Source organism: Streptantibioticus cattleyicolor NRRL 8057 = DSM 46488, assembly GCF_000240165.1.
GTDB lineage: Bacteria > Actinomycetota > Actinomycetes > Streptomycetales > Streptomycetaceae > Streptantibioticus > Streptantibioticus cattleyicolor.
Map to the genome: position 1 here is coordinate 4,332,843 of NC_017586.1, position 922,746 is coordinate 5,255,588.

Sequence of the window (922,746 nt, forward strand, 5' to 3'; positions counted from 1 at the left end):
GAGCGGCCGGGTACGCGAGCTGTGGCCCTGGCACGGCCAGGTGCTGCCGTACCCGCTGCGCGGTGACGCGGCCACCTTGCCGCAGGTCACGCAGTGGACCAAGAAGGGGCTCGACGCCTTCAAGGAGGAGATGAAGGGCCACAACGCCACCGAGGAGCTGCGGCTGGGGTACGTCACCTTCACCCGTCCGCGTTCGCTGCTGCTCGCCTCCGGCCACTGGTGGGGGCCGACCCAGCGCCGGCGCCGCGGCCCCTCGGAGTTCCTGCTGCGGCTGCGCGAGCACTGCGAGGAAGGCCACGGCGAGGTCGAGCACTGGGCCGAGGAGCCCGCGGACGACGCCGAGAACCCCGCGCTGGACCGCCCCGCCGACCACGTCTGGCCGCTGCCGCTCGACCCCGGCGCGTTCGCCCGCCGCAAGGACGCCGCCGACACGGTACGTGCCCTGCTCGCGGCGACCCCGCCGCCGGAGGAGGACCCCTCGGCCGGCGGGAACGGCCCCGTACCCGCGCTGCCCCGGCAGGCCGGCGACCCGGACGGGCTCACCCCCGAGGAACGCCGGCTGGTGATGTCCTGGGACCGCGACCTCGACGTGCTCGCCGGGGAGCTGCGGCGGGCCCAACAGCGGGTGCGCGAGGTCCCGCTGCCGCCCTCGCTGACCGCCACCGAGCTGATGCGGCTGGCCGCCGACCCGGACGCCTTCGCCGCCGAACTGGCCCGGCCGATGCCGCGTGAGCCCCGCCCCGCCGCGCGCCGCGGCACCCGGTTCCACGCCTGGCTGGAGTCGCGCTTCGACGAGCTGCCGCTGATCGGCCTGGATGAGCTGCCCGGGATGGAACCGGAGGCACCCGAGGAGATCGCCGACGAACGGGACCTCGCCGAGCTGAAGGAAGCCTTCCTGCGCACCCCCTACGCCGACCGCGTCCCCTACCGGATCGAGGCCCCCTTCCAGCTCCGGCTGGCCGGCCGCACCGTACGCGGCCGGATCGACGCCGTCTACCGCGATCCCGACGGCTCCTTCGAACTCGTCGACTGGAAGACCGGCCGCCCCGGCACCGCCGACCCCCTGCAACTCGCGATCTACCGCCTCGCCTGGGCCGAAACCCACCACCTCCCCCCGCACCATGTCCGCGCCTGCTTCGTCCACATCCGCACCGGCGAGATCGTCCGCCCCACCGCCCTGCCCGGCCGCGCGGAACTGGAACGCCTGATAGCGGAAGAACCGAAAGCGCCGCCCCAGGAGCCATGAGCCCGGGTGCCCCGTCCCGCCCCGCCCCGCCGCCTGGCCGCCGGGCCACGGGGTCACGCCGCGCGCGGCGTGACCCGCCCGCCGGGGCGTCCCTCGCGTCCGCTCGCGCGCCGGGACCCGTCCCGGGTCCGCGCCGGGTGCGCCTCGGTACGGCCGCCGGGCCGCCCGCCCGGCAGGTCCGTCGCTTCGCGCAGGCGGGCGTGAGCTGCCCGTCGGCCTTGCGCCGGGTGGGCGTCGGCAGCGCCGTCCGACTCCGCGCTGCCCCGTGGTGGTGCCCCGCGGCGTGATCCGCCCGCCGGGGCGTCCGCCACGTCCGCCCGCGCGTCGGGCCCCGACCCGGGCCCCCGCCGGATGCACCTCGGTACGGCTACCGGGCCGCCCACCCGGGCCCCGACAGGCCCGTCGCTTCGCGCAGACGGGCATGACCCCCGCCGGCCCCCGCCACGTGGGCGTCGGCAGCGCCGCCTGCCACGTGGTGGCGCAACGAGGCGTGACCCGCACGGCCTGCCGGGGCGTCGGGCACGTCGGGCCGAGCCGTACGGAGCGCTCGGGGGTTCCTCCGGTGGGCGGGCGGAACGGGGTGGGCGGGGCCCGGATAGGCTCGCGGTATGAGCACCGAGCCGGACGCCGTCGTCCGCGCGTACATCGACGCGCACCGCGCCGCCTTCCTCGACGACCTCGCCGAGTGGCTGCGCATCCCCTCCGTATCCGCCGACCCGGAGCGCGCCGGGGACGTGGCGCGCAGCGCCGAGTGGCTCGCGGCGGAGTTGAGCGCGACGGGGTTCCCGGTGGCCGAGGTGTGGCCCACCGAGGGCCTTCCGGCGGTGTACGCGGAGTGGCCGAGCGCCGACCCGGGGGCGCCGACGGTGCTGGTCTACGGCCACCACGACGTACAGCCCGCGGCGCGCGCGGACGGCTGGGACACCGAGCCGTTCGAGCCGGTGGTCCGGGACGGCCGGATGTACGGGCGGGGCGCCGCCGACGACAAGGGGCAGGTGTTCTTCCACACCCTGGGGGTGCGCGCCCACCTGGCGGCCACCGGCCGGGACACCCCAGCGGTCAACCTCAAGCTGCTGATCGAGGGCGAGGAGGAGTCCGGCTCGCCGCACTTCGCCGCCCTGCTGCGGGAGCGGGCCGACCGCCTCGCCTGTGACGCGGTGATCGTCTCGGACACCGGCATGTGGGACGAGCGGACCCCCACGGTCTGCACCGGCATGCGCGGCCTGACCGACTGCCAGATCGACCTGTACGGGCCCGACCAGGACATCCACTCCGGTTCGTTCGGCGGCGCGGTGCCCAACCCGGCCACCGAGGCCGCCCGGCTGGCCGCCGCCCTGCACGACGAGGACCGCCGGGTCACCGTGCCCGGGTTCTACGACGGGGTGATCGAACTCACCGACCGGGAGCGGGCGCTCTTCGCCGAGCTCCCCTTCGACGAGGCCGCCTGGCTGCGCGCCGCCAAGTCGCACGCCCTCCTCGGCGAGGCCGGCTACCGCACCCTGGAACGCGTCTGGGCCCGCCCGACCGCCGAGGTCAACGGCGTGGTCGGGGGGTACACCGGCCCCGGCGGCAAGACGATCGTGCCCTCGTCCGCCCAGCTGAAGCTGTCGTTCCGGCTGGTCGCCGGGCAGGACCCGGCCGCCGTGGAGCGCGCGGTACGCGCCTGGGTGGCCGGCCGGCTGCCGGACGGCATCCGGCACGAGATCACCTTCTGGGGCGCCACCCGCCCGTGCCTGACCCCGCTGGACCACCCGGCGCTCCAGTCGGTGGTGCGCTCGATGGGCCGGGCCTTCCAGTCCAAGATCCTCTTCACCAGGGAGGGCGGCTCCGGTCCGGCCGCCGACCTCCAGGACGTTCTCGAGGTGCCGGTGCTCTTCCTGGGAATTTCCGTGCCGTCCGACGGTTGGCACTCGGTGAACGAGAAGGTCGAACTCGACCTGCTCCTCAAGGGCGTGGAGACCGCCGCGTACCTGTGGGGCGACCTCGGCGAACACTGGCACCGCTGACCGGTTCGCCGCACCCGCTGACCGACCCATCCACGCCGAACGGGGAGTTGGAAGCCGTCTTGTCCCTCGCAGAGCCGCCCCTGAGCAGTGCCGAGCCGCAAGCCCCGCTGGCGCTCACCCGCGCCACGGTCGACCGCGCCGCCCACCACCGTCTGGACGAGGCCTGGCTGGCCGCCGCCTGGAGCCACCCCAGCACCCGGGTGCTGGTGGTCTCCGGCGGCCAGGTGCTCGTCGAGGACACCGCGGACGGCGGTGTCGAGCTGGTGCTGGTGCCCTCCTTCGAGGCGCCGTACGCGGAGAACCACCGTTACTTCCTGGGCACCGACGACGGGGTGAGCTACTTCGCCGTCCAGAAGGACGCGCTGCCCGGCAGGATGGACGACGCCGCGCGCCCGGCCGGGCTGCGCGAGGTCGGCGGGGTGCTGTCGGAGCGCGACGCGGGGCTGATGGTGCACGCGGTGGCGCTGGAGAACTGGCAGCGGCTGCATCGTTTCTGCTCGCGCTGCGGCGAACGCACCGTGATAGCCGCGGCCGGTCACGTGCGCCGCTGCCCGGCGTGCGGCGCCGAGCACTACCCGCGTACCGACCCGGCGGTGATCATGCTGGTCACCGACTCGCGGGACCGGGCGCTGCTGGGCCGGCAGGTGCACTGGCCGGAGGGGCGCTTCTCCACGCTGGCCGGCTTCGTGGAGCCGGGCGAGTCCGCCGAGCAGGCGGTGGTGCGCGAGGTGGCCGAGGAGGCCGGGGTGCGCGTCGGTGAGGTCGGCTACGTGGCCAGCCAGCCGTGGCCGTTCCCGTCCAGCCTGATGCTGGGGTTCACCGCCCGCGCGGTCTCCGAGGAGATACAGGTGGACGGCGAGGAGATCCACGAGGCCCGCTGGTTCTCCCGGGCCGACTACCGGGCGGCCATCGAGTCCGGCGAGGTGCTGCCGCCGACCGGGATCTCCATCGCGGCCCGGCTGATCGAGAACTGGTACGGCGAACCGCTGCCGCGCCGCTGAGCCCCGTCCGGCCCGGCCCCGCGTAAGGGCCGGGCCGGCGTGCGTCCGGCCGCGCGGAACGGCCGCCGGATCAGGCCGCGATCTTGGCCTTGACCTGGGCCAGGGACGGGTTGGTCAGGGTGCTGCCGTCGGCGAAGAGCACGGTGGGCACCGTCTGGTTGCCGCCGTTGGCCTTCTCCACGAAGGCGGCCGATTCCGGGTCCTGCTCAATGTTGATCTCGGTGTAGGCGATGCCCTCGCGGTCGAGCTGGCTCTTGAGGCGACGGCAGTAGCCGCACCAGGTGGTGCTGTACATCGTCACAGTGCCCTGCATCGGTCCGTGGCTCCTTCGTGTCGGCACGACCGCCGTTCCGGACGGGCCATCCCGCCGGCGTCCCGCACGGTCGCGGTGCGTGATTCAGGAGGGAGAACGCGTGACCGGGACGGACCATTCCCGGACACGTTCCGATGTGACCTTATGACTTACGGTTGCCGCCTGTGGACAACTTTGCCGGACGTCCGCGCCGAGCTGGCAGCATGGCGGGGTGACCACATCACGTACCGAAGCCTCGCTCTTCCCGGCCGCCCCGGAATCGGCGGACGCGGTGCTCGACGGGCTCGACCCCGAGCAGCGTGCCGTCGCCACGGCGCTGCACGGGCCGGTGTGCGTGCTGGCGGGCGCGGGCACGGGTAAGACCCGCGCCATCACCCACCGCATCGCCTACGGGGTGCGGGCGGGCATCCTGCAGCCGGGCAGCGTGCTGGCGGTCACCTTCACGGCGCGCGCGGCGGGGGAGATGCGCGGCCGGCTGCGGCGGCTCGGCGCGGGCGGGGTGCAGGCCCGCACCTTCCACTCGGCGGCCCTGCGCCAGCTCCAGTTCTTCTGGCCCCGGGTGATCGGCGGCGAGCTGCCCCGGCTCGTCGACCGCAAGGCACCTCTGGTCGCCGAGTCCGCCACCCGCGGCCGGCTGCGGCTGGACCGCACCGAGCTGCGGGACGTCACCGCGGAGATCGAGTGGGCCAAGGTCACCCAGACCGCCGCCGAGGACTACCCGCTCGCCGCCGCCAAGGCCGGCCGCGAGGCCCCCCGCGACCCCGCCGAGATCGCCCGCGTCTACGCCGGCTACGAGGAGCTCAAGCGCGAGCGCGGCGTGCTCGACTTCGAGGACGTGCTGCTGCTCACCGTCGCCGTACTGGAGGACCGCCCCGACGTCGCCGACCAGGTGCGCGCCCAGTACCAGCACTTCGTGGTCGACGAGTACCAGGACGTCAGCCCGCTCCAGCAGCGCCTGCTCGACCTGTGGCTCGGCGGCCGGGACAGCCTGTGCGTGGTCGGCGACGCCGGCCAGACCATCTACTCCTTCACCGGCGCTACCCCCGAATACCTGCTGGCCTTCCGCACCCGTTACCCGCGGGCCACCGTGGTCGAGCTGGTCCGCGACTACCGCTCCACCCCGCAGGTGGTCCACCTGGCCAACGGCGTGCTCGCCGGGGCCCGCGGCAAGGCCGCCGCCCACCGGCTGGAGCTGGTCGCCCAGCGCGAGCCCGGCCCGGCCCCGCTGTTCACCGAGTACGCCGACGAGCCCGCCGAGGCCGAGGGCACCGCCCGCCGCGTCCGGCAGCTGATCGACACCGGGGTGCGCCCCAGCGAGATCGCCGTGCTCTACCGGGTCAACGCCCAGTCGGAGATCTACGAGCAGGCGCTGGCCGACGCCGGGGTGCCCTATCAACTGCGCGGCGCAGAGCGGTTCTTCGAGCGTCCCGAGGTGCGGGAGGCCGGGATGCTGCTGCGCGGCGCCGCCCGGGCCGGCTCCGGCGCCGACCCCACGCTCGCCGACGCCGACGTGCCCGGCCAGGTGCGGGCCGTGCTCGGCGCCCGGGGCTGGTCCCCGCAGCCGCCGGCCGGCGCCGGGGCCGCCCGGGACCGCTGGGAGTCGCTGGCCGCGCTGGTCCGCCTCGCCGAGGAGTTCTGCCAGGCGTCCGCCCGGGCCGGCGGCCCCGCGCCCACCCTGGCGGACTTCGTGGCCGAGCTGGACGCCCGGGCCGCCGTGCAGCACGCGCCCACCGTCGAGGGGGTCACCCTGGCCTCGCTGCACGCCGCCAAGGGTCTGGAGTGGGACGCGGTCTTCCTGGTCGGCCTCACCGAGGGCACCTTGCCGATCACCTACGCCAGGACCGATGAGCAGATCGAGGAGGAGCGGCGGCTGCTCTACGTCGGGGTCACCCGGGCCCGGGTGCACCTGGCGCTCTCCTGGGCGCTCTCCCGGTCCCCGGGCGGCCGGGGCGGACGGCGCCCGTCCCGCTTCCTGACCGGTCTGCGGCGCGGTGCGGTGGGGGGCGTCGTCGCGGGGCGGCCGGGCGGGGCGACCGGGTCACGCGGTGACGCGGGGACGGAGGCGGCGCGGCGGCGTCGGCGCGGTCCGGTGCGCTGCCGGGTCTGCGGGCGCACCCTGTCCGAGGCCGGCGAGATCAAGCTGATGCGCTGCGAGGACTGCCCGTCCGACCTGGACGAGTCGCTCTACGAGCGGCTGCGTGACTGGCGGGCCGGGCGCGCCGCCGAGCTGGGGCAGCCGGCGTTCTGCGTCTTCACCGACAAGACGCTGATGGCCATCGCCGAGCGGTTGCCGGCCGAGGAGTCCGAGCTGGTGCGGATCGCCGGCGTGGGGACGCGCAAGGCGGCCCGGTTCGGCGCCGAGGTACTGGCCCTGGTGGCCGGCCGCGGTGCGGAAACCGCAGGTGGAACGGGTGACGAGGGCCCCGACACAAACGGAATGGAGGGTTCGGCCAAATCGGCCGTCCAGCCTGTTACGGATCCGTCGAATAAATAGTTTGCGCACGCCGCGGGAATCCTCATAGCCTGCGGTAGCACGGTAACCGAGGCTCTTCCGGGAGTTCGGGAAGCCATGATGTACTGAGTCCGCGCGGCTCGGTACAGCCGCCCGTCCGCACTACGAGACGCCGAGAGGAGGCGAGTTCAGTGGCCAGCATCATCACGATCAACAAAATGACCGGTCGTCCGGCCATCGCCTCCTGCCTGCCCGGCGCTCCGGCGCTGCGATCCGCCCTTGTCTCCGCCGCTGCCCTCCGTGGCACCGGTGTCGCAGGCGGCCGTATCGAGCGAGCGTTCCAGGCACCGATGGCGGAAGCGGCGCAGGCGCCCCGCTATGCGCTCGCGGCCAACGGTGCCGATTCCCGCCAGCAGTGGGCCCAGGGCGGCTTCACCGCCAATGGCAACGGCACTGGCAGCACGACCGTAGCGACGCACCACGACAGCAAGATGCGGGCCTTCCGCGGGCTCGAACCCTGGAGAGATCCAGCCTGACAGGCAATCAGGTCGGCACCTTCAGGGCCGCGGAACCCGTGAACCGGGATCCGCGGCCCTTTTGCTTGCGCGAGCGATCAGGCGAAGGGCCTGGGAAACCGCAACGACCCGGTACCGACCACCCCGGCCCCCGGCCGGACCGACAGACGAGGAAGAACGCAACCGTGCATCCGGAACAGCGCACCCCGGCCGTACCGCACGCCGAGAAGATCCCCCCGCCTGAGTTCGTGCCCATGGAGGCCCCCTTGCTGCCGCTGTCCGAGCTCGACGACGAGATCGAGCGTCTGGGCGTACCCGTCCCGTGCCGCACCTACGACCCGGAGGTCTTCTTCGCCGAGACCCCGGCCGACGTCGAGTACGCCAAGTCCCTGTGCCAGACCTGCCCGGTCCGCGAGGCCTGCCTCGCGGGCGCCAAGGCGCGCCGTGAACCGTGGGGTGTCTGGGGCGGTGAGCTCTTCGTGCAGGGCGTCGTCGTACCCCGCAAGCGGCCCCGTGGCCGTCCGCGCAAGAGCGAGGTCGTGGCATGAGCCGCCGACGCACCGCCATCGGCACCATCGACCATCCGTTGACCAATGATCCGCAGGCGCGGGTCAGAACCGACCGGAACGGTGCGGCGATCCGCCCGGCCACCGGTCCCGCAGACCGCACGGGAGCCGCCGCCGCGGCCTCCCGCCAGAACAGGAACCGAGAGATGCAACTCATCCCAGAAGCCATGGCCCGAGCCCACCTGCGACAACGACTGGACGAGGCGGAATCTCAACGTCCGGGCCGTCGCCTGGCGCAGGCCCGGCGGCTGCAGCGGCGCGCCGAACGCGTCTCGCTGCGGGCCCGCCGCGCCATCGCCCTCGTGGTGATGCAGTAGGCGCGGCCCGTTCCACCCGTCCCGACAGCGCGGGGCCGGTCCCGGAAGGGAACCGGCCCCGCGGTGCGTTGTGCCCGCTTCCGCCGTGCTTGCGGAGGTATCGTCACCAGGTGGATCAGAAGACTCGTGAACCCGCTTCTGAAAGCGCGCCACCGCCCCGGGTGGTGTGCGCCCGCTGCGGAGCCGTCGCCGACCGCCCGCCGGTCACCTGGACCTGCTCCGTCGAGGGCGGCGAGCGCCGCTACTTCTGCGAGAACTGCGCCCGGGCCAACATCCGCTCCATCGAAGGCCGGCTCGACTCCGCCTGGTGGTAGCCCGGGCGGGGCCGCCTGGAGGCGGCCGGGGCGGACGTGACCGGGCCGGCTACGCCCCCTCGGCCTCCTCGGGGTCTTCGGCCTCCTCGGCATCCCCGGGGTCTTCGGCCCCTTCGGACGCTTCCGGAGCGGCGAACCCCGGCAGCCAGTCCAGCAGTTCGTCCCGCAGCCGCACGGTGGCGTCCAGCTGGCAGAGCACCCCGATGGTGCTCAGCGTCACCCGATGGATCAGCAGGTAGGACGGCGGCAGGTTGAGCTGCCGGCCCAACTGGTGGGCGGGGGAGCGCGGGTCGGCGATCCGGGCCGCCTGGGTCCGCATCCAGGCCCGGCCGAAGGTGAACTCCTCGGCCCGGGCGGGCTCGATGATCGGCAGCAGGTAGTCGAGCACCGCCTCCGGGTCGAGCTGGATCGCCGGCTTGACGAAGCCCTCCTGGCGCAGCATGGCGTGGACCCGCTCGGCGTCCCCGGCCAGCGCCAGCCGCAGCGCGGTGCCGATCGGCAGTGGCAGCCCCTCGGGGAGGCGGTCCACCGTGCCGAAGTCCAGCACCCCGAGCCGCCATCCCTCGGCCGGCCCGTCGTCCACCAGCAGCCGAAAGTTGCCCGGATGGGGGTCGGCGTGGAGCAGCCCGGTGCGGGCCGGGCCGGCGAAGAGGAAGTGGGCCAGCAACTGCCCGGCCCGGTCCCGCTCGGAACGGGTGCCGTCGGCGATCACCTCGGCCAGCGGCACCCCGTCCAGCCACTCGGTGACCAGGACCTGCTCGGCCTGGTGCACCACATCGGGCACCACCACGTCCGGATCGTCGGCGAACTCCACGGCGTGCGTGTGCTGGGCCCGCGCCTCCAGGGCGTAGTCCAGCTCCTCGGAGACCCGCTCGCGCAACTCGGAGATCAGCGGCTTGATGTCCATCCCCGGGATCAGCGGGCCGAACAGCCGGGCCACCCGGCCCAGTTGGGACAGGTCGGACAGCAGCGCCTGGCCGGCCCCCGGGTACTGGACCTTGACCGCCACCTCGCGTCCGTCGTGCCACACCGCGCGGTGCACCTGGCCGATGGAGGCCGCCGCGGCCGGCTTGTCCTCGAACTCCTCGAAGAACCGCCGCCAGTCCTCTCCGAGCCCCTTGGCGAGCACGTCGTGCACGGTGCCGGCGGGCATCGGCGGCGCCGCGTCCTGCAACTTGGTCAGTGCGGCACGGTAGGGTCCGGCGATCTCCTCGGGGAGCGCGGCCTCGAAGACCGACAGCGCCTGGCCGAACTTCATCGCCCCGCCCTTGAGCTCGCCGAGCACCTTGAACAGCTGCTCGGCGGTGCGCTGCTGGAGCTCACCGGCGACGATCTCGGCCGGCCGGCCGCCGATCCGTTTGCCCAGCCCCAGGGTGGCCCGGCCCGCGAAGCCGAGGGGCAGCGCGGCGAGCTTGGCGGTTCGGGTGACTGCCTTGCGAGGAAGATCCGACATGTGCCCCTCTTTCACCGTCGATTCCGTTGCCACACCGCGTCAGGGCCCCGGCGGCCCGGACCGCCGGACCGGCACCGGAGCGGCGCCCACGGCCGCTGCCGCCGGTGCCGCGGTCCCGGGACGGCGGCGACCCGTGCCGCGCGTACGCCCGGCGGGAGGTCACCCGGCCATTGTCGCGCGTGCGCCGTGGCCTGCCGCACCACACCCGCAATCCTGGCGCGGCCCCACCGGCACGGTGCGCATGGCGAGCCCGGCCAGCGTGAACTCCACCCGCCCTCCGGCGCTCGGCGGCTCGCCCCCGGCCAGGAACTCCAGCGCGTGGGCCGCCGCCAGCGCGGCCACCAGCGTGGCCAGCGCCACGTCGCACGGGCCCACCACCGGCCGGCCACGCCCCGACCGCAGCTGCGCCACCATCCGCGGCCAGGCCGGATCGCGCCGCGCCCGCTCGCGGGCCAGGCAACCGGCACAGGCCAGCCGCCCCGGCACCACCAGCGGCCCGACCACCCCGAGCCCCTCCACCACGCCGGCGTACAGATGCGGGATCCCGGCGGCCATCAGCTGCTCGGCGGCCCGTTCGTCGGGGGCGTAGGCGTCCAGCCCGTCGCGGGGGGCGAGGACGGCGAGGGCGAGCCGGGGCTCCCCGGCGCCGCGCGGCGATACGGGCGGACGGGGGTCGGGGGCCGCGCGGCGCACCGCGGCCCGGGCCGCCGCGTCCCGCCGTTCGCCGACGGCCAGCGCCGGGATGCCGCACGGCGCCGCGTCCCACGGCTCGACCTCACCGCCGTCCACCACGTCGACCCGGCCGACCCCGGCCGCCGACAGCACCGCGGCCACCGAGGCGCCGACCCGTCCGGCCCCGCACACCCGCACCCGGGCCGTGCGGCGGGCGGCCAGCGTGTGCGCCGCGGCGCCGGGGCCGGGGCGCAGCAGGGAGAGCGAGGCCAGGTCGGGCCGGAGCCGTTCGAGAGCCGCGTCCCGCCGGCGCAGCACCTGGTGGAGCCCGCCGAGGCTGTCGGCGTCCTCCAGCACGTCGCCCTCGGCCAGCACGGACAGCAGCCGGTCGGCGCGCTCCGGGGCGAGGCCGAGCGCCGCCGCCTCCTCGCGCAGCAGCTCGGGGCCGCGAGTGCCGTCGAGCAGCTTCAGGAACCGCGCCGACGCGTCGTCCAGCGGCCCGAGCACCACCGCACGCTCCGGATCCACCCCGAACTGGAGCGTCTCCCGGTCCCGCCAACTGCGCCGCATGGCCGGCTTCAGCATCGGATGCATGACGCCCCCCCCGTGATCAGGCCCCGACCGTCCGCCACCATGGCCGCCGGAGCCAGCGCTGTCACAACGGGATCAGCATGGGCGCTTCCGCACGACCTTGCCGAAAGTTATCCACAGGCAGGCGAATACGTAAGACCGTATGCCTGGGCGGCACCCCGCGATGCGCGGACGGAAGGCCCCCGATGCCACACCGTCGGCGCCGGTGCGCACCCGGTGCGGGCGAGCCGCCCGGCGCTCCTGGGTCCGTCGGGGTCCGCGCTTCGGCCGTCCGCCCCTCGTACGAGGACGATCACGCGCCCGTGCCGTCGACGGCTGCGGCACGCGGCACGTATCCGATCCGCCTCGCCGTCGGGGTGGCGGCCGTGTCGTCCGCCGCCCCCGGGCCAGGGCGCCCTGGGCGCGTCCGCGCGCACCCGTCGCCCCGCGCCCCGGGCGCATCCACCCCGCATCCCCGGCGCACCCGCCCCGCGCCCCCCACTCCCTCGCGCCGGGGCGCACTCGCCGCTCCGTCTTTCCGGGCGTCGGGACTTCGTCGGAGGCAGCCGGTACCGTCGTGGCGTGTCCGTCGAACCCGCTTCGTCCCGTCCGTCTCGCGGCCAGAGCCGTGGGACGCGTACCAGTGCCGTGGAAGTGCGACGCAGTGCGCGCCGTCGCCGGACGGTGTCGGCGTACCGCGAGGGCGACCGCACCATCGTGCTGATCCCGGCCCGGATGTCCGCGGCTGAGGAGCAGCGCTGGGTCGGCGTCATGCTCGACAAGCTGGCGGCGCAGGAGAGCAGGCGGATGCTGGGCGACGCCGAACTCGCCGAGCGGGCCGCGCGGTTGTCCGGCCAGTATCTGGGGGGCCGGGCCCGGCCGGAAAGCGTGCGCTGGGTGACCAACCAGAACACCCGGTGGGGTTCGTGCACCCCGGCCGAGGGGAGCATCCGGCTCTCCCACCGCTTGCAGGGCATGCCCGACTACGTGGTCGACTACGTGCTCCTGCACGAGCTGGCCCACCTGCTGGTGCCCGGCCACGGCGCCGACTTCTGGCGGCTGCTGGAGGGGTATCCGCGCACCGAGCGGGCCCGCGGCTACCTCGAAGGCGTCGTCGCCGCGGCCCGGCTGCCGCACCTCCCCGGCGCCCGCGAGGCGGGCGAGCCGGAGTGAACCGTACGGCTCACACCAACTGCCGCGCCCGCTCCACCAGTCGCACCACCGAGGCGTCGGCCACCGAGGCCACCTCGTCGTAGCCGAACCACCGCACGTCCAGCGACTCGTCGCTCACCGACCAGACGGCGTCCGGCGGGGCCACCGCCGCGTACTGGACGTCCAAGTGCCAGGCGCAGGGCGTGAGATGGCGGTCGAGGCGGACCGGGCCGGGCAGCAGGGTGAGCCCGGTGATCCCCGACTCCTCGGTGGCCTCCCGCAGCGCGGCGGCGGCCAGCGTGGCGTCGGACGGCTCGCAGTGGCCACCCATCTGGAGCCACATCCGCAGCTTGCGGTGGAGGGTGAGCAGCACCCGTTCCCGCCGCGGATCGACCACCAGCGCACTGGCCGTCAGATGACCCGACTCGCACGACTTCCACATGGCGTCCGGACGGGCCGCCAGGTGGCCGAGGTAGGCCAGCCGCAACTCCTCCTGGCCCACGGCGCCTTCCGGCCCCCCGGACTCCGGGACGGACGGTTCGAGCGGCGCGGACCACTCCTGGAGCACCCGCGCCGCGTCGGCGTGCAGCGTCACTTGTCCCGGCCGCCCTCACCGGACTCGCCGGACGAGTCCGGCTCGTCGGAGCCGTCCGCCGGGCCGCCCTCACCGGAACGCCGTTCACCGTGGCGGCCCTCCGCCGCCTCGCCCAGCATCTTGTCGAGCGCGTCGAAGTCGAACGCCTCGTCGCCGGTCTCGCGGTGCACGAAGCCGTCCGGGTCGTCGAGGTCGGCGGCGGTGGGCAGCAGGTCGGGGTGGGCCCACAGCGCGTCCCGGCCGTCGAGGCCGCGGGCGTCGGTGAGCGAGGCCCACAGCCGGGAGGCGTCCCGCAGCCGGCGCGGTCGCAGCTCCAGGCCGATCAGCGTGGCGAAGGTCTGCTCGGCCGGACCACCGGTGGCGCGGCGGCGGCGCAGCGTCTCGCGCAGCGCGCCGGCGGACGGCAGATGCGGGGCCGCGGCGGCGTGCACCACCGCGTCCACCCACCCCTCGACCAGCGCCAGCGCGGTCTCCAGCCGGGCCAGCGCGGCCTTCTGCTCCGGGGTGTCCTCGGGCTGGAACATGCCCTGCTGGAGGGCGTCCTGCAACGCCTGTGGGTTGGCCGGGTCGAGCTGGCCGACCGCGTCCTCCAGCCGCGCGGTGTCGACCTTGATGCCGCGCGCGTACCCCTCGACGGCGCCGAACAGATGGGCCCGCAGCCACGGCACATGGGCGAAGAGCCGCTGGTGGGCGGCCTCGCGGAGGGCCAGGTAGAGGCGGACCTCGTCCTGCGGGACGCCGAGGCCGGAACCGAACGCCGCGATGTTCACCGGCAGCAGCGCCGCCTTGCCCGCCGGGCCGAGCGGCAGCCCGACGTCGGTGGAGCCGACCACCTCACCGGCGAGGACGCCCAGCGCCTGGCCGATCTGGGCGCCGAACATCGCGCCGCCCATCGAGCGCATCATGCCGAGCAGCGGGCCCGCCATGGCCTGCATCTCCTCGGGCAGGACGCCGCCCATCGCGGTGCCGACCCGCTCCGCGACCGGGTCCACCAGTTCCTTCCACACCGGAAGCGTCGCCTCGACCCATTCGGCCCGGCTCCACGCCACCGCCGCGCCCGAGCCGGACGGCAGCGAGGTGGTGCCGTCCAGCCACAGGTCGGCCAGGCGCAGCGCCTCCTGCACCGCGGCCCGCTCGCCGGCCGAGACGCTGGCGTCCTTGGTGCCGTCCTGGGCGCCCTGGGCCACCGTCTGCCGGGCGATGTCCTTGGCCATCTCCCAGTTCACCGGGCCGCCCTCGTAGGAGAGCATCTGCCCGAGCTGCTGGAAGGCGGCACCGAGGTCGTTGGGGTTGAGCGAGCCGAACATCGCGGCCAGCGGGTTGTCACCGCCGGGGCCGCCGGACGGGGTGCCGCCGAAGCCGATGCCGCCGCCACCCGGCAGGCCCTTCCGCTTGCCCTCGTCCCCGTCCTCGGGCTCCTCAGATGGGACGCCGAATCCAAATGGGGTGTCACTCACGGGGTTCCTCGGCTCTATGTCGACAGTTTCGGCCTCTACCACCAGCCTAGACACCTCTCAGGCAGGATGGGACCGCGCATCTCGTACCAGAAACAACAGTGGGAGACACCCGGTGAGTTCCCCGGAACAGCACGTTCGCTCAGGGCGGACCTCCTCCAAGGGGGCCGGACCGGTCGTCGCGGTCACCGGAGCCGCCTCCGGCGTCGGCCTGTTGCTGACCCGAGCCCTCACGCGATCCCCCGAGGTGGGCACGGTCGTCGCCATCGACGAACGCCGCGCCGACGTGCCCGGTGCGCAGTGGCGGGTGCTGGACGTGCGCGATCCGGCCATCGCCGAGCGGCTGCGCGGCGCCGACGTCGTCGTCCACCTCGCGCTCGACCTCGACCTGGAGACCGAGGCCACCGCGCGCACCGCGTTCAACGTGCGCGGCACCCAGACCGTGCTCACCGCGGCTGCCGCGGCCGGGGTGCACCGGGTGGTGCTGATGACCTCCGCCATGGTCTACGGCGCCCTGCCGGACAACGACGTCCCGCTCGCCGAGGACGCCCCGCTGCGCGCCACCGCGGACGCCACCGGGGTCGGCGACCTGCTGGAGATCGAACGCCTCGGCCGCCGCGCGCCCCGCGCCCACCCCGGGCTCAACGTCACCGTGGTCCGCCCCGCCGTCCTGGTCGGCGGCACCGACACCGCGCTCACCCGGTACTTCGAGTCGCCCCGGCTGCTGGTGGTGGCCGGCAGCCGGCCGTGCTGGCAGTTCTGCCACGTCGAGGACCTGGTCTCGGCGCTGGAGTACGCGGCGCTGGGCAAGGCCGAGGGCGAGATGGCGGTGGGGTGCGACGGCTGGCTGGAACAGGAGGAGGTCGAGGAGCTCTCCGGCATCCGCCGCATGGAGCTGCCCGAGTCGCTGGCGATGGGCGCCGCGGCCCGGCTGCACCGGCTGGGGCTGACCCCGTCCCCGGCCGGCGACCTGGCCTACACCATGTATCCGTGGGTGGTCAGCGGCAGCCGGCTGCACGAGGCCGGCTGGCGGCCCAAGTGGACCAACGAGGAGGTGTTGGCCGAACTCCTGGAGGAGGTCGCCGGTCGGCGCACCGTGGCCGGCCGCCGCCTCGGCCGCAAGGACGCCACCACGCTCGGCGCCGCCGGCGCCACGGTGGCCCTGGTGGGCACCGCCGCCCTGGTCCGCCGGGCCCGCAAGCGCCGCGGCCGGTGACCTTCCGGCGGCCGGTTCGGTTCGTCGGATCCGCCCGTCCGGCGCCGGTGCTTTCGTACGGGGCGGACGTTTCCGTCCGGTCTGCGGGTACGGCACCATGGCGGTCATGGCACCCACGTACGACGAGTCCGTCACCCGGGACGACCGGGACCCCATCCGGCTGCTGGCCGTCCGTGACACGCCGCTGTCGGTGGACGAGGTCTTCGGCGCGGTCGGCGACGACGCGGCCGGCGGCACCGCGCTCTTCGTGGGCACCGTCCGCGACCACGACGGTGGCCCCGCCGCGGTCACCGGTCTGTCCTACTCCGCCCACCCCACCGCCGAGGCCGAACTGCGCCGGGTCGCCGAGAAGGTCGCCGCCGACTTCCCCGTCCGCGCCCTGGCCGCCGTCCACCGCGTCGGCGACCTCGCGGTCGGCGACCTCGCCGTGGTCGTCGCCGTCTCCTGCCCCCACCGCGCCGAAGCCTTCGCCGCCTGCCGCCGCCTCATCGACGACCTCAAGCACGAAGTCCCCATCTGGAAGCACCAGACCTTCGAGGACGGGCAGGAGGAATGGGTGGGGGCGTAGCCCCCTCGTTGAGGGGTGGTGGCCGGGGAAGTGGTTGGCCGGGTGGGGGCGTAGCCCCCTCGTTGAGGGGTGGTGGCCGGGGAAGTGGTTGGCCGGGTGGGGGCGTAGCCCCCTCGTTGAGGGGTGGGGTTGCATAAGCAGCCGGCCGGCTGGCGCGCCACCGCACCGTCAACCCCCACCGTCACCCACACGGCGGCCTTCCTCACCCGGGCGGGGGAAACGCTTCCTCCCGGTGGGCGCCTGCCACTTGCGTAACTCGCGCCCGGGTCTCAGCGTTGGACCAGCGGGTGGTTAATCTGCTCATAGGTCCTGCGTCGGGTACGTACGTGGTGGGAGGCCGGGTATGGCGGCTCTTGCATGGTTGCTGATTCCGGTCGGGGGCGCGATTGCCGCAACCTTGTGGGCCGGTTGGGCGGGACGTTCCCGCCGCGCCGCCGGCGACGTCGACTCGCTGGCCGGATACGAGCGCTTCCGCGAGGCGATGGCCAAGTCGCACTCCGGCAGCATGGCCGGTACGCAGTCGGGCTCCGATCCGTCCTGACCAGCCGGTCAGCCGGACGGCCCGGCCCCGCGCGCCACCGGTGAGGGGTCTCCCGTACTGTCGTGGCATGCCACGCCGCACCGCGACCTTGCTCACCTCGACGCTGCTGCTCATAGCGCTGCTGTGCGCCGGGGTCCTGATGTCCGTGCCGTACGCCGAGATGTCGCCGGGCCCGACCGTGAACACGCTGGCGGAGCACGACGGCGAGCCGGTGGTGCAGATCTCCGGCCACCGGACGTACCCGGTCAGCGGGCATCTGAACATGACGACGGTGCGGGTGACCGGGGCCGACTACCCGATGAATCTGATCGAGGCGATCAGCGGCTGGCTCTCCAACGACGACCAGGTGGTCCCCCGCGAGACCATCTACCCCAAGGGCCAGTCGGCCCAGCAGGTGGACCGGCAGAACGCCGAGGAGTTCACCCAGTCCCAGGACAGCGCCAAGGTGGCGGCGCTGCGTGCGCTGCACATCCCGGTCGCCTCCCGGGTGGTGGTCGGCACCGTGCTCAAGGGGGGCGCGGCGGAAGGGACGTTGCACGCCGGCGACGTGATCGACGCGGTGGACGGCACCCCGGTCAAGGAGCCGGCGGACGTGGCCAAGCTGGTCACCAAGCACCACCCGGGGCAGACCGTGGAGTTCACGGTGACCCCGGCCAAGGGCGGCGGGCAGCGGCGGCTGACCGTGGGCACCAAGGCGCAGGACGGCCGGGCCGTGGTCGGCATCCAGGCCGCCGCCGCCCACTCGTTCCCGTTCACCATCGACATCAAGCTGGCCGACGTCGGCGGGCCCAGTGCCGGGCTGATGTTCTCGCTCGGCATCATCGACAAGCTGACCCCCACCGATCTGACCGGGGGCACATTCGTGGCCGGCACCGGCACCATCGACGACGACGGCAAGGTCGGCCCGATCGGCGGCATCGCGCTCAAGGCGATCGCCGCCCGCGACGCCGGCGCCCGGTTCTTCCTGACCCCCAAGGACAACTGCGCCGCCGCGGCCAAGGACACCCCGGCCGGGCTGCGCCTGGTCAAGGTCGGCACGCTGGACGACGCGCTGGCCGCGCTGAAGGACATCCGCGAGGGGAAGACCGGCGCCCTGCCGGCCTGCCCGGTCCACTGAACCCCGCCCGGCCGCCCCGCACCCCCGGTCCGGGCGGCCGGGCCCGGCTCACTCCTCCTCGAACGTCGCGGTGAGCGCCTCGGCCAGCCCCGGTACCAGGTCGGAGCCGGTGAGCACCTCCTTGGGCGAGTCCTTCTCGCGCAGCCGGATCGCCGACTCCCGGGTGCCGTCGCGCAGCACGCCGACGGTCATCCGCACCTCCTGCCGCTCCGGGTGCCCGGCGACCCAGGAGGCGAGCGCGGCGTCGTCGAGGCCCTCGGGGATCTGGGCCTCGGCGCTCGGCGGCAGCATCAGCCGCTCCACGGTGAGCGCGCAGCCGACCACCACGTCCGGCCAGGCGATGGTGGCCAGGAACTCGTCGAGCGGGGCGCCGGTGGGGATCTCGTCCTGCTCCACCGGGGTCAGGGCGGCGGCCCGCTCGCCCTCGGCGAGGCCGAGCTGTTCGCTCAGCTCCGGCTGCTCGGCGCGGAGCCGTTCGGTGTCGACCAGGGCGAACAGCCGGGCCGGCTGGTCCCAGCCGAGCTCGGCGGCGTACTCGTCGATCTCGAGTACCGCCCGGGTCAGGGGGTGCGCGGCGACCGGGCCGCCGCCCGCCAGGGGGTCGTGGCCGGCCGTACCGCCGGTGTCAGTGTTGGGCATGGTCACTATCCTGCCCGTTCCGGGGCCCCGGGCGGGAACCGAGTAAAGCGTGAGTAAGTTGCATGGGTGGGTGTCCGCCCCGGATGCCGTACCACCGCCCGTCCCAGACGTCAGCACGACAGACACTTCGAGGTGCGCACCTTGGCTTTCCAGATGCCGGACCGCGGGTCGGGCTCAGGCCCGGCCGGCCCGCGGGTCTTCGCAGGCCGGCCCTCCCGGGGAACCCGGACCGTGTTCATGACACTCGCGGCCATCGCCGTGCTCGCCATCGCCTTCGTGATGTTCTCGGGGTTCTGGACGGACTGGCTGTGGTACCGGTCGGTGCGCTACTCCTCGGTGTTCACCACCACCCTGTGGACGCGCATCGGACTCTTCGCGGTCTTCGGGGTGCTGATGGCGCTCGCCGTCGGCGTCAACATCTTCCTCGCCCACCGGCTGCGCCCGCAGCTGGGCGCGATGTCGACCGAGCAGCAGAGCCTGGACCGCTACCGGATGGGCATCGCGCCCTACCGCAAGTGGGTGCTGATGGCGGTCTGCCTGATGGTGGGCCTCATCGGCGGTGCCTCCGCCTCCGGCCAGTGGCGCACCTGGCTGCAGTGGGTCAACGCCGTCCCGTTCGGCACCCGGGACCCGCAGTTCAAGCTGGACGTCTCGTTCTACGCCTTCGACCTGCCGTGGTACCGCTTCCTGCTCAGCTTCGGGTTCGCCGCCGTGGTGCTGTGCGTGGTGGCCGCCGCGCTGGTGCACTACCTGTACGGGGGGCTGCGGCTGAGCGGTCCCGGGGCGCGGGCGACGGCGGCGGCCACCGGCCACCTGTCGGTGCTGCTCGGGCTCTTCGTCTCGCTCAAGGCGGTGGCCTACTGGCTCGACCGCTACGGACTGGCCGTGAAGTCCAGCGGCTTCAAGGCCACCAGCGGCTGGACCGGGCTGCGGTACGTGGACGCCAACGCCTATCTGCCGGCGAAGACCATCCTGTTCTGCATCGCCATCATCTGCGCCCTGCTGTTCTTCGCCACCCTGTGGCGGCGCACCTGGACGCTGCCGGTGATCGGCTTCGGGCTGATGGTGCTCTCCGCGGTGCTCATCGGCGGGCTCTACCCGGCGATCGTGCAGAAGTTCGAGGTGCAGCCCAACGAGGCCGCCAAGGAAGCCCCGTACATCCAGAAGAACATCAACGCCACCCGCACCGCCTACGGCATCGACCACACCCAGGTCGGCGACTACCCCGGCACCGGCGCCGGCAAGAGCCCCGACCAGCTGCGCGCCGACGTCGGCTCGGCGGCCAGCGTCCGGCTGCTCGACCCCAACGTGGTCTCGCCCACCGTCCAGCAGCTCCAACAGCAGCGCAACTACTACTCGTTCGCCGCGCCGCTGGCGGTCGACCGCTACCCGGTCGACGGCAAGGAGCAGGACAGCGTGGTCGCCCTGCGCGAGCTGAACATGAAGGGCGTCCCCAACAACTGGATCAACCAGCACTTCAAGTACACCCACGGCTACGGCATGGTGGCCGCCAGGGGCACCGACACCACCGACAACGGCGCCCCCGACTTCATCGAGTCCGACCTGCCGCCGAAGGGCAAGCTCGGCCCGTACCAGCCGCGGGTCTACTACGGCGAGCAGACCACCCAGTACTCCATCGTCGGCGGCCCCACCACGGAGATCGACTACTCCGGCGTCAAGGGTGAGACGGATTTCACCTACGACGGCCGGAGCGGGGTGAGGCTGGAGAACCCGGTGACCCGGGCGGCCTACGCGGTACGGCTGAGCGAGCCGCAGATCCTGTACTCCGGGGCGATCGGCAAGGGGTCGCGGATCCTGTACAACCGCACACCCAAGGAGCGGGTCGAGGCGGTGGCGCCGTGGCTGACCATCGACGGCGACCCGTACCCGGCGGTGGTCGACGGCCACATCCAGTGGATCGTGGACGCCTACACCACCACCAACGGCTACCCCTACGCCTCGCGCACCACGCTGGGCGACACCACCTCCGACTCGCTGACCGGGCAGAGCCGTTCGGTGATCGCCCAGCAGAACCAGGTCAACTACATCCGCAACTCGGTCAAGGCCACGGTGGACGCCTACGACGGCACCGTGAAGCTCTACCAGTGGGACACCGCCGACCCGGTGCTCAAGACGTGGATGAAGGCGTTCCCCGGCACCGTCGAGCCGCGCAGCGCGATCGGCCCGCACCTGATGGACCACCTGCGGTACCCGCAGGACCTGTTCAAGGTGCAGCGGCAACTGCTCACCCGCTACCACGTCACCGACGCGGGCACCTTCTACAGCGGCAGCGAGGCGTGGCAGGTCCCCGACGACCCGGCGAAGAAGGACAGCGGCGCGGTGCCGCCGTACTACCTGAGCCTGAAGATGCCCGGCCAGCGCGACCAGTCGTTCTCGCTGACCACCACCTTCACCCCCAACGGCCGCGACAACCTCAGCGGCTTCATGGCGGTGGACGCCGACGCGGGCAGCCCCGACTACGGCGCCATCCGGCTGCTGCAACTGCCGCCCAGCGGGGTCTCCGGACCCAAGCAGGTGCAGAGCAAGTTCACCGGTGACCCCGGGGTCTCCAACCAGATCTACGCGTTGCAGCGCGCCGACTCCGAGATCGAGTACGGCAACCTGCTCACCGTGCCGCTCGACGGCGGCATGCTCTACGTCGAGCCGGTCTATGTCCGCGGCAACGGCAGCGCCATCAACTACCCGTTGCTGAAGAAGGTGTTGGTCTCCTACAACGACCACACGGTGCTGCGGGACAGCCTGGACGACGCGCTGGCCGCCGCGTTCGGCGGTGCCGCGCCGCCCGGCGGCACCCAGACCCCGCCGCCGTCCACCGGCCCGGGCACCGCCCAGCCGCCGGTGAGCCCGACGGTCAAGCAGGCGCTGGACGACGCGCAGAAGGCGTTCGACGCCGGACGGCAGGCGCTGCGCGACGACGACCTGCGGGCCTACGCCCAGGCGCAGGACGACCTGGCGGCGGCGCTGAAGCGGGCCAAGGCGGCCGAGGAGGCCGAGCGGTCCGGCTCCGGCAAGCAGGACAAGCGTTCCTGACGCGTATCCGACGGGCCGCCGGCGCCCCGGCACCGGCGGCCCGCCGACCGTGATACGGTGGAGACACAACGACGCGGGGTGGAGCAGCTCGGTAGCTCGCTGGGCTCATAACCCAGAGGTCGCAGGTTCAAATCCTGTCCCCGCTACTGGAGAAAGAGAAGGCCCGGAGTCCTCGGACTCCGGGCCTTTTCGCGTGTGTGCGCCGTTGCGCCGTGTCCTCGGGGAGTCCGGAGCGTTTGTGGTTTGGCATGTCTCTGTGTCGGGAAGTCGACAAAACGCTGAAGTGACCTCAAGGGCTGCGGTATACCAGGTGTACGCCGGGTGCGGGTGGTGCGACGATGGATCCCATGGGGGATGCTGCAAGACTGCTGGAGGCCCCGCCGCCGGGGCCGCGCGAGACGAACGTAACGGCCGTGCCCGAGCAGCCGGTTGAGGTCCCGGCCGTGCTCGACGACGACATCCTGACGGCCCGTGAGGAGGCCGAGCTCGAAGCCCGCTACCTGCGTGCCGCGCAGCGTGGCGACGCCGCCGCCCAGAGCATGATCGGCACCATGCTGCTGCGCAAGGGGGACCTCGACGGCGCCGAGCCCTACCTGCGCGCCGCCACCGGCGCCGGGGACCGCGCCGCCGCCAACAACCTCGGGCTCCTGCTCCACCAGCGCGGACACGCCGACGAGGCGGCCGGCTGGTGGCGGATCGCCGCCGTGGCCGGCAGTTCCGCCGCCGCCCACGCGCTCGGCCGCCACCACCGCGAGAACGGCGACGAGGCCGCCGCCGAGTACTGGCTGCGCCAGGCCGCCGAATCCGGCCACGTGCTGGGCGCGTTCGCCCTCGCCGAGCTGCTGCGCGCCCGCCGCGACGCGGGCGCCGAGCGCTGGTACCGGGCCGCCGCCGAGCACGGCCACCGCGAGGCCGTCTACCGGCTCGCCGTGCTCTGCGCCGAGCGCGGTGAGGAGGCCGAGGCCGAGCAGTGGTACCGGCAGGCCGCCGCCCGCGGCCACCGCTCCGCCGCACTGCGCCTGGGCGCCCTGCTGGAGGGGCGCGGCGAGCTGAAGGAGGCCGGCCGCTGGTACCTGACCGCGGCCAAGGACGGCGAGCCGCGGGCCGCCTGCGCCCTGGGGTTCCTGCTGCGGGACGCCGGCGACATCGACGGCGCCGCCCAGTGGTGGCGGCGGGCCGCCCAGGAGGGCGACGGCCAGGCCGCCAACGCGCTGGGCGCGCTCCACGCCCAGGAGGGCGAGACGCAGACCGCCGAGCGCTGGTACCGGGCCGCCCTGGAGGCCGGCGACGACAACGGCGCCTACAACCTCGGGCTGCTGTGCGCCGCCCGCGGCCGGGCCGCCCAGGCCGAGCAGTGGTACCGCCGGGCCGCCTACGCCGGCCACCGCGAGGCCGCCAACGCGCTGGCCGTCCTGCTGCTCCAGCAGGGCGACCCGGCCGGCGCCGAGCCGTGGTTCTCCAAGGCCGCCGAGGCCGGCAGCGTGGACGCCGCGTTCAACCTGGGCATCCTGTGCGCCGGACGCGACGAGCACGAGGAGGCCCGGCGCTGGTACGAGCGGGCCGCCGCCGCCGGACACACCGAGGCCGCCCTCCAGGTGGCCATCGCGCTGCAACGCGAGGGCGACCCGATCGGGGCCGAACGCCATCTGCGCTGCGCCGCGGGGGGCGGCAGCGCGGAGGCCGCCTTCCGGCTCGGCGCCGTCCTCGACCAGGACGGCGAGGAGAGCGAGGAGTGGTACGAGCGGGCCGCCCGGCAGGGGCACCCGCGCGCCCAGGTGCGGCTCGGCATGCGGGCGGCCCGGCGCGGTGACACGGTGGACGCGGCCCGCTGGTACCGGCTGGCCGCCGAGGCTGGCAGCCGCAACGGCGCCTTCAACCTCGGGCTGCTGCTGGCCCGCGAGGGCAGCGAGCCGGAGGCCGCGCTGTGGTGGACCCGGGCCGCCGAGGCCGGGCACGGCCGCGCCGCGCTGCGGCTGGCGCTCCTCTCGGCCCGCCGCGGCGAGCTGGCCGAGGCCCGGCGCTGGTGCGAACGGGCGGTGGAGTGCGGCCCGGCCGAGGTCGCCGAGCGCGCCGCCCGCCTGTCCGACGTGCTGCGCGAGGAGCTCAGCGCCTGACCCCGCACCCCGGCGATTTGCGCTGCTCAGGACCGGTCGTCTACAGTGGAGACACAACGACGCGGGGTGGAGCAGCTCGGTAGCTCGCTGGGCTCATAACCCAGAGGTCGCAGGTTCAAATCCTGTCCCCGCTACTGAAGGAAAGTCCCGGAACGGATCTCCGTTCCGGGACTTCTCCGTTTCCGGGGCGCATCCGCGTCCGTTTCCGGACGCACCCGCGGGCGGGCGGCGCGCCCGCCGGTCAGTTCTCCTCCTGGCCGCCCTCGTCGGCCACCGCCTGGTCGAACAGGGCCCGGGTGGCCGTGGTGAAGTACGGGCTGTAGGAGATGGCGTCCTCGTGCGGGTCGTTGTCGGCCGGGCCGCCGCCGTTCCAGCCGCCGATGATGCCGACCAGCCCGCCGGTCCTGGCGCCGGGGGCCAGCGTCAGCCACGGGCCCCCGGAGACCCCGGCCGAGTAGCCGCCGCAGCGCATCTCCCGGTAGTTGTCGTGGGCGCCGGACTGGAAGGTCTCCAGGGTGCAGGCGAGCTGCTGGTCACCGCTGTTGTTGCTGTCCGGGTAGCCGATGGTGGTCACGTTCCGCAGGTGGTACGGCTGGTTGACCAGGAGCTGGTTGGCGCCCACGGCGTCCTCGATCCGGGTGCCGTCGGAGCGGGAGACGCGCAGGAAGGCGTAGTCGTAGTTCTCGTCGCCGCCCTTGGTGTAGTGCGGGTCCACCCACATCTTCGCCACCTGCCAGGTGCCGTGCGGGGCCTTGCCGCCGGTGCGGCCGGGGGCCACGGAGAGCCCGGAGGCGTAGGAGCCGTCGCCGTACACGCAGTGCGCCGCGGTGATCACGATGTCGCCGGTGGAGCTGTGCACCACGCTGCCGCTGCAGTAGGGGGAGCCGTCGGTGTCGAGCACCTCGACCACCGAGGGGTAGGCCCGGGCGGCGCTGAGGTAGTTGCCCTTCTTGGTCCAGTCGTCCGGCGGGTGCGGTTCGGTGTGGTGCTTGGCGCGTGCCAGGGCGACCACCTCGGGCGCGTACCGCACGGCGCCCGTGACCGCGAGCACGGCGACCGCGGTCAGGACCGCTGCTCGCGTCCGCCTGCGTGGGCGCACCCGGACCTCCCATCGGCGACAATCGGCCATCAGCATACGGGCGCCCGCTGAGAACGTCCTGATAACGATCACGGCACCGTATGGATACGTTACCGGGCGACCCGCAAAGTCCGTACCCCGAACCGGCGTCCACCACTCTTCGGTAGAGGACCGGTATGGCCTGGGCAAAGCCGCGGAAACCCGCTTGGAGACGGGGGTAGGGCGCGCGATGCTGGGTTCCGGCCGGACGGTTTCCGGTGACCACGGGGTGAGGAAGGCGGCGAGGACGGCGTTGCTGCGCAGAGGGCGGACGCGGCCGGCCCGGCGCCGCCGGGACGCGACCGCGACGGCACGGGCCGCGGAGGCGGAGCGCTGGCGGCGGCTGTGCCGGCGGGCCGCGCGGCCGGGCCCGGCCGGTACGGGGGAGCTGCTCGCCGAGGTGCGCCGGGTGGCCGCGGCCGGCCGCGCGCAGGACCGCGGAACGGCCCTGGACGAACTGCTGCGCGCCCCGCCCGAGGTGCTGGCGCGGCTCGATCGCGCCGCCCGCCGCCCCGCCGCGCCTGGCACCGGCCGGCCGGCGCTCCCCGGTGACGCCGACCCGCTGACGCTGCTGCTCGCCTCCTTCGACCCCGACGGCCGGGTGCGCCGCGCCGCCGTCGAGCGGCTGGCCCGGCGCGGTGGCCGCCCCGCCGCGGCCGCGCTCGCGCTCCGCTGCGACGACCGGGTGCCGCAGGTGCGGGACGGCGCGCTGGCCGCGCTGCTGGGCAACGCGGTCCCGGACGAGGCGGCCGTGGCGGTCCGGCTGCTGATACGGCTGGCCGCCCGGCGGCGCGCCGGTGACGCGCTGGCCGCCTACCGCGCGGCGCTGGCGGCCCCCGGGCGCCGTCGCGTCGTGCGCCGGCTGGCCGCCGACGGCGACCCGCGGGTCCGCCGCTTCGGGGTGGCGCTCGCCCTCGAACTGGGCGAGTACGTCCGCGGCGACCTGGCCCGTACCGCGCTCCACGACCACGATCCGGTCTGCCGGGGGCTCTGCGCCGAGCGGCTGCTGGAACTCGACCCGGACCAGGCGGGCCGGCTGATGTGGGCGCGCTCGGCGGACGTACGCGGCGCGGCGGTGGCCGCGCTCCCGGACGACGTGCCCGCCGCCCGGCTGGTGGCCCCGCTGGCCGACCGGTGCCGCACGGTACGGGCGCAGGCCCGCTGGAAGCTGTACAAGCGCGGTGAGCCGCCGGTCGAGGTCTACCGCAGGCAGCTGCGCCGGTGCGCCCGCACCACCCAGGCCCGGCTGGTGGCGGGGCTGGCGGCCGGGCTGGGGGAGTGCGGGGACGCCTCGGACGCGCCGGTGCTGGCCGTGCTGGCCGGGGACGCGAGCTGGGCGCCGGGGGTGCGGCGGGCCGCGATGCGGGCGCTTGGCCGGGTGGCCCCGGCCGAGGAGGTGCGGCGAGTGGCGGTGCCGCTGGTGGCCGGCGAGCCGCCGGGGCTCGCCCGCGAGGCGCTGGACGCGCTGACGGCGGCGGGCGGCGCGCCCCCGGAGGCGCTACGGGCCGGCCTGGCCCGGCCCGAACCCCCGGTATGGCGCGCCGCCCTGCGCGCGACGGTCACCGCCGAGCCGTCCGTCCGCCGGGAGATCGCCTCGCGCGCCGCGTCCGACCCCCGCCCCGAAGTGGCCACCGCCGCCCGAACCCGCCTCCACCCCTGGCTCCGTCCCCCCACCTGAGCCCCGGCGCCCGGAACGCCGGTTCACGGCAAGGGAGTTGCCCGCCGAAGACGCTCCGAACGGGGCGGTCAGGCCTGGGCGCAGGCGGGGCAGACGCCGCGGTAGGTGACCTCGACCTCGGAGATGGTGAAGCCGAAGCGTTCGGCGGGCGGGAGGTCGGCCAGGGGGTCGCCGGTGGGGCGGACGTCGCGGATGGCGCCGCAGCGCGAGCAGACCAGGTGCTGGTGGGGCCGGTGCGCGTTGGGGTCGTAGCGCTTGGCGCGACCGTCGGTGGCCACCTCGATGACCTCGCCGAGCGAGACCAGTTCGCCGAGCGTGTTGTAGACGGTGGCGCGGGAGATCTCCGGGAGCCGGTCGGCGGCCCGGGCGTGGACCTCGTCCGCGGTCAGGTGGACGTGGTCCCCGTCGAGCACCTCGGCGACGACCCGGCGCTGCGCGGTCAGCCGCCAGCCTCGGCCGCGAAGTCGTTCCAGCAGGTCACTCATGTCCACCAGCCTAACAGCCGCCTGTCCGAGGTCCGAATCCGTACGGGACTGGCCCCCATCTTGACTTGGACTGTGTCCAATGTAGGATCGCTTCCGGCGACAGCCAAGGGACAGGACACACGAGGAGTGAGCACGTGACCGTTGCGGAGACGGGTCCGCTGACCACCGAGGCCGGCGCCCCGGTGGCGGACAACCAGAACAGCGAGCAGGCGGGCATCGGCGGCCCGGTCCTGATCCAGGACCAGTCGCTGATCGAGAAGCTGGCCCACTTCAACCGCGAGCGGATCCCGGAGCGGATCGTGCACGCCCGGGGCGCCGGCGCGTACGGCACGTTCACCGTGACCGCGGACGTCACCCGGTACACCAGGGCGAAGTTCCTCTCCGAGGTCGGCAAGGAGACCGAGGTCTTCCTGCGGTTCTCCACGGTGGCCGGCAACCTCGGGGCGGCCGACGCGGTGCGCGACCCGCGCGGCTTCGCGCTGAAGTTCTACACCGAGGAGGGCAACTACGACCTCGTCGGCAACAACACCCCGGTCTTCTTCATCCGGGACGCCATCAAGTTCCCGGACTTCATCCACACCCAGAAGCGCGACCCGTACACCGGCTCGCAGGAGGCCGACAACGTCTGGGACTTCTGGAGCCTGAGCCCGGAGGTGACCCACCAGGTCACCTGGCTCTTCGGCGACCGCGGCATCCCGGCCTCCTACCGCCACATGGACGGCTTCGGCTCGCACACCTTCCAGTGGAACAACGAGGCGGGCGAGGCCTTCTGGGTCAAGTACCACTTCAAGACCGACCAGGGGATCAAGAACCTCACCCAGGCCGAGGCCGACAAGCTCGCCGGTGAGGACCCCGACAGCCACCAGCGCGACCTGCGCGAGGCCATCGAGCGCGGCGAGTACCCGTCCTGGACGGTCTCGGTGCAGATCATGCCGGCGGCGGACGCGGCCACCTACCGCTTCAACCCGTTCGACCTGACCAAGGTCTGGCCGCACGCCGACCACCCGCTGATCGAGATCGGCAAGCTGGAGCTCAACCGCAACCCGGAGAACATCTTCGCCGAGGTCGAGCAGTCCATCTTCTCCCCGGCGCACTTCGTCCCCGGCATCGGCCCGTCCCCGGACAAGATGCTCCAGGGCCGGCTCTTCGCCTACGGCGACGCCCACCGCTACCGCGTCGGCATCAACGCCGACCACCTGCCGGTGAACCGTCCGCACGCCGCCGAGGCGCGCACCTACAGCCGCGACGGCCTGCTGTACGACGGCCGCCACGGCCGCGCCAAGAACTACGAGCCCAACAGCTTCGGCGGGCCGAGTCAGACCGGGCGCCCGCTGTGGCAGCCGGTCGCGGTCACCGGGGTCACCGGTGAGCACGTCTCCCCGGTGCACGCCGAGGACAACGACTTCGTCCAGGCCGGAAACCTCTACCGGCTGATGACGGAGGCGGAGAAGAGCCGGCTGATCGACAACCTCGCCGGTTCGCTCGCCAAGGTCTCCCGGGACGACATCGTCGCGCGGGCGATCGACAACTTCCGCCAGGCGGACCCCGACTACGGCAAGCGGCTGGAGGCCGCGGTCCAGGCCCTACGCGGCTGACCCCGCTTGCCGTACCACCCCGAAGAGGCCGGACGCCACAGGGCTCCGGCCTCTTCGGCCACCCTCGCTCAGCCCGCGCCGCCGCCCAGGTGGCGCAGGAGCGCCGGGTGCAGCAGCCCGTTGGAGGCCGCCGCGTCGCCGCCGTACGGGCCCGGGCGCCCGTCCAGCGAGGTGAACCGGCCGCCCGCCTCGCGGACCACCACCGAGGGCGCCGCCATGTCCCACAGCGACAGCTCCGGCTCGGCGCAGATGTCCACCGACCCCTCGGCCACCATCATGTAGGACCAGAAGTCGCCGTAGCCGCGGGTGCGCCAGCAGGCCCGGGTCAGCCCCAGGAAGGCGTCGAGCCGGCCGCGTTCCTCCCAGCCGCTCAGCGAGGAGTAGGCGAACGAGGCGTCGGCCAGGTCGTCGACCCGGGAGACGTGCAGCCGGGTGGCCGACGACAGGCTGCGCCCGGTGTAGGCGCCGCCGCCCGTGGAGGCCCACCAGCGGCGGCCCAGGGCGGGCGCGGAGACCAGGCCCACCACGCCGTCGTCGCCCTCCTCGCCGGCCCCGCGCACCGCCAGCGCGATCAGCGTGGCCCACACCGGCACCCCGCGCACGTAGTTCTTGGTGCCGTCGATCGGGTCGACGATCCAGCGCCGTTCACCGCCGCCCTCCGCCCCGAACTCCTCGCCGAGCACCGCGTCCCGTGGCCGGGCCCGCTGCAACTGGCCGCGGATCAGCTCCTCGGCGGCCTTGTCGGCCTCGCTCACCGGCGTCATGTCCGGCTTGGTCTCGACCTTCAGGTCGAGCGCCTTGAAGCGTTCCATGGTGACCGCGTCCGCGGCGTCCGCCAGGACGTGGGCCAGCCGCAGGTCGTCGTAGAAGTCGGGCATGTGCGAACAGTAGCGAGGCGGTCGCCGCCCGGGCCACGCGGCGTGGCCGGGCACGGGCCTTGACACCTGAAGGGACCACGTCAATCCTGTCGCTCGACGCTGGGCGCACAGCCATGGAGGCGGCCATGCCGGCAGCGCGCGAACTCCTGCTCCAGGCGGCGCTCACCGCGCTGTCCACCCGGCCCTGGGGCCAGGTACGGATGGTCGAGGTGGCGGCCGAGGCCGGGGTCTCCCGGCAGACCCTCTACAACGAGTTCGGCAGCAAGGACGGGCTCGCCCGGGCGCTCGGCAGGCGCGAGGCGGAGACCTTCCTCGGCGGCTTCGAACGCACCCTGGCCGCCGCCCGGCGGCGCGGCGCCGACTGCGCCGAGTGCTTCGCCGCGGGCACCGCCTTCGCGCTGCGCGCCGCCCGCCGCAGCCCGCTGGCCCGCGACGCGCTCACCGGCTGCCCGGGCGCACGGCTGCCGGCCGCCCCCGAACTGTCCGGGCTGGCCGCCGCGTTACCCCACCGCGCGGCCGGCGCCCTCGCCCCCGAAGCCGCCGGCCCGCCATGGGTCTGCGAGGCCGCGGTACGCCTCGCGGTCAGCTACGTGGCCCATCCGGCCCCCTCCGACGAGGACGCCTGCGCCCGGGTGGCCCGCCTGGTACGCGCGTTGACGTGACCGCCGGCAGCTTCGATCGTTGGCTTCTCCGCCCGTTCGCGCGCTGCGGCGACGGCCTCGTTCCTCGGCCGCCACCTCCGCGCGCTCGCGTGCGTCGCTCACACCAGCGACAGCTTGAAGCCCACGTGCGACGCCGTGAAGCCCAGCCGTTCGTAGAAGCGGTGGGCGTCGGTGCGGCTGGCGTCGGAGGTCAACTGGACGAGGGCGCAGCCGCGTTCGCGGGCGAGGCGCAGGCATTCCTCGATGAGGCGGGAGCCGAGACCCGTGCCGCGGGCGGCGGAGCCCACCCGGACCGCCTCGATCTGGGCGCGCAGGGCACCGCCGCGGGCCAGGCCGGGCAGGTAGGTGAGCTGGGCGGTGCCGACGACCTCGCCGGAGCGGTCGGCCACCAGCAGGACGTGCTGCGGGTCGCCGTCGAGTTCGGCGAAGGCGGCCCGGTAGGGGGTGAGGTCGGCGGGGTTCTCGCGGCCGGTGCCGAGGGCGTCGTCGGCGAGCAGGGCCACGATCGCGGGTATGTCCGCGGCGGTGGCGCGCCGGAAGGTGATCTCGTCCATGGCCGCATTCCATCACCCGGGACGCGGGCGGCGGCGGGCGCGGGGCGGTCAGTGCGAGGCGCCGGACAGCGGCAGCCCGATGATCCCGAGGACGACCAGGGAGATCGAGACCAGCTTCAGCGTGTTGACGGCGTCACCGAGGAAGACCATGCCGTAGATGGCGGTGCCGCTGGCGCCGATGCCGGTCCACACCGCGTACGCCGGGCCCACGTCGAGGCGGCGCAGCGAGAGCGTCAGCAGGCCGAAGCTGCCCAGGGCGAAGCAGGCGAAGGCGATGGTCGGCCACAGCCGGGTGAAGCCGTGCGACATCTTGAGACAGACGGCGAAGCCCGTCTCCATCAGCCCGGCGACCACGACGAGCAGCCATGCCATGAGTCCCGCCTCCCGGTCGATGGAACATCCGTCGATGGATCATCAATCGGGTAGATCATCACACAGGTGGCGGTGTGCCGGGGCCGGACTCGGCGGAACCGGGCAGCGACCACGGCAGCTTCACGTCGTGTCCATGACGCGTTCGCGGGGGGCCGGAACCCGGCGCCGGGCCCGGGTCAGTCGCCCTCGCGGCGTTCCCGGGTGGCCAGCACCCGGCGCAGCGAGTACAGCCGGGCCGGGTCGGCGTGTCCCTCGGCCACCCACGCGTCCAGCGCGCAGTCCGGCTCGTCGTGGCTGCACGCCCGGGGGCAGTCGGCGGTGCCCGGCACCAGGTCGGGGAAGGCGTGGATGACCCGGGACGGGTCCACGTGGTGCAGCCCGAACGAGCGCACCCCGGGGGTGTCGATCACCCAGCCGCCGTCCGCGCCGGGCAGCGGCAGCGCCAGTGCCGAGGTGGTGGTGTGACGGCCGCGCCCGGTGACCGGGTTGACCCGGCCGGTGGCCCGGGCCCGCTCCGGCACCAGCGCGTTGACCAGTGTGGTCTTGCCCACGCCGCTGTGCCCGACGCACGCGGTGATGCGGCCCGCGAGGCGTTCGCGCACCTCGTCCAGGGCCTGGCCGGTCAGCTCCTCGCGGCTGGTGACCACGTACGGCACGTCCAGCGGGGCGTAGGTCTCCAGCAGCGGCCCGGCCGGTGCCAGGTCCGCCTTGGTGAGCACCAGCAGCGGGTCGAGCCCGGCGTCGTAGGCGGCCACCAGGCAGCGGTCGATCAGCCGGGGTCGCGGCTCGGGGTCGGCCAGCGCGGTGACGATCGCCAGTTGGTCGGCGTTGGCCACCACCACCCGCTCGAACGGGTCGTCGTCGTCCGCGGTGCGCCGCAGCACCGAGTCGCGCTCCCGCACCCGCACCACCCGGGCCAGGGTGTCCTTCTCGCCGGACATGTCGCCGACCAGGTCGACCCGGTCGCCCACCACCACGCCCTTGCGGCCCAGCTCGCGGGCCTTCATCGCGGTGACGTGGTGCCCGGCGACCAGGCAGGTGATCCGGCCGCGGTCGACGGTGAGCACGAAGCCCTCCGCCGCGTCCTCGTGCTTGGGACGGATCCGGGTGCGCGGGCGGCTGCCCTTGCGCCCGGGGCGTACCCGGACGTCGTCCTCGTCGGTGTCCTTGCCGTAGCGCCGCATGGGGGAGGGTCACAGCCCCCGTGCGACGGACGGGCCGCCGGTGCCGTCGAGCATCGCGGTCCACAGCTCGGGGAACTCCGGGAGCGTCTTGGCGGTGGTGGCCACGTTCTCCACCTCGACGCCCTTGACGGCGAGCCCGATCACCGCGGCGGCGGTGGCCAGCCGGTGGTCCTCGTAGGTGTGGAAGACCCCGCCGCGCAGCGGACGCGGCCGGATGCGCAGCCCGTCCTCGGTCTCGGTGACGTCACCGCCGAGCCCGTTGATCTCGGCGGCGAGCGCGGCCAGCCGGTCGGTCTCGTGCAGCCGCAGATGGGCCACGCCGCGCAGCTCCGACGCGGAGCCGGCGAGCGCCGCCACCGCCGCGATCACCGGGGTCAGCTCGCCCACCTCGCGCAGATCGACGTCGATGCCCTTGATCCGGCCGCTGCCGGTGAAGGTCAGGCCGCGTTCGTCCCGTTCGCAGGAGCCACCCATCAGGGTGAAGATCTCGCGCAGCGCGTCGCCGGGCTGCGTGGTGCGCGACGGCCAGTCGCGGACGGTCACGGTGCCCCCGGTGACCAGCGCGGCGGCCAGGAACGGCGCGGCGTTGGACAGGTCGGGCTCCACCGTCAGGTCCTGGCCCAGCAGGGCGCTGGGGGCCACCCGCCACACGTCCGGCTCGCCGCCGGCGCCGGGGGAGTCCACCTTGGCGCCGGCCGCCCGCAGCATGTCCACGGTCATCCGGATGTGGGGCAGCGACGGCAGCGCCCCGCCCACGTGGCGCAGCTCCAGCCCCTTGTTGAAGCGCGGCGCCGACAGCAGCAGCGCGCTGACGAACTGGGAGGACGAGGAGGCGTCGATCCGCACCCGGCCGCCCGCGAGCGAGCCCGAGCCGTGCACGGTCATCGGCAGCGCGCCGCGCCCGTCGTCGTCGATCCGGGCACCCAGCGCGCGCAGCGCGTCGATCACGCCGTGCAGCGGACGCTCATGGCTGCGCGGGTCGCCGTCGAAGCGCACCGGGCCGTCGGCCAGCGCCGCCACCGGGGGCAGGAAACGCATCACGGTGCCCGCGTTGCCCACGTCCACCCGGGCCGGACCGTGCAGCCCGGCGGGGATCACTCGCCACACCTCGCCGCCGCCGGAGCCCACCTGCTCCTCGATGCCCACCCCGAGGGCGCGCAGCGCGTCGGCCATCAGCAGCGTGTCACGGCTGCGCAGCGGGCGGCGCAGCCAGCCCGGCTCCGAGGCGAGCGCGGCCAGCACCAGGGCACGGTTGGTGACCGACTTGGACCCGGGCACGGTGACCGTCGCGGCGACGGGGCCGGGAGCGGTCGGTGCGGGCCAAAGGGCGGTCTCCGGAGAGTTACCGGTCATGGGAAGTAACTGTAGTGGCTACGCGAACCGCGGGTTTGTGATCGATTCCGGAGAAACCTGGGCGAAACACTGACTTGGTATGTGCCTACGAGGACAGCCGCGGGCATCACACCCGCTAAACCTCCCGCGCCCCACGTCACACTCCCAGCAGCAGCCGTCCGCCCAGCAACAGCGCGCACAGCGCCACCGCGTGGAAGCACAGCAGCCACCCGCCCGCCGGGATCCGGGTCAGCCGGGCGAGCTGGTCGGGGTCGGAGTCGCCGGACGCCCGGCGCCGCCGCTTGCCCTGGAGCTCGAAGACCGGCCGCACCCCGCCGACCAGCAGGAACCACACCACCAGGTAGCCGAAGCCGGCCTGCACCGCCGGCCCGGTCAGCCACGACACCAGGAAGAAGGCGCCGCCGGCCACCACCACCGCCAGCGCCCCGTAGGCGTTGCGGATCATCACCAGCATCGCCAGCAGCAGCGCCACCGCACCCCACAGCAGCGCGGTGATGTGCCCGGTGGCCAGCAGCCCGGCCCCGGCCAGCCCCAGCAGCGGCGGCGCGGTGTACCCGGCGGCGGCGGTGCACACCATGCCGGCGCCGTACGGCTTGCCCCGGGAGACCGTCAGCCCGGAGGTGTCCGAGTGCAGCCGGATGCCCTGCAACCGCCGTCCGCACACCAACGCCACCAGCGCGTGGCCGCCCTCGTGCGCGATGGTGACCGCGTTGCGGGTCACCCGCCACACCCCGTGCGGCACCACCCCGGCCAGCGCCACGGCGGCGGTCACCCAGACCAGCCAGCCCGGCGGGGCCGGCTGGCCGCCGACCACCCGGTCCCACAGCTCGGCGATGCTCGTCGTTCCCACAGTCCCTTACCGACGTCCACGGCACGGCCGCGGTTCCGGCCGTGCGCATGGCAGTGTTGCATCCATGTGCGGAAGGTATGCGGCGAGCCGGCAGGCCGAGGACCTGGTCGGCGTCTTCGAGGTGACCAAGTGGGACCCGGCCGAGACGCTGGCCCCGGACTGGAACGTGGCCCCCACCAAGCAGGTCCACGTGATCCTGGACCGCCCCGACAAGGAGACCGGCGATCCGGAACCGGTGCGCCAGTTGCGGGTGGTGCGCTGGGGGCTGGTGCCCTCCTGGGCGAAGAACCCGGACGGCGCCGCCCGGTTGATCAACGCCCGCTCCGAGACCGTGCACGAGAAGCCGTCGTTCCGCCGCCCGTTCGTCAGCCGCCGCTGCCTGATACCCGCCGACGGCTATTACGAGTGGGGTCTCCCCGCCGAAGGCAGGGGACGGGTCACCGGCGCGGAGGAGCGCGCCCTGGAGGAGGCCGGCCGCCGCAAACGCCCGCGCAAACAGCCCTACTTCGTCACCCCGGCCGACGGCTCGGTGATGGCCATGGCCGGGCTGTACGAGTTCTGGCGCGACCGCACGCTCCCCGACGACCACCCGCAGGCGTGGTGGGTGACGTGCACCGTGCTCACCACCGAGGCCGACACCGAGCCCTTCGCGGACGCCGGGGAGCGCCCCGGGCCGCGTTCGCTCGCCGAGATCCACCCGCGCATGCCGCTGGCGCTCACCCCGGACCGCTGGGACGCCTGGCTCGACCCGTCCCGCACCGACCCCGGCGAACTGCGCGAGCTGCTGACGGCGCCGCCGGCCGGGTGGCTGCGCGCCCACCCGGTGGCCACCGCCGTCAGTGACGTACGCAACAACGGACCGGAGCTGGTGGCCGCGCTGCCCGCCCCGGAGGAGGAGACCCTGTTCTGATGGCCGCCACCCCCGCCGGCCCGGCGCCCGCCGCCGAGACGGTGCCCACCCCGGCCGGCGACGCCCGCGTCCACTGGCACCGCGCGCCGCGCCCGCACACCGTCCTGGCGCTCGGCCACGGCGCCGGCGGCGGCGTCGACGCCCGCGACCTGGCCGCGCTCGCCGCCGACCTGCCCGCCCACGGGGTCACCGTGGCCCTGGTCGAACAGCCCTGGCGGGTGGCGGGAAAGAAGGTCGCGCCCGCCCCGAGGACGCTCGACGCCGCCTGGCACGCGCTGTGGCCCGCGCTGGCCGCCCCCGGGCTGCCGGTGGTGGCCGGCGGACGCAGCGCCGGCGCCCGGGTCGCCTGCCGTACCGCCGCCGCCCTCGGCGCCCGGGCGGTGCTGGCCCTGTCGTTCCCGCTGCACCCGCCCGGCCGCCCGGAGCGGTCGCGCGCCGCCGAACTGCTGGACACCGCCGTCCCGGTGCTGGTGGTGCAGGGCGGCCGGGACCCGTTCGGGCGCCCCGCGGAGTTCCCGCCGCTGCCGCCGCGCATCACCCTGGCCGAGGTCCCCGGCGCCGACCACGGCCTTGCGGTGGCCAGGAGCGCGGGGATCACCCAACGGGAGGCACTGGACCGGATCACCGACGCCGCCCGCGACTGGCTGGCCGCCCTGGGACGGGCCACCCGGTGACCCGACGGGCCCGCGGGACGGGAATGACCGGCGGGACGACGGCGTTGTGCCAGGCGTCCGCGGTCCGCAGGCGTCAAGAGGAAGGCTGCCGCATGGTTTCAGTCATGAGCACGGCTCGCACCGAGGCCGGCTACCTGACATGGCCCGAGTGGCCCGCCGCGGGTCCCTCCCCGGCGGCGGCGCACAGGGGCGGATCCGGCGGCGGCGTGTCGTCCGAGATATTCTCCGAATCGGGCGGCGGCGCACACGGCCTCGCCACGCTGGCGGAGGAGGTGGGTCCGGTCACAGGGACCGACGACGGTACGACGGAGGAGCAGCCGCGCCCCCGCCTGGACGCGGAGAGCCCCGAGGAGCGCAGCGCGCGCTTCGAGCGGGACGCGCTCACCTTCCTCGACCAGATGTACTCGGCGGCGCTGCGCATGACGCGCAACCCGTCCGACGCCGAGGACCTGGTGCAGGAGACCTACGCCAAGGCGTACGGCTCCTTCCACCAGTTCCGTGAGGGCACCAACCTCAAGGCGTGGCTGTACCGCATCCTCACCAACACCTTCATCAACTCCTACCGCAAGAAGCAGCGCGAACCCCAGCGCAGCGGCACGGAGGAGATCGAGGACTGGCAGCTGGCCCGCGCCGAGTCGCACATGTCGACCGGCCTGCGGTCGGCCGAGTCGCAGGCGCTGGACCACCTGCCCGACTCGGACGTGAAGTCGGCGCTCCAGGCGATCCCGGAGGAGTTCCGGATCGCGGTCTACCTGGCGGACGTCGAGGGGTTCGCCTACAAGGAGATCGCCGACATCATGGGGACGCCCATCGGCACCGTGATGTCGCGTCTGCACCGCGGGCGGCGCCAACTGCGCGGCCTGCTGGAGGACTACGCGCGCGAGCGCGGGCTGGTGCCCGCGGGCGCGAGCGCCGGAACGGGCGAGTCGCACGATCGGAAAGGCTCGGACCAATGAGCTGCGGCAACCCGCACGAGACGGACTGCTCGGAGGTGCTCGGCCACCTCTACGAGTACCTCGACCACGAGATGTCCGAGGGCGAGTACCACAAGTTCGAGGAGCACTTCGGCGAGTGCAGCCCGTGCTTGGAGAAGTACGGACTCGAACAGGCCGTGAAGAAGCTGGTGAAGCGGTGCTGCGGACATGACGACGTCCCCGGCGACCTGCGGTCCAAGGTGCTCTCCCGGATCGAGCTGATCCGCTCCGGCCAGTACCCGTCGGCCCAGGCCCCAGGCGCCGCCGAATCCGCCCCGCCCCCCGCCGCCCCCCGCACCACCGAGGCCGAACCCAGCGCCGGCTGACACCGTTCCCCCCGCCGCAGGCGGCAACGGGCGCGGTCCGGCCGCCCGTCCCGCACGGGCGGCCGGACCGCGCCCGTTGCCTTCTCCCGGCCCCTCCGCGCACCGGCACAGCCGTCCCCGCGGCCACCCGGAAGGGGCCGAACCGCCCGGTAAGGAGCGGGCGCCCGCGTGGACGTGGTTGGATGCGCACACGGACGCACACCGCACCGCAAACGGTCGCGGGTACGCCGTGAAACGACCGGAACGTGCAGAAGAAGGGCAGCGGCAGGACTTGCCGGGCGTGGGGGCGGGCAGCGGATGGGTATGAGCCGTACCCGGGAGGGCGAGGAGGAGCGGTGAGCGTCGAAATCCAGGCGGAAATGGTCGCCGAAGTATGGGAGGTTGTCGCTCAGGAGGGCGACGCGGCCCGGCACGGCGACCCGGCGGTCGACGGCTGACCGGCACCCTCCGGCACCACCGCGCAACCAGCGACCAGGACACCAGCAGGCGGGAATCGTGAGGATCTTCGGCAGAGTGCGGCACCGGCCCTCCGCCACCTGGCGGCAGGCCACCGACCGTGCCTTCACGCTGATCGACGACGGGCGTTACGAGGACGCCGGCGCGCTGCTCACCCGAGCCGCCGACCTGGAGCCCTGGCTCCCCGAGTCCTGGTACAACCTGGCGCTGCTGCACAAGTTCCGGCACGACTGGGAGCAGGCCCGGGCGGCCGGACTGCGCGCGGTGGCCCTCCTCGACCGGGACACCGGCGCCCCCGACTGGTGGAACATCGGCATCGCCGCCACCGCCCTGCAGGACTGGCCGCTGGCCCGCCGCGCCTGGCAGGCGTACGGGCTGCGGATGCCCGCCGCGCAGGCCGCCGCCCCCTCCGACGCCCCGGTCAGCATGGCGCTGGGCAGCGCCGCGGTCCGGCTCTCCCCGGAGGGCGAGGCCGAGGTGGTCTGGGGCAAGCGGCTCGACCCGGCCCGGCTGGAGGTGCTCAGCATCCCGCTGCCGTCGTCCGGCCGCCGCTGGGGCGAGGTGGTGCTGCACGACGGCGTCCCGCACGGCGAGCGGGTGGCGGTGGACGGCGGCACCTTCCCGGTCTTCGACGAGATCGAGCTGTGGGCCCCCTCCCCGGTGCCGACCTGGCTGGTGCTGCTGGAGGCGGCCACCGAGGCCGACCGGGACGCCCTGGAGCGGCTGGCCGCCGACGCCGGGTACGCCGCCGAGGACTGGTCGTCCTCGGTCCGCCTGCTGTGCCGCTCCTGCTCGGAGAGCCGGATGCCCACCGACGACGGCTCCGACGCCTCCCGCGACCCGCACGACCAGGGCGAGCCGGGCCACCCCGGCCACCTCAGCCACCGCAGCCCCGGGGCGCTGTGGGTGCCCGAGCGCGAATGCGGCATCGCCGCCCCGGCCGGCCTGGTGCGCGGACTGCTCGACAGCTGGGTCGCCGACAGCCCGGACAGCCGTGACTGGCGCGATCTGGAAGAGGTCTGCTGACCGCTTCGGCCGTACTCTGTAAGGCGCAGACCGCGAAGATCAGGAAGGCGTACCCGGAGCAATGGCGCAGCAGCAGACCGACGACGAGCAGGTGTCGGAGTTCATCGACGACACGGTGGACGCGGAGGAGCGCGAGCGCGCCCACCGCGAGCGGGGCACGGTCCGGCCGATCACCGTGGTCGGCAACCCCGTGCTGCACAAGGAGTGCGCGGACGTCACCGCTTTCGACGACGACCTGGCCCGGCTGATCGACGACATGTTCGCCAGCCAGCGCGCCGCCGAGGGCGTCGGCCTGGCCGCCAACCAGATCGGCGTCGACCTGAAGGTCTTCGTCTACGACTGCCAGGACGACGAGGGCGTGCGCCACGTCGGCCACGTGGTCAACCCGGTGCTCGACGAGGTGCCCGCCGACCGCCGGGTGCTGGACGACTCCAACGAGGGCTGCCTGTCGGTCCCCGGCGCCTACATGGAGCTGGCCCGCCCCGACTACGCCGTGGTGCGCGGCAAGGACATGCACGGCAACCCGATCGCGGTGCGCGGCACCGGCTACTTCGCCCGCTGCCTCCAGCACGAGACCGACCACCTGTACGGCTACCTGTACATCGACCGGCTCTCCAAGCGCGACCGCAAGGACGTCCTCAAGCAGATGGCCGAGAAGACCCCGCGCTACGAGACCGTCCCCAACGACTGACGCGGCGGCGTACACAGCCGCCTCATAGCCCGCTGTGCCAGCGTGGCCTGCCATGACGACAGGCCGACGACGGCGCGGCGGGCTTTCCGCGCCGGTACGCACCACGCTCAGCAAGGTCCCGGAGGTCACCGGGGTGTTCTGGATCACCAAGGTGCTCACCACGGGCATGGGGGAGACCACCTCCGACTGGCTCGCGCACGTCCTCGACCCGGTGGTCGCGGTGGGCCTGGCCGGGGTGGCGCTCGCCGCCGTGCTCGCCCTCCAGTTCACCGTGACCGCCTACGTGCCGTGGATCTACTGGACGGCCGTCGTCATGGTCAGCGTCTTCGGCACCATGGCCGCCGACGTGGCCCACGTCGGCCTCGGCGTGCCGTACGAGGTCTCCGCGGCGGCCTTCCTGGTGGCGCTGGCGGTGATCTTCGGCCTCTGGTACGCCAGTGAGCGCACGCTCTCCGTCCACCGCATCCGCAGCCGGCGCCGGGAGGCGTTCTACTGGGCGACCGTGCTGGTCACCTTCGCGCTGGGCACCGCGGTGGGCGACCTGACCGCGGCCACGCTGGGGCTGGGCTACCTCTCCTCCGGGCTGCTGTTCGCCGTGCTGATCGCGGTGCCGGCGCTGGCCCACCGCGGCCTGGGGCTGGGCGCGGTGCCGGCGTTCTGGGCCGCCTACGTGGTCACCCGGCCGCTGGGCGCCTCGTTCGCCGACTGGATGGCGGCGCCGGGCGCCCACGGCGGGCTCGGCTGGGACTATGGCCCGGTGAGCGCGGTGCTCACCGTGGTGATCGTGGCCCTGGTCCTGTCCCTCCAGGCGGCTCAGAAGTCGTCGTCGAAGGAGACCGTGCCCTCCACCGCCACCTGGTAGGCCGAGGCGCGGCGCTCGAAGAAGTTGGTCAGCTCCTGGACGTTCTGCAACTCCATGAAGGAGAACGGGTTCTGCGAGCCGTAGCGGACCGGCAGCCCGAGCCGGACCAGCCGCTGGTCCGCCACGCACTCCAGATAGGCGCGCATCGACTCGGTGTTCATCCCCGGCAGCCCGTCACCGCACAGGTCGCGGGCGAACTGCAACTCCGCCTCGACCGCCTCCTCCAGCATCGCGGTGACCTGCTTGCCCATCTCCTCGTCGAACAGGTCGGGTTCCTCCGCCCGGACGGTGTCGACCACCTGGAAGGCGAAGTCCATGTGCATCGACTCGTCGCGGAAGACCCAGTTGGTGCCGGTGGCCAGGCCGTGCAGCAGGCCCCGGGAGCGGAACCAGTAGACGTAGGCGAAGGCGCCGTAGAAGAAGAGCCCCTCGATGCAGGCGGCGAAGCAGATCAGGTTGAGCAGGAAGCGGCGCCGCTCGGCCTTGGTGCGCAGCCGGTCGATCTCCTCCACCGAGTCCATCCAGCGGAAGCAGAACTGCGCCTTCTCGCGGATCGACGGGATGTTCTCCACCGCCGCGAAGGCCGCCGCCCGGTCGTCCGGATCGGGCAGGTAGGTGTCGAGCAACGTCAGGTAGAACTGGACGTGCACGGCCTCCTCGAACAGCTGGCGCGACAGGTACAGCCGGGCCTCGGGCGAGTTGATGTGCTTGTACAGCGTGAGCACCAGGTTGTTGGCGACGATCGAGTCACCGGTGGCGAAGAAGGCCACCAGGCGGCCGATCAGATGCTGCTCGCCCGGGGAGAGCTTGGCCAGGTCGGCCACGTCGGAGTGGAGGTCGACCTCCTCCACGGTCCAGTTGTTCTTGATGGCGTTGCGGTACCGCTCGTAGAAGTCCGGGTACCGCATCGGCCGCAGCGTCAGCTCGAAACCGGGGTCGAGCAGGTTCTTGGGACGGTTGTCGGACGGGTTCACTGACATGCCTCGCAGGACTCGGGGTTCTCCAGGGAGCAGGCGATCGCCTCGGCGTCGGGCGCCTGCTGGGGGACGGCGGCGGTGGCGGTGGCCGCGCCCGCCGCCCGGGCGATCCGGGTGGCCGGCCGGGACCGCAGGTAGTAGGTGGTCTTCAGCCCCTTCTTCCACGCGTAGGCGTACATCGAGCTGAGCTTGCCGATGGTCGGCGCGGCCATGAAGAGGTTGAGCGACTGGCTCTGGTCCAGGTACGGGGTGCGGTCGGCGGCCATGTCGATCAGCGCCCGCTGCGGCAGCTCCCACGCCGTGCGGTACAACGCCCGTACGCCGGCCGGGATCCAGCCGAGGTCCTGCACCGAGCCGTTGGCCTCGCGCAGCGCCTCCCGGGTGCGGGCGTCCCACACCCCCAGCTTCTTCAGATCGGCCACCAGGTACGTGTTGACCTGGAGGAACTCACCGCTGAGCGTCTCGCGCTTGAACAGGTTGGACACCTGCGGCTCGATGCACTCGTAGACCCCGGCGATGGAGGCGATGGTGGCGGTCGGCGCGATCGCCAGCAGCAGCGAGTTGCGCAGCCCGGTACGGGAGATCCGCTCGCGCAGCGCCGTCCACCGGTCCGGCCAGGCCGGCTCGGTGGGGAAGTGGTCGGGGTGGAGCACCCCGCGGGCCGCCCGGGTCCGCTCCCACGCCGGGTGGGGCCCGTGGCGTTCGGCCAGCGCGCAGGACTGCTCGTAGGCGGCGAGCATGACGCGTTCGGCGATCCGGGTGGACAGCGCCCGCGCCTCGGGCGAGTCGAACGGCAGCCGCAGCCGGAAGAAGACGTCCTGGAGCCCCATCACCCCCAGACCCACCGGCCGCCAGCGGGAGTTGGAGGCGGCGGCCTGCTCGGTCGGGTAGTAGTTGATGTCCACCACCCGGTCCAGGAAGGTCACCGCGGTGCGCACGGTGGCGTCCAGCTTCTCCCAGTCGACCGAGGCGTCCGCGGTCAGATGGGCGGCGAGGTTGACCGAACCGAGGTTGCACACCGCGGTCTCGCCGTCGTCGGTCACCTCCAGGATCTCGGTGCACAGGTTGGAGGAGTGCACCACGCTGCCGGGTTCGGCGGTCTGGTTGGCGGTGCGGTTGGCGGCGTCCTTGAAGGTCATCCAGCCGTTGCCGGTCTGCGCCAGGGTGCGCATCATCCGCGCGTACAGCTGCCGGGCCGGGACGCGCTTGATCTGGCGGCCGGCGGCTTCGGCGGCCCGGTAGGCGGCGTCGAACTCCTCGCCCCACAGGTCGACCAGCTCGGGCACGTCGGCGGGGGAGAACAGCGACCACTCGGCGTCCGCCTCGACCCGGCGCATGAACTCGTCGGGGATCCAGTGCGCCAGGTTGAGGTTGTGGGTGCGCCGGGCGTCCTCGCCGGTGTTGTCCCGCAGCTCCAGGAACTCCTCGACGTCGGCGTGCCAGGTCTCCAGGTAGACGCAGGCCGCGCCCTTGCGCCGGCCGCCCTGGTTGACCGCGGCCACCGAGGCGTCCAGGGTGCGCAGGAACGGCACGATGCCGTTGGAGCGGCCGTTGGTGCCGCGGATCAGCGAACCGCGGGAGCGGATCCGGCTGAACGGCAGCCCGATGCCGCCGGCGTGCTTGGAGAGCCGGGCGACCTGGTGGTAGCGCTGGTAGATCGAGTCCAGCTCGTCCAGCGGCGAGTCCAGCAGGTAGCAGGAGGACATCTGCGGGTGCCGGGTACCGGAGTTGAAGAGCGTCGGCGAGCTGGGCAGGTAGTCCAGCCGCGACATCAGCCGGTAGAGCGAGGCCACCTCCTCCACCGCCGCGGCCGAGTCGTCGGCGGCCAGCCCGCAGGCCACCCGGAGCAGGAAGTGCTGCGGGGTCTCCACCACCTGCCGGGTCACCGGGTGGCGCAGCAGGTAGCGGCTGTAGAGGGTGCGCAGCCCGAAGTAGCCGAAGCGGTCGTCGCCGGCCGGGTCGATCAGCGCGTCCAGCCGGCCGGCGTGGGCGGCGGTGAACGCGGCGGTGGCGTCCGCGATCAGCCCCTCGCGGTGGCCGGTGGCGATCGAGGAGGAGAACGAGGTCACCTGCTGGCCGGCCGCCTCCTCGGTGATGGCGCGGGCCAGCAACCGGGCGGCGAGGAAGCTGTACTGCGGGTCCTCGGAGATCAGCCCGGCCGCCGCCTCGGTGGCCAGGTCGCGCAGTTCGGCCGCGTCGGAGCCGGCGTGCCGGCCGCGCAGCGCCGCCGCCGCGACCCGGCCGGGGTCGGTGTCGGGCAGGTCGGCGGTGAGCTCCATGAGGGTGCGCAGCAGCGCGGTGCCCGGCTCGTCCGGCGGAACGGCGGTTGCTGACGCGGGGTCTGCGGGAGCGATGGTCACGGCGGTCTCCTCGTACGCGGCGGCCCCGTTGCGAGCGGGACCACGGCCGCGTACGGCATGCCGCAGACAGGGCAGGGCAGGCCGCGTCACGTCCGCAGACCCAACCCGCGAGGCCCGGACATCTGTTGCCCCTTCGGAGCAGCCCGAAGTGGCGCTGCCGGCAGGTACTCGGACTTCTCCGGCGCGTCGGGCACGCCGGGACACCGTTGCGGGGCAGTCCCGGAATCTCACCGGGTTCCCCTGCGACAGCAGCGGTGATGAGCATACATCTAGTGCCGGGTCCGTTTGCGCGGCCCTAGATGTAGTGTCCGGGGCGTGCTGGGGTACTCGTCCCCGAACGCCGACGGGCCGCCGTACCCCGGTGCGTCGGGGTACGGCGGCCCGTGCGGGGCCGGCCGCGGCCGTGGGGTCAGTGGCCGGCCGGGGCCAGCGGACGCTCCTGCTGGACGCCGGGGTCGCCGATGTCGGCGGTGTAGTCGTCCCGGGTGGTCTCGTCGGCGCCGTCCGGTGCCCCGACCGCCCGCAGCACCACGGTGAGGACCACCGCGACCACCACGTTGAGCACGAACGCCGTCATGCCGATGTAGCCGATCTGCCCGATGCCCGGGATCAGCTTGGAGCTGCCGCCGAAGTGCTTCTGCGTCGGGCTCGCCACCGACCAGGCCGCCCAGGTGCCGTAGACCATGCCGACCGCCCAGCCGGCCAGCAGCGCCCAGCGGTGGAACCAGCGGGTGTACAACCCGGCCACCAGCGACGGGAAGGTCTGCAGGATCCAGATGCCGCCCAGCAGCTGGAAGTTGATGGCCACCGTCTTGTCCATGGTGAGCACGAAGATCAGCGCGCCGACCTTGACCACCAGCGAGACCAGCTTGGAGACCTTGGTCTCCTGGGCGGCCGTGGCGTCCGGCTTGATCAGGTCCTTGTAGACGTTGCGGGTGAACAGGTTGGCCGCGGCGATGGACATGATGGCCGCCGGCACCAGCGCGCCGATCCCGATCGCGGCGAAGGCCACCCCGGCGAACCAGGACGGGAACATGTCCAGGAAGAGCTGGGGGATGGCGAGCTGGCCGTTGTAGCCCTTGACGCCCTTGCCCACGCCGGCCGCGATCGCCATGAAGCCCAGCATCGCCAGCAGCCCCAGCATCAGCGAGTACAGCGGCAGGATCGTGGTGTTGCGGCGCACCACGTTGCGGCTGCGGCTGGAGAGGGTGGCGGTGATCGAGTGCGGGTACATGAACAGCGCCAGCGCCGAGCCGAGCGCCAGCGTGCCGTACGCCCACTGCGCCTTGGGCCCGCTGGCCAGCTCCCCGCGGGGTTTGCCGGTGGCCGGGTTGACCTTGGCGAGCGTCTCGCCGGCGGTGTGGAAGATGTGCGAGAAGCCGCCGAGCCGGATCGGGATGTAGATGATCGCCACCGCGATGACGATGTAGATCAACGCGTCCTTGACGAAGGCGATCAGCGCCGGCGCGCGCAGCCCGGAGGAGTAGGTGTAGGCGGCCAGCACCGCGAAGGCGATCAGCAGCGGCAGGTCCTTGACGAACCAGTTGGACGAGGCGCCGCCGCCCACCCCCATCACGTCCAGCACCGCCTGGATGCCCACCAGTTGGAGCGCGATGTACGGCATCGTGGCCAGCAGCCCGGTGACCGCCACCGCCAGCGACAGACCCTTGGAGCCGTACCGGCCGCGCACGAAGTCCGACGGGGTGACGTAGCCGTGCCGGTGCGAGACCGACCACAGCCGCGGCAGGAAGCAGAAGATCAGCGGGTAGACCAGGATGGTGTACGGCACCGCGAAGAACCCCGAGGCGCCGGCCGCGTAGACCGCCGCCGGCACCGCCACGAAGGTGTACGCAGTTTACAGGTCGCCGCCGAGCAGGAACCAGGTGATCCAGGTGCCGAAGCTGCGTCCGCCCAGCCCCCATTCGTCCAGGCTGTGCGCGTCGGCGGCGCGCCGCCAGCGGGCGGCGAGGAAGCCCAGGACGGTGACGAGCAGGAAGAAGAAGACGAAGACGCCCAGCGCGACGCCGTTGACCCCGTGCTTCACCGGCCGTCCCCCTTGCGCGCCCGCTCCTCGCGCCGCACCAGCAGGTAGGCGGTCGAGGTCAGCCCGGCGGAGACGATCACCCAGGCCATCTGGTACCAGTAGAAGAACGGGATGCCCAGCAGCGCCGGCGTCACCCGGGCGTAGGAGCCCACCCACAGCATCGCCACGAACGGCAGGACCAGGCAGACGCCGGCCACCACCCGGGACGGGGTGATGACCGGCCTCGTCGTCGGCGGCGGTTTCGTCATGGCGGCTCCCCGTGGCTCGGCCGGACCGTGCGGACGTCGGCGGAAGACTTCGGCAAGTGGTTTTCGCCACGCGGAAGACCACGTGACGCGCTCGAAATCTAGGCCAGTGTCCAGGTCACCGTCACCACCTGTCCGCATATCGGTACGGAAACGATCCGGCCAACGGTGGCCCTGGGGAGGGACGTTGGGAACGTCAGTCCGGACGGCGCAGCCGGGCGACGAACTTGTAGCGGTCGCCGCGGTAGACCGAGCGCACCCATTCCACCGGTTCGCCCGTGGTGTCCAGGGAGTGCCGGGAGAGCAGCAGCATCGGCAGGCCGACGTCGGTGCCGAGCAGCCCGGCCTCGCGCGGGGTGGCCAGCGAGGTCTCGATGGTCTCCTCGGCCTCGGCCGGCCGGACCCCGTAGACCTCGGCGAGCGCCGCGTACAGCGAGGTGTGCTTGGCCAGGTTGCGGCGCAGCGCCGGGAAGCGCTTGGCGGACAGGTGGGTGGTCTCGATGGCCATCGGCTCGCCGTTGGCCAGCCGCAGCCGTTCGATCCGCAGCACCCGGCCGCCGGCCTTGATGTCCAGCAGCCCGGCGAGCCGGTCGTCGGCGGTGACGTACCCGATGTCCAGCAGTTGGGAGGTGGGCTCCAGGCCCTGCGCCCGCATGTCCTCGGTGTAGGAGGTCAGTTGGAGCACCTGGGCGACCTTGGGCTTGGCGACGAAGGTGCCCTTGCCCTGGATGCGTTCCAGCCGGCCCTCGACCACCAGCTCCTGGAGGGCCTGGCGGACCGTGGTGCGCGAGGTGTCGAACTCGGCGGCCAGCGTGCGCTCGGGCGGTACGGGGGTGCCGGGCGGCATGGTCTGGGTGATGTCGAGCAGATGCTTTTTCAGGCGGTAGTACTTCGGCACCCGCGCGGTGCGGGTACCGTTCCCGCCCGTGGTGGTCTCGCCCGTCTCCGTCGCCGGTGCCCCGGCGCCCCCGTCGCTGTCCATCGCCCGCTCTCCCGACTCGCCTTCCGCCTGCTCCGTCCGTTCTGACGTCACCGGCTCCTCCGTCCTGGGCCCTGCCGGCCCGCTCGGGCCCGGAGGGCGGCTGTAATGGTGGCATGGGCCGACCCGCGCACCTAGCCGTGGGCGGCTTTCCCGGGCCAGGTGTCGGTCCGATAACGGACTTCCCTGTCGCTCTTATACACCCTTGACACCCCTAAAGGTCTAGGCCAAGCTCCGGGTTACTGGTCTAAACCATTAAAGACCACATCCCAGACCCACGGGCAGGACGCGTACCCGTACGAGTTGCGGTGGCGGTATTCGGGCGGTGGGGGGAGTTTCCGGTGCATCCTGAGGAGGGTGACGTGAAGCGCAAGCTCCTCGCGGCGGTAGCCGTCGCGGCGATGGCAGTATCGGTGGCCGCCTGTGGCTCCAGCGACGGCAAGGACAAGGCATCCGGTTCCGGCGGCGGCAAGAAGCTGACCGTATGGGTGATGAGCGGCTCCAACCCGCCCGGCTGGACCAAGGACATCACCGCCGCTTTCGAAAAGCAGAACCCCGGCGTCACGGTGGACGTCAAGGTCCAGGTCTGGGACGGCATCCAGCAGAAGCTGACCACCGCGCTGTCGGAGTCCAACCCGCCGGACGTGGTGGAGATCGGCAACACCCAGACCCCGTACTACGCGGCCACCGGCGGTCTGATGGACCTCAGCGGTGACAAGGCCGGCCTCGGCGGCAACGACTGGGTGCCGGCGATCAACGCCTCCGCCGTCTTCCAGGGCAAGCAGTTCGCCGCCCCCTGGTGGGTCACCGGCCGCGTGGTGATCTACAACAAGAAGATCTGGTCCGACGCCGGCATCAAGGACGTCCCCAAGACCCAGGACGAATTCGTCAAGGACCTGGAGACCATCAAGTCCAAGGGCACCGCCGACGCCCTCTACCTGCCCGGCCAGAACTGGTACGCCTTCGACGGCATGCTGCTGGACGCCGGCGCCGACCTGGTGAAGAAGGACGGCGACAAGTACGTCTCCAACCTCGGCAGCCCGCAGGCCGCCGACGCCGTCAACCTCTACAAGAAGCTCAACGCCCTGGGCACCGCGCCCAAGGACAAGGACGAGGCCACCCCGCAGCAGTCCGACGTCTTCGCCAAGGGCGACGTCGGCGCCTTCATCGGCCTGGGCTGGGAGGCGGCCGGCGCCGTCGCCAAGAACCCCAAGCTCAAGGACGAGATCGGCTACTTCCCGATCCCGGGCAAGACCGCCGACAAGCCCGCCAAGGTCTTCCTCGGCGGCTCCAACCTCGCCATCGCCCAGGCCAGCAAGAACGCCGACCTGGCCAAGAAGTTCCTCAAGCTGGCGCTGTCCGACCAGTTCGAGGGGGAGCTGGCCAAGGAAGGCGGCGTCATCCCCAACAAGACGGCGCTCGACTCCAACCTGACCGGCAACCCCTTCGCCACCGCCGCCGCCACCGCCTCGGCGGGCGGCGGCACCACGCCGCTGATCCCGGAGTGGGGCAACGTGGAGAACACCCCCAACCCGATCAAGTCGCTCTTCATGACCGCCGTCCTCCAGGGCCAGGACCCGGCCGCCGCGGCCAAGGCGGCCGACGCCGAGGTCAACAAGCGGCTGAGCCAGAAGCAGTGACCCCAGCCGGGCGGGGCGGCACCGCGCCGCCCCGCCCGACGGTGAACCACACGTAACGCAGCGCGGGAGGAAGACACAGGCATGGCTGCGCAGACAACCCGGACGCCGGCGCGTCCGCCCGGGCGGAGCACGCCGGCCGCTCCCCCCGCCGACCAGCGGCGGCCCCGGCCGGCCCGGACCCCGGCGGCCGGCCGCGGCGCGCCGTACCTGCTGATCCTGCCCGCGCTGCTGGCCACCGCCGCGTTGCTGGTCTACCCGGTGGTGCGCAACCTCGTCATCTCCTTCCAGAACCTCAACGCCTTCCAGCTCATCCAGCACACCACCGACTGGACCGGGTTCAGCAACTACACCGACCAGCTCACCAGCGGCGAGTTCTGGCACACCACGCTGCGCTCGGTGCTCTTCACCATCGCCAACGTGGCGCTGATCATGGGCGGCGGCACCCTGGTCGGGCTGCTGCTGAACCGGCTCGGCCGACGGATGCGGCTGCTGCTGTCGACCGGCCTGACGCTCGCCTGGGCCATGCCGTTCGTCGCCGGCACCACCGTCTACCAGTGGCTCTTCGACACCCAGTACGGCGTGGTCAACTGGTGCCTGGCGCAGCTCGGCTGGCACTCGATGGCCGGTTACAACTGGCTCGGCAACCAGTTCTCCACGTTCGCCGTGATCACCCTGATGGTGGTCTGGCAGTCGATCCCGTTCGTCGCCCTCAACCTCTACGCCGGGCTGACCACGGTCTCCCACGAGATCTTCGAGGCGGCCCGGATGGACGGCGCCGGCCCCTGGCGCACGTTCCGCTCGGTGACCTACCCGATCCTCAAGCCGTTCTTCCTGTCGACCACGTTCCTGGAGATCATCTGGGTCTTCAAGGCGTTCACCCAGGTGTACGCGCTCAACGCGGGCGGACCCGCGGGCAGCACCCAGACCCTGCCCGTCTACGCCTTCATCCAGGGCGTCGGCAACCAGCACTTCGGCATGGGCGCGGCGATCTCCACGCTGACCATGCTGATCCTGCTGGCGCTGATGGCCTACTACTTCCGGATCATTCTGAAGCAGGAGGACGAGCTGTGAGGCGTGCAACGGCCGGACGCGTCTGGAGCAACACCGCAGCCGTCGTCCTCTTCGTCTTCTTCGCCTTCCCGGTCTACTGGATGGTCACCACGGCGTTCAAGCCGGACCTGGACATCATCAGCAAGACCCCGGTCTTCGTGCCCTTCGACGGCACGCTGGCGCACTTCACCAAGGCCGTGCACGCGGCCGGCTTCTGGACGCTGGTGCGCAACAGCTTCACCGTCACCCTCGGCGCGGTGCTGCTGTCGCTGATCGTCTCCATGCTGGCCGCCTTCGCGCTGGCCCGGATGCGGTTCCGGGGCCGCAAGGCGTTCATCCTGATGATCATGGTCGCCCAGATGGCGCCCTGGGAGGTCATGACGATCTCCGTGTACATGATCGTGCGTGAGCAGGACCAGCTCAACAGCCTGGTACCGCTGATCCTCTTCTACATGATGATGGTGATGCCGCTCACCGTCTGGACGCTGCGCGGCTTCATCGCCGCGGTGCCCAAGGAACTGGAGGAGTCGGCGCTGGTGGACGGCTGCACCCGCCGGCAGGCGTTCTTCCGGGTGGTCTTCCCGCTGCTCGCCCCGGGGCTGATGTCCACCTCGCTGTTCGGCTACATCACCGCCTGGAACGAGTTCCCGCTGGTGCTCATCCTCAACAAGGACAACGGCCAGACGCTCCCGCTGTGGCTGACCGAGTTCCAGACCAACTTCGGCAACGACTGGGGGGCCACCATGGCCGCCTCCACCCTGTTCACCCTGCCGGTGGTCGTGGTCTTCCTGGTGCTCCAGCGCAAGGCGGTGGGCGGGCTGACCGCCGGGGCGGTGAAGGGATGACCACCACGGCGCCCGCCACCCTCACCCGCGACGCGCTCGCCGTCCTCCAGCCCGGCTTCACCGGCACCACCCCGCCCGACTGGGTGCTGCGCCGGCTCGGCGAGGGGCTGGGCTCGGTCGCCCTGTTCGCCCGCAACATCGAAAGCCCCGAGCAGGTGACCGCGCTCACCGCCCGGCTGCGCGCCGAGTCCCCGGAGCTGATCGTGGCGGCCGACGAGGAGGGCGGCGACGTCACCCGGCTGGAGGCTTCCACCGGCTCCTCCTTCCCCGGCAACCACGCCCTCGGCGCGGTGGACGACCCCGGGCTGACCCGGGCGGTCGCCCGCGAACTCGGCCGCCGGCTCGCCGCGTGCGGGGTCAACCTCGACTGGGCGCCCTCCGCCGACGTCAACTCCGACCCCGGCAACCCCGTCATCGGGGTGCGCTCCTTCGGCGCCGACCCCGCGCTGGTCGCCCGGCACACCGCCGCCTACGTCCAGGGGCTCCAGGAGGCCGGGGTGGCCGCCTGTACCAAGCACTTCCCCGGCCACGGCGACACCGACGTCGACTCCCACCACGACCTGCCGCGCGTCGACGCCGACCTGGCCACGCTGCACGCCCGCGAACTGGTCCCGTTCCGCGCCGCGGTGGCCGCCGGGAGCAAGGCCGTGATGAGCGCCCACATCCTGCTCCCCGCGCTCGACCCCGACCTGCCCGCCACGCTCAGCCCGGCCGCCCTGACCGGTCTGCTGCGCGCCCCCGCCGACCGCGGCGGCCTCGGCTTCGACGGGCTGATCGCCACCGACGCGGTGGAGATGGCCGCCATCTCGGCCCGTTACGGCATCGAACGCGGCACCGTGCTGGCGCTCGCCGCGGGCGCCGACGCCATCTGCGTGGGCGGCGGCCTCGCCGACGAGGGGACGGTGCTGCGGCTGCGGGACGCCCTGGTGGCCGCGGTACGCGGCGGTGAGCTGGCCGAGGAGCGCCTCGCCGACGCCGCCGCCCGGGTCCGCGCGCTGGGCGCCTGGGCCCGCCGCCAGGCCGGCGCCGCGGTGGCCGCCGACCCGGAGATCGGGCTCACCGCGGCCCGCCGGGCACTGCGGATCACCCGGGCCGGGGAGCCTCCGGCGCCCGGCGGACCGGTCCACGTGGCCGCCCTCACCCCGGTGGCCAACATCGCGGTGGGCGACGTGACGCCGTGGGGGGTCGGCGCCGAGCTGGCCCGGCTGCTGCCCGGGACGGCCACCGCCACGTACCGGGAGGCCGACCTGGCGGCAAGCGGTCTGCCCGCCTTGGTGGCAAATGTGCTCCGGTCGGCGGCGGACCGTAGGATCGTCATCGTGGTTCGCGACATCCACCGGCACCGGTGGATGGCTGACACCGTGCACGCCCTGCTGGCCGCCAGGCCGGATGCCGTCGTCGTGGAGATGGGCGTGCCGCAGGCACCTCCGCTCGGAGCGCTGCACATCGCGACCCACGGCGCGGCGCGCGTGTGCGGGCGGGCAGCCGCGGAAGTCATCGCCGGCAAGGACGCCGGTCGCTGACCCTTTCGCGTAGACGACACAGCCTGGAGGCCCAACGCATGTCCGCCCCGACTCCGACCCAGCCGCAACACGTGCCGGGCCGGATCATGTCCGGCGAAATGGCCGAGCAGCCCGCGGTGCTGCGCCGCATCCTCGACGAGGGCGCCCCGCACATCCGCCGGGTCGCCGAGCAGGTCGCGGCCCGCAACCCGCGGTTCGTGCTGCTCACCGCGCGCGGCACCTCCGACAACGCGGCGCTGTACGCCAAGTACCTGATCGAGGTGTTGCTGGGCAAGCCGGCCGGCCTGACCTCGATGTCCACCACCACGGCCTACGGCGCCCAGCCCGACCTGACCGACGTGCTGGTGATCACGGTCAGCCAGTCCGGCGGTTCGCCCGACCTGGTGGCCTCCACCAAGGCCGCCCGGGAGGCCGGCGCGATCACGCTGGCGGTCACCAACAACGCCGGCTCCCCGCTGGCCGAGGTCTCCGAGTTCCACATCGACGTCCTGGCCGGCCCGGAGAAGGCGCTGCCGGCCACCAAGACGTACACCGCCGAACTCCTCGCGCTCTACCTGTTCGTGGAGGGGCTGCGCGGCGGGGACGGCTCGGCCGCCAAGGTGCTGCCGGAGCTGGCCGAGCAGATCCTGGCCCGGCAGGACGAGGTGCGCACGCTCGCCGCCCGTTACCGGTTCGCCGAACGGCTGGTGCTCACCTCCCGCGGCTACGGCTACCCCACCGCCAAGGAGGCGGCGCTGAAGCTGATGGAGACCAGCTACATACCGGCGCTCTCCTTCTCCGGCGCCGACCTGTTGCACGGTCCGCTGGCCATGGTCGACAACGTCTCCCCGGTGATCGCCATCGTCACCGAGGGCAAGGGCGGCCAGGCGCTCCAGCCGGTGCTCGACCGGCTGCGCGGGCGCGGCGCCGACCTGGTGGTCATCGGCAGCCAGGCCCAGGTCGAGGCGGCCTCGGCGGGCTTCGTACTGCCCACCGCCGGGGTGGCCGAGGAGGTGCAGCCGATCCTGGAGATCATCCCGTTGCAGCTGCTGGCCTACGAGGTCACCATCGCCCGCGGCCAGGACCCGGACGCCCCGCGCGCCCTGGCCAAGGTCACCGAGACCCGCTGACCGGGCAGCCGCCCGTACGTCACCGAAGGTCCCCCGTCCGGCTGGACGGGGGACCTTCGCCGTTCACCGGCGCGGTGTCGACTCGGCCTCCGCCGCCTCGGGCGCGGCCGGGCGGCGGAGCGAGTACGCCCGGGGCGTAGACAACCGGGAATGGTCTAGTCCACAATGGGTGGACGACGACGGCGGCATCCGGGGGATTTCCCGGTAGCCTTGAACCCCGCCCTCCCCGCACAGGAGGACGGACGGGACGCGGTGCTCTCTGCCCTGACGGCACCGGGTCCCCACTTCAGTCGGCACCACCGGCCGCGCGGACCGCACACCGCTCGGGTACCGGCGCCGACGGCAGCTCCGGGCTGCGGTGCCGGAAGGGCTGAGGGTCCCTTCCCGGCGCCGCGGCCCGCGGCGAGCGCCACCGCCGACCGGAGCCCGGGTGAACACACGCGCGAAAGTGCACGTCCGACGCGGGTACGCTCGCAACGTGCCCTCCATGAACGACCTCGTACGCCAGCACACCGCGCTCGACGACTCCGATCTCGAGTGGCTGCACCTGCTGGTCTCCGAGTGGCAGCTGCTCTCCGACCTCTCCTTCGCCGACCTGGTGCTGTGGGTGCCGACCAAGGACGGCACCCGGTACGTCTCGGTGGCCCAGATGCGGCCCAACACCGGCCCCACCTCCTACCAGGACGACATGGTCGGCCACCTCGTGCCGCGCGGCCGGCGGCCGATGCTGGACGCGGCGCTGGACGAGGGGCGCATCGTGCGCGAGGGCGACCCGGAGTGGCGCGAGGAGGTGCCGGTGCGGGTGGAGTCGATCCCGGTGCGCCGGGACGGCCGGGTGCTCGGGGTGATCGCCCGCAACACCAACCTGCTCACCGTGCGCACCCCGAGCCGGCTGGAGCTGACCTATCTGCAAAGCGCCTCCGACCTGGCCCAGATGATCGCGGCCGGCTCCTTCCCGTTCCCCGCCGAACAGGTCGACATGGACGCCTCCCCGCGGGCCGGCGACGGGCTGATCCGGCTGGACGCCGACGGCGTGGTGCAGTACGCCAGCCCCAACGCCCTCTCCGCGTACCACCGGCTCGGCCTCGCCACCGACCTGGTCGGCCTCCACCTCGGCCAGACCACCGCCGACCTCGCGCCGTCCCGCGGCCCGGTGGACGAGGCGCTGGCCAAGCTCGCCAGCGGCTGGGCGCCGCGCGAGACCGAGGTGGAGGGGAACGACGCCATCATCCAGCTGCGGGCGATCCCGCTGAAGCCCAAGGGCACCCGCATCGGCTCCCTGGTGCTGCTGCGCGACGTCACCGAACTGCGGCGCCGGGAACGGGAGTTGATCACCAAGGACGCCACCATCCGGGAGATCCACCACCGGGTGAAGAACAACCTCCAGACGGTGGCCGCGCTGCTGCGGCTCCAGGCCCGCCGGATGGACTCCGACAAGGCCCGCGGCGCCCTGGAGGAGGCGGTGCGCCGGGTCGGCTCGATCGCGATCGTCCACGAGACGCTCTCGCAGAACCTGGACGAGCGCGTGGCCTTCGACGACATCGCCGACCGGGTGATCGCCATGGTCGCCGAACTCTCCCCGGGCCGGGTGACCGCCAACCGCTCCGGACGCTTCGGCATCCTCACCGCGGAGACCGCCACCCCGCTGTCGATGGTCCTCACCGAGCTGTTGCAGAACGCCCTGGAGCACGGGTTCGGCCCGGCCCGGCGCGGCACCGTGGAGGTCACCGCCGCGCGCGGCCCGGAACGGCTGCTGATCACCATCGAGGACGACGGCCGCGGGCTGCCGGAGGGGTTCGACCCGCAGCGGGCCGGCAACCTCGGCCTCCAGATCGTGCGCACCCTGGTGGTGGGGGAGCTGGGCGGTACCTTCGACATGGTGCCGGGGGACCTGGGCGGGGCCCGGGTGCTCCTCGACATCCCGGTGGAGCCGCTGAAGTAGCCGCCCGGGTCGGCCGGTGACCGGCCCCGGACAGCATCGAGCCCCGGTCGACCTCGTCGACCGGGGCTGTTGCCTACTGCCTGTGCTTTTGTCTGCGGCTTACGCGGACCAAGGGGTCCGCGCGCTGCGGCTCGGGGGAAGACGCTCCGTTCCGTACGTGTGGTGTACGGCGGCGGGGCGCCCACGGGCCCGCCTCACGGCGGACCCAAGCACGAAGGGGCGGCGGGCGTCAGGCGCTGATGTTGCGCGCCCGGTTGCGGGCGGCGCGGCGCTTCATCGCACGACGCTCGTCCTCGCTGAGGCCACCCCAGACACCGGCGTCCTGCCCGGACTCCAGTGCCCACTGCAGGCACTGCTCCATCACGGGGCAGCGACGGCAGACGGCCTTGGCTTCCTCGATCTGCAGCAGCGCAGGACCGGTGTTGCCGATCGGGAAGAAGAGCTCGGGGTCTTCTTCGCGGCAAACGGCGCGGTGACGCCAGTCCATGTCTGCTCCAACTCCTGGTGTGTTGCTGGCACGTTGCTTGTGAATGTGAACGCTTTCACGAATCCTTCGACACGACATCGGTCGACAGCCAGGTTCCCTGGCGCGACCGCGGGGGGTGAAGGAGGATTCGGGCTCTCAAGGGGGTCCGGAAGGGGGCCGTCCCGATCGCCAAGAAGAGACTCGCAAACCTGGGCGGCGGATACAACCCCTTCCGGAAAGTTTTTTTTGATTCTTCGGTGTCGCCTCGGTCACAGCCGTACTTCCATGGGGTGCAACGGAGGCTAAACGTTCGAGTGAAAGGACTTTGGGCCCTACCACTCACACAATCACACGCAGTGCACGGCGTACACCTGTGAAGGTCGCACTTGTGCGCAGCCCGAGGTGGTCACCGTCCACCTGAAAAGGCAGCGGCACCTGTGATTGCAAGGTGAAGTCGGTGAGATCGTGGAGCGATACGACGTGCTTTCCACGCGGTCCGCGTTCCGGGGTCGAACGCAGCAACTGGGTGGCGTGCCGGGCGACCGCCGACGGGGAGAGCCGGGAGAGCGCCAGCACGTCGAGCGCGGTGTCGAACGAGGCACGCGGCGAGGCGTACACCGGACGGTTGCCGAAGAACGTCCACGGCGAGGTGTTGCACACTATCGCCAGCACCAGGTCGGCCACCGGATCGGCGCCCGGCTGGGTCAGCGTGACGGTGCCGTGCCGGCGGTTGGGCTCGCCCAGGAACTGGCGGACGGTCTGCCGTACGTACAACGAGTGCGTCGACCGCTTGCCGCGCACCCGCTGCTGCTCCACCCGGCCCACCACGCCCGCGTCGAAGCCGAAGCCGGCACAGAAGGTGAACCAGCGGGCCGGCACCCCCTCGTCCGGGGTGCCCGGGGTGCCGCGCACCAGTCCGAGGCCGACCGAGCGCTCGCTGCCCTGGCGCAGCGCGTCCAGCAGCAGACTGGTGGCCTCCACCGCGTCGTTGGGCAGGCCGAGGGCGCGCGCGAAGACGTTGGTGCTGCCGCCGGGGACCACCGCGAGCCGGGGCAGCTCCGCGCGGGGGCCGTGGTGCAGCAGCCCGTTGACGATCTCGTTGACGGTGCCGTCCCCGCCGAGCGCCACCACCAGCTCCACCTCGCCGCCCTCGGCGGCCCGGCGGGCGAGGTCGCGGGCGTGGCCGCGGTACTCCGTGGAGGCCACCTCCAGCTTCAGATCGCTGGCCAGCGCGTGGATCAGCACGTCACGGGTCCGCGCCCCGGTGGTGGTGGCCTTCGGGTTGACCACGAGAAGCGCGCGCATGAGAGGAAGGGTACCTACCCATCGGTACCCGGCCGCGCCCCGGCCCCGGGGCCCGGGCGGGCTACCCTGCCAAGGTGAGCGCCAAGCAGAAGACCGGCTCCGGACCCGCGGCGGCCCGGGGCGGCAACGAGACGGGGAACCCGGCGGACCAGGCGGCGGCGGCCGGCCACCGGACACGCCGGCTGACCGCCGCCGCTGCCCTGGCCGCACTGGAGGGGGCGGGCCTGGCCGTGGCCGGGGTCTGGCTGCTCGTCCTCGGTCTCCTCGGCCACCCGGCGGACCGCCAGGGCGCGACGATGGGCGGGCTGACCGTGCTGGTGCTGGCCGCGCTGCCGCTGGTGGCCGCCTACGGGCTGGTCAAGGCGCGCCGCTGGAGCCGGGGGCCCGTGCTGATCATCCAGCTGATCGCGCTGCCCGTCGCCTGGACCATGGCGCACGCCAACACGGCGCTGCTCGTCGTCGCCGTGGGCGTGGCCGTGGTCGCCGTGGCGGAACTGGTGCTGCTGGTCAACCCGGCGGCGACCGACGCGCTCGGCATCGGACGCCGTACCGCCGAACCCCGGCGGTGAGGCGGGGCCGGCGGCTCGGCACTGCGGGCCGCCGGCGGATCACTCCTCGACCAGCAGCCGGTCGCGCAGCTGGGCCAGGGTGCGGGCCAGCAGCCGGGAGACGTGCATCTGGGAGATGCCCACCTCCTGGGCGATCTGCGACTGCGTCATGTTGCCGAAGAAGCGCAGCAGCAGGATCTTCTTCTCCCGCGGCGGCAACTGCTCCAGCAAAGGCTTGAGCGATTCCCGGTATTCCACGCCCTCCAGCGCGTCGTCCTCGGCGCCCAGGGTGTCGGCCACCGCGGGCGACTCGTCGTCGGTGTCGGGCACGTCCAGCGAGAGCGTGCTGTAGGCGTTGGCCGACTCCAGCCCCTCCAGCACCTCCTCCTCGGAGATCTTCAGATGCTCGGCGAGCTCGTGCACGGTCGGGGCGCGGCCGTGCGCCTGGGAGAGCTCCCCGGTGGCCGTGGTGAGCGCCAGCCGCAGCTCCTGGAGGCGGCGCGGCACGCGGACCGCCCACCCCTTGTCCCGGAAGTGGCGCTTGATCTCCCCGACCACGGTGGGCGTGGCGTAGGTGGAGAACTCCACGCCGCGCTCCGGGTCGAAACGGTTCACCGACTTGATCAGGCCGATGGTGGCGACCTGGGTGAGGTCGTCCAGCGGCTCGCCCCGGTTGCGGAACCGGCGGGCCAGGTGCTCCACGAGCGGCAGATGCATCTGGACCAGCCGGTTGCGCAGCTCGGCGCGCTCCGGGGAGCCCTCGGGCAACGTGCTCAACTCGATGAACAGGGCGCGCGCCCCGGTGCGGTCCGGCGCGGCGGTGGCCGTGCCGGGATGGTCGCCGGTGTCGTGGGCGTGGCCGGCCGGGCCGCGTGAGCCGTGGCCGGCCACCGTGGCGCGGGGGTGGCGGCCGTGCTCGCGCGGCGGCTGCTCGTCCACCCCGGGGCCGTGCTGGTCACGCTCCATGGGGTCCGCCTGTTCCAGCGCGTCCGTAGCGTCGATGTGCGGCACCGGGCGGTGCCGCGGCGGGTGCCGCCGGGCGGCGGCCTGGGCGGGAACGGCGGCCCCGCGTCCGGCGGGGCCGGCCCGCCGGACGGCGGCGGGCTCGGGGACGCCGCTCGGGGCCGGCTCGGTGGCCAGCTCCCGGGAGGATTCAGCGGTCACGACGTTCCCCCGTTCCGTGCGTGGCGGGCGTGTCCGCGCGGTCACCGCCCCTGGCGGGCGCCGGGCCGCACCGGCCCCTCCCGGGGCCTGACTTGCGGAAGTAGTGGAACCTGAGGGCTTCCTGCATCTGGGGACCTCACGACTGTCCAGGGCCGGCGCCGCGCTTTTTGTGCAGGCTGATGCTGACCGTGTTGTCCTCGGCCACGGCGGAGTCGACCTCCCCGGCCAGGGCGGAGAGCACCGTCCAGGCGAAGGTGTCGCGCTCCGGGGCGCGGCCGTCGGTGGTGGGCGCCGAGACGGTCACCCACAGGGCGTCCTCGACCAGGCGGAAGACGCACGAGAGCACACTGCCGGGAACGGCCTGCTGGAGCAGGATGGCGCAAGCCTCGTCGACGGCGATGCGCAGGTCTTCGATCTCGTCGAGGGTGAAGTCCAATCGGGCTGCGAGTCCGGCGGTGGCCGTCCGCAGTACCGAGAGGTAGGCACCCGCCGCGGGCAGCCGGACCTCCACGAAGTCCTTCGACCCGGGCTCGCCTGCGATCTGGGACACCCTCACCTCCAAGGTGGCACACGGTGGTTGAACTTGAACGCCTGCCCCACCCGCCGCCGTTATGCGACGGTCAGGTGCGGGTACACGGTCCGTACACGCCGAGTAGTCGCACGCGATGCGTACCGTCCAGGGACGGTATCGCGATCTGTGCCCCGGTGTCGCCCGGACCAAGCGCGGTTGTCACCGCGGGCAGGCCCTGTTCCGGGAACCCGCGGCTGTCACTCATGGTAAACCTATGAGCACGAACAGTGACAGGGGTTTGCGGTCTCAATTCGAAAGAGATATCGCGGGGTTGGCCGGAGCGACAGGGGTCGGACCGGACGCGGATGCCGCCAGCGTCCGCAGCGGCTCACCGGTCAGCCGCTGCACCGTCCACTCGTCCATCGGTACCGCGCCCACCGAGCGGTAGAAGTCGATCGACGGCTCGTTCCAGTCGAGCACCGCCCACTCGAAGCGGTCGTAGCCGCGCGCCACGCAGATCCGGGCCAGCTCGGCGAGGAGCGCCTTGCCGTGCCCCCGGCCCCGCGCCGCCGGGCGAACGTACAGGTCTTCGAGGTGGACGCCGTGGGTGCCGGTCCAGGTGGAGAAGTTGCGGAACCACAGCGCGAAGCCGGCCGCGACCCCCTCCGGCTCCTCCTCGGCGATCAGCGCGAAGACCGCCGGCTCGGCCCCGAAGAGCGCCTCGCGCAACTGCTCCGGCGTCGCCCGCGCCTGCTCCAGCGCCCGCTCGTACTCGGCGAGTTCGCGGATCATGGCGTGGATGGCGGGGACGTCGTCCTCGGTCGCGGGTCGAATCATGCGGCCAAGGCTAACCGGCGGCGCCGACAACCGGACAGGGCTCGCGGTCACGGAGTGCGACCCCCGGCGGCGACCGCCGGTCACCCGGTGTCACACCAGGGTCTGGCAGGGGTAGCACCACCGCCAGCTCTCACCCGGCTCGAAAGAGCGCATCACCGGGTGCCCGGTGGCGTCGTGGTGCGCGGTGGCGTGGCGGTACGGCGAGGAGTCGCAGCACCCCACGTGACCGCAGCTGAGGCAGAGCCGCAACTGCACCGGATGGCTGCCGGCCGCCTCGCACTCCGGGCAGGTGGCGGTCAGTGGCGCCGGTTCCGGCTCCGGCAGCGCGGGAAGGTGCGGGCAGTCCCTCATGATTCCTAGGCTAGGACCTGGCGTCGGAGCACGTCCAAGCAGGTCGGAGCAGGTCGCGTAGGCCGGGACGAGGGGGAGCGCCGTGGGGACCGAGTCGTTGGGTGGCGCGGTGCTGCTGCTGGTGGCCGGCAGCGCGGCGGTGGCCGGTCTGGCCCGGCGCACCGGCGTCTCCGCGCCGCTGCTGCTGGTCACCGTGGGGCTGGCGGCCTCCTTCGTGCCCGGCGTGCCCGCCTACACCCTCGATCCGCACTGGGTGCTGCCGTTCGTGCTGCCGCCGCTGCTGCACACCGCCGCGCTGGACAGCTCCTACCTGGGGCTGCGCGCCAACCTGCGCCCGGTGGCGCTGCTGTCGGTGGGGTACGTGCTCTTCGCCACCGCCGCCGTCGGGCTGGTAGCCCACGCGATCGTCCCCGGGCTGCCGCTGGCCGCCGCGATGGTGCTGGGCGCGGTGGTGGCCCCGCCGGACGCGGTGGCGGCCACCGCGATCGCCCGCAAGGTGGGGCTGCCCGCCCGGACGGTGACCATCCTGCAGGGCGAGTCGCTGGTCAACGACGCGACCGCGATCACCGCCTACCGGGTGGCGCTGGCCGCCGCGGTGGGGGAGGGGATCGGCTGGCTCCAGGGGGTCGGCGACTTCCTGCTGGCCGCGGTCGGCGGCACGCTGGTGGGCCTGGTGCTGATGGTGCCGCTGCACTGGCTGCGCACCCGGCTGCGGGAGCCGCTGCTGCAGAACACCACCTCGCTGCTGATCCCGTTCGTGGCCTACGCGGCGGCCGAGCGGGTCGGCGCCTCCGGGGTGCTCGCGGTGGTGGTGGTCGGCCTCTACCTGGGCCACCACTCCTCCCAGGTGGACTTCGCCACCCGGCTCCAGGAGGCCGCGGTGTGGAAGATGGTGGCGTTCGTCCTGGAGTCGGTGGTCTTCGCGCTGATCGGGCTGCAGCTGCCGGTGGTGCTGCGCGGGCTGGGCGGCACCGGGGTGACCGGGGCGCTGGGGTTCGCGGCGGTGCTGGTGGCCACGTTGATCGGGTCGCGGTTCGTGTGGGTCTTCCCGGCCACGTACCTGCCGCGCCGGCTGAGCGCCCGGCGGGCCCGGCGTGATCCGGCGCCGCCGTGGACGCAGGCGTTCGTCACCTCGTGGGCCGGGATGCGCGGGGTGGTCTCCCTCGCGGTGGCCTTCTCGATCCCGCTCACCACCCGTTCCGGCGCCCCCTTCCCCGGCCGCGACCTGCTGCTCTTCCTCGCGTTCTGCTGCGTGATCGGCACCCTGGTGCTCCAGGGCTTCACCCTGCCGTGGGTGGTACGGGCGCTGCGGCTGCCGCCCAGGGACGTCCAGCGCGAGACGCTGATCGAGGCGCAGGCGCAGAACGAGGCGTCCCGGGCCGCCGAGGAGCGCCTGGCGGAGCTGCTGAGCGCCCCCGAGAACGCGCTGCCCGCGCCCCTCGCCGACCGGCTGCGCGCCGTACTGGCCCGGCGGCGCAACGCGGTGTGGGAACGGCTCGGCGCGGTCAACGCGCTCACCGGGGAGTCGGCGGACGCCACCTACCGGCGGCTGAGCGGGGAGATGATCGCCGCCGAGCGGGAGGTCTTCGTGGGGCTGCGGGACCGCCGGGTGATCGACGACGAGATGCTGCGCACCCTGCTGCGCCGGCTCGACCTGGAGGAGGCGGCCGGCGATCACCCCGAGGAGTGAGCCGGGCGGTCAGCCGGTGACGACCGCCGCGATCCGGGTGCCGGGCGCGAACGCCCCCTCGGCGGCGAGGGTGAAGACCCCGTAGAGCATCTTGGCCACGTACACCGGTTCCGGCAGCAGGCCGTGGCGGGCGGCGAACTCCTCGGCGAACGCGGTCAGTCGGGGCGTGGTGCGGGCGTAGCCGCCGCCGTGGAAACGGGTGTCGAGCGTCCAGGCGCCGCGTGGTCCGCCGAACGCCTCGTGCTGGAGCCGGGTCACCTCGTCGGCGAGGAAGCCGCCGCCCTTGAGCACCGGGAAGCCGATCGCGCGGGCGTCCGGGCCGAGCCCGGCGGCGAGTCCGGCCAGGGTGCCGCCGGTACCGCAGGCGACGGCGACCACGTCGGCGTGGCCGCGCAGTTCACGGCCGAGCTCCAGGCAGCCGGTGGCGGCCAGGGCGTTGCTGCCGCCCTCGGGGAGCGCGAGGAAGTCGCCGAAGCGGGCGCGCAGCTCGTCGACGAAGGCCGGTTCGGTCTTGCGCCGGTAGGACGCGCGGTCCACGAAGTGCAGCCGCATCCCGTCGGCCGCCGCCTGCGCCAGGCTCGGGTTGAGCGGCCGGCCGGCCAGTTCCTCGCCGCGCACCACGCCGATGGTGGCCAACCCCAGCAGCCGGCCCGCCGCTGCGGTCGCCCGCAAGTGGTTGGAGTACGCCCCGCCGAACGTCAGCAACGTCCCGTACCCCGCCGCCCGCGCCGCCTCCAGGTTGGGCGTCAGCTTCCGCCACTTGTTGCCCGGGATCCTCGGGTGGATCAGATCGTCCCGCTTGAGCGCCAGCCGCACCCCGGCACGCGCCAGGCGCTCGTCCTCGACCGGCACGAGCGGCGAGGGCAGCCGGGGGTCGAGCGCGTCGAGCGGCGAAGCGGTGGGCACCGGCCCATTGTCCCAGGGCGGAGGGGAGAAACGCCGCACCCGGCCGCCGCGAGGCCCTCGTCGGGGCGAACGCGGCGGCCGGGTGCGCCACCGCGGTCTGTGAAGGTGGTGTCCTCGCAGACCGCGGGGTGAAGGCTCAGGCCTTCTTGGTCTCCCAGAAGATCTTGTCGATCTCGGCGATCAGGTCGAGCGCCTTCTGGCCGGTCGCCGGGTCGTTGGAGCCCTTGGCGGCGCTGAGGGCCTTGAGGGCGTCGTTGACCAGCTGGTGCAGCTGCGGGTACTTCTCGAAGTGCGGAGCCTTGAAGTAGTCGCTCCACAGCACCGAGACGTGGTGCTTGGCCAGCTCGGCCCGCTGCTCCTTGATGACCACCGCGCGGGTGCGGAAGTCGGAGTCCTCGTTGGCCTGGTACTTCTCCTGGATGGCCTTGACGGACTCGGCCTCGATACGGGCCTGGGCCGGGTCGTAGACGCCGCACGGCAGGTCGCAGTGGGCGCTGACCTTGACCTTGGGCGCGAACAGGCGAGAGAACATTGCCGTCCTTCCTCGTGATCGTCTTTGCAGGTGGGAGATTACTCCCTGGGGGGCCTGTTTTCTCGGGTGCCCCCAGGTGCTTAGGACAAAAGTCTGGTGTCACTCTGGACCCGGTGGAGGAACCGACAGGAGGCGCGGGATGCGCGAGCAGGGGGCGAGGCTGCCGTACGGCGTGGCCGAGGTGACGGGGCCTTCGATGGTGCCGACGCTTCGTCACGGGGACCAGTTGCTGGTCCGGTACGGGGCGCCGGTACGGGCGGGGGACGTGGTGGTGCTGCGCCACCCGCTTCAGCAGGACCTGCTGATCGTCAAGCGGGCGGTGGAGCGCCGGGAGGGCGGCTGGTGGGTGCTGGGCGACAACCCGTTCGCCGAGTCCGACAGCCGGCTGTTCGGCACGGTGCCGGACGAGTTGGTGGTCGCCAAGGCGCTGGGACGGTTCCGGCCGCCGCGGGAGCTGGGGCGTTCGGTGCGCTCGGCGCTGGGGTGGGCGGTCTCGGCGCTGCGGCCGGTGCGGGCGGACCGTTCGGTGACGCGGCGGCTCAAGGCGCGCTGAGCGCGGCCGGCCGGCCGCCGGTCGTTCAACCGCGGACCGGCCGGGCGGCAGCGGTCGAACGCCCGGCGGCGGCTCAGCCGGCGGGCCGGGCGCCCGCCGCCGGGCGGGCGTTCTCCTGGCGTTTGCGGGCCCGGTAGGCGGCGACGTTGGCGCGGGTCGCGCAGCGGTCGGAGCAGTAGCGCCGGGACCGGTTGGTCGAGGTGTCGATGTAGGCGTTGCGGCACGGCGACGCCTGGCAGATGCCGAGCCGGTCCACGCCTAGGTCGGTCAGCTGGATGGCCAGGCCCATGCAGGCGGTCGCGGCGTAGGAGGCCGAGGCGTTGGTGGCGTGGTCGGCCAGGTGCAGGTGCCAGTCGGGCCGGCCCTGGGCGTCCAGGTCGCCGTGGCCGGAGATCTGCGGGCTGACCGGGAACTCCAGCAGCAGTGAGTTGAGCAGGTCCACCGCCCGTACCTCGGCGCCCTCGGAGGCGGCCTCGAAGACCGCGCGCAGCCGGGTGCGGACGGCCCGCAGCCGGGTGATGTCGGCCTCCCCGGCGCGGCGGGCCGACTGCTGGCTGTTGCCGAAGAGCGCGCGTACCGCCTCGACGGAGGTGAGGCCGTCCTCCCCGCGTTCGGGCCGCTCGCTGTTGACCAGGCGCACGGCGTAGTCGGCGTAATAAGCCAGTTCCACTTGTGGTCCTTACTCGCGGCGGACTATGGTCGGGACCGGTCGCCGTAATGGGCGATCTCCCTAAGAGGCTATTACCAAGGCTACGGCACAGGGTAGTGCGGCCGGCGCCGCCCTGCCCGGAAACGTCCCTGGAGGACCCATGACCACCGGTACCACCGTGCCCACCGGCGACTGGGCGGCCTGGCAGCGCAGTTGGGACCGCCAGCAGGAGCTGTACCTGCCCGACCGCGAGGAGCGCTTCCGGGTCATGCTCGACCTGGTGGAGGCGCTGGCCGGCCCGGCGCCCGTCGTCCTCGACCTGGCCTGCGGCACCGGCAGCATCTCGCGCCGGGTCCTCGAGCGGTTCCCCGGGGCCCGTACCACCGGCGTCGACCTCGACCCGGCGCTGCTCACCATCGCCCGCGGCACCTTCGCCGACGAGCCGCGCGCCGAGTTCGTCACCGCCGACCTGACCGACCCCGACTGGACCGGCCGGCTGCCGCACCACGAGTACGACGCCGTGCTCACCGCCACCGCGCTGCACTGGCTCGACACCGGCGAACTCGCCCGGCTCTACGGCGAGCTGCCCGGCGTCCTCAAGGTCGGCGGGGTCTTCCTCAACGCCGACCACATGCCCGACCCCGCCACCGAGCGGATCAACGAGGCCGAGCGCGCGCTGCGCCACGCCCGCCAGGAAGGCGCCCGTGCGGACGGCGTGCTCGACTGGGAGACCTGGTGGCGGGTGGCGGCGGCGGACGAGGCGCTCGGCGCGGCCGTCGCCCGCCGCTTCGAGATCTTCGGCGGCCACACCGACGGCGAGCCCCACCCGCCCGAGTGGCACGCCGGCGTCCTGCGCGAGGCGGGGTTCGCCGAGGCCCGCACGGTGTGGCGTTCGGTGCCGGACGCGGTGGTCGCCGCCCTGAAGTGACGGCGGGCGGCCGTCGTCCGCGCGACGGCCGCCCGGGGCGCCGGGGGTGTGCCGGTCAGCGGCGGGCGACACCCTCGGCGCGGGCCGCGGCGGCCACCGCCTTGGTGACCGCGGGGGCCACCCGCTCGTCGAACGGCGAGGGGATCACGCACTCCGCGCTCAGCTCCTCGGCCACCACCGCGGCCAGCGCCTCGGCGGCGGCGATCTTCATGCCCTCGGTGATCTGCGAGGCGCGCACCTGGAGGGCGCCGGCGAAGATGCCGGGGAAGGCGAGCACGTTGTTGATCTGGTTCGGGTAGTCGCTGCGGCCGGTGGCCACCACCGCGGCGTACTTGTGGGCCACGTCCGGGTGGATCTCGGGGGTGGGGTTGGCCATCGCGAAGATGAAGGCGCCCTCGGCCATGGTGGCCACCGCCGACTCGGCGACGGTGCCGCCGGAGACCCCGATGAAGACGTCGGCGCCGTCCAGCGCGTCCTCCAACGAGCCGGTCAGCCCGGCCTTGTTGGTGTACGAGGCCAGCTCGCGCTTGACGTCGGTCAGGTCGTCCCGGCCGCCGTGCACCACGCCCTTGCGGTCGGTGACGGCGACGTCCCCGATGCCCGCCTCGACCAGGATCTTGGCGATGGCGACCCCGGCGGCCCCGGCGCCGGAGATCACCGCGCGCAGCTCGCCGAGGGAGCGGCCGGTCAGCCGGGCGGCGTTGCGCAGCGCGGCGAGCGTGACGACGGCGGTGCCGTGCTGGTCGTCGTGGAAGACCGGGATGTCCAGCCGTTCCTTGAGCCGGCGCTCGATCTCGAAGCAGCGCGGCGCGGAGATGTCCTCCAGGTTGACCCCGCCGAAGGAGGGCGCGAGGCGGACGACGGTCTCCACGATCTCGTCGGTGTCCTTGGTGTCCAGCGCGATCGGCACCGCGTCCACACCGCCGAACTGCTTGAACAGGATGGCCTTGCCCTCCATCACCGGCAGCGACGCCTGCGGGCCGATGTCGCCCAGCCCGAGCACCGCGGTGCCGTCGGTGACCACGGCGACCACCTGTGAGGTCCAGGTGTAGTCGTGGACGAGCGAGGGCTCCTCGGCGATGGCGGTGCAGACCTTGGCCACGCCGGGGGTGTAGGCGAGCGACAGGTCGTCGCGGTCACGCACCGGCACCGTCGCGCTGATCTCCATCTTTCCGCCGCGGTGCAGGGCGAAGGCCGGATCGATCAGCTCCTGATCCGTATCGCTGTCGCTCCGGGGGTTGACGATCTCCGCTGACAAAATTGACCCCTTTGTCGTTATTGCTGGTTGAGGGTGGCTCGCCCCGGGTGCGGGGCGAGGCGGGCCTGCCCGGGCGGCCTCCGCGTCGGAGGTGCACGAGCGCCGCGCGTGTCGCACGCCACGCGCGTGGGCCCTGGTCGAGGGGTGAAGGATCCGTTCTACCGGAAGGCTGTTCGAGCTGGCGAGCACATAAGTTTCCGCACATCCGCCGATATTCCCGTTACCGGAAAGTGCCCGGTGGAGCGTGACCTCATGTCCGGCCGGCGCCCGCGTGACGGATCACCGGTGGGGTCCAGGGGGCACACGGGGGTGCCGACGCGCCTCGTGCTCCAAGTGGCTCCCGCCATGGTCCGGCCCTGGGTAGTGCCGGCCCGACGGGACGCCGGGGATCGCCCGTTTCCCGATTCTGGCACACCCGGTCCGGCGCCCCGCCGCGGCCCGGACCGCCCGGGTGACGTACATCGCTTCACGGGGCGGACACTGGTGGGCCCCGTGAAGCGCGGCTAGTTTCGGCACATGTTCGCTGCCTATGCCGCTCGCATCGACCCTGAACAGCCGCTCGACGGACTGGAGCTGGGGGAACGTCCCGAACCGGAGGTCGCGCCCGGCTGGACCGCGGTCAACGTCAAGGCGGCCTCCCTCAACCACCACGACCTGTGGTCGCTGCGCGGCGTCGGCCTGTCGCAGGAGAGCCTGCCGATGATCCTCGGCTGCGACGCCGCCGGGGTCGACGCGGACGGCAACGAGGTGGTCGTCCACTCGGTGATCGGGCAGACCGGCCACGGCGTCGGCCCGCGCGAGCCCCGTTCCATCCTCACCGAGCGCTACCAGGGCACCTTCGCCGAACGGGTCGCCGTGCCGGTGTGGAACGTGCTGCGCAAGCCGAAGGAGCTGACCTTCGAGGAGGCGGCCTGCCTGCCCACCGCGTGGCTGACCGCGTACCGGATGCTCTTCACCAACGCCGGGGTGCGCCCGGGCGACAGCGTGCTGGTGCAGGGCGCCGGCGGCGGGGTGGCCACCGCCGCGATCGTGCTGGGCCGGGCGGCCGGCCTGCGGGTCTACGCCACCAGCCGGGACGCGGCCAAGCGCGCCCGGGCCGAGGAACTCGGGGCGCTGGCCGCCTTCGAGCCGGGCGCGCGGCTGCCGCACCGGGTGGACGCGGTGATCGAGACCGTGGGCGCCGCCACCTGGTCGCACTCGGTCAAGTCGCTGCGCCCCGGCGGCACCCTGGTCATCTCCGGCGCCACCAGCGGCCCCAGCCCCAAGGCGGCCGAACTCAACCGGATCTTCTTCCTGGAGCTGAAGGTGGTCGGCTCCACCATGGGCACCAAGGAGGAGCTGGAGGGGCTGCTCGACTTCTGCGCCACCACCGGGGTACGCCCGGTGATCGACTCCGTCCTGCCGCTGGACCGGGCCCGCGAGGGGTTCGAGAAGATCGCCCGGGGCGACCTGTTCGGCAAGGTCGTCCTGACCGTCTGAGGCAGGTCAGTCCCGCGTGCCGGGGCGCAGCAGGACGCCGATGTGGGCCGCCGCGGTCGACAGATGGCGGCGGACCTCGCGCAGCTGGGCGGCGTCCACCCCGTTGTCCCGGGCGGCGTCGCGGATGTCGTCGCGGAAGCGGTCGAGCAGCCGCTCCAGGTCGCGGACCGGGTCGGTGGAGGCCGAGTCGTCCACCGACCCCCAGTCGGGTACGTCGGCCGGCTCCGGCTTGACGTACCCGGGCCACGGCGTGGAGCGGCCGAACCGCCCCATCTCGCGGGTGAACTCGGCGAGCCCCTGGGTGACCGCCGACTGCCAGTCGCCCTGCCGTACGTGGTCCTGCACCTCGTCCTGGACCCGGCGGACGATGCGCTGCATCTCCTCGCGGGCGTACGCCTGGGCCTCCTTGGCCTGCTGGCGGGCGGCGCGCGCCTCCTCCCTGGCCCGGCGGCTCTCCTCCTTGGCCCGCCGCGCCTGCTCCTTCCACCCCTGCTTGACCGCCCCGAAGGCGGCTGCCGCGTCCTGCGGGTCGGTACGGGACCGGGCCGCGGCCTCGCGGACCTCGCGGCGCAGGTCGCCGGCGGCGCCGCGGACGTCCTCGCGCATCTCGGCGGCGAGTTCGGAGACCGAGTCACGGATCTCCTGCTCCAGCTCGGCCAGTTCGTCCTGGCGGTCGGCGACCTCGGCGCGGCCGGCCGCGGTCAGCGCGTAGACCTTGCGACCGCCCTCGGTGGTGTGGGTGACCAGGCCCTCCTGCTCCAGCTTGGCCAGCCGCGGGTAGACGGTGCCGGCCGAGGGCGCGTACAGCCCCTGGAAGCGCTCCTCCAGCAGCCGGATCACCTCGTAGCCGTGGCGCGGCGACTCGTCGAGCAGCTTGAGCAGGTACAGCCGCAGGCGGCCGTGGGCGAAGACGGGGGCCATGTCACAGATCCTTCGTCAGGCGGGGGGCGTCGGCCGGTTCCGCGGGTGGTCTGCGCAGCAGCGCGATGGCGCCGGAGACGGTGGTGGCCTTCAGCCGCGCGTCGCCGCGGCCGACCCGGCCGGCGATGGTCTTCGCCCCCCAGCTGCCGGTGACCCGCAGCTCGTCGAAGGCGCAGGAGACCGGGCCGCTGGCGGTGGACGCCTCCACCTCGGCGTCGCCGGGCTCCGGGATGCGCACCGCGATCTGCCCGGAGACGGTGTTGAGCCGGACGTCGGCGCCGGCCGAGGGGTCCAGGTCGAGCACGATGTCGCCGCTGACCGAGTCCGCCCGCAGCCGGGAGCCGGTGCCGCCGACCACCGTCAGGTCGCCGGAGACGCTGTTGAACGCCAGGTCCCCGGCGAGCGCCTGGGCCTCCAGGCTGCCGGAGACGGTGCTGGCGTCCACCGGTCCGCCCACGCCGACCAGCGTGGTGTCACCGCTGACCCCGTGCACCTTGGTGCGGCCGGTCACCCCGGAGACGGTGGCGGTGGCGCCGACCACCCCGACCTCGACGTGGGTGCGGTGCGGCACCGTGAGCGAGACCACCGCGCGGCGCTGCCACCCCTTGCGGTCCAGCCAGCCCAGCAGGCCCTTGAAGGACAGGTCCTCGTAGGCCACCGTCAGGGTCCCCCCGTCCCGGGTGACCACCAGCGGCGGTCCCTCCAGCTCGGTCACCTCCAGCCGGGCCGGGCCCTCCTCGGTGCCGACCACGTTGACGGTGCCGCCGACGACGCGGACGTGCAGGCCGGTGACGGTGTCGTCGAAGGTGATCCGGCGTGGCTCCGCGACGGTCCACGTGTGCGCTGACATCCAGCCCTCCCAGGGTGCGGCAGACGCAACATATCGCGTCCTCCCAAGAACACGATATATCGCGTAACGCGGAAGTCAAGGCCGGCCGGCCCCAGGCCCGCCGTCACTCCTCCTCGTCGTCGTCCAGCCGCGCCAGCCAGGTGGCCAGCCGCTCCACCGGGATCTCGAACTCCGGGTTGAGATCGACGAATTCCTGCAACCGCGCGGCGAGCCACTCGAAAGTGATCTCCTCCTCGCCGCGCCGGCTCTCCAGCTCCTCGATGCCGCGGTCCGTGAAGTACACGTGTGCTCCGAAATCGTTCCAGGTCACAAGGGACGTAAGGGGTACGCGGCCAGGATAGGCACCCGTTCGGGGCTCTCGCGCCGCGGCCTCGCGGGGGCTAGCCTGATCGTCCGGCCCGCCGCGTGGACCCGTGGCGGGGCGATCTCGCAGGCTCGGGGGAGCGGAGGGGCGGCGTGGGGGATCAGGCGCAGCGCATCGAACTGCCGGACGGCACCGAGGTCTGGGCCCGGCTGTCACCGGTGGCCATGTCGGGCGAGGAGTACGGCGACTACGAGGACGTGGGCGCCATGGACGGGGTGGTCGCCCGCGTCCAGCAACTGCGCGGACTGATCGGCGGGGTCGCCGCCTCGGTCCGGGAGGCCGCCGCCGCGGCCGGGCCCGACGAGGTCAGCGTGGAGTTCGGCGTCGAACTCGCGGTCAAGTCCGGCGTCATCGTCAGCGTGCTGGCCGGCGGCGGCTCCAAGGCCGCCCTCAACGTCCGGCTCACCTGGCGCGACCGGTTCGGCAAGGAACACCCGCCGGCCGCCGCGCCGCCGCTGCCGGCCCAGGCCCCGCCGCCGGCCCCCCCGACCCCGGCCGGGGACGACGCGGATGCGTAAGCCCCCGGCCCGCCCCGCCCGGGAGCGGCCGTGACACCGCCGGGCCCGGGCGGCGTCCCGGACGAGGCGGCGTCCCGGCTGCGGGAGCTGGCCCGGGACGTGGCGGTGGCCGTCGTCTCCGACCCCCGGTCCGACCAGCCCGAGTTCTGGGGCAGCGGACTGATGGTCGCCCCCGGCTGGGTGCTCACCTGCGCCCACGTCCTGGTGCGCCGCGACTCCCTGGGCCGGCGGCGCTGGATGGGCGACGGCGAGATCGGCATCCGGATCGGCGACCGCACGGTGCCCGCCCGCGCCGTCTACACCCTGCCCGGCCGCGACGAGCTGACCCACTGGGAACTCGGCGACGAGCGGGAGTTCGAGATCAGCCCGGACCTGGCGCTGATCCGGCTCACCGGACCGGTGCCCCCGCACGGCTGCGCCTGGCTCAGCGACCGCGCGGTGCCCCCGGTCAGCCGCCAGGTGGCCGCGCTCGGCTGGCGGCGCCCCGGCCGCGACCTCGAACCGTGGGACGGCACCTGCACCGTCCCCGGCAACGACAGCATCCACGTCTTCCGCCTCGGCCCCGACTCCGAGATCCCGGCCGGGGTCTCCGGCAGCCTCGTGGTCGACCTGGCCCACGGCCGCGTGGTCGGCGTGGTCAAGGCCCGCCGCCGCAGCCGGGACGGCGGCCGGGCGGTGCTGCTGACCGCGCTGCGCGGGCTCACCGGCGACGACGCCCTCGACCCCGAACTGGGCCTGGGCCCCGACCCGTACCAGGAGCTGGTGCGCGCCCACGACCGCTGGCACTACGAGCAGCAGCAGATCGGCCGCCACACCCGCGGCACCTGGATCGACGTGCAGAACCAGCTCTCCGACGTGATAGGCGAATGGACCCCGGTCGACCGCGCCGAGGCGCTGGGGCTGCTGGCCCGGCTGCCGCCGCCGCGCAGCCCCGGCGTGGTGCAGCGGCTGGTCGAACGCGTGCTGGGCCCCGGCACCGTGCACGACCCGCTGCCGGTGGCCTGGCGGGACGGCCACGGGCTGCTCTACGAGCCGGACAGCGGCAAGCAGTTGCTCGCCTTCGTCACCTACCTGCTGCTGGTCGCCGAGGAGGTCCGGGAGCAGGACCCGGCCGGCGCCGCCAAGTTGCACGACTTCGCCAAGCGCCGGGCGATCGCGCTGCCCGCGGTGGACCGCAACAGCCTCGCCGAGACGGCCGCCGCCGGACCGGTCGCCCAGTCCTCGGTGCTGGTCGCGCTCGCCCCGGTGGTCTGGCAGGACGACCGGCCGGTGCGCTTCCGCTGGGAGATCCAGCTCGTCCGCTCGCCCGACGACCGCCAGGTCACCACGGTGTGCGACGCGCGCGACGGGGTCACCTTCGACGAGGCGGTCGCCCAGATCGAGGAGCCGCTGGCGCTCGCCCTGGACCGGGCCGACGAGACCGGCCGCCCGGCCACCGTCGAACTCGCCCTGCCCGTCCACCACTTCGACGTCGCCGCCCACCTGTGGACCCCCGGCGGCGACCGCACCGGCCGCGGCCACCGCCCGCCGCGCCCGATGGGCACCCGCCGCCCGGTCGTCGTACGCGACGTGGAGCGCGCCGCCTCCCGCCCGCCCGAATGGCTCGGCCGCTGGCAGGAGACGGCCCGGCACCCCGGGCTCACCGCGCTGCCGCTCACCGTCACCGAACGCAGCCCCGGGTACGAACGGCTGCGCACCGCCGCCACCTCCGCGGTGCCGGTGCTGTGCGGCCCGGTCGGCCACGGGGAGGCGCTGGACACCATGATCGACGCGCTCGACGCCGGCCACGGCATCGCGCTGTGGCGCACCACCCCGCACCCGGCCGACGCCTGCGGACCCGATTGCGCCGTCTTCCAGCGGGAGGCCGACGCGCTGCTGGCCAGGGTCGGCGGCGCCGCCAAACTCCCCGAGGCGGTACGGGCGTTGCGGGCCCAGAGCCACGACGGCCACAGCGCCGACGGCCGCCCCGACCCGCACGGCCCCGCCGCCCCCTGGCCGGAGGCGCTGGTCCTGCTGTACGACGACGCCACCGCGCCGCTGCCCGGGCTGGGGCAGGGATGACCGGGCGGCGCGGGGAGCGGTTGCCGGGCGTCCGGAAATCGATGTTCGCCATGGTCCGCGCGGGTACTGTCATAAAGGGATCCCTGTGCGTGGCAGCGCGAGATCGCGCGTGCGGCACGTGCGTGACGGCGGTGCCCTCGCGAGCCCTTGCTTCGTCAGCGACGAGGAGCACGACGTGAACGAGTGGCTGATCTACCGGGGCACCGGTCAACCCCACGAGGGGATCGACCGGTTGCCGCCGCCCCCGCCGTGGCGCAATTTCGACGGTGGCCCGGAGGTGAGCCCGCCCGCTCCGATAGACACCGCCTCCACCCGGCGCCTCGGCCTCCAGCAGGACCTCGCCGAGCAGTACCGGCCCGGCCCCACCGAGCTGGAGCTGATCAACGCCGCCCTCTACCTGCGCCGCCCGTTGCTGGTCACCGGCGAACCCGGCAGCGGCAAGAGCACCCTGGCCCACGCCGTCGCCCACGAACTGGGCCTGGGCCGCGTGCTGCGCTGGCCCATCGTCAGCCGCACCGTGCTGCGCGACGGGCTCTACCAGTACGACGCCCTCGCCCGCCTCCAGGACCTCCAGCTCGCCCGGGCCGGCGGCGACGTCGGCCCGGACGGCGAACAGCCCGGCGACGGCATCGGCCGCTACGTCCGGCTCGGCCCGCTGGGCACCGCCCTGCTGCCCGCCCGCCGCCCCCGCGTCCTGCTCGTCGACGAACTCGACAAGAGCGACATCGACCTCCCCAACGACCTGCTCAACGCCCTGGAGGAAGGCGAGTTCGCCATCCCCGAGCTGGAACGGATGGCCGACCGCCACCCCGACATCGAGGTCCTCGACGACGACGGCGGCAAGGCCACCGTGCACGGCGGCCGGATCCGCTGCCGCGCCTTCCCGTTCGTCGTCCTGACCAGCAACGGCGAACGCGACTTCCCCGCCCCGCTGCTGCGCCGCTGCATCCACCTGCGGCTCGGCGTCCCCGACGAGGACCGGCTGGCCGCCATGGTCCGCGCCCACTTCGGGCCGGCCGCCGCCGAGCAGAACGAGCAGATCATCCGGCAGTTCCTCGACCGCCGCCCCGGCGAGCAGCGCTCCGCCGACCAGCTGCTCAACGCCATCTACCTCACCCAGCAGGCCCGGGAAGAGGACGCCGGCACCCGGGAACGCCTGGCCGAGGAGCTCATGCAGCCGCTCAACCGGGTCAGGTGACCTCAGGTGGCCCCCGGAGCGGACCCGCACGCGCGGCTCGTCGCGCGGCTGCGCGCGGCCGGCCTCGACGCGGACGCCGAAGGGCTGGCCGACGCGCTCTGGCTGGCCCGCCGGATCGCCCCGCCCCCGGAGCCCGAGGCCGCCCCCGACCGCACGGATCCGGCCACACTTGCCCCGCCCGAGGACGCCGGAACGCCCCCTTCCGCACCGGCCGGAGCGCCCCCGCCGGACGGCCGGCCCGCCGCCGGGGCGGGCCGGATCGCGCTCCGTCCGCTGCGGCCGGACGAGGCGGCCCCGGCCGAGGAGACCCTGGTCCGCATCCCGGTGGCCACCGCCTTCCCCGGGCTGCTGCCGCTGGAGCGGGCGCTGCGCCCGTTGCAGCGCTACCGCCCCCGGGTGCCGCCCCGCCGCGGCCCGCTGGACGAGGCGGCCACCGCCGAGACCAGCGCCCGCAGCGGCCACATCGTCCCGGTGTTCACCGAGGCCCGGCGGCGCGAGGCGATGCTGCTGCTGGTGATGGACGACTCGCCGTCCATGGTGGTCTGGCACCAGATGCTCGAAGAACTCCGGGTCGTCTTCGCCCAGGTCGGCGCCTTCCGTGACGTGGCCGTCCACTACCTGCGGGCCCGCTCGGACGGCGGGGCCGGGGTGGCGGCCGGCCCCGGCGGCGCCGACCCGCTCGCCCCCGCCGACCGGCTGCGCGACCCCACCGGGCGCACCGTCACCCTGCTGCTCAGCGACTGCTCCGGGGCGCTGTGGCGGCGCGGCGCGGGCCAGCGGCTGCTGCACCGGTTCGCCCGCACCGGCCCGGTCGCCGTACTCCAGCCGCTGCCGCAGCGGATGTGGTCGCGCACCCTGCTGCCCACCGAGTCCGGGGTGCTGCGCGGCGCCGACGGACCCGGCGGCCGGCTGGACTTCCTGCCCCGCCGCCGCAGCACCCGGCCCAGACCACCCGGCGCCCTCGCCGTTCCGGTGCTCGCCCCCACCGCGGTCGCCCTGGGCGCCTGGGCCCGCGCCGTCTCCGGCACCGCCCGCGCCTCGCTGGACGCCGCGGCGGCCTGGGTGCACGCCGACCACACCGGCGCCGAGGAGCCGCCCCGCGCCCCCCGCACCGCCGAACAGCTCGTCGGCGACTTCCAGGCGGTCGCCTCCCCGGCCGCCCAGCACCTGGCGGTCTACCTGTCGGCGGCCCCGCTGGCCTACCCGGTGATGCAGCTCGTCCAGCGCGCCATGGTGCCGCAGACCGGGCCCACCGAGATGGCCGAGGTCCTCCTGAGCGGCCTGCTGGTACGCCACGAGGGCCGCCGCGCCGACGACGGCACCGACCCCGCCTACGCCGACGGCGGCCCCTGGTACGAGTTCGCCGACGGCGTCCAGGACGTGCTGCTGCGCCGGCTCGGACTCGGCGAGGCGTCGCTGGTCCTCAAGCACTGCTCGCTCTACGTGGAACGGGTCTTCGGCCGCCGCGCCCGCAACTTCCCCGCCCAGGTGGTCGGTTACCTCTCCGGCGAGCCCGGCCCTGCCGAGCCGGGCCGGGCCACCACGACCCCGGTGCCGCGGCAGTTCGCGGAGGTCTCGCAGAAGGTGCTGCGGCGCTTCCAGCCCGGCGGGGTGGCCACCGACGCCCGCCCGCGGGCCGCGTCCGCCACCGCGACGTCCACCGGCGGCCCCGGCGTGGTCATCGCCCACCAGGGCCGGGTGGTCGAGGAGGCCGCGGAACGGCTGCGCCGGTTCCAGGCCCACGGCACCATCCGGGACCTGTGGGAGGCCATCCGCCTGCTGCGCAGCGCCCCGTACGACGACCGCCGCCCCGCCCACGGCGTACCGCTGCGCACCCTGCTCGCCACCTGTCTGCTCGACCTGTGGCGGGCCAGGGGCGGTGACGAGGTGCTCGCCGAGGCGGAGGAGACCGCCCGGTCGGCCACCGCGCTCGCCGACCGCTCCCGGGTCCCGGCCGACACGGCCGCCCAGGCCCAGCTCGTCCTCGGCCAGGTGCTGCGGGAGGTGGCGAGCCGCCCGGAGACCGCCGCGCTCACCGACCGCACCCCCGGCCAGGCCCTCGGCGAGGCCGCCGAAGCGCTGGAACACGCCTACCGGCTGCTGCGCCACGAACCCCGCGCCCTCCTCGACATCCAGCTGCGCATCGTCGAGGTCGCCAGGGAACGGTACGAGATCACCGGCGACCGCGACCTGCTGCACGACGCCCAACTGCGCCTCGACGCGGTCCTGGAGTCCTGGCCCACCGGCGAACCGGTGCCCGCCGACGCCCTGGTGGCCCGCGGCGGACTCCTGCGCGAGCTGGCCGACGACGCGGTACGCCGCCTCGCGCCGCAGGAGGCCCGTTCCCTCGCGCTGCGCGCGGTGGCCGACTTCGAGGTGATCGACCGGGCCGCGGGGGCCGCCACCGGCCCGTCCGCGCAGCGCTGCCGGGTGCTGATGGAGCTGGCCGCCGCCCGCGCGGTGGCCGCCGGAGACCCCGGCGACGCCCACGCGCTGGCCGACCTCGACCGCGCGCTGGCCGCCGCCGAAGGGCTCCCCGAACTCAAGCTGGAGGTGCTCCGCCGGCTCGGCGCCGCCCACTTCGCCCGCTACGGCCACACCGCCGAGACCGCCGAACTGGCCCTGGCCGACGCCGCGTTCGCCCGCGCGCTGCCGCTGGTCCCGGTGGACGACCCGGCGCGCGCCGGGCTGCTGGTGGAACGGGGCCGGGTGCTGGTGGAGTGGGGGGCCAGGGGCGGTGGCCTGGAGGTGGCCACCGACGCGGTACGGGTGCTGCGCGAGGCGCTGGCCCAGACCCCGGAGAGCCACCGGCTGCTGCCGGAACGCCGGCTGCTCTTCGGCCGCGCCCTGCGGGAGCGCCGCGCCGCCGGGGGCGCCCCCACCGATCTGCACGAGGCCGAGTGGATACTGCACCGCGCGGCCCGCGGCGCCGCCGACGCCGAGGACCCGGCCACCGCCGCCCGCGCCTGGCTCGACCACGGCGACGTGCTGCTGCGGCTGGCCGCGGGGCGCGGGGCACAGGAGAAACTGGACCAGGCGGCCGAGTCGTTCCTGCGCTCCGCCGAGCACGCGGTACGGGCCGGTGAGCCGCTGCTGGCCGCCCAGGCGCACCACCGGCGCGGTACGGTGCTGGAACGCACCGCGGGCGCGGCCCGGGCGCTGGAGTCGTACCGGGCGGCCTGGGAGCAGTGGCAGCGCTCCGGGGCGGCCGGAGATCCGCAGGCCCGCTCCACCCTGGAGCGGATGCGCGCGTTGGAGGGGACGGCGTGAGCACTTCGGTCCGCATCGGCGGCGGGGAACCACCGGCCACGGCGCCGTCCGGCGGCGAGCCGGCCCCGGCCGGTCCGCGCCTGCCCGACTTCGGCGGCCCGGCGGCCCTCGGCCACCTGGCCGCCGCCACCGACCACCCGGTGCTCACCGCCGTCCTCGCCGGACTGCGCGGTCGCCCCGAACACACCGGTGGCGTCTCCGGCGCCGTCTCCTACCACGAGGACTCCCCACCCCGTCCGCCCCGCTGACGGAAATCCGGGCAACACCTGGGCGAATCCGGTCAGTTGTTCGCCAGGACGTTTGTCGACGCCGCCATCTGGTCATGCACCGTTCAGCATCCCCGGGAGGAGCCGCACGGTGCGCGAACAATCACGGCCCGCCGTGCAGGCCGCCCCGCCCAAGGCCGCCGAACCGGCCCCGGCCGCCGGAGGGAACGCCCCCGAGCACGCGGACGGGGGCGGCCCGGGCGCCGGGAAGACCGTCCGCGTCCGCGCGCGGCGGGCGGCCGGGGACGTCCGGCGCCCCGGCGTTCGGGGCGGCGCCGAGGGGGGCGCGGGGCACGCGGGGCACTCGGACGCCGACGGGGGGCCCGGTTACGCCCCGTGGCCGGACCTCCGGCTCGACGTCCAGGCACTGCGGCGCGCGGGTCATCTCCCCGTACCCGTCCGGCAGTTCGTGCTCAAGGTGCACAGCCGCTGCAACCTGGCGTGCACGTACTGCTACGTGTACCGCGGCGCCGACCACAGTTGGCGGCAGCGCCCGCCGCGGGTCGCCCCCGGGACGATGGCGCACACCGCGCGGCGGATCGCCGACCACGTCCTCACCCACGGGCTGACCGAGATCCGGGTCGACCTGCACGGCGGCGAGCCGCTGCTGGCCGGCCCCGGCCCGCTGCTGGAGTACGCCGGACGGGTCCGCGCCGCGCTGCCGGCCGGCTGCACCGCCCGCTTCACCGTCCAGACCAACGGCACCCTGCTCGACCAGGCCACCCTGCGCCGGCTCGCCGCCGCCGGCATCCGCGTCGGGCTCAGCCTCGACGGCGGCACCGGGGCGCTGGACGCCCGCCGCGTCGACCACGCCGGCCGCCCCTCCTGGCGCGCCGCCACCCGCGCCGCCCGGCTCCTCGCCCGCCACCCGGACGCCTATGCCGGACTGCTGTGCACCATCGACCCGGCCGCCGACCCGGCCGAGGTCTACCGCTCGCTGACCGCGCTGCGCCCGCCCAGCCTCGACCTGCTGCTGCCGCACGCCAACTGGACCACCCCGCCGCCCGGCCTCACCGGCGGCCGGCCCCGCCGCACCGCCCCCGGCAACCGCCCGGTCCCGTACGGAAGGTGGCTCGCCACCGTCTTCGACCTGTGGTGGGCCGGCGACCCGCGGGACCCCGGCCACCCCGCGATCCGGCTGTTCACCGAGGTGATCGCGTTGCTGCTGGGGCTGCCGTCCACCACCGAGTCGGTCGGGCTCTCCCCGGCCGCCGCCCTGGTGGTGGAGACCGACGGCGCCATCGAGCAGGTCGACTCGCTCAAGACCGCCTACCCCGGAGCCCCCGCCACCGGCCTGGACGTCTTCCGCCACAGCTTCGACCAGGCGCTGGACCACCCCGGGGTGGCCGCCCGCCAGCTCGGCGCGGCCGGGCTGAGCCGTACCTGCCGCACCTGCCCGGTGATGCGGGTGTGCGGCGGCGGCAACTACACCCACCGCTACCTGGCCGGCAGCGGCTTCCGCCACCCCTCCGTCTACTGCGCCGACCTCGAACACCTGATCAGGCACATCGCCGGACGGCTCGCCGCCGCCCTTCCGGCCGACCCCCGGACGGCCCCGCGCCGGGCCGCCCCGCTGGAGGTGACCTGACGACGCGGACCCGTGGTGTCGGCGCGGTGGGATACTCTGCCTGACAGGCAGTCATCTCCGCAGGTCCCGTCCCATTCCGCACGGTACGAGGGAGACGGTCGCATGACCCCGCAAGCCCAGGCCCCCGGCACCCGCGAACACTTCACCATCAGCTATGCGGGATACAACCGGCCCTGGGCCGCCTGGATCGCGCACCAACTGGAGCAGCAGGGCCACGGCACCGCCCTGCTGCGCTGGGACCCGCCGCTGGGCATGGCGCTCACCGAGGCGCTGGCCAACCTGCTCACCGCCCCCGGCCGGGTGCTGCTGGTGCTGGACGACTGGTACTTCCAGCTCGGCCCGCGCACCGACACCGAATGGACGCAGGCCCTCGCCGACGTGGTGCCGGCCAACCTCGACCGGTTCGCCGCGGTCAGCGTGGCCACCCGCGCGCTGCCGCCGACCGCCGCCCCGCTCGGCCCGGTCGACCTGCGCGACCTGGACGCCCGCGAGGCCCGCCGCCGCATCCTGCGCCGCCTCGGCCTCGACCCGGCGGCCGGCGAGGCCGGCCCCGACGGCTTCTCCCCGCGGTTCCCCAACGACCCGCCCGCGGTGTGGAACCTGCCCCGCCGCAACGTGCGCTTCACCGGCCGCGACTCCGCTCTGGAGGCGCTGCACGAACGGTTCGCGGCCGGCGGACGCGGCGGCGCCCGGGTCGCCCTGCGCGGCATCTCCGGCGTCGGCAAGTCGCAGATCGCCGCCGAGTATGCGCACCGGTTCGGCAACGACTACGACATCGTCTGGTGGGTCAACGCCGGCTACCGGGCCACCGCCCGCGAGCAGTTCGCCGCCCTCGCCCCCCGCCTCGGCCTGGAGACCGGCCAGGAACTCGGCGACCGCATCCGCGCCGTCCACGAAGCCCTGCGCACCGGCCACCCCTACCGCCGCTGGCTGGTCGTCTTCGACAGCGCCGACGACACCGAGCAGATCGAGGACCTGCTCCCCGAGGGCAACGGCCACGTACTGCTGACCACTCTCACCCAGGACTGGGCGGCCACCGGCGCGGTCGGCGAGATCGAGGTCCGCCCCTTCCTGCGCGAGGAATCCGTCGCCTACGCCCGCCGCCGCGCCGAACGCCTCACCGCCGAGGAGGCCGACGACCTCGCCGACGCCGTCGAGGACCTGCCGCTGCTCCTCGCCCAGACCGCCGCCTGGCTGGCCGGCAACCCCATGCCCGCCAAGGACTACATCGAGCTGATCCGCCGCGGCAACCCCGCCCAGATCGCCATCCGGATGTCCCAGGACTACTCCATGGGCTTCCAGACCAGCTGGTCGATAACGCTGAACACGCTCAGCGAACGCAGCCCCGAGGCCACCGAACTCCTCCACCTGTTCGCGTTCTTCTCACCCGAGGCCATCCCGGTCCGGATGATCCAGAACGCCCGCCCCGCCGACCTGCCCGACCACCTCGCCGCCCTCGCCGCCGACCCCATCCGCTGGCACACCGCGCTGCGCCGGCTCTCGGAGTCCACCGCGGTACGCATGGACTACGTCACCGAGGCCGACCGCGAACCGATGGTCGACACCGTGCAGATGCACCGGCTCTACCACGGCTTCCTGCTCGGCAACCTCTCCGAGGACCGCCGCGACCGGCTGTCGGCCGCCGCCTGCCGGGTGCTGGTCAGCGCCGACCCCAGGGCCCCCGGCGACACCCGGGAATGGTCCCGGTACGCGGCGATCATCCCGCACCTGGAGCCGGCCGACGCCCTCTCCAGCGGCGACCCGGACGTGCAGCGGCTGCTCATCAACTGCATCGAGTACCTCAAGACCCGCGGCGAGTACAGCTCCGCGCTGCGCCTGTGCGAACTGACCGTCGACCGCTGGCAGGACCGCCTGCCGCCGGACGACTCCACCATGCTGCTGATGCGCGTCATGCACGCCAACATGCTGCGCCGCTCCGGCCGTTACCGGGAGTCCGAGGCGGTCAGCCGGGCGGTGGTCGACGAACTCACCGAGACCCGCCCGGCCGACGACCCCGATCTGCTGTGGGCCCGCAACAGCCTGGGCGGCAGCATGCTGGCGCTGGGCGCCTACGAGGAGGCCCGGGCCCTGTTCACCGAGTCGGTGGCCACCTACACCCGGGTGCTCGGCGAGGAGGCGCCGCTGACCGTCCAGGACCGCAACAACCTCGCCGTCGCCCTGCACCTGCTCGGCCGCTACGAGGAGGCGCTCCAGCAGCACCAGGTCAACCTGCGCATCGCCGAACGCCAGACCCACCCCGGCCACTACCGCACCCTGTACGCGGGCACCCAGTGCGCCTGGCTGCTGCGGCTCCTCGGCCGCTACCGGGAGGCCACCTCCAAGCAGGAGCAGATCGTCGGCGCCTACCGCCGCGCGGTCGACCGCTACAGCCCCGGCATGCTGCGCGCCGAGCACAACCTGGCGCTGTGCCTGCGCCGCTCCGGGGACTCCACGGCCGGCGAGGCCCTGATGCGCAGCGTCGTCGAACGCTTCGTCCAGGCCCAGGGCCCCAGCCACCCCGAGACCCTGCTCGTCCAGGCCGACCACGCCAACTTCGTCCGCAAGCACGGCGACCTCGACCACGCCCACCGGCTCAGCCGCACCGTCGCCGACCGCTACCGCAACCTGGTCGGCGCCGACCACCCCTACGCCATCGGCACCGAGGGCAACGTCAGCCTGGTGCTGCGTTCCCTCGGCGACCGCGAGGCGTCGCTGGCCGTCGCCGAACGCGCCTGCCACGCCATGAGCCGCGCCGTCGGCCCCGACCACCCCTGGACGCTGGGGTGCGCGCTCAACACCGCCGGCGCCCGCAACCTCGTCGGCGACGAGGAGCACGCCGCCGAACTCAGCCGCGACACCCTCGGCCGGGCCAAGGCGACGCTGGGCGACACCCATCCGCTCACCCTGTCCTGCAAGGCCGGCCTCGCCGCCGACCTGCGCGCGCTGCGCCGCTCCGAGGAGGCCGCCAAGCTGGAGCAGGAGGTGCTCCAGCAGCTCACCGACACCCTCGGCGCCCAGCACTCGCACACCGTCTCGGTACGCCGCCGGGAGCGCCCGTACTGGGACTTCGAACCGCAGCCGAGCTGACCGCCGCCCGCGCCACCGGACGCGGAAGGGGCCCCCGCCGATGGCGGGGGCCCCTTCGTTCAGCCATGGCTGGACGTCCCGGATCAGATCTCGAAGACTTCCTTCACCAGCTGCGCCTGCTCGGCCTGGTGGCGCTTGGCCGAGCCCACGGCCGGCGACGACGAGGCCGGACGCGAGACGCGCCGCAGCCGGTCGGCGTTGTCCGGGGCGGCACCGAGCACCAGGTCCAGGTGGTCGATCAGGTTGAGCGCGATGAACGGCCAGGCACCCTGGTTGGCCGGCTCCTCCTGGGCCCACACGTACTTCTGGGCCTTGGTGTACTTGGCCAGCTCCGCCTGGATCTCCGCGCCGGGCAGCGGGTAGAGCCGCTCGATGCGGATCAGCGCCACCTCGTCGGCCTTGCGCGCGGTGCGCTCGGCCAGCAGGTCGTAGTAGACCTTGCCGGAGCAGAAGACGACCTTGCGCACGCCGTCCGGGTCCACGGTGTCGCCGATCACCGGGCGGAAGCCGCCGGTGGTGAACTCCTCCGCCTTCGACGCCGCCGCCTTCAGCCGCAGCATGGACTTCGGGGTGAAGACCACCAGCGGCTTGTGGTGCGGGTTGTGGACCTGCCAGCGCAGCAGGTGGAAGTAGTTCGACGGCAGGGTCGGCATGGCCACCGTCATGTTGTTCTGCGCGCACAGCTGGAGGTAGCGCTCGATCCGGGCCGAGGAGTGGTCCGGGCCCTGGCCCTCGTAACCGTGCGGCAGCAGCAGGACGACGCCGGAGGTCTGGCCCCACTTCTGCTCGGAGGCCGAGATGTACTCGTCCACCACGTTCTGCGCGCCGTTGGCGAAGTCGCCGAACTGCGCCTCCCACATCACCAGCGCGTCCGGACGGGCCAGCGAGTAGCCGTACTCGAAGCCCATGGCCGCGTACTCGCTCAGCAGCGAGTCGTAGACCATGAAGCGCGCCTGGTCCTCGGAGAGGTAGAGCAGCGGGGTGTAGTCCTCGCCGGTCTCCCGGTCCACCAGCACCGCGTGGCGCTGGCCGAAGGTGCCACGCCGGGAGTCCTGGCCGGCCAGCCGGACCGGGGTGCCCTCCATCAGCAGCGAACCGAAGGCCAGCGTCTCACCCGTCGCCCAGTCGATGGTGCCGTCCTCCACGCTGGCCGCGCGCCGCTGGAGCTGCGGCAGCAGCCGCGGGTGGACGGTGACCCGCTCGGGCAGGTTGACCTGCGACTCGGCGATCCGCTTGAGGACCTCCTGGGAGATCGCGGTGTCCACGTGCACCGGGAACTGCGACTGCGGCGCGGGCTCGGGGGCCTCGGCCGGGGCGGAGACCGCCTCGCGCACCTCGGTGAAGACCTTCTCCAGCTGGCCCTGGTAGTCCTGGAGCGCCTGCTCGGCCTCTTCCAGGGTGATGTCGCCGCGGCCGATCAGCGACTCGGTGTACAGCTTGCGCACCGAGCGCTTCTTGTCGATCAGGTCGTACATCAGCGGCTGGGTGAACGAGGGGTTGTCGGCCTCGTTGTGGCCCCGGCGCCGGTAGCAGACCAGGTCGATCACGACGTCCTTGTTGAACGCCTGGCGGAACTCGAAGGCCAGCCGCGCCACGCGCACCACGGCCTCCGGGTCGTCCCCGTTGACGTGGAAGATCGGCGCCTCGATCATGCGGGCCACGTCGGTGCAGTACATCGACGAGCGGGAGGCGGTCGGCGCGGCGGTGAAGCCCACCTGGTTGTTGATGACGATGTGCACGGTGCCGCCGGTGCGGTAGCCGCGCAGCTGCGACATGTTGAGCGTCTCGGCCACCACGCCCTGGCCGGCGAAGGCCGCGTCGCCGTGGAGCTGGACCGGCAGGACGGTGAAGTCGGTGCCGGCCTTGCCGATGATGTCCTGCTTGGCCCGGGAGATGCCCTCGACGACCGGGTCGACGGTTTCCAGGTGCGAGGGGTTGGCGGCCAGCGAGACCTTGATCTGCTCGCCGTCCAGGCCGGTGAAGGTGCCCTCGGCGCCCAGGTGGTACTTCACGTCGCCGGAGCCGTGCATCGACTTCGGGTCGAGGTTGCCCTCGAACTCGCGGAAGATCTGCGCGTAGGACTTGCCGACGATGTTGGCGAGCACGTTGAGCCGGCCACGGTGGGCCATGCCGATGACGACCTCGTCCAGCCGCGCCTCGGCGGCGGCGTCCAGCACCGAGTCCAGCAGCGGGATGACGGACTCGCCGCCCTCCAGCGAGAAGCGCTTCTGGCCGACGTACTTGGTCTGCAGGAAGGTCTCGAACGCCTCGGCCGCGTTCAACCGGCGCAGGATGCGCAGTTGTTCCTCACGCTCGGGCTTGGCGTGCGGGCGCTCCACCCGGTCCTGGATCCACTTGCGCTGCTTGGGGTCCTGGATGTGCATGAACTCGATGCCGACGGTGCGGCAGTACGAGTCGCGGAGCACCCCGAGGATGTCCCGCAGCGTCATCATCGACTTGCCGGCGAAGCCGCCGACCGCGAACTCCCGCTCCAGGTCCCACAGGGTGAGGCCGTGCTCGGTGATGTCCAGGTCGGGGTGCTTGCGCTGCTTGTACTCCAGCGGGTCGGTGTCGGCCATGACGTGGCCGCGCACCCGGTAGGAGTGGATCAGCTCGAAGACCCGGGCGGCCTTGGTGACGTCGTCGTCGTGGCCGGCGTCGATGTCCTGCCGCCAGCGCACCGGCTCGTAGGGGATGCGCAGCGACTCGAAGATCTCGTCGTAGAAGCCGTTCTCGCCCAGCAGCAGCTGGTGCATCACGCGCAGGAACTCGCCGGAGGCGGCGCCCTGGATCACCCGGTGGTCGTAGGTGCTGGTCAGCGTCATCACCTTGGAGACGCCGAGCCGGTTGAGGGCGTCCTGGGAGGTGCCCTGGAACTCCGCCGGGTAGTCCATGGAGCCGACGCCCATGATCATGGACTGGCCGGGCATCAGCCGCGGCACCGAGTGGACGGTGCCGATGCCGCCGGGGTTGGTCAGCGAGCAGGTGACGCCGGTGAAGTCGTCCATGGTCAGCTTGCCCGCGCGGGCCCGCCGGACGATGTCCTCGTACGCCTGCCAGAACTCGAAGAAGCCCAGCGTCTCGGCCTTCTTGATGGCGGCGACCACGAGCTGGCGCTCACCGCTGGACTTCACCAGGTCGATGGCGAGGCCCAGGTTGACGTGGTCCGGCTTGACCAGCGTCGGCTTGCCGTCCTTGACGGTGAACGCGTGGTTCATCGCCGGCATGACCTTCATCGCCTGCACCATCGCGTAGCCGATGATGTGGGTGAAGGAGACCTTGCCGCCGCGCGCCCGCTTCAGGTGGTTGTTGATGACGATGCGGTTGTCGAACAGCAGCTTGACCGGGATGGCCCGCACGCTGGTCGCGGTCGGCAGCTCAAGGCTGGCGTTCATGTTCTTGGCGACCGCCGCGGAGGGGCCGCGCAGCGTGACGTACTCGGTCACCGGCTCCTGCGCGGCCGGCTGCTCGGCCGGGGTGGCCGGCCCCGCGGCGGCGGGCGCGGCGGCCGGGCCGGTCTTGGCCGGGGCCGCGGGCCGGGCGGCCGGGGCGGCGGGCGCGGGCTGCGCCGGGGCCGGCTTGGCCGCGGGCGCGCTCGTGCTTCCGGCCGCCTGCGGGGCCGTCTGCTGTGCGGGGGCAGACGGAGCCGCGGCGGCCGGAGCGGGGGTGCCGTTGGCGGGCTGGGTGGCGGTGGGAGCAGCGGGCGCGGAGCCCTGGTTCTTCGGCGCGGCCGGCCCCGCGGAGCCCGCGGCGTCGGCGCCCGGCTTGTAGTCGGCGAAGAAGTCCCACCAGGCTCGGTCTACCGAGTTCGGGTCCTGGAGGTACTGCTGGTAGATCTCATCGACGAGCCACTCGTTGGCGCCGAAACCGGCGGCGGGGTTCTTCCCCTCACCGTCGGAGTCGGTCGGGACGCTCGATGTGTTGGGGGACTGTGACGACACGGCGGCAACCGCCCTCTTCCGCTTCACAAGGTGGTGGACAGCGGGAATAAAGGCTACGCCTACCGGGCGGGTCGGCGCAGGTTACGAGGGGCAGTCGTCGCGCACGTCACACCCGGAGGCGGGTTTGGCAGCTGTCCTGGACGGGAAATCGGCATTCTTTTGGGCGTCCGCGCGTCCGTGCGGGACGGAAGCGGGGGCGCTCGGTCGTTTATGGCAGGGGTTATCCGGTTTTCGGCACCGATCAACCGTTCGGTACCTCTATGCCACCCTACGTCAATGTGACGTCGTACTTTTACCCGGAAGGGTGAGACGGATGCGGCATCCGCGTGCCGACTCGGCCACCCGGATCCGGCCTCCGTGCAGCTCCACCGCCCACCGGGCGATGGCCAGCCCCAGTCCGGTGCCGCCGTCGCTGCCGGAGCCCTCCGCGGCGGGCGCGCTGCCCCGGCTGAACCGTTCGAAGACCGTGGACCACTCCGACTCGGGGATCCCCGGGCCCTCGTCCAGCACCTCCAGCTCCAGCGACTCCGGGGCGTCGCCGGACCGGGCCCGCACCGTCACCCGGCCGCTGGGCGGGCTGTGCTTGACCGCGTTGTCCACCAGGTTGGAGACCACCTGGTGGAGGCGTTCCGGGTCGGCGTACGCGGTCAGCTCCGGCGGCGAGACGTCCAGGTGCAGATGGACGTCGTTGCGGGAGCGCGAGTGGGTCTCCAGCGCCACCCCGGGCTTGATGCTGGCCGCCTTGAGCACGCCGGACAGGTACGGCCACACCTCGAAGCGGCGGGCGTTGAGCGGCACCACCCCGCTGTCCAGCCGGGACAGGTCGAGCAGGTCGCCGACGAGCCGGCCGAGGCGCTCGGTCTGCGCCAGCGCCGCGCGCATGGTCTCCGGGTCCGCCTCGCAGACCCCGTCCACCACGTTCTCCAGCAGCGCCCGCAGCCCCGATATGGGGGTGCGCAGCTCGTGCGAGACGTTGGCCACCAGCTCCTTGCGGTGGCGGTCGGCGGCCTCCAGGTCGGCCGCCATGCTGTTGAACGTCACCGCCAGCTCGCCCAGCTCGTCCCGGCGCCCGGTCCGCACCCGGCGGCTGTAGTCGCCCTGGGCCATCGCCTTGGCCACCGCCGTCATCTCCCGCAGCGGCGAGGTCAGGCCGTGCGAGACGAACTGCATCAGCAGCATCGAGGTGATGATCGAGAAGATGGTGATCACCCGCAGCTCGGTCTCCGAGTGGATCGCCACCAGCACCAGCAGCGTGGTCAGGAAGACCGAGGAGATCACCAGCAGGCCCAGCGCCGCCTTGATCGACCGGTACGGGTCCACCGGGCGCAGCGCCTCCCACAGCTTCCGCAGGGCGCCCGCCGCCTCAGGGGAGCGGCACGCCCGTCCGGGGAGGCGGGGACGCGGCAGCCGTGGCGTCACGGCGCCGGGGTCTCCAGCGCGTACCCGACGCCGTGCACCGTGCGGATGCGTTCGGCGCCGATCTTGCGGCGCAGCGCCTTGATGTGGCTGTCGACGGTGCGGGTGCCGGAGGCGTCCGCCCAGTCCCACACCTCGGCCAGCAGCTGCTCGCGGGAGAGCACCGCGCGCGGGGTCTGGGCCAGGCAGGCCAGCAGGTCGAACTCGGTGGGGGTGAGGTGGACGTCGTCGCCGCGCACCCGGACCCGGCGCTGGGCGTGGTCGATGGCGAGGTCGCCCAGTTGCAGGGTGCCGCCGCGGGGGCTGCGGGCGGCCACCGCGGCCCGTTCCACCCGGCGCAGCAGCACGTGCACCCGGGCGGCCAGCTCACGCATGGAGAACGGCTTGGTCATGTAGTCGTCGGCGCCCACCCCGAGGCCGACCAGCATGTCGGTCTCGTCGTCCCGGGCGGTGAGCATCAGCACCGGCACCGGGCGCTGCGCCTGGACCCGGCGGCAGACCTCCAGGCCGTCGTAGCCGGGCAGCATCACGTCGAGCACCAGCAGATCGGGCTGCCAGTTGTGGGCGGCGTCCACCGCGGCCGGGCCGTCGCCCGCGGTGTGGACCTGGAAGCCCTCGGCCCGCAGCCGGACCGCGATGGCCTCCGCGATCGTCGGGTCGTCCTCGACGACGAGCACGCGGCGCTGGGTGCCCGGCAACGAGGCACCGGCCGTACCGTGCGCCGCACTCGTCTGTGTGTTCTCCATCGGGCCCGCCCCCACTTGGTCGCGCTGCTTGGGAAGCAGCGTAAGGGGCGCGCGCGGCCCTCGGCTACGCGGCCCGTACGGCGAGGTGGACAACATTGGGCACACCACGCGCGACCGGCACCGCAATGGTCCGGACCTGCTGGAATCCGAAGTTCCGCAGCGCCTCCTCGAACTCCGCCGACGGCTGCGCCGACCAGATGGCCAAGACCCCGCCGGGGACAAGGCGATCACGGCACGCGGCGAGCCCGGCGGGCGCGTACAGACCGTCGTTGGACTCGGTGACCGTCCACTGCGGCCCGTTGTCGACGTCCAGGCAGAGTGCGTCGTACGTCACATCGGCGGTGCGCAGGTGGTCGAGGAGGTCGGCCACGACCACGGTGACCCGGGGATCGGCGAGCGCGCCGGCGGTGAGGGAGCCCAGCGGGCCGGTGCGGTGCCAGTCGACCACGGCCGGCTCGCGCTCCACCACGGTCACCGCCGACCAGCGCGGCTCGGCGGCGGCCTCCAGCAGCGAGAAGCCCACGCCCAGGCCGCCGATGAGCACCGAGCGCCCGGGGCCGGGCGGCAGCGCCTCCAACGCGGCCCGCACCAGCAGCCGTTCGGAGCGGCCGTCGGAGGTGTCCATCAGGAAGCACCCGTTCTCGATGATCTCGTAGATCCCGCCGCGTCTTCGCAACACCACTTCGCCGTAGGGGCCTTGGCGCCGTTCCATCACGGTCGCCGCGCCGGTCAGGTCGTCCATGGCGCCAGGTTAACCGCGGCCGGCCCGGCGCCCGCCGGGGGCTGATCGCTCACAGCGAACAGAATCACGCGATGGACGGGGAACATCGGGGCCATCAGAAGCATTGAGTCGATACAGCTCAACTTGCCTGCCTAGGGAGAGATCATGGCTTCAGAGTCCCCGACGTCCGCGCCGCTCACCCTGCCCGTGCTGCCGCTGGACGACGCCGTCGTGCTGCCCGGCATGGTCGTCCCGCTGGACCTGTCCGACAGCGAGGTGCGGGCCGCCGTGGAAGCGGCGCAGGCCGTCGAGCGGGACCGGGAGAACTCCGCCCACGTCCCCGGCATCCGTTCCGCCACCACCGCCCGCAAGCCCCGGGTGCTGCTGGTGCCGCGGGTGGACGGCAAGTACGCGGCGGTGGGTACCCTCGGCGCCGTCGAGCAGGTCGGCCGGCTCGCCGACGGGGACCCCGGTGCCGTCATCCGCGGCCTCGCCCGGATCCGCATCGGCGCCGGCACCACAGGGCCCGGCGCCGCGCTGTGGGTGGAGGGCACCGAGGTCACCGAGCCGGAGCCGACCGAGCCGCCCGGCGTCGTGGCCGAACTGGTCCGGGAGTACAAGGCGCTGGCCACCGCGTGGCTGCGCAAGCGCGGCGCCTGGCAGGTGGTCGACCGCGTCCAGCAGATCGACGACGTCTCACAACTCGCCGACAACTCCGGCTACTCGCCCTTCCTCGGCGCCGAACAGCGCGTCCGGCTGCTGGAGACCGTCGACCCGGTCGAGCGGCTGCGGCTGGCCATCGAGTGGCTGCGCGAACACCTCGCCGAGCAGGACGTCGCCGAGACCATCCGCAAGGACGTCCAGGAGGGCATGGACAAGCAGCAGCGCGAGTTCCTGCTGCGCCGCCAGCTCGAAGCCGTCCGCAAGGAACTGGCCGAGCTCAACGGCGACCCGGCCAGCGAGTCGGAGGACTACCGCTCCCGGGTGGAGGCGGCCGACCTGCCGGAGAAGGTCCGCACGGCCGCGCTGAAGGAGGTCGACAAGCTGGAGCGCTCCTCCGACGCCTCCCCGGAGGGCAGCTGGATCCGCACCTGGCTCGACACCGTGCTCGAACTGCCGTGGAACACCACCACCGAGGACGCCTACGACATCGCCGGCGCCCGGGCCGTGCTCGACGCCGACCACGCCGGCCTTGACGACGTCAAGGACCGCATCACCGAATACCTCGCGGTGCGCAAGCGACGCGCCGACCGCGGTCTGGGCACGGTCGGCGGACGCCGGGCGGGCGCGGTGCTCGCCCTGGTCGGCCCGCCCGGCGTGGGCAAGACGTCGCTGGGCGAGTCGGTGGCCCGGGCGATGGGGCGCAAGTTCGTCCGGGTGGCGCTGGGCGGCGTGCGCGACGAGGCGGAGATCCGCGGCCACCGCCGCACCTACGTCGGCGCCCTGCCCGGCCGCATCGTGCGGGCGGTCAAGGAGGCCGGCTCGATGAACCCGGTGGTGCTGCTGGACGAGATCGACAAGGTCGGCTCCGACTACCGCGGCGACCCCTCCGCCGCGCTGCTGGAGGTCCTCGACCCGGCGCAGAACCACACCTTCCGTGACCACTACCTGGAGGTCGAACTCGACCTGTCCGACGTGGTCTTCCTGGCCACCGCCAACGTCCTGGAGGCCATCCCGCAGCCGCTGCTGGACCGCATGGAGCTGGTGCGGCTGGACGGCTACACCGAGGACGAGAAGCTCACCATCGCCCGCGACCACCTGCTCCCGCGCCAGCTCGAACGCACCGGGCTCACCGCCGAGGAGGTCACCGTCGCCGAGGGGGCGCTGCGCAAGCTGGCCGCCGAGTACACCCGGGAGGCCGGGGTGCGCGAGCTGGAGCGTTCCATCTCCCGCATCCTGCGCAAGGTCGCGGCCCGGCACGCGCTCGGCGGGACCGAGCTGCCGCTGACGGTGGCCGAGGATGACCTGCGCGGGCTGATCGGCCGCCCGCACCACGTCCCGGAGTCGGCCCAGGACCCGCAGGAACGGCGCACCGCGGTGCCCGGGGTGGCCACCGGCCTGGCGGTCACCGGCGCCGGCGGCGACGTGCTCTTCGTGGAGGCGTCGCTGGCCGACCCGGAGACCGGCGGCACCGGGCTCACCCTCACCGGCCAGCTCGGCGACGTGATGAAGGAGTCGGCGCGGATCGCGCTGTCCTTCCTGCGCTCGCACGGCGCCGAACTGGAGCTGCCCGTGGGCGACTTGAAGGACCGCGGGATCCACCTGCACGTCCCGGCCGGGGCGGTGCCCAAGGACGGCCCGAGCGCCGGCATCACCATGACCACCGCGCTGGCCTCGCTGCTCTCCGGCCGCCGGGTCCGCGACGACGTGGCGATGACCGGCGAGGTCTCGCTGACCGGCCGGGTGCTGCCGATCGGCGGGGTCAAGCAGAAGCTGCTCGCCGCCCAGCGCGCCGGGGTCACCACGGTGATCATCCCCAAGCGCAACGAGGCCGACCTGGACGACGTCCCCGCCGAGGTGCTCGACACCCTCCAGGTGCACCCGGTGGCCGACGTCCGCGAGGTGCTGGCGCTGGCGCTGGAGCCGGCCGCCGAGCCGGCGGTGACCACGGTCGCCGCCTGAGCCCGGGGCCGGGGCCGTGGACCGCGCGGTCCACGGCCCCGGCCGGCGGCGTCAGCCGGTGGCGAGCGCCTGGAGGCGGTCGTAGGCGCCGTTGAAGTAGTCCTGGTCACCGGGGAGGGTGCCGGAGTCGGCGTACTGCCAGAAGGTCTGGTAGCCCCAGCCGGCCGGCAGGGTGCCGGGGCCGGTGCTGTACCGGGCGATCCACAGCGGGTTGGCGGAGGCGAAGCCGCCGTAGTTCCCGGTGCAGCTGGTCCACCAGTCGGTGGTGGTGTAGATCACCGGGTAGCGGCCGGTGCGGGCGTGCACCTCGTCGCTGAACGCGGCGATCCAGCCGACCATCGCCGACTGGCTCAGCCCGTAGCAGGTGGCGCCGTAGGGGTTGTACTCGATGTCCAGCGCGGGCGGCAGCGTCCTGCCGTCGGCCGACCAGCCGCCGCCGTGGCCGACGAAGTAGTCGGCCTGGGTGGCCCCGCCGGAGGTGTCCGGGGTGGCGAAGTGGTAGGCCCCGCGGATCATGCCCACGTTGTACGAGCCGTTGTACTGCTGGGCGAAGTACGGGTTGGTGTACGTGGTGCTCTCGGTGGCCTTGACGTAGGCGAAGCGGGCGCCGTTGTTCCAGGCGGTCGACCAGTCGACGTCGCCCTGGTAGGCGCTGACGTCCATGCCGGGGGTCTGGGTGGTCGCCGGGACCACCGGCTCGCCGTGGCCGCCGCCCTCGTGGGCGCGGACGGTGGAGCCGGCCCAGTCGAGCTGCGGGTGGGTGACGTGGCCGTGCCCGGCCGCCGACGCGGTCCCGGGCAGGGCCAGCACCGCGGCGAACAGGGTCACCGCCGCCACCAGCCATCCGGCCGCCCGTGAGCGGCCGGGTCTGCGTCGACGTGCGGTCGGGTCGAGGGACATGAACGCCTCCAAGGTGCGCGTGGATTGCTGCCGGGGGGTTCCTTGGTGTGGTCATGACATATTGCCCACGGCTGACGGTACGCGCGTAGAACGGCGAGGCGGAAGAGGGCCCGTGGACCGCCGTTGGTCTAATCCTCCGGAATACTGGAGGAGCTGCGGTGATGGCAGGCGCTGAAGGAAATCTTCACCGCCGGAAAGGGCTGACGTGCGGAAGGCCGACGACGGGCGCGACGAAGTGACCGAGGGGGGACCCGGCCCCGAGTGGTACGACCGGGGCATGGACGCCCTCGAACGGGAGATCACCGTCTTCTACCGGCGGGCCCGCGCCTCCTCCGGGGAGATGGCCCGCCAGGTCCACCCCGAACTCGAACCCGCCGCCTACGGGCTGCTGGTCCGGCTGGAGGAGACCGGCCCGGAACGCGCCACCGAACTCGCCGCGTACTTCGGCGTCGGCAAGGCCACCATGAGCCGCCAACTGCGCGCCCTCGAACAACTCGGCCTCGTCGCCCGCGAACCCGACCCGGCCGACGGCCGCGCGTTCCTCCTCCGCCTCACCGACGAGGGACACCACCGTCTCGGCCGCGTCCGCGAAGCGCGCCGCGCGCGCTACTGGCGGCAACTCGCCGAATGGGACCCCCGCGACGTCCGCGAACTCGCCCGCCTCCTCCACCGCCTGAACACCGCCCCCTAACGGCCCCGCTACGCGCTTGCGGCCAACCATTACTCCGTGGCCCGGTTCGCCCGGTTCGGGGTGCCGGGGTGGCCTCCGGCGGCCCCTGTCCGGTGGGGGGTTGGGGTGGGTTTGGTTTGGTTCGGCACGGGGTGGGTTCGCCTACTGCCGGTACGGGGTCGGGGGCGCGCCGGGGGTGACTCCTCGCTCCAGGTTTCGTTGTCGGCTTTCCTCCGCCCCGCTGGGTCGCTGCGGGGACACCCCCGGCACACCCCCTTGTGCCGTCGTGCGGGTGCCTCTCTTCGCGGGTGGGGGTGAGTGAGGAGGTTGGGGTCACCCCGGTCTTTTTCTCACCCCCTCCGTGCCGCAGCGCGGAACGATGCAGAACGGGGGCGTGCAGGGGTGTCCCCGCAGCGACCCAGCAGCCGGAGCCAAGCCTTGGCGGATACGGGGAGCGAGGAGTCACCCCGGAGGGCCCCCGGAAACCCAGGAAGACAGTGCGCATCCCGCACTAGACGAATACAGCCACGGGTGGGCGGGGGGAAACATCCGTGACGTCAGCCACGACGAAGGGGGACCGGGGGAACCCCGAGGGCGGCGTGCGTGACCGTCGCGTCGTCGTGGCGCTTACCGCGGGGGAAGCGCGTACCCGACGGGTCGGCGGCCTCCGCCGCGCGGACCCGGCGGATCACTTCCTCCGGACCCGCCGCGCGAACGACCTCCACCAGCTCCCCCCACCCGCACTCGTGGAACACCTCCACCAACCGCGACGCCCCGTCCGTGAGCGCCGTCAGCGAGCGGACATCGGCGCGCGGGGTGGCGCCGGTGACGGCGCGGGCGGCGACCGAGGGGTCGGCGGCGGCGGTGAAGAAGCCGCCCTCCGCGTTGCGCAGCGCCTCCACCGCCCGCCCGTACTCCGCCCCCGCCACCGCCCGTTCCGGCGACCCGGGCGGCAGCGCCCGTACCGCGGCCCGCATCGCGCGCACCGGCTCCGGCAACCGGCCGAGGCGGTCGTCGAGCACCGCCCGTACCGACTCCTCCGCGGTGCGTCCCGTTGTGTCCTCGATCAGCAACACCGAGTCGGATAGCACCAGATGCTCCACCACGTCCCGGTTCCACCGGGCCGCCACCACGGTTGCCTGCGGCGTGTTCCTATGAGAAAGGTCACATGACGACGCGTGGGATCCGGCCGTGCGGGCGATGGCCTCGGTGAGGCAGTCGGCGAGCGCCGTCCCGGGGCGCGCGGCGGCCAGCTCCAGCAGGGCGCCACCGAGGCGCGCGGTGAACCAGGGCACGCCGTGTACGCAGCCGGTGCCCGCCGGCGGCGGCGTCACCCCGTCCAGGACGACCAGTACGCCGCCTTCCCCGGACGCGGGGAGCGCCACCGCGGTGAAGTCCTCGTTGGGGCGTTCGGGGGTACCTGGGCGGGTCGCGGTCTCGATGCGCATGACGGGCAGTCTGCCCGAGTATCGCCACGGGCCGCTGGTACATACCTGACCTGCGACAACGCGGGTGCGGGCGCGAATCTTGCCAGGAGGCCGCCGCAATGCCAAACCGCGGTCGGCCGGTCCCGGGTGAGCGGGATCACTCAGGGTTGAACGCCAACTTCCGGTTGTTGTTGACTCCTTCGAGTGTCACGGCGGGGAAGCGTGTCACCGCCTCTCGGCGGGCCGGATCGACCGGCCGGCCCCGGGACGGAATGGGGAGCGCGGCGCCGAGCGCCGCGCCGGTGGCCGGCTTCGCCGTAACGCACACCAACGCATCGGGGGACGCCGGATGCGGCCGTTGGGCCGTGTCTTCGCGCGGATGCCCAACTGACTTGTCGTCACTTCGGCTGTCAACCGACGGACGAGAACAGGATTGCGAGAACCGGTGCGGACAACGCGGAGAGGGCGCGCGGAAGCGCGTACACGACCGGCGAGGCCCGAACGGCGAGTGCGGAGACGCCTGGTCACCGCCTTGCTGGTATCCGTCACAGCGGTGCTCGCCGCGGGCGCCCCCGGGGTGGCCGGCGGCGTGGCCGACGTCTCCGAGTCGCAGCGGCTGCTGCGGCTGAGCCAGCTCAACACGGCGGCCATCGCGCTTTCCCACTCGCTGGCCGACGAACGCGCCGACATGGCCGCCTACGTGGCCACCGGACGCGGCGCCAGGAAACCCCCCGCCGCCGCGCACGGCAACACCGTCGGCCGGGGCGTCTCGGAGGAGGAACGGGCCCGGGTCGACCGGCAGACCGCCGAGGTCACCGCGGACGCCGCCGTGCTCGACACCGGCGACTCCACCGACCTGATCCGGGTCACCGGCGACCTGTCCAGCGCCCTGGCCTCGCTGCCGAAGGTGCGGCAGGGCGCCCTGGCCGGACCCGGCGACGCCAAGGCGGCCTTCGACGCCTACACCCCGCTGATCGACGCGCTGGACGCGGTCGGCGGCGCGCTGGCCCGGGCGCTGCCGTCCCGGGCCTCCGACGCCGACACCGCCGCCGGACCCGCGCTGGCCACCGCGGTGGAGGACGCCTCCGCCACCCGGGGCCAGCTGGTCGCCGCGCTCACCGCGGGCGGCACCTCCGCCGCCCTGGCCGGCGGCGCCCAGCAGTCCCGTACCGGTGAGCTGGCGGCGCTCGCCGACTTCAACGCCGCCGCCACCCAGCAGGCCCGTACCCGGTACGCGCAGACCGTCACCGGCGCCGACGTGGCCACCGCCGAGAGCTATCTGCACCGGCTGACCGCCAAGGGCTACCTGACCGCCGCCGACAACCGGCTGCGCACCGCCGACGTGGACGCCGCGCTCGCCGCCCGGGTGGACCGGATGCGGGCCGTGCAGTCCTCGCTGGCCGGCGCCGACACCACCCGGCTGACCCGGCTGCGCGACGACGACGTCACGGCGCTGGAGATCCACGCCGCCGTGGTCGCCTGCTGCGCCCTGATCGCCCTCGGCCTCGGCGTCCGCACCGCCCGCTCGCTGACCCGTCCCCTCGGCCGCCTGCTGCGCTTCGCCACCGCCCACGCGGACGGCGACCGGACCGTCACCGTGCCGGTGGACAGCCACGACGAGTTCGCCGCCGTCGCCCGCGCCGTCGACCGGATCTCCGCGGAGGCCGCCGGGCTGCGCACCGAGGCCGCCGAGCGCGAGCAGGAACGCGAACGCCTCAGCGCCGCGCGCGAGAAGGCGGTCGCCGAACGCGCCCAGCTCCGTCGCCGCTTCGCCGCCGAACGCGACCAGCTCGAACAGCGCCTCACCGCCGAACGCGACGAACTGCGCCAACGCCTCACCACCGAGCGCGACGACCTCCTGCTGCAACTCCACGCCACCCGGCAGGAGGCCCGCGACCGCCAAGGCGGACTCGAAGCCGAGAAGCAGGCGCTGACCGCCCGCCTGGTCGCCCTGGAGAACACCGCGCGCACCACCTACGTCAGCCTCTCGCTGCGCACCCTCGCCCTCGTCGAACGCCAACTCGCGCTCATCGAGGGCCTGGAGGAGCGCGAGCAGGACCCCGACCAGCTCCAGACCCTCTTCCGGCTGGACCACCTGGCCACCCGGATGCGGCGCAACAGCGAGTCGCTGCTGGTACTGGCCGGCGCGGAGACCGGCGGCGGCGCCCAGGCCCGCCCGGTGCCCCTGCTCGACGTGGTGCGGGCCGCCGTCTCCGAGATCGAACGGTACGAGCGGGTGCGCATCGCCTCCCTGCCGCGTACCCGCCTGGCCGGCTTCGCGGCCGACGACACCAGCCACGTGCTCGCCGAACTGCTGGAGAACGCCACCGCCTTCTCGCCGCCCGACGCCGACGTGCGGATCTCCGGCTGGCTGCTGGAGAACGGCGAGGTCATGCTCTCGATCGAGGACACCGGCATCGGCATGCCGCAGGCCCGGCTCGCCGAGGCCAACGCCCTGCTCGCCGACGCCCACCCGGACGACTCGGCGGTCACCGGCGGCCTCGGGCTCCACCTGGTGGCCCGCATGGCCGGCCGGCACGGCGTCCGGGTCCAGCTGCGCGAGCACAAGCAGGGCGGGGTCACCGCCGTGATCGTCCTGCCGCACGCCCTGCTGGCCCGCCCCGACGACGACGGCCGCGGTGAACAGCGCCACGACACCGCCGAGTTGACGGACGTCACGCCCCAACTCCCCGAGCCCCGCCGCGCGGTGGCCCCCGAACCCCCCGCCGAACACGCCCGCCCGCAGGAGGCCCCCGTCCCGGCGGACGCCGCCGAGGCGCCCCGGACCACCGGCAAGGGGCTGCCCAAGCGGGTGCCGCGCAGCAGCGGCCTGTCCGGCGAACCGGCCGCCCGCCTGGGCGGCGGGCCGGTGGACGCCGACGCGCTCCGCCGCCGCCTCGGCGGCTTCGCCCAAGGGCTCCAGGCGGGCCGCCGGGACGCGGAGGCCGAGGCGAAGACCAGTGAACCCTCCGAGGAGGCACGCGGGTGAACGCGTCGAGTACCGACCACAGCACGGCCGGCCTGAGCAACCAGGCACGCAACCTCCAGTGGTTGCTGGGCAACCTCGTCGAGGAGGTGCCCGGCGTGCGCTCGGTCGCCGTGATCTCGTCCGACGGGCTGCTGCTGTGCTCGTCCGAGGCGGACGTCGAGGGGCCGGCCCCGGCCGCGCCCGCCGGACCGGACCGCCCGGGGCCGGGTAAGTCCTCCGGCGACCTGGCCACCGTGGTCTCGGGGCTGGCCTCCCTGACCGACGGCGCCGCCCGGCTGATGGAGGCCGGACGCGTCAAGCAGTCGATGGTCGCCATGGACAACGGCTGCCTGTTCGTCATGGCCATCAGCGACGGCTCGCTGCTCGGGGTGCACGCCACCCCCGAGTGCGACATGAGCGTCGTCGCCTACCACATGGCGCTCTTCGTGGGGCGGGCCGGACACGTCCTCACCCCCGAACTGCGCAGTGAGCTGAGCCAGGCCCGCGGTACGGGCCTCCCGGACGAAAGCGAGCACTGATGCCCGCGCCCTCGCTACCGGTCCGCGGCGCGGACCGCAAACCCTCCCGCGTACGCCCCTACGCGCTCACCGGCGGCCGGACCCGCTTCGGCCACGTGCTGCTGGTCGAGACTTTCGTCGCCACCGTCGACGGCCCGCGGCAGCCGCCGGAGCTGACCTCCGGCGGCATCGGCGCCGGCGTCCTGCCCGAGCTGCGGGCCATCGTCGAACTGTGCCGCAGGATGCGCTCGGTCGCCGAGATCTCGGCGCTGCTGCGCATCCCGCTGGGGGTGGTACGGGTGCTCCTCAGCGACTTGGCCGACCAGGGAAGGATCCGCGTCTACGGCACCGGCACCGCGCCCGGCCAGCCCGACCGCGCACTGCTGGAAAGGGTGCTCAGTGGACTTCGCAGGCTCTGAGGCGATCGTCGCCGGACCGGAGGCGGAGGAGGCCGTCCAGGACTGGCAGAAGGACACCAGCCGGGCCCCGGCGACCGCCAAGATCGTGGTGGCCGGCGGCTTCGGCGTCGGCAAGACGACCTTCGTCGGCTCGGTCTCCGAGATCACCCCGCTGACCACCGAGGCGCTGATGACCCGGGCCAGCGAGGAGACCGACGACCTCGACGGGCTGCCGGAGAAGACCACCACCACGGTCGCCATGGACTTCGGGCGCATCACGCTCGACCAGGACCTGGTGCTCTACCTTTTCGGCACCCCCGGCCAGCAGCGCTTCTGGTTCATGTGGGACGACCTGGCGCGCGGCGCCATCGGCGGTGTCGTGCTGGCCGACACCCGGCGGCTGGCCGACTGCTTCCCGGCGCTGGACTACTTCGAGACCTCCGGCCTGCCGTTCGTGGTGGCCGTCAACGAGTTCGCGGACGCCCCCCGGTACGCCGCCGACGACGTCCGCGACGCGTTGTCGGTGCCGCCGCACGTACCCGTGGTCGTCTGCGACGCCCGGGAGCGCGCCACGGTGATCGAGACGCTGCTGGTGCTGTGCGGACAGGCCCTGGCCGCACTGCCGGAGTAACCCCCCCAGGACCCACCGACCACGAGGAACCATGCGCAAGATACTGATCGTCGGAGCCGGCCAGTCCGGCCTCCAGCTCGCCCTGGGTCTGCAGGACCGCGGCTACGAGGTCACCTTGATGTCCAACCGGACGGCGGACGAGATCCGCACCGGCAAGGTGATGTCCACCCAGTGCATGTTCGCCACCGCCCTCGGCCACGAGCGCGACCTGGGGCTCAACTTCTGGGAGTCCCAGGCGCCGCGCATCGAGGGGCTGGGCGTCTCGGTGGCCGGCCCGGACGGCTCCCGGCCGGTGGACTGGGTGGGCCGGCTGGACGGCTACGCCCAGTCGGTGGACCAACGGGTGAAGATGGCCGGCTGGATGGAGACCTTCGCCGAGCGCGGCGGCCAGCTCGTCATCCACGGCGCCGCCGTCTCCGACCTGGACTACTTCGCGCGCCGCTACGACCTGGTGCTGGTCTCGGCGGGCAAGGGCGAACTGGTGTCGATGTTCGGCCGGGACGCCGCCCGTTCCCCGTACCGCGAGCCGCAGCGGGCGCTGGCGGTGGCCTACGTGCACGGGCTCGGCCCGCGCCCGGAGCACCCGGACTTCCACGCGGTGCGCTGCAACCTGGTGCCCGGGGTCGGCGAGATGTTCGTCATGCCGACGCTGACCACCACCGGCCCGGCCGACATCCTGTTCTGGGAGGGCGTACCCGGCGGGCCGCTCGACGTCTTCCAGGACATCAAGAACCCCGCCGACCACCTCCAGGTCACCCTGGAGCTGATGGAACGCTTCCTGCCCTGGGAGTACGACCGGGCGCGCCAGGTGGAGCTGACCGACGCCGGCGGCACGCTGGCCGGCCGCTACGCCCCCACCGTGCGCAACCCGGTCGGCGAACTCCCCTCCGGCGGCCTGGTGCTCGGGGTCGCCGACGTGGTGGTGGCCAACGACCCGATCACCGGCCAGGGCTCCAACAACGCCGCCAAGTGCGCCGCCTCCTACCTGGACAGCATCCTCGCCCACGGCGACAAGCCGTTCGACCGCGACTGGATGCAGGCCACCTTCGACCGCTACTGGGGTTACGCCCAGCACGTGACGAAGTGGACCAACGCCATGCTCGCCCCGCCGCCCGAGCACGTCCTGAACCTGATCGGGGCGGCCGGGCAGCTCCAGCCGGTGGCCAACCGGTTCGCCAACGGCTTCGACGACCCGTCCGACTTCGAGCACTGGTTCTTCGACCCGGAGCTGGCCGCGGCCTACCTCGCCTCGGTGAGCTGACGCCCGTTCAGCGTCCCTTCGCCGCGTCGGCCGGCGCCCCCAGCGGCGTCGGCCGCCGCGCGTCGGCGGGGATGCCCGGCAGCCGGTAGGTGTCCACCGAGGGGCTGGTGGCGTCCGGGCGGACCGCGCCGAGCACCGGGTTGGCGGCGATCGGGGAGACCTTGACCACTCCGCCCGGCCGCGGCGCCTGCACCACCAGGCCGTCGCCGATGTAGAGGGCGACATGGGTGGCGCCGGGGAAGTAGACGATCAGGTCACCGGGGCGCAGCAGGTCCAGCGGCACCTTGGGCAGGTCGGCCCACTGCTCCTGGCTGGTGCGCGGGATGGCCCGCCCGGCGTGCGCCCACGCCTGCGAGGTCAGCCCCGAGCAGTCGAACGAGTCCGGCCCGGTCGCCCCCCACACATAGGGCTTGCCCAACTGGGCGAAGGCGTAGGCGATGGCCTGCTCGCCGGGGGCGGACGGGGTCCGGCTCACCGAGCCCAGCTTGCCGGAGGCCAGCAGCTCCTTCTGGGCCTGGTCGATGCCGTGCTGCTCCAGCGCCGACAACTCGGCGAGCTGGGCGCCGGTGAGGGAGGCCACCGCCTTCTCCACCGCGGACAGCTTGGCCTTGACGTCGTCGCGGTCCTTGCGCTGCTGGTCGGCGAGGTTGCGCACCTGGTCCAGCGAGGTCTGGGCCTGGGCGGACAGCTCGGTCAGCCGCTTCTCCCCGGCGCGCAACTGCTTGACCAGGGACGCCTGGTTGCCGGCCGCCTCCTGGAGCACATGGGCCACGGCCATCGCCTCGGCCGGGTCCTCGCTGAGCAGCAGTCGCATGTAGGGGGAGACACTGCCGCCCTGGTACTGCTGGCGGGCGATGGCCCCGGCCAGGTCCTGTCCGGCCGACAGGGCGGCCCGTTCGTCGGTGAGCTGCTTGTTGACCGCGTCGGTGCGGGCCTGCTGTTTGTCGAGCTTCTCCTTGGTGGCGTCGTACCGCTCGGTGGCCTGCTCGGCCTGGAGGTAGAGCGTCTGCAACCGGGTGAGCAGCGAGGTCAGGTAGTCGGGGGAGACGAGGGTGGCCGGGGTGCCCGGCAGCGCCGGGGCGGTGGTGCCCGGCTGGTCCGGTGGACTCGGGGCCGCGAACGCCGACGTGGCCGGCGCCGCCAGTACGGCCGAGCCGGCCAGCCCCGCGCAGACCAGCGCGGCGCGCCCCCACCCCCGGGGTCTGCGTACCACTGACATCCCCTCACCTCCGGTCGCCGGCCACTGGTCGGTCGTGTGCCGCAGTCGGCCCGATCCTGTCATGACGGGGGGCGATCCGGTCACCCCGCTGCACACCGGAACGGGGGAACCGGCGTAACGGCGTCACCCCGCCAGGGGATCGGCCGGCGCTCACCGGTTCCGGCGCCGCCACGGCCAGTGGCGTCCGCCGCCCGCGTCACCCGACGGGTCGTACTCGTACCGCCATCTGGTCCGCCGGGGGCGGCCCGCCGGGGCCAGCCGGTAGACCAGGACGGTGGCCGGACCGCCGTCCGGGTCCGGCACCGGGACGGTGTAGACCTTGGGCGGGCGGCCGGTGGGGCCCACCATGACGGCCATCACCCGGCCGTCCAGCGGACCGCCGCTGAACTCGGTTTGCTCGCTGCGCACACAGGTCAGCATCGCACCCCGGGCCGCGGCTCACCCCAGCAGATGGGCCGCCGCGTCCGCCAGCGGAAGGACCCGGCGGGCCAGCCCCGCGGCCGGCCCGTCCGGGCGCTCCTGGGCGAGGACGTCCCGTACCACCTCCGCGCACTGCGGATCGCTCGCCGCCGACGCGGCCAGCACCGCCACGAAGTGGTCCACCAGCCAGTCGCGCAGCTCGTCGGCGCAGGGCTGCCGGTCCTCGTCCAGCCACACCAGCGAGACCGCCTCCACCGCCGCTATCCACGAGCGCACCGCCATCCGCAGCCGGGGGCCGGGGCGTTCCACCGCGAGGTGGGTGAAGACCTGTTCCGCCGCCGCCCGGCGGACCTGGTCGATGATGGCGGTGGTGGTGCTGGTCTCGGTGACGCAGCCGCCGCGCACCAGGGCGGAGAAGCCCGCGGCGTGCCCGGCGACGAAGGCCAGGTAGCGGTCGAGGACGTTGCGCAGCCGCTCGGTGGGCGAGCCGGCCGGCGGTTCCACGAAGCAGTCGGTGAGCGAGCCGGCCGCGCTGCCCAGCGCCGCCTCGTAGATCTGCTGCCGGCCGCCGGGGAAGTACCGGTAGACCAGCGGCCGGGAGGCGCCGGCCGCCGCCGCGATGTCGTCTATCGAGACGTCCTCGGGACGACGGTGGCTGAAGAGTTCCAGCGCGGCCTGGAGCAGTTGCCGCCGCCGTTCCGCCACCGGGAGCCTGCGGTACGCCCCCGGGCCGCCGGTCTCCGCTCCGCCACCGCTGATCATGGCGGGCAGACTAGGCCCTGTCGTCAACATCTCGCCTCCCCCGCGGCGCCTGGCACGCGCGCTCGCGGCGTTGTCGGTCGTCGGCGCAGCCCGCTGCGCTCTCCTCCCTCCGCCTTGCGATCACCCGCTCCCCCAGAGCTTCGCCTGGGGGTACCCCCGACGCCGCGGGGCACCGCCCTCCGGGCGGCCGGCGATCTTTTGACGACAGGGCCTAACGCCCCCGGCGGCCACCCCGGTCAGGCCGCCAGCAGCCCGGAGCTGACCCACAGCCGCCGGCCGGGGCCGGTGAGCAGCCCGATGTCGTCCAGGAAGTCGGTCAGCCGCTTGGCGGAGCGGCACATCACGTCCTTGCGGTGCGGGCTGGTGCGGGCGGCCTCGACGGCGGTACGGGGGTCGAGGCCGACCGCCTCGTACACCTTGGGGCTGATCAGCGAGGCGGCCACCACCCGGGCGGTCTCGCCGGACAGCAGGCGGGTCAGGCCGATCTCCCAGCGCGGCGCGGTCACCGTCTGGCGGCGCAGCTCCTCGCGGGCGTAGCGGACGTGGCGGGCCTCCTCCACCACGTGGATCCGGGTCACCCCGCGCACCAGCGGCTGGACCCGTTCGTCCGGGAAGGTCTGCCGCTGCATCCAGTCGAGGATCTCCTCCACCAGCAAGGTGGCGGTGAAGGCACCGGGGGTGGTGGCCACCGTCTTCATGAACCGGGCGAGGTTGAGGTTGAGTCGGCTGGGCCGGTAGACCGGGGTCCCGCACCGGCGGATGAACCGGGCGAACATCATCGAGTGGCGGCACTCGTCGGCCGTCTCGGTGAGCGCGTAGCGCACGTGGCCGCTGGTCGGGTCGATGTCGTAGATGTGACGCATCAGCAGCTGCATCAGGATGACCTCGAACCATATGCCCATCGAGGCTATGGAGGCCGACTCGTGCCGGCTGAGCGCGATGCGCTGCTCCTCGGACATCCGGTCCCACAGCGGGGTGTCGTACAGCGAGCACAGCTCCGGCGGCCAGAACCACTTGCCGTCCTCGAAGGGCGCGTCCCAGTCCAGTTCGGTGTCCGGGTCGAAGGAGTGCTTGGCGGACGCCTCCAGCAGGCGCTGGGCCACCTGCTCGCGCTCCTTCAACAGGCCGAGTCCGTCGGCCCGGTGGTCGATCACGGTCATCTGGCTGCCACCTTCGACGAGTCGAGCTGCGGGTTACCCGCGGTCACCGTCTTATGAGACTCGGTGTCAGCAAGCCCGTCAAGGGGTGTCGCACGACTTGTTGACCGGTGAGTAAGTTCCGTGTGACGCTGCGAACGAAAGCCACGCGCACAGCCACCCCATCAGGCGGAGGAGGCGTCGGTGTCGACGCACGAGCTCTACGTGGACAGCGCCCACGGCCCCGACTGGCAGTTGCCGGCGGCCGGCCACACCCGACTCACCTGGGAGTACGACGACGGCCGGGACCGGCTGCTCGCCCTGTACCAGAAGGGCAAGGACAAGCAGTGGGACGGCGCCCGGCGGATCGACTGGGACCTGGAGGTGGACCCGTACGACCCGCTGGGCGTCCCGGACCGGAACCTGGCCGTGTACGACACCCCGTACTGGTCGAGGATGAGCGAGCGCGACAAGCGTGACCTGCGCCGCCACTACGCCGCCTGGCAGTTCAGCCAGTTCCTCCACGGCGAGCAGGGCGCCATGGTGTGCGCCGCCCGGATCGTGGAGTCCGTCCCCGACCTGGACGCGAAGTTCTACTCGGCCACCCAGACCATGGACGAGGCCCGGCACGCCGAGATCTACGCCCGCTTCCTGCACGAGAAGGTCGGCCTGCTCTACCCGGTCAACGACCAGTTGCAGACGCTGCTCGGCGACACCCTGCGCGATTCCCGCTGGGACATGCCCTTCCTCGGCATGCAGGTGCTCATCGAGGGGCTGGCGCTGGCCGCGTTCGGCATGCTGCGCGACACCACCGACAAGCCGCTGCCCAAGCAGATCCTCGCCTACGTGATGCAGGACGAGGCCCGCCACGTCGCCTTCGGCCGGATGGCGCTGCGCGACCACTACCAGCAGCTCACCGACGCCGAACGGCGCGAACGCGAGGAGTTCGTGATCGAGGGCTGCTACCTGATGCGCGACCGGCTGCGCGGCGCCGAGATACTGGAGAACTTCGGCATCCCGCGCAAGGACGCCGAACAGCTCACCGAGAACTCCGAATACCTGCGGCTCTTCCGCAAACTGCTCTTCAGTCGCATCGTGCCGTGCGTGAAGGACATCGGCCTGTGGGGCGAACGCCTGCAACGGGCCTACCACGACCTCGGGGTCTTCGAACTCGGCGACTCCAACCTCGATCTGCTGATGGCCCAGGACGAGGAGATCGCCGAGAAGCTGGACGCCGAACGGTTCGCCGCCGAGGAGGCCGCCCGGGTGGCCGAGGTGGCCGAGACGATCCAGGAGGGCACGCGGGGCTGACGGCCCCGCTCACCACCGGTGCGCGGCGAAGTCCACCGGCACCGGTTCCAGGCCCGCGGTCCGTTCCGCCAGGCCGCGCATCCGGCGGGCCATCTCGTCGGCGGGCAGCCGGCGCCGGTCGCCGTGCCCGGGCAGCAGCCACTCGAACCGCAGCCGCGGCACGGTACGGGCCAGCGAGGCGGCCAGCGCCTCGATCGAGTACCAGGTCACGTACCGGGCCACCTCGACGTCCCCGGTCGTGCGCGACCAGTAGAAGCTGTCCCCGCTGAAGCAGTAGCGGTCGTCGGCGACGTAGAGCACGCTGCCGAGGGTGTGGCCGGGCAGCGGATGGCACCACACCCCCTCGGCCACCGGCACCGGCTCCGTGCCGCGCACCACCTGGTCGGCGTCGGGTGCCGCGTCCAGGTCGCCCTCGTGGATCCACAGCCGGGCGCCGAACCGGTCGGCGTAGCGCCGGCCGTGCGCCACGTGGTCGCGGTGGGTGAGCAGGACGTCGGTCACCGGGCCCAACGCCTCGTACCGCGCGGCCAGTTCCTCGCTGTAGCGCGGGGTGTCCACCATCAGGCTGCCGGCCTCGCGGCGCAGCAGGTAGGCGTTGGCGGCGGCGGTCCGCCGCGAGTTGTGGCCGCAGAAGTAGACGTTCTCGTCCAGTGCCATCGGGTACGGGTCGAGCGCCGGGTCGAGGGTGCGGTCGGGTGGCCGGACCGACCGGGTGTGGCAGGCGTAGGCGGCGGCGTGCAGCAGCGCGGTCTCCGCCGCGTCGCGCGGCTGCCGCAGCACCACCGACCGCCCGTCCTCCTCCCCGATCAGCTCCGGCGCGATCTGCCGCGCGACGTCGCAGTTGGTGCAGCGCTCGTCCACGTACCACTCGGCGTGGTGGCGTGCGGGTGTGGTGGTCATGGCCCGTCCCCTTCGCAGGTGTCCGTCCTCTCAGGGATATCCGGTGGCGGGCGCAAAGCAGAAGGGGGTGGGGTTCTTGTGGTTTCCGCGCACAGGCGCTCTGCGGGGGCCGCCGGCCCGAGCGCCCCCAGCAGTGCCTGGAGCTCCCGCCCCAACTGGGGGGTGAGCAACCTTCGTTCACTTTCGGCCAGCGGAACGTCCACCGCCCCGCCGCGCCGCACCAACGCGTCGTTGACCCCACCCAGGATCCGCACCAGCAGCCCGAACGACGCTTCGTCCAGCCGCTTCCCGGCCCCCGCCAACCGCCGTGCGAAGTGCTCCGCCCGGCCCAGGAAGTCCTGATCATCCATGGCGCCATGATCCGCCACCGGATGGCCGGAATGATCCGTTGTGCTGTGTTGTGCCGGTGTTGTGCCACGAGCGACGGAAGTTGAACGATTGACGATCAGCGTGCGTCGCCGCCCCGTCACAACTCGTCCGGACGGTCAGCGCCCCGGCACCGGCGTCGCCAGCTCGAACCACACCGTCTTCCCCCGCGCCGGCCCGTACCGGCACACCCCCCACTCCGCCGCCCACGCCGAGATCAGCGGCATCCCCCGCCCGTGCTCGTCGTCGGCCCCCACGGCCCGCACCACCGGCTCCCCGGGCGCCTCGTCGTGCACCAGCACCCGCAGCACCTCACCACACCGCGCGCCGTGCTCCGCGTACACCGTCACCGGCGCCGAACACCGCGCCCGCGCGCAGGCGTCGACCGCGTTGGTCACCGCCTCCGAGGTGAGCAGCACGGCCACGTCCACATGCGCCCCGCGCCGCGCCAGCGTCAGCAACGTCCGCACCGCCTCCCGCGCGGAGCGCACCCACATCGGATCGGGCGGGAAGACGAGGGAGCATTCGGTGCCCATGCGGTGGCCTCCGGCGGTGGGGCGGGATGGGCGTCCGACGGTAGGGAAACATTTTCCTTAGCCGCAACGATTTCCCCAGGGTTCCACCCTCGCGGGTGACGGTCGGCGGTAACCGGTGGCTCCGTCGCGACGGCATCGACAGACTGCTCGGACGTCACAAGGAGGAACCCGATGGCACCCAGGAGCCGACCCAGCGAGCGGCAGCGCCGCCTCGGCGCCGAACTGCGGAAGCTACGCACCCGCGCCGGGCTCTCCGGTGACCAGGCGGGAGCCCTCCTCGACGCCGACCGCGCCCGCATCAGCAACATCGAGGCCGGTCGCATCGACGTCTCCCGCAACCGCCTGTACAAACTGCTGCGCGCGTACGGCTGCCCGCCGGGCCCGTTGTTCGACGGGATCATGGAGATGGCGCAGGAGCGGGGGAGGGGGTGGTGGGACGGGTACACGGACGTCGTCTCGCGCCACGCCTGCGACCTGGCGGAGCTGGAATCCCGCTCCACAACCATTCGCATGCATGAGCCGCTGTTCATACCGGGACTGCTGCAAACCGCCGACTACGCCCGTGCGGTGATCGGCGAGTCGGAGGCCGATGCCCGACGGATCGAGCGCTTCGTCGAGTTCCGCCTGGCGCGGCAGCGCGTGCTCGGTGCTGGTGTTACCTACCGTGCCGTCATCCACGAGGCGGCGCTGCACGTACAGATCGGCGGTGCCGCGACCATGCGCAAGCAGTTGCTGCGGCTGATGGAGGTCGCCCGACTGCCCAACGTCACCGTGCAGATCTTTCCGTTCGAAGCCGGGGCCTACTCGCCCTACACTTGCTCCTTCGGGATCTACGGCAGCGGGGTCCCGGAGCTCGACACCCTGTACCTCGAACACCCCCTGCGCTACTGGTTCCTCGGGGATGGTGATGACGTCGACGCGTACGCCAAGATGTTCGAGAGGCTCTCGCAACTGGCACTCGACCCGGTCGACCCGCATGCCGCACCGGAGTCCCACGAGGCGCGTGACTCTCTGAGCCTCATCCAGCATGTGATGTACAGCCTGTAGAAGGAGCCCGATGGATCAGCTCGCGTGGCGCAAGTCGTCCTACAGCGGGGGCGGCAATGGAAACTGCGTCGAGATGGCGTCCGGTGACGGCCCCCTCGTCCACCTCCGGGAGAGCGACGACCCCGGGACCGTGCTGACGGCGGCAGCCGGGGCGTGGGCGGCGTTTCTGGACGCGGTGCGGGGCGGGACGTACGACGACGGTGGACGGGGCTGAGGAACGGAATGGCGCAGCGGATCACCACGCGTAACGCGCGGTTCCAGCAGTGGCAGGCGCTGCTGGGCAACCGGAACAAGCGGCAGCGGGCCGGGGAGTTCCTGGTGCAGGGGGTGCGTCCGCTGCGGTTGGCGGTGGAGCACGGCTGGCCGCTGCGGGCGGTGCTCTACGCGGCCGGGCGGCCGTTGTCGCGCTGGGCGGAGGGCATCGTCCGGGACACCGGTGCGGAGCGGATCGCCATGGCACCGGAACTCCTGGCCGAGCTGGGGGAGAAGGACGCGGCGGCGCCCGAGGTGATCGCGGTGGCCGAGCTGCCCGCCGACGACCTGGCCCGGATCCCGGTGCCGGAGGACTTCCTGGGCGTCGTCTTCGACCGCCCGGTCAGCCCCGGCAACATCGGCTCGGTGATCCGCTCGGCGGACGCCTTCGGGGCGCACGGGGTGGTCGTCAGCGGCCACGCCGCCGACGTGTACGACCCCAAGTCGGTGCGGGCGAGCACCGGTTCGCTCTTCGCCGTCCCGGCGGTACGGGTGCCCTCGCCGCGCGAGGTGACGGCGTGGCTGGCGGACCGGGCGGTGACCGTGGTCGGACTGGACGAGCACGGCGAGGCCGACGTGTTCGACTTCGACCTCACCGGCCCCACCCTGCTGCTCGTCGGCAACGAGACCAACGGCCTCAGCACCGCCTGGCGGGACGCCTGCCACCACCTCGTCCGCATCCCCATGGGCGGCTCCGCCAGCTCCCTCAACGCGGCCAACGCGGCGACCACCGTCCTCTACGAAGCCCGCCGCCAACGCCACCGCGCCCCCGCCGTGACCCCGCCCGTCCTCGCCTGACCGCCGGGGCCAGGGTGGGGGAGGTCCGGTGAAGAATGATCTGCTGGTCAAGCCGGACGACCTGGTGGACCGATGCCGGGAGTGGGAGCTGCTCGCGGAGTTCCTTGCCGATCCGGATCCCGCGATGCGGCTCGGCATCGTGTCCGGGCGTTGGCGGCATGGGAAGTCGTACCTGCTGCAGGCCCTGTCCGAGCAGGTCGGCGGCCTGTATGTGACGGCGGTGCGGGAGGAAGGGCGGCTGCCCGCGATCCAGCGGTTCAGCGACGCGGTCGCCGCCTACGCCGGTCTGCGGCAGGGGAGCCTGCGCCTGACGGACTGGCGGGACGTGCTGTCGAACGCCCTCGATGTGACGGCCCGTTCGCCGCACCCGCTGTTGGTGATCGACGAGTTGCCGTATCTGCTCCAGCACTCGCCCGAGATTCCGGGGCTGCTCCAGCAGCTCTACGACGAGCGGCAGCGCGGCTCCCGACCTGCTGCTGGGCCGGGGCCGCGGTTGATCCTGTGCGGTTCCGCGATGAGCGTCATGCACGAGCTGCTGTCCGGGACGAAGCCGCTGCGCGGCCGGGCCGTGGTGGATCTGCGTCTGGGCCCCTTCGACTACCGGGCCAGCTGCGACTTCTGGCGGATCACCGACCCGCTGACCGCGCTGAAGGTGCACGCGGTCCTGGGCGGCGCACCCGGTTACCGTCCGGTGGCCGCCCGCCCGCACCCGGACGACGGCTTCGACACCTGGCTCGCCCGGACCCTGCTCGATCCGGGCCGCGCGGTGTACTCGCGGACCGAGACCGAGGACCTGTTGCGCGAGGACCCGAGGATCACGCAGCACACGCTGTACTACGACATCCTCACCGCGATCGCTCAGGGCGCCACCACCCCCAGCAAGATCGGCGCCGCGCTGGAACGCTCTCGCAACGCCGTCGCCCACCCGCTGGGCGTGCTGGAGTCGACGGGCTACATCCGGCGCGAGCAGGACATCCTGCGTGCCCGGCACCCGGTCATCACCCTCGCCGACCCCGTCATCCGCTTCAACCAGCTCATCACCCTGCCGCAGGCCGCCGCCGTGGAACAGGGTTTCGCCGAGCAGGTCTGGCAGCAGGCCGTCCCGACCTTCAACTCCAAGATCCTCGGCCCGCACTTCGAGGAACTGGCCCGCGACTTCACCCGCCGCTACGCTCACACCCTGCTGCCCGGCGGGCTGCCCGGGCCGGTCGGCACCACCGAGGTCGCCGATCCACAAGCCCGGACGAAACACGAGGTCGACGTCATCGCCCTGGCGGCGGGTGAACGTCCGCAAGCTCCCCGGACGAGGATCGCACTCCTCGGGGAAGCCAAGGCGACGGCCGCCCGCCGGGGTACCGGGGACCTGGAGCGTCTGGAACGCATCCGCTCCCTGCTCGCCGAACAGGGATACGGCACCAAGGACACCACCCTGGCCCTGTACTCACTGCACGGCTTCTACCCGGATCTGATCAAGCTCGCCGACCGCCGTGACGACCTCCTCCTGGTCGACCTGCCCAGGCTCTACGGGGAGTGACCTGGCGAGCGTCCACCGCGTATGCCCCCTGCCCGGAGGGCGGCGACCGGCCCCCCGGTCGCGGGGTTCTCCCGGGCGGGGGAGACCGGGGGGCGTAGGTGCGCGCGGCGCTTTCCGTACGGTCGCCGCCCGGGACCGTGTCGGCGGGACGGGGGCGCGAGGATGTGACGGCCCATGCTGCCCGGTTCTCCGGAAAACCCTCTGAACGACCCGTTCGCCGAGTTGCTCGGCCGGTTCCTGGGGCTGACCCCGCGTTCGGCGCCGCCGGCGGTGCAGCGGGTGCCGATCGGGCGGTTGCTGAGCGATTCGGCGCGTGAGTTGTTGTCGCTGGCGGCCCGGCGGGCCGCCGAGGACGGCAGTGCCGACCTGGACACCGACCATCTGCTGTGGGCGGCCACCCAGCTGGAACCGGTCCGCGCGGTGCTCGCCGAGGCGGGAGCCGACCCGGACCGGATCGCCGAGGAGCTGACCCGCGTCCTGCCCTCCGGCGACCTGGAGCCGGCGGCCAACCCCCAGCTCACCCCGGCCGCCAAGCGCACGCTGCTGGCCGCGCACGCCGCCGCGCAGGCCACCGGCAGCTCCTACATCGGGCCCCAGCACATCCTCCAGGCCCTGGTGGAGCAGCCCGGCAGCGCCGCCGCGCAGGCGCTCGGCTCCCAGCTCGACCAGGGGAGTCGGCGCGAGCTGGGCCGGGCGGCCGGGGCCGGGGCCGGAAAGCCGCCGAGCGACACCCCGACCCTGGACGAGTACGGGCGCGACCTGACCGAGGAGGCCAGGGCGGGACGGCTGGACCCGGTGGTCGGACGGGCCGACGAGATCGAGCAGACCGTCGAGGTGCTCTCCCGGCGGACCAAGAACAACCCCGCCCTCATCGGCGAACCCGGCGTCGGCAAGACCGCCATCGTCGAGGGGCTGGCCCAGCGCGTGGTCTCCGGCGACGTCCCCGCGCCGCTGGCCGGCAAGCGGGTGGTCGCCCTCGACCTGGTCGGCATGGTGGCCGGGGCCAAGTACCGCGGGGAGTTCGAGGAACGCGTCAAGAAGGTGCTGGAGGAGGTGGAGGCCGCCGAGGGCGGACTGATCCTGTTCGTCGACGAACTCCACACCGTCGTCGGCGCCGGCGGCACCGGCGAGGGCTCGATGGACGCCGGCAACATCCTCAAGCCCGCCCTCGCCCGCGGCGAACTCCATCTGATCGGCGCCACCACCATCGACGAGTACCGGCGCCACGTGGAGAAGGACCCGGCGCTGGAACGCCGCTTCCAGCCGGTGCTGGTCCGCGAGCCCACCGTCGAGGAGACGGTGCAGATCCTGGAGGGGCTGCGGGACGCCTACGAGGCCCACCACCAGGTACGTTTCCAGGACGAGGCGCTCACCGCGGCGGCCGAGCTCTCCGACCGCTACCTCACCGACCGCTTCCTGCCGGACAAGGCGATCGACCTGGTCGACCAGGCCGGCGCCCGGGTACGGCTGCGTTCCATGGGGCGCAGCACCGAGGCGGTGGAGATCGAGGACCGGCTGACCAAGCTGCGCCGGGAGAAGGACGAGGCGGTGGCCGCCGAGGACTACCCGCGCGCCGACCGGCTCAAGGGCTGGATCACCCGGGCCGAGGAGGAGCTGGCCCGGCTCGGCGAGCGGCGCGAGGGCGTCGCCGCGGTCACCGCCGCCGACATCGCCGCCATCGTCGCCGCCCGCACCGGCATCCCGGTGGACAAGCTCACCGCCACCGAACGCGAACGGCTGCTGAAGCTGGAGGACGCCCTCCACCAGCGGGTGGTCGGCCAGGACGAGGCGGTCACCGCGGTCGCCGAGGCGGTGCGCCGCAACCGGGCCGGGCTCGGCGACCCCGACCGCCCGGTGGGCTCCTTCCTCTTCCTCGGCCCGACCGGGGTGGGCAAGACCGAACTGGCCAAGGCGCTGGCCGAGTTGCTCTTCGGCGACGAGGACCGGCTGATCCGGTTCGACATGAGCGAGTTCCAGGAGCGCCACACCGTCAGCCGGCTGGTGGGCGCGCCGCCCGGGTACGTCGGCCACGAGGAGGCCGGGCAGCTCACCGAGGCGGTGCGCCGCAAGCCCTACAGCGTCCTGCTCTTCGACGAGGTGGAGAAGGCCCACGCGGACGTCTTCAACCTGCTGCTCCAGGTGCTCGACGACGGCCGGCTCACCGACGCCCAGGGCCGCACCGTGGACTTCCGCAACACCGTGGTCATCATGACCAGCAACATCGGCGCCCAGCGCATCCAGGGGCTGGCCGACCGTCCGCTGACCGAGATCCGCGACGCCCTCCAGCCGGAGCTGCGGGCCTACTTCCGGCCGGAGTTCCTCAACCGGATCGACGACATCATCGTCTTCCACCCGCTCAGCCGGGAGAACCTGGCGGTCGTCGTCGACCTGATGCTGGACCGCAGCCGCCGCCGGCTGCGCGCCCAGGACCTGGACCTGGAGCTGACCGACGAGGCCAGGCAGTGGCTGGCCGACATGGGCTACCAGCCGGAGTTCGGCGCCCGGCCGCTGCGCCGGGTGATCCAGTCCGAGCTGGACAACCGGGTGGCGAGCCTGCTGCTGGAGGGGGCCGCCGAACCCGGTGACACCGTCGTGGCCGAGGTGGCCGACGGCGAGCTGTCCTGCACGGTGCGGCGGAAGGAGAGCGCCTGAGCGGTCAGCCGCCGCCCAGCACCGCGGAGATCACCGCCTTGGCCACCGGAGCCGCGTTGCCGCCGCCGGAGATGTCGGCCCGGTCGGCGGCGGCGTCCTCCACCACCACGGCCACCGCCACCGGCGCCGCCGACGCCCCCTTGGGCCGCGCCCAGCAGATGAACCAGGCGTACGGGGTGCCGGTGTTGCCCACCCCGTGCTGGGCGGTGCCGGTCTTGCCGCCCACTTCCACGCCGGGGATCGCGGCGTTGCCGCCGGTGCCGTCGGTGACCACGCCGAGCATCATCCGCTGGAGCAGCCCGGCGGTGCGCGCGCTCATCGCCCGGTGCAGCACGGTGGGGCGGGTGACGGCGACCACCGAGCCGTGCGCGTCGGTCTCCTGGTCGATCAGGTAGGGGGCCATCACCACTCCGCCGTTGGCGACCGCCGCGGCCACCATCGCCATCTGCAACGGGGTGGCCCGGGTGTCGTACTGGCCGACGGAGGACAGGGCGAGCTGCGCGCCGTCCATGGCGGTGTCGAAGACCGAGCCGGTGACCCGGGAGGGGATGGCCGGCCCCGCCGCGTCGAAGCCGAACGACTCGGCGGTGCGCACCATGGCCGGCAGCCCGACGTCCACGCCGAGCTTGGCGAAGACGGTGTTGCAGGACAGCTCCAGGGCGCGGCGCAGCGAGGCGTCCGCGCAGCCGTCGGCCTCGTTGGCCAGCCGGGTGGTGGTGCCGGGGAGCTGGTACGGGTCGGGGGAGTCGGTGGCCGCCTCCGGGTCGGTGACCTTGCCGGACTCCAGCGCGGCGGCGGCGGTGACCACCTTGAACGCGGAGCCGGGCGGATAGGTCTGCCGGATCGCCCGGTTGAGCAGCGGCCGGCCGGGGTCGGCGGTCAGCCGCCGCCAGGCGGCCACGTCGGCCGGGCCGGCGCCGGCGAAGGAACCCGGGTCGTACGAGGGGCTGGAGACCAGCGCCAGGATGCGGCCGGTGGCCGGTTCCAGCGCGGCCACCGCGCCGGTGCGCCCGCCGAGCGCGTCGAAGGCGGCCTTCTGCGCGGCGGGCGAGACGGTGGCCCGCACCCGGCCGCCGGGGGCCTGCGCGCGGGTGACCGCCTGCCACAGCGGCACCGGGGCCAGCCGCGGATCGGTGCCGGAGAGCACCGCGTCCCCGGCGTTCTCCAGCAGCGTGGTGCCGAACGTCTGGGAGGCGTAGCCGGTGACCGGGGCGTAGCGGGGGCCCGCGGTGTAGGTGCGCCGGTACCGCAGCCGGCCACCGGTGTCCCGGGAGCCGGTGAGGCGTTCCGGCCCGGCGTAGATGTCACCGCGCGGCCGGTCCCAACGGACGATCAGGGAACGCCGGTTGGCCGGGTTGCGGGCGAGCGAGGGCGCCTGGACGAACTGCACCCGGTCGGCGTTGACCAGCAGGGCGGCCAGCAACAGGGCGCAGAAGACGGTGACATGGCGGACGCAGCGGATCACGGCGTCTCCGGGCGGGCCGGGTGGTGCGCGCGGGCGGCGTCGCTGAGCCGGATCAGCAGCGCGATGATGATCCAGTTGGTCACCACCGAGGAGCCGCCCTGGGCCAGGAACGGCATGGCCATCCCGGTCAGCGGGATCAGATCGGTGACCCCGCCGGCGATCACGAAGACCTGGAGGGAGAGGATCGCGGCGAGCCCGGTGGCCAGCAGCCGCCCGAACGGGTCCCGCAGCGCCAGCCCCGCCCGGTAACCGCGGGCGGCCAGCAGCGCGTAGAGCAGGAAGAGCACGGTGAGCCCGGTCAGCCCCAGCTCCTCGCCCGCGGTGGCCAGGATGAAGTCGGACCTGGCGGCGAAGCCGATCAGGATGGAGTGGCCCTGGCCGAGCCCCGCGCCGAGCAGCCCGCCGGCCCCGAACGCGAAGAGCGCCTGCGCCAGTTGGCCCGCGCCCTGCCCGGTGGTGGTGCCGGCCAGCGGATGGAGCCAGGCGGTGACCCGGCCGTGCACATGGGGTTCGAGCGAGCCGACCACCGCGGCCCCGGCCACCGCCAGCAGCAGCCCCACCGCGATCCATCCGGTGCGCCCGGTGGCCACGTAGAGCATGATCACGAAGAGGCCGAAGAAGAGCAGCGAGGTGCCCAGGTCGGTCTCGATCACCAGCACCCCGACGCTGACCGCCCAGATCGCCAGCACCGGGCCGAGCACCCGTCCGGTGGGCAGCCGCAGCCGCCACACCCGGCGCCCGGTGAACACCAGCGCGTGCCGGTTGGCGGCCAGGTACGCGGCGAAGAAGACGGCCAGCAGGATCTTGGCGAACTCCCCGGGCTGGATGGAGAAGGCGCCCACCCGGATCCAGATGCGGGCCCCGTTGACCGCCGGGAAGAACACCGGCACCACCATCAGCACCAGCGCCACGGCCATCGACAGATAGCCGTACCGGGCCGGCACCCGGTGGTCGCGCAGCGCCGCCACCACCACCGTGAACAGCGCGATGCCCAGCGCCGACCACATCATCTGGGTGGGCGCCGCGGCCCGCCCGGGGGTCTGCAGGTCCAGCCGGTAGATCAGCACCAGCCCCAGCCCGTTGAGGAGCACCGCGATCGGCAGCAGCAGCGGATCGGCGTTGCGGGCCCGCAGGCGCACCGCCAGGTGGGCCAGCCCCGCCAGCCCCGCCAGCGTGCCGCCGTAGCCGGCCACCCCCGGCGGCACCGCGCCGCGCCGGGCCAGCCCCACCTCCACGTACCCGTACAGCGGGATCAGGACGGCCGGGACGAGCAGGGCCAGTTCCGCGCCGCGCCGCTCGGGCCGCCGTACGGCGGGCGGGGGAGCGTCCGCCGTCGTGGTGCGCATTGCCGGCATGGCTGGCAACTTAGCAAGGGATGGGCGGCATGCCCGGGATGTCACAGAAGTGATCTTCGCCGGGAACGGTGGCGTGAACGGCTCGGCCCGGACGCATCCGGGGGGTGCCGCGTCCGGGCCGAGTGGCCTCAACCTACTACGCGTGTGTAGACGCACCGGCGGCGGGGGTAACGTCCCGCCATGGACTGCGACGCGATCGTGCTCGGCGCCGGGATCGTCGGCCTCACCTCGGCGATACGCCTGACCGAGGCCGGGGCCCGGGTACGGATCTGGAGCCCGGACCCGTCCGCCGCCACCACCTCCGCGGTGGCCGGCGCGCTGTGGGAGCCGTACCGTATCGAGCCCCGCGACCGGGTGGAGGCGTGGGCCCGGGACACCCTCGCCGTCCTCACCTCCCTCGCCGCCGGCCCGGCCACCGGGGTACGGCTGGTCGAGGGCACCCAGGCGCTCGACGGCCCCGCCGCCCCGCTGCCCTACTGGACCGGCCACGTCCCCGGGGTGCGCCGGGCCGCGCCGGAGGAGCTGCCGCCCGGCGTCCCGGCCGCCTTCCGCGCCCGGCTGCCGCTGATCGACATGCCGACCCACCTCGGCCATCTGCTGCGCCGGTTCACCGCCACCGGGGGCACCGTCGAGCGCCGCGCGGCCGGCTCGCTGACCGAGGCCGCCCGGCACGCCCCGCTGGTCGTCAACTGCACCGGCCTCGCCGCCCGCGAGCTCGTCCCCGACCCCCGGGTCCGGCCGGTACGCGGCCGTACCGTGGTCGTCGCCAACCCCGGGGTCACCGAGTGGTTCGTGGACGCCGACGACGGTGCCGAGGCGGTCTACCTCTTCCCGCAGCCGTACGGGCTGCTGCTCGGCGGCACCGCCGAGGAGGACGCCTGGGACACCGCGCCCGACCCGCGGGCCACCGCCGCCGTCGTCGCCCGCTGCGCCCGGATCGTGCCCGCCGTCGCCACCGCCCCGGTGCTCGCCGAACGCACCGGCCTGCGGCCCTGGCGCGACGCGGTACGCCTGGAGGCCGAGACGCTGCCGGACGGCACCCGGTGCGTCCACAACTACGGCCACGGCGGCGCCGGCGTCACGGTGGCCTGGGGGTGCGCGGCCGAGGTGGTACGGCTGGCGGCGGCGTGAGCCCCGGTCACCCCGGGTCGGGGACGAGCCACAGCACCCCCTGGGCCGGCAGGTCGGCCGTCACCGCGTACCCCAGCCCCTGCCAGCGCAACGGGGCGGCCGGCAGCGTCCCGGTGCTGCCCTGCCCGGCGCCCCCGAACGCCGGCGCGTCGGTGTTGAGCACCACCCGCCACCGCCCCGGCCGCGGCACACCGACGCGGTAGCCGGGGGCGGGCACCCCGGACAGGTTGGCCACGCAGACCAGCACCGAGCCGTCGGTGCCGTGCCGCAGGAAGGCGGCGACCGCGTTGGCGGCGTCGTCGGCGGCGAGCCAGGAGAACCCCTCGGGCCGCCCGTCGGCGGAGTACAGCGCCGGAAGCGCCCGGTAGAGCCGGTTCACCTCGGTCACCAGCTCGGCGATCCCGCGGTGCAGCCGTCCCTCGGCCGGGTCGTCCAGCGCCCCCCAGTCCAGCGAACCCCCCTCGCCCCACGCCGCCGGCTGCCCGAACTCCCCGCCCATGAAGAGCAGTTGCTTGCCCGGATGGGCCCACGTCCAGGCGAGCAGGGTCCGTAACCCGGCGGCGCGGCGGGGCGCCGGACCCGGCATCCGCTGCCACAGCGACCCCCTGCCGTGCACCGCCTCCAGATGCGACAGTGGCAGCAGGTACCGCTCGTCCCAGGCGTAGGTGAGCGGGAACGTCAGATCGTGGTGGCGGCCGTGGCGCTGCGCCGGGGGACGGCCGAGGTGCCCCAGGACGTCCTGCGCCCAGCCCAGGTCCCACTTGAGGTCGAACCCCAGGCCGCCCTGGTCCGCCGGGGCCGTCACCCCCGGCCAGGTCGCCGACTCCGCGGCGATGGTGAGCACCCCCGGATGCGCCCGGTGCACCGCGGTGTTGACCTCCCGCAGCAGGCCGACCGCCTCCCAGTTCTCCGGCCCGCCCGCGGCGTTGGGTGTCCACCGCCCCGGGGCGCGCGAGTGGTCCAGGTAGAGCATCGAGGAGACCGCGTCCATCCGCAGCCCGTCGAGGTGAAACTCCTCCAGCCAGTACAGCGCGTTGGCCACCAGGAAGTTGCGCACCTGCGGCCGGCCGTAGTCGAAGACCAGGGTGCCGAAGTCCGGGTGCTCCCCGCGCACCGGATCGGGGTGCTCGTACTGGGCCGTCCCGTCGAAGCGCGCCAACGCCCAGGGGTCGCGCGGGAAATGGGCCGGAACCCAGTCCATGATCACCCCGATGCCGCGCCGGTGCAGCCCGTCCACCAGTGCCCGGAACCCGTCCGGATCGCCGTACCGGGCGGTGGGGGCGTAGTACGAACTGACCTGGTACCCCCACGATCCGCTGTACGGGTGCTCCGCCACCGGCAGCAGTCCGGCATGGGTGAAGCCGTGGTGCTGGAGGTAGCCACCGAGTTCCCGGGCGAGCTGGCGGTAGTCGCGGCCGTGCCGCCAGCAGCCCAGGTGCACCTCGTAGACGCTCACCGGCCGGCCGTGCCAGTCGGTGGCCGCCCGGCGGGCCAGCCACTCCTGGTCGCCCCAGGTGTACCCGGAGGTGTACACCACCGACGCGGTGCCCGGCGGCCGTTCGGCGGCGAACGCCAGCGGGTCGGCCTTCTCCCGCCACCGCCCGTCGGCGCCCAGCACCCGGAACAGGTAGCGGTCACCGGCCCGCGCCCCGGGTACGAAGGTCTGCCACACCCCGGAGACACCCAGCGGACGCAGGGCGTGCGGGACCGGGTCCCAGCCGTTGAAGTCGCCGAAGACCCGCACGTCGGCGGCGTTGGGCGCCCACAGCGCGAACGACACCCCGTCCACCGGGCCGCGCGCGGTGGGGCGCCGGCGCGGATGGGCGCCCAGCACCCGCCACAGCCGCTCGTGCCGGCCGCGGCCGATCAAATGCAGGTCGAGTTCGCCGAGGCTGGGCGGACGCCGGTCGGCCCCGCCCCAGGCCGCCGGATGGCCGCCGGCCGCGCCCGCCAGCCGGTCGGTGAGCTGGTCGAGCACGGCGGCGACCCACGACAACGGTTTGCGAGCGCTCATCGGGTACTTCCGCCTTCGGCGTGGGGGACCCCGCACGGCGGACAGCGGTGGCCGGTCATGTTGGGGACGTACCGCGGTCACGGCCGATCGGGAAGGGCAACCTTCCGGTGTCGTCACGGACGGTTCCGGTCCGGCGTCCACAGCATCGCCGAGCCGGGCCCGCCCCGCCGTCCCGGCCCGGCCGGAACGGTCCGGAACACGCCACCGGCACGCTCCCCCGCACAGGGCGGATACCCGCTCGTCGGGCGGTCGTCACCGGCGCGCGGGGCACGGCGGCTGTGGCACGGGCCACCGGCTGGGGAGGCCGGGACCGCCGAGACTGTCCGGAATGCGCGTTGTGGCCCTCTGTTGCTTACGGCATATTCGCCATGGCACGCCGTGTGTACACCACTTGGCGTACGGCGGATGCCACCTCCGGGCCAGGCCCGGCCCCCGCCCTCGTCCGGAGGGACCCATGGTGACCACCATCGCGCTGTGCGACCCCAACCTCCTCATCCGCGGCGGGCTGCGCGCCATCCTGGCCGGCGAGCCGGACATCGAGGTGGTCGCCGAGGTGGCCGACGGGGAACAGGCGCTGCGGACGGTCCGGCGGCTCCGCCCCGACCTGCTCTTCACCGCCCTCGACCTGCCCGGCGGCCACGGCTTCGAGGTGGCCCGCGCCCTCGCCCGCGCCCCGGAGACCCGCAGCACCGGGGTGGTCTTCCTCGCGCAGAGCTTCGACCCGGCGCTGGCGGTGCAGGGGCTGATGGCCGGCGGCCGGGCCTTCGTCTCCACCGGCGACCCGCCGCGCCGCCTGGTGACGGCGGCCCGCGCGGTGGCCGCCGGGTACGCCGTGCTGCCCCCGGCGGTGCTGGCGGACGGGCCGTGGCTGACCGGATCCGGCGGCGCCGCCCGGCCCGGTGCCGCCCCCGGCGTCCCCGGGCTGACCGGCCGCGAACTGGAGGTGCTGCGGCTGATGGCCGCCGGGATGTCCAACGCCGAGATCGCCGGCCACCTCTCCCTCGGCGAGGCCACCGTCAAGTCCCACGTCTCCCGCCTGCTGGGCAAACTGGGCCTGCGCAACCGCTCCCAGGCCATCGCCTGCGCCTACCGCACCGGACTGGTCACCGTCCCCGTCCCCGGCCGGGGCTGACCGGCCGCCACCCGGCCGGAAAGCCACCGCCGGAGCGGGCCCCCGGGGCACCATGGGAACGGCGAGATCGGTCCCTTCGCCCCGGCACCAGTGAGGAGTGGCCCATGAAGGACGGCATGCGGGTCGGCGAGCGGTTCACCCACGACTTCGTGGTCCCGCCGCACAAGACGGTGCGCCACCTGTACCCCGAGTCCCCCGAATTCGCCGAATTTCCCGAGGTGTTCGCCACCGGGTTCATGGTGGGGCTGATGGAGTGGGCGTGCGTGCGGGCCATGGCGCCCTACCTCGAACCCGGCGAGGGCAGCCTCGGCACCGCCATCTGCGTCACCCACACCGCCGCCACCCCGCCGGGCCTGACCGTCACCGTCACCGCCGAACTGCGCTCGGTCGAGGGACGGCGGCTCAGCTGGCGGGTCAGCGCCCACGACGGGGTGGACGAGATCGGCTCCGGCACCCACGAGCGCGCCGTGATCCACCTGGAGAAGTTCAACGCCAAGGTCAGGCAGAAGACCCCGGCCGGCTGAGCGGATCCGGCCCCGGCCCGCGCCCCGGCGCCGGGAAGCGCACCGCCCGCACCTCGTCCAGCACGATCAGGTTCTCCGGCGCGATCCGCTCCAGCACCGGCAGGAACGACTCGATGGCCTCGGCGGTGTCCACCGCCACCACCATCACCGGCAGGTCGCGGGGCGGGCGCAGCAGCCCGCCCTCGCGCACCACCCCGGAGCGGCCGTAGCCGCCGATGCCGCGCAGCACGCTCATCCCGCGTAACCCGCGCTGACGGCCGAGGCGGACGATCTCGGCGTACCGCGGGCGCCCCGCGCACCGGTCGGCCAGATCCGTGAAGACGGTCAGGCGGCGCAACGCGCCGGCCGGCCGGGGACGGGGCGCTTCCATCCCGGGCGTCCCCCCTCAGTATCGGTAGTGGTCCGGCTTGTACGGGCCCTCCACGGGGACCCCGATGTAGTCGGCCTGACGCTTGGTCAGCTTAGTCAGCCGGGCGCCCAGTGCCGACAGGTGGAGCCGGGCCACCTTCTCGTCGAGCCGCTTGGGCAGCCGGTGGACGCCCACCGGGTACTCCTCGGCCCGGGTGAACAACTCCAGCTGCGCGATCACCTGGTTGGCGAAGCTGTTGGACATCACGAAGCTCGGATGCCCGGTGGCGTTCCCCAGGTTGAGCAGCCGGCCCTCGCTGAGCACCAGCACCGCGTGGCCGTCCGGGAACGTCCACTGGTCCACCTGCGGCTTGATGTTCACGCGGCGGATCCCCGGGAAGCCGGCGAGCCCGGCCATGTCGATCTCGTTGTCGAAGTGGCCGATGTTGCCCACGATCGCCAGGTGCTTCATCGCGGCCATGTGCTCCACCCGCACGATGTCCCGGTTGCCGGTGGCGGTGATCACGATGTCCGCGGTGGGCAGCATGTCCTCCAAGGTGGCCACCGGGTAGCCGTCCATGGCCGCCTGGAGCGCGCAGATCGGGTCGACCTCGGTCACCGTCACCTTGGCGCCCTGGCCGCGCAGCGCCTCCGCGCACCCCTTGCCCACGTCCCCGTAGCCGCAGACCACCGCCACCTTGCCGCCGATGAGCACATCGGTGCCCCGGTTGATCCCGTCCACCAGCGAGTGGCGCACCCCGTAGCGGTTGTCGAACTTCGACTTGGTCACCGAGTCGTTGACGTTGATCGCCGGGAACAGCAGCGTGCCGTCGCGCTCCCGCTCGTAGAGCCGGTGCACCCCGGTGGTGGTCTCCTCCGAGACCCCGATGACGTCCCGGGCCACCGTCGTCCACAGCCGCGGCTGTTCGCGCAGCGTGCCGGCGAGCAGCCGCAGGATCACCGCCTCCTCCTCCGAGCCGGCGGTGGCCGGGTCGGGCACCGCGCCCGCCTTCTCGTACTCCACCCCCAGGTGCACCAGCAAGGTGGCGTCGCCGCCGTCGTCCACGATCAGCTGCGGGCCCCCCTCCGGCCAGGTCAGCGCCTGCCGGGTGCACCACCAGTACTCCTCCAGGCTCTCCCCCTTCCACGCGAACACCGGCACCCCGCGCGGTTCCTCGGGGGTGCCGTGCGGGCCCACCACCACGGCCGCCGCGGCGTGGTCCTGGGTGGAGAAGATGTTGCAGCTCGCCCAGCGCACCGAGGCGCCCAGCGCGGTCAGCGTCTCGATCAGCACCGCCGTCTGCACCGTCATGTGCAGCGAACCGCTGACCCGCGCCCCGCGCAGCGGCCGGCTCCCGGCGTATTCCGCCCGCATCGCCATCAGCCCCGGCATTTCATGCTCGGCCAGCGTGATTTCCTTGCGTCCGAATTCCGCCAGGGAAAGATCGGCCACCTTGAATTCCGGAACCGGCCGCTGCGCCCCGGACCCGGATGGTACGACTGCCATGCTCCAGCCTCCGACTGCCGGTGGTGCCTGTGTGGTTGTCCGGGCCAGCCTGCCGCGACCGGTGCCCTGGCGCATCCGTCGCGATGCGGAAAGTCGCCCTCCGCCGCCAGGTGGTGAACGCCCCGCGAACTCCACCCGGAGACGGAATCCGCACGGCGGAACGGAAAGCCCGCAAGGAATAGCCGACCGGGCGATGGACACCGGCGAACCGCTCCGATAGGAATTCACCTGATGCGGTTTCGGCCCGGCCTTCGGGAGGTGCCCGGTGTCCCTGACAACCGTCGAACTCGCCCATGTCCTCATCGCCCTCGGGCTGTTGACGGTGCTGGCCCACGCCGGCGCCCAGATCTTCCAACTGTTGCGGCAGCCACCGGTGATCGGTGAGATCGTCGGCGGCCTGGTGCTGGGCCCCACCGTGCTCGGCGCGCTGTGGCCCACCGCCGAGACGTGGCTCTTCCCGGCCAAGGGCGCCACCGGCGAGGTGCTCGGCGCCTTCTACAGCATCGGGATGCTGCTGCTGGTCTACCTCACCGGCGCCGAACTGCGCGGCCACGTCGCCCGCTCCGACCGGCGCACCATGGTCTGGGTGGCCGGCGCCGGCCTCTTCGTCCCGTTCGCCGCCGGGCTGCTGGTGGCCAACTCCGTATCCCTGCCCGGCCTTTCCGGGCCGCACGGCAACCCGGCCAGCCTCGCCCTCGTCTTCGGCATGGCGATCGCCGTCACCAGCGTCCCGGTGATCTCCCGGATCATGCTCGACCTGGGCATCCTGCGCACCGTCTTCGCCCGCGTGGTGCTCGCCGTCGCGGTCCTGGAGGACGTGGTGCTCTACGCGCTGCTCGCCGTCGTCCTCGGCATCGCCCAGGCCAGGGCGGGCGACTCCTACGGCGTCGGCGGGGCGCTCAGCCGGGTGTCGCTGCCGTGGGCGGTGGTCTTCTTCTCCCTCGTCCCGGTGGTCTTCTTCGGGCTCTTCCTGTGGCGCGGCCGGGCCGCCTTCGACGCGCTGCGCTCCGGCCGCTGGAACGTCCTGGAACGGCGCAGCCCGACCGCGTTCCGGATCGCCTACCTCTTCGCGCTCTGCCTGGCCTGCTCCGGCCTCGGCATCGACCCGATGTTCGGCGCGCTGGCGGCCGGGCTGAGCGCCGGCGGCCCGGTGCCCGGCGAGGAACGCGCGGCGCCCGCCGTGCCGGAGGCCGCCGCGGACGCCGCCCCGGGGTCGTACCAGACCCTGCGGGCCATCTCGCTCGCCTTCTTCGTCCCCGTCTACTTCGCCGTCGTCGGCCTCAAGCTCGACCTGATCCGCCACTTCGACCCGGTGTTCTTCCTGTGGTTCCTGGCGCTGGCCTGCGTGGTCAAGTCGGCCGGGGTGTGGGCGGGGGCACGGTTGGCCGGGCAGGACGCCGCGTCGGCCGGGAACATCGCGGTGGCCATGAACGCCCGCGGCGGCCCCGGCATCATCCTGGCGTCGGTCACCTACGCGGCCGGCGTCATCAGCGAGGACTTCTTCACCAGCCTGGTGGTGCTCTCCATCGTCACCTCCCAGGCCGCGGGCGTCTGGCTCGGCCGCACCGTGCGCCGCCACCGCCCGCTGATGTCGCAACGCCGACCGACCGGCGGTGAACGGGGGACGCCGGACCCCGAGACCACCAGGCGAAAGGCGGAAACCGCATGACCCTCCACCGCGGCGCCGCGACGGCCGCAGTCCGCCGGCAGCAGGCGGCGATCCGGCTCGCCGTCGTCGACGACAACGTCTTCCTGCGCACCGGACTGGCCCACGTGCTCGCCGCCGAACCCGCCCTCGAAGTAGTCGCCGAGTCGGCCACGGTACGCGAGGGGCTCTCCGCGCTGCGCGCCCGCCAGCCCCACGTCGTGCTGCTCGGCGTCGCCTCCGGCGGCCGGGAACCCTACGGCGACGTCGCCGAGTTGCGCCGGGCCACCCCGGTCAGCCGGATCGTGGCGATGCTCGCCCACGACGACCCCGGCGCGGTCCGCAGACTCCTGGCGGCCGGCGCCCAGGCCGCGATCGCCCAGTACAGCAGCCCCGAGGAACTGATCGGCACCATCCGCGGGGTGGCCGGCCACCGCGACCGGGTGGTGCTCTCGGTCTCCCAGCGCACCCTGGCCGGGCTGCGCGAGACCGGCCCGCACCTGCTGACCGCCCGCGAACTCCAGGTCGTCGCCCTGGTCGCCAGGGGCCTGCGCAACTCACAGATCGCCCGCGAACTGGTCATCACCGAGGGCACCGTCAAACGCCATCTGTCCAACGTCTACGCCAAGTTGGACGCCGCCTGCCGCACCGAGGCCGTCCGCAAGGCGGTGGAACGCGGCATGGTCCGCACCCCGGTACCGATCACCGACTACGACCTGGCCTAGGCCCTGTCGTCAACATGTCGCCTGCCCCGCGACGTCTGCCCCGCGACGTCTGCCCCGCGACGTCTGCCCCGCGCGCTCGCGGCGTTGTCGGCCGTCGGCCCGCACGGTCGGGCTCCGCCTCACCTGGGGGGACCCCCGTGGAAGCCGCGGGGCACCGCCCTCCGGGCGGGCGGCGACCTTTCGACGACAGGGCCTACGACGCCGCCGGATAGGTCATCACGATCACCGCGTCCACGTCCTCGTCGTCCACCGCCTCGTAGAAGTGCGGTTCGTCCGCCGGGAAGACCACGAAGTCACCGGTGGCCAGCACCACCGGGCGGTCCACCGGGCCCAGCCGCAGCCGGCCGCGCAGCGCCACCACCCGCTCCAGGGTGCCGCGGGTGTGCGGCGGGCTGTCGACCCGGCGGCCCGCCCCGCACAGCCGCAGCCGCCATATCTCGCTGTGCCCGCCCGCCCCGATCCGGTCCAGCAGGTCCTGCCGGCTGGTCTGCGGACGCGGCGTGCCCGGCCGCAGCACCGGCTCCGGCGGGGTGGGGTCCACCAGCAGATCGCCCAGCGGCAGCCGCAGCGCCACCGCGATCGCCGAGACCGTCTCGATCGTCGGGTTGCCCCGCCCCGACTCCAGCATCGACAACGTCGCCCGGCTCACCCCCGACAGCCGGGACAACTCCGCCACCGACAGCCCGCGGAACTCCCGCAGCCGGCGCACCTGCGCACCGACGGTCACCCCGACCCCCTCGGCCCGCTCCATCCCGCGCCCCCGTACCCGTCCCGCCACACCGTCCGCCACGCCGTCCCTCACGCCGCACGAGGGTACGTCGTCGCGCGTTCCGGCCGCCCCGCCCGCCGGCGCGGACGGGACGGCCGGAAGGGGGTCAGCGGGCCTCGACCCGGGCGGACATGCCCTCCTTGAGGTGGTACGGGTAGGCGAGGCTGGCCGCGTTGCGCGCGATGGACAGGTAACCGCGGCTGTTGAGGTAGATGGCGATGTTGCCGATCTCACCGGCGTCGGCGAACGTCGGGGTCAGCGGCGCCTCGAACGGCAGCACGCCGTCCAGCGTCAGCCGCAGCCGGGCGCCGTAGCCGATGCCCGCCTTCTCCAGGTCGGTGCGGTGGATGTTGGTCCACACGTTGCCGAACGGGTGGTCGATGGCGGAGACCACGCCCACCAGCGCCTCCCCGTCCTGCTCGACGGCCGGGCGGTTGAAGCGGACGATCTCGTGGTCCTCCAGCGGACGGCCGACCTCGGACAGCGGGAAGCCGGCGGCCAGGTGCGCGGAGGGGATGGCCACCATCTCCCGGCTGTAGAAGGTCGGTTCGGGCTGCTCGGGGATGACCTTCGGCGAGGTGACCTCGTACGCCTCCAGGTAGCCGTGCTCCTCCAGCACGGTGGTCAGCAGCCCGTTGTTGGGCGCGATGTAGATGTACGAGCCCTCGGCGCGCTCGAAGCCGGCCCCCGAGCCCGCCCACTGGCCGCGGGCACCGCCCTTGGCGGCCTGCTTGATGCGCACCGCCACCGAGCGGGTGGTGGTGCCGGTCGCCGGATAGGTGGTGGTGGCGAAGACCGTTCCCTCGGGGAAGAAGCGCGGAAGGTCCACGATGTAGCGGGCGCCCTCCTCGACGTCCCAGGGCGTCATCGAGTGGCAGACGTCCACCACCGTGACGTCCGGGCAGATGCTGTACATGAGCCCCTTGCACTGGGCGACGGAGTCGTCCGTGGTCCCCAGGTCGCTCATGAACGCGATGATGGGGCGACGTGTGCTGTTCGCAGCCACGTGAATTCCTCCTGCGATCGCTCCTGGTGGATCAGACCCGATCGACCATAAATGCCGGGAACGACAAGGGAAATCGGCCCAAGGGCACACCAACCCTGCACCGAAGGGTGTAGTCGGCATGGTTCCCCGGCACAGGTTGCGAATTCCGGCGCTGTCGCCCGCAGCCGCCGCCTGTTAGATTGCGCGGATCCGCGATCAGCTACGACCGGAGGTGCGCGCATGCGGGCACGGAAATCGGGGAACGAGCAGCGGAACGCCGATCTCGGCATCATCGGCGGCAGCGGACTGTACGAATTCCCGGGCCTGACCGACCCCGAGGAATTCCCGGTCGAGACGCCGTACGGCCCGCCCAGCGCACCGCCGGTCGTCGGCACCGTCGGCGGACGCCGGGTGGCCTTCCTGGCCCGCCACGGCACCGGCCACCGCATACCGCCCTCCCGCATCCCGGTGCGGGCGAACCTCTACGCGCTCAAGGCGCTCGGGGTCACCGAGGTCGTCAGCGTCAGCGCGGTCGGCAGCCTGCGCGAGGAGTACGCCCCCGGCCACCTCGTCGTCCCCGACCAGATCGTCGACCGCACCCGGGGCGGCCGGCCCGCGACCTTCTTCTCCTCCGGCGTCGTCGTCCACGTCTCGCTGGCCGACCCCTACTGCCCCCGGCTGCGCGCCGCCCTCACCGACGCCGCCCGGGCCGCCCACCCCACCGTCCACCCGGCCGGCACCTACCTGTGCATGGAGGGCCCGCAGTTCTCCACCCGGGCCGAGTCCCAGCTGTACCGCGCCTGGGGCATGGACGTCATCGGCATGACCGCCCAGCCCGAGGCGAAACTCGCCCGCGAGGCCGAACTGTGCTACGCCGGGCTGTCGTTGGTCACCGACTACGACTGCTGGCACACCGGACACGACTCGGTGGACGCCCGCACCGTCGCCGAGGTGATGGCCGCCAACGTCATCGCCGCCCGCGCCGTGCTCTCCGGCCTCGCCCACGCCACCGCCCCAGCCGACTGCGCCTGCCACCACGCGCTGGACGGCGCCGTGCTGACCGATCCGCTCGCCGCGGCCCAGGTCCCCGAGGAGGAGGTGCCGGCGCTGCTGCGCAAGGGGTTCGCCCGGCGCGGCTGAGGGCGGCCCGGCGGTCAGCGCGGGGCCCGGACGCCTCCGGTACCCAGCAGCAGCGGCAAGGTGGCGGTCACCGCCCCGGCCGCCACGCAGAACAACGCCGCCGGGGAGAGCAGGGCGCCGGCCGCCGCCACCACGTACGGCGCGGCGAACCCCAGGTAGATCAGGCAGTAGAAGACCGCGGTCACCCCGGCCAGGTCCTCCGGCGGCGCCAGCGCCTGCACCCGGCCCAGCCCCGCCACCAGCAGCAACCCGTACGCCGCCCCGAGCACCACGGCCGCCGGGATCAGCAACGTCGGCTCGGCGGTGGCGGCGGTCACCGCGGCCAGCAGCAGCCCGGCCGCCGCCACCAGCACCCCGGCCACCAGCACGGCCCCCGCCCGCCACCGTTCCACCCGCCGGGCCAGCGGTTGCACCAGCACCCCGGTGCCCAGCACCAGCCCCGCCGTCGCCCCGCTGAGCACCAGCCCGTCACCGCCGCGTATCACCAGCCCCGGCAGTACCGCGAAACCCACCGTGGCGGTGGCGAACACCCACGGCGCGGTCGGCACCACGGTCCGCAGGAAGACCGGATGGGCCACGGCCGCCCGTACCCCGCCGCGGCCCGGACCACCGCCCGCCCGCCGCCCCGGGGTCACCGTCTCCGGCGCCCGCCACGCCAACGGCGCCACCACCAGCATCACCGCGATGTGCACCAGATACGGCAGCACCTGCGGATACGGCAGCCACTGCGCCACCGCCCCGGCCACCAGCGGCCCGCCGCCGAACCCCGCGGAGAGCGCCACCGTCGCCCGCCGCGCCCCGCTGCCCCCGGGCGCGTCCGCCGACAGCTCCTTGACCCACGCGCTGCCCGGCGCGAACGCCGTCCCCGAGGCCACCCCGGCCAGCAGCCGCCCCGCGAAGAGCGCCGGCGTCGCCACCGCCCCGGCGACCAGCACCAGCGAGGCCACCGTCGACAAGATCAGCACCGGCCGCATCAACCGCCGCCGTCCCATCCGGTCCGACAGCGCCGCGGCCACCAGCAGCGCGGGGATCAGCCCGAGCGCGTAGCAGCCGAACATCGCCGCCAGCACCACCTGGGACAGCCGCCGCTGCTCGTGGTAGACGAGCAGCATCGGCGAGAACTGGTTGGCCCCCCACCCCACCGCGAACATCGCCAGCGCCACCCGCACCCAGGGCCGCGGCCCCGGCGCCCGCCCCCCGGCGCCCACCGCGAGCGCCCGTTCCCGTTCCCGCTCTCTTTGCCGTTCCGTACCCGTCCGTTCCGTACCCGTCCGGCGGGCTCGCATGGCCGCTCCCTCGGTAACCGGTGGAATGGTTACTGGTGCCCGCACCACTGTAGGGCGGCGGCGCCGGACGCGCCGGGGGAGCGGCGCCGGCCCTGTCGTCAAGAGATCGCCGGCCGCCCGGAGGGCGGTGTCCCGCGGGGTCCGGGGGTACCCCCGGGCGGAGCCCGACCGTGCGGGCCGACGACCGACAACGCCGCGAGCGCGCGTGCCGGACCCCGCGGGGCAGGCGAGATTTTTTGACGACAGGGCCTAGGGTTGCGGCATGCGTGTGCCGCCCCAGCTGGTCATATTCGACTGCGACGGAATCCTGGTCGACAGCGAACCGCTCGCCATCCGCGCCCATGTCGCCGTCGGCGCCGAACTCGGCTGGCCGCTGACCGAGGACGAGGTCGTCGACCTCTTCGTGGGCCGCTCCAACGCCTCGGTGGACGAGCTGATAGCCGCCCGCCTCGGCGCCCCGGCCGCCGCCACCTGGCGCCGGCGCTTCGAGGCGCTGCACCGCGAGGCCGTCGACACCGAGCTGACCGCCGTCCCCGGCATCACCGAGGCCCTGGCCGCCATCCCCGTCCCCACCTGCGTCGCCTCCAGCGGCACCCACGCCAAGATGCGCCACACCCTGGGCCGCACCGGCCTGTACGACCACTTCGCCGGCCGCATCTACAGCGCCACCGATGTCCGCCACGGCAAACCCGCCCCCGACCTCTTCCTCCACGCCGCCGCCTCCATGGGCGTCCCCCCGTCCGCCTGCGTCGTCGTCGAAGACAGCCACCACGGCCTCCAAGCCGCCCGCGCCGCCGCCATCCCCGCCCTCGCCTACGCCTCCGGCGTCACCCCGGAGGCCCGGCTGAGGGGCCCGGGGACGGTGGTGTTCCGCGAGATGAGGGAGTTGCCGGGGTTGTTGGGGGTGGGGTGAGGGGGGGTGCTGAGCGGGCGCGGGGGCATCCTCGCTTGAGCCGAATTTCCCGAAGTGAATGCAGCGTCCGGCTGCCGTCGTCCATCATGTCGGCGTGCCCGCCGCCATCTGGCTCAAGCTGATCGAGACACTTCCGGCCATCCTCTGGGTGGGGTTCGCCGCTGTCGTGTATTTCTCGCTACGGCAGACGATTGTGCAGCGCATGGTGCCCCGGCTGACTGCCGTACGGGCGCTGGGTGTCGAACTCGAACTCGCACGTGAACTGCTCGACCAGGCCCAGGAAGAGAGCCCGACAACCGTCACGCCCACCGCCAGGCGCACGGCGTTGGGCAGGCTCGAACACGCCGCTGACCTGCTGCGGGGTGGCAACGTGCTGTGGGTCGACGACCGCCCGGAGGGCAACTCCCCGCTGGTCGAACTCTTCCGGACCGCCGGCATGAACGTAGAACTCGCCCTGTCCACCGAGGAGGCCGTGCCGCTGCTTCGGCGGAGACCGTACGACATCATCATCAGCGACTTCGATCGGAATGGCGACAGCGAGGCGGGAATCAAAATGCTCCGTCTGCTTGAGCAATACCACATCGACGTACCCGTATTGATCTACACCGGCAGATTCGATCCTGAGCGAGGAGTCGACCACAGGATCTTCGCCGGTACTTCGGCGCCGGTAGAACTGGTCCATTATGTTGTCGACCTTATGGAGCGTGCCCGTCTGGGCTCGTTGTGATGCCGTCCGAGGATCCCGAGGCGGGACCAGGACCTGCGTTGCTTTGAGTCGCGTCTTGACCGGCCAGACGGCGTTCTTTGGCGTCCCGTGTGTATGCCGTAAGCGGCGGCAAGGGCTCTTCCCGCAGAAAGGTGCCAAGACAACTCAGCCCCTCGTAGGTGGCGCTGAACGCGCCCTGCCTACGATCCGCGTGAGAGCCCTCAATGCCTTGAAAAGCCATGCGGCTGGCCATCAGTACGTCACCGAAACGTTCCCCGAGGGCCCGGTCCGGAACTCTCACAAGAGCCCCCCCCCGCGCCTACCAGCGCCCCCACGAGCCCCGCGGCGGCGGCTACCCCAACCCCTGCGTCCACGGGAGCATCTTGGCGCGATGGTTCGTTCTTCCGCTGTGGGATTGCCCGAAGTGGCGCCCGGTGGCCAGAAGCTGGGTGACTGTGCCGGAGGACTTCATCAGCGCCGACCCGGCAAAGGAGCCTCGGTCACTGGACTGCTGGAGAGGCCGTGCATGTTCGGACAACGAAACGGTATCCGCCCATGCAACGCAAAACACCCCGCACTCAGCATCTCTGCTGCTTGCGGGGTGTTCCGGCACTTCTTGCGAAGTGCCCCCGGCAGGATTCGAACCTGCGCACACGGCTCCGGAGGCCGTTGCTCTATCCCCTGAGCTACGGGGGCGTTGTCGCCGCTCTCTCGCGGCGACGGATAGAACACTACCAGCTTCCGGAGGGTGCTTGTGTACAGGGCTTTCGCGGGGGAGCCCGCCGGGGTGGAGGGCGCGGTGCGGGGGCGCCCCCGGGGCGAACGGGGCAGAGCCGGGCGCCCACACCCGGGGGCGCAGCCCCACCCCAGGCGCACCCGCCACGGAAAGCGGGGGAGACGGACCCGGGGCGCCCCCGGAGCGGACGCCCCACCCCAACCGCGCCCCCAGGCGAACCCGGCCAGCCACCGCGCACCCACCAAGGGAAACGGGGCAGACGGACCCGGGGCGCCCCGACCCCCCCAGGCGCACCAGACCACCCACCGCACACCCGCCACACCACACACGGAAGGCGGCCAGCCACGCCCCCCCAACGCTCCCAACACCCCTTAGCCCACCCCCCTCCCTCCCCTCAGCGGGACGCGAAAAGCTCCCTCGCACGGGGAAGAAGTGGGTAAAACGCGGACGCACCTTTGGGGGCGCGCCTACTCTCGAAGATGTGCATCGCGCGTCGGGCCGGGTGCTTGTCGTGGACGACAACAAGGTCATCCGGCAGTTGATCAGGGTCAACCTCGAACTGGAGGGCTTCGAGGTGGTGACCGCGGCCGACGGTGCCGAGTGCCTGGAGATCGTGGAACGGGTGCGGCCGGACGTGGTGACGCTGGACGTGGTCATGCCGCGACTGGACGGACTGCGCGCCGCCGCACGGCTGCGTGGCGACCCGTGCACCCGCCATCTGCGGATCGCCATCGTCAGCGCCTGCACCCACGCCGAGATCGAAAGCGGTCTCCAGGCCGGGGTGGACGCCTTCCTGAGCAAGCCCTTCGAACCGGCGGAGCTGGTACGGCTCGTACGACGCCTCGCGCACACCCCCCGTCCGTCCTCCGGCGCCCCCGGGGCCGACCGCCCCCACCCCCGCCGCCCGGCGCCCCGCCTCTCCTGAACACAACCCCACCCCCAAAACCCGTTCGCCACCCCACCCCACCCCTCGCCTACCCTTTTCCTGTGACCCCCGCCGAGCTCAGCCGAAGCGTTCAAGGAGCGGTGCGGTGTGCCGTGGCGGCGGGGGAGCTGGGGGTGGAGGTGCCGGAGCGGGTGCTGGTGGAGCGTCCGCGGGGGCCTCGGCAGGGGGATTACGCGACGAGTGTGGCGTTGCGGCTGGCCGGGGCGGCCGGGCGGCCCGCGCGGGAGGTGGCCGGGATCCTGGCCGGACGGCTCGTCGGGGAGCCGGGGATCGCCCGGGTCGACGTCGCCGGGCCCGGGTTTCTCAACATCACGCTGGAGTCGCGGGCGCACGCCGGGCTGGTGGACCGGATCCGTGACCGCCGCCACGAATACGGCCGCACCGCCCACCCCCGCGCGTTCCCCGTACCGCCGACCACCACCTGCGACGCCCGACCCGTCGTCCTCGCCGAGGTGTGCGAACGGCTGGTGCGGGGTGCCCGGCCGGTACCGGTCCGGCCGGCCGGGGTCGCCTACCGCGAGCTCCTGGACCGTCTCGGTCCCGACGCGACCCACTGGGCGCTGCTGCGTCCGCCCGCGCAGGACGTGCCGTGCCTGGCGGCGGAGGCGTTGCTGGCGCAGCGCGAGGCCAACCCGCTGTTCCGGGTGCGGTACGCCCACGCACGGTCCCGGGCGCTGCTGCGCAACGGGCGTGACCTGGGGGTCGATCCGGACCGGACGGCGCAGGCCATGACAGAATCCGGTGCGGGTGACGGTGACGGCGGCCACCCCTCCGCCACCGGCAGCGCGCTGCTCGCGCACCTCGCCGACCACCCGCGGATCGTCGCCGCGGCGGCCCGGGACCGCGCCCCCGACCGGGTCGCGCGCCACCTGGAGCGCACGGCCGACGCCTTCTTCCGCTGGTACGACACGTGTCCGGCGCTGCCGCGCGGTGACGAGAAACCCTCGGCCGTCCACGAGGCCCGGCTGCGGCTCGCCGACGCCGCCGGGATCGTGCTCGCCGACGGCCTGCACCTGCTCGGCATCAGCGCCCCCGACCACCTCTGAGCATCGATTCGAGGATCCGCATGTCCCGCTCCGCCCACCCCGCCGGGCCCCGCTACGCCGACGTCCTGCCCGAGGGCCACTACACCGCGCCGCCGGCCGACCTCAACGCGCTGGACGCGCGGGTGTGGTCGCGTACCGTCACCCGGGACGCCGACGGGGCCGTCACCGTCGGCGGTGTCGACGTCAAGACGCTCGCCGAGGAGTTCGGCACCCCCGCCTACGTGCTGGACGAGGCCGACTTCCGGGCCCGCTGCCGGGCCTGGCATGAGGCGTTCGACGGCCGCGCCGACGTGTTCTACGCGGGCAAGGCGTTCCTCTCCCGCGCCGTGGTGCGCTGGCTGACGCAGGAGGGGCTCAACCTCGACGTGTGCTCCGAGGGCGAGCTGGCGGTGGCGTTGTCGGCGGGGATGCCGGCCGAACGCATCGCGCTGCACGGCAACAACAAGTCGGTGCGGGAGATCGAGCGGGCGGTCGAGGCCGGGGTGGGCCGGATCGTGCTCGACTCCTTCCAGGAGATCGCCCGGGTCGCCGGGGTCGCCTCGCGGCTCGGCAGGCGGCAGGGGGTGCTGATCCGGGTGACGGTGGGGGTCGAGGCGCACACCCACGAGTTCATCGCCACCGCGCACGAGGACCAGAAGTTCGGCCTGGCGCTGGCCGGCGGGCAGGCCGCCGAGGCGGTGCGCCGGGTGCTCGCGCTGGACTCCCTCGAACTGCTCGGCATCCACTCGCACATCGGCTCGCAGATCTTCGACACCTCCGGCTTCGAGGTGGCCGCCCACCGGGTGGTGGGGCTGCTGAGGGAGGTACGCGACGAGCACGGCGTCGAGCTGCCCGAGATCGACCTCGGCGGCGGCCTGGGCATCGCGTACACCTCGCAGGACGACCCGCGCGAGCCGCACGAGATCGCCAAGGCGCTGACCGAGATCGTCACCCGGGAGTGCGCGGCGGCCGGCCTGACCGTGCCGCGGCTGTCGGTGGAGCCGGGACGGGCGATCGTCGGCCCGACCGCGTTCACCCTGTACGAGGTCGGCACCGTCAAGCCGCTGGAGGGGCTGCGGACCTACGTGAGCGTGGACGGCGGGATGTCGGACAACATCCGTACCGCGCTGTACGACGCCGAGTACAGCGTGGCGCTGGTCTCCCGGACCTCCGACGCCCCGGCGATGCTGAGCCGGGTGGTCGGCAAGCACTGCGAGTCCGGGGACATCGTGGTCAAGGACGCCTTCCTCCCGGCCGACCTGGCCCCCGGCGACCTGATCGCGGTGCCCGCCACCGGCGCGTACTGCCGGTCGATGGCGAGCAACTACAACCACGCGCTGCGCCCGCCGGTGGTGGCGGTGGCCGACGGTGCGGCCCGGGTGATCGTGCGCCGGGAGACGGAGGAAGATCTCCTGCGTCTGGATATCGGTTAGCAAGATCCTTGTTTCGGATGCTGGACCGAGGATGGAAGTTGGCGTCCGGTGGGTGAGACTGGATCCACCACGCACGCTGGTCGTGAGTTGTCGAAGCTGTTGAGAATCGAGGTCGGATGATGCGTACGCGTCCGCTGAAGGTGGCGCTGCTGGGCTGTGGAGTGGTGGGCTCAGAGGTCGCGCGCATCATGACGACGCAGGCCGCCGACCTCGCGGCCCGGATCGGCGCCCCGGTCGAGCTGGCCGGCATCGCGGTGCGCCGGCCGGACCGGGTACGCCAGGGCGTCCCCGCCGAGCTGATCACCACCGACGCCACCGCGCTGGTCAAACGCGGCGACATCGACGTGGTGATCGAGGTGGTCGGCGGCATCGAGCCGGCCCGTACGCTGATCACCACCGCCTTCGAGCACGGCGCCGGCGTGGTCTCCGCCAACAAGGCGCTGCTCGCCGCGGACGGCGCCACGCTGCACGCCAAGGCCGCCGAGCACGGGGTGGACCTGTACTACGAGGCGGCGGTGGCCGGTGCCATCCCGCTCATCCGCCCGCTGCGCGAATCGCTCGCCGGTGACAAGGTCAACCGGGTCCTCGGCATCGTCAACGGCACGACCAACTTCATCCTGGACCGGATGGACGCGACCGGCGCCGGCTACTCCGAGGCGCTGGACGAGGCGACCGCGCTGGGGTACGCCGAGGCCGACCCGACCGCCGACGTCGAGGGGTTCGACGCCGCCGCCAAGGCCGCCATCCTGGCCGGGATCGCCTTCCACACCCGGGTGACCATCGACGACGTGCACCGCGAGGGGCTCACCGAGGTCACCGCGGCCGACATCGCCTCGGCCCGCCGGATGGGGTGCACGGTCAAGCTGCTGGCGATCTGCGAGCGCTCGGCCGACGGCAACTCCGTCACCGCCCGGGTGCACCCGGCGATGATCCCGCTCAGCCACCCGCTGGCCTCGGTGCGCGAGGCGTACAACGCGGTCTTCGTGGAGGCCGAGGCGGCCGGCCGGCTGATGTTCTACGGTCCGGGCGCCGGCGGCGCCCCCACCGCCTCGGCGGTCCTGGGCGACCTGGTGGCCGCCTGCCGCAACCGGCTGGCCGGCACCCGCGGGGTGGGCGACTCCGCCTACACCCAGCTGCCGGTGAGCCCGATGGGCGAGGTGGTCACCCGGTACCACATCAGTCTGGACGTGGCCGACAAACCCGGTGTTCTCGCCCAGGTCGCCACGATCTTCGCGGAACACGAGGTGTCCATCGACACCGTCCGCCAGCAGGGCAGGGAGTCCGAGGAGGGCGGCGACGAGGCCGCCTCCGGCAAGGGCGCGGGACGACGGGCGGGCGCCTCGCTCGTCGTGGTCACCCACCGCGCGCCCGACGCCGCGCTCTCGGCGACCGTCGAGGCCCTGCGGAAACTCGACACCGTGCGCGGGGTCGCGAGCATCATGCGTGTGGAAGGGGAGTAACCCAGCAATGAACGCCGTCGCTTCACCTCGAATGTCCGGCACCCACCAGTGGCGGGGCATCATCGAGGAGTACCGGGACCGGCTTCCGGTGACCGCCGAGACCCCCGTGGTCACGCTGCTGGAGGGTGGCACCCCGCTCGTTCCCGCCCAGCTGCTGTCCGAACGGACCGGCTGTGACGTCCACTTGAAGGTCGAGGGGGCCAACCCCACCGGTTCCTTCAAGGACCGCGGCATGACGATGGCCATCACCCGGGCCAAGGAGGAGGGCGCCCAGGCGGTCATCTGCGCCTCCACCGGCAACACCTCGGCCTCGGCCGCCGGGTACGCGGTACGGGCCGGGATGGTCTGCGCGGTGCTGGTGCCGCAGGGCAAGATCGCGCTGGGCAAGATGGGCCAGGCGCTGGTGCACGGCGCCCGGATCCTCCAGGTCGACGGCAACTTCGACGACTGCCTGGAGCTGGCCCGCGGGCTGAGCGACAAGTACCCGGTGGCGCTGGTCAACTCGGTCAACCCGGTGCGCATCGAGGGCCAGAAGACCGCCGCGTTCGAGATCGTGGACGCGCTCGGGGACGCCCCCGACATCCACGTCCTCCCGGTGGGCAACGCCGGCAACATCACGGCGTACTGGAAGGGTTACCGCGAGTACGCGGCGGACGGCGTGTCCACCCGCACCCCGCGGATGTGGGGGTTCCAGGCGTCCGGCGCGGCGCCGATCGTCAAGGGCGAGCCGGTGCGCGACCCGCAGACCATCGCCACCGCCATCCGCATCGGCAACCCGGCCTCCTGGGCGTTCGCGGAGGCCGCGCGGGACGAGTCCGGCGGCCTCATCGAAGCGGTGACCGACCGTCAGATCCTTGCCGCCTACCGGCTGTTGGCCGCGCGCGAGGGCGTCTTCGTGGAGCCCGCGTCGGCGGCCTCGGTGGCCGGACTGCTCAAGGCGGCCGAGGAGGGCCGGCTCGACCCGGGCCAGCGCGTGGTGTGCACGGTGACCGGAAACGGCCTGAAGGACCCCGACTGGGCGGTGGCCGGCGCCCCGCAGCCGATCACCGTCCCGGTCGACGCCGACGCCGCCGCCGAACGCCTCGGTCTGGTGTAACGCCCGGCGGCCGGGGGAACCTGCCCGACCTGCGCCTTTCGTCGCGTCCCCGCCGGGGGGCGCAACGAAAGGCGTGCGACACGCATCACGCGCCGTCCGTGCGCCCTATGTCGCAGCAGAACCTTCCTTCGATAGGCTGCCTCCCATCGGTGCGCCCAGCACCGCAGCGGTCCTTGCCGTTGGCACAGGCCCGACCGCCGCCACCGCCGCCGTCGCCGTCGACGGAGGGGCGCGGCCCCCAAGCCCTCGCGCCGCCACCCGGCTGAAGGACGCCAAGGCCCCGGGGCAGCACCGCACTTGCCACACAAGGAGAGTCTTCGACCGATGGCCGGTCCCGCCTTCCGCGCCGCCGCCGTCCGCGTGCGTACCCCCGCGACCAGCGCCAACCTCGGACCCGGCTTCGACGCGTTCGGGCTGGCCCTGGGGCTCTACGACGACGTCGTGGTCCGGGTCGCCGACTCCGGTCTGCACGTCGACATCGCGGGGGAGGGCGCCGACAGCCTGGCACGTGACGAGAAACACCTCGTGGTCCGCGCCCTGCGCACCGCGTTCGACGTGCTCGGCGGGCAGCCGCGCGGCCTGGAGGTGGTCTGCGCCAACCGCATCCCGCACGGCCGCGGCCTGGGCTCCTCCTCCGCCGCCATCTGCGCCGGCATCATGGCCGCCCGGGCGGTGACCATAGGCGGCGCCGACCGCCTCGACGACGCCGCCCTGCTGGAGCTGGCCACCGAGATCGAGGGCCACCCGGACAACGTCGCCGCCTGTCTGCTCGGCGGCTTCACCCTGGCCTGGACGGAGTCCGGGGCGGCCCGGGCGATCCGGATGGCACCGGCGGCGTCCATCGTTCCGGTGGTTTTCGTCCCCTCCCGGCCGGTGCTCACCGAGACCGCCCGCGGGCTGCTGCCGCGCACCGTGCCGCATGTGGACGCGGCGGCCAACGCCGGACGCGCCGCGCTCCTCGTCGAGGCCCTCACCCGCCGCCCCGACCTGCTCTTCCCGGCCACCGAGGACCGGCTCCACCAGGAGTACCGGGCGCCCGCCATGCCGGCCAGCACCGAGCTGGTGGCCAGGCTGCGGGCCGAAGGGGTGCCCGCGGTGATCTCCGGCGCCGGCCCCACCGTGCTGGCGCTCACCGAGGAGGGACGCGCCGAAAAGGTGGCCGCCCTCGCCGGGGAGGGATGGGCGGCCAACCGGCTCGCGTTGGACCCCTCGGGGGCCTGCGTCCTGCCGCTGACCGGGGCCGGAACCGGCGCGCCGGGGGCCGTCCACTGATGACCGGGGGGTTTGAGCCGGTGTCCGACACGGGAAGAACTGCGCGCGGCAGCGCCGCGCCCCGTAACCCGATGCACGATTGCCGGGCGCGGAGAGGGGGAATGTTTGTTGGATCCGGTAGTGTTAACCTCAAGTACGCACCCACTGCCCCACAGGCTGGGTGCTCCGTGTCCCGTCTTGGGGCCGCCCTTCTTCCGGGAGCCTTCCACACTGCCTTGAAGCCTGCCTTCGCAGTGCCGAGCACGCTCCGGAACCGGCGCGAGCGATACGCCACCTCCGTGTGACCTCTTCGCGTCGGAAAACACGCATGTTTCTGCCGCCGTCAGGCGGACCACCGCCCCGGATCCGGACCCAACGCGAAAACCCGGAATCCGGACAGCACAACCGGTCGCCGAGCCGATCAGGCCGACGCCCGCTCCAGGGAAGGACCCTTCGTGAGCGACACCACCGATCTGATGGGCGTGCGTACGGACGCCGCGCCCGCCTCGGACGCCTCCGCCGCGCCTGCCACCGGTGCTGCCTCTGGTAGTGCCTCTCGGCGACGCCGGTCGGGCACCGGCCTTGAGGGCATGGTTCTGGCCGAACTCCAGCAGGTCGCCTCGGGCCTCGGCATCAAGGGCACGGCCCGGATGCGCAAGAGCCAGCTGATCGAGGTCATCAAGGAACGCCAGGCCGGCGGCGCCGGCCAGGCGGAGGCCGGCAAGGCCGCCCCCGCCGCCGAGAAGCCCAAGCGCCGGGCGACCTCCCGGGCGCGTACCGGCGAGGCCGCGGAGGCCAAGGCGGAGAAGGCCAAGGCCGCCCCCGCCCAGCAGCAGATCGACATCCCCGGCCAGCCCGCCGGTGAGCCCGCCGCCGAGCGCCGCCCCCGCCGCGCCGCCGCCGAGGAGCCGGCCCAGCCGGCCGCCGAGGCCAAGGCCCCGGCCGAGGCCGCCCCCGCGGCCAAGGAGGAGCAGCAGCCCGAGGCCAAGGCCGCCAAGAGCGAGGCCGGCGAGGGCCAGGGCGAGCGCGAGCCCCGCCGCGACCGCGGCCAGAAGGGCGACCGCCGTCAGCGTGACCGCCGCCGCGGCGAGGACGGCGGCCAGGGTGACGGCGACCGCCGCCAGGCCGACTCCGGGGACCAGCGCCGCCAGGGCGACGGCGACCGCCGCCAGGGCCAGGACGGCGACCGCCGTCAGGGTCAGGGTCAGGGCGACGACCGCCGCCAGAGCCAGGGCCAGGGCCAGGGCGACGACGACTTCGAAGGCGGCCGCCGTGGCCGCCGGGGCCGTTACCGCGACCGCCGGGGCCGCCGGGGCCGCGACGACTTCGCCGCCGAGCCGCAGCTCGCCGAGGACGACGTGCTCATCCCCGTCGCCGGCATCCTGGACATCCTGGACAACTACGCGTTCATCCGGACCTCCGGCTACCTGCCCGGACCCAACGACGTGTACGTCTCCCTTGCCCAGGTCCGCAAGAACGGCCTGCGCAAGGGCGACCACGTCACCGGTGCGGTGCGCCAGCCGAAGGAAGGCGAGCGGCGCGAGAAGTTCAACGCGCTGGTGCGGCTGGACTCGGTCAACGGCATGGCGCCGGAGACCGGCCGGGGCCGCCCCGAGTTCGGCAAGCTCACCCCGCTGTACCCGCAGGAGCGGCTGCGGCTGGAGAACGAGGCCAGCGCGCTGACCCCGCGCATCATCGACCTGGTCGCGCCGATCGGCAAGGGCCAGCGCGGGCTGATCGTGGCCCCGCCGAAGACCGGCAAGACCATGATCATGCAGTCCATCGCCAACGCCATCACGCACAACAACCCCGAGTGCCACCTGATGGTCGTCCTGGTGGACGAGCGCCCCGAAGAGGTCACCGACATGCAGCGGTCGGTCAAGGGCGAGGTCATCTCCTCGACCTTCGACCGTCCGGCCGAGGACCACACCACCGTCGCGGAGCTCGCCATCGAGCGGGCCAAGCGGCTGGTGGAGCTGGGTCACGACGTGGTCGTGCTGCTGGACTCCATCACCCGTCTGGGCCGTGCCTACAACCTGGCGGCGCCCGCCTCCGGCCGCATCCTGTCCGGTGGTGTCGACTCCACCGCGCTCTACCCGCCGAAGCGCTTCTTCGGCGCCGCGCGCAACATCGAGGACGGCGGCTCGCTGACCATCCTGGCCACCGCGCTGGTCGAGACCGGCTCGCGGATGGACGAGGTGATCTTCGAGGAGTTCAAGGGCACCGGCAACATGGAGCTGCGCCTGGACCGGAAGCTCTCCGACAAGCGCATCTTCCCGGCGGTGGACGTGGACGCGTCCGGCACCCGCAAGGAGGAGATCCTGCTGGCGCCGGAGGAGCTGGGCATCGTTTGGAAGCTGCGCCGGGTGCTGCACGCGCTCGACTCGCAGCAGGCGATCGAGCTGCTGCTGGACAAGATGAAGCAGACCAAGTCCAACGCCGAGTTCCTGATGCAGATCGCCAAGACCACGCCGGGCAACGGCAACGGCGACTGATCCGGGCGACCGGCCGCACCACGCAGCCGCCCCGGCCACGGCGTCCCAGTACGGGCGCCGGGGCCGGGGCGGCTTGTTGCGTTCCGTGGCTTTTCGCAGGTCAGACGGTGTTTCCCGGCGACGCGTCCGTGATGCGGACGTGATGCGTGGGGCTGGTGAAGGTTCCTGGGCTGGTTGTACGATCCAACCACCGAGGCAGGGGAACGAGATTCGAGCGCGCCCCCCGTTACGACGGGCGAGCCGAGCCGCGCTCATCGGCCGTTCCCCGGGCCCGGACTCATCGGAACTGATCACCAGGAGACCTGAGTGTCCTTCGCCCACAGAGGCGGAAAGCACCGGCGCGGGGCGCGGATGGCCGTGCCCGCCGCTGCCGCGACGCTGTTCCTCGGCGGAGCGGGCGCCTTCCTCGCGGCGCCCGCGGACGCCGTCGCGGCCCCGCCGCCCGCCCCGCGCGTCACGCCGGGGCACCCGACCGTGCCGGTGGCCCAGCTCACCGGCCGGGTCGGCAACGCCCTGAAGGCCGCGGCCAAGGCGGCCCCCAAGTCCCCGGCGGACAACGGCCGGACGGCCACCACCGCCCCGGCCGCCCCCTCCTCCGCCGGCCCCTCCGGCACCGTCGATCCGAAGATCATCGGCGGCACCACCACCGCCATCGGCACCGCCCCGTGGATGGCCCAGCTGTGGTACTGGGACGACCGCGGCACCAGCGACACCGGTGACGACATCGGCTTCTTCTGCGGCGGCACCGTGATCTCGCCCACGAAGATCCTCACCGCCGCGCACTGCGTCAAGGGCTACGACTGGCACGCCCACGGCAGCGTCCTGACCGGCACCGCGCAGACCCCCACCACGGACTCCGCGGGCACCACCGACCTGCACGGCGGCACCGCCTCCGGGGTGTGGCGGCAGTGGAACGACCCGTCGTTCGACGCCACCACCCTCGACAACGACGTCGCCGTGCTCACCCTGCCCAACCCGGTCAGCGCCCCCACGCTGAAGGTGACCTCGGCCGGCGACACCGCCTCGTACCGGGCGGGCACCCAGGCCCAGGTCTACGGCTGGGGGCGGACCACCTCCACCAGCCAGGCCGTCTCCACCGCGCTGCGCACCGCGACGCTGCCGATGAACTCCGACGCCATCTGCTCGGCCGCGTTCGGCGGCGAGTACGCGCCCGGCCACATGGTCTGCGCCGGCAACCCGGCCACCGGCCAGGACGCCGGCACCGTCGCCGCCTGCAACGGCGACTCCGGCGGCCCGCTGGTGGCCGGCGGCCGGCTGGTCGGCGTGGTCTCCTGGGGCGTCGAGGACTGCGTGGCCAAGGGGTCGTTCAGCGTCTTCACCAAGGTCTCCTCCTACCTCGGCCGGATCGAACCGCGCGTCGACGACGCCGACCTCAACGGCGACGGCCTCGGCGACCTGTTCGCCCGCACCCCGGCCGGCACGGGGTACGAGTACGACTCCAGGCGCACCGGCCTCAACTCCCGTGTCCCGCTGGGCGACTGGGGCGGCCTCACCCTGGTCCGCCAGGCCGACCTCGACCGCGACGGCTACCAGGACTTCCTGACCCGCGACAGCGGCGGCACCCTGTACTGGGAGCACTTCGTGCCGGCCACCGGCAAGTGGGCGGTCTCCCGCGTCGGCGGCGGCTGGAACACCATGAGGTTCATCGCCGTCCCCGGCGACCTCACCGGCGACGCCCTGCCCGACCTGGTGGCCGGCGACTCCAGCGGCAACGTGTGGGTCTACCCGGGCAAGGGCAACGGCACCTTCGGCGCCCGTACCAAGGCCGGCTACGGCTGGAACGTCTACGGCGCCAACGTGGTCGGCCGCGGCGACCTGACCCGCGACGGCAGGCCCGACCTGCTCGCCCAGGACGCCTCCGGCAACCTGTGGCTCCACCCCGGCACCGGCACCACCCCGGCCGCCTTCGGCGCCCGGATCAAGGCCGGCTACGGCTACCACTACACCGCCTACGTCGCCGTCGGCGACCTCACCGGGGACGGCAAGGCCGACCTGGTGACCCGGGACCCCTCCGGCAACCTGTGGCTGTACCGGGGCACCGGCTCCGCCAAGGCGCCGCTGGCCGCCCGCACCAAGCTTGGCTACGGCTGGAACGTCTACGACCTCTTCGGCTGAGCACCGGCTCCGCCGAGACCTTCGCCACACGCGCCTCCGCTGAAGATCGCGCCCGCATAGGCCCTGACCTGGGCTTATGCGGGCGCTTACGGTTTCGTCGGCCTTCCGGCGCGCAGCCGGCGGTACCGCAGGATGAGGAACCGGCCTCACCGGTACGGACGTGACCGGATACGGCCAGGCAACTCACGAAGCGAGGACGGATCACCCGATGGCGGACGACACCCGGCTCACGCAGGGACGCGAGGAGCGGCCGGAGCGCGGCGCCGCCGGCCGCGGTCGCGGCAGCCACCGCAGGCGCCGCCGGCGCACCGGCCGGCGGATCGCCGCCTGGGCGCTGGCCGCCGTGGTGGTGGTCGGCGGCAGCGGCGTCGGGTACGCCTACTTCCGGCTCAACGGCAACATCACCGGCGTCGACATCGACGCCCAGCTCGGCGCCGACCGCCCCGCCGACACCGACAACGGCTCCCAGGACATCCTGGTGCTCGGCTCCGACTCCCGGGCCGGACGGGACAGCTCCTACGGCCGCGACGACGGCGGCGCCCGCTCCGACACCGCCATGGTGGTCCACGTCTACCCCGGCCACCGCAAGGCCACCGTGGTCAGCATCCCCCGCGACACCCTGGTGGACCGGCCCGCCTGCCGGCGCCCGGACGGCACCACCGCCCCGGCCGCCACCCGGGAGATGTTCAACGATGCCTACTCGGTCGGCGGCCCGGCCTGCGCCGTCAAGACCGTGGAGTCGATGACCGGGATCCGCATGGACCACTACCTGGAGGTGGACTTCGCCGGCTTCACCCGGCTGATCGACGCCCTCGGCGGCGTCCCGGTCACCACCACCCGGGCCATCCACGATCCGGACAGCCATCTCGACCTCGCCCCCGGCCGCCACACCCTGGACGGCACCCAGGCGCTCGGCCTGGTGCGCACCCGGCACGGCGTCGGCGACGGCAGCGACCTGGGCCGCATCCAGCTCCAGCAGGCGTTCGTCAAGGCGCTCATCGCCCGCACCCACGACACCGGCCTGCTCACCGACCCGGCCCGGCTGTACAAGGTGGCCGACACCGCCACCAAGTCGCTCACCACCGACTCCGCGCTCGCCTCGCTGACCTCCCTGACCGGCTTCGCCCGCGGCCTGGAGCACATCAACTCCGGCGACCTCGACATGGTCACCATGCCGGTCGGCTACGACCCGGCCGCCCCGGAACGCGTCGTCCCGCTGGCGCGCCAGAACCAGCTGCTGTGGGCCGCGCTCAAGGCCGACAAGCCGGTCCCGGCCCAGGTCACCCAGGGTCCCGGCACCGCCACCGGACAGGCCGCCGGGGTGGTCCGCCACTGACGTGCGGGCGGCGGGGGAGCCGGTGGAATATCCCGGTAGGTCCTCCGGTTTTGGACAGTACGGCCGGTCCTGGCAAACTGGTCCGTCGGCCCCGGTTCACGTCCGGCAATCCCGCTCGGTCGACCCGGTGCCCTCCCGAACCTAGGAGAACCCTTGAAGCGCGAGATCCACCCCGAGTACGTCGAGACCCAGGTCACCTGCACCTGCGGTGCCTCGTTCACCACCCGCAGCACCAAGACCGACGGCGCGATCCGTGCCGACGTGTGCTCGGCCTGCCACCCCTTCTACACCGGCAAGCAGAAGATCCTCGACACCGGCGGTCGCGTCGCCCGCTTCGAGGCCCGCTTCGGCAAGAACGCCGGTTCCGCCAAGAAGTAGCGGCCGTCACGCCGGTCCTCGGCCGCTCCCGCACGGGAGCGGCCGGACCGGCGTTTGTCGTCCGGCCCAGCAGTCCCGTCACGTACCGAGGGAACCGAAGATGTTCGAGGCGGTCGAGGAACTCATCGGCGAACACGCCGACCTCGAGAAGCGGCTTGCCGACCCGGCGGTCCACGCCGACCAGGGCGAGGCACGCCGGCTCAACAAGCGTTACGCCGAGCTGACCCCCATCGTCGGCGCCTACCGGGAGTGGAAGCAGACCGGCGACGACATCGAGACCGGCCGCGAACTCGCCCAGGACGATCCCGACTTCGCCGCCGAGGTCAAGCAGCTCGAAGCCCGCCGCGAGGAACTCACCGACCGTCTGCGGCTGCTGCTGGTCCCGCGCGACCCCAGCGACGACAAGGACGTGATCCTGGAGGTCAAGGCGGGCGAGGGCGGCGAGGAGTCCGCGCTCTTCGCCGGCGACCTGCTGCGGATGTACCTGCGGTACGCCGAACGGCTCGGCTGGAAGACCGAGATCCTCGACGCCAACGCCTCCGACCTCGGCGGCTACAAGGACGTGCAGGTCGCCGTGAAGGCCCGCGGCACCGTCGAGCCCGGCCAGGGCGTGTGGGCCAGGCTGAAGTACGAGGGCGGCGTCCACCGCGTCCAGCGGGTGCCCGCCACCGAGTCCCAGGGGCGCATCCACACCTCCGCCGCGGGCGTGCTCGTCACCCCCGAGGCCGAGGAGGTCGAGGTCGAGATCAACACGAACGACCTGCGGATCGACGTCTACCGCTCCTCCGGCCCCGGCGGCCAGTCGGTCAACACCACCGACTCCGCGGTGCGCATCACCCACCTGCCCACCGGCATCGTGGTCTCCTGCCAGAACGAGAAGAGCCAGCTGCAGAACAAGGAGCAGGCGATGCGCATCCTGCGCTCCCGGCTGCTGGCCGCCGCGCAGGAGGAGGCCGAGCGCGAGGCGTCCGACGCCCGCCGCAGCCAGGTGCGTACGGTGGACCGGTCGGAACGCATCCGGACCTACAACTTCCCCGAGAACCGCATCTCGGACCACCGGGTCGGCTTCAAGGCGTACAACTTGGACCAGGTGCTTGACGGAGACCTCGACGCGGTCATCCAGGCGTGCGTCGACGCCGACTCCGCGGCCAAGCTCGCCGCGGCCCAGTAAGACCGTAGGAGAGTGGAGTGCAGCCGTCCCCCGGGGAACGTCCCGCGAACCCGCGATCGCTGCTGCTCGCCGAAGTGGCACAGGCCACCCGGCGGCTGGCGGACGCCGGTGTGCCCTCCCCCCGTTTCGACGCCGAGGAACTCGCCGCCTACGTGCACGGGGTCAAGCGCGGTGAGCTGCACACCGTCGCCGACGCCGACTTCGACGCGCGCTACTGGGAGGCGGTGGCCCGCCGGGAGAACCGCGAGCCGCTCCAGCACATCACCGGCCGCGCGTTCTTCCGCTTCCTGGAGCTGAAGGTCGGCCCCGGCGTCTTCGTACCGCGCCCGGAGACCGAGTCGGTGGTCGGCTGGGCGATAGACGCGGTGCGCGCGATGGACGTCGCCGAACCGCTCATCGTCGACCTGTGCACCGGCTCCGGGGCGATCGCGCTCGCCCTCGCCCAGGAGGTGCCCCGCTCCCGGGTGCACGCCGTCGAGCTGGACGAGGGCGCGCTGCACTGGACCCGGCAGAACGTCGAGGGCAGCCGGGTCGTCCTGCACCAGGGCGACGCGCTCACCGCGCTGCCGGAGCTCAACGGCCAGGTCGACCTGGTGGTGAGCAACCCGCCCTACATCCCGCTCACCGAGTGGGAGTACGTGGCCCCCGAGGCCCGCGACCACGACCCGCAGCTCGCCCTCTTCTCCGGCGAGGACGGCCTCGACACCATCCGCGGCATCGAACGCACCGCCCACCGGCTGCTGCGCCCCGGCGGCCTGGTGGTCGTCGAGCACGCCGACACCCAGGGCGGCCAGGTGCCGTGGATCTTCAACGAGGAGACCGGCTGGGCCGACGCCGCCGACCACCGGGACCTCAACAACAGGCCCAGGTTCACCACCGCGCGGAAGGCGCTGCCGTGACCGGGGGCGCGGGCCGGACGACACCGCAAGCTGTACCCACGGAGGTTGGATAGATGGCACGGCGTTACGACTGCTCCGAGGCGTCCGACCGCGCCACCGGACTGCGCGAGGCCGCATCCGCGGTCCGCCGCGGCGAGCTCGTCGTGCTGCCCACCGACACGGTGTACGGCGTCGGCGCCGACGCCTTCAGCACCGAGGCGGTCGGCGGCCTGCTGACGGCCAAGGGCCGCGGTCGCAACATGCCCTCGCCGGTGCTCATCGGCTCGCCCAACACCCTGCACGGCCTGGTCACCGACTTCTCCGAGCAGGCGTGGGAACTGGTCGACGCCTTCTGGCCCGGCGCGCTCACCCTGGTCGCCCGCCACCAGCCGTCGCTCCAGTGGGACCTGGGCGACACCCGCGGCACGGTGGCCGTCCGCATGCCGCTGCACCCGGTGGCCATCGAACTGCTCACCGAGACCGGCCCGATGGCGGTCTCCAGCGCCAACCTCACCGGCCACCCGTCCCCGCAGGACTGCGACGCCGCCCAGCGGATGCTCGGCGACGCCGTCTCGGTCTATCTCGACGGCGGCCCCACCCCGGCCGCGGTGCCCTCGTCCATCGTGGACGTGACCGGCAAGGTCCCGGTGCTGCTGCGGGCCGGCGCGATCAGCGCCGAGGAGCTGCGCACCGTCGTACCGGACCTTGAGGAGAGGAATTGACCAGCCCCGCCGAGTGGGGCATACCGGACGCGGAGACGGCAGCGGAGGCAGACCGGTTCCGCGTCCTGTACGTCTGTACCGGCAGTGTGTGCCGTTCGCCGATCGCCGAACGGCTCACCCGGCTGGAGCTCGACCGCAGGCTCGGCGCCGGCGCCGACCGGATCGCCCTGGCCAGCGCCGGCACCTGGGGCCACGTCGGGGCGCCCATGGAGGCCCACGCCGCCACCGTGCTCACCGAGTACGGCGCCGACCCGGACGGCTTCTACGGCCGGGAACTCCTCGACGAACACGTCATCGAGGCCGACCTGGTGCTCACCGCCACCCGTGACCACCGCGCCCAGGTGATCTCCATGGGCCACGCGGCGGGCCTGCGCACCTTCACGCTCAAGGAGTTCACCCGGCTGGTGCGGGCCATCGACCCGGCGACGCTGCCCGAGGGCGGCGTGGTGGAACGGGCCCGCGCGCTGGTGCGGGCCGCCGCCGCGCTGCGCGGCTGGCTCCAGGCGCCCAGCGCGGAGGCCGACGAGGTCTACGACCCGTACGGCGGCCCGGTCACCGTCTTCCGGCACATCGGCGCCGAGATCCACAGCGCCCTGGACCCGGTGGTGACCGCGCTCACCGGCGTCCCCGCGCGCCACTGACGGCGTAACCGGCGCGCTGTCCGCGGCGCGCCCGGCGCCCGGCGCGCCTACAGTGGACCCCAGGGTCCCCAAGACGCTGGAGCGGGCGCCATGACGGTTGCCGGAACAAGCCCACACGCGAGCACCCGGGCGACGCCCTGGACCGCCGGCGCCGAGGCGCTGCGCCGCCAGGACCCCGAGCTGGCCGGCGTGCTGCTGGCCGAGTACGAACGCCAGACCAGCCGGCTGCAACTGGTGGCCGCGGAGAACTTCGCCTCGCCCGCCGTGCTGGCCGCCCTCGGCTCCCCGCTGGCCAACAAGTACGCCGAGGGCTACCCGGGCCAGCGCCACCACGGCGGCTGCGAACTGGTCGACATGGCCGAGCGGTTGGCCGTTGAACGGGCCTGTGCGCTCTTCGGGGCCGAGCACGCGAACGTCCAGCCGTACTCCGGCTCCGCGGCCGTCCTGGCGGCGTACGCGGCCCTTCTGGTGCCCGGTGACACCGTGCTGGCCATGGCGCTGCCGCACGGCGGCCACCTGACGCACGGCAGCCCGGCCAACTTCTCCGGCCGCTGGTTCGACTTCGCCGGCTACGGGGTGCGCGAGGACACCGGGCTGATCGACTACGACGAGGTCCGCGAACTCGCCCGCAACCGGCGCCCCAAGGCGATCGTGGCCGGCGCCATCGCCTACCCCCGCCACATCGACTACGCCGCCTTCCGGGAGATCGCCGACGAGGTGGACGCCTACCTGATCGTGGACGCCGCCCACACCCTGGGCCTGGTGGCCGGCGGCGCGGCGCCCAGCCCGGTGCCGTACGCGGACGTGGTCTGCGCCACCACCCACAAGACGCTGCGCGGGCCGCGCGGCGGACTGGTGCTGTGCGGCCGGCGGCTCGCCCGCCGCATCGACCGGGCGGTCTTCCCGTTCACCCAGGGCGGCCCCCAGATGCACACCATCGCGGCGACCGCGGTGGCGCTGGGGGAGGCGGCCACCCCGGCGTTCCGCGGCTACGCCCGCCAGGTGGTGGCCAACGCCCGGGCGCTCGCCGCCGCCCTCGCCGCGCAGGGCGCCCCGCCGCAGACCGGCGGCACCGACACCCACCTGATCACCGCCGACGTCACCCCGCTCGGCGTCGGCGGTCCGGCCGCCCGGGGCCGGTGCGCGGCGGCCCGGATCGTGCTCGACAAGTGCCCGCTGCCCAAGGACGCGCCGGCCCCGCGGGACTGCTCCGGGATCCGGCTGGGCACCGCCGCGGTGACCACCCAGGGCATGCGGGAGCCCGAGATGGCCCGGATCGGCGACCTGCTCGGCCGGGCGCTGCGCGGGGACGCCTCGGCGGGCGGCGAGGTGGCCGAACTGGTCGCCGGTTTCCCCCCGTACCGGGACGAAGTTCCCCCGTTCCGGGAGATGTGAAGGGTTTGCTGCAACCGAACGCGCATCCTGTGTGTCTTTCCCTTCATTCACACTCCCCCCTCGGAGGCGAATAAGGTGTGACGCTGTGCGCGAATACCTGCTGACCCTGTGCGTCGCAGCGGCCGTCACCTATCTGCTGACCGGGCCGGTGCGGAAGTTCGCCATCGCCGCGGGCGCCATGCCGGAGATCCGGGCCCGTGACGTGCACCGGGAGCCGACGCCCCGGCTGGGCGGGATCGCCATGTTCGGCGGGTTGTGCGCCGGGCTGCTGGTCGCCTCCCGGCTGGACAACCTCAGCGACGTCTTCAAGCTCTCCAACGAGCCGCGCGCACTGCTGTCCGGCGCCGGGTTGATCTGGCTGCTGGGCGTCCTCGACGACAAGTGGGGCGTGGACGCCCTGATCAAGCTGGGCGGCCAGATGATCGCGGCCGGCGTGATGGTGATGCAGGGGCTCACCATCCTGTGGCTGCCGGTGCCGGGCATCGGCGCGGTCTCGCTCAGCCCGATGCAGTCCACCCTGCTCACCGTGGCGCTGGTGGTGATCACCATCAACGCGGTCAACTTCGTCGACGGCCTGGACGGCCTCGCCTCCGGCATGGTGTGCATCGCCGCCATCGCGTTCTTCATGTACGCGTACCGGATGTGGTTCGGGTACGGGATGGAGAACGCCGCCCCCGCGACCCTGTTCAGCGCCGTGCTGATCGGGATGTGCCTGGGGTTCCTGCCGCACAACATCCACCCCGCCCGGATCTTCATGGGCGACTCCGGCTCGATGCTGATCGGGCTGGTGATGGCGGCCTCGGCGATCTCCGTCACCGGTCAGGTGGACCCGGCGATCATCACCAACAGCACCGGTTCGGTGCGTGACGCGGTGCACGCGATGGTGCCGGTGTACATCCCGCTGCTGCTGCCGCTGACGCTGATCGCGATCCCCATGGCCGACCTGGTGCTGGCGATCGTGCGGCGCACCTGGAACGGCCAGTCGCCGTTCGCCGCCGACCGCGGTCACCTGCACCACCGGCTGCTGGAGATCGGCCACTCGCACAGCCGGGCGGTGCTGATCATGTACTTCTGGTCGGCGCTGATCGCCTTCGGCACGGTGGCCTTCTCGGCGCGCTCCTCCAGCCTGTGGATTCTGCTGGTGGTGGTGGCGTTGAGCGCGGTCGGACTGGTGGTGCTGCTGCTGCCGCGGTTCCGGCCGAGGGTGCCGGCCTGGGCGGAGTCGTTCGTGCCGCCGCGTTACCGGCACAGCGCCCGGCGGGCCGCGCGGGCCGCCGCCCGGGAGGAGGGTGCCGGATCCGGCACCGAGGTCGACCCGCGGCTGGAGGCGGAGGCCGAGGCCGCGGTGCAGGCGGCGCTGAAGGAGAACCCGGCCGCGGTGGCCGGACTCCACGGCGCCACCGCCATCGGCGACCGCTCCCGGCTGCCCGACCGGCGACAGGTCAGCGGCGCCCGCTGACCGCGTCCTGCCCTCCGTGCCCGCTTCGAAACCCCTCGAAAGGGGACATAGGCGCCCAGGGTCTTCCCGTCAACGTGACGCGCTCATCTGTGACCCGGTAGTGTGACAGTGAGCACATGAAGTAGGTAAAGACCTCATCAAATAGTTTGTGATACCGTTCACGAGACCAGGGACAGCGCCGAAAGACCCGAGTGAGACGGTCTTCCGGTCGGCAGTGTGCCCGCCGTCCGGCGGTACGCTCACCCAGCACCCCGCCCCCGACTCCAGCCGGAGCCGCCCCATGTCCAACGACGTCCGAACCCTGCTCCATTGCGCCGTGCCCACCGCCGCCGTCGGCGTGGTGGCCGTCGTCGTCAGCGGTGTGTTCGCCGGCGGCAAGGGCGCGATCGGCGCGGCGGTCGCCACCGCGGTGGCCATCGGCTTCATGGGACTGGGCCTGGTGGTGCTGCAACGGACCGCGAAATCCCTGCCGCAGCTGTTCCAGGCGATGGGACTGATGCTCTACGTCTGCCAGTTGCTGCTGCTCGCGATCGTCCTCGCGCTCTTCAAACACACGACGCTGTTCAACCTCAAGGCGTTCGCCTTCACGGTGCTCGCGGCGTCGTTGACGTGGATCGCGGCCCAGGGCCGGGACCACATGAAGGCCAAGATCCTCTACGTCGAGCCGGACCCGGCGCCGGGTAACGGGCCGAAAAAGCCCGCACCCGCGAATTCGTCATCATGACGAGTAGGGGCGGGATAAAGGTCCACTCCACGTCCTGCTATCGTCCCGTGCCAACTGCGGCACAGCGGGCGCAGGCGGCTGAGCTCCCCCGTTCCACCCCCTCCAGGCGGGCGACGGGACGGGACCGGCAGCCCATGCCGCTGAGGCCCGCCAGGTCATCCGGCCCCCCGCCGACCGACCGCCCTCCCATCCGCAAGACCAGTCCAGTGCCGTTCCGCGGCTGTGTGCCGCGCCGACACATCGAGGTTGCCGTACCCATGCGCCACGTTGAAGGAGCTCGCGGTGAGTGCTGACCACATGCTCGCCTCCGAGACCAGCTGCCACCTTTTCAGTGGGTGTGGCTTCCCCGCCCCCGGCCTTCAGAACTTCGTCTTCAAGCCGATCTTCAGCATTGGCAGCTTCCACTTCAACAAGCCGATGCTCCTCGCGCTGCTGTCCACGATCATCGTGGTCGGGTTCTTCTGGGCGGCCTTCAACAAGCCCAAACTGGTGCCGGGCAAGCTGCAGATGATCGGTGAGGCGGGCTACGACTTCGTACGCCGCGGCGTCGTCTACGAGACCCTCGGCAAGAAGGAGGGCGAGAAGTACGTTCCGCTGATCGTCTCGCTCTTCTTCTTCGTCTGGATCATGAACCTGTGGTCGATCATCCCGGTCGCCCAGTTCCCGGTGACGTCGATCATCGCCTTCCCGGCGGGGCTCGCCGCGGTCGTCTACATCACGTGGATGACGCTGACGTTCAAGAAGAACGGGTTCGTCGGCGGTCTGAAGAACCTCACCGGTTACGACAAGTCGCTCGGCGGCATCCTGCCGCTCGTCGTGGTGCTGGAGTTCTTCTCCAACGTCCTGGTGCGGCCATTCACCCACGCGGTCCGGCTCTTCGCCAACATGTTCGCGGGCCACCTGCTCCTGCTGATGTTCACCATCGCGAGCTGGTACCTGTTCAACGGGATCGGCATCGCCTACGCGGGCGTCTCGTTCATCATGACCATCCTGCTGACCGCCTTCGAGATGTTCATCCAGGCCGTCCAGGCGTACGTCTTCGTGCTGTTGACCGCGACCTACATCCAGGGCGCGCTCGCCAAGCACCACTGAGCCCCCGGCTCCTCACGACCCACCATTCGTCCGGTGGCCAACCCCCACCGGTCCGTGCAGAAGAAGGAAGAAAGCGCATGTCCGCTCTCGCGAACCTCGCCGCTGTCGACATCCACGGCTCGCTCAGCTCCCTCGGCTACGGCCTCGCCGCCATCGGCCCGGGCGTCGGCGTCGGCATCATCTTCGGTAACGGCACTCAGGCGCTGGCCCGTCAGCCCGAGGCGGCCGGCCTGATCCGCGCCAACCAGATCCTCGGCTTCGCGTTCTGCGAGGCGCTGGCCCTGATCGGCATCGTCATGCCGTTCGTGTACGGCAAGTGATTTCCGCTTGCTGACAGCCCTTTTCGACGAAAGGCACTGATGTGACTGCCCTGGTCCAGCTGGCAGCGGACAGCGGCGAGAACCCGCTCGTCCCGCCGCCGGTAGAGCTCATCGTCGGCCTGATCGCCTTCTTCATCGTCTTCGCGTTCCTCGCCAAGAAGCTCCTCCCGAACATCAACAAGGTTCTGGACGAGCGCCGCGAGGCCATCGAGGGCGGCATCGAGAAGGCCGAGGCCGCCCAGGCCGAGGCGCAGGCGACCCTGGAGCAGTACCGCGCGCAGCTCGCCGAGGCCCGGCACGAGGCCGCCCGGCTGCGTCAGGAGGCGCAGGAGCAGGGCGCTGCCCTCATCGCGGAGATGCGTGCCGAGGGGCAGCGTCAGCGCGAGGAGATCATCGCCGCCGGCCACGCGCAGATCGAGGCCGACCGCAAGCAGGCCGCCGAGGCGCTCCGGCAGGACGTCGGCCGGCTCGCCACCGACCTGGCCGCCAAGCTCGTCGGCGAGTCCCTGGAGGACCACGCCCGGCAGAGCCGTGTCATCGACCGGTTCCTGGCGGACCTCGACGGCAAGGCCGCGCAGGCCGAGGCGGCCCGATGACCGGCGCGAGCCGCGGGGCGCTGGCCGCCGCGCGGGAGCGGCTGGACGCGCTGACCGACAACACCGCCGTCGACGCGGCCGGCCTCGCCGAGGACCTGGCCGCCGTCACGGCGCTGTTGGACCGCGAGATCCCGCTGCGCCGGACGCTGACCGACCCGGCGCAGCCGGGCGAGGCCAAGGCCGGGCTCGTCCAGCGGCTGCTGGCCGGGCAGGTCGGCGGCGAGACGGTCGAGCTGGTCTCCGGCATGGTCCGCTCGCGGTGGTCCGTGGCGCGCGACCTGGTCGACGCGGTGGAGGAACTGGCCTCCCTGGCCGACCTGATCGCGGCCGAGCGCTCCGGCGCGCTGGACGACGTGGAGGACGAGCTGTTCCGCACCGCGCGGATCATCGCCGGCTCCACCGAGCTGCGCGCCGCGCTGTCCGACCGGGCGGCGAGCGGCGAGGCCAAGGGCGAGCTGGTCCGGCGGCTGCTGGGCGGCAAGGCCGACCCGGTGACCGTTCGGCTGGTTGCGCGTCTTGTGACCCACCCGCGGGGCCGTAGCCTGGAAGCGGGGCTCGACGCCCTCTCCAAGCTGGCGGCGGCCCGCCGTGGCCGGATGGTCGCGGTGGTCCGTACCGCCGTGCCCCTGTCCGACGAGCAGAAGCAGCGTCTCGGCGGCGTCCTGGCCAAGCTGTACGGCCGCCAGGTGCACCTGAACCTGGACGTGGACCCCGAGGTCCTCGGCGGGATCAGCGTGCGGGTCGGCGACGAGGTCATCGACGGCACCGTCGCCAGCCGCCTGTCCGAGGCGAGCCGGCGGCTGGCCGGCTGAGCCGGCCCCGACACCAACCTAAAAAGCACTGAAGCGGCCCGGGTTGGGCCGACAGAGCCTTCTGGGGGCGACCCCCAGACCCCCAAGAGATTTCGGGCCCAACAAGGAGAGCAGGGAACCCAGATGGCGGAGCTCACGATCCGGCCGGAGGAGATCCGGGACGCACTGGAGAACTTCGTCCAGTCGTACAAGCCGGACGCGGCCTCGCGCGAGGAGGTCGGTACGGTCAGCGTTGCCGGCGACGGCATCGCGAAGGTCGAGGGGCTGCCCTCGGCCATGGCGAACGAGCTGCTGAAGTTCGAGGACGGGACGCTGGGTCTCGCCCTCAACCTCGAGGAGCGGGAGATCGGCGCCGTCGTCCTCGGTGAGTTCAGCGGCATCGAGGAAGGTCAGTCGGTCCGTCGCACCGGCGAGGTGCTGTCGGTGCCGGTCGGTGAGGGCTACCTCGGCCGCGTCGTCGACCCGCTGGGCAACCCGATCGACGGCAAGGGCGAGATCGAGACCGAGGGCCGCCGCGCCCTGGAGCTCCAGGCGCCCACGGTCATGCAGCGCAAGTCGGTCCACGAGCCGATGCAGACCGGCCTGAAGGCCGTCGACTCGATGACCCCGATCGGCCGCGGCCAGCGCCAGCTGATCATCGGCGACCGGCAGACCGGCAAGACCGCCCTGGCGATCGACACGATCATCAACCAGCGCGACAACTGGCGCTCCGGCGACCCGGCCAAGCAGGTGCGCTGCATCTACGTGGCCATCGGCCAGAAGGGCTCCACCATCGCGGGCGTCCGCGGTGCGCTGGAGGAGGCCGGCGCGATGGAGTACACCACCATCGTCGCCGCCCCGGCGTCCGACCCGGCCGGCTTCAAGTTCCTCGCGCCGTACACCGGTTCCGCCATCGGCCAGCACTGGATGTACCAGGGCAAGCACGTCCTGATCGTCTTCGACGACCTGTCCAAGCAGGCCGACGCCTACCGCGCGGTGTCGCTGCTGCTGCGCCGCCCGCCGGGCCGTGAGGCGTACCCGGGTGACGTCTTCTACCTGCACTCGCGTCTGCTGGAGCGCTGCGCCAAGCTCTCCGACGACATGGGCGCCGGCTCCATGACCGGTCTGCCGATCGTGGAGACCAAGGCCAACGACGTCTCGGCGTTCATCCCGACCAACGTCATCTCCATCACCGACGGCCAGTGCTTCCTGGAGTCCGACCTGTTCAACGCGGGCCAGCGCCCGGCGGTGAACGTCGGTATCTCGGTCTCCCGCGTCGGCGGCTCGGCCCAGCACAAGGCGATGCGCCAGGTCTCCGGCCGGCTCCGCGTCGACCTGGCCCAGTACCGCGAGCTGGAGGCGTTCGCCGCCTTCGGTTCCGACCTGGACGCCGCCTCCAAGGCGCAGCTCGCCCGTGGTCAGCGCATGGTCGAACTGCTCAAGCAGGGCCAGTACGCGCCGTTCCCGGTCGAGGAGCAGGTCGTCTCCATCTGGGCCGGCACCAACGGCAAGATGGACGAGGTCCCCGTCGAGGACATCCGCCGCTTCGAGCGTGAGCTCCTGGACTACCTGCGCCGCGAGCGCAAGTCCCTGCTCACCGGCATCCTGGAGGGCGGGAAGATGTCCGACGACACCATCCAGGCCCTCGACGAGGCCGTCGAGACCTTCAAGAAGCAGTTCGAGACGTCCGACGGCAAGCTGCTGGGTGAGGGCTGAGCATGGGCGCCCAACTCCGGGTTTACAAGCGCCGCATCAAGTCCGTCTCCGCGACCAAGAAGATCACCCGGGCGATGGAGATGATCGCCGCCGCGCGCGTCGTCAAGGCGCAGCGCGCGGTGGCGGCCTCGACGCCGTACGCCACCGAGCTGACCCGCGCGGTGGCCGCGGTGGCCAAGGGGTCCAACGACCGGCACCCGCTGACCACCGAGGCCGAACGGCCGACCCGGGCCGCGGTGCTGCTGGTCACCAGCGACCGCGGGCTCGCCGGCGGCTACTCGGCCAACGTGATCAAGAAGGCCGAGGAGCTCACCGCGCGGCTCGTCGCCGAGGGCAAGGAAGTCCTGCCGTACGTCGTCGGCCGCAAGGGCGTGGCGTACTACAACTTCCGCGGCCGTGACGTGGCCCAGTCGTGGACCGGCTTCACCGAGAGCCCGACGTACGCCGACGCCAAGGCGATCGCCGACCCGCTGATCGAGACCGTCATCAAGGCGACCGAGGAAGGCGGCGTGGACGAACTGCACATCGTCTACACCGAGTTCCAGTCGATGATGACCCAGGTCCCGGTCGAGGCCCGGCTGCTGCCGCTCAGCCTGAAGGAGGCCACCGACTCGGTCGAGAAGAGCGACAAGCTGCTGCCGCTCTTCGAGTTCGAGCCGTCGGCCGAGGGCGTGCTGGACGCGCTGCTGCCGCGGTACGTCGAGAGCCGGGTCTACAACGCCCTGCTCCAGGCCGCCGCCTCCAAGCACGCGGCCACCCGCCGGGCGATGAAGTCGGCGACCGACAACGCCGAGGAGCTCATCAAGTCGCTGACGCGGCTTGCCAACGCGGCCCGCCAGGCCGACATCACCCAGGAAATCAGCGAGATCGTCGGCGGCGCTGCCGCTCTGGCCGACGCGACCGCGGGGAGTGACTGACAACTATGACCACCACTGTTGAGCCGACCGCCGCGGCCGGCCAGGCCACCGGCCGGGTCGCGCAGGTTATCGGCCCGGTCGTCGACGTGGAGTTCCCCGTCGACGCGATGCCGGAGATCTACAACGCGCTGCACGTCGAGGTCGCCGACCCGGCCAACGCCGGGCAGAAGCGCACCCTGACCCTGGAGGTCGCCCAGCACCTCGGCGAGGGCCGGGTCCGGGCCATCTCCATGCAGCCCACCGACGGTCTGGTCCGCCAGGCCGAGGTGACCAACACCGGCGCCGGCATCACCGTGCCGGTGGGCGATGTCACCAAGGGCCGGGTGTTCAACACCCTCGGTGAGATCCTCAACGAGCCGGAGGCGGCCTCCGAGGTCACCGAGCGCTGGGCGATCCACCGCAAGGCCCCGGCCTTCGACCAGCTCGAGTCGAAGACCGAGATGTTCGAGACCGGCCTGAAGGTCGTCGACCTGCTGACCCCGTACGTCAAGGGCGGCAAGATCGGTCTGTTCGGCGGCGCGGGCGTCGGCAAGACCGTCCTCATCCAGGAAATGATCATGCGAGTGGCCAAGCTCCACTCGGGTGTGTCGGTCTTCGCGGGCGTCGGTGAGCGCACCCGTGAGGGCAACGACCTGATCCAGGAGATGGAGGAGTCCGGCGTCCTCGACAAGACCGCGCTGGTCTTCGGTCAGATGGACGAGCCCCCGGGCACCCGGCTTCGGGTCGCGCTGGCCGGTCTGACCATGGCGGAGTACTTCCGCGATGTGCAGAAGCAGGACGTGCTGTTCTTCATCGACAACATCTTCCGCTTCACCCAGGCCGGTTCCGAGGTCTCCACCCTGCTGGGCCGGATGCCCTCCGCGGTGGGTTACCAGCCGAACCTGGCGGACGAGATGGGTCAGCTCCAGGAGCGCATCACCTCCACCCGTGGTCACTCGATCACCTCGATGCAGGCGATCTACGTCCCGGCGGACGACCTGACCGACCCGGCCCCGGCGACCACCTTCGCCCACCTGGACGCCACCACGGTGCTCTCCCGGCCGATCTCGGAGAAGGGCATCTACCCGGCGGTGGACCCGCTGGACTCCACCTCCCGGATCCTGGACCCGCGCTACATCGCGCAGGACCACTACGACTGCGCCATGCGCGTCAAGAGCATCCTGCAGAAGTACAAGGACCTCCAGGACATCATCGCCATCCTCGGTATGGACGAGCTGAGCGAGGAGGACAAGCTCACCGTCCAGCGCGCCCGCCGCATCGAGCGCTTCCTGTCGCAGAACACCCACGCGGCGAAGCAGTTCACCGGTGTGGACGGCTCGGACGTCCCGCTGGACGAGTCGATCGCCGCGTTCAACGCGATCGCCGACGGTGAGTTCGACCACTTCCCGGAGCAGGCGTTCTTCATGTGCGGTGGCCTGGACGACCTCAAGGCCAACGCCAAGAAGCTCGGCGTTTCCTGACGCCGGACGCCGATCCAGCGCATGACGGGGGGCGGGCTGGTCCCGCCCCCCTCCCGCGCCCCGTTATCCTGTGACCCAACACCTGCCGGAAGCGGTGGGTGGAGACCCGAGGAGCCATCTTGGCCGAGCTGCACGTCGAGCTGGTCGCCGCCGACCGCAAGGTCTGGTCCGGCGAAGCCACGATCGTCGTCGCGCGCACGGCGTCGGGCGACGTAGGCATCATGCCGGGCCACACTCCGCTCCTCAGCGTGCTGGAGTCCGGCCCGGTGACCATCCGCACGACCGACGGCGGCACCGTCGTCGCGGCCGTGCACGGCGGCTTCATCTCGTTCTCCGAGGACAAGCTCTCCCTCCTGGCGGAGGTCTGCGAGCTCGCCGACGAGATCGACGTGGAGCGTGCCGAGCGCGCGCTGGAGCGTGCGAAGTCCGACGCGGACGCCGCTGCCGAGCGGCGCGCCGACGTCCGGCTGCGGGCCGCCACCGGCACGCGCTGAGACACGTCGAACGTGTGGCCGCGGAGCGCCCGACCGGGCGGTCCGCGGCCCGGGCTTAGCAGAACCGGTAGTAGCCAACGGGTCCGGGCACCCCGGACGTGAAGCGAGGAGGTCGGCAGGCATGGTCCTCGCTTTGCAGGTGCTCGGGACGGCCGTGGCCCTCGTGGTCGTGGCCCTTTTCGTCTTCGGGCTGCGCCGCCGGCTGATCCAGCGTCCCGGCGGCACCTTCGACTGTTCGCTGCGCTCGGCCCCCGAGGCCGCCGAACCCCCGACCGGCAAGGGCTGGGTCTACGGGGTGGCCCGTTACAGCGGTGACCGCATCGAGTGGTTCCGCGTCTTCTCCTACGCCCCCCGCCCCCGCCAGGTGCTGGAACGCTCCGCCATCGAGGTGATCCGGCGCCGGATGCCGCAGGGCGAGGAGGAGCTGGCGCTGCTGTCCGACGCGGTGGTGCTCAGCTGCGCCCACCGTGGCGACCGGCTGGAGCTGGCGATGAGCGAGGACGCGCTCACCGGCTTCCTCGCCTGGCTGGAAGCGGCGCCCCCCGGCCAGCGGGTCAATGTCGCTTGAATGAGGGGCCCCGCTGGGAGGGGGCACCCCCGGACGAAGTCTGGGGGAGGGTGAACGTAGCTTGATCGCGGCGGATCATTCCGCTCGCATCCCCAACTCCTTGGCCAGCACGGCCAGTTGAACCCTGCCGCGTACCTCGACCTTGGCGAGGATGCGGCTGACGTGGGTCTTGGTGGTGGCCTCCGCCATGCCGAGCCGGGCGGCGATCCCGGCGTTGGACAGGCCGGCCCCGACGCACGCCATGACCTCCTTCTCCCGGGGCGTGAGGCGTGCGACGCGCGCGGACTGCGCCTCGGTGGCGGTGTGGGCCCCGGCGTAGGCGCTGATCAGGCGGCGGGTGACGGCCGGGGCCAGCATGCCCTCGCCGCGCGCGACCAGCCGTACCGCCTCCACCAGCGCGGCGGCGTCGGTGTCCTTGAGCAGGAACCCCGCCGCACCCGCCCGCAGCGCGCCGAAGACGTACTCGTCCAGGTCGAACGTGGTCAGCACCAGCACGTCGGCCAGGCCCTCGGAGGTGATGCGGCCGGTGGCGGCCACCCCGTCCAGCCGTGGCATCCGGATGTCGAGGAGCACCACGTCGGGACGGAGTTCGCGGGCGAGGCGGACGGCCTGCTCGCCGTCGGCCGCCTCACCGGCCACCTCGATGCCGGGCGCCGCCCGCAGGATCATCACCAGCCCGGCCCGTACCGCCGACTGGTCCTCGGCCACCAGCACCCGGATCACGCCCACCCCTGGTCCCCTTCCGCCCCGGCGGCCACCGGAAGGACCGCGCTCACCCGCCACCGGTCGCCGCGCGCCCCGGCGCGGAACCGCCCCGACAACAGCGCCACCCGCTCCCGCAGCCCCACCAGACCTGCCCCGGAACCGGGCGCCCGTGGCCCGGGACGCTCCGCGTACCGGCTGGTCACGGTGACCGCGAGGGCGTGCGGCAGCCGGCGCAGCACCACCCGCACCGGCCCCGGGGCGGCGTGCTTGAGGGCGTTGGTCACGCCCTCCTGGACGATGCGGTAGGCGGCCAGTTCCACCGGGGCGGGCAGCGGGCACGGGCCCCGCCGGTCGTCCAGGGTGAACGTCAGTCCGTCCCCGGAGCCGGTCCGGGCGGCCCGGTCGAGCACCGTGTCCAGCGCGTCGAGCGCGGGGGCGGCGGCCTCCTCGGCCGGGGCGTCCGGATCACGCAGCAGCGCGATCAGCCGCCGCATCTCCGCCAGCCCCGCCACGCTGTTCTCCCGGATCACCCGCAGCGCCTCCAGCGCCGGGCCCTCGGCGCCGCCGACGGCGAGTGCGCCGGTGGAGTGGATGGCCGCCGCCGACAGATGGCCGGCCACCGTCTCGTGCAGCTCACGGGCCATCCGGGCGCGTTCGGCGGCCACCGCGTCCCGCCGGTCCAACTCCGCCAGGAGCGCGGTCTGCTCGGCCAGCAGCGCCGTCCGTTCCGCCCGCAGCCGTTCCGCCGCCGCGGTGTCCCGGTGCTGCCGTACCACCAGGCCGGTCCAGGCCGGCACCACGGTGACCAGCGCCGCCCCGATCCCGGCGGGCAGCGCGTCCGGGGCGTGCCCGGCCGCGGCCACCGCGACCGTGACCGCCACCGAGGCCAGCACCGCGCCGGCCGGCACGACCCGGGCCGTGCGGGGCGAGCCGTACAGCACCGCCGCGTACCCCAGGTCGGTGAACATCAACACCGTGACCAGCACCGAACCGATCACGCAGTCGGCGGCGAAGGCACCGGTGCCCACGGCCAGCGCCACCGCCGGGGCGGACCGGCGCAGCGCCTCGCAGCCGGCCGTCACCGCCAGCGGCAGCAGCGCCAGCCACGCCGGACGCAGCACCGGGCCGCCGAGGTGGACCTGCCCGCGCAGCGCCCACAGCAGCACCCCGGCGACGAGCCCCACCACCGCCAGCAGCACGTCCCCACGGTGCGGGCGCGGCGGCGGGCGGACGGGCATGACCCCATCCCAGCAGAGCCGCCCGCGCCCCGCCTCACCCGGGGGACGGACACGGCCGTACATCGAAGGATGCAGCGCGGATCACCACCGGCGACGACGCGCGGCGGGGGAGCACCGGCGCAGACTCGTCCGCAACGACAGGGAACCGGAACGACAGGGAAAGGGGGACGCGCGGTGATCGTCGCGGTGACGGCCGGGTGCGAGATCGGGTTCTGGGTGCTGCTGCTGGCCGGGCTGGCGCTGCGCTACCCGGCCCGGATGCCGCGGACCGGCGCGGTGGTGCTGGCGTGCGTGCCGCTGGTGGATGTGGTGCTGCTCGCGGTCACCGTGGCCGATCTGCGGTCGGGCACCACGGCCGGGACGCGGCACGGGCTGGCCGCGGCCTACATCGGCTTCTCGGTGGGGTACGGGCACGCCACGATCCGCTGGGCGGACGCCCGGTTCCGGCACCGGGTGATGGGCGGGCCGCCGCCGGCCGCCGCGCCGAAGTACGGGCGGGAGCGCGCGGCCCACGAGTGGCGGATCTTCGGCCGCACCCTGGTGGCCGTGGCGGTCTCCGTGGTGCTGCTCCAGGGGGCGGTCATGCTGGTGGGCGACGCGTCCCGGACGGCGGCGCTGACCGCGTGGCAGCAGCGGATGGGCGCGGTCGCCGGGATCAGCCTGCTGATCGCGGCGAGTTACACCGTCTTCCCCAAGCGGCCCCGGGCGGACCGCTGACCCGGTCCGCTCAGCGGTTCTCCCCGGGCACCCACAACACGTCGCCGCGCTCCTGGTTGGCCGACCGGGCCAGGATGAACAGCAGGTCGGAGAGGCGGTTGAGGTACTTGGCGGTGAGCGGGTTCATCGTCTCGCCGTGGCTGCCCAGCGCCGCCCAGGTGGAGCGCTCGGCCCGGCGCACCACGGTGCACGCCTGGTGGAGCAGGGCGGCGCCGGGGGTGCCGCCGGGCAGGATGAAGCTGCGCAGCTTCTCCAGACCGGCCAGGAAGGCGTCGCAGTCGGCCTCCAGCTTGTCGATGTACCCCTGCTCCACCCGCAGCGGCGGGAACTTCGGGTCCTCCACCACCGGGGTCGCCAGGTCGGCGCCCACGTCGAACAGGTCGTTCTGGACGCGGACCAGGACCTTGACGATCGCCTCGGGCAGCTCGCCGAGGGCGATGGCCACCCCGATCGCGGCGTTGGCCTCGTTGGCGTCCGCGTACGCCGCGATCCGCGGGTCGGTCTTGGGGGTGCGGCTCATGTCGCCGAGGGCGGTGGTGCCGTCGTCCCCGGTGCGGGTGTAGATGCGCGTCAGGTTGACCATGCGCCGACTCTAGTGCGACCGCGAGGCCGCCGGCCGACCGCTCCGGGGGCGTCGTGCGGGCGCCGGGACGCGCCGGACACGCCGCGCGGGCGCCCGGCGCGCGGTCAACTCCCTTGGCGGTCCGCCCTGCTGACGGCCTGCTCGGCGGCGGTCTGCTCCGTTATGCGGCGAAGAACACACCGTGACCCCGGCCTCTTCCTGCTGCGCCGGGTGGTGAACGGACGTTAAGGTCCGGCCAAGGACGTCGGAACGGATGGGGTGTGTCGTGGCGAAGAAGCTCGCCGTGATCGGGGCCGGCCTGATGGGCTCCGGTATCGCGCAGGTGTCGGCCCAGGCAGGTTACGAGGTGGTGCTGCGGGACGTCACCGACGAGGCGCTCGCCCGCGGCCGGGCCGGGATCGAGGCGTCGTACGGGAAGTTCGTCGCCAAGGGCAAGCTCGCCGCCGCCGACGCCGAGGCGGCGCTGGGGCGCATCACCACCACCACCGACCTGGACGCTGCGGCCGACGCCGACGTCGTGGTGGAGGCGGTCTTCGAGAAGATCGAGGTCAAGCGGGAGATCTTCGCCGCGCTGGACAAGCTGGTGCGCGACGACGCGATCCTGGTCTCCAACACCTCCGCCATCCCGATCACCAAGATCGCCGCGGCCACGGCGCGCCCGGAGCGCGTGGTGGGCACCCACTTCTTCTCCCCGGTGCCGATGATGCAGCTGTGCGAGCTGGTGCGCGGCCACAAGACCAGCGACGCCACGCTCGCCGCCGCCCGGGAGTTCGCCGAGTCGGTCGGCAAGACCTGCATCGTCGTCAACCGCGACGTGGCCGGCTTCGTCACCACCCGGCTGATCTCCGCCCTGGTGGTCGAGGCGGTCAAGCTCTACGAGTCCGGGGTGGCCACCGCCGAGGACATCGACACCGCCTGCAAGCTCGGCTTCGGCCACGCCATGGGCCCGCTGGCCACCACCGACCTGACCGGCGTGGACATCCTGCTGCACGCCACCGGCAACATCTACACCGAGTCGCAGGACGAGAAGTTCGCCCCGCCGGAGCTGATGCGCCGCATGGTCGACGCCGGTGACATCGGCCGCAAGAGCGGTCAGGGCTTCTACCGCTACTGACCACCGCCCGCCCGCCGGACCCGCGCCGCCCCGGCCCGTCCGGCGGGCGGCCCGGGGCGCGCCCGTCCGTCGCCTGGCCCGGCACCGAACGGGTGCCCGGGGCCACCCGGATACCTGCCACCGGGCGAATCCCCTCACCCGCCGGGGTGAATTCGGTATCGGTTCGCTCACGGACGGCAACTCCGCAGTGCGACGAAACGTCAGTTGCGGTGAGACTGGACGGAACAACCGTCACAACGACAACCGGGGAAACACACCATTTTGGGAGCGCGCATGCACATCAGGGGCGACCACGCCCTGCTCACCGTCGGGGGCCGCCTCGACGTGCGGAGCGCGGCGGACGCCCGTACGGCACTGCACACCGCGGTCGACTCGGGCCGCGGCGACCTGGTGCTCGACCTGACCGAGCTCGACTCGTGGGACGCCACGGGTCTCGGTGTGATCATGGGGGCCCACCGCCGGGCCGGCCGGGTCAACCGGCGGCTCGTCCTGCGCGGCGTCCCGCCGCAGATGGTGCGGCTGCTGATCGCCACCCGGCTGCACCGCATCCTCACCATCGAACCCGGGCTCGCCGCCGACTCCGCCCCGCACTCCTGACCGGAGCCGCTCCGGCGCCGCCCCGCGCATCCGGCGGATGCGCACATCCCGGGCGGCACGTCCACCCCAGCTTGCCAGCGGTACCGCGCGGGGGATTAAGGTTCGGGTTCCGGCGCGCCGAGCGGCGTGCCGTGCCGGGGAGCCGGGCCAGTCCCTCGTGGCGGACGCGCGGGCTTCCGCAGCACCCCCGTACGCCTGCGCACCTGGGACGGAAACGATGGATCCACACCACCGCGGACCGCAGGACGACCCCTCGTCCCGCCCTCCGCTGCCCCGGCGCGCCGACCGTACCCCGCGAAGTGAGGAGACGGCCGGCGCCCAGGATCCGACCGAGCGGATACCGCGTACCCCGGCCGCCGGAGCCGGGTCGTCCGCCACCCGCGTCACCCAACTCGTGGCCGGCCCCTACCTGCTGACCGTCAACCCGGTCGACGGCAGCGAGATCACCGTCTGCCCGCCCGCCCGCCGCCCGGAACCGCGCCGCCTCACCCCCGCCGAACGCGCCGAACGCGACCGCGCCGCCACCCCGGCCACGGCCCAACCGCCGCTGCTCGCCCGGGAGGAGGAGACCGACCGGCTCGTCCGGCTGCTCTCCCAGGGCCGTTCGGTGCGCCTGACCGGGGCCCGCGGGGCCGGCCGCACCCGGCTGCTGGACGCGGTCGCCGAACGCTGCGCCGACCTCGCCCCGGACGGGGTCGTCCGCCTGCACGGCCGCCACCGCGCCCCCGCCGACCTGCTGCACGACCTGTACGCGGCCGTCCACCACGCCGACGGCCACCGTCCGGAGCGGGACCAACTCGCCCGCGCCGTCGGCCGGATCGGCGCCGTGGTCGTCCTGGACGACGTCGAGTTCGGCGGCGCGGCGCTGGAGGAGTTCCTCGACCACGCCCCCGAATGCGCCTTCCTGGTCGCCGCCGACCCGCAGGCCCCGGCGCCCGCCGCCGACTCGGCGCTGACCGAGGTGGCCCTGGCCGGGCTGCCGCGGGCGGCCTGCCTGGAACTCCTCGAACACGCCGTGCGCCGCCCGCTCACCGAGGAGGAGAGCGCCTGGGCCGCCGACCGGTGGGCGGACTCCGAGGGGCTGCCGCTGCGTTTCGTGCAGGCCGCCGCGGTGCTGCGGCATCGGGACACCCTCGTCGGCCGCGTCGCCCCCGCCCCGGCGGCGGACGAGGACGATCCGTTCACCGCCGAGGACCCGGCCACCGGCCGCGACCCGTTCGCCCCGGCCGCCCCGGGCGGGCCGCCCGCGCTGCCCACGGCGGCCTTCGGCGACGCCCTCGTCCCGGTGCTCGCCGCCTGCCTCGGCCCTGAGGCCCGGCAGGCCCTGCGGTACGCCCTCGCGCTCGGCGGGGAATGCCCCGACCAGGCGCATCTGCCCGCCCTGATCGGTGACGCGCACGCCGAGGGGGCCGCCGCCGAGCTGCTGGCCGCCGGGCTGGCCACCGCGTCGGGCGGCCAACTCCGGCTCGCCGACGGGGTGTCGCGGTGCCTCGGCGACCAGCGTCCCGGCGCCCGGTCCCGGGCCCGTACCGCCGCCCAGCACTACACCTGGTGGGCCGGGCACCCCTCGGTGACCGCCGAGCGGGTCGCCGCCGAGGCCGACGCGGTGCTCGCCGCCATGGCCGCCTGCCGGGACGGCGGCCACCCCAGCGTCGCCGTGCTGCTGGCCCGTTCCGCCGCGCCCGCCTTCGCCGCGGCGCTCGACTGGAGCGCGTGGGAACGCTGCCTGCGCACCGGCCAGGAGTCCGCCCGGATGGCCGGGGAGGTCGGCGAGGAGGCGTACTTCCACCACGAACTGGGCGTCCTGGCGCTGTGCACCGGCAACCTGGACCGGGCCCGCACGGAGCTGGAGGCGTCCATCGGGATGCGCGGGGTGCTCGCCGACCGGCAGGGCACCATCGTGGGCCGCCGCACCCTGGCCCTGGTCGCCGACCGCGCCCGGGAGCTGCGTACCCAGCCCCGTCCGGCCGCCGTCGAGACGACCGCCACGGTGCCGGTGCCGCCCGTCTCCGTGACGCCCGCCGCGCCCCGGCCCGTTGTCCCGGCGCCGGTCTTCCCGCCGGACGTGAGCACCACCGCGCTCCCCGCGCGCCCGGCGCCCGCCGGTGACCGGGGGCGGATGAGCGCGCTGCTGCGGTCCCGGCGCAACCTGGTGGCCGCCTGCGCCGGGGTCGTGCTGGCCGGCGCCATCGGCACCGTGGTCACCCTCGGCCTCACCTCCGGCGGCACCACCGCGCAGCAGACCCCGGCGGACGTGGCGCCGACCGCCGCCGCCACCGACCCGGCCGACGGCGGCGGCGCCCCCGTCGTCCCGCCGGCCGGCCAGGCCGGAGACGTACCGCGGCACCGCACCGGCCACGCCACCACCACCGGCCCCACCGGCACCGCCCCGGCGACCTCCGGCGGCCCGACCCCGGGCCCCAGCGGCACCTGGTCCGGCGGCGGCAGCACCGACGGCACCGGGAGCACCGACGGCACCGGCACCCCCGGCGGGAACGGCGGCTCCGCCGGGCAGAGCTCCTCGACCGGCAGCGGCTCGGCCTCCAGCGGCACCGGATCGAGCGCCCCGGCCGGCCAGCCGGACCCCTCGACGAGCCACAGCGCCTCGGCGTCCACCCCGGCCAAGCCGACGGTCACCGCCAGCGAGCCGCCGCCGCCCTCCTCCAGCCCGGCGCACTGACCGCACGCGGAAGGCCCCGGCGGGGAGCCGGGGCCTTCGGTGTGCCGGAGCGGGCGTTCAGAACAGCCGGAGCTTGTCGTCCTGGATGCCGCGCAGCCCGTCGTAGTCGAGGACCTGGCAGCGGATGCCGCGGTCGGTGGCGAGCACCCGGGCCTGCGGCTTGATCTCCTGGGCGGCGAAGACCCCGGTCACCGGTGCCAGGCGCGGATCGCGGTTGAGCAGCTCCAGGTAGCGGGTGAGCTGTTCCACACCGTCGATCTCGCCGCGCCGCTTGATCTCCACCGCGACGGTGGCGCCGTCGGCGTCCCGGCACAGGATGTCGACCGGGCCGATGGCCGTGGGGTATTCGCGCCGAATCAGCGTCCACCCCTCGCCCAGGGTCTCGATGCGGTCGGCGAGGAGTTCCTGGAGGTGGGCCTCGACCCCGTCCTTGATCAGCCCCGGGTCGACGCCCAGTTCGTGCGAGGAGTCGTGCAGGATCTCCTCGATGGTGATGATCAGCTGCTCACCGGCCTTGTTGGTGACGGTCCAGGAGCCGTCGCCCTCCTTGAGGGTGCAGGGCGGCGACATCCAGTTGAGGGGTTTGTAGGCGCGGTCGTCCGCGTGGATCGACACACTGCCGTCGGCCTTGATCAGGAGGAGTCGCGGAGCCGAGGGCAGGTGGGCGGTGAGCCGGCCTGCGTAGTCGACGGAGCAACGAGCAATGACGAGACGCACGGTCGGCAACGCTACTCGAACCGGGACCGGATGCGCGAAGCGCCCTCGTACCCCGGCCGCCCCGGCCGCCGGGCAACGGGCCGGACGCCACCGCGCGGGGGCGGCGCCGGCCCGCCGCATAGGGCGCAACTCGGGCGCACGGGGTTGGCCGGTTGTACGCGCAAGCTTCTGGTGCCCCCGTACCGATCCCCCTACCGTGGGTAGCTGGGATTCCGCGCTGCGGGAGATCAATCAGCGGCTTCCCTCCGAAATCCGTCAGGCCCCGCCGGCATCGCGGGGTCGCGAGAGGAGTACCCATGTCGCTCGACGTCTCACCGGCCCTCCTCGAACAGGCCGAGCGAGGCGAGGTCGACGAAGCGGAATTCGTCGACTGCGTCCGGACCTCCCTGCCGTACGCATGGGAGATGATCAGCTCGTTGGTGGCCCAACTCAAGGTCGACGGCGGGGAGTTCGCCGACAACCAGGTGCCGCCGCCGAGCGAGCGCGAGCGGGGTCAGCTGTTGCGCGCGCTGGCCAGCGACGCCATACGCGGCGCACTCCAACGGCACTTCGGGGTACGTCTCGCCTTCCAGAACTGCCACCGGGTCGCGGTCTTCCCGCCGGAGGGGTCCGCCGACCCGGCGTACACCCGGTTCACCTCGGTAAGAGCCCAACTGCTCAACCAGTCGCCCGAGTTGCGCGACTGCTGAGCGCCGGTTCCGGTCACGCGCTCCCGCTGCCGGGGAGCAGCGGGAGCACTTCGCCGCCCAGCCGCGCCACGTTGGACTCGGTGGCCGCCAGGTCGCCGCTCCCCTCGGCGAGCAACGCGAAGCGGCGGATCCCGGTGCGCTCCGCGGTGGCCGCCAGCCGGTCGGCGCAGCGGCGCGGGGTGCCCACCGGATGGAGCCGGCAGAGCAACTCGGTGTACGCGTGGGCGTCGCGCATCGCGCGGGGCCTGCCGTCCACCGTGACGTGGGCGGCCAGCCCCGCCCGCAGCCACCCTGGCAGCGCCTTGGTGAGCGTCTCCACCGCGTCCCGGTCGCGGTCGGCGACCTGCACCACCCCGGCCGAGACGTGCTCCACCCCGTTCACCTCTTCGGGTGAACGTCCGGCGTCGAGCGCCGTGCTCCGCCACAACCGGGTCATCTCCGCCTTCTCCTCGTCCGCGGCGTGCATGCCCAGCAGCATCGGCAGCCCGCGCTCGGCGGCCATCCGGACCCCGGCCGGCGAGGTGCAGGCCACCAGCACCGGCGGACCGGCCGGCCCCTCGACGTCGTCGGGGCGCGGCACCACCGGCACCGGACGGAAGCGGTGCCGGGGCCCGTCGGCGCCCACCACCGGCTCCCGCAGCCAGCGCAGCAGCAGGTCGAGCGATTCCGGGAAGCCGCCCTCGTACGCCGCGAGACCGGTGCCGAAGACCTCCAGGTCCTGCCACGGGCCGCCGCGGCCGACGCCGAGCGAGAAGCGCCCGCCCGAGGTCAGGTGGAGCAGCGCGGCCTGCTCGCCGAGCGTCACCGGGTGCGTGGTCGGCAGGACGCTGACCGCGGTGCCCACCCGGATCCGGCGGGTGCGGCCGAGCAGCAGCGCCGCCAGCGTCACCGCGGACGGGCAGACCCCGTAGGGCATGAAGTGGTGCTCGGCGAGCCATATGGCGTCCAGCCCGGCGGCCTCGGCGGCCTCGGCGGTGCGCACGGTACGGTGCAGCGCCTCGGCGTGCCCCTGGCCCGGGAACTGTGCGGAGAGCGCGAAGACCCCGACGCGCATGATGGAACCCCTCTTTCCCCCCGTTCCGTTGCGGGGAAACCCCCCGTCCGCGTTAACGCGTGACACGTGCCAAGGGCACGGGCGGTGGGGAATCCGCGGCGGACGGGGCGGTTATCCGGCGTCCCGGCCGCCGCGTACGCTGGTCGGCGAACCCAGCAGCGTGTCCTCGGTGAGGTGTCCTGTGTCCCCGCGTCGAAACCGCCCGAACCGGGCAGCCAAGCCCGAACCGCGGCCGGACGGCGACCGGCACGGCCTGGAGCGCACCGAGAGCTGGCGCGGCGAGGAATGGGTGATGCGCCCGGTGGCCGGCAGCGGCGGCAAGACCTACCGGTGCCCCGGCTGCGACCAGGAGATCCCGCCCGGGGTCGGACACGTCGTCGCCTGGCCGGAGTTCGGCGGGGTGGACGACCGGCGGCACTGGCACCGGCCCTGCTGGAACGCCAGGGACCGCCGGAGCGCCAAGCTCCAGCGGTCCCGCGGCGCCCCGCGTCACTGACGCCTCACACGTCCCGCCTGCCCAGCGCGGCGAAGGCGGCGGCGAGGACGACCGCGGTCACCCCGGCGAGGATCCACAGCGGGGTCCAGCCGACCGGGCCGGAGCTCAGCATCGGGATGCCGTAGAGCGCGGCGAGCGCGTTGGGCACCGAGTACTCGATCAGCGCGGTCCGTACCCGCTGGAGGTTCTCGGTCATCATGAACAGCGCGAGCAGCAGCGGCAGCAGCACCACCCCGAGCATCGTGGTGATCGCCCCGGCGGAGTGGCGCAGCAGGGTGCCCACCGCCAGCGCCAGCAGCCCGAGCAGCGCCACGTACAGCCCGGTGCCCACGGTGGCCCGCAGCCACTCGCCGCCGCTGGGGGAGGCGCCACGGGTGGTGATCATGGCCGAGTCGACGGCCGCCACGAGGCTGGTCGCGGCGGTGGTGAGGACGAAGGCCAGCAGGAAGAAGACGAGCGCCTTGGCGGCGAGCACCCGCGACCGGCTCGGGCAGAACGTCAGCGTGATGCGGATCATGCCGGTGGAGAACTCCGAGGAGATCACCAGCACCCCCAGCGTGATCACGCACAGGTTGCCCAGGAGCACCCCGAAGAACCCGGCGGCCTGGACCGGGAACGACCCCACCGACGTGCCGCTCATGGCGAGCGCGACCAGCAGGCCGATGCCCACGACGAGCAGCAGCATCACGCCGAGCGTCCACAGGGTCGAGCGGACCGTGCGGATCTTGGTCCACTCCGAGCGCACGGCGTCGGCGAAGGTGGCGGTACGCACCGGCGGCGCGGCCGGTGCCTGGTAGGCGGTGGTCATCTCAGCGGTCCTCGGAGGTGGGCGGGGTGACGGGGGCGGCCCAGGGCGCGGGCGGGGCGGCGGGGGCGGGAGCGGCCGGCGGCGGCGGTCCGAACCCGGCGCCGGCCCCCGGCCCGTACGCCCCCGGCGGATACCCGGCCCCCGGCCCGTACGCCCCCGGGGCGGGTACCGGAGCCCCGGGCACCGGCGGTCCGGGCACCGGCGGTCCGGCGTACCCCGAGCGGTAGTCCACCGCGCCCTGGGTCATCCGCATGTAGGCCTCCTCCAGCGAGGCCCGGTGCGGCGACAGCTCCCACAGCCGTACGTCGGCCCGGTGCGCCAGGTCGCTGATGCGCGGCAGGTCGAGCCCGGTCACCCGCAGCGCGCCGTCCGGCTCGGTACGCACCGCGCCGCCCGCCCCGGTGAGCGCCGCCGACAGCTTCTCCCGCGCCCCCGGCTCGTCCGGGGTGCGCACCAGCGCGAAACCGGTGGAGTGGCGGGCGATGAACTCCTCCACGCTCATGTCGGCGAGGAGCTGACCGCGGCCGATCACGATCAAGTGGTCGGCGGTGAGCGCCATTTCGCTCATCAGGTGGCTGGAGACGAAGACGGTGCGCCCCTCGGCGGCGAGCCCCTTCATCAGGTTGCGCACCCAGTGGATGCCCTCCGGATCGAGCCCGTTGACCGGTTCGTCGAAGAGCAGCACCCCGGGGTCGCCCAGCAGCGCCGCCGCGATGCCGAGGCGCTGGCCCATGCCGAGCGAGAACCCCTTGGTCCGCAGGTGGGCCACCGCCCGCAGCCCCACCAGTTCGAGCACCTGGTCCACCCGGTGCGCTGGTATCCCGGACAGCTGGGCGAGGCACAGCAGGTGCTGCCGGGCGGTACGGCCGCCGTGCACCGCCTTGGCGTCCAGCAGGGCGCCGACCTGCCGGGCCGCGTCCGGCAGCTCCCGGTAGGGGCGCCCGGCCACCGTCACCGTGCCCGCGGTGGGGGCGTCCAGCCCCACGATCATCCGCATCGTGGTGGACTTGCCCGACCCGTTGGGCCCCAGGAAGCCGGTCACGCTCCCCGGCCGCACCTGGAAGGAAAGGTCGTGCACGGCCGTCTTCGGTCCGTAACGTTTGGTGAGGCCGCGTGCCTCGATCATGCTCCGCCCCTTGTCGTCCGTCCCGGGGGCGCGTGCGTCGCCCCCTCGAAGGGGGAAGGCTACCCAGGGGTCCGCGGTTCCCGGTCAGGCGTCGCGGCGGCGCAGCGTCAGGTATCCGCCGGCCAGCGCGGCCACCACCCACAGCGCCATGATGCCGAGCCCGGTCCACGGGCCGTACGGGCGGTCGTCATGGCTGGCCAACACCATCATCACCTTCTGCCCGGCCTGGTCCGGAAGGTAGCGGGCCACCTTGCGGGTGGCGCCCACCACCCCGAGGACGCCCGAGATCAGGAAGAAGAACGGCATCAGGATCGCCAGCGACAGCAGCGGCCCGCGCAGCATGGCCGCCACCCCCATGGCGAACACCGTGATCAGCGTCAGGTACAGCCCGCCGCCGACCACCGCCCGCAGCACCCCCGGCTCGCCGATCGTGGTGTGGTGGGCGCCGAGCACCGCCTGCCCGGCGAAGAACGCGGCGAACGCGGTGACCATCCCCACCGCCACCGCCAGCCCGGTGGCCACCGCCACCTTGCAGCCGAGCAGGACCCCGCGCTGTGGCACCGCCGCCAGCGAGGTACGGATCATCCCGGTGCTGTACTCGGCGGAGACCACCAGCACCCCGAAGACGATCATCAGCAGCTGACCGATGGTCATCCCGGCGAAGCTGGTGTACGTCGGGTCGAAGGTGAGCCGCTCACGCGGGGTCATGTGGTCGAACTGACGATTCGTCAGCCAGGAGAGCAGCAGCCCCAGCCCCACGGTGATCAGTGCGGCGAGCGACAGCGTCCAGGCCGTGGAGCGCACCGAGCGCAGCTTGGTCCACTCCGACCGCAGCACCGCCGGGACCACCGTCATGCCCCGCCCCCCTCGGCCGCGTGGTACTCCACCGACTGCGCGGTCAGCCGCATGAACGCCTCCTCCAACGAGGCCCGCCGCGGGCTCAGTTCGTGCAGCGTGACCCGGTAACGGGCGGCCAGCTCGCCCAGTTCGGCGGCGTCGGTCCCGGTGACCTCGTAGCCGCCGTCCCCGGTGGCCGCGGCCCGGATCCCGGCGGCGTTGAACACGTCCAGCATCCGTTCCGGCTGCGGGGAGCGGACGGTGACGTAGGAACGCGAGTTCTCGGCGATGAACTGGGCCATCGAGGTGTCGGCGAGCAGCCGGCCCTGGCCGATCACCACCAGGTGGTCGGCGGTGAGCGCCATCTCGCTCATCAGATGGCTGGAGACGAAGACGGTGCGCCCCTCGGCGGCGAGCCCCTTCATCAGATGACGGATCCAGTGGATGCCCTCCGGATCGAGCCCGTTGACCGGTTCGTCGAACATCAGGATCGTCGGATCGCCCAGCAGCGCCGCCGCGATGCCGAGCCGCTGGCCCATGCCGAGCGAGAACCCCTTGGTGCGCTTGCGGGCCACCCCGGTCAGCCCCACGACACGCAGCACCTCGTCCACCCGCCGCCGCGGAATGCGGTTGGACTGGGCGAGACAGAGCAGATGGTGGTACGCGCTACGGCCGCCGTGCCACGCCTTGGCCTCCAGCAACGCCCCGATGTACCGCAGCGGCTGCCGCAACGCGGCGTACCGCCGCCCGTCGATCAGCACGTCACCACTGGTCGGGTTGTCCAGGCCGAGCATCATCCGCATCGTGGTCGACTTGCCGGCCCCGTTGGGCCCCAGGAAGCCGGTCACCATGCCGGGCCGCACCGCGAAGGTGAGGTGGTCGACCGCGACCTTCTCACCGTAACGCTTGGTCAGCGCGTGCAGCTCGATCATGCGGTCACGCTACGCGGCATTCCCCGGACGCGCAGCCGGTGGCGTACGTTCCGGCGAGCCTTCCGGCGAGCCCGAGGCCCCGCCCGCGCCGCGCGCGGAACCCCGGGCCCCCGTTTTCGGACCGCCGGCGGTCAGCGCTGCGCGGGAACGCTGCGCGTGGTCACCGTGTCGTCGTCCGAGGTGGACGCGGCGGCCACCGCGGCACCGGTCAGCGTGGCCAGCATCTCGCGGACGTTGGTCAGCTGGGCGTTGATGCTGTCCCGGCGGTTGGTCAGCGCCGCCAGCTCCCGCTCGGATTCGCTGCGGATCCGGTCGGCCTTGGCGTTGGCGTCGGCCACGATGTCCTCGGCCTGGCGCTGCGCGGTCTCCACCGTCTGGCGGGCCCGCCGCTCGGCGTCGGTGCGCAGCTTCTCGGCCTCCAGCCGCAGCTGCTCGGCGCGGTGCTCGATCTCCGCCAGCCGCTTCTCCGCCTTGGCCTGACGGGAGGCCAGGTCGCGCTCGGACTGCTCGCGCCGCTTGGCCAGGTTGGTCTCGAAGTCGGCCGCGGCCTGGGCGGCCTTCGCCCGGGTCTCCTCGAAGAGCGCGTCGGCTTCCTCACGCTTGGCCTGCGCGTCCTTCTGCGCCTCGGAACGCAGCTGGGTGGCGTCCGCGGTGGCCTTGTCGACGATGCGGGCGCCCTCGTCCTCGGCCTTCGCCTTGCGCTCGGCCGCGTACGCCTCGGCGTCGGCGCGCACCTGAGCCGCCGCCCCCTCGGCGAGCTCACGGTGCTGCTCGGCGGCCCGACGGGCTTCTTCCCGCAGGTCCTTGGCCTCCTCCTCGGCGAGCCGGAGGATTTTCTCGACCCGGGCGCCGAGTCCCGCGTACGACGGTTCGGAGTCGTTGATCTGCGCCTGGGCGTTCTGCGTCTCCAGGTGCAATTCCTCGATGCGCTTCTCCAGAGCGCTGATCCTGGCCAGTGCATTGTCACGGTCGGCGACGAGCTTGGCGATGCGGTCGTCCACCTGGCCGCGGTCGTAACCACGCCGCACGAGCTCGAAGCCGAAAGGGGAGGAAGTGTCGCTCATGGGGTTCCTGTCAATTCAGGCCGGTGAGGTGATAGGGGGAATCCTAGGCGGACCAACGGCGTGTCATCGAGGTATTCGCCGGGACGCCTGGAGAATGTCCGCTCAATCGGGTGGCGCCTCCTCGGACCGCTTGCCACCGCCCCGCCCCGCCCCGGCACCCGCCTTGACCCCGCCGGACGCCTCCCCGCGCCCGCCGGACTTCTTGCCGGACCCGCCCGACGGCGTCTCGAAGGACTCCAGCGCCTCCAGCACGTCCTGGACGCGCGAGATCTCCGCGTTGATGTCCGCGCGGCGCCGCTTGAGGGCGTCGAGCTCCCGGCGGCCCTCCTCGACGATGCGCTCGGCCTCGGCCCGCGCCTCGGCCACCGTGCGCTCCGCGGTGCGCTGTGCCTCGGCCTTCTTCTGCTCGGCCTCCTTGATCAGGCCCTCGGCCTTCTTCACCGCCGCGATGCGGACCTTGCTCGCCTCCGAGGACGCCTTGGTGGACATCTCGTCCGCCTTGCGCTCGGCCTCGGCGACCATCGCCCGGGACTTCTCCTCGGCCTGGGTGAGCTGCTCGGTGGCCGCGGCCACCAGCTTGTCGACCCGCTCGCCGGTGGACTTCATCGCCTCGGCGGCCTCCTTGCGGGCCCGCTCGTGCAACTCCTCCACCTCGGACTCCACCCGGGTGCGCAGCTCCTCGGCGCGGTCCCTTATCGAGGTGGCGTCCCGGCGGGCCTCGGCCAGCAGCGTGTCGGCGTCCGAACGGGAGCGCTCGATCAGCGAGTTGGCCTCCGCCTGCGCCTCGGTGACGATCCGTTCGGCCTCGCTGCGCGCCGCGCCGACCATGGCGTCGGCCTGCTCCTCGGCGGCGGCGGCGGTGCGCACCGCGGACTCCCGCGCCTCGGTGGTGAGCCGTTCCGCCTCGGTGGTCGCCTTGCCGATCAGCTCGTCGGCCTGCTCGGCGGCCTCGCTGCGCTTGCGGTTGGCGGCCTCGCGCGCCTCGTCCACGGTGCGCTCGGCCTCGGCCGCCGCGGCGGCGGCCAGCCGCTCGGACTCGGCACGGGTCTGCTCGGCGTGCTCGGCGGCGGCGGAACGTACCTTCTCCGCCTCGATGGTGATCCGCTCGGCGTCCCGCGCCGCCCGGGCCAGCCGCTCCTCGGCCTTGGCCGCGATCCGCCCGGCCTCCTCGGCGGCCTCCGCGGTGATCCGGCCGGCCTCGGTGGTCGCCTCCGCGGTGAGCCGCTCGGCCTCGGTGGTGGCGCCGGCGACCAGCTCGTCGGCCTGGCGGGCGGCCTCGGCGCGCTTGCGCCCTGCCTCCTCGCGGGCGTCGTCCCGCAGCCGCTCGGCCTCGGCGGCGGCGTCCGCCACCGCCCGCTCGGCGGCCTCCCGGGCGGACGCGGCCTCCTCGGCCGCCTCCTGCCGGACCCGGGCCGCGTCCTCGCCCGCCCGGTCCCGCTCCGCGTGCGCCTCGGCGCGCAGCCGGTCGGCCTCCTCCTGCGCCTCGGTACGCATCCGCCCGGCCGCGTGCTCGGCGGCCGACCGCAGCCCGGCGATCTCCTCCTCGGCCTGCTCGCGCAGGCCCGCCACCGAGTCGCGCACCTGCTGCGCGGTCTGCTCGGCGGCGGCCACCAGCTCGGCGGCGCGCTGCTCGGCCTCGGCGACCAGCCGCTCGGCCTCCGCGCCCGCCTCCTCGACCCGCTTGCGGGCGGCGGCCAGCAGCTCCTCGCCGCGCTCCCGGGCCGCGGCCCGCTCCTGCTCGGCCTCCCGCCGGGCGTCCGCCAGCAGCTCCTCGGCCTCCCGGATCCGCCGGGACGCCTCCTCCCGGGCCGCCGCCAGCGCCTCGGTGGCCTCCGCCTCGGTGCGCTCGGCCGCCGCCGCCGACTCGGTACGCAGCCGGTCGGCGGCCTCCCGGGCCTCGGTACGCAGCCGTTCCGCCTCCGCCGCCGCCTCGCCGCGCAGCCGTACCGCCGCGTCCTCGGCCTCGGCCCGCGAACGGGAAGCGTCGGCCGCCGCCTCGGTACGCAGTCGTTCCGCCTCCGCCTCGGCGCCGGCGGTCAGCGCACGGGCGCGGTCGGCCGCCTCGGTACGGACCCGGTCGGCCTCCTCGGCCGCCTCCCGGCGCAGCCGCCCCGCCTCCTCGGTGGCCTCGCGCAGCGCCTCCTCGGCGGCGCGCAGCCGGCTGTCGGCGTCGGCGCGGGTACGGGCCAGCTCGTCGGCGGCCTCGGCCTGCAACCGCTCGGCGGCCTCCTCGGCCTCCGACCTCAGCCGCCGGGCCGTCTCCTCGGCCTGGGCGGTGGCCTCCTCGGCGGCCCGGACGCCCTCGGCGCGCAGCGCCTCGGCCTCCTGGCGGGCGCCCTCCAGCGCCTCCTCGGCCTGCTCGCGCAGGGCGGTGGCCCGCTCGGCCGCCTCGGTACGGACCCGTTCCGCCTCGGCGGCGGCGCCCTGCCGCACCTCCTCGGCGTCCCCGCGGGCCTTGGTCAGCAGCTCCTCGGCGGTGCGGGCCGCCTCCTCGATCTGCTGGAGCGCCTCGCGCCGCGCCTCGCCCCGGATCCGCTCGCCCTCGGCGACCGCCTCGGCCCGCAGCTGCTCGGCCTCGCCGCGCAACCGCCGTGCCTCCTCCTGGAGTTCGACGGTCTTGGCGCGGTATTCCTTGGTGTCGTCCTTGGCGGCGCCCTTGAGCGCCTCGGCGGCCTCCGCGGCCTCGGCCCGCAGCCGTTCGGCCTCGGCGTCGGCCTCCTTGCGGATGCGCTCGGCCTCCTCGGCCGCCGCCCTGGTGCTCGCCTTCGCGTCCTCGGCGGCCTTGGCCAGCATCTCCTCGGCGGCGCGGGCCGCCTTGGCCAGCTGGGCCGCCGCGTCCTCGGCCGCCGCCGACCGGGCCGCCTCCTGGGCCTCGGCGACCGCCCGCTCGGACTCCGCCCGGGCGTCGTCGCGCAGCTGACGGGCCTCGTCCCGCAGCGCCTCGGCCTCCTTGGTGGCCTCCGCCACCAGCCGGGCGATCTCGGCGCGCGCGGTACGGGTGCGCTGCTCGTTCTCCGCCTCGGCGCCGGCCAGCCGCTTGGCGGCCTCCTCGGCGGCCTCGGTACGCACCCGCTCGGCCTCGGCCTGCGCCTCGCGCAGCGCCTTCTCCGCCTCCGCCATCGCCCGCTCGGCGCGCCGGGTCAGCTCGGCGGACTCGCGCCGGGCCTCCTCGGACTCGGTGGCGGCGCCGGTGCGCAGCGCCTCGGCGTGCTCGGTGGCCTCCTGGGCCTGGGTGGAGGCGGCGGTCAGCAGGCGTTCGGCGTCGGTACGGGCGCGGCGCAGGATCGCCTCGGCCTCGGTACGCGCCTCCAGGGCGGCCGACTCCAGCCGCTCGCGGGCCTGCTGGGTGAGGCGGGCGGCCTCGGCGCGGGCGGCCGACAGCGACGCCTCGGCCTCCGCCCGCGACTCGTCCATCAGCCGGCGGGCCTGCGTCTCGGTGCGGGTCCGCAACTGCTCGGCCCAGGCGACGTTCTCGTTGACGTGGCTCTCCACCGTGGCGCGCCGCTCGGCGAGTTCCTCGTCGAGCCGGCGCCGCCGGGCGACCGCCTCGGCGTGCCACTCGGCCTCCAGCCGGGCCTGGCGCTCGGCCTGTTCCTGGAGCATGCGCTGGGTGTTGGCGCGGGCTTCGCGCAACTCCCGCTCGGCGTCGGCGCGGAGCTGGTCGGCCTGGATCTGGGCGTTGCGCAGGAGCTGCTCGGCCTGGTGGCTGACGTTGTCGTAGGCGCGCGGCTGGGCGAGCCGGCGGCGCGCCTCGTGCAGCTTGGCGCGCAGCACCTCGACCTGGTAGCCGAGATCGTCTGCGTGGTCGACGGCCTTGTCCCGCTCGGTCCGCAGCCGCTCCATCTCGGCCTCGAACTGAGAGAGCTGGTCGTCAGCCTCGTAGCGGTCGTAGCCCCGCACTCCGCGGTCCCATCCGTCTCCTGGACGGCTCACCCGCCAACCGGGTGAGCTCTGAGGTGAACATAGCCATTCCGGGGAATGGTGTCAGATTCACACGCGGTCCGGGCCGGTCCCCGGGTCTGCGTGTGCGGAGGCGGTCCGGGCACCCTCGCGTGGACGGACCCCGGCGCCCACCCCGTCGGCCCGGCCACTCTACCGGGGGTTCGCGGTCGGCGGTGAGACACGGGGACGTGGGCGGCGCGTGGCGGAACGTCCCCGGGGCGTGGTCCCCGGGGCCGGGGGCGGCTCCCCGGGCCGGGGCCCGCCCGGGGTCCGCGGCGCTCACCCCGACGAGCGACCCGGCCGGGGACGGCGCGGCCGGGCGGGACGGGGTCAGCCCTGGTCGTCGTGGCGGCGCTCGGCGGAGGTGACCAGTTCGGTGAGGACGCCGTGGCAGTCCTTGGGGTGCAGGAAGGTGATGCGCGAGCCCATGGATCCGGTGCGGGGCTGGTCGTACAGGACGCGGACGCCCTTGTCGCGGATGGCGGCGGCGTCGGCGTCGACGTCGGCGGTGCCGAAGGCGATGTGGTGGACCCCTTCGCCGTTCTTGGCCAGCCACTTGGCGACCGTGGAGTCCTCCCGGACCGGCTGGAGCAGCTGGAGGTAGGAGGCGCCGCCGTCGGAGGTCTCGTTGATCTTGAGCATGGCCTCCCGGACGCCCTGCTCCTCGTTGACCTCGGTGTGGAACACCTCGAACCCGTACGTCGTTCGATAGAAGTCGACCGTCGCGTCCAGGTCGAAGCAGGCGATGCCGATGTGGTCGATGCGGGTCAGCATGGATCCAGTGCACCCCTCGCACGCATGGTCACGCAACGTGCGCGCCGTCACACCGCCGGGCCGGTGACCGCCGGGGATACCCGTCAGTACATTGGCCCTTAACCCTCGTTAACTCCCTTCCGCAAAGGGGCCGCGCATGACCAGCCAGGCACGTTCCTCCGTGATCGTCGCAGGTGCCCGTACGCCCATGGGGCGCCTGCTGGGCAGCCTGCGCAGCTTCTCCGGCGCCGAACTCGGCGGCATCGCCATCAAGGCCGCCCTGGACCGCGCGGGGATCGCCGGCGACCAGGTGCAGTACGTGATCATGGGCCAGGTGCTCCAGGCCGGCGCCGGCCAGATCCCGGCGCGGCAGGCCGCCGTGAAGGCCGGCATCCCGATGAACGTGCCGGCGCTCACCGTCAACAAGGTCTGCCTCTCCGGCCTCGACGCCATCGCCCTGGCCGACCAGCTCGTCCGGGCCGGCGAGTTCGACGTGGTGGTGGCCGGCGGCCAGGAGTCCATGACCAACGCCCCGCACCTGCTGCCCAGGTCGCGCGAGGGCTTCAAGTACGGCGCCGTGGAGATGCTCGACGCGATGGCGTACGACGGCCTCACCGACGCCTTCGAGAAGATCGCCATGGGCGAGTCCACCGAGAAGCACAACACCCGCCTCGGCATCGGCCGCGCCGAGCAGGACGAGATCGCCGCCCTGTCCCACCAGCGGGCCGCCGCCGCGCAGAAGAACGGCCTGTTCGAGGCGGAGATCACGCCGGTGGCCATTTATCCGAATCAACGGGGCCCGCAGCGCAAGGGCGAGCCGGTGGTCTTCGCCAAGGACGAGGGGATCCGCGCGGAGACCACGGTGGAGTCGCTGGCCAAGCTGCGCCCGGCGTTCACCAAGGACGGCACGATCACCGCGGGCTCGTCCTCGCAGATCTCCGACGGCGCCGCCGCCGTGGTGGTGATGAGCAAGGCGAAGGCCGAGGAGCTGGGCCTGGAGTGGCTCGCCGAGATCGGCGCGCACGGCAACGTGGCCGGCCCCGACAACTCGTTGCAGTCCCAGCCGTCCAACGCCATCCGGCACGCGCTGGGCAAGGCCGGGCTCACCGTGGACGACCTGGACCTGATCGAGATCAACGAGGCGTTCGCGGCGGTCGCCGTGCAGTCAATGAAGGACCTTGGGGTATCCCCGGAAAAGGTGAACGTCAACGGCGGTGCCATCGCCCTCGGCCACCCGATCGGCATGTCCGGCGCCCGCCTCGTGCTCCACCTGGCGCTGGAGCTGAAGCGGCGCGGCGGCGGGGTCGGGGCGGCGGCGCTGTGCGGTGGCGGCGGCCAGGGCGACGCCCTGATCATCCGGGTGCCCGGCGCCTGATCCGCACCCGTACCGACGGATACGCACGACGACGAGGAGCGCAGCACGCATGGCGGTGGACGTCCAGGAACTGGTGGCACAGGCGCGGCAGGGCCGGCCCAGGGCGGTCGCCCGCCTGATCTCGCTGGTCGAGGGGGCCTCCGGGCAGCTGCGCGAGGTGATGGCCGCGCTCGCCCCGCTCACCGGCGGGGCGTACGTGGTCGGGCTCACCGGTGCCCCCGGGGTCGGCAAGTCGACCTCGACCTCGGCGCTGGTGACCGCGTACCGCAAGCGCGGCAAGCGGGTCGGGGTGCTCGCCGTCGACCCCTCCTCGCCGTTCTCCGGCGGGGCGCTCCTCGGAGACCGGGTGCGGATGGGCGAGCACGCCTCCGACCCCGGGGTCTACATCCGCTCCATGGCCACCCGCGGCCACCTCGGCGGGCTGGCGTGGGCGGCGCCGCAGGCGATCCGGGTGCTGGACGCGGCCGGGTGCGAGGTGATCCTGGTGGAGACGGTCGGCGTCGGCCAGTCCGAGGTGGAGATCGCCGCGCAGGCCGACACCAGCGTGGTGCTGCTCGCCCCCGGCATGGGCGACGGGATCCAGGCCGCCAAGGCCGGGATCCTGGAGATCGGCGACGTCTACGTGGTCAACAAGGCCGACCGGGACGGCGCCGACGCCACCGCCCGTGAGCTCAACCACATGCTGGGCCTGGGGGAGGGGCGCAAGCCGGGCGACTGGCGCCCGCCGATCGTCAAGACGGTGGCGGCCCGCGCGGAGGGCGTCGACGAGGTGGTCGAGGCGCTGGAGAAGCACCGGGCCTGGATGGAGGAGCACGGCGTGCTCGACGCCCGGCGCCGCCGCCGGGCCGCCCTGGAGGTGGAGAACATCGCCGTCACCGCGTTGCGTGAACGGATCGGCGACCTCCCGGCGGACCAGCGGCTCGACGCCCTCGCCGAGCGGGTGGTGCGCGGGACGCTGGACCCGTACGCGGCGGCCGACGAGCTGATCGCCGGGCTGACCGAGAACGGCGGCTGAGCCGGGCGGGCCGGTCCGTCCGCCGGACCGGCCCGCCGCCCGGCCGCCTCGATCCTCAGAGCCGGCCGCGGACCGCGCGCAGGTGTCCGGCGACCGGGGCCAGCGCGCGGTCGAGGGCGTCGAGGTCGTCCGGTTCGATGCGGTCGATGAAATGCTTGCGCACCGAGGCGACATGGTGCGGGGCCACCCGTTCCATGGTTTCCCAGCCGTGTTCGGTGAGCACCGCCCAAAGCCCGCGCCGGTCGGAGACGCAGTTTTCCCGGCGCACCAGGTCGGCGTTCTCCATGCGGGTGATCTGGTGGGACAGCCGGCTCTTGGACTGGAGTGTGGCGCGGGCCAGATCGGTCATTCTCATCCGGCGGTCGTCGGCTTCCGAGAGATTGACCAGGATTTCGTAGTCATTGAGGGTCAGGCCGAAGGGCTGGAGGTCTCTTTCGAGCTGATAGGCCAGCAGCCGCGACACGTCCAGATGGGTGCGCCAGGCGTGCTGTTCCGCGTCGGTGAGCCAGCGAGCGCCGTTCTCGGTCTCCATGACGTCCAGTCTATCCAATGAAGTTGAATGTTTAATCAAGTGCGGAACGATCGTGCCGACATCTGTTCGAGATGACACTCCGCAGGCTACCCCTCACCGTCCGAAGCGGCGCTCCACCTCGCCCAGCTGGCCAAAAAGCCCCGTACCAGCGGCTCCTTCCGAGCCGGGCCGCGCACCGGGCACCCCGGGCCCGTCCGGGACGGTGCCGGTCTCCTGCTCCGGCAGGAGCTTTTCGCTCGACTGAAGCAGCACTTGCCCGGCGCCGGTGAACTCCAACTGGTGTTCCTCACCGGAGGTTCCGCCGAATCCGGTCAGCATACGGACGCCGCCGAGCACGCCGCGCAGATAAGCGTGGTCGTAGTGGTGGCAAGGGGTCGGACAGTCCGCCCACCCCACAACCGCCGCGGATCCACCCGTACCGGAGGGGCGACGAAGACCACCGGGCCGTTGGAGGCGGCGACGAACCGGCCGGTGCCGACGAGCGTGAGAAAGCCCGGCACCACCGACTGTTTCAGCGCCAGACCTGGCTGAAAGGCGAGCAGATTTCCGGAACGGATGGTGAGGTTGCCGTCGTCCAGGTCGTAGGAATTGACGTCGAACGCCCGATGGGCCAGGAGCATCCGCCCCCGCCCGCGCGCCACCACCCACTCACCGGCGTGCAGCGGCGAATGGAAGCACGCGGCCACCAGATGGTCCAGCGGACCGTGGCCCACCCCGTGGAACCCGATCCGCCCGTAGTACGCGATCATCCGCCCCTTCTGGAGGAACCATTCGCCGTCCAACGCCACGCTGAACGCGTAGGGGTTGACGTTGTCGTCGCGGGGCAGCGAGTGGACGTCGTGGATCACCGGACTCACAACGCCTCCTCCGACGCCTGCACGAACACCGTCCCGCTGCCCGACAGTTCGAGCTGGAACGCCTCGCCGGAGCCGCGGCCGACCAGTTCCCGCCAGCCGATCGCGGTGGTCAGGCGGTTGCGCAGGTCGCCACGGTGGCCGACGTAGGCGCGGGGGTCGACGTGGACGGTACGGGAGGGGTCCAGCGGCAGTTCGAGGAGGCCGCCGTGGGCGAGGACGGCGGCGGAGCCGTGGCCGGCCAGGGTGGTGGTGAACAGCCCCTCACCGGTGACCTGGCCGCGCAGTACGCCCAGGACGCCGCCGCGCGACCCGAGGAACTCGGTGCCCTGGCGCAGCGTCCCCTCGAAGGCGAGCAGCCGGTCGGCCTCGACGTGCAACGTGTCCCCGGTGAGGGTGACCACGTGCACGTGGTGTCCGCCGTGGCCGAGGAAGACCGTGCCGCCCGGCGCCCCCTCGGCGGTCTCCACCGTCATCAGCGGGATGTCCTCGCCGGCGATCCGCCGGCCGAGCATCGACCCCACCCCGCCCTGGCCCCGGGTGAGGCTCGGGGTGAACGTGACCTCACCGGTGTACCCCAGCATGGCGCCCCGCAGCGTGAACAGCCGCTCCCCGGGCCCGACTTCGGCCCGCACCATCTTGGCGGTGAGCCGGGTGAACGCGGTCACGCCACTCCCCGTTCGCGCGTCCGTGCGTCGCTCACAGCCACTCCCCGTTCGCTTCTCCGCCCGCTCACAGCTGCCCCGCCGGAGTCTCCCGCTCGCCGGGCTGCACGTACACCACTCCCTCGCCCTCGAAGCGCAGTTGGAACGACTCGCCGGAGCCCTCGCCGACGAAGGTGCGCCAGTTGACCCCGCTCTGGAAGTGCTGCCGTAGCCGGCCGGTGTGGGCGACGTAGGCGCCCGGGTCGACGGTCAGCGGGGAGTCCGGGGTGACCCGTAGCGCGATCGCCGGGCCGTCGCTGGTGAGCGCCGCGTGGCCGTGGCCCTCGATGGTGGTGGTGAAGAGCCCCTGGCCCCGGCTCGCCCCGCGCACGCCGGTGAACGTCGTACCGGTGCGCAGCCCGGCCTGCGCGCACAGCAGGTTGTCCGCCTCCACGTGGAGCTTCTCCCCGGTGAGCCGGACCACCGTGATCTCGGCGGCGCGGTCGGCGAACCAGCAGGTGCCGTGGCCCTTGACCGCCATCACGGTCATGGACTCGCCGGTCACCCGCCGGGTGACCACGCCCCGCAGGCCGTCGCCGCCGCCGGTGAGCCGCTTGAAGGTCATGGTGCCTTCGTACGCCACCATGGCGCCGTTGCGTGCCTTGACCGAGTCGCCGTCCAGGTCGACCGCGAGCACCCGGCTGCCCTCCAGGCGGAAGCGGGCCATCAGAACGCGGCCCTGGCCCCGGCCCCGGCGCCGGCCGCCGTCTCCACCTCCAGCAGGGAGTCGCCCCGGCGTTCCGCCTCGAAGGCCCGGGCCCCGCCGCGCAGCCCGAACAGCCGCTTGGCGAGCAGGATGTAGAGCACCGCGAGGACGTTCAGCGCCAAGGTGGCGATCTTCAGCCCGCTGACCTTCTCGGTCAGCTCGTAGACCTCCAGCGGCAGGAAGGCCGCGGTGGCGACCACCGTCAGGTATTCGGCCCAGCGCCTGGCGAACCACAGGCCCGCCCCCTCGACGATCTCGATCAGCGCGTAGGCCAGCAGCGCCGCGGCCACCACGAGCAGGGTGGAGTGCTTGTAGTCGAAGGTCTTGCGGATGGTGTCGACCACGGGGGAGTGGTCGAGGTCGTAGTGGAAGTGGGCGGCCACCGGGCGGAAGACCGTCAGGTTCTGCTCGAAGAACTGGCGTACCGCCGTCCGGGAGTTGCTGAACTTCCACACCGCCACCGCCGCCAGCACGATGAACAGGCCGCGCACCACCCGCTCCACGGCGAGGAAGCGCAGGATCAGCAGATCGCGCAGCGCCCGCCCGCGCGGCACCACCGGAGCCCGGTCGGCCGGCCCCGTACCGTGCGGCGCGCCGACGGTGAAGTCCCCGCAGCGCAGGCACCGCCAGGCGTCCCCGAGCCCGGTGACGGCGTGCAGCCGTTCCCGCAGGTGCGCCTCGTCAGGGGCGTAGGTGACGTGTCCGCGCCGGGCGCAGGTGCGTCGGTTCCAGTCCAGCTTCATGGCGTCCCCCGAGGGCCGTCGGTCACATGCGGTAACGATGCTAGTGGCCGTCACCGACACCCGACCCCGGGCGGGGGAACCGGTGCCGTACTGCGACAATGGGGGAGCTTGTGCACCCCTTCACAAGATCGATCCCGATCCCGACGAGGTACCTCGTGGACGTCAAGACCGCCGCCGCCCTGCGCCGACTGCGCATCGTCTCGATCGCCGAGGCCGTCTCCTTCCTCGCGCTGCTGATCTTCGGCACCCTGCTGAGCCGGCTGACCGACATCAACCTGGTGATGCCGCTGGGCATGATCCACGGCGTCCTCTTCATCCTCTACCTGCTCTTCCTGGCCGACGTGTGGTCCAAGGCCAAGTGGCCGCTGGGCCGGGTGGTGCTCTTCTTCGTGTTCTCGGTGCTGCCCACCGGCGGCTTCTTCGGCGACCGGAAGATCCGGCGCGAGGAGGAGGCCGGGGCCATCGCCGCCCGGGCCCGCCGCGAAGGGGTGGTCAACGCGTGATCGTCGCCTTCTCCGTCACCCCGCTCGGCGTCGGCGAGGACGTCGGCGAGTACGTGGCCGAGGCGGTACGGGTGGTCCGCGAGTCCGGGCTGCCCAACCGCACCGACGCGATGTTCACCTCCGTCGAGGGGGAGTGGGACGAGGTCATGGCGGTGGTCAGGCGCGCCGTGGCCGCCGTGGAGGCGCGGGCCCCGCGGGTCTCGCTCGTCCTCAAGGCCGACATCCGGCCGGGCGTCACCGACGGGCTGACCGCGAAGGTCGCCACGGTCGAACGCCACCTGGGCACCTGAGCGGAACCCGGGCGACCCCGGAAGCCGCGGCCCCCGGCGTGCGACGCGGCCGATACGCCCGCGTACGCCGGGGCGCCCGGTGCCGGACCGGTCCGCGCCCGTACTCCGAGACACCCGCGCCCAGCATGTGACCGCCGGGTAGGCTCGGAGCGTGCCGAAGCCGTTGAGTCTGACCTTCGACCCCATCGCCCGCGCCGACGATCTGTGGAAGCGGCGCTGGGGCGCCGTCCCCTCGATGGCCGCCATCACCTCGATCATGCGCGCCCAGCAGATCCTGCTCGGCCAGGTCGACGCGGTGGTCAAGCCGTACGGACTGACCTTCGCCCGGTACGAGGCGCTGGTGCTGCTCACCTTCAGCAAGGCCGGTGAGCTGCCGATGTCCAAGATCGGCGAGCGGTTGATGGTGCACCCGACCTCGGTGACCAACACGGTGGACCGGCTGGTCCGTTCCGGCCTGGTCGACAAGCGCCCCAACCCCAACGACGGCCGCGGCACCCTCGCCTCCATCACCGACAAGGGCCGCGAGGTGGTCGAGGCGGCCACCCGCGACCTGATGGCCGTCGACTTCGGCCTCGGCGTCTACGACGACGACGAGTGCGCCGAGATCTTCGCGCTGCTGCGTCCGCTGCGGATAGCCGCGGGCGACTTCACCGAGGAGTGACGGCGGCGCCACGGGCCGTTTCCGGCCCCGGCCGGGCACCGCGCCGCGGGAGGGCTGGCCACAAGATCGGCCCGGGCCCCGCGTACGCTCGTATGCCATGAAACAGTCTGTCCTGACCCGCTACCGAGTGATGGCTTATGTCACCGGTGTCCTGCTCATCGCGCTGACCCTCGGCTGCATCGCGAAGTACCTGCTGGACATCGGCGGGGCGACCGCGTTCGTCACCGTGGTGGGCATCGCGCACGGCTGGCTCTTCGTGATCTACCTGATCTTCGCCTTCGACCTGGGCAGCAAGGCCAAGATCCCGGTCGGCAGGCTGCTGTGGGTGCTGCTGGCCGGGACGATCCCCACGGCCGCGTTCTTCGTCGAGCGCCGGCTCACCCGGGAACTGGCCCCGCTGGTCCAGGGTTCCGCGGAGCCGGTCGGCGCCTGACCTCTCGCAGGTCAGGACGGGTCCACGCCCGCGGCGGGGCGTCTTCCGCGCTCGCCCGCGGGCGCACCGTTCGACAATTACTAGGACGTCCAAGTAAATTTGTGTCATGGACGCCGAAGCCATTGAGGACGGCCGCCGACGCTGGCAGGCCCGCTACGACACGGCACGCAAGCGCGACGCCGCCGCGGCCACCGGGGGGCGACCGCCACGCGACTGGAACCGCACCACACTCTCCGGGGAGCCGGTGGAGCCGGTCTACGGCCCGCCGCCCGGCACCGAACTGCCCGGCTTCGAGCGGATCGGCTGGCCCGGCGAGTTCCCCTTCACCCGCGGGCTCCACCCCACCGGATACCGCGGCCGGGCCTGGACCATCCGGCAGTTCGCCGGGTTCGGCAACGCCGAGCAGACCAACGAGCGCTACAAGATGATCCTGGGCGCCGGCGGCGGCGGCCTCTCGGTGGCGTTCGACATGCCCACCCTGATGGGCCGCGACTCCGACGACCCCCGCTCGCTGGGCGAGGTCGGCCACTGCGGGGTGGCCATCGACTCCGCGGCCGACATGGAGGTCCTCTTCCGGGACATCCCGCTGGGCGAGGTCACCACCTCGATGACGATCTCCGGCCCCGCCGTGCCGGTCTTCTGCATGTACCTGGTGGCCGCCGAACGCCAGGGCGTCGACCCCGGCATCCTCAACGGCACGCTCCAGACCGACATTTTCAAGGAATACATCGCGCAGAAGGAATGGCTCTTCGCCCCCGAACCGCACCTGCGGCTCATCGGCGACCTGATGGAGCACTGCGCCCGCCGCATCCCCGCCTACAAGCCGCTCTCCGTCTCCGGCTACCACATCCGCGAGGCCGGGGCGACGGCGGCGCAGGAGCTGGCCTACACCCTGGCCGACGGGTTCGGCTACGTGGAGCTGGGCCTCTCCCGCGGGCTGGACGTCAACACCTTCGCGCCCGGGCTGTCGTTCTTCTTCGACGCGCACGTCGACTTCTTCGAGGAGATCGCCAAGTTCCGCGCCGCCCGCCGGATCTGGGCGCGCTGGCTGCGTGACGTGTACGGCGCCACCTCCGAGAAGGCGCAGTGGCTGCGCTTCCACACCCAGACCGCCGGGGTCTCGCTCACCGCGCAGCAGCCGTACAACAACGTGGTGCGCACCGCGGTGGAGGCGCTGGCCGCCGTGCTCGGCGGCACCAACTCGCTGCACACCAACGCCCTCGACGAGACGCTCGCCCTCCCCAGCGAGCAGGCCGCCGAGATCGCCCTGCGCACCCAGCAGGTGCTGATGGAGGAGACCGGCGTCGCCAACGTGGCCGACCCGCTGGGCGGTTCCTGGTACGTCGAGGCGCTCACCGACCGCATCGAGGCCGAGGCGGAGCAGATCTTCGACAGGATCAAGGAGATGGCCGCCAAGGCGGTGCCCAGCGGTGAGCACCCGATCGGCCCGATGACCTCCGGCATCCTGCGCGGCATCGAGGACGGCTGGTTCACCGGCGAGATCGCCGAGTCCGCGTTCCAGTACCAGCAGGCGCTGGAGAAGGGCGACAAGCGGGTGGTCGGCGTCAACTGCCACACCGGCTCGGTCACCGGCGACCTGGAGATCCTGCGGGTCTCCCACGAGGTGGAACGCGAGCAGGTGCGCGCGCTGGCCGAACGCAAGGCGGCCCGGGACGACGCGGCGGTGCGCCGGGCGCTCGACGCGATGCTGGCCGCCGCCCGCGACGGCGGCAACATGGTCGAGCCGATGCTCGACGCGGTGCGCGCCGAGGCCACCCTCGGCGAGATCTGCGGCGTCCTGCGCGACGAGTGGGGCGGCTACACCGAGCCCGCCCGCTTCTGACCCCGCCCCCTCACCCCTGACCCCGGCGCCCCCGGGTCAGGCGTGGGTCATCGCGGCGGGGAGGCCGCCTACCAGGAGGGCGGTGAAGGCGTGGGCCCAGGAGGGGTCGACGGGTTCGCCGCTGACCAGGATGCGGTGGACGACGGTGCCGGCGATGACGTCGAAGATGAGGTCGGCGTTGCGGGTGGCCGAGGCCGGGTCGCCGGTGTCGTCGGGGAGTTCGCCACGGCTCTGGGCGCGCCGCCGGCCCGTTTCCACCAGGCGCTTCTGCCGGTCCACGATGGCGTGCCGGATACGGGAGCGCAGCCCCGGGTCGTGGGTGGACTCGGCGACCACGGCCATCAGGGCGGTCTTGGTCTCGGGACGTTCCAGCAGCTCGCCGAATTGCAGGACCACGCCCTCGACGTCGGCGGCGAGGCTCCCCCGGTCGGGCAGCCGCAGCTCGTCGAAGAGCGCGGCGACCGCGTCCACCACGAGTTCGTTCTTGTTGGCCCAGCGCCGGTAGAGGGTGGTCTTGGCGACCCCGGCGCGGGCGGCGACGTCGCCCATGGTCAGCTTTCCCCAGCCCAGCTCCACCAGGGCCTGCCGGGTCGCCGCCAGGATGGCCCGGTCGGCGTCGGCGCTGCGCGGGCGTCCGGTTCTGGTCACGAGGATCGGCCCCATCCGCTCGACGTTCCGCGCGGGCTGCGCCCGTGTCCCTGCCCCCGGAACCCTACCGCCCGGTAACGCGTGAGCGAGATCACGCCGCCGTAACGTCGCCGTAACGGCTGCCGGTTGTCAGGACGGGGGGCGACGGAGTTACGCTACAGCTCGTAGCGAAACGCATCCGGCGGCACCGCCCAGGCGCACCGGAGCGGCGACCACGAGCGCGGCGGGGACACCGCGCGGCGGGTGGGGACCCGCCGGACAACGGCAGACAGGCGTATCCGGACATCCCGCGTTCCGGCGCGGTATCGAGGGGCTGTTCATGGTTGGGCCGACGAGGGGGGAGGATTGACCCATGCAGCCACGGAACATGTCCATGAGCGGCGTGGTCGACCTCGCCGCGGTGAAGGCGGCCGGTGAGGCCAAGCAGAAGGCCGAGCAGGCGCGCCGCGAACAGGCCGCGCGGGGCGGCGCCCCCGCCCCCGTCGGCCTGGTGATCGACGTCACCGAGGAGACCTTCGAGCGGGAGGTGCTCCAGCGCTCCGCCGAGGTCCCGGTCGTCATCGACTTCTGGGCCGAGTGGTGCCAGCCCTGCAAGCAGCTGAGCCCGGTGCTGGAACGGCTCACCGAGGAGTACGCGGGCCGGATCCTGCTCGCCAAGATCGACGTCGACGCCAACCAGTTGCTCTTCCAGCAGTTCGGCGTCCAGGGCATCCCCGCGGTCTTCGCGGTGCTCGGCGGCCAGGCGATGCCGCTCTTCCAGGGCGCGGTGCCGGAGGCCCAGGCACGCCAGGTCTTCGACCAGCTGATCGCCGTCGCCGAGCAGCAGTTCGGCATCACCGGCCTGACCGCCGAGCCGGGCGCCGCCCCGGCCGAGGTCCCCGAGCCGCCGATGGACCCGGCGCTCGCCGCCGGCCACCAGGCGCTCGACGCCGGCGACCTGGCCGGCGCGATCCAGGCGTACCAGAACGTCCTCTCCGACGACCCGGGCAACACCGAGGCCAAGCTGGCGCTGGCCCACGCCGAACTGCTCAAGCGGGTCCAGGACCTCGGCGACCACCAGCTCGTCCGCAAGGCGGCGGCCGAGCAGCCGGCCGACGTGGAGGCCCAGTTGAAGGTGGCCGATCTCGACCTGGCGGGCGGCCATGTCGAGGACGCGTTCGGACGGCTGGTGGACACCGTCAAGCGCACGGCGGGTGACGACCGGGAACGCGCCCGGGTCCGGCTGCTCGAACTGTTCGAGGTGGTCGGCGCCGAGGACCCCCGCGTGGTCTCGGCCCGTACCGCCCTCGCGCGGGTGCTCTTCTGACCCGTCCCGCCCTCGGTTCCGGTACGGAGCCGGGGGCCCGGGCGTCACGCCCCGTACACGGCACTTGATGATTTAGCGACACGGCGGCAGCTCTTTACGTAATCGTGATGAGGGGGCTGCCGCCGTTACCGCAAGTAAGTCGATCAAGGGCATCCGTACGCTTTTCCTATGGCATGTCCGGAGAATTCCGGCCGTCCGGTGAACACCGTGCGTCGCGGCGCCCTGACGCCGCGCCCGCACCCCGGACACTTCGCCGTTACTCACTGGTAACGAACCCCTTGTGCCCCGGCCCCGAATGGACCACGATCGGCCAAGCTCGGTCCATTCAGGCAGCCCGGCAACCGGTCGGCGCCACCGCGATGGGTTCCCCACCGAGCAGGACGCGCGGCTACCGCCGCCGTCCTTGGACAGGGGGGTACCTGCCCCCATTCGGCAGGGCCTGTCCAGCAGGTTGCGCGAGAGCGTGGCCAGTGGTTGTCGCTCGGGGGTGATCGCCGGTGCTACGGACTGGGCCGTCCGCCTTCCCACGACGGCCGCCGTCGACGGCGCTCCCCTCCCCGAGGACGTAGCACTTCTCCCATCCCAGGCCGGACCCGACGTCCGGACCCGAGATGTACGTCCGAGAAGGAGGAAGGTCATGGAGTCCAAGGCGACTCGTGGCGGAACCAGATGGAAGAGGTTCGCCGTCGTCATGGTGCCCAGCGTCGCGGCGACCGCGGCGATAGGCGTGGCGATGGCACAAGGCGCGCTGGCGGCGTCGTTCAGTGTGTCGGGACAGCAGTTCCGGGTGTCGGCCGATGAGCTGCACGGGTACGGGTTCTTGCAGTACGGGGCAGTGGACACCCAGCACGGTGGGGACGAGAAGGCTGTCGCCATCTCGGCGTTCAACCACGCGACCATCACCAACCTGTGCCAGTCGGTCAGCTTCGACGTCCCGGTGGTCGGTCCGGTGACGATGAAGCTGACGGCCGGTGACGCCGGTAAGGCCGTCCAGGCCAAGAACCTCTATATCGACCTGGACGACCTCAAGACCAAGAGCGCCACGTTCAGCAACATCAACATCGGTGTGGCGGCGGGCGACCAGACCAAGGGCCCGGGCATGAACAAGGGCAGCAAGTACGAGATGGCCGACAAGGGTGGTTTCGCCCAGGAAGCCGATGAAGCCGTGCTGACCGGGGTCCACCAGACCGCCTGGGCCACCAACGCGGGCACCTTCGAGCTGAGCCACCTCGGCATGCACGTCAGCAAGGGTGCCGACGGCCAGTGCCCCGCGTCCTGACACGCCGTACCAGGACGGCCGGGTGAGGGACGCGCCGTCGTCCCTCACCTGTCCTTCCGACACCGAACCACCGATCCCCGTCGGTCGCAGGGAGCTGTTTTCAATGAGCGCCGAGTCGCCTGTAGCGCGTCATCGATTCGGCAGTTGGCGTCGGTCCTTCCGTACGTGGCGTGGAAACCGCCCGTTCTGGGCGGGACTGCTGACGCTGCTGGGCGGGCTGCCGATCATGTACTTCCCCTATGCCAACCTCACCCTCGGGCAGTTGACCATCCGGATGGCCACCACCGCGGGGGCGGGCTCGCTGATCATCGGCGTGCTGCTGGTGGTGCTCGGGCTGACCATGTGGTTCCAGCCAGTGGCCAGGGTCTTCGCCGGGGTCGCCACCATCATGCTCGCGCTGGTGTCGCTGGTCGTCTCCAACTTCGGCGGATTCCTCGCCGGTTACCTCTTCGCGCTGATCGGCGGCGGGCTGTCGGTCGCCTGGGCGCCGGGTCCGCCGAAGGGCCGGGCCGCCGTGGCGCCGGAGGGCGAGCCGGTGACGGCCGGGCCGGAGAACGGAGCCGGGGACGGGGGACGCCATGCGGGATGACGGGGGCCGCCCCGAGCCGCGGTCCGAGGAGCCGTCGGACCGGGCCAGCACGAAGCCGCGCCACGCGGCGCCCCGCAAGTCGTTCCTCACCCGTGTCCACGTCCCCGCGGGCAAGGCGATCGCGCTGGCCGCGATGCCGACCGCGGTGCTGATGGGGATGGGGTTCACCCCGCGCCTGGCCCAGGCCGACGAGTTGCCCAAGAACCCGTTCAAGGGCGACCACTGCGTCAGCCAGTCGGAGAGCCCGTCCCCGTCCCCGTCCGCGAGCACGTCGGCGTCGCCGTCGCCGTCCACCTCGGCCTCGCCGTCCCCGTCACCCTCCGCCTCGGCGGACAGGACCCCGACACCGGACGCCCCTTCGGGCACCGACAAGAGTGGCGGTACCGACAAGACCACCGGCAACGCCCACGGCACCAACCCCGCCACCACGCCCGACCAGGCCCCCCGGTCCGTCACCGTGCCGTCACCGTCGCCCTCGGCCACCAAGACGCACAACCCGCTCGATCCACTGGGTCTCGGCGACGCGGTGGGCGGACTGCTCGGCGGACTGCTGGGCGGCGGCCACTCCGGCGGCGGCGCGGGACCCGGGTCCGGCTCCGGCGGAACGGCGCCCAGCACCTCCCCGTCCCCCAGCGCCTCGCCCTCCGCGAGCGACGGCAACGGAAACGGCGGCGGCACCACCACGCACGACCCGGTCGGGCAGACCGTCGGCAAGGTGGCGAAGGGTCTCGGCGACGCCGCCGGCGGCGCGGGCGCCAAGGACGACGCCGGCAAGGCGACGCCCGGGGCCACCCCCTCGCCGTCCGTCTCCGCCGCGCCCACGCCCACCGAGGGCCAGGCGTTCCCGTGTCCCACCTACGACGCCAAGGCGCTCGCCGGGGCCGACGTGGAACACACCCCGTCGCTGCTGCCCAACCAGCCGTGGATCCTCAACACCGACATGCTCACGCTGCTCGGCCTGCACTACGCGGGCATCGTGAAGGTGGAGACCGAGGACCACACCGTCAAGCCGGTGCTGAAGTTCACCGCGACCAGCGTGGACATCAAGAACCTGCACCAGATCACCGTGGGCCCGGGCGGCTTGAAGTACCACGTCCAGGCGGGGCCCGGCACCACCTCCACCATCCGCAACGGCACCGTGACCATGTACACCGAGGAGCTGAAGGGCAACCTCTTCGGGCTCATCCCGGTCACCTTCAGCCCCAAGAGCCCGCCGCCGATCGACATTCCGGCCGCCTTCTTCACCAACGTCACGGTGACCCAGGCCGGCCAGTTCGGCGGCACGCTCACCGTGCCCGGACTGCACATGTTCCACGAGGGCTGACCCACACGCGTCCGGGAGCCGCCGGGCAGCGGTGGGCATCGCGTCCCGTGCGGGGACGCGATGCCCACCGCGCTGTGGTGACCCGCTAGTGTTCCGGTGGTGAACGCCGAGCAGCACAGTGCCGTCACCGTCGTCGTGATCGGCTACAACGACGCCTCGCACATCGCCGACGCGGTCCGCTCCGCGCTCGCCCAGGGCCCCGCCGTCGCCGAGGTCCTCGCGGTGGACGACTGCTCCGCCGACGGCACCGGCGACCTGCTCGACGCCCTCGCGGCGGACGAACCCCGGCTGCGCGTGCTGCGCCGCACCTCCAACAGCGGCGGCTGCGGCACCCCGCGCAACGACGGCATCGCCGCCGCCCGCGGCCCGTACCTGATGTTCCTCGACAGCGACGACGTGCTGCCGCCCGGCGCCGTCGACGCGCTGCTGGCCGCCGCCCGCGAACACCGCGCCGACGTCGCCGCCGGGCTCGCCGTCCGCCGCGAACTCCCCGAGGGCCGCGACACCCCGTGGCGCCCGGAGCTGTACGAGCGCACCGAGGTCGTCGCCCGCCCCGCCGACCGGCCGCGGCTCGCCGACGACACCCTGTGCGTCAACAAGCTCTACCGCACCGGCTTCCTGCGCGACCACGCCATCGCCTTCCCCGACGGACGCTTCGTCTACGAGGACTTCGTCTTCACCGCCCGCGTCCTGGCCGCCGCACCGCGCCTGGTGCTCGTCCCCGACCAGGTCTACGTCTGGCACGTACGCCGCGGCGCCAAGCGGCTGTCCATCTCCCTGGACCGGGCCGGCATCGACAACTGGCGCTCGCGCATCGAGGCCCACAGCCAGGTGGTCGCCGTGCACACCGAGGCCGGCGAGCCCGCCCTGGTACGCGCCGCCCGGGCGAGCTTCCTCGACCGCAGCGTGCGGATGTACGTCCGCGAACTCGGCGGCCGGAGCGCGCAGTACCGCGCCGAGTGGTGGCGGCTGACCCGGGCGTACCTCGCCTCCTTCGAGGCCGGCGACATCGCGGCGGCCCCGGCCCCGGCGGCCGTGGTGGCCCGGGTGGTGCTCGCCGCCGAGGCCCCGCGCGACCTGCCCCGGCTGGCCGCGCTCGCCGCCCGCCCGCCCCGGCTGCTGCCGCCCTACGCCACCGGCGCCGACGCCGCCCCGGTGTGGAGCGCCGACCTGCCGCAGGCCGGACTCGGCGACCTGGTGACCGCGCCGGCCGGCGAACTGCCGGTGGCCGTGGAGGCGGCGCTCGACCCCGGACCGCTGCGGGCCCGGCTCCGGCTGCGCCTGCCGGACCTGTACGGGCGGCTCGCCGCGGCCGGGCCACGGGAGATCGAGGTGCGCTGGTGCGACCGGACCACCGGCCGCCCGCTGCGCACCGCCACCGTCGCGCTCACCGCGCGGCCGGACGCCTGGACCGCCGAACTCCCCGTCGACCTCGCCCCGTTGGCCACCGGCGAACTCGCGGTACGGGACCTGCGGGCCACCGTCGTCCTGGCCGGCGGGGAACGGATCGACACCGCCACCCAGGCGGCCGGCGCCCTCGGCCGGACCGCGGTGCCCAGCCGGCGCGGCGGCGTGCTCCTCGTCCAGCCCTACGCCACCGCCGACGGCGCCCTCGCGCTGCGGCTGGCGCCCGGGCTCAGCGGCGCCCTGTCGGTCGTCCGCCGCCGCCTCGGGCGCCGCTGAGCCGGCCGGGCCCGGTCAGCCGTCGTTCCGCAGCCGCCAGCCGGCCCACGCCGAGGCGATCATCTCGTCCACCTCGTGCCGCGCCGACCAGCCCAGCTCCTTGGCGATCCGCTCGGCGGAGGCCACCACCCGGGCCGGGTCGCCCGCCCGGCGCTCCCGCACCTGCGGCTCGACGTCCTCATGACCGGTGACCCGGCCGATGCGGGTCACCATCTCCCGCACCGAGACGCCCTCACCGCGGCCGATGTTGACCGTCAGGTCGCCGGTGGCGCCGTCGGCCAGCCGCCGGGCCGCCGCCAGGTGGGCCGAGGCGATGTCCTCGACGTGGATGAAGTCACGGACGCAGGTGCCGTCCGGCGTCGGGTAGTCGTCGCCGAAGACCAGCGGCGCCTCGCCCGCGTCCAGCCGCTCGAAGACCATCGGCACCAGGTTGTACACGCCCACGTCGGCCAGCTCCGGGGCGGCGGCACCGGCCACGTTGAAGTACCGCAGGCACACCGTGCCCATACCGTGGGCCCGGCCGGCCGCCCGCACCAGCCACTCGCCGGCCAGCTTGGTCTCGCCGTACGGGTTGATCGGCACGCACGGGGTGTCCTCGGTCACCAGGTCCACGTCCGGCATGCCGTAGACGGCCGCCGAGGAGGAGAAGACGAAGCGGCGCACACCGGCGTCCGCGCAGGCGCCCAGAAGCACCTCGAGGCCGTGCACGTTCTCCCGGTAGTACCGCAGCGGCTGCTCGACCGACTCGCCCACCTGCTTCTTGGCCGCCAGGTGCACCACCCCGGTCACCTCGTGCTCGGCGAAGGCGCGGTCGAGGGCCGCGCGGTCCAGGACGGAGGCCCGCACCAGCGGCACCTCCTCCGGCAGCCGCTCCGGGATCCCGGTCGACAGGTCGTCCAGCACCACGACCCGTTCCCCGGCCCGCACCATGGCCCGCACCACGTGCGCCCCGATGTACCCTGCTCCGCCTGTGATCAACCACGTCATGCCCGACAGCCTAAGCCCCCGCCGCGACGGGCCCCGGGTCCGGCGGACGGGCGCGGAGGGCACCCGGCGCGCCGACTCCCGTATGGTTGCTGGGCCGCCCGGCGGCCGGGACAGACACATGTACGGCCGATGGACGCACTGCCGTAGGATTTCCGCACGTAAAAATTGACCCAGAACCCGTAACCCCCGCCGCAGAGCCGGTAACCGCCCGTAAGCGCCGCGCCCACCCAGGAACGTCACTCAATGACCACGTTCAGCGTCATCGTCACCGCCCTCGACGCGCAGGGCTACCTCCGCGAGTGCCTGGACAGCGCGCTCCGCCTGCCCGCCGGGGAGGTGGAGGTCATCGGCGTGGACAACGGTTCCACCGATGCCACCGGGGCGCTCTTCGACGAGTACGACGAGCGGGACGCCAGGGTGACCGTGGTCCACCTGCCGCGCCGGCTGCCCGCGGGCGCGGCCCGGGCGGCCGGGGCCGAGCTGGCCAACGGCGACTACCTGCTCTTCGTCGACGGGCGCGACGCGCTCGTGGAGGGCGCTCTGGAAGCACTCGCCGAGCGCGTCACCGAGACCGGCCGCCCCGACGTCGTCGTCTTCGACCACGTGCGCTCCCACTGGTCGAACTCCGCCATCGCCAGCGGTGACGCCCGCCTGTTCGCCGGGCCGGGCCGGGAGGTCTTCTCCGTCACCGCCCACCCCGAACTCCTCCACCTGACGCCCACCGTGGCCAACCGGCTGGTGCGCGCCGACTTCTTCGCCGCCCACCGCGAGCTGTTCACCCAGGACGAGTACGCCGAGGTGCTGCCCGCCCTCGGCAGCCTGCTCGCCGCCGACCGGATCGCCGCCCACGACCAGATCTGCCTGCGCCGCAGCGAGCCGGACACCCCGCAGGCCGCCGAGGGCCAGTTCAACCTGTTCCCGCAGTACGACGCGTTGTGGGCGCTGATGGACCGCCGCGGCGTCGGCAAGGCCCACCGGGCGGTGGTCTTCAGCGGCATGATCCGCCGCTACCTGAAGGTGCTCACCCTGCCGGGGATGGCCGACCGCGACCAGGCCGAGTTCTTCCGCCGCGCCTCCGAGCACTTCCTGCGCTACAAGCCCGCCGACTACACCCGCCCCTCCAACCTCAACGGCGTCCGCCACGCGATGCTGGAACGCGGCTCCTACGTCGGCTACCGGGCGCTGCAGACCGCCAACCGCAAGCGGCGCACGGTCCGCAGCCTCGCCGTCAAGGCCAAGAAGAAGGCCGGCCAGTACGCCACCGAGAGCGCCTACCGCGAGCAACTGCGCCACCCGATCGAGGAGGACCTCGCGGTCTTCTCCGCCTACTGGGACCGCGGTGTCACCTGCAGCCCGGCCGCGATCTCCGCCCAGCTCGCCGAACTCGCCCCCGGCATCCGCCAGGTGTGGGTGGTCCGGCGGGCCGGCGTGCCGCTGGTGCCGGCCGGGATCGACTACGTGGTGCCCGGCACCCGGCGCTACTGGAGCGTCATGGCCCGCGCCAAGTACCTGGTCAACAACGTCAACTTCCCCGACTCGGTGATCAAGCGGCCCGGCCAGATCCATGTGCAGACCCACCACGGCACGCCGCTGAAGCGGATGGGCATCGACCAGATCCCGTTCCCCGCAACCTCCCGCGGCGTGGACTACGACGCGCTGCTGGAGCGCTGCGGTCGCTGGGACTACTCGGTCTCCGCCAACCGCCACTCCACCGAGATCTGGGAGCGCGCCTACCCGGTGCCGTTCACCTCGCTCGACTACGGCTACCCGCGCAACGACACGTACTACACCGCGACCGCCGCCGACGTGCGGCGGATCCGGGAGCGCCTCGGTGTCGCGCCGGGACGGAAGGCGCTGCTGTACGCCCCCACCCACCGCGACTACGAGGCCACCTGGACCCCGCGGCTGGACCTGGAGCGGCTGGCCAGGACCCTCGGCGACGACTTCGTGCTGCTGGTGCGCGGCCACTACTTCTACGACCGCGGCCTGTCCCCGCTGGAGGAGCTGCACCGGCGCGGCGTCATCATCGACGTCTCGCGCTACGACTCCGTCGAGGAACTCGCCCTCGCCTCCGACGCGTTGATCACCGACTACTCCTCGGTGATGTTCGACTACGCCAACCTCGACCGGCCCGTCGTGGTCTTCGCCGACGACTGGGAGACCTACTCGGTCACCCGCGGCGTCTACTTCGACCTGACCGAGCTGTCCCCCGGGGCGGTCGCCCGCAGCCAGGAGGACGTCGAGCGGATCTTCCGTTCCGGCGAGTGGCGCGGGGAGGCCGCCGCCGCCAAGCGGGCCGAGTTCCGGCGCAAGTTCTGCGAGTTCGACGACGGCCGCGCCGCCGAGCGGGTGGTCCGCCACGTCTTCCTCGGGGAGCACGGGGTGCCGCCGGTCGTGCCGCTCGCCGAGCGCACCCCGGCCCCCACCCCGGAGCAGGCCGCCGCCGTGCCGACGCCGGCCGGATGACCCCCGCCGTGCCGACCGAACCCGCCGCCCCGCAAGCAGTTTCCTCCGGAGGACGACCCATGGCCCCGACGGCCCCCGCCGTAACGGTCACCGTGATCGTGTACAACGACGCCGATCGACTGCCGCGCGCCGTGGAGTCGCTGCGCCGACAGAGCCTGCGCGACATCGAGATCATCATCAGCGACGACCACTCCACCGACAACACCCCCGAGGTGGCGCGGGCGCTGGCGGCGCAGGACGACCGGATCGTCTACCACCGGCTGCCGCAGAACAGCGGCGGGTGCAGCGCCCCGCGCAACGCGGCGATCGGCCTGGCCAAGGCGCCGTACCTGATGTTCCTCGACAGCGACGACGAACTCCACGAGCGCGCCTGCGAACTCCTCCTCGCCGAGCTGGAGTCCGACGACGAGGTCGACTTCGCCATGGGCGGCGTCGAGCGGGTACGCACCGACACCGGGGCGGTCTCCTCCTGGCACCCGCACCTGTTCGCCGTCAAGCGGACGGTCCGCGGCATCCACGCCAGCCCCGACATGCTCTTCGAGCACCTGTCGACCAACAAGATGTACCGCCGTGAGTTCATCGACCGGCACGACCTGCGCTTCCCCGAGGGCATCCACTACGAGGACCAGCTCTTCTCGGCCCAGGCGTACTGCCTGGCGCGGGCCTTCACCGTGCTGCCGGAGCCGGTCTACCGCTGGTACATCTCGCCCTTCGAGGCCGCCGACGCGCTCTCCATCTCCAACCAGCGCCACCGCATCGAGAACGTCCGCGACCGGATCAACGTCGCCCGGCTCATCGACGACTTCCTGGTGGCCAGCGGCAACGAGGCGATCAAGGCCGACAAGGACTACAAGTTCCTCAAGCACGACCTGCGGATGTACACCGGCGACCTGCCGTACCGCACCCACGAGTGGATCAAGCAGTTCAACGAGGAGATCTCCCCGTACCTGGAGACCCTCGCCCCCTCGGCGTTCGAACGGCTCCCGCGCGACCAGCGGGTCGTCATCCAGCTGGTGCGCAGCGGACGGTACGAGGAGGCCCAGCTCGCCGCCCGCGGCCTGGGACGCAACATCGCGCCGCGCGAGGTCACCGAGGACGGCTCCGGCCGCGTCTACTGGGGCCCGGTGGTCCCGGCCGACCCGGACGCCGCCCGCGAGCTGGAGATCAGCGACCTCGACCTGCGCGACCGGGCCTTCAAGAGCGCCCTGCTGCGCCACGAGATCGTCCGGGTCAGCCCCGGCTCCGGTTCCCGCATCACCCTCGACGTGCGCACCTACGACCCGGGCAACCAGCTCCCGATGGGCCCGGTGGTGGCCACCGTGCACGTCGCCCCCGGACGCAAGCGGCTGAGCACCTCCTTCCGGCTCGACCCGGTGCGCCCCGGCCTGTTCGAGGGGTCGGTCACCATCGACCTGGGCGAAGCCGCGCTGCCGCCGCACGGCTTCGCCGGGGTACGCCACCCGGTGCTCGCCATCACCCAGCACCGGCAGCACAACACCCGGCTGCTGCTGGCGCCGCTGGACTTCCCGGCGCTGCGCAAGAAGATCGCCTACCACCGCGGCATGGCCGAGCACACGGTCACCGTGGAGCCCGAGGGGCACAGCGCCGGACGCCTCCAGATCCGCTGGGAGCGCGCCGGTCTGCTGGCCAAGGCCGAACCGCACCTGCCCGCGCTGCGCAAGGTGGCCGGCCCCGGTCTGCGCCGCGCCCGCGGCCTGCTGCGCGGACTGGCCAAGTAGCCGCCGCACTACGGCAGTTGTGACAGGGCCCCGGTGGCATCGCCACCGGGGCCCTCGCCGTCGCCCGCCCGGTCAGCGGGTGCGGACCACCTTCAGCAGCAGCTCGCCGTCGGGCCCGATGGCCACCTGGCGCAGCGCCGGGTCGTGCGGGTCGAGCCCGCCGTCGGAGGCGTACTGCACCACCCACCGCACGTCGTACTTGCGCAGCAGCGCCAGCCGCTGCGCGCGCGGGGTCTTCGCGGCGAAGTAACGGTGGACGTCCTTCAGCCGCTGCCCCTGGTCGGGCAGGAAGAAGTCCGGGTAGCCGGAGGCCACGGTGTACGGGCCGTAGGCCGGGATCTGCCGCTTGGGCAGGAACGCCTCGGTCATCACCACGTCGCCGTAGGAGACGTACCGGGTCACCCACGCGTAGTCGTCCCACAGCCCCTGCCGCGGGGCGTGCTTGATCACCGGCGGGATGGCGTCGCCGCGCAGGACGTAGGAGAGCGACCCGGCCTGGGCCCAGCAGCCGACGAGCAGGGCGGCGGCGGTGACCGGGGCGAAGATCCACCGGGTCAGCCGTCCGCCGGCCCCGGCCGCCTCCACGGCCACCGCGAACTGCGCCGGCAGGAAGACCCCCGGCAGGATCCGGCCCAGCGAGTAGTGCCCGGTCACCCCGCCGATCGCGTACACCAGCACGGAGAGTCCGAAGAAGATCACCAGCGGGTCGCGCCGGTCCCGCCGCAGCCGTACCAGCAGCGCCGCCCCGCCGAGCGCCAGCAGGCAGAACCGGGACACCAGGTGGATGTAGAGCGGCTGGTGCGTCGGGTCCAGGTCGCCGGCGTCGAGCAGGGCGAAGAAGGAGTAGTAGGGCCAGACGGAGACGATGACGAGGGCGAGGGCGGCCGCGGCGGTGATGCGCAGCCAGGTGGCGCGGTCGGGCCAGGGGCGGGCGCCGAGGAGGAGGGCGATCAGGCCGAGGACGGTGACGAGGCCGGTGAACTGGTGGATGAGGAGCTGGACACCGAGGAGGGCGCCGAGGATGAGGTAGGCGGCCCAGCCACGCCGGTGGATGAGGGCCTTGCGGGTCAGGGCCCACAGATGGCAGGCGATGCCCAGGCCGAGGGTGCTGGGGTAGGCCAGGCACAGGGCGAGGGAGGTGAAGCCCGGGAAGCCGCTCCAGGTGAACAGTTCCCAGCCGTACAGCAGCATGACGCACAGGATGGCCAGGGGTGCGGTGCCGCGTCGGGCGGAGAGGGTGCGGGCGAAGTGGGCGATGCCGGTGACCAGGACGGCCAGGTCCACGACGGCGGCCAGGTGGAGGGTGTGGAAGGTGCTCAGGCCGGTGGCTTTGGCCAGCAGGGCGAGGGCGACCATCCACGGGGAGTAGTAGGGGCTGTCCACGGGGGCGTCGACGAGCGGATCGCCGGGGTGGGCCAGGTCGTGCCGGAGGCGTTCCAGGGTGGCGGCGTGGATGCCCAGGTCACCGGCCCACGGCAGGCGTACCGCCATCAGGGCCAGCAGCGCCACCGCGAGCACCGCCGCGGTGTAGGCGCACCGGCGGTAGGCGTCCCCCCAACGGGCCGCGCGCCACCACCGGACCGGCCACCGCACGGGCCGGGTGCCCGGTGCGGGGGCCGCGGAGACCGGCCGGCCGTCCGGATCGGACGACGCGGCCGGTCCATGGTCAGCGACGGCGACCACGGGAGTCGAACCGCAGACGCCAGGGCAGGATCGCGGACTCGATCTGCACGGCGGCGGTCATCTTGGAGGCACCGATCTGGCGCTCCTCGAAGTGGATCGGGACCTCCACCCCGGTGTACCCGGCGCGCACTGCCTGGTACTTCAGCTCCACCTGGAAGCTGTAGCCGTTGCTGCGCACCTCCGACAGACGCATGGCGGTCACCGTGTCGGCCCGCCACATCGCGAAGCCGGCGGTGACGTCCCGCAGGCCGGTGCGGAGCACGGAGCTGACGTAGGTGTTGGCCCAGCGGGAGAGCAGCCTGCGGTGGAGCCCCCACTCCTCCGCGAGCCGGCCGCCGGAGACGTACCGGCTGCCCACCACGAAGCCGGCGCCGGTGGCCAGCGCGGTCCCCAGCATCTGCGGCACGTACTCCACCGGGTGGCTGCCGTCGGCGTCCATCTGGAGGACGTAGGCGGCGCCGTCGGCCACCGCCTGGTCCATGCCGGCCACGTAGGCGCGGCCGAGGCCGTCCTTGGCGGTGCGGTGGAGCACCGAGACGCGGGTGTGCGTCTCGTCGTTGTAGTGGCGGGCCAGCGACTCGGCGACCTCGCCGGTGCCGTCCGGGCTGTTGTCGTCCACCACCAGCAGCCGCAGGCCCGGCAGGCCGAGGCCGATCAGCGCCTCGGCCATCCGCGGCAGGTTCTCCGCCTCGTTGTACGTGGGCATCACCACGGTCAGCGGGACGGTGCTCCACTGCTCGGGCAGCGGGGCGGGCCGGCGCAGCGCGGTCGCCGGCGTCACGGTCTCGGGGGTCGTCGTCGCACTCATGCAGGAGTCTTCTCTGTCGGGCCGCGTCCGTCGTCGGCCGCTGTCAGCAGTTGGGCGAGAAACGGATCGCCGCGTCGGGGATGACCGAGCCGCACCACACCCGGGCCCCGCCCACCAGTTCGTTGTCCGCGCCGACCTCGGCCCGGTCTCCGATCACGGCGCTGTCCAGTACCGTACGCGAGCCGATGACGGCTCCCGCACCAATGAAACTCGCGTTCACCTGCGCGCCCTGATCAATTCGCGCGCCGTCCAGCACGATCGAGCCGTCGACCACCGCGTCGGCGGCGATCCGGGCGCCGGCGCCGACCACCGTGCCGCCGGAGAGCTTGGCGCCGGCCGCCACCTCGGCGCCGGGCAGCACCAGGTACTCCCCGGCCGGGCCGGGGACCGCGGGGGAGGGGACGATGCCGCGCACCAGGTCGGCGGAGGCCTGCACCAGCGCGGCCGGGCGGCCCAGGTCCATCCAGTACGTCTCGTCGACCACGCCGTGCAGATGGGCGCCGGAGGCCAGCAGGCCGGGGAAGGTCTCGCGTTCCACCGAGACCGGGCGGCCGTCCGGGATGGTGTCGATCACCGCGCGACGGAAGACGTAGCAGCCGGCGTTGACCTGGTCGGTGACGATCTCGTCGGGGTGCTCGGGCTTCTCGGTGAAGGCGAGCACCCGGCCGTCGGCGTCGGTGGGGACCAGGCCGAAGGCGCTGGGGTCCTCCACCCGGGTCAGGTGGAGCGAGACGTCGGCGCCGGCCGCGCGGTGGCTCGCCACCAGGGCGGCGATGTCCAGGCCGGTGAGGATGTCACCGTTGAAGATCAGCACCGGCTCGCCGGGGTCGCAGGTCAGGGCGCGGGCGGCGTTGCGGATCGCCCCGCCGGTGCCCAGCGGCTCGGTCTCGTGCACGTAGGTGATCCTCAGCCCGAGGGAGGCGCCGTCACCGAAGTACGGCTCGAAGACCTCGGCGAGGTAGGAGGTGGCCAGTACCACGTGGTCGACCCCGGCGGCGCGGGCCCGGGTGAGCTGGTGTGCGAGGAAGGGCACGCCCGCGGTCGGCACCATCGGCTTGGGGGTGTGTTCCGTGACCGGGCGCAGGCGGGAGCCCTTGCCGCCGACCAGGAGGATCGCTTCCACGGACTGTTACCTCAATCACAAAGGAGAGTTCGGGTGAAAAGTGATACTAGCGTCAGCCGGTGCGGCCTACGTTTCCCCCGCGTGATCAGACGGTATCGGGTGCGCGGGGGTTGTCTGCGCAACGTGAGAGCATCCTGAAAAGTCACGGCGACCACCGCAGCACCATCAGCAACTCGGCGCCGTACCAGCCGGCGAAGACCGCCCCCGCCGCGTACACGCACCCCTGGACGGCCACCGGCAGCCGGGCGAAGCCCCGTACCACCGTCAGGAGCAGCAGCGGCAGGAACGGCAGCATGAACCGCGGCTTGGACAGCGGCGACCCCGGCGTGCCGAACATCAGCGCCCACGCCCCGGCCAGCGCCAGCACCAGCGCCCACGGCACCCTGCGGTCCAGCGCGAGCACCGCCGCCCCGGCGAGCACCACCACCAGCAGCCCGACCACCACCGGGTACCGCGGGTCGAAGTGGCCGCCGGTGACCGCCATCCGGACGAAACGCAGCGTGCCCACGCCGAAGTCGAACGACTGGCCCCAGGCGCGTTCGGCCTCGAACCACCCGTCCAGCCGGCCGATCCGGCTGCCCAGGTAGAGCCAGCTGAAGACCAGGCCCAGCGGGCACAGCAGCAGCGCCGCCCAGGGCCGCAAGGGGTATCCCCGTGGGGCTGGGGAATCGTCCCGGCCGCGCACCAGCGCCCACAGCGCGGTCAGCGCCACCGTGCCGACCAGCACCGACGCGGTGGGGCGCACCGTCCCGGCGACCACGGTGAGCACCCCGGCGGCCACCCAGCGCCGCCCGGCCAGTGCCACCAGCGCCCACATCAGCGCGGCGCTGAAGACCGCCTCGGAGTACGGCACCCACAGCGCGAAGGCGTACGGCGAGCAGGCCCACAGCGCGGCGCAGGCGTACCCCGCGCGGCGTCCGGCCAGCGAGCGCGCCAGGGTGTACACCCCGGTGGCGGCCACCGTGCCGGCCAGCCAGGAGACCACCACGCCGGCGTAGGGGTAGCCGATGCCGAGCACCGTGTGGACCGCGCTGATCAGCGCCGGGACCAGCGGGAAGAAGGCGAGGGTGTTCCAGGCCGGCACGCCGTCGGGCAGGTAGCGCAGCCGGTGCTCGTAGCCGTGCTCGGCGATGGCGAGGTAGTTCTTGCTGTCCCACTTGCGCAGCACCCGTTCGGCCGGATATCCGAGGTGATGGCAGACGAGCAGCAGGACGGTGAAGCCGACCGCGGTGATCAGCAGGTGGACCAGGGCGGCGAGGGCCGCCTCGCGCGGCACGAAGGTGACGGTGAACGGCTCCCGGCGCAGCCGCCGGGCGGTGCGGCGCAGCGCGGCGCCTCGGCCGGCGGGCCGGGGCGTCCCGGCCGTGGCGCCGGGCGGGAGGGCCGCCGTGGCACCCGCCCCGCCGCCGCCCGCGGGATTTCCGGACGGAGGGACGGCGTCGGCCATGACGAGGACTCCCGGGCGGCGTGTCGGGGGGTGGATGACGGTGGGCGCCACGGCCGGCGGCCGGGCACACGCGCCCAACACACTAGGACGACCCTGCCGACCTGGGCAAAGTGGCCCATCGGCAGGGTCGTCCTCGGGCGGGCGGTGACGGGTCAGTCGCTGTCGCGCTCGCCGAGGTGGTGGACGCGCACCAGGTTGGTGGTGCCGGGGACGCCGGGCGGGGAGCCGGCCGTGATGATCACGGTGTCGCCCTTGGTGTACTCGCTGAGCTTGAGCATCTCCTGGTCGACCAGGTCCACCATGGCGTCGGTGTGGTCGACGTGGCGCACCAGGTGCGTGCTGACCCCCCAGGTGAGGGCGAGCTGGTTGCGGGTGGCGGCGTCGGTGGTGAAGGCGAGCACCGGCGCCGGGACCCGGTAGCGGGCGAGCCGGCGGGCGGTGTCACCGGACTTGGTGAAGGCCACCAGCGTCTTGGCGTCGAGGAAGTCGGCGAGTTCGGCGGCGGCCCTGGCCACCGCGCCGCCCTGGGTGCGCGGCTTCTTGCCCGGCGCCAGCGGCTGGAGCCCCCGCTTGAGCAGCTCGGTCTCGGCGGCCACCACGATCCGGGACATCGTCTTGACGGTCTCGATCGGGTACTTGCCGACCGAGGACTCGGCCGACAGCATCACCGCGTCGGCGCCGTCGAGCACCGCGTTGGCCACGTCGGACGCCTCGGCGCGGGTCGGCCGGGAGGAGTTGATCATCGACTCCATCATCTGGGTGGCGACGATCACCGGCTTGGCGTTGCGGCGGCACAGCTCGACCAGCCGCTTCTGCACCACCGGCACCTTCTCCAGCGGGTACTCCACGGCGAGGTCGCCGCGGGCCACCATGACGCCGTCGAAGGCGGCGACCACGTCCTCCATGTTCTCCACCGCCTGAGGCTTCTCCACCTTGGCGATGACCGGGACGCGGCGCCCCTCCTCGTCCATCACGCGGTGCACGTCGCGGACGTCCTTGGCGTCCCGGACGAAGGAGAGGGCCACCATGTCCACGCCCATGCGCAGGGCGAACCGCAGGTCCTCCACGTCCTTTTCGGACAGCGCCGGGACGTTGACGGCGGTACCGGGCAGGTTGATGCCCTTGTGGTCGGAGACGATGCCGCCCTCGACCACCAGGCAGCGCACCTGGGTACCGGTCACCTCGACCACCCGCAGCGCCACGTTGCCGTCGTTGATCAGCACCGGGTCGCCCTGGCTGACGTCACCGGGGAGGCCCTTGTAGGTGGTGCCGCAGAGGTGCTTGTCGCCGGGGACGTCCTCGGTGGTGATGGTGAACTCGTCGCCCGCCACCAGCTCCACCGGGCCGTCGGCGAAGGTCTCCAGGCGGATCTTGGGCCCCTGGAGGTCGGCGAGGACGCCCACCGCCTGGCCGCTCTCCTCGGCGACCTTGCGCACGCGGTGGTACCGCTCCTCGTGCTCGGCGTGGGTGCCGTGGCTGAAGTTGAAGCGGGCCACGTTCATCCCGGCCTCGACCAGCGCCTTGAGCTGGTCGTAGGAGTCGACGGCGGGACCCAGGGTGCAGACGATTTTGGCTCGGCGCATGTGGACGATCCTATCGATATTTTGTTCCGTCCCGGAATTATCCCTCGCGGACGGAATGGGACGACGTACGAACGAGCGAATACGCCTGCCGGGCGATCTCCATCTCCTCGTCGGTGGGGACGACGGCCACCGCGACCCGGCCGGCCGGAGGGGAGACCAGTCGTGCCGCGGAGCCGCGCACGGCATTGCGTACCGCGTCGATCTCGATGCCGAGGGGTTCGAGGCCACGCAGGGCGGCCTCGCGCACCGCGGCCGAATTCTCGCCTACTCCGGCCGTGAAAGCGATCACGTCCACCCGGCCGAGCACCGCGCAGTAGGCGCCCACGTACTTGCGCAGCCGGTGGACGTAGACGTCGAAGGCGAGCTGGGCGGCCTCGTCGCCCTCCGCCATCCGGCGGCCGATCTCCCGCATGTCGTTGTCGCCGCAGAGCCCGAGCAGGCCGCTGCGCTTGTTGAGCAGGCCGTCGATGTCCTCCGTCGCCATCCCGGCGACCCGGGCCAGGTGGAAGACGACCGCCGGGTCCAGGTCGCCGGAGCGGGTGCCCATCACCAGGCCCTCCAGCGGGGTGAGCCCCATCGAGGTGTCCACGCAGACCCCGCCGCGCACCGCGGAGGCCGAGGCGCCGTTGCCCAGGTGGAGCACGATCACGTTGGCCTCGGCGGGCTCCTTGCCGACCAGCGCCGCGGCGGCCCGGGAGACGTAGGCGTGCGAGGTGCCGTGGAAGCCGTAGCGGCGGATCCCGTAGCGGTCGGCGGTGGCCACGTCGACGGCGTACCGGGCCGCCGCCTCCGGCATGGTGGAGTGGAAGGCGGTGTCGAAGACGGCCACCTGCGGCAGGTCGGGGCGGAGCGCCCGGGCCACCTTGATGCCGGTGATGTTGGCCGGGTTGTGCAGCGGCGCCAGCGGCACCAGCTTCTCGATCTCGGCCACCACCTCGTCGGTGATCAGGGTCGGCTCGGTGAACCGGGTGCCGCCGTGCACCACGCGGTGGCCCACCGCGGCCAGTTGCGGGGAGTCCAGGCCGAGGCCGCGCGCGGCCAGCTCCTCGGCGACCTGGCGCAGCGCCGCCGCGTGGTCGGCCACCCCGTCGCTCTCGCCGATCCGCTCGACGATGCCGGAGGCGGTGCGGGAGCCGTCGGTGTCGATGCGGCGCGCAGCGCCTCCGTCGAGGGTGGTGGTGGGCGAGGGGCCGGCCATCTCCAGCAGTTGGTACTTCACCGACGAGGAGCCGGAGTTGAGGACGAGGACGCGGGAGGCGGTGCTCACGGGGGCGGGGGTCTCCTTCGGGGCGGGACGGGGCGCGGTCATCGGGCGTCGCCCTCGCCCTGGGCCTGGATGGCGGTGATCGCCACGGTGTTGACGATGTCCTGGACCAGGGCGCCGCGCGAGAGGTCGTTGACCGGCTTGCGCAGGCCCTGGAGGACCGGGCCGACCGCGATGGCGCCCGCCGAGCGCTGCACGGCCTTGTAGGTGTTGTTGCCGGTGTTGAGGTCCGGGAAGATCAGCACCGTGGCCCGCCCCGCCACCTTGGAGCCGGGCAGCTTGGTCGCCGCCACCTGCGGGTCGACCGCCGCGTCGTACTGGATCGGCCCCTCCACCAGCAGGTCGGGCCGCAGCTCGCGGACGATCTCGGTGGCCCGGCGCACCTTGTCCACGTCGGCGCCGGAGCCGGAGGTGCCGGTGGAGTACGAGAGCATGGCCACCCGGGGCTCCACCCCGAAGCGGGCCGCGGTCACCGCCGACTGGAGGGCGATGTCGGCCAGCTGCTCGGCGTCCGGGTCGGGGTTGACCGCGCAGTCGCCGTAGACCAGCACCTTGTCGGCGAGGCACATGAAGAACACCGAGGAGACGATGGAGGCGTCGGCCCGGGTCTTGATCACCTCGAAGGCGGGGCGGATGGTGGCCGCGGTGGAGTGCACCGCGCCGGAGACCATGCCGTCGGCGAGCCCCTCGCGCACCATCAGGGTGCCGAAGTAGGAGACGTCGGTGACCACGTCGTGGGCGAGTTCGACGGTCATCCCCTTGTGGGCGCGGAGCTTGGCGTACAGCTCGGCGAAGTTCTCCCGCAGCGGGGAGGTCTGCGGGTCCAGGATGCGGGCGACCGCGCCGGTGCCGGGGGCGGCGGAGTCCAGGCCCAGGCTGATGCCGAGTTCCGCGACGCGCTTGCGGATCGCGGTCTCGTCGCCCAGCAGCGTCAGGTCGCACACGTTGCGGCGCAGCAGTACCTCGGCGGCGCGCAGGATGCGTTCCTCGGTGCCCTCGGGGAGGACCACGTGGCGGCGGGCGGAGCGGGCGCGTTCGATCAGCTCGTGCTCGAACATCATCGGGGTGACCCGGGGGCTGCGGACCACCGAGAGGCGTTCGGTCAGCTCCGTGGTGTCCACGTTGAGCTCGAACAGGCCCAGCGCGGTCTCCGCCTTGCGCGGGGTGGCCGCGGTGAGCTTGCCCTCCAGCGTGAACAGCTCGGCGGCGGTCGGGAAGGAGCCGCCGGCCACCGCGAGCACCGGGGTGCCGGGGGCGAGCCGGGCGGCCAGGGCGAGGATGTCCGGGCCGGGGCGCTCGTCCAGGGTGAGCAGCAGCCCGGCGATGGCGGGGGAGCCGGCCGAGTGCGCGGCCAGCGCGCCGACGATCAGATCGGCCCGGTCGCCCGGGGTGACCACCAGGCAGCCGGGGGTCAGCGCGGGCAGGAAGGAGGGCAGCATGGCGCCGCCGAAGACGAAGTCGAGCACGTTGCGGGCGAGCCCGGCGTCGTCGCCGAGGATCACGTCGGCGCCGAGCGCCTGCACCACCTGGGCCATGGTGGGCGCGGAGAGCGAGGGCTCCTCGGGCAGGACGTAGGCGGGGACCGCGAGCCGGCCGGCCAGCCGGGCCGCGGTGGCCTCGGCCTCGGCCGGCGGCACCCGGTTGGCGATCATGGCCAGGACGTCGCAGCCGGCCGCGGTGAAGGCGCGCTGGGCGTTGTGCACCTCGGCCGCGATGGTGTCGGCCCGGCCGCCGGAGCCGCCGACCACCGGCAGCAGCGAGGCGCCGAACTCGTTGGCCAGCCGGGCGTTGAGCGACAGCTCGTCGGGGAGCTGGGTGCCGGCGTAGTCGGAGCCGAGGACGAGGACGACCTCGTAGTCGCGGGCGACCGCGTGGAAGCGGTCCACCAGGAGGGAGACCAGCTCGTCGGTGCCCTGCTCGGCCTGGAGGCGGGCGGCGTCGGCGTAGGGGAGGCCGTAGACGGTGGCCGGGTCCTGGGAGAGCCGGTAGCGGGCCCGCAGCAGTTCGAAGAGGCGGTCCGGTCCGTCGTGCATCAGCGGGCGGTAGACCCCCACCCGGTCCACCTGGCGGGTGAGGAGTTCCATCATGCCGAGTTCGACGACCTGACGGCCGTCCCCGCGGCCGATCCCGGTTATGTACACGCTGCGCGTCACGCGCCTGCTCCGTCCTGATGAGTCCCTGGTGGCATGCGCCTGCCGCCCACTCGACGCTAGCGCGCCCCGGAAGGCGCCGCGCGCCGGAGGTCACGGGCGGCGAGGGGCGAGCGGAAGCGGGTCACCGCAATATTCTCATATGGTGTGAATAGACAGTTCGCCGGGGACAGGGAGACTGATCGCGATGCGCATCGGAGTTCTCACCGCCGGGGGCGACTGCCCGGGGCTCAACGCCGTCATCCGCTCGGTGACCCACCGCGGCATCACCGGACACGGTGACGAGATCATCGGCTTCGAGGACGGCTTCAAGGGGCTGCTGGAGGGGCGGTTCCGGCCGCTGGACCTCAACTCGGTCAGCGGCATCCTGGCCCGCGGCGGCACCATCCTCGGCTCGGCCCGGCTGGAGCGCGCCCGGCTCCACGAGGCCGCCGACAACGTGGCCGCGCTCCAGGCCGACCACGGGATCGACGTCCTGATCCCCATCGGCGGCGAGGGCACCCTCACCGCCGCCCGGATGCTCTCCGACGCCGGGATGCCGGTGGTGGGGGTGCCCAAGACCATCGACAACGACATCTCGGCCACCGACCGCACCTTCGGCTTCGACACCGCCGTCACCGTCGCCACCGAGGCCATCGACCGGCTGAAGACCACCGCCGAGTCCCACCAGCGGGTGATGGTGGTGGAGGTGATGGGACGGCACGCCGGCTGGATCGCCCTGGAGTCCGGCATGGCCGGCGGCGCCCACGCCATCCTGCTGCCCGAGCGCCCCTTCGACCCCGCCGACATCTGCGCCATGGTCGACCAGCGGTTCCAGCGCGGCAAGAAGTTCGCCGTGGTCTGCGTCGCCGAGGGCGCCCACCCCATCGAGGGGACGATGCCCTACGGCCACGGCGAGATCGACCCGTACGGCCACGAACGCTTCATCGGGATCGGCACCCGGCTCGCCGACGAACTCGCCGGCCGGCTGGGGAAGGAGGCCAAGCCGGTCATCCTCGGCCACGTCCAGCGCGGCGGCGTCCCCACCGCGTACGACAGGGTGCTCGCCACCCGCTTCGGCTGGCACGCGGTGGAGGCCGCGCACAAGGGCGCCTTCGGCAGCATGACGGCGCTGCGCGGCAACCACGTGGAGCTGGTGCCGCTCAGGGACGCCATCACGGTGCTCAAGCGGGTGCCGCCGGACCGGATGGAGGAGGCCGAGTCGGTCTTCTGACCGTCGCCGCCCCGCTCACCCCTTCAGCGCCCCGCCCAGCGCGAAACCGCCGCCGAGCCGCCGCGCGATCAGCACGTAGAGCACCACCACCGGCGCCGAGTACAGCACCGAGAAGGCCGCCAGCTGCCCGTAGACCACCGTGCCGTAGGAGCCGAAGAAGGCGTAGACGCTCACCGAGGCCGGCAGCCGGTCGGGGGAGAGCAGCAGCATGAAGGGGACGAAGAAGTTGCCCCAGGTGGCGATGAAGGTGAAGACGGTGACCACGGTCGCCCCGGGGCCCATCAGCGGCAGCACCACCCGGCGCAGCGCCCGCATCGGCGAGGCCCCGTCGGTCCACGCCGCCTCCTCCAGCGACACCGGCACCTCGTCCATGAAGTTCTTCATCAGCCAGATGGCGAACGGCAGTTGGGTGGCGGCCAGGAAGAGCGCGGTGCCCCACATGGTGTCGATCAGGTTCACCCGGACGAAGAGCCCGTAGACCGGGACCATCACCGCGGTGATCGGCAGGCAGGTGGCGAAGAGGACGGTGACCAGGAAGGGCCGCTTGAGGCGGGAGCGGTAACGGGAGAGCGGGTAGGCGGCGAGCACCGCGGCGGCCACCGTCACCGCGGTCGCCCCGCCGCACAGCAGCAGGCTGTTGGCCATCGGCGTGAAGGTGACCTCCGGGGTGAGCACGGCCGCGTAGTTGGCGGTGGTCAACGGACGCGGCCACGCGGTGCGCAGCGTGGCGTGCTCGTCGAAGGAGGCCAGCAGCAGCCAGCTCAGTGGCACCGCGAAGGCCACCGCCACCACCAGCAGCGCCGCGTCGGCCGCCAGCCGCACCCGGGCCGGCCGCCTCACAACTCGCCCCGCAGCAGCCGCAGATACCCCACCGAGAACAGCGCCCCCACCACCAGCAGCAGCAACGCCACCGCGGTGCCGTAGCCGATCAGGCTCTGCTGGAACGCCTTCTCGTACATGAACAGCGGCAGCGTCTGGCTGCGGTCGCCCGGGCCGCCCCGGGTCATCGCCCACAGCAGCCCGAAGACCGACAGCGTCTGCAAGGTCACCAGCATCAGGTTGGTGCCCACCGAACGCCGGATCAGCGGCAGCGTCACGTGCCACATCCGCCGCACCGCCCCGGCGCCGTCCAGCTCTGCCTGCTCCAGCACGTCCCGGGAGACCGCGTCGAGCGCCGCGGAGTACACCAGCATCGAGAAGGCGGTGCCCCGCCACACGTTGGCCAGCGACACCGCCAGCATCGGCAGCGTGAACAGCCAGTTCTGGCGCGGCAGATGGAGCAGGCCCAGGACGGCGTCGAGGGTGCCCTCGCGGCGGAAGAAGGCGTACAGCAGGAACCCCGCCACGATCTCCGGCACCACCCAGGCGGCGATCACCACCGCGCCGGTGATCCGCCGCACCGGACGTGAGGCGTGCCGCAGCAGCGCGGCCAGCGCCAGCCCCAGCGTGTTCTGGCCGGCCACCGCGGAGCCGGCCACGAAGACCACGGTGAGCACCACCGCGTTGCGGAACCCCGGATCGGCCAGCGCCCAGCGGAAGTTGGCGGTGCCGGTGAAGTGGGTGGCCGAGGCGCCGGTGAGCCGCATGTCGGTGAAGGCCAGGTAGCCGCAGTAGGCGATCGGCCCGGCGAGGAAGAGCAGCAGCAAGGCGACGGCGGGCAGCAGCGGCAGCCCGCGCAGCACGGTGCGCCGCACCCGCCCCGGCGCCCTGGCCGCCGCCCGTCCGCCGCCCGCCGCCGCGCCCGCGACGGCCCCGCTCACCGGGCGGACTCCACCGCGCCGCCGGCGATCTGGGACAACTGCCGGTCGTAGTCCCGGGCCGCCGCCGCGACCGACGACTGACTGGTGCTGACCGCCTCCGTCGCCTCCCCGATCGCGATGGAGACCTGCGGGTAGACCGGGAGCGCCGGACGGTAGTGGGTGTAGCGCACCAGCGTGGTGAAGAAGCCGACGCCCGGCATCGAGGTCAGGTAACGGCGGTCGGCGGCGACGTCGGAGCGCACCGCGATGTTGGCCTGGCGCACGTCGAACGTGGCGGCGTTCGCCCCGCTCTGCGCCGTGGTCAGGAACTCCCAGGCGAGCCCCGGGTTGTGCGCCTTGGCGGCGATCGACCAGATCCAGCCGCCGGACATGCTCACCGCGCCGGGCGCCTGGCCGTGCTCGGTCGGCATCGCGGCGGTGCCCATCACCGTGTTCCAGCGCGGCCAGGGACGGGCGCCGGTCGGCGACCAGTACTGGCCCAGCCAGGAGCCGTCCAGGTCGATGGCGACCTTGCCGGAGGGGATCCACTCGGTGGCCACCACGGTGGGCACGTTGGGGTCGAGCGCGTCGGACAGCTCGGGGCCGAGCTTGTCGTGGTAGACGGTGCGGACGAACGCCAGCGCGTCGGCGAACCCCTGGCCGCCGGTGACCCACTTGGCGTGCGCCGGGTCGTACAGCGGGTCGGGCCCGGTGCCGTAGGCCAGCATCTCGAAGCCCTGCATCGCCGCCGCCTCACCGGCCGCCTTGCCGGTGTAGACGTTGAGCGGGACGACCCCGGGCACCTCGCGCTTGACGGTGCGGGCGGCGGACAGGATGTCGTCCCAGGTGCGCGGCTGCCAGTTCGCCGGGAGGCCGGCGCGGGCGAAGATCTCCTTGTCGAACCACAGGCCACGGGTGTCGGTGCCGTCCGGCACGCCGTAGGTGTGACCGTCCTGGCCCCGGGCGGCGGCCTTGGCGGTGGCGTCGAAGCGCCGCCAGTCGGGCCAGCCGGCCAGGTAGTCGTCGAGCGGGCGCAGATACCCCGCGCGGATGTCGGAGTTGACCAGGAAGGTGTCCTCGTAGACCAGGTCCGGGGCGGTGCGCGGGGACCGCATCATCTGCTGGACCTTGGCGTAGTAGTCGTTCTCCGCCGCGGTGACCGGCTCCAGCACCACGTGCTTGCCCGGATGGGCCTTCTCGAACTGCTCCTTGACCCCGGCGAGGAAGTCCGACATCACCCGGACCTTGTTGTCGGGGACCTGCTCGTAGGCGATCCTGACGGTGTCGGGGCCTTCCGCGGAGCCGCTGCCGCAGCCGGCCGGTCCGGCGGCGGCCAGGGCCACGCAGCACAGGGCGGGCAGAAGTCGTGCCGGAAGCCTTGCGGGCCGTCGGCGACCGAGCATGGGCACGTCCTCCTTCGGCACCGGGCGCGCACGTCCGGCGCGGGTCGTGGAAGGGGATGCTGCTGCTGCCGCTCGACGGTAAGTGGCCGGTGACAACCGGTCAATGGCCCGGTGCGACCAGCGCCCAGAAGCGGTCCGGCGCCGCGTCCAGATACGCCCCGCCGCCGTTCCCGGCCGGGGCCGAGGCGCTCCAGCTCAACGTGGCCGTCATCAGCGCCTGGTACTCGTCGTACATCCGGCGCAGCGCCCCGGCCACCCGCTGCCGGGGGTACGGGACGAGCGCGGCCACCGGGCGGACGTACGCCTGCCAGCGCACCGTGGCCGCCGAACGCAGCAGCGCGGCCAGCGCCGCGTCCCGGCCGGTGAGCGCCAGCAGTTCGCGCGGGGTCAGGCGCAGCACCTCGCCCAGGGCAGCGGTCCGCCGGTCGTCGCCGGTCCAGCGGTCGTGCTCCTCCATCCGCCGGTACTCGCGCGGGCGCAGCCCCACCGCGAGCGCCAGGTCCTCCAGCGCCAGCCCGGCGGCCCAGCGGTGCTCCCGCAACGTGGTGGGGCGGCCGAGCAGATCGGCCGGGGCGCACCACAGCGCCCCGGCGAGCGCGGCCACCTCCCGCTCGCCGGGGAACGCCTCGCCGCGCTCCCAGGCGCGTACCGTCCCCGGCGCCACGTCGAGGGCGAACGAGACCCGGATCGCGTGGGAGACCTGGGCGTGCGACATGCCGAGCTGCCAGCGCAGCCGCCGCGCAGCCGCGGGATCGAAGGGAGGCGGCATCCGCACAGCGTAGGAGGGGTCCGCGGCGGTGACGCACGGTGCATTCCTCCGAACCGGCGGCCGTGGCGGCGGCACCGGCTCGGAGGAAGACCTCAAGGCGCGCCTGGGCCGTGTCGTCGAAATCTCGCCTGCCCCGCGGCGCCCGGCACGGGCGCTCGCGGCGTTGTCGGTCGTCGGCCCGCACGGTCGGGCTCCGCCTCGCTTCGGCTGCGGCCGGGGCCCGGCCCTCGTCCCTCGGGCCGACCCCCGCCTCAGCTCGGCTCGCCCTCCGATGCAGCCCGCTGCGCTCTCCTCCCTCCGCCTTGCGATCACACTCCCCCTTCAGCTTCGCCTGAGGGGACCCCCGTAGACGCCGCGGGGCACCGCCCTCCGGGCGGCCGGCGACCTTTTGACGACACGACCTAGCCGGTCTGCGGCTCCAGCCACACCGTCGCCAGCGGCGGCAGCGTCAGCCGCACGCTGCGCTCCCGGCCCTGCCACGGCAGCGCCTCCACCGCCGGCGGAACGGCGTTGCCGACCCCGCTGCCGCCGTAGCCGGCCGCGTCGGTGTTGAGCGCCTCCCGCCAGGACGCCGCGCCCGCGTCCGGCACCCCGATCCGGTACCCCTCGCGCACCACCGGCGAGAAGTTGCTCACGCACACCAGCGGACGCCCGTCGGCGGCGTACCGCACGAAGGCGAGGACGTTGTCGTCGGCGGCGTGCGCGTCGATCCACTCGAAGCCGGCCGGAAGGGTGTCCTGCTGCCACAGCGCGGGGGTGGCCAGGTAGCGGTGGTTGAGGTCGCGCACCAGGTCGCGCACCCCGGCGTGGTCGTGCGCCGCGGTGTACGCCGGGTCCAGCAGCCACCAGTCCGGCCCCGAGTCGTGCGACCACTCGCCGCCCTGGGCGAACTCCTGCCCCATGAACAGCAGTTGCTTGCCCGGATGGGCCCACATGAAGGCCAGGTAGGCGCGTACGGTGGCGCGCTGCTGCCACCAGTCGCCGGGCATCTTGGCGACCAGCGACCCCTTGCCGTGCACCACCTCGTCGTGCGAGATCGGCAGCACGTAGTTCTCCGAGTAGGCGTACACCATGGCGAAGGTCATCTCGCCGTGGTGGTACTTGCGGTGCACCGGCTCGTGGGAGACGTACTGGAGCGTGTCGTGCATCCACCCCATGTTCCACTTCAGCCCGAAGCCCAGGCCGCCGAAGCCGCCGGGGCCGGTGTGGTGGGTGGCCCGGGTGACCCCGTCCCAGGCGGTGGACTCCTCGGCGATGGTGACCACGCCCGGGCAGCGCCGGTAGACGGTGGCGTTCATCTCCTGGAGGAAGGCCACCGCGTCCAGGTTCTCCCGGCCGCCGAAGGCGTTGGGCAGCCACTGGCCGTCCTCGCGCGAGTAGTCCAGGTAGAGCATGGAGGCCACCGCGTCCACCCGCAGGCCGTCGATGTGGAACTCCTCCAGCCAGTAGACCGCGTTGGCCACCAGGAAGTTGCGCACCTCGGTGCGGCCGAAGTCGAACTCGTAGGTGCCCCAGTCCGGATGCTCGGCCCGGCGCGGATCGGCCGGCTCGTACAGCGGGGTGCCGTCGAAGCGGGCCAGCGCCCAGTCGTCCTTGGGGAAGTGGGCCGGCACCCAGTCCATCAGCACCCCGATGCCCGCCTGGTGGAGGGCGTCCACCAGGAACCGGAAGTCGTCCGGGGTCCCCAGCCGGGCGGTGGGCGCGTAGTAGGAGGTGACCTGGTAGCCCCACGAGCCGCCGAACGGGTGCTCGGCCACCGGCATCAGCTCGACATGGGTGAACCCCAGCTCCTTGACGTACGCCGGCAACTGCTCGGCCAGCTGACGGTAGGTCAGACCGGGTCGCCAGGACGGCAGGTGGACCTCGTAGACCGAGAACGGCGCCTGGTGCACCGGCGTCCGGCCGCGCTCGGCCAGCCACCGCTCGTCGCCCCACACGTGGTGCGTCCCGGTGACCACGGACGCGGTGGCCGGCGGCGCCTCGGTGCGCCGGGCCAGCGGATCGGCCTTGACCCGGCGCACCCCGTCCGGGCCGGTGATCTCGAACTTGTACAGCGTCCCCTCGCCCAGGCCCGGCACGAACAGCTCCCACACCCCGGTGGCGCCCAGCGAACGCATCGGGTGGCCGGTGCCGTCCCAGTAGTTGAAGTCGCCGACCAGCCGGACCCCGCGGGCGTTGGGGGCCCACACCGCGAACCGGGTGCCGGTCACCCCCTGGTGGGTCATCGGCCGGGCGCCCAGCGCCTTCCACAGCTCCTCGTGGCGCCCCTCGCCGATCAGATGGAGGTCCAGCTCGCCCAGCGAGGGCAGCAGCCGGTAGGCGTCCTCGACCTCGTGGTCACCGTCGGCGTAGGTGACCACCAGCCGGTAGTCGGGCACCTCGGACAGCGGCAGCACCGCGCTGAAGAACCCCTCGCCGTCGTCGGCCAGCTCCGCCCGCACCCCGCCGGTGACCACCGCCACCGCCTCGGCGTACGGCCGCAGCGCCCGGAAGAGGACACCGCCGTCCACCGGGTGGGCGCCCAGCAGCGCGTGCGGGTCGTGGTGGGCGCCGGACAGCAGCCGGGCGCGCTCGGCGGGGTCGAGCACGGCCGACACCGGTCCGCCGGGCGCGGGAGGGTCCGCGGGCACCGGCGGTACGGGCGGCCCGGACGGCGCGGCGGTGGCGGTCACGGTGGTCCGGTCCGCGGACGGCGCCGGGGCGCGGCGCGGAGCCGTCCCGGAGGCGGGCGGACGGCTCCCGGGCCGGTACCCCCGCGCGGCGGCCTCGGGCTGCGCACCGGCCGGCCGGGTGGACGGCTCGGAGGCGCCGGGCGCGGTCGGGGGTGAGAAGGTGCCCGGCAGCATCTGGGCTCCCTCCCCGGGCGCCGGGTGGTGAGGTTCGCGCGGAGTCACGTTCAGGTCCTCCTCGGGAGGCGTGGTTCGGCAACGGGACGCGGGCGACGGCCGCAGGCGGGATGGTGGCACGCCGCGGCCGTCGGCGGCGGGCGGTCAAGTGCCGCCGGCCGCGCTCAACCGCCGGATCGCGGCCATCGGGATGGCGAGCCAGTCGGGGCGGTGCCGGGCCTCGTACACCACCTCGTAGACGGCCTTGTCGGTCTCGTAGGCGCGCAGCAGCACCGGGGTGTGCCGCGGGTCGCCGCCGAGGCGTTCGGCGTAGCCGTCGCAGAACGCGGTGCGGTGGCGCTCGGCCCAGGCAGCGGCGCCCGGCCACTCCGGGTCCTGGAACCGGGCCACGTAGTCGAAGGAGCGCAGCATGGCGGCGACGTCCTGCACCGGCGGCTGCGGACGGCGCCGCTCGGCCAGCGGCCGGTCCGGCTCCCCCTCGAAGTCGATCAGCACCCAGCCCCGCCCGGGGGTGTGCAGCACCTGGCCGAGATGGAGATCACCGTGCACCCGTTGCACGGTCAGCGTGGTGCCGGTGGCGCCGAGCGCGGCCAGCTCGGCGTAGACGGCGCGCAACGCGGGCGCGTAGCGGGCCAGTTCCGGCACCGCCAGCACGGCCCGGTCCAGCCGCCCGGTCATCGCCTCGGCCAGCAGCCGGATCCGCTCGTGGCCCCAGGCGGCCACCGGCAGCGCGCCGGCCAGCGCCCGGTGCACCTCGGCGGTGGCCCGGCCCAGCTCGCGCGCCTCGCCGGTGAAGTCACCGGCCACCCCGTGCGCCCCCTGCCCGGCGGCCAGCAGCGCCAGCGTCCAGCCGTCCTGGCAGCCGGGCAGGTACCGCTGGAGCACCCCCAGCGTGGCCGGCTCCTCGTGCGCCCCCACCGCCTCGTACCAGGCGACCGGTTCGGCGACCCGGGGGCAGCCGGCCCGGGAGAGCGCCAGCGCCAGCTCCACGTCCGGGTTGAGCCCCGGCGAGACGCGCCGGAAGACTTTCAGGATGAACGTATCTCCGTACACCACCGAGGTGTTGGACTGCTCCACCCCGGACAGCCGCGGCGGCAGCCCGGCCGGGATCGCCGCCCCGGGCTCGGCGGCGAACCGCAGCGGCCCGGCCCGCCCCGGCGAACGCAGCCGTTCCAGCAGCACGGCGGCCAACCGCGGATCGTGCAGCGCCTCGTAGACCGCCAGCCCCGCCAGCGGGCCGTCGGCCGGCCGGCCCACCAGGGCGGGCGCCAGCGCCGACGGCAGCACCGCGCGGGTTCCCAGCAGCAACTGGTAGCACTCCCGGCGCTCTTGCCCCTGGTCCACCTCCACCAGCAGATGGAGCAGCCCCGGGGTGCCGAGCCGGCCGTCCACCGGCAGCAACTCCTCGGCGCCGGCCAGCGCGAGGCCGGCGATCGGCCGCCCCTTGCCGGCGAACCAGCGCTGCCTGGGCAGCCAGTCGAGCAGGTACGGGGTGAGCGCCCGGAGCAGCCCGGGCGGCGCGACGGCCGCCGCCCGCCCGTGCCCCGGCCGGTCGCCGGGGGCCGGGAACGGGGGCGGGGCCTGGGTGTTGGTGGTCTCCGTGGGGCGAAGCCGCGAGGTGTCCGACATGGCGTCCTTTCCTCGGGGGTCGCGCGCCCGTCCAATGCGGTGGTGGAGCCAAGTGAAGGGGTACGCGGCAAGCGGGTGTCCGGTTGCGGGGCCGTGTCGGACGAAGGTCCATCCGATGGGTGGTGCAAGTGGCGTACGCCGCGCCCGGGAGGGGGGCGGACGACTCGTCCGACGCCGCCTTCGTGCTGTGCGTGGTCGGGCTCCGTCCCGCTTTCGCTGCGGCTGGGGGCCGCGCCCTCGTTCCTCGGGCCCGGCCCCCAGCCTCCGCGTCGGCTCGACTCGCCCTCCCAATCGGTGGTGAGCCTGCCCGCACCCGCCTGCCGCAAACGCGGCTAGACCGTCTCGCGCCGCAGCCGGAACCAGTAGAAGCCGTGCCCGGCGAGGGTGAGCAGGTACGGCAGCTCACCGATGGCCGGGAAGCGCACCCCGCCGATCAGCTCCACCGGGTGACGCCCCTCCCAGGCGTGCAGGTCGAGTTCGGTCGGCTGGGGGAAGCGCGAGAAGTTGTTGACGCACAGCACGATGTCGTCCTCGCCGTCCCGCTTGGTGGGAGCCTCGCGCAGGAAGGCGAGGACCGCCGGGTTGCTGGAGGGCAGCTCGGTGTAGGAGCCGAGGCCGAAGGCCGGGTTCTGCTTGCGGATCTCGATCATCCGGCGCGTCCAGTGCAGCAGCGAACTGGGGCTGGACATCTGCGCCTCGACGTTGGTGACCTGGTAGCCGTAGACCGGGTCCATGATCGTGGGCAGGAAGAGGCGGCCGGGGTCGGAGGAGGAGAACCCGGCGTTGCGGTCCGGCGTCCACTGCATCGGGGTGCGCACCGCGTCCCGGTCGCCGAGCCAGATGTTGTCGCCCATGCCGATCTCGTCGCCGTAGTACAGGATCGGCGATCCGGGCAGCGACAGCAGCAGCGCGGTGAACAGCTCGATCTGGTGGCGGTCGTTGTCCAGCAGCGGGGCGAGTCGGCGCCGGATGCCGATGTTGGCGCGCATCCGCGGATCCTTGGCGTACTCCGCGTACATGTAGTCGCGCTCCTCGTCGGTCACCATCTCCAAGGTGAGCTCGTCGTGGTTGCGCAGGAAGATGCCCCACTGGCAGTTGACCGGGATCGCCGGGGTCTTGGCCAGGATCTCGGAGACCGGGTAGCGCGACTCGCGGCGCACCGCCATGAAGATCCGCGGCATGACGGGGAAGTGGAACGCCATGTGGCACTCGTCGCCGCCCTTGGCGAAGTCGCCGAAGTAGTCGACGACGTCCTCCGGCCACTGGTTGGCCTCGGCCAGCAGCACGGTGTCCGGGTAGTGCGCGTCGATCTCGGCCCGTACCCGTTTGAGGAACTGGTGGGTGGCGGGCAGGTTCTCGCAGTTGGTGCCCTCCTCGGCGTACAGGTAGGGCACCGCGTCCAGCCGGAAGCCGTCGATCCCCAGGTCGAGCCAGAACCGCAGCCCGGCGATCATCTCCTCCTGCACCCGGGGGTTCTCGTAGTTGAGGTCCGGCTGGTGGGAGAAGAACCGGTGCCAGAAGTACTGCTTGCGCACCGGGTCGAAGGTCCAGTTGGAGGTCTCGGTGTCGACGAAGATGATGCGCGCGTCCTGGTACCTCTTGTCGTCGTCGGCCCAGACGTAGTAGTCCCCGTAGGGGCCGTCCGGGTCGTTGCGGGACGCCTGGAACCACGGGTGCTGGTCGCTGGTGTGGTTCATCACGAAGTCGATGATCACGCGCATGCCGCGCTGGTGCGCGGCGTCCACGAACTCCACGAAGTCGGCCAGGTCGCCGAACTCCGGCAGCACCGCGGTGTAGTCCGAGACGTCGTAGCCGCCGTCACGCAGCGGCGAGGCGAAGAACGGCGGCAGCCACAGGCAGTCGACCCCGAGCCACTGGAGGTAGTCCAGCTTGGCGGTGAGACCCTTCAGGTCGCCGATGCCGTCGCCGTTGCTGTCCTGGAAGGAACGGACCAGGACCTCGTAGAAGACGGCACGCTTGAACCAGTCGGGGTCCCGGTCCTTGGCCGGGGTGTCCTCGAAGGTGTCCGGGACGGGCTCGTTGACGATCAATTGGGTGACCCTCCGATCGGTGAGGACGGTCGCAGAGAGAGGATGTGCGCCGGCCGGGTACCCGGATCGAGGCGTACATAGTTGTCCCTGCCCCATTGGTAGGTCTCGCCGGTGAGCTCGTCGCGCACCGGGAAGGACTCGTGCCAGCCGAGGCCGAGTTCCGGCATGTCCAACGAGACGGTGGCCTCACGGGTGTGGTGCGGGTCGAGGTTGACGACCACCAGGACCGTGTCGTGCCCGCCGGACTCGGCGCGGGTCCGCTTGGAGTAGACGATCACCGCGTCGTTGTCGGCGTGGTGGAAACGCAGGTTGCGCAGGTGTTGCAGGGCCGGGTGGCGCCGGCGCAGCCGGTTGAGCGTGGTGAGCAGCGGCGCCAGCGAGCGCCCCTCGGCCTCCGCCCGGGCCCAGTCACGCGGGCGCAGCTGGTACTTCTCCGAGTCGAGGTACTCCTCGCTGCCCTCGCGTACCGGGGTGTTCTCGCACAGCTCGAAGCCGGCGTAGACCCCCCAGGACGGCGAGAGCGTGGCCGCCAGCACCGCGCGTGCCTCGAACGCCGGACGGCCGCCGTGCTGGAGGTAGGCGTGCAGGATGTCCGGCGTGTTCACGAAGAAGTTGGGGCGCATGTAGGAAGCCGCCTCCCCCGACAACTCCCCAAGGTATTCAATCAGTTCGTCCTTGGTGTTACGCCAGGTGAAATAGGTGTAAGACTGCTGGAAACCGATCTGCGCCAGGGTGTGCATCATCGCCGGCCGGGTGAACGCCTCGGCCAGGAAGATCACGTCGGGGTCGGTCCGGTTGATCTCGCCGATCACCTTCTCCCAGAACACCACCGGTTTGGTGTGCGGGTTGTCCACCCGGAAGATCCGCACCCCGTGGTCCATCCAGTGGCGCAGCACCCGCAGCGTCTCCCGGGTCAGCCCCTTGAAGTCCTGGTCGAACGCGAGCGGATAGATGTCCTGGTACTTCTTGGGCGGGTTCTCCGCGTACGCGATGGTGCCGTCCGCGCGGTGCGTGAACCACTCCGGATGGGCGGTGACCCACGGGTGGTCCGGCGAGCACTGCAACGCGAAGTCCAGCGCCACCTCCAGCCGCAGTTCCCGGGCGCGGGCGACGAAGGCGTCGAAGTCGGCCAGGGTGCCCAGGTCCGGGTGGACCGCGTCGTGGCCGCCGGCCTTGGAGCCGATCGCCCACGGCGAGCCCACGTCGTACGGCTGGGCCGACAGGGTGTTGTTGGGCCCCTTGCGGAACGCTGTGCCGATCGGGTGAATCGGCGGCAGGTAGACCACGTCGAACCCCATCGCCGCGACGGCCGGCAGCCGCTCCGCCGCGGTGCGCAGCGTCCCGGAACGCACCGGGCGGCCGTCCTCCACCACGGCGCCCTCGGAGCGCGGGAAGAACTCGTACCAGGAGCCGAAGAGCGCCCGGCGCCGTTCCACCAGCAGCGGCACCGGGCGGGAGGCGGTCACCAGTTCGCGCAACGGGAAGCGGTCGAGGACCGCCACCACCTCGGGGGCGAGCGCGGCGGCCAGCCGGGCCGCGGCCGGCCGCTGCTCGTCGCGGAGCGCGTCCACCGCCTCCAGCACCACCGCCCGGCCGTCCTTCTTGGGCACCCCGGCCGCCGCCCGCTCGTGCAGCAGCGCCCCCTCGGTCAGCATCAGCTCGCTGTCCACCCCGGCCGGGATCTTGATGCCCGCGGCGTGCCGCCAGGTGGCCACCGGGTCCGACCACGCCTCGACGGTGTACGTCCACCGCCCCTCGGCGGTCGGGGTGACCTCGGCGCCCCAGCGGTCGGTGCCGGGCGCCAGTTCGCGCATGGGCGTCCACGGACCCGAACGCCCCGACGGGTCACGCAGCACCACATTGGCGGCGACCGCGTCGTGTCCCTCCCGGAACACGGTGGCCGACACTTCGAACGACTCACCCACCACGGCCTTCACGGGCCGTCGTCCGCAGTCGACCAGCGGGCGGAGATCCAGTACGGGGATGCGACCGATCATTGCTTCACCTGGGCTCGAATCGTCACGTGGTCTCGGTGCCCCCGATGCCCTTTGTATCCGCTCCTTCGGCTTGCCACTCGCCTGCATTGCCGCTCCTGCCCGCGTTCACTCGGTTGGATTGGTGGTGGGGCCGAACTGGTGACGGGGGCTCCGGTGAGCCTTCCCCAAGGCCCGCGGAAGTCAACATGTCACGCAGGGGGGCATTGGGGCGCCGGGAGCGACAACTGCTGATCGCGTGCGGCAATCGGGTGAACTGTGCGCGCCGACTTGGCGTTTGGGTAACCGGTTCCGGGACACGGCACCGAAAACCGGGCGGCCCGCCGCTACCGTCGAAGGGTGAAGGCTATCCGTCGATTCACTGTCCGCACGGTCCTCCCCGAACCCCTGCGCCCGCTCGGCGAGCTGGCACAGAACCTGCGCTGGTCCTGGCATCCGGAGACCCGCGAGCTGCTGCGGTCCGTCGACCCCGGAGGGTGGCGGGCCGCGGGTGGCGATCCGGTGCGGCTGCTCGGCGGGGTGCCCGCCGACCGGCTGGCGGCGCTCGCCCGGGACCGCAGGTTCCTGCGCCGGCTCGGCGCGGTGAGCGAGGACCTCACCGACTACCTGACCAACCCCCGCTGGTACCAGTCGGCCGCCGCCGACCGGGAACTGCCGGCCGCCATCGCCTACTTCTCACCCGAGTTCGGCATCACCGCCGCGCTGCCGCAGTACAGCGGCGGCCTGGGCATCCTCGCCGGCGACCACCTCAAGGCCGCCAGCGACCTGGGGGTGCCGCTGATCGGCGTCGGGCTGCTCTACCGGCACGGCTACTTCCGCCAGTCGCTCTCCCGCGAGGGCTGGCAGCAGGAGCAGTACCCGGTGATCGACCCCAACGAGATGCCGCTGACCCTGGTGCAGGAGGCCGACGGCTCGGCCGCCCAGGTCACCCTCGCGCTGCCCGGCGGCCGTTCGCTGCGGGCCCGGATCTGGAAGGCCCAGGTCGGCCGGGTGCCGCTGCTGCTGCTCGACTCCGACGTGGAGGAGAACAACCAGAGCGAACGCGAGGTCACCGACCGGCTGTACGGCGGCGGCAGCGAACACCGGCTCCTCCAGGAGATGCTGCTGGGCATCGGCGGGGTCCGCGCCGTGCGCGCCTACTGCCGGCTCACCGGCCACCCCGAGCCCGAGGTGTTCCACACCAACGAGGGCCACGCCGGCTTCCTCGGCCTGGAACGCATCCGGGAGCTGAGCGCCTCCGGCGGCCTGGACTTCGACGCCGCCCTGGAGGCGGTGCGGGCCGGCACCGTCTTCACCACCCACACCCCGGTGCCGGCCGGCATCGACCGGTTCGACCGCGAGCTGATCGGCCGCCACTTCGGCGACGGCGGCGAGCTGCCCGGGGTCGACGTGGACCGGGTGCTGGAGCTGGGCCGCGAGTCGTACCCGGGCGGCGACCCGCAGGTGTTCAACATGGCGGTGATGGGGTTGCGGCTGGCCCAGCGCGCCAACGGCGTCAGCACCCTGCACGGCTCCGTCAGCCGGGAGATGTTCGCCGGGCTGTGGCCGGGGTTCGACCCGGAGGAGGTGCCCATCGGCTCGATCACCAACGGGGTGCACGCCCCCACCTGGGTCGCCCCCGAGGTGCTGCGGCTCGGCGCCGAACAGGTCGGCGACCGGCGCACCGAGGACGCCCTCACCATCGGCGGCGCCAACCGCTGGGAGGCCGTCGACGACATCCCCGACACGGCGATCTGGGAGCTGCGCCGCACCCTGCGCGAACAGCTCATCGAGGAGGTGCGCACCCGGCTGCGGGCCTCCTGGCGCCAGCGCGGTGCCGGTGAGCTGGAGCTGGGCTGGACCGACCAGGTCCTCGACCCGGACGTGCTCACCATCGGCTTCGCCCGCCGCGTCCCGTCCTACAAGCGGCTCACCTTGATGCTGCGGGACACCGAGCGGCTGACCCGGCTGCTGCTCCACCCGGAGCGACCGGTGCAGATCGTGGTGGCCGGCAAGGCCCACCCGGCCGACGACGGCGGCAAGCGGCTCATCCAGGAGCTGGTGAAGTTCGCCGACGACGCCAAGGTCCGCCACCGGATCGTCTTCCTGCCCGACTACGGCATGGGCATGGCCCGCCACCTCTACCCGGGCTGCGACGTGTGGCTCAACAACCCGCTGCGCCCGCTGGAGGCGTGCGGCACCTCCGGGATGAAGGCCGCGCTCAACGGCGGCCTCAACCTGTCGGTGCTGGACGGCTGGTGGGACGAGTGGTTCGATGGCAACAACGGCTGGGCGATCCCCACCGCCGACGGCACCCTGGGCAGCGACCCGGACCGCCGGGACGACATCGAGGCCGCCGCGCTCTACGACCTGATCGAGAACAAGGTCGCGCCGCGCTTCTACGACGTGGACGGCGCCGGGCTGCCGCGGCGCTGGATCGAGATGGTCCGCCACACCCTGGCCACCCTCGGTCCGAAGGTGCTGGCCGGCCGCATGGTGCGGGACTACGTGGAGCGGTTCTACGCCCCCGCCGCGCAGGCCCACCGCACGGTCACCCCCGACGCGGCGGCCGAACTGGCCGGCTGGAAGGCCCGGGTGCGCGGCCAGTGGCCGCGGGTCGCGGTCGACCACGTGGAGGCCGGTTCGCTGGACGGCACCGCGGAGCTGGGTTCCTCGCTGGGGCTGCGGGTACGGGTCAACCTCGGTGACCTCGCCCCGGCCGACGTGGACGTGCAGGTGGTGGCGGGCCGGGTGGACGACTCCGACCGGATCGCCGACCCGCAGATCACCTCGCTCAAGCCCGCCGAACGCCCCGACCTGGACGGCCGCTGGCTCTTCGAGGGTCCGCTGGCCCTGGACCGCACCGGCCCGTTCGGCTACACCGTGCGGGTGCTGCCGGCCCACCGGCTGCTGGCCTCCCCGGCGGAGCTGGGGCTGATCGCGGCCCCCGCGGAGACCCAGGGCATGACCGCCGGCGTACTGCGCTGACCGGCGCGCCCGACGACGGACGGGCGGTGCCCCGGGGGTCCAACTCCCCCGGGGCACCGCCCGTTTCACGTCGCGCGCGGCGGAGCGTCCGCGGTCAGGAGACCCGGCTGCCGACGCCGATCGCCGCCCAGGTGTTGGCCACCGTGTTGTAGGTGGCGCTGCCCTGGCCGAACAGGTCGGCCGCGGCCTGGAGCGTCGCGGTGCGCGCCCCGGCGTAGTCGGTGGTCGAGGTCATGTACTGGGTGAGCGCCTTGTACCAGACCTTCTCGGCGTTGGCCCGCCCGATGCCCGGCACCGGCTTGCCGTCCTTGGTGGGGCTGTCGTACGAGAAGCCGTTGACGGTCTTGGCGCCGCTTCCCTCGGACAGCAGGTAGAAGAAGTGGTTGGCCGGGCCGGACGAGTAGTGCACGTCCAGGTTGCCGACGCCGCTGTACCAGTAGTCGGCCGAGGAGCCGTCCTTGGAGGGCTTGTCCATGTAGCGCAGCGGGGTGCCGTCGCCGTTGATGTTGATCTGCTCGCCGATCAGGTAGTTGCCCGGCGCGGCGGGGTTGTTGGCGTAGAACTCCACCGAGGTGCCGAAGATGTCGGAGGTGGCCTCGTTCAGGCCGCCCGACTCGTCGCTGTAGTCCAGGCCCGCGGTGGCCGAGGTGACGCCGTGGCTCATCTCGTGGCCGGCCACGTCGAGGGCGGTCAGCGGCTGGGCGTTGTTCGCGCCGTCGCCGTAGGTCATGCAGAAGCAGCTGTCGTCCCAGAACGCGTTGACGTACGAGTTGCCGTAGTGCGTACGGGAGTAGGCGGCGACGCCGTCACCGCGGATGCCGGTGCGGCCGTGCACGTTCTTGTAGTAGTCCCAGGTCTCCTGGGCGCCGTAGTGGGCGTCCACGCCGGCCGTCTGACGGTTGGAGTTGCTGCCGTTGCCCCAGGTGTCGGTGGAGTTGGTGAAGAGCGTGCCGGTGCCGGAGGTGCGCTGCTTGAGGTCGTAGGTCTTGTGACCGCCGCGGCTGCCGTCGGTGAGGGTGTACCCCTTGGACGTCTTCGTGGTGCCGATGGTCACCTTGCCGTTGTACTGGCCGGTGCCGGTGCCGGTCTCGATGCCCTGGTACTGGAAGAGCTTGCGGCCGGTGTTCGCGTCGGTGACGACGTGCAGCGCGCTGGGGGTGCCGTCGTCCTGGAAGCCGCCGACCACGGTCTCCCAGGCGAGCACCGGGGTGCCCTTGGCGGCCCAGATCACCTTGCGGGCGGTGGTGCCGGCCGGCTTGTCGGTCTTGGCCAGGGCGGTCTTCAGGGCGGCCGATTCGGCGGTGGCGGCGGAGACCTTGGGGGTCAGGGAGGCCACGGCGATGGCGGCCCGGGACGCCTTGGTCACCGAGGGGGCGGCGGAGCCGGGGCGTTGGTGGACCACCAGGTCGCCGCCGAGCACCGGCACCCCGTCGTAGGTGCGCTGGTAGCGGGTGTGGACGGTGCCGTCCCGGTCCTTGATGACGTCGGTGGCGATGAGCCGCTCGTGGGAGCCGAGGTGGAGGGAGCGCGCGGTGGCGGCGCTGTCCTGGGCGGCGGTCCTCAGCAGCGCGGCGTGGGCCGCGGGGGTCAAGGTGGCCGGGAGCGCGGCGGTCATCGGCTGCGCCTGCGGGGAGGCGGGCGCGGCGACGGCCTGGGTGACACCGACCGCCATGGCGGCGGCCACGGCCACGACGGCGCCGGCCTTGGCGCGGGTGGCGGGGGATATGCGGTGGGGGGAACGTCTCACGGGGACTCCTCGCTGGGGGTTCCTGCGCGGCGGTTGGGGGTCGGACACGGCGTGGCGCACGGATCTGCTCGGGCGCCGGAGCGCGGGTCGGGCTGCCGGAGGTACGTCGTCGTACGTCCGCCCGTCGGTGCGGGTGCGGTACTCGCGGTGCGGGTCAGGGTGCGTGCGGTACGGCTGCGCATGCCGTGTCTGTGAGTGCGCTGTGAGCGTGCCATCGTTGGCCAAGACATGTCAGGACCGTGGCCGAAGATTGGCCGTAAAACGTCCGTTGACCGAAAATCAACGTTCGCATAACGGGCGGATGACGCGCCGGTGCCGGGCGCGGTGCGGGTCCCGGCGGGCCCGCACCGCCCCCGGTCACACCACGCTCTCCCGCCACGCCTCGTGCAGCCCGGCGAACCGGCCCCGCTGGACCCGCAGTTCGGACGGGGTGCCGTCCTCCACGATCCGGCCGGATTCCATCACCAGCACCCGGTCGGCGATCTCCACGGTGGACAGCCGGTGGGCGATGATCAGCGCGGTGCGTCCGCGCAGCACGGTGGCCATGGCGTGCTGGACGGCGCGTTCGCCGGGGACGTCCAGCGAGGAGGTGGCCTCGTCCAGGATGAGCACCCCGGGGTCGGCCAGCAGCGCCCGGGCGAACGCCACCAGTTGGCGCTGGCCGGCGGAGATCCGGCCACCGCGCTTGCGGACGTCGGTGTCGTACCCCTCGGGCAGCGCCGCGACGAAGTCGTGGGCGCCGATGGCCTTGGCGGCGGCGGTGATCTGCTCGCGGGTGGCGTCCGGGTCACCGAGCGCGATGTTCTCGGCCACGGTGCCGGAGAACAGGAACGACTCCTGGGTCACCATCACCACGCCGCGCCGCAGTTCGGGGATGGCCAGATCGCGCAGGTCGACCCCGTCCAGGGTGACCGCGCCCTCGGTCGGGTCGTAGAACCGGGCCAGCAGCTTGGCCAGCGTCGACTTGCCCGCCCCGGTCGCCCCCACCACGGCGACCGTCTGCCCCGCCGGGATCGTCAGGTCGAAGCGGGGCAGCACCTCGCCGCCGGTGGCGTAGGCGAAGCGCACCCCGGTGAACTCCACCGCGCGCCCCGGCCGCCCCTCAGGTCCCGCGGGCAGCGGCACCGGCTCGGCCGGCTCGGCCACCGAGGGGCGCTGGGCCAGCAGCCCGGCGATCTTCTCCAGCGAGGCCACCGCCGAATGCCAGGAGTTGAGGAACATCCCCAGCGGGTCGATCGGCTCGTACAGCCGGCGCAGATAGAGCACGAACGCGGCGAGCACCCCCAGTTCGAGCGTGCCGGACGCCACCCGGTAGGCACCCCAGAGCACCACCAGCGCCACCGAGGTGTTGGCCACCAGCCACGACCGCACGGTGAACCGGCCCATCTCCAGGATCGCCTCCGCGTTGGCCTGCCGGTGGGCCTCGTTGAGCCCGGCGAAGGCGGCGTCGTTGGCGCGTTCGCGGCGGAACGCCTTGACCGGCCGGATCCCGTTCATCGTCTCGGTGAAGCGCACGATCACCGCCGCGATCGCCGCGGAACGCCGCCCGTAGACGCGCTCGGAGTCGCGGCGGAAGACCCGGACCGTCCAGACCAGCGGCACCGCGGTCGCCAGCGCGAACAGCCCCAGCCGCCAGTCGAGCCACAGCAGCAGCCCGGCCACGTAGACCACGGAGAGCCCCACCTCCAGCAAATCCTGGAGGCCCTCCGTGAGCAGTTCGCGGATGGACTCCACGTCCGAGGTGGCCCGCGCGATGATCCGGCCCGAGGTGTAGCGCTCGTGGAAGTCGACGCCCAGCGCCTGCGCGTGCCGGAAGATCCGGCCCCGCAGCTCCAGCAGCACGTCCTGGCCGATCCGCCCGGACAGCCGGATGAACGCCCGTTGCAGCACCCCGCCCAGCAGCGCGAACCCCAGGTATCCGGCGGCCACCACGGCCACCGGCCCGGCGCTTCCGTGGCGCAGCGCCGGCACCGCCCGGTCGATCGCGTACGCCACGATCAACGGCCCGGCCTGCACCGCCGACTGCTGCACCAGCAGGATCACCGCGGCGAGCCAGACGCCGGCCCGGTGCGGCCGGACCAGGTCGCGCAGGAGGGCGCGGGAGGCACCGGGGGGCGCGGGCAGCGCGTCGGCGTCGGTCTTCGACGGGGACGCGCTCTCGTGCGCCGGGGCGTGCTCCGGCGCGGTGCCGTCCGCCGCCGCTTCCTCGGTCACCGAGGTCATCGTCCGACGCTCCTTTCCGCGGTGGGCCGTCGAGGGGTGGGGCCGCCGGCCGTCGCCGGGGCGTCGCCGGACATCAGCCACCGGTAGCGCTCCTCGCGGTCGAGGAGTTCGCGGTGGGTGCCCACGGCGGTGATCCGGCCGCCGTCCAGCAGCGCCACCCGGTCGGCGAGCAGCACGGTGGACGGCCGGTGCGCCACCACCAGCGCGGTGGTGGTCGCCAGCACCTCCCGAAGCGCCGCCTCCACCAGGGACTCGGTGTGCACGTCGAGCGCGGAGAGCGGGTCGTCCAGCACCAGGAAGCGCGGACGGCCCACCACCGCCCGGGCCAGCGCCAGCCGTTGCCGCTGCCCGCCGGACAGGCTCAGCCCTTGCTCGCCCACCTGGGTCTGCACGCCCCGCGGCAGCGCGTGGACGAAGTCGCACTGGGCGATCCGCAGCGCCCGCAGCAGATCCTCCTCGTCCGCGTCGGCGGCGCCCATCAGCACGTTCTCCCGCACGCTGGCGGAGAACAGGGTGGGCTCCTCGAACGCGGTGGCCACCAGCGAACGCAGCTCGGCCGGGTCGAGCGCGGCCACGTCCACCCCGTCCAGGGTGATCCGGCCGCCGGTGGCCTCGTAGAGCCGGGGGATCAGCGAGGTCAGCGTCGTCTTGCCGGAGCCGGTGGTGCCCACCAGCGCCATCGTCTCGCCGCCGGCGACGTGCAGATCGACCCCGGTGAGCAGATCCGGGGTGCCTGCCGGGGCGTCGGGGTAACGGAACCGGACCCCGGCGAAACGTATCCCCCGGTCCGTGGCGGGGGCGGCGGACGGGGCCGGCGCGGCGGTGACGGCGGGCGGCACCGGGGCGTCCAGCACCTCGAAGAAACGATCCGCCGCGGTGGCCGCCTCGTTGCTCACCGACAACAGCCACCCCAGCGACTCCACCGGCCAGCGCAGCGCGAGCCCGGTGGACAGGAACGCCACCAAGGTGCCCGCCGACAACCGCCCGTCGGCCACCTGGTAGACCCCGAACACCAGCGCCGCGCCGAGCGCCGCGTCCGGCAGCGCCGTCACCAGCGCCCACAGATCGGCCAGCAACCGGGCCTTGCGCAGCTCGGTGCCGCGCAGCTCACGGGCCTGCCGGCGGAACGCCCGGGCCTGGCTGCGATGGCGCCCGAACGCCTTGACGATCCGGATGCCCAGCACCGACTCCTCGACCAGCGTGGTCAGATCGCCGATCTGGTCCTGCGCCTGCCGGGTGGCCAGCGCGTACCGGGACTCGAAGTACGAGCAGAGCACCACCAGCGGCACCACCGGCGCCAGCAGCACCAGCCCCAGCGACCAGCGCTGCGCCAGCAGGACGCCGAACCCCACCACGATCGTGGTGCCGTTGACGGCCAGGAAGACCAGCGGGAACGTCAGGAACTGCCGCACCAGCTGGAGGTCGTTGGTGGCCCGGGAGAGCAACTGGCCCGAACCCCAGCGGTCGTGGAAGGCCACCGGGAGCCGCTGGAGCCGGTGGTAGAGGTCGGCCCGCATCCGGGCCTCCAGCCCCGCCAGCGGCCGGGCCACCAGCAGCCGCCGCGTCCAGAACAGCCCCGCCTCGCCCACGCCCAGCGCCAGCACCAGCCCGCCGCCCAGCCAGACCCCGGACGGGTCACGGCGCGCCACCGGCCCGTCCACCATCCACTTGAGCACCAGCGGGATCATCAACGCCAGGCACGACGCGGCGACCGCCGCCACCGTCGACGCCGCCAGCCGCGCCCCCACCGGCCGCACGTACGGCCACAGCCGTAACAGCGACCGCACCGTCGACCGCCGTGCCCCGGGCCCTGTGCCGTCGTCCCTCAGTGTCCCGTCCACGGCCCGAGACTAGAGGTGATCACTGACACCTTCATCCGGTTTTGCGGGCCGCCCACGGGGGGGCCGCGGCCCCGCCCGTCAGGCCGGACCGGTGGCCTTCAGCAGCAGCACGGTGCGCCCGGGGACCTCGATCCGGGTGCCGGAGGCGTGGTGGACCCCGGGGGCCTCGCCGTCCGGACGGGAGGTGTCGGCCAGCACCTCGTAGCCGTCGGCCCAGGGGGCGCCGGGCAGGGTGAAGAGCACCGGGTCGGGGCCGGAGTGGAGGACGACCAGGAAACCGGCGTCGGTCAGCGGGTGTCCGGTGGCGTCCCGGTCCGGTATCTCACCGCCGCGCAGGAACATGCCCAGCGTCGCCGAGCCGGCGAACCAGTCGCCCTCCGTCATCTCCCGGCCCAGCGGGGTGAACCAGGTCAGGTCGCGCACCCCGCCCGGGCCGTCCGGGCGGCCGGAGAAGAACCGTTGCCGACGCAGCCCCGGGTGGGCCCGGCGCAGCGCGATCAGCCGCGCGGCGAGCGTGCGCAGGCCCCGCAGCGCCGGGTCCTCCAGCAGCGACCAGTCCACCCAGGAGGTCTCGTTGTCCTGGCAGTAGGCGTTGTTGTTGCCGCCCTGGGTGCGGCCGAGTTCGTCGCCGGCCACCAGCATCGGCACCCCGGCCGACAGCAGCAGGGTGGCCAGCAGGTTGCGGATCTGCCGCAGCCGCAGCGCGGTGACCTCCGGTGGCGCCGGGTCGCCCTCGGTGCCGCAGTTCCACGAGCGGTTGTCGTCGGTGCCGTCGCGGTTCTCCTCGCCGTTGGCCTCGTTGTGCTTGTGGTCGTAGGAGACCAGGTCGCGCAGGGTGAAACCGTCGTGCGCGGTGACGAAGTTGACCGAGGCGTACGGTGCCCGGCCGCCCCAGGCGTACAGGTCGCTCGACCCCGACAACCGGTAGCCCAGATCGGCCAGATCGGGGCTGGCCCCCCGCCAGAAGTCCCGGACGGCGTTACGGAAGCGGTCGTTCCACTCCGACCAGCCGGGCGGGAAGCCGCCCACGTGGTAACCGCCGATGCCCACGTCCCACGGCTCGGCGATCAGCTTCACCCGGCGCAGCACCGGGTCCTGGGCGAGCGTGGTGAGGAACGGCACCAGCATGTCCACGTCCCACGCGCCCCGGGCCAGTGCCGAGGCCAGGTCGAAGCGGAAGCCGTCCACCCCCAGCTCGGTCACCCAGTAGCGCAGCGAGTCGGTGATCAGCCGCAGCGCCTGCGGCCGCACGGCGTGCAGGGTGTTGCCGCAGCCGGTGCAGTCGGCGTAACGCCGGGCGTCGGCCTGGAGCCGGTAGTAGCGGCCGTTGTCGATGCCGCGCAGGCTCAAGGTGGGCCCCAGCTCGTTGCCCTCGGCGGTGTGGTTGTAGACCACGTCCAGGATCACCTCGATCCCGGCCGAGTGCAGGGTGCGCACCATGTCGCGGAACTCGCGGACCTGCTGGCCGCGGGTGCCCCGGGAGGCGTAGCCGCCGTGCGGCGCGAAGTAGCCGATGCTGTTGTAGCCCCAGTAGTTGACCAGCCCGCGGCGCAACAGGTGCTCCTCGTGGGCGAACTGGTGCACCGGCAGCAGCTCCACCGCGGTCACCCCGAGGCCGGTGAGGTACTCGACGGCGGCCGGGTGGGCCAGCCCGGCGTAGGTGCCGCGCAGTTCCGGCGGGATGCCCGGGTGGCGCTTGGTGAAGCCGCGCACGTGCAGCTCGTACAGGACCGTCCCGGCCCACGGCGTCCCCGGCCGGCGCCCGTCGTACGGGCCGGGGGAGGCCACCACCACGCCCTTGGGCACGAACGGCGCCGAGTCGCGGTTGTCGCGCACGGTGTCGGCCACCGGCAGATCGGGCCAGTCCCGTACGTGGCCGTAGACCTCCGGCGGCAGCGGTCCGGGGGCGCCGTCCGGGCCGGGCGGGCCGGTGAACTCGCCGTCCACCGCCCGCGCGTACGGGTCGAGCAGCAGCTTGGCCGGGTTCCAGCGGGCCCCCGTCCACGGGTCCCAGCGGCCGTGCACCCGGTAGCCGTACCGCTGCCCGGGGCCGACGCCGGGCAGGAAGCCGTGCCAGACCTCGTGGACGGAGTCGGTCAGCGGGGCCCGCGTCTCGGTGCCGTCGTCGTCGAAGAGGCACAGCTCGACCGCCTCGGCGCCGCCGGCCCACAGCGCGAAGTAGGTGCCCCGGGTGCCGTCCGGGGCGGTCCCGGGGTGGGCGCCGAGCGGATCGGGGCGCCCGGGCCACACCGCGCGCGGCGGCCGGACGGAGGCGCCGGCCGGGCCGGGACCGGTGGCGGTGGCCGTGGCGGCGCCCCCGCCGTCCGGCGACCGGTGGCCGTTCCCGTCGCCGTCCGGGCTGACCTGCGACTGCTGCTGCTCGGGTGCGCTCGACACGTGGCGGCCTCCCACGGCTCGTCGGATGCGGCGCGCGGTGTCCCGTACCGCGCCCCGGTCCCCTCTCCTGCCTGATGTCTTCCCCTTCCACCCCCCAAGTTACGGCGTTTCCCCAGGGCAGCCGCCGTCGTTGAGCTGTCGTGACGACAGCAGTTGCGCAACGGGTACGGCGGGGACGTCTCGCCGTGGCGGTGACGGCGGCGGCGCTCGTGCTCGCCGCGTGCGGCGTGGGCGGCGCCACGGGTACGGACGGTGGCGGGGCCGGCGCGGACGGGCTGGACGGCGCCGGCGGCGGGCCGGGCGCCACGGTCCCCAAGGTGTCCCGCGCGGTGATCCGTATCACCCCGCAGGACGGCACCGCCGCGGTGCCGGCCACCGGGCCGCTGGTGGTCACCGCCGACCGCGGCCGGCTCACCCAGGTGCGGGTGGCCGACGCCGCCGGCGCCCCGGTGCCCGGCCGGATCAGCGAGGACGGCCACGCCTGGCGGCCGGCCGGCGCACTGGCCCTCCAGACCCGTTACACGGTCGACGCCCTCGCCCAGGACTCCGACGGCCGCCGGGCCGCCAAGCACGCCGTCTTCACCACCGTCGTCCCGCAGCACCGCTTCATCGGCTTCTACAGCCCCGAGGCCGGGCAGACGGTCGGCACCGGGATGATCGTCTCGGTGGTCTTCAACCGGCCGATCGCCGACCGGGTGGCGGTTGAACGGGCGATCACCGTCACCGCCGCCCCGGCCGTCCCGGTGGCCGGCCACTGGTTCGGCGACCGCCGGCTCGACTTCCGCCCCCAGCACTTCTGGGCCCCCGGCACCCGGGTCACCGTCCGGTTGCGGCTGCGCGACGTGCCCGCCGCCCACGGCGTCTACGGCAGCCAGGACAAGGACGTCACCTTCACCGTCGGCCGGTCGCAGACCAGCGTGGTCGACGCCGCCCGCCACACCATGGCGGTCCGCCGCGACGGGCGGGTGGTGCGTACCCTGCCGGTCAGCGCCGGCAGCCCGCAGCACGCCACCTACGGCGGCTGGATGGTGATCACCGAGAAGCTGCCGGTGACCCGGATGAACGGGGACACCGTCGGCTACGGCGGCGAGTACAACATCCCCGACGTCCCGCACGCCATGCGGCTGACCCGCTCCGGCACCTTCGTGCACGGCAACTACTGGGCGCCGCCCGGGGTCTTCGGCACCGCCAACACCAGCCACGGCTGCATCGGGCTGCGGGACGTCAAGGGCGGCGGGGGCACCACCCCGGCCGGCTGGTTCTTCGACTCCTCGCTCGTCGGCGACGTGGTCGAGGTGGTCGGCTCGCACGACGCCACCGTCGCCGCCGACAACGGCCTGGGCGGCTGGAACCTGACGTGGGCCCAGTGGCTCGCCGGCTCCGCGCTGCGCCACCCGCGGTGACCCGGCCGGGGTGACCCGGCTTCATCTCCCCTTCCGCCCCGCCCGGCCCTCTGGGACGCAACGGTGACAATTCCGTGGCCCGGTGGCCACGGCGATGTGGTTATCTAACATGCGTGCGCTCGGTCCCAGGGGGGATCGACGGCGGGATCGACCGGGAAGCATCGACAGGCGGACGGTCGGGCGCGAGGGGAGAGAGACGAAGTGCTGGAAGGCAAGCCGCGGGTGCGGCGGGCGATACCGGGTCGGACCGCCGCGGGGCGAGGGATGCTCACCGCGGTGCTCGGGGCCGTGGTGCTGATGGCCACCGCGTGCGGCCCGGGCGGGGCGTCCGGCAAGGCCGGCGCCTCCGGCGGCGACAAGCAGGCGTCCCAGGCCGTGGTCAACGTGGCGCCCAAGGACGGCGCCACCGACGTGGCCACCACCGGCGGCCTCAAGGTCACCGCGGCCCAGGGCAAGTTGACCCAGGTGCAGGTGAAGGACGCCAAGGGCGCCGCCGTACCGGGCAAGATCTCCGCCGACGGCACCAGCTGGGTGCCGGACGGCAACCTGAGCACCTCCACCAAGTACACGGTGGACGCGCTCGCCAAGGACGACAAGGGCCGCGAGTCCGCCAAGCACGCCAGCTTCACCACCGTGGTCCCCAAGGACACCTTCATCGGCTTCTTCACCCCCGAGGACAACAGCACGGTGGGCGTGGGCACCGAGGTCTCGCTCAACTTCAACCGGCCCATCAGCGACACCAAGGCCGTGCAGAACGCGGTGAAGGTGACGGCCTCCCCGGCGGTCCCGGTGGTCGGCCACTGGTTCGGCAACCAGCGCCTCGACTTCCGCCCCGAGCACTACTGGGCGGCGGGCACCAAGGTCACCCTGAGCCTCAAGCTCAGCGGCGTCCAGGGTGCCCCGGGCGTCTACGGGTCGCAGGACAAGGAGGTCCACTTCACCATCGGGCGCAACCAGATCTCCTACGTGGACGCCTCCACCCACGAGATGCAGGTCACCCAGGACGGGAAGACCATCAAGACCATCCCGATCTCGGCCGGCGCCCCCGGCAAGACCACCTACAACGGCGCCATGGTGATCAGTGAGAAGGACCCGATCACCCGGATGAACGGCCAGACGGTCGGCTACGGCGGCGAGTACGACATCAAGGACGTGCCGCACGCCATGCGGCTGACCAGCTCCGGCACCTTCATCCACGGCAACTACTGGGGCGACCCGTCGGTCTTCGGCAACGAGAACACCAGCCACGGCTGCGTGGGCCTGCACGACATCCGCGGCGGCGGCGACAACGGCTCCCCGGCGGCCTGGTTCTACGACCACTCGCTCATCGGCGACGTGGTGGTCGTCAAGAACTCCCAGGACCACACCGTGCCGCCCGACAACGGCTTCAACGGCTGGAACATGTCCTGGTCGGAGTGGACCTCCGGGCAGTGACGCCCCGCACGGCACACCGCTGAACCCCCGCGGCCCGCCCCTGTCTTCGGTACCGAAGGCGCACGGGGCGGGCCGCGCGCGGTTCACGAGCGCTAACGTCCTCCCATGACTGTTCACCTTGAGGCCGCCGACGGCGTCGGCGTCATCCGCCTGGACCGTCCGCCGATGAACGCGCTGGACGTCGCCACCCAGGACCAGCTCCACCAGGCCGCCACTGAGGCCGCCCGCCGCGACGACATCCGCGCCGTCGTCGTGCGCGGCAGCGAGAAGGTGTTCGCGGCCGGCGCGGACATCAAGGAAATGCGGGTCATGGGGTACGAGGACATGGCCCGCCGGGCGGGCGCCCTGCAGGACGCCTTCAGCGCGGTGGCCGCCATCCCCAAGCCCGTGGTGGCCGCCGTCACCGGGTACGCGCTCGGCGGCGGCTGCGAACTGGCGCTCTGCGCCGACGTGCGCTTCGCCGCCGAGGGCGCCAAGCTCGGCCAGCCGGAGATCCTGCTCGGGCTGATCCCCGGGGCCGGCGGCACCCAGCGGCTGGCCCGGCTGGTGGGGCCGGCCAAGGCGAAGGACCTGATCTTCACCGGCCGCATGGTCACCGCCGAGGAGGCGCTCGCCATCGGCCTGGTGGACCGGGTGGTCCCGGCCGACCGGGTCTTCGCCGAGGCCCACGAGTGGGCCGCCAAGCTCGCCAAGGGGCCGGCGCTGGCGCTGCGGGCCGCCAAGGAGGCGGTCGACGGCGGCCTGGAGACCGACCTGACCACCGGGCTCACCATCGAACGCGGCCTGTTCGCCGGGTTGTTCGCCACCGAGGACGCCCGCGGCGGCATGCGCAGCTTCGCCGAGGAGGGCCCGGGCAAGGCGAAGTTCGCCTGACCCGGGGCACGGTGGGGAGGCGCGGGGTGGCGCGGGGGTGGCGCACGGATCGCCGCGCCGCCCCCGCGTCCCGCCGCCGAAGTGCTCCTTGCGGGGGCGATTCCGCCGGTTCCGGCCCCAACCCGGCGGCCGGACGGCCATGATGAACCCATGGCGGGCATGGCAGGGACGGCGGGCGCGGCGGGCCGGGGGGGCGCGGAGGGATCACGGCACCGGGCGCAGGCCGCCCCGGCGGTGTGGGTGCCCACCCCCAGGGACCAGCGCGACGCCAACACCCTCGATCTGCTCGGCGACCCCTCGGTGGAGGAGGTACGGCTGGTCTCCCGGCCCGAGTCCGCCTCCGCCGCCCGCCGGCTGACCGTCTCGGTGCTGCGCCTGTGGTCGCTGCCGCATCTGGCCGACGTCTGCGAGCTGCTCGTCTCCGAACTCGTCGGCAACGCGGTGCGCCACACCGGCGCCCGTACCTTCGGGCTGCGGATGCCGCGCCGCCGCGGCTGGGTCCGGGTCGAGGTGCGCGATCCGTCCCGGGCGCTGCCGTGCCTGCTGCCGGTGCGCGAGCTGGACACCTCCGGCCGCGGGCTCTTCCTGGTGGACAAGCTCTCCGACCGCTGGGGGGTGGATCTGCTGCCGCGCGGCAAGACCACCTGGTTCGAGCTGCGGGCCACCGACCGCTGACCGGGCCGTGATGTACGAGAAGCCCCCGTGGGCCCTGTTGGGACCGGCTGGGGGCTTCTTCGTGCCGCCGTGGAGCAAGGGGAAGGCCACGGCGGACTGCGCGGGCCGTCCGGGTTGGCGGACGCCCGCTGCGTTCGACTCTCGCACGTCCCGGGCACCCCGGACAAACCGGCATACACGGACGAATACCCGCATACGTCATAGGGTTGCCCAGCCGGTGACGTGATGCGCGACACCACCCGCGACGGTGGTGCCGACCACGACTATGCCGCGTCGCGCACCACGCGGGCCGGGCGCACCACGGCGTACCCCTGGTCGCGCGCGGCCCGCAGTCCGCTGCCGCGGCCGAAGAGCACCTCGGCGAGCGGGGTGGCCACCGGGTGGCAGAAGACCGAGGAGGGCACCCCCAGCAGCCCCGGGGTGTCCACCAGGAACGGCAGCTCGGCGGTGAGGTAGGCCCGCCCGGCCCGCAGCTGGTCCTCGGTGGCCGGCCCGCTGTCCTGCAACCGGGAGGCCAGGAACTGCTGCACGGTGTGGTCGCACGCCTGGCGCAGCTCGTCCTCGGCGGTCAGCGCCGCCTCGACGCGGTGGCACAGCACCCGGTACATGTGGTGGTCGGCGAAGTCCGACAGCGCCCGCACCCGTACCCGCCGGCCGGCCGCGCCCGCCTCGCGCACCCCCTGCGCGATCGTGGCGCGCACCGCCCGGTCCAGCGCCGCGGCGCGCCGCCGCGCGTCCCACGGATCGTGCCCGAAGGCCGCCAGCACCCCCTCGACGCCCAGATCGGTCCGCACGACGTCCACCTGCCCGAAGTGCCGCGCCGACCAGCAGGTCAGCGCCGCGATCCGGTCCGCGGACGCGCCCGGGCTCCACGGGCCCACCGGGATCGTCAGATGGGCGCCCTCCTCCCAGATCAGCCGGCACGTGTGGGTGACCGGGAAGAACCCGAAGCCCACCGCGGTGTCCGGGCCGGCGGCGTCAGCCATGGTCGGTCGGCCGCTGCGCAAGGCATCCTCACCCCTCCTGCCGCGAGTCCCGGGGAGCCTCGTACTCCTGGTGTGGCGGCAGCAACCAGAAGCTACCTCGCGAACCCGGAGGGTGACCGGGACGGCCGCAGGATGTCCGGTTCCGCACTCCGGCTGGCCGGTAACCGCCACCGGTCAGCCGGAGCGCGGCACGCCGATCGCGGCGGCCACCACCACGCCCTTCTTGTGGGTGATGGAGACGCTGATGTCCGCGATCCCGCGGGCCTCGGCGTGCCGGGCGGCGGCGCCCGACAGCCGTACCACCGGGCCGCCGTCCTCGGTCCGCAGGATCGCCACCTGGCGCGGGGTCACCCCCGCGCCGACGCCGGTGCCGATCACCTTGAGCGCGGCCTCCTTCCCGGCGAAGCGCCCGGTGAGGAACTCCCGGGCCCGCCGCTCGCCGAAGGCGTCCGCCGCGGCCAGCTCCTCCGGGGCGTAGGTGTAGGCCCGGAACCAGGGGCGCCGCAGCAGGGCGGCCAGCTCGTCCTCGTGGAGCACGTCCACACCGATCCACACCCGGGCCGCCCCCTCACGCCAGGAAGGTCCGCTTGACCACGCCCTGGAAGACCGCCAGCCGCTGGATGTGGCCGGTGCCCTCCATGAACTCGAAGGCCCGCGCGTCCCGGTGGAGCTTGTTCAGGTACGGGTCGGCCGCCAGCGCCCCGGGGCCCAGCAGTTCGGCGGCGACCACGGTGGCCTCCTCGGCCAGTTCGGCGGCGCGGGTCTTGACGGCGGCGATGCGGTCGGCGCGCACCGACCCGGCGTCGATCGCCGCCGCCACCTCGTAGTTGCGCCGCCGTACCGCGGCCAGCCGGTCCCGCACCTCCTCGTACCGCAGGCGGGCCGTCCCGGTCGGCGCGGGCCGCTGCTCGCGTACGTGGTCTAGGACGGCCCGGGCCAGCCCGACGGCGGTGCCGGCCAGCACCGGGCGGAACCGCTGGAGGGTGCGGATGGCGCCGACCAGGCCGCGCCGGGTGGGCTTGAGCGTGTCGTACCCCAGGATCTGCTCGCGCTCCACCCGTACGTCCCGCAGCGTGATCGCGGAGATCCGGGCGCCGCGCATGCCGACCGTGGGGATCGGCTCGGCGTGGAAGCCGGGGGAGGAGGTGTCCACCAGCACCGCCTCGATGCCCAGCGGCCCTGGCGCGCGGCGGCAGAAGACCACGCCGAGCTGGGCGTAGGCCGCGTTGCCCACGTAGGCCTTGGCGCCGTCGAGGCGGAAGCCGTCGCCGTCCGGGGTGAGCGCGGTCTCCAGCTCGGTGGCGGCCGACCCCTTCTCCGGCTCGGTGAGCCCGAAGAACGTCCACACCGGGTCGGGTCCGGCGAGCCGCTGGTAGTAGGCGTGGCGCTGCTTGTCGTCGCCGAGCGCCGAGACGGCCACCCCGGACATCAGCGGGCCGGGGCAGGCCAGCATGAAGCCGGCGTCGCCGTAGCTCAACTCCTCGATGGTGATGGTGTGTTCCAGGCAGGAACTCATGTCGAAGGTGTGGCCGCCGGCCCGGACCGGCTCCGCGAGGTACTCCACCGGGACGGTGCAGCGGCGCATGATGTCCACCGCGGCCAGATGGAGGTGGCGGTCGATGGCGGTGGGGTCGCGGTCGATCTCCAGGCCGGCCTCGCGCAGCTCCCGTGCCGCCTCGCGGACGTGGGAGCGCAGTACGGCGGTGCGGTGCGGGTCGGGGCCCGGCGGCGGCTCGTCCGGCGTGTGGCTCATCACCGTTCTCCCGGGTGCAGATAGGTGTTGCCGAGCAGTTCGGTCAGGTGGAGCAGGCTGCCGGGGCCGGTGGCCACGAAGCCGCTGGCGCCGTGCAGTTGGAGCGCGGCGCGCCCCGCGGTGACCAGCCGCCGGTGGACGTGCCGGCGCCGGCCGGCGGTGGGGTCCGCCAGGGCGAGCAGGTCCTCCGCCTCGGACAGCACGAGCGCCACGTCGGCCACCGCGCCTTGCACCAGCTGGCGGTTGAGCAGGTTGGCGCCCTCGGAGCGGCGCTGGTCGAGCCGGGCCACGGCGGCGTCCAGCACCCCGCGCACCGCCTCGCGGTGCAGGCGCACCAGCCCGTCGGCGAACGCCTCCAGCACCTCCGCCGGGGCGGCCGGTGCGCCACCGGCCATCGCCACCGCCGCCCCCGCGCCGCCCGGCACCGGCACCCCGCCGGGCAGCCGCGCGGTCGAGGCGATCACCCAGCCGTCGCCCGAGGCCACCAGCGCGCCGGGGGCGGCGGCATCGTGGCAGGCGTCGAGCGCGCGGGCGAACCCGTGCAGCGCGGTGGGGTCCGCGTACCGCGTCTCAGCCGAGGCCATCGCCGGCCCCCTCCCCGGCCGCCGGCGACCGCAGCACCGCCAGGTGGCTCGTCCCCGACCGCGGATCGGTGTCGCAGAGCACCACGACGGCGTACCGGCGTTGCCAGTCGCGCCACTCGCGGGCCAGCGCCAGCCAGACACCGGTGCAGTAGGTGCCCGGCTCGACCCGGTACCGGTGGACGTCCCCGGTGAGCCCGGCGTCGTCGAACCGGGAACCGGTGACCAGCAGCGTTCCTTCCGGGTCCTTGGCGGCCAGCTCCGCGGCGCGCGGGGCGGCCGGCTCACCGGCGGGCACCGTGACCACCTCGTCGACGCGCGGCCCGTCGCCGTCGTCGAGGACCAGCGCCACCGCGCTGTCGACCAGGTCGCCGTCGTGGACCAGCGGGAACCGGGAGGGCAGGGTGGTCTGCTCCAGGACGGCGAGCACGGCGGTGCGGCTGCGCCCGGCGCGCTGGAAGGCCGCGATGGCGCGCAGCGCGGTGAACGGCGCCGACAACCCCTGCTGGTGGATGCCGAAGTTGGTGCTGCCGCCGCCGAGCCGCCGGTCCAGATAGGGGCCGATCGCGGTGAACGGGGTGATGTCCGGCAGCGCCTGTGCCACCACCACCAGGTCCGGGGCGCAGCGGCGCAGCGTGTCGTCGGCGGTGAGCAGGTCGACCAGGTCGGTGTGGCCCACGTGGGGCGCCGAGCGCAGCAGCGCCTCGTCGACCTCGGTGCCGAACGGCTCGACCAGGTCGCGGTAGTAGGCGAGTCGGGCCGGGTCCTCGTCGTAGGGCCTGGGCGGCGGGGAGACCACCGCGCGGGCGGCGCGCAGAGCAGGCATCGGCCGCCTCACACCCCGCTGGTGGCCTGCTGGGACAGGACGTAGTCGGTCAGCGAGCCCACCGACCGGAAGTCGTCCATGTCCAGGTCCTCCGGGTCCACCGAGATCTCCACCGCGTCCTCCAGCGCCATCAGCAGCTCCAGGATCGAGGTGGAGTCCAGGTGCAGGTCCTCGAAGAGGCGGGTGTCCTCGGTCAGGCCGGTGACCTCGCGTTCCAGCACCTCGCTCAGGGCGGTCTCGACCGCGGTCACCACCGTGTGACGTTCCATCGTGTTGTGTTCCTCCTTGATCGGGGCCCCCGGACGCGGGGGCCCGGCCGGTCAGCCGAAGTCGACGAGGTGCTGCTTGGCGAGGATCTCCGCGGCGCGGTCCCGCTCCCGCACCAGGTGCGCGGTGCCCTGGTGGACGAGGACTTCCGCCGGGAAGCCGTGGCTGAGGAAGAGCCCCGGGGAGGCCGTCGGGCCGTAGGCGCCGGACCGCTCCACCCCGAGCAGGTCGCCGGGTTCGACCGGGGGCAGCTGGACCTTCTTGCCGATCACGTCGTTGGGGGTGCACAGCGGACCGGTGACGGTGTACGACCCGGCCGCGGGCTCGTGGTAGCGGGTGAGCGAGCGGATGGGGAAGTTGCGCTTGACGAAGCTGCCCACGCCGACCGCCGCCATGTGGTGGTTGGTGCCGCCGTCGGCGACCACGAACGTCTCGCCCATCGACTCCTTGACGTACAGCGCGCGCACCACGTACGTGCCGCACAGCGCGGTCAGGTAGCGCCCCAGCTCGTTGACGAGCCGGCAGCCGGGGTGGCGGGCGGCGAAGGGCTCGACGGCCTCGTTGATCCCGGCGACCGTCGCCGCCAGGTCCAGCTCCTTCTCGTTGTCGAAGTACGCCACGCCGAAGCCGCCGCCGAAGTCCACCGTCTCCAGCGGTACGTCCAGCGCCTGCGCCAGCTCCTCGGCCATGGCGAGGATCCGCCGGGTGTTGTGGACCAGGTCGTCCGCGTTGAGGAACCGGGTCCCCAGGTAGGCGTGGAAGCCGCGTACCCGCACCCGGCGCAGCCCGGCGACGACGTCCCGGGAGCGGCGCAGCACCTCGGCGTCGATGCCGAACTGCCGGGGCTTGCCGCCCATCGCCAGCCCCGAGCCCTTGGTGTGGAAGTCGGGGTTGACCCGCAGCAGCACCGGCACCTCGTCGCGGCCCGCGTCCGCCGCGATCTCCTCGACCACGGCGAGTTCGGCCGGCGACTCGCAGACGATGGCGTGCAGCCCGGCGGCCACGCACCGCTCCAGCTCGGCACGGGTCTTGCCGGGCCCGAGGAAGATCACGTCCCGGGCGGCGAACCCGGCCCGCTCCACGGTGAGCAGCTCGGCCATGGAGGAGATCTCCGCCCCCGCGCCCAGCGAGCCGAGGTAACCGGCGACCGAGACGTTGGGGTTGGCCTTGAGCGAGTAGAAGACGTCCACCGCCGGGTGGAGCCGGTCCCGCAGCGAGCGGTAGACGGTACGCAGCACCTCGGCGTCGTAGACGAACAGCGGGGTGCCGAACTCCTCGGCGAGCCGCGACACCGGCACGCCCTGCACATGGAACTCGGTGGTCATCAGGTCCCTCCCAGGCCGGTCAGCGCGGTGGCCACCGCGCGGTCGAGCTCGCCGAGCCCGTCCCGGCCGGCGGCGAACAGCAGGGTGTACAGCCGTCCCTCGAACGGTCCGGGGCCGGTGCCCGCCTGCGCGTTGACGGTGCCGAAGCAGGTGACGACCACTCCGGTGGACCCGTGCGGCGGTTCGGCGAGCGGGCCGAGCGCCGCGGTCACCTCGTCGAAGGAGACCGGGCGGGCCGGCCGCAGCGGATAGTGCTTGGCGAGCGCGGCGCCCCCCTCGGTGAGGAAGCGCTCGGTGATCCGGCCCTGGTAACTGGACATGTTGAGGCGGGCGTTGATCTCCAGCACCGGGTAGACCAGGTCGTCGGCGCCGAGCAGCGCGTCCACCCCGACGACGCCGAAGAACCCGTCCGCGTACAGCCGCGCGCCCAGCTTCCCGGCGGCCTCGGCCAGCGTCGCGTGCTGCGCGGGGGTCAGGGCGGCCGGCATCACATGGCCGAGGTGGACACCGCCCGAGGTCAGCGCCTCCTTGACGAAGTCCAGGCGCACCCGCCCGGCGTGGTCGACGGTGAACTGGTAGTTGAGGTCGAACCGCTTGGGCAGGAACGACTCGACCACCACGTGGATCGAGTCGTCGCCGGTGGACGTGGCCCGGCGCTCGACCATCCTCAGCAGCCGGTCGGCCTTGCGGCGGCTGTCGAGGACGATCAGGCCCTTGCCGGAGACCCCGTAGGCGTCCTTGACGATCACCGGGCCGCCGTCGGCGAGGCCGTGTTCCAGGGCGTGGCGCAGCTCGCCGACCGTCTCGCAGCAGAAGCCGGGGATCGGGCGCAGCCCCAGCTCCTCGGTGACCCGGCGGCTGTAGATCTTGCTGTTGACCCGCTCGTGGACGGCCGCGTCCGGAACGGCGAGGGGCAGCCCGGTCTCCCGGGCGATCCGCTCCACCAGCGGGGAGTTGCCCATCGGCATCAGCCGGGCGCCGCCGGCGGCCAGGGCGCGCAGCCGGTCCAGCAGTCCGGGGTCGTCCAGGACGGCCTGGCCGGTGCCGCCCTCCCGTGCGGGGGCGGCGGTGACCAGTTCGGCCGGGGCGCCCAGGCCCGTCTTCTCGACGTAGCGGCGGTAGGACGCGTCCAGCGGCCGGTCGAGCAGCAGGTGGTCGGTGGGCTCGGCGAGCAGCGCGCCCAGCTCCTCCATCCGCTGCACGGTGGCGCTGGTGGCGCTCACGCGCGCGGCCGGCAGCCCGCGGTAGCCGCGGGCCCACTCGTTCTCCACCTCGAAGTTGCACAGCCAGACGAACGGGGTGGCGCGGTCGCCGGTGAGCGCTTCCTTCAGTTCGGCGGTGTAGACCGTGGTGTCCATCGCGCTCACCGCTTCCGGTGGGTGATCACCATGGCGCCGAAGGTGGCGCCGAGGCCGACGGAGACGAGCACGTAGTGGTTGCCGTCGACCAGCCGGCCCGCCTCGCGCAAGGTGGTGTAGTTGACGAAGACGTCGGAGGCGTAGGTGTGGCTGTAGCGCTCGACGTTGGCCAGGAAGAACTTCGCCGGGTCGGCCCCCATCTCCTTGATCGTGCCGCGCCAGGAGACCGTGTTGACGTTGTGCGGGACGACCAGGTCGATGTCGTCGAAGCCGAGGCCGGCCGCCGCGACCGCCTCGTGGATCACCTCGCCCAGCACGGTGGCGTAGACCCGGCCGAACGCCTGGGTCTCCTCCTTGGTCATCTCCAGGCCGGCGGCGAACTCGCCCAGGGTACGGGTGACATGGGAGCGCACCAGGTCGCCGGGGCCGCCGGTGGTGAGCAGGCAGGCGGCGGCGGCGTCGGCCATGATCGCGCTGTTGGGGATGAGCCGGACCTTGGGCGAGTACGCCCGCTCCCCGGTCACCATCAGCGCGTAGGCCCCCTCGGGCGCCTCGGCGCGCAGCAGCTCCCCGGCCAGGTCGATGGCGCCCAGGCTGCTGACGCACGCCTGCTGGGTGAGGGCGAACGCCTCGGCCTCGTACAGCCCCAGCTCCTCGCGGATCACCTGGGCGGCGTCGATGTGCGGCGGGGTGAGCGTCTGCATGGTGTGGGCGTAGATGACGTACTCCACCGTCCGCCCCTCCGGCAGCGCCTTGAGCGCCTGGCGGGCGGCCGGGAGCACCAGGTCGAACAGGCCGGTGCGCGGGTCGAACCGGAGCCGGTCGAGCCCGTAGATCTTGCGGAACACCCCGATCTCGGCGCGCCGCAGCCCCAGGCTGCCGGCCAGGTCGTCGATGCGCACGCCGCGTTCGGGGAGGAACGACTCGATGCGCTCCAGCGTCGTCGTGCCGCTCATGCGGTCACCTTCCTTCTCGGTGGCCGGGTCTGCGGCCGGCGTACTCGGCCAGCACCAGCCAGCTGCGGGGGGCGCCCCCGCGGTCGCGCGGCTGCACCTCGTACGGCCAGCGCCCGGCCCCGGCGCCCGGTTCGCCGGGCTCCTTCAGATCGCGCACCTTCCAGCCGGCCGCGGCGCAGAACCCCTCGGGGTCGTCGGTGCCGAAGCGCCACGGGGTGCCGTCCTCCTCCAGGCCCTTGAGGAAGGGCCGGGAGAACGGGCTGCGCAGCAGGGCCTCGCTGACGAAGTCCACGGCGAGCCGGCTGCCCGGCGCCGAGACCGAGCCCAGCGTGGCCAGCAGCCCGGCCGCCTGCTCCTCGGTGAGGAAGAGCATCAGCCCCTCGGTCACCCACAAGGTGGGCCGCCGCGGGTCGAACCCGGCCCGGCGCAGCGCGGGCAGCCACGTCCCGGCGAGGTCGGCGGCGACCTCCCGGCGCTCGACCACCGGTTCGGCCCCCAGCGCGGCCAGCCGGCGGCGCTTCTCCTCGATGAGCGCGGCGTGGTCCACCTCGTACACCGTGGTGCCGGCCGGCCAGTGCAGCCGGAACGCCCGGGTGTCCATCCCGGCGGCGACCAGGACGACCTGCCGGACGTCCGCCTCGCGCAGCACGCTCTCCACGCCGTCGTCCAGGTACTTGGTGCGGATGGCGATGAACGGCAGCAGACCGCCGCCGCCGTACTTCTCCAGCAGTTCGAAGCCGCGCGGCGCGGCCAGTTCGCGGGCGAACGGGTCGGTGAACATCGCGTCGCCGGGGCGTTCGGACTCCACGGCCCGCGCCGCCGCCGTCCACTGGGCCGTGTACGAGACCGCTTCCACGGTGGGTGTGCCTCCTGGTGGGGGGTCAGGCGGTGACGAAGAACGCCTTCTCGATGGCCGAAAGGGTCTGGAAGTCCTGGATGTCGATGCTGTCGAAGTCGATCTCGACGCCGCTGGCCGCCTCGATGGCGTAGACCAGCTCGACGAAGGAGAGCGAGTCGACCAGCCGGCTCTCGATGAGGTTCTCGTCGGGCGCGAGGGAATCCCGTTCCGGGTGCCGGCCGAGGATCCAGTCGCGCACGTCGTCGATGCCTGCCGAAGCCATGGGTGTGCTCCTCAGTTGTCTTCTCGGGGGGTGGGTCCGGGGCAGGCCCGGCGTTCAACGGGCGGCGGCCGGCAGCGGCGTGCCGTGGGCGACGGCGATCGCGAAGGGATCGTCGTGCGCGATGCTCACCTCGATGTGTCCGATCCCGGCGGCGCGGGCCAGCCGGGCGGCGCGTCCGCCGAGGTGTACGACGGGCCAGCCGCCGTCGTCCTTGAGGATCTCGATGCCCAGCCAGGGCAGCGTCTGCCCGGGGGCGTGGAAGAGCTTGAAGACCGCTTCCTTGGCGGCGAGCCGCCCGGCGATCCCGGGGATGTCGGGCCCGGAGGCGGTGCGGGTGAGCCGCAGCTCCGCCGCCGAGAGCATCCGGGCGAGCACGGCGGCCGTGCCGGGTCCGCCGGGCTCGACGAGGCGGCGCACCCTGCCGAAGGGGACCAGGTCGACGCCGACCCGGCCGTTCACCGTGCGGAGGTCTTCCGGTCCGCGGCGCGCACGGCCTCCAGGGCGGCCGGGGCGTCGCCGCCGTGCGCGTCGAGCAGCACCGACAGCCAGCGCTCCAGCCCGAAGGCGACGCAGCCGGTGTAGGCGTAGCTGTCGGTGCCGGCCCGTTTGATCGCGCAGCGCTCGCCGAAGAAGTTGCGGTGGGTGTTGACCGAGGCGATCGCCAGCCCGTCGAGCTGGAACTCGTACTTGACCGGGCTGAGCCTGGCCAGCAGCGCGCGGGCGCCGTCGTTGCTGAAGAACGGGTCGGTGGCGGCCTCCTTGGCCAGCGGCAGCGCCAGGGCCTCGGCGAACGCGGTGATCCGGGCGGTGAAGTCGGCGATCACCCGCTGGGTGTGCTCGTAGGCGCCCAGCGCCACGATCTCGCGCATCTGGAAGGTGAGCAGCCGGCGCAGCCCGCTGTAGTGGGTCTCGTTGCGGAAGCAGCGGTTGACCAGGGTGACCAGGGTGTCGTCGGCGACGTGGGTGCCCTCGTAGTACAGGTAGGCGCCGTAGCAGGTGGCGTGCGGCAGCCCCAGCCGCGCCGGGAGCAGGTCGCCGGGGGCGAACCGGCCCTGCTCCGGCCTGCCCTCGCCGGTCTGGAGGTCCAGCGGGGCGGCGGCCAGCGCCAGGTGCGGGAAGTTGTCGTAGACGTCGAACTTCTCCAGGTCGGAGACGGGGTACAGCGGCGGCGGCAGGATCTCGCGGGCCCCGGCCGAGGCGCCCCAGCCGGCGAAGATCCGGTCCAGTTCGCGCAGCAGGTCGGTCCGGTCCGGGTCGAGGATGACCAGCGCCTGTGTGAGGTCGGCGGCGGCCGTCGGCTGTGCGGTGGACGTCATCGGATGATCCCCGTCTTCTGGAGGAACCGGGTGGTCTTGCGGAAGACGCCGGCCTCGAACCCGGCGCGGGCCGGCGAGGCGAGGAGTTCCCGGCGCAGCGCCAGCGGGTCCTCGATCCCGGCGTCCCGGTAGACCTGCGGGTTGTACAGCGACTCGAAGCTGTAGGCCAGGTAGCGCTTGAGGTAGTCGGAGATCTCCGTCAGCTCCTGCTCGGTCGAGGTGCGCCGGACCTCGTCGAAGAGCGCGGAGACCAGTTCCCGGCCGAAGGCGATGTGGCGCGACTCGTCCTGGTGGTGGATCCGGTTGAGCGCGCGGATCGTCCGGTGCAGCCGTTCGTCGAGCGCCATCCGGGAGTTGAAGTGGTCCACCAGCTCCTCGAAGATCAGGATGCGGGCGAAGACCAGCAGCGATTCCACGCTGGAACGCGGTATCTCCGCGGCGGCGCCGGCCGGCTGCCGGTAGATCTTCCCGCCGTACCGCAGGCAGAACTCGGCGAAGAACCACATGTGTTCGTTCTCTTCGCCGATGAAGTGGTGGAAGAACTCGGACGGGGTCTCGAAACCGGTGGTGTGGATCCGCCGGGTGACCTCGATGAGCAGTTCCCGGATGCCGTGCACGTTGAGGCTGTAGAAGTTGACGCTCTCGTAACGCGACAACGCGTGGAGCTGTTTCTCGCTCAGGCGGCGGGCCGCTTCCGTGCCGTGCGTGGTGGTGAGTTCCGGGCTCATCCACCACATCTCCTCGGGCAGGCTGTCCGGCCATTCGAAGAGCTTGTACGGGTTGTAGTAGTCCTCGATCGATTTCGTGGTCAGACGATCGAGGATTCCGAGGAACCGGTCATCACGATCGATCACGTTGCTGACCATGCCGGAGCACCCTCCAACTGTCTCGAAATTGCCTGCGATTGACAGTAAGGAGGGCTTGCCGACGGCCGCAACGACCGAAAGTGGCGTGGCCGCATCCGGCCACCGGGCCGGTCAGCTCAGCAGACGGGCCGCGATGGCCTTGGCGCGGCGGGCCGGCTCGCCGCTGTGGGTGCGCAGCGCGATGACGATCGCGCCGTCCATCAGCAGCGTGAACTGGTCGGCGAGCGCCTGGTGGTCGGCGTGGCCGGCGTCGGCGAGCAGCCGGTCGACGAAGGCGTTGACCGCGCGCTTGTGCTCGGCGGCGAGCCGGTGCACCTCGCTGCCGGGGTCGGTGATCTCGACCATGGCGTTGATGAAGGCGCAGCCGCGGTAGTCCTCCGCCTCGGCGCCCTCGGCGAGCGCGTCGAAGACGGCCAGCGGATCGTTGCCGCGCTTGGCGACCGCCTCCTCCAGCCACGCCCGCCACCGTTCGTCACGGCGCCGCAGCACGGCGGCGACCAGCTCCTCCTTGCCGGAGAAGTGGCGGTAGAAGGAGGCCCGGCCGACCCCGGAGACGGCCAGCAGCCGCTCGACGCCGACGGCGCGGATGCCCTCGGCGTAGAAGAGGTCGTCCGCGGCCTGGAGCAGGCGTTCGCAGGCACGGGTCGGCATGCCCCAACGGTATCCCACCTTGACGTCATTCGGAACCGATCGGTACCGTTCCGGCAGACGGAACCGATCGGTACCGAATGCTGGCCGGCCACGGCCGCGCCACGACGCGGGCAGGGGAAGGGCGGGAGGCGCATGAGGTTGCCACGGGGCGTGCTGGTGCTCGGCTTCGGCACGTTCGCGCTCGGGACGGACGAATTCGTACTGGCCGGGGTGCTGCCCCAGTTCAGCAGGTCGCTGGGGGTCTCCATCGCCACCGCCGGCCAGGTGGTCACCGCCTTCGCGCTCACCTGCGGCCTGCTCTCGCCGGTGCTGGCCACCGCCACCGCCGCCTGGTCCCGGCGCCGGGTGCTCGTCCTGGCCGTGCTGCTCCACCTGGCCGGGGCCGTCGCCACCGCGCTGGTCCCCAGCTACCCGCTCGTCCTGCTCGCGCAGATGGTGGCCGCGGCCGGCGCCGGGATGTTCGTCCCCGCCGCCAGTGTCACCGCCGCCGCGCTCGTCCCGGCCGAACGCCGCGGCCGGGCGATCGCTGCGGTGACCACCGGGCTGACCGCGGCCACCGCGCTGGGCGCCCCGATCGGCACCGTCCTCGGCAGCGCGCTGGGCTGGCGGGCCACCATGGCCTTCATCGCCGTCCTGGCGCTGCTCGCCCTGGCCGGGGTGGCCACCATGGTGCCCGCGGTCGCCGCGCCCGCCCCGGACGGGCTGCGCCGGCGGCTCGCCCCGCTCGCCGACCGCCGGGTGCTGGCGGTGCTCGCCACCACCCTGGTCGCCTTCACCGCCGCCTACATCGTTTACACCTACCTCGCCGAGGTCTTCGCCCCGGCCACCGGCGGCCGGGGCGCACGGCTGGCCGCCCTGATGTTCGCCTTCGGGACGACCGGCACCCTCGGCAACTACGGCGCCGGCACGCTCGCCGACCGCTTCGGCGCCCGCCGCGTGGTGACCGGCGCCATCGCCCTGCTCGCCGTCAGCCTGGCGGTACTGCCGCTGGCCACCGGCGACTTCCCCGCCGCCGTCGCCGTCGTGGTGGTCTACGCCGTCGCCGCCTGGGCGATCACCACGCCGCAGCAGCACCGGCTGATCACCCTCGACCCCGACGCCGCGCCGCTGGTCGTCTCCCTCAACGCGGCCTTCCTGTACCTGGCCATCGCGCTGTCCGGGGTGGTCGGCGCGGTCGGCATCGGGCTCGTCGGCGCCGGACGGATCAGCCTGATCGGGGCCGCCGTGGCCCTGGTCGCCCTGGGCCTGTCCGAACTCGGCCACCGGCTCGCCGTCCGCGACGGCGCGCCCGCCCCGGCCCCACCCGCCCCCGCCGGGTCCACCGAACCGTCACGCGGCTGACCCCCGCCGCACCCACCGTCCCATCGGCCACACCACCCCACCTGCCACGAGGTATCCGCCAAGAAGAGGGGAACGTCCTGTGTGCGGAATCACCGGATGGGTCGACTTCACCCGTGATCTGACCCGCGAACGCCACACCACGCGGGCCATGACCGACACGATGGCCTGCCGCGGCCCGGACGACGAGGGGTGCTGGAGCGCGCGCCACGTGGCGCTGGGCCACCGCCGCCTCGCCGTCATCGACGTCGCCGGCGGCCGGCAGCCGATGCGCACCCCCGAGACCGGCCCCGACGGCGAGCCGGTCGCCGTCATCAGCTACAGCGGCGAGGTCTACAACTTCCGCGAACTGCGCGAGGAACTCGTCCTGCACGGCCACCACTTCCGCACCCGCAGCGACACCGAGGTGGTGCTCCGCGCCTACCTGGAGTGGGGCAGCGGCTTCGTCGGACGGCTGGGCGGCATGTACGCGTTCGCCCTGTGGGACAACCGCACCGAGGAACTCCTCCTGGTCCGCGACCGGCTCGGCGTCAAGCCCCTCTTCCACCACCCCCTCGACGACGGCGTGCTCTTCGGCTCCGAACCCAAGGCCATCCTCGCCAACCCGCTGGCCACCCCCCGCCTCGACCTCGACGGCCTGCGCGACGCCCTCGCCCTGGCCCGGGTCCCCGGCCGCACCCCGCTCACCGGGGTGTACGAGGTCAAACCCGGCCACCTGGTACGGGTGCGGCGCGGCCGGCTCACCGAGGAGCGCTACTGGTCGCTGCGGACCCGGCCGCACCACGACGACCTCGACACCACCATCGCCACCGTGCGCGACCTGCTCACCGACACCGTCGACCGCCAACTGGTCTCCGACGTACCGCTGTGCGCCCTGCTCTCCGGCGGCCTCGACTCCAGCGCGCTGACCGCCATGGCCCAGCGCTCGCTCACCGCCGGACGCGCCGGGGACGCGGCCGGCGAGGTGATCCGCACCTTCTCGGTCGACTTCGCCGGCTACACCGAGAACTTCACCCCCGAACCGTTCCGCGAGACCCCCGACGCCCCCTACGTCGCCGAACTCGTCCGGCACGTCGGCACCGACCACCACGAGATCCTGCTGGACACCGCGCAACTGGTCGACCCCGCGGTACGCCGCCGGGTGCTGCGCGCCTGGGACCTGCCGTACGGCATCGGCGACCACGACCCCTCGCTGCTGCTGCTCTTCGAGGCCGTGCGGCGGCGCTCCACGGTGGCGCTGTCCGGCGAGTCCGCCGACGAGGTCTTCGGCGGCTACCTGTGGTTCCACCACCCCGACGCGGTCCGCGCCGACACCTTCCCCTGGCACGCCGTCAACGCCACCCCCGTCGCCGAGCAGGCCACCGCCTTCCTCGACCCCGCCCTCGTCAAGGAGCTCGCGCTGGCCGAGTACGTCGCGGACACCTACCGCGAGGCGGTGGCCGAGGTCGAGCACCTGCCCGGCGACGACGCGACGGAGCGGCGGATGCGGGTGGCGAGCCACCTCAACATCACCCGCTTCCTGCCCATGCTGCTGGACCGCAAGGACCGCATGAGCATGGCCGTCGGCCTGGAGGTACGGGTGCCGTTCTGCGACCACCGGCTGGTGAGCTACGTCTACAACGCGCCCTGGGCGATGAAGACCTTCGACGGCCGGGAGAAGAGCCTGCTGCGCGCCGCCACCGAGCAGTGGCTGCCGCCCTCGATCGTCCGGCGGCGCAAGGCCCCCTACCCCTCCACCCAGGACACCGGGTACGACCTGGCGGTCAACCGCGAACTGGCCCGCATCGCCGCCGACCCGGCGTCCCCCGCCGCGCCGCTGCTCGACCGCGCCGCGCTGCGCGCCTTCCTCGACCGGCCGCTGACCGGGCCGTACTCGATGATGCAGCGCTCGGTCCACACCGAGACCCCGGTACGGCTCGACGCGTGGCTCGGGGAGTACGGCGTGCGGCTGGACGGGCTCACCGGCTGAGCCCGCCGTACCGCTGCGCGGCGCCTCAGCAGGCGGGGCGGACCGGCGTGCCGCCCTCGCGCAGGCCGACCAGCCCCGCCCGGGCCGCCGCCACCCCCGCCTGGAAGCGGCTCTCGGCGCGCAACTCGATCATGATCCCGGCCAGATGACGGCGGAACGTACGCGACGACATCCCCACCCGGCGCGCCACCACGTCGTCCTTGAGCCCGGTGGCCAGCAGGTCCAGGATGGTGGCCTTCACGTCGTCGAGCGTCTCGCGGTACGTGCCGCCGTCCTGGTCGTAGTCGGTCCCCGACTGCCAGGCGTACTCGAAGATCCCGCGCAGCAGCGAGACCACCGAGGGCTCGTAGACCACGGTGACGGCCGGGGTGGGCCGGCCGGCCGCGCGGTCGGGGACGAAGGCCACCTCGTCGCCGACGACCACCAGGTGGTCGAAGACGTGGTTGGCGGTGCGCACCCGGGCCCCGGCCGCCGCCACCCGGGACAGCCCGGCCCGGGTGACCGGGCTGGTGCGGGCGGTGTGCGGATACAGCACCCGCACGTCCACGCCGCGTTCGACCACCTTCAGGCCGAACGGCTCGAACTCCTGCACCTGGCCGGGGGCGAGGGGCTGCATCGCCAGGATCCCCGAGGAGCAGTGGCGGGCCGCGTCGGCGAGGCGCAGCTCCAGCTGCCCGCGGTCCTGGTGGCGCACGATCGCCTCCTGCCGCAGCCGGGTGCGGCGCAGGTTGCTGAAGGTGTCGGCGAAGGACCGCAACTGCTCGTGGATCCCGGCCAGTTCGCGGCGCTTGGCGTGGATCGCCTGCTCCAGCGGAACGATCAACTCCACCTGGGCCGCCTCCGGGCTGACCGCCATGAAGCCGCCCTCGCGCGGGCAGTACCGCACCAGCCGCAGCTCCCGCAGCCGGTCCATCGCCCGCTGGGTGTCGGCGAACGGGGCGCCGAGCACCGTGGCGACCTGGACGGCGGTGACCAGGCCCCGGGTGAGCGTCTGCTCGTAGACCCGCACCGCCAGCTCGTCGACGGCGTACCCGGGGTCCGCCGCCGGCGGGTCGGGCAACGTCCCGGTGGCGGTCCGCTCCGGTTTCTCCAGTACGTTCTTCAACGTCGGCCTCCGGTGGCTCGCTCGGCTCGCTGCTGTGGCAGGGCGGGGCCGGTGGCCAGCTCCGCCGTCATCACCTCGACGACCTGGGCCAGCTGCTCGCCCAGGAAGAAGTGGCCCCCGGGGAAGGAGGCGAGGGAGAACCCCCCGGTGGTGTGGCGCCGCCACCCCCGCGCCGCGTCCGCGTCGACGTACGGGTCGGCCGAGGACAGCAGGAAGGTGACGGGGGCGGCCACGGTCTCCGAGAAAAGGTCCGCCAGGTAGCCGGAGTTGGCCCGGTAGTCGTTGCGGACGACGGTCAGGACGGCCTGGCGGAACTTGGGCTTCTCCAGCAGCCCGGCCGGGACGGCGCCCAGCTCCCGCAGCTCGGCGACGATCTCCTCGTCGGTGCGCGGCAGGTTCTCCACGCCGAGCCCGTCGGAGGGGGAGCGGCGCCCCGAGACGAACAGCCGCACCGGCCGGACGCCGTCCGCCTCCAGCGCCCTGGTCACCTCGAAGGCGACCACCGAGCCCATGCTGTGGCCGTAGACCGCGAACGGCCGGCCGTCGTCGTAGGGGCGCAGCTCGTCGCGGATGCGCCCGGCGAGTTCCCGGATGTCGTCGACGGGCTCGCCGGCGCCGCCCTGCCGTCCCGGGTACTGGACGCACAGCGCCTCGACGTGGCCGGGGAGCGCCCGCGCCAGCGGGGTGAGGGCGCGCGCCGACGCTCCGGCGTGCGGACAGCAGACCATGCGGATCCGCGCGTCGGGCGCGGGGTCCAGGATCCTGATCCAACCCGTGGTGTCCTGGGCGACGTGCTTTTCCATCGAGTCGTCCATCCCATCCGGTCGTTCGACAACAGGAGGTCAACGCGGTCCGAGGGCGCGGCCGTGCGGCGCGAAAGGCGGCGGAGCGGCCCGTGCGGCTCGCTTTCGCCGTCGGCGGGAAACGCGGTGTTGCGCGAGGGCAACCGGCGCCTCTAACATTCTGCGGCCCAACCGCGTGCGTGGTCATCCCAGTTGCCGAGATATCAGCTTAACCGGCCCCGTCACCATGTCAACCGATCAAGTGCGGTGCGGGCTGACGTCTGTGTGAACGGTTGGAGAAGGGGTGACGGGAAAACCGTGGGCGGGTCTCGGTCATTTCTCCGGCGGTGATTTCGATTCCTGACGTCCGGTACGGAAAAACGCCCCGCCGAAGATCACGGGAAATCCGGTGATCGAATGGCCGGGGCCTTTTCGCGGGGCCGTTTCCGGGGTCGCCCGGGGTTTTCCGGGCAGCCGTCGGCGCCGGACCGGGGGCTTTCCGCCGGATCCGCGGCGGTGACCGTCGCGGGGACGGAAGGCGCCCTGGTCCGGCGCCGGGGCGGGGGACGTTACCTGGCGGCCGGGGCGGTCCCCACCTCGTCGCGGCCACGCTCCGCGGCGCTCGCCGCCGGGTCGGCCGCGCGGCGGCCGGCCCGTCCGGTCACCCAGGTCAGCGCCGCCGCCGCGACGACGAAGACGGTGGCCACCGGCAGCAGGTAGGCGGGCGAGCTGAACGCGTCCAGCCCGATGGCGCCGATGACGCTGGACAGCGAGATCGCCAGGTACATCACCGCCGCGTTGAGCGAGACGACCAGCGATTCGGCGCCGGCCGGGGCGAGGGCGATGATCCGGTGCTGCTGCGGCGCGGTCACCGACCACGAACCGATCCCGCCGAGCGCGACCACCAGCACGGCGGCCGGGAACCAGTCGCGTCCGGCCAGCATGGCCAGGAAGACCGCGCCGAGTCCGAGGGTGGCGCAGACGACCACGCGCCGCGGACCGTGCCGGTCGGCCAGGCGTCCGGCCGTCAGGTTGCCCGCGGTGCCGGCGATGCCGAAGACCAGCAGCAGCAGTGCCACCTTGCCGCCGTCCCCGCCGGTGGCCGGGGCGAAGACCGAGCTGATGTAGGTGTAGGGCAGGTAGATGCCGATGAAGGCGAGCAGGGTGCCGGCCAGCACCCCGGCCACCCGGCGGTCGGTGAGCGGCGACAGCCGCTGGCGCAGCCCCGGCGCGGCGCCGAGGCGGACGTCCGGCAGCCGCAGCGCGATGACCGGCGCCACCACGATGGCGAGCGCGGTCACGAACCACATGGTCGCCTTCCACCCCCACGCGTTGCCGATCGCGGTGCCCAGCGGCGCGCCCAGGGCGAGCGAGGAGGTCAGGCCGACGGTGACGATGGCGATGGCCCGGCCGCGCCGTTCGGCACCGGCGACCGCCGCCGCCGTCGCCCCCGCGTTGGGGGTGAACATCGCCGCCCCGGCCGCCGCGACCACCCGCGCGGTGAGCACCAGCGGATAGCTGGGGGCGAGCGCGGTGACCACGTTGCCGACCGCGAAGACGACCAGCGCGGTCACCAGCACGCTGCGCCGCGACCACTTGCCGGTCAGCGCCGCGAGCACCGGTGACAGCAGCGCGTAGGCGATGGAGAAGACGCTGACCAGCTGGCCCGCCGCCGCGATGGTCACGTGCAGCGAGCGGCTGATGTCGGGCAGCAGGCCGGCGATGACGAAGGCGTCGGTGCCCACGGCGAAGGTGCCGAAGGCCAAGACCGTGGTATGAGCGCGCCAGCGGTCCCCTCGGGTGGCGTCGGGAGCGGCTTGGGCGGTGTCGCTCATCTGTGGGGCTCCTGTTCCGGTGGGATCGGTGGGCTCTTCACGAGACTGATCCGATGGACGACGTCTGTTACGATGCTCATCGTAGCTTGTTCCGATGGTGATCGTAATAGTCGACCTGAGTGAACGCGGGAAACGCCGATGTGTATCGTCGGGTACGACGGAGATCGCCGGAACGCCGCGGGAGCGGTCCGACCGGCCCGAACGGAGGTGCCGCTCATGCCCAGGACGGAAGACACCTGGCTGCCCCAGCCCGACCTCGACGAGGTGGAGATCGGGACGGTCCTCCAGGCCCTCGCCGACCCGGTGCGCCTGCACATCGTGCGGCTGCTCGACGCCGAGGGGGAGGGATCGTGCACCTCGCTCGACGTCCCCGTCAAGCGGTCGACCGTCTCCCACCACCTGCGCACCCTGCGGGAGAGCGGCGTGGTGGCCACCCGGCTGGTCGGCAACTCCCGGCTCAGCCGGCTGCGCCGGGACGACCTCGAACGCCGCTTCCCCGGGCTGCTGACGTCCATCCTGAACGCCGCCGCACCACTGGCGCGCACACCCGTCGGCTGACCGCCGGCCGCCCCCGGCGCCCGGGCCGACCGGAGAGGAGCACCCCATGGGCCGTTACGCCCACCTCGCCTACACCGAGTCCGTGCGGCAGGTGCAACAGGAGCAGGGCAGCGCCCTCGCCGCCCGCCGCCGGCTCGCCGAAGGCGACGAACCGGAACGCATGGGCGACGCCGAGGCCGCCTTCATCGGCTCCCGGGACGGCTTCTACCTCGCCAGCGTCAGCGAAACCGGCTGGCCCTACGTCCAGTTCCGCGGCGGCCCGCCCGGCTTCGTCCACGTCCTCGACGACCGCACCCTCGGCTACGCCGACGTCCGCGGCAACCGCCAGTACATCACCACCGGCAACGTCCGCGCCGACGGCCGCGTCGCCCTGTTCTTCATGGACTACCCGCGCCAGGCCCGCCTGAAGATCTTCGGCCACGCCCACACCCGCGCGACCGCGGAAGACCCGCACCTGACCGAACGCCTCTCGGCCCCCCGCACCGACGGCAACGTCGAACGCCTCATGCTCATCCGCGTCGAGGGCTTCAACTGGAACTGCCACCAGCACATCACGCCTCGCTACTCCGAGGCGGAACTCGCCCGGGTGCTCGCCCCGTTCCGCGCGAGGATGGCGGAGTTGGAGGAGGAGAACAGGGTGTTGCGGGCGAGGGTGGGGGAGGTGTGAGGGGGTGCGTCTGCCTGCCTGAGGCGTGCGGGCGCGGTGCGCGAGGGCGATCTGTGGTGAGGCGGCCCAGCCAGTCGGAGAGGATGACGACGAGGGCGTGCCGGGCCTTTACCGAGCACTCGGTTGCCACCGCCTCGGGTTCGGCCGGCCGTTCCGCGGCGTCTCGCAGCGCGGCGGCCTGGCTCTGGAGGCGGGCCCGGCTCTGGCGCAAACTGGACTTGCGTCACAGCTCGGTTTGACGCCGACACGGCGGTGCGTCCCTGTCCGGCGACGGTATTCGGAGATGCAGCTCGGCCTCCGTACCCTCGGGGTGCGGAGGCCGAGCCGTCTTCTGACTCACCGACTATTTCAGCGCGAGCCTGTGTCGCGCGTTGCGATGGTCCGACATCTCTGTCCTCAACCGGCATCGCCGGTAACTGCATTGTGTGTCTACGGCGGCAACGCCTCAGGCGCAGTCGATATAGGACGTGGCAGTGTCGGCAATCTGCGGGTCGGACTGGCGCCCGTTGTATTCGACGACAACGTCTTCCTGAATGTTCCAGGTGGATTTCTGACCAGTCGTGGTGCACTTGTAAGCGCTGCCGACGCGACCTGAGCACTTGCCCCACTTGCCCCCGGCGCGCCATACCGTGGACCAGGAGCCGTAAGGGTTGGCGCGTTGCAACGTGAGTTCGACGTAGCACGACTGCGGCGCTGGGGTAGTGCACGCCCCCCATGAGCCCGAGATCTGGATCGCGCCGTTCTTGGTGAGTTGGAAAGGCGGCTGGGCGGAGAAATCGCAACCGACGTAACCGTCATGCGCTGTGCGGGGAGCCAGCCGGGCCGTGACGCGTTTCCCGATATGTGGACTGGCAGTTGGCAGTGGTGGCTGTGCCAGAAGCGGCAAAGAGGAACGCAACTGTTCCTGCCGCCAGCGCAGTTGTCATGCGTAATCGCATGGTCTCTCTCACCTTCAGCGACGGCCGGCCCCTGTTGGCCGGGGGCTCAGGCGTAGGCTTGATGCTGTCAAAGGTCGATTTTGGCGGTGACGGTTTTTCCCGGGATGTCAGGAGGAATGGGAAGGGGCTGGATGTCGGGGTTGGCGGTAATGATGAATCGGGTGCCGCCGGGGGCGGTCATCTCCGCGCTATAGGGGTCGGGCGTGGCTTCGAGACGGGCGCCGTGGGCAGCCAGATGGCGGGCTTCTTCTTCAACGGTGCGATTCACCGGCGTGATGACAGGCAGTACGGCGGGAGTGTCGTGGCCACCGATCGTCATGCCACTCTCTGGCGCAGCAGTGTGCCAGAAAGTGATGGCAGCTTCGGCTCGGTCGCGGGGAACGCGGATTTCGATCATCGCGGTGGTCCTATCCGGGTGGCGAGGAGTGCGAGGCACAGGCTACGCGTCGCTGGTAGACAACCCTCGCTTTCCCGGTCTTGGGTGAGACGTCCCGCTTCAGTAGGTTGGCCGCGATTCGCCGGCCCCGGCGTGGCAAGCTGAGCGTCAGCAGGAGAGGCTGTGGCCCGTCGGTTCGCCGACGAGGTGATAAATTCCGCACGCTCACCCTACACGGTATGCCGTGCGCATATTCGGCTTCAGCTTGCGGGTGTGCCACCACTCAGCCACGTTCACTCTGAACATCAGGGTGAACCATTCCAGTGATTCTGCGGGAGCTCCTTCGGCGACGTGAGAGACGTCTGGCTCCTCGAAGGAAAATGCCAGCCTCCACTGTTCGGTATCGCCGGGTCGGCTGACGGTGACAACGGCAGTGAGCAGCAAGCATCCGTCATCCCATGCGAGTTCCAGACTGTCCGCTTTGAAGAGAGGGTCTCCTGCTGTGCCGCCAAAGGGAGTTTTCAGGAATCCTGGAAGGCTGGATGAAATTCCGCGGTTCATTCAGCACATGTTAGCAGGCCGCCTTCATCATATGGCCTTCCTGGTAGTAAGCGGTAATCACTCCTTGCGGCCTGACGCCTGTTCCGCCGAGCGCTCCGTCGTTGAAGACCACTTTGAACATCATCGCCGGGCACTGGTTGAGGTTGAGGTAGTAGAAGCCAAACATCTGGTTTCCTCGTGACACCGTCTGGGCGATCATGCTGTCGTTGAATTCATGCTTCGGTGCAAGGTGGCGGTATCCCCAACTGGACGTGCCACAGCGCAGAGGTACGATCAGCGGCCCGCGGTAGTAGTTCTTTACGATTGATGTCGCGGACTTTCCGGCGCAGGGGTCTCCATTCGGCGACTGGGCAGCTGAGGCCTCTGGCGCGGCCGCTACGGCGACTGCGGTCACAGCGGTAAGAGAGATGGCCGAAAAGATATTGCGGATGGCTGACTTAGTCATCGATTTCCTCCGTGTTGGGTTTACTGGATCGGCTGACGAGTAAGGGGTGGATTCGTCCGGTCGTCGCGCGCAGCTCTCCCTCTGCCGTTCATCGGTAATCTTCGCAGATCCTTCGCCTCGATATGCAGAGGGGGAATCAGCCATTCCAGTGTGATCGGGCTGAAATGTACCGGTCCGGGCGTCCGGATTTTAATGTGGAAGCCGGGAAGGAGGACCCGCATTACGAGTTGTCGGCGGCGATCCGGCCGATCGGTGCGCCATCCGAAATCAGGAACGCCTTGCGCCCGGCAGTACGGACCGGCGAGAGTGGGCGGGGCCCCACGGCCTCGGCGACATAGCGGTAGACGGTGACATCGCCGAATCCAACCGCGAGTCGGGGGTAGGCGTTGGCCGCGGAGCACGTGCGTCGGGACCAGCAGACCCCGTCGAGCCGGGCCGACCGCGCATCGTGCCGCTTGACCGAGTGGACCGCGGCTCCGCGACGGCCCGAGCCGCACCGCCTCGCCCTCGGTGATGGCTGCGTGCGAGGCCGGCCACGACAGGCTCGATGTCTGTCAGCCCGCGGCGACAACAGCGAAACGCACTCCGGGTGTTGCGGTGATCGAGAAGGCGGTGGTGTTGCCGTGAGCGGGTTGCGTGTTCTGGCTGATCGAGATTTCTCCCGCGGTGCACTCGGTGTGCCAGGTGCCGATGCCGGTCGCACTGGCCGTCAGGGAGCCTTTGCCGATGCAGGAGGTGCGTAGAACGTAGTGATGTGAGGGGAAGCGGACGTCGGAAACGGCCCAGTGTGTCTGTCCGCTGCTGCTGACGTGAGTGAAGGCAGGGCGCCGGATGGTTTGCCGGGCGGCGCCCAGCAGGTCGGTATCGCCGGCCGACGTGGTGGGGGCCGGACGGCTGGGGGAGGCCGTCGAGTGTGACGGCGCCGGACCGGCCGGGCGTGGCGAGGTCCCGCAGGCAGACAGCACGGTGATGAGTGCGACGACGCCTGTCCCGAGGGATAAGCGGCCCGTTCGGCGCATGGTGGTAACTCCTGCCTGAGGGAAGAGGGTTCGCCGCCCCGCCGCACGGTGACGGGGGCGGCGAGCTCTTCGTCTTCTTCGTGGCACCTGGTCAGGTGCCAGGGTAGACGAGTGTGTGCTCCGTGCCGATGGCGAAGGGAGCGTTGTCTTCGTAGAGGGTGGTCTCGCCGTCCGACCAGCGGACGATCAGGTCGTCGTTGATGTTGTCGCCGATGTAGTTGCCGGCCGTGATGACGGAGGCGTGGTCCCCCCAGAGTCTGTTCGGGCTCGCGATCTTCGTTTCGGTCCCGAGGCCGGTCTGTGATGAGGTGGCGACGTAGGTGTCCAGTTCACCGTCGACCCAGCGGATGAAGATGTCCCAGTTCTGCTGGCCGGAGAAGGTGCCGCAGGTGACGAGCGTGGCGTTCTTCCACGTCGGGTCGGGCTTCTGAAGCTGGTACTCGTTGCCGAACGTTCCCGATCCGACCGAGGTGTACAGCGTGAGTTCGCCGTCATCCCAGCGCACGACCAGGTCGGTGACGTAGGTGCCGTTGTGGAACTGTCCCGCAGCTATTTGCTGGGCATGCTCCCAGATGGTGTGCGGCTTGACCATCTGCACCTCGGAGCCGAAGCCGTTCGCGCTGACATCGGGGTAGAGCGTGACCTCACCGTCGACCCAGACCACCATCAGGTCGTACAGACCGCCGCCGGCGAAATCACCGCCGGTGATGGTCACGGCGTTGGCCCAGATGGATTTGGGCTTGGCGAGTTGGTGTTCGGGCAGGAATCCGCCCTTCCCGTCGCCCGGGTAGAGCGTGACCTCGCCATCCGTCCAGACCACGATCAGATCACTGTGGTGGTTTCCGGTGTAGTCCCCGGAGGCGAGCAGCTTGGCGTGCTGCCAGGTCGACGCACCTTCCGGGAACGCGTTCGCGGGCAGTTGCAGGCCGACGTACGGGGACGGATTCCGGGGCGGGTCCTGGTTGGTGATGGCGTCGTTGAGCAGGTCGGCGGCGTTCTGCCCGAACAGCGGTGCGTAGCTGGTCCAGTCGTTGCTGCCGCCACCGCCCTTGCCGCCCAGGTTGCCGATGACATGTCCGGTAAGTGTCTTCGGGTTCCAGTCGGTGATCCATGGGCTGCCGGAAGTACCACCGAAGAAGCCGGTGCAGTTCATCTGCATCTGCCGGTACCCGGGAAGCTGGGTCGTCTGCATGAGCTGGGAGTATTCAACGGCATGTCCGGCTTTGTTGTACTTGTAGGCCGGGTAGCCGATGATCTGGACAGCGTTGTTGTAGCTGCTCGGGCGGGTGAAGGTGAGGCCGCCGCCGACCGCGTCCTGCAACCGCTTGCCGAACTGGTTCGGTGCGACGCGAGCGAAAGCGGTGTCCAGGTCGGACACCGGAAGAGCGGTCTGCGACGGCCCGTAGCGGACGTCCATGAAGATCCGCTGAATCTTGAAGATGCCGAATGGCTGCTGGTCGGGCCCTGCTCCCTTGACGAACTGGGGGACGAAGACGTAACTGGCGTCTATCTGCATGCCGCAGTGACCCGCCGTGAGGACGATGTTGCGGCTGCTGGTGTCGATCACACTTCCGGTGCAGTACCAGTCGGTGCGCGAGGGAGCGTGACCGAAGAAGGTGCCGACCACAGGCGTGCCGTTGGTCTCCGGCCGCTCGGGGTCCCAGTTGGAGGGCCGCCGTTGGTCAGGGACGGCGAAGAGTTCGGGGCAGACCGCTCAAGGGGTGTGGCTGCGGCCATCCGTTGAGCTGTCCAGTACTCGGTGGCACTTCGGCTGTCTCTTCCGGGATCATTTGCTGCCGCGGACGTGGAGACCCGGGGTGGTTCAGCTGTGGTGGTTTCTGGGGTCGGCCTCGATGTCGGCGAGGCAGCGGTCCGGTGAGGGGAGCCAGGAAACGGTGCCGGGCCGGCCGCCGAGGCGGTCCCGGTAGTTGCGGCGACGCACACGCTCAAACAAAGGCTGATAACCGCAATCTGTAATCGTCTTAACTGGCGCAAGAGCGCAACCTCCTTATAGGGACGGACTGCGGCGCAGGGCATGCCGCTGTGGAACGAGCCACATAGTGCTCGCGCGTTGCGGAACAGAGACTAAGGGCTGTCCCGTAACTGCTGGTCACGGGTGAGATGATCTGGCTGTGTCTGGTGTGATCACGGCGTCTGAGCCCTCCTGGATAGCCCCGTTCACTGGGCTGAGCCCGCGCCAGTTCGGCAAGCTGATCACCGCGCTCCGGCGTGAGGGTGTGGACCCGGTGCGCAAGGGTCGGCCATGGAGCCTGCCGCTGGAGGACCGCGTGCTCCTGATCGCCGCGTACTGGCGGACGAACCTGACCCTGCGCCAACTGGCCCCGCTGTTCGGGGTGTCCAAGTCGGCGGCCGACCGCATCATCGACCACCTCGGGCCCGCGCTCGCGCTCCAGCAGCGCAAGCGGTTCCGCAAGGACACCGTGCTCATCGTGGACGGCACCCTCGTTCCCACCCGTGACCACACCATCGCCGAGCAGTCCAAGAACTACCGGTACTCCACCAACCACCAGGTCGTCATCGACGCCGACACCCGGCTCGTCGTCGCGGTCGGCCGACCAGTCGCAGGCAACCGCAACGACTGCAAGGCGTGGGAGCTGTCCGGCGCGAAAGACGCCGTCGGCAAGACCACGGTCATCGCAGATGGCGGCTACCGGGGCACCGGCCTGGTCATCCCGCACCGCCGCGAGAAGGGCCAGACCGAACTCCCGGAATGGAAGGAGGAGCACAACGCCTCCCACCGCAAAGTCCGCGCCCGTGTAGAGCACGTCTTCGCCCGGATGAAGGGCTGGAAGATCCTTCGCGACTGCCGGCTGAAGGGCGACGGCGTCCAGCACGCCATGCTCGGCATCGCCCGCCTGCACAACCTCGTCCTTGCCGGGTGACGCAGAAACCAGCAGGCCACCAGACCCGTCAGAGATCATTTACGGGACAGCCCTTAGAACGATCTTCACAGTTGCTCCACAGATTTTTGACAGAGTGTGCGAGTGTGGGCACGTGCACAGCTCAACGGCCCAGCAAGGACCGACCAGCCGATCAACGAGAGCCGAGGACTGACGCCATGCCCTTAACCCGCACCCTTGCCGCGCTGTCGGCAGCGACCGCCCTCGTGCTGTCCCTCGCTGCTGCGAGCCCGGCACCCGTGCCCGTCGCGTCACTGCCCTCGGCGGCGGCGACGGACCCCGATTACCCCTACCTGTGGCCGGAGGGAGGAAGTCACCAGCCGCGGGCCGTCCGCCCGGGTGACTACGTCCTGATTTCGACCAACGACGGAGTGGCCCACCCGGACGACACCGTCCGCTCACCTGCGTTCACCGAACCGGTGACGCTCCACGACGCCAAATCGAACTACGTCACCACGGCGCAGATTCGCTGTGACGCCGAAGCCGGGGACTACCCGGTCCACCTCCTGGGCGAGGGACGCGACTCACGGACGTGGGCCAAAGTACGCGTCCACGGCACCACGACGCCCACCGCGGCTTGTGCCCACCCCTCGCCCTACACGACCGAGGAACTGTGGCCGATGCTCAGCCCCGTGCAACCGGTCCGGCCGGGCGAGCGGGCCCACTTCGCGCTGGGCGTCAACGCCGCCCTGGCCGTCGGTGACGGAATCACCTCACCGGCGCTCGACGCCACCTACGGTCTGCGCGAATCAGCCCCTCGCACCCGTGAAGAGGCCCAGCAGCCCACCCTGGAGCAACTGACCCACTCCGCCACGGCCGATGCCACCGTCCGCTGCGGCACCAAGCCGGGCTTGTACCCCGTGCATTTCCACTTCAACGGCTCGGACGGCGGCCAGGACTACCGCTTCGAAGTCCAGTTGACCGTGCTGCCGGAAACCGGGAAGCCAGGGTCGATGTGCGGCCGTTGAGGGTCGGCACCCCCACCGGGCAAGGCGCCTCTGTCCTCGCATCCGTGGGTGAGGCCCCGGGAGGACACATCCTTCAGCCGGTGATGGCGACATGCCTCAGGCTGTCCGCGCACTGAAGGCACCGACCGGGCTCGTCGGCGAGGAGTCGCCGGCCGAGGCGGCAGCCACGGGCGATCGGGCCCCGGACGCCGGCCCGCCCCGCGCCGTCTGCTTGTACTCGGCCTACAGGGGGCCGCCATGGGACCAGGGGTTGGGCCGGACTTTTGGTCCTGGCGACGGTCTCGGGGATTTCGTGTCCGGCGCCCGGCTAACGACCGTGCGGAAGCGCGGGTCGGGTGACCGGCACGACGGTCAGGAGGGTCTCCAAGCCTTTGAAGTCACCGGGGTTCGTGGTGAACAAGGGGAGATCCTCGGCGACGGCGATGGCGGCGATCATCAGGTCGGCCACGCGCCGTCGTGGCTTGCCGCCCGCGCTGATCACGGCCGCGCAGATCCGGCCGTAGGCACGTGCTGCCTCGGCGTCGAAGGGGATGGGATCGAACTCGTTCTCGGCACGTTGGAGAACGTCGAGCCGACGGGCCCGCTCCGCGTATTCGTCGTAGTCGTCCTGCTCCTCGTTCCGCCGGACCTCATGAGGCCCGGCGGACAGCTCCGCCAGGGTGATCGCGCTGATGGCCATCTCGGCAGGGAGTTCGGCCGGGTCCACCCAGCGGCGAAGGATCATGATGTTGGTGTCGAGCAGACCCCGCTCGTACTCAACGGGCATACGGGTCGTCCATCTCTTGGACGGCTGTGGCGTCCTGATCCGCCCGGAAGGCGTCCAAGGAGATGTCCGGTGCGCTTCGCGACATCGCGGCGAACTCGGCCCGGGGAACGAAGCGCCTGCGGCGCTTCAGCGGGACCAGCTCCCCGATCCGGTGACCGTCGCGAGTGACGGTGAAAGCCTGACCGGCCTCGACGGCGTCCATGATCTCTCTCGACCTGCTACGCAGGTCACGCTGGGTGATCTCCGGTTGCGCTGTCATGTCGCCAGGTTACCCAGGTGTGCCACGTTGTGCTACAGAGTGCCGCAGGACGAGGCTCGTCCCCTCAGCACTCGATCACATTCACCGCCAACCCCCCGCGCGCCGTCTCCTTGTACTTGACCTTCATGTCCGCCCCCGTCTCCTTCATCGTCTTGATGACCTTGTCGAGGGAGACGTGGTGGCGGCCGTCGCCGCGGAGGGCCATGCGGGCGGCGGTGACGGCCTTGACGGCGGCCATGCCGTTGCGTTCGATGCAGGGGATCTGGACCAGGCCGCCGACCGGGTCGCAGGTGAGGCCGAGGTTGTGTTCCATGCCGATCTCGGCGGCGTTCTCGACCTGTTCGGCGGAGCCGCCGAGGACCTCGGCGAGGCCGCCGGCGGCCATGGAGCAGGCGGAGCCGACCTCGCCCTGGCAGCCGACCTCGGCGCCGGAGATGGAGGCGTTCTCCTTGAAGAGCATGCCGATGGCGCCGGCCGCCAGCAGGAAGCGGACGACGCCTTCCTCGTCGGCGCCGGGGACGAAGTTCATGTAGTAGTGCAGGACGGCGGGGATGATCCCGGCGGCGCCGTTGGTGGGGGCGGTCACCACCCGGCCGCCGGCCGCGTTCTCCTCGTTGACGGCCATCGCGTAGAGGGTGACCCACTCCATGGCGCGGGCCGCCGCGCCGCCCTCGGCGCGCAGCTGGCGGGCGGAGGTGGCGGCCCGGCGGCGTACCTTCAGCCCGCCCGGCAGGATGCCCTCCCGGCTCATGCCGCGCTCCACGCAGCCGCGCATCACCGACCAGATCTCCAGCAGCCCGGCGCGGATCTCCTCCTCGGAGCGCCACGCCTTCTCGTTCTCCAGCATCAGCGCCGATATCGACAGCCCGGTCTCCCGGGACATCCGCAGCAGCTCGTCACCGGTGCGGAACGGGTACTTCAGCACGGTGTCGTCGAGCTTGATGCGGTCCTCGCCGACCGCGTCCTCGTCGACCACGAAGCCGCCGCCGACCGAGTAGTACGTCTTCTCCAGCAGCGGCGCCCCGTCGGCGTCGTAGGCGAAGAGCGTCATGCCGTTGGCGTGGTAGGGCAGGGCGCGGCGGCGGTGCAGGATCAGGTCGCGGTCGGCGTCGAAGGCGACCTCGTGGACCCCGAGCAGGCTGATCCGGCCCTGTTCGCGGATGGCGGCCACCTGGTCGTCGGCGGTCTCCACGTCCACCGTGCGCGGGGAGTTCCCGGCCAGCCCGAGCAGCACCGCCTTGGGGGTGCCGTGGCCGTGGCCGGTGGCGCCGAGGGAGCCGAACAGCTCGGCGCGGACCGCGTGGGTGCGGTCGAGCACGCCCTCGTTCTTCAGCCGCCGGGCGAACATCCGGGCCGCCCGCATCGGGCCCACGGTGTGCGAGCTGGACGGTCCGATGCCGATGGAGAACAGGTCGAACACGGAGATGGCCACGGCGGGGGACTTCCTTGTCGGCTCGCTGAGGGTGGTACGGGGGCTGGGGGCGGCGGGGGAGACCCGCCACCCCCATGAAGTGTTACAGATTCGGGTACAGCGGGTACTTCGCCGCGAGCGCGGCCACCCGGGCACCCAGCGCCTGGGCGTCGTACGACGGCTTGAGCGCCTCGGCGATCACGTCGGCGACCTCGCGGAAGTCGTCCTCGCCGAACCCGCGGGTGGCCAGCGCCGGGGTGCCGATCCGCAGCCCCGAGGTGACCATCGGGGGACGCGGGTCGTTCGGGATGGCGTTGCGGTTGACGGTGATCCCGATCTCGTGCAGCCGGTCCTCGGCCTGCTTGCCGTCGAGCTCGCTGGCGCGCAGGTCGACCAGGACCAGGTGGACGTCGGTGCCGCCGGAGAGCACGGCGACGCCCGCCTCGGCCGCGTCCGGCCGCGACAGCCGCTCGGCGAGGAGCTTGGCGCCGGCCAGCGTACGGCGCTGCCGGTCCTTGAACTCCTCGCTCGCCGCGACCTTGAAGGCCACCGCCTTGGCGGCGATCACATGCTCCAGCGGACCGCCCTGCTGGCCGGGGAAGACCGCGGAGTTGATCTTCTTGGCCAGGTCGGCGGTGGACAGGATCACCCCGCCGCGCGGACCGCCCAGCGTCTTGTGGGTGGTGGTGGTCACCACGTGGGCGTGGGGCACCGGGTTCGGGTGCAGCCCGGCGGCCACCAGACCGGCGAAGTGGGCCATGTCCACCATCAGGTAGGCGCCCACCTCGTCGGCGATCCGGCGGAACGCCGCGAAGTCCAGCTGCCGCGGGTACGCCGACCAGCCGGCCACGATCAGCCGCGGGCGGTGTTCCTTGGCCAGCCGCTCCACCTCGGCCATGTCGACCAGGCCCGACTCGCCGTCCACGTGGTACGGGACCACGTCGTACAGCTTGCCGGAGAAGTTGATCTTCATCCCGTGGGTCAGGTGGCCGCCGTGCGCCAGGTCCAGGCCCAGGATGGTGTCGCCCGGCTTGAGCAGCGCGAACATCGCCGCCGCGTTGGCCTGCGCGCCCGAGTGCGGCTGGACGTTGGCGGCCTCGGCGCCGAACAGCTCCTTGACCCGGTCGATGGCGATCTGCTCGGTGACGTCGACGTGCTCGCAGCCGCCGTAGTACCGGCGGCCGGGGTACCCCTCGGCGTACTTGTTGGTCAGGACGGAGCCCTGGGCCTCCATGACGGCCACCGGAGCGAAGTTCTCCGAGGCGATCATCTCCAGGGTGGACTGCTGGCGGTGCAGCTCGGCGTCGACCGCGGCGGCGACCTCGGGGTCGAGCTCGTGCAGGGAGCTGTTGAGAAGCGACATGGGTTTCAGATCTCCAGGATCACTCGCCGGTGAAGGCTTCGTATTCGGCGGCCGACAGCAACTCGCCCGGCTCGCCGGTGACGCGCACCTTGAACAGCCACCCGTTCTGATACGGGGAGGTGTTGACCAGCGCCGGGTCGTCGGTGACGTCCTGGTTGACCTCCACCACCTCACCGGAGACCGGGGAGTACAGGTCGCTCACCGACTTGGTCGACTCCAGCTCACCACAGGTGTCGCCGGCGGTGACGGTGGCGCCGACGGCCGGCAGGTCCACGTAGACCACGTCACCGAGCGAGTGGGCGGCGAACTGGGTGATGCCCACGGTGGCCACGCCGTCCTCGGCGGGCGACAGCCACTCGTGCTCCTTGCTGTAGCGAAGGTGCTCAGGGTTGCTCATGGGGGAATTCTCCTGGATACAGGTGGTGCCCGCGAAAACGGGGCAGGACGACGAGATGGCGTCACCCGCCGTCAGCGGCGGATGGCACCGGGTGACGGAACGGGGGCGGTCAGCGCTCGCGCTTGTAGAACGGCAGCGCCACGACCTGGTACGGCTCATGGGCGCCGCGGATGTCCACCCGCACCCCGGCGGTGCCCGGGGCGGCGTGGCCGGCGTCCACGTACGCCATGGCGATCGGCTTGCCGAGGGTGGGGGAGGGGGCGCCGGAGGTGACCTCGCCGATCACCGTGCCCTCCGCGGTCACCACCGGGTAGCCGGCCCGGGGCACCCGGCGGCCCTCGGCGACCAGGCCGACCAGCTTGCGCGGCGGCGTGGCGGCGGCCTTCTCGGCGGCGGCCAGCAGCGCCTCGCGGCCGGTGAAGTCACCCGGCTTGTCGAACTTGACCACCCGGCCGAGCCCGGCGTCGAACGGGGTGAGCGCGGTGGTCAGCTCGTGCCCGTACAGCGGCATGCCGGCCTCCAGCCGCAGCGTGTCGCGGCAGGAGAGCCCGCACGGCACCAGCTGGTGGGCGGCGCCCGCCTCGGTCAGCGCCTGCCACAGCCGCTCGGCGTCGGACGGCGCCACGAACAGCTCGAAGCCGTCCTCGCCGGTGTAGCCGGTGCGGGCGATCAGCGCCGGAACCCCGGCCACGGTGCCGGGCAGCCCGGCGTAGTACTTCAGCCCGGCCAGGTCGGCGTCGGTGAGCGAGGCCAGGATCGCCGGCGAGTTGGGGCCCTGCACCGCCAGCAGCGCGTAGGCGTCGCGGTCGTCGCGCACCTCGGCGTCGAAGCCGGCCGCGCGCTCGGTGACCGCGTCCAGCACCACCCGGGCGTTGGCGGCGTTGGCCACCACCAGGTACTCGGCCTCGGCGAGCCGGTAGACGATCAGGTCGTCCAGGATGCCGCCGTCCTCGGCGCAGATCATGGTGTAGCGGGCCCGGCCCACGGCGAGCGCGGACAGGTGGCCCACCAGCGCGTGGTCGAGCGCCTGCCCGGCCTGCGGGCCGGTGACGGTGATCTCGCCCATGTGGGACAGGTCGAACAGGCCGGCGGTGGTGCGGACGGCGTGGTGCTCGTCCCGCTCGCTGCCGTAGCGCAGCGGCATCTGCCAGCCGGCGAAATCGGTCATGGTCGCGCCGAGCGCGCGGTGCACCGCGTCCAGCGCGGTACGTCGGGTTGCTTCGGGGGCGGTGCTCATCAGTGCTCCCAGGCGGGACGGGTCGATGACGTCGGATGCCGACGACAGGGCGGGCGGGGCCCTCCCCATCTGTCATCGGAACCTGAGAGGTTCACCACGACCCGGTACGCGAGACGGATGTCGCCGCGGCGCGGGGGCGGTTTGCACCTTGGGTGGGACAGCCGTCGGCTGCCCGCTTTTCAGATGTGCCTAGACCGTGCGGTATCGGGGCCTGAGAGATTCAAGGGAGGACTTGCTCCTTCGGCGCCCCGGCCACTGCCGGGCCAGGGGCTCTCCCGCACGGTGTCGAGCGGCCGGTATGCAGTTTGGTGCGGGCATCATTGCACGCCCACGCGGTGCGGATCCAGAGGCGTCGAGAGGCTAGGGTTCCGCCAGGCATGTCGCACGGTGGTGAGCGGGGTGGAGCGGTGATGAGCGTACCGGCGCAGTACGGAAGCGGACACGAGGGACCCGTCGGGCCCGGTGTCGTCCCGGGGCACGACCCGTACGCCGCGCACCATCCGTATCCGCCGGGGGACGGGTACCTCGCGCAGGACCCCTACGCCGCCCACCACCACCCGTACCCCGCCGAGGGCTCCGTGGTGCCGCACGACGGCTGGCCCGCCAACGAGTTGGAGGAGGTGCTGGGCGCGGCGGTCGGCGACCCGGGGGCGACGCCGCGGGTGCTGGAGGTGCTCGGGCGCTCCTCGTTGTGGGTGCCGTTGCCGAACGGCGGCGGGCCGGACAGCCCCGGGCTCGACCTGCCCGCGATGGAGCTGGACGGCTTCGCGCACGTGCCGGTGTTCAGCTCCGAGGGGCAGTTGCGGCGGGTGGCGCCGGGGATGTCGTTCGCGGTGGCGCCGGCCCGGGAGTTCGTCCGCGGGCTGCCGCCGCGGGCGGGCATCGTGGTCAACCCGGGCGGCGCGGTGACACTGCCGCTGCCCGCCGCGGCCGTGGCGGAGCTGTGCCGGACCGGGGCCGCCGGCGGCCGGGTACGGCTGTGGGAGCCGGCCCCGGACGCCGAGCCGGTGGACTTCCTGGCCGCCGCCGCCGGGGAGTTCGCGGTCACCCCGGTGGTGCTCACCGCGCGCCGGGCGCTGGCCTCGGTGGAGGGCGACGCGCCGGTGCTCTTCGTCGGCGTCGAACTCGACCGCTGGCAGGAGTCGGACCGGGCCGAGGCGATGAACGCCCTCGGCCGCGCGCTCGGCCACGCCCCGGTGGCGTGGCCGGTCAACCTGGTGCTGCTGGACGTCGCCCAGGACCCGGTCGGCGACTGGATGCACGAGCGGGTGCGGCCGTTCTTCACCCGGGACTGAACCACCCGCCGGGCCCGGCGGCCTAACCTGGTGGAATGCGACACACGAGGCGGACGAACCCGTGACCGCGGGGGCGGCGGGCGGCACCGGCGGCGGACCCGCGGTGGAACAGGCACTGGAGCGGGTGGCCCCGGGCCGCTACGACACCTACGAGACGCTGTTGCGCGCCCTCGCCGACGGCTCGGTGTGGATGCTGCTGTGGCACGGCGAACCCGGCTCGCCCGACGCCCAGTACGGCAACATGGAGCTGGACGGCTACGGCTACGCGCCCTGCGTCACCTCCGCCGCCCAGCTCGCGGCGAGCGGCTGGAACCGGTCCCACGAGGTCGTCGTCGGCCGGGAGATCGCCGCCGAGCTGTACCGCGAACGGTACGGGCTGTGGCTCAACCCGCACGCCCCCGGCGGCGGGGTCGGGGTGCCCTGGCTCGACCTGCGCCGCGTCGCCACCGGCCTGGACCGGGTGCCGGCCGGCCCGCTGCGCATCACCGAACCGGCCGTCCCCGCACCGCAGTTCTACGGCGCCCTCACCCACCACGCCCACCACACCCCGGTGGTCCGCGCGCTGCGCTGCGCCTGGGTGGAGCCGGCGCTGGGCGAGCCGTACCTGGCGGTGGGGGTCGACCTGTACGACACCGGGGCCGCCTCGGTGGAGGCGGTGCGGGCGATGATGGCGCAGGCGGTGGCCGCCGCCCCGGACGGGCTGCCGGTGGCGACGGTGGCCATGGCCGACGAGTACGACCCGGTGGCCATGTGGCTGCGGGCGCACGCCCGGCCGTTCTTCGACCGGGACGCCTACGCCGCGCCGCCCTGGCCCGCCCCCGCCCCGGGCGGCTACTGACCGGGGTCGTCCAGCGCCGCCGGGAGCAGCCCCAGCGGCGGGCTGCCCAGCCGCAGCAGCGCGGCGTGGAAGCGCGGCAGCGAGAAGCCGGCCCCCCACCGCTTCCGGGCCCGCTCCCGCAGCCGCAGGATCTCCAGCTTGCCCCAGGTGTAACGGCCGTAGGCGGCGTCGAAGGTGCCGCGGCGGGCCTCCGAGGCCGCGGCGGCCGGGGAGAGGTACGCGTCCCGGCGGAACCGCTCGGTGGCCTCGGCGAGGTCCATCGCCCCGGTGTGCAGCCCGATCGCGCACGTCAGCCGGGTGACCCGGACCAGCGCCTCCAGGGCGACCCCGGCGGCGAACCGCGGATCGCCGTCCCGGAACCCCTCCTCCAGGCACATCTCCTCCGCGTAGTGCGCCCACCCCTCGCAGAAGCCCAGCGAGTGCAGGGTGCGCCGGACGTCGGTGGGGGCCCGGCGCAGCGCGCGGCCGTGCGCGAAGTGGCCGGGGGCGATCTCGTGCACGGTGACCGCGGGCAGCCCGGCCCGGCTGAACAGGGTCAGCCACTCCTCGCGTTCCTCGTCCGGCCAGTCGTCCCCGGGCGGGGTGACGTGGTACCAGGACGGGGCGTCCGCCTCGTACGGCGCCGCCCAGGTCAGCATCGCCGAGGACCAGCGGCGTGAGGCCGGCGCCGGGCCGACCAGGCACTCGCCGTCCAGGTACGGGACGAGGCCGCGGCGCCGGGTGAAGTCGATCACCTCGGCGGTAAGCCGGGCCGCCTCCGGGATCACCCCGTCCGCGTCCGGGTGGTCTGCGAGCAGTCCCCGGACGGTCACGGCCACCGGGGTGTGCGGGGCGAGGGCGTGGCACGCCTCGGTGAGCAGCGCGGTGAGGCGTGCCCGTTCCTGTTCCGCCTGGCCGGCCAGGGCGGTCAGGTCGGCGGGCAGCCCCTCCTGGCTGCCCATCAGCGCCGCCAGCGTCGCCGCGCCGAGCCGGGGATCGGGGTCGCCGGCCGCGGCGGCCCGGTGGACGTGGGCGACCAGCCGTTCGTGGGCGGCGAGCGCGGCGGCGGTGACCGCGTCCTGTTCCGCGTCGAGACCGGCGGCCAGCCCGCGTACCGCGCCCAGCAGCGCGGCGGCCACCGGGGCGGTGACCAGGTCCAGGGCGGCGATGGCCGCGTCCACCGTCTCCGGCCAGCGGGCGAGATGGCGGCGGCGGGCGCGGTCCCGTTCGGCGGCCGGGGCGTACTCGCGGTCGTAGGCGGTCAGTTCGAGGTTGGACAGGTGCAGGTACGGGTCCCTGCGGTGCAGTTCGAGGTCGGCGTACTGCACCCGTACGGCCTCCTCGAAGACCGCCAGGTGGGCCTCGTCGTGCGGGTCGTCCAGCGGGGCGCCGTCCCGGCGGGCGCGGGCCAGCGCGGCGAGTCCGCGCCGTACCCCGTCCGGCGAGAGGTCCTGGACCACCCCGTCGTAGTCGTGGAGCCCGGCCATCTCGCGGACCACCGGAACGGTCAGGTCGCACACCGCGCGGATTCGCTCGTCCATGGCGCACGACGGTACCGACCCCGGCCGGGGCGGGAAAACGGAAAGCGGCCGGAAAGTGACGGCACCCCGGCGCGTGGTGCGCCGGGGTGCCGGTTGCCGTGCCGCGCGGGCGGTCAGCGGCGGGAGTAGGGGAGCGACGAGCCGGTGGCGGCCACCAGCACCGATTCGGTGCCCAGTGCCTTGCCGGTGTCGGTGTAGACGGAGACCTGGCCGTCGGACCAGCGCACCAGGTAGTCGTCGGGCCACACACCGGTGCCGGACCAGCCGCCGGCCATGGTCAGCGTGGCCTTGGTCCACAGCGGGCTCGGCGCCCGTTCGCGTATCTCGCCGTGCCAGCCCTTCTCGTTGACGTCCGGGTAGAGGGTGACCTCGCCGTCGGACCAGCGCACCACCAGGTCCCAGTTGTCGGTGCCCGCGAAGTCGCCGGCCGCGATGGAGACGGCGTTCTTCCAGGTGCGGTTGGCCTTGTTGAGCTGCACCTGGGCGTGGAGGCCGCGGCCGTCCAGGTTCTTGTAGAGCGTGGTCTCCCCGTCCGACCAGCGCACGATCAGGTCGTCGGGCCACTTGTCGTCGGTGGTGAAGCGGCCGGCCGTGATGGTGGTCGCGTACTTCCAGGTGCTGCCCGGCTTGGCCAGGGTGATCTGGGTGCGCAGGCCGCGCGCGTCGACGTCCGGGAACATCGTCAGGCTGCCGTCGGACCAGCGCACCACCAGGTCGTAGGTGTTGGTCCCGGTGAAGTCGCCGGCCGTCATGGCGACCGCCTTGGTCCAGGTGGTGTTCTTCTTGACGAGCTGGATCTCCTTGTCGAAGCGGCCGTTGCCGGCGCCCCGGTAGAGCGTCAGCTCGCCGTCGGACCAGCGCACCACCATGTCGCTGTAGTCGCGGTCCGGCGCCGGTGACGGGACGAAGCGGCCGGAGGTCATCAGCGTGGCGTGGGCCATCATCGAGGCGGACGGCAGCACGTTGGGCCGCGCCGGAGGGGTGGCGGTCACCGCCGCGTTGTACAGGTTCTGGATGTCGGCGCCGTAGTACGGGCTGTACGACACGTCGCTGGTGGGCCCGCCGGTCTGCCAGCCGCCGATGCTGCCGACCACCTGGCCGGTGCCGGTCCGCGGGTCGAAGTTGGCCAGGAACGGGCTGCCGGAGGTGCCGGGGCGGTAGTCGTCGCAGGCGATCCGCAGGAAGGTGCCCGGGGCGCCGTCCGTCGGGGAGAACTGGGTGGTGCCGTTGGTGCAGGTCAGCGGCTGCGGGTCGTTACCGGGGTAGCCGACCACCCGCACGTTGGAGAAGGCGTAGCCCTGGTTGGTGGCCAGCGTGTTGCCGCCCACCACGTCCTGCACCTGCTTGCCGTCGGAACGCGCGCCGACCTGGGCGAAGGCCACGTCCCACTGGTTGCCCTGGACCCGGCCGAGGTCGTAGTAGCGCGGGTCGATCCACACCCGGCTGCGGCCCTCGGAGTCGGTGGCCACTGGGAAGATGCCGAACGGCTGCGGGTTGGCCGCCGTCCACTGCGGGACGAACGCCATCGAACCGCCGCCCGCCTTGGAGTCCATGCAGTGGCCCGCGGTGAGCACGATGTTGTGGTGCGGGCTGTTGATGACGCTGGCGGTGCAGAAGTAGTAGCCGCTGCCGGTCTGCATGTACATCCGGCCGATCATCGGCAGGCCGCCGAAGTGCGCGCTGTTGCCGCCCGGGTCGGGCGAGGCCGGCGGGCTGCTCGGGGCGGACGGGGTCGGCGTGGTGCTCGGGGTGCCCGGGGCGCCGGTGGGGGACGACGCCGGGGCGGACGGGGAGGCGGGGGCGCTCGGGGTGGTGGACGCGCTCGGCGACGCCGGATCGGTGGGGGTGGTGTCCATCGGCACCTGACGCACCGTCTGCGGGTGCGGTACGGCGCCGGTGGACAGCCGCGAACGCGACGAGGTGAGTGGCTTGTTGTCGGGCAGCGGCTTGGCCTGGGCCATCCGCTGCGCGGTCCAGAACCGCTTGGCGGCCTCGGCCGTCCAGCGGTGGACCGCCGCCGGGACGGGCAGTGGAGCGCCCGGGATGGCGAAGGTGGACGCCGGCGCGGTGTCCGAGGCGCCGGCGGTACCGATCACCACCAGCGTTCCCACGACGGCCAGGACCGCACCCACGACGGTGGCGACGAAGGCACCGCGCCGTTTGGCGCGGTGCCGGGAGGATCTGTGCACCTTGGTCTCAACCCCCACACGGTGCCGGACAGGACAGCCAGACATTACGGGACGTCTGAGCGGCAGTCGAACGCGTACTCGGTGGCGTGGTGGTGATGCCCGCCGGGCATGGCGCGTACGCCTGGGTGTACCGGCCAACTACCGGGGGTTCTCCGGCCAGTTCCCGTAAACCGTGTGCATGACAGGTCACAAGGAGGCAGAGTTCCGCCCGGCACTGTCAGCGCCTTCGAAGGGAACGCTCATGGCACTGTCCCGTCCGGCACGGCTCGTCGCCCTCGCCGTCGCCACCGCGTCGGCCTGCATGGTCGCCGTGGGGACCTCCCCGGCGTCCGCGGCGTCGTCCGTCCGGCCCGGTGTTCCGACCCCGGGCGCCCCCGGCATCGGCGACTCCTACTTCCCCGACCTGGGCAACGGCGGCTTCGACGTCCGCCATTACGGCCTCGGCATCTCCTACGACCCGGCCAGCGGACGCCTGGACGGCAGGGCCGCGGTCACCTCCCGGGCCACCCAGGACCTCTCCCGGTTCGACCTCGACCTCCAGCGGCTCACCGTCGACAAGGTCACCGTCGACGGCCGCCGGGCCCGTTTCACCCGCCGCGGCGACGAACTCGTCATCACCCCGGCCCGTCCGCTGCGCCGCGGCCGGACGTTCACCACCGACGTGACGTACCACGGCATACCCCAGCCGCTGGGCGGCCCCATCGTCTTCGGGTCCAAGTACGGCTGGATGAAGACGAAGACGGGTGTCTTCGTGGCCTGCGAGCCCAACGCCGCCTCCACCTGGTTCCCCTCCAGCGACCATCCGTCGGACAAGGCCACCTTCGACATCACCATGGACGCCCCCAAGGGGCTCACCGGGGTCTCCAACGGCCGGCTGGTCTCCACCTGGACCAAGGGCGACCGCACCTGGTCCCACTGGCGCGAGACCAGGCCGATGGCCACCTACCTGGCCACCGCCACCATCGACCGGTTCCACGTGCGCACCGGCCGCACCCCCGGCGGCATCCCGATGTACGTGGCCATCGACCCGGACCTGGAGGCCAGCAGCAAGGTCGACGTCTACCAGGTGACCTCGGACGCCACCGACTACTGGTCGAAGGTCTTCGGCCCGTACCCGTTCGAGGAGACCGGGGCCATCGTCGACGACATGCCGCTGGCCGGGTTCTCCCTGGAGGTGCAGTCCAAGCCGGTCTACTCGGCGGTGCGCAGCGAGTCCACCATCGTCCACGAGCTGGCCCACCAGTGGTTCGGCGACTCGGTCTCGGTGCGGCGCTGGAAGGACATCTGGCTCAACGAGGGCTTCGCCACCTACGCCCAGTGGCTGTGGGCCGAGCACAAGGGCACCCGCTCCGCCCACGACTCCTTCCTGGCCGCCTACAACTCCTACCCGGCGGACAACCCGTTCTGGAAGATCAAGGTCGACGACCCCCAGCGCGACACCATGTTCTCCGACGCGGTCTACGACCGGGGCGCGATGACCCTCCAGATGCTCCGCGAACGCATCGGCGACCAGGCGTTCTTCCGGCTGCTGAAGGTGTGGACCAGCGAGCACCGGTACGGCAACGCGCAGACCTCCGACTTCGTGCGCACCGCCGAGCGGGTCTCCGGCAAGCCCCTCGGCGACCTGTTCCGCACCTGGCTGGAGACCCCGGCGCGGCCCTCGCTGGGCTGACCGGACGGGCGGACGGCACCGCCCGCGCCGCCCTGTAGAACTGTCGTCGTGAACCCGCACCTGTTCAGCCCGTCCGTCCAGCACACCCTCGACCTCGCCGGGATCTTCGTCTTCGCGATCTCCGGCGCGCTGCTCGCCGTGCGCAAGAACCTCGACGTGTTCGGCATGGCGGTGCTCGCGGAGGTGACCGCGCTGGGCGGCGGGCTGTTCCGGGACCTGGTGATCGGCGCGGTGCCGCCCGCCGCCTTCACCGACCTCGGCTACTTCCTCACCCCGCTCGGCGCCACCGTGCTGGTCTTCTTCCTCCACCCCGAGGTGGAACGCATCAACCGGACGGTGATGGTGCTGGACGCGGCCGGCCTCGGGCTGTTCTGCGTGGCCGGCACCACCAAGGCGCACGCCTACGGGCTCGGGCCCACCTCCTCCGCGGTGCTGGGGCTGGCCACCGCGGTCGGCGGCGGGGTGCTGCGCGACGTCCTCGCCCAGGAGGTCCCCTCGCTGCTGCGCTGGGACCGCGACCTGTACGCGGTGCCGGCGCTGGTCGGGGCCACCATCGTGGCGCTGCTGATCCACTTCCACGCCTTCACCGCCTCCGGCGGGGTGCTCGCCGCGGTCACCGCGTTCGTGCTGCGGCTGCTGGCCATGCGGTACGGCTGGCGGGCCCCGCGCGCCTGGCACCGGCGCAGCACGGTACGGGAGCAGGAGCCGGCGGCCCCGGCGGTACGGCCCCCGGCGCACCCCCCTACCAGCCAGTAACATCTAGGTGTACGGTACCGCCATGAATCAGGTGGCACAGACGGTCGCGGGCGCCGGGCGCGCGGCCATCGGGGACAGCGAGTTCGACCGCGACACCGCGATCACGCCCCGGCCGGGCGAGCCGGGCGCCTTCGACGCCGAACTGTCGGCGGGGTGGACCATCATCAGCGCGGTCAACGGCGGCTACCTGCTGGCGACGGCCGCCCGCGCGCTGGGCGCCGTCCTCCCGCACCCCGACCCGTTCACCATCACCGCGCACTACCTGACCCCCTCCACCCCCGGCCCGGCCGAACTGCGCACCGAGGTCGTCCGCACCGGCCGCACCATGTCCACCGGCCAGGTCTCGCTGCGCCAGGACGGCACCGAACGGCTGCGGGCCACCGCCACCTACGGCGACCTGACCGCCCTGCCGGACGACGTCCGCACCAGCGCCCGCCCCTTCGCCATCCCGCCCTACGCCGCCTGCGTCGGCACCGACGACGCCCCCGAGGGCCACCGCCCCATCCCCGGCAGCACCGCGATCGCCGACCGCCTCGACATCCGCCTCGACCCGGCCACCGCCGGCTGGGCGGTGGGCGCCCCCAGCGGACGCGGCGAGATGCGCGCCTGGTTCGGCCTCGCCGACGGCCGCGACCACGACCCGCTCTCCGTGCTGCTCGCCGTCGACGCCCTGCCGCCCACCGCCTTCGACCTCGGCCTCACCGGCTGGGTGCCCACCGTGGAACTCACCGTCCACCTCCGCGCCCGCCCCGTCCCCGGCCCGCTGCGCGTCGGCATCACCACCCGCAACCTGGCCGGCGGCTTCCTGGAGGAGGACGCCGAGGTCTGGGACAGCTCCGACCGCCTGGTGGCCCAGTCGCGGCAGCTCGCCCGGGTCCTGGTGGCGTAACCGCCCACGGCGCGTTCCGTGCCGCCGGGCGCGTCCGCGCGGTGGCGGCGGAGGCGGGGCCTCCGCCAGGAACCCGCATAGAATCGGGGCACCATGGCCTACCTCGACCACGCCGCCACCACTCCGATGCTTCCGGAGGCGGTCCAGGCGATGACAGCGCAGCTGACCGCCACCGGGAACGCCTCCTCGCTGCACGCGGCGGGGCGCCGGGCCCGCCGCACCGTGGAGGAGGCCCGGGAGGCGCTCGCCGCGGCCCTCGGCGCCCGCCCCAGCGAAGTGGTCCTCACCAGCGGCGGCACCGAGTCCGACAACCTCGCGGTCAAGGGGCTGTACTGGGCCCGCCGCAACGCCGACCCGGCCCGGGTACGGGTGCTGGCCAGCCCCGTCGAGCACCACGCCGTGCTCGACGCCGTCCACTGGCTCGCCGACCACGAGGGCGCCCGGGTGGAGTGGCTCCCCGTCGACCCGTACGGCAGGGTGCACCCCGAAGCGCTCCGCGAGGCGATCGCGCGCGACCCCTCCGACGTGGCGCTGGTCACCGTGATGTGGGCCAACAACGAGGTCGGCACGGTGCAGCCGGTACGCGAACTCGCCGCCGTCGCCGCCGAGTTCGGCATCCCCGTGCACTCCGACGCCGTCCAGGCGGTGGGCCAGGTCCCGGTGGACTTCGCGGCCAGCGGGCTGGACGCCATGACCGTCAGCGGCCACAAGGTCGGCGGCCCGTACGGCATCGGCGCGCTGCTGCTGCGCCGCGAGGCCGCCCCGGTGCCGCTGCTGCACGGCGGCGGCCAGGAACGCGACGTACGCTCCGGCACCCTGGACGTCCCCGCCATCGCCGCCTTCGCCACCGCCACCACGCTCGCCGCCGAGCGCCGCCCCGCCTTCGCCCGGGAGATCGGCGCGCTGCGCGACCGGCTGATCACCGCGGTGCAGGCCGCCGTCCCGGAAGCGGTGCTCAACGGCGACCCGGCCCCGCACGGCCGCCTCCCCGCCAACGCCCACTTCTCCTTCCCCGGCTGCGAGGGCGACTCCCTGCTGCTGCTGCTGGACGCCCGCGGCATCGAATGCTCCACCGGCTCCGCCTGCACCGCCGGCGTCGCCCAGCCCAGCCACGTCCTGCTCGCCATGGGCGCCGACGCCGCCCGCGCCCGCGGCTCGCTGCGGTTCTCCCTGGGCCACACCTCCACCCAGGCGGACGTGGACGAACTGGTGGAGGCGATCGGCCCGGTGGTGGACCGGGCGAGGTCGGCGGGGCTGGTGTGAGCGGCGGTTTCCTCGGCGGGGGCGAGTACCGGCCGCTCACGGCGGGGCGGGCGGGCGCCGGGGGTGCCCGGGCCACCGTCCCCGGTGGGTACCGGGTGGGGCCCCGTACCCTGTAGGGGTGATGTCCGAGTTCCCCGGTGCCCCCACCGGTCCCCGCAACGGTTCCCGGCTGAGGGTCCTGGCCGCCATGTCCGGCGGCGTCGACTCCGCCGTGGCCGCCGCCCGCGCCGCCGAGGCCGGCCATGACGTGACCGGCGTCCACCTCGCGCTCTCCGCCAACCCGCAGTCGTTCCGCACCGGCGCCCGCGGCTGCTGCACCATCGAGGACTCCCGCGACGCCCGCCGCGCCGCGGACGTCATCGGCATCCCCTTCTACGTCTGGGACCTCGCCGAACGCTTCCGTGAGGACGTCGTGGAGGACTTCGTCAACGAGTACGCGGCCGGCCGCACCCCCAACCCCTGCCTGCGCTGCAACGAGAAGATCAAGTTCGCCGCGCTGCTGGACAAGGCGATCGCGCTCGGCTTCGACGCGGTCTGCACCGGCCACTACGCCAAGATCGTCACGCGCCCGGACGGCTCCCGCGAACTCCACCGCGCCAGCGACATGGCCAAGGACCAGAGCTACGTCCTCGGCGTGCTCGACGAGCGCCAGCTCGCCCACGCGATGTTCCCGCTCGGCGACACCGTCACCACCAAGGAGAAGATCCGCGCCGAGGCCGAACGGCGCGGCCTGGCGGTGGCCAAGAAGCCCGACAGCCACGACATCTGCTTCATCGCCGACGGCGACACCCAGGGCTTCCTGGCCCGCCGGCTCGGCACCGCCGAGGGCGACATCGTGGACACCTCCGGCGCCCGGCTCGGCACCCACAACGGCGCCTACGGCTTCACCATCGGCCAGCGCAAGGGCCTGCGCATCGGCACCCCCGCCCCGGACGGCAAGCCCCGCTACGTCCTGGACATCTCCCCGGTCGACAACACCGTCACCGTCGGCCCCGCCGAGGCGCTGGACGTGGTCGCCCTCACCGCCATCCGCCCCCGCTGGTGCGGTGCGCCTCCGGCGGGGCCCGGCCACTACACCGCCCAACTCCGCGCCCACGGCGACGACGTCCCCGTCACCGCCGAACCCTCCGGCGACGAACTCCGCGTCACCTTCGCCGCCCCGGTCCGCGGCGTCGCCCCCGGCCAGGCGGTCGTCCTCTACGACGGCACCCGAGTCGTCGGCTCCGCCACCATCGCCGCCACGGAACGGCGGTCGCCGGCCCCCGCCGGTTAAGCCCGTTCCGCCACGCCCCCGTCGAACTCCCCGTGCTTGATGCCCCGGATGAGGGCGTGGAGGGCGGTGGGGGTGGTGGTGAGGATGGCGTGGGGGGTGGTGCTTTCGCGTATGGCTATGTGGTGGTCGGTGGCGGCGAGTTGGACGCAGTTGTTGCCGCCGTTGCCGCAGTAGGAGGACTTCTGCCAGTCGATGTGGGACATGGCCGTTCCTTTCACATCTCGCGTGCGATGGACCGCATGACGTCACGGGACTCGTCGGGCGGGAGAGCCATCTTCTCCAAGGTGTCGAGGACGGCACGGTAGTTGGCCAGTGGCGTTGGCGAGTCGATGAACGCGGGGCCATGGGCCGTGTCGAGGTGCACGGTATCGAGTTGGGGGACGGGACCGTCGGCGTAGAGGATCGACTGCCCTGCCATGGGGATGCCGCCTGCATCGAACGGGATGACAAGCAAGGTCACGTAATCGCGTTCCGACTCTTTTACGAGGTATTCGAGCTGGGCGCGAGCCAGCTCTCGGCCGCCGACCGGGATGCGCAGCGCCGCCTCATGGATGATGCCGACGTAGGGGGTCGGCTCTTCGCGTTCGAAGATCGTCCGCCGACCGAGCCGGTGTGCCACACGCAACTCGACCTGGAGGCGCGGCATCTTCGGCACGGTGAGCTCGAAGATCGCGCGTGCGTGGTCTTCGGTCTGGAACAGTCCAGGCAGGTGCACCGTCTGGGCGGTGCGGATCCGTTTCGCGTGGAACTCCACCTCGGACAGGTCGAGGAACCCGTCCGGCAGCCTGCCACGGTACTCGTCCCACCAGCGGTGCTCGCGCCGATTCGCCGCCAGGTCCGCCAGAGCGTTGGTGAGATGCTGGTCAGGACACTTGTAGTTGCATGTGAGCTGCCGGACCCGGTCCTCGCTGATGCCGGTGCGTGCCGCCTCGATGTTGGAAATCATCGTGCGGTCGGCGCCCAGTAGTTCGGCTGCCTGCTGGATCGAGATCCCGGCTTGTTCGCGGAGTCGGCGCATCTCCGTGGCGAGTCGGCGCTGGCGTGCCGTAACGGCCTTTCGAAGAGCCATGGTTCCTCTCTTGGTCTGCGCCCGGTCAGTCTTGTCATGACGGCCCTGCCGGTCCAGTGAGCCCTCGAATTTTTCACTCATTCGTGTGGCCAGGCTCATTCATGAGCCGAATCCGCCATAGCGTGTGACGCAGGCCACTCGGCCATGTGGCCGCCATCAACGAAAGCGCACCGCTGGCCCGGAACCGGAGGTCCGATGAGCCCGCTCACCCCCATCCCGTTCGCCGCCCCCTGGGAGTACGAACTCCGCTTTCCGCGCGACCCGCGCGGCCCCGGTATCGCCCGCGCCACGCTCCGCGCCGTGCTGGCCGCGCACGGCCTGGGCGAACTGGTCGACTGCGCAGAGCTGTTGACCTCGGAACTGACGACCAACTCGGTGCGCTACGCGTACGGGTTCGCCACCGTCCGGCTGAAGTGGCTTCATCCCGTGCTGCGGGTCAGCGTGTGGGACACCAGCCCCGCCTTCCCCGTCCACGCCGTTCCCGACGCGGAGCGCGACGGAGGCAGGGGGCTGCACATCCTCGACCTGCTCGCCGACCGATGGGGCGGCCTGGCCATCGGGGAGGAACCGTTCGGGATGGCGGGGAAGACGGTGTGGTTCGAGCTGTGGTGGCCGGGGGCAGGGGTGGCTTGAGAGGGGAAGAGGATGCCGAAATTGCGACGTCCGGGCCTCTTCGTCGACGCGGGATTTGTATGATGAACCCTCACCAGCAGCGTCCGTGAGCGGGGACGGGGGCCCAGCACGTGGCGATCAATCTGCCGCACTGGCTCGCCGAGGTCGTCAACCTCCTCGGCTTCAACTGGCCCGAGATCGACGAGGACCAGCTCAGAGAAGCGGCCAAGGGGCTGCGGTCGTACGCGGACGAGTGCCAGCGGTCGCACGACGTCACGCACGGCGTCGTCACCGGTGACCTGCGGAAGGTCTACGCGTCCGAGTCGTACACCGCGCTCGTCCAGGTGTGGGCCGGGCAGACCCAGGGGCACATGCACACCCTCATCGAGGGATGCCGGCTGCTCGCCGACGGGCTGGATGTCGCCGCGACCGGGGTGGAGGCGATGAAGGACGAGTGCATCGCGCAACTCACCGTCGCGGCGGCGGAGTTGATCGGCGACCAGGTGGGAGCCGTGGTCACCCTCGGCCTGTCCGAAGCCGCCGCCGTCGCCGAGATCGAACTCCAGAACCGCCTGCTCAACGGCATCCTCCAGCGTTTCGAGGCCGAGGTCGTCGGCTCCCTGGTCAACCGGCTCATCGGTCCGCTGAAGGAACAGGTCGACCGGGCCGTGGAGAAACTCCTCCTGGAAGAGACCGCCCACCTGGCCGTCGGCGGCCCGCCACCCACGCTCAAGCTCGACACCAACGCCATGCGCGCCCACGCCGGGACCATCGGCAAACAGGCCGAGGCCAACCTGACCGGCGGCCGGGCCTTCGGCGCCAAGATGCAGGCACTGACGTTCACCACGGGGGGCTGAGCGCGCACGTGAGCGACATCGTCAACAAGCTCGTCAAGCCCACCGTCGAATTCCTCGACCACCTCGCCCGCAAGGTCCCCCAAGCCCTCGGCAAGGGCCACCACCGCATCGCCCAGCACATCCACAAAGCCGCCGACCACTTCGACAAGGTCGAAGCCGACCTCGCCGCCAAGGCCAAGTCCCACCACCCGCACGAGGCCCACCCCCACATCCCGGAAGCCACCGCCGGAGCCGGCGCGGCAGCGGCGGCGGGAGCGAAGGGCGCGGAGAAGCGCGCTGCGGAGAATGCCGGGCGAGGGATGCGTCCCCACGACGGCGCCAAGGAATCCGTCCCCGGCTCCGAGAAGACGTGCAAGAACGACCCGGTGGACGTCGCCACCGGCGACATGGTCATGGCCGCCGTGGACGTCGAGCTCCCGGGCGCGCTTCCGCTGGTCCTGGAACGCACCCACATCTCCTCCTACCGGCACGGACTGTGGTTCGGTCCCTCATGGATCTCCACCCTCGACCAGCGTCTCCAACTCGACGCCGACGGAGTGGTGTTCGCCACCGCCGACGGCATGCGACTGGAGTACCCGCCGCCGCGCGGTGACGCCCCCGTACTGCCGGTGCGCGGCCCGCGCCGACCCTTGAGCTGGGACGGCGCCCCCAACGCCCCGATGAGCGTCGCCGACCCCCGGACCGGCGAAGCCCTCGTCTTCGACCACCCCCGCCCCGCCCCCGACGTCATCGGCGGCGTCGTCCTGCGCCTGACCGCGATCGAGGACCGCAACGGCCGCCGCATCGACATCACCTACGCCGACGACGACACCCCCGCCCTCATCACCCACCACGGCGGCTACCGCATAGCCGTCGACCGCCACCCCGACCTGCCCCGCATCACCGCGTTACGCCTCCTCGACACCGACGGCCCAGGCACCGACACCACCCTCGTCCGCTACGGCTACGACACCTCCGGCGACCTCACCGAAGTCTTCAACTCCTCCGGCCTCCCCCTCCGCCTCACCTACGACGACGACCACCGCGTCACCAGCTGGACCGACCGCAACGGCACCACGTTCAACTACACCTACGACCCCTCCGGCCGCGTCATCCGCACCACCGGCACCGACGGCTTCCTCTCCGCCACCTTCACCTATGACGACACCACCCGCACCACCACCTTCACCAACTCCCTCGGCCACACCTCCACCTACCAGCACAACGACGCCTACCGCCTGATCCGCGAGACGGACCCGCTGGGCAATGTGACGGTGCGGGAGTGGGACGAGAGCAACCGGTTGTTGGTGGGCGTGACGGATCCGCTGGGGCGGACAACGAGGTTCCACTACGACGAGGCGGATAATCTCGCCCAGCTCGTCCACCCTGACGGCTCCGAGATAGCGATCGAATACAACGAGCTTTGTCTTCCTACCCGCGTCACTGGGGAGATGGGGCAGGTCTGGCGGCACACCTACGACGAGCGGGGCAACCGACTGCTGACGATCGATCCGGCTGGCGCTCGCTCGGAGTTCGCCTATGACGAGGCAGGTGCCCCGGTGGCGGTGACCGACGCGCTCGGTGCGGAGCACCGGGTGACGAACAACCCCGCCGGGTTGCCTATCGCGATCACCGACCCATCGGGCCACACCACCCGATGCGTCCGGGACGTCTTTGGACGCATTACCTCGGTCGTCGATCCCCTTGGCGGCGAGACTCGGCAGGTATGGTCCGCCGACGGCAAGCCTGTGGAGCACACTCTCCCGGATGGCTCTGCCGAGCTGTGGGAGTGGGACGCCGAAGGCAACCTGGTCTCCCACACCGAGGCCGGGGGCGGTGTCACCTTGTTCGAGATCACACACTTCGACCTGGTCTCGGCGCGCACGGGGCCGGACGGGGCACGGATCGAGTTCGGATACGACACCGAATTGCGGCTCACGAGTGTGACGGACGCGCGCGGGCTCACATGGACCTACGACTACGATCCGGCTGGCCGCTTGACCGGTGAAAGGGATTTCAACGGTTCGACGACCCACTACGCCTACGACGCCGCGGGACAACTCACGGCACGCACCAACTCACTCGCACAGACCGTGCATTACGCATACGACTTGCTCGGAAACGTCACATACCAACACGGACCGCATGGTGCGGCGCGGTTCACCTATGACAGAAGCGGCCTGCTGGTGCGAGCGACCAATGAGGACGCGGATCTGGAACTCGTCCGCGATCCGTTGGGCCGGGTACTGGCCGAAGTCTGCAACGGTCGAAAGCTTGCCAGCACGTACGACCGACTCGGCCGTCGAGTGGAGCGGCGTACCCCGACCGGTGTGGTCAGCCACTGGGTGTGGGACGCGGGCGGGCACCCCGTCTCATTCACCTCGGCCGGCCATCATGTCGCGTTCGTCCATGACGGCGTTGGCCGAGAGGTCGAGCGTGTCTTCGGCCAAGAGATCCGACTCCGCCAGACATGGAACGAGATGCAGCAACTCACGGCCCAGATCCTCACTCGCCCAGCGCAACCAGCCGACCGCGAGGCGCGTGACGGTGGCCAGCGTCGGCAGACGCTCCGCCACCGTGCTTTCTCGTACCGTCCGGGTGGCCATCTCACCTTGATCGACGACCACGTCGGTGGAGAGCGCCGCTTCACCCTCGATTCCCTCAGTCGGGTCACAGAGGTGACAGGGACCAACTGGTCCGAGAGATATGCCTACGATGCGGCCGGCGATGTTGCGCATGCCAGTACCCCGGTGCGCCATGACTCCGACGGCGACCGTGTCAGCAGCCGTGGCCTGCTGCGAAGAGCGGGACGTGTCCGCTATGAATACGACGCGCAAGGCCGCGTGGTGCTAAGGCAGAAGACGCGGTTGTCGAGAAAGCCTGACACCTGGCGCTACGTGTGGGACGCGGACGACCAGCTCACCGAGGTCACGACTCCGGACGGTCGGGTCTGGCGATACCTGTACGACCCCATGGGCCGTCGGGTGGCCAAGCAGCAAGTGGCCGCTGACGGCGAGAGCCTCCAGGAGGAGACGCGCTTCACCTGGGACGGAACCGACCTCGTCGAACAGACCACCTGGACGGACTCGGGCGCCGAGGTGGTCACCCTCACCTGGGAACGCGACGGCGTACGTCCGCTCGCACAGACGGAGCGCAGAAGCCTGGCAGAGATTCCTGACCATGTCGTCGATGAACGCTTCTTCGCGATCGTCACAGATCTGGCCGGCACACCGACTGAATTGGTCTCCGAGTTCGGGGACGTGGCCTGGCAGCGCGATGCCACTCTTTGGGGCACCCCCGTCGACTCACAGGCATACGCCGCGGATACTCCGCTGCGGTTCCCCGGCCAGTACTTCGACCCGGAAACACAGCTGCACTACAACTGCTTCCGGTACTACGATCCATCCACCGCCCTCTACACCAGTCCTGATCCGCTGGGCCTGACGGCAGGGCCGAATCACCGTGCCTATGTGCCCAATCCCCTCGAGTGGATCGACTATTTAGGTCTGGCTTCGTGCACGGCCAACGCGGACAGGCTCCGAAAGAACATGGCTCGGGAAGGGCGAGTGGTAGGCCCCGGTCAGGCAGCCGCTCACATCGTGCCCTCGAACGGCAGAAACTTCCGACAGTGGCGATGGGGCAAGAAGAGCAGCGACCTTCTCGACAGGTACGGGATCGACATCAACGATCCAGCCAACGGCATTCCCTTGGGGCACCCGAAGCCTCACAACTTCACGCACCGAGGGCCCTTCCTCCAACGCCTCAACGCCCGGCTGGTCCGGGTCGTGGAACAAGGCCAGGCGGACGGTCTCGGCGCACGGGCCATCCGGACACGGCTCCGTCAGGAGTTGCGTAGTATCGGGCGGCAGATCGAGCATGAACTCGCGACCGGCCGACCCGGGCCGAGCGCTTACTGGACGGCGTGATGTCTGACATTCCATCCGCGGCCTTCGCGGTGTACCGGCTGCTCCCTAGCCTGTCGCCGAGCCGGGGCGACTACCGGACCTTGCTGCTCAGCGGCTCGCTCAGGAAAATCATTCGCTGGCAGCGCTCCGGCTCCCCGGAGGACCGCCCCACCGACGTCTCCGCCGAGTGGGACGGGGATCCTCGATGTCGGCCGACGGAGTTCCCTTCCCCTGATCCGGGCGCGCCTGTCGTCAGCCGTCGCATCGCCGACCTGCTCGGTGAGGAACTGTTGGCCGCGGGGAGTCTGCTGCCTTTGCGCATCGATGGCCGGGAGACGGACGACTGGCTTCTCTACCTCGTCGAGAGGGTGGTCGACTGCATCGACCCACGCAGGTCCTCGAAGCCGACCAGGAGCGGTGAGATCAAGAAGGCCGTCTTCCGGGCGGACGTGGTTCCTGTCGAGCTTCCTGCGTTCAGGGTTCCGCACGCCCCCGGGATGGTCTATTGGAACGGCTGGGCGGTACAAAGACTGGTCGAACTGCTGGGGGATGACCTGGAAGCGCGCCTGATCTGGTCGGTGGACCCGAGCCTCACCCCCCATCCGAACCCATGGGGTATCTGACATGGGTTCCGTCGGTGCAGAGACGCTCGCACGTCTGACCGCCATGATCCCCCCGGGCGTGACACCACGGCCCAAGCATTGGGCGACCGTGGAAGTCCGCCTGGGCACGCCGTTGCCGCGGGATTACAAGGAGCTGATCGACACGTACGGTGGTGGCCAGTTCGACTTCCACATCTCACTCCTGGAGCCCGACCCGCAGAACGGACTTTACGACCTGCTGGAAGACAACGACGGGCTCGTGATCAGCTTGAAGGGCTCTGGTCGGTCGGACTGGAGAAGCCGGAGGAACTTCGGGAGCACGGCAGCCGCGTCATCGCCTGGGCCACCACCGACAACGGGGGGAACCTGTACTGGCTGGTACGTCCGGGCCAGGACCCCGTCGACTGGACGGTGATGGTGAACGAGGGGCGCGGTCCCTTCTGGGAGCACTTCCGGATGACGTGCACCGAGTTCCTCGTCTCCGTTCTCTCCGGAGACGTGGAATCGGAGATCCTGGACTACGTGCTGCCCTCCGCCGAGCACACGTTCCTCCCCAGCGGTGTGTCGGAGTAAGCCGCTCTTCAACGGTGCCGATGATGCCGGTATGAACCGGTGGGCGGCTCGCCGGCCGATGAACGGCCGCCGGTGGGAGCGCTACCGTACCCCCATGAACATCTGCGTCTTCCTCTCCGCCGCCGATCTTCCCGAGCGTTACACCACTCCCGCGCGTGAGTTCGCCGAGCTCGTCGGGAAGGGCGGGCATACGTTGGTGTGGGGTGGGTCGGACGTGGGGTTGATGAAGGTGGTGGCGGACGGGGTGCAGAAGAACGGGGGGCGGTTGGTCGGGGTGTCGGTGGAGTTCTTGCAGGACAAGGCGCGGGGGAACGCCGACGAGATGATCGTGGCGGCCGACCTGGCGGAGCGGAAGGCTCAGTTGCTGGCCCGGTCGGACGCTGTGGTGATCATGGTGGGGGGAACCGGGACGCTGGACGAGGCGACGGAGATCCTGGAGTTGAAGAAGCACGGGCTGCACGACAAGCCGGTGGTGCTGCTCAACTCGGCGGGGTTCTACGACGGGCTCAAGGAGCAGTTCCGGCGGATGGAGGACGAGGGGTTCCTGCCGGTGCCCCTGACGGAGTTGGTCTTCTTCGCCGAGGAGCCGGTCGGCGCGCTGGCGTACCTGGAGGAGTCGGCCGGCGTCCAGTAGCCGGCGGGCGGGCCCCTGCGCACGTCAGGGCGGTCCCGGTGCGACGATGGCGGCCATGACCACACATCTGATCACCGGTGCCGGTTCCGGCATCGGCGCCGCCGTCACCCAGCGCCTCGCCGACCGCGGGGACGACCTGTGGCTGCTGGCCCGGGACGCCGGACGGGCCAAGGAGCTGGCCGAGCGCCACCCCGGCGCCCGTACCCTCGTCGGCGACCTGGCCGAGCCGGAACGGCTCTCCTGGGCCTTCGGCCACCAGGAACTGCCCGACCGGCTCGACTCGCTGCTGCACATCGCCGGCGTCGTCGACCTCGGCACGGTCGGCGAGCTGACCCCGAAGGTCTGGCAGCGCACCCTCGCCGCCAACCTCCTCGCCCCGGCCGAGCTGACCCGGCTGCTCCTGCCCCAACTGCGGCTCGCCCGGGGCCACGTGCTCTTCGTCAACTCCGGCGCCGGGCTCACCGCGCACGCCGAGTGGGGCGCGTACGCGGCCAGCAAGCACGGCCTGAAGGCGCTCGCCGACGCGCTGCGCCAGGAGGAGCACGGCAACGGGGTGCGGGTCACCAGCGTCTACCCGGGGCGCACCGCCACCCCCATGCAGGCCAAGGTCCACCAGCAGGAGGGGAAGGACTACCGGGCCGAGCGGTGGATCGACCCCGAGTCGGTGGCCACCGTGATCCTCACCGCGCTCGACCTGCCGCGGGACGCCGAGGTCAACGACGTCACGGTGCGTCCGGGCCACTGACCGCGCATTACGCTGCCACCGTGAGCAGCGAGGCGAATGACGTGAGCACGCAGAAGACGACGTACCGACCGGCCGCCGGGACGGCGACCGGGGTGGGTTCCCTGCCCGGGGAGGACGCCCGGGAGGCCGCCAGGGTCGCGGTGGGGGAGGTTCCGGCGCTGCCGTTCCTGCCCGAGCTGCCCGCCCGCGGACCCGGCGCCGACATGATCGGCCGCACCCTGGGGATGCTGGTCGAGCTGTACGCGCGCGTGGAGCCCAGCGGCTGGCGCTTCGGCGACCGTCCCGGACGCGACACCCGGCGGGCCCGTTCCTACCTCGGCGAGGACCTCGACGCGCTGGAGGAGTTCACGCAAGGGTACGCGGGGCCGCTGAAGATCCAGGCGGTCGGGCCGTGGACGCTGGCCGCCGGGGTGGAGCTGCGCGGCGGCGAGGCGGCCCTCGGCGACCCCGGCGCCTGCCGCGACCTGACCGCCTCGCTCGCCGAGGGGCTGCGGGCGCACGTGGCCGAGGTACGCCGCCGGGTGCCCGGCGCCGAGGTCCTCCTCCAGCTCGACGAACCCTCGCTCACCGCCGTACTGCGCGGCAACGTCCGCACCGCCAGCGGCTACCGCACCCACCGCGCGGTGGACCGGCAGGTCGCCGAGGGCGCGCTGCGCCAGGTGATCGAGGCGGTCGGGGTGCCGGTGACCGTCCACTCCTGCGCCCCGGACGTGCCCTTCGCGTTCCTGCGCCGGGCCGGCGCGACGGGGATCTCGTTCGATTTCAGCCTCCTCACCGAGCGTGACTGGGACGCCGTCGGGGAATCCGTCGAGGCGGGCACGGTGCTCTTCGCCGGGGTCGTCCCGGGGACGGCGCCGGACGCCGCGGGCGGCACCGCCGCATTGTCAGACCCTGCGGGTAGCGTCAGTGGTGTCCGGTCACTCTGGCGTGGTCTGGGGCTCTCACCGGGGGCTTTGTCGCAGTCCGTGGTGGTCGCCCCGGCCTGCGGGCTGGCGGGGGCCACCCCCGGCTACGCCCGCGCGGCGCTCGCGCACTGCGTCAAGGCCGCCCGGACACTGGTCGACGACCCTGAGTAACCGGGCCTGGACAACGGAGGACGAACGGTGGACATCCCTGCCGAAGCGCGCGAACGCCACGCACTGCTGGCCGAACAGGTGGAGGAGCACCGCTTCCGGTACTACGTGAAGGACGCGCCGGTCATCAGCGACGCCGACTTCGACACGCTGCTCAGGTCGCTGGAGGCGCTGGAGGAGGAGTACCCGCAGCTGCGCACCCCGGACTCGCCCACCCAGAAGGTCGCCGGGTCCTACGAGACGGAGTTCACCTCCGTCCAGCACCGGGAGCGGATGCTCTCCCTGGACAACGCCTTCGCCCCCGAGGAGCTGGACGCCTGGGCCGAGCGGATCGCCGCCGACCTCGGCGGCGTCCCGTACCACTTCCTGTGCGAGCTGAAGGTGGACGGCCTCGCGGTCAACCTCACCTACGAGCACGGCCGGCTCACCCGGGCCGCCACCCGCGGCGACGGCCGCACCGGCGAGGACATCACCCCCAACGTCCGCACCATCGCCGAGATCCCGGACCGGCTCACCGGCGACCGGGTGCCCGAGCTGGTCGAGGTGCGCGGCGAGGTCTACTTCCCGATGGCCCGGTTCGAGGAGCTCAACGCGCGGCTGGTGGAGGCCGGGGAGAAGCCGTTCGCCAACCCCCGCAACGCCGCCGCCGGTTCACTGCGCCAGAAGGACCCCCGGGTCACCGCCTCCCGTCCGCTGCACATGGTGGTGCACGGCATCGGCGCCCGCCGCGGCTTCGACATCGACCGCCAGTCGCACGCCTACGAGCTGCTCCACGAGTGGGGGCTGCCGACCGCCGCCCACTTCAAGGTGGTCGACGGCATCGCCGCGGTCAAGGAGTACATCGCCTACTACGGCGACAACCGCCACTCGGTGGAGCACGAGATCGACGGCGTGGTGGTCAAGCTCGACGAGGTCCCGCTCCAGGGCCGGCTGGGCTCCACCTCCCGCGCCCCGCGCTGGGCCATCGCCTGGAAGTACCCGCCGGAGGAGGTCAACACCAAGCTGGTCGACATCCGGGTCGGCGTCGGCCGCACCGGCCGGGTCACCCCGTACGCCCAGGTGGAGCCGGTCACGGTGGCCGGTTCCGAGGTGGAGTTCGCCACCTTGCACAACCAGGACGTGGTCAAGGCCAAGGGCGTCCTCATCGGCGACACCGTGGTGCTGCGCAAGGCCGGTGACGTCATCCCGGAGATCCTCGGCCCCGTCGCCGACCTGCGGGACGGCAGCGAGCGCGAGTTCGTCATGCCCTCGGTCTGCCCCGAGTGCGGCACCGCGCTCCAGCCGATGAAGGAGGGCGACGTCGATCTGCGCTGCCCCAACGCCCGTGCCTGCCCGGCCCAGTTGCGGGAACGCATCTACTACCTGGCCGGCCGGCGCTGCCTGGACATCGAGAACTTCGGGTACGTGGCCGCCGCGGCGCTCACCCAGCCGCTGGAGCCGGCCGAGCCGCCGCTGCGCGACGAGGGCGACCTGTTCGACCTGACGGTGGAGCAGCTGCTGCCCATCAAGTCGTACGTCCTCGACCCCGACAGCGGGCTGCCCAAGCGGGATCCGGCCACCGGCGAGGAGAAGGTGGTCACCTTCTTCGCCAACGCCAAGGGCGAGCCGAAGAAGAACACCCTGGCCATGCTGGAGAACATCGCCGCCGCCCGGCAGCGCCCGCTGGCCCGCGTCATCACCGGGCTCTCCATCCGCCACGTCGGCCCGGTCGCCGCCGAGGCGCTGGCCCGCGAGTTCCGCGACCTGGACCGCATCGCCGCCGCCGACGAGGCCGAGCTGGCCGCGGTGGAAGGGGTCGGCCCCACCATCGCCGCCTCGGTCAAGCAGTGGTTCGCCGAGGAGTGGCACCGCGAGATCATCGAGAAGTGGCGGGCCGCCGGCGTCCGTTTCACCGAGGAGGGCTCCGACTCCGGCCCCCGTCCGCTGCAAGGGCTCACCGTCGTCGTCACCGGCACCCTCCAGGCATACACCCGGGATGGCGCGAAAGAAGCGCTGACCACAGCAGGTGCGAAGGTCACCGGATCGGTTTCGAAGAAGACCGACTTCGTGGTCGTCGGTGACAACCCCGGTTCCAAATACGACAAGGCGGTGCAGCTCAAGGTGCCCGTGCTCGACGAGGCCGGGTTCGACGTGCTGCTGACGCGCGGTGCGGACGCCGCACGGGAGGCCGCCGTCGACACCTCCGCCTGACCCGCCACAGGTCACCCGTTCGTCACATACCAGACGCATGGGGGACGCACGTTTCCATTCGGGCAACCACCGGGGATCAGTGCCCGTATTGCGGTTGTGCGGCCTACTGTTGAGGGGCGCTCCTGCCGGGCATCAGTCTTTCAGCCGGGCGTGGCTACCCATGGGCGCAGCACCCCCGGCTGTGAGAGGGACGGGCATGAAACCGACGGAGAACGCCGGACCGGCGCCGCGCCAGCGGTGGTCCGCCGTACCGCTGGTGCCCCCGGCGGTGCTGCGCGGAGCAGTGGTGACCGCCGCGGCACTGGCCTTTGCGATAGGCGTGGCGCACGCGACGGTGCTCGGGCACGCCCTTTTCCCGAGCGCCGCCCCGGGGTGGTCGCTGGCGGTGCTGACCGGCATCATCGTCGGCCACCTCGTCGCCCTGGGCCGCGACCGCTGGTGGGGCGGCACCGGATCGGGCGCCGCGCTCACCGTGGCGGTGCTGCTGCTGTACGGCTGGGTGCCGGCCGTGCTGGTCAGCCTGGCGGTGGTGGTGCTGGTCGGCGCCGCCCGCCGGCACCGGTGGCGACAGGCGCTGCTGCACGGCGCGGTGGACGTGCTCGGCATCGCCGCCGCCGCCGCGGTGCTGGCCGCCACCGGACACCATCCTTCCGTGGAGCACCCCTGGCGGCCGGAGAGCTGGACGCTGCCGGCGCTGCCCGCGGTGGTGGTCACCGCCATGTGCTACCTCGCGGCTACCCGCGCGCTGCTGTGGTATTCCCTGGCGCCGCGCACCGGCGGGCTGCCGTCCATGGCCCGCACCGCGTTACTCAGGCAGGCGCTGGTCGGTGTCGCCCTGCTGGGCATCTCCCCGCTGATCGTGGCGGTCGCCGACCGGATGCCGATGCTCCTGCCGCTGTTCTCGGTGCCGTTGATCGCCCTGGACTCCACGCTGTGGATCGCCCGGGCCCGCGCCGAGGAGCAACTGCGCGACCCGCTGACCGGCCTGCCGAACCGTCAGTGGCTGCTGGAACGCACCTGGTCCGCCCTGGACCAGGCGGAACGCAACGGGGAACGCGCCGCCCTCGTCCTGATCGACCTCGACCGCTTCCGCTCGGTCAACGACACCCTGGGCCATCTCGCCGGTGACCGGCTGCTCCTCCAGATCGCCGAACGGCTGCGGCTGGCCCTGCCCCGCGGCGCCGAGGCGGCCCGGCTCGGCGGCGACGAGTTCGCCGTGCTGCTCCCCGGCTGCGACTCGCCCACCCGGGCCCAGCGGGTGGCCCGCACCCTGGTGGCCGCCCTCGGCTCCCCGCTCAACCTCGACGGCCTCACCCTCGTCCTGGAGGCCAGCGCCGGCGTCGCCGTCTTCCCCGACCACGCCGTCGACGCCGAGGGGCTGCTGCGCCGCGCCGACGTGGCGATGTACGAGGCCAAACGGGGCCGCAGCGGCGTCGAGGTCTACGAGGCCACCCGGGACGGCAACACCCCCGACCGCCTCGGTCTCCTGGGCGACCTGCGCCGCGCCATCGACCACGGCGACGTCGAACTGCACTACCAGCCCAAGGTCGGCTTCGACGGCAGGGTCGCCGGGCTGGAGGCGCTGCTGCGCTGGGTCCACCCCGAGCGCGGCCGGGTCAGCCCCGAGGAGTTCATCGCCATCGCCGAGTCCTCCGGGCTGATGCCGCAGCTGACCGAGTACGTGCTGGAGACCGCGCTGGCCCAGGTGGCCCGCTGGCGCGCGATGGGCATCGAGGTGCCGGTGGCGGTCAACGTCTCGCCGCGCGACGTGCACACCCCCGGCTTCGCCGGGTCGGTCGCCGCCCGGCTGGCCCGGCACGGGGTGCCGCCGGCCGCGCTCCAGCTGGAGATCACCGAGCACGTCCTGCTGGAGGACCCGCAGCGGGCCGCCGACACCCTGGCGGGGCTGACCGGGCACGGGGTGAAGATGTCGCTGGACGACTTCGGCACCGGGTACTCCTCGCTGGTCCACCTGCGCCGGCTGCCGGTGAGCGAGCTGAAGATCGACCGCTCCTTCGTGGCCCGCCTCGTGGTGGACAGCGAGGACGCGGCGATCGTGCGCTGCACGGTGGACCTCGCCCACTCCCTCGGGCTGCTGGTGGTCGCCGAGGGCGTCGAGGACGACGAGACCTGGGAGCACCTGCGGGACCTGGGGTGCGACGCCATCCAGGGCTGGCTGGTGGCCGCCGCCATGCCGCCCGAGGAGGCCACCTCCTGGCTGCGCAGCCGGGCGGTGAGCGGCTGGCAGCGCGGTGAGCGCCCCGCCGCCGTACCCTCCGCCGCCGTACCCTCCGCCGCCGTCGCGCCCGCCCCCGTTCCCCCCGCGCCCGTCCCTCCCGTGCCCGCCACGCCGCTGCCGCCCGCCGCCGCCGTGCCGCTGCCGTCCGCGACCGAGTCCGCGTCACGCCACCCGGCCGCCGCCGAACCGCAGCCGCGTCCGGCCGGACCGGTGGCGGGCGGTGCCCAGGGACAGCCGGTGAAGCGGTCCGCGGGACCGGTGGCCAACCGTTCCTCCGGCCAGGTGGTGAACTGACGGCACCCGGGCGCCGGCCGGCCCGCCCCGCGGGGCCGCCGGTAACCGTTTCGCCCCGGGGAGGGCCGCCGCCATAGGATTGGCGCGAAAACTCACCACACTCACCCTTGAGGATCGCCGCATGCCTGGCATCACGCGCGAGGAGGTCGCCCACCTCGGCCGGCTGTCGCGTCTGGAGCTGAAGGACGAAGAGCTCGACCACTTCGCCGGACAGCTCGACGAGATCATCGGCGCGGTCGCCCGCGTCGCCGAGGTGGCCACCGAGGACGTCACCCCGACCTCCCACCCGCTGCCGCTCACCAATGTCATGCGCCCGGACGTGGTCCGTCCGTCGCTGACCCCGCAGCAGGCCCTGTCCGGTGCGCCGGCGCAGGAGCAGCAGCGCTTCAAGGTGCCGCAGATCCTGGGGGAGGACTGACCGACATGACGGATCTGACCAGGCTCACCGCCGCCGCCACCGCCGAGAGGATCGCCTCCGGCGAGGTCTCCGCGGTGCAGGTCGCCGAAGCCCATCTCGCCCGGATCGACGCGGTCGACGAGAAGGTGCACGCCTTCCTGCACGTCGACCGGGAGGGCGCGCTGGCGCAGGCCCGCGCGGTGGACGCCAAGCGCGCGGCCGGCGAGGAACTCGGCCCGCTGGCCGGCGTCCCGCTCGCCCTGAAGGACATCTTCACCACCGTGGGCGTGCCGACCACCGTCGGCTCGAAGATTCTCGAAGGGTGGATCCCGCCCTACGACGCCACGCTCACCCGCCGGCTGAAGGAAGCCGGCGTGGTCATCCTCGGCAAGACCAACATGGACGAGTTCGCCATGGGGTCCTCCACCGAGAACAGCGCCTACGGCCCCACCGGCAACCCGTGGGACCTCACCCGGATCCCCGGCGGCTCCGGCGGCGGTTCCTCGGCCGCGCTCGCCTCGTTCCAGGCGCCGCTGGCCATCGGCACCGACACCGGCGGCTCCATCCGCCAGCCGGCCGCCGTCACCGGCACCGTCGGCGTCAAGCCGACCTACGGCGCCGTCTCCCGGTACGGCATGGTCGCCTTCTCCTCGTCGCTGGACCAGGGCGGCCCGTGCGCCCGTACCGTGCTCGACACCGCGCTGCTGCACGAGGTGATCGCCGGCCACGACCCGCTCGACTCCACCTCCATCGACGCCCCCGTCCCGCCGGTGGTCGCCGCCGCCCGCGCCGGTGACGTCAAGGGCATGCGGATCGGCGTGGTCAAGGAGTTCGCCGGCGAGGGCTACCAGGCCGGCGTGATGCAGCGGTTCACCGAGTCGGTGGAGCTCCTGCGCGAACTGGGCGCCGAGATCGTCGAGGTCTCCTGCCCGTCCTTCGAGTACGCGCTCGCCGCCTACTACCTGATCGCGCCCAGCGAGTGCTCGTCCAACCTGGCCCGCTTCGACGGCCTGCGGTACGGCCTGCGGGCCGGCGACGACGGCACCCGGTCCGCCGAGGAGGTCACCGCGCTCACCCGCGAGGCCGGCTTCGGCCCCGAGGTCAAGCGCCGCGTCATCCTGGGCACCTACGCGCTCAGCTCCGGCTACTACGACGCGTACTACGGCTCGGCGCAGAAGGTCCGCACCCTGATCACCCAGGACTTCCAGCGGGCCTTCGGCGACGTGGACGTGCTGGTCTCGCCGACCACGCCGACCACCGCGTTCCCGATCGGGGAGCGGGCCGACGACCCGATGGCGATGTACCTCGCCGACCTGTGCACCATCCCGTCCAACCTGGCGGGCAACGCGGCGATGTCGCTGCCGTGCGGGCTCGCCCCCGAGGACGGCCTGCCGGTCGGCCTCCAGATCATCGCCCCGGCCATGGCCGACGACCGCCTCTACCGTGTCGGTGCGGCCGTGGAGGCCGCCTTCACCGCACGCTGGGGCCACCCGCTGCTTGAGGAGGCACCGACCCTATGAGTGGAAAGCTCCAGAAGGCCAAGAACTTCAAGAAGTCCAAGCCCGGCACCTACCTGTCGATCGGCACCACGCTCTTCGGCGCGGTCAGCGTGATCAAGCAGGCCCGCACCGCGCGCGGCGAGGCCGACACGCTCAAGCTGGTCGACGCACTGGTCAGCGGGGCCGCGATCGTCACCGGGGTGGCCCTGCTCGTCCGCGAGCTGCGCCGCTTCGACAGCGACGACGTGCTCGCCGGCTGACGGGTCAGAAAAGGAAGCAACGTGACTGTCACTGACGAGCTGGTGTCGTACGAGGACGCGCTCGCCTCGTACGACCCGGTGATGGGTCTCGAGGTCCACGTCGAGCTGGGCACCCGCACCAAGATGTTCTGCGGCTGCTCCACCGAGCTGGGCGCCGAGGCCAACTCCCAGGTCTGCCCGGTCTGCCTGGGCCTGCCCGGCGCGCTGCCGGTGGTCAACGAGACCGCGGTGGAATCGGCGATCAAGATCGGCCTGGCGCTCAACTGCGAGATCGCGCAGTGGTGCCGGTTCGCCCGGAAGAACTACTTCTACCCGGACATGCCGAAGAACTTCCAGACCTCGCAGTACGACGAGCCGATCGCCTTCGACGGCTACCTGGACGTCGCGCTGGAGGACGGCGAGGTCTTCCGGGTGGGCATCGAACGCGCCCACATGGAGGAGGACACCGGCAAGTCCACCCACATCGGCGGCGCCACCGGACGCATCCACGGCGCCTCGCACTCGCTGCTGGACTACAACCGGGCCGGCATCCCGCTGATCGAGATCGTCACCAAGCCGATCACCGGCGCCGGCGATCGGGCCCCCGAGATCGCCCGCGCCTACGTCGCCGAGCTGCGCGAGCTGATCCGGGCGCTGGGCGTCTCCGAGGCCCGGATGGAGATGGGCCAGCTGCGCTGCGACGTCAACCTGTCGCTGCGCCCCAACGGCACCGAGAAGTTCGGCACCCGTTCCGAGACCAAGAACGTCAACTCGCTGCGCTCGGTGGAGCGGGCGGTGCGCTTCGAGGTCATGCGCCACGCGGCGGTGCTCGGCTCCGGCGGCACCATCGTGCAGGAGACCCGCCACTTCCACGAGGACACCGGCTCCACCACCTCCGGCCGGATCAAGGAGGAGGCCGAGGACTACCGGTACTTCCCGGAGCCCGACCTCGTCCCGGTGGCCCCGTCCCGGGAGTGGGTGGAGCAGCTGCGGGCCGGGCTGCCGGAGCTGCCGCGGGTGCGCCGTGAGCGCCTCAAGGAGCGGTGGGGCATCTCCGACCACGAGATGCAGTCGGTGCTCAACGCCGGCGCCATCGACCTGATCGTGGCCACCATCGACGCCGGCGCCCCGGCCGACCAGGCCCGCAAGTGGTGGATGGGCGAGCTGGCCCGGCGGGCCAACGAGGACGGCGTGGAACTTGCCGCGCTGCCCATCACCCCGGCCCAGGTCGCCCGGATCACCGAGCTGGTCGCCGAGGGCGCGCTCAACGACAAGCTGGCCCGCCAGGTCATCGAGGGCGTGCTGGCCGGCGAGGGCGCCCCGGACGAGGTGGTCGACAAGCGCGGCCTGAAGGTCGTCTCGGACGAGGGCGCGCTCACCGCCGCCGTCGAGGCCGCCATCGAGGCCAACCAGGGCGTCGCCGACAAGATCCGCGGCGGCAAGGTGGCCGCGGCCGGCGCGCTGGTCGGCGCGGTGATGAAGGCCACCCGCGGCCAGGCGGACGCCGCCCGGGTGCGCGAGCTGATCCTGGCCAAGCTGGGCGTCCAGGGCTGAGCCCGAGGCAAGAGCCGCCAGGGCGGTCCTCCCGAACGGGGAGGGCCGCCCTTCGCGTTTCCGCTGCCGAATGCGACGCCATTCCGGCATTCCGTTTCCGGTATTCCGATGGGAAATGCAACGGCTTTCCGCGATTCACCTGCCACGCCCGGAAGTTCCCATGCCGAGGCCCTTGTGAGGAAGGGCACGAAAGCCCCCAACGATCTTGCCGTCCTGTCACAGTTGACCGCTGAAGGTGATGCGTTCTTTCCCGGAACTTTCCCGAAAGTTCCGCACATGACAAGAAAGCTGTACATGGCCGCAATAGCCAAGTGGTGCCTGCGCCGCCGCTTCGCCGTCATCATGCTCTGGCTCGCCGCGCTGGCCGGTGTGACCGGCGCCGCACTCGCCGCCGGATCCGCGTATTCCAACAGCTACGAGGTCCCCGGCACCGAGGCCGGCAAGGCGGCCTCCCTGCTCGGCTTGGCCTTCCCCGGCCGCGCGGGCTCCTCGGACACCATCGTGTGGCACACCACCGACGGCGGCTCGGTGCGCGCGCTCGGCGTCGAACAGCGGATGACCCACACCCTGGACACCGTCCGCCACCTGCCCGGGATCACCTCGGTGACCAGCCCGTACGGGCCCGACGGCGGCGGGCAGATCAGCAAGGACGGACGCACCGCCTACGCCACCGTCACCTTCGGCCAGGACACCGACCACCTCGGCGCCGGCCAGGTGAAGCCGGTGGTCTCCACCGCCAAGTCGGCCGCCGGACCGGGCCTTCAGGTCGAACTCGGCGGCGACGCCATCGGCATGGCCCAGCCCACCAGCACCCACCTCAGCGAGCTGATCGGCATCGCGGTGGCCGGCGCGGTGCTGCTGGTGGCCTTCGGCTCACTGGCCGCGATGTCGCTGCCGATCGCCACCGCCGTGGTGAGCGTCGGCACCGCCGTCATGGGCATCCAACTCCTCGGCCACGTCATGACCATGGCCAGCTTCGCCCCCATGCTCGGCACCCTGATCGGGCTGGGCGTGGGCATCGACTACGCGCTGTTCATCGTCACCCGGCACCGGCGCGGGCTGCGCCGGGGGCTTGCGGTCGCCGACGCCGCCACGCGGGCGGTGGCCACCTCGGGGCGGGCGGTGGTCTTCGCCGGCGGCACCGTCTGCGCCGCCGTGCTCGGCATGTTCGTGCTGCGGCTGAGCTTCCTCAACGGGGTCGCCATCGCCGCAGCGCTCACCGTGCTGCTCACCGTGGCCGCCTCGGTGACGCTGCTGCCCGCGCTGCTCGGGGTCATCGGCGACAAGGCGCTCAGCCGCCGGGAACGCCGCCGGCTCACCGAACACGGCCCGCAGCCGGAGGTGCCCACCGGCCTCGCGGCGCGCTGGTCGGCCTTTGTCGAACGCCACCCCAAACTCCTCGGGTGCGTGGCCGCCGCCGTCATGCTGGTCTGCGCGCTGCCCACCCTCTCCCTCCACCTCGGCACCTCCGACCAGGGCAACGACCCGGCCGGCTCCACCACCCGCAAGGCGTACGACCTGGTGGCCGAGGGGTTCGGGCCGGGTGTCAACGGTCCGTTGCAGGTGGTCGCCGACACCCGGGGCGACGCCGCCGGCAAGGTCGCCCTCGACCGGCTCACCGACACCCTGCGCGACACCCACGGGGTGGCCGCCGTCTCCACCGGCACCGACGCCGCCTCCGGCGACATCCAGGTGGTCACCGTCGTCCCCACCGGCGCCCCCCAGTCACAGACCACCAGCGACCTCATCGACCGGCTGCGCCACGACGTCATCCCCCGGGCCGAGCAGGGCACCGGACTCAAGGTCTACGTCGGCGGCGAGACCGCGGCCTACGACGACTTCGCCTCGGTGATCGTCGGCAAACTGCCGCTCTTCGTGGGCGTGGTGATCTCCATGGGGTTCCTGCTGCTGATGGCGGCCTTCCGCAGCCTGGGCATCCCGCTGAAGGCCGCGGTGATGAACGTGGCCGCGGTGGCCTCCTCGTTCGGCATCGTGGTCGCCGTCTTCCAGTGGGGCTGGGGGAGCGAACTGCTCGGGCTGGGCCGGGCCGGGCCGATCGAACCGTTCCTGCCGGTGATCATGGTCTCGGTGCTCTTCGGCCTCTCCATGGACTACCAGGTCTTCCTGGTCAGCCGGATGTACGAGGAGTGGCTGGAGACCCGGGACAACCGCCGGGCGGTACGCGTCGGGCTCGCCGAGACCAGCCGGGTGATCAACTCGGCCGCGGTGATCATGATTTCGGTCTTCCTCGCCTTCGTGCTCAGCGGTGACCGGGTGATCGCGATGTTCGGCATCGGGCTGGCCGCGGCGGTCGCGCTCGACGCGTTCGTGCTGCGGACGCTGCTGGTGCCGGCGCTGATGCACCTGCTGGGCCGCGCCAACTGGTGGCTGCCCGGCTGGCTCGACCGCCGGCTGCCCAGGCTGAGCATCGAGCCCCGGGAGCGCCTGGAGGAGCCGGTGGCCCCGGCCCCGGTTCCCACGCCGACCCCGCTCACGCCGCCCGCCGGGCGTCCCGTCCCGGGCGACGCGGTGGGCCCGGCGGCCTGACCGGCGCCCGCCTCTCTGAGGCCCTCGCCGTCCGCCGTACGGCACCCGGTCCGGCGTCCTAAGGCCCCGGGCCCGGGGAAGATCGGGAACTCGCCCGATGCGGCACCACCCCCTGGGGGACGAGGCTCGTACCCGTCGATCCGAACGGAACGAGTCACGATCACCCAGGGGGTTTTCCCATGTACCACGGCGAGTTGGAACACCGCGTCCGCGAGGCCGAGCTGCGCCGGGCCGCCGACAGCTGGCGCCGGGCCCGCGACGTGCGGGCCACGGGCAGCGGATCCGCACGGGCCGGAAGGCGGGTGAGAACAGGCGGCGCCGCCGCCCGGCTCCGGTCGCTGCTGCGGCAGCGGGCCGCGTGACCCGCCCGGGGACGACGGCCCCGCCGTCGCCGCCACCGGCCCCCACGGGGGTGGAGCCGGTGGCGGCGGACGGCGGGGCCGTCCGCGCGCCGGAATCCCCGGGCACCGGCTCGCACCCCTGTGCGATGCTCTCACCTGTGCAGACACAGTCCGTCTCCCCGGTGTTCGTCGGCCGCGACCGCGAGCTGACCGTCCTGCGCGCCGCGCTCGACCGGGCCGGCGCCGGTGAGCCGCAGGCGTTGCTCGTCGGCGGCGAGGCCGGGGTGGGCAAGACCCGGCTGCTGGAGGAGTTCCTGGCCGCCGCGTGCGCCTCCGGCGCGGCCACCGCGGTCGGCGGCTGCGTGGAGATCGGCGCCGACGGCCTGCCCTACCAGCCGGTCTCCGGCGCCCTGCGGATGCTGCACGGCGCCCTCGGCGACGAACTGCTGCGCGCCGCGGCCGGCTTCGAGGACGACCTGGTCCGCCTCCTGCCCGACCTCGCCGAGAACCCCGCGCCCGCGCCCCGCGGACCGGAGTACCCCGACGAGTTCGGCCGCGCCCGGCTTTTCGAGCTCACCGCCCGCCTGCTGGAACGCATCTCGGCCGAACGCACCGTCGTCCTCGCCATCGAGGACCTGCACTGGGCCGACCGCTCCACCCGGGAACTGCTGGCCTACCTCTACCGCGCCCTGCACCGCGCCCGCCTGGTGGTGGTGGCCACCTACCGCACCGACGACATCCACCGCCGCCACCCGCTGCGCCCCTTCCTCGCCGAACTCGACCGGCTGCGCACCGTCCAGCGCCTGGAACTGCCCCGGCTCAGCCGCGACGAGGTGCGCCGCCAGATGGCCGGCATCCTGCACTCCGAACCCGACCACGCCCTGGTGGAGCGGGTCTTCCGACGCTCCGACGGCAACCCGTTCTTCGTCGAGGAGCTGGCGTGCAGCATCCACTCCGGATGCGCCACGGGCCTGAGCGACTCGCTGCGCGACCTGCTGCTGGTACGCGTCGAGGCGCTGCCGGAGGACGCCCAGCGGGTGGTACGGGTGGCCGCCGAGGGCGGCTCCCGGGTCGAACACGCCCTGCTCGCCGCGGTCGCCGGGCTCGCCGACGACGACCTCGACGAGGCGCTGCGGGCCGCCGTCGGCGCCAACATCCTGCTGCTCGCCGACGGCGGCGACAGCTACCGCTTCCGGCACGCCCTGGTCCGCGAGGCCGTGGTCGACGACCTGCTGCCCGGCGAACGCAGCCGCGTCAACCGCCGCTACGCGCAGGCGCTGGAGGAGCGGCCCGGCCTGATCTGCGCCTCCGACCGGCCGGCCCGGCTGGCCAGCTACTGGTACCACGCCGGCGACGCCCGCAAGGCGCTCCCCGCCGTCCTGCGCGCCTCCGTCGAGGCCCGCCGCCGCCACGCCCACGCCGAACAACTCCACCTGCTCCAGCGGGCGATGGAGTTGTGGGACGACGTCCCCGACGCCGAACGCGACCAGCTGCCCGCGGCCTGCGTCACCGAGGCCTACCCGCCGGTGACCTCCGGCCCGGACGGCGACCCGGCGGTGAGCGACGCCCGTCCGCACTACCTCGACCTGCTCGCCGAGGCCGCGGTCGCCGCCCGCCTGTCCGAGCAGCGGGAACGCGGTCTCACCCTGGTCAAGCAGGCGCTGCGGCTGGTGGACGCCGACCGCGACCCGGTGCGCGCCGCCTGGTTCTGGACCCAGCGCTCCCGGCTGGTCAAGGGGCTCGGCCGGGGCGACGGCCGGGAGGAGCTGGCCCGCGCCGAGGAGCTGGTGTGCGGGGTGCCGCCGTCCGCGGTGCACGCCGACATCCTGGTGCAGATCGCCGGCTGGGAGATGTGCCACGTCCCCGGCGAACGGACGCTGTCCACCGCCGAACGCGCCGTGGAGCTGGCCCGGCTGGTCGGCGCCGCCGACGTGGAGCTCAACGCCCGGGTCACGCTGGCCACGCTGCGGGTCGCCTCCGGCGAGGCCGACCGCGGCATCGCCGAACTGCGCGAGCTGGCCCGGCGCGCCGAGGGCCGGGCGGACACCCGCGCGCTGGGCCGGGCCCACCTCAACCTCACCCACGTCCTGGAGGCCACCGGCCGCTCCGCCGAGGCGGTGGCCGCCGCCGAGGAGGGGCTGAAGGCGGCCGGCGCGGCCGGCGTCCACAACGACGCCTTCCTCACCGCCAACCTCGCCGAATCCCTGACCTCCCTGGGCGAGTGGGAACGCGCCGCCACCTTGCTCGGCAGCGCCCACGACAACGTGCGCCACGCCGGCACCCGCGGCTTCCTCACCCTGCGCTCCGCCCATCTGGCGCTGCTGCGCGGCGAGTTGGACGAGGCCGAGCGACTCCTCGGCCAGGTGCGGCAGAGCGCCGCGCGGCTCGGCGCCGAACCGCAGGTGCTGGTGCCGGTGGCCGAGGCGGAGCTGGGCATCGCCGCCGACCGGGGCCGCTACGACCAGGCCCGCGCGGTGCTGCGCGACGCCCTGGCGGTGCCGCCGACACTCGGCCACCATGCGTACTGGTGGCAGCTGCTGGTGCGGGCCGCCGCCGCGGAGGGGGACGCGCGCGGGCTGCCCGGCATGGACGCCGAGCGGGACGGGATCCTCGCGCTGCTGCGGCTGCGGGGACGCGCCCTGGTCACCGACGCCCCCGTGTGGGTGGCCTGGTCCCGCTGGTTCGACGCCGAACTGGCCCGGGCGGACGGCCGCGACGACCCCGCCCGCTGGGCCGAGGCCGCCGCCGGCTTCGCCCCGTTGCACCGCCCGTACGCGCTGGCCCGGGTGGGCTACCGGTGGGCCGAGTCGCTGCTGGCCGGCGGCGCCCCGGACCGCGAACGGGCTGCCGCGCTGCTCGGCGAGGCGCACGCCACGGCCGGCCGGCTCGGCGCGCGGCTGCTGCGCCAGGAGACCGAACTGCTGGCCACCCGCGCCCGCCTCCCGCTGTCCGGCGCCCCGGCCTGCCCGCACCACCCCGCCACCCGCGCCGACGACCTCGGGCTCACCCCCCGCGAACGCGACGTGCTGCGCCTGGTGGCGGCCGGCCGCACCAACCGCGCCATCGCCGAGGAACTGTTCATCTCACCCAAGACCGCCAGCGTCCACGTCTCCAACATCCTTGCCAAACTGGGGGTTTCGGGCCGGGGCGAGGCGGCGGCGGTGGCCCACCGGCTGCGGCTGTTCGGGGTGGACGCGGCGGCGGGGTGACCCGGCCGGGGCCGCCCCCACCGGCGCACCGAGGCGTCCCGGCAGCGCACCGGCACCCCGGGCGCCCGGGGCGTGCCCCCAGCCACCCGGCCGCACCCCACCGCCGGCACCAGGGCCGCCGCCCGCCCGCGTGGACCCGGCGCATCCGGCCGCACGGCCACGCGCCGCGTACGCCCGCACGCACCGCGCGCGCCGGCCGCGTCAGTCCCAGGAGCCCAGCGCCGGCGGCAGCCCGGCGATCTCCGCGAGGTCGTCCGCCCCGAGGCGGACGCCGGCCGCCGCGGCGTTCTCGGCGGTCCAGCGCTCCTTCTTGGCCCCCGGGACCGGCACCACGTAGGGGCCCTGGGCCAGCACCCAGGCCAGGGCGATCTGGGCGGGGGTGGCGCCGTGCCGGGCGGCGACCCGGCGCAGACCGGCCACGATCGGCTGGTTGGCGGCCATCATGTCGGCGGTGAAACGCGGGTGCCGGGCCCGCACGTCGTCCGGCTCGAACCCCTGCCCGGGGGTGAGGGTGCCGGTGAGGAAACCGTTCCCCAGCGGCATCGCGGCGAGGAACCCGACCCCCCGCGAGGCACACCACGGCAGCAGGTCGCACAACGCCTCCGGCGACCACACCGACAACTCCGCCTGCACGCACGCCACCGGGAACACCTGCTGGACGCGTTCGAGCCGGTCGAGGGTGTCCGCGTACGGGCCGGGGCGGACCGGGTCGGCGCGGCGCGCGGCGCCACCGCTGCGGCGCGCGCCCCGGCGGGGGTACCCCACACGGGCGGCGCCCACCGCGCAGAACCCCAGCGCGCGCACCTTGCCCGCCGCCACCAGCTCCGACATCGCGCCCCAGGTGTCCTCCACCGGCACCTCCGGATCGACCCGGTGCAGCTGGTACAGGTCGATCACATCGGTCTGCAACCGGCGCAACGAGGCGTCGCAGGCCCGCTTGACGTACCCGGGGCGGCCGTTGGCCACGATGTGCTGCTCGCCGACGAGCAGCCCGCACTTGGTGGAGACGAACGCCTCCCGCCGCCGCTCCCTGAGCACCCGCCCCACCAGCAGCTCGTTGGTGAACGGGCCGTACATGTCGGCGGTGTCCAGCAGCGTGGTGCCGGCGTCCAGCGCCGCGTGCACCGCCCGCAACGACCGCTCGCCGTCCCGCTGCGAGGTGGTGTACGCCCAGCTCATCGGCATGCAGCCCAGCCCCACGGAGCCCACTTCGAGAGCTGCCGCACCGATCGTCCTGCGCTCCACCTGGCCCCGTCCTCCTCCTTCGCCCCCCAAGTCCCCCGAGGGGCGACCCCCAAGGTAACGTCCCGGTCCGGTCCACCCGGACCGGCCCTGTCGGTCACCTCGTCGCATAGCCTCCTGACATGGCTGACCGCATGGCTGACCACCCCCGTCCGACGCCCCCCGCACCCGGCGCCCGCCCCGTCGTATGGCTCCCGGTCGACCCCGACGAGGTGGGAGAACTCCCGCCCGGCCCGCTCTACCTGCGCTGGGACGGCGACGAACCGTTCCCCGCCGACCCGGCCGGCGCCGACTTCTACGTCCCGCCGTACATGAAGGCCGCCGAGGTGGCCACCCGGCCGCTGCGCCACGGCGCCCGGCCGCGCGTCGTGCAGACCCTCACCGCCGGCGTCGACCACGTCCTGCCCGCCCTCCCGGCCGGCACCGTGCTGTGCAACGCCCGCGGCGTCCACGAGACCAGCACCGCCGAACTCGCGCTCACCCTCACCCTCGCCGCGCTGCGCGGCATCCCCCGGTTCGTCCGCGGCCAGGACGCCGAACGCTGGTACGCCGGCGTCTACCCGGCGCTCGCCGACCGCACGGTGCTGATCGTCGGGTACGGCGCGATCGGCGCGGCCGTCGAGGACCGGCTCGCGCCCTTCGAGTGCGCGCGGGTCCTGCGCGTCGCCCGCGCCGCGCGCACCACCGGCCGCGGCCCGGTGCACGCCCTGTCCGAACTCCCCGCCCTGCTGCCCCGCGCCGACGTGGTGATCCTCACCGTGCCGCTCACCGAGGACACCCGGCACCTGGCCGACGCCGCCTTCCTGGCCCGGATGAAGGACGGCGCCCTGCTCGTCAACGTCGCGCGCGGCCCGGTGGTGGAGACCAAGGCGCTCCTCGCCGAGCTGGAGTCCGGCCGGCTGACCGCCGCCCTCGACGTCACCGACCCCGAACCGCTGCCACCCGGCCACCCGTTGTGGCACGCCCCCGGCGCCCTGATCAGCCCGCATGTGGGCGGCAGCACCTCGGCGTTCTGGCCGCGCGCCCGACGGCTGCTCCGCGGCCAGCTCGAACGGTTCGTCCAGGGGCGCCCGTTGGAGAACGTGGTGGCCGGCTGAGCGCGCTCCGCGCCCGCCGTCATCACCTGGAGGTACCGTTCGAACGCGCTACGCAACCGGCAACACCCTTATGGTTACTGTGCGTAGATCACCTATGTCCCAGTGTGACGGCTCTGGTGTATCGTCCCGAGCGGGGGTGCGCCAGGCGGGCCGACCAGCCACGGCCGGTGCACCGGATGCGGGCTCTGGACGGATCAGGACGCCAGGGGGATGACGGGGCGATGTGCGGCCTATGGAGACTTCAACCAACACGAAGCGGCAGGTCGGCACGGCTGCGGCAGGCGATCTCATGAGCGCCACGGGGGCCGTGTGCTCCGGTCCGGCCAACGCCGCCCGGCCCGCCTCCCGCGTGCCCCACCTCGTGGTCGTCCTGCTCTGCGGCGGGTACGCCGTCGGCGCCGCCCTCGGCTGGGGGACCCCCGCCGTGGCGCTCTTCATGGGCGACTTCGGCCTCGCCGCCGCCGCGCTCGCCGCCTGCCTGTCGTGCCTGTGGCACGCCCGCACCGTCTCCGGGCGCGCCCGCCCGGCCTGGGTGCTCTTCGCCGGCTCCTCCGCGATGGTGGCCGCGGGCAACGGGGTGTGGGGGTGGTACGAGGTGGTGCTGCGCCAGCCGGTGCCCCGGCTGTCCGCCGCCGACTTCTGCTTCCTGCTCTTCGCCCCGCTGGCCATCGTCGGCCTGCTGGTGCTCGCCAACCGCCCGGTGAACAAGGCCGGATGGATCTGCCTGGGGCTGGACGCCTGGCTGATCGGCGGCTCGCTGGTCACCTTGACCTGGAGCCTGGCGCTGGCCCGCACCGCCGAGTGGGACGGCCGCAGCACCCCGCGGGTCGCCCTCTCGCTGGCCTACCCGGTCTTCGACATCCTGCTGGTCTCCATGGTGCTGGCGCTCCACTTCCGCCGCTTCCGGGGCAGCCGCCCGGCGGTCAACACCGCCATCGGCGCGCTGGCGGTCACGGTGCTGTGCGACGCCCTCTTCACCTCGCCGATGCTGCGCGAGCACTACCACTCCGGGCAGATCCTGGACGCCGGCTGGTTCGCCGGCAGCATGCTCCAGGCGTACGCCCCCTGGGTCGGCGGACGCTCCGGCGCCCGCGGCGGAACGCGCGGCGACCACCCGCGCCGCCGCTCGGCCGGCACCTTCGCCGCCCTCACCCCGTACCTGGCCGCCGGGGTCTGCACGCTGGCGATCCTCATCGACCTGCTCGACGGCCGCAAGATCGACCGGGTGATGCTCTTCACCGGCTGTACGGTCGCCCTCGTCCTCGTCGTCCGCCAGGGCATCATGCTGCTGGACAACATCGCGCTCACCCGCGAACTCGCCGAGGCCGAGAACCACTTCCGCTCCCTGGTGCAGGGCTCCAGCGACGTCATCATGATCGCCGCGCCCAGCGGGGTGCTGCGCTACGTCTCCCCGGCCGCCAAGGGCGTCTACGCGCGTGATGCCGAGGAGATGATCGGCACCGAGCTGGCCTCGCACATCCACCCCGACGACCTCGGCCGCGTCCTGCACGAGGTGCGCCGCTTCCTCGCCGCGCCCCCCGAGCAGGAGCCCGCCACCCGCATCGAGTGCCGGATCCGCTCCGGCGACGGCGGCTGGCTCAACGTCGAGTCCTCGGTCAACCGCTACCAGGGCGGCCTGATCTTCAACAGCCGGGACGTCACCGAACGCGTCCGCCTCCAGGCCCAGCTCCAGCACAACGCCTCCCACGACCCGCTCACCGACCTGCCCAACCGCGCGCTCTTCACCGAGCGCGTCGGCCAGGCGCTCAGCGGGCGCCGCGCCGACGACGGCCAGGCCGCCGTGCTCTACATCGACCTCGACGGCTTCAAGGCGGTCAACGACACCGTGGGCCACCAGGCCGGCGACGAACTGCTGATCCAGGCCGCCCGCCGGCTCTCCGAGTCGGTGCGGGCCGGCGACACCGCGGCCCGGCTCGGCGGGGACGAGTTCGCCGCCCTGATCTGCGGCGGCGCCGACGAGCTGGGCGTGCGCGAACAGCAGATACTGGAGATCGCCGAACGGCTGCGGATCACCCTCTCCGAGCCGTACACCGTCACCTGCGGCACCACCGGCCACGGCCGGTCCTCCGGCAGCCACGGCCAGCCGGGCACCACCCAGGTACGGGTCGCCGCCAGCATCGGCGTCGCCTTCGCCGCCCCCGGGGTCACCCCGGCCGAGCTGATGCGCAACGCCGACCTGGCGATGTACCGGGCCAAGTCCAACGGCAAGAACCGCGTCGAGCTGTACGCACCCGCCATGCAGGCCGACGTCACCCGCCGCGCGGAGCTGGCCGGCCGGCTCGGCAGCGCCCTGCGCAACAACGAGTTCACCCTGCTCCACCAGCCCGTGGTGGACCTGGAGACCGGCCGGGTCGCCGCCGTCGAGGCGCTGGCCCGGTGGCGCTCGGCCCAGGGCATCCTGTTCACCCCGGACGAGTTCGTCCGCCTCACCGACCCGCGCGCCGACCGCGGCACCGAGCACGCCGAGGTCACCCGCTGGACGCTGGAGGCCGCAGTGGAGCTGGCCGCCGGACGCCACCGGGCCGGCCACCACGTACCGGTGGCGGTACGGGTGCCGGTCGGCCGGCTGCTCGGCCGCGACCTGCCGCCCGCCGTCGTGGAGTCCCTGCTGGAGCGGTACCACCTGCCGCCCGACGCGCTGCTGGTGGAGATCACCGAGCACGACCCCCGGGTCTGCCTGGACGAACTGGAACGCCGTCTGGTGGCGCTCCGCACCGCGGGGGTGCGGATCGCGCTGGACGCCTCCGGGGCCGGCTTCTCCGGGATGGCCGCGCTGCGCCGGCTGCCGGTGGACGTCCTGCGGCTGGACCGCTCGTTCACCGAGGGCCTGGTGGAGTCGGCCCGGCTGTACAAGATCACCGCGGGGCTGCTGCGGATCGCCCGGGAGCTGGGGGTGCGCACCGTGGCCGACGGGGTGGACCGCCCCGAACAGGTGGTGGCGCTGCGCGAGATGGGGTGTACTCATGGACAGGGCCTGGCCTTCGCCGGCCCGCTGGACGAACCGCGGCTGCACGGCGCCCTGGCTCGCGGTGCCTTCCCGGTACCCCGCCGCCCGGAGCCGGCCGTGGCCACCGCCACCGGCGTCCCGCTCACCGTGGGGCTCTCCGGGCCGGGCAGACAACGCCAGCGGTGACGCCGTACGGGGGTGCGAACCGGGCCCGCGCCCCCGTACCGTCCGGCCGCGGTCCGCTCGCGAACGGTGGCGGACGGACCCCGCGCGACCACATAATGAGACGTGTATCCCACTCACTTGACACCCGCCCCGTTACAAGAGGAAGGTCGAAGCCATGCGCACCCGAATTCTCGTACTTGGAAGGCGCGTCGGCTGACCTGGGGCTCCACCACCGCCCCGACCACAGCACCGGCGCGCTCCCCCTCGCATGCCTAACGGCACGAGGGGTTTTTTGTTGCACTGGCACCTCCCGCCCCTCGGCGACCCGAGCCGGGCGGCCTCTTCGAGAAGAGACACGCAGATGACCGAGCAGGCCACTGGGGCCCCTCACCCGCAACCGCGGGCCCGCAGCGCGGCAGCACAGGCACAGCAGCCCGTCACCGAGCACGTGACGGGTGCCCAGTCCCTCATCCGTTCTCTGGAGGAAGTCGGCGCCGACACCGTATTCGGCATTCCGGGCGGGGCGATCCTGCCCGCCTACGACCCGATGTTCGACTCGAAGCGGGTGCGACACATCCTCGTCCGCCACGAGCAGGGGGCCGGCCACGCCGCCACCGGCTACGCCCAGGCCACCGGCAAGGTCGGCGTCTGCATGGCCACCTCCGGCCCCGGCGCCACCAACCTGGTCACCCCGATCGCCGACGCCCACATGGACTCCGTCCCGCTGGTGGCCATCACCGGCCAGGTGGCCTCCAAGTCGATCGGCACCGACGCCTTCCAGGAAGCCGACATCTGCGGCATCACCATGCCGATCACCAAGCACAACTTCCTGGTCACCCGGGCCGAGGACATCCCGCGCACCATCGCCGAGGCGTTCCACATCGCCTCCACCGGCCGCCCCGGCCCGGTGCTGGTGGACATCGCCAAGGACGCCCTCCAGGCGCGGACCGTCTTCTCCTGGCCGCCCCAGCTCGACCTGCCCGGCTACCGCCCGGTCACCAAGCCGCACGCCAAGCAGATCCGCGAGGCCGCCAAGCTGATCACCCAGGCCAAGCGCCCGGTGCTCTACGTCGGCGGCGGGGTGCTCAAGGCGCGGGCCACCGAGGAGTTGCGGATCCTCGCCGAGCTGACCGGCGCCCCCGTGGCCACCACGCTGATGGCGCTCGGCGCCTTCCCCGACAGCCACCCCCAGCACGTCGGCATGCCCGGCATGCACGGCTCGGTCTCCGCGGTCACCGCCATGCAGAAGGCCGACCTGCTGGTCGCCCTCGGCGCCCGCTTCGACGACCGGGTCACCGGCCGCACCGACACCTTCGCCCCCTACGCCAAGGTGGTCCACGCCGACGTCGACCCGGCCGAGATCGGCAAGATCCGCGCCGCCGACGTGCCGATCGTCGGGGACGCCCGCGAGGTCATCGCCGACCTGATCGTCGCCGTCCAGGCCGAGCACGAGGCGGGCCACCGCGGCGACTACGCCGACTGGTGGAAGCAGATCGACTCCTGGCGCAAGACCTACCCGCTCGGCTACGACCTGCCCGAGGACGGCAGCCTCTCCCCGCAGCAGGTCATCGAGCGCATCGGCGAGCTCGCCCCGGAGGGCACCGTCTACGCGGCCGGCGTCGGCCAGCACCAGATGTGGGCCTCCCAGTTCATCGCTTACGAAAAGCCCCACACCTGGCTCAACTCCGGCGGCGCCGGGACGATGGGGTACGCGGTGCCCGCCGCGATGGGCGCCAAGGCCGGCCTGCCCGACGCCACGGTGTGGGCCATCGACGGCGACGGCTGCTTCCAGATGACCAACCAGGAACTGGTCACCTGCGCGCTCAACGGCATCCCGATCAAGGTCGCCGTCATCAACAACGGCGCCCTGGGCATGGTCCGCCAGTGGCAGACGCTCTTCTACAACGAGCGCTACTCCAACACCGTGCTGCACAGCGGCCCCAAGGAGGCCGGCGCCGCCCCCGGCAACGGCACCCGCATCCCCGACTTCGTCAAGCTGGCCGAGGCCATGGGGTGCGTCGGCATCCGCTGCGAGGACCCGGCCGACCTCGACGCGGTGATCGAGAAGGCCAACTCCATCAACGACCGGCCGGTCGTGGTGGACTTCATCTGCCACGAGGACGCCATGGTCTGGCCGATGGTCGCCGCCGGCACCTCCAACGACGAGGTCATGGCCGCCCGCGGGGTGCGCCCCGACTTCGGCGACATGGACGACTGACCACCGGGACCGGAAGGCACGTAAGGAAACGCCAATGTCCAAGCACACGCTCTCCGTCCTGGTGGAGAACAAGCCCGGTGTCCTGGCCCGGATCACCGCGCTCTTCTCCCGCCGCGGCTTCAACATCGACTCGCTCGCCGTCGGCACCACCGAGCACCCCGACATCTCCCGCATCACCATCGTGGTCAACGTCATCGACGAACTGCCGCTGGAACAGGTGACCAAGCAGCTCAACAAGCTGGTCAACGTCCTCAAGATCGTCGAACTGGAGCCCTCCGCCGCCGTCCAGCGCGAACTGGTGCTGGTCAAGGTGCGCGCCGACAACGAGACCCGCTCCCAGATCACCGAGATCGTGCAGCTCTTCCGCGCCAAGACGGTGGACGTCTCCCCGGAGGCGGTCACCGTGGAGGCCACCGGCGGCAGCGACAAACTCGAAGCGCTGCTGCGGATGCTGGAACCCTTCGGCATCAAGGAACTGGTGCAGTCCGGCACGATCGCCATCGGCCGCGGCGCCCGCTCCATCACCGACCGCTCGCTGCGCGCCCTGGACCGCAGCGCCTGACGCCTCCGCGCGCGACGCGCCCGGCGTGCGCCCCGCGTGCGCCGGGCCCGCCCCGGACCACCGACCTCCCCTTCCCGCCACCGTCTACGGTGGAACGCACAACCGCCCAAGCTCAAGGAGAAACCCCAAGTGGCCGAGCTGTTCTACGACGACGACGCCGACCTGTCCATCATCCAGGGCCGCAAGGTCGCGGTTCTCGGTTACGGCAGCCAGGGCCACGCCCACGCGCTGTCGCTGCGTGACTCGGGCGTCGACGTGCGCGTCGGCCTGCCCGAGGGCTCCAAGTCCAAGGTCAAGGCCGAGGAGCAGGGCCTGCGCGTGGTCACCCCGGCCGAAGCCGCCGCCGAGGCCGATGTGATCATGATCCTGGTGCCGGACCCGATCCAGGCCAAGGTCTACGAGGAGTCCGTCAAGGACAACCTCAAGGACGGCGACGCCCTCTTCTTCGGCCACGGCTTCAACATCCGCTTCGACCTGATCAAGCCCCCGGCCGGCGTCGACGTGTGCATGGTCGCCCCCAAGGGCCCGGGCCACCTGGTGCGCCGCCAGTACGAGGAGGGGCGCGGCGTGCCGTGCATCGTCGCCGTCGAGCAGGACGCCAGCGGCGACGCCTTCAAGCTCGCCCTCTCCTACGCCAAGGGCATCGGCGGCACCCGGGCCGGCGTCATCAAGACCACCTTCACCGAGGAGACCGAGACCGACCTCTTCGGCGAGCAGGCGGTGCTCTGCGGCGGCGCCTCCGCGCTGGTCAAGGCGGGCTTCGAGACCCTGGTCGAGGCCGGCTACCAGCCGGAGATCGCCTACTTCGAGTGCCTCCACGAGCTGAAGCTGATCGTGGACCTGATGTACGAGGGCGGCCTGGAGAAGATGCGCTGGTCGGTCTCGGAGACCGCCGAGTGGGGCGACTACGTCACCGGCCCCCGCATCGTCACCGACGCCACCAAGGCCGAGATGAAGAAGGTCCTCGGCGAGATCCAGGACGGCACCTTCGCCCGCAACTGGATCAACGAGTACAACAACGGCCTGCCGAAGTACAACGAGTACAAGAAGGCCGACGGCGACCACCTTCTGGAGACCACCGGCCGCAAGCTCCGCAAGCTGATGAGCTGGGTGGACGACGAGGCGTAAGCGGTCCTCGGAGAGGGCGGCCGGACCCGGCCGCCCTCTCCCGTTCCGGCTTTGTCCATGCCGTACACCCCTTCGAGGGTGATCCTTACGCAACGGCGCAAGGCGAAGCCGCTCCCGCCGATAGACTTCCCCCCAAGCGCGTCAGGCTCACAGCGTCGTGCGTCTTCCACGCGGCATGCCCAATCCCTCCCTCCCTGGAGCGACCGACGGGACCGGCCGCCCACGAAGGACAAGTGAGGACCACGTGAGCAAACCCGTAGTACTCATCGCCGAAGAGCTCTCACCCGCCACCGTCGACGCCCTCGGTCCGGACTTCGAGATCCGCCACTGCAACGGTGCCGACCGGGCCGAACTGCTCCCGGCGATCGCTGACGCCGACGCCGTACTGGTACGCAGCGCCACCAAGGTCGACGCCGAGGCCATCGCCGCCGCCCGCCGGCTGAAGGTGGTCGCCCGCGCCGGGGTGGGCCTGGACAACGTGGACGTCTCCGCCGCCACCAAGGCCGGCGTGATGGTCGTCAACGCCCCCACCTCCAACATCGTCACCGCCGCCGAACTCGCCTGCGGCCTGCTGGTCTCCACCGCCCGCAACATCCCGCAGGCCAACGCGGCGCTGAAGAACGGCGAGTGGAAGCGCAGCAAGTACACCGGCGTCGAGCTGGCCGAGAAGACCCTCGGCGTGGTGGGCCTGGGCCGCATCGGCGTCCTGGTCGCGCAGCGGATGTCCGCCTTCGGCATGAAGATCGTCGCGTACGACCCCTACGTCCAGCCGGCCCGCGCCGCGCAGATGGGCGTCAAGCTGCTCTCCCTGGACGAGCTGCTGCGGGCCGCCGACTTCATCACCGTCCACCTGCCGAAGACCCCCGAGACGCTGGGGCTCATCGGCGACGAGGCGCTGCGCAAGGTCAAGCCGAGCGTGCGCATCGTCAACGCCGCCCGCGGCGGCATCGTGGACGAGGTCGCGCTGGCCGCCGCGCTCAAGGAGGGCCGGGTGGCCGGCGCCGGCCTGGACGTCTTCTCCTCCGAGCCGTGCACCGACTCCCCGCTCTTCGAGTTCGACAACGTGGTGGTCACCCCGCACCTGGGCGCCTCCACCGGCGAGGCCCAGGAGAAGGCGGGCATCGCGGTGGCCAAGTCGGTGCGGCTGGCGCTCGCCGGCGAGCTGGTCCCGGACGCCGTCAACGTCCAGGGCGGCGTGATCGCCGAGGACGTGCGCCCCGGTCTGCCGCTCGCCGAGAAGCTGGGCCGGATCTTCACCGCGCTCGCCGGCGAGGTGGCGGTCCGCCTCGACGTCGAGGTCCGCGGCGAGATCACCCAGCACGACGTCAAGGTCCTCGAACTCTCCACCCTCAAGGGCGTCTTCGAGGACGTGGTGGCCGAGACGGTCTCCTACGTCAACGCCCCGCTCTTCGCCCAGGAACGCGGGGTCGAGGTACGGCTGACCACCAGCTCCGAGTCGCCCGAGCACCGCAACCTGGTCACCGTGCGCGGCACCCTCGCCGACGGCCAGGAGGTCTCCGTCTCCGGCACGCTCAGCGGCCCCAAGCACATCCAGAAGATCGTCGGCGTCGGCGACCACGACATCGAGCTGGCGCTCGCCGACCACATGGCGTTCCTGCGCTACGCCGACCGCCCCGGCGTGGTCGGCACCGTCGGCCGCATCCTCGGCGAGGCCGGGATCAACATCGCCGGCATGCAGGTCTCCCGCACCACCGAGGGCGGCGAGGCGCTGGTGGCGCTCACCGTGGACGGCTCCATCCCGCAGCCGGTGCTCGCCGAGATCGCCGAGGAGATCGGCGCCACCTCGGCCCGCGCGGTCAACCTGGTGGCCTGAGGCCCCCTTTCCGGCAGGCCACGGCCCCGGTCACCCCGTGAGGGGCGGCCGGGGCCGTGGCGTTCTCTCATACGGGGAAGGGCAGCTTGGCGATGGCCTCCTCGGCCCGGTACCCCTCGGGCACCCCCTCCGCCAGGATCACGTCCATCACGATGTTCCGCGTCCGCAACGGCAGGATCTCCTGGTACTCCGGCGACGCGTACCACCGCCGCGCGCTGTCCATGTCCGGGAACCCGATCACGATCAGCCCACCCGGCCACGCCCCCTCCAACACCTCCCGCACCCCGTCATGGATCAGGAACCGCCCCCCGAACCCCTCCAACGTCCCCTCGATCCGCCGCATGTACTCCGCGATCTCCGGGCTCGGGTTGACGGTCTCCCGCACGTAGGCGATGGCGTAGGCGGCGGACATGGGCTGCTCCCGTCGGTTCGGTGTGGCGTGTGTCTCCGACGGTAGGCGCCCGGCCGGGCGGCGGAATCAGTCACGCATCGGTATCACGCGCGTCGAACCTACCGGCCTTGACGGCACGCAGGAACGCCCCGAGGGCGGCGGGGGTGGTGGTGAGTACGGTGTCGGGGGCGTCGCTCTCCCGAAGGAGGACGGCCTCCGGCCGGGGGGCGGATATGCCCAGGCAGTTGGAGGCTTCCTCGCAGTACGAGGAGGTCTGCCAGTCGAACGTGGTCATGGTGAGGCCCCTTCACAGGTCGCGAACGACGGCGTTGACGAACTCCCGGGACGCCTGCGGCTGCAGAGCGCGGGTCTCGTGACGGTCCAGGATCGTCCGGTACTTGTCCAACTGTGCCTCCGCGGTGAGGAACAGTGGTCCCATGGCGGTGTCGAGCTGGACGGTGTCCAACTGGACCACCGGCCCGTGCGCGTACATCACCGTCTGCCCGGCTGCGGGGAAGGCCCCGGCCGCGAACGGGATCACGAGCACGGTGATGTGCTCGTGCTCGCTCATCCGGATGATGTGCTGGAGCCGCCTCCGGGCCACGGCCCGGCCGCTACTCCGCCGGCCCCGCATGGCTGCGCCTGCGATGGGCCGGGCGCCGACTGCGCGTCGGTGTCTGCGACACCAGCCCCGAACTCCCCGCGTTCCCCGACGCCCACTGTGCCCCCGTGGACGCGGACGGCGGGCGCGGACTGCTGCTCGTCCGGTTGTGCGCGGACGACTGGGGAGGGCATGCGATCGGGGACGAGTTGTTCGGGGTCCCGGCGAAGGTGATCTGGTTCGAGTTGGTGCCGGAGTGGTGACGGCAGTCAGTAGACCGGCGATTACGTGTGTCGGATGTCCGTGCGCCCGCGCCCGTAGTCGTTTCCGATCAAGTGATGGGCCCCTTGGGAGGATTGGCCGCGCCGAGCGCTTGGTCGGTGATGCTCATCATGGTGTTGCCGTGCTGGAGGCGCTCGATGAGACCGTCTATGGCGGTCTGGCGTCCCTCGACCACCGCTCGGGTCAGAAAAGCGACGGGGCCCAGAGCTTCGTAGATGCTCTTGCCCACCTCGGTGACCGACGGAGGAGCGGGCGGCCGTACGGGCTTGGGGCTTGCGTCTTTGATCGCGTGGCACAGATTGGCGATTCCCGCATCGTTGATCTTCAGTCGGTCCGTGGCCACGTGTCCCCCTCGCGAATGCGGATCAAATCCGGCCGCCCGGTAAGTTTTTTGTGTGATCGTCCGAACAACTGTAGCCTGCGGACCCTCGTCGTGCGCTGGAGGGGGAGGTCGTACCGTGGGCGGCAGGCCGACGGACTGGGAACTGGTCGGGCGCGATGACGATCCGACGCCGGGGGACCTGGACGTTCTCAAAGACTGGGAGAACTATTTCCGCCGGCGGGCGGATGATGCCGACTTCTGCTTGAGCGCCTTGCGCAAGGTTCAGGGAAACGTGCACACGCTGGATTTGGACGGCTCGTGGCTCACGGCACTGTGGGGCCGGATCGACTACCTCGCGGACGCGTTGCTGCCGGAAAAGGCGGTTCACGAGGGCACGGCCGATGCGTTCAGAACGTTTCGCGGTGCCTTGCAGGACATCCAGCACCAAGCGGACCAGGCGCTCGACCAGGCCCGCGAGGCCCACCGCGACAAGACCGCGGCGACAGTGCGACTGCAAGGGCTCGCTGGACAGTCCGCCGCCAAGCCGTCGGACTCGACGGAAGCCGCCCTACGCAACTCGACGCAGAACGCGATCGACGACGCCGACGGTCGCCTGAGGCGGGCCAAGGGCCAGGTCGACGACGCCGCTTGGCGTTACGGCGTGGCTGCTCAGCAGGTCGTCACGGCCTTGCGGCAATCCGAGGAATCCCTCGGCAGAACGATATTCGCTCCGCCGTCCCCCGACCGGAACACCTCATCGCCGGGACAGCCGAGTTTTCTCCACCGCTTCGCCGACCAAGCCCTCACCGACATCTACGTCCTCGCCGGGATCACAGCCGGCACTCTGCGCGGAGCCGCCGGCATCGGCGAGCAGATCGACCTCATGATGCTCGGCGCCCCGGAACTGCGCGGCCCCGGTGCGGCCTTCGCCCTGGCCGACGGTTCGGCACCCACCGGCTTGGCCGACGCCTACGCGTTCGGGGCGAATCCGTACAAGGGGATCGACTTCGGGGGAGGGAGGCTTGACGACTCCTGGCTGTTCAAGACCTACGACACCGATCCGGCGGTAGTAGGATCGGCCAAGGGTAAAACACTCCGCTCCCCGAATTCCCGGCACACAATCATGGGAGCGAAGAGCGGTCCCGCCAAGGAGAAGAACACCATTATCCTGCCGGGACTCGGTTCCGCGGTGGACGAGGACATTGCCGAGATCGCGGCAGGCCGTGCCAAATGGAACGAGGACGCACAGCGTTACGAGATCAATGGCAGAACCTACGCGGTGGAACCCAGCGGCACTATCATGCCGGGGTCCGGATCGGGCTTCGTGCTGCTGGACCGGGTCGAGTATTCCGCGCTGAAGGAGATCGTGAAGGCGGGTGGCGATCTGGACAAGTGTCAGCAGTTCAAGCACAAGCCGGATTTCGTCGAGAATCCGGAAAAGATCCAGCGGGTTTATGAGCTGTATAGGACGTACTATCCGTGACGTACGACTTGTATATTCCTGAAGCCGATCTGTTCGGTCGGCTCAGTGACTTCCTCTCCCGGATCTTCCATGTCCCGGAGCAGGACGTCCTGGTGTGGGAGGAGTCGGCGATGGACGATCGGAGATGGGAGGCGCTGTCCAGCTCGCTCGTCAACTGCCAACTTGAGGCGGTGCACGGTGACGTGGCGTGGCACTTGTCCGTTTACGGACTGGACTCTGTGACTCCGCAGCCCACCGAGGAAGAACTTTCGGTGGACTTCGCCCGGGAATTCGGCGTGCCGGTGCTGTTCCCGAGCCCGACGCCGTTCCCCAGCGTCTGCCGACTGGCGACTCCCCGGGGTGAGGTCACCAATGTGCGGATCATTGATCCTCAGACTGACGAGGACCCCTTGGTGATCGCCGACGTCGAGATGCCGGTGCCGGAGCTCCCGAAGGCGAAGGTGAGCCGGTTTCCGGAGATCATCAAGGAACTCCGGCTTCCGACCCCCGTCACCGACTCCGCGGCGGAATCACTCGGCCTGCCCGCCGGGGGCGATCCGCGCGACGCCCTGAGACTTCTGCGGGCGTGGGAGCAACTGGCCGTACGGATGGCGGAGGGCTGGCCGCCCAGTGGTTGGTACCCGCCCCGGATGTACGCGGAGGATCTGGGGGCCCGGGACAAGCTGGAGGCGTTGATCCCGAAGCTCCCCGAGGACGAGGCGGCGGTGGTGCGGGGCGCCATGGCCCGTGTCGACGAACGCTACCGCGCCCTCACCGTCGAGGGCTCCCCGGAGGACGTACCCCAGGGCGCCTGGTACTGGCGTCGCCGGCCCGATCCCGTGCCGTGGGGAGAGGACGGGGACGGGGGTTACTGACGGGAGGGGAGGGGGTCGGGGGAGGCCCAGAAGGGGGAGTCTTTGCGGGGGGTGAGGGGGGCGGGGTCGGGTGGGTTGCCGGGGGTGCCGGGGGTGCCCTTGGGGTAGGTCATGGCGGAGGGCTTGACGCAGGGGGAGGAGACGTCGAAGAAGATGTTGCCCTTGTCGCCGACGCCCAGCGACACCGCGAAGCCGTCCGGGGTCTGTGCGTCGATGGCCGGCATGTCTTTGTCGGTGTCCACGCTGACCATCCGGTAGCCCCGTTGTTGCCAGTGGCGCTGGACCAGGCCGAGGAAGGCCCCGCGGCGCTGCGGGGACACCGCGGTGGTGACGTTCCGGCTGCGCTGGACGTTCGTCGTGCCGGTGGGCCGGTTGAGCCCATCACTGCACGCCATCTGCCCCGGCGTGTAATACGCCCAGGAGACTGGGGGTTTGATGGCCCCCAGAGTGTCGTCCAGGATCTCCTCGGCCCGGTTACCGGCCTGCTGCATATCCATCGAGATCCGCTCCTTCGGGGATGCCTTCGGCGCAGTCCGTCCCTCGTCGGCGCATCCGGCCGTCAGTACGGCCAGCAGCACGACCGGAAGGGCGGCGGACAGGGATCGGCGAAGGTGGTGTCTGGTGCTCATCGAGGCTCCGCCGGTTTGATCGCGTCGCCGTGGCCTGTGACGATCTTGGCGATGTTGCGCAATGAGCCCCCATTGTTGTCCGCGTCCGGGCTCGGGTCGAAGTACACGGTATGCGCCGGTAGGTTGCCGTGGAGCAAGCCCGTGAGTCCGGTGTCCTGACCGGGGGCGACGCTGAAGTCACGGGCACCGAAGGCCCGACTCGCCGGGTCGGTTCCGAACCAGAGCTTGTGCTCGCCGAGCCCGTGTCCGGGTACGACGTATTCCAGCGGGTCGGGGGAGGGAAGCTCGGTCACCGGGTCGTTCGCCGCGGCTGCGGCGTAGACGTGTCCGGCGGGTAGCCCGAGGTCCGACGCGCGGTCGACTCCGACGCCCGGACTGCCGACCAGGATCACGTCGTCCGCCGGTAGGCCGCCCGGCTGCTGGCTCGCCTGGCCCACGGTGAGGGACCCGTACGAGTGCCCCAGGGCGGTGATGTGCGGTGCGCCGCTGTCGTGCGTGGCGCGGATCCCTTGGAGGAGCCGGTCGTAGGCCACCGCACCGCGCTGAGCGTCGCCGTCCGACATGACAGCCAGGTCGTCCAGCCCCGCCCCCTGCAACTGTGGGGCGTCATAGCCCAGCCAGGTGATCGAGGCGGTGGAACCGTACTTCTGGGCCATCCGCGCGATGTTGCGCGCCCTCTCCACGTCCGCACTCGCGAAATGCCCATCCAACCTCGTATTCAACCCCGGCACATACGCCGACACGTTCTCCGCCGTGTCCGGGTTGCCGAACGAGACGATGGCGCGGCCGTTGCCCTCGTCGCTGAGGCCGAGGAGGTAGGGGCGGGGGGAGCCGGGGTGGGAGAGGGTTTGCTGGAGGCCTTGGAGGCCGTCGATCTTGGCGCGGAGGGATTCGGCGGTGGAGCCGTCGGCGCTGCTCAGATCAGTTTTGAGTTTGCTCAGCAGGACGGGGAGGTAGGCGCGGTTGGCGGTGTCGCGGTCGGCGGCGGGGATGCCGTCGCGGTTGCCGAGGACGGCGGGGTAGTCGCGCAGGAGGTCCTGGCGCAGGCCGGCGGGGAGCCCCTGCCCCCAGGTGGTGACGTCCTTGGGCGCCGCGTGGGCATCGGGCATGCCGATGTCGGCGAGGACGTCGTCGCGGAGTTCGCGCGCGGAGGAGAGTTCGAGGACCCCGGCGCCCCAGCCGCCGCGGCGGCAGCGTTCGGCGGCCTCGGTGAGCAGGCGGAGGGTGTCGACGCAGGCGGTGTCGGCGGCGTCGGCGTCCTTGAGCACCGCGGCGATGCCCTGCGCCAGGTCGCCGACGTTCTGCGCCCGGACCCGTTCCAACTGGCCCAGCGTGGAAGGCGACATGACGTCGGTGTGGATCTCGGGGGCCGACACCGAGCCGTCGTCGTGCACCGTGAAGCCGGCCTCGTGGGCCTCGCCGAGCAGGCGCTCGAGGCGGCCCTGGTGGGCGAGGAGGATCTCGGCGGCGGCGGTCAGGGCGGTGGCCACCGCCTGGAGTTCCTGGCCGGCGGCGAGCAGGTCGGACTGGGTCCGGCCCAGCCGGTCGGCGGCGCTCTCGGCGCCCAGGCCCTGGTTCCACGCCTCCGCGACGCGGCGTTGGAGGTGGGTGCCGCAGTCCTTGGCGTGGCCGGCGAAGCGGCCGGCGAGACGGTCCCAGGCGTGGGCGGCGTCGAGGAGGAGCTGCGGCCTGGCGTCCCGCAGGGTGGAGACCCGCATCGTCAACGCCCGTCCACCGTCAGGCCGGCGAAGTCGTGTCCGCGCCGCTGGTCCTCCTGGTGATAGGCGCAGGCCGCGTCGGCCAGGGCGTCACCGGTCGCCGCGACCAGGTCGGAGAGCGAACGCAGCGCGGCGGACCAGGCGTCGCCGCAGTCGCGCAGGGCCCGGGCGCTCTGCCAGCCGGCGAGCCCGTCGACCGCCGAATCGGTCGGTCCGTGGACGGACTTGGCGTCCTCGTGCACCGCCTGGGCCACGTCGTGCGCCGCGTCCCCCGCCGCGCGTACCAGACCGGGCTCGATCCGGAAACCTCCGGACGGCCCCCCCCACACCGGTCGTCACCGACACGCGATCCCCCCTGTGTTCCTCCGGTCGCGTCCAGGGACCACAGGGTAGCGGTAGGGCGTCACCGCCGTGGCGGCGTCACAACCGCGCCGACTTCAGCGCCATGTGCAGCAGCAGGCGGTCCTCGCCGTTGTCGAGGTCGAGGCCGGTGAGGCGTTCGACGCGGGAGAGGCGGTAGTAGAGGGTCTGGCGGTGGATGGCGAGGGCGGCGGCGGCGCGGCCGGCCTGGCCGGCGCAGTCGAGGAAGACCTCGGCGGTGTGGGCGAGTTCGGCGTGGCCGGGGGTGAGCAGGGGGAGCAGGGCGGGGTCGGTGGCCGGGGGGAGGGCGGTGAGCAGGCGGTAGGGGCCGATGTCGCGCCAGTGGGCGACCGGGCCGAGCCGGGGTTCGGCGCGGGCGGCGCGGGCCGCGCCGGCCGCCTCCCGCCAGGCGGCCTGGAGGTCGCCGAGGCCGGAACGCGGGTCGCTCACCCCGGCCGCCGGGCCGGCCGTGCGGGCCGATTCCAGCAGCCGGACGGCGGCGGCGCGGGCCGGCGCCGGCACGTCCGCGGAACGCAGCCGGATCAACGCGGCCAGCCCGCCCGACGGCACCGCGCACAGCGCCGCCGCGGCCGGCACCGTCCGCACCGCCGGCAGCAGATCACCCTCGTCGTCGGCGCCCGGGCTCTCCCACGGCGCCACGCACACCAGCGAGAACGCGCCGTCGGCCGCCCGGCCCAGCGCCGCCCGCAGTGCGCCCTGCGCCTCCTCCCGGCGTTCCCGCGAACCGGTCAGCAGCGCCAGCAGTTCCCGCCCGAGGTCGGCGCCGGCCCGGGCCTCCCGTGCCAGCAGCGTGCCGATCCGGGTCACCACGCCCATGGCCGGGCCGAGCTGGCCGGGGTCGGGGACGTCGTCGTCGAGCAGCCACACGTACCCGTAGACCACGCCGCGGTGGCGGACCGGCAGGCAGATCCGGCCGCGGATGCCGGCCCGCGGGTCGGCCGGGATGCGTACCGGGTCGTGCGCGTGGGCGATGCCGAACGACTCGAACCAGGAACGCACCTCGGTGGTCGAACGGCGGGTCAGGATCGAACGGGTGCGGATCGGGTCCATCGCGCCCGCGTCGCTCTCGTGGGCGCAGAAGGCGATCAGCCGGAAGTCGCGGTCCTCCAGCGTCGCGGGGGCGCCGACCAGCGCCGAGACCTCGTCGACGAGTGCCTGGTAGTCGCCGTATTCCCGGTGGTCGCCGCGCATGCGCACATTGTCCCTCATACACATGTCTGAAGGGACGGCTCCGGGGTCGTGACACCTGTCCATGGTCCGCCGGGCGGAGGGATCCTAGATTCACCGGTGGAGCCACCTGTTCCGCCGCACGACGGCCGGCGCCGCGGACCGCACCCACCGGGAGGCCGCGACGCCGTGCCAGCCACGCCGGCCGCGTACGGACCCCGGTCCGGGGACGCGCGCGCAGGGCCCCGACGCCATCTGCCGACCGCACCTTGGAGGAGCCCCGTGCTGGGTCCCGTGCTGCTCGCCGCCTCGCGCAGCGACCGTATGCGCCGTATCGTCGCGGCTGCCCCCGTCACCCGGCCGGTCGTGGACCGCTTCATCGCCGGCGACGACCTGCGCGGCGCGCTGTCCACCGTCCGCTCCCTCACCTCCGACGGCCTGGAGGTGACCTTGGACCACCTCGGCGAGGACGTCACCGACCGGGCCACCGCCAACGCCACCCGCGACGCCTACCTGCGGCTGCTGGACGCGCTCGCCGCCGAGGGGCTCGGCAAGCGCGCCGAGGTGTCGGTGAAGCTCTCCGCGTTCGGCCAGGCGCTGCCGGTCGGCGGCCACGACATCGCGCTGGAGAACGTCCGCCAGGTCGCCGAGGCGGCCACCGCCGCGGGCACCACGGTCACCCTCGACATGGAGGACCACACCACCGTCGACTCGACCCTGGCGATCCTGGACGACCTGCGCAAGGAGCACCCCGGCACCGGTGCCGTGGTCCAGTCCTACCTGTTCCGCACCGAGGACGACTGCCGCCGGCTGGCCGCCCCGGGCTCCCGGGTCCGGCTGGTCAAGGGCGCCTACAAGGAGCCCGCCTCCGTCGCCCACCAGGACAAGCGCGAGGTCGACCGGGCCTACGTGCGCTGCCTGAAGATCCTGATGAACGGCGCCGGGTACCCGATGATCGGCTCGCACGACCCGCGCATGATCGCCATCGCCCAGGACCTGGCCACCCGGGCCGGCCGCGCCCACGGCGACTACGAGTTCCAGATGCTGTACGGCATCCGGACCGCCGAGCAGCGCCGCCTGGCGGACGAAGGCGAGCGTATGCGCATTTACGTGCCGTACGGCGCAGACTGGTACGGGTACTTCATGCGCCGCCTCGCCGAGCGCCCGGCCAACCTCGCGTTCTTCCTGCGCTCGTTCGTCCCCGGCGCCTGAGCCCCCGGCGCCTGAGCCCCGGGCGCCCACCCGCCTCCCCACCGGAACCACCCGCAACCCGTAACCCACGAAGGAGACCCCTTCCCATGGACGCCGTGACCCAGGTACCCGCCCCGGTCAACGAGCCGGTGCACTCCTACGCCCCGGGGAGCCCGGAGCGGGCCCGGCTGGAGGCCAAGCTCAAGGAGCTGAGCGAGAACCCCGTCGACCTGCCGATGACCATCGGCGGCGTCAAGCGGATGGGCGGCGGCGAGCCGTTCGACGTCGTACAGCCGCACAACCACCGCTCGGTGCTGGGCACCTTCCGCCACGCCACCACCGACGACGCCAAGGACGCGGTCGAGGCCGCGCTGGCCGCCGCCCCCGCGTGGCGCGCGATGTCCTTCGACGACCGGGCCGCGATCATCCTGCGCGCCGCCGAGCTGCTGGCCGGCCCGTGGCGGGAGACGGTGGCCGCCGCCACCATGCTGGGCCAGTCCAAGACCGTCCAGCAGGCCGAGATCGACACCCCCTGCGAGCTGGTCGACTTCTGGCGCTTCAACGTCCACTACGCCCGGCAGATCCTCGCCGAGCAGCCGCCGGCCAACTCGCCCGGCGTGTGGAACCGCCTCGACCACCGGCCGCTGGAGGGGTTCGTCTACGCGATCACGCCCTTCAACTTCTCCGCGATCGCCGGCAACCTGCCGACCGCGCCCGCGCTGATGGGCAACGTCGTGGTGTGGAAGCCCTCGCCGACCCAGACCTTCGCCGCCGTCAAGCTGATGGAGCTGCTGGAGGAGGCCGGGCTGCCCAAGGGCGTGATCAACCTGGTCACCGGGGACGGCGTCGCCGTCTCCGAGGTGGCGCTCAACCACCCGGAGCTGGCCGGCATCCACTTCACCGGCTCCACCAGGACCTTCCAGTACCTGTGGAAGACGGTCGCCGCCAACATCGAGACCTACCGCTCCTACCCGCGGCTGGTCGGCGAGACCGGCGGCAAGGACTTCGTGGTCGCCCACCCCTCCGCCGACCCGGCGGTGCTCAAGACCGCGCTGACCCGCGGTGCCTTCGAGTACCAGGGCCAGAAGTGCTCGGCCACCTCCCGCGCCTACATCCCGCGCTCCATCTGGGAGAACGGCTTCAAGGAGGAGTTCGCCGCCGAGGTCGACGCCATCGCCATGGGTGACGTCACCGACCTGGACAACTTCATCGGCGCCGTCATCGACGAGCGGGCCTTCGCCAAGAACAAGGCGGCGATCGACCGCGCCAAGGCCGACCCCACCTGCGAGATCGTGGCCGGCGGCACCTACGACGACACCGTGGGCTACTTCGTCCGCCCGACCGTCCTCACCTGCTCCGACCCGGACAGCGAGTTCTTCCGCGACGAGTACTTCGGCCCGGTGCTCGCCGTCCACGTCTACGAGGACGACGACTACGAGGAGATGCTGCGCCAGATGGAGTCCGTCTCGGCGTACGCGCTCACCGGCTCGGTGATCGCCCGCGACCGGGCCGCCGCCGCGCACACCATGGAGGTGCTGCGGTTCGCCGCCGGCAACTTCTACATCAACGACAAGTCCACCGGTGCCGTGGTCGGCCAGCAGCCGTTCGGCGGCGGCCGGGCCTCCGGCACCAACGACAAGGCCGGTGCCGCCCAGAACCTGACGCGCTGGACCTCCACCCGCGCCATCAAGGAATCCCTGGTCCCGCCGACCGACTACCGCTACCCGCACATGGGCTGACCGCCCGCCCGCCAACGGCGCGGCCCCCCGGCACAACGGCGTGCCGGGGGGCCGTCGCGTTCCCGGCGGGGCCGTCTCAGATAGTAGGACGTCCGAGTAATCGGGGAGACAGGACGGCCGGCGCGGCCTAGCGTGGTAGGAGCCGAACGTCTCGCTCGATCCAGCGAACGGCGGATGAGAGCCGGTGCCTTGACGCAGGTCACCCCTGCCGCACCCGCCCCCCGCCCCTTCCGGCGCACCGCAACCCCTCACCTTCCACCTGGTTGGAGTGCACCATGGATGAGACCGCCCGCAAGAACGCCGCCGAAGCCCTCCAGCGCGCCCTCGACCGCCGGGACAACGGCGGGGTCACCGGCCACGAACGGCGCTGACCCCACCGTCCCCGCCGGGACGGCACCCGGGGCCGCGCGACGGTCCCGGGCGTGCCCCGGCCCGCTGACGGGCGACTGGTGTCCGCCATACGGACACCATGTGTCAGGAGCTGGGACGAGGCGTAGAGTGCCCGTCATGTCTCGCAGCATCGACCTCGCAGTGATCCCCGGCGACGGAATCGGCCAGGAAGTCGTGGCGGAAGGGCTCAAGGTCCTCCGCGCGGTACTCGACGAGGACGTGAAGCTGGAGACCACCGAGTACGACTTCGGCGCCCGCCGCTACCACGCCACCGGTGACACCCTCACCGACGCCGACCTCGCAGCCCTCAAGGGCCACGACGCCATCCTGCTCGGCGCCATCGGCGACCCGTCGGTGCCCTCCGGCGTCCTGGAGCGCGGGTTCCTGCTCAAGCTGCGGTTCGCCTTCGACCACTACGTCAACCTGCGCCCCGGCAAGCTCTTCCCCAACGTGGCCTCCCCGCTGGCCGGTTCCCCGCGGATCGACTTCGTGGTGGTCCGCGAGGGCACCGAGGGCCCCTACACCGGCAACGGCGGCTCGCTGCGCACCGGCACCCCGCACGAGGTGGCCACCGAGGTGAGCGTCAACACCGCGTACGGCATCGAGCGCGTGGTGCGCGACGCCTACGCCCGGGCCCAGGCGCGCCCCCGCAAGAAGCTCACCCTGGTGCACAAGAACAACGTGCTGGTCCACGCCGGCCACCTGTGGAAGTCGGTCTTCGACCGGGTCGGCCGCGAGTTCCCCGAGGTGACCACCGACTACCTGCACGTCGACGCGGCCACCATCTTCTTCGTCACCCAGCCCGAGCGCTTCGACGTGATCGTCACCGACAACCTCTTCGGTGACATCCTCACCGACCTGGCCGCCGCCGTCACCGGTGGCATCGGCCTGGCCGCGAGCGGCAACATCAACCCGGCCGGCGAGTTCCCCTCCATGTTCGAGCCGGTGCACGGCTCGGCGCCGGACATCGCCGGCCAGGGCAAGGCCGACCCGACCGCCACCGTGCTGTCGGTGGCGCTCCTGCTGGACCACCTCGGCCACCGCGAGCAGGCGGCGCGCGTCGAGGAGGCGGTCGCCGCCGACCTGGCCGGCCGCACCGGCGAGCCGCGCACCACCGCCGAGATCGGCGACGCGCTGGCCGCCCGAGTATCCGGCTGACCGCCGGGTACCCCCGCCGGACCCGCCGTCGCGGGCCGCCCCTGCCGATCCCCCCTCGCGCAGGGACGCCCGCGGCGGCGCCCTCCGGCCCGCACCGCACAGCCGGCCCGGACGGTCAGTGACCCGGTACGCCATCACGGCTGCCGCCCGACGCCAGGTTCCTTCCCCCGCCCGGCATCGGCGATAATCGAACCCAGGGCCGCATTACCGCACGGGGATACTCGGACGTCCTACGAACGCCGCGAGGCGAGATAAGCGGTCCGCCACGACCTCACGGTGAAGGACACGCAACCATGACGACGCCCAGGATCGAGCTCAAGCCCACCACCCAGCCCCTGTCCGACGCCGAGCGGGCGAAGATCCTCGCCAACCCCGGCTTCGGCCGCCACTTCACCGACCACATGGTCACCGTCAAGTGGACCGAGGGGCGCGGCTGGCACGACGCGGAGCTGGTCCCGTACGCGCCGCTGGCCCTCGACCCGGCCAACATGACGCTCCACTACGCCCAGGCGATCTTCGAAGGTCTCAAGGCGTACCGGCAGCCGGACGGCAGCGTGGCCACCTTCCGCCCGGAGGCCAACGCCGAGCGGTTCCAGGCGTCGGCGCGCCGGCTGGCCATGCCGGAGCTGCGCGCCGAGCTGTTCGTCGCCGCCTGCGACGCGCTGGTCAACCAGGACAAGGCGTGGGTGCCCAGCGAGGGTGAACAGTCGCTCTACCTGCGGCCGTTCATGTTCGCCACCGAGGTCGGCCTCGGGGTGCGGCCGGCCAACGCGTACCTCTTCATCGTCATCGCCTCCCCGGCCGGCGCCTACTTCCCCGGTGGCGTCAAGCCGGTCTCGGTCTGGCTGTCGGAGGAGTACGTGCGGGCCGCGCCCGGCGGCACCGGCGCCGCCAAGTGCGCGGGCAACTACGCCGCTTCGCTGGTCGCCCAGGCCCAGGCCGCCGAGCACGGCTGCGACCAGGTGGTCTGGCTGGACGCCATCGAGCGCCGCTGGATCGAGGAGATGGGCGGCATGAACCTGTACTTCGTGTACGGGGGCCGGGACGGCGCCAAGGCGCGCATCGTCACCCCGGAGCTGTCCGGCTCGCTGCTGCCCGGCATCACCCGGCGCTCGCTGCTGACCATCGCCGAGGACCTGGGCTACGAGGTGTCCGAGGGCCGGATCTCGGTGGACGACTGGAAGAACGGCAACGCCGACGGCACGCTGACCGAGGTCTTCGCCTGCGGCACCGCCGCCGTCATCACCCCGGTCGGCTCGGTCAAGTCCACCCGCGCCGACTGGACGGTGGGCGACGGGGAGCCGGGCGCGGTCACCATGGAGCTGCGCAAGGCGCTGCTGGACATCCAGACCGGCGCCGCCCCCGACACGCACGGCTGGATGCACAAGCTCGCCTGACGCATCGTCAGACCGTTACCGCCGGCCCCTGGCCGGTCACGGCCGCGTCCTCTTCCGTCTCGCGCGGGAGCGGATGCGGCCGTCGCGCGTCGAGCGCCAGGTAGCACCCGGCGGTCACCGCTGCGGCGATCAGGAAGCTGACGTCGATGCCGCCGGTGTACCTCAGCAGCGGGCCGCTGTAGAGCGGGGTGTCCACCGCCATCAGCCCGACCGCGCTGCCGGCCGCCCACGCCACGGTGGCCTGGAGGTTCCACCCGGCCGTGTACCAGTAGATGCCGCCCACCGTACGGCGGTTGTAGACCTGGAGCGACTCGGGGTCGTACCGCCCCCGCACCCGGGCGAAGCCGAGCAGCGTGATCACCGCCCACGGGGTGCCCACCGCGGTGAGGACGAGGACGAACGAGGTCATGGCGTCCTGCGCGGCCCAGGCGAAGTGGCCGAGGAAGACCAGCACGGTGGAGACCGCGGCGACCACGTAGGTGGCCTGGGTACGGGTGGCCTTCGGCAGGATGGCGTCCAGGTCGAGCCCCATGCTGTAGAGCATCAGGCCGGCGTTGCCCACCGAGCCGGCCGAGGCGTTGACCAGCAGCAGCACCAGGTACCAGGCGGGGCAGGCGGCCACCAGCGGGCCGGCGTAGTCCGGGCCGGCCGCGTCCACCGCGAGCGCCGTGAAGGTGCCGAACAGCTGCGGCACCAGCAGCCCGACGACCAGGCCGAAACAGGTGCCGAGGAAGACCGCGCGCGGGCGGTGCCGGGTGGGGGAGACGTAGCGGGTGTAGTCGCCGAGCAGCGTGATGAAGGCCATCGGGCCGCTGAGCCCGGCGGAGACCGCGGAGAGCAGCCAGGTGGGCCGGAAGCCGCCCAGCAGGTAGTGCGAGCCGTGCGCCGGTGAGGTGTGGAACGCCCCGGCGTAGGCGAGGACACCGGCCAGCAGCAGCACCGTCAGCCCGACCGCGAGGATGTTGCTCAGCCGCAGCAGCATCCGGTAGCCGAAGACCGCCGAGGTGGCGGTGGTGGCGGCCAGCACCGCGTAGACCACCGCGTAGGTGGCGGCGCCGGCGGGCAGCCCCAGCATCCGGTGGAGGCAGCCGACCACCGCGTCACCGCCGACCCACAGCGTCAGCGCGGTGTACCCCAGCGACAGCAGCAGCCCGATCAGGGACCCCAGCAGCCGGCCGCGCACCCCGAAGTGGGCGCCGCTGGAGGTCGACAGGTTGGTCGCCGACCGCAGCGAGACCAGCGCCAGCGGCGCCACCAGCACCACGCCGACCACGGTGCCCGCCGCCAGTGAGGTCAGCGACCCCCACCAGCCCAGCCCGAAGGAGACCGGCAGCCAGCCGAAGACGATCACCCCCAGCGCGAGGTTGGAGCCCAGCAGGATGGCCACCACGTCACGTGGACCGCTGGTGCGCTCCGCTTCGGGGACGGTGTCGACTCCCCGCTGTTCGATCTCCATGGGGCGGCTCCTCGCACGGCACGGGCATTTTAGAACGCCGCTCAATGTGACTCACGGAAGGCTTCCGGTCAATGCCTGGCGTCACGTGGATGAATTTTTAGAGTGATGTTCTAATGTGGGGGGTCGGCAGTTGCCGACCCCTTCGTCCGATCCCATCGGGAGGTGTGGCCGGTGCGGCTGACCCCCACCGAACGCGACCGCCTGTTGCTGTTCGGCGCCGCGCAGCTCGCGCGGACCCGGCTGGCCCGCGGGCTCAAGCTCAACGTCCCCGAGGCCACCGCGCTCATCGCCGACACCGTCTGCGAGGCCGCCCGGGACGGCGCCCGGCTCGCCGACGCCATCGAGGCCGGCCGCCGCGCCCTGCGCCCCGACGACGTGCTGCCCGGGGTGGCCGACGTGGTCGGCGACGTGATGGTCGAGGCCGTCTTCGCCGACGGCTCCCGGCTCGCCGTGGTCACCGACCCCATCGCCGGCGGCTCCCTGGGCGAGCGGGCCCCCGGCGCCGTCCTGCCCGGCCCGGCCGACCCGGCGCCCGAGCCGGCCGTCACCGTCACCGTCCGCAACACCGCGAGCGTGCCGGTGAGCGTCACCTCGCACTTCCACTTCTTCGAGGCCAACCCCCGGCTCCACTTCGACCGGCGGGCCGCCTACGGCATGCGGCTCGCCGTACCGGCCGGCTCCTCGGTGCGCTTCGGACCCGGCGAGGAACACCCGGTCGGCCTGGTGCCGATCGGCGGCGACCGGATCGCCATCGGCTTCGCCGGACTCGTCGACGGACCGCTGGACGCCCCCGGCGCCCGCGAGGAAGCACTGCGCCGCGCCGCTGCCTGCGGCTACCTGGGAGCGGAGGAGGACCGATGAGCCGCACCACCGGCAGCTCGCACCTGAACCGGCACACCGACACCCGTACCACCGTCGACCCGCACGAGTACGCCGCCACCTACGGGCCCCGGGCCGGCGACCGGATCCGGCTCGGCGACACTGGGCTGGTGATCCGCGTCGAATCCGACGCCCAGCGGCCCGGCGACGAATTCCTCGCCGGCTTCGGCAAGACCGCCCGCGACGGACTCCACCTCAAGGCCGCCGCCGTCCGCGACACCTGCGACGTGGTCATCAGCAACGTCGTCGTCATCGACGCCGCCCAGGGCGTCCGCAAGGTCTCCATCGGCATCCGCGAGGGCCGCATCCACGCCATCGGCCGGGCCGGCAACCCCGACACCCTCGACGGGGTGGACGTGGTGGTGGGCACCGGCACCACCATCGTCTCCGGCGAGGGCATGATCGCCACCGCCGGCGCCGTGGACACCCACGTCCACCTGCTCTCGCCACGCGTCATGGAGGCGTCGCTGGCCTCCGGGGTGACCACCGTCATCGGCCAGGAGTTCGGCCCGGTGTGGGGCGTGGGCGTCAACTCCCCGTGGGCGCTGCGCCACGCGGTGAACGCCTTCGACGCCTGGCCGGTCAACATCGGCTTCCTGGCCCGCGGTTCGTCCTCCGACCCCGCCCCGCTGGTGGAGGCGCTGGCCGAGGGGGGCGCCTGCGGCTTCAAGGTCCACGAGGACATGGGCGCCCACGCCCGCGCCCTGGACACCGCGCTGCGGGTGGCCGAGGACCACGACGTCCAGGTCGCCCTCCACTCCGACGGCCTCAACGAGTGCCTGACCGTCGAGGACACCCTGCGCGTGCTGGACGGGCGCACCATCCACGCCTTCCACATCGAGGGCTGCGGCGGCGGCCACGTCCCCAACGTGCTCAAGATGGCCGGGGTCGGCAACGTCATCGGCTCCTCGACCAACCCCACGCTCCCCTTCGGCCGGGACGCGGTCGCCGAGCACTACGGCATGATCGTCTCCGTCCACGGCCTCAAGCCCGACCTGCCCGGCGACGCCGCCATGGCCCGCGACCGCATCCGGGCCGGCACCATGGGCGCCGAGGACGTCCTGCACGACCTCGGGGCGATCGGCATCACCTCCTCCGACGCCCAGGGCATGGGGCGGGCCGGGGAGACGGTGGCCCGCACCTTCGCCATGGCCGCCAAGATGAAGGCCGAGACCGGACCGCTCCCCGGCGACGGCCCCGCCGACGACAACGGCCGCGTCCTGCGCTACATCGCCAAGCTCACCATCAACCCGGCCATCGCCCACGGCCTCGCCCACGAGATCGGCTCCATCGAGACCGGCAAGCTCGCCGACATCGTGCTGTGGCACCCGCGCTACTTCGGCGCCAAACCGCAGCTGGTGCTCAAGGCCGGCTTCCCCGCCTACGGCGTCACCGGCGACCCCAACGCCGCCACCGACACCTGCGAACCCCTCGTGCTGGGACCGCAGTTCGGGGCCTACGGCGCCACCGCCGCCGACCTGTCGGTGGTCTTCACCGCCTCCGCCGCGGCCGAGGCGGCCGGTGACCGGATGCCCACCAGGCGCCGCCGGGTCGCGGTCCGCGGCACCCGCGGCATCGGCCCCGCCGACCTGGTGCTCAACTCCCGCACCGGCAGCGTCGACGTCGACCCCCGCAGCGGCCTGGTCACCCTCGACGGGGAACCGCTCCGCTCCGACCCGGCCGAACAGGTCGCCCTGTCCCGGCTGTACTTCCTGTGACCCGCTGTGACCGTCCCCCACCCCGACCGAGGAATGGCCCGATGACCGCACCGCCCGCCGCCGACGGCTTCCGCATGCCCCCCGAGTGGGCCCCGCACGCCCGCACCTGGATGGCCTGGCCGTCGCCGAACGTCACCTTCGACACCGAGCAGGACCTGGCCGGATCCCGCTCGGCCTGGGCCGCGGTGGCACGGGCGGTCGCCCGCTTCGAACCGGTCACCATGATCGCCCGCCCCGAGGACGCCGACGCCGCCCGCGCCGCGCTCGGCCCCGGGATCGAGGTGGTCGCCCGGCCGCTGGACGACGCCTGGATGCGCGACATCGGCCCCACCTTCCTCACCGGCGGCGGCCGGCTCGCCGCCGCCGACTGGACGTTCAACGGCTGGGGCGCCCAGGACTGGGCGAGCTGGGAGCACGACGCGGCGATCGGCGCCGAGGTCGCCGCCCTGGCCGGCGCCACCCGCTACGCCTCCCGGCTGGTCAACGAGGGCGGCGGCATCCACGTCGACGGCGAGGGCACCGTGCTGCTCACCGAGACCGTCCAGCTCGACCCGGGCCGCAACCCCGGCTGGACCCGCGACCAGGTCGAGGAGGAACTCCACGGCTTCCTCGGCACCAGCAAGGCCGTCTGGCTGCCACGCGGCCTGACCGCCGACTACGGCCGCTTCGGCACCCGCGGCCACGTCGACATCGTCGCCGCCTTCGCCCGCCCCGGCCTCGTCGTCGTCCACAGCCAGCAGGACCCGGCCCACCCCGACCACGAGGTCTCCCGGGAGACCGCCGCCCTGCTGCGCGCCACCACCGACGCCCGCGGCCGGACCCTGGAGGTCGTCGAGCTGCCCGCGCCCACCGTCACCGAGGCCGACGGGGAACCGGTGGACTACTCTTACGTCAACCACTACCTGTGCAACGGTGGCGTCGTGCTGTGCGGTTTCGACGACCCCGCGGACGAACGCAACGCGGAGATCTTCGCCAAGCTGTTCCCCGAGCGCGAGGTGGTCGTGGTCGACGCCCGCACGGTCTTCGCGCACGGCGGCGGCATCCACTGCATAACGCAGCAGCAGCCCGCGGTGTGACCGCCGGTCCGGGTCTGCGCGTTCCGGACGAACAGGAGACACGGTGCCCGGACCGGCCCGGACCCGGCGGCGGCTCAAGCAGCCCCGGGAACAGGTGATGGCCGCCGCCATGACGGCCATCGCCGAGCGCGGCCTGGCCGAACTGACCATCGCCGGGCTCGGCCGCGAGGTCGGCATGAGCAGCGGCCACGTCATGTACTACTTCGGCAGCAAGGACGAGCTGCTGCTGCGCACCCTGGAGTGGAGCGAGGCGCAGCTCGGCGCGGAACGCCGGGCCGCCCTCTCCCGCCCGGTGCCCGCCCGGCAGCGGCTCGACGCCTTCGTCGACCTGTACCTGCCCGACGGCCACCGCGACCCGCGCTGGGTGCTGTGGTCGGAGGTGTGGAACCGCTCCCAGCCCGGCGAGGACGCGCTGCGGCGCCAGCTCGAACTGGAGCTGGCCTGGCACCGCGACCTGGTGGCGCTGACCGCCGAGGGGATCTCCCGCGGCGAGTTCCGAGCCGTGGACCCCGAGCGGTTCGCGGTACGCACCCGGGCGCTGCTGGACGGCTTCGGCACCCACCTGGTCGTCGGGCTCCCCGGCACCGACCGGGCCGAAGTCCTCGGTCACGTCGCCGAGTTCCTCGCCGAGGCGCTGCTCATCCCCGGCGGAACGGACGCCACGCCCGCATCGTGAGACACCCCGCCCGCCCCGGCGGCGATGTGCCACACTGCCCCCGTGTCCTCGTTCGCCATTATCGGCAGCAGGCGCGCCGGTCCGCAGTGACCGCCTCCGCGCAGCACCACGGCGCGAGGACGATCACCGTGTCCCAGACCCGCGCGCAGACCTCTCGCACCCGCGAGGGGTCTTTTCGTTTCCCGGACCATCACCACCGGGCGGCGGGCGCGAGGGAATACTGGGGGCAAGTGGAGCCGGGCCTAGTGCTGCGTCAACCGAGGTTCGCCCGGTAAGGAGCGGCGTCCGGTGCGGTGCCTCGCAAGGCGCCGGGTCGGCCTCGCCCCCTGCCCCGCGGGGGGACCCCCGGGGCCTACTCGGTCGATCCGGCAACGCCGCGAGGCGCCGTGCCGGGCGTCGCGACGGGGCGAACCTCGGTTGACGCAGCACTACGGACAAACGTGCCCGACCACCCACCCGACAGGAGCTCACCACCATGACCGCCGTACCCGACCCAGCCTCCTCGCTCCCCGCGGCCGACGACTTCCACGTCTTCGACACCACGCTGCGTGACGGCGCCCAGCGCGAGGGGATCAACCTCACCGTCGCCGACAAGCTCGCCATCGCGCGCCACCTGGACGACTTCGGGGTCGGATACATCGAGGGCGGCTGGCCCGGCGCCAACCCGCGCGACACCGAGTTCTTCGAGCGCGCCCGGGACGAGATCACCTTCCGCCACGCCCGCCTGGTCGCCTTCGGCGCCACCCGCAAGGCCGGGGTGGCCGCCGCCGACGATCCGCAGGTCGCCGCGTTGCTGGCGTCCGGCGCCCCGGTGATCACCCTGGTCGCCAAGGCCCACGACCGCCACGTGGAGCTGGCGCTGCGCACCACGCTGGAGGAGAACCTGGCGATGGTCCGCGACACCGTCGCCCACCTGCGCGCCCAGGGCCGCCGGGTCTTCGTCGACTGCGAGCACTTCTTCGACGGCTACCGGGCCAACCCCGGGTACGCCCTCGACGTGGTGCGCGCCGCCCACCAGGCCGGCGCCGAGGTGGTGGTCCTGTGCGACACCAACGGCGGCATGCTCCCCGCCCAGGTCGGCACCGTGGTCGCCGCCGTGCTCGCCGCCACCGGCGCCCGCCTCGGCATCCACGCCCAGGACGACACCGGCTGCGCGGTGGCCAACACCCTCGCCGCGGTCGACGCCGGCGCCACCCACGTCCAGTGCACCGCCAACGGCTACGGCGAACGCGTCGGCAACGCCAACCTCTTCCCGGTGGTCGCCGCGCTGGAACTCAAGTACGGCCGCGAGGTCCTCCCGGCCGGCGCGCTCGCCGAGATGACCCGCATCTCCCACGCCATCGCCGAGGTCGTCAACCTCACGCCCTCCACGCATCAGCCGTACGTGGGTGTCTCCGCCTTCGCGCACAAGGCCGGGCTCCACGCCTCCGCGATCAAGGTCGACCCCGACCTGTACCAGCACATCGACCCCGAACGCGTCGGCAACACCATGCGGATGCTCGTCTCCGACATGGCCGGCCGCGCCTCCATCGAGCTGAAGGGGAAGGAACTCGGCTACGACCTCACCGGCGACCGCGACCTCGCCGGCCGGGTGGTGGAACGGGTCAAGGAACGCGAACTCGCCGGATACACCTACGAGGCCGCCGACGCCTCCTTCGAACTGCTGCTGCGCGACGAGGTCACCGGCGCCGCCACCCGCTTCTTCCGTGTCGAGTCCTGGCGCACCATCGTCGAGCAGCGCCCGGACGGCGTCCAGGTCAACGAGGCCACCGTCAAGCTGTGGGCCAAGGGCGAGCGGATCATCGCCACCGGCGAGGGCAACGGCCCGGTGGACGCCCTCGACCGCGCGCTGCGGGTCGGGCTGGAACGCATCTACCCCCAGCTCGCCCGGATGGAACTGGTCGACTACAAGGTCCGCATCGTCGAGGGCCGCCACGGCACCCGCTCCACCACCCGCGTCCTCGTCTCCACGAGCGACGGCGGAGAGTACGCAGGGGCGCGAAGCGCCTCCGTTGAGGGTGGTGGTGGGCGACGGGCGGGCGAGTGGTCCACCGTCGGCGTCGGCGGCAACGTCATCGCCGCCTCCTGGCAGGCCCTGGACGACGCCTACACCTACGGGCTGCTGCGGGCCGGCCTCGAACCGCCCCGGGACTGACCGGCCCCAGGGCCCAAGCCGTCACGCCGACCGGGACAGCGTCTCCGGGCGCACCGGATCGGCGTACGGCAGCCCGGCCGCGTACCGTTCCAGCTCCGCCACCGCGGCGTGCGCCAGGCGGGACAGCTCGTTGCCGAGCGAACCGGCCACATGCGGGGTGAGCAGCACGTTCGGCAGCTCGTACAGGGGTGAGCCGGGCGGCAGCACCTCCGGCTCGGTGTGGTCGAGCACCGCGTGCAGCCGGCCCCGGACCAGCTCCGCGGTGAGCGCCTCGGTGTCCACCAGGGAGCCGCGGGCGGTGTTGACCAGCGTGGCGCCGTCCGGCAGCAGGGCGAGCCGGGCGGCGTCGAACAGATGGCGCGTCGAGGGGAGTTCGGGGGCGTGCAGGGTCACCACGTCGCTGCGCCGGGCCAGTTCGTCCAGGCCGGCCGGTTCCGCGCCCAGCTCCCGTACCTGATCCTTCGTCAGATACGGGTCGTGCAGCAGCACCCGCAGGTCGAACGGGCGCAGCAGCTCGATCACCCGGCGCCCGATCCGGGAGGCGCCCACCACGCCCACGGTGCGGCCGAAGTTCCCCACCCGCCCGAAGGCGGCCGGCCCCGCCGGAGGGCGCCGGTCCCGGCGGTAGGCGTGCGCCGCGGCCAGGACGCCCTTGCCGGCGAAGAGGATCGCCGCCACGGTGTACTCCGCCACCGGCACCGCGTTGGCCGCCGCCGCCGACGCAACGGTGAGCCCGCGCTCCCAGCACGCCGTGGTGACGTGGTGCTTCACCGACCCGGCCGCGTGCACCACGGTGCGCAGCGCCGGCATCCGGTCCAGCGCCTCCCCGGTCAGCGGCGGACACCCCCACCCGGTCAGCAACGCCTCCGCCCCCGCCAGCGCCTCCCGCACCGCCGGATCGGCGAAATCCGTGACCACCAGCCCCGGATCGAACTCCGCCACCGCCGCCAGCCGCCGCACCACCACCGGATCCAGCAACTCCCCGCACACCTCGGCACTCATGGCCAGCACCAGTCGCGGCCGGGCGGAGGACGAGGTCATACGACGGCTCCCGGGGTCGGACCGGACAAAGGCTGAGGCGGACGTCGGTCGGCGGTACCCACGACACCGTACGGGCACCGGTGACGCGACCGGAACGGCGCGGACGGGGCGCCCCGGCTTCGTTCCGGCGGCGGCCGGGGCCGGTGCGGGGGACTGGGAAGCAGCTCCCTCCGGGCGAGTGGGACGCCCCGGCGGCGGCCAGGGCGACGTAGCCCCGGTGTCCGGGCTGCCCGGCGGGAGGCCCCTCGCCGGGGCGGTGGCGCTCACTCGATCGTGGGCGTTTCCGCACGGCCGGTGTCGGGGCTCTCGTCGTGGGGCGCCGTCCGTGCTACACCGGCCATCCGGTCGTCCCTTCGCCGGGCGACGCCCCTCCCGAAGGAGGTTCCGCCGTGGCCGCCGCTTCCCCGTCCCGACGGACGTTCCTCGCCGCGGTGTCCGGCGCGGCGCTCGCCCTCGGTGCGCCGTCCGTCGGCCACGCCGCGGCCGGCGACGAGTTCGACACCCTCAGGCTGCGCTGGAGGGACCTGATCCTCGGTACCGGCTACGACCCCGCCGCCCAGCCCTTCGCCGGGGCCCTGGCCGCCCTCGGGGCCACCGCGGCCGGGTACCACGCCGCCATGGCCCCGGCCGCGGGGTCGCTCTGGCCCGATCTGCCGCTGGCCGCCAACTCGGCGCACATCACGAGCAGTTGGGCCCGGCTGAACGCCATGGCCCAGGCGTGGGCGCAGCCCGCCACCGGGCACACCGGCGACGCCGAACTGGTCGCGGCGGTGGCCAAGGGGATGGACCACCTGTACGACCAGGTCTACAACGAGCGCACCAGCCCCTACGGCAACTGGTGGGACTGGCAGATCGGCAGCCCGCGGCTGAGCCTGGACACCGCCGTGCTGGCGCACGACGCCCTCACGGCGGGGCAGACCGCCCGGTGCGTCAGGGCCGTCGACCACTTCGTGCCCGACTCGGCGGTCGCCTCCTACAGCGGCACCAGCACCGGCGCCAACCGCACCGACCTGTGCCGGGTGCTCGCGGTACGCGGACTCCTCGGCCGCACCGCCGCCAAGCTGGCGCTGGCCCGGGACGCGCTCTCGCCGGTGTTCCCCTACGTCACCAGCGGCGACGGACTCTACGCGGACGGCTCGTTCGTCCAGCACACGTACGTCGCCTACACCGGAACCTACGGCGAGGTCCAACTCGACGGCCTCGCCCGGCTGTTCGCGCTGCTGGCCGGGTCGAGCTGGCAGGTCACCGACCCGGCCCGGGGCCACGTGTTCGACGCCGTCGAGCACGCCTACGCGCCCTTCCTCCACGACGGCCTGGTCATGGACGTGGTCAGCGGGCGTGCCGTCAGCCGCGGGCTGGCGGCCGGCGACCCCGGCGGCGTACCCGCCGACGACCACCTGCGCGGCCACGCCATCATGGCCCACATCGTGATGCTCGCCGACAGCGCCGGTGCCGCGCGCCGCGACCGGTGGTACGGCCTGGTCAAGGGGTGGGTGGCCCGTGACACCTACCGCCCGGCGCTGACCGACCCGGGGCTCGGCGTGGCCGACCTCGCCCGGCTCGCCACCGCCGCCCGCAGCCGCGTCCCCGCCCGCCCCGAACCCGTCGGCCACCGGCTCTTCGCCGCGATGGACCGCGCGGTGCACCGCCGCCCCGGCTGGACCGCCGCGCTGTCGATGTGCTCGCGCCGGATCGCGTACTACGAGACCGGCAACGGGGAGAACCCGTGCGGCTGGCACACCGGCGACGGGATGCTGACGTGGTGGGCGGGGGAGCGCGGCGGCGGCCAGTACAGCGACGGATTCTGGCCCACCGTCGACCCCTACCGGCTGCCCGGCACCACCGTCTCGCGCAAGCGGCTCGCCGACGGCGCGGGCGGCGAGTGGGGCGCGGCCCGCCCCGACACCGACTGGGCCGGCGGCACCACCGACGGGGAGTTCGCCGTGACCGGGCAGCACCTGGAGGGGCTCGACTCCACCCTGACCGCCCGCAAGTCGTGGTTCTGGCTGGCCGACGAGGTGGTCTGCCTCGGCGCCGGGATCACCTGCCGGGACGGCACGGGGATGGAGACCGTGGTGGACAACCGCGACCTCGGCGCCCACGGCACCCCCGTCCTCACCGTGGACGGCGTCCGGCAGCCCGGCGCGCAGGGCTGGACCGCGACCTTCCGGCACGCCCGCTGGGCCCACCTCGACGGCCACGGCGGCTACCTCTTCCCCGGCGGCACCCGGCTCTCCGCGCTGCGCGAGGAACGGACCGGCACCTGGCGCCGGATCAACCCGGGCGGCTCCACCGAGCCGGTCACCCGGCGCTACCTCACCCTGTGGACCCCGCACGGCACCGACCCGTCCGGCGCGGCCTACGCCTACGTGCTGATGCCGGGGGCGAGCAGGGACGCCACCGCCGCCCGCGCCGCCGACCGGGGCCATCTGCGGCTGCTGGCCAACTCCGGTCGCCGGCAGGCCGTCGAGGTGCCCGCCCTCGGCGTCACCGCCGCCAACTTCTGGACCGCCGGCACCGCCGCCCGGCTGACCGTCACCGCCCCGGCCGGCGTCCTGCTGCGCCGCACCGGTGCCACCGCCCGGATCCACCTGGCCGCCCCCGACCGCACCGGCACCCCGGTCCGGCTGCGCTGGGCGCATCCGGTGCGCCGCGTGCTCTCCGCGGGACCGGGCGTCGAGGTGGTCCGCACCGCACCGGCGCTGGAGATCGCGGTGGACCCCGGCACCGCCTGCGCCACCCGCACCGTCGTGGTGCGCACCGGCTGAGGAACGGGCCACGGACGGTGACCAACGGCACAGATACCGACCGGTAACGTAACCGCCCCGGCGCCCCTAGAGTGAGGGCCGGATGGCGCCGCCGGTACGCCGGCGGCCACCGCACCCCTCGATCCGACCAGGGAGACTGCATGCGCTCTCCGAAGGACTTCTTCCGCCCGCTGGCCGTCGGTGCGCCGGCCCCGCTGCGCGAGGTGCCCTTCCGGCCGTCACGGATGATCCACTTCTTCGACCCGGGCAACGCGAAGATGGCGGCCAAGGTCCCCGACATCGCCCCCCAGGTCGACGTCCTGCTGGGCAACCTGGAGGACGCCGTCGCCGCCGACCGCAAGGAGGCCGCGCGGGCCGGACTGGTCGAGATCGCCAAGGCCGTCGACTTCGGCGCCACCCAGTTGTGGACCCGGATCAACAGCCTGGACTCGCCGTGGGTCCTGGACGACCTGGTCACCCTGGTCACCGAGGTCGGCGACAAGCTCGACGTGATCATGGTGCCCAAGGTGGAGGGCGCCGAGGACATCCACTACGTCGACCGCCTCCTGGCCCAGCTGGAGGCGAAGGCGGGGATCACCCGGCCGATCCTGGTGCACGCCATCCTGGAGACCGCCACCGGCGTGGCCAACGTCGAGGAGATCGCCGGGGCGAGCCCGCGGATGCAGGGCATCTCGCTGGGCCCGGCCGACCTCGCCGCCAGCCGCCGGATGAAGACCACCCGGGTCGGCGGCGGCCACCCCGGCTACCTGGTGCGCGAGGACCCGCACGGCGACCAGGACACCCCGCGCGCCACCTTCCAGCAGGACCTGTGGCACTACACCATCGCCCGCATGGTCGACGCCTGCGCCGCGCACGGGATCCTGCCGTACTACGGCCCGTTCGGTGACATCAAGGACACCACCGCCTGCGAGGACCAGTTCCGCAACGCCTTCCTGCTGGGCTGCGTGGGCGCCTGGTCGCTGCACCCGGTGCAGATCGCCATCGCCAAGAAGGTCTTCTCGCCCGCCCCCGCCGACGTCGCCTGGGCCCGCAAGGTGATCGCCGCCATGGGCGACGGCACCGGCGCGGTGATGATCGACGGCAAGATGCAGGACGACGCCACGTACAAGCAGTGCCGGGTGGTGGTCTCGCTCGCGGACGAACTCGCCGCCCGCGACCCGGAACTCGCCGCCGCCTACGCCGCCGCGCAGGACGAGGAGTGAACCACGCCATGACCGAGCCCGACCCGCGTCCGCGCCGCAGCGTGCTCTACATGCCCGGGGCCAACGAACGGGCCCTGGAGAAGGCGAAGTCCATCCCGGCCGACGCCCTCATCCTCGACCTGGAGGACGCCGTCGCCCCGGACGCCAAGCCCAAGGCCCGCAAGCGGGTCGCCGCCGCCGCGGCCTTGGGCGAGTACGGCCACCGCGAGGTCACCATCCGGGTCAACGCCCCCGGCACCGCCTGGCACGAGGACGACCTGCGGGCCGTCGCCGAGGCCGGGCCGGACGCCGTGGTGGTGCCCAAGGTCGAGTCGGCGGCCACCGTGCACGCCGTCGAACGCGCCCTGGAGGCGGCCGGCGCCCCGGACCGCACCGCGATCTGGGCGATGGTGGAGACCCCGCGCGCGATGCTCGACGCCCGCGCCGTGGCCGCCGCCTCCCAGCGGCTGACCGTCCTGGTGATGGGCACCAACGACCTCGCCAAGGAGTTGCACGCCGAGCACGTCCCCGGCCGCGCCCCGCTGCTGACCGGGCTGTCGCTGGCGCTGCTCGCCGCCCGCGAGCACGGCAAGGTCATCCTGGACGGGGTCTACAACGACGTGAAGGACGCCGCCGGGTTCGAGGCCGAGTGCGTCCAGGGCCGCCAGCTCGGCTTCGACGGCAAGACGCTGATCCACCCGGCCCAGGTCGAGCCGTGCAACCGGCTCTTCGCCCCCTCCGCCGACCAGGTCGACCGGGCCCGGCGGATCATCGACGCCTTCGAGGAGGCCACCCGGGCCGGCCGTGGCGTGGTCACCGTGGACGGCCGGATGATCGAGAACCTGCACGTCGACGAGGCCCGCCGGGTACTCGCGCTGCACCGCGCCACCGGCGGGCGCTGACACGCGCGGCCGGGCCGTGGAGGAGACCGGCCGCCCGGACGGCGGCACGCCGCCGCGCCGTCCGGGCACCGGTCGAGTCCGCCGCACGGTGGTGCGGATGGTACAAACATCACCGCGTTCGGCGCAGCACGTGAGGCCATGTGCCGTGGGCCGACTGTGGAGACCCTCCATGAAGTCGCCTCGGACAGTGTGAGGATTCAACGCCGATTCCCGTGCCGGGGCGCTCGTAAGGTCGGTACATGACCGTTGTGGACGAGGTGCCGGCCGAAGCGAGTGACGCGCGTGGGCGGGTGGCGGAACTGCACGCCATCCGCGAGCAGGTGCAGCGGGGCCCGAGTGACCGGGCCACCGAGGCGCAGCACGCCAAGGGGAAGCTGACCGCGCGGGAACGCATCGGGCTGCTGCTGGACGAGGGGTCGTTCCACGAGGTGGAGCCGCTGCGCCGGCACCGGGCGACCGGTTTCGGCCTGGAGGCCAAGCGCCCCTACACCGACGGCGTGATCACCGGCTGGGGGACGGTCCACGGCCGTACCGTCTTCGTGTACGCGCACGACTTCCGGATCTTCGGCGGCGCGCTGGGCGAGGCCCACGCCACCAAGATCCACAAGATCATGGACATGGCGATCTCGGCGGGCGCGCCGTTGATCTCCCTCAACGACGGCGCCGGCGCCCGGATTCAGGAGGGTGTCTCGGCGCTCGCTGGCTACGGCGGCATCTTCCAGCGCAACACCCGGGCCTCCGGGGTGATCCCGCAGATCTCGGTGATGCTCGGCCCGTGCGCGGGCGGCGCGGCCTACTCGCCGGCGCTCACCGACTTCGTGTTCATGGTCCGCGAGACCTCCCAGATGTTCATCACCGGCCCGGACGTGGTCCAGGCGGTGACCGGCGAGAAGGTCACCCAGAACGGGCTCGGCGGCGCCGACGTGCACGCCGAGACCTCCGGGGTGTGCCACTTCGCCTACGACGACGAGGCGAGCTGCCTGGAAGAGGTCCGCTACCTGCTGTCGCTGCTGCCGCGCAACAACCGGGAGAACCCGCCGGCCGTCGAGCCCGCCGACCCCGCCGACCGGCGCTCCGAGGCCCTGCTCGACCTGGTGCCCGCCGACGGCAACCGCGCCTACGACATGCGCAAGGTGATCGAGGAGATCGTCGACGACGGCGAGTTCCTGGAGATCCACGAGCGCTGGGCGACCAACATCATCGTGGCGCTGGCCCGCCTCGACGGCAACGTGGTCGGCATCGTCGCCAACCAGCCGCAGGCGCTCGCCGGCGTGCTGGACATCGAGGCGTCCGAGAAGGCCGCCCGCTTCGTGCAGATGTGCGATGCCTTCAACATCCCGCTGGTGACCCTGCTCGACGTGCCCGGCTTCCTGCCCGGCGTCGACCAGGAGCACGGCGGCATCATCCGGCACGGCGCCAAGCTGCTGTACGCCTACTGCAACGCCACCGTGCCGCGGATCTCGGTGATCCTGCGCAAGGCCTACGGCGGCGCCTACATCGTGATGGACTCGCAGTCCATCGGCGCCGACCTGACCTACGCCTGGCCCACCAACGAGATCGCGGTGATGGGCGCCGAGGGCGCCGCCAACGTCATCTTCCGCAAGAAGATCGCCGAGGCCGACGACCCCGACGCCATGCGCGCCGCCATGGTCAAGGAGTACAAGTCCGAGCTGATGCACCCGTACTACGCGGCCGAACGCGGACTGGTCGACGACGTCATCGACCCCGCCGAGACCCGCTCGGTGCTCATCGGCTCGCTCGCCATGCTCCGCACCAAGCACGCCGACCTGCCGTCCCGCAAGCACGGCAACCCCCCGCAGTAGTTCCGGGTACCGGAAGATTCCTGGAGGAGAGCATCCTGTGAGCACCCCCGCCGAGCCGCTCGTGCGCGTCGAACGCGGCCACGCCGAGCCCGAGGAACTGGCCGCCATCACCGCCGTGCTGCTCGCCCGCGCCTGCGCCGCCCGCCCGGCCCGCCCCGAGCCGGTACGGGCCGTGGCCCACTGGCGGCGCCTGGAGCGCAGCCCCGGCTTCCAGTCGGCCCACTCCTGGCAGGCCGTCGCCTGACGCGGCGCCCGCCCGAAACGCAGCAGGTCCCCGCGGACCGAAGTCGTCCGCGGGGACCTCTTCGTCGTTCCGGCGCTCAGCGCAGCCGGGCCATCAGCGCGTGCTCGACCAGGGTGATCAGCGCGCTCTTGGCCTCGCCGCGGTGGCGGGCGTCGGTGGTGATGATCGGGGTCTCCGGCCCGATCTGGAGCGCCTCGCGCACCTCTTCCGGGGCGTACGGCTGGTTGCCGTCGAAGCCGTTGAGGGCGATGACGAACGGCAGCCCGGAGTTCTCGAAGTAGTCCACCGCCGGGAAGCAGTCCGCCAGCCGCCGGGTGTCGACCAGCACGATCGCGCCGATGGCGCCGCGCACCAGGTCGTCCCACATGAACCAGAAACGATCCTGCCCCGGGGTGCCGAACAGGTACAGGATCAGGTCCTCGTCCAGCGTGATGCGGCCGAAGTCCATCGCCACGGTCGTCGTGGTCTTGTCCGGCGCGTGCGTCAGGTCGTCGATGCCCGCGGAGGCGGACGTCATCACGGCTTCGGTACGCAGCGGGTTGATCTCCGATACGGCACCGACGAACGTGGTCTTGCCCACGCCGAAGCCGCCCGCCACCACGATCTTCGCGGAGGTGGTGGAGCGGGCTGCACCGCTAGAGCTTGCGAAGTCCACTGAGCACCCTTTCGAGCAGTGTCACATCTGGCTGTCCGCCGGCGGCTTCGTCGCCACCGGGCTGGTGGATGGCGACGAGTCCGGCCTCCGCCAGGTCGGCGACGAGGATTCGGGCGACGCCGAGGGGTATGGAGAGAAGAGCCGAGACCTCCGCGACCGACTTGACCTCCCGGCACAGCTGGCAGATGCGCTGGTGCTCCGGCAACTGCCCGCGCAGCCGGCTGTCGTCGGCCGTCGTGGACACCAGCGCCTCGATGGCCAGCTGGTAGCGCGGCCTGGTCCGGCCGCCGGTCATGGCGTACGGGCGCACCAGCGGCTGCTGGTCGGAGCCGACCGGGGTGGGCCGCGCCCGGCGGCCGTGCCGAGGCGGCACCGGGCCGGGGGCGGGCGGCTCCTGCTGCCACCCGGGCCCGCCGTACGGCCCGGCCGTGCCGTACGGCGAGGCGGGGTCGGCCTGCGGGCTGGGCGCGGAAGGGAAGTTGTAGCGGTTCGGTGGCTGGTGCTGACCGCCGTACGGGTGTCCGCCTGGGGGCGTTGCCACGATTCCTCCTCCTCCTTGGCGGGTGCCGATCACCGTCCCGCCTCGGGACCGTCGGACCTGTCCGGCTGTTGATGCGCCTGAGGAACCTTACGGAACGTCGGCGCATCAGCGCACACATGTCCGGCAGTTGAATCAGCCGAGCAGGCTTCCTTGCAGCTCAGCACGGAGATCAGGGGTGAGGACGCTGCCCGCCCGGTCGACGAGCAGCGCCATCTCGTAGCCCACGAGGCCGATGTCGCACTCCGGGTGGGCGAGCACGGCCAGCGAGGAGCCGTCCGAGACCGACATGATGAACATGAAGCCGCGTTCCATCTCGACGACCGTCTGGTTGACGGAGCCGCCCTCGAAGATGCGCGAGGCGCCGGCCGTCAGCGAGGTCAACCCCGAGGCGACGGCGGCGAGTTGGTCGGCGCGGTCGCGGGGGAAGCCCTCGGACATGGCGAGCAGCAGGCCGTCGGCGGAAACCACCACGGTATGGGAGACCCCCGGGGTGTTCTCCACGAAGTTGGTGATCAACCAGTTCAGGTTCTGTGCCGCCTGGCTCATCGGACTCAACTAACGCTCCTGGTGGTTGGGGCCGAGGCCCTGGCTGTCAGTTGGGGTGGACGGTGTGTCGGACCCCGCGGTGCGGCCCTGCTGGACGCCCCGGCGCAGATTGCTCAGCCGGCCGCGGACGTCCTCCGGGGCGCGGGAGACCTGTGGGCCGCCCTGCGGGGTCTGCTGTGCGGCACCGGGGACGAGGTTCGCCCGCGGTACCCGGCGGGGGAGACCGGAGGAGGTCACTCCGCCCGCCTTGGGCAGCTTGACCTGTTCGGCCCGCTGCCAGTTCTCGTCGTTGGCCGACCGCCACTCGTCGTCGTCCGTCCGGTCGGACCGGGGCGCTCCGTCGAAGAGGGAGGACGTCTCGCCGGCGCCGGAGGCCGACGGCGGCCACGGCCGCTGCCGGTCCCGCCGGGGCAGCCCCGCCGCGGTGGTCTCCCCAGGCCCGTCGGGGCCCGGGGTCGCGGAGTCGGGGCTGTCGGCGGAGGACCCGTTGCGCGGCGTGTCGTAGCCTACGCCCTCCGGAGCACCCGTGGGGGATTCCGGTTCAACTCGGTTGGCCCAGGTGCCCTGCGAGTATCCCGGGTCCCACGAGGTCTGCTGGTATTCCGCTTCGGCGCCTTGCCAGCCCTGCTGCGGGTACTCGGGCCGCTGCTCGAAGCCCTGGCCGAAGCCGGCCTGCTCGAACCCCGGCTGCTCGAACCCGGCCTGCTGCCCCAGGCCCTGGTCGTACCCCGGCTGCGGGGTGAAGCCGGTCCGCTGGTCGAAGCCCTGCGGCTGGTCGAAGCCCTGCCCGGGGGAGGGGAAGCCGCCGAAGGCGGACGGATCGGCCGGGGCGGCCTCGTCGTGCGGCGCGGGGGCGTCCTCGTCGCCGCGCCGGCGGTCCAGCGCGGCCCGGCGCTCCTCGCGCAGCAGCGAACGGCCCACCGGGTCCAGCGCCCGCGCGTCGTCCGGCACCTCGAAGGAGCGCTCGTCGAAGCCGAGTTCCGCGGCGGTGAACTCCCCGCTGTGGAAGTCCGAGGCGCTGTGCTCCGGCATCCGGCGGGAGACCTGGAAGTCGCCGCCCGGCTCGTCCTCCTCGCCGCCGCCACCGTGGGTGATCGGCTCCGGCAGCATCACCAGCGAGGTGGTGCCCGCCTGTTCGCCCGACGGGCGCAGCTGCACCCGGATGCCGTGGCGGTCGGCGAGGCGGCCCACCACGAACAGGCCCATGCGCTTGGAGACCTCGGCGTCCACCGTGGGCGGATCGGCGAGCTTGTGGTTGATGTCGGCGAAGTCCTCGGCGGTGAGCCCGATGCCCTTGTCGTGGATCTCGATCATCACCCGGCCGTCCGGCAGCCGGGTCGCGGTCACCGTGACCCGGGTGTGCGGCGAGGAGAACGAGGTGGCGTTCTCCAGCAGCTCGGCCAGCAGGTGCACCAGGTCGGTGACGGCCGCGCCGTGGATGTCGGTCTCCGGCACCCCGGATATCTCGATGCGCTCGTAGGACTCCACCTCGGAGGCGGCGGCGCGCACCACGTCCACCAGCGGCACCGGCTGGTTCCACCGGCGGCCGGGCTCCTCGCCCGCGAGCACCAGCAGGTTCTCGCCGTTGCGGCGCATACGGGTGGCCAGGTGGTCCAGGTGGAAGAGGTTCTCCAGCTGGTCCGGGTCGGCCTCGTTGTTCTCCAGGTCGGTGATGAGCGCCAACTGCCGCTGGATCAGGCCCTGGTTGCGCAGCGAGAGGTTGGTGAAGATCGCGTTGACGTTGCCGCGGAGCATGGCCTGCTCGGCGGCGAGCCGCACCGCCTCCCGGTGCACCTGGTCGAAGGCGCGGGCCACCTCGCCGATCTCGTCACCGGTGGTGATCGGGATCGGGGTCACCCGGGTGTCCACCCGGCCCGGATCGGTACGGGACAACTGGTCCACCAGCGCGGGCAGCCGCTGCTCGGCGACCTCGAAGGCGGCCGAGCGCAGCCGGCGCATCCGGTTGGACATCGCGCGGGCCATCAGACCGGCCACCACGAAGGCGGCGAGCACCCCGAGGAGCACGGCGGCGGCGTTGACGATGGCGTTGGTCCTGGCGTCCGAGGAGATCTGCTGCGCGTCGGTGGCGGCCTGGTCAGCCAGGTGCGACTCGATCGACCGGTAGGCGTCGAAGCCCAGCGTGGTCGCGGCCCACCACGACTGCGGGGTGACCCCCTTGGCGCGCAGCGCGGCCGGGGAGGCGCCGGAGGCGATCAGCTTGACCATGGTGGCGCGGTCCGGCGGCGCGGTGAAGGTGCCGCCCTGCGCCGCCTGGGCGCCGCGCGCCTGCTCCAGCTGCTGCTTGCCCTTGGCCTCGGCCGCGGCCACCGCGTCCTGGAGGCGCCCCAGGTCCTCCGGGGTGCCACCGCCCTTGTACTCCTCCAGCGCGATGTTCTCCAGGTACGCGTAGGAGGCGAGCGCGGTCTGCTGGGTCTTCAGCTCCGCCGCCGGCACCGGGCCCTCGGTGAGGATGTGGGTGCCGATCGCCCGGGTCAGCGACTCGGCGGCCTTGGCCAGCGAGATCGCGTACAGCGTGCGGCCGTAGGAGGTGATGTTGCTGGTGCCGAAGCCGAGGTCGTTGGCGAACTCCATCAGCGGGTGCTGGACCTCGACGTACCCCTCCTCGGTCTGCACGCCGGGGAGCTTGGCGGTGAAGGCGTTCTGCCGCAGCGTCGGCAGCCTCCCCTGCACCTGCCGGAAGGCGGCCAGCCGGCGCTGGAGGTCGGGGGTGCCGGGCGCCTGGCGCACCGTGTCCTCGAACTGCCGGGCGGCGTCGTCGGTGGCGGCCCGGGCCTGGAGCACCGCGGAGTTCTTGTCGTCCCCCTTGAGCAGGGGAACCACCGTGCGGTCCCGTTCGTCTATCAATGCGTGGCTGTAGGTCGCCGCGGCCCGGACGAGCATCGCCGTCCGGTAGGCGTCGTCAGCCTGGCTCCAGCGGTCCACCGCGCTGTTGACGTTGAAGCCGCCGACCACCAGCGCCACGAGGACGGGGATCAGCAGGATGGCGTTGAGCCGGGTGCGCACCCGCCAGTTGCCCGGGGAGAACCGCCCGCCGGACGGCCGTGCGGGTGCCCCCGTCTCGCCCGGGGACGGCTGCGCCCCACCGCCGGTGCCCGGCGGCGGGGTGAAGTTGCCCCGGGCCGGCTCCGCCTGCTCCGGCCGCTTCCGCTTGTTCCTCACTCGACCAACAACCTCTCGGCGCCGACACACCGACGTGCCGCCGTATCTACTCGCTGGTTCGAACGAATTCCAGCACGTCACGCGGGTGCTTTCCAAACGTCTGGAAACGCATCCCGTGGCCTCGACGGCGGGCGCCTAAAAGGGGCATAAGCTCAATTCGACGGCAAAACTCCTGGCTTGAGTGAGCAGTGTGGAGTGATTCGTGTGCGCGCGGTGGTCGCGCGGTGGGGATTGTCTGTCGAAACGTTATGAACGGGCGGACCGGCCGTGTCCGACGACACACCCGGCCCGCCCGGTCACAACTCGGCCGGGAAAAGGGCCACTTGAGCTACTTCAGCCGGGCCAGCAGCGCGTGTTCCACCAAGGTGATCAGCGCGCTCTTGGCCTCGCCGCGATGGCGGGCGTCGGTGGTGATGATCGGGGTCTCCGGCCCGATCTGGAGCGCCTCGCGGACCTCGTCCGGGGTGTACGGCTGGTACCCGTCGAAGCCGTTGAGGGCGATGACGAACGGCAGCCCGGAGTTCTCGAAGTAGTCCACCGCCGGGAAGCAGTCCGCCAGCCGCCGGGTGTCCACCAGCACCACCGCGCCGATGGCGCCGCGCACCAGGTCGTCCCACATGAACCAGAAGCGGTCCTGCCCGGGGGTGCCGAACAGGTACAGGATCAGGTCGTCGTCGAGGGTGATGCGGCCGAAGTCCATCGCCACGGTGGTCGTGGTCTTGTCGGTGACCTTGCTCAGGTCGTCGATCCCGGCGGACGCGGCCGTCATCACCGCCTCGGTGCGCAGCGGGTTGATCTCGGAGACGGCGCCGACGAACGTGGTCTTGCCCACGCCGAAGCCGCCCGCCACCACGATCTTCGCGGAGGTGGTGGAGCGGGCCACGCCGCTAGAGCTTCCGAAGTCCACTGAGCACCCTCTCCAGCAACGTCACGTCCGGCTGCCCGCCGGCCTCGCCACCGCCCGGCTGGTGGATCGCCACCATGCCGGCCTCCGCCAGGTCCGCCACCAGGATGCGGGCCACACCCAGCGGGATGGCCAGCAGCGCGGAGATCTCCGCGACCGACTTGATCTCCATGCACAGATGGCAGATCCGCTGGTGCTCCGGGAGCATCGTCTGGTAGTGCATCGGGTCGGCGGTGGTACTCACCAACGCCTCGATGGCGAGCTGATATCTGGGTCTGGTCCGGCCGCCGGTCATGGCGTACGGCCTGACCAGCGGCTGGTCGCCGTCACCGCCGTACGGCTCGTCGTGAGCGTAGCCGTACGGGCCGGGCGAGGCGGGTGGCGGGGTCATCTGGTTGTCCTCCGGGCGGAAGCTTCAGTGGCACGTGTGCGTGGGGGGAGTTGGAGAGGGTCTCAAGCTCACCCGAGCAGGCTGCCCTGGAGCTCGGCGCGCAGGTCGGGGGTGAGGACGCTGCCCGCCCGGTCGACGAGGAGCGCCATTTCGTAGCCGACGAGGCCGATGTCGCACTCCGGGTGGGCGAGTACGGCCAGCGAGGAACCGTCGGAGATGGACATGATGAACATGAAGCCGCGTTCCATCTCGACGACCGTCTGGTTGACGGAGCCGCCCTCGAAGATGCGCGAGGCGCCGGCCGTCAGCGAGGTCAACCCCGAGGCGACGGCGGCGAGTTGGTCGGCGCGGTCGCGGGGGAACCCCTCGGACATGGCCAGCAGCAGGCCGTCGGCGGACACGACGACCGTGTGGGAGACCCCCGGGGTGTTCTCCACGAAGTTGGTGATCAACCAGTTCAGATTCTGTGCCGCCTGGCTCATCGGACTCAACTAACGCTCCTGCTGGTGATTGGTGCCGCCGTGGAATGCACCGCCGGGGGCACGTCCGTCCATCCGGCCGGTGCCGGCGCTGCGGCCCTGCTGGATGCCGCGGCGCAGATTGGTCAGCCGGCCGCGTACGTCGTCGGGGGCGCGCGACACCTGCGGGGCCGTCGTCTCGCCCGGGGTCTGCTGCGCGGTGCCGGGCACCAGGTTGGCCCGGGGCACCCGGCGCGGCAGGCCGGAGGAGGTGATCCCGCCCGCCGCGGGCTCGCGTACCTGCTCGGCGCGGCGCCACCCCTCGTCGTTGGGGGTGCTGCGCCACTGCCCGGTGTCCTCCGCGCCACCGGCCGGCTGTTCCGGCGCGGCGGACGGGGACGGGGTGGAGCCCGCCGCGGGACCGGCCTGGGTGTGCCGTCCGCGCCAGTCCGACTCCAGCGACTCGAAGATCGGGGACCGGGCGTCGGAGGGGACGCCGGCCGGGGGCAGCGCCATCGGCTCGGCGGCCGGCGGCAACTGGGCCTCCCGGCGCCGCGGCGCGCCCGAGTCCGGCGCCGCGGGGGTGCGGGGCGGACCGAACGACTCCGGCGGCACCGGCCGCGTACCCCGCGGGGCACCGTCGGCACCGGCCGCGAAGAAGTCGATCCCGCCGCGCGGCGCGCCGAAGACGTCCGACCCCGAACCGGCCGGGGCCACCGGGGCCTGCTGCTGCGGCGCGGCGAACTCGCCGGTGGCGTGCGGGTCGGGCATCGCCCGGTACTCGCCGGTGGCGTGCGGCGCCGCGAACTCACCGGTGCTCTGCGGATCCGGCGCCGCCCGGAACTCCCCGGTGGCGTGCGGCATCGTGAACTCGCCGGTGGCCTGCGGGTCGGGCATCGCCCGGAACTCGCCGGTGGCCTGCGGATCGGGGACGGCCGGGAACTCGCCGGTGCGCCGCGCGTTCTCCCGCGCCCGCCCCTCGCGGTCCCGGGGGGCGGGGCCGGAGAAGTCGGGGCGCTCGAACTGGGCGGTGGACTCCACGTCGTCGTGGCCGCGCGGTCCGTCCGGGCCCTGGTCGCGCTGGGCCCAGCTGGGCGCGGGACGGTCGGCCGGGTCCTGCCCGGGGGCGGCCGGCGGCACGGTGCCGCCGCCGCGGGTGGGCAGCCCGGAGCCGGTACGGCCGCGCGGCGGCTGCTGCGGACCGCCGTCGGTGCCGAGCGCCGGACGCTGTCCGCCACCGGGCACCTGGCCGCGGGCCTGCGACATCGCCGCGCCGAGCTGCGCGCCACGGGCGGCCCGCGCACCGGCGCCGGGGCGGCCCTGGCCGCCCTGCGGGGCGCCGCCCGGACCGGCCGGCGGCATCCCCGGGCCGCGCCCGCCCTGCCCGGCGGCCGGCTTGCCGGCGCCCTGGGTCAGTTCCACCGGCAGCATGACCAGCGCGGTGGTACCGCCGGAGTCCGACGGGCGCAGCTGGATGCGGATGCCGTGGCGCAGCGAGAGGCGGCCGACCACGAACAGACCCATCCGGCGGGAGACCGAGACGTCCACCGTGGGCGGGTTGGCCAGCCGCTCGTTGATGTCGGCCAGGTCCTCCGGGGACAGACCGATACCGGTGTCGTGGATCTCCACCAGCACCCGGCCGTCCGGCAGCGCGTGACCGGTGACCCGCACCTTGGTCTGCGGCGAGGAGAACGAGGTGGCGTTCTCCAGCAGCTCGGCGAGGAGGTGGACGAGGTCGTTGACGACCCGGCCGGCCACCTCGGTGGGCGGCACGGTGGTCAGCTCGATGCGTTCGTACTGCTCCACCTCGGAGGCGGCGGCGCGGAGCACGTCGACCAGCGGGACCGGCCGGGTCCACCGGCGGCCCGGCTCCTCACCCGCGAGCACCAGGAGGTTTTCACCGTTGCGGCGCATACGGGTGGCGAGGTGGTCGAGCTTGAAGAGGTTGGAGAGCTGGTCCGGGTCGGCCTCGCGGGACTCCAGTTCGGAGATGAGCGAGAGCTGACGCTGGATCAGACCCTGGCTGCGGCGCGAGAGGTTGGTGAACATCGCGTTGACGTTGCCCCGCAGCAGCGCCTGTTCGGCCGCGAGTCGCACGGCCTCCCGGTGCACGTCGTCGAAGGCCCGCGCCACCTGGCCGATCTCGTCGCCGGTGTTGATGCCGATGGACTCCACGGAGGTGTCCACGTCCTGCGGGTCGGTCTCCGACAGCTGCCGGACCAGGTCGGGCAGGCGCTTGTTGGCGACGTCCTTCGCGGTGTCCTGGAGGCGCCGCAGCGAACGGATCATGGAGCGGGCCACCACGAACGCGCCGACCAGCGAGATGCCCAGGACGAGCAGGATCAGCGCACCGTTGATCAGCGCGTCCTGCTGCGCCCCGGCCCGCAGGGCGAGCGCGCGCTGCTGCATCTGGTCCAGCAGCTCGGCCTCGATGCGGGACATCTCCTGCATCTTGGTGTCGGCCTGGTCGTACCAGTCGAGGTACGACTTCTTCTCCTGCGTGATCCCGTTCTGCGACTTCAGCACCCGGTCGCGGAACTGGTCGGCCTGGGTGATCACCACGTTGCCGCCGTCGAGCGCCTTGAGCAGTTCGGCGGAGCCGGTGCCGTAGATCTCGGAGAACCGCTTGATCTCGGAGTTCTCGCTGTCCGAGGCGGTCTGGGCGAAGAGCCGGTCACTGTTGGACAGTTGGGGTCCGGCCGGGTTGGCCAGCGCGGCGGAGATGACCGCGCGCTGCATCGACTCGTACTCCTTGGCGGATGTAAACGCCGCCAGGGCCCGGGTGCTGCGGATCATGTCGCTGTTGCTGGTCGCCTGCGCCATGTCCTGGGAGAGCGACAGCAGCGAGTCGATCAGCTGGTTGTAGCCGCTGACCGTCTGCGAGATGTACTGGTCGTTGGAGTACGCGCTGCTGCGGATCTGCTTGAGGCTCTGCAGCTGGCGGGTGATGTCCAGGATGGTGCTGCGCACGCCCACCAGCGCGCTGTCGCTGGTGTCGATGTCGTCGGTGGCGTTGCGGAAGCCCTGGATCTCGCGGTCGGTGGCCTGCCGGGAGGCGACGACGCGGTCGTCGCGCGGGTTACGGGCGGTCAGCGGACCGGCGGAGCTGTCCCGTTCGTCCTGGAGGGCGTCGGCCAGCTTGGTGGCGTGACCGGTCATCTCGGTCAGCAGCTTCATGTGGTCCAGCTGCGTGACGGAATTCAGCGTCTCCTGGATGCGCAGGCCACCGAGGGCGGTGGCGGCGACGACCGGGAGGGTCACCAGGGAGACCAGCCGGGTGCGGATCGACCAGTTGCGCATCGCCAGTTTTGAGGCGTGCTTGCCCTGGGGGGCACCGGTGGCGGGCGGCTCCACGTCGGAGCCCGCGGCGGGCGTCGCCGCACCGGCGGACAGCGGGCCGGCCTGGGGGCCCGGCTGCCCTCCCGCCACGGTGATCGCGCCCTCCGGATGCCGCGGTTCGGTGCCGCGGCCGGCTCCGCCGCGCGGCTCCGGGTCACCCGCAGTGCCGCCATCCTTCTTGAAACGTCCCTGCACTAGCGTCGCAACCTCTGGACCAGGCGTCCCCCGCGCGGGCGGCGGGACGGTGTGAGTCTTGGGTCCCGCGGTCTGCCGTAACCGGCCGACCCGCGGATGCCCTTAGGCCACCGCCGCTCGACGCGTCCTTGCGCCCCCCTGCTGCCGGTCGAATGGTCGCGGCGGTCCGTGGAATTCCAGCACAGGCCGGGAACTCCAACAAGGGCCGTAGACCACCCTGTGACCACGGTTACCGTACGCACATGTGGTGTGGACCAGCGGTGACGATCATGTCGGCGATAACGGACTTTTACCGCGAGCCCACTCCACGGCCGGGCCGTCCCGGTAACACCGATCGGCGGAGATTCTGTGCGGGAAGTCCCGGATGTCGCTTTCGTTGACCGGAATAGCCCGAGTGATTTGCCGGGTTTGCCGGGTCCTTCGTGAGCAAAATCACAGGCAATTCGTTGCCAGTGTCACGGAAACGGCGGAATCCACACGCATAGCCTGGCGTTTTACCCGAGGCCGAAGACTGCCAACCCGCGCCGTACGCCGGCGCCCGACTCCAGAGGTCTGGACCGCACCGTGAAGACGACCATGCTCATGCGTCCGATAGCCAACCCGCGCCGCACCACCCTGGCGCACCTGAAGGACGCCGACGAGCAGGCGCCGCAGCCGCCGGCCCTCCCCGAGGCGAGCACCGAACCGCTGCCGGCCCGCACCGCCAACCCCCGGCGCACCGTCCTCAACGAGCTGCCCCGCCAGGCGCAGCCGCGCGACTGACCCGCCGCCCGCCCGCCGGGCCGCCCGCCACGGGCGGCCCGCGCTGCGCGCTGCGCGTGCGCGTCCCGGTGCAAACAGGGCGATAACCTGGAGCGTCAGTCTCCAGCCATCGCCAGTGAGGGGCAGCGCTTCCCGTGCGCATCGCGAGATTCTCCATCGACGGCAACGTGGCCTTCGGCGTGGTCGAGGGCGACCCGGCGCAGCCGGAATCGCTCGTCATCGACATCATCAAGGGCATCCCCTTCGCCGAGTTCGAACGCAGCGGCACCAAGGTCCCGCTGGACAAGGTCCGGCTGCTGCCGCCCGTCCTGCCCAGCAAGGTCGTCGCGATCGGCCGCAACTACGCCGAGCACGCCGCCGAACTCGGCAACGAGGTCCCCCCGGCGCCGTTCGCCTTCTTCAAGCCCTCCACCTCCGTGGTCGGCCCCGGCGACCCGGTGCCGTACCCCACGTTCTCGCGGGAGCTCCACCACGAGGCCGAACTGGCCGTGGTGATCGGACGGATGTGCCGCGAGGTGCCGCTGGACCGCGCCCACGAGGTGATCCTCGGCTACACCTGCGCCAACGACCTCACCGCACGGGACGTCCAGCGCACCGAGAAGCAGTGGGCCCGGGCCAAGGGGTTCGACGCCGCCTGCCCGCTGGGCCCCTGGGTGGAGACCGGCATCGACCCGAAGACCGCCGCCGACCTCGCCATCACGTGCACGGTCAACGGCGAACTGCGGCAGGCCGGCCGCACCAGCCAGATGATCCACGGCATCGCCGAGCTGATCGTCAACCTCACCGAGGCCATGACGCTCCTGCCCGGCGACGTCGTCCTCACCGGCACCCCGGCCGGGGTCGGCCCCCTCAACGTCGGCGACGAGGTCGCCGTCACCATCGAAGGCATCGGCACTCTCGCCAACAAGGTGATCAAGCGTGGCTAGCGCATCAACCGTTTCCCCCGACGCCCCCGTACGCGTCCGGTTCTGTCCCTCGCCGACCGGCAACCCGCACGTGGGCCTGGTCCGCACCGCCCTGTTCAACTGGGCCTTCGCCCGCCACCACAAGGGCACCCTGGTCTTCCGCATCGAGGACACCGACGCGGCCCGCGACTCCGAGGAGTCCTACCTCCAGCTGCTGGACTCGCTGCGCTGGCTCGGCCTCGACTGGGACGAGGGCCCCGAGACCGGGGGGCCGCACGCGCCCTACCGGCAGTCGCAGCGGATGGACGTCTACGCCGACGTCGCCCGCAGGCTGCGCGAGGCCGGCCACGCCTACGAGTGCTTCTGCACCACCGGCGAACTCGACGAGCGCCGCGAGGCCGCCCGCGCCGCCGGCCGCCCCTCCGGCTACGACGGCCACTGCCGCGACCTGAGCGCCGAGCAGATCGACGCCTACCGCCGCGAGGGCCGCGAGCCCATCGTCCGCTTCCGGATGCCGGACGAGCCGATCACCTTCACCGACCTGGTGCGCGGCGAGCTGACCTTCACCCCGGAGAACGTGCCGGACTACGGCATCGTGCGGGCCAACGGCGCGCCGCTGTACACCCTGGTCAACCCGGTGGACGACGCGCTGATGGAGATCACCCACGTACTGCGCGGCGAGGACCTGCTCTCCTCCACCCCGCGGCAGATCGCCCTGTACCGGGCGCTCGCCCAGATCGGCGTCGGCAACGGCACGATCCCGCACTTCGGCCACCTGCCGTACGTGATGGGCGAGGGCAACAAGAAGCTCTCCAAGCGCGACCCGCAGTCCTCGCTCAACCTCTACCGCGAGCGCGGCTTCCTCCCCGAGGGCCTCCTCAACTACCTGGCGCTGCTGGGCTGGTCGCTCGCCGCCGACCGCGACATCTTCACCCTGGACGAGATGGTCGCCGCCTTCGACATCACGGCGGTCAACGCCAACCCGGCCCGCTTCGACCTGAAGAAGGCCGAGGCGGTCAACGCCGACCACATTCGCCGGCTCGACCTGCCCGCGTTCATCGCCGCCTGCGAGCCGTGGCTGACCGCGCCGTTCGCCCCGTGGGCCCCCGAGGCGTTCGACCGCGCCGCCTTCGACGCGATCGCCCCGCACGCGCAGACCCGGCTCACCGTCCTCTCCGACATCACCGCCAACGTCGACTTCCTCTTCCTCGACCAGCCCGTCGAGGACGAGGCGTCGTGGCAGAAGGCGATGAAGGAGGGCTCGGACGCCCTGCTCCGCTCGGTACGCGCCAACCTCGCCGACGCCGACTGGAACGCCGAATCCCTCAAGGCCGCCGTCCTCGCCGCCGGTGAGGAACACGGCCTCAAGCTCGGCAAGGCCCAGGCCCCCCTCCGCGTGGCCGTCACCGGCCGCACCGTCGGCCTGCCGCTCTTCGAATCCCTCGAAGTCCTCGGCCGCGACCGCACCCTCCAGCGCGTGGACGCTGCGCTGGCGAAGCTGACGTCGTAGCGGACGGCTTCCCGCCGCCGGACGCGTGCCGTCTGCGCAACGTGGTCGTTGCGCAGACGGCATCTTCGCGTTCAGGGGGGCGGCGGGTGTTCCCGGAGGAGTTCGAAGAACTGGCGCGTTGCGCCGCCCGCATCGGGGCGGGACTGCAACTGGAGTTCGTGCGTGGCCGCCCGCACGAGCGGCCGGGCCGCGACGGCAACCACGGCATGATCATGCAGTGGCTCACCTGCGTCTGCGTCCAGACGCGTCCTGACCTGTGGCTCTACTGCGGTCGGGGATTGAGGGCCGGGACCGACCGGAACGACTACGCCCGTCCGGACGGCGTCCTCCTCCCCTCGGGCGGTCTCGCGGGCGAGGGGGAGTGGGGCGCCCCCGGCAAGGTGCTGATGGCGGTCGAGGTGACCTCGCGCGCCTCCGACACCCTGGCCGGAAAGACGCGGGCGTACGCGGAGAGCGGGATCCCCGTCCTCCTGGTCGTCGACCGGGACGACGGATGCGTGCTCGTCCGCTCGCGCCCTCACAGCTCCGGTTACCAGCGCACGGAAGCGGTGGCGTTCGGCCGGGCAATCGTGTTGCCCGATCCCGTCGGCATCGCGCTCGCCACCGGGCCGCTCAACGACTGGGCGCACTGACGGGGCGCTCACGTTTCCGCCGGTAAGGCGGTGATCAGGCCATTGACATATGCACGCGGGCTGGGCTCTACTCTTCCGCAGCGGGGCCGCGAGGATGGTTGCAGGTTGAAATTACCGTCCGGTTCCGCTGGATTTTGTGCACGGCTCGGTCAGTTTCACCGTCGAATCGGAGGTGCTGTCATGAAGCTTGTCGGCGCGATCAAGCGGAAATTGGGCGTGGAGAAGAGCCTGAAGTCGTACGCCTGGTACATCTGGTACTGACGGCTCCGGCCGCGCGTCCGGCGGGGTTCGCCGGGCGCGCGGCCGTCTTCGCTGGGAGACCTCCACCGATGGCTGTTTCCGCAACCGACCGGCGCGGCCGGGTCACCGTGTTCACCCCGAGGATCGACCAACTCCTGCGCGAACGCCGGGGGTCGGACCTCTTCCGGCTCGACCCGGGGACGATCGGGATCGCCGGGGCCGACCTCATCGACACCCTGCTGGCGAGCAGGCCCGCCAACGAGAACGAACGCCCCACGTTCAAACCCCTGCAAGGCCGCTCCATCAGCCGCACCGAGGCGGCCACCGTCATGCAGGCCGTCTCCCACGACGTCAAGGCCGCGCTGAAAAAACCCGCGCCGAATAACATCGACCTCTCCGGAGAATGGCCGCACGTCGGCCACGTATACCTCCGCGACATGGTTTTCGGCGCCGACCCCTACCGGCTCCGGGTACTCGTCGACCGCAAACTCGAATTGACCACCAAACTCACCTGGTCGGTCATCGCCACCGGCGCCGCCCGCCCGCTCAGCCCCGAACCGTCGCTCTCCCGCCTCGGCGGCCTCACCACCGCCGCCGGCACCTACAACGACCGCCGCCACGCGATGGGCCTGTACCGCCGCGCCGCCGCGCCGGTCTGCTTCACCGTCTCCACCCTCGTCGCCAACGCGCTCTGGCTCGGCGCCCCCTTCGACGACGACACCCCCAACCTGCACATCCTCCTGGAGTCCATGCGGCTCCTCCCGCCGTCCTGGAACATCCTGCGCGTCGCCTCCCCGGAGTTCCCCGCGATCGACGCCCGCATCGGCGCCACGGACGACATCCTGATCCTCCCGCTCCTCAGCCACCGCGACCCGGCCATCTGGCCCGACCCCGACGACTTCCGCCCCGACCGCTGGGCCGACCTCGACGGCGACAACCAACGCGGCTACCTCCCCTTCGGCCACGCCAACGAACGCTGCTGGGGCCGCCACATGGTCATGCCGCTCGCCGAACACCTCCTCGACCTCCTCCGCACCGGCGGCTACACGGTCGATCCCGCCCAGCGCTCCGCGACCGTTCCCCTCGCGGGGCTGCTCGGCGTCACCGGCGTCCGCGTCACCCGCACGTGAAAACGCCGGTGGCCGCCCCTCGAGGCGGCCACCGGCGTTCTCACCCGCTCACAACCCCCGCGCGAACTCCACGAACGAGGCCCACGCCTCCGGCGACACGGTCAGCGTCCCCCCGTCCGGATCCTTGGAGTCCCTGATGTGGATGGCGGACGGGCACGTGGCGACCTCGACGCAGTCTCCGCCGTCGCTGCCGCTGTAGCTGCTCTTCGTCCAGTTGACGGCGACCTCTACGCAGTCCCCGCCCGACCCACCGCTGTAGCTGCTCTTGAACCAGGTGAGCGGATGGCCAACGTGCTGCTGGATGCTCATAGCACTCCTTGCAGAAGCTTCTCGATGAACTGCATCGACTCCAGGGGCGGCATCGCCTGTGCCCGCAGGATTCCATACCGGACGGCCAACTCGCGGACGGTTTCCTGATCATGGATCACTCGGCCGTAGCCCTGGCTCTCCAGGTAGCCGACCTGCTCCTGGCCCTGAGCCGTCATCAACGTGAACGGGCCGTCCACACAAGCGTGGTCGCTCACGCGGGTCGGCATCACCTGGATCTCGACGTTGGGGTCGTCGCAGACGAGGAGCAGGTGTTCGAGTTGGCCACGTAGTACCTCTACCCCGCCCAATCGACGTTGCAGCACTGACTCTTCCAGCACGAAACTCAACGTTGGTGCGGGCTTGCGGTCGAAGAGTGCGTGGCGGGCCATGCGTGCCGCCACCAACTGCTCGATCTCCGCGTCATGCCGTCGAGGGCGCCACATGCGGAAGATCGCCCGCGAGTAGTCCTCGGTCTGGAGCATGCCGGGCACGATCAGCGGTGCGTACTGATGGAACTCGACGGCTTCCTCCTCGATCCGTGCCGCGTCGCGGAAGAACGCGGGGTAGTGCGCGTAGCCGATCTCGCGTTTGCGGGTGAGGAGGAGGCCACGGGCGCGGAGGACCTTGTCGACGGATTCGATCATCTCCGGGCGGGGGATGCGGGCGCCGCGTTCGACCGCGCTGACGGCGGATTCGGAGTAGCCGAGTTTCTTGCCGAGTTCGGCCTGGGTCAGGCCGGCGGCCTCGCGGAGGATCTTCATCTGGCGGCCGAAGGACCGGAGGAGTTCGTTGACGGAGTCTTCCTCGAACGCGGGTCCGTCGTTCTGGTCTGGGATCTTCATGCGCGGGTTCCCTCCCTCTGCCCGGACAGCAGTCACACGGCGGCGCACAGGCACCGCCTGTAGTGGCGTCGTTACTGGAAACGCTAGGGCGGGTCGATCAGCCTCGTAGGCGTGACGACGAAAGTTCCCTCGACGGAGAAGTTCGAGATGTGTTTCACCCCGACCGAGCGTGGGGCGCGGCTGGCCAGGAGGTTGGCGGCGCGGCGGTTGGAGGGGTGGGGGTATTCGCCGGGCGGTGCGGCGTACGACGCCGTGGTGCTGGTGGTCGGCGAGCTGGCGGCGAACGCGGTGCACCACGGACACGTGCCGGGGCGTGACTTCCAGTTGCGGCTGGCGGCGGAGGACGGGGTCGTGCGGGTGGAGGTGACCGACACCCGGGGCGACCGGATGCCGCCGGAGCGGCCGAGCGTCCCCGGACCGGACGCTGAGGAGGGCCGGGGATTGTGGATCGTGGCGGAGGTGGCGGCGCGGTGGGGGGTGGTGCCGAGGGTGGGTGCGCCGGGGAAGACGGTGTGGGCGGAGGTGGTCGTGTGAGGGGGCGGCGGGGCCGGGGTTTGAGGGGTGGCCGGACGGGCAACCCGAGGGGTCCGCGCCTGGCTGGGCCGGGTCGTACCGCCCTGACCTGCGGCTCGGGAGGGCCGCAGGCCAGGGCGGCACGACGGCCCGCCGGAACCCGTTTTGGAGCACCGCCCCCGATCGGGTAATGTTCTTCCTGCGCCGCCCGGGAAGGCCAAGAGGCCGGAGCGGGAAGCGCAAGCCAAACAAAACCCCAAGGGGTTGAGTTTTGGTGGGGTATGGTGTAATTGGCAGCACGACTGATTCTGGTTCAGTTAGTCTAGGTTCGAGTCCTGGTACCCCAGCAAGAGATCTTGCTCAGCTCGGTCTCTCCTCCTGATCTTCGGTCAGGGAAGCCCCCGTTGTGTAGCGGCCTAGCACGCTGCCCTCTCAAGGCAGTAGCGCCGGTTCGAATCCGGTCGGGGGTACGGATCTCCAAGTGGGATCGCTAGGGCCCCCGTTGTGTAGCGGCCTAGCACGCCGCCCTCTCAAGGCGGTAGCGCCGGTTCGAATCCGGTCGGGGGTACCAGTGGGAAAGGCCCTTCGGGGCCTTTTTCGCGTTGTAGGGGCCGTTGCGACCGGTTCGCTCGCGCTGGCGGTCAGCCATTACCTCCTCGGGGCGGCCCCGGTCCCGGTTTCGTCGTGGCTGACGTCCAGTGTTTCCCGCCCGCCCACCCCGTGGCTGTACTCGTACAGTGCGGGATGCGCACTGTCTGCCCTGGGTCCGGGGGCCCTCCGGGGTGACTCCTCGCTCCGCGTTTCGTCTTCGGCTTTCCGCCGCCCCGCTGGGTCGCTGCGGGGACACCCCTGCACGCCCCCGTTCTGCATCGTTCCGCGCTGCGGCACGGAGGGGGTGAGAGGGAGATCGGGGTGACCCCAACCTCCCAAATCCCCCTCCCCCGCGAAGAGAGGCACCCGCGAACGGACGGGAGGGGGTGTGCCGGGGGTGTCCCCGCAGCGACCCAGTAGCCGGAGCGCAAGTGTGGGGGATACGGGGAGCGAGGAGTCACTCCCGGCGCGCCCCCGACCCCGTACCGGCAATAGGCGAACCCACCCGGTGCCGAACCAAACCAAAAACCCACCGACCACCCACCGGGCAGGAGGCCCGCCGGAGGCGCCCCGACACCCCGAACCGGGCGAACCGGTCACCACGACAGGGGCCACCGGGGCCACCCCGGAAACCCGGAACGGGCGAACCGGGCCACGGAGTAATGGCTGACCGCCAGCGCGAGCGAACCCGCGTGGGCGGGGCCTAGGAGCCGTTGCGGCGCAAGGCGTCCGTGAGGCGGGCGGCGGCGTCGATGACGGCTTGGGCGTGCATGCGGCCGGGGTGGCGGGTGAGGCGCTCGATGGGGCCGGAGACGGAGACCGCCGCGACGACGCGGTTGGAGGGGCCGCGGACGGGCGCGGAGACGGAGGCGACGCCGGGTTCGCGTTCGCCGATGGACTGCGCCCAGCCGCGCCGGCGGACGCCGGAGAGCGCGGTCGCGGTGAATCGCGCCCCCTGCAAGCCCCGGTGCAACCGCTCGGGTTCCTCCCAGGCGAGCAGGACCTGGGCGGCGGAGCCGGCCTTCATGGGGAGCGTGGAACCCACCGGGACGGTGTCCCGCAGGCCGGACAGCCGCTCCGCCGCGGCCACACAGATGCGCATGTCGCCCTGGCGACGGTAGAGCTGGGCGCTCTCGCCGGTCACGTCGCGTAGGTGCGTGAGCACCGGACCGGCCGCAGCGAGCAGCCGGTCCTCGCCCGCGGCGGCGGAAAGCTCCGCGAGGCGCGGTCCGAGGATGAAACGGCCCTGCATGTCGCGGGCCACCATGCGGTGGTGTTCGAGCGCGACAGCGAGGCGGTGCGCAGTGGGGCGGGCGAGTCCGGTCGCGGCGACCAGCCCGGCCAGGGTGGCCGGGCCGGACTCCAGTGCGCTGAGCACCGCAGCCGCCTTGTCGAGAACGCCGACGCCGCTAGTGTTGTCCATGCAACGATACTTACGTCTCACAGTGTGAAACGCAAGTTCAATTTTCCGGCGAACCCGTCACGCTGGGGGTCAACGCCGGATCGGCGTCCGGGTGTGACCGCACCACACCCATGTCCGCACGCGCCAGAGCCCGTACCCACCGAGGCCGCGCACGCGGGAACGGACGCCGCCGAACTCGGACGAGTTGGCCGGCGACGAAGCCGGCCGGAGGGAAAGCGATGGGACGGACACTCGCGGAGAAGGTCTGGGACGACCATGTCGTCCGGCGCGCCGATGGCGAGCCGGACCTTCTCTACATCGATCTGCATCTGCTGCACGAGGTGACCAGTCCGCAGGCGTTCGACGGACTGCGGCTCAGCGGGCGTACGGTCCGCCGGACCGACCTGACCATCGCGACCGAGGACCACAACACCCCGACGCTCGACATCGACAAGCCGATCGCCGACCCGGTCTCCCGCACCCAGTTGGAGACGCTGCGCAAGAACTGCGCGGAGTTCGGGGTGCGGCTGCACCCGCTCGGTGACGTCGAGCAGGGCGTGGTGCACGTGGTCGGTCCGCAGTTGGGGCTGACCCAGCCGGGCACCACGGTGGTCTGCGGCGACAGCCACACCTCCACGCACGGCGCGTTCGGCGCGCTCGCCTTCGGCATCGGCACCAGCCAGGTCGAGCACGTGCTGGCCACCCAGACGCTGCCGATGGCGCCGTTCAGGACCATGGCGATCACCGTCGACGGCGAGCTGCCGGACGGCGTCACCGCCAAGGACCTGATCCTGGCGATCATCGCCCGGATCGGCACCGGCGGCGGCCAGGGGTACGTGATCGAATACCGCGGCCAGGCCATCGAGAAGCTCTCGATGGAGGCCCGGATGACCGTGTGCAACATGTCCATCGAGGCGGGCGCCCGGGCCGGCATGATCGCGCCGGACGAGACCACGTTCGCCTACCTGGAAGGGCGCCCGCACGCGCCCAAGGGCGCCGACTGGGACGCCGCGGTGGCGTACTGGAGGACGCTGCGCACCGACGAGGACGCCGTCTTCGACCACGAGGTCTACATCGACGCCGCCGAGCTGTCCCCGTTCGTGACCTGGGGCACCAACCCGGGCCAGGGCGCGCCGCTGTCGGCCTCGGTGCCCGACCCGGCCTCGTTCGACGACCCCAGCGAGCGGCTGGCCGCCGAGAAGGCGCTGGAATACATGGGGCTGACCGCGGGGACGCCGCTGCGCGACGTCGCGGTGGACACCGTCTTCGTCGGATCGTGCACCAACGGCCGGATCGAGGACCTGCGGGCCGCCGCCGCGGTGCTTCAGGGGCGCAAGGTCGCCGACGGGGTGCGGATGCTGGTGGTCCCCGGCTCGGTACGGGTGGCGCTCCAGGCCGTCGAGGAGGGGCTGGACAAGGTGTTCACCGCGGCCGGCGCCGAATGGCGGCACGCGGGTTGCTCGATGTGCCTGGGCATGAACCCGGACCAACTGGCGCCCGGCGAGCGTTCCGCCTCCACCTCCAACCGCAACTTCGAGGGGCGGCAGGGCAAGGGCGGACGCACCCACCTGGTCTCCCCGCAGGTCGCCGCGGCCACCGCGGTCACCGGCCACCTGGCGTCCCCGGCCGACCTGGCCAAAGCCCCTGTCACCGTGGAGGTCTGAGGACCATGGAAGCGTTCACCACCCACACCGGCCGGGCGGTCCCGCTGCGCCGCGGCAACGTCGACACCGACCAGATCATCCCGGCCCACTGGCTGAAGAAGGTCACCCGCAACGGCTTCGAGGACGGGCTGTTCGAGGCGTGGCGCAAGGACGAGTCGTTCGTGCTCAACGCCCCGGAACGGCAGGGTGCCACCGTCCTGGTGGCCGGACCCGACTTCGGCACCGGCTCCTCGCGTGAGCACGCGGTGTGGGCGTTGCAGAACTACGGCTTCAAGACCGTGCTGTCGTCCCGCTTCGCCGACATCTTCCGCGGCAACTCCCTCAAGAACGGCCTGCTCACCGTGGTGCTGCCGCAGGACGTGATCGAGCGGCTGTGGAAACTGACCGAGTCCGACCCGGCCGCGGAGATCACCGTCGACCTGGTGGCGAGGGAAGTTCGCGCAGAAGGCGTAACCGCTTCCTTCGAACTCGACGACAATGCCCGCTGGCGGCTGCTGGAGGGGCTGGACGACATCAGCCTCACCCTGCGCCACGAGCCCGAAATCGCCGCCTACGAGGCACGACGCCCGGCGTTCAAGCCGACCACCGTCCAGGTCTGACCAGGCCGCCGCGTAGCATCTGCCGACGCGCCCCGCCGCGAGGCGGGGGGCGCGTCGGCGTGTTCGGCCGCCGCGCGCGCCGAGTTGCGGTCCCGCGGAGGTGACAACTCGCCACAGATGGCACAATTGGCGCATGGACGGCAACGATCAACTCGCGCTCTACCGGATCGTCGCCGACCGCCTCAAGCAGGCGCACAGCAGGGTGCGCTCGCTGCAAGTCTCCGAGGACGTACGGGTGGTGCTGACCCGCAAGCTGCTCGTGATCACCGCCGCGGCCAAGCACGACGTGGCCGGTGCCGCGCGCCGGTTGGACCGTCTCATGCGGGACCTCGAGGAAGGCCGATTCCCCGACGACGGAACTCCCTGAGCCGAGTTCGTTGCGGCACAAGGGTGATTCGCCCGTTTCGTATTTGATTTGCGGTATATATCTGCCTAACGTGCGAAAAAGCTTGAACTCTTTCGTTCCAGCAAAGTCTCCGAAGGGGAAGTCGTGAACAAGGCGCAGCTCGTAGAAGCAATCGCCGACAAGCTCGGCGGACGCCAGCAGGCCGCGGACGCGGTCGACGCGGTGCTCGACGCGATCGTCCGGGCGGTGGTGGCCGGCGAGCGGGTCTCGGTCACCGGTTTCGGCTCGTTCGAGAAGGTGGACCGCCCCGCGCGGTACGCCCGCAACCCGCAGACCGGCGAACGCGTCCGGGTCAAGAAGACCTCCGTGCCGCGCTTCCGGGCCGGCCAGGGCTTCAAGGACCTGGTCAGCGGCAGCAAGAAGCTGCCCAAGGGCGACATCGCGGTCAAGAAGGCCCCCAAGGGCAGCCTGACCGGCGGGGTGACCGTCAAGGCCGCGGCGAAGAAGGCCACCGCGAAGAAGGCCACCGCGAAGAAGGCGGCGGCCAAGAAGGCGGCGGCGCAGGCCCCCGCGAAGAAGACCACCGCGAAGAAGACCACGGCGAAGAAGGCACCGGCCAAGGCCACGGCGAAGAAGGCCACGGCGAAGAAGGCGACCGCCAAGAAGGCCACCGCGAAGAAGACCGCGCCCGCGAAGAAGGCGCCGGCCAAGCGCGGCAGCGCCCGCAAGACCACCGCCAAGCGGACCGCGAGCAGGTGAAGCCGGGGCCGCGACGGGCCGGGCTCTCACTCCTGAGCCCGGCCCGCGCCCCGTCGCCCCGCCGCCCCTGAACGACCCCTCGCCCGCGTGCTACACCCCGGCGTCCGCCGCGCCCGGATCCGGGAACGTCTGCAACGTCACGAAGACCACCCGGCGCGCCTCACCCGTCCCCTCGGTACGGATCCGCACCCGCTGCCCCGGCCGCAACAGCCGCAGGTCCCCGGCGTCGAACGCCGCCGCGTCGAACGGCAGCGGCGTCCCGTCGTCCAGCAGCACGCTGCCGGACCGGGTGTCGGGGTCGAACGTGTAGGAAGTCGCCTGCATGGGCCCAGCCTATGACCCCCTGTGCCCCCCGCGAGTTCCGCCGCCGCGGGCTTCGGAGGAGGGCCGGTTCCGCCGAGTGCGCTGGCGTGGCGGTTTCGCTGCCGCGGGCTCGTGATGACCGTTGCGTGCCGCCCGTTCCGCCGCCGCGGGCTTTCATGGGGGCCGGTTCCGCCGAGTGCGCTCCGTGGCATCCGTCGTGGGACGCGTGTTCCGCTGCGCGGGCGCCGGTTTCGCTGCCGTGGGTGCGTGATGGCCGTTGCGTGCCGCCGGTTTCGCTGCGCGGGCTGCGGTCGTGCACTCGTTGCGTGCTGTCCGTTTCGCCGCTGCGGGGTGCGTGTGCCCGTTCCGCTGTGCGGGCTCCGTGGTACCCGTTGCTGGCCGCGCGTTCCGCCGCTGCGGGCTTCCGGCGAGTGCCGGTTCCGCCGAGTGCGCTGGCGTGGCGGTTTCGCTGCGGGCTCCGGTCGTGCTCGTTGCGTGCTGTCCGCTTCGCCGGTGCGGGGTCGTGCTGCCGGTTTCGCTTCGGGCCCCGGTGAGGGCCGTTGCGGGCGTCCCGTTCCGTTGCGCGGGCTCGGGTGAGGGGTTTCCGCCGCGCGGGCTCCAGGGTGCCCGTTGTCGGCCGCCCGATCCGCCGCCGCGGAGTCCGCGAGGCCCGCCGCAGGGGGTCCGTCGGCCGCGCCTGGGCGGGCGGGGGTCACTCGGGATGTTCGGCGAAGGCGCCTCCCTTGGCGAAGATGCCCGTGGTGGCGGTGGTGGTGTGGGGGCCTACGCCCAGGGAGAGGGCGATGCGGAGGTCGGCGGGGGTGTCGACGTCGCGGCGGAGGGAGTCGATGTCGGGGAGGCGGATCTCGCGGGCGCCGGAGGCGAGGTGGCGGGCGCGGGAGGGGCCTTCGAAGGCGGGGGAGAGGTCGGTGCCGCGGGAAGCGGTGAGCAGGGTGGTGCCGAGCCCGGCCGCGTCCGCGACGAAGGCGCGCCGGGCCCGTCCGGCGACCGAAAGGGCCCGGGCCAGTTCCGCCGGGCGCAGCGCCGGCAGATCGGCGTTGAGGGCCGCCACCGACGCCCCCGGCCGTTCCGCGCGCACCAGGCGCGCCCCGTGCGTCAGCGCCGCGTTGAGCCCGCCGCCCGGCGCGTCCGGGAAGACCCGCGCCCCCAGCGCCGCCAGCTCCGGCGCCGCCAGCGGATCGTCGGTGACCACCGTCACCCCGGCCACCGCCGGACACGCCAGCGCCGCCGCCACGGTGTCCTGCGCGAACGCCAGCGCCAGCGGCGGCCGGACCACCACCCCGGCCGCCGCGGCCCCCCGCAGCCGCGACTTGGCCACGGTCAGCGGCTTGAGCGGCACCACCAGATCCCACACGTCTTCCTCGGGCACCGGGACATTGTCACCGCCCGCTTCCCCCGGCCGGCGCACCGCCCGGCGACCACCGGCCACGGCCGCCGGACGGGCGCGCGTTACGGTGTTCGGTACGCGTCCCGGCGGTGGGCTTCTCGACAGACCGCGGACCTGGGGCGACACTTGTGCGGCTGTCCGAAAGCCCGAATCCCGCGGGCAGCGCCAATCGAGGAGGATGTCCTGGTGTCCCGCCGCAGAATCGGCTTCTGGTACCGCTTGGCCGCTGTCATCGTGAAACCGTGGCTCATCGTCCTCTTCAAGCGGGACTGGCGCGGAATGGAGAACATTCCGGCCGACGGCGGATTCATCACCGCCATCAACCACAACTCGTATCTCGACACGTTCTCCTACGCGCACTTCCAGTACAACACCGGACGGGTGCCGCGTTTCCTCGCCAAGGACGCCCTTTTCCGCAAGGGCGTGGCCGGTGCCTTCATGCGCGGCACCGACCAGATCCCGGTCTACCGCGAGTCGGTGAACGCCGCCGGTGCCTTCCGGGCCGCGGTGGCCGCCATCGAACGGGGCGAGTGCGTCGCGTTCTACCCCGAGGGCACCCTCACCCGCGACCCCGGACTGTGGCCGATGACCGGCAAGACCGGGGTGGCCCGGGTGGCCCTGCTCACCAGGGCACCGGTCATCCCGATCGCCCAGTGGGGCGCCAACGAGGCGCTGCCCCCGTACGGCAAGCCGAGGCTGCTGCCGCGCAAGACGCTGCGGGTGGTGGCCGGGCCGCCGGTGGACCTGTCCGCGTACTACGACCAGGAACCCACCCCCGAGGTGCTGCGCGCGGCGACCGGGACCATCATGGACGCCATCACCGGCCTGCTGGAGGAGTTGCGCGGCGAGCGGGCCCCCGCGGAACGCTACGACATGCGCAAGGCCCGTGAGGAAGAACGCCGCCGGGCCGACCGGGCCGCGGAGCGGGAGGAGAGCAAGTGACGCGCTGCGCGGTGTACGGAACCGGCTCGTGGGGCACGGCGTTCGCCATGATCCTCGCCGACGCCGGCTGCGAGGTGACCATGTGGGGCCGGCGCCCCGCCCTCGCCGAGACGATCAACACCACCCGGATCAACCCGGACTACCTGCCCGGGGTGGCCCTGCCGCCGTCCGTCACCGCCACCACCGACCCGGCCCGCGCCGCCGAGGGCGCCGAATTCGTCGTCCTGGCCGTGCCCTCGCAGACACTGCGGGAGAACCTGGCCGCCTGGGCACCGCTGTTCCCCGCCGACGCCGTGCTGGTCAGCCTGATGAAGGGCGTCGAACTCGGCACCAAGAAGCGGATGAGCGAGGTGATCGAGGAGGTCGCCAAGGCGGCCCCGGAACGCGTCGCCGTGCTGTCCGGGCCCAACCTCGCCGGGGAGATCGCCGCCCGCCAGCCCGCCGCCGCGGTGGTCGCCTGCCGGGACGAGGAGGTGGCCCGGCGGCTGCAGAGCGCCTGCCACACCGCCTACTTCCGCCCGTACACCAACACCGACGTGGTCGGCACCGAACTCGGCGGCGCGGTCAAGAACGTCATCGCGCTCGCCGTCGGCATCGCCGAGGGCATGGGCCTGGGCGACAACGCCAAGGCGTCGCTGATCACCCGCGGCCTGGCCGAGACCACCCGGCTGGGGCTGGCCATGGGCGCCGACGCGCACACCTTCGCCGGGCTGGCCGGCATGGGCGACCTCGTCGCCACCTGCGCCTCCCCGCTCTCCCGCAACCACACCTTCGGCATCAACCTCGGGCGCGGGATGACCCTGGAGGAGACGGTGGCGGTCACCAAGCAGACCGCCGAGGGCGTCAAGTCCTGCCGGTCGGTGCTGGATCTCGCCCGCGACATGGGCGTCGAGATGCCGATCACCGAAACCGTGGTGGGCATCGTGCACCAGGGCAAACCGCCGCTGGTTGCGCTGAAGGAGCTGATGTCGCGGTCGACCAAGGCCGAGCGTCGCTGAAGCACCGGGAACCAACGGGTAGGGTCACAGCGACATGAGCAACATGCCTTCACACCACAGCCGGCCGCCGTCCGGCCGCAAGCCGCGGGTCGCCGTCGTCTTCGGCGGACGCAGCTCCGAGCACGCCATCTCGGTGGTCACCGCCGGAGCCGTCCTGCGCGCCATCGACCGGACCAAGTACGACGTCCTGCCCATCGGCATCACCACCGACGGCCGCTGGGCGCTCGCCGCCGACGAACCCGACCGCATGGCGATCACCGCGGGCCAACTGCCCGACGTGGCACGCCTGGCGGAGTCCGCCGAGGGCAGCGTCGTGCTGCCGGTCGACCCGGCCAGCCGCGAGGTCGTCCTGTCCGAGCCGGGTTCGGTGCCCAAGGCGCTCGGCGAGGTCGACGTCGTCTTCCCGGTGCTGCACGGCCCGTACGGCGAGGACGGCACCCTCCAGGGGCTGCTGGAGCTGTCCGGGGTGCCGTACGTGGGCGCCGGCGTGCTCGCCTCCGCGGTCGGCATGGACAAGGAGTACATGAAGCGTGTCTTCACCTCCTTCGGCCTGGCCGTCGGCCCCTACCTGGTGATCCGCCCCCGCGAGTGGCACGCCGACCCGGCCGCCGCCCGCCGCCGGATCACCGACTTCGCCGAGCGTGAGGGGTGGCCGCTGTTCGTCAAGCCCGCCCGGGCCGGCTCCTCGATGGGCATCAGCAAGGTGGACGGCCCCGACGAGCTGGACGCCGCCGTCGAGCTGGCGCAGTCCCACGACCCCAAGATCCTCGTGGAGTCGGCGCTGTCCGGCCGGGAGATCGAGTGCGGGGTGCTGGAGTTCGAGGACGGGCCGCGGGCCAGCGTCCCGGCCTGGATCCCGCCCGCCGACGCCCACGGCTTCTACGACTTCGAGGCCAAGTACATCGACTCCGCCGAGGGCGTCGTCCCGGCCCCGCTGACCGACGAGGAGACCGCCCGGGTACGGGAGCTGGCGGTGCGCGCCTTCGACGCGGTCTCCTGCGAGGGCCTGGTCCGCGCAGACTTCTTCCTCACCGACGACGGCGAGTTCGTCATCAACGAGGTCAACACCATGCCCGGGTTCACCCCGATCTCGATGTACCCGCGGATGTGGGAGGCCACCGGGGTCGACTACCCGGAGCTGGTGGACCGGCTGATCCAGGCCGCGCTGCGCCGCTCGACGGGGTTGCGCTGAGCCACGCCCGCCGGTGCCGTGGCCGCCGCGCGGCTACAGCTCCGTCGGGTCGGCCCGCTTGACGGCCGCGGCCAGATCGGTCAGCGGGTTGACCTCCGGCTTGTAGGCGCTGGGCACGGTGACCTCGACGAAGGCGGCGCGGCCGGTGGTGGTGAAGCGGTAGCCGCCGTCGAACTGCTGGGGCAGCCAGGTGACGTCGTTCACCCCGACCGCCTCCGCCGTGGGGTCGTAGTGCGGATCGCCCGGGGTGAGCGACCTCGGGCGCGGCACCCCGCAGCGCAGCTCCACCTGGGGGTTGCCCCAGGCCGCGGTGAACGGCGAGGCGGGGGTGGTGGCGTGCCGGGCGAGCCCGTCGACGGTGCCGGGCAGCCTGTCGTGCAGGGCGCGGCAGATCGCGGCGGCCGACGGGGAGGGGCTCGGCACCGCGACCGCGTTCGCCGGGCCGGACGAGCAGCCCGCCACCGTCAGCAGCACGGTGGCGGGCAGCGGGAGGAGGGGCCGGAGTCGGGCGGGCACGAAGACGTTCACCGCCCGAGCATAGGCCGCGGCTACAGATGGACCACCGGGCAGGTCAGGGTGCGGGTGATGCCGTCCACCTGCTGGACCTTGGCGACCACCATGCGGCCGAGTTCGTCCACGGTGTCCGCCTGGGCCCGCACGATCACGTCGTACGGGCCCGTGACGTCCTCGGCGGTGAGGACCCCGGGGAGCTTGGAGATCACCTCGGCCACCACGGTGGCCTTGCCGACCTCGGTCTGGATCAGGATGTACGCCTGTACCACGGAACCTCCAGGCGGCTACGAGGATCATGGGGGAGGGGACGGCCACGGTACCGCGTCCCCGCCTGACGTGGGGAGACCCCGCGCGGCGGGTTCGGCCCGCCGAAGGCCGCCCGGCAAGCGGCGTTGACGGCCGTCCGCCGGGCCGCCGTCCGCCGTCGGGAAACCGGCACGAGGAACCGGCACGAGAAGGGGACAGTGTTGCTGAAGGAGCGAGGGGCATGAAGGGCACCGTGGGTGAGCTGGGCGAGTTCGGGCTCATCAGGGAGTTGACCTCCCGGCTCACCACCACCCCGGCGGTACGGCTGGGGCCCGGCGACGACGCGGCCGTGGTGGCGGCCCCGGACCGCCGCGTGGTGGCCAGCACCGACGTGCTGCTGGAGGGGCGCCACTTCCGGCGCGACTGGTCCACCGCGTACGACGTCGGCCGCAAGGCGGCGGCGCAGAACCTCGCCGACATCGCCGCCATGGGGGCCACCCCCACCGCCCTGCTGCTCGGCCTGGTGGTCCCGGCCGAACTGCCCGCCACCTGGCCGCTGGAGCTGATGGACGGCATCAGCGACGAATGCCAGGTGGCCGGCGCCGCGGTGGCCGGCGGCGACGTGGTGCGCGGCGACGCCATCACGGTGGCCATCACCGCGCTGGGCGACCTCCAGGGCCGCCGCCCGGTCACCCGTTCCGGTGCCCGCCCCGGGGACGTGGTGGCCGTCACCGGCTGGCTCGGCTGGTCGGCCGCCGGGTACGCGCTGCTCTCCCGGGGCTTCCGCAGCCCCCGCGCCTTCGTCGAGGCCCACCGCCGCCCCGAACCCCCGTACGCCGAGGGCCCGGCCGCGGCGGCGCTGGGGGCCACCGCGATGACCGACGTCAGCGACGGACTCCTGGCCGACCTCGGACACATCGCGGAGGCCAGCGGGGTCAGCATCGACGTCAAGCGCGCGGCGCTCGACGTCCCCGCGCAGATGACCGACATCGGGCAGGCGGTCGGGGTGGACCCGGTCGACTGGGTGCTCACCGGCGGTGAGGACCACGCCATCGTGGCCGCCTTCCCCGCCAAGGCCAAACTCCCGGCCCGCTGGCGGGTGATCGGCGAGGTGCTGGGCGCCGGGGCCGGCCCGCAGGTGACCGTGGACGGCGCGGTGTGGGAGGCGGCCGGCGGCTGGGACCACTTCGGCGCCCCGGCCGGCTGACCGGCGTCCGCGCCCGGCGGGGGTCGGCGTTCGCGAGGCGTTCACCCGCCGCCCGGGACGACCCGTTAGGTTCGGGTCATGCGCATACCACCACGGGTGCTCACCGTCGCCGGATCCGACTCCGGCGGCGGCGCGGGCATCCAGGCCGACCTGAAGACCATGCTGGCCCTCGGCACGCACGGCATGAGCGTGGTGACCGCCGTCACCGCGCAGAACTCGCTGGGCGTGCAAGGCGCCTGGGAACTGCCCGCCGAGGCGGTCCGCGCCCAGTTCCGCAGCATCGTGGACGACATCGGGGTGCAGGCGGTGAAGACCGGCATGCTCGCCTCACCGGAGCTGGTGCGTACCGTCGCCCGACTCCTGGCCGGCGTCGACGCGCCGGTCGTGGTGGACCCGGTCGGGGTCTCCAAGCACGGCGACCGGCTGCTGGCCGCCGAGGCGCTGGAGTCGGTACGCGAACGGCTGCTGCCCACCGCCACCGTGGCCACCCCCAACCTCGACGAGGTGGCCGAACTCACCGGCGTGAAGGTCACCGACGAGGACGGCATGCGTGAGGCGGCCCGCGCGATCCTGGCGTACGGGCCGCGCTGGGCCCTGATCAAGGGCGGCCATCTGCCCGGCGCCCCGGTCGACCTGCTCAGCGACGGCCGCGAGGAACACTGGTTCCGCGGGGCGCGCCACGACAACCGGCACACCCACGGCACCGGATGCACCCTCGCCAGCGCGATCGCCGCGCACCTCGCCAAGGGCCTCGACGTGCCGCAGGCGGTCGGCGCCGCCAAGGCGTACGTCACCGGCGCCATCGCCGCCGGATTCCCGCTGGGCGCCGGAATCGGCCCGGTGGACCACGCCTGGCAGTGGGGGTGACCCGGGCCCCGCGTGACGGCGACTTCCCGCAACGACGAAGCGGCCGGCCCACCACGAGGGTGGACCGGCCGCTCCGCACGAGCCGCAGGGCTGCGCTACGACGACGTCAACCGTCAGCGCGCGACCTTGCCGGCCTTGATGCACGAGGTGCAGACGTTGAGGCGCTTCGGCGTCCGACCGACCACGGCACGCACCGTCTGGATGTTGGGGTTCCAACGACGGCGAGTACGGCGGTGCGAGTGCGAGATGTTGTTGCCGAAGCCCGGCCCCTTGCCGCAGACGTCGCAGTTGGCAGCCACGGGTCACTCCAAAGACTTCAGATGCACGTACGGTGAATCTCGGCGGAACCGAGAGGAAGACCCGACCGGCGTCGGGCAACCGGAGCAGCATACAACGACCGCTCACGTACTTCGAATCTACCATGGGCGCCGGGAGCCTTCTCCCGGTCCACCAGCCAGGCTCCGCGCCCGGCCCTCCTCCGGCCCCGCGCGGGGACCCCACTACTGTCGGTGCTGTCGTGCCCACCCGTGCCGTCAGGAGGAACCCGGTTGCCGCCCACGTTGGACGCCGTCGCGGTGCGCACCTGGTGCCGGCTCGCCCTCGCCGAGCTGGGCCGGGCCCGGGAGGAGATCGACGCCATCAACGTCTACCCGGTCGCCGACGGGGACACCGGCACCAACCTCTACCTGACCGTGGAGTCCGCCGCCCAGTCGGTGGACGCGGTCTTCGACGGCCACGCCTCCTCCGGCGCCCGCCCCGACCGCGCCCAGACGGTACGGGCCATGGCGCACGGCGCGCTGATCGGCGCCCGCGGCAACTCCGGCACCATCCTCGCCCAGCTGCTGCGCGGCATGAGCGAGATCCTGGCCGCCCCGCAGCCCCCGCGCCCCGACGACGCCGACACCCTGCGCCGCGCCCTGCGGCACGCCGCCGCCTCGGCCCACCAGGCGGTCGCCCACCCCGCCGAGGGCACCATGCTCACCGTCGCCGCCGCGGCGGCCGACGCCGCCTGCGCGACGGCCGGGGACGTGGCCGCCGCCGCCCGCGCCGCCTACGACGCCGCCTGCGCCGCGCTGGCCCGTACCCCCGGACAGCTCGCCGCGCTCGGCCGGGCCGGGGTGGTGGACGCCGGCGGACGCGGCCTGGTGGCCGTGCTCGGCGCGCTGGCCCGGGCGGTCGGGGCCACCGCGCAGGCACCGCCGGCCACCACCGCCCGCCCGCTGCCCGACCCGCGGCACGACTGCGCCGCCGGCCGCGATCCGCACCTGGCCCAGGACGGCCCCGCCTTCGAGGTGGTCTACCTGCTGGAGGCCGCCGACTCCGCGGTCCCCGCGCTGCGCGCCCGCCTCGACGCGCTCGGCGACTGCCTGGTGGTGGTCGGCGGCGACGGGCTGTGGAACGTCCATGTGCACGTGGACGACGCCGGGGCCGCGGTGGAGGCCGGGGTGGACGCCGGACGCCCGTACCGGATCCGCATCACCCACTTCGGCGACCAGTGCCGTACCGGACGGCGCACCGCCGCCCTCGAACAGCGCGCCGTGGTCGCCGTGGCCGACGGCGACGGGCTCGCCGCGCTCTACGCCGGGGCCGGCGCCACCGTGGTGCCGGTGCCCGCCGGGGAACCGCTGGCCAGCGGCGACCTGGCGGCGGCGGTACGCCGGGCGCACGCCCGCGAGGTGGTGCTGCTGCCCAACGACGCCGAACTGCTGCACCTGGCCGGGGTCGCCGCCGAACAGGCCCGCGCCGACGGCCTGCGGGTCGCCCTGATCCCCACCCGCTCCGCGGTGCAGGGCATCGCCGCGCTCGCCGTCCACCAGCCCTCCCGCCGGTTCGACGAGGACGTGGTGGCGATGACGGCCGCGGCCGGCGCCACCCGGTACGCCGCCGTGGCGGTCGCCGAACGCGAGTCGTGGACCATGGCCGGCGTCTGCCAGGCCGGCGACCTGCTCGGCCTGATCGACGGCGACGTGGTGGTGATCGGCGACGACCTGGCCCGCACCGCGGTCACCGTCCTCGACCGGATGCTCGCGGCCGGCGGCGAGATGGTCACCCTCGTCCCCGGCGCCGGCGCCCCACCCGGCCTCGCCGACCACCTCACCGACCACGTCCGCGAACACCACCTCGCCGTCGACACCGTCGTCCACCCCGGCGGCCAGCACACCTGCCCGCTGGTGATCGGCGTGGAGTGAGCCGGCCTCCGGCGCCGGCGCGGTGAGGCGGCCCGGCCGGTCGGCCGGGTGCGGCCGGGAAACGCCGCCGCGTGGGGGGGGCGGCTGTGCCGCGTCGGTGGCGGGCGCTTGCCGTCGGCCGGGTGCGGCCGGGACGCGGCGCAGTGCGTGATCGCGTGTCCACGCGGGCGCCGCCGGCAGTGCCGTGCGTAACGGGCGTGCGTCGGCCGGGTGCGGCCGGGACACGTTGCCGTGCGGCGCGGAGCCGGGTGTGTGCGTGGGGGCGGATTCCGCCGCGTGGTGCGAGCGTGTAGGCGGACCGGTGTCTGCGCCCGGCGCGGAGCCGGCCTCCGGGGCCGGGACGCGTTGCCGCCCGGTGCGGAGCCGGGTGTCCGCGTGGGGGCGGATTCGCCACGTGCGTGGCGGGTCGCGGCCGGTGGGGCGGCCCCGCCGCGCGGGCGGACCGGCGGCTCCGCCCGGCGCGGAGCCGGCCTCCAGGGGCGTCGCGCCCGGCGCTGTCACAGCGTTGCGCCACTATGGAGGGCGATGGCTGCCCTCGACGAACCGCTGCGCAAGGTCGTCGGCGACCGCACCGCCAAGGTGCTCGCCGACCACCTCGACCTGCACACCACCGGTGACCTGCTCCACCACTACCCGCGCCGCTACGCCGAACGCGGTGAGCTGACCAGGCTCGCCGACCTGCCGCTGGACGAGCACGTCACCGTGGTCGCCCAGGTGGCCAAGGCGGAGAAGAAGACCTACAACCGGGGCGCCGGGGTGCGCCTGGAGGTGGTGGTCACCGACGGCAGCGGCTCGCTGCAACTGGTCTTCTTCAACAAGGCCGCCCACTTCCACCACACCAAGCTGGTGCCCGGCCGCCGCGGGATGTTCGCCGGCAAGGTCACCGTGTTCAACCGGGTACGCCAACTCGCCCACCCCGACTACCAGTTGCTCGACGCCGAGGACGGCGAGGAGGCGGTGGACGCCTTCGCCGGCCGGCTGCTGCCGCTGTATCCGGCGTGCAAGCAGATCGCCTCCTGGCAGATCGCGCAGGCCGTGGACGTCGTGCTCGACTCGCTGACCGGCACCGAATGGGCCGGCGTCGCCGACCCGCTGCCCGCCCGGCTGCGCGCCGACCGCGGGCTCGCCCCGCTGCCCGAGGCGCTGCTCAAGGTGCACCGGCCGGCCACCCGGGCCGACATCGCCGACGCCCGGGAACGCCTCAAGTGGGACGAGGCGTTCGTCCTCCAGGTGGCGCTGGCCCGGCGGCGCGCCGACGACGCCGCCCGGCCCGCGGTGGCCCGCCGCCCCAAGGACGACGGCCTGCTCACCGCGTTCGACGCCCGGCTGCCGTTCACCCTCACCGAGGGGCAGACCAAGGTCTCCGCGGAGATCTTCGCCGACCTGGCCGCCGAACACCCCATGCACCGGCTCCTCCAGGGCGAGGTCGGCTCCGGCAAGACGCTGGTGGCGCTGCGGGCCATGCTCGCCGTGGTCGACTCCGGTGGCCAGGCCGCCATGCTGGCCCCCACCGAGGTGCTGGCCCAGCAGCACCACCGCTCGATCACCGAGATGATGGGTGACCTCGCCGAGGGAGGGATGCTGGGTGGGGCGGACGTGGGCACCAAGGTCGTCCTGCTCACCGGCTCGATGGGCGCCGCCGCGCGCCGTCAGGCCCTGCTCGACCTGGTCAGCGGGGACGCCGGGATCGTGGTCGGCACCCACGCCCTCATCGAGGACAAGGTCACCTTCCACGACCTGGGGCTGGTGGTCGTCGACGAACAGCACCGGTTCGGCGTCGAGCAGCGCGACGCCCTGCGCGGCAAGGGCAACCGCCCCCCGCACCTGCTGGTGATGACGGCCACCCCGATCCCGCGCACGGTGGCCATGACGGTCTTCGGCGACCTGGAGACCTCGGTGCTCGACCAGCTCCCGGCCGGCCGCTCGCCGATCGCCACCCACGTCGTCCCGGCCAAGGACAAGCCGCACTTCCTCACCCGCGCCTGGGAACGGGTCCGCGAGGAGGTCGCCGCCGGCCACCAGGGGTACGTGGTCTGCCCCCGCATCGGCGACGAGGAGGAGCCGGCCAAGGCCAAGGAGACCAAGGAGGGCAAGGAGGCCGCGGACGACGCGGAACGCCGTCCGCCGCTGGCCGTGCTCGACGTCGCCGAGCAGCTGGCCACCGGTCCGCTGGCCGGGCTGCGGGTCGAGGTGCTCCACGGCCGCATGCAGCCGGAGGCCAAGGACGACGTGATGCGCCGGTTCGCCGCCGGCCAGGTGGACGTCCTGGTGGCCACCACGGTGATCGAGGTCGGGGTCAACGTCCCCAACGCCACCGCCATGGTGATCATGGACGCCGACCGGTTCGGCGTCTCCCAGCTCCACCAGTTGCGCGGCCGGGTCGGCCGGGGCGCCGCGGCCGGGCTGTGCCTGCTGGTCACCGAGGCCCCCGAGGTGAGCCCGGCCCGCACCCGGCTGGACGCGGTCGCCGCCACCCTGGACGGCTTCGAGCTCTCCCGCATCGACCTGGAGCAGCGTCGCGAGGGCGACGTCCTCGGCCAGGCCCAGTCGGGCACCCGCTCCTCGCTGCGGATGCTCACCGTCATCGCCGACGAGGACATCATCGCCGCCGCCCGCGAGGAGGCCACCGCCCTGGTCGCCGCCGACCCCTCGCTCGCCGGCCACCCCGAGCTGCGCAGCGCGCTCGACAGCCTGGTGGACGCCTCCCGCGAGGACTACCTGGAGAAGGGGTGAGCCCCGCGGCGGACGGGTCGCCCAACTCCCGTCCGCCGGGCGGCGATTGTCATACCCCCCTGGGAGAATTGGAGACAGTCCAGGCCGGTCCGACCGCGGATGGGCCACTGTGGACCCTTGGGGGCTGAAACATGGCGTTCCGTCACATCAACGAACTCCCGCTCGGCGAGAAGGTCTTCCGGATCGAGCTCGCCAGCGAGGACGACACCACCGTCACCGTGACGCTCTCCGGCTGGCACGAGAGCGACCCCGACACCCTGCTGGCCTCCGGCGAACTGCGGCTGCCGCTCCAGGACGTGGCCTCGCTGCGGCTCGCCGTCAACCGCGCCCTGCGCGCCATCGCGCTCGTCGCCGACGTCGCCGAACCCATCCCCGACCGCGACGTGCTGCGCGAGCTGTACCCCGGGCACGGTGCCCCCTGGGTGCCCCAGCACGAGCAGGAGCTGGTCCGCCGCTTCCACGACGGGGAGACCGTCGCCCGGATATCGGCCCGCTTCGGCCGCACCCCGGACTCGGTGCGCACCAAGCTGCGTGAGCTGGGCCACGACCCGCGGCGCCCGGAGTACTGCCCGCCCGACGGCTGCCTGTCCTGGTCCCGCTACGCCTCGCCCGCCCTGGTGGGGGCGGCCGAGGAGCCGGGGCGCGGCTGAGCTACGTATCGTGGTGGGGCGGCGCCGCGGCGGCGCCGTTCCACCCGTTACCCCGAGGACGTGACCGACGTGACCCGCGTGATCGCCGGTGCGGCAGGCGGCCGACGCCTCGCCGTGCCGCCAGGCCAGGGCACCCGCCCCACCTCGGACCGGGCGCGCGAGGGGCTCTTCTCCACCTGGCAGGCGCTGCACGGCCCGCTGACCGGGGCCCGGGTGCTCGACCTGTACGGCGGATCGGGCGCGGTCGGGCTGGAGGCGCTCTCCCGGGGCGCCGCCCACGTCCTGCTGGTGGAGGCCGACGCCCGCGCGGTGCGGGTGATCCGGGAGAACGTCCGGGCGCTCGGGCTCCCCGGCGCCGAGGTGCGGGCCGCCAAGGCCGAGAAGGTGGTGGCCGGCCCGCCCCCCGCCGACCCGTACGACGTGGTCTTTCTCGACCCCCCGTACGCGGTCTCCGACGACGAACTGCGCGAGATCCTGATCACACTCGCCGCCGGGGGCTGGCTCGCGGCGGACGCCATGGTCACCGTGGAACGCGGCACCCGAGGCGGTCAGTTCCACTGGCCCGCCGGATTCGAGGGACTCCGGGCCCGCCGCTACGGGGAGGGCACCCTTTGGTACGGTCGCGCCGCCCAGGTCACCGACGCGTCATGACCCACCCGGAGAGCGAGGAGTCACCGTTGCGCCGCGCAGTCTGTCCGGGGTCCTTCGACCCCATCACCAATGGCCACCTCGACATCATCGCCCGCGCGTCGCGCCTGTACGACGTCGTGCACGTCGCCGTGATGATCAACAAGTCGAAGCAGGGCCTGTTCACCATCGACGAGCGCATCTCGCTGATCGAGCAGGTCACCGCCGAGTTCGGCAACGTGCGGGTGGAGTCCTTCCACGGCCTGCTGGTCGACTTCTGCAAGCAGCGGGAGATCCCGGCCATCGTCAAGGGGCTGCGGGCGGTCAGCGACTTCGACTACGAGTTGCAGATGGCCCAGATGAACAACGGCCTCTCCGGCGTCGAGACGCTCTTCGTCCCCACCAACCCCGCCTACAGCTTCCTCTCCTCCAGCCTGGTCAAGGAGGTCGCGGCGTGGGGCGGCGACGTCTCCCACCTGGTGCCCGCGCCGGTGATGGAGGCGCTGCGCGGCAAGCTCGGCAAGGACCGGTGAGCACCGGTTTCCTGACGATGCGTCAGTCAGTGGGTCGGGCGGCCCCGGGGGTCGTAGAGTCTGCTTCACCCCACCGGCTCCAGCCGGGCCCGGGTCCCGCCGGGTTCCGCCGAGGAAAGACTTGACGCACATGGACGTGCAGAAGAAGCTCGACGAGATCGTCGCGGCCGTCGAAGGCGCGCGCTCCATGCCCATGTCGGCCTCCTGCGTGATCAACCGTGCCGAGCTGCTCGCCATGGTCCGTGACCTCCAGGCCGCGCTGCCCGAGGCCCTCTCCCGGGCCGAGGCGGTCATCGGCGACCGCGAACAGGTGGTCGCCGAGGCCCGCGCCGAGGCCGACCGGGTCATCGCCGCCGCCCACGAGGAGCGCGCCGCGCTGATCTCCGGCACCGAGGTCGCCCGGCACGCCCAGGAGGAGGCCGACCGCCTGCTGGCCGAGGCCCGCGCCGAGGCCGACGAGGTCCGCGCCGAGGCCGACGAGTACGTCGACAGCAAGCTCGCCAACTTCGAGGTGGTCCTCACCAAGACCCTCGGCTCCGTCGACCGGGGCCGCGAGAAGCTGCTGGGCCGCGACCCCGGCGCGTCCCCGGCCGAGCAGGCCGACCCCGAGTACGACGCCGCCCCGGAGCGCACCTCCGACCCCGACGAACTGCGCCGCCGGGCCGACGCCTACGTGGACGCCAAGCTCGGCGCCTTCGAGGCGGTCCTCGCCAAGACCCTGGAGGCGGTCGGCCGGGGCCGCCAGAAGCTCACCGGCCACCGCCCCATCGACGACCTCGCCGCCCACCTCGCCGCCCAGGACGCCCTGGGGGCCGCGCCGCAGAGCGACGACGAATACCTGGCCGGACTGGCCGCCGGTCTCAACCAGACCCCCGTCGCGCCCGCCGTCCCCGCCCCGTCCCAGCCCGGCGACTACGGCTACCCGCAGCAGCCCGGCTACGCCCCGGCCGCCGCCGGGTACGAGGGCACCGGCTACCAGGACCCCTCGCTCGGCTACGGCACCACCGCCGAACCCCAGCACCCCGGCTACCAGGGGTACTACGGCACCTACCAGGAGCAGCCGGGCGGCTACGGCGACTGGCCGGCGCACCACGGCTACCAGGAGGCCGTCGGGCAGGCACCGGCCCCGCAAACCCATCCCCAGCAGCCCCAGGGCGCCCACGCGCACGTACCGCAGCAGCCGGCCGGGCTGGACGAGACCAGCTTCTTCGACACCTCGCTGATCGACCTCAACCAGCTGCGGGAACTCGACGGGGGCCGGTGAGCCCGAGGGCGAGTTGGGTCAGCGCCGCCGGTCAAGTATCCTGACAGCTCCGGCCCGCATATGAGCCGGTTTCCGGCTGCCCTCTTCCGGGACGGCGAGGGGCTCCTCCCACGCCCGCAAGGCTGTGGGGGAGCCGTACGGCACATGCACCGAGGAAAGCAGGAAGCCATCAACGCCCGCCTTGACCACCGCGACCCGCTCGTGCTCGACACGCGTGAGCTGGGCCGTCGGCCTGGCGCGATGAAGCGGATCGCGCGGACCGTGCCCGCGCCCGCCGATCTGGGCGTGGCCGATGTGATCGGGGTCCCCGCCTCCGCGGAGATCGAGCTCGACCTGCGGCTGGAGTCGGTGATGGAGGGCGTGCTCGTCACGGGTACCGCCCGAGCGCCGGTCACCGGCGAATGCGTAAGGTGTCTGGAGCCGATCGAGCGCGAGCTCGAAACGGACTTCCAGGAGCTGTTCTCCTACCCCGACGCCGGGGAGGGCTTCGGCGGCCACGCCGACGAGGCCGACGGCGACGAGGAGGAGGAACTGCTCCAGGTCGAGGACGATCTGATCGGCCTCGAACCCGTGCTGCGGGACGCGGTGGTGCTCGAACTGCCGCTGCAGCCGGTGTGCCGGGAGGACTGCCCGGGGCTGTGCGCCGATTGCGGTGCCCGTCTCGCGGACGATCCCGGTCACCACCACGACGCCACCGACATCCGTTGGGCGGCGTTGCAGGGACTCGCCGATTCCCTCCAGGGCGGCGAGAAGGACAACATGAGCGGCGCCGAGGGCGGCGTCGACGAGAAGCAGGAGAAATAGCCGTGGCTGTTCCGAAGCGGAAGATGTCGCGCAGCAACACGCGCCACCGCCGTTCGCAGTGGAAGGCTGCGCCCGTGACCCTGGTGGCATGCGAGCGCTGCCACGAGCCCAAGCAGCAGCACATCGCGTGCCCGAGCTGCGGCACCTACAACAAGCGCCAGGTCCTCGAGGTCTGATCGGCGGGTGACAGGCTTCATGTCAGACGCCGATCGCAGTCCCCACAAACGTGGGGGTGACCCGGCGCAGGCGGACACGGCCTCGTCCCACACGCTTCTGGAAGGGCGGCTCGGGTACACACTCGAACCCGCCCTTCTGGTGCGTGCGCTGACCCACCGGTCCTTCGCCTACGAGAACGGTGGCCTGCCGACCAACGAGCGCCTGGAGTTCCTCGGGGACTCCGTGCTCGGCCTGGTCGTCACGGACACCCTCTACCGTGTCCACCCCGACCTTCCGGAGGGGCAGCTCGCCAAGTTGCGGGCGGCCGTGGTCAACTCCCGTGCGCTGGCCGAGGTGGCCCGCGGGCTGGAGCTGGGCCGCTTCGTCCGGCTCGGCCGGGGTGAGGAGGGCACCGGAGGCCGCAACAAGGCGTCCATCCTCGCGGACACCCTGGAAGCGGTCATCGGCGCGGTCTACCTCGACCAGGGGCTCGACGCCGCCTCCGAACTCGTCCACCGGCTCTTCGATCCGCTGATCGAGAAGTCGTCCAACCTCGGCGCCGGCCTGGACTGGAAGACCAGCCTCCAGGAGCTGACCGCCACCGAGGCGCTCGGTGTCCCCGAGTACCTGGTGACCGAGTCGGGCCCGGACCACGAGAAGACCTTCACGGCTGCCGCCCGCGTCGGTGGTGTCACGTACGGCACCGGCACCGGCCGCAGCAAGAAGGAGGCCGAGCAGCAGGCGGCCGAGGCCGCCTGGCGGGCCATCGGCGCCAAACGCGACGCCGCGGCCAAGGCCGCCGGCTCCGCGGAGCCCGCCGCCTCCTGACCGGCGCACCAGCGACACGACGCACGGGCCCGGCCCCCGCCACCCGCGGGGGCCGGGCCCGTCGTCCAGGTTTCCAGCACTTCCAGGAGGGGACATGCCTGAGCTGCCCGAGGTCGAGGTGGTCCGCCGCGGCCTGGAACGGTGGATCAGCGGCCGGACGGTCGCCGAGGTCACCGTCCTCCATCCGCGGGCGGTGCGCCGCCACCCGGCCGGCGCCGAGGACTTCGCCTCGCGGCTGCGCGGCACCGTGCTCGGCCCCGCCCGGCGGCGCGGCAAGTACCTGTGGCTGCTGCTGGACGACGGCGGCTCGCTCCTGGGCCACCTCGGGATGAGCGGGCAGCTGCTGGTCCAGCCGCTCGACGCGCCCGCCGAGACGCACCTGCGGGTCCGGATCCGGCTCGCCGACGACCTCGGCACCGAACTGCGCTTCGTCGACCAGCGCACCTTCGGCGGCCTGTCGGTCCACCCCTGCGTCCCCGACGGCCCGGACGCCGCCGTCGGCCTTCCGCTGCCGCTGGCGCACATCGCCCCGGACCCGCTGGAGGCCGCCTTCGACGAGGACGCCTTCCACGCCGCGCTGCGCCGCCGCCGCACCACCATCAAGCGCGCGCTGCTCGACCAGTCGCTGATCAGCGGCGTCGGCAACATCTACGCCGACGAGGCGCTGTGGCGCAGCAGGCTCCACTACGACCGCCCCACCGCCACCTTGACCCGCCCGCGCACCGCCGAACTCGTCGGCCACATCCGCGAGGTGATGAACGAGGCGCTGGCGGTCGGCGGCACCAGCTTCGACAGCCTGTACGTCAACGTCAACGGCGAGTCCGGGTACTTCGACCGCTCGCTGGACGCCTACGGGCGCGAGGACGAGCCGTGCCGGCGCTGCGGTACGGCGATCCGGCGGCGGCCGTGGATGAACCGGTCGAGCTACTACTGCCCGCGCTGCCAGCGGCCTCCGCGCCCCACGGCCGGCTGATCCGCCCCGCTCAGGCCGGGCGCCGCCCGTCGTAGCGGTGCTGCGCCGCCAGCACCTCGGGCATCTTCCCCTCGATCAGCTCGATCAGGGACAGCAGCCGCTCGGCCACGCTCTCGCCGAGCGGGGTGAGCCGGTATTCCACCCGCGGCGGGTTGGTCTGCCGGTCCTCGCGGTGCACCAGGCCGTCGCGTTCCAGCGCGTGCAGCGTCTGGGAGAGCATCTTCTCGCTCACCCCGTCCACCCGGCGGCGCAGCTCGTTGAAGCGCAGCGTGTTCTCGCTGAGCGCGCCCAGGGTCAGCGCTCCCCAGCGGCCGGTGACGTGCTCCAGGGTGTGGCGCGACGGGCAGCTGCGGGCGAAGACGTCGTAGGCGAGGTCGATGTCCTCGTCCGGCGCGGGGGCGGTCACGGTGGCGTCGTCCATGGCGGCCAGGGTACTCCGGCACGGTGTCTTCCGCAGCGCTTTCTGCCGAGAGGGTGCTAACTGTTGGCTTGCGCTTTCGTTTGGAAAGTGTTCTCCTTCGTGGCGGACCCATCCCGTTCCGCCCGGGCACCCCGGGCGTCAGCAAGGAGCACCACCATGCCCGCCACCCCTGTCGTCGCCATCGCCTATCACTCCGGCTACGGCCACACCGCCGTGCTCGCCGAGGCCGTCCGGGACGGCGCCGTGGAGGCCGGCGCCACCGCGCACCTGATCGACGTCGAGCGCATCGACGACGAGCGGTGGGCGCTGCTGGACTCCGCCGACGCGATCGTCTTCGGCTCGCCGACCTACATGGGCACCGCGTCCGGCGCCTTCCACGTCTTCGCCGAGGCCAGCTCCAAGCGCTGGGCCACCGCCGCCTGGCGGGACAAGCTGGCGGCCGGCTTCACCAACTCGGCCTCCAAGAGCGGCGACAAGCTGCACACCCTCCAGTTCTTCACCGTGCTCGCCGCCCAGCACGGCATGCACTGGGTCAGCCTCGGCCTCCACCCGGGCTGGAACTCCTCCACCGCCTCCGAGAACGACCTCAACCGGCTCGGCATCTTCCTCGGCGCCGGCGCCCAGACCAACAACGACCAGGGCCCCGAGGGCGTCCACAAGGCCGACATCGCCACCGCCCGCCACCTGGGCGGCCGGATCACCGAGACCGCCCGGCGCTACACCCCGGCCACCGTCTGACCCGGCCGGAACGGCTCAGTAGCCGAAGTCCTGCGTCCACCACGGCCCGCCGTCGCCGGGGTGGAAGCCGACGCCCAGGGCACGGTAGGCGCAGGTCAGGATGTTGGCGCGGTGGCCCGGGCTGTGCATCCAGGCCGCCATCACGGCGGCGGCGTCGGGCTGTCCGCGGGCGATGTTCTCCCCGCCCAGGCGGCCGACGCCGAACCGGGCCGCCCGGTCCCACGGCGATCTGCCGTCCGGATCGGTGTGCGAGAAGTAGCCCCGGGCCGCCATGTCGTCGCTGTGCGCCTGGGCGAGCCGGGCCAGTCGGACGTCCCGGGCCGGCGGACGGCACCGGGCCCCGGCGCGCTCCCGGTTGACCAGGACGAACACCCGGGCGGCCTGGTCCGCCAGGACGCTCCGGGACACCGGTGTGCCGGCCGGGCCCACGTCACCGCCCGTTCCAACGGGCGCGTTGCCCCGGCACCGTCCCGGCCGGCGCGACCGCGCACACCGTCACCAGCCCGATCCACACCGGCGCCGCCCCCGCCGGACGATCACACCCCATCCGAACACCCCCTCGGCGCTCCCGGCGTCCAGCCCCGAACGCCCCCGAACGGGTGAGGCGCGCCGCGGCGCGACGCTACCGAAGCCCCCGGGCGGTGCGGATGAGACGCTCGTAACTGGCCGGATAACGTGCCGGTATGAACGAATCTGTACGTCTCACCGCCTGGGTGCGCGGTCACGTCCAGGGGGTCGGCTTCCGCTGGTGGACCCGGGCCACCGCACTGGAGATCGGCGGGCTCACCGGCTACGCCTCCAACCTCGCCGACGGCCGGGTGGAGGTGGTCGCGGAGGGCGACCGGGACCGCTGCCGCCGCCTGCTCGACTGGCTGCGCGACGGCCGCACCCCCGGCCGGGTCGACGGGGTCACCGAGATCTGGGGCGAGGCGCGCGGCGGATACGACGGCTTCGAGACACGTTGAGACGCGCCCCGAAACGCCTCCACATGCCTCGAAGCGCCCCGGCGCGCCCGCCGGACGCACGGGCGGCCCGGGGCGCGCGTCGGCGGGCGTGGGGGAGGGGCCCGGAACCGTTGTCCGGCGGGCAAACAGCCGTTCGACCGCGGAGCGTCGTCACGTCACCGTACGGCCAGGTCGGAGCCGGTTTTCCGGAGCCCGGAGCGGGTGGTACCCCCGCAAAACGACCGTCCGGCGGGCAACTGCACGCGGTATGTGCCCGGGACGGTTGCCAATTCTTCACCGACGTGCCAGGCTGCGGCAGCAAGGTGATCTCTCCACAGCCCATGCGGGTGCCCCCGCGGCGCGTTGACGCCGTGCGTGTGACGGCACGCGTACGTCCGGGCTTTGATCGTGTTGACCGTCAAACCATTTGGTGAGACGCTGGAAGCCCCGCGCACCTTAGCTGTTTGGCTGGGAGAACCACAACAGGAGCGGCGCAAACAGCGGGTGCAAGCCCCCTCACGACCCACACCGCTCAGGTCGGTCACTCAGCGTGGAGGACCATCCATCATGGCAAAGGCGCTTCTCGGTTACGTCGGCGGCCCCGACCCGCGACTCCTCGCCGAGATGCGACGGCTTCAGCAGCGCGTTCAGGACCTGGAATCCGAGCTCGTACGTATCCAGGCGGAGAACGACGCGCTGTCTGCGTCGCGCGACGAGTCGCTGCTCAACAGCATCGACGTATCCCAGGCGGAGCCGGCGCTGGCTTGACCCGGCTCGTCGGGACGGCCACCGGCACCGCAAGAAGGTCTGCAAGGGACGCCTCCAGGCGTCCCTTCGTCGTTTCTCCCGGCTGGTCGTCTCTCCGGCTCGACGGTTCCCCCGGCCGCCGCGACGTCCACGCTTCCGAGCGGCCCGGCGTCCCCTGCCGCTTCCCTCCCCCGATCTTCGCCGGCCCACCCTTACCGTCTTAAGTGCCCTCCACCTGCGCAGGTGAAACCGCCCGCCGAGCGATGCGCGCCCGGCCGCCGGGGCGCCCGCCGGTAGAGTCCGGAACCGGTGCGGGACCCGACGCGGACGGCACCGGCGCTACGCCACCGGAGGAGGAGAGCCCGGCGTGCACCTGAAGAGCCTGACCCTGCGGGGGTTCAAATCCTTCGCCTCGGCCACCACCCTGCGCTTCGAACCGGGGATCACCTGCGTCGTCGGCCCCAACGGATCCGGCAAGTCCAACGTGGTCGACGCCCTCTCCTGGGTCATGGGCGAACAGGGCGCCAAGAGCCTGCGCGGCGGCAAGATGGAGGACGTGATCTTCGCGGGCACCACCGGCCGCCCGCCGCTGGGCCGCGCCGAGGTCTCGCTCACCATCGACAACTCCGACGGCGCCTTGCCCATCGAGTACACCGAGGTCACCATCACGCGGACGATGTTCCGCAACGGCGGCAGCGAGTACCAGCTCAACGGCGACACCTGCCGCCTGCTGGACATCCAGGAACTCCTCTCCGACTCCGGCATCGGCCGCGAGATGCACGTCATCGTCGGTCAGGGCCAGCTCGACTCGGTGCTGCACGCCGACCCCATGGGGCGCCGCGCCTTCATCGAGGAGGCCGCCGGCGTCCTCAAGCACCGCAAGCGCAAGGAGAAGGCGCTGCGCAAGCTGGACGCCATGCAGGCCAACCTGGCCCGCGTCCAGGACCTCACCGGCGAACTGCGCCGCCAGCTCAAACCGCTCGGCCGGCAGGCCGCGGTCGCCCGCCGCGCCGCCGTCATCCAGGCCGACCTGCGCGACGCCCGGCTGCGGCTGCTCGCCGACGACCTGGTCACCCTGCGCGAGGCGCTGCGCGCCGAGATCGCCGACGAGGCCGCGCTCAAGGAACGCCGGGACGCCGTCGAGGCCGAACTGGCCACCGCCGCCCGCCGCGAGGCCGAACTGGAGGCCGAGGCGCGCCGGATCGGCCCCCGGCTCACCGCCGCCCAGCAGACCTGGTACGGCCTGTCCCAGCTCGCCGAACGCGCCCGCGGCACGATCAGCCTCGCCGAGCAGCGGATCCGGCACGCCGAGACCGCCCGGCAGACCGAGGAGCGCCCCGGCCGCGACCCGCGGGAGCTGGAACGCGAGGCCGCCCGGGTACGCGAGCAGGAGGCCGAGCTGACCGCCGCCCTGGAGGCCGCCCGCCTCGCCCTGGAGGACACCGTCGCCCACCGGGCCGAACTGGAACGCCTGCTGGCCGAGGAGGAACGCCGCCTCAAGGCCGCCGCGAGGGCCATCGCCGACCGCCGCGAGGGACTGGCCCGGCTGCACGGCCAGGTCAACGCCGCCCGCAGCCGCGCCGCCGCCGCCGAGGCCGAGATCGGCCGGCTCACCACCGCCCGCGACGAGGCCGCCGAACGCGCGGTGACCGCCCAGGAGGAGTACGAGCGGCTGGCCGCCGAGGCCGACGGCGCCGAGGCCGACGACGCCCGGCTGGAGGCCGACTTCGAGGCGGCCCGCGCCGCCCGCACGGCCGCCGAGGAGGAACTGGCCGCCGCCCGCGACGCCCTCACCGCCGCCGAACGCGAACGCGCCGCGCTCACCGCCCGACGCGACGCACTCGCCCCGGCCGCCCGCCGCAAGGACGGCACCGGCGCCCTGCTGGACGCCGCCGACCGGATCGCCGGACTGCTCGGCCCCGCCGCCGAGCTGCTCACCGTCGCCCCCGGCCACGAGGTCGCGGTGGCCGCCGCGCTGGGCGCCGCCGCCGACGCCGTCGCCGTGGGCACCCCCTCCGCCGCCGCCGAGGCGCTGCGGCTGCTGCGCAAGGACGACGCCGGCCGCGCCACGCTGCTCATCGGCGGCGCCCCAGCCCCGGAGCCGACGACCGCCGCGCTCCCCGGCGGCGCCCGCCCCGCCGCCGAACTGGTCGGCGCGCCACCGCAGTTGCTCGGCGCGGTACGGCTGCTGCTGCGCGACGTGGTCGTGGTCGAGACGCTGGAGCAGGCCGAGGAACTGGTGCTGCGGCGGCCCGGGGTGACCGCGGTGACCGCCGACGGCGACACCCTGTCGGCACACCTGGCGCACGGCGGCTCGGCGAGGGCGCCCAGCATGCTGGAGGTCCAGGCCGCGGTGGACGAGGCCGAGCAGGGGCTGGCCCGGCTGGACGCCCGCTGCGCCGAGCTGACCGCCGTCCAGGACGCGGCACGGCGGACGCTGGCCGACCGTACCCGCGCGGTGGAGGAGCTGGAGGCGCGGCGGCGCGGGGCGCAGCGCGAACGGTCAGAGCTGGCCCAGCGGCTCGGCCGGCTCGCCGGAGGGGCCCGGGGCGCGGCCGGCGAGGCGGAACGCGCCGCCACCGCGGTCGCCCGCGCCCGCGAGTCGATGGACCGCGCCGCCGCCGAACTCACCGCCCTCACCGACCGCCTCGCCCAGGCCGAGGCCGCCCCCGCCGAGGAGGAGCCCGACACCGCGCACCGCGACCGGCTCGCCGCCGACGGCGCCAACGCCCGCCAGACCGAGATGGAGGCCCGGCTCCAGCTGCGTACCCACGAGGAACGCGTCAAGGCGCTGGCCGGCCGCGCCGACTCCCTCGACCGGGCGGCCCGCGCCGAACGCGAGACCCGGGCCCGCGCCGAACGCCGCCGGGCCCACCTGGAGCACGAGGCCCGGGTGGCCGGCGCCGTCCTCACCGGCGCCCGCGCCCTGCTCGACCACGTCACCGTCTCGCTGGCCCGCGCCGACCACGAACGCGCCGCCGCCGAGGCCGCCAAGGCCGAGGCCGAGACGGCGCTGGCCGCCGAACGCGAGACCGCCCGCGCCCTCAAGGGCGAACTGGACAAGCTCACCGACTCCGTCCACCGCGGCGAGGTGCTCGGCGCCGAGAAACGGCTGCGCATCGAGCAGTTGGAGGCCAAGGCGCTGGAGGAGTACGGGGTCGAGCCGGCCGGTCTCGTCGCCGAGTACGGCCCCGACCAGCCGGTGCCGCCCTCCCCGTCCGTCGACGGCGAGGAGCCGCCCGCCGACCCGGACCACCCGCAGGGCCGGCCGCGCCGCTACGACCGGGCCGAGCAGGAACGCCGGCTGCGCGCCGCGGAGAAGGCGTACCAGCGGCTCGGCAAGGTCAACCCGCTGGCGCTGGAGGAGTTCGCGGCGCTGGAGGAACGCCACAAGTTCCTCAGCGAGCAGCTGGAGGACCTGCGGAAGACCCGGGCCGACCTGCTCCAGGTGGTCAAGGAGGTCGACGAGCGAGTGGAGCAGGTCTTCACCGCCGCCTACCAGGACACCGCGCGCGAGTTCGAAGGGGTCTTCGCCCGGCTCTTCCCCGGCGGCGAGGGGCGGCTCGTCCTCACCGACCCGGACGACATGCTCGCCACCGGCGTCGAGGTGGAGGCCCGCCCGCCGGGCAAGAAGGTCAAGCGGCTCTCGCTGCTCTCCGGCGGCGAACGGTCGCTGACCGCGGTCGCCCTGCTGGTGTCGATCTTCAAGGCCCGGCCGAGCCCGTTCTACGTGATGGACGAGGTGGAGGCGGCGCTCGACGACACCAACCTCCAGCGGCTCATCGGGATCATGCGCGAACTCCAGGAGTCCTCGCAGCTGATCGTGATCACCCACCAGAAACGCACCATGGAGGTGGCCGACGCCCTCTACGGGGTCTCCATGCAGGGCGACGGCGTCTCCAAGGTGATCAGCCAGCGGCTGCGCTGACGCTCCGCAGTTGCGTTCAACGTGTGAAGGAACATTGCCCGTCCGGTGCTCGGAATGTGGCCAAAGAGACGTCCTGCGAACTCTTGACTTCGAAACTTGAAGGAATACGCTCTGACACGTTGTTTTAACCTTCGACGAGTGGTCGAGTGGTGATGGCCGTCGGATCGGCCGACACTCGAAAGAGCGCGAAGATCCAGGCCCCCACCGGCGGGCTCGGCACGGAGCCCCAGGAGTTCACGTTGACCAGCACCAAACAAGACATAGCCCCGGGTGGCGGTCCCGGCACCACGCACGACCACCTCGGTCACGTCGTCTTCATCACCGCCGCCGCGGCGATGGGCGGCTTCCTCTTCGGCTACGACAGCTCCGTGATCAACGGTGCGGTCAACGGCATCCAGGGCAAGTTCGGCATCGGCCACGCGCTGCTCGCCCAGGTCGTCGCCGCGGCGCTGCTCGGCTGCGCGGTCGGCGCCGCCACCGCGGGCCGGATCGCCGACCGGATCGGCCGTATCTGGGTGATGCGGATCGCCGCGGTGCTCTTCACCGTCAGCGCCGTCGGCTCCGCGCTCCCGTTCGCCGTGTGGGACCTGACGCTGTGGCGCGTCATCGGCGGCTTCGCCATCGGCATGGCCTCGGTCATCGGCCCCGCCTACATCGCCGAGGTCGCCCCGCCGGCCTACCGCGGCCGGCTCGGCTCCTTCCAGCAGGCCGCGATCGTGGTCGGCATCGCCATCTCCCAGCTGGTCAACTACGGCATCCTGCAGATGGCCCACGGCCAGCAGCGCGGCCACCTGGCCGGGCTGGAGGCGTGGCAGTGGATGCTCGGCGTGATGGTCGTCCCGGCCGTCCTGTACGGGCTGCTCTCCTTCGCCATCCCCGAGTCCCCGCGCTTCCTGATCTCCGCGGGCCGCATCGACGCGGCCAAGAAGGTGCTCGCCGACGTCGAGGCCCGCGGCACCGACCTCGACGCCCGCGTCGAGGACATCAAGCTGGCCATGCGCCGCGAGCACAAGTCCAGCTTCCGCGACCTGCTCGGCGGCAAGGGCGGCTTCCTGCCGATCGTCTGGGTCGGCATCGGGCTCTCGGTCTTCCAGCAGCTCGTCGGCATCAACGTGATCTTCTACTACTCGTCGTCGCTGTGGCAGTCCGTCGGCATCGACCCGAGCAGCTCGTTCTTCTACTCGTTCACCACGTCGATCATCAATGTGATCGGCACCGTGATCGCGATGGTCCTCGTCGACAAGATCGGCCGCAAGCCGCTCGCGCTGATCGGCTCCGCCGGCATGGCGGTCTCCCTGGGCCTCGCCGCCTGGGCGTTCTCCCACAAGACCGGCAGCGGCACCAACATCCACATGCCCAACACCGAGGGCGCCATCGCCCTGGTCGCCGCCCACGCGTTCGTGCTCTTCTTCGCGCTGTCGTGGGGTGTGGTGGTCTGGGTGCTGCTCGGTGAGATGTTCCCGAACAAGATCCGTGCCGCGGCGCTCGGCGTCGCCGCCGCCGCGCAGTGGATCGCCAACTGGGCGATCACCGTCAGCTTCCCGTCGCTGTCGGACTGGAACCTGTCCGGGGCGTACGTGATCTACACCTGCTTCGCGGTGCTTTCGATTCCCTTCGTCGCGTTCTTCGTCCGCGAGACGAAGGGCAAGACCCTGGAGGAGATGGGCTAAACCCCCGCTGCCCGACTTCTCCAGCGCGCTGGCGTCAGCCACGGACTCCTCGGGGTGCCCCGGTTCCCCGTTCCGTGGCTGACGCCAGCCATTAGTTTCTCGGGGTTCGCCCGTTTCCGCTTCGTCGTGGCTGGTGTCACAGCTGTTTCCCGCCCGCCCACCCGTGGCTGTACGCGTATAGCGCGGGGTGCGCACTGTCTGCCTGGGGTCCGGGGGCCCTCCGGGGTGACTCCTCGCTCCGCGTATCCGCCAAGGCTTGGCTCCGGCTGTTGGGTCGCTGCGGGGACACCCCTGCACGCCCCCGTTCTGTTGCGTTCCGCGCTGCGGCACGGGGTGGGTGAGAAAGGAGATCGGGGTGACCCCAACCTCCTATCTCACCCTCCCTCCGCGAAGAGAGGCACCCCCGACCCCGCACGGCGCATAGGCGAAGCCCACCCCTGTGCCGAACCAAACCAAAACCCACCCCAACCACCCACCGGACAGGGGCGAACGGGGGCCACCCCGGAACCCTGAAACGGGCGAACCGGGCCACGGAGTAACGGCTGACCGCCAGCGCGAGCGAACCCGCGCGAGCGAACCCGCGCGAGCGGAGCCTCAGTGGGAGTGGGCCGTGGGGCGTTCGGCGGGGGTGGCCGGGGTTGCGGGGGCGGCCGGGGCGGGGGTCGCCGTGGAGCGGGGGAGGACCGCGTAGAGGGCCGCGGCGACGACAACGGTCACGGCCCACCCCAAGCCGTTCCGCCCGACCCACGTCTGCGCGAGCGGGCCGCTGAACCAGGAGACCGAGGTGAGGCAGAGGCCGACGACGAGGGCGGCGGCCCAGGCGGTCATGGCCTGCCAGGCGAAGCCGCCCCGGTACCAGTAGGCGCTGGTGCGGGTGGTGTCCATCAGCGCGACCGGGTCGTACTCCTTGCGCCGCAGCATGTCCACGCCGAAGACGCCGATCCACGCCGAGAAGGAGACCGCCAGCAGCGTCAGGAAGGAGATGAAGGAGCTGATGAAGCTGGTCGCCACGATCATCAGCAGGGAGCCGAAGACCAGGCTGATCAGCGCGTTGACGCTGACCGCGGCGGCCCGCGGGATCTTGAAGCCGAGGGTCTGCGCGGTGAAGCCGGCCGAGTACATCGACATGCTGTTGATCAGCAGCATGCCGATCAGCGCGATCAGCAGGTATGGCACCGACAGCCAGGTCGGCAGCAGCTTGCCGATGAAGGAGACCGGGTCGGAGGCGTGCGCCAGGTCCGGGGTGGCCACCGCCATCACCGCGCCCATGAGCACCATCGGGACCACCACGATGCCGGCGCCGGAGACCGTGGCGCCCACGATGCCCTTGCCGGAGGCGTTCCGCGGCAGGTAGCGGGAGAAGTCCGCGCCGGAGGGGGCCCAGCTGATGCCGCCCGCGGCGATGGTGCCGACGCCGGCGATGAGCATCGCGGTGCTGCCGCCGGGGCGGGAGAAGACCTGCGACCAGTGGGTGGTGGCGATCAGGTAGATGAGCACGGCGACGCTGAACGCGCCGAAGAGGTAGGCGGACCACCGGTTGCACAGCAGCAGCACCTTGCGTCCCATGCCGCTGACGGTGAAGGTGCAGCCGACGAAGAAGAGCAGGGTGACGATGATCAGCCAGGTGCTGCTCTTGATGCCGAAGAGCAGGTCGAGGATGGTGAGCACGGCGTAGGCGCCGGTCACCGCGTTGATCGTCTCCCAGCCCCAGCGGGCGATCCAGGTGACCGCGCCGGGGAAGAGGTTGCCGCGCTGGCCGAAGACCGCCCGCGACAGCGTCATGCCGGGGGAGCCGCCGCGCTTGCCGGCGATGGTCAGCAGGCCCACGATGCCGTAGCTGACCACCGGGCCCAGGATGGCGACGAGGAGCACCTGGAAGAAGTTGAGGCCGTTGGAGACGACCAGGCCGGCGCCCATGGTCAGCAGCAGCACGCTGATGTTGGCGGCCACCCAGGTGGGGAAGAGTTCACGGACCCGGCCACCGCGCTCGGCGTCCGGTACGGGCTCGATGCCTCGGGTCTCGATGGTGCCTTCGGCATCGGGTGCGGACGTGTGGTCCATATGCGGGGATCTCCGGCGGCGGGACAGCGGGTGGGACCGACGCGTCGACGGTGACGGAAACCTGGACGCCGAATGAACGGCGAACTGACGGAAGACCACGTCTTTGTTGTCTACGCGCGTTGCGCTCAGGATCGTATGGCGATCCGCCGACCGTCAAGGGTGACCTTTGTCCCATTGTGGAAGGGGCGGTGAGCGGTCTTTGTCCCATTGTGCCGGATCGGTTGGCAAACGGGGATCCGTTGTGGAGGACGGCCTGAGATCGCCGGACGTCTTTGCCGCGCGGCGGCGAGGGGTACGGGTCCGGACGTACTTCTCCGGCGGGTTGCCCCGGCGCACGCGCGCGTGCCGTGGAGGTGCCGACCGGGTGGCCGATACTGGGGAGCGTTATGGAAACCGTCATCCTTGCTGTAGTCATCGCCCTGGTCGTGGTCGGCGCGCTCAGCGGCCTCGTGGTCGGCACCCGCCGTAAGAAGCGGCTGCCCTCCGCCCCGCCGCCCACCGCGGAACCGCAGATCACCGCTCCGCCGGCCGAGCCGCACGTCGGCGAGGAGGCGGAGACCCCCCAGGAGGAACCACGCCGCACCATCGAGGAGGTCGGCCTCCCGGAGGCGGGCACCACGGTGGCCCCGCCGCCCGAGGAGGCGGCCGAGGTGGTCGAGGAGCCGGCCGCCCCCGCGGTCGAGGTCCCCGAACCCACCGCCGGCCGGCTGGTCCGGCTGCGTTCCCGGCTCTCCCGTTCGCAGAACACCCTCGGCAAGGGGCTGCTCAGCCTGCTCTCCCGGGAGCACCTGGACGAGGACACCTGGGAGGAGATCGAGGACACGCTGCTCACCGCCGACGTCGGCGTCGCCCCCACCCAGGAGCTGGTGGAGCGGCTGCGCACCCGGGTCAAGGTGCTGGGCACCCGTACCCCCGCCGAGCTGCGCGCGCTGCTGCGCGAGGAGCTGCTCACCCTGGTCGGCCCCGGCCTCGACCGCACCCTGCACACCGAGAGCCCGCAGGACCAGCCGGCCGTGCTGATGGTCGTCGGGGTCAACGGCACCGGCAAGACCACCACCACCGGCAAGCTCGCCCGGGTGCTGGTGGCCGACGGGCGCAGTGTGGTGCTCGGCGCCGCCGACACCTTCCGGGCCGCCGCCGCCGACCAGCTCCAGACCTGGGGCGAGCGGGTGGGCGCCCGTACCGTGCGCGGCCCCGAGGGCGGCGACCCGGCCTCGGTGGCCTTCGACGCGGTGAAGGAGGGCATCGCCGAGGGCGCCGACGTGGTCCTGATCGACACCGCCGGCCGGCTGCACACCAAGACCGGGCTCATGGACGAGCTGGGCAAGGTCAAGCGGGTGGTGGAGAAGCACGGCCCGGTGGACGAGGTCATCCTGGTGCTGGACGCCACCACCGGCCAGAACGGGCTGGTGCAGGCGCGGGTCTTCGCCGAGGTGGTCGACATCACCGGTATCGCGCTCACCAAGCTCGACGGCACCGCCAAGGGCGGCATCGTCGTCGCCGTCCAGCGGGAACTGGGCGTCCCGGTGAAGCTGATCGGTCTCGGCGAGGGGCCGGACGACCTGGCCCCGTTCGAGCCGGAGGCGTTCGTCGACGCGCTGATCGGCGACTGACCGTCCTTCGTCCGCACGGCCCCCGGGGATCCGTCCCCGGGGGCCGTCGTCGTCCCCGGCGGCCGGGTGCCGGGTCAGCCGGAACGGGCCAGGGTGCCGTGCCGGTGGCAGACGTAGGCCAGGGTGCCCAGCAGCAGCCGGGCCTCCGGGGGCTGCCGGTCCACCGAGGGCGGACGCAGCCAGCGCACCGGCCCCAGCCCGCCGAGGTCGGAAGGGGGCACCGTGACGTGGTCACCCAGGCCGAGGCAGCGCAGGTCGAGCGCGGCGCCGTCCCAGCCCATCCGGTACAGCAGCCGGGGCAGCTCGCGGGCGGCGCCGGGGGCGACGAAGAAGAGCGCCCGGCCGGTCGGGGTGGCCAGCACCGGGCCGAGCCGCAGCCCCATCCGCTCCAGCCGCACCAGCGCCCGGCACCCGGCCTCCTCGGCCACCTCCAGCACGTCGAACCAGCGGCCCACCGGCAGCAGCACGGCCGCCCCGGGGGTCAGCTGCCACGCCTCGGTCACCTCGTCCAGGCCGGCCCCGGCCGGGATCTCGTCCGCCAGCGGCAGCGCGTGGGCGCCGGGCGCCGGGCACCTGTCGTCCCCGCAGCTGCACGGGCCGCCGGCCCGGCCGACCCGGGCCCCGGGGATCACCGCCCAGCCGAACCGTCCGGTGTACTCGGCGATCGTGGTACGGACCGAAGCGCGGCCACGGCGGCGCCCGCCGGGCGTGAACTCCCGGATGTCACGGATGCTGCCGATCGTGAAGCCCATGCCACCTCCAACACTGGGAAACCGTCGTTGGTTACGCCTCGTCGCGGTCGGCCACCGGCCGGAGCCCGCCGTGCGGCCGGGGCGCGTCGTATCGCGACGAGGGGTGCGCGGCCGGTTCCGCGCTCCCACGTGCTTCCCTTCACCCGTTCGACGATCGTCACGTGTCAAGTGAATCGCGACCGGCCACGGAAGAGTTCATTCGAAGGGGTGGCGAATGGTGGCGAATCCCCGCCTCGCGCCAGTCGGACCGTGATCGTAGGATTACTTTCGGTTCAACTGCCCGTGGGGAGCGCGCCGTTCGCGGGTATGCCACGGGCACGTACGTACGGCGGCGGGCGCGGGGTTCGCCGGTGGCCGGGGCGGCCGGTTTGTGGGGGATCGCGGGAAGTTGCGTGAAACGCCCGCCAACACCGGCCGCCGCGGGGAGAATTCGACACGCTCGGCGCGAAGAAGCGAATGGGGGCGTTCCGTGGGCGGAGGCGACGCGGCCGGCGGCACCGGCGGCAAGCAGGCGAACGACCGGCTCGGGTCCTGGTTCGTCCGCAGCGGATGGTCCAAGGGCGAGCTGGCCCGGCAGGTCAACCGGCGGGCCCGCCAGATGGGGGCCCACCACATCAGCACCGACACCTCCCGGGTGCGCCGCTGGCTCGACGGCGAACAGCCCCGCGAGCCGATCCCGCGCATCCTGTCCGAGCTGTTCTCCGAGCGCTTCGGCACCGTGGTGGCCGTCGAGGACCTCGGGCTGCGCGCCGCCCACCAGCCGCCCGGCGCCTCCGGGGTCGACCTGCCCTGGGCGGCGCCGCAGACGGTGGCGCTGATGAGCGAGTTCTCCCGCAGCGACCTGATGCTGGGCCGCCGAGGCTTCCTCGGCGCCTCGCTGGCGCTCTCCGCCGGGCCGGCGCTGGTGGAGCCGATGCAGCGGTGGCTGGTGCCGACCCCGGCCGGACCCGGCGGCACCGGACGGGAGGGCGCCGCCCGGCAGGATCGTTCCGGCCACCCGGTCAGGCTCTCCGGCCCCGAGCTGGACCTGCTGGACACCACCACCGTGATGTTCCGCGCCTGGGACGCCCAGTGCGGCGGCGGGCTGCGCCGCAAGGCGGTGGTGGGACAGCTCCACGAGGTCACCGACCTGCTCCAGGACCACCACCCGGAAGCGGTGACCCGCCGGCTGTTCAAGGTCGCCGCCGAACTGGCCGAGCTGGCCGGGTGGATGAGCTACGACGTGGGGCTGCAACCCAGCGCCCAGAAGTACTTCGTGCTCGCCCTGCACGCCGCCAAGGAGGCCGGCGACCGGCCGCTCGGCGCCTACGTGCTCTCCAGCATGAGCCGCCAGATGATCCACCTCGGGCGCCCGGACGACGCCCTGGAGCTGATCCACCTCGCCCAGTACGGCAGCCGCGACTCGGCCACCCCGACCACCCAGGCGATGCTGTACGCGATGGAGGCCCGCGCCTACGCCGGGATGGGCCAGGTCAACAAGTGCCACCGGGCGGTGCGGATGGCCGAGGAGACCTTCACCGATTCCCGTCCCGAGGAGGACCCGGACTGGATCGGGTTCTTCTCCGAGGCCGAGCTCAACGCGGAGAACGCGCACTCCTACCGCGACCTGGCCTACGTGGCCGGGCGCAGCCCCACCTACGCCTCGCTGGCCGAGCCGGTGATGGCCCGGGCCGTCGAGCTGTTCGGCGCCGACCCCGGGCACCAGCGCTCCTACGCGCTCAACCTCGTCGGCATGGCCTCCGTCCACCTGCTGCAAAAGCGCCCGGAGGAGGCCGCCGGGTTCGCCGGACAAGCCCTCGACGTGGCCGGACGGCTCCGTTCCGAACGGGTCAACACCCGCATCCGGCGCACCGCCGACACCGCGCTGCGCGACTACGGGGAGGTTCCCGAGGTCGCCGAGTTGAGCGACCGGCTGCGGGTGGAGCTGCCGGACGACTGCGAGAGCGCGGCGGCCCAAGCGGTCTGACCCGCCGACCGGCCCCGGTTCACCTCCCCGTAACACCGGCGCCGCCTTCGTCACCGAGGTGAAACACCGGAAAACGGCGACGGAAACGCCGCTGCGCGAATCTCGTGGCGAAAACCGGCCCGGCGCCCTCGTCGGCGTCCGCACCGGGCCGGAACCGACCACGAGGAGACGCCCATGCCAGCAGCAGGCATCGTGGCCCTGGCCGCGGACAAGCCGGCTTTGGACACCGGTCACACCGCCTTCATGCTCGTCAGCGCCGCCCTGGTGATGGTGATGACCCCGGGGCTGGCGTTCTTCTACGGCGGCATGGTGCGCGTCAAGAGCGTGCTCAACATGCTGATGATGAGCTTCATCAGCCTGGGCGTGGTCACCGTGGTGTGGACGCTCTTCGGCTTCAGCCTCGCCTTCGGCACCGACCACGGCGGCTTCATCGGCGGCACCGACTGGCTGGGGCTGCGGCACATCGGGATCACGCAGCTGTGGCCCGGCTTCGGCATCCCGGTCTACGTCTTCGCCGCCTTCCAGATGATGTTCGCCGTCATCACCCCCGCGCTGATCAGCGGCGCCCTGGCGGACCGGGTGAAGTTCACCGCCTGGACGCTCTTCAGCACGCTGTGGGTGATCGTGGTCTACCTGCCGGTGGCGCACTGGGTGTGGGGCGCCGGCGGCTGGCTGGCGAAACTGGGCGTGATCGACTTCGCCGGGGGCACCGCGGTGCACATCAACGCCGGTGCCGCGGCGCTCGGCGTGATCCTGGTGACCGGCCGGCGGATCGGCTTCAAGAAGGACCCGTTCCGGCCGCACAACCTGCCGCTGGTGATGCTCGGCGCGGGGCTGCTGTGGTTCGGCTGGTTCGGCTTCAACGCCGGTTCCTGGCTGGGCGCCGACGGGGTCGCCGGGGCCGCGTTCGTCAACACCCAGGTGGCCACGGCCGCCGCGATGCTCGGCTGGCTCGGGTACGAACGGCTGCGGCACGGCAGCTTCACCACGCTGGGCGCCGCCTCCGGAGCGGTCGCCGGGCTGGTGGCGATCACCCCGGCGTGCGGCTCGGTCTCGCCGCTGGGCGCGATCGCCGTCGGGCTGATCGCCGGGGTGCTCTGCTCGGCCGCGGTGGGGCTCAAGTACAAGCTGGGGTTCGACGACTCGCTCGACGTGGTCGGCGTGCACATGGTGGGCGGCATCGCGGGGTCGCTGCTGGTCGGCCTCTTCGCCACCGGCGGGGTGGGCCAGAGCGCCAAGGGGCTCTTCTACGGCGGCGGCTTCGGCCAGTTGGGCAAGCAGTGCGTGGGCGTGCTCTGCGTCCTGCTGTACTCGCTGGTCGTCTCGGCGGTCCTTGCCAAGGCCATCGACCGGGTGATGGGCTTCCGGGTCGGTGCCGACGAGGAGGTCGCCGGCATCGACCAGGCCGAACACGCCGAGAGCGGCTACGACTTCGCCGGTGTCGGCTCGGCCACCCGCCCGGTCCTGGCCGGCCTCGCCCAGCTCACCGCCCGCGCCGAGGACCGGCGGACCCCCGGGGCGCCGCCCGGCGACCCCGGACCGCAGGCCCAGGCCCCGCAGTCGAAGGTGGACGCATGAAGCTCATCACCGCCGTCGTCAAGCCGCACCGGCTCGACGAGGTCAAGGAAGCCCTCCAGGCGTACGGAGTCCAGGGGCTGACGGTCACCGAGGCCAGCGGCTACGGCCGGCAACGCGGCCACACCGAGGTCTACCGGGGCGCCGAGTACACCATCGACCTGGTGCCCAAGGTCCGCATCGAGGTGCTGGTGGAGGACGCCGACGCCGACCAGGTGATCGAGATGGTCGTCAAGGCGGCCCGCACCGGCAAGATCGGCGACGGCAAGGTGTGGAGCGTCCCGGTGGAGACCGCGGTCCGGGTCCGCACCGGCGAACGCGGACCCGACGCGCTGTGACCTCCGGGCGCCCCGACGCCACCGACGCCGCCGGCGCCCCGGCCGGCCGGGCGCCGGGCGACTACGCCGCCGCCCGGCGGGACCTGCTCGGCCAGGAGGGCGTCCCGGGGGCGGACCGGCGGGCCAGGCTGTCGTCGCTCACCGACGCCTGGCTCGCCGGACTCCTGCCCGACCCGGTGCCGGACGGGGTGGCGCTGGTGGCCGTCGGCGGCTACGGACGCGGGGAGCTCTCCCCGCGCAGCGACCTCGACCTGCTGCTGCTCCACGACGGCGACGCGGACGGCCCGGTGGTGGCCGCCCTCGCCGACCGGATCTGGTACCCGGTGTGGGACCTCGGGCTCGCCCTCGACCACGCGGTGCGCACCCCGGCGCAGGCCCGCCGCACCGCCGCCGAGGACCTCAAGGTCCACCTCGGCCTGCTGGACGCCCGGCACATCGCCGGCGACGCCGCGCTCACCGCCGCGCTGCGCACCGCCGTCCTCGCCGACTGGCGCGCCCAGGCCGCCCGGCGCCTGCCGGAACTCGCCGAACTCGGCCGCCACCGCGCCCACCGCCACGGCGAACTCGCCCACCTGCTCGAACCCGATCTGAAGGAGGCCCGCGGCGGACTGCGGGACGCCACCGTGCTGCGCGCGGTCGCCGCCTCCTGGCTCGCCGACGCCCCCCGCGCCGGACTGGACGCCGCCCGCGCCCGGCTGCTCGACGTACGCGACGCCCTCCACCTGGTCACCGGCCGCGCCACCGACCGGCTCGCCCTCCAGGAGCAGGACGAGGTGGCCGCCCGGCTCGGCCTGCTGGACGCCGACACCCTGCTGCGCGAGGTCTACCGGGCCGCCCGGGTCATCGGCTACGCCGCCGAGGTCACCTGGCGGGAGACTGCCCGGGTGCTGCGTTCCCGGCGGGCGAGGCCCCGGCGGCTGGGCATCCCGCTGCGCGGACGCGGCGGCGCCCCGGGGGAGCGCACCCCGCTCGCCGACGGCGTGGTGGAGCACGAGGGGGAGGCGGTGCTGGCCCGTACCGCGCGTCCGGAACGCGACCCGGTGCTGCCGCTGCGGGCCGCCGCGGCGGCGGCCCAGGCCGATCTGCCGCTCTCCCCGCACGCGGTACGGGCGCTGGCCGCCACCGCCCCGCCGCTGCCGGTGCCCTGGCCGGCCGAGGCCCGGGAAGCGCTGATCACCCTGCTGGGGGCGGGCGCCGCCGCGCTGCCGGTGTGGGAGGCACTGGAGGCCGAGGACCTGGTCACCCGGATGCTGCCGGACTGGGCCCGGGTACGGTTCCGTCCGCAGCGCAACGCCGTCCACCGGTGGACCGTCGACCGCCACCTGGTGGAGACCTGCGTGCGCGCGGCCGGCCTCACCCGCCGGGTCGGCCGCCCCGACCTGCTGCTGACCGCCGCCCTGCTGCACGACATCGGCAAGGGGTGGCCCGGCGACCACAGCGTGGCCGGTGAGGTGATCACCCGGGACACGGCCGCCCGCCTCGGCTTCGGCCGCCAGGACGTGGCCACCCTCGCCCTGCTCGTCCGCCACCACCTGCTGCTCGCCGAGACCGCCACCCGCCGCGACCTGTCCGACCCGGCGACCGTCGAGCAGGTGGCCGGGGTGGTCCGGGACCACGGGACGCTGGAGCTGCTGCACGCGCTCACCGAGGCCGACGCGTTGGCCACCGGCCCGGCGGCGTGGACGAGTTGGCGGGCCTCGCTCGTGGCCGACCTGGTCCGCCGGGTCGCCGCCGTCCTGGCCGGCGCCCCCGCCGCGTCGTCCGCCCCCCGGCAGGCCACCGCCGAGGAGGAACGCCTCGCCGTGGAGGCGGCCCGCACCGGCGGCCCGGTGCTCACCCTGCGACCGGAGCCCGAACCCGGCCCCGCCGAGGCGCGCGACGACGCGGAGGCGGACGACGCCGGGACCGAACCGGTCGGGGTCCAGCTGCTGATGGCGGTGGCCGGCCGGGACGGGCTGCTGCCGGCCGCCGCCGGGGTGCTGGCGCTCCACCGGCTCACCGTGCGCGCCGCCGACCTGCGCACCATGGACCCGGTGGGCACCGGCCCGGTCACCGTGCTGAGCTGGCGGGTGGCCGCCGAGTACGGGGCGCTGCCGGAGGCCGCCCGGCTGCGGGCCGACCTTCAGCGGGCGCTCGACGGTTCGCTGGACATCGGCGCCCGGCTGGCCGAACGCGAGGCGGCCTACCCGCGCCGCCGCCCCGCCGCCGCCCCGCCGCCCCGGGTCACCGTGGCCCCGGGCGGCTCCGAGGTGGCCACCGTGATCGAGGTGCGCGCCCACGACGCCCCCGGCCTGCTGCACCGCATCGGCCGCGCCCTGGAGGCGGCCGGCCCGGTCACCGTGCGGGCGGCCCGGATCAGCACCCTGGGCGCGGACGCGGTCGACGCGTTCTACCTGGTCGACGCCGACCACGGCGGCCCGCTGGCGGACGACCGGGCCGCCCGCCTCGCCCGCGAGGTGGAACGGGCGCTCACCGTTAACTGACGCTACGTCAGATCACGATGCGCAGCGGATCCTCCAGCAGCCCGGCCAGCTCCTCCAGGAACCGGGCGGCCGTCGCCCCGTCGGCGGCCCGGTGGTCCACCGACAGCGTCAGCTCCACGGTGTGCCGGGGCACCACCGCGTCGTCCACCACCACCGGCCGGCGACGGATCGCCCCCACCGCCAGGATGGCCGCCTCCGGCGGGTTGATCACCGCCTGGAAGTCGTCCACCCCGAACATGCCGAGGTTGCTGACGGTGAAGGTGCTGCCGCTCAGCTCCGCCGGCGGCAGCGTGCGGGCCCGCGCACCCTCCGCCAACTCCCGCGTCCGCGCGGCCAGTTCGGTCAACGGCAGCCGGTCGGCGTCGCGTACCACCGGCACCAGCAGCCCGTCGTCGGTGGCCACCGCCACCCCGAGGTGGACGCGCCCGTGCCGCAGCAGACGGTCGTCCACCCAGGAGGAGTTGAGGTCCGGGTGATGGCGCAGCGCGGTGGCGCACGCCTTGAGGATCAGGTCGTTGGGGCTGACCCGGGTCTGCCGGCCGGAGTTGACCCGGGCGCGGAAGTCGCGCAGCGCCTCGGCGTCCACCGTGCGGTGCAGGTAGAAGTGGGGCGCCTCGCGCTTGCTCGCGGCCAGCCGCGTGGCGGCCACCTTGCGCATCCGGCTGACCGGGGCCTCCATCGACCCCTTGGCGTCGTCGGCCGCGGCGTCGGTGCGTGCCGGTCCGGTCCGGGCGGCCTCGGGCTCCGATGCTTTCAGGGCCTTCGCGGCTTTCTCGACGTCCGCCCGCACCACCCGACCGCCCGGCCCGCTCCCCGGGATCGCCGCGATGTCCACCCCGTACTCCCGGGCCAGGCGGCGGGCGAGGGGTGAGGTGCGCACCACGTCGCGTTCGCCGACGGGGGCGGGGGCGGCGGGGGCCGGCTCGGGAGCCTCCCGCGCCACGGGAGTTGACGGTACGTCAGCTCGTACCGGTACCGTCTCGCCCGCGACGGCCAGCAGCGCGATCGGCTCGCCGATCTTCGCCGTGCCGCCCTCCGGCACCAGGATCTCGGCGAGCGCGCCGGCCTCGTACGCCTCGTGCTCCATCACCGCCTTGTCGGTCTCGATGTCGACGAGGGTGTCGCCCGGGGCCACCGGGTCGCCGGGGCGCTTGTGCCAGGCGGCGATCACGCCCTCCTCCATGGTGTCGGAGAGCCGGGGCATCAGGATCTCGGTCATCGGTGTGCTCCTTCGCGGATGCGGCCGGTGGCGCGCAGCGTGCGGCGCGCGGCGGTGGCGAGGGACCGGGCCGACGGCAGCGCCGCGGTCTCCAGGGACTTGGCGTACGGCAGCGGCACCTCGGCCATCGCCACCCGGGCCACCGGCGCGTCCAGCCAGTCGAAGGCGCCCTCCTGGATGGTGGCGGCGATCTCCGCGCCGATGCCGTAGGTCAGCCAGTCGTCCTCGGCGACCACGGCCGAGCCGGTCCGGCGCACCGACTCCACGATCGTGGCCCGGTCCAGCGGACGCAGGCTGCGCAGGTCGACCACCTCGGCGCTGATCCCCTCCCGGGCCAGGTCGTCGGCGGCCTGGAGGGCGACGCCGGCCATCCGCGAGTAGCCGATCAGCGTGATGTCGGTGCCCGGGCGGATCACCGCGGCCCGGCCGATCTCGGCGACCTCCTCGGTGTCGGGCACCTCGCCCTTGGTGTTGTACAGCCCCAGGTTCTCCAGCAGCAGCACCGGGTCGTCGTCGCGGATCGCGGCCCGCAGCATGGCCGCCGCCTCGGCCGGGGTGCTGGGCGCCAGCACCTTCAGCCCGGGGACGAAGGCGTAGAACAGCTCGATGTTCTGCGAGTGGGTGGCGCCGAGCTGCTGCCCGCCGCCGCCCGGGGTGCGGATCACCATCGGCACGCTGCACTGGCCGCCGAACATCCCGTAGATCTTCGCCGCGTGGTTGACGATCTGGTCCAGCGCCAGCAGCGAGAAGTTGATCGTCATGATCTCCACCACCGGCCGCAGGCCCAGCATGGCCGCGCCGATCGCGGCGCCGACGAACCCCTCCTCGGCGATCGGGGTGTCCCGCACCCGGCGCGGCCCGAACTCCTTGAGCAGCCCCTCGGTGATCTTGTAGCTGCCCTCGAAGTGGCCGATCTCCTCGCCGATGAGGAAGACGTCCTCGTCGCGCTGCATCTCCGCGCGCAGCGTCTCGCGCAGCGCCTGACGATAGGTGATGACGGGCATACCGGCCTCCTTCTAGAGCGGCTGCGGGAAGAGCGCGTCGGCGGGCAGCCGGGGCTCGCTGTTGGGTACCGGGGTGGCGTAGGTGTGGTCGAAGAGCGTCTCCACCGCCGGGTGCGGGCTGTTCTCCGCGAACTCCGCGGCCCGCGCGACCTCCTGGCGCACCGCCGCGTCCATCGCCTCCCACCCGGCGTCGTCCAGCGCGCCGTCGGCGGCGAGCCGGGCGCGCAGCGCGGGCAGCGGGTCGGCGGTGGCGGCCCGGGCGGCCTCCTCGGGGTCCCGGTAGCGGGCCGGGTCCACCACGGAGTGGCCGCGCAGCCGGTGGCTGACGGTCTCCAGCAGGGTGGGCCGGTGCTCCTCGCGGGCGAGCCGGACGGCCTCGCGGGCCGCCTCGCGCACCGCGAGCACATCGGTGCCGTCCACCCGTACGCCGTTGATCCGGTAGGCGGCGGCCCGGCGGTGCAGCTCCGGCTCGGCCGACGACTCCTGGACCGAAGTGCCCATCCCCAGCTGGTTGTTGACCACCGCGAAGACCACCGGCAGGTCCCACAGCGCGGCGATGTTGAGCGACTCGTGGAAGGCGCCGATGTTGGTGGTGCCGTCGCCCATCTGGCACATCACCACCTCCGCGCCGCCCCGGTAGGAGATGGCCAGCGCCGCCCCGGTGGCCAGCGGGAGCTGCCCGCCGACGATCCCGTACCCGCCCATCAGCCGGGCCTGCGCGTCGAACATGTGCATGGAGCCGCCCCAGCCCTTGGAGACCCCGGTGCTGCGGCCGTACAGCTCGGCCATGATCCGCCCGGCCGGGATGCCGCGGCCCAGCGCGTAGCCGTGCTCGCGGTAGTTGGTGAACAGGTAGTCACCCGGTTCCAGCGCCGCGGTCAGCCCGACCACGGTGGCCTCCTCGCCCAGGTTCAGATGGCAGTAGCCGCCGACCCTGGCCTGGGTGTACGCCTGCGCCGCGCGCTCCTCGAACCGCCGCACCAGCAGCATCCGCCGCGCGCACTCGATCAGGTCCTCGGGGTCGTACGACCCGCCCGACCGCACCACCTCGGCGCGGGTTCCACGCCTCGTCCTGCCGCCCATGACGGGCCTCCTTCGGTCGCTTTGTGGGCGGCGCCACTCTAGAAAGTGATCGATGATCGATCAAATGCTCGTCCACGATGTGGTCCGGAACACAGTGCGGAACACAGTGCTGAACGCCGTGCGGAACGCGAACGGCCGCGCGCCCCGGACGGGACGCGCGGCCGGGCGGGGCTGCCTCGTTACGCCGCCGGGTGCGCCTCGGCCGTCGCGCAGCCGAGCACGTGGTCGCGGAGCAGCGTGCCGATGGCCGGATCGCCCCGGCGGAACGCGGCGACGATCGGCTCGTGGTCGGCCGCCTCCTCGGCCAGCGTCAGCCCGCGCAGCCGCAGGCCCACCGCCGTCCACACCTCCAGGCCCAGCGACTCCCAGGAGTGCAGCAGCACGGCGTTGCCGGCCGCGCGGACGATCTCCCGGTGGAAGGCGAAGATGTTGCGCACCTGGGCGGCGGTGTCGGTGGCCTGCCGCATCCGGGCCAGGTGGTGTTCGAGCGCGGTGACGTCCCCGGACAGCCGGGGCAGCGCCAGCTCGGCCGCCACCTGCTCCAGGCCGGCCCGTACCGGGTAGATCTCGGCAAGGTCGTCGGCGGTGAAGGCGCGCACCCGGGCCCCCTTGTTGGGCGAGGACTCCACGATGCGCAGCGTCTCCAGCTCGCGCAGCGCCTCGCGCACCGGCGCCTGGCTCACCTCCAGCTCGGCGGCGATCCGGCGCTCCACGATGCGGTCGCCGGGCTGCCAGCGGCCGGACACCAGCCCGTCGACGATCATCTGCCGGATCTGGTCGCGCAACGAGCCGCGCACCAGGGCGGTGGAGGTGGACGGCGAGGACTCGGTCATGGGGTGCGCTCTCCGGCGGGGAACGGGGGACCCGCCCCATTATGGCCGTACGCGGGGCGCTTCCGGGCGGTACGCGGAACCCCGCCCCCGGGGCGCGCGACGGCCCCCGCCACGCCCCGCGCGGACCCGCCGCGCGCCGGCCGTGGCCCCCGGTCCCCATGGCGGTGGAGACCGGGCCGGGGGCTTACCGATACCCTGGAGGGCGCACCGAAACCGCCCGCCCCCGTCACGAGGATCCGCGACCGCCGTGTTCGACACTCTTTCCGACCGCCTCGCAGCGACGTTCAAGAACCTCAGGGGCAAGGGCCGTCTGTCCGAGGCGGACATCGACGCCACGGCCCGGGAGATCCGCATCGCGCTGCTGGAGGCGGACGTCGCGCTGCCCGTGGTGCGCGCCTTCATCAAGCAGGTCAAGGAACGCTCGCTCGGCGCCGAGGTCTCCCAGGCGCTCAACCCGGCCCAGCAGGTCGTCAAGATCGTCAACGAGGAGCTCGTCGGCATCCTCGGCGGCGAGACCCGCCGGCTGCGGCTGGCCAAGAACCCCCCGACGGTGATCATGCTGGCCGGCCTCCAGGGCGCCGGCAAGACCACCCTGGCCGGCAAGCTCGGCCGCTGGCTCAAGGGCCAGGGCCACGCCCCGCTGCTGGTCGCCTGCGACCTCCAGCGCCCCAACGCCGTCAACCAGCTCTCCGTGGTCGCCGAACGCGCCGGCGTCGCCGTCTACGCCCCCGAGCCCGGCAACGGCGTCGGCGACCCGGTCAAGGTCGCCAAGGACTCGATCGAGTACGCCCGCACCAAGCAGTACGACGTGGTGATCGTCGACACCGCCGGCCGCCTCGGCATCGACCAGGAGCTGATGCAGCAGGCCGCCGACATCCGCGACGCGGTCTCCCCGGACGAGACGCTCTTCGTGGTCGACGCCATGATCGGCCAGGACGCGGTCAACACCGCGCAGGCGTTCCTCGACGGCGTCGGCTTCGACGGCGTCGTCCTCTCCAAGCTCGACGGCGACGCCCGCGGCGGTGCCGCCCTCTCGGTGGCCCACGTCACCGGCCGGCAGATCATGTTCGCCTCCAACGGCGAGAAGCTGGACGACTTCGACGCGTTCCACCCGGACCGCATGGCGTCCCGCATCCTCGGCATGGGCGACGTCCTCAGCCTGATCGAGAAGGCCGAGCAGACCTTCAGCCAGGCCGAGGCCGAGAAGATGGCCGCCAAGCTGGCCAAGGGCCCCAAGGAGTTCACCCTCGACGACTTCCTCCAGCAGATGGAGCAGGTCCGCAAGATGGGCTCGATCTCCAAGCTGCTCGGGATGCTCCCCGGGATGGGCCAGATGCGGGACCAGATCAACAACCTCGACGAGCGCGACGTCGACCGCACCGCCGCCATCATCAAGTCGATGACCCCGGCCGAACGCCAGGACCCCACGATCATCAACGGCTCGCGCCGCGCCCGGATCGCCAAGGGCTCCGGCGTCGAGGTCGGCGCGGTCAAGAACCTCGTCGAGCGGTTCTTCGACGCCCGCAAGATGATGTCCAGGATGGCCCAGGGCGGCATGCCGGGCATGCCCGGCATGCCCGGCCTCGGCGGCCCCGGCAAGAAGAAGAAGCAGACCAAGCCGGCCAAGGGCAAGCGGCGCAGCGGCAACCCGCTCAAGCGCGCCCAGGAGGAGGCGGCAGCCGCCGCCCGGCGCGAGGCCCAGCAGCAGGGCGGCGCCTTCAACCTCCCCGCCGACGGCGAGGACTTCGAACTCCCCGAAGAGTTCAAGAAGTTCATGGGCTGAGCGGCGGACGGCCGGACGATGAGCGACCAACGGGCCGTACGCGTCCACGTACGGCCGCCCCGGCCCTCCGACGCCGAGGCGTACACCCAGGCGGTGCTGCGCTCCGCCGAGCACATCGGCGCCTGGAACCCCGTCGAGCCGGACGGCTTCCCCGAGCTGCTGCGCAAGCAGGGCCCGACGCTGCGCACCTTCCTCATCCTCGACGAGGAGGACGGCGGCCTGGTCGGCAAGTGCAACGTGTCCAACATCGTCCGCGGCCGGTTCCGCAACGCCAGCCTCGGCTACGACTCCTACCTGCCGTACGCCGGCACCGGGCGGATGACCGAGGGCATGCGCAAGGTGGTCGACCTGTGCTTCGCCCGCCCGTCGCCCACCACCACCCGTGAAGGAGGCCCTTCGGGCCGCTTGCTGACTCACCCCGACGGCCTCGCGCTGCACCGGCTGGAGATCAGCGTGCAGCCCGGGAACACGCGTTCCATCGCGCTGGCCAAGCGGCTCGGCTTCCGGTACGAGGGGTTCTCGCCGCGGATGCTGTACATCAACGACGCGTGGCGTGATCACGAGCGGTTCGCCCTGACGGCCGAGGAGTGGCCGGGCGTCTGACCGGGGCGCCCCGGGCCCGGCGGGAGGGGGCGGACGGCCCCCGTTCGGCCGTACCCGGGGCCGCTGCGAGGGGTGCGCCGGGCGGGGCGTTCGTATGGTCGGTTCATGAGCAACCCGGTCCCGCCCCGCAGCAGCCCCGACCAGCCGTGGCGGTCCGAGGGCGCGCCGCCCGGGCCGCCGGGCCGGCGCCGCCGACGGCTGGGCAGCTGGTGGTCGCTGCTGATCGCCGCCGTCCTGGTGTTCATCGTCACCGACGCCCTGCTGTCGTACTTCGGCGGCGCCTCGACCCGGTCGATCTCCTACACCGAGTTCGGCCGGCAGCTCGGCTCCGGCAACATCGGCAAGATCTACGCCAAGGGCGACGCCATCCAGGGCCAGCTGAAGAACCCGGCACCGGTGCCCGGCGGCAAGGGCACCTACCGCAAGTTCAGCACCCAGCGGCCCTCCTTCGCCGACGACCGGCTGTGGGCCCAGCTCACCCGCGAACACGTCACCGTCACCGCCGAACCCGTGGTGCAGCAGCGCGGCTTCTGGTCCAACCTGCTGATCTCGCTGGCCCCCATACTCGTGCTGGTGGTGGTCTGGCTGGCGATCGCCAAACGGCTCGGCGGCGCCATCGGCGGACTGCCGTTCGGCCGCAAACCACCGCCCAAGCCGGTCACCCCCAACGGCCACAAACGCACCACCTTCGCCGACGTGGCCGGCATCGACGAGGTCGAGGCCGAACTGAGCGAAGTGGTCGACTTCCTCAAGCACCCCGACGCCTACCGCGCCCTCGGCGCCCGGATGCCCCGAGGCGTGCTGCTCGCCGGACCGCCCGGCACCGGCAAGACGCTGCTCGCCCGCGCCGTGGCCGGCGAGGCGGACGTGCCGTTCTTCTCCGCCTCCGCCTCCGAGTTCATCGAGATGATCGTCGGTGTCGGCGCCGGACGGGTACGCGAGCTGTTCGCCGAGGCCCGCCGGTACGCCCCGGCGATCATCTTCATCGACGAGATCGACACCATCGGCCGCACCCGCGGCGCGGCCGGCGGCGTCGGCGGCCACGACGAACGCGAACAGACCCTCAACCAGATCCTCACCGAGATGGACGGCTTCTCCGGCTCCGAGGGCGTCGTGGTCCTCGCCGCCACCAACCGGGCCGACGTCCTCGACCCGGCCCTGCTGCGCCCCGGCCGCTTCGACCGCGTCGTCACCGTCAGCCCGCCGGACCGGGCCGGCCGCGAGGCGATCCTGCGCATCCACACCCGCGACGTCCCCCTCGCCCCCGACGTCGACCTGGCCCGCATCGCCCGCGCCACCCCCGGCATGACCGGCGCCGAACTGTCCAACCTCGCCAACGAGGCGGCCCTGCTCGCCGTCAAACGCCGCCGCGACAGCGTCCGCCAGACCGAGCTGTCCGAGGCGCTGGAGAAGGTCCAACTCGGCGCCGAACGCCCGCTGGTGATGCCGGCCGCCGAACGCCGCCGCACCGCCTACCACGAAAGCGGCCACGCGCTGCTCGGCATGGTCCAGCCCGGCGCCGACCCGGTGCGCAAGGTCACCATCGTGCCGCGCGGCCGGGCGCTCGGGGTGACCCTGTCCACCCCGGAGGCCGACCGCTACGCCTACACCGAGGAATACCTGCGCGGCCGGATCATCGGCGCCCTCGGCGGGATGGCCGCCGAACACATCGTCTTCTCCGAGATCACCACCGGCTCCGAGAACGACCTGGAGCAGGTCACCCGCATCGTGCGCGGCATGGTCGGCCGCTGGGGCATGAGCGAGCGCGTCGGCCGCCTGTCCGCCGTCCCCGAGGACGCCCAGCAGCCGTACGGGCTGGTGGCCGCCCCCGGCACGCTGGACGCCGTCGACGCCGAGATGCGCCGCATCGTCGACGACTGCTACGAGGACGCCTGCCGGCTGCTCACCGAGAACCGGCACCGCCTCGACGCCCTCGCCGCCGCCCTGCTGGAACGCGAGACGCTGGAGGAGGCCGAGGCGTACCGCGCGGCCGGCATCCCCCGGCACACCCGCGCCGAGGACTCCGGCCCCGGCCGCGAACCCCCGCCGCCCGACACGGAGTGACCCCCGCGCGGACGGTCAGGCGCGGGCGATCAGATACCGCAGCACGTTCTCCATCCGCACCGTGCCGTCCGGCCGCCGGTACGGCTGGAGCGCCTCGGTCAGCTCCTTGCGGGTCTGCGTCGCGTCGGCCGCCACCGCCGCGTCCAGCAGCCCGGTGGAGAGCAGCCCGCGCACCGCGCTGTCGAGGTCCGGGTAGGCGAACGGGCAGGAGACCCGGCCGGATCCGTCCGGCCGCAGCCCGGCGTCCCGGGCCGCCGTCTCCAACTCGTCCCGGTCGTCCGCCCCGGTCCCCGCGGTGCCCCCGGCGGACCGCAGCACCCCGGTGGTGGCGCACCGCTCCGGCGGACCCCAGCCGGCCAGCACCACCGGGCTGCCGTCCGCCGCCAACGCCGCCGCCGGGGCCACCGCCGCCGACGGCACCGGAGCGCCCCCGGTGAACGCCGCCTCGAAGACGGTCACCATGGTGAACGCCGCCCCGTCCGCGGCCCGTTCGGGGTGGCCGGGCAGCAGCCGCGGGCGGAAGCCGGCCGGCCGGTCGGGGCGCACCGGGCCCAGCAGCCGCTCCCGGGCCAGCGCCAGCCGGGCCCCGTCGGACTCGTAACCGGTCACCTCGGCGCCCCGGGCCGCCGCCATCAGCAGCGCCAGCCCCGAGCCGCAGCCCACCGCCAGCAGCCGGGTGGCCGCGCCCACGTCCAGCCGCGCGTACACCGCCTCCACCAGCGGCACCAGCATGCGTTCCTGGATCTCCGCCCAGTCCCGGACCCGCGACCGCGCGGCGCCCAGGTCCCGCCCGGTCCAGCCCGGTGCGGTGCCGGCCGGTACGCCGCCCGCCGGATCACCGGTCGCGCCGGGGGTGGTTCGCGGGTGTCCGGCGGGGGAGTGTCCGGGCGCGACGTGCCCGGGTGCGAGCGTGGGTGTCATCGAGCAGCCTCTCGTTGCGCGCAAGTGGACGTCGAGTGCCCCCCGTAGGTGCTTCCAGGCCCCGCAAGCCAGGGAACCCCGCTACGGCGCCGTAGTCCAGAGGGTAGGCAGCGATGCCCGAACGCGCCCCCCGTGCGCCGGGGCGGCGACGCCGATTCACGCTCGGGCGTGTCGTCCCCGTACCATCGGCGCCATGGCAAAGGCACCCGTTCTCACGCCCCAGGCGGACGACTTCCCCCGCTGGTACCAGGACCTGATCACCAAGGCCGAGCTGGCCGACAACGGCCCGGTGCGCGGCACCATGGTCATCCGGCCGTACGGGTACGGGCTGTGGGAGCGGATGCAGCAGGAGATGGACGCCCGCATCAAGCAGGCCGGCGCCAGCAACGCCTACTTCCCGCTCTTCATCCCGCAGTCGTACCTGACCCGGGAGGCCGAGCACGTCGAGGGGTTCGCCCCCGAACTCGCGGTGGTCACCCACGGCGGCGGCAAGGAGCTGGAGGAGCCGGTGGTCGTCCGGCCCACCTCCGAGACCATCATCAACGAGTACTTCTCCAAGTGGGTCCAGAGCTACCGCGACCTGCCGCTGCTGATCAACCAGTGGGCCAACGTGGTCCGCTGGGAGCTGCGCCCCCGGGTCTTCCTGCGCACCAGCGAGTTCCTGTGGCAGGAGGGGCACACCGCGCACGCCAGCTACGAGGACGCCCGCGACTACGCCGCCCGCATCCACACCGACGTCTACGGCGACTTCATGACCAACGTCCTCGGCATCGACGTGGTGCTGGGCCGCAAGACCGCCAAGGAACGTTTCGCGGGCGCCATCAACACCCTCACGCTGGAAGCGATGATGGGTGACGGCAAGGCCCTCCAGATGGGCACCAGCCACGAACTCGGCCAGAACTTCGCCAAGGCGTTCAACACCCAGTACCTGTCCAAGGACGGGCAGCAGGAGCTGGTCTGGCAGACCTCCTGGGGCGTCTCCACCCGCATGGTCGGCGGGCTGATCATGTCGCACGGCGACGACAACGGGCTGCGGGTGCCGCCGCGCCTCGCCCCCGTCCAGGCCGTGGTCCTCGCCATCAAGGGCGACGACGCGGTGATCGCCAAGGTCCGGGAGATCGGCGACCGGCTGCGCGCGGCCGGGGTCCGGGTCACCGTCGACGACCGCACCGACACCCCGTTCGGCCGCCGCGCGGTGGACTGGGAGCTCAAGGGCGTCCCGGTGCGCATCGAGGTCGGCCCGCGCGACCTGGAGAACGGCACCGCGATGCTGGCCCGCCGCATCCCCGGCGGCAAGGAGCCGGTCGCCGTGGACACCCTGCCCGAGGTGGTCCCCGCCGTGCTGGAGGAGGACCAGGCGCTGCTGCTCGCCCAGTCCCGCGAGCGCCGCGAGTCCCGCACCGCGGATGTGACCACCCTCGCCGAGGCCGCCGAGGCCGCCGCCACCGGCTGGGCCCGCATCCCCTGGTCCGAGCTGGGCCCGGAGGGCGAGGCCAAGCTCGCCGAGCAGGGCGTCACCGTGCGCTGCCTGATCGCCGAGGACGGCACGGTGCCCACCGCCGACGACGCCCCCGGCACCCTGGCGCTGGTCGCCCGCGCCTACTGACCGGACGGGAACCGCTCACCCCTGGTCCCTCGTCACCTGTACGAGGGACCCGGGTGACCGGTGGTGACCCCGGCCCCGTACCGTGGAGGGCGGAGCCGCTTGGAGGGCGCGCCGCCCGGAAGCAGGGCGGCCGGTACGCCCCGGCTTGTTCCACCGACGCACCGCTCATCCCTCTCGTCCGCACCCGCCCTCAGACGGGATGCATGGGCCTGAACTGACGAGTACGTGCAAATTATTTGGGATGCCCCGGAATCGGAACACCGGGGCCTTCCTACTCGTTGTCACGACGTGAGCACGACACCACCAGTTCTCGCCGCCGAGCTGGCGGTCGCGTGGGCCGACATTCAACGGCACCACCCCGACCTGCCGGATCTGGCCGCCCCAGAGTCCCTGATCGGAGAGTCGTCGTCCGCCTGCGGCACGGAGCTCTCCTTCGAAAGGCTGCTGCACGAGGCCGTCCACGGAATCGCCGCCGCCCGCGGGATCCGGGACACCTCCCGCGCCGGCCGCTACCACAACCGACGGTTCCTGGCCATCGCCGACGAGCTGGGCCTGGACCACGCCGAGGAGCCCCATCCCAGCAGCGGCTTCTCGCTCGTGGTGCTGCGCCCGGAGACCAAGAAGCGCTACCGCCCGACCATCGAACGGCTGCAACGCGCGCTCAAGGCCCACGTCGCGGCCACCGCCGCCGACACCACCCGGGCCTTCCGCGGCCCCGCCGCCCGCCACGGCTCCTCCGGCGGCGGCGTACGGGTCAAGGCGGTCTGCGACTGCGGGCGCAACGTCCGCGTGGTCCCCTCGGTGCTGGAGCAGGCCCCGATCATGTGCGGCGCGTGCGGCCAGCCGTTCCGGATCCCGGAGGTGGTCGGGGTGGCATGAGACGGGGGGCTCGTCGGGAGGGCGCGGTTACGGAGCAGCCGTGCGCATGTGGCAAAATGGTCCGCTGAGCACTCGGCAGCCGTGCAGGACCCCTCTCTCCTTCGGCTGACGCGTCCGTCGGGCGTCCCGGCTCCCACCACCCCACGTGGCGAACCGCGGCCTGCCCAACCACGTCAAGACCAGGAGAACCCACTCCAGTGGCAGTCAAGATCAAGCTGAAGCGTCTGGGCAAGATCCGTTCGCCTCACTACCGCATCGTCGTCGCCGACTCCCGTACCCGCCGTGACGGCCGGGCCATCGAGGAGATCGGCCTGTACCACCCGATGGAGAACCCCTCGCGGATCGAGGTCGACGGCGAGCGCGCGCAGTACTGGCTCGGTGTCGGCGCCCAGCCGACCGAGCCCGTCCTGGCGATCCTGAAGAAGACCGGCGACTGGCAGAAGTTCAAGGGCGAGGCCGCCCCGGCTCCGCTGCTCGTCGCCGAGCCCAAGGCCGACAAGCGCGCGCTCTTCGAGGCCGCCGCCAAGGAGGCCGCGGACGAGCCCAAGGGTGAGGCCATCACCCCGAAGGCGAAGAAGACCGAGAAGAAGGCCGAAGAGGGCACCGAGGGCGAGCAGTCCCCGGCCGAGTCCACCGAGTCCTGAGCATGCTTGAGGAGGCTCTTGAGCACCTCGTGAAGGGCATTGTCGAGCACCCTGACGATGTGCAGGTCGCCTCGCGCACCCTGCGCCGGGGGCGTGTGCTGGAGGTCCGGGTCCACCCCGACGACCTCGGCAAGGTGATCGGCCGCAACGGCCGCACCGCCCGCGCCCTGCGGACCGTCGTAGGCGCGCTCGGCGGACGTGGCGTCCGCGTCGACCTCGTCGACGTCGACCAGGTCCGCTGACCTCAGCAGCACCGGCTCGGGCCGGGACGGCTTCGGCCGCCCCGGCCCGAGCCGTTCCGGGGCCCGCCGGTCCGCAACCGGCGGCCCCTGTCCGTACCCCGCGCACCGGAAGGTGACCCCACGTGCAACTCGTAGTGGGCCGGATCGGCCGCGCCCATGGGATCAAGGGCGAAGTGACGGTCGAGGTGCGCACCGACGAGCCCGAACTGCGGCTCGCCCCCGGTGCCGTCCTGCTGACCGACCCCGCCTCCACCGGGCCGCTGACCATCGAGTCCGGCCGGGTGCACAGCGGCCGGCTGCTGCTGCGCTTCGCGGGCGTCGCCGACCGCAACGCCGCCGAGGCGCTGCGCAACACCCTCCTGATCGCCGAGGTCGACCCCGAGGAGACCCCGGAGGACCCGGAGGAGTTCTACGACCACCAGCTGATCGACCTCGACGTGGTCACCACCGACGGCACCGAGGTCGGCCGGATCACCGAGATCAGCCATCTGCCCTACCACGACCTGCTGGTCGTGGCGCGTCCGGACGGCGGCGAGATCATGGTCCCGTTCGTCACGGAGATCGTCCCGGAGATCGACCTGGCGGCGCAGCGGGCCGTCATCGACCCGCCGCCCGGCCTGCTGGACCCCGGCGCCGCCGAGGTGGCCACCGCCCGCGGCGCCGAGGACGGGAACGAGGACCAGGGCGAGGACCAGGGCGGCGCCTGACCGATGCGGATCGACGTCGTCACCATCTTCCCCGAGTACCTGGAGCCGCTGAACGTCTCGCTGGTCGGCAAGGCCCGGGCCCGCGGCCAGCTCCTGGTCGAGGTGCACAACCTGCGCGACTGGACGCACGACCGGCACAACACCGTCGACGACACCCCGTACGGCGGCGGCCCCGGCATGGTCATGAAGCCCGACCCGTGGGGCGAGGCGCTCGACCGCGTGGAGGCGCGCGGCCGGGCCGACGAGCGCACCGCCACCGCCGACCCGGTGCTCGTCGTCCCCGCCCCCAGCGGCCGGCCGTTCACCCAGGCGCTGGCGGTGGAGCTGTCGGAGAAGCCCTGGCTGGTCTTCGCCCCGGCCCGCTACGAGGGCATCGACCGCCGGGTGATCGACGAGTACGCCGGCCGCTGGGAGGTCCACGAGGTCTCCATCGGCGACTACGTGCTGGCCGGCGGGGAGGCCGCGGTGCTGGTGATCACCGAGGCGGTGGCCCGGCTGCTGCCCGGGGTGCTCGGCAACGCCGAGTCCCACCGCGACGACTCCTTCGCCCCCGGCGCCATGGCCGACCTGCTGGAAGGGCCGGTCTACACCAAGCCGCCCGAGTGGCGCGGGCGCGGCATCCCCGAGGTGCTGCTCAGCGGCCACCACGGCCGTATCGCCCGGTGGCGCAGGGACGAGGCGTTCCGCCGCACCGCCGCCCACCGCCCCGACCTGATCGAGCGGTGCGACCCCGCCGCCCTCGACAAGCACGACCGCGCGGTCCTGGCCGAGCTGGGCTGGCGACCGGGCCCGGACGGCCGATTTGGGCGGCCGGGCTCCGACGTGGAAGAATAGGCCGCTGCCGTACGCCGCCGAGCGCCCCTGCCACAGGGGGAGACGACGCCCGGCCCACGCGGCGGCCATCCGATATCATCTCGAACTACCGCCGATGACCTGTGGCATCGGCGAGGAAAGCAGACACTCATGTCGAACCTGCTCGACGTCGTCGACTCCGCCTCCAAGCGCGACGACATCCCGGCCTTCCGCCCGGGTGACACCGTCAACGTCCACGTCCGGGTCATCGAGGGCAACCGCTCCCGGGTCCAGCAGTTCAAGGGCGTCGTCATCCGCCGCCAGGGCTCCGGCATCCGCGAGACCTTCACCGTCCGCAAGGTCAGCTTCAGCGTCGGCGTGGAGCGGACCTTCCCGGTGCACACCCCGATCGTGGAGAAGATCGAGGTCGTCACCCGCGGTGACGTGCGTCGCGCCAAGCTGTACTACCTGCGCGAGCTGCGCGGCAAGGCCGCCAAGATCAAGGAGAAGCGGGAGAACTGACCTCCCGCGACCGTCGCGGCCCCACGGCCCTGACGGCGCGTTCACAGGGGATGCGGATAGGCTTCGCCCCCGATGAACACCGAAGCACCACACGCGGAACGCGATCGCCCGGCCCGCCCCTCGGGGGCGGACGAGCGGTCGCGTTCCGCGCGTTCCACCGCCGGACCGGAAGAGCCGGAGCCCGAGCCGGAAGAGGGGGCGCCCCCGGCCCGCCGGGGGTGGCGCCGGGCGGCCGACTGGTGGCGCGGGCTCGGCCTGTGGCAGGAGACGCTCGTGCTGGCCGGGGTCTGCTTCACCCTGCTCTGCCTGGTCAACGCCTTCCTGGTGCAGCCCTTCCTGATCCCCAGCGGATCGATGGAGAACACCCTGAAGATCGGGGACCGGGTCCTCGTCGACAAGCTGGCGTACCGTTTCGGCGGCCGGCCGCAGCGCGGTGACGTCATCGTCTTCGACGGCACCGGCTCCTTCGTCCAGGACCCTCCGCCGCGCAATCCGGTGACCCATCTGGCGCAGCGGCTCGGCGGGCTCCTCGGCCTCGCCCGGCCGGACGGGACGGACTACATCAAGCGGGTGATCGGGGTCGGCGGGGACCGCGTCACCTGCTGCGACGCACAGGGCAGGATCTTGGTGAACGGCCATCCGGTGGACGAGGACTTCCGGTACCCCGGGGACGCCCCGTCCCAGGTCCCGTTCGACATCGTCGTCCCGCCGGGCAGGCTGTGGGTCATGGGCGATCACCGCGCGGCCTCCCGCGACTCCCGCGACCACCTCGGCGACCCCGGCGGCGGCACGGTCCCGGTCGACAAGGTGATCGGCCGCGCCGACTGGATCGTGTGGCCCCTCGGCCGGCTGCGCACGCTGCACCGTCCGGCCGGTTACGCCGCCGTGCCGGCCCCCGCCGCGGGCGGCGCGCATGGGTAGCCGCGGACGCCCCCGCCAGGTGCCCGCCCCGGCCGAGGCCACCGCCGCCACGCCCGCCGGAACCGACCCGGCCCCGCCGCGTACCGGGGCCGGCCGCGCCGAACGGCGGCGCACCGTCAAACGCATCAAGCGGCGCAAACGGCGTTCCGCGCTGCGCGAGGTGCCCATCCTCATCGGGATCGCGCTGGTGATCGCGCTGGTCCTCAAGACCTTCCTGGTCCAGGCGTTCGTCATCCCGTCCGGCTCGATGGAGCAGACCATCCGGATCGGCGACCGGGTGCTCGTCGACAAGTTCACGCCCTGGTTCGGCTACCAGCCGCAACGCGGTGACGTGGTGGTCTTCCAGGACCCCGGGCACTGGCTGGACGGCGAGCCCAAACCCGCCCCGGACCCGCCGGTGGTCAAGCAGGTCAAGGCGTTCTTCACCTTCATCGGCCTGCTGCCCGCGGCCAACGAACAGGACCTGATCAAACGGGTGATCGCGGTCGGCGGCGACCACGTGAGGTGCTGCGACGCGCAAGGCCGCGTCACCGTCAACGGCACCTCGGTGAACGAGCCCTACATCGACCCCGGCAACCCGCCCTCGCGGATCCCGTTCGACATCACCGTGCCGCCCGGACGGGTGTGGGTGATGGGCGACCACCGTTCCGACTCGGCCGACTCCAGGTACCACATGACCGAGCCGGGACAAGGTACGGTCGCGGTCAAGCAGGTCGTGGGGCGGGCGTTCGTCATCGCCTGGCCCACGTCGCACTGGCGGACGCTGAGCGATCGCGGCGCGTTCGCCGGGGTACCGAAGGCGCCCCCCGCGGCACCGCGGGCGTCCGGCACCGGCCCTGGCCCCACCGGCGCGGTGGCGTCCGGTGCGGTGGACGGCGGTACGCCGGCCGGTGGTCCGGCGGCGTCCGACGGGCCCGGCACGGTACAGGCCAATATTCGGCAAGGAATGATCCCGCTCCCGACTCCTGCGGAACTGCCGCTCGTTATGGGAGTGATGGGCCTGCACCGCGTCCGGCGCAGGCGGTGGCGCGGAGTGAGGAGTGGATGTGGGGGACCTGGTGGTCGGAGCACGATCCGGACCTGGCGATCCCGAAGGGCAGGGCCCATCGGCAAGCGCCGTCGAGGATGAGACGGCGGTGGAACCCGGCACCTCCCCCGGCGCGGGCGGTGCCACCCCGGTCGGCGGCCCGGCCGGGACGCAAGGCGGTACGCCCGTACGCACGGGCGGTGAGGAGCACGGCATGAACGGCTCTGGCCGGGCGGTCCCCGGTGAGCCGGGCGACGACGGGCCGGACGGCCCCGGTCGCGGCGGATGGCGGAACGGTACGGGCCCGGGCGGAGCGGCCGGCGGCGACGGCGGTTCGGGTGGCTCCGACGGTGCCGGCGGTTCCGGCGCCACGGGTCCGGCGGACGGCGCGGGCCCCGGGCCGGAGGCGCCCCCCGATCCGGCCGACCGGGTACGGCGTCCGGCGAAGAAGCCCCGCTCCTTCTGGAAAGAACTGCCGATCCTCGTCGTCATCGCGCTGGCGCTGGCCCTGGTCATCAAGACCTTCCTGGTCCAGGCGTTCTCCATCCCCTCCCAGTCGATGCAGAACACCCTCCAGGTCGGCGACCGGGTGCTGGTCGACAAGCTCACGCCCTGGTTCGGCGCCAAGCCCTCCCGCGGCGAGGTGGTGGTCTTCCACGACCCGGGCGGCTGGCTGGAAGGCACCCCGCCCACCACCACCAACCCGGTCGCCGAAGGCGTCCAGAAGGTGCTCAGCTTCATCGGCCTGATGCCCTCGGCCGAGGAGAAGGACCTGATCAAGCGGGTCATCGCGGTCGGCGGTGACACCGTCGAGTGCAAGGTCAACGGTCCCGTCAAGGTCAACGGCAAGGCCCTCGACGAGCCCTACATCTACCGCGGCAACACCCCCTGCAGCGACCACCCCTTCGGCCCCATCAAGGTGCCGCCGAACCGCATCTGGGTGATGGGCGACCACCGCCAGGACTCCGAGGACTCCCGCTACCACCAGGACCTGGAGGGCGGCGGCACGGTCTCCGACAAGGAGGTCGTGGGGCGCGCCATCGTCGTGGCCTGGCCCGTCAACCGCTGGTCCACGCTGCCCGTCCCGTCCACCTTCGACCAGCCCGGCATCAACTCGGCCCTGGCCGCCACCCCGGCCGCGCTGGGCTTCGTCGGCGCCGTCCCGCTGGTGCTGCTGCGCCGGCGCCGGCTGATCGCCAGGGCGAGGAAGTAGCCCGGCGCGCGCCACGCCCCCCCGCCGCCGTCCGCGCCGCCCACCGGCGGCACCGGGGACGCGTCCACGGCGGCGACAACCGTGCCGCCCCCCTGACCCCGGTGGGTACCGCCGGGTAGGGTGCGCCCCATGAGCAGCGGCGCGATACGTGGGAAGAACGGCCCCGGCCGTCTGGGCAACGTGCTGTCCGGCCTGGCCGTGGCCGTCGGCTGCGTGCTGTTCCTGGGCGGGTTCGCCTGGGGGGCCGTGGTCTACCAGCCGTTCACCGTGCCCACCGACTCGATGCAGCCGACCGTGGACCCCGGCGACCGGGTGCTCGCCGAGCGGATCCACGGCGACCAGGTACGCCGCGGCGACGTGGTGGTCTTCCAGGACCCGGCCTGGGGCGACACCCCCATGGTCAAGCGGGTCGTCGGGGTCGGCGGTGACACCGTGGCCTGCTGCGACAAGCGGGGCCGCCTCACCGTGAACGGCACCCCGGTCGACGAGCCCTACCTGTACGCCTCCGGCCGCCTCACCCCGCGTTCGTTCTTCCCCCGGACCAAGGTGCCGGCGGGCAGGCTCTTCCTGCTCGGCGACAACCGCGGCGTCTCCGACGACTCCCGGGTCCACCTCGACGACCTCGACCACGGCGCGGTGCCGGCGAGCACCGTCAAGGCCCGGGTGGACGCCATCGCGTGGCCCACCGGCCGGATCGGCGAGCTGGCCAGGCCGGCCGCGTTCGCCGCGCTGCCCGGCGGCGTCTCCCGGCCCGGCCCGATCACCTGGGTGGTGACCTCGGTGGCCGTCGGCGCGATGCTGGTGCTCGGCGGCGCGGCCTACGGCCCGGTGGCGCGGAGCCGGGAACGGCGCAGGTCACGGCGGCGTGTCCCGGCACAGGCGTGAGGAGGCGGCGATGACGGCGGAACCGGACGAGGACCGTACCGGAACGGCCCCGGGCGCGATGCGGATCGAACGGCGGCGGGCGGCCCGGGTGGTACTCCTCGACGCCGACGACCGGATCCTGCTGCTGCACGGCTTCGAGCCCGCCGACCCGGCGCGCACCTGGTGGTTCACCCCGGGCGGCGGCGTCGAGCCGGGGGAGAGCCTGGCCGCCGCCGCGCTGCGCGAGGTGGCCGAGGAGACCGGGATCACCACGGTGCGCCTGGGCCCGGTGCTCTGGCAGCGCTCGTGCGCCTTCGACTTCGACGGCCGCCGGTGGGAACAGGACGAGTGGTACCACCTGGGCCGCACCGAGGCCACCGCGGTCGACATGGCCGGCCACACCGAGCTGGAACGGCGCAGCGTGCGGGCCCTGCGCTGGTGGACCTGCGAGGAACTGCTCGCGGCACGTGAGACCGTGTATCCGACCAGGCTCGCCGAGCTGCTGCGTAGGCTGCTCGATGAGGGACCCCCGCGGTCACCGCTGCTCCTGGAGCCCGAACGGGAACCGGAGGGCGGCTGAACCGCCCGCGGGGGGACGTACGGCTGAAGGGGAACATGCCATGAGCGCCGAGGACCTCGAGAAGTACGAGACCGAGATGGAGCTGAAGCTCTACCGGGAGTACCGCGATGTCGTCGGTCTGTTCAAATACGTGATCGAGACCGAGCGGCGCTTCTACCTGACCAACGACTACGAGATGCAGGTGCACTCGGTCCAGGGCGAGGTGTTCTTCGAGGTGTCGATGGCCGACGCCTGGGTGTGGGACATGTACCGGCCGGCCCGCTTCGTCAAGCAGGTCCGTGTTCTCACCTTCAAGGACGTGAACATCGAGGAGCTGAACAAGAGCGATCTCGATCTGCCGTCGGACAACGCCGGGTTCAGCGGGTGACACCGTCCCGAAGATATCCCCCGTAAGAGTGGCCGCTTTTTCCACAACCAGCCGGTAATCCACTGATTTCCGGCAAGATCATCTTTCTCGCCCCGGGACCCGCACAGTGGGTCCCGGAGGTGGTACGCATGAACGCCAGGACCGCCCTGGGCCGCTACGGCGAGGACCTCGCCGCCCGACTCCTCACCGGCTCCGGCCTCACCGTGCTCGCCCGCAACTGGCGGTGCCGGACCGGAGAGATCGACATCGTCGCCGCCGACGGCGACGCCCTGGTGATCTGCGAGGTCAAGTCGCGCAGAGCCCGTTCGGCCGGCGCCCTCGGGGCCCGCGCCGCCCCGCCGGGCGGCGGCGGACCCCCGCCCCCGGTCGGCCGCCCCTACGAACACCCGCTCGCCGCCATCACCCCGCGCCGCGCCCGCCGCCTGCGCGACCTCGCCGAACACTGGCTCGCCCAGCACCCCTCCACCCCGCCCGGCGGCGTACGGATCGACGTGGTCGCCGTCCTCCTGCCCGACCGCGGCCCCGCCCGCCTCGAACACGTACGGGGGATCGACTGATGGTCTTCGCCCGCACCGGCTCGGTCGCCCTCGTCGGCGTCGAAGGCGTCGTCGTCGAGGTCCAGGCCGACCTCGAACCCGGAGTCGCCGCCTTCACCCTGGTCGGCCTGCCCGACAAGAGCCTGTTCGAAAGCCGTGACCGGGTCCGCGCCGCCCTCGTCAACAGCGGCGAGACCTGGCCGCAGAAGAAGCTCACCGTGGGCCTCAGCCCCGCCTCGGTGCCCAAGTCCGGCAGCGGTTTCGATCTCGCCGTGGCCTGCGCCGTCCTCGCCGCCGCCGAACGGATCGACCCGGCCGCCATCGCCGACCTGATGCTGATCGGCGAACTCGGCCTGGACGGCCGGGTCCGCCCGGTACGCGGCGTGCTCCCCGCCGTCCTCGCCGCCGCCGACGCCGGCTACCGGCAGGTGGTCGTCCCGGAACGCACGGCCGCCGAAGCCAGTCTCGTCCCCGGGGTCTCCGTGCTCGGGGTACGCACCCTGCGCCAGCTGATCGCCGTGCTCAACGACGAGCCCGTCCCCGACGAGCCCCGCGACGACGAGGAGGGCCGCCCCGATCCGCTCGGCGCCGCCCTCACCGTCCCCGGCCTCGCCGCCGCGGGCCCCGGCCGCGACATCGGCCCCGCCCTCGACCTCGCCGACGTGGCCGGGCAGCACACCGCCCGGCACGCCCTGGAGATCGCCGCCGCCGGCGGCCACCACCTCCACCTGTGCGGACCGCCCGGGGCCGGCAAGACGATGCTGGCCGAACGGCTGCCCGGCCTGCTGCCGCCGCTGTCCGCCAAGGAAGCGCTGGAGGTCACCGCGATCCACTCGGTGGCCGGCGTGCTGCCGCCCGGCAAACCGCTGATCGACACCCCGCCCTACTACGCCCCGCACCACTCGGCCACCATGCCCGCCCTCGTCGGCGGCGGCAGCGGCCTGCCCCGCCCCGGCGCCTGCTCGCTGGCCCACAACGGGGTGCTCTTCCTGGACGAGGCGCCCGAGTTCCCCTCCCGGGTACTGGAAGCGCTGCGCCAGCCGCTGGAGTCCGGCCATGTGGTGGTGGCGCGGGCCGCCGGGGTGATGCGGCTGCCCGCCCGGTTCCTGCTGGTGCTCGCCTCCAACCCGTGTCCGTGCGGGCGCCACGGCATGGCCGCCGGTGGCTGCGACTGCACCCCCAGCGCCGTCCGCCGCTACCAGGGCCGGCTCTCCGGACCCCTGATGGACCGCGTCGACCTGCGCGTCACCGCCGAGGCCGTCAGCCGCGCCCAACTCGCCGGAGCCGGCCGCCAGGAGAGCAGCGCCGAGGTCGCCGTCCGGGTGCGCGAGGCCCGCGACCGCGCCGCCGCCCGCTACCGCGAACTGCCCTGGCACACCAACAGCCAAGTCCCCGGCCACGAACTGCGCACCCGCTGGCAACTGGCCCCCGGCGCGCTGCGCGACGTCGAACGCGAGATGGAACGCGGCCTGCTCACCGCCCGCGGCCTCGACAGGGTCCTGCGGGTCGCCTGGACCGTCGCCGACCTCGCCGGCCACGACCGCCCCGACGCCGACGACCTCGCCCACGCCCTCCACCTGCGCACCGGCGTCCACCGCGGCGTCCCCGTCCCAGCCGGGAGCGCCCCATGACCACCCCCACCCCCCGCCCGAATCCCGACCACCCGCCCGGCACCGCCTCCCACGACCCTCTGGCCGGCCACCGGGACCCGGCGACCGTCCAGCGTCCCGGTCCCTACCAGCACGCCGCGCCCCCCATGGATCCCCCGGTCCTCCCCGGTCCCAGAGCGCGTCCGGACGGAACGGCTCGCTCGGACTCGCCAGGCCACCCGAACCCGTTGCCCGAGCCAGCCCCTGCGGGCTACCCGGACTCCGCGTCCCTCACGGAACCGTCAGTTCTGCCCGACCCCGGGGCCCACCCAGGCCCATTGGCCCAACAAGCCCCGGCGGCCGACCAGTCCGGGCCGGGCGACCCGTGTCCCGGGCCCTGCCGGGACTCCGCGTGCTTCGCGGATCCGCCGGTTCTTCTCAGCGCCGGGGCGCCCCCGGGCCGGGCGGTCCATCCGCATCCTGACTCCCTTCCGGGCGCCGCGACCCACCCAGGCCCGTTGGCCCAACAAGTGTCAGCAGCCGACCAGCCCCGGCCGGGCAACCCGTATCCCGGGCCCTGCCGGGATTCCACGTCCCTCGCGGATCCGCCGGTTCTCCCCGGTGCCGGGGCGCCCCCGGGCTGGGCGATCCACCCGCACGCTGAGCCCCTTCCGGGCGCCGCGCCCCACCCGAACCCAGCGATCCAGCAAGTCTCCGCGGCTCACTCCGATCCCGAGGCCGTGCACGCCTCGGCGTCCTACCCGCGCGCCGACCCCCTCCCCGGCATCTCCCCGGAGCCGGCGACCCGCTCGGGCTCCGCGGACGACCGGGGCCCGGAGGTCGGCCCCGGCACCGGGATCTCCCCGCCCCCGGCGATCCGCCCCGGCGCCGCGGCCTCCCTCGCCCCGGCGGCCTTCCCGGGCCGGGCCACCGCGCGGTGGGAACAGGGGGAGCGGTGGGCTCGGGCCGCGCTGACCCGGATCACCGAGCCGGGGGACCGGGTGGTGGGGCGCAGTCTGCGGGAACGGGGGGCCGAGGCCACGTTGCGGGCCCTGGTCGCGGGGCGCGGGCTGCCGGGGATGGGGGCACGCCGGGCCGCCGGATACCGGGCCCGTGCCGAACGGGCCGACCCCGACGCAGACCTCGCCACGGTCACCGCGCGCGGCGGGCGCTTCATCTGCCCCGGCGACCCCGAATGGCCGGGGCAACTGGCCGACCTCGGCGACGAGGAACCGGTGGGGCTGTGGCTGCGGGGCCGGCCCAACCTGCGTCTGTGGGCGCTGCGTTCGGTCGCCGTGGTCGGGGCCCGGGCGTGCACCGAATACGGCAATCACGTCGGCGCGGCACTCGGCGCCGGGCTCGCCGAGGCCGGCTGGACGGTGGTCTCCGGCGCCGCGCACGGGGTGGACGGCGCGGCCCACCGCGGCGCCCTCGCGGCCGGCGGGGCGACCGTCGGGGTGGTCGCCGGGGGCGTCGACGTCCACTATCCGCCCAGTCACGCCGAGTTGCTCGAACGCATCGCCCAACAGGGGCTGCTCGTCGGCGAGCTGGCCCCCGGAGACCACCCGACGCGCAGCCGGTTCGTCCTGCGCAACCGGGTCATCGCGGCGCTCACCCGGGGCACCGTGGTGGTGGAGGCCCGGCTGCGCAGCGGCTCCCTGATCACCGCGCGGCGCGCCGCCGAACTCGGCCGGGTGGTGATGGCGGTGCCCGGCCCGGTCACCTCTGACCTGTCCTCCGGCACCCACGGACTGCTGCGCGGCACCGCCCAGTTGGTGACCGACGCGGCCGACGTGGTCGAACTCGTCGGCAGCATCGGTGACGACCTGTCACCACCGCGCCGTGGCCCCGTCCTCCCGCGCGACCTGCTCCCGCGCGGCGCCGCACAGGTGCTGGACGCCTTGCCGGCGCGCGGCGCCGCGCCCGCCGAAGCCGTCGCCCGGCAGGCGGCGACCACCCCGGACGACGCCCTGGCCCGCCTGCACGAACTGCGCGCGCTCGGCTTCGTGACGCACGACGACACCGGGTGGCGGCTGGCCCGTCCGGCCGGCGGGGGACGGCTGGAGCCGGCCGGGGAAGGAGGCGCCCGGCCCTGACGGCCCGTCCCGGTCACCGACCCGGTCAACACACCATCAGGTGACAGCACGGTTCTTGACCTGGGCCGACCGGATGATGAGGTTAGGGGGAGACCGCAGGGCGCTCCGTCCCGCACCGGCCGCGGCAACGGCCGGGGAGGACGACCCCCGTCGCTCCATGTGCAGGACGGAACGTATCTGCGGGCAAGCTCACCCGAACGTCGTAGCGCAGAGCGACGGTCCGGTCACGCTACGCTCCCGGTGACTGAGACCCCCACCAACGTCACGGCAGAACGGCTCAAGGCGACGCATGCCCCAGCACACCTCCGGGCCTGACCGCTCGGCGGCGGCGACCGACCGCCGCGCCTCTCCGCACGCCCGGAACGCCGCCCCGACCGCCCTCGACGAACTGTGGCGCACCTACAAGGCCACCGGGGAACCCCGCCTGCGCGAGCAGCTGATCCTGCACTACTCGCCCCTGGTCAAATACGTCGCCGGGCGGGTCAGCGTCGGCCTGCCGCCCAACGTCGAACAGGCCGACTTCGTCTCCTCCGGGGTCTTCGGCCTGATCGACGCCATCGAGAAGTTCGAGCCGGAACGCTCGATCAAGTTCGAGACCTACGCCATCACCCGGATCCGCGGCGCCATGATCGACGAGCTGCGGGCGCTCGACTGGATCCCGCGTTCGGTACGCCAGAAGGCCCGGGCCGTGGAACGCGCCTACGCCACGCTGGAGGCCAAGTACCACCGCACCCCCTCCGAGGCCGAGGTGGCCGAGGAGATGGACATCACCGTCGAGGAACTCCACTCGATCTTCAGCCAGCTCTCCCTCGCCAACGTGGTCGCCCTGGAGGAACTGCTGCACGTCGGCGGCGAGAACGGCGACCGGCTCAGCCTCGTCGACACCCTGGAGGACCGCGCCGCCGACAACCCCGTCGAGGTCGCCGAGGACCGGGAACTGCGCCGGCTCCTCGCCCGCGCCGTGGCCACCCTCCCGGAGCGCGAGAAGACCGTCGTCACCCTCTACTACTACGAGGGGCTCACCCTGGCCGAGATCGGCCAGGTGCTCGGGGTCACCGAGAGCCGGGTCAGCCAGATCCACACCAAATCGGTGCTCCAGCTGCGGGCCAAGCTCGCCGACGTGGGACGCGGCTGACCCCCGCGCACGGCCGGGTCCGTACAGTGGTGAGGTGCCCAAGATTCGAGCGGCCTCGGTGGCCGAGCACCGGACGATGCAGCGCGGCGCCCTGCTGGACGCGGCGCGTTCCCTGCTCTCCGAAGGGGGTACCGAAGCGCTGACCTTCCCCGCCCTCGCCCGCCGCACCGGGCTCGCCCGTTCCTCGGTGTACGAGTACTTCCGCTCCCGGGCCGCCGTGGTGGAGGAGCTGTGCGCCGTGGACTTCCCCGTCTGGGCGGCGGAGGTGGAGTCGGCGATGGCGGCGGCCGACACCCCCGAGGGCAAGATCGAGGCGTATGTGCGGCGGCAGCTCGCGCTCGTCGGCGACCGCCGCCACCGGGCCGTCGTGGCGATCTCCGCCGGTGAGCTGGACGCCGGCGCCCGGGAGAAGATCCGGGCCGCGCACGGCGGACTGATCGCCATGGTGGTCGAGGCGCTCGGCGAACTCGGCCACGAGGAGCCCAGGCTGACCGCCATGCTGCTCCAGGGCGTGGTCGACGCCGCGGTGCGCCGCATCGAACTCGGCGCGGCCGAGGACCCGGAACGGATCACCTCCGCCGCCGTCGCCATGGCGCTCGACGGCGTCCGCGCCCCCCGGCACCGCCCGTCCGGCCACTGACCCGCCCGCCACCGGGCCTCGCGGCGCCCCCGGCACCGGCACCCCGAACACCGGCAGCAGCCGGGACCGTCCGCCGTACCGCAGCCGGGGCGGCAGCAGCGACAGCGGGTCCAGATACGCCTCGCCCCGCAGCAGCCCCCAGTGCAGACACCCCGCGGGGCAGTGGTAGGGCCCCGGGCCCAGCGTGCCCACCGGGTCTCCGGCGCCCACCACGGTGCCGTCCCGCACGGCCGCCCGCACCGGCTCGTACGTCGTGCGCAGCGCCGGGGTGCCGGTGCCGGACAGCTCGACGGTGACCACGCCGGCCCCCGCCACCGTCCCCGCGAAGACCACGCGGCCCGGCGCCGCCGAGACCACCGGGGTGCCGGGCGGTGCCGCCAGGTCCACCCCGCGGTGGCCGGCCGACCACCGCCGGGCCGGCGGCGCGAAGCCGCGCACCACCACCGGGCGGCGGCCGTCCGCGGCACGCACCGGCCACGCCCGGCCCCCCGGTACGCCGGACCCCTCGGCGTACCGGGACCCGTACCCGTACGCGTACGCCCACAGCACCCGCGCCGGGCGGGCGGTGGCCGGCAGCAGCGTGAGGAGCGCGGCGAGCGCCGCCACCGGCACCCACTCGTGCAACCGCTTCGTCCCCGTCTTCATGGCCGTACCGTGCACCAGGGACCGCTCCGCGTGGGGATCATGGGCGCAATCTGTGGAGAACCCGCCGCCTGTGGAGAACCCGGTCACCGATTCGGTGGAAATCGGCCGTGTCGCCCGGCGGCGGCACGGTCCCGTACACTTTCCCTGGCGGCCCGGGCCACCGGGTCGACTTCGCACGCCCCGCCGCTGTCGAACCTCCTTGGCGAACCCGCAGTGAACCAAGGCCGACGGCGGACAGTGCCCCTCGGTCCTCGGAAAGACGCGCCTCCGCGCGACGCCCGCGGCACGGCGCTCCGGGGCGTCAGGAGTGGCGGCCACCCGGCCGTCGCGGAAACCGAGTACCCAAGGAGTACGGCCATGGCCGTCGTCACGATGCGGGAGCTGCTGGAGAGCGGCGTCCACTTCGGGCACCAGACCCGCCGTTGGAACCCGAAGATGAAGCGCTTCATCTTCACCGAGCGCAACGGCATCTACATCATCGACCTGCTCCAGTCGCTGTCGTACATCGACCGCGCCTACGAGTTCGTCAAGGAGACCGTCGCCCACGGCGGTTCCATCCTCTTCGTCGGTACCAAGAAGCAGGCCCAGGAGGCCATCGCCGAGCAGGCGACCCGCGTCGGCATGCCGTACGTCAACCAGCGCTGGCTGGGCGGCATGCTCACCAACTTCTCGACCGTCTACAAGCGCCTGCAGCGCCTGAAGGAGCTCGAGGAGATCGACTTCACGGACGTGGCCGCCTCCGGCCTCACCAAGAAGGAGCTCCTGGTCCTCGAGCGCGAGAAGAACAAGCTCGAGAAGACCCTCGGCGGTATCCGCGACATGCAGAAGGTGCCCAGCGCCGTCTGGATCGTGGACACCAAGAAGGAGCACATCGCCGTCGGTGAGGCGCGCAAGCTGCGCATCCCGGTCGTCGCCATCCTGGACACCAACTGCGACCCGGACGAGGTCGACTACAAGATCCCGGGCAACGACGACGCGATCCGCTCGGTCACCCTGCTCACCCGCGTGATCGCCGACGCCGTCGCCGAGGGCCTGATCGCCCGTTCCGGCGCCGCCACCGGTGACAAGGCCGCCCCGGCCGAGCCGCTGGCCGAGTGGGAGCGCGAGCTGCTGGAGGGCGAGAAGGCCAAGGCCGAGCAGGCTCCGGCCGAGCAGGCCCCGGCCGCGGAGGCCACCGAGGCCCCGGCCGAGACCGCCACCGAGGCGCCCGCCGAGACCGCCACCGAGGCCCCGGCCGAGGGCGACCAGGCCTGAGCCCACACGGCTGACCGACGGCGGGGGACGGGGACTTCACAAGGTCCGGCCCCCGCCGTTCACCGGTAACCCCCCGACTTTCCGAGAAGAGATTCCAGGGACCATGGCGAACTTCACCGCCGCCGACGTCAAGAAGCTCCGCGAGAGCACCGGCGCCGGCATGATGGACTGCAAGAAGGCGCTGGACGAGGCCGAGGGCAACCTCGAGAAGGCCGTCGAGATCCTCCGCGTCAAGGGCCAGAAGGGCGTCGCCAAGCGCGAGAGCCGCACCACCGCCAACGGTGCCGTCGTCGCCGTCCTCGAGGACGGCAAGGCTGGCGTGCTGCTGGAGCTGGACTGCGAGACCGACTTCGTCGCCAAGGGTGACAAGTTCGTGGCCGTCGCCGAGACCATCGCCAAGCACACCGCCGCCACCAAGCCGGCCGACCTGGCCGCCCTGCTCGCCTCCGAGATCGAGTCCGGCAAGACCGTGCAGGCGTTCGTGGACGAGGCCAACGCCACCCTCGGCGAGAAGATCGTGCTGAGCCGCTTCGCGCAGTTCACCGACGGCTACGTCGCCTCCTACCTGCACCGCACCAACCCGGACCTGCCCCCGCAGGTCGGCGTGCTGGTCGAGCTGGACCAGGAGAACGCCGAGATCGCCAAGGACGTGGCGCAGCACATCGCCGCCTTCGCGCCGAAGTTCCTCTCCCGCGACGAGATCCCGGCCGAGACCGTGGAGAACGAGCGCCGGGTCGCCGAGGCCACCGCGCGCGAGGAGGGCAAGCCGGAGGCGGCCCTGCCGAAGATCGTCGAAGGCCGCGTCAACGGCTTCTTCAAGGAGAACGTCGTCCTGGAGCAGGCGTTCGCCAAGGACAACAAGAAGACCGTGCAGCAGGTGCTGAACGAGGCCGGCGTCACGCTCAAGCGTTTCGCGCGCTTCCGCGTCGGCGTCTGATCCGCACCGGAGAAGACCCGCGGCCCGGTCAGGGTCGTACGCGGTCGGCCGTGCGCCGGCCGGCCGCAGTTGTGACGAGGAGGCCATTGCCGTCGAGGGAACCACACCCGGACCCACGGCAATGGCCTTCTCGCGTGTGCACGAGGAGGACCCCATGGACAAGGACGCCCGCAACGACGACGGCACGCACCGCGAGGACGGGAGCGCCAAGCGCTTCCTGTTGAAGCTGTCCGGTGAGGCGTTCGCCGGGGGAGGGGGCCTCGGCGTCGACCCCGACGTCGTGCACGCCATCGCCCGCGAGATCGCCGCCGTGGTCCGGGACGGCACCCAGATCGCCGTGGTGATCGGCGGCGGCAACTTCTTCCGCGGCGCCGAACTCCAGCAGCGCGGCATGGACCGGGCCCGCTCGGACTACATGGGCATGCTGGGCACCGTGATGAACTGCCTCGCCCTCCAGGACTTCCTGGAGAAGGAGGGCATCGACACCCGCGTGCAGACCGCCATCACCATGGGCCAGGTCGCCGAGCCGTACATCCCGCTGCGCGCCATCCGCCACCTGGAGAAGGGGCGCGTGGTCATCTTCGGCGCCGGCATGGGCATGCCGTACTTCTCCACCGACACCACCGCCGCCCAGCGCGCCCTGGAGATCCACGCCGAGGCCATCCTGATGGGCAAGAACGGCGTGGACGGGGTCTACGACTCCGACCCCAAGGTCAACCCGGACGCGGTGAAGTTCGACGCCCTGGAGTACGGCGAGGTGATCTCCCGCGACCTGCGGGTGGCCGACGCCACCGCGATCACGCTGTGCCGCGACAACGAGCTGCCCATCCTCGTCTTCGAGCTCCTCACCGAAGGGAACATCGCGCGCGCCGTGAAGGGTGAGAAGATCGGCACGCTGGTGAGCGGGCACGGCACCCGGGACTGACCCGTCCGCCGCCCCGCCGGACCCGAGGCGACGAAGGTCCGGCGCGGGGATGGACAAACGCGCTGCCGGTTCGCCACCGTGCAGGGAACACGCGCGCACGCAGGGGCGAGATGTGAAGCTCACGACCCAGACCAGGAGCACATGGTGATCGAAGAGACCCTCCTCGAAGCCGAGGAGAAGATGGAGAAGGCCGTCGTGGTCGCCAAGGAGGACTTCGCCGCGATCCGCACCGGGCGTGCGCACCCGGCGATGTTCAACAAGATCGTGGCCGAGTACTACGGCACCATGACGCCGATCAACCAGATGGCGTCCTTCTCGGTGCCGGAGCCGCGCATGGCGGTGGTGACCCCGTTCGACAAGAGCTCGCTGCGGGCCATCGAGACCGCGATCCGCGACTCCGACCTGGGCGTCAACCCGACCAACGACGGCACCATCATCCGGGTGGTCTTCCCGGAGCTGACCGAGGAACGGCGCAAGCAGTTCATCAAGGTCGCCAAGGGCAAGGCCGAGGACGCCAAGGTCTCCATCCGCAGCGTCCGCCGCAAGGCCAAGGAGACCCTGGACAAGCTGGCCAAGGACGGCGAGGCCGGCGAGGACGAGGTCCGCCGCGCCGAGAAGGAACTCCAGGACGCCACCGACAAGTACGTGGCCCAGGTCGACGAACTGCTCAAGCACAAGGAAGCCGAGCTCCTCGAGGTCTGATGAACGACTCTTCACGGGGAGCTCCGCCGGGCGCCGGCTACTGGGGAGCCCCCGAGCAGGCGCGTGCCGCCGGGGGGTTCCCCGCGGGGCAGGCGGAGGGTGCCGGGTACGACGGCGGCGGGGCGGCGCACACCGGGTACGTGCCGCCGTCCCCGGACGCCGTCGGCGCGGGACCGGCGTACCGGGCGGAGCACCCCGTGCCGGACGGCTCCGGCGGGCCGCGGCCGGAGGGCCGTCCCGCGCCGGGTGAGCCGGGGCCGGAGGGGCGGCCGGGCCGCGCCAAGAAGAAGGCGGGCCGCAACCTGCCCGCCGCCATAGGGGTCGGCCTCGGCCTCGGCGCGGTCATCATCGCCTCGCTGTTCGTGGAGAAGACGGTCTTCGTCGGCGTCGTGGTGCTCGGCGTGGTCGTCGGGCTGTGGGAGCTGACCAGTCGGCTCGCCGAACGCAAGCGGATCCACGCCCCGTTGATCCCGCTCGCGGTGGGCGGCGCCGCGATGGTGGTGGCCGGCTACGTCCGCGGCGCGGAGGGCGCCTGGGTGGCGATGGCGCTCACCGCGCTGGCGGTGCTGGTGTGGCGGATGACCCAGCCGCCGCAGGACTACCTCAAGGACGTCACCGCCGGGCTCTTCGCCGCGTTCTACGTACCGTTCCTGGCCACCTTCGTGGTGATGATGCTGGCCGCGCACGACGGTCCGTGGCGGGTCTTCGTCTTCCTGCTGCTCACCGTGGTCAGCGACACCGGCGCGTACGCGGTCGGCTGGCGCTTCGGCAACCACAAGCTGGCGCCGCGGATCAGCCCCGGCAAGACCCGCGAGGGGCTGGTGGGCGCGGTGGCCTTCGCCATGGCGGCCGGCGCGCTCTCCATGACGTACCTGATCGACGGCGGCCGGTGGTGGCAGGGGCTGCTGCTGGGACTGGCGGTCGCCGCCAGCGCCACCCTCGGCGACCTCGGCGAATCCATGATCAAGCGGGACCTGGGCATCAAGGACATGGGCACCCTGCTGCCCGGCCACGGCGGCATCATGGACCGCCTGGACTCCCTGCTGCCCACCGCCCCCGTGGTCTGGCTGCTGCTGGTGATCTTCGTCGGCGCGAGCTGACCCGTACCCCGCCACCGCCCCGCACCTGGCCCGCCGCACACGCGGCGGGCCTTGTCGTACGGATCTGCGACACTGGACAAATCATGCCTGCACCCGGAGAACTGACCTTCGCCGCGCCGCGCGGCGCCAAGAAGCCGCCGCGGCACCTCGCCGACCTCGACCCCGCCGAGCGCCGCGCCGCCGTCGCCGAGCTGGGCGAGAAGCCGTTCCGCGCCAAGCAGCTGTCGCAGCACTACTTCGCGCGGTACGCCGACGACCCGGCGACCTGGACGGACATCCCGGCGGCGGCGCGGGGCGCGCTGGCCGAGGGGCTGCTGCCGGAGTTGATGTCGGTGGTGCGCCACGTCTCCTGCGACGACGACACCACGCGCAAGACGCTGTGGCGGCTCTTCGACGGCACGCTGGTCGAGTCGGTGCTGATGCGCTACCCGGACCGGGTCACCATGTGCATCAGCTCGCAGGCCGGCTGCGGCATGAACTGCCCGTTCTGCGCCACCGGCCAGGCCGGGCTCACCCGCAACCTGTCCACCGCCGAGATCGTCCACCAGATCGTGGCGGGCATGCGGTCGCTGCGCGACGGCGAGGTGCCCGGCGGTCCGGCCCGGCTGAGCAACATCGTCTTCATGGGCATGGGCGAGCCGCTGGCCAACTACAACCGCGTGGTGGCCGCCATCCGCCGGCTCACCGACCCCGCGCCGGACGGCCTCGGGCTCTCCCAGCGCGGCATCACCGTCTCCACCGTGGGCCTCGTCCCGGCCATGCTGCGCTTCGCCGACGAGGGCTTCAAGTGCCGGCTCGCGCTGTCGCTGCACGCCCCCGACGACGAGCTGCGCGACACCCTGGTACCGGTCAACACCCGCTGGAAGGTACGCGAGGTGCTCGACGCCGCCTGGCACTACGCCGAGGTCTCCGGCCGCCGGGTCTCCATCGAGTACGCGCTCATCCGCGACATCAACGACCACGCCTGGCGGGCCGACCTGCTCGGCCGCCTGCTCAAGGGCCGCCGCGCGCACGTCAACCTGATCCCGCTCAACCCCACCCCGGGTTCGAAGTGGACGGCCTCCAGCCCCGAGGACGAGAAGGCGTTCGTCCGCGCCCTGGAGGCGCACGGCGTGCCGGTGACGGTACGCGACACCCGCGGCCAGGAGATCGACGGCGCATGCGGCCAGCTGGCCGCTTCCGAGCGCTGACCTGGCACTGATATCGTCTGAACGCCCAAAAGTGAACACCTGATCCAATTCCGACAGGGGAGCGCGCCAGCGCTGAGAGTGCGGCCGGCCACGCCACGCCGCAGACCCTCGAACCTGATCCGGGTAATGCCGGCGAAGGGAGTTCGGCCATGACACCGGCCAATCCGCGACCGCGGCCCGATTCCGCGGCCACCACCACGCCCGCCCGCACCAACCGCTGGCGCACCGTCGACATCGTGGTCGCCGCCGTCCTCGGCGCCGCCTTCGGCGTCATCTTCTGGGGCTGGAGCACTCTGTGGAACGGCCTGGCCAGCGCCATCCCGCTGCCCGCCCGCGGGGTGATCTACGGCGTGTGGCTGGTGCCCGCCGTCCTCGGCCCGCTGGTCATCCGCAAGCCCGGGGCCGGCATCTTCTGCGAACTGGTCGCCGCCAGCGTCGCCACCCTCTTCGGCTCCCCCTGGGGCCTGGTCACCCTCGCCTACGGGGTGCTCCAGGGCATGGCCGGCGAGTTCGGCTTCGCGCTCACCGGCTACCGCGTCTGGCGGTGGCCCACCGCGCTGGCCGGCGGCGCGCTCGCCGGGATCGCCGCCTCGCTGCTGGACAACGCGCTGTACTACGCCGCCAGCTCCACCGGCTGGCAGATCGCCTACGCCGCCCTGGTCACCGTCAGCTCCGCGGCCATCGCCGGCCTCGGCAGCCTCGCCCTCACCAGGTCGCTCGCCCAGACCGGGGTGCTCGACCCGTTCCCGTCCGGCCGCGAACGCGCCGCGGTCTGACGGCACTTCGGTGAGCACGGCATGAGCACGGTACGGCTGCGCGGCTTCGGACACCGGCACGCCGGACGCCGCCGCTGGGCGGTACGCGGCGTGGACCTGGAGATCGGCCACGGGGAACGGGTCGGACTCCTCGGCCCGTCCGGCGCCGGCAAGTCCACCCTGCTGGCCGCCCTGGCCGGACTGCTGCCGCCCGAGGCCGGCGACCGCGAGGGCACCGTCGAGATCGACGGCCGCGACCCGCGCGAGGCCCGCGAGCGCATCGGCATGGTCTTCCAGGACCCGCAGTCCCAACTGGTCATGGAACGCGCCGGGGACGACGTCGCCTTCGGCCTGGAGAACCGCGGCACGCCACCGGAGCGCATCCCCGCCCTCGTCGCCGAGGCGCTGCGCCGCGTCGGGTTCCGGTACGACGTACGGCGGCCCACCAGCGCGCTCTCCGGCGGCGAACAGCAACGCCTCGCCCTGGCCGGTGCCCTGGTCACCGGCCCCGGTCTGCTCCTGCTGGACGAGCCCACCTCCAACCTCGACCCGGCCGGCGCCGCCCTCGTCCGCGAGGTGCTGGCCGGGCTGGACGGCACCACCCAACTCGTCGTCGAGCACCGGATCGCCGAACTCGCCCCGCAACTGGACCGGATCGTCGTCCTCGAACCGGGCGGCGGCGTCCGCGCCGACGGCCCGCCCGAAGCGGTCTTCGCCGAACACGGTGAACGCCTCGCCGCCGAGGGCGTCTGGGTGCCCGGCCACCCGCTGCCCGCCCACCCCCCGGCCGGCGCCGCCGGCCCCGAACTGCTGCGTACCCGTTCCCTCGGCCACCGCCCGGTCTTCGAACGGCTCGCCGACACCGCGGTCCAGGCCGGCGAGGCGCTCGCCGTGGTCGGCCCCAACGGCGCCGGCAAGTCGACCCTCGCCCTCCTGCTGGGCGGCCTGCTCGCCCCCACCGACGGACGGGTGGCCGCCACCGCCGAACTCGCCGGCCCCGACGCCGCCCGCCCCCCGCACCGCTGGCGCCCCCGCGTGCTCGCCGGACGCATCGGCTCCGTCTTCCAGAACCCCGAGCACCAGTTCGTCACCGCCCGGGTACGGGACGAACTCACCCTCGGCGCCGGCGATCCGGCCCGCGCCGACGAACTCCTCGTCCGCCTACGGCTGGACGCCCTCGCCGAGGCCAACCCGCACACCCTCTCCGGCGGCGAACAACGCCGGCTCTCGGTGGCCACCGCGCTCGCCGCCGCCCCCCGCCTCCTCGTCCTGGACGAACCCACCTTCGGCCAGGACCGCCGCACCTGGACCGAACTGGTCGCCCTCCTCGCCGGCCTGCGCGACGAAGGCCACGGCATCGTCGCCGTCACCCACGACCCCGACTTCACCACGGCACTCGCGGCCCGTGAACTCCGGCTCGGCGCGGCGCGGTTGGAGGTGTCCCGGTGATCAACCGTGCCGCGCCCATCGCCGACCCCGCCGCGCCGCTGGCGCGGCGGAACCCGGTGGCCAAACTGGTCGCCGCCGCGGTCGTCGCGCTCGCGCTCGTGCTCAGCCTGGACCCGGTGGCGCCCGGCATCGCCTTCGGCGTCGAACTGGCCGTCGTACCGTTCTTCGGCATCCGCTACCCCGTACTCGCCCGGCGCGTCTGGCCGTTGCTGCTGGGCATCGTCGGCGCCGTGGTCACGCTCTTCCTCTTCGCCACCGACCGGCAGCACATCCTCACCTCCGCCCTGGCGCTCGCCCTGCGCCTGCTGGCCGTCGCCCTCCCCGGCGTCCTCGCCTTCGCCACCACCGACCCCACCGACCTGGCCGACGCGCTCATCCAGAACGCCAAGGTCCCCCCGCGGTTCGCCATCGGCACGCTGGCCGCCTGGCGGCTCGTCCCCCTCCTCGGCGACGAATGGCGCCTCATCCACCACGCCCGCCGCGCCCGCGGCGTCGACCCCGGCCGCAACCCCCTCGCCCACCTCCGCCTCTTCGCCTCCGCCTCCTTCACCTTGCTCGTCGGCGCGATCCGCCGCGGTACGCGTCTCGCCACCGCGATGGACGCCCGCGGCTTCGACGCGGGCACCCCCCGCACCAGCGCGCGCCGCGTCCCCTTCGGCGTGGCCGACGCCCTACTGATCGCCGCCGCGACCGGTGCCGCCGCGCTGGCGGTCGGAGTGAGCGTGTGGACAGGCGAGTTCCGCCCGATCTTCACCGCCCCCTGACGGTTCGCCCGCGCGGGTCCGCTACGCGCTGGCGGTCAGCGGGTTCGCTCGCGCTGGTGGTCAGCCATTACTCCGTGGCCCGGTTCGCCCGGTTCGGGGTGCCGGGGTGGCCCCCGTTCGCCCCTGCCCGGTGGGGGGTTGGGGTGGGTTTTTGGTCTGGTTCGGCACGGGGTGGCTTCGCCTATGCGTCGTACGGGGTCGGGGGCGCGCCGGGGGTGACTCCTCGCTCCAGGTATCCGCCACAGCTTGGCTCCGGCTACTGGGTCGCTGCGGGGACACCCCCGACACACCCCCTTGCGCCGTCGTGCGGGTGCCTCTCTTCGCGGGTGGGGGTGAGTAAGGAGGTTGGGGTCACCCCGATCTCCTTCTCACCCCCTCCGTGCCGCAGCGCGGAACGCAACAGAACGGGGGCGTGCAGGGGTGTCCCCGCAGCGACCCAGCGGGGCGGCGGAGAGCCGACGACGAAACGTGGAGCGAGGAGTCACCCCGGAGGGCCCCCGGAAACCAAGGCAGACAGTGCGCACCCCGCACTGTACGAACACAGCCACGGGTGGGCGGGGGAAGCATCAGTGACGCCAGCCACGACGAGACGGGGGGCCGGGGGCGCCCCGAGGAGGTAATGGCTGACCGCCAGCGCGAGCGAACCCTCACCCCGGAGGGCCCCCGGGAACCCAGGAAGACAGTGCGCACCCCGCGCTATACGCGTACAGCCACGGGTGGGCGGGGGGAAGCATCAGTGACGCCAGCCACGACGAGACGGGGGGCCGGGGGCGCCCCGAGGAGTCAATGGCTGACCGCCAGCGCGAGCGCGGCCGCTTTGGGGAGGACGGCCACCACCACGACGGCCGAGGTCAGCGCGAGCGCGCGCACAAGCAGGGCACGGCGCAGCACCCCCACCGTCGCCCCAGCCTCCCGCAGGGAAACCGTCACCGCCCGCCTCGCCTCCCTCGCCTCCGTCGTCGCCGCTGCCGCCGCCGTCACCGCCGCGGCCAGCACGATCGCGGCACCCACGGTGGTGAAAGGGGTCGCGTACGGCGCCGGGACAGCGGCCGGGACGGCGCACACCACCGTGGCGAGCACGGCGAAGGGGCGGCCGAGATGCCCCGCCTCGGCCTGCAGGGTGCGGCCGGAGATCAGCCGAAGGGCGCCGGGCCGCCGCCAGGACAGCAGGCGCCCGCACAGGTGCACCAGTCCCGGCCCGGCCGTCACCACCCCGACGGCGGCCAGCACCCACCCGGCCAGCGCCAGCGGCGGGACCCCGCCGAGGTGGCCGGGGAGCGGCAGGGCGGATACGCGCGGCGGGCGGCGGGCGGCGTACCCGGCGACGGCCGACCCGGCGAGGGCCGCCGCGCAGCCCCAGCCGAGCGCGGCCGGGGCGGCCGGACGCCGGCGGCGCGGACGTACCGCCACCGCGGAGGCCACCGCCGACGTCAGCGGCGCGGCCAGCAGCAACGTGGCCACCCCGGCGGCCGGCAACCGGGCCGCCTCGTGCGCCCGCGCCACCCCGGCGAGGGCGACCGCGCTGCCCAGGGCGGCGGTGACCGCGGTGGCGAGGGCGGCGGGGAGCGCCGGGCGTCCGCGGCCGACCCGGGCCACCGCCGGGTGCGCGGGGTGGCGGCTGCCGTGGTCGGCCCGGCTCACCGCGCCCGCCAGGTAGGCCAGCGCCGCCAACGGCACCGCGCACCACGCCAGCCGCAGCGCCGAGGCGGCGGTGTCCTCCGGGTGGCGTACCGCGTTCCCGAGCGCGGCGAGCAGCAGCAGCCCGGTGCCGGCCGCCACGGCCAGCAGGACCAGCCGCCGCAGCAGGGCGGAGGGACGCGGACGCAGGATCAGTCGCAGATGGAGCATGACGTGGCGCCTTCGCAGCGGATGTCGTGACGGGCGGTGCGCCGCACGGGCCTCACGCGGAGGTCACGCACGGGGCCGTACCCTCCTGCGCCGGTCCGGCGGGCCCCGCGTCGAGCAGGCCGTCGAGGATCGGGACGGTGCGGTCGGCGTACCGGGCGGCCTCGGGGTCGTGGGTGGCGAGCACCACGGTGATCCGGTGGGTGCGGGCGGCGGTGGTCAGGGCGCGTAGCACGTGGGCCTGGTCGGGGCGGTGCAGCGGGGCGGTGGGCTCGTCGGCGAAGAGCACGTCGGGCACGGTGACCAGGGCGCGGGCGACGGCGACGCGCTGGCGCTGGGACTGCAGGAGGTCGGCCGGGCGGCGGCGGGCGAGCGGGGCGACGTCGAGCCGTTCGAGCCATTCGTCGGCGGCGCGGCGGGCCGTCCGGTAGGAGGCGCCGCGCAGCAGCAGCGGCAGCGCCGCGTTCTCCCGCGCGGTCAGCTCCGGCACCAGGCCGGGGACGGGGCCGACCCAGCCGAACCGGTCGCGCCGCAGCCGTTCACGGGCGCCACGGGAGCGGCTGTGCAGCGGCGTGCCGTCGAACCACACCTCGCCGGCCTCCGGGCGCAACTGGCCGGACAGACAGGCCAGCAGCGTGGACTTGCCGGCTCCGCGGGGGCCGAGGACGGCCAGGATCTCACCGGGCGGCACGCCCACCGTGGCGCCGAGCAGCGCGGGGGAGCCCTGGTGCGAGCAGCGCAGCCCGCGGGCCCACAGCAGGTGGTTGCCGGGCGGCGCCGTCATGCGGGTACCTCCGCTCGTCCGTCCGTTCGTCCTCACCGGGGCGAACGAGCCGGGGGCGGATCGGTTACCGCGCGCACGGGCCCCGTGCCGTCCGTTCGGGGGAGGACGGCGGCACGGGGCCCGCGGGTCAGGGAGGGATCGCGTCGCGCGAGGGGGGTTACAGCTTGGTCCACGCCTCCGTCAGGACGGTACGGATGATCTGCTCGATCTCGTCGAAGGTCGACTGGTCGGAGATGAGCGGCGGGGAGAGCTGGATGACCGGGTCGCCGCGGTCGTCGGCGCGGCAGTACAGGCCCTCCTCGAACAGCTTCTTGGAGACGAAGCCGTACAGGATGCGCTCGGACTCCTCGTCGTCGAAGGACTCCTTGGTGACCTTGTCCTTGACCAGCTCGATGCCGTAGAAGAAGCCGTTGCCGCGCACGTCGCCGACGATCGGCAGGTCGTGCAGCTTCTGCAGGGTCTTCAGGAAGGCGCCCTCGTTGGCCAGGACGTGCTGGTTGAGGCCCTCGCGCTCGAACAGGTCGAGGTTGGCCAGCGCGACCGCGGCGGAGACCGGGTGGCCGCCGAAGGTGTAGCCGTGCAGGAAGGTGTTGTCCTGCTTGTAGAACGGCTCGGCGATGCGGTCCGAGACGATCGCGGCGCCGATCGGCGAGTAGCCGGAGGTCATGCCCTTGGCGCAGGTGATGATGTCGGGCACGTAGTCGAACTTGTCGCAGGCGAACATCGTGCCGAGCCGGCCGAAGGCGCAGATGACCTCGTCGGAGACGAGCAGCACGCCGTGGCGGTCGCAGATCTCCCGCACCCGCTGGAAGTATCCGGGCGGCGGCGGGAAGCAGCCGCCGGCGTTCTGCACCGGCTCCAGGAAGACCGCGGCGACGGTCTCCGGGCCCTCGAAGAGGATCTGCTGCTCGATCTGGTCGGCGGCCCAGCGGCCGAACGCCTCCGGGTCGTCGCCGTGGATCGGGGCGCGGTAGATGTTGGTGTTGGGCACCTTGTGGGCGCCGGGGACCAGCGGCTCGAAGGGGGCCTTGAGGGCCGGCAGGCCGGTGATGGACAGGGCGCCCTGCGGGGTGCCGTGGTAGGCGACGGCCCGCGATATCACCTTGTACTTGGTGTGGTTGCCGGTGAGCTTGTGGTACTGCTTGGCCAGCTTCCAGGCGGTCTCCACCGCCTCGCCGCCACCGGTGGTGAAGAAGACCTTGTTGAGGTCGCCCGGGGCGTAGTGCGCCAGCCGCTCGGCCAGTTCGATCGCCTTGGGGTGGGCGTACGACCACACCGGGAAGAAGGCCAGCTCGGCCGCCTGCTTGGCGGCGACCTCGGCGAGCTCGCGGCGGCCGTGGCCCGCCTGGACGACGAAGAGGCCGGCCAGCCCGTCGAGGTACTTCTTCCCGTCGGTGTCGTAGATGTACGTGCCCTCGCCGCGGGTGATCGTCGGCACCGGGGCGTTCTCGTACGACGACATGCGGGTGAAGTGCATCCACAGGTGGTCGTACGCAGTCTTTGACAAGTCCGCGCTCATGGCTATCTGGTTCCCCAGGTGTAGGTCTGCTTCCGGAGCTTGAGGTAGACGAAGCTCTCGGTGGACCGCACGCCGGGCAGCGCGCGGATCCGCTTGTTGATCGTCTCCAGGAGGTGGTCGTCGTCCTCGCAGACGATCTCGATCAGCAGGTCGAAGGAGCCGGCCGTCATGACGACGTACTCCACCTCTCCCATCTCGGCCAGCGCGTCGGCGACCGGTTCGAGGTCGCCCTCGACGTTGATGCCGACCATCGCCTGGCGCCGGAACCCCACGGTGAGCGGGTCGGTGACGGCGACGATCTGCATGACGCCCTGGTCGAGAAGTTTCTGGACACGCTGCCGTACGGCCGCCTCGGACAGGCCGACGGCCTTGCCGATTGCGGCGTAGGGCCGGCGTCCGTCCTCCTGCAACTGCTCGATGATCGCCTTGGAGACGGAGTCGATCACCGGAGCGCCGTTGCGGTCCTTCGGGTCAGGTGTACGAGTGGCCACGACCCCACTCTGCATGAGAGGTCGTCTTTCCCGCAACCCAGAATCGATGAAATCCGTTGTTGATCGCTCAAAATTTTACTGATTCCATTGCGAGCGGCGTGTGGGTATGTCGAAACCGCCCGTCCTCCCGTTAGGGTGGGAGGTGTCTCGACGTACGGACACCAGGTCGTACGGACATCAGGTCCACCGAACCGGCACAGCACCAGACAGGAGAAGGCAGTGAGCGAACTCCGTACCCTGCGCAACTACATCGACGGGGAGTTCCGCGACGCCGCCGACGGCCGCACCACCGACATCGTCAACCCGGCCACCGGTGAGGTGTACGCGACCGCGCCGCTGTCCGCCGCCGCGGACGTCGACGCGGCCATGGCCGCCGCCGCTGCCGCCTTCCCGGCCTGGCGGGACACCACTCCGGCCGAGCGGCAGCGGGCGCTGCTGAGGATCGCCGACGCGATCGAGGCGCGCGCCGAGGAGCTGATCGCCGCGGAGAGCGAGAACACCGGCAAGCCGATCGGTCTGACCCGGACCGAGGAGATCCCGCCGATGGTCGACCAGATCCGGTTCTTCGCCGGGGCCGCGCGGCTGCTGGAGGGGCGCTCGGCCGGCGAGTACATGGAGGGGATGACCTCCATCGTGCGCCGGGAGCCGGTCGGGGTGTGCGCCCAGGTGGCGCCGTGGAACTACCCGATGATGATGGCGGTGTGGAAGTTCGCCCCGGCGATCGCCGCGGGCAACACGGTGGTGCTCAAGCCCTCCGACACCACCCCGGCCTCCACCGTGCTGCTCGCCGAGATCCTCGGCGGCATCCTGCCCAAGGGCGTCTTCAACGTGATCTGCGGCGACCGGGAGACCGGCCGGCTGATGGTGGAGCACCCGACCCCGGCGATGGCCTCCATCACCGGTTCGGTCCGGGCCGGCGTCCAGGTGGCCGGCAGCGCCGCCAAGGACGTCAAGCGGGTCCACCTCGAACTCGGCGGCAAGGCCCCGGTCGTGGTCTTCGAGGACGTCGACATCCACAAGGCGGTGGAGGACATCGCGCTGGCCGGCTTCTTCAACGCCGGCCAGGACTGCACCGCCGCCACCCGCGTGCTGGTCCACGAGTCCGTCCACGACGAGTTCGTCACCGCGCTGACCAAGGCCGCCGCCGAGACGAAGACCGGTCTGCCGGACGACGACGACGTGCTCTACGGCCCGCTCAACAACGCCAACCAGCTCGCCCAGGTCACCGGGTTCATCGAGCGGCTGCCGGAGCACGCCAGGGTGGAGACCGGCGGCGCGCGCGTCGGCGACAAGGGGTACTTCTTCGCCCCGACCGTCGTGACCGGGCTGCGCCAGGACGACGAGATCGTCCAGAACGAGGTCTTCGGCCCGGTGATCACCGTGCAGAAGTTCACCGACGAGGAGCAGGCCGTCGAGTACGCCAACGGCGTGGAGTACGCGCTGGCCTCCTCGGTGTGGACCAAGGACCACGCCCGTGCCATGCGGATGTCGAAGAAGCTCGACTTCGGCTGCGTGTGGATCAACACCCACATCCCGCTGGTCGCCGAGATGCCGCACGGCGGCTTCAAGAAGTCCGGCTACGGCAAGGACCTGTCGGCCTACGGCTTCGAGGACTACACGCGCGTCAAGCACGTGATGACCTCGCTGGACGGCTGACCGGACCCGGACCGGGACGGCCGCCGCGACCAGGTGTCGCGGCGGCCGTCGTCCGTTCCAACGGCCCCGCGCCGCAGGGCCGTTGACCGGCGCGGGGTCAGCTGCGGGCGGCGGTGTACGCGTCGATCTCGGCGGCCAGCCGGGACTTGCCCGCCTCGTCGAGGAAGGACGCGGTCACCGCGTTCTTCGCCAGGGCGGCCACCCCGGCCGCGTCGAGGCCGAGCAGCCGGGCGGTCACCGCGTACTCGGTGTTGAGGTCGGTGCCGAACATCGGCGGGTCGTCGCTGTTGACGGTGACCAGCACCCCGGCCGCCACCATCTCCTTGACGGGGTGCTCGTCCAGGGTGGCCACCGCGCGGGTGGCGATGTTGGAGGTGGGGCAGACCTCCAGCGGGATGCGGTGCTCGGCGAGGTGGGCCAGGAGCCGCGGGTCCTGGACGGCGCTGGTGCCGTGGCCGATGCGTTCGGCGCCCAGCTCGGTCAGCGCGTCCCAGATGGTCTGCGGCCCGGTGGTCTCGCCGGCGTGCGGCACGCTGTGCAGCCCGGCCGCCCGCGCCCGGTCGAAGTACGGCTTGAACTGCGGCCTGGGCACCCCGATCTCCGGGCCGCCCAGCCCGAAGGAGACCAGCCCCTCGGGTGCCTGGTCCACCGCGATGTCGCAGGTGACGGCGGCCGACTCCAGCCCGGCCTCGCCGGGGATGTCGAAGCACCAGCGCAGCACGGTGCCCAGCTCCGCCTCGGCGGCCTTGCGGGCGTCCTCGATCGCCTCCAGGAACGCCTCGGCCGGTATGCCGCGCCGCACCGAGCTGTAGGGGGTGATGGTCAGCTCCGCGTACCGGATGTTCTGCCGGGCCATGTCCCTGGCGACCTCGTAGGTCAGCAGCCGGACGTCCTCGGGGGTGCGGATGAGGTCCACCACCGACAGGTAGACCTCGATGAAGTGGGCGAAGTCGCGGAAGGTGAAGTAGTCGGCGAGGACCTCGGGGTCGGCCGGGACCTTCGAGTCCGGGTGGCGGGCGGCCAGTTCGGCAACGATGCGCGGCGAGGCCGAGCCCACGTGGTGCACGTGCAGCTCCGCCTTGGGCAGCCCGGCGATGAACGCCGCCAGATCCTGGTCGCCGGCCGGTACGGAACTGGTGGTCATCGGTCCTCCACATGTCGTCGGTCGGCTCATGGTAGACGCCGGGAACGACACGGCGGGCCCGGGCGGTTCACGCCCGCCCGGGCCCGCGTCCGGTGACCGGGGTCAGCCGATGTCGAGCGCGGTGTCGTCGATCAGGAAGTCGGTGGCGAGCGAGGAGTCCTCGGTGCCGGTGAACTTCAGGGTCACCGTCTGCCCCGCGAACGAGGACAGGTCGAAGGACTTCTGCACGTAGCCGGTGTTGGCATTGGCGTTGGAGTAGGTCGCCAGGGTGGTGGAGCCGGCCTGGACGGTCAGCTTGTCGTAGGCGGTGGTGCCCGACTCCTGGGTGTCGATGTGCAGCCAGAAGCTGAAGGTGGCCTTGCAGCCGGCCGGGATGGTCACCGTCTGGGACAGGGTGTCGGTGTGGGTGGTGCCGTAGCCGTCCAGCCACGCCTTCCACGAGCCGGAGTGGGCCGGCTCACTGCTGCTGTTGTCGATCACGCCGGAGGAGGCGCTCCACGGCGCGGCGCTGCCGGTCTCGAAGCCGGGGTTGCCCAGCAGCTGCGAGGCGGTGCAGCCGCCGCCGGAGGAGCTGGTGACGGTCCAGGTGAAGGTGGTCGAGCCGGTGGCGCCGGTGGTGTCCTTGGCGGTCACGGTCACCGTCGAGCTGCCGGCGGTGGTCGGGGTGCCGCTGATCAGACCGGTCGAGGAGTTGATCGACAGCCCGGCCGGCAGACCGGTGGCGCTGTAGGTCAGGGTCTGGCCGGAGGCCGAGTCGCTCGCCTTGATCTGGAGCGAGGCGGCGGTGTTCACCACGGTGGACTGGTTGCCCGGGTTGGTCACCGTCACCGTGTTGCCGGTGCTGGAGCCGGAGGTGAAGGCGGCGGTGCCGTTGGGGGTGCCCAGACCCGTGGGACCGTCGTAGCCGGGGCCCGCGGTGCACAGGTACGACGGCGAGCACGAGCCGTTGCTGCCCGAGGTCACGTCGTTGAGCGCGGAGGTGTGGGCGTACGGGTACGAGGCCGGGTAGCTGTTCGCGGCCGGGGTGCCGGCCAGCGCGTAGACCGAGGCGATGATCGGCGAGGAGGCGCTGGTGCCGCCGTAGACGTTCCAGCCGGAGCCGCCGTAGGTCTGGTAGACGGCCACGCCGGTGGCCGGGTCGGCGACCGCGGAGACGTCGGAGATGGTGCGCTTGGCGCAGCCGGTGTCCTTCTGCCAGGACGGCTTGGGGTCGTAGGCGGAGCAGCCGGAGCCGGTGCCCTCGGTGCTGGAGGTGTTCCAGACCGACTCGCTCCAGCCGCGGGAGTTGCTCGCCCGGGTCAGCGCGGTGCCGCCGACCGAGGTGACGTACTGCGAGGCGGCCGGGTACTCGGCCCCGTAGGCGCTGTCACCGGCGCTGACGGTGATGGCCACGCCGGGGTGGTTGAAGTACTGGCTGTCGGCGGTCAGGTCGGAGGAGTCCTCCGCGCCGCCGTAGCTGTTGGAGACGTACTTGGCGCCCTGCGCGACCGCCTGGTTGACGGCGGTGCCCAGGTCGCTCATGTTGGCGCTGTTCGCCTCGACCAGCAGGATGTGGCACTGCGGGCAGGTGGCGCTGACCATGTCGACGTCGAGCGATATCTCGCCGGCCCAACCGGAGTCCGCGGTCGGGTAGTTGGTGCCGCCGTTCTGGTCGATCTTCTTGAAGCAGCCGTTGGCGGTGGTGCAGGCCGGCAGGCCGTACTGCGAACGGTAAGTGGCCAGGTCCGACTCGGCGTTGGGGTCGTCCTGGGCGTCCACGATGGCCACCGTGGCGCCGGCGCCGGCGGAGGAGGGCAGGTTGTAGGCGCTCTGCAGGTCGGAGGGGCCGTAGCCGGAGGGGGCCGCGTTGGGCGCCAGCGACATGTGCTGCACCAGGTCGGTGCGGGCCTCGGCGAGGCACGCCATCTTGCCCGGCTCGGTGGGCTGCGCGCACAGGTGGCGGGTGTGCACCGTGGAGGCGGTGGCGGCGGCCGGGTGCGCGGGGGCGGCACCGGCCGGGGCGGCGGCCATCAGACCGCCGGTGACCAGCGCCGCGGCCGACAGCAGGGCGGTGGCGGCGGATTTCGCCACACGTCTGCCGGAGTCTCTTTTCGAACGCAATGAACTGCCCTCCAGTGGGGGACGCGCAGGGCAGGGTAGTCCTGCGCATGACAACACGAGGGTGGTGCTGTGCCGCCGACGGATACGACGGACGGGCCGTTGGCGCGCCGCACCGCGACGGAAGGTGCGCACGTCGCGGCCGCGCGGCGACCACGGCGGGGCCGACGGGCCGGTCACGGCTTGCTGGAACGGGTAGCGGGCGGTACGGGTACGGAGTGGTACGGGTACGGCGGTACGGGGTGGTGCGCTGAGCGGCGGGACGCGTCGCGCTGCGTCGGGTGACGCCTCCCTGGCTGCCACCCCGTGCAGTGGTGGCTACCGGCCCCGAAAGTAGCGAAGACGCCACCCAGTGACAACCAGGAAAGTGCAAATCCTTTGCTCTGCCTTCATGGCCAGGGCGTATACGGTGTCCTGCCATGGAGCCGCAGGAAGAGTCAGTCGGCCACCTCATGTCCTTGGGGCTGGCCAGATACGAAGCACGCGTGTACCTCGCGCTGATCAGGCGGGAGTCGTACACCGCGGCCGAGGTGGCCCGCGCCGCCGACGTACCGCGCCAGCGCATCTACGACGTGCTCGACGCCCTGGTACGCCGCCGGCTGGCGCTCCAGCACCCCGGCCGGGTGGCCACCTTCTCGGCGGTCGACCCGGAGCTGGCGCTGACCCGGCTGATGGCCCAGCAGCGCGAGGCGCTCGACCGGATGGAACGCGTCTCCACCTCGCTGGCCACCGCGCTGCTGCCGATCTGGTCCGACGGGCGCTCCCACTCCGACCCGCTGGACTACATCGAGGTGCTGCGCGACCCCAAGGCCATATCCGAGCGCTTCGCCGACATCCAGGACCAGGCCGAGCACGAACTGCTCAGCTTCAACAAACCGCCCTTCATCGCCCCCACCGAGAACACCACCGGCATGAAGGCGGTCCGCCGGCTGCGCCGCAACCACGGCATCGTCCGCGCCCTGTACACCTACGACGTGCTCGCCGACGAGGCCATGATCGAGAACGTCGAGCAGTTCGGCCGGGCCGGCGAGGAGGCCAGGTTCACCGAGAGGCTGCCGCTCAAACTGGTCGTCGCCGACGCCTCCATGTGCCTGTTCGACATGCCCGACCCGGTGGCCGGAACCGGTGCCACCACCGCGCTGTACATCGAGCACCCGGCGCTCGCCGGCTGCCTGCGGCTGGCCTTCTCCACGGTGTGGGAGCAGGCGGTGACGCAAGCGGACGCCCGCACCCGGATCGGCGTCTGACCGCCGTCGTCCCCGCCGGTCAGCCGCGCACCGCCTCCAGCGCCAGCAGCGCCACGTGCAGCGACAGACACGACTCCACCTGGTCCAGGTCGACCCCGAGCACCCGCTCCACCTTGTGCAGGCGGTCGTAGAACGACGGACGTGACATGTGCGCCGCGTCGGCCGCCGCCGACTTGTTGCGCCCGCTGGTCAGGTACACCGTCAGGATGCGGATCAGATCGGTGCCGTGCTCCGCGTCGTACGCCAGCAGCGGCCCCAACTCCCGTTCCACGTACGTCTGGAGCCGGGCGTCGTCGCGCAGCAGATGGAGCAGACCGCGCAGCCGAACGTCCGGCAGCCGGTAGTACGAGCCGGTCCGCCGGCCGGGCACCCTGGCGCGCCCCGCGGTCCCCTCCGGCAGCCGCGGCTCGGCGTGCAGCGCGGCGTCGGCGACCTGCGCGGCCTCCAGCAGGGTGCGCCGGGCGTCGCGCAGCGAACCCACCGAGGAACCGGCCGCCATCAGGTACGCCGGGGCCGGCGAGGCCGCCTCCAGCAGCCGTTCCAGGGCGGCGGCGAACCCTTCCAGCGCCGCGTGCTCGTCCTCCGAGGGGCCCAGCGAGACCAGCAGCCCGACCCCGCCGTCGTCCAGGGCGCCGATGAGCGCGGTCACCCCGCGTTCCCGCGCCGCCAGGGCGGCCGTCTCGGTGAAGTCCCGCAGCCGGGCCTGGGCCTCCAGCGCCGCCGACACCGGCGTGCCGCGCAGCCGCAGCATCACCCCGACCAGCCGCCGGCCCTCCAGCGGCACCCCCAGCGCCCGGGCCCGCAGCGCCACGTCGGAGACGGTCAGCGCGTGGGTGAGGACCCCGGAGAGCAGGGTGCGGTGGGTCTGCCGCTCCAGCGACTCGCGGTCCCGCTCCAGCAGCCGGCCCAGGGCGAGGGTGGAGGCGCCGCGCTCCAGCACCACGGTGAGCCGGCCCGCCCCGTCCGCCTCCGTGCCCGGGACCCCCACCAGCACCAACCGCCCCCAGTCCCGCCCGCGCGCCCCGACCGCGGTCACCAGCCACCCGGCCCGCTCGTCGTAACCGGTACGGGCGGCCGTGCGCACCCCGCGCGAGCGCCGCTCCCAGCCGTCCAGCAGCCCCTGCGGATCACGGCCGGCCGCATCGAAGGCGAGCACCTGGTGCGAGAGGTTCTCCAGCACCGCCGGCGCCCCCGCCATCCGGGCCACCTCGCGCACCACCTCGCCCGGCTCGGCGCCCTCCACCGCCAGCTCGTTGAAGGTCTGGTGGACCGCCTCCGAGGCCCGCAACTCGGCCAGCTGCGCGTTGACCACGTGCTCGTGCACCGCCTCGGTGACGGCCACGAAACGCACCTCGGTACCGAGCGCCACCAGCGGCAGCCCGCGCCGTTCGGCGGCCCGCACCAGCGGCCGGGGCAGCTCGTCGGCGTACCGCCGGCCCAGCTCCACCACCAGCCCGGCCGCCCCCACGTCGGCCAGCTCGCCGATGTAGCGGGCCAGCGACTCCTTGTCGGCCGGGAGCATCACCCCGGTGGTGAGCACCAGTTCGCCGCCGCGCAGCATCCCGGCGATGTCGGCCAGCTCGCTGACGTGCACCCAGCGCACCCGGTTGGCCAGCGCGTCGGCGCCCGCCACCACGCCGGGGTTGCCGCGCCGCAGCACGTCGAGTTCGAGCACCTCGGCGACGGTGGGATACACGGGGCGGCCTCCGGTGGGGTGGGCGGTGTTCGGTGGCTGAATTTACGCACTGTAAGGCGATCCTCGGCAAGCCGAGCGGACTGTTGGTTGCCAGCCTGCCGGGACTGCGGCATCGTCCGTGCACAGTGGACGCAGATTCCGTTGCCCAACCCCAAGGCAACAACGGAATCGCTTGTTAGGGCAAGGCCACTCTGTCAGGATCGGCCATCGACTCGGCCGGATGCCACGCAGTGACGGTACCGCCCAGGTGCGACGAGGAGAGCGTGAATGGACCACAGCGACCACAGCCGCGACGCCGCGATCGAGGTGGCCGCGGGGCTGCGCGCCGGGGCCCAGTACATCGCCGGGCGACTGCGCCCCGGCACCTCCGGCCGCCACCACGAGGTGGTCGACCCGGCCACCGGCGAGGCGGTGTACAGCTGCGAACTGGCCGGCCCGGCGGACGTGGACGCCGCCGTCGCCGCCGCCCGCGCCGCGCTGCCGCAGTGGGCCGGCGCCACCCCGGGCGAGCGCTCGCAGGCCATGCACCGCTTCGCCGAGGTGCTCGCCGGGCGGGCCCGCGAGCTGGCCCTGGCCGAGTCCCTCCAGTGCGGCAAGCCGGTACGGCTGACCACCGGGTTCGACGTGCCCGGCACCATCGACAACACCGCCTTCTTCGCCGGCGCCGCCCGCCGTCTGCAGGGCCAGGCCGCCGCCGAGTACTCCGGCGACCACACCTCGTACGTCCGCCGCGAGCCGGTCGGGGTGGTGGGGTCGATCGCGCCGTGGAACTACCCGCTCCAGATGGCCGCCTGGAAGGTCCTGCCGGCCGTCGCCGCCGGCAACACCGTGGTGCTCAAGCCCGCCGAGCTGACCCCGCTCACCTCGCTGATGTTCGCCCAGGCCGCCACCGAGGCGGGGATCCCGGCCGGCGTGGTCAACGTCGTCACCGGGGCGGGCCGGGACGCCGGAGAGCACCTGGTGGGCCACCCCGACGTGGCCATGACCTCCTTCACCGGCTCCACCGCCGTCGGCAAGCGCGTCGCCGAGATCGCCACCCGCACCGTCAAACGGCTCCACCTCGAACTCGGCGGCAAGGCACCCTTCGTGGTCTTCGACGACGCCGACCTCCAAGCGGCGGCGCACGGCGCGGTGGCCGGCGCCCTGATCAACACCGGCCAGGACTGCACCGCCGCCACCCGCGCCTACGTCCAGCGCCCGCTGTACGACGCCTTCGTCACCGCCGTCGCCGACCTGTTCAACGCCGTCACCTGCGGCGACCCCTTCGACCCGGCCACCGACCTGGGCCCGCTGACCTCCTTCGCCCAGCGCGACCGGGTGGCCGCCTTCGTCGACCGCGCCCGCTCCTACGCGACCGTGGTCACCGGCGGCACCGCGCCGGACGCCAAGGGCGCCTACTACCGGCCCACCCTGATCACCGGCGCCGCCCAGGACAGCGAGGTGGTGCGGAGCGAGATCTTCGGCCCCGTCCTGGTGGTGCTCCCCTTCGACACCGACGAGGAGGGGCTGCGGCTGGCCAACGACACCCCCTACGGACTCGCCGCCTCCGCCTGGACCCGGGACGTGTACCGGGCCGGCCGCGCCACCCGAGAGATCGCCGCCGGCTGCGTATGGGTCAACGACCACATCCCGATCATCAGCGAGATGCCGCACGGCGGTTACCGGGCCTCCGGCTACGGCAAGGACATGTCCGCGTACTCCTTCGAGGAGTACACCCAGGTCAAACACGTGATGCTGGACAACACCGGGCAGGCCGCGAAGGGCTGGCACCGCACGGTGTTCGCCCTGCGCGGCGAGAGGTAGGCGCGGTCCGCCCGGCCACCGCGCCGCCGTCCGGCACGCAGCAACCGTCATTTCCGTCAAGGATGTGAGAACGATGGACCCAGCCCGTTCGCTCGCTGAGGCGCGCCCGGCACCGTTCTGGCTGGAGGACCCCGGCAGGCCCGCCGCCAACCCCGCGCTCGTCGGTGACGAACACTGCGACCTGCTGGTGGTCGGCGGCGGCTACTCGGGGCTGTGGACCGCGCTGATCGCCAAGGAACGCGACCCCGGCCGGGACGTCGTCCTGGTCGAGGCCAAGGAGATCGCCTGGGCCGCCTCCGGCCGCAACGGCGGCTTCTGCGCGGCCTCCCTCACCCACGGCCTCGGCAACGGCCTGGAACGCTGGCCCGCCGACCTGCGCGCCCTGGAGGAGCTGGGCGCCCGCAACCTCGACGCCATCGAGGAGACCGTCACCCGCCACCGCATCGACTGCGACTTCGAGCGCACCGGCGAGATCGACGTGGCCACCGAGCCCTACCAGCTCGACGACCTGCACGCGCTCGCCGAGGAGGCGGCCGGGCTCGGCGTGGAACTCGACCTCCTCGACCGGGACGCGATGCGCGCCGAGGTCGACTCGCCCACCTTCCTCGGCGGTCTGTGGGACCGGCGCGGGGTGGCCATGCTCCACCCGGCCAAGCTCGCCTGGGGCCTCAAGCGCGCCTGCGAGGAGGCCGGGGTGCGCGTCTACGAGCACACCCCGGCCACCCGGCTGGCCGCCAACGGCACCGCGGTCGCCGCCCGCACCCCCTACGGCCGCGTCTTCGCCCGCCAGGCCGCCCTCGGCTCCGGGGTCTTTCCCTCCCTGGTGCGGCGCGTCCGCCCGTTCGTGGTGCCGGTCTACGACTACGCGCTGGTGACCGAGGTGCTCAGCGACGCCCAACTGGCCTCCATCGGCTGGAAGAACCGGCAGGGCCTGGGGGACAGCGCCAACCAGTTCCACTACTTCCGGCTCACCGCCGACAACCGCGTCCTGTGGGGCGGCTACGACGCGATCTACCCCTTCGGCGGCCGGGTCGCCGCCGAGTACGACCAGCGCCCGGAGACCTTCGCCAAGCTGGCCCGCCACTTCTTCACCTGCTTCCCGCAGCTGGAGGGGGTGCGTTTCAGCCACGCCTGGGGCGGCGCCATCGACACCTGTTCGCGCTTCTCGGCGTTCTTCGGCACCGCCCACCGCGGCCAGGTCGCCTACGCGGCCGGGTACACCGGGCTCGGGGTGGGCGCCACCCGCTTCGGCGCCGAGGTCATGCTCGACCTGCTCGCCGGTGAGCCCACCGAGCGCACCGAGCTGGAGATGGTGCGCACCAAGCCGCTGCCGTTCCCGCCGGAACCGGTCGCCTGGGCCGGCATCGAGCTCACCCGCCGCTCACTGGCCCGCGCCGACCGCAACGCCGGCCGCCGCAACCTGTGGCTGAAGACCATGGACAAGCTGGGCCTCGGTTTCGACAGCTGAACCGGCCCGCCCGCCCCGCGCCCCCGCCCGCCCACCGGCCGGGGGCGCCGCCGTCTTCACACGCCCTCACGTTTTCTCCGCCCCGTCCCGCGTCATGACCGCCGCCGAGCGCGCTCTGACGGTACGGAGCCGGTCGAGTGGGAGGAGCGGACATGGACGGGGCGCAGGCGAGGAAGGCGGCCGACTGGCTGGCATCGGCGGCACCCGACCCCCGCGCGTGCCGCTGGGCGTGGGAGCGCGACCCCAACGGGGTGGCGCTGCTGCCCGCCGGACGGCGCTGGGACGTGGCGATCACCGACGGCACGCTGGGCCGCACCGCGCTCGCCGTCCTGGTCCGGCTGGCCGGCCGCCCCGGCCCGGTGCTCGCCACGGCCGGGGAGACCCGGCTGGGCTGGCTGGTCCCACCGGGCACCGGGCGGTACTGGGTGGCCACCGGGGTACGCACCGCGGGGTCCGGCAGCTGGATCGCCGTACCCCACCCCGGCCGCCGGCCGCGCGGCATCCGCTGGCTGGTGCCACCGGACGGCTCCGGGCGGCTGACCGACCCGGCGCTGCTGGAGAGCGCCCTGCACGAGGCGGTGGCGCTCCGCCACGACGACTTCCGGGGCTTCGATGTGTAAAGCGGATCGCGCTCACCCCGACACCTTGCGTGTTGTGGCGTGCCCGGCCGGCCGCGAGACTGACCGGGGAGGCTTCCGACAACGGCTCCGGCCACGCTTCGACAAGGAAGGTCTGACGTGACCACCAAGCACATCACGCACTGGATCGCCGGCCAGGAATGGTCCGGCTCCGCCGAGCGGCGGGGCGACGTGTACGACCCGGCGACCGGCAAGGTCACCGGTCAGGTGGACTTCGCGTCGATCGCCGAGGTGGACCAGGCGGTCGGGGCCGCTGTCACCGCGTTCCGCGGCTGGCGGGACGCCTCGGTGGCCAAGCGCACCCAGGTCCTCTTCGCCTTCCGCGAGCTGCTCAACCAGCACCGCGACGAACTCGCCGCGATCATCGTCTCCGAGCACGGCAAGGTGCACTCCGACGCGCTCGGCGAGATCGCCCGCGGCCTGGAGGTCGTCGAGTACGCCTGCGGCATCCCGCAGCTGCTCAAGGGCGGCTTCACCGAGCAGGCGTCCACCGGCATCGACGTGTACTCCATCCGCCAGCCGCTCGGCCCGGTCGCCGTCGTCTCGCCGTTCAACTTCCCCGCCATGGTGCCGATGTGGTTCTTCCCCATCGCCATCGCGGCCGGCAACACCGTGGTGCTCAAGCCGTCCGAGAAGGACCCGTCGGCCGCCGGGTTCCTGGCCCGGCTGTGGCAGCGCGCCGGGCTGCCGGACGGTGTCTTCAACGTGGTGCACGGCGACAAGACCGCCGTCGACCGGCTGCTGGAACACCCCGACATCAAGGCGGTCTCCTTCGTCGGCTCCACCCCGATCGCCCGCTACGTGTACGAGACCGGCACCCGCTACGGCAAGCGCGTCCAGGCGCTCGGCGGCGCCAAGAACCACATGCTGGTGCTCCCCGACGCCGACCTCGACCTGGCCGCCGACGCCGCCGTCAACGCCGGCTTCGGCGCGGCCGGCGAGCGCTGCATGGCCGTCTCCGTCCTGGTCGCCGTCGACCCGGTCGGGGACGAACTGGTCGCCCGGATCAAGGAGCGGATGGCCGCCTTGAAGGTCGGCCCCGGCTGCTCCGGCGACTCCGAGATGGGCCCGCTGGTCACCGGCGCCCACCGGGACAAGGTCGCCTCCTACCTCGACGCGGGCGTCGCCGACGGGGCCACCCTGGCGGTGGACGGCCGCAGCCACCCGGTCGACGGCGCGGAGACCGCCGACGGCTTCTGGCTCGGCCCGACCCTCTTCGACCACGTCAAGCCCGGCATGTCCGTCTACAACGACGAGATCTTCGGCCCGGTGCTCTCCGTGGTCCGGGTCGGCTCCTACGACGAGGGCCTGGAGCTGATCAACGCCAACCCGTACGGCAACGGCACCGCGCTGTTCACCAACGACGGCGGCGCCGCCCGCCGCTTCCAGCGCGAGGTCGAGGTCGGCATGGTCGGCATCAACGTGCCGATCCCGGTGCCGGTGGCCTACTACTCCTTCGGCGGCTGGAAGGCGTCGCTCTTCGGCGACACCCACGCCTACGGCCCGGACGGCGTCCACTTCTTCACCCGCGGCAAGGCCGTCACCCAGCGGTGGCTCGACCCCTCGCACGGCGGCATCAACCTGGGCTTCCCCACCAACTCCTGACGACCCGTCGGGTCACCTCCAGCACGATCGCGGCCAGCGCCCAGCCGGCCGCCACGTCCAGCGGCCAGTGGTAGCCGCGCCACACCAGCGCGGCGCCCACGGCCACGTTCAGCAGCACGGCGGCGCCGGCCAGGCACCGCCGTGCCGCCGCCGTACCGGGCGCCAGCGCCAGCACGCACAGCCCGTACCCCACCGCCGCCGTCACCGCGTGACCGGAGGGGAAGTAGCCGGAGTGGGCCACCAGACGCGTGGCGCCCGGCGCCGGCCGCGCGACCAACGCCTTGAGGCCCACCACCAGCGGCAGCGCGCACGCCATCGCCACCGCCTGCGCCACGGCCGGCCCCCACCACCGCGCACCGCCCCGGCGCCGGCGCCGCCAGGCCCCGTACCCCACCGCGAGCGCCAGCACCGGCAGCACCACCGTCACGTTGCCCGCGTCGGCCCAGAACTGGGCGACCGGGGCCACCGCGCGACGACCTGCCGCCAGCCGCAGCACGGCCGCGTCCGCCGAGGTGTCCCACCGGTACAGCGGCCCGTGGCCGGCGACCTGCCAGGTGAGCGCCGCGACCAGCAGCACGGCGAACGGCACGAGGGCGGCTCGGAGCGGGGAAGAAGTCGGCCGCCCCGGAACAGGGGGGGATGTTCCAGGGCGGCCGTGCCGGTCGCCGTACCGGGCGTCCCGGGGGGTTTGGGACGCGCGGCCGGACGAGCGGCGAAGGGTGCCGGGGCCAGTGGCTCCGACGGTGTTGTGCGCGAGGGCACTGCCGTGTCGACGATGGGGATCCGTCGACGGGGTGTCGCCCGCGGTCTCCCGCGAGCGGCGGGGTGTTTCCTTCATCTGCGACCACCGTAGGTCACGGACGGGACCTCGCGGGGGAGCGCTCACCCACCCCTCATCAGCCCCGCACAGGTTCTTCACGCCGACCGGCACCCGCCCGGCGACTACCTACCGTCACGACGCCCGGCCCCGCCCCCCGGGCCGGAACGGCGGGGGAGGCGGGGCCGGGCGCGGCGATGTCACCGCGGGGTGCTCACAGCGCGGCGAAGGCGTTCTCGATGACGTCCAGGCCCTCGGTGAGCAGGTCCTCGCCGATCACCAGCGGGGGCAGGAAACGCAGCACGTTGCCGTAGGTGCCGCAGGTGAGCACCACCACGCCGTTGGTGTGGCAGAACTTGGCCACGGCGGCGGTCGCGGCGGCGTCCGGCTCCTTGGTGCCCGGCTTGACCAGCTCCACCGCGATCATCGCGCCCCGGCCGCGGACCTCGCCGATCACCGCGAACTTCTCCTGGAGCGCGGTCAGGCGGCCCTTCATGACCTCCTCGATCCGCTTCGCCTTCGCGTTGAGGTCGAGCTCCTTCATGGTCTCGATGGCGCCCAGCGCGGCGGCGCAGGCCACCGGGTTGCCGCCGTAGGTGCCGCCCAGGCCGCCGGCGTGGGCCGCGTCCATGATCTCCGCGCGCCCGGTGACCGCCGCCAGCGGCAGCCCGCCCGCGATGCCCTTGGCGGTGGTGATCAGGTCCGGGACGACGCCCTCGTCCTCACAGGCGAACCACTGGCCGGTACGGCAGAAGCCGGTCTGGATCTCGTCGGCGACGAAGACGATGCCGTTCTCCCGGGCGAACCGGGCGATCGCCGGCAGGAAGCCCTTGGCCGGCTCGATGAAGCCGCCCTCACCCTGGATCGGCTCGATGATGATCGCGGCCACGTTCTCCGCGCCGATCTGCTTGGAGACCACGTCGATCGCCTGCGCCGCGGCCTCGTCGGCGCACTTCTCCGCCCCGGTGGGCCAGCGGAACGGGTACGCCAGCGGTACCCGGTACACCTCGGGCGCGAACGGCCCGAAGCCGTGCTTGTACGGCATGTTCTTGGCGGTCAGCGCCATCGTCAGGTTGGTGCGGCCGTGGTAGCCGTGGTCGAAGACGACGACCGCGGTGCGCTTGGTGTACGCCCGGGCGATCTTGACCGCGTTCTCCACCGCCTCCGCGCCGGAGTTGAACAGCGCCGACTTCTTGGCGTGGTCGCCCGGGGTCAGCTCGGCCAGCCGCTCGGCGACCTCCACGTAGCCCTCGTACGGGGTCACCATGAAACACGTGTGGGTGAACGCCGCCAGCTGCTCCGTCGCCCGGCGGACCACGGCCTCGGCGCTGTTGCCCACCGAGGTGACCGCGATGCCGGAGCCGAAGTCGATCAGCGAGTTGCCGTCCACGTCCTCCAGCACGCCGCCGCCCGCCCGGGTCACGAAGACCGGCAGGGTCGTGCCCACGCCGTCCGCGACCGCGGCCGTCTTGCGCGCCAGCAGCTCCTGCGACTTCGGGCCGGGGATCGAGGTGACGAGACGACGTTCCTGGGGCAGCGCGGGGCCACCGGACACTTCGGTCATGAGGGCTTACTCCTTGCGATCACAGCCTTTTCCCGCAGGCTATGCCGTGACCGGCGCGCCGCGCACACTCCGATAGGGAGCAGTGCGCGAGGACGTTTCGACGCCGCGGACAGTGGCGCCCGGGGCGACCACCCCCGGCCTGCCGCTGCCCATCACCGGCCGTTCCTCAGTACATTGAGCCCACCGGGCCCCGGGCACCGGGACAGGCAGACGGTCGGCTGGTCAGGGCGAGGGACAGCGATAGATGGACGTCGAAGGCGCACACGGCTACGGATACCGCGAGTCCACCCCGGCGTCGTCCCCGGCGGTGCCGCCGCCCGCCCCGCCGCCGAAGCCCTCCTACGCCCCCGGCGCCCCGCCGCCCCCCGGCCCGGGCCACGTCCCCGGGCAGGCCCTCGGCGCCGCCCACGAGGACCGGGCCGCGCCCTTCCTGACCTGGCTGCGCACCCCCCGCGTGGCCGGCGCCCCCGGCACCTACGCCTACGGCCACGTCCCGCGCCCCGCCCAGGAGCCGGAGCGGCTGCCGGATCGGCGGCTGGTGGGGGGCGCGGTGGGGGCGCTGGTGTGCGGGGCGGTGGTGTGGTCGCTCTTCTGGGACGGCTACCTGCCGTTCCTGATCTGGCCGCTGGAGTGGGTCACCCCCGACTCCTGGCTGGGCACCGGCTCGGCCGAGGCCCTCGGCTACTCCTACTACGTCCTCCTCGCGCTGGTCATCGCGGTGCTGTGCGGGCGCGCGGGCCGCTGGCCGGAGGCCGTCCGCCGCTACCTCCTCCCCCTCCTGCGCCGCACCGCCCGCGCCGCCTCCGCCGCCAAGGCGGCCCGCTCCGCCGGCACCGCCGCGGACCCCGCCGCCACCGGCGCCGACGACCCCGCCGGATGGCCCGAGCTGCGGGCCGCCGGGGAGCACGCGACGGCGGACCGGCTCGCCGACGAGACGTTGCGCGGCGCCCTCAACGACGTGGACTTCGTCCGCCTCCACCGGGCCTGGGCCCGGCTGCGTACCCGGCCCGACGGCACCGCGGCGTACGCCCGCGCGGTGGCCGAACACGGCGCCGCCGCTTTCGCCCACCCCTCCGGCGCCCGCGACCTGCCGGTGCGCACCGCCCGGCACGACCTGTACACCGCCCAGGTGCGCCTGGGCGCCGCCGACGACGGCAAGCGCAACCCCTACGCCTACCGCGGCGTCGGCTTCGCGCTCGACCCGGCGCTGCTGGGCACCTCGCTGCTGGTGGTCGGGCCGCCCGGGGCCGGCAAGACCCGGCACGTGGTGCGCCCGGTGGTCGAGTCGCTGTGCCTGCAGGCGCTGGCCGGCGGCGCCGCCGTGGTCGCGGTCGGCGCGGCCGGCTCCGCGCTCGGCCCGGACGACGCCTTCGACGTGGTCATCCGCCTCGGCGACCCCGCCTCCGGCTACGACCTCGACCTGTACGGCGGCACCGCCGACCCCGACGAGGCGGCCGGACTGCTCGCCGAGGCGCTCCTCGACGGCTTCGACGGACCCGAGGCCGACCCCCGCCGGGCCGCCACCGCGCTCGCCCGCGTCCTGGGCCCCTACCGCGCCGCGCACGGCCGCTTCCCGGCCGTACCCGAACTGCGCGAACTGCTGGACGGCAACCAGCCCGCCCTCGCCACCCTGCGCGACGCCCTCGAAGCCGCCCAGGAACACGCCTGGGCCCGCGAACTGGCCGCCTGGGAGCGCCAGTCGGGGCGCCCCGGCGACATCGGCGCGCTGCTGGCCGACCGGGTGGCGCTGCTCGACCGGCCCGCCTTCGCCGGCTTCTTCGACGTCAGCGGCAAGACCCGGCCGTTCGCCCTGAGCGCCCTGGAACACCCGGTACGGGTCCGGATCGACCTGCCGCAGCGCGGCCACGCCGAGGCCAGCAGGATGCTCGCCCGGCTGCTGCTCGCCCAGTTCACCGCCGCCGCCACCGCCCGCCGCGACCGCTCGGTCTTCGCCTGCCTCGTGCTGGACGACGCCGCCCGCGCCGTCACCGCCGAAGCGGTCCGCGGACTGCAACGGCTGCGCTCCGCCCACGCCGGCGTGGTCCTGGCGCTGCGCACCCTGGACGACGTCCCCGAGACGCTGCGCAGCGCGCTGCTCGGCGCCACCGGCTGCCGCATGGCGCTGTCCGGGGTGACCACCTGGGACGGCAAGCGGTTCGCCGAGTCGTGGGGGACCACCTGGGTGGAGGAGTCCGACGTCACCCGGGCGCCCGACGTCTCCGGCGGGATCGTGCGCCGCACCGCGCGCGGGGCGCGGCGGCTGTTCACCGGGGAGGCGGCCACCACCGAGTCGGTCACGGTACGCAAGGTGGAACGGGAACGCTGGTCGGCCTCGGACCTGGCGCACGCGGTGCCGCCCGGCCACGCGGTCGCCTCGCTGACCACGGTCGGCGGCGACCACTCCCCGCCGGTCCTGGTCGACCTGCGCGGCTGAACCGCCCCCGGGCCCGACGCGCGGCGCGGCCGGGGAGGCGGGGTGAGGCAGAATCGGTAACGCCATGCCAGCCACCCTCGCCTCCCTCGTACGCACCTCCGCGCTGGGGCTCACCGTGCTCGCCGGGGGCGACCGGCTCGACGCCGCCGTCCGCTGGGTGCACACCAGCGAACTCGACGACCCCACGCCCTACCTCGAAGGCGGCGAACTGCTGCTGACCACCGGGCTCAAACTGGGCACCGGCCCCGAAGCGCTCACCGGTTACGTCCACCGGCTGGCCGACGCCGGGGTGGTCGGCCTCGGCTTCGGCGTCGGACTGGGCCACGACACCGTCCCCGCGCCGCTGGTCACCGCAGCCGGCGACCGCGGACTGCCGCTGCTCCAGGTGCCCCGTCCGACCCCGTTCATCGCCATCAGCAAGGCGGTCTCGGCGGCGCTCGCGGCCGACCAGTACCGCGAGGTCACCGCCGGTCTGGAGGCCCAGCGCGAGCTGACCCGGGCCGCGCTCACCCCGGACGGCCCGCGCGCGCTGCTGGCCCGGCTCGCCGCGCACCTCGACGGCTGGGCCGCGCTCTACGACGCCTCCGGCGGCGTGGTGGACGCCGCCCCCGACTGGGCCGGCCGCCGCGCCGCCCGCCTCGCCGGCGAGATCGAACGGCTCCGGGACCGCCCCGCCCCGGCCAGCGCCGCCGTCGCCGGACCCGGCGGCACCGACGACCGGGTGGAGATCCAGTCGCTGGGCACCGGCCGCCGTCCGCGCGGCTTCCTCGCCGTGGGCACCGGCGAACGCCTGGCCACCTCCGACCGCTACGTGGTGCACGCCGCCGTCGCCCTGCTCACCCTCTCCCTGGAGCAGTCCCGCACCGTGCAGGACGCGCAACGCCGGTTCGGCGCCGCCCTGCTGCGCATGCTGCTGGCCGGCGAACCCGGCCACGCCCGCACCGTCGCCGGCCGGCTCTACGGCGATCTGCTGGAGCGTCCGCTGCGCGTCCTGGTCGCCGAACCCGTCCGCCGTCAGCCCGCCGAGGAGGACGCCGCGCCGGCCGCCCTCGGCCTGCTCGCCGAACGCGCCGAGACCGCCGCCGGCCGCGCCGCCGAAGCCGTCCTGGCCACCCAGGACGGCCCCCGGCTCACCGTGCTCGCCGCCGCCGACGGGGCCGTGCTGCGCGCCTGCGTCGGCCACCTGGAGGAACACGGGGAACTGGCCGCCGGCCTGTCCACCGCCCGCCCGGCCGAAGAACTGCCGGCCGCGGGCCAGGAGGCGCAGCGCGCCCTCGCGGTGGCCCGCCGCCGCGGCCGCACCCTGGTCGGCCACGACGAGGTGGGCGCCGGATCGGTGCTGCCGCTGCTGGGCGACGACGCGGTACGGGCCTTCGCCGAGGGGCTGCTGCGCCCGTTGCGCGAGCACGACGCCACCTCCCGCGGCGACCTCGTCGCCTCGCTGTCGGCGTGGCTGTCCCGGCACGGCCAGTGGGACGCCGCCGCCGCCGACCTCGGCGTCCACCGCCACACCCTGCGTTACCGGATGCGGCGCGTCGAGGAGATCCTGGGCCGCTCGCTGGACGACCCCGACGTGCGCATGGAGCTGTGGCTGGCGCTGAAGTCCGGCGCCTGACGAATCGGCGTGCCCGGCCACCCGCGCACTACGCCGTGGACAAACCCGGATCCGGCCGCCGCCCCCTACCGTGGAGCCACCGAACAACACCACCACGGGAAAGGCGGGGATCCGCTGTGTCTTCCACCCGCGAAGCCGTCGAGGCGTTCTGGGTCGCCGGACGCCGGGCCACCGGTGACGACGCCTTCGACGTCACCAACTCCTGGGACGGGCGCGTCGTCGCCACCGTGAGCGTCCCCACCGACGCCCAGGTGGAAGAGGCCGTCGCCGCCGCCCACGCGGTCACCGCCGAGTTCGCGGCCACCCCGGCGCACGTCCGGGCCGCCGCCCTGGACCACGTGGCCAAGCGGCTCGCGGAGCGCACCGAGGAGCTGGCCCGGCTGATCACCGCCGAGAACGGCAAGCCGGTCAAGTGGGCGCGCGGCGAGGTCGGCCGCGCGGTCTCGGTCTTCCGCTGGGCCGCCGAGGAGGCCCGCCGCTTCAACGGCGGCGAGGCGCAGCGGCTGGACACCGACGCCGGCGGCACCGGCCGCCTCGCGCTCACCCGGCGCTTCCCGCGCGGCGTGGTGCTGGGCATCGCGCCCTTCAACTTCCCGCTCAACCTGGTCGCCCACAAGGTCGCCCCGGCGATCGCGGTCGGCGCCCCGATCATCGTCAAGCCCGCCCCGGCCACCCCGCTCTCCGCGCTGGTGCTCGGCGAGATCCTGGCCGAGACCGACCTGCCGGCCGGCTCGTGGAGCGTGCTGACCGTCCCCAACGACAAGATGCCCGCCCTCGTCCAGGACGAGCGGCTGCCGGTCATCTCGTTCACCGGCTCGGACAAGGTCGGCTTCCAGATCCAGGCGGACGTGCCGCACAAGCACTGCACCCTGGAACTGGGCGGCAACGCCGCGGCCGTGGTGCTCGCCGACTGGTCCTCCGAGGAGGACCTGGAGTGGGCCGCCACCCGGATCGCCACCTTCGCCAACTACCAGGCCGGCCAGTCCTGCATCTCCGTGCAGCGGGTGATCGCCGACGCCGCCGTCTACGACCGGCTGGTGGAGAAGGTCGTGGCCCGGACCGAGGCCCAGGTCACCGGCGACCCCTCGGACGCCGCCACCGACGTGGGCCCGCTGGTCAGCGTGGCCGCCGCCGAACGCGTCGCCGCCTGGGTGGACGACGCGGTGGCCAAGGGCGCCAAGCTGGTCACCGGCGGCGTACGGGACGGGGCCAACTACGCCCCGACGATCCTCGCCGACCTGCCCGCCGACGCCGTCCTCGCCACCGAGGAGGTCTTCGGCCCGGTGCTCACCCTGCACAAGGTGGACGGCACCGACGAGGCGTTCGCCGCCGTCAACGACTCCAAGTTCGGCCTCCAGACCGGCGTGTTCACCCACGACCTGCGGACCGCCTTCCGGGCCCACCGGGAGCTGGAGGTGGGCGGCGTGGTCGTCGGCGACGCCCCCTCGTACCGGGCCGACCAGATGCCGTACGGCGGCGTGAAGGCGTCCGGCGTCGGCCGCGAGGGCGTGGCCTACGCGATGGAGGACTACACCTACGAGCGGGTCCTGGTCCTGACCGGCCTGGAGCTGTAGGCCGTAAGCCACCTGAATGGAGGAGGGCGCTCTGTGCGGGAGCGCCCTCCTCTGCCTTTTTGTGTTCGCTCGCCTCCGGGCGCTCATTTCCGATGCCGACACTCCTCAGGACTGCGCTCGCTCGTTCCTCGCTCCCTCGCCTTCGTCGCTTTCGGCATCGGCGCGCCCTTCGGCTCGCTCACCCCCTCGGCGGCGTGCGTGAGGGAAAGCGGCGTCCCTCGGACCGGGCTCGTGCACTGGCGGAGGCGGCCGGGCGCGGGCAGAATGACACCCGTACGTGTGAGTAACATCACACCACCGGATCTGGCGGCAAGGCGGCGACCAGGAGGTAGGCCATGACCGCACAATCCGCAGGACCCAAGGTCTCCGAGCGGGAGGCGCGGCAGGTCGCCGAGGCGGCCAGGGAGCAGCACTGGCGCAAGCCCAGCTTCGCCAAGGAGTTGTTCCTCGGACGGTTCCGGCTCGATCTCATCCACCCGCACCCGACCCTGCCCCCGGACGCGGTGCAGCGCGGGGAGGAGTTCCTCGGCAAGCTCGCCGACTTCCTCACCGCCCACGTGGACGGCGCCCGCATCGAGCGGGAGGCGCGCGTCCCCGACGAGGTGGTGCGCGGCCTGAAGGAGCTGGGCGCCTTCGGGATGAAGATCGACGCCCGGTACGGGGGCCTCGGGCTCACCCAGGTCTACTACAACAAGGCGCTCGCGCTGGCCGGATCGGCGAGCCCGGCGATCGGCGCGCTGCTCTCGGCCCACCAGTCGATCGGCGTACCCCAGCCGCTGAAGCTCTTCGGCACCCAGGAGCAGAAGGACGCCTTCCTGCCGCGCTGCGCCCGCACCGACATCTCCGCTTTCCTGCTCACCGAGCCCGACGTCGGCTCCGACCCGGCCCGGCTGGCCACCACGGCGGTGCCCGACGGGGACGAGTACGTCATCGACGGGGTGAAGCTGTGGACCACCAACGGGGTCGTCGCCGACCTGCTGGTGGTGATGGCCCGGGTGCCCGCCGGGGAAGGGCGCAAGGGCGGCATCACGGCCTTCGTGGTGGAGGCGGACAGCCCCGGCATCACCGTGGAGAACCGGAACGCGTTCATGGGCCTGCGCGGACTGGAGAACGGGGTCACCCGCTTCCACCAGGTGCGGGTCCCGGCCGCCAACCGCATCGGACCGGAGGGCGCCGGCCTGAAGATCGCGCTGACCACGCTCAACACCGGCCGCCTGTCGCTGCCCGCGATGTGCGCCGGGGCGGGCAAGTGGTGCCTGAAGATCGCCCGCGAGTGGTCGGCCGCCCGGGAGCAGTGGGGGCGCCCGATCGCCGAGCACGAGGCGGTCGGCGCCAAGATCTCGTTCATCGCGGCCACCACCTTCGCCCTGGAATCCGTCCTGGAACTGGCCGGGCTCATGGCCGACGAGGACCGCAACGACATCCGCATCGAAGCCGCGCTGGCCAAGCTCTACGGCAGCGAGATGGCCTGGCGGATGGCGGACGAACTCGTCCAGATCCGCGGCGGACGCGGCTTCGAGACCGCCGACTCGCTGGCCGCCCGCGGCGAACGGGCCGTCCCCGCCGAGCAGTTGCTGCGCGACCTGCGGATCAACCGGATCTTCGAGGGCTCCACCGAGATCATGCACCTGCTGATCGCCCGGGAGGCGGTGGACGCCCATCTGTCGGTCGCCGGCGACCTGATCGACCCCGGCAAGAACCTCAAGGAGAAGGCGCGGGCCGGTGCCCGGGCCGGCGGCTTCTACGCCCGCTGGCTGCCTCAGCTCGTCACCGGACCCGGCCAACTGCCCACCGCCTACGCCCAGTTCCGCCCGGCCGGCCATCCCGACCTCGCCACCCATCTGCGGTACGTGGAGCGCTCCGCGCGCCGGCTGGCCCGCGCCACCTTCCTGGCCATGTCCCGCTGGCAGGGCCGGATGGAGACCAAGCAGGGCTTCCTCGGCCGCGTGGTGGACATCGGCGCGGAGCTGTTCGCCATGAGCGCCTCCTGCGTGCGCGCCGAGATGCTGCGTGCCAAGGGACAGCACGGCCGGGAGGCGTACCAGCTCGCCGACGCCTTCTGCCGGCAGGCCAGAATCCGGATCGAGGAGCTGTTCGGGCGGCTGTGGACCAACACCGACGCCCTCGACCGCACGGTGGTGCGCGGTGTCCTCGGCGGCGCCTACACCTGGCTGGAGCAAGGCGTCGTCGACCCTTCCGGGGACGGCCCCTGGATCGCCGACGCGACCCCGGGGCCGAGTACGAAGGCCAACGTACACAGGCCGGTGCGCTGAGCCGGCCGGGCGGGCGAGCGGGCCGGGCGGCGCCATGGAGCACGGTACGGGGCGCGCGCGGGGCCCACGCGCTGTCGGCATCGCCGACGGCTGCGGACACAATGGGGGCATGACGGTAAGTTCCGCGCCCCTCGCCGCGCCCGCGCCCCTCGCCGATCCCCACGTGCTCTACCGGCCCCAGCCGGACGGCGACCCCGGTGGCCCCCGGCGGATCGTGATCCTCGGCTCGACCGGATCGATCGGCACCCAGGCGATCGACGTGGTGCTGCGCAACCCCGACCGCTTCCAGGTGGTCGCCCTCTCCGCGGCCGGCGGCCGGGTACGGCTGCTCGCCGAGCAGGCCCACCGGCTGCGGGTCCGGACGGTCGGCATCGCGCAGGCGGACAAGGCGGCGGCGCTGCGCGAGGCGCTGGCCGACGCCTACGGGCCCGGCGAACCGCTGCCGGAGATCGTGGCCGGCCCGGACGCCGCCACCGAGCTGGCCGCCCTCCCGTGCGACTCGGTGCTCAACGGGATCACCGGCTCCATCGGCCTGGCGCCCACCCTGGCCGCGCTGAAGGCGGGCCGGATCCTGGTGCTGGCCAACAAGGAGTCGCTGATCGTCGGCGGCCCGCTGGTGACCGGGCTGGCCGCGCCGGGGCAGGTCGTACCGGTCGACTCCGAGCACTCGGCGCTCTTCCAGGCGCTGCTCGGCGGCGCCCGCTCCGAGGTGCGCAAGCTGATCGTCACCGCCTCCGGCGGCCCGTTCCGCGGCCGTACCCGGGCCGAGCTGGCCGGGGTCACCCCGCGCGACGCGCTGGCCCACCCGACCTGGGACATGGGGCCGGTGATCACCATCAACTCGGCCACCCTGGTCAACAAGGGCCTGGAGGTGATCGAGGCCCACCTGCTCTACGACATCCCCTTCGACCGCATCGAGGTCGTGGTCCACCCGCAGTCCCACATCCACTCGATGGTCGAGTTCACCGACGGCTCCACCCTCGCCCAGGCGAGCCCGCCGGACATGCGCATGCCCATCGCGCTGGGCCTCGGCTGGCCCGACCGGGTGCCTGACGCGGCCCCCGCCTTCGACTGGTCCAAGGCACTGACCTGGGAGTTCTACCCCCTCGACGACGAGGCGTTCCCCTCCGTCGGCCTCGCCCGGCACGTCGGCGGACTCGGCGGCACCGCCCCGCCGTCTTCAACGCGGCCAACGAGGAGTGCGTGGACGCCTTCCTGGCCGGACGGCTGCCGTTCACCGGGATCGTGGACACCGTCGCCGAGGTGGTCGAGCAGGGGCTCACGGCCGGGGTGGTCAAGCCGGGCACCCCCGATCGGGGGGCGGCGGCGGGAACGGGAACTTCCCTGACCCTCGCGGACGTACTCGATGCGGAGACGTGGGCACGGGCCCGCGCCCGTGAACTGGCGACGAAAGCGACAGCGGAGGCTCGCGGATGACGGCTTTGATGACGGTCCTCGGCATAGTCGTCTTCGCGATCGGCCTGCTGATCTCCATCGCGTGGCACGAGCTGGGCCACCTGTCCACCGCCAAGCTCTTCGGCATCCGGGTGCCGCAGTACATGGTCGGCTTCGGCCCGACGATCTTCTCGCGCAAGAAGGGCGAGACGGAGTACGGGATCAAGGCGATCCCGCTGGGCGGCTACATCCGGATGATCGGGATGTTCCCGCCCGGTGACGACGGCCGGGTCAAGGCGCGCTCCACCTCGCCGTGGCGCGGCATGATCGAGGACGCCCGGTCGGCCGCCTTCGAGGAGCTGCGGCCCGGCGACGAGACCCGGATGTTCTACACCCGCGCGCCCTGGAAGCGGGTCGTGGTGATGTTCGCCGGCCCCTTCATGAACCTGGTGCTGGCCGTCGCGCTCTTCCTCGGCGTGCTCATGGGGTTCGGGATCAACTCCCAGACCACCACCGTCAGCACCGTCTCCGACTGCGTGATCTCCCAGGCCGCCGCCAACAACGGCAAGACCACCTGCGCCGCCGGCGACCCGGCCTCCCCGGCCAAGCTGGCCGGCCTGAAGGCGGGCGACACCATCACCGCCTTCGACGGCCACCCGATCAAGGACTGGGCCACCCTCCAGAAGGACATCCGGGAGACCACCGGCCCGGCCACCATCACCGTCCGCCGCGACGGCCGCACCCTGGACCTGCACGCCAGCCTGATAGAGAACCAGGTGGCCAAGTCCGACGGTCACGGCGGCACCGTGGCGGGCCAGTACGTCCGGGCCGGCTTCCTCGGCTTCACCCCGGCGCCCGGGATCATCCGGCAGTCCTTCTCCGACTCGGTGAGCCGGATGGGCGACATGGTGGTCACCGCCACCAAGTCCCTGGTCGACCTGCCGCAGCGGATCCCGGACCTGTGGAACGCGGCGTTCAACGGCGCCCCCCGCAAGGCCGACTCCCCGATGGGCGTCATCGGCGCCGCCCGGGTCGGCGGTGACGTGTTCTCCCTGCACATCCCGCCGGAGCAGCGGGTGGCCACCATGCTGATGCTGGTCGCCGGGTTCAACCTGTCGCTCTTCCTGTTCAACATGCTGCCGCTGCTGCCGCTGGACGGCGGCCACATCGCCGGGGCCCTGTGGGAGGCGCTCAAGCGCCATCTGGCCCGGGTCTTCCGGCGGCCCGACCCCGGACCGTTCGACGTGGCCAAGATGATGCCGGTCGCCTATGTCGTCGCCGGTCTGTTCCTGTCGTTCACCGTGCTGGTACTGATCGCGGACGTGGTCAACCCGGTCAAGATCGCCTGATCGCCGTTCGAAAGCGGCCGTCACCCCACGGACGGACCACCGGCCGGGCACCATCAGGTGTCCGGCCGGTGGCGTGTCACCGGTGAATGTGCCCGGCCCGAAGGGCGTGCCGTAGGCTCGGTGAACGGAGCCCGCTCAGGCCGGGACCTTGGATCCACACGTTGAGGATGCACAGCACATGACCGCGATTTCGCTCGGGATGCCGTCCGTGCCGCTGAAGCTGGCCGATCGTCGTAGGAGCCGTCAGATCCAGGTCGGGTCGGTGGCGGTGGGCGGGGACGCTCCGGTGTCGGTGCAGTCGATGACGACGACGGTGACGGCGGACATCGGTGCGACGTTGCAGCAGATCGCGGAGTTGACGGCGGCGGGGTGCCAGATCGTGCGGGTGGCGTGTCCGTCGCAGGACGACGCGGACGCGTTGCCGGTGATCGCGCGTAAGTCGCAGATTCCGGTGATCGCGGACATTCATTTCCAGCCGAAGTACGTGTTCGCGGCGATCGATGCCGGGTGTGCGGCGGTGCGGGTGAATCCGGGGAACATCCGGCAGTTCGACGACAAGGTCAAGGAGATCGCGGCGGCGGCGTCGGCGGCGGGGGTGCCGATCCGGATCGGGGTGAACGCCGGGTCGCTGGACAAGCGGCTGCTGGAGAAGTACGGGCGGGCGACGCCGGAGGCGTTGGTGGAGTCGGCGTTGTGGGAGTGCTCGCTGTTCGAGGAGCACGGGTTCCGGGACATCAAGATCTCGGTGAAGCACAACGATCCGGTGGTGATGGTCAACGCCTACCGGCTGCTGGCGCAGAAGTGCGACTACCCGTTGCATCTGGGTGTGACGGAGGCGGGGCCGGCGTTCCAGGGGACGGTCAAGTCCGCGGTGGCGTTCGGTGCGCTGCTGGCGGAGGGGATCGGGGACACCATCCGGGTGTCGCTGTCGGCGCCTCCGGCGGAGGAGGTCAAGGTGGGGATCGCGATCCTGGAGTCCCTCGGCCTGCGGCAGCGGCGTCTGGAGATTGTGTCGTGTCCGTCGTGCGGGCGTGCGCAGGTGGATGTGTACAAGCTGGCGGACGAGGTGACGGCGGGGCTGGACGGTCTTGAGGTGCCGTTGCGGGTGGCGGTGATGGGGTGTGTGGTCAACGGTCCGGGGGAGGCGCGGGAGGCGGACCTTGGGGTGGCCTCGGGCAACGGCAAGGGGCAGATCTTCGTCAAGGGTGAGGTGATCAAGACCGTGCCGGAGTCGAAGATCGTGGAGACCCTGATCGAGGAGGCGATGAAGATCGCCGAGCAGATGAAGGACGACGGCACCCCCTCCGGCGAGCCCTCCGTCTCCGTCTCCTGACCCCCGCCCGGTCCCCGGCCCGCCTTCCGCCCGCCCGCCCGCGTGGCGGGACGTCGCGGTACAGTGCGCAGATCGGCGGCCCGTGCACCGGGGCCGCCGATCAGCAGCCCACCCGAGGGCAGACGTACCGGCGAGGCGCCCACGTGTTGACCACCACCACGACCAAGGTCCTGGAGCCCGGCGAACTCGACGCCGCGCTCGCCGTCCTCGACCGCGACCCGGTGGCGAATGCTTTCGTCGCCGCCCGCGTCCAGGTCGCCGGGCTCGACCCCTGGCGCCTCGGCGGCGAGATGTGGGGCTGGTACAGCGGCGGCCGGCTGGAATCGCTCTGCTACGCCGGCGCCAACCTGGTGCCCATCTGCGCCGGCCCCGAGGCCGTACGGGCCTTCGCCGAACGCGCCCGCCGGGCCGGCCGCCGCTGCTCGTCCATCGTCGGCCCCGCCGACGCCACCGCCGCCCTGTGGGCCCTGCTGGAACCGAGCTGGGGCCCGGCCCGCGAGGTCCGCGCCCGGCAGCCGCTGATGGTCACCCGCTCGCTGCCCGCCGACGTCCGCCCCGACCCGCTGGTGCGCAGGGTCCGCCGGGACGAGATGGACCTGATCACCCCGGCCTGCGTGGCGATGTTCACCGAGGAGGTCGGCGTCTCCCCGCTGGCCGGCGACGGCGGCCTGCTCTACCAGGCCCGGGTCGCCGAACTCGTCGCCGCCGGACGCTCGTTCGCCCGCATCGAGGACGGCCGGGTGGTCTTCAAGGCCGAACTCGGCGCCGTCACCTCGCACGCCTGCCAGATCCAGGGCGTCTGGGTGGCCCCCGAACACCGCGGCCGAGGGCTCTCCGAGACCGGCATGGCCGCCGTCCTCCACTACGCGCTGCGCGAGGTCGCCCCGGTGGCCAGCCTCTACGTCAACGACTTCAACGCCCCCGCCCGCGCCGCCTACCGCAGGGTCGGCTTCACCGAGGTCGGGGCCTTCATGAGCGTGTTGTTCTGACCGCTTGGGGCGGTAGTGTCCGGGCATGGACGACGTGCTGGTGGAAAAGCTCGATCTGGCGGACCGGGTCGACGACGCGCTCGCCGTGCAGGCCCTCGCCTTCGGCCTGACCGACGACGAGATCGCGATACGCCGCCAGATCGTCCTGCGCCATCTGACCCAGCCGGGGGTACGCGCGCTGGGCGCCACCACCCCCGGCGGCCGGCTCGTCGGCTTCGGCTACGGCATGCCCAACGACCGGGCCCACTGGTGGTCCACCGTGGTCGAGCCCTACCTCCACCGCGACGGCCTCGACCACTGGCTCGACGCCTCCTTCGTCGTGGTGGAGCTGCACGTCCTCCCCGCCTTCCAGGGCCGCGGCGTCGGACGCCGGCTGATCACCGGGCTGACCGATCCGGCCGGGCTGCCGCGCAGCATCCTGTCCGCCCTCGACCTGGACAGCCCCGCCCGCCACTTCTACCGCTCCCTGGGCTACACCGACCTCGCCCACCCCGTGCACTTCCCCGGCGCCCCCACCCCGTACACGGTGATGGGCGCCCCGCTGCCGCTGCGCCGCGGCTGACCGGGGGAGGGGCCGGTGCTCACTCCGCCAGCCAGGAGGCGAACTCCAGCAGCAGCTCGCCGCCGGTCCGGTCCCCCACCGACCAGCACCACACCCCGGCCTCCACCGCGCGGAAGACCGTCCAGTCACGCAACCGGCCCGGGTCGGTCTCCAGCGCGTCGGAGAGCCTGGCCAGACGGCGGCGGGCGGCGGCCCGGCCGCCCGGGGAGGCCACCAGGTCCTCCCGCCGGTCCAGCAGCAGCCAGGCCAGGTCGTACCCCGGGTCGCCGACCAGCGGCTTGGGGTCGATCGCCAGCCACGGCAGCCGGTCGGCGGCGAGCACGTTGCCCTGGTGGAAGTCGCCGTGCAGCAGCACCGGCCCACCCGGCACCGGGGAGCCGGCCAGCCGCTCGTACGCCTCCAGCGCCTCGTCGATCAACGGGCGGCCGGACTCGGCCCACGGCCGCCCGCGCCGCTCGCGCAGCAGCGCCGCCAGGCGGGCGGTGTGGTCGGCGACCGCGGTGAACGGGTGGGCCTCGGCCGGCGGCACCCACAGCCGGCGCAGCACCCCGGCGGCCTCCAGCATCGCCTTGGCGTCCGGCAGCGACCGCAGGCTGATGTCCGGGTGGAGCCGCTCCAGCAGCAGCGCGCCCGCCTCCGGCGCGTGCTCGAGCAGCCTTACCGCCCCGGTGCCGTTCCAGTGCGCCAGCGCGGCCGGCTCCTGCGCGGTCTCGGCGGTGACCATGCCGATCTTCAGCGTGGCCGCGGTGGTGTCGGCCCGCCGGACGAGGACCACCATGCTGACGTTCCCGCCCGGGTACTGCACCCGTTCCGGGGTCAGCTCCCAGCGCTCCAGGCACCCGGCGACCAGCCCCGGAAGCCCGGCCAGCCAGGCGCGGCCCGCCTCGCCCTCCCAGGCGGTGACGGTACGCACCAGCCGGTCGGGCGGGTCCAGCGGGACATGCGGTGCCGGGGCCATGGCTGCGGAAACCTCCGATTGGTCGCGCGGGACGGATACGGCACGGACGGACCCGGCGCACCCGAAGGCGTCCGCGCCCGGAGCACACGCGTCGGAACGCCGGGGGCGAGTGGTGCGGGGTCCGCCGGGCGGGGGGCGCCCGGGGCGGTGAGCGCGGCCGGGCGCGCGGCGGGTACGGCTCGGCCGCCCGGCCCGGCCGGGTACGGGGCGCTCTTCGCGTGCGGCACGTTCCCCTTCCTGGCCTCTTCCCGGCCCGGCGGCTTCACTGGCCGACGGCCGGCCCCGAGCCTACCTGCGGGTACGCTGCGGGCGGCGGGCGGCCTGCCGGATTCGCGGTGCCTGCGCCGAATCGTCAGCCGGGTGCCGGAAACGATAGGCTCATGCCCGACACGCGACGATCCCCTACAACAGCACACGCGGCCGAGGAGTCACCCGGATGAGCACCACCCAGAGCCACAGGCTGCGCGAGTTGCTGGAGCCGCTCGCCGACGCGGCGGGACTGGATCTGGAGGAGGTCGCGGTGACCCCGGCCGGCCGGCGCCGGCTGCTGCGGGTCGTGGTGGACAGCGACACCGGGGTCGAACTGGACACCGTCGCCGCGCTGAGCCGGCAGATCTCCGAGGCCCTGGACGACTCCGACGTGATGGGCGGCGCCCCCTACGTCCTGGAGGTCACCTCGCCCGGCACCGACCGGCCGCTGACCGAACCGCGGCACTTCGCCCGCAACACCGGCCGGCTGATCACCGCCCGGCTGGCCGACGACACCTCGCTGACCGCCCGGATCACCGGCGTCGACGACTCCGGCGTGGACCTGGAGGTCCCCGGGGTCAAGGGCCGCAAGCCCACCGCCCGCCGGCTGGCGTTCGCCGAGATCACCCGGGCCAAGGTCGAGATCGAGTTCAACCGCAAGAGCAACGACACGGACGACGCATCGGACCTGGCCGCCTCCGACGTCGACGAGAGCACCGAGGAGGCGTAGCCGTGGACATCGACATGAGTGCCCTGCGGGGACTGGTTCGGGAGAAGGAGATCTCGTTCGACCTGCTGGTCGAGGCGATCGAATCGGCCCTCCTCATCGCCTACCACCGGGAGCCCGGCAGCCGCCGGGACGCCCGCGTGGAGCTGGACCGCAAGACCGGCCACGTGACCGTCTGGGCCCGGGAGGACGCCTCCGAGGTGCCCGAGGGCGGCGAGCCGCGCGAGTTCGACGACACCCCCAGCGGCTTCGGCCGGATCGCCGCCACCACCGCCAAGCAGGTCATCCTCCAGCGGCTGCGGGACGCCGAGGAGGAGGTCACCTTCGGCGAGTACGCCGGCCGCGAGGGCGACATCGTCGCCGGCGTGGTGCAGCAGGGCAGCGACCCGCGCAACGTGCTGGTCGACATCGGCAAGCTGGAGGCCATCCTGCCCCCGCAGGAGCAGGTCCCCGGCGAGGACTACAAGCACGGCACCCGGCTGCGCTGCTACGTCGTGCGGGTGGTCAAGGGGGTACGCGGCCCCTCCGTCACCCTCTCGCGCACCCACCCCAATCTGGTGAAGAAGCTCTTCGCGCTGGAGGTCCCGGAGATCGCCGACGGCTCCGTGGTGATCGAGGCGATCGCCCGCGAGTCCGGCCACCGCACCAAGATCGCGGTCCGCTCGGCCCGGCAGGGGCTCAACGCCAAGGGCGCCTGCATCGGCCCGATGGGCGGCCGGGTCCGCGCGGTCATGGCCGAGCTGGGCGGCGAGAAGATCGACATCGTGGACTGGTCGGACGACCCGGCGCAGATGGTGGCCAACGCGCTCTCCCCGGCCCGGGTGACCAAGGTCGAGATCGTCGACCTGGTCGGCCGCTCCGCCCGGGTGACCGTGCCCGACTACCAGCTCTCCCTGGCCATCGGCAAGGAGGGGCAGAACGCCCGGCTGGCCGCCCGGCTCACCGGCTGGCGGATCGACATCCGGCCGGACACCGAGCCGGAGGGCGCCGAGCCCGCCCACGGTGCCGAACGGCAACGCTGACCGAAACCGATCACCGTAGCCGACGAAGATGTCATCGCGAGCCTTACCCGAAGGGGTGAGGCCCGCATGGGGAGGTAGACTTAGAGTGTCTGGCCGGACGCGAGCCCGAGCATGCCCTGAGCGAACCTGCGTGGGCTGCCGGAAGCGGGCGGCCAAGCGCGATCTGTTGCGTATCACGACGGTCGAGGGACGCTGTCTCCCCGATCCACGCGGTACGCTGCCCGGCCGGGGTGCGTATCTGCACCCCGACATGGCGTGTTACGACCTGGCGGTCCGCCGCCGGGCCTTCCCGCGGGCCCTACGGACCCAGGGACCGCTCGACACGGCGGACCTCCCGCCGTACCTCGGGCGCGAACACGGCACGGCGTAGCGCGGCGACGTGCTACGGAACAGAAACACACGTCGGAACGCTGTACGGAACGACAGAACGGCACGGGTGACCGTGCGGTCAGGTACCTCGCGAGTCGGAAGTAGGTCGAGATTGCGATGAGCACTCGATGAGTACGCGATGAGTACGCCCATGAAGTAGCGACGGTCCGGCGGACGACCACCCCGGACCAGAAGGAGCGATGTGGCTAAGGTCCGGGTATACGAACTCGCCAAGGAAATGGGAGTCGAGAGCAAGGTCGTCATGGCCAAGCTCCAAGAACTTGGTGAATTCGTCCGTTCGGCGTCCTCGACGATCGAGGCGCCGGTTGTTCGTAAATTGACTGATGCTCTCCAGCAGGGGAACGGCGGCGCCGGTTCCTCCGCCAAGCCGTCCGCGCCGCGCAAGCAGGCGCCCGGCAAGCCGGCCCCCACCCCGGGTCCGGCCCGTCCGGCCGCGCCCAAGCCCGGCCCCGCGGCGCCGAAGCCGGCCGCCGCCGCGCCCGCGCCCGCCCCGGCCCCCGCGCCGCAGCAGGCCCCGCGTCCGGCGGCGTCCCCCGGCCCGCGTCCCGGCCCCAAGCCCGGCCCGGCCCAGCCCGCGCCCGCCGCGGAGTTCTCCTCCCCGGCGGCTCCGGCGGCTCCGGCGGCCCCGGGCCCGGCCGCGCCGCGCCCGGGTGGCTCCGGCCCGCGTCCGGGCGGTCAGCGTCCGGGTCCCGGCCCGCGTGACCGCGGTCCGCGCCCCGGCGGCGACCGTCCGTCGCGTCCGGCCCCGGGTCAGGGCGCGCCGCGTCCGGCCGGCCCGCGTCCGGGCAACAACCCGTTCAGCTCGTCCGGCAGCACCGGCATGCCGCGTCCGCAGGCCCCGGGCGGTGCCCGTCCCGGCGGTCCGCGTCCGGGCCCGGGTGCCCCCGGTGCCGGTCCGCGTCCGCAGGGCGCGCCGCGCCCCGGCGGCCAGGGCGGTCCGCGGCCGAGCCCCGGCTCGATGCCGCGTCCGCAGGCGGGCCCCGGCGGTCCGCGTCCCAACCCGGGCATGATGCCGCAGCGTCCCGCGGCCGGTCCGCGTCCGGGCCCCGGCGGCGGTCGTCCCGGCGGTGCCGGGCGTCCGGGCGGCGGTGCCGGTCGTCCCGGCGGCGGCTTCGCAGGCCGTCCCGGTGGCGGCGGCGGTGCCGGTCGTCCCGGCGGTGGCGGCGGTTTCGCCGGCCGTCCGGGTGGCGGCGGTCCCGGTGGTGGCGGCGGCTTCGGCGGTCGTCCCGGCTTCGGCGGCCGTCCCGGTGGTCCGGGTGGCCGTGGCGGCACGCAGGGTGCCTTCGGCCGTGGTCCGGGCGGGCGTCCGGCCCGTGGCCGCAAGTCGAAGCGGCAGCGGCGCCAGGAGTACGAGGCCATGCAGGCCCCGTCCGTCGGCGGCGTGATGCTGCCGCGCGGCAACGGCCAGACCGTTCGCCTCTCGCGCGGTGCGTCCCTCACCGACTTCGCGGAGAAGATCAACGCCAACCCGGCCTCGCTGGTCCAGGTCATGCTGAACCTCGGCGAGATGGTCACCGCGACCCAGTCGGTCTCCGACGAGACCCTCCAGCTGCTCGCCGACGAGATGAACTACGTCGTCGAGATCGTCAGCCCGGAGGAGGAGGACCGCGAGCTGCTCGAGTCCTTCGACATCGAGTTCGGCGAGGACGAGGGCGGCGACGAAGCGCTGATGCCGCGTCCGCCGGTGGTGACCGTCATGGGTCACGTCGACCACGGTAAGACCCGCCTGCTCGACGCGATCCGCAAGACCAACGTGGTCGCGGGCGAGGCCGGCGGCATCACCCAGCACATCGGTGCGTACCAGGTGGCCACCGAGGTCAACGGTGAGGACCGGCGCATCACCTTCATCGACACCCCCGGTCACGAGGCGTTCACCGCCATGCGTGCCCGTGGTGCCAAGTCGACCGACATCGCGATCCTGGTGGTCGCGGCCAACGACGGCGTCATGCCGCAGACCGTCGAGGCGCTCAACCACGCCAAGGCGGCCGACGTGCCGATCGTCGTCGCGGTCAACAAGATCGACGTCGAGGGCGCCGACCCGATGAAGGTGCGCGGTCAGCTGACCGAGTACGGCCTGGTGGCCGAGGAGTTCGGCGGCGACACCATGTTCGTCGACATCTCCGCCAAGCAGGGCACCAACATCGACGGCCTGCTGGAGGCCGTGGTCCTCACCGCGGACGCGGCGCTGGACCTGCGGGCCAACCCCGAGCAGGACGCCCAGGGCATCGCGATCGAGGCCCACCTCGACCGCGGCCGGGGCGCCGTGGCCACCGTGCTCGTCCAGCGCGGCACGCTGCGGGTCGGCGACACCATGGTGGTCGGCGACGCGTACGGCCGGGTCCGGGCGATGCTCGACGACAGCGGCAACAACGTCGAGGAGGCCGGCCCCTCCACCCCGGTCCTGGTGCTCGGTCTGACCAACGTGCCCGGCGCCGGCGACAACTTCCTCGTGGTCGAGGAGGACCGCACGGCCCGCCAGATCGCCGAGAAGCGCGCCGCCCGCGAGCGGAACGCCGCGTTCGCCCGCAAGGGTGTGCGCATCTCCCTGGAGGACCTGGACAAGGCCCTCAAGGCCGGCGAGGTGCAGCAGCTCAACCTCATCATCAAGGGCGACGCCTCCGGTTCGGTGGAAGCCCTGGAGTCGGCGCTGCTCCAGCTCGACGTCGGCGACGAGGTGGACATCCGCGTCCTGCACCGCGGTGTGGGTGCGGTCACCGAGTCCGACATCAACCTGGCGGCGGGCTCCGACGCCATCGTCATCGGCTTCAACGTGCGGGCCGAGGGCCGCGCCACGCAGATGGCCGAGCGCGAGGGCGTCGACGTCCGGTACTACTCGGTGATCTACCAGGCCATCGAGGAGATCGAGGCGGCCCTGAAGGGCATGCTCAAGCCGGAGTTCGAAGAGGTCGAGCTGGGTACCGCGGAGATCCGCGAGATCTTCCGCTCCTCCAAGCTGGGCAACATCGCCGGTGTGCTCATCCGCTCCGGCGAGGTCCGGCGGAACACCAAGGCCCGCCTCATCCGGGACGGCAAGGTCGTCGCGGAGAACCTCACGATCGAGGGGCTGCGTCGCTTCAAGGACGACGTCACCGAGATCCGCGAGGGCTTCGAGGGCGGTATCAACCTCGGCAACTTCAACGACATCAAGGTCGACGACGTCATCGCGACCTACGAGATGCGGGAGAAGCCGCGCGGCTGACGCGAGCGGAGGCCGGTCCGGGTACGCCCTGGCCCACCACGGGTGGGCGGGGCGCCGGGCCGGCCGCACCGGGGCCGGTCGGCGGAGGAAATTCCGTCGATCGGCCCCGGCCGTTGCGGGTACCGTGCACCACAGTGAGCGCCCCTGTCACCGGGGGCACAACGACGAGTGCCTGCCAGGTCGGCTCTGACCTGTTGCCCATGTATGTAGGGACCTGTTCCTTCGACCTCCTCCTCGGCGACGTGCGATCGCTGAAGGAGAAACGGTCCGTGGTCCGCCCGATCGTCGCCGAGCTGCGCCGCCGTTTCGCGGTGAGCGCCGCGGAGACCGGCGACCAGGACCTCTACCGGCGGGCCGAGATCGGCATCGCCGTGGTGTCGGGGGAGCCGGCCTTCGTCCGGGACGTACTGGACCGGTGCGAACGCTGGATGGCCTCCCGGCCCGAGGTGGATCTGCTGTCGGCACGGCAGCGCTTCCACGGCGACGACGACTGAGAGCGTCATGTCGCCACGTCAACGCAGTGAGAAGAAGGAGACGGACAAGTGACCGACACCGCGCGGGCGCGCAAGCTGGCGGACCGCATCCGGGTCGTGGTCGCGGAGACCCTGCAGCGCCGGATCAAGGATCCGCGGCTGGGCTACGTGACGATCACCGACACCCGGGTCACCGGTGACCTGCGGGAGGCGACCGTCTTCTACACGGTCCTCGGCGACGAGGAGGAACGGACCGCCTCGGCGGCGGCGCTGGAGAGCGCCAAGGGCGTGCTGCGCTCCGAGGTCGGCCGGCAGACCGGGGTGCGTTTCACCCCGACCCTCACCTTCGTGCTGGACGCCGTCCCGGACACCGCCCGTACCATCGACGACCTGCTGGCCAAGGCGCGCGCCTCCGACGACGAGGTCCGCCGGGCCGCCGAGGGCAAGGGGTACGCCGGGGAAGCCGACCCGTACCGCAAGCCGGCCGCGGACGACGGCGACGACACCGCGGACGAGGCGTGAGGCGCTCCGGCACGGGTCCGGACGGGCTGGTCGTCGTCGACAAGCCCGCCGGGCTCACCTCGCACACCGTCGTCTCCCGGATCCGCAAGCTGGCCGGCACCCGGCGGGTGGGCCACGCCGGCACGCTGGACCCGATGGCCACCGGCGTGCTGGTGATCGGCGTCGAACGGGCCACCCGGCTCCTCGGCCACCTGGCGCTGACCAGCAAGACGTACCAGGCCACCATCAGGCTCGGCCAGGACACCGTCACCGACGACGCCGAGGGCGAGGTGACCGCCACCGCCTCCGCGGCGCGGGTCACCCGGGCGGCGATCGACACCGGCATCGCCAAGCTGACCGGCGACATCCTCCAGGTGCCCGCCAAGGTCAGCGCGATCAAGGTGGACGGGCAGCGCTCGCACCGGCTGGTGCGGGCCGGCGAGGAGTTCGAGCTGGCCGCGCGGCCGGTGACCGTCTCCGCGTTCACGCTGCACGAGGTGCGCCAGGCCACCGCGGCCGACGGCACCCCGCTGCTCGACCTGGACGTCACCGTCGACTGCTCCTCGGGCACCTACGTGCGGGCGCTCGCCCGCGACCTCGGCGCCGACCTGGGCACCGGCGGCCACCTGACCGCGCTGCGCCGCACCCGGGTCGGCCCCTACACCCTGGAGCAGGCGCACACCCTGGAGCAGCTCACCGACTCCTTCGGCGTGCTGCCCATCGGCGAGGCCGCCGCGGCGGCGTTCCCGCGCTGGGACGTGGACGAGGAGAAGGCCCGCCGGCTGATCAACGGCGTACGGCAGAAGGCCCCCGGGCTCGGCCCCGGCCCCATAGCGGTCTTCGGGCCGCAGGAGAGGTTCATCGCGCTGGTCGAGGAGCGGCGCGGGGAGACGAAGATCCTCGCCGGCTTCGCCTGACCGGCGGGGCCGCCGGGGCGGCCCGGGCACCGCGGGCCGGCCGGCGTGCGGCCCGGCCCGGCGGCCGGTGGCCCCCGCCCGACCCCGTAGTCTTGGACCCGGCACATCGAAAGAGTCAATCGGTCGGGCGAGGAGCGGTCACAGTGGAGCGCTGGCGGGGCTTGGAGGACGTTCCCGGGGGATGGGGGCGGAGCGTCGTCACCATCGGCTCGTACGACGGCGTCCACCGCGGGCACCAGCTCATCATCGGGCGGGCCGTGGAACGCGCCCGGGAGCTGGGCATCCCGTCGGTCGTGGTCACCTTCGACCCGCACCCCAGCGAGGTGGTCCGCCCCGGCAGCCACCCGCCGCTGCTCGCCGCCCACCACCGGCGCGCCGAACTCATGGCCGAACTGGGCGTGGACGCGCTGCTGATCCTGCCGTTCACCACCGAGTTCTCCGAGCTGTCGGCGGGGGACTTCGTGCGCACCGTGCTGGTGGAGGCGCTGGGCGCCAAGGTGGTCGTGGAGGGCCCCAACTTCCGCTTCGGCCACAAGGCCGCCGGCGACGTGGAGTACCTGTCGGCGCTGGGCCTGAAGTACGACTACGAGGTCGAGGTGGTCGACCTGTTCGTGACCGGTGAGGCCGGCGGCGGACTGCCGTTCTCCTCCACCCTGACCCGGCGGCTGATCGCCGAGGGCGACGTGGCCGGCGCGATGGAGATCCTGGGCCGCCCGCACCGCGTCGAGGGCGTCGTGGTGCGCGGAGCGCAGCGCGGCCGGGCGCTGGGCTACCCCACCGCCAACGTGGAGACGCTGCCGCACTCGGCGATCCCGGCGGACGGCGTCTACGCCGGATGGCTGGTGGTCGAGGGCGAGGTGATGCCCGCCGCGATCTCGGTGGGCACCAACCCGACCTTCGACGGCACCGCCCGCACCGTCGAGGCGTACGCCATCGACCGGGTGGGCCTGGACCTGTACGGGCTCCACGTGGCCGTGGACTTCCTGGCGTTCCTGCGCGGCCAGGAGAAGTTCGACTCCGTGGACGCGCTGCTGGAGCGGATGGCCGACGACGTCAAGCGGGCCCGGGAACTGCTGGAGTCGGCGGAGGCGTGAGCCCCGCCGCCCGGCGGATACGGAAGAAGGGGCCGCCCGGACGTCTCGCGTCCGGGCGGCCCCTTCTAGCGTGCGGTGTCAGGGCGTCACTGCTGCGGCGGCGGGGGCGGCGGGTAGCCGTACCCCTGCGGCGGCTGCGGCCAGCCGGGCGGCGGGTGCTCGGCGCCGGGGTGCTGCTGCGGGGGAGCCTGGTCGGGGCCGGACTGGCCCTGCCGTTCGACGGAGCCGGGCTGCGCCGGCCAGTGCGGCGCAGGGCCGGGGGCCGGGGCGTAGCCGGGCGGCACGGCCCCGTACGGCGCCGCCGGGAAGGCGCCCTCCCCGGTGCCGTACGGCTGGCCCTGGCCCGGCACCGGGGGTGCCAGGTGCGGCGGCTGCGCCTGGCCCTCGCCCTGCGTCCACAGCCCTTGTGCCTGCTGGGCCCGGGTGAAGTCCTCGGCGACCATCGCGGCGAGGTTGAAGTACGCCTCCCGTGTCTTGGGCCGCATCATGTCCAGGTCGACCTCGGCGCCCGCGGCCAGGTGCTCGTCGAACGGCACCACCACGACCCCCCGGCAGCGGGTCTCGAAGTGGGCCACGATGTCCTCGACCTTGATCATCTTGCCGGTCTCGCGGACCCCGGAGATCACCGTCAGGCTGCGCTGCACCAGCTCGGCGTAGCCGTGCGCGGAGAGCCAGTCCAGCGTGGTGCTGGCGCTGCTGGCGCCGTCGACGGAGGGGGTGGAGATGATGATGAGCTGGTCGGCGAGGTCGAGCACGCCGCGCATGGCGCTGTAGAGCAGCCCGGTGCCCGAGTCGGTGAGGATGATCGGGTACTGCCGCCCCAGCACGTCGATGGCGCGCCGGTAGTCCTCGTCGTTGAAGGTCGTGGAGACCGCCGGGTCCACGTCGTTGGCGATGATCTCCAGCCCGGAGGGGGCCTGCGAGGTGAACCGCCGGATGTCCATGTAGCTGTGCAGGTACGGGATGGCCTGCACCAGGTCGCGGATGGTGGCGCCGGTCTCCCGGCGCACCCGGCGGCCGAGCGTGCCGGCGTCCGGGTTGGCGTCGATCGCCAGGATCTTGTCCTGCCGCTCGGAGGCGAGGGTGGAGCCCAGCGCGGTGGTCGTGGTGGTCTTGCCGACGCCGCCCTTGAGGCTGATCACGGCTATCCGGTAGCAGGAGAGCACCGGGGTGCGGATCAGCTCAAGCTTGCGCTGGCGCTCGGCCTCGGCCGCCTTGCCGCCGATGCGGAACGGGGAGCGGCCGGGCAGGTTGCCGCCGGGCTTGCGGACCTTGGGCTGGTTGCGCAGCAGCCGGTCGGAGGAGAGCTCGACGGCCGCGGTGTACCCCAGCGGGGCCCCGCCCACGGTGCGCTGCCGCTGCTCGGGGGAGACCGTGGGCCAGCCGCCGGTACGCGGATCGGCCGGCGGCTGGACGCCGTCCGGGGTGGCCGGCGGCATCGGCACGCCGGGCTGGCCGGGGTGCGGGTAGCCGTAGCCGGGCTGCGGCGGATGGGGCTGCGCGGGCGGCTGCGGGTAGCCGTAACCGGTGGGCGGGGCGGGCGGGTTGGCGGGGTGGCCGCCGAACGCCGGTGCGTTGAGCGGGGGTTGCTGGGCGGTGCCGTCGGGGCCCGGGGCGGGCGGCGGCAACGGGGCGCCGGTGGCGTACGGGTTGGCCGGGTACGCCGGGCCGGGCGGCGGCATGTGCGGCGGGTAGCCGGGGGCCGGCGGCTGCGGTGCCGGGGGCGCGGCGTCGGCGGGGTGCGGCGCGGGCGGGGCGGCGGGCGGCGGGGCCGGCTGGTACTGCGGCGGCAGCGGCGGCACCGCGTTCTGCGGGGCGGGCGCGGGCGGCCAGCCGGGGGCGGCGGGCTGCGGCGCGGCCGGCGGCGGGGTCGCGTTGGGCGGGGCCGGGTGCGGGGCGCCCTCGGCGGCGGCGCCGTGCGTCGCGTCGGCCTGCGCCCACGGCGGCGCGGGGGCCGGTGCCGTCGGGGTGCCGCCGGGCGCGGCGTCGGCCGGGGGCGTCTCGGGGACGGGCGGAACGGCGGGCGCCGGGGCGGCCGGCGGCTGCGCGGGGGCGGGGGGCCGGGGACCGGCGGGGTCGGCGGCGTCGCCGGTGGCCGGGGCGGCGGGCGGCGCGGCCGGCGCCGGGGTGGCCGACGGGGTCGACTGGGCCGCGGCGGCCTGCGACGGGCCGGCCGGATCGCCCGGACCCGCCGCCTCCTTGAGCTTCTTCATCGACAGCGCCGAGAACCGTTCGGTGGAGCGGGACACCTCCGGCGACATCCCCGGGTTGTCCGGCACGACGGTGCTGCCCGCGGCCTCCGCGGGGCCGGCGGCGGGCTCCTGGAGCTTCTTGGGGTCCTTCAGCGACAGCGCGCTGAAGCGCATCGTGGACTGGTGGGGCACCGCGCCCTTGGGCTCGCCCCCGTCCGGCGCCGGGTCGTCCGCCCGCACGCCGGACGCGCCGGTGTCGCCCGGCGCCGGGATCAGCGGCGGGCCCTGCGGGGGCGGCGGCACCACCTTGGGCGCGGGCGCCGACTCGGACTCCTCGGTCGCGGACGAACCACCGGCGTCCTCACCATTCGTCATGTACCAGGCGGGCGGCGTGTAGTCGATGGTGAACTCGCCCGTGTAGTCGGCTTCGGTCGACCGCCCGTCGCCGCCGACGCGGTTCTCGTCCCGATCGCTGCTCACTGTGCCTCCTGGATCGCTGTCATGCTCGCGAACGGCCATGTCGTCGCGGGCGCGCGGCACTTGAGGGTGGCGGCGGCGACCGCCGCGTCCCACGGTGGAACTGTCCCCCGCACCGCGGCAGCCCGCGCCGGCCGGCCCCCGCTCCGTGTTCCAGGGGTCCCGCGGAGCCCGGACGGGACACCTGCCCGTACGCACTCCCTGCCGCTCTCAAGGACAGCCTAATCGTGCCGCGCCCCTCGACGGCAGGGCCTTCACCCCGCCACCACGGCGAGGCCGTCCCGCCCCCGCCGTACCCGGCGGCCGGGGCGAGCGGCCCGACAACCCGGCGCCGCCGTCAGTCCACCCGGCGGGCGACGCCGAGCAGCGCCGTCTCCTCCGCGGTCGGCCGGGTGGTGACCACCTCGCGGTACGTGCGCGTACACCACATCGTGACGTTGTCGGCCAGCTCCGGCAGCGTCCCGGCCTCCGGCGCCGGCACCGACATCACCCGGCCGATCAGCCGTGCCTCGTCCGGCGAGACCCGCTGGACACCCACCACCGAGGCGCTCTCCAGCAATTGCGGCGCGGTGGGCCCCAGGTACGGAAGGAGCGTCAGCACCGACTGCCACGGCGCCGCCGTCACCCGTCCCCGGGGCGGCCGTATCCCGGCGTCCCGCACCACCAGCACCGGCGAGGTCACCGAGGCGCCCTGCGGCGGCACCCGGCCGACCTCGTGCACCGTCACGCACTGCTGGCCGCCGCCCGCCGCCTGGGCCAGCGCCGACCACAACCGGGGCCGGCCGGTCTCCACGGCCACCCGGGCCCCGACGGCCGCGGTGCGCAACGCGATCACCTGGGCCGTCCACACCCCGCCGACCAGCACGACCTCCAGCGGGGCAGGCCGCCCCAGCCCCAGCACCGCCGGTCTGCCCTGGGCGTCCGCGCCGATCACCACGCCGTCGTCACCGACCGGCAGACCGACGCCGCCGAGCTGCTCCACCGGCAGCGTGTGCCGCACCCGGCGCGGCCCGCGCAGCCCCGAACCCAGCCGACCCCGTGCCCTCACCGCGTACCTCCCAACGGCAGCGTCGCCAGCGCCCCCGGCACCTGCTCGTGGTCCAGGCGCACCAGACCGACCTTGACCCCGCGCGCCGCCCGCTCCAACTGCCGACGCGCCGCCGTCAGTTCACCGTCGCTGCGCCCGGTGATCCGCACGTGCCCGGTGAGCGCCGCCCCGCCGCCCGGCCCACGGCCCACGGTGAGCGAGAAGGTGCTCGCCAGCGCGGGCATCGAGGTGAGCAGCGCGACCAGGTTGGGCGCCGGGGTGGCCCCGGGGCCCAACCGGGGCCAGCGGGCCACCCAGTACGTGGTGTGCCAGCGGTCGTCGCACCGCCAGGTGCGGGCCGTCTCCCGGGTGCGGCGCGCCGGGACGTCCGCCCGGCCCGCCCGCTCGCCGGCTCGCGGGTTGGCGCAACTCGCCGTCTCCACCGCCGACATCAGCTCCGCCTCGGTCAGCAGCGTCGCCTCGAAACCGGCCGCCGCCAACCGCGCGGCGAGCTGGTCGGCCGCCCGCACCACCGCCCGCTGCGCCCCGGCCAGGCCACCGCCCCGGGCCCGCACCGCCTCCGCGCACAACTGCGGGTCGAGCTTGAGCGCCACCCACGTCAGCCGCACCGCGGGCGCCCCCGAACCGGCCTGCAACGGACCGTAGGAGCGGGCGGCCAGCGCCTCACCGGGCAGATGCGGGGCCGGCGCCGGCTGGGTGTGCTGGACCACCTGCACCGACTCCAGGCGTATGCCGTCCACCTCCAGCGCCCCGTACAGCAAATCCAGCGGCAGCGGACGCGCGGTGCGCCCCGGGCGCAGCGGACGGTCGCGCGACTGGACCAGGAGCACCGCGGAGAGGAACGTGCCGTCCCCCACCAGCCCGGCCTCCCGCCCGCCCCGGCCCGTCCAGCGGTAGGTGCGCAGACTCGGATCGCACTCCACGGCGGGGGCGAACCCCGGATCGACCCCGGCCGCCGGGGACCCGGTCGCGGACCTGCGGCGCCGGGCCAGCCCCCAGGCCGCCAGCAGCCACTCCAGGGCCGGCCGATGCCTGCGCCGCACCACCGCCACCAGCACCAGCGCTGCGGCCACCACCGCGGCCGGCACCAGCAGCCACGGCTCGGTGACGTACGCCAGCAGCAGCACGGCCGCCGCCGCCTCCACCAGCACCAACTGCTGCAACCGCACCGGGCCCAGCCGCCCCGTCCGGGGCTGCGGCCGGGGCACCACACCGGGACCGGACGCACCGGCCCGCGGGTCCGGCGCACCGGAAGCGCGCCGCGCCCCCCGGACCGTCACCGTGCCGCTCATCCCCGCCACCCCCTGCGCGTACTGCCGCGAACCGCCCTGCCGCGGTCGCCGGTCCGGAGCGCCCAGCCGCACCCGCGCGGCACACCCCGACCCTCAACCGGCATAGTAGAGGCCCGGTACGACAACGCCCGTCCGGCGAGCGCCGAGCGCGCCCGGAACGGGCCACCGGTGACGTCCGGCCGACAGCGTCCGGAACGTGCACGGCTGGGGGAGGCACACGCAGGCATGGCTTCACGGCGGGACGAGCTCAACGCCTACACCTTCGCACGCAAAAGGACCGTGGCCGCGTTCCTGCGCCCCTCGGCCGGCGGCTCCGACGAGGGGGCGCCACGGCCGCTGAAGGCGCTGGGCCCGGGGCTGGCCGCCGGGGCGCTGCTGCTCGCCGGCTTCGGCGCCTGGGGGATGATCAGACCGGGCGCCCCCGAGCACTGGGACACCCCCGGCGCCAAGGTGCTCGTCGGCAGCGAGTCGACCACCCGGTACGTGGTCCTCGAATCGGGCGGACGGCGCGAACTCCACCCGGTGCTCAACCTCGCCTCCGCCAAACTCCTGCTGGATCCACGGCAGTTCGGCGTCCTCAAGGTCGACGAGTCGGTGCTCGACAACGGCAAGCTGCCGCACGGCCCCACCCTCGGCATCCCCTACGCCCCCGACCGGATGCCCTCCGCCCAGGACGCGGGCACCGCCAAGCAGTGGGCGGTGTGCGAGGAACCGGACGGCGGCGACGCGGGCGCGGTGCGCAAGGCCGCCTTCGTCCTCTCCGGCCGCGACGCCGCCCGCACCGAGGGCGGCGGACGCCTCCACGGCGACCAGGCGCTCTACGTCCAGACCCCGGACCGCGCCCAGTACCTGGTGGACCCGGCCGGCACCGCCCACCTCATCGGCGGCCCCGCGGGCGGCGCCATGGACCCGGCCGACCGGCAACTGCTGGTGCGTACCGTCTTCGCCGCCACCGGCCGCTCCGGCGCCGCCGCCCGCCCGCAGCCGGTCACCGCCGACTGGCTCGCCACCTTCACCCAGGGCCGGCCGCTGGAGTTCCCGGTGGTGGACGGCCTCGGCACCCGGGCCGGCGTCCCCGGGCTCGACCCGCGCCACGACCGGGTCGGCATGGTGCTCACCGCCCCCGGCACCGGCGGACCGCAGAAGTACGTCGTCCTGCGCGGCGGCGTCGCCCCGGTCTCCGACCTCGTCGCCCGCCTCCTGCTCAACCTCCCCGAACACGGCGGCCACCAGGTCACCGCGATGTACCCGGGCGGCCTGCCGCAGCCCCAGCCGGTCGCCGCCCAGGACTTCACCCCGCTCGGCACCCCCTTCTACGGCGACCGCGACTGGCCGCAGGCGCCCTCCGTCCAGGTCGACGCGGCCGGCCAGGCGGAGACGGTGTGCAGCGTCTACCTCGGCGCCATCGGCGACCAGGGCCGCCCGAAGACCGCGGTCTGGGCCGGCCGGGACTACCCCGCCCCGGTGGCCGACGGCACCAGCGCCTACGTCACCCCCGGCAGCGGACTCCTCTACCGCCAGGTCACCGGCGCCAACCAGCCCGACAACGGCCAGGTCTACCTGGTCACCGACACCGGTCTGCGGTACGCGGTGCCCGGCGGCGGGACGGCGGACGCGTCCGCCGCCGGACAGCAGCCGGCGGGCGAGGCGCAGACCCGGCTCGGCTACGCCCAGGTACGGCCCGTTCCGGTGCCCCGCGCCTGGTCGGACTTCCTGCCCAAGGGGCCCACGCTCGACATGGCCGCCGCCGGCCGGCCGCAGGGGTCGTGATGGGCCGTCCGATCCGCGGCCGGCGCGCCCTGGCGTTCCGCGCCCCGCTCGCCGTGCTCGCCGCGCTGCTCACCGCGGCCCCGGTCGCCGTACCCGGTACCGCCGCCACCGCCCTGACCGGCGGCGGCGCGTGCACCTACCCGGCGCCCCTGATCCCGGGCACCCCCTGGTCGCTGCAACGGGTGCTGCTCGACCAGTTGTGGCAGCACACCCGGGGCAAGGGGGTCCGGGTCGCGGTGATCGACACCGGCGTCGACGACCACAACCCGCAGCTCGCGGGGGCCGTCGACGCCCGCGACGGCATCGACCTGGTCGGCGGGGCGGCCGGCGGCGGCGCCACCACCGACCCGGTGGGCCACGGCACCGAGGTGGCCGGCATCATCGCGGCCCGCCCGGCGGCCGGCACCGGGTTCGTCGGCATCGCCCCGCAGGCCACCATCATCCCGGTGCGGCAGAACGACGGACAGGGCCACGGCACCCCGTTGACCCTCGCCGAGGCCGTCGACCGCTCGGTGGCCGCCGGGGCCGACGTCATCAACATCTCCCAGGACACCACCGGACCGGACGTCCCCGACCCGCGGCTGGCCCGTTCCGTCGCCGCCGCCGTCGACCGGGGCGTGGTCGTGGTGGCCGCCGCCGGGAACGGCGGCGCCGACGGCCGCCGCCGCACCGTCTACCCGGCCGCCTACCCCGGCGTCCTCGCGGTGGCCGCCTCCGACCGCGACAACCAGCGCGCCGCGTTCTCCCAGCCCGGCCCCTTCGTCGGGGTGGCCGCGCCCGGCGTGGACATGGTCTCCACGGTGCCCTACGGCGGCCAGTGCGTCGGCGACGGCACCAGCTTCTCGGCGCCCTACGTCGCCGGGGTCGCCGCCCTGCTGCGCGCCGCCCACCCGGAGTGGACGGCCGCCCAGGTCGTCGCGCAGATCGAGCAGACCGCCGAACGCGTGGACCGGGGACGCAACGACGACATCGGCTGGGGCGTCGTCGACCCGGTACGCGCCCTCACCGAGGACGGCCCGCCGCGCGCCGGGCCGGTGCCCGACAGCCGCCCCCGGCTCGCCGCCGCCGTCGCCCCGGCCCCGCTCGGCGCCGGGGAGCGCGCGCACCAGCGCATGGTGCGCACCGCGGTCTGCGCGCTGGGCGCCGCCGTCCTGCTGGTCGCGGCGATCGCCGGGGCGGCCGTGGTCGTCCGGGACGCCGGGCGCCGCCGGACGGCCACGGTGCGCGGCGGCCCGGGTCAGCCGGCCGGGTAGGGGCGCACGGTGCTGGTGATCTTGTCGATGTCGGCCATCGGCAGCGCGTCCGGCACGCCCTGGTCGGCGAAGAGCACCCAGCAGTGCACCTGCCCGTCCTTGCCCTTGTACGCCAGGCCGCGGGAGACGGCGGTCGGCGGTACGCAGGCGCTGGGGCGGTAGGTGACGGTCACCTTGGCGGTGGCGATGTAGCCGTCGATGCCGTTGTGCTTCCACGGCACCGGCGTGCCCATCGAGATCTTCGGCTTGTGGGCCTTGCCGCCGTACGCGGCGAACGCCCAGTTGCCCGCCACGTTCACCGCGTTGGTGCCCAGGTCGCCCTGGCCGCCCTGGGTGATGGCGGTGGCCAGCTGGCCCTTGCCCGCGGTGCCGAAGGCGTTGGGGTTGTCCGCGGAGGCGCAGCCGCCCTCGCGGTAGGTGGCCTCGCCCTCGCCGGCCACGACCGGCTTGCCGGCGGCGTCCACGTAGGAGGAGCCGGTGCCGAGCTTCCAGTGCTGGGCGGCGGGCGGCACGTCGTAGGCGATGTGGTTGGTGGCGTTGGCCTGCGGCTGCCAGCCGGCGATCAGCGGCTTGAGCTGCTGGTCGGTGTTGGGCCCCGGGCCGGCCGGCGGGGGAGCGGCGGTATCCGGGGCGGCGGACGCGCTCGGCGCCGGACCGGCCTTGTCCTTCTTGTCGTCACCGCCGCCCAGGAAGAGGGCCGCACCGCCGCCGATCACGGCGAGCGCGACCACGCCGCCTATCGCCGCGTACAGCCCCTTGCGACCGCCCCCGCCGGCCGGGGCGGGACCGGGCGCCGCGGGCGCGGGAGGCGCCGGGGGCGTGCCGTAGCCGGCCGGCGCGCCGAAACCGTGGGGCTGTTGGCCGTAGGGCTGGCCGGCGGGCGGTTGCTGCGGCGGGTACGGCTGGTGCGGCGTGGGCGGTCGCTGTCCCGGCGGCGGGAACGGCGGTGCGGGCGGCTGTCCTTGGGGAACCCCGGGGGAGGGCGGTGCGTTGTGCGGTGTGACGGCTGGTTGTTCCCCCGTGGGTGTCCAGGCTGGCGGCGGCCCGAACCCCGGCGCGGGCGCGGGGCTGGGCTGCTCGGAGGCGTGCTGATCGTCGGGGTTCTGCGGCCAAGACATGGCGGACACCCTATGCGGCGCGCACTTCCGGCCATATCCGGGAGGTGGGCCGGTACGGCGGCGAAGGGGCCGGCCCCGCCCGGGAAGGGGCCCCGGGGCGGGGCCGGCATCCGCTCACGCCACCGCCGTCAGCGGTTGGCGGCGGGCCAACCGACCTGCGGCGAACGGTAGTAGTCGATGCCGAGGGCGTCCCAGCGCGGCCCCTGCGCGGCGAGCCGGACGCGGAACGACTCCCAGTTGTGCGTGGCCGCCGGCGACCAGCCCAGCTCGGCGATGGCGGGCAGCCGCGGGAACGCCAGGTAGTTGATGTGGTCCTCGGTGGAGATGGTCTCCGACCACAACGGCGCCTCCACGCCCAGCACCGCCGAGGCCGGCGCACCCCGCAGGAACGTGGCCGGATCCCACCCGTAGGCGTCCTTCACCTCCACGTACCCCGCCCAGTTGAGGCCCAGCGGCGACGAGGGGTTGTACTTCATGTCCAGGTACGCGTGGTTGGCCGGGGACATCACCAGCTTGGTGCCCGCCTTCGCGGCGGCCACCACCTTGGCCTCGTTGCCCGCCGTCCCCCAGTACTGCGCGATGGCGCCCCGCACCGGGTGGGCGTCGGTCAGCTGGTGCCAGCCGATCACCGTCTTGCCCAGCTTGCCGACGATCGGCTGGATCCGGTCCATGAACGACACGTAGTCGGCCGGCTTGGTGGAGTGCGCCTCGTCCCCGCCGATGTGCAGGTACGGCCCCGGGGTCAGCGCCGCGATCTCGCGCAGCACCTGGGCCACGAAGCGGTAGGTGACGTCCTTGGGCACGCACAGCGAGCTGAAGCCGACCTTGGTGCCGGTGTACAGCGGCGGCGCCACCCCGTTGCAGTTGAGGTCGGCGTAGGAGGCGAGGGCCGCGTTGGTGTGCGCCGGCATGTCGACCTCGGGCACCACGGTCAGGAACCGGCTCGCCGCGTACCGCACGATCTGCTGGTACTGCGCCTTGGTGTAGTAACCGCCCGGCCCGCCGCCGACCTCGGTCGAACCGCCGTAGGAGGCCAGCCGTGGGTACGCCGAGACCGCGATCCGCCAGCCCTGGTCGTCGGTGAGGTGCAGGTGGAGCCGGTTGACCTTGTACAGCGCGAGTTCGTCGATGTAGCGCTCGACCTGCGGCACGGTGAAGAAGTGCCGGGCCACGTCCAGCATCGCGCCACGGTAGGAGTAGCGGGGCACGTCGGTGATGGTGCCGCCGGCCACGGTCCACGGTCCGTGCTGCCGTACGTGGCGTTCGACGCCGGCCGGCAGCAGCTGACGCAGCGTCTGCACGCCGTGGAAGAGCCCGGCCGGCCGCGCCGCCCGGATCTCCACGCCGCCCGGGCCGGACGTCAGCCGGTACCCCTCGTCGCCGAGCGCCCGGTCGCCGTCGAGCCGCAGGACGATCGCGCCGCCCGTCCGTGCGGCGGTCACCGGCAGCCGGTACCCGGTGGCCGGCCGCAGCAGCCCGGCCAGGTAGTCGGCGACCGGCCGGGCCGCGCGCGACCGGGCCGCCACGTCGATCCGGGTCGCCGGGGTGAGGGTGAACGGCGCGCCGTGCGGTCGCACCGAGGCGGGTACGGGAACGACCTGGCCCAGCGGGGTGGCCGCCACCGTGGCGGCCGTGGCGGGGGCCGCCGCCTGGACCGCGGTCCCGGTTCCGGCGGCGGCCACCACGGCCACCGCGCACAACAGCCGCGACAGCCGTGAGGTGGCCGCCGCGGCGTATCGATTCTGCCCGGATCCTCTGATCTGTCGCCAAGCACTGCGTCGTCTCACGAACGATCCCTTCGCCGGTGGCCGGAGCAATGCCCCGCGGGCGTTTCGGAACTCCGGTTGACCGATCGGATTGGCCATTCCTGGGTACCGCGCGCCTGATGGGGCGTCAAGGAATGGCAAGGCCGTCCGGGGCACCCGGACCCCGGCATCGCCCGATCGGAGGACGGCGGGAAAACACCCGGTGACGGGGTGCCGGAATCCCGGTCGGAATACCGGGTTCCGGTGGAATGCCCGCGAGCCGGGGAATGCCGTGGGGGCTGTCACAGGCGATGGCTAAAGTAGGTCGCGCGTCGTTGGTCCACGACGCGCCGGGGGCCCGCGCCACGCGTACGGATCCCCGCGCACATCACAACCTTGGGGGGAGGGACCATGGCAGGTGACCTCGATGTCGAACGCCATGATCTGACCACGCTGTCCAACCGGCTGCAAAGCATGCAGACCACACTCGAACAGCAGGTCCGCGCGCTGCAGAACATGGTCGACACGGTGAAGGCGGGCTGGAAGGGCGCCGGCGGCAGCGCCTTCCAGCACCTGCAGACCGAGGTCAACCAGGACGTCGAGAAGCTGAAGGGCTACCTCCAGCGGATCAAGGAAGCGGTGGACGCGAGCAACCGCGGCTACACCGCGCGGGACGAGGAGGAGGAGTCCAAGTACCGCCGCGCCGCCGCGGGCGGCGGCGACATCCTCTCGCGCCTCGGCTGACCGAGGCCGCCACACCGGTCCCTACCGATCCGCACCCATCCGCCAAGGAGTGAGCCGTGTCCGGAGCTCCCGGAATTTCCGTCTCGTACCACACGGTCGGCGAAGCAGCCAACGACCTGCGCAACGCCGCCGGCGCGATCGAGCGTGAGCTCGACGACCTCCAGAAGTACGTCGCCCAGGTCACCGAGAAGTGGCACGGCGAGGGCCAGACCGCCTACCAGCAGGTCCAGAAGCCCTGGTCCGACACCACCCGCGACCTCGGCGACAAACTCCGCTCCATCGCCTCACTGCTCGACGACTCCGTCGACGGCTACCGCGACACCGACCGCCGGGCCGCCCGCGGCTTCGGCAACTGAGCAGCACGGCCGGCCACCGCCGAGTTCTGCAACCACCGTTCGGGGGTACCCCCGCGTCACCGGTACCCCCGAACGGCTGAACACCCAGGGGGGAAGGGCAGCAGATGGCACTGCGACCCGACGACGCGCCACCACACGCCGTCCGAACACCACCGCCGTCCGGCGGCCAAGACCTGCACACGGTGACCGAGTCCCTCGTCACCTTCAAGAACGGCGTCGACCAGATCCTCGCCGACCTCGAGCACTCCGACGCCTCCCACACCCGCATCCGCGACCAGATCATCACCAAGGCCGCCTTCGGCGCCGACCACTTCCCCGAAGCCGCCGACATCTCCGCCGCCTACGACGAAGTCCACGACCGCCTCGCCACCCTCTCCCAACTCCTCGGCGACCAACTCGAAGCCATGGGCATCACGGTCGACATGGCCCGCCACGGCTACGAAGACGTCGACGCCGACCAGGCCCAGCGCCTGATGAGCATCCAGCGCCGGACGCAGCAGTATGTGGACCGGCTGAACCGGAAGGGCGTGACGCCGGCCGACCCGGCGACCACGACCGGCCACCGGCCGCCCGACCCCGTCGGCGACGCCAAACAAGCGAGCGACATCTAACCGGGGGCTGCACAACGATGAGCGGGACCGACTTCGAGCACGTCTCGTTGTTCGACATGCACGCCATGGTCGCCAACGCCGACCCGCAACTGATCCTGGCCCGGGCCCAGGCCCTCGAATCCGCCATGAACCAGCTGCAGACCATCGGCAGCCAACTGATGTCGAGCATCCAAGGCGTCGAATGGCAGGGCGAAGGCGCACGCGCCTTCCACGACTGGGGCCGACAACTCGCCCGCAACACCCTCAAACTCGCCGACTACACCTACAACGCCGCCTCCTTCATGAACGACGCCGGCTCCGCCCTCTCCCGCGTCAAGAACGGCCTCCCCCCGGTCCCGGCCGACCAGTGCTACGTCGACCCCAAGAAGGACGCGGAAGCCCGCGCCAGACTGGAGTCGGCCCGGCAGGAGGCGATCCCGCAGATGAACATGTTGGCGTCGGCGTATCGGGCGGCGAGTGAGGGGATGCGGAAGGAATCGCCGCCGCCGTTTACGGCGGTACCGCAGGATCCTCTGCCGATTTATGCACGGGCCGGAGGTCAGCAGTGGCTGGGTAAGTCGCAGAACGGCACTTCATCGGAGAGCGGCGGAGGCGCAACTGCTTACGGAATCCAATCCAATGAGCCCGGCTCAGAACAGCCTTTGGTGACGCATGGACGGCAAATCTCTGAGGCGGTGAGCCGGACCCATAAAGCCAACTACGATGGGGGAGAGCGCACAGGACTCGATGACGTACAGACAGTGACGGTGACGCCGAACCGAAGTGTGGATCAATCATTCGGCAACGATGGACGACATCGAACCGGAACGAGTGGCATTCCCCACACTGTGGTTCCAGGTGTACCTACCACGGTCGACAGGAGCGCAGGCCGCGTCACCGATCGATTCAGCACTCCGCAAACTGATCCGGTCGACCAAGTTGCTCGCCGCATTACTGGTGAAGGCGACGGCGTCACCGGCGGTTTGCCCATTGGCGGCGAGCCTCGGGCAATTGCCAAGCCCTCACGCGGCATCGTCGTCGGCGACGAGCCGATGAGCGGCCCGGGATTCGTCGGCCGCACCCCCGGTGGCACCGTAGGCGGCGCCACCGGCACAGGCTTCTCGGGAAGCCGAATTCCCGGGGTCGTGGGCCCGGAGACAAGTACACCCCCAAAGGGGGCTGCTACGGTGCGTGACTACACGTCGGGCGGATCCGGCCTGCGCCGTTCCATGACGCCGGAGGAAGGGACAGCCCTCGGAAACAGCGGTCTTCCGATGGGCCCCGTCGCCGGAGGACCACACCTCGGAACGGGCCCGCGGGATCGCGGTCGGAGCGGCACCAGGCCGGACTACCTGGTCGAGGACGAGGAAACGTGGATGGCCGGTGGCCGGAAGGCCGTGCCTCCGGTCATCGATTAGTGCTTCACCAGCGGTATGGACAGGCTCGACGAGACGGATGAATTGTGATGCGGCGAACACCTGGCAGGTACCTCGGGCGCGGCGTGGCGGCCGTTGCGACGGCGGTCGCGCTCTGGGCGACCTGTCCGGCCAATGCACCCGTCGCCCGGGCTGATTCGGTCCGTGACCGTGAGTGGTACCTGGGCCCTATGCAGGCCGATGCCATGTGGAAAGTAAGCACCGGTCAGGGAGTCACGGTCGCGGTTGTCGACACGGGAAGTGACGGTAAGGTGACGGAACTCGTCGGCCAAGTGCTGCCTGGTAAGGACTACACCTCTCCAACAGGAAATGGCTGGAACGACACTGACGGGCATGGCACGTCCATGGCCATGCTCATCGCGGGAACCGGAGATGATGGCGGGATCGTGGGTTTGGCGCCGGGTGCCAAGATCTTGCCGCTCAGAGTGCTTGCGGGTGGCGGCCCTAATCGCCCCGGACGCGACTTGAAGCGGGTGGCCGATGCCATCCATTATGCGGCCGACCATGGAGCGAAGGTCATTAATATCGCGATCGGCGTGCCGGACCTTTCCTCGTCACCGGAAGATCGTGCTCCTTTGGGGCCCGCTGTGCAGTACGCTCTCAAGCGCGGCTCTTTGGTGTTTGCGGCGACTGGTAATGATGCCCAGTCCGGGAACCCTCTCAGCTATCCCGCTGCAACTCCGGGGGCGGTAGGTGTAGGCGCTGTCGATAAAACCGGTACCGTGGGAAAATTTTCTACCTATGGGCCTCAAGTTGCGCTGGTTGCCCCCGGAGTAGACGTTCCTGGTCATTGTTCCAAATCACTGGCGCACTATGGTGACGGTTATTGCATCGGGTACGGCACCAGCGAAGCCACCGCTCTCGCCTCCGCCTCTGCCGCGCTCGTCTGGGCCAAGCATCCGGACTGGACCAACAATCAGGTCCTGCGAGTGCTGATCAATACGGCGGGGAAGCCGAAGACGGGGAAGATTCCCAGCGAGTACATCGGATACGGCACCGTACGCCCCCGCGTCGCTCTGCTCGACGGGGCCGGGGATCCGGGGCCGGCGGATGTGAATCCGTTGTTCCCGAATCTCGGGTCGCCCTCGCCCTCGACCGCACCGGCAGGCAAGTCCTCCGGGAAGCCCACCCAGGCGGGGGCGGCCAGGGGCGGAGGGGCAGGGGACACCGGGGCATGGATGTGGGCGGGAATCGCTGCGGCGGTCGTCGTGGTGGGCGGCGGCCTCGGCGCCGCGGTGTTGCGACGCCGACGCGCACACTGAGCCGCCACGGCAGCGCCCCCCGAACCGTACCCCGCAACCGCCCCGCACCGTCAGCGTCCGACGCACCCACGCGCCGCCACGGCCCCGCCCCCCCACCGACCCTCCGCAACCAGCCCCCACCCCCCCCACACCGTCAGCCCCCGCGCACCCTGATCCACCGCCCCCCCACCTCACTGCGCCGGCAACCACCCCGTCTGCACCAGCCGGTTACCCCTCCGTCGGGAGACCAGGACACCGCGGCCCGGGGGGAGGGGGCGGGCGCGGACGGGGCCTAGGAGTTCGCCTTCGGCGGGGTCGCCGGAGAGTACGAGGCCCTGGGCGCCGAGTTCCTTGAAGCGTTGGGTGAAGGTTTCGTAGGAGGAGCGCCCGGCGCCCGCGGAGTTGCGGGCGACGATGAAGCGGACGCCGATGTCGCGGGCGTAGGGGAGGTGTTCGACGACGGCGAGCATGGGGTTGCCGGTGGAGGTGGCCACCAGGTCGTAGTCGTCGATGACGACGAACGCCTGCGGCCCCGACCACCAGTTGCGTTCCCGTAGTTGCCGGGCGGTGACGTCCGGGCCGGGGACGCGGCGGGCCATGATGGTGGCGATCTGCTCCATGTGTTCCTGGAGGGTGTTGGGGGCCGCGGAGTACTGGAGCAGGTGGGAGTCGGGGACGGCGCCGAGCAGGCCGCGCCGGTAGTCGCCGACCACGATCAGCGCCTCCTCCGGCGTCCACCGTTCGCTGATCTGCTTGACGAGCAGCCGCAGCAGCGCGGTCTTGCCGGACTCGCTCTCGCCGTAGACGAGGAAGAGCGGGTCGGTGTCGAAGTCGATGAAGACCGGTTCGAGGTCGTTCTCGTCGATGCCGATGGCGACCCCGCGGTCGGGGTGCTCGAAGCCGCGGGGCAGGCGGGCGGCCGGCAGATCGGTGGGGAGCATCCGTACCTGAGGGGCGGACGGCCCGGTCCAGCCGCGGGCGACCGACCGCACGAAGGCGGCCGTGGCCTCCGCGGAGCCGGCCGGGTCGGCCGCGCCGTCGACGCGCGGCAACGCGGTCAGGAAGTGCAGCCGTTCCGGGGTGAGTCCGCGGCCGGGGGCGCCCACCGGGACGTTGACCGCGGTGCGCCGGTCGATCTCGGAGTCCGCGGGGTCGCCGAGCCGCAGCTCGAACCGGCTCAGCAGCAGGTCCTTGAGCGCGGGGCGCACCTCCATGTAGCGGGCGGCGCTGATCACCACGTGCACCCCGAAGCCCAGGCCGCGCGCGGCGATGTCGCCCACCACGGGTTCCAGCGCCTCGAAGTCGGCCTTGAGGGTGTTCCAGCCGTCGATCACCAGGAAGACGTCGCCCCAGGGTTCACCGGGAAGTTCACCGGCGGCGCGGCGCTTGCGGTACGTGGTCATCGAGTCGATGCCCTCGCGGCGGAAGAGCAGTTCACGCCGGGCGAGGACGCCGGCCACCTCGGCGACCGTACGCCGGACCTTGTCGCCGTCGAGCCGGGCGGCCACCCCGCCGACGTGCGGCAGCCCCTCGACGGCGGCCAGTCCGCCGCCGCCGAAGTCCAGGCAGTAGAACTGCGCTTCGGCCGGGGTGTGGGTGAGGGCGAAGGCGCCGATCAGGGTGCGCAGCAGCGTCGACTTGCCGGAACGCGGGCCGCCGACCACCAGGGCGTGCCCGGCGGCACCGGAGAAGTCCCGCCGCAGCACGTCCCGCCGCTGCTGGAACGGCTGGTCCACGAGGCCGACCGGCACCACCAGCCGGCCCGGCGCCTCGGCGGGCTCCGGCTCCGAGACCGTCAGCCCGCGCACCGGGTGCACCGCCAGCGGCGAGGAGAACAGCTGGTCCAGCGCGGGCGCCTCGCCCAGCGGCGGCAGCCACACCTGGTGGGCCGGGGGCCCCTGGCCCTCCAGCCGGCGCACCACCACGTCGAGCACGGTGTCGGCGAAGGCGTCCGCGTCGGTGGGGGCATGCGCGTCCTGCGGCGCCACCGGCACCGGCTCGCCCCGCACCACCGGCACGTGCCCCGCGGTGAAGAGCACCGGACGCCGCTCGGCCGGCACCGGCCCGACGGCGGCTGGGACGCCGGAGCCCCGGTAGACGCCGGAGACGTACGCCGCCTTGAACCGCACCATCGTGTCGGTGCCGAACTTCAGGTACCCCGAACCCGGCACCGACGGCAGGTGGTAGGCGTCCGGCACGCCGAGCGCGGCCCGCGACTCGGAGGCGGAGAACGTCCGCAGCCCGATCCGGTACGACAGGTAGGTGTCCAGCCCGCGCAGCCGGCCCTCCTCCAGACGCTGCGAGGCGAGCAGCAGATGCACCCCCAGCGACCGTCCGATGCGGCCGATCTGGATGAACATATCGATGAAGTCCGGCTTGGCGCTGAGCAGTTCGCTGAACTCGTCGATCACCAGCACCAGCGACGGCAGCGGTGGCAGCGGGGCGCCGGCCGCCCGTGCCTTCTCGTAGTCGTGGACGTTGGCGAAGGTGGAGGCGTGCAGCATCTCCTGGCGGCGCTGGAGTTCGCCGGTGATGGCGTCCCGCATGCGGTCCACCAGCGCCAGGTCGTCCGCCAGGTTGGTGATCACGGCGGCCACGTGCGGCAGCGTGGACATCCCGGCGAAGGTGGCGCCGCCCTTGAAGTCGGCCAGCACGAAGTTGAGCGTCTCGGAGGAGTGGGTCACCGCCAGGCCCAGCACCAGGGTGCGCAGCAGTTCCGACTTGCCGGAGCCGGTGGCGCCCACGCACAGCCCGTGCGGCCCCATGCCGTCCTGCGCCGCCTCCTTCAGGTCCAGCAGCACCGGCTCACCGTTCTCGCCCACCCCGATCGGCACCCGCAGCCGGTCGTGGCGGGCCCGCGGACGCCAGGTGCGGGCGACGTCCACCGAGGCGGCGTCGCCCAGCCGCAGCAGATCGGTGAAGTCCAGGTTGTTCAGCAGCGGTTCGTCGTCGTCCCCGCCGCCGACCCGCAGCGGCGCGAGCTGCCGGGCCAGCGCCTCCGCCTCGGCCGCCGACAGCGCGTCGGGGCGCCCCTCGTAGGTCCGTCCGCCCGGCGACCGCAGCCGCAGCCGGTCCGGGTGGACCACCACCGACAACCCGCCGCGCGGCTCGTCCAGCTCCCCGGGGACGACCTCCAGCACGGTGACGCCCTGCAACCCCTCGGCGGAGGCGAGCACCGAGTCGGCGGGGACCACGGCGCCGTCCAGGACGACCACCAGATGCGGGCGGTCCAGCAGCGGCGGCGCCTCCCGGCCGAACCGGGGGCGGCCGTCGAACCGGTCGGCGAGCATCTCCTCCAGCTCGGCGAGGTCGTCCGAGTACAGCCGCCGGCTCCCCGCGCCGTCGGTCTCCTTGGGCTGCTGGCAGTGGGGCAGCCACTTCGTCCACTCCCAGCGGTGGCCGGCCCGGTGGCCCGCGGCGACCGCGATCACCAGGTCCTCGGGGGAGTGCAACGCGGCCAGCTGGGCGAGCAGCGCGCGCACCGCGGCGGGCGCGGCCTGCGCGTCACCGGAGACGGTCACGTGGTAGAACGCCCGCAGGCTGACCGCCAGCGGCAGCCCGTCGACCACCGAGTGCGCCGCCAGGAAGTTCCGCATCGCCGCCGCGGTCAGCGGCTCCAGCTCCTCCACCGGGGCCGTCACCGGCGCCACCAGCGGGGTGGCCAGGTCCTGCGCCCCGAGCCCGATGCGCACCTGGGCGAAGTCCTCGTCGGTGATCCGGCGTTCCCACACCCGGCGGCCCTGCGCCACCAGCGCCCACAGCTGCCCCGGCTCCGGGTGGACCACCAACTGCGCGGCACGCTGCGCCCGCGCGGTACGCCGGACGTGCCGCCGCACCTGCGCCAGGTACGCGAAGTAGTCCCGGCGCGCCTGGGACAGCCGCCCGCCGGGGCCCTGGCGCACCCGGACCGCCTGGGCGACCGCCATCACCCCGGTGGAGGCGAGCATCAGACCGCCCATCACCTTCATGAACGCCGCCGAGCCGGGCATGAAGAAGAACGCCGCCGAGGAGGCCATGCCGACCATCGGCAGCAGGGTCATCAGCATCCCCTGCTCCTGGTCGCGCGGCAGCTCGGGCGGCGTCTCCAGACGGACTTCCCCGGCCGGCACCTCGGGCGGTGCCACCCTGGGCGGGCGCTTGACGACGACCACGCTCACCGAAGCATCAATCCTCAATGCGGAAAGGTCGGTTCCGCACCGGCGCCCCAGTGGCGACGGCCCCCCTCCGCCCGTCGGCCGATCCTACTGGCGCCGGACGCCCCGCCCGCACGCCTCCCGCCGGACCGTTAAGTTGTGACCCACCGGCGGCCCGCCACGCGCAGCCGCCGTCCCGCGACCGGCACCCGCCGGCCATCACCACTCAAGGGGGAGACCGCGAGGTGAGCACGACCACCGCGACCGGCTTCTGCCGGGTCACCGTCGTCGCACCCGACAGCCGTATCGACGTCGCGCTGCCCGAGGACGTCGCACTCGCCGACCTCTACCCCGAGCTGCTGCGGCTGACCGGCCAGCAGCAGGCGGCCGGCGTCCCCGAGGGCTGGCACCTGGTGCGCCGGGACGGCACCGTGCTCGACCCCGCGCGCACCCCGGCCGCCCAGCGGGTGCTCGACGGCGAGGTGCTGGCGCTGCGCCCGTTCGCCGAATCGCTGCCGCCCGCCGTCCACGACGACGTGGCCGACGCCGTCGCCGCCGCCGTCGGCCGCGACCGGCGGCGCTGGAGCGACGACCTGCTGCGCCCCGCCGGACTCGGCGGCGCCGTGCTGCTGCTCGCCCTCGCCGCCCTCGTGCTGTGGTGGGCCGACCCGGTCCGCCACGACATGCACGCGCTGCCCGGCCTGGTCGCCGGCGCCGTGGGCGTCTGCCTGACCGCCGGCTCCGCGGTACGCGCCCGGATCTACCGCGACCGCGGCTCGGCCGCCGCGCTGGGCCTGGCCGCCGTACCCCACCTGCTGATCGCGGGCACCGGGATCGCCGCCGCCGCCCCGGGCGCCGGGCCCGGACGCCTGCAGTTCCTGCTCGGCTGCGTCACCGTGCTGGTCGCCACCGCCCTGCTGACCGCGGTCACCCCGGACGGCGACGCGCCCTTCGTGGCCACCGCCGTGCTCGCCGCCACCGGCACCCTGGCCGCGTTCACCGCCGTGCTCACCGGGGCGAGGGCCACCTCGGTGGCCGCGGTCTGCGTGGTCGCCGCCGTCGGCGCCATCGCCTTCCTGCCCGCGCTCTCCGCCCGCTTCGCCCGGCTGCCCATCGGGTACGAGACCGGGCGCGGCGGCCCCGGCGGGGAGCCGCCGTCGCCCGAGCCGGTGGACGAGGCCCGGATCGCCGCCGCCGCCCGCCGCGGCCACGAACTCCTGCTCGGCCTGGCCGGCGGCTGCTCCGCGGTGATCGCCTGCGGCGCCGCCGTCCTCGGCTTCGGCCACTCGGTCTGGGCGCAGCTGCTCGCCCTCGCCGCGGGGCTCGCCACCGTCTCCCGGGCCCGGCTCTTCCGCCACACCGCGCAGATCGCCTGCCTGCTGACCGCCGGGGTGGGCGCGATCGCGCTGCTCCTCGCCGGGCTGGCGCTCCACCCGCCCGGCGGCGACCGCGCCGCCGCCGACGTGCGTACCCTGTGGCTGACCGCGGCGGTGGTGGCCGGCGCCGCGCTCCTCGCCGCGATCGCGCTGATCGTGCCGGCCCGGGGCGTCTCGCCGTTCTGGGGGCGCGTGCTCGACCTGGCCGAGGCGGCGGTGCTGCTGTCGCTGATCCCGCTGTGCCTGGCGGTGCTCGACGTCTACGCGGCGGCCCGCGGCATGGCCTCGGGCTGAGCCGGTGGCAAAAGGGCTACCGCGGCACTGGTACCCTGGGTCACCACTGCGTGTCCGCACGCATGCGCTTCCCCCGAGTATCGAAGAACCCCTGTGACGAAGACCAGGGGCGCTCGTGGGACCAACGACCCCGAGGAGTGAGTGTGCCGCTCGACGCCGCCACCAAGAAGCAGATCATCGCTGAGTTCGGTACCAAGGAGGGCGACACCGGCTCCCCCGAGGTCCAGGTCGCTCTGCTGACCCGCCGGATCACCGACCTCACCGAGCACCTGAAGACCCACAAGCACGACCACCACTCGCGCCGTGGTCTTCTGCTGCTCGTCGGCCAGCGCCGCCGCCTGCTGCAGTACCTGGCCAAGAAGGACATCACGCGCTTCCGTGAGCTGCGGGAGCGCCTGGGCATCCGGGCCGGCGCCGCGGGCGTCCGCTAAGCCGCCGTGAAGGGAGCGGTTCCCAGCGAGGGGACCGCTCCCTTTGCCGTACACGGGCTCGGACCCGCATCCGGGCCGGCCGCCGTTCGCACGCGGTCGCCCGCTGTACGTGTGGCCGGACCGCAACCTTTGTAGGCTGGCCCCGTAACAACTTCAGATGTGAACAGTGGAGGAGCGCCCGCGCCCACCGGCCCGCCGGGTCGGTGCCCGAGGCGCCGGTCCTCGGTAGTGGCCTCCGGGATGACGCATCGCGCCCCGGCGGCTTCGATCGAAGACCGGTCCTCATCGCCCTGGGCGGCAACGGTCCGCGACGCGGCGCTCCACCGTGGAAGGTCACCGGGCGGGTCGCCCGGTGACGGACGAAGGAGAATCCCCATAGTGGAGAACGAGACCCACTACGCCGAAGCCGTCATCGACAACGGCGCTTTCGGCACCCGCACCGTCCGCTTCGAGACGGGCCGCCTCGCCCGTCAGGCCGCCGGCTCCGCCGTGGCCTACCTGGACGACGAGACCATGGTGCTGTCGGCCACCACCGCCTCGAAGCACCCCAAGGACCAGCTCGACTTCTTCCCGCTGACGGTCGACGTCGAGGAGCGGATGTACGCCGCCGGGCGCATCCCCGGCTCGTTCTTCCGCCGCGAGGGCCGCCCCTCCGAGGACGCCATCCTCACCTGCCGGCTCATCGACCGCCCGCTGCGCCCGTCCTTCAAGAAGGGCCTGCGCAACGAGATCCAGGTCGTCGCCACCATCATGGCGCTCCACCCGGAGCACCTGTACGACGTGGTCGCGATCAACGCCGCCTCGGCCTCGACGCAACTGGCCGGTCTGCCGTTCTCCGGCCCGATCGGCGGCGTCCGGGTCGCCCTGATCCGCGGCCAGTGGGTGGCGTTCCCGACCCACACCGAGCTCGAAGAGGCCGTCTTCGACATGGTGGTCGCCGGCCGCACCTTGGAGGACGGCGACGTCGCGATCATGATGGTCGAGGCGGAGGCCACCGAGAAGACCATCAAGCTGGTCGAGGGCGGCGCCGAGGCGCCGACCGAGGAGGTCGTGGCCGCCGGTCTGGAGGCCGCCAAGCCGTTCATCAAGGCGCTCTGCCAGGCCCAGGCCGAGCTGGCCGCCAAGGCCGCCAAGCCGACCGCCGAGTTCCCGATCTTCCTGGACTACCAGGACGACGTGCTCGAGGCGCTCACCGAGGCCGTCCGCGACGAGCTGGCCCAGGCGCTCACCATCGCCGGCAAGCAGGCCCGCGAGGCCGAGCTGGACCGGGTCAAGGCGCTCGCCGCCGAGAAGCTGCTGCCGCAGTTCGAGGGGCGCGAGAAGGAGATCTCGGCCGCCTACCGCGCGCTCACCAAGAAGCTGGTGCGCGAGCGCGTCATCAAGGACAAGGTCCGCATCGACGGCCGCGGGGTCACCGACATCCGCACCCTGTCCGCCGAGGTCGAGGTGGTCCCGCGGGTCCACGGCTCGGCGCTGTTCGAGCGCGGCGAGACCCAGATCCTGGGCATCTCCACGCTCAACATGCTGCGCATGGAGCAGCAGCTCGACACGCTCTCGCCCGAGACGCGCAAGCGCTACATGCACAACTACAACTTCCCGCCGTACTCCACCGGTGAGACCGGCCGCGTCGGCTCCCCCAAGCGCCGCGAGATCGGCCACGGCGCGCTGGCCGAGCGGGCGCTGATCCCGGTCCTGCCGACCCGCGAGGAGTTCCCCTACGCGATCCGCCAGGTCTCCGAGGCGCTGGGCTCCAACGGCTCCACCTCGATGGGCTCGGTGTGCGCCTCCACCATGTCGCTGCTGAACGCCGGTGTGCCGCTCAAGGCCCCGGTCGCCGGTATCGCCATGGGCCTGATCTCCCAGGAGATCGAGGGTGAGACGCACTACGTGACGCTGACCGACATCCTCGGTGCCGAGGACGCCTTCGGCGACATGGACTTCAAGGTCGCCGGCACCAAGACGTTCGTCACCGCGCTCCAGCTCGACACCAAGCTCGACGGCATCCCCGCCTCGGTGCTGGCCGCCGCGCTGAAGCAGGCCCGCGACGCCCGGCTGCACATCCTCGACGTGATGAGCGAGGCCATCGACGTCCCGGACGAGATGTCCCCCAACGCGCCGCGGATCATCAGCATCAAGATCCCGGTCGACAAGATCGGCGAGGTCATCGGCCCCAAGGGCAAGATGATCAACCAGATCCAGGAGGACACCGGCGCCGAGATCGCCATCGAGGACGACGGCACCGTCCTGATCGGCGCCTCCGAGGGCTCCGCCGCCGAGGCCGCCCGCGCCACCATCAACGGCATCGCCAACCCGACGATGCCCGAGGTCGGCGAGCGCTACCTGGGCACCGTGGTGAAGACCACCACCTTCGGCGCCTTCGTCTCGCTCATGCCGGGCAAGGACGGCCTGCTGCACATCTCGCAGATCCGCAAGCTCGCTGGCGGCAAGCGCGTGGAGAACGTCGAGGACGTGCTGCAGGTCGGCGCCAAGGTCCAGGTCGAGATCGCCGAGATCGACCAGCGCGGCAAGCTGTCGCTGATCCCGGTGATCGAGGGCGAGGGCGACTCCGCCGCCGAGACCGCCGAGGACGCGTCGGCCAAGTGACCTCGCGTACCCGACAGGTGACGGCCCGCCCCTCCAGCAAGGGGCGGGCCGTCCCCCGTACCACGACCCGGACCGTACTCAAGGGCGACGGCGGCAGCGGCACGGTGCGCCGTACCGTCCTCCCCGGGGGCCTGCGCGTCGTCACCGAGAGCTGGCCCACCGTCCGCTCGGCCACCTTCGGCATCTGGGCCCAGGTCGGCTCCCGCGACGAGACGCCCAGCCTCGGCGGCGCCACCCACTACCTGGAGCACCTGCTCTTCAAGGGCACTAAGCGCCGCTCCGCGCTGGAGATCTCCGCGGTGGTCGACGCGGTCGGCGGTGAGATGAACGCCTTCACCGCCAAGGAGTACACCTGCTACTACGCGCGGGTGCTCGACAGCGACCTGCCGCTGGCCATAGACGTCATCTGCGACATGCTCACCGGCTCGCTGATCACCCCCGAGGACGTCGAGGCCGAACGCGGCGTCGTCCTGGAGGAGATCGCGATGACCGAGGACGACCCGGGCGACCAGGTGCACGACCTGTTCAGCACCGCGCTGCTCGGCGACTCCCCGCTCGGCCGCCCGGTCCTCGGCACCGTCGAGACGGTCAACGCCCTCGGCCGGGACCGGATCGCCCGCTTCTACCGCAAGCACTACGGCGCCCGGAACCTCGTGGTCGCCGCCGCCGGCAACGTCGACCACGCCACCGTGGTCCGCCAGGTCCGCCGCGCCTTCGAACGCGCCGGAGCCCTCGGCGACCCCGACGCCCAGCCGGTGGACCCCCGTTCCGGCAGCCGCCGCATCCGCCCCTCGGGCCGCGTCGAACTGCTGGACCGCCGCACCGAGCAGGCCCACGTCATCCTCGGCGTCCCCGGCCTGTCCCGCACCGACGAGCGACGCTGGGCGCTGGGCGTGCTCAACACCGCCCTCGGCGGCGGCATGAGCTCCCGCCTGTTCCAGGAGATCCGGGAGAAGCGCGGCCTGGCCTACTCGGTGTACTCCTACACCTCCTCCTTCGCCGACTGCGGCATGTTCGGGGTGTACGCGGGGTGCGCCCCGGCCAAGGCCGCCGAGGTGCTCTCGATATGCCGGGACGAGCTGAACTCGGTCGTCGAGAACGGGATAACCGACGAGGAACTGCGGCGGGCCGTCGGCCAGATGTCCGGCTCCACCGTGCTGGGCCTGGAGGACACCGGCGCGTTGATGAACCGCATCGGCAAGAGCGAACTGTGCTGGGGCGAGCAGCTGTCGGTGGACGAGATGCTGGCGAAGATCGCCGCGGTCACCCCCGACGACGTGCGCGCCGTCGCCCGTGATGTGCTGGACGCCCGGCCCTCGCTGGCCGCCATCGGCCCGCTGGGCCGCCACGAGACCCGGCTGCGGTCGGCCGTCTCCTGACGCGGTCCCACCCGACGACACCTGGAATGTGAGGAACGATGAGCAAGCTCCGCGTGGCCGTCATCGGCGCCCGTGGCCGGATCGGCTCCGAGGCGGTACGGGCCGTGGAGGCCGCCGACGACCTGGAACTGGTCGCCGCGATCGGCCGCGGTGACCCGCTGGACGCGCTGACGGCGGCCGGCGCCGAGGTCGCCGTCGAACTCACCCACCCCGACGCGGTCATGGAGAACCTGCGGTTCTGCACCCGCAACGGCATCCACGCCGTGGTCGGCACCACCGGCTGGACCGAGGAGCGCCTCGCCGTGCTCGACGGCTGGCTGGCCGGAACGCCGGAGACGGGCGTGCTCATCGCCCCCAACTTCTCCATCGGCGCCGTGCTCACCATGCGCTTCGCCCAGCAGGCGGCCCGCTTCTTCGACTCCGTCGAGGTCGTCGAACTGCACCACAGCGGCAAGGCCGACGCCCCCTCCGGCACCGCCACCCGCACCGCCCAGCTGATCGCCGCCGCCCGCGAACGGGCCGGCCGGGAACGCCAGCAGGACCCCACCACCCACGGGCTGGCGGGCGCCCGCGGGGCCGACGTGGACGGGGTGCCGGTGCACGCGGTACGGCTGCGCGGCCTCCTCGCCCACCAGGAGGTGCTCTTCGGCGACACCGGCGAGACGCTCACCATCCGCCACGACTCGCTGCACCACAGCTGCTTCATGCCCGGCATCCTGCTGGCCGTGCGCAAGGTCGCCGCGCACCCCGGGGTGACCTTCGGCCTGGAGCACTTCCTGGATCTGGACTGACGCCGATGCGCGCCAAGATCACCTATTTCGTCCTCGCCGCCGTGCTGGTCGTCTACTTCGTACTGGCCGGCAGCAGGGGCGTCGTCCTCATCGAGCAGGGCACCCCGGTCACCGTGGTCTTCGGGGTGGCCGTGCTGGTGATCCCGGTCATCGGGGCCTGGTTCCTCTGGCAGACCACCGCGTTCGCCCGCAACGCCGACCGGCTCGCCCGGGAACTCGACGCCGAGGGCGGGCTGCCGGTGGACGAGCTGGTCCGCACCCCCGGCGGCCGGATCGACCGCGACTCGGCCGACGCGGTCTTCGCCCGGCGCAAGGCGGAGGCCGAGGCGTCCCCGCAGGACTGGCGGGTCTGGTTCCGCCTCGCCGTCGCCTACCACGACGCCCGGGACACCCCACGGGCCCGCAAGGCCATGCAGCGCGCCATCGCCCTGCACGACGGCCGCCCGGTGCGTTCGTAGCGGACCGCGCCGGGCGGGCCGGCCCCGGTCAGCCCCGGGCCTGGACGACCGCGTCCTCTATGGCGTCCGCGGCGATGTCGAACGCCTCCGGGCGGCCCATGAAGTCGGCGTCGCGATCGGTCAGCAGCGGGCGCGGCGCCTGACCGCGCACCGGACGCAGCACCAGCGCCTGCCCCTGCACCGTCCGCGGCAACCCCAGCAGCCGCACCGGCTGCTGAACGGTACGCACCTGGGCTATCCGCTCCCAGCGCCAGGTGGTGGTCCGCAGCAGGCCGGTCACCCGCAGCCCCGCGCGCCCCACCCGGACCCCGCAGCACAGCAGCCGCCCGGCCACCGCCGTCACCACCACCCCGGCGCCCACCAGCACCCCGGCCCGCCCCGTCTCCCCGGCCGCCGCCACGATCAACCCGGCGAACAGCAGGTACGAAGCGACCACCAGCAGCACCGCCGCCACCGCCACCCGCCACGGCCCCGGCCGGTAGGGGCGCCGCCAGCCGTCCCGCCCCGGATCCGCCGAGGCGTCCGCCCGGTCCAGCGAGTGCTCGTCATGGGCGCTGTCGGGGGCGAGGAAGGACAAGGTCACGGCGCGCGTCCCTTTCCGGCAGGCGTCAGCCCACCGGCACGCCCGGTGGGGTGTGACGGGTGAGGCTACCAGCGGCCCCGGAAGCGGCCGTTCAGTGGTGGTGGCCGCTGTCCGCCTGCTGGACGCCCGGACTTCCGGCCTGGTGGACGTCGAGCGCCGGAGCGCCCAGCAGCACCGCGCCGACCAGCGCGGCCACCACCGTCATGGCGGCGAGCGTCCAGGCGGCGATCCGCCCCCGTCCGACCGGCTCACGCGGGGGAGGCGTCACATTGCTCCGGAAACGCTCCGCCTCGGAGACGAAGGCGAACGGAACGGGCTCTCCCCGGCCACGCATAAGGCACCCTCCCATCGGATCGGCCCGTGCCCCGGCCCTCGGGACGCGGTGTGCCACGGCGGCGTCGGCCGCCATGGCAGCGGCTCCTACCCCCGCAACGGCCGGCCACGCCGTAAGGTGCCCGTTTTCCGGACATCCCGGGAGGGAAATCCCCCCGCCCGGGCCACGTAAGCTGGGCGCCGCCGCTCGCGCGGGGCGAGCCGGCGACGAACAGGAAGGACCTCGCGGTGACCGACAACTCCACCCCCTCCCCCGGAACCGGCGTCCGGTTCCGCAGCGACGTGAGCGTGGAGCTGGTCAAGCACGACGCGTCCGACACCGACGTGCTCTTCGCGGCGCGCGTCTCGACCGTCGGTGAGCAGTCGATCGACGAGCTCGGCAAGGACCCGGAGCGGTCCAAGGGACTGATCAACTACCTGATGCGCGACCGGCACGGCAGCCCGTTCGAGCACAACTCGATGACCTTCCTGGTCAGCGCCCCGATCTTCGTCTTCCGCGAGTTCATGCGGCACCGCGTCGGCTGGTCCTACAACGAGGAGTCCGGCCGCTACCGCGAGCTCCAGCCGGTCTTCTACGTCCCCGGCGAGGACCGCAAGCTGGTCCAGCAGGGCCGCCCGGGCAAGTACGAGTTCGTCCCCGGCACCCCGGAGCAGCACAAGATCACCACCGAGGAGATGGAGACCACCTACCGCGAGGCGTACGCCTCCTACCGGCGGATGCTGGACGCGGGCGTCGCCCGCGAGGTGGCCCGCGCGGTCCTCCCGGTCGGCCTGTTCTCCTCGATGTACGCCACCTGCAACGCCCGCTCGCTGATGCACTTCCTCTCCCTGCGCACCCAGCACGAGCAGGCCAAGGTGGCCTCCTTCCCGCAGCGCGAGATCGAGATGGTGGCCGAGCGGATGGAGGCCCACTGGGCCGGGCTCATGCCGTTGACCTACGCCGCCTTCAACGCCAACGGCCGGATCGCGCCCTGACCGACCCCCTTGGGCACCCGGTTTTTCCAGGACTTTCCCAGGGGTTTCCGAGGAATTTCCCGGGGCTCCGGGGCCTGGGCGAACGGCCGTGCGAGGTGTCCCAATTGCGGGCTTTGGTGAAGTTCATCTAGGCTTCAGAACGGATTCCGGTGCTGCTTGGACCCCCGAGCAGGCAGCGCCGGAATCCCCTGACCAGCTCCTCGTCCGCCCGGACAAGGGTCCCCGAGGGGGCGCGCGCATGTGCGCAACGAGTAGCGTTGGACCCATGGCTCCGACCTCCACACCGCAGACCCCCTTCGGGCGGGTCCTGACCGCCATGGTCACGCCGTTCACCGCGGACGGCGCTCTCGACGTCGACGGCGCCCAGCGCCTCGCCGCCCACCTGGTGGACGCCGGCAACGACGGCCTGGTCGTCAACGGCACCACCGGTGAGTCCCCGACCACCAGCGATGCGGAGAAAGAGCTGCTCGTACGGGCCGTCCGGGAGGCCGTCGGCGACCGTGCCTTCGTGGTGGCCGGCGTCGGCACCAACGACACCCGGCACAGCGTCGAACTGGCCCGCCAGGCCGAGCGGGCCGGCGCCCACGGACTGCTGACCGTCACGCCGTACTACAGCAAGCCCACCCAGGAGGGGCTGCTGCGCCACTTCACGGCCATCGCGGACGCCACCGGGCTGCCCGTGATGCTCTACGACATCCCCGGCCGCAGCGGCGTCCCGATCCAGACCGAGACCATCGTCCGCCTCGCCGACCACCCCAGGATCGTCGCCAACAAGGACGCCAAGGGCGACCTCGGCCGCGCCAGCTGGGCCATCGCCCGCTCCGGCCTGGCCTGGTACTCCGGCGACGACATGCTCAACCTGCCGCTGCTGTCGGTCGGCGCGGTCGGCTTCGTCTCGGTCGTGGCCCATCTGGTCACCGCCGAGCTGCGCGCCCTGCTGGAGGCGTACCTGGCCGGTGACGTGGCCAAGGCCACCGAGATCCACCAGAAGCTGCTCCCCGTCTACACCGGTATGTTCCGCACCCAGGGCGTGATCACCACCAAGGCGGCGCTGGCCCGGCGCGGCCTGCCCGGCGGCCCGCTGCGGCTGCCGCTGGTCGAGCTCTCCGCCGAGGAGGCCGAGGTGCTGGCGAAGGATCTCGCCGCCGGCGGGGTACAGCTGTAGCCCGCACGGGGTACAGCTTCAGCGAAGGCTGAAAACCGAAGACTTCACAACCGAATACGGACCATCTCAGACAACTGAAGACGGACAGTTCCACTGCACGCTTTCACTCGCGCCACGTGTCCTACGCGGTCCCCCACACCGGACCAGGGGCCGTGGCGTGAGTGGTGAGGAGAACCTTTTGAGCCATCCGCACCCTGATCTGTCGTCCCCGCCTGCCCTGGCGGAGGGCGCCCTCCGTGTGACCCCGCTCGGCGGCCTCGGCGAGATCGGCCGCAACATGACGGTCTTCGAGTACGGCGGCCGGCTGCTGATCGTCGACTGCGGGGTGCTCTTCCCCGAGGAGGAGCAGCCCGGAATCGACTTGATCCTGCCGGACTTCACCTCCATCCGGGACCGCCTCGACGACATCGTCGGCATCGTCCTCACCCACGGGCACGAGGACCACATCGGCGGCGTCCCCTACCTGCTGCGCGAGAAGCCGGACATCCCGCTGGTCGGCTCCAAGCTGACCCTGGCGCTGATCGAGGCCAAGCTCGCCGAGCACCGCATCCGCCCCTACACCCTGGAGGTGGCCGAGGGGCAGCGCGAGCGCATCGGCCCGTTCGACTGCGAGTTCGTCGCCGTCAACCACTCCATCCCGGACGCGCTCGCGGTCGCCATCCGCACCCCGGCCGGCATGGTGGTGCACACCGGCGACTTCAAGATGGACCAGCTCCCGCTCGACGGCCGCCTCACCGACCTGCCCGCCTTCGCCCGCCTCGGCGAGGAGGGCATCGACCTGCTGCTGTCGGACTCCACCAACGCCGAGGTCCCCGGCTTCATCCCGCACGAGCGCGACATCTCGCCGGTGCTGCGCCAGGTCTTCGCCAAGGCCGAACGCCGCATCATCGTGGCCAGTTTCGCCAGCCACGTGCACCGCATCCAGCAGGTGCTCGACGCCGCCTACGAGTACGGGCGCCGGGTCGCCTTCGTCGGCCGCTCCATGGTCCGCAACATGGGCATCGCCCGTGACCTGGGCTATCTGCGCGTCCCCGGCGGACTGGTGGTGGACGTGAAGACGCTGGACGACCTCCCCGAGGAGGAGATCGTCCTGATCTGCACCGGTTCACAGGGCGAACCCATGGCCGCGCTCTCCCGCATGGCCAACCGCGACCACCAGATCCGCATCGTCGAGGGCGACACCGTCATCCTCGCCTCGTCGCTGATCCCGGGGAACGAGGCCGCGGTCTACCGGGTCATCAACGGACTGACCCGGTGGGGCGCCCACGTCGTGCACAAGGGCAACGCCAAGGTGCACGTCTCCGGTCACGCCTCGGCCGGCGAACTGCTGTACTTCTACAACATCTGCAAGCCCCGCAACCTGATGCCGGTGCACGGCGAGTGGCGTCACCTGCGCGCCAACGCCGACCTCGGCGTCGCCACCGGGGTGCCCAGGAACCGGGTGGTCATCCCCGAGGACGGCGTGGTGGTCGACCTCGCCGACGGCGTAGCCAAGATCGTCGGCAAGGTCCCCGCCGGGTACGTGTACGTGGACGGCCTCTCGGTCGGCGACGTCACCGAGACCTCCCTGAAGGATCGCCGCATCCTGGGCGAGGAGGGCATCGTCTCGGTCTTCGTGGTGGTGGACACCAGCACCGGCAAGATCGTGGGCGGCCCGGACATCCAGGCCCGCGGTTCCGGAATCGACGACGAGGCGTTCACCCCGGTCATCGGCAAGATCGAGGACGCGCTGCTCAAGTCGGCCGCCGACGGCATCGTCGAGCCCCACCAGCTGCAACAGCTGATCCGCCGCGCGGTCGGCAAGTGGGTCTCCGACACCTACCGCCGACGCCCGATGATCCTGCCTGTGGTGGTTGAGGTCTGACGACCCGTGGCCGAGGTCTGACGCCACGTCATGGAGGCGGGCGCCCCGATTTGCATCCGGGCGCCCGCCTCCAGTACGTTGGCACAACCGCCACGACGAGAGCCGCCGGACGCGACCGCGTCCGCACTCCGGAGGGCGGCCGGGAAAACCGGCCGGAAAACCTCTGATAAAGTCGGGGCAGCGGGAAAGCCGAAAGGCCGGAACGCAAATCCAGCGAAAATCGGGTCCGAAAGGATCTGATAAGCTGGAGACAACGAAGGGAAAGCCCGGAGGGGCCGGAAACGGCAACGAAGGAAGCTTCCGTTCCTTGAGAACTCAACAGCGTGCCAAAAGTCAACGCCAGATATGTTGATACCCCGTCCGCTGGGCCTGACGGCCTGGATGGATGAGGTTCCTTTGAAGAAAACACAGCGAGGACGCTGTGCACGGACCGGATTATTCCTCCGGCCCGTGCCGCTCTCGTGACTGTGTCACCGGGATAGCCCGGAAGCATTCACGGAGAGTTTGATCCTGGCTCAGGACGAACGCTGGCGGCGTGCTTAACACATGCAAGTCGAACGATGAAGCCCTTCGGGGTGGATTAGTGGCGAACGGGTGAGTAACACGTGGGCAATCTGCCCTGCACTCTGGGATAACTCCGGGAAACCGGGGCTAATACCGGATACGACCTTAGGGCGCATGCCCTGGGGTGGAAAGTTCCGGCGGTGCAGGATGAGCCCGCGGCCTATCAGCTTGTTGGTGGGGTAATGGCCTACCAAGGCGACGACGGGTAGCCGGCCTGAGAGGGCGACCGGCCACACTGGGACTGAGACACGGCCCAGACTCCTACGGGAGGCAGCAGTGGGGAATATTGCACAATGGGCGAAAGCCTGATGCAGCGACGCCGCGTGAGGGATGACGGCCTTCGGGTTGTAAACCTCTTTCAGCAGGGAAGAAGCGCAAGTGACGGTACCTGCAGAAGAAGCACCGGCTAACTACGTGCCAGCAGCCGCGGTAATACGTAGGGTGCGAGCGTTGTCCGGAATTATTGGGCGTAAAGAGCTCGTAGGCGGCTTGTCGCGTCGGATGTGAAAGCCCGGGGCTCAACCCCGGGTCTGCATTCGATACGGGCAGGCTAGAGTTCGGTAGGGGAGATCGGAATTCCTGGTGTAGCGGTGAAATGCGCAGATATCAGGAGGAACACCGGTGGCGAAGGCGGATCTCTGGGCCGATACTGACGCTGAGGAGCGAAAGCGTGGGGAGCGAACAGGATTAGATACCCTGGTAGTCCACGCCGTAAACGTTGGGAACTAGGTGTGGGCGACATTCCACGTTGTCCGTGCCGCAGCTAACGCATTAAGTTCCCCGCCTGGGGAGTACGGCCGCAAGGCTAAAACTCAAAGGAATTGACGGGGGCCCGCACAAGAGGCGGAGCATGTGGCTTAATTCGACGCAACGCGAAGAACCTTACCAAGGCTTGACATACACCGGAAACATCCAGAGATGGGTGCCCCCTTGTGGTCGGTGTACAGGTGGTGCATGGCTGTCGTCAGCTCGTGTCGTGAGATGTTGGGTTAAGTCCCGCAACGAGCGCAACCCTTGTCCTGTGTTGCCAGCATGCCCTTCGGGGTGATGGGGACTCACGGGAGACTGCCGGGGTCAACTCGGAGGAAGGTGGGGACGACGTCAAGTCATCATGCCCCTTATGTCTTGGGCTGCACACGTGCTACAATGGCCGGTACAATGAGCTGCGATACCGTGAGGTGGAGCGAATCTCAAAAAGCCGGTCTCAGTTCGGATTGGGGTCTGCAACTCGACCCCATGAAGTCGGAGTCTCTAGTAATCGCAGATCAGCATTGCTGCGGTGAATACGTTCCCGGGCCTTGTACACACCGCCCGTCACGTCACGAAAGTCGGTAACACCCGAAGCCGGTGGCCCAACCCCTTGTGGGAGGGAGCTGTCGAAGGTGGGACTGGCGATTGGGACGAAGTCGTAACAAGGTAGCCGTACCGGAAGGTGCGGCTGGATCACCTCCTTTCTAAGGAGCACATAGCCGGATGCGAGCGAGTGTCTCGCACGGTTGCTCATGGGTGGAACGTTGACTATTCGGCATGGCCTTGTGATGGGCACTAGTACTGCTTCGGCGTGGAACGTGGTCCTTGAGCGGGGTGGTGTCGGGCACGCTGTTGGGTCCTGAGGGAACGATGAGTCCCCTCGGACATGGAGACCGGTCTCGCCGAAGGCGCCGTGAGGTGTTGGGTGTGGGGGATGGGTCGTTGCTTGAGAACTGCATAGTGGACGCGAGCATCTGTGGCCAAGTTTTTAAGGGCGCACGGTGGATGCCTTGGCACCAGGAACCGATGAAGGACGTGGGAGGCCGCGATAGGCCCCGGGGAGCTGTCAACCGAGCTGTGATCCGGGGGTGTCCGAATGGGGAAACCCGGCAGTCGTCATGGGCTGTCACCTACTGCTGAACACATAGGCAGTGTGGAGGGAACGCGGGGAAGTGAAACATCTCAGTACCCGCAGGAAGAGAAAACAACCGTGATTCCGGGAGTAGTGGCGAGCGAAACCGGATGAGGCCAAACCGTTTGTGTGTGATACCCGGCAGGGGTTGCGCAGGCGGGGTTGTGGGAGCTTTCTTGACCGGTCTGCCGGCCGGTCGGCGAGTTATAAACCGTTGGTGTAGGCGAAGGGCATGCGAAAGGCCCGGCGTAGAGGGTAAGACCCCCGTAGTCGAAACATCAGCGGCTTGCTTGAGAGCCACCCAAGTAGCACGGGGCCCGAGAAATCCCGTGTGAATCTGGCGGGACCACCCGCTAAGCCTAAATATTCCCTGGTGACCGATAGCGGATAGTACCGTGAGGGAATGGTGAAAAGTACCGCGGGAGCGGAGTGAAATAGTACCTGAAACCGTGTGCCTACAAGCCGTGGGAGCGTCGCCGTCAGGTTTTGCTTGGCGGTCGTGACTGCGTGCCTTTTGAAGAATGAGCCTGCGAGTTTGCGGTGCGTGGCGAGGTTAACCCGTGTGGGGTAGCCGTAGCGAAAGCGAGTCCGAACAGGGCGAGTCAGTCGCGCGCTCAAGACCCGAAGCGGAGTGATCTAGCCATGGGCAGGGTGAAGCGGAGGTAAGACTTCGTGGAGGCCCGAACCCACCAGGGTTGAAAACCTGGGGGATGACCTGTGGTTAGGGGTGAAAGGCCAATCAAACTCCGTGATAGCTGGTTCTCCCCGAAATGCATTTAGGTGCAGCGTCGTGTGTTTCTTGCCGGAGGTAGAGCACTGGATAGGCGATGGGCCCTACCGGGTTACTGACCTTAGCCAAACTCCGAATGCCGGTAAGTGAGAGCGCGGCAGTGAGACTGTGGGGGATAAGCTCCATGGTCGAGAGGGAAACAGCCCAGAGCATCGACTAAGGCCCCTAAGCGTGTGCTAAGTGGGAAAGGATGTGGAGTCGCAGAGACAACCAGGAGGTTGGCTTAGAAGCAGCCATCCTTGAAAGAGTGCGTAATAGCTCACTGGTCAAGTGATTCCGCGCCGACAATGTAGCGGGGCTCAAGTACACCGCCGAAGTCGTGTCACTCACACAATACCTCCAACGAGGGTGTGGGTGGGTAGGGGAGCGTCGTGTGCCGGGTGAAGCAGCGCCGGAAGGTAGTTGTGGACGGTTCACGAGTGAGAATGCAGGCATGAGTAGCGATACAAGAGTGGGAAACTCTTGCGCCGATTGACTAAGGGTTCCTGGGTCAAGCTGATCTGCCCAGGGTAAGTCGGGACCTAAGGCGAGGCCGACAGGCGTAGTCGATGGACAACCGGTTGATATTCCGGTACCCGTGGCAGTGCGCCAACGCTGAATCCTCGAATGCTAAGGCCGTGAAGCCGCCTCTGATCTCTTCGGAGTGAGGGGGAGTGGTGGAGCCGCCGGTCCAACGTGGTAGTAGGTGAGCGATGGGGTGACGCAGGAAGGTAGTCCAGCCCGGGCGGTGGTTGTCCCGGGGTAAGGGTGTAGGACGTCATGCAGGCAAATCCGTATGACACATAGTCTGAGACCTGATGCCGAGCCGATTGTGGTGAAGTGGATGATCCTATGCTGTCGAGAAAAGCCTCTAGTGAGTGCTGTTGCGGCCCGTACCCTAAACCGACTCAGGTGGTCAGGTAGAGAATACCGAGGCGTTCGGGTGAACTATGGTTAAGGAACTCGGCAAAATGCCCCCGTAACTTCGGGAGAAGGGGGGCCATTCCTGGTGATCCGTCGTGCACGGTGAGCTGGGGGTGGCCGCAGAGACCAGCGAGAAGCGACTGTTTACTAAAAACACAGGTCCGTGCGAAGCCGTAAGGCGATGTATACGGACTGACGCCTGCCCGGTGCTGGAACGTTAAGGGGACCGGTTAGCTCTGATTCGTCAGGGCGAAGCTGAGAACTTAAGCGCCAGTAAACGGCGGTGGTAACTATAACCATCCTAAGGTAGCGAAATTCCTTGTCGGGTAAGTTCCGACCTGCACGAATGGCGTAACGACTTCTCGACTGTCTCAACCATAGGCCCGGTGAAATTGCATTACGAGTAAAGATGCTCGTTTCGCGCAGCAGGACGGAAAGACCCCGGGACCTTTACTACAGTTTGATATTGGTGTTCGGTTCGGCTTGTGTAGGATAGGTGGGAGACTGTGAAGCTCAGGCGCCAGCTTGGGTGGAGTCGTTGTTGAAATACCACTCTGGTCGTGCTGGATGTCTAACCTGGGTCCGTGATCCGGATCAGGGACAGTGTCTGATGGGTAGTTTAACTGGGGCGGTTGCCTCCTAAAGGGTAACGGAGGCGCCCAAAGGTTCCCTCAGCCTGGTTGGCAATCAGGTGTTGAGTGTAAGTGCACAAGGGAGCTTGACTGTGAGACTGACGGGTCGAGCAGGAGCGAAAGCTGGGACTAGTGATCCGGCGGTGGCTTGTGGAAGCGCCGTCGCTCAACGGATAAAAGGTACCCCGGGGATAACAGGCTGATCTTCCCCAAGAGTCCATATCGACGGGATGGTTTGGCACCTCGATGTCGGCTCGTCGCATCCTGGGGCTGGAGTCGGTCCCAAGGGTTGGGCTGTTCGCCCATTAAAGCGGTACGCGAGCTGGGTTTAGAACGTCGTGAGACAGTTCGGTCCCTATCCGCTGTGCGCGTAGGAGTCTTGAGAAGGGCTGTCCCTAGTACGAGAGGACCGGGACGGACGGACCTCTGGTGTGCCAGTTGTTCTGCCAAGGGCATGGCTGGTTGGCTACGTTCGGGAGGGATAACCGCTGAAAGCATCTAAGCGGGAAGCCTGCTTCGAGATGAGGGCTCCCACCCACTTGATGGGGTAAGGCTCCCAGTAGACGACTGGGTTGATAGGCCGGATATGGAAGCCAGGTGACTGGTGGAGTTGACCGGTACTAATAGGCCGAGGGCTTGTCCATAGGTTGCTCGCGTCCACTGTGTAGGTTCTGAGGTAACGAAAAACCGTCACAATCCCCGTGTAGGGTGTGTTGTGTGGTCTGGTTGTTTACTTCATAGTGTTTCGGTGGTTATAGCGTTAGGGAAACGCCCGGTTACATTCCGAACCCGGAAGCTAAGCCTTTCAGCGCCGATGGTACTGCGGGGGGGACCCCGTGGGAGAGTAGGACGCCGCCGAACAATTTGTCAGGGGAAGCCCTGTCGGTGTGTAAGGCACCGGCAGGGCTTCTTCGCGTTCCGCTCATCCGTCGTTCACCCGCCGCTGGGGTGGCGCTCGTCGGGGCCCGGGAGCCTGGCTGCCCCTGGCGACTGGAGGTGCGGCGTGCGGCCCAACGGCGGTGTTGTCGAAGGCTCGTTGGTGGCGGCCTTCGAGGCGGAACTCTCCGAACGGCTCGGCGGTGACCGCACCGTGGTCGCCCTCCCCGCCGCCGTACCCGCTCTGACCTCGGCTCTCACCGCGCTCGGCATCGGCCCCGGGGACGAGGTCGTGGTGGCCGCCTACGGGCCGGCCGCCACCGCCGACGCCGTGCGCCTCGCCGGAGCCGTCCCGGCCTTCGCCGACATCGATCCGCGGACGTTCTGCCTCGCCCCCGAGGCCGTCCAGCACGCCCTGACGCCCCGCACGGCGGCCGTCGTCGCCGCCCACCGCTTCGGACACCCCGCGGGCGTGGCGCAACTGGCGGCCGTGGCGCGGCGGGCGGGGCTGGCGCTGGTGGAGGACGTCACCGAGGCGCTGGAAGCCCGGGTGGGGGAGCGGCCGGCCGGGAGCTTCGGCACCGTCACCGTCCACCGTTCCGCCGTCGCCAGCAGCGACGCGGCGGTCCTGCGCGCCCTGCGGGGACGGCGCGGCCCCGGCTTCCCGGGCACGCCGGAGACCGTCGGCGAGGCCCGTGCCGAACTGGCCGGCACCGAGGGGGCCGCCGCCCGCCGACGCGCCCACGCCCGCGTCCTGGACGCCGCGTTGAGCGGCGTACTCGTCCCGTACACCGAACCCGGGGTGCGCCACGTCTACCAGCGCTACGTCGTCCGGATCCCCGGGAACGGGCGGCCCGACCGCGACGTGTTCGCCAAGGCGCTCGCCGCCCGCGGGGTGGCCGCGACGGTACCGGTGACCGTCCCCGTCCACCGGCTGCCCGCGCACCGCGGGAGCCGGAATGCCGAACTCCCCGGCACCGAACGGGCGGTGGCCGACGCGCTGGCGTTGCCGCTCGATCCGTCGCAGACCGTACGGGACGTCGAGCGGATCGTGGCGGCGTGCAATGCGCTGGGCGGACCGCTGTGAACGGATTTTCCTTAGGGGCCGCTCATGGGATATGGTTTTTCTCGTCGGCAGGCCCCAATAGCTCAGTCGGCAGAGCGTCTCCATGGTAAGGAGAAGGTCTACGGTTCGATTCCGTATTGGGGCTCCAGAAACGAAGGCCCCCGCCAATCGGCGGGGGCCTTCGGCGTATTGCGGGAAAGGCGGCGGCCGGCTGGGGCCGCCGGGCGGAACGCGCGTGCGTCCGCCCGGCGGTCGCCCCGTGGTCACAACGGGCGCTGCTCCGCGGCGGGTACCGGCTCCTCCGGGACGCGCATCGCCAGGATCGCCATGTCGTCGGAGGGCGGCTCGGCGGCGAAGCGTTCCACCGCCCGCTGGACCCGGGCGGCCACCGCGCCCGCGGTGAGCCCGGTGGACTGCGCCAGCACCTCGGCGAGGCCGTCGTCGCCGAGCATCCGGCCGCCCTCGCGGCGCTCGGTGACCCCGTCGGTGACGCACAGCAGCACGTCGCCCGGGTCCAGCGTCACGCTCTGCTCGACCAGCTCCAGGTCGTCGATGACACCGAGCAGCGGCTGCGGCTCGGCGGCCGGCTCCACCGTGCCGTCCTGACGCAGCCGCAACGGCAGCGGATGGCCGGCGCAGACCACCTTCAGCAGCGCGCCGCCGTCCTCCTGCGGCCACAACTCCCCGTACAGCAAGGTCAGGAAGCGGCTGCGGGAACCCTCGTCCAGGATGGCCGCGTTGAGGCGTTCCAGCACCGCCGGGCCGCCGAAGCCCTCCCGGGCCAGCAGGCGCAGCGCGTGCCGGGCCAGCCCGGTGACCGCCGCCGCCTCCGGGCCGGTGCCGCACACGTCGCCGATGGCGAAGCCCCAGCAGCCCTCCCGGATCGGGAAGAGGTCGTAGAAGTCGCCGCCGACCTCGTTGCCCTCACCGGCCGCCTGGTAGATCACCTCGACCTCGACGCCGGGCACCGTGGGCAGCTCCGGCGGGAGCAGGCTGCGCTGGAGCGACTGGCTGATCGCGGTGCGCTCGGAGTAGAGCCGGGCGTTGTCCAGCGCGAGGGCGGCCCGCCGGGAGAGGTCCTCGGCGAGTTCCAGGATCTCCTGGCGGAACCGTTCGTCGGCCGGTTTGCCCAGGGTGAGCATGCCGATCACGCGGTTGCGGGCGACCAGCGGGAGCACCACCGTCTCGCCGCCGACCGCCTGCGCGGTGGCCTGAGCGATCCCGGGTCCGGCCGGGCGGGCGGCGTCGGTCAGGGAGACGCTGCGCAGCGTGGCCCGCAGCGCCAGCGACTGGGCCGCCTCGCCCGGCGCCGTCCAGGGGCGGGCGCCCGGCGTCGGGTCGGACGGCGGCGGGGAGATCCGGGCCAGCAGCGCCTTGAGCCCGTCGATGCGGTCCTCGTCCTCGTGGAGCACGAAGGCCAGCTCCGGCTCCGACTGCTCGGCGATGGTGTAGACGGCGCACCAGCTCGCCAGCGTGGGCACCGTCATCTGCGCCATCAACGCCAGCGTCTGGTCCCGCTCCAGCGTCCCGGCCAGCAGATCGGACGCCTCCACCAGGAACGACAGCGAACCGCGGCGCAGCCGTTCCAGCTCGGTCAGCCGGGCGCTCTCCACGGCCAGCGCGATCCGGTCGGCGGCGAACTGGAGCCGCAGCGCCTCCTCGTTGCTGTACCGCCCTGGGGTCTCCGCGGCCACCCCGAGCGAACCGGTGAGCCGCCCTTCGACCTTCAGCGGAACGGTGACCACCGAGCGCATCCCGGTGCCGGCCAGCAGCGGCACGGCGCCGGGGGCGACGGTGAGGTCCTCGTGGACGGCGGGCATCCGCGCGCTGCCGTACCGTCCGGTACCCGCCTCGACCGGCACGCGGGCGAAGCGCTGCCGGGCGGAGGGGAGCCCGGTGGAGGCGCGGACCTCCAGCTCGGTCTCGTCGTCGGTGGCGAGCAGCAGGTAGGCGGCGTCGCCGTCGAGCATGTCGCGGGCGCGTTCGACGGTGCGCTGGAGCAGTCCGTCGAGGTCGTCCGGGGCGGGGGAGCCGATGAAGACCTCGAAGGGGTCGGCGGACTTGCCGCGGTCGGCCGGCGACGGGTCCTGCGCCGGCGTCCGGGACGGGCTCTGCAGCACCGCCCGTTCCTCCTCCGGCACCAGCAGGCAGACGGTGGACGGCTCCCCGGAGGAGTCGCGCACCCGCAGGTGGGAGCCGTAGACCGAGAGGATCTTGCCGTCGGCGCCGCGGATCCCGTACGAGCCCTCCCAGCGCGACAGGCGCAGCGCCTCGGCGAGCCCGAAGCCGGTGCCCGGGGTCTGCGGCCAGGCGGTCAGGTCGCCCAGCGGCTTGCCGACGACCTGGTCGGCGGGGTGGCCGAAGAGCGCCCGCGCGTCGTCGTTCCAGCCGGTGATGGCGCCGTCGCTGTCCACCTGGACCACGGCCACCCGGACCCGGGCGTCGGCCAGCGGCAGCGCGGCCAGCGGCAGGGCGGGGCCGGCCGAGCGGGTGCCGGCGGGACGTTCCGGCAGTTCGAGTTGGAACCAGACCTGCTTGTGGGTGGCGGTGTACTCCACGCCCCAGCGGCCGGCCAGCGCGGCGCACAGGATCAGCCCCCGGCCGCCCTCCCGGTCGGTGGAGCCGGTGGGGTGGGCCACATCCTGGAGCGGTACCTCGCGTTCCGGGTAGCGGTCGGCCACCTCGACCCGTACGGCCGACGGGTAGCGCAGGCAGCACACCTCGGCGGCGGTGCCGGCGTGCACCACGGCGTTGGTGACCAGCTCGCTGGTGAGGACGACGGCGTCGTCCACCACGTCGGCGAAGCCCCAGCCCTGGAGCGTGTCGCGGACGAAGGCGCGGGCGGTGGCGACCGAGCGTCCGACCGGTTCGAAGGTTGCGGCTGCCCGCGCGGTGATCACTTCACTCCTCGTGTGTCCCAGGTCACCTGTGGCCTCCTCGGTACGGGACGTGGCCGACGAGGCCGTGGCGGGCCCGGTCCCCTGGGTAGGCAAGGTCCCGGGCGCGCCGGCCGTCGCCGGGGCACGCCCCCGTTCGGCGCTTCGCTCGCGCATTCGCGGCACCCCTCCGCTGCCCAGGTGTACGCCCGGCCGGTAGCGGGCAACCCGATGCCAGGTTACTTACCCACCTGGGGCGCGTGTGCGCCGGTTGCGGGTGTTTTCCGTCCGAATCGCGCGGGGGTCCCCGTGCGATGCTGCCGAACCGTTATGGCCCGGCGGCGGCATGGTGAAACACTGGGGGGACCTTGGACCGGGTCAGGGAACCTGGACAAGTCGACGTACGCGACCCTCCGGGAGGGACACGGTGGAGTCTGGGGCATCGGCGCGTGGCACGGCCACGCGTGCGAAGGGCGCGCGGTCTCGCGTGGGCGGGACCGTCGAGGTCGACGCGGCTGCCCTGAACAGATTGCTGTCCGCCTTGGTGGCCATGCGCGAGGGGAACTTCCGCAAGCGGCTGACGGTGGCCGGCGACGGGGTGATGGCCGAGGTGGCCGCGGTCTTCAACGAGGTCGCCGACCGCAACCAGCACCTGACCGGGGAACTGGCCCGGGTGCGCCGGGTCGTCGGACGCGAGGGCAAGCTCACCGAGCGGCTGGAGACCGGCGCCTGCGAGGGCGCGTGGGCGGCGGCGATCGACGCCTCCAACGCGCTCGTGGACGACCTGGTCCGCCCGGTGGCCGAGGTCGGCCGGGTGCTGTCGGCGGTGGCCGAGGGCGATCTGGAACAGCGCATGGACCTGCGGTCGCAGGGACCGGACGGCTCGGCGCACCCGCTGCGCGGCGAGTTCCTCAAGGTGGGCCGGACGGTCAACGGGCTGGTCGACCAGTTGTCGGCGTTCACCGACGAGGTGACCCGGGTGGCCAGCGAGGTGGGCACCGAGGGCAAGCTCGGCGGCCAGGCCCGGGTGCGTGGCATGTCGGGTTCGTGGAAGGACCTGACCGACTCGGTCAACACGATGGCGTCCCGGCTCACCGCCCAGGTGCGTGACATCGCCCTGGTCACCACGGCGGTGGCCAAGGGCGACCTGTCCCGCAAGGTCACCGTCCACGTGGCCGGCGAGATGCTGGAGCTGAAGAACACCGTCAACACGATGGTGGACCAGCTCTCCTCGTTCGCCTCCGAGGTGACCCGGGTCGCCCGCGAGGTGGGCACCGAGGGCGAACTCGGCGGCCAGGCCCAGGTGCCCGGGGTCGCCGGGGTGTGGAAGGACCTGACGGACTCGGTCAACCTGATGGCCGGCAACCTCACCGCGCAGGTCCGCGACATCGCGCAGGTGACCACGGCGGTGGCCAACGGTGACCTGTCGCAGAAGATCACCATCGCGGCGCGCGGCGAGGTCGCCCAGCTCGCCGAGACCATCAACGGCATGACGGAGACGCTGCGCACCTTCGCCGACGAGGTGACGCGGGTCGCCTACGAGGTGGGCGCCGAGGGGCAGCTCGGCGGTCAGGCGCAGGTGCCGGGGGCGGCGGGGACGTGGAAGGACCTGACGGATTCGGTCAACACCGCGTTCCGCAACCTGACCGCGCAGGTCCGCGACATCGCGCAGGTGACCACGGCGGTGGCCAACGGTGACCTGTCGCAGAAGGTCACGGTGGACGTCTCCGGCGAGATGCTGGAGCTGAAGAACACCGTCAACACGATGGTCGACCAGCTCTCCGCGTTCGGCTCGGAGGTCACCCGGGTCGCCCGGGAGATCGGGGTCGAGGGCGAACTCGGCGGTCAGGCGCAGGTGCCGGGGGCGGCGGGGACGTGGAAGGACCTGACGGATTCGGTCAACACCGCGTTCCGCAACCTCACCGGCCAGGTGCGCAACATCGCGCAGGTGACCACGGCGGTGGCCAACGGTGACCTGTCGCAGAAGGTCACGGTGGACGTCTCCGGCGAGATGCTCCAGCTGAAGAACACCGTCAACACCATGGTGGACCAGCTCTCCTCGTTCGCCGCCCAGGTGACGCGGATGGCGCGGGACGTGGGCACCGAGGGCCGGCTCGGCGGGCAGGCCCGGGTGGACGGGGTCTCGGGCACCTGGAAGGACCTGACGGACTCGGTCAACTTCATGGCCGGCAACCTGACTTCGCAGGTGCGGCAGATCGCCCAGGTCACCACGGCGGTGGCCCGCGGTGACCTGTCGCAGAAGATCGAGGTCGACGCGCGCGGCGAGATCCTGGAGCTGAAGAACACCATCAACACCATGGTGGACCAGCTCTCCGCCTTCGCCGACCAGGTGACCCGGGTCGCCCGCGAGGTGGGCACCGAAGGACGCCTCGGCGGTCAGGCCCAGGTGCCCGGGGTGGCCGGCGTCTGGCGCGATCTGACGGACTCCGTCAACGGCATGGCGGGCAACCTGACCGCGCAGGTGCGCAACATCGCCCAGGTGGCGACCGCGGTGGCGCGCGGTGACCTGTCGCAGAAGATCGACGTGGACGCGCGCGGCGAGATCCTGGAGCTGAAGAACACCCTGAACACCATGGTGGACCAGCTCTCGGCCTTCGCCGACCAGGTGACCCGGGTCGCCCGCGAGGTGGGCACCGAGGGCATGCTGGGCGGCCAGGCGGACGTCAAGGGCGTCTCGGGCACCTGGAAGGACCTGACGCAGTCGGTCAACCTGATGGCCAACAACCTGACCAACCAGGTGCGCAACATCGCCGAGGTCACCACGGCGGTGGCCCAGGGCGACCTGTCGAAGAAGATCACGGTGGACGCCAAGGGCGAGATCCTGGCGCTGGTGACCACCGTCAACACGATGGTCGACCAGCTCTCGGCGTTCGCCGACGAGGTGACCCGGGTGGCCCGCGAGGTGGGCACCGAGGGGCAGTTGGGCGGCCAGGCCCGGGTGCGGGACGTCTCCGGCATCTGGAAGGACCTGACCGACAACGTCAACATCATGGCCAACAACCTGACGTCCCAGGTGCGCAGCATCGCCGCGGTGGCCACCGCGGTCGCCAACGGTGACCTGACCAAGAAGGTCACCGTGGAGGCGCGGGGCGAGGTGGCCCAGCTCGCCGACACCATCAACACCATGGTGGACACGCTATCCGCCTTCGGTGACGAGGTGACCCGGGTCGCCCGCGAGGTGGGCACCGAGGGTGAACTCGGCGGCCAGGCACGGGTCCCCGGGGTCTCGGGCACCTGGAAGGACCTCACCGAGTCGGTCAACTCGATGGCGTCCAACCTGACCAACCAGGTGCGCAACATCGCGATGGTGACCACCGCGGTGGCCCGCGGCGACCTGTCCAAGAAGATCGACGTGGACGCGCGCGGCGAGATCCTGGAGCTGAAGACCACCATCAACACCATGGTCGGCCAGCTCTCCGCGTTCGGTGACGAGGTGACCCGGGTGGCCCGCGAGGTGGGCACCGAGGGACGCCTGGGCGGCCAGGCACGGGTGCCGGGGGTCTCCGGGATCTGGAAGGACCTGACGGACTCGGTCAACCTGATGGCCAACAACCTGACGTCCCAGGTGCGCAACATCGCCCAGGTGGCCACCGCGGTGACCCGGGGCGACCTCAACCTGCGCATCGACGCCGACGCGGCCGGCGAGATCCTGGAACTCCAGGACAACATCAACACGATGATCGTCAAGCTGCGCGAGACCACCTTGGCCAACAAGGAGCAGGACTGGCTCAAGGGCAACCTCGCCCGCATCTCCGGCCTGATGCAGGGCCGGCGCGACCTCAACGACGTCGCCGCGCTGATCATGTCGGAGCTGACCCCGGTGGTCTCCGCCCAGCACGGCGCCTTCTTCCTGGCCCAGGAGCTCGGCGAGGGCGGGGAGATCGGCGGCGCCGACAGCGAACCGTACGAGCTGCGGCTGATCGGCTCCTACGGCTACTCGCGGCGGACCATGCCCACCTCCTTCCTGCCCGGCGAGTCGCTGATCGGGCAGGCCGCGGTGGAGAAGCGGACGATCCTGGTGGAGAACGTGCCCCCGGGCTACCTGCGGATCGCCTCCGGGCTCGGGGAGGCGCCGCCCGCGCACGTCATCGTGCTGCCGCTGCTCTTCGAGGACCGGGTGCTGGGCGTGATCGAGCTGGCCTCGTTCCAGCGCTTCAACCAGATCCAGAAGGACTTCCTCAACCAGATCGCGGAGATGATCGCCACCAGCGTCAACACCATCAGCGTCAACACCAAGACCGAGGCGCTGCTGGAGCAGTCGCAGCTGCTCACCGGGCAACTGAGGGAACGTTCGGCCGAGTTGGAGAACCGGCAGAAGGCGCTCCAGGCGTCCAACGCCGAACTGGAGGAGAAGGCCGAGCTGCTGGCCCAGCAGAACCGGGACATCGAGGTGAAGAACACCGAGATCGAGGAGGCCCGGCAGGTGCTGGAGGAGCGCGCCGAGCAGCTGGCGGTCTCCATGCGCTACAAGTCCGAGTTCCTTGCCAACATGTCGCACGAGCTGCGCACCCCGCTCAACTCGCTGCTGATCCTGGCCAAGTTGCTCGCCGACAACGCGGACGGCAACCTCTCGCCCAAGCAGGTGGAGTTCGCCGAGACCATCCACGGCGCCGGCTCCGACCTGCTCCAGCTCATCAACGACATCCTGGACCTGTCGAAGGTCGAGGCGGGCAAGATGGACGTCAGCCCCACCAGGATCGCCCTGGTGCAGCTGGTGGACTACGTGGAGGCCACCTTCCGGCCGCTCACCGCCGAGAAGGGGCTCGACTTCTCGGTACGGGTCTCCCCGGAGCTGCCGGTCACCTTGCACACCGACGAGCAGCGGCTGCTCCAGGTGCTGCGCAACCTGTTGTCCAACGCGGTGAAGTTCACCGACGCCGGCGCGGTGGAGCTGGTGATCCGCCCGGCCGGCAAGGACATCCCCAACGCCATCCGCGAACAGCTGCTGGAATCGGGGTCGTTGCGCGACCCGGACCAGGAGATCATCGCCTTCTCGGTGACCGACACCGGCATCGGCATCGCGGCGAGCAAGATGCGGGTGATCTTCGAGGCGTTCAAGCAGGCCGACGGCACCACCAGCCGCAAGTACGGCGGCACCGGGCTCGGCCTGTCCATCAGCCGGGAGATCGCCCGGCTGCTCGGCGGCGAGATCCACGCGGACAGCGAGCCCGGTCGCGGCTCGACGTTCACCCTGTACCTGCCGCTGAACACCGGGGCCGAGGCGCCGCCGCGGGAGTACCCGCCGGCCGACGAGGGTGCCGAGGAGGGCGTCGCCGAGCTGCCGTCCGGCCGGGCCGACGGCACCGGCCGGCGGGCCGGCGGGCTGGGCCGGCTGCGGGGCCGCCGCGCGCTGCCCGGCCCCGACCGGCCGGCGGCCCCCGCCCAGGACGAGCGGTCCGGCGGTGACGGTGCGTGGCCGCAGGAGCCGCACGAGCCCCGCGCCGGGGCGGAGGCGGACACCGCGGGGCAGGCCCGCGCCCCGCAGGGCTTCAAGGGCTTCCGGGGCGAGAAGGTGCTCATCGTCGACGACGACATCCGCAACGTCTTCGCGCTCACCAGCGTCCTGGAGCAGCACGGGCTGACCGTCCTGTACGCGGAGAACGGCCGCGAGGGCATCGAGGTGCTGGAGCAGCACGACGACGTCGCGGTGGTGCTGATGGACATCATGATGCCCGAGATGGACGGGTATGCCACCACTTCGGCGATCCGCCGGATGCCGCAGTTCGCCGGGCTGCCGATCATCGCGCTGACCGCCAAGGCGATGAAGGGCGACCGGGAGAAGAGCATCGAGTCGGGTGCGTCGGACTACGTCACCAAGCCGGTGGACACCGATCACCTGCTGTCGGTCATGGCACAGTGGATGCGGACACGGTGACGTCGGCGAGCGCGGGCAGGATGTGGACGGCGGGTGTGGAAACGCCCGCCGTGGGGAACCTTCTGGTGTCCCCCCGCGTTTCGTTTACGTGCACAGTGACATGGCGGTGACAGGGTGTGGCGAGCGACGGGGTGCGGCTACCATGACCGGCACAAGGAAGGGCGGCGTACAGGAGTCGTCCGCGGGGGCGGCGCCCGGCGCGTCCCCTGCCGCATCGAGCAGGGGATACCCCACGTCGGGACGAGGAGGACGGGCCATGGTGCAGAAGGCCAAGATCCTCCTGGTCGATGACCGGCCGGAGAATCTGCTGGCGCTGGAGGCCATCCTCTCCGCGCTCGATCAGACGCTGGTGCGGGCATCGTCCGGGGAGGAGGCGCTCAAGGCGCTGCTCACGGACGATTTCGCGGTGATCCTGCTCGACGTGCAGATGCCCGGCATGGACGGCTTCGAGACCGCGGCGCACATCAAGCGCCGGGAGCGCACCCGGGACATCCCGATCATCTTCCTCACCGCCATCAACCACGGCCCGCACCACACCTTCCGCGGCTACGCGGCCGGCGCGGTGGACTACATCTCCAAGCCCTTCGACCCGTGGGTGCTGCGCGCCAAGGTGTCGGTCTTCGTCGAGCTGTACATGAAGAACTGCCAGCTCCGCGAGCAGGCCGCGCTGCTGCGCCTCCAGCTCGAACGCAACGGCCAGGGCGCCCCGTCCGGCGACCAGGAGTCCGCCTCGGCCGGGCTGCTCGCCGAACTGTCCGCGCGGCTGGCCGCCGTCGAGGAGCAGGCCGAGGCGCTGACCAAGCAGCTCCACGACTCCGCCGACGCCGCCGCCGTGGCCACCGCCGCCCATCTGGAGCGCAAGCTCACCGGTCTGCGCCGGGCACTGGACGCCCTGGAGCCCGGCACCGACCCCGACCACCCGGCGCTGCCGCCGCGCAACTGACGGCCCGCGCCCGCCCGTTCACCTCCGCACGCCGGTTGACGCCACGTCAACCGGCGTTTCCGGTAGGGCCGGGGGCCGGCGGCGACACGGATGGCGGTATCCGCGGCCCCTCGTGTGCCCCTTGGGCAACGGCGGTAATCTCGGCACCATGGCCTCACGTACCTCCGGCAAGGGTTCGAGCGACGCGGCGGCTTTGGCCAAGCGCCCCGGACGCCCGGCGGGCACGGCGGCCGGCAAGACTCCGGCGCGGGGCGGTCAGGGTGGCAAGGCCTCCGGCAAGCCCGCGGCCCGCAAGTCCGCGCCGTCCGGCGGCAAGCGCCCGCCCGCCAAGAAGAGCGCACCGCGCAAGCCCGCGGCGCGGAAGGCCCCGCCCGCCCCGGCACCGAGCCCCACCGGGGGCCTGTACCGGCTGGTGCGGGCGGTGTGGCTGGGGGTCGCGCACAGCGTCGGCGCGGTGCTGCGCGGCATCGGACGCGGCGCACGCGGCCTGGACCCGGCGCACCGCAAGGACGGCCTGGCGCTGCTGCTGCTCGGCATCGCCCTGGTGGTCGCCGCGGGCACCTGGTCCAACCTCAGCGGCCCGGTCGGCGACCTGATCGACCTGCTGGTCACCGGCGCCTTCGGCCGGCTCGACCTGCTGGTGCCGATACTGCTGACGGTGATGGCGGTCCGGCTGATGCGCCACCCCGAACGGCCGGAGGCCAACGGGCGGGTGCTGATCGGCCTGTCCGCGCTGGTCGTGGCGGTCCTCGGGCTCGTCCACATCGGCTGCGGGGCCCCGGGGCGTGGCCAGGGCGCGCAGGCCGTCCGGGACGCCGGAGGGCTGATCGGCTGGGCGGTCTCCCGGCCGCTGATGCTCACCGTGGGCTCGGCGCTGGCCTCCGCCCTCCTCGCCCTGCTGGCCGTCTTCGGCCTGCTGGTGGTCACCGCCACCCCGGTCAACGCCATCCCGCGCCGGCTACGGCACCTGGGCACCCGGCTCGGCCTCTACGAGAGCCCCGAGGGCGAGGACCTCGACCCGTACGACGAGGGGTACGCCCCCGAGGCGGAGGAGCCGCTTCCGGCCCGGCCGCGCCGTCCGCGTGCCGCCGCCCCCGGCCCGGCCGAGGAGGCCGCCGCGCCCCGGCGGCGTTCCCCGCGGCGCAAGGACACCGGCGACGGCCCGGACGCGGTGGACGTGGCCGCCGCCGCTGCCGCCGCGCTGGACGGCGCGGTGCTCCACGGGGTGCAGCCCTCCCCGGTCGTCGCCGACCTCACCAGCCGGGTCCGGACCGGCGCCGGCTCCTCGGTGCCGCCCGCCCGCGAGGAGGAGGCCCCACCGCCCGCCGGCCGCCGTGCCGGGGTGCCCGATCTGACCAAGCGCACCGCACCGCCGCCCGCCGAGGCGCTGCCGCCCCGGGCCGAACAGCTCCAGCTCTCCGGGGACATCACCTACGCGCTGCCCTCCCTCGACCTGCTGGAGCGCGGCGGCCCCGGGCGCACCCGCAGCGCCGCCAACGACGCCGTGGTCGACTCGCTCACCCAGGTGTTCAGCCAGTTCAAGGTGGACGCGGCGGTCACCGGCTTCACCCGCGGCCCGACGGTCACCCGGTACGAGGTCGAACTCGGCCCGGCGGTCAAGGTCGAGCGGATCACCGCGCTCACCAAGAACATCGCCTACGCGGTCGCCAGCCCGGACGTGCGGATCATAAGCCCGATCCCGGGCAAATCGGCCGTGGGCATCGAAATCCCCAACTCCGACCGGGAGATGGTCAACCTCGGCGACGTGCTGCGCTCGGCGGAGGCGGCCGGTGAGGAACACCCGATGACGGTCGGCCTCGGCAAGGACGTCGAGGGCGGCTACGTGATGGCCAACCTCGCCCGCATGCCGCACGTGCTGGTGGCCGGCGCCACCGGCTCCGGCAAGTCCTCCTGCATCAACTGCCTGATCACCTCGATCCTGGCCCGGGCCACCCCGGACGAGGTGCGCATGGTGCTCATCGACCCCAAACGCGTCGAACTCACCGTGTACGAGGGCATCCCCCACCTGATCACCCCGATCATCACCAACCCCAAGAAGGCCGCCGAAGCGCTCCAGTGGGTGGTCCGCGAGATGGACCTGCGCTACGACGACCTGGCCGCCTACGGCTTCCGCCACATCGACGACTTCAACGCGGCGGTCCGGGCCGGCAAGGTCACCCCGCCCGAGGGCAGCGAACGCGAGCTGGCGCCCTACCCGTACCTGCTGGTGATCGTCGACGAGCTGGCCGACCTGATGATGGTGGCGCCACGGGACGTCGAGGACGCCATCGTGCGCATCACCCAGCTCGCCCGGGCCGCCGGCATCCACCTGGTGCTCGCCACCCAGCGGCCCAGCGTGGACGTGGTCACCGGGCTGATCAAGGCCAACGTGCCCTCCCGGCTGGCGTTCGCCACCTCCTCGCTGGCCGACTCCCGGGTCATCCTCGACCAGCCCGGCGCCGAGAAGCTCATCGGCAAGGGCGACGGGCTCTTCCTGCCGATGGGCGCCGGCAAGCCGGTGCGGCTCCAGGGCGCCTTCGTCACCGAGGGCGAGGTCGGCGCCGTCGTCCAGCACTGCAAGGACCAGCTCACCCCGGTCTACCGGGACGACGTCACCGGACCCAGCGGACCGAAGAAGGAGATCGACGAGGAGATCGGCGACGACCTCGACCTGCTTCTCCAGGCCGCCGAACTGGTGGTCTCCACCCAGTTCGGCTCCACCTCGATGCTCCAGCGCAAACTGCGCGTGGGCTTCGCCAAGGCGGGCAGACTGATGGACCTGATGGAGTCGCGCAACATCGTGGGCCCCAGCGAAGGCTCCAAGGCCCGCGACGTCCTGGTGAAACCGGACGAACTGGACGGGGTGCTGGCGGTGATCCGGGGCGACGTCCAGGGCTGACCCGTGGCCCGCGCCGCGCCCGGCCACGGTTGCCGGACGCCGCCGTCCGGGTACTCCTCGCCGGGCCGGGCAACCCGCCCGCCGGTTCACGCGTCAAACCAGGTCAGGAGGACCGCGCAGGCCGAAGATACGGCAATCCCGATGGCGGACAATGTGCGGCCGTCCGCTTGCCCCCGGCTTGCCGAACGCCCCTAAACTGATTTTCCAGCAGGTGGCTACACGCTCGAAAGGCGCCCTTCGTGTCCATCGGCAACTCACCGTCCGACGCACCTTCCGACGCACCCGCCTCCATCGGCCACGTCCTGACCCAGGCCCGCCGCGCCGCCGGCCTGACCATCGAGCAGCTCAGCGCGGCCACCCGGGTGCGCACCCCGATCGTGCGCGCCATCGAACAGGACGACTTCTCCCGCTGCGGCGGCGACGTCTACGCCAGAGGCCACATCCGCAGCCTGGCCCGCGCGGTCGGCGTCGACCCGGCACCGCTGATCGCCCGCTACGACGCCGAGCACGGCGGACGCCCCGCCCCGACCCCGGTCGCCCCGGTCTACGAGACCGAGCGGTTCCGCCCCGAACCCCGCCGCCCCAACTGGACCGCCGCCATGATCGCCGCCATCGTCGCGGTGATCGGCTTCGTCGGCTTCACCCTGATCAGCGGCGGCAAGGGCGGACACCGGCCGGCCGAGCAGACCACCGCCCAGGCCAAGGCCACCGGCCGCCCGCAGCCGCCGCCCGCCGCCGCCCCCAGCACCCCGTCCCCCGCCGAACCCTCCCGCAGCGCGCTGGCCGCCGTCCCCGCCGACAAGGTCACCGTCAAGCTCGTCACCGACAAGGGCAAGAGCTGGGTGGCGGTCAGCGGGGACAACGGCAAGTCGCTCTTCGAGGGCCTGATGAACCCCGGCGACTCCAGGACGTTCACCGACGACAAGCGGATCTCCCTGGTCGTCGGCAACGGCGGCGCGGTACGGATGTTCGTCAACGGCAAGGACCTCGGCCCGGCCGGCGGCGACGGACAGCTGGTGCGCACCGACTTCACCCCGGGCGACCCGCAGGCCGGCTGACCCCCGCCGGCCACCGGGCACGGGGTGGCCGGAGAAGCACCGGCCCGGGACAAAGTAGGCTGAGCCCATGCCCGAACCCCGTACCGTCGCTTTGGTCACTCTCGGCTGCGCGCGCAACGAGGTGGACTCCGAGGAGCTCGCCGGCCGTCTGGCGGCGGACGGCTGGCAGCTCGTCGAGGACGCCGCCGAAGCCGATGTCGCCGTCGTCAACACCTGCGGCTTCGTCGAGGCCGCCAAGAAGGACTCCGTCGACGCCCTGCTGGAGGCCGGTGACCTCAAGGGCCAGGGCCGCACCCAGGCCGTCGTCGCGGTCGGCTGCATGGCCGAGCGGTACGGCAAGGAGCTGGCCGAGGCGCTCCCCGAGGCCGACGGCGTGCTCGGCTTCGACGACTACGCCAACATCTCCGACCGGCTGCGCACCATCCTCGCCGGCGGCGTCCACGCCGCGCACACCCCGCGCGACCGGCGCAAGCTGCTGCCGATCAGCCCGGTGGAACGGCAGTCGGCCGCCGTCGCCCTGCCCGGCCACGCCCAGCCCGCCGAGCCCGCCCCGGTGGTCATCGAGGACCTGCCGGACGGGGTCGCCCCCGCCTCAGGGCCGCGCGCCCCGCTGCGCCGCCGCCTGGAGAGCGGCCCGGTCGCCTCGGTCAAGCTCGCCTCCGGCTGCGACCGGCGGTGCGCGTTCTGCGCCATCCCGTCCTTCCGCGGCTCGTTCGTCTCCCGCCGCCCCTCCGACGTCCTCGCCGAGACCCGCTGGCTCGCCGAGGAGGGCGTCAAGGAGGTGATGCTGGTCAGCGAGAACAACACCTCCTACGGCAAGGACCTCGGCGACATCCGGCTGCTGGAGACCCTCCTGCCCGAGCTGGCCGCCGTCGACGGCATCGAACGGATCCGGGTCAGCTACCTCCAGCCCGCCGAGATGCGCCCCACCCTGATCGACGTGCTCACCGGCACCCCCAAGGTCGCCCCCTACTTCGACCTGTCCTTCCAGCACTCGGCGCCCGGCGTGCTGCGCGCCATGCGCCGCTTCGGCGACACCGACCGCTTCCTCGAACTGCTCGGCACCATCCGCGCCAAGGCGCCGCAGGCCGGGGTCCGTTCCAACTTCATCGTCGGCTTCCCCGGCGAGAGCGAGGCCGACCTCGCCGAGCTGGAACGCTTCCTGGCCGGCGCCCGCCTCGACGCCATCGGGGTCTTCGGCTACTCCGACGAGGAGGGCACCGAGGCCGCCGGGTACCCGGACAAGGTGGACGAGGACGTCGTCGCCGAACGGCTGGCCCACATCTCCCGGCTCGCCGAGGAACTGACCGCCCAGCGCGCCGAGGAACGCCTCGGCGAGAGCCTGGAGGTCCTGGTGGAGACGGTGGACGAGGAGACCGGCGAGGCCGTCGGCCGCGCCGCCCACCAGGCTCCCGAGACCGACGGGCAGGTGGTGCTCACCACGATCGCGGGTATGCGGCCGGGCACCATGGTCACCGCGAAGGTGACCGGCACCGAGGGGGTGGATCTGGTGGCCGAACCGGTGACCCGGGCGACCGTGCCGGGAGCACGGGCCGCGGCGGCGCGCGACGGCGCCGCCGGGTGTGCGGAGGGGGCCGGCAGATGAGCGGAGTCCCGGCGTCCGCGGCCGGTGGCCGCCGCCCCGCCGCCGCCCCGGACCGCCTCGGCGACCCGGCGGTGCGGCCGGCCCGGCTGTGGAACATCGCCAACGTCCTGACCATGGTGCGGCTGCTGCTCGTCCCCGGCTTCGTGCTGCTGCTGCTCCACGGGGACGGCCACGACCCCGCCTGGCGCTCGTTCGCCTGGGCGGCGTTCGCGGTGGCCATGATCACCGACCTCTTCGACGGGGAGCTGGCCCGGCGCTACGGCCTCGTCACCGACTTCGGCAAGATCGCCGACCCGATCGCCGACAAGGCCATCATGGGCGCCGCCCTGATCGGCCTGTCCGGCCTGGGCGACCTGCCGTGGGCGGTGACCGCGGTCATACTCTTCCGGGAGATCGGCATCACCCTGATGCGCTTCTGGGTGATCAGACACGGCGTCATCCCGGCCAGCCGCGGCGGCAAGCTCAAGACCCTCACCCAGGGCGTCGCCGTCGGCATGTACGTCCTGGTGCTCACCGGACCGCTGGCCAGCCTGCGGGCCTGGCTGATGGCGGCGGCCGTGGTGCTCACCGTGGTCACCGGGCTCGACTACATCCGCCAGGCGGTCGTGCTGCGCCGCGCCGGCCTCGCCGCCTCCCGGCAGCGGGCCGAGGCCGCGGAGCCCGGCGGACCGGCCGGTACGGACGGCGGTGGCGACCGGCGATGAGCGCGGCGGAGGCGTTGCGGCTGCTGGCCGCGCGCGGGGCCACCCTGGCCGTGGCGGAGTCCCTCACCGGAGGGCTGGTGGCCGCCGAGGTGACCGAGGTGCCCGGCGCCTCCCGCGTCTTCCGCGGCTCCGTCACCGCCTACGCCACCGAACTCAAGCGCGAGCTGCTCGGCGTCGACGGGCAACTGCTGGCCGCCCGGGGCGCGGTCGACCCCGACGTGGCGTGCGCCATGGCCCAGGGCGTACGACAGCTGCTGGGCGCCGACTGGGGGGTGGCCACCACCGGGGTGGCCGGTCCCGAGCCGCAGGACGGCCAACCGGTCGGCACCGTCCACATCGCCGTGACCGGCCCGTACGGCACCAACCGGCGCGCCCTGCGACTGGACGGCGACCGGGCGGGTATCCGCAGGGCAACCGTCACCGCGGCGCTGGAGCTGCTGACCGACGCGCTTCACGGGGCGCCCGGCGGGCGGCACGTGAACGCGGGGGCACAGGATACGGAACACGGCGGGGGGATTTGATGTTTGCAGCCCTTAGTGAACACGTCACCGCTCCCCGCACGGCCCAGCGTCAAGGCGGTACGGTGGGGCGAGAAGCTTACGGATGCCAAGCTTGGGGATTCGCGGTCCGAGGAGGGAGCCACCGATGATTCTGCTCCGTCGCCTGCTGGGTGACGTGCTGCGTCGGCAGCGCCAGCGTCAGGGCCGCACTCTGCGCGAGGTCTCGGCTTCGGCCCGGGTCTCGCTCGGCTACCTTTCAGAGGTGGAGCGCGGCCAGAAGGAAGCCTCCTCCGAACTGCTCTCCGCGATCTGCGATGCCCTGGACGTGCGGATGTCCGAGGTCATGCGCGAGGTCAGCGACGAGCTGTCGCTCGCCGAGCTGGCGCAGTCGGCGGCGTCGGAGACGGCGGCGGCGCCGGTGCGGCTGGAGACGATCACTCATGTACCAGGCAGTCGTGTGACGATCAAGGCACCGCAGGCCGAGGCCGTGGGCGTAGTAGCGGCCTGACCTGCGCGAAGTGGTACCCGGGCCCCGGACGGCGGTTCTCCCCGCCATCCGGGGCCCGAGTGCGTCCGGTCCCGGTTCCGCCGCGGTTGATCGTCTGCCTTTCGGTCGGGTTCCGTCGGTTTTCGGCCGGTCTGGCCGCGGGTTTCGTATCCGGCCAGTGGGCAGACGTTGTCTAGGACCGAGTGGACCCAGCGCACACGTGGTGCCAGGAGGTAGCGAAAGATGACTGTCGTGAAGAGCCCGCTGTCCGACGAGGCCCGCAAGGTGGTCGGTGACGCCCTGCAAGGTGCCCTGGTCGATCTGCTGGACCTGTCCCTGGTGGCCAAGCAGGTCCACTGGAACATCGTCGGACCCCGGTTCCGTTCGGTGCACCTGCAACTCGACGAGGTCGTGGCGACGGCCCGGTCCTACGCGGACACGGTGGCCGAACGGGCCTCCGCGCTCGGCGTCCCGCCGGACGGCCGCGCCGAGACGGTCGCCAAGACCAGCGGGATCGACACCGCCAAGGACGGCTGGATCAACGACAAGGACGCGGTGGACACCCTGATCGCCGCCCTCGCCTCGGTGATCGCCCGGATGCGGGAGCGGATCAAGGCCACCGACGAGCCCGACCCGGTGACCCAGGACATCTTCATCACCGTCACGGCGGAACTGGAGAAGCACCACTGGATGTTCACGGCGGAGAACACCGGCGTGTGACCGTGCTTCGCCCGGAGGGCCCCGCCCCGGCCGCCCGTTCACGGCGGCGCGGAGCCGGGGCCCTCGCGTTGCGGGGCGACCGCCGTGGACGCCGGCTCCGCGTGACGTGCCCGCCGGGCCCGTACCCACGGTGTGACGTGCACCGGAAGCAGACTCAGCGTCCAGCCGCCGAGCGCCAGCCCTTGTTCCACCGGCCCGGACCGCGCGGGTTCGGCGACCACTCCGGCCACCGCCGCACACCACGCCAGACCCAGCACCGCCGCGACCACCCGCCCGGCGGGACCGGACCGCCCGCCGAACCGCGCGGCGTCGTCACGTCGAGCGTCCACGCCCGCCTCCCACGTCCCCGAGGCTGCGGCAGGAGCCCGGCGACAGGCTCCCCTCCTGGAGCGATGCCCGCCCGGGAAGATCCCTGGGCCCCCGCTGCGCACGGCGGGCCCGGTGTTCATCCGATGGGGGCAACTTTCCGGAACGCGTTGTTCCGGCGCACCTACGGAACGTTACCAAGGGGTGCGGGTGTCCGCTTCCCGGCGGGGGTCAGCCTGCCTCCGGGGCGGGGCCGCGCTGGCAGGTCGGGCACCAGTACGACACCCGTTCCTCGCCGGCCGGCTCCGTCCGTCCGACCGGCCGACGCCCCGTACGGCGGTGCCGCACCGCAGACACGGCTGCGACAGCCGGCCGTACACCCAGTGGGTACGGCCCCGGCGCGGGTCGCCGGTGGTGATGTGGCCGTGCCGGGCCTTGTTGGCGTCCAGCAGTTTGCGGGCGAGCGCCACCAGACGTTCCGGCCCCGGCACGTCGCCCATCGGCGTCCACGGGGTGACCCCGCGCAGGAAGCACAGCTCCGACTTGTAGACATTGCCCACCCCGGCCAGATTCCGCTGGTCGAGCAGGGCCTCGCCGACCGGACGTGCCGGATCCGCCAGCAACCGCCGCACGGCCTCCTCGGGATCCCAGTCCGGGCCCAGCAGATCCGGCCCGAGGTGGCCGACGACGGACGCCTCCTCGGTGGTGGGCAGCAACGCCAGCACCGGCAGCCGGTAGCCCACGGCCACGTTCTCGGCGGTCGCCAGCACCGCCCGCACCTGCCACTGCGGCCCGCCCCGCCACCGCTCCCCGGCGCGGTACACCTGCCAGGAGCCGTCCATCCGCAGATGCGAGTGGAGCGTCCAGCCGCCCTCGATCCGGGTCAGCAGATGCTTCCCCCGCGGCACGACCTCCTCCACCGCCCGCCCCGCCAGGTCCGTCGCCGCCAGCCTCGGCACCCGCAACTCCCCCCGCACCAGCCGCCGCCCCGCCAACGCCTCCCGCAACCGGTACGCGGTCAACCACACGGTGTCTCCCTCGGGCATGCCCCCATGATGCCGCGAGCCCGGGAGCTTCCGGGGTTCGCGGCGTGTGCGGGGGCGCTGCCGGTGGCAGCCGCCGCGGTGGGGGTCAGTCGCGCAGGCGCAGGCCCCTCGGCGTCGCGTGGAAGCCCGCTTCCTCCAGGGCCCGGCCGAGGGGGGAGGCCAGGGCCGGTTCGCCGTTGGCGCGTTCGACGGTGAGGCGGCCGAGGGCGCCGTCGCGGACGGCGAGGGCGAGGGCACGGGTGGCCTCCTGGAGCTGGGGGCCGTCGTGCGACCAGGAGAGCAGGGTCTTGCCGCCGCGTTCGACGTACAGGACCAGCTCGCCGTCGATCAGGACCACGACCGACCCGGCCTTGCGCCCCGGTTTGTGACCCGCGCGGTCTCCCGTGCCGGAGGCGACCGGCGGCGGGTCGGGCCAGGGGAGCGCCGCGCCGTAGGCGTTGGCCGGATCGGCGGCGGCCAGCACGACGGCGTGCGGGGCGGCACGGCGGCTCTCGTCCCGTTCCCGCGCCGTGTTCACCGCCCGCAGCCGGTCGACCGCGCCGTCCATCGCGAACTGCGCCGCCCCCAGCCCCTCCACCACGTACCCGCGGCGGGCCTGACCGGTCTCCTCGAACGCCGACAGCACCCGGTAGACCGCCGAGAAACCGCCCGGCACCCCCTCCGCCGCCACCGCGCCCCGGGTCACCACGCCGTGCCGGTCGAGCAGGGTGTGGGCGAGGGCGTGGGCCCGCAGCGTCGGCTCCGGCTCGGCGGACGGCACCAGCGACCAGCGGCCGGCGGTGGTCGGCGGTCCGGTACGGGAGGCGGTCGGGCGCGGCGCCCGGACACCGTACCGGCCGCGCGGCACCGCACGGGGCGCCCGGTGCGCGGTCGACCCAGCGGTGCGCCCGGAACCCAGCAGCGCCCGCAACGGGGCCAGGGTGTCGTTGGTCAGCCGCCCCGACCAGGTCAACTCCCACACCGCGTCGGCCAGTTCCACGTCGGTGACCTCTGGTGTCGCCGAACGCACCTGGTCGGCTATCTGACGGAAGAAGAGCCCGTACCCGCCGGAGAGCGCGTCGAGCACCGCCCGCTGCACCGGCGTCGGGTCCAGCGGCAGCGGCGGCGGGAGCAGCAGCGGCGCGGTGTCCGCCAGGTACAGCGACACCCAGCCGTCCTTGCCGGGCAGCGCGCCCGCTCCCACCCACAGCACCTCGCCCGACGCGGTGAGCTCGTCGAGCATCGCCGGGGTGAAGCCGGCCACCCGGGACGGCAGCACCAGCCGTTCCAGCGCCGAGGCCGGCACCGCCGCCCCCTGCATCTGCTCCACCGCCCGCACCAGCCCGTCCACCCCGCGCAGCGCGTGCGTGCCCACGTGCTGCCACTGCGGCAGGAACGACGCCAGCGCGGCCGGCGGCACCGGCTCCAGCTCCTGCCGCAGCGCCGCCAGCGACCGGCGCCGCAACCTGCGCAGCACCCCCGCGTCACACCACTCGTGGCCCTGCCCCTCGGGGCGGAACTCGCCCTGCACCACCCGGCCGCCCGCCGCCAGCCGGTGCAGCGCCGCCTCCGCCACCGACACGCCGAGCCCGAACCGCGCCGCCGCGTCGGCCGCGGTGAACGGCCCGTGCGTACGGGCGTACCGGGCCAGCAGATCACCCAGCGGATCCTTGACGGGCTCGGTGAACGCCTCCGGGATGCCCACCGGCAGCGCGGTGCCCAACGCGTCCCGCAACCGGCCGGCGTCCTCCACCGCCGCCCAGTGTCCGGCCCCGGCGATCCGCACCCGGATCGCCCGCCGGGCCGCCTCCAGCTCCGCCGCGTCGCCCGGGTCGGCGCCGCGCTCGGCCAGCTCGGCGTCGGTCAGCGGGCCGAGCACCCGCAGCAGGTCGGCCACGCCCTCGGCGTCCTTGGCGTGCCGGTCCTCGTCGAGCCACTGCAACTCGCGCTCGAGGTCGGCCATGACCCCCGGGTCGAGCAGCTCACGCAGCTCCGCCTGGCCGAGCAGCTCGGCCAGCAGCCGCGAGTCCAGCGAGAGCGCCGCGGCCCGCCGCTCCGCCAGCGGCGAATCCCCCTCGTACAGGAACTGCGCCACGTACCCGAAGAGCAGGGAGCGGGCGAACGGCGACGGCTCCGGCGTGGTCACCTCGACCATCCGCACCCGCCGGGCCTCGATGTCCCCCATCAGCTCGGTGAGCCCCGGCACGTCGAACACGTCCTGGAGGCATTCGCGGACCGCCTCCAGCACGATCGGGAACGACCCGAACTCCGAGGCCACCTGGAGGAGTTGGGCCGCGCGCTGCCGCTGCTGCCACAACGGCGTGCGCTTGCCGGGGTTGCGCCGGGGCAGCAGCAGCGCGCGGGCGGCGCACTCGCGGAACCGCGACGCGAACAGCGCCGAGCCGCCCACCTGGTCGGTGACCACCTGCTTGATCTCGCCCTTGTCGAAGACCACGTCGGCCGCCCCGACCGGGCTCTGCTCGGCGTCGTACTCCGCGCCGCCCGCCCCCGGACCGGCGTCCAGCAGGTCCAGCCCCAGCAGATCGGCGTCGGGCAGCCGCAGCACGATGCCGTCGTCGGCGTGCATCACCTGCGCGTCGAAGCCGTACCGCTCGGCGAGCCGGGCGCCCACCGCCAGCGCCCACGGGGCGTGCACCTGGGCGCCGAACGGCGAGTGGACCACGATCCGCCAGTCGCCCAGCTCGTCCCGGAAGCGCTCCACCACGATGGTGCGGTCGTCCGGGACGTGGCCGCAGGCCCGCCGCTGCTCGTCCAGGTAGGAGATGACGTTCTCCGCCGCCCACGCGTCCAGCCCGGCCGCGGCCAGCCGTTCCCGGGCCGCCCCCGGGTCGAGGCCGCCGACCTCACGCAGGAACGCGCCGAGCGCCCGGCCGAGTTCGAGCGGGCGGCCGAGCTGGTCGCCCTTCCAGAACGGCAGCCGCCCCGGCACGCCGGGCGCCGGGGAGACCAGGACCTGGTCGCGGGTGATGTCCTCGATCCGCCAGGACGTGGTGCCGAGCGTGAACACGTCGCCGACCCGCGACTCGTACACCATCTCCTCGTCCAGCTCCCCGACCCTTCCGCCGCCCTTCTTCGGGTCGGCACCGGCCAGGAAGACGCCGAACAGCCCGCGGTCGGGGATGGTGCCGCCGGAGGTCACCGCGAGCCGCTGCGCCCCGGGGCGCCCGGTGACCGTACCGGCGACCCGGTCCCACACCAGGCGGGGCCGCAGCTCGGCGAAGGCGTCGGACGGATAACGCCCCGCCAGCATGTCGAGCACCGCGGTGAACGCCGACTCCGGCAGCGCGGAGAACGGCGCCGCCCGCCGGACCAGGGCCAGCAGCCCCTCCACGTCCCAGGGGTCCATCGCCGCCATGGCGACGATCTGCTGGGCCAGCACGTCCAGCGGGTTGGCCGGGACGCGCAGCGCCTCGATCGCGCCCTGCCGCATCCGCTCGGTGACCACCGCCGACTGCACCAGGTCACCGCGGTACTTGGGGAAGACCACGCCCTTGGAGACGGCCCCCACCTGGTGGCCGGCCCGCCCCACCCGCTGCAGCCCGGAGGCGACCGACGGCGGCGACTCCACCTGCACCACCAGGTCGACCGCCCCCATGTCGATGCCCAGCTCCAGGCTGGAGGTGGCCACCACGGCGGGCAGCCGGCCGGCCTTCAGATCCTCCTCGACCAGCGCCCGCTGCTCCTTGGAGACCGAGCCGTGATGGGCCCGGGCCAGCACCGGCGGCGCCCCCTTGCCGCCTCCGGAGCCGCCCATCAGCTGTGCGGGGGAGTGGTCCTCCGGCAGCGGCTCGCCGAACGTCCGCTCGTAGGCGATCTCGTTGAGCCGGTTGCACAACCGCTCGGCCAGCCGGCGCGAGTTGGCGAAGACGATCGTGGACCGGTGCGACCGCACCAGGTCCGCGATGCGCTCCTCCACGTGCGGCCAGATCGACGGCCGCTCCGCCACCCCCGCCCCGCCGCCCTGCGCGTCGGCCACCGGCGAGCCCGCCAACTCGCCCATGTCCTCCACCGGGACGACCACCGAGAGGTCGAACTCCTTGGCCGAGCCGGGCTGGACGACGGTGACCTTGCGCTGCGGGGAGAGGAACCGGGCCACCTCGTCCACCGGGCGCACCGTGGCCGACAGGCCGATGCGCCGCGCCGGGCGGTCGAGCAGTTCGTCCAGGCGCTCCAGGGAGAGCGCCAGATGGGCACCGCGCTTGGTGCCGGCCACCGCGTGGACCTCGTCCAGGATCACCGTCTCCACCCCGCGCAGCGCCTCCCGGGCGGAGGAGGTGAGCATCAGGAAGAGCGACTCGGGCGTGGTGATCAGGATGTCCGGCGGCCGGGTGGCGATCGACCGGCGCTCGGCCGCCGGGGTGTCGCCGGACCGGATGGCCACCCGCACCTGCGGCTCCGGCAGGCCGAGCCGCACCGCCTCGTGGCGCAGGCCGGTGAGCGGACTGCGCAGGTTGCGCTCGACGTCCACCGCCAGCGCCTTGAGCGGGGAGACGTACAGCACCCGGCAGCGCCGCCGGGCCTCGGCGGGCGGCGGCGTGTTCGCCAGCCGGTCGAGGGAGGCGAGGAACGCCGCCAGCGTCTTGCCCGAACCGGTGGGGGCCACCACCAGGACGTCGGACTCCTCCGCGATCGCCCGCCAGGCTCCGGCCTGTGCCCGGGTCGGCGCGGTGAACGCCCCGGTGAACCAGGCCCGGGTGGCGGGCGAGAAGACGTCGAGCGCGGAACGCGGGTCACCGGCCCCGTGGCGCAGGCCGGACCCGGGCGCCGGGGGCTGCTCCCGCCCCGTGCCCGGCTCGTGCTCCGGCTCCCGCGGCCTGTCGGCCCGCTTCCCGTTGGACATGCCTCCCATCGTGCCTCCCCCCACTGACAATCGCCCCCGACGGGCACGAAAGCGCAGGTCGGTACGGGTGCGGTGACCACCTGCCGGACGGCGTCGCCGCGTTGTCGGCGGCGTCGCCCACAATGTGGCCCATGGCAACGAAGGAGCGAGCCCGGCACTGGCGGCACCGCGCGCTGCCCGACGTCGACCTGCTGCGCGCCCGCTACGTCGCCAAGACGTTCTCCCGCCACACCCACGAGGGCTTCGTCATCGCCGCGATCACCGAAGGCGTCGAGGCGTTCCACCACCGCGGCACCGTGGAGCGGGCGTTCCCCGGCTGGCTCGCCCTGGTCAACCCCGACACCCCGCACACCGGTTTCGCCGGTACCCCCGCGGGGTGGGCCTACCAGGTCCTCTACCCGGGCCAGGAGACCGTCGCCGGCATAGCCGCCGAGATCTCGACGGCGCGCGGCGCCACCGGTTTCGCGGTGCCGGTCGCCGCCGACCCGTACGCCACCCGGCTCGTCGTCCAGGTGCACCAGGCCGCCGAGGCCGACAACGCGCTGGCCGCCGACACCCTGCTGCGGCTCACCGTCGCCCATGTGCTGCGCCGGCACGGCGGCCCGCTGCCGTCCCGTACCCCGGCGGGCGCCGGTGCCCGTACCGCCCGCCGGGCCCGGGACCTGCTCGCCGCCCGGATGGCCGCCCCGCCCAGCCTCGAACAGCTCGCCGCCGAGCTGGACACCCGCCCCTTCGCCCTGCTGCGGGCGTTCCGCGCCGCCTACGGGATGCCGCCGCACGCCTGGCTCACCGACGCCCGGGTGCGCCGGGCCCGCGCGCTGCTGGACGCCGGCGTGCCCCCCGCCCGCGCGGCCACCGAGGTGGGCTTCACCGACCAGCCCCACCTCAACCGCCACTTCACCCGCATCATCGGCGTGCCCCCGGGCGCCTACCAGCGCGAACGCCGGGACGCGCGCATATCGCGGCCCGGCGGTGACCAGGAGACGCCGACCGCCGCGGCACCCCGCAGGAACGTACAAGACGGCCGTCCGGCGCCCGCCTAGCGTCGGCCGGGTGACACCGACATCAGCACAACCCCACATACCCGCGGGCACCGCCGCCCGTGAGCCCTCCCGGCGGGCCGTGGTCCGGGACGCCCTGGGCGTGGGCACCGCCGTCGGGCTGTCGGGGTTCGCCTTCGGCGCGACCGCGGCCGGCAGCGGCATCGGCGTGGCACAGGCGTGCGCGCTCAGCCTCCTCGTGTTCACCGGCGCCTCGCAGTTCGCGCTGGTCGGGGCGCTCGCGGCGGGCGCCTCCCCGTTCGCCGCGGCGGCCGGCGCGTTCTTCCTCGGCACCCGCAACGCCTTCTACGGGCTGCGGCTGTCCGGACTGCTCCGGCTGCCCGCGGCGCTCCGGCCGCTGGCCGCGCACTGGGTGATCGACGAGACCTCCGCGGTGGCGCTCGCCCAGCCGGACACCGCCACCGCCCGGCTCGGCTTCACGGTGACCGGCGCCGCCCTGTACGGGCTGTGGAACCTGACGACGCTGCTGGGCGCCCTCGGGGCGGACGCGCTGGGCGATTCCGCCAGGTGGGGGCTGGACGCGGCCGGCCCGGCGTGCTTCCTCGCGCTGCTCGCGCCCATGGTGCGGACCGGCCGGCGGGAACGGGCGACGGCCGTGCTCGGCGTGGCCCTGGTGCTCGGCGGCGTGCTGCTGCTCCCGGCCGGGGTCCCGGTGCTGGTCGCCGCGCTGGCCGCGCCGCTGGTGCTGCTGGCGGAACGGGCGGGTGGCCGGCGGGGCGCGACCCGTGGGGGAGGTCCCCGGTGAACACCTGGATCGCCATCGCCGTGACCGCGTTCGGCGCCTACGCGGTCAAGCTGCTGGGCCTGTCGGTTCCGTCCGGCTGGCTGGAAAGGCCGCTGGTGAAACGATTGGCCGCCCTCGTGCCGGTCGCCCTGCTGGCCGCCCTCACCGCCCAGCAGACCTTCTCCGGCGCGGGTCGCTCCCTGGTGCTGGACGCCCGCGCCGCCGGACTCGTCGCGGCCGGGGTGGCGCTGTTGCTGCGGGCGCCGTTCCTGGTGGTGGTCGGGGTGGCGGTGGTGGTGACGGCGGGGGTGCGGTGGCTGATGTGAGCCGGGGGGTGACCGGGGTGGCGTTCAGGTACGTGTACGTCGGTGCCGCGGCGAGGGGTAACTGACGTTCATATCCGTGGACTTGAGCGAGGGACGTGTGCGTACCACTCGCGTGGTCGCGGCCTCAGCCGATCTCCCGTCCGTACGCCCGCAGCGTCAGCAACGCGTCGATGGTGGCGATCGGCCGCACCTCCAGCGTGCTTCCCGGTGCCCAGGCGGTCCGGCGGCACGGCCAGCCACCGTCCGCCTGCTGCGCCGAGGCGAGGACGTCCAGGGAACGGTCGATCTCGGCGTCGCTGAACCAACGGCGGGCCAGCGAGCCCGGGGTGGGCGCGAAATCGCAGGCGTGGGGGTGGGCGCCCGCCGGTCCGTCCGCGCCCGGCGGCGGGTCGGAGCGCCGTGTACGCCCCGGGTCGAGCACCACGAGCCGCTGTTCGCGGACGATGCGGCCCAGCCGGTCGGCGGCGGCCTCGGCGCGCGGGCGTTCCCGGACGCCGTCGAGGAAGGCGACCGTCGCCCGCACCGCCTCCGGACGCGGCTTCTCCAGCCGCTCCATGGCCGCCCAGCAGAACTCCGTGGCCCGGAAGAGCCACGCGTGCCAGACGTCGTTGCGGTGGAGCACGCCCACCACCGGGCCGGTCGCCAGGAGATCCCCGCAGGGGCGCGTCGGGGCACGCAGCCAGGGCGCGGCCGGCCCTTTGCGCCCGGTGCACGCCTGTGCCGCGTCCGCCGGGGGGCGCAACGCCGGCATGGCGCCGTCCGGTGCCGAGACCGAGGTCAGGTAGCGGCACACCCGTTCCGCCCGCTGACCGGAGCACCGCCCGGCCTCCTCCAGCACCCGCAACGCGTACACCGTGTGCAGCGGCTCGCTGACCGGCCCGCGCAGATCCGGGTCGAGCCCGTGGCCGTAGCCGTGGTCACCGTTGCGGTACGCGCTCAACGCCGCTTCCAGCGCGTCCGCCGCTTCCCCGGGGCCGGCGCAACCGTCCCGGAAGTGGAGCGCGAACCTGCGTTGTTCGAGCACCCGGGCGGTCAGCCACACGAACTCTTCCGCGCGGGCGAGAGGTGATGCTGCGGATCCGGCCATGCGCCGCACAGTAGGGGCCCCGGGACCGGCTGCCCACCGCCTTCGCCCGGGGTGCACCCGAGGGTGCGAACGTCCCGCTCCGACGGCGGGATACTGGACCCATGAAGTTGACGGTCTTCTGGCAGCGTATGCACGCCCACTTCGGCGCGGGCTACGCCGACTCCTTCGCCCGCGACCACGTCATGTCCGAACTCGGCGGTCGCACGGTGTACCAGGCGCTGGAGGCCGGCTGGGAGGCCAAGGACGTGTGGCGCGCGGTCTGCGCGGCGGTGGACGTACCGGCCGACCGCCGCTGAGCCGCAACGGCGCGCACCGACCGGCACCGAAGCGACATGTGACGTAAATCGCACGATAGGTGACCGTTGTCCCTATCGTGGCCTCATGGCCGGTTCCGACGAGCACGACCCGAGCGCCGCGAAGGACCGCGCGGAGCCGGGCGGTACGGGACGAGGCGGTACGGGAGAGGGCGCGTCGGAGCACGAAGGCGCGCGTACCGGGCGCGAAGCGCTGGGGGAGCGCGCGGCGGAGGCGGTCGGCGGGGCTCATGACGGCCCCGGGAGCGGTGACGTCCCGTCGGACGGGCGCCGGGAGCGCATGCCGAGGTGGCTGCCTCGGGCGCTGGTGCTGGCCTTTCTGCTCGCCGCCGGCTACCGGTTCGGCGTCTGGGCGTTCCACCAGCTCCTCGGGCTGCTGGTGGACATCCTCATCGCGTTCTTCGGCGCGCTCGCCGTCGAGCCCGCGGTGGACCGGATGGCCGCCCGCGGGGTGCGGCGCGGCGTGGGCACCTGGGTCGTCTTCCTCGTCGTACTGATCGTGGCGGGCCTCTTCGTCGCCGCCCTCGGCTCTCTCCTGGTCGACCAGGTCACCGCCATGATCCACAACCTCCCGCGGTACGTGGACGACGTGATCGGCTGGGTCAACCGCACCTTCCGCACCGACTTCTCCAAGGGCGTGCTCCAGCGCAACGTCCTGCACTCCGACTGGCTGCGCGGCTACCTGCGCAGCAACGCCGTCAACGTGCTGAGCCTGTCCTCGACGGTGGTGGGCGGGCTGTTCCAGCTGCTCACCGTGGTGCTGTTCACCTTCTACTTCGCCGCCGACGGACCCCGGCTGCGGCGTACGGTGTGCTCGGCGCTGCCGCCCGGCAGGCAGGCGGAGGTGCTGCGGGCCTGGGAGATCGCGGTGGCGAAGACCGGCGGTTACCTGTACTCCCGGGCCCTGATGGCGCTGGTCTCCGCGGTGGCGCACGGGGTGCTGCTGGTGTCGCTGGGGGTGCCGTACGCCGCCGCGCTGGCGGTCTGGGTCGGGGTGGTCTCCCAGTTCGTGCCGACGGTCGGCACCTATCTGGCGGGGGGTCTGCCGGTGCTGATCGCGCTCACCCGCAACCCGTGGGACGCGCTGTGGGTGCTCGTCTTCGTGATCGTCTACCAGCAGTTCGAGAACTACCTGCTCCAGCCCCGGATCACCGCCAGGACCGTGGACGTGCACCCGGCGATCGCCTTCGGCTCGGTGATCGCCGGCACGGCCCTGCTCGGCGCGGTCGGCGCGCTCGTCGCCATCCCGGCCACCGCCACGCTCCAGGGGTTCCTGGGGGCGTATGTGCGCAGGTACGAGGTGACCGACCCCCGGCTGGAGGGGTGAGGGCGCGGGGGTGCCGGGGGAGCGGTGGTGGAGGGTCGCGAGTCGCCGGAGGTGCGTGGCGTTCGGGTCTCCGGCCGAGTCATTGTGGCTTTGACCTGCGAGTTTTCTGGTTATCCACAGGGTGGCGGGTGTCGCTTGACACGAAAATCGAACATCCATTCATATGGAGGTGCCGGCCCGGACCCCGCGGCCCGCTGCTCCAGGGCCGAGGCGACGTCGGGGCGCGTTGTCAGTGGCAGGCGCTAGCGTCGGTGGACGTGAAGCGATCGACTCAAGCAAACCGGGTGGAACCCATGGCAGGAACCGACCGCGAGAAGGCGCTGGACGCCGCTCTCGCACAGATTGAACGGCAGTTCGGCAAGGGTGCCGTCATGCGCCTCGGCGAGCGGCCGAACGAGCCCATCGAGATCATCCCCACCGGGTCGACCGCTCTCGACGTGGCCCTCGGCGTGGGCGGCCTGCCGCGCGGCCGGGTGGTCGAGGTCTACGGGCCGGAGTCCTCCGGCAAGACCACCTTGACCCTGCATGCCGTGGCCAACGCGCAGCGGGCCGGCGGCGCCGTCGCCTTCGTCGACGCCGAGCACGCCCTCGACCCGGAGTACGCCAAGAAGCTCGGGGTGGACATCGACTCCCTGATCCTCTCCCAGCCGGACAACGGTGAGCAGGCTCTGGAGATCGTGGACATGCTGGTCCGCTCCGGCGCCCTCGACCTGATCGTCATCGACTCGGTGGCCGCGCTCGTCCCGCGCGCGGAGATCGAGGGCGAGATGGGCGACTCCCACGTGGGCCTCCAGGCCCGTCTGATGAGCCAGGCGCTGCGCAAGATCACCGGTGCCCTCAACCAGTCGAAGACCACGGCGATCTTCATCAACCAGCTCCGCGAGAAGGTCGGCGTGATGTTCGGCTCGCCGGAGACGACCACCGGTGGCCGCGCGCTGAAGTTCTACGCCTCCGTGCGCCTCGACATCCGCCGCATCGAGACGCTCAAGGACGGCACCGAGGCGGTCGGCAACCGCACCCGCGTCAAGGTCGTCAAGAACAAGGTCGCGCCCCCCTTCAAGCAGGCCGAGTTCGACATCCTCTACGGCCAGGGCATCAGCCGCGAGGGCGGCCTGATCGACATGGGCGTCGAGAACGGCTTCATCCGCAAGGCCGGCGCCTGGTACACCTACGAGGGCGACCAGCTCGGCCAGGGCAAGGAGAACGCCCGCAACTTCCTCAAGGACAACCCCGACCTGGCCGACGAGATCGAGAAGAAGATCAAGGAGAAGCTCGGCATCGGCGTCCGCACCGAGGCCCCCGGCGGCGAGCCCGGCCCGGACGCGGCCAAGACGGCTCCGGCCGCCACCACCGCCGAGCCCGCCACCGCGGCGCCGGCCAAGGCCACCAAGGCGGCCAAGACCGCGGCGGCCAAGGCGTAAGCCATGACGCCGCGACGCGAGACCGGCGATGCCCCCTCCGGCACGGGGGCGGAGGAGGCACCGCCGCGTGACCCCGAGGAGCAGGCGCGGGCGTTGTGCCTGCGCCTGCTCACCGGGCAGCCCCGCACCCGGGGACAGCTCGCCGACGCCATGCGCCGCCGGGGGATCCCCGACGAGGTGGCCGAGCGGGTGCTCGCGCGCTTCGAGGACGTCGGCCTCATCGACGACGCCGCCTTCGCCGACGCCTGGGTGGAGTCCCGCCACCACGGCCGCGGCCTCGCCCGCCGCGCCCTCGCCCGGGAACTGCGCACCCGTGGCGTGGAGACCGCGGTGATCGAACGGGCCGTGGAACAGCTCGACCCGGAGCGGGAGGAGCAGACCGCCCGCGCCCTGGTCGACCGCAAGCTCCGGGCCACTCGCGGCCTCGACCGCGACCGCCGCATACGCCGCCTCGCCGGCATGCTCGCCCGCAAGGGATACCCCGAGGGGGTCGCCCTCCGAGTGGTCCGCCGGGCGCTGGAGGAAGAGGGCGAGGACCCCGAGTTCCTCCAGGGATGCCTCCCGGAGTGACCGGGGCCCGGCAGGGAGTCGCCGGAGTGCTCCCGAGCCCCTGCCCGAGTGCCCCGGGGCCGGCAGCCCCGGTTTCCGGGCCGGACCGGTCTGCGGTCACGGCGTACTCCGGTCACCACGTCCTCGGTGACCTGGCCGGGAGCGGTGCCGGAGGGTGACGGGGCCGATGAGCCTTCGACGCGGGTCGCTGCGGGGGTCAGCCTGATCGGGGCCCGGTGGAGTCGGGCGGGTCGGCAGCGGTGCCGAGCGCTGAGGGTGTCGTGCGGGGAGGTTGCGGGGGAGCGCTTCCGGTGCTTCCGGCCGGGGGCAGGTCGGCCTGCGGGAGGAGCGCCGGTGGGGTCGGCGGGGTCACCGGAAGACCGGCGGCCCGCCACGCCTGGAAGCCGCCGTCGAGGTCGGTCGCCCGGTGCAGGCCGAGGGCCTGGAGGGAGACCGCGGCGAGGCTGGAGGCGTACCCCTCGTCGCAGACCACCACGACGTGCCGGTCGTGGTCGGTGGCCTCGGGGAGGCGGTGGTCGCAGCGAGGGTCCAGCCGCCACTCCAGTTCGTTGCGCTCGACGACCAGGGCGCCGGGGATGGTTCCGTCCCGGTCGCGCAGTGCGGCGTAGCGGATGTCGACGAGCAGGGCGCCCGCGGCGGCGGCCTCGTGAGCCTGACGGGGGCCGAGCCGACGCAGCCGGGTCCGGGCCTCGGCAAGCACCTCGTCGATGCCGGGCGGGGTCACCACGACTCCGGCCTTTCCACGGTCTCCAGGCGCAGCACACGGTCGCTGCGGCTGTAGCGGCGGATCAACGGAAGCGGGGGGTAGTAGGCGTGGACCGAGATGGCGTGGTCCTGATCGGAGGCGTTCACCACCTGGTGGACGTGGTGCGGCCCGAAGGCCCGGCCGCGGCCGGCGGGCAGATGCCGGGTGCGGTCGACGTCGTCGGCGAGTTCGAGGGACCGCCAGCCACGGGTGGGCAGCGGCACGGCGAGGGACTCCTCGGCGAGTTCGCCGACGGCGGTGGCGAAGGCGCCCTGGGATCCGCCGTGGTCGTGCCAGCCGGTCTCGGCACCCGGCGGCCAGCCGATCAGCCACGCCTCCGCCCCACCCGGGCCTTCGAGGCGTACCCAGGTACGGCCTCGCGGGTCCAGCGGCAGCCGGGCGACGAGCGCACGGTCGGCCGCCGCGCGGCGGGCGAAGTCGAGGAGATCGGGAGCGGTCGGGGCCGCGGGCGCGGCAAAGGGGGAAGCATCGGTGAGCGACACGAAAGCCGTCCTGAGAGATCGCGTACGGGACGCGGGCCACGCCGCGTCGGGGAAACCGGGATCAGCGGGACGGCCGACACACACAGCCCGCGTAGCGGAGGAGGTCCAGATGGACCCTCCGCCAACGCAGCAGACCGGTGTCAGTCACTTTCGGAGTCAACCACGCACCGTGACAAAGGGTCAAGACCGTATCCGCTCCGTGGTCGCACGGCGGCGGTGCCCCGATGGCCACGGTGGTGCGGGCGCCTGGTGGCAGCGGTGGCCCGGCGCGGCAGGGGCCGGGCGCGGGGCGGACACGCCGGGGTGTCGGCGTGGGCAGCGCGATGGCGCCGGGCGTCGGCGGCCTGTCTTCGGCAGACCGGGCCGCTGGGCGGGGTCCCGGTGACCGCCGGGCAGAGCCACGCCGCCATCAACGTGGCTCAGCCGGCGGTGGTGCGGTTCGGGGAGGATGCCTTGCGGGAGCTCACCGCGGCGGGCCGGGCGTCGGCGGGGCAGGACGCGGTGCCGGGAGACCGGTTGCTTCCGGTCGCCGTGGTGTCGGGGGCGGCGTCAGCGGGCGGAGTGGTCGGCGTCGGCCCGGGCGGCGGCATGGGCCGGTTCGGGGGGCCGGGGCGGGCCGCCGCGGGCGAGGTCGGCGTAGGCGTACAGCTCGGCGGGGCGGCAGCCGCTCATCGCCGCGACGAGGTGGCCGTCGGGCCGCACCAGCAGGACGGTGTGCGCGGTGGCGCCCGGATAGGACTCGGTGACCAGCAGTTCGGTGCGCAGCGGCAGCGCCGCTACCGCCGCGGACAGCTGCGGCATCAGGCCGGCGGTCAGCCAGTGGCGGCTCTCCCACACCTCGGTGCCCGGGGCGACCAGCACCGCCAGCAGATCCCGGCCCAGGCGGTCGTGGAGCCGGTCCCGGGTGCCGTCCAGCGCGGTGACGGGGACGTCGGCGACGAGCGCGCCCGGCGGCGTCACCGCCGTGCCGACCAGAGGCGAGACCGGGGGAGCGGAGTCGGGCAGTCCGCTCCAGGCGGCGGCGCCCTGGCCGCGTGGCGCGGGCACCGCGAGCGGCGAGCGGCCGTAGACCGGCGGCGCGCCGAGCAGTCCGCGGCCCAGGTGGCCGTCGGTCAGCAGTTGGGCGTGGCGGCCCACCGGCCCGGAGAGCAGCGAGTGGCGCACGGTGTGCCAGGTGCCGCCGGCCCGCAGCACCGGCAGCGCCTGGTCGGCCGCGCGCAGCCGGCCGCCGACCGTGCCCCGGCGTTCCGCCTGGTAGCTGTCGAACAGCAGGTCGGAGGCGCCCTGGTGGCAGCCGACGGCGAGCTTCCAGGCGAGGTTCTCGGCGTCCCGCAGACCTTCCTCCAGGCCCTGCATGCCGAGCGCGCCGAGCAGGTGGGCGGCGTCGCCGGCGAGGAACGCCCGGCCCACCCGCCAGCGCCGGGCGAGCCGTTGGTGCACCGGATACTCCGCCGAGCCCAGGAGTTCGTACGGCGGCACGGTGCCGTCGCACCAGGCGGCCAGGGTGCCGCGGATGCGGGCGACGAGGGCGTCCGCGGTGAGCGGGGGGTGGTCGCGCGGCAGCGACCAGTCGAGGCGCCAGACGCCGTCCGGCAGCGGCCGGGCGGTCACCTCGGTGCCACGGCCGGCCGGGGGGTCGCGGTGGAGCAACGCCGTGTCCGGTTCGGGGAGTTCGACCCGGAGCGCCGCCACGGCGTAGCGGTCCACCGCGGTGCGGCCGGGGAAGCGCACCTTGAGCAGCTTGCGCACGGTCGACCGGGGGCCGTCGCAGCCGACCAGATAGGAGCCGCGCCACCAGGTCTCCGGCGGCCCGGCGGTCCCCGCTGCGCCCCGGGTGTGGACGTCGACCCCGTCGTCGTCCTGCTCGATCGCGTCCAGCCGGGCGCCATGGGCCATCCGGATCAGTTCCTGGCCGGCGACCGCCTCGCGCAGACCGCGCCGCAGCCGGTCGTACGGCAGATGCAGCGGGGCGGGGCCCTCGTCGCCGCCGAACTCGACGCGCTGGATCTCCTGCCGGCGCCGGACGGTGCGCCACGCGCTCCACCGGGCGGCGTCGGAGTGCACGGCGGTGTAGCCCAGCCGGGAGAGCAGGGCGGCGGTCTCCGGGCGCAGTACGCAGGTGCGTTCCGGTTGCGGGTCCTGACGGTCGCCCGTCTCGTCCAGCAGCACCACCGGGACGCCGTGCCGGGCCAGGCACAACGAGAGGGCCAGCCCGGTCGGGCCCGCCCCGGCGACGATCACCGGATCCATGGCTCGGCCCCGGGCGACACGGAACTGGTGGCATCGGCGATTCCCGCCCGGCATACGGTCACATAGCGTATGCAACATATTGGCGCTGCGTGCGTCAAGTGACGGCGGCCTGTGCGCCCCGCGCGCCGCCGAGCGCCCCGCGTCGCTCCGGTGCCCTACGACGCCCCCACCGCCCCCTGCGACCGGCCCGCCGACGCGTCCCACCGTGGACGTCCAGGCAGACCCGGACGGCCCCGGCCCCGGACCCTTCACGCGGACGAACGCCCGCGCCCCGGCACCACCCGGCACCACCCGGCCCCACCGTTGCGACGCGCCCTGACTCCCTTACTGGAGAGCCGACCCGGCACGCCCCCGCCACCTCGCCGGGACGGCACCTCCGCCGCCTACTCCGACTGCGCCACCACCGACTCCAGGACGTCCGGGACCGGCGGGGTGCCCTTGCGGCTGCGGCGGCCACGGCGTTCTATCCAGTTGGCGAGGGCGGAGAGCGCGAGGCACATGGCGATGTAGACGGCGCCGATGACGATGACGACCGGGACGTAGGGGTAGCCGCCGGGGGTGACGGTGTTGGCGGCCACCAGGCGGCCGGCGTAGAGGAGTTCCTCGTAGGTGATGATGTAGCCGAGCGAGGTGTCCTTGAGGGTGACCACGAGCTGGCTGATGATCGTGGGGAGCATGGACCGGATCGCCTGCGGGACGAGGACGGTCAGCATCACCTGGGTCTTGCGCATGCCCAGTGCGTAGGCGGCCTCCGCCTGGCCCCTGGGCACCGCGTTGATGCCCGCCCGGAAGACCTCCGCCTGCACCGAGCCGTTGTAGAGCGTCAGCCCGGTCACCAGCGCCCAGAACGGGGAGAAGACGCTGGCGTAGAGCACGAAGATGAGGATGAGCAGCGGCAGCGCCCGGAAGAACTCGACGATCGCGGTGGCCGCCCAGCGCACCGGGGCGTGGTCGGAGAGGCGTCCGGCGGCCAGCACGGTGGCCAGCACCAGCGAGCAGACGCCGGCCAGCGCGAACGCCTCGAGGGTGGAGACGATGCCGTTCTCGATGCGCTGCTGGATGCCGGTGTACTCGAAGAGGTTCCACATGTACCCGGCGAACTGCCCGGTGGTGTTGAGCCGCAGCACGATGTAGACGATGAGCCCGGCGACGGCCAGCGTGCCGACGGCGGCGTAGATCCGGTTGCGCCGCCTGGCCTTGGGGCCGGGGGCGTCGAAGAGGACGTTGGCGCTCACCGGGTCACCGCCATTCTGTTCTCCAGCAGCCGGAACAGGCCGCTGATCGCGAACGTGATGATCAGGTAGGCCACCGCGACCCAGACGAAGATCGCCAGGATGTTGTAGCCCAGTTCGCTCAACCGTTTCTGCTGGGCGAAGAGCTCGGCGACGCTGAAGGCGCCGGCGATGGCGGAGTTCTTGGTCAGCGCGATCATCAGGCTGCCCACCGGCGGGACCACGGTGCGGACCGCCTGCGGCAGTACCACGATGCGCAGCGTCTGGCCGAACGTCATGCCCAGGCTGCGGGCGGCCTCCGCCTGGCCCAGCGGCACCGTGTTGATCCCGGAGCGCACCGCCTCGCACACGAACGCCGAGGTGTAGCACCCCAGCGCGCCGACCGCGAGGGCGAAGTAGCTGATCCCAGGGAAGAGGATCTGCGGCACCACGAAGACCGCGATCATGAACAGCAGGGTGAGCGGGGTGTTGCGCAGCAACGTCACCCACGCGGTGCCGAACCACCGCAGCGGCGGCACCGGGGAGACCCGGAACGCGGCGATCAGCACGCCGAACACCAGCGAGACGGCGGCGCTGACCCCGGTGAGCGCCAGGGTGCCCAGGAAACCGTGGCGGAACAGGCCGAAGTTGTGTGTCAGTACGTCGATCAGCGCGTTCACCACGCGCCCCCTCGGGAGGTCGTCACGGGCACGTGCGCGCGGGTCGCGCGGCGCCCGGGGAAGGGGCGTGCGGCGCGCCGGCGGCGGGCGTGCGGGGCGGGTTGCGGCATTGGGGTCTCTCCGTGCGGGCGGCGGCCGTGGCCCGCGGGGTGCGTTCCCGCGGGCCACGGCACGGCAGCGCCGTGGGTCAGTAGCGCTCGATGGCCGGCGGCTGCTGGGCGGGGGCGCCGGACAGGCCGAGGGTGGCGTCGTAGGCCTTCTTGTAGTCGCCGTTGTCCTCGTGCGCCTTGATGGCGTCGTCGAGGGCGAGGCGCAGCGCCTTGTCGTCCTTGGCGACCCCGACGCCGTACGGCTCCTGGGAGAACGGCTTGCCGACCACCTTGAGCTTGGCCGACATCTGGGCGGCGTAGCCCTTGAGGATGGCGTCGTCGGTGGTGAGCGCGTCCACCTGGCCGTCCGTCAACTGCTTGACGCAGTCGGAGTACTTGCCGAGCGCCACGACGTCGGCGCCGTACTTCTTGTCGCTGATCCGCTGCAGCGGCGTGGAGCCGGTGATGGAGCAGACCTTCTTGCCCTTGAGGGTGTCCGGGCCGGTGATGGCGGTGTTGTCCTTGGCCACCAGCAGGTCCTGGCCGGCCATGTAGTAGGGGCCGGCGAACCCCACCTGCTGCTTGCGCTTGTCGTTGATGGTGTAGGTGCCGACGTAGAAGTCCACGTCGCCCTTGGATATCGCGGTCTCCCGGTTGGCCGAGTCCACGGTCTTGAACTCGATCTTGTCGGGGCCGAACCCGAGGCTGGCGGCGAGCATCTTGGCGATCTCGATGTCGAAGCCGGTGCGCTTGCCGGAGCTGGGGTCCTCGAAGCCGAGGAAGGGCTGGTCGGCCTTGGCGCCGACGATCAGCTTGCCGCGCGCCTGGGCCCGCTTGAGGGTCGGCGAGTCCAGCGTGACGCCGGACTTGACCGCGTACGTCGGGGTGGCCGGGGCGGAGCTGCCGCCCGCGCCCCCGGGGGCCTGCGCGTCGGGGGTGCCGGCCTTGCCGCCGCAAGCGGTGGCGGTGGCGGTCAGCGCGAGCACCGCGACGGCTGCGGCGGCGGCATTGCGGAACTTCATGGCGGAACATCCCTTGTGTCGTCGGGAGAGCGTCTGCGGCGGCGCGGCAACCTCGGAACGTCTCGTCGGCTCTGACTTGCCTCGGTGGTGCTTCACGTGCCTGGCGTGAACTGGTGCGTCCCACCGGGCGGTAGCGGACCGGGGGCGGCCCCGGCGCGGCCACCGCTCAGTGGTGGAGGATCTTCGACAGGAAGTCCTTGGCCCGGTCGCTGCGCGGATTGCTGAAGAACTGCTCCGGCGCGGCCTCTTCGACGATGCGGCCGTCGGCCATGAAGACCACCCGGTTGGCGGCGGAGCGGGCGAACCCCATCTCGTGGGTGACCACGACCATCGTCATCCCGTCCCGGGCGAGCTGCCGCATGACCTCCAGCACCTCGTTGATCATCTCCGGGTCGAGCGCCGAGGTCGGCTCGTCGAAGAGCATCACCTTGGGGTCCATCGCCAGCGCCCGGGCGATCGCCACCCGCTGCTGCTGGCCGCCGGAGAGCTGGGCGGGGTACTTGTCCGCCTGGGCGCCCACGCCGACCCGGTCCAGCAGCTCGCGGGCCTTGCGCTCGGCGGTGTCCTTCGCCGTGCGGCGGACCTTGAGCTGGCCGAGGGTGACGTTCTCCAGCACCGTCTTGTGCGCGAAGAGGTTGAACGACTGGAAGACCATGCCGACGTCCGCGCGGAGCCGGGCCAGTTCGCGACCCTCGGCGGGCAGCGGGCTGCCGTCGATGGTGATCTTCCCGGAGTCGATCGTCTCCAGCCGGTTGATCGTCCGGCACAGCGTCGACTTGCCGGAACCGGACGGCCCGATGACCACGACGACCTCGCCACGGGCGATGGTCAGGTCGATGTCCTGGAGTACGTGCAGGGCGCCGAAGTGCTTGTTGACCTGCTCAAGTACGACCAGCGGCTCGCCCGTGGGCGGCGCCGTGGGCTCGGCCACCGGGTTGTCGGTCATCGGGCGGTCGCTCCATCCTCGTTCGGTTGGGGGGACCTTAAGTTCGCGTACCGGGCTCCGTCACCACATCTGAGGTGAACTTGAGCATCACGATCCGGCAACCGCCTGCCACCTCGGCGCTACGCCCCGTACCCGGTGGCCGCCCCGGCGCACTTTGCGTCGCCGAGCGCGTACCGTCTGCATAACGGTCCCGTGAGCGCCCCTACGCACCCTTGACGCGCTACCCCCGCATAGGGGTGTATTTCCGGTACCGCCGGGGCCGGTGCGCCACCGGGCCCGAGGACCACCATACCGAGAGCATCGCGGGGGGAGAGCGGAATGCGGCTGTTGCTCGTCGAGGACGACGACAGGGTCGCCGCGGCGCTGTCCGCCGTACTCGCCAGGCACGGCTTCGACGTCGTCCACGCGCGCAGCGGTGAGGAGGCGCTGCGGGCGCTGCTGCCGGACGGCGGGCCGCCGTTCGCCGTCGTCCTGCTCGACCTCGGACTGCCCGACCAGGACGGCTTCGAGGTGTGCAGCCGGATCCGGCGCAGCACCGACACCCGGGTCATCATGGTCACCGCCCGCGCCGACGTCCGCTCCCGCATCCACGGCCTCAACCTCGGCGCCGACGACTACGTGGTCAAGCCCTACGACACCGGCGAACTGCTGGCCCGCATCCACGCGGTCAGCCGCCGCCCGCCCGAGACCCGGACGGCCGCCGGGGCGGCCGGCGACGGCGTGCCCGGCCAGGTGCGCCTCGGCCCGGTCGCCATCGAACTGCCCACCCGCCAGGTCGCGGTGGACGGCGCCGCGGTCGCCCTCACCCGCAAGGAGTTCGACCTGCTGGCCCTGCTCGCCCAGCGTCCCGGGGTGGTCTTCCGCCGGGAACAGATCATCAGCGAGGTCTGGCGCACCAGCTGGGAGGGGACCGGACGCACCCTGGAGGTCCACGTGGCGTCGCTGCGCGCCAAGCTCGGGCTGCCCACGCTGATAGAGACGGTACGCGGGGTCGGCTACCGGCTCGTCGTACCCGCCGTCGGCTGACCGGGGCCGGACCCGTTGCGCGCCCGACTCCTGCCGCTGCTGCTGGTCCTGATGGGCGCCGTGCTGCTCGCGCTCGGGCTGCCTTTAGCCGCCAGCCTCGCCGCCGCCCAGCAGCAGCGCCTGGTGGTCGACCGGATCGACGACACCGCCCGGTTCGCCGCCATCGCCCAGTACGTCCCCGTACACACCACCCCCGACGGCACCATCGTCTCCGACGAGGGGGAACGCAAGACCACGCTGCGCGGTGAACTCGCCCGCTACGAGAGCCTGTACGGGATAAAGGCGGGCGTCTTCATGCGCAACGGGCAGGCCATGGCCGCCGCCCCGGCCGGCTGGCGCACCCCCCGCCAACTCCTCGCCGACCAGGCGTTCCAGGAGGCGCTGGCCGGCCGCCGCAGCCACAACCCGCCGCAGGTGTGGCCCTGGCAGCACAGCCGGATCACCGTTGCCTCCCCGCTGGTGCGCGACGGCGACGTGGTCGCCGTGGTCTACACCGACTCGCCCACCGACGCCATGCGCTCCCGCGTCCTGCGCGGCTGGGTGGTGATCGCCGGCGGCGAGATGGGCGCCACCGCGGTGGCCGTGCTCGCCGCCTTCCGGCTCACCGGCTGGGTGCTGCGCCCGGTCAAGGTCCTCGACCGGGCCACCCACGACATCGCCACCGGACGGCTGGCCTCCCGGGTCGCCGCGGCCGGCGGCCCCCCGGAACTGCGCCGCCTGGCCCACTCGTTCAACGAGATGGCCGACAACGTGGAGCAGGTGCTCGAACAGCAACGGGCGTTCGTCGCCGACGCCTCCCACCAACTGCGCAACCCGCTGGCCGCGTTGCTGCTCCGCATCGACCTGCTCGCCCTCGAACTCCCCGACGGCCACGCCGAGGTCGCCTCGGTGCGGGAGGAGGGCAAGCGGCTCGCCACCGTTCTGGACGACCTGCTGGGGCTGGCGCTGGCCGAACACGCCACCGCCGACCTGCGGTTGACCGACATCGCCGCGCTGGCCACCGAACGGGTCGCCGCCTGGCGCCCGGCCGCCGAACGCGACGGGGTCGCCCTGCGCTACCAGGGCCCGGCCGCCGTCACCGGCTGGGCCGACCCGGTGGCCGTCTCCAGCGCGCTGGACGCCGTCGTCGACAACGCGGTGAAGTTCACCGCCCGCGGCGCCCCGGCCGGCGCCTGTCCCGCCCCCGGCGAGGCCGCCGTCACCGTCACGGTGGCCGCCGCCGGCGACACCGTCACCGTCACCGTCACCGACGCCGGCCCCGGGTTGACCGACGACGAACTCGCCCGCGTCGGCGACCGGTTCTGGCGCAGCTCCCGCCACCAGAACGTCGACGGCTCGGGGCTCGGTCTGTCCATCGCCCGGGTGCTGCTGCGCCAGGGCGGCGGCTCGCTGACGTTCGCCCGCAACGAGCCGTGCGGCCTGCGGGTGACCGTCTCGGTGCCGCGCACCGCCCCCGAGGAGGCGCCGGCGATCAGGGCTTGACCGACAGGTAGTAGCGGCGCGCCCCGGCGTGCAGCGGCAGCGGATCGGTGAAGACCGCGGTGCGCAGGTCCACCTGCTGGGCCGAGTGGACCTGGGCGCCGATCCGGTCCCGGCTGTCGATCACCGCCTGGGTGACCCGCTGCACCAGGCCGGCGTCGATCCGGTCGGTGGTCACCAGCAGGTTGGCCACCGCGATGGTGGGGGTGGGCCCGTTGTCCCGCATCGCCGGGTAGGCGTCCGGCGGCATCACGGCGGCCCGGTAGTAGCCGATGGGGCCGCCGAGTTGGTGCAGCAGCGGGGTCACCATATTGCCCAGCGGCACCAGCCGGACCGGGAAGACCCGCGCCAGGTCCTGCACCGCGGCCGTGGGCAGCCCGCCCGACCAGAAGAAGGCGTCCAGCTTCCCGGTACGCAGCAGGTCGGGCGCGGTGTTGACGCCGGCCGGCACCGCGGTGATGTCCTGGTCCGGATCGAGCCCGGCGGCCCGCAGCAGCCGCCGCGCGATCAGGTTCACCCCCGACCCCGGCTGCCCCACCCCGACCCGCAGCCCGCGCAGCCCGTGCATGTCCCGCACCGCCGACCGGTCCGGCACCACCAGCTGGATGTAGTCGTCGTACAGCCGCGCCACCGCCCGCAGCCGGGAGCGGCCCGGACCGGTGTACGCGGCCACCGCGTCGGCCGCCGCGAAGGTGAAGTCGGCCCGCCCGGAGGCCACGTACTGGAGGTTCTGCACCGAGCCCTCGGACGGCAGGGCGTGCACCGCCACCCCTGGAAGCTCGTGTTCCAGATCGGGCACCAGCAGCGTCCCGTACTTCTGGTAGACGCCGGTGGGCACCCCGGTGGCCAGGGTGATCGGACGGTGCGGGTACGGGGTGCCGCGGCCGGGGACCAGCCACCACACCAGCAGCCCGGCCACCACGGCGACCACCGGCACCAGCCGCAGCAGGCGGCGCACGCCGGTTCCGCCAGGCCGAGGGAGCTTCGTCACAGCCGCCGATCCTGCCAGCCGCCGCCCGGCCGGGGAAGACGGCCGCGGCCCGGTGCGCCGCGCGGCCGGGCAGGGCGGCGAAAGCCCGGCGCGAGGGCCGCCCGGGACCACGTACCCTGGGTGACTGAGATGAGCGCGAAGACATATGAGGTGCGCACCTACGGGTGCCAGATGAACGTCCACGACTCCGAGCGCCTGGCGGGGCTGCTGGAGGACGCGGGATACGTGCGGGCGCCCGGCGGGGAGGACACCGCGGATGTCATCGTCTTCAACACCTGCGCGGTGCGGGAGAACGCCGACAACCGGCTCTACGGCAACCTCGGCCGGCTCGCCCCCAAGAAGGCCGCCCGGCCCGGCATGCAGATCGCGGTCGGCGGCTGCCTGGCGCAGAAGGACCGGGACACCATCGTCCGCAAGGCCCCCTGGGTCGACGTGGTCTTCGGCACCCACAACATCGGCCGGCTGCCGGTGCTGCTGGAGCGCGCCCGGATCGCCGAGGAGGCGCAGGTCGAGATCGCCGAGTCGCTGGAGGCGTTCCCCTCCACCCTGCCGACCCGGCGCGAGTCGGCGTACGCGGCCTGGGTCGCCATCTCGGTGGGGTGCAACAACACCTGCACCTTCTGCATCGTCCCCGCGCTGCGCGGCAAGGAGAAGGACCGGCGCCCCGGCGACATCCTCGCCGAGGTCGAGGCGCTGGTGGCGGACGGCGTCATCGAGGTCACGCTGCTCGGCCAGAACGTCAACGCCTACGGCTCGGACATCGGCGACCGCGAGGCCTTCAGCAAACTCCTGCGCGCCTGCGGGAACGTCGAGGGGCTGGAGCGCGTCCGCTTCACCTCGCCGCACCCGCGCGACTTCACCGACGACGTCATCGCCGCCATGGCCGAGACGCCCAACGTGATGCACCAGCTCCACATGCCGTTGCAGTCCGGTTCGGACGCCGTGCTGAAGTCGATGCGCCGTTCCTACCGGCAGGACCGCTACCTCGGCATCATCGAGAAGGTACGCGCCGCGATGCCGGACGCCGCCATCTCCACCGACATCATCGTCGGCTTCCCCGGCGAGACCGAGGCCGACTTCGAGCAGACCCTGCACGTGGTGCGGGAGGCCCGGTTCGCCCAGGCGTTCACCTTCCAGTACTCCAAGCGTCCGGGCACCCCGGCCGCCACGATGGACGGCCAGATCCCCAAGGAGGTCGTCCAGGAACGCTACGAGCGGCTGGTCGCCCTCCAGGAGGAGATCTCCTGGGCGGAGAACAAGAAGCAGGTCGGCCGCACGCTGGAGGTGCTGGTCGCCGAGGGCGAGGGACGCAAGGACGACGCCACGCACCGGCTGTCCGGCCGCGCCCCCGACAACCGCCTGGTCCACTTCGAGCGCCCCGCCGAACCGGTCCGTCCCGGCACTGCGTCCATTGGCGCCGGGCCCGCTCCGCGACCCGGCACTGCGTCCATTGGCGCCGGGCCCGCTCCGCGACCCGGCACTGCGTCCATTGGCGCCGGGCCCGCTCCGCGACCCGGCGACATCGTCACCGTCGAGGTCACCTACGCCGCCCCGCACCACCTGCTCGCCGAGAAGCCCGCCCTCGCGGTACGGCGCACCCGGGCCGGCGACGCCTGGGAACGCCGCACCGCCGCCGCCGAGCCGGCCAAGGGCGTCATGCTCGGCCTGCCGACGATCGGCGCCCCGAGGACGGAGCCGGCCTCGGCGGGCGGTTGCGGCTGCGACTGACGCCTGCCTGGGGCGGGCGTTGCTAGGCTGCGGTTCATGCTGGTCGCTGCCGCTGTCGTGCCCTGTCCGCCGTTGTTGGTACCCGAGGTGGCGGCGGGGGCCGCGGCGGAGCTGGATCCGTTGCGCGCCGCGTGTTACGACGCGGTGGGCGTGCTCGCCGCCGCCCGGCCGGAGAAGCTGGTGGTGGTGGGGGCCGCCGAGCAGTCCGGGCGGGGCCCGCATCCGCAGGGCGCGGGAGGTTCGTTCCGGGACGTCGGCGTCCACCTCGACGTGACCCTCGGCGAGCGGCACGGGGACGTACCGGGCCGTCCGCTGCCGCCCTCGCTGACGGTGGCGGCGTGGCTGCTGACCCGCACCGAGTGGTCCGCGTCCCCGGTCGAGGGGCTGGGGGTCGGCGAGCCGCTGGCCGCCGAGGAGTGCCTGGCGGTCGGCGGCGAGGTGGCCGCGTCGGCGCGGCGGGTGGCGTTGCTGGTGGCCGGCGACGGCAGCGCGCGCCGCAGTGTGAAGGCCCCCGGCTACCTGGACGAGCGCGCCGCGGCCTTCGACGCCTCGGTGGCCGGCGCCCTCGCCGCGGCGGACACCGACGCCCTCGCCGCCCTCGACGGGGAACTCGCCGCCGCCCTGATGGCCACCGGCCGCGCCCCCTGGCAAGTCCTGGCCGGCGCCGGCCGGAACGCCGGGCTGCGCGGCGAACTCCTCTACGACCACGCCCCGTACGGCGTCGGCTACTTCGTGGCGACCTGGTCCTGAACGCCGCGGCCCGGTCGTGTGGCCGGCCGCGGAGCGGGGGACGCTCCGCGGCCGGGGCGGGGGTCAGGAGCCCTGGTCGCCGCCCTTCCACTCGTCGTACGAGCCCTTGGCCTTCTCCTCCCCGCCGCGGATCTGGTCGCCGTACTTGCCGCCGGTGCGTTCGTCGAGCGCCCCGCCGGCCTTGTCCATGCCGCCCTTGACCTGGTCCCCGTGCTGCCGCGCGAGGTCCTCGGCCTTGCCTCGGTTCAACTTGCCCTTGATCGTGTCGAGGAAGCCCATGGGCCACCGTCCTTGGTCGACGAGTCAGGTGTGGGCGCCCTTCCCGGTCTCGCTGTCGGCGGCCTCGCCGGCGGACTGCTGCTTGGGGATGCCGACGGCTTCGTCCGCCGCGTCGGTCCGGCCGTCCGCCGGCCGTGTGGCCGGCTCGCTGTCGCCGGCGGGGGTGGCGGCGGGCCCGGGCTGCGCGGGGGCCTCGGTGGCCACGGCGGCCCCGGCGGCCGAACGACGCCGAAACCATTCCAAAACGCCCATGTTGTACTCCTGACCTTACTCGTGCGGGGGCAATTCCGCGTCCGACCGGGACGCCACCGGGCGCACCGGGACCGTCGGGCCCGGCGAAAGCGGCTCCCGGTGCCTCTCAACGGCAACGAACACGGCCCAGGGCCCGTCACGTCGCTCGATCGAGGAGGCCGCCGGGCGTTTGGGAGACTGGTCGGGTGAACAACGCAGTCCCGTACGCCCGTACCCCACAGGTGATCGCCGTGGTCGGCCCCACCGCGGCCGGCAAGTCGGATCTCGGCACCGCCCTCGCCGAGCGCCTCGGGGGCGAGGTGGTCAACGCCGACTCCATGCAGCTGTACCGGGGCATGGACATCGGCACGGCCAAACTCACCCCCGCCGAGCGCCGCGGCGTCCCCCACCACCTGCTGGACGTCTGGGAGGTCACCCGCACCGCCAGCGTCGCGGAGTACCAGGAACTGGCCCGGGCCGAGATCGACCGGCTGCTCGCCGCGGGGCGGGTGCCGGTGCTGGTCGGCGGCTCCGGGCTCTACGTGCGGGCCACCATCGACGCGCTGCGCTTCCCCGGCACCGACCCCGCGGTACGCGCCCGGCTCGAGGCCGAGCTGGACGAGCACGGCAGCGGCGCCCTCCACGCCCGGCTGGCCGCCGTCGACCCGCGGGCCGCCCGCTCCATCCTGCCCGGCAACGGCCGCCGGATCGTCCGCGCCCTGGAGGTGATCGAGATCACCGGGGCCCCGTTCACCGCCAACCTCCCGGCGGCCGGCCCCGAGGGCGCCGTCTACGACACCCTCCAGATCGGCGTGGACGTCCCCCGTCCCGTACTGGACGAGCGCATCACGGCCCGGGTGGACCGCATGTGGCGGGACGGACTGCTGGAGGAGGTACGGCGACTGGAGAAGTCCGGACTGCGGGACGGGCTGACCGCCTCCCGTGCCCTGGGCTATCAGCAGGTGCTCGCCCACTTCGCCGGCGAGTGCACCGAACAGGAGGCGCGCGACGAGACCGTACGCGCCACCAAGCGCTTCGCGCGCCGCCAGGATTCCTGGTTCCGCCGCGACCCCCGGGTGCACTGGCTCCAGGGAGACGCCGGGGAACTCGCCGAGCAGGCGCTCGCGTTGCTCGAACGACCGGTCACAGCCTGATCACGTGATGGCCACGGGACGCAACCGCGGGGCAGGAGCACCCCGCCGACGTGCCATCATCGATCGTCGGGCCAGGGATGCGTCCCTGGCCGGTACGGGGCCCTCGCGGTCCCGGCGTCCGGCCGGCGGAAGCCGGAGCCCGACCATGAGGCACAGGCAGTCGTCGGACAGGGTGGGAGGGCGCGTGGCGATGGAGGCCGGCCACCGCGACCGACCGCAGTCGGAGCGGCCGGGCGACGAGCTGCCCGGTCTGCCCGCCGCCGGCTTCCCCGACCTGCCCGAGCTGCCCGAACCCCCCGGCGCCGCCGGTCTGCCCGAGCTGCCCACGGTGCCCGACGCGCTCACCGCCGACGGTCCGGACAGCACCGGCCACGACCCCGAGCAGGCCGCCCAGGGCTCCTCCTTCCGGGAGTTGCGGCCACCGCGCAGGCTCCGCGTGTGGCAGCTGATCCCGATCGTGGGGCTGGGCACCGTCGGCTCGCTGATGTTCGCCTTCCCGCTCGCGTTCGAATTCGGTGACGGCGGCCCGGTGGTCGCCATGCTCGGACTGCTGCTGAGCTGCTGCTCCGCGGGGTGGGCCATCATGGCCGCCCGGCGGGTGGGGTACACCTGGCCCGGGCTGCCCGCCCGCGGCTCCGGCGACCGCCCCGACTGGCGCTTCGTCGCCGGCTACACCGCCTTCGCGGTGCTCGTCGCCCTGCTCGCGGTCTGGCGGGTCGCCCGGCTGCGCTGACGCGCTCGGTACGGCACCGGGCCGCGACGCGTCCGTCAGCACTGCCCCGTACCATCGGTTGCGTGCATCCCACCCACAGCGGCCTGCCCTTTCTCAAGGGCCACGGCACCGAGAACGACTTCGTGATCATCCCCGATCCCGACGGGGCGCTGGAGCTGTCCGCGGCCATGGTGGCCCGGCTGTGCGACCGGCGCGCCGGGATCGGGGGCGACGGCATCCTGCGGGTGGTCCGCTCCGCCGCGCACCCCGAGGCGGCGGCCATGGCCGGCGAGGCCGAGTGGTTCATGGACTACCGCAACGCCGACGGCAGCATCGCCGAGATGTGCGGCAACGGGGTCCGGGTCTTCGCCCGCTACCTCCAGCACGCCGGACTCGTCGGCGAGGGCGACCTCGCGGTGGCCACCCGCGCCGGGGTGCGCCGGCCGCACATCGCCAAGGCGGACGCCGACGGCACCCCGGGCCGGATCACCGTGGACATGGGCCGCGCCACGCTCCACCCCGACCAGGTCGAGGTCACCGTGGGCGACCGCCGCTGGCCGGCCCGCCACGTGAACATGGGCAACCCGCACGCCGTGGCCTTCGTCGACGACCTCCGGCACGCCGGACGCCTCCTCGACGCGCCGGAGGTGAGCCCGGCGTCGGTCTACCCCGAGGGGGTCAACGTCGAGTTCGTCACCGACCGCGGGCCGCGCCACGTGGCCATGCGGGTGCACGAACGCGGCTCCGGCGAGACCCGTTCCTGCGGCACCGGCGCGTGCGCCGTCGCGGTCGCCACGGCCCGCCGCGACGGCGTCGACCCGGCGGTCACCGGGGAGCCCGCCGACTACACCGTGGACCTGCCGGGCGGGCGGCTGCTCATCACCGAACGGCCGGACGGTACCGTGGAGATGACCGGGCCCGCCGTGATCGTGGCCGAGGGCGTCGTCGATCCGGCATGGCTCGGGCGATGACCCCCACCAGGGGCGCAAGCTTGACGGGCACTTACCGCCCGACCTGTGGACAAACCTCTTCCCGGGTCCCTCCAACGGGTGATCCAGGTCACCCTGGGCGAGAGGCCGACAGCACGGCGTGGTGGGCTCGGTAGCATCAAGCACCGGCGCGGCATCCAGCCCGCCGCCGGTGAAGGCTGCCGGAGGTGCCCGATGAGCGCAGACAACGCGATGGACGCCGTACCCGCGGTATCCGGGGGGAACGAACGCAGGCGGGGCCTGACCCGGCCGACCCTGCGCAGGCTCGGCCGGGCCGCGCTGTTCGGCTCGGCCGGCGGACGCGACCGGCTGCCCGACGCCATCGAACACGTCGCCAAGGTCCACCGCGCCCACCACCCGCGCGCCGACCTCGACACGCTGCGCCGCGCCTACCTGCTCGCGGAGTCCTCGCACCGCGGCCAACTGCGCAAGAGCGGCGAGCCCTACATCACCCACCCGCTCGCCGTCACCCTGATCCTGGCCGAACTCGGCGCCGAGACGACCACGTTGACCGCCTCGCTGCTGCACGACACCGTCGAGGACACCGACGTCACCCTGGAGCAGGTCCGCGCCGAGTTCGGCGAGGAGGTCTGCTACCTGGTCGACGGCGTCACCAAGCTGGAGAAGGTCGACTACGGCGCCGCCGCCGAGCCGGAGACCTTCCGCAAGATGCTCGTCGCCACCGGCAACGACGTGCGGGTGATGTCCATCAAACTCGCCGACCGGCTGCACAACATGCGCACCCTCGGCGTGATGCGCCCGGAGAAGCAGGCCCGCATCGCCAAGGTCACCCGGGACGTCCTCATCCCGCTCGCCGAACGCCTCGGCGTCCAGGCGCTCAAGACCGAGCTGGAGGACCTGGTCTTCGCCATCCTCCACCCCGAGGAGTACGCCCGCGCCCGCGACGCCATGGTCCGCCACGACTCCGCCCCCGACCCGCTGGCCGCCGTCGCCGAGCGGGTCCGCACCGTACTGCGGGACGCGGGGATCGCCGCCGAGGTCGCCATCCGCCCCCGGCACGTGCTCTCCGTCCACCGCGCCCGGCTCAAACGCGGCGGCGAACTCGGCGGCAGCGAGTACGGCCGGCTGTTGGTGCTGGTCGCCGAGGACGCCGACTGCTACGCCGTCCTCGGCGAGCTGCACACCTGTTTCACCCCGGTGATCGCGGAATTCAAGGACTTCATCGCCGCCCCCAAGTTCAACCTCTACCAGTCGCTGCACACCGCGATCGCCGACCGCGACGGCGCGATCACCGAGATCCTGGTCCGCACCCGGCGGATGCACCGGGTCGCCGAGGCCGGCGTCATCGCCCTGGGCAACCCCTACACCACCGCCGAGGGCGACGGCGGCGAGGAGTCCCCCGGGCGCACCGACCCCACCCGCCCCGGCTGGCTCTCCCGCCTGCTGGAGTGGCAGCGCGACGCCTCCGACCCGGACACCTTCTGGACCGCGCTCCGCGACGAACTCGCCCAGGACCGCGAGATCACCGTCTTCTCCGCGGACGGCGGCACCATCGGCCTGCCGGCCGGCGCCACCTGCGTGGACGCCGCCTACGCCATCGACGCCGACACCGGCCACGCCTGCATCGGCGCCCAGGTCAACGGGCGCCTGGTCTCCCTGGGCACCCCGCTGCGCGACGGGGACACCCTGCACCTGCTGATGGCCGCCGGCGAGGCCTCCGGCCCGTCGCCGCAGTGGCTGGCGCACGCCCGCACCCCGGCCGCCCGGATCGCCATCAGCCGCTGGCTCGCCGCCCATCCGGCCACCGCCGAGGACGAACCGGTCTCGCACCCGGTACGCCCGGTGCCGGCGCCCGATCCGCCCGCGCCCGCCGAGCCGGTGGCCCTCACCGACCGCCCCGGCGCCGCGGTACGCCTGGCCCGCTGCTGTACCCCGGTGCCGCCGGACGAGGTGACCGGGTTCGTCATCCGCGGCGGCACCGTGGCCGTGCACCGCAAGCAGTGCCCCCAGGTGACCCGGATGACCGCGGCCGGGCGCACCCTCAGCACGGTGCGCTGGCGGGACGATCCGCCGGCCGCCGGCTACCTGGTCACCGTCCGCGCCGAGGCGCTGGGCCGCCCCCGGCTGCTCGCCGACCTCACCGAGGCGATCTCCGCCGCCGGCGTCGGCATCCTCGCCGCCGACGTCGAGCCCCCCCAGCAGCACCGGGTCCGCCACACCTACACCATCGAGCTGCCGCGCGCCGGCGCGCTGCCCGAGCTGATGCGCGCCATGCGCCGGGTGCCGGGGGTCTACGACGTCTACCGCACCCGGCCGGAGGTCGCCGCCACCCCGTGACCCCGGGCGCCCTCCCGGTTCCGTTTGCCCGCGCGGGGTGGACGCCGATCGGGTGGTGTCCGGCCGAGTCGCGCACGGTGCCCCTCGGTGCGCTGGTAGCCGTGGGCCATGACCCGTATCGCGTTCCGCAAGGCCACCGCCCTCGCCGCGGCGGCGTGCGCGGTGCTCTTCACGACCGCCGCGCAACCGCAGGAGCCGCCCCGCACCGGGCTCGGCGACCGGCTCTACCCCGCCCTCGGCGACCCGCGCATCCACGTCGGCGCCTACGACATCACGCTGGACTACCACGGCAACGACAAGCCGCTGGACGCCGTCACCCGGATGGAGGCCCGGGCCGTGACCGGCTTCGACCGGTTCCACCTGGACTTCACCCACGGCACCGTCCGCAAGGTCACCGTCGACGGACGGCCGGCCGCGTTCCGGACCACGGGGGAGTGGCTGGAGATCACCCCGGGGCACCACGTCGAGGCGGGCCGGCCGCTGCGCATCACGGTCACCCACACCAGCGACCCCTCCGGCACCGACGGCCAGGGCGGCTGGGTACGCACCGCCGACGGCCTGGCCCTGGCCAACCAGGCGGTCGCCGCCCACCACGTCTTCCCCTGCAACGACCACCCCTCCGACAAGGCGTTCTTCACCTTCCGGATCACCACCCCGAAGGGGATCACCGCGGTCGCCGGCGGCCTGCCGGCGGGCCGCCCCGCCTCCGGCGGCACCGCCCGCGCGGCCACCACCACCTGGACGTACACCACCGCCCACCCGGTGGCCACCGAACTCGCCCAGGTCTCCATCGGACGCTCCACCGTGCTCCACCGCACCGGACCGCACGGGCTGCCCATGCGCGACGTGGTCCCCACCGCCGACCGCACGGTCCTCGCCGACCGGCTCGCGCTCACCCCGGCCCAGCTGAGCTGGATGGAGGGGCAGGTCGGCCCGTTCCCGTTCGAGACCTACGGCGTCCTGGCGGTCAACACCGCCACCGGCTTCGAACTGGAGACGCAGACCCTCTCCCTCTTCGAACGCCGGCTCCTGGTCGCCCCGGTCGCCTACGTCGCCCCGCTGATGATCCACGAACTGGCCCACCAGTGGTTCGGCGACAGCGTCACCCCGGCCGCCTGGTCCGACGTCTGGCTCAACGAGGGCCACGCCACCTGGTACGAGTGGCGCTACCGGGGCGAGAAGAAGTACGGCGACTCGCTGGACGCCCAGGCCAAACGGGCCTACCAGATCGACGCCCTGGCCCGCGCCGCCTACGGCCCGCCCGCCCGCCCCAAGGTGCCGCCGGCCGGCAGCAAGCTCGGCATCTTCCGGGAGAACGTCTACGGCGGCGGCGCCCTGGTGCTCTACGCCCTGCGCCACGAGATCGGCGACCACGCCTTCCGCGAGCTGGAACGCGCCTGGGTGACCGAGCACCGCGACGGCAACGTCACCACCCACGACTTCGTCGCCCTCGCCTCCCGCGTCGCCGGCCGCGACCTGTCCGGCTTCCTCAACGGCTGGCTGTACGGCGCCAAGCCCCCGGCCATGCCCGGCCACCCGGACTGGAAGCCGCTGACCAAGCTCCCGGTGGCCACCGCGCTCCCCGGCAGCCCCGGCGCCGCCACCCGCCCCGGTGGCCGCCCGGCCGGCCGGGCACAGCGGCCGGCCCCGGCCGTCCCGGCACCGGTACGGCGGTAAACCGGCGTGACGCGGCGGCCCCGGCGTGTCACCATCGTCCCCGGCGGCTTCGCCGGCCCGGCGGGAATGATCCGGCCGGCCCCGGCGTTGTCACCGGTGACGACGGACGGCTCCGGGCCGCCCGCTCCCTCGACCCCCGACGCAAAGGAACCAATGACCAACTCCACTTCATCCTCTTCCGCCGCCCGCTCCGCCGCGGCCGACCGCCAGCGCCTCCCCGAGAGCCTTCGGGCCACCGCCCTGATGGAAGAGGACGTCGCCTGGAGCCTGGACGTCGACGGGGAGCGCGACGGCGACCAGTTCGACCGCTCCGAGCGCGCCTCGCTGCGCCGCGTCGCGGGGCTGTCCACCGAGCTCCAGGACGTCACCGAGGTCGAGTACCGCCAGCTGCGGCTGGAACGGGTCGTCCTCGTCGGGGTCTGGACCGACGGCACCGTCCAGGACGCGGAGAACTCCCTCGCGGAGCTCGCCGCCCTCGCCGAGACCGCCGGCGCCCTCGTCCTCGACGGCGTGATCCAGCGCCGCGACAAGCCGGACCCGGCCACCTACATCGGCTCCGGCAAGGCCCAGGAGCTGCGCGACATCGTCCTGGAGTCCGGCGCCGACACCGTGGTCTGCGACGGTGAGCTCAGCCCCGGCCAGCTCATCCACCTCGAGGACGTCGTCAAGGTCAAGGTCGTCGACCGCACCGCGCTGATCCTCGACATCTTCGCCCAGCACGCCAAGTCCCGGGAGGGCAAGGCCCAGGTCGCGCTCGCCCAGATGCAGTACATGCTGCCCCGGCTGCGCGGCTGGGGCCAGTCGCTCTCCCGGCAGATGGGTGGCGGTGGCTCCGGTTCCGCGGGCGGCGGCATGGCGACCCGTGGCCCCGGTGAGACCAAGATCGAGACCGACCGGCGCCGCATCCGCGAGAAGATGGCGAAGCTGCGCCGCGAGATCGCCGAGATGAAGACCAGCCGCGACCTCAAGCGCCAGGAACGCCGGCGCCACCAGGTCCCCTCGGTCGCCATCGCCGGCTACACCAACGCGGGCAAGTCCTCGCTGCTCAACCGGCTCACCGGGGCCGGCGTCCTGGTGGAGAACGCGCTCTTCGCCACCCTGGACCCGACCGTGCGCCGCGCCGAGACCCCCAGCGGGCGGCTCTACACGCTCGCGGACACCGTCGGCTTCGTCCGCCACCTGCCGCACCACCTGGTGGAGGCGTTCCGCTCCACCATGGAGGAGGTCGCCGACGCCGACCTGGTGCTCCACGTGGTCGACGGGGCCCACCCGGTGCCCGAGGAGCAGCTCGCCGCCGTCCGCGAGGTGCTGCGGGACGTCGGCGCCGCCGACGTGCCGGAGATCGTGGTGATCAACAAGGCCGACGCCGCCGACCCGTTGGTGGTGCAGCGGCTGCTGACCCACGAGAAGCACGCCATCGCGGTCTCCGCCCGCTCCGGTGAGGGCGTCGCCGAACTCCTCGCCCTGCTCGACGCGGAGCTGCCGCGCCCGCGGGTGGAGATCGAGGCGCTGGTGCCCTACACCCACGGCGCCCTGGTCTCCCGGGTGCACGTCGGCGGCGAGGTGATCTCCGAGGAGCACACCGCCGAGGGCACCTTGCTCAAGGCCCGGGTGCACGACCAACTCGCCGCGGAACTGGGCCCGTTCGCCCTCGCGGTCCAGCGCTGACCGCACCCGGCGACGCCGGACAGGGGCCGCGGCCCGCCTCCCCCTCCCGGGAGACGGGCCGCGGCCCCTGTCCACGCCCGGCCGCTACCCGGCCGCGGCGAACCGCCCGCTGACCGCGTCGAAGACCGACCTGGCCTCCGCGCCCAGATGCGGACCGGCCAGCCAGGTGTTGTCGGACGGGCCGATCGAGGTGTTGGAGACCAGCGCCACGGTGCCGTCCGGCCGCTTGGCGAACCAGCCGCCGCCGGAGGAACCGCCGGTCATGGTGCAGCCGATGCGGTACTCGGTCGGCATCGACGGGTCCAGCGACAGCCGCCCCGGCTTGTCGAGGCAGTCGAACATCCGGGCGCCGTCGAACGGCGGGGCGGCCGGGTAGCCCCAGGCGCCCATCCTGCTGATCGCGGTGGCGGACGGCGCGTCGAACCACACCGGCAGCGCCGCCCCCACCGTCTCCTCCAGCGACTTGCCGGTGCCGTTCTCCGGGTGCACGTGGAGCACCGCGAAGTCGTACGGCGAGCCGGAACCGCCGCTCTCGGCGCCGGTGTCGATCCACTGCCGGGAGGTGCCCGCCCAGTCCGCCCACCACACCCCGTCCGGGGCGACCTGCTGGCGCGGGGCGCTCGCCGCCGCGGCGGCGGAGAGTCCGTCGTCGTTGTACGACGGCACGAAGACGATGTTGCGGTACCAGCCGCCCGCCTTGCCCTTGTGCACGCAGTGGCCGGCCGTCCACACCAGGTTGGACCTGCCCGGGTGCGCCGGATCCCGCACCACCGTGCCGGAGCAGACGAACGAGCCCTGCGGGGTGTCGAAGAAGATCTTGCCGACCGGACCGGCGCTGCGGTGGTACGGGGTGGGCACCGGCACGGCCTGCACCGGCCGGGGCGCCGGGTCACTGACGCCCTGGTCGCCGCCGATGTTGGGCGGCACCTGCGGCACCGGACGGTCCTTCGCCTCGGCCATCCGCCGCGGCTTCCACAGGTCCTTGATGACCGGGTTGGCGAAGTCGGCCGCCCGGCGCGCCCAGGAGTCCCACTTCCTCCAGTCGCCGTGCTTCCACTTCTCCAGGTCCGCCAGGCTGGTCGGGAACCCGCTGGGGAGCCGCAGCCCGTGGTGGCCGTCCTGTCCCTGTCCCGCCGAAGCGGTGGCGGCGGGCTTGCCGTCGGCCTTGGTGTCCGAGGGGCCGCACGCGGTGGCGGTCAGCGCGAGTGCGGCGGTGACGGCGGCGGCGGTCCAGGCGGCCGGCCGGTTCCGGCGCGCTCGGGGTGCTCGGGGCGCCGGCTGCTGCGGTCGCCGTGCGGTGGCGGGCGGGTGTGGCATCGGTTCTTCGTCCCCCTGTGTCCCGTCCGGCACGGGCCGTGGCAGGGCGCGCGGCGGACGGGGGAATCCGTTGTGTCCTTGTCATGCCCCGGCTGGGGCGGCCCCCATCATGCCGGTCACCGGCCCGGCGCCGTCCGCCGGGTCGGCGGTCGGGCCCTTGCCGGGCCGGACCGCGCGCGGTACGCCGCACGCGGGGCCGGTACGCCGCCGTACCGAGGAAGTCGGCCCGGGGCCGTTGCCCGTCCGGCCGCCGACGCGTTGACAGGACGCAGGATTTTCCCCGCGTGACCCCCGGGAGGGACCAACCGTGGCCGGACCGCCAACCGCCCCCATGCCCACGGCAGAAGGCCGGCCGTCACCGCCGCAGGGGGCCGCCCCGGCCGACGGCCCCGGGGTGCCCGGCGGCGCCGACGCGATCCTCGGCCGTCAGGCGGCCCGCGAGTCGGCGGCCCGGACGTACGCCCGCTCGCTGCCGGTGGTGCCGGTACGGGCCCGGGGCATGACCATCGAGGGCGCCGACGGCCGCCGTTACCTCGACTGCCTGGCCGGCGCCGGCACCCTCGCCCTCGGGCACAACCACCCGGTGGTGCTGGAGGCCATCCGCGCCGTGCTCGACTCCGGCGCCCCGCTGCACGTGCTCGACCTCGCCACGCCCGTCAAGGACGCCTTCACCACCGCCCTGTTCGAGACGCTCCCGCCCGAGCTGGCGGAGAACGGGCGGATCCAGTTCTGCGGACCGGCCGGCACCGACGCCGTGGAGGCCGCCGTCAAACTCGTCCGCCACGCCACCGGGCGCTCCGGGCTGCTCACCTTCACCGGCGCCTACCACGGGATGACCGCCGTCTCCCTGGCCGCCGGCGGCGACACCACGGCACGGGCCGCCGTCGGCGAGGCCGACGCCCGGATCACCCGGCTGCCCTACCCGTACGACTACCGCTGCCCGTTCGGGGTGGGCGGCGACCGCGGCGCCGAACTGTCCGCCCGCTGGACGGCCACCTTGCTCGACGACCCCAAGGGCGGGCTCCAGCCCCCCGCCGGGATGCTGCTGGAAGTGGTGCAGGGCGAGGGCGGCGTCGTCCCGGCCCCCGACGCGTGGCTGCGCCGGATGCGGCAGCTCACCAAGGACCGCGGCATCCCGCTGATCGCGGACGAGGTGCAGACCGGGGTCGGCCGCACCGGGGCGTTCTGGGCGGTCGAGCACAGCGGGATCGTGCCGGACGTCATGGTGCTCTCCAAGGCGATCGGCGGCAGCCTCCCGCTCGCCGTCGTGGTCTACCGCGAGGAGCTCGACACCTGGCACCCCGGCGCCCACGCGGGCACGTTCCGCGGCAACCAGCTCGCCATGGCCGCGGGCACCGCCACCCTGCGGTACGTCCGGGAGAACCGGCTGCACGAACGGGCCGCCCGGATCGGCGCACGGATGCTCACCCGGTTGCGCGGACTCGCCGCGCACTACCCCTGCGTGGGGGACGTCCGGGGTCGCGGTCTGATGATCGGCGTGGAGCTGGTCGACCCGGCCCGCCCCCGGGACGAGTACGGCGCGCTCCCCGCCGCACCCCGGCTGGCCGCCGCCGTCCAGGCCCAGGCGCTGCGCCGCGGGCTCATCGTCGAACTCGGCGGACGCCACGGCAGCGTGGTCCGGCTGCTGCCCCCGCTCACCATCACCGACGAGCAGGCCGAGGCCGTCCTCGACCGCCTCTCCGACGCCATCGCCGCCGCTGAACGCACCGCCCAGCACCCCGGCGTGATCCCGGGCCAGGGGAGCGCGTGATGGCACCGCGAGCCCTGCGGTACGAGGACGCGCGGTGCCACGCGCCCGCCCGCGTCCGCCCCGCCGCCACCCGGGCCCAGGACCCGACCCGCACCCACGGAGCACAGCGATGAGCGCATCCCGGGAAGCCGCCCCGACCACCCCCCCACCGCCCAACCTCCCCCACGTCCCGCACGTCCCCCACGTCAGACGCCCCCTCGAACCCATGCCCCACCCCGCCGGGCCGACTGCGGTGACGGACGCGGAACGTGACGGCGCGCCGGGCGGTGCCGACGACGCGGCCCCGCAAGGGGACGGGAGCGCCGTTCCGCGCGGCGAGGGCGACGCCACGGCCCCGGAGGGGCGTTCGGGCGGGGCCACGGCCTCGCAAGGGGAACCGGGCGGGGTCGCCGTCCCGCGCAGCGGAGCCGACACGTCGCTCGGCGGGGACGAGGACACCGTTCCCCCCGGGCCTTCGGGCGGGGCCGCCGGCACCGGCGGGATCCCGCTCCCGCGTACCGGGGCGAACGCGGCCCAAGACGTTGGCGCCGACACGGTCCCGCAGACGTACTCGGGCGAGGGCGCCGACCCGGGCACCGGGGGCAACGCATCGCACGAGGGGGACGGGGGCGATGACACCGCCCCATCCGCCCGTTCGGGCGGGGCCGCCGACGCCGGCCGGATCCCGCTCCCGCGTACCGGGGCGAACACGGCCCACGACGTCGGCGCCGGCACGGCCCGACCCGGGCCCTCGGGCGGGACCGTCGACGCCGCCGACACCGGCGGGGCCGAAGGCGCGGCCCTGGACGCCGTCCCGCGCACCGGGGCCGACACACCTCTCGGCGGGGACCAGGACACCGTCCCCCCCGGGCCCTCGGGCGGGGCCGCCGACACCGGCGGGGCCGAAGGCGCGGCCCTGGACGCCGTCCCGCGCCCCGGGGCCGACACACCGCTCGGCGGGGACGAGGACACCGTCCCCCCCGGGCCCTCGGGCGGGGCCGCGCTTCCGGGTACCGGCACCGGCGTGGCCCACGACGCGGGCCGGGGAACGGCCCGGCCCGGGCCCTCGGGCGGGGCCGTCGACACCGGCGGGGGGCACCACACCGTTTCCGCGGCCATTTCGCGGAACCCCCAGCCGGCGCTCCATCCGCTCGACCACTCCGACCCCTACCGCGCGGCCGACGCCGTCGGGGTGGACAACCTGCTGCGCTGCTGGGTGCGGGAGACCGGGGCGGTGCCGGGGGCCGACGGGGTGCTGCGGATCCGGCTGGGCACCGGCGGCGCGGTGCTGCGGACCCGGGTGACCTACTGGTCCGAGGCGGGGCACCACCGCTTCGGCCCGGTCGCCGTGGAGCCCGCGGATCCGGACGCCCCCGCCCTCGACTCCGTCACCCTCGCCTGCCTGCTCGCCCGCGAGGCCGGCACCGGCAGCGCCGAGACCGCCGACCTCGCGGCCCGGGTCGCCGACTCCGTCCGCCACACCGCGCGCTTCCTCGGCGAACGCCGGACGCACCCGGGGCCGCCGCCCGGCACCACCCCGTTCCTCGACGGCGAGCAGGCGCTGCTCACCGGCCACCCGCTGCATCCGGCGCCCAAGAGCCGCCAAGGGCTGCGCGACGGTGAAGTCGCCCGGTTCTCCCCGGAGTCGCGCGGCTCCTTCCCGTTGCACTGGCTCGCGGTCCACCGCTCGGTCGCGGCCGGCGACTCCGGCTGGACCGAACGCGGCCGGCCGGTCCCCGCCGACCTGCTCACCGCCCGGCTGGCCGGCCCCGGCCTCGCGCTGCCGCCGGACACCGTGGCGCTGCCGCTGCACCCCTGGCAGGCCGCCGACCTCGCCGACCGCCCCGCCGTACGACGGCTCCTCGACGCCGGGCTCCTGCACGACCTCGGCCCGCACGGGGAACCGTGGCACCCCACGTCCTCGGTACGCACCGTCTACCGGGCGGACGCCCCCGCCATGCTCAAGCTGTCGCTGGGGCTGCGCATCACCAACTCCCGCCGGGAGAACCTCCGCAAGGAGCTGTGGCGCGGCGCCGAGGTGCACCGCCTGCTGCGCGGCGGACTCGCCCGGCAGTGGCACGCCGTCCACCCCCGCTTCGACATCGTGCGCGACCCGGCCTGGCTCGCCGTCGACGACCCCGACGGCCACCCGGTACCCGGACTCGACGTCGTGCTGCGGCACAACGCCGTGGGCCCCGGCGCCGACATCGTCTGCGTCGCCGGGCTCACCGCGCCCCGCCCGACCGGGCCCGGACGGCCCGCGTGCTCCCGGCTCGCCGGACTCCTCGGCCGGCTCACCGCCCGTACCGGACGCCCCGCCGCCGCGGTCGCCGTGGAGTGGTTCCTGCGCTACCTGGAAGCCGTGGTCCGCCCCGTGCTCTGGCTCGACGGCGAGGCCGGCGTCGCCCTGGAGGCCCACCAGCAGAACACCCTGGTCGAACTGGACGGGGACGGCTGGCCCGTCGGCGGCCGTTACCGCGACAACCAGGGCTACTACTTCCGCGAGTCGCACCGCGCCGGCCTCACCGCCCGGCTGCCGGAGATCGGCCGGCGCAGCGAGACCTTCGTGGCCGACCCGGTCGCCGACGAACGCTTCGGCTACTACCTCGGCGTCAACAACGTCCTCGGGCTGATCGGCGCGCTGGGCGCCGAACGCCTCGCCGACGAGCGGCTGTTGCTGGCCGCCTGCCGCCGCTTCCTGGCCGACGCCGCCGCCACCGGCCGCTCCGCCCTCCCCGACCACCTGCTGAGCAGCCCCACCCTGCGCTGCAAGGCCAACCTGCTCACCCGCCTGCACGGCCTGGACGAACTCGTCGGGCCGGTCGACACCCAGTCCGTCTACGTCACCGTTCCCAACCCGCTGGCCACGCCCGTGGCGTGACCCCACGCAGAGGAAGGGGCGCCCACCATGCCGTCCACCGACTCCAACACCGGCCTGCCGTCCATCGGACCCGCCCCGGACGACCTCCGCGCGGACCCGTCCGGCGCCGAGCCGCGGCAGCCCGCCTCCGGCGAGGACGTCCGCGGCGACGCCCCCGCGGACACCGACGACACCCTCGACCTCACCCTGCCGCAGGACGTCCTCGACCTGCTGGAGGAGCCCGTCACCGCGCCCGGCCCCGGCGACCCGGCCACCGACGCCGACCTCCTCGACGACCTCCCCGACTGGGGCCCGGTCCGCACCCCGCGCGGCGTCTTCCAGCTCGTCCCCGTGGTGCTCAGCCGCGATCTGCCCATCGTGGCCCGGTGGATGAACGATCCGGCGGTCGCCGAGTACTGGCAGCTCGCCGGCCCGGAACGGATCACCGAGACCCATCTGCGCGCCCAGCTCGACGGCGACGGACGCAGTCGGCCCTGCCTCGGCGTGCTCGACGGCACCCCGATGAGCTACTGGGAGATCTACCGCGCCGACCTCGACCCGCTGGCCCGCCAGTACCCGGCCCGCCCCCACGACACCGGCATCCACCTGCTCATCGGCCGGATCGCCGACCGCGGCGACGGACTCGGCTCGGTGCTGCTGCGCGCCGTCGCCGACCACGTCCTCGACCGCCGCCCGGCCTGCACCCGCGTCGTCGCCGAACCCGACCTGCGCAACACCCCCTCGGTGGCCGCCTTCCTCGCGGCCGGGTTCCGCTTCGCCGCCGAGCTGCGACTGCCCGACAAATCCGCCGCGTTGATGATCCGCGACCGCACGCTGCGCCACCTGCTCTAGGACGCGCCCGGTGAACCGCGGCCAACGGGGCGTGCGCTGCGCCTCCCGCGCCCCCGACTGCCCCCGCACCACGCCATCCGCGCCGGGTGCGGCAGCCCGCGGCGCGGCCGTCCATCACACCCGCTGTCCCCAGGAGCCGATACGTGTTGCACCACCCACCGGAACTCACCGCCGAAACCTGGTCCCACGTCTCTCGCCGGCTGCTCGCCAAGCTCCTCGCCGAGCTGGCCTACGAGGAGGTGATCGCGCCACGGCCGGAGACGCCCCCGGCGGACGGCCCCGCCGACTACCGTCTCGTCCTCGACGACTGCGCCTACCGCTTCCGCGCCCGGCGCGGCGCCTACGGGCACTGGAGCGTCGAACCCGCCTCCATCACCCCGACCGGAGACCCCTTCCACTTCCTGCGCCACGCCCGCCACACCCTCGGCCTCACCGGCCAGACCCTGGGCCACCTGGTACGCGAACTCAACGCCACGCTCGCCGCCGACTCCCGGCTCGCCGCCCACGCGCTCCCCGTCGCCGAACTCGCCGGCCTCGACTACGCCGCCCTCGAAGGCCACCAGACCGGCCACCCGTGGCTGGTGGTGAACAAGGGGCGCCTCGGCTTCTCGGCCGTCGACGCCGACCGCTGGACCCCGGAGGCCCGCCGCCCCGGCCCGCTGCCCTGGCTCGCGGTGCGCACCACGCTCGCCGCCTACCGCGGGGTGCCCGCGCTCGCCACCGCCGAGCGGCTTTACGCCGGTGAACTCGATCCCGCCGTACGCCACACGTTCGACGCCACCCTGCGCGACCGCGGCCTCGACCCGGCCGGCTACCTCTACCTGCCCGTCCACCCCTGGCAGTGGGACGAGACCGTGCTGCCGCTCTTCGCCGGGCAGATCGCCACCGCCGACGTCGTACCGCTGCCCAGCGACGGCGACCTGCGGCTGCCCCAGCAGTCGGTGCGCACCTTCCTCAACGTGTCCCACCCCGACCGGCACACCGTCAAGCTGCCGCTGTCCATCCTCAACACCCTGGTCTGGCGCGGCCTGCCCACCGAACGCACCCTGGCCGCCCCCGCCGTCACCGGCTGGGTGCACGCCCTGCGCGACGCCGACCCGTTCCTGCGCGACGAGTGCCGGGTGATCCTGCTCGGCGAGGTCGCCTCGGTCACCGTCCACCACCCCTTCTACGACCGCGTGCCCGAAGTCCCGTACCAGTACAAGGAGTTGCTCGGGGCCATCTGGCGCGAACCGCTCGACCGCCATCTGCGCCCCGGTGAACGCGCCCGTACGCTCGCCGCGTTGATCCACACCGACCCCGAAGGACGCTCGTTCACCGCCGAACTCGTCCGCCGCTCGGGGCTGGACCCCGCCACCTGGCTGCGCCGGCTCTTCGCCGCGCTGCTCCCGCCGCTGCTGCGCTTCCTCTACCGCTACGGCACCGTCTTCTCCCCGCACGGCGAGAACGCGGTGGTCGTCTTCGACGCGGACGACGTACCGGTCCGGCTGGCGATCAAGGACTTCGTGGACGACGTCAATGTCAGCGACGAACCGCTGCCGGAGCTGGACGCCATGCCCGACGAGGTCCGCCGGGTGCTGCTCACCGAGCCGCCGGACTTCCTGCCCCAGTTCATCCACTCCGGGCTCTTCATCGGCGTCTTCCGCTACCTCGCCCCGCTCTGCGCGGAACAGCTCGGCGTCCCCGAGTCCTGTTTCTGGGGCCTGGTGCGCGAGGAGATCCTGCGCCACCAGGCCCGCTTCCCGGAGCTGAAGGACCGCTTCGCCCTCTTCGACCTGCTGGTGCCCCGCATCGACCGGCTCTGCCTCAACCGCAACCGGCTGTACCGGGACGGCTACCGCGACCGCCCGCAGCGCCCGCACGCCGCCGTCCACGGCACCGTCGCCAACCCGCTGCACGTCTCGTGAGCCGCCCGGCCGGGACGGTCCCGGGCGACCGGAAGCGGGACCGGCTGTCAGCGGGGCCGCGTAGGGTGGAACGACTATGAGCAAGCCCGCCCTCACCGATCTCCTGCACGCCGCCGTGGCCGCCGTCGGCGGTGTGGAGCGCCCCGGTCAGGTCGCCATGGCCGAGGCCGTGGCGGCGGCCGTCGACGACGGCAGCCACCTGCTGGTCCAGGCCGGCACCGGCACCGGCAAGTCCCTCGGCTACCTGGTGCCCGCGCTGGCCCAGGGGGAGCGCGTGGTGGTGGCCACCGCCACCCTCGCCCTCCAGCGGCAGCTCGTCGAACGCGACCTGCCCCGCACGGTGGCCGCGCTCAAGCCGCTGCTGCGCCGCGAGCCGCAGTTCGCCATGCTCAAGGGGCGCTCCAACTACCTGTGCCTGCACCGGGTGCACGAGGGCGTGCCCAGCGACGAGGAGGACGGCCTCTTCGACCCCATGGAGCAGATGGGCGGCCCCACCAGCAAGCTCGGCAAGGACCTGGTCCGGCTGCGCGACTGGGCGGACGAGACGGAGACCGGCGACCGCGACGCCCTCAGCCCCGGCGTCTCCGACCGCGCCTGGGCCCAGGTCTCCGTCTCCTCCCGGGAATGCCTCGGCGCCACCAAGTGCGCGTACGGCGCCGAGTGCTTCGCCGAGGCCGCCCGGGAACGCGCCAAGCTCGCCGACGTGGTGGTCACCAACCACGCCCTGCTCGCCATCGACGCGATCGAGGGCGCCCCGGTGCTCCCCAGCCACGAGGTGCTGATCGTGGACGAGGCCCACGAGCTGGTCTCCCGGGTCACCGGGGTGGCCACCGGCGAGCTGACCCCCGGCGCGGTCAACCGGGCGGTGAAGCGCTCGGCCAGACTCGTCGACGAGAAGGCCGCCGACCGGCTGCTCACCGCCGCCGAGGGCTTCGAGCGGGTGATGGAGCTGGCCCTCCCCGGACGCCTCGAGGAGATCCCGGAAGACCTGGCCTACGTGCTCGCCGCGCTCCGCGACGCCTGCCGCCAGGTGATCACCGCCATCGGCGACGTCCGCGACAAGTCGGTGCCCGACGAGGACGCGGTGCGCAAGCAGGCCCTCGCCTCGGTGGAGAACGTGCACGGGGTGGCCGAGCGGCTGCTGGAGGGCTCCGAGTACGACGTGATCTGGTGCGAGCGCCACGACCGCTTCGGCGCCTCGCTGCGGGTGGCCCCGCTGACCGTCTCCGGGCTGCTGCGGGAGAAGCTCTTCGCCGAGCGGTCCGTGGTGCTCACCTCGGCCACGCTCAAGCTCGGCGGTGACTTCAACGGGGTCGCCGCCTCGCTGGGGCTGGCCCCGGAGGGCGTGGCCGACACCGAGGGGGAGGGGGAGGCCCCGCCCTGGCAGGGCATCGACGTCGGCTCGCCGTTCGAATACCGCAAGCAGGGCATCCTGTACGTGGCCAAGCATCTGGCCACCCCGGGCCGAGAGGGCAGCCGCTCCGACATGCTGGACGAGCTGGCCGAGCTGATCGAGGCGGCCGGCGGTCGGACGCTGGGGCTCTTCTCCTCGATGCGGGCCGCCCAGGCCGCCGCCGAGGCGATGCGCGGCCGGCTGGACTTCCCCGTCCTCCTCCAGGGCGAGGAGACGCTGGGCGAGCTGATCCGCACCTTCGCCGACGACGCGGGCACCTGCCTGTTCGGCACGCTCTCGCTCTGGCAGGGGGTGGACGTCCCCGGCTCCAACTGCCAGCTCGTGGTGATGGACCGCATCCCGTTCCCCCGTCCGGACGACCCGCTGATGAGCGCCCGGCAGAAGGCCGTGGAGGAACACGGCGGCAACGGATTCATGGCGGTGGCGGCCACCCATGCCGCCCTGCTGATGGCCCAGGGCGCGGGCCGTCTGATCCGGGCCAGTGGCGACCGGGGCGTCGTCGCGGTCCTCGACCCGCGGCTCGCCACCGCCCGCTACGGGAGCTTCCTGCGGGCCTCCCTGCCCGACTTCTGGTACACGGTCGACCGCAACCAGGTCCGCCGGTCCCTGGCGGCCATCGCGGCGGCGGCCGACGCGTAGCGCCTCCGGGCCCCGGCCCGGCGTGGAGCGCCGCGAACGAAGGACCCCGGAACCGGCGCAGGGGTTCCGGGGTCCGGCTAGGGGCGGGCGGGGCCGGACGGGGGTCCGGCGCCGGGACCGTGGGCCCCGGCATGCCTCCCCGTGGGGCGGGGACCCTCAGACCCGGCGCAGTACGGCCACGACCTTGCCGAGGATGGTCGCCTCGTCACCGGGGATGGGCTGGTAGGCGGCGTTGTGCGGGAGCAGCCACACATGGCCGTTCTCCCGCTTGAAGCGCTTCACGGTGGCCTCGCCGTCGATCATGGCGGCCACGATGTCGCCGTTCTCCGCGACCGGCTGGCGGCGCACCGTCACCCAGTCGCCGTCGCAGATGGCCGCCTCGATCATCGAGTCGCCGACGACCTTGAGCACGAAGAGCTCACCGTCGCCGACGAGTTGCCGCGGCAGCGGGAAGACGTCCTCCACCGACTCCTCGGCGAGGATCGGGCCGCCGGCGGCGATCCGGCCCACCAGGGGCACGTAGGAGGCGGAGGGCTTCCCCGTGGTGTCGGTGGGCTGGCTGTGCGGGGCGTCGGAGCCGCGCACCTCGTAGGCCCGCGGGCGGTGCGGATCGCGCCGGAGAAAGCCCTTACGTTCCAGCGCCATCAATTGGTGGGCCACCGAAGAGGTGCTGGAGAGCCCGACCGCTTGGCCGATCTCCCGCATGGATGGCGGGTAACCGCGTCGTTGCACCGAATCCCGGATGACCTCGATCACCCGGCGCTGCCGATCGGTGAGCCCCGAGCTGTCCGCGCGAATTCCTGGCGGGCGGCCGGGGAGCGCTCGTCCTGGCTTGGGCGTGTCCTCGTTCGTCGTGGGCATGGGATTGAGCCGGTCCTGGGCGTGGTCCTGGGCAGTGATGGTCGCGCTGTCTGCGGTCGTGGTCACGGCGGCCCCTCTCAAGTGTTCTCCCTAGCGAGACAACGGTAGTTGCTTTCGAAAGGTTGCGCCAAACACACGTTCGAGTGAACTTTCACGAATCGGCTGACATGATCAAGTTATTGGGTGTAATGGGCCCGTAATTGCATTCAGTTGGAATTCCGTGCCCCGGGTACGTGCCTTCCCGTGGCCCTTCGTTTTCGCCGTCCCGTTCGCCCTTCCGGGCCGCCGGTGGGGCTCGCCGGCCCGGCGCCGTCCGGCCGCGCGCGGTCCCGCGCGTGGTCCGCCGTACCCCGGCGGCACCGGTCCGGCACCCAGTGTGACACCGGTGCCCGGCCGCACGTGTCACCGGTGCCTCGCGTAGGCTCTCACGCGCCCCACCACCCCCTCGCGTCGGACGCGCGGGTGGCGGCGGCCCTGGGCCCGTACCGCGACACGCGACCGGCCCCCTGCGTACCCCGGCACCAGATCTAGTGGTTTGATGGGTGCCGGTCGCCCACAAGTTGTGGTTGCCCTGGACTTCGCGGTCCCCGGCATCGCCTATGCTTGTGGCTGCTTCGCGGGGCCCGGAAGGGTCCGGCGCAGGTGTGCTTTTCCATATCGCGTGGCGGTCGTGCGCGCGCACAGAGGGTGAGGAGGGAACGGACATGCACTGCCCCTTCTGCAGGCACCCCGACAGTCGCGTCGTCGACAGCCGGACCACCGACGACGGAACCTCGATCCGGCGTCGGCGCCAGTGCCCCGACTGCGGCCGGCGGTTCACCACCGTCGAGACGGCGTCCCTGATGGTGATCAAGCGCAGCGGGGTGACCGAGCCCTTCAGCCGCGACAAGGTCATCGCGGGCGTCCGCAAGGCGTGCCAGGGCCGTCCGGTCACCGAGGACGCGCTCGCCCAGCTCGGGCAGCGGGTCGAGGAGGCGGTACGGGCCACCGGCAGCGCCGAGCTGTCCACCCACGACGTGGGCCTGGCGATACTCGGTCCGCTGCGCGATCTCGACCTCGTCGCCTACCTGCGGTTCGCCTCGGTCTACCGGGCGTTCGACTCGCTGGAGGACTTCGAGGCCGCGATCGCCGAACTGCGCGAGGCGGGGGCGGGCGCCCCGACCGCGGCGGGGTGCCGCTGCGGCCGGCCCGAGGAGGGGTCCGACGACGGGTCGGAGCGCCCCGGCCACGACCAGCCGTCGGCGAGACCAGCCGGTCCACGTTCCGGAGCCGAACGTTCCGGAGCCCCCCAGGGCGGCGGGACCAAGGTCCCCGCCCCGTCCGGCCCCGGCGCCGACTGAGGGCGGCGCGGCCCGTGCCCGCCCTGACGGGCGGCCGGGCCGCGACGGGCCCCGTACGCCTGACGCGCGCGCCACGAGCGCGCGCCGGGCGGGCGGAAACGGCGGAAACGCCACAACAGCACCACAGGACGACACAACGGCGAAGCCCCGGCCCGGCGGCGGGCGGGCGGCAGCGGCGGCATACGAACGTGCCGAGGCATCGGGTGTGCCGAGGCGGCAGAAAACACTGTGCAACGGGAAGATCCGAGGCACTTCAGGGCGTTTTCGCCCGTACAGGGAGGCGGCATGACAGAGACGGCGAGCGGCCCGGCACGAAGCTCTCGTAAGGGCGAGAAGGGTGCCAAGGCCGACAAGGCGACCAAGGGCCTGCGGATGGAGCGCATCCACACCACGCCCGGCATCCACCCGTACGACGAGGTGGTGTGGGAGCGCCGCGACGTCGTCATGACCAACTGGCGGGACGGCTCGATCAACTTCGAGCAGCGCGGCGTCGAGTTCCCGGATTTCTGGTCGGTCAACGCGGTCAACATCGTCACCAGCAAGTACTTCCGCGGGGCGGTGGGCTCCCCGCAGCGGGAGAACAGCCTCAAGCAGCTGATCGACCGCGTGGTGAAGACCTACCGCAAGGCCGGTGAGGAGAACGGTTACTTCGCCTCCCCGGCGGACGCCGAGATCTTCGAGCAGGAGCTGACCTACGCCCTGCTCCACCAGGTCTTCAGCTTCAACTCGCCGGTGTGGTTCAACGTCGGCACCGCCCAGCCGCAGCAGGTCTCCGCCTGCTTCATCCTCTCCGTGGACGACTCCATGGAGTCGATCCTGGACTGGTACAAGGAAGAGGGGATGATCTTCAAGGGCGGCTCCGGCGCCGGCCTGAACCTCTCCCGCATCCGCTCCTCCAAGGAACTCCTCTCCTCCGGCGGCAACGCCTCCGGCCCGGTCTCCTTCATGCGCGGCGCCGACGCCTCGGCCGGCACCATCAAGTCGGGCGGCGCCACCCGCCGCGCCGCCAAGATGGTCGTCCTCGACGTCGACCACCCGGACATCGAGGCGTTCGTCGAGACCAAGGTCAAGGAGGAGGAGAAGATCCGCGCCCTGCGCGACGCGGGCTTCGACATGGACCTGGGCGGCGACGACATCACCTCCGTCCAGTACCAGAACGCCAACAACTCGGTCCGCGTCAACGACGAGTTCATGAAGGCGTACGAGCAGGGCGCGAAGTTCGGGCTGCGCGCCCGGATGACCGGCGAGGTCATCGAGGAGGTCGACGCCAAGGCGCTCTTCCGCAAGATGGCCGAGGCCGCCTGGGCCTGCGCCGACCCGGGCATCCAGTACGACGACACCATCAACCACTGGCACACCTCGCCGGAGTCGGGCCGCATCACCGCGTCCAACCCGTGCAGCGAGTACATGCACCTGGACAACTCCTCGTGCAACCTGGCCTCGCTCAACCTGATGAAGTTCCTGCGCGACGACACTGCGTCCGACGGCGCCTCCGGCGCGGGGGGCAACATGTCGTTCGACGCCGAGCGCTTCGCCAAGGTCGTCGAGCTGGTCATCACCGCGATGGACATCTCCATCTGCTTCGCCGACTTCCCCACCGAGAAGATCGGCGAGACCACCCGCGCCTTCCGCCAACTGGGCATCGGCTACGCCAACCTCGGCGCGCTGCTGATGGCCACCGGCCACGCCTACGACTCCGACGGCGGCCGGGCGCTGGCCGGCGCCATCACCTCGCTGATGACCGGCACCTCCTACCGGCGCTCGGCCGAGCTGGCCGCCGTCGTCGGCCCCTACGAGGGGTACGCGCGCAACGCCGACGCCCACAAGCGCGTCATGCGGCAGCACGCCGACGCCAACACCGCCGCCAAGCGCATGGACGACCTGGACACCCCGGTGTGGGCCGCGGCCACCGAGGCCTGGCAGGACGTGCTCCGCCTCGGCGAGCAGAACGGGTTCCGCAACGCCCAGGCGAGCGTGCTGGCCCCCACCGGCACCATCGGCCTGATGATGGACTGCGACACCACCGGTGTCGAGCCCGACCTGGCGCTGGTGAAGTTCAAGAAGCTGGTCGGCGGCGGCTCGATGCAGATCGTGAACAACACCGTGCCCAAGGCCCTCAAGCGCCTGGGCTACCAGCCCGAGCAGGTCGAGGCGGTCGTCGCGCACATCGCCGAGCACGGCAACGTCATCGACGCGCCGGGCCTGAAGCCGGAGCACTACGAGGTCTTCGACTGCGCCATGGGCGAGCGCGCCATCTCGCCGATGGGCCACGTGCGGATGATGGCGGCGGCCCAGCCGTTCCTGTCCGGCGCGATCAGCAAGACCGTCAACATGCCGGAGTCGGCCACCGTCGAGGAGATCGAGGAGATCTACTACGAGGGCTGGAAGCTCGGCCTGAAGGCGCTGGCGATCTACCGCGACAACTGCAAGGTCGGCCAGCCGCTCTCCGCCAAGAAGAAGGAGGAGGCCAAGACCGAGGCGCCGGCCGAGGTCGAGAAGGTCGTCGAGTACCGCCCGGTCCGCAAGCGCCTGCCCAAGGGCCGTCCCGGCATCACCACCTCCTTCACCGTCGGCGGCGCCGAGGGCTACATGACCGCCAACTCCTACCCGGACGACGGTCTCGGCGAGGTCTTCCTGAAGATGTCCAAGCAGGGCTCAACCCTCGCGGGCATGATGGACGCTTTCTCCATCGCCGTCTCGGTGGGCCTGCAGTACGGCGTGCCGCTGGAGACCTACGTCTCGAAGTTCACCAACATGCGCTTCGAGCCGGCCGGTCTGACCGACGACCCGGACGTGCGGATGGCGCAGTCGATCGTCGACTACATCTTCCGCCGCCTCGCGCTGGACTTCCTGCCGTTCGAGACCCGTTCGGCGCTCGGCATCCACTCGGCCGAGGAGCGCCAGCGCCACCTCGACACCGGCTCCTACGAGCCCGCCGAGGACGAGCTGGACGTCGAGGGGCTGGCCCAGTCCGCCCCGCGCCAGGCCGGACCGGCCAAGGCGGCCACCACCGCCCCGGCCGCCAAGGCGCAGGAGCCCGCCGCGGCCCCGTCGCCCAAGCAGGCGCACAACTCCACCGAGCTGCTGGAGATCCAGCAGGGCCTCAACGCCGACGCCCCGCTGTGCTTCTCCTGCGGCACGAAGATGCGCCGCGCCGGCAGCTGCTACGTCTGCGAGGGCTGCGGCTCCACCAGCGGCTGCAGCTGACGACGGCCGGAGCCGGCCCGGTGACGGGCCGGCCCCCCGGGTCCGGTTCCGACGGGCCGCCACGGCTTTCGTGGCGGCCCGTCGGCCCGTTCCGGGACGGGTACGGGTACGGGAACGGGTACGTGACGGTGCTCGGAAGCGCGCGTTCCGGGCACCGGCCGCGGCACACCTGCCGATACCGTCCCGTACCGCGGACGTCCGGTCTGCCGACCGGCGCCGAGCCCATAGCCTCGGGCCATGACCGTCGTGGAGATACCCGGATCCAAATCCGTCACCGCCCGCGCCCTCTTCCTCGCCGCCGCCGCGCGTGGCACCACCGTGCTGCGCGGACCGCTGGTCTCGGACGACTCCGAGGGCTTCGCGGAGGGCCTGATCACCCTCGGCTACCAGGTCGAACGGGGCCCGGACGCCTGGACGATCACCGGCCGCCCCGAGGGCCCGGCCGTCAACGAGGCGGACGTCTACTGCCGGGACGGCGCGACGACCGCGCGCTTCCTGCCCGCGCTCGCCGCCGCCGGACACGGCCTGTTCCGCTTCGACGCCTCCGCGCAGATGCGCCGCCGCCCGCTCGGCCCGCTCACCCGCGCCCTGCGCGACCTCGGCGTCGACCTCACCCACCAGGAAGAAGAGGGCCACCACCCGCTGACCGTGCGGGCCGCGGGCATCAAGGGCGGCCAGGTCACGCTGGACGCCGGGCTGTCGTCCCAGTTCCTGACCGCGCTGCTGCTCCTCGCCCCGCTCACCGAGGAGGGGCTGCGGATCACCGTGACCGACCTGGTCTCGGTGCCGTACGTGGAGATCACCCTCGTCATGATGCGCCGCTTCGGCGTCGAGACGGTCCGCGAGGGCGACACCTTCGTCGTGCCGCCCGGCGGTTACCGGGCCACCGACTACCCGGTCGAACCGGACGCCTCCACGGCGAGTTACTTCCTGGCCGCCGCCGCGCTCACCGGACGCCGCGTCACCGTGCCCGGGCTCGGCGCCGGTTCGCTCCAGGGCGATCTGCGCTTCGCCGAGGTGCTGCGGTCGATGGGCGCCGAGGTGACGCTCACCCGCGACTCGGTGACCGTCACCGGCGCCGACGGCGGCCGGCTGCGCGGACTCACCGTGAACATGCGGGACATCTCCGACACCGTTCCCACCCTCGCCGCCATCGCCCCCTTCGCGGACGGGCCGGTACGCATCGAGGACGTCTACAACACCCGGATCAAGGAGTGCGACCGGCTCGACGCCTGCGCCGAGAACCTGCGCGCCCTCGGCGTCCCGGTCGCCACCGGACGCGACTGGATCGAGATCCGCCCGGCCCGCCCCGCCGCCGCCCGCATCGCCTGCCGTGGCGACCACCGCATCGCCATGTCCTTCAGCGTCACCGGCCTGCGCACCCCCGGCATCACCCTCGACGACCCCGGGTGCGTCAAGAAGACGTTCCCCGGCTTCCACGAGGCGCTCGCCGCGCTGCGGACAGCCTGGGAAACGGAGTGACCCGCCGTACCCCGCTTCACACGTACGGGTGAACTACGGGGTCGGCAGCGGTCCTCGGGAATCGCCGAGGCGGGCCGGTCGTTGACCCGGCATACATGATCGTCGATCAGGCGTTCGGTCGGCTTCGCAGGGCGACCGCGCACGGATCCGGATGACGGGGGCTGCCATGGCAGAGCTGACCATCGAGTACGTGGGCGGGCCGACCGCGGTGATCGAGGCCGCCGGGCTGCGGCTGCTCACGGACCCCACGTTCGACGGCCCGGGGGAGCATCCGGTCGGCAGCCGCTCGCTCACCAAGACCGCCGGCCCCGCCCTCGCCCCCGACGCCGTCGGCCCCGTCGACGCCGTGCTCCTCTCGCACGACCAGCACCCCGACAACCTCGACACCTCGGGCCGCGCGTTCCTGGCGCGGGCGCCCCTGGTGCTCTCCACCGAGGCGGCCCGCGACCGCCTCGGCGATCCGGTCCGCGCGCTGCCGGCCGGGGAGTGGGCCGAGCTGCCCCGGCCCGACGGCGGCACGCTGAGGATCACCGGGGTGCCCGCCCAGCACGGCCCGGACGGCAGCGAGTCCCTGGTGGGCCAGGTCACCGGCTTCCTGCTGACCGGGCAGGGGGTGCCCACGGTCTACGTCAGCGGGGACAACGCCTCGCTGGACGTGGTGCGTTCCATCGCCGACACCCACGGCCCGGTCGACGTCGCCGTGCTCTTCGCCGGCGCGGCCCGCACCCCGCTGGTCCCGGACGCGTATCTGACCCTCACCAGTGAACAGGCCGCCGAGGCCGCCCGCATACTCGGCGCCCGCCAGGTCGTCCCGCTCCACTTCGAACACTGGGGCCACTTCACCCAGGGCCGGCAGACGCTGCTGGACGCCTTCGCCACGGCTGGCGACGGGGTACGCGGGACGCTGCGCCTGCTGGAGCCGGGGGAGCGGCTCACCCTGTGACGGCCGGGCGGCGCCGTCCGCCGTCCCCACGCAGCAGCACGGCGACGGCCGTCCCGGTGCACAACAGCGCCACGCCGCCGGTCAGCAGCGACAGCCGCATCCCCGGCAGGAAACGGCCGCCGCCGATGAACGCCCCGAAGAGCGCCACCCCGACCGCCCCTCCGGTCTGCCGGGCCGCGTTGAGCACCCCGGACGCCAGCCCGGAACGCTCCGCCGGGACCGCCTCCAGCATCGTGGTGGTCAGCGCCGGCGCCGCGAGCCCCGCCCCGACCCCCAACGGAAGGAGAGCCGCCGACAACAGCGGTACGGGCGTGCCCGGGCCCACCGCCGGCAGCGCGAGCGACGCCGCCCCGGCCAGCAACTGCCCGGCCGCCAGCGGCAGTCGCGGCCCGTACCGCGCGATCACCCGCCCGGAGACCACGTTCACCACCGCGATCAGCCCGGTCATCGGCAAGAACATCACCCCGCCGACGAGCGCGGAGAGGTGGCGCTGCGTCTGGAAGAACATGCTCAGCACGAAGACGGCACCGTAGAAACCGAGGTTCATGGTCAGACCGGCCGCGGTGCACACGGCCACCGCCCGCTCCCGGAACAACGCCGGCGGCACGGCCGGATGGCGCACCCGGGCCTCCACGGCCAGGAACGCCGTGCCCGCCGCCACCGCCACCGCCGAGGCCACCGCCACCTCGGGCGAACCGAACCCCGTGGCCCCGCCCTCGATCACCGCGAACACCAGCGCCGCCAGGGCGAGGACGACCGCGCTCTGCCCGGCCCCGTCCAACGGCGCCGGACGTGGCCGGATCCGCGGCGTCCTGGACAGCGCGGCGAGCGCCGCCACCCCCACCGGGACGTTCAGGAAGAAGATCGACCGCCACCCCAGCGCCTGGGTCAGCACCCCGCCGGCCACCGGCCCCGCGGCCACCGCCACCCCGCTGGCCGCGGTCCACAGCGCGAACCCCCGCGCCCGCTCGGCCGGATCGGTGCGGGTCCGCCGGATCAACGACAGCGAGGCGGGCAGCATCAGAGCCGCCGCCGCCCCCTGCGCCGCACGGGCCCCGATCAGGAAGGCGGCGTCAGGGGCGAGAGCGCAGGCGGCCGACATCACCGTGAAGCCCGCCAGCCCCACGGCGTAGACGCGGGTGGCCCCGAACCGGTCCGAGACCGTCCCCGCCGACAGCATCAACGCGGCGAACAACAACGTGTACGCGTCCAGCACCCACTGCAGCGCGGTGACGCCCACGCCCAGCTCACGGCCGATGTGCGGCAGCGCGACGGTGACGGCGTTGACGTCCAGGGTGATGACGAAGAAACCGGTGCAGGCGACGAGCAGGGTCAGTACGGGGTGGTGGTCCGGAGGTTCTCCGGCGGGCGTGCGGACAGGGGCGGGGGGTGCGGAATCCCGGTGCATGTGGTCCTTTCCGCGCGCCCGGACCCATTGAACGGGATGGGGCGGGGTGTGCCGCAACCGGTTTTCCCGCGGGCCGAGTTGACCGCCGGGAACGGACCGGGGCACCCCGGTGGCTCCCCGCGGGCCGAGGCGCACGGGGAGCCGCGCGCGGCTCAGTAGGACTGCAACTCGATGAGGTTGCCCTCGGGGTCACGCAGATGCGCGGTGCGCAGCCCCGGCCCCCACTCCGGGCGGTCCTGCGGGGCGGCCACCACGGTGGCGCCGTGGGCGGCGAGCCGGGCGGCGGCGTCGTCGGTGTCCGCCACGCGCAGCACGAGCATGCCGGTGTCCTGCGCGGCGGCGTGTTCCGGCAGCGAGTCGGTGCCGACGATCCTGACGATGTTCTCCCGCGCGAAGATCACCAGGACCGCCTGGCCGTCCAGGTCCCAGTTGGCGTACCTGGCCTCGGGCACCACCTTGACCGGCTCGATGCCGTGCAGCGCGCGGAGCGCGGCGGTCCAGAAACGGAGCGAGGTGTCGAAGTCGCGGACGAGGAGCCGCGGATGGAGGGCGTCCATGCCGTGATCGTACGAGCTTGCGGGCCACGGGAGTTGACCGGGTGACGGAAGCGGAGGGCGCCACGGCACGGCCATAGTATGGCGCGGTGCTGGTGAAGTGGATTCGCTGTCGCGTCACGGACCGGACCGGTTTCGAACGCGGACAGCGCGAATGGGCGGCGCTCTTCGGCGAGCCCGGGTTCCGGGGGCAGGGCGGCGGCTGGGGCCGCGGCCGGCCGGACGAGGCGCACATCTTCTGCTTCTGGGAGAACCGGTCGTACTACGACATGTTCATGGCCGGTCCGCACGACGGCATAGCCATGGCCCAGGCCGGCACCTACGACCGGATGGACGTGCGCCTCTTCGAGCAGCGCCAGGAGGTGAAGATCGGCTTCCGCGCCGTCTTCTCCGACGCCGACCTGGTGCGGGCGGCCCACTGCCGCGTCCGGCCGTCCCAGGTGGAACACTTCATGCTGATGCAGGAGAAGGTGTGGAACCCGGCCATGGCCGGCTCGCCCGGAATGCTGCGGGGGATCTTCGCCGAGGGCGCCGGGAGCGAGTTCCTGGTGCTGTCGATGTGGGATTCCGCCGCCGAGCGGGCCAAGTACCGTGACGCGGCCGTCGGCCGGCTGGAGGAACGCGCCGGACTCGGCGAGGACGTGTTGTCGGTGGCGGGTGAGATCGTGGACGTGGTGCAGGCGTGGACGGTGTGAGCGGTACGTCCGACGGCCCAGGCATAGCCAACGGCGCCCCGCAGGCCGTGGCGGGGGTGTCGTCGGCTGGGCGCGGTGGATCGGGTTCCGTTGCGGGAACACCGTTGGCCGGGGCTGGTGGGTCGGTTCCCGCTGTGGGGGCGTCGTCGGCGGGGGCTGGGGGGATGGGTCCCGTCGCGGGGGTGTCGTCGGCGGGGGCTGGTGGGCCGGATTCCGCTGCGGACGCGTTGCGGGCCGGGGAGGATCGGCCGGGTTCCGTTGCGAGGACATCGGCGACCAGGGCAGACCGGCCGGGTCCCGTCGCGGGCGCGTCGTCGGCCGGGGACGGCGGTTCGGATCCGGCCCGGCCGGGGCCGGGTGGGGGCGCGCTGCCGGGTGAGGGCGGCTCGCCAGGGCGCTTCGCGCTCGCCTACCTCCTGCTGGGCGCGGCCTCCTCGGCCGAGGAGGTGCTGGCCCGCGTGCCCGGCGGGGCGCCCGCCGTGACGGAGGGGCGTGGGCCGGAAGGCGCGGTGGTCGGGGCCTGCCTGGACGCTCTGGCGTCGGCCCGGTCACGTCACGAGGCGTACGTCGGCCCGTGGCTGCCGGAGCCGGTGCTCACCGTGGACGGGCCGTTCGGCCCGCTGGAGGACCCCGCGCTGCGGGAGTCGGTCTCGCTGCCGTGGCTGGTGCGGCTGGAACGGCTGACCCCGGCCGAGCGGGCCGTCCTGGTGCTCCACGAGACGTACGGCCGGCCGCTGCCGGAGATCGCCGGCCTGCTCCGGACGACGCCGCAGGGGTGCGAGGGTTTGCTGCGCAGCGCCCGGCAGCGTACCGGGCTGCCCCGCGTCCGGCACGAGACGGGGTGGGACGAACGGCGGCGGGTTCTGGAGGAGTTCCTCGCGGCGGCGGTCGACGGCGACCTGGCCGGCGCGGCCGAGTTCCTCTCCCAGGACGTCGTGGCCTGGGCGGACGGCGGCGGAGTGATAGACGGCGCGGCCCGCCGCCCGGTCCTGGGCGCCGAGAAGGCGGCCCGCTACGTCTCCGGGGTGCTCGCCCGGGCCCCGCGAAGCGTCCTGGAGCTTTCGGTGGCCGAGGTCAACAGCGAGCCCTCGGCCGTCGCGGTGCTCGGCACCGCGGTGGTCGGGGTGCTGGTGCCGGAGTTCGGCCCCGACGGCATCGTGGGGCTGCGCAACGTCCTCAACCCGCACAAGCTGGAGTTCATCGGCCGCCAGTGGGCCCGGCTCCCCACCGGGTAGCCACGAGGCCGCTCCCCTCCCGTGTCACATTCCGGCGGCCCCGTCTGTCCCCCCTCCGGAAACTGATCACCACCGGAAGGACGGCGAGATGAACGACACCACCTTGGTCACCGGCGGCACCGGGGTGCTGGGCACCGCACTGGTGGCACGGCTGCGCGCGGCGGGCCGCCCGGTACGGGTGCTCAGCCGCCGTCCGCCCGCCCCCGACGCCGTCCCGCTCGAGGGCACCGAGTGGGCGGTGGGCGACCTGACCAGCGGGGCGGGACTGGCCGCGGCGCTGGAGGGAGTCGGCACCGTGGTGCACTGCGCGACCGACAGCCGGCGCTGGAAGAACGATCCCGTCGCGGCCGAACGGCTCGTCGAGGCCGCCCGCGCGGCCGGTTCCCCGCACCTGGTGTACATCTCGATCGTCGGTATCGACCGGGTGCCCTTTCCCTACTACCGGGCCAAGCTCGCGGTGGAGCGGATCGTCGCCGGCTCAGGGCTGCCGTGGACCGTGCTGCGCACCACCCAGTTCCACGACCTGCTGCTGGCGGTCGCGCGGCAGTTGACCCGGCTCCCGGTCGCCCTGGTGCCGTCCGGGGTGCGGATGCAGCCGGTGGACGTGGCCGACGTCGCCGCCCGCCTGGCCGACCTCGCCGCCGGTGCGCCGGCCGGCTGCGTCCCCGACATGGGCGGACCCGAGGTGATGACGCTCGCCGACGCCGTCCGCGCCGTGCTGCGTGCCACCGGTGGCCGCCGCCCGGTGCTCGAGGTGCCCCTGCCCGGCGGACTCGTGCGCGCCACCCGGCACGGCGGACTGCTGGCACCGGACAACCCCGCGGACGGACACCGCTTCACCGACTTCCTGGCCGAGGCGTCCTTCGACTCCCGGCGGTACGGCGCCGCGAGCCGTGGGGGAGGACAGTCGTAAGGGGCCGGCCCGCGTGGCCGCTGCCGCGGGGCGGCTACCCGCCGGCGTCCGGGACCGCCATCAGCCGGCGCAGCGCGGTGGTGAGTTCCTCGGCGAGCTCGGCGCCGACCGGGGCGTGGCGGCTTATCAGCCGGTACCACATCGTGCCGAAGGCGAAGTCGACCGCGAGCTCCAGCGAGCACTCGCGGTCGCTGAGCCGGCCGCTGAGCACGCCCTTGCGCAGCACCTCGCGCAGCGCCGCGCGGCGCGGACCTGTCACCGTGCCCTGGAGCCGGGCGGCGAGCTCCGGGTCGTTCTGGGCCTCGGCCATCAGGCCCACCACCGCGTTGCCGGTGACCTCCCGGGTGAAGGTGAACGTGGCGGCGAGCAGGACGTGCACGTCGCGGAGGGCGTCACCGGTGTCGGGTGCCAGCCGGGGGCTCTCGCGCAGCGCCAGGTCGCGCAGCGCCTCCAGCAGCACCGCCTGCTTCGTGGGCCACCACCGGTAGACGGTCTGGCGGCCGACCCCGGCCCGCTCCGCGATGCCCTTGATGGTCAGCGCCTGGTAGCCGTCGCGCTGGCACAGTTCGAGGGCCGCGTCGAGGACCGCCCGGCGGGCCACCTCGCTGCGCGGTCTGCCCCGGGCCACTGGTTCGGTCATGGCGCCACTCTACCCCCTTTACAAGACATCGTGTCTCGCATATTCTCAACGAGGCACGGTGGTTCGTAAATGGCTGTCGCCGACTGGCCCCGGCCGTCGGCGAACGCCGCCACCGGCGACCGTCACGCACCGGCCCGTCACGCGGGCCGCCGGCAGGGGGAGACGCGGATGACCGAGCGCGTTGTGATGATCGGTGGCACGTCCGGGATCGGACTGGCCGTAGCGCAGGGCCAGTTGGCGGCGGGGCGGGAGGTCGTGGTCACCGGACGCGACGCCGCCAAGCTCGCCGCGGTGGTGGAGAGGCTGGGCGCCGGCGCTTCCGGCGAGGCGGTGGACGCCCGCGACGAGGAGGCCATGCACGCCTTCTTCGCCGGCCTCGGTGCCGTCGACCACGTCGTGGTCACCGTCACCGGTCACAGCGCGGCCGGAGCCTTCCGCGACCTCACGGCGGACGCGCTGCGCAGCGCCGGCGAGGGCAAGCTGATAGCCCAGACGATCGCCGCCCAGGCCGCGTTGAAGGTGTTGCGCGCGGACGGTTCGCTGACCTTCGTCACCGCGGGCTCCGCCGGTGCCGCCAGGCCGGGCACCGCGGGGCTGGCCGCGGTCAACGCGGCGGTGGAGGCCATGGTTCCGGTCCTCGCCGTCGAGCTGGCCCCGGCACGGGTCAACGCCGTCTCGCCCGGCATCATCGACACCCCGTGGTGGGACTGGATGGACGCCGAGACGCGGCAGCAGACGTTCGAGAACTACGCCCGGGCCACCCCGGTCGGCCGGGTGGGTCGCGCCGAGGACGTCGCCGAGGCGATCGGCTACCTCATCGGGGCCGGCTTCGTCTCCGGTGTCGTGCTCGGCGTCGACGGCGGCTCACGGCACCGCCCGACCGCCCTGTGAACCTCCGCCCCCGGCGGGCGCCCGCTTCCGGTATCGTCCGGCAGGCCGTCCGGCGCCCACCCGGGACCCCTCCGGGGCCGCAGGTGAGATTGGGCACAGGGTGATTGACCCTGATGGGGGGTGATGTCAGAGTTTCCGTCGTCATGACCGTTGATCCCCTCTTTTCCGATCGGTACGATCGCGCCCTCGCCAGCCTCCGCGGCCTCTCCGTGGGGGATGCCCTCGGCTCCCAGTTCTTCGTCCCCGCCAACTACCCGGCGCTCCGGAGTGGCGAGCTGCCGCCAGGGCCGTGGCAGTGGACCGACGACACCGAGATGGCCTGCTCGATCGTGGCCGTCCTCGCCGGCCACGGCCGGATCGACCAGGACGCGCTGGCCGACTCCTTCGCCGAGCACCACGACACCGACCGGGGATACGGGCCCGCCGTCAGCCGCATGCTGCGGCTGATCCGGCAGGAAGGCGCCGACTGGCGTGAGCTGGCGGCGGCGCTCTTCAACGGCCAGGGCTCCTGGGGTAACGGCGCCGCCATGCGCATCGCACCCCTCGGCGCCTGGTACGCCGACGACCCCGTACAGGCGACCCACCAGGCCGAGATCTCCGCGTACACCACCCACCAGCACCGTGAGGCGGTCGTCGGCGCGATGGCGGTGGCCGCGGCAGCCGCCCTGGTCGCCGCGGCGGACGGCCCCCGGGACCCCTCGGCGCTGCTCGGTGAGGTCATCGCGCTGATCCCGCGCAGCGCCGTGCACGCCGGGCTGCGCCGCGCCCGCGACATGCTGGACTTCGCCGACGTGGCCACCGTCGCCGCCGTGCTCGGCTGCGGACGTCGCACCAGCGCGCACGACACCGTGCCGTTCGCGCTGTGGGCGGCGGCCCGGCACCTGGACGACTTCCCGGCCGCCTTCTGGACCGCCGCCCGGGCCGGCGGTGACATCGACACCACCTGCGCCATCGTCGGCGGGGTGCTCGCCTCCCGCCCCGCCGGTCTGCCGCCGGAGGAATGGCGGGCCCGCACCGAGGAACTGCCCGGCTGGCTGCCCAGCCTCCGGCACCCCGGACAGTGACCGCCGCCCGCCCGCCGCGGACCGCCGGCGATTGAAAAGAACCCACTACTGCCGCGCGGGAAGCGGGGCGTAGTCTGGTGCCGCCATGGCATACGAACCACCCACCCACAGCGTCGAGCGCTCGATGCGGGCCACCCTCGGTGTCAAGGTCGTCGCAGGCATCGACGAAGTCGGCCGCGGCGCGTGGGCGGGACCGGTCACCGTGTGCGCGGCCGTCACCGGGCTGCGTCGTCCGCCGGAAGGGCTGACCGATTCCAAGCTGCTGACCGTCAAGCGCCGCACCGCACTGGCCGCCACGCTCGCCGGCTGGGTGACCGACCACGCGCTGGGCCACGCCTCGCCCGAGGAGATCGACGACCTCGGGATGACGGTCGCGCTCCGCCTCGCCGCGCTGCGTGCCCTCGAAGGGCTCTCGGTGCGGCCGGACGCCGTCATCCTGGACGGCAAGTACGACTACCTCGGCGGTCCGTGGCGGGTGCGTACCGTGATCAAGGGCGATCAGTCCTGCGTCCCGGTCGCCGCCGCCTCCGTGATCGCCAAGGTGCACCGTGACGCGATGATGGGCGAACTGGGCCTGGAACACTCCGCGTTCGGTTTCGCCGAAAACGCGGGGTACCCTTCGCCGGTGCACCGCGCCGCGCTGGAGGAGTTGGGTCCCACCCCGCACCACCGGCTGTCCTGGGCGTATCTCGACGCCCTGCCGCGCTGGCGTCACTTGAAGAAGGTCCGCGGCACCGCGGAGCAGGCCGAGCAACTGGGCCTGGACCTCGGGCCCGTCTTCTGACCCACCCGCCGCTGTGCCCGCACAGCGCGTTTGATAGACAACTCACCATGCCTCTCATCCCCGAGGAGCCACAGATTCACGAGAGTGTCCCGGGTACGCGCCCCGCCACGGGGGGTACCCGTACGCCGCAGCCCCCGCGTCCCGTTCCGGCTCCCGGTCCCCGGCCCGGTCCTCGTCCGGGCCCGCCCCGCGCGAACCGCACCCATCCCACGCCGGGCCGTCCGGGCCCCGGCCGGCCCGCCGCACCGGGGCCCGCCGTTCCGGCCCCGGCACGTCCCGCCGACGACGCCGTCCAGATACAACTCGTCCCGGCCACCGAGGAAAGCGCGGTGACCGCGGCCGACGAGGCCGTCGACGTGCTGCTCGACTCCGGCCGTGCCCCGGACGACATACTGGTCCTCACCACCGGCGAGCAGCACCCCTGGGCGCAGCACGAGCTCTCCTTCGGCGAGGACTCCTACTGGCGCCAGCAGGACGAGGGCGGCGATGTCTTCTTCGCCCACGCCACCGCCGAACGCGCCGCCAAGCGCCCGGTCGTGGTCCTCACGGTCAACGGCGGCACGGACGAGGACACCTCCCGTGCGCTGCCCGCCGCCATGGCCCGCGCCGGAAGCCTGCTCATCGTCTGCGGCGACCCGGAGCGGCTGCGCAACCTGTTGTGACCCCGGACGGCCCGACGCGACCACGGCCTGCCGCATCCCCACGTGCGGCGGCCCCTCGGTCGACGGGCCGCCCGCGGTCAGCGGGCCACATGGCGGCGCACCGCCTCCGGCACGCCGTCGCCGACGGGCAGCACGGCACCGCCCCTGGCGGCCCGCTCCGACCAGGAACCGGCATGCGGTCTGCGGCCACCGCGTCCGTCGCCGAGCACCAGCCAGCCGTGCGACGTCAGCGTGACGTAGGCGCCGCAACGCAGCCCGTGCAGCGTGCACGCGTCCCGCAGCCCCCACATCCAGGCGCCGTCGGCCGGCGTCCAGCCCGGTATGCCGTCCCGGCAGACCAGCAGCACGGCGGTGCGCACCGGAGAACGCAGCCGCAGATCGTGCGGTATCACCCGGCGCAGATGGTGCAGGATCGCGTTGCGGTGCTCCCAGCCGTCCCGGCTCCCGGCGGGGGCGGCGAACGAGGCGCTGGCCACCGTGCGCCCGGTGGGGTCGAGCACGGCGATCACCACCGTGGACGGGGACGGCAGATGGCGGTCGCAGACCTCCTTCACCAGATCCCGCGGACTGTTCAGCGAGGGGATCGCGGACGCCGCCCATTCGTCGGCTCCGAGGATCCGGCTCAGCCGGGGGGCGGCCTCGGCGGTGGTCTGCGGAGCGAAACCGAAAGCCATGGTCCTCCCTTCGTGCCGGGGTGCCCGGTGGCGCCTCACGGTGCCCGGGCGCACGCCGTCGTGCGGCTCCGCGAGCCGTCCGGGGGTCCCGTCCGATTCTCCCCGGTGCGGCCACGCTCGGCAACGAGCAAATGACGCCGCGCTGTTGACGTCATCCGGACACCGCGCGACCACGTCGGTCCACGCGGAGGTGCCGTGGTCGGCCGGCCCGCGCCGTCAGCCCTGCACGGCCAGGACCAGCGGCAGCACCGCCGACGCGCCCGAACGCAGCAGGAGACGAGCGACCACCGCCAGCGTCCAACCGGAATCCGTCAGATCGTCGACGAGCAGCACCGGACCGGGGTTGGCCGCCAGCGCCGCGGCGAGCTCCGGCGGGACGGTGAACGCCTCGTGCAGCGCGCGCAACCGCTGCGCGCTGTTGGACCGGGCTATGCGCTCCGGCGCGGCCTGCGGCGCGTAGCCGACCCGGCCGAGCAGTGGCATCCGGCCCACCTGCGCCACGCGTGCCGCCAGCGACTCGATCAGCCGTGGCCGGGTGTGCGAGTCGACGGTGACCACGCCCACCGGCCGGGCGGGGGCTCCGGGCGTGCCGCCGGCCCAACCCCCGGGCCCCTTGGCCCAGTCGGCGAGCACCGTGACCACGGCGTCCACCACGTCGTCCGGCACCGGCCCGTCGGGCGCGCCCGGGGCGAACATCGGCCGCAGCCGGTTGCCCCACCCGATGTCCGACAGCCGGCCCAGCGCCCGCCCCGCCGACGCCTGCTCCCCGGCCGGGATACGCCCCTTGAGGTCGACTCCGATGGCCGGCATGCCGGTCGGCCACATCCGACGCGGTTCGACCTCGACACCGGGCCTGCCGAGGGCCGCCCGCGCCGACTCCAGGGCGGCGGCGGAGACTTCGGTGGTGAAGCGGGCCCCGGCGCAGTTGTCGCAACGGCCGCACGGCTCGGCCGTCTCGTCGTCCAACTGCCGCCGCAGGTATTCCATCCGGCACCCGGTGGTGGTGGCGTACTCGCGCATCGCCTGCTGCTCGGACTCGCGCTGCCGGGCCACCCAGGCGTACCGCTCGGCGTCGTACGTCCACGGCCGGCCGGTCGCCGTCCAGCCGCCGCGCACCCGGCGTACCGCGCCGTCCACGTCGAGGACCTTCAGCATCGTCTCCAGCCGCGACCGGCGCAGTTCGACCATGGCCTCCAGGGCCGGCAACGACAGCGGGCGGCCGGCGTCGGCGAGGGCCTGGAGGGTGCGGCGCACCTGCTCCTCGGGAGGGAAGGCGAGCGAGGCGAAGTAGCGCCAGATGGCCTCGTCCTCGGCGCCCGGCAGCAGCAGGACCTCCGCGTGCTCGACCCCGCGGCCGGCCCGTCCCACCTGCTGGTAGTAGGCGATGGGGGAGGAGGGCGACCCCAGGTGGACCACGAAGCCCAGGTCGGGTTTGTCGAACCCCATGCCCAGGGCGGAGGTGGCCACCAGCGCCTTGACCCGGTTGGCCAGCAGGTCGGCCTCGGCGGCGCGGCGGTCGGCGTCCTCGGTGCGGCCGGAGTAGGCGGCCACGGTGTGTCCGCGCTGCCGCAGGAAGGCGGCCACCTCGTCGGCCGCGGCCACGGTGAGGCTGTAGACGATGCCCGAGCCCGGCAGGGTGTGGAGGTGATCGGCGAGCCAGGCCAGCCGGTGGGCGGCGTCCGGCAGGCGCAGTACACCGAGCGAGAGGGATTCGCGGTCCAGCGGCCCGCGCAGCACCAGGGCGTGCGTATCGCCCCCGCCCGCGTCGCCGTCCGCGCCGGTGGTGCCCAGTTGCTCGGCCACGTCCGCGGTGACCCGGGCGTTGGCGGTGGCGGTGGTGGCCAGCACCGGGGTGCCGGGCGGGAGGTCGGCGAGCACGGTGCGCAGCCGCCGGTAGTCGGGGCGGAAGTCGTGGCCCCAGTCGGAGATGCAGTGGGCCTCGTCGACCACGAGCAGCCCGGTCGCGGCGGCGAGCTTGGGCAGCACCGAGTCGCGGAAGTCCGGGTTGTTGAGGCGTTCCGGGCTCACCAGGAGGACGTCGACCGCGCCGGCCGCGATCTCCGCCTGGACCTCGTCCCACTCCTCGGTGTTGGCCGAGTTGATCGTGCGGGCCCGGATGCCGGCCCGCTCCGCCGCCTCGATCTGGTTGCGCATCAGGGCGAGCAGCGGGGAGACGATCACGGTGGGACCGCCGCCGCGCTCGCGGAGCAGAGCGGTGGCCACGAAGTAGACGGCCGACTTGCCCCAGCCGGTGCGCTGCACCACCAGGGCCCTGCGACCCTGCGCGACCAGCGCCTCGACCGCCCGCCACTGGTCCTCACGCAGGGCCGCGGTGCCGGTGGGGTCGCCGACGAGCCGGCGCAGGACGGCGTCGGCGCGGGTACGCAGTGGTTCGTTCATGTCTCCATGCAACCCGATGCCACCGACAACGCGCGAACCCGGCCGCCGGGCCTGTGGAAAACCGGTCACTCGATCCAGTGACGAATTTTCCGGCTCCTAAACCCTACTAATACGAAAATATACGGAAGTTATCCACAGGGCTGGTGGAATCGGGGCAGACGCGGAATCTTTCCGGACATGACTCAGCACACACAGCCCACCAGTGACCTTCTGGAACCGCACGTCACCCTGCGCACCCCCGCCCAGCTCGCGGAGGCCCTGCCCTACCTGCTGGGCTTCCACCCCGACGACAGCATCGTGCTGATCGCGATGCACGGCGGACGAGGCCGCTTCGGCGGACGGCTGCGGATCGGCATCCCCGAATCCGAGACGGAGTGGCCGCACCTGGCCGCCGAACTCGCCGACTGCCTGGTGAACGCCCCGAGCCGGTTCGGCAGGCCGAACGGGATCGCCGCCTTCCTGTGCCAGGACCCGCGTGGCGACGAGACCCCGGCCAGGACCATGGAACGCCTGCGTCCCCTCGCCCAGCACCTGCGCACCGCGTGCGGCGCCCAGGACGTCCCGGTCTTCGAGGCGCTCTGCGTCAGCGGCGGGCGGTGGTTCTCCTACTGCTGCCCGAACCCGGCCTGCTGCCCGCCCGAGGGCGGCGAGATCAACCGGGACGGCACCTCGGTCATGGCGGTGGCCGCCGCCTACGCGGGCATCCGGGTACGCGGCAGCCTGCGTGAGATGCGGGCCCGCTTCGCCCCGCTCACCGGGGCGCGGTCCGAGGCCCAGGAAACCGCGCTCGACACCGCCTGCGGCGAACTCGTGCCGCGCATGCTCGACGGCGGCGCCGGCTCCGGCACCGTGCGGGAGGAGACCATCGCCCTCGCCGCGGCGGCCCTCCAGCGGTTCAAGGACGCCCCCGCGGAGCACGACGACCCCACCGGGGACGCCCACGACGACACGCTGCTCGGCGACGAGGAGGCCGCGGCCGTCCTCATCGGCCTCCAGGACCGCGACACCCGCGACATCGCCGCCGAATGGCAGGAGGAGTGCGACCAGGCCGCCGCCCTGCGCCTGTGGCGGGCGCTGGCCCGGCGCTGCGTGGGCGCCTACGCGGGCTACGCGGCGCCCCCGCTCACCCTGGCCGGGCTGGTCTGCTGGCTCGCCGGCGACGAACCCTCCGCCCGGGTCGCCTTCGGGCTGGCGCTGGAGGCCGACCCCGACTACGTCTTCGCCCAGCTGCTGCACGAAGCCTGCAATCACCACGTCGACCCGGAGCCGCTGCGCCGGCGGCTGCGGGAGGAACACGCCAAGCGGTCGGCCCGTCCGGCCCGGCCGCCGCGTCCCGGTCGGGCCGGCACCGGGCCCAAGGGCCGGCCGTCGGGCGACACCCGCCCGGTCACCCGCACCACGGCCCGCCCCCGCACCCGCCGCCGGGTCCGGGCCGACGGGGACGAGCGGGCATGAGGGCGCGCGCCCCGGTCGCGCGGCTGTCGCGGTTCCGGTCGCGGCAGAGGCGGTGGCCGTGGCTCGTGGGCCGGGCGGTCCGCCGTGGCGGGCGGTGGTCACACCTCGCCGCGCACCATCCGGATCAGCCGGTCGAGGACCCGCCCGCCGCTGGCGCGCAGGCCGTCGTGCTCGTACTCGTCGGTGACCCAGGTCCGCAGGGAGTTCACCGCGCGCGCCGTGGCCAGCGAGTCCGCCGTGTCGACGTACATGTCGTCGTGGTAGACGGCCGCGGCGACCGGAACCTCGTTGCGGGCGAGCCGGTCGGCGTCGTAGAGGTCGGGCCAGTCACCGCGGGCCGCCAGCTCCTCGGCGACGCCACGCAACGGCACCAGCGCCGGGTCGGTCTCGAACATCCAGGGATAGATCATCTCCCCGGTGAAGAGCACCGGTTCGCCCGCCGACAGCGCCCGGTCGGCGTCGAACCGGGGGAACTCGTCCCGCACCGACTGCGCGGCCCAGCCGGTCGCCGCCCGGGAGACCGAGCGCTGACCGTAGATCGCCTCGTGGAGCACGGCGTACAGCGGCCGTTGCGCGAACGACAGGTGCTGCTGCGCCTGGTGGAGGAAGGAGTCGGACAGGGCCGCGTCGCCCGGCCCCGGGAGGAAGGCGTCCTCGAGCAGGTAGTGCAAGGTGTGCGAGCCGGTGCTGGAGCCCAGCATCATGCCGAGCGACTGGAAGGCCGGCACGGTCAGCAACCCGCCGTCCGGCAGCCGCACTTCACGCTCGGCCAGGTGCCGGGTGATCTTCCGGACGGCCTCGACGTCCTCGGGATAGCGCCGGTAATGCCCGTCGTTCTTCCGCTCCACCCGCGGATACGCCGACCGGTACACGTCCCGCGCGCTCACGCCGAGCCCCGCCAGGCCGCCGGTGACGAACGCCTCGCGCAGCCCCTCCGGCGCGAACGACAGGTACGTCAGGGTGCAGAAGCCGCCGAAACTCTGGCCCAGCAACGACCACTTGGCGTCCTCGCCGAGGAGCTGACGCCGGATCAGTTCGCAGTCGGCCACGATGGAGTCGGCACGGAAGTGCGACAGGTGGTCGGCCTGGGCGGCGGCGTCACCGCGACGCGGCAGGGTCTGCCGGTTCACCGGGGTGGAGCGTCCGGTTCCGCGCTGGTCGAGGAGGAGCACCCGGTAGTCGTCGAGCGCCCGCACCAGCCAGCCGTCCTTGCCCAGCGGTCGCGGGGAGCTGCCGCCCGGGCCGCCCTGGAGGAAGAGCAGCCACGGCAGCGAGTCCTTCTCCCGGCCCGCCGCCACCACCTCGCGCGCGTAGACCTCGATGCGCTCCCCGCCCGGATCCGAGTGGTCCAGGGGGACGCTGAAGACGTGGTCGGTCAGGACGGTGCCGGGCTGGCGGTGGACGGCCATCGAACTCCTCGGACTGCTCGGTGCGGACGGCGGCCCGGGTGGCCGCCGGCCCTCCGAACGGTAGACCGAGCCCCGGCGACGGCTCGCGCGGGGCGCCCCCGAGGGTCCGCGGCGGCGGGTGGCGCCGGGCCGTGGCGCCCGGGCACTGCGGCCCCCGAGGGTCGCACCCCGCGCCCGGGTCCTCCGCGTCCGGCCCCGCCCGCTGGGACCGGGCACCCCCTTCGCCCCGCCGTCACACCGGCCGTGCCGTGCGCGTCCCGGCGAGCGCGACCGGGGGGGCCGGGACCACGCCACCGGGGAAGCGGCCGAAAGCATCACGCGTGCCCTGGAACCTCCTGTTTATCGTCAGGCAGACGACTATGATCACCACATGCCCCCCTACGACCCGTCGGCCCACCCGCCGTTCGCCGTCACCGTGGACCTGGTCGTGCTCACCGTGCGCAGGCACGCGTTGTGCGCGCTCGTGGTGCGCCGGGGCGAGCCGCCGTTCCAAGGCCGTTGGGCGCTGCCCGGCGGATTCGTCCGGCCCGACGAGAACCTCACCGAGGCCGCCGCCCGCGAACTCGCCGAGGAGACCGGGCTGCGGGCCCAGGTCGCGGTGGGGGCCGGCGGCGCGGAGGCGCCGGATCCGTACGGTGGTGCGGGGGCCCACCTGGAGCAGCTGGCCACCTACGGCGACCCGCACCGGGACCCGCGCATGCGCGTGGTGAGCGTGGCCCATCTGGCGCTCGCCCCCGATCTGCCGGCGCCCCGGGCGGGCGGTGACGCGCGCAGCGCCCGGTGGGCACCGGTGGACGAGCTGCTCCAGCGCGACGGGGCGCCCGGCGCGGAGGGCGTCGCGCAGCTCGCCTTCGACCACGCCAGGATCCTCGCCGACGGGGTGGAGCGCGCCCGGTCGAAGATCGAGTACTCGTCGCTGGCGACGGCGTTCTGTCCGCCGGAGTTCACCGTGGGCGAGCTGCGCCGGGTGTACGAGGCGGTGTGGGGCGTTGCGCTGGACCCGCGCAACTTCCACCGCAAGGTCACCGGCACCCCCGGCTTCCTCGTCCCGGCGGGCGGGACGACGACGCGGCAGGGCGGCCGTCCCGCCCAGTTGTTCCGGGCCGGCGGTGCCACGCTGCTCAACCCGCCGATGCTGCGTCCCGAGGCCTGAGCGGCGCGGCGGCGGTGACGGCCGCCGTCCGACCGTCGTCCGCCCCGGCGCCGCCGGGCGCGCGCGGCGCGGTCAACTCGCGGACGGGCGCGCGCAGTTGTGTCCGGGTGGTCCATGGCGCCTGGCGGGGCGTGGTTTTGGGGCGGGTGACCGCGGAGTGCGAGCCGAAGTGTTCGTAACTCTGTTGAGAAAGTGCGTTTCTTTCCGATAAAGCGTCAATTGTGCGGAGAGGGGCGATCACCCTTTCGTGTGCTTTTCAGCAAAGCCCTCAAGGCCGTCCGGGTCATCGCCGACAAAGGATGCGTGAGTACCCTTGCGCACACCATGATGACCGCGGCCCGCTCCGCCGACACCGGCCTCGCCGGGCCGGGGGACCTGGACCGATACCCGTTCGCCGACGCCCCCGGCGTCGACCGCGCCGGACCGCCCAACTGGGACGGCGCCGAGACGGAGATGGGCCGGGTGGGCCGCCGCGCGGGCGGCAGCCGGGGCCGTGGCCTCCACGGCCAACTCGTCCAGCAGCTCGGCCAGATGATCGTCTCGGGCGATCTCGGCGCCGACCGTCCGCTCGTCCCGGAGGAGATCGGGCAGCGCTTCGAGGTCTCCCGGACCGTGGTCCGCGAGTCACTGCGCGTCCTGGAGGCCAAGGGCCTCGTCAGCGCGCGCCCCAACGTCGGCACCCGGGTCCGTCCGGTCAGCGACTGGAACCTGCTCGACCCCGACATCATCGAGTGGCGGGCCTTCGGACCGCAGCGCGAGGACCAGCGGCGGGAGCTGTGCGAGCTGCGGGCCACCATCGAGCCGCTGGCCGCCCGGCTCGCCGCGGGCCACGGCCGCGAGGACGTCCAGCAGCGCCTCGTCGACATGGCCGGGATCATGGGCCACGCCGTCACCCAGGGGGACTCGCTGACGTTCTCCCGCGCCGACGCCGAGTTCCACGCCCTGGTCCTCCAGGTCACCGGCAACCGGATGCTGGAGCACCTGTCCGGCATCATCTCCGCCGCCCTCCAGGTCTCCGGCGGCCCGGTCACCGGCTGCGACCGGCCCAGCGAGTCGACCGTGGCGCTCCACACCGGGATCGCCGAAGCGCTCGCCACCGGGGACGGGCCCGGCGCCGAAGCGGCGATGCGGCAGCTGCTCACCGTCCACCCCGAGGTGGAGCACGTCGTACCCGCGCCCCGGGAGCACTGACCCGGAGCACCGACCGCCCGTCTCCCGGGAGCGTCGACCGTCCCGCCTCCCGGGACGCCGAGGCCGCCCCTCCCGGGAGCGCCGGCCGCACCGCCCGGCCGTCCCGCGCGCACGCCGGCCCCGTCTCCTCCGGACGTCCGAGGGAACGGCGCCGCCTCCGCCCCGGGCCGCCTCCCGGCCGCCCCGCCACGTACGTCCAGGCGCTGCCCGTCCGTCGTGCACCGGCAGGCCCCGGCTCGCCCGTGAGCGCCCCCGCCGCCGTCGGCGCCGTCACGTGTCCGCCGCGCCTCCGCATCGCGTCCCCGTACCCCCGCCTCCCGTCGCGTCGCGGCGATTTTCCGCGCCCACCGGGTTTCCCGCACCCCGTGGCCTGGGAGGAATGCAGGCGTACGCACTGGTTTACGGGGAAATAGGGTGTGACGCGGGCCACGTAAGAGCCGCGTAACACTCTGCGGGGAGGCGCGATGACGTAAGAGGTGGTGCCACGAGTAGGAATACGGTCAGCCGTCCCCGGCGCTGTAACCGACACGCGGACCCGCCCTACTGCCGGTCCCATCCCCGCCGGCGGCCGACGGCCTTGCCGAGTGCAGGCGCGGTCGGAAGTCGTTCCCATCGTTCCGAGAGGTTGTTCGTGTCGGCCAGCACATCCCGTACGCTCCCGCCGGAGATCACCGAATCCGAGTCTCTGATGGCGCTCATCGAGCGGGGTAAGGCTCAGGGCCAGATCGCAGGCGACGACGTACGTCGGGCCTTCGAGGCGGACCAGATTCCGGCAACCCAGTGGAAGAACGTCCTGCGCAGCCTCAACCAGGTCCTCGACGAGGAGGGTGTGACGCTGATGGTCAGTGCCGCGGAGGCGCCCAAGCGCACCCGAAAGAGCGTCGCAGCCAAGAGCCCCGCCAAGCGTGCCGCCGCCAAGCCCGTCGCCACCACCACGGTGACCAAGCGGACCGCGGCGGCCAAGACCGTCGCCGCGCCGGCCGCCACCGCCGAGGTCCCGTCGGACGCGGGCGAGGAGACCGCCCCCGCCGCCAAGAAGACCGCTCCCGCCAAGAAGACCGTGGCCAAGAAGGCGGCGGCCAAGAAGACCGCCGCCAAGAAGACCGTGGCGAAGAAGGGCGACGACGAGCTGCTCGTCGAGGGCGAGGACTTGCTGGAGGACGTGGCGCCCGGCAAGGGCGGCGAGCCCGGGCCGGACCAGCCGGAGTCCGAGGGCTTCGTGCTCTCCGACGAGGACGAGGACGACGCCCCGGCGCAGCAGGTGGCCGCCGCCGGAGCCACCGCCGACCCGGTCAAGGACTACCTCAAGCAGATCGGCAAGGTCCCCCTGCTCAACGCCGAGCAGGAGGTCGAGCTGGCCAAGCGCATCGAGGCCGGTCTCTTCGCCGAGGACAAGCTCTCCTCCGCCGACAAGCTGGCCCCCAAGCTCCAGCGCGAGCTGGAGATCATCGCCGAGGACGGCCGCCGCGCCAAGAACCACCTGCTGGAGGCCAACCTCCGACTGGTGGTCTCGCTGGCCAAGCGCTACACCGGCCGCGGCATGCTCTTCCTGGACCTGATCCAGGAGGGCAACCTGGGCCTGATCCGCGCGGTGGAGAAGTTCGACTACACCAAGGGCTACAAGTTCTCCACGTACGCCACCTGGTGGATCCGGCAGGCGATCACCCGTGCCATGGCCGACCAGGCGCGCACCATCCGCATCCCGGTGCACATGGTCGAGGTCATCAACAAGCTCGCCCGTGTGCAGCGCCAGATGCTCCAGGACCTGGGCCGCGAGCCCACCCCGGAGGAGCTGGCCAAGGAGCTCGACATGACCCCGGAGAAGGTTATCGAGGTCCAGAAGTACGGCCGCGAGCCCATCTCGCTGCACACCCCGCTCGGCGAGGACGGCGACAGCGAGTTCGGTGACCTCATCGAGGACTCCGAGGCCGTGGTCCCGGCCGACGCGGTCAGCTTCACCCTGTTGCAGGAGCAGCTCCACTCCGTCCTGGACACCCTCTCCGAGCGCGAGGCGGGCGTGGTCTCCATGCGCTTCGGCCTCACCGACGGCCAGCCCAAGACGCTGGACGAGATCGGCAAGGTCTACGGGGTCACCCGGGAGCGGATCCGGCAGATCGAGTCCAAGACCATGTCCAAGCTGCGCCACCCGTCCCGGTCCCAGGTCCTCCGCGACTACCTGGACTGATCCGGCCGCCCGCGTCACCCCGCATCGACGCCGTATCGCCCGTACGTGGTGAACGGCGTCTGTCGGTGGGGTGACGGGGCCCTGGCGGGGTTGACGCCGACGGTGGACCGCCGGTTACCGGGGGCGCCCGGCTCCGGCCGGGAAACGGCCTGTTGAGGGGGTTGGAGCCGGGTCCGGTTCCGACCCCCTCTTTCTGTCGGTCTTTCGATCGTTCCGGATGCGCCCGCGCCCCGGGTGGACCACGCTGAGTGTTCCACCAGTCGCGGAACGTCAGGAGACCGTATGCGTATCCGACCACCCCGTCGCGTCGGCGCCGCCGTGCTGGGCGCGTTCGCGTTGATCGCGGCGGCATCGCCCCTCGTCGCTCCCGAAACCCCGGCAGCCGCCCGTGGGCTGGTCGTCGGGGGACGCCCCGTCGACATCGGAACGCATCCGTGGGCGGTGGCGCTGTCGAGCCGGCAGCTCTTCGGGGCCGGACGGGCGGGTCAGTTCTGCGGCGGCGCCGTGGTGGGGCCGCGAACCGTGGTGACCGCGGCGCACTGCTTCGGCCACGAGGTGCTCGGCTCCGACTGGCACGTGGTGCGCGACCTGCGGGTGCTGGCCGGCCGGGCGGATCTGCACAGCACCACCGGGCGCGAGGTGCGCCTGCACGACGTGTGGATCAACCCCTCGTACGACGACCGCACCAACGCCGGGGACATCGCCGTGGTCACCCTGGCGCAGGAGCTGCCGCGCCGCTGGGCCGTCCCGCTGGCCACGGCGGCCGACCGGGAGGCGTACCGGCCGGGACGGCGCGCCAGGGTCTACGGCTGGGGGGACACCACCGGCCACGGCACCTACGCCACCGTGCTGCGCTCCGCCGAGGTCGCCGTGATGCCCGACCAGCGGTGCGCCCAGGCGTACCCGGGGACGGCCGAGGGGGTCTACACGGCCGCCTCGATGATCTGCGCCGGGGATCCGCGCGGCGGCCGGGACGCCTGCCAGGGGGACAGCGGGGGCCCGCTGGTGGCCGACGGTCGGCTGATCGGGCTGGTCTCGTGGGGCACCGGCTGCGGGGAGGCCGGGCACCCTGGGGTCTACACCCGGGTCTCGGCGTTCGCCTCCGCCGTCGCGGAGCAGCTCTGAGTGGCCGCGGCCCTACCGGGAGTACGCGGGAACGGCAACGAGTGGGCCACCCCTCGGCGGGGGTGGCCCACTGCGTTTCCGGCTGCCGCCGGATCGAGCTCGTCGTGTGCGAGTCGTGCGATATGTGAGGTCGGATGCGGGACGCCGGCGCGTCCCGGAGGTCAGTCCTCGGCGGCGGGGGTCGGGGACGCGTGGAGTCGTCCGGTCTCGTCCTGTATTTCCGCGGCGATCTTCTTGAGTTCGGGTTCGAACTTGCGCCCGTGGTGTGCGCAGAAGAGGAGCTCGCCACCGCTGATGAGCACGACGCGCAGGTAGGCCTGGGCGCCGCAGCGGTCGCAGCGGTCTGCGGCGGTCAGCGGACTCGCGGGGGTCAGAACAGTAGTCACGTCGCCTCTTCTCTAGCTCGACGAGCTGTCGTACCAGGGTCAACATCCAACCAGCCCGAAAAACTTCCCGCTCGTGGCTTTTTCTCGAAAGTCGGTCCCGAGGCGGTTGGATGTCACCGGTTGGCGGCGAATGGGGCCTTGGTGCGTCGCGGGTGGTCTTTGAGGTCGGCTGTCGGTCAGGTCCGGGTCGGCAGGGTTGCCGGTTGTTGCTGAGGACGTGCCCGGAGCCTAAACGGTTCATGCCTCCTTGGGAACGTGATGTGCCTATCACCCGAAGGAGGGATCGAACGTACGATCGACCTGGGTCTAGCATAAGGGGGCGTAGCCGGGTCGTGGCGATCGCCGACTTCCCGGCATCGGTACCCTCTCTTCGGGCCAGGAGCGCCCTTCAAGGACCCGGTTGCAAGAACTGCGAGGAGCTGCCCGCGTGACCGCCGACACATCAGCGCCGTCCACCGCCCTGTTGAGTGGCGCGGACCGTGACGGATCGAACTACACCGCGCGGCATCTGCTCGTCCTGGAGGGCCTGGAGGCCGTCCGCAAGCGTCCCGGCATGTACATCGGCTCCACCGACAGCCGGGGCCTGATGCACTGCCTGTGGGAGATCATCGACAACTCGGTCGACGAGGCGCTGGGCGGCTACTGCGACCACATCGAGGTGATCCTCCACGACGACGGCTCCGTGGAGGTCCGGGACAACGGCCGGGGCATCCCGGTGGACGTCGAGCCCAAGACCGGGCTCTCCGGCGTCGAGGTGGTCATGACCAAGCTGCACGCCGGCGGCAAGTTCGGCGGCGGCTCCTACGCGGCCTCCGGCGGCCTGCACGGCGTCGGCGCCTCGGTGGTCAACGCCCTCTCCGCCCGTCTGGACGTGGAGGTCGACCGCGGTGGCCACACCCACGCGATCAGCTTCCGGCGCGGCGTCCCCGGCATCTTCACCGAGCAGGGGCCGGACGCCCCGTTCGACGCCGGCAGCGGTCTGCGCAAGGCCAAGAAGGTCCCCAAGACCCGCACCGGCACCCGGGTGCGCTACTGGGCCGACCGCCAGATCTTCCTCAAGGACGCCAAGCTCTCGCTGGACACCCTCCACCAGCGCGCCCGGCAGACCGCCTTCCTCGTCCCGGGGCTGACCATCGTGGTCCGCGACGAGCGGGTGGCGGCCGACGCGGAGGGCGACGAGAAGCCGGTCGAGGAGATCTTCCACTACGACGGCGGCATCGGGGAGTTCTGCGAGTACCTCGCGCCGGACCGGGCCCTCAGCGACGTCAAGCGGCTGCGCGGCGAGGGCACCTTCAAGGAGACCGTGCCCGTCCTCGACGAGCGCGGCCACATGACGCCCACCGAGGTCACCCGCCACCTCGGGGTGGACGTCGCGCTGCGCTGGGGCGCCGGGTACGACACCACGCTGCGCTCCTTCGTCAACATCATCGCCACCCCCAAGGGCGGCACCCATGTCTCCGGCTTCGAGCGCGCGGTCACCCGGACGTTCAACGAGGTGCTGCGCGCCACCAAGCTGCTGCGGGTCGCCGAGGACGACGTCACCAAGGACGACGCCATGGAGGGGCTCACCGCCGTGGTCACCGTCCGGCTGGCGGAGCCGCAGTTCGAGGGGCAGACCAAGGAGGTCCTGGGCACCTCGGCGGCCTCCCGCATCGTGGCCAACGTGGTCGCCAAGGAGCTGAAGGCGTTCCTGACCTCCACCAAGCGCGACGACAAGCAGCAGGCCCGCGCGGTGCTGGAGAAGGTGGTGGCCGCCGCCCGCACCCGCATCGCCGCCCGCCAGCACAAGGAGGCGCAGCGCCGCAAGACGGCCCTGGAGTCCTCCTCGCTCCCGGCGAAGCTCGCCGACTGCCGCAGCGACGACGTCGAGCGCACCGAACTCTTCATCGTCGAGGGCGACTCGGCGCTGGGCACCGCCAAGGTGGCGCGCAACTCCGAGTTCCAGGCGCTGCTGCCGATCCGCGGCAAGATCCTCAACGTCCAGAAGTCATCCGTCTCCGACATGCTGAAGAACGCCGAGTGCGGGGCGATCATCCAGGTCATAGGGGCCGGTTCGGGACGCACCTTCGACGTCGACCAGGCGCGCTACGGCAAGGTCATCTTCCTCGCCGACGCCGATGTGGACGGCGCCCACATCCGCTGCCTGCTGCTCACCCTCTTCCAGCGCTACATGCGCCCGATGGTCGAGGAGGGCCGGGTCTTCTCCGCGGTGCCGCCGCTGCACCGCATCGAGCTGACCAACCCCAGGAAGGGGCAGGACAAGTACGTCTACACCTACTCCGACAACGAGCTGCGCGAGACCCTGCTCGACCTCCAGCGGCGCGGGGTGCGCTACAAGGAGAGCATCCAGCGGTACAAGGGCCTCGGCGAGATGGACGCCGACCAGCTCGCGGAGACCACCATGGACCCGCGCCACCGCACCCTGCGCCGGATCAACATCAGCGACCTGGAGGCCGCCGAGCGCGCCTTCGACCTGCTGATGGGCAACGAGGTCGCGCCGCGCAAGGAGTTCATCACCAACTCCGCGGCCACCTTGGACCGTTCCCGCATCGACGTCTGACCGCCGCCGGGCCGCCGTCCGCGGCGGACGGTCCCGGGCCGCGCCGCCCTCCGCGTCGCGCCGGTCTCCACCCACGGGTGGAGACCGGGTTCCACCCCGGTTCAACCCGGGCGCCGATCCGGGCGGCGGCCACGCTCCGTAGCGTCGGGGGTGTTGGAAACCCCTAGCGCGGAGTACGGAGAGTTCCCATGTCGGGTCTTGTCGATGCGGTCGCGATCGTCGCGGTCGTCGGGCTGGTCGTCAGCCGTCAGCTCAAGCCGCAGAAGGTCGCCGACGCCGACGCGCGGTGGTGGCTGATGCCGGTGGTGCTGGTGGTGCTCGCGGTACGCCAGCACGGGCTGACCGACCCGCACCACCAGGTGCTCTCGGCGGTCCTGCTCGCCGCCGGGGTGATGGTGGGCGCGGGGATGGGCGCCGCCTGGGGGTTCACCACCCGGGTCTGGGCCGAGCGGGACGGGACGGTGTGGTCCAGGGGCACCAAGGCCACCGCGGCGGCCTGGGCCGGCGGCATCGTGCTGCGCGGCGGCCTGGCGGCGGTCGGGGCGATGCTGGGCGTGCACCAGGGCAGCGGATCGATAATGCTGGCGTTGGCGGCCACCCTGCTCGTCCGCACCGGCGTGGTCGTCTGGCGCGCCCGGGAACTGCGGTCGGCGCCCCGGGCGACCGTCCTCGGGTGAGGTCCACCGTGGCGGGCGCCGGGCACCGGGTGCCGCGTGATGCGGAGGGAGCGCAGATGCCGATGAGCCAGTGGACGGCGTGGCCGTCCCGGGAGGCGCTGACCCGGGAGTTCCGCCACCCCGCCCACCGGGGGCTCTCGGTCTTCGTGCGCGTGCTGATCTTCGCCGGGCTGCTGTGGGGGGCGTTCAGCGGCGCCCCGCACCACGGGCTGGCGCGGCTCTGGCTGGCGCTCGGCTCGGTGGGCGCCGGGCTCGCCTTCTGGGGGCTGATCCGCTGCACCCTGCACCACCGGCTGTGGCCCTCGCTGGCGCTGCTCGCCGTCATCGTCGCCGGTGCCTTCGGGGCCCAGTCCGCGCAGGCCACCTTCGCCGCCATAGTGCTGTGGTGCGCCTCGGCGATGGTCGCCATGGAACGGATGCCGCTGGCCGCCGCCGTCCCGTTCACCGCGCTCGCGCTGGGCGCCTACGCGGTGGCCGACAACGAACGCTGGATGGCCACCACGCTCACCACGATCGGGCTGGGGCTGGCCGGATACGTCCTGCGGCTGGACGCGGAGGCCCGCGGCAACGCCCGCCGGCTCCTGGACCAGGAACGGGCGGCCCGGGTGGCGGAGGCCGAGACGGCGGCGCTGCGTGAACGCGGCCGGATCGCCCGGGAGATCCACGACGTGCTGGCGCACAGCCTGTCCGCGCAGCTGGTCCACCTGGAGGCGGCCCGGCTGCTGATCGAACGCGGCGGCGAACGCGACCAGGTGCTGGAACGGGTGGTCTCCGCGCGCCGGATGGCCCGACAGGGGCTCGTCGAGACCCGGCAGGCGCTCTCCGCGCTGCGCGGCGAGATCACCCCGGCCGAGGACTTCCTGCGCGAGCTGGCCGCCTCCGAGTGCGTCACCTTGCGCATCGGCGGCGAACGGCGCCGGCTCGGCGCGGAAGCCGGCCTCGCGGTGCGCCGGGTCGCCCAGGAGGCGCTGACCAACGCCCGCAAGCACGCGCCGGGCTCCAAGGTCGAGATGTCGTTGGACTACGGTGCCGGTGAGGTGGAACTGGTGGTGCGCGACACCGGCGGCCGGGCCCCCGACCCGGCGCTCGGCGCTTCCGGGGCCGGCTACGGGCTGCTCGGGATGCGGGAGCGCGCCGAACTGCTGGGCGGCACGCTGGAGGCCGGCGTGGCCGAGGAGGGGTTCACGGTGCGGTTGCGGGTGCCGGCATGACGGCCGGGCGGACGGTGACGGTGCTGGTCGCCGACGACCAGACGGTGGTGCGCGAGGGCATCGTGATGCTGCTGCGGCTGATGCCCGGCCTCGACGTGGTGGGCGCCGCCGCCGACGGCGACGAGGCGGTGCGGCTGGTGGCCGAGAAGGACCCGGACGTGGTCCTGATGGACCTGCGCATGCCCCGCTGCGACGGGATCGAGGCGACCCGGCGGATCCGTGCGGAGCATCCGCGTACCCAGGTGGTGGTGCTCACCACCTTCGACGACGACGAATGGCTCTTCCCCGCGCTGCGTGCCGGAGCCCGCGGCTACCTGACCAAGGACGCCGGTGAGCGGGAGATCCTGCGGGCCGTCGAGGACGTGCTGGCGGGCGACGCCGGGCTCTCCCCGAAGGTCCAGCGCCGGCTGGTCGAACGCCTCTCCCAGGCCCCCGCGAAGCCGGCCGCCGGCCCCGGCGCCGCGCTGCCCGACCCGCTGCCGGACGGGCTGACCGCCCGCGAGGCCGAGGTGCTGGCGCTGGTCGCCCAGGGGCTGTCCAACGCCGAGATCGCCGCCGAGCTCTACGTCAGCCAGGCCACCGTGAAGACCCACATCAACAACCTCTTCGCCAAGACCGGGGTACGGGACCGGGCCCAGGCGGTGGGGTACGCGTTCCGCAAGGGCATCGGCGGCACCTCGGGTCAGGCCACCGAGCGGTAACGGTGCTCGGGGCGGCCGGTCGTGCCGTACCGCAGTTCCAGCCGGGCCAGCCCCTCACGGACCAGGTAGGACAGGTAGCGCTGCGCGGTGGCCCGGGAGACCCCGGTGGCCGCGGCGACCTCGGCGGCCGACAGATCGCGGCGCGCGGCCCGTACCGCGTCCCGCACCAGGGCCAGGGTGGGCGCCGAGTGGCCCTTGGCCGGCACCGGGGGCAGCGCGGTCGGGCGGGCGGCGCTGAACAGCGCGTCCACATCGGCCTGATCGGTCTCGGCGGCCGGGTCGAGCGCGTCCACCCGGTGCCGCAACCCCCGGTAGGCGGTGAGCCGTTCGGTGAGCGCGGCGGAGGCGAACGGCTTCACCAGGTAGCCGACGGCGCCCAGTTTGAGCGCGGTGCGCACCGAGGTGACGTCCCGGGCCGCGGTCGTCATGATCGCGTCGGGACGGGCGCCCCCGGCGTCCTCGGTGAGCCGGCGCAGCACCTCCAGGCCGCTGCCGTCCGGCAGGTACACATCGAGCAGCAGCAGATCCGGAAGGGTCTCGCGGACCCGGTCCAGGCACTCGGCGACGCTCCCGGCCCGCCCGGCCACCTCGAAGCCCTCGGTCCGGGCCACGTAGGCGGCGTGGATGGCGCTCACCCGGAAGTCGTCCTCCACCACCAGCGTCCTGATCACCGGTCGGCTCCCTTCGCCGTCAGGGCCGCACGGCGGTCGTCCGCCGGATCCGGTACCGGCAGCACCACCGTGAAGACCGCGCCCCGGCCCTCGCTCACCTCGATCGTTCCTCCGTGCCGCCGCACCAGCCGGTGCACCAGCGCCAGCCCCAGCCCGCGCCGCGCGGTGCCCCGCCCGGGCCGGGTCGACCAGCCGTCCTCGAAGATCCGCGAGCGCGCCCACCCCGGCACCCCGGGGCCGGTGTCGGCCACCCGCACCCGCACGGCCGCCGCGTCCTCGGTGAGCCGCAGCGTCACCTGGCGCGGACCACCGGCGGGGGGCGGGCCGTCGGCCGCGGCGTCGACGGCGTTGTCCACCAGGTTGCCCACGATCGTCAGCAGCCGGTCCAGATGCGGCGGTGCCTCGCCCAGCTCCGAGGCCGCGTCGAGGGCCAGCCGCACCCCGCGCTCCTGGGCCACCGTGGTCTTCGCCATCACCAGCCCGGCCATCAGCGGGTTGCCGATCCGGTCCCGTACCGACCCGGCCAACGACGGCTCGGCGCCCGCCGATTCGACCGCGAACTCCAACGCCGCCTCGTGCTCGCCCAGTTCGAGCAGGCCGGCCAGGGTGTGCATGCGGTTGGAGAACTCGTGCTGCTGGGAGCGGAGCGCGTCGGTGAGGCCGCGTACCGAGTCCAGCTCCCGCAGCAGCCCGACGAGTTCGGTGCGGTCGCGTACGGTGACCACGGCGCCGAGTTCGCGGCCGTGCAGCACCACCGGCATCCGGTTGACGGCCAGGCAGTGGCTGTCGGTGAGCACGGTGATGTCGTGGCCGGCCAGCGTGCCGTCCAGGGCGCGGCGCAGCCGTCCGTCGGGCAGCACCTCGGCCAGGGTGCGGCCGAGCGCGGTGCCCAGCCCCAGTAGGCGCCGGGCCTCGTCGTTGACCACGGTGATCCTCTCCCGCCGGTCGAAGGCGAGCACCCCTTCCCGGATGCCGTGCAGCATCGCCTCCCGGTCCTGGAGCAGCTCGGTGATCTCCTCCAGCTCCAGCCCGAACGTGGAGCGCTTCAGCCGCCGGGCCAGCAGCACCGAGGCGCCCGCGCCCACCGCCAGCGCGACCCCGGCGAAGAGCCCGAAGACCGGCAGCTCCTGCCAGAGCTGGTCGACCACCGTACGCTCCCGGATCCCGGCCGAGACCTGGCCGACCAGGTCGCCCGCCGGACCGTACAGCGGCGCCCGGCCGTTGGCCGAACGGCCGGTGGAGCCGTTGTCGACGCCCACGTGGGAACGGCCGTCCAGCCGGGTGCCGGGGGCGTCCACCCGCACGCCGACCAGTTCCGGGTGCGGATGCGAGTGGCGGATGCCGTGCCGGTCGATCACCACGACGTAGGAGGCGCCGGTGGAGGCCGCGATCCGCTGGGTGACCGCCTGCACCACGTCGCCCCCGGTGCCGTACGCGATGGCCTGCCGGATCTGCGGCTCGGCCGCGGTGGTGGTGGCGATCGCCAGCGCTTGGCGCTCGTACTCCCGGTCGAGCTGGCCGCGCTGCGCCACGGCGAAGAGGACGAAGCCGATCGCGCTGGTGAGCCCCAGGATCGCCAGCTGGCCGGCGAGGATGCGGCCGGAGAGCTTCCGGTTGCCCCGCGGCCGGCGCGCCACGGCGGTGACGGCGCGCGTCAGCCGTGCCCGGGCCGTGGCGGCGGCCCTGGCCGGTGGCCGGTCGTGGGCCGGTCCGGGCGCGCGCATCGGCATGTGCTCTTCCGTCCCCGCGGCTCGTCGTCGCTGCGGGCGGACGCGTCGTCCCACCGCCGCGCCCGCCGCCGGGTGCGGCCCTGCCCCGCACCACGATGCGCAGATTGTGCCTGGCAGCGGGCCGTCTGCCCACCCCCGGGGCGGTGAGCACAACGAGCAGAACCCGCGCAACGCGGGAAAGCCGCGCAACGCGGGGAAGGCTCCCGCCCCGCCCCCGCGCGCCCTAACGTCCCCGGCACCCGAACCCCTCGCCCAAGGCGGTGCCAGCACACAGTGAACGAGACAGCCACCGGCCCGGTTCCGGCGATCGAGCTGCGGGCCACCACCAAACGCTTCCGCACCCCGTCCGGCGGCGTCCACACCGCCATCCGCGACCTGAGCATGACGGTGGCGCCGGGGGAGTTCTGCGCCGTGGTCGGCCCCACCGGCTGCGGCAAGTCGACCACGCTCTCGCTCGTCTCCGGGCTGGAGCGGCCCGGGAGCGGACAGGCCCTGATCCACGGCGAACCGGTGACCGGCATCGACCGCCGGGTCGGCTTCATGTTCCAGACCGACGCCGTCTTCCCCTGGAAGTCGGTGCTGGACAACGTCGCCGCCGGACCGCAGTTCCGCGGCACGGCACGCAAGGACGCCGTCGAGTCGGCACGCGACTGGCTGCGCCGGGTCGGCCTGGCCGGCTTCGAGGACCGGCTGCCGCACCAGCTCTCCGGCGGCATGCGCAAACGCGTCGCCCTCGCCCAGACGCTGATCAACGAACCCGAGATCCTGCTGATGGACGAGCCGTTCTCGGCGCTGGACGTGCAGACCCGGCAGATCGTCCAGGACGAACTGCTCGCGCTGTGGGAGCTGACGCGGCCCGCCGTCGTCTTCGTCACCCACGACCTGGAGGAGGCGATCGCCCTCGCCGACAAGGTCGTGGTGCTCACCGTGGGCCCCGGCACCGTCAAGGACGCCTTCCGCATCGACCTGCCACGCCCCCGCAAGGTGCAGGAGGTCCGCTTCCACCCGCACTTCGTGGCGGTGTACGAGCGGATCTGGCGCAGCCTGCGGGACGAGGTGCAACTCGCCTACGAGCGCACCGCGGGCACCACCGCGGCACCCGGCGGCCCCGGGGAGCCCGGCCCGCCGGCCGACACGCGCACCGGCGACGCCGTGGGCACCGGACAGAACCTCACCGACGCGACGAAGGGGCACCACCACTGATGGCCACCGGAACCCTGGCCGCGGCGCCCGGCGCCGAGGCCGACGAGACCGCGCTCGCCCGCACCGCCGCCTCCCGCCGGCGCCGCCGCGGGGCGCTGGTCCACACCGTCCAGGCGCTGCTGGTCGTGGTGGTGGTCGGCGGCTGGCAACTGGCCTCCGCGCGGGGCGCGTTGGACACCTTCACCTACGGCTCGCCGGGCGGGGTGGTCCACCAGCTGAAGACCTGGTTCACCGACGGCACCCCCACCGGCTCCATCTGGTACAACATCGGCATCACCATGGAGGAGACCGTCCTGGGCTTCCTCATCGGCACCGCCGCCGGGGTGGTGCTCGGGGTGGCGCTCGGCCGCGTCCAGGCGCTGGCCGAGGTACTGGCGCCGTTCATCAAGGCGGGCAACTCCATCCCGCGCGTGGTGCTCGGCTCGATGTTCATCATCTGGTTCGGCCTGGGCCCCTCCGGCAAGGTGGCGCTCGCCGTGGTCCTGGTCTTCTTCTCGGTCTTCTTCAACGCCTTCCAGGGCACCCGCGAGGTGGACCGCGACCTGATCGCCAACGCCCGGGTGCTGGGCGCCTCCCCGTGGCGGGTCACCTCGCAGGTGGTGCTCCCCTCGGCGATGACCTGGATCGTCGCCTCGCTGCACGCCGCGTTCGGCTTCGCGCTGATCGGGGCGATCGTCGGCGAGGTGCTGGGCGCCCAGGCCGGGCTCGGCCAGCTCATCCAGCAGGCGCAGCAGACCTTCAACGCCAACGGCGTCTACGCCGGCATCGTCGTCATCGCGGTGCTGGCGCTGGCCGCGGAGTTCCTGATCACCCGGTTCGAACGGCGGGTGCTGCGCTGGCGTCCCACCCAACTCGCCGGTGACTCCGCCGGGTTGTGACCGGCCGTCCCCTCCGCTCCCGTCCCCCCCCGTTCCCACCCGCTCGTTCCCACCAGAAGGAGACCAGCGATGACGCCGGTCAGAAAGTCCGTGCTGACGGCCGCCGCCTGCGCGCTCGCGCTGTCGCTCACCGCGTGCGGCGGCGGTGCCGCCAAGACCGCGCCGAAGAACGCCGCCGGGCAGTCCACCGTGAGGATCATGGTGGGCGGCCTCGACAAGCAGATCTACCTGCCGGTGACGCTCACCCAGAAGCTCGGCTACTTCGCCTCCGAGGGGCTGGACGTGCGCCTGTCGGACGAGCCGGCCGGGGTGGACGCCGAGACCGCGATGGTCGCCGGGCAGGTCGACGCGGTGGTGGGCTTCTACGACCACACCATCGACCTGCAGTCCAAGGGCAAGTCCACCGAATCCGTGGTGCAGTTGCTCCAGGCGCCCGGCGAGGTGGAGATGGTCCGCGCCGACGAGGCCGGGGCGATCCGCTCGCCCGCCGACTTCAAGGGCCGCAAGCTCGGGGTCACCGGGCTCGGCTCGTCCACCAACTTCCTCACCCAGTACCTGGAGGAGAAGAACGGCGTCAGGAGCAGCGAGGCCACCTCGGTGGCGGTGGGCGCCGGCTCCACCTTCGTCGCCGCGATGAAGAACAAGCAGATCGACGCCGGGATGACCACCGAGCCCACCATCTCGGTGCTCCAGCGGCAGGGGCTGGCCCGCCCGCTGGTCGACATGCGCACCGTGGCCGGCGCCAAGGCCGCCCTCGGCGGCACCTACCCGTCCTCCTGCCTGTACATGACCACCGACTACATCCGGAAGAACCCCGAGGTCGCGCGGAAACTGGCCGTCGCCTTCGTCCGGACCCTGAAGTGGATCCAGGGCCACAGCGCCGCGCAGATCGCCGACCGGATGCCGGCCGGTTACTACGCGGGCATCGGCAAGGAGCTGTACACCAAGGCGCTGGAGGACGAGAAGGGCATGTACTCGCCGGACGGGCTGATGCCCGCCGACGGCCCGCGCACCGTCCTGTCGGTCCTCTCCGCCTGGGACCCCTCGGTCAAGGGCCACCGGGTGGACCTGTCGAAGACCTACACCGACGAGTTCGTCAAGCAGGCCCGGTAGCCCGGCCCGCGGTTCAGGGAACGGGAAACTCCCGGGGGAGGGACGGGGGTTGCCCCCGCACCGAGGTCACCGTCATCCGCTCCGGGGTGCCCGGGGCCTTCCCGCAGCTCTCCGGACGCGGCGGCGCGGAGACCTCCCGGGCCACCCGTACCGACCAGCGGCGGCCGTCGCGGTGGAGCACGTCCACCGTCCAGCCGCCGTCGTCGGCCGGCATCGGCGGCCCGGCGGTCAGCGCCTCGGCGTCCGCCTCGCCGGTGAGCCCGCGTACCGCCAGCTCGGCGGCCTGGCCCGGCCGCTCCCAGGTCGAACGGCCCCGGCAGTGCCGGTGCACCATGCGGCCGTCCCGCGCCGCGCGCAGGATGCGTTCCGCGTCGGCGACGGCGAGCCGGGCGTAGGCGTAGCCGTACGGCAGCACGAGCATGGTGGGCGCGAAGCGGTGGCCGCCGAGGTGGGTGACCTCCCAGACGTCGCCGAGCCCGGTGCCGGCGAGTCCGGCGGCGAGCGGCCTGCCCAGCAGGGCGCAGCAGCGGTCGCGCCGGCCGTTGGTGCACACCAGCGCGAGCGGGGCGCCGTGGTGCGGGGTGCCGAAGCCGTCGTGGTGTCCGGCGCCGAGCCGTGCGAGGTCCAGCTCCAGCAGGTCGCGCGGGTCGTCGACGACGGCCTCGCGGATCCAGCCGCGCCCGGGCGCGGTGTGCGCCACGACGACCCGGCGCGAGCCCGGCGCCCGGTCCGCCCCGGACTCCCGCCCCGGCCGCCGGACCAACGCCGTCCGCACCCCCGTCCCGCCCGCCGCCGACTCCAGCGCGCGCCCCACCTCCGGATCGAGCCGGCTCCCGGTCAGCGCCTTCGCCCCCCACGGCCCCGGCTGTTCCACCAGTACCCACGTACGCGCCACCGCCGCCGTGGCGGCGGGCGGCTCGGCCAACTCCCAGGAAACGGTTGCGCAGGTAGTCACAAAGGGGAGCCTAACCCGCCCTTCACGCCCCCCTGAGCCCCATTCCCGCCATCCCCTCGGGCCCGGTGTCCGGCGTGGCCGCGGATCCCGCCGACGCCCGGGTGGTCCGGCCCGGGTGGGGTGCCCTGGCGGGGGCGGCGCGCCGTGTGCGGACGCCGCCCCGCGTACCGGGGCCTACCCGGGCCGGCCGCGGCCCAGGCGCAACCGCCCCCGGGCCCCGGGTGACCGGCCAGGCCGGAGCCGCGCCGCGGCGGACCCCGCCCGTGCGCGGGTGGTCCGGCACGCCGCGCTCAGGCCGACGCACCCCGTGGCACGCCCGGGGCGCCGGCGGTCACGCCGGGCCGGCCACCGCGGTGATCGGCTTGCGGAGGGCGACGCCCGAGCCGTCCCGGCGGGGATCGGGGTCGGGGAGGTCGGCGGGGGAGCCGTCGGCGGCGCAGGCACGGGCCGGGGCGGGGCCGGCCCAGGCGAACGCCAGGCCGTCCTCACCGCGCAGGAACCGCTGGCAGCGCACCCCGCCGGTGGCCCGGCCCTTGCGCGGATACTGGTCGAACGGGGTGAGCTTGGCGGACGACTGCGTCGTACCGTCCAGCGTGCCCTCGGCCCGCGCCACCGTCAGCACCACCGCGTCCGAACCCGGATCCACCGCGGTGAACGAGATCACCTTCGCCCCCGCGCCCAGCTTGATCCCGGCCATGCCGCCCGCCGGACGCCCCTGCGGCCGGACCTGCCCGGCCGGATACCGCAGCAACTGCGCGTCGTCGGTGACGAAGACCAGATCCTCCTCGCCGGTACGCAACTCGGTGGCGCCGACCAGCCGGTCGCCCTCCTTGAGCGTGATCACCTCGAACTCGTCCTTGTTCCCGGGGAAGTCCGGGACCACCCGCTTGACCACGCCCTGTTCGGTGCCGAGCGCCAGCCCCGGCGACGACTCGTCCAGCGTGGACAGGCACAGCACCCGCTCGCCCTCGGCCAGCGACACGAACTCGGTGACCGGCGCGCCCCCCGACAGCGTGGGCGCCGCCTTCTCCGGCAGCACCGGCAGATCCACCACCGACACCCGCAGCAGCCGGCCTGCCGAGGTGACCACCCCCACGTCACCCCGCGTGGTGGCCGGCACCGCGGAGACGATCACATCGTGCTTGCCGCGCTTGCCGCCGGCGGGCTGGAACTCCTCGTCCCGCTCGGTGCGGGCCAGCAGCCCGGTGGAGGAGAGCAGCACCCGGCACGGGTCGTCGGAGATCTCCAGCGGCACCGCGGCCACCGGCGCCCCGGCCGACTCCAGCAGCACCGTGCGCCGGTCGGTGCCGTACTTCTTGGCGACCGCGGCCAGTTCGCCCGAGACCAGCTTGCGCAGCTCGGCGTCGGACTCCAGCACCTTGGTCAGCTCGGCGATCTCCGCGGTGAGCCGGTCGCGTTCGGACTCCAGCTCCAGCCGGTCGAACTTGGTGAGCCGCCGCAGCGGGGTGTCCAGGATGTACTGGGTCTGCGCCTCCGACAGCGAGAAGTGCGCCATCAGCCGCTCCTTGGCCTGCGCCGAGTTCTCACTGGAGCGGATGAGCCGGATCACCTCGTCGATGTCGACCAGCGCGACCAGCAGCCCCTCCACCAGGTGGAGCCGGTCGCTGCGCTTGCCGCGGCGGAACTCGCTGCGCCGCCGCACCACGTCGAAGCGGTGGTCGACGTAGACCTCCAGCAGCTCCTTGAGCCCCAGCGTGAGCGGCTGGCCGTCGACCAGCGCCACGTTGTTGATGCCGAAGGACTCCTCCATCGGGGTCAGCTTGTACAGCTGCTCCAGCACGGCCTCGGGGTTGAAGCCGTTCTTCACCTCGATCACCAGCCGCAGCCCGTGCTCGCGGTCGGTGAGGTCCTTGACGTCGGCGATGCCCTGGAGCTTCTTGGCGCCGACCAGGTCCTTGATCTTGGCGACGACCTTCTCGGGGCCGACGTTGAAGGGCAGTTCGGTGACGACGATGCCCTTGCGGCGCGCGGTGACCGTCTCGATGGTGGCGGTGGCCCGGATCTTGAAGGTGCCGCGGCCCGTCTCGTACGCGTCGCGGATGCCGGACAGGCCGACGATGCGCCCGCCGGTGGGCAGGTCGGGGCCGGGGATGAAACGCATCAGCGTGTCGAGGTCGGCACCCGGGTGCTTGATGAGGTGGCGGGCGGCGGCGACGACCTCGGTGAGGTTGTGCGGCGGCATGTTGGTGGCCATGCCGACCGCGATCCCCGAGGCCCCGTTGACCAGCAGGTTGGGGAAGGCCGCGGGCAGGGTGACCGGCTCCTGCTCCTGGCCGTCGTAGTTGGGGGCGAAGTCGACGGTGTCCTCGTCGATCGAGTCGGTCATCAGGTTGGCCGTCGGGGCCATCCGGGCCTCGGTGTACCGCATCGCGGCCGGCGGGTCGTCGTTGCCGAGCGAACCGAAGTTGCCGTGGCCGTCGACGAGCGGGACGCGTTGCGAGAAGTCCTGCGCCATGCGCACCAGCGCGTCGTAGATGGACGCGTCACCGTGCGGATGCAGCTTGCCCATCACCTCGCCGACGACGCGGGCGCACTTGACGTACCCGCGGTCCGGGCGCAGGCCCATCTCGTTCATCTGGTAGATGATCCGGCGCTGGACGGGCTTGAGTCCGTCGCGGGCGTCCGGCAGCGCGCGGGAATAGATGACGGAGTAGGCGTACTCCAAGTAGGAGCGCTGCATCTCGTCGACGACGTCGATGTCGAGGATGCGCTCCTCGAAATCGTCCTCAGGCGGGGTCTTCGTGCTGCGGCGGGCCATCGCGCGGCTGCTCCTTGGGCGGGACCGGAACGGATGTCTGACGCGGTCCATTGTGGACCGCACCACGGACAGCGCCGACCACCACCCGGTGCGGCGGCGGGCCCGAGGGCCGTGGACGCCCCGCCACACGGGCCCTCGGGCACGCACGGGTGACGGGAACTTCGCGTGGTGTCCATGCGCTTGCCTAGAGTGGCACCACACGACGTAGCGACCGGAAGGACAGCTTGCCCATGGGTCACACGGCCACGCCGGAGGCACGATCCGGCGGCCTGACAGCGACCGAGCACCGCCTGGCCAACGGCCTGCGTGTGGTGCTCTCCGAGGACCACCAAACCCCGGTCGCCGCGGTCTGCCTCTGGTACGACGTCGGCTCGCGACACGAGGTCGCCGGCCGCACCGGACTCGCCCACCTCTTCGAGCACTTGATGTTCCAGGGCTCCGCCCAGGTGCCCGGCAACGGTCACTTCGAGATGGTGCAGGGCGCCGGCGGTTCGCTCAACGGCACCACGAGCTTCGAGCGCACCAACTACTTCGAGACCATGCCGGCCCACCAGGTCGAACTCGCCCTGTGGCTGGAGGCCGACCGGATGGGCAGCCTGCTGTCCGCGCTGGACCAGGAGAGCCTGGACAACCAGCGCGACGTGGTCAAGAACGAGCGCCGCCAGCGGTACGACAACGTGCCCTACGGCACCGCCTTCGAGCGGCTGACCGCCATGGCCTACCCCGAGGGCCACCCCTACCACCACACCCCGATCGGCTCCATGGCCGACCTGGACGCCGCCTCGCTGGAGGACGCCCAGGAGTTCTTCCGCACCTACTACGCCCCCAACAACGCGGTCCTCGCGGTCGTCGGCGACATCGACCCGCAGCAGACGCTGGCCTGGGTGGAGAAGTACTTCGGCACCATCCCCGCGCACGACGGCAAGCCCGCCCCGCGCGAGGGCGCGCTGCCGGGCACCATGGGCGAGCAGAAGCGCGAGGTGGTCCACGAGGACGTCCCGTCCCGCGCGCTGATGGCCGCCTACCGGCTGCCGCAGGACGGCACCCGGGCCGCCGACGCCGCCGACCTGGCGCTCACCGTCCTCGGCGGCGGCGAGTCCTCCCGGCTCCACAACCGCCTGGTCCGCCGGGACCGCACCGCGGTCGGCGCCGGCTTCGGCATGCTGCGGCTGGCCGGGGCGCCCTCGCTGGGCTGGCTGGACGTCAAGGCGTCCAGCGGCGCCGAGGTCGCCGACATCGAGGCGGCGGTCGACGAGGAGCTGGCCCGGCTCGCCGAGGAGGGCCCCACCACCGAGGAAATGGAGCGCGCCCAGGCCCAGTTGGAGCGCGAGTGGCTCGACCGGCTGGCCACCGTGGGGGGCCGCGCCGACGAGCTGTGCCGGTACGCCGTCCTCTTCGGCGACCCGCAGCTCGCCCTCACCGCGGTGCGGCGGGTGCTGGAGGTCACCGCGGAGGAGGTCCGCGAGGTGGCCGCCGCCCGGCTGCGCCCGGACAACCGCGCCGTGCTGGTCTACGAGCCGACCGGCGGCACCGAAGAAGACGGCCCGGCCCAGGGCGAGGAGAGCTGATGACCGGCACCACGGCCCCCACCATGACGTTCCACCCCAAGCCGGCCGGCGGCCCGGCCCGGCCGTGGGCGTTCCCCGCGCCCGAACGCGGCACGCTGCCCAACGGGCTCACCGTGCTGCGCTGCCATCGCCCCGGCCAGCAGGTGATCGCGGTCGAGGTGAGCCTCGTCGCGCCGCTGGAGGCCGAGCCCGCCGGGCTGGACGGGGTGGCCACCATCATGGCCCGGGCGTTCTCCGAGGGCACCGACACCCTCAGCGCCGAGCAGTTCGCCGCCGAGCTGGAGCGGTGCGGCGCCACCCTGGACGCGCACGCCGACCACCCCGGGGTGCGGCTCTCCCTGGAGGTGCCGGTCTCCCGGCTGGAGCGCGCCCTCGGGCTGCTCGCCGACGCGCTGCGGGTGCCGGCCTTCCCGGAGGACGAGATCGAGCGGCTGGTGAAGAACCGGCTGGACGAGATCCCGCACGAGCTGGCCAACCCCGCCCGGCGCGCCGCCATGGCGCTCTCCGCCGAGCTCTTCCCGGCCGACTCGCGGATGTCCCGCCCCCGGCAGGGCACCGAGGCCACGGTCGCCCGCATCGACCGGGCGGCGGTACGGGACTTCTACACGGCCCATGTCCGTCCGGCCACCGCCACCGCCGTCGTGGTCGGCGACCTGACCGGGGTCGACCTCGACGCGCTGCTCGGCCGCACCCTCGGCGCCTGGACCGGGGACACCGTGGCCCCCCGCCCGGTGCCGCCGGTCACCGCCGACGACGCCGCCCGGGTGGTCGTGGTCGACCGGCCCGGCGCGGTCCAGACCCAGCTGCTCATCGGCCGCACCGGCACCGACCGGCACGACCCGGTCTGGCCCGCCCAGGTGCTCGGCACCTACTGCCTGGGCGGCACGCTGACCTCCCGGCTCGACCGGGTGCTGCGCGAGGAGAAGGGGTACACCTACGGGGTGCGCTCCTTCGGCCAGGTGCTGCGCTCCGCCCCGGACGGCACCGGCGCCTCGCTGCTGGCCATCAGCGGCTCGGTGGCCACCGACGTCACCGGCCCCGCGCTCGCCGACACCTGGCAGGTGCTGCGCACCCTGGCCGAGGAGGGCCTCACCGACGAGGAACGCGACGTCGCGGTGCAGAACCTGGTGGGCGTCGCCCCGCTGAAGTACGAGACCGCCGCCGCCGTCGCCGCCACCTTCGCCGAGCAGGTCGAGCAGCACCTGCCCGACGACTACCAGGCCCGGCTGTACGAGCGGCTGGCGGCCACCGGCACGGTCGAGGCCACCGCCGCCGTGGTGCGCGCCTTCCCGCCGGACCGCCTGGTGGTGGTCCTGGTCGGGGACGCCGCCGCCATCGAGGGCCCCGTCGCCGAACTGGGCATCGGTCCGGTCACGGTGGTCAAGGGCTGACGCCCCGCCGCCCGGCCCGGCCCGCGCGGCCCCGGTCCCCGTTCCGACGGGGCCGGGGCCGCGCCCGTTTCCCCGCCGATTCCGTCCGGAACTCCGGGGTGCGTTTCCGTCGAATTCCCCGGCGCCGGGAAAATCCCGGCCGTTCTCGAATAGAGTCACGGCACAACGGGAAAGGGGAAACCGGCGATGCGGGACGCGAAGTGAACGGCGAGCGGGCGCGCGGCCCGCGGGACTTGGCCGGTACGGTGCCGCCGGCGCGACGCCCCACCGCGCGGCGGGACTTCGGCCGCACCGTGTGCGCCGCCATCCGCGCCGACATCGTCAGCGGCCACTTCGCCCCGGGCGGCCGGCTGACCGAGGAGCTGCTGGCCAAGCGGTACGGGGTCTCCCGGGTGCCGGTGCGCGAGGCGCTGCGGGCGCTGGAGTCCGAGGGGTTCGTCCGCAGCCGGCGGCACATCGGCGCCTCGGTGGCCGAGCCCACCGAACAGGAGGCCCGCGACCTGCTGGAGATCCGCGCGCTGCTGGAACCGCTGGGGGCCGCCCGCGCCGCGAGCCGCCGCACCGAGGCCCAACTGCGCGTCCTGCGCGGCCTGGTAAGGCTCGGCCGGGACCGCGTCCGCCAGGGCCATCTGCCCGAACTCCCGGCGCTGGACGCCTGGTTCCACGAGACGCTGGCCCAGGCGTCCGGCAGCCCGAGCCTGGCCGCGCTCCTGACCCAGCTGCGGCAGAAGATCTGCTGGATGTACGCGGTCGAGCCGGCCGGCCGCGCCGCCGCCTGCTGGGACGAACACGGCGCCCTCACCGACGCGGTGGTCCGCGGCGACGCCGAACGGGCCCGCCGGCTCGCCGCGCTGCACGTGGAGCGCTCCAACGCGCTCTACCGGCTGCGCCGCCGTTCCCGCACCCCGCCGGAGAACGCCCCGAGCCGAAACATTCCGTGAACACGGCGCGCGACCGGAATTAACAAGGGTGCCGCACAATACCGCCGCACGGAATTGTGGCCGCCTTTTCCGGGCCCTACGGAAAAGGCGGGCCGTCCTCCGGGACGTTCCCGGAAAGGCGGACGGCGGTGTTCCCCCGGTGCGGGACCGGGGGAACACCGCCGTGGGCCGCCGTACCCGGCGGAAGGGGTCAGACGGTCTCGGGAAGCTCGTCGCGGCCCTCGGAGACCAGCTGGGCCAGCCGGTCCAGGGCCGACTCCGCGCCCTCGGCGTCGGAGGCGAGCACGATCTCCTCGCCGCCCTGTGCGCCCAGGCTGAGCACGGCCAGCATCGAGGCGGCGTTGACCGGGGAGCCGCCGGGCTTGGCGATCGTCACCGGGACGCCGGCGGCGGTCGCGGCGCGGACGAAGATCGACGCGGGACGGGCGTGCAGGCCCTCGGCCCAGCCGACGGTGACGCGGCGCTCAGCCATGGTTCAACCCTTCTGGTGGTTCTGGTTGTCTAGACCAGTGTAAGCACGGTCGCGGGGTGTTCCGGTGCCCTTCCCCGCCCGGCCCCGCGGCACACCCGAACAGGCCCGGGGGCGTCCGCCCCGGCGGCGGCCTACCCTTACGCCATGGAGTCCACGCCCACGGCCGCGTACCCGGTCCACTGGGAGGCCGACGTGGTGCTGCGCGACGGCGGCATCGCCCATGTGCGCCCCATCACCCCGGACGACGCCGAGCGCCTGGTCAGCTTCTACGAGCAGGTCTCCGACGAGTCGAAGTACTACCGCTTCTTCGCCCCCTACCCCCGGCTCTCCGACCGGGACGTGCACCGCTTCACCCACCACGACTACGTGGACCGGGTGGGGCTCGCCGCCACCGTGGGCGGTGAGTTCATCGCCACCGTCCGCTACGACCGGCTCGACGACGGGGTGGCCGAGGTCGCCTTCCTGGTCCAGGACGCCCACCAGGGGCGCGGCGTCGCCTCCGCGCTGCTGGAACACATCGCCGCGGTCGCCCGGGAGAACGGCATCCGGCGCTTCGACGCCGAGGTGCTCCCCGCCAACCGCAAGATGATCAAGGTCTTCACCGACGCCGGCTACACCGCGCAGCGCAGCTTCACCGACGGTGTCGTCCGCCTCGAACTCGACCTGGAGCCCACCGAGGCGTCGGTGGCCGTCATGCGCGCCCGGGAACAGCGCGCCGAGGCCCGTTCCGTCCAGCGGCTGCTGGCCCCCCGCTCGGTCGCCGTGGTCGGCACCGGCCGCGCCGAGGGCGGCGTCGGCCGCACCGTCCTGCGCAACCTGCTCGCCGCCGGATTCACCGGCCACGTCCACGCCGTCAACCGCAACTTCCCGGCGGTGCCCGGCGTCCTGGAGCCCGAGGGCGTCCCCGCCTACCGCCGGGTGGCCGACATCGGCGAGCCGGTCGACCTCGCGGTGCTGGCGGTGCCGGCCGAGGCGGTCCCCGAGGCGGTCGCCGACTGCGGGGCCCACGGCGTCCAGGGGCTGCTGGTGATCGCCAGCGGCTACGCCGAGTCCGGGCCGCACGGCCGCGCCCGCCAGCGCGAACTCGTCCGCCAGGCCCGCTCCTACGGGATGCGGGTGATCGGACCCAACGCCTTCGGCATCCTCAACACCGCCCCCGAGGTCCGCCTCAACGCCTCGCTCGCCCCGCAGCAGCCGGCGACCGGACGGCTCGGCCTGTTCACCCAGTCCGCGGCCATCGGGCTGGCGCTGCTGAGCGGACTGCACCGGCGCGGCGCCGGACTCGGCGCCATCTCCACCTTCGTCTCGGCCGGCAACCGCGCCGACGTCTCCGGCAACGACCTGCTCCAGTTCTGGCACGACGACCCGGCCACCGACGTGGCGCTGATGTACCTGGAGACCATCGGCAACCCGCGGAAGTTCACCCGCCTCGCCCGGCGCACCGCCGCCGCCAAGCCGGTCGTCGTGGTCAAGGGCGCCCGCCACTCCGGCAGCCTGCCGCCCGGCCACACCGTGCCCGCCACCCGGCTGCCCGACGCCACCGTCTCCGCGCTGCTGCGCCAGGCCGGCATCATCCGGGTGGAGACCGTCACCGAACTCCTCGACACCGGGCTGCTCCTGGCCCACCAGCCGCTGCCGGCCGGCCCGCGCGTGGCCATCCTCGGCAACTCCGAATCGCTCGGCCTGCTCGCCTACGACGTCTGCCTCACCGCCGGGCTGCGCCCCGGCCCGCCGCGCGACCTGACCACCGCCGCCGCCCCGGAGGACTTCCGCGCCGCGCTGCGCGACGCCCTCGCCGACACCGGCACCGACGCCGTCGTGGTCACCGCCATCCCCCGGGTCGGTGCCATCGACGCCCGCCATCCCGACTCCGGCGACGACCCGCCGCTCGCCGACGCCCTGTTGGAGGCCGCCCGCGGCGGCGCCGGCAAGCCCGTCGTCGTGGTCCACCTCGCCCTCGGCGGTCTCGCCGCCCGCCTCGGCGACCCCCCGGCCGCCCCCGGCGACCAGGTGGTGCGCATCCCCGCCTACCCCTCCGCGGAACGGGCCGTCCACGCGCTCGCCGAAGCCGCCCGCTACGCCCGCCGGCGCGCCGAGTCTGCGGTGCCCGGCCGGGTACCCGAACTGGACGGCATCGACGAGGCGGCGGCCCGCGCCCAGGTGGAGCAGGTCCTGGACGCCGCCACCCAGCCCGGCGCCCTGCCGCCCGGGGCCGCCCACGCGCTCACCCTCGACGACACCACCGGCCGCACCCTGCTCGCCCGCTACGGCATCCCCGTGCTGCCCACCCTGCCCGCGCCCGACGCCGACGCCGCGGCCGACGCCGCCCGCCGGCTGGGCTACCCGGTCGCCCTCAAGGCCACCGCGCCCCATCTGCGGCACCGTGCCGACCTCGGCGGGGTCCGCCTCGACATCACCGGCGAGGCCGGGCTGCGCCGCGCCTACCAGGAGATGACCGACCGCATCGGCCGCCCCGCCGAGGTGCTGCCGGTGGTCCAGCGGATGGCGCCGCGCGGCGTGGACACCGTGGTACGGGCGGTGGTCGACCCGGCGGTCGGCGCCGTCCTGTCGTTCGGCCTGGCCGGCGCCGCCTCCGAACTCCTCGGCGACCTCGGGCACCGGCTGGTGCCGGCCACCGACCGGGACGCCGCCGAACTGGTCCGGTCGATCAAGGCGGCCCCGCTGCTGTTCGGCTGGCGCGGCGCCGAGCCCGCCGACACCGGCGCCCTGGAGGAGCTGCTGCTGCGGGTCTCCCGGCTCGTGGACGACCTGCCCGAGGTGGTCTCGGTCGCCCTGGAGCCGGTGGTGGTGGCCGGCCGGGGCCTGAGCGTGCTGGGCGCCACCGTCCACCTCGCCCGCCCGCCGGCCCGTACCGATCTCGGCCCGCGCGCCCTGTCCGCGCTGTGACCCCCGGCCGGTGGCGCGGGCCGGGCGGGCGGCGGGAGCCGGTCCCCGCAGCGAGGCGTTCGACGCCCTCGGGCCGACATAAGATGGTGCCCATGGCGAAGACCGGTACGACCACCCAGGGCCTGCGTGCGGCCATCGAGCGCAGCGGTTACTACCCCGCTCTCGTCGCGGAGGCCGTGGAGTCGGCGGTCGGCGGCGAGTCCGTGGTGGCCTACCTGGTCAACCAGGAGACCACGTTCGACGCCAACGAGGTGCGGCGCCACGTCACCGTCCTCGTCCTCACCCCGACCCGCTTCCTGGTCAGCCACACCGACGAACAGGGCGCCGACGACACCTCGCCGACCCCCTACGCCACCACCTCCACCGAATCCGTCAAGATCGACCGGATCTCCTCGGTGGTGCTCAGCCGCGTGGTGGCCAACCCCGAGTCGTACACCCCGGGCACGCTGCCCCGCGAGGTGGTGCTCACCATCGGCTGGGGCGCGGTGAGCCGGATCGACCTGGAGCCCGCGGCCTGCGGCGACCCCAACTGCGACGCCGACCACGGCTTCACCGGCTCCTCCACCGCCGACGACCTGTCGCTGCGGGTCAGCGAGGCGGGCGACGGCCCGGACGCGGTACGCCAGACGCTCGCCTTCGCCCAGGCGCTCTCCGAAGCCACCACCGCCGCGGCCCAGCGCTGATGGCACATCCGCTCGTCACCCCGCGGCCCGGCCCCGAACCCGAGCCGCTCGACCCGCGTACCGCGCCCGCCCCCCGCTACGGCACCGCCTCCCTCGCCGACCTGCTGCCCGCGCTCACCGCCCCGCACGCGGTGCCCGGCGTCGCCGCCACCGGCCTGGAGCTGCCCGGCGCCGACCGCAACTGCGTCTTCCTGGTCGACGGCATGGGCTGGGAGCTGCTGCGCGCCCACCCCGACGAGGCGCCGTTCCTCACCTCGCTGCTGGCCACCTCGCTGGGCGGCAGCGGAGAACCGCTCACCGCCGGCTTCCCGGCCACCACCGCCACCTCGCTGGCCTCGGTCGGCACCGGGCTGCCCTCCGGCGCGCACGGGCTCGCCGGATACTCGGTGGCCGTCCCCGGCGAACGGCGGCTGATGAACCAGCTGCGCTGGCAGCCGTACACCGACCCGCACCTGTGGCAGCCGTACCCCACCGTCTTCGAACTCGCCCAGGCCGCCGGGATCGAGTCCTGCCAGGTCTCCTCGCCCACCTTCGAGCACACCCCGCTCACCAGGGTCGCCCTCTCCGGAGGAACGTTCCTGGGGCGGCTCACCGGTGAGGAGCGGATGGACCTCGCGGCCGAGCGGCTGGCCGCCGCCGACCGCAGCCTGGTCTACACCTACTACAGCGAACTCGACGGCATGGGCCACCGGTACGGGGTCGACTCCGACGCCTGGCGCGGCCAGTTGATGACCGTCGACCGCCTCGCCCAGCGCCTCGCCGAACAACTGCCGCCGCGCTCCGCGCTCTACATCACCGCCGACCACGGCATGGTCGACGTGGCGGCGGAGGACCGGATCGACTTCGACGAGGACTGGGAGCTGCGGGCGGGGGTCGCCCTGCTCGGCGGGGAGGCCCGGGCCCGGCACGTCTACGCGGTGCCGGGCGCCGCCGCCGACGTGCTCGCCGTCTGGCGCGAGGTGCTGGGGGACCGGATGTGGGTGGCCGGCCGGGACGAGGCCATCGCCGCCGGCTGGTTCGGCCCGTACGTCGACGAACGGGTCCACGGCCGGATCGGCGACGTCGTCGCGGTGGCCGCCACCGACGACATCGCGGTCACCGCCTCGCACAACGAGCCGGGGGAGTCCTCGATGGTCGGCCTGCACGGCTCGCTCCACCCGGCCGAGCAGCTCGTCCCGCTGCTGGAAGTCCGTACCTGACGCGGCGCCGACGGCCCGTCCCCGCCCGCCCCATGCCCCCTGTGTCGAAAGGCCCCCGGCCCCACCATGTCCGAGCTGGTCTACTTCTGCGGAACGATGGACTGCGGCAAGAGCACCCTCGCCCTCCAGATCGAGCACAACCGCTCGGCCCGCGGCCTGCACGGCATGATCTTCACCCGCAACGACCGGGCCGGCACCGGGGTCCTCTCCTCCCGCCTGGGGCTGTCCACCAAGGCCGTCGAGGCCGGTGACGACCTCGACTTCTACGTCCACGTGGTCGACCACCTCTCCGGCGGCGGGCGGGTGGACTACGTCATCGCCGACGAGGCCCAGTTCTTCACCCCCGAACAGGTCGACCAGCTCGCCCGGGTCGTCGACGACCTCGGCCTGGACGTGTACGCCTTCGGCATCACCACCGACTTCCGCACCCGGCTCTTCCCCGGCTCCGCGCGGCTGGTGGAACTCGCCGACCGCATCGAGGTGCTCCAGGTCGAGGCGTTGTGCTGGTGCGGCGCCCGCGCCACGCACAACGCCCGCACGGTGGACGGACGGATGGTCGTCGAGGGCGCCCAGGTGGTCGTCGGGGACGTCAACGGGTCGGCCGGCGAGGTGGGTTACGAGGTGCTCTGCCGCCGCCACCACACCCGGCGCATGACCGCCGCCACCGCCCGGGCCGCCGCGCTCTCCCCCGACGTGCTGCCGGTGGACACCCCGGCGGCCCGGGCCATGGAGCCGGTGCCCGACGCCTGAGGCCGCCGCCTCACCCCGCCGCCGTCGGGCGGATCACCGTGAAGACCGCCCCCTCGACGTCGGCCACGGTGGCCTGCCTGCCGAAGGCGCGGTCCGCCGGCTCGTCGAGCACCCGGCCGCCCAGTTCCACCACGCGGGCCGCGGCGGCGTCCGGGTCGGCCACCGCGAAGTACGTCATCCAGTGCGCGCCCCGGTCGGCCGGGAGCGCTCGGCCCACGCCGTGGACGCCGGCGACCCGCCGCCCGTTCAGCCGCAGCGTCAGATGGTCGGCGGCCGTGGCGCCGCCGGTCGCCTCCGACTCGTAGCCGAAGACCGCCGTGTAGAACTTGGCGACCGCCCCGGCCTCCCGGGTGACCAGTTCGCTCCAGGCCAGGCTGCCGGGTTCGCCGGAGACCTGGAGGCCGGGGTGGAGGCCCGGCTGCCAGACGCCGAAGACGGCGCCGGAGGGGTCGGCGGCGATCACCATCCGCCCCGCCTCGTCGTCCGCGTCCAGCGGCCCGACCGCCACCGTGCCGCCGCACACCCGGATCAGCTCGGCGGTGGCGTCGGCGTCCGGCGAGGACAGATAGGTGGTCCAGGCGATCGGCAGACGGCGGCCTCTGGGGGCCTCGCCGATCCCCGCCACCATCCGGCCGTCCAGCGTCGCCCGTACGTACGGGCCGAAATGGCGTGGCCCCGGCTGGAACTCCCAGCCGAACAGGCCGCTGTAGAACTCCTGGGTCACCGGCAGGCTGCGCACCATCAGGCTGACCCAGCAGGGGGCGCCCTGCGGTCGACGGGTGGGTACCTCGGTCATGGGGAATCTCTCCTCGCGCGACGACGGTCGGGGGACGAGCCAGGGGTCGATATTCGCACTGTGCGGCGCGTCGCGCGCCCCGGCCGCGCCGGTTCCGTGTCCGGGGGCCGACACGGTGTGACGGCCCGGCGGAGGAATGCCCGGTTCCTCATGTCCCGTCCGTTTCCGCCGCGTTGCCCGCCCGGCGTGGCGGTGGCGTCCGCGGTCGCACACCGCGGGAGGCGACAATGACCCCATGAACGCCATCATCTCCGCGGCGGACCTGCGGGCCGGCACCGCCGTCCGCGAGCCGGTCCTGCTCGACGTGCGCTACCGGATGGGCGGCCCGCCCGGCCGTCCGCAGTACGAGGCCGGGCACCTGCCCGGCGCCCGCTACGTGGACCTGGAGTCCGAACTCGCCGGGCCGCCCGGGGCCGGGGGCCGCCATCCGCTGCCGCCGCTGGAGGTGTTCACCACGGCGATGCGCCGCGCCGGGGTCTACGACGGCGGCCGCCCGGTGGTGGTCTACGACGGCGGCCAGGGATGGGCCGCCGCCCGCGCCTGGTGGATGCTGCGCTGGGCCGGCCACCCCGACGTCCGCGTGCTGGACGGCGGATTCGCCGCCTGGGACGGCCCGTTGGAGACCGGCGCCCTGCCGCCCGCCGACGGCGACTTCACGCCCCGGCCGGGCGCGCTGCCGGTGCTCACCGCCGACCAGGCCGCCGAACTCGCCCGCACCGGGCTGCTGATCGACGCCCGCGCCGCCGAGCGCTACCGCGGCGAGACCGAGCCCATCGACCCGGTCGCCGGCCACATCCCGGGCGCCGTCAACGCCCCCACCACCGAGAACGTCGCCCCCGACGGCACGTTCCTGCCCGCCGAGCGCCTCACCGCCCGCTTCGCCGAACTCGGCGCCACGAAGGCCCCCGAGGTCGGCGTCTACTGCGGCTCCGGCGTCTCGGCCGCCCACGAACTCCTCGCCCTGCACATCGCCGGCGTCCCCGCCGCCCTCTACGTCGGCTCCTGGAGCGAGTGGACCCGGGATCCGTCCCGCCCGGTGGCCACCGGTCCGACGCCGTAGGAACGGCCGTCACGGCGCGCGGAGACCCGGTCCGCGCGCCGTGCCAACGGGCGTGCGCCAACGGTGGATCGGGGTGCGCGGGCGCTCGCGCCGCTCGGAGCGCGCCCGGGCCCGCCCGAACGCGCCCTCCTCACACGTCAGTCCTGCTTCTTGCGGCGGCTGCCGAAGACGATCTCGTCCCAACTGGGCACCGTGGCACGGCGTCCCGGGCGCACGCCGTCCGCCTCCGCCTGGCGGTCGGTGGTGCCGACCAGCCGGTCGCGGTGGCCGGCGACCGAACGCGGCATCAGCACGTCGGCGTAGGCGGAACCGGCGCTCGCGGCGGGGGCCGGGGGCGCCGGCTCCTCGACCGCGGCGGCGCTCTCCTCGGCCTCCTCGGCGGAGGGCACCGCCGGTTCGCCGGAGGGTACCGAGGGCACCACCAGATCGCCCCGGAAGCTGGGCACCGCCTCCAACAGGCTGGTCAGCGAGTCCCGTTCGTCCTCGCCGCGCTCGGCGCGCTGCTCCTGGCGGTCCGGGTCGCGGGGGGTCTGGCGGTCCAGGGCGCGGTCGAGCCCGCGGTCCAGCGGCCGGTCCCGGGGGAGCCGGGCGATCCGCGGCACGAACGGGTAGCTCGGCTCCGGCGCCTCCGGCACCGTCTCGCCGATCAGCGTGCGCGCCTCGTCGTCCACCGCCTGCACCAGCCGCCGCGGCGGGTCGAACGTCCAGCACGCCGAGTGGGTCTCCCCGGCCACCCGGTAGGCCAGCAGCACCTCCCAGGTGCCGTCGTCGCGCCGCCAGGAGTCCCACTGGGTGCTGTCCTTCTCGGCGCCGCGCAGCAGCAGCCGTTCCGCGACCGCCTCGCCCAACTGCGGCCCGGTGCTCTCGCCGGACCGGCGCACGGGGGTCTTGCGGGCGCGCTCGGCCATGAACGCGCGTTCGGCGAGCACCGGCCCCTCGAACCGCCGCACCCGCTCCACCGGGATGCCGGCCAGCTGGGCGACCTCCTCGGCGGAGGCACCGGCTCGTATCCGCGCCTGGATGTCCCTGGGGCGCAGGTGGCTCTCGACCTCGATCTCGATCTGGCCCAGCCGGGCCCGGTCGTTGCGCACGGCGGCGCGCAGACGCTCATCGATGGGGAGGGTGTATTCCGTGTTGTCCGCAGCTTTGAGCACCAGTCGTGTGCCGTCGTTGCTGACGGCCACGACACGCAGATCGGGCATGGGGACCTCCCGGGTGGTGCCTGCCGACGTCACGTGCGTCGCTGCTCCCGAAGAACGAGTGTGGCCTGCCCATCTGCGGCCTGCCACAACCTTGCCGAGTTGCCCGGCGTGTCGGGCGCCTTCCCCGACCCGCCGTTATGGCACGGTTACCTTTTCGCAACGATGCGTGACAAACCTCGTCACTCCTCGTTGCGAGCGCCGGTCCTGGGCGACGGTGCCAGGCTGGTCTCGGCACCTTCGGGCCCCCTCCCGCAGGATCCGGGCAGCCGGACGGGAAACCGGTGCACGGGCTGGCCACAGTACTCCATTCGGGCCATCGGAGTGCAGCACCGCGCCGCCGATGTTGCCGGGAGACGTGCGACTCACAGTGGTGATATTCACACCATCTTCATAACTGGAACTGACGCCTTCGGTCATCTGTCTCGTCCTTGTGCAAGATGGAAGGGAACGCCAACCAAGGGACGGGGATGGATGACAAGGGCGAAACCCGAACGAAAACCACCGACAAGCGCATCGACCTCAGCCTGACACAGGTCGCCGGCAGCGCCGCCGCCGCGGTGACGGCGGCCGTGCTCGCATCGTTCCTCGGGGTCTACGGGACCGTCATCGGGGCCGCCGTGGTCAGCGTCGTCGCCACCACCGGCGGCGTCATCTACCAGCATCTGTTCCGGCGAACCGGCGAGCAGTTGCGCGAGGTCACCGTGTTGACCCGGCCGCAGCGCCGCGGGCGGGCCGACGACGGCCGGACCGGGGCCACCGGTCCCGCGCCCGCCGCCGAGGAGCCCGGCACCGTCCTGACCGCCTCCGACGCGCCGTACGGCGACGGGCGGACGCCCTGGTACGACTCGGGCTACGGCGAGGGCACCGTGCACGGCACCCGGTGGCGCGGCTGGCGGCGCTCGCTGGCCGCCGCGGGGGCCGTCTTCCTGCTGGCCATGCTGGTGATCACCGGTATCGAACTGCTCACCGGACCGGTCTACGGCTGGTTCCACCACGGCGCCGGCGGCGGCACCAGCGTCGGACGCGTCTTCGGCGGCGGCAGCGGCAAGCCCGCGCACCCGCCGGTCCACCGGCCCTCGCCCGGCGACCTGCCGAGCGGCGGCGGCCACCCCACCACACCGGCCGGCGGTGCCTCCTCCGCCCCGGGCCGCGACGGCACCGGCGACGGCGCCTCGCGCAGCCCCGGCACCGGGCAGACCCCCGGCACCGGCGGCGACTCCCCGTCGCCGTCGCCCTCCGGCCACCCCTCCACCGGCCCGACCCGGGACGAGGGCGCCGGCCAGGGCGGTCAGGACAACGCCGGGCCAGGCGCCGGCGGCACCGGCCAGGCGGCGTCCCCTCCGGCGGCCCAGCCGTCCGGCGCCGGCCAGTGACCGCCACGCCCGCTTCCGTACCTCCCGCGCGCCTGGCTCATGCGCCGGGCGCGCGGCGTGCGTCCAGGCGCCGGAGCACGCGCCGGCGCCTGGACGCTCACTCGCCCAGCACCCGGCGCAGATACCCGTTGGCGAACCGCCGTTGCGGGTCGAGCCGGTCGCGCACCGCGGTGAACTCGGTGAACCTCGGGTAGACCCGGGCCAGATCGCCCGCGTCGCGGGTGTGCAGCTTGCCCCAGTGCGGCCGGCCCTCGTGGGCGGTCATGATCTTCTCGACCGCGGTGAAGTACTCCTGGTAGCGCGTGCCGCGGTACATGTGCACCGCGATGTAGGCCGACTCCCGCCCGGACGCCGTCGACAGCGCGATGTCGTCCGCCGGGGCCACCCGCACCTCCACCGGGAACGCCACGCGCAGCGCCGAGCGCTCCACCATCGCCTTCAGCTCGCGCAGCGCCGTGGTGGCGGCGGCCCGCGGCACCGCGTACTCCATCTCCACGAAGCGCACCCGCCGCGGGCTGGTGAACACCTTGTAGGCGGTGTCGGTGTAGCTCCGGGCGGAGAGCGCCCGGCTGGATATCCGCGCCATCCCCGGCACCGCCGCGGGGACCGCCTTGCCGAGCGAACAGACCGCCTGGAAGAGGCCGTTGGAGAGGAACTCGTCGTCCAGCCAGCCGCGGAAGGCGGGCAGCGGGGCGGCCGGACCCATGCTGCGGTTGTTCCGCTTGGTGATGCAGCCCTCGGTGTGCGGAAACCAGTAGAACTCGAAGTGCTCGTTCTCGGCCACGAGTTGATCGAAGTCGGCGATGACCCGGTCGAACGTCATCGGCTCCTCCCGGGCGGACAGGAGGAACGACGGCTCCACCGCGAAGGTCACCGCGCTGATCACACCGAGCGCGCCGAGTCCGATCCGGGCGGCGGAGAAGACCTCGGGGTTCTCCCGCGCGGAGCAGGTGAGCACCGACCCGTCGGCGAGCACCAGTTCGAGCGCGGTGATCTGGGCGGCGACCGACGCGGAGTCGCGGCCGGTGCCGTGGGTGCCGGTGCTGACGGCGCCGGCCACCGTCTGCTCCATGATGTCGCCCATGTTGGTCAGCGACAGCCCGGCCGCGTCCAGCATCCGGTTGAGCCGGTGCAGCGGCATCCCGGCCTCCACGGTGACCGTGCCCGCCGCGGCGTCCACCGAGCGCACCGCCGCCATCCCCTCCGGGCGGATCAGGACGCCGTCGGTGGCGGCGACCGCGGTGAACGAGTGCCCGGTGCCGACCGCCTTGACCGGCAGCCCGTCCTCGGCCGCGGCGCGGACGGCGGCGGCCAGCTCGTCCACCGACCTCGGGGAAACGATCCTGCTCGGCCGCGCGCCGACGTTCCCGGCCCAGTTACGCCACGTGGCCGTCCCGCTGGTGGTCTTCGTTCCGGTGGTGCTCGTGCTCATCGCGGCGCTGCCCCTCCCGCTCCGGCGCCGGCCGCAGCCGGCGGTACCCGAGGAACGCCACCGCCACGGCCAGCGCCCCGGCCGCCGCCGGCACCACGTAGCCGGCGCGCGCACCGGACGCGTCCACGACCGATCCGGCCACCGACGAGCCGATCGCCACGCCCACCGCGAGCCCGGTGCTCGTCCAGGTCATGCCCTCGGTCAGCTTCGCCCGCGGTACCAGCCGCTCGACCAGGCCCATGGTGGTGATCATCGTCGGGGCTATCGACAACCCGGCGACGAACAACGCCACGGCCAGGGCGGGCAGGTTCCCCACCAGTTGGAGGGGGATCATACTCACGGCCATCCCGCACACCCCCACCACGAACCGGCGGGCCGGGGAGCCGCTCAGCCTCAGCAGCCCGAAGACCGCGCCCGCCACGCACGACCCCAGCGCGTAGACCGAGAGCACCAGGCTGGCCGCCGCCTTGTGGCCCTGGGCCTGGGCGAAGGCCACGGTGACCACGTCGACCGCGCCGAAGATCGCGCCGGTGGCGGTGAAGGTGGCCACCAGCACCCGCAGCCCCGGCGAGCGCAGCGCGGAGCCGCCGCCGTGGTCGGAACGCGGGTGCGGGACGGGCTCCGTGGCGCGCTGCGCGGTGAGCCAGTGGACGCCCACCGCCAGGAAGACCGCCGCCAGCAGCGGACCGGCCTGCGGGAACCACGCCGTGCTCAGCCCGATCGACAGGATGGGCCCGAAGATGAAGCAGACCTCGTCCATCACGGACTCGTAGGAGTACGCCGTGTGCAGCGTCGGCGAACCCCGGTAGATGGCCGCCCAGCGCGCCCGCACCATCGAGCCCACGCTGGGGGTCGCGCCGGCCACCGCCGAGCAGCAGAAGTACGCCCAGTCCGGCGCGTGCAGCTCCACGCCGACCAGCAGCCCGGCCACCGCGGCCACGGTGACCAACGCGGCCGGCCGCAGCACCCGGCGCTGCCCGAACCGGTCCACCAGCCGGGACACCTGCGGCCCGAGCACCGCCGCGGAGAGCGCCAGCGTCGCCGACAGCCCGCCCGCCAGCCCGTACCTGCCGGTGACCTGGCTGATCATCGTGACGATGCCGATCCCCAGCATCGACAACGGCATCCGTCCGACGAGCCCCGCCATGGAGAACGCCAGCGTGCCGGGGGCGGCGAATATAGCGCGGTAGGGGGCGAGCACGGGCGCTCCAAGGCAGGCGAAGAGGAAAGCGGGACACAACGGGATGAGCCGTGCACGCCACCGGGGGCCCGGAGGGGTCCGGTAAGGCGCATAGAGGGCTTATACAGCTTACGCCGCCCGCGCAACGGATTTTCCGGCCGATCGCGGCCCGGTCAGGCCGCCCGCGCCCCGGCGACCGGCCGCCCACCGGCCCGGACAGGCGGGCGCGCACCGGGGGGTGGCAGGATCGGGGGCATGGCCGATGAGCTCGATCCCACCCCCTACGACGCCCTGCTGCTGCTCTCCTTCGGCGGCCCCGAAGGCCCCGACGACGTGGTCCCGTTCCTGGAGAACGTCACCGCCGGGCGCGGCATCCCGCGTGAGCGGCTGAAGGAGGTCGGGCAGCACTACTTCCTGTTCGGCGGCGTCAGCCCGATCAACGCGCAGAACCGGGAGTTCCTCGCCGCGCTGCGCGCCGACTTCGCGGCACACGGCCTCGGCCTGCCGGTCTACTGGGGCAACCGCAACTGGGCCCCGTACCTCACCGACACCCTGCGCGCCATGGCCGACGACGGCCACCGCCGCATCCTCACCCTGGCCACCAGCGCGTACGCCTCGTACTCCGGCTGCCGGCAGTACCGGGAGAACCTCGCCGACGCGCTCGCCGCGCTGGAGGCCGAGGGGCGCCCGCGGCTGGAGATCGACAAGCTGCGCCACTACTTCAACCACCCCGGCTTCGTGCGCCCCATGGTCGACGCCGTGCTGGCCGCCCTCGACGAGCTGCCCGCCGACGTCCGCGACCGCGCCCATCTGGCGTTCACCACGCACTCCATCCCGCTGACCGCCGCCGACACCTCCGGCCCCGTCGAGCGGCACGGCGACGGCGGCGCGTACGTCGCCGAGCACCTGGACGTCGCCACCGTGGTGGCCGACGCGGTGCGCGAGGCGACCGGGGTGGACCGCCCGTGGCGCCTGGTCTACCAGTCGCGCAGCGGCGCCCCGCACATCCCGTGGCTGGAACCCGACATCTGCGACCACCTCCAGGACGAGCACGCCGCCGGGGCCCCGGCCGTGGTGATGGTGCCGATCGGCTTCGTCTCCGACCACATGGAGGTCAAGTACGACCTCGACACCGAGGCCACCGCCAAGGCCGCCGAGCTGGGCCTGCCGGTCGCCCGCGCGGCCACCGTGGGCGCCGACCCGCGCTTCGTGGCCGGTATCCGCGAGCTGGTACTGGAGCGCGCCACCGCCGAGCGCGGCGCGCCGGTGGAGCGGTGCGCGCTGGGCGCCCTCGGCCCCAGCCACGACGTCTGCCCGGTCGGCTGCTGCCCGGCCCGCACCCCCCGGCCGGCCGCCGCCGGCCGCGACTGACCGGCGCCGCACCGCCGCACCACGCCGCCCGCCCCGCACCGGACGAAGGGAACCCCGTGACCGACCTGGACCACGAACTGCTCGACATCGCGCTGGAGGCCGCCCGCCGGGCCGGCGCCATGCTGCGTGACGGACGCCCCGCCGACCTCGGCGTGGCCGCCACCAAGAGCAGCCCCATCGACGTGGTCACCGAGATGGACATCGTGGCCGAGAAGCTGATCACCGGCTACATCGCCGAGCGGCGCCCGGACGACGGACTCCTCGGCGAGGAGGGGGCCAGCCGCGCCGGAACCAGCGGCGTGCGCTGGGTGATCGACCCGCTGGACGGCACCGTGAACTACCTGTACGGCCTGCCGTCCTGGGCGGTCAGCATCGCCGCCGAGGCCGACGGGCGCACCCTGGTCGGGGTGGTCGAGGCCCCGATGCGCCAGGAGACCTACCGCGCGGTGCTCGGGCGGGGCGCGTTCGTCAACGACAAGCCCGCCGCGTGCCGCCCCGCGCCGGTGTTCGAACAGGCGTTGATCGGCACCGGGTTCGGCTACCTCACCGAGCGCCGCGCGGCCCAGGCCGGCGTGGTGGCCGCCCTGCTGCCCCGGGTGCGCGACATCCGGCGCGGCGGCTCGGCCGCCATCGACCTGTGCGACCTCGGCTGCGGACGTCTCGACGGCTACTACGAACGCGGCCTCAACCCCTGGGACCTCGCGGCCGGGGAGCTGTTCGCCCGGGAGGCCGGTGCCCGTACCGGCGGCCGTCCCGGGGCGGTGGCCGGGCCGGAGCTGACCGTGGCGGCGGCCCCGGGCCTCTTCGAGCCCCTCCAGGCGTTCCTGGAGGCCGAGGGCGCCTGGCACGACTGAGCCGCCCGCGGGGCCGAGGCCGGCGGTCCCGCGCCCATGCGAACGCCCCGGTACCCGCCGAAGGGTCCGGGGCGCAGGCCCGATGGAGTACTAGGCGACCCGGGAAACCGACTCGACCTCGACGCCGTGCTCGGCGGCGAGGCGGCGCAGATCGTCGAGCTCGGCCTGCTCCACCTCCACGAGGAAGTCGTCACCCGACTCCCGGGCGCGGTCGAGGTCGTACTGGGTGCTCCGTATGCGCTGCATGATGCCGGTGGTGAACGCGTCCATGGGCGCCCCCTCGTCTTCGTCGGAACAAGGTGAACTTGCGGCTCGGCGCGATCACGCGGAGAAGAGAACGCCGAAACGCGCAAGGTAGGGCGTGATCGCGGGGTTGCACTCGTCTTCCCCAGCCCCGACACGGCGAAAACCTCCCGCACCCCACCAATTCTCAAATGGATCTCAAACGGTCCTCCGATCCGGTCACCCGCCGCGCGGACATCCGGCCACCCGGCCCGCCCGGATCCGGCCACGCCCCCGTCCGCCACCGCCCGCGGGGCCCCGCCCACCGCCGGTCGCCGCCGGGACCCTTACCGCCGGTTTAACCGCATCCGAGGCAGGATGGGTGGCAGACCGATCGTTCTACCTGGAAGGACCTGCGCCGTGCGCGTACTCGTCGTCGAGGACGAGCAGCTACTCGCCGATGCGGTGGCCACCGGCCTGCGCCGGGAGGCCATGGCCGTCGACGTCGTCTACGACGGTGGCGCCGCGCTGGAACGGATCGGGGTCAACGACTACGACGTCGTCGTGCTCGACCGGGACCTGCCGGTGGTCCACGGCGACGAGGTGTGCCGCAAGCTCGTCGCGCTCGGGATGCCCACCCGGGTGCTGATGCTCACCGCCGCCGGTGACGTCAGCGACCGCGTCGAAGGGCTGGAACTCGGCGCCGACGACTACCTCCCCAAGCCGTTCGCCTTCAGCGAACTCATCGCCCGGGTCCGCGCCCTCGGCCGCCGCACCAGCGTCCCGCTGCCCCCGGTGCTGGAGCGCGCCGGCATCAAGCTGGACCCCAACCGCCGCGAGGTCTTCCGGGACGGCCGGGAGGTCCACCTGGCGCCCAAGGAGTTCGCGGTGCTGGAGGTGCTGCTGCGCAGCGAGGGGGCCGTGGTCTCGGCCGAGCAGCTGCTGGAGAAGGCGTGGGACGAGAACACCGACCCGTTCACCAACGTGGTGCGGGTCACCGTGATGACGCTCCGCCGCAAGCTGGGCGAGCCGCCCGTCATCGTGACGGTCCCCGGCTCGGGTTACCGGATCTAGAGCCGATGCCCATGACCACCTCCCCGGCCCCCGGACCGTCCGCGACCACGCCGCCCCGGCCGACCTGGGACCCGCGTCCGCCGGAGACCACCGCGCCGTGGCTGCGGCCCACCATCCGGATCCGCCTCACCGTGCTCTACGGCGGCATGTTCCTCATCGCCGGCGTGCTGCTGCTGCTGATCATCTATCTGCTCGCGGCCCAGGCGATGCACCAGGGCGGCGAGGCGCCGTTCCGGCTGCTCGGCGGCAACGTACAGGTCAACAGCAACGCCTGCCCCGGGCTCTCCGACCCGAGCCTGACCGCCTCGCACTTCAACGACGTCCTCGACGCGTGCATGGCCCAGCAGCGCCAGATCGCCCTCAACAACCTGCTGCGCCGCTCGCTGCTGGCGCTGCTCGGGCTCACCGTGGTCGCCTTCGCCTTCGGCTACGTGATGGCCGGCCGGGTGCTCTCGCCGCTGGGCAAGATCACCCGCACCGCGCGCGTGGTGGCCGGCTCCGACCTGTCGCGCCGCATCGAGCTCGACGGCCCGGACGACGAGCTGAAGGAGCTCGCCGACACCTTCGACGACATGCTCGACCGGCTGGACCGTTCCTTCGAGTCGCAGCGCCGGTTCGTCGCCAACGCCTCGCACGAGCTGCGCACCCCGCTGGCGATCAACCGCACGCTGCTGGAGGTGCAGCTCGCCGACCCGGACGCCTCGCCCGACCTCCAGCAGCTCGGCAAGACGCTGCTGGCCACCAACGAGCGCAGCGAGCAGCTGGTGGAGGGGTTGCTGCTGCTCGCCCGCAGCGACAACGAGGTGGTCGAGCGCAAGGCCGTCGACCTCGCCGAGGCCGCCGCCCAGGCGCTGGAGCAGACCCGTGGCGAGGCCCAGGCCAAGGGCGTGGAGCTGCGCAGCGAGGGGCTGCGCCCGGCGGTGGTCCAGGGCAGCGGCGTCCTGCTGGAACGGATCGCGCTCAACCTGGTGCAGAACGCGGTGCGCTACAACGTGCCGGACGGCTGGGTGGAGGTGGCCACCGGCGTCGAGGGCGGCCACGCGGTGCTGACGGTGGCCAACACCGGGCCGGTGGTCCCCGCCTACGAGCTGGACAACATCTTCGAACCGTTCCGGCGGCTGCGCACCGAGCGCACCGGCAGCGACAAGGGCGTCGGCCTCGGGCTGTCCATCGTCCGCTCGGTGGCCCGGGCGCACGGCGGTGCCATCACCGCGGTGCCCCGGGAGGGCGGTGGCCTGGTGATGCGGGTCTCGATACCGTTGTGACCGCCGCGCCGAGGGTGAGCGGCGTGACCGGTGCGGCAGGAAATGTGACCGATGCGACCACGCCCGGAGCGTGTTCGCTTCACGCGAAATAATCCGGTCTGTCCCGGCGCTGCACCACCTGTGACTGATCGCACATGCGATTTGTGTCATGCCTACGCAGTGTGATCGGCAGTCTTGCGGAAAAAGCCGAAAAATCCATGTTTCCGCAGGTCCTGATCACGGGAAGTACCCGTGACGGTGCCAGTGAAGTGCGACATTCGGACCGTGTTCGGTCATGATCGACAGCCCACATGATCACCTCTTCGGAGGTGCGGTTGGGTGTCGATTGAGTAACAGGGCTTGATGTGAGGCAAAATCTCCGCCTCGGGTCGGGCACAAGTCCGGCCCCTCGCGCGTTACGTGCGCTGGAGATACCGCAAACACCCGGAGGGGGAGAGCGCCATGGCAACCGATTACGACACGCCACGCAAGACCGACGACGACCTCAACGAGGACAGCATCGAGGAGCTGAAGGCTCGGCGGAACGAGAAGTCGACCTCCGCCGTCGACGTCGACGAGTTCGAACAGGCCGAAGGCCTGGAGCTGCCTGGCGCCGATCTGTCCAACGAAGAACTCTCGGTGCGGGTGCTGCCCCGCCAGGCCGACGAGTTCACCTGCATGAGTTGCTTCCTGGTCCACCACCGCAGCCAGCTGGCGGAGGAGAAGAACGGCCAGCCGATCTGCCGCGACTGCGCGGCCTGACGGTCGGGCCGGCCGTGGCGGGTCCCGTACCGTTCCGGAAGCGACGCACACCCCGCACGACGGGCGACGAAGCCCCCGCCCCGGGTCCGGTCGAGCCGTACGACGCGCTCGCACCGGAGCCGGACGGGGCGGACGCGCGCCCGTCGCAGCGGCGGCGTGTCCCGCCCGCCGTCCGGACGGTGGCGGACGGCGGGCGCAGGCTCGCCCACCGCACCGCGCGCGGCGCGCGGACCGGCGCGACGGCGCTCGCCGAGCGCCTGATCGAGACGGCCCCGCGGATCCCGGTCCGGGACCTGGCCACCTTGCGCCGGCACTTCCCCGGCCTCGGTCCCGAGGAGATCGCCGACCGGCTGACCACCGCGGCGATCAAGGGCAGCTCGGCCGTGGGCGCGGGGGTGGGCGCCGCCGCGATGCTGCCGGTACCCCCGGCGATGACGGCGGAGCTGGCCGCCGAGACGCTGGCGGTGGCCGCCGTCGAGTTCAAGCTGATCGCCGAGCTGCACGAGGTCTACGGACTGCGGGCGCCCGGCACCGCCCGCGAACGGGCCGCCGCCTACCTGGCCGAATGGGCCGGCGAACGCGGCATACACCTCACCCGGCCGTCCAGCGTCAACACCGCCCTGAGCGGCCAGGCCAAACGCGAACTGCGCCAGCAGATCCTCAAGCGCGGCGCCCGCCACCTCCCGGTGCTGACCCCGTTCCTGGTCGGCGCCGCCGTCGGCGCGCTGCTCAACCGCCGCGACACCCGCAAGATGGCCCAGCGCGTCCGGGACGACCTGCGCGCCCGGCAACGCCCCTGGCCCGACGACCCGGCCGGGCCGGCGCCCCACGAGCCCCCACGGGGCCCGCACGACGGGCCCGACGACGCGGCCCCTACCGGTCGGCCCTGACCGCCTCCAGCGCCGCCGCCAGCCGCCGCGGCGAGCGGGTCGACAGATACAGGTACGGCGTCGGGTCCTCCGGGTCGGTCACCTCGACCTTCAGCGCGGTCGGCACGTAGGACCGCAGCAGCATGAAGGCGCGGGTGTCGGCCTTGTACGTCCGCCACGCGCGGGCCTGCTCGGCGTCGAGCTGCACCGCCTCGCCCAGCGCCGTCACCGGGATCCTGGCGTCCCCGGCCACCAGCGAGCCGGCCACCACCCGGATGCGCACCGAGCCGTAGGAGCTGACCAGCACGCAGAAGAGCGCCGTGGTCACCGCGAAGGTGCCCAGCAGCGGCAGCGTCCCGAACGGCAGGGCCACCAGGCCGCAGCAGATCCCGGCCAGGACGGCGATGACCCACCAGGATCGGGGGGCGGTGAGGCGTTCGTCGTAAGGCTGCATGACACCAGCTTGGCACGGCCCCGCCGGGCGGCCCCGAGGCACCGTCCCGCCGCCGTTCCCGGGCGCTGCCGGGCAGGTCCCGGCCGCACACGGGAGGGGAGGCGGGCCCCAGGAGGGTAGGGTTCGGGCCGTGAGTGGAGCCAATGCAACCGACAGCGGCCGGCGTGAGCCGCTGACGCCGCCGCCGGACGCCGGACGTCCGGTACGCCACCCCGACGCCCCCGCCCCCGGCGAGCTGCTGGGCGCCCACTACGACCAGTGCTTCGGCTGCGGCGACGGCCAGTCGCACGGACTGCACCTGGCGGCCCGGGCCGGGGAGGGCGTCACCGTCACCGCCGAGTTCACCGTCCGCCCCGCCCACCAGGGCGCGCCCGGGCTCGCGCATGGCGGGGTGCTGGTCTCGGCGCTGGACGAGACGCTGGGCTCGCTCAACTGGCTGCTGCGGGTGATCGCGGTCACCGGCCGCCTGGAGACCGACTTCGTGCGCCCGGTGCCGGTGGGCGCCACCTTGCACCTGACCGCCCGCTGCACCGGGGTGGCCGGCCGCAAGATCTACGGCTCCGCGGAAGGGCGGATCGGCGGACCGGACGGCCCGGTGGCGGTCCGCGCCGACGCCCTGTTCATCGAGGTCGACCTCGGCCACTTCACCCGCAACGGCCGCCCCGACGAGATCGAGGCCGCCCTCGCCGACCCCGACCAGCTCAAGGTCGCCCGCGCCTTCGAGGTGAACCCGTGAGCCGCGCCCCGGTCGACGTCCTCATCCGCCGCCTCGACCCCGAGGTGCCGGTCCCGGCCTACGGCCACCCCGGCGACGCCGGGGTCGACCTGGTGACCACCGAGGCGTGCCAACTCGCCCCCGGGGAGCGGGCGTTGCTCCCCACCGGCATCGCCATCGCGCTGCCCGACGGCTACGCCGCCTTCGTCCACCCCCGTTCCGGACTGGCCGTCCGCTGCGGTGTCGCCCTGGTGAACGCCCCGGGCACGGTGGATGCCGGGTACCGTGGGGAGATCAAGGTGATCGTGGTCAACCTGGACCCGCGTGAGAGCGTACGGTTCGAGCGGTTCGACCGCATCGCCCAGCTTGTCGTCCAGCAGGTCGAGAAGGTCCGCTTCCACGAGGTGGCGGAACTGCCCGGCTCCGCACGGGCCGCGGGGGGCTTCGGTTCCACCGGCGGGCACGCCGCGGTGGACGCCCCGGTGGTCGGTGCGACGGACACCAGTGTCGGTAAGGGATACGCTTCGGTCGCCGCAGACCGGACCTCAGACGGGGAAGGACAGTGACCGTGTTCCGTCGTCGCCGCAAGGAGCGCGAAGACGCCCTCGACGAGCCTGTGGAGGACACGGGCCCGGACGAGTCGGCCGAGGAGTCGCCGGACGCCGAGCGGCCCGGCCGTTACAACTTGCCGCCGGCGCCGCGGCCGGACGGCCCGTGGGACATCGGTGAGGTGGACAACCCCGCCGAGGGCCGGGTCGACCTCGGCGGCGTCCTGGTGCCAGGGGTCGAAGGGATGGAGCTGCGGGTCGAGGTGGCCGGTGACGCCATCGTCGCCGCGACCGTCGTCCTGCACGACAGCGCCATCCAGCTCCAGGGGTTCGCCGCCCCCAAGTCGGAGGGCATCTGGGGCGAGGTCCGCGAGGAGATCGCCGCCGGGATCACCCAGCAGGGCGGGGTCGTCGACGAGGTCGAGGGCCCGCTGGGCTGGGAGCTGCGGGCGCAGGTGCCGGTGCAGCTGCCGGACGGCACCAACGGGGTCCAGGTGGTCCGGTTCGTCGGCTGCGACGGCCCCCGCTGGTTCCTGCGCGGCGTGATCTCCGGGCAGGGCGCGGTGCAGCCGCAGGCCGCCGGGGTGCTGGAGCAGATCTTCCGGGACACCGTGGTGGTCCGCGGCGACGCGCCGATGGCCCCCCGGGACCCCATCGTCCTCAAGCTGCCGGACGACGCCCAGATGATGCCCGAGGGCATGGCCCCCGAGCAGGGCGGCGCCCCCGGCAAGTTCTCCGACGGCATCGACCCGATGCGCCGCGGACCGGAGATCAGCGAAGTGCGCTGAGCCGTCCGCTCCCGCCCGCCCGTCGAGGGCCGGCGGACCACCGCCGCGTGCCCGGCCGGGACCACCCCGGCCGGGCACGCGGCTTTTCCACGCCCGCCCCCGCCGCGCCCCCGCGCCCCCGCCGAGAACCGGCCACCCGGCGCCCGGACCGCGCCACCGCACCCGCGTAAGGAACCCGTCAGGGGCCGCCCGGCCGCCGTACAGAAGGCGTCAACGGCGGCGGGAAGGCCAGGTTCCGGCGATTCACTCGACGGTGTCCGAAAAACGATCCCGATCGAGGAGCACACGATGGCCGACCTGGCCTTCGTCCTGACCACCCTCGTGGTCTTCGCGCTGGTGGCGCTCGTGGCCCGGGGGGTGGCCAAGCTGTGAGCGCCGAGAACATCGTCGGCCTTGTGGTGGCCGTCGCACTGCTGGGCTATCTCGTCGTCGCCCTCGTCCTTCCCGAGAGGTTCTGAGCGATCCGATGAGTCCCACAGCAGCTGACGTGCTCCAGGTCCTCGCGCTCGTCGTGGCGCTCGCCCTGGTCCACCGCCCGCTCGGCGACTACATGGCCGCCGTCTACACCTCCCGGCGGCATCTGCGTGCCGAGCGGTGGATCTACAGGTGCATCGGCGCCGACCCGGACGCCGAGATGCGCTGGCCCGCCTACCTGCGCGGGGTGCTGGCGTTCTCCGTGGTGAGCGTCCTGTTCCTCTACCTGCTCCAGCGGGTGCAGAACCACCTGCCGGGGTCGCTGGGGTTCGCCGCGGTCACCCCGCAGCAGGCGTTCAACACCGCCGCGTCGTTCGTCGCCAACACCAACTGGCAGTCGTACTCGGGCGAGTCGACCATGGGCCACGTGGTGCAGACTGGCGGCCTGGCGGTGCAGAACTTCGTCTCGGCCGCGGTCGGGATCGCGGTGGCCATCGCGCTGGTCCGCGGCTTCGCCCGCTCCCGCACCGGTGAACTGGGCAACTTCTGGTCCGACCTGGTGCGCACCACGGTGCGGATCCTGCTGCCGATCGCCTTCGTGGCGGCGGTCGTCCTGGTGGCCTGCGGCGCGATCGAGAACTTCGCCGGATGGCACGAGGTCACCACGGTGACCGGCGCCCACCAGGCCATGCCCGCCGGGGCGGTGGCCTCCCAGGAGGCCATCAAGGAGCTGGGCACCAACGGCGGCGGCTACTTCAACGCCAACTCCGCCCATCCCTTCGAGAACCCCACCGCGTTCACCAACCTCTTCGAGATCTTCCTGATCCTGGTGATCCCCTTCTCGCTTACCCGTACCTTCGGCAAGCTGGTCGGCAGCCTGAAGCAGGGGTACGCGATCCTCGCCGCGATGGGCGTGATCTGGCTGGTCTTCACGGTGTTGATGACCTGGTCGGAGTCGGCCCATCCGGGCGCGGCGCTACAGGCGGCGCACGGGGCGATGGAGGGCAAGGAACAGCGGTTCGGCGTCGGGGCGTCCTCGCTCTTCGCCACCAGCACCACGCTGACCTCCACCGGCGCGGTGGACGCCTTCCACTCCTCGTTCTCCGCGTTCGGCGGTGGCATCGCGATGCTGGGGATGATGCTGGGCGAGATCGCGCCCGGCGGCACCGGATCCGGCCTGTACGGCATGCTGATCATGGCGGTCATCGCGGTCTTCATCGCCGGACTGATGGTCGGGCGCACCCCGGAGTACCTGGGCAAGAAGATCGGCAGCCGGCAGATCAAGTACGCGGCCTGCTACATCCTGATCACCCCGGCGCTGGTGCTGGTCTTCACCGCGCTGTCGATGGCGCTGCCCACCCCGATCCGCTCCGCGGCCAACCCCGGCGCCCACGGCTTCTCCGAGGTGCTGTACGCGTTCACCTCCGCGGCCAACAACAACGGTTCGGCGTTCGCGGGGCTCAACGCCAACACCGACTGGTTCAACACCACCACCGGGCTGGCGATGCTGCTGGGCCGTTTCCTGCCGATGGTCTTCGTGCTGGCGCTGGCCGGCTCGCTCGCCGAGCAGCGGCCGGTGCCGGAGACCGCGGGCACCCTGCGCACCGAAAAGCCGCTCTTCGCCGGGCTGCTGGTCGGCACGGTGATCATCGTCACCGGGCTGACCTACTTCCCGGCGCTGGCGCTCGGCCCGATCGCTGAAGGACTGTCATGACAACCGCTACCCCCGTACGCAGCGACCAGCCGGACGGCAGCCCGGCACCGGACGCCGGACCCGGCCGGGTCCGGGCCGGCGTCTTCGACCCCAAGCAGCTGTGGACCTCGCTGCCGGACGCGCTGCGCAAGCTCGATCCGCGGGTGATGGCCAAGTCCCCGGTGATGTTCGTGGTGGAGATCGGCTCGGTGCTCACCACCGTGCTGGCGATCGCCCACCCCGGCGCCTGGTTCGGCTGGACCATCGCGGCCTGGCTCTGGCTCACCGTGATCTTCGCCAACCTGGCCGAGGCGGTGGCCGAGGGGCGCGGCAAGGCCCAGGCGGACACGTTGCGCAAGGCCAAGACCGACACCGTGGCCCGCCGGCTGACCGGCGACGGCGCGGCCGAGGAGTCCGTCCCGGGCACCGCGCTGCGCGTGGGCGACCTGGTGGTCTGCGAGGCCGGCGACGTCATACCCGGCGACGGGGACGTGGTCGAGGGGGTCGCCAGCGTCGACGAGTCGGCGATCACCGGCGAGTCCGCCCCCGTGATCCGCGAGTCCGGCGGCGACCGCTGCGCGGTGACCGGCGGCACCAAGGTGCTCTCCGACCGCATCGTCGTGAAGATCACCACCCGGCCGGGGGAGACCTTCATCGACCGGATGATCAACCTGGTCGAGGGGGCGGCCCGGCAGAAGACGCCCAACGAGATCGCCCTCAACATCCTGCTGGCCTCGCTGACCATCGTCTTCCTGCTGGCCGTGGTCACCTTGCAGCCGTTCGCGGTCTACGCGCACGCCGAGCAGTCGATGACCGTGCTGGTGGCCCTGCTGGTCTGCCTGATCCCCACCACCATCGGCGCGCTGCTGTCGGCGATCGGCATCGCCGGCATGGACCGCCTGGTGCAGCGCAACGTGCTGGCGATGTCCGGACGGGCCGTGGAGGCCGCAGGCGACGTCTCCACGCTGCTGCTGGACAAGACCGGCACCATCACCTACGGCAACCGGCAGGCCACCGAGTTCGTCCCGGTACGGGGCACCACCGCGGCCGAGGTGGCCGACGCCGCCCAGCTCTCCTCGCTGGCCGACGAGACCCCCGAGGGGCGCTCGGTGGTGGTGCTGGCCAAGGAGCGGTTCGGGCTGCGCGAACGCCACACCGGCGAACTGGCGCACGCCACCTGGATCCCGTTCACCGCCCAGACCCGGATGTCCGGGGTGGACGTGGACGGGCGCATGGTCCGCAAGGGCGCCACCGGCTCCGTCCTCGCCTGGGTACGGGAGCGCGGCGGCGAGGTCGCCGAGGACGCCCAGCGGCTGACCGACGAGATCTCCCAGGCCGGCGGCACCCCGCTGCTGGTGGCGGTGGACGACGCCGACGGCGCCCGGGTGCTCGGGGTGATCCACCTCAAGGACGTGGTCAAGAACGGCATGCGGGAGCGCTTCGACGAACTGCGCCGCATGGGCATCAAGACCGTGATGATCACCGGCGACAACCCGCTGACCGCCAAGGCGATCGCGCAGGAGGCCGGGGTGGACGACTTCCTCGCCGAGGCCACCCCCGAGGACAAGATGGCCCTGATCAAGCGGGAGCAGGCGGGCGGCAAGCTGGTCGCCATGACCGGTGACGGCACCAACGACGCCCCGGCGCTGGCCCAGGCCGACGTGGGTGTGGCGATGAACACCGGCACCTCGGCCGCCAAGGAGGCCGGGAACATGGTGGACCTGGACTCCAACCCCACCAAGCTCATCGAGATCGTGGAGATCGGCAAGCAGTTGCTGATCACCCGGGGCGCGCTGACCACGTTCTCCATCGCCAACGACGTGGCCAAGTACTTCGCGATCATCCCGGCGATGTTCGCGGTGGCCTACCCGGGGCTGAACAAGCTCAACATCATGGCGCTGCACAGCCCTCAGTCCGCCATCCTGTCCGCGATCATCTTCAACGCGCTGATCATCGTGGCGCTGGTGCCGCTCGCCCTGCGCGGGGTGCGCTACCGCCCGATGAGCGCCGACCGGATGCTCCGCCGCAACCTGGCGATCTACGGGGTCGGCGGACTGATCGCCCCGTTCATCGGCATCAAGATCATCGACCTGCTCATCACGCTCATCCCCGGGATCGGGTGACCGGCATGAACGCCACCTTCCGCAACACCGCACGCCTGACCTGGGCCGCGCTGCGCGCGCTGCTCGTCCTCACCGTGGTCACCGGGGTGCTCTACCCGCTGGCCGTCTTCGCGGTCGGCCAGGCCGCCTTCCACGACAAGGCCAACGGCTCGCCGGTCGGCGCCGGCGGCCACGTGGTCGGCTCCAGCCTGCTCGGGCAGAGCTTCGACCTGCCCGGCAAGCCGGGCACCCCCGACCCCCGGTGGTTCCAGCCGCGCCCCTCGGCGGCCGGGCAGAACGGGTACGACACCCGTGCCTCCGGCGCCTCCAACCTCGGCCCCACCAACCCGGCGCTGGTCAAGACGATCGAGGAACGCCGCACGCAGGTCGCCGCCTTCAACCGGGTGGCACCCTCCGCCGTCCCCGCCGACGCGGTCACCGCCTCCGGCTCCGGCCTGGACCCGGACATCTCCCCGGCCTACGCCAGGATCCAGACCGACCGGGTCGCCCGCGCCCGCCACCTGGACCCGGCCGAGGTCGCCCGGCTCGTCGCCGACCACACCGAAGGACGCCAGTTCGGCTTCCTCGGCGAACCCACCGTCGACGTCCTCCAGCTCAACCTGGCGCTGGCCCGGCTGGCGGGGTGACCACCGGTCCGTACCACCGCCGTGTCCCCGCCGCCCCCGCCGTCGTCCCCCGGCGGGGGCGGCGGGGGCGTCTGAGAGTTCGGTCACAGCGGGTTTCGCCGCTGTCGAGTTGGGAATTGGCGAAATCCTGACGCTTTCCTAACGCGTTCGCAGGCTGCTGCGGGGTCATCGCCTGCGAATCCATGCCTAGGATCGCGTCCCGTGACCATGCTCCCCAAGCAGTTCCTGCTGGGCCGGCCGCTGCGCACCGCGCAGATGGGGGAGACGCTTCTGCCGAAGCGCCTGGCCCTGCCGGTCTTCTGCAGCGACCCGCTGTCCTCCGTCGCCTACGCCACCGAGGAGATCCTGCTGATCCTCGCCCTCGGCGGCACCGCCCTGCTCCACCTGGCCTGGTGGGTCGGGGCGGCGATCGTGCTCCTGCTGGTCGTGGTGATCGCCTCGTACCGGCAGACCTGCCACGCCTACCCGGGCGGCGGCGGGGCCTACGTGGTCAGCGCGGAGAACCTGGGGCGCAACGCGGCGCTCACCGCCGCCAGCGCGCTGCTCGTCGACTACGTGCTCACCGTCGCCGTCTCCGTGGTGGCCGGCGTCGCCGCGATCACCTCGGCCGCGCCCTCGCTCGCCAAGCACGCCGTCGCCCTCTCGGTCGGCTTCGTGGTGCTGCTGACCATCGTCAACCTGCGCGGCCTGAAGGAGTCCGGCAAGGCGTTCGCGGTGCCCACGTACGCGTTCGTGCTCGGCATCTACGTGATGTTCGGCTTCGCCGCGGTACGGATGGCCACCGGCACCCACATCCGCGCCGAATCCGCCCACCTGCCGATCCACGCCATGGGCACCTACGGCGGGCTCGGGCTGGTGCTGCTGGCGCTGCGGGCGTTCGCCTCCGGGTGCACCGCGCTCACCGGCGTCGAGGCGATCAGCAACGGCGTCCCGGCGTTCCGCGCGCCCAAGGCGAGGAACGCCGCCAGGACGCTGGCGGTGATGGGGCTGATCTCGGTCACCATGTTCGTGGGCATCACGTTCCTGGCCATGGTCTACCGGGTGCACGTCACCGACGACCCCACCCAACTGGGGCTGCCGGCCGGCACCTCCACGCCCACCGCGCTCGCCCAGATAGCCAAGGCGTCCTTCGGGAACGCGACCTTCCTGTTCTACTACGTCCAGGCGGCCACCGCCGGGGTGCTGGTGCTCGCCGCCAACACCGCCTTCAACGGCTTCCCGATGCTCTCCTCGATCCTCGCCCAGGACCGCTACCTGCCGCGGCAGCTGCACAACCGGGGCGACCGGCTGGTCTTCTCCAACGGCGTGGTGCTGCTCGCGCTCGCCGCGATCGGCCTGATCGTCGCCTTCGACGCCGACACCTCCTCGATCATCCAGCTCTACATCATCGGCGTCTTCGTCTCCTTCACCCTCTCCCAGGCCGGCATGGTCCGGCACTGGAGCCGCCGGCTCGCCGAGACCGCCGCGCCGGCCGAACGCCGCCGGATGCGCCGCTCCCAGGCGATCAACGCGCTCGGCGCGGTGCTCACCGGGGTCGTGCTGGTGATCGTGCTGATCACCAAGTTCACCCACGGCGCCTACATCGTGGTGATCGCCATGCCGCTGCTCTTCCTGGCCATGGTCGGGGTGCGCCGGCACTACGACCGGGTGGCCGAGGAGCTGGCGGTGGCCGACGACTCCCGCCCCGAGGCGCCCGCCCGCAACCACGCGGTCGTCCTGGTCTCCACCGTCCACGCGCCCACCCTGCGGGCCGTCGGCTACGCCCGCTCGATCCGTCCCGACACCGTCGAGGCGGTCACCGTCGGAGTCGTCCCCGAGGACGCCGAGGCGCTGCGCGCGCGGTGGGACGCCCACGACATGGGGGTGCCGCTGAAGGTGCTGGACTCCCCGTACCGCGAGATCACCCGGCCGGTGCTGGACCACGTGCGCGCCCTGCGCCGCGACAGCCCGCGCGACGTGGTCACCGTGGTCATCCCCGAGTACGTGCTGGGCCGCTGGTGGGAGCAGATCCTGCACAACCAGAGCGCGCTGCGGCTCAAGGCCCGGCTGCTGTTCACCTCCGGCGTGATGGTGATCAGCGTGCCCTACCTGCTCGGCTCCGCCCAGCGCCGTACCGAGCGCGAGGACGCCCGCCGCGCGCCGGCTGCCGCCCGCTGACCACCGCGCCCGCGCGGATACCCTGGTCACCCGTCAGGATCGTGTCAATACGGCCCTGACGGGTGGCTTTTCTCCGTTTCGCCGGTTTCGCGCTGCGTACGCTCGGCGATGCCGGACCGTTTCGACGCTACGAAGATGGAGCCATGGCACGCGGCAGACTGCGTATCTACCTCGGGGCGGCCCCCGGGGTGGGAAAGACCTACGCGATGCTCTCCGAGGGGCACCGGCGGCTGGAACGCGGCACCGACCTCGTCGTCGGCTTCGTCGAGACCCACAACCGGCCGCGCACCGAGGTGATGCTGCACGGGCTGGAGCAGATCCCGCGCCGCACCCTGACCTACCGCGGCTCGCGCTTCACCGAGATGGACGTGGACGCCGTCCTCGCCCGCCGCCCCGAGGTCGCCCTCGTCGACGAGCTGCCGCACACCAACGTCCCCGGCTCCCGCAACGCCAAGCGCTGGCAGGACGTCGAGGAACTCCTCGAAGCCGGCGTCGACGTGATATCCACCGTCAACATCCAGCACCTGGAGTCGCTGGGCGACGTCGTCGAGTCGATAACCGGCGTCCGGCAGCGGGAGACCGTCCCCGACGAGGTGGTCCGCCGCGCCGACCAGATCGAACTGGTCGACATGTCGCCACAGGCGCTGCGCCGCCGCATGGCGCACGGCAACATCTACCAGCCGGACAAGATCGACGCGGCGCTCGCCAACTACTTCCGCCCCGGCAACCTCACCGCACTGCGCGAACTCGCCCTGCTGTGGACCGCCGACCGGGTGGACGAATACCTCCAGCAGTACCGTGCCGAGCACCGCATCTCCTCCACCTGGCAGGCCCGCGAGCGGATCGTCGTCGGCCTCACCGGCGGTCCGGAGGGGCGCACCCTGATCCGGCGCGCCGCCCGGCTGGCCGCCAAGGGCTCCGGCAGCGAGATCCTCGCCGTCTACGTGGCCCGCAGCGACGGCCTCGCCTCTGGCTCCCCCAAGGAGCTGACGGTCCAGCGGACCCTCGTCGAAGACCTTGGCGGATCGTTTCACCACGTGGTCGGCGACGACGTCCCCACCGCCCTGCTCGACTTCGCCCGCGGCGTCAACGCCACCCAGATCGTGCTGGGCACCTCCCGCCGCAAGGCCTGGCAGTACGTCCTCGGCCCCGGCGTCGGCGCCACCGTGGCCCGTGAATCCGGCCCCGACCTCGACGTCCACATCGTCACCCACGAGGAGGCCGCCAAGGGCCGCGGACTGCCGGTGGCCCGCGGCGCCCGGCTCGGCCGCGCCCGGATCGCCCTGGGCTGGCTGGTCGGCTGCGGCGGCCCGGCGCTGCTCACCCCGTTGCTGCTGGCCTTCACCCCCGGCCTCGGGCTCGCCAACGACATGCTGCTCTACCTGGCGACCACGGTGGCGGCGGCGCTGGTCGGCGGGATGCTCCCGGCGCTCGCCTCGGCGGCCGTCGGCTCGCTGCTGATCAACTACTTCTTCGCCCCGCCGGTCCACCGGTTCACCATCGCCGACCCGCACAACATCGTGGCGATCGTGATCTTCGTGGCGGTCGCCGTCTCGGTGGCCTCGGTGGTCGATCTCGCCGCCCGCCGCACCCACCAGGCCGCCCGGCTGCGCGCCGAGGCCGAGATCCTCTCGCTGCTGGCCGGCAACGTCCTGCGCGGCGAGACCTCCCTCGACGCCCTGCTGGAACGGGTCCGCGAGACGTTCGCCATGGACAGCGTCGCGCTGCTGGAACGGAACGACGAGTACGCCCCGTGGACCCGGGCCGGCGGGGTGGGGCCCACCCCGTGCGGCCGGCCCGACGCCGCGGACGTGGCGGTGCCGGTGGGCGACCGGATGTCGCTGGCGCTCAGCGGCCGGGTGCTCCCGGCCGAGGACCGCCGGCTGCTGTCCGCCTTCGCCGCCCAGGCCGCCGTCCTCCTCGACCGCCGCCGGCTGGTGGGCGAGGCCGAGCAGGCCCGGGAACTCGCCGAGGGCAACCGCATCCGCACCGCCCTGCTCGCCGCCGTCTCCCACGACCTGCGCACCCCGCTGGCCGCCATCAAGGCCGCCGTCTCCTCGCTGCGCTCCGACGACGTCGCCTGGTCGCCGGAGGACGAGGCCGACCTGCTGGAGGCCATCGAGGAGGGCGCCGACAAGCTCGACCACCTCGTCGGCAACCTGCTGGACATGTCCCGCCTGCAGACCGGCACCGTCACCCCGCTGATGCAGGAGGTCGACCTGGACGAGGTGGTGCCCATGGCGCTCGGCGGCGTACCGCCCGACTCGGTCGCCCTCGACATCCCCGAGACCCTGCCGATGGTCCTCGCCGACCCCGGACTGCTGGAACGCCTGGTCGCCAACGTGGTGGAGAACGCCGTGAAGTACAGCGGGGACGCCGAACGGGTCCTGGTGGCCGCCAGCGCCCTGCGCGACCGGGTGGAGCTGCGCATCGCCGACCGCGGCCCGGGCGTCCCCGACACCGCCAAGGAACGCATCTTCGAGCCGTTCCAGCGGTACGGCGACGCGCCCCGCGGCGCCGGCGTCGGCCTGGGCCTGGCGGTCGCGCGCGGCTTCGCCGAGGCCATGGGCGGCACCCTGGTCGCCGACGACACCCCCGGCGGCGGGCTGACCATGGTCCTCACCCTGCGGGCGGCCGGCGCCCTCGACCCCTCCGCCCCGGAGCTTCCCGCCGAGGTCACCTCATGACCGTCACCGGGAACGAACACCTCATCACGCGAAAGGCAGGTTCCATGCCCCAGCCCTCAGGGGGGCAGCCCCGTACCCCGGTGCGGGTGCTCGTGGTCGACGACGAGCCGCAGATCGTCCGCGCCCTCGTGATCAACCTGCGGGCCCGCAAGTACGAGGTGGACGCCGCCCCCGACGGCGCCACCGCCCTGCAACTGGCCGCCGCCCGCCACCCCGACGTGGTCGTCCTCGACCTCGGCCTGCCCGACATGGACGGCACCGAGGTGATCAAGGGGCTGCGCGGCTGGACCCGGGTGCCGATCATCGTGCTCTCCGCCCGCCAGGCCTCCGACGAGAAGGTCGAGGCGCTCGACGCCGGCGCCGACGACTACGTCACCAAGCCGTTCGGCATGGACGAACTCCTCGCCCGGCTGCGCGCCGCGGTACGCCGCGCCGCCCCGGGCGGCGACGGCGAGGAGGCGGTCACCGTGGAGACCGACTCCTTCACCGTCGACCTGGCCGCCAAGAAGGTCAACCGGGACGGCACCGACGTACGGCTCACCCCCACCGAGTGGCACCTGCTGGAGGTGCTGGTGCGCACCCCCGGCCGGCTGGTCAGCCAGAAACAGCTGCTCCAGGAGGTCTGGGGCCCGGCCTACGGCACCGAGACCAACTACCTGCGCGTCTACATGGCCCAGCTGCGCCGCAAACTCGAAGCCGACCCCGCCCACCCCCGCCACTTCATCACCGAGCCGGGCATGGGCTACCGCTTCGAGCCGTGAGGGAGATCCGGGGGGCCGGGGGTACGGGGGTCGTCCCCCGGAAGACTGCAGCATCACCGAGCCGGGCATGGGCTACCGCTTCGAGCCGTGAGGGAGATCCGGAAGACCGCGGCACCGGGGTGGCGCCCGGTAACCTTGCCCTCATGAGTGGTGCCACCCGTTCGGGCCGTCCGTCCGGCGTCTTCCGCCGGTTCATCGACCGCATCGCCCCGTCCCAGGAGGAGCTGGACTCCGAAGAGCTCCGCAAGGACACCGCCTCGGTCGGCTGCGTCCGGATCCAGGACTGCCAGGACCGCCAGGTCGTCACCGTCACCGGCACGCTGCGCACCGTCACCCTGCGCCCGCGCGCCGGGGTCCCCGCGCTGGAGGCGGAGCTGTTCGACGGCACCGCCCCGCTGGACGTGGTCTGGCTCGGCCGCCGCAACATCGCCGGCATAGAACCCGGACGCAGGATCATCGCCTCCGGCCGGATCGCCCTCAACCGGGGCCGCCGGGTGCTCTTCAACCCCAAGTACGAGCTGCGTCCGATCGGACAGGAGTAGCCGGTGGCGTCCACCAACGAACCGACCGGGCAGATCATCGACGAGGACCGGCGCGCCGCCTCCAAGGCGGCGGCCGACGCGGCGCTGCTGGAGGCGTTCGGCGGCGTGTGGGGCATGGTGGACACCACCGTCCCCGGGCTGGTCTTCGTCGCCGTCTTCACCGCCTGGCACGACATCACCACCTCCGCGGTGGCCGCGCTGGCGCTCAGCCTGGTGCTGGCCGTCGCCCGGCTGGTGCGCAAGCAGACCCTCAAGCACGCCTTCAGCGGCGTCTTCGGCATCGCCTTCGGTGCGTTCTTCGCCATGCTGTCGGGCAACGCCAAGAACTTCTACCTGCCCGGCATGCTCTACACCCTGGGTCTGGCGGTGGCCTACGTGATCTCGGCGCTGGTGCGCTTCCCGCTGATCGGGGTGCTGCTCGGGCCGATCATGCGGGAGAACCTCTCCTGGCGTACCCGCAACCCCGGCCGCTTCCGCGCCTACACCCGCTCCACCTGGGCCTGGGGGATCATCCTGCTGGTCAAGTCGGCGATCCTCTTCCCGCTGTACTGGTTCGGCGACGCCACCCAGCTCGGCTGGGTCAAGGTGGCCCTGGGCATCCCGCCGTTCCTGCTCGCGGTCTACCTGACCTGGATCTTCCTGGCCAAGGCGCCGCCGCCGATCGACGTGATCGCCGAGATGGAGGCCGCCGAGAAGGCCGAGGCCGGACGCGAGGCCGCGTAACCCCGGTACGCCACAGGGCCCGGAACCCCCGCACGGGTTCCGGGCCCTGCCGCGTCCGGTCGGCGTTACCCCTCGGCGCCCGGCTCGCGGGTGACCGACAGCAACTCCTCCAGCTGCTCCTCCCGGTCGGGCGCGGCCACGAAGAGCAGCTCGTCCCCGGCCTCCAGGGCGTCCTCCTTGGCCGGGGTGAGCACCCGGTGGCCGCGGATTATCGTCACCAGCGAGGTGTCGGTGGGCCACTGCACCTCACCGACCCGGGTGCCGACCAGCGCGGCCTCCGGCGGCAGCGTCAGCTCCACCAGGTTGGCGTCGCCCTGGCTGAAGCGCAGCAGCCGCACCAGGTCACCGACGCTGACGGCCTCCTCCACCAGGGCCGACATCAGCCGCGGGGTGGAGACGGCGACGTCCACCCCCCACGCCTCGTTGAACAGCCACTCGTTCTTGGGGTTGTTGACCCGGGCGACCACCCGGGGCACCCCGTACTCGGTCTTGGCCAGCAGCGAGACGACCAGGTTCACCTTGTCGTCGCCGGTGGCCGCGATGACCACGTTGCAGCGCTGGAGCGCCGCCTCGTCCAGCGAGGTGATCTCGCAGGCGTCCGCCAGCAGCCACTCGGCCTGCGGCACCCGCTCCACCGAGATGGACGACGGGTTCTTGTCGACGAGCAGCACCTCGTGCCCGTTCTCCAGGAGCTCTCCGGCGATGGACCGGCCCACCGCGCCCGCTCCGGCGATCGCGACCCTCATGAACGACTCTCCTCGGGGCCCTCGGCGAACGCCGCCTCGACCTTCTCGACCTCGTCGGTGCGCATGATCACGTGCACCAGGTCGCCTTCCTGCAGCACGGTGGCGGCCTCCGGCAGCACCGCTTCACCCAACCGGGTGATGAAGGCCACGCGCGCCCCGGTCTCCTCCTGGAGCTTGCTGACGCGCTCACCGACCCACTTGACCGAGGTCTGCACCTCGGCCAGCTGCACCCCGCCGCTGGGGTCCCGCCACAGCGGCTCGGCGCCGGACGGCAGCAGCCGGCGCAGCATCTGGTCGGCGGTCCACCGCACGGTGGCCACCGTGGGGATGCCCAGGCGCTGGTAGACCTCCGCGCGCCGCGGGTCGTAGATCCGGGCGGCCACCTTCTGGACGCCGAACATCTCCCGGGCGACCCGCGCCGCGATGATGTTGGAGTTGTCACCGCTGCTGACCGCGGCGAACGCACCGGCCTCCTCGATGCCGGCCTCACGCAAGGTGTCCTGGTCGAAGCCGACCCCGGTCACCCGGCGCCCGGCGAACCCGGACCCGAGACGGCGGAAGGCCGTGGGGTCCTGGTCGACCACAGCGACCGTATGACCCAGCGCTTCCAGGCTCTGGGCCAGGGTGGCTCCCACCCGCCCGCAGCCCATGATTACGACGTGCACGCCTGTCCTTCCGGCTGTTGTCACTCGTCCGAGACCTTCCCAGCGTCTCAGACCGCGGCCAAAGCTACACACGCACGGGTGACACCGTGGCGTTGCCCGCGGCAGGAAGGGTGCCGTGCCGGGAGAAGGGGGTGGGGGTTGCCCGCCATTATTGACGAACCCTTAACATCCTCGGGTGTCCAAACTGACCGACCTGCCGAAACGGATCTTGATCGGCCGGGCGCTGCGCAGCGACAAGCTGGGCGAGACCCTGCTGCCCAAGCGCATCGCCCTGCCCGTCTTCGCCTCCGACCCGCTCTCCTCCGTCGCCTACGCGCCGGGAGAGGTGCTGCTGGTCCTCTCCGTGGCGGGCGTGTCGGCCTACCACCTCAGCCCGTGGATCACCGTCGCCATCGTGGTGCTGATGTTCACGGTGGTCGCCTCCTACCGCCAGAACGTCCACGCCTACCCCAGCGGCGGCGGCGACTACGAGGTGGCCACCACCAACCTCGGCCCCAAGGCCGGGCTCACCGTGGCCAGCGCGCTGCTGGTCGACTACGTGATGACGGTGGCCGTCTCGATCTCCTCCGGCATCGAGAACCTCGGCTCGGCGGTGCCTTTCGTCATCGAGCACAAGGTGCTCTGCGCCCTGGTGGTCATCGGGCTGCTCACCCTGATGAACCTGCGCGGGGTGCGCGAGTCGGGGACGATCTTCGCCATCCCGACCTACGCCTTCGTCGGCGGCGTCTGCGTGATGATCATATGGGGTGCCGTCCGGGCACTGGCCTTCTCCGGCCACATGAAGGCCCCCACCGCCGACCTGACCGTCCACGCCGAGGTCCACGGCATCGGCGGCTTCGCCATGCTCTTCCTGCTGCTGCGCGCCTTCTCCTCCGGCTGCGCCGCGCTCACCGGCGTGGAGGCCATCAGCAACGGCGTCCCCGCCTTCCGCAAGCCCAAGAGCAAGAACGCGGCGACCACGCTGGCCCTGATGGGCGGCCTCGCCGTGGTGATGTTCATCGGCATCATCACCCTCGCCCTCTACACCCACGTGCGGATGGCCGAGAACCCGGCGACCGACCTGCTGCGCGACGGCCACCCGGTGGGCTCCGGCTTCACCCAGGACCCGGTGATCACCCAGGTCGCCGCCGCCGTCTTCGGCAACGGCTCGATCCCGTTCGTCTTCCTGTCCGCGGTCACCGCGCTGGTGCTCTTCCTGGCCGCCAACACCGCCTACAACGGCTTCCCGGTGCTCGGCTCGATCCTCGCCCAGGACCGCTACCTGCCGCGCCAGCTGCACACCCGCGGCGACCGGCTCGCCTTCAGCAACGGCATCGTGCTGCTGGCGCTCTTCGCCGGCCTGCTGGTCTACCTCTACGGCGCCGACTCCAACCGGCTGCTCCAGCTGTACATCGTCGGCGTCTTCGTCTCCTTCACCCTCAGCCAGACCGGCATGGTCCGGCACTGGAACCGCCACCTGGCCACCGAGACCGACCCCGCGACCCGCCGCCGGATGATCCGCTCCCGGGCGATCAACACCTTCGGCGCCTTCCTCACCGGCCTGGTCCTGGTCATCGTGCTGCTGACCAAGTTCACCCACGGCGCCTGGGTGGCGGTGCTCGGCATGGCGCTGTTCTTCCTGCTGATGACCGGCATCCGGCGGCACTACGACAGCATCTCCGACGAACTGGCCGCGCCCGTCCCCGGCCAGGCCGACGACGACCTCGCGGTGCCCTCCCGGGTCCACGCCATCGTGCTGGTCTCCAAGGTCCACAAGCCCACGCTGCGCGCGCTCTCCTACGCCCGGCTCTTCCGCTCCGACACCCTGGAGGCGCTCAGCATCAACGTCGACCCGGCCGAGACCAAGTCCCTCCAGGACGACTGGGAACGCCACGGCATCGACGTCCCGCTGAAGGTCCTCGACTCCCCCTACCGGGAGATAACCCGACCCATCATCGAGTACGTCCGCGCCCAGCGCCGCGCCTCGCCGCGCGACGTGATCAGCGTCTACATCCCCGAGTACGTCGTCGGCCGCTGGTACGAGCACCTGCTGCACAACCAGAGCGCCCTGCGGCTCAAGGGCCGGCTGCTGTTCACCCCGGGCGTGATGGTCACCTCGGTGCCCTGGCAGCTCGACTCCAGCGAACGGGCCCGCAAGCGGCTCAAGCGGCGCCACGAGTGGAGCGCCCCCGGCTCCGTGCGCCGCGGCCAGATCGGCCCGCCCCGCAAGGAACCGCGCGCCAAGGAGCCGGTCGCGGGGGAGTGACCCGCCCCGCCCGCCGGTGGGCCGGTCCCCGTCCCGCACCGGGACGGGACCGGCCCACCGGCACGTAGACTGGAGGGCTGTTGCCACGGGGCGAACCGCCCCGACCCCACCTGCCTTGGAGCACCACCGCCGATGACCGACCGCTCGCGTGTGAACCGTACGAAGGACCGGACGGCGGCCTCGCTGGTGGGCCGGCGGTACGAGGTCGAGGTGGGCCCGGTCGCCCACGGCGGCCACTGCATCGCCCGCCACGAGGGCCGGGTGCTCTTCGTCCGCCACACGCTCCCCGGGGAACGGGTGATCGCCGAGGTCACCGAGGGCGACGAGGACTCCCGCTTCCTGCGCGCCGACGCCGTCGAGGTGCTCACCGCCGCCCCGGACCGGGTGGCCGCGCCCTGCCCCTACGCCGGCCCCGGCCGCTGCGGCGGCTGTGACTTCCAGCACGTCGCCCCCGGCGCCCAGCGCCGCCTCAAGGCCGCCGTCATCACCGAACAGCTCGCCCGCCTCGCCGGGCTCACCCCCGAACAGGCCGGCTGGGACGGCACCGTGGAGCCCGCCCCCGGCGACAAGGTGGCCAAGGGTGAGGTGCCGGCCTGGCGCACCCGGGTCCAGTACGCCGTCGACGCCGACGGCCGCGCGGGGCTGCGCCGCCACCGCTCGCACGAGGTCGAACCGGTCGACCACTGCATGATCGCCGCCCGGGAGGTCAGCGAACTCGGCGTCGAGGCCCGCCAGTGGCCCGGCATCACCGCCGTGGAGGCGATCGCCGCCACCGGCTCCTCCGACCGCCAGGTCGTCGTCACCCCTGCCCCCGGCGCCCGGCTGCCGCTGATCGAGCTCGACCGCCCGGTCTCCGTGCTCCGCGTCGACGACCAGGGCGGCATCCACCGGGTGCACGGACGCCCTTTCGTCCGCGAACGCGCCGCCGGACGCACCTGGCGGGTCGGCGCCGGAGGCTTCTGGCAGGTCCACCCGCGCGCCGCCGACATCCTCGTGGACGCCGTCCTGGCCGGGCTCAAGCCCCGCCCCGGCGAGACCGCCCTCGACCTGTACTGTGGCGCCGGCCTCTTCGCCGGAGCCCTCGCCGAGGCGGTCGGCGAACGCGGTGCCGTCCTCGGCATCGAGTCCGGCAAGCGCGCCGTCGAGGACGCCCGGCACAACCTCGCCGACCTGGACCGGGTCCGGATCCAGCAGGGCAAGGTGGAACAGGTGCTGCCGCGCACCGGGATCACCGAGACCGACCTGATCGTCCTCGACCCCCCGCGCTCCGGCGCCGGCCGCGCCACCGTCGACCACCTGACCACCCTCGGCGCCCGCGCCATCGCCTACGTAGCCTGCGACCCCGCCGCCCTCGCCCGCGACCTCTCCTACTTCGCCGCCTCCGGCTACCACCCGGTCTCCCTGCGGGCGTTCGACCTGTTCCCGATGACGCATCATGTGGAGTGCGTGGCGGTGTTGGAGAGAGTGGAGAAGGAGGCCTCGGGGGCCGCTCGCCACTAGCCGTCGCAAGACGGGGTCTGCCGCGTCGCCGGTGCCGTTCCCCGGCCGGCCGTACGGGGCCGACTGGTCGCTCAGTCGAACAACGGCACCAGCGCCTGCGGACCCGCGAGAACGCGCCAGGCGGGGACGCGGACAACTCGCTGGACGTCGTCGGCCTTCGCACCCCGGCCGCCGGACGGCAGTCCTGTCAGCAGGCCGGCCCGCTCGTGCAGCAAGCGCAGGTGCCGTGCCGGATCGCGGCCCTGGGGCGGCCCGGTGTCGATCAGCACAGCCGTGTTGCCCTCGGCCGCGGTGTACAGCAGGTCGACCTGTTGCCCACCGACCACGGCGTCCCGTTCGAGTTCGGCGACGCCTCGTGAGGCGAGGAACCGCTGCACCATGTCGGCGAGATGCCTGCGGCGTGGGTCCTGCCGCGGGCCCGGCTCGGGTACGGGCGCGGGGCCCGCGTCGACGGCCCGTCCCCGGTGCCACAAGACCGAGCGCGACGACAGCAGATGTGGCAGACCGGTCTGCTGCTGCCAGTAGCCGTGGTCGCCCACAGTGATCAACTGAGATCTTGCGCGGGTGATCGCGACGTTCCACAGGTTCACCTGGCTCGCCACCCAGTAGGCGGTCCTGGGAGGCGTGTTGGTGGTCGCCACCGGGCTGAGAACCATGACATCGCGCTGACCGCCTTGGAAGGCGTGCACCGTGCCCACCCGCACCCGGTCGCTGCCCACCATGCGTTCCAGAACTTCCTTCTGCGCGCGGAAGGGGGTCACCACACCTACCGTCGCGGATTCCGGCAGGCGGCTCAGCAGCTCGTTCACGATTTCGGCCACGGCTGCAGCTTCGGAGGGGTTGCGCCACGATTTTCCGCCGGGGCCGCGTGCGGACTCGCCGGCAGGAACGTCCGCCCAGGCCAGCACGGGACCGGTTACGTCCTTGCCCATGAGGTCGATCGCGGGTACTTGCCGGCGTACGTCGGTCAGGATCTCAAGGGCGCCGGAGTAGCAGTAGCGGTTGACGATGTCGGCGATCTGCGGATGGCAGCGGTAGTGCTCGTCGAGGAGCAGGGCGGAGTCGCCGTTCTGCGCGGCGGCTTGGTAGGAGGAGTGGACGTGGTAGGCGAGCCGTCGGTCCTCCAGCCATGCCGCGCTCAGCCCCGCCCTGACACGCGCCTGACGCTCCTGCTCCGGTGAGATGCCGGGGATGTGGCTCAACTGCATCGGATCACCGATGATCAGAGCTCGCCGGGCTCGGAAGAGCAACGGCAGGACCGCGGCGATCGAACACTGGCTGGCCTCGTCGATCACGACCAGGTCGAAGAGGTTCGGGGTCAGCTTCAGCTGACGCACCGCGTGCGTGGTGATCGCCCAGCCCTTCAGGTGGCGCAGCAGATTCAGCTGACTGCGCTGGGTACCCGATCGCTGCCGCAGCGACTGGAGGCGCTGGTTCACCAGCGATCGCCCGCGGCTCAGCGCCTCGGCCGACACCGCCGCGCACAGTTCCGCCGACAGCTCGGCGCGCGTTCTGGCGCAGTCGCTGCGGGCCTGACGTACGGCCTCCTCGTCGTGGGTGAGCTGGTCGCGAGTGAGTTCACGCACCCGCCGTTCGAGGTCCGTCACGTCCGCGAGATCTTTGAGGACCTCCCCCGCGACGGGGCGTTCGCCGGCCCACGTCGGCAGCCCCGCGGCCACCTCGGGGCCGGCAGCGGCGATGAACGCCCCCATCGCACGCTTCCGCCGCCAGCGTCCCCACCAGCCCCTTGCCGTGGCCGCCGCCCGGGCCCGTGTTTCCCAACGGGCCAGTGCGGAGCCGTCCTCCGCCGGCCACATCTGTGACAGGAGTGGTACCGGAAGGCCGATCTTCTCGGCGTGCTTCGTGCGCTGCTCCAGAACCCCGGCCAGTCGCACCTCGCCCTCGACACATCGCCCGGCCTGGTCGCGCAGGGCGTCGGCGTGGGAGCCGAGGTTGCGCAGCTCACCCGCCACAGTGGCCGGGCTGCGGCCAAGCCGCGGAGGCGGGGCCGAGAGCAACTCCTCGAGCTTTCCGGCTTCCTTGACCAAGGCGTCCACGTTCCCGGTACGCATCAGCAGGCCAGGAGCGATCTCGTCGCACCTTCTGGCGACGACGTCCACGGCTTCGTTGTTGGTGGACGCCACAAGAACCGACTCCCCGGCCGCGGCGCACGTGGCGACCACCGCGGTGACGACCTCGCTCTTTCCGGTCCCGGGCGGCCCGGTCGCCACGGTCAGGGGTTGCGTCATCGCGGAGACGACCACCTGCTCCTGGCTCTCGTTGGCCGGCCCGGCGGCGACCACGAGTACCGGATCGTTCTCCGAAGACGGGGCGGCGGGGTTCAGCAGCGCGTCCAGAGCCGTGCCGGGGATCTCCTCCGTGCGTGTGGAAATGGTCAGCAGATTCTCCACCAGGCCGTCGGTGGCGAACCGTTCGACGCTTGACGGGGCAAGGATCACCGCGGCGTTGTGGGCGCCGGGGCGCAGGGCCTCGTTGACGGAGTCCGCACGGAGCGCCGAGGTGTCGAGTGGTTCGAGTTCTGGCAGCCCAAGCTCGGCGAGCAACTCCCTTACCGCCTTGAGCATCTGCGCGTCATTGCCCTGCTGCCAGGTCGGCTGCCAGCGGGCGAGCAACTGGGCACCCTCGTCCTCGGAAAGAAGCTCGGTGACCACCTTGGTGTGCAGGGAGGGCACCCCGCTCGGAATGAGTACCGGGCGTCCGCTCTCGTCCGGAACCAGCTCCATCTGCTGGATGAGCAGCGGTGCGATGCCCACGTTTGTGCGCCGCCCGCCCGCGCCGCGCTGGGGGAGCGTTACGGCGGGGTAGCCGTACCAGTACTCGCGTTCATCGGCGGCCCCGCCTGACCGGCCTTTCGAGACGACGTCCTCGGCAGCGCGCGCACCGGGCAGTTGTGGCGGGGCCGGCAGCTCCGAGCCCAGACCGGACTGAATGGTCTCGGGCCCCTCGTCGACGAGGAAGTACTGCGAATTCCGTCCGGCCCGCCGGTCCGGCAGCATGCCGGCGGCAGCCTGGGCGCTCAGGCACTGGGCGTAGTAGCGGAGCAGCCGCTGCCAGTCACTGGCGCTCTCGGCGTCGGCCGCAGCGCGCTCGCGGGCTTTGAGCTGAGCGGTGGACACGGCAGGCGACTCGTCGGGTGGCGTGGGAAGACTCACCGGGCGCGCCACGGACCTGGCGAAGTAGAGCGTGTGGGTCGCGCGGATGGTCGACTTGGTCGGGCGCTGTTCCTTCGGCAGACCCTTGCGCACCATCCGCGCGGTCAGATACTCGAAGAGGTCGTCCGGCGAAATCCACCCGCTGTCCTTGATCCGTCCGTTCCGCAGCCCCTCGACGATCTCACCTGTGAACCGGGAGGTGCCCAGCGTCGAGCCTTCCGGAGCCATGGCGGACGCGGGCTGCAGCGCGTCGGAGGCGGTGATGAAGTAGACCCCGGTGGGACGCAGCAGAGTGCTGTGATCCGTTGCTTCCGGCACGGAAGCGTCCGCACCTTTGGCGCGCCAGCCCTGAACGACCGAGCCGCTGGCGCAGCAGTCGAGCAGCACGATCTTGGACGCGGCCCGGCAGGACTGCAGCGTTCGCTCGAGGAACTCCGCCGACACGGCGGTGCGGGGCAGATCGGCAGGGTCGCTGTCGCGGGTGAGGAAGTACAGCTGACCGTCGGCCTCGCAGAACTCCCCGTGCCCGCTGAAGTACAGCAGCGCGGTCTCGCTCTGCTGGCGCTCTTCGAGGAACGACTCGATCGCGTGCAGCATCTCGGCGCGTGTCGGCTCGGTGACCACGTCGCATTCGTTGTACAGACCGATTTCCGTGTGCTGCAGGACTGCCTGCATGTAGTGCAGGTCGGCGCGTACCGCTGGAAGGTCGTGGTACGCGTCGCTGTCGTAGGTGGAAACGCCGATCAGCATGGCGTACCGGTCGTTGTCGAGCACCCTCGGTCAGCCTGCCGCGGAGGTGTCGTTCCGGCCCGGCGTCCCTTCGTCCGCGCTGACCGTCATGGGCCGGTCGCCGGTCAGGAAACGTTCGAGAAGCTCCTCGTCCTCCCGGGCCTCGCGACCCGTGATCCGCAAGCTGGTCCCGTCAGGGCGGGTCGCGACGATGGTGCGCTGCGGCACCTTGGCGAGCCACACCTGAACGCAGGCGGCTGCCAACGAGCCGGCGTTCAGGGCCAGATCGACGACCCCCAGGACGTCGGCCCCTTTGAGGGTGCCCGGGGAAGGAGTGGCCGAAGGCAGGCGAAGCGCGGCCGTCGGGTCGGTTGCGGACAGTTCGGCCAGAAGTTCCCGGGCGTCGCTGCGCGCCCTCAGCGGGTCGTCGTCGATCACAGAGATCAGCAGTTGTGGCCGTTCTTCGCCGGTGTTGTCGTCGCTCACGCCTCTCCCTTGCCCCGTCTGCGGTCGCCTTCGATCCTCTGGCAAGTTACTGGAGCGGTGACGAGAGGGAACACTCAATTTCCGAAAATCCGCCGCTGGTTGACGCGATTCTCACTTCGACCGCGCGACGCGGGACACCGTTCCGTCCCCCCGGCCGCACTGAGCAGTCTGCGGTGCCGGGCGCCGATGCCCGTATCGGACAGCGTGAGGGAGGGGCGATTCCGCCGGGCTCGCTCGCATCGGCGGCACCAGCGCGGAGCGACGCCGCCGCTGTCCAGTCGAGGCCGCCGGCGCTGCCCCTGGCTGTGGCGCGGCAAGGCTGCGGTGGCCGGCCGCCCCGTCACGTGACGGAAGGCGGGAGGCTCACCCGGCGGAGAGACGGAACGGCGAGGCGTGCCGTTCCGTCCCCCTCACCCCTCCCGCACCGCGGACTCCTCCCCCTCACCCCCGCTGCGCTCCGGGATCGCCGAGGTGCGGACGCCGGCCCATTGGCGGAGGTCGTCGGGGCCGGGGAAGTTGGCGACGTTCTTGTCGAGGGGGTTGCTGCTGTACTGGTGGAAGAGCCAGGGGTGTTTGATGCGGGGGTGGCCGGGGGTGGTGTAGTCGGCGATCCACAGGCCGTCGGCGCAGGAGGAGTCGGTGTCGACGGAGAGCCAGTTGTTGCGGTCGCAGTAGAGGATGACGCGGTGGCCGGGGCACTTCTCCTTGACGTGGCGCAGCCAGGAGTCCTTGTAGGTGCGGGCGTCGGCGTCGGAGACGTTCTGGCCGTACCACTCCCAGTCGAGGCAGAGGACGTCGCCGTCGGCGAGTTCGAGCTGCTTGAGGAAGTGATCGGCCTCCGTCACGGCCGAGTTGGCGATGTGCGGGTAGTGGTAGAAGCCGGTGACGATCCCGGCTTTGCGGGCGGTGGCACGTTGGGCGACCCATTTGGGGTTGACGTAGGACATGCCCTCGGTGACCTTGATGAAGACGAAGGCCAGCCCGGAGGCCGAGTAGTCGGTGGGCTGGTACGAGCTGACGTCGATGCCGTTGAGCATGGGTGTGCGCCTCCTCGTTCGTGGGGGGGTGAGGCGGGGCGGGCCGCCACGGGGCGTGGCGGACGCTATAGGGGTTTGACGGTGGTTTACCCCGTCACGCGGCCACCGTAGCCCGTTCGGAGGAGCGCGGAGCAGGCGGAACGGTTCCGCTCACTCGTGGGTGGCTACGGTCGCTTCCGTGACCGTCAGTGACAGGCCGGATGTCGGGGAAGCGCGGGGAACGGCCGCGGGTGCGCGGGCGGACGGGGGCGGGGTGCGGCCGGTCCTCGCCGAGGTGCGGTTGTCGGCGTTCAAGCGCCATCGCGGGGCGGCCTTCGGGCTCGCCCCGGTCACCGTCTTCGCCGGGCCGGGCGGCAGCGGGAAGACCAGTGTGCTGGAGGCGCTGTCCCTGCTGGCGCTGCTGGGCCGGGGCGAGGCGGTGGAGGACGCCATCGCGGCGGTGGTGCGCGGTGGCGCCGGCGCGTGCGCCCCGCAAGGGGGCGCGTCGGACGGACAAGGGCGCCGTGGCTTCCGCCTCGGCTGCTCGGTGGCGGGCCCGCAGGGCACCGTGCGGCTCGACCTCGCCGTGCAGACCGAGCCCGAGGTGCGCGTCGTGGGCGAACGGCTCACCGCGGGCGACCGCGTGCTGCTGTCCACCGCGTTGCGGGACCCGGCCCGGCGGTGCGTCGAGGCGGTGCGCCACACCGCGGACGGCGCCCCCGGCGCGCGGACGCCGTTGCCGGACGACCGGCTGGTCACCGCCTCGCTGCCGCTGCGGGTGGCCGGCAGCACGCCGGGACAGCGGCTGGTGGTGGCCGCCGCCGAGCAGGTGCTGGTCGCGCTGCGCTCGGTCTTCCCGGTGGATCCGCGGCCGGAACGGATGCGCGGGCCGGTGCCGGTCGGGGACGGGCGGTTGCGCGGCGGGTGCGACAACCTCTCGGCGGTGCTCCACCGCACCCGGGACGAGTGCCGTACCCGGCACGCCGCGCTGGTGGCCGCTGCCCGGGAGGCGTGCGCGGGGCCCGTCGCCGGGGTGGTCACCGTGGAACGCGGCGGCAGCGGCCGGGTGATGGCGGCCCTCGACCGCGGACCGCTCGGGCTCACCCCGTTCGACCGGCTCGGCGACGGCGAACTGCGCTTCCTGGCCATGGCGTTGGTGCTGCTCACCGGGCCCGACGTGCTGGAGATGGACCACGCCGCCGAGGTGCCCGCCGCCCTGCAGGCCATGACCGTCCTCGCGGACGGCCTCGACACCGGCATGGACGCCGTCCAGACCCGGCAACTCCTCTCCCTGGCCGCCCGCGCCACCGCCCGCGGCCACGTACGCGTCGCGGCCACCGCGTACGGCACCGGGTGGGCGGGGGAGGGGGCCGAGGTGATCGAGCTGGGGGAGGCGGACGGCGAGTGAGCGGAGGTGGGCGTACGGGACGGGGGCGCGGGCGTACGGACGGGTCGCGGGGGCGCTGACGTACGGGACGGGGGCGTGCGCGGCGCGTCGGCGCCGTGCGGTACACCTGATGCGGTGACCGATGATCTCAACGCCCTGCGGCGCCGGCTCGCCGAGTTCGCGGCGGCCCGCCGGTGGCAGCCCTACCACACGCCCAAGAACCTCGCCGCCGCGCTCAGCGTCGAGGCGTCGGAACTGCTGGAGATCTTCCAGTGGCTCACCCCCGAGGAGTCGTCACGGGTGATGGCGGACCCGGACACCGCGCACCGGGTCGAGGACGAGGTCGCCGACGTGCTCGCCTACCTCCTCCAGTTCTGCGAGGTGCTCGGCGTCGACCCGCTCGCCGCGCTCGCCGCCAAGATCGACCGCAACGAACGGCGCTTTCCGCCGGTGTGACGGCCGGGGCGCGCCGGCCGGTGTGCGGGTTCAACGCGCCCTGCCCGCCCGGGGTTCCCGCTTCGTGGCGCCGACAGGTTTCGGTCACCTGTTCGGGTGAATATCGGTCTTCGTGGGGCTGCTGGGGAATCTTCCCGTGATCCTCGGGAGTTGATCGCGGCGTAAGGGGGGAGACGGATCCGGGGGGAGTGACCGTCAGGTGAACAAATATTCACAAAGTGCGACAAACGGTGCGTGTCGCCCGCGATCGTGGTGCAGTGGTCTCGTTGCTGAGAGACCCACCGTCGACCGACAAGGGGGCGAGGCGATGCCGGAGAAGTCTCCGGGCCGCGCCGGACGAGACCCGGCGCAGCGCACAACGACGACCACCGCTCAGGGCCCACCGCCAGGCTCTCCGGTGCCCGCACCGGACACCGCCGGGCCGGCCGGAACCGCGCCACCGCGGCTGACGGCGCCCACGGCCTCCACCGCCCCGCCGGACCGGCTGGGCGCGGTCACCGGTGCGGCACCGCGGGGTGCCGACAGGGCCGCGTCGGCCCCGGGTGCGCCCGGCGCGAGGTCGGGTGCGGTCGCGGCCGTACTGCGGACCCGCCCGCGCGTGACGGTGGCCGGGACGCCGGAGCCGGGCGGGACGGGGCCCGGCGCGGGGGAGGTGACCGGGGACGAGCCGATCACCTTGGCCGAGGCGGAGGAACGGGCCCGGGGGATCTGTTTCAAGAACGGCCCGCCCAGCCGTGTCGGCGTCGAGCTGGAATGGCTCGTCCACGACGCGGCCGACCCGGCGGCACCGGCCGCCCCGGAACGGCTCGCCGCGGCCTTCGACGGGCTGCGGACGCTCCGGCTCGGTTCCGCGCTCACCCGGGAGCCGGGCGGGCAGATCGAGCTCAGCTCGGCCCCCGCCGCCTCCCTCACCGCCTGCGTGGACGCGATGGCCGCCGACCTCGCCCAGGTCCGCGAGCGGCTGCGGGACCACGGGCTCGTCCTCGCCGGATACGGTCACGAACCCCGGCACCGGCCCCGCCGGGTGCTCGACCAGCCGCGTTACGCCGCGATGGAGAGCTACTTCGACCGCCACTGGCCGGTCGGCCGGGCCATGATGTGCGGCACCGCCTCGGTGCAGGTCTGCCTGGACGCCGGCCACGACGACCACGGCCCGCGCGGTTACCGGCACCGCTGGCGACTCGCCCACCTCCTCGGGCCCGTGCTGATCGCCGCCTTCGCCCACTCGCCGTTCAGCCGCGGCCGGCCCACCGGCTTCCGGTCCACCCGGCAGGCGGTCTGGATCGCGCTCGACCCGTCCCGCACCTGCGCCCCGCCCGGCATCGCCGATCCCCGCACCGACCCCAGGGACGCCTGGGCGCGGTACGCGCTGGACGCACCGGTGCTCTGCGTCCGCCAGGACGACGGACGCTGGGAGGTGCCCGACGACGGGATGACCTTCCGGCAGTGGATACACCGGGGCGGCGGGCCGCGCGGCGGCCACCCGGGCCGGACGGCGACCGCGCCACGACCGCCCACCGCGGACGACCTCGCCTACCACCTGACCACGCTCTTCCCACCGGTCAGACCCCGCGGCCACCTGGAGCTGCGCATGATCGACGCGCAGCCGGGCGCCGACGGCTGGATCGTGCCGCTCGCGGTCACCACGGCCCTGCTCGACGACCCCGAGGCGGCCACCGCGGCCCACCGGACGCTGGCGCCGCTCGCCGACCGGGTCCGCGGCGACGCCCCCGGCGGCCCGCTGTGGCGGCGGGCGGCCCGGCACGGTCTCACCGACCCGGTGCTGCGGCGGGCCGCGGTGGCCTGCTTCGCCGCCGCTCAGGAGGGGCTGGAACGGCTGGGCGCGTCCGCCGCGATCCGCGCCGCCGTGGACGAGTTCACCGAACGCCATGTGGCGCGGGGCCGATGTCCCGCCGACGACCTGCTCGACACGTTCCTCGCGGAGCGCCGGACGCCCGTCCGCCCGGCCCCGCCCGCCGGAAAGGACGGCAGCGCGTGACCACCCCGTACCCCGCGACACCCCGCCCCGGGGCCGACGGCATCGATCCCGAGCACCAGCGGCGGCGCGCCGTCGAGGTGCTGACCGCCGCCCGCAGCCGCACCGCGGCCCTGACCACCTGCGTGGACGACCACGACCTGACCGCCCAGCACTCTCCGCTGATGTCCCCCCTGGTCTGGGACCTGGCGCACATCGCCAACCAGGAGGAGCAGTGGCTGCTGCGCACCGTCGGCCGGCGTGCGGCGATCCGTCCCGACATCGACCCGATCTACGACGCCTTCGAGCACCCCCGGGCGGACCGTCCCGGCCTGCCGCTGCTCCCGCCCGGCGAGGCGCGCGGCTACGCCGCCGAGGTACGCGGCCGGGTGCTCGACGTGCTGGAGGGCGCCCGGTTCACCGGCACGCCGCTGCTGGAGGCCGGGTTCGCCTTCGGCATGATCGCCCAGCACGAGCAGCAGCACGACGAGACCATGCTCATCACCCACCAACTGCGCCGGGGCCCGGCCGCGTTGAGCGCGCCGCCGCCCCCGCCGGCCCCCGTCGACGCCGCCCTGCTCCCGGCCGAAGTGCTCATCCCCGGCGGCCCGTTCACCATGGGCACCGACACCGAGCCGTGGGCGCTGGACAACGAACGCCCCGCCCACCAGGTCGAGGTGGCCCCGTTCTTCCTGGACACCGTGCCGGTCACCTGCGGCGCCTACCAGCGGTTCATCGAGGACGGCGGCTACCACGACGAGCGCTGGTGGGAGCCGCGTGGCTGGGCCATGGTCCGCGAACACCGCCTTGAGGCACCGCTGTTCTGGTCCCGCGAGGGCAACGGCTGGATCCGCCGCCGCTTCGGGGTGACCGAGCCGGTGCCGGCCGACGAGCCGGCGCTCCACGTCAGCTGGTACGAGGCCGACGCCTACGCGCGCTGGGCCGGCCGCAGACTGCCCACCGAGGCGGAATGGGAGAAGGCCGCCCGCCACGACCCGGCCACCGGACGCTCCCGGCGCTTCCCCTGGGGCGACGCCGAACCCTCCCCCGACCACGCCAACCTCGGCCAGCGCCATCTGCGTCCCGCCCCGGCCGGCGGCTACCCCGCCGGGGCCTCCCCGCACGGGGTGCGCCAGCTCATCGGTGACGTGTGGGAGTGGACGGCCGGGGACTTCCTGCCCTACCCCGGCTTCCGGGCGTTCCCGTACCGGGAGTACAGCGAGGTTTTCTTCGGCGGCGACTACAAGGTGCTGCGCGGCGGCTCCTTCGCGGTCGACCCGGTCGCCTGCCGGGGCACCTTCCGCAACTGGGACCACCCGGTCCGCCGGCAGATATTCGCCGGCTTCCGCACCGCCCGCGACGCGGCCCCGGAGCGCACCTGATGTGCCGTCACATCGCCTACCTGGGGCCGGAGATCACGCTCGGCGAGGTGCTGGTCGAGCCGCCGCACTCGTTGTACCGGCAGTCGTGGGCGCCACGCCGGCAGCGCTACGGCACGGTCAACGCGGACGGCTTCGGCGTCGGCTGGTACGCGCCGCCGGACCCGGTGCCGGCCCGTTACCGCAGGACGGGGCCGATCTGGGCCGACCCGTCGGTCAAGGATCTGGCCCGGGTGGTGCGCACCGGCGCGCTGCTGGCCGCCGTCCGGGACACCACCGACGGCTCCGCCCCCGACGAGTCCGCCGCCGCCCCGTACGGCGCCGGGCCCTGGCTGTTCAGCCACAACGGCGCCCTGCCGGGGTGGCCGGAGAGCGTGGCCGGCCTCGTCGCCGAACTGCCCCCGGAGGACCTGCTGCGCATCGAGGCCCGCTGCGACTCGGCGCTGGTGTGGGCGCTGGTGCTGCACCGGCTGCGGGCCGGCCAGCCACCCGGCGAGGCGCTGGCCGACACCGTCACCGCCGTCGCGGCGCACACCGACGCGCGGCTCAACCTGCTGCTCACCGACGGCACCGCCATCGCCGCCACCGCCTGGGGCGACACCCTGTGGCACCGACTGGAACCGGGCCGCCAGGTCGTCGTCGCCTCCGAGCCCCACGACGACCGGCCCGGCTGGACGGAACTGCCCGACCGCGCCCTGCTGCTCGCCACCCGCGACGGCGTCGACGTCACCCCCCTCAAGGAGCCTCCCGCATGAGCGCGTTCACCCTGACCAGGCTGCTCCCCGCCGACGCCGCCGGGGCCACGCTCCGTGCCGACGTACGGGCCGGACTGACCGCCGACCCCAAGCAGTTGCCGCCCAAGTGGTTCTACGACGCCCGCGGCAGCGAGCTGTTCGAGGAGATCACCCGGCTGCCGGAGTACTACCCGACCCGGGCCGAGCGCGCGATCCTCCGGGAGCGCTCCGACGCCATCGCCGAGGCGGCCGGCGCCCGTACCCTGGTCGAACTCGGCTCCGGATCCTCGGAGAAGACCCGGCTGCTGATCGACGCCCTGCGCCGGCGCGGCACGCTGGAGCGGTACATCCCGGTGGACGTCAGCGACAGCGCGCTCGAACAGGCGGGGCAGGCGCTCCTCGCCGACTACCCCGGGCTCACCGTGCACGCCGTCGTCGCCGACTTCACCGAACGCCTCGACCTGCCGCCGGGTCCCGGGCCCCGGCTGGTCGCCTTCCTCGGCGGCACCATCGGCAACCTGCTGCCCGCCGAACGCGCCGCGTTCCTCGGCTCGGTGCGCGCCGCGCTGGGCCCGCGGGACGCGCTGCTGCTCGGCACCGACCTGGTGAAGGACGAACGCACGCTGGTCGCCGCCTACGACGACGCGGCCGGGGTGACCGCCGAGTTCAACAAGAACGTGCTCTCCGTGCTCCGCCGCGAACTCGGCGCCGACCTGACCCCGGAGGACTTCGACCACGTGGCGCTGTGGAACCGCGAGCAGGAGTGGATCGAGATGCGGCTGCGCGCCCGCACCGCGCTCACCGCGAAGATCCCGGCGCTCGACCTCGCGGTGCGCTTCGCGGCCGGCGAGGAGCTGCGCACCGAGGTGTCGGCCAAGTTCCGCGAGGCCGGGGTGCGTACCGAGCTGAAGGAGGCCGGTCTCGAACTGACCCACTGGTGGACCGACGAGGAGGGGCGTTTCGCACTGTCACTCGCGCGTCCGCTCGGCTGAGTGGTTCGCGTTCCACGGGTCGGGCGGGTGCAGGATTGAGGCATGGATCTGCGCATCTTCACCGAGCCCCAGCAGGGGGCTTCCTACGACACGCTGCTGACCGTTGCCAAGGCCACCGAGGATCTCGGCTTCGACGCCTTCTTCCGCTCCGACCACTACCTGCGCATGGGCGCCTCGGACGGACTGCCCGGCCCGACCGACGCCTGGATCACGCTGGCGGGTCTCGCCCGCGAGACCCGCCGGATCCGGCTGGGCACCCTGATGACCGCCGGCACCTTCCGGCTGCCCGGCGTCCTGGCCATCCAGGTCGCCCAAGTGGACCAGATGTCCGGCGGCCGGGTGGAGCTGGGCCTTGGTGCCGGCTGGTACGAGGAGGAGCACACCGCGTACGGGATCCCGTTCCCGAAGGAGAAGTTCGCCCGGCTGGAGGAACAGCTGGCCATCGTCACCGGGCTGTGGTCCACCCCGGTCGGCCGGACGTTCAGCCACTCCGGTACCCATTACCACCTCCAGGACTCGCCGGCGCTGCCCAAGCCGGCCCAGAAGAAGGTGCCGGTGCTCATCGGCGGCCACGGCGCCAAGCGCACCCCGCAGCTCGCGGCCCGCTACGCCGACGAGTTCAACATCCCGTTCGCCTCGGTGGAGGACACCGAGCGGCAGTTCGGACGGGTCCGAGCGGCGGCCGAGGAGCACGGTCGCAAGGGGGACGACCTGGTGTACTCCAACGCGCTGGTGGTCTGCGTCGGCAAGGACGACGCCGAGGTGGCCCGGCGCGCCGCGGCGATCGGCCGTGAGCCGGACGAGCTGCGCGCCAACGGCCTGGCCGGCTCCCCGGCCGAGGTCGTGGACAAGATCGGCCGCTACGCGTCGGTCGGCTCCTCCCGCATCTACCTCCAGGTGCTCGACCTCCACGACCTCGACCACCTGGAACTGATCGCCTCCGAGGTCCAGTCCCAGCTCTCCTGACCGGTGCCGGGCGCGGGCCGGCTCCGTCCGGCCCGCGCCGATCCGTACCCCCGGGACGGCCCCGGGGAGCCGTACGTCCGCAGGGCGCGGCACACTGGGGGCACCGATCCGACACAGCGAGGGGTGTTGCGGGTGTCCTCCGTTCCGCTGGGCGACGCGCTGATGGCCGGGCCGGTCGTGCTCGACGGCGGTCTGTCGAACCAGTTGGCCGATCAGGGGTGTGACCTGTCCGACGCGTTGTGGTCGGCGCGGTTGCTGGCCGACGCGCCGGAGCAGATCGAGGCGGCGCACGCCGCGTACCTGCGGGCGGGGGCGCGGGTGCTGATCACGTCGAGTTATCAGGCGACGTACGAGGGGTTCGCCCGGCGGGGGCTGGAGCGGCGGGCGGCCGGGGAGCTGCTGCGGCGGAGCGTGCGGCTGGCCCGGCGGGCGGCCGGGGGGCGGGACGACGTGTGGGTGGCGGCCTCGGTCGGCCCGTACGGGGCGATGCTCGCCGACGGCAGCGAGTACCGGGGCCGCTACGGGCTGAGCGTCGCCGAGCTGACCCGGTTCCACCGGCCCCGGATCGAGACGCTGGCCGAGGCCGCCCCGGACGTCCTCGCGCTGGAGACGGTGCCCGACGCCGACGAGGCCGAGGCGCTGCTGCGCGCGGTGGAGGGCACCGGGGTGCCGGTGTGGCTGTCGTACACCGTGGCCGGCGACCGTACCCGGGCCGGGCAGCCGCTGGCCGACGCCTTCGCGCTCGCCGCCGGCGTACCGCAGGTGATCGCGGTCGGGGTGAACTGCTGCTCCGCCGAGGACGCGGGCCCGGCCGTCGCCCTGGCCCGGCAGGTCACCGGCAAGCCGGTGGTGGTCTACCCCAACAGCGGTGAGCGGTGGGACGCCGAGGCGCGCGCCTGGCGGGGCGGCGCCACGTTCGACCCGTCCCGGGTGGAGGGTTGGACGGCGGCCGGGGCCCGGCTGATCGGCGGCTGCTGCCGGGTCGGGCCGCGGCGGATCGCCGAGCTGGCGTCGGCCCTGCGGCCGGCCCCGCGCCCCTGAGCACGGCCACCGCCTGCTGGACGACACTGGTACAGGGGATAGCCCCGAGCCCTCTTGGGGGAAGGTTTCTGCATGGGCTTCCACGTGGATTCCGAGGCCGGACGGTTGCGCCGGGTCATCCTGCACCGGCCGGACCTGGAGCTGAAGCGGCTCACCCCGTCCAACCGGGAGCAGTTGCTTTTCGACGACGTGTTGTGGGTACGCCGGGCCCGTGCGGAGCACGACGGGTTCGCCGACATACTGCGGGACCGGGGGATCGAGGTGTATCTCTTCGGGGATCTGCTGCGTGAGACGCTGGAGGTGCCGCAGGCGAGGGCGCTGGTGCTGGAGCGGGCCTTCGACGAGAAGGAGTTCGGGCCGCTGGCCACCGAGCACCTGCGGGCGGAGTTCGCCCGGATGCCCTCGGCGGAGCTGGCCGAGGCGCTGGTGGGCGGGGTGACCAAGCGGGAGTTCCTGGAGCGGTACCCGGAGCCGGTCTCGGTGCGCTTCCACGTCATGGAGCTGGACGACTTCCTGCTCAGCCCGCTGCCCAACCACCTGTTCACCCGCGACACCTCGGCGTGGGTGTACGACGGGGTGAGCATCAACGCCATGCGCTGGCCGGCGAGGTGGCGGGAGACCGTGCACTTCGAGGCGATCTACCGGTACCACCCGCTCTTCGCGCCCGGCGGCTTCCACGTCTGGTCGGCGGGGCAGTCGGCCTACCCGTCCACCATCGAGGGCGGGGACGTGCTCGTCATCGGCAACGGGGCGGTGCTGATCGGGATGAGCGAACGCACCACGCCGCAGGCGGTGGAGATGCTGGCGCGCGGCCTGTTCGCGGCGGGCTCGGCGCGTTCCATCGTCGCCCTGGACATGCCGAAGGGCCGGGCCTTCATGCACCTGGACACGGTGATGACGATGGTGGACGGGGACACCTTCACCAAGTACGCGGGGCTGGGGATGCTGCGTTCGTACACCATCGAGCCGGGCGCCGAGGAACGCGAGCTGAAGGTGACCGACCATCCGCCCGAGCACATGCACCGGGCGATCGCGGCGGCGCTGGGCCTCGACGACATCCAGGTCTTCACCGCCACCCAGGACGTCCACTCCGCCGAACGCGAGCAGTGGGACGACGGGTGCAACGTGCTGGCCGTCGAGCCCGGTGTGGTCGTCGCCTACGAGCGCAACGTGACCACCAACACCTTCCTGCGCAAACGCGGCATCGAGGTGATCACCATCCCCGGCAGCGAACTGGGCCGGGGCCGGGGCGGACCACGCTGCATGAGCTGCCCGGTGGAGCGCGACGCGCTGCGGTGAGCACCGCCGGCCGCCGCGGAGGACCAGCCCGCATAGGCATGCGCATTATCGTATACACTTCCGACACGCTCACCGCCGAGCCCGTGTCCCGACCCGTTCCGCCGCCGCGACTAGGAGTGCCCCATGGCCGTCGACCTCAAGGGCCGCCATTTCCTCAAGGAGATCGACTTCACGCCCGAGGAGTTCCGCTCGCTCGTGGAGCTGGCGGGTGAGCTGAAGGCCGCCAAGCGGGCCGGTACCGAGGAGCAGCGGCTGCGGGGGCGCAACATCGCGCTGGTCTTCGAGAAGACCTCCACCCGTACCCGTTGCTCGTTCGAGGTCGCCGCGGCCGACCAGGGCGCCTCCACCACCTACCTGGACCCGGCCGGTTCGCAGATCGGCCACAAGGAGTCGGTCAAGGACACCGCCCGGGTGCTCGGCCGGATGTTCGACGGGATCGAGTACCGGGGCAGCGGCCAGGAGATCGTGGAGGAGCTGGCCGCCCACGCCGGGGTGCCGGTGTGGAACGGGCTCACCGACGAATGGCACCCCACCCAGATGCTCGCCGACGTGCTCACCATGACCGAGCACTCCGCCAAGCCGCTCGACGGGATCGCCTACGCCTACCTGGGCGACGCCCGTTCCAACATGGGCAACTCGCTGCTGGTCACCGGCGCCCTGCTCGGCATGGACGTGCGCGTCGTGGCGCCCCGGGCGCTGTGGCCGGCCGACTCCGTGGTCGCCGAGGCCCGCCGGCTCGCCGCGGAGACCGGGGCCCGGGTCACCCTCACCGAGGACGTGGCCGAGGGTGTGCGCGGCGCCGACTTCGTCCACACCGACGTGTGGGTCTCGATGGGCGAGCCCAAGGAGGTGTGGGACGAGCGGATCACCATGCTGCGCCCCTACGCGGTCACCATGGACGTGCTGCGGGCCACCGGCAACCCGGACGTGAAGTTCATGCACTGCCTGCCCGCCTACCACGACCTGGGCACCGCGCTCGGCCGGGAGATCCACGCCGCCTACGGCCTCGACTGTCTCGAAGTCACCGACGAGGTCTTCGAGTCCGCCCACTCCATCGTCTTCGACCAGGCGGAGAACCGCATGCACACCATCAAGGCGGTGCTGGTCGCCACGCTGGGCTGACCGGCACCGCCCGGATGTGACGGCCCGTCAGATGTCGCGGAACGTCTCGATCTGCGCGCCGATGGAGTTGAGGCGTTCCGCCAGCTCCTCGTAACCGCGGTTGATCACATAGACGTTGCGCAGCACCGAGGTGCCCTCGGCGGCGAGCATGGCCAGCAGGACGACCACCGCGGGGCGCAGCGCGGGCGGGCACATCATCTCGGCGCTGCGCCAGCGGGTCGGCCCCTCGACCAGCACCCGGTGCGGGTCGAGCAGCTTGACCGAGGCACCCAGCCGGGTCAGTTCGGTCAGGTAGATCGCGCGGTTGTCGTAGACCCAGTCGTGGATGAGGGTCGAGCCCTGGGCGGTGGCCGCGATCGCCGCGAAGAACGGGACGTTGTCGATGTTGAGCCCGGGGAACGGCATCGGGTGGATCTTGTCCAGCGGCGCCCGCAGCTTCGACGGGCGTACCGTCAGGTCGATCAGCCGGGTACGGCCGTTGTCCGCCGGGTACTCGCCGCTGCGCTCGTGGTCCAGGCCCATCTCCTCCAGCACCGCCAGCTCGATCTCCAGGAACTCGATCGGCACCCGGCGGATCGTCAGCTCCGAGGAGGTCACCACGGCGGCGGCGATCAGGCTCATCGCCTCGACCGGGTCCTCCGACGGCGCGTAGTCCACGTCCCGGTCGATCTCCGCGACGCCGTGCACGGTCAGCGTGGTGGTGCCGATGCCCTCGACCCGCACGCCGAGCTGCTCCAGGAAGAAGCAGAGGTCCTGGACCATGTAGTTGGAGCTGGCGTTGCGGATGACGGTGACGCCGTCGTGGCGGGCGGCGGCCAGCAGGGCGTTCTCGGTCACCGTGTCGCCGCGTTCGGTCAGCACGATGGCGCGGCTGGGGGAGACGGTGCGGTCCACCTCGGCGTGGTACGAGCCGGTGGTGGCCGTGACCTCCAGGCCGAAGTGGCGCAGCGCCGCCATGTGCGGGTGCACGGTGCGGGTGCCCAGGTCGCAGCCGCCCGCGTAGGGGATCTTGAAGCGGTCGGTGCGGTGCATCAGCGGCCCGAGGAACATGATCACGCTGCGCGTGCGACGGGCCGCCTCGGTGTCCATGGCGTCCAGGTCGAGGGTGGCCGGCGGGACGATCTCCAGGTCGTTGCCGTCGTTGATCCACCGGGTGCGCACCCCGATGCTGCCGAGGACCTCCAGGATCCGGTAGACCTCCTCGATGCGGGCGACCCGCCGCAAGGTGGTGCGACCGGAGTTGAGCAGCGACGCGCACAGCAGCGCCACGCAGGCGTTCTTGCTGGTCTTGACGTCGATGGCGCCGGAGAGCTGACGGCCCCCCACCACCCGCAGATGCATGGGTCCGGCGTAGCCCAGGGAGACGATCTCGCTGTCCAGCGCTTCGCCGATGCGGGCGATCATCTCAAGGCTGATGTTCTGGTTGCCGCGCTCGATCCGGTTGACCGCGCTCTGACTGGTCCCCAGCGCCTCCGCCAGCTGGGACTGCGTCCACCCGCGGTGCTGGCGGGCGTCACGGATGAGCTTGCCGATGCGTACGAGGTAGTCGTCTGCCATGCGCTGAGGCTATCTCACATATGAGATGACAAACGCATCGGGTGGTCGGTGTGGCGTGAGAACCGTCGGAATGGCCCAACGGACACGCCTCGTTCCCCGGCCTTCCGCCCTCGGATACCCGGGGTTCCGCCCGCCAACCCCCGCAGCTATTGTTCTGAAGGAATTGTTCTAGGGGAACGCGAACAATCGGAGGTGTCCCGTGGTGCCGACCCGCCCGGCGTCCTCACCGCGCCGTGCCGCCCCGGCCGTCGCGGCGCGGCGCGCGGTCCTGGCCGGGGTGGTCCACCTGGTCGCGCTCGCCGTCGTGGTCGGCGACTACCTGCGGGTCCGCGACCGGCTGCCCGACCCGATGGCCACCCACTTCTCCACCACCGCCGCCGACGGTTACTCCGCGGCCGGCTCCTTCCCGGCGGTCGTCGTGCCGCTGCTGCTCGTCACGGGTGCGCTGATGGTCTTCACCGTCCAGCGCACTTCAGGCCGGGTGGCCACCGGGGCGGCCTGCGCGGTCCCCGCCCTGCTGGCGTTCCTCCTGGTCGCCGTGGTCGAGGACAACGCGGGCGCGGCGAGCGCGGCGCGGGTGCGGATGGCGCCCTGGCAGCTCGCCGCCGCCGTGGGGTGCGCCGCCGTGGCCGGGGGGCTGGGGGCGCTGCTGGCCGGGCGCGACGGGGCGGTGCCGGCCGGCGGACGTCCGGCCGGCGTCCCGGACCGGCTCGACCTGCGGGCCGGGGAACGGGCCGGCTGGGCCCGTACCGTCGGGTCGCCGGTGCTGCTGGGCTCCGGTGTGACCGTGGCCGCCGCCGGATCGGTGCTGCTGTTCACCGCCGGCCGGGCGGCCGGGATCGGCTGCCTGGTGGCGGGCGTGGTCTGCCTGGCGGCCGGCGCGCTGCGGGTCACCGCCGACCGGCGCGGACTGACCGTGGCCCCGGCGTATCTGCCCTGGCCACGGCTGCGCATAGCGCTGAGCCGGATCGAGGAGGCCACCAGCGGTCCGGTGCGCGCCCTTAGCGACTTCGGCGGGTGGGGCTACCGGGTCCGGGCCGGCCGCACCGGCGTCGTCCTCCGCTCCGGCGACGCCGTCCGGCTGCGGCTGTCCGGCGGAGGCGAGTTCGTGGTCACCGTGGACGACTCCGCCACCGCGGCGGCGCTGCTCAACGCCCTGATCGAGCGCGAGCGACGGTAAGGGGGCCGCCATGCTCTTCCGGGTCGACCCCGCCTCCCGTACCCCACTGGGCGACCAGATCGCCGGCTGCGTCCGCCGGGCGCTGGCCGACGGCACGCTGCGCCACGGCGAACGGCTGCCCTCCGCCCGCGAGGTGGCCGCCTCGCTCGACGTCAACGTCCACACCGTGCTCCGCGGCTACCAGCGGCTGCGCGACGAGGGCCTGATCGAACTGCGCCGCGGCCGGGGCGCGGTGGTCACCGGCGGCGTCCTCGCCCCCGACCGCGCCCGGCTGCTGGAGCGCGTCCGCTCGCTCGCCGAGGACGCCCGCACCCTCGGCCTGTCCGACGCCGAGATCCTCGATCTGCTGCGCGCCGGGGTGTGGGGGAGCGGCTGACGGGGACCCGGAGGCGTGGAAGGCCGGGCAGGGCATGACCCGGCGGCGGCGATGTACTAGAGTTATCTCGACATCGAGATATCTGCCGAGAGGCGTGCCGCCACCGCTCACGTTGGTAAGGGTTGCCTAACTAAGGCTTACCTTAGCGTATGGGTGCGGGCCTGCGGACGGCAGCATTGCGGTGGTACGCGCGAAACATGCATAAGGAGACTGTCGTGTCGGCGAACAGCTTCGACGCCCGCAGCACGCTGCGCGTGGGCGACGAGTCGTACGAGATCTTCCGGCTGGACAAGGTCGAGGGCTCCGCCCGTCTGCCGTACAGCCTGAAGGTGCTGCTGGAGAACCTGCTCCGCACCGAGGACGGCGCGAACATCACCGCCGATCACATCCGGGCTCTCGGCGGCTGGGACCCGGCCGCCCGGCCGAGCCGGGAGATCCAGTTCACGCCGGCCCGCGTGATCATGCAGGACTTCACCGGTGTGCCGTGCGTCGTGGACCTGGCCACCATGCGCGAGGCCGTCAAGGAACTGGGCGGCGACGCCTCCCGGATCAACCCGCTGGCCCCCGCCGAGCTGGTCATCGACCACTCGGTGATCGCCGACCGCTTCGGCACCCCGGAATCGTTCGCCCAGAACGTCGAGCTGGAGTACGGTCGCAACAAGGAGCGCTACCAGTTCCTGCGCTGGGGCCAGACCGCCTTCGACGAGTTCAAGGTCGTCCCGCCCGGCACCGGCATCGTCCACCAGGTCAACATCGAGCACCTGGCCCGCGTCGTCATGGTCCGTGACGGCAAGGCGTACCCGGACACCCTGGTCGGCACCGACTCGCACACCACCATGGTCAACGGCCTCGGTGTGCTCGGCTGGGGCGTCGGCGGCATCGAGGCCGAGGCCGCCATGCTCGGCCAGCCGGTCTCCATGCTCATCCCGCGCGTCGTCGGCTTCAAGCTCACCGGCTCGCTGCCCACCGGCACCACCGCCACCGACCTGGTGCTCACCATCACCGAGATGCTCCGCAAGCACGGTGTGGTCGGCAAGTTCGTGGAGTTCTACGGCGAGGGCGTCTCGGCCATCCCGCTGGCCAACCGCGCCACCATCGGCAACATGTCGCCGGAGTTCGGCTCCACCGCGGCGATCTTCCCGATCGACGTCGAGACCATCAACTACCTGAAGCTGACCGGCCGTTCGGAGCAGCAGCTCGCGCTCGTCGAGGCGTACGCCAAGGAGCAGGGCCTGTGGCTCGACCCGGCCGCCGAGCCGGACTTCTCCGAGAAGCTGGAGCTGGACCTGGGCACCGTGGTGCCGTCCATCGCCGGCCCCAAGCGCCCGCAGGACCGCATCGTCCTCGCCGAGGCCGCCGACCAGTTCGCGGTGGACGTCCGCAACTACGTCGACGCCTCCGACCTCGACGAGGCCGGCAAGGAGTCCTTCCCGGCCTCCGACTCCCCCGCGGTCAGCAACGGCGTGCCCACCAAGCCGACCCAGGTGACCGCCCCCGACGGCTCGGTCTACGAGATCGACCACGGCGCCGTGACGGTGGCCGCCATCACCTCGTGCACCAACACCTCCAACCCGTACGTCATGGTCGCCGCCGCGCTGGTGGCCAAGAAGGCGGTGGAGAAGGGGCTGACCCGCAAGCCGTGGGTGAAGACCACTCTGGCCCCGGGCTCCAAGGTCGTCATGGACTACTACGACCGGGCCGGCCTCACCCCGTACCTGGACAAGCTCGGCTTCAACCTGGTCGGCTACGGCTGCACCACCTGCATCGGCAACTCCGGCCCGCTGCCGGAGGAGGTCTCCAAGGCGGTCAACGAGGCCGACCTCGCCGTCACCTCGGTGCTCTCCGGCAACCGCAACTTCGAGGGCCGGATCAACCCCGACGTCAAGATGAACTACCTGGCCTCGCCGCCGCTGGTGGTCGCCTACGCCATCGCCGGCTCGATGAAGGTGGACATCACCAAGGACGCCCTGGGCATCGACAACGAGGGCAACCCGGTCCACCTCGCCGACATCTGGCCCTCCGAGCAGGAGGTCAACGAGGTCGTCGCCTCCGCGATCGGCCAGGACATGTTCAGCCAGTCCTACCAGGACGTCTTCGCCGGCGACGCGCAGTGGCAGGCACTGCCGATCCCCACCGGCGACACCTTCGAGTGGGACCCCGAGTCCACCTACGTGCGCAAACCCCCGTACTTCGAGGGCATGACCCCCGAGCCGTCCCCGGTGGAGGACATCGCCGGCGCCCGGGTCCTGGCCAAGCTGGGCGACTCGGTCACCACCGACCACATCTCCCCGGCCGGTGCCATCAAGGCCGACACCCCGGCCGGCAAGTACCTGCTGGAGCACGGCGTCGAGCGCCGCGACTTCAACTCGTACGGCTCGCGCCGCGGCAACCACGAGGTGATGATCCGCGGCACCTTCGCCAACATCCGGCTGCGCAACCAGATCGCGCCGGGCACCGAGGGCGGCTACACCCGCGACTTCACCCAGGACGGCGGCCCGGTCTCCTTCATCTACGACGCCGCCCAGAACTACCAGGCGGCCGGCGTCCCGCTGGTGATCCTGGCGGGCAAGGAGTACGGCTCCGGCTCCTCGCGCGACTGGGCCGCCAAGGGCACCGCGCTGCTGGGCGTCAAGGCCGTCATCGCCGAGTCCTACGAGCGCATCCACCGCTCCAACCTGATCGGCATGGGCGTGCTGCCGCTGCAGTTCCCGGAGGGCGCCTCGGCGCTGTCGCTGGGGCTGACCGGTGAGGAGACCTTCACCATCAGCGGCATCACCGAGCTCAACGACGGCCGCACCCCGCGCACCGTCAAGGTGAGCACCGACAGCGCCCCCGGCGAAGCCGATAATGTGCACCGTGAGTTCGACGCCGTGGTGCGCATCGACACCCCCGGCGAGGCCGACTACTACCGCAACGGTGGCATCATGCAGTACGTGCTGCGCTCGCTCATCCGCAAGTGAGCACCGGTCCGGGGCCGGCGGGAGCCCGCCGGCCCCGGACCCGGACCCCGGGTGGACCCCACCGGATCCACCGAACGGCGTCTTACGCGACTTCGGCCGCACTCCGCGTTCGCGGGGTGCGGCCGAATCTTTCTGTCAGGCCCTAATCTTTGCCTCGGGAAGTCCCACGGAGCCGGAGGTCTCAACTCGGGAAAGGTTGTCGCCGGGCCTTGCGCCCGATCTTGCCCCGTCCCAGGGGGGTGGACTATACCTGTCGGCGTTCAGCGGCCTTTCGATAGACGACCCAGCTTCACCCCGACAGCGGTAGCCGGCGGTTTCCGGTGCACCGCCTGAGTCCTGGAGAAGGCGAGGACTTGAGCATGGGATCCACCATCGAGCCGAACCGGCTCAACCGCCGAGACCTGATCAAACGCGCGGCCGCGCTGGGAATCGCGGCGGTTCCGGTGACCGGCCTCCTGAGCGCCTGCGCCGCCTCCGGGGGCGGCGGTGGCGGTGGTAAGCAGGAGAGCGGCAAGAAGAGCGCCACCAATCCGTTCGGTGTCGCCGACAGCGCCGCGCTGGAGGTCGTCATCTTCAAGGGCGGCTTCGGCGACGACTACGCCAAGCGCTTCGAGTCGCTGTACGCCAAGGAACATCCGAAGGCGAAGGTGTCGCACACGGCGACCCAGAACATCACCGGTCTGCTCCAGCCGCGGCTCAACGCCGGGAATCCCCCGGACGTGGTCGACGATTCGGGAAACGCTCAGATCAAACTGGACGTGCTGGAAAAGGCTGGTCAGCTCGCCGATCTCGGCCCGCTGCTGGACGCGCCGTCGGTGGACGATCCGAGCAAGAAGGTCCGCGACATCCTGATGCCGGGCACCGTCGACCTGGGCACGGTCAACGGCAAGTTCTGCAGCCTGCAATACGTCTACACCGTCTTCGGACTGTGGTATTCCGGAAAGCTCTTCAAGCAGCACGGCTGGACCGCTCCGAAGACCTGGGCGGATTTCCTCTCACTCGGCGGCGAGATCAAGAAGGCGGGTATCGCCCCCTTCGCCCACCAGGGCAAATACCCGTACTACATCAACGTCGCCATCGTCGACCTGATCATCAAGAACGGCGGTCTCGACACCCTCAAGCGGATCGACAGCCTCGACGACTCGGTGTGGGACGGGGACGCGGCCAAGCACGCCATCGAGGCGGTCTACGAACTCGTCGACAAGGACTACCTGCTCCCGGGCACCAACGGCATGACCCACATCGAGGCGCAGACCGCCTGGAACCAGTACCGGGCGGCCTTCGTCCCGTGCGGCGCCTGGCTGGAGAACGAGCAGCTCAAGGCGACGCCGTCGGACTTCGAGATGACCTTCACGCCGATGCCCTCGCTGCCCGGCGACAAGCTGCCCTTCGAGGCCATCCGGGGCGGGGCCAACGAGCCGTACATCGTGCCGAAGAACGCCAGGAACGTCGCCGGCGGACTGGAGTTCATGCGGCAGATGCTCAGCAAGGCGGGGGCCACCGCGTTCGCCCAGACCGCCAACTCGCTCACCGTGGTCAAGGACGGCATCGACCCGGGCATCTCGCTGCGCCCCGGCACCCGTTCCACGGTGACCGCGCTCAAGGCGGCCGGCGCCAACGTCTTCAACCCCACCTACATGTACACCGCCAGCTCCCTGGACGTGGACATGGGCAACGCCAGCGCCGAGCTGATGGCCAAGCGCATCAAGCCGGCCGAATGGCTCAATCGGGTCAAGGCCGCCACCCGCAAGGCGAAGAACGGCGGCGAATGAGGTACCGCTGAGGTATCCGTCGAGCGAGGATCGGCACGACCGGTGGGGGCGCCATGACGCAGGGCGCCCCCACCGGTGGAGTCACGCAGCGCACCCGTCACCGGCCGCGGGCCGGCTCAGCAGCAGGGGCTAAGCCATGCGACACCGCAAGTATCCGTTCATCGTGGGGTTCCTCGTGGTCCCGGTGGCGCTCTACGCGCTCCTGGTGATCTGGCCCTACCTGCAGACCTTCGGCTACTCGCTCACCGACTGGTCGGGCGAGTCCCAGGTGATGCACTTCGTGGGCCTGCGCAACTACACCACCCTCTTCGGCGACGCGGTCTTCGTCAAGGCGCTCCTGCACAACGTGCTGCTGCTGATCTTCCTGCCGCTCGTCACCATCCTGCTGGCGCTCTTCTTCGCCTTCATGCTCAACGTCGGCGGACGCGGCACCACCGGCGGGGTGCAGGGGGTGCGCGGCGCCGCCCTGTACAAGGTGATCTTCTTCTTCCCCCAGGTGCTCTCCATCGCCATCCTCGCCGTCCTCTTCCAGGCGGTCTACCGCAGCGACGGCGGCGGCCTGCTCAACGGCGTCCTGCTGAAGCTGGGGCTGGAGGACGCCCAGCACCCCATCGAATGGCTCAACGACCCCGGCCTGGTGCTCTGGTGCATCCTGGCGGTGCTGGTCTGGTCGGGCGTCGGCTTCTACCTGGTGCTCTTCTCGGCCGCCATGCAGTCCATCCCCAGGGACATCTACGAGGCCGCGCTGCTGGACGGGGCCGGCCGCTACCAGACGTTCTTCCGGGTCACCCTGCCGCTGCTGTGGGACAGCGTCCAGACGGCCTGGGTCTACCTGGCGATCGCGGCGATGGACGCCTTCGCGCTGGTCTCCACGCTCACCCCGGGCGTCGCCTACGGGGGCGGCCCCGACCACCACAGCGAAGTCCTCGCCACCTATCTGATGCGGAACTTCCTCTTCTACGGCAAGAGCGGATACGCCTGCGCCATGGGCGTGGTGATCCTCTTCCTCACCCTCATCCTGTCGGCCGTGACGCTGCGGGTGACCCGCCGCGAGCGCATCGAATACTGAACGGGGCAACCGGCATGAGCACACCGACCACGGAACCCACCCCCGCCGCGCCGCCGGAGCCCCGGCCGGCCCCGGCCCGTCCCCGGCCGAAGGAGGAGCGCTTCGCCGACGCGGGGGGCGTGCTCAACGTCTTCTCCCACGGCTTCCTGGCGCTGTGGGCGGTCATGATCGTGCTGCCGCTGGTGTGGATCGTGCTCAGCTCGTTCAAGACCGACGCCCAGATCGGCGGCAGCGCCTGGGCGTGGCCGGCCCACTGGTCCTTCGACGTCTTCGGCCGGGCCTGGGACAAAGGCATCGGCGGCTTCCTGCTGCACACCGTGATCGTGCTGGTCTTCTCGGTCACGCTCACGATGCTCTTCGGCTCCATGGCCGCCTACGTGCTCGCCCGCTACCCGTTCCCGGGGAACCGGTTCCTCTACTACCTCTTCGTCGCCGGCGCGATGTTCCCGGTGTATCTCGCCCTGGTGCCGCTGTTCTTCATGGTGAAGAACCTCGGCATGCTCAACAGTTACCAGGGGCTGATCCTGGTCTACGTCGCCTATTCGATGCCGTTCACCGTCTTCTTCATGCACTCGTTCTTCCGCACGCTGCCGACCGCGGTGCACGAGGCCGCCATGATCGACGGCTGCTCGCACACCCGGGCCTTCTTCCAGGTCATGCTGCCCATTGCCAAACCGGGGCTGCTCAGCGTCGGCATCTTCAACGTGCTCGGCCAGTGGAACCAGTACATCCTGCCGTTGACCTTGATGCAGAAGCAGAGCGGCGCCGACTCCGACCGCTCGGTGCTCACCCAGGGCCTGGTCAACCTCATGCTCCAGCAGGGGTACAACGGCGACATGCCCGCGCTCTTCGCCGGGATGACCATCGCCATGCTCCCGGTGCTCGTGGTCTACCTCTCCTTCCAGCGCCAGGTCCAGTCCGGCCTGACCGCGGGCACGCTGAAGTAACGGCGGACGGCCCCCGCCCGTCGCGGCGCGGGACCCCTCGCGGCCGGGCCGGGCTCCCTCGCGGCGCTGCGTCACCCCTGCGTACGATGTGTGCTCATCCGGGGTTGGTCCCGCTCAATCCCTTGACGGGCTCCAACCCCTGAGGCTCTGCTTAGAGTTCACATGTTGTAGACGACGGGGCCTCGTGAGGGTGCCCCGTGCGGTCGGGGCCGCCGTCGTGCGCCCGACGAGGCAGGAGTGGATGGACGTGGAGACTCCGGGATCGCAGTCCTCGCTGCACCGGGCCAACCTGGAGCGAGTGGTCCGCGCCGTACGGCTGGCCGGGTCGCTCACCCAGGCCGAGATCGCCCGCACCACCGGGCTGTCGGCGGCCACCGTCTCCAACATCGTCCGCGAGCTGAAGGACACCGGCACCGTCCAGGTCACCCCGACCTCCTCCGGTGGCCGCCGGGCGCGCAGCGTGTCGCTGTCGGCGGAGGCCGGGATCGTGGTCGGCGTCGACTTCGGCCACTCCCACCTGCGGGTTGCGGTGGGCAACCTGGCCCACCAGGTGCTCGCCGAGGAGACCGAGCCGATCGACGTGGACGCCTCCGCCGCCGAGGGGTTCGACCGGGCCGAGGCGCTGGTGGGCCGGCTGATCGAGGCCACCGGCATCGGCCCGGGCAAGGTGATCGGGGTCGGCCTCGGCGTCCCCGGCCCGATCGACGTGGCCACCGGCGTCCTCGGCTCCACCGCGATCCTGCCGGGCTGGGGCGGGATCAACCCGCGCGAGGAGCTCTCCGGCCGGCTCGGCATGCCGGTGCACGTGGACAACGACGCCAACCTCGGCGCCCTGGGCGAGCTGGTGTGGGGGGCCGGCCGCGGGGTGCAGGACCTGGCGTACATCAAGGTGGCCAGCGGGGTCGGCGCCGGCCTGGTGATCAACGGCCGGATCTACCGCGGCCCGGGCGGCACGGCCGGCGAGATCGGCCACATCACGCTGGACGAGTCGGGGCCGGTGTGCCGCTGCGGCAACCGCGGCTGCCTGGAGACCTTCACCGCCGCCCGGTACGTGCTGGAGCTGCTGCGCGGCAGCCACGGCCCGGAGCTGACGGTGCCGGGCATGGTGCGGCTGGCCCGGGACGGCGACCCGGGGTGCCGCCGGGTGGTCGCCGACGTCGGCCGGCACGTCGGGATGGGGGTGGCCAACCTGTGCAACGTGCTCAACCCCAGCCGTGTCGTGCTCGGCGGCGACCTCGCCGAGGCGGGAGAGTTGGTGCTGGCGCCGATCCGGGAATCCGTGGCGCGTTACGCGATTCCCAGCGCCGCCCGGCAGCTCGCGGTGGTTCCGGGGGCGCTCGGCGCCCGTGCCGAAGTCCTCGGCGCGTTGGCGCTGGTGCTCAGTGAAATGGGCGATTCAACGCTTTTGGAGGAATCTGCTCCCGCCACGCTTGCGTTCACCTAGATAACAAAGTGTGTCGTTGCCATCTCGTTAATAATTTACTTCTTGACGGCATCACGTTTGCGGGAGTTGACTCACGTCCACCTCGGCCGCAATGTTGCGGCCCTGTCAGGGAGGTACCCCGTGAACACCACTCTGCGTCGTGCCGTCATCGCGACGGCGGCAGTGTCCATGGCGCTGTCCATGGCGGCCTGTGGCAAGGCCGGCGGCAGCAAGTCGAGCGCGGCCGACGTGAACACCGGCTTCCGGATCGGTCTGGCGCTGCCGGAGAACCAGACCACCCGGTACGAGGCGGTCGACCGCCCGGCCATCGAGGCCAAGCTGCACCAGCTGTGCCCCAAGTGCCAGGTGGACTACGAGAACGCGGCGCAGAACGCCAACACCCAGCAGCAGCAGATCGACACCCTGATCAACAAGGGTGACAAGGTCATCATCCTGGACTCCGTCGACTACAAGGCGATCCAGCCGTCGGTGGAGAAGGCCCACAGCAAGGGCATCAAGATCGTGGCCTACGACCGCCTCGCCCAGGGCCCGATCGACGCCTACACCTCCTTCGACAACACCGCGGTCGGCAAGGAGCAGGGCCAGGCTCTGCTCCAGGCGCTCGGCAGCAAGGCCAACCCCAAGGCCAAGATCATCATGGTCAACGGCGACAAGGGCGACCCCAACGCCGCCCAGTTCAAGGCCGGCGCCCACAGCGTCCTCGACGGCAAGGTGGACATCGCCGCCGAGTACGACACCAACGGCTGGCTCGCCAACAACGCCAACAACGAGGTCTCCGGCGCCATCGCCCGGATCGGCAAGGACAACATCGCCGCGGTCTACTCGGCCAACGACGGCATGGCCGCCGGTATCATCAGCGCCCTTCAGTCGGCGCACATCAGCCCGCTGCCCCCGGTCGGCGGCCAGGACGCCCAGCTCGACGGCGCCCAGCGGGTGGTGGCCGGCACCCAGGCGTTCACCATCTACAAGCCGTACAAGGACGAGGCCGACACCGCCGCCCAGATGGCCATCGACGTGGCCACCGGCAAGTCCGTCTCGGTGGCCGACACCAAGGTCTCCAGCGCCACCACCAAGGACATCCCGGCCAAGCTGATCCCGACCACCATCATGACGGCCCAGAACGTCAAGCAGACCGCCATCGACGGCGGGCTCTACAAGGTCGCCCAGATCTGCACCCCGCAGTACGCCGCGGCCTGCGCCAAGATCGGCCTGAAGTAACCACCGCCCCCGGCGCGCCCGCCGGCACCCGGACCCCGGCCCCCGCCACCAGCGGCCGACCCCGCCGCGGGGCGGGGGCCGCGCCGGTGCCCGCCGCCGGGCCGTCACCGGCTGGTCCAACGGGGTCGGCGCGCCCCGCCGCGTTCTCGTAATTCCGCCGCACGATTCTCATACTTTCTTGCACAGCCCTCCGCGCCCGGCCGAGCCGGCGCGGCATCCCCCGCCGGTCAGGCGGCGAAGGAGATGGTTCACGTGTCCGCTACGCCCGTGCTGGCGTTGCGCGGGGTCTCCAAGCGGTTCGGTGCCGTACAGGCGCTCACCGACGTCGAACTGGAGATCCACGCCGGTGAAGTGGTCGCCCTGGTGGGCGACAACGGCGCCGGAAAGTCGACGCTGGTGAAGACGATCGCCGGCGTCCACCCGATCGATGAAGGCGTCATCGAGTGGGAAGGGCGGCCCGTGACGATCAACCGCCCGCACGACGCCCAGGGCCTGGGCATCGCCACCGTCTACCAGGACCTGGCGCTCTGCGACAACCTCGACGTCGTCCAGAACCTCTTCCTGGGCCGGGAGATCCGCCGGGTCGGTGTCCTGGACGAGGTGGAGATGGAGAAGCGCTCGCGCGAACTCCTCGACACCCTCTCCATCCGCATCCCCAGCGTCCGCATCCCGATCGCCTCGCTCTCCGGCGGCCAGCGGCAGACCGTGGCCATCGCCCGCTCGCTGCTGGGCGAGCCCAAGCTGGTGATCCTGGACGAGCCCACCGCCGCGCTCGGCGTCGAGCAGACCGCCCAGGTCCTCGACCTGGTGGAGCGGCTGCGCGAACGGGGGCTCGCGGTCATCCTCATCAGCCACAACATGGTGGACGTCATGGCGGTCTCCGACCGGGTCGCGGTGCTGCGGCTGGGACGCAACAACGGGGTGTTCAACGCCCAGGACACCAACCAGGAACAGATCATCTCCGCCATCACCGGCGCCACGGACAACGCCGTGACCCGCCGTAAGGCGCGCACCGCGGAGGCAGACAAGTGAGCAACAACCAGAACCTCGCGCAGCCCCCCGCGCCGGCCGGTGACAACGGTGTCGGCGCCGCCGCCGCGCCGCCGCCCGCCCCGGACGCCATCGTCGCCGTCGACCCCCGGCTGCTCGTCCGCGAGCAGGGGCTGGCCGGCTACCTGACCGAGTTCCGGCGCCGGATGCGCAGCGGCGACCTCGGCTCGCTGCCGGTGATCGTCGCCCTGGTCGTCATCTGGGGCGTCTTCCAGGGGCTCAACAGCGGCTTCCTGTCCGCCAACAACCTGTCCACCATCGCGTTCAACGTGGTGGGCACCGGCATGATCGCGGTGGGCATCGTCTTCGTCCTGCTGCTCGGCGAGATCGACCTGTCGGTCTCCTACGTCAGCGGGCTGGCCGGCGCGGTCTTCGCGGTGCTCAGCGTGCAGCACGGGGTCCCCGAGGGGCTCGCGCTCGTCCTGGGCCTGCTCACCGGCGCCGCCATCGGGGCGCTCCAGGGCTTCTTCTTCGCCAAGGTCGGGGTGCCCGCCTTCGTGGTGACCCTGGCCGGCTTCCTGGCCTGGAACGGCGCCATGCTGTGGGCGCTGGGCAAGACCGGCACCATCAACCTGCCGTCCGGCGGGCTGCTGTACACCCTGTACAACTACACCTTCTCCGACGTCGCCGCCGCCTACGGGGTCGCCCTCCTCGGTGTCCTGCTCTACCTGGGCGCCTCGCTGTGGGAGGCCAACCGGCGCCGCCGGGCCGGGGTGCCGTTCCGTCCGCTGCTGGACATCGTGCTCAAGACGGTGCTGCTGGCCGTGGTCGCCTTCGGCGCCGCCGTGGTGCTCAACCAGGCCGACGGGCTGCCGCTGTGCCTGCTGATCTTCCTGGTCGTGGTCGTCGGCCTCGACCTGGTGCTGCGCCGCACCACCTACGGCCGCCGGATCTTCGCGGTCGGCGGTGGCATCGAGGCCGCCCGCCGGGCCGGCATCAACGTCGCCTGGATCCGCATCTCGGTCTTCATGATCTCCGGCACCATGGCGGCGGTCGGCGGCATGTTCCTGGCCGGGCAGGTCAACTCCGCCCAGTCCACCCAGGGCGGCGGCAACACCCTGATGAACGCCATCGCGGCGGCCGTCATCGGCGGCACCAGCCTCTTCGGCGGCCGGGGCAAGACATGGTCGGCGCTGCTGGGCGCGCTGGTCATCGTCTCCATCCAGCAGGGCATGTACATCCTCAACCTGGGCACCGCCATCCAGTACATGATCACCGGCGCGGTGCTGCTCGCCGCGGTCGTGGTGGACTCGGTCTCCCGCCGCACCCAGAAGGCGTCCGGACGGGCCTGACGCCACCCGGTGCGCGGCGCGACACGCCCGCCGCGCGCCCCACCGCGCACCGATGTACCCGGCGCGGGAGCCGTACGCTCCCGCGCCGGGTACACGTACGTACGGTGCCGTGCCGCGACGCCCCGGCACCCACGGCGGTACCCCGCCCGGCGGCTGCCGCCGGAAGCGGAACATTAGACTCTTCGGACCGGCCGGCCGAGAACCGGCCGCTCACGGACCAGCCAGGTACGGACCAGCATGGAGGCAACGGTGCCAGCAGAGCCGCGCGCAGCGCGTCAGCGGGGGGTGAACGCGGGCGACGAGGGGCGCAGGGCACTGCTGCCCCGCATCAAGGGCCCGCGCGACCTCGACCGGCTCAGCCCGGAACAGCTCACCGAGCTGGCGGAGGAGATCCGTACCTTCCTGGTCGAGGCGGTCTCCCGGACCGGCGGCCACCTCGGGCCCAACCTCGGCGTGGTGGAGCTGACCATCGCCCTGCACCGGGTCTTCGACTCGCCCGCCGACCGCATCCTGTGGGACACCGGCCACCAGAGCTACGTCCACAAGCTGCTCACCGGCCGCCAGGACTTCGCCGGGCTGCGCGCCAAGGGCGGCCTGTCCGGCTACCCCTCGCGGGCCGAGTCCGACCACGACGTCATCGAGAACAGCCACGCCTCCACGGTGCTCGGCTGGGCCGACGGCCTCGCCAAGGCCAACCAGCTGCTCGAACGCGACGACCACGTGGTCGCCGTCATCGGCGACGGCGCCCTCACCGGCGGCATGGCCTGGGAGGCGCTCAACAACATCGCCGACGCCAAGGACCGCCCGCTGGTCATCGTCGTCAACGACAACGAGCGCTCCTACGCGCCCACCATCGGCGGCCTCGCCAACCACCTGGCCACCTTGCGCACCACCGACGGCTACGAGCGCTTCCTGGCCCGCGGCAAGGAACTGCTGGAGCGCACCCCGCTGATCGGCCAGCCGCTCTACGAGACGCTGCATGGCGCCAAGAAGGGGCTGAAGGACTTCATCGCCCCGCAGGGCATGTTCGAGGACCTCGGCCTGAAGTACGTCGGCCCGATCGACGGCCACGACATCGAGGCCCTGGAGTCCGCGCTGCAACGGGCGAAACGCTTCGGCGGCCCGGTCATCGTGCACTGCCTGACCGAGAAGGGCCGCGGCTACACCCCCGCCCTGGAGGACGAGGCCGACCGCTTCCACGCCGTCGGCAAGATCCACCCCGACACCGGGCTGCCGATCTCCGCCGCCGGCCTCGACTGGACCTCGGTCTTCGGCGAGGAGATGGTCAAACTCGGCCACGAGCGGCCGGACATCGTCGCCATCACCGCCGCGATGCTGCAACCGGTTGGCCTGGAGAAGTTCGCCAAGGAGTTCCCGGACCGCGTCTACGACGTGGGCATCGCCGAACAGCACGGCGCCGTCTCCGCCGCCGGCCTGGCCACCGGCGGCCTCCACCCGGTCTTCGCGCTCTACGCCACCTTCCTCAACCGCGCCTTCGACCAGGTGCTGATGGACGTCGCCCTGCACCGGTGCGGCGTCACCTTCGTCCTCGACCGGGCCGGGGTCACCGGCACCGACGGCGCCTCGCACAACGGCATGTGGGACATGTCGATCCTCCAGGTCGTCCCCGGCCTGCGGATCGCCGCGCCGCGCGACGCCGACCAGGTACGGGCTCAGCTGCGGGAGGCCGTCGAGGTCCGCGACGCGCCCACCGTGGTGCGCTACTCCAAGGGCGCGGTGGGCCCGGCGGTGCAGGCGGTCGGCCGCGTCGGCGGCATGGACGTGCTGCGGGAGCCGGCCAACGGCGACGAGCGGCCGGACGTGCTGCTGGTCTCGGTCGGCGCGCTCGCCCCGATGTGCCTGGAGGTGGCCGAACTCCTCGACGCCCAGGGCATCTCCAGCACCGTGGTCGACCCGCGCTGGGTCAAGCCGGTGGACGAGGCGCTGCCCGGCCTCGCCGCCCGCCACCGCGTCGTGGTCACCGTGGAGGACAACGGCCGCGCCGGCGGCGTCGGTTCGGCCGTCTCCCAGGCGCTGCGCGACGCCGACGTGGACGTGCCGCTGCGCGACTTCGGCATCCCGCAGCGCTTCCTCGACCACGCCTCGCGCGCCGAGGTGCTGGCCGAGATCGGGCTGACCGCCCCGGACATCGCCCGCCAGGTCACCGGCCTCGTCGCCAAGATCGACGGCCGCTACGACGACGAGACCGCCCGGCTCACCCAGAAGTAGCGACCACCGAGCAACCACCACGCACAGCCGTCAGCCGATGGGCCGCCCGGCCCATCGGCTGACGGCTGTGCGTGCTCTTTTTCGGTGACACGCCCCGCACCGCACCGCCCCCGCGCACCGCCCTCCCGACGATGTGAACAGGCCGACCGTTAAGGAGTGCCGATGGGCGACAACGCGTCACCGCCGCCGGAACGGGCACGGAACCCGATGTTCCGCACCAAGTCCGTCGAGCGGTCCATCCAGGACACCGAGGAACCCGAGCACGCGCTGCGCAAGTCGCTCTCCGCGCTCGACCTGACCGTCTTCGGCGTCGGCGTGGTCATCGGCACCGGCATCTTCGTCCTCACCGGCCAGGTGGCCCGCGCCTACGCCGGGCCCTCGGTCGCGCTCTCCTTCGTGCTGGCCGGCTTCGTCTGCGCGCTGGCGGCGCTGTGCTACGCCGAGTTCGCCTCCACCGTCCCGGTCGCCGGGTCCGCGTACACCTTCGCGTACGCCTCGCTGGGGGAGCTGCCCGCCTGGATCATCGGCTGGGACCTGGTGCTGGAGCTGGCCCTGGGGTGCGCGGTGGTGGCGGTCGGCTGGTCGGGTTACATCCGCTCGCTGCTGGCCAGCGCGGGCGCCCGGCTGCCCGACGCGCTGTCCGGGGTCGGCTCCGACGGCCTCGGCTTCGACCTGCTCGCCTTCGTCCTGGTGATGGTGCTCACCGCGGTGCTGGTGGCCGGGATGAAGCTGTCGGCCCGATTCACCGAGCTGATCGTGGCGATCAAGGTGCTGGTGGTGCTGCTGGTCATCGGGGCCGGCGCGTTCTACGTCAGCGCCGACAACTACCGGCCGTTCCTGCCGCCCGCCCAGCAGGTCACCGGCTCCCGGGGCGGACTGGGGGCGCCGCTGGTGCAGCTGCTGTCCGGCTACACCCCGATGTCCTTCGGGGTGTGGGGGATCTTCACCGCCGCCGCCGTGGTCTTCTTCGCCTTCATCGGCTTCGACATCGTCGCCACCGCCGCCGAGGAGACCCGGCGCCCGCAGCGCGACGTGCCCCGCGGCATCCTCGGCTCGCTGGCCATCTGCACGGTGCTCTACGTGGCGGTGTCGGTGGTGGTCACCGGGATGCAGAAGTACACCACGCTCTCCGTGGAGGCCCCGCTGGCCGGGGCGTTCAAGGCCAACCACGCGCCGTTCTGGGCCGATGTCATCAGCTTCGGCGCGGTGGTCGGCCTCACCTCGGTCTGCATGATCCTGCTGCTCGGCCAGAGCCGGGTGTTCTTCGCCATGAGCCGCGACGGGCTGCTGCCGCGCTTCTTCTCCCAGGTGCACCCGCGGTACGGCACCCCCTACCGCTCCACGCTGCTGCTGGGCGGGCTGGTGGCGGTGGTGGCCGGCTTCACCAGCATCTCGGAGCTGTCGGAGCTGGTGAACATCGGCACCCTGTTCGCGTTCGTCGTGGTCGCCGTCGGCGTGGTCATCCTCCGCCGGACCCGCCCCGACCTGCCGCGGGCCTTCCGCACCCCGCTGGTGCCGTGGATCCCGGGGCTGTCGGTGTGGTCCTCGCTGTGGCTGATGATCAACCTGCCGGGCGAGACGTGGGTGCGCTTCGGCATCTGGATGGCGATCGGCGTCGTGGTCTACGTCTGCTACGGCAGGCGGCACAGCAGGGTCGGCAAGGCGGCCCGCGGCGAGCGGTGAACGCCGGCGGCCCGCGGCGCCCGGGTAGGTTGGGCGCCATGCCCGCAGCCCCGCAGACCTCCCGCCGTGCCGCGCTGCCCGGCCAGCGCGGCACGGCACCCGGCCGGCAAGCGGCCCGGGGAGCGGCGCGGCGCGGCCGGTGGTGGCCGGCGCTGCTCGTGCCGCTCGCCGTCGCCGTCACCCACCTGCCGTCTTTCCTGCGCCCGCTGTGGAACCCGGACGAGGGCTTCCTGGCCGTCCAGGCCCGGCTGCTCGCGCACGGCGGGGTGCTCTACGACACCGTGGTGGACCGCAAGCCGCCGCTGCTGCCCTGGCTCTACCAGGGGCTGCTCGGGCTCTTCGGCGACGGTTCGCTGTGGCCGGTGCGGGTCGCCGCGCTGGTCGCCCACACGGTGACCGCGACGTTGCTCGCTTCCATCGCCCGCCGCCGCTGGGGACGGCGGGCCGGGCTCGCCGCCGGGCTCGGGTACGCGCTGGGCTCCATCGGCCTCGCCCCGGAGGACACCCAGGCGGCCACCTTCGAGGTCTTCATGCTGCCGTGGACGGTGGCCGCGGTCGCGGCGGCCGAGCGGCGCCGCTGGGCCCTGGCGGGGCTGGCGGTGGCGGGCGCGGCGCTGACCAAGCAGACCGGCGGCGCGGTGCTCCTGCCGGTCGCCTGGCTGCTGTGGCGGGGCGGGGGGAAACGGTTGCCGGGGGCGCTGCGGCTGGCCGCCGGGTTCGCCGTGCCGATCGCGGCGGTGGCCTGCGCGCTCGGCCCGGGGCCCATGCTGTTCTGGACGGTCACCGGCTCCGGCTCGTACGCCTCGGCCGCCGGCGCGGTGGCCACCGCGGTCGGCCGGGCGCTGGGCAACGCCGGGCTGCTGCTGGCCGCCTGCGCCGGGTTCGCGGTGCCCGTCGGGTGGCTGCTGCCGCGCCGGCGCCGCCCGGCCGGCACCTCGGGGCTGTGGGTGTGGCTCGGTGCCTCCGCGCTCGCCGTGGTCACCGGGTTCCAGTTCTTCGGCCACTACTACCTGCAACTGCTGCCGCCGCTGGTGCTGCTCGGGGTGGCCGCGCTGCGCGAGCTGCCCCGGCTGCGGCGCCCGGCGGCGGCCTGGACCCTGCTCGCCGCCGCCGGCTGCCTGGCCTGGGGGCTGGCCGCGCCCCACGCCGAGCTGGACCACGCCCGCCGGGTCGCGGCGGCGGTACGCGCCCGTACCGGGCCGGACGACCCCGTCCTGGTGTGGGGGATGCACCCGGAGGACTACTGGCTGGCCCGTCGCACCCCGGCCAGCCGTTACCTGACCGCCGGGTTCCTCACCAACTTCAGCGGCGGACACGGCGGCGCCCGGGTCGGCGAGCGGTACGCCGTCCCCGGCGCGTGGGACGTCTTCCGCGCCGAGGTACGCCGCCGCCCGCCCGCCCTCGTCGTCGACGACTCCCGCGGCGCCCCCTACGCCCCCGCCCGCACCCCCTCCCTGCGCGCCCTGCTGGCGTCCGGCTACCACCGGGTGGCCACGGTGGACGGCGCGGTGGTCTACGCCAGGGGGTAGCCGCGGCCGGAACGGCTAGGGCCGTACCGTACGCGGGCCGGCGCAGGTGGCGCCCAGGGGCTGGACGCGGCGGCGCAGCTCGCGGTCGGCGGTGATCAGCAGGAGCGGACGGTGCGGGGCGCGGCGGGCGGCCTCGGCCAGCAGCTCGACCATGCGGTCGTCGCCGCTGCCGGGGGCCGCCTCGACCCGCACCCCGGGCACCGGCGGCACCTCCCGGGCGGCGCCCTCCACCACCAGCAGCACGTCCAGCGGCGGGCGGCGGAACGCCTCGGGGACGTCGTCGCGGGCCGGCAGCCCCTGGGCGGCCAGCGGCGCCAGGAAGTCCCGCAGCCGCTCCGTGGCCGCGTACCGGTCCCGCCACCAGCCGTCCGGCACCGACCCCACCGTGTTCGCCGCGTCGACCACGACCAGCGGCACCTCGTCCTCACCCAGCACGTCCATGGCCACCACCCTGCCACGACACGCCCGGGTCGCTCGGTGGTATACAGGCGCGGTACGGCTCGACGAGGGAACGATGGGACGCGAGATGGCACAGTCCAAGGGAGCGCAGGGCACCCAGGCCCAGGGGGAACCGGCGGCTTCCGGCACGGCGGGGGCCCGGCACCCGGGGCGCCGCTGGCGGCCCTACACCGCGGCGGTCGTGGCGGTGGCCGCGGTCTTCGCCGGCTCCGCGGCGATCGGCGCCCACGTGCGCTCCGGCAAGACCACCGCCTTCAAGGCGCCCAGCGGGCTGCCGTCGGCCGGCCCGGAGAGCCTGGCGATCCCGGTGCGGCCCACCGTCCCGGTGACCCTCACCGTCTACGAGGACCTGCGCAGCCGGGCCTCGCGCGACTTCGCCCGGGCGTACGCCCCGACCTTCGACGCCCTGCTCCGCTCCGGCCAGGTGCAGCTCGCCTACCGGCTGGTGACCCAGAGCGACACCGAGCACGGGGGCACCGGCTCCGCCCAGGCGGCCAACGCCGCGGCCTGCGCCCAGGACCAGGGCAAGGACCAGTTCCGGGACTACGTGGCCGAGCTGTGGCGCAAGCAGCCCGACCCGTCCTCGGACAAGTTCGCCTCCGGCGCCTACCTGATCAGGCTCGCCAAGAAGGTCAAGGGCATCCAGGAGGCCGAGTTCACCCCCTGCGTGCAGGAGCGCGACCACCAGGGCTGGGTCCGCCGCTCCCAGCAGCAGTTCGCCGCCGCCCACCTCGGCGACGTCCCGGTGGTCGACGTCAACGGCCGGACGTACTCGGTGACCGGCGACAAGCTGACCCCGGCCAAGCTGCGCAAGCTGGTCGCCGCCGCGGTCAAGCAGGCGCAGGGCACCACGCCGTCCGCCGCCCCGTCGCCGTCCGCCTCCGGGCAGCGCGCCGCCGGCTGACCGGCCCCGGTCACGACGAAGCGCCGGCCGGCCCGCGTCGAAGCGGGCCGGCCGGCGCTCACGTTCCGCCGCCGGTTACGCCGGGACGCTCGCCACGCCCGCCGGCAGGAACCGCTTGCCGTTGACGCGCTCGGAGACGCCCTGCCGGTCCAGGTACGGGGTGATGCCGCCGAGGTGGAACGGCCAGCCGGCGCCGGTGATCAGGCACAGGTCGATGTCCTGCGCCTCGGCGACCACGCCCTCGTCCAGCATCAGGCCGATCTCCTGGGCCACCGCGTCCAGCACCCGGTCGCGCACCTGCTCCTCGGTGAGCACCCGGTCACCCTGCTTGAGCAGCGCGGCGACCTCGGGGTCCAGCTCCGGCCTGCCGGAGTCGTAGACGTAGAAGCCGCGCTTGCCGGCCTCCACGACCGCCTTGAGGTTCGGCGAGACGGTGAACCGCTCCGGGAACGCCTTGTGCAGCGTCTCCGACACGTGCAGACCGATCGCCGGCCCCACCAGCTCCAGCAGCACCAGCGGCGACATCGGCAGCCCCAGCGGCTCGACCGCCTTCTCGGCCACCGCGACCGGGGTGCCCTCGTCGATGACGTTCTGGATCTCCCCCATGAAGCGGGTCAGGATGCGGTTGACCACGAACGCCGGGGCGTCCTTGACCAGCACCGCGGTCTTCTTCAGCTTCTTGGCCACGGCGAACGCGGTGGCCAGCGAGGCGTCGTCGGTCCGCTCGCCGCGCACGATCTCCAGCAGCGGCAGCACGGCCACCGGGTTGAAGAAGTGGAAGCCGACGACCCGCTCCGGGTGCTCCAGCTTGGCCGCCATCTCGCTGACCGACAGCGAGGAGGTGTTGGTCGCCAGGATCGCGTCCGGCCGGACCACCGCCTCCACCTCGGCGAACACCTGCTGCTTGACGCCCAGCTCCTCGAAGACCGCCTCGATCACGAAGTCGGCGTCCCCGAAGGCCGCGGCCTTGTCGAGCGAACCGGTCACCAGCGCCTTGAGGCGGTTGGCCGTGTCGTTGTTGATCCGGCCCTTGGCGAGCAGCTTGTCGACCTCGCCGTGCACGTAGCCGACGCCCTTGTCGATCCGCTCCTGGTCGATGTCGGTCAGCACGACCGGCACCTGGAGGCGGCGGGCGAAGAGCAGGGCGAGCTGCGAGGCCATCAGGCCGGCGCCGACCACGCCCACCTTGGAGACCGGGCGGGCCAGGTTCTTGTCCGGCGCGCCGGCCGGCCGCTTGCCGCGCTTCTGCACCAGGTTGAAGGCGTAGATGCCGGAGCGCAGCTCACCGCTCATGATCAGGTCGGCGAGCGCCTGGTCCTCGGCGTCGAAGCCCTGGCGCAGGTCGCCGTTCTTGGCCGCGGCGATGATGTCCAGCGCCCGGTAGGCGGCCGGGGCGGCGCCGTGCACCTTGCCGTCGGCGATGAACCGGCCGCGCTCGACGGCCTGGTCCCACGCCTCCCCGCGGTCCACTGCGGGGCGGACGACCTCGATCTCGCCCTTGAGGACGGCGGCGGTCCAGCGCAGCGACTCCTCCAGGAAGTCGGCGCCCTCGAAGATGGCGTCGGCGATGCCCAGTTCGTGCACCTGGGCGCCCTTGAGCTGCTTGTTCTGGTTGAGCGCGTTCTCGATGATCACGCTCACCGCGCGGTCGGCGCCGATCAGGTTGGGCAGCAGCGTGCAGCCGCCCCACCCCGGCACCAGCCCGAGGAAGACCTCCGGCAGCGAGAACGCCGGCAGCGCCGCGGAGACCGTACGGTACGAGCAGTGCAGCCCGACCTCGACGCCGCCGCCCATCGCCGCGCCGTTGTAGTACGCGAACGTCGGCACGGCCAGCGACTGCAGGCGCTTGAAGACGTCGTGGCCGCCCTTGCCGATGGCGAGCGCGTCCGCACGGTCGCGCAGCAGCTCGACGCCCTTGAGGTCGGCGCCGACGGCGAAGATGAACGGCTTGCCGGTGATGCCGACGCCGACGATCTCGCCGTCCGCCGCCTCCTTCTCGACCTGGTCGAGGGCGGCGTCGAGGTTGGCCAGCGACTGCGGGCCGAAGGTGGTCGGCTTGGTGTGGTCCAGGCCGTTGTCCAGGGTGATCAGGGCGAACCGGCCCGCCCCCTGCGGCAGGTCGAGGTGGCGCACCTGGGCGCTGGTGACGACCTCGTCAGGGAACAGCTCGGCCGCACCCTTCAACAGCTCGGCGGTCGTGGTCACTTGCCCTCCCAGTGCGGGTTCTCCCAGATGACGGTCCCGCCCATGCCGAAGCCGACGCACATGGTGGTCAGGCCGTAGCGGACGTGCGGCTGCTCCTCGAACTGCCGGGCCAGCTGGGTCATCAGCCGGACGCCGGAGGAGGCCAGCGGGTGGCCGTAGGCGATCGCGCCGCCGTACTGGTTGACGCGCGCGTCGTCGTCGGCGATGCCGTAGTGGTCGAGGAAGGCGAGCACCTGCACGGCGAACGCCTCGTTGATCTCGAACAGGCCGATGTCGGAGATCGACAGCGCGGCCTTGGCCAGCGCCTTCTCGGTGGCCGGCACCGGACCGATGCCCATCACCTCCGGCTCCACGCCCGCGAAGGCGTAGGAGACCAGCCGCATCTTCACCGGGAGCCCCAGCTCCGCGGCGACGTCCTCGGCGGCCAGCAGGGAGGCGGTGGCGCCGTCGTTGAGACCGGCCGCGTTGCCCGCGGTCACCCGGCCGTGCGGACGGAACGGGGTCTTCAGCCCGGCCAGTTGCTCCAGCGTGGTGCCCGGGCGCATCGGCTCGTCGGCGGTGGCCAGGCCCCAACCGGTCTCGCCGGCCTCAGCGTTGGTGCGGCGCACCGAGATCGGCACCAGATCCTGCTGGATCTTGCCGTTGGCGTACGCCTTGGCGGCCTTCTCCTGGCTGCGCACCGCGTACTCGTCGGCGCGGGCCTTGGTCAGGTGCGGGAAGCGGTCGTGCAGGTTCTCCGCCGTCATCCCCATGAACAGGGCCGACTCGTCGACCAGCTTCTCGGAGACGAACCGCGGGTTGGGGTCGACGCCCTCGCCCATCGGGTGGCGCCCCATGTGCTCGACGCCGCCGGCCACCACGACGTCGTACGCGCCGAAGGCGATGCCGCCGGAGGTGGTGGTCACCGCGGTCATCGCGCCGGCGCACATCCGGTCGATGGAGAACCCGGGGACGGTCTTGGGCAGCCCGGCCAGGATACCGGCGGTACGGCCCAGGGTGAGCCCCTGGTCACCGATCTGGGTGGTAGCCGCGACCGCCACCTCGTCGATCCGCTCGGCGGGCAGCTCGGGGTTGCGCCGCAGCAGCTCCCGGATGCACTTGATCACCAGATCGTCGGCACGGGTCTCGTGGTAGATGCCCTTCGGGCCCGCCTTGCCGAACGGGGTGCGGACGCCGTCGACGAAGACGACATCCCTAGCGGTACGAGGCACGTTGGCTCTCCCTTTGACTGTGTTCGCTCGCCTCCGGGCGCTCGGCCCGGCCGCGCGCGCCATGACGGGGCGGCGCCGGGCGTGGCGGGCATCCCGGCAGAGCCCGCCGCAAGGAGAACCCGCGGCGGCTCACGAACGTCATGCTACTTATGAGTAACCAGCGTGCCCAGTCCCCCCGCCCTAAGCGGCGAAGGTCACATCCCGCCACGGTCCGGACGAGTGACGAGGAAACGGCGCACCGGCCCCGGCCCGGCCCGCCGCCGAACAGCGCTCCGGCCGGTCACCCGGGGCGTGCAGAGGCCCGGGTGACCGGCCGGAGCGGGTCTCAGGCGCCGCTTTCGGCGGCGGTCAGCGCCTTCGCCACCACCTCGGAGACCAGCTCGATCTGCCAGGCGCGGGCGCCTCGTTCGGCGAGCCGCAGCGCCACCGCCTCGGCGGTCGCCGGGCGCGGCGGCTCCCAGCACACCCGGCGGACGGTGTCCGGCGAGACGAGGTTCTCCTGCGGCAGGCCGAGCCGCTCGGCCAGCTCGGTGACGGCGGTACGGGCGGCGGCGAGCCGGGCCGCGGCGGCCGGGTCCTTGTCCGCCCAGGCGCGCGGCGGCGGCGGCCCGGAGGGGGCCGGCCCGGGCTGCGGCAGCTCCCGTTCCGGCAGCCCGCGCGCGTGGTCCACCGCCTTCTGCCAGCTCTCCAGCTGACGGCGGGACATCCGGTTGCCGAACCCGGGCAGCGCGGCGAGCGCGTGCGCGTTGGGCGGCATCGCCAGGGCCGCGGCCACGATGGCGGCGTCGGTGAGCACCCGGCCGGGGGAGACGTCCCGTTCCCGGGCGATCCGGTCGCGCAGGTTCCACAACTCCCGTACCACGCCGAGCTGTCGGCGCCGGCGGATCTTGTGCATCCCGGAGGTGCGGCGCCACGGGTCGGTACGCGGGGCGGGCGGGGGAGCCGCCGCGATCGCCGCGAACTCCTGGAGCGCCCACTCCAACTTGCCCTGGGCGCGCAGCTCTTCCTCCAGCGCGTCGCGCAGGTCCACCAGCAACTCCACGTCGAGCGCGGCGTACCGCAGCCACGGCTCGGGGAGTGGACGGGTGGACCAGTCCACGGCGGAGTGGCCCTTCTCCAGGGCGAAGCCGAGCACGTTCTCCACCATCGCGCCGAGGCCCACCCGGGCGAAGCCGGCGAGCCGCCCGGCCAGCTCGGTGTCGAACAGCTTGGCCGGCCGCATCCCGATCTCGTCGAGGCAGGGCAGGTCCTGGGTGGCCGCGTGGAGCACCCACTCGGTGTCGGCGAGCGCGTCGCCCAGCGCGGACAGGTCGGGACAGGCGACGGGGTCGATCAGCGCGGTCCCTGCTCCGGCGCGGCGCAGCTGGACCAGGTAGGCCCGCTGCCCGTAGCGGTAGCCGGATGCGCGCTCGGCGTCCACGGCGACCGGGCCGGTGCCCGCCGCGAAGGCCGCCACCACGTCGGCGAGGGCCTGCGGGTCTGCGGTCACCGGCGGGATGCCGTCGCGCGGGTCCAGCAACGGGACCGGCGCCGGAATTGCTTCGCTTGCTGCGGTCTCAGGGGCGTCGGTCACCCGTCAAGGGTAGCCGGGCCCGCTCACCGGCCGCTCCGCCCAGCCCCCCGGTCGACCACGGACCAGGTCGGAACGGGGGCGCGAGCAGCGGCGCGTGCGTGTGCCGGGCTCCGCCGTAGGACGCCGGGGCGCCGGGCGGGGGAGGCACGGCGTGGAGTGGGGCGGGCGTGCCCGGGCCGGGATCGGGCGGAGCGGTGGCGTGTGCGTTGGGGTTGGGGGGCGTTCGGGTGCGCGGGACGGGGAGGCTGCGTACGGCATCGGGCGTCGGGGCGCTGAGCCGACGCGGGGGTGGCGGGGCGTGAAGCGGGGCGCGCGGATCCGGGCCGGGCTCCGGCGGATCCGACGCGGGTGCGCGGGCGCGGGGCGAGCCGGCGTGCGCGTGCGGGGTGGGGGCTCGGGGTGCCGGGCCGCCGGCGGGGCGTGAAGCGGGGCGCGGATGCCTGGGCCGGGCTCTGGCGGAGTCGGCGCACGGGTGCGGGGTGGGGCCCGACGGTACGGGCGGGGCGCGGGGAACCGGCGTACGCGGGGAGCGGGCGCCGGGGCGCACGGGGCGGCGCCCGCCGACGGAAACGTTCCGTCCACGGGCGCCCGTGCGGGCCGGCCGCCGGTCAGTGGATGATGCCGGTGCGCAGTGCCACCGCCACCATGCCCGCCCGGTCGCCGGTACCCAGCTTGCGGGCGATGCGGGCGAGATGGCTCTTGACGGTGAGGGCGGAGAGCCCCATCGACACCCCGATCGCCTTGTTCGACTGGCCCTCGGCGACCAGCCGGAGCACCTCGACCTCGCGGCCGGACAGCTCGCGGTAGCCGCCCGGGTGGCCGGGAACGCCCGGTGGACGGCGCTGGAGCCGCGCTCCGGGGGCCCCGATCGGCGCGGCGCCGGGACGCTGGGTGAGGCCGACGTTGGTACGGGTGCCGGTGACGACGTACCCCTTGACGCCGCCGGCGAGGGCGTTGCGTACCGCTCCGATGTCGTCCGCCGCGGAGAGCGCCAGCCCGTTGGGCCAGCCGGCCGCCCGGGTCTCGGCGAGCAGGGTCAGCCCGGAACCGTCGGGCAGGTGGACGTCGGCGACGCAGATGTCCCGCGGCGTGCCGACCCGGGGGCGGGCCTCCGCGATCGACGACGCTTCGATCACGTCGCGCACCCCGAGGGCCCACAGATGCCGTGTCACGGTGCTGCGGACGCGCGGGTCGGCGACGACGACCATGGCCGTCGGCTTGATCGGGCGGTAGGCGACCAGGCTTGTGGGATGGTCGAGAAGAACCGACACCGGGCCTCCTGTGGGCTGACGGGACACACCGGCGAATGGGGGAGGAACCGGGTGTCCGTGGGGGATAAGGTCACAGTCTCCTTCGGCAGCATCCGAACCCGGCTTTAGGGAAAGATCACGATTTATTGCGTAACAATTCGGACGAGGCGGGCGCACAGGTGATCGGATCCAGGCGAATTTCGTATCGAGTCGGTCACGGATAGTCCGTTCCGGGTGCCGTCCGCCCATCGCCGCGCAGCCGTCCGCCGCACCCGCCGGGTACGTGCACGCGCCGTTCCGTACGTCCGCTCGGCCGCGCGCGGCCACGCCCCGGCGGGCGCCGGGCGCGTGGGCGGGACGGCGCCCCCGCCGGGGCTCCGGCGCGGGCGTTGACGGGGGAGGCGGCGTCAGCGCGGGCCGCGGCGCTTGGGGAGCGAGACGATGCCGCCGCTCTGGTCGTCCTGGGCCGGCGGCAGCCCCGCGCTGGTGCACAGGAACTCGCACCACGCGGCCAGGTGCGCCGCGACGTCCGGCGCCCCGGCCGGGGTGAGCCCCGGGGTCCACGAGGCGCGCACCTCGATCTCGGTGGTGTCCGGACGGTCGGCCAGGGCGCCGAAGTGGTGCGAGGAACTGCGTGACACCGTGCCGCCCGCCTCCGCGTACCCCGCGCCGCGCGCGTCGAGCGCACCGGTCAGCCACGACCAGCACACCTCCGGCAGCAACGGGTCCGCCGCCATCTCCGGCTCCAGCTCCGCCCGGGCGAGGGTGACCACCCGGAACGCGCCATGCCACGCCTCGTGGCCGGCCGGGTCGTGCAGCAGGATCAGCCGGCCGTCCGCCAGCTCCTCGCCCTCCACCACGACCGCCGCCTCCAGCGCGTAGGCGTGGGGGGCGAGCCGTTTGGGCGCGGGCATCGGCGACAGCTCCACCTCGGCCCGCACCCGGGCCGTCCGTAGCGCGTCGACCGCCTGCCGGAAGACGGGCGGCGCCTCACCGCCGTCCTCGTCCGCGAGGTGCCCCTGAGCCACAGCCATGCCCGGAAGACTAGGCCGCTGGCACCCGCGCGTCCGGTAGGGACACCGGCATGGGCGGGTCGCCGGGCCCGGCCGGGGAGGGCCGCCGCCGGGGCGTGGGAAGATTCAGGGGTGAGTGCTGAAGACGCAGGCGTGAGTGCCGAAGAGCGAGCCGACGGACCCGGCGCGGCCGAGGTCCGCCGCCACCCCAACCCGCTGACCGCCGACTCGGCGTTCATCCGCGCCTGCCGCCGCGAGCCGGTCCCGCACACCCCGGTGTGGTTCATGCGGCAGGCCGGGCGCTCGCTGCCGGAGTACCACAAGGTGCGCGAGGGCGTCCCGATGCTGGACTCCTGCATGCGTCCCGACCTGGTCACCGAGATCACGCTGCAGCCGGTCCGCCGCCACAAGGTGGACGCCGCCATCTACTACAGCGACATCGTGGTCCCGCTGAAGGCCATCGGGCTCGACCTGGACATCAAGCCCGGCGTCGGCCCGGTCTTCGCCGAGCCCGTCCGCAGCCGTGCCGACCTCGACCGGCTCCGCCCGCTCGAACCCGGTGACGTCCACTACGTCACCGAGGCGATCGGCATGCTCACCGCGGAACTCGGTGCCACCCCGCTGATCGGTTTCGCCGGCGCACCGTTCACGCTCGCCAGTTATCTGGTCGAAGGCGGTCCGTCCCGCAATCACGAACGCACCAAAGCGCTCATGTACGGCGACCCGCAGCTCTGGGCCGACCTCCTCGACCGGCTCGCCGGGATCACCGCGGCCTTCCTGAAGGTGCAGATCGAGGCGGGCGCCTCGGCGGTGCAGCTCTTCGACTCCTGGGCCGGCGCCCTCGCCCCGGACGACTACCGGCGCTCCGTCCTGCCCGCCTCGGCCAAGGTCTTCGACGCGGTGGCCGGATACGGCGTGCCGCGCATCCACTTCGGTGTCGGCACCGGCGAACTGCTGGGCCTGATGGGCCGGGCCGGCGCCGACGTGGTGGGCGTCGACTGGCGCGTCCCGCTGGACGAGGCGGCCGGCCGGGTCGGCCCGCACAAGGCGCTCCAGGGCAACCTCGACCCCGCCGTGCTCTTCGCCCCGACGCCGGCGGTGGAGACCAAGGCCCGCGAGGTGCTGCACGCCGCGCAGAGCGCCCCCGGCCACATCTTCAACCTCGGCCACGGGGTGATCCCGGACACCGACCCGGACGCGCTCACCCGGCTCGTCGACTTCGTCCACACCGTCACCGAGGACACGAGCGGCGCACGGCCCGGGGCACGCTGAAGCCGGTGCCGGCGCGGGTGGCACAGTGGACGTCATGAGCGCAGCGAGGTCGCAACGTCCTGAGGAAACCGCCACCCCGGAAGCGGCCGACGGCCCGGAGGCCCCCGGCGGCGCGGCCGGTGCCGCCACGCTCGGGCACGTCGTGGTCGTCGGCGGCGGCATCTCCGGGCTCGCCGCCGCCCACCGGCTGGTGACCGCCGGTGCCCGGGTCACCGTGCTGGAGGCCGCCGACCGGCTCGGCGGCAAACTCCACGCCGACGAGATCGCCGGGGTCCCCGTCGACCTGGGCGCCGAGTCCATGCTGGCCCGGCGCCCGGAGGCGGTCGCGCTCGCCCGGCGGGTCGGCCTCGGCCCCGACCTCCAGCCGCCGGCCACCGCCCAGGCCGCGCTGTGGACCCGGGGCCGGCTGCGCCCGATGCCGCGCGGCCACGTCATGGGCGTCCCCGGCGATCTCCAGCCGCTCTCCGCCTCCGGGGTGCTCTCCCCGGCCGGCCTCGCCCGCATCCCCCTCGACCACGTACTCCCGCGCACCGAGGTCGGCGAGGACGTCGCCATCGGCGAGTACGTGGCCGCCCGCCTCGGCCGCGAAGTGGTCGACCGGCTCGTCGAACCCCTCCTCGGCGGCGTCTACGCGGGCAACTCCTACCGCCTCTCCATGCGGGCCGCCGTGCCCCAGCTGTACGCCGCCGCCCGCGCCGAACGCTCGCTGATCGAGGGCGTACGGGCCGTCCAGGCCAAGGCGGCCTCCTCCACCGCGCAGGAGTCCTCCGGCCGCGCCGTCACCGGGGACGACCGGGCGGGCGCCGCGGCCGGACCGGTCTTCATGGGCATCGCCGGCGGCGTGGGACGGCTGCCGCTCGCGGTCGCCGACGCCTGCCGCGCCGCGGGCGCCGACATCCGCACCGGCACCCGGGTGCACACCCTGCGGCGGACGGCCGACGGCTGGCGGCTGGCCGCAGACGGCCCCGGCGGACGGTACGCCCTCCAGGCCGACGCCGTGGTGCTCGCCGTCCCCGGCCCCGCCGCGGCCCGGCTGCTCGCCGCCGAGTCGCCCGGGGCGGCGGCCGAACTGAGCACCGTGGAGTGCGCCGGCATGGCGCTGATCACCATGGCCTTCCGCCGCCGCGACCTGCTGAACGCCCCCGCCGGCAGCGGCTTCCTGGTGCCCCCGGTCGACGGCCGCACCATCAAGGCGGCCACCTTCGCCACCCGCAAGTGGGGCTGGATCGACCAGGCCGGCCCGGACACCTTCGTGCTGCGCACCTCCATCGGACGCCACGGCGAGGAGGCCGACCTGGCCTGGGACGACACCGACCTGGTGCGGCTGTCCCGGGAGGACCTGGCACAGGCCGCCGGGGTCACCGCGGTGCCGGTCGCCGCCCGGGTGACCCGGTGGACCGAGGGCCTGCCGCAGTATCCGGTCGGCCACCTGGAGCGCACCGCGCGCGTCCGCGAACACGTCGCCAAGCTGCCCGGCCTCGCGGTCTGCGGCGCCGCCTACGACGGCGTGGGCATCCCGGCCTGCGTCGCCACCGCCGACCGCGCCGCCGACGAGGTACTGGCCACCCTGCGCACGGCCGTCCGGAACGACGCGGGAGAATAGCCCCATGACCGACAACGCCGCCCCCGCCAAGGCCCCCAACGCGGGCAAGAAGGCCCGTGACCTCAACGAGGTCATCCGCTACACCCTGTGGTCCGTCTTCAAGCTGCGCGACGTGCTCCCCGAGGACCGCGCCGGCTACGCGGAGGAGGTCGAGGAGCTCTTCGAACAGCTCGACGCCAAGGACGTCACCATCCGCGGCACGTACGACCTGTCCGGGCTGCGCGCCGACGCCGACGTGATGATCTGGTGGCACGCCGAGACCTCCGACGTGCTCCAGGACGCCTACAACCGCTTCCGCCGCACCAAGCTGGGCCGCTCGCTGGAGCCGGTCTGGTCCAACATGGCGCTGCACCGCCCGGCCGAGTTCAACAAGTCGCACATCCCGGCCTTCCTGGCCGACGAGACGCCGCGCGAGTACGTGAGCGTCTACCCGTTCGTGCGCTCCTACGACTGGTACCTGCTGCCCGACGAGGACCGCCGCCGGATGCTCGCCGACCACGGCAAGATGGCCCGCGGCTACCCGGACGTACGCGCCAACACCGTCGCCTCCTTCGCCCTCGGTGACTACGAGTGGGTCCTCGCGTTCGAGGCCGACGAGCTGCACCGCATCGTGGACCTCATGCGCCACCTGCGCGGCTCCGAGGCGCGGATGCACGTCCGTGAGGAGATCCCGTTCTTCACCGGCCGCCGCAAGGCCGTGGCCGACCTGGTGGCCGGCCTCGCCTGAGCCGCCCCGACGCCGGGCCGCCCCGTGGCCGGCCCGGCGGCCGGTCAGCGCGTGCCGTACCGCCGCCGGACGGGGGCGAGCGCGGCGCGCAGCGCCGGATCGGGCAGGGCGTCGGCGCCGCCGACCGCGAGCGCCAGCAGCGGACGGTGCGCGCCCGCCGGTATCGCGCGCAGCGCGGCCACCCCGGCCGGGGCCGCCCACCGGGTCCAGGCGCGCACCTCGGCGCGGGCGATCAGCAGACAGCCCACCGTCAGCAGCAGCGGCAGCGCGAACCACCACAGCTGCCACGGCCCCTCGCCGCCCGGCACACCCAGCCCGGCGGTGACCACGAGCAGCGCCAGGACGAGCCCGGCGGCGCCGGCGGTCTGCCGTATCCCCGCGCGCAGCGCGTCCCGGGTGGCGGCGGGCACCGCGAGGCCGGCCGCCGCCAGCCGGTCGCCGAGCGCGCGGACCGCGTCGGCCGCCGCGTGCGAGGCGCGTATCGCCGCGACCGGCGACTGCCCCCGCGGCCCGATCGACGCGATCAGCGACCGCTCCACCTCGTCCCGGCCGACCGGGTCGACGACGGTGGCCCACCCGGTGTGGGCGAGCAGCAGCCGCCGCTGACCGGACATCGACACCAGCGTGACATCGGTGACCCGGCCGGGACCGCCGGCCAGGAACGCCGTTTCGTACGGCCCCAGTTCACCCGCGGGCGGGCCGGACGGGCCCGGGGCGCCGGGGTGTTCGCCCTCCGGGAGGCGGCCGTCGGCGGCCGTCATCGCCGCACGGCACAACCGCGCGCAGGAGACGAACGCCGCCGCCCAGGCGACGAGTAGCAGCGAAACCCACATGCCGGTGTTCTACTCGACGCCACTGACAACGACGGGTCCGTCTCACACCGTGGACGCCCCGGGACGGAGCGCGGCGGGTGGCCGCAGCACCGTCCCGGGGCGCCGGACACCCAGCGCCGTACGGTGTTTCAGCCGCACCAGCGCGCGCCGCAGCCGTCCGGTCGGCAGCGGTTCCGGACCGGCCCGCTCGGCCCACCACTCGGCCAGCCGGCGGCGTACCGCACGCTCCGGCCCGCCCGCGTCGCGCGGCAGCGACAACAGGTGCTCGGCGAAGGCCAGCGCGTCCCGCCGGTAGCCGCCGCCGCACAGCGGGTTGGCCATCGCGTACGCGGTGAACGCCGGCCGGTAGCCCGCCCCGAGGATCACCGGCAGCTCGGGGGCCACCCGGGCCACCACCGCGGCCCGCTTGGCGGCGAGCGCGCGGCCGGTGGCCCGGATCCGTACCGGGTCGAACCCGGCCGGCACCGGCCCCCCTTCCACCAGCGCCGACAGCAACGCGGCCTGCCCGCGCGCCAGGCGCTCACGGGCCGCGTCGGTGGCCGGCGCCACCGTGGAACGCACCCGGACCGGCCGCCCGGCCCCGGCCGTCACCGCCATCGTCGTGTCGTCCGGCGCCGGACCGGCATCGTCGCGTAGCAGTCCCGCGCAGGCCGCGGTCGTCCGGTCAGACATGGCGGATCCCCTCCTCGCGCGCCCGGGCGCACGCCGTGCGGATGGCCGCCAGCTCCGCGGCGAGCACGTCGGGCGGCGGGAAGTCGTCGTCGCGCTCCAGCAGCACCCCGGGCGGGGCGGCGTGGGCGTGGACCGCGGCCAGGAGCGCGAGCACCGGCTCGCCCACCGGGTGGGCGTGGGTGTCGTGCCACATCCCGTCGCGTTCGGTGCCGCCCGCCACGTGCACGTAGGCGATCGCCTCCGGCGGCAGCGCGGCCAGGGTGCGCAGCGGGTCGGTGCCGTGGTTGACGTGGTTGGCGTGCAGGTTGGCCACGTCGACCAGGAGGCCGACCCCGGTGCGTTCGACCAGCTCGGCCAGGAACTCGCCCTCGGTGAACTCCTCGTCGGGCCAGCGCAGCAGCGCCGCCACGTTCTCCAGGGCCAGCGGGACGGGCAGGCACTGCTGGGCGATGCGGACGTTCTCGCAGAGCACGTCGAGCGCGTCCCGGGTGTACGGCACCGGCAGCAGGTGGCCCGCCTCCAGGGCCGGGGTGCCGGTCAGCGCGCCCCCGCCGCGGACGAAGGCGATGTGCTCGGTGACCAGCGGGGCGCCCAACGCCTCGGCGCGCTCGGCGAGATCGGCCAGCCGCCACGGGTCCGGGCGGTCGGCGCCGCCCAGCCCGAGCGAGACGCCGTGCGGCACCACCGGGGTGCCGCGGGCCAGCAGACGTTCCAGGGATTCCGGCAGACGACCCGGGCAGATGTTCTCCGCCACCACTTCCACCCAGTCGACGCCGGGCAGCTGCTCGACCGGCGCGGCGATCTCCGGCCGCCAGCCGACGCCCACACCCAGCCGCTGCATACGGTCCCCCTTCCCGGATGCGGAATGCGGTGGGGGCCGGACCGGGCGCCCCCGTGGCGCCCGGAGCCGGACCCTGAAGGTGACCATCGCCCGAGCGGGCACCGGTGAACCCCCGAACGCCCGGGTTCAGAGCTGGATTTGAGGTTCAGCACTGGCGGTCGTGGCCGGGCCGGACCACACTGACGCGCCATGGGGGCGGAAACGCACGGCGGTCGGGACGCACGGCGGCACGTCACGGAGACGGTGGACGTGCTCGTCCTGTGCGGGGCGGTGGGGGTGGGCAAGAGCACCACGGCGCACGAGGTGTCACTGCGCCTCGCCGACGACGGGCTGGCCCACGCCGTGGTCGACTGCGGTGAGCTGGAACGGCTCCACCCCTGGCCGGTCGAGGGGCTCCCGGAGTCCGAGGCCGCCCGGCGCAACCTCGCCGCGGTATGGGCCAACTACGCCGGACTCGGCCACCACCGGCTGATGCTCTGCGGGGTCTTCACCGACCTCCACCACGAACTCCCCTGGATCGCCGAGGCGGTCCCCGACGCCGCCTTCACCGTCATCCGGCTCACCGCCGACCCCGCCGTCCTCGCCGACCGCGTCCGCCCCCGGCCCGGCTCCGCCACCCCCGTCCCCGACCCCCTCGACCGCGCCGAACGCCAACTGCGCGAAATAGCCGCCGCCGACCCGCCCGGCACCCTCGTCGTCGACACCACCGGCCGCGGCGTCGCCGAAGTCGCCGAACAAGTCATGGCCCTCTGGCCGGCCGTCTCCCACCCGAGGGAGACGGGCCGGAACGGGCCGGGCTGAGCGGTCCGGCTCCGCCGCGTTCCCGCCGCCCGTCGGACACGCGAGCGCGAGGTGTTTCGTGCGGTCCCGCCGTTCGGGAATGGCCTTCAGGGAAGGGCCCGTTTCCGAGGCCGCGGCCCTTCCCCCACCACCCCGCTACGCTGACAACGCACGCAGTGCCAGGACGTAACCGTGACGACAGCAGGCGGTGCAGCCGTAGTGTCCGAGGTAGCAGAAGTGCAATCGGCCTGGGGGCGAATCGTGCACTGGCTCCAGGTGAACGCGCCGGTCAGTGCGGAGGCGCTGTGCGGGCCGGCCACGGATGAGGACATCGCGGGCCTGAGCGAAGCGCTGGGGTTCGAGGTGCCTGACGTTCTTGAGGCGCTGCTGAGGATGAACAACGGCAGCTCCGCGAAGGACACCACACGGCTCCTCCCCAACGGCCAGGTAGGGCCTGTGCGTCACCTGGATTCGGTGATCTTCCCCTACGGAAAGATCCTTCTGGGATGCGCGGAGATCGGCGAGCAGTATGCCAAGTGGCGGGGTGCCGAAGAAGAACACGACCTGGACGGCTACTGGAAGATTCCCTGGATCCCTGTGATCCAGGACTTCGAGGGTCAGTACTACGGGTACGCAGTGGACTCGGGGGTACCAGGCTTACCTGTCGTCGAGTACGGCGAGGGTTCTGTTCCGCGCGAGGCGGCCCCGTCGCTGGCCGTGTTGCTGGGGTCGTTCGCAGATGCGCTGGAAAGAGGCAGTTGGGGTGAGTGGCCTGAGTGGGTGGACCAGGGGTCATTGAGGTGGGGTGAGGAGTGATGACTGGCGGTAGCGATCGGGGAAGCCGGCCGAATGGCTTCGTGCGAGGTTGGTCGCCGCCACAGGGGCCCTGCGGCTGCGTGCTGTCAGTGGTCTGATGTCAGTTGGTCGCCTTCAGGGCGCACTTGACAGAAGTCGAGTTGGGATTGGCGGTGCCGCAGTTTCCGGACACGGCGGTGTCGAGCCAGTAGGCGTCCTTGTCCATCAGCCGCATCACCGGTGCCGTCCGGCGGGTGGGCGGGGCGGTGACGGCCGTCAGGGCGCTCGCCTCGCCCGTCGGATACGTACCGGCGGTCGGCGTCAGGCCTCGGGGCGCAGGGACGGGTGGTCGGCGACGATCGTGCAGGAGTTGGGGGCGATCTCGGTGTAGCCGGCGTCGCGGACGAGGGGGAGGGGGGAGGTGGTGAGGCGGGCCCAGTGGGCGGGGTCGGGGGTGCGGACGGCGAGGGGGAAGCCGGCGTCCCGCCAGGCGGTGCGGGCCGCGGGGGACAGTGCCCACCAGGCGAGTTGGGCGCCGTGGCCGGCCTGGGCCATCGCCTTGCCGGCGGACATCTCCAGCTCGGGGTTGCACCACAGGACGGGTGCGGCGGGGTCGGCCGGGGCGGGCGGGGCCGGGTCGTCCAGGTGTGTACCGGAGACCTGGAGCCGGGCCAGGTCCTTGGGCCAGCCGTCCAGCGGCACCGGGGGGAAGACCCTGACCTGCGCGGCGGCGCCCTCGACGGTGATGCCGGGGAGCGCCGCGGCCCGGCGCCACTCCGCGCCCCGGGCCCGCCGCACCACCTTGCGGATCCGTCCGTCCTCCCAGCCGCGCCGGGCCGCCGCCCACTCGCCCTCGCCGGACGCGCGCGGATCGGCGAGGAACACCAGCACCGCGCGGGCCGCCGTCTCCAACGCGTCGGTACGGGCCGGCGGGGCGTCGCGTTCGATCCGGACGACGAGCGGCAGGACGAACTGCGGCGCCGCGTCGCGGTCGGCGGCCCCCGGACCGGTGGGCGCCGTCACACTGTCGGGGTCGGTGCTGGTCACCGGGCCAGCATGCCATGGCGCGGCGGGGGGAACTTTCCCCGGCCCCTGGGCGTTGGGCCGGGTCGAAGGGGGGAACGACGATGCGGCTGAGCGGGGTCGGACGGCGGTACGGATACGGGCCACGAGGCCGCTGGGTGCTGCGCGACGTCGACCTGGAGCTGGCGGACGGCGGGGCGCTGGTCCGCGTCGAGGGCGGCAACGGCAGCGGCAAGTCGACGCTGCTGCGGCTGATCGCCGGCGTCGACGTGCCCACCGCCGGCACGGTCACCGGCCGCCCGGCCACCGCCTACGTACCCGAACGCTTCCCGGCCGAGCTGCCGTTCACCGCCAGCGGCTATCTGACCCGGATCGGGCGGATCCACGGGCTCTCCGGGCGCGAGGCGTCCCGCCGGGCCCGGCACTGGCTGGCGCGCTTCGACGTCGCCGGCCACGCCGACACCCCGCTCGACCGGCTCTCCAAGGGCACCTGCCAGAAGGTCGCGGTCGCCCAGGCGCTCCTCGCCGAACCGGCCCTGCTGGTGCTGGACGAGGCGTGGACGGGGCTGGACGCGTCCGCCCGCCGGCTGCTCGACGAGACCGTGCTGGAACGGGTGGCGGCCGGCGGCACCGCGGTCTTCGTCGACCACTCCCCGCGCCGGGCGGCCACCGAGGCCACCGCCGTCTACCAGGTGGCCGGCGGCCGGGTCACCGCGCTGCCGGCCCCGGACGGCGGCCCCGTCGCGACCGTCGTCCGCATCGTGGCCGAGGGCGACGGCGAACCCCCGGCCGACCTGGCGCCGCATGTGCGCGGCGGGGCGCGGGAGATCCGCCTCACCGTCCCCGAGGCCGACTGCGACCAGGCGCTGCGCACCCTGCTGTCGGCCGACCCGCCCTGGCACGTACGGTCCGTCACGCCGGTGGCGCCGGGGGATGACCGATGACGCCGCTCCTGCGCTACCAGGCCGCGCTGCTGCTGCGTTCGCACCGCTGGCTGCCGCCGCTGCTGCTCTACGCGTTCGTGCTCGCCATCGGCGTCTGGTCGGCGCAGCCGGTGCTGGGGTCGCTGGGGTGGACGGCGGGGGCCGTGCTGCCCGCCGCGGCCTGGCTGGCCCGGGTGTGCGTCCTCGCCGAGCCGCCCGCCGCCCGCGCGGTCACGGCCGCCGCCGCCGGTCCGGTACGGGCCCAACTCGCCCGGGTGCTCACCGGGTTGGGGGCCTCGCTGCTGATCGGTACGGCCGGTTCGCTGATCACCACCGTGATCAGCGCGCCCAGCGACGACGCCCATCGGGTGCGGGTGCCGCTGGGTGCGGCGGCTGCCGCCGGATGGCTGGCCACGCTCGCCTGCGTGCTGCTGGGGACGGCGGTCGGCGTGCTGAGCAACCCGCCGGTGCTGCGGCGTCCCGGCTGGGCGGTGCCCGTCTCCGCGCTGGCCGCGATATCCCTGCTGGTGGCGGCCGGTTCACCGGCCAACGCGGCGGTGAGCGGGCTGGTCACCGGTTCGGCGACGGGCCGGGTGACGCTGCCGTGGCTGCCGGTGCTGGTGGCGGCGGCCGGGTGCGCGGCGGCGACGGCGCTCAACTGCCGCCTCGCGCCCCGGCGTTGAGCCGCCGCGCCCGCGCCCCGCGCTCAGTCCCCGTCCGGTACCAACCGCAGCGAGATGGAGTTGATGCAGTACCGCTGGTCGGTGGGGGTGGGGTAGCCCTCGCCGGAGAAGACGTGCCCCAGGTGCGAACCGCAGCGGGCGCACCGCACCTCGGTGCGCACCATGCCGTACGAGCGGTCCTCCAGCAGCTCGACCGCCGAGGAGTCCTTGGGGTCGTAGAAGGACGGCCAGCCGCAGTGCGACTCGAACTTGGTGTCCGAGCGGAACAGTTCGGCCCCGCAGGCCCGGCACTCGTAGACCCCGGTCGTCCTGGTGTCGGTGTACTCGCCGGTGAAGGCCGGTTCGGTGCCGGCCTCCCGCAGCACGCGGTACTCGGCGGGGCTCAGCTCCGCGCGCCACTGCTCCTCGGGCTTGTCGACCTCGTACGGCATGGCCTTGCTCCTCAGCTCTCCACGGCGGACAGACGGGACAGGATCAGCGGACCGAGGTCGGTCACGTCGCCCGCCCCCATGGTGAGAACGAGATCGCCGGGCTTGGCCATTCCGGTGATCAGCTCCACCGCCGCCGCCTTGTCGTCGGCGGCCGTCACGTCGGCGCCCCGGGCGGCGGCGGCCTCGGTGATCAGCGCGCTGGTGACCCCCGGGATCGGGTCCTCGCGGGCCGGGTAGATGGCGAGCACCACGCTGGCGTCGGCGAGCGTGAGCGCCTCGCCCATCTCGGCCGCGAGCTGCTGGGTGCGGCTGAACAGGTGCGGCTGGAAGACCACCAGCACTCGGCCGTCGCCCGACGCGCCGCGGATCGCCTCCAGGTCGGCGGTCATCTCGGTGGGGTGGTGGGCGTAGGAGTCGATCACCTGCACCCCGGCGGCGGTGCCCTTGAGCTGGAGGCGCCGCTTGACCCCGGTGTACGAGGCGAGCGCCGGGGCGAGGTCGGCGGCGGGCACCCCGAGCGCGGCTCCGGCGGCGAGCGCGGCCACCGCGTTGAGCGCGTAGTGGCGGCCCGGCACCGAGACCGCGAAGGTCAGCTCGGCGCCGTCGAGCACCACGGTGACCTCGCTGGTCAGCCCGTGCGGCACGATCGCGGTGACCCGTACGTCGGCGTCGGCGGCCTCGCCGTAGGTCACGGTGCGCACCCGGCCGGCCAGGCGGGCGGTCAGCTCCCGGGCCCCGGGGTGGTCGGCGGAGATCACCAGGGTGCCGCCGGGCACGATCCGGTCGGCGAAGGCGGCGAAGGAGTCGTGGATCTCGGCCAGCGAGGCGTAGTTGGCGTGGTGGTCCAGCTCCACGTTGAGCACGATGGCCACCTCGGGCGCGTACTTGTGGAAGCTGCGGTCGCTCTCGTCGGCCTCGGCGACGAAGATCTCCCCGGAGCCGTCGTGCGCGTTGGAGCCCGGGGCGTCCAGGTCGCCGCCGATCGCGTACGACGGGTCGAGGCCCAGCGTGGTGAGCGCCACCGCCAGCATCGAGGTGGTGGTGGTCTTCCCGTGCGTGCCGGCCACCGCGATCGGCCGGGTACCCGTCATCAGCGCGGCCAGCGCGTCGCTGCGGTGCACCACCGGCACCCCGCGCTCCCGGGCCGCGGCGAGCTCCGGGTTCTCCGGCCGGATCGCGCTGGAGACCACCACGGCGGTGGCGTCGGCCGGCAGGTGCCCGGCGGCGTGGCCGATGTGCACGGTGGCCCCGAGCGCCCGCAGCGCCTGCGCGGTCGCCGACTCGCGGGCGTCACTGCCGGAGACCACGGCGCCGCGCTGCGCCAGGATCTTGGCGATGCCCGACATGCCGGCGCCGCCGATGCCGATGAAGTGCGGTCGGTCCATTCCGGCGGGGACGGCGGCTGCCATACGCGGCTCTCCTCGAAGAAGGCGGTGACGGTGTGCGGGGCGGCCACGCCCGGGATCACCCCGGGCGGGTGGCCGCCTCGATTCTGTCACCCCGGCGGGCCGCCCCCGGGACGGGCGCCGCGGACCGGGGGTCACGCCGGGCGGATCAGCCCGCTCGCCAGTCCCGCCGCGATCGCCCCGGTGCGGCTGTCGACGCCCAGTTTGTCGTAGATGTGCACCAGGTGGGTCTTGACGGTGGCCTCGCTGATGAAGAGCCGCTTGGAGATCTGCCGGTTGGCCAGCCCCTCGGCGAGCAGCGCGAGGATCTCGGTCTCCCGGGGCGAGAGCGCCGGGCGGCCGTCGCGTACCCGGCCCAGCAGCCGGGCGGCGACCGGCGGGGCGAGGACGGTCTCGCCGCGCGCGGCGGCCCGCACCGCGGCGGCCACCTCCTCCGGCGGCGCGTCCTTGAGCAGATAACCGGTGGCACCGGCCTCCACCGCGGCCAGGATGTCGGCGTCGGTGCTGTACGTGGTCAGGATGAGCACCGCCGGCGGATCCGGCAGCGCGGTGATCCGCCGGGTCGCCGCCACCCCGGGCACCCCGGCCATCTGGAGGTCCATCAGCACCACGTCGGGCTCGGCCGCCCCGCTCTCCAGCAGCGCCAGCGCCGCCGCGCCGTCCGCCGCCTCGCCCACCGCGGTCAGCTCCGGCAGATCGTCCACCATGGCCCGCAGGCCGCGCCGCACCACCGGGTGGTCGTCGACGATCAGCACCCGGATCATCCGGCGGCCACCGGCCCCGGCACCGGCAGCGTGGCCGCCACCGCGGTCCCCTCACCGGGGGCCGACTCCACCGTCAGCGTGCCGCCCAGCTCGCCGATGCGCTCCCGCATGCCGTGCAGCCCGAACGAGTCCCGCCCCGCGCCCCGACCGGGGTCGAAGCCCACCCCGTCGTCGTACACGTCCAGCGTCACCTGGCCGTCCAGGAAGCCGAGGGTGACCGTGGCGCGGCCGGCCCCGGCGTGCCGGGCGACGTTGGCCAGCGCCTCCTGGGTCAGCCGCACCAGCGCCACCTCGGCCCGGACCGGCAGCGGATACGGCTCGCCGTCCACCCGTACCTCCACCCGCGCCGGGCCCGGGTGGCGGGCCGCGACCCGGCGCAGCGCCTCCGGCAGCGAGGCGCCCTGGAGGTCGGGCGGGGTGAGCGCCCGGACGAAGCGGCGGGCCTCGGCCAGGTTCTCCGCCGCGGTGCGCCCGGCCTGCCGGATGTGGCCGCCGGCCGCGTCCGGGTCGCGCGGCAGCGCCCCCTCGGCGGCCCGGGTCAGCAGCACGATGCTGGAGAGCCCCTGGGCCAGGGTGTCGTGGATCTCCCGGGCGAGCCGCTGGCGTTCCGCGAGCCGCCCCGCCTCGTGCTGGGCCGCCGCCAGCTCGTCCCGGGTGGTCATCAGGTCGTCGATGAGCCGCTGCCGCTCCCGGCTCTCCCGGTACAGCGCGGCGTACCCGTACGCGGTCAGCACCGCCACCCCGGCCCCGGCCAGCGGGCCGATCACCTTGGCGGCGGTGAGTCCGCCGGGGCCGGCGGACTGGGTGACGACCACCACCGCGGTCGCCGCGGCAACGCACGGCAGCGACCAGCGGGCCGGCAGCAGATGCAGGTAGAGGAAGAACAACGGGAAGGCCAGATAGCCGAAGTCCGCGTCGAGCGCGAGCAGCGCCGCCCACAACGCGGTGACCACGGCCAGCCACGCCCAGGCCCGGCCGCGCGACGGCGAACGGTGGTCGCGGCGCACCCCGGCCGCGTACACCGCGCCCAGCAGCACCCCGGGCGCCAGCACCACCGGGGTGGCCGAGCCCGCCGCCGCCCGGCCCAGCGCCACCGCGAGCAGCACCGCGAAGGTGCCGTGCAGCGCGCCGCGCATCCACCGCAGCGCGGTCGCCTGCGGCACACCGGCACCGTCCGCGCGGACGTCACCGGGCGGCGGAACGAAGGCTGGGGTCGTCACGTCGTACGAGGGTACGGCGGCCGGGCGGCGCGGCGGCGGGCGAGGGCATCAACCGTTCGATGGATATCGGGGTGCACCCGACGACGGGCCGGGGAACCGCCCGCCGGACCGATGCCGCGCCCGGCTCCCGGAAGGCACCGTGGGAACCGTCGCCGTTCCGCCCGGGTCCACGGGCGGATCGGCACCGCATCGGTGGGCCTCGCCGGGGCGTCGGAACCCCGCCGGCCGCGAGGGCCCCGGACGTAGCTCTGGGGGAGCCGTCGCCGGTCCGCCCGGGTCCACCGGGCGGACCGGCGACGTCCCGGTGGGTCTCGCCGGGGCGTCGGAACTCCGCTGGCTGCGGGGTGCCTGGAGGTGTTTCGGACGTCGCGTCGGATCAGCCTGCGGCTTCCGGGGGCTCGGACGATGCTCCGTGCGCCCGGGTCCACGGGCGGACCGGCACCGCGCCGGACGCGGGGGACCCCGGACGACGCTCCGGGGGAGCGGGCGAGCGCGAGCTTCGCCCGGGCATTACCCCTTGGTCGTCGCGGGTCCGGTGGGACTTGGGTGTCCCCGGGCGGCGCGGGGCACCGCCCGCCGGGCGGTCGGCGGCCGTTCGGCGGCGCGACCTTGGCGGCCCGCCGTGACCACCGCCCGCGCGCCCTTCCGGCGGCGGGCCCACAGCCTTCGAGAGAGGTTTCCCTTGTTCGTCGCACTTCGTGACATCCGGTTCGCCCGTGGGCGGTTCGCGCTCATGGGCGTGGTGGTCGCGCTCATCACCACGCTGGTGGTCTTCCTGTACGGGCTCACCGGAGGGCTGGCCCGCGCCGCCACCTCGGCGGTGAGCGCGCTGCCGGCCGATGTGATCGTCTTCGGCGCCCCCGGCGGGGCGGCGCCGCAGGTCTCGTTCAGCGGCAGCAGCGTCGGCGCGGCGCAGCAGGCGGCGTGGCGGAAGGTGCCGGGCGTGCGGGCGGTGCGCCCGCTGGGGCTGGCGATGACCCGGCTGACCGGCGATGGACGCACCGGCTCGGTCGGGGTCCTCGGCGGCGGTCCGCCCCTGCTGCCGGCCGCGCGCACCGGAGCCGCGCCGCACGACGGGCAGGTGCTCCTCGGCGCCTCGGCGGCGCGCCGGTTCCGGGCCGCCCCCGGGGACACCGTCACCCTCGGCACCCGGCGGCTGACCGTCTCCGGGGTGGGCCCCGACCTCTCCTACGCCCACGCCGACGCGGTGTGGACCACCCCGGCCACCTGGCGCCAGGTCACCGGGGCGCGGCAGCCGACCGTGCTCGCGGTCACCGGGCACCCGGCCGCCGGTTCCGCCACGCCGGACGGCACCGTCGCCGCCGGCCGCGCGGAGGCGCTCGCCGGGGTCGACGGGTACGCGGCCGAACACGGCAGCCTCCAGCTCGTGCAGGGCTTCCTCTTCGCGGTGAGCGCCCTGGTCACCGGGGCGTTCTTCACCGTGTGGACGGTCCAACGGGCGCCCGCCATCGCCCTGTTGAAGGCGGTCGGCGCGAGCAGCGGCTATCTGGTCCGGGACGCGCTGGCGCAGGCGCTGGCGGTGCTGGCGGCCGGGGCGGCGCTGGGCGCGGGCGCCGGGGCGCTCGGCGGGGCGCTGGCCGGGCGGACGGTGCCGTTCGCGGTGGGCGCCGGGACGGTGGCGGTGCCGGTCGCGGTGATGATCGGGCTGGGGCTGGCCGGCTCCGCGCTGGCGGTGCGCCGGATCACCTCGGTCGACCCGCTGACCGCGCTGGGGGCCGGCCGATGACCGCGACGAACGCTTCCGCCCCGCTGCGGCTGGCCGGGGTGCGGCTGACCTACCCGGACGGCGAGCGCCGGCTGACCGCGCTGGACGGGGTGTCGCTGACCGTGGACGCCGGTGAACTGGTGGCGGTCGCCGGGCCGTCCGGTTCGGGCAAGTCGAGCCTGCTGGCGGTCGCCGCCACGCTGCTGACGCCGGACGCCGGGCAGGTGACGGTGGCCGGCCGGGAGACCGGCCGGCTGCGCCCCGCCGAGCGCGCCGCGCTGCGCCGCGAGCACATCGGGATCGTCTTCCAACAGGCCAATCTGCTCCCGGCGTTGACCGCGGTCGAGCAACTGCTGGTGGTGGAGCACCTGCGCGGCCGGCGCCCGCGGGCCGCCCGGGAACGGGCCGAGGAACTGCTGGACTCGGTCGGCCTGGACGCCGCAAAGCGGGCCCGCCGGCCGCATCAGCTCTCCGGCGGCGAACGCCAGCGCGTCAACATCGCCCGCGCGCTGTTCACCGGCCCGTCGGTGCTGCTGGTGGACGAGCCGACCTCGGCGCTGGACCGCGAACGCGGCGCGCACGTCATGGAGTTGCTCGCCGAGGTGACCGCCGTCCACCGCACCGCCACCGTCCTGGTCACCCATGACACCGGGCTGCTGGAACGGGCCGGGCGGGTGGTGTGGATGCGCGACGGCCGCCTCGACGGGCAACGGAGCGGCGGCGGGCGGACGGCGCCGTGACGGGGTCAGTCGTTGTGCGCGTAGAGCTTGAGCACCGGCACCCCGACCTTGTGCCGGGCCCGGGAGGCCCAGTCCCGGTGGAAGAACTCCTCGACCAGGTGGGGCGCGGTGAGCACGATCACCTCGTCGGCGCCGGTCTGCTCGACCACCGAGCGCAGCAGGTCCAGCGGGTGCTCCTCGACGATCTGGCCGACCGCCTCGGCGCCGGTGGCCCGCAGCGCCTTCAGGCTGTGCTCCAGCGCGTGCACCGCCGGGGCCAGCGCCTGGTCGCCCTCCGGTTCCTCCTCCTCGCGGGCGGCCTCGCGCAGTTCGCCGAGGGCGACGTCGTCCAGGGCGCGCAGCAGTCTCTCCTGGTCCCCGCGCGGTTGCATCAGGACGACGAAGGAGACGGCTTCGTCACTGTGCAAGGTGGTCACCAGCTGCACGTCGACGGGGGCGAGCGGCTTCTCGATCATGAGTACGGTCGTGATCACGGACTCGTCCTTCTTTCTCACGGGCCACCGGGCCCCCATGGAAACCAAGCTGCCCCGCCTCCGCACGGGGCACCCGGGAGGAGCATTCCCCCGGAACATCAAACGGAACGGCGTATTCCGGGGTGACGCCCCCACGCCTCCCGGGCCACCCCTGCCCCGTCCGGCCCGGGGTACCCGTGGTCAGCGGACGCGTACGTACCGGGTGAACAGGAACCCCTGCTCCTCCAGGACCGAGACGGGGCGGAAGCGGTCCGGCTCGGCGATCAGCGGACCGTTGGCGATCCGGGGCGCGGTGCCCGCGGTGAGCAGCGGCGCCACGGTCAGGCACAGCTCGTCCAGCACCCCGGCCGCGGCGAACTGGCCGAGCAGCCGGGGGCCGCCCTCGGTCAGCAGCCGGGTCATCCCGTGCCCGGCGAGTACCCGCACCGCCTCCGCCGGATCGACCCGGGTGCCCTCGCCGGCCCGCAGCACCCGGGCGCCCGACGCCTCGGCGGCCCGCACCCGCTCCGGATCGGCGCCGGTGCCGGTGAGCACCACGGTGGGCACCACCGGCCCGGTGAACAGCGGAAGCGTGAAGTCCAGCTCCAGCGCGGCGCTGACCACCACGATCGTCGGGGCCGGCGGCTGCCCGAGGGCGGCCCGCCGGGCGGCGAACGCCTCCCGCACCCGGGCCGGCCGGTACCCCTCCTGGCGTACCGTTTCCGCACCCACCACGACGGCGTCCGCGAGCCCGCGCAGCACGCCGAAGACCCGCATGTCGGCCTCGGAGGAGAGCGGCTGGGACCGGCCGTCGTGCCAGGCCGCGCCGTCCAGCGAGGACACCATGTTCGCCCGCAGCCAGGCCGGGCGGTCCGGGGCCGGCTCGGGGTAGGCGTAGGCGTCGGCCAGCCCGTCCAGCGTGGCGAGGGTCTCATCGGCGGCCGACCCGGTGGTCGGGGCAGGGAACAAGCGGTGCATGCACGGCAGTCTGGCACGGCGCATCCGCCGAGGCAGAGGGCGTGCACCGGGACGACCGCGCGCCCCTGTACGGCGTGGCGGGCCGGGCGCACGCGTCGCGCGGACCGGCGGGCGCGGCTGAGCACGCCCCGGGAAGGGAATAGGCTTGGGGGCTGTGTCCTCTGCCGCCTCAGCCTCCCGCTCCGACGCGCATCCGATAGCCGACGCGCCCGTGTCGCTGTGCGCGCGCGAACCGCACGTGCCCGCCGACCGGCTGGTCGCCGAAATGGTGCCGCCGCCGCGTTTCGACTCCGTACGGTTCGAGAACTACCACCCCGACCCCGGGCAGCCCAGCCAGGCCGAGGCGGTACGGGTGCTCAGCGGCTTCGCCGCCGGCCTCGGCGACGAGGGCACCGCGCGCCGGCGCCGCTGGTTCAAGCGCGAGGCGCCGGCCCCCGCCGGGCCCAGCGGGATCTACCTGGACGGCGGCTACGGGGTGGGCAAGACGCACCTGCTCGCCTCGTTGTGGCACGCCACCCCGGCCCCCGCCGAGCGCAAGGCGTTCGGCACCTTCGTGGAGCTGACCAACCTGGTCGGCGCCCTCGGTTTCCAGCAGGCGGTCACCGCGCTCAGCGGCCACCGGCTGCTGTGCATCGACGAGTTCGAGCTGGACGACCCGGGCGACACCGTGCTCGTCTCCACGCTGCTGGGCAAGCTGGCCGACGCCGGCGTCCGGCTCGCCGCGACCTCCAACACCCTGCCCGGCAAGCTCGGCGAGGGGCGCTTCGCCGCCGCCGACTTCATGCGGGAGATCCAGGGGCTCTCGGCCCGCTTCCGCAGCCTGCGCATCGACGGCGAGGACTACCGCCACCGCGGGCTGCCCGCCGCGCCGCCGCCCTTCACCGACGAGCAGGTCACCGAGCGCGCGCACGCCACGCCGGGCGCCTCGCTGGACGACTTCGGGGCGCTCCTCGGCCACCTCGCCCGGGTCCACCCCAGCCGTTACGGGGCGCTGTGCGAGGGCGTCGACGCGGTCTTCCTGCGCCAGGTGGCCCCGGTCGCCGACCAGGCCACCGCGCTGCGCCTGGTGGTGCTCGCCGACCGGCTCTACGACCGCGAGGTGCCGGTGATGGCCTCCGGCGTGCCGTTCGACGCGATATTCAGCGAGGAGATGCTGAACGGCGGCTACCGCAAGAAGTACTTCCGCGCGATATCCCGGCTGACCGCCCTCGCCCGCGACGCTGCCTGATCGTGTTCGCTCGCCTCCGGGCGCTCTTCTCCGCTGCCGACACTCCTCAGGACTGCGCTCGCTCCTTCGTCGCTCCCTTGCCTTCGTCGCTTTCGGCATCGGCGCGCCCTTCGGCTCGCTCACCCACCGGGTCCGTGGTTGCCGGACAGCGGGGGCTGAACGGCGCGTAAAACGTTTCCTCACGGCTCCCGGACCACCGCGGCGGACCACGGGGGGAGGACCAGGCGGTCCGTGCCGGGTGGGAGCTTCGCGGAGGCGACCAGGACGTGGTGGCCGGTCACGGGGAGGGTACGGGGGGAGTCGGAGAGGTTGACGGCGGTGCGCAGGGAGCCGCGGCGCAGCAGGATCCAGCGGGCCTCCTCGTCGTGGACGGCCTCGACGGCGGTCAGATCGGGGTCGGTCAGCTCGGGTTCGGTGGCGCGCAGCGCGATCAGCTCGCGGTACCAGCGCAGCAGCCCGGCGTGGGGTTCACGGTGCGGCTGCGACCAGTCCAGGCAGGACCGCAGCCGGGTCGCGGGGTCCTGCGGATCGGGTATCTCCTCGGCGGACCAGCCGTGCCCGGCGAACTCCCGGCGGCGCCCGTCCCGTACCGCCGCGGCCAGCTCGGGATCGGTGTGGTCGGTGAAGAACTGCCAGGGCGTGGCGGCCCCCCACTCCTCGCCCATGAAGAGCATCGGCGTGAACGGCGCGGTGAGCACCAGGGCCGCCGCCACCGTCAACTGACGCACCGTCAGGCGATCGCCGAGGGCCCGGTTGCCTATCTGGTCGTGGGTCTGGGCGTACCCCAGGAAACGGTGGGCGGGGACGTCGGACGGCACCGGGCGGCCGTGCCGGCGGCCCCGGAACGAGGAGTACGTGCCGTCGTGCAGCCACACCCGGGTGAGCGTCTTGGCCAGCGCCGCCATCGGGGCGCGGGCGAAGTCGGCGTAGTAGCCCTGCGACTCCCCGGTCACCGCGGCGTGCACCGCGTGGTGGAAGTCGTCGCTCCACTGCGCGTGCAACCCCAGCCCCCCGGCCTGCCGCGGGGCCGTGGTGCGCGGGTCGTTGAGGTCGGACTCGGCGATCAGGAACAGCGGGCGCCCGGTGGCGGCGGCCAGCCGGTCCACCGCGGCGGATAGCTCGGCCAGGAAGTGCTCGGCCCGGGTGTCCACCAGCGCGTGCACCGCGTCCAGCCGCAGCCCGTCGAGCCGGTAGTCGCGCAGCCACGCCAGCGCGCTGCCGATCAGGAAGTCCCGCACCTCGTCGGAGCCGGGCGCGTCCAGGTTGACCGCGGCGCCCCACGGCGTGTGGTGGGTGTCGGTGAAGTACGGGCCGAAGCGCGGCAGATGGTTGCCGGAGGGGCCCAGGTGGTTGTGGACCACGTCCAGCACCACGCCGAGCCCGTGCGCGTGCGCCGCGTCCACCAACCGCTTCAGGCCGTCCGGCCCCCCGTACGGCTCGTGCACCGCCCACAGGCACACGCCCTCGTACCCCCAGCCGTGCCGGCCCGGGAACGGGCAGACCGGCATCAGGGCCACATGGGTGACCCCCAGGGCCACGAGGTGGTCCAGCCGGGCCGCCGCCGCGTCGAAGGTGCCCTCCTCGGTGAAGGTGCCCACGTGCAGCTCGTAGAGGACGGCCCCCGGCAGCGGGCGGCCGTGCCACGGCGTGGACCAGGCGAACCGGTCGTGGTCCACCACCGCGCTCGCCCCCTCCGGGCCGTCCGGCTGGCGCCTGGAGCGCGGGTCGGGCAGCGGCTCACCGCCGTCCAGCACGAACGCGTACCGCGTGCCGTCCCGGTACGGCGCGGTGGCACACCGCCACCAGCCCGGGCGGCGCGGATCGGGGTCCATCGGGTGGTCGGTGCCCGCCACCCGCACCGCCACCCGCCCGGCGTCCGGCGCCCACACCTCGTACACGGTCAGCCTCCCTGCGGCCGGGCGTCCGGCGGGGTCCCGTTGCGTGACGACACCGCGACCGTATGCACCGAGCCGTCCTTGTTCAACTCGACGATGGGGATCGCCTTGTTCACCGGGTTGCCGTCCGGGTCGAGGGATATCAGCCCGCTGGCGCCGGAGACGGCCTTCACGCCGGTCAGCGCCGGCAGCATCTGGATGACGTCCTGGCCCCTGACCCGGTTGGGGCCGGAGGGGCCCTGGGCGGCGTAGCGGATCGCGGTCACCGCGGTGAGCACGGCGTCGTACCCGGTGATCGCCTGGCCGTCGTCGAGCGGTTCGTGCGGGAACGCGGCCGGGAAGCGCCCGCCGGACTGGAACGGGGCGATCGCGGTGCTGTTGAAGCTCTGCGGGCGCTTGGTCCACGCCTCGGGGTGGGCGAGCCCGGTGTAGACCAGCCGGATGTTCCCCAGCCGCAGCGCGTCCTTGACCTCGTCGATCCCGGCCGACCGCTCCACCAGTGAGGCGTCGTCCCCGGAGAGCACGGTCAGCGGCTGGTCGGCGCACTGCCGTCCGGCCAGCGGCGACAGGAACTTCGGCAGGTCCACCCCGCGCCCGGCGTAGAAGATCACCTGCGGCTTCTCCAGGCACACGTTGGCCATCGCCTGGGTGAAGTAGGTGGCCACGTCCGACTTGGAGGAGTCGTAGACCATCGGCTGCGAGACCAGGTCACCGGGCGGGTAGCTGGCCCGGAAGGAGTCGGCCAGGGTGCGGGTGTACAGGTCGTCCGAGCGGCGGTCCTGCACCAGCAGCACCTTGGCCCCCGGATGCGAGGAGCGCAGGTACGTCGCCGCCGCGGCGGCCTCGTCGGAGTTGGCCGGGACCACCCGGGCCAGCCCCTGCAGCCCGGTCAGGTCGTTGGAGGTGAGCACTGAGCCGAAGGTGGCCAGGTCGTGGCCGATCAGCTCCTTGATGGTGGCCCTGGTGGCCGACGTGCTGGTGCCCAGCCCCGCCACGGCCACGATGTGGTCCGGGCCGATGCGCTCCTCGATGCGGCGCAGGGTGAACGCCCGGGCGTCGTCGGAGCCGCCGGAGTGGGCCAGCAGCAGCCGGATCTTGGGCGCGTCCCCGTGGGTGTGGGTGTTGTTGGCTACCCACTGGGCGGTGTAGGCCCCCTCCAGCTCGTGCCGGATGGAGTCGGTCGTCGTGGTGCCGCCCTCCCCGGGCACCATGGAGGCCAGGTAGACCACGCTCACCCACGAGTCGCCGCCGCCCTTGGCGACCCGCTCGTTCTCCTGCCGGACCAGGTCCGACAGATGGGCCAGGTCCGGCGAGAAGGCGTACGAGCCGTCGGTGACCCCCACGCACTCGTGGTCCGGGCCGTGCTTCTCCACCCCGCTCACCCCGCACCCGACCGACGGCCGGACGACCCAGTACACCCCGGCCGCCACCAGCACCACGGCCACCACCAGCGCCGCCACCCGCCACGGGCGCTGCCACCAGCGGCGCGGCGGATCCCAGGTGGGCCCGGGCCCGTTCGCTGCGCTCATCGCCGAAGACCTCCCTGGTCGCGGATCAGTCGGTGCGGGTCTCGTAGCGGGCCGCCTCCGAACGCAGCACCGCGCCGTTGGCGTCGGCGTGCAGGGCCAGGTCACGGAAGGCGGCGCTGATGGTGAAGTTGAGCTCCGGACGGGCACTGGGCAGCCGGTTGCGCGGATCGGCCGCCAGCCACAACGAGGTCACCAGCAGCGCCAGTGAACGCCGCTCGGCGTACGCCCGCGGGGCCAGCTCCCGGGTGAGCACGTCGGCCCGGTGCGAGGCGGGCATCGTCACGTCCACCGGGTCGCGCATCGGGGCCGCGGTGACCGCGTACAGCTCGTACAGCCACGCCTCGGTGGGCAGTGTGGTCAGGCCGGCGGCGAGCCCGGCGACCACCTGGTCGACCTCGCCGAGCGCCAGCTGGTGGTAGTGGGCGCCCAGCCGGCCGCCGGGACGCCCCGCGTGCCAGTCGCGCAGCCGGGTGTGGGCGGCTGTCCAGTCCGGGTACGGGCCCGCCGCCTCGCGGCCGGCCAGCTCGCGCAGGAGCACCAGCCACAGCCACGGCTGGAACACCGGGGAGTCCGGCAGCGGCTCGGGGTGGGCGGCCGGGCCCTCGCGCGGCAGGTAGCCCGAGCCCCGGCCGCCCCGGGTGCCGGCGTCCTCGTGCAGCGGGCTCACCGTCCACAGCCGCTCCGCCGCCTCCTCCAGCAGCGTGTCGCGTACCCGGGGCGTGAACCCCTCCAGCAGGCCGGAGTTGACGGCGGACTCCAGATCGCGGGCGGCGGCGCAGGTGACCAGGGCGGCCAGTTGCTCGGCCGTCATGTCCTGGAAGAGGTAGGCCAGCGCCTCCTGGCTCAAGGTGAGCTCGGGGCGCGGCCCGTCGCCCTCGTCCGCCTCCTCCCGCCGGCCGGGCGGCCGGGCGTCCAGGACGGCACGCAGCAGCTCGTCCGCGTCCGGCCGGTCGATCATCCGCGCCGCCGCCTGGTGCATCCGCAGCACGCTCCACGGATGCCCGTAGGTCAGCCGGTGCACCAGAGGGGTGGCCTCCGGCAGCCGGGGCGCCACCGAGGCACCCAACTGGGAGACCTGACTGGCCGTCAGCTCCGGCAGCCGCACCGGATACCACCACCACGAGCGGTCGGCCGGCGACTGCGGCACCGCCGCCCGCCAGTCGGCGTACCCCACCTGGTCACCGCCGCGGATGCGCAGCCCGGCCGGGCCCGGGTCGAACGGACCGGGCACCGCCCGCGCGGTGGAGGAGGCGACCACCATCAGCAGCGGATCGCAGCCGCCGCCCGCCCGCAGCCGCAGCGACTCGCGCAGCTCCAGCAGCAGCCGCACGAACCGGGTGCCCCCGCCGTGGTCGATGTTGTCCAGCACCACCAGGCAGTTGCGGTCGCCGGACGGGCCGCCGCGACCGGTGTAGGCGGCCCGCAGATCGGCCAGGAACGCCTCGCACAGCAGCCGGTCCACCCGCTCCTGGTCGGCCGGGTCCTCGCTGCGGCTGCGCTCGTTGAGCTCCACCAGGGTCTCCAGCGGGCCGCGCGGGCTGTCCAGCCCGTACCAGTCGAGCCCGGCGCCGGCGATCCGTTGCACCAGTCGCGGGCCCACCCCGCGCAGCAGCAGCGCCGCCATCAACCCGGCTCCGGGAACCGGGATCACCCCCAGGTCGTTGAGGAGTCCGACGGCCTCGGACATCGCGTCGGCGGCCGGCCCCGCGCTGCGCCGACGGGCCGACCGCATCGCCTTGTTGAGCGCGTGCTTGGCCTGCTCGGGGCTGTTGACGTCCAGCCGCAGCTCCGGGTCGACGGCCACCAGACCGTGGGTGAGCCGGGGAAACCGCGGCCCGCCGCCCGACCGCCCGCCCATCGACAGCCGGAACGCCAGCCGCGCCGCCACCTCGTGCGGACGCAACGAGGCGGCGGCGAAGTCGAAACCGGCGTGCGGCGCCGTGGACGCCCGGTGTGCCAGATACCCCAGCACCGCCGTCTTGCCGCTGCCGTGCCGCCCGAGCAGCGCGATCACCGGAAGGTCGCGGTCGGGCCGACGGCCGTCACCCAAGCGGTCGCCCCGGCCGTCCCGGCGGCGCACCCAGCAGTCGTGTACCAGGTCCTCGATGGGCTCGATCCCCAGCGGGCGGGCGGGCACGTCGGGCACGGCGCTGATCCCCCTTCAGCTCCGGTGGCGCGGTGTACGCGGCGGACGGCACCGCACCCTCGGTGGTGCGGTGTGCGACGCCGGACGCCCATGGTGACACAAAGAACCTGTGGTGTACGCGCGTTGACGATGCCGTATGCGCTTCGACGCCATGCCGTGTCCATGCCCGTTCGGCCGCCGGACCGGCCCGTCCGGCGCCCGGGGCCGCTGGACACCCCGCCGGGCACCCCGGAGAATCGGTACGTGACGTCACAGGAGTTCCGCACCGCCGAGGTACGGCTGTCGGATGCCGAACGCGAGCAGGCGATCGCCGTGCTCCGGGAACACGCGGCGCAGGGACGGCTGTCCCACGACACCTTCCTGACCCGGATGGAACTCGCCCTGCACGCCCGGGCCCGCGGCGACCTGACCGCCCTCGTCGCCGACCTGCCCGCCGAACCGCCCGCCCCCGCCCCCGTCCCGCCCGCGCCCGCCCCGCTCACCGGGGCGCTCGCCCGCACCGTGGCCGCCCTGTCCGCCCTGATGGGCCGGGTACGCGACGCCTGGCGCTTCGAACGGGTGCCGCGCCTGATGCTCCCCGAACCCGGCCCCTTCCCGCTGCGCATCGGCCGCGACTACGCCAACGGGCTGCGCATCGGCGACGACTCGGTCTCCCGCTGCCACGCCGAACTGCGCCAGGCCGACGGGGTCTGGCTGCTGCGCGACCTCGGCTCGATGAACGGCACCTGGATCAACGGCCGCCGCCTCACCGGCGAGGCCCCGGTCTCCCCCGGGGACGTGGTCACCTTCGGCCGGATCGGATACCGGCTCGCCGCACGCTGAACTCTCCCGCGCCGAGGGCGGGTTCAGCCGCCGACGCGCTCCAGCCAGCCGCGGCAGGCCCCGCCGAACGGCCCGGTGCCGGCGCCGACCGCCTCCAGCAGCTCACCCGCCGTCCGCCGGGCCGCCTCCACCACCTCCGGCGGATACCCGTACCGCGCCTGGTGCTCGGCGAACTCGTGCTCGTCGTCCACGTACACCGTGCCGTCCCGCCGCCGGATCACGTCCAGATCGAGGTCGACCATGCTCACCGTGGCCTCGCGCCACACCGGGACGGTGGTGATGTCGCAGTAGACCTCGATGTCGGTGGGGGGGGCGTTGAAGGTCGCCGTCCACCAGGCGTCGCGCGGGAAGAGCAGCGTGAAGGCGTGGTCGTAGGTGACCGGCGGCTCGTACCCGCGGCGGCCCTGCGAACCGGCCGGGGCACCGAGCCACACCCCGTGCTCGTCCTCACCCAGCCGTTCCAGGCCGGCGAAGTTCCAGTGCAGCGATCCGTCGTACTTGGTGTAGACGACGTGGCATCCGCCGTGCGCGGTGGGGGAGTCGTTCATCGTGCCGACCCTAGTGGGCCGACCGCATCGGCCACCACACCGTCCCGGCACAACAGCGCCACCGGCAGATCGGCGAACAGCTCCTCCAGCGCCGCCTTGTCGGCCAGTTCGCGGCCGGTGAGCAGGTCCCGCCAGGTGCCCGGCGGCAGCTCCAGGCGGGTGCCGCGCCAGCCGCCCGCGCGTTCCAGCAGGGCGGGCAGTCGGGTCACCGCGGTGATGACGGCGCCGGCCCGGCAGAACGCCAGGCAGTGCGTTGCCGCCGGGCCGTCGGCGGTGAGGGGACGGTGGTCGCCGGCCGCGCCGAACCACTCCGGACGCCGTCGGCGCAGCCGCAGCGCGGTCGCCGTCAGCAGCAGCTTCTCCTCCGCCGCGTCGCGCGGCGCCCGTCCGGCGTCCAGCTCCGCCAGCACCTGGGGATGCATCCGCGGCGGACGCCGGTTGTCCGGGTCGACCAGCGCCGCGTAGGCGCTCTCGGTGCCCTGGTACAGGTCGGGCACGCCGGGCATGGTCAGGTGGAGCGCGGCGGCGCCGAGGCTGTTGGCGCGGGCGTAACCGGCGGTGCGCTCGGTGAAGCGGGCCAGCAGCGGACGGCCGGCCCCGCACGGGCCGCGCTCCACGAATTCGGTCAGCGCCCGCTCGTAGTCCTCGTCCGGCTCGGTCCAGCTGGTGCGCAGCTTCGCCTCCCGGGCCGCCTTCAGCACCGCCGGCACCAGCCGCCGCGGGTCCGGATCCGCCAGGCCCAGCGCGCTCTGCCACGCCACGTAGCCGATCTGGCGGTCCGGCGGGGCCGGCGCGACCTCGGTCAGCTGGTCCAGCAACTCCCGCCAGCGCTCGGGCAGTTCGGTGAGGACCGCCAGCCGGGCGCGGACCTCGGCGCTGCGCTTGGTGTCGTGCGTGGAGAGCACCGTGCCGGTGTACGGCCAGTCCCGCAGCAGCCGGGCGCAGAACGCGTGGAACCCCTCCGGCGTCACCCCCGGCGACCCCGGCGTGCCGCCCACCTCGGCCGGCGCCAGCAGCGGTACGTACCGGTAGAACGCGGTGTCCTCCTCGGCCTTGGCGTGCAGCGCCGAGGCCACCTGGGCGAACCGGGTGGCGAAGTCGGCCACGTCCGCCCGCGCCGCGGCACCGCCGGCCGGCCGGCGCAGCGCCAGGTCACGCACCACGTCCACCGCGTGCGCCTCCTCCGGCACGGTGAACGCCCGGCGGGCCCCGGTGGCCGCCTCGGCGAGCATCGGAGCGGCGCGCTCGGAGTCCGGGTACGGGCGGTAGACCGGCAGCCGGACGAGCAGTTCGCGGATGGCGGCGCGCAGCGCCCACGGCGCGTGGTCGGCGAGGGCCGGGTCGGCCGCGCAGATCCGGTCGGCGGTGCGGCCCAGCCGTTCCACCTCGGCGGCCAGGTCGTGGCCGACCACCTGGCGGGCGGCGCGGTGCGCGGTCTGCGTCCACCGGCCGCCGAGGTCGTCGGCGACCCCGGTGAAGTCCCGGTAGATCTCGGCGACCCGGGCCGCGCCGGCCGGGTCGGTGAAGACCCCGTCGATGTGGCGCAGCGCGTCGTACCCGGTGGTGCCGGCGCAACTGAAGTCCTCCGGCAGCCGTTCCGGGCCGCACAGGATCTTCTCCACCACCGTCCACCGCCCGCCGGTGGCCTCGTCCAGCCGCCGCAGATAGCCGGCCGGGTCGGCGAGGCCGTCCGGGTGGTCCACGCGCAGCCCGTCGGCGACCCCCTCGCGCAGCAGCCGCAGCACCGTGCCGTGGGTCGCCGCGAAGACGTCGGGCTCCTCCACCCGCACCGCGATCAGCTCGGCGATGGTGAAGAAGCGGCGGTAGTTCAGCTCGGTACGGGCCAGCCGCCACCAGGCGAGCCGGTAGTGCTGGGCGGCGAGCAGCTCGGGCAGCGGCAGGTGTCCGGTGCCCGGGCGCAGCGGGAAGGCGTGCTCGTGGTAGCGCAGCTCACCGCCGTCCACCCGCAGCGCGGGCAGCTCGTCGGCGAGCCGGCCGCCGAGCACCGGCAGCAGCACCCGGCCGCCCCCGGCCGCCCAGTCGATGTCGAACCAGTGCGCGAACCGGCTGGCCGGACCGTCCCGCAGCACCTCCCACAACGCCCGGTTGAGCCGCTGCGGGACCGGCACCGCCATGTGGTTGGGCACCACGTCCAGCACCAGCCCCATGCCGTGCGCCCGGGCGGTGCGCGACAGTGAGCGCAGCCCCTCCTCGCCACCCAGCTCCGCCCGCACCCGGTCGTGGTCGGTGACGTCGTAGCCGTGGGTGGAGCCGGGGACGGCCTCCAGCACCGGGGACAGGTGCAGATGGGAGACGCCCAGCGCGGCCAGGTAGGGCACGGCCGCCTCGGCGGCGGAGAACGGGAAGCCGGGCTGGAGCTGGAGCCGGTAGGTGGCGGTCGGCGGCGGGACGCTCTCCTGGGCTGGCGGCACGGGGGTCATACCAGTCCCCTACCCGCGCGGCGGCCCGGTAGTGGGGGGATTCACCCGGCCGCCGGTAGGGCCCGGCCCGCGCCGCCGTACGCGGCAGGACGGAGCCGCCGTGTCACGCCGGACGCTGGAGCACCACCAGGCTGCGGTCGGTCAGCCGCAGCCGGTCGCCGGCGCGCACCTTGCGGCCCGACCCGGGGGCCACCCCGTCCGGCTCCGCGGTGTCCACCACCACCTGCCATTCCTTGCCGTGGTTGACCGGCACCACGAAGTCCAGCTCGTCCGGGGCCGCGTTGAACAGCAGCAGGAACGAGTCGTCGGTGATCTTCTCGCCGCGCGGCCCCGGCTCGGAGATGGCGTTGCCGTTGAGGAAGACCACCAGCGACCGGGCGTGCGCCGCCTGCCAGTCCTGCTGGGCCATCTCCTCCCCTTCCGGGGTGAACCAGGCGATGTCCGACAGCTCGTCGTGGGTGCCCTCCACCGGACGCCCGTGGAAGAAGCGGCGGCGCCGGAAGACCGGGTGGTCGCGGCGGAGCCACACCATCGTCCGGGTGAACTCCAGCAGCCGCAGCGCCTCCTCGTCCCGCGGATCGGCGCCGTCGCCCGGCCAGCGGACCCAGGTCAGCTCCGAGTCCTGGCAGTAGGCGTTGTTGTTGCCGCGCTGGGTGCGGCCGAACTCGTCACCGTGGCTGATCATCGGCACGCCCTGGGAGAGCATCAGGGTGGCCAGGAAGTTGCGCATCTGCCGTCCGCGCAGCGCGAGCACCCCGGGGTCGTCGGTGTCGCCCTCGGCGCCGCAGTTCCACGAGCGGTTGAAGCTCTCGCCGTCCCGGTTGCCCTCGCCGTTGGCCTCGTTGTGCTTCTCGTTGTAGCTGACCAGGTCGCGCAGGGTGAAGCCGTCGTGGCAGGTGACGAAGTTGATGGAGGCCAGCGGACGGCGCCCGTCGTCCTGGTACAGGTCGGAGGAGCCGGTCAGCCGCGAGCCGAACTCCGCCAGCCGGGCGGGCTCGCCGCGCCACAGGTCCCGTACCGTGTCCCGGTAGGCGCCGTTCCACTCGGTCCACAGCGGCGGGAAGTTCCCCACCTGGTAGCCGCCCTCGCCCACGTCCCACGGCTCCGCGATCAGCTTGACCTGGCTGACCACCGGGTCCTGCTGCACCAGGTCGAAGAAGGACGACAGCCGGTCCACCTCGTGGAACTGCCGGGCCAGCGTGGACGCCAGGTCGAAGCGGAAGCCGTCCACGTGCATCTCGGTGACCCAGTAACGCAGCGAGTCCATGATCATCTGGAGGGTGTGCGGACTGCGCATCAGCAGCGAGTTGCCGGTGCCGGTGGTGTCCGTGTAGTAGCGCGGGTCGGCGCCCAGCCGGTAGTACGAGGCGTTGTCCAGCCCCTTGAAGCACAGCGTCGGCCCCAGGTGGTTGCCCTCCGCCGTGTGGTTGTAGACCACGTCCAGGATCACCTCGATCCCGGCCATGTGCAGCGCCCGCACCGCCGTCTTGAACTCCAGCACCTGCTGGCCGCGGTCGCCCATCGAGGAGTAGGCGTTGTGCGGGGCGAAGAAGCCGATGGTGTTGTAGCCCCAGTAGTTGGCGAGCCCCGCGTCGGTCAGCCGGTTGTCGGTGACGAACTGGTGCACCGGCATCAGCTCCAGCGCCGTGACCCCCAGCTCCACCAGGTGCTCGATCACCGCCGGGTGGGCCAGCGCCGCGTAGGTGCCGCGGATCTCCTCCGGCAGCCCCGGATGGCGCATCGTCAACCCCTTGACGTGCGCCTCGTAGAGCACGGTGCGGTGGTAGTCGATGCGCGGCGCGCGGTCCTCGGACCAGTCGAAGAACGGGTTGACCACCACCGAGGCCATGGTGTGCGGCGCCGAGTCCAGGTCGTTGCGGGCGTCGGGGCGGTCGAAGCGGTAGCCGTAGACCGCCTCGTGCCAGTCGATGGCGCCGCTCATCGCCTTGGCGTACGGGTCCAGCAGCAGCTTGGCCGAGTTGCACCGGTGGCCGCGCGCTGGGTCGTACGGCCCGTGCACCCGGAAGCCGTACCGCTGCCCCGGCATCACCCCGGGCAGGTAGGCGTGGCGCACGAAGGCGTCGGTCTCCCGCAGCTCCACCGCGGTCTCCGAGCCGTCGTCGTGCAGCAGGCACAGCTCGATGCGCTCGGCGACCTCGGAGAAGACCGCGAAGTTGGTCCCGGCGCCGTCGTACGTCGCGCCGAGGGGATAGGCGTGTCCCGGCCAGACCTGCATGTCGTCGACTCTTCCACTCGAGGCGCTCGGCTCCGCTGACGGCGCTCGGCGCTGAAGGTATCGGCACTGAAGGTAGAGGCGCTCGGCACTGAGGGCGCTCGGGCGACGGTCAGGGACTCCACGCCCATTGCATCCTCGCGTACCGCGCCGCTCGGATGTCCCTTTTCCCAAGATCTTCCCCTGAACGGGTGCCCGAATGGCGGAAACCCGGAACGCCGTCGGCAAGGGCGGGTGACGAAGCGGTGAATGTGGTGAACTCCGCGCCCGACCGGCTGCGCCCACTCGGCCGACCGCAGTAGGCTTCCTTGATCGTGGGCGGGGCCGGGGAAGGACGGGGGCCGGGAGAGGCGGTGTGGTGGTGACGTCGGAAGGTCTGGTGCTGCCGGGCGGCGGTGACCAGGAGAACCAGGGCGCCACCGACGCTCCCACCGGTGCGGCTCTGCTCCAGCAGCCGGGTGTGAGACTCGACATAGGACCCGAACTGGACTGGGACGCCGACGCCTGGACCGAGGTACGCACCCGCGCCCGCCGGGCCGGCCGCGCCTACGTCTGGCTCAACCTCGTGGAACAGCGGCTGCGGGCCGTCGTCAGCGCCGTGCTGCGCCCCATCTACGAACCCGTGCACGGCGAGGAGTGGGTGACCGCCGCCGCCGGTCCGGCCGGCCACGAATGGGTGCAACGGGCCGCCGCGGTACGGGAGGTCAGCCGCCGCAAGGGCTATCTGCTCGACCCGGCCGACGACACCCTGGTCAGCTTCCTGACCCTGCCCCAGCTGCGCGAACTGGTGGTGCAGCACTGGCCGTGCTTCGAGCCGTACATCGACGAGCGGCGCGAACTGGAGCTGGCGCTGGACGAGTTGGAGGTCGCCCGGCACGTGGTCAGCCGCAACCGGGCGCTGTCGGGCACCGTGCTCGACCAGACCGAGCGGGCCGCCGCCCGGCTGCTGGCCATGCTCGGCGGCGGACCCGAGGCCGACGCCGCCGCCCGGTTGCCGGTCGACGCCGTCGAGGAGATCGTCGGCGACCGCTACGCGGACGTGGTCGGCGTCCACTCCGACCGGGTGCGGCTGCTGCGCAGGCTGCCCGCCGAGGACCTGTTCGGCGGCGCCCGTCGGCTCGACGCGATAGGCATAGGCCTCAACCTGCTGGTGCAGAACTACTCCGGGCGCCGCCTGGTCCGGCTCGCCGAGGACGGCTGCCGGGTGCGGCTGCTCTTCCTCAACCCGGCCAGCAGCGCGGTCCGCCGCCGGGAGCGCGAACTGGGGCTCGGCCGCGGCGAGATGAGCCGCTCGGTGGAGATGAACATCATGCACATGCGCCGGGTGCGGGCCAGGCTGCGGGACACCGCCGCCTTCGAGATCCGGGTCTTCGACGAGACCCCCCGCTTCACCGCCTACCTGGTCGACGGCGACGGCCCGGACGGGCTCGCGGTGATCCAGTCCTACCTGCGCAAGGCGCGCGGGATGGAGGCGCCGGTGCTGGTGCTGCGCGGCGGGCGCCGCCGGCCGCTCCAGCGGTCCGGCGACGGCCCGGCCGGCGACCAGGGGGACGGCGGACTCTTCGGGATCTACCGGGAGGAGTTCGAAGGGGTCTGGACGGACTCCCGCCCGGTCTCCTGACCCCCGCCCCGCCCGCCGCGCTCCGGAGCCGCGTCCCCGGCGCTCCGGCGGCGTTGTCAGAGGCGCGTGCGAGGGTGGTTCCACCAAGGGGGCCCGCGCCGCGGACCACGCGGCGCCGGGAAGCACGCAAGGGGGACGTCATGGGCTGGCACGAGGAGCTGCTGGTCGGCTTCGACCTGGAGACCACCGGCACCGACCCGGCGCACGCCCGGATCGTCTCCGCCGCGGTCACCGAGGTCGCCGCCGGCCGGCCGGTGCGCCACCGGTGCTGGCTGGTCGACCCCGGGCTGCCGATACCGCCGGAGGCCACCGCGATCCACGGCATCACCACCGCCCGGGCCCGCGCCGCCGGCCGCCCGCCCCGTGAGGCGGTCGCCGAGATCGCCCAGGCGCTCACCGGCCACTGGGCGGCCGGGGTCCCGGTGGTCGCCTACAACGCCCCGTTCGACCTCACCCTGCTCACCGCCGAGCTGGCCCGGCACGGCCTGCCGCCGCTGCCCGTCCCGCCCGGCCCGGTGATAGACCCGCTCGTGGTCGACCGCGCCCTCGACCGCGACCGCCCCGGCCGGCGCACCCTCCAGGCCGCCTGCGCGGAGTACGGGGTGGTGCTCGGCCGCGCCCACCAGGCCGAGTCCGACGCGCTCGCCGCCGTCCAGGTCGCCCGCGCGCTCGCCCGGCGCTATCCGCAACTGGCCCGCCGCGACCCGTGGGAGCTGCACCACTCGCAGGCCGCCTGGCACGCCGAGTGGAGCGCCCGCAAGGACGCGCACCGGACCCCGCCCGGCTGGCCGCTGCACCACCGCGCACCGCACCACCGCGTACCGGACCCCTCCATACCGGCCGCGGACCCGGTCAGAACGGGTACCAGCGCACCGTAGGGTCGCCGTCCCGCAGCGAGGCCACCCGCCGGCGGAACTCGGCGAGCGCCGCCGGGTTGCCCGGGGCGTGCTGCGCCACCCAGGCGCAACTGGCGGTCTCCCGCGCCCCGCGCAGCACCGCGCACCCCTCCCACTCGCGCACGTCCCAGCCGTACCGCTCGGTGAACGCGGCGTACTGGGCCGGGTCGAGGCCGTACCGGTCCAGGCTCAGCGCCATCACCACCAGGTCGTGCTCGCGCAGATCGCTGGAGAAGGTCTCCAGGTCCGCCAGCACCGGCCCGTCCGGCCCCACCAGCACGTTGCGCGGCAGCGCGTCGCCGTGCACCGGGCCGGGCGGCAGATGAGGGGTGAGGCGTCGCACCTCGGTGTGGAAGGAGTCCCGGCGCTGGCGCAGGAAGTCGGCGTCGGCCGGGTCCACCGCGTCCCCGGCCAGCCGCAGCCAGCGCTCCACGCCGCCGAGCAGATCGCGGTGCGGCAGGCCGAACGCGGGCTCGGGCAGCGCGTGCACCAGGCGCAGCAGCCCGGCGAGGTCGGCCGGGCCGGCCGGGCGCCGGGCGGGCGGCAGCCGGTGCCAGAAGGTCACCGGGTGGCCCTCGACGAGCCGGGCGGCCGGTTCGGCGGGGCGTACCGCGGGCACGCCGTGCTCGGCGAGCCAGGCGGCGGTGCGCACCTCACGTTCGGCGCGGGGGAGGAGCGCCGCCTCCCGGCCGACCTTGACCACCAGGTCGTCCAGGGTGAAGACGGCGTTCTCGCCGAGCGTCAGCGCCTCGGCGTCGGCCGCGGCCAGCCCGGCCGCGCGCAGCACCTGACGGGCCCGTTCCTCGGTGAAGCCCACCGCACGCTCCTCGTCCACGCGACCTCGGTCCCGGCCGGACGCGGCCGGGCCACTCGCCGCGATCGTATCGGCAGCGCGGCCGGGGGCCTCACCCGGTGGCGGCGGGCGGCAGCCCCAGGCGGCCGGCGGCGGCCTGCCGGTACCGCTCCAGCACCAGCCGCGCCACCTCCGGCGCCGCGCCCAGCGCCCCGGCCACCGCGTCGGCGCCCGCCTCCCGGGCGCCGCGCACGATGCGGTCCGGCAGGAAACCGGGGGCGATCACATAGGGGGCCACGGCGATCCGGCGTACCCCCAGTGCCCGCAGCGCGCGCACCGCGTCCTGCGTCCGGGGAAGGGATGCGGAGGCGAACGTGGGCCGCACGGCGCACCAACCGGTACGCCGCCACTCCCGCGCGATTTCTGCGATCACCGCGATCGCCTCCGGGTCGGTGGAGCCCGCCGAGGCGAGCACGATGCCGGTGCCGCCGCGCTCGGCGGGGTCGACCCCGGCCTCGCGCAGCCGCCGTTCCAGCGCGGCGGTCAGCAGCGGGGAGGGGCCCAGCACTTGCGCCTGACGCATCGTCATATTCGGATGGCGGGCGGCGGCCAGCCGCAGCACCGCGGGGATGTCGGACTTGGCGTGGAACGCCCGGGTCAGCAGCAGCGGCAGGGCGACCACCTCCCGTACCCCCTCGCCCGCGAGTCGGCCGATCACCTGGTCCACCCCGGGGACGCAGTGGTCCAGGAAGGCGGTCTCCACGCGCAGCCCGGGGCGCCGCGACCGTACCCGCTCGCACAGCGCGTGCACGGTCGCGGCGTGCCGCGGATCGCGGCTGCCGTGGGCGACGACCAGGAGCACCGGCGAGGGCATCAGCGGGCCCCGGCCAGCAGTCCGCGGCTGCGCAGCACCCACCGCTCCAGCGGCGCGAACACCAGCAGTTCGATGCCGATGCCGACGACGAGGATGAGCAGGATCCCGGCGAGCACCCAGGCCATGTCGGACTGCTCACGGCCCTGTTCGAGGAACTGGCCCAGACCGGTGCCCAGATCGGGGGAGTTGACGATCAGCTCGGCCGCCATCAGCGACCGCCAGGAGAAGGCCCACCCCTGCTTGAGCCCGGCCAGGTAGCCGGGGAGCGCCGCGGGCATCAGCACATGGCGCACCCCGCGCAGCCCGGTCGCCCCGATGGTCCGTCCGGCCCGCAGGAACAGCGGCGGGATCTGGTCCACCCCGGCCACCAGCCCGTTGGCGATCGAGGGCACCGCGCCCAGCAGCACCACCGCGTAGATCGAGGCGTTGGTCAGGCCGAACCAGATGATGGCGGCCGGCACCCACGCCACCGACGGCAGCGACTGGAGCCCGGACAGGATCGGCCCCAGCGCCGCCCGCACCGGCCGCACCCGGGCCACCACCAGCCCGAGCGCGGTCCCCAGCACCAGCGAGGCGAGGAACCCCAGCACACCGCGGGAGAGCGAGGTCCACACGTAGCCCAGCAGCGTGCCCTCCAGCCACTTCTCGTGCAGCGAGCCGATCACGTCCGCCGGGCTGGGCAGCAGGTAGTGCGCCTTGACCTGGAAGTGGTAGGCGAGCTGCCAGGCGACGAGCACCAGCGCCACCGCCACCAGCGGCGGCACCGCCTTGGACAGCAGCGTGCGGCCCAGCGGCGGGCGCTGCGCGGCGGCGGACTCCAGCGCGTCCAGGCCCGCCTCCAGCCCGGCCAGGTCGCGCCCGTCGTGCGCCGGGCCGCTCTCCGACGCGGCGCCGCCGTCCGGGCCGGGGCCGTCGTCCGCCGGGCGCGCGGTGGTGTCAGTGCTTGCCATGGCGCCGGATCTCCCCCCGCAGCCGCTCGGTGATCTCCACGGACAGGTCGGCCACCGCCGCGTCCTCGATGCGGCGCGGGTGGGGTATGCCGACCGTCCACTCGCGCGCTATCCGCCCCGGCCGGGAGGAGAGCAGGACCACGCGCTGGGCGAGGCGGACCGCCTCGCGGACGTTGTGGGTGACGAAGAGGACCGACAGCCCGCCGCCAGCCGCCCCGGACCGGTTGGCGTCGGACCAGATCCGGGTCAGCTCCTCGTGGAGCACGTCCCGGGTGATGGCGTCGAGCGCCGCGAACGGCTCGTCCATCAGCAGCAGCCGGCTCTCCTGGGCCAGCGCCCGGGCCATCGCCACCCTCTGGCGCATCCCGCCGGACAGTTCGTGGACCCGCTTGCCGTAGGCGCCGCCGAGCCGGACCAGCTCCAGCAACTCCCGTGCCCGATCCTGGCGTTCGCCGCGCGCCACCCCGCGCAGCCGCAGCGCCAGCTCGATGTTGCGGCCTGCGGTCAGCCACGGGAAGAGGGCGTGCTCCTGGAACATCAGGGCGGGCCGGCCGCCGGGGGTGTCGATGGTGCCGGCGGACGGCCGGTCGAGCCCGGCGACCAGGTTGAGCAGGGTGGACTTGCCGCAGCCGGACGCCCCCAGCAGGCAGACGAACTCACCCGGCGCCACGTCGATGCTGATGTCGTCGAGCACCTGGGTCTGGGCGCCCGGTCGGCCGAACGCCTTGGAGACGTGGTCGATCCGGGCGGCGTACGGCGCGGTGGGGGAGTCGGGGTGCGCGGTGCTCGGTGCGGTGACCGTGGTGGCCATCGGCTTCACCTCCGTAGGGACTGGCGTGCGGGGTTAGTGCGCGGACAGGCCCGCGTCGGAGACGGTGGGGTGGCCGGCGGCCTTGAGGACCTTGTTCAGCGGTGCCAGGTCGTAGATGCCCTTCAGATCGGGCGCCTTGAGCAGCCCCGCCTTGACCGCGTGGTCGGCCTCCTCCTGGAGGCTGGCGGCCAGCGGGTCGTCGGTGACCTGGATGTTCTTGAACGCCGAGGCGATGACGGCGGCGGGCAGCGGCTTGCCGGTCAACGCGCCCAGCTGGGCGTTGACGTCCGTGGCCGCCCGGTCCGGGTTGGCCTTGATCCACGCGTTGGTGTTCACCGAGGCGCGCAGCACGGCCTCCACCACGTCGGGGTGGTCCTTGAGGAACGACTGGGAGACCACGACGTTGGTGGCCACGAACTGGCCGCCCTTCCACAGCGTCCGCTCGTCCACCAGCGTCTTCGCGCCCGCGGCCACCAGCTTGGAGGCGGTCGGCTCCGGCACCCAGGCGCCGTCGATCGCCCCGGACTTGTACGAGGTCGGGGTGGTGGCGTTGTCCAGCCGCTCGACGGTGACGTCGCCGCGGCCGGTGGTGGCGTCCACGTGGAAGCCCTTGCCGGCCAGGAAGTTGAGCAGCGCCACGTCCTGGGTGTTGCCCAGCTGCGGGCTGGCGATCTTCTTGCCCTTGAGGTCGTCGACGCCGCGGATCTTCGCCGGGTCGACCACCAGCGAGGCGCCGCCGGAGGTGGCCCCGGAGATGATGCGCAGGCTGCGGCCGTGCGACTTGACGTAGCCGTTGATGGCCGGCGACGGGCCGATCCAGCCGATGTCGATGGAGCCCGCGTTGAGCGCCTCGATCTCCGACGGGCCGGCGTTGAACGTCCGCTGCGAGACCTTGGTGCCCCCCAACTCCTTCTGGAACAGGCCCTCCTTGAGCCCGACCAGCGGGGTGGCGTGGGTGACGTTGGCGAAGAAGCCGATCTTCACGGTGCCGGTGGAGAGCTTCTTGCCGGAGCCCCCGGACGGGGCGGCGGCGGTGCCGGCGTCCGCCTTGGAACCGTAGCCGCAGCCGGCCAGGGCGACCAGGAGCAGCGGCACAGCGGCGGCGGCGGTCAGCAGCCGGGCGGGTCGGGCGGCGACGGGATGGAGGTCGCGGTGGGTGAGGCGCACGGGAGGGGGTCCTCTCGTAGGCCCGGGGCGGCGCGGGTCAGGGCGCGCCCGGGTCGATGGGCGAGGTACGGCGGGAGGGGGTGCGGCGGACGACGGTGTGCGCGGTGGTGGGGGCCGCGCACCCGGATGCGGTCAGCGCGCACATCGCGCCTGGCCGCCCCGCCCGCTGCCGAGCGTGCCGCTGCCGATCCGGCCGCCCTCCTTGGCGAAGCGGTCGTAGAAACCCCCGGTCGCCATCGCTAGAAGTCCCAGCCCTCGCCGGCCGGGGCCGGGGCGGCGCCGGCGAACGCCTCGCCGGCCATGCCCGCGGTCAGCGTGGCGCCGTCGGCCGGGTCGATCAGCACGAACGAACCGGTGCGCCGCGAGTCGGCGTACGCGTCCAGCGGCAGTGGCTCCGCGGTACGCAGCACCACCGCGCCGATGTCGTTGACGCCCAACTCCTCCGGGGCGGTGTGGTGGGCCAGTTCGGCGCCGAGGTCGATGCGGTACGGCAGCTCCCTCACGATCGCCTTGACGGTGCGCGTACCGTGCTTGAGCAGCACCCGCATCCCCACCCGCAGCGGATGTTCGTGCAGGTGGCAGACGGTGGCCCGGATGTCGCGGGTGGTGGCGGGGGCGCCTTCGGCGGGGGCGAGGAGGTCGCCGCGGGAGATGTCGAGGTCGTCGGCGAGGAGCACGGTGACCGACTGCGGCGCCCAGGCCAGCTCCACCGGCCGGCCCAGCAGGTCGATGCCGGTGATGGTGCTGGTGGCGCCGGAGGGCAGCACGGTGACCCGGTCGCCGACGCGCAGCACACCGGAGGCGATCTGCCCGGCGTAGCCGCGGTAGTCGGGGTGGTCGGCGGTCTGCGGGCGGATCACGTACTGGACGGGGAAGCGCGCCGGGACGCCGGACGGGTCGGAGCCGACCGGTACGGTCTCCAGGTGCTCCAGCACGGTCGGGCCGCCGTACCAGTCCATGTGCGCGGACGGGGTCACCACGTTGTCACCGGCCAGGGCGGAGATCGGGATCGCGGTGACCTCGGGTATGCCCAGCGAGGCGGCGTACCCGGTGAACTCCTCGGCGATGGCGGCGAAGACCGGCTCGGCGTAGTCGACCAGGTCCATCTTGTTGACCGCCAGCACCACGTGCGGGACGCGCAGCAGGGCGGCGACCGCGGCGTGCCGGCGGGTCTGCTCCACCACGCCGTTGCGGGCGTCGACCAGGATGACGGTCAGCTCGGCGGTGGAGGCCCCGGTGACCATGTTGCGGGTGTACTGCACGTGGCCCGGGGTGTCGGCCAGGATGAAGCGGCGCCGGGCGGTGGCGAAGTACCGGTAGGCGACGTCGATGGTGATGCCCTGTTCCCGTTCGGCGCGCAGGCCGTCGGTGAGCAGGGCGAGGTCGGGGGCGTCCTGCCCGCGCCGCCGGGAGGCGTGCTCGACGGCCTCCAACTGGTCGGCGAGGACCGACTTGGAGTCGTGCAGCAGCCGCCCCACCAGGGTGGACTTGCCGTCGTCGACGGAGCCCGCGGTGGCGAACCGCAGCAGCGAGGTGGCCGCCAGCTCTTCGGTGGTGGTGCTCATCTAGAAATACCCCTCGCGCTTGCGGTCTTCCATCGCGGCCTCGGAGAGCTTGTCGTCGGCGCGGGTGGCGCCGCGTTCGGTGAGCCGGCTCGCCGCGATCTCGGCGATCACCTGCTCGATGGTGGCCGCGTCGGAGTCGACGGCGCCGGTGCAGGACATGTCGCCGACGGTGCGGTAGCGGATCAGCCGGCGCTCGACCGGCTCGCCGTCCTTCGGCCCGCCCCACGCGCCGGCCGTCAGCCACATCCCGGCACGGCGGAAGACGTCACGTTCGTGGGCGTAGTAGATCGGCGGCAGTTCGATGCCCTCGCGGGCGATGTACTGCCACACGTCCAGCTCGGTCCAGTTCGACAGCGGGAAGACCCGGACGTGTTCGCCGGGCGCGTGCCGGCCGTTGTACAGCTGCCACAGCTCGGGGCGCTGGCGGCGCGGGTCCCAGGCGCCGAACTCGTCGCGCAGCGAGAAGACACGTTCCTTCGCCCGCGCCTTCTCCTCGTCGCGCCGTCCGCCGCCGAAGACCGCGTCGTAGCGGCCCTCGCCGATGGCGTCCAGCAGCGGCACGGTCTGCAACGGGTTGCGGGTGCCGTCGGGGCGCTCGCGCAGCCGCCCGTCGTCGATGTAGTCCTGCACGCTCGCCACGTGCAGCCGCAGGCCGTGCCGGGCCACCGTGCGGTCGCGGAACTCGATGACCTCGGGGAAGTTGTGCCCGGTGTCCACGTGCAGCAGCCCGAAGGGCACCGGCGCCGGGGCGAACGCCTTGAGCGCCAGGTGGAGCATGACGATGGAGTCCTTGCCGCCGGAGAAGAGGATCACCGGCCGCTCGAACTCGCCCGCCACCTCGCGGAAGATGTGCACCGCCTCGGACTCCAGCGCGTCCAGGTGCGACAGCGCGTACGGGTTCTCCACGCCCTCGCTGATCTCGGTCACCGTCGTCACGCCAGTCCCCTCTCCCTGAGCAGCGCGTTGAGTGCCTCGGCGGACTCGGCCACCGTCCGGTCGTGGGTGTGCAGACGCAGGTCGGGGGCCTCGGGGGCCTCGTACGGGTCGTCCACCCCGGTCAGCCCGGACAGCTCGCCGGCCGCCTGCTTGGCGTAGAGCCCCTTGACGTCGCGGACCGAGCAGACCTCCACCGGGGTGGCCACGTGCACCTCCAGGTACGGGGTGCCGTGCTGCTCGTGGCGCTTGCGCACCGCCTCCCGGCTGTCCGCGTACGGCGCGATGACCGGCACCAGCGCCTTGACGCCGTGGGACGCCAGCAGTTGGGCGACGAAGCCGACGCGCTGGACGTTGGTGTCCCGGTCGGCCCGGGTGAAGCCCAGCCCGGCGGAGAGGAACTCGCGGATCTCGTCCCCGTCGAGCACCTCGGCGCGGTGTCCTTCGCCCCGCAGCCGTTCGGCCAGCGCGCGGGCGACGGTGGTCTTGCCGGCGCTGGGCAGCCCGGTGAGCCAGATCGTGGCCCCCCGTTCCGTCACGCTCATCTCATTCTCCTGACGCTTCATCAGCCGTGCAGCCCGCATTCGGTCTTGGCGCGCCCCGCCCACCGTCCGGCGCGGGCGTCCTCGCCCTCCAGCACCCGGCGGGTGCACGGCGCGCAGCCGATGGAGGGGTAGCCGTCCAGCAGCAGCGGGTTGGTCAGCACGCCGTGTTCGGCCACGTAGGCGTCGACGTCGTCCTGGGTCCAGCGGGCGATCGGGGAGATCTTCACCTTGCGGCGCCGCTCGTCCCAGCCGACCACCGGGGTGCCGGCCCGGGTCGGCGACTCGTCGCGGCGCAGCCCGGTGGCCCACGCCTGGTAGCCGCGCAGCCCCTCCTCCAGCGGCCGGACCTTGCGCAGCGCGCAGCACAGGTCGGGGTCGCGGTCGTGCAGCCGCGGCCCGTACTCGGCGTCCTGCTCGGCCACCGTCCGCCGCGGCGTCAGCGTGATGACGTTGACGTCCATCACCGCGGCCACCGCGTCCCGGGTGCCGATGGTCTCCGGGAAGTGGTAGCCGGTGTCGAGGAAGACCACGTCCACCCCGGGGGCGGCGCGGGAGGCCAGATGGGCCACCACGGCGTCCTCCATGGAGGAGGTCACGCACCAGCGCGGGCCGAAGGTGCGCGCGGCCCAGCCGAGGACGTCGAGCGCGTCGGCGTCCTCCAGGTCGCGCCCGGCCCGCTCGGCCAGGGCCTTCAGCTCCGCATCGGTGCGGCCGTCCACTCCGGTTCCGGTCATCGCGCTCCGTCCTCCCCCGTGTCGTCCCGCCGCAGGCCGGCGGCGAGCAGCCCGATGAACGCCAGCCGGAAGGCGCGGTTGCAGGCACCGCACTCCCAGGCCCCATGGCCCTCCGGCGACGGCCGCAGGTCCTCGTCCCCGCAGTAGGGGCAGTAGAAGGGGGCCGCCCGCTCGCTCATGACAGCGCCTCCTCGGAGGCCCGCGCCGTCCAGTCGGCGAACCGCTCACCGGCGGTGCGCTCGGCCAGGTAGCGGCGGAGCACCCGCTCGATGTAGTCGGGGAGTTCGGCGGCGGTGACCTTCAGCCCGCGCACCTTGCGGCCGAACCCCGCCCGCAGGCCGAGCGCGCCGCCGAGGTGCACCTGGTACCCCTCGACCTGGCGGCCCTCGTCGTCCAGCACCAACTGGCCCTTGAGGCCGATGTCGGCGGTCTGGATGCGGGCGCAGGCGTTGGGGCAGCCGTTGAGGTTGACGGTGATCGGCTCGTCGAACTCCGGCAGCCGGCGCTCCAGTTCGTCGATGAGCGCGGCGCCGCGGCCCTTGGTCTCGACGATGGCCAGCTTGCAGAACTCGATCCCGGTGCAGGCCATCGTGCCGCGCCGGAACGGGGACGGGGTGACCTGGAAGTCCAGCGCCTCCAACCCGGCGACCAGCGAGTCGACCTGGTCCTCGGCGACGTCCAGCACGATCATCTTCTGCTCGACGGTGGTGCTGAGCCGGTCGGAGCCGTGCGCGGCGGCCAGGTCGGCGACCTTGGTCAAGGTGGCGCCGTCGACCCGGCCGACCCGGGGGGCGAAGCCCACGTAGTAGCGGCCGTCCTTCTGCCGGTGCACCCCGACGTGGTCGCGCCAGCGGCTGGAGGGCTCGGCCGGCGCGGGGCCGTCGAGGAGTTCGCGCCCCAGGTACTCGTCCTGGAGCACCCGGCGGAACTTCTCCGGGCCCCAGTCGGCCATCAGGTACTTCAGCCGGGCCCGGTTGCGCAGCCGCCGGTAGCCGTAGTCGCGGAAGATCCCGGTGACCCCGGCCCACACCTCGGGCACCTCGGCCAACGGCACCCAGGCGCCCAGCCGTTCGCCCAGCCGCGGGTTGGTGGACAGGCCGCCGCCGACCCACAGGTCGAAGCCGGGGCCGTGCTCGGGGTGGACCACGCCGACGAAGGCAACGTCGTTGATCTCGTGGACCACGTCCTGCGCCGGCGAGCCGGAGATCGCGGTCTTGAACTTCCGCGGCAGGTTGGAGAACTCCTTGCTGCCGATGTAGCGCCGCTCGATCTCCTCGATCGCCGGGGTGCCGTCGATGATCTCGTCGGCGGCGATCCCGGCCACCGGGGAGCCGATGATCACCCGGGGGCAGTCGCCGCACGCCTCGGTGGTGGACAGCCCCACGGACTCCAGCTTCCGCCAGATGTCCGGCACGTCCTCGATGCGCACCCAGTGCAGCTGGATGTTCTGCCGGTCGGTGATGTCGGCGGTGCCGCGGGCGTAGGTCTGCGAGACCTCGCCGATCGCGCGCAACTGGGCCACCGTCAGCCGCCCGCCGTCGACGCGCACCCGCATCATGAAGTAGCGGTCGTCCAGCTCCTCCGGCTCCAGCACCGCGGTCTTGCCGCCGTCGATGCCGGGCTTGCGCTGGGTGTACAGCCCCCACCAGCGCATCCGGCCGCGCAGGTCGGCCGGGTCGATGGAGTCGAAGCCGCGGTGCGCGTAGATCGTCTCAATACGCGTCCGCACATTGAGACCGTCGTCGTCCTTCTTGACCTGCTCGTTGCCGTTGAGCGGGGTGAAATGGCCGACGGCCCACTGGCCCTCGCCGCGGTGGCGGCCGGCCTTGCGGCGGGATGGTGCGACCTCGGCGGTCTCGTCGATGGTGGCCATGTCAGCAGGGTCCTTCGGGCAGGCGGAGCGCGCGGAGGCGTCAGCGGACGGCCCTGACCTGCGGTTTCACGCATGCATGGGCCCGCGTCGCCGAATCGGCGGGGAGGGTTGGGAAAGTGCGGCGCTGGTCGTTCAGCTCGCCGGACAGATGGCGCTGGACATGCGGCCGTAGTCGACGTGCAGTCGACCCACCAAGGCGATTCCAGCGCGAGACATGACGGAAGCGTGGCATGCCGCTCTCCGACCAGTCCACTATTGTCCAAAAAGCGGACGTACCCTTCCCGATATCTGAGACGGTGTGTCGCGTGTCACGCGCCCCACCCGCCCCCGCGCGTCACTCGGTACGGGTGTCGTAGAGCCGGAATCCGCGCCGCTGGTAGTTGGCCATCGCGTACCGGCCGTCCAGGCTGCAGGTGTGCACCCACACCCGGCGGGTCGGCGTCCGCCCCGGCCACCGCGCGGCCAGGTCCCAGGCGCGCGCGGTGCCGTACGTCAGCAGATGGCCGCCGATGCGCCGGCCCCGGAAGGCGGGCAGCAGCCCGAAGTAGGCGATCTCCACCACCCCGTCCGCCGCGTCCGGGCTCAACTCCACGTACCCGGCCGGCGTGCCGCGCTCGTACGCCACCCACGTCTCGGTGCCCGGCCGCTCCAGGTACGCCCGCCACTCCCGCGGCGTCCACCCCAGCCGGTCGGTCCACGCCACGTCGGCCCCCACCGACGCGTACAGGAAGCGGCTGAACTCCGGGCTCGGTATCCGTGCCCGCGCCACGGTCACACCGGCCGCCGGATCGGGCGCGGCGGCCGGGGCCAGGTCGGCGGGGTCGGTCTGCTCCAGGTACCAGGTGGTCACAGCGGTGTCGGTCATGGGCCCCACCCCATCACGCCCCGCCGTCCGTTCACTCGACGGCACGCACCCCGGTCAGCCGGGCGAAGACCACCACGTTCCCGGCGTATCCGTGCTTCTTGGTGTATCCGCCGCCGCAGGTGATCACCCGCAGCTCCGGCTTGCCGATGTCGCCGTAGACCCGGTCGCCGGGGAAGTGGTCCTTGGCGAAGACCTCGATGCCGTAGATGGTGAAGACCGCGGTGCGCCCGTCGCCGCGGGCCACCTCGATCCGGTCGCCCTTGCGCAGCGCGCCCAGGCCGTAGAAGACGGACGGGCCGTGCACGTTGTCCACGTGGCCGTCGATGACCGCGGTGCCGCGTTCGCCGGGGGAGGCCGCGTCCTTGTACCAGGCGGTGAGGTTGGTGTCCTCCGGCGGCGGCGCCGCGATCCAGCCGTCGTCGTCCAGGCCCACCTTCATCACCGGCGCGTCCACCGAGATCCGCGGGATGCGGATCCGCAGCGGCTCGGCGTACGGCAGCGGACGGGCCGCCGCCGGACCCGCCTCGTCGTCGCCGTCCGCGCCGGAGGCACTCTCCTCGTCCCCCGGCCGCCCCCGGTCCTCCCGCGCCGCGCCGGACGGACGCGCCGACGGACTGGGGGACGCCAGCGCCGCGGCCCGGCCGGGCTGCGGGGGGCCGTGGTCGTCGGCCGCGCCGTTGTGGATCAGCGCCGCCCCGCACACCGCGGCCACCGCGATCGCCACCGGCCCCCGGTAGCGGCTGCGTACCGACGCTTCCTCCCCGCCGGCGCCGTCCGCGGGGTTCGGGGGGCTCGCGGTGGACATGGGCCGACCTCCTTCGACGTTCCGGACCCGGCCGGACGGACCGCCCCGGCCCTTGCACGCTAGGCGGCCGGCCCCGTCCCGGCGAGGCGGCACGGGCGAACGGGTGGCCGCCGTTCACCGGCGAGGACCAACCCCGCGCGGAGCGCCGTCTTCCCCGGCCCCGTCGGCTCCGCGAAGATGGGCCCGCCGCCGGACAACGGCGGACAAAGCGGAGAATGGGGACAGGACATGGCCAAACTCCGGGCGGGACGAGGCGCACTGCGCCGCAAGCCGATCGAGACACCCGAGGCGGGCGAGGTGGCCGCCGGGGAACGGCTCAGCCGGTCCCTGGGGCTGTGGCAGCTCACCGCCATCGGGGTGGGCGGCATCATCGGCGCCGGCGTCTTCACCCTGGCCGGCACCGTGGCCAACGGCACCGCGGGCCCCGCCGTCCTCGTCTCCTTCCTGATCGCCGGCATCGCCAGCGCCGCCGCGGCCTTCTCCTACGCCGAGTTCGCCGGGCTCATCCCGATGGCCGGCTCCGCCTACACCTACGGCTACGCCGTCCTCGGCGAGGTGGTCGGCTGGTTCATCGGCTGGGACCTGCTGCTGGAGTACACCGCGATCGTCGCCGTCGTCGCCATCGGCATCTCCGGCTACTTCGACTTCCTGCTCGGCCAGGCCGGGCTCAAGCTCCCCGCCTGGCTGCTCGGGGCGCCCGGCACCGGCCCCGGCCACCGGGTCGACCTGTTCGCCGCCGTGCTCTGCCTGCTCATCGCCGCGCTGCTCAACCTGGGCATCAGGAGCGCCGCCCGCTTCGAGACCGTGGTCGTCGGCGTCAAGGTCCTGGTGGTGCTGCTGGTGATCGCCGTCGGCTTCCTGCATGTCCACACCGCCAACTACACCCCGTTCTTCCCCTACGGACTCGGCGGCGCCTTCACCGGCGCGGCCACCGTGTTCTTCGCCGTCTTCGGCTACGACGCGATGAGCACCGCCGCCGAGGAGTCCAAGGACGCGCAACGCCAGATGCCCAAGGCGATCCTGCTGTCGCTGGCCATCTCCATGGTGCTCTACGTGCTCGCCTGCCTGGTGCTCACCGGGATGCAGAACTACCGCTCCATCGACCCCAAGAGCGGCTTCTCCTCGGCGTTCAAGTCGGTCGGCCTCGACGCGGTCGCCGACGTGGTCGCCGTCGGCGCCATCATCGGCATCCTCACCGTGATGTTCACCTTCATGCTCGGCGTCACCCGGGTGTGGTACTCGATGAGCCGGGACGGGCTGCTGCCGCCGTGGTTCGCCCACACCCACCCCACCCGCCACGTGCCGACCCGGGTGACCTGGATCGTCGGCGTCGCCGCCGCGGCCATCGCCAGCTTCGTCCCCATCGGCACCGCCGCCGAGCTGACCAACATCGGCATCCTGCTGGCCTTCGTGGTGGTCTGCGTGGCCGTCCTCGTCCTCCACTACAAACGCCCCGACCTGCCGCGTACCTTCCGCTGCCCGGCCAAGCCGGTGGTCCCCGCGCTCGGCGCGCTCTTCTCGCTGTGGCTCATCACCTTCCTGCACTGGGAGACATGGCTGCGGTTCGCGGTGTGGTTCCTGATCGGTCTGCTGGTCTACGCCGGCTACTCCTACCGCCACTCGGGGCTGGCCGGCCGCGACCGGGACGCCGGCCCCACCTCCTGAGCCGCCGCCCGCCCCCGCCGCGCCGCGAGCACCGCCGGCGCGGTGGAGAACGGCAGCAGGTCCAGCGGATCCTGCGGCCCGCGCACCTCCACCTCCACGTGGTCGGCGAACCGGTACGGACGGTGGGCCAGCACCCCGGCCAGCCGGCGGCGCAGCCGGGAGAGTTCGGCCCGCACCGTCACCGTACGGCCGGGGTCGCCGAAGAGCGCCTCGGCGAGCTGGGCGGCGGTACGCCCCTCGCGGTGCAGCGCGAGCACGTACAGCAACTCGGCGTGGCGCGGCGAGAGATGGTGCGACCAACTGCCCATCGCCCCGCTGACCGACACCGACCACGAACGCGGGCCGGCCAGCTCCAGCACCACCCGCCCGGGCGCGGCCGGCCCCGGCGCCTGCCCCACCCGCACCAGCCACCCGCCCGGCAACGGCTCCAGCACGCACGGACCCAGCGACGGCAGCCACACCCGGCCGGTCTGCGGGGTGGCCGGCAACGCCACCCGGTCCACCGGCGCCATCCCGGTCACCGCGGCCGTCCAGCCGTAACGGTCCACCGCGATCGCCGGACCGCCGAGCCGGGCCAGCACCGGCGCCGCCGTGGACCGCAGCCGCTCCACCGACTGCCAGTGCCGGGCCCGCAGTTCGCCCTCGGCCACCCGGGCCACCGCGGTCACCAGCGCCAAGGTGGCCGGATGCACCTCGGCCGCCGGGGCGCTGATGTCCACCACGCCCAGCAGCCGCCCGTCCCGCGGATCGTGCAACGGCGCCGACGCACACGTCCACCCGTGGTGGGCCCGGACGAAGTGCTCGGTGGAGGTGATCTGCAGCGGGGTACGGGCCACCACGGCGGTGCCGATCCCGTTGGTGCCCGCCGACTCCTCCGCCCAGCAGGCGCCCTCCGCCAGGTTGACGCGGTCGGCGGTGCGCCGCCCGGACCGACCCCCGGTACGCCACAGCACCCGGCCGTCGGCGTCGGCCACCGCCATCACGTGGCGCTCCCCGTCGGCCACCGAACGCAGGCCCTCCCGGAGCGTGGGGACGATCCCGGCCAGCGGCGACTGGCGGCGCAGCGACTCCAGCGCGTCCGCGGCGAGCGCCGTGCGGTGGTTGCCGACGTCCGGATCCAGGCCCCGGCGCAGCATCCGGCGCCAGGACTCGGTGATCACCGCGCGGGAGGGCGGGACGGTGCCGGACGTCCGCCCCGCGGCCGGCGGCTCGGGTGGTGACTGTTTCACGTGCGGTCTCTCGGATCTTCTCGGTGTGCCATCCCATGGTGCCGCCGCCCGGGTCCGCCGCGCCGGTCATCCGGCGGAAAACCGCAACCTGCTGCAACGGTTGCCAATCCACCCCGTTCCGGCGGAAAGTGACGTCCGGTCGCGCCACCGCCCCGGATCGCTCCGGGCCAAAGGCGCGGGGCCGGGGTGGCGCCGGGTCGGCGCGGCACCACCCCGGCCGCCTGCCGTCCGCTACGCGCCCTGCTCCGGGCGCGGCCGGGCCCGGTCGACCACCGACACCAGATCGAGCGTGTGCGGCAGCGTGCCGAACGCCGTCCCCCAGTCGCCGCCCAGCCGCGAGGCGCAGAACGCGTCCGCCACCGCGGCCGGGGCGAACCGCACCAGCAGCGAACCCGAGAAGACCAGCGCCATCCGCTCCACCACGCGCCGGGCCCGCGCCTCGATGCCCTCCAGATCGGCCAGTTCGGTCAGCAGGTCCTTGATCGCCCCGTCCAGCCGGTGGTCGGCGCCCCGCGCCAGCCCCAGCTCCCCGAGGAACGCGTTGAGGGCGCCCGGCTCCCGCTGGAGCGCGCGCAGCACGTCGAGCGCCTGCACGTTCCCCGACCCCTCCCAGATCGAGTTCAGCGGCGACTCCCGGAACAGCCGCGGCATCCCCGACTCCTCCACGTAGCCGTTGCCACCCAGGCACTCCAGCGCCTCGCCGACCACCGCGGAACACCGCTTGGTCACCCAGTACTTGGCCACCGGCACCGCGATCCGCCGCAGCGCCCGCTCGTGCTCGGTGTCCGCGTCGTACGCCGCCGCCAGCCGCAGCGCGGTGGTGGTCGCCGCCTCCGACTCCAGCGCCAGGTCGGCCAGGACGTTGCGCATCAGCGGCTTGTCGATCAGCGGACCGCCGAACGCCTCGCGGTACGCCGCGTGATGCGTGGCCTGCGCGACCGCCTGCCGCATCAGCGCCGCCGACCCCGACACGCAGTCCAGCCTGGTGGCGGCCACCATCTCGATGATGGTCGCCACCCCGCGCCCCTCCTCGCCGACCCGGCGCGCCCAGGTGCCGTCGAACTCCACCTCCGAGGAGGCGTTGGAGCGGTTGCCGAGCTTCTCCTTGAGCCGCTGGATCGCGAAGACGTTGCGGGTGCCGTCCGGCAGCACCCGGGGCAGCAGGAAGCAGGTCAGCCCCCCGGGCGCCTGGGCGAGCACCAGGAAGGCGTCCGACATCGGCGCCGAACAGAACCACTTGTGCCCGGTGAGCGCGTACGCCCCCGGCTCGGCCAGCGGCTCCGCCCGGGTGGTGTTGGCCCGTACGTCCGAACCGCCCTGCTTCTCCGTCATGCCCATCCCGAACAGCGCCCCGGGCTTGGCACCCGGCGGCAGCAACTCCGGCCGGTAGATCCGGGAGGTCAGCCGGGGCTCCCACTCGGCGGCCAGCGCCGGGTCCGCGCGCAGCGCCGGGACGGCGGCGTGCGTCATCGACAGCGGGCAGCCGTGCCCCGCCTCCACCTGCGTCCAGGTGAGGAAGGCCGCGGTACGCCGGACGTGCCCGCCCGGCCGGGACCAGGCGTCGGTGAGCCCGGCGCCCACCGCGTGCCCGAGCAGCCGGTGCCAGCTGGGGTGGAACTCCACCTCGTCGATCCGGTTGCCGTACCGGTCGTGGGTACGCAGCACCGGCGGGTAGCCGTTGGCCTCCTCGCCCCAGCGCTGCGCCTGGGCGGAACCGGCCGCCCGGCCCAGTTCGGACAGCTCGGTCCGGGCCTCGTCGAGGTGCTCGGGGGCGAGGTGCCGCGCGACGCCCTCGGCGAGGGCGGGGTCGGCACTGAAGACGTCGTAGGAGACCAGCGGGGGTACCTGGTTGGTCACCGTGTGGGTGCGGGAAGCCATGGCAGCTACGGTAGGCAGGTGCACGCAGCAGAGGGAACACCACCGCCACGACCTGGGCGGTTGCATCGGGCACGGGCCCTTTACCGCAACGTCTCGAAGCGCAAGGTGGTGTGGCTGCTCACCAAGGACACCGTCAACTCCTGCATGGAGTACCGGGTCACCGGGCTCGCCGCCGAGGCCGCCTTCTTCGTCCTGCTGTCGCTCCCCCCGCTGCTGCTCGGTCTCGTCGGCGCGCTCGGTTACCTCGAAGCGGTGATAGGCGCCGGGACCATCGACCACATCCGGCGCAACATCCTGACCGCCTCGGCGACCGTGCTCTCCGTCAAGGGCGTCAACCAACTCGTCCGGCCGCTGGTGGACTACGTCTTCCGGGTCGGCCGCCCCGACGTGATCTCGGCCGGCTTCCTCATCGCGCTGTGGTCCGGCTCCCGGGCGCTCAACGTCTTCGTGGACACCATCACCATCATGTACGGGCTGGAGGGACGCCGCGGCATCGTCCGCACCCGGCTGCTCTCCTTCGTGCTCTACATCGTCGCGCTGCTGGTCGGGGCGGTGGTGCTGCCGCTGCTGGTGGCCGGTCCGGAGGCGGTGATCGGGCTCGTCCCGCACAGCGCCGGGGTGGTCGACGCCCTGTACTGGCCGGTGGTGCTGGTGCTCTCCATCGCGTTCCTGACCACGCTCTACCACGTCTCGGTCCCGGTGCGCTCGCCGTGGGTGGAGGACGTGCCGGGGGCGCTGGTGGCGCTCTTCATGTGGGTGCTCGGCAGCTTCCTGCTGCGGATCTACCTCACCCACACGATGGAAGGGCCCACCATCTACGGCTCGCTGGCGGCGCCGGTCGCGGTGCTGCTGTGGATCGGCGTGTCGGCCTTCGCCGTGCTGGTGGGCGCGGCCGTCAACGCCGCCGCCGACCGGGTGTGGCCCTCGCTGGCCACCGCCGCCGCCCGCGCGGAACGGGCCAGGGCCAGGGCCCAGGAGGCCGCCGAACTCGTGGCCCGGGCGGCCTCGGCGGAGGAGGACCACGGGGCGCCGGACGGGTCGTCGCGCGAGGCCGAGGAGGACGAGGCGGACCCGGATCCCGAACGGCCCGACGAGGACGACGACGCGCTGGCGGTGGCCCCCGCCGAGTACCCCGAACGCTGGGCCCCCGCGCCCTTCCGCGCCCCTCCGGCGGTTCCCGCGCGGCCGGGTAGGCGGGGGCGCGTGGGTCTGCGGCGCCGGGTGGCCCGCCGGGTGTGGCGCTGGGCGGTGGGGGGAGGGAGGGCGCGGGGGTAGGTCCGCCGCGGGATCGGGGGAAATCCGGTGGACCGGGGGCGGGGCGCCGCGTAGGGTCGCGGCTCATGTGACGAGGCGTCCGACGGCGGACGCCTCCCGGGACGACATGGAGGTGCGACTCATGGCTGTCATCGCGCGCGGCGTTGCCCGCATCCCGCAGCGGAACCACACCTTCACCCTCGTCCCGAAGGACCACCACCTTGAACTCCACGCTCTGCGGCTACGGTTGGGACAGCACCCGCGACGCTGACTTCGCCCCGCACGCCGCCCGCGGCCTGGTGCCCGCCCGCGTCGTACGGGTCCACGGCACGCTGTGCGACGCGGTCACCGAGGACGGCCTCGTCCGCGCCGACCTCACCCCGGTGACCTCCCCCGACCCGCTGGCCTGGGTCTGCACCGGCGACTGGGCCGCGCTCGACCCCTCCGGCGACCCGGTGCTGGTACGGGAGTTGCTCCCGCGCCGCACCACCCTGGTACGCAACACCTCCTCCAAGCGCTCCGAGGGCCAGGTCCTCGCGGCCAACGTCGACACCGTGGTCATCGCGGTGTCGATCGCCGCCGAACTCGACCTCGGCCGCGTCGAACGCTTCCTCGCGCTCGCCTGGGAGAGCGGCGCCCAGCCGGTCGTCGCGCTGACCAAGGCCGACCTGGTGCCCGAGGTGGACCACCTGGTCACCGACGTCGCCACGGTGGCCCCCGGGGCACCCGTGTTCGCCGTCAGCGCCGCCACCGGCAGCGGCCTGGAACCCCTCGCCGGGCTGCTCGGCGGGGGCACCTGCGTGCTCCTCGGCCAGTCCGGCGCCGGCAAGTCGACCCTCGCCAACGCCCTGCTGGGACGCGAGGCGCAGGACGTCCGCGCGGTCCGCGACGCCGACGGCAAGGGACGCCACACCACCACCTCGCGCGACCTGCTGCCGCTGCCCGGCGGCGGCGTGGTCATCGACACGCCCGGCCTGCGCGGCGTCGGCATGTGGGACGCCGAATCCGGGGTCGGCCGCGTCTTCACCGAGATCGAGGCACTCGCCGCCGACTGCCGCTTCCACGACTGCGCCCACGTCTCCGAACCCGGCTGCGCCGTCCTCTCCGCCGTCGCCGCCGGAACCCTGCCCGAACGCCGCCTCGACAGCTACCGCAAACTCCTCCGCGAGAACGCCTGGATCGCCGCCCGCACCGACGTCCGCCTGCGCGCCGAACAACGCACCCTGTGGAAGCGCCGATCGGCCGAAGGCCGCGCGGCCTACGAGGCGAAGCGGGGCGGGAGGCCGTGGTAGTTCCACGCGGCCCCGCGCGGCCGTGGCCCGCGTATCAGCTCACGTCGCCACCGCGCCGCCGTCGCGCGGTGAGCGGGCTGCCCTCGTGCCAGAACGTGTAGACCACGGTGCCGACGCCCAGGGTCACGATGACTATCCCCAGCACGATCGTGTAGATCATGGCTCCTCCAAGGGTCGTCCGGGGCCGGCTGGAAGCCGGGACGGATTTCACGCGGTCTTCACGGATTCCACCTGCCCGTGACATTCCCGTGTACGCCGCTTCCCAACCGCTTCCGGCCACATCCGGCGGCGAAGACCCGAGGGGGCGGGACGGTCAACCGCCGGTTGCGGCGGAGGGGTTGGCGGCGTGGGCGGGGGAGTCCGCCGGGCTCGCGGTGCCGGTGTCGGCGGTGGTGGCGGCGGGGCCGGCCGGGTTCGCGGGGGCGAGGGCGCCGCCGGCGTCGAGCTGCTCGACGGCCCACTGCGCCCATTCCCGCACCGCGGCCGATATCCGCACCCCGTACTCCAGGCTCAACAGGCCGTATCTGGCCAGCGGATCGTCCTGGGCGGCCACCTGCTCCCGCAACCCGAGCAGCGCCGCCTCCTGGGCCGCCGCCGCTGCCGCCCGGCGTTCCAGATAGGCCCGGGCCTGCCCGGGGTCCACCTGATCGAGGAAGAAGACCCGCAGCAGGGCGTCGTTGCGCCGCGGCGGATCCGGCTCCACCTCGGTGAGCCAGTGCCACAGCTCTTCGCGGCCCTGCTGGGTGATCCGGTACTCCTTACGGCCACGCGGCCCCTCGGCCTGCACCGCGATGAGCCCGGCGTCGGTGAGCCGGCCCAACTCGGTGTAGAGCTGGCTCTGCGTGGCCGGCCAGACGTTGGCCAGCGACGCCTCGAAGGCTTTCAGCAGGTCATAACCGCTGGCCGGGCCCCGGGCCAGCAGACCGAGCATGGCGTGGCGAAGACTCATGACCCGATTCTACATTCCACCCTTGACATGTCGAGCGAGGAGCTTCTATCTTCGACATGTCAGTAGTGGAATGTCATGGGTCCGACGCGTACGACAGCCTCGGGCCGGGGGAGCAGGGGGAAGTCGTGAGCAGCTTCGTCAGGCCGTTCTTGCCGTGGATCGGCTACGCGGTGGTCGCCTCCGTCGCCGACTGGCGCTGGGGAGCGCTCGCGGGGCTGGTGTTGACGGCCTGGGGCCTGGTCACCGCCCGGCGGGCCGGCCGTGGCTGGGACGCCCTGCTCATCGAGACGTGCTCGGCCGGCTACTTCGCCGTGGTGCTGGCGATCGCCCTCGCCGACCCGCACTCCGTCCTGCGCCCGTGGACGCAGTCCGCCTCCTCCGGCTGGCTCGCACTGATCGCCTGGGGCTCGCTGGCCGTACGCCGGCCCTTCACGCTCGGCATAGCCCGGGCCTCGGTCCCCGCCGCGCTGTGGGACAACCCCCTCTTCCGCCGTGTCAACGTGGTGATCAGCGCCGTCTGGGCGGTCGCCTTCACCTGCTCCGCCCTGGCTCTCGCCGCACTCCAGCTCTCCGGAGCCCCGGGCATCGCCCCCACCCTCGTCACCATCGCCGCGTTCGTCCTGCCCGCCGTCTTCACCGTCCGCTACCCCGACGCCGTGCGGGCCCGCGCCACCCGGCAGCCGGCCGTCTGACGCCCCGCCCGCCGCCGGGGACACCGCGAACCCGGCGTCCCCCGAGATGCCGAACGGGACGGTCAGGCGCCGGCCGCCGCCCAACAGCCGCTCACCATCCGCGACTTCACATCGCCCAAGGAGATCACATGACCGCCGACACCCCCGCCTACCTCAGCGGCCATCTGGCCCCCGTCCCGGACGAGACGGAGGCGCACGACCTGCCGGTCACCGGTACGCTCCCGCCCGAGCTGACCGGACGCTACTTCCGCAACGGCCCCAACCCGCTGCCCGGCCAGGACCCCGGGCACTGGTTCGCCGGCCAGGGGATGCTGCACGGCATCCGGCTCCGCGACGGCCGCGCCGAGTGGTACCGCAACCGCTGGGTGCGCACCCGGGCCATGGACGGCGTCCCGCTCGTCGACGAGAACGGCACCGTCGACCGCACCGCCGTCACCGCCAACACCCATGTCATCCCGCACGCCGACAAGATCTACGCCCTGGTCGAGAGCGGCCTGCCGTACGAGGTCACCCCGGAACTGGAGACCGTCGGCCCCTGCGACTTCGGCGGCCGGCTCACCACCGCCATGACCGCCCACCCCAAGGCCGATCCACGCACCGGCGAACTCCTCTTCTTCGGCTACGGGTTCGCCCCGCCCTACCTGACCTACCACCGGCTCTCCGCCTCCGGAGAACTCGTCGAAAGCCGCGAGATCGCGGTCCCCGGGCCCACGATGACGCACGACTTCGCCATCACCGCGAACCACGTCGTCTGGCTCGACCTGCCCGTGGTCTTCGACCTCTCCCTCACAGGGCGCGGAATGCCCTACCGCTGGGACGACGACTACGGCGCCCGGATCGGCGTGATGCCCCGCACCCCCGGGGCCCCGGTGCGCTGGTTCGACGTCGACCCCGCCTACGTCTTCCACGTCGGCAACGCCTACGAGGACGAGCAGGGCCGCGTCGTCCTCGACGCCGTGCGCTACTCCCCGCGGAGCTTCCAGGAGACCTGGGGACGCATGGGCGGCGGCAGCGCGGCCAGGCGTCAGGTCCCCGTCCTGCACCGCTGGCTCCTCGACCCCGCCACCGGCCAGGTCCGCGAAACGCCGCTGGACGACCGCATGGTGGAGTTCCCCACCATCGACGAGGAACGCACCGGCCTGGCCAACCGCCACGTCTACGCCGTCGGCCAGGGCGAACTGATCAAGTACGACACCCGCACCGGAGCCACCCGCACCTTCACCACCGGCGAGGACACCCGCCCCGGCGAAGCCGTCTTCGTCCCCGCCGCCGACGCCACCGCCGAGGACGACGGCTGGCTGCTCTCCCTCCTCTCCACCCCCGGCTCCGCCGAACTCCTCGTCCTGGACGCCCACGACCTGTCCCGGGTCGCCACCATCCACCTCCCCCGCCGAGTCCCGGCCGGCTTCCACGGCCACTGGATACCCGACGCGTAAGAAGGCGCCCCGGGGCTTCGCGGCGGCTCGCTGTTCCGCCTCGTATCGGGCGTGGCCGGGAGGGTGGCGTGAGGTCGTCGCGCGGGCGTGTCGCAGGTCCGTCGGCAGGGGCGCACGAGGGAGGGGTCGGCACGGAGTGCCCCACCCGGCCCCCGGCCGCCCCGTGACATCCCCGCGCCGTTGTCTGGAGTCCGTCCGCCCAGGCCGCATCGGGGCGGTAGTGGCAAGCGGCGGGGTGCCCCCGAGGCCGCCGATGTCGTCGGCCGCCCCGTCCTGGCCCTGGTCAGGGTCTTCCGCGACGTCCCCGCACGGCGCGCCGGGTATCCGTCGTACGCGCCGCGCCGGGGCGGGAGAGGGCGGGGAATGGAGCGCCCTCCGAGACGGCCGGTGTCGTCCAGCCACTTGTCCCGGCTCCGTGCCGTGACCTCCTCGTGCCGACGTCGGGTGTCCGTCACCCGGGCCGCACCGGGGTGGGAGGGGGCACGCACTCGTCCCCAACGGCGTCGACACCGTGCGTCGACCCCGCAGCGGAGTGCCCTCCCTGCCTGGGCGTGGCCCTGGCCCTGCCCCCGGCCGGATTCTCCCGCGACGTCCCCGCGACGGCCCGCCCGGACGGGGTGGCGTTCCGCCGCCCCGTCCGGGCCCGGGCCCCCGGCCGCCCCGTGACCTCCTCGCTCGTCGGTGGCGGGCATCCGCCGCTCAGGCCGCACCTGGACGGCAGGGCCGAGGTTCGGAGCGCCCCCCGAGTCCTCCGATGCCGTCCGGCCACTCCGCCCCGGCCCGCGGCCACCCCCGGGCGTCCCGGCGCCGACGTTGGACATCCGCCGGCCGGGGAGGGGCGGGGCCACGCAGCCGTCCCCGACGGCCCCGGCACCGAGGCGTCGGCTATCCGAGGGTTCGCCCTCCGCGCGGGCCGCGGGCCGCGGCACCTGTGACCTTTTCCTCGCAACCGGCTCCGCCCGCCCGGGGGCACCGGGGGCCGCCCCTGGAGGTCGGGCCATGATGTCCGATTTCCGCCAGTCCGGGGTGGCCCGGAAGCGCAGACTTGGAGGTGTGATCGACATGGAGACCGGATATCAGGCGGTGCGCAGCCGGGACGCGCGGTTCGACGGGGTGTTCTTCACCGCGGTGCGGACGACGGGCATCTACTGTCGGCCGAGTTGTCCGGCGGTGACACCGAAGCGGATCAACGTGACGTTCTACGCGTCGGCCGCGGCGGCGCAGAGCGCGGGGTACCGGGCGTGCCGCCGGTGCCGTCCGGACGCGGTGCCGGGGTCACCCGAGTGGGACGTGCGGGCGGACCTGGTCGGCCGGGCGATGCGGCTGATCCGGGACGGCGTGGTGGACCGGGACGGGGTGGCGGGGCTGGCCGCGCGGCTGGGCTACAGCGCACGGCAGGTGCAGCGCCAGCTCACCGCGGAGCTGGGTGCCGGGCCCGTGGCGCTCGCCCGGGTCCAGCGCGCCCACACCGCACGGGTGCTGCTCCAGACCACGACGCTGCCGATCACGGAGATCGCGTTCGCCTCCGGGTTCGCCAGCGTCCGGCAGTTCAACGACTCCATCCGGCAGATCTACGACCGGACCCCGACCGAGCTGCGGGCCACCGCCGAGGGGCGGCGCCCGGGGGCGGCACCGGCGGGCGTGGTGCCGTTGCGTCTGGCGCACCGCGGGCCGTACGACGCGGCCGGTGTCTTCGGCCTGCTGGCGCGGGAGGCCGTGCCGGGCGTCGAGGAGGTGACGGGGGAGCCGGGGCGGCGTACCTACCGGCGGACGCTGCGGCTGCCGCACGGGGTGGGCACGGCGGAGGTGGACGAGCCCGGCCCGCGGGCGCGTGCCGGCGGCTGGCTGGAGTGCCGGCTGCGCCTGGCCGACCTGCGGGACCTGACCACCGCCGTGCAGCGGGTCAGGCGGCTGTTCGACTTGGACGCCGACCCCGAGGCGGTGGTGGCGCGGTTCGCCGGTGACCCCGTCCTGGGTCCCCTCGCGGCGGCTCGGCCGGGGGTGCGGGTGCCGGGCGCGGCCGATCCGCACGAGACGGCGATCCGGCTCGCGCTGGGTGATCCGGCCCGGGCCGGGGAGTTGGCGGACCGGTACGGCGACGTGCTGCCCGGCGGTCCGGACGCGGGGCTGACCAGGCTGTTCCCCACCGTGCAGACGATCGCCGGGGTCGAAGCGCCCGCACCGGCAAGGGAGTTGGCGGCAGCGCTGGCCGAGGGCGCGGTCCGGCTCGACGCCGGGGCCGACCGGGAGGCGTCGGCACGGGCGTTGACGGCCGTGCCCGGTCTCGACGGGCGCACGGCGGCGCTCATCCGCATGCGTGCCCTGGGCGACCCCGACGTCCTCGTACCCGCCGCCGGTGCCGTCGAGCCGTCCGGGCCCGCCGACGCCTGGCGCCCCTGGCGTTCCTACGCCACCCGCCTGCTCGACCCGGAGCACGCCGCATGACCCCGGCAACCCAGGCCCCCGACCCCGACCCCGTCGGCCATCACCCCGACAACCCGAGAAGGGACACCATGACCACGCTCTTCACCACCCTCGACAGCCCGCTGGGCGAGCTGACGCTCACCGGCACCCGCGACACGGACGCGGGGTTCGCGCTCACCGGGCTCCACGTCCCGGGGCAGCGCGGCGCGCCGCTGCCCGACCTGGGGCCGGGCAGCGGCGCACGGCGGGACCCGGACGCCTTCGCCGAGGCCGCCCGGCAGCTCGACGCGTACTTCGCGGGCCGGTTGCGCGCCTTCGACCTGCCGCTGGCACCGCACGGCAGCGAGTTCCGGCGCCGGGTGTGGGCGGCGCTGGACACCGTGGCGTACGGCACCACCGTCACCTACCGGGAGTTGGCCGCGGCGGCCGGGTCGCCGGGGGCGGTGCGGGCGATCGGCGGGGCGGTGGGGGCCAACCCGCTGCTGGTGATCCGCCCCTGCCACCGGGTGATCGGCTCGGACGGCTCGCTGACCGGTTACGCCGGCGGGCTGGAGCGCAAGCGCCGGCTGCTCGCGCTGGAGGGTGCCTGGCCTCGGCCGGTGTCCGGCACGGCGGCGGGCGCCCCCGGCGCGTACCGGGCGGAGCCGGTCGTCACCGCACCGGGAAGCTGAAGGTGTACCCCTGCTGCTTCAGCCACGGCAGCAGGTCGCGCAGCGCGGCCACGGTCTGGGCGCGGTTGCCGCCACCGTCGTGGAAGAGCACGGTCGGGCCGTTGCGCAGTTCCTTGCGGACGGTGCGTTCGATGGCGCCGACGCCGGGCTTCTGGAAGTCCTTGGAGTCGACGTTCCAGCCCAGCGGACGCATCCCCGCGGCGGCGGCGATCTGCCGGCTGTAGGGGGTGAACGCGCCGCCCGGCGCGCGGTAGTACATCGGCCGCACGCCGCCGGACGCCTGGGTGATCTGGTCGGCGGCGTCGAGGACCTGGTGCCGCTGGTAGTCGTCGGGGCGGTGGTCCATGGCGGTGTTGTGCGAGACGGTGTGGTCGCACAGCCGGTGCCCGTCGGCCACCACCTGCTTGACCACCTCGGGGTGGGCGGCGGCCTGCGGGCCGATCATGCAGAAGACCGCCTTGACCCCGTTGTCCCGCAGAATCTGGAGCACCTTGGGGGTCCAGACCGGGTCCGGGCCGTCGTCGATGGTGATGTTGACGGCCTTGCCGCCGCTCTCCGTGGCGTGCGCGATGTCCATGTTGACCTTGGGCGCGGGCAGCGCCGGGTCGGGCACCGAGGTCTGGCCGGTGATCGGCGCCGCCGAGGGCGTGGCGGAGGCCGGTCCGGTGACGGCGGGCGCCGCGGCGTTCCCGGACGGCTCGCCGGCCTGCGCGCTCCACCAGCCCGCGAGCGCCGCCGCGCCCACGACCGCCACCGCCGAAGCCGTGACCACCCGCTTGTTGATCCGTCGACCGGCCCTGTGCACCATCGTCCCCGCCCTTTCGGCTCCGCCACTCCCACTGCGTGTGCGGCCGAGCACCGGGCCCGGGGCGAACCCGCCTGCCGGGCGCGCCCGTTCAGCCCCGCGGGCTGATCACGCACACAGCAGGGGAGACGATCGACCTCGCGCCATGGATCCGCCTGTGACAGTTTCCTCATAAAACCGATCGATACTGGGCCCATGTCGCGTGTGCTTCTGATCGAGGACGACCCCGCCGTGCGTCATGGCGTCACCCTCGCGTTGCGCCGCCGCGGCCACGAGGTCGAGGGCGCCGCCACCGGCGAGGCCGGGCTGGCCGCCCTGGACACCTTCCGGCCCGACCTGGTGCTGCTCGACCTGATGCTGCCGGGCGCCTCGGGGTTCGAGGTGTGCCGGCGGATCCGGGCGACCCGGCAGATCCCGATCATCATGCTCACCGCGCGCGGCGACGACATCGACGTCGTCCTGGGACTGGAGGCCGGCGCCGACGACTACATCGTCAAACCCGCCCGCGGCGAGGTGCTGGAGGCACGCATCCGGGCCGTACTGCGCCGTACCGCACCCGACGGCGCCGGCGACCCGGTGCTCACCGGGCCGGCCTCCAGCGCCCTGGAGACCTACGGCGACCTCACCATCGACCGGGCCGGACTGATCGTCGCCAAGCACGGCAAGGACCTCGCCCTGCCGCCCTCCGAGATGAAACTGCTGCTCTTCCTCTCCGCCTCGCCCGGCCAGGTCTTCAGCCGCCAGCAACTGCTCGAACGCGTCTGGGAACACAGCTACCACGGAGACTCCCGGCTCGTGGACGCCTGCGTGATGCGGCTGCGCGCCAAGGTCGAGGACAACCCGCGTTCCCCGAAGTACGTGCAGACCCTGCGCGGCTTCGGCTACCGCTTCGGACCCCTGTGACCCGGGAAGAACGCGACCGGGCGGGCCGTGCCGCCACCGAGGCCGACGCGGCGCGCCGCACCTGGTGGCGGGCGGCGGCCCAGCGGCTGCGCGGCCAGCGCGCCCAACTCGTCGTCGCCTTCCTGCTGGTCGCCGCCGTCAGCTCGCTCGGCACCGCCGCCCTCACCTTCCGCCAGGCCCGCACCGCCATCCTGCAACGCAGCCAGGACACCGCGGTCAACACCCTGCGCGCCCAGATCAACTCCCTCGCCCCCGACCTGCGCTTCCCGCCCGACCGGGCCGCCCTCCAGGCGTTCGTCCGCCAGCTCGACGGCGGCGGGCAGGCCCAGGACTGGCAGGCGTACGCGGTCTACCGCGACCAGCCCGCGGTCCCCGCCGAACCCTCCGGCACCACCATCACCCCCGCGCTGCGCCGGACGGTCACCGACCACTGGGTCCCCGCCTTCCAGCGCGTCACCAGGGACGGACGCCCCTGGCTGGCCATCGGGATGCCGGTCGCCTACGCCGGCTCCGACACCAGCGGCGGGGTCCGGGCCGCCGACAACCGTTCCGGACTCGTGGTCTACGCCGAACTCCCGCTCACCGCCGAACAGGCCAACACCCAGGCGCTCATCCGGGCCGCCGAGAGCGGCGCCCTGCTCGCCCTCGCGCTCTCCGTCCTCCCCGCGCTCATCGCGGCCGGCGGCGTGCTGCGCCCGGTACGCCGGCTGCGCCGGGCGGCCGGCGAACTCGCCGCCGGCCGCCTCGACACCCGGCTGGAAGTACGCGGCGGCGACGAACTGGCCGACCTGTCCCGGGCGTTCAACCACATGGCCGCCACCTTGGAGGAGAACGTGGTCGAACTGCGCCGGCTGGAGGCCACCGCCCGCCGCTTCGCCTCCGACGTCTCCCACGAACTGCGCACCCCGCTCGCCGCCATGACCGCCGTCAGCGACGTGCTCGACGAGGACGCGGCCGGCCTCGACCCCGACACCGCCGCCGCCGTCCGCCTGATCAGCGAGGAGACCGGCAAGCTGGTGCGCATGGTGGAGGACCTGATGGAGATCTCCCGGTTCGACGCCGGGGCCGCCGCGCTCCACCTGGACGAGGTGGACGCCGCCGAGACGGTACGCAAGTCCCTCCAGGCACGCGGCTGGCAGGACAAGGTGACCGCGGAACTGCCGCCGGGCATCCGCGCCGTGCTCGACCCCAGGCGGTTCGACGTGGTCGTCGCCAACCTGGTGGGCAACGCCCTCAAGCACGGCGGCGCCCCGGTCCGGGCCACCCTGGCCACCCGCACCGCGCCCGACGGCGACCGGCTGGTGCTCCAGGTCGCCGACCGCGGCCCCGGCATCTCGCCCGAGGCGCTCCCGCACATCTTCGACCGCTTCTACAAGGCCGACGCCGCCCGCGCCCGTTCCGAGGGCAGCGGCCTCGGCCTCGCCATCGCCGCCGAGAACGTCCGGCTGCACGGCGGCGAACTGGACGCCGCCAACGCCCCCGAAGGCGGCGCGGTCTTCACCGTCGAGCTGCCGCTGCGCCCCCGCGCCGGCGACGGTGACGAGGCCGGCCACGGCCGGTCGGACCCCGGCGACGGGTCCGTGGCCGACGGGGGGACGCGATGAGAGCGCGTACCGCGATCGTCCTCACCGGGCTGTTCGCCGCGGTCGCCGGGGGGTGCGCCATCCCGCCCACCGGGGTGATCGAGGCCGGGCAGCCGGCCGTCGGCGTGCAGCGGCCGGGGAGGCCCAAGGAAGCCGTCGTGCGGCTCTTCTTCCTCTCCGCCGCCGGTCTCACCTCCACCCCGCGCCAGGCCGCCGGGGTGGTCCCCCCGGACGAGGCGGTCGACCTGCTGTTCGCCGGGCCGAGCAGCGCGGAGCTGGCCCGTGGTCTCACCACCGACCTGCCGCTGGTCGGCAGCGGGGTCAAGGTGGTCGCGCGGTCCGGGCAGGTGGTCGTCGCGGTGCCGTTCGACGTCGCCCGGCTCAGCCCCGGCGCGGTGGCGCAGCTGACCTGCACCGCGGCGAACGCGGCGGCGGAGAACCGGCTCGGCACGGCCGACGACGTCAAGGTGAGCGTCATCGGCGGCGGCACCACGCGCGGCCCCGGCACCTGCCGTACCCCGGCGCTGCCGACCGCCGCGAGCGTCCCGGCCCCGGCCGGCTGAGCCGCCCGCCCGGCACCGTCAGCCGGCGAGGACCACGCCCATCCACATCGCCGTCACCACCAGGCAGGCCATCAGCTCCACCAGCACGTAGGTCCCCGCGACCCGCATCACGGTACGGGTCGCGGCCCGGGCCCGCCGCGCGTCACCCGAGCGGGCGCGTTCCCGCAGATGGAGTACGCCGACGAAGGCGAGCACCGCACCGGCCACCGGCAGGACGAAGAACCCCGCGATCGCGCAGGCCCCCGCCGCGGCCAGGACGTCCCGGGGCACCCCGGACTCCCGGATCCGCCGCTCCGTACGGGCACCGGTGAACGCCTGGGCGGCGGCCAGCAGCACCGCCGAGCCGCCCAGCAACGACCACGCCGCCGCGGTGTGCACCCCGGCGGCCCACCACAGCAGCCCGGCCCAGCACAGCAGCGGCCCCGGCAGCCCGGGCGTCAACACCCCGAGCACCCCGGCCAGCAGCACCATCCCGACCAGGGACAACTGGGCGGTCCCCATGGCCCCAGCCTGCCGGAAGCCCGGCCGGTCCGCTCCACCGCGGGGGTGGTCGGGCCACCGATCGGGCGTAAACCGTTTCCCGGACCGCGTCGCGGAGGACAATAAGGGCATGAGTCATCAGGGGGAGGCGCACCGCCACGAAGAGGACATGTGGTGGCAGCGGCTCTATGACGACACTTCCGCGCAGACCGCCGGCGAGGCGAGGGGCGACCCCGGCCGCGCCGGCCCCCTGCGGTCGCAACCGTCGCTGGACGAGCACTTCGCCGCGGCCCTGCGGGTCGCCTCCGGCGCGGTGGACGTCCCCGCCCTCCCGCCGCCCCGGGCCCACCCCGCCCCGGCCGAGCCGACGCCTCCCCCCGATACGCCGGACCACCCGGTGCCGTCGGCCGGGAGCCCGTCGGCGGCCTCCTACGGCGAGGCCGCGTCGGCGCTCCCGGCGCGGCCGGAGGACGGGGCCGGGGAGGCGGAGGGCGCAACGGCCGCGTGCGTCGGGCCCCTTGGCGGCGTGATGGCCGGCGGGCTCAGACCCGGGGAGCCGGACGTGGGGGTCGGCGGGGCGCCGGAGGGCGGGTCGTGGGCGGAGGCGCTGGCCGAGGCGGAGGAGTCGGAGGACGAGGGCGGCGGCGCGTTGCCGTCGCTGTGGCGCGGGGCGTGGGGGCAGGAGGACCGGCCGGAGGCGGTGCACATCGGCGACCGGCCGCCGACGTACGAGGCGGAGCCGACGGCGTGGCCGCAGGCCGATCCGGACGCGCTGGCGGAGCCGGTGCCGGACACGGTGCTGGACGGGGCCCGGTACGGCGTGCTGACGGTACGGGCGGCCTGCGTGCGCGGGGACTCGGCGCGGTTCCGGGGGCGGGCGCGGGGGGAGACGCTGCTGACGGCGCGGTTCGGGGCGGGGGAGAGCGCGTTGCTCTTCATGGCGATCGCCGGGTCCGGACGGGCGGTGGCCGATGGCCACCGGGCCGCCGCCGCGGCCTGCCGGGCGGTCGCCGGCGCGGTGGGGCGCAGCCATCTGCGGCTCGTCGACGACATCCGGTCCGGCCGCACCGGCGCCCTCAGCGCCGGACTGTGCCGCCTCGCCGAGCGCGGCTGCGGTGAACTCCGGGGCGGACCCGGCGCGGACGGACACCTGCGGCCGGAGGCCGGGCTGTCGTGTCTGCTGCTGCCGGTGGACCCGGAGTGCCGGTTGCGGATCTTCTTCGGCGCGGGGACCGGCGGGCTGTTCCGGCTGCGCGACGGCGAGTGGTGCGACCTCGACCCCGATCTGGGGATCAGCCCGCAGCCCGTACCGCGTACCGGGGACGGCGCGCGGACCGCTGTACCGTTCCGGTTCCGCGCGGTGACCGGGCGCGCCGCCGACACCCTGCTGCTGTGCAGCGCCGGGCTCGCCGATCCGCTGCGCGAGGAGCCCGCCCTGGCCCGGCGGCTCGCCGACCGCTGGGGGCCGTACCAGTCACCGCCCGGGCTGGCGGGCTTCCTCGCCGACACCCAGACGCGGGTCAAGGGGTACGCCGACGACCGTACGGCGGTCGCGGTGTGGGAGGCGTGAGCCAAAGGCTCCGGCGTACGCCGGGCGCACGGCCGGGGAGCCCGGATGCCGCCATGCGCCGGTGTGGCGGTGGTCACGTCAAGAGCGGACGGACCGCTCGCGGGTACCCGGTTCCGGCGCCGCGTCGCAGGTCGGCGCGGCGGGGACGCGCCGGGGCACGGGGTACGGGAGGGTGAGCCGGGGAGTGGACCGTGAGGCGGTGGGCATGCATTCCGCGACGCCGTTCGAAGGGGGACTGGTGGCGGGGGCGGAAACGGACTCGGTGGGCCGTCGGCCGGGGGAGCGCGACCGGCGCACGGCCAAGAGGGCGGAGAGAACGGACGTAGCGGGTACGCAGGGGGCCGCGCGCAAGGGGGCGATTCCGTCGCCCCGGCACAACCGGCGCACCCAGGAGATCAAGCACCACCTCAGACACGCCGACCTGCCCGCGGTCGCCGAGGTCCGCCGGCTGCTGCGGGAACAACTGGGCCGCTGGGGGGTGCCCACACTCATCGACACCGCGGAACTGCTGACCAGCGAGATCGTCACCAACGCACTGGTCCACACCGGTCACGGCGCGATCCTGACCGCCACCCTCACCTCGGACGCCGACCACCGGCTGCGGGTGGAGGTGCGCGACTTCACCGCCCACCGGCCGGCCGTGCGCCACCCGAGCGAGCAGTCCTCCTCCGGACGCGGCCTGCTGCTCGTCGAGGCGCTCGCCGACACGTGGGGGGTGCGCCCGCAGGACGCGGGGAAGACGGTGTGGTTCGAGCTGACCGCCGAAGCGGTCTGATCCGCCCGCCGCGCAGCGGCGTGCGGCGCGGTGCCCCCACGTAGCCCCGGCCGGCGCCCCGTTGCGACGGGCTGGCGCCCGTGGGGTGGGGCTTGTGCCCGTGGGGTAGGGCTTGTGCCCGTGGGGGTGGGCTCCGGCCCGTGGGGTTGAGGGTTGCGCCCGTGGGGGTGGGCTCGCGGCTGTGAGGTCGGGCTGGCGCTCGTGGGGGCCGGGCTCGCCGCTCGTTGGGTCGGGGCCGTATCCGTTGCGTCGGGCTTGCTCCTGTTGGGTCGGGCTGGCGCCCGTTGCGTCGGGCTCCCGCCCGTGGGGTTGGGCTTGCCGCCCGTAGGGTCGGGTTCGCCGCCTGTGGGGTCGGGCTGGCGCCCGTGGGCTCGTCGGGCTCGCGGCCCGTACGGCTGGGGGTGCCTCCCGTGGCGGAGCCATGCCCGTGGCGGTGCCATGCCCGTGGCGGTGCCATGCCCGTGGGGTCGGGCCGCGTCCGTTGGGCTGGACTTGCGTCCTGGCGGCGGGCTCACGTCTGGAGGATCCGGGCTCGCGGCCTTCGGCCGGGGCGCGTCCGCAGGTTGGGGTTTCGTGCGCGGGCTCGGGTTGGGCCCAGTGGCCGGGCCCCCGTGGGGTTGGGCGGGTACGGGGGCCCGGTCGTGCTCGTGTGGTCGGGGTTACCCCGCGAACCCCGGGGGCGCCGCCCGGCGAGCTCATCGGGAGGTTAGCCCAACTGGCGTTCCAGGTCCTTGAGTTTGGCCTCCAGGGAGTCGAGCCGGGGGAGGGGGATGGTGGCGTCCTCGGCGGTGAGGTCGAGGGTGGAGGGAGGGGGCGGGGGTTCTTCGGGGGTGCCGGGGACGAGGCCCAGGGCGGGGCGGGTGGGCGGGGTTATCGCGGGCTCCCCGACCTCGACCTTGGCCCCGGCCGTGGTGGAGGCCGGGCCGGCGATCCCGACCTGCCGGGCGCCGCGTGCCCGGCCCCAGCCGCGGTTGCCCCGGGTGAGCGCCTTGATGCGGGCGCGTTCCAGCCGGTCGTGGTCGCGCCGCCGCAGCCGGTTGCGGCGCCGCTCGCGCCGGTCCTCGCGGACCTCCTCGACCGCCTCGTCCAGCGTGCGGACGTTCTCCAGCAGCATCAGCGACCAGGCCCGGTAGGTCTCCCGGGGCGCGCGCAGCCAGCGCACCATACGGATCTGGGGCAGCGGACGCGGTACGAGTCCCTGCTCCCGCAACGCGGCCCGGCGGGTCTGCTTGAGGGCCCGGTCGAAGAGCACGGCCGCCGACATCGACATCCCGGCGAAGAACTCCGGTGCCCCGGCGTGGCCGAAACCCCGTGGCGCGTGCACCCAGTTGAACCACGCCGAAGCGCCCGCGAACGTCCACACCAGCAGCCGCGAGCCGAGCGCCGCGTCACCGTGGCTGGCCTCGCGCACCGCCAGCACCGAGCAGAACATCGCGGCGCCGTCCAGCCCGAACGGCACCAGGTACTCCCAGCCGCCGCCGAGCCCGAGGTTCTGCCGGCCGAAGCCGACCAGCCCGTGGAAGGAGAGCGCCGCCGCCACCGCGGCACAGCAGAACAGCAGGACGTATCCGGCGCTGCCGTAGACGAGTTCCTTGTGACGGCGGCGTTCCTCGCCGCGCTCCCAGGAATCCACCTGCTGCGAACCGGTCGCCCTGGCGCGGCGGTTGCGGACCATCAGCACCCCGGCCGCGGTCGGCACCGCCAGGCCCACGGCGAGCGAGAGCGTCCAGGTGAGCGTTATGTCGTTGAGTCTCATCGCGGTCCCTCGGGGTCACGTGCCGTGTCCGGGCGCGGCCGACGGGGTGCGCCCCGTGCCGCGTTGCGGGCCATCCTGGCGAACGCATGGGCCGTCCGAGGGCGTTTCCGAACAAGACAAACCCATGTGTGGGTAACGTTGGAAAACATGTACGAAGAGGGGAAAACGCGTGCGGATCCGCCGGGGGTTCAGGCGCCCGCCGCCACCCGGGGCGCGCGGTCCGCGTCCGCGCCCCGCGGGCACCGCGTGCACGACGCGGAGGGGAGCACGGTGTAGAACAGGCAGCACGAGATCCGGTCCCGGGTGAGCGCCGCACCGCCAGGAAGCCCGGCCTCCGGTTCCGGTTCCGCTTCCGGTACCCGGAAACCGGCCCCGCCCGGGTACGGCGGGGTGTCCCCGGGCAGCAGCGCGGACAACTCGGCCGCCGCCCGGTCCGCCTCGCCCGCCAGCCCGGCGACGTACCACAGCCCCTCGGCGATCTCGTCGCACGCCATGCCCCACAACGCCCGCCGGCCGCGCCGGGTGTACGGCCGGAACGCCTCGATCACCGGGCCGAGATGGGCCGCCACCGCCTCCCGCAACGCCTCCCGCAACGCGGCCTCGCCGGCCACCGGGCGGGCCCCGGGCAGCCCGGCCGCCGGATCGCCGGGCAGGCAGGCGAAGGGCCCCGGGCGCACCGCCACCCGTCCGGCGTCCCGGTGCACGGCCACGTCGCCCGGGGCGAGCCACGGCACCCTGCGGTGCCAGAACCACGGCACCGTGAACAGCAGGCAGGCGGGCCAGGCGTAGCGGTGCAGGGCGAGCCCGGCCGCCACGTCCGGGCGGGCGGGGCGGCCGTGGTCGCGCAGCAGCCGTTCCGCCTCCGCGGCCGAAACGGCGGCCGGTGCCGCGCCGCCCGCGGCCAGCGAGTCCCCGCGGAGCCAGCCGTCCCCGGTCGGCGGCGCCTCCGGCGAGCGGATCACCCGCACCCCGGTGACCCGGGCGAGACGGCGGTAGGCGGCGTCCAACGGCGACGGGGACAGGCGGGCGGCCACGGGCATGGCGGGACCATCCTCAGCACGCGAGCGGGAACAAGATCAGGCGAGGGAAGCCTTACCTTACCCAGCCTCACCGGTTCCGGCGCGCGGGGCTGGACGCACCGGGTGATGAAATAGGGGGCATTCGCCCGTACGGGGCATGCCCGGACGGACGGACGCGGGGGCCGGACGCTACGCAGACGGAGGAAGGAACCGGTGGTCCCGGTGGAACCGGTGGAAGAACGCAGGCAGCCGCGCGCGACCGGCGGCCCGGCCCGCCCGTGCGTCCCCGCCCAGGGGTCGGCCCGGTCGTACGACGGGTACCCCGAGGCGTCCGAGGCCGACGCCGCCCGGCGGCTGCCGGAACGCCACTCGATACGCGACCAGGTGCTCGCCGCGCTGCGCGACGCCCTGGTGGACGGGGAGCTGTCGCCCGGCACGGTCTACTCGGCGCCCGCGCTCGCCGACCGCTTCGGGGTCTCGGCCACCCCGGTGCGCGAGGCGATGCAGCAGCTCGTCCGCGAGGGCGCGGTGGAGGTGGTGCACAACCGGGGCTTCCGGGTGGCCGAACGCAGCCCCCGCGACCTCGCCGAACTCGCCGAGGTCCGCGCGCTGATCGAGGTGCCGGTGATGCTCCGGCTCGCCCGTACCGTCCCCGCGCAGCGCTGGCAGGAACTCCGGCCGCTCGCCGAGGCGTCGGTGGCGGCGGCGGCCGAGGGCGACCGGGCCGCCTACGCCGAGGCCGACCGCGCCTTCCACGGCGCCGTGCTCGCCCTCGCCGGCAACGCCCAACTCGTCCGCATCGCCGAGGAGTTGCACCGCCGCTCCCAGTGGCCCGTCCCCGCCCGCCGCACCCGCGCCGCCGAACTCCTCGCCGACGCCACCGAACACGCCGTCCTCCTCGACGCCCTCGCCGCCGGCGACCTCCCCGTCATCGAATCCCTGGTCCGCGAACACTTCCACGGCGCCTGGAGCTGACCCCCACCCGTCCCGCCCGGCGGGGACCCGCGCCGAGCCCGGCGGCTGGCCACACCCCACGTCGCACCGCGATCCGCCCCACAGGCGTCAACGCGCCAGCGGGTCGGCCGCGCGCCCCGGCCCGGTGCCCGAAGCCGGCTGCTTCCCGGGCCCGGACGGGCCCTCCGCCGTGGAACCGCGAGCACTGCCAGGGCGCCCGCGGGTTCGCCGCGCGCCTCGGCCCGGTGCCTGAAGCCGACGGCTCGCGGCTGACCGGGTCGGCCCGGTGTCCTCGCCGAGTCCGGCGCTCGACGGCATCGGTATCGCGTTGTGTTCCGCGCTCCGCGGGTGTCGCCTTGGCTGCCCCGGGGCCCCTCGCCGCCCGGCGGCCACCGGCGTCCGAAGCCGGCCGCTTCCCGGGCCCGGACGGGCCCTCCGCCGTGGAACCGCGAGCACTTCCAGGGCGCCCGCGGGTTCGCCGCGCGCCTCGGCCCGGTGCCTGAAGCCGACGGTTCCCGGCGACCGGGTCGGCCCGGTGTCCCCGCTCCGAGGGCGCCCCCTTCTGGCTGGGGCCTCTCGTCAGCGGCGGCCACCGGCGTCGCCCTCCGGCTCACCGGCCCGCCCAGGCATCTCGCCGCCCGGCGGCCTCACCGTCACGGCCCCGGAGCCGGCGTGCGCCCCGGCTCGCCGCGCGTCCCGGCCCCTCGCCGCCCGGCGGCCACCGGTGCCCGAAGCCGGCCGCTTCCCGGCTCGCCCGGCCCGCCGGGCGGGGCATCACTCCTCGCCCAGGGGCCGGGAGAGCCAGACCGGGAGGCCGCCGAGGAGGCGGAAGAGGCGGGTGGCTTCGGCGCGGAGGCGGGTGGCTTCGGGGTCCTGTTCGACCTCGGCGAGGGAGAGGAGGGAGGGCGGCATGCCGATGAGGTAGCCGAGTTCCTCGCGCAGGCGCAGGGATTCGGTGAAGCCGAGCCTGGCCTCGGCGAGTTCGCCGGCGCGTAGTGCCAGGCCGGCGAGGTGGCGGCGGGTGAAGGAGCACAGCAGCCGGTCGCCGTAGGCGGTGGCGCCCGCGTGGGCCCGGCGGTAGGCGAGCCGGGCGCCGGCCGGGTCGCCGGCGAGGTTCTCGGCGATGAGCCCGCGCCGGAAGTCCAGCAGCGCGCGGTCCCGCGCCCCCGGCGGGATCAGCGCCGCCCCCCGGCCCAGCGCGGAGCGCGCCTCGTCGGCCCGGTCGCGTACCCCGAGGACCGTCGAGGCGTACGCGAGGTGACCGCGCTCGCAGGCCGCCCGGCCGCGTTCGCCGTCGGTGCGGGCGAGCGCCTCGGCGGTGCGCAGCGCGTCCTCGGCCTCGGCCCAGCCGTCCGCGGTGAACAGGCAGCGTTCGATCAGCAGCGCGGCCCGGCGCAGCGCGGTGTCGGGGTGGGCCGCGCCGCCGCCGGCCAGCAGCCCGGCCGCCTCCGTCCAGCAGCCCCGGGACCGCAGCCGCCACACCGCCGGCGGGTCGTCGTAGGGCCCGGTGACCGTGGGCCCGCCACCCCCGGCCTCGTCCACCTCACCGGTCTCCGCCATGGAGGCGTCCCCCACGATCCCCTCCCGCCGCGTCGTCGGTAGCCGGAAGTTCAGCACGCGGCAAGGGCGGCGGCCAAGAGGTAGGTGAAACAATTCACAAAGTCGCGGGTCAGTGCGGTCTTGACTTCACGGCGGCGTTGTGATCCCTCAGCTTATCCGCAGCGCCAGGAAGAAGTCGACCTTGTCCTCCAGCCGGGACAGGTCGCGCCCGGTGAGCTGTTCGATCCGGCCGATGCGGTAGCGCAACGTGTTGACGTGCAGATGGAGCCGGGTGGCGCAACGGGTCCAGGAGCCGTCGCAGTCCAGGAACGCCTCCAGGGTGGGGATCAGCTCGGCGCGGTGCCGGCGGTCGTAGGCGCGCAGCGGGTCCAGCAGCCGCGCGGTGAACGCCCGCCGCACGTCGTCCGGGACGAACGGCAGCAGCAGCACGTGCGACGCCAGCTCCTCGTGGCCGGCCACGCAGACCCGGCCGGGGCGGGCCGCGGCCACCCGGCGGGCGTGCCGGGCCTCCTCCAGCGCCCCGCGCAGCCCCTCCGCGGAGTGCACCGTGGCGCTGACCCCCACGGTCAGTCGCCCGTCCTCGCCCAGCCCGCGGGCCAGCGGCCCCGCGGCCGAACGCAGCAGCCCGTCGGCGTGGAGCCCGTCCGCCGCACCCTCCTCGTCGCTCACCGCGGGCAGCGGCAGCAGCGCCATCGCCTCGTCCCCGCTGTGCGCCACCGCGATCCGGTCCCCGGGGTCGGCCCCCACGGCGGCCGGATCGACCAGGATCTCCTCCAGCAGCGCCTGCGCCACCGGACCGCCAGCCACCTCGCCGCCGGCCCAGTCCACCCGGGCCACCACCACCTGCCAGTGCGGCGCGGTCCCGGCACCCGGCAGCAGCACCGGGGCGGCCACCCGCAGCCGCGCCGCCACCTCGGCCGGCGGCGCCCCCGCCTGCACCAGCTCCAGCACCTCCTGGGCGAGGCGGCGCCGCACCGCCCCCGCCGCGTCCTGCCGCTCCCGCTCCACCGCGATCAGCTGGGTGACCCCCTGGAGCAGATCGAGCCGTTCGGCCGGCCAGTCACCGGCGTCCGCCTCGACCACCAGCAGCCAGTCGGCCAGCAAGGTGGTGCGCGGATCCGCCGCGGCACGCCCGATCGGGAAGAGCGAGTAGACGCGTCCGGCCGCCTGGGCGCGGTACGGCGCCGGGCGGGCGGTACGGGAGGCCGCCAGGTGCTCCCCGGCCAGCTCGGCGCGGACCGCCTCCGGCAGCTCCGCCGCCACCCCGGCGATCCGCCGGCCGGTCGAGGAGAGCACCCAGGCCCGCAGGTCCAGATCGGTGACGAGCAGATCGAGCACCGCGTCCGGGCCGCCGCCGGCCGGGCCGGAGGACATCAGCCTGCGGTGCCGCTCCACCACCGCCGCCAGGTCGCCGGCCCGCTCGGTGGAGACCTGGCGCACCACGTACTCGGTGATGGTGGCGAAGGCGACCTTCTCGTCCACCGCGAACAGCGGCAGCCGGTGGCGCGCGCACGCCTGCACCAGGTCCTCGGGGATGCCGCCCAGCTCCGCCTCGCCCGCCGCCAGCGCGGCCACCCCGGCACCGGCCACCCGGCGCACGAACGGCTCGGAGTCCTCCGGGCCGCGCCGCCAGGCCAGCCCGGTGAGCACCAGCTCGCCCCCGGACAGGTACCGGCTGGGGTCCCGCAGATCGGTGGTCATCACCCCGCGGACCGTACGGTCCAACTCGTTCTCGCCGCCGAGCAGCCGCAGGCCAAGGGCCTCGGTCTCCAGCAGTGTGCGCAGCCGCATCGTTGTCGCCCTGTCTGAGCGCGCCACCGGTGCCGGTGGGCCGGCGGCGCGCCCGTCTTCCGTTCCTTCGCCAGGTGCCGGGTCAACGCGCGAACGGCCGCCACCTCGCCTTTCAGATGAATCTACAAGGTCACCCGGCCGGCCAGCCAAGCGCTTCATGGTTTCGGTGACTGCACCCCGCCCACCGGTCGTCGGTGTACTGAGGCTCACAAGGTGAACACGGAATGAACGGCCCGCCCCGCCGCGTCCGCCCGCCGCACCACCCTCACCGAGAAACCCCCTCACCGACAAACCCCCTCACCGACAAATCCCCTCGCTGTCCGCATCACCCGAGCACCGAGACATCCGAGAAGAGATCCCCATGGACTTCCTGCGCCCCGCCGGCTGGGAGGAGGCGCTCGCCGCGAAGGCCGAGCACCCCACGGCCGTGCCGATCGCGGGCGGCACCGACGTGATGGTCGAGATCAACTTCGACCACCGCCGGCCAGACGTGCTGCTCGACCTCAACCGCATCGGTGAGTTGCAGGAGTGGGAGGTGGGGGACGAGACCGTACGCCTGGGCGCCTCGGTCCCGTACACCCGCATCATCGAGAACCTGCGCTCCGAACTGCCCGGGCTGGCGCTCGCCGCCCACACCGTCGCCTCCCCGCAGATCCGCAACCGCGGCGGGGTCGGCGGCAACCTCGGCACCGCCTCGCCGGCCGGTGACGCCCACCCCGCGCTGCTGGCCGGCGGCTGCCAGGTCGAGGCGGCCTCGGTGCGCGGCACCCGGCTGATCCCGATCGACGAGTTCTACACCGGCGTCAAGCGCAACTGCCTCGCCCCCGACGAGCTGATCCGCGCCGTCCACCTGCCCAAGGCCGACGGACCCCAGCAGTTCTCCAAGGTCGGCACCCGCAACGCCATGGTGATCGCGGTCTGCGCGTTCGGCATCGCGCTGCACCCGAAGACCCGTACCGTCCGCACCGGCATCGGGTCCGCCGCCCCCACCCCGATCCGCGCCACCGCCGCCGAGGAGTTCTTGAACGCGGCGCTGGAGGAGGGCGGCTTCTGGGAGAACGGCAAGATCATCCCGCCGGCGACCGCCCGGCACTTCGCCGAGCTGGTGGCCGGCGCCGCCAACCCCATCGACGACGTGCGCGGCACCGCCGCCTACCGCCGGCACGCCCTCGGCGTACTGGCCCGCCGCACGCTCGGCTGGACCTGGGACGAGTACCGCGGGAACGAGAGGAACATCCGATGCGCGTGACCTTCACCGTCAACGGCCGCGAACAGCAGGCCGACGACGTCTGGGAGGGCGAGTCCCTGCTGTACGTGCTGCGCGAACGGCTCGGCCTGCCCGGCTCCAAGAACGCCTGCGAGCAGGGCGAGTGCGGCTCGTGCACGGTCCGTCTGGACGGCGTGCCGGTCTGCTCCTGCCTGGTCGCCGCCGGCCAGGCGCAGGGCCGCGACGTCGTCACCGTCGAGGGGCTGGCCGACCACGCCCGGCAGCGCGCCGAGGGCACCGGCGGCGAGGGCGTCCCGCTGGACACGGCCAGGAGCTGGCAGGCCCGCCCGGCCGACGGCGACCCCGGCGCCCTCGCCCCGATCCAGCAGGCGTTCATCGACGCCGGCGCCGTACAGTGCGGCTTCTGCACCCCCGGACTGCTGGTCGCCGCCGACGAACTGCTGGAACACAACCCCGAGCCCACCGACGCCGACATCCGCGAGGCGCTCTCCGGCAACCTGTGCCGCTGCACCGGCTACGAGAAGATCCTGGACGCGGTACGCCTGGCCGCCGCCCGCGGCGCCACCACCGCCGGAACGGGGGCCTGACCATGGCCGACGTGACCCGCACCCCGGTCAACCTCACCCAGGGCAGCACCGCCAAGGGCGGCATCGGCGAGTCCACGCTGCGCCCGGACGGCACCTTGAAGGTCACCGGCGAGTTCGCCTACTCCTCGGACCTGTGGCACGAGGACATGCTGTGGGGCCACACGCTGCGCAGCACCCACCCGCACGCCAGGATCGTCTCCGTCGACATCGCCGAGGCGCTCGCCCTGCCCGGGGTCCACGCCGTCCTCACCCACGACGACCTGGAGCACGCCACCCGCTACGGGCTGGAGTTCGCCGACACCCCGGTGCTCGCCGACGGCGTGGTGCGCCACCACGGCGAACCGGTGGCCCTGGTCGCCGCCGACCACCCGGAGACCGCCCGGCGCGCCGCCGCCAAGATCCACGTGGAGTACGAGCCGCTGCCGCTCGTCACCGACGAGGCCACCGCCCTCGCCCCGGACGCCCCCGTCCTCCACCCCGGCCGCGACGACCACCACGCCGGCCACGTCCCGCACCCCAACATCGTCCACCGCCAGCCGATCGTCCGCGGCGACGTGACCGCGGCGGCCCGGCGCGCCGACGTCGTCGTCACCGGCGAGTACGAGGTCGGCATGCAGGACCAGGCGTTCCTCGGCCCGGAGTCGGGGCTGGCGGTGCCCGCCGAGGACGGCGGGGTGGACCTGTACGTCGCCACCCAGTGGCTCCACTCCGACCTGCGGCAGATCGCCCCGGTGCTCGGGCTGCCGCCGCAGAAGGTCCGCATGACGCTCTCCGGGGTCGGCGGCGCCTTCGGCGGCCGTGAGGACCTGTCGATGCAGATCCACGCGTGCCTGCTGGCGCTGCGCACCGGCAAGCCCGTCAAGATGGTCTACAACCGGTTCGAGTCCTTCTTCGGCCACGTCCACCGCCACCCCGCCAAGCTGTGGTACGAGCACGGTGCCACCAAGGACGGCAAGCTCACCCACATGAAGTGCCGGATCGTGCTGGACGGCGGCGCCTACGCCTCCGCCTCCCCGGCCGTGGTCGGCAACGCCTCCTCGCTCTCGGTCGGCCCCTACGTCGTCGACGACGTGGAGATCGAGGCGATCGCGCTGTACACCAACAACCCGCCGTGCGGCGCCATGCGCGGCTTCGGCGCGGTGCAGGCGTGCTTCGCCTACGAGGCGCAGATGGACAAGGTCGCCGCGGCGCTCGGCATGGACCCGGTGGAGTTCCGGCAGCGCAACGCCATGTCGCAGGGGACGGTGATGCCCACCGGGCAGGTCGTGGACTCTCCCGCGCCCGTGGCCGAACTGCTGCGCAGGGTCAAGGCGATGCCGCTGCCGCCGGAGAGGCAGTGGGAGGCGGCGGGCAGCTCCGCCGACGTCCGCGCGCTGCCCGGCGGGCTGTCCAACACCACGCACGGCGAGGGCGTGGTCCGCGGCGTCGGCTACGCGGTCGGCATCAAGAACGTCGGCTTCTCCGAGGGGTTCGACGACTACTCCACCGCCCGGGTGCGCATGGAGGTGATCGCCGGCGAGCCGGTGGCCACCGTGCACACCGCGATGGCCGAGGTGGGCCAGGGCGGGGTCACCGTGCACGCCCAGATCGCCCGCACCGAACTCGGCGTCACCCAGGTGACCATCCACCCCGCCGACACCCGGGTCGGCTCGGCCGGCTCCACCTCCGCCTCCCGCCAGACGTACGTCACCGGCGGCGCGGTCAAGCACGCCTGCGAGGCGGTGCGGGAGAAGGTGCTGGAGCTGGGCCGCCGCAGGTTCGGCAGCCACCACCCGGCGTGGGCCACCGCCGAACTGCTGCTGGAGGGCGGCAAGGTGGTCACCGACGGCGGCGAGGTCCTCGCCGACCTGGTGGACGTCCTCGGCGACGAGGCGGTCGACCTGGAGCTTGAGTGGCGGCACCGCCCGACCGAGGCGTTCGACCTGGTCACCGGGCAGGGCCAGGGCCACGTCCAGTACTCCTTCGCCGCCCACCGCGCGGTGGTGGAGGTCGACACCGAGCTGGGCCTGGTCAAGGTCGTGGAGCTGGCCTGCGCCCAGGACGTCGGCAAGGCGCTCAACCCGCTGTCGGTGGTCGGCCAGATCCAGGGCGGCACCACCCAGGGGCTGGGGCTGGCGGTGATGGAGGAGATCGTGGTCACCGACGGCAAGGTGCGCAACCCCTCCTTCACCGACTACCTGATCCCCACCATCCTGGACACCCCCACCATCCCGGTCGACTACCTCGAACTCGCCGACGACCACGCCCCGTACGGGCTGCGCGGCATCGGCGAGGCGCCGACGCTCTCCTCCACCCCGGCCGTGGTCGCCGCCATCCGCGCGGCCACCGGGCTCGCCCTCAAGCGCGTCCCCGTCCGGCCGGAACACCTCACCGGTACCTGATCCGGCACCGGTCCCGGGCGGCGGGGGAGCCCCCCGCCGCCCGGTCCCGGCGGCCCCCACCGCCGGGCGCAGTACCCGTTCGTCTCGGGCCGTCCCCCGGGTCGTGCAGGCCACCGCATTCCCAAATCCCGCGTCACACGCGCCGCGGGTGCCCCTTTGAACCTTGGGAGTTGGCACCATGACCCAGTCACACGTCGAGCCGGTCACGGCCGCGGAGGACGCCGGCGACGGCTCGCGTCCCCCGGCCGGAAGAGGCTGGCTCGACCGGTACTTCCACATCACGCGACGCCGCTCCACCATCGGCCAGGAAGTGCGCGGAGGTCTGACGACCTTCATGGCGATGGCCTACATCCTGCTGCTCAACCCGGTGCTGATCGGCGGCGCGGACGTCGCCGGCCACCGGATGCCGCACTCGGCGCTGATCACCGCCACCGCGCTGGGCGGCGCGGTGACCACGCTGCTGATGGGCTTCGTGGGCAAGGTGCCGCTGGCGCTCGCGGCCGGCCTGAGCGTGGCCGGCGTGATGTCCACCCAGGTCGCCACCCGCATGACCTGGCCGCAGGCGATGGGCATGAGCGTCATCTACGGCCTGGTGATCGTGGTGCTGGTCGTCTCCGGGCTGCGCGAGGCGATCATGAACGCCATCCCCCTGCCGCTCAAGCACGGCATCACCATCGGCATCGGCCTGTTCATCGCCGTCATCGGGCTGGTCAACGCCAAGTTCGTCGGGCTCGGCACCCCCTCCGACCCGGTCACCCTCGGGGTCGGCGGCCACCTTCAGGGGTGGCCGGTCCTGGTCTTCTGCGTCACCCTGGTGGCGATCTTCATGCTCCAGGCCCGCAACGTACGCGGCGCCGTGCTGCTGGGCATCGTCGGCGGCACCGTGCTGGCGGTGATCGTCCAGGCGGCCGGGTTGACCAAGGCCGCCGACTGGGGGCTCAACGTGCCCCAGCTGCCGCACAACCCGCTGTCCATGCCGGACTTCTCGCTCTTCGGCCACGTCGAGTTCGGCGGCTTCGGCCAGGTCGGCTACATGACGGTCGCCATGATCGTCTTCACCCTGGTGCTGGCCGGCTTCTTCGACGCGATGGCCACCATCATCGGCGTCGGCACCGAGGCGGGCCTCGCCGACAAGCAGGGCCGGATGCCCGGGCTGAGCAAGGCGCTCCTCATCGACGGCGCCGGCGGCGCGATCGGCGGGGTGGTCGGCGGCTCCGGCCAGACGGTCTTCATCGAGTCGGCCACCGGGGTCGCCGAGGGCGCCCGCACCGGGCTGTCCAGCGTGGTGACCGGGGTGCTCTTCGCCTGCGCGCTGTTCTTCACGCCGGTCATGTCGATCGTGCCGACCAGCGTGGCCGCCGCCGCGCTCGTCGTCATCGGATCGATGATGATGGGTAATGCACGGCACGTCGACTGGGGCGACCGCTCGATCGGGATCCCGGTCTTCCTGACCGTGGCGCTGATGCCGTTCACCTACTCGATCACCCCGGGGGTCGGGGCGGGCGTCATCTCCTTCTGCGCGATCAAGCTCGCGCAGGGCAAGTGGCGCGAGCCCGGTGCCTTCATGTGGGTCCTGTCCGTCGTCTTCATCGTCTACTTCGCGCTGCATCCACTGCAGAGCTGGCTGGGCGTCCACTGAGGGACGCCCCTGGAGGAGTGACACCCATGCTGGACATCGCCGACGAGTTGCACCGCTGGTCGAAGCGCGGGCGGCCGTTCGCCGTCGCCACCGTGGTCACGGTGGACGGCAGCGCGCCACGGCAGCCCGGCGCGGCGCTCGCCGTCGACTCCGACGGGGCCGCCGTCGGCAGCGTCTCCGGCGGGTGCGTGGAGGGCGCGGTCTACGAGCTGTGCCAGGAGGTGCTGGCCGCCGGGGCATCCGCCGAACCGGTGCTCCAGCGCTTCGGCTACTCCGACGAGGACGCCTTCGCCGTCGGCCTGACCTGCGGCGGCGTGATCGACATCCTCGTGGAGCGGATCGACCCGGCCACCCGGCCCGAACTGGTCCGCGCCCTGGCCGCCGCCGCGACGGGGGAACCCGCCGCGGCGGCCCGGGTGGCCGCCGGCCCGCCCGGACTGCTCGGCCGGGCCATGACCGTCACCGCCGACGGCACCGCCGAGGGCGGCTTCGGCGACCCCGGGCTGGACCGCACGGTACGCGGCCAGGCCCGCGCCATGCTGGACGCCGGACGCACCGGCACCGTGCGGATCGGGGCGGACGGCACCACCTGCGGCGAGCCGGTGACGCTGCTGGTGGAGTCGAGCGTGCCGCCGCCGCGGATGCTGGTCTTCGGGGCGATCGACTTCGCCGGCGCCCTGGTGCGGATCGGGAAGTTCCTCGGCTACCGGGTCACGCTCTGCGACGCCCGGCCGGTCTTCGCCACCCCGGCCCGCTTCCCCGAGGCCGACGAGGTCGTCGTGGAGTGGCCCCACCGCTACCTGGAACGCCAGCGGCTGGACGGCCGCGCGGTGCTCTGCGTCCTCACCCACGACGCCAAGTTCGACGTCCCGCTGCTGCAACGCGCGCTGAAGCTTCCCGTCGCCTACGTGGGCGCCATGGGCTCCCGCCGCACCCACCTGGACCGGCTGGACAAGCTGCGGGAGGCCGGCGTCACCGAGATGGAACTGGCCCGGCTGCGCTCGCCGATCGGCCTCGACCTGGGCGCCCGGACCCCGGAGGAGACGGCGCTGTCGATCGCCGCCGAGATCGTCGCCGCCCGCCGCGGCGGCTCCGGGCTGCCGCTGACCGGTTCCGGCACCCCCATCCACCACGACGCGGCGATCGGGGTCTGCCCGGCGGCCTGACGGCCCGACGGCCCCGGGCGGCCTCACCCCCGCGCCGCCCGAGGCCCTCACCCGGCCCGGTTCACCCCACCGGAACGCCCGGGTCCGCGTCCACGCTGAACCTCGGGTCGATGGTCACCTCGTGCACCCCGAGCGGCTCGGCCAGCGCCCGCAACGCCGGCGTGCCCAGCCGGATCCACGGCTGGCCGGGGCCGAACGCGTCGGCGAGCCGGTGCCGGCTGGTGAAGGCGACCACGGTGCGCACGCCCTGCGGGGTACGGCAGATCCGCAGCGCGGTGGCCGCGCGCCCGGGGCGCACCGGAACGTACAGCGAGCACTCGGCGGGCCGGACGCCCCCGGCGTCCTCGGGCCCGGATGACGGTAACGCTTCCATCGGCGTCGCCTCCTCGATGACATGGCCTCGGCAGCCCGGCCGGGGCCGGACGGTTCCTCCGCCCGGCCTCATGCCCGCTGCACGGCCCCGTCGCACCGGTCCCCGCGCTTTGTTCACACTCTGGACAACCGGGCTCCGCCTCGCTTCCGCTACGGCCGGGTGCCGCGCCCTCGTTCCTCGGGCACGACCCCCAGCCTCACGTCAGCTCGGCTCGCCCTAGGCACTCTGGACAACCGGGCTCCGCCACAGGCATGCCAGCAGCTGTTGCCTACACTCGTTGGCATGTCGTCACCCCACACCGCGGCCGGGGACGGCGCGCCGCGCCGCTCGGACCGGACCCGCGCCGCGATCCTGGACGCCGCGCGGGAACGGTTCGCCACCCAGGGCTACGAGCGCACCACCATCCGGGCGGTGGCCGCCGACGCGCGTATCGACCCGTCGATGGTGATGCGCTACTTCGGCAGCAAGGAGCGGCTCTTCGAGGCCGCGCTCGCGGTCGACCTGCGGCTGCCGGATCTCTCCGGGACCGGCCGGGACGAGCTGGCCGCCGTCCTCGTCGGGCTCTTCCTGGACCGCTGGGAGGCCGGCCCCACCCACGACACGCTGCTGATGCTGCTGCGTTCGGCGGTCACCAACGAGCGCGCGGCGGAACGGCTGCGGGCGGTCTTCGCCGCCCAGGTGGTCCCCGCGCTCACCGCCGTGCTCGGTCCCGAGGAGGGTGTGCGGCGGGCCGCGCTCCTCGCCGGCCACCTGCTGGGCCTGGCCGTCACCCGCTACCTGGTACGCCTGCCGGAGGTGGCCGCCCTCAGCCGGGACGAGGTGGTCGCGGCGCTCACCCCGGCGCTGCGCGCCACCCTGGAGGCCGACTGACCCGGCCGTCACCGCGGGGTGGTGCCGGCACCGTGATCCGTCGCACGATGGCCGCCTCGGGCGCCGCACGGCCGTCGTACGGCGCCGACGACGGGCGAGGAGGACCACGGGTGACCGACCTTTCGTATGCCGCCGGTACCGGGACCACACCACTGCTGGACGACACCATCGGGCGCAACCTGGACCGCGCGGTCGCCGCCTGGCCCGACCGCCCCGCCCTGGTGGACGCGGCCACCGGACGCCGCTGGAGCTACGCGGGCTTCGCCGCCGAGGTCGACCGGCTCGCCCGCGCCCTGCTCGCGTACGGCGTCACCAAGGGCGACCGGGTCGGCATCTGGGCCGTCAACTGCCCCGAATGGGTCTTCACCCAGTACGCCACCGCCCGGATCGGCGCCGTGCTCGTCAACGTCAACCCCGCCTACCGCACCCATGAACTCGGGTACGTGTTGCGGCAGTCGGGGGTGTCGCTGCTGATCGCCTCGACCGCGTACAAGAGCAGCGACTACGTGGCGATGGCGGCGGCGGTGCGCGAGGAGTGCCCGGGGCTGCGGCACACCGTGCACATCGGTACGGCCGGCTGGCGGGAGCTGCTGGCGGCCGGCGAGACGGTGCCCGCGGACCGGACGGCCGCGGCGCAGGCCGCGCTGGACTGCCGGGAGCCGGTCAACATCCAGTACACCTCGGGCACCACCGGCTTCCCCAAAGGCGCTACTCTCTCGCACCGCAACATCCTCAACAACGGTTACTTCGTGGGGGAGTTGCTGGGGTACACCGAGGCCGACCGGGTCTGTCTGCCGGTGCCCTTCTACCACTGCTTCGGCATGGTGATGGGAAACCTCGCCGCCACCTCGCACGGCGCCTGCGTGGTGATCCCGGCCCCGGTCTTCGACCCGGCCGCCACGCTGCGCGCGGTACGGGACGAGGGGTGCACCGCGCTGTACGGGGTGCCCACGATGTTCATCGCCGAACTCGGGCTGCCGGACTTCGCCGGGTACGACCTGTCGTCGCTGCGCACCGGGATCATGGCGGGGTCGCCGTGCCCGGTGGAGGTGATGAAGCGGGTGGTCGGCGAGATGCACATGGCGGAAGTGGCGATCTGCTACGGGATGACCGAGACCTCACCGGTGTCCACCCAGACCCGGCGCGACGACGACCTGGAGCGGCGCACCGCCACCGTCGGCCGGGTGCTGCCGCACCTGGAGGTCCGGGTGGCCGACCCGGTCACCGGCGAGACGGTGCCGCGCGGGGTTCCGGGGGAGCTGCGCACCCGCGGCTACTCGGTGATGCTCGGCTACTGGGAGGACCCCGAACGCACCGCCGAGGTGATCGACGGCGACGGCTGGATGCACACCGGCGACCTGGCGGTGATGCGCGAGGACGGCTACCTCACCATCACCGGACGCATCAAGGACATGATCATCCGGGGCGGCGAGAACGTCTACCCGCGCGAGATCGAGGAGTTCCTGCACACCCACCCCAAGATCGCCGACGTGCAGGTGGTCGGCGTCCCCGACGAGCGGTACGGGGAGGAGGTGCTGGCCTGCGTGATCCCCCGCGACCCGGCCGACCCGCCCACCTTGGAAGAGGTCACCGCCCACTGCCGCGGCCGGCTCGCCCACTTCAAGATCCCGCGGCTGCTGTGGGTGCTGGACTCCTTCCCGATGACGGTCAGCGGCAAGGTGCGCAAGGTGGAGCTGCGGGAGCGGTTCGCCGGCCCGGATCACTCCGGGCCCGGCGCAAGGTAGCGGCGGAGCACCCGCTTGCACTCGGCGATCAGCTCCGGGTCGCCCTCGGGGTCGGTGCGGAAGGCGAGTTGGAGCACGGCGTCGGCGCACTCCAGGGCGACCCGCAGGGCGAGCGGGGAGGCGAACCGCTCGCCGTCGCTGAGCAGCCCCGCGGTGAGCGTGCGCAGCCGCTCCGCCACGGCGGCGTTGTTGTCCTGGACGGCGTCGAGGATGTGCTGCTCGGCGTGGCTGCCCGGGGGGCCGACGAGCCCGAAGTCGAGCACCCCGAAGCCGGGCACCGAGCGCTTCATGGCGACGAACTCCTCGACCGCCAGGTCGACCAGGGCGGCCACCACGGTGGGCGCCTCGGCCTCGATCCGGCGGGCGAGCCGGTCCAGGTAGCGCTCCAGGTTGCGCGCGGCGAGCGCGGCCACCAGCCCGTCCTTGCCGGCGAAGAACTGGTAGAGGGTGCCGATCGGCACCCCGGCGCGGCGGGCCACCTCCCGGGTGGTCAGCGCCGAGTACCCCGCCTCGTCCAGCAGCCGGGCGCTGGCGTCCAGGATGCGTTCGAAACGTTCGAGGCTGCGCCGCTGCACGGGCCGGCGACGCAGCGCGCCCGCCACGGCCGGGAAGCTCCCGCTGGAATCTGTCACCTCCCCACTGTGCACGATCTGGTGTTCCCCTCGCGAATCGTTATCATGAGCGCGGCTCATGTTTTCCGTTCGGGGTCGCCGGACGACCCCGCGGCGAAGGGTGTCCGGGTGCCGCGACCACTGCCGACGCTCCCCTCCGACTTCGTGTGGGGCGTCTCCTCCTCGGCCTACCAGATCGAAGGGGCCACCACCGCCGACGGCCGCGGCCCCAGCGTGTGGGACACGTTCGCCGCCCGCCCCGGCGCGGTGCGCGACGGGCACACCGCCGAGACCGCCTGCGACCACTACCAGCGCTGGCCGCAGGACGTCGCCCTGCTGTCCGGCCTCGGGGTGGACGCCTACCGGTTCTCCATCGCCTGGCCCCGGGTGCTGCCCGCCGGGGGCGGCCCGGTCAACCCGGCCGGCCTCGACTTCTACGACCGGCTCACCGACGCCCTGCTCGCGGCCGGGATCACCCCGCTGCCCACGCTCTACCACTGGGACCTGCCGCAGGCGCTGGAGACCACGCCGGACGGCGCCCCCGGCGGCTGGCTGCTGCGCGACACCGCCCACCGCTTCGCCGAGTACGCGGCCGTGGTCGCCGCCCGCCTCGGCGACCGGGTCCGCGACTGGATCACCCTCAACGAGCCCTTCGTCCACATGGTCTTCGGCTACGCGCTGGGCAACCACGCCCCCGGCCACGCCCTGATGCTGGACGCGCTGCCCGCCGCCCACCACCAACTGCTCGGCCACGGGCTGGCCGCCGCCGCGCTGCGCGAGGCCGGCGGACGGGTGCTCGTCGCCAACAACTGCACCCCGGTGTCGGCGGCCACCGACGCGCCCGCCGACCGGGCCGCCGCCGACGCCTACGACGCGCTGCACAACCGGCTCTTCAACGACCCGCTGCTGCTGGGCCGTTACCCGGACCTGACGGCCTACGGGGTCACCGGCGACCTCGGCGGCGCGGTGCGCGACGGCGACCTCGCGGTGATCTCCGCCCCGCTGGACGGGCTGGGGATCAACTACTACAACCCCACCGTGGTCCGCGCCCCGGAGGTGGGCTCGCCGCTGCCGTTCGAGGAGGCGCCGCAGCCCGGGGTGGCCCGTACCGCGTTCGACTGGCCGGTGGTCCCGGAGGCCTTGCGCGACCTGCTGCTCGGGCTCACCCGTACCTACGGCGACGCGCTGCCGCCGCTGACCGTCACCGAGAACGGCTGCTCGTACCCCGGCACCGACGACCCCGAGCGCATCGCCTTCCTCGACGGCCACGTGCGCGCGGTCGCCGAGGCGGTGGCGGCCGGCGCCGACGTGCGCGGCTACTTCGTGTGGACCCTCACCGACAACTTCGAGTGGGCCGAGGGCTACCACCAGCGCTTCGGCCTGGTCCACGTCGACCACGCCACCCAGGAACGCACCCCCAAGGCCTCCTACCACTGGTACCGCGACCTGGTCGCCGCCCACCGCGGCCGACGGACATGACACAGGCTCACCTTCCCCGGGAGGCCGGCGAGGACCCGGGGCCGGGGCCGGGAACGGACCCGGGGACGGAACCGGCCGCGCCGGTCTCCGCCGCCTGGACGGCCGCGCTGAGCCTGGCCACCCTCGCCGTCTTCATGGCCTTCCTCACCCCCATCCAGATCCTGCTGCCGCTGCAACTGGCCGCCGCCGACCCGGCCGCCAAGACCACCGCGCTCTCCTGGGTCACCGGGGCCGGCGCCGGGGTGGCCATGGTCGCCAACCCCCTCTTCGGCGCCCTCAGCGACCGGACCGCCTCACGCTTCGGCCGGCGCCGCCCCTGGATCCTGGGCGGCGCCCTGGCCGGCGCCGCCGGGCTGCTGCTCACCGCGGTCCAGCACACCGTCCCCGGCATCGCGGCCGGCTGGTGCCTGGCGCAGACCGGGCTCAACGCCATGCTCGCCGCCGTCACCGCGCCGGTGGCCGACCAGGTGCCGGTCGCCCGGCGGGCGGTGGTCTCCGGCTGGACCGGGATCAGCCAGTCGGCCGGGCTGGTGGTGGGCGCCGCGCTGGTCAGCCAGGCGGTCTCCGGCGTGGTCGCCGGCTACCTGCTCACCGCCGCGGTGACCGTGGCGCTGGCGCTGCCGTACGTCCTCGGCTTCCGCGAACCGGTGCCGCCGCGCCGGGCGCTCCCCGGGCCGCTGCGCCCGGCCGCGCTGTGGGTCTCGCCGCGCCGCCACCCCGACTTCGGCTGGGCCTTCCTGACCCGGTTCCTGATCAACCTCGGCAACGCGTTCGGCACCCTGTACCTGCTGTACTACCTCACCGACGCCGTCCACCGGCCCCACCCGGACGACGGGGTGCTGGTGCTCACCGCGGTCTACACGCTGGCCGCCGCGCTCGCCGCGGTCCCGGCCGGCCTCGTCTCCGACCGCACCGGGCGCCGCCGCGCGCCGGTGGTGCTCGCCTGCGCCGTGATGGCCGCCGCCGCGCTGCTGCTGGCGCTGGTGCACACCTGGCCGGCCGCGGTCACCGCGGCGGCCGTGCTCGGCGCCGGGTTCGGCGTCTACCTCGCCGTCGACCAGGCGCTCATCACCCAGGTGCTGCCGGCCGCCGCCGACCGCGCCAAGGACCTCGGGGTGATCAACATCGCCAACTCCGCGCCCCAGGTGCTCGCCCCGGCCCTCGCCGCCCCCGTCCTCGCCCACGCCGGCGGCTACACCGGCCTGTACACGCTGGCCGCCCTGGTCACCCTCGCCGCCGGGGTACTGGTCCGCCGGATCCGTGACGTGGCGTGACGCTCGGGGACGGGACTGGTGGCCGACCGTCCCGGCACGCCAGGATGTGACACCCAGGCGCGACGAGGAGGGCACATGGCGCACAGCGCGGCGACCGAGGAGTTCCGGGCCGCCCGGGACTTCCTGCTCCGGCACCGGACGGACTACCGGGCGGCCTACGACGGCTTCCGCTGGCCCCGGCCCGAGCACTTCAACTGGGCGCTGGACTGGTTCGACCGGATCGCCGAGGGCAACGACCGCACGGCGCTGTGGATCGCCGAGGAGGACGGCACCGAGACCCGCCACTCCTTCGCCGAACTGTCCGAGCGCTCCGACCGGGTGGCCGGCTGGCTGCGCGCCCGGGGCGTGCGGGCCGGCGACCGGATCGTGGTGATGCTCGGCAACCAGAGCGAGTTGTGGCTCACCGCGCTCGCCGCGATGAAGCTGCGCGCGGTGGTGATCCCGGCCACCCCGCTGCTGGGCGCCGCCGACCTCGCCGACCGGGTCGCCCGCGGCCGGGCCCGCCACGTCATCGTGCGCGCCGCGGACACCGCCAAGTTCGCCTCGGTGCCCGGCGACTACACCCGTATCGCGGTCGGCGGCGCCCCGCAGGGGTGGCTCGCCTACGAGGACGCCCACACCGCGGGGGAGGCGTTCACCCCGGACGGGCCCACCCGCGGCGACGACCTGCTGATGCTCTACTTCACCTCGGGCACCACCGCGCTGCCCAAGCTGGTGGCGCACACCCATCTGTCGTACCCGGTGGGCCACTTGTCGACGATGTACTGGATCGGGCTGCGCCCCGGCGACACCCACCTCAACATCTCCTCGCCCGGCTGGGCCAAGCACGCCTGGAGCAGCCTGTTCGCCCCGTGGAACGCCGAGGCGACGGTCTTCGTGCACAACTACACCCGGTTCGACCCGGCCCGGCTGATGGCCGAGATGGACCGGGCCGGGGTGACCGGCTTCTGCGCGCCGCCCACGGTGTGGCGGATGTTGATCCAGGCCGACCTGACCCGGCTGGCGACGCCGCCGCGCGAGGTGGTCGCGGCCGGCGAACCGCTCAACCCGGAGGTCATCGAGCATGTCCGGCGGGCCTGGGGGGTCACCATCCGGGACGGCTTCGGGCAGACCGAGACCACCGTGCAGGTGGCCAACACCCCGGGCCAGCCGCTCAAGCCCGGGTCGATGGGGCGCCCGGTGCCCGGGTTCGCCGTCACCCTGCTCGACCCGGTCACCGGCGCCCCGGCCGACGAGGGCGAGATCTGCCTGGACCTCGCGGCGCGCCCGGTGGGGCTGATGGCCGGGTACGAGGGCGACGCCGACCGCACCGCCGAGGTCACCCGGGACGGCCACTACCACACCGGTGACATCGGCGCGGTGGACGAGGAGGGCTACGTGACCTACATCGGCCGGAGCGACGACGTCTTCAAGTCCTCCGACTACAAGATCTCCCCGTTCGAGCTGGAGAGCGCGCTGCTGGAGCACCCCGCGGTGGCCGAGGCCGCCGTGGTGCCGGCGCCGGACCCGCTGCGGCTGTCGGTGCCCAAGGCGTACGTGGTGCTGGCCGACGGGTGGGAGCCGGACGCGGCCACCGCCAAGGCGATCTTCGAGCACTCCCGGGCCGTGCTCGCCCCCTACAAGCGGGTGCGGGTGCTGGAGTTCACCGAGCTGCCCAAGACCGTCTCGGGCAAGATCCGCCGGATCGCGCTGCGTGAGCGCACCGCGTCGGGCCAGGCCGCGGGGGCGCTCTTCCGGGAGGACGAGTTGAGCTGACGATACGTCAGGTCGTGGTGGGCGGGCCGCCGATGAGGTCGTCGGCGGCGTCGTTGACCGGCTGCGGGGTGCCGGTGAGGTCCATCACGAACAGCGGTATGCCCAGCCGGTCGGCGCGGAGCCGGGCCGGGTGGGTGTAGCCGGCCAGCGAGAAGAAGGCGCCCGGCCGATCCTCGTTGAGGCAGTTGAGCCAGAGCGTCTCCACCGGACGCGGCGGGGTGGGCCGGGTGCTGGGGTCCACCTGGCCGAGCACCCGGTCGCCGCGCAGATCGACCCCGGTGGCCGCGCGGTCCTCCGCCTCGCGGATACCGGTGAACCCCAGCCACCGCAGATACTGGGCGGCGGCCGTCACCGCGTCCCGGGCGGTGCGGATGGTGACCGGGGTGAACGGCGGACGCACCGGGGCCGCGGCGGTGGCCTTCCGCCGCGCCCCGCCGCCCTTCGGCCCGGCCGGACGCGGGGCGCCGGTGTCCACCGGGACGCGCAGCACCGTGCCGCAGGAGCAGCCGAGTTCGGGCTGGGGCCAGTCGTCGGCGCGCCCGCACGCCGGGCAGCGCAGCCGGACCCACGAACCCCGCCAGGTGCGCTGCTCGATCCGGGTCGGCACCCCGCCGCGCAGCACCGGCACCGTCAGCGGGGCGCCGCACGGGCACGGGAAGACCGGCGGGGTGAACGCGTGCTCACGGCGGCACGCCGGGCAGCGTACGGGCACGCTCTCGGCCATGGCGACTCCCGACGGATCGAACCGCAACCGGTGGCTTACGTACTCCATGCTGCCACGGGCCACCGCGGTCACCCCGGGAAACGGACACGCGCGGGGAGGACGGAAGGGCCCGGAGGCGGCTGCCTCCGGGCCCTCGTCACGTCCGCGCCGTTGCTGTCTCCACCCCTCAGAAGAGAAAGTGCGACGCGGACGGGTCCGGGTGCCCGCCTCAGCTCTCACGCAGCTCGCGGACGGCGGCCTCCACGCGCTTGCCGTACTCCGGGTCGGCGGCGTGGAAGTGGGCGAGGTTGGCCTCGATCACGTCGTCCCGGGTCACCTGCGCCAGGCTCCCGGCGATGTTGGCGACGAGCCGGGACCTCTCCTCCGCGGACATCAGCCGGTACAACTCGCCGGCCTGGAAGAAGTCGTCGTCCTTGGTGTGCTGCGGGGTGGCGTGGGTGCCGGTGTGGCCGGAGACCTCCAGCGGCGCGAAGAGCGGGCGGCCGGTCTCCACCGGGCCGTCGTAGGAGTTGGGCTCGTAGTTCTTGGCGCCCCGGCCCTGCGGGTTGAGCGCCATGAGGCCGTCGCGGCCGTAGTTGTTGGCCTCGGTCGCCTTCGGCGCGTTGACCGGCAGCTGGGTGTGGTTGACGCCGAGCCGGTAGCGGTGGGCGTCGGCGTAGGCGAAGAGCCGGCCCTGGAGCATCTTGTCCGGGGAGGGGCCGATGCCGGGCACGAAGTTGTTGGGCGAGAAGGCGGACTGCTCGACCTCGGCGAAGACGTTGTCCGGGTTGCGGTCGAGCACCAGCCGGCCCACCCGTCGCAGCGGGTAGTCCGCGTGCGGCCACACCTTGGTCAGGTCGAACGGGTTGAAGCGGTACTGCGCCGCCTCGGCGACCGGCATCAGCTGCACGTACAGCGTCCAGGAGGGCTTGACGCCGCGCTCGATCGCCTGGACCAGGTCGCGCTGGTGGCTGTCCGGGTCCTGGCCGGCCAGCTCGGCGGCCTGCTCGGTGGACAGGCACCGGATGCCCTGGTTGGTCTTGAAGTGGTACTTGACCCAGAACGCCTCGCCGGCCTCGTTGACCCACTGGTAGGTGTGGGAGCCGAAGCCGTCCATGTGGCGGTAGGAGGCCGGGATGCCGCGGTCGCCGAAGAGCCAGGTGATCTGGTGGGTGGCCTCCGGGGCGTGCGCCCAGAAGTCCCAGACGTTGTCCGGCTCGGTGATGCCGGTGAACGGGTCGCGCTTCTGCGAGTGGATGAAGTCGGGGAACTTCAGCGGGTCCTTGATGAAGAAGACCGGGGTGTTGTTGCCGACGAGGTCGTAGTTGCCCTCCTCGGTGTAGAACTTCACCGCGAAGCCGCGCGGGTCGCGCACCGCGTCGGCGGCGCCGAGGTTGCCGGCCACCGTGGAGAAGCGCAGGAAGACCTCGGTGCGCTTGCCGACGGTGTTCAGGAACGCGGCCTTGGTGAAGCCGGTGACGTCGTCGGTGACCTCGAAGTGGCCGTGGGCGCCGGAACCGCGCGCGTGGACCACCCGCTCCGGGATGCGCTCGCGGTTGAAGCGGGCCAGCTTCTCCAGCAGATGCTGGTCCTGGAGGAGCAGCGGGCCGCCGATGCCTGCGGTGGCGGAGTTCTGGTTGTCGGCGACCGGGGCGCCGGACTCGGTGGTCAGCGTGGGCTTGGGCATGACGACCTTCCGTTACTTCTGCGAAGCGGGAGCGCGAAGCCTGCGCGGGTGGGGCGTGTGCCGGACACTACGAACGGCTTCAACAAAGTGTCAATGGTTGCAAAGTGTCAATGGTTCCGCCCGGCGGCCCGCTTTGGGCGCGACAGGACAGGTCAGCGGGCCGCCGGACGGAGCAGGGGGAGGCGGTTACGCCTCGGGAAGGGGCTCGAACTCCTTGACCGCGTCGATCGCCGGACCGTGCGGGGTGTTGGCCTCGCGCTCGATCATGATCTCCACCAGCACCGGTCGCCGGGTGGTCTCGGCCTGCTTGCGGGCCCACTCGATGCTGGAGCGGATGTCCGCCGGGTCCAGCACCCGGGTGCCCGAGCAGCCGTACGCCTCCATGATCTTGACGTTGTCCGAGCCGTACTCGTCGTAGTGGATGTCCACCTGGTAGTTCATGTCGAACGGGATGGACGCCTGGCGGATCAGGCCCAGGTACTCGTTGTTGAGCATGATGATGACGTACGGCACGTTGTACTGCGCCGCGACCGCCAGCTCCTCGACCATGTACTGGAAGCCGTAGTCGCCGACGATGCCGACGACCTCGTTGTCCTTGCCCGCGTTGACCAGCGCCTTCTTCACGCCGATCGCCGCCGGGATCTCCCAGCCGAGCGGGCCGGCCTGGCCGCAGATCTGGTAGTGCCGCGGCCGGTACGCCTTCTGGTGCTGGCCGCCCCAGATCTGGTACAGGCCGATGGCGGTGACGAAGTAGGTGTCCTCGCCGAAGACCTCGTTGATCTCCTTGTAGACCCGCGGCGCCTTGATGGGGACGTCGTCGAAGTCCTCCCGGCGGGTCAGCGTGGTCCGCAACTCCCGCACCCGGCGCACCCAGGCGCCGTCCTCGCGCTCCAGGCCGCGGGCCCTGGCCGCCTCGATCAGCGCCCGCAGGAAGAGCCGGGCGTCCGAGACGATGCCCAGGTCCGGCTCGAAGACCTTGCCGAGCTGGGTGGGTTCGATGTCGACGTGGATGAACTTGCGGTCGCCGCGGTAGGTGTCGAGCGCCCCGGTGTGGCGGTCGCCGAACCGGGCGCCGACCGCCAGCACGGTGTCCGACTCCAGGAACGAGGCGTTGCCGTACCGCTGCGAGGTCTGCACGCCGGTCATCCCCGCGTACAGCTCGTGGTCCTCACGGATGGCGCCCTTGCCCATCAAGGTCACCTGCACCGGGACGCGCAGCAGCTCGGCGAGTTCGGTGACCTCGTCCGCCGCCTCGGCGATGATCACCCCGCCGCCGGCCAGGATCAGCGGCTTTTCGGCGGCCAGCAGCAGGTCCAACGCGGCCTCGACGCGCGGGAGATGGGGCTTGACGCTCTCCACCGCCAGCGGCGCGTCGGTCTGCGGGTCGTACCAGATCTCCTTCTGCGCGACGTCGATCGGGATGTCCACCAGCACCGGGCCGGGGCGGCCGGAACGGGCGATGCGGAACGCCTCCCGGAAGATCCACGGCGCCTGGGCGGCCTCCTTGATCTGCACCGCCCACTTGGTGACCGGCCGGGCGATCTCCACGATGTCCACCGCCTGGAACGCCTCCTGGTGGAGCTTGGTGGAGGCCGCCTGGCCGGTGACGCAGATGATCGGCACCGAGTCGGCGATGGCGGTGTAGAGCCCGGTGATCATGTTGGTGCCGGCCGGCCCCGAGGTGCCGATGGCCACGCCCACCTTGCCGGTGGTACGGGCCCAGCCGTCCGCCATGTGGGTCGCGCCCTCTTCGTGACGCACCGTCAGGTGTTCCACGCCGCCCACCGTCTCCATCGCCTTGTACAGCGGCAGGATGGCGGCGCCGGGGCAGCCGTAGGCGATGTCGACGCCTTCGGACTTCAGGACGTGGACGACCGCCTCCATGGCGGGCATCTTGCGAGCGGTCATTTTCAGTCCTCGACCTTCAGTCCGGAGAGGCGTTCGACACCGCGCAGCAGCGCGGAGTGGTCCAGGCCGCCGTCGCCCTGCGCGCGCAGGGCGGCGACCAGGTTGGCCACGACGGCGCCGACCGGCAGCGCGGCGCCGACGTTGCGGGCGGCGTCGGTGACGATGCCCATGTCCTTGTGGTGCAGGTCGATCCGGAAGCCGGGCCGGAAGTCGCGGTTGAGGAAGTTGTCCTTCTTGCGGGTGAGCACGGTGGAGCCGGCCAGCCCGCCGTTCAGGACCTCCAGCGCGGCGGCCAGGTCCACCCCGGACTTCTCCAGGAAGACCACGGCCTCGGCGCACGCCTGGATGTTGACGGCGACGATGAGCTGGTTGGCGGCCTTGACCGTCTGGCCGGAGCCGTGCGGACCGCACAGCACGATGGTCCGGCCGAGCGCCTGGAGGATCGGCAGGGCGGCGTCGAAGTCGGCGCGCTCACCGCCGACCATGATCGACAGCACCGCCTCGATGGCGCCGGCCTCACCGCCGGAGACCGGGGCGTCCAGCACCCGGATCCCCTTCTCCCCGGCGGCCTTGGCCAGGTCCACCGAGGTCTGCGGGGTGATCGAGGACATGTCGATCAGCAGGGTGCCGGGGCGGGCGTTGGCCAGGATGCCCTCGGGGCCGTAGGCGACCGCCTCGACCTGCGGGGAGGCGGGCACCATGGTGATCACCACGTCGGCCTCCCGGACCGCCTCGGCGATCGAGGCGGCGGGGGTGCCGCCGGCCGCGGCGAGCCGGTCGAGCTTGGCCTGCTCCAAGGTGTAGCCGGTGACCTGGTAGCCGGCCTTGATCAGGTTCTCCGCCATGGGGGAGCCCATGATGCCCAGGCCGATCCAGGCGATCTTCGGAAGAGCGTTGCTCATGAGGTTCGGTGTCCTTCGTCGAACGTCGCGTACGTGGCGGGGGCGGGGCGGGGCGGCGCGGGGTCAGCGCCGGGCGGCGCGCAGCGGGGCCGGCAGCCACTCGAAGGCGTCGGCGCTGGGCCCGGACGGCTTGTACTCCAGGCCCACCCAGCCGTCGTAACCGGCCTTCTGCAGGCGGGTGACGAGCGCTTCGAGGTCGAGGGCGCCGGTGCCCGGGGCGCCCCGGCCGGGGTTGTCGGCGATCTGGACGTGGGCCGTGCGGTCGGTGTAGCGGTCGATGACCTCGGTCAGGTCCTCGCCGTTCATCGACAGGTGGTACAGGTCCATCAGGAACCTGGCGTTGTCCAGCCCGGTGGCGTCGTTGACCCGGTCCACGATCTCGATCGCCTTGTCGGCGCTGACGATCGGGCACCTGGGCGACTCGGGCGCGTTGAGCGCCTCGATCAGCAGGACGGCGCCGACGCGGTGGGCGGCGCGGGCGGCCAGCTGGAGGTTCTCCAGCGCCAGCTCGTCCTGGTCCTTCGGGTCGACGCCGTCCACCCGGTTGCCGTAGAGGGCGTTGAGCGCGGTGCACCCCAGCGACCGCGCGAAGTCGGCTGCCACGTCGATGTTGGCGCGGAAGCGGTCGGACTCGGCGCCGGGCACCGACAGCGCCCCGCGGTCGGGGCCGGGCAGCTGGCCGGCGTAGAAGTTGAGGCCCACCAGCTGGGTGCCCGCGGCGTTCAGCGCGTCGCGCAGGGCGTCCAGCCGGGCCTGGTCCGGGGTGGCCGTCTCGATCCAGGGCCACCACAGCTCCACCGCGGTGAACCCCGCCGCGGCTGCCGCCGCGGGGCGCTCCAGCAGGGGCACTTCGGTGAACAGGATCGACAGGTTCACGTCGAAACGCGCGTCAGAGAAACCCACCGGGCCGCTCCCCTTTCCAGGATGTGCCGTCGCCGTCCGCCACGGCGGTGCTTCCGCGGTGCGCCGGCGACCGCCTGGCGCTTGCGTCGAGATTATTTCGTATCGCGGAACTTCGTTTCTGCGTATTGGAAGATTGGACGAGGTGATGAGCCGCTGTCAAGTGGGGGATGCCGGGAGGGGTCCGCGAGCGGCTAGGTTGACCTCGTGCGATTGAGGGTTGAGTTCACGACGGAGCCGTTCGATCTGGACGAGGCGCCGCGGCACGCGGTGGTGGCCCGGGAGGTGGTGCAGACGGCGGACCTCGACGCGGTGGACGTGGGCCCGTTCGGCAACACCGCCGAGGGCTCCGCGCCGGCCGTGCTGGACGCCGTCCGCGACCTGCTGGCGCGCTCCCTCCAGGCCGGGGCGACCCGGATCTCGCTCCAGGTCAACGTGGTCGGCGAGGGCGGTGCGGGCGACGGCGACGAGCCGGCCCGCGGCGGCCCCGGCGCGCCGGGTGAGGAGGGCCGGTCGTGACCGAGGCCGCCGGCCACCCCTTCGTCGACGCCATCAAACCGCTGGTGGACGCCATGGGCGGGGAACTGGTCCCGCCCGGCCGGGCCCGCGGTGACGACGTGGTGCTCAGCTGGGAGGGGGCCGAGGTGGTGGCGGTGCGCCTGCCGCACCTGGCCGACTCCCTCGACCACATCCTGGCCGACCTGGAGCGCCGCCAGGGCAGACCCCTGGCCGAACTGGACCGCAAGGACAAGCAGACCGTGGTGCGCATCCTGGAGGAACGCGGCGCCTTCTCGGTGCGCCACGGCGTGGAGACCGTGGCCTCCGCGCTCGGCGTCAGCCGGTTCACCGTGTACAACTACCTGAACCGGGAGAACGCCGCCAAGGGCGAGCGCTGACCGCTTCCGATCGGCTGTGTCGAGGCCGCCACCGGGTCGTGTCCCGGTGGCGGCCTCCGTGTTTCAGAAAGTTCAACAAAGTGTTGACGCGTCGTGTCACGGGCATCTAGCTTTCCGGCAAGCCCGTACAGCGCAGGCCCCGGAGGCCGCAGATGTCCACTCGTATCCCAGCGGGGCTCGCCCGCTTCAACTCCGCCGACGGTGACGAAGCCGGGCGCGTCCTGCGCGAGGTGTGCACCTCGGCCGCGTGGGCCGCGGCCCTGATCGCGGGCCGTCCGTACGCCTCCACCGAGGCGCTGCTCGACGCCAGCGACACCGCGATGCGCGAGCTGACCGCGGACGACCTGCGCGAGGCCATGGCCGGCCATCCGCCGATCGGCCGCCCCAAGCCCGGCGACCCGGTCTCCGCCCGCGAACAGCGCGGCATGGCCGGCGCCTCCGAGCAACTCAAGGCCGAACTGCTCGAACTCAACCTGGCCTACCAGGAGAAGTTCGGACACGTCTTCCTCATCTGCGCCACCGGCGCCACCGGCGAGCAGATGCGCGACGCGGCCAGGGCCCGCCTCGCCAACCCGGCGGAACGGGAACGGGAGATCGTCCGCACCGAACTGGGGAAGATCAACCGGATACGGCTGACCCGCCTCGCGGAAGGAGACCCGTCATGACCGGCACCTCGGTGTCCACGCACATCCTGGACACCAGCATCGGCCGCCCCGCCGAGGGCGTCGCCGTGGAACTCGCGGTACGCGCCGGCGACGCCGGCTGGACCGGCCACGGCGCGTCGAAGACCGACTCCGACGGGCGCTGCAAGGATCTGCCGGCGCTGCCGGACGGCACCACCCACGTACGGCTCCACTTCGCGGTCGAGCCGTACTTCGCAACCACCAGGCAAGCCGAGGAACAGCAGGACGCCCCCCGCGCAAGGGACAGCGACGCTTTCTTCCCGGAGGTGGCGATCGTCTTCGCCGTCAAACCGGGTGAGCACTACCACGTGCCGCTGCTGCTCAACCCGTTCGGCTACTCCGTTTACCGAGGGAGCTAGCACCGACATGACCACCGTTCTCGGGCAGAATCAGTACGGCAAGGCGGAGAACCGCGTCGTCAGGATCACGCGGGACGGCGACACCCACCACATCAAGGACCTCAACGTCTCGGTCGCCCTCTCCGGCGACATGGACGACGTCCACTACTCGGGCAGCAACGCCAACGTACTGCCCACCGACACCACCAAGAACACCGTCTTCGCCTTCGCGAAGGAGTACGGGATCGAGTCGGCCGAGCAGTTCGGCATCCACCTCGCCCGCCACTTCGTCACCAGCCAGGAACCCATCAAGCGGGCCCGCATCCGCGTCGAGGAGTACTCCTGGGAGCGCATCGACACCTCCGAGGACAACTCCCGCTTCATCGGCTCCGACGAGGTCCGGCACTCCTTCGTCCGCAAGGGCCAGGAGACGCGCACCGCCCAGATCACCTTCGACGGGCAGCGGTGGGAGGTGCTCACCGGCCTGAAGGACCTGACCGTGCTCAACTCCACCAGCTCGGAGTTCTGGGGGTACGTCAAGGACAAGTACACCACCTTGAAGGAGGACTACGACCGCATCCTCGCCACCGACGTCACCGCCTGGTGGCGGCACAACTGGACCAGCGACGAGGAGCGGATGCCGAACTGGGAACGCTCCTACGCCCAGGCCCGCAAGCACATCCTCCAGGCGTTCGCCGAGACCTACAGCCTCTCGCTCCAGCAGACGCTGTACCAGATGGGCTCCCGGGTCATCAACAGCCGCCCGGAGATCGACGAGATCCGCTTCTCGCTGCCCAACAAGCACCACTTCCTGGTCGACCTAGAACCGTTCGACCTCAAGAACGACCGCGAGGTCTACTTCGCCGCCGACCGTCCCTACGGCCTGATCGAGGCCACCGTGCTGCGGGACGGCGCGCAGGCCCGGATCCCGTTCGACATGACCAACCTCTGACCGCCGACGCGGTCACCCCCGACGCGTGCGCCGGCGTCGACGCCCGGGAGCAGGGTTCCCGCTCCCGGGCCCGGGGAGAGCGGGGGCATCTGCGCAACGACTCGCCGTAACACCGGGGAAACCGCCGTGGGGCAGGATCCCGCGCACGATCCGGTGGGACGAGCACAACGGGCCCGGTCGTCACCCCGCTCGACCCCCGGGCCCGTCCGACCAAGGGAAGATTCGAGGAACCACCATGGCAGCACCGCGCATCGTCATCGAGAACTGCGCCATCGCCACCGTGGACGCCACTGACACCGAGTACGCCTCGGGCCACGTCGTCATCGCGGGCAACCGCATCGAGTCGGTGGGCGCCGGCCCCGCCCCGGCCGGCCTGACCGACGTCGTCCGGCGGATCGACGCCGCCGGCCATCTGCTCACCCCGGGCCTGGTCAACACCCACCACCACTTCTACCAGTGGATCACCCGCGGACTCGCCCAGGACTGCAACCTGTTCGACTGGCTGGTCACCCTCTACCCGGTGTGGGCGCGCATCGACGAGGAGATGGTGTACGCCGCGGCGCAGGGGTCGCTGGCCGCGCTGGCGCTCTCCGGTGTCACCACCGCCATGGACCACCACTACGTCTTCCCGCGCGGCTGCGGTGACCTGCTCGGCGCCGAGATCCGCGCCGCCGCCGAGATGGGGGTGCGCTTCTCGCCCACCCGTGGCTCGATGGACCGCGGCGAGTCCGACGGGGGGCTGCCGCCGGACTTCGCGGTGGAGTCGACCGAGGACGCCCTCGCCGCCACCGAGGAGGCCGTCGACCGCTGGCACGACCCCTCCTTCGACTCCATGCTGCGTATCGGGGTGGCCCCCTGCTCGCCCTTCTCGGTCACCACCGACCTGCTGCGCGAGGCCGCCGTGCTCGCCCGCCGCAAGGGGGTACGGCTGCACACCCACGGCAGCGAGACGGTGGAGGAGGAGAAGTTCTGCCACGAGCTGTTCGGCATGGGCCCCACCGACTACCTGGAGTCCACCGGCTGGCTCGGCCCCGACGTGTGGATGGCGCACTGCGTCCACATGAACGACTCCGACATCACCAAGTTCGGCGAGACCGGCACCGGGGTGGCCCACTGCCCGTCCTCCAACGCCCGGCTGGCGGCCGGCATCGCCCGCGTCCCCGACATGATCGCGGCCGGGGTCCCGGTCGGCCTCGGGGTGGACGGCACCGCCTCCAACGAGTCCGGCGAACTCGGCACCGAACTGCGCAACGCCCTGCTGATCAACCGCCTCGGCCCGCACCGCCAGCACGCCCTCGACGTCCGCGGGGCGCTGCGGCTGGGCACCATGGGCGGCGCCCGGGTGCTCGGCCGGGATCGGGAGATCGGCTCCGTCGAACCCGGCAAGCTCGCCGACCTCGCGCTGTGGAAGGTCGACGGCTTCCTGCACTCCTCCATCGCCGACCCGGTGGCCGCGCTCGTGCTCGGCGCCGCCGCCCCGCTGACGCTGCTGCTGGTGAACGGCGAGCCGGTGGTGGAAGGCGGCCACCTGGTCAACGTCGACGAGGACGCCGTGGCGCGCACCACCCGCGTCCAGGCCCGCCGGCTCGCGCGGATCGCCGGGGTGGCCGGCTGACGGCCCGCCCAGCGCGTCCGGGCTGACGAAACGCCGCAAGGGCGCCGACGAGTCCCCGGCCGGGGAGGACGGTCCCCGGCCGGCCGCGCCGCCCTCGTGCCGGATGGTCACGGCACGGGGGCGGCGCACCCTTAACTCCCCCCGCACCCCTCGCCTTCGTCCCCTGCTCCACCCCCTCCGCACGAACCGCACCACCTCCCTGAAACCCGCGCAACAAGGCGTGTTAACCGACAGGAGGAGCACCGTGCCCGCCAGCCCGGCTCCCGCCCCGCAGACAGCCCCCGCCACCGCGCAGCCACCGCAGCGGCACCCGGTGGACCAGGTCCTTCCCCCCGTCAGACTCTTCACCAGCGGACTCCAGCACGTCGCCGCGATGTACGCGGGCGTGGTCGCCCCGCCGCTGGTCATCGGCAAGGCGGTCGGCCTGTCCGCCACCGAGCTGACCTTCCTGGTCGGCGCCTCGCTGTTCACCGCCGGCCTCGCCACCCTGCTGCAGACCATCGGGTTCTGGAAGGTCGGCGCCCGGCTGCCGTTCGTCAACGGCGTCTCGTTCGCCGGGGTGGCCCCCATGGTGGCCATCGCCGACTCCACCGACCACCGCGACAGCCTCCCGGTGATGTTCGGCGCGGTGATCGTCGCCGGGGCGCTCGGCTTCGTGGCCGCCCCCTACTTCAGCAAACTGGTCCGGTTCTTCCCACCGGTGGTCACCGGCTCGGTGATCACGCTGATCGGGGTCTCGCTGCTGCCGGTGGCGATCGGCTGGATCGCCGGCAACGACCCGGCGCACCCGGCCGCCGGACTGTCCGACATCGCGCTGGCGGCGATCACGCTGGTGGTGGTGCTGGCGCTGCGCCGGCTGCTGACCGGCTTCCTCCAGCAGATCGCGGTGCTCATCGGGCTGGTGGTGGGGACCGTCATCGCCGTCCCGTTCGGCAAGACCGACTTCACCCCGATCACCAAGGCCTCCGTGATCGGCTTCCCCACCCCGTTCCACTTCGGCGCCCCGCAGTTCCAGATCCCGGCGATCGTCTCGATGTGCATCGTGATGCTGGTCTGCCTGACCGAGTCGACCGCCGACATCCTCGCGCTCGGCAAGGTGGTGGAGAAACCCGCCGACGAGGCCACGCTCGCCGCCGGGCTGCGCGCCGACACCCTGGGAAGCGCGATCAGCCCGCTCTTCAACGGCTTCGCCAACAGCGCCTTCGCGCAGAACATCGGGCTGGTGGCGATCACCCGGGTACGCAGCCGGTTCGTGGTGGCCGCGGGCGGGATGCTCCTCATCGTGATGGGGCTGTGTCCGGTCCTCGCCTCGCTGATCGCCCTGGTGCCCGGCCCCGTTCTCGGCGGCGCGGGCATCGTGCTGTTCGGCACGGTCGCCGCCAGCGGGGTCAAGACGCTGGCCGAGGCCGACCTCGACGACGGCAACAACCTGCTCGTCATGGGGGTGGCGCTGGGCGTCGGGATCATCCCGATCGTCGCCGAGCACTTCTACGACGGCATCGACCCGCGGTTGCAGATCGTGCTGAAGTCCGGCATCAGCACCGGCTGCCTGGTGGCCGTGGTGCTCAACCTCCTCTTCAACCACCTCGGCCGCAAGCGGGCGTTGCCGGACGGCGCCGAGCAGGCCGAGGCGCTCGCCGAAGCGGTGCCGTCCTCCCGCGAGACCGTTGAGCTGACGTAGCGTCAACCGCCATGACAAGGGCCCGCCTTCCCGGGGAAGGCGGGCCCTTTCACCGTGTGGGCCGGGTCAGTCCAGCAGCTCGTAGGCGGGCAGGGTGAGGAAGTCGACGTAGGTCTCGTCCAGCGACACCTGGAGCAGCAGGTCGTGCGCGCGCTGCCAGGAGCCGGCGGCGAACGCCTGCTCGCCCGACTCGGCCCGGATGGCGGCCAGTTCGGCGGCGGCCACCTCGCGCACCAGCTCGGCGGTGACCTTCTCGCCGTTGTCCAGGACGACCCCGGCGTCGATCCACTGCCAGATCTGCGAGCGGGAGATCTCCGCGGTGGCGGCGTCCTCCATCAGGTTGAAGATGGCGACCGCGCCCAGCCCGCGCAGCCACGCCTCGATGTAGCGGATGCCCACCTGGACGGCGTTGCGCAGCCCCTCGAAGGTCGGCTTCGCCTCCAGCGAGTCCACCGCCAGCAGCTGGTCGGCGGTGACGTCCACCTCCTCGCGCAACCGGTCCTTCTGGTGCGGGCGTTCGCCCAGCACCGCGTCGAAGGCGGCCCGGGCCACCGGCACCAGGTCGGGGTGGGCCACCCACGAGCCGTCGAACCCGTCCCCGGCCTCGCGCTCCTTGTCGGCCCTGACCTTCTCCAAAGCCTTGGCGTTGACCTCCGGGTCGCGCCGGGACGGGATGAACGCGGCCATCCCGCCGATGGCGTGGGCGCCGCGCTTGTGGCAGGTGCGCACCAGCAGCTCGGTGTAGGCGCGCATGAACGGGGCGGTCATGGTCACCGCGTTGCGGTCCGGCAGGACGAACTTCTCACCGGCGTCCCGGAAGTTCTTCACGATGGAGAACAGGTAGTCCCAGCGCCCGGCGTTGAGGCCGGCGGCGTGGTCGCGCAGTTCGTAGAGGATCTCCTCCATCTCGAACGCCGCGGTGATCGTCTCGATCAGCACGGTGGCCCGGATGGTGCCCTGCGGGATGCCCAGCTGGTCCTGGGCGAAGACGAAGACGTCGTTCCACAGCCGGGCTTCCAGGTACGACTCGGTCTTGGGCAGGTAGAAGTAGGGGCCCTTGTCCTTGGCCAGCAGCCGGCGCGCGTTGTGGAAGAAGTACAGGCCGAAGTCGACCAGGGCGCCGGGCACCGGCTCGCCGTCCACGGTCAGATGGCGTTCGTCCAGGTGCCAGCCGCGGGGCCGCATCACCACGGTGGCCAGCTCGGCGTCGTCCTTGAGGGCGTAGCTCTTGCCCTCGGGGGTGGTGAAGTCGATCCGGCGCTCGTAGGCGTCGATCAGGTTGATCTGGCCGGAGACCACGTTGTGCCAGGTGGGCGCGGAGGCGTCCTCGAAGTCGGCGAGCCAGACCCGGGCGCCGGAGTTGAGGGCGTTGACGGTCATCTTGCGGTCGGTGGGGCCGGTGATCTCCACCCGCCGGTCCTCCAGCGCGGCCGGCGCCGGGGCCACCCGCCAGTCGCCGGAGCGGACGTCGGCGGTCTCGGGGCGGAAGTCCAGGGTGCCGGTGCGGGCGATCTCGGCCCGGCGCTCCTTGCGGCGGGCCAGCAGTTCGGCGCGGCGCGGCGCGAACCGGCGGTGCAGCCCGGCGAGGAACGCCAGCGCCTCGTCGGTCAGCACCTCCCGCGACCGGGGGACGGGCGGCGCACCGTCGGCGACGACGGCCGGCGGGGAGGAAGCGGCTTCGGACATGGCTGTCACTCCTTCACGCGCGCCCTTGTGCGGTGGGCGGCGCGGCGGCGGCACGGCGTGCCGCGGATGGCTGGGTACGGCGACCAAGCCTCGGCGCGGTGTGCGGACGCGCCGATGGCTTCTGCTGGGTGGAGCATAGTTTCTGCATGGTGGAAGATCAACGGTTTGTGGCACGCAGTGCAGGGCCCGGGAAGCCCCCGTTCCCGGCCGCCGGACCGGGGCCGGCCAGGAGCCGCAGGTCGGCGGGTGTGTCGATGTCGTCGGGGGCCGCGATGTCCGCGCACTCCACGAGTGTGATGTCGCTCTCGTGCTCGCGCAGGTACCCCCGGGCGCCCTGATCGCCCTCGGCCCGGTCGGCGACGGCCGCCCAGCGGCCGGCCCCGAGCACCACCGGGTGGCCCCGCCGGCCCTGGTAGGCGGCGGCGGTCAGCGTCCCCGGGGTGACCCCGGCGGCCAGCAGCCGCGCCACCGCCCGGGCGCCGATGCCGGGCTGGTCGACCAGCGACACCACCACCGCCGTCGCCCCGGTGCCGGCCAGCGAGAGCAGTCCGGCCCGCAGCGAAGTGCCCATCCCCGCGGCCCAGTCGGGGTTCTCCACCAGCAGGCAGCCGCCGAGCCCGGCGGCCCGCCGCCGCACCTCGCCGGCCGCCGCGCCCAGCACCACGTGCACCGGGTCGCAGCCGCCCGCGCGCAGCGCGCCCGCCGCGTGCTCCACCAGCAGCCCGCCGCCGTACTCCAGCAGCGCCTTGGGGCGTCCGCCGAGCCGCCGGCCGCCGCCGGCCGCCAGCACCAGCCCGGCCGCCGTGGGTTCCATGGGTTCGTCCATGCCCCCTGCATACCGCGCCGGGGCCGGTCGCGGGGCGCGGACGGCGGACCGGGGGCGGATTTCGCCCGGCGTATGGCGCGGCGGGCGCCGGTGTCCTTTACTGGTCCCCTTTCCCGGAGGGTCCGGTGGGGGAAGGGGTGTGGCCGGTGGTGTCGAACGGCGGTACGGCGGGGGGCGCGGCGGATCCGCGGGTGGCCGGTCTGCGGGCGGCCGTCGCGCGGTTACGGCGGGACCTGGCCTGCCACGGCGCCCCGGCGGCCGACCGGGAGGCGGCCGAGGAGCAGCTGGCCGCGCTCGACGCCGAGGCGGCCGGCGGTGCCCCGGTGGTGACGCGGCTGCGCGGGTCGCTGTTGCTGGTCACCGGTGCGCTGGGGTCGTTCAGCGCGCTGCGCCCCGGGGTGGACGCGCTGCGCGACGCCGTCGACCTGTTCGGGCTGCCGGCCGCGGGACGGCCGCGCCGCTGACGAACGGCGCGGCGGCGTCCGGCGGGCTCAGGAGGCGGAGCCGGTGCTGGCCAGCGCGGCTGACAACTGCCGGGCCACGTCCTGGAGTACCGGAATGATCTTGTCCTGGGCGGACTCGGTGACCCGCCCGGCCGGGCCGGAGATGGAGATGGCCGCCGCGGTGGGGGAGTCCGGGACGCACACCGCCAGGCAACGCACCCCGACCTCCTGCTCGTTGTCGTCCACCGCGTAACCGGCCCGCCGGATCCGCTCCAGCTCGGCGATGAAGGCGTCCGGCTCGGTGATCGTGCGCTCGGTGGCGGCGGGCATCCCGGTGCGGCCGAGCAGGGCACGCACCTCCTCGGAGGGGACCTGGGCCAGCAGCGCCTTGCCCACCCCGGTGGAGTGCGGCAGCACCCGCCGCCCGACCTCGGTGAACATCCGCATGGAGTGGCGCGAGGGGACCTGGGCGACGTAGACCACCTCGTCGCCGTCGAGCAGCGCCATGTTGGCGGTCTCCCCGGTGGCCTCCACCAGCTGGGCCAGGTACGGCCGGGCCCAGGTGCCCAGCAGCCGGGAGGCGCTCTCGCCGAGCCGGATCAGCCGCGGGCCCAGCGCGTAACGGCGGTTGGGCTGCTGGCGTACGTAGCCGCAGGAGACCAGGGTGCGCATCAGCCGGTGGATGGTGGGCAGCGGCAGCCCGCTGCTGGCCGACAGCTCGCTGAGCCCCACCTCGCCGCCGGCGTCGGCCATCCGCTCCAGCAGGTCGAAGGCGCGCTCCAGGGACTGCACGCCTCCGCCGCCCTGGGCGCCGCCGCCCGCCTTGGCCGTGCCGGGCGCGGCGCCCGAGGTGGCGGGGCTGGTGTTCACGGAGCTGCTGGAGCTGATCGACGGCACGTCCGGTCCTCTCGAAGCCGCTTGGGCCGCCGGTGTTCACCCGTCGGCAGTACCGCAGCCTACCCGGCCACGGAGGGACGATCACCGGGCGCGGCCTGCGAATCCTTCGTCCGCCCGGTCGTTTCGCACCGGATCCGGTCGTTAGTGCCGCCGCTGCCGTGGATCCCTCGGCACGGCAAGTGGCGGTACGCATGTTCTGTAAAGCGAAATCTACTTTCCATTTCATGGAATCGTCCAATCCGGGCCGAACCACCCCGCAGCGCCCCGGTGGCACCCCGGAAGGGTCTTGACGGGCCGCCGGGACACGAAGAACATCTCTTCAACAGTTCGTTGAATCCCGTGGTGGAAGCCGGGGTCCGGAATGAGGAGGGGACGCGTGTCCGAGGCCGAACTCGCCCTGCGTTCGACGCGGGTCGTCACACCCGAAGGCACCCGCCCCGCCACCGTGGTGGTCTCCGGCGGCCGGATCACCGCCGTCCAGCCGTACCAGGCGCCCGTACCCGACGGGGCCCGCCCGACCGACCTCGGCGACGACGTGCTCCTGCCCGGCCTGGTCGACACCCACGTCCACGTCAACGACCCCGGCCGCACCGAGTGGGAGGGGTTCTGGACCGCCACCCGGGCCGCCGCCGCCGGAGGCGTCACCACCCTGATCGACATGCCGCTCAACTCCGTCCCGCCGACCACCACCGTGGCCGCCCTCGACGTCAAGCGGGCGACCGCGCGCGACAAGGCCCACGTCGACGTCGGCTTCTGGGGCGGCGCCATCCCCGGCAACGTCAAGGACCTGCGCCCGCTGCACGACGCCGGGGTCTTCGGCTTCAAGTGCTTCCTGCTGCACTCCGGGGTGGACGAGTTCCCGCAACTGTCCACGGCCGAACTCGACGAGGCCATGGCGGAGATCGCCGGCTTCGGCGGACTGCTGATCGTGCACGCCGAGGACGCCTCACTGATCGGCTCCGCGCCCCCCGCGGCCGGCCCGAGGTACGCCGACTTCCTCGCCTCCCGGCCGCCGGCCGCCGAGCACACCGCCATCGCCACCGTGCTCGACCGCGCCCGGCGCCACAACTGCCGGGTCCACATCCTCCACCTGTCCTTTGCCGGCGCGCTGCCGCTGATCGCCGCCGCCAAGGCCGACGGGGTACCGGTCACCGTCGAGACCTGCCCGCACTACCTCACCCTGCGGGCCGAGGAGATCCCGGACGGGGCGACCGAGTTCAAGTGCTGCCCCCCGATCCGCGAGGCCGGCAACCAGGACGCGCTGTGGCAGGGGCTCGCCGACGGCACCATCGACTGCGTCGTCTCCGACCACTCGCCCTCCACGCCCGACCTCAAGCGGTTCGACACCGGTGACTTCGGCGAGGCGTGGGGCGGCATCTCCTCCCTCCAGCTCGGGCTGCCGGTGATGTGGACCGAGGCCCGCCGCCGCGGCCACTCCATCGAGGACGTGGTCCGCTGGATGTCGGCCGCCCCGGCCCGCTTCGCCGGCCTCGCCCGCAAGGGCGCCATCGCCCCCGGCCACGACGCCGACTTCGCGGTCCTCGCCCCCGACCGGACCTTCACCGTCGACCCGGCCGCCCTGCACCACCGCAACCAGGTCACCGCCTACGCCGGGCGCACCCTGACCGGCGTGGTCCGCGCCACCTATCTGCGCGGCCGACTCATCGCCGAGCACGGGGACACCGTCCGCCGGGCCGGCCACCTCATCGATCGGGCCTGAGCACGACCGGGCCCGGAAGGGAACGCACACCGATGACGCAGGTCACCCGCTTCACCGGCGACGCCGCGCCGTACCGCGAGGGGAACGAGCCGTACGCCGACTACCGCACGGCCGACATCCCCTTCGGCCACCTCGTCGACCTCGCCGACCGCCGCCTCGGGGCCGGCGTCATCGCGGCCAACGACGAGTTCTTCGCCGAGCGGGAGAACCTGCTCAACCCGGAGCCCGCCGTCTTCGACCCGGAACGCTTCGGCCACAAGGGCAAGATCATGGACGGCTGGGAGACCCGCCGCCGCCGCGGCGCCGGCGCCGGCACCCCGCACCCGGCCGACGACGACCACGACTGGGCGCTGATCCGCCTCGGCGCCCCCGGGGTGATCCGCGGCATCGTGGTGGACACCGCCCACTTCCGCGGCAACTACCCCCGGGCCGTCAGCGTCGAGGCCACCACCGCCCCGCTCGCCTCCTCCCCGGAGGAACTCCTCGCCGCCGACGTCGAGTGGACGCCCCTGGTACCGCGCACCGAGGTCGGCGGCCACGCGGCCAACGCCTTCCCGGTCGACGTCGAACGCCGCTTCACCCACGTCCGCCTCAACCAGCACCCCGACGGCGGCGTGGCCCGGCTGCGGGTGCACGGCAAGGTGGCCCCCGACCCCGAATGGCTCGCCGCCCTCGGCACCTTCGACGTGGTCGCGCTGGAGAACGGCGGCTCGGTCGAGGACGCCTCCGACCGCTTCTACTCCCCGCCCACCAACACCATCCTGCCCGGCCGCTCCCGCAAGATGGACGACGGCTGGGAGACCCGCCGCCGCCGCGACCAGGGCAACGACTGGGTCCGCTACCGGCTCACCGCGCAGGCGCTGATCCGCGCCGTGGAGATCGACACCGGCTACCTCAAGGGCAACGCGGCCGGCTGGGCCGCGCTGTACGGCAGGGACGAGACGGCCGGCGCCGACGAGTGGCACGAGATCCTGCCGCGCACCCGGCTCCAGCCCGACACCGTGCACCGCTTCCTGGTGGACGCCCCGGCCGCCACCCACGTGCGGATCGACATCTTCCCGGACGGCGGCATATCCCGGCTGCGGCTGTTCGGCTCGCTGACCGGCACCGGCGCCAAGGCGCTGGCCGAGCGCACCGCGCGGCTGACCACGCCGTGACCCGGTGACCGGACACGGCGGCCGGGGACCGGCGGTCCCCGCCCCGCCGCCGCGCGCCACGAACCCGGCGGCGGCGCCCGGCCGTTCACCGGTACGAGGGCGCGCAGCCGCGGCGCCCCGCCACGCCCGAGGCCCTGTCGTCAAAAGGCCGCCTGCCCCGCGACGCCTAAGGGGGGGTCCCCAGGCGACGCTGAAGGGGGGCGCGCTCGCGGCGTTGCCGGTCGTCGGCCCGCACGGTCGGGCTCCGCCTCGCTTCGGCTGCGGCCGGGGCCCGGCCCTCGTCCCTCGGGCCGACCCCCGACCTCCGCCTCAGCTCGGCTCGCCCTGCGGGGCCGGATGGTCGGGCTCCGTCTCGCTTCGGCTGCGGCCGGGGCCCGGCCCTCGTCCCTCGGGCCGACCCCCGACCTCCGCCTCAGCCCGGCTCGCCCTGCGGGGCCGGATGGTCGGGCTCCGTCTCGCTTCGGCTGCGGCCGGGGCCCGGCCCTCGTCCCTCGGGCCGACCCCCGACCTCCGCCTCAGCCCGGCTCGCCCTGCGGGGCCGGATGGTCGGGCTCCGCCTCGCTTCGGCTGCGGCCGGGGCCCGGCCCTCGTCCCTCGGGCCGACCCCCAACCTCCGCCTCAGCCCGGCTCGCCCTCCGATGCAGCCCGCTGCGCTCTCCTCCCTCCGCCTTGCGATCACACTCCCCCTTCAGCTTCGCCTGGGGGGACCCCCGTGGACGCCGCGGGGCACCGCCCTCCGGGCGGCCGGCGATCTTTCGACGAGGGGCTCTCGCTGGCCAGCTTGGAGGGCGACGGGCGGGTCATCCTCCAGTCGATGACCCTGGAGGGGCTGGCCAACGTCCTCAAGAAGGCCCAGGGCGGCGACAAGCCGGGGCCCACCGGCGGTCTGTTCTCCACCCACGCCGGCTGACCCGGCGCCCGGCGCCCCGCCCGGGCCCGTTGTCGGTGGCGGGCGGTAGCGTTTCCGCCAAGTGGCCCACGAGCACCGGGGAGGCGCAGTGCAGCAGGGTCCGGAGGTCGTCACCTGCGGTGCGGCGACGCTGCTGATGCTCGCCGAACCCGGCGTCCCGCTGGACCGCGCGGCGCACTTCCGGCGGTCGCTCGGCGGTGAGGGGGCCGCCGTCGCTGCCGGCCTCGCCCGGCTCGGCCACCGCACCCGCTGGATCGGCCGGGTGGGCGCCGACCCGGCCGGCGACATCGTCCTGCGCGAACTGCGCGCCGACGGCGTCGACACCGGGTACGCCACCCGCGACCCGCACGCCGCCACCGCCGTGGCGCTGCGCGAGGGCGACCCGCCCCACCGCGCCGACCCGCCCCGCCACCACGCCGGTTCGGCCGCCGCCCGCCTCGCCCCACGCCACATACCCCCCGACGCGCTCGCCGGGGCGCGGCTGCTGCACCTGTCCGGCGCCACCGCGATGCTCTCCGCGGACGCCGCCGACGCCACCTGGCGCCTGCTCACCCTCGCCCACGAGGCCGGGCTCACCGTCTCCTTCGACCCTGGCGCGCGCCACGGACCCGACGATGCCGAAGCCCGCACGCGCACCGTGGCCCCGCTGCTCGCCGAGGCCGACCTGGTCATCGCCGACGCGGCCGAACTCGCCCTGCTCACCGGGGTGTCGGCCGACGACGCCGCCGACGACCTGCTCAGCGGGCGCACCCGCGCGGTGATCGTGCGGCGGCCCGGCACCTCGGCCACCGCGGTGCTGCGCTCCGGGCGCCTCACCCACCCGGCGTTCCCCGTCCCGGCCGGCGCCGGCCCTGCCTTCGTGGCCGGCTACCTCTCCGGCTGGCTGCGGGACGTCGCCGTGGACCAGGCGCTCGCCGAGGCCGCCGCGGTGAGCGCGCTCGCCGCGCGGACCGCCGGGGAGACCGACGGGCTGCCCACCGCCGCCGGCCGCGACCGGGCGCTGGACGCCCTCCGCCGCGGCGAGGACCCCGCACACCGCTGACCGCCCGCCCCCGGGCCGCACAACAGGGAAAGGACGGCGAACCGCCGTGTACCGCTGGGAGATCACCCGGGCCGCGCTGGCCCAGCGCGTCTTCGCCATCATCCGCACCGACAGCTACGACCGGGCCGCCGCCACCGCCGACGCCCTGCTGTCCGCCGGGCTGACCACCCTGGAGATCTCGCTCACCACGCCTTTCGCGCTGGAAGCGGTGACCACGCTGGTGCGGGAGATGGGCGACGAGGCGGTCATCGGTGTCGGCACCGTGCTGGACGCCGCCTCGGCCCGGATGGCGGTCGACGCCGGCGCCCGGTTCCTCGCCTCGCCCGCCCTCGACCCGCAGGTGATCGCCACCGGCCACCGCTACGGCATCCCGGTCTTCCCCGGCGCCGGCACCGCCACCGAGCTGGTCCGCGCGCTCGAACTGGGCGCCGACGCGGTACGGCTCCACCCCGCCGCCGCGTTCGGCCCGGAGTGGATACGCGAGGTGCGCGACGCCCTCCCGCAGGCCGCCCTGCTGCCCGCCGGCGGCCTCACCGTCGACGACGCGCCCGAGTGGATCGCGGCCGGCGCCGTCGCCTGCGGCCTGGGCACCCCACTGACCGAGGGCGACCGGGAGACCGTCGCCAAACGCGTCGCCGACCTGCTGCCCCGGCTCGGCGCGGCGGCCGGATGACGCCCCCGGGCCGCGCGCCGCGCCCGCCCCGACCGCGTCCATGATCCCAACTCGGCCGGAACACGGGCTCGTAGCGACCGGGTAGGGCGGCATAGCCTGAACGGACACGGCGACCGACAGGGGAAACGTCACGTGACGACAGTCAACGACCTCACCACCTACATCGACAACGACGCCGACGATGACATCCTCGACCTGCGCGCGCTCGGCCCGCGGTTCCGGCGCGACCCCTACCCGGTCTACGCCGGGCTGCGGGCCCGCGGCCCGGTGCACCGGGTGCTCACCACCACCGGCACCGAGGCGTGGCTGGTGGTCGGGTACGAACACGGCCGGGCCGCCCTCGTCGACCCGCGGCTGAGCAAACGCTGGTCGCACGCCTCGGACGCGCTGCGACTGATCGCCCCCGCCCCCGGCACCCACATGCTCAACTCCGACCCGCCGGAGCACACCCGGCTGCGCAAGCTGGTGGTCAAGGAGTTCACCCCGCGCCGCGTGGAATCGCTCGCCCCCCGGGTGCAGCAGATCACCGACGACCTGCTCGACGCCATGCTGGCCGCCCCGGACGGCCGGGCCGATCTGGTGGACGCCTTCTCCTTCCCGCTGCCCATCTCGGTCATCTGCGAACTGCTCGGTGTGCCCTTCCTGGACCGCCGGTCGTTCCGCGCCTGGACCGACGACCTGCTCTCCGCCACCGACCCGGCCCAGCAGGAGGCGACGGTGGCCCGGGTCGGCCGCTACCTCGGCGAGCTGATCGAGGAGAAACGCCGGCACCCGGGCGACGACCTGATGAGCGCGCTGATCCGCACCAGCGACGAGGACGGCGACCGGCTCTCCCCGGACGAACTCCTCGGCACCGCCTGGCTGTTGCTGGTCGCCGGCCACGAGACCACCGTCAACCTCATCACCAACGCGGTCCTCGCCCTGCTCACCCACCCCGACCAGCTCGCCGCCCTGCGCGCCGACCCCTCGCTGGTCGACAACGCCGTCGAGGAGACGCTGCGCTGGGACGGCCCGGTGGAGACCCCCACGTTCCGCTTCACCACCGAACCGGTGGAGATCGGCGGCACCGTGATACCGGGCGGCGGCCAACTCGTCCTGGTCGCCCTCGGCGACGCCGACCGCGACCCGGCCCGCTTCCCGGACCCGGAGCGGTTCGACATCACCCGCCAGCCCGGCGGCCACGTCGCCTTCGGCCACGGCCTGCACTACTGCCTCGGCGCGCCACTGGCCCGGCTGGAGGGGCGGATCGCGCTGCGCACCCTGCTGGAGCGCTGCCCCCACCTCGCCCTCGACGCCCACCCCGGCGAGCTGGAATGGCGCCCCGGGTTGCTGATCCGCGGCCCGTACCATCTGCCCGTCCGCTTCACCCGCTGAACCGTCCCGAACAGGAGCCCCACCGCGTGTCCAGCATCTACGACATCCCGCTGCGCACCCTCGCCGGCGACCCCGCCACCCTGGCCGAACACCGCGGCAAGGCGCTGCTCGTCGTCAACGTCGCCTCCAAGTGCGGCCTGACCCCCCAGTACGAAGGGCTGGAGCGGCTCCACAAGCGCTACGCCGACCGCGGCTTCACCGTACTGGGCTTCCCCTGCAACCAGTTCGGCGGCCAGGAGCCGGGCAGCTCCGAGGAGATCGCCACGTTCTGCTCGGCCACCTACGGCGTCACCTTCCCGCTGTACGAGAAGGCCGACGTCAACGGGGCCGGCCGGCAGCCGCTCTACACCGAGCTGACCCGCACGGCCGACGCCGACGGCGAGGCCGGGGACATCCAGTGGAACTTCGAGAAGTTCCTCATCGCCCCGGACGGCACGGTGGCCGCCCGGTTCCGGCCGCGCACCGACCCGGAGGCCCCCGAGGTCGTCTCGGCGATCGAGTCGCTGCTGCCGTAGGACCCCTCCGGTCACACCCCGGCCGTCAGCTCGGCCAGGGCCACCGGCCGCCGCTCCAGCCGGGAGCGTTCGCACGCCTCCGCCACCAGCAGGGCGTGCAGCGCCTCCCGGCCGGAGCACGGGTTGGGCCGCACCCCGCGCACCGCGTCGACGAACGCGGCCAGCTCGGCCCGGTAGGCGGCGTCGAACCGCTCCAGGAACCCCGTCCACGGGCGCCGTGGCGCGCCCGGCCCGCCCGGCTCGGCCGAGGTGAACGGGGTGCGGTCGTCCAGCCCGACCACCAACTGGTCGCGTTCTCCGGCCAGTTCGAGCCGTACGTCGTACCCGGCGCCGTTGTAGCGGGTGGCGGTGGCGGTCACCAGCGTGCCGTCGTCCAGGGTGAGCAGCGCGGCGGCGGTGTCCACGTCGCCGGCCGCCCGGAAGAACGCGGCGCCGCCGGCCGCTCCGGTGGCGAAGACCTCGGTCACCTCACGCCCGGTCAGCCAGCGCACCACGTCGAAGTCGTGCACCAGGCAGTCGCGGATCAGCCCGCCGGAGTGCGGCAGGAACTCCGGCGGCGGGGGAGCGGCGTCCGAGGTGACCGCCCGGATGGTGTGCACCCGGCCCAGCCGGCCGGAGCGCAGCGCCTCCCGGGCCGCCAGGTAGCCGGCGTCGAAGCGGCGCTGGAACCCCATCTGGAGCATCGTGCCGGCCGCCTCCACCTCGCGCAGCGCGGCCAGCGTGCCGGCCAGGTCGAGCGCTATCGGCTTCTCGCAGTAGGCGGGGAGCCCGGCCCGGGCGGCCCGGGTGATCAGCTCGGCGTGCGAGGCGGTGGCGGTGGCGATCACCACCGCGTCGACCCCGGCGGTGAAGACCTCGTCCACCGAGCCGGCCGCGCGGGCCCCGATCCGCTCGGCGAGTCCGGCCGCCCGTGCCCCGTCGGCGTCGCCGATCAGCACCTCGTCCACCCCGTCGTGGCCGGCGAGGACCGCGGCGTGGAAGGAGCCGATCCGGCCGGCGCCCAGGAAACCGATCCGCATGCCGGTCACGCCCCCTCGTACAGCGCGGGCCGCCCGGCGCTCTCGACGGTCACCCGGCCGCCCTCGCGCTGCGCCCGCAGGGCCGCCTCGCACACCGCCGCCGCCGCGTAGCCGTCCCAGGCGCTGGGCCCCTCTGCGCGCCCGGCCCGCACGGCGGCCACCCAGGCGCGGACCTCGCGGTCGTAGGCGTCGGCGAAGCGCTCGGTGAACTCGCCCGGGATCACCCCGCCCCAGCGGCCGGCCGCGTTGAGGAAGAGGTGGCCGTCGTCGCCGACCCGGGCGGTGCCGCCCTCGTTGACCGCCTCGCAGCGCACCTGGTAGCCGAAGCCGCAGGAGACGAAGATCTCCACGTCGACCAGGACCCCGGCGTCGGTCTCGAAGACCAGCAGCTGCGGATCGCCCAGCCCCCGCGGTGCCCGTCCCGACGGCCGCGGGCGGTGCACGGTGACCGCGGTGATCTCCTGGCCCAGCAGCCAGCGCGCGGTGTCGATCTCGTGCACCACCGAGTCGTTGACCAGCATGGCGTCGGTGAACCCGGGCAGCGTCGAGGCGTTGCGGTGGGTGCAGCGCAGCAGCAGCGTGCGCCCCTGCTCGCCGCCGGCCAGCAGCGCCTTGAGCCGCTGGAAGTCGGCGTCGTAGCGGCGCATGAAGCCCACCTGGATCAGCCGGCGGCCGAGCGCGGCCTCGGCGTGCACGATCCGCAGCGCCGCCGCGGCGTCCGGGGTCAGCGGCTTCTCGCAGAGCACCGGCAGCCGCCGCTCCAACGCCGCCAGCAGCGCGGCCTCGTGGGCCGGGCCCGGGGAGGCGATCAGCACCGCGTCCACCCCGGGGTCGTCCATCGCGGCCACCGGGTCGGGGTACGCGGCGCAGCCGGCCACCCCGGCCGCGACCGCCTCGGCCCGGGCGGCGTCCACGTCGGCCACCGCGGCGACCCGGGCGCCGCCGATCACCTCGGCGATACGGCGTACGTGGTCGGCGCCCATCCGGCCGGCGCCGAGCACGGCGACGCCCAGGGGTTCGGCTCGGTTCATGGTGTCCCGTTCTCCTGATCGTGCTGGAAGCTTGGTCCCGCCGGCGAGGTGGCCGTCAGGCGCCGCAGCCGCGCAGGTAGCGGCGGGTGCGGCGGGCGATGGGCAGCGGCCGGTCCGGCGGGCACGGATACATGTCCTGCTCGACGATGGCGAACAGGTCGACGCCGAGGCGCTGCGCGGCGTGCAGCACCGGCGGCAACTCCGGTACGCCCAGCGGTGGTTCGCACATCACGCCACGGGCCACCGCCGGGCCGAACGGCAACCGCCGCGCCACCACGTCGGCGAGGACCGCCGGGTCGACCTGCTTGAGGTGGAGGTAGCCGATGCGTTCGCCGTAGGTCTCGATGAGCCGGACGCTGTCGCCGCCGCAGTAGGCGTAGTGGCCGGTGTCCAGGCAGAGCGCGACCGCCGAGGGGTCGGTGGCGTCGAGGAAGCGGGCGACGTGCTCCTCGGTGTCGATGTGGGTGTCGGCGTGCGGGTGGACCACGATCCGCAGCCCGAACTCCTCACGCACCCGGCGGCCGAGGCGTTCGGTCCCGGCGGCCAGGTCACGCCATTGCGCGGCGGTCAGCTCCGGGGGTTCGAGCACCTCGGCGGTCTTGTCGTCACGCCAGAAGGCGGGGATCACCACCAGGTGGGCGGCGCCCATGGCCCGGGTGAGCGCGGCGACCCGGGAGACCTGGCGCCAGGTGTCCTCCCACACCGCGGGGCCGTGGTGCAAGGCGGTGAAGACGGTGCCGGCGGTGACCTTCAGGCCGCGCCGGGCGGTCTCCTCGGTGAGCACGGCCGGGTCGGTGGGCAGGTAGCCGTAGGGGCCGAGTTCGATCCACTCGTAGCCGGCGTCGGCGACCTCGTCCAGGAAGCGCCGCCAGGGCGGCTGGCGCGGGTCGTCGGGGAACCACACGCCCCAGGAGTCGGGGGCCGAGCCGACCCGGATCCGGTCCAGCGGCGCGGCCGGGGAGGGGTGGGTCATGGGGCGGTCTCCTTGCCTTCCACGGGGTCTTCGCTTTCCACGGGGTCCGGGGCGGGGGCGCCGCCGGGGACGCGGGCCAGTTCGTGGCGGAGCGCGGCGAGTTCGGCGCCGCCGGCCATGTGGTGGGTGAGGTCGTCGACGGTGATCCGGTCGCGGGCCGCGCTCACCTCGACGGTGCCCAGACGCAGCACCGTGAAGTGGTCGCCGACCAGGTAGGCGTGGTGCGGGTTGTGGGTGATGAAGACGACGCCGAGGCCGCGGTCGCGGGCGGCGGCGATGTACTTGAGGACGACGCCGGACTGCTTGACGCCGAGTGCCGCGGTGGGCTCGTCCAGGATGAGCACCCGGGCGCCGAAGTGGACCGCGCGGGCGATCGCCACCGACTGGCGCTGGCCGCCGGAGAGGGTGCCGATGGGCTGGTCGAGGTCGTCCAGTTCGATGCCCATGGCGCGCAGTTCGGCGTCGGTGGTGCGTTTCATCCGGGCGATGTCGAGCCGGCGCAGCGGCCAGGGGCCGCGGGTCGGCTCCGAGCCGAGGAAGAAGTTGCGCCACACCGGCATCAGCGGCACGGTCGCCAGGTCCTGGTAGACGGTGGCGATGCCGGCGTCGAGGGCGTCGCGCGGGGAGGACAGGCGCACCGGGGCGCCGTCGATACGCAGTTCGCCCTCGGTGTGCTGGTGCAGCCCCGCGATGATCTTGATGAGGGTGGACTTGCCGGCCCCGTTGTCCCCCAGGACGCAGGTCACCTGGCCGGGACGGACGGTGAGGTCGACGCCGTACAAGGCGCGCACGTTGCCGTAGGACTTGCCGACGCCGGCGAGTTCGACGACGGGCGGGCGGGTGGTCGCGTCGGATGCCATGGAAGCGTTCACCTCCGGGTCGCCTGGCGGCGTACCCACAGATTGACGAGCGTGGCGGCGAGCAGCATCACGCCCAGGAAGAACTTGAACCAGTCGGGGTTCCAGTTGGCGTAGACGATGCCCTGGGTGACCATGCCGAAGATGAAGGCGCCGATCACCGCGCCGACCGCGGAGCCGTAGCCGCCGGTGAGCAGACAGCCGCCGATCACCGCGGCGATGATGTACAGGAACTCGTTGCCGACGCCCTCGCCGGACTGGACGGTGTCGAAGGAGAAGAGCTGGTTCATCCCGACGAACCAGGCGGCGAACCCCACCGACATGAAGAGCGCGATCTTGGTGAAGGCGACCGGGACGCCGACCGCCCGGGCGCTGTCCTGGTCGCCGCCGACCGCGAAGATCCAGTTGCCGAACCGGGTGCGCAGCAGCACCCAGGTGGCGATCGCGGCGAACAGCAGCCACCACACCACGGTGATCTTCAACTTCACGCCGCCGAGGCTCAGTTCAGCCGCGAAGACCGCCTTGGCCTGGGTGAAGCCGTCCATGTCGGAGATGGCGTCGGTGGCCACGTTGCCGGTGAGCAGCTTGGTGACCGCCAGGTTGAGCCCCTGGAGCATCAGGAAGGTGCCCAGGGTGACCAGGAAGCTGGGGAGTTTGGTGCGCACCAGCAGATAGCCGTTGAGGGCGCCGACGGCCAGCGAGACGGCGAGCGCGGCCACCACCCCCACCCACACGTTCTGGGTGAGCTGGAAGCTGAGCATGCTCGCGGTGAGCGCCGAGGTGATCACCGCGACCCCGGCCGACAGGTCGAACTCGCCGCCGATCATCAGCAGCGCCACCGGCAGCGCCACGATGCCGATGGTCGAGGACTGGTAGAGCACCGTGGCCAGCGAGTCCAGGTGGCGGAAGGGCGGGGCGACGGCGAAGAAGAAGACGTAGACCGCGATCGCGCCGATGAAGGCGCCGACCTCGGGGCGGCCCAGCGCGCGGCGCGGCAGGGAGCGGCGCGCGGTGCGCGGGGGGCGGGCCGGGGGAGCGGACGGGGAGGGGTCCGCGGCCGGTACGGCTGCCTCGCTCATCGGCGTCACCGGGTCCCGTTCTCGGCGTACTTGGCCACGCTGCCGATGTTGTCCTTGTCAACGAAGGCCGGTCCGGTGAGCACCGGCTGCCGGCCGCCGCCGGAGGTGTCACCGTTGTTCTTGTACAGCCACAGCCCGTCCACCGCGAGGTAGCCCTGGAGGAAGGGCTGCTGGTCGACGGCGAACTGCACGGTGCCCGCCCGTATCGCCGGCACCAGCGCCTTGTCGAGGTCGAAGGTGGCCACCGCGGCCTTGGCGCCGGCGTCCGAGACGGCCTGGGCGGCGGTGAGCGCGTAGGGGGCGCCGAGGGTGACCACCTCGTCCACCGAGTGGTCCTGCTGGAGCTTGGCGGTGAGGGTGGACTTCACCGAGGGCATGTCGGTGCCGTTGACGTACAGCAGGTCCGTGGTGCCGTGGAAGGTGCGGCGCACCCCGGCGCAGCGGTCGGCCAGCGAGACGTTGCCCTGTTCGTGGATGACGCACAACGCGTGCTTGGCGCCGAGCTGGTTGAGCTTGTCGCCGAAGGCCTGGCCGGCGACGTTCTCGTCCTGGCCGAAGAACTCCAGCAGCCCCTGCGCCCGCCAGGCGTCCAGCCCGGCGTTGACGCCGACCACCGGGATGCCGGCCTGCTCGGCCTTGGCGGTGACCCCCTTCATGGCGTCCGGCTTGGCCAGGGTGACCACGATGCCGTCCACCTTCTGGTCGACCGCGTTCTGCACGAGGTTGGCCTGGTTGGCGGCGTTGGGGTCGCTGGCGTAGACCAGGTCGACGTTGTCCTTGGCGGCGGCGGTCTGGGCGCCCTTGCGCACCAGGTCCCAGAAGGTGTCGCCGGGTCCGCCGTGGGTGACCATGGCGACCTTCATCCGGGGTGTGGTGGCGTGCCCCGCGGCCAGCGAGCCGGCGGCGTCCCGGGCTCGTTTGCCGCCGGTGCTGCTGGCGCACCCGGCGACGAGCACGGCGCCCGCCGCACACGCGGCCAGCACCACGGCCCCGCGGGATCTGGCTGTGCGTTCCATCGGTCCTGCACCTCACTGGTGGGAAGAGAACGGGGAAGGAGGAAGGGGAGTGCCGGGCGGACACCGGGGAGCCAACCGGCTGCCGGGTGCGGTGTCAAGGGTTTGTCCTGACAACAATTCATCTCGACATCACCGCCGGTGACTTCGCCCGACGACCGGACGTCCGGATGTAAGGACAAAGTATTGACACCCCTTCGGTGCCGGTACTAGACCTGACGCCCAAGACGCCATGCCCGCTAAGGAGCCGAGCCGATGACCGAGGCGTACGACACCGACGAGCCGTACGACCTGATCACGATGGGCCGGATCGGGGTGGACCTGTACCCCTTGCAGACCGGGGTGCCGCTGGCCCGGGTGGAGACCTTCGGGAAGTTCCTCGGCGGCTCCGCGGCCAACGTGGCCGTGGCCGCCGCCCGGCTCGGCCGCCGCACAGCGCTGATCTCCCGCACCGGACGCGACCCGTTCGGCGACTACCTCCACCAGGCGCTGCGCGACTTCCGCGTGGACGACCGCTGGGTCACCCCGGTGGAGCCCTACCCGACCCCGGTCACCTTCTGCGAGATCTTCCCGCCCGACGACTTCCCGCTCTACTTCTACCGCCGCCCCAAGGCCCCCGACCTCCAGATCCACCCCGGCGAACTCGACCTGGACGCCATCGCCGCCGCCCGTGTCTTCTGGATGACCGGCACCGGACTGTGCGCCCAGCCCAGCCGCGCCGCCACCCTCACCGCGCTGCGCGCCCGCCCCCGGGACGCCGTCACCGTCTTCGACCTCGACTGGCGCCCGATGTTCTGGGACGACCCGGACACCGCCCGCGCCGCCTACGCCGAGGCGCTGGCCCACGCCACCGTCGCCGTCGGCAACCTGGAGGAGTGCGCCGTCGCCACCGGCGAACGCGAACCGTGGGCCTGCGCCCGCGCCCTGCTCGCCGCCGGCGTCGAACTCGCGGTGGTCAAACAGGGCCCCGAGGGGGTGCTCGCCTGCCACCGGCACGGCGCCGCCGTCCAGGTGCCGCCGGTCGCCGTCGAGGTGGTCAACGGCCTCGGCGCCGGTGACGCCTTCGGCGGCGCCCTGTGCCACGGACTGCTCGCCGGGCGACCGTTGGAGGACGTGCTGCGCCACGCCAACGCGGCCGGGGCCATCGTCGCCTCCCGGCTCGCCTGCTCCTCCGCCATGCCCACCGAGCCCGAGGTCGAGGCGCTCCTCGCCCGCGGCTGACCGTGGCCCGCCCCGGCCGCCCGGACGCGTCGCGGGCCACGCAACCCACCGAAAGGCAACCCCCGTTGAGCATCAGCATCAGCGACCTCGTCACGGTGCGCACCCGGCACCCCGAGGCCATCGCCGAAGCCGCCGCCCGGCGCGCCCGGCGGCCACTGCTCGGCCCGACCGGGCGGCTGATGATCGTCGCCGCCGACCACCCGGCCCGTGGCGCGCTCGCCGTCGGCGACCACCGGCTCGCCATGGCCAACCGCGCCGACCTGCTGGAACGCATCTGCGTGGCGCTCGGGCGGCCCGGCGTGGACGGGGTCCTGGCCACCGCCGACATCCTGGAGGACCTGCTGCTGCTCGGCGCCCTCGACGGCAAGGTGGCCATCGGCTCGATGAACCGCGGCGGACTGGCCGGCGCCGCCTTCGAACTCGACGACCGCTTCACCGGCTACCGCCCCCAGGACATCGCCCGGCTCGGCCTCGACGCCGGCAAACTCCTGCTGCGCATCGACTACTCCGACCCCGGTTCGCTGACCACCATGGTGAGCACCGCCCGGGCCATCGACGAGATGGCCGCACACCGCAAACCCGTCTTTGTCGAACCCTTCATCTCCCGGCGGATCGACGGCAAGGTCGTCAACGACCTCGGCGCCGAAGCGGTCACCCGCTCCATAGCCATCGCCTCCGGCCTGGCCGGCACCTCCGCCTACACCTGGCTGAAGGTCCCGGTCACCACCGACCCGGCGGCGATGGCCGAGGTGATGGCCGCCTCCACCCTCCCCGCCGTCCTCCTCGGCGGCGAGGCCGGCCCCGACCAGGACGCGCTCTACGAACGGTGGCGCACCGCGCTGGCCCTGCCCACCGTCCTCGGCCTGGTCGTCGGCCGCTCGCTGCTCTACCCCGCCCACGGCACCGTGCGGGAAGCGGTCGACACCGCCGTCTCCCTGCTGTGACCACGCCCCCGCCCGCCCCGCGACGCCCAGGAGAGCCCACGCCATGTCCACCCCGCACTGCCATCTGCCGGCCGGCAGCGCCGCCGAGGGCCCCTACACCGTGGCCGTCGACCCGCGACGGGCCGGCTGGGACCACTGCTCGCTGCGGGTGCTCACCCTGCCCCCGGGCGGCGGCCACACCCTGGAGACCGGTGACAGCGAGTGGATCGTGCTCCCGCTGGCCGGCGGCTGCCGGGTGACCACCGACGACGCCGACCTCCAACTCCACGGCCGGACGAGCGTGTTCAGCGGTGTCACCGACTTCGCCTACCTGCCCAGGGACTCCCGCGCCCGCCTCACCAGCCCCGGCGGCGGCCGGTTCGCCCTGGCCGGCGCCCGCTGCGCCCGCCGGCTGCCCGCCCGTTACGGCCCGGCCTCCGGCGTCCCGGTGGAACTGCGCGGCACCGGCACCTGCTCACGCCAGGTCAACAACTTCGCCGCCGCCGGGGTCTTCGAGGCCGACCGGCTGATCGCGGTGGAGGTCCTCACCCCCGGCGGCAACTGGTCCTCCTACCCGCCGCACAAGCACGACGAGGAACGGCCCGGCGAGGAGAGCCGGCTGGAGGAGATCTACTACTACGAGATCGCCGCCGCCCACGGCACCGCCGGCCTCGGCTACCAGCGCGTCACCCCCTCCGGCCACGGCCACGGCACCGAACTGCTCGCCGAAGTGCGGCACGGCGACACCGTCCTCATCCCGGACGGCTGGCACGGCCCGTCCATCGCCGCCCCCGGCCACGACATGTACTACCTCAACGTGATGGCCGGACCCGGCGCCGAACGGGAATGGCTCATCCGCGACCACCCCGACCACGCCTGGGTCCGCGACGACTGGGCCGGGCGCCCGGTCGACCCGCGGCTGCCGCTGTACCCCGCCCCGTCCACCGCGCCCTCCGGAGAGCCCCGATGACCCGACACCTGACCGTCGCCCAGGCACTGGTGGAGTTCCTGGCCCACCAGTACACCGAACGCGACGGGGTACGCACCCGGCTGGTGGCCGCCTGCTGGGGGATCTTCGGCCACGGCAACGTGGCCGGCCTCGGCCAGGGGCTGCTGGAGGCCGGGGCGGCGGCGATGCCGTTCCTCCAGGGCCGCAACGAACAGGCCATGGTGCACGCCGCCGTCGGCTACGCCCGCCAGTGCGACCGGCTCTCCACCCACGCCGTCACCACCTCCATCGGCCCCGGCGCCACCAACCTCGTCACCGGCGCCGCCCTGGCCACCATCAACCGCCTCCCCGTCCTGCTGCTGCCCGGCGACACCTTCGCCACCCGCCCCGCCGACCCGGTGCTGCAACAACTCGAGCCCGCCCACGCCGGTGACCTCAGCGTCAACGACGCGCTGCGCCCGGTCTCCCGCTGGTTCGACCGGGTGCACCGCCCCGAGGCGCTGATCCCGGCCGCCCTGGCGGCGATGCGGGTGCTCGCCGACCCGGTGCAGACCGGCGCCGTCACCCTCGCCCTGCCGCAGGACGTCCAGGCCGAGGCGTACGACTGGCCCGAGGAGTTCCTCGCCGACCGGGTCTGGCACGTCCGCCGGCCCGCCCCCGACCCGGCCGAACTCGCCGCCGCCGCGGCCGCCGTCCGCGCCGCCCGCCGCCCGCTGATCGTGGCCGGCGGCGGCGTCCACCACAGCGTGGCCGAGGCGGCGCTGGCCGCCCTCGCCGACGCCACCGGCATCCCGGTGGCCACCACCCAGGCCGGCAAGGGCGCGCTCCGTCACGACCACCCCGCCGAGGTCGGCGGCGTCGGCCACACCGGCACCGCGGTCGCCGACGACCTCGCCCGCACCGCCGACCTGGTCATCGGCGTCGGCACCCGCTGGACCGACTTCACCACCGCCTCCGGCACCCTGTTCGCCGCCCCCCGGGTGCGCTTCGTCAACTGCGACATCGCCCCCTTCGACGCCCACAAGATGGGCGCCCTGCCACTGGTCGCCGACGCCCGCAGCGCACTCGACGCGCTGCGCGCCGCACTCGACGGCCACCGGGTCGACCCCGGCTACGAGGCCGAATACCGCGCAGGCAAGGCGAGTTGGGAACGGACCGCCGACGCCGCCCGGTCCGTCGCCGACGAGGAGGCCGCCCCCACCCAGAGCCAGCTCGTCGCCGCCCTCGAAGCGGCCACCGGCGACGAGGACGTGGTGATCAACGCGGCCGGCTCGCTCCCCGGCGACCTGCACAAGCTCTGGCGCGCCCGCTCCCGCCGCCAGTACCACCTGGAATACGGCTACTCCTGCATGGGGTACGAGATCCCGGCCGCCATCGGCGTCAAACTCGCCGCCCCCGACCGCCAGGTGTGGGCCCTGGTCGGCGACGGCACCTACCTGATGCTCCCCGGCGAGATCGTCACCGCCGTCCAGGAGGGCATCGCCATCAAGGTGGTGCTGGTCCAGAACCACGGCTACGCCTCCATCGGCGGCCTGTCCGAACAGGTCGGCGGCGAACGCTTCGCCACCGCCTACCGCTACCGCGCCCCGGACGGCTCCTACACCGGCGACCCGCTCCCGGTGGACCTCGCCGCCAACGCCGCCAGCCTCGGCATGGACGTCCTGCGGGCCGGCACGGTACGGCAGCTGCGCGCCGCGCTCGCCACCGCCCGCGCCGCCGACCGCCCCACCTGCGTGTACGTCGAGACCGACCCGGCGCCGACCGCCCCGCCCGCCCAGGCGTGGTGGGACGTGCCGGTGGCTCAGACCGCCACCCGCCCGGCCGCGGTGCGGGCCCGCGCCGAGTACGAACGCCGGGCCGCCGCCCGCCGGCGCCACCTGTGAGCCGGCCCGGAGCCGGGACGGAACCGGGGCCGCGGGCGGCCCGGGGTCCATGTCCGGACAATGGGACGTCCGCGCTTCCTGTCGTCCGCACGGCCGGATACGCTCGCCCCGTGTCCAAGCCTGTCCCCGCGGCCCTCGGTCTCCACGTCGACCGGTCCAGCCCGGTACCGCTCTACTACCAGCTCGCCCAGCAGCTGGAGAGCGCCATAGAGCAGGGCCGGCTCTCCCCGGGCAGCCTGCTCGGCAACGAGATCGAGCTCGCCGGGCGGCTCGGGCTCTCCCGGCCCACCGTCCGCCAGGCCATCTCCTCCCTGGTCGACAAGGGGCTGCTGGTGCGCCGCCGCGGCATCGGCACCCAGGTCGTGCACAGCCAGGTCAAACGCCCGCTGGAACTGAGCAGCCTCTACGACGACCTCCAGGCCGCCGGGCAGAACCCGGCCACCCGCGTACTGCGGCACACCACCGCCCCGGCCCCCGCCGAGGCCGCCGCCGCGCTCGGGATCGCCGAGGGCGACGACGCCGTGGTGATCGAACGGCTCCGCCTCACCCACGGCGAACCCGTGGCCCACCTGTGCAACTACCTGCCGCCGGACCTGCTCGACCTGGACACCGGGCAACTGGAGGAGACCGGCCTGTACCGGCTGCTGCGGGCCGCCGGGATCACCCTGCACAGCGCCCGCCAGGCGGTCGGCGCCCGCACCGCGGACCTGGCGGAGGGCGAACTGCTCGGCGAGGCGGCCGGCGCCGCCCTGCTCACCATGGAACGCACCACCTACGACGACACCGGGCGCCCGGTGGAGTACGGCACCCACGTCTACCGCGCCTCCCGCTACGCCTTCGAGTTCCAGCTGCTGGTGCGGCCCTGAACCGGGGGCCGGGCGGGGTGTCCGGGGTGCGTCGTGCGCCCGGTGGCCCCGGTGAGGCAGAATCGACAGGGCGAGCCCCCGACCCGGAGAATCCCTTGAGCGTCCACCGCGAGCGTGTCCCCCGTACGGGCGCGGCGCGAGCCACCGTTCTGCAGACCGTCCAGGCGGTCGGCCGGCGGGAGCGCCGCTCGCACCTGACCGCCCCCCGGGTACCCACCGTGGGCATCGACATCGGCGGCACCAAGGTGATGGCCGGGGTGGTCGACGCCGACGGCACCATCCTGGAGAAGGTGCGCACCGAGACCCCCGACAAGTCCAAGAGCCCCAAGGTGGTCGAGGACACCATCGTGGAGCTGGTGCTCGACCTGTCGGAACGCCACGACGTGCACGCGGTGGGCATCGGCGCGGCCGGCTGGGTGGACGCCGACCGCTCCCGGGTGCTCTTCGCCCCCCACCTGTCCTGGCGCGACGAACCGCTGCGCGACCGGCTCGCGACCCGCCTGCTGGTCCCGGTCATGGTGGACAACGACGCCAACACCGCCGCCTGGGCCGAATGGCGCTTCGGGGCCGGCCGCGGCGAGGACGACCTGGTGATGATCACCCTGGGCACCGGGATCGGCGGCGCCATCCTGGAGGACGGCCGGGTCAAGCGCGGCCGGTACGGGGTGGCCGGTGAGTTCGGTCACATGCAGGTGGTCCCCGGCGGCCACCGCTGCCCGTGCGGCAACCGCGGCTGCTGGGAGCAGTACAGCTCGGGCAACGCGCTGGTGCGCGAGGCCCGTGAGCTGGCCGCCGCCGAGTCCCCGGTGGCCTACGGGATCATCGACCGGGTGGGCGGCCAGATCGGCGAGATCACCGGGCCGCTCATCACCGAGCTGGCCCGCTCCGGCGACGCCATGTGCGTCGAGCTGTTCCAGGACATCGGCCAGTGGCTCGGGGTCGGGCTGGCCAACCTCGCCGCCGCCCTCGACCCGTCCTGCTTCGTCATCGGCGGTGGCGTCAGCGCCGCCGACGACCTGCTGATCGGCCCGGCCCGGGACGCCTTCCGGCGCCATCTGACCGGCCGCGGCTACCGCCCGGAGGCCCGGATCGCCAAGGCGCAGCTCGGCCCGGAGGCGGGCATGGTGGGCGCCGCCGACCTGGCCCGGCTGGTGGCCCGCCGGTTCCGCCGCACCAACCGGCGCCGGGTCGAGCGCTACCAGCGGGCCGGCCAGGCCCGCCCCGCCGCCACCGGGACGGTGGACCGGTGACCGCCGCCCGCCCCGCCGCCGTACCCACCCGCCGCGCCCGGATCGGCCGGCTGGTGGTCGGCGCCCTGCTGATCGCCATCCCGGCCGGGTACGGGGTGGTCGCCGGCCTGCAGAGCCGCGACACCGACGGCGAGAAGACCCTCAAGGCGGAGATGGCCGGACTGGTGGCCGACTGGCCGGCCCGCACCCAGCGCAGCATCTACCAGGTGCCGATCCCCTACAACGCCACCAAGGTCGCCTACTTCGAGTCCAACGCCTGGCGCGGCAGCTCGCTCTTCGTCCAGTTCACCACCACCGGCGGCGGCCTGGACACCTTCCTGGCCCAACTCGGCACCAGCCGCGCCGGGTTGACCGAATCCGGCCAGGCCATCCCCGCCGACCAGGCCCGCCGCGTCGGCTGGACGTTCTCCCCCGGCCACCACTGGGCCGGCGCCACCCTCCCCCGGTCCGGCCAGGCCCCCGCCCACCGCGTCATGGTCAACCTGGACGACCCCGACAAGCCGGCGGTGTACGTGATCTCCTCGGTCGCCTTCCACTGACCGGGAAGACGCCCCGGCCCCGCCGCCGGGGCACGGCGGCGGGGCCGGGGCGTGAAGCCCGGGTCAGTGTCGGACGGGGACGCTGAGAAGGCTGTCGACCAGGTTCCAGGCGGCGCCCACCAGGCCGTAGGGGACCTTGGTGTTCTGCGGTGCGGCGGCCGGGTCGCTCGCGCGCTGGTTGGCGGGCGCGGGGTCCTTCCCGTAGTGGCAGCCGGGGTCGCACAGGACGCACGGGTAGCCGCACTTGTGGTAGCCGGGGCCCGGGTCGCCGAGGGCGTGGCGGGTGGGTGAGTCGGGGGAGGGTGCCCGTGCGCCGCTGTGCGCGGTGGGGGCCGGTGCTGGTGCTGCCGTGGCCGCCGGGGTGCCCGCTGTGACGGCCGCAGCGGTCGCGGCGACGGCTATGAGGATCTTCTTGCCTTGCATGGCGTGCCTTTCCGCCGGCGCCCGTCCGCGCCGTGGAAGACGTGGGCGGGGCGACACATGCCGTGGACACTACGCACCTACAGGAAAGCGGCTCCCGGTGGATCGGCAACTCGTCACCGCGTCGCCCCGGCCGTCCGCACGCCTGATCCCGGGCCCGGCCACCGCGGCCGGCGGTAGGCCAACGGGGTGACGGCGACCGCCCCGTCCGTGCGGCTCAGACGTGGTGCGCGGGGCGGGCGCCGGTGGGAGGCGCGAGGCGGGTGGTGTCGAGGGCGGCGCGCAGGGCACGGGCGAGGTCGGTGGCGTTGCCCGTGGCCCAGAAGTGCAGGAAGAAGACGTGGGGCCGTTCGTCGAGCATGTGGTTGTGGAGTTCGACGAGCCGGATGCCGTGGGCGCGCAGCGCGTGGGCGGCGGGCTGGACCTCGTCGGCGGTGAGGATGAGGTCGCCGTTGACGGCCGCCTGGTCCTTGCCCAGGGACTGGAACATCAGCGCGGTGTTGCAGCCGGTCGAACCGGGGAGGACGTGGCCGTGCATGACGACCGGTCGGCGGCGGTCGACGAAGACCACGTAGACGCTGCCCGCGACGGTGCCCTTGCGGCCGAGTTCCCGGTCGATGGCGGCGGTGTCCAACTCCAGGGGACGGGCCGGGTCCTGGCGGTGCGGGACCGCGGCGGGGGTCGCGGTGACGGCGAGGACCTGCTTGAGCCCCCGGGCCAGGGCGACCGGATCGCCCATCGCGTGGAAGTGGACCCACCAGGTGGGCGGGTTCTCCTCGGCGAGGTGCTTGTGCAGGGCGGTCATCTCGATCCCGGCCGCGTGCAGGGCGTCGACGGTCCTGTCGACCTCGTCGGCGGTGAGCACGAGGTCGCCCATGAGCATGGTGCCGTCGCAGTACCGCACGAACGCGGCGCTGCCGGCCAGCGCCAGCGGAGCGACGACGGTGACCCCGTGCGTGGTGACGTTCAGATCGCCCCGGGGGAGCAGGACACCGAAGGTCACCTTGTCGCGCAGTACCCCGTGGCGGCCCAGGGCCTGTGCGACGGGCGCCCAGTCCGCTTCGGTGGTCTCCTCCGGCCGTTGGACCCGGGAGCACGTCCGGCGGCGGCCCGCCACCGCGTGCCGCCCCGTCAGGCGTACGCGCGCGTGCGCGGAACGGTGCCGGTGCGACGACGACGCCGTGGCCGGGGCCGTGGTCATGGCGGCGGCGCAGACCGTGGCCGCGAGGACCACCCGCAGGCAGCGGCCCTTGGCCGCCCCGAAGGAGAAAGCGGGCATGTCGATCCTCGGCATGTCGGGCCGAGGGCCGCCGCGGCGAGCGGCGGACCGGGCCACAGCGGTCGGTGGGAGCAATCCGGCCGCCGGACCACGCACCCGCGGTCCGGCAGACACGCCCTGCTCCGAGTGAACCCTTCCCGCACACCCGGGACCGGCATCACCTGGACACCCCACCGCCACCGCCCTGGCCTACCCCCGCGACGGCACCACCGACGCCACCTGCCGGGACACAGCCTGCAGTACCGCCTCGACGGGCCGGAAGACGCCCCCGTCCTGGTCCTGGGTCCCTCACTGGGTACCACGTGGCACAGGTTGTAGAGACCGTCTTCGGGCGTCCACGTCAGTCCAGGGCGGGCGCGTAACAGCAGGTCAGGCAACGGCGGTCCGGGGGAGTCGACGTAGTGGGTGACAGACGTGTGAGAGCGCCGGTGAGAGCTGCGTTCGACGGCAAGCTCCTACAGGCGCGGCCGGCGGGGGCTTCCGGGCGGGTGTGCTGCAGCTCCGGCGTCGGCACCGCTGCCCCCGGGTTCTCCTCCCTGCGCCCTCGCGTCGAGTGCTCGGCAAATCCGGCCGGGGCCCTTGGCGACCAACAGTCATAGCCTTCGCCCCTGCAAAGTCGAAGGGTGCGCTCGGGCGAGGCGGAGCTGAGCCGGATCACCGGCGCCAAGACTCCCTCCGGGATATCCCGCTCGACGGCGAGCCCGCCGTCCCCCGACCCAAGAACACCAACGCTTCCCTCCACGGCCTCGGCACCGGCAAGGGCACCTCCCGCGGCGCCGGCGGCAAGTCCCGAAAGGCGGGCGAGGCCCGCAAGCTCGCCGAGGCCCGCTGGGCCGCCCTCGTGCATCGAAACGGCTGAGAACCGTTGCCCTGGCAGCCTGGCCACGGGATCGACAACCCTCGGCCCGACCCGAAGCCGTCCTGTGTACCTCCCCTACGAAGTCAACGCCTTTGGCCGCGATAGGGATGCCCGCCGAAACGGAGCAGGACGATGTTGCCGGCGCCTCGCACTGCGCCCGGTATGACAAGCTGTGCTTGCCACCCCCCCCCGAACCCAGGAGGTCACCATGACCGCAGAGCCCGTATCTACGGAAGGTTCGGAGCCGGCTGCCCCCGAGACGTCCCCTCTGGAGCCGGACAGCGACGGCAACTACGACCTCAAGCGCAAGTTCCGCGAAGCCCTGGCGCGCAAGCGCGGTGTGCAGGCGGATGCCGCTGATACGGCCGCCAAGTCCGATGCATCAAAGGTGCGTTCGGCGCACGGCCCGGCTGCGAGCCAGCGGTCGTTCAGGCGCAAGAGCGGCGGCTGAGTCGATGAGTCCCGCGATCTAACCGCTTCACCGGCACTCGCGCTATCCACTCGCGCGTCCCGTGCAGTGGCCCGCGACGTGCGCATGCCCGTGCGCGCGTTGCGGGCGGGGCATAGCCGGGGGACTCGTCTGAGGGTTGCGTGCCCCTGTACCGCTGTGAAAAATGACTGCGGCTGTCGTCAGTTCCTCGCCGTCCGGGCCTGAGGCTCGTACGGCGCGCCACAGCACCGTCTCTTCCACGAAGGCATGGCTGAAGACCAGCTGCGCCGCCTGCTTCAGAACGCGTTCCCGCTGGTGAAGGTCGTCGAGGGTCAGGTACTGATCCGTCAGCCGCCGTTTCCTCGTGCTCACGGCGTCTTGCCGCACCAGGATGCTGCTGTTTCCACCGAGCTGATCGACGGTCTGGTCCTTGATGGTCTTCGATATGGCCGCTCCCGTGCGTGCGCCGGAGACGGGCCGTGACGCTTGCCGGAGTCACCCTGATCTCCACGCCCGCCCGCACCATCCCTTGGGGGAGCAGCCCTTACGCGGGGCGCGCCCCCAAAACTTCCCGAAACGTTGCGCTTCGGCTGGGTCAAAATCTGTACCCGCGAGCTGAGGTTTCAACGGGACAGGCAGACAGATTCTCTACCGCATTAAGTGTGGTGGGACTCTTCACCGTCCACAGGCCGCTTCGGCGTGCTACTGTCGATCTCAGTTGCAGTTGTGGTTCCCAAAACTTCAAGTGCTCTCCGGGCGGCGCCTGTGCCACTGGAAGCACTTTTGTTATCCGGTCTTTTTCCCGGCGGGGTGATCATCGCGGCGACACGGGGTCCGTGCAGTGCGGATCCCGATGCACTGCCCCAAAGGAGAAATGATATGGCTGCTGGTACCGTGAAGTGGTTCAACGCGGAAAAGGGCTTCGGCTTCATCGAGCAGGATGGTGGTGGCGCTGATGTGTTCGCCCACTACTCCAACATTGCTGCCCAGGGCTTCCGCGAACTGCTGGAGGGTCAGAAGGTGACCTTCGACATCGCGCAGGGCCAGAAGGGCCCGACGGCCGAGAACATCGTTCTCGCCTGACACTGACTGTCGCGTAGTTGTAGCTGGGGCCCGCGTCCTTCGGGGTGCGGGCCCCAGCTACGCGTATTTTCCGCAGTGGTTTCGCCTGCGGAAGACAACCAGGAGACCCGTAGGCTCGCCGCATACGGGGCATCCTTCAGGGGTGCACGCATCCCTTCATGGCTCCATCGCGGCGGACGCCCGAACATTGCGTCCGCTTCGCGCCACTCATTCCAGCTCCTGTGCCGCACGGATTTTTCGTCGGTCAGATTCGCTTCCGTATTCCACCGGTCCATTCTTGCAATTCTCTGTGCTGCTGATCGCTGCGGGAATTCCTTGATATGTGCCGTATCGAGGAAGGTTCCGCATGAACCGCACACGCACGAACGACCGCTTCACCCGCACCCGTAACGGCAGTACCGACTCCGGCAGGGGCGGCAGCCGATTCGGCTCGTCGGCCAGGAGCCGCTCCGGCGGGCCGGGCCGTTCCGGTGGTTACGGCCGCCGGCCCGCCGCGGCCCAGGGGGAGTTCGCGCTGCCCAGGACGATCACTCCCGCGCTCCCCGCCGTGGAGGGCTTCGCCGATCTCGACATGCCCGGGGCGCTGCTGAGCGCGCTCAGCTCGCAAGACGTGACCGTACCCTTCCCGATCCAGGCCGCGACCCTGCCGAATTCCCTCGCCGGCCGCGACGTACTGGGCCGTGGCCGCACCGGCTCCGGCAAGACCCTCGCTTTCGGGCTGGCGTTGCTGGCCCGTACGGCTGGGCAGCGCGCCGAGGCAAGGCAGCCGCTGGGGCTGATCCTTGTACCCACGCGTGAGCTGGCGCAGCAGGTGACCGACGCGCTCGTCCCGTACGCCCGCTCCGTGAGGCTGCGGCTGGCCACGGTGGTGGGCGGAATGCCGATCGGCCGGCAGGCGAGCGCGCTGCGCGGTGGTGCCGAGGTCGTCGTCGCCACACCGGGACGCCTCAAAGACCTCATCGACCGCGGTGACTGCCGGCTGAACCAGGTTTCCATCACCGTCCTCGACGAGGCCGACCAGATGGCCGACATGGGCTTCATGCCGCAGGTCACCGCCCTTCTCGACCAGGTCCGCCCCGAAGGCCAGCGCATGCTGTTCTCCGCCACTCTCGACCGCAACGTCGACCTGCTCGTGCGCCGCTACCTCAGCGATCCCGTCGTGCACTCCGTCGACCCCTCGGCCGGCGCGGTCACGACGATGGAGCACCACGTGCTCCACGTTCACGGCGCCGATAAGCACACGGCAACCACCCAGATCGCCGCACGCGACGGCCGCGTGATCATGTTCCTCGACACCAAGCACGCCGTCGACGGCCTCACCGAACACCTCCTGAACAGCGGGGTACGGGCCGCCGCCCTGCACGGCGGGAAGTCACAGCCACAGCGCACCCGCACGCTGGCACAGTTCAAGACCGGACACGTCAATGTGCTGGTAGCGACCAACGTCGCGGCGCGCGGCATCCACGTCGACAACCTCGACCTCGTCGTCAACGTCGACCCGCCGACCGACCACAAGGACTACCTCCACCGCGGCGGCCGCACCGCCCGCGCAGGAGAGTCCGGAAGCGTCGTCACCCTGGTCACCCCCAACCAGCGCCGCGGCATGACCCGCCTCATGGCAGCGGCCGGCATCGTGCCGCAGACCACCCAGGTCCGCGTCGGCGAAGAGGCCCTGCACCGCATCACCGGCGCCCAGGCCCCCTCCGGCATCCCGGTCGTCATCACCGCACCCGTGGTCGAACGCCCCAAGAAGCGCGGCGCCACCTCACGCGGCCGACGCCGCCCCGTCTCGGCGGCCCGCCGCGCGCCCGTACGGCAGTCCACCGCCGGTGCGGCGGCATAGAACCTTCGTGTCAGGAAGCCCGCCCAACTTCGCAGGAGGCACCCTTTGACGCTGGACCGGACGCAGTTCCGCTCAACACGTACCAACGCCGTGCAGACAGCGGCCGATCCCGCGGACGCGGCCGGACCGCAGGTCTGGGAGGACATGACCGTGGAGGTGGCACTGTCCGTGATGGCCGCCGCCCGTACAGGTCAGCTGGTCGTCTGCGACGAGGACGGTACGTGCACCGGCCTGGTCACCCGGGACCGGCTCAATGCCGTTCGTGACGGCTCCGGATACACGGACCGGATCCGCCTGCGTGACATCGCCGACGTCATCGGGCCCTTCGCCTCGCCGCTGGCCACGAGGGCCGAAGCCGAGCGTGCGATGCGTTGCCGCCGGCTCGGGGCCCCGCCCGTGGTCGACGGACACGGCAACGCTCTGGGCGTCCTCGCCCTCTCTCGCTGAACCGCCGTCACCCTACCCGGCCCTGTCTTCTCTTCCCCGCTGGAGGCATCATGCGCTGTGTCATCGCCCGCTTCCTGTTCGACCTGACCAAGAGCGGCGTGGTGGAATCGATGAAGGGCGTCACACCTGAGCTGGTCACCAGTGAGTTCGTCATCATCGGACGACGCCACTACCCCGCCAAGCAGGTCGGCCAGGTCATCACCCGCCAGGACCGCCGCGATTTCAGCACCGGCGAAGTCCTCAGGGCCATGACCCAACTCGGCTTCACCTGCCGCACCCGCCCCGCCGCCGCAACCGCGCCCATGGCCGGCCCGTACGGGCCGGCGTCCGCAACGCTCGGCGCTCCCCCTGTCCGCCTGACGTACGGACAGGTGTGAGCCGAACCGAGCAGTGAGGCCCCACCGGCATGGGGCAATTCCAGGGGGCGTAGCAACACTGCGGTGAGTTGATCAAGCCGCGAGCAGTTCAGACAGACGCTCGGCTGGGGGCTCCCAGTCGAGCGTTCTGCGTGGGCGGCTGTTGAGTTCGGTGGCGCGTCCGGTCCGCAGGGCCCGGGTCAGCTCGCGCCTCAGTTCCCCGCGGCCTTGGACGTAAAGCGCCTGGTAGATCGTCTCGTGGACCACGTGCATCTCCGGCTGGTCGGGGAAACGTGCCCGTAGAGCCTGGCAGATCTGCTCCGGGCTCCACCGCCGGGTCACGTGGCCCTGGAGGAAGTCCCGCAGCCTGGGGTTCTGGGCGATCTTGCCGGGCTTGGGGCGCGGTTCGCGGGCGTCCGTGCGGCGCTGGGTGGCGTGCGGACGGGACCAGCCGCCGCCTGACATGAGCGCGTGGTTGCGGCGGATCTCCAGGCTTACGGTGGAGGGATTGCGGCCAGCTCGACCGCGATGGCCCGGACGGACGCCTTCTCCCGGAGCCGGTCAGCGATGTGGATGCGGTCGGCCTCGGTGAGGTAGCGCGACGGGCCGACGGGTTCCTCAGGGCGAGCCGGGGGTTCGGCTGTTTGCCAGGGCAGCCCCGTGTCCACGAGGGGCGGGGCTGCCCTGTACCTCGCGGATGCCTGCCGGCCGTAGAACCGACGCTTGCGGGTGCGGCGGTTGATGCCGATGAGCCGGCAGGCTTCCGTGTTCCCTATTCAGAGATCCACGAGCCGAAGGTGTCCTCCCGCTCAGGGTTCAACCTCCTGGGCCCCTGAGGCCGCAGATCTTTCCGGATCTCGAAGTCCATCGCACCCCCTGGACTGGGTGTTGCGACGACCACTAGAACGGAAGCGTGCCGGTGGGGCTTCACTGGGTGCCGTGGGTCGGTGGGTCAGTGGTCGGAGTAGCTGAAGTCGCCCACGGTCCAGGCACTGACGTCCTTGATCGCGACGCGGTACATCCCGCCTGTCTCCGGGATCCCCACCGTACCCTGCAGGATCCGGGCGCCGTGGAAATGCAGATGCGTGGGCGGTCCGTCCTTCCTCGCGGGGGTGTCGAAGACGGGGGAGAACTCGCCCAGGTCGGCGGAGTCCGTCAGCACCTCAGACACCCTCTGCCTCCACATGGCTTCCGGAGCCAGCCGACCGGTGATGACAGCACCACTGGTGACCACGGTCAGGGACATCTGATTGCTCTGCCCGGACTCCACAAGGGCGGCTATCGCAACGAGCAGCTCGTCAGGCTTCGGCCAGGTAACGCACCGGTGCCCACCCCAGGGCCAGGTAGCAGGGGCGTACAGCCAGCGGGAAGCGTTGGCCCACAGCACGCGGAAGGCGATACCGGTCAGCGCGCCCGTCCATACGATCCACAGCAGCAGGTTTCGCCGGTCGGGAGGGAGGAGGAGCACGGCCAGAGGGGTGCTGGTCCCGGTGGTGATCAGGAAGATGTTGGCGTGATCGAGGCGACGCAGGACGGCCTCGCCCATCGGCCCCCAGGTACCGAGGTGGTAGACGGCGCTCGCCCGAACAGCAGCCAGGCGGTGACGGAGTACACGGTGCAGGCCAGGGCCGCCTGCTGGGTCCGAGCCACGGCGTCCCAGACACAACTTCCCGTCCTGTCCCGTTCTTCTGGGCATCATCGGCAACCATCCGATCATGTGCTAAGAGCCTGCCCGTGACAGCCCCTCAAGGTCGGTCTCGCCACCAACTGGGCCTGCGGAAGCCGTGTAAGTCGCCTGGCCATGGGAAGAACCAAGGTTTCCGAGTGCGTATCTCCGCCCACCTACGCCCAAGGACCGCCGATGCTTCCCGAGTTCCCCTCCCACGCATCCGCCCCCCTCGCAGACCAGCTGGAACAAAGATTGGGGCTGCCCTCACAATTCGTAACCGGCCGTTTCGACGTGGAGCGTGTCGCCTGCATAGCGGTCCTCGCGGCGGCGCACTCCGATGGCTACGCGGCCACCGCGCACCTCCTCGGACTGCTGGCCGCGCTCCCCGCCCCCACCGACGCAGGAGAACCCTTTTGGTCGAACCTGTGGAGATCCTCGGGCACCGCCTACCTGCTGCCGACCAATATCAAGGACATGGTGCTGCGTTCGCTGGCCGGAGAGGGAACCGGTCTGGCCGGACAGATCCTCTCGGCCGTAGACGAGATGACGCCTCCCCAGCGCGTTGCGGCCGCAGAGGTGATCGGCCAGGCGCTCGCCGAGTCCGACCACCTCCCTGATCTCAAAACACAGGTCATCGGCGAACTGTGGCTCCGGGACCTGGAACTCACCGCCTGGCGCGTCCTTCACGCGGACCACAAGTCGCCCGATGCGGCCGGACGTAACGCCTTCATCGAAGCATGGACGAGTGTCTGACCCCGGCCGCGCCGGCACACCCAAGCATCCGAATAATTCGGGACGTTCGAGCAGTGACCTTTGATCGAACGAATCCGGGCACGACTCGGACGGTGGTGGTGGGAGGCGTCGGTCAGTTGGCCCTTGCCGAGAGGACGAGTTCGCAATGGCACGGCTGCGGCCCGTGGGCGCACGGGCTCGCCGCACTGTCCTGGTTCCTGAGCACCGACGGTGACACTGTGCTGACCTGCGCACAGAGGGCCGGTGACGCCGCCTACGACCCGTAACTGCAGGGCAGCGGCTTGACAGCCGCCCTCGCGGGGCCGTCTCGATACCGCCGGTACCTCGGTCTCGCGGTAGCCGACGAGACTCACACGCCCGGCTGCCAGGTCACCGCGGCCTTGGACGTCATGGAGTCGAGTGGCGGCGCGCCTTCACGGACGCCGTGATCGCCGCCCAGCCGAGGGACGGCGGGCAGCCGGGGCAAGACCGGGCGCACCTCCCGCACAGCGCCGACGCACTCGGGCACTGCTGTACACCGAGTGGCCCGGCGACGAGGCGCACCGGGAGGGCGCGGCGGCCGGCCACCACGACAAGAGGCACGAGATCCTCGCTGGCACCACCGGGCTCACGGCAGACCCACCGAAGACGGTACCGCCTTGATCCCTCCCTCCCTGTCCGGCCGCCGGCGTCATCGGATCGTCCCCGGACACCCGTTGTGGTGCCCCGACCCTGTCGGGAGGAAGAGATCGAACAGGTAATGGATCACCCTATCCCGCTCTCCGGGTACGGTCAGGGTATGAGTCATCCGCACCCCGAGCTGAAAGCCGCCCCGCCCCTTCCCGAAGGAGGGCTGCGGGTCATCGCCCTGGGCGGCCTGGGGGAGATCGGCCGCAACATGACCGTCTTCGAGCACGCGGGCAAGCTGCTCATCGTCGACTGCGGCGTGCTGTTCCCCGAGGAGACCCAGCCAGGCGTGGACGTGATCCTGCCGGACTTCACCTCGATCCGGGACCGGCTGGACGACGTCGTGGCCGTCGTCCTCACCCACGGCCACGAGGACCACATCGGCGGCGTGCCATACCTGCTGCGCGAACGGTCCGACATTCCGGTCGTCGGCTCCAAGCTGACGCTGGCTTTCCTGGAGGCCAAGCTCAAGGAACACGGCATCCGGCCGCGCACGGTGCGGGTGCGGGAGGGCGACCGGCGCGGCTTCGGGCCCTTCGACTGCGAGTTCGTAGCGGTCAACCACTCCATCCCCGACAGCCTCGCGGTCGCGATCCGCACCCGGGCCGGGATGGTGCTGCACACCGGCGACTTCAAGATGGACCAGTTCCCTCTCGACGACCGCATCACCGACCTGCGAGCCTTCGCCCGCCTGGGCGAAGAGGGCGTGGACCTGTTCCTCACCGACTCCACCAACGCCGAAGTACCCGGCTTCACCACCTCTGAGCGAGAGCTGAACCCGGCGATCGAACAGGTGATGCGCACCGCGCCGCGCCGGGTCATCGTGTCCAGCTTCGCCAGCCATGTGCACCGCATCCAGCAGGTCCTGGACGCGGCCCACCAGCACGGCCGCAAGGTCGCCTTCGTCGGCCGGTCGATGGTCCGCAACATGGGCATCGCCCGTGACCTGGGCTATCTGAAGGTCCCCTCCGGTCTGGTGGTGAGCACGAAGGAGCTGGAGAAGCTCCCGGATCACAAGATCGCTCTGGTGTGCACCGGCTCCCAGGGCGAACCGATGGCCGCGCTGTCACGGATGGCCAACCGCGACCACCTGATCCGCATCGGCAAGGGCGACACCGTCCTGCTCGCCAGCTCCCTCATCCCGGGCAACGAGAACGCCATCTACCGGGTGATCAACGGACTCACCCGGTGGGGCGCCCACGTGGTCCACAAGGGCAACGCCAAGGTGCACGTCTCCGGGCATGCCAGCGCCGGCGAACTCGTCTACTGCTACAACATCGTCAAGCCCCGCAACGTCATGCCCGTGCACGGCGAATGGCGCCACCTGCGGGCCAACGCCGACCTCGCCATCCGTACCGGTGTCGACCCCGACCGGGTCGTCATCGCCGAGGACGGCGTCGTCGTCGACCTGGTCGACGGACGCGCATCCATCACCGGCAAGGTCCCCGCCGGCAACGTCTACGTGGACGGCATGGAAGTCGGCGGCGCCACCGAAGCGTCCCTCAAGGACCGCCTCACCCTCGCCGCCGAAGGCGTGGTCACGGTGGTGGCGATCGTCGACGCGGACACCGGCGCCCTGGCCGAGGCGCCCGACTTCCTGGCCCGGGGCTTCGTCCACGACGACGCCACCTTCGAGCCGGTCATCCCCGTCATCGAGAAGACCCTGGCCACCGCGGCCGAGGAAGGCGTCGGGGACGCGCGCCAACTCGAACAACTCCTCGCCCGCGCCGTGGCGAACTGGGCGTTCCGCACCTATCGCCGCAAGCCCCTCATCATCCCCGTCGTCATCGACGCCTGAGCCACACCCAGGCAGGCGTCCGGGGTCGGACGCCGATGTGCACGAGGTGAAACTCGGCGACGAGTCGGTCCTGATGTCCAGCCTCATCACCGGCCCACCGGGTCGGCCCGTACGAATCGCGCCCGGGTTTCGCCCGGACGCGCCCGGGGGGCCCGGTGGCGGGAGCGCTGCGCCGGGCATCCCGCAGCCGCTCCAGCAGTTGGCCTGCCGCACGAGCAGCAACATGACGGCCACAGGGAACAGAAGCGCGCACAGCCTGGTGTACCGGCCGGAGGAGGAGAGAAAGTCCCTCAGTCATGACGCTCATTCGACGCTCAGGCCGCCTCACAGCCCGTGCCCAAGGCAGGAAAACGCTATGTGACCTGCACATTCTCCCGTCCGTATACCTTGTGACCTGTTTCCGATGACGCATCACGTGGAGTGCGTGGCGATTCTGGAGCCTGCGGACAAGGGCGCCTGACCTCGGGTTCGTGAGCCAGGCGGTTGTAACAATCTCAGGCGGCGACGAGCTCCTGCTCACGGTCCGGCGTCTTGACCTCGGGCTTCTTGTTCGGCAGCGAGAGCCGGAAGACCTTGCGCCACGCGGAGAACACCTGCTTGGGCAGCGGCCCGGTGACGTACTCCAGCTCGTATTTCTCGAACAGCGCGCGCACCTTCACCGCAACCTCGGCGTACCGGTTGCTCGGCAGGTCCGGGAACAGGTGGTGCTCGATCTGGTGCGACAGGTTGCCGGTCATGAAGTGCATGGCCCTGCTGCCGCTGATGTTCGCCGAGCCCATCATCTGGCGCAGGTACCACTGGCCGCGCGTCTCGTCCTTGATCGACCGGCGCTCGAAGACCTGTACGCCCTCGGGGAAGTGCCCGCACATGATCACCGAGTGGGACCAGATGTTGCGGACCAGGTTCGCGGTGAACGTGGCGGCGAGCGTGGTGAGGCACGACGGGCCCGACAGCATCGGGTGGAGCACGTAGTCCTTGAGCACCTGCTTGCGGATCTTGCGGCCCACGGCCTTGGCCCGTGCGCGGAACTCCGGGTTCTTGCGGCGGTGCTTGTGCAGGTTCTTGCCGAGCTCCAGGTCGTACGCTGCGATGCCGTACTCGAAGAAGCAGGCGTTGATGAAGTTCCACAGCGGCTGGCCGAGGTGGAACGGGTGCCACTTCTGGTCCTCGTCGACGCGCATGATGCCGTAGCCGAGATCGTTGTCCTTGCCGATCACGTTGGTGTACGTGTGATGCAGCTCGTTGTGCGAGTGCTTCCACTGCTCGGACGGTGAGACATGATCCCACTCCCAGGTGGTGGAGTGGATCTTCGGGTCCCGCATCCAGTCCCACTGGCCGTGCAGGACGTTGTGGCCGATCTCCATGTTGTCCATGATCTTCGCCACGGACAGCCCGGCGGTGCCGATCAGCCACGCGGGCGGGAAGATCGAGAACAGCAGCACGCCCCTGCTGACCAGCTCGAGCTTGCGCTGCGCCGAGATGACCTTACGGATGTAGGCGGCGTCCTTCTCGCCGCGGCCGGCGATCACCTCGTCGCGGATCGCGTCCAGCTCGCGGCCAAGCTCCTCGATCTGCTCCGCGGTCAAGTGGGCGGTGGGGTCGATGGCGGTCAAGGTGCTCCTACCGTTCGATGTCGCAGGGGCCCGCCGCGGCGGACACGCAGGTCTGAATGAGGACGCCCGGCTCGGCCTCGGTGATCTCGCCGGTGCGCAGGTCGCGGACGGCACCCGCCTTGAGCGGTGTGACGCAGCCGAAGCAGATGCCCATGCGGCACCCGGAGGGCATGAGCACGCCGGCCTCCTCGCCGATGTCCAGCAACGGCGTGGCGCCGTCCGCGTCGACGGTCTTGCCGGTGGCGCTGAACGTGACCTCGCCGCCGTCGCCGGCGACGACGATGCTGGGGCGGAAGCGTTCGGTGTGCAGGCGCTCCGGTACGCCGTGCCCGCTCCAGTGCTCTTCGGCGGCGTCGAGCAGGCCCGCGGGCCCGCAAGCCCAGGTCTCGCGCTCGGCCCAGTCGGGCACGAGTTCGTCGAGACGGGAGATGTCGAGCATGCCGTCTGTGTCGGTGTGCACCTCGATGAGCCGCAGCTTCTTGTCCGCGACCAGATCGTGCAGTTCGTTGCGGAAGATCACGTCCTGCGACCGAGGCGCGCAGTGGACCATGACGACGTCGTCGAACTCGATGTCGCGCAGCATGCCCATGACGGGCGTGATGCCGCTTCCGGCCGTCAGGTAGAGCACCTTGGCGGGCTTGGCCTGCGGCAGCACGAAGTCGCCGGTCGGCTGGTCGAGTTGGATCAGCGTGCCCGGTGTCGCCCTGCGGACCAGGTGGTTGCTGACCTTGCCGTCCGGGATCGCCTTCACGGTGATCGTGACGCGGCCGTCCTGGCGGTTTGTCGGCGAGGTGATGGAGTAGGCACGCCACAGGCGCACCCCGTCGACGTCGACCCCGATCCGCACGTACTGACCGGCTGTGTGGCCGCGCCAGCCCCGTCCCGGCCTGATCACAATGGTCGCGGCGTCATCCGTCTCGGGGTGCACGGCCTCGATGCGCCCCCGCAGGTCGGCGCCCGCACGCAGCGGGCTGACCAGGTCGAGGTAGTCCGACGGCAGCAGCGGCGTCGTGACCATCTCCAGCAGTTTCCACGCCCTGCTGCGGAGGGCAGTACTCATCATGACTCCAGCTTGCTGCGTCTCAAGGCGTAGAGTCCTGACCGCAGGACGTGAATCTGGTCGGTCGAATTGTTCGCAGGGAATAAAAGCGTGAGTCGTGTAACCCAGAGGGCCAGCGAACTGGCCCTGGATGAGACGACGGTCACCGCACTTCGGGCCGCGCTGAAGACCACCGCCGACGAAGTCGTCCAGGCGATCATCGACGAGGTCCCTTCCTACGCCAACGCCCTTTCGGGCAGCATGGGCGGCACCATCCGCCGAGCCGTCCGCACCGCGCTGGGGCACTACCTGGACCTCGCGAGCGGGAACGCAACAGGCGGCGACGCCGGTGACGCGGCCTACGAGCTGGGCCGCGGCGAGGTCCGCGACGGCCGTTCGATGGACGCCCTGCTCAGCGCCTACCGCGTCGGCGCCCGCGTGGCCTGGCGATGCCTGGCCGCGGGTGCCGTGCCCGCAGGTCTGCCCGCCGCCGAGGTCGCCAAGTTCGCCGAGCTGACCTTCGCCTACATCGACGAGCTCTCCGCCGCGAGCGCCGCGGGCCACGCCGACGAACTGGCCGCCCGGGGCAGGGCCCACGAGCGCCGCCTGGAACACCTGGCCCGCGAAATCCTCGCCGGCGTGAGCCCGGACGTGCTGCTTGCCTCTGCTCAACGGGCCGGGTGGCAGCCTCCGGATTCGCTGACGGCGGTCCTGCTGCCCGCCGCCCAGGCCCGGCCTGCCTACCGCGCGCTCGACCCGAGCACCCTCGTCCTGGACGATCTGCCGGACGCCACCGGTGTGTTGCTCGTCCCCGATGCCGACCGGTCACATCTCTTGCGGCGGCTGACCGACCGCACCGCCGTGGTCGGCCCGGCCCGGCCATGGACGCGTGCGTCGGCCTCGTACGCACGAGCCGTACGCGCGCGCTCCCTCTCCTCCGATATTCGCGACACCGAGGACCACCTGCCCGAGCTGGTGCTGAGCGCAGACGCGGACGCGTTCGCAGACCTGCGTGCCCGAGCCCTCGCACCGTTGCGGACCTTGCCTGTCGCGACCGCACGGCGGTTGGAGGAGACGTTGCGGGCGTGGCTGCTGCACCAGGGCAGGCGGGACGAGGTGGCGGCGGCGTTGTTCGTCCATCCCCAGACAGTCCGGTACCGGATGTCGCAGCTGCGGGAGCTGTTCCCGGATCTCGCATCGCCACACAGGGTCCTTGAACTGACGCTGGCGGTCGGTCTTCGGGCCAGTTGACGCGTACTTCGACCGTCCACGAACTCCCGGCGGATCCCGGCATCGTGCTCGGTGTCTACCTGGACGTCCTTGCAGCCGGGACGGTTCGGGTGAGCAACGCGACCAAGGTGCAGCAGGTCGGCTGACAGGGAGCGTTTTACCACGAGTCGCCCACCTGCGATCCGTCAGGCCCGCGTCTCGCACGACCAGTCACACCGGGTCGCGACTTAGCGGGAGTTGGCCGAGGAGGACGCCGGTCGCGTCGAGCGTGGTGTTGGCGAAGGCTGGAGCGACCGGGTTGAAAGGGTGGACTGTCGGCCGTGACGGCCATTTGACTCCCTGATCCGATGACCCACCAGGTCGGTGTGCCGCGATTGAACCGGTGGCGAAGAGCTCCTGAACTGCGGTTGTGGGCGCACAATGTGCGGTGCGCGCGTTCAGCAGGTGGGACCGTAAGGGCTCCAGTGCCCGAGGAGGGGTTTCAGCTCGTCGGCTTGTGGCTTGGGAATGTCGGGCAGCCGGGGCGGTGTGTTCAGCGGGTCGAGGCGCTCCACGGTGGCTGCTGCCCAGCTGATCCATGCTTCGGCCTCGGTTTTGGTGTGCCCCGGCGGCATGGCCTCGACTCGTGTGCGTACCGCGCTCACGTATTCGGTCAGTCGGGTGGCGTGACGCCATGCCGCTTCTTGGGCTTCGAGGTGCCTGACCCGGTATGCCTACGTCCTGGTGCACGAGACCGGTGAAGCCTTCACGATCCAGCAGCTCCGCCGGCGCGCGTACCGGCTCATGGAGGTCCTCGGCCTCCGTCGCGTCCGGCTGTACGACGCTCGTTCGTCGTGCTTCACGTACCTGGCCAACAACAGCGTACCGGACCACATCCGGCGTGGTACGTGAAGCCGGATGTGGAGGATCTCCGCGGAGCTGCCGCGACCTGGGCGGCCTGCACGGCGATCCACCCGAGCATGTGAGAATTTGTGAGATGTGAGAGCGTGCAGGGCGTGAGCGAGACACCGAAAAACACCCTGCAGTACCGCCTCGACGGGCCGGAAGACGCCCCCGTCCTGGTCCTGGGTCCCTCACTGGGTACCACGTGGCACATGTGGGACCGGCAGATACCCGAGCTGACGTCCGTGTGGCGTGTCCTCCGTTACGACCTGCCGGGGCACGGGGGAGCGCCCGTCGAGCCGGCGGCGTCGGTGACCGGGATCGCCGACCGGCTCCTGGCCACCCTCGACTCGCTGGGCGTCGAGCGGTTCGGCTACGCGGGCTGTTCGCTGGGCGGCGCGGTCGGCATCGACCTGGCGTTGCGTCACCCCGGGAGAGTCGCCTCGCTCGCCCTGGTGTCCGCCTCGGCGCGGTTCGAGACGCCGGACGCCTGGCGGCAGCGCGCGGTGGTGGCGCGTTCCACCGGGCTCGGGCAGCTCGCCCAGGTGACCCCGGACTTCTGGTTCACCCCGGTGTTCCGGGCCGCCCAGGCGTCCATCGTGGACTGGGCGGTGCAGATGGTGCGGGCCACCGAGCCGGAGTGCTACGTGGCCGCCTGCGAGGCGATGGCCTCCTTCGACGTACGCGGCCGGCTCGGCGCGATCACGGTGCCCACGCTGGTGGTGGCCGGTGCCGAGGACCCGGCGGCGCCCCCGGCCGACGCCCGGGTGCTGGTCGCCGGCATCCCGGACGGCCGGCTCGCGGTGGTGCCCGGGGCGGCGCACCTGGTGCCCATCGAACAGCCGCGTGCCGTCACCGATCTGATGACGCGTCACTTCGCGCAGCCGACGGTGGCCCCGGTGGTACCCACCCTCGCCGGCCCGGCCACGCTCTCCGGGATCCGTACGGTGCCGCCGGCCCCGGTGGCTCCCCCCGCGCCCGTCGCGCCGCCCGCCGCCGATCCGGTGGTCCCGCCGCCGTCCGCCGGGCCGGAGCCCGCGCCCGCCGCCGCTCCTGTCGCCACTCCCGTCGCCCCCGAGCCGCCGGCCGGCCCCGCCCCCGCCGCCGTCGAGCCCGAGCCGTCGCCCGCCGCGCGCCCCGACCCGCTGGAGGCGGGCACCCGGATGCGCCGCGAGGTGCTCGGCGACGCCCACGTGGACCGTTCCGACGCCGAGGCCGACGAATTTACCGAGGAATTCGAGGAGTTCACCACCCGCTATGCCTGGGGGACGGTGTGGGCCCGCCCCGGGCTCGACCGCAAGACGCGCTCCGGCGTCACGCTCAGCGCCCTGGCCGCCCGCGGTCACCTGGAGGACCTCGCCGTCCACACCCGGGCCGCGCTGCGCAACGGGCTGACCCCGGGCGAGATCAAGGAGGTGCTGCTGCACGTCGCGGTCTACTGCGGCATCCCGGCGGCCCGCGCCGCCTTCGCGGTCGCCCGGCGGGTGATCGAGGAGGAGACCCGGCTGCCCGGCTGACCGGGGCCGCGCCCGGACACGGCGGCCCGCCGCACCCCCGCGGGCGGGCCGCCCGGTGACATGATGCGCACGACCGTTGCGCGAGGACGTCGCGGAGACGAGGCGAGAGGCGAGAGTGAACCCGACGATGAATCTGACAAAGAAGGGGCACGCCTGCGTCCGGCTGGAGAAGGACGGCAAGGTGCTGGTCGTCGACCCGGGCACGTTCAGCGAGGAGAACGCGGCGGCCGGCGCCGACGCGGTGCTCGTCACCCACGAACACCTCGACCACTTCAACGAGGAACGGCTGCGCGCCGCCCTCGACGCCAACCCCGCCGCCGCGGTGTGGACGCTGCGCAGCGTCGCCGACCAGATCTCCGCCGCCTTCCCCGGCCGGGTCCACGTGGTCGGCCACGGCGACACCTTCACCGTGGCCGGCTTCTCCGTGGAGGTCCACGGCGAGCTGCACGCCGTCATCCACCCCGACCTGCCGCGCGTCACCAACATCGGCTTCCTGGTGGACGGCGCCCTGTTCCACCCCGGCGACGCCCTCACCGTGCCGGACAAGCCGGTGGACACCCTGCTGCTGCCGGTGCACGCCCCGTGGAACAAGTTCTCCGAGGTCGCCGACTACGTCCGCGAGGTGGCCCCGCGGCGCGCGTACGCCGTCCACGACGGCCTGCTCAACGAGACCGGGCTCGCCGTCTACGGCCGCAACCTCGGCCCCGACGGACCCGGCATCGGCGAGGCCGTCTACGCCCGGCTCGCCCCGGGGGAGAGCGTCACGCTGGGCTGACCTCGGCCCGCCCCGCGTTGTCGGTGCCGCCCGGTACTGTTCCTGGCATGGCACTGCGCATCGCGACCTGGAACGTCAACTCCGTCACCGCCCGCCTGCCGCGCCTGCTGGCCTGGCTGGAGAGCACCGGCACCGACGTGCTCTGCCTCCAGGAGCTCAAGGTGGCCGCCGACGCCTTCCCGCACGAGCCGCTGCGTGAGCTGGGGTACGAGGCGGCGGTGCACGCCGACGGCCGGTGGAACGGGGTGGCGGTCGTCTCCAGGGTGGGCCTTTCCGACGTGGTGGCCGGGCTCCCCGGCGAGCCCGGCTTCCCGGACGACGAGCCGCAGACCAGGGCGGTCGCCGCCACCTGCGGCCCGGTGCGGGTCTGGTCGGTCTACGTACCCAACGGCCGTGAGATCGGTCACGACCACTACGCCTACAAGCTGCGCTGGCTGGCGGCGCTGCGCGCGGCGGTCACCGAGGACGCGGTCGGCGAGCGCCCGTTCGCCGTCCTCGGCGACTACAACATCGCCCCCACCGACAACGACGTGTGGGACCCGGCCCGCTTCGAGGGGCTCACCCACGTCACCCCCGCCGAGCGCGCCGCCCTCGCCGAGCTGCGCGAGGCCGGCCTGACCGACGTCGTCCCGCGCCCGCTCAAGTACGACCAGCCCTTCACCTACTGGGACTACCGCGAGCTGTGCTTCCCCAAGAACCGCGGCATGCGCATCGACCTGGTCTACGGCAACGCCCCGTTCGGCAAGGCCGTCTCCGACGCCTACGTCGACCGCGAGCAGCGCAAGGGCAAGGGCGCCTCCGACCACGCCCCGGTGGTGGTCGACCTGGACGTGTGAGGCCCCGTTTTACGTCCCGTTTTACGCCCTGTAGCCCGCGGCGGCCAACGCCTCGCACGGTGTCGCCCCCGCCGGGCGGCGCCCGCCCCTACGCTCGGCGGTCATGACCGTCAACCACCTGTCCGCCCTCGCCCTGCGCGTCTCCGACGCCGAACTCGAACCCGAGCCGCTCGACCCGGCGCAGATCGTCTCCGGCACCCCGCGGGTGACCGGCACGGTGGTCGCCGAGTCCGCCGACGGCACCCGGGCCTACGGCGTCTGGCAGATCACCCCCGGCGTGGTCACCGACACCGAGGCCGACGAGATGTTCGTGGTGCTCAGCGGCCGGGCCACCATCGAGGTGGCCGGCGGCCCGGTGCTCGAGGTCGGCCCGGGCGACCTGTGCGTGCTGCGCGAGGGCGACCGCACCACGTGGACGGTGCACGAGACGCTGCGCAAGGCGTACAGCGTGCGGCTGTGACCGGCCGGGTCCGGCGACAACCGCCCCGGACGGTGCCAGGCTTGGCGCCATGGGGATCTCGCTGTTCGGCAGATGGCGCGCACGGCACGGCGGACGGGGCACGGTGACCGTGCCGGAGGCGGCCGGGGCGGACCCGCGGGGCATGGCGGCGCTGCTCGCCGAGTGCGAGCTGCTGCGCGCCCAGGCCGGGGCCGCCGGGGTCCGGCTCGACGACACCCCCGCCTCGCTGGCCGCCCTCGACCAGCTTCCGCCGCGCTGGCGGGACGACCCGGACAACCTGACCTGGCTCGGCAACGACGCCGGGCTCTACCTCGGCACCGTGATCGTCCGCACCGTCCCCGGCGCCGCCTGGCACCTGTGCCCCGGCGGCCGTCCGGTCGTCCGCCTCTCCTCCGGCCGCGAGATCGACGTGGTCGAAGCCGGCCACGGCTGGGCCGGCAGCGGCACCCCGGAACTGGCCCAACTCCACGCCGAGGCCGCCGAGGGCCACTGACGCCGTCCGCCCCGGGGCGCTCCGGGGCGGACGGCGGCCCACGGGCCGGCGAGGTGGCGCTCTACCGCGGGACGGCGGAGCCGGGGCAGCGGGCGGCGGTGTCGGAGACCAGCCAGCCGTGTGCGGCGCGCAGGGAGCGCTGGTAGCAGGCGCCGTCGTCCGTGGTGCCCAGGTAGTCCTCGGCCGAGGTGCCGTCGGCGGTGAGGACGGCGCCGTGGGCGCGGGCGAGTACGCCGGTGGCGTGCAGGTGGTCGTCGGTGAGGGCGGTCAGGCGCGGGCCGGAGCCGGAGTCGGTGGTGTCCAGCAGTCGGCGGCCCTGCGTCACGGTGGCCTGGAGCCGGTAGTCGTCGTTGTCGACGAGTGAGGCGACGTCGCTGTCGACGTCGATCGGGTAGGCCCACCGGTGGGTCGCGGTGCGCGGGCGGTGGCCGGCGCGCGTGGTGGTGACGGTGGTGGCGCCGGTGTCGCGCTGGTGCGTCACCTGGTGGCGGCCGTCGGCGGAGACCGCGTCGGTGTTGGTGTAGTCCAGGTGCTGCTCGACGGTGGTGGTGACGCGGCCGGCGGAGGTGTCGAGGTAGCCGCGGACCGTCCACCGGCGGTCGGTGGCCACCCGTACGTCGGTGTGGCCGTCGGCGCCCTTGGTCTCGGTGGTGGAGACCGCGGGGCGGGTGGTGAGGGTGTCGGTGACCACCCGGCCGCCGGTGCGGGCGCGCCGGTGGTCGGTGTCGAGGAAGAGTGAACCGCCCACGGTCCAGGTGTCGTTGGAGCCGTACGGGGTGATGGTCAGGGTGTGCGGTCGGCCGTCGGTGAGTTCACCGGCGAACGGTGTCAGCTCCAGGTCGTAGGCGAGGGTGCGGAACTGGTCGACGGCGGCCACCGGACGCCACAGGGTGGGCACGATGCCGCCGGAGTAGACCACCGGGTAGGGCTGGGCCAGCCCCGCCGGGCGGCCGTCCACCAGCACCTGCACCTCCCGGTAGGGGCCGCCGCCGCACAGCAGGTCGGGCGCGGTGGCCGCCAGGTCGTCCGGGACGGCGGTGAACCACTGCTCGTCGCAGCCGCCGCCGCGGGCGTACAGCTCCAGCCGGGCCCGGGTCAGGTTGCGCGGGAAGGTCACCGAGGTGGTCGCGGAGGCGCCCTTGGCCAGTTCGAACCAGGGCGCGGCGCCGGGCTCGGCGCGGGCCACCGGGACGACCCGGTCGGCGGTGCGGACGGCCGGGTGGCGGGCGTCGGCCAGGTAGTAGGTGAAGGTGAGCCGCATGTGGTAGACGCCGGTGTAGGTGGCGTTGACGACGTTGCCCAGCTCGACCTGGAGCGGCTGGGCGGTGGTCAGCAGCGGGGTGAACTCGGTGATGTCCTTGTCGACGTGCCAGGAGATCCCGTCCTCGTCCGGCTCCGGGGTGCTGGTGCGGAATATCTCGGCGCCGCCCAGCCAGACCCCGGCCAGCCGGTCGTACTGGCGCCCCTTGACGCTCCCCGACCAGTCCATGACGACCTTGTTCCACCGCTGGCCGGCGCAACCGGGCGGCGGGGTGACCGTGGTGGCGAACGGCGGGCCGCCCAGGGTGTCGCCGAAGTCGTGCTCCATCACGGTCACCGTGCAGTGGCGGGTGTCCGGCCGGTCGACGGCGGGCGCGGCGGAGACCGGATCCTGGTAGTCCACGGCCGGGTTGGAGCCGGTGCGCGGGGTCTGCCCGCCCCAGGCGGGCGGGGTGACCGCACCGGCCAGCAGCACGGCGGCCCCGGCGAGGAGCGCCCCGCGCCACGCCCTGCGCACGTGTCCGTAACGTCTCATCCGCGCACCCTTTCTGATCGCCCGTGACCTCTCCTGATCACCGTCGCCGGTACGCTTCCGCAATCGCGGCGTGGCGACAACCCCGTGGCGACCGGGGGTTGGTTCGGCCCGGCGTGCGCTGGTTCCGGCGATTGGGCGGGCATTATGGGGCAAAGCGGACATCGCCCACCGCAGACCGACCGGGAGACACAACATGGAATCCCTGGAAAAGCTCCCCAACATCGGCGCCATCCTCGCCGACCGCCTGCGCGACGCCGGCGTGCGCGACGCGGCGGAGCTGCGCCGCCTCGGCGCGGCGGCTGCCTTCGCCAAGATCCGAGCCGAACTCCCCGCCGACGCCAGCGGGCACACCCTCTTCGCCCTGGAAGGCGCCATCCGGGGCACCCGCTGGACCTCGATCCCCCGGGAGGAACGGGCCTCGCTCGCCTCCCGGGTCTTCGACGAGGCCGCGCACGGCGGTTGAGCGGCGGTCCGCCGGCGGGCGGTCCGGGCCGGGCCCCGGTGGTGACCGGGGCCCGGTCGTGGTCAGCGCGTCGGCACCGACAGCCAGGACGGGTCACCGGCCGGCGAGGAGAAGGTCAGGCGCGACCCGGCCGGGTTGTGCGTGATGTACAGCGGGTCGGCGGTGTCCACCACCAGCGCCAGCCGGTGACCGGCCGGCACGTCGTACGCGGTGGAGAACAGGTCCAGGTCGACGGTGACGGGCCGCCCCGCGGGCTGTCCGACGTACGTCCGCGGGGCGTGCGTGACCAGCCTGCCGACGCCGAGCGCGTCCACGTCGTACAGGTAGGCCACCACGGTGGACCGGTCGGCGGTGGAGGTCAGCGTGGTGTGCAGATGGACGGTGCCGCGGATGCGCCGGGCCGTGGCGGACGGCGCCGACTGCCACACCGCGGCCACCTGGCGCGGCAGCAGCGGTATCGAGGCCATCGGCGGCACCTTGGCCAACTGGTCGGCGAGTTGGGACAGGAAGACGATGCCGCCGTCGGCGCCGGAGTCGAAGGCGGTCCCTATCGTGGTGGACCAGCCGGGCGCGGCGCCGCCGCCGAGCGCTCCGGTGCCCAGCGCGTTCCGCGCCCCCAGCGCCAGCCGCTCGGTCCGGGAAGCCACCGCCGACCAGCTCGGATACCCCTCGTAGCCGCCGCCGGTACGGGACTCCAGCCGCACCGGGGCCTCGCGGTCGACGCCGTTGTCGGCGCCCTTGAGGTAGTGGTCGAGCCAGCGCCGGGCGTCGGTCCAGGCGTCGTTGGGCAGCCCGAACAGCCCGGTGGCCTCGGCGGTGGCGTGGTCGCCGGGGCGCAGTTCGAGGCGCTTGGGGGTGCGCAACCTCTCGTAGAAGTCGGCGAGTTGGTTGGGGTTGAACAGGCTGTCGCCCCAGGCGTTGCCGAGCATCACGGCGGTGCCGTTGGCGTTGAGCTGTGACACGTAGGTGGCCGGGGAGCGCTCCTTGCCCCAGGTGATCATGTCGGCCTCCTTGTCGTAGCGGGAGGCGAGGAAGTCGGCGAGGGTGCGCTGGAGCTGGTCGCCGGGGCGGCCGGTGAGGTAGCCGGAGGCGCCGAGGACGGCGGCGGCCTGGAGGTGTTGGGTGCGTCCGCTGTAGATCGAGCCCACCAGGTCGGCCCAGCCGCTGAGGGCCACCACCGCCTTGATCCGCTTGTCGTGCGCGGCGCCGAGCAGCGACAGCCCTGCGCCGTAGGAGACCCCGGCCATGCCGATGTGGGCCGGGTCGGCGGGGGTGTGGGCCAGCGTCCAGTCGACCACCTTGGAGACGTCGGCCACGTCCGGCGCCCCGCCCACCTCGATCCTCCCGCCGGAGAGCCAGAAGCCGCGGGAGGTGTAACTGACCACCACGTAGCCGGAGTCGGCGAGCCGCTCGGCCTGGGCCAGGTACTCCAGGTCGTTCAGGGCCCAGCTGCTGGGCAGGATCACCGCCGGGTAGCGGTGGGTGCCGTCGGCTCCGGCCGGGGTGAGCACGTTGGCCTTGAGCGTGATGCCGCCCGAGCCGGGGATGTCGGTGAAGCGGAAGCCGGGCACCGCCGCGGTGGCCGGGGTCGCCGGGGCGGCCGGGGCCGCGGTCGCGGCGGGGGCGGCGCCCACCCCCGCCGTGGCGGCCAGGGCGACGGACACGGCGAGGGCGGCGGTGCGCCGCCTCAGTGCGCGGGGGAACGTCACGTACGGCTCCTTCGGGGCGAAGAGGTCCGGCAGGCGGTGTGGGGGTGCCTGCGGGACGTGGCGGCGGGCGGCCCGTAAGTGACTGGAGAGTAACCAAACGGCGTTACTCGCGGTAATACGTGGACGTGTCACGTGCCGGTAACAATTGATCGCCGGTAGTCCGCCGGGCGCCCGGGTACCCGCACGCCTGGCGTCCGCGGAGCCGTCCGCGCCGCCCGCCGGGCCCGCCCGTACGGCGCACCAGCGGGCGCGGCGGCGGGCGACCCGCGGCGACCATGGACGCGAGGGCGAGGCGGCGCAGGGGAGGTGGCGGCGGATGGCGGTACTGATCGCGGTGGGCGCCTTCCTCACCACGCTGCTCGGCGGCTTGGTGGCCCACCGCATCGGCGACCGCCGTCACCTGGTGCTGGGCCTGGCCGCCGGGCTGATGCTCGGGGTGGTCGGCTTCGACCTGCTGCCCGAGGCGCTCCAGGCCCAGCACCGGCCGGTCTTCGGGGTGCCCGCGGCGCTGCTCACCTTCGTGGCCGGATTCCTCGTCATCCACGTGGTCGAGCGTTCGGTCGCCGTCCACCGGGCCCACGAGGGCGAGTACGCGCTCCACGTCCACCACCACGGACCCGGCGCCGGGCCGGGCGACGGCGGCCCGTCACCGCCGGACGGAGCGCAGCCGCCGCGCGGGGTGGGCCTGGCCGCAGCCGCCGCCCTGATCGGCCACAGCACGCTGGACGGCTTCGCCATCGGCGCCGCCTTCCAGGCCGGCCGCTCGGTCGGCGTGGTGGTCGCCGTCGCCGTGGTCGCCCACGACTTCGCCGACGGCTTCAACACGTACACCATCACCCGGCTGTACGGGAACGCCCGGCGCCGGGCGCTGGCGCTGCTCGGCTGCGACGCGCTCGCCCCGGTCGCCGGGGCCGCGATCACCCTGGGGTTCACCATCCCGGCCCCGGTGCTCGGGCTCTACCTCGGGTTCTTCGGCGGCTTCCTGCTCTACCTGGCCACCTCCGACATCCTCCCCGAGGCGCACTCCCCGCACCCGTCGCTGTCCACGCTGCTGTGCACGGTGGCCGGTTGCGGCTTCATGTGGCTGGTGATCGGCCTCGCCCAGGGATGAGTGGCGTCCAGCACCTGGACGACCTGTCACGACCCGGTCCGCGCCGGTAGGCTCCCGGGCCTGCCGTCCGCTTGGAGGTATCCATGGTCCGTCCCTCGGCACCGTCAACACCCCGCCGTATGGCGGCCGTCGGGGCCACCGCCGCCCTGGTGGCCACGTTCGCCGTCACCCAGGCCCCCGCCCGTGCCACCGCCGCCCCGGCCGTCCCCGCGGCGCCCGCCAAGACCCCGGTCGCCGTCGGCTACGGCGGCGCCGTCGCCAGCGTCGACGCCGACGCCTCGGCGGCCGGCATCGAGGTGCTGCGCCACGGCGGCAACGCGGTGGACGCCGCCGTGGCCACCGCCGCCGCGCTCGGCGTCACCGAGCCGTACTCCTCCGGCGTCGGCGGCGGCGGGTACTTCGTCTACTACAACGCCCGCACCCACCGGGTCTCCACCATCGACGGCCGCGAGACCGCCCCGAAGTCGGCCACCTCCGGGCTCTTCCTGGAGCACGGCAAGCCGATCCCGTTCGACCAGGCGGTCACCTCCGGGCTCTCCGTGGGCACCCCCGGCACCCCGGCCACCTGGCAGGCCGCGCTCGACGCCTGGGGCACCCGCAGCCTCGCGCAGACCCTCGTCCCCGCCGAGCGCATCGCCGAACACGGCTTCACCGTCGACCAGACCTTCCACGACCAGACCGCGGCCAACCAGCAGCGCTTCGCCGACTTCCCGGCCACCGCCAAGCTCTTCCTGCCCGGCGGCAAGGCACCCGCCGTCGGCTCCACGCTGCGCAACCCGGACCTGGCCCGCACCTACCGGGAACTCGCCGCCCGCGGCATCGGCGCCGTCTACCACGGCGACATCGGCGCCGACATCGTCAGGACCGTCCGCAAACCCCCGGTCTCCCCGACCGCCACCCGCACCGTGCGCCGCGGCGACCTGCGCCCCGCCGACCTGACCGGCTACCGCGCGAAGTTCCAGGCGCCCACCCACGTCAGCTACCGCGGCCGGGACCTGTACGGCATGGCGCCCTCCTCCTCCGGCGGCACCACCGTCGGCGAGGCGCTGAACATCCTGTCCCACACCGACCTCGGCAAGCTCGACCAGACCCAGTACCTGCACCACTTCATCGAGGCCAGCCGGATCGCCTTCGCCGACCGGGGCCGCTGGGTCGGCGACCCGGCGTTCGAGAACGTCCCCACCAAGGGGCTGCTCTCCCCGCGCTTCGCCGCCTCCCGGGCCTGCCTGATCAAGGACGACGCGGTGCTCACCAGCCCGCTGCCGCCGGGTGACCCGCGCCACCCGGCCAACGGCTGCGCCCACGGCGGCACCGCCGCCCCCACCACCTACGAGGGCCAGAACACCACCCACCTGACCGTCGCCGACCGGTGGGGGAACGTCGTCGCCTACACCCTGACCATCGAGCAGACCGGCGGCAGCGGCATCGTGGTGCCCGGCCGCGGCTTCCTGCTCAACAACGAGCTGACCGACTTCGACTTCGCCCCGGCCAACCCGGCGCTGCCCGACCCCAACCTGCCCGGCCCCGGCAAGCGCCCGCGCTCGTCGATGTCGCCCACCATCGTGCTGCGGAACGGGCGGCCCGACTTCGCCACCGGCTCGCCCGGCGGCGCCACCATCATCACCACCACCCTCCAGGTGCTCCTCGGCCACATCGACCGCGGCCTGAGCCTGGAGGCGGCGATCGCCGCGCCCCGGGCCAGCCAGCGCAACGCCACCGCCACCGAACTCGAACCGGGGCTGTACGACAGCCCGTTGCGCGCCCGGCTGGAGGCCATCGGCCACCACTTCACCCTCAACCCGGAGATCGGCGCCGCCACCGGTGTGCAGCGCCTGCCCGACGGCCGCTGGCTGGCCGCCGCGGAACCGGTACGCCGCGGCGGCGGCTCGGCGATGGTGGTGCGCCCGGCGGGCCGCCCCTGACCCGGCCGACCGCGCCGGCCCGACACGGCGGGGCCGCCGGGAACACCTCCCGGCGGCCCCGCCGTCGTCCGCCCGGCGTCACCCGGCGGCGTACACGTCCTCCACGTAACGCCCCCGCGCCACCAGGTCGGCCAGCCACCCGGCGGCCTGCTCGGCGGTGGCGCCGGTACGGGACGCGTACAGCGCGGTGAACGCCTCGCGCACCCCGGGCGCCATCCGCGAGCCGTCCCCGCACACGTAGACCCGGGCGCCGCCCTTCAGCAGCGACCACACCTCGTCGGCCTCGGCGGCGATGCGGTGCTGCACGAAGCGCACGTCACCGTCGGGGGCCGCGGAGAACGCCGGACGCAGCGACACCGCCCCGGCGGCCTCGGCGCCGCGCAACTCGGCCGCGTGCAGGAAGTCCACCTCGGGGTGGTCGCAGCCGAAGTACAGCAGCGCCGGGGCGAGTTCCCGGCCCGCCGACCGCAGCGCCACCCGGTCGGCGACCGCGCCCCGGAACGGCGCCAGCCCGGTACCGGCCGCCACCATCACCACCGGCACCTCGTCACCGGCGGCGATCCGGAACGCCTCCCGGCACGGCGCCACCCGCGCGTACACCACGTCACCCGGGCGCACCCGGTGCAGATGGCCCGAGCCGGTGCCGCGCCGCCCGTCCGCCTCCAGCAGCGAGACCATCAGGTCGACGTGGCCGGGGGAGACGGCGGGGGAGGAGGAGACGGAGTAGTGGCGGATCCGGATCTGCGGCAGCAGCGTGCCCAGCACGGTCGGCCAGTCCAGCCGCCCGGTCAGCGCCGGGTACCGCTCCACCAGGTCCAGCACGCTCGCCCGCCCCGGGGCCAGCTTCTTCAGCTCCGCCTGCTCCGGCGGGCACGGGTTGCGGTCGGCCAGCACCGCGATCTGCGCCGCGGTCGCCGGGTCCGACAACTCCAGGTGGTACGTGAGCAGTTCGCGTACCGTCACCGGACGGTCCACCGGCAGCGTCCCGCGTCCGGGGCGCCGGGCCCGCACGCCGAGCACGGTGTCCGGGTCGGCGCCGAGCAGCCGCGCGGCGCGTTCGACCAGCGCCGGGTCGTTGGCCGGCAGTACGGCCAGGTGGTCACCGGTGCGGTAGGTGGCACCGTCCGGCAGCGCCAGCCGGACGAACCGCTTGGAGCGGCCCAGCGGGTGCGTGAGGTCGGCCAGGTCGCCGGTCTCGGTCACCGTCATCGCCACCACCTCGTGGCGGGCGGCGAGCGCGTCCAGCGGGCCGCCGGTCACCTCGGTGACCTCGTAACCGTCCTCGGCGCCGGCCACCGCGCCGACACTGTCCGGGTCGCCGTACTCGGCCAGCAGCGCGCGCCGCAGCGCCTCGCCGAAGCCGCGTACCGTGCCGGCCAGGTCACCGGCGGCGTCGGCGGCGGCCCGCTCCAGCAGCCGGGTCGCGCCGCACTCGGCGAGCCGCTCGTCGATGAGGGTGGGCACCTTCTGGTAGGTGGCCGCCCAGTTGCGGTCGCCGACGCCCAGCACCGCGTACCGCACCCCGTCCGCGGCGCCCGGCCCGGCCTGCTCCAGCCAGGAGACGAAACCGGCCGCGTCGTCGGTGGGTCGCCCGTTGTAGGAGGCGGCCACCACGACCACCGGCGAGGTGCGCGGCAGGTCACCGGCGCGGTAGGCGTCCAGCGGCGCCACCGTGGTCTCGAAGCCGCACCGCTCGCCCAGGTCGGCCAGCCCGGCGGCGAACTCCCGGCAGGCGCCCAGGTTGGAGCCGTGCAGCACGGTCAGCGTGGTGCCCGGCCGGGCCGTGGTGGGCAGCCCGGCGTCCTGCCCGGCGGTGCCCTCGGCGGCCCGCGAGGCCACCGTACGCACCCGGTCCGCCGAGGTGCGCCGGGCCAGCTTCAAGGTGAACCCGTCCGGCTTGAGGGTGAGCGTCTCGCGCACCCGCAACCGGTAGTCGGCGTGGTCCAGGAAGCGGTAGCGGTGGATCAGCATGCCCAGCAGCATCACCGCCTCGTGCAGCGCGAACTGCCGCCCGATGCAGGCGCGTTCACCGGTGCCGAACGGCTTGAAGGCGTGCACCGGACGGGCCGCCTCCCGCTCCGGGCTGAAGCGCTCGGGGTCGAACGCCTCCACGTTGTCGCCCCACACCGGGTCGCGGTGGAGCACCGGGGTGAGCACCAGCGCGGTGTCCCCGGCGCGCATCGGCACCCGGCCGTCCAGCACGGTGTCGGTGACCGCCTGGCGCCCGAAGGCAGCCGCCGTCGGCCACAGCCGCAGCGCCTCGTTGAGCACCTGCCGCACGTAGGTCAGCCGGCCCACGTCGGTGTAGTCCGGCTCCGGATCCGGGTCGTCGCCCCACAGCGCGTCCACCTCCGCCTGGGCGCGTCGCAGCACGGCCGGGTTCTTGGCCAGGTAGTACAGGGCGAACGACAGCGCCCCGGAGGTGGTCTCGTGGCCGGCGATCAGGAAGGTGATCACCTGGTTGCGGATGTTGGCCGCGTCCAGCGGGGTGCCGTCGGACGGGTGCGGGGCGCCCAGCATCAGCCCGAGCAGGTCGTCGGTGCCGGTCTCACCGCTCGCCCGCCGGGCCTCGATCACCTCGTCGACCACCTGGGCCAGATAGGCGTTGTCGGCCCGGAACGCCTCGTCGGCCGCGCTGTGGTCGACCCCGTCGTCGGCCTTGCGGCTCAGCAGCGCCTGGCTGTGCAGCAGCCCGCGCACCATGGCGGCGACGAACGGGTGCGGCTCGCCGCGCCGGAACGAGCCGAAGTCGTACCCGAAGCCGGCCAGCCCGATGGTGTCCAGGGTCATCCTGGTCATGTCGTCGGCCACGTCGACCGGGGCGCCGTCGGCCAGCGCGGTGTCCCAGGCGGCGATCAGCCGCTTGGCGACCCTTAGCATCGTGGGGTGGTAGGTGTGCATCGAACTGAGCGCGAAGGCCGGCAGCAGGATGTCGTGCGCCTTGGCCCAGTTGGGCTCGTCGTTGTAGGCGGTGAACAGGCCGTCGCCGGCTATCTGGCGGACGTTGGTCAGCACCGGGCCGACCGCCTTGACGAACCGCTCGTCGTCGCACAGCTCGGTCACCGCGTCCACCGAGCCCACCAGCAGCGACTCGAAGGTGCCGAACCGGCGCCGGAAGACCGGTCCGTGCTCGCGGGCGAGCGCCATCGCCTGCTGGATCGGGGTGGTGCCGAAGCCGGTGTCGCTGATGTCGGCCACGGGGACGGGGGGCGCCGGGGACGCGGCGCCCGGGGTGGCGGCTGCCGCGCCGGTGGTGCCGGACGCGCTGTGCGGCGTAGGACTCATCGTGAGGGCCTCTCCCGGGAACGGCGTGCCGATGGTTGACCGGCGCGCCGGACGGCTTCCAGATCTCCCTTCCACGATGACCCCGCCCGGGGCCGCCGCAGGACCGGGCGCTGCCCGATCGTGTAGTGCGCACGTCTCCTTCGACGCTGGACAGGACGGCGCCGGTGTGCCTGGCGGCCACCCGGGACACGAGGCGGTGGTGTGGCGCAACCGGTTCATCATGCTGCTGGACCGGGCCCCGATGCCGATCGCCATCGCCGACACCGCGGGCGTGGTGCTGATGGTCAACCCGGCCTTCGCCGGACTGTGGCGGCAGCGCCCCGGCCAGCTGCGCGGCCGGGACCTGCTGGACCTGTTCGACCCGCGCGACAAGGACCAACTGCTGCGCATCTACGAGGCGTTGCGGCACGGCCGCCGCTCCCGCTACCTGCTGCCGGTGACGCTGCGGGACGCCGGGCAGGCGCCGCGTGACGCCGTGGTCACCGTCGACCCGGTCGGCGACGAACCCGACGAACCCCCGGCGCTGCTGGTCACCCTGCGCGAGGAGGAGGCCGCCGCGCCGGCGCCGCCCGCCCGCCCGGCCGGGGTGACCCTCGGCGTACGCGAGGGCCAGGTGCTGGCCCTCGCCGCGGCCGGCGCCACCAACGCCGCGATCGCCCGCGCCCTCGACCTCACCGTGGACGGGGTCAGCTACCACCTGTCCCGGCTCTGCCGCCGCCTCGGCGCCCCCAACCGGGCCGCGCTGGTGGCCCGGGCCTACGTGCTCGGGGTGCTCGACCCGCACGCCTGGCCACCGGAGCCGGCCAGGGGCGGGTGATCGCCGCCGGGTCTTGTCCGGACGCGACGACTCGTCCGGCCTGGGTCCCGCCGCGAAGGAGCGCCCGTGTCCGTCACCTCCCACCGCCACGCCCTCGTCATCGGAGCCTCCCGGGGTCCCGGGGCCGCGGTTCCCGGTCCGCGACGGCGGGACCGTCCCGTGGTGAGGCTCCCCGGGGGGCGTCGCCGGGCCGGTCAGGACTGGGCGAGCCGTTCGAGCAGGGCGGTGGCCTCGTGCAGGGTGCGGCGCTCGTCGGGGTCGAGCAGGTCGCCGATGGCCTGGGCGAGCCAGTTGCGCTTGGCCTGGCGCACCGAGCCGAGGCCGCGCCGTCCGGCGGGGGTGAGGGAGACGACGATCTGCCGCCCGTCGGTCGGGTGCGGGGTGCGGCGCAGGAAGCCGCGTTCCTCCAGCGCGGCCAGGGTCAGCCGCATCGACTGCGGCCGGACGTGCTCGGCCCGGGCCAGCGCGGCCGTGGTGGCCGGTCCGTCGCGGTCCAGCCGGCTGAGCACCGAGCGCTGGGTGGGGGTCAGCTCCCCTTCCGGGGACTCCGCCCGCAGCCGGCGCATCAGGTGTCCCACGGCCACCGACAGCTCGGCCGCGGCCTCTTCGTCGGCGGTGGCTCCGGCGCGGCGCGCTCGGGCCCGGGCGGTGTCGGTGTGGTCGGCCATGCGGCCAGGGTAAGGGAGAGAAGGTAACCTTGCAAGGTTGCCTGTGTAGTGGGCCCCGTCGGCCGCGTGTGCGTTCCGGCCACCACCCTACGGATCCGGGCGGTCCGCGTCACGCCCGGAGCGCGTCCCGCCGCGCCGCGCCGGCCGTGCCCCGACGCCCTATTGCCACACCCCCCTCGCCCCTCTTACGTTCATCTCTCCTGGCCGAGGCTCTACGGGCGTAGAACCGACATGGGCCCTGGCTGACGCTGCGTCAGAGGAGGTGCCGGATGGGCACGGTCGTACGCGCCGCGCTGGTTCAGGCGAACTGGACCGGGGACACCGCGTCGATGGTCGCCAAGCACGAGCAGTACGTACGGACGGCGGCGGCCCAGGGGGCGAAGGTCATCGGCTTCCAGGAGGTCTTCAACGCGCCGTACTTCTGCCAGGAGCAGAGCGACGAGCACTTCCGGTGGGCCGAACCGGTGCCGGACGGGCCCACCGTGCGCCGGATGCGCGACGTCGCCCGGGAGACCGGCACGGTGATCGTGGTGCCCGTCTTCGAGAGCGACGGCCCCGGGTTCCACTACAACACCGCCGCCGTCATCGACGCCGACGGCAGCTACCTCGGCAAGTACCGCAAGCACCACATCCCGCAACTGCCCGGATTCTGGGAGAAGTTCTACTTCCGCCCCGGCAACCTCGGCTGGCCGGTGTTCGACACCGCGGTGGGCCGGATCGGGGTCTACATCTGCTACGACCGGCACTTCCCCGAGGGGTGGCGCGCCCTCGGGCTCGCCGGGGCCCAGCTGGTCTACAACCCGTCGGCCACCTCGCGCAGCCTCTCGTCCCACCTGTGGCGGCTCGAACAGCCCGCCGCCGCCGTCGCCAACCAGTACTTCGTCGCCGCCATCAACCGCGTCGGCCGGGAACCCTACGGCGACAACGACTTCTACGGCACCTCCTACTTCGTCGACCCGCGCGGTGAGTACGTCGGCACCCCCGCCTCCGGCACCGAGGAGGAACTGCTCGTCCGCGACCTGGACTTCGGGCTCGTCGAGAGCGTCCGGCAACAGTGGGCGTTCTACCGCGACCGGCGACCGGAGGCGTACGGCGACCTGACGGGGGCCTGATCGTTATGGCAGCCATGAGCCCCGACAGCGTCCACACCGCCCTGTACGCCCGCCACCGGGCCGTCATGCCCGACTGGCTGGCCACCTACTACCGCGCCCCCATCGAGCTGACGCACGGCGAGGGACGCCACGTCCAGGACGCCGAGGGCCGCCGCTACCTGGACTTCTTCGGCGGCATCCTGACCACCATGACCGCCCACGCGCTCCCCGAGGTGACCCGCGCGGTCGCCGCGCAGGCGGGCCGCGTCCTGCACTCCTCGACGCTCTACCTCAGCCGCACCGCCGTCGAACTCGCCGAGCGCGTCGCACGGTTGTCCGGCATCCCCGACGCCCGGGTCTTCTTCACCTCCTCCGGCACCGAGGCCACCGACACCGCGCTGCTGCTGGCCACCGCCCACCGCCGCTCCAACCAGGTGCTCGCGCTGCGCAACAGCTACCACGGCCGCTCCTTCTCCGCGGTCGGCGTCACCGGCAACTCCGCCTGGTCGCCGACGAGCCTGTCCCCGCTGCAGACGTACTACGTGCACGGCGGGGTGCGCACCCGGGGCCCGTTCGCGCATCTGACGGACGCGGAGTTCACCGCGGCGTGCGTGGCCGACCTGGAGGATGTGCTCGGCCAGACCGCGGGTCCGGTGGCCGCGCTGATCGCCGAACCGGTGCAGGGCGTCGGCGGGTTCACCAGCCCGCCCGACGGACTGCTGGCCGCCTTCCGCCGGGTGCTGGACCGCCACGGCATCCTGTGGATCAGCGACGAGGTGCAGACCGGCTGGGGGCGCACCGGCGACCACTTCTGGGGGTGGCAGGCGCACGCCCAGGCCGGGCCGCCGGATCTGCTCACCTTCGCCAAGGGCCTCGGCAACGGGCTGTCCATCGGCGGGGTGGTGGCCCGCGCCGAGGTGATGAACTGCCTGACCGCCGGCTCCATCTCCACCTTCGGCGGCAGCCCGGTCACCACCGCCGGCGCCCTGGCCAACCTCACCTACCTGCTCGAACACGACCTCCAGGGCAACGCCCGCCGGGTCGGCGGCCTGCTGCTCACCCGGCTGCGGGCGGTCGCCGCCGGCTCCCCGCTGGTCCGCGAGGTCCGTGGCCGGGGCCTGATGATCGCCCTGGAACTGGTGCGTCCCGGCACCGGGGAACCCTGGGGCGCGGCGGCGACCGAGGTGCTGGAGGCGGCCCGCGAGGGCGGGCTGCTGCTCGGCAAGGGCGGCCGGGAGGGCAACGTGCTGCGCATCGCCCCGCCGCTCACCCTGACCGTGGCCGAGGCCGAACAGGGCGCGGCCATCCTGGCCGCCGCCCTGGACCGGGCCGGCCGCCGGCTCGACGAGGAGGCCGTCCGATGACCCGTACCCTCATCCGCGGCGGCCTGGTGGTCACCGCGGCCGACGAGATCCACGCCGACGTGCTCATCGAGGGATCACGGGTGGCCGCGCTCGCCGCCTCCGGCAGCCACGCCGCGGCCGGCTGGACCGCCGACCGGGTCGTCGACGCCACCGGCCGCTACGTGCTGCCGGGCGGGGTGGACGCCCACACCCACATGGAGATGCCGTTCGGCGGCACCCGTTCCAGCGACACCTTCGAGACCGGCACCCGGGCCGCCGCCTGGGGCGGCACCACCACCATCGTGGACTTCGCCATCCAGTCCGTCGGCGGCTCGCTGCGGGCCGGACTCGACGCCTGGCACGCCAAGGCCGACGGACGCTGCGCGATCGACTACGGCTTCCACATGATCCTCTCCGACGTCACCGAGGCGTCGCTGGCGGAGATGGACGCCCTGGTGGCCGAGGGGGTGACCTCGTTCAAGCTCTTCATGGCGTATCCCGGGGTCTTCTACAGCGACGACGGGAAGATCCTGCGGGCGATGCAACGGGCCGCCGGCAACGGCGGGTTGATCATGATGCACGCGGAGAACGGCATCGCCATCGACGTGCTGGTCGAGCAGGCGCTGGCGGCCGGCCGCACCGACCCCCGGTACCACGGTGAGGTGCGCAAGGCGCTGCTGGAGGCGGAGGCGACCCACCGGGCCGTGCAGCTCGCCCGGGTCGCCGGGGCGCCGCTGTACGTGGTGCACGTCTCGGCCGCCGAGGCCGTCGCCGAGCTGTCCGCCGCCCGCCAGTTGGGCCTGGACGTCTACGGCGAGACCTGTCCGCAGTACCTGTTCCTCTCCGCCGACGACCTGGCCCGGCCGGGGTTCGAGGGCGCCAAGTACGTCTGCTCCACGCCGCTGCGCCCGGCCGAGCACCAGGAGGCGCTGTGGCGGGCGCTGCGCACCGACGACCTGTCGGTGGTCTCCACCGACCACTGCCCGTTCTGCTTCACCGGCCAGAAGGACCTCGGCCGGGGCGACTTCTCCAAGATCCCCAACGGGCTGCCCGGCGTCGAGCACCGGATGGACCTGCTGCACCAGGCCGTGGTCGAGGGGCGCATCTCGCGCCGCCGGTGGATCGAGCTGGCCTGCGCCGCCCCGGCCCGGATGTTCGGCCTCCACCCGCGCAAGGGCACCATAGCCCCCGGCAGCGACGCCGACATCGTCCTCTACGACCCCGCGGCCACCCAGACCCTGTCGGCCGCCGGACACCACATGAACGTCGACCACTCCGTCTACGAGGGCCGGCGGATCACCGGCCGGGTGGAGACCGTGCTCAGCCGCGGCGTACCGGTGATCGAGGAGCGCCGCTGGACCGGCCGGGCCGGACACGGCCGCTACCTGCCGCGCGCCGTCGGCACCTACCCGCGCCAGCCCTGACCCCGGTCGCCCCGCCGGGCCGCACCCACAGAAAGGCCGGAGATGGACTTCGGACTCGTCCTCCAGACGGACCCGCCCGCATCCGCCGTGGTCGGCCTGATGCGCCGGGCCGAACGCCACGGCTTCCGCCACGGCTGGACCTTCGACTCCGCGGTGCTGTGGCAGGAGCCCTACGTCATCCACAGCCGCGTCCTGGAACACACCGACCGGCTGATCGTCGGCCCGATGGTCACCAACCCGGCCACCCGCTCCTGGGAGGTGACCGCCTCCACCTTCGCCACCCTCAACGAGATGTACGGCAACCGCACGGTCTGCGGGATCGGCCGCGGCGACTCGGCGGTGCGGGTGGCCGGCCGCGAACCGGTGACCCTGGCCCGCCTCGGCGAGGCGATCACCGCCATCCGCGACCTGGCCGAGGGGCGCGAGGCGGTGGTGGACGGCACGCCGCTGCGGCTGCCCTGGGTGCGCGACGGCCGGCTGCCGGTGTGGATGGCCGCCTACGGGCCCAAGGCGCTGCGGCTCGCCGGCCTCCTCGCCGACGGCTTCATCCTCCAGCTCGCCGACCCCTATCTGACCGAGTGGATGGTGAAGGCGGTGCGGGACGCCGCCCGCGAGGCCGGACGCGACCCGGACGCGGTGACCATCTGCGTGGCCGCCCCCGCCTACGTCACCGACGGCTCCGCCCGGGCGCTGGCCCACGCCCGCGAGCAGTGCCGCTGGTTCGGCGGCATGGTCGGCAACCACGTGGCCGACCTGGTCGCCCGCTACGGCGAGTCCGGCGCCGTCCCCGCCGAGCTGACCGAGTACATCAGGGAACGCGAGGGGTACGACTACGCCCACCACGGACGGGCCGGCAACCCCGACACCGACTTCGTGCCCGACGCCGTGGTCGACCGCTTCTGCCTGCTGGGCCCGGTGGAGGAGCACGTCGCCAAGCTCACCCGGCTGCGCGAGCTGGGCGTCGACCAGTTCGCGCTGTACGCCATGCACGACGCGATCGTTGAGGTGATCGACGCCTACGGCCACCACGTCATCCCGCGGCTGGCCCGGTGAGGCCCGGCACGGCGACGAACCGCGAACGGATCACCCGGCGCGCACCCCGCCCGGGGCGTCTGGCACGGTGGGGGCGTGACGACGGACGCGGTGGTGGTCGGGGCGGGGCCCAACGGGCTGACGGCGGCGGTGGAGCTGGCCAGGGCGGGGCTGACGGTGGAGGTCTTCGAGGCGGCGGGGACCGTCGGCGGCGGGGCGCGCACCGAGGAGCTGACGCTGCCCGGGTTCCGGCACGACCCGTGCTCGACGGCGCACCCGTTCGGCGCCGGCTCGCCGGTCTTCAACGCGCTGCCGCTGGCCCGGCACGGGCTGGAGTGGGTCCACCCCGACCTGCCGGCCGCGCACCCGTTCCCGGACGGCCGGGCCGCGGTGGTGGCCCGTACCGTCGGGGCCACCGCCGCCTCGCTGGGCCCCCGGGACGCCGGGGCGTACCGTCGGCTGTTCGAGCCGTTCACCGGCCACTGGGACGAGCTGGCCCGGGACTTCTTCCGGCCGCAGTGGCTCGGCCTGCCCCGCCATCCGCTGCGGTACGCGCTCTTCGGGGCAGTCGGCGCCTGGCCGCTGGCGGTGCTCGCCCGCCGGTTCCACGGCGAACTCGCCCGCGGGATGCTCGCCGGGGTCGCCGCCCATCTGATCGGGCCGCTGTACGGGCCGGGGACGGCGGGGGCCACCATGATGTTCCTGCTGGCGGCGCACTCGGTGGGCTGGCCGTTCGCATGCGGCGGCTCCCAGGCGATCTCCGACGCGCTCGCCGCCCACCTGGCCGAACTCGGCGGCACGGTGCACACCGGGGTGACCGTCACCTCGCTGGCCGAACTGCCGCCCGCCCGCGCCTACCTGTTCGACACCTCGCCCACCGCGCTGGCCCGCATCGCCGGGCTGCGCGGCGCCTACCGCTCGGTGCGCTACGGACCCGCCGCCTTCAAGATCGACTACGCGCTGGACGGCCCCGTGCCGTGGACCTCGCCGCAGGCCGCCCGGGCCGGAACGGTCCATCTGGGCGCCTCCTACCAGGAGGTGGCCACCGCGCTGGCCGCCGCCACGCACGGCCGCGCCCCCGAGGTGCCGTTCGTGCTCACCGCCCAGCCCAGCCTCTTCGACCCCACCCGGGCGCCGGCCGGCAAGCACGTCTTCTGGGCCTACGGGCACGTGCCCAACGGCTGGCGCGGCGATCTGACGTCCGCCATCGAGCGGCAGATCGAGCGGTTCGCCCCCGGGTTCACCGACCGGGTGCTGGCCCGCGCGGTCGCCGGCCCGGCCGAACTGGCCGCCCGCAACGCCAACTACGTCGGCGGCGACATGCTGTGCGGCTCGGCCGCCGGACTGCGGCTGCTGATCCGCCCCGTCCTGCGCCGCGTCCCCTACGCCACCGACGACCCGGCGGTCTTCCTGTGCTCGCAGGCCACCCCGCCCGGCCCCGGGGTGCACGGGATGTCCGGCCACCACGCGGCCCGCACCGTCCTGCGCCGACTGGGGGTGCGCCCGCGGCCGCTGCCGTCCACCGCGTCCTGACACGAACGGGCACCCCGGAACTGACTCGCCGGTAAGCTTACGTGAAAGTAAGAAAAGTGCCCGAGCCGGACGCAGCCAGAAAGGTGCCCGCCATGGCCGCCAGCGATGAACTCGACCTCGCCACGCTCGACTTCGGCAAGGTGGAGCCCGCGCAGTTCGCCCGCATCGTCAAGGAACTGCCGGGGCGCCGGCTCACCGAGTTCATGGCCGGCGAACACCGCAGGCGGGTGCTGGACGAGCTGTTCCGGCGCATGGCGACCCTGGTCAAGCCGAACGCCGCCGTCGGCCGCAGCGTCCTGGTCCGCTGGCGGATCACCGGCGCCGGCTACGGCACCGACACCTACGAGACCGCCATCGCCGACGGCCGCTGCGAGGTCACCGGCGAGGCCACCGGCCGCACCCCCGACCTCACCCTCACCATGGCCGCCCCCGAACTGCTCAAACTCGCCTCCGGCAACGCCTCCGGGCCCACCTTGTTCTTCACCCGCAAGCTCAAGGCACAGGGCGATCTGCGGCTGGCCGGCGGCCTGATGCACTTCTTCGACATCCCGCGCCCCTGACGGGGGTTGCCGCGGCGCCGTGTGGTGAATCGTTTCCCTGAGCGCAGCGCACCCGCCGACCCAGGGAGCAGCCTTCGTGTTCACCACCCGCCCCACCCTGCAGGGCACCTTCGGCATGGTCTCGTCCACCCACTGGATCGCCTCGCAGTGCGCGATGGCGGTGCTGGAGGAGGGCGGCAACGCCTTCGACGCCGCGGTGGCCGCCGGTTTCGTCCTCCAGGTCGTCGAACCCCACCTCAACGGACCGGCCGGCGAGGTGCCGGTCGTCCTCGCCCCGGCGGGCGGCCCGGTACGGGTGCTGTGCGGCCAGGGACCGGCCCCGGCCGGCGCCACCGTCGAGCACTTCACCACCCTCGGCCTCGACCACGTCCCCGGCACCGGACCGCTGGCCGCCGCCGTCCCCGGCGCCTTCGACGCCTGGCTGCTCCTGCTGCGCGACCACGGCACCAGGACGCTGCCCGAGGTGCTGCGGTACGCCGTCCACTACGCCGAACACGGCCACCCGGTGACCGAGGCCGAGGCGGCCACCATCGGCGCGGTACGCGAACTGTTCACCACCGAGTGGACCACCTCCGCCGCCGTCCACCTGCCCGGCGGACGGCCGCCCGCCCCCGGCACGCGGCTGCGCAACCCCGCCCTCGCCGCCACCTGGCGCCGGCTGCTCGCCGAGTCCGAGGCGGCCGGCGGCAGCCGGGAACGCCGCATCGACGCCGCCCGCCGCGCCTGGCGCGAGGGGTTCGTCGCCGAGGCCGTCGCCGCCTTCGCCGCCCGCCCCGCCCTGGACACCTCCGGTGAGCGCCACGCCGGCGTGCTCACCGGCGACGACCTGGCCCGCTGGTCCGCCGGGTACGAGGACCCGGTCACCTTCGACTGGCACGGCTGGACGGTGGCCAAGGCCGGCCCCTGGTCCCAAGGCCCCGTGTTCCTCCAGCAACTCGCCCTGCTCCCCGGCGACTTCGACGCCCTCGAACCCGGCACCGCCGAGTACGTCCACACCCTCGCCGAAGGCGCCAAGCTCGCCCTGGCCGACCGCGACGCCTGGTACGGGGACGCCGCCGAGGTGCCCCTGGCCGACCTGCTCGACCCCGGCTACAACGCCGCCCGCCGCCGGCTCGTCGGCGACCACGCCTCCCGTGAACTGCGCCCCGGCAGCCCCGGCGGACGCACCCCGGTACTCCCCGCCGCCGTCCGCCCCGGCACCGCGCGGGGGCGGCGACCGGACGCCATGAGCGTGGCCGGCGCCGGCGAACCCACCACCGGCACCCCCTGGGCCGGACAGCCGCGGACCGGCCCGGACGGCGCCACCCGGGGCGACACCTGCCACCTCGACGTGGTGGACCGCTGGGGCAACATGGTGGCCGCCACCCCCAGCGGCGGCTGGCTCCAGTCCAACCCGGTCGTCCCGGAACTCGGCTTCCCGCTCGGCACCCGGCTCCAGATGACCTGGCTGGAGCCGGGGCTCCCGGCCACCCTCACCCCCGGCCGCCGCCCCCGCACCACCTTGACCCCCTCGCTCGCGCTGCGCGACGGGGAACCCGTGCTCGCCTTCGGCACCCCCGGCGGCGACCAGCAGGACCAGTGGAGCCTGCACTTCTTCCTCGCCGTCGCCCGCCGCCCCGCGGTACGCGGCGGACCCGACCTGCAAGGCGCCGTCGACGCGCCCGGCTGGCACACCGACAGCCTGGTCAGCTCCTTCCACCCGCGCACCTGGCAGCCCGGCGCCCTCACCGTGGAGTCCCGGTTCGGCGAACCGGCCGTCGCCGGACTGCGCCGCCGAGGACACCGGGTGACCGTCGGCGGCCCCTGGACCGAGGGCCGGCTCTGCGCCGTCGCCCGCGACCCCGCCACCGGGACGCTCTACGCGGCGGCCAACCCGCGCGGCATGCAGGGGTACGCGGTCGGGCGGTGAGGGCGCGGCGCGCCCCCGGTCAGCGGAACCCCTCGGCCAGCAGCAGCGCCAGATCCAGGTAACGCTGCCGGGTCTCGGCCGACAGCAGCCCCGGATCCGGGACGCGCCGGGCGGCCAGCCCCAGGTCGTAGGGGAGGGTGACCACGGCGTGGCCGCGCCGGGTGTAGTGGCCGGCCAGGTCGCGCGCGGACTCCTCGCTGCCGTGGTGGCGGGAGACGACGACCACGTCTCCGGGCCCGGGGTACGGCAGCTCCGCCCTGGCCCCGGGCGTGGGCACCAGGACGTACTGCTGGATCCCGGTGGCGGAACCGGGGAACACCGCGTGGTCGCTGCCCGCGTCGACGATCAGGATCCGGCACCCCTGGCTCGCCGCGTCCAGCGCCCGGGCGTACGCCTCCGGGGTCGTCCCGGGGCGCCGGGAGACCAGCAGCACCCGCAGCCCGGACGGGTGCGTCACGGCCGACGTCTCCACGTCCCACCAGTTCGAGGAGGCCAGTTCGGACAGGGACACCGGGGTCCGCGCCGGTCCCCCGAGGGCCGCCGGGTCGTCGGTGAGCAGCAGCACCCCGCCGCCGCGCACCGCGGCCAGGAAGGACGCGAGGACGAGCGCCACCGTCCGCGTCCCGGCGAACCGGCGACCGCCCACCACGGCGATCCGGTGGCACCCCGCCACCGGGGTGCGGACCTGGTCGGCCTGGCGTTGCAGCGTCGCCTTGGCCCACGGTGCCCGGCGGCGCGGGAGCCACAGCTCGGCGGGGTCGGGCACGCCGGGCGCCGCCGGGGGCGGGGACGGCTCGGCGGGGGCGGCGCCGGACGGCTCGCCGAGCTTCCCGACGGCCGGCCGGGGCGGCTTGCGCAACTCCGTACCCGGCCGCTGCGGCGGGCTCGGCGATCCGGCGAACGCGTCGGCGATCCGGCGCGCCGTGGGCCGGGACCCGGGCACCCCGGAGGCACAGCTCAGCAGCAGGTCACGCAGGTCGATGTCGTCGTCGGCCTGCAACAGCAGTGCGGCGCGCAGCACTTCGGGGTAGTCGATGTTGCGGGCCTCCCCGGTCGCCATCGCCACCAGGACCCGGCCCAGCGCCGAGACGTCGTCGGCGGCGGTCGCCGTACGGCCCGACGGACCCGCGCCGCGCCCGTCGATCGCCACGTGCTCCCAGCCGACCAGCCAGGGCCCCGACGCGGTGAGCCGGAAGCGGCTCAGGCCGAGCGCGCCGTGCACCATGCCCTCCTGGTGACACAGGGCCACCCCTTCCGCCAGCAGCCGGGCCAGGGTGCGGAACGCCGGCCTCGGCCACAGCGCGCCCGCCTCGGCGCCGATCTCGTCCAGCCCCGTCCCCAGCGGGTCGTCGCCGCCGGCCGCCCGGAACGCGACCCACGGCCGCGCCGCCCCGGTGTCCGCGTCCACCAGCACCGGGGCGAAGCGTCCGGCCATCCGGCGCAGCGCCTCCGCCTCCCGTTCCGCCGTGGCGCGTCCGCTGTAGACGTTGCGGTACACCTTGACCACCGCCAGGTCGCCGTCCGCGTCCTCGGCGAGGTAGTGGCTGTACTGGAACTCGGCGCTGTCCCGCGCCCGGACGGTGAACGGGCCCACCACCGCCGGGTCCGAGGTACGCGGCCGTTCCCACCGCCGCCGGGTCCGCCGGCCGGAGGCGGCGGCCAGCAGATCCGCCAGCGAGTCCGGCCACTCGCCGGCCTCCGGCGCCTGACGCTCCACCGCCACCCCGGCCCCCAGCCGCGCCATCATCCGCTGCCCGGCCAGCGCGAACGGGCGGGCGTGCGCGGGGAGCCGGGCCAGGCCGTCGGGGTGGGCGAGCCAGGCGGGGAAGTCCGGGGCGTGGCCGGAGAGTTCGGCCAGCCGGGCGGAGACGGCGCGGCCGGTGCCGACCAGTTCGGCCGCGGGGACGGTGTCGAGTAGGATCTCCCGGTCGCGTTCGGTGAAGTCGAAGCCGGACTCGCGGGGCGAGACGCCCGCGCCGGACGAATCCGTACGGCGCATCAGCCCGCCCAGGAACACCTCCGCCAGGTGGGCCGTCTCCACCCGTACCGCCGACTGCACCAGCCGCATCACCGGCACCGACACCGGTGCCACCGCGGCCAGATGGGCGGCGAGCCGGTACGCCTCCGGCGAGGCCGCGTTGCGGAACCGCAGCACCGGGTCGGCGGCCGGGGCCGCGGCGCCCGCCGCCGGGGACCGGGGCACCACGGTCGGCTCCCGGCTCAGCAGCGGCAGCACCGCGCTGCCACCGGGCGAGGCCACCAGCCGTGCCCACCGGGCCACCGCGAGCGGCTCCGGCTCCAGCACCGGCACCGGCATCCCCTCGAACCGGACGAGTTCGGCCGGGAGCACCGGATCGGTCACCGTCCAGGCGGCGTTGGCCGCACCGCGCTGACGCACCGTCACCCGCCAGTCGGCCGCCCGGATCCCGGAGGCCGGCCACATCCGGGCGGGCAGCGCGTGCACCACCGCGACCGGGCCGAGCCGCGCCCAGCCGTCGAGCACCGGCCACATCCGCCCGTCCCGCCACGCCGGGCCCACCCCGTCGCTGACCACCAGCACCAGCGTCTGCCCGGTCGGATCGGCGGGCACGGCCGGGGAGAGCACGGGCGAGCCGGGCGCGAACGGCCGCCCGCGCAGCACCGGCCCGCCCGCGCACCGGCTGTCCAGGCCGAACACCCGGACCGTACGGAACGCTCCCAACCGCTCCAGCAGCGCCCGCAGTTCGACGGCGAGCCGGTGCCACAGCAGCATCGACAGCCCGTCGTCCACCACCAGCACCAGGTCGAGCCAGCGTTCCCGGGCCGGCCGCAGCACCACGTCCGGCAGCCCGGTCTCGGCGAGCGCCGCCGCCGTCGCCGCCTCGTCCAGCTCCCACCCCCGGGTCCGTGGCCGACGCTGCTTGAGCGGGCGCAGCGACCGGCCGAGCCCCAACTCCGTGCCGCGCAGCGCCTTTTCCTCCGGAACCCGCACCGGCAGCGCCTTCGGCCGGGCCGGACGCGGCGCGGCGGGCGGGACGGCGTCCGGGGCCGGCCGCGGGGCACGCACCGCGGGCCCGGAGTGCAGCGCCCCCACCGCCGCGGCCCCCGGCGTCGGTTCCGTCCCCGCCTCCGCCTCCTCGGGCACCGGCCCGCCGGACGGCGCGGCCCCGGGCACACCGGACCCCGCCACCTGACCGGCCACCGGCCCCACCGCCCGGGCCAGCGGCGCCGAGGCGTCCGCCGGGAGCCGGCCCGCCAGCCACAACGCGTCCAGCAACTCCACCGAGGACAGCTCCACCCCGCACCGGCCGAGCAGCCGCCGCAGCCGTTCCGGCACCGGCTACACCGTCCCGCCGAGCTTGTGCAGCACGGCGTCGAGCAGCCCGCCCGCGTCCAGCCCGACCCCGCCGGCCCGCAGGAAGACCGCGTTGAGCAACTGGTCGGTGGCCAGCTCCCGGGAGGCCCGGCGGCTGAGGAACTCCTCCAGCAGGTCGTCCACGCCCGCCAGCGCCTCCTCACCCAGGTGGGCGGCGACGATCTCGCGCAGCCGCCGCTCGTCCGGGTCGGGCAGGTCGAGCCGTACGCAGCGGCGCAGGAAGGCCGGGGGGAAGTCCCGTTCCCCGTTGCTGGTGATCACCACCACCGGGAACGCCGAGCAGCGCACCCGGCCGCGCACCACCGGCACCGGCTCCGCGTCCGGGTCGTCCGCCAGCACCTCGACGCGCTCCTGCTCGCGCGGGAGCCGGGCCAGCTCGGGGATCTCGAACTCGCCCTCCTCGAAGACCGCCAGCAGGTCGTTGGGGAGGTCGACGTCGCCCTTGTCCAACTCGTCCACCAGCAGCACCCGGGGGCGCTCGGCCGGCACCAGCGCGGTGCCCAGCGGACCCAGCCGGACGAACGAGCCGATGCCCGGGTCGCCGTCCGGCTCACCACGGTCGCGGCGCAGCGAGGTCTCCCGCAGCCGGCCGATGGCGTCGTACCGGTAGAGCGCGTCCTGGAGCGTGGAGCGGCTGTTCACCGGCCAGGTGAGCACCCGGCCCAGGTCCAGTTCGTGGGCGACGGCGTGGGCCAGCGACGACTTGCCGGTGCCGGGGTGGCCGGTGACCAGCAGCGGACGGCGCAGATGGAGCGCGGCGTTGACCACGTCCGCCTCGCCGGGCCCGATCAGGTACGGCCGGGCCGGCGGCGTCGCCCGGGCCGGGCCGAACCGGCGCCACGGCGGCGGCTCGGGGAACTCCACCCGGCGCACCCGGCCGTCCCCGGTGAACAGCCGCCAGTCGTCCCGCGCCATCAGCTCTCCTCCGTCATCGCCACCGGATCCGCCAGCCGCAGCTCGTCCGGCAGCGGCCGGTCCGGGTTCTCCCACACCAGCGCGGGCCGGGCCGGGCGGCCCGGGTCCGCGTACACGTCCACCCGGAAGTCGCGCACCCGTTCCGGCAGCGACTCCAGCGGTCCGGCCGGATCCACCTGGTCCAGCCGGGGCGCGTGCTGGAAGCCGTCGGCCGTGCGGTCCCACAGCACCACCGGAACGCCGAGGAAGAGGCAGACCTGGAGCATCAGCGCCCGCCCGGCGGCCGGCCCGTGGACCACGACCCGGCCGGTGGCCCGCCGTCCCGTCCGGTACAGCAGGTCCTTCAACGCCCTTGCGTCGCCCACCCGTTCGTCCACCACCAAGGGCTCCTCGGTACGGTTGCCGGCCCAGCGGCGGCGCAGGTCGGCCGGTCCGGTGGGGGAGCGGTGGCGCAGCTCCGGGCAGCGCAGCACCACCTGGAACTCGGCGCCGAGCGCACCCGGCGAGAAGAGCCCGGCCAGCGGATCGGAGGCGTCCGGCTCGCCCCACTCGTCCACCGGCAGCTCCAGCGCGTCGCGGTCCACCACCACCTCGACCAGCGGCGCGGAGGTGTCGTCGACGGCCGCCGCCTGGCGGATCAGCTCGGCGATCCGGGCCGGGCGCAGCGGCCGGTCGTCCCCGGTGGAGGCGCGCGACAAGGTGCCGTCCGGCCGCTCCCGCCACACCGTGCAGCGGAACTCCTCCGCCGCGTCGCCGGGCCGCCGGGCGAGGCGCACCACCGTGCGGTGGCCGCCCGCCGTCCGCCGGCCGGCCCAGGCCACCGCGTCCGCCCGCCGTTCGGCGAGCGCCGCCCGGTGGATCCCCAGCCGCCGCGCCACCTGCCGGGACCAGCCGCGCAACGCCTCCCGCTCGGTGCCGGGCAGCGCCGCCGCCACGTACTCGGCCACCTTGAGCAGCGCCGGGACGCGGGGGCTGCCGTCGGGCACCCGGGCGCCGTCCCCGAGCTGTTCGAGCGCGGCCACCGCGGCGGCCACCCGCCGCGGGCCCAGCCGGGCCGGACGCACCGGCTCCGGCAGCTCCGGATACTCCAGCGCGCCCCGGGCGGCGGCCGGCAGCAACGCCGGATCGCGCTCGGCGACCGGGTCCAACAGGGCCAGCAGGCGCCGGTGTTCGCCATAGGACAGCAGCCGGCTGCCGAGCGCCAGCGCGCCCAGGGTGTGCAGCGCGCGCACCGCGTCCCGGGCCCGTCCGCCCTCCGCCGCGGGCGCCAGCACCTCGGTGAGCGTCGGCAGCGCCCGCGGGTCCTCGGTGAGGACGGCGGCCAGCTCCTCGAAGCTCGGGGCGGTGCCGTCGTCCGGGGCCGACCGTCCGCACTGCCGGGCCAGCCGCCGTCCGGCGTCCGCGCGGGCCGCCGGATCCGGCAGCAACACCGCGAGCGGCCCCACCAGTTCGTGGCGTACCGCGCCGCGCTCCTCGGCCGGCCAGGCGTCCGGCGCGTCCGGCGGCAGCAGCGCCCCCGCCCCGCCCTCCGCCAGCTCCCGGCGCACCGCCTGCCACGGGATGGCCCAGCCGCGGCGGACCACGTGGTCGGCGGAGAACGGGGCGTCGGGAGGCGACAGCCGGGCCACCACCAGACCCACCACCGCGCGCTCGGCCGCCGACCACAGCGGGCCGCCGCTGTACCCCGGGCCGATCGCGGCGCCGGAGAGCGTGCCGTCGATGTACCCCACCCGCCCGTCGACGTCCTTGACGGTGACCTCCACGAGCGTGGCCGGGTGGCCGCCGCCGTGCCAGGCGCGGACCTCCTGCCCGGCGGCCATCACCTGCCACGCGGGCGGCGGCACCGGCAGCGGCTCGTCGAGTTCGAGCACCGCCAGGTCGCCGTGCCACTCCAGGGCCTCACCGGGCGGGCGGCGCGGCGGGATCCAGTGGGTGAGCCGGGCCGGACGGTCTCCTCCGGGGCCGGGCGGCACGCCGTCGGGTACGGCGCGGGACGCGGCGGGGCGCGGCGCGGTGGCGACCGCGGCCGTGCACGCGGCGGCCCTCACCGCCGCCGAGCCGGGGAAGGCCACCCGCAGCCGCACGCCGCCCGGGTGCCCGGTCTCCAACAGCCCTTTGCCGAGCGCGTCGTTGACCACGTGGGCACAGGTGAGCAGATGGCGGTCGGTCAGCAGGACGCCGCCGCCCGCCGCCACCCCGTCCCGGGCGCGCAGCACCGAGGCGAACGCGGCCCGGACCGGTTCCGCCGCCCCCGTACCCTCCCCGGCGTAGCCGAACCAGCGCATCTCACTCCGACTGCGGCTCGATCTGCCAGGTCGCCGAGACGGTCATGCTGGCCTGCCCGGCCGCGCCGACGATGCCGAGCTTGAGGTCCTGTCCGATCTGCACGCCGAACTGCACGGTGATCTCGCTCGGCGGGTCCGCGGTGGCCGTCACCGAGTCGTGGACCTGCTGGAGCAGCGGTCCCAGCGGGGTCAGCGCCCGCCGCAGCGCGTCGGAGGCGAACGCCGCCACTCCCGCCGACCCGTGCCCCACCGGCGCCGAACCCGCGATCCCGGCGGGCAGATCGGGGGTCACCGGCGGCTCGCCGACCGGGGCGAGTTCGAGCCGTACTGCGGTGTCCGGGGCGAGGTGGATCTCGGCGTACTGCGGCACGCCCCCATTGTGCCGGGCACGCCCGGCGCGGACCGGGTGTTTTCCGCCATCCACGACGGGTTTTCGGCCGCGCCCGGGCCGGCCGGGCAACCTCCGTCCGCAATGCGGTGGTTCGTCGCCCCGCACCCCTCGGGCGACGGTCGCACGGCGTGACCGCACGGTGACCGCCATGGGCAGCGGGGCCCCGGGCGGATAGGGTCCGATCGGCGCGACACGTCCATGGGGAGTGCAAGATGGCAGTAAATCGCGAGCGGGTCCCGGCGGACGCCCCGGCCCGGCGGCCCGCTGACGTGCTGATCGCGGCCGACAAGTTCAAGGGGTCGCTCACCGCCGTGGAGGTGGCCGACCACGTGGCGGCCGGGCTGCGTCGCGTCGTGCCCGGGCTGCGGGTGGAGTCGCTGCCGGTGGCCGACGGCGGGGACGGAACGGTGGACGCGGCGGTCGCCGCCGGCTTCCAGCGCCGTACCGCCCGGGTGACCGGCCCGCTGGGCGAACCGGTCACCGCCGGGTACGCGCTGCGCGGGCGGACCGCGGTGGTGGAGATGGCCGAGGCGTCCGGGCTGCGGCTGCTGCCCCAAGGCGTCTTCGCACCGCTGACCGCGAGCACCTACGGCACCGGTGAGCTGCTGCGGGCGGTGCTGGACGCCGGGGCGCGCACCATCGTGCTGGGGGTCGGCGGCAGCGCCACCACCGACGGCGGGGCGGGGATGCTCACCGCACTCGGCGCCCGGCTGTTGGACGCCGGCGGCGACCCGGTGGCCCCCGGCGGCGCCGCGCTGGCCGCCCTCGCCACGGCCGACTTCGGCGGGCTCGACCCGCGGCTCGCCGAGACCACCGTCGTCCTCGCCAGCGACGTCGACAACCCGCTGCGCGGACCCAAGGGCGCCCCCGCGGTCTACGGCCCGCAGAAGGGCGCCACCCCGGCCGACGTGGCGACGCTCGACGTCGCCCTCGGTAGTTACGTCCACGTGCTCGGCGCCGCCCTCGGCCCGGCCGCCGCCGAGGCCGCCGAGTCGCCCGGCGCCGGTGCGGCCGGGGGCATCGGGTACGGCGCCATGGTCGGGCTGGGCGCCGTCTTCCGCCCCGGGGTGGAGGTGATGTTCGAGCTGCTGGGGTTCGCCGACGCGCTCGCCCGCGCCGACTTCGTGATCACCGGCGAGGGCTCGCTGGACGAGCAGACCCTGCACGGCAAGGCCCCCGCCGGGGTCGCCCAGGCCGCCCGGGCCCGCGGGGTCGACGTCGTCGCCGTCTGCGGCCGGCTCGCCCTGCCCCCGGCCGCGCTCACCGCCGCCGGGATCTCGCGCGCCTACCCCCTCACCGACCTCGAACCCGACCCCGTCCGCTGCATCGCCGAGGCCGCCCCCCTGCTCTCCCGCACGGCGGAACGCATCGCGCGGGACTTCCTGGCCGGCTGACCGGGACGCGAAACGGCGGGCGGGGCGGAGCCGAACGCTCCGCCCCGCCCGCCGTCGTAATCCGGCGCGCTCGGCGTCTCAGGGGACCTCGACCTCGGGGACGTGCTCGGCCGCCGCCCGCGCCTCCCGGCGGTTGCCGCGGATGGCGTTGACCCGGCGGCAGGTGGCGAAGAGCGGAATGACCGCGGCCATGACCACCTGGAGCGCGGCACCGGCCTGGAGGAGCAGCTGGGCACCGGGGGAGCCGGCCGCCCAGGCCGCCAGGCACCCCATCGAGATGAAGATCCACAACAGCGTGGCCACCGCGAGCCGCCCCCGCGGCTTGGGGTACTCCACCCGGCTGACCATCATCCACGCCACCCCGACGATGATCGCCAGGGTCGGCAGGAACGGCAGCTGGAGCAGGACCGCGGAGACCACGGTGAGCGCCCCCATCGGCGAGGGCATGCCCTGGAAGATGCCGTCCCGCACCGTGGTGCAGGAGAATCTCGCCAGCCGTAGCACCACCGCGAGCACCACCACGATCGCGGCCACCGCCGACACGTGCTGATGGCCGTCGTCGGCGACCATGCCCCACACGATCACGAAGTAGGCCGGGGCGAGCCCGAAGCTGATCAGGTCGGAGAGGTTGTCCAGCTCCGCCCCCATCGCCGAGCTGCGCAGCTTGCGCGCCACCAGGCCGTCGAACAGGTCGAAGACCGAGGCGAGCAGCATCAGCATCACGGCGGTGGCGGCGCTGTGCCGGGCCATCCCGCCGTCGCTGTTGCCCATCAGGTGCGGGACGAGGATGTCGGTGGTGGTGAAGTACACCGCCATGAACCCGCAGGTGGCGTTGCCGAGCGTGAGCGTGTCCGCTATCGACAGCCGGGTCGACAGCGGCATGTCCCCGTCGTCGTCCTCGTCGATCTCCGGGACCCAGGAACCGGCCGGGGGAGCCCCCACCGGGTAGGGGGAGTCGGGATCAATCACGGTCAAGGCGAGTCACCCCAGCCTGTGTGGCCTGGCCCACCTCGACGGCGGCCTCGATCCCCTCCGGCAGGTAGACGTCGACCCGCGAGCCGAACCGGATCAGCCCGATCCGCTCACCCTGCGCGATCTTGGTGCCACTGGCGATGTACGGCACGATCCGCCGCGCCACCGCGCCCGCGATCTGCACCACCTCTATGTCGCCGAGCTCGGTGTCGAAGTGCCAGACGACCCGCTCGTTGTGCTCGCTCTCCTTGTTGAACGCCGGAACGAACCCGCCGGGCAGATGTTCGACGGAGGTCACCGTGCCGGCCAGCGGGGCGCGGTTGACATGGACGTTCAGCGGGCTCATGAAGATGGCGACGCGGGTGCGTCCGTCCTTCCACGGCATGATGCTCTGTACCACGCCGTCGGCGGGGGACAGAACGCGACCGTGAGCGATCTCACGCTCCGGGTCGCGGAAGAACCACAGCATGCTCGCCGCGAGGGCGGTGGTCGGGACGGCCGCAGCCGCCCAGCGCCCGGAGCGCCGGGCGCGGGACAGACTGACCGCTGCGGCGGCGACGGTCGGGAGGAGCCACGGCGACGCTCCACGCGCGAGGCGTACCCGGCCGCGTTGTGCAGAGGATGGGCTGTGGGGCATGGATGACCTTCGTAGCGGAGGGTGCCGCAAGGAAAAATGGGGACGGCGGCATTCCCGATGGTATCGGTTGCGGCCAGCAACTCGGCAAGCTCAAGGGCGAGTCGATGGCCGAAGACCGATGGCTGGATGTGATCTTCTTCGCGGATAAATCACCCATGGGTGGACATTTATCCCTGGATTCGGTACTCCTCCAGCAAACGCCTGCCGATGATCATTTTCTGAATCTCGGCGGTGCCTTCACCGATCAGCAGCATCGGTGCCTCCCGGTACAGCCGCTCGATCTCGTACTCCTTGGAGAAGCCGTAACCGCCGTGGATGCGGAACGAGTCCTCCACCACCTCCTTACAGAACTCCGCGGCCAGGTACTTGGCCATCCCCGCTTCCAGGTCGTTGCGCTGCCCGGAATCCTTCTTCCGGGCAGCGTTGATCATCATCTGGTGGGCCGCCTCCACCTTGGTGGCCATCTCGGCGAGCTTGAACTGGATCGCCTGGTGGCCGGCGATCGCCTTGCCGAAGGTGTGCCGCTGCTGGGCGTAGGCGATCCCCAGCTCGAAGGCGCGCCGGGCCACCCCGCAGCCCCGGGCGGCCACGTTGACCCGGCCCACCTCGACGCCGTCCATCATCTGGTAGAAGCCGCGCCCGGTGGCCCCGCCCAGCACCCGGTCGGCCGGGACGCGCACGTCCTCCAGGACCAACTCGGTGGTGTCGACGCCCTTGTACCCCATCTTGTCGATCTTCCCCGGCACGGTGAGCCCCGGCACCTTGGGGTTGGGCCCGAAGCCGGGCTCCTTCTCGATGAGGAAGGTCGTCATCGACTTGTGCGGCGCGGTGCCCTCGGGGTGGCCCTCGTCGGTACGGCACAACACCGCCACCAGGTTGGCCGACCCGCCGTTGGTCAGCCACATCTTCTGGCCGTTGAGCAGGTAGCCGTCACCGTCCCGCACACCCTTGGTGCGGATCGCCGACACGTCCGAGCCGAGCCCCGGCTCCGACATCGAGAAGGCGCCCCGGATGTCACCGGTCGCCATCTTCGGCAGGAAATACGCCTTCTGCTCGTCGGTACCGTGCTGCTTGAGCATGTACGCCACGATGAAATGCGTATTGATGATGCCCGAGACGCTCATCCAGCCACGGGCGATCTCCTCCACGCACAGCGCGTAGGTGAGCAGGGATTCCCCGAGGCCGCCGTACTCCTCGGGGATCATCAGCCCGAAGACGCCCAGTTCCTTCAGGCCCTCGACGATCCGCGTGGGGTACTCGTCGCGGTGTTCCAGCCCGCCCGCGACCGGCAGGATCTCCTTGTCCACGAAGTCCCGCACCGTGGACAGGATCTCTTGCTGGACCTCGGTCAGACCCTCGGTCTGCTGCAGGCGGCTCATCTACTCGTTCTCCTGAAGCTCCGGGCGGCCGGGCTGCTCGCCGCCGCGGTCCTTGACGTACGTCGCGGTGGGCACCATCACCTTGCGGCGGAAGACGCACACCAGCGTCCCGTCCTGCTTGTACCCCTTGGTCTCCACGTAGACGATGCCGCGGTCGTTCTTCGACCGCGACTCCCACTTGTCCAGCACCGTGGTCTCGCCGTAGATCGTGTCCCCGTGGAACGTCGGCGCCACGTGCCGCAGCGACTCGATCTCCAGGTTGGCGATGGCCTTGCCGGACACGTCCGGCACCGACATGCCGAGCAGCAGCGAGTAGACGTAGTTGCCCACCACCACGTTGCGCCCGAAGTCGGTCGTGTGCTCCGCGTAGTTGGCGTCCATATGGAGCGGGTGGTGGTTCATGGTGAGCAGACAGAAGAGGTGGTCGTCGTACTCCGTGACCGTCTTGCCCGGCCAGTGCCGGTAGACGTCACCGACGGTGAACTCCTCGTAAGTGCGCCCGAACTGCATGGCGACTCAGACCTCCAACCTGTTCGCGCGGCCGATCTCGTCCACGATGCGGCCGATCATCTCGGTGATCCCGAAGTCCTTCGGGGTGAAGACGGCGGCGACCCCGGCGTCCAGCAGTGCCCGGGCGTCCGCGCTCGGGATGATGCCACCGACGATCACCGGTATGTCACCCATCTCGGCCGCCCGCAGCCGCCGCAGCACCTCGGGGACCAGCTCCAGATGGGACCCGGACAGGATCGACAGCCCCACGCAGTGCACGTCCTCGGCCACCGCCGCCGCCACGATCTGCTCCGGGGTGAGCCGGATGCCCTGGTAGACCACCTCGAAGCCGGCGTCCCTGGCCCGCACCGCGATCTGCTCGGCGCCGTTGGAGTGGCCGTCCAGCCCCGGCTTGCCGACCAGCAGCCGCAGCTTGCCGACGCCCAGGCGTTCGGCGGTGCGGGCCACCTTCGCCCGCACCTCGGCCAGCGGCCCCGCCGCCTCGGCCGGCACCGCCACCGGCGCCCCGCCCACCCCGGTCGGCGCCCGGTACTCGCCGAACACCTCGCGCAGCGCGAACGCCCACTCCCCGGTGGTCACCCCGGCCCGGGCGCACTCCACGGTGGGCTCCATCAGGTTGGCGTCGGTGGCCGCCGCCGCCTTCAGCGCCTCCAACGCGGTCTTGGCACGCGGCTCGTCCCGTTCCCGCCGCCACCCCTGGAGCGCCTCGACGACCCGGGCCTCGGTGGCCGGATCCACGCTCTGCACCGCGGTGTCCAGATCGGCGGTGAGCGGGTTGGGCTCGGTGGCCTCGAAGCAGTTGACCCCGACCACCTTCTCCTCGCCGGACTCGATCCGGGCCCGGCGTGCCGCGTGCGAGGCGACCAGCTGCGACTTCAGATACCCCGACTCCACCGCGGCGACCGCCCCGCCCATCTCCTGGACGCGCCCGATCTCGGCGGTGGCGGCCTCGGCGATCTCCGTCACCTTGGCCTCGACCACCTCGCTGCCGCGGAAGAGGTCGTCGTACTCCAGCAGGTCGCTCTCGTGCGCCAGCACCTGCTGGATGCGCAGGGACCACTGCTGGTCCCAGGGGCGCGGCAGACCCAGCGCCTCGTTCCACGCGGGCAGCTGCACGGCACGCGCGCGGGCGTCCTTGCCCAAGGTGACGGCCAGCATCTCCAGCACGATGCGCTGGACGTTGTTCTCCGGCTGCGCCTCGGTCAGCCCGAGGGAGTTGACCTGCACCCCGTAGCGGAAGCGGCGCTGCCGGGGGTCCTCGACGCCGTACCGCTCACGGGTGATGGTGTCCCACAGCCGGGCGAACGCCCGCATCTTGCACATCTCCTCGACGAACCGGACCCCGGCGTTGACGAAGAACGAGATCCGGCCCACCACGTCGCCGAAGCGCTCCGGCGGCACCTGGCCGCCGTCCCGCACCGCGTCCAGCACGGCGATCGCGGTGCACAGCGCGTAGGCGACCTCCTGCACCGGCGTCGCCCCGGCCTCCTGCAGGTGGTAGCTGCAGATGTTGATCGGGTTCCACTTCGGGATCCGCTCGACGGTGTAGGCGATCATGTCGGTGGTCAGCCGCAGCGACGGACCGGGCGGGAAGACATGGGTGCCGCGGGAGAGGTACTCCTTGATGATGTCGTTCTGCGTGGTGCCCTGCAACGCCGCGATGTCGGCGCCCTGTTCCTCGGCGACCACCTGGTAGAGGGCGAGCAGCCACATCGCGGTGGCGTTGATGGTCATCGAGGTGTTCATCCGGTCCAGCGGGATGCCCCGGAACAGGGTGCGCATATCACCCAGGTGCGAGACCGGGACCCCGACCCGGCCGACCTCGCCGCGGGCGAGGACGTGGTCGGGGTCGTAGCCGGTCTGCGTCGGCAGGTCGAACGCCACCGAGAGCCCGGTCTGCCCCTTGGCCAGGTTGCGCCGGTACAACGCGTTGGACTCCTCGGCCGAGGAGTGCCCCGCGTAGGTGCGCATCAGCCACGGGCGATCCTTCTGACGCACCGTCATCACAGGTTCCGGAAGCGGTTGATGGCGTCGATGTGCTTGGCGCGTGTCTCGTGGTCGCGGACGCCCATGCCTTCTTCGGGGGCGAGGCACAGGACGCCGACCTTGCCCTGGTGGACGTTGCGGTGGACGTCGTGGGCGGCCTGGCCGGTGTCTTCCAGGCGGTAGGTCCTGGAGAGGGTGGGGTGGATCTTGCCCTTGGCGATGAGGCGGTTGGCTTCCCAGGCTTCGCGGTAGTTGGCGAAGTGGGAGCCGATGATGCGCTTGAGGGACATCCACAGGTAGCGGTTGTCGTATTCGTGGTTGTAGCCGGAGGTGGAGGCGCAGGTGACGATGGTGCCGCCCTTGCGGGTGACGTAGACCGAGGCGCCGAAGGTCTCGCGGCCGGGGTGTTCGAAGACGATGTCGACGTCCTCGCCGCCGGTCAGTTCGCGGATGCGCTTGCCGAAGCGCTTCCACTCCCTGGGGTCCTGGGTGTGTTCGTCCTTCCAGAAACGGTAGTCCTCGGCGGTGCGGTCGATGACGGCTTCGGCGCCCATGGCGCGGCAGATGTCGGCCTTGGCGGGGGAGGAGACCACGCAGATGGGGGTGGCGCCGCCGGCCAGGGCGAACTGGGTGGCGTAGGAGCCCAGGCCGCCGCTGGCGCCCCAGATCAGGACGTTGTCGCCCTGCTTCATGGCGGCGCCGTTGCGGGAGACCAGCTGGCGGTAGGCGGTGGAGTTGACCAGGCCGGGGGCGGCGGCCTCCTCCCAGGTCAGATGCTTCGGCTTGGGCATCAGCTGGTTGGACTTCACCAGCGCGATCTCGGCCAGACCGCCGAAGTTGGTCTCGAACCCCCAGATCCGCTGCTCGGGGTCGAGCATCGTGTCGTCATGCCCGTCGGCCGACTCCAGCTCCACCGACAGACAGTGCGCCACCACCTCGTCCCCGGGTTTCCAGGCGTTCACCCCGGGACCGGTACGCAGCACCACCCCGGCCAGATCGGAACCGATGACGTGGTAGGGCAGGTCGTGGCGCTTGGTCAGCTCCGACAGCCTGCCGTAGCGCTCCAGGAAGGAGAAGGTGGACACCGGCTCGAAGATCGAGGTCCACACCGAGTTGTAGTTGACGGAGCTGGCCATGACGGCCACCAGGGCCTCGCCCGGGCCGAGTTCGGGCACCGGCACCTCGTCGAGGTGGAGCGACTTGCGCGGGTCCTTGTCGCGGGTGGACAACCCGGCGAACATCTCCGTCTCGTCCTTGTGCACGGTGACCGCGCGGTACGACTCCGGCAGCGGCAGGGCGGCGAAGGCGGCGCTGTCGACCGAACCGTTTGATTCCGTCGACGCCGTGATCGCGTCGAGAATGTCCTTCATTGGGGGCCTCCGGCGAAGCGTCACGAGACGCTTGAGGGAACGCTGGGGTCATGGGGTTGCCGTCGGTTCGGCGGTACTGCGGCCCGTGGCGGTCGCACGGGTGGTGCACGGCGCGCGGTGGCGCGGAAAGCCTGGTGACGCAGGCACGCCCGGGCTTGAGGGACACGGCGGCACACGGCGCTGACGTCGGGGCCGCCCGCCCGGACAGCCATTACGTTATGGCACGCGGTGTCACTCGTAAAGTCACTGCGTGCCAACATTTTGCGTCACTCGTCACACCGGCCGGTGACGGGCGTTCCCGAGCACCGCGAAACGGGCGGACCGGGGCACGCGAAACGGCCGCACCCGGTGCGGATGCGGCCGTACGGAAAGCGGTAAGTGCCCTGGCCGGGGCAGGGGTTGGGGTCAGCCGGGCCGGGCCGGGGTCACCCGGCGTGGAGGGCGGGGTCAGCCGGCGCGGAGCACCTTTTCGATGGCCCGCATCAGCTCGGCGGGCGAGGCGTCGGTGCGGGCCACCGCGACGACCACCTCGCTGTCGCTGTCGCTGGCGCCGGGGGGCGCGAAGGGCGCGGGGACCCGTCGCGCGGCCTCCTCGCGCACGCCGCGGCCCATGCCCATCCCGGTGCCGAAGGTCTCCCGGATCACGTCGAAGGCGTGGTTGAGCTGGGCCTCCACGTCCCCCTTGCCGTCGGCGCGCAGCCAGCGCCGCAGGACGTGGTTGTGGGCGGCCACCACGGCGGAGGCGGCCACCTCGGCCAGCAGCGGGTCGTCGTCCCCGTCCCGGTGCGCGGACTCGTCGAAATGGCCCAGCAGATAACGGGTGAAGAGCCGGTCGTAACGGGCCACCGAGGCGATCTCGTGCTCCCGCAGCGCCGGCACCTCACGGGTGAGCTTGTAGCGCTCCACCGACACCTCGGGCGACTCCGCGTACATCCGCAGCACCTCGGTGATACCGCGGCACACGGTGTCCAGCGGGTGCTCGGCCGGGTCCGCGCTGTCCAGCACGGCCTGCACCCGTACCAGGGTGTCGTCGTGATCGGGGAAGATCGCCTCTTCCTTGGAGCGGAAATGGCGGAAGAAGGTCCGCCGGGCCACCCCCGCCGCGGCGGCGATCTCGTCAACCGTGGTCGCCTCGTACCCCTTTGTACTGAAAAGGCGCATCGCGGCGGTCGCGAGTTCCTGGCGCACGCGGTGCCGCTGTGCGGTGGTACGGGGGGTGCTGCGCGGCTGGGACATGGTGGGAACGTACTGCATTTCGCCGCCCCGTGCGGCGGGACCCCCCGTGGCCGGGGCCCGTACCCGGGACCGTGACAGCCCCGGGAAGACCCCGGCCCACCCCCGGTGCTCCTCAGGCCCTGGCATATTCGCGGAAGCCCCGGCCGGTCTTACGGCCGAGGCACCCCGCGGAGACCAGGTTCTCCAGCAGCGGGGCGGGAGCCAGCCCCGGGTCGCGGAATTCGCGGTGCAGCACTTGCTCGATGGCCAGCGAGACGTCCAGCCCCACCACGTCGAGGAGTTCGAACGGGCCCATCGGGTAGCCGCCGCCGAGCTTCATCGCGGTGTCGATGTCCTCGACGGTGGCGTAGTTCTCCTGCACCATCTTCACCGCGTTGTTCAGATACGGGAAGAGCAGCGCGTTGACGATGAAACCGGCCCGGTCGCCGCAGTCCACCGGGTGCTTGCCGATCACCCGGCACACCTCGTGCACGGTGGCCCGCACCTCGGGCGCGGTGAGCACGGTACGCACCACCTCGACCAGCTTCATGGCCGGCGCCGGGTTGAAGAAGTGCATCCCGATCACGTCCTGCGGGCGCGTGGTGGCCGCCGCGATCTCCACCACCGGCAGCGACGAGGTGGTGGTCGCCAGCACCGCGCCGGGGCGGCACACCTTGTCCAACGTGGCGAACAGCTCCCTCTTCACCCCGATCTCCTCGGCGATCGCCTCCACCGCGAGGTCCACCGGGGCGAAGGCGTCCAGCGTGCCGGACGGGGTGATCCGGGCCAGCGCGGCGTCCCGCTGCTCGGCGGTGATCCGGCCCTTGTCCGCCGCCCGCCCCAGCGACTTGGCGATCCGGGCCACCGCCGCCTCCGCCTTGGCCGCGCCGCGTGCCGCCAGCACCACCTCGTACCCGGCCTTGGCGAAGACCTCCGCGATGCCGCAGGCCATGGTGCCCGAACCGGCCACGCCCACGGTGCGCACCGCACGGCCGCCGTCCGTCGCCGTGCCCAGGGCCGGGGTCTCGGCGTCGGCCACCACGACCTGGCTGCCCGGCGCCTGGTAGGTGTAGAAGCCACGGCCGGCCTTGCGCCCGGTGAGCCCGGCCGCCGCCAGATGGCCGAGGATGGGCGCGGGGGCGTGCAGCCGGTCGTGCGAGGCGGCGTACATCGCCTCCAGCACGGTGCGCGCGGTGTCGATGCCGACCAGGTCGAGCAGGGCCAACGGGCCCATCGGCAGCCCGCAGCCGAGCCGCATCGCCGCGTCGATGTCCTCCCGGGTGGCGTACCGCGACTCGTACATCGCCGCCGCCTGGTTGAGGTAGCCGAAGAGCAGCCCGTCCGCGATGAAACCGGGGCGGTCGCCCACCGGCACCGGCTCCTTGCCCAACTCCCGCACGAGCGCGGTGACCGAGGCGGTGGCCTCCGGCGAGGTGAGCACCGTGGAGACCACCTCGACCAGCTTCATCGCCTGGGCCGGAGCGAAGAAGTGCAGGCCGATCACCCGCTCCGGATGGTGGGTGGCGGCGGCCAGCCGGGTCACCGACAAGGCGTTGGTGCCGGTGGCCAGAATCGTGCGGGCGTCCACGATCTCGTCGAGCGCGGTGAAGACCTCACGCTTGAGTTCGTAGTCCTCCGGCACCACCTCGATCACCAGGTCGGCGCCGGCCGCCGCGGACAGCTCCCGGTAGGTGCGCAGCCGGGCCAGGACGGCGTCCCGCCCGGCGGGGTCGAGCCGGCCGCGCTCCACGGCCCGCCCGGTGGAGCGTTCGAGCGCGGCCACGGCCGCGGTGGCCGCCCGTTCGCTCACGTCGATGCCGACGACCTCGTGCCCGGCCCTGGCCAGCACCTCGGCGATGCCGGAACCCATGGTGCCGAGCCCCACCACGGCCACGGTGCGCGGCACGGCGGGGGAGGGGAGGGGAGAAGGGGTGGACGGACGGTCCATCGCGGAACTCCAGGGGGTGTGCCCCGGACACCGGGGCGTGACGACTGAAGGGGTGGCCGCGGGCGCGCCCGGCGGACACGCCCGTGGGCGGAGGAGTTGCGTCAGGGCACCGGAGGGCACGGACGTGCCCGCCGGTGTGGTCGCGACCCTGTCCCGGGGCCGCCTACCGCGATGCCGAACCGACGGATGCCACTTGGCTGATGTGGTCGCGGCCGTCCCAACCCCCGTGCGACGCACGGGCGTTGCGATGCCGTGGTACCTGGTGCCGCGCCGTTGCGGCGGTGCCGGACGGAACGCTCCCGCCCGGCGGTCGCGCACGGCCGCTGCGTCACCAGGCCGCCGTGCGCCGGGTGCCGTACGACCGCGGTCGGCGGCGGACGAGCACCCGCGGCCGAGAGTACTCGGCGGTAACCGCGACCGCCAGAGCCGTGCGCAGGTGATTTGCGTCGCGTTCAGATGAGCGCCTGGTTTTCGGTCATCCGGTCCCGGTCCCGGCCCCGGCGCGGCCCGCCGTCACGGCAACGAGAGCTGGACGGGTCCCGGGCCGGCCTGCGCCGGACGGGCCCGCGGCGCGGTACGGCGGGCGGGACCGCCGAAGAGGGCGAGGGGGCCGGGGCGTGTGGCGTCCGGCCCGGTCTGCCCTCGGCGGGCGGCGGGCGCGGTGCCGCCGATCTCCAGGTTGTCCCAGCGCATGATGGCTCCTTGGTCGCCGGTACCCCCTCGGCTCCAAAATAGAACACTTGAGCGATTTTTGTTCGAGGGGGCCGGGCGCGCGGGACGGGTGGCGCCGGTGAGCGGGGCGCCGACCGGCGGTCACCCCCGATTTGGGCGGTCGCGCTCGCGGTGGTTGGCTTGCCGCGGGTCGTCCCGGCTCGGCTCCGGGACCCCGTAGCCCCTGACCCAGGAGAACACCGGAGGACGGACAGATGGCGCAGGTAGAGGCGACCACCGAGCGGATCGTCGCGGCCACCCCCGAGGCGGCGTTCGGCACTCTCGCCGATTACGCCCACGCCCGGCGGGAGCTGCTGCCGGAGCAGTTCAGCGAGTACGAGGTCCGGGAGGGCGGCGCGGGCGCCGGCACCCTGGTGCACTGGAAGCTCCAGGCCACCAGCAAGCGCATCCGCGACTGCCTGTTCGAGGTGAGCGAACCCACCCCGGGCCAGCTCGTCGAACGCGACCGCAACTCCACCATGGTCACCACCTGGACCGTCACCCCGGCCGGCGAGGGCAAGGCCAAGATCGCCGTCCGCACCACCTGGACCGGCGCCGGCGGCATCGGCGGCTTCTTCGAGCGCCTCTTCGCCCCCAAGGGCCTCAACCGCATTCACGACGCCGTCCTCGCCAACCTGGCCGAGCGCCTGACCAAGTGAGCGTCGCTGCCCGTTGAACCTCTCGCGGTGCGGGTCGGTTCCGACGCCGGGGGCTCGGTGGGCGTGCCCTCGGGCGTGGGGAGGCGGGGCGGGGGCCGACGCCGGGGGCGGGGCGTCGCGGGTGGTGGGCGAAGGGTTCGGTGGGGGCGGCGGCTTCCGGGGCCGACGCGCGACGTTCACCGGTTCGGGTGGTTTCCGTCGGGTGGCGGGTGTGCGCCCGGCGTGCGTCGCCCACCGCGAAAGCCGCTGATGAAGCCCCAAGTTCCCCGGTTTACCGGGGAGTTGGACGCCCTTTGTCACCCCGGACGATGAAACGTCTCGGTTGCTCATCCTTGTCGCGTAATGCGAGAAATGGCCCGCGTACGACGGCGAGGGGAGCAGCAGCACATGGGCGGAACCGCACTGGCCGGCCTGCCCGAGCCGGCCGGGGGATCGCCGGAGGACCGGCCACGGCCGACGGCCGCACCGGGCCCGCGGCGACCCGGCGCCCTCGTCGAGCCGCCGGCCACCCCGGCGGCACCCCCGCGAAGCGCCACCGCGCCCGACACCACACCCGCGCACCCCGCGGACCCGCCCACCGCCCTCGAACACCCCACCGCCCCGCCCCTGCTCGCCCCCCGCGAGAGCGCGAACGGGCCGGACGAGGAGGACGGCCGCGGCGGACCGGACCGCCCGGGCGACCGCGCCGACCACCACACCCCCGACACCCCGGCGAACACCCGGCCGCGGACGGCAGCCGCCCCGCTCAGCGACCGACGCGTGCACCTGGTCTTCGCCGGGCTGATGCTCGCCCTGCTGCTCGCGGCGCTGGAACAGACCATCGTGGTGACCGCCCTGCCCAAGATCGTCGGCGATCTGCACGGGCTCGGCCGGATGTCCTGGGCGCTCACCGCGTACCTGCTGGCCTCCACGATCGTGCTGCCGGTCTACGGCCGGCTCGGTGACCTGTTCGGCCGCAAACCCGTCTTCCAGTTCGCCATCCTCGCCTTCGTGGCCGGATCCGCGCTGGCCGGCTGGTCGCACACCATGGACCAGCTGATCGCCTTCCGCGCCGTCCAGGGCGTCGGCGGCGGCGGACTGGTGGTCGGCGTGCAGGCGATCATGGCCGACATCCTGCCGCCCCGCCGCCGCGGGCGTTACCTCGGTCTGATCCACGCCGACGCCGGCCTGGCCGCGGTCGCCGGACCACTGCTCGGCGGAGTCCTCACCGACCACCTCTCCTGGCGCTGGTGCTTCTACCTCGACGTCCCCCTCGGCCTGATCACCTTCGCCGTCGTCACCGCCGTGCTGCGCCTGCCACGCCCCACCACGCGCCCCCGGCCGGACGTGCCGGGCGCGCTGCTGCTGTCCGTGGCGTCGACCAGCGTGGTGCTGCTGACCAGTTGGGGCGGCACCCGGTACCCGTGGCACTCCCGGATCGTGATCGCTCTCGCCGCCGCGGCGGCCGGCTCGCTCCTGCTCTTCCTCGTCGCCGAACGGTTCGCGGCCCAACCGCTCATGCCACCGCGGCTGTTCCGGAACGGCGTCTTCGTCGTCTCGGCCATCGTGGCCGCCGTCACCGGGGTGGCGCTGTGGGGCACCGCCGGCTACCTGCCGGGCTTTCTCCAGATGGTCGACGGGGCGTCGGCCACCGGCTCCGGGCTGCTGATGCTGCCGATGAAGGGCGGCCTGATGGTCGCCTCGATCGCGTCGGGCCTGCTCGTCAGCCGCACCGGACGCTACAAGGTCCACCCGGTGCTCGGCTGCGCCCTCGCCGCGACCGGGCTGTGGCTGCTGTCCGGGTTCGGCACCGGCACCGCCCGCCCGGTCTACAGCGCCTGGCTGATCGTCTTCGGCCTCGGCGTCGGACTCACCCTGCCGGTGCTGGTGCTCGCCGTGCAGAACGCGGTCGACCCCGTCGACCTCGGCGCGGCCACCTCGGCTCTCGACTACTTCCGGCACATCGGCGGATCGGTCGGCGCCGCCGTCATCGGCGCCCTCTTCACCCACCGGCTCGCCGCCCGCCTCGCCGCCGGACCGCCCGCCACCGACGCGCCGCCGCCCGACCCGGACTCCCTCACCCCGCGGCTGGTGCACGCCATACCGCCCGCGCTGCGCACCGCGTACGTGCACGCCTACGCCACCGCGATGCCGCGCATCTTCCTCTACCTCGTGCCCGTTGTCGTCGTCGGCCTGCTGGCCGCCTTCCTCCTGAAGGAGAAACCCCTGCTGATGCAAGCCCAGCCCCTCATCCCGGAGGCACGGAACGGCGGCGCGGGCGTGCCCGTCTGCGGCACGGTCCAGCACTCCGACGGCACGATCGTGGCCCGCGCCGCCCTCACCCTCATCGACTCCGCCGGCCGCCAGATCGGCCGGGGCGCCACCGGCGACGACGGCCGCTACGCGCTGAGCACCCCGGGCAACGGCTCCTTCGTGCTGATCGCCGCCGCCGGCGGGCACCAGCCCCAGGCGGTCACCGTCACGGTCGGCGAACGCCCGGTGGAACTCGACATCGTCCTCGGCGGCGCCGGACGCCTCGCCGGTGCCGTCCTCACCGCGGACGGCACCCCGGTGCGGGAGGCCGTGGTCACCCTCACCGACGTCCGCGGCGAAGTGGTCGCCACCACCCGGACCGGGCCGGACGGCTGCTACGTCCTCACCGACCTGGTGGCCGGCGAATACACCCTGGCGGCGAGCGCCCCCGCCTACCGCCCGGCCGCCCTCCCGGTCTCCGTCCAGGCGGCCCGCGAGACCCGGCAGGACGTCGAACTGGCCGGCGGCGCCGTGCTGCGCGGCGTGGTCCGCGCCTCCGGCGGCCGTCCCGTCGAGGAGGCCCGCGTCACGCTGCTGGACGCGGCCGGCAACGTGGTGGACACCGTCACCACCGGGGCCGACGGCGTCTTCCGCTTCGTCGACCTCGCGGCCGGCTCCTACACCGTGATCGCCTCCGGCTACCCCCCGGTGGCCACCGTCCTCCAGGTGGCGGGCGGCGGACGCACCGAACGGGACCTGCAACTCGGCCACGAGGACTGAACCGCGCGCCCCGGCCGGCCCCCGCCGTCCGGCCGGGCCCACCGCGCCGACCCGCGGCCCACCACCGACGGTGTCGCTCAGCTGCCGTGCGGACCCGGGCGGCACGGCGTACCGCGCGGCAACCGGTAGCGCGCCCCGATGCGGTACGTACCCGCGCCCCGCGCCCGCAGCCGGGTCCACTCGCCGTCCTGCTCCAGACAGCCCCGGCCGCCCAGCACCTCCAGCCACGGCGACCACGCCACCCGCACCAGCACCGGCCCGGCCGCCGGGACGTCCACCGACAACTCGCCGGCCCCGGCCCGGACCACCTTGGACGGCGCCGCCGCCATCGGCACCGGATCGGTGAGCCGGAACACCCGCCAGTGGTCGTCCCGCCACACCTGCCGCAGCCACGGCTGCCCCTGCTCCACCAGGTGAGCCTCGGCCACCGAGGCGTTGTCCAACTCGGTGTCGGGCAGCACCACGTAGCCGACCGCCCAGCGGCGCAGCCAGTCGTGGTAGGCGCCGGCGGTCAGCCCGTCCTGGTAGAACAACGGGTTGCGCTCCACGTCCGCCTGGCGGTTCCAGCCCCGGGCCAGGTTCACGTACGGCGCCAGCCCCGCCGCCTCCCAGTGGGTGCGCGCCGGGACCACCTCCACCCGGCCGCGGTCGGCGCCGAGCCGGTCCAACTCGGCCACCAGCGGCCGGGCGTACGACGGCCAGCCGTTCGCCGGCCGGGTGGCGATCAGGTCCTGCACCGGCTTGACGACCTGCCAGACCGCCGCCACCGCGAACGCCAGGCAGAGCGCGACCAACCGCCGGGTGCCGCCCGCCCGTCCCGGCTCGGCCACCGCGGCGAGCAGCAGCGCCCCGCCGAACAGCAGCGCCAGCCGCGACACGTTGCTGCCCACCGGCGACGGGATCGCCAGCGTCAGCACGACCCCGACCACGTAGACCAGCGCACCGGTGCGCACCGGACGCCACGACCTCGGCGCCCACAGCGCCAGCGGCCCGGCCACCAGCACCGGCAGCAGCGCCCCGCCCACCGAGAACGGCTGCACCCCGTAGAAGGGGAAGAACACCGTGGTGGCGGCCACCACCAGCACCGGCCCGGCGGCCATCACACACCCGGCCCTCCGGCGCCCGGTGAGGAACATCGCCGCGGCCACCACTTCCACGAAGAGACCGGCCACCGGGCTGCACAGCGTGGCCAGCGCACCGAGCACCGCCGCCGCGCCCCCGCGCACCATCCGGTTGCCCCACGACTCGTACCCCGCCACCGTGGCCGCGAGGGCGAACATCACCCCGATCGCGAACGTCACCCGGCCCGAGGCCGAATCGCACCACAGCGCGAACGCCCCCCACAACGCGGACGGCAACGGCCGCCGCACCCCGGCCCGCACCAGCAGCCGCGCGAAGAGCCCGGCGGAGAGCGTTCCGGCGATCACCGCGGTGGTGCGCACCCCGAGCGCGGCCATCAGATAGGGCGTGAGCACGCTGTACGACGCCGGGTGCATGCCGCCGTACCAGGACAGGTTGTAGGCCGAGTCCGGGTTGCGGTCGGCGAACGCCGTCCACGCGTACTGGGCCGCCAGGTCCCCGCCCTCGTTGGCCAGGAAGACCGCCCACAGCACGTGCAGGGCGCCGGCCAGCAGCAGGGCGGCCACGACCGGGTCGCGCAGCCATCGCACGGCGGGGCGGCGGAACAGGAGTACGGCACGGGGAGCCGGTTCGAGCGTACTCATGGTGATTGCTCCCCGTGTTTCCCAGATGCCGTGCGCAGGACGGGACGCTAACACGTGGTGCACGGTGTGACGCCGTGCGGGTGGTGTGCGCGGGCGTGCGCTGGATTCCCGCTTTGTGCCTCGCGGTGACGCCCCCGCGTCGTACCGTGGTTGCGGCGTCGCAGATCTTGCCCCGGGCCTGGCCCGGTCGGCAGGCGGCCCGACAGTGGAAGGAGCCCCGCGCACCATGGACGCAAACGTGCCGCCCGAACCCTCCGCCGCGGTCTCCGGACGGATTCCGCTGGCCGTGGTCGTCGTGGACGGCGACGGGCTGGTCTCCCACTGGAGCAGCGGTGCCCGCCGGCTGCTCGGGGTGAGCCGGGAGGAGGCCGTCGGCAGCCCGGTCCTCGATCTGCTGCCGGTCGGCGGGGCCTTCCGCGACGAGCCGGACGCGCCCGGTGACGCCGACGACCTCGACGCCGGGCCGGTGCTGGAGACGTCGATCGGCGCCCGCGCGCCCTACCCCACGGCGGGCCGCGCCCACCTCTCCGACGCGCGGTGCGGACCGGTGGACGTCCTGTGGTGGGCCTACCCGCTCGTCGGCCCCGGGCCGGAACGGACCCTGCTGCTGATCACCGACACCGCCCGGGTGCCGGTCGGGGAGGCCGGGGACGGGCTGCGGGAGCGGGTCTACCCCGGCTTCGCCCACCACACCGAGTTCCCCGACGCCGACGAGCTCTCCCGCCGGCTGCCCGACATCCTCCCCAACATGGGCCCGGCCGGCAGCGCCCGGATCGTCTCCCAGGTGCTGGAACTGGGCTACCCGGTGCTGGAGATCAGCCACCACGACCGGGTCCCCGTCACCCCCGACTGGGGTGTGCCCCGCTACCTCCTGCGACGCGGCCGTCCCCAAGGGACCCGGCGGACGGACGCCGCCCGCCCGCAGCCGCACGTGCCCCCGCCCGCCGGGCCGGACGCCCCGGACCTGGAGTACGCGGCGGTCCGGGAACGCCTGGAGTTCCTCAACGAGGTCTCCGGACGCATCGGCACCTCCCTCGACCTGGAACGCACCATCCGCGAGGTGACCAGCGCGGCGGTGCCCCGGTTCGCCGACTTCGCCGGCACCCACCTGCGCGCCCAGGTGCTCGCCGGCGAGGGGTTCCCGGACGGCCCGCCGGACGTCACCACCGTCTGGCACCGCGTCTGGGTCGACCACAACGACGAACCCGGACGCTGGGACGACACCGTGCCGGTGGGCGAGGCCATCGCCTTCCCCGAACACACCCCGTTCTTCCAGTGCATGGTCACCGGCGAACCGGTGCTCATCCCGCGCATCAGCGACGAACTGGGTGACCGCATCTCGGCCCAGTTCGAGAAACGGGACCTGCGTCCGCTGATCAACGGGCGCTCCATCCTCGTGGTGCCGCTCAAGGCGCGCAACGTGGTGCTCGGCTTCATGGTGCTGCTGCGCCGCGGCGACCGGGAGCCCTTCAACGACATGGACCGCACCACCGGCGCCGAACTCGCCGCCCGCGCCGGGCTGGTGCTCGACAACGCCCGGATGTACACCTACCAGGAGAACGTCGCCGAGACGCTCCAGGACCGGATGCTGCCGCGCATCAGCCCGCGCATGCCCGGCTGCGACGTGGCCACCCGCTACCTGCCCGGCACCCGCCTGGGCAGGGTGGGCGGCGACTGGTTCGACACGATCCGGCTGCCCGGCTCCCGGGTGGCGCTGGTGGTCGGCGACGTGATGGGCCACGGGCTCAACTCGGCGGCGATGATGGGCCAGTTGCGCACCGCCGTGCAGACCATGGCCTCGCTCGACCTCCCGCCCGCCCAGCTCCTGCGCAACCTCGACGACCTGGCGCAGCGGCTCGGCGACACCTACCTGGCGACGTGCCTGTACGCGGTCTACGACCCGATCGGCTCGGAGCTGCTGCTGGCCAACGCCGGGCACATCCCGCCGGTGCTGGTCCGCGCCGAGGACGGCTGCAGCGAGCTGCTGACCCTGCCGACCGGGGCGCCGATAGGGGTCGGCGGGGTGCCGTTCGAAACGGTGGCGGTGCCGGTGGCGCCGGGAGACCGGCTGCTGCTGTGCACCGACGGGCTGGTCGAGGTGCGCGGCCAGGACATCGGGGTGGGCCTCGCCGCGCTGTGCGAGAGCGCCGCGCACCCGGCGGCCTCGATGGACGACGCCTGCGACGCGATCGTGCGCGCCCTGAACCCGGTCGGCGGACGCAAGGACGACGTGGCGCTGCTGATGGCCCGGCTCAACGGCATCCCGCCCTCCGACGTGGCCGCCTGGCGGCTGGAGCCCCGGCCCGAGGAGGCCGCCCGCGCCCGCTCGCTGACCCGCCGGACGCTGTGCGGCTGGGGGCTCGACGAGGCGATCGACACCGCCGAACTGCTGGTCGGCGAGGTGGTGGCCAACGCCGTGCGGCACGCGGACACCAGCCAGGTGGAGCTGCGTCTGGTGCGCGCCGACAGGCTGCTGTGCGAGGTGACCGACGACGACCACACGCTGCCGACGCTGTTGAGCTGCGGCACGGCCGACGAGTACGGACGCGGTCTGCGTGTGGTCGACAGACTGGCCCACAAGTGGGGTACGAGCCGGCGGGGCCGGGGCAAGACCGTCTGGTTCGAGCAGCCGTTGCCGCGCGCTTCCCGTGGCTGACCCGGCGGCTCCGGCAGGCAGGTTGGGCGGTCCCGGATCGAACACCTGGCAAATGATTGAATGAGGTACTTGTCGAGCTCCAACTGGGGGGAGTAGCAAGGGAATTGACGTGAAGTGCGAGCCAGTGGAGTGCGAATGAGCGTGTCCAGCCGATACCGCGAGGCGTGGGAGAGCTACTGGCGGGACACCTCGGACGAGCCCGGCGCGGCGGTCTTCGACTGCGACGCCGAGATGAGCGCCAAGCAGCACATGAACCTGTTCTCCCCGTTCGCCGACCCCGATCTGCCGGTGGTGGACCTCGGCTGCGGCACCGGCACCCAGACCCGGTACCTGGCCACCTGCTTCAGGCGCGCCGTCGGTGTCGACCTCTCGCACGCCGCGGTGGCCCACGCCCGGCGGGCCGACCCCGCCGGGGTCGCCGAGTTCCGCCAGCTCAACGCCGCGGACCCGGCCGCGGTGCGGGACCTGCACGACGCGCTGGGGGACGCCAACGTCTACCTGCGCGCGGTGATCCACCAGAGCGAGGCCGAGGCGCGCCCGGCGGTGGCGAGGGCCGTCGCCACGCTGCTGGGCAGGCGCGGGCGGGGGTTCGTGGCCGAGCTGCTCCCGCGGGCGAAAGAAGTGCTGCGCGAGGCGGCGCAGGGCCCGGGCGGCCCGCCGCCCAAGGTCGCGAGCGTGATCGAGCACGGCCTCACCCCGGCGGAGGCGGGCGACGCGGAGGTGCCGCGGCTGCTGACCGAGGCCGGGCTGACGATCCTGGCGCGCGGCGAGACCGACCTGGTGATGACCGAACACCGGGCGGACGGCACCCGGATCGACCTTCCGGCCCAATGGTTCGTCGTGGGATGTGAGAACTGATCGCATGGGCCCGAGTGTGGGACCCCGCAAGAGATCGCACCAGCCCTGTGGATAACTCCCCGGACTAGACCAATCGAGTTATCCACAGCCCTGGCGGGGAACTTGACCGCCGCGTAGCGTTCGGTGCCATGAAGATCCTCATCAGCGCGGACATGGAGGGCGCCACCGGCGTCACCTGGCCTGCCGACGTGCTGCCGGGCACCGAGCAGTGGCAGCGCTGCCGCCGGATGTTCACCTCCGACGTCAACGCGGCGATCGCCGGGTTCTTCGCGGGTGGCGCCGACGAGGTGCTGGTGAACGAGGCGCACTGGACCATGCGCAACCTCCTGCTGGAGGAGCTGGACGAGCGCGCCGAGATGATCACCGGTCGCCACAAGGACCTCTCCATGGTCGAGGGGATACAACGCGGCGACGTGGACGGGGTGGCCTTCCTCGGCTACCACACCGGCGCCGGCACCGAAGGCGTGCTGGCCCACACCTACCTCGCCAACTCCATCACCGGCGTCTGGGTCGACGGCGAACCGGCCGGTGAGGGACGGCTCAACGCGCTGGTGGCCGCCGAGTACGGGGTCCCCGTGGTGCTGGTCACCGGAGACGACCGCACCGCGCTCGACGCCCGGGGCTACGCACCGCGGGCCCGCACGGTCGCGGTCAAGGACTACGTCTCGCGGTACGCCGCGGTGTGCCGCCCGCCGGCCCGCACGGCCGCCGACATCACCACGGCCGCCAAGGAGGCCGCGGCGCTCGCCGTCCGCCAGGAACCGGCCCAAGCCGGACCGTTCACGGTGGAGATCGAGTTCGACGCCGCCCACCTCACCGGTGCCGCGGCCGTCGTGCCGAGCGTGGAGCGGTGCGGCGAACGGCGGGTGCGCTACACCGCCGACACCATGTACGAGGGAATCCGGTGCTTCAAGGCCGTGACCACGGTCGTTTCGGCAGCGGTGGAGGAGACCTATGGCTGAGACACCACTGACCCCGACGGTTACGGCCGCCTCCCGCCCCGGCGCCCCGGGCCCCGCCGACGGCCACACCCTGCGGCGCCCGTCCCCGCACCCCGGGCCCGACGAGGCCGCCCTGGCCGAGGTGGTCCGCTTCACCTCCGAGCTGATCAGGATCGACACCAGCAACCGCGGCGCCGGCGACTGCGTGGAACGCCCCGCCGCGGAGTATGTCGCCGAACACCTCGCCGACGCCGGGATCGAGCCGCTGGTGCTGGAGTCGGTACCCGGCCGGGCCAACGTGGTCGCCCGGATCCCCGGCACCGACCCGCTCGCCGGGGCGCTGCTGGTCCACGGCCACCTCGACGTCGTCCCGGCCGAGCCGGCCGACTGGAGCGTCCACCCGTTCTCCGGGGAGGTGCGCGACGGGGTGGTGTGGGGCCGCGGGGCCATCGACATGAAGAACATGGACGCGATGGTCCTGGCCACCGTGCGGGCCTGGGCCAGGCAGGGCCGCCGGCCCCGCCGCGACCTGGTGCTGGCCTTCACCGCCGACGAGGAGGACTCGGCCGCCTACGGCTCCGACTTCCTGGTCCGCGAACACGCCGCCCTCTTCGAAGGGTGCACCGAGGGCATCAGCGAATCCGGCGCCTTCACCTTCCACGCCGGACCGGGCATGCGGCTCTACCCGGTCGCCGCGGGGGAGCGCGGCACCGCCTGGCTCGAACTCACGGCCACCGGAAAGGCCGGCCACGGCTCCAAGGTCGACCGGGACAACGCCGTCGCCAAGCTCGCCGCCGCGATCGCCCGCATCGGCGAGCACCGCTGGCCGGTCCGGCTCACCCCCACCGTCCGCGCCGCCCTGACCGAACTCGCCGCGCTGCACGGCCTGCCGGCCCGGCTGGACACCGATTCGCCCGAGGAACTCGCCCGGCGCGTCGACGAGTTGCTCGCCGCGCTCGGCCCGGCCGCCGACCTCGTCGCACCCACCGTGCGCAACAGCGCCAACCCGACCATGTTCTCCGCCGGATACAAGATCAACGTCATCCCCGGCAGCGCGACGGCGCACGTCGACGGGCGCGTCGTGCCGGGAGGCGAGGCGGAGTTCGAAGCCACCCTCGACCGGCTCACCGGGGACGAGGTCGGCTGGAAGTACCACCACCGCGAGGTGCCGTTGCGGGCCCCGGTCGACTCGCCCACGTTCGCCGCGATGCGCGAGGCGCTGGAGCACTTCGACCCGGAGGGCCACGTCGTGCCGTACTGCATGTCGGGCGGCACCGACGCCAAGCAGTTCTCCCGGCTGGGCATCACCGGCTACGGCTTCTCCCCGCTGAAGCTGCCACCCGGCTTCGACTACCAGGCGCTCTTCCACGGCGTGGACGAACGGGTGCCGGTCGAGGCCCTCCACTTCGGGGTGAGAGTCCTCGACCGTTTCCTGACCCGCTGAACGACCAGTGCCGAGCCGACGAGCAGCACCGCCCGCCCCGGGCCGGAAGGAGAGCCGCAGATGACCGCCCGCACCGCCCCCTACGGCAGTTGGCAGTCCCCGATCGACGCCGCGACCGCCGCATCCCACGACGGCGGGCCGGAGTTCGTGGGGTTCGTCGGCGACGACGTGTGGTGGACCGAGCCACGCCCGGCCGAGGCGGGCCGGCGCGCCCTGATCCGGCGGCGGGCGGCCGGCACCCCGGGCAACGGATCCGGCGCCACCGAGGAGTCCGTGCTCCCCCCGCCGTGGAACCTCCGCAGCCGTGTCATCGAGTACGGCGGCGCCCCCTGGGCCGGAGCCGACCGCCCCGAGGGTCCGCTGATCGTCTTCGTGAACTTCGCCGACCAGCGGCTGTACGCCTACGAGCCGGACACGCCCGGAGCCGAGCCGTATCCGCTGACCCCGGTCGGCGAGGTCGGCGGCGGGCTGCGCTGGGCGGAGCCGCAGCCGCACCTGGACCGCGGTGAGGTGTGGTGCGTCCTGGAGGAGTTCACCGGCCCCGGCCCCGGTGACGTGCGCCGGGTGATCGCCGCGGTGCCGCTGGACGGATCGGCGGCCGGTGACCGCGCGGCGGTGCGCGAACTCACCGAGGACACCCACCGGTTCGTCACCGGTCCGCGACTGTCCCCGGACGGCCGGCTCGCCGCCTGGATCGCCTGGGACCACCCGCGCATGCCGTGGGACGGCACCGAGGTGCTGCTCGCCGAGGTCACCCCGGCCGGGTTCAAGGGCACCCGCACCCTGATCGGCGGGCCCGAGGAGTCGGTGGCCCAGGTGGAGTGGGCCCCGGACGGCACGCTGTTGGCCGCCACCGACCGGGACGGCTGGTGGAACCTGCACCGGGTCGACCCGCACAGCGGTGACGCGGTCAACCTCTGTCCGCGCCAGGAGGAGTTCGCGGGCCCGGCCTGGCGGATCGGGATGCGCTGGTTCGCCCCGCTGGCCGGCGGGCTCGTCGCCGTGGTGCACGGCCGCGGTTCGCAGCGCCTGGGCATCCTGGACCCGGCCAGTGGGGAACTCGCCGAGGCCCCGGGCCCGTGGACGGAGTGGGCGGCCACGCTCACGGTGCACGACACCCGGGTGGTGGGCGTCGCCGCCACCGCCACCACCGGCCGCGAGGTCGTGGAGCTCGACACCTGCACCGGCCACCCCAGGGTGATCGGCGCCGCCCACCACGACGTCGTCGACCCGGCGTTCCTCCCCGAGCCGGTGGAGCGCACCTTCACCGGCCCCGGCGGCCGGGACATCCACGCGCACGTCCACCCGCCCCGCAACCCCGAACACACCGCGCCCGAGGGCGAGTTGCCGCCCTACGTGATCTGGGTGCACGGCGGGCCGACGAGCCGGTCACCGCTCGTGGTCGACCTGGAGATCGCCTACTTCACCTCCCGGGGCATCGGGGTCGCCGAGGTCAACTACGGGGGCTCCACCGGTTACGGACGTGAATACCGCAACCGGTTGCGGGAGCAGTGGGGCGTGGTGGACGTCGAGGACGCCGCCGCGGTGGCCGAGGCGCTGGCCGCCGAGGGGACGGCCGACCCCGGGCGGCTGGCGATCCGCGGCGGCAGCGCCGGAGGGTGGACCACCGGCGCCGCGCTGACCTCGGTGGACACCTTCGCCTGCGGCACCATCCTGTACCCCATCCTGGACCTGACCGGCTGGTCGGCCGGGGGCGAGACGCACGACTTCGAGTCCCACTACCTGGAGTCGCTGGTCGGACCCATCGCCGAGGTGCCCGAGCGCTATCGGGAACGGTCGCCGGTGACCCGCACCGACCGGCTCCGCGTACCCTTCCTGCTGCTTCAGGGGCTGGACGACGTGATCTGCCCGCCGGTGCAGGCGGAGCGGTTCCTCTCCCGGCTCGCCGGACGCGGGATCCCGCACGCCTACCTCACCTTCGAGGGCGAGGGCCACGGTTTCCGGCGCCTGGAGACCATGGTGACCTGCCTGGAGGCCGAACTCTCCCTCTACGCCCAGGTCTTCGGCTTCTCCGCGCCCGACGTCCCCGAGCTGGAGCTGACGACATGACGGCGAGGGAGCTGGCCCGGCCGCGCAGACTGCGCCCCGGCGACCGGGTGGCCGTGGTCGCCACCAGCGGACCCGTGGTCCCCGAACGCCTCGACGCCGGGCTCGACGTGCTGCGCGGCTGGGACCTCGACCCGG

770 protein-coding genes, 7 tRNA genes, 3 rRNA genes, 10 pseudogenes and 3 riboswitches (2 of these 793 running past the window's edge) are annotated in these 922,746 nt (G+C 73.1%); of the genes and pseudogenes, 484 read left to right on the forward strand and 306 right to left on the reverse strand.

Going from position 1 to position 922,746, the window contains the following annotated elements; all coding sequences use genetic code 11:
• From SCATT_RS19105 to nudC, 3 genes are all read left to right on the forward strand, one after another.
• Nucleotides 1-1,246, forward strand: partial view of an ATP-dependent helicase gene (locus SCATT_RS19105; RefSeq protein ID WP_014144760.1) — the final stretch only. It extends 2,045 nt beyond the left edge of the window; the window shows 1,246 of its 3,291 coding nt (coding positions 2,046-3,291); the start codon falls outside the window, past its left edge; the stop codon is at nt 1,244-1,246.
• Between the two features lie 608 nt (nt 1,247-1,854).
• Nucleotides 1,855-3,252, forward strand: a complete 1,398-nt coding sequence (locus tag SCATT_RS19110) for a dipeptidase (RefSeq protein WP_014144761.1) — start codon at nt 1,855-1,857, stop codon at nt 3,250-3,252.
• Between the two features lie 80 nt (nt 3,253-3,332).
• Nucleotides 3,333-4,253, forward strand: a complete 921-nt coding sequence (gene nudC / locus SCATT_RS19115) for an NAD(+) diphosphatase (RefSeq protein ID WP_041825148.1) — start codon at nt 3,333-3,335, stop codon at nt 4,251-4,253.
• A 70-nt stretch (nt 4,254-4,323) separates the two neighbouring features.
• Here nudC and SCATT_RS19120 read toward each other — a convergent pair whose 3' ends face one another.
• On the reverse strand, nt 4,324-4,566 hold the full coding sequence (locus tag SCATT_RS19120) for a mycoredoxin (protein WP_014144763.1): 243 nt from the start codon (nt 4,564-4,566) through the stop codon (nt 4,324-4,326).
• A 211-nt stretch (nt 4,567-4,777) separates the two neighbouring features.
• Here SCATT_RS19120 and SCATT_RS19125 point away from each other — a divergent pair, with 211 nt between their 5' ends.
• From SCATT_RS19125 to SCATT_RS19145, 5 genes are all read left to right on the forward strand, one after another.
• On the forward strand, nt 4,778-7,060 hold the full coding sequence (locus SCATT_RS19125; RefSeq protein WP_014144764.1) for an ATP-dependent DNA helicase UvrD2: 2,283 nt from the start codon (nt 4,778-4,780) through the stop codon (nt 7,058-7,060).
• Nucleotides 7,061-7,209: 149 nt separating this feature from the next.
• Nucleotides 7,210-7,554 carry a hypothetical protein gene (locus SCATT_RS19130; RefSeq protein ID WP_014144765.1) on the forward strand — a complete coding sequence of 115 codons (345 nt, stop codon included), beginning with the start codon at nt 7,210-7,212 and terminating at the stop codon, nt 7,552-7,554.
• Nucleotides 7,555-7,718: 164 nt separating this feature from the next.
• Nucleotides 7,719-8,081 (forward strand): WhiB family transcriptional regulator, encoded by a 363-nt coding sequence (locus tag SCATT_RS19135; protein ID WP_014144766.1) that lies wholly within the window; start codon nt 7,719-7,721, stop codon nt 8,079-8,081.
• Nucleotides 8,078-8,416 carry a hypothetical protein gene (locus tag SCATT_RS19140; RefSeq protein WP_014144767.1) on the forward strand — a complete coding sequence of 113 codons (339 nt, stop codon included), beginning with the start codon at nt 8,078-8,080 and terminating at the stop codon, nt 8,414-8,416. Before SCATT_RS19135 ends, SCATT_RS19140 begins: the two co-directional genes overlap by 4 nt.
• 110 nt (nt 8,417-8,526) lie before the next feature.
• On the forward strand, nt 8,527-8,730 hold the full coding sequence (locus SCATT_RS19145) for a hypothetical protein (RefSeq protein ID WP_014628336.1): 204 nt from the start codon (nt 8,527-8,529) through the stop codon (nt 8,728-8,730).
• Nucleotides 8,731-8,779: 49 nt separating this feature from the next.
• On the opposite strand, the gene SCATT_RS19150 is transcribed toward SCATT_RS19145, so the two are convergent.
• The gene (locus SCATT_RS19150; RefSeq protein ID WP_014144769.1) at nt 8,780-10,183 is read right to left on the reverse strand and encodes an ABC1 kinase family protein; all 1,404 of its coding nucleotides are present in this window, start codon (nt 10,181-10,183) and stop codon (nt 8,780-8,782) included.
• Between the two features lie 159 nt (nt 10,184-10,342).
• Entirely contained in the window at nt 10,343-11,449 is a 1,107-nt protein-coding gene (locus SCATT_RS19155; protein WP_014144770.1) for a TOMM precursor leader peptide-binding protein, read from the reverse strand.
• A gap of 558 nt (nt 11,450-12,007) precedes the next feature.
• Here SCATT_RS19155 and SCATT_RS19160 point away from each other — a divergent pair.
• Nucleotides 12,008-12,598, forward strand: coding sequence for a M48 metallopeptidase family protein (locus SCATT_RS19160; protein WP_231905125.1), 591 nt, complete (start codon nt 12,008-12,010; stop codon nt 12,596-12,598).
• Between the two features lie 10 nt (nt 12,599-12,608).
• Here the strand turns inward: SCATT_RS19160 and SCATT_RS19165 are convergent, their stop codons facing one another.
• Together SCATT_RS19165 and SCATT_RS19170 are read right to left on the reverse strand one after the other, a co-directional pair.
• Nucleotides 12,609-13,172, reverse strand: a complete 564-nt coding sequence (locus tag SCATT_RS19165; protein ID WP_014144772.1) for an NUDIX hydrolase — start codon at nt 13,170-13,172, stop codon at nt 12,609-12,611.
• Nucleotides 13,169-14,629: a zinc-dependent metalloprotease gene (locus SCATT_RS19170; RefSeq protein WP_014144773.1), complete on the reverse strand. Its 1,461-nt coding sequence runs from the start codon at nt 14,627-14,629 to the stop codon at nt 13,169-13,171. Before SCATT_RS19170 ends, SCATT_RS19165 begins: the two co-directional genes overlap by 4 nt.
• Before the next feature lie 112 nt (nt 14,630-14,741).
• On the opposite strand from SCATT_RS19170, the gene SCATT_RS19175 reads away from it, so the two are divergent.
• The 4 genes from SCATT_RS19175 to SCATT_RS19190 all read left to right on the forward strand — a co-directional run bounded on the left by SCATT_RS19175 (nt 14,742) and on the right by SCATT_RS19190 (nt 18,068).
• The gene (locus SCATT_RS19175; protein WP_014144774.1) at nt 14,742-15,842 is read left to right on the forward strand and encodes an SDR family oxidoreductase; all 1,101 of its coding nucleotides are present in this window, start codon (nt 14,742-14,744) and stop codon (nt 15,840-15,842) included.
• 97 nt (nt 15,843-15,939) lie between these two features.
• Nucleotides 15,940-16,410, forward strand: coding sequence for a molybdenum cofactor biosynthesis protein MoaE (locus SCATT_RS19180; protein ID WP_014144775.1), 471 nt, complete (start codon nt 15,940-15,942; stop codon nt 16,408-16,410).
• Between the two features lie 343 nt (nt 16,411-16,753).
• The gene (locus SCATT_RS19185; protein ID WP_014144776.1) at nt 16,754-16,951 is read left to right on the forward strand and encodes a hypothetical protein; all 198 of its coding nucleotides are present in this window, start codon (nt 16,754-16,756) and stop codon (nt 16,949-16,951) included.
• A gap of 67 nt (nt 16,952-17,018) precedes the next feature.
• Nucleotides 17,019-18,068, forward strand: coding sequence for a YlbL family protein (locus SCATT_RS19190; RefSeq protein WP_014144777.1), 1,050 nt, complete (start codon nt 17,019-17,021; stop codon nt 18,066-18,068).
• A gap of 48 nt (nt 18,069-18,116) precedes the next feature.
• Here the strand turns inward: SCATT_RS19190 and SCATT_RS19195 are convergent, their stop codons facing one another.
• Complete coding sequence (locus SCATT_RS19195) at nt 18,117-18,707, reverse strand: PPA1309 family protein (protein WP_014144778.1); 591 nt, start codon at nt 18,705-18,707, stop codon at nt 18,117-18,119.
• A gap of 153 nt (nt 18,708-18,860) precedes the next feature.
• Here SCATT_RS19195 and SCATT_RS19200 point away from each other — a divergent pair, with 153 nt between their 5' ends.
• The 4 genes from SCATT_RS19200 to SCATT_RS19215 all read left to right on the forward strand — a co-directional run bounded on the left by SCATT_RS19200 (nt 18,861) and on the right by SCATT_RS19215 (nt 24,006).
• Nucleotides 18,861-21,758 (forward strand): UPF0182 family membrane protein, encoded by a 2,898-nt coding sequence (locus tag SCATT_RS19200; protein ID WP_202447583.1) that lies wholly within the window; start codon nt 18,861-18,863, stop codon nt 21,756-21,758.
• 72 nt (nt 21,759-21,830) lie between these two features.
• Nucleotides 21,831-21,904: transfer RNA gene (locus SCATT_RS19205), tRNA-Met, on the forward strand.
• Between the two features lie 192 nt (nt 21,905-22,096).
• A complete protein-coding gene (locus tag SCATT_RS19210; protein ID WP_078590790.1) occupies nt 22,097-23,872 on the forward strand; it encodes a tetratricopeptide repeat protein in 1,776 nt (591 codons plus the stop codon).
• Between the two features lie 60 nt (nt 23,873-23,932).
• Nucleotides 23,933-24,006 (forward strand) — tRNA-Met (locus SCATT_RS19215).
• A 107-nt stretch (nt 24,007-24,113) separates the two neighbouring features.
• Here the strand turns inward: SCATT_RS19215 and SCATT_RS19220 are convergent.
• Nucleotides 24,114-24,971, reverse strand: a complete 858-nt coding sequence (locus SCATT_RS19220) for a trypsin-like serine peptidase (protein ID WP_014144781.1) — start codon at nt 24,969-24,971, stop codon at nt 24,114-24,116.
• Between the two features lie 247 nt (nt 24,972-25,218).
• Between SCATT_RS19220 and SCATT_RS19225 the strand changes: the two genes are divergently transcribed.
• Nucleotides 25,219-26,667 carry a hypothetical protein gene (locus SCATT_RS19225; protein ID WP_231905127.1) on the forward strand — a complete coding sequence of 483 codons (1,449 nt, stop codon included), beginning with the start codon at nt 25,219-25,221 and terminating at the stop codon, nt 26,665-26,667.
• A 68-nt stretch (nt 26,668-26,735) separates the two neighbouring features.
• On the opposite strand, the gene SCATT_RS19230 is transcribed toward SCATT_RS19225, so the two are convergent.
• A complete protein-coding gene (locus tag SCATT_RS19230; RefSeq protein WP_014144783.1) occupies nt 26,736-27,152 on the reverse strand; it encodes a Fur family transcriptional regulator in 417 nt (138 codons plus the stop codon).
• A gap of 134 nt (nt 27,153-27,286) precedes the next feature.
• Between SCATT_RS19230 and SCATT_RS19235 the strand changes: the two genes are divergently transcribed.
• A complete protein-coding gene (locus SCATT_RS19235; RefSeq protein ID WP_014144784.1) occupies nt 27,287-28,747 on the forward strand; it encodes a catalase in 1,461 nt (486 codons plus the stop codon).
• Nucleotides 28,748-28,815: 68 nt separating this feature from the next.
• Here SCATT_RS19235 and hisN read toward each other — a convergent pair whose 3' ends face one another.
• Entirely contained in the window at nt 28,816-29,625 is an 810-nt protein-coding gene (gene hisN / locus SCATT_RS19240; RefSeq protein WP_014144785.1) for a histidinol-phosphatase, read from the reverse strand.
• A 125-nt stretch (nt 29,626-29,750) separates the two neighbouring features.
• On the opposite strand from hisN, the gene SCATT_RS19245 reads away from it, so the two are divergent.
• Nucleotides 29,751-30,287, forward strand: coding sequence for a TetR/AcrR family transcriptional regulator (locus SCATT_RS19245; protein WP_014144786.1), 537 nt, complete (start codon nt 29,751-29,753; stop codon nt 30,285-30,287).
• 98 nt (nt 30,288-30,385) lie between these two features.
• Here the strand turns inward: SCATT_RS19245 and SCATT_RS19250 are convergent, their stop codons facing one another.
• The 5 genes from SCATT_RS19250 to SCATT_RS19270 form a co-directional block, all read right to left on the reverse strand.
• Nucleotides 30,386-30,841, reverse strand: a complete 456-nt coding sequence (locus SCATT_RS19250) for a GNAT family N-acetyltransferase (RefSeq protein WP_014144787.1) — start codon at nt 30,839-30,841, stop codon at nt 30,386-30,388.
• Nucleotides 30,842-30,889: 48 nt separating this feature from the next.
• Nucleotides 30,890-31,213, reverse strand: a complete 324-nt coding sequence (locus SCATT_RS19255) for a DMT family transporter (RefSeq protein WP_014144788.1) — start codon at nt 31,211-31,213, stop codon at nt 30,890-30,892.
• Nucleotides 31,214-31,389: 176 nt separating this feature from the next.
• The gene (gene rsgA, locus SCATT_RS19260; protein ID WP_014144789.1) at nt 31,390-32,397 is read right to left on the reverse strand and encodes a ribosome small subunit-dependent GTPase A; all 1,008 of its coding nucleotides are present in this window, start codon (nt 32,395-32,397) and stop codon (nt 31,390-31,392) included.
• Between the two features lie 9 nt (nt 32,398-32,406).
• Nucleotides 32,407-33,750 (reverse strand): 3-phosphoshikimate 1-carboxyvinyltransferase, encoded by a 1,344-nt coding sequence (gene aroA / locus SCATT_RS19265; RefSeq protein WP_014144790.1) that lies wholly within the window; start codon nt 33,748-33,750, stop codon nt 32,407-32,409.
• 136 nt (nt 33,751-33,886) lie between these two features.
• On the reverse strand, nt 33,887-34,600 hold the full coding sequence (locus tag SCATT_RS19270) for a M50 family metallopeptidase (RefSeq protein WP_014144791.1): 714 nt from the start codon (nt 34,598-34,600) through the stop codon (nt 33,887-33,889).
• A gap of 64 nt (nt 34,601-34,664) precedes the next feature.
• Between SCATT_RS19270 and SCATT_RS19275 the strand changes: the two genes are divergently transcribed.
• The 7 genes from SCATT_RS19275 (at nt 34,665) to SCATT_RS19305 (ending at nt 40,519) form a co-directional block, all read left to right on the forward strand.
• A complete protein-coding gene (locus tag SCATT_RS19275) occupies nt 34,665-35,510 on the forward strand; it encodes an SOS response-associated peptidase (protein WP_014144792.1) in 846 nt (281 codons plus the stop codon).
• A complete protein-coding gene (locus SCATT_RS19280; protein ID WP_014144793.1) occupies nt 35,510-36,184 on the forward strand; it encodes an alpha/beta hydrolase family protein in 675 nt (224 codons plus the stop codon). Before SCATT_RS19275 ends, SCATT_RS19280 begins: the two co-directional genes overlap by 1 nt.
• 272 nt (nt 36,185-36,456) lie before the next feature.
• Complete coding sequence (locus SCATT_RS19285; RefSeq protein WP_041825151.1) at nt 36,457-37,140, forward strand: sigma-70 family RNA polymerase sigma factor; 684 nt, start codon at nt 36,457-36,459, stop codon at nt 37,138-37,140.
• Nucleotides 37,137-37,484: a mycothiol system anti-sigma-R factor gene (rsrA, locus tag SCATT_RS19290; protein WP_014144795.1), complete on the forward strand. Its 348-nt coding sequence runs from the start codon at nt 37,137-37,139 to the stop codon at nt 37,482-37,484. The genes SCATT_RS19285 and rsrA overlap by 4 nt, the downstream gene beginning before the upstream one ends.
• 495 nt (nt 37,485-37,979) lie before the next feature.
• Nucleotides 37,980-38,966: a tetratricopeptide repeat protein gene (locus SCATT_RS19295; protein ID WP_014144796.1), complete on the forward strand. Its 987-nt coding sequence runs from the start codon at nt 37,980-37,982 to the stop codon at nt 38,964-38,966.
• Between the two features lie 61 nt (nt 38,967-39,027).
• Nucleotides 39,028-39,657 carry a peptide deformylase gene (gene def, locus SCATT_RS19300; RefSeq protein ID WP_014144797.1) on the forward strand — a complete coding sequence of 210 codons (630 nt, stop codon included), beginning with the start codon at nt 39,028-39,030 and terminating at the stop codon, nt 39,655-39,657.
• 52 nt (nt 39,658-39,709) lie between these two features.
• Nucleotides 39,710-40,519 (forward strand): COG4705 family protein, encoded by an 810-nt coding sequence (locus tag SCATT_RS19305; RefSeq protein WP_014144798.1) that lies wholly within the window; start codon nt 39,710-39,712, stop codon nt 40,517-40,519.
• On the opposite strand, the gene SCATT_RS19310 is transcribed toward SCATT_RS19305, so the two are convergent.
• The 5 genes and pseudogenes from SCATT_RS19310 to SCATT_RS19330 all read right to left on the reverse strand — a co-directional run bounded on the left by SCATT_RS19310 (nt 40,471) and on the right by SCATT_RS19330 (nt 47,127).
• Nucleotides 40,471-41,499: a ribonucleotide-diphosphate reductase subunit beta gene (locus SCATT_RS19310; protein ID WP_014144799.1), complete on the reverse strand. Its 1,029-nt coding sequence runs from the start codon at nt 41,497-41,499 to the stop codon at nt 40,471-40,473. The genes SCATT_RS19305 and SCATT_RS19310 overlap by 49 nt on opposite strands.
• Nucleotides 41,490-43,856 (reverse strand): ribonucleoside-diphosphate reductase subunit alpha, encoded by a 2,367-nt coding sequence (locus SCATT_RS19315; protein WP_014144800.1) that lies wholly within the window; start codon nt 43,854-43,856, stop codon nt 41,490-41,492. The genes SCATT_RS19310 and SCATT_RS19315 overlap by 10 nt, the downstream gene beginning before the upstream one ends.
• A gap of 154 nt (nt 43,857-44,010) precedes the next feature.
• Nucleotides 44,011-44,108: riboswitch (adenosylcobalamin-variant (AdoCbl-variant) riboswitch) on the reverse strand.
• 157 nt (nt 44,109-44,265) lie between these two features.
• A pseudogene (gene mctP / locus SCATT_RS19320) lies at nt 44,266-45,900 on the reverse strand (monocarboxylate uptake permease MctP).
• Nucleotides 45,897-46,148, reverse strand: a complete 252-nt coding sequence (locus SCATT_RS19325) for a DUF3311 domain-containing protein (protein WP_014144802.1) — start codon at nt 46,146-46,148, stop codon at nt 45,897-45,899. Before SCATT_RS19325 ends, mctP begins: the two are co-directional and overlap by 4 nt.
• A gap of 193 nt (nt 46,149-46,341) precedes the next feature.
• On the reverse strand, nt 46,342-47,127 hold the full coding sequence (locus tag SCATT_RS19330) for a GntR family transcriptional regulator (protein ID WP_041824876.1): 786 nt from the start codon (nt 47,125-47,127) through the stop codon (nt 46,342-46,344).
• 359 nt (nt 47,128-47,486) lie between these two features.
• On the opposite strand from SCATT_RS19330, the gene SCATT_RS19335 reads away from it, so the two are divergent.
• From SCATT_RS19335 to SCATT_RS19360, 6 genes are all read left to right on the forward strand, one after another.
• On the forward strand, nt 47,487-48,764 hold the full coding sequence (locus SCATT_RS19335) for an extracellular solute-binding protein (RefSeq protein WP_014144804.1): 1,278 nt from the start codon (nt 47,487-47,489) through the stop codon (nt 48,762-48,764).
• Nucleotides 48,765-48,845: 81 nt separating this feature from the next.
• Nucleotides 48,846-49,835, forward strand: coding sequence for a carbohydrate ABC transporter permease (locus SCATT_RS19340; RefSeq protein WP_014144805.1), 990 nt, complete (start codon nt 48,846-48,848; stop codon nt 49,833-49,835).
• Nucleotides 49,832-50,659 (forward strand): carbohydrate ABC transporter permease, encoded by an 828-nt coding sequence (locus SCATT_RS19345; RefSeq protein ID WP_014144806.1) that lies wholly within the window; start codon nt 49,832-49,834, stop codon nt 50,657-50,659. Before SCATT_RS19340 ends, SCATT_RS19345 begins: the two co-directional genes overlap by 4 nt.
• Nucleotides 50,656-52,182 (forward strand): glycoside hydrolase family 3 protein, encoded by a 1,527-nt coding sequence (locus SCATT_RS19350; protein WP_014144807.1) that lies wholly within the window; start codon nt 50,656-50,658, stop codon nt 52,180-52,182. Before SCATT_RS19345 ends, SCATT_RS19350 begins: the two co-directional genes overlap by 4 nt.
• A 38-nt stretch (nt 52,183-52,220) precedes the next feature.
• On the forward strand, nt 52,221-53,291 hold the full coding sequence (locus tag SCATT_RS19355; protein WP_014144808.1) for an SIS domain-containing protein: 1,071 nt from the start codon (nt 52,221-52,223) through the stop codon (nt 53,289-53,291).
• A gap of 487 nt (nt 53,292-53,778) precedes the next feature.
• The gene (locus tag SCATT_RS19360; RefSeq protein ID WP_014144809.1) at nt 53,779-55,233 is read left to right on the forward strand and encodes a sensor histidine kinase; all 1,455 of its coding nucleotides are present in this window, start codon (nt 53,779-53,781) and stop codon (nt 55,231-55,233) included.
• A gap of 229 nt (nt 55,234-55,462) precedes the next feature.
• Here the strand turns inward: SCATT_RS19360 and SCATT_RS19365 are convergent, their stop codons facing one another.
• Entirely contained in the window at nt 55,463-55,720 is a 258-nt protein-coding gene (locus SCATT_RS19365) for a WhiB family transcriptional regulator (RefSeq protein ID WP_014144810.1), read from the reverse strand.
• A 318-nt stretch (nt 55,721-56,038) separates the two neighbouring features.
• Nucleotides 56,039-57,004 (reverse strand): diacylglycerol/lipid kinase family protein, encoded by a 966-nt coding sequence (locus SCATT_RS19370; RefSeq protein ID WP_014144811.1) that lies wholly within the window; start codon nt 57,002-57,004, stop codon nt 56,039-56,041.
• Between the two features lie 74 nt (nt 57,005-57,078).
• Here SCATT_RS19370 and SCATT_RS19375 point away from each other — a divergent pair, with 74 nt between their 5' ends.
• On the forward strand, nt 57,079-57,573 hold the full coding sequence (locus SCATT_RS19375) for a hypothetical protein (protein ID WP_014144812.1): 495 nt from the start codon (nt 57,079-57,081) through the stop codon (nt 57,571-57,573).
• Between the two features lie 39 nt (nt 57,574-57,612).
• Here SCATT_RS19375 and SCATT_RS19380 read toward each other — a convergent pair whose 3' ends face one another.
• The 4 genes from SCATT_RS19380 to SCATT_RS19395 all read right to left on the reverse strand — a co-directional run bounded on the left by SCATT_RS19380 (nt 57,613) and on the right by SCATT_RS19395 (nt 60,415).
• Nucleotides 57,613-58,716, reverse strand: coding sequence for an RNA polymerase sigma factor SigF (locus SCATT_RS19380; protein ID WP_014144813.1), 1,104 nt, complete (start codon nt 58,714-58,716; stop codon nt 57,613-57,615).
• A 136-nt stretch (nt 58,717-58,852) separates the two neighbouring features.
• Entirely contained in the window at nt 58,853-59,266 is a 414-nt protein-coding gene (locus SCATT_RS19385; RefSeq protein WP_014144814.1) for an ATP-binding protein, read from the reverse strand.
• A gap of 267 nt (nt 59,267-59,533) precedes the next feature.
• The gene (locus SCATT_RS19390; protein WP_014144816.1) at nt 59,534-60,064 is read right to left on the reverse strand and encodes a GNAT family N-acetyltransferase; all 531 of its coding nucleotides are present in this window, start codon (nt 60,062-60,064) and stop codon (nt 59,534-59,536) included.
• Nucleotides 60,065-60,154: 90 nt separating this feature from the next.
• Nucleotides 60,155-60,415, reverse strand: a complete 261-nt coding sequence (locus SCATT_RS19395) for a UBP-type zinc finger domain-containing protein (RefSeq protein WP_014144817.1) — start codon at nt 60,413-60,415, stop codon at nt 60,155-60,157.
• 82 nt (nt 60,416-60,497) lie between these two features.
• Here SCATT_RS19395 and SCATT_RS19400 point away from each other — a divergent pair, with 82 nt between their 5' ends.
• Nucleotides 60,498-62,105: a Na+/H+ antiporter gene (locus SCATT_RS19400; RefSeq protein WP_014144818.1), complete on the forward strand. Its 1,608-nt coding sequence runs from the start codon at nt 60,498-60,500 to the stop codon at nt 62,103-62,105.
• Between the two features lie 9 nt (nt 62,106-62,114).
• Here the strand turns inward: SCATT_RS19400 and SCATT_RS19405 are convergent, their stop codons facing one another.
• Nucleotides 62,115-63,011 carry a 1-aminocyclopropane-1-carboxylate deaminase/D-cysteine desulfhydrase gene (locus SCATT_RS19405; protein ID WP_014144819.1) on the reverse strand — a complete coding sequence of 299 codons (897 nt, stop codon included), beginning with the start codon at nt 63,009-63,011 and terminating at the stop codon, nt 62,115-62,117.
• A 136-nt stretch (nt 63,012-63,147) separates the two neighbouring features.
• Complete coding sequence (gene sodN, locus SCATT_RS19410; protein ID WP_014144820.1) at nt 63,148-63,543, reverse strand: superoxide dismutase, Ni; 396 nt, start codon at nt 63,541-63,543, stop codon at nt 63,148-63,150.
• Between the two features lie 139 nt (nt 63,544-63,682).
• Between sodN and sodX the strand changes: the two genes are divergently transcribed.
• A complete protein-coding gene (sodX, locus tag SCATT_RS19415) occupies nt 63,683-64,096 on the forward strand; it encodes a nickel-type superoxide dismutase maturation protease (RefSeq protein ID WP_014144821.1) in 414 nt (137 codons plus the stop codon).
• A 73-nt stretch (nt 64,097-64,169) separates the two neighbouring features.
• On the opposite strand, the gene SCATT_RS19420 is transcribed toward sodX, so the two are convergent.
• The gene (locus tag SCATT_RS19420) at nt 64,170-64,766 is read right to left on the reverse strand and encodes a CGNR zinc finger domain-containing protein (protein ID WP_014144822.1); all 597 of its coding nucleotides are present in this window, start codon (nt 64,764-64,766) and stop codon (nt 64,170-64,172) included.
• A gap of 139 nt (nt 64,767-64,905) precedes the next feature.
• Here SCATT_RS19420 and SCATT_RS19425 point away from each other — a divergent pair, with 139 nt between their 5' ends.
• Nucleotides 64,906-65,673, forward strand: a complete 768-nt coding sequence (locus tag SCATT_RS19425; RefSeq protein ID WP_014144823.1) for a class I SAM-dependent methyltransferase — start codon at nt 64,906-64,908, stop codon at nt 65,671-65,673.
• A gap of 55 nt (nt 65,674-65,728) precedes the next feature.
• Here the strand turns inward: SCATT_RS19425 and SCATT_RS19430 are convergent, their stop codons facing one another.
• Complete coding sequence (locus SCATT_RS19430; RefSeq protein WP_014144824.1) at nt 65,729-66,931, reverse strand: NAD(P)-dependent malic enzyme; 1,203 nt, start codon at nt 66,929-66,931, stop codon at nt 65,729-65,731.
• Between the two features lie 516 nt (nt 66,932-67,447).
• On the opposite strand from SCATT_RS19430, the gene SCATT_RS19435 reads away from it, so the two are divergent.
• The gene (locus SCATT_RS19435) at nt 67,448-68,410 is read left to right on the forward strand and encodes a zinc-binding dehydrogenase (RefSeq protein ID WP_014144825.1); all 963 of its coding nucleotides are present in this window, start codon (nt 67,448-67,450) and stop codon (nt 68,408-68,410) included.
• 6 nt (nt 68,411-68,416) lie between these two features.
• On the opposite strand, the gene SCATT_RS19440 is transcribed toward SCATT_RS19435, so the two are convergent.
• From SCATT_RS19440 to SCATT_RS19450, 3 genes are all read right to left on the reverse strand, one after another.
• Nucleotides 68,417-69,331, reverse strand: a complete 915-nt coding sequence (locus SCATT_RS19440; RefSeq protein ID WP_014144826.1) for a PadR family transcriptional regulator — start codon at nt 69,329-69,331, stop codon at nt 68,417-68,419.
• A 1-nt stretch (nt 69,332) separates the two neighbouring features.
• Entirely contained in the window at nt 69,333-70,181 is an 849-nt protein-coding gene (locus SCATT_RS19445; RefSeq protein ID WP_014144827.1) for a DUF4097 family beta strand repeat-containing protein, read from the reverse strand.
• Nucleotides 70,182-70,284: 103 nt separating this feature from the next.
• A complete protein-coding gene (locus SCATT_RS19450; protein WP_014144828.1) occupies nt 70,285-70,464 on the reverse strand; it encodes a DUF6104 family protein in 180 nt (59 codons plus the stop codon).
• 173 nt (nt 70,465-70,637) lie between these two features.
• Here SCATT_RS19450 and SCATT_RS19455 point away from each other — a divergent pair, with 173 nt between their 5' ends.
• From SCATT_RS19455 to fxsT, 7 genes are all read left to right on the forward strand, one after another.
• Complete coding sequence (locus tag SCATT_RS19455; protein ID WP_014144830.1) at nt 70,638-71,063, forward strand: CU044_2847 family protein; 426 nt, start codon at nt 70,638-70,640, stop codon at nt 71,061-71,063.
• Nucleotides 71,064-71,093: 30 nt separating this feature from the next.
• Nucleotides 71,094-73,124 carry a VMAP-C domain-containing protein gene (locus SCATT_RS19460; protein ID WP_014144831.1) on the forward strand — a complete coding sequence of 677 codons (2,031 nt, stop codon included), beginning with the start codon at nt 71,094-71,096 and terminating at the stop codon, nt 73,122-73,124.
• 175 nt (nt 73,125-73,299) lie between these two features.
• Nucleotides 73,300-74,322 carry an AAA family ATPase gene (locus SCATT_RS19465; protein WP_014628351.1) on the forward strand — a complete coding sequence of 341 codons (1,023 nt, stop codon included), beginning with the start codon at nt 73,300-73,302 and terminating at the stop codon, nt 74,320-74,322.
• A 6-nt stretch (nt 74,323-74,328) separates the two neighbouring features.
• Nucleotides 74,329-77,592, forward strand: coding sequence for an SAV_2336 N-terminal domain-related protein (locus SCATT_RS19470; RefSeq protein ID WP_014144833.1), 3,264 nt, complete (start codon nt 74,329-74,331; stop codon nt 77,590-77,592).
• Complete coding sequence (locus tag SCATT_RS19475; RefSeq protein WP_014144834.1) at nt 77,589-77,840, forward strand: hypothetical protein; 252 nt, start codon at nt 77,589-77,591, stop codon at nt 77,838-77,840. Before SCATT_RS19470 ends, SCATT_RS19475 begins: the two co-directional genes overlap by 4 nt.
• A 109-nt stretch (nt 77,841-77,949) precedes the next feature.
• A complete protein-coding gene (locus tag SCATT_RS19480) occupies nt 77,950-79,446 on the forward strand; it encodes an FxsB family cyclophane-forming radical SAM/SPASM peptide maturase (RefSeq protein ID WP_014144835.1) in 1,497 nt (498 codons plus the stop codon).
• Nucleotides 79,447-79,548: 102 nt separating this feature from the next.
• A complete protein-coding gene (gene fxsT / locus SCATT_RS19485) occupies nt 79,549-82,533 on the forward strand; it encodes an FxSxx-COOH system tetratricopeptide repeat protein (RefSeq protein ID WP_014144836.1) in 2,985 nt (994 codons plus the stop codon).
• An 83-nt stretch (nt 82,534-82,616) separates the two neighbouring features.
• Here fxsT and SCATT_RS19490 read toward each other — a convergent pair whose 3' ends face one another.
• From SCATT_RS19490 to SCATT_RS19505, 4 genes are all read right to left on the reverse strand, one after another.
• Nucleotides 82,617-86,474 carry a multifunctional oxoglutarate decarboxylase/oxoglutarate dehydrogenase thiamine pyrophosphate-binding subunit/dihydrolipoyllysine-residue succinyltransferase subunit gene (locus tag SCATT_RS19490; protein WP_014144837.1) on the reverse strand — a complete coding sequence of 1,286 codons (3,858 nt, stop codon included), beginning with the start codon at nt 86,472-86,474 and terminating at the stop codon, nt 82,617-82,619.
• Nucleotides 86,475-86,747: 273 nt separating this feature from the next.
• Nucleotides 86,748-87,893, reverse strand: coding sequence for a sensor histidine kinase (locus tag SCATT_RS19495; protein ID WP_014144838.1), 1,146 nt, complete (start codon nt 87,891-87,893; stop codon nt 86,748-86,750).
• Nucleotides 87,890-88,636, reverse strand: coding sequence for a response regulator transcription factor (locus SCATT_RS19500; RefSeq protein ID WP_014144839.1), 747 nt, complete (start codon nt 88,634-88,636; stop codon nt 87,890-87,892). Before SCATT_RS19500 ends, SCATT_RS19495 begins: the two co-directional genes overlap by 4 nt.
• A gap of 64 nt (nt 88,637-88,700) precedes the next feature.
• Nucleotides 88,701-89,378, reverse strand: coding sequence for a spermine/spermidine synthase domain-containing protein (locus SCATT_RS19505; protein ID WP_014144840.1), 678 nt, complete (start codon nt 89,376-89,378; stop codon nt 88,701-88,703).
• Nucleotides 89,379-89,522: 144 nt separating this feature from the next.
• Between SCATT_RS19505 and lon the strand changes: the two genes are divergently transcribed.
• Nucleotides 89,523-91,979: an endopeptidase La gene (gene lon / locus SCATT_RS19510; RefSeq protein ID WP_014144842.1), complete on the forward strand. Its 2,457-nt coding sequence runs from the start codon at nt 89,523-89,525 to the stop codon at nt 91,977-91,979.
• A 51-nt stretch (nt 91,980-92,030) separates the two neighbouring features.
• Here the strand turns inward: lon and SCATT_RS19515 are convergent, their stop codons facing one another.
• Entirely contained in the window at nt 92,031-92,879 is an 849-nt protein-coding gene (locus tag SCATT_RS19515) for a lysozyme (protein WP_014144843.1), read from the reverse strand.
• A 235-nt stretch (nt 92,880-93,114) separates the two neighbouring features.
• Between SCATT_RS19515 and SCATT_RS19520 the strand changes: the two genes are divergently transcribed.
• Nucleotides 93,115-93,570, forward strand: coding sequence for a MarR family winged helix-turn-helix transcriptional regulator (locus tag SCATT_RS19520; protein ID WP_042507671.1), 456 nt, complete (start codon nt 93,115-93,117; stop codon nt 93,568-93,570).
• Between the two features lie 536 nt (nt 93,571-94,106).
• On the opposite strand, the gene SCATT_RS19525 is transcribed toward SCATT_RS19520, so the two are convergent.
• Nucleotides 94,107-94,997 (reverse strand): hypothetical protein, encoded by an 891-nt coding sequence (locus SCATT_RS19525; RefSeq protein ID WP_014144845.1) that lies wholly within the window; start codon nt 94,995-94,997, stop codon nt 94,107-94,109.
• Between the two features lie 511 nt (nt 94,998-95,508).
• Between SCATT_RS19525 and SCATT_RS19530 the strand changes: the two genes are divergently transcribed.
• Genes SCATT_RS19530 through SCATT_RS19550 form a run of 5 tightly spaced genes read left to right on the forward strand, consistent with a single transcriptional unit; the run spans nt 95,509 to nt 100,752 of the window.
• Nucleotides 95,509-97,965 carry a sensor histidine kinase gene (locus SCATT_RS19530; protein ID WP_157894841.1) on the forward strand — a complete coding sequence of 819 codons (2,457 nt, stop codon included), beginning with the start codon at nt 95,509-95,511 and terminating at the stop codon, nt 97,963-97,965.
• Entirely contained in the window at nt 97,962-98,483 is a 522-nt protein-coding gene (locus tag SCATT_RS19535) for a roadblock/LC7 domain-containing protein (RefSeq protein WP_014144848.1), read from the forward strand. Before SCATT_RS19530 ends, SCATT_RS19535 begins: the two co-directional genes overlap by 4 nt.
• Complete coding sequence (locus tag SCATT_RS19540; RefSeq protein WP_014144849.1) at nt 98,483-98,881, forward strand: DUF742 domain-containing protein; 399 nt, start codon at nt 98,483-98,485, stop codon at nt 98,879-98,881. Before SCATT_RS19535 ends, SCATT_RS19540 begins: the two co-directional genes overlap by 1 nt.
• On the forward strand, nt 98,862-99,491 hold the full coding sequence (locus SCATT_RS19545; RefSeq protein WP_014144850.1) for a GTP-binding protein: 630 nt from the start codon (nt 98,862-98,864) through the stop codon (nt 99,489-99,491). Before SCATT_RS19540 ends, SCATT_RS19545 begins: the two co-directional genes overlap by 20 nt.
• A gap of 31 nt (nt 99,492-99,522) precedes the next feature.
• Nucleotides 99,523-100,752 carry a styrene monooxygenase/indole monooxygenase family protein gene (locus SCATT_RS19550; RefSeq protein ID WP_014144851.1) on the forward strand — a complete coding sequence of 410 codons (1,230 nt, stop codon included), beginning with the start codon at nt 99,523-99,525 and terminating at the stop codon, nt 100,750-100,752.
• Nucleotides 100,753-100,759: 7 nt separating this feature from the next.
• Here SCATT_RS19550 and SCATT_RS19555 read toward each other — a convergent pair whose 3' ends face one another.
• The 4 genes from SCATT_RS19555 to SCATT_RS19570 form a co-directional block, all read right to left on the reverse strand.
• Nucleotides 100,760-101,965 (reverse strand): C40 family peptidase, encoded by a 1,206-nt coding sequence (locus SCATT_RS19555; RefSeq protein WP_014144852.1) that lies wholly within the window; start codon nt 101,963-101,965, stop codon nt 100,760-100,762.
• A gap of 156 nt (nt 101,966-102,121) precedes the next feature.
• The gene (locus SCATT_RS19560) at nt 102,122-102,391 is read right to left on the reverse strand and encodes a hypothetical protein (protein WP_014144853.1); all 270 of its coding nucleotides are present in this window, start codon (nt 102,389-102,391) and stop codon (nt 102,122-102,124) included.
• An 18-nt stretch (nt 102,392-102,409) separates the two neighbouring features.
• Nucleotides 102,410-103,153 (reverse strand): TetR/AcrR family transcriptional regulator, encoded by a 744-nt coding sequence (locus SCATT_RS19565; protein ID WP_014144854.1) that lies wholly within the window; start codon nt 103,151-103,153, stop codon nt 102,410-102,412.
• Nucleotides 103,154-103,389: 236 nt separating this feature from the next.
• Nucleotides 103,390-104,313, reverse strand: coding sequence for an AurF N-oxygenase family protein (locus SCATT_RS19570; protein WP_014144856.1), 924 nt, complete (start codon nt 104,311-104,313; stop codon nt 103,390-103,392).
• Between the two features lie 180 nt (nt 104,314-104,493).
• Here SCATT_RS19570 and SCATT_RS19575 point away from each other — a divergent pair, with 180 nt between their 5' ends.
• Nucleotides 104,494-105,600 carry a ferritin-like domain-containing protein gene (locus tag SCATT_RS19575; protein ID WP_014144857.1) on the forward strand — a complete coding sequence of 369 codons (1,107 nt, stop codon included), beginning with the start codon at nt 104,494-104,496 and terminating at the stop codon, nt 105,598-105,600.
• Nucleotides 105,601-105,609: 9 nt separating this feature from the next.
• Here SCATT_RS19575 and SCATT_RS19580 read toward each other — a convergent pair whose 3' ends face one another.
• The 3 genes from SCATT_RS19580 to SCATT_RS19590 form a co-directional block, all read right to left on the reverse strand.
• Nucleotides 105,610-106,500: an MBL fold metallo-hydrolase gene (locus SCATT_RS19580; protein ID WP_014144858.1), complete on the reverse strand. Its 891-nt coding sequence runs from the start codon at nt 106,498-106,500 to the stop codon at nt 105,610-105,612.
• On the reverse strand, nt 106,497-106,850 hold the full coding sequence (locus SCATT_RS19585) for a hypothetical protein (protein ID WP_014144859.1): 354 nt from the start codon (nt 106,848-106,850) through the stop codon (nt 106,497-106,499). Before SCATT_RS19585 ends, SCATT_RS19580 begins: the two co-directional genes overlap by 4 nt.
• Nucleotides 106,851-106,985: 135 nt before the next feature.
• A complete protein-coding gene (locus SCATT_RS19590; protein WP_014144860.1) occupies nt 106,986-107,402 on the reverse strand; it encodes an ATP-binding protein in 417 nt (138 codons plus the stop codon).
• Between the two features lie 171 nt (nt 107,403-107,573).
• On the opposite strand from SCATT_RS19590, the gene SCATT_RS19595 reads away from it, so the two are divergent.
• The 5 genes from SCATT_RS19595 to SCATT_RS19615 all read left to right on the forward strand — a co-directional run bounded on the left by SCATT_RS19595 (nt 107,574) and on the right by SCATT_RS19615 (nt 113,685).
• Nucleotides 107,574-108,449 carry a helix-turn-helix domain-containing protein gene (locus SCATT_RS19595; RefSeq protein WP_014144861.1) on the forward strand — a complete coding sequence of 292 codons (876 nt, stop codon included), beginning with the start codon at nt 107,574-107,576 and terminating at the stop codon, nt 108,447-108,449.
• 10 nt (nt 108,450-108,459) lie between these two features.
• Entirely contained in the window at nt 108,460-108,663 is a 204-nt protein-coding gene (locus SCATT_RS19600; RefSeq protein ID WP_014144862.1) for a DUF397 domain-containing protein, read from the forward strand.
• Nucleotides 108,664-108,671: 8 nt separating this feature from the next.
• A complete protein-coding gene (locus tag SCATT_RS19605) occupies nt 108,672-109,499 on the forward strand; it encodes a TrmH family RNA methyltransferase (protein ID WP_014144863.1) in 828 nt (275 codons plus the stop codon).
• Nucleotides 109,500-109,527: 28 nt separating this feature from the next.
• Nucleotides 109,528-111,033 (forward strand): AAA family ATPase, encoded by a 1,506-nt coding sequence (locus SCATT_RS19610; RefSeq protein ID WP_014144864.1) that lies wholly within the window; start codon nt 109,528-109,530, stop codon nt 111,031-111,033.
• 174 nt (nt 111,034-111,207) lie between these two features.
• A complete protein-coding gene (locus SCATT_RS19615) occupies nt 111,208-113,685 on the forward strand; it encodes an ATP-dependent Clp protease ATP-binding subunit (RefSeq protein WP_014144865.1) in 2,478 nt (825 codons plus the stop codon).
• A 4-nt stretch (nt 113,686-113,689) separates the two neighbouring features.
• On the opposite strand, the gene SCATT_RS19620 is transcribed toward SCATT_RS19615, so the two are convergent.
• Together SCATT_RS19620 and SCATT_RS19625 are read right to left on the reverse strand one after the other, a co-directional pair.
• Nucleotides 113,690-115,150, reverse strand: a complete 1,461-nt coding sequence (locus SCATT_RS19620; protein ID WP_014144866.1) for a penicillin-binding transpeptidase domain-containing protein — start codon at nt 115,148-115,150, stop codon at nt 113,690-113,692.
• A complete protein-coding gene (locus tag SCATT_RS19625) occupies nt 115,147-116,496 on the reverse strand; it encodes an FtsW/RodA/SpoVE family cell cycle protein (protein ID WP_014628355.1) in 1,350 nt (449 codons plus the stop codon). The genes SCATT_RS19620 and SCATT_RS19625 overlap by 4 nt, the downstream gene beginning before the upstream one ends.
• A gap of 189 nt (nt 116,497-116,685) precedes the next feature.
• Between SCATT_RS19625 and SCATT_RS19630 the strand changes: the two genes are divergently transcribed.
• Nucleotides 116,686-117,636 (forward strand): FAD-dependent oxidoreductase, encoded by a 951-nt coding sequence (locus SCATT_RS19630; RefSeq protein ID WP_014144869.1) that lies wholly within the window; start codon nt 116,686-116,688, stop codon nt 117,634-117,636.
• Nucleotides 117,637-117,643: 7 nt separating this feature from the next.
• On the opposite strand, the gene glgB (SCATT_RS19635) is transcribed toward SCATT_RS19630, so the two are convergent.
• Nucleotides 117,644-119,650 (reverse strand): 1,4-alpha-glucan branching protein GlgB, encoded by a 2,007-nt coding sequence (gene glgB, locus SCATT_RS19635; protein WP_014144870.1) that lies wholly within the window; start codon nt 119,648-119,650, stop codon nt 117,644-117,646.
• A 454-nt stretch (nt 119,651-120,104) separates the two neighbouring features.
• On the opposite strand from glgB (SCATT_RS19635), the gene SCATT_RS19640 reads away from it, so the two are divergent.
• On the forward strand, nt 120,105-120,782 hold the full coding sequence (locus tag SCATT_RS19640) for a response regulator transcription factor (protein WP_014144871.1): 678 nt from the start codon (nt 120,105-120,107) through the stop codon (nt 120,780-120,782).
• A gap of 104 nt (nt 120,783-120,886) precedes the next feature.
• Nucleotides 120,887-121,306 carry a fluoroacetyl-CoA thioesterase gene (gene flK / locus SCATT_RS19645; protein WP_014144872.1) on the forward strand — a complete coding sequence of 140 codons (420 nt, stop codon included), beginning with the start codon at nt 120,887-120,889 and terminating at the stop codon, nt 121,304-121,306.
• On the opposite strand, the gene SCATT_RS19650 is transcribed toward flK, so the two are convergent.
• Both SCATT_RS19650 and ahcY read right to left on the reverse strand, forming a co-directional pair.
• Nucleotides 121,281-121,676: a DUF190 domain-containing protein gene (locus tag SCATT_RS19650; protein WP_014144873.1), complete on the reverse strand. Its 396-nt coding sequence runs from the start codon at nt 121,674-121,676 to the stop codon at nt 121,281-121,283. The genes flK and SCATT_RS19650 overlap by 26 nt on opposite strands.
• 15 nt (nt 121,677-121,691) lie before the next feature.
• On the reverse strand, nt 121,692-123,161 hold the full coding sequence (gene ahcY, locus SCATT_RS19655; RefSeq protein ID WP_014144874.1) for an adenosylhomocysteinase: 1,470 nt from the start codon (nt 123,159-123,161) through the stop codon (nt 121,692-121,694).
• Between the two features lie 265 nt (nt 123,162-123,426).
• On the opposite strand from ahcY, the gene SCATT_RS19660 reads away from it, so the two are divergent.
• Nucleotides 123,427-124,830: a cation:proton antiporter gene (locus SCATT_RS19660; protein WP_014144875.1), complete on the forward strand. Its 1,404-nt coding sequence runs from the start codon at nt 123,427-123,429 to the stop codon at nt 124,828-124,830.
• Nucleotides 124,827-125,531, forward strand: coding sequence for a response regulator transcription factor (locus SCATT_RS19665; RefSeq protein ID WP_014144876.1), 705 nt, complete (start codon nt 124,827-124,829; stop codon nt 125,529-125,531). Before SCATT_RS19660 ends, SCATT_RS19665 begins: the two co-directional genes overlap by 4 nt.
• A gap of 193 nt (nt 125,532-125,724) precedes the next feature.
• Here the strand turns inward: SCATT_RS19665 and SCATT_RS19670 are convergent, their stop codons facing one another.
• Complete coding sequence (locus SCATT_RS19670; RefSeq protein ID WP_231905129.1) at nt 125,725-126,333, reverse strand: helix-turn-helix domain-containing protein; 609 nt, start codon at nt 126,331-126,333, stop codon at nt 125,725-125,727.
• A 73-nt stretch (nt 126,334-126,406) separates the two neighbouring features.
• Entirely contained in the window at nt 126,407-127,267 is an 861-nt protein-coding gene (locus SCATT_RS19675; RefSeq protein WP_173405648.1) for an adenosyl-fluoride synthase, read from the reverse strand.
• A 258-nt stretch (nt 127,268-127,525) separates the two neighbouring features.
• Between SCATT_RS19675 and mtnP the strand changes: the two genes are divergently transcribed.
• Nucleotides 127,526-128,425 (forward strand): S-methyl-5'-thioadenosine phosphorylase, encoded by a 900-nt coding sequence (mtnP, locus tag SCATT_RS19680; protein ID WP_014144879.1) that lies wholly within the window; start codon nt 127,526-127,528, stop codon nt 128,423-128,425.
• Nucleotides 128,426-128,439: 14 nt separating this feature from the next.
• Here mtnP and SCATT_RS19685 read toward each other — a convergent pair whose 3' ends face one another.
• Nucleotides 128,440-129,711: an MFS transporter gene (locus SCATT_RS19685; RefSeq protein ID WP_014144880.1), complete on the reverse strand. Its 1,272-nt coding sequence runs from the start codon at nt 129,709-129,711 to the stop codon at nt 128,440-128,442.
• 262 nt (nt 129,712-129,973) lie between these two features.
• Between SCATT_RS19685 and SCATT_RS19690 the strand changes: the two genes are divergently transcribed.
• Both SCATT_RS19690 and SCATT_RS19695 read left to right on the forward strand, forming a co-directional pair.
• Nucleotides 129,974-130,624, forward strand: coding sequence for an HAD family hydrolase (locus tag SCATT_RS19690; RefSeq protein WP_014144881.1), 651 nt, complete (start codon nt 129,974-129,976; stop codon nt 130,622-130,624).
• A 94-nt stretch (nt 130,625-130,718) separates the two neighbouring features.
• Nucleotides 130,719-131,351 (forward strand): response regulator, encoded by a 633-nt coding sequence (locus SCATT_RS19695; RefSeq protein WP_231905131.1) that lies wholly within the window; start codon nt 130,719-130,721, stop codon nt 131,349-131,351.
• A gap of 603 nt (nt 131,352-131,954) precedes the next feature.
• Here SCATT_RS19695 and SCATT_RS19700 read toward each other — a convergent pair.
• Nucleotides 131,955-132,026: transfer RNA gene (locus SCATT_RS19700), tRNA-Arg, on the reverse strand.
• 521 nt (nt 132,027-132,547) lie between these two features.
• On the opposite strand from SCATT_RS19700, the gene SCATT_RS19705 reads away from it, so the two are divergent.
• From SCATT_RS19705 to SCATT_RS19830, 26 genes are all read left to right on the forward strand, one after another.
• Nucleotides 132,548-132,991, forward strand: a complete 444-nt coding sequence (locus SCATT_RS19705) for a response regulator (protein ID WP_078590792.1) — start codon at nt 132,548-132,550, stop codon at nt 132,989-132,991.
• A 62-nt stretch (nt 132,992-133,053) separates the two neighbouring features.
• Nucleotides 133,054-134,058, forward strand: coding sequence for an ArgS-related anticodon-binding protein NrtL (gene nrtL / locus SCATT_RS19710; RefSeq protein WP_041824887.1), 1,005 nt, complete (start codon nt 133,054-133,056; stop codon nt 134,056-134,058).
• Nucleotides 134,059-134,078: 20 nt separating this feature from the next.
• The gene (lysA, locus tag SCATT_RS19715) at nt 134,079-135,470 is read left to right on the forward strand and encodes a diaminopimelate decarboxylase (RefSeq protein ID WP_014144886.1); all 1,392 of its coding nucleotides are present in this window, start codon (nt 134,079-134,081) and stop codon (nt 135,468-135,470) included.
• Between the two features lie 116 nt (nt 135,471-135,586).
• Nucleotides 135,587-136,930, forward strand: coding sequence for a homoserine dehydrogenase (locus tag SCATT_RS19720; protein ID WP_014144887.1), 1,344 nt, complete (start codon nt 135,587-135,589; stop codon nt 136,928-136,930).
• A gap of 7 nt (nt 136,931-136,937) precedes the next feature.
• Nucleotides 136,938-138,026 (forward strand): threonine synthase, encoded by a 1,089-nt coding sequence (thrC, locus tag SCATT_RS19725; protein ID WP_014628363.1) that lies wholly within the window; start codon nt 136,938-136,940, stop codon nt 138,024-138,026.
• Nucleotides 138,027-138,350: 324 nt separating this feature from the next.
• The gene (gene thrB, locus SCATT_RS19730; RefSeq protein WP_014144889.1) at nt 138,351-139,298 is read left to right on the forward strand and encodes a homoserine kinase; all 948 of its coding nucleotides are present in this window, start codon (nt 138,351-138,353) and stop codon (nt 139,296-139,298) included.
• A 434-nt stretch (nt 139,299-139,732) separates the two neighbouring features.
• Complete coding sequence (gene rho, locus SCATT_RS19735; RefSeq protein WP_014628364.1) at nt 139,733-141,772, forward strand: transcription termination factor Rho; 2,040 nt, start codon at nt 139,733-139,735, stop codon at nt 141,770-141,772.
• A gap of 351 nt (nt 141,773-142,123) precedes the next feature.
• On the forward strand, nt 142,124-143,908 hold the full coding sequence (locus SCATT_RS19740) for a trypsin-like serine protease (protein WP_202446711.1): 1,785 nt from the start codon (nt 142,124-142,126) through the stop codon (nt 143,906-143,908).
• A gap of 208 nt (nt 143,909-144,116) precedes the next feature.
• Nucleotides 144,117-145,244 (forward strand): LCP family protein, encoded by a 1,128-nt coding sequence (locus tag SCATT_RS19745; protein WP_014144893.1) that lies wholly within the window; start codon nt 144,117-144,119, stop codon nt 145,242-145,244.
• Between the two features lie 153 nt (nt 145,245-145,397).
• Nucleotides 145,398-145,622, forward strand: coding sequence for a 50S ribosomal protein L31 (gene rpmE / locus SCATT_RS19750; protein ID WP_014144894.1), 225 nt, complete (start codon nt 145,398-145,400; stop codon nt 145,620-145,622).
• Nucleotides 145,623-145,722: 100 nt separating this feature from the next.
• Nucleotides 145,723-146,793 (forward strand): peptide chain release factor 1, encoded by a 1,071-nt coding sequence (gene prfA / locus SCATT_RS19755; RefSeq protein ID WP_014144895.1) that lies wholly within the window; start codon nt 145,723-145,725, stop codon nt 146,791-146,793.
• A 17-nt stretch (nt 146,794-146,810) separates the two neighbouring features.
• A complete protein-coding gene (gene prmC, locus SCATT_RS19760) occupies nt 146,811-147,692 on the forward strand; it encodes a peptide chain release factor N(5)-glutamine methyltransferase (RefSeq protein ID WP_014144896.1) in 882 nt (293 codons plus the stop codon).
• Nucleotides 147,693-147,745: 53 nt separating this feature from the next.
• Complete coding sequence (locus SCATT_RS19765; RefSeq protein WP_014144897.1) at nt 147,746-148,393, forward strand: L-threonylcarbamoyladenylate synthase; 648 nt, start codon at nt 147,746-147,748, stop codon at nt 148,391-148,393.
• Entirely contained in the window at nt 148,390-149,034 is a 645-nt protein-coding gene (locus tag SCATT_RS19770; RefSeq protein ID WP_014144898.1) for an arsenate reductase/protein-tyrosine-phosphatase family protein, read from the forward strand. The genes SCATT_RS19765 and SCATT_RS19770 overlap by 4 nt, the downstream gene beginning before the upstream one ends.
• Before the next feature lie 90 nt (nt 149,035-149,124).
• Nucleotides 149,125-150,429, forward strand: a complete 1,305-nt coding sequence (locus SCATT_RS19775) for a serine hydroxymethyltransferase (protein ID WP_014144899.1) — start codon at nt 149,125-149,127, stop codon at nt 150,427-150,429.
• Nucleotides 150,430-150,514: 85 nt separating this feature from the next.
• Nucleotides 150,515-151,888 carry an MraY family glycosyltransferase gene (locus SCATT_RS19780; protein ID WP_014144900.1) on the forward strand — a complete coding sequence of 458 codons (1,374 nt, stop codon included), beginning with the start codon at nt 150,515-150,517 and terminating at the stop codon, nt 151,886-151,888.
• A gap of 280 nt (nt 151,889-152,168) precedes the next feature.
• Nucleotides 152,169-152,612 (forward strand): hypothetical protein, encoded by a 444-nt coding sequence (locus tag SCATT_RS19785; RefSeq protein WP_014144901.1) that lies wholly within the window; start codon nt 152,169-152,171, stop codon nt 152,610-152,612.
• A gap of 297 nt (nt 152,613-152,909) precedes the next feature.
• Complete coding sequence (gene atpB, locus SCATT_RS19790) at nt 152,910-153,704, forward strand: F0F1 ATP synthase subunit A (RefSeq protein WP_014144902.1); 795 nt, start codon at nt 152,910-152,912, stop codon at nt 153,702-153,704.
• A 77-nt stretch (nt 153,705-153,781) separates the two neighbouring features.
• The gene (gene atpE / locus SCATT_RS19795) at nt 153,782-154,024 is read left to right on the forward strand and encodes an ATP synthase F0 subunit C (RefSeq protein ID WP_014144903.1); all 243 of its coding nucleotides are present in this window, start codon (nt 153,782-153,784) and stop codon (nt 154,022-154,024) included.
• 41 nt (nt 154,025-154,065) lie between these two features.
• Nucleotides 154,066-154,620: a F0F1 ATP synthase subunit B gene (locus SCATT_RS19800; protein ID WP_014144904.1), complete on the forward strand. Its 555-nt coding sequence runs from the start codon at nt 154,066-154,068 to the stop codon at nt 154,618-154,620.
• Nucleotides 154,617-155,432 (forward strand): F0F1 ATP synthase subunit delta, encoded by an 816-nt coding sequence (locus SCATT_RS19805; protein WP_014144905.1) that lies wholly within the window; start codon nt 154,617-154,619, stop codon nt 155,430-155,432. Before SCATT_RS19800 ends, SCATT_RS19805 begins: the two co-directional genes overlap by 4 nt.
• Before the next feature lie 123 nt (nt 155,433-155,555).
• Nucleotides 155,556-157,127: a F0F1 ATP synthase subunit alpha gene (gene atpA / locus SCATT_RS19810; protein ID WP_014144906.1), complete on the forward strand. Its 1,572-nt coding sequence runs from the start codon at nt 155,556-155,558 to the stop codon at nt 157,125-157,127.
• 2 nt (nt 157,128-157,129) lie between these two features.
• Entirely contained in the window at nt 157,130-158,044 is a 915-nt protein-coding gene (locus SCATT_RS19815) for a F0F1 ATP synthase subunit gamma (protein WP_014144907.1), read from the forward strand.
• 5 nt (nt 158,045-158,049) lie between these two features.
• Nucleotides 158,050-159,504, forward strand: coding sequence for a F0F1 ATP synthase subunit beta (gene atpD / locus SCATT_RS19820; RefSeq protein ID WP_014144908.1), 1,455 nt, complete (start codon nt 158,050-158,052; stop codon nt 159,502-159,504).
• A gap of 116 nt (nt 159,505-159,620) precedes the next feature.
• On the forward strand, nt 159,621-159,998 hold the full coding sequence (locus tag SCATT_RS19825; RefSeq protein WP_173405736.1) for a F0F1 ATP synthase subunit epsilon: 378 nt from the start codon (nt 159,621-159,623) through the stop codon (nt 159,996-159,998).
• A 121-nt stretch (nt 159,999-160,119) separates the two neighbouring features.
• Nucleotides 160,120-160,566: a DUF2550 domain-containing protein gene (locus tag SCATT_RS19830; protein ID WP_014144910.1), complete on the forward strand. Its 447-nt coding sequence runs from the start codon at nt 160,120-160,122 to the stop codon at nt 160,564-160,566.
• A gap of 75 nt (nt 160,567-160,641) precedes the next feature.
• Here the strand turns inward: SCATT_RS19830 and SCATT_RS19835 are convergent, their stop codons facing one another.
• On the reverse strand, nt 160,642-161,289 hold the full coding sequence (locus SCATT_RS19835) for a response regulator (protein WP_014144911.1): 648 nt from the start codon (nt 161,287-161,289) through the stop codon (nt 160,642-160,644).
• Nucleotides 161,286-162,509, reverse strand: a complete 1,224-nt coding sequence (locus SCATT_RS19840) for a sensor histidine kinase (RefSeq protein ID WP_014144912.1) — start codon at nt 162,507-162,509, stop codon at nt 161,286-161,288. Before SCATT_RS19840 ends, SCATT_RS19835 begins: the two co-directional genes overlap by 4 nt.
• A gap of 174 nt (nt 162,510-162,683) precedes the next feature.
• On the opposite strand from SCATT_RS19840, the gene SCATT_RS19845 reads away from it, so the two are divergent.
• Nucleotides 162,684-163,226 (forward strand): hypothetical protein, encoded by a 543-nt coding sequence (locus SCATT_RS19845; RefSeq protein WP_014144913.1) that lies wholly within the window; start codon nt 162,684-162,686, stop codon nt 163,224-163,226.
• 10 nt (nt 163,227-163,236) lie between these two features.
• Here the strand turns inward: SCATT_RS19845 and SCATT_RS19850 are convergent, their stop codons facing one another.
• Nucleotides 163,237-163,809, reverse strand: coding sequence for a cob(I)yrinic acid a,c-diamide adenosyltransferase (locus SCATT_RS19850; protein ID WP_014144914.1), 573 nt, complete (start codon nt 163,807-163,809; stop codon nt 163,237-163,239).
• Between the two features lie 265 nt (nt 163,810-164,074).
• Between SCATT_RS19850 and SCATT_RS19855 the strand changes: the two genes are divergently transcribed.
• From SCATT_RS19855 to SCATT_RS19865, 3 genes are all read left to right on the forward strand, one after another.
• Nucleotides 164,075-164,923 carry a 3-hydroxyacyl-CoA dehydrogenase family protein gene (locus tag SCATT_RS19855; protein ID WP_014144915.1) on the forward strand — a complete coding sequence of 283 codons (849 nt, stop codon included), beginning with the start codon at nt 164,075-164,077 and terminating at the stop codon, nt 164,921-164,923.
• Between the two features lie 273 nt (nt 164,924-165,196).
• Nucleotides 165,197-165,520, forward strand: coding sequence for an STAS domain-containing protein (locus SCATT_RS19860; RefSeq protein WP_014144916.1), 324 nt, complete (start codon nt 165,197-165,199; stop codon nt 165,518-165,520).
• A 217-nt stretch (nt 165,521-165,737) separates the two neighbouring features.
• Nucleotides 165,738-168,200 carry a P-loop NTPase family protein gene (locus SCATT_RS19865; RefSeq protein ID WP_014144917.1) on the forward strand — a complete coding sequence of 821 codons (2,463 nt, stop codon included), beginning with the start codon at nt 165,738-165,740 and terminating at the stop codon, nt 168,198-168,200.
• 57 nt (nt 168,201-168,257) lie between these two features.
• Here SCATT_RS19865 and nucS read toward each other — a convergent pair whose 3' ends face one another.
• Nucleotides 168,258-168,917: an endonuclease NucS gene (gene nucS, locus SCATT_RS19870; RefSeq protein WP_014144918.1), complete on the reverse strand. Its 660-nt coding sequence runs from the start codon at nt 168,915-168,917 to the stop codon at nt 168,258-168,260.
• 296 nt (nt 168,918-169,213) lie between these two features.
• On the opposite strand from nucS, the gene SCATT_RS19875 reads away from it, so the two are divergent.
• Nucleotides 169,214-169,606: an SCO5389 family protein gene (locus tag SCATT_RS19875; RefSeq protein ID WP_014144919.1), complete on the forward strand. Its 393-nt coding sequence runs from the start codon at nt 169,214-169,216 to the stop codon at nt 169,604-169,606.
• Between the two features lie 13 nt (nt 169,607-169,619).
• Here the strand turns inward: SCATT_RS19875 and SCATT_RS19880 are convergent, their stop codons facing one another.
• A complete protein-coding gene (locus tag SCATT_RS19880) occupies nt 169,620-170,660 on the reverse strand; it encodes an LLM class flavin-dependent oxidoreductase (RefSeq protein ID WP_014144920.1) in 1,041 nt (346 codons plus the stop codon).
• Between the two features lie 181 nt (nt 170,661-170,841).
• Here SCATT_RS19880 and SCATT_RS19885 point away from each other — a divergent pair, with 181 nt between their 5' ends.
• A complete protein-coding gene (locus tag SCATT_RS19885; RefSeq protein ID WP_014144921.1) occupies nt 170,842-171,156 on the forward strand; it encodes a hypothetical protein in 315 nt (104 codons plus the stop codon).
• Between the two features lie 4 nt (nt 171,157-171,160).
• On the opposite strand, the gene SCATT_RS19890 is transcribed toward SCATT_RS19885, so the two are convergent.
• The 7 genes from SCATT_RS19890 to mce form a co-directional block, all read right to left on the reverse strand.
• Nucleotides 171,161-171,964, reverse strand: a complete 804-nt coding sequence (locus tag SCATT_RS19890; protein WP_014144922.1) for an ABC transporter permease — start codon at nt 171,962-171,964, stop codon at nt 171,161-171,163.
• Between the two features lies 1 nt (nt 171,965).
• Nucleotides 171,966-173,090 carry an ABC transporter ATP-binding protein gene (locus tag SCATT_RS19895; RefSeq protein ID WP_014144923.1) on the reverse strand — a complete coding sequence of 375 codons (1,125 nt, stop codon included), beginning with the start codon at nt 173,088-173,090 and terminating at the stop codon, nt 171,966-171,968.
• Between the two features lie 84 nt (nt 173,091-173,174).
• The gene (locus SCATT_RS19900) at nt 173,175-173,945 is read right to left on the reverse strand and encodes an ABC transporter permease (protein ID WP_014144924.1); all 771 of its coding nucleotides are present in this window, start codon (nt 173,943-173,945) and stop codon (nt 173,175-173,177) included.
• Nucleotides 173,942-174,859 (reverse strand): ATP-binding cassette domain-containing protein, encoded by a 918-nt coding sequence (locus tag SCATT_RS19905; RefSeq protein WP_014144925.1) that lies wholly within the window; start codon nt 174,857-174,859, stop codon nt 173,942-173,944. Before SCATT_RS19905 ends, SCATT_RS19900 begins: the two co-directional genes overlap by 4 nt.
• Before the next feature lie 131 nt (nt 174,860-174,990).
• Complete coding sequence (locus tag SCATT_RS19910) at nt 174,991-175,923, reverse strand: coiled-coil domain-containing protein (protein ID WP_014144926.1); 933 nt, start codon at nt 175,921-175,923, stop codon at nt 174,991-174,993.
• 102 nt (nt 175,924-176,025) lie between these two features.
• On the reverse strand, nt 176,026-179,823 hold the full coding sequence (scy, locus tag SCATT_RS19915) for a polarized growth protein Scy (protein WP_014144927.1): 3,798 nt from the start codon (nt 179,821-179,823) through the stop codon (nt 176,026-176,028).
• Between the two features lie 372 nt (nt 179,824-180,195).
• A complete protein-coding gene (gene mce / locus SCATT_RS19920; protein WP_014144929.1) occupies nt 180,196-180,639 on the reverse strand; it encodes a methylmalonyl-CoA epimerase in 444 nt (147 codons plus the stop codon).
• Between the two features lie 160 nt (nt 180,640-180,799).
• Here mce and SCATT_RS19925 point away from each other — a divergent pair, with 160 nt between their 5' ends.
• Both SCATT_RS19925 and meaB read left to right on the forward strand, forming a co-directional pair.
• Nucleotides 180,800-181,993 (forward strand): acetyl-CoA C-acetyltransferase, encoded by a 1,194-nt coding sequence (locus tag SCATT_RS19925; protein WP_041825155.1) that lies wholly within the window; start codon nt 180,800-180,802, stop codon nt 181,991-181,993.
• A gap of 49 nt (nt 181,994-182,042) precedes the next feature.
• Complete coding sequence (gene meaB, locus SCATT_RS19930; protein ID WP_014144931.1) at nt 182,043-183,008, forward strand: methylmalonyl Co-A mutase-associated GTPase MeaB; 966 nt, start codon at nt 182,043-182,045, stop codon at nt 183,006-183,008.
• 55 nt (nt 183,009-183,063) lie between these two features.
• On the opposite strand, the gene SCATT_RS19935 is transcribed toward meaB, so the two are convergent.
• From SCATT_RS19935 to SCATT_RS19960, 5 genes and pseudogenes are all read right to left on the reverse strand, one after another.
• On the reverse strand, nt 183,064-183,540 hold the full coding sequence (locus SCATT_RS19935) for a MarR family winged helix-turn-helix transcriptional regulator (protein ID WP_014144932.1): 477 nt from the start codon (nt 183,538-183,540) through the stop codon (nt 183,064-183,066).
• Between the two features lie 93 nt (nt 183,541-183,633).
• Nucleotides 183,634-184,397 (reverse strand): annotated as a pseudogene (locus SCATT_RS19945) (AIM24 family protein).
• Nucleotides 184,394-185,032, reverse strand: coding sequence for an AIM24 family protein (locus SCATT_RS19950; RefSeq protein WP_041825156.1), 639 nt, complete (start codon nt 185,030-185,032; stop codon nt 184,394-184,396). Before SCATT_RS19950 ends, SCATT_RS19945 begins: the two are co-directional and overlap by 4 nt.
• Nucleotides 185,033-185,126: 94 nt before the next feature.
• Nucleotides 185,127-185,765, reverse strand: a complete 639-nt coding sequence (locus SCATT_RS19955; RefSeq protein WP_014144936.1) for an AIM24 family protein — start codon at nt 185,763-185,765, stop codon at nt 185,127-185,129.
• Nucleotides 185,765-186,547: a DUF2127 domain-containing protein gene (locus SCATT_RS19960; RefSeq protein WP_014144937.1), complete on the reverse strand. Its 783-nt coding sequence runs from the start codon at nt 186,545-186,547 to the stop codon at nt 185,765-185,767. Before SCATT_RS19960 ends, SCATT_RS19955 begins: the two co-directional genes overlap by 1 nt.
• A gap of 155 nt (nt 186,548-186,702) precedes the next feature.
• On the opposite strand from SCATT_RS19960, the gene SCATT_RS19965 reads away from it, so the two are divergent.
• The 5 genes from SCATT_RS19965 (at nt 186,703) to SCATT_RS19985 (ending at nt 190,277) form a co-directional block, all read left to right on the forward strand.
• A complete protein-coding gene (locus SCATT_RS19965; protein WP_014144938.1) occupies nt 186,703-187,050 on the forward strand; it encodes a DUF3817 domain-containing protein in 348 nt (115 codons plus the stop codon).
• A complete protein-coding gene (locus SCATT_RS19970; RefSeq protein WP_014144939.1) occupies nt 187,047-187,340 on the forward strand; it encodes an MTH1187 family thiamine-binding protein in 294 nt (97 codons plus the stop codon). Before SCATT_RS19965 ends, SCATT_RS19970 begins: the two co-directional genes overlap by 4 nt.
• A 151-nt stretch (nt 187,341-187,491) precedes the next feature.
• On the forward strand, nt 187,492-188,001 hold the full coding sequence (locus tag SCATT_RS19975) for a MarR family winged helix-turn-helix transcriptional regulator (RefSeq protein WP_014144940.1): 510 nt from the start codon (nt 187,492-187,494) through the stop codon (nt 187,999-188,001).
• A gap of 97 nt (nt 188,002-188,098) precedes the next feature.
• Nucleotides 188,099-188,434, forward strand: coding sequence for a DUF3817 domain-containing protein (locus tag SCATT_RS19980; protein ID WP_014144941.1), 336 nt, complete (start codon nt 188,099-188,101; stop codon nt 188,432-188,434).
• A 106-nt stretch (nt 188,435-188,540) separates the two neighbouring features.
• Complete coding sequence (locus SCATT_RS19985; RefSeq protein WP_014144942.1) at nt 188,541-190,277, forward strand: acyl-CoA mutase large subunit family protein; 1,737 nt, start codon at nt 188,541-188,543, stop codon at nt 190,275-190,277.
• A 36-nt stretch (nt 190,278-190,313) separates the two neighbouring features.
• Here SCATT_RS19985 and SCATT_RS19990 read toward each other — a convergent pair whose 3' ends face one another.
• Nucleotides 190,314-190,940, reverse strand: a complete 627-nt coding sequence (locus tag SCATT_RS19990; protein WP_014144943.1) for a TetR/AcrR family transcriptional regulator — start codon at nt 190,938-190,940, stop codon at nt 190,314-190,316.
• 337 nt (nt 190,941-191,277) lie between these two features.
• Between SCATT_RS19990 and SCATT_RS19995 the strand changes: the two genes are divergently transcribed.
• From SCATT_RS19995 to SCATT_RS20015, 5 genes are all read left to right on the forward strand, one after another.
• Complete coding sequence (locus tag SCATT_RS19995; RefSeq protein ID WP_014144944.1) at nt 191,278-192,231, forward strand: tetratricopeptide repeat protein; 954 nt, start codon at nt 191,278-191,280, stop codon at nt 192,229-192,231.
• A 637-nt stretch (nt 192,232-192,868) separates the two neighbouring features.
• Nucleotides 192,869-193,510, forward strand: a complete 642-nt coding sequence (locus SCATT_RS20000) for a DUF6230 family protein (RefSeq protein ID WP_014144945.1) — start codon at nt 192,869-192,871, stop codon at nt 193,508-193,510.
• Nucleotides 193,511-193,613: 103 nt separating this feature from the next.
• The gene (locus SCATT_RS20005) at nt 193,614-194,099 is read left to right on the forward strand and encodes a DUF6114 domain-containing protein (RefSeq protein WP_014144946.1); all 486 of its coding nucleotides are present in this window, start codon (nt 193,614-193,616) and stop codon (nt 194,097-194,099) included.
• Entirely contained in the window at nt 194,089-195,423 is a 1,335-nt protein-coding gene (locus tag SCATT_RS20010; protein ID WP_014144947.1) for a hypothetical protein, read from the forward strand. Before SCATT_RS20005 ends, SCATT_RS20010 begins: the two co-directional genes overlap by 11 nt.
• Before the next feature lie 96 nt (nt 195,424-195,519).
• On the forward strand, nt 195,520-197,106 hold the full coding sequence (locus SCATT_RS20015) for a glycosyltransferase family 2 protein (protein ID WP_014144948.1): 1,587 nt from the start codon (nt 195,520-195,522) through the stop codon (nt 197,104-197,106).
• 15 nt (nt 197,107-197,121) lie between these two features.
• Here SCATT_RS20015 and galE read toward each other — a convergent pair whose 3' ends face one another.
• Nucleotides 197,122-198,093 (reverse strand): UDP-glucose 4-epimerase GalE, encoded by a 972-nt coding sequence (gene galE / locus SCATT_RS20020; protein ID WP_014144949.1) that lies wholly within the window; start codon nt 198,091-198,093, stop codon nt 197,122-197,124.
• A 243-nt stretch (nt 198,094-198,336) separates the two neighbouring features.
• On the opposite strand from galE, the gene SCATT_RS20025 reads away from it, so the two are divergent.
• Together SCATT_RS20025 and SCATT_RS20030 are read left to right on the forward strand one after the other, a co-directional pair.
• Nucleotides 198,337-200,559 (forward strand): bifunctional glycosyltransferase/CDP-glycerol:glycerophosphate glycerophosphotransferase, encoded by a 2,223-nt coding sequence (locus SCATT_RS20025; RefSeq protein ID WP_014144951.1) that lies wholly within the window; start codon nt 198,337-198,339, stop codon nt 200,557-200,559.
• 59 nt (nt 200,560-200,618) lie between these two features.
• Entirely contained in the window at nt 200,619-202,298 is a 1,680-nt protein-coding gene (locus SCATT_RS20030; protein ID WP_014144952.1) for a glycosyltransferase family 2 protein, read from the forward strand.
• Between the two features lie 72 nt (nt 202,299-202,370).
• On the opposite strand, the gene SCATT_RS20035 is transcribed toward SCATT_RS20030, so the two are convergent.
• The 7 genes from SCATT_RS20035 to pta all read right to left on the reverse strand — a co-directional run bounded on the left by SCATT_RS20035 (nt 202,371) and on the right by pta (nt 212,359).
• Entirely contained in the window at nt 202,371-203,981 is a 1,611-nt protein-coding gene (locus tag SCATT_RS20035; RefSeq protein WP_014144953.1) for a hypothetical protein, read from the reverse strand.
• Nucleotides 203,965-204,789 (reverse strand): polyprenol monophosphomannose synthase, encoded by an 825-nt coding sequence (locus tag SCATT_RS20040; RefSeq protein WP_014144954.1) that lies wholly within the window; start codon nt 204,787-204,789, stop codon nt 203,965-203,967. Before SCATT_RS20040 ends, SCATT_RS20035 begins: the two co-directional genes overlap by 17 nt.
• A gap of 43 nt (nt 204,790-204,832) precedes the next feature.
• On the reverse strand, nt 204,833-205,912 hold the full coding sequence (manB, locus tag SCATT_RS20045; protein ID WP_014144955.1) for a mannose-1-phosphate guanylyltransferase: 1,080 nt from the start codon (nt 205,910-205,912) through the stop codon (nt 204,833-204,835).
• Between the two features lie 142 nt (nt 205,913-206,054).
• A complete protein-coding gene (locus tag SCATT_RS20050) occupies nt 206,055-207,359 on the reverse strand; it encodes a glycosyltransferase family protein (protein WP_014144956.1) in 1,305 nt (434 codons plus the stop codon).
• Between the two features lie 152 nt (nt 207,360-207,511).
• Nucleotides 207,512-208,942, reverse strand: coding sequence for a pyruvate kinase (pyk, locus tag SCATT_RS20055; protein ID WP_014144957.1), 1,431 nt, complete (start codon nt 208,940-208,942; stop codon nt 207,512-207,514).
• Between the two features lie 37 nt (nt 208,943-208,979).
• Nucleotides 208,980-210,251 carry an acetate kinase gene (locus tag SCATT_RS20060; RefSeq protein WP_014144958.1) on the reverse strand — a complete coding sequence of 424 codons (1,272 nt, stop codon included), beginning with the start codon at nt 210,249-210,251 and terminating at the stop codon, nt 208,980-208,982.
• On the reverse strand, nt 210,248-212,359 hold the full coding sequence (pta, locus tag SCATT_RS20065) for a phosphate acetyltransferase (RefSeq protein WP_014144959.1): 2,112 nt from the start codon (nt 212,357-212,359) through the stop codon (nt 210,248-210,250). The genes SCATT_RS20060 and pta overlap by 4 nt, the downstream gene beginning before the upstream one ends.
• 184 nt (nt 212,360-212,543) lie before the next feature.
• On the opposite strand from pta, the gene SCATT_RS20070 reads away from it, so the two are divergent.
• Nucleotides 212,544-213,569, forward strand: a complete 1,026-nt coding sequence (locus SCATT_RS20070) for an ATP-dependent 6-phosphofructokinase (protein WP_014144960.1) — start codon at nt 212,544-212,546, stop codon at nt 213,567-213,569.
• Nucleotides 213,570-213,584: 15 nt separating this feature from the next.
• Here SCATT_RS20070 and SCATT_RS20075 read toward each other — a convergent pair whose 3' ends face one another.
• From SCATT_RS20075 to SCATT_RS20110, 8 genes are all read right to left on the reverse strand, one after another.
• Entirely contained in the window at nt 213,585-214,391 is an 807-nt protein-coding gene (locus SCATT_RS20075) for a carbohydrate ABC transporter permease (RefSeq protein ID WP_014628377.1), read from the reverse strand.
• Between the two features lie 14 nt (nt 214,392-214,405).
• Nucleotides 214,406-215,329 (reverse strand): carbohydrate ABC transporter permease, encoded by a 924-nt coding sequence (locus SCATT_RS20080; protein ID WP_014144962.1) that lies wholly within the window; start codon nt 215,327-215,329, stop codon nt 214,406-214,408.
• Nucleotides 215,326-216,711 carry an extracellular solute-binding protein gene (locus SCATT_RS20085; RefSeq protein WP_014628378.1) on the reverse strand — a complete coding sequence of 462 codons (1,386 nt, stop codon included), beginning with the start codon at nt 216,709-216,711 and terminating at the stop codon, nt 215,326-215,328. Before SCATT_RS20085 ends, SCATT_RS20080 begins: the two co-directional genes overlap by 4 nt.
• A 100-nt stretch (nt 216,712-216,811) precedes the next feature.
• Nucleotides 216,812-217,480: a helix-turn-helix domain-containing protein gene (locus tag SCATT_RS20090; protein WP_014144964.1), complete on the reverse strand. Its 669-nt coding sequence runs from the start codon at nt 217,478-217,480 to the stop codon at nt 216,812-216,814.
• 401 nt (nt 217,481-217,881) lie between these two features.
• Complete coding sequence (gene glgB / locus SCATT_RS20095; protein WP_014144965.1) at nt 217,882-220,326, reverse strand: 1,4-alpha-glucan branching enzyme; 2,445 nt, start codon at nt 220,324-220,326, stop codon at nt 217,882-217,884.
• A 144-nt stretch (nt 220,327-220,470) separates the two neighbouring features.
• Nucleotides 220,471-221,955 carry a maltokinase N-terminal cap-like domain-containing protein gene (locus SCATT_RS20100; RefSeq protein WP_014144966.1) on the reverse strand — a complete coding sequence of 495 codons (1,485 nt, stop codon included), beginning with the start codon at nt 221,953-221,955 and terminating at the stop codon, nt 220,471-220,473.
• Between the two features lie 332 nt (nt 221,956-222,287).
• Complete coding sequence (gene treS / locus SCATT_RS20105; RefSeq protein ID WP_014628381.1) at nt 222,288-224,006, reverse strand: maltose alpha-D-glucosyltransferase; 1,719 nt, start codon at nt 224,004-224,006, stop codon at nt 222,288-222,290.
• The gene (locus SCATT_RS20110; RefSeq protein ID WP_014144968.1) at nt 224,003-226,003 is read right to left on the reverse strand and encodes an alpha-1,4-glucan--maltose-1-phosphate maltosyltransferase; all 2,001 of its coding nucleotides are present in this window, start codon (nt 226,001-226,003) and stop codon (nt 224,003-224,005) included. Before SCATT_RS20110 ends, treS begins: the two co-directional genes overlap by 4 nt.
• Nucleotides 226,004-226,339: 336 nt before the next feature.
• Here SCATT_RS20110 and SCATT_RS20115 point away from each other — a divergent pair, with 336 nt between their 5' ends.
• Nucleotides 226,340-228,967, forward strand: a complete 2,628-nt coding sequence (locus SCATT_RS20115) for a glycosyltransferase family 1 protein (RefSeq protein ID WP_014144969.1) — start codon at nt 226,340-226,342, stop codon at nt 228,965-228,967.
• Nucleotides 228,968-229,070: 103 nt separating this feature from the next.
• Here SCATT_RS20115 and SCATT_RS20120 read toward each other — a convergent pair.
• From SCATT_RS20120 to glgX (SCATT_RS20135), 4 genes and pseudogenes are all read right to left on the reverse strand, one after another.
• Nucleotides 229,071-230,714: pseudogene (locus SCATT_RS20120) on the reverse strand (M4 family metallopeptidase); the annotation flags it as partial.
• A 357-nt stretch (nt 230,715-231,071) separates the two neighbouring features.
• Complete coding sequence (locus tag SCATT_RS20125) at nt 231,072-232,937, reverse strand: ABC transporter ATP-binding protein (RefSeq protein ID WP_014628384.1); 1,866 nt, start codon at nt 232,935-232,937, stop codon at nt 231,072-231,074.
• On the reverse strand, nt 232,934-234,724 hold the full coding sequence (locus tag SCATT_RS20130; protein ID WP_014628385.1) for an ABC transporter ATP-binding protein: 1,791 nt from the start codon (nt 234,722-234,724) through the stop codon (nt 232,934-232,936). Before SCATT_RS20130 ends, SCATT_RS20125 begins: the two co-directional genes overlap by 4 nt.
• A gap of 132 nt (nt 234,725-234,856) precedes the next feature.
• Complete coding sequence (gene glgX, locus SCATT_RS20135; protein WP_014144975.1) at nt 234,857-237,175, reverse strand: glycogen debranching protein GlgX; 2,319 nt, start codon at nt 237,173-237,175, stop codon at nt 234,857-234,859.
• A 185-nt stretch (nt 237,176-237,360) separates the two neighbouring features.
• Between glgX (SCATT_RS20135) and SCATT_RS20140 the strand changes: the two genes are divergently transcribed.
• From SCATT_RS20140 to SCATT_RS20155, 4 genes are all read left to right on the forward strand, one after another.
• A complete protein-coding gene (locus SCATT_RS20140) occupies nt 237,361-238,578 on the forward strand; it encodes a L,D-transpeptidase (protein WP_014144976.1) in 1,218 nt (405 codons plus the stop codon).
• Between the two features lie 264 nt (nt 238,579-238,842).
• Nucleotides 238,843-240,012 (forward strand): L,D-transpeptidase, encoded by a 1,170-nt coding sequence (locus SCATT_RS20145; protein ID WP_237694776.1) that lies wholly within the window; start codon nt 238,843-238,845, stop codon nt 240,010-240,012.
• A 105-nt stretch (nt 240,013-240,117) separates the two neighbouring features.
• Nucleotides 240,118-240,885 carry an enoyl-CoA hydratase/isomerase family protein gene (locus SCATT_RS20150; RefSeq protein ID WP_014144978.1) on the forward strand — a complete coding sequence of 256 codons (768 nt, stop codon included), beginning with the start codon at nt 240,118-240,120 and terminating at the stop codon, nt 240,883-240,885.
• Between the two features lie 150 nt (nt 240,886-241,035).
• Nucleotides 241,036-241,560 carry an ATP-binding protein gene (locus SCATT_RS20155; RefSeq protein WP_014144979.1) on the forward strand — a complete coding sequence of 175 codons (525 nt, stop codon included), beginning with the start codon at nt 241,036-241,038 and terminating at the stop codon, nt 241,558-241,560.
• Between the two features lie 263 nt (nt 241,561-241,823).
• On the opposite strand, the gene SCATT_RS20160 is transcribed toward SCATT_RS20155, so the two are convergent.
• From SCATT_RS20160 to SCATT_RS20230, 15 genes are all read right to left on the reverse strand, one after another.
• The gene (locus SCATT_RS20160; protein ID WP_014144981.1) at nt 241,824-242,546 is read right to left on the reverse strand and encodes a tRNA-dependent cyclodipeptide synthase; all 723 of its coding nucleotides are present in this window, start codon (nt 242,544-242,546) and stop codon (nt 241,824-241,826) included.
• 174 nt (nt 242,547-242,720) lie between these two features.
• Complete coding sequence (locus SCATT_RS20165; RefSeq protein ID WP_014144982.1) at nt 242,721-243,101, reverse strand: holo-ACP synthase; 381 nt, start codon at nt 243,099-243,101, stop codon at nt 242,721-242,723.
• A gap of 13 nt (nt 243,102-243,114) precedes the next feature.
• Entirely contained in the window at nt 243,115-244,299 is a 1,185-nt protein-coding gene (locus SCATT_RS20170; protein ID WP_014144983.1) for an acyl-CoA dehydrogenase family protein, read from the reverse strand.
• Entirely contained in the window at nt 244,299-244,883 is a 585-nt protein-coding gene (locus SCATT_RS20175) for a hypothetical protein (protein WP_014144984.1), read from the reverse strand. The genes SCATT_RS20170 and SCATT_RS20175 overlap by 1 nt, the downstream gene beginning before the upstream one ends.
• A complete protein-coding gene (locus SCATT_RS20180) occupies nt 244,870-245,706 on the reverse strand; it encodes a hypothetical protein (protein ID WP_014144985.1) in 837 nt (278 codons plus the stop codon). Before SCATT_RS20180 ends, SCATT_RS20175 begins: the two co-directional genes overlap by 14 nt.
• 8 nt (nt 245,707-245,714) lie before the next feature.
• Nucleotides 245,715-245,975 carry an acyl carrier protein gene (locus SCATT_RS20185; protein WP_014144986.1) on the reverse strand — a complete coding sequence of 87 codons (261 nt, stop codon included), beginning with the start codon at nt 245,973-245,975 and terminating at the stop codon, nt 245,715-245,717.
• A gap of 51 nt (nt 245,976-246,026) precedes the next feature.
• A complete protein-coding gene (locus SCATT_RS20190) occupies nt 246,027-247,298 on the reverse strand; it encodes a type III PLP-dependent enzyme (protein WP_014144987.1) in 1,272 nt (423 codons plus the stop codon).
• Complete coding sequence (locus tag SCATT_RS20195) at nt 247,298-248,656, reverse strand: preATP grasp domain-containing protein (RefSeq protein ID WP_041824899.1); 1,359 nt, start codon at nt 248,654-248,656, stop codon at nt 247,298-247,300. The genes SCATT_RS20190 and SCATT_RS20195 overlap by 1 nt, the downstream gene beginning before the upstream one ends.
• A gap of 5 nt (nt 248,657-248,661) precedes the next feature.
• On the reverse strand, nt 248,662-249,612 hold the full coding sequence (locus SCATT_RS20200) for a 3-oxoacyl-[acyl-carrier-protein] synthase III C-terminal domain-containing protein (protein ID WP_014144989.1): 951 nt from the start codon (nt 249,610-249,612) through the stop codon (nt 248,662-248,664).
• Between the two features lie 4 nt (nt 249,613-249,616).
• A complete protein-coding gene (locus SCATT_RS20205) occupies nt 249,617-250,468 on the reverse strand; it encodes a class I SAM-dependent methyltransferase (protein ID WP_014144990.1) in 852 nt (283 codons plus the stop codon).
• Nucleotides 250,469-250,493: 25 nt separating this feature from the next.
• Nucleotides 250,494-250,733, reverse strand: coding sequence for a phosphopantetheine-binding protein (locus SCATT_RS20210; RefSeq protein WP_014144991.1), 240 nt, complete (start codon nt 250,731-250,733; stop codon nt 250,494-250,496).
• A gap of 54 nt (nt 250,734-250,787) precedes the next feature.
• Nucleotides 250,788-251,192 carry a holo-ACP synthase gene (locus SCATT_RS20215; RefSeq protein WP_014144992.1) on the reverse strand — a complete coding sequence of 135 codons (405 nt, stop codon included), beginning with the start codon at nt 251,190-251,192 and terminating at the stop codon, nt 250,788-250,790.
• Nucleotides 251,189-252,049, reverse strand: a complete 861-nt coding sequence (locus SCATT_RS20220; protein ID WP_014144993.1) for a class-II aminoacyl-tRNA synthetase family protein — start codon at nt 252,047-252,049, stop codon at nt 251,189-251,191. Before SCATT_RS20220 ends, SCATT_RS20215 begins: the two co-directional genes overlap by 4 nt.
• Nucleotides 252,046-252,915 carry a diiron oxygenase gene (locus SCATT_RS20225; RefSeq protein ID WP_014144994.1) on the reverse strand — a complete coding sequence of 290 codons (870 nt, stop codon included), beginning with the start codon at nt 252,913-252,915 and terminating at the stop codon, nt 252,046-252,048. The genes SCATT_RS20220 and SCATT_RS20225 overlap by 4 nt, the downstream gene beginning before the upstream one ends.
• 111 nt (nt 252,916-253,026) lie before the next feature.
• Complete coding sequence (locus tag SCATT_RS20230; protein WP_014144995.1) at nt 253,027-253,566, reverse strand: TetR/AcrR family transcriptional regulator; 540 nt, start codon at nt 253,564-253,566, stop codon at nt 253,027-253,029.
• A 132-nt stretch (nt 253,567-253,698) separates the two neighbouring features.
• On the opposite strand from SCATT_RS20230, the gene SCATT_RS20235 reads away from it, so the two are divergent.
• Together SCATT_RS20235 and asnB are read left to right on the forward strand one after the other, a co-directional pair.
• Complete coding sequence (locus SCATT_RS20235; RefSeq protein ID WP_014144996.1) at nt 253,699-254,907, forward strand: MFS transporter; 1,209 nt, start codon at nt 253,699-253,701, stop codon at nt 254,905-254,907.
• Nucleotides 254,908-254,986: 79 nt separating this feature from the next.
• Nucleotides 254,987-256,873: an asparagine synthase (glutamine-hydrolyzing) gene (gene asnB, locus SCATT_RS20240; protein ID WP_014144997.1), complete on the forward strand. Its 1,887-nt coding sequence runs from the start codon at nt 254,987-254,989 to the stop codon at nt 256,871-256,873.
• A 25-nt stretch (nt 256,874-256,898) separates the two neighbouring features.
• On the opposite strand, the gene SCATT_RS20245 is transcribed toward asnB, so the two are convergent.
• From SCATT_RS20245 to SCATT_RS20255, 3 genes are all read right to left on the reverse strand, one after another.
• The gene (locus SCATT_RS20245; RefSeq protein ID WP_014144998.1) at nt 256,899-257,978 is read right to left on the reverse strand and encodes a LuxR family transcriptional regulator; all 1,080 of its coding nucleotides are present in this window, start codon (nt 257,976-257,978) and stop codon (nt 256,899-256,901) included.
• Nucleotides 257,975-258,781 carry a thioesterase II family protein gene (locus SCATT_RS20250; protein ID WP_014144999.1) on the reverse strand — a complete coding sequence of 269 codons (807 nt, stop codon included), beginning with the start codon at nt 258,779-258,781 and terminating at the stop codon, nt 257,975-257,977. Before SCATT_RS20250 ends, SCATT_RS20245 begins: the two co-directional genes overlap by 4 nt.
• A gap of 548 nt (nt 258,782-259,329) precedes the next feature.
• Nucleotides 259,330-260,595 carry an MFS transporter gene (locus tag SCATT_RS20255; protein ID WP_014145000.1) on the reverse strand — a complete coding sequence of 422 codons (1,266 nt, stop codon included), beginning with the start codon at nt 260,593-260,595 and terminating at the stop codon, nt 259,330-259,332.
• A gap of 216 nt (nt 260,596-260,811) precedes the next feature.
• Between SCATT_RS20255 and SCATT_RS20260 the strand changes: the two genes are divergently transcribed.
• Nucleotides 260,812-261,153 carry an ArsR/SmtB family transcription factor gene (locus tag SCATT_RS20260; protein ID WP_014145001.1) on the forward strand — a complete coding sequence of 114 codons (342 nt, stop codon included), beginning with the start codon at nt 260,812-260,814 and terminating at the stop codon, nt 261,151-261,153.
• A 46-nt stretch (nt 261,154-261,199) separates the two neighbouring features.
• Entirely contained in the window at nt 261,200-261,820 is a 621-nt protein-coding gene (locus tag SCATT_RS20265; RefSeq protein ID WP_014145002.1) for a pyridoxamine 5'-phosphate oxidase family protein, read from the forward strand.
• Nucleotides 261,821-262,825: 1,005 nt separating this feature from the next.
• Here SCATT_RS20265 and SCATT_RS38645 read toward each other — a convergent pair.
• From SCATT_RS38645 to SCATT_RS20270, 5 genes are all read right to left on the reverse strand, one after another.
• Nucleotides 262,826-263,155 (reverse strand): hypothetical protein, encoded by a 330-nt coding sequence (locus SCATT_RS38645; protein ID WP_014628392.1) that lies wholly within the window; start codon nt 263,153-263,155, stop codon nt 262,826-262,828.
• A gap of 204 nt (nt 263,156-263,359) precedes the next feature.
• Nucleotides 263,360-263,695 carry a hypothetical protein gene (locus SCATT_RS38650; RefSeq protein ID WP_157894842.1) on the reverse strand — a complete coding sequence of 112 codons (336 nt, stop codon included), beginning with the start codon at nt 263,693-263,695 and terminating at the stop codon, nt 263,360-263,362.
• A 10-nt stretch (nt 263,696-263,705) separates the two neighbouring features.
• Complete coding sequence (locus tag SCATT_RS38655) at nt 263,706-264,140, reverse strand: hypothetical protein (protein WP_157894843.1); 435 nt, start codon at nt 264,138-264,140, stop codon at nt 263,706-263,708.
• Between the two features lie 554 nt (nt 264,141-264,694).
• Complete coding sequence (locus SCATT_RS38660) at nt 264,695-265,159, reverse strand: hypothetical protein (RefSeq protein ID WP_157894844.1); 465 nt, start codon at nt 265,157-265,159, stop codon at nt 264,695-264,697.
• A 91-nt stretch (nt 265,160-265,250) separates the two neighbouring features.
• On the reverse strand, nt 265,251-266,726 hold the full coding sequence (locus SCATT_RS20270) for a trypsin-like serine peptidase (protein ID WP_231905135.1): 1,476 nt from the start codon (nt 266,724-266,726) through the stop codon (nt 265,251-265,253).
• Nucleotides 266,727-267,291: 565 nt separating this feature from the next.
• Between SCATT_RS20270 and SCATT_RS20275 the strand changes: the two genes are divergently transcribed.
• The gene (locus SCATT_RS20275; RefSeq protein WP_014626964.1) at nt 267,292-268,062 is read left to right on the forward strand and encodes an IS5/IS1182 family transposase; all 771 of its coding nucleotides are present in this window, start codon (nt 267,292-267,294) and stop codon (nt 268,060-268,062) included.
• A gap of 389 nt (nt 268,063-268,451) precedes the next feature.
• Entirely contained in the window at nt 268,452-269,048 is a 597-nt protein-coding gene (locus SCATT_RS20280) for a hypothetical protein (protein WP_239013317.1), read from the forward strand.
• A gap of 307 nt (nt 269,049-269,355) precedes the next feature.
• Here the strand turns inward: SCATT_RS20280 and SCATT_RS20285 are convergent, their stop codons facing one another.
• From SCATT_RS20285 to gcvT, 6 genes are all read right to left on the reverse strand, one after another.
• Nucleotides 269,356-269,814: a type II toxin-antitoxin system VapC family toxin gene (locus SCATT_RS20285; RefSeq protein WP_014145011.1), complete on the reverse strand. Its 459-nt coding sequence runs from the start codon at nt 269,812-269,814 to the stop codon at nt 269,356-269,358.
• Complete coding sequence (locus SCATT_RS20290; RefSeq protein WP_014628397.1) at nt 269,804-270,073, reverse strand: type II toxin-antitoxin system Phd/YefM family antitoxin; 270 nt, start codon at nt 270,071-270,073, stop codon at nt 269,804-269,806. The genes SCATT_RS20285 and SCATT_RS20290 overlap by 11 nt, the downstream gene beginning before the upstream one ends.
• A gap of 64 nt (nt 270,074-270,137) precedes the next feature.
• Nucleotides 270,138-271,505, reverse strand: coding sequence for an L-serine ammonia-lyase (locus SCATT_RS20295; RefSeq protein WP_014145013.1), 1,368 nt, complete (start codon nt 271,503-271,505; stop codon nt 270,138-270,140).
• 82 nt (nt 271,506-271,587) lie between these two features.
• Nucleotides 271,588-272,847 carry a serine hydroxymethyltransferase gene (gene glyA, locus SCATT_RS20300; protein WP_014145014.1) on the reverse strand — a complete coding sequence of 420 codons (1,260 nt, stop codon included), beginning with the start codon at nt 272,845-272,847 and terminating at the stop codon, nt 271,588-271,590.
• Nucleotides 272,848-272,866: 19 nt separating this feature from the next.
• Nucleotides 272,867-273,244 (reverse strand): glycine cleavage system protein GcvH, encoded by a 378-nt coding sequence (gene gcvH / locus SCATT_RS20305; RefSeq protein WP_014145015.1) that lies wholly within the window; start codon nt 273,242-273,244, stop codon nt 272,867-272,869.
• A 109-nt stretch (nt 273,245-273,353) separates the two neighbouring features.
• Nucleotides 273,354-274,481, reverse strand: a complete 1,128-nt coding sequence (gene gcvT / locus SCATT_RS20310; protein WP_014145016.1) for a glycine cleavage system aminomethyltransferase GcvT — start codon at nt 274,479-274,481, stop codon at nt 273,354-273,356.
• A 189-nt stretch (nt 274,482-274,670) separates the two neighbouring features.
• Nucleotides 274,671-274,769, reverse strand: a riboswitch (glycine riboswitch).
• A gap of 122 nt (nt 274,770-274,891) precedes the next feature.
• Here gcvT and SCATT_RS20315 point away from each other — a divergent pair.
• The gene (locus SCATT_RS20315) at nt 274,892-275,776 is read left to right on the forward strand and encodes an enhanced serine sensitivity protein SseB (RefSeq protein ID WP_014145017.1); all 885 of its coding nucleotides are present in this window, start codon (nt 274,892-274,894) and stop codon (nt 275,774-275,776) included.
• A 61-nt stretch (nt 275,777-275,837) separates the two neighbouring features.
• Entirely contained in the window at nt 275,838-276,614 is a 777-nt protein-coding gene (locus SCATT_RS20320) for an enhanced serine sensitivity protein SseB C-terminal domain-containing protein (RefSeq protein ID WP_014145018.1), read from the forward strand.
• Here the strand turns inward: SCATT_RS20320 and SCATT_RS20325 are convergent.
• Complete coding sequence (locus SCATT_RS20325; protein ID WP_014145019.1) at nt 276,608-278,134, reverse strand: DUF885 family protein; 1,527 nt, start codon at nt 278,132-278,134, stop codon at nt 276,608-276,610. The genes SCATT_RS20320 and SCATT_RS20325 overlap by 7 nt on opposite strands.
• Nucleotides 278,135-278,247: 113 nt before the next feature.
• On the reverse strand, nt 278,248-280,323 hold the full coding sequence (locus SCATT_RS20330; protein ID WP_014628399.1) for a trypsin-like serine peptidase: 2,076 nt from the start codon (nt 280,321-280,323) through the stop codon (nt 278,248-278,250).
• Between the two features lie 241 nt (nt 280,324-280,564).
• On the opposite strand from SCATT_RS20330, the gene SCATT_RS20335 reads away from it, so the two are divergent.
• From SCATT_RS20335 to mnmA, 5 genes are all read left to right on the forward strand, one after another.
• Nucleotides 280,565-281,995, forward strand: a complete 1,431-nt coding sequence (locus tag SCATT_RS20335; RefSeq protein ID WP_014145021.1) for a M1 family metallopeptidase — start codon at nt 280,565-280,567, stop codon at nt 281,993-281,995.
• Between the two features lie 48 nt (nt 281,996-282,043).
• Nucleotides 282,044-282,751 (forward strand): trimeric intracellular cation channel family protein, encoded by a 708-nt coding sequence (locus SCATT_RS20340; RefSeq protein WP_014145022.1) that lies wholly within the window; start codon nt 282,044-282,046, stop codon nt 282,749-282,751.
• Nucleotides 282,752-282,773: 22 nt separating this feature from the next.
• Entirely contained in the window at nt 282,774-283,640 is an 867-nt protein-coding gene (locus SCATT_RS20345; protein ID WP_014145023.1) for a thioesterase family protein, read from the forward strand.
• Between the two features lie 93 nt (nt 283,641-283,733).
• Nucleotides 283,734-284,903 carry a cysteine desulfurase family protein gene (locus tag SCATT_RS20350; RefSeq protein ID WP_014145024.1) on the forward strand — a complete coding sequence of 390 codons (1,170 nt, stop codon included), beginning with the start codon at nt 283,734-283,736 and terminating at the stop codon, nt 284,901-284,903.
• A 121-nt stretch (nt 284,904-285,024) separates the two neighbouring features.
• On the forward strand, nt 285,025-286,176 hold the full coding sequence (gene mnmA / locus SCATT_RS20355) for a tRNA 2-thiouridine(34) synthase MnmA (protein WP_014145025.1): 1,152 nt from the start codon (nt 285,025-285,027) through the stop codon (nt 286,174-286,176).
• On the opposite strand, the gene SCATT_RS20360 is transcribed toward mnmA, so the two are convergent.
• Nucleotides 286,173-286,379: a DUF397 domain-containing protein gene (locus tag SCATT_RS20360; protein ID WP_014145026.1), complete on the reverse strand. Its 207-nt coding sequence runs from the start codon at nt 286,377-286,379 to the stop codon at nt 286,173-286,175. The genes mnmA and SCATT_RS20360 overlap by 4 nt on opposite strands.
• 11 nt (nt 286,380-286,390) lie before the next feature.
• A complete protein-coding gene (locus tag SCATT_RS20365; protein WP_014145027.1) occupies nt 286,391-287,245 on the reverse strand; it encodes a helix-turn-helix domain-containing protein in 855 nt (284 codons plus the stop codon).
• A gap of 195 nt (nt 287,246-287,440) precedes the next feature.
• Here SCATT_RS20365 and SCATT_RS20370 point away from each other — a divergent pair, with 195 nt between their 5' ends.
• From SCATT_RS20370 to SCATT_RS20450, 16 genes are all read left to right on the forward strand, one after another.
• A complete protein-coding gene (locus tag SCATT_RS20370; RefSeq protein ID WP_014145028.1) occupies nt 287,441-287,878 on the forward strand; it encodes an ATP-binding protein in 438 nt (145 codons plus the stop codon).
• A gap of 110 nt (nt 287,879-287,988) precedes the next feature.
• Nucleotides 287,989-288,714 (forward strand): WXG100-like domain-containing protein, encoded by a 726-nt coding sequence (locus SCATT_RS20375; RefSeq protein WP_014145029.1) that lies wholly within the window; start codon nt 287,989-287,991, stop codon nt 288,712-288,714.
• An 8-nt stretch (nt 288,715-288,722) separates the two neighbouring features.
• A complete protein-coding gene (locus SCATT_RS20380; protein ID WP_014145030.1) occupies nt 288,723-292,619 on the forward strand; it encodes a DUF6531 domain-containing protein in 3,897 nt (1,298 codons plus the stop codon).
• Entirely contained in the window at nt 292,619-293,221 is a 603-nt protein-coding gene (locus SCATT_RS20385) for a hypothetical protein (RefSeq protein ID WP_014145031.1), read from the forward strand. The genes SCATT_RS20380 and SCATT_RS20385 overlap by 1 nt, the downstream gene beginning before the upstream one ends.
• Before the next feature lie 646 nt (nt 293,222-293,867).
• Nucleotides 293,868-294,407, forward strand: a complete 540-nt coding sequence (locus SCATT_RS20395) for an LOG family protein (RefSeq protein WP_041824903.1) — start codon at nt 293,868-293,870, stop codon at nt 294,405-294,407.
• 55 nt (nt 294,408-294,462) lie between these two features.
• Nucleotides 294,463-295,152 (forward strand): SDR family oxidoreductase, encoded by a 690-nt coding sequence (locus SCATT_RS20400; RefSeq protein WP_014145035.1) that lies wholly within the window; start codon nt 294,463-294,465, stop codon nt 295,150-295,152.
• Nucleotides 295,153-295,172: 20 nt separating this feature from the next.
• Complete coding sequence (locus SCATT_RS20405; RefSeq protein WP_014145036.1) at nt 295,173-296,228, forward strand: methionine synthase; 1,056 nt, start codon at nt 295,173-295,175, stop codon at nt 296,226-296,228.
• A gap of 27 nt (nt 296,229-296,255) precedes the next feature.
• Nucleotides 296,256-298,415, forward strand: coding sequence for an NAD-dependent DNA ligase LigA (gene ligA / locus SCATT_RS20410; protein ID WP_014145037.1), 2,160 nt, complete (start codon nt 296,256-296,258; stop codon nt 298,413-298,415).
• Between the two features lie 196 nt (nt 298,416-298,611).
• Nucleotides 298,612-300,948, forward strand: coding sequence for a putative bifunctional diguanylate cyclase/phosphodiesterase (locus tag SCATT_RS20415; RefSeq protein WP_014145038.1), 2,337 nt, complete (start codon nt 298,612-298,614; stop codon nt 300,946-300,948).
• A gap of 121 nt (nt 300,949-301,069) precedes the next feature.
• The gene (gene gatC / locus SCATT_RS20420; RefSeq protein ID WP_014145039.1) at nt 301,070-301,366 is read left to right on the forward strand and encodes an Asp-tRNA(Asn)/Glu-tRNA(Gln) amidotransferase subunit GatC; all 297 of its coding nucleotides are present in this window, start codon (nt 301,070-301,072) and stop codon (nt 301,364-301,366) included.
• 5 nt (nt 301,367-301,371) lie between these two features.
• Nucleotides 301,372-302,865: an Asp-tRNA(Asn)/Glu-tRNA(Gln) amidotransferase subunit GatA gene (gatA, locus tag SCATT_RS20425; RefSeq protein ID WP_014145040.1), complete on the forward strand. Its 1,494-nt coding sequence runs from the start codon at nt 301,372-301,374 to the stop codon at nt 302,863-302,865.
• Entirely contained in the window at nt 302,862-303,104 is a 243-nt protein-coding gene (locus tag SCATT_RS20430; protein WP_014145041.1) for a hypothetical protein, read from the forward strand. Before gatA ends, SCATT_RS20430 begins: the two co-directional genes overlap by 4 nt.
• Before the next feature lie 21 nt (nt 303,105-303,125).
• Entirely contained in the window at nt 303,126-304,637 is a 1,512-nt protein-coding gene (gatB, locus tag SCATT_RS20435) for an Asp-tRNA(Asn)/Glu-tRNA(Gln) amidotransferase subunit GatB (protein ID WP_014145042.1), read from the forward strand.
• Nucleotides 304,638-304,931: 294 nt separating this feature from the next.
• A complete protein-coding gene (locus tag SCATT_RS20440) occupies nt 304,932-307,184 on the forward strand; it encodes an MMPL family transporter (RefSeq protein ID WP_014145043.1) in 2,253 nt (750 codons plus the stop codon).
• A gap of 179 nt (nt 307,185-307,363) precedes the next feature.
• The gene (locus SCATT_RS20445) at nt 307,364-307,546 is read left to right on the forward strand and encodes a hypothetical protein (protein WP_014145044.1); all 183 of its coding nucleotides are present in this window, start codon (nt 307,364-307,366) and stop codon (nt 307,544-307,546) included.
• 59 nt (nt 307,547-307,605) lie between these two features.
• Nucleotides 307,606-310,734: a helix-turn-helix transcriptional regulator gene (locus tag SCATT_RS20450; RefSeq protein WP_014145045.1), complete on the forward strand. Its 3,129-nt coding sequence runs from the start codon at nt 307,606-307,608 to the stop codon at nt 310,732-310,734.
• Nucleotides 310,735-310,935: 201 nt separating this feature from the next.
• Here the strand turns inward: SCATT_RS20450 and SCATT_RS20455 are convergent, their stop codons facing one another.
• On the reverse strand, nt 310,936-311,979 hold the full coding sequence (locus SCATT_RS20455; RefSeq protein WP_014145046.1) for an aldo/keto reductase: 1,044 nt from the start codon (nt 311,977-311,979) through the stop codon (nt 310,936-310,938).
• A 131-nt stretch (nt 311,980-312,110) separates the two neighbouring features.
• Here SCATT_RS20455 and SCATT_RS20460 point away from each other — a divergent pair, with 131 nt between their 5' ends.
• The 6 genes from SCATT_RS20460 (at nt 312,111) to serA (ending at nt 321,948) form a co-directional block, all read left to right on the forward strand.
• Complete coding sequence (locus SCATT_RS20460) at nt 312,111-313,073, forward strand: 2-hydroxyacid dehydrogenase (RefSeq protein WP_014145047.1); 963 nt, start codon at nt 312,111-312,113, stop codon at nt 313,071-313,073.
• A 289-nt stretch (nt 313,074-313,362) separates the two neighbouring features.
• Nucleotides 313,363-316,227, forward strand: coding sequence for a putative bifunctional diguanylate cyclase/phosphodiesterase (locus SCATT_RS20465; protein ID WP_014145048.1), 2,865 nt, complete (start codon nt 313,363-313,365; stop codon nt 316,225-316,227).
• Between the two features lie 340 nt (nt 316,228-316,567).
• Nucleotides 316,568-318,424 carry an acetolactate synthase large subunit gene (locus tag SCATT_RS20475; protein ID WP_014145049.1) on the forward strand — a complete coding sequence of 619 codons (1,857 nt, stop codon included), beginning with the start codon at nt 316,568-316,570 and terminating at the stop codon, nt 318,422-318,424.
• Between the two features lie 34 nt (nt 318,425-318,458).
• Nucleotides 318,459-318,986: an acetolactate synthase small subunit gene (gene ilvN / locus SCATT_RS20480; protein ID WP_014145050.1), complete on the forward strand. Its 528-nt coding sequence runs from the start codon at nt 318,459-318,461 to the stop codon at nt 318,984-318,986.
• A 129-nt stretch (nt 318,987-319,115) separates the two neighbouring features.
• Nucleotides 319,116-320,114: a ketol-acid reductoisomerase gene (gene ilvC, locus SCATT_RS20485; protein WP_014145051.1), complete on the forward strand. Its 999-nt coding sequence runs from the start codon at nt 319,116-319,118 to the stop codon at nt 320,112-320,114.
• Nucleotides 320,115-320,358: 244 nt separating this feature from the next.
• Nucleotides 320,359-321,948, forward strand: a complete 1,590-nt coding sequence (gene serA / locus SCATT_RS20490) for a phosphoglycerate dehydrogenase (RefSeq protein ID WP_014145052.1) — start codon at nt 320,359-320,361, stop codon at nt 321,946-321,948.
• Between the two features lie 67 nt (nt 321,949-322,015).
• Here the strand turns inward: serA and SCATT_RS20495 are convergent, their stop codons facing one another.
• The 3 genes from SCATT_RS20495 to SCATT_RS20505 all read right to left on the reverse strand — a co-directional run bounded on the left by SCATT_RS20495 (nt 322,016) and on the right by SCATT_RS20505 (nt 322,973).
• Nucleotides 322,016-322,360: a DUF1330 domain-containing protein gene (locus tag SCATT_RS20495; protein ID WP_014145053.1), complete on the reverse strand. Its 345-nt coding sequence runs from the start codon at nt 322,358-322,360 to the stop codon at nt 322,016-322,018.
• Nucleotides 322,361-322,430: 70 nt separating this feature from the next.
• A complete protein-coding gene (locus SCATT_RS20500) occupies nt 322,431-322,634 on the reverse strand; it encodes a DUF397 domain-containing protein (protein WP_014145054.1) in 204 nt (67 codons plus the stop codon).
• 12 nt (nt 322,635-322,646) lie between these two features.
• Nucleotides 322,647-322,973 (reverse strand): Scr1 family TA system antitoxin-like transcriptional regulator, encoded by a 327-nt coding sequence (locus tag SCATT_RS20505; protein WP_014145055.1) that lies wholly within the window; start codon nt 322,971-322,973, stop codon nt 322,647-322,649.
• Nucleotides 322,974-323,068: 95 nt separating this feature from the next.
• On the opposite strand from SCATT_RS20505, the gene SCATT_RS40380 reads away from it, so the two are divergent.
• Complete coding sequence (locus SCATT_RS40380) at nt 323,069-323,203, forward strand: ATP-binding protein (protein WP_014145056.1); 135 nt, start codon at nt 323,069-323,071, stop codon at nt 323,201-323,203.
• Between the two features lie 68 nt (nt 323,204-323,271).
• On the opposite strand, the gene SCATT_RS20515 is transcribed toward SCATT_RS40380, so the two are convergent.
• Nucleotides 323,272-323,565, reverse strand: coding sequence for a hypothetical protein (locus tag SCATT_RS20515; protein WP_014145057.1), 294 nt, complete (start codon nt 323,563-323,565; stop codon nt 323,272-323,274).
• 115 nt (nt 323,566-323,680) lie between these two features.
• Here SCATT_RS20515 and SCATT_RS20520 point away from each other — a divergent pair, with 115 nt between their 5' ends.
• Nucleotides 323,681-325,027, forward strand: a complete 1,347-nt coding sequence (locus SCATT_RS20520) for a hypothetical protein (protein WP_014145058.1) — start codon at nt 323,681-323,683, stop codon at nt 325,025-325,027.
• A complete protein-coding gene (locus SCATT_RS20525) occupies nt 325,024-325,881 on the forward strand; it encodes a hypothetical protein (protein WP_014145059.1) in 858 nt (285 codons plus the stop codon). Before SCATT_RS20520 ends, SCATT_RS20525 begins: the two co-directional genes overlap by 4 nt.
• On the opposite strand, the gene SCATT_RS20530 is transcribed toward SCATT_RS20525, so the two are convergent.
• The 4 genes from SCATT_RS20530 to SCATT_RS20545 form a co-directional block, all read right to left on the reverse strand.
• Nucleotides 325,875-326,510: a hypothetical protein gene (locus tag SCATT_RS20530; RefSeq protein ID WP_014145060.1), complete on the reverse strand. Its 636-nt coding sequence runs from the start codon at nt 326,508-326,510 to the stop codon at nt 325,875-325,877. The two genes, SCATT_RS20525 and SCATT_RS20530, sit on opposite strands and share 7 nt — an antisense overlap.
• Nucleotides 326,507-328,228: an alpha/beta hydrolase gene (locus SCATT_RS20535; RefSeq protein WP_014145061.1), complete on the reverse strand. Its 1,722-nt coding sequence runs from the start codon at nt 328,226-328,228 to the stop codon at nt 326,507-326,509. Before SCATT_RS20535 ends, SCATT_RS20530 begins: the two co-directional genes overlap by 4 nt.
• A gap of 2 nt (nt 328,229-328,230) precedes the next feature.
• On the reverse strand, nt 328,231-328,557 hold the full coding sequence (locus SCATT_RS20540; protein WP_014145062.1) for a hypothetical protein: 327 nt from the start codon (nt 328,555-328,557) through the stop codon (nt 328,231-328,233).
• Between the two features lie 91 nt (nt 328,558-328,648).
• Nucleotides 328,649-329,800, reverse strand: a complete 1,152-nt coding sequence (locus SCATT_RS20545) for a PucR family transcriptional regulator (RefSeq protein ID WP_014145063.1) — start codon at nt 329,798-329,800, stop codon at nt 328,649-328,651.
• Nucleotides 329,801-330,058: 258 nt separating this feature from the next.
• Between SCATT_RS20545 and SCATT_RS20550 the strand changes: the two genes are divergently transcribed.
• From SCATT_RS20550 to SCATT_RS20565, 4 genes are all read left to right on the forward strand, one after another.
• Nucleotides 330,059-330,988: a proline dehydrogenase family protein gene (locus tag SCATT_RS20550; protein ID WP_014145064.1), complete on the forward strand. Its 930-nt coding sequence runs from the start codon at nt 330,059-330,061 to the stop codon at nt 330,986-330,988.
• A gap of 86 nt (nt 330,989-331,074) precedes the next feature.
• Nucleotides 331,075-332,706, forward strand: coding sequence for an L-glutamate gamma-semialdehyde dehydrogenase (pruA, locus tag SCATT_RS20555; protein WP_014145065.1), 1,632 nt, complete (start codon nt 331,075-331,077; stop codon nt 332,704-332,706).
• A gap of 507 nt (nt 332,707-333,213) precedes the next feature.
• On the forward strand, nt 333,214-334,254 hold the full coding sequence (locus SCATT_RS20560; RefSeq protein ID WP_014145066.1) for a 3-isopropylmalate dehydrogenase: 1,041 nt from the start codon (nt 333,214-333,216) through the stop codon (nt 334,252-334,254).
• A gap of 293 nt (nt 334,255-334,547) precedes the next feature.
• Nucleotides 334,548-335,651, forward strand: coding sequence for a branched-chain amino acid aminotransferase (locus tag SCATT_RS20565; protein ID WP_014145067.1), 1,104 nt, complete (start codon nt 334,548-334,550; stop codon nt 335,649-335,651).
• A gap of 7 nt (nt 335,652-335,658) precedes the next feature.
• Here SCATT_RS20565 and SCATT_RS20570 read toward each other — a convergent pair whose 3' ends face one another.
• Complete coding sequence (locus SCATT_RS20570; RefSeq protein WP_014145068.1) at nt 335,659-337,107, reverse strand: cytosine permease; 1,449 nt, start codon at nt 337,105-337,107, stop codon at nt 335,659-335,661.
• Between the two features lie 171 nt (nt 337,108-337,278).
• On the opposite strand from SCATT_RS20570, the gene ureA reads away from it, so the two are divergent.
• The 5 genes from ureA (at nt 337,279) to cimA (ending at nt 343,611) form a co-directional block, all read left to right on the forward strand.
• Complete coding sequence (gene ureA / locus SCATT_RS20575) at nt 337,279-337,968, forward strand: urease subunit gamma (RefSeq protein WP_014145069.1); 690 nt, start codon at nt 337,279-337,281, stop codon at nt 337,966-337,968.
• Nucleotides 337,965-339,704, forward strand: a complete 1,740-nt coding sequence (locus SCATT_RS20580) for an urease subunit alpha (RefSeq protein ID WP_014145070.1) — start codon at nt 337,965-337,967, stop codon at nt 339,702-339,704. Before ureA ends, SCATT_RS20580 begins: the two co-directional genes overlap by 4 nt.
• Before the next feature lie 41 nt (nt 339,705-339,745).
• Entirely contained in the window at nt 339,746-340,780 is a 1,035-nt protein-coding gene (locus SCATT_RS20585; protein ID WP_014145071.1) for an agmatine deiminase family protein, read from the forward strand.
• 43 nt (nt 340,781-340,823) lie between these two features.
• Nucleotides 340,824-341,456, forward strand: coding sequence for a TetR/AcrR family transcriptional regulator (locus tag SCATT_RS20590; RefSeq protein ID WP_014145072.1), 633 nt, complete (start codon nt 340,824-340,826; stop codon nt 341,454-341,456).
• Between the two features lie 475 nt (nt 341,457-341,931).
• On the forward strand, nt 341,932-343,611 hold the full coding sequence (gene cimA / locus SCATT_RS20595; RefSeq protein ID WP_014145073.1) for a citramalate synthase: 1,680 nt from the start codon (nt 341,932-341,934) through the stop codon (nt 343,609-343,611).
• A gap of 21 nt (nt 343,612-343,632) precedes the next feature.
• Here the strand turns inward: cimA and SCATT_RS20600 are convergent, their stop codons facing one another.
• Entirely contained in the window at nt 343,633-344,652 is a 1,020-nt protein-coding gene (locus tag SCATT_RS20600) for a hydroxyacid dehydrogenase (RefSeq protein WP_014145074.1), read from the reverse strand.
• 389 nt (nt 344,653-345,041) lie between these two features.
• Between SCATT_RS20600 and SCATT_RS20605 the strand changes: the two genes are divergently transcribed.
• From SCATT_RS20605 to SCATT_RS20625, 5 genes are all read left to right on the forward strand, one after another.
• Nucleotides 345,042-347,420: a polysaccharide lyase 8 family protein gene (locus SCATT_RS20605; protein WP_014145075.1), complete on the forward strand. Its 2,379-nt coding sequence runs from the start codon at nt 345,042-345,044 to the stop codon at nt 347,418-347,420.
• Nucleotides 347,421-347,560: 140 nt separating this feature from the next.
• Nucleotides 347,561-348,622: an HpcH/HpaI aldolase/citrate lyase family protein gene (locus SCATT_RS20610; RefSeq protein ID WP_014145076.1), complete on the forward strand. Its 1,062-nt coding sequence runs from the start codon at nt 347,561-347,563 to the stop codon at nt 348,620-348,622.
• A gap of 8 nt (nt 348,623-348,630) precedes the next feature.
• On the forward strand, nt 348,631-349,503 hold the full coding sequence (locus SCATT_RS20615) for an HpcH/HpaI aldolase/citrate lyase family protein (RefSeq protein WP_014145077.1): 873 nt from the start codon (nt 348,631-348,633) through the stop codon (nt 349,501-349,503).
• A gap of 239 nt (nt 349,504-349,742) precedes the next feature.
• Complete coding sequence (locus tag SCATT_RS20620; RefSeq protein ID WP_014145078.1) at nt 349,743-351,326, forward strand: acyl-CoA carboxylase subunit beta; 1,584 nt, start codon at nt 349,743-349,745, stop codon at nt 351,324-351,326.
• Between the two features lie 37 nt (nt 351,327-351,363).
• Nucleotides 351,364-351,570 carry an acyl-CoA carboxylase subunit epsilon gene (locus SCATT_RS20625; RefSeq protein WP_014145079.1) on the forward strand — a complete coding sequence of 69 codons (207 nt, stop codon included), beginning with the start codon at nt 351,364-351,366 and terminating at the stop codon, nt 351,568-351,570.
• 76 nt (nt 351,571-351,646) lie between these two features.
• Here SCATT_RS20625 and SCATT_RS20630 read toward each other — a convergent pair whose 3' ends face one another.
• From SCATT_RS20630 to SCATT_RS20665, 8 genes are all read right to left on the reverse strand, one after another.
• Complete coding sequence (locus SCATT_RS20630; protein WP_014145080.1) at nt 351,647-352,225, reverse strand: GTP-binding protein; 579 nt, start codon at nt 352,223-352,225, stop codon at nt 351,647-351,649.
• Nucleotides 352,206-352,766 (reverse strand): DUF742 domain-containing protein, encoded by a 561-nt coding sequence (locus tag SCATT_RS20635; protein ID WP_014145081.1) that lies wholly within the window; start codon nt 352,764-352,766, stop codon nt 352,206-352,208. The genes SCATT_RS20630 and SCATT_RS20635 overlap by 20 nt, the downstream gene beginning before the upstream one ends.
• A 132-nt stretch (nt 352,767-352,898) precedes the next feature.
• Nucleotides 352,899-353,321: a roadblock/LC7 domain-containing protein gene (locus SCATT_RS20640; RefSeq protein WP_014628422.1), complete on the reverse strand. Its 423-nt coding sequence runs from the start codon at nt 353,319-353,321 to the stop codon at nt 352,899-352,901.
• Nucleotides 353,322-356,492 carry a sensor histidine kinase gene (locus tag SCATT_RS20645; RefSeq protein ID WP_014145083.1) on the reverse strand — a complete coding sequence of 1,057 codons (3,171 nt, stop codon included), beginning with the start codon at nt 356,490-356,492 and terminating at the stop codon, nt 353,322-353,324.
• A 328-nt stretch (nt 356,493-356,820) separates the two neighbouring features.
• Nucleotides 356,821-357,399, reverse strand: coding sequence for a GTP-binding protein (locus SCATT_RS20650; protein WP_014145084.1), 579 nt, complete (start codon nt 357,397-357,399; stop codon nt 356,821-356,823).
• Nucleotides 357,380-357,787 carry a DUF742 domain-containing protein gene (locus SCATT_RS20655; protein WP_014145085.1) on the reverse strand — a complete coding sequence of 136 codons (408 nt, stop codon included), beginning with the start codon at nt 357,785-357,787 and terminating at the stop codon, nt 357,380-357,382. Before SCATT_RS20655 ends, SCATT_RS20650 begins: the two co-directional genes overlap by 20 nt.
• A gap of 68 nt (nt 357,788-357,855) precedes the next feature.
• Nucleotides 357,856-358,278, reverse strand: coding sequence for a roadblock/LC7 domain-containing protein (locus SCATT_RS20660; RefSeq protein ID WP_014628424.1), 423 nt, complete (start codon nt 358,276-358,278; stop codon nt 357,856-357,858).
• Nucleotides 358,279-361,779, reverse strand: coding sequence for a sensor histidine kinase (locus tag SCATT_RS20665; protein ID WP_014145087.1), 3,501 nt, complete (start codon nt 361,777-361,779; stop codon nt 358,279-358,281).
• Between the two features lie 564 nt (nt 361,780-362,343).
• Between SCATT_RS20665 and SCATT_RS20670 the strand changes: the two genes are divergently transcribed.
• The 6 genes from SCATT_RS20670 to SCATT_RS20690 all read left to right on the forward strand — a co-directional run bounded on the left by SCATT_RS20670 (nt 362,344) and on the right by SCATT_RS20690 (nt 366,958).
• The gene (locus SCATT_RS20670) at nt 362,344-362,541 is read left to right on the forward strand and encodes a hypothetical protein (protein WP_014628425.1); all 198 of its coding nucleotides are present in this window, start codon (nt 362,344-362,346) and stop codon (nt 362,539-362,541) included.
• Between the two features lie 134 nt (nt 362,542-362,675).
• Nucleotides 362,676-363,467 (forward strand): fumarylacetoacetate hydrolase family protein, encoded by a 792-nt coding sequence (locus SCATT_RS20675; RefSeq protein ID WP_014145089.1) that lies wholly within the window; start codon nt 362,676-362,678, stop codon nt 363,465-363,467.
• Nucleotides 363,460-364,956, forward strand: coding sequence for a glutamate--tRNA ligase (gene gltX, locus SCATT_RS20680; RefSeq protein WP_014628426.1), 1,497 nt, complete (start codon nt 363,460-363,462; stop codon nt 364,954-364,956). The genes SCATT_RS20675 and gltX overlap by 8 nt, the downstream gene beginning before the upstream one ends.
• A gap of 86 nt (nt 364,957-365,042) precedes the next feature.
• Complete coding sequence (locus tag SCATT_RS20685) at nt 365,043-365,588, forward strand: Uma2 family endonuclease (RefSeq protein ID WP_014145091.1); 546 nt, start codon at nt 365,043-365,045, stop codon at nt 365,586-365,588.
• Between the two features lie 180 nt (nt 365,589-365,768).
• Nucleotides 365,769-365,849 (forward strand): tryptorubin family RiPP precursor, encoded by an 81-nt coding sequence (locus SCATT_RS40780; RefSeq protein ID WP_407696652.1) that lies wholly within the window; start codon nt 365,769-365,771, stop codon nt 365,847-365,849.
• 68 nt (nt 365,850-365,917) lie between these two features.
• Complete coding sequence (locus SCATT_RS20690) at nt 365,918-366,958, forward strand: cytochrome P450 (protein ID WP_014145092.1); 1,041 nt, start codon at nt 365,918-365,920, stop codon at nt 366,956-366,958.
• Nucleotides 366,959-367,006: 48 nt separating this feature from the next.
• On the opposite strand, the gene SCATT_RS20695 is transcribed toward SCATT_RS20690, so the two are convergent.
• Both SCATT_RS20695 and SCATT_RS20700 read right to left on the reverse strand, forming a co-directional pair.
• Entirely contained in the window at nt 367,007-367,267 is a 261-nt protein-coding gene (locus SCATT_RS20695) for a DUF397 domain-containing protein (protein WP_014145093.1), read from the reverse strand.
• Nucleotides 367,264-368,109: a helix-turn-helix domain-containing protein gene (locus SCATT_RS20700; protein ID WP_014145094.1), complete on the reverse strand. Its 846-nt coding sequence runs from the start codon at nt 368,107-368,109 to the stop codon at nt 367,264-367,266. Before SCATT_RS20700 ends, SCATT_RS20695 begins: the two co-directional genes overlap by 4 nt.
• A gap of 111 nt (nt 368,110-368,220) precedes the next feature.
• On the opposite strand from SCATT_RS20700, the gene SCATT_RS20705 reads away from it, so the two are divergent.
• The 4 genes from SCATT_RS20705 (at nt 368,221) to SCATT_RS20720 (ending at nt 369,193) form a co-directional block, all read left to right on the forward strand.
• A complete protein-coding gene (locus tag SCATT_RS20705; RefSeq protein ID WP_231905139.1) occupies nt 368,221-368,643 on the forward strand; it encodes an ATP-binding protein in 423 nt (140 codons plus the stop codon).
• Between the two features lie 254 nt (nt 368,644-368,897).
• A tRNA-Gln gene (locus SCATT_RS20710) sits at nt 368,898-368,969 on the forward strand.
• A gap of 50 nt (nt 368,970-369,019) precedes the next feature.
• Nucleotides 369,020-369,092, forward strand: a tRNA-Glu gene (locus tag SCATT_RS20715).
• A gap of 25 nt (nt 369,093-369,117) precedes the next feature.
• A tRNA-Glu gene (locus SCATT_RS20720) sits at nt 369,118-369,193 on the forward strand.
• Nucleotides 369,194-369,916: 723 nt separating this feature from the next.
• Here the strand turns inward: SCATT_RS20720 and ndgR are convergent.
• Nucleotides 369,917-370,636, reverse strand: coding sequence for an IclR family transcriptional regulator NdgR (ndgR, locus tag SCATT_RS20725; protein ID WP_014145097.1), 720 nt, complete (start codon nt 370,634-370,636; stop codon nt 369,917-369,919).
• A 218-nt stretch (nt 370,637-370,854) separates the two neighbouring features.
• Here ndgR and leuC point away from each other — a divergent pair, with 218 nt between their 5' ends.
• The 4 genes from leuC (at nt 370,855) to SCATT_RS20745 (ending at nt 373,983) form a co-directional block, all read left to right on the forward strand.
• Nucleotides 370,855-372,279, forward strand: coding sequence for a 3-isopropylmalate dehydratase large subunit (leuC, locus tag SCATT_RS20730; RefSeq protein ID WP_014145098.1), 1,425 nt, complete (start codon nt 370,855-370,857; stop codon nt 372,277-372,279).
• Nucleotides 372,280-372,284: 5 nt separating this feature from the next.
• Nucleotides 372,285-372,878, forward strand: coding sequence for a 3-isopropylmalate dehydratase small subunit (gene leuD / locus SCATT_RS20735; RefSeq protein WP_014145099.1), 594 nt, complete (start codon nt 372,285-372,287; stop codon nt 372,876-372,878).
• A gap of 133 nt (nt 372,879-373,011) precedes the next feature.
• Nucleotides 373,012-373,245: an SCO5555 family protein gene (locus SCATT_RS20740; protein ID WP_014145100.1), complete on the forward strand. Its 234-nt coding sequence runs from the start codon at nt 373,012-373,014 to the stop codon at nt 373,243-373,245.
• 123 nt (nt 373,246-373,368) lie between these two features.
• Nucleotides 373,369-373,983 carry an HU family DNA-binding protein gene (locus tag SCATT_RS20745; RefSeq protein WP_014145101.1) on the forward strand — a complete coding sequence of 205 codons (615 nt, stop codon included), beginning with the start codon at nt 373,369-373,371 and terminating at the stop codon, nt 373,981-373,983.
• A 90-nt stretch (nt 373,984-374,073) separates the two neighbouring features.
• Here SCATT_RS20745 and SCATT_RS20750 read toward each other — a convergent pair whose 3' ends face one another.
• Nucleotides 374,074-374,307, reverse strand: a complete 234-nt coding sequence (locus SCATT_RS20750) for a hypothetical protein (RefSeq protein WP_014145102.1) — start codon at nt 374,305-374,307, stop codon at nt 374,074-374,076.
• 691 nt (nt 374,308-374,998) lie between these two features.
• Nucleotides 374,999-375,676: a 2-phospho-L-lactate guanylyltransferase gene (gene cofC / locus SCATT_RS20755; RefSeq protein WP_014145103.1), complete on the reverse strand. Its 678-nt coding sequence runs from the start codon at nt 375,674-375,676 to the stop codon at nt 374,999-375,001.
• Nucleotides 375,677-375,880: 204 nt separating this feature from the next.
• Between cofC and SCATT_RS20760 the strand changes: the two genes are divergently transcribed.
• Genes SCATT_RS20760 through SCATT_RS20770 form a run of 3 tightly spaced genes read left to right on the forward strand, consistent with a single transcriptional unit; the run spans nt 375,881 to nt 378,826 of the window.
• The gene (locus SCATT_RS20760; RefSeq protein ID WP_014145104.1) at nt 375,881-376,636 is read left to right on the forward strand and encodes a lysophospholipid acyltransferase family protein; all 756 of its coding nucleotides are present in this window, start codon (nt 375,881-375,883) and stop codon (nt 376,634-376,636) included.
• Nucleotides 376,633-377,634 (forward strand): NAD(P)H-dependent glycerol-3-phosphate dehydrogenase, encoded by a 1,002-nt coding sequence (locus SCATT_RS20765; protein WP_014145105.1) that lies wholly within the window; start codon nt 376,633-376,635, stop codon nt 377,632-377,634. The genes SCATT_RS20760 and SCATT_RS20765 overlap by 4 nt, the downstream gene beginning before the upstream one ends.
• A gap of 34 nt (nt 377,635-377,668) precedes the next feature.
• Nucleotides 377,669-378,826, forward strand: a complete 1,158-nt coding sequence (locus SCATT_RS20770) for a D-alanine--D-alanine ligase family protein (RefSeq protein WP_014145106.1) — start codon at nt 377,669-377,671, stop codon at nt 378,824-378,826.
• Between the two features lie 33 nt (nt 378,827-378,859).
• Here SCATT_RS20770 and SCATT_RS20775 read toward each other — a convergent pair whose 3' ends face one another.
• Together SCATT_RS20775 and SCATT_RS20780 are read right to left on the reverse strand one after the other, a co-directional pair.
• Entirely contained in the window at nt 378,860-379,354 is a 495-nt protein-coding gene (locus SCATT_RS20775; protein ID WP_014145107.1) for a DUF3515 domain-containing protein, read from the reverse strand.
• A gap of 20 nt (nt 379,355-379,374) precedes the next feature.
• Nucleotides 379,375-379,608 carry an Lrp/AsnC ligand binding domain-containing protein gene (locus SCATT_RS20780; RefSeq protein ID WP_014145108.1) on the reverse strand — a complete coding sequence of 78 codons (234 nt, stop codon included), beginning with the start codon at nt 379,606-379,608 and terminating at the stop codon, nt 379,375-379,377.
• A 218-nt stretch (nt 379,609-379,826) separates the two neighbouring features.
• On the opposite strand from SCATT_RS20780, the gene SCATT_RS20785 reads away from it, so the two are divergent.
• A complete protein-coding gene (locus SCATT_RS20785; RefSeq protein WP_014145109.1) occupies nt 379,827-380,792 on the forward strand; it encodes a thiamine-phosphate kinase in 966 nt (321 codons plus the stop codon).
• 78 nt (nt 380,793-380,870) lie between these two features.
• Nucleotides 380,871-381,659, forward strand: a complete 789-nt coding sequence (gene thiD / locus SCATT_RS20790; protein WP_014145110.1) for a bifunctional hydroxymethylpyrimidine kinase/phosphomethylpyrimidine kinase — start codon at nt 380,871-380,873, stop codon at nt 381,657-381,659.
• A gap of 113 nt (nt 381,660-381,772) precedes the next feature.
• Here thiD and rpmB read toward each other — a convergent pair whose 3' ends face one another.
• The gene (rpmB, locus tag SCATT_RS20795; RefSeq protein WP_014628431.1) at nt 381,773-381,958 is read right to left on the reverse strand and encodes a 50S ribosomal protein L28; all 186 of its coding nucleotides are present in this window, start codon (nt 381,956-381,958) and stop codon (nt 381,773-381,775) included.
• 249 nt (nt 381,959-382,207) lie between these two features.
• On the opposite strand from rpmB, the gene SCATT_RS20800 reads away from it, so the two are divergent.
• The 10 genes from SCATT_RS20800 (at nt 382,208) to mutM (ending at nt 392,416) form a co-directional block, all read left to right on the forward strand.
• On the forward strand, nt 382,208-383,848 hold the full coding sequence (locus SCATT_RS20800) for a DAK2 domain-containing protein (RefSeq protein ID WP_014145112.1): 1,641 nt from the start codon (nt 382,208-382,210) through the stop codon (nt 383,846-383,848).
• 525 nt (nt 383,849-384,373) lie between these two features.
• A complete protein-coding gene (gene recG / locus SCATT_RS20805; protein WP_014145113.1) occupies nt 384,374-386,581 on the forward strand; it encodes an ATP-dependent DNA helicase RecG in 2,208 nt (735 codons plus the stop codon).
• A 131-nt stretch (nt 386,582-386,712) separates the two neighbouring features.
• Nucleotides 386,713-387,231 (forward strand): hypothetical protein, encoded by a 519-nt coding sequence (locus SCATT_RS20810; protein WP_014145114.1) that lies wholly within the window; start codon nt 386,713-386,715, stop codon nt 387,229-387,231.
• Between the two features lie 69 nt (nt 387,232-387,300).
• Complete coding sequence (rsmD, locus tag SCATT_RS20815; RefSeq protein WP_014145115.1) at nt 387,301-387,882, forward strand: 16S rRNA (guanine(966)-N(2))-methyltransferase RsmD; 582 nt, start codon at nt 387,301-387,303, stop codon at nt 387,880-387,882.
• A 26-nt stretch (nt 387,883-387,908) separates the two neighbouring features.
• Nucleotides 387,909-388,391: a pantetheine-phosphate adenylyltransferase gene (coaD, locus tag SCATT_RS20820; protein ID WP_193789287.1), complete on the forward strand. Its 483-nt coding sequence runs from the start codon at nt 387,909-387,911 to the stop codon at nt 388,389-388,391.
• A 130-nt stretch (nt 388,392-388,521) separates the two neighbouring features.
• The gene (locus tag SCATT_RS20825) at nt 388,522-389,655 is read left to right on the forward strand and encodes a hypothetical protein (protein WP_014145117.1); all 1,134 of its coding nucleotides are present in this window, start codon (nt 388,522-388,524) and stop codon (nt 389,653-389,655) included.
• Nucleotides 389,656-389,799: 144 nt separating this feature from the next.
• On the forward strand, nt 389,800-390,459 hold the full coding sequence (locus SCATT_RS20830; RefSeq protein WP_014145118.1) for a YceD family protein: 660 nt from the start codon (nt 389,800-389,802) through the stop codon (nt 390,457-390,459).
• 2 nt (nt 390,460-390,461) lie between these two features.
• Nucleotides 390,462-390,635, forward strand: a complete 174-nt coding sequence (gene rpmF / locus SCATT_RS20835; protein WP_041824911.1) for a 50S ribosomal protein L32 — start codon at nt 390,462-390,464, stop codon at nt 390,633-390,635.
• Between the two features lie 19 nt (nt 390,636-390,654).
• On the forward strand, nt 390,655-391,443 hold the full coding sequence (rnc, locus tag SCATT_RS20840) for a ribonuclease III (RefSeq protein ID WP_014145119.1): 789 nt from the start codon (nt 390,655-390,657) through the stop codon (nt 391,441-391,443).
• A 94-nt stretch (nt 391,444-391,537) separates the two neighbouring features.
• Complete coding sequence (gene mutM / locus SCATT_RS20845) at nt 391,538-392,416, forward strand: bifunctional DNA-formamidopyrimidine glycosylase/DNA-(apurinic or apyrimidinic site) lyase (RefSeq protein WP_014145120.1); 879 nt, start codon at nt 391,538-391,540, stop codon at nt 392,414-392,416.
• Nucleotides 392,417-392,426: 10 nt separating this feature from the next.
• Here the strand turns inward: mutM and SCATT_RS20850 are convergent, their stop codons facing one another.
• Nucleotides 392,427-392,837 (reverse strand): winged helix-turn-helix transcriptional regulator, encoded by a 411-nt coding sequence (locus SCATT_RS20850; protein ID WP_014145121.1) that lies wholly within the window; start codon nt 392,835-392,837, stop codon nt 392,427-392,429.
• Between the two features lie 156 nt (nt 392,838-392,993).
• Here SCATT_RS20850 and SCATT_RS20855 point away from each other — a divergent pair, with 156 nt between their 5' ends.
• Nucleotides 392,994-393,575 carry a flavodoxin family protein gene (locus SCATT_RS20855; RefSeq protein ID WP_014145122.1) on the forward strand — a complete coding sequence of 194 codons (582 nt, stop codon included), beginning with the start codon at nt 392,994-392,996 and terminating at the stop codon, nt 393,573-393,575.
• Between the two features lie 15 nt (nt 393,576-393,590).
• Here SCATT_RS20855 and SCATT_RS20860 read toward each other — a convergent pair whose 3' ends face one another.
• Entirely contained in the window at nt 393,591-393,983 is a 393-nt protein-coding gene (locus SCATT_RS20860; RefSeq protein WP_407696622.1) for a CAP domain-containing protein, read from the reverse strand.
• 275 nt (nt 393,984-394,258) lie between these two features.
• Between SCATT_RS20860 and SCATT_RS20865 the strand changes: the two genes are divergently transcribed.
• From SCATT_RS20865 to SCATT_RS20880, 4 genes are all read left to right on the forward strand, one after another.
• Nucleotides 394,259-394,540 carry an acylphosphatase gene (locus SCATT_RS20865; protein WP_014145124.1) on the forward strand — a complete coding sequence of 94 codons (282 nt, stop codon included), beginning with the start codon at nt 394,259-394,261 and terminating at the stop codon, nt 394,538-394,540.
• 546 nt (nt 394,541-395,086) lie between these two features.
• Entirely contained in the window at nt 395,087-395,287 is a 201-nt protein-coding gene (locus SCATT_RS20870; RefSeq protein WP_014145125.1) for a hypothetical protein, read from the forward strand.
• A 346-nt stretch (nt 395,288-395,633) separates the two neighbouring features.
• A complete protein-coding gene (smc, locus tag SCATT_RS20875) occupies nt 395,634-399,194 on the forward strand; it encodes a chromosome segregation protein SMC (protein WP_014145126.1) in 3,561 nt (1,186 codons plus the stop codon).
• A 239-nt stretch (nt 399,195-399,433) separates the two neighbouring features.
• The gene (locus SCATT_RS20880) at nt 399,434-400,864 is read left to right on the forward strand and encodes a sugar porter family MFS transporter (RefSeq protein ID WP_042507673.1); all 1,431 of its coding nucleotides are present in this window, start codon (nt 399,434-399,436) and stop codon (nt 400,862-400,864) included.
• Nucleotides 400,865-401,458: 594 nt separating this feature from the next.
• On the opposite strand, the gene SCATT_RS20885 is transcribed toward SCATT_RS20880, so the two are convergent.
• Nucleotides 401,459-402,925: a purine-cytosine permease family protein gene (locus tag SCATT_RS20885; RefSeq protein ID WP_014145128.1), complete on the reverse strand. Its 1,467-nt coding sequence runs from the start codon at nt 402,923-402,925 to the stop codon at nt 401,459-401,461.
• 386 nt (nt 402,926-403,311) lie between these two features.
• On the opposite strand from SCATT_RS20885, the gene ftsY reads away from it, so the two are divergent.
• Complete coding sequence (gene ftsY / locus SCATT_RS20890) at nt 403,312-404,538, forward strand: signal recognition particle-docking protein FtsY (RefSeq protein WP_014145129.1); 1,227 nt, start codon at nt 403,312-403,314, stop codon at nt 404,536-404,538.
• Between the two features lie 74 nt (nt 404,539-404,612).
• Here the strand turns inward: ftsY and SCATT_RS20895 are convergent, their stop codons facing one another.
• Nucleotides 404,613-405,290 (reverse strand): bifunctional DNA primase/polymerase, encoded by a 678-nt coding sequence (locus tag SCATT_RS20895; protein WP_014145130.1) that lies wholly within the window; start codon nt 405,288-405,290, stop codon nt 404,613-404,615.
• Between the two features lie 469 nt (nt 405,291-405,759).
• Between SCATT_RS20895 and nsdA the strand changes: the two genes are divergently transcribed.
• From nsdA to SCATT_RS20915, 4 genes are all read left to right on the forward strand, one after another.
• A complete protein-coding gene (gene nsdA / locus SCATT_RS20900; protein ID WP_014145131.1) occupies nt 405,760-407,256 on the forward strand; it encodes a transcriptional repressor NsdA in 1,497 nt (498 codons plus the stop codon).
• Nucleotides 407,257-407,430: 174 nt separating this feature from the next.
• A complete protein-coding gene (locus SCATT_RS20905; RefSeq protein WP_014145132.1) occupies nt 407,431-408,834 on the forward strand; it encodes an ammonium transporter in 1,404 nt (467 codons plus the stop codon).
• Nucleotides 408,831-409,169 carry a P-II family nitrogen regulator gene (locus SCATT_RS20910; protein ID WP_014145133.1) on the forward strand — a complete coding sequence of 113 codons (339 nt, stop codon included), beginning with the start codon at nt 408,831-408,833 and terminating at the stop codon, nt 409,167-409,169. The genes SCATT_RS20905 and SCATT_RS20910 overlap by 4 nt, the downstream gene beginning before the upstream one ends.
• Complete coding sequence (locus SCATT_RS20915) at nt 409,166-411,652, forward strand: [protein-PII] uridylyltransferase (protein ID WP_014145134.1); 2,487 nt, start codon at nt 409,166-409,168, stop codon at nt 411,650-411,652. Before SCATT_RS20910 ends, SCATT_RS20915 begins: the two co-directional genes overlap by 4 nt.
• 7 nt (nt 411,653-411,659) lie before the next feature.
• On the opposite strand, the gene SCATT_RS20920 is transcribed toward SCATT_RS20915, so the two are convergent.
• From SCATT_RS20920 to SCATT_RS20935, 4 genes are all read right to left on the reverse strand, one after another.
• Entirely contained in the window at nt 411,660-412,871 is a 1,212-nt protein-coding gene (locus tag SCATT_RS20920; RefSeq protein WP_014145135.1) for a dihydrolipoamide acetyltransferase family protein, read from the reverse strand.
• On the reverse strand, nt 412,868-413,875 hold the full coding sequence (locus tag SCATT_RS20925) for an alpha-ketoacid dehydrogenase subunit beta (protein ID WP_014145136.1): 1,008 nt from the start codon (nt 413,873-413,875) through the stop codon (nt 412,868-412,870). Before SCATT_RS20925 ends, SCATT_RS20920 begins: the two co-directional genes overlap by 4 nt.
• Nucleotides 413,876-413,887: 12 nt before the next feature.
• On the reverse strand, nt 413,888-414,958 hold the full coding sequence (gene pdhA, locus SCATT_RS20930) for a pyruvate dehydrogenase (acetyl-transferring) E1 component subunit alpha (RefSeq protein ID WP_014145137.1): 1,071 nt from the start codon (nt 414,956-414,958) through the stop codon (nt 413,888-413,890).
• A 179-nt stretch (nt 414,959-415,137) separates the two neighbouring features.
• Nucleotides 415,138-415,791, reverse strand: coding sequence for a GntR family transcriptional regulator (locus SCATT_RS20935; protein ID WP_014145138.1), 654 nt, complete (start codon nt 415,789-415,791; stop codon nt 415,138-415,140).
• Nucleotides 415,792-416,038: 247 nt separating this feature from the next.
• On the opposite strand from SCATT_RS20935, the gene ffh reads away from it, so the two are divergent.
• The 3 genes from ffh to ftsH all read left to right on the forward strand — a co-directional run bounded on the left by ffh (nt 416,039) and on the right by ftsH (nt 420,241).
• Nucleotides 416,039-417,574, forward strand: a complete 1,536-nt coding sequence (ffh, locus tag SCATT_RS20940; protein WP_014145139.1) for a signal recognition particle protein — start codon at nt 416,039-416,041, stop codon at nt 417,572-417,574.
• An 18-nt stretch (nt 417,575-417,592) separates the two neighbouring features.
• The gene (locus tag SCATT_RS20945) at nt 417,593-418,177 is read left to right on the forward strand and encodes a GNAT family N-acetyltransferase (RefSeq protein ID WP_014145140.1); all 585 of its coding nucleotides are present in this window, start codon (nt 417,593-417,595) and stop codon (nt 418,175-418,177) included.
• A gap of 105 nt (nt 418,178-418,282) precedes the next feature.
• Complete coding sequence (gene ftsH / locus SCATT_RS20950; protein ID WP_014145141.1) at nt 418,283-420,241, forward strand: ATP-dependent zinc metalloprotease FtsH; 1,959 nt, start codon at nt 418,283-418,285, stop codon at nt 420,239-420,241.
• A gap of 15 nt (nt 420,242-420,256) precedes the next feature.
• On the opposite strand, the gene SCATT_RS20955 is transcribed toward ftsH, so the two are convergent.
• Nucleotides 420,257-421,162, reverse strand: coding sequence for a class I SAM-dependent methyltransferase (locus SCATT_RS20955; protein ID WP_014145142.1), 906 nt, complete (start codon nt 421,160-421,162; stop codon nt 420,257-420,259).
• Between the two features lie 193 nt (nt 421,163-421,355).
• Here SCATT_RS20955 and proS point away from each other — a divergent pair, with 193 nt between their 5' ends.
• From proS to SCATT_RS21045, 18 genes are all read left to right on the forward strand, one after another.
• Complete coding sequence (gene proS, locus SCATT_RS20960; RefSeq protein ID WP_014145143.1) at nt 421,356-422,768, forward strand: proline--tRNA ligase; 1,413 nt, start codon at nt 421,356-421,358, stop codon at nt 422,766-422,768.
• Nucleotides 422,769-423,056: 288 nt separating this feature from the next.
• Nucleotides 423,057-423,647: a hypothetical protein gene (locus SCATT_RS20965; protein ID WP_014145144.1), complete on the forward strand. Its 591-nt coding sequence runs from the start codon at nt 423,057-423,059 to the stop codon at nt 423,645-423,647.
• Between the two features lie 197 nt (nt 423,648-423,844).
• The gene (rpsP, locus tag SCATT_RS20970) at nt 423,845-424,291 is read left to right on the forward strand and encodes a 30S ribosomal protein S16 (RefSeq protein ID WP_014145145.1); all 447 of its coding nucleotides are present in this window, start codon (nt 423,845-423,847) and stop codon (nt 424,289-424,291) included.
• Between the two features lie 2 nt (nt 424,292-424,293).
• Nucleotides 424,294-424,533, forward strand: coding sequence for an RNA-binding protein (locus SCATT_RS20975; RefSeq protein ID WP_014145146.1), 240 nt, complete (start codon nt 424,294-424,296; stop codon nt 424,531-424,533).
• Between the two features lie 122 nt (nt 424,534-424,655).
• On the forward strand, nt 424,656-425,240 hold the full coding sequence (gene rimM / locus SCATT_RS20980) for a ribosome maturation factor RimM (RefSeq protein ID WP_014145147.1): 585 nt from the start codon (nt 424,656-424,658) through the stop codon (nt 425,238-425,240).
• 3 nt (nt 425,241-425,243) lie between these two features.
• Nucleotides 425,244-426,074 (forward strand): tRNA (guanosine(37)-N1)-methyltransferase TrmD, encoded by an 831-nt coding sequence (gene trmD, locus SCATT_RS20985; RefSeq protein ID WP_014145148.1) that lies wholly within the window; start codon nt 425,244-425,246, stop codon nt 426,072-426,074.
• Between the two features lie 129 nt (nt 426,075-426,203).
• Nucleotides 426,204-426,554 carry a 50S ribosomal protein L19 gene (rplS, locus tag SCATT_RS20990; protein WP_014145149.1) on the forward strand — a complete coding sequence of 117 codons (351 nt, stop codon included), beginning with the start codon at nt 426,204-426,206 and terminating at the stop codon, nt 426,552-426,554.
• A 72-nt stretch (nt 426,555-426,626) separates the two neighbouring features.
• Complete coding sequence (gene lepB, locus SCATT_RS20995; protein ID WP_014145150.1) at nt 426,627-427,475, forward strand: signal peptidase I; 849 nt, start codon at nt 426,627-426,629, stop codon at nt 427,473-427,475.
• Nucleotides 427,468-428,604 (forward strand): signal peptidase I, encoded by a 1,137-nt coding sequence (gene lepB, locus SCATT_RS21000; protein ID WP_014145151.1) that lies wholly within the window; start codon nt 427,468-427,470, stop codon nt 428,602-428,604. Before lepB (SCATT_RS20995) ends, lepB (SCATT_RS21000) begins: the two co-directional genes overlap by 8 nt.
• A gap of 112 nt (nt 428,605-428,716) precedes the next feature.
• Entirely contained in the window at nt 428,717-429,715 is a 999-nt protein-coding gene (lepB, locus tag SCATT_RS21005; protein WP_078590900.1) for a signal peptidase I, read from the forward strand.
• Nucleotides 429,716-429,844: 129 nt separating this feature from the next.
• On the forward strand, nt 429,845-430,600 hold the full coding sequence (gene lepB, locus SCATT_RS21010; RefSeq protein ID WP_014145153.1) for a signal peptidase I: 756 nt from the start codon (nt 429,845-429,847) through the stop codon (nt 430,598-430,600).
• A gap of 10 nt (nt 430,601-430,610) precedes the next feature.
• Nucleotides 430,611-431,159, forward strand: a complete 549-nt coding sequence (locus SCATT_RS21015; RefSeq protein WP_014628441.1) for an NUDIX hydrolase — start codon at nt 430,611-430,613, stop codon at nt 431,157-431,159.
• Between the two features lie 40 nt (nt 431,160-431,199).
• Nucleotides 431,200-431,526 carry a DUF2469 domain-containing protein gene (locus SCATT_RS21020; RefSeq protein ID WP_014145155.1) on the forward strand — a complete coding sequence of 109 codons (327 nt, stop codon included), beginning with the start codon at nt 431,200-431,202 and terminating at the stop codon, nt 431,524-431,526.
• A 128-nt stretch (nt 431,527-431,654) separates the two neighbouring features.
• On the forward strand, nt 431,655-432,083 hold the full coding sequence (locus tag SCATT_RS21025) for a YraN family protein (RefSeq protein ID WP_014145156.1): 429 nt from the start codon (nt 431,655-431,657) through the stop codon (nt 432,081-432,083).
• Nucleotides 432,083-433,693 (forward strand): YifB family Mg chelatase-like AAA ATPase, encoded by a 1,611-nt coding sequence (locus SCATT_RS21030; RefSeq protein WP_014145157.1) that lies wholly within the window; start codon nt 432,083-432,085, stop codon nt 433,691-433,693. Before SCATT_RS21025 ends, SCATT_RS21030 begins: the two co-directional genes overlap by 1 nt.
• A gap of 698 nt (nt 433,694-434,391) precedes the next feature.
• Nucleotides 434,392-435,747: a DNA-processing protein DprA gene (gene dprA, locus SCATT_RS21035; protein ID WP_014145158.1), complete on the forward strand. Its 1,356-nt coding sequence runs from the start codon at nt 434,392-434,394 to the stop codon at nt 435,745-435,747.
• A 289-nt stretch (nt 435,748-436,036) separates the two neighbouring features.
• The gene (whiG, locus tag SCATT_RS21040) at nt 436,037-436,882 is read left to right on the forward strand and encodes an RNA polymerase sigma factor WhiG (RefSeq protein WP_014145159.1); all 846 of its coding nucleotides are present in this window, start codon (nt 436,037-436,039) and stop codon (nt 436,880-436,882) included.
• 58 nt (nt 436,883-436,940) lie between these two features.
• Nucleotides 436,941-437,522: a TetR/AcrR family transcriptional regulator gene (locus SCATT_RS21045; RefSeq protein ID WP_014628442.1), complete on the forward strand. Its 582-nt coding sequence runs from the start codon at nt 436,941-436,943 to the stop codon at nt 437,520-437,522.
• 165 nt (nt 437,523-437,687) lie between these two features.
• Here SCATT_RS21045 and SCATT_RS36710 read toward each other — a convergent pair.
• Nucleotides 437,688-438,167, reverse strand: a pseudogene (locus SCATT_RS36710) (peptidoglycan DD-metalloendopeptidase family protein); the annotation flags it as partial.
• A gap of 357 nt (nt 438,168-438,524) precedes the next feature.
• Here SCATT_RS36710 and rpsB point away from each other — a divergent pair.
• The 9 genes from rpsB to SCATT_RS21095 all read left to right on the forward strand — a co-directional run bounded on the left by rpsB (nt 438,525) and on the right by SCATT_RS21095 (nt 447,243).
• Nucleotides 438,525-439,421: a 30S ribosomal protein S2 gene (rpsB, locus tag SCATT_RS21055; protein ID WP_014145161.1), complete on the forward strand. Its 897-nt coding sequence runs from the start codon at nt 438,525-438,527 to the stop codon at nt 439,419-439,421.
• A 103-nt stretch (nt 439,422-439,524) separates the two neighbouring features.
• Nucleotides 439,525-440,358 carry a translation elongation factor Ts gene (gene tsf / locus SCATT_RS21060; protein ID WP_014145162.1) on the forward strand — a complete coding sequence of 278 codons (834 nt, stop codon included), beginning with the start codon at nt 439,525-439,527 and terminating at the stop codon, nt 440,356-440,358.
• 154 nt (nt 440,359-440,512) lie between these two features.
• Nucleotides 440,513-441,283: a UMP kinase gene (pyrH, locus tag SCATT_RS21065; RefSeq protein WP_014145163.1), complete on the forward strand. Its 771-nt coding sequence runs from the start codon at nt 440,513-440,515 to the stop codon at nt 441,281-441,283.
• A 144-nt stretch (nt 441,284-441,427) separates the two neighbouring features.
• Nucleotides 441,428-441,985 (forward strand): ribosome recycling factor, encoded by a 558-nt coding sequence (frr, locus tag SCATT_RS21070; protein WP_014628443.1) that lies wholly within the window; start codon nt 441,428-441,430, stop codon nt 441,983-441,985.
• Nucleotides 441,985-443,085, forward strand: a complete 1,101-nt coding sequence (locus SCATT_RS21075; RefSeq protein WP_014145165.1) for a phosphatidate cytidylyltransferase — start codon at nt 441,985-441,987, stop codon at nt 443,083-443,085. Before frr ends, SCATT_RS21075 begins: the two co-directional genes overlap by 1 nt.
• A gap of 83 nt (nt 443,086-443,168) precedes the next feature.
• Nucleotides 443,169-444,275: a 23S rRNA (adenine(2503)-C(2))-methyltransferase RlmN gene (rlmN, locus tag SCATT_RS21080; protein WP_014628445.1), complete on the forward strand. Its 1,107-nt coding sequence runs from the start codon at nt 443,169-443,171 to the stop codon at nt 444,273-444,275.
• A 45-nt stretch (nt 444,276-444,320) separates the two neighbouring features.
• A riboswitch (TPP riboswitch) is annotated at nt 444,321-444,434 on the forward strand.
• Nucleotides 444,425-445,051: an ECF transporter S component gene (locus SCATT_RS21085; RefSeq protein WP_014145167.1), complete on the forward strand. Its 627-nt coding sequence runs from the start codon at nt 444,425-444,427 to the stop codon at nt 445,049-445,051. It overlaps the preceding riboswitch by 10 nt.
• A 21-nt stretch (nt 445,052-445,072) precedes the next feature.
• Nucleotides 445,073-446,479 carry an ABC transporter ATP-binding protein gene (locus SCATT_RS21090; protein ID WP_014145168.1) on the forward strand — a complete coding sequence of 469 codons (1,407 nt, stop codon included), beginning with the start codon at nt 445,073-445,075 and terminating at the stop codon, nt 446,477-446,479.
• Nucleotides 446,476-447,243, forward strand: coding sequence for an energy-coupling factor transporter transmembrane component T family protein (locus SCATT_RS21095; protein ID WP_014145169.1), 768 nt, complete (start codon nt 446,476-446,478; stop codon nt 447,241-447,243). The genes SCATT_RS21090 and SCATT_RS21095 overlap by 4 nt, the downstream gene beginning before the upstream one ends.
• Nucleotides 447,244-448,026: 783 nt before the next feature.
• Here SCATT_RS21095 and SCATT_RS40385 read toward each other — a convergent pair.
• The 4 genes from SCATT_RS40385 to SCATT_RS21115 form a co-directional block, all read right to left on the reverse strand.
• Entirely contained in the window at nt 448,027-449,091 is a 1,065-nt protein-coding gene (locus tag SCATT_RS40385) for a hypothetical protein (protein ID WP_014145170.1), read from the reverse strand.
• A gap of 52 nt (nt 449,092-449,143) precedes the next feature.
• The gene (locus SCATT_RS21105) at nt 449,144-449,872 is read right to left on the reverse strand and encodes an ABC transporter ATP-binding protein (RefSeq protein ID WP_014145171.1); all 729 of its coding nucleotides are present in this window, start codon (nt 449,870-449,872) and stop codon (nt 449,144-449,146) included.
• Between the two features lie 157 nt (nt 449,873-450,029).
• A complete protein-coding gene (locus SCATT_RS21110; protein ID WP_014145172.1) occupies nt 450,030-451,391 on the reverse strand; it encodes an aspartate aminotransferase family protein in 1,362 nt (453 codons plus the stop codon).
• A gap of 2 nt (nt 451,392-451,393) precedes the next feature.
• Entirely contained in the window at nt 451,394-451,897 is a 504-nt protein-coding gene (locus SCATT_RS21115; protein WP_014145173.1) for an Lrp/AsnC family transcriptional regulator, read from the reverse strand.
• Nucleotides 451,898-452,101: 204 nt separating this feature from the next.
• On the opposite strand from SCATT_RS21115, the gene SCATT_RS21120 reads away from it, so the two are divergent.
• Nucleotides 452,102-453,538, forward strand: coding sequence for a gamma-aminobutyraldehyde dehydrogenase (locus tag SCATT_RS21120; protein ID WP_014145174.1), 1,437 nt, complete (start codon nt 452,102-452,104; stop codon nt 453,536-453,538).
• Between the two features lie 97 nt (nt 453,539-453,635).
• Here the strand turns inward: SCATT_RS21120 and SCATT_RS21125 are convergent, their stop codons facing one another.
• Together SCATT_RS21125 and SCATT_RS21130 are read right to left on the reverse strand one after the other, a co-directional pair.
• Entirely contained in the window at nt 453,636-454,682 is a 1,047-nt protein-coding gene (locus tag SCATT_RS21125; protein WP_014145175.1) for an adenosine deaminase, read from the reverse strand.
• 102 nt (nt 454,683-454,784) lie between these two features.
• Nucleotides 454,785-456,752: a putative Ig domain-containing protein gene (locus tag SCATT_RS21130; RefSeq protein WP_014145176.1), complete on the reverse strand. Its 1,968-nt coding sequence runs from the start codon at nt 456,750-456,752 to the stop codon at nt 454,785-454,787.
• 446 nt (nt 456,753-457,198) lie between these two features.
• On the opposite strand from SCATT_RS21130, the gene SCATT_RS21135 reads away from it, so the two are divergent.
• Nucleotides 457,199-458,026: a TrmB family transcriptional regulator gene (locus SCATT_RS21135; protein ID WP_014145177.1), complete on the forward strand. Its 828-nt coding sequence runs from the start codon at nt 457,199-457,201 to the stop codon at nt 458,024-458,026.
• 19 nt (nt 458,027-458,045) lie between these two features.
• Here SCATT_RS21135 and SCATT_RS21140 read toward each other — a convergent pair whose 3' ends face one another.
• Entirely contained in the window at nt 458,046-459,722 is a 1,677-nt protein-coding gene (locus SCATT_RS21140; protein WP_014145178.1) for a PucR family transcriptional regulator, read from the reverse strand.
• A gap of 267 nt (nt 459,723-459,989) precedes the next feature.
• Between SCATT_RS21140 and SCATT_RS21145 the strand changes: the two genes are divergently transcribed.
• From SCATT_RS21145 to SCATT_RS21160, 4 genes are all read left to right on the forward strand, one after another.
• Entirely contained in the window at nt 459,990-461,525 is a 1,536-nt protein-coding gene (locus SCATT_RS21145; protein WP_014145179.1) for a gamma-aminobutyraldehyde dehydrogenase, read from the forward strand.
• A 73-nt stretch (nt 461,526-461,598) separates the two neighbouring features.
• Nucleotides 461,599-462,993 carry an NAD(P)/FAD-dependent oxidoreductase gene (locus tag SCATT_RS21150; RefSeq protein ID WP_014145180.1) on the forward strand — a complete coding sequence of 465 codons (1,395 nt, stop codon included), beginning with the start codon at nt 461,599-461,601 and terminating at the stop codon, nt 462,991-462,993.
• 152 nt (nt 462,994-463,145) lie between these two features.
• Nucleotides 463,146-463,613, forward strand: coding sequence for a bifunctional DNA primase/polymerase (locus SCATT_RS21155; protein ID WP_014145181.1), 468 nt, complete (start codon nt 463,146-463,148; stop codon nt 463,611-463,613).
• A 117-nt stretch (nt 463,614-463,730) separates the two neighbouring features.
• The gene (locus tag SCATT_RS21160) at nt 463,731-465,236 is read left to right on the forward strand and encodes a CoA-acylating methylmalonate-semialdehyde dehydrogenase (RefSeq protein ID WP_014145182.1); all 1,506 of its coding nucleotides are present in this window, start codon (nt 463,731-463,733) and stop codon (nt 465,234-465,236) included.
• Here the strand turns inward: SCATT_RS21160 and SCATT_RS21165 are convergent.
• Nucleotides 465,208-465,825: a phosphatase PAP2 family protein gene (locus SCATT_RS21165; RefSeq protein WP_014145183.1), complete on the reverse strand. Its 618-nt coding sequence runs from the start codon at nt 465,823-465,825 to the stop codon at nt 465,208-465,210. The two genes, SCATT_RS21160 and SCATT_RS21165, sit on opposite strands and share 29 nt — an antisense overlap.
• 442 nt (nt 465,826-466,267) lie before the next feature.
• A complete protein-coding gene (gene gabT / locus SCATT_RS21170) occupies nt 466,268-467,617 on the reverse strand; it encodes a 4-aminobutyrate--2-oxoglutarate transaminase (protein WP_014145184.1) in 1,350 nt (449 codons plus the stop codon).
• Between the two features lie 244 nt (nt 467,618-467,861).
• Here gabT and SCATT_RS21175 point away from each other — a divergent pair, with 244 nt between their 5' ends.
• The 9 genes and pseudogenes from SCATT_RS21175 (at nt 467,862) to SCATT_RS21215 (ending at nt 481,141) form a co-directional block, all read left to right on the forward strand.
• Nucleotides 467,862-470,051 (forward strand): type IV secretory system conjugative DNA transfer family protein, encoded by a 2,190-nt coding sequence (locus SCATT_RS21175; protein ID WP_014145185.1) that lies wholly within the window; start codon nt 467,862-467,864, stop codon nt 470,049-470,051.
• 64 nt (nt 470,052-470,115) lie between these two features.
• Nucleotides 470,116-471,666, forward strand: a complete 1,551-nt coding sequence (locus SCATT_RS21180; RefSeq protein WP_014145186.1) for a PucR family transcriptional regulator — start codon at nt 470,116-470,118, stop codon at nt 471,664-471,666.
• 116 nt (nt 471,667-471,782) lie between these two features.
• Nucleotides 471,783-473,240, forward strand: coding sequence for an aldehyde dehydrogenase family protein (locus tag SCATT_RS21185; protein WP_014145187.1), 1,458 nt, complete (start codon nt 471,783-471,785; stop codon nt 473,238-473,240).
• Nucleotides 473,241-473,575: 335 nt separating this feature from the next.
• Nucleotides 473,576-475,513, forward strand: coding sequence for an acyl-CoA dehydrogenase family protein (locus tag SCATT_RS21190; RefSeq protein WP_014145189.1), 1,938 nt, complete (start codon nt 473,576-473,578; stop codon nt 475,511-475,513).
• A 109-nt stretch (nt 475,514-475,622) separates the two neighbouring features.
• Nucleotides 475,623-476,950, forward strand: a pseudogene (dxr, locus tag SCATT_RS21195) (1-deoxy-D-xylulose-5-phosphate reductoisomerase).
• Nucleotides 476,947-478,257: a M50 family metallopeptidase gene (locus SCATT_RS21200; protein ID WP_014145191.1), complete on the forward strand. Its 1,311-nt coding sequence runs from the start codon at nt 476,947-476,949 to the stop codon at nt 478,255-478,257. The pseudogene dxr and the gene SCATT_RS21200 overlap by 4 nt, the downstream one beginning before the upstream one ends.
• Nucleotides 478,258-478,435: 178 nt before the next feature.
• Nucleotides 478,436-479,590, forward strand: a complete 1,155-nt coding sequence (ispG, locus tag SCATT_RS21205) for a flavodoxin-dependent (E)-4-hydroxy-3-methylbut-2-enyl-diphosphate synthase (protein ID WP_014145192.1) — start codon at nt 478,436-478,438, stop codon at nt 479,588-479,590.
• Nucleotides 479,591-479,733: 143 nt separating this feature from the next.
• Nucleotides 479,734-480,579, forward strand: a complete 846-nt coding sequence (locus tag SCATT_RS21210; RefSeq protein ID WP_014145193.1) for a GNAT family N-acetyltransferase — start codon at nt 479,734-479,736, stop codon at nt 480,577-480,579.
• A gap of 25 nt (nt 480,580-480,604) precedes the next feature.
• On the forward strand, nt 480,605-481,141 hold the full coding sequence (locus SCATT_RS21215; RefSeq protein WP_014145194.1) for a GNAT family N-acetyltransferase: 537 nt from the start codon (nt 480,605-480,607) through the stop codon (nt 481,139-481,141).
• Between the two features lie 19 nt (nt 481,142-481,160).
• Here SCATT_RS21215 and SCATT_RS21220 read toward each other — a convergent pair whose 3' ends face one another.
• Nucleotides 481,161-482,099 (reverse strand): aminoglycoside phosphotransferase family protein, encoded by a 939-nt coding sequence (locus SCATT_RS21220; RefSeq protein ID WP_014145195.1) that lies wholly within the window; start codon nt 482,097-482,099, stop codon nt 481,161-481,163.
• A gap of 436 nt (nt 482,100-482,535) precedes the next feature.
• Between SCATT_RS21220 and rimP the strand changes: the two genes are divergently transcribed.
• The 8 genes from rimP to SCATT_RS21260 all read left to right on the forward strand — a co-directional run bounded on the left by rimP (nt 482,536) and on the right by SCATT_RS21260 (nt 490,671).
• Nucleotides 482,536-483,078 carry a ribosome maturation factor RimP gene (gene rimP / locus SCATT_RS21225; RefSeq protein ID WP_014145196.1) on the forward strand — a complete coding sequence of 181 codons (543 nt, stop codon included), beginning with the start codon at nt 482,536-482,538 and terminating at the stop codon, nt 483,076-483,078.
• Nucleotides 483,079-483,080: 2 nt separating this feature from the next.
• Complete coding sequence (gene nusA / locus SCATT_RS21230) at nt 483,081-484,097, forward strand: transcription termination factor NusA (protein ID WP_014145197.1); 1,017 nt, start codon at nt 483,081-483,083, stop codon at nt 484,095-484,097.
• A gap of 85 nt (nt 484,098-484,182) precedes the next feature.
• Nucleotides 484,183-484,467, forward strand: coding sequence for a YlxR family protein (locus tag SCATT_RS21235; protein ID WP_042507581.1), 285 nt, complete (start codon nt 484,183-484,185; stop codon nt 484,465-484,467).
• 201 nt (nt 484,468-484,668) lie between these two features.
• Nucleotides 484,669-487,686, forward strand: coding sequence for a translation initiation factor IF-2 (gene infB / locus SCATT_RS36725; RefSeq protein WP_014628451.1), 3,018 nt, complete (start codon nt 484,669-484,671; stop codon nt 487,684-487,686).
• Nucleotides 487,687-487,886: 200 nt separating this feature from the next.
• Nucleotides 487,887-488,180 (forward strand): DUF503 domain-containing protein, encoded by a 294-nt coding sequence (locus SCATT_RS21245; RefSeq protein WP_041824918.1) that lies wholly within the window; start codon nt 487,887-487,889, stop codon nt 488,178-488,180.
• A gap of 48 nt (nt 488,181-488,228) precedes the next feature.
• A complete protein-coding gene (rbfA, locus tag SCATT_RS21250; protein ID WP_014145201.1) occupies nt 488,229-488,681 on the forward strand; it encodes a 30S ribosome-binding factor RbfA in 453 nt (150 codons plus the stop codon).
• A complete protein-coding gene (truB, locus tag SCATT_RS21255) occupies nt 488,678-489,577 on the forward strand; it encodes a tRNA pseudouridine(55) synthase TruB (RefSeq protein WP_014145202.1) in 900 nt (299 codons plus the stop codon). Before rbfA ends, truB begins: the two co-directional genes overlap by 4 nt.
• A gap of 143 nt (nt 489,578-489,720) precedes the next feature.
• Complete coding sequence (locus tag SCATT_RS21260) at nt 489,721-490,671, forward strand: bifunctional riboflavin kinase/FAD synthetase (RefSeq protein ID WP_014145203.1); 951 nt, start codon at nt 489,721-489,723, stop codon at nt 490,669-490,671.
• Nucleotides 490,672-490,757: 86 nt separating this feature from the next.
• Here SCATT_RS21260 and SCATT_RS21265 read toward each other — a convergent pair whose 3' ends face one another.
• The 3 genes from SCATT_RS21265 to eccE form a co-directional block, all read right to left on the reverse strand.
• Nucleotides 490,758-493,343 carry an SCO5717 family growth-regulating ATPase gene (locus SCATT_RS21265; protein WP_014145204.1) on the reverse strand — a complete coding sequence of 862 codons (2,586 nt, stop codon included), beginning with the start codon at nt 493,341-493,343 and terminating at the stop codon, nt 490,758-490,760.
• Between the two features lie 334 nt (nt 493,344-493,677).
• A complete protein-coding gene (locus tag SCATT_RS21270) occupies nt 493,678-494,388 on the reverse strand; it encodes a hypothetical protein (protein ID WP_014145205.1) in 711 nt (236 codons plus the stop codon).
• Nucleotides 494,385-495,680: a type VII secretion protein EccE gene (gene eccE / locus SCATT_RS21275; protein WP_014145206.1), complete on the reverse strand. Its 1,296-nt coding sequence runs from the start codon at nt 495,678-495,680 to the stop codon at nt 494,385-494,387. Before eccE ends, SCATT_RS21270 begins: the two co-directional genes overlap by 4 nt.
• A 225-nt stretch (nt 495,681-495,905) precedes the next feature.
• Between eccE and eccB the strand changes: the two genes are divergently transcribed.
• Together eccB and mycP (SCATT_RS21285) are read left to right on the forward strand one after the other, a co-directional pair.
• The gene (gene eccB, locus SCATT_RS21280; RefSeq protein WP_014145207.1) at nt 495,906-497,450 is read left to right on the forward strand and encodes a type VII secretion protein EccB; all 1,545 of its coding nucleotides are present in this window, start codon (nt 495,906-495,908) and stop codon (nt 497,448-497,450) included.
• Nucleotides 497,450-498,703 (forward strand): type VII secretion-associated serine protease mycosin, encoded by a 1,254-nt coding sequence (gene mycP / locus SCATT_RS21285; protein WP_014145208.1) that lies wholly within the window; start codon nt 497,450-497,452, stop codon nt 498,701-498,703. The genes eccB and mycP (SCATT_RS21285) overlap by 1 nt, the downstream gene beginning before the upstream one ends.
• Here the strand turns inward: mycP (SCATT_RS21285) and SCATT_RS21290 are convergent.
• Nucleotides 498,688-499,434 carry a hypothetical protein gene (locus SCATT_RS21290; RefSeq protein ID WP_014145209.1) on the reverse strand — a complete coding sequence of 249 codons (747 nt, stop codon included), beginning with the start codon at nt 499,432-499,434 and terminating at the stop codon, nt 498,688-498,690. The genes mycP (SCATT_RS21285) and SCATT_RS21290 overlap by 16 nt on opposite strands.
• Nucleotides 499,435-499,949: 515 nt before the next feature.
• Nucleotides 499,950-501,512, reverse strand: coding sequence for a beta-N-acetylhexosaminidase (locus SCATT_RS21295; RefSeq protein WP_014145210.1), 1,563 nt, complete (start codon nt 501,510-501,512; stop codon nt 499,950-499,952).
• Nucleotides 501,513-501,977: 465 nt separating this feature from the next.
• Here SCATT_RS21295 and SCATT_RS21300 point away from each other — a divergent pair, with 465 nt between their 5' ends.
• The 5 genes from SCATT_RS21300 (at nt 501,978) to mycP (SCATT_RS36730) (ending at nt 505,954) form a co-directional block, all read left to right on the forward strand.
• Nucleotides 501,978-502,310 carry a WXG100 family type VII secretion target gene (locus SCATT_RS21300; protein ID WP_014145212.1) on the forward strand — a complete coding sequence of 111 codons (333 nt, stop codon included), beginning with the start codon at nt 501,978-501,980 and terminating at the stop codon, nt 502,308-502,310.
• A 56-nt stretch (nt 502,311-502,366) separates the two neighbouring features.
• Nucleotides 502,367-502,666, forward strand: coding sequence for a WXG100 family type VII secretion target (locus SCATT_RS21305; protein ID WP_014145213.1), 300 nt, complete (start codon nt 502,367-502,369; stop codon nt 502,664-502,666).
• Nucleotides 502,667-502,770: 104 nt separating this feature from the next.
• On the forward strand, nt 502,771-503,277 hold the full coding sequence (locus SCATT_RS21310; RefSeq protein ID WP_014628456.1) for a hypothetical protein: 507 nt from the start codon (nt 502,771-502,773) through the stop codon (nt 503,275-503,277).
• A gap of 17 nt (nt 503,278-503,294) precedes the next feature.
• Entirely contained in the window at nt 503,295-504,674 is a 1,380-nt protein-coding gene (locus tag SCATT_RS38665; RefSeq protein ID WP_014628457.1) for a WXG100 family type VII secretion target, read from the forward strand.
• Between the two features lie 188 nt (nt 504,675-504,862).
• Nucleotides 504,863-505,954 (forward strand): type VII secretion-associated serine protease mycosin, encoded by a 1,092-nt coding sequence (gene mycP / locus SCATT_RS36730; RefSeq protein WP_231905143.1) that lies wholly within the window; start codon nt 504,863-504,865, stop codon nt 505,952-505,954.
• 170 nt (nt 505,955-506,124) lie between these two features.
• Here mycP (SCATT_RS36730) and SCATT_RS21315 read toward each other — a convergent pair whose 3' ends face one another.
• Complete coding sequence (locus tag SCATT_RS21315; RefSeq protein ID WP_014145217.1) at nt 506,125-510,090, reverse strand: type VII secretion protein EccC; 3,966 nt, start codon at nt 510,088-510,090, stop codon at nt 506,125-506,127.
• Nucleotides 510,091-510,311: 221 nt separating this feature from the next.
• Here SCATT_RS21315 and eccD point away from each other — a divergent pair, with 221 nt between their 5' ends.
• From eccD to SCATT_RS21345, 6 genes are all read left to right on the forward strand, one after another.
• Complete coding sequence (gene eccD / locus SCATT_RS21320) at nt 510,312-511,736, forward strand: type VII secretion integral membrane protein EccD (RefSeq protein WP_014145218.1); 1,425 nt, start codon at nt 510,312-510,314, stop codon at nt 511,734-511,736.
• A gap of 143 nt (nt 511,737-511,879) precedes the next feature.
• Complete coding sequence (gene rpsO / locus SCATT_RS21325) at nt 511,880-512,167, forward strand: 30S ribosomal protein S15 (protein WP_014145219.1); 288 nt, start codon at nt 511,880-511,882, stop codon at nt 512,165-512,167.
• Nucleotides 512,168-512,545: 378 nt separating this feature from the next.
• Nucleotides 512,546-514,771, forward strand: a complete 2,226-nt coding sequence (locus tag SCATT_RS21330) for a polyribonucleotide nucleotidyltransferase (RefSeq protein WP_014145220.1) — start codon at nt 512,546-512,548, stop codon at nt 514,769-514,771.
• Nucleotides 514,768-516,150 (forward strand): M16 family metallopeptidase, encoded by a 1,383-nt coding sequence (locus SCATT_RS21335; RefSeq protein ID WP_014628459.1) that lies wholly within the window; start codon nt 514,768-514,770, stop codon nt 516,148-516,150. Before SCATT_RS21330 ends, SCATT_RS21335 begins: the two co-directional genes overlap by 4 nt.
• A 38-nt stretch (nt 516,151-516,188) precedes the next feature.
• Nucleotides 516,189-516,941, forward strand: coding sequence for a 4-hydroxy-tetrahydrodipicolinate reductase (gene dapB / locus SCATT_RS21340; RefSeq protein WP_014145222.1), 753 nt, complete (start codon nt 516,189-516,191; stop codon nt 516,939-516,941).
• Nucleotides 516,942-516,946: 5 nt separating this feature from the next.
• The gene (locus tag SCATT_RS21345) at nt 516,947-517,399 is read left to right on the forward strand and encodes a tetratricopeptide repeat protein (protein WP_014145223.1); all 453 of its coding nucleotides are present in this window, start codon (nt 516,947-516,949) and stop codon (nt 517,397-517,399) included.
• A 28-nt stretch (nt 517,400-517,427) separates the two neighbouring features.
• On the opposite strand, the gene SCATT_RS21350 is transcribed toward SCATT_RS21345, so the two are convergent.
• Nucleotides 517,428-517,982 (reverse strand): PH domain-containing protein, encoded by a 555-nt coding sequence (locus SCATT_RS21350; RefSeq protein ID WP_014145224.1) that lies wholly within the window; start codon nt 517,980-517,982, stop codon nt 517,428-517,430.
• Between the two features lie 91 nt (nt 517,983-518,073).
• Nucleotides 518,074-518,316 (reverse strand): hypothetical protein, encoded by a 243-nt coding sequence (locus SCATT_RS21355; protein WP_014145225.1) that lies wholly within the window; start codon nt 518,314-518,316, stop codon nt 518,074-518,076.
• Nucleotides 518,317-518,543: 227 nt separating this feature from the next.
• On the opposite strand from SCATT_RS21355, the gene thyX reads away from it, so the two are divergent.
• From thyX to SCATT_RS21395, 8 genes are all read left to right on the forward strand, one after another.
• Nucleotides 518,544-519,290, forward strand: a complete 747-nt coding sequence (gene thyX / locus SCATT_RS21360; protein ID WP_014145226.1) for an FAD-dependent thymidylate synthase — start codon at nt 518,544-518,546, stop codon at nt 519,288-519,290.
• Between the two features lie 265 nt (nt 519,291-519,555).
• Entirely contained in the window at nt 519,556-520,455 is a 900-nt protein-coding gene (gene dapA / locus SCATT_RS21365; RefSeq protein ID WP_014145227.1) for a 4-hydroxy-tetrahydrodipicolinate synthase, read from the forward strand.
• 178 nt (nt 520,456-520,633) lie between these two features.
• Nucleotides 520,634-522,319 carry a ribonuclease J gene (locus SCATT_RS21370; RefSeq protein ID WP_014145228.1) on the forward strand — a complete coding sequence of 562 codons (1,686 nt, stop codon included), beginning with the start codon at nt 520,634-520,636 and terminating at the stop codon, nt 522,317-522,319.
• A 492-nt stretch (nt 522,320-522,811) separates the two neighbouring features.
• Nucleotides 522,812-524,337: ribosomal RNA gene (locus tag SCATT_RS21375) — 16S ribosomal RNA — on the forward strand.
• Nucleotides 524,338-524,611: 274 nt separating this feature from the next.
• Nucleotides 524,612-527,734 (forward strand): 23S ribosomal RNA (locus SCATT_RS21380).
• Between the two features lie 100 nt (nt 527,735-527,834).
• Nucleotides 527,835-527,951, forward strand: a 5S ribosomal RNA gene (rrf, locus tag SCATT_RS21385).
• The 16S, 23S and 5S rRNA genes sit together here, the layout of an rRNA operon.
• A 142-nt stretch (nt 527,952-528,093) precedes the next feature.
• Nucleotides 528,094-529,053, forward strand: a complete 960-nt coding sequence (locus tag SCATT_RS21390; RefSeq protein WP_014145229.1) for a DegT/DnrJ/EryC1/StrS family aminotransferase — start codon at nt 528,094-528,096, stop codon at nt 529,051-529,053.
• A gap of 51 nt (nt 529,054-529,104) precedes the next feature.
• A tRNA-Thr gene (locus SCATT_RS21395) sits at nt 529,105-529,180 on the forward strand.
• A 115-nt stretch (nt 529,181-529,295) separates the two neighbouring features.
• Here SCATT_RS21395 and SCATT_RS21400 read toward each other — a convergent pair.
• Entirely contained in the window at nt 529,296-531,932 is a 2,637-nt protein-coding gene (locus SCATT_RS21400; RefSeq protein WP_014145230.1) for a SpoIIE family protein phosphatase, read from the reverse strand.
• Nucleotides 531,933-532,335: 403 nt separating this feature from the next.
• Here SCATT_RS21400 and SCATT_RS21405 point away from each other — a divergent pair, with 403 nt between their 5' ends.
• The 9 genes from SCATT_RS21405 to SCATT_RS21445 all read left to right on the forward strand — a co-directional run bounded on the left by SCATT_RS21405 (nt 532,336) and on the right by SCATT_RS21445 (nt 546,721).
• The gene (locus tag SCATT_RS21405) at nt 532,336-537,804 is read left to right on the forward strand and encodes a HAMP domain-containing protein (RefSeq protein ID WP_173405649.1); all 5,469 of its coding nucleotides are present in this window, start codon (nt 532,336-532,338) and stop codon (nt 537,802-537,804) included.
• A 256-nt stretch (nt 537,805-538,060) separates the two neighbouring features.
• Entirely contained in the window at nt 538,061-538,747 is a 687-nt protein-coding gene (locus SCATT_RS21410; RefSeq protein WP_014145232.1) for a response regulator, read from the forward strand.
• Nucleotides 538,748-538,895: 148 nt separating this feature from the next.
• Nucleotides 538,896-541,646 carry a DNA translocase FtsK gene (locus SCATT_RS21415; RefSeq protein WP_014145233.1) on the forward strand — a complete coding sequence of 917 codons (2,751 nt, stop codon included), beginning with the start codon at nt 538,896-538,898 and terminating at the stop codon, nt 541,644-541,646.
• A gap of 239 nt (nt 541,647-541,885) precedes the next feature.
• Nucleotides 541,886-542,704: a helix-turn-helix domain-containing protein gene (locus SCATT_RS21420; RefSeq protein WP_014145234.1), complete on the forward strand. Its 819-nt coding sequence runs from the start codon at nt 541,886-541,888 to the stop codon at nt 542,702-542,704.
• Nucleotides 542,705-542,771: 67 nt separating this feature from the next.
• On the forward strand, nt 542,772-544,310 hold the full coding sequence (gene rimO / locus SCATT_RS21425) for a 30S ribosomal protein S12 methylthiotransferase RimO (RefSeq protein WP_014145235.1): 1,539 nt from the start codon (nt 542,772-542,774) through the stop codon (nt 544,308-544,310).
• Entirely contained in the window at nt 544,307-545,014 is a 708-nt protein-coding gene (pgsA, locus tag SCATT_RS21430; RefSeq protein WP_014145236.1) for a CDP-diacylglycerol--glycerol-3-phosphate 3-phosphatidyltransferase, read from the forward strand. The genes rimO and pgsA overlap by 4 nt, the downstream gene beginning before the upstream one ends.
• A complete protein-coding gene (locus SCATT_RS21435) occupies nt 545,011-545,535 on the forward strand; it encodes a CinA family protein (RefSeq protein ID WP_014145237.1) in 525 nt (174 codons plus the stop codon). Before pgsA ends, SCATT_RS21435 begins: the two co-directional genes overlap by 4 nt.
• Nucleotides 545,536-545,659: 124 nt before the next feature.
• Nucleotides 545,660-546,022, forward strand: coding sequence for a helix-turn-helix domain-containing protein (locus SCATT_RS21440; RefSeq protein ID WP_014145238.1), 363 nt, complete (start codon nt 545,660-545,662; stop codon nt 546,020-546,022).
• A gap of 222 nt (nt 546,023-546,244) precedes the next feature.
• On the forward strand, nt 546,245-546,721 hold the full coding sequence (locus SCATT_RS21445) for a Dps family protein (protein WP_014628462.1): 477 nt from the start codon (nt 546,245-546,247) through the stop codon (nt 546,719-546,721).
• A 38-nt stretch (nt 546,722-546,759) separates the two neighbouring features.
• Here SCATT_RS21445 and SCATT_RS21450 read toward each other — a convergent pair whose 3' ends face one another.
• The 3 genes and pseudogenes from SCATT_RS21450 to SCATT_RS21460 all read right to left on the reverse strand — a co-directional run bounded on the left by SCATT_RS21450 (nt 546,760) and on the right by SCATT_RS21460 (nt 552,922).
• On the reverse strand, nt 546,760-547,050 hold the full coding sequence (locus tag SCATT_RS21450; protein WP_014145240.1) for a hypothetical protein: 291 nt from the start codon (nt 547,048-547,050) through the stop codon (nt 546,760-546,762).
• 208 nt (nt 547,051-547,258) lie between these two features.
• Nucleotides 547,259-548,073: pseudogene (locus SCATT_RS21455) on the reverse strand (DNA-formamidopyrimidine glycosylase family protein).
• Between the two features lie 85 nt (nt 548,074-548,158).
• Entirely contained in the window at nt 548,159-552,922 is a 4,764-nt protein-coding gene (locus tag SCATT_RS21460) for an ATP-dependent helicase (RefSeq protein WP_014145242.1), read from the reverse strand.
• Between the two features lie 122 nt (nt 552,923-553,044).
• On the opposite strand from SCATT_RS21460, the gene SCATT_RS21465 reads away from it, so the two are divergent.
• The 3 genes from SCATT_RS21465 to SCATT_RS21475 are packed head-to-tail and all read left to right on the forward strand — an operon-like array spanning nt 553,045 to nt 555,024.
• Nucleotides 553,045-553,956: a helix-turn-helix transcriptional regulator gene (locus SCATT_RS21465; RefSeq protein ID WP_014145243.1), complete on the forward strand. Its 912-nt coding sequence runs from the start codon at nt 553,045-553,047 to the stop codon at nt 553,954-553,956.
• A 10-nt stretch (nt 553,957-553,966) separates the two neighbouring features.
• Entirely contained in the window at nt 553,967-554,719 is a 753-nt protein-coding gene (locus SCATT_RS21470) for an AzlC family ABC transporter permease (RefSeq protein WP_407696624.1), read from the forward strand.
• Nucleotides 554,716-555,024: an AzlD domain-containing protein gene (locus SCATT_RS21475; RefSeq protein WP_014145245.1), complete on the forward strand. Its 309-nt coding sequence runs from the start codon at nt 554,716-554,718 to the stop codon at nt 555,022-555,024. The genes SCATT_RS21470 and SCATT_RS21475 overlap by 4 nt, the downstream gene beginning before the upstream one ends.
• Nucleotides 555,025-555,148: 124 nt before the next feature.
• On the opposite strand, the gene SCATT_RS21480 is transcribed toward SCATT_RS21475, so the two are convergent.
• The gene (locus tag SCATT_RS21480) at nt 555,149-556,111 is read right to left on the reverse strand and encodes a hypothetical protein (RefSeq protein ID WP_014628463.1); all 963 of its coding nucleotides are present in this window, start codon (nt 556,109-556,111) and stop codon (nt 555,149-555,151) included.
• Between the two features lie 101 nt (nt 556,112-556,212).
• On the opposite strand from SCATT_RS21480, the gene SCATT_RS21485 reads away from it, so the two are divergent.
• The 4 genes from SCATT_RS21485 to recX all read left to right on the forward strand — a co-directional run bounded on the left by SCATT_RS21485 (nt 556,213) and on the right by recX (nt 559,743).
• Nucleotides 556,213-556,407: a DUF3046 domain-containing protein gene (locus SCATT_RS21485; protein WP_014145247.1), complete on the forward strand. Its 195-nt coding sequence runs from the start codon at nt 556,213-556,215 to the stop codon at nt 556,405-556,407.
• Between the two features lie 85 nt (nt 556,408-556,492).
• Nucleotides 556,493-557,752, forward strand: coding sequence for an AI-2E family transporter (locus SCATT_RS21490; RefSeq protein WP_014145248.1), 1,260 nt, complete (start codon nt 556,493-556,495; stop codon nt 557,750-557,752).
• A 293-nt stretch (nt 557,753-558,045) separates the two neighbouring features.
• Nucleotides 558,046-559,173, forward strand: a complete 1,128-nt coding sequence (recA, locus tag SCATT_RS21495) for a recombinase RecA (RefSeq protein ID WP_014145249.1) — start codon at nt 558,046-558,048, stop codon at nt 559,171-559,173.
• 3 nt (nt 559,174-559,176) lie between these two features.
• Nucleotides 559,177-559,743 (forward strand): recombination regulator RecX, encoded by a 567-nt coding sequence (gene recX, locus SCATT_RS21500; protein ID WP_014145250.1) that lies wholly within the window; start codon nt 559,177-559,179, stop codon nt 559,741-559,743.
• Nucleotides 559,744-559,939: 196 nt separating this feature from the next.
• On the opposite strand, the gene SCATT_RS21505 is transcribed toward recX, so the two are convergent.
• The 7 genes from SCATT_RS21505 to SCATT_RS21535 all read right to left on the reverse strand — a co-directional run bounded on the left by SCATT_RS21505 (nt 559,940) and on the right by SCATT_RS21535 (nt 567,189).
• Entirely contained in the window at nt 559,940-560,470 is a 531-nt protein-coding gene (locus SCATT_RS21505; RefSeq protein ID WP_014628464.1) for a rhodanese-like domain-containing protein, read from the reverse strand.
• Nucleotides 560,464-560,991 (reverse strand): cupin domain-containing protein, encoded by a 528-nt coding sequence (locus SCATT_RS21510; RefSeq protein WP_014145252.1) that lies wholly within the window; start codon nt 560,989-560,991, stop codon nt 560,464-560,466. The genes SCATT_RS21505 and SCATT_RS21510 overlap by 7 nt, the downstream gene beginning before the upstream one ends.
• A 549-nt stretch (nt 560,992-561,540) precedes the next feature.
• Entirely contained in the window at nt 561,541-563,241 is a 1,701-nt protein-coding gene (locus SCATT_RS21515) for an FAD-dependent monooxygenase (RefSeq protein WP_014145253.1), read from the reverse strand.
• A 383-nt stretch (nt 563,242-563,624) separates the two neighbouring features.
• The gene (locus tag SCATT_RS21520) at nt 563,625-564,476 is read right to left on the reverse strand and encodes an amino acid ABC transporter permease (RefSeq protein ID WP_014145255.1); all 852 of its coding nucleotides are present in this window, start codon (nt 564,474-564,476) and stop codon (nt 563,625-563,627) included.
• A complete protein-coding gene (locus tag SCATT_RS21525; RefSeq protein WP_041825172.1) occupies nt 564,473-565,120 on the reverse strand; it encodes an amino acid ABC transporter permease in 648 nt (215 codons plus the stop codon). The genes SCATT_RS21520 and SCATT_RS21525 overlap by 4 nt, the downstream gene beginning before the upstream one ends.
• Before the next feature lie 199 nt (nt 565,121-565,319).
• Nucleotides 565,320-566,243 carry a glutamate ABC transporter substrate-binding protein gene (locus tag SCATT_RS21530; RefSeq protein WP_014145257.1) on the reverse strand — a complete coding sequence of 308 codons (924 nt, stop codon included), beginning with the start codon at nt 566,241-566,243 and terminating at the stop codon, nt 565,320-565,322.
• A gap of 166 nt (nt 566,244-566,409) precedes the next feature.
• Nucleotides 566,410-567,189 (reverse strand): amino acid ABC transporter ATP-binding protein, encoded by a 780-nt coding sequence (locus SCATT_RS21535; RefSeq protein ID WP_014145258.1) that lies wholly within the window; start codon nt 567,187-567,189, stop codon nt 566,410-566,412.
• Nucleotides 567,190-567,507: 318 nt separating this feature from the next.
• On the opposite strand from SCATT_RS21535, the gene SCATT_RS21540 reads away from it, so the two are divergent.
• Both SCATT_RS21540 and SCATT_RS21545 read left to right on the forward strand, forming a co-directional pair.
• Nucleotides 567,508-568,215, forward strand: coding sequence for a response regulator transcription factor (locus tag SCATT_RS21540; protein WP_014145259.1), 708 nt, complete (start codon nt 567,508-567,510; stop codon nt 568,213-568,215).
• A 15-nt stretch (nt 568,216-568,230) separates the two neighbouring features.
• A complete protein-coding gene (locus tag SCATT_RS21545; protein WP_014145260.1) occupies nt 568,231-569,697 on the forward strand; it encodes a sensor histidine kinase in 1,467 nt (488 codons plus the stop codon).
• Here SCATT_RS21545 and SCATT_RS21550 read toward each other — a convergent pair.
• On the reverse strand, nt 569,687-570,685 hold the full coding sequence (locus tag SCATT_RS21550; protein ID WP_014628466.1) for a TAXI family TRAP transporter solute-binding subunit: 999 nt from the start codon (nt 570,683-570,685) through the stop codon (nt 569,687-569,689). The genes SCATT_RS21545 and SCATT_RS21550 overlap by 11 nt on opposite strands.
• Nucleotides 570,686-570,814: 129 nt before the next feature.
• Here SCATT_RS21550 and miaB point away from each other — a divergent pair, with 129 nt between their 5' ends.
• Together miaB and SCATT_RS21560 are read left to right on the forward strand one after the other, a co-directional pair.
• On the forward strand, nt 570,815-572,413 hold the full coding sequence (gene miaB / locus SCATT_RS21555; protein ID WP_042507582.1) for a tRNA (N6-isopentenyl adenosine(37)-C2)-methylthiotransferase MiaB: 1,599 nt from the start codon (nt 570,815-570,817) through the stop codon (nt 572,411-572,413).
• A 36-nt stretch (nt 572,414-572,449) separates the two neighbouring features.
• Complete coding sequence (locus SCATT_RS21560; protein ID WP_014145263.1) at nt 572,450-573,163, forward strand: class III extradiol dioxygenase subunit B-like domain-containing protein; 714 nt, start codon at nt 572,450-572,452, stop codon at nt 573,161-573,163.
• Between the two features lie 63 nt (nt 573,164-573,226).
• Here the strand turns inward: SCATT_RS21560 and SCATT_RS21565 are convergent, their stop codons facing one another.
• On the reverse strand, nt 573,227-573,442 hold the full coding sequence (locus SCATT_RS21565; RefSeq protein WP_014145264.1) for an antitoxin: 216 nt from the start codon (nt 573,440-573,442) through the stop codon (nt 573,227-573,229).
• A gap of 24 nt (nt 573,443-573,466) precedes the next feature.
• A complete protein-coding gene (locus tag SCATT_RS21570) occupies nt 573,467-573,694 on the reverse strand; it encodes a hypothetical protein (RefSeq protein ID WP_014145265.1) in 228 nt (75 codons plus the stop codon).
• A 185-nt stretch (nt 573,695-573,879) separates the two neighbouring features.
• On the opposite strand from SCATT_RS21570, the gene miaA reads away from it, so the two are divergent.
• The 6 genes from miaA to hflX all read left to right on the forward strand — a co-directional run bounded on the left by miaA (nt 573,880) and on the right by hflX (nt 582,171).
• Nucleotides 573,880-574,827 (forward strand): tRNA (adenosine(37)-N6)-dimethylallyltransferase MiaA, encoded by a 948-nt coding sequence (miaA, locus tag SCATT_RS21575; RefSeq protein ID WP_014628469.1) that lies wholly within the window; start codon nt 573,880-573,882, stop codon nt 574,825-574,827.
• A 190-nt stretch (nt 574,828-575,017) separates the two neighbouring features.
• Entirely contained in the window at nt 575,018-575,560 is a 543-nt protein-coding gene (locus SCATT_RS21580) for a hypothetical protein (RefSeq protein ID WP_202447687.1), read from the forward strand.
• Between the two features lie 62 nt (nt 575,561-575,622).
• Nucleotides 575,623-576,510: a diaminopimelate epimerase gene (gene dapF / locus SCATT_RS21585; protein ID WP_014145269.1), complete on the forward strand. Its 888-nt coding sequence runs from the start codon at nt 575,623-575,625 to the stop codon at nt 576,508-576,510.
• Nucleotides 576,511-576,720: 210 nt separating this feature from the next.
• Nucleotides 576,721-578,826 carry a RelA/SpoT family protein gene (locus tag SCATT_RS21590; protein ID WP_041824922.1) on the forward strand — a complete coding sequence of 702 codons (2,106 nt, stop codon included), beginning with the start codon at nt 576,721-576,723 and terminating at the stop codon, nt 578,824-578,826.
• A gap of 108 nt (nt 578,827-578,934) precedes the next feature.
• Nucleotides 578,935-580,503 carry a M1 family metallopeptidase gene (locus SCATT_RS21595; protein ID WP_014145271.1) on the forward strand — a complete coding sequence of 523 codons (1,569 nt, stop codon included), beginning with the start codon at nt 578,935-578,937 and terminating at the stop codon, nt 580,501-580,503.
• A gap of 153 nt (nt 580,504-580,656) precedes the next feature.
• Nucleotides 580,657-582,171, forward strand: coding sequence for a GTPase HflX (gene hflX / locus SCATT_RS21600; RefSeq protein ID WP_014145272.1), 1,515 nt, complete (start codon nt 580,657-580,659; stop codon nt 582,169-582,171).
• Between the two features lie 84 nt (nt 582,172-582,255).
• Here hflX and SCATT_RS21605 read toward each other — a convergent pair whose 3' ends face one another.
• Nucleotides 582,256-583,488 (reverse strand): trypsin-like serine peptidase, encoded by a 1,233-nt coding sequence (locus SCATT_RS21605; RefSeq protein WP_014145273.1) that lies wholly within the window; start codon nt 583,486-583,488, stop codon nt 582,256-582,258.
• 331 nt (nt 583,489-583,819) lie between these two features.
• Here SCATT_RS21605 and SCATT_RS21610 point away from each other — a divergent pair, with 331 nt between their 5' ends.
• The 5 genes from SCATT_RS21610 (at nt 583,820) to SCATT_RS21630 (ending at nt 592,910) form a co-directional block, all read left to right on the forward strand.
• Nucleotides 583,820-585,259, forward strand: a complete 1,440-nt coding sequence (locus SCATT_RS21610; RefSeq protein WP_014145274.1) for a diaminobutyrate--2-oxoglutarate transaminase — start codon at nt 583,820-583,822, stop codon at nt 585,257-585,259.
• A gap of 205 nt (nt 585,260-585,464) precedes the next feature.
• Complete coding sequence (locus tag SCATT_RS21615; protein WP_014145275.1) at nt 585,465-588,119, forward strand: IucA/IucC family protein; 2,655 nt, start codon at nt 585,465-585,467, stop codon at nt 588,117-588,119.
• Between the two features lie 27 nt (nt 588,120-588,146).
• Nucleotides 588,147-588,950 carry a GNAT family N-acetyltransferase gene (locus SCATT_RS21620; protein WP_014145276.1) on the forward strand — a complete coding sequence of 268 codons (804 nt, stop codon included), beginning with the start codon at nt 588,147-588,149 and terminating at the stop codon, nt 588,948-588,950.
• Nucleotides 588,951-589,093: 143 nt separating this feature from the next.
• Nucleotides 589,094-590,857, forward strand: a complete 1,764-nt coding sequence (locus tag SCATT_RS21625; RefSeq protein WP_014145277.1) for an IucA/IucC family protein — start codon at nt 589,094-589,096, stop codon at nt 590,855-590,857.
• A 76-nt stretch (nt 590,858-590,933) separates the two neighbouring features.
• A complete protein-coding gene (locus SCATT_RS21630) occupies nt 590,934-592,910 on the forward strand; it encodes an ATP-dependent DNA helicase (RefSeq protein ID WP_014145278.1) in 1,977 nt (658 codons plus the stop codon).
• A 156-nt stretch (nt 592,911-593,066) separates the two neighbouring features.
• On the opposite strand, the gene lexA is transcribed toward SCATT_RS21630, so the two are convergent.
• Nucleotides 593,067-593,837, reverse strand: a complete 771-nt coding sequence (lexA, locus tag SCATT_RS21635) for a transcriptional repressor LexA (RefSeq protein ID WP_041824925.1) — start codon at nt 593,835-593,837, stop codon at nt 593,067-593,069.
• 638 nt (nt 593,838-594,475) lie between these two features.
• On the opposite strand from lexA, the gene nrdR reads away from it, so the two are divergent.
• From nrdR to SCATT_RS21655, 4 genes are all read left to right on the forward strand, one after another.
• The gene (gene nrdR / locus SCATT_RS21640; protein ID WP_014145281.1) at nt 594,476-595,111 is read left to right on the forward strand and encodes a transcriptional regulator NrdR; all 636 of its coding nucleotides are present in this window, start codon (nt 594,476-594,478) and stop codon (nt 595,109-595,111) included.
• A gap of 285 nt (nt 595,112-595,396) precedes the next feature.
• The gene (locus SCATT_RS21645; RefSeq protein ID WP_014145282.1) at nt 595,397-598,318 is read left to right on the forward strand and encodes a vitamin B12-dependent ribonucleotide reductase; all 2,922 of its coding nucleotides are present in this window, start codon (nt 595,397-595,399) and stop codon (nt 598,316-598,318) included.
• Nucleotides 598,319-598,555: 237 nt separating this feature from the next.
• Complete coding sequence (gene aroA / locus SCATT_RS21650) at nt 598,556-599,800, forward strand: 3-phosphoshikimate 1-carboxyvinyltransferase (RefSeq protein ID WP_014145284.1); 1,245 nt, start codon at nt 598,556-598,558, stop codon at nt 599,798-599,800.
• A 166-nt stretch (nt 599,801-599,966) separates the two neighbouring features.
• A complete protein-coding gene (locus SCATT_RS21655; RefSeq protein WP_014145285.1) occupies nt 599,967-600,743 on the forward strand; it encodes an MBL fold metallo-hydrolase in 777 nt (258 codons plus the stop codon).
• On the opposite strand, the gene SCATT_RS21660 is transcribed toward SCATT_RS21655, so the two are convergent.
• On the reverse strand, nt 600,733-602,151 hold the full coding sequence (locus SCATT_RS21660; RefSeq protein WP_014145286.1) for an MFS transporter: 1,419 nt from the start codon (nt 602,149-602,151) through the stop codon (nt 600,733-600,735). The two genes, SCATT_RS21655 and SCATT_RS21660, sit on opposite strands and share 11 nt — an antisense overlap.
• A 152-nt stretch (nt 602,152-602,303) precedes the next feature.
• Complete coding sequence (locus SCATT_RS21665; RefSeq protein ID WP_014145287.1) at nt 602,304-602,708, reverse strand: glyoxalase/bleomycin resistance/extradiol dioxygenase family protein; 405 nt, start codon at nt 602,706-602,708, stop codon at nt 602,304-602,306.
• 86 nt (nt 602,709-602,794) lie between these two features.
• Here SCATT_RS21665 and SCATT_RS21670 point away from each other — a divergent pair, with 86 nt between their 5' ends.
• From SCATT_RS21670 to SCATT_RS21680, 3 genes are all read left to right on the forward strand, one after another.
• Nucleotides 602,795-603,400, forward strand: a complete 606-nt coding sequence (locus SCATT_RS21670; protein ID WP_014145288.1) for a DUF4937 domain-containing protein — start codon at nt 602,795-602,797, stop codon at nt 603,398-603,400.
• 479 nt (nt 603,401-603,879) lie between these two features.
• A complete protein-coding gene (locus SCATT_RS21675; protein WP_157894845.1) occupies nt 603,880-604,635 on the forward strand; it encodes a sigma factor-like helix-turn-helix DNA-binding protein in 756 nt (251 codons plus the stop codon).
• An 88-nt stretch (nt 604,636-604,723) separates the two neighbouring features.
• Entirely contained in the window at nt 604,724-605,548 is an 825-nt protein-coding gene (locus SCATT_RS21680; RefSeq protein ID WP_014145290.1) for an SDR family oxidoreductase, read from the forward strand.
• 34 nt (nt 605,549-605,582) lie between these two features.
• Here the strand turns inward: SCATT_RS21680 and SCATT_RS21685 are convergent, their stop codons facing one another.
• Nucleotides 605,583-606,188, reverse strand: a complete 606-nt coding sequence (locus SCATT_RS21685) for a TetR/AcrR family transcriptional regulator (protein WP_014145291.1) — start codon at nt 606,186-606,188, stop codon at nt 605,583-605,585.
• Between the two features lie 168 nt (nt 606,189-606,356).
• Between SCATT_RS21685 and SCATT_RS21690 the strand changes: the two genes are divergently transcribed.
• From SCATT_RS21690 to SCATT_RS40600, 4 genes are all read left to right on the forward strand, one after another.
• A complete protein-coding gene (locus SCATT_RS21690; protein ID WP_014145292.1) occupies nt 606,357-607,079 on the forward strand; it encodes an SDR family oxidoreductase in 723 nt (240 codons plus the stop codon).
• Nucleotides 607,080-607,222: 143 nt separating this feature from the next.
• On the forward strand, nt 607,223-608,143 hold the full coding sequence (locus tag SCATT_RS21695) for an ADP-ribosylglycohydrolase family protein (protein WP_041824929.1): 921 nt from the start codon (nt 607,223-607,225) through the stop codon (nt 608,141-608,143).
• A gap of 85 nt (nt 608,144-608,228) precedes the next feature.
• Nucleotides 608,229-608,927, forward strand: a complete 699-nt coding sequence (locus SCATT_RS21700; protein ID WP_014145294.1) for a ribonuclease HII — start codon at nt 608,229-608,231, stop codon at nt 608,925-608,927.
• Nucleotides 608,928-609,256: 329 nt separating this feature from the next.
• Nucleotides 609,257-609,589 (forward strand): hypothetical protein, encoded by a 333-nt coding sequence (locus SCATT_RS40600; RefSeq protein ID WP_014145295.1) that lies wholly within the window; start codon nt 609,257-609,259, stop codon nt 609,587-609,589.
• Between the two features lie 77 nt (nt 609,590-609,666).
• Here SCATT_RS40600 and SCATT_RS21710 read toward each other — a convergent pair whose 3' ends face one another.
• On the reverse strand, nt 609,667-610,263 hold the full coding sequence (locus tag SCATT_RS21710; protein ID WP_014145296.1) for a hypothetical protein: 597 nt from the start codon (nt 610,261-610,263) through the stop codon (nt 609,667-609,669).
• Nucleotides 610,264-610,479: 216 nt separating this feature from the next.
• Nucleotides 610,480-612,663 (reverse strand): RecQ family ATP-dependent DNA helicase, encoded by a 2,184-nt coding sequence (locus SCATT_RS21715; RefSeq protein ID WP_014145297.1) that lies wholly within the window; start codon nt 612,661-612,663, stop codon nt 610,480-610,482.
• A gap of 177 nt (nt 612,664-612,840) precedes the next feature.
• Here SCATT_RS21715 and SCATT_RS21720 point away from each other — a divergent pair, with 177 nt between their 5' ends.
• Entirely contained in the window at nt 612,841-614,118 is a 1,278-nt protein-coding gene (locus tag SCATT_RS21720) for a DUF4192 domain-containing protein (protein ID WP_014145298.1), read from the forward strand.
• 98 nt (nt 614,119-614,216) lie between these two features.
• On the opposite strand, the gene SCATT_RS21725 is transcribed toward SCATT_RS21720, so the two are convergent.
• A complete protein-coding gene (locus SCATT_RS21725) occupies nt 614,217-615,527 on the reverse strand; it encodes an alpha/beta fold hydrolase (RefSeq protein ID WP_014145299.1) in 1,311 nt (436 codons plus the stop codon).
• A gap of 370 nt (nt 615,528-615,897) precedes the next feature.
• On the opposite strand from SCATT_RS21725, the gene SCATT_RS21730 reads away from it, so the two are divergent.
• The 4 genes from SCATT_RS21730 to SCATT_RS21745 all read left to right on the forward strand — a co-directional run bounded on the left by SCATT_RS21730 (nt 615,898) and on the right by SCATT_RS21745 (nt 621,181).
• Nucleotides 615,898-616,680, forward strand: coding sequence for an NUDIX hydrolase (locus SCATT_RS21730; protein WP_014145300.1), 783 nt, complete (start codon nt 615,898-615,900; stop codon nt 616,678-616,680).
• A 303-nt stretch (nt 616,681-616,983) separates the two neighbouring features.
• Entirely contained in the window at nt 616,984-617,871 is an 888-nt protein-coding gene (locus SCATT_RS21735; RefSeq protein ID WP_078590902.1) for a FadR/GntR family transcriptional regulator, read from the forward strand.
• A gap of 631 nt (nt 617,872-618,502) precedes the next feature.
• Nucleotides 618,503-620,056 (forward strand): RNA polymerase sigma factor, encoded by a 1,554-nt coding sequence (locus tag SCATT_RS21740; RefSeq protein ID WP_014145303.1) that lies wholly within the window; start codon nt 618,503-618,505, stop codon nt 620,054-620,056.
• A gap of 282 nt (nt 620,057-620,338) precedes the next feature.
• Complete coding sequence (locus SCATT_RS21745) at nt 620,339-621,181, forward strand: S1 family peptidase (RefSeq protein WP_014145304.1); 843 nt, start codon at nt 620,339-620,341, stop codon at nt 621,179-621,181.
• A 161-nt stretch (nt 621,182-621,342) separates the two neighbouring features.
• On the opposite strand, the gene SCATT_RS21750 is transcribed toward SCATT_RS21745, so the two are convergent.
• Nucleotides 621,343-621,567, reverse strand: coding sequence for a DUF7455 domain-containing protein (locus SCATT_RS21750; protein WP_014145305.1), 225 nt, complete (start codon nt 621,565-621,567; stop codon nt 621,343-621,345).
• A 427-nt stretch (nt 621,568-621,994) separates the two neighbouring features.
• Between SCATT_RS21750 and SCATT_RS21755 the strand changes: the two genes are divergently transcribed.
• From SCATT_RS21755 to SCATT_RS21770, 4 genes are all read left to right on the forward strand, one after another.
• Nucleotides 621,995-624,127 carry a DNA gyrase/topoisomerase IV subunit B gene (locus SCATT_RS21755; protein WP_014145306.1) on the forward strand — a complete coding sequence of 711 codons (2,133 nt, stop codon included), beginning with the start codon at nt 621,995-621,997 and terminating at the stop codon, nt 624,125-624,127.
• Nucleotides 624,128-624,315: 188 nt separating this feature from the next.
• Entirely contained in the window at nt 624,316-624,804 is a 489-nt protein-coding gene (locus SCATT_RS21760) for a DUF1453 family protein (RefSeq protein WP_014145307.1), read from the forward strand.
• A 56-nt stretch (nt 624,805-624,860) separates the two neighbouring features.
• Nucleotides 624,861-626,015, forward strand: a complete 1,155-nt coding sequence (locus tag SCATT_RS21765) for a sensor histidine kinase (protein ID WP_014145308.1) — start codon at nt 624,861-624,863, stop codon at nt 626,013-626,015.
• Complete coding sequence (locus SCATT_RS21770) at nt 626,012-626,716, forward strand: response regulator transcription factor (RefSeq protein WP_014145309.1); 705 nt, start codon at nt 626,012-626,014, stop codon at nt 626,714-626,716. Before SCATT_RS21765 ends, SCATT_RS21770 begins: the two co-directional genes overlap by 4 nt.
• Here the strand turns inward: SCATT_RS21770 and SCATT_RS21775 are convergent.
• Together SCATT_RS21775 and SCATT_RS21780 are read right to left on the reverse strand one after the other, a co-directional pair.
• The gene (locus SCATT_RS21775) at nt 626,698-627,387 is read right to left on the reverse strand and encodes a response regulator transcription factor (protein ID WP_014145310.1); all 690 of its coding nucleotides are present in this window, start codon (nt 627,385-627,387) and stop codon (nt 626,698-626,700) included. The two genes, SCATT_RS21770 and SCATT_RS21775, sit on opposite strands and share 19 nt — an antisense overlap.
• A complete protein-coding gene (locus tag SCATT_RS21780; protein ID WP_014145311.1) occupies nt 627,384-629,117 on the reverse strand; it encodes a sensor histidine kinase in 1,734 nt (577 codons plus the stop codon). Before SCATT_RS21780 ends, SCATT_RS21775 begins: the two co-directional genes overlap by 4 nt.
• Before the next feature lie 273 nt (nt 629,118-629,390).
• Here SCATT_RS21780 and SCATT_RS21785 point away from each other — a divergent pair, with 273 nt between their 5' ends.
• From SCATT_RS21785 to SCATT_RS21795, 3 genes are all read left to right on the forward strand, one after another.
• A complete protein-coding gene (locus SCATT_RS21785; RefSeq protein WP_014145313.1) occupies nt 629,391-630,320 on the forward strand; it encodes an ABC transporter ATP-binding protein in 930 nt (309 codons plus the stop codon).
• Nucleotides 630,320-631,198, forward strand: coding sequence for an ABC transporter permease (locus tag SCATT_RS21790; RefSeq protein WP_014145314.1), 879 nt, complete (start codon nt 630,320-630,322; stop codon nt 631,196-631,198). Before SCATT_RS21785 ends, SCATT_RS21790 begins: the two co-directional genes overlap by 1 nt.
• A gap of 69 nt (nt 631,199-631,267) precedes the next feature.
• Entirely contained in the window at nt 631,268-632,311 is a 1,044-nt protein-coding gene (locus SCATT_RS21795; RefSeq protein ID WP_014145315.1) for an ABC transporter substrate-binding protein, read from the forward strand.
• A gap of 13 nt (nt 632,312-632,324) precedes the next feature.
• Here the strand turns inward: SCATT_RS21795 and SCATT_RS21800 are convergent, their stop codons facing one another.
• Both SCATT_RS21800 and SCATT_RS21805 read right to left on the reverse strand, forming a co-directional pair.
• Nucleotides 632,325-633,266: a sucrase ferredoxin gene (locus SCATT_RS21800; RefSeq protein WP_014145316.1), complete on the reverse strand. Its 942-nt coding sequence runs from the start codon at nt 633,264-633,266 to the stop codon at nt 632,325-632,327.
• A gap of 331 nt (nt 633,267-633,597) precedes the next feature.
• Complete coding sequence (locus SCATT_RS21805; RefSeq protein ID WP_014145317.1) at nt 633,598-636,045, reverse strand: DNA gyrase/topoisomerase IV subunit A; 2,448 nt, start codon at nt 636,043-636,045, stop codon at nt 633,598-633,600.
• Nucleotides 636,046-636,275: 230 nt separating this feature from the next.
• Here SCATT_RS21805 and SCATT_RS21810 point away from each other — a divergent pair, with 230 nt between their 5' ends.
• From SCATT_RS21810 to SCATT_RS21820, 3 genes are all read left to right on the forward strand, one after another.
• The gene (locus SCATT_RS21810) at nt 636,276-637,613 is read left to right on the forward strand and encodes a M16 family metallopeptidase (RefSeq protein ID WP_014145319.1); all 1,338 of its coding nucleotides are present in this window, start codon (nt 636,276-636,278) and stop codon (nt 637,611-637,613) included.
• Nucleotides 637,613-639,004: a M16 family metallopeptidase gene (locus tag SCATT_RS21815; protein WP_014145320.1), complete on the forward strand. Its 1,392-nt coding sequence runs from the start codon at nt 637,613-637,615 to the stop codon at nt 639,002-639,004. Before SCATT_RS21810 ends, SCATT_RS21815 begins: the two co-directional genes overlap by 1 nt.
• A gap of 293 nt (nt 639,005-639,297) precedes the next feature.
• Nucleotides 639,298-639,945, forward strand: coding sequence for a GntR family transcriptional regulator (locus tag SCATT_RS21820; RefSeq protein WP_407696653.1), 648 nt, complete (start codon nt 639,298-639,300; stop codon nt 639,943-639,945).
• A gap of 190 nt (nt 639,946-640,135) precedes the next feature.
• Here the strand turns inward: SCATT_RS21820 and SCATT_RS21825 are convergent, their stop codons facing one another.
• A complete protein-coding gene (locus SCATT_RS21825; protein WP_014145322.1) occupies nt 640,136-640,417 on the reverse strand; it encodes an HPr family phosphocarrier protein in 282 nt (93 codons plus the stop codon).
• A 144-nt stretch (nt 640,418-640,561) separates the two neighbouring features.
• On the opposite strand from SCATT_RS21825, the gene SCATT_RS21830 reads away from it, so the two are divergent.
• From SCATT_RS21830 to SCATT_RS21845, 4 genes are all read left to right on the forward strand, one after another.
• Nucleotides 640,562-643,324, forward strand: coding sequence for a bifunctional acetate--CoA ligase family protein/GNAT family N-acetyltransferase (locus SCATT_RS21830; RefSeq protein ID WP_014145323.1), 2,763 nt, complete (start codon nt 640,562-640,564; stop codon nt 643,322-643,324).
• Between the two features lie 92 nt (nt 643,325-643,416).
• Nucleotides 643,417-644,007: a DUF5998 family protein gene (locus SCATT_RS21835; RefSeq protein WP_014145324.1), complete on the forward strand. Its 591-nt coding sequence runs from the start codon at nt 643,417-643,419 to the stop codon at nt 644,005-644,007.
• Entirely contained in the window at nt 644,007-645,206 is a 1,200-nt protein-coding gene (locus SCATT_RS21840; protein ID WP_014145325.1) for an alkaline phosphatase family protein, read from the forward strand. The genes SCATT_RS21835 and SCATT_RS21840 overlap by 1 nt, the downstream gene beginning before the upstream one ends.
• A gap of 66 nt (nt 645,207-645,272) precedes the next feature.
• A complete protein-coding gene (locus SCATT_RS21845; protein ID WP_014145326.1) occupies nt 645,273-645,956 on the forward strand; it encodes a thymidine kinase in 684 nt (227 codons plus the stop codon).
• Nucleotides 645,957-645,966: 10 nt separating this feature from the next.
• Here the strand turns inward: SCATT_RS21845 and SCATT_RS21850 are convergent, their stop codons facing one another.
• Entirely contained in the window at nt 645,967-646,752 is a 786-nt protein-coding gene (locus SCATT_RS21850; RefSeq protein WP_014145327.1) for a VOC family protein, read from the reverse strand.
• A 235-nt stretch (nt 646,753-646,987) separates the two neighbouring features.
• Between SCATT_RS21850 and SCATT_RS21855 the strand changes: the two genes are divergently transcribed.
• On the forward strand, nt 646,988-647,812 hold the full coding sequence (locus tag SCATT_RS21855; protein WP_014145328.1) for a sulfurtransferase: 825 nt from the start codon (nt 646,988-646,990) through the stop codon (nt 647,810-647,812).
• A 137-nt stretch (nt 647,813-647,949) separates the two neighbouring features.
• Here SCATT_RS21855 and sepH read toward each other — a convergent pair whose 3' ends face one another.
• Nucleotides 647,950-649,047 carry a septation protein SepH gene (sepH, locus tag SCATT_RS21860; RefSeq protein ID WP_014628494.1) on the reverse strand — a complete coding sequence of 366 codons (1,098 nt, stop codon included), beginning with the start codon at nt 649,045-649,047 and terminating at the stop codon, nt 647,950-647,952.
• A gap of 434 nt (nt 649,048-649,481) precedes the next feature.
• Here sepH and SCATT_RS21865 point away from each other — a divergent pair, with 434 nt between their 5' ends.
• Nucleotides 649,482-650,387 carry a hypothetical protein gene (locus SCATT_RS21865; protein ID WP_014145330.1) on the forward strand — a complete coding sequence of 302 codons (906 nt, stop codon included), beginning with the start codon at nt 649,482-649,484 and terminating at the stop codon, nt 650,385-650,387.
• Nucleotides 650,388-650,484: 97 nt separating this feature from the next.
• On the opposite strand, the gene SCATT_RS21870 is transcribed toward SCATT_RS21865, so the two are convergent.
• Together SCATT_RS21870 and SCATT_RS21875 are read right to left on the reverse strand one after the other, a co-directional pair.
• Nucleotides 650,485-651,819 (reverse strand): D-arabinono-1,4-lactone oxidase, encoded by a 1,335-nt coding sequence (locus SCATT_RS21870; RefSeq protein ID WP_014145331.1) that lies wholly within the window; start codon nt 651,817-651,819, stop codon nt 650,485-650,487.
• A complete protein-coding gene (locus SCATT_RS21875; protein ID WP_014145332.1) occupies nt 651,764-653,020 on the reverse strand; it encodes an MFS transporter in 1,257 nt (418 codons plus the stop codon). The genes SCATT_RS21870 and SCATT_RS21875 overlap by 56 nt, the downstream gene beginning before the upstream one ends.
• A 234-nt stretch (nt 653,021-653,254) precedes the next feature.
• Between SCATT_RS21875 and SCATT_RS21880 the strand changes: the two genes are divergently transcribed.
• Both SCATT_RS21880 and SCATT_RS21885 read left to right on the forward strand, forming a co-directional pair.
• Nucleotides 653,255-654,370, forward strand: coding sequence for a ferrochelatase (locus SCATT_RS21880; protein ID WP_014145333.1), 1,116 nt, complete (start codon nt 653,255-653,257; stop codon nt 654,368-654,370).
• Between the two features lie 56 nt (nt 654,371-654,426).
• Nucleotides 654,427-655,224: an inositol monophosphatase family protein gene (locus tag SCATT_RS21885; RefSeq protein WP_014145334.1), complete on the forward strand. Its 798-nt coding sequence runs from the start codon at nt 654,427-654,429 to the stop codon at nt 655,222-655,224.
• Nucleotides 655,225-655,314: 90 nt separating this feature from the next.
• Here the strand turns inward: SCATT_RS21885 and SCATT_RS21890 are convergent, their stop codons facing one another.
• Nucleotides 655,315-655,494: a hypothetical protein gene (locus tag SCATT_RS21890; protein WP_014145335.1), complete on the reverse strand. Its 180-nt coding sequence runs from the start codon at nt 655,492-655,494 to the stop codon at nt 655,315-655,317.
• A 372-nt stretch (nt 655,495-655,866) separates the two neighbouring features.
• On the opposite strand from SCATT_RS21890, the gene SCATT_RS21895 reads away from it, so the two are divergent.
• The 4 genes from SCATT_RS21895 (at nt 655,867) to SCATT_RS21910 (ending at nt 659,416) form a co-directional block, all read left to right on the forward strand.
• Nucleotides 655,867-656,520, forward strand: coding sequence for a response regulator transcription factor (locus SCATT_RS21895; RefSeq protein WP_014145336.1), 654 nt, complete (start codon nt 655,867-655,869; stop codon nt 656,518-656,520).
• Between the two features lie 11 nt (nt 656,521-656,531).
• Nucleotides 656,532-657,785, forward strand: coding sequence for a sensor histidine kinase (locus SCATT_RS21900; RefSeq protein ID WP_014145337.1), 1,254 nt, complete (start codon nt 656,532-656,534; stop codon nt 657,783-657,785).
• A gap of 441 nt (nt 657,786-658,226) precedes the next feature.
• Nucleotides 658,227-658,526 carry a DUF4193 domain-containing protein gene (locus SCATT_RS21905; RefSeq protein WP_014145338.1) on the forward strand — a complete coding sequence of 100 codons (300 nt, stop codon included), beginning with the start codon at nt 658,227-658,229 and terminating at the stop codon, nt 658,524-658,526.
• 14 nt (nt 658,527-658,540) lie between these two features.
• Nucleotides 658,541-659,416 (forward strand): hypothetical protein, encoded by an 876-nt coding sequence (locus SCATT_RS21910; RefSeq protein ID WP_014145339.1) that lies wholly within the window; start codon nt 658,541-658,543, stop codon nt 659,414-659,416.
• Here the strand turns inward: SCATT_RS21910 and SCATT_RS21915 are convergent.
• The gene (locus tag SCATT_RS21915; protein WP_014145340.1) at nt 659,400-659,849 is read right to left on the reverse strand and encodes a DUF3093 domain-containing protein; all 450 of its coding nucleotides are present in this window, start codon (nt 659,847-659,849) and stop codon (nt 659,400-659,402) included. The two genes, SCATT_RS21910 and SCATT_RS21915, sit on opposite strands and share 17 nt — an antisense overlap.
• A 130-nt stretch (nt 659,850-659,979) precedes the next feature.
• Here SCATT_RS21915 and SCATT_RS21920 point away from each other — a divergent pair, with 130 nt between their 5' ends.
• The 12 genes from SCATT_RS21920 to SCATT_RS21975 all read left to right on the forward strand — a co-directional run bounded on the left by SCATT_RS21920 (nt 659,980) and on the right by SCATT_RS21975 (nt 673,626).
• A complete protein-coding gene (locus SCATT_RS21920; protein ID WP_014145341.1) occupies nt 659,980-660,585 on the forward strand; it encodes a PaaI family thioesterase in 606 nt (201 codons plus the stop codon).
• Nucleotides 660,582-661,130 carry a dUTP diphosphatase gene (gene dut / locus SCATT_RS21925; RefSeq protein ID WP_014145342.1) on the forward strand — a complete coding sequence of 183 codons (549 nt, stop codon included), beginning with the start codon at nt 660,582-660,584 and terminating at the stop codon, nt 661,128-661,130. Before SCATT_RS21920 ends, dut begins: the two co-directional genes overlap by 4 nt.
• Nucleotides 661,131-661,132: 2 nt before the next feature.
• Nucleotides 661,133-661,900 (forward strand): DUF3710 domain-containing protein, encoded by a 768-nt coding sequence (locus SCATT_RS21930; RefSeq protein WP_014628500.1) that lies wholly within the window; start codon nt 661,133-661,135, stop codon nt 661,898-661,900.
• 368 nt (nt 661,901-662,268) lie between these two features.
• Nucleotides 662,269-662,358, forward strand: a complete 90-nt coding sequence (kdpF, locus tag SCATT_RS36740; protein WP_041824932.1) for a K(+)-transporting ATPase subunit F — start codon at nt 662,269-662,271, stop codon at nt 662,356-662,358.
• 8 nt (nt 662,359-662,366) lie between these two features.
• A complete protein-coding gene (gene kdpA, locus SCATT_RS21940; RefSeq protein WP_014628502.1) occupies nt 662,367-664,028 on the forward strand; it encodes a potassium-transporting ATPase subunit KdpA in 1,662 nt (553 codons plus the stop codon).
• Nucleotides 664,025-666,130, forward strand: a complete 2,106-nt coding sequence (gene kdpB, locus SCATT_RS21945; RefSeq protein ID WP_014145346.1) for a potassium-transporting ATPase subunit KdpB — start codon at nt 664,025-664,027, stop codon at nt 666,128-666,130. The genes kdpA and kdpB overlap by 4 nt, the downstream gene beginning before the upstream one ends.
• A gap of 5 nt (nt 666,131-666,135) precedes the next feature.
• Complete coding sequence (gene kdpC / locus SCATT_RS21950) at nt 666,136-666,756, forward strand: potassium-transporting ATPase subunit KdpC (RefSeq protein ID WP_042507676.1); 621 nt, start codon at nt 666,136-666,138, stop codon at nt 666,754-666,756.
• 207 nt (nt 666,757-666,963) lie between these two features.
• Nucleotides 666,964-668,913 carry an APC family permease gene (locus SCATT_RS21955; protein ID WP_173405740.1) on the forward strand — a complete coding sequence of 650 codons (1,950 nt, stop codon included), beginning with the start codon at nt 666,964-666,966 and terminating at the stop codon, nt 668,911-668,913.
• A gap of 143 nt (nt 668,914-669,056) precedes the next feature.
• Entirely contained in the window at nt 669,057-671,600 is a 2,544-nt protein-coding gene (locus SCATT_RS21960) for a sensor histidine kinase (RefSeq protein ID WP_014145350.1), read from the forward strand.
• 44 nt (nt 671,601-671,644) lie between these two features.
• Nucleotides 671,645-672,361 (forward strand): response regulator, encoded by a 717-nt coding sequence (locus SCATT_RS21965; protein WP_042507677.1) that lies wholly within the window; start codon nt 671,645-671,647, stop codon nt 672,359-672,361.
• Between the two features lie 143 nt (nt 672,362-672,504).
• Nucleotides 672,505-672,903, forward strand: a complete 399-nt coding sequence (locus tag SCATT_RS21970) for an OB-fold nucleic acid binding domain-containing protein (RefSeq protein WP_014145352.1) — start codon at nt 672,505-672,507, stop codon at nt 672,901-672,903.
• Between the two features lie 3 nt (nt 672,904-672,906).
• Nucleotides 672,907-673,626 carry a DUF3159 domain-containing protein gene (locus tag SCATT_RS21975; protein ID WP_014145353.1) on the forward strand — a complete coding sequence of 240 codons (720 nt, stop codon included), beginning with the start codon at nt 672,907-672,909 and terminating at the stop codon, nt 673,624-673,626.
• A gap of 65 nt (nt 673,627-673,691) precedes the next feature.
• Here the strand turns inward: SCATT_RS21975 and SCATT_RS21980 are convergent, their stop codons facing one another.
• Together SCATT_RS21980 and SCATT_RS21985 are read right to left on the reverse strand one after the other, a co-directional pair.
• Nucleotides 673,692-674,372, reverse strand: a complete 681-nt coding sequence (locus SCATT_RS21980) for a potassium channel family protein (protein WP_014145354.1) — start codon at nt 674,370-674,372, stop codon at nt 673,692-673,694.
• Nucleotides 674,369-675,037: a potassium channel family protein gene (locus SCATT_RS21985; protein WP_014628504.1), complete on the reverse strand. Its 669-nt coding sequence runs from the start codon at nt 675,035-675,037 to the stop codon at nt 674,369-674,371. The genes SCATT_RS21980 and SCATT_RS21985 overlap by 4 nt, the downstream gene beginning before the upstream one ends.
• 175 nt (nt 675,038-675,212) lie before the next feature.
• On the opposite strand from SCATT_RS21985, the gene SCATT_RS21990 reads away from it, so the two are divergent.
• Both SCATT_RS21990 and SCATT_RS21995 read left to right on the forward strand, forming a co-directional pair.
• Nucleotides 675,213-677,282: an APC family permease gene (locus tag SCATT_RS21990; protein WP_014628505.1), complete on the forward strand. Its 2,070-nt coding sequence runs from the start codon at nt 675,213-675,215 to the stop codon at nt 677,280-677,282.
• A 132-nt stretch (nt 677,283-677,414) separates the two neighbouring features.
• A complete protein-coding gene (locus SCATT_RS21995) occupies nt 677,415-678,782 on the forward strand; it encodes a class I SAM-dependent RNA methyltransferase (protein WP_014145357.1) in 1,368 nt (455 codons plus the stop codon).
• Nucleotides 678,783-678,853: 71 nt separating this feature from the next.
• On the opposite strand, the gene SCATT_RS22000 is transcribed toward SCATT_RS21995, so the two are convergent.
• From SCATT_RS22000 to SCATT_RS22010, 3 genes are all read right to left on the reverse strand, one after another.
• The gene (locus SCATT_RS22000; RefSeq protein ID WP_014145358.1) at nt 678,854-682,729 is read right to left on the reverse strand and encodes a caspase, EACC1-associated type; all 3,876 of its coding nucleotides are present in this window, start codon (nt 682,727-682,729) and stop codon (nt 678,854-678,856) included.
• A gap of 6 nt (nt 682,730-682,735) precedes the next feature.
• Nucleotides 682,736-683,170, reverse strand: coding sequence for an effector-associated constant component EACC1 (locus SCATT_RS22005; RefSeq protein ID WP_014145359.1), 435 nt, complete (start codon nt 683,168-683,170; stop codon nt 682,736-682,738).
• Between the two features lie 410 nt (nt 683,171-683,580).
• Nucleotides 683,581-684,207, reverse strand: coding sequence for a glycoside hydrolase family 25 protein (locus SCATT_RS22010; RefSeq protein WP_014145360.1), 627 nt, complete (start codon nt 684,205-684,207; stop codon nt 683,581-683,583).
• Between the two features lie 178 nt (nt 684,208-684,385).
• On the opposite strand from SCATT_RS22010, the gene SCATT_RS22015 reads away from it, so the two are divergent.
• The 10 genes from SCATT_RS22015 (at nt 684,386) to argF (ending at nt 695,537) form a co-directional block, all read left to right on the forward strand.
• A complete protein-coding gene (locus SCATT_RS22015; RefSeq protein WP_014145361.1) occupies nt 684,386-685,594 on the forward strand; it encodes an AAA family ATPase in 1,209 nt (402 codons plus the stop codon).
• Between the two features lie 114 nt (nt 685,595-685,708).
• Complete coding sequence (locus SCATT_RS22020; protein WP_014145362.1) at nt 685,709-686,029, forward strand: nucleotide pyrophosphohydrolase; 321 nt, start codon at nt 685,709-685,711, stop codon at nt 686,027-686,029.
• Between the two features lie 652 nt (nt 686,030-686,681).
• A complete protein-coding gene (gene egtA, locus SCATT_RS22025; protein WP_193789279.1) occupies nt 686,682-688,028 on the forward strand; it encodes an ergothioneine biosynthesis glutamate--cysteine ligase EgtA in 1,347 nt (448 codons plus the stop codon).
• Nucleotides 688,025-689,386 (forward strand): ergothioneine biosynthesis protein EgtB, encoded by a 1,362-nt coding sequence (egtB, locus tag SCATT_RS22030; protein WP_014145364.1) that lies wholly within the window; start codon nt 688,025-688,027, stop codon nt 689,384-689,386. Before egtA ends, egtB begins: the two co-directional genes overlap by 4 nt.
• Nucleotides 689,386-690,138, forward strand: a complete 753-nt coding sequence (gene egtC / locus SCATT_RS22035) for an ergothioneine biosynthesis protein EgtC (protein WP_014145365.1) — start codon at nt 689,386-689,388, stop codon at nt 690,136-690,138. The genes egtB and egtC overlap by 1 nt, the downstream gene beginning before the upstream one ends.
• Nucleotides 690,135-691,109 (forward strand): L-histidine N(alpha)-methyltransferase, encoded by a 975-nt coding sequence (egtD, locus tag SCATT_RS22040; protein WP_014145366.1) that lies wholly within the window; start codon nt 690,135-690,137, stop codon nt 691,107-691,109. The genes egtC and egtD overlap by 4 nt, the downstream gene beginning before the upstream one ends.
• 42 nt (nt 691,110-691,151) lie before the next feature.
• Nucleotides 691,152-692,075 (forward strand): LLM class F420-dependent oxidoreductase, encoded by a 924-nt coding sequence (locus tag SCATT_RS22045; RefSeq protein ID WP_014145367.1) that lies wholly within the window; start codon nt 691,152-691,154, stop codon nt 692,073-692,075.
• 162 nt (nt 692,076-692,237) lie between these two features.
• Nucleotides 692,238-693,116, forward strand: a complete 879-nt coding sequence (gene mmuM, locus SCATT_RS22050) for a homocysteine S-methyltransferase (RefSeq protein WP_173405741.1) — start codon at nt 692,238-692,240, stop codon at nt 693,114-693,116.
• Nucleotides 693,117-693,188: 72 nt separating this feature from the next.
• Nucleotides 693,189-694,415: an arginine deiminase gene (locus SCATT_RS22055; protein ID WP_014145369.1), complete on the forward strand. Its 1,227-nt coding sequence runs from the start codon at nt 693,189-693,191 to the stop codon at nt 694,413-694,415.
• 123 nt (nt 694,416-694,538) lie between these two features.
• Nucleotides 694,539-695,537, forward strand: a complete 999-nt coding sequence (argF, locus tag SCATT_RS22060; protein ID WP_014145371.1) for an ornithine carbamoyltransferase — start codon at nt 694,539-694,541, stop codon at nt 695,535-695,537.
• Between the two features lie 27 nt (nt 695,538-695,564).
• Here argF and SCATT_RS22065 read toward each other — a convergent pair whose 3' ends face one another.
• Complete coding sequence (locus tag SCATT_RS22065; RefSeq protein ID WP_014145372.1) at nt 695,565-697,094, reverse strand: helix-turn-helix domain-containing protein; 1,530 nt, start codon at nt 697,092-697,094, stop codon at nt 695,565-695,567.
• 202 nt (nt 697,095-697,296) lie between these two features.
• Here SCATT_RS22065 and SCATT_RS22070 point away from each other — a divergent pair, with 202 nt between their 5' ends.
• The 13 genes from SCATT_RS22070 to SCATT_RS22130 all read left to right on the forward strand — a co-directional run bounded on the left by SCATT_RS22070 (nt 697,297) and on the right by SCATT_RS22130 (nt 715,843).
• Nucleotides 697,297-698,274: a hypothetical protein gene (locus tag SCATT_RS22070; protein WP_231905145.1), complete on the forward strand. Its 978-nt coding sequence runs from the start codon at nt 697,297-697,299 to the stop codon at nt 698,272-698,274.
• A gap of 10 nt (nt 698,275-698,284) precedes the next feature.
• Complete coding sequence (locus tag SCATT_RS22075; protein WP_014145374.1) at nt 698,285-698,650, forward strand: GntR family transcriptional regulator; 366 nt, start codon at nt 698,285-698,287, stop codon at nt 698,648-698,650.
• A 215-nt stretch (nt 698,651-698,865) separates the two neighbouring features.
• A complete protein-coding gene (gene acnA / locus SCATT_RS22080) occupies nt 698,866-701,610 on the forward strand; it encodes an aconitate hydratase AcnA (protein WP_014145375.1) in 2,745 nt (914 codons plus the stop codon).
• Between the two features lie 359 nt (nt 701,611-701,969).
• Complete coding sequence (ngcE, locus tag SCATT_RS22085) at nt 701,970-703,382, forward strand: N-acetylglucosamine/diacetylchitobiose ABC transporter substrate-binding protein (protein ID WP_014145376.1); 1,413 nt, start codon at nt 701,970-701,972, stop codon at nt 703,380-703,382.
• Between the two features lie 136 nt (nt 703,383-703,518).
• Nucleotides 703,519-704,451 (forward strand): carbohydrate ABC transporter permease, encoded by a 933-nt coding sequence (locus SCATT_RS22090; RefSeq protein WP_014145377.1) that lies wholly within the window; start codon nt 703,519-703,521, stop codon nt 704,449-704,451.
• A 14-nt stretch (nt 704,452-704,465) separates the two neighbouring features.
• Nucleotides 704,466-705,398: a carbohydrate ABC transporter permease gene (locus tag SCATT_RS22095; protein ID WP_014145378.1), complete on the forward strand. Its 933-nt coding sequence runs from the start codon at nt 704,466-704,468 to the stop codon at nt 705,396-705,398.
• A gap of 247 nt (nt 705,399-705,645) precedes the next feature.
• Nucleotides 705,646-706,842: an ROK family transcriptional regulator gene (locus SCATT_RS22100; protein ID WP_041825176.1), complete on the forward strand. Its 1,197-nt coding sequence runs from the start codon at nt 705,646-705,648 to the stop codon at nt 706,840-706,842.
• A gap of 120 nt (nt 706,843-706,962) precedes the next feature.
• Nucleotides 706,963-708,060 (forward strand): sugar ABC transporter substrate-binding protein, encoded by a 1,098-nt coding sequence (locus SCATT_RS22105; protein ID WP_014145380.1) that lies wholly within the window; start codon nt 706,963-706,965, stop codon nt 708,058-708,060.
• Nucleotides 708,061-708,303: 243 nt separating this feature from the next.
• Entirely contained in the window at nt 708,304-709,092 is a 789-nt protein-coding gene (locus tag SCATT_RS22110; protein ID WP_041824938.1) for an ATP-binding cassette domain-containing protein, read from the forward strand.
• Nucleotides 709,089-710,402 carry a sugar ABC transporter permease gene (locus SCATT_RS22115; protein ID WP_014145382.1) on the forward strand — a complete coding sequence of 438 codons (1,314 nt, stop codon included), beginning with the start codon at nt 709,089-709,091 and terminating at the stop codon, nt 710,400-710,402. Before SCATT_RS22110 ends, SCATT_RS22115 begins: the two co-directional genes overlap by 4 nt.
• A 237-nt stretch (nt 710,403-710,639) precedes the next feature.
• Nucleotides 710,640-712,631: a 1-deoxy-D-xylulose-5-phosphate synthase gene (gene dxs / locus SCATT_RS22120; protein ID WP_237694779.1), complete on the forward strand. Its 1,992-nt coding sequence runs from the start codon at nt 710,640-710,642 to the stop codon at nt 712,629-712,631.
• A 162-nt stretch (nt 712,632-712,793) separates the two neighbouring features.
• Nucleotides 712,794-714,314 carry an amino acid permease gene (locus SCATT_RS22125; protein ID WP_014145384.1) on the forward strand — a complete coding sequence of 507 codons (1,521 nt, stop codon included), beginning with the start codon at nt 712,794-712,796 and terminating at the stop codon, nt 714,312-714,314.
• Between the two features lie 38 nt (nt 714,315-714,352).
• Nucleotides 714,353-715,843 (forward strand): glycosyltransferase family 39 protein, encoded by a 1,491-nt coding sequence (locus SCATT_RS22130; RefSeq protein WP_014145385.1) that lies wholly within the window; start codon nt 714,353-714,355, stop codon nt 715,841-715,843.
• A gap of 15 nt (nt 715,844-715,858) precedes the next feature.
• Here the strand turns inward: SCATT_RS22130 and SCATT_RS22135 are convergent, their stop codons facing one another.
• Complete coding sequence (locus SCATT_RS22135) at nt 715,859-716,284, reverse strand: hypothetical protein (protein ID WP_014628507.1); 426 nt, start codon at nt 716,282-716,284, stop codon at nt 715,859-715,861.
• Nucleotides 716,285-716,369: 85 nt separating this feature from the next.
• On the opposite strand from SCATT_RS22135, the gene SCATT_RS22140 reads away from it, so the two are divergent.
• Nucleotides 716,370-717,206, forward strand: coding sequence for a DsbA family protein (locus tag SCATT_RS22140; protein ID WP_231905147.1), 837 nt, complete (start codon nt 716,370-716,372; stop codon nt 717,204-717,206).
• Between the two features lie 75 nt (nt 717,207-717,281).
• On the opposite strand, the gene SCATT_RS22145 is transcribed toward SCATT_RS22140, so the two are convergent.
• The 5 genes from SCATT_RS22145 to SCATT_RS22165 all read right to left on the reverse strand — a co-directional run bounded on the left by SCATT_RS22145 (nt 717,282) and on the right by SCATT_RS22165 (nt 724,479).
• The gene (locus SCATT_RS22145; protein WP_014145387.1) at nt 717,282-719,411 is read right to left on the reverse strand and encodes a 3-hydroxyacyl-CoA dehydrogenase NAD-binding domain-containing protein; all 2,130 of its coding nucleotides are present in this window, start codon (nt 719,409-719,411) and stop codon (nt 717,282-717,284) included.
• Nucleotides 719,408-720,622 carry a thiolase family protein gene (locus SCATT_RS22150; RefSeq protein WP_014145388.1) on the reverse strand — a complete coding sequence of 405 codons (1,215 nt, stop codon included), beginning with the start codon at nt 720,620-720,622 and terminating at the stop codon, nt 719,408-719,410. The genes SCATT_RS22145 and SCATT_RS22150 overlap by 4 nt, the downstream gene beginning before the upstream one ends.
• A 325-nt stretch (nt 720,623-720,947) precedes the next feature.
• Nucleotides 720,948-722,195: an HRDC domain-containing protein gene (locus SCATT_RS22155; RefSeq protein WP_014628508.1), complete on the reverse strand. Its 1,248-nt coding sequence runs from the start codon at nt 722,193-722,195 to the stop codon at nt 720,948-720,950.
• Nucleotides 722,196-722,803: 608 nt separating this feature from the next.
• Entirely contained in the window at nt 722,804-723,466 is a 663-nt protein-coding gene (locus SCATT_RS22160) for a response regulator transcription factor (RefSeq protein WP_014145390.1), read from the reverse strand.
• A gap of 386 nt (nt 723,467-723,852) precedes the next feature.
• Nucleotides 723,853-724,479 carry a DUF3000 domain-containing protein gene (locus SCATT_RS22165; protein ID WP_014145391.1) on the reverse strand — a complete coding sequence of 209 codons (627 nt, stop codon included), beginning with the start codon at nt 724,477-724,479 and terminating at the stop codon, nt 723,853-723,855.
• Between the two features lie 195 nt (nt 724,480-724,674).
• Between SCATT_RS22165 and hemE the strand changes: the two genes are divergently transcribed.
• From hemE to hemQ, 3 genes are read left to right on the forward strand one after another with little or no spacing between them, the layout of a single operon-like run.
• Nucleotides 724,675-725,730, forward strand: coding sequence for a uroporphyrinogen decarboxylase (hemE, locus tag SCATT_RS22170; protein WP_042507678.1), 1,056 nt, complete (start codon nt 724,675-724,677; stop codon nt 725,728-725,730).
• Between the two features lie 34 nt (nt 725,731-725,764).
• Nucleotides 725,765-727,333, forward strand: a complete 1,569-nt coding sequence (gene hemG / locus SCATT_RS22175; protein WP_014145393.1) for a protoporphyrinogen oxidase — start codon at nt 725,765-725,767, stop codon at nt 727,331-727,333.
• Nucleotides 727,334-727,337: 4 nt separating this feature from the next.
• Nucleotides 727,338-728,060: a hydrogen peroxide-dependent heme synthase gene (hemQ, locus tag SCATT_RS22180; RefSeq protein ID WP_014145394.1), complete on the forward strand. Its 723-nt coding sequence runs from the start codon at nt 727,338-727,340 to the stop codon at nt 728,058-728,060.
• 44 nt (nt 728,061-728,104) lie between these two features.
• Here hemQ and SCATT_RS22185 read toward each other — a convergent pair whose 3' ends face one another.
• Nucleotides 728,105-728,893 carry a TIGR04222 domain-containing membrane protein gene (locus SCATT_RS22185; RefSeq protein WP_014145395.1) on the reverse strand — a complete coding sequence of 263 codons (789 nt, stop codon included), beginning with the start codon at nt 728,891-728,893 and terminating at the stop codon, nt 728,105-728,107.
• Between the two features lie 42 nt (nt 728,894-728,935).
• Nucleotides 728,936-730,406: pseudogene (locus SCATT_RS39700) on the reverse strand (DUF692 domain-containing protein).
• Nucleotides 730,407-730,649: 243 nt separating this feature from the next.
• On the opposite strand from SCATT_RS39700, the gene SCATT_RS38670 reads away from it, so the two are divergent.
• Nucleotides 730,650-731,207 carry an ATP-binding protein gene (locus tag SCATT_RS38670; RefSeq protein ID WP_014628511.1) on the forward strand — a complete coding sequence of 186 codons (558 nt, stop codon included), beginning with the start codon at nt 730,650-730,652 and terminating at the stop codon, nt 731,205-731,207.
• 255 nt (nt 731,208-731,462) lie between these two features.
• Nucleotides 731,463-732,002, forward strand: a complete 540-nt coding sequence (locus tag SCATT_RS22205) for an SMI1/KNR4 family protein (protein ID WP_231905148.1) — start codon at nt 731,463-731,465, stop codon at nt 732,000-732,002.
• A gap of 300 nt (nt 732,003-732,302) precedes the next feature.
• On the opposite strand, the gene SCATT_RS22210 is transcribed toward SCATT_RS22205, so the two are convergent.
• Nucleotides 732,303-733,028: a peptidyl-tRNA hydrolase gene (locus SCATT_RS22210; protein WP_014145401.1), complete on the reverse strand. Its 726-nt coding sequence runs from the start codon at nt 733,026-733,028 to the stop codon at nt 732,303-732,305.
• Nucleotides 733,029-733,108: 80 nt separating this feature from the next.
• Here SCATT_RS22210 and SCATT_RS37745 point away from each other — a divergent pair, with 80 nt between their 5' ends.
• Both SCATT_RS37745 and SCATT_RS37750 read left to right on the forward strand, forming a co-directional pair.
• Nucleotides 733,109-733,948, forward strand: a complete 840-nt coding sequence (locus SCATT_RS37745; protein ID WP_014145402.1) for an ATP-binding cassette domain-containing protein — start codon at nt 733,109-733,111, stop codon at nt 733,946-733,948.
• Nucleotides 733,945-734,610: a hypothetical protein gene (locus tag SCATT_RS37750; RefSeq protein WP_014145403.1), complete on the forward strand. Its 666-nt coding sequence runs from the start codon at nt 733,945-733,947 to the stop codon at nt 734,608-734,610. Before SCATT_RS37745 ends, SCATT_RS37750 begins: the two co-directional genes overlap by 4 nt.
• A gap of 23 nt (nt 734,611-734,633) precedes the next feature.
• Here the strand turns inward: SCATT_RS37750 and msrB are convergent, their stop codons facing one another.
• The 4 genes from msrB to SCATT_RS22240 form a co-directional block, all read right to left on the reverse strand.
• Nucleotides 734,634-735,041, reverse strand: a complete 408-nt coding sequence (gene msrB, locus SCATT_RS22225) for a peptide-methionine (R)-S-oxide reductase MsrB (protein ID WP_014145404.1) — start codon at nt 735,039-735,041, stop codon at nt 734,634-734,636.
• A gap of 11 nt (nt 735,042-735,052) precedes the next feature.
• Nucleotides 735,053-736,450 (reverse strand): UDP-N-acetylmuramate--L-alanine ligase, encoded by a 1,398-nt coding sequence (gene murC, locus SCATT_RS22230; protein WP_014145405.1) that lies wholly within the window; start codon nt 736,448-736,450, stop codon nt 735,053-735,055.
• Between the two features lie 131 nt (nt 736,451-736,581).
• Nucleotides 736,582-737,211 carry a response regulator gene (locus SCATT_RS22235; RefSeq protein ID WP_014145406.1) on the reverse strand — a complete coding sequence of 210 codons (630 nt, stop codon included), beginning with the start codon at nt 737,209-737,211 and terminating at the stop codon, nt 736,582-736,584.
• On the reverse strand, nt 737,208-738,374 hold the full coding sequence (locus SCATT_RS22240; RefSeq protein WP_014145407.1) for a sensor histidine kinase: 1,167 nt from the start codon (nt 738,372-738,374) through the stop codon (nt 737,208-737,210). Before SCATT_RS22240 ends, SCATT_RS22235 begins: the two co-directional genes overlap by 4 nt.
• A gap of 739 nt (nt 738,375-739,113) precedes the next feature.
• Here SCATT_RS22240 and SCATT_RS22245 point away from each other — a divergent pair.
• Both SCATT_RS22245 and SCATT_RS22250 read left to right on the forward strand, forming a co-directional pair.
• Nucleotides 739,114-740,178 carry an ABC transporter permease gene (locus SCATT_RS22245; RefSeq protein WP_014145408.1) on the forward strand — a complete coding sequence of 355 codons (1,065 nt, stop codon included), beginning with the start codon at nt 739,114-739,116 and terminating at the stop codon, nt 740,176-740,178.
• On the forward strand, nt 740,175-740,897 hold the full coding sequence (locus tag SCATT_RS22250; protein WP_014145409.1) for an ABC transporter ATP-binding protein: 723 nt from the start codon (nt 740,175-740,177) through the stop codon (nt 740,895-740,897). The genes SCATT_RS22245 and SCATT_RS22250 overlap by 4 nt, the downstream gene beginning before the upstream one ends.
• 5 nt (nt 740,898-740,902) lie before the next feature.
• On the opposite strand, the gene SCATT_RS22255 is transcribed toward SCATT_RS22250, so the two are convergent.
• Together SCATT_RS22255 and SCATT_RS22260 are read right to left on the reverse strand one after the other, a co-directional pair.
• Complete coding sequence (locus SCATT_RS22255; RefSeq protein WP_014145410.1) at nt 740,903-741,370, reverse strand: hypothetical protein; 468 nt, start codon at nt 741,368-741,370, stop codon at nt 740,903-740,905.
• 180 nt (nt 741,371-741,550) lie between these two features.
• Nucleotides 741,551-742,327, reverse strand: coding sequence for a pyrimidine reductase family protein (locus SCATT_RS22260; protein ID WP_014145411.1), 777 nt, complete (start codon nt 742,325-742,327; stop codon nt 741,551-741,553).
• A 145-nt stretch (nt 742,328-742,472) separates the two neighbouring features.
• On the opposite strand from SCATT_RS22260, the gene zapE reads away from it, so the two are divergent.
• On the forward strand, nt 742,473-743,555 hold the full coding sequence (zapE, locus tag SCATT_RS22265; protein ID WP_014145413.1) for a cell division protein ZapE: 1,083 nt from the start codon (nt 742,473-742,475) through the stop codon (nt 743,553-743,555).
• 179 nt (nt 743,556-743,734) lie between these two features.
• Here zapE and treZ read toward each other — a convergent pair whose 3' ends face one another.
• From treZ to SCATT_RS22280, 3 genes are read right to left on the reverse strand one after another with little or no spacing between them, the layout of a single operon-like run.
• Nucleotides 743,735-745,453, reverse strand: a complete 1,719-nt coding sequence (gene treZ / locus SCATT_RS22270; RefSeq protein WP_014145414.1) for a malto-oligosyltrehalose trehalohydrolase — start codon at nt 745,451-745,453, stop codon at nt 743,735-743,737.
• A 2-nt stretch (nt 745,454-745,455) separates the two neighbouring features.
• Nucleotides 745,456-746,979 (reverse strand): ABC transporter substrate-binding protein, encoded by a 1,524-nt coding sequence (locus SCATT_RS22275; RefSeq protein WP_014145415.1) that lies wholly within the window; start codon nt 746,977-746,979, stop codon nt 745,456-745,458.
• 25 nt (nt 746,980-747,004) lie between these two features.
• On the reverse strand, nt 747,005-749,125 hold the full coding sequence (locus tag SCATT_RS22280; RefSeq protein ID WP_014145416.1) for a hypothetical protein: 2,121 nt from the start codon (nt 749,123-749,125) through the stop codon (nt 747,005-747,007).
• Between the two features lie 243 nt (nt 749,126-749,368).
• Between SCATT_RS22280 and SCATT_RS22285 the strand changes: the two genes are divergently transcribed.
• On the forward strand, nt 749,369-749,947 hold the full coding sequence (locus SCATT_RS22285) for a DUF1707 and FHA domain-containing protein (RefSeq protein WP_014145417.1): 579 nt from the start codon (nt 749,369-749,371) through the stop codon (nt 749,945-749,947).
• Between the two features lie 23 nt (nt 749,948-749,970).
• On the opposite strand, the gene SCATT_RS22290 is transcribed toward SCATT_RS22285, so the two are convergent.
• From SCATT_RS22290 to glgX (SCATT_RS22300), 3 genes are all read right to left on the reverse strand, one after another.
• On the reverse strand, nt 749,971-750,495 hold the full coding sequence (locus SCATT_RS22290) for a DUF402 domain-containing protein (protein WP_014145418.1): 525 nt from the start codon (nt 750,493-750,495) through the stop codon (nt 749,971-749,973).
• The gene (treY, locus tag SCATT_RS22295; RefSeq protein ID WP_014145419.1) at nt 750,492-752,936 is read right to left on the reverse strand and encodes a malto-oligosyltrehalose synthase; all 2,445 of its coding nucleotides are present in this window, start codon (nt 752,934-752,936) and stop codon (nt 750,492-750,494) included. Before treY ends, SCATT_RS22290 begins: the two co-directional genes overlap by 4 nt.
• Before the next feature lie 103 nt (nt 752,937-753,039).
• Entirely contained in the window at nt 753,040-755,172 is a 2,133-nt protein-coding gene (glgX, locus tag SCATT_RS22300) for a glycogen debranching protein GlgX (protein ID WP_014145420.1), read from the reverse strand.
• A 352-nt stretch (nt 755,173-755,524) separates the two neighbouring features.
• Between glgX (SCATT_RS22300) and SCATT_RS22305 the strand changes: the two genes are divergently transcribed.
• Both SCATT_RS22305 and SCATT_RS22310 read left to right on the forward strand, forming a co-directional pair.
• On the forward strand, nt 755,525-756,790 hold the full coding sequence (locus SCATT_RS22305; RefSeq protein ID WP_014145421.1) for an SAV2148 family HEPN domain-containing protein: 1,266 nt from the start codon (nt 755,525-755,527) through the stop codon (nt 756,788-756,790).
• Between the two features lie 140 nt (nt 756,791-756,930).
• A complete protein-coding gene (locus SCATT_RS22310; RefSeq protein WP_014145422.1) occupies nt 756,931-757,668 on the forward strand; it encodes an exonuclease domain-containing protein in 738 nt (245 codons plus the stop codon).
• Here SCATT_RS22310 and SCATT_RS22315 read toward each other — a convergent pair.
• From SCATT_RS22315 to SCATT_RS22380, 13 genes are all read right to left on the reverse strand, one after another.
• A complete protein-coding gene (locus tag SCATT_RS22315; RefSeq protein WP_014145423.1) occupies nt 757,643-758,521 on the reverse strand; it encodes an aminoglycoside phosphotransferase family protein in 879 nt (292 codons plus the stop codon). The genes SCATT_RS22310 and SCATT_RS22315 overlap by 26 nt on opposite strands.
• Nucleotides 758,522-758,591: 70 nt before the next feature.
• Entirely contained in the window at nt 758,592-759,353 is a 762-nt protein-coding gene (locus SCATT_RS22320) for a sirohydrochlorin chelatase (protein WP_014145424.1), read from the reverse strand.
• Nucleotides 759,353-760,303, reverse strand: a complete 951-nt coding sequence (locus tag SCATT_RS22325; protein ID WP_014145425.1) for an ABC transporter permease — start codon at nt 760,301-760,303, stop codon at nt 759,353-759,355. The genes SCATT_RS22320 and SCATT_RS22325 overlap by 1 nt, the downstream gene beginning before the upstream one ends.
• Nucleotides 760,290-761,114 (reverse strand): ABC transporter ATP-binding protein, encoded by an 825-nt coding sequence (locus SCATT_RS22330; RefSeq protein ID WP_014145426.1) that lies wholly within the window; start codon nt 761,112-761,114, stop codon nt 760,290-760,292. The genes SCATT_RS22325 and SCATT_RS22330 overlap by 14 nt, the downstream gene beginning before the upstream one ends.
• Nucleotides 761,115-761,147: 33 nt before the next feature.
• Nucleotides 761,148-762,281: an aliphatic sulfonate ABC transporter substrate-binding protein gene (locus SCATT_RS22335; RefSeq protein WP_014145427.1), complete on the reverse strand. Its 1,134-nt coding sequence runs from the start codon at nt 762,279-762,281 to the stop codon at nt 761,148-761,150.
• Nucleotides 762,282-762,520: 239 nt separating this feature from the next.
• Nucleotides 762,521-763,846, reverse strand: coding sequence for a sulfate adenylyltransferase subunit 1 (locus SCATT_RS22345; RefSeq protein ID WP_014145429.1), 1,326 nt, complete (start codon nt 763,844-763,846; stop codon nt 762,521-762,523).
• Entirely contained in the window at nt 763,847-764,782 is a 936-nt protein-coding gene (cysD, locus tag SCATT_RS22350) for a sulfate adenylyltransferase subunit CysD (RefSeq protein WP_014145430.1), read from the reverse strand.
• Complete coding sequence (gene cysC, locus SCATT_RS22355) at nt 764,779-765,363, reverse strand: adenylyl-sulfate kinase (RefSeq protein WP_014628522.1); 585 nt, start codon at nt 765,361-765,363, stop codon at nt 764,779-764,781. The genes cysD and cysC overlap by 4 nt, the downstream gene beginning before the upstream one ends.
• Entirely contained in the window at nt 765,345-766,058 is a 714-nt protein-coding gene (locus tag SCATT_RS22360; RefSeq protein ID WP_014145432.1) for a phosphoadenylyl-sulfate reductase, read from the reverse strand. Before SCATT_RS22360 ends, cysC begins: the two co-directional genes overlap by 19 nt.
• Entirely contained in the window at nt 766,055-766,237 is a 183-nt protein-coding gene (locus SCATT_RS22365; RefSeq protein WP_014145433.1) for a hypothetical protein, read from the reverse strand. Before SCATT_RS22365 ends, SCATT_RS22360 begins: the two co-directional genes overlap by 4 nt.
• Nucleotides 766,234-767,931, reverse strand: a complete 1,698-nt coding sequence (locus SCATT_RS22370) for a nitrite/sulfite reductase (RefSeq protein ID WP_014145434.1) — start codon at nt 767,929-767,931, stop codon at nt 766,234-766,236. The genes SCATT_RS22365 and SCATT_RS22370 overlap by 4 nt, the downstream gene beginning before the upstream one ends.
• 334 nt (nt 767,932-768,265) lie before the next feature.
• Nucleotides 768,266-768,796, reverse strand: a complete 531-nt coding sequence (locus SCATT_RS22375; RefSeq protein ID WP_014145435.1) for a GNAT family N-acetyltransferase — start codon at nt 768,794-768,796, stop codon at nt 768,266-768,268.
• 31 nt (nt 768,797-768,827) lie between these two features.
• Nucleotides 768,828-769,601: a class F sortase gene (locus SCATT_RS22380; protein WP_014145436.1), complete on the reverse strand. Its 774-nt coding sequence runs from the start codon at nt 769,599-769,601 to the stop codon at nt 768,828-768,830.
• Between the two features lie 228 nt (nt 769,602-769,829).
• On the opposite strand from SCATT_RS22380, the gene SCATT_RS22385 reads away from it, so the two are divergent.
• Nucleotides 769,830-771,266, forward strand: coding sequence for an amino acid permease (locus SCATT_RS22385; protein WP_014145437.1), 1,437 nt, complete (start codon nt 769,830-769,832; stop codon nt 771,264-771,266).
• Here the strand turns inward: SCATT_RS22385 and SCATT_RS22390 are convergent.
• Complete coding sequence (locus tag SCATT_RS22390) at nt 771,212-772,495, reverse strand: helix-turn-helix domain-containing protein (protein ID WP_014145438.1); 1,284 nt, start codon at nt 772,493-772,495, stop codon at nt 771,212-771,214. The genes SCATT_RS22385 and SCATT_RS22390 overlap by 55 nt on opposite strands.
• A 231-nt stretch (nt 772,496-772,726) precedes the next feature.
• Nucleotides 772,727-774,373 carry an acyl-CoA dehydrogenase family protein gene (locus tag SCATT_RS22395; RefSeq protein WP_014145439.1) on the reverse strand — a complete coding sequence of 549 codons (1,647 nt, stop codon included), beginning with the start codon at nt 774,371-774,373 and terminating at the stop codon, nt 772,727-772,729.
• Between the two features lie 18 nt (nt 774,374-774,391).
• Here SCATT_RS22395 and SCATT_RS22400 point away from each other — a divergent pair, with 18 nt between their 5' ends.
• Nucleotides 774,392-775,648 carry a YihY/virulence factor BrkB family protein gene (locus SCATT_RS22400; protein WP_014628525.1) on the forward strand — a complete coding sequence of 419 codons (1,257 nt, stop codon included), beginning with the start codon at nt 774,392-774,394 and terminating at the stop codon, nt 775,646-775,648.
• A 200-nt stretch (nt 775,649-775,848) separates the two neighbouring features.
• Entirely contained in the window at nt 775,849-776,919 is a 1,071-nt protein-coding gene (rsgA, locus tag SCATT_RS22405; protein ID WP_014145442.1) for a ribosome small subunit-dependent GTPase A, read from the forward strand.
• 34 nt (nt 776,920-776,953) lie between these two features.
• On the opposite strand, the gene SCATT_RS40390 is transcribed toward rsgA (SCATT_RS22405), so the two are convergent.
• On the reverse strand, nt 776,954-777,079 hold the full coding sequence (locus tag SCATT_RS40390; RefSeq protein ID WP_014145443.1) for a hypothetical protein: 126 nt from the start codon (nt 777,077-777,079) through the stop codon (nt 776,954-776,956).
• A 153-nt stretch (nt 777,080-777,232) separates the two neighbouring features.
• Nucleotides 777,233-777,868, reverse strand: a complete 636-nt coding sequence (locus SCATT_RS22410; protein ID WP_014628526.1) for a PadR family transcriptional regulator — start codon at nt 777,866-777,868, stop codon at nt 777,233-777,235.
• Between the two features lie 125 nt (nt 777,869-777,993).
• On the opposite strand from SCATT_RS22410, the gene SCATT_RS22415 reads away from it, so the two are divergent.
• From SCATT_RS22415 to SCATT_RS22430, 4 genes are all read left to right on the forward strand, one after another.
• Nucleotides 777,994-778,560 (forward strand): hypothetical protein, encoded by a 567-nt coding sequence (locus SCATT_RS22415; protein ID WP_014145445.1) that lies wholly within the window; start codon nt 777,994-777,996, stop codon nt 778,558-778,560.
• A 128-nt stretch (nt 778,561-778,688) separates the two neighbouring features.
• Complete coding sequence (locus SCATT_RS22420) at nt 778,689-779,996, forward strand: carotenoid oxygenase family protein (RefSeq protein WP_014145446.1); 1,308 nt, start codon at nt 778,689-778,691, stop codon at nt 779,994-779,996.
• A 1,062-nt stretch (nt 779,997-781,058) separates the two neighbouring features.
• Nucleotides 781,059-782,441 (forward strand): DNA-3-methyladenine glycosylase 2 family protein, encoded by a 1,383-nt coding sequence (locus SCATT_RS22425; RefSeq protein WP_014145448.1) that lies wholly within the window; start codon nt 781,059-781,061, stop codon nt 782,439-782,441.
• Between the two features lie 68 nt (nt 782,442-782,509).
• Entirely contained in the window at nt 782,510-783,091 is a 582-nt protein-coding gene (locus tag SCATT_RS22430) for a methylated-DNA--[protein]-cysteine S-methyltransferase (protein ID WP_014145449.1), read from the forward strand.
• Here the strand turns inward: SCATT_RS22430 and SCATT_RS22435 are convergent.
• Nucleotides 783,072-783,899 carry a polysaccharide deacetylase family protein gene (locus SCATT_RS22435; protein WP_014145450.1) on the reverse strand — a complete coding sequence of 276 codons (828 nt, stop codon included), beginning with the start codon at nt 783,897-783,899 and terminating at the stop codon, nt 783,072-783,074. The genes SCATT_RS22430 and SCATT_RS22435 overlap by 20 nt on opposite strands.
• 192 nt (nt 783,900-784,091) lie before the next feature.
• Here SCATT_RS22435 and SCATT_RS22440 point away from each other — a divergent pair, with 192 nt between their 5' ends.
• The 3 genes from SCATT_RS22440 to SCATT_RS22450 are packed head-to-tail and all read left to right on the forward strand — an operon-like array spanning nt 784,092 to nt 786,945.
• Entirely contained in the window at nt 784,092-784,799 is a 708-nt protein-coding gene (locus tag SCATT_RS22440) for a response regulator transcription factor (protein WP_014145451.1), read from the forward strand.
• The gene (locus SCATT_RS22445; RefSeq protein ID WP_014145452.1) at nt 784,796-786,403 is read left to right on the forward strand and encodes a sensor histidine kinase; all 1,608 of its coding nucleotides are present in this window, start codon (nt 784,796-784,798) and stop codon (nt 786,401-786,403) included. The genes SCATT_RS22440 and SCATT_RS22445 overlap by 4 nt, the downstream gene beginning before the upstream one ends.
• A complete protein-coding gene (locus SCATT_RS22450; RefSeq protein ID WP_014145453.1) occupies nt 786,400-786,945 on the forward strand; it encodes a hypothetical protein in 546 nt (181 codons plus the stop codon). The genes SCATT_RS22445 and SCATT_RS22450 overlap by 4 nt, the downstream gene beginning before the upstream one ends.
• Before the next feature lie 18 nt (nt 786,946-786,963).
• Here the strand turns inward: SCATT_RS22450 and SCATT_RS22455 are convergent, their stop codons facing one another.
• The gene (locus tag SCATT_RS22455) at nt 786,964-787,446 is read right to left on the reverse strand and encodes a DUF456 domain-containing protein (RefSeq protein ID WP_014145454.1); all 483 of its coding nucleotides are present in this window, start codon (nt 787,444-787,446) and stop codon (nt 786,964-786,966) included.
• A gap of 109 nt (nt 787,447-787,555) precedes the next feature.
• Between SCATT_RS22455 and SCATT_RS22460 the strand changes: the two genes are divergently transcribed.
• Together SCATT_RS22460 and SCATT_RS22465 are read left to right on the forward strand one after the other, a co-directional pair.
• Nucleotides 787,556-788,995 (forward strand): protein phosphatase 2C domain-containing protein, encoded by a 1,440-nt coding sequence (locus SCATT_RS22460; RefSeq protein ID WP_014145455.1) that lies wholly within the window; start codon nt 787,556-787,558, stop codon nt 788,993-788,995.
• A 205-nt stretch (nt 788,996-789,200) separates the two neighbouring features.
• The gene (locus tag SCATT_RS22465; RefSeq protein WP_202446722.1) at nt 789,201-789,770 is read left to right on the forward strand and encodes an ATP-binding protein; all 570 of its coding nucleotides are present in this window, start codon (nt 789,201-789,203) and stop codon (nt 789,768-789,770) included.
• Between the two features lie 706 nt (nt 789,771-790,476).
• Here SCATT_RS22465 and SCATT_RS22470 read toward each other — a convergent pair.
• Both SCATT_RS22470 and SCATT_RS22475 read right to left on the reverse strand, forming a co-directional pair.
• A complete protein-coding gene (locus tag SCATT_RS22470; protein ID WP_014145457.1) occupies nt 790,477-791,526 on the reverse strand; it encodes a DUF2637 domain-containing protein in 1,050 nt (349 codons plus the stop codon).
• Nucleotides 791,527-791,714: 188 nt separating this feature from the next.
• Complete coding sequence (locus tag SCATT_RS22475) at nt 791,715-792,566, reverse strand: hypothetical protein (protein WP_014145458.1); 852 nt, start codon at nt 792,564-792,566, stop codon at nt 791,715-791,717.
• 192 nt (nt 792,567-792,758) lie between these two features.
• Here SCATT_RS22475 and SCATT_RS22480 point away from each other — a divergent pair, with 192 nt between their 5' ends.
• Nucleotides 792,759-793,520 (forward strand): GntR family transcriptional regulator, encoded by a 762-nt coding sequence (locus SCATT_RS22480; protein ID WP_014145459.1) that lies wholly within the window; start codon nt 792,759-792,761, stop codon nt 793,518-793,520.
• 753 nt (nt 793,521-794,273) lie between these two features.
• On the opposite strand, the gene SCATT_RS22485 is transcribed toward SCATT_RS22480, so the two are convergent.
• Together SCATT_RS22485 and SCATT_RS22490 are read right to left on the reverse strand one after the other, a co-directional pair.
• Nucleotides 794,274-795,059, reverse strand: a complete 786-nt coding sequence (locus tag SCATT_RS22485) for a hypothetical protein (protein WP_041825180.1) — start codon at nt 795,057-795,059, stop codon at nt 794,274-794,276.
• A gap of 147 nt (nt 795,060-795,206) precedes the next feature.
• Nucleotides 795,207-796,850, reverse strand: a complete 1,644-nt coding sequence (locus tag SCATT_RS22490) for a PucR family transcriptional regulator (RefSeq protein ID WP_014145461.1) — start codon at nt 796,848-796,850, stop codon at nt 795,207-795,209.
• Between the two features lie 361 nt (nt 796,851-797,211).
• Here SCATT_RS22490 and SCATT_RS22495 point away from each other — a divergent pair, with 361 nt between their 5' ends.
• The 5 genes from SCATT_RS22495 (at nt 797,212) to SCATT_RS22515 (ending at nt 803,851) form a co-directional block, all read left to right on the forward strand.
• Complete coding sequence (locus tag SCATT_RS22495) at nt 797,212-798,099, forward strand: FAD binding domain-containing protein (RefSeq protein ID WP_014145462.1); 888 nt, start codon at nt 797,212-797,214, stop codon at nt 798,097-798,099.
• Nucleotides 798,090-798,665 carry a (2Fe-2S)-binding protein gene (locus SCATT_RS22500; RefSeq protein ID WP_014145463.1) on the forward strand — a complete coding sequence of 192 codons (576 nt, stop codon included), beginning with the start codon at nt 798,090-798,092 and terminating at the stop codon, nt 798,663-798,665. Before SCATT_RS22495 ends, SCATT_RS22500 begins: the two co-directional genes overlap by 10 nt.
• Nucleotides 798,666-798,667: 2 nt before the next feature.
• On the forward strand, nt 798,668-801,046 hold the full coding sequence (gene pucD, locus SCATT_RS22505) for a xanthine dehydrogenase subunit D (RefSeq protein ID WP_014145464.1): 2,379 nt from the start codon (nt 798,668-798,670) through the stop codon (nt 801,044-801,046).
• 178 nt (nt 801,047-801,224) lie between these two features.
• Nucleotides 801,225-802,685: an NCS2 family permease gene (locus SCATT_RS22510; RefSeq protein ID WP_014145465.1), complete on the forward strand. Its 1,461-nt coding sequence runs from the start codon at nt 801,225-801,227 to the stop codon at nt 802,683-802,685.
• Between the two features lie 26 nt (nt 802,686-802,711).
• Nucleotides 802,712-803,851 carry an XdhC family protein gene (locus tag SCATT_RS22515; RefSeq protein WP_014145466.1) on the forward strand — a complete coding sequence of 380 codons (1,140 nt, stop codon included), beginning with the start codon at nt 802,712-802,714 and terminating at the stop codon, nt 803,849-803,851.
• A 61-nt stretch (nt 803,852-803,912) separates the two neighbouring features.
• Here the strand turns inward: SCATT_RS22515 and SCATT_RS22520 are convergent, their stop codons facing one another.
• On the reverse strand, nt 803,913-804,224 hold the full coding sequence (locus SCATT_RS22520; RefSeq protein ID WP_014145467.1) for an SAV_915 family protein: 312 nt from the start codon (nt 804,222-804,224) through the stop codon (nt 803,913-803,915).
• Nucleotides 804,225-804,506: 282 nt separating this feature from the next.
• Between SCATT_RS22520 and SCATT_RS22525 the strand changes: the two genes are divergently transcribed.
• Nucleotides 804,507-805,094, forward strand: coding sequence for a TetR/AcrR family transcriptional regulator (locus tag SCATT_RS22525; protein ID WP_014145468.1), 588 nt, complete (start codon nt 804,507-804,509; stop codon nt 805,092-805,094).
• A gap of 110 nt (nt 805,095-805,204) precedes the next feature.
• A complete protein-coding gene (locus SCATT_RS22530; RefSeq protein WP_014145469.1) occupies nt 805,205-806,839 on the forward strand; it encodes an AMP-binding protein in 1,635 nt (544 codons plus the stop codon).
• Here the strand turns inward: SCATT_RS22530 and SCATT_RS22535 are convergent.
• The gene (locus tag SCATT_RS22535) at nt 806,815-807,441 is read right to left on the reverse strand and encodes a TetR/AcrR family transcriptional regulator (protein ID WP_014145470.1); all 627 of its coding nucleotides are present in this window, start codon (nt 807,439-807,441) and stop codon (nt 806,815-806,817) included. The two genes, SCATT_RS22530 and SCATT_RS22535, sit on opposite strands and share 25 nt — an antisense overlap.
• A 138-nt stretch (nt 807,442-807,579) precedes the next feature.
• Between SCATT_RS22535 and SCATT_RS22540 the strand changes: the two genes are divergently transcribed.
• The 3 genes from SCATT_RS22540 (at nt 807,580) to SCATT_RS22550 (ending at nt 811,958) form a co-directional block, all read left to right on the forward strand.
• Nucleotides 807,580-808,929, forward strand: coding sequence for a GH1 family beta-glucosidase (locus SCATT_RS22540; RefSeq protein ID WP_014145471.1), 1,350 nt, complete (start codon nt 807,580-807,582; stop codon nt 808,927-808,929).
• On the forward strand, nt 808,926-810,203 hold the full coding sequence (locus SCATT_RS22545) for an MFS transporter (RefSeq protein ID WP_014145472.1): 1,278 nt from the start codon (nt 808,926-808,928) through the stop codon (nt 810,201-810,203). The genes SCATT_RS22540 and SCATT_RS22545 overlap by 4 nt, the downstream gene beginning before the upstream one ends.
• Before the next feature lie 75 nt (nt 810,204-810,278).
• A complete protein-coding gene (locus SCATT_RS22550) occupies nt 810,279-811,958 on the forward strand; it encodes an AMP-binding protein (RefSeq protein ID WP_014145473.1) in 1,680 nt (559 codons plus the stop codon).
• A 7-nt stretch (nt 811,959-811,965) separates the two neighbouring features.
• On the opposite strand, the gene SCATT_RS22555 is transcribed toward SCATT_RS22550, so the two are convergent.
• The 5 genes from SCATT_RS22555 to SCATT_RS22575 all read right to left on the reverse strand — a co-directional run bounded on the left by SCATT_RS22555 (nt 811,966) and on the right by SCATT_RS22575 (nt 818,061).
• The gene (locus SCATT_RS22555; protein WP_014145474.1) at nt 811,966-812,682 is read right to left on the reverse strand and encodes a hypothetical protein; all 717 of its coding nucleotides are present in this window, start codon (nt 812,680-812,682) and stop codon (nt 811,966-811,968) included.
• A 208-nt stretch (nt 812,683-812,890) separates the two neighbouring features.
• Nucleotides 812,891-814,348, reverse strand: coding sequence for a catalase (locus SCATT_RS22560; protein WP_014145475.1), 1,458 nt, complete (start codon nt 814,346-814,348; stop codon nt 812,891-812,893).
• A 186-nt stretch (nt 814,349-814,534) separates the two neighbouring features.
• A complete protein-coding gene (gcl, locus tag SCATT_RS22565) occupies nt 814,535-816,256 on the reverse strand; it encodes a glyoxylate carboligase (RefSeq protein ID WP_014628532.1) in 1,722 nt (573 codons plus the stop codon).
• Nucleotides 816,257-816,258: 2 nt separating this feature from the next.
• Nucleotides 816,259-817,158, reverse strand: coding sequence for a 2-hydroxy-3-oxopropionate reductase (locus SCATT_RS22570; RefSeq protein WP_014145477.1), 900 nt, complete (start codon nt 817,156-817,158; stop codon nt 816,259-816,261).
• Nucleotides 817,159-817,221: 63 nt separating this feature from the next.
• Nucleotides 817,222-818,061, reverse strand: a complete 840-nt coding sequence (locus tag SCATT_RS22575; RefSeq protein ID WP_014145478.1) for a TIM barrel protein — start codon at nt 818,059-818,061, stop codon at nt 817,222-817,224.
• Nucleotides 818,062-818,265: 204 nt separating this feature from the next.
• Between SCATT_RS22575 and SCATT_RS22580 the strand changes: the two genes are divergently transcribed.
• From SCATT_RS22580 to SCATT_RS22610, 7 genes are all read left to right on the forward strand, one after another.
• Nucleotides 818,266-818,577, forward strand: coding sequence for a hypothetical protein (locus tag SCATT_RS22580; protein ID WP_014145479.1), 312 nt, complete (start codon nt 818,266-818,268; stop codon nt 818,575-818,577).
• On the forward strand, nt 818,574-818,954 hold the full coding sequence (locus tag SCATT_RS22585) for a helix-turn-helix domain-containing protein (protein WP_014145480.1): 381 nt from the start codon (nt 818,574-818,576) through the stop codon (nt 818,952-818,954). The genes SCATT_RS22580 and SCATT_RS22585 overlap by 4 nt, the downstream gene beginning before the upstream one ends.
• A gap of 152 nt (nt 818,955-819,106) precedes the next feature.
• Nucleotides 819,107-819,619: a 2-oxo-4-hydroxy-4-carboxy-5-ureidoimidazoline decarboxylase gene (gene uraD / locus SCATT_RS22590; RefSeq protein ID WP_014145481.1), complete on the forward strand. Its 513-nt coding sequence runs from the start codon at nt 819,107-819,109 to the stop codon at nt 819,617-819,619.
• Entirely contained in the window at nt 819,616-819,996 is a 381-nt protein-coding gene (gene uraH, locus SCATT_RS22595) for a hydroxyisourate hydrolase (protein WP_014145482.1), read from the forward strand. The genes uraD and uraH overlap by 4 nt, the downstream gene beginning before the upstream one ends.
• A 7-nt stretch (nt 819,997-820,003) precedes the next feature.
• Complete coding sequence (pucL, locus tag SCATT_RS22600; protein ID WP_014145483.1) at nt 820,004-820,927, forward strand: factor-independent urate hydroxylase; 924 nt, start codon at nt 820,004-820,006, stop codon at nt 820,925-820,927.
• Between the two features lie 235 nt (nt 820,928-821,162).
• Nucleotides 821,163-822,542 (forward strand): 8-oxoguanine deaminase, encoded by a 1,380-nt coding sequence (locus SCATT_RS22605; RefSeq protein ID WP_014145484.1) that lies wholly within the window; start codon nt 821,163-821,165, stop codon nt 822,540-822,542.
• 244 nt (nt 822,543-822,786) lie between these two features.
• Nucleotides 822,787-824,223, forward strand: a complete 1,437-nt coding sequence (locus SCATT_RS22610) for a nucleobase:cation symporter-2 family protein (protein ID WP_014145485.1) — start codon at nt 822,787-822,789, stop codon at nt 824,221-824,223.
• Between the two features lie 66 nt (nt 824,224-824,289).
• Here the strand turns inward: SCATT_RS22610 and aceB are convergent, their stop codons facing one another.
• Together aceB and SCATT_RS22620 are read right to left on the reverse strand one after the other, a co-directional pair.
• Complete coding sequence (gene aceB, locus SCATT_RS22615; RefSeq protein ID WP_014145486.1) at nt 824,290-825,909, reverse strand: malate synthase A; 1,620 nt, start codon at nt 825,907-825,909, stop codon at nt 824,290-824,292.
• A gap of 157 nt (nt 825,910-826,066) precedes the next feature.
• Nucleotides 826,067-826,735 carry a nucleotidyltransferase family protein gene (locus tag SCATT_RS22620; RefSeq protein ID WP_014145487.1) on the reverse strand — a complete coding sequence of 223 codons (669 nt, stop codon included), beginning with the start codon at nt 826,733-826,735 and terminating at the stop codon, nt 826,067-826,069.
• Between the two features lie 146 nt (nt 826,736-826,881).
• On the opposite strand from SCATT_RS22620, the gene SCATT_RS22625 reads away from it, so the two are divergent.
• Nucleotides 826,882-827,199, forward strand: a complete 318-nt coding sequence (locus tag SCATT_RS22625) for a DUF5955 family protein (RefSeq protein WP_014145488.1) — start codon at nt 826,882-826,884, stop codon at nt 827,197-827,199.
• 27 nt (nt 827,200-827,226) lie between these two features.
• On the opposite strand, the gene SCATT_RS22630 is transcribed toward SCATT_RS22625, so the two are convergent.
• Nucleotides 827,227-827,970: an IclR family transcriptional regulator gene (locus SCATT_RS22630; protein WP_173405747.1), complete on the reverse strand. Its 744-nt coding sequence runs from the start codon at nt 827,968-827,970 to the stop codon at nt 827,227-827,229.
• Between the two features lie 481 nt (nt 827,971-828,451).
• On the opposite strand from SCATT_RS22630, the gene allB reads away from it, so the two are divergent.
• The 7 genes from allB (at nt 828,452) to SCATT_RS22665 (ending at nt 835,466) form a co-directional block, all read left to right on the forward strand.
• Nucleotides 828,452-829,795, forward strand: coding sequence for an allantoinase AllB (gene allB, locus SCATT_RS22635; RefSeq protein ID WP_014145491.1), 1,344 nt, complete (start codon nt 828,452-828,454; stop codon nt 829,793-829,795).
• 32 nt (nt 829,796-829,827) lie between these two features.
• A complete protein-coding gene (gene alc, locus SCATT_RS22640) occupies nt 829,828-830,952 on the forward strand; it encodes an allantoicase (protein WP_014145492.1) in 1,125 nt (374 codons plus the stop codon).
• A gap of 712 nt (nt 830,953-831,664) precedes the next feature.
• A complete protein-coding gene (locus tag SCATT_RS22645) occupies nt 831,665-831,862 on the forward strand; it encodes a hypothetical protein (protein WP_014145493.1) in 198 nt (65 codons plus the stop codon).
• A gap of 88 nt (nt 831,863-831,950) precedes the next feature.
• Nucleotides 831,951-832,904, forward strand: a complete 954-nt coding sequence (locus SCATT_RS22650) for a PfkB family carbohydrate kinase (RefSeq protein WP_014145494.1) — start codon at nt 831,951-831,953, stop codon at nt 832,902-832,904.
• A gap of 46 nt (nt 832,905-832,950) precedes the next feature.
• A complete protein-coding gene (locus SCATT_RS22655; protein WP_014145495.1) occupies nt 832,951-833,577 on the forward strand; it encodes a bifunctional 4-hydroxy-2-oxoglutarate aldolase/2-dehydro-3-deoxy-phosphogluconate aldolase in 627 nt (208 codons plus the stop codon).
• A gap of 132 nt (nt 833,578-833,709) precedes the next feature.
• Nucleotides 833,710-834,951: a cytochrome P450 family protein gene (locus SCATT_RS22660; protein WP_014145496.1), complete on the forward strand. Its 1,242-nt coding sequence runs from the start codon at nt 833,710-833,712 to the stop codon at nt 834,949-834,951.
• A gap of 26 nt (nt 834,952-834,977) precedes the next feature.
• A complete protein-coding gene (locus SCATT_RS22665) occupies nt 834,978-835,466 on the forward strand; it encodes a glutathione peroxidase (protein WP_014145497.1) in 489 nt (162 codons plus the stop codon).
• Nucleotides 835,467-835,477: 11 nt separating this feature from the next.
• Here SCATT_RS22665 and SCATT_RS22670 read toward each other — a convergent pair whose 3' ends face one another.
• From SCATT_RS22670 to SCATT_RS22695, 6 genes are read right to left on the reverse strand one after another with little or no spacing between them, the layout of a single operon-like run.
• Entirely contained in the window at nt 835,478-836,485 is a 1,008-nt protein-coding gene (locus SCATT_RS22670) for a Gfo/Idh/MocA family protein (protein WP_041825183.1), read from the reverse strand.
• Nucleotides 836,486-836,490: 5 nt separating this feature from the next.
• Nucleotides 836,491-837,516, reverse strand: coding sequence for a Gfo/Idh/MocA family protein (locus SCATT_RS22675; protein WP_014145499.1), 1,026 nt, complete (start codon nt 837,514-837,516; stop codon nt 836,491-836,493).
• Between the two features lie 55 nt (nt 837,517-837,571).
• Complete coding sequence (locus tag SCATT_RS22680) at nt 837,572-838,489, reverse strand: sugar phosphate isomerase/epimerase family protein (protein ID WP_014145500.1); 918 nt, start codon at nt 838,487-838,489, stop codon at nt 837,572-837,574.
• The gene (locus SCATT_RS22685) at nt 838,486-839,349 is read right to left on the reverse strand and encodes an ATP-binding cassette domain-containing protein (protein ID WP_014145501.1); all 864 of its coding nucleotides are present in this window, start codon (nt 839,347-839,349) and stop codon (nt 838,486-838,488) included. Before SCATT_RS22685 ends, SCATT_RS22680 begins: the two co-directional genes overlap by 4 nt.
• Nucleotides 839,350-839,357: 8 nt before the next feature.
• The gene (locus tag SCATT_RS22690; RefSeq protein ID WP_041824945.1) at nt 839,358-840,425 is read right to left on the reverse strand and encodes an ABC transporter permease; all 1,068 of its coding nucleotides are present in this window, start codon (nt 840,423-840,425) and stop codon (nt 839,358-839,360) included.
• Nucleotides 840,426-840,430: 5 nt separating this feature from the next.
• Nucleotides 840,431-841,441, reverse strand: coding sequence for a substrate-binding domain-containing protein (locus SCATT_RS22695; RefSeq protein ID WP_014145503.1), 1,011 nt, complete (start codon nt 841,439-841,441; stop codon nt 840,431-840,433).
• A gap of 252 nt (nt 841,442-841,693) precedes the next feature.
• Between SCATT_RS22695 and iolC the strand changes: the two genes are divergently transcribed.
• The 7 genes from iolC to SCATT_RS22730 all read left to right on the forward strand — a co-directional run bounded on the left by iolC (nt 841,694) and on the right by SCATT_RS22730 (nt 849,069).
• The gene (iolC, locus tag SCATT_RS22700) at nt 841,694-842,659 is read left to right on the forward strand and encodes a 5-dehydro-2-deoxygluconokinase (RefSeq protein ID WP_014145504.1); all 966 of its coding nucleotides are present in this window, start codon (nt 841,694-841,696) and stop codon (nt 842,657-842,659) included.
• Nucleotides 842,660-842,724: 65 nt separating this feature from the next.
• Nucleotides 842,725-843,603, forward strand: coding sequence for a Cgl0159 family (beta/alpha)8-fold protein (locus SCATT_RS22705; protein WP_014145505.1), 879 nt, complete (start codon nt 842,725-842,727; stop codon nt 843,601-843,603).
• Between the two features lie 43 nt (nt 843,604-843,646).
• Nucleotides 843,647-844,552: a 5-deoxy-glucuronate isomerase gene (iolB, locus tag SCATT_RS22710; protein ID WP_014145506.1), complete on the forward strand. Its 906-nt coding sequence runs from the start codon at nt 843,647-843,649 to the stop codon at nt 844,550-844,552.
• Nucleotides 844,549-846,414 carry a 3D-(3,5/4)-trihydroxycyclohexane-1,2-dione acylhydrolase (decyclizing) gene (iolD, locus tag SCATT_RS22715; RefSeq protein WP_014145507.1) on the forward strand — a complete coding sequence of 622 codons (1,866 nt, stop codon included), beginning with the start codon at nt 844,549-844,551 and terminating at the stop codon, nt 846,412-846,414. The genes iolB and iolD overlap by 4 nt, the downstream gene beginning before the upstream one ends.
• Nucleotides 846,415-846,524: 110 nt before the next feature.
• Nucleotides 846,525-847,280, forward strand: coding sequence for a GntR family transcriptional regulator (locus tag SCATT_RS22720; protein ID WP_014145508.1), 756 nt, complete (start codon nt 846,525-846,527; stop codon nt 847,278-847,280).
• 95 nt (nt 847,281-847,375) lie between these two features.
• A complete protein-coding gene (locus SCATT_RS22725) occupies nt 847,376-848,530 on the forward strand; it encodes an ROK family glucokinase (RefSeq protein ID WP_014145509.1) in 1,155 nt (384 codons plus the stop codon).
• Nucleotides 848,527-849,069: a hypothetical protein gene (locus tag SCATT_RS22730; protein WP_014145510.1), complete on the forward strand. Its 543-nt coding sequence runs from the start codon at nt 848,527-848,529 to the stop codon at nt 849,067-849,069. Before SCATT_RS22725 ends, SCATT_RS22730 begins: the two co-directional genes overlap by 4 nt.
• A gap of 63 nt (nt 849,070-849,132) precedes the next feature.
• On the opposite strand, the gene SCATT_RS22735 is transcribed toward SCATT_RS22730, so the two are convergent.
• Together SCATT_RS22735 and SCATT_RS22740 are read right to left on the reverse strand one after the other, a co-directional pair.
• The gene (locus tag SCATT_RS22735; protein WP_014145511.1) at nt 849,133-849,492 is read right to left on the reverse strand and encodes a hypothetical protein; all 360 of its coding nucleotides are present in this window, start codon (nt 849,490-849,492) and stop codon (nt 849,133-849,135) included.
• Between the two features lie 214 nt (nt 849,493-849,706).
• Entirely contained in the window at nt 849,707-850,768 is a 1,062-nt protein-coding gene (locus SCATT_RS22740) for a DUF1259 domain-containing protein (RefSeq protein WP_014145512.1), read from the reverse strand.
• A 620-nt stretch (nt 850,769-851,388) separates the two neighbouring features.
• Here SCATT_RS22740 and SCATT_RS39705 point away from each other — a divergent pair.
• The 7 genes and pseudogenes from SCATT_RS39705 to SCATT_RS22760 all read left to right on the forward strand — a co-directional run.
• Nucleotides 851,389-851,627, forward strand: a pseudogene (locus SCATT_RS39705) (DEAD/DEAH box helicase); the annotation flags it as partial.
• Nucleotides 851,628-851,835: 208 nt separating this feature from the next.
• Entirely contained in the window at nt 851,836-852,078 is a 243-nt protein-coding gene (locus SCATT_RS36765; RefSeq protein ID WP_014145514.1) for a DUF5302 domain-containing protein, read from the forward strand.
• Between the two features lie 246 nt (nt 852,079-852,324).
• On the forward strand, nt 852,325-852,540 hold the full coding sequence (locus SCATT_RS38675) for a hypothetical protein (protein WP_157894847.1): 216 nt from the start codon (nt 852,325-852,327) through the stop codon (nt 852,538-852,540).
• A gap of 396 nt (nt 852,541-852,936) precedes the next feature.
• Nucleotides 852,937-853,140: a cold-shock protein gene (locus SCATT_RS22745; RefSeq protein ID WP_014145516.1), complete on the forward strand. Its 204-nt coding sequence runs from the start codon at nt 852,937-852,939 to the stop codon at nt 853,138-853,140.
• Nucleotides 853,141-853,486: 346 nt separating this feature from the next.
• Complete coding sequence (locus tag SCATT_RS22750; protein ID WP_014145517.1) at nt 853,487-854,983, forward strand: DEAD/DEAH box helicase; 1,497 nt, start codon at nt 853,487-853,489, stop codon at nt 854,981-854,983.
• Nucleotides 854,984-855,028: 45 nt separating this feature from the next.
• Nucleotides 855,029-855,430: a CBS domain-containing protein gene (locus tag SCATT_RS22755; protein WP_014145518.1), complete on the forward strand. Its 402-nt coding sequence runs from the start codon at nt 855,029-855,031 to the stop codon at nt 855,428-855,430.
• Nucleotides 855,431-855,480: 50 nt separating this feature from the next.
• Nucleotides 855,481-855,807, forward strand: a complete 327-nt coding sequence (locus SCATT_RS22760; protein WP_014145519.1) for an SCO5918 family protein — start codon at nt 855,481-855,483, stop codon at nt 855,805-855,807.
• Nucleotides 855,808-855,912: 105 nt separating this feature from the next.
• On the opposite strand, the pseudogene SCATT_RS40855 reads toward SCATT_RS22760, so the two are convergent.
• The 3 genes and pseudogenes from SCATT_RS40855 to trhA form a co-directional block, all read right to left on the reverse strand.
• Nucleotides 855,913-856,654: pseudogene (locus tag SCATT_RS40855) on the reverse strand (transposase); the annotation flags it as partial.
• Nucleotides 856,655-856,738: 84 nt separating this feature from the next.
• On the reverse strand, nt 856,739-857,080 hold the full coding sequence (locus tag SCATT_RS39710; RefSeq protein WP_041825185.1) for a hypothetical protein: 342 nt from the start codon (nt 857,078-857,080) through the stop codon (nt 856,739-856,741).
• Nucleotides 857,081-857,090: 10 nt separating this feature from the next.
• Nucleotides 857,091-857,436, reverse strand: a pseudogene (gene trhA / locus SCATT_RS39715) (PAQR family membrane homeostasis protein TrhA); the annotation flags it as partial.
• A 211-nt stretch (nt 857,437-857,647) separates the two neighbouring features.
• Here trhA and SCATT_RS22780 point away from each other — a divergent pair.
• Both SCATT_RS22780 and SCATT_RS22790 read left to right on the forward strand, forming a co-directional pair.
• Nucleotides 857,648-858,208, forward strand: a complete 561-nt coding sequence (locus SCATT_RS22780; RefSeq protein ID WP_173405653.1) for a hypothetical protein — start codon at nt 857,648-857,650, stop codon at nt 858,206-858,208.
• A gap of 778 nt (nt 858,209-858,986) precedes the next feature.
• A complete protein-coding gene (locus tag SCATT_RS22790; RefSeq protein ID WP_014145526.1) occupies nt 858,987-860,672 on the forward strand; it encodes a ribonuclease J in 1,686 nt (561 codons plus the stop codon).
• A 494-nt stretch (nt 860,673-861,166) separates the two neighbouring features.
• Here the strand turns inward: SCATT_RS22790 and SCATT_RS22795 are convergent, their stop codons facing one another.
• Nucleotides 861,167-862,285 (reverse strand): fatty acid desaturase family protein, encoded by a 1,119-nt coding sequence (locus tag SCATT_RS22795; protein WP_014145527.1) that lies wholly within the window; start codon nt 862,283-862,285, stop codon nt 861,167-861,169.
• A gap of 7 nt (nt 862,286-862,292) precedes the next feature.
• The gene (locus tag SCATT_RS22800) at nt 862,293-863,348 is read right to left on the reverse strand and encodes a ferredoxin reductase (protein WP_014145528.1); all 1,056 of its coding nucleotides are present in this window, start codon (nt 863,346-863,348) and stop codon (nt 862,293-862,295) included.
• 87 nt (nt 863,349-863,435) lie between these two features.
• Here SCATT_RS22800 and SCATT_RS22805 point away from each other — a divergent pair, with 87 nt between their 5' ends.
• The 7 genes from SCATT_RS22805 (at nt 863,436) to SCATT_RS22835 (ending at nt 869,517) form a co-directional block, all read left to right on the forward strand.
• Nucleotides 863,436-864,575, forward strand: a complete 1,140-nt coding sequence (locus SCATT_RS22805) for a PucR family transcriptional regulator (RefSeq protein WP_014145529.1) — start codon at nt 863,436-863,438, stop codon at nt 864,573-864,575.
• On the forward strand, nt 864,572-864,700 hold the full coding sequence (locus tag SCATT_RS40395) for a hypothetical protein (protein WP_014628542.1): 129 nt from the start codon (nt 864,572-864,574) through the stop codon (nt 864,698-864,700). The genes SCATT_RS22805 and SCATT_RS40395 overlap by 4 nt, the downstream gene beginning before the upstream one ends.
• Before the next feature lie 840 nt (nt 864,701-865,540).
• Entirely contained in the window at nt 865,541-866,953 is a 1,413-nt protein-coding gene (pcaDC, locus tag SCATT_RS22815) for a bifunctional 3-oxoadipate enol-lactonase/4-carboxymuconolactone decarboxylase PcaDC (RefSeq protein ID WP_014145532.1), read from the forward strand.
• 127 nt (nt 866,954-867,080) lie between these two features.
• The gene (locus SCATT_RS22820) at nt 867,081-867,728 is read left to right on the forward strand and encodes an MBL fold metallo-hydrolase (RefSeq protein WP_014145533.1); all 648 of its coding nucleotides are present in this window, start codon (nt 867,081-867,083) and stop codon (nt 867,726-867,728) included.
• A 53-nt stretch (nt 867,729-867,781) separates the two neighbouring features.
• The gene (locus tag SCATT_RS22825; protein WP_041825186.1) at nt 867,782-868,564 is read left to right on the forward strand and encodes an exodeoxyribonuclease III; all 783 of its coding nucleotides are present in this window, start codon (nt 867,782-867,784) and stop codon (nt 868,562-868,564) included.
• Between the two features lie 103 nt (nt 868,565-868,667).
• A complete protein-coding gene (locus SCATT_RS22830) occupies nt 868,668-869,024 on the forward strand; it encodes a cupin domain-containing protein (RefSeq protein WP_014145535.1) in 357 nt (118 codons plus the stop codon).
• A 49-nt stretch (nt 869,025-869,073) separates the two neighbouring features.
• The gene (locus SCATT_RS22835; protein ID WP_014145536.1) at nt 869,074-869,517 is read left to right on the forward strand and encodes a DUF6278 family protein; all 444 of its coding nucleotides are present in this window, start codon (nt 869,074-869,076) and stop codon (nt 869,515-869,517) included.
• A gap of 61 nt (nt 869,518-869,578) precedes the next feature.
• On the opposite strand, the gene SCATT_RS22840 is transcribed toward SCATT_RS22835, so the two are convergent.
• Nucleotides 869,579-871,312, reverse strand: a complete 1,734-nt coding sequence (locus SCATT_RS22840) for a peptide-N4-asparagine amidase (RefSeq protein ID WP_014145537.1) — start codon at nt 871,310-871,312, stop codon at nt 869,579-869,581.
• Between the two features lie 193 nt (nt 871,313-871,505).
• Between SCATT_RS22840 and SCATT_RS22845 the strand changes: the two genes are divergently transcribed.
• Complete coding sequence (locus SCATT_RS22845) at nt 871,506-871,775, forward strand: TfoX/Sxy family DNA transformation protein (protein ID WP_014145538.1); 270 nt, start codon at nt 871,506-871,508, stop codon at nt 871,773-871,775.
• Between the two features lie 62 nt (nt 871,776-871,837).
• On the opposite strand, the gene SCATT_RS22850 is transcribed toward SCATT_RS22845, so the two are convergent.
• Nucleotides 871,838-873,484, reverse strand: coding sequence for a CocE/NonD family hydrolase (locus SCATT_RS22850; RefSeq protein ID WP_014145539.1), 1,647 nt, complete (start codon nt 873,482-873,484; stop codon nt 871,838-871,840).
• A 316-nt stretch (nt 873,485-873,800) separates the two neighbouring features.
• On the opposite strand from SCATT_RS22850, the gene SCATT_RS22855 reads away from it, so the two are divergent.
• Both SCATT_RS22855 and ggt read left to right on the forward strand, forming a co-directional pair.
• Nucleotides 873,801-874,595, forward strand: a complete 795-nt coding sequence (locus SCATT_RS22855) for a ZIP family metal transporter (protein ID WP_014145540.1) — start codon at nt 873,801-873,803, stop codon at nt 874,593-874,595.
• 119 nt (nt 874,596-874,714) lie between these two features.
• Nucleotides 874,715-876,517: a gamma-glutamyltransferase gene (gene ggt / locus SCATT_RS22860; RefSeq protein WP_014145541.1), complete on the forward strand. Its 1,803-nt coding sequence runs from the start codon at nt 874,715-874,717 to the stop codon at nt 876,515-876,517.
• Nucleotides 876,518-876,595: 78 nt separating this feature from the next.
• Here the strand turns inward: ggt and SCATT_RS22865 are convergent, their stop codons facing one another.
• A complete protein-coding gene (locus SCATT_RS22865; RefSeq protein ID WP_014145542.1) occupies nt 876,596-879,802 on the reverse strand; it encodes a cytochrome P450 in 3,207 nt (1,068 codons plus the stop codon).
• 166 nt (nt 879,803-879,968) lie between these two features.
• Here SCATT_RS22865 and SCATT_RS22870 point away from each other — a divergent pair, with 166 nt between their 5' ends.
• Nucleotides 879,969-880,619 (forward strand): LuxR C-terminal-related transcriptional regulator, encoded by a 651-nt coding sequence (locus SCATT_RS22870; protein ID WP_014145543.1) that lies wholly within the window; start codon nt 879,969-879,971, stop codon nt 880,617-880,619.
• Between the two features lie 194 nt (nt 880,620-880,813).
• Here the strand turns inward: SCATT_RS22870 and SCATT_RS22875 are convergent, their stop codons facing one another.
• Entirely contained in the window at nt 880,814-881,287 is a 474-nt protein-coding gene (locus SCATT_RS22875) for a MarR family winged helix-turn-helix transcriptional regulator (RefSeq protein ID WP_014145544.1), read from the reverse strand.
• Between the two features lie 269 nt (nt 881,288-881,556).
• Between SCATT_RS22875 and SCATT_RS22880 the strand changes: the two genes are divergently transcribed.
• The 7 genes from SCATT_RS22880 to SCATT_RS22910 all read left to right on the forward strand — a co-directional run bounded on the left by SCATT_RS22880 (nt 881,557) and on the right by SCATT_RS22910 (nt 890,179).
• A complete protein-coding gene (locus SCATT_RS22880) occupies nt 881,557-882,399 on the forward strand; it encodes a nitrilase-related carbon-nitrogen hydrolase (protein ID WP_014145546.1) in 843 nt (280 codons plus the stop codon).
• 14 nt (nt 882,400-882,413) lie between these two features.
• Nucleotides 882,414-883,742, forward strand: coding sequence for an aspartate aminotransferase family protein (locus tag SCATT_RS22885; protein WP_014628547.1), 1,329 nt, complete (start codon nt 882,414-882,416; stop codon nt 883,740-883,742).
• A complete protein-coding gene (gene hydA, locus SCATT_RS22890; RefSeq protein WP_014145548.1) occupies nt 883,739-885,145 on the forward strand; it encodes a dihydropyrimidinase in 1,407 nt (468 codons plus the stop codon). The genes SCATT_RS22885 and hydA overlap by 4 nt, the downstream gene beginning before the upstream one ends.
• Nucleotides 885,146-885,187: 42 nt before the next feature.
• Nucleotides 885,188-886,198 carry a TIGR03842 family LLM class F420-dependent oxidoreductase gene (locus SCATT_RS22895; protein WP_014145549.1) on the forward strand — a complete coding sequence of 337 codons (1,011 nt, stop codon included), beginning with the start codon at nt 885,188-885,190 and terminating at the stop codon, nt 886,196-886,198.
• A 75-nt stretch (nt 886,199-886,273) separates the two neighbouring features.
• On the forward strand, nt 886,274-887,710 hold the full coding sequence (locus SCATT_RS22900; RefSeq protein ID WP_014145550.1) for a phytoene desaturase family protein: 1,437 nt from the start codon (nt 886,274-886,276) through the stop codon (nt 887,708-887,710).
• Between the two features lie 92 nt (nt 887,711-887,802).
• Nucleotides 887,803-888,270: an SCP2 sterol-binding domain-containing protein gene (locus SCATT_RS22905; RefSeq protein WP_014145551.1), complete on the forward strand. Its 468-nt coding sequence runs from the start codon at nt 887,803-887,805 to the stop codon at nt 888,268-888,270.
• A 76-nt stretch (nt 888,271-888,346) separates the two neighbouring features.
• On the forward strand, nt 888,347-890,179 hold the full coding sequence (locus tag SCATT_RS22910) for a gamma-glutamyltransferase family protein (protein ID WP_014145552.1): 1,833 nt from the start codon (nt 888,347-888,349) through the stop codon (nt 890,177-890,179).
• A 19-nt stretch (nt 890,180-890,198) separates the two neighbouring features.
• On the opposite strand, the gene SCATT_RS22915 is transcribed toward SCATT_RS22910, so the two are convergent.
• From SCATT_RS22915 to SCATT_RS39040, 4 genes are read right to left on the reverse strand one after another with little or no spacing between them, the layout of a single operon-like run.
• Complete coding sequence (locus tag SCATT_RS22915) at nt 890,199-893,495, reverse strand: SAV_2336 N-terminal domain-related protein (RefSeq protein ID WP_014145553.1); 3,297 nt, start codon at nt 893,493-893,495, stop codon at nt 890,199-890,201.
• A 3-nt stretch (nt 893,496-893,498) separates the two neighbouring features.
• Nucleotides 893,499-894,449 carry an AAA family ATPase gene (locus tag SCATT_RS22920; protein ID WP_014145554.1) on the reverse strand — a complete coding sequence of 317 codons (951 nt, stop codon included), beginning with the start codon at nt 894,447-894,449 and terminating at the stop codon, nt 893,499-893,501.
• Nucleotides 894,449-896,734: a VMAP-C domain-containing protein gene (locus SCATT_RS22925; RefSeq protein WP_014145555.1), complete on the reverse strand. Its 2,286-nt coding sequence runs from the start codon at nt 896,732-896,734 to the stop codon at nt 894,449-894,451. The genes SCATT_RS22920 and SCATT_RS22925 overlap by 1 nt, the downstream gene beginning before the upstream one ends.
• Before the next feature lies 1 nt (nt 896,735).
• On the reverse strand, nt 896,736-897,104 hold the full coding sequence (locus tag SCATT_RS39040) for a CU044_2847 family protein (RefSeq protein ID WP_014145556.1): 369 nt from the start codon (nt 897,102-897,104) through the stop codon (nt 896,736-896,738).
• Between the two features lie 233 nt (nt 897,105-897,337).
• On the opposite strand from SCATT_RS39040, the gene SCATT_RS22935 reads away from it, so the two are divergent.
• A complete protein-coding gene (locus SCATT_RS22935; protein ID WP_014145557.1) occupies nt 897,338-898,519 on the forward strand; it encodes a glycerate kinase in 1,182 nt (393 codons plus the stop codon).
• 78 nt (nt 898,520-898,597) lie between these two features.
• Here the strand turns inward: SCATT_RS22935 and pssA are convergent, their stop codons facing one another.
• From pssA to SCATT_RS22980, 9 genes are all read right to left on the reverse strand, one after another.
• Nucleotides 898,598-899,494 carry a CDP-diacylglycerol--serine O-phosphatidyltransferase gene (pssA, locus tag SCATT_RS22940; RefSeq protein ID WP_014145558.1) on the reverse strand — a complete coding sequence of 299 codons (897 nt, stop codon included), beginning with the start codon at nt 899,492-899,494 and terminating at the stop codon, nt 898,598-898,600.
• Complete coding sequence (locus SCATT_RS22945; RefSeq protein ID WP_014145559.1) at nt 899,481-900,128, reverse strand: phosphatidylserine decarboxylase; 648 nt, start codon at nt 900,126-900,128, stop codon at nt 899,481-899,483. Before SCATT_RS22945 ends, pssA begins: the two co-directional genes overlap by 14 nt.
• Nucleotides 900,129-900,295: 167 nt before the next feature.
• Nucleotides 900,296-901,507 (reverse strand): acyl-CoA dehydrogenase family protein, encoded by a 1,212-nt coding sequence (locus SCATT_RS22950; RefSeq protein WP_014145560.1) that lies wholly within the window; start codon nt 901,505-901,507, stop codon nt 900,296-900,298.
• The gene (locus SCATT_RS22955) at nt 901,508-902,017 is read right to left on the reverse strand and encodes a MaoC family dehydratase (protein WP_014145561.1); all 510 of its coding nucleotides are present in this window, start codon (nt 902,015-902,017) and stop codon (nt 901,508-901,510) included.
• A 6-nt stretch (nt 902,018-902,023) separates the two neighbouring features.
• Nucleotides 902,024-904,021 carry a protein meaA gene (locus tag SCATT_RS22960; protein ID WP_014145562.1) on the reverse strand — a complete coding sequence of 666 codons (1,998 nt, stop codon included), beginning with the start codon at nt 904,019-904,021 and terminating at the stop codon, nt 902,024-902,026.
• Nucleotides 904,021-905,373: a crotonyl-CoA carboxylase/reductase gene (gene ccrA, locus SCATT_RS22965; RefSeq protein ID WP_014145563.1), complete on the reverse strand. Its 1,353-nt coding sequence runs from the start codon at nt 905,371-905,373 to the stop codon at nt 904,021-904,023. The genes SCATT_RS22960 and ccrA overlap by 1 nt, the downstream gene beginning before the upstream one ends.
• A 447-nt stretch (nt 905,374-905,820) precedes the next feature.
• Nucleotides 905,821-906,627 (reverse strand): TetR family transcriptional regulator, encoded by an 807-nt coding sequence (locus SCATT_RS22970; protein WP_014628552.1) that lies wholly within the window; start codon nt 906,625-906,627, stop codon nt 905,821-905,823.
• A gap of 94 nt (nt 906,628-906,721) precedes the next feature.
• On the reverse strand, nt 906,722-908,536 hold the full coding sequence (locus tag SCATT_RS22975) for a 3-hydroxyacyl-CoA dehydrogenase family protein (RefSeq protein WP_014628553.1): 1,815 nt from the start codon (nt 908,534-908,536) through the stop codon (nt 906,722-906,724).
• A 513-nt stretch (nt 908,537-909,049) separates the two neighbouring features.
• Nucleotides 909,050-909,229 (reverse strand): hypothetical protein, encoded by a 180-nt coding sequence (locus SCATT_RS22980; protein WP_014145566.1) that lies wholly within the window; start codon nt 909,227-909,229, stop codon nt 909,050-909,052.
• A 233-nt stretch (nt 909,230-909,462) separates the two neighbouring features.
• On the opposite strand from SCATT_RS22980, the gene SCATT_RS22985 reads away from it, so the two are divergent.
• Together SCATT_RS22985 and SCATT_RS22990 are read left to right on the forward strand one after the other, a co-directional pair.
• On the forward strand, nt 909,463-909,906 hold the full coding sequence (locus SCATT_RS22985; protein ID WP_014145567.1) for an SRPBCC family protein: 444 nt from the start codon (nt 909,463-909,465) through the stop codon (nt 909,904-909,906).
• Between the two features lie 387 nt (nt 909,907-910,293).
• Entirely contained in the window at nt 910,294-912,918 is a 2,625-nt protein-coding gene (locus tag SCATT_RS22990; RefSeq protein WP_014145568.1) for an MFS transporter, read from the forward strand.
• 77 nt (nt 912,919-912,995) lie between these two features.
• On the opposite strand, the gene SCATT_RS22995 is transcribed toward SCATT_RS22990, so the two are convergent.
• The gene (locus SCATT_RS22995; protein WP_014145569.1) at nt 912,996-914,642 is read right to left on the reverse strand and encodes a hypothetical protein; all 1,647 of its coding nucleotides are present in this window, start codon (nt 914,640-914,642) and stop codon (nt 912,996-912,998) included.
• A 226-nt stretch (nt 914,643-914,868) separates the two neighbouring features.
• Here SCATT_RS22995 and SCATT_RS23000 point away from each other — a divergent pair, with 226 nt between their 5' ends.
• The 6 genes from SCATT_RS23000 to SCATT_RS23025 form a co-directional block, all read left to right on the forward strand.
• Nucleotides 914,869-917,298, forward strand: a complete 2,430-nt coding sequence (locus SCATT_RS23000) for an ATP-binding SpoIIE family protein phosphatase (RefSeq protein WP_014145570.1) — start codon at nt 914,869-914,871, stop codon at nt 917,296-917,298.
• 135 nt (nt 917,299-917,433) lie between these two features.
• Nucleotides 917,434-918,156 (forward strand): class I SAM-dependent methyltransferase, encoded by a 723-nt coding sequence (locus SCATT_RS23005; RefSeq protein WP_014145571.1) that lies wholly within the window; start codon nt 917,434-917,436, stop codon nt 918,154-918,156.
• Between the two features lie 128 nt (nt 918,157-918,284).
• A complete protein-coding gene (locus SCATT_RS23010) occupies nt 918,285-919,118 on the forward strand; it encodes a M55 family metallopeptidase (RefSeq protein ID WP_014145572.1) in 834 nt (277 codons plus the stop codon).
• The gene (locus SCATT_RS23015; RefSeq protein WP_014145573.1) at nt 919,111-920,541 is read left to right on the forward strand and encodes a M20/M25/M40 family metallo-hydrolase; all 1,431 of its coding nucleotides are present in this window, start codon (nt 919,111-919,113) and stop codon (nt 920,539-920,541) included. The genes SCATT_RS23010 and SCATT_RS23015 overlap by 8 nt, the downstream gene beginning before the upstream one ends.
• A 60-nt stretch (nt 920,542-920,601) precedes the next feature.
• The gene (locus SCATT_RS23020) at nt 920,602-922,611 is read left to right on the forward strand and encodes a prolyl oligopeptidase family serine peptidase (protein WP_014145574.1); all 2,010 of its coding nucleotides are present in this window, start codon (nt 920,602-920,604) and stop codon (nt 922,609-922,611) included.
• Nucleotides 922,608-922,746, forward strand: partial view of a S66 peptidase family protein gene (locus SCATT_RS23025; protein WP_014145575.1) — the start only. Its footprint extends 794 nt past the window's final position; only the first 139 of its 933 coding nucleotides appear in the window; its start codon is at nt 922,608-922,610; the stop codon falls past the right edge of the window. The genes SCATT_RS23020 and SCATT_RS23025 overlap by 4 nt, the downstream gene beginning before the upstream one ends.

Coding starts and splice junctions, on each gene's coding strand:
- SCATT_RS19110 (WP_014144761.1), top strand. CDS start 1,855: ATGAGCACCGAGCCGGACGCCGTCGTCCGCGCGTACATCGACGCGCAC.
- SCATT_RS19120 (WP_014144763.1), bottom strand. CDS start 4,566: ATGCAGGGCACTGTGACGATGTACAGCACCACCTGGTGCGGCTACTGC.
- SCATT_RS19140 (WP_014144767.1), top strand. CDS start 8,078: ATGAGCCGCCGACGCACCGCCATCGGCACCATCGACCATCCGTTGACC.
- SCATT_RS19150 (WP_014144769.1), bottom strand. CDS start 10,183: ATGTCGGATCTTCCTCGCAAGGCAGTCACCCGAACCGCCAAGCTCGCC.
- SCATT_RS19155 (WP_014144770.1), bottom strand. CDS start 11,449: ATGCATCCGATGCTGAAGCCGGCCATGCGGCGCAGTTGGCGGGACCGG.
- SCATT_RS19180 (WP_014144775.1), top strand. CDS start 15,940: ATGGCGGTCATGGCACCCACGTACGACGAGTCCGTCACCCGGGACGAC.
- SCATT_RS19185 (WP_014144776.1), top strand. CDS start 16,754: ATGGCGGCTCTTGCATGGTTGCTGATTCCGGTCGGGGGCGCGATTGCC.
- SCATT_RS19190 (WP_014144777.1), top strand. CDS start 17,019: ATGCCACGCCGCACCGCGACCTTGCTCACCTCGACGCTGCTGCTCATA.
- SCATT_RS19195 (WP_014144778.1), bottom strand. CDS start 18,707: ATGCCCAACACTGACACCGGCGGTACGGCCGGCCACGACCCCCTGGCG.
- SCATT_RS19200 (WP_202447583.1), top strand. CDS start 18,861: ATGCCGGACCGCGGGTCGGGCTCAGGCCCGGCCGGCCCGCGGGTCTTC.
- SCATT_RS19210 (WP_078590790.1), top strand. CDS start 22,097: ATGGATCCCATGGGGGATGCTGCAAGACTGCTGGAGGCCCCGCCGCCG.
- SCATT_RS19230 (WP_014144783.1), bottom strand. CDS start 27,152: ATGAGTGACCTGCTGGAACGACTTCGCGGCCGAGGCTGGCGGCTGACC.
- hisN (WP_014144785.1), bottom strand. CDS start 29,625: ATGCCCGACTTCTACGACGACCTGCGGCTGGCCCACGTCCTGGCGGAC.
- SCATT_RS19245 (WP_014144786.1), top strand. CDS start 29,751: ATGCCGGCAGCGCGCGAACTCCTGCTCCAGGCGGCGCTCACCGCGCTG.
- SCATT_RS19250 (WP_014144787.1), bottom strand. CDS start 30,841: ATGGACGAGATCACCTTCCGGCGCGCCACCGCCGCGGACATACCCGCG.
- SCATT_RS19255 (WP_014144788.1), bottom strand. CDS start 31,213: ATGGCATGGCTGCTCGTCGTGGTCGCCGGGCTGATGGAGACGGGCTTC.
- rsgA (WP_014144789.1), bottom strand. CDS start 32,397: ATGCGGCGCTACGGCAAGGACACCGACGAGGACGACGTCCGGGTACGC.
- aroA (WP_014144790.1), bottom strand. CDS start 33,750: ATGACCGGTAACTCTCCGGAGACCGCCCTTTGGCCCGCACCGACCGCT.
- SCATT_RS19275 (WP_014144792.1), top strand. CDS start 34,665: ATGTGCGGAAGGTATGCGGCGAGCCGGCAGGCCGAGGACCTGGTCGGC.
- SCATT_RS19280 (WP_014144793.1), top strand. CDS start 35,510: ATGGCCGCCACCCCCGCCGGCCCGGCGCCCGCCGCCGAGACGGTGCCC.
- rsrA (WP_014144795.1), top strand. CDS start 37,137: ATGAGCTGCGGCAACCCGCACGAGACGGACTGCTCGGAGGTGCTCGGC.
- def (WP_014144797.1), top strand. CDS start 39,028: ATGGCGCAGCAGCAGACCGACGACGAGCAGGTGTCGGAGTTCATCGAC.
- SCATT_RS19305 (WP_014144798.1), top strand. CDS start 39,710: ATGACGACAGGCCGACGACGGCGCGGCGGGCTTTCCGCGCCGGTACGC.
- SCATT_RS19310 (WP_014144799.1), bottom strand. CDS start 41,499: ATGTCAGTGAACCCGTCCGACAACCGTCCCAAGAACCTGCTCGACCCC.
- SCATT_RS19325 (WP_014144802.1), bottom strand. CDS start 46,148: ATGACGAAACCGCCGCCGACGACGAGGCCGGTCATCACCCCGTCCCGG.
- SCATT_RS19330 (WP_041824876.1), bottom strand. CDS start 47,127: ATGGACAGCGACGGGGGCGCCGGGGCACCGGCGACGGAGACGGGCGAG.
- SCATT_RS19340 (WP_014144805.1), top strand. CDS start 48,846: ATGGCTGCGCAGACAACCCGGACGCCGGCGCGTCCGCCCGGGCGGAGC.
- SCATT_RS19350 (WP_014144807.1), top strand. CDS start 50,656: ATGACCACCACGGCGCCCGCCACCCTCACCCGCGACGCGCTCGCCGTC.
- SCATT_RS19355 (WP_014144808.1), top strand. CDS start 52,221: ATGTCCGCCCCGACTCCGACCCAGCCGCAACACGTGCCGGGCCGGATC.
- SCATT_RS19360 (WP_014144809.1), top strand. CDS start 53,779: ATGAACGACCTCGTACGCCAGCACACCGCGCTCGACGACTCCGATCTC.
- SCATT_RS19365 (WP_014144810.1), bottom strand. CDS start 55,720: ATGGACTGGCGTCACCGCGCCGTTTGCCGCGAAGAAGACCCCGAGCTC.
- SCATT_RS19370 (WP_014144811.1), bottom strand. CDS start 57,004: ATGCGCGCGCTTCTCGTGGTCAACCCGAAGGCCACCACCACCGGGGCG.
- SCATT_RS19390 (WP_014144816.1), bottom strand. CDS start 60,064: ATGATTCGACCCGCGACCGAGGACGACGTCCCCGCCATCCACGCCATG.
- SCATT_RS19395 (WP_014144817.1), bottom strand. CDS start 60,415: ATGAGGGACTGCCCGCACCTTCCCGCGCTGCCGGAGCCGGAACCGGCG.
- sodN (WP_014144820.1), bottom strand. CDS start 63,543: ATGTTCTCTCGCCTGTTCGCGCCCAAGGTCAAGGTCAGCGCCCACTGC.
- sodX (WP_014144821.1), top strand. CDS start 63,683: ATGCGCGAGCAGGGGGCGAGGCTGCCGTACGGCGTGGCCGAGGTGACG.
- SCATT_RS19425 (WP_014144823.1), top strand. CDS start 64,906: ATGACCACCGGTACCACCGTGCCCACCGGCGACTGGGCGGCCTGGCAG.
- SCATT_RS19435 (WP_014144825.1), top strand. CDS start 67,448: ATGTTCGCTGCCTATGCCGCTCGCATCGACCCTGAACAGCCGCTCGAC.
- SCATT_RS19440 (WP_014144826.1), bottom strand. CDS start 69,331: ATGGCCCCCGTCTTCGCCCACGGCCGCCTGCGGCTGTACCTGCTCAAG.
- SCATT_RS19445 (WP_014144827.1), bottom strand. CDS start 70,181: ATGTCAGCGCACACGTGGACCGTCGCGGAGCCACGCCGGATCACCTTC.
- fxsT (WP_014144836.1), top strand. CDS start 79,549: ATGACCCCGCAAGCCCAGGCCCCCGGCACCCGCGAACACTTCACCATC.
- SCATT_RS19500 (WP_014144839.1), bottom strand. CDS start 88,636: ATGGAGAACACACAGACGAGTGCGGCGCACGGTACGGCCGGTGCCTCG.
- SCATT_RS19505 (WP_014144840.1), bottom strand. CDS start 89,378: ATGGACGACCTGACCGGCGCGGCGACCGTGATGGAACGGCGCCAAGGC.
- lon (WP_014144842.1), top strand. CDS start 89,523: ATGGCTTCAGAGTCCCCGACGTCCGCGCCGCTCACCCTGCCCGTGCTG.
- SCATT_RS19515 (WP_014144843.1), bottom strand. CDS start 92,879: ATGTCCCTCGACCCGACCGCACGTCGACGCAGACCCGGCCGCTCACGG.
- SCATT_RS19525 (WP_014144845.1), bottom strand. CDS start 94,997: ATGCGCATCGAGACCGCGACCCGCCCAGGTACCCCCGAACGCCCCAAC.
- SCATT_RS19540 (WP_014144849.1), top strand. CDS start 98,483: ATGCCCGCGCCCTCGCTACCGGTCCGCGGCGCGGACCGCAAACCCTCC.
- SCATT_RS19550 (WP_014144851.1), top strand. CDS start 99,523: ATGCGCAAGATACTGATCGTCGGAGCCGGCCAGTCCGGCCTCCAGCTC.
- SCATT_RS19560 (WP_014144853.1), bottom strand. CDS start 102,391: ATGCTGACCTGTGTGCGCAGCGAGCAAACCGAGTTCAGCGGCGGTCCG.
- SCATT_RS19565 (WP_014144854.1), bottom strand. CDS start 103,153: ATGATCAGCGGTGGCGGAGCGGAGACCGGCGGCCCGGGGGCGTACCGC.
- SCATT_RS19570 (WP_014144856.1), bottom strand. CDS start 104,313: ATGACCGTGATCGACCACCGGGCCGACGGACTCGGCCTGTTGAAGGAG.
- SCATT_RS19580 (WP_014144858.1), bottom strand. CDS start 106,500: ATGACCACCACACCCGCACGCCACCACGCCGAGTGGTACGTGGACGAG.
- SCATT_RS19585 (WP_014144859.1), bottom strand. CDS start 106,850: ATGGATGATCAGGACTTCCTGGGCCGGGCGGAGCACTTCGCACGGCGG.
- SCATT_RS19590 (WP_014144860.1), bottom strand. CDS start 107,402: ATGGGCACCGAATGCTCCCTCGTCTTCCCGCCCGATCCGATGTGGGTG.
- SCATT_RS19595 (WP_014144861.1), top strand. CDS start 107,574: ATGGCACCCAGGAGCCGACCCAGCGAGCGGCAGCGCCGCCTCGGCGCC.
- SCATT_RS19600 (WP_014144862.1), top strand. CDS start 108,460: ATGGATCAGCTCGCGTGGCGCAAGTCGTCCTACAGCGGGGGCGGCAAT.
- SCATT_RS19605 (WP_014144863.1), top strand. CDS start 108,672: ATGGCGCAGCGGATCACCACGCGTAACGCGCGGTTCCAGCAGTGGCAG.
- SCATT_RS19615 (WP_014144865.1), top strand. CDS start 111,208: ATGCTGCCCGGTTCTCCGGAAAACCCTCTGAACGACCCGTTCGCCGAG.
- SCATT_RS19625 (WP_014628355.1), bottom strand. CDS start 116,496: ATGCGCACCACGACGGCGGACGCTCCCCCGCCCGCCGTACGGCGGCCC.
- SCATT_RS19630 (WP_014144869.1), top strand. CDS start 116,686: ATGGACTGCGACGCGATCGTGCTCGGCGCCGGGATCGTCGGCCTCACC.
- glgB (WP_014144870.1), bottom strand. CDS start 119,650: ATGAGCGCTCGCAAACCGTTGTCGTGGGTCGCCGCCGTGCTCGACCAG.
- SCATT_RS19640 (WP_014144871.1), top strand. CDS start 120,105: ATGGTGACCACCATCGCGCTGTGCGACCCCAACCTCCTCATCCGCGGC.
- flK (WP_014144872.1), top strand. CDS start 120,887: ATGAAGGACGGCATGCGGGTCGGCGAGCGGTTCACCCACGACTTCGTG.
- SCATT_RS19650 (WP_014144873.1), bottom strand. CDS start 121,676: ATGGAAGCGCCCCGTCCCCGGCCGGCCGGCGCGTTGCGCCGCCTGACC.
- ahcY (WP_014144874.1), bottom strand. CDS start 123,161: ATGGCAGTCGTACCATCCGGGTCCGGGGCGCAGCGGCCGGTTCCGGAA.
- SCATT_RS19665 (WP_014144876.1), top strand. CDS start 124,827: ATGACCCTCCACCGCGGCGCCGCGACGGCCGCAGTCCGCCGGCAGCAG.
- SCATT_RS19675 (WP_173405648.1), bottom strand. CDS start 127,267: ATGAGCGACCTGGGGACCACGGACGACTCCGTCGCCCAGTGCAAGGGG.
- mtnP (WP_014144879.1), top strand. CDS start 127,526: ATGCGGGCACGGAAATCGGGGAACGAGCAGCGGAACGCCGATCTCGGC.
- SCATT_RS19685 (WP_014144880.1), bottom strand. CDS start 129,711: ATGCGAGCCCGCCGGACGGGTACGGAACGGACGGGTACGGAACGGCAA.
- SCATT_RS19690 (WP_014144881.1), top strand. CDS start 129,974: ATGCGTGTGCCGCCCCAGCTGGTCATATTCGACTGCGACGGAATCCTG.
- lysA (WP_014144886.1), top strand. CDS start 134,079: ATGTCCCGCTCCGCCCACCCCGCCGGGCCCCGCTACGCCGACGTCCTG.
- SCATT_RS19720 (WP_014144887.1), top strand. CDS start 135,587: ATGATGCGTACGCGTCCGCTGAAGGTGGCGCTGCTGGGCTGTGGAGTG.
- thrC (WP_014628363.1), top strand. CDS start 136,938: ATGAACGCCGTCGCTTCACCTCGAATGTCCGGCACCCACCAGTGGCGG.
- thrB (WP_014144889.1), top strand. CDS start 138,351: ATGGCCGGTCCCGCCTTCCGCGCCGCCGCCGTCCGCGTGCGTACCCCC.
- SCATT_RS19740 (WP_202446711.1), top strand. CDS start 142,124: ATGGCCGTGCCCGCCGCTGCCGCGACGCTGTTCCTCGGCGGAGCGGGC.
- SCATT_RS19745 (WP_014144893.1), top strand. CDS start 144,117: ATGGCGGACGACACCCGGCTCACGCAGGGACGCGAGGAGCGGCCGGAG.
- prfA (WP_014144895.1), top strand. CDS start 145,723: ATGTTCGAGGCGGTCGAGGAACTCATCGGCGAACACGCCGACCTCGAG.
- SCATT_RS19765 (WP_014144897.1), top strand. CDS start 147,746: ATGGCACGGCGTTACGACTGCTCCGAGGCGTCCGACCGCGCCACCGGA.
- SCATT_RS19775 (WP_014144899.1), top strand. CDS start 149,125: ATGACGGTTGCCGGAACAAGCCCACACGCGAGCACCCGGGCGACGCCC.
- SCATT_RS19785 (WP_014144901.1), top strand. CDS start 152,169: ATGTCCAACGACGTCCGAACCCTGCTCCATTGCGCCGTGCCCACCGCC.
- atpB (WP_014144902.1), top strand. CDS start 152,910: ATGCTCGCCTCCGAGACCAGCTGCCACCTTTTCAGTGGGTGTGGCTTC.
- atpE (WP_014144903.1), top strand. CDS start 153,782: ATGTCCGCTCTCGCGAACCTCGCCGCTGTCGACATCCACGGCTCGCTC.
- SCATT_RS19805 (WP_014144905.1), top strand. CDS start 154,617: ATGACCGGCGCGAGCCGCGGGGCGCTGGCCGCCGCGCGGGAGCGGCTG.
- atpA (WP_014144906.1), top strand. CDS start 155,556: ATGGCGGAGCTCACGATCCGGCCGGAGGAGATCCGGGACGCACTGGAG.
- SCATT_RS19815 (WP_014144907.1), top strand. CDS start 157,130: ATGGGCGCCCAACTCCGGGTTTACAAGCGCCGCATCAAGTCCGTCTCC.
- atpD (WP_014144908.1), top strand. CDS start 158,050: ATGACCACCACTGTTGAGCCGACCGCCGCGGCCGGCCAGGCCACCGGC.
- SCATT_RS19830 (WP_014144910.1), top strand. CDS start 160,120: ATGGTCCTCGCTTTGCAGGTGCTCGGGACGGCCGTGGCCCTCGTGGTC.
- SCATT_RS19840 (WP_014144912.1), bottom strand. CDS start 162,509: ATGCCCGTCCGCCCGCCGCCGCGCCCGCACCGTGGGGACGTGCTGCTG.
- SCATT_RS19850 (WP_014144914.1), bottom strand. CDS start 163,809: ATGGTCAACCTGACGCGCATCTACACCCGCACCGGGGACGACGGCACC.
- SCATT_RS19860 (WP_014144916.1), top strand. CDS start 165,197: ATGCACATCAGGGGCGACCACGCCCTGCTCACCGTCGGGGGCCGCCTC.
- SCATT_RS19865 (WP_014144917.1), top strand. CDS start 165,738: ATGGATCCACACCACCGCGGACCGCAGGACGACCCCTCGTCCCGCCCT.
- SCATT_RS19875 (WP_014144919.1), top strand. CDS start 169,214: ATGTCGCTCGACGTCTCACCGGCCCTCCTCGAACAGGCCGAGCGAGGC.
- SCATT_RS19880 (WP_014144920.1), bottom strand. CDS start 170,660: ATGCGCGTCGGGGTCTTCGCGCTCTCCGCACAGTTCCCGGGCCAGGGG.
- SCATT_RS19890 (WP_014144922.1), bottom strand. CDS start 171,964: ATGACCACCGCCTACCAGGCACCGGCCGCGCCGCCGGTGCGTACCGCC.
- SCATT_RS19895 (WP_014144923.1), bottom strand. CDS start 173,090: ATGATCGAGGCACGCGGCCTCACCAAACGTTACGGACCGAAGACGGCC.
- SCATT_RS19900 (WP_014144924.1), bottom strand. CDS start 173,945: ATGACGGTGGTCCCGGCGGTGCTGCGGTCGGAGTGGACCAAGCTGCGC.
- SCATT_RS19905 (WP_014144925.1), bottom strand. CDS start 174,859: ATGATCGAGCTGCACGCGCTGACCAAGCGTTACGGTGAGAAGGTCGCG.
- SCATT_RS19910 (WP_014144926.1), bottom strand. CDS start 175,923: ATGAGCGACACTTCCTCCCCTTTCGGCTTCGAGCTCGTGCGGCGTGGT.
- mce (WP_014144929.1), bottom strand. CDS start 180,639: ATGCTGACCCGCATCGACCACATCGGCATCGCCTGCTTCGACCTGGAC.
- meaB (WP_014144931.1), top strand. CDS start 182,043: ATGGCGGTGGACGTCCAGGAACTGGTGGCACAGGCGCGGCAGGGCCGG.
- SCATT_RS19935 (WP_014144932.1), bottom strand. CDS start 183,540: ATGGAGACCGAGAACGGCGCTCGCTGGCTCACCGACGCGGAACAGCAC.
- SCATT_RS19950 (WP_041825156.1), bottom strand. CDS start 185,032: ATGGTGCGGGCCGAAGTCGGGCCCGGGGAGCGGCTGTTCACGCTGCGG.
- SCATT_RS19955 (WP_014144936.1), bottom strand. CDS start 185,765: ATGGCCCGCTTCCGCCTGGAGGGCAGCCGGGTGCTCGCGGTCGACCTG.
- SCATT_RS19960 (WP_014144937.1), bottom strand. CDS start 186,547: ATGAAGCTGGACTGGAACCGACGCACCTGCGCCCGGCGCGGACACGTC.
- SCATT_RS19980 (WP_014144941.1), top strand. CDS start 188,099: ATGAAACAGTCTGTCCTGACCCGCTACCGAGTGATGGCTTATGTCACC.
- SCATT_RS19985 (WP_014144942.1), top strand. CDS start 188,541: ATGGACGCCGAAGCCATTGAGGACGGCCGCCGACGCTGGCAGGCCCGC.
- SCATT_RS19990 (WP_014144943.1), bottom strand. CDS start 190,940: ATGGGGCCGATCCTCGTGACCAGAACCGGACGCCCGCGCAGCGCCGAC.
- SCATT_RS19995 (WP_014144944.1), top strand. CDS start 191,278: ATGCAGCCACGGAACATGTCCATGAGCGGCGTGGTCGACCTCGCCGCG.
- SCATT_RS20000 (WP_014144945.1), top strand. CDS start 192,869: ATGGAGTCCAAGGCGACTCGTGGCGGAACCAGATGGAAGAGGTTCGCC.
- SCATT_RS20005 (WP_014144946.1), top strand. CDS start 193,614: ATGAGCGCCGAGTCGCCTGTAGCGCGTCATCGATTCGGCAGTTGGCGT.
- SCATT_RS20010 (WP_014144947.1), top strand. CDS start 194,089: ATGCGGGATGACGGGGGCCGCCCCGAGCCGCGGTCCGAGGAGCCGTCG.
- galE (WP_014144949.1), bottom strand. CDS start 198,093: ATGACGTGGTTGATCACAGGCGGAGCAGGGTACATCGGGGCGCACGTG.
- SCATT_RS20025 (WP_014144951.1), top strand. CDS start 198,337: ATGACCACGTTCAGCGTCATCGTCACCGCCCTCGACGCGCAGGGCTAC.
- SCATT_RS20030 (WP_014144952.1), top strand. CDS start 200,619: ATGGCCCCGACGGCCCCCGCCGTAACGGTCACCGTGATCGTGTACAAC.
- SCATT_RS20040 (WP_014144954.1), bottom strand. CDS start 204,789: ATGAGTGCGACGACGACCCCCGAGACCGTGACGCCGGCGACCGCGCTG.
- SCATT_RS20050 (WP_014144956.1), bottom strand. CDS start 207,359: ATGGCCGACGCCGTCCCTCCGTCCGGAAATCCCGCGGGCGGCGGCGGG.
- pyk (WP_014144957.1), bottom strand. CDS start 208,942: ATGCGCCGAGCCAAAATCGTCTGCACCCTGGGTCCCGCCGTCGACTCC.
- SCATT_RS20060 (WP_014144958.1), bottom strand. CDS start 210,251: ATGACCGCGCCCCGTCCCGCCCCGAAGGAGACCCCCGCCCCCGTGAGC.
- SCATT_RS20070 (WP_014144960.1), top strand. CDS start 212,544: ATGCGCATCGGAGTTCTCACCGCCGGGGGCGACTGCCCGGGGCTCAAC.
- SCATT_RS20085 (WP_014628378.1), bottom strand. CDS start 216,711: ATGCTCGGTCGCCGACGGCCCGCAAGGCTTCCGGCACGACTTCTGCCC.
- SCATT_RS20090 (WP_014144964.1), bottom strand. CDS start 217,480: ATGCCGCCTCCCTTCGATCCCGCGGCTGCGCGGCGGCTGCGCTGGCAG.
- glgB (WP_014144965.1), bottom strand. CDS start 220,326: ATGCTGCCGGGCACCTTCTCACCCCCGACCGCGCCCGGCGCCTCCGAG.
- SCATT_RS20100 (WP_014144966.1), bottom strand. CDS start 221,955: ATGTCGGACACCTCGCGGCTTCGCCCCACGGAGACCACCAACACCCAG.
- SCATT_RS20110 (WP_014144968.1), bottom strand. CDS start 226,003: ATGATCGGTCGCATCCCCGTACTGGATCTCCGCCCGCTGGTCGACTGC.
- SCATT_RS20125 (WP_014628384.1), bottom strand. CDS start 232,937: ATGACCTCGGTGACCGAGGAAGCGGCGGCGGACGGCACCGCGCCGGAG.
- SCATT_RS20145 (WP_237694776.1), top strand. CDS start 238,843: ATGCTCACCGCGGTGCTCGGGGCCGTGGTGCTGATGGCCACCGCGTGC.
- SCATT_RS20150 (WP_014144978.1), top strand. CDS start 240,118: ATGACTGTTCACCTTGAGGCCGCCGACGGCGTCGGCGTCATCCGCCTG.
- SCATT_RS20155 (WP_014144979.1), top strand. CDS start 241,036: ATGGCGGGCATGGCAGGGACGGCGGGCGCGGCGGGCCGGGGGGGCGCG.
- SCATT_RS20160 (WP_014144981.1), bottom strand. CDS start 242,546: ATGGCTGACGCCGCCGGCCCGGACACCGCGGTGGGCTTCGGGTTCTTC.
- SCATT_RS20170 (WP_014144983.1), bottom strand. CDS start 244,299: ATGAGCCACACGCCGGACGAGCCGCCGCCGGGCCCCGACCCGCACCGC.
- SCATT_RS20175 (WP_014144984.1), bottom strand. CDS start 244,883: ATGGCCTCGGCTGAGACGCGGTACGCGGACCCCACCGCGCTGCACGGG.
- SCATT_RS20180 (WP_014144985.1), bottom strand. CDS start 245,706: ATGCCTGCTCTGCGCGCCGCCCGCGCGGTGGTCTCCCCGCCGCCCAGG.
- SCATT_RS20185 (WP_014144986.1), bottom strand. CDS start 245,975: ATGGAACGTCACACGGTGGTGACCGCGGTCGAGACCGCCCTGAGCGAG.
- SCATT_RS20190 (WP_014144987.1), bottom strand. CDS start 247,298: ATGACCACCGAGTTCCATGTGCAGGGCGTGCCGGTGTCGCGGCTCGCC.
- SCATT_RS20195 (WP_041824899.1), bottom strand. CDS start 248,656: ATGGACACCACGGTCTACACCGCCGAACTGAAGGAAGCGCTCACCGGC.
- SCATT_RS20200 (WP_014144989.1), bottom strand. CDS start 249,612: ATGAGCGGCACGACGACGCTGGAGCGCATCGAGTCGTTCCTCCCCGAA.
- SCATT_RS20210 (WP_014144991.1), bottom strand. CDS start 250,733: ATGGCTTCGGCAGGCATCGACGACGTGCGCGACTGGATCCTCGGCCGG.
- SCATT_RS20220 (WP_014144993.1), bottom strand. CDS start 252,049: ATGACGTCCACCGCACAGCCGACGGCCGCCGCCGACCTCACACAGGCG.
- SCATT_RS20225 (WP_014144994.1), bottom strand. CDS start 252,915: ATGGTCAGCAACGTGATCGATCGTGATGACCGGTTCCTCGGAATCCTC.
- SCATT_RS20230 (WP_014144995.1), bottom strand. CDS start 253,566: ATGCCGACCCGTGCCTGCGAACGCCTGCTCCAGGCCGCGGACGACCTC.
- SCATT_RS20235 (WP_014144996.1), top strand. CDS start 253,699: ATGAGGTTGCCACGGGGCGTGCTGGTGCTCGGCTTCGGCACGTTCGCG.
- SCATT_RS20250 (WP_014144999.1), bottom strand. CDS start 258,781: ATGGAAAAGCACGTCGCCCAGGACACCACGGGTTGGATCAGGATCCTG.
- SCATT_RS20255 (WP_014145000.1), bottom strand. CDS start 260,595: ATGAGCGACACCGCCCAAGCCGCTCCCGACGCCACCCGAGGGGACCGC.
- SCATT_RS20260 (WP_014145001.1), top strand. CDS start 260,812: ATGCCCAGGACGGAAGACACCTGGCTGCCCCAGCCCGACCTCGACGAG.
- SCATT_RS20265 (WP_014145002.1), top strand. CDS start 261,200: ATGGGCCGTTACGCCCACCTCGCCTACACCGAGTCCGTGCGGCAGGTG.
- SCATT_RS38645 (WP_014628392.1), bottom strand. CDS start 263,155: ATGATCGAAATCCGCGTTCCCCGCGACCGAGCCGAAGCTGCCATCACT.
- SCATT_RS38650 (WP_157894842.1), bottom strand. CDS start 263,695: ATGAACCGCGGAATTTCATCCAGCCTTCCAGGATTCCTGAAAACTCCC.
- SCATT_RS38655 (WP_157894843.1), bottom strand. CDS start 264,140: ATGACTAAGTCAGCCATCCGCAATATCTTTTCGGCCATCTCTCTTACC.
- SCATT_RS38660 (WP_157894844.1), bottom strand. CDS start 265,159: ATGCGCCGAACGGGCCGCTTATCCCTCGGGACAGGCGTCGTCGCACTC.
- SCATT_RS20285 (WP_014145011.1), bottom strand. CDS start 269,814: ATGCCCGTTGAGTACGAGCGGGGTCTGCTCGACACCAACATCATGATC.
- SCATT_RS20290 (WP_014628397.1), bottom strand. CDS start 270,073: ATGACAGCGCAACCGGAGATCACCCAGCGTGACCTGCGTAGCAGGTCG.
- glyA (WP_014145014.1), bottom strand. CDS start 272,847: ATGTCGCTTCTCAACAGCTCCCTGCACGAGCTCGACCCCGAGGTCGCC.
- gcvH (WP_014145015.1), bottom strand. CDS start 273,244: ATGAGCAACCCTGAGCACCTTCGCTACAGCAAGGAGCACGAGTGGCTG.
- gcvT (WP_014145016.1), bottom strand. CDS start 274,481: ATGAGCACCGCCCCCGAAGCAACCCGACGTACCGCGCTGGACGCGGTG.
- SCATT_RS20315 (WP_014145017.1), top strand. CDS start 274,892: ATGAGCGTACCGGCGCAGTACGGAAGCGGACACGAGGGACCCGTCGGG.
- SCATT_RS20325 (WP_014145019.1), bottom strand. CDS start 278,134: ATGGACGAGCGAATCCGCGCGGTGTGCGACCTGACCGTTCCGGTGGTC.
- SCATT_RS20335 (WP_014145021.1), top strand. CDS start 280,565: ATGGCACTGTCCCGTCCGGCACGGCTCGTCGCCCTCGCCGTCGCCACC.
- SCATT_RS20345 (WP_014145023.1), top strand. CDS start 282,774: ATGAATCAGGTGGCACAGACGGTCGCGGGCGCCGGGCGCGCGGCCATC.
- SCATT_RS20350 (WP_014145024.1), top strand. CDS start 283,734: ATGGCCTACCTCGACCACGCCGCCACCACTCCGATGCTTCCGGAGGCG.
- mnmA (WP_014145025.1), top strand. CDS start 285,025: ATGTCCGAGTTCCCCGGTGCCCCCACCGGTCCCCGCAACGGTTCCCGG.
- SCATT_RS20360 (WP_014145026.1), bottom strand. CDS start 286,379: ATGTCCCACATCGACTGGCAGAAGTCCTCCTACTGCGGCAACGGCGGC.
- SCATT_RS20365 (WP_014145027.1), bottom strand. CDS start 287,245: ATGGCTCTTCGAAAGGCCGTTACGGCACGCCAGCGCCGACTCGCCACG.
- SCATT_RS20370 (WP_014145028.1), top strand. CDS start 287,441: ATGAGCCCGCTCACCCCCATCCCGTTCGCCGCCCCCTGGGAGTACGAA.
- SCATT_RS20385 (WP_014145031.1), top strand. CDS start 292,619: ATGTCTGACATTCCATCCGCGGCCTTCGCGGTGTACCGGCTGCTCCCT.
- SCATT_RS20395 (WP_041824903.1), top strand. CDS start 293,868: ATGAACATCTGCGTCTTCCTCTCCGCCGCCGATCTTCCCGAGCGTTAC.
- SCATT_RS20400 (WP_014145035.1), top strand. CDS start 294,463: ATGACCACACATCTGATCACCGGTGCCGGTTCCGGCATCGGCGCCGCC.
- SCATT_RS20415 (WP_014145038.1), top strand. CDS start 298,612: ATGAAACCGACGGAGAACGCCGGACCGGCGCCGCGCCAGCGGTGGTCC.
- gatC (WP_014145039.1), top strand. CDS start 301,070: ATGCCTGGCATCACGCGCGAGGAGGTCGCCCACCTCGGCCGGCTGTCG.
- gatA (WP_014145040.1), top strand. CDS start 301,372: ATGACGGATCTGACCAGGCTCACCGCCGCCGCCACCGCCGAGAGGATC.
- SCATT_RS20430 (WP_014145041.1), top strand. CDS start 302,862: ATGAGTGGAAAGCTCCAGAAGGCCAAGAACTTCAAGAAGTCCAAGCCC.
- SCATT_RS20440 (WP_014145043.1), top strand. CDS start 304,932: ATGGCCGCAATAGCCAAGTGGTGCCTGCGCCGCCGCTTCGCCGTCATC.
- SCATT_RS20445 (WP_014145044.1), top strand. CDS start 307,364: ATGTACCACGGCGAGTTGGAACACCGCGTCCGCGAGGCCGAGCTGCGC.
- SCATT_RS20460 (WP_014145047.1), top strand. CDS start 312,111: ATGGCTGACCACCCCCGTCCGACGCCCCCCGCACCCGGCGCCCGCCCC.
- SCATT_RS20465 (WP_014145048.1), top strand. CDS start 313,363: ATGAGCGCCACGGGGGCCGTGTGCTCCGGTCCGGCCAACGCCGCCCGG.
- SCATT_RS20475 (WP_014145049.1), top strand. CDS start 316,568: ATGACCGAGCAGGCCACTGGGGCCCCTCACCCGCAACCGCGGGCCCGC.
- ilvN (WP_014145050.1), top strand. CDS start 318,459: ATGTCCAAGCACACGCTCTCCGTCCTGGTGGAGAACAAGCCCGGTGTC.
- SCATT_RS20495 (WP_014145053.1), bottom strand. CDS start 322,360: ATGTCCGCCGCCTACGCCATCGCCTACGTGCGGGAGACCGTCAACCCG.
- SCATT_RS20500 (WP_014145054.1), bottom strand. CDS start 322,634: ATGACCACGTTCGACTGGCAGACCTCCTCGTACTGCGAGGAAGCCTCC.
- SCATT_RS20505 (WP_014145055.1), bottom strand. CDS start 322,973: ATGCGGGGCCGGCGGAGTAGCGGCCGGGCCGTGGCCCGGAGGCGGCTC.
- SCATT_RS20530 (WP_014145060.1), bottom strand. CDS start 326,510: ATGAGCACCAGACACCACCTTCGCCGATCCCTGTCCGCCGCCCTTCCG.
- SCATT_RS20535 (WP_014145061.1), bottom strand. CDS start 328,228: ATGCGGGTCTCCACCCTGCGGGACGCCAGGCCGCAGCTCCTCCTCGAC.
- SCATT_RS20545 (WP_014145063.1), bottom strand. CDS start 329,800: ATGCGCGGCGACCACCGGGAATACGGCGACTACCAGGCACTCGTCGAC.
- pruA (WP_014145065.1), top strand. CDS start 331,075: ATGGACGCCGTGACCCAGGTACCCGCCCCGGTCAACGAGCCGGTGCAC.
- SCATT_RS20560 (WP_014145066.1), top strand. CDS start 333,214: ATGTCTCGCAGCATCGACCTCGCAGTGATCCCCGGCGACGGAATCGGC.
- SCATT_RS20565 (WP_014145067.1), top strand. CDS start 334,548: ATGACGACGCCCAGGATCGAGCTCAAGCCCACCACCCAGCCCCTGTCC.
- SCATT_RS20570 (WP_014145068.1), bottom strand. CDS start 337,107: ATGGAGATCGAACAGCGGGGAGTCGACACCGTCCCCGAAGCGGAGCGC.
- SCATT_RS20580 (WP_014145070.1), top strand. CDS start 337,965: ATGAGCCGCACCACCGGCAGCTCGCACCTGAACCGGCACACCGACACC.
- SCATT_RS20585 (WP_014145071.1), top strand. CDS start 339,746: ATGACCGCACCGCCCGCCGCCGACGGCTTCCGCATGCCCCCCGAGTGG.
- cimA (WP_014145073.1), top strand. CDS start 341,932: ATGACCGCCGTACCCGACCCAGCCTCCTCGCTCCCCGCGGCCGACGAC.
- SCATT_RS20600 (WP_014145074.1), bottom strand. CDS start 344,652: ATGACCTCGTCCTCCGCCCGGCCGCGACTGGTGCTGGCCATGAGTGCC.
- SCATT_RS20610 (WP_014145076.1), top strand. CDS start 347,561: ATGCGCTCTCCGAAGGACTTCTTCCGCCCGCTGGCCGTCGGTGCGCCG.
- SCATT_RS20615 (WP_014145077.1), top strand. CDS start 348,631: ATGACCGAGCCCGACCCGCGTCCGCGCCGCAGCGTGCTCTACATGCCC.
- SCATT_RS20620 (WP_014145078.1), top strand. CDS start 349,743: ATGACCGTTGTGGACGAGGTGCCGGCCGAAGCGAGTGACGCGCGTGGG.
- SCATT_RS20655 (WP_014145085.1), bottom strand. CDS start 357,787: ATGACCCCGCCACCCGCCTCGCCCGGCCCGTACGGCTACGCTCACGAC.
- SCATT_RS40780 (WP_407696652.1), top strand. CDS start 365,769: ATGAAGCTTGTCGGCGCGATCAAGCGGAAATTGGGCGTGGAGAAGAGC.
- SCATT_RS20690 (WP_014145092.1), top strand. CDS start 365,918: ATGGCTGTTTCCGCAACCGACCGGCGCGGCCGGGTCACCGTGTTCACC.
- SCATT_RS20695 (WP_014145093.1), bottom strand. CDS start 367,267: ATGAGCATCCAGCAGCACGTTGGCCATCCGCTCACCTGGTTCAAGAGC.
- SCATT_RS20700 (WP_014145094.1), bottom strand. CDS start 368,109: ATGAAGATCCCAGACCAGAACGACGGACCCGCGTTCGAGGAAGACTCC.
- ndgR (WP_014145097.1), bottom strand. CDS start 370,636: ATGGACAACACTAGCGGCGTCGGCGTTCTCGACAAGGCGGCTGCGGTG.
- leuC (WP_014145098.1), top strand. CDS start 370,855: ATGGGACGGACACTCGCGGAGAAGGTCTGGGACGACCATGTCGTCCGG.
- leuD (WP_014145099.1), top strand. CDS start 372,285: ATGGAAGCGTTCACCACCCACACCGGCCGGGCGGTCCCGCTGCGCCGC.
- SCATT_RS20740 (WP_014145100.1), top strand. CDS start 373,012: ATGGACGGCAACGATCAACTCGCGCTCTACCGGATCGTCGCCGACCGC.
- SCATT_RS20750 (WP_014145102.1), bottom strand. CDS start 374,307: ATGCAGGCGACTTCCTACACGTTCGACCCCGACACCCGGTCCGGCAGC.
- SCATT_RS20770 (WP_014145106.1), top strand. CDS start 377,669: ATGAGCAACATGCCTTCACACCACAGCCGGCCGCCGTCCGGCCGCAAG.
- SCATT_RS20785 (WP_014145109.1), top strand. CDS start 379,827: ATGAAGGGCACCGTGGGTGAGCTGGGCGAGTTCGGGCTCATCAGGGAG.
- thiD (WP_014145110.1), top strand. CDS start 380,871: ATGCGCATACCACCACGGGTGCTCACCGTCGCCGGATCCGACTCCGGC.
- recG (WP_014145113.1), top strand. CDS start 384,374: ATGGCTGCCCTCGACGAACCGCTGCGCAAGGTCGTCGGCGACCGCACC.
- SCATT_RS20810 (WP_014145114.1), top strand. CDS start 386,713: ATGGCGTTCCGTCACATCAACGAACTCCCGCTCGGCGAGAAGGTCTTC.
- SCATT_RS20825 (WP_014145117.1), top strand. CDS start 388,522: ATGGACGTGCAGAAGAAGCTCGACGAGATCGTCGCGGCCGTCGAAGGC.
- SCATT_RS20830 (WP_014145118.1), top strand. CDS start 389,800: ATGCACCGAGGAAAGCAGGAAGCCATCAACGCCCGCCTTGACCACCGC.
- rnc (WP_014145119.1), top strand. CDS start 390,655: ATGTCAGACGCCGATCGCAGTCCCCACAAACGTGGGGGTGACCCGGCG.
- mutM (WP_014145120.1), top strand. CDS start 391,538: ATGCCTGAGCTGCCCGAGGTCGAGGTGGTCCGCCGCGGCCTGGAACGG.
- SCATT_RS20850 (WP_014145121.1), bottom strand. CDS start 392,837: ATGGACGACGCCACCGTGACCGCCCCCGCGCCGGACGAGGACATCGAC.
- SCATT_RS20855 (WP_014145122.1), top strand. CDS start 392,994: ATGCCCGCCACCCCTGTCGTCGCCATCGCCTATCACTCCGGCTACGGC.
- SCATT_RS20865 (WP_014145124.1), top strand. CDS start 394,259: ATGAACGAATCTGTACGTCTCACCGCCTGGGTGCGCGGTCACGTCCAG.
- SCATT_RS20870 (WP_014145125.1), top strand. CDS start 395,087: ATGGCAAAGGCGCTTCTCGGTTACGTCGGCGGCCCCGACCCGCGACTC.
- SCATT_RS20885 (WP_014145128.1), bottom strand. CDS start 402,925: ATGGACCACACGTCCGCACCCGATGCCGAAGGCACCATCGAGACCCGA.
- ftsY (WP_014145129.1), top strand. CDS start 403,312: ATGGAAACCGTCATCCTTGCTGTAGTCATCGCCCTGGTCGTGGTCGGC.
- SCATT_RS20895 (WP_014145130.1), bottom strand. CDS start 405,290: ATGGGCTTCACGATCGGCAGCATCCGTGACATCCGGGAGTTCACGCCC.
- SCATT_RS20905 (WP_014145132.1), top strand. CDS start 407,431: ATGCCAGCAGCAGGCATCGTGGCCCTGGCCGCGGACAAGCCGGCTTTG.
- SCATT_RS20910 (WP_014145133.1), top strand. CDS start 408,831: ATGAAGCTCATCACCGCCGTCGTCAAGCCGCACCGGCTCGACGAGGTC.
- SCATT_RS20920 (WP_014145135.1), bottom strand. CDS start 412,871: ATGACCGAGATCCTGATGCCCCGGCTCTCCGACACCATGGAGGAGGGC.
- SCATT_RS20925 (WP_014145136.1), bottom strand. CDS start 413,875: ATGCCCGTCATCACCTATCGTCAGGCGCTGCGCGAGACGCTGCGCGCG.
- pdhA (WP_014145137.1), bottom strand. CDS start 414,958: ATGGGCGGCAGGACGAGGCGTGGAACCCGCGCCGAGGTGGTGCGGTCG.
- SCATT_RS20935 (WP_014145138.1), bottom strand. CDS start 415,791: ATGACCGAGTCCTCGCCGTCCACCTCCACCGCCCTGGTGCGCGGCTCG.
- SCATT_RS20945 (WP_014145140.1), top strand. CDS start 417,593: ATGAGCGACCAACGGGCCGTACGCGTCCACGTACGGCCGCCCCGGCCC.
- ftsH (WP_014145141.1), top strand. CDS start 418,283: ATGAGCAACCCGGTCCCGCCCCGCAGCAGCCCCGACCAGCCGTGGCGG.
- SCATT_RS20955 (WP_014145142.1), bottom strand. CDS start 421,162: ATGACACCCACGCTCGCACCCGGGCACGTCGCGCCCGGACACTCCCCC.
- proS (WP_014145143.1), top strand. CDS start 421,356: ATGGCAAAGGCACCCGTTCTCACGCCCCAGGCGGACGACTTCCCCCGC.
- SCATT_RS20975 (WP_014145146.1), top strand. CDS start 424,294: ATGCTTGAGGAGGCTCTTGAGCACCTCGTGAAGGGCATTGTCGAGCAC.
- trmD (WP_014145148.1), top strand. CDS start 425,244: ATGCGGATCGACGTCGTCACCATCTTCCCCGAGTACCTGGAGCCGCTG.
- rplS (WP_014145149.1), top strand. CDS start 426,204: ATGTCGAACCTGCTCGACGTCGTCGACTCCGCCTCCAAGCGCGACGAC.
- lepB (WP_014145150.1), top strand. CDS start 426,627: ATGAACACCGAAGCACCACACGCGGAACGCGATCGCCCGGCCCGCCCC.
- lepB (WP_014145151.1), top strand. CDS start 427,468: ATGGGTAGCCGCGGACGCCCCCGCCAGGTGCCCGCCCCGGCCGAGGCC.
- lepB (WP_078590900.1), top strand. CDS start 428,717: ATGAACGGCTCTGGCCGGGCGGTCCCCGGTGAGCCGGGCGACGACGGG.
- lepB (WP_014145153.1), top strand. CDS start 429,845: ATGAGCAGCGGCGCGATACGTGGGAAGAACGGCCCCGGCCGTCTGGGC.
- SCATT_RS21015 (WP_014628441.1), top strand. CDS start 430,611: ATGACGGCGGAACCGGACGAGGACCGTACCGGAACGGCCCCGGGCGCG.
- SCATT_RS21020 (WP_014145155.1), top strand. CDS start 431,200: ATGAGCGCCGAGGACCTCGAGAAGTACGAGACCGAGATGGAGCTGAAG.
- SCATT_RS21025 (WP_014145156.1), top strand. CDS start 431,655: ATGAACGCCAGGACCGCCCTGGGCCGCTACGGCGAGGACCTCGCCGCC.
- SCATT_RS21030 (WP_014145157.1), top strand. CDS start 432,083: ATGGTCTTCGCCCGCACCGGCTCGGTCGCCCTCGTCGGCGTCGAAGGC.
- whiG (WP_014145159.1), top strand. CDS start 436,037: ATGCCCCAGCACACCTCCGGGCCTGACCGCTCGGCGGCGGCGACCGAC.
- rpsB (WP_014145161.1), top strand. CDS start 438,525: ATGGCCGTCGTCACGATGCGGGAGCTGCTGGAGAGCGGCGTCCACTTC.
- tsf (WP_014145162.1), top strand. CDS start 439,525: ATGGCGAACTTCACCGCCGCCGACGTCAAGAAGCTCCGCGAGAGCACC.
- pyrH (WP_014145163.1), top strand. CDS start 440,513: ATGGACAAGGACGCCCGCAACGACGACGGCACGCACCGCGAGGACGGG.
- SCATT_RS21075 (WP_014145165.1), top strand. CDS start 441,985: ATGAACGACTCTTCACGGGGAGCTCCGCCGGGCGCCGGCTACTGGGGA.
- rlmN (WP_014628445.1), top strand. CDS start 443,169: ATGCCTGCACCCGGAGAACTGACCTTCGCCGCGCCGCGCGGCGCCAAG.
- SCATT_RS21085 (WP_014145167.1), top strand. CDS start 444,425: ATGACACCGGCCAATCCGCGACCGCGGCCCGATTCCGCGGCCACCACC.
- SCATT_RS21090 (WP_014145168.1), top strand. CDS start 445,073: ATGAGCACGGTACGGCTGCGCGGCTTCGGACACCGGCACGCCGGACGC.
- SCATT_RS40385 (WP_014145170.1), bottom strand. CDS start 449,091: ATGCTCCATCTGCGACTGATCCTGCGTCCGCGTCCCTCCGCCCTGCTG.
- SCATT_RS21105 (WP_014145171.1), bottom strand. CDS start 449,872: ATGACGGCGCCGCCCGGCAACCACCTGCTGTGGGCCCGCGGGCTGCGC.
- SCATT_RS21110 (WP_014145172.1), bottom strand. CDS start 451,391: ATGAGCGCGGACTTGTCAAAGACTGCGTACGACCACCTGTGGATGCAC.
- SCATT_RS21115 (WP_014145173.1), bottom strand. CDS start 451,897: ATGCAGAGTGGGGTCGTGGCCACTCGTACACCTGACCCGAAGGACCGC.
- SCATT_RS21125 (WP_014145175.1), bottom strand. CDS start 454,682: ATGACCACCAGTTCCGTACCGGCCGGCGACCAGGATCTGGCGGCGTTC.
- SCATT_RS21135 (WP_014145177.1), top strand. CDS start 457,199: ATGGAGCCGCAGGAAGAGTCAGTCGGCCACCTCATGTCCTTGGGGCTG.
- SCATT_RS21145 (WP_014145179.1), top strand. CDS start 459,990: ATGGACCACAGCGACCACAGCCGCGACGCCGCGATCGAGGTGGCCGCG.
- SCATT_RS21150 (WP_014145180.1), top strand. CDS start 461,599: ATGGACCCAGCCCGTTCGCTCGCTGAGGCGCGCCCGGCACCGTTCTGG.
- SCATT_RS21155 (WP_014145181.1), top strand. CDS start 463,146: ATGGACGGGGCGCAGGCGAGGAAGGCGGCCGACTGGCTGGCATCGGCG.
- gabT (WP_014145184.1), bottom strand. CDS start 467,617: ATGACCGAAGTGTCCGGTGGCCCCGCGCTGCCCCAGGAACGTCGTCTC.
- SCATT_RS21175 (WP_014145185.1), top strand. CDS start 467,862: ATGGACGTCGAAGGCGCACACGGCTACGGATACCGCGAGTCCACCCCG.
- SCATT_RS21180 (WP_014145186.1), top strand. CDS start 470,116: ATGCCAGCCACCCTCGCCTCCCTCGTACGCACCTCCGCGCTGGGGCTC.
- SCATT_RS21190 (WP_014145189.1), top strand. CDS start 473,576: ATGACCGCACAATCCGCAGGACCCAAGGTCTCCGAGCGGGAGGCGCGG.
- SCATT_RS21200 (WP_014145191.1), top strand. CDS start 476,947: ATGACGGCTTTGATGACGGTCCTCGGCATAGTCGTCTTCGCGATCGGC.
- ispG (WP_014145192.1), top strand. CDS start 478,436: ATGACCGCGATTTCGCTCGGGATGCCGTCCGTGCCGCTGAAGCTGGCC.
- SCATT_RS21215 (WP_014145194.1), top strand. CDS start 480,605: ATGGACGACGTGCTGGTGGAAAAGCTCGATCTGGCGGACCGGGTCGAC.
- SCATT_RS21220 (WP_014145195.1), bottom strand. CDS start 482,099: ATGGCCCCGGCACCGCATGTCCCGCTGGACCCGCCCGACCGGCTGGTG.
- rimP (WP_014145196.1), top strand. CDS start 482,536: ATGAGCACCACCCAGAGCCACAGGCTGCGCGAGTTGCTGGAGCCGCTC.
- SCATT_RS21245 (WP_041824918.1), top strand. CDS start 487,887: ATGTATGTAGGGACCTGTTCCTTCGACCTCCTCCTCGGCGACGTGCGA.
- eccE (WP_014145206.1), bottom strand. CDS start 495,680: ATGAGCGGCACGGTGACGGTCCGGGGGGCGCGGCGCGCTTCCGGTGCG.
- eccB (WP_014145207.1), top strand. CDS start 495,906: ATGGCTTCACGGCGGGACGAGCTCAACGCCTACACCTTCGCACGCAAA.
- mycP (WP_014145208.1), top strand. CDS start 497,450: ATGGGCCGTCCGATCCGCGGCCGGCGCGCCCTGGCGTTCCGCGCCCCG.
- SCATT_RS21300 (WP_014145212.1), top strand. CDS start 501,978: ATGGCAGGTGACCTCGATGTCGAACGCCATGATCTGACCACGCTGTCC.
- SCATT_RS21310 (WP_014628456.1), top strand. CDS start 502,771: ATGGCACTGCGACCCGACGACGCGCCACCACACGCCGTCCGAACACCA.
- SCATT_RS38665 (WP_014628457.1), top strand. CDS start 503,295: ATGAGCGGGACCGACTTCGAGCACGTCTCGTTGTTCGACATGCACGCC.
- mycP (WP_231905143.1), top strand. CDS start 504,863: ATGCAGGCCGATGCCATGTGGAAAGTAAGCACCGGTCAGGGAGTCACG.
- dapB (WP_014145222.1), top strand. CDS start 516,189: ATGAGCAAGCTCCGCGTGGCCGTCATCGGCGCCCGTGGCCGGATCGGC.
- SCATT_RS21345 (WP_014145223.1), top strand. CDS start 516,947: ATGCGCGCCAAGATCACCTATTTCGTCCTCGCCGCCGTGCTGGTCGTC.
- SCATT_RS21355 (WP_014145225.1), bottom strand. CDS start 518,316: ATGCGTGGCCGGGGAGAGCCCGTTCCGTTCGCCTTCGTCTCCGAGGCG.
- dapA (WP_014145227.1), top strand. CDS start 519,556: ATGGCTCCGACCTCCACACCGCAGACCCCCTTCGGGCGGGTCCTGACC.
- SCATT_RS21410 (WP_014145232.1), top strand. CDS start 538,061: ATGGTGCAGAAGGCCAAGATCCTCCTGGTCGATGACCGGCCGGAGAAT.
- SCATT_RS21415 (WP_014145233.1), top strand. CDS start 538,896: ATGGCCTCACGTACCTCCGGCAAGGGTTCGAGCGACGCGGCGGCTTTG.
- rimO (WP_014145235.1), top strand. CDS start 542,772: ATGCCCGAACCCCGTACCGTCGCTTTGGTCACTCTCGGCTGCGCGCGC.
- pgsA (WP_014145236.1), top strand. CDS start 544,307: ATGAGCGGAGTCCCGGCGTCCGCGGCCGGTGGCCGCCGCCCCGCCGCC.
- SCATT_RS21435 (WP_014145237.1), top strand. CDS start 545,011: ATGAGCGCGGCGGAGGCGTTGCGGCTGCTGGCCGCGCGCGGGGCCACC.
- SCATT_RS21440 (WP_014145238.1), top strand. CDS start 545,660: ATGATTCTGCTCCGTCGCCTGCTGGGTGACGTGCTGCGTCGGCAGCGC.
- SCATT_RS21445 (WP_014628462.1), top strand. CDS start 546,245: ATGACTGTCGTGAAGAGCCCGCTGTCCGACGAGGCCCGCAAGGTGGTC.
- SCATT_RS21460 (WP_014145242.1), bottom strand. CDS start 552,922: ATGGGAGGCATGTCCAACGGGAAGCGGGCCGACAGGCCGCGGGAGCCG.
- SCATT_RS21465 (WP_014145243.1), top strand. CDS start 553,045: ATGGCAACGAAGGAGCGAGCCCGGCACTGGCGGCACCGCGCGCTGCCC.
- SCATT_RS21480 (WP_014628463.1), bottom strand. CDS start 556,111: ATGGCCGGATCCGCAGCATCACCTCTCGCCCGCGCGGAAGAGTTCGTG.
- SCATT_RS21485 (WP_014145247.1), top strand. CDS start 556,213: ATGAAGTTGACGGTCTTCTGGCAGCGTATGCACGCCCACTTCGGCGCG.
- SCATT_RS21490 (WP_014145248.1), top strand. CDS start 556,493: ATGGCCGGTTCCGACGAGCACGACCCGAGCGCCGCGAAGGACCGCGCG.
- recA (WP_014145249.1), top strand. CDS start 558,046: ATGGCAGGAACCGACCGCGAGAAGGCGCTGGACGCCGCTCTCGCACAG.
- recX (WP_014145250.1), top strand. CDS start 559,177: ATGACGCCGCGACGCGAGACCGGCGATGCCCCCTCCGGCACGGGGGCG.
- SCATT_RS21515 (WP_014145253.1), bottom strand. CDS start 563,241: ATGGATCCGGTGATCGTCGCCGGGGCGGGCCCGACCGGGCTGGCCCTC.
- SCATT_RS21530 (WP_014145257.1), bottom strand. CDS start 566,243: ATGAAGTTCCGCAATGCCGCCGCCGCAGCCGTCGCGGTGCTCGCGCTG.
- SCATT_RS21535 (WP_014145258.1), bottom strand. CDS start 567,189: ATGACCGACAACCCGGTGGCCGAGCCCACGGCGCCGCCCACGGGCGAG.
- SCATT_RS21540 (WP_014145259.1), top strand. CDS start 567,508: ATGCGGCTGTTGCTCGTCGAGGACGACGACAGGGTCGCCGCGGCGCTG.
- miaB (WP_042507582.1), top strand. CDS start 570,815: ATGAGCGCGAAGACATATGAGGTGCGCACCTACGGGTGCCAGATGAAC.
- SCATT_RS21560 (WP_014145263.1), top strand. CDS start 572,450: ATGCTGGTCGCTGCCGCTGTCGTGCCCTGTCCGCCGTTGTTGGTACCC.
- SCATT_RS21565 (WP_014145264.1), bottom strand. CDS start 573,442: ATGGGCTTCCTCGACACGATCAAGGGCAAGTTGAACCGAGGCAAGGCC.
- SCATT_RS21570 (WP_014145265.1), bottom strand. CDS start 573,694: ATGGGCGTTTTGGAATGGTTTCGGCGTCGTTCGGCCGCCGGGGCCGCC.
- SCATT_RS21580 (WP_202447687.1), top strand. CDS start 575,018: ATGGAGGCCGGCCACCGCGACCGACCGCAGTCGGAGCGGCCGGGCGAC.
- SCATT_RS21590 (WP_041824922.1), top strand. CDS start 576,721: ATGGACGCCGTACCCGCGGTATCCGGGGGGAACGAACGCAGGCGGGGC.
- SCATT_RS21595 (WP_014145271.1), top strand. CDS start 578,935: ATGACCCGTATCGCGTTCCGCAAGGCCACCGCCCTCGCCGCGGCGGCG.
- hflX (WP_014145272.1), top strand. CDS start 580,657: ATGACCAACTCCACTTCATCCTCTTCCGCCGCCCGCTCCGCCGCGGCC.
- SCATT_RS21605 (WP_014145273.1), bottom strand. CDS start 583,488: ATGCCACACCCGCCCGCCACCGCACGGCGACCGCAGCAGCCGGCGCCC.
- SCATT_RS21610 (WP_014145274.1), top strand. CDS start 583,820: ATGCCCACGGCAGAAGGCCGGCCGTCACCGCCGCAGGGGGCCGCCCCG.
- SCATT_RS21615 (WP_014145275.1), top strand. CDS start 585,465: ATGCCCCACCCCGCCGGGCCGACTGCGGTGACGGACGCGGAACGTGAC.
- SCATT_RS21620 (WP_014145276.1), top strand. CDS start 588,147: ATGCCGTCCACCGACTCCAACACCGGCCTGCCGTCCATCGGACCCGCC.
- SCATT_RS21630 (WP_014145278.1), top strand. CDS start 590,934: ATGAGCAAGCCCGCCCTCACCGATCTCCTGCACGCCGCCGTGGCCGCC.
- nrdR (WP_014145281.1), top strand. CDS start 594,476: ATGCACTGCCCCTTCTGCAGGCACCCCGACAGTCGCGTCGTCGACAGC.
- SCATT_RS21645 (WP_014145282.1), top strand. CDS start 595,397: ATGACAGAGACGGCGAGCGGCCCGGCACGAAGCTCTCGTAAGGGCGAG.
- aroA (WP_014145284.1), top strand. CDS start 598,556: ATGACCGTCGTGGAGATACCCGGATCCAAATCCGTCACCGCCCGCGCC.
- SCATT_RS21655 (WP_014145285.1), top strand. CDS start 599,967: ATGGCAGAGCTGACCATCGAGTACGTGGGCGGGCCGACCGCGGTGATC.
- SCATT_RS21660 (WP_014145286.1), bottom strand. CDS start 602,151: ATGCACCGGGATTCCGCACCCCCCGCCCCTGTCCGCACGCCCGCCGGA.
- SCATT_RS21665 (WP_014145287.1), bottom strand. CDS start 602,708: ATGGACGCCCTCCATCCGCGGCTCCTCGTCCGCGACTTCGACACCTCG.
- SCATT_RS21680 (WP_014145290.1), top strand. CDS start 604,724: ATGAACGACACCACCTTGGTCACCGGCGGCACCGGGGTGCTGGGCACC.
- SCATT_RS21685 (WP_014145291.1), bottom strand. CDS start 606,188: ATGACCGAACCAGTGGCCCGGGGCAGACCGCGCAGCGAGGTGGCCCGC.
- SCATT_RS21690 (WP_014145292.1), top strand. CDS start 606,357: ATGACCGAGCGCGTTGTGATGATCGGTGGCACGTCCGGGATCGGACTG.
- SCATT_RS21695 (WP_041824929.1), top strand. CDS start 607,223: ATGACCGTTGATCCCCTCTTTTCCGATCGGTACGATCGCGCCCTCGCC.
- SCATT_RS21700 (WP_014145294.1), top strand. CDS start 608,229: ATGGCATACGAACCACCCACCCACAGCGTCGAGCGCTCGATGCGGGCC.
- SCATT_RS21710 (WP_014145296.1), bottom strand. CDS start 610,263: ATGGCTTTCGGTTTCGCTCCGCAGACCACCGCCGAGGCCGCCCCCCGG.
- SCATT_RS21715 (WP_014145297.1), bottom strand. CDS start 612,663: ATGAACGAACCACTGCGTACCCGCGCCGACGCCGTCCTGCGCCGGCTC.
- SCATT_RS21720 (WP_014145298.1), top strand. CDS start 612,841: ATGACTCAGCACACACAGCCCACCAGTGACCTTCTGGAACCGCACGTC.
- SCATT_RS21725 (WP_014145299.1), bottom strand. CDS start 615,527: ATGGCCGTCCACCGCCAGCCCGGCACCGTCCTGACCGACCACGTCTTC.
- SCATT_RS21730 (WP_014145300.1), top strand. CDS start 615,898: ATGCCCCCCTACGACCCGTCGGCCCACCCGCCGTTCGCCGTCACCGTG.
- SCATT_RS21745 (WP_014145304.1), top strand. CDS start 620,339: ATGCGTATCCGACCACCCCGTCGCGTCGGCGCCGCCGTGCTGGGCGCG.
- SCATT_RS21760 (WP_014145307.1), top strand. CDS start 624,316: ATGTCGGGTCTTGTCGATGCGGTCGCGATCGTCGCGGTCGTCGGGCTG.
- SCATT_RS21765 (WP_014145308.1), top strand. CDS start 624,861: ATGCCGATGAGCCAGTGGACGGCGTGGCCGTCCCGGGAGGCGCTGACC.
- SCATT_RS21770 (WP_014145309.1), top strand. CDS start 626,012: ATGACGGCCGGGCGGACGGTGACGGTGCTGGTCGCCGACGACCAGACG.
- SCATT_RS21780 (WP_014145311.1), bottom strand. CDS start 629,117: ATGCCGATGCGCGCGCCCGGACCGGCCCACGACCGGCCACCGGCCAGG.
- SCATT_RS21790 (WP_014145314.1), top strand. CDS start 630,320: ATGGCCACCGGAACCCTGGCCGCGGCGCCCGGCGCCGAGGCCGACGAG.
- SCATT_RS21795 (WP_014145315.1), top strand. CDS start 631,268: ATGACGCCGGTCAGAAAGTCCGTGCTGACGGCCGCCGCCTGCGCGCTC.
- SCATT_RS21805 (WP_014145317.1), bottom strand. CDS start 636,045: ATGGCCCGCCGCAGCACGAAGACCCCGCCTGAGGACGATTTCGAGGAG.
- SCATT_RS21810 (WP_014145319.1), top strand. CDS start 636,276: ATGGGTCACACGGCCACGCCGGAGGCACGATCCGGCGGCCTGACAGCG.
- SCATT_RS21815 (WP_014145320.1), top strand. CDS start 637,613: ATGACCGGCACCACGGCCCCCACCATGACGTTCCACCCCAAGCCGGCC.
- SCATT_RS21825 (WP_014145322.1), bottom strand. CDS start 640,417: ATGGCTGAGCGCCGCGTCACCGTCGGCTGGGCCGAGGGCCTGCACGCC.
- SCATT_RS21830 (WP_014145323.1), top strand. CDS start 640,562: ATGGAGTCCACGCCCACGGCCGCGTACCCGGTCCACTGGGAGGCCGAC.
- SCATT_RS21835 (WP_014145324.1), top strand. CDS start 643,417: ATGGCGAAGACCGGTACGACCACCCAGGGCCTGCGTGCGGCCATCGAG.
- SCATT_RS21840 (WP_014145325.1), top strand. CDS start 644,007: ATGGCACATCCGCTCGTCACCCCGCGGCCCGGCCCCGAACCCGAGCCG.
- SCATT_RS21845 (WP_014145326.1), top strand. CDS start 645,273: ATGTCCGAGCTGGTCTACTTCTGCGGAACGATGGACTGCGGCAAGAGC.
- SCATT_RS21850 (WP_014145327.1), bottom strand. CDS start 646,752: ATGACCGAGGTACCCACCCGTCGACCGCAGGGCGCCCCCTGCTGGGTC.
- SCATT_RS21855 (WP_014145328.1), top strand. CDS start 646,988: ATGAACGCCATCATCTCCGCGGCGGACCTGCGGGCCGGCACCGCCGTC.
- SCATT_RS21865 (WP_014145330.1), top strand. CDS start 649,482: ATGGATGACAAGGGCGAAACCCGAACGAAAACCACCGACAAGCGCATC.
- SCATT_RS21870 (WP_014145331.1), bottom strand. CDS start 651,819: ATGAGCACGAGCACCACCGGAACGAAGACCACCAGCGGGACGGCCACG.
- SCATT_RS21880 (WP_014145333.1), top strand. CDS start 653,255: ATGGCCGATGAGCTCGATCCCACCCCCTACGACGCCCTGCTGCTGCTC.
- SCATT_RS21890 (WP_014145335.1), bottom strand. CDS start 655,494: ATGGACGCGTTCACCACCGGCATCATGCAGCGCATACGGAGCACCCAG.
- SCATT_RS21900 (WP_014145337.1), top strand. CDS start 656,532: ATGACCACCTCCCCGGCCCCCGGACCGTCCGCGACCACGCCGCCCCGG.
- SCATT_RS21905 (WP_014145338.1), top strand. CDS start 658,227: ATGGCAACCGATTACGACACGCCACGCAAGACCGACGACGACCTCAAC.
- SCATT_RS21915 (WP_014145340.1), bottom strand. CDS start 659,849: ATGCAGCCTTACGACGAACGCCTCACCGCCCCCCGATCCTGGTGGGTC.
- kdpA (WP_014628502.1), top strand. CDS start 662,367: ATGAGTCCCACAGCAGCTGACGTGCTCCAGGTCCTCGCGCTCGTCGTG.
- kdpB (WP_014145346.1), top strand. CDS start 664,025: ATGACAACCGCTACCCCCGTACGCAGCGACCAGCCGGACGGCAGCCCG.
- kdpC (WP_042507676.1), top strand. CDS start 666,136: ATGAACGCCACCTTCCGCAACACCGCACGCCTGACCTGGGCCGCGCTG.
- SCATT_RS21955 (WP_173405740.1), top strand. CDS start 666,964: ATGCTCCCCAAGCAGTTCCTGCTGGGCCGGCCGCTGCGCACCGCGCAG.
- SCATT_RS21960 (WP_014145350.1), top strand. CDS start 669,057: ATGGCACGCGGCAGACTGCGTATCTACCTCGGGGCGGCCCCCGGGGTG.
- SCATT_RS21965 (WP_042507677.1), top strand. CDS start 671,645: ATGCCCCAGCCCTCAGGGGGGCAGCCCCGTACCCCGGTGCGGGTGCTC.
- SCATT_RS21970 (WP_014145352.1), top strand. CDS start 672,505: ATGAGTGGTGCCACCCGTTCGGGCCGTCCGTCCGGCGTCTTCCGCCGG.
- SCATT_RS21980 (WP_014145354.1), bottom strand. CDS start 674,372: ATGAGGGTCGCGATCGCCGGAGCGGGCGCGGTGGGCCGGTCCATCGCC.
- SCATT_RS21995 (WP_014145357.1), top strand. CDS start 677,415: ATGACCGACCGCTCGCGTGTGAACCGTACGAAGGACCGGACGGCGGCC.
- SCATT_RS22010 (WP_014145360.1), bottom strand. CDS start 684,207: ATGCTCAACGGCATCGACGTCAGCTCGTACCAGCCCACCGACTACTCG.
- egtC (WP_014145365.1), top strand. CDS start 689,386: ATGTGCCGTCACATCGCCTACCTGGGGCCGGAGATCACGCTCGGCGAG.
- egtD (WP_014145366.1), top strand. CDS start 690,135: ATGAGCGCGTTCACCCTGACCAGGCTGCTCCCCGCCGACGCCGCCGGG.
- SCATT_RS22045 (WP_014145367.1), top strand. CDS start 691,152: ATGGATCTGCGCATCTTCACCGAGCCCCAGCAGGGGGCTTCCTACGAC.
- mmuM (WP_173405741.1), top strand. CDS start 692,238: ATGGCCGGGCCGGTCGTGCTCGACGGCGGTCTGTCGAACCAGTTGGCC.
- SCATT_RS22055 (WP_014145369.1), top strand. CDS start 693,189: ATGGGCTTCCACGTGGATTCCGAGGCCGGACGGTTGCGCCGGGTCATC.
- argF (WP_014145371.1), top strand. CDS start 694,539: ATGGCCGTCGACCTCAAGGGCCGCCATTTCCTCAAGGAGATCGACTTC.
- SCATT_RS22065 (WP_014145372.1), bottom strand. CDS start 697,094: ATGGCAGACGACTACCTCGTACGCATCGGCAAGCTCATCCGTGACGCC.
- SCATT_RS22075 (WP_014145374.1), top strand. CDS start 698,285: ATGCTCTTCCGGGTCGACCCCGCCTCCCGTACCCCACTGGGCGACCAG.
- ngcE (WP_014145376.1), top strand. CDS start 701,970: ATGGGATCCACCATCGAGCCGAACCGGCTCAACCGCCGAGACCTGATC.
- SCATT_RS22090 (WP_014145377.1), top strand. CDS start 703,519: ATGCGACACCGCAAGTATCCGTTCATCGTGGGGTTCCTCGTGGTCCCG.
- SCATT_RS22095 (WP_014145378.1), top strand. CDS start 704,466: ATGAGCACACCGACCACGGAACCCACCCCCGCCGCGCCGCCGGAGCCC.
- SCATT_RS22110 (WP_041824938.1), top strand. CDS start 708,304: ATGGTTCACGTGTCCGCTACGCCCGTGCTGGCGTTGCGCGGGGTCTCC.
- dxs (WP_237694779.1), top strand. CDS start 710,640: ATGGAGGCAACGGTGCCAGCAGAGCCGCGCGCAGCGCGTCAGCGGGGG.
- SCATT_RS22125 (WP_014145384.1), top strand. CDS start 712,794: ATGGGCGACAACGCGTCACCGCCGCCGGAACGGGCACGGAACCCGATG.
- SCATT_RS22130 (WP_014145385.1), top strand. CDS start 714,353: ATGCCCGCAGCCCCGCAGACCTCCCGCCGTGCCGCGCTGCCCGGCCAG.
- SCATT_RS22135 (WP_014628507.1), bottom strand. CDS start 716,284: ATGGACGTGCTGGGTGAGGACGAGGTGCCGCTGGTCGTGGTCGACGCG.
- SCATT_RS22140 (WP_231905147.1), top strand. CDS start 716,370: ATGGCACAGTCCAAGGGAGCGCAGGGCACCCAGGCCCAGGGGGAACCG.
- SCATT_RS22165 (WP_014145391.1), bottom strand. CDS start 724,479: ATGGCTGTGGCTCAGGGGCACCTCGCGGACGAGGACGGCGGTGAGGCG.
- hemG (WP_014145393.1), top strand. CDS start 725,765: ATGAGCGCAGCGAGGTCGCAACGTCCTGAGGAAACCGCCACCCCGGAA.
- hemQ (WP_014145394.1), top strand. CDS start 727,338: ATGACCGACAACGCCGCCCCCGCCAAGGCCCCCAACGCGGGCAAGAAG.
- SCATT_RS22185 (WP_014145395.1), bottom strand. CDS start 728,893: ATGTGGGTTTCGCTGCTACTCGTCGCCTGGGCGGCGGCGTTCGTCTCC.
- SCATT_RS37745 (WP_014145402.1), top strand. CDS start 733,109: ATGCGGCTGAGCGGGGTCGGACGGCGGTACGGATACGGGCCACGAGGC.
- SCATT_RS37750 (WP_014145403.1), top strand. CDS start 733,945: ATGACGCCGCTCCTGCGCTACCAGGCCGCGCTGCTGCTGCGTTCGCAC.
- msrB (WP_014145404.1), bottom strand. CDS start 735,041: ATGCCGTACGAGGTCGACAAGCCCGAGGAGCAGTGGCGCGCGGAGCTG.
- murC (WP_014145405.1), bottom strand. CDS start 736,450: ATGGCAGCCGCCGTCCCCGCCGGAATGGACCGACCGCACTTCATCGGC.
- SCATT_RS22235 (WP_014145406.1), bottom strand. CDS start 737,211: ATGATCCGGGTGCTGATCGTCGACGACCACCCGGTGGTGCGGCGCGGC.
- SCATT_RS22250 (WP_014145409.1), top strand. CDS start 740,175: ATGACCGCGACGAACGCTTCCGCCCCGCTGCGGCTGGCCGGGGTGCGG.
- SCATT_RS22260 (WP_014145411.1), bottom strand. CDS start 742,327: ATGCACCGCTTGTTCCCTGCCCCGACCACCGGGTCGGCCGCCGATGAG.
- SCATT_RS22275 (WP_014145415.1), bottom strand. CDS start 746,979: ATGAGCGCAGCGAACGGGCCCGGGCCCACCTGGGATCCGCCGCGCCGC.
- SCATT_RS22290 (WP_014145418.1), bottom strand. CDS start 750,495: ATGAACGACTCCCCCACCGCGCACGGCGGATGCCACGTCGTCTACACC.
- treY (WP_014145419.1), bottom strand. CDS start 752,936: ATGACCCCCGTGCCGCCAGCCCAGGAGAGCGTCCCGCCGCCGACCGCC.
- glgX (WP_014145420.1), bottom strand. CDS start 755,172: ATGCAGGTCTGGCCGGGACACGCCTATCCCCTCGGCGCGACGTACGAC.
- SCATT_RS22310 (WP_014145422.1), top strand. CDS start 756,931: ATGGGCTGGCACGAGGAGCTGCTGGTCGGCTTCGACCTGGAGACCACC.
- SCATT_RS22320 (WP_014145424.1), bottom strand. CDS start 759,353: ATGCCCTCGCCGGTGCTCCTGGTCGTCGCCCACGGCAGCCGCGATCCG.
- SCATT_RS22325 (WP_014145425.1), bottom strand. CDS start 760,303: ATGGCAAGCACTGACACCACCGCGCGCCCGGCGGACGACGGCCCCGGC.
- SCATT_RS22330 (WP_014145426.1), bottom strand. CDS start 761,114: ATGGCCACCACGGTCACCGCACCGAGCACCGCGCACCCCGACTCCCCC.
- SCATT_RS22345 (WP_014145429.1), bottom strand. CDS start 763,846: ATGAGCACCACCACCGAAGAGCTGGCGGCCACCTCGCTGCTGCGGTTC.
- cysC (WP_014628522.1), bottom strand. CDS start 765,363: ATGCGGGCTGCACGGCTGATGAAGCGTCAGGAGAATGAGATGAGCGTG.
- SCATT_RS22360 (WP_014145432.1), bottom strand. CDS start 766,058: ATGACCGGAACCGGAGTGGACGGCCGCACCGATGCGGAGCTGAAGGCC.
- SCATT_RS22365 (WP_014145433.1), bottom strand. CDS start 766,237: ATGAGCGAGCGGGCGGCCCCCTTCTACTGCCCCTACTGCGGGGACGAG.
- SCATT_RS22370 (WP_014145434.1), bottom strand. CDS start 767,931: ATGGCCACCATCGACGAGACCGCCGAGGTCGCACCATCCCGCCGCAAG.
- SCATT_RS22375 (WP_014145435.1), bottom strand. CDS start 768,796: ATGACCGACACCGCTGTGACCACCTGGTACCTGGAGCAGACCGACCCC.
- SCATT_RS22380 (WP_014145436.1), bottom strand. CDS start 769,601: ATGTCCACCGCGAGCCCCCCGAACCCCGCGGACGGCGCCGGCGGGGAG.
- SCATT_RS22385 (WP_014145437.1), top strand. CDS start 769,830: ATGGCCAAACTCCGGGCGGGACGAGGCGCACTGCGCCGCAAGCCGATC.
- SCATT_RS22395 (WP_014145439.1), bottom strand. CDS start 774,373: ATGGCTTCCCGCACCCACACGGTGACCAACCAGGTACCCCCGCTGGTC.
- SCATT_RS40390 (WP_014145443.1), bottom strand. CDS start 777,079: ATGATCTACACGATCGTGCTGGGGATAGTCATCGTGACCCTGGGCGTC.
- SCATT_RS22410 (WP_014628526.1), bottom strand. CDS start 777,868: ATGAGTCTTCGCCACGCCATGCTCGGTCTGCTGGCCCGGGGCCCGGCC.
- SCATT_RS22420 (WP_014145446.1), top strand. CDS start 778,689: ATGACCGCCGACACCCCCGCCTACCTCAGCGGCCATCTGGCCCCCGTC.
- SCATT_RS22425 (WP_014145448.1), top strand. CDS start 781,059: ATGGAGACCGGATATCAGGCGGTGCGCAGCCGGGACGCGCGGTTCGAC.
- SCATT_RS22430 (WP_014145449.1), top strand. CDS start 782,510: ATGACCACGCTCTTCACCACCCTCGACAGCCCGCTGGGCGAGCTGACG.
- SCATT_RS22435 (WP_014145450.1), bottom strand. CDS start 783,899: ATGGTGCACAGGGCCGGTCGACGGATCAACAAGCGGGTGGTCACGGCT.
- SCATT_RS22440 (WP_014145451.1), top strand. CDS start 784,092: ATGTCGCGTGTGCTTCTGATCGAGGACGACCCCGCCGTGCGTCATGGC.
- SCATT_RS22450 (WP_014145453.1), top strand. CDS start 786,400: ATGAGAGCGCGTACCGCGATCGTCCTCACCGGGCTGTTCGCCGCGGTC.
- SCATT_RS22455 (WP_014145454.1), bottom strand. CDS start 787,446: ATGGGGACCGCCCAGTTGTCCCTGGTCGGGATGGTGCTGCTGGCCGGG.
- SCATT_RS22460 (WP_014145455.1), top strand. CDS start 787,556: ATGAGTCATCAGGGGGAGGCGCACCGCCACGAAGAGGACATGTGGTGG.
- SCATT_RS22465 (WP_202446722.1), top strand. CDS start 789,201: ATGCATTCCGCGACGCCGTTCGAAGGGGGACTGGTGGCGGGGGCGGAA.
- SCATT_RS22470 (WP_014145457.1), bottom strand. CDS start 791,526: ATGAGACTCAACGACATAACGCTCACCTGGACGCTCTCGCTCGCCGTG.
- SCATT_RS22475 (WP_014145458.1), bottom strand. CDS start 792,566: ATGCCCGTGGCCGCCCGCCTGTCCCCGTCGCCGTTGGACGCCGCCTAC.
- SCATT_RS22485 (WP_041825180.1), bottom strand. CDS start 795,059: ATGGCGGAGACCGGTGAGGTGGACGAGGCCGGGGGTGGCGGGCCCACG.
- SCATT_RS22490 (WP_014145461.1), bottom strand. CDS start 796,850: ATGCGGCTGCGCACACTGCTGGAGACCGAGGCCCTTGGCCTGCGGCTG.
- SCATT_RS22495 (WP_014145462.1), top strand. CDS start 797,212: ATGGACTTCCTGCGCCCCGCCGGCTGGGAGGAGGCGCTCGCCGCGAAG.
- SCATT_RS22500 (WP_014145463.1), top strand. CDS start 798,090: ATGCGCGTGACCTTCACCGTCAACGGCCGCGAACAGCAGGCCGACGAC.
- pucD (WP_014145464.1), top strand. CDS start 798,668: ATGGCCGACGTGACCCGCACCCCGGTCAACCTCACCCAGGGCAGCACC.
- SCATT_RS22510 (WP_014145465.1), top strand. CDS start 801,225: ATGACCCAGTCACACGTCGAGCCGGTCACGGCCGCGGAGGACGCCGGC.
- SCATT_RS22515 (WP_014145466.1), top strand. CDS start 802,712: ATGCTGGACATCGCCGACGAGTTGCACCGCTGGTCGAAGCGCGGGCGG.
- SCATT_RS22520 (WP_014145467.1), bottom strand. CDS start 804,224: ATGGAAGCGTTACCGTCATCCGGGCCCGAGGACGCCGGGGGCGTCCGG.
- SCATT_RS22525 (WP_014145468.1), top strand. CDS start 804,507: ATGTCGTCACCCCACACCGCGGCCGGGGACGGCGCGCCGCGCCGCTCG.
- SCATT_RS22545 (WP_014145472.1), top strand. CDS start 808,926: ATGACACAGGCTCACCTTCCCCGGGAGGCCGGCGAGGACCCGGGGCCG.
- SCATT_RS22550 (WP_014145473.1), top strand. CDS start 810,279: ATGGCGCACAGCGCGGCGACCGAGGAGTTCCGGGCCGCCCGGGACTTC.
- SCATT_RS22555 (WP_014145474.1), bottom strand. CDS start 812,682: ATGGCCGAGAGCGTGCCCGTACGCTGCCCGGCGTGCCGCCGTGAGCAC.
- SCATT_RS22560 (WP_014145475.1), bottom strand. CDS start 814,348: ATGCCCAAGCCCACGCTGACCACCGAGTCCGGCGCCCCGGTCGCCGAC.
- gcl (WP_014628532.1), bottom strand. CDS start 816,256: ATGACCGCTCGCAAGATGCCCGCCATGGAGGCGGTCGTCCACGTCCTG.
- SCATT_RS22570 (WP_014145477.1), bottom strand. CDS start 817,158: ATGAGCAACGCTCTTCCGAAGATCGCCTGGATCGGCCTGGGCATCATG.
- uraD (WP_014145481.1), top strand. CDS start 819,107: ATGTCCACTCGTATCCCAGCGGGGCTCGCCCGCTTCAACTCCGCCGAC.
- uraH (WP_014145482.1), top strand. CDS start 819,616: ATGACCGGCACCTCGGTGTCCACGCACATCCTGGACACCAGCATCGGC.
- pucL (WP_014145483.1), top strand. CDS start 820,004: ATGACCACCGTTCTCGGGCAGAATCAGTACGGCAAGGCGGAGAACCGC.
- SCATT_RS22605 (WP_014145484.1), top strand. CDS start 821,163: ATGGCAGCACCGCGCATCGTCATCGAGAACTGCGCCATCGCCACCGTG.
- aceB (WP_014145486.1), bottom strand. CDS start 825,909: ATGTCCGAAGCCGCTTCCTCCCCGCCGGCCGTCGTCGCCGACGGTGCG.
- SCATT_RS22620 (WP_014145487.1), bottom strand. CDS start 826,735: ATGGACGAACCCATGGAACCCACGGCGGCCGGGCTGGTGCTGGCGGCC.
- alc (WP_014145492.1), top strand. CDS start 829,828: ATGACGCAGGTCACCCGCTTCACCGGCGACGCCGCGCCGTACCGCGAG.
- SCATT_RS22670 (WP_041825183.1), bottom strand. CDS start 836,485: ATGCGGATCGGTTTCCTGGGCGCCGGCCGGATCGGCTCCTTCCACGCC.
- SCATT_RS22675 (WP_014145499.1), bottom strand. CDS start 837,516: ATGAACCGAGCCGAACCCCTGGGCGTCGCCGTGCTCGGCGCCGGCCGG.
- SCATT_RS22680 (WP_014145500.1), bottom strand. CDS start 838,489: ATGACCCACCCCTCCCCGGCCGCGCCGCTGGACCGGATCCGGGTCGGC.
- SCATT_RS22685 (WP_014145501.1), bottom strand. CDS start 839,349: ATGGCATCCGACGCGACCACCCGCCCGCCCGTCGTCGAACTCGCCGGC.
- SCATT_RS22690 (WP_041824945.1), bottom strand. CDS start 840,425: ATGAGCGAGGCAGCCGTACCGGCCGCGGACCCCTCCCCGTCCGCTCCC.
- SCATT_RS22695 (WP_014145503.1), bottom strand. CDS start 841,441: ATGGAACGCACAGCCAGATCCCGCGGGGCCGTGGTGCTGGCCGCGTGT.
- iolC (WP_014145504.1), top strand. CDS start 841,694: ATGACCGAGGCGTACGACACCGACGAGCCGTACGACCTGATCACGATG.
- iolB (WP_014145506.1), top strand. CDS start 843,647: ATGTCCACCCCGCACTGCCATCTGCCGGCCGGCAGCGCCGCCGAGGGC.
- iolD (WP_014145507.1), top strand. CDS start 844,549: ATGACCCGACACCTGACCGTCGCCCAGGCACTGGTGGAGTTCCTGGCC.
- SCATT_RS22735 (WP_014145511.1), bottom strand. CDS start 849,492: ATGCAAGGCAAGAAGATCCTCATAGCCGTCGCCGCGACCGCTGCGGCC.
- SCATT_RS22740 (WP_014145512.1), bottom strand. CDS start 850,768: ATGCCCGCTTTCTCCTTCGGGGCGGCCAAGGGCCGCTGCCTGCGGGTG.
- SCATT_RS36765 (WP_014145514.1), top strand. CDS start 851,836: ATGACCGCAGAGCCCGTATCTACGGAAGGTTCGGAGCCGGCTGCCCCC.
- SCATT_RS38675 (WP_157894847.1), top strand. CDS start 852,325: ATGGCTGAAGACCAGCTGCGCCGCCTGCTTCAGAACGCGTTCCCGCTG.
- SCATT_RS22745 (WP_014145516.1), top strand. CDS start 852,937: ATGGCTGCTGGTACCGTGAAGTGGTTCAACGCGGAAAAGGGCTTCGGC.
- SCATT_RS22750 (WP_014145517.1), top strand. CDS start 853,487: ATGAACCGCACACGCACGAACGACCGCTTCACCCGCACCCGTAACGGC.
- SCATT_RS22760 (WP_014145519.1), top strand. CDS start 855,481: ATGCGCTGTGTCATCGCCCGCTTCCTGTTCGACCTGACCAAGAGCGGC.
- SCATT_RS22780 (WP_173405653.1), top strand. CDS start 857,648: ATGCTTCCCGAGTTCCCCTCCCACGCATCCGCCCCCCTCGCAGACCAG.
- SCATT_RS22790 (WP_014145526.1), top strand. CDS start 858,987: ATGAGTCATCCGCACCCCGAGCTGAAAGCCGCCCCGCCCCTTCCCGAA.
- SCATT_RS22800 (WP_014145528.1), bottom strand. CDS start 863,348: ATGATGAGTACTGCCCTCCGCAGCAGGGCGTGGAAACTGCTGGAGATG.
- SCATT_RS22820 (WP_014145533.1), top strand. CDS start 867,081: ATGAATCTGACAAAGAAGGGGCACGCCTGCGTCCGGCTGGAGAAGGAC.
- SCATT_RS22830 (WP_014145535.1), top strand. CDS start 868,668: ATGACCGTCAACCACCTGTCCGCCCTCGCCCTGCGCGTCTCCGACGCC.
- SCATT_RS22835 (WP_014145536.1), top strand. CDS start 869,074: ATGGGGATCTCGCTGTTCGGCAGATGGCGCGCACGGCACGGCGGACGG.
- SCATT_RS22840 (WP_014145537.1), bottom strand. CDS start 871,312: ATGAGACGTTACGGACACGTGCGCAGGGCGTGGCGCGGGGCGCTCCTC.
- SCATT_RS22845 (WP_014145538.1), top strand. CDS start 871,506: ATGGAATCCCTGGAAAAGCTCCCCAACATCGGCGCCATCCTCGCCGAC.
- SCATT_RS22855 (WP_014145540.1), top strand. CDS start 873,801: ATGGCGGTACTGATCGCGGTGGGCGCCTTCCTCACCACGCTGCTCGGC.
- ggt (WP_014145541.1), top strand. CDS start 874,715: ATGGCGGCCGTCGGGGCCACCGCCGCCCTGGTGGCCACGTTCGCCGTC.
- SCATT_RS22865 (WP_014145542.1), bottom strand. CDS start 879,802: ATGAGTCCTACGCCGCACAGCGCGTCCGGCACCACCGGCGCGGCAGCC.
- SCATT_RS22875 (WP_014145544.1), bottom strand. CDS start 881,287: ATGGCCGACCACACCGACACCGCCCGGGCCCGAGCGCGCCGCGCCGGA.
- SCATT_RS22880 (WP_014145546.1), top strand. CDS start 881,557: ATGGGCACGGTCGTACGCGCCGCGCTGGTTCAGGCGAACTGGACCGGG.
- SCATT_RS22885 (WP_014628547.1), top strand. CDS start 882,414: ATGAGCCCCGACAGCGTCCACACCGCCCTGTACGCCCGCCACCGGGCC.
- hydA (WP_014145548.1), top strand. CDS start 883,739: ATGACCCGTACCCTCATCCGCGGCGGCCTGGTGGTCACCGCGGCCGAC.
- SCATT_RS22895 (WP_014145549.1), top strand. CDS start 885,188: ATGGACTTCGGACTCGTCCTCCAGACGGACCCGCCCGCATCCGCCGTG.
- SCATT_RS22905 (WP_014145551.1), top strand. CDS start 887,803: ATGGCCGCCAGCGATGAACTCGACCTCGCCACGCTCGACTTCGGCAAG.
- SCATT_RS22920 (WP_014145554.1), bottom strand. CDS start 894,449: ATGGCGCGGGACGACTGGCGGCTGTTCACCGGGGACGGCCGGGTGCGC.
- SCATT_RS22925 (WP_014145555.1), bottom strand. CDS start 896,734: ATGCGCTGGTTCGGCTACGCCGGGGAGGGTACGGGGGCGGCGGAACCG.
- SCATT_RS22935 (WP_014145557.1), top strand. CDS start 897,338: ATGGCAGTAAATCGCGAGCGGGTCCCGGCGGACGCCCCGGCCCGGCGG.
- SCATT_RS22945 (WP_014145559.1), bottom strand. CDS start 900,128: ATGCCCCACAGCCCATCCTCTGCACAACGCGGCCGGGTACGCCTCGCG.
- SCATT_RS22950 (WP_014145560.1), bottom strand. CDS start 901,507: ATGAGCCGCCTGCAGCAGACCGAGGGTCTGACCGAGGTCCAGCAAGAG.
- SCATT_RS22955 (WP_014145561.1), bottom strand. CDS start 902,017: ATGCAGTTCGGGCGCACTTACGAGGAGTTCACCGTCGGTGACGTCTAC.
- SCATT_RS22960 (WP_014145562.1), bottom strand. CDS start 904,021: ATGACGGTGCGTCAGAAGGATCGCCCGTGGCTGATGCGCACCTACGCG.
- ccrA (WP_014145563.1), bottom strand. CDS start 905,373: ATGAAGGACATTCTCGACGCGATCACGGCGTCGACGGAATCAAACGGT.
- SCATT_RS22970 (WP_014628552.1), bottom strand. CDS start 906,627: ATGCAGTACGTTCCCACCATGTCCCAGCCGCGCAGCACCCCCCGTACC.
- SCATT_RS22975 (WP_014628553.1), bottom strand. CDS start 908,536: ATGGACCGTCCGTCCACCCCTTCTCCCCTCCCCTCCCCCGCCGTGCCG.
- SCATT_RS22980 (WP_014145566.1), bottom strand. CDS start 909,229: ATGCGCTGGGACAACCTGGAGATCGGCGGCACCGCGCCCGCCGCCCGC.
- SCATT_RS22985 (WP_014145567.1), top strand. CDS start 909,463: ATGGCGCAGGTAGAGGCGACCACCGAGCGGATCGTCGCGGCCACCCCC.
- SCATT_RS22990 (WP_014145568.1), top strand. CDS start 910,294: ATGGGCGGAACCGCACTGGCCGGCCTGCCCGAGCCGGCCGGGGGATCG.
- SCATT_RS22995 (WP_014145569.1), bottom strand. CDS start 914,642: ATGAGTACGCTCGAACCGGCTCCCCGTGCCGTACTCCTGTTCCGCCGC.
- SCATT_RS23000 (WP_014145570.1), top strand. CDS start 914,869: ATGGACGCAAACGTGCCGCCCGAACCCTCCGCCGCGGTCTCCGGACGG.
- SCATT_RS23005 (WP_014145571.1), top strand. CDS start 917,434: ATGAGCGTGTCCAGCCGATACCGCGAGGCGTGGGAGAGCTACTGGCGG.
- SCATT_RS23010 (WP_014145572.1), top strand. CDS start 918,285: ATGAAGATCCTCATCAGCGCGGACATGGAGGGCGCCACCGGCGTCACC.
- SCATT_RS23015 (WP_014145573.1), top strand. CDS start 919,111: ATGGCTGAGACACCACTGACCCCGACGGTTACGGCCGCCTCCCGCCCC.
- SCATT_RS23020 (WP_014145574.1), top strand. CDS start 920,602: ATGACCGCCCGCACCGCCCCCTACGGCAGTTGGCAGTCCCCGATCGAC.